We start from the raw sequence: 736,261 nt of genomic DNA, 5'->3' as shown, positions 1-736,261 counted from the left end.
AAGTGTTGCCTTCATCGGCGCACAGATGGCGGGTGCCTTCCTGGGCGCGCTGATCGTGCGGTTCGTCTACGCCGACCAGATCGCCGCCGTCGATCCCGGCCACACCCGAGCGACGCAGGGCATCTTCTCCACCTCGCCCGGCGAGGGCGTGTCGATCGCGACCGCATTCGCCGATCAGATCGTGGGCACCGCCCTGCTGGTCATGGTGATATTCGCCGTGACCAGCGCGATCAACCCGCCGATGGCCAACATGGGCCCGGTGATCATCGGTCTGCTGGTGGTCGCCATCGGCATGGCGTGGGCACCAACGCCGGATACGCCATCAACCCGGCACGCGATTTCGGCCCCCGACTGGCCTCCTGGATCAGCGGCTACCAGGACGCGATGTACTCGGCCAACGGTCCCGAGTTGTACTTCTGGCTACCGATCGTCGCCCCGATCATCGGCGGATTGCTGGGCGGGGCGCTGTTCGTCTACGGCATCGAGCGGTTCCTGCCGCCCGACGATGCGCGCCCCGACGAGATCGGTGTCTCCGAAGCGACCGCGGTTCCCCACCGCTGAGCCTGCTCGTCATCTTGTTTGCAACCACTACCCTCAGGAGAGTGATCCCATGCCCGATTTCGTCGGTTCCGTCGACCAAGGAACCACCAGCACCCGATTCATGGTCTTCGACCACGGCGGCAATGTCATCGCCGCGCATCAACTCGAACACGAGCAGATCCTGCCCCAGGCCGGCTGGGTGGAGCACAATCCGGTCGAGATCTGGGAGCGCACCTCCTCGGTCATCCAGACCGCGCTCGGCAAGGCCGGGCTGGTCAGCAGCGACCTCGCCGCACTGGGCATCACCAACCAGCGTGAGACGACCGTGTGGAACAAGCGGACCGGTCGGCCGTACTACAACGCCATCGTCTGGCAGGACACCCGCACCGACCGCATCGCCAGTGCGCTGGAGGCAGCGGGCCACGGCGAAACCATCCGGCAACGGTCTGCCGCCGGCGACTTCTCCGGCGGCAAGATCAAGTGGATTCTCGACAACGTCGACGGCGTGCGGGAGGCCGCCGAGCGCGGGGATGCGCTGTTCGGCAACACCGACAGCTGGCTGCTATGGCGGCTGACCGGTGGTAGCCACGGTGGCGTCCACGTGACCGACGTGACCAATGCCAGTCGCACCATGCTGATGAACCTGGAAACCCTGGACTGGGACGACGAACTTCTGGCGCTCTTCGGGATTCCGCGTCAGATGCTGCCCGAGATCGTGCCGTCGTCCTCCCGAGCCGTACGGCATCACCCTGGCCGACGGACCACTGGGCGGCGAGGTGCCGCTGACCGGCGCGCTCGGCGATCAGCAGGCCGCCACCGTCGGCCAGGTGTGCTTCGCACCCGGTGAGGCCAAGAACACCTACGGCACCGGCAATTTCATGTTGATCAACACCGGCAACGACATCGCGCTCCCTCAGCGGGCCTGCTGACCACGGTCGCCTACAAGTTCGGCGACACCGAGGCGGTTTACGCCCTGGAAGGCTCGATCGCCGTCACCGGTTCCGCTGTGCAGTGGCTGCGTGACCAGCTCGGAATCATCAGCGGCGCAGCACAATCAGAGGTCTTGGCCCGTCAGGTCGAAGACAACGGCGGGGTGTACTTCGTGCCGGCGTTCTCCGGCCTGTTCGCGCCCCACTGGCGCTCGGATGCCCGGGGCGCGATCGTCGGTCTGTCACGGTTCAACACCAATGCCCACGTGGCGCGCGCGACGGAGGCGATCTGCTACCAGAGCCGCGACGTCGTCGAGGCGATGGAAGCCGACTCGGGGGTCCACCTCGAGGTGCTCAAGGTCGACGGCGGCATCACCGCCAACAACTTGTGCATGCAGATCCAGGCGGATGTCCTCGGCGTCGACGTGGTCAAGCCGGTGGTCGCCGAGACCACCGCGCTCGGCGCCGCCTACGCGGCGGGTCTGGCGGTCGGCTTCTGGAAGGACACCGACGAGCTGCGCAAGAACTGGCTCGAGGACAAGCGCTGGAATCCGACCTGGTCCGACGAGCAGCGCCGAGCCGGCCACGCCCAGTGGCGCAAGGCCGTCCAGCGCACGCTCGACTGGGTCGACGTCGGCTGAGCCGGCAGTGCACCGACCTCCCCAACCTCGAAAGGTCAAGTGACATGGAATCATTCCCGTTGTCTCCGCTCAACCGCGAGACCGCACTAGCCGATATGTCCGAGACGCCGGTGGACATCTTGATCATCGGCGGCGGCGTGGTCGGTGCCGGCGCCGCGCTGGATGCCGCTACCCGCGGCCTTCGGACCGGCTTGGTTGAGGCGCGCGACCTCGCCTCCGGGACGTCCAGCCGCTCCAGCAAACTGATCCACGGAGGGCTGCGCTATCTGGAGATGCTCGACTTCGGGCTGGTCGCCGAGGCGCTTTCCGAGCGTGGGCTGATGCTGGAGAAGTTGGCGCCGCACCTGGTGCGGCCGGTCAAATTCCTCTACCCGCTCAAGCATCGGGCGTGGGAACGGGTCTATCTGGGAGCCGGCCTGGCGCTGTATGACGCGATGTCGAAGGCATCCGGGCACGGTGCCGGCGTCCCCCTGCACCGGCACCTGACGCGTCGCGGTGCGCTGCGAGTTGCGCCGTCGCTGAACAAGGAGGCACTCGTGGGTGCTCTTCAGTATTACGACGCGCAGGTCGACGATGCCCGGCACACGATGACCATCGCCCGCACGGCAGCCGCCTACGGCGCGAGGATCGCGACGCGCACGCGGTCGTCGACCTGCTGCGCGAGGAGAGCGAGTCACCGGTGCCCGGGTGGTGGACCTGGAATCCAACCGCCAGTACATGATTCGGGCGCGGCAGGTGATCAACGCGACCGGGGTGTGGACCGACGATACGCAGACACTGGCCAACGAGCGCGGACAGTTCCATGTGCGCTCGAGCAAGGGCATCCACCTCGTGGTGCCGCGCGACCGCATCCGGTCGTCGAGTGGCATCATTCTGCGAACGGACAAGTCGGTCCTGTTCGTCATCCCGTGGGGCCGGCATTGGATCATCGGCACCACGGACACCGACTGGTCGCTGGACAAAGCCCATCCCGCGGCCAGCCAGCGTGACATCCGCTACCTGCTCGACCAGGTGAATTCCGTGCTGCGAGTGCCGCTGACCGAAGCCGACGTCGAGGGGGTCTTCGCGGGACTGCGTCCGTTGCTGGCCGGCGAGAGCGCCGATACCTCCGCATTGTCGCGCGAACACGCGGTGGCACATAGTGTTCCGGGTCTGGTGGTGATCGCGGGCGGCAAGTACACCACCTATCGGGTGATGGCCAGGACGCGGTCGACGAGGCCGTCCACGGCCTGGGTGAGACCTTCGACCGCAAAATCCCCGTCTGCATCACCGACGACGTACCACTGCTCGGAGCCGAAGGCTTCCGGGCGATGGAACGCACGGACCCAGCTCGCGGCCGAATCCGGACTGAACGAGTCGCGCATCGCTCGGCTGCTGAACAGGTACGGCTCAATGATTGGCGAAGTGTTGGCCTTGATCCGAGATGATCCGTCATTGGGCGTCCCGCTGCCGGCCGCCGACGACTACCTACGTGCCGAGGTCGTGTACGGCACCACCCACGAAGGGGCGCTGCACCTCGACGACGTGTTGTGCCGCCGGACCAGGATCTCGATCGAGACCTTCGACCGGGGAACCGAATCCTGCTCGGAGGTCGCCGATTTGATGGCGCCGGTGCTGGGTTGGTCTGACGAACAGAAGGCCCGGGAGGTCGCACACTATCTGGCGCGGGTCGCCGCCGAGCGGGAAAGTCAGTCGATGCCCGACGACGAGACAGCCGATGGTGCACGGCTCGGGGCCGCCGACATCGTGCCAGTCGGGTAACGGCCCGAGCGACCGCCGTAGTGGCGACGATGTAGGCCGCGAGGGTGCCGGTAGGGATCGCGGTTGACCTGCTGTTGGACAACGCCGTGTCCGTTTCGTAGCCTGGCCCGACGTGGGGCAGACAGGGCCCGGCAGTTCGGCGGCGACAACGTCGCCAGATGACGTACCCGCCGACAGATACCTTGTGTGGAGCTAACGCTTCCGACAGAAATGGACGCAGATGACCTCGGAGATCCCGGCCACGGCGCGCTCACGGCATATCCCCGCGCTGGTCGCATCGCTCGTCGCGGTCGCCGCGGTGGCCGCCCTGGGCGGGCTTGCCTCTGCTAGTGCCGCGAGCCAGTACGGACGGCTTGCACAACCCGATTGGGCGCCGCCGCCAACGTTTTCGGACCGGTGTGGACCGTCTTGTACGCGCTGATGGCGATCGCCGCCTGGCTCGTGTGGCGGGCCGACCCCCGATTCGGTAACCCGGCGATCATCCTGTACGCCGCGCAACTGGTCCTGAATCTGGTTTGGTCACCGTTGTTCTTCGGCCTCGGCTGGCGTGGTGTGGCGCTCGTGGACATCGTGCTGCTCGACGTGGTCCTGGCCGCGACCCTTGCGCTGTTCTGGAAGGCCAACCGCACGGCGGCCGCGCTGCTCATTCCGTACTTCGCGTGGAGCCTCTTCGCGACGGTCCTGAACTACTCGGTGTGGTCGCTGAACAGCTGACCAGTCTCGGGATGACGACGCCAGCGGGCAGGCATTAGAGCCGTCAGCTGGTCGGGAGCCGGGTGATCAGCCCCTTGTCGCCGTCCACTCTGACTCGATCACCGGTCTTGAGCACCTGGGTACCCACCAGCGTGTTGACCACGCAGGGTAGCCCGTACTCCCGCGCTACGACCGCGCCGTGCGACACCGAGCTCCCGATGTCGGTGACCAAGGCCGCGATCACGGTGAAGTACGGTGTCCAGCCGACGTCTGTCACGGGTGCGACGAGGATCTCGCCACGCTGCACCTCGCGGGCATCGTGTATCGACTTGGCCACGCGCACAGTGCCTTCGGCGATGCCCCGGCTGGCCGGCCGGCCGGTGAGTTGATCGTCGGTGAGAGCACCGTGAACCCGCGCGAGGATAGGGGTGGGCCGACCCACCGACACGTCGTCGAATTCCAGTGCCTGTTGAAACGGCAGCGCATCGCGACGCTGCTGCGCACGGTGCACGAGGCCGGCGATGTCGTCGTCGCCGACGACCAACGGCAACTCGGCCCGATCGAAGAAGAAGACAAGGTCCGCGTCGGGAAGGCGTCCGGAATCGGCCAGCACCTCGCCCAGGTGGTGGTATCCGAGCTTGAGGCGGTGGGCCATCAGCGCCATCTTGGACTTGGTCTCCTCGCGCCCGCGGGCACCGCCCTGAGCCAACCGGGCCAGCAGCCGAACTGTCCGCGACCGGGGTGCATCGGCAGCTGTGCGCCGTGACTGCTCGCCAACCGAACTCCGGGCAGACTGCACCATGACCTGCATCATCGACCCGAGTCCGTCGGCGTCCTCGGCCCAGGCGGGGTCGCGCATGCACAGTTCGCGGTAACCGCGGTGGCCGTGCCGAATCAGGAACTGCCGCAACGCCGCACCCCCGCGGCTGTCACCTGCGCGTAAGCCGATGACAGCATCCGACGGCGCCGCGGCGAGGAACTGTTCGGCGGTGTCGTCGTCGGCCGCGATCTCGCGAACTACCGCATGCAGTTCATCGACCATCATGGCGCTCTCGACGTCGGCGGCGCCGGCCATCAGGCGAGCCGCCTCGGCTTGACCCTCGTGCTCATCGAGGCCGTTCTTGACGGCGTTGCGCACCAGGTAGCTCTCCAGAATGTTCGCGCCCACCGCAGCTCGCGACGACGACCGCACGTGAACCAGCGTGACATAGCAGTACAGTTCGACGCCCGCTTCCAGTTGCTGCAGAACGTGTTTGGCGTCGCGACTGGTGGGAATCGGATACGCGGCGATCCGGTCGCCGAGCCGCCGGATGGCCGGACCGGCCGACAATGCATGCGAGCTGAGCCGGATCGTGTTGATCAGTTTGGGGATGAACGGCTTTGGTGGTTTGGCCTCGAGTTCGTCGACCACCCGCCCGCAGATCGACATGGAGAACTGTTCCAGCGAGTTCCCGAGTATGCCCGAACTCAGTGCCGTGCCTTCGGTCATGTTCAAGAACATGTGCCCGTAGAAGTAGCCGACTTGAAGCCACGGCGTCGCGTAGCTGTCCTGTGCCCGCGCCACCACCTGCGTGGTCTGCATGGCGTAGTCGATCGCGTATCCCGATACCGACGCGGTGAGCGGACAGAAGGCCCCCGGCATCATCTCGCCGATGTTGCATCGGGTGTAGACGTGGGACGGGCCGGCCAGCGGGGTGTCCATTTCGTTGAGGTCCCCGGGCAGTGTGGTGATCGGCCGAGCCTGCAACCATCGGAGCTGCCCGCTGGTGTCGATCGCCCATTCCAGGTCCATCGGCCGGCCCCAGTGCCGGGCTGCGTGCAGCGCGCCGGCGCGGATCTGCGCGACTTCCTCGTCGGAGAGCACGGGATTCTCTCCGACCTCGCGGACCGCTTGGGTGCCGGCGGCGGTCAGCACCAGATGGTCGGAGATGGCAGAGCCGTCGACCAGTGCTTCGCCCAACCCTGCGACGGCGTCGATCACCATCAGATCCCGGCGGCCGGTCGTCGGGTCCGCGGTGAATACCACTCCGGCAGAACGTGCATCGACCATCTGCTGGACCACAACGTGCATGGTGACCCTGCCGGCGCCGGCATCGTGGCCGCTGTAGGAGGACGCTCGGTCGGAGCCGACCGAGGCGGCACATCTGCGGACGGCCGCGGCGAACGCATCCAGCGAATCGACGCCGAGGACGGTGTCGTACTGCCCGGCGAACGACTGCTCGGCGCCGTCCTCTCCGGTGGCCGAGGACCTGACGGCGACCGGGCAGGCGCCCGTCGCCTGCATCTGGGCGAAGCGGTCCGTCACCGAGTCCGGAAGAGGCAGCAGGGAGGCATTGGCGATGACGAAACCCGGTGGGACGCAGAGCCCGATCCGGGTGAGCTCGGCCAGACCCAAAGCTTTGCCGCCGAACCGGTCGTCGATGATGTCCGCGAATTCGATCGTGGTGGTCTGCACGTGTCAGCCCAACGCGTCGATGATCTCGGCCAGCGCCCCGGCATCGATGGGTCCGGGTTGATACAGGCAGATTCGGTCCGAAACACCGTCGACACGATCGCGGATGTGTGCGGCCACCTCGGCTGGAGTTCCGCATGCGGCAATCGTGTGGAGCATTTCGTCATCGATCAAGGTCGCCATCTCCTGCCATCGGCCTTGCTTGGACATGGCGTTGAGTTCCGGCTGCAGATCGCCCCAGCCGTGCGCCTCCAGCACCGGGCGGTACGCCGGGGTGGATCCGTAGAACGACAGCAGCATCCGCGTCGACGTGTGATCCTCGCCCACCGAAACGATGATCTCGGGTACCACCGCGAAGTCGGCGGTGGCGCGGCCGGCCGCGGCCAGCCCGGCACGGACAGCCGGCATGGTCTTCTCGTGCAGGAACCGCTTGGACCCGAACGGCATCACCAGCAGACCGTCGGCCACTTCGGCCGTCGCGCGGGTCATCTGCGGACCGAGCGCGCCGAGATAGATCGGCGGCGGCCCAAAGGGATTCGGGCCCGGATTGAACGTCGGCGTCATCAGGGTATGCCGGTAGAAGTCACCGCGGAAGTCGAGGCGCTCACCGGTGTTCCACGCGGCGAAGATCGCCCGCAGCGCACCGACCATCTCCTTGATCCGGGCCACCGGTCGATCGAACTGGGCGCCGTAGCGTTTCTCGATCTGCGCCCGGATCTGAGTGCCGAGGCCGAGGATGAACCGGCCCTGCGAAATCTCCTGCAGGTCATTCGCCTCATGTGCCAGCTGAATCGGATTGCGGGGGAACGCAATCGCGACGTTCGTCATCAGGTCCAGGCCCTTGACCGTCGATGCCAGGACCAGAGGTGTGAAGACCTCCCGCGGCCCCTCGAAGGTGAACACCCCGGACGCTCCGGCTTCGCGTAGCACGGCCGCGCGCTCCACCGCATCGGTCGGGCCGAACAGGGCTGTCATGACCTTCACGGCGTGACCGCTTCCTGGACGTCGGTCCAGTCGTGCAAGCCCGACGGGTGGTGCGGGCCGATGACGGCGTGCTCGAACAGACCCGCGCCCTGGTGTGTGCTGCCGTCGGGTTCGGTGCAGACCGCCCGGCCCACATGGTCGATCAGACTGAACGGGGCCCGAGCGAGCACCTCGGGATCGGTCATGTCGTAGGAGACGCGCTCGGCGGACGGCCCGCCCTTCCACGTGCCATGCGCCCAGGTGGAGTCCCCGCCGTAGCCGGACCCGAACGCGATGGGCGCGAACAGCTTCGACTCGACATCGAGCTGCAGCCGGCTTCCGTCGCGGGTCATCATCTCGATGTGTGCGCCGTGCGGGATTCGAGTGCCGGGCGTGTAGTGGATCGTCGCGCGCACGCCGTCGAGCTGTTCGACCCTGCCGTCGGGCCAGCGCCGGCTGCAGTCGTAGAGACTGCGGTGGCCGTCCGGGTCCTCCTGGATGATCAGGAAGATCTGGTAGTCGGCAAAGGCCAGCGGCAGGTACAGCCACCACATGCCGCCGAATGCGGTGTCCGGTCGGCCGGCGGGTTCGGGCTCGCCGATGGGCCGGATTCCCCAGGACCGGTCGCGGCTGCCCACTGAAGTCGTCGCGTCGACACTCAACCGTTCACCGTCGACGTCGATCCATCCCTCCCAGCTGCCGAGTTGAGCAAACCGGCACGCGTGCAACGTCACTCGTCGATCCGAGTGCATCTGATGCGGATGCTCCAACGCCGCGGGGAACAACCCGCGCCATCTGAGGTCAGCCGAGACGCCCTCGGTCTCGGCGACGGTGAGGTGCAGTTCCTGGGGCTCGACGACGTCGAGCCGGTACCCGTTGACGTTCTGGTGAAGACGATCATCGTCGATCGCGTCACTGAACCGGACGGCGGTCTGAGTGTCTCCGCGGCGGATCAGCAGGTAGGCGTCCTTGACGCCCAGTCGTGGGTAGTAACCGATGCCCGTCAGCGCCATGAAGCGGCCGTCGCGGTCGAGCACGTTGAAGTAGGAGCGGTCGTAGAAGTTGCGGTCCGAGGTCGCTGGAGCACTCATCGGCACCGGCGCCTGGTGGATCGGGTATTCGTCGAGCGGGCTCAGGATCAACGGGCTCTCCCTAATAACGATACGATGCGAGCTATATTGGAAATGATGAGAACAGATCCGCCCGACGATGACAAGGGACCCTCCCGGTCGCCGGGGCGGCCTCGCGACGAGAAGATCGACGCGGCGATCATCCGGGCGACTCGCGAGCTTCTCGAGACGGGTTATCCGGCTCTGTCGCTGTCGGCCATCGCCGCTCGGGCCGGGACCACCACCGCCGCCATCTACCGGCGCTGGTCCGGCAAGGCGCAGCTGGTTCACGAAGCGATATTGCCCGCCGAGATCATGGCGATGCCCAGCGCCTCCGGTGACGTCGTGGAGGACATCCGAGCGCTGGTGGAGGCGACGCGGACGATGTTCGACCGGCCCGAGGTCCGGATCGCCCTACCGGCGCTGATCGCCGATACGGTTGCCGACCCGGAAGTTCACAGCAAGATGATCTCGCGGTTCGCCAGCAGTCTCACCAGTTTCCGAACCCGAATCGACCAGCAATACAGTCCATCGCCCGGTGATGGTGACCTACCGCTGCTCGCCGAGGTCGTGGTGGGCAGCGCGATCTTCCGCATCATCATTCGCCACGACGCCCCGCTGGACGCGGCCTGGGTCGACGACGTGACCAACTTGATCAGCTCGGGCTGGCCATCGGTTGCTGACGGCTCCAGCACCGCGGACTAACCGTCCGGTCGCTCGCCGATGAACTCCACCCCGGCGGTGATCGCTGGGCGGTGGCGCAGGACTCGGTAGTGGGCCAGCCGGCCGAGTCCTTTTGTGGTCAGTAGTCGCGCACCGTCCCACGACGCGGCCAGTCGCTCGGTGGCGACATACGGGCTGTCCGGGTCGTCGGGGTCGTGGATGAGAAGCAGCGGAGGGTAGTTGGCTCGTCGACCGACCCGGGTCATATTGGTCTCATGCAGGGGCATGGCGATGCGCTTTTCCAGACGACGGTGCAGTCCCGCGCGGATGCGGCGGCCGAAGCCATGGCGTGCGGCGAACAGGTCGAGATAGAGCGGAAAATCGGCCATCGGCGCGAAGAAGACCAGACGCCCTACCGGTGCGCCCTGCGCCGCCGCCAATGCGGTGGCGTTCGCGCCCAGTGAGTGAGCCACCACCGCGTGCGCCGGCCCATGGGTCTGGATCATCGCCGCGATCGCGTCGGCACACTCGGTGGCTGTGGTCCGCCCGGGAGCGAGCTCACCGGGATCTGATTCGTTGTGGCTGGGCAGGTCGAACGCAACGACCCGGTGCCCGGCTTCCACCAGCGGTTTGACGAACATGGCCAGGTGCGGGCGCTGCCCGCCCCACCCGTGCACCAGATAGATCGGCGGCCCCTCGCCCCATTCCTCACCGGCTACTCGATGCCCATCCCAAAACGCTTCCACCGGCCTGCCGGGGGGCACACCCGGCGGCATGCGCATAGCCGACTCGAGAACCGGTGGGGTGCACCACAACTCGACTGCCCACCGTGATCCAAGCCACGGCGCGAACCGCTCGAGCAGCCCAAACCGTCGGCGCACCCGGTCCTCGACCGGGGGAAGAATTCCAGACCCTTCCACATCGAGCGGGGGGACCTCGCCGATCTGCCCCTGCCCCGACGCCGGTTGAGGTGCTCCGTCGGTCATGAACCCCGATGGTAGTACTAGCCGGTGAAACCCTTCCCCGCTGTCGAGCGGTCGTGGTGGCTGTAGGTAAGCGGGATGTGCTTGCCGCGGGCGATCTTGTTGAGCATGGCAATCCGCTCACGTGCGGCGGCCCCGCTCTTCTTCCTGCTCTCCCGGATGGGATTGGAGAACGGCAGCCGGTCGGCCACCCTGGCGATGCCGACGTTGAGCCGCGTGAGCTCGGTGAAGATTCGCACGCGCCGTTCGAAGTTGTAGCCGAGCGGTTCGAAGAGCGTGCCCGCCACCATCGCCTCGATCTGCTTGTACCCGAACACGACTCCGGCCGGTGCCAGGGCGACGCTGGCTGTGATCTGGTTGACGTGCCGGGCGACCACTTTCTTGACAACGCCGGGAAGCGCGTCCGTCAGGGTCGTCAGGTGCACCGGACCCGCGATGGCATCGACGAGTTGGGCGCGCCACGGAGACGGGTTGCCGCCGCGGGCGAGAACGTAATTCAACGATTTGATCAGCTCGATGCCGTTCGGGGAGTGCAGCGCCTCGGGGGCACCCCACAACCGCCCGGAGAAGGACGAGTATTCGGCGAGATCCTCGAGCTGTTGTTTGGTGAGCTTGCGGCCGAAGGCGTGGTCGACGAGTCGGCCGAGCAGCATGCCGCTGCCGAACCCGAGCAAGGATGTAACGGGGATCGGCTCACCGAACTTGAGGTAGACGTCGTCACCCCACTTCTGCCGCAGTCCTTTACTGGCCAGGGCGTGCATCAACCGCACCCGCACCACGTCCTGGAACGCATCCGATTGCCGATCGAAGATGTCGGGCAGCGTGAACTCCGCGAAAACCTTTGCGGTCTCGATGAATCGGCGCGGGCCGTCGTCGGCGAATCGGCCCGTGGCTCCGGTGGCCGCGGAAATGTCGCCCGTCATCGCGGTCTCGTAGAAGGCCCACCCGCGGATGATCGTGGTGGCGGCGAACGTGGCCGACATCGCCAGCATCCGGCCCCGCTCGGCCGCGACGAGATCGAACTGGGAAGGCAGTTGATCCAGGTGGTCGAAGAGGTCGACGAACTCCTGTGGCGGGTCCTCGAGGGTGTCGATGCCCTGGGTCAGCGCTTGTTCGAAGAGCGCCCGGCCCTGCTCATAGCCGAGGCGCTCGAAGGCCTCGACAGCGCCGATCATGAGTTCGTCGCGTTGCCAGAAATAGTCGTCCCGCAGGCGCGTGAGATCGCTGGGTTGGACCTCTCTGTCGATGTCGATCCATTCGCCGAAGATGAATTCGCGCATGAATCGCCACTGGTCAGCGAAATGGTCGCGGCCGGGCGGGATGGGACGCAACGGCCGGTCGGGATGGTCACGCCGATTGAAGTCGACGTCGGAGAGGAGGATCTCCGGACGTTCACCAGTCACCGTCATGAGGCGACGTTATCGCGGGCATGACTTTCTGGCAACGCCCGTTGTCAGTTGGCGCGGATTGGCAGGGCTGGAAGCTCATCGTTGGCTTCCAGCGGGCGCATGAGTGCCGGCAGCACAAGATGTCGGCGCATTCGCCAGTTCGATTGCCGAAACAGGCTCGCCATTGCCGCGACGGTGCCGCCGATGTCGTCGCGGCCGGTGAGGTACGCCCAGCGGTGCGCGTCTGGCAACGAGAAGAACTGTTCGAAGAAGCCGGGGACTTCACCGGTCGGCATGCGCAACAACGCCTCCAGGCCGATGCGTCGAACCCGGTGAATCACCTTCGCGGCGGTGGGCCAGACCGTCTCCTGCGCTGCCGCGAGCGCTCGATCTGGATCCGCGGGCAGATGCTCGGCCAGCGCGCCAGCCACCTGCGGCGCCAGCTGAAGCGCGGCTGCGACACTGAATCCGGTTGCCGGATGGATCAGCGGTGCGGCCGCGCCGAACCCGAGCACGTCTCGTCCCGAATGTCGGATTTGGTCGACTGGGAATGAAACCTTTTCCGTGCGTGCGTCTTTCGGCACGGAGATGCCGTGGTGTGCGAGCCGGGCATCCAGCCGGCGGCGCAGGGTCGCCAATGGCAATCCGGGCCGGCGCGCCAGTGAGGTCTCTTCAGCGAGCATCCTCCCGCCGCCCAGCGGAACGACGTACAGAAACGTCGGCCACCCTGGCTCGCCGTGATCGCCGCGCCAATCCATGAACAACGCTTCGCCGGGGGCGACCAGCGGTGCCAGCGACGCTTCGTCGAGGATCATGCCGTATGCGGTTTGCTCGGCGGATACCCGCCGCGTCCGGTTCGGATCCAGCGGGCGCGAGCGGCCGGTGGCATCCACCACGACCGAAGCGCGCAGGGTCGAACCGTCGGCCAACGCCACCACACCGCGCGCCGGCGATCCGACAGCACGCCCGGCGTAGACGGTCACGCCCGCACTTCGGTCAACAAGGTGAGCGCGCAGCGCGTCCACGTCGAGCACCACATATTCCCAGCCCAGACGGTGTTCGGTGAGGGCGATGGCCCGGCCTGCGGCTCGCGCGGCGACCGCGGAGACCGGCAGGTCGGCGGGCAGTTCGGGGCTCCACATGCCGTAGGTCGCCACCCACCGCCGCTCCGGGTTCGGATCGAGCAGGCCGACCGTCAGTCCGCGTTGACTGCACGCCGCCGCCAACGCCATACCGGCCGGCCCCGCCCCGACTACCAAGACGTCCACGCGCTCTATGGTGCCCTCTTGGGCAAGAACCCCTGTTGTGCCGGGTCACGCGGTGGCCGAGCCGTCACCACCCTGCGAATACGTGGCCCGCAGAATCCGCAGCTGCAGATACGTCGTAACCAACAGCAAAGGCACACCCATCACCATGCTGGCGATGCCCAGCGCTACCACGTTGTCGTCGAGGTAGAAGGGGATCTTGACGGCGCTGCGCGCAACGACGGCGGCAGCCCAGATGACGGTGCACAGGTCATAGGCCCGTCGTTGAACGCGATCGGAGTACCACCGTGGGTCGGCAATCACCGGCCCGACGAGGACTCCGACCAGCGGGCGGCGGATGAGCAGGGAGGCGATCAAGATGAAGCTCAAGACCGACGTGCGAACGATGTCCAGGAGATAGAAGTCAGTCCCGTCACCGGTGGTGACGACCACGAGGGCGGACACCCCGATCAACGCCGCGCCGGCCAGCGCAGTCCGCACGGGCTGCCGACTGAGCAGTCGGATGAGCGCCAGGACAACTGCGAGCGCCAACGCGGCGCATGTGGCCGATCCGATCTGTTGTGTCGCCAGGTAGACAGCAAGAAAGACGGCGTGCGGTCCGAGAGCATCAGCCAGCCCATGCCAGCCGCCCCAAGGTCTATCAGTCGTCCGTTGGGTGAGGTGATCACCGCGGCAAACGCGGCCCCCCAGTGGTGAAGCCGCCGGCGGAACCGTTGGCCACGCCGGGCCTTGTCCGTCGTCGAATGTCGACTCACGATGGCAGCGCGTTCAGCCAGGTCGTCACGGTGTCTACATAGGTCTGGGGTTGGTGCCCGTGCATGGAGTGCGGCATCTGCGGAAAGCTCAGGTAGTGAAATGAGTTACCGGCACGTTCGACTAGACGCTGCGCATACTGAACCTGCAGGTCGGAGACGGCACCCAGGAGATTGCCGGTCGCCGGATCATGCATACGGAAGTGGTGGGTGAAAAGAACCGGGACCCTGACGCGCGCGAGCATCGTTTGGTGGTCACAGTTCTGAGCCACCGCGCCGGTAAGAAACGCGTGCCCCCATTCGGGGTCGTACTCGCGCAGATTCTGCGGAATCTCGCCATTACCCCCCGGCTTGCCCGGAGTTCCACCATTGCCGATCAGACCGGCCGGAACCCACTCGGGTAATTCCACGTCCTGCGCGTTGCGCATGCCGTCGAAGTCGGCGATGCTCCATTGCGCCCCCAACCATTTGTAGAAGAGCTCGAAGAGCGGGCCGGCGGCCTGCCGAATCGACGGTCCCAGTACGGGGTTGAGTTCAGATGCGAAGAGTGGGGCGTCTTCGTAGACGGCTGCGCGGATCTGCCCAGGCGCGGCGTAGGCAGACAGCCACGCTGCGACGACGCCACCCGACGACAGTCCGCAGACCACCACGGGCCGTGCGATCACTTGATCGATGAACCGAACAAGATCCGACCCGAACAGATCGAGGCTGTAACGGCCGGGCGTCCAGGTAGACCGTCCTTGCCCGCGCAGGTCGACGGCATAGACCTGGAAGCGCTGCGAAAGCAGCGTGATCGCATGCTCGTAACCCCACCAGGACTCGGTTTGGCCTGGAATGAGCAGTATGGCTGGGTTGTGCGCCTCGCCCGCGGTCGCATAGTTCATCCTGACCTCGCCGAGGTCAACAATCTGCTCCGGATACTCATGCGGCACAAATATTTCCGGATGGTTCTCGTAGTCCAGATATGTCACAGCCATGACGCTTTCCGATCAGTTCAGTGAGTGTCCAGGTCATCGGCAAACGTGACCGGCCCGTCGAAATGCGCGCCGATAGCGTTGCGGGCCTTGGTCGTGCTTTCCGGCGGGAGCGGATTATGGGTAATGACAATCGATTTGACGCCTGACCGGCTTGCCAGCAGGCCTACCTCGTCGGCGGTCAGGTGTTCGAGCTCAAATCGTCGTTTGATGGCGGCCAGCGCAGTCGGCGGAAAGCCAAATGTGCGGGATATTCTGGCCACGATCTCCTCGGGATCGGTGATCTCGCTGACCAGTACGTCCGCGCTGTCGGCCAATCGCTCGACATTCACACTGGGGCCGGTGTCGCCCGTATAGGCGATGCTCCGCGTGGGAGTGTCGAACCGCAACGAAAGTGATTGGTAGCGGAGTGCTTCCGGACTACCGTCGGGAAACGCGTAATGCGTATTCGTGACGGTGACAACGTCGATGTCGCCTAGGGTGAACCGTGACCCGTCGGTGATCTCGATGGCGGTGATGTCGGCGTCGAACTGCTTCACGAAGCCCGGCACCTGCGACATCGATCCGGAGACGAAGTCGAACGACGACCGGATCGCATTGACCATGCGGAGCGTTCCGCGTGGCCCGTAAATCGTCAGCGGGCCAGGGATATGCGCTTGCAGCCTGCGCCCCAACAGCCCATAGAGTCCGGCGGTGTGGTCGATATGCAGATGGCTGAGTATGACGGTGCGGACCGCGGAAAGAGGGATCCCTGCCTTGCATAGCTGATCGACTGCGCCGTCGCCGCAATCGACCACGATCGCCTCCGCCCCGTCGTAGAGCACGTTCGCCGGCTGGTGCCGTACGGCGCTCGGAAGTGGACCGCTCATTGTTCCCAACGTGATCCACCGGAACTCCTGATTGCCGTGCGGTCCGGTGTGGGCGGCGTTCACGCCACCGGCTTCCTCGAGCATCGGTTCACCTTTCGATCGCGCGGTCGTCGAACTTCACTTTACGGTCGTTAAATGAAATGTCCAGCGCGGCGAGAAAAGGTGATCCACCTAACAGCCGTAAAGTGAACGCGTGATCCCGCCTGACGCCGAGCCCAAGACTCGTGCCGAGCGCGTACGCCAGACCCGGGAGCGCATCGTCACTGTGGCGCTGACGCTGTTCGCCGAAAAGGGCTATGAGGCAACGTCGTTGCAAGACATTGCCAACGAAATGGGACTGACCAAGCCTGCGGTGTTCTACCACTACCGCGGTAAACAGGAGATCCTCAAGGACCTGGCCGAGCCGGCCCGGACCGCCCTGTCCGCACTTCTGGATCGTGCTCGTGCCCACCCCGTTGGGCCGGAACGCACCGAGATTCTGGTAACCGGGCTGGCGGACCTGTTTCTTTCACGCCGTGAGTTCGCGCGAATAATGGCGCAGCAGGCCGCATTCCGTGACGCCATGCGCACCGCGGTCGGTGGGCCCGGGATGCTCGATACGCTCATCGAGGTCACCTACGGCCCCGATCCAAGCCTGGACCAGCGATTCGCTGTGTATTCAGCGACGTCGGTGGGTCCGGCTCTCGGCACTCGGAGATCACCCGCAGCACGAACTCAGAGCGGTTTTGTTGCGAGCATTTCGCCGGATAGCCAGCGTGCAATGACGGTGGCGACAAGGTTGCGATCACCTACGCCGCCGAGTACGTGGCGCGCAATGCTCTCGCCGCGGGTCTGAGCGCCGACCGCGGTCGGTCGCTACAGTTGAGAAGCACCATGGCCGTCAAGCACAGCATCCTCCGATCGACGGTTGTCCTTGCAGTTCTGCTGATCAGTGGCGCCCTCGGATCGGCAACCGCCATGGCCGCTGAACTCGGCGACTATCGCTGGGAACGTCGTCCTCTGCTGGTGTTCGCGCCCGCGCAGAGCGACCCACGACTCACCGCGACGTTGAGCCGCATCGAAGCGACCGGCTGTGACTTCGCCTCCCGCGACATGGTGCTCGGGCAGGTGCTGGCCACCGGCGGCAGCACGCTCGATGGTCAACCCGTCGACGCCGAGCAGTCGCAGCGGCTGCGGACGCAGTTCACGGTCGACGCGAACTCTTTCGCAGTGGTGTTGATCGGCAAAGACGGCGGCGAGAAATTGCGCGTCACCGAGGTCCCCGACCTTCGGCAGATCTACACCGTGATCGACGGTATGCCGATGCGCGGCAACGAGATTCGTGCCAATCCGAGGCGGTGTTGATGATGCGATACGGGCTGGCCGGAACCATGGCGGCACTTTCGACACTTCTGCTGGTGTCCTGCGGAAGCATCGAGGGAGCCGCACACGCCGGACCCGCGGTTCCGCTGGTCTCCCTCGACGCCGGTTGGACCACGGTCAATGACCCCGTCATGGGCGGTCGATCCACGTCGAAGGTCGCGTACGCCGATGGTGGTCTTGTCTTTTCGGGAACCATCTCCCTGGAGAACAACGGCGGTTTCGCCTCCGCCCGCAGTCCGGAAGACCCCGATATCGGCCGACGAGCCGCCGGCGCCATGTCGATCCGCGTGAGTGCCGTCGGCGACGGTAAGACCTACGTGTTGAGAGTGGGCGCCGCGGGACAGCCCTGGTCCTACATCCAGCGCTTCCCCACCGAAGCCGGCGTTCCACGGACATACGAACTTCCCGTGGCAGCTTTCCAGCCGGTGGGGATGCGGATGGATCCGGCGCCGCAGGCCCCAGCGGCTCTGGACCCGTCGATCATCACCGAAGTATCGGTCTTCATTCTCGACAAACAGCAGGGGCCGTTCGCCATCACGATCACGGGGATCGACGCGGAGTCCTGAGCGCGGCAGTCCGCCTCAGGACACCGTGACGTGGACGTGGTTGAAGTGGTTGGCCACCCGCCACATCGTGTAGGACACCCCGAAGCGTTCAGCCTGGCTTTGCACGTCGGCGTTGATCGCATCGCCCAGCGCCATGTCCGAGCCGATCATGATGTCGATGGCATGGCCGCTCGGATGATCGGGAATCGGGTCCGGGCGCACGCCACCGATGGACTGCACACCCGGGAAGGTCGCGATGACGTAGGCCGCGAGGGTTCGGGCGTTGGGGGTCAGGCCGCTCATACCGACGGTGGGGATCGCGCCGCCGGGGCCCAGCAATGCTTGCTGGGCGGCCGGCAGCGCGTAGTAGGTTGCCCGCACCAATCTGACCTGGCCTTCGACCTCCGACTGCTTGGTCTCCAGATCGGCCCGCACCGTCGCGGCGGCGTCGGCGGCCGCTTTGGCGGTGGCGGCGGATTCCGCGGAGGCGGCCGCGGCGACCGCGGCCTGGCGCTGGGCCTCACGGAACTTCTGCAGCTGTCCCGTGATCTGGTCGGTGATCGTCCGCTGGACGGCCAGTTGGTCGATCAGGCGCTGGGGCGACGCGGCAGCGAAGAACGCCGTCACGCTGTCGGTGCTGCCGCCGGTGTAGATCGCGGCCGCGGCTCGGTCGACGGTCCCCTGATAATCAGCCAGCTGCGCCCGGGTGGATTCGAGAGCGGCCACGTCGTCGGTGTGCTTTTGCTCCGCGGCGCTTTGCAGCTGCAACTTCCTGTCGAGGTCCAGCTGGACGGATTGAGCGGTCTCGATCAACTCCTGCGCCTGTTTGGTCAGTTCGTTGAGCTTGGCCAGCTCGTCCACTTCCGGCTCGGCGAACGCGGAACCCGCCGACACCACGCAGAGCGCAGCGACGATCGCGATCGCTCCCGCTGCCCTGCTCGGACCAGTTTTCGGTGCGAAAGGCCGGTGAAACTTCACGACTGCGCATCCTTTGACCGCCAGGCGACGTCGTCTCCGTCGAATTGCAGACCCTTGTGGCTCAGGTCTCGGCAAGGTTACGAAACGGTACGGAGGTTGTCCAACCGCGGCGAATTACCGGACCACGAGCACCGGGCACTCGGCGTGATGGATGAGGTTCTGGCTGACCGAGCCGAGGATCGAGCCGGCCAGCCTCCCGCGACCGTGACTGCCGACGACCACCAGCTGGGCCTCCCGCGACAGATCGGTGAGCCCCTTCGCCGGGCTGACGTCCTGAAAAACCTTGACGACATGGGCGTTCGGATACTTCCTGGCCAGCGGTTGCACCAGCTCATCCATCCGCCGGCGCTGCTGGGTCTCGAGAACATCCAGCAACTGCCAGTCCATGTTCCCCTCGCCGCCGAGGTCGCCCATCCCGACAGCCGCGTCGATCTCCCACATGTGCACCACCGTCAGCTGCGCATGCAACCCGCGGGCAATGTCAAAGGCCTCCGCGAGCGCCCGACCGGACGCCTCCGAGTCATCGATGCCGACCACGACCGGTAACGGTTTACCGGTCCGCTTCGCGACGGGCGCCCGCCAGACCACCACCGGACACTGCGCACGGTGGACGATCCGCACAGCGTGGCCTCCCAGGGCTCGGTGCTCCCCCGCGCCGGTGCCCACCACCAACAGCCTGGCCTCCGGCGAGGCATCTGTCAGGGCAGTCGCGACCGCGGACTTGACCATGGCCGTGCTGATCATCAGATCGGGGTGCGCCGACCGCACGTCCGCTTCCGCCGCGGCGAGCACCTCGTCGCCGTTGCCCTCGGGTCCGGTGGGTGCTTCAGCGCCGGCGAAATGCCATTCGAGCCGCGGGACCGCATGCAGCAACGTCAGCGGAAGGGCGTGGGTGGTGGCGAACTCCGCGGCCCACCGGGCCGCGCCGAGCGAGGCGTCCGATCCATCGATGCCGGCAACGACGGACTGTTCTTGGGCAGCGGAGGTCACGCTCCGAGACTAGGGGACCCGCTCGGACGGAAAGGGCAATCCCAGCCGGGAGCTACCCGACCCAGCAGGGAGCGTCGCCGGGGGTGTAGTACGGCAGCCCGTTGGGAGAGATACAGGGCTGTTCGCCGGGGAATGCGGGGACCAGCGAGAACGCATAGGTCTCCGGCAAGCCGTACCGAACCCAATCACCCGCGACGGCGGCGTCCACGGCATCGCCCGCGATACCCGGTGTGCACCCGCCGACGGTCACGTGCCGGCCACCGATGTCTCCGCACACGTCGGCCTGGGCCAGCGGGGAGATCGCGACGGGGATTACCGACAATGCGGCCGCGCTGAGCAGGACAACAGCAGTTTTCTTTACCATGCCGTCAGTATCGCTTCCGGATACATGTTCCGTTACCGGGCTCGGCGATATTGGTGTTGCTGTGGTCATGGCAGCGCCACGACGGCGCGTAGATTTGGAGCGCGGCGGACCAGATCTACCGCTCAAGCACTGTGCCTGAGGAGAGCGCGTGGCCAGATCGAACGGTTTCGAATTGGTCGACGTTCACGCCCACTTCCTCACCGACGAGTACGTCAGCGCCGCGGTCGCCGCGGGGATCGAGCATCCTGACGGCATGCCCATGTGGCCGTCATGGAGTGTCGAGGCACAGTTGAAACTGATGCAGGACAATCGTATTCGCCGCGCAGTCCTGTCGATGTCCTCGCCAGGGGTGTCCTTCGCCGATTCATCGCAGGCGTCCGCTCTGGCCCGGCACGTCAACGACTTCGCCGTCAGAACGGTAGCTGCCCACCCAGAGCGCTTCTCCTACTTCGCTTCTCTTCCGCTACCCGACGTCGACGCGGCGATCGTCGAAGCGCAGCGCGCGATCGACCGGCACGCCGCGGCCGGCGTGGTTGTCCTGAGCAACCACCGCGGACAGTACCTCGGTGACGCGGCGCTCGACCCGCTGTGGGAGTGTCTGAATGCGCGGCAGTCCGTTGTGTTCGTTCACCCGACGTCACCGCCGTACGCCGATGCCGTGGCGCTCGGCCGTCCGCGGCCCGTCATCGAGTTCATGTTCGAAACCACCCGCACCATAACCGATTTGATCTTCGCCAACGTTGCCGGCCGTTACCCCGATATCAAGTTCCTGATCCCGCATTGCGGCGCCGCCCTGCCGCTCCTGGCAGCCCGTATCGAACAGTTCCGCAGCCTGTGGCCGATGCCCGACGGCAGTCCACCCGGACCCCTGAGCACCGAAACCCAGTTGCGCCGCTTCTGGTTCGACCTCGCCGGATATCCGATGCCCGCCCAGGCGTCCGTCTTGGCCGATGTGGTCGGCACCGAACGCATCCTCTACGGCAGCGACTTCTGCTGGACGCCCGAGTTCGGCGTTGGCAAGCAGGTCGCCGCCTTGGACGCAGATCGGAGCATCGACTGGCGCCGGGTCACGTCCGAGAACGCGCAGCGAGTTCTCGGCTAGCTTTTCTACTGCTGGGCAAGGACATTCACGGCGTCGTTACCGCCGCGCTCCGCTACTCAGTGACACTGTGGAGTGCGATTGCCCGTGGCGATGACAAATCAGCCGGGCCTGCGGGTGCCGCACGGGTAACCTGCACGGATGCCATCGACGCCCCTGCCCGTGGTGCTGGCCACGCTCGCGTTACGCCGCACGCTCAAGCGACTCGCCGACAAAATGGTGCCACCGCAGTTCGCGATGCTCGATGTCGGCGAGGGCGTCGCCGGCGTTCAGATCGCCGCGAGTATCGCCGAACTCGGGATCGCCGACGTACTGGCTGATGGACCGCTGACCGCCCCGCAGATCGCCGCGCGGATCGGATCCGACGTAGAGACCACCCATCGCCTGCTGCGAGGCGCGACCGCATGCGGTCTGTGCACCCTGGACCGCCGGACCGGGGCGGCGAAGATGACTCCGATGGGCGCCGTGCTCCGCAGCGATCACCCTTCGTCGCTGCGAGCCTGGATGCGCTACAAGGGAATGCGCTCGACTGTCGAGGCGTGGGGTGGGCTCGCCGAAAGTGTGCGCAGCGGCCGCAGCGCGTTCGAGATCGTGCACGGCATGTCGGTATGGGACTGGTACGCCGCCCATCCCGATGAGCAACAGCTCTTCGCCGCGACGATGCGGCAGGCCACGAGCATCATCGCCCACGGGATCGCCCGGGTGTATCCGTGGCCTGACGGTGCGGTGGTGTGTGATGTTGCAGGCGGGATCGGCACGCTGTTGTCGGTCGTCGTCACCGAATCGCAGGCGAATCTGCGCGGGGTGCTGGTCGACAGCGCCGGGATGATCGCCGAAGCCGAGCGGTTTCTCACCGAACGCGGAGTCGCCGACCGCATCGAGCGTGTCGCGGGAGACATCTTCGGGTCCATCGACGCCACCGCCGACGTCTACCTTCTCAAAGACGTCCTGCACGACTGGGACGACGAACGCTGCGCGACGATCCTCGCCGCGGTGGCAGCCAGCATGCCCGTCGGCGCGAAGCTGCTGGTGGTCGAGTATCTGCAGCCGCGCAATCGGCCGAATCCGTTCTCTCCGCTGCTGGACCTGCACACGTTGACCCAGCGCGACGGCGGCCGCTTGCGATCCCGGGCCGAACTCGACGACCTGCTGGTCGGCGCCGGGCTGCGGCCCACCGGTCGGTCGTTCTCCGTCGTGCCGCACGACATCATCGAGGCCGCCAAGATCGCATGACCTACGGCCGATCGCTCGGTGAGTCAGCCGCGCGGCGTGGTGGTGATGTGCACGTGGTCGAAGTGTCCGTAACCCGTGGCTTGCGGCCCGGCCGGCGTGGAGTAGACGCCCCGCCAGATCACGTCCTGCAGTCCGAATCGGGCGGCGTTGGCCATCGCGAACGCGCGGATCTGGTCGCCGAGCGCAATGCCTTCCGGGCTCTCCGGATTGGGAATCATGATGTCGATCGCCAGACCGCGCGGATGCCACGGCTTCGAATCGGGCCGTACCCCGTCGATGGTGGCGATCTGGGGAAACTGCGCGCTGATCGTCCGCGCAGCGAGGATCGTATTGGGTTGTAAGCCAACCTCATTGGCGACACCGACGGGTAATGCTGCCGGATCGTCCGGGATGGCAGCTTCCGGTGGCGGAGCCAGGTCGCCGGGAGGCAGGCCGGGCATCGCGACGATCGCCGGGTCCTGAGGGGGCCGTAGATCGGGTGGCGGTGCGGCGTTGTCGACCACCGCTTGCTGCTGGGGAGTCAACGTTGCGTACTGGGCTTCCGCGGCGGCGATCTCGCGCAGCAGGTCCTGCCACGTGGCTTGCAGATCCGCGCGGATTGCGGCAGCTCGCTCGGCCGCGGCACGCGCGTCCGCGGCTGATTGCTCTGAAGCTCGGGCGACGGCCGCGGCACGTTCGCGAGTGTCTCGATATCCCCTCATCTGATCGGCGGTCGTGGCGTCCACCATCTGCTGCAGCGCCAGCTTGTCGATGAGACGTTGCGGCGACGACGCGCTGAACACCGCCGCCATCTGGCTCTCGCCACCGCCCATGTAGGTCATCGACGCGAGGCGGTCGACCGCGGCCTGATAGGGCTCCAGTTGGTTGTTGGCAGCCTCCAACGCGGCAAGGTCGGCGCGTTGGCGATCCTCCGCCGCGGCCTGCTGGGCTTGCGCGGCGTCGGCGTCACGCTGAGCGGCGGTGACGGCTTCGCGGCTGCGCACCGCTTGTTGAGACAACTCGTTGAGCCTGCCCAACGCGTCGTCGGCAGGCTCCGCATGCACTGCACCCAGCGGCGCGGCGACCACAAGCAACACGGACCCGATGCCGCACACCGACCGGCGAAGGTAGTGGCGAATCCCGGTCATGCGGATTGTGACGATCCTTCGGTCATGGAGCGGTCCTGGCCCGGCTGTCGATGTCCCGGGAAAGGCTACGAACTGCACTGAACGTTGTCTAGCCGAGCAGCGACAAGACGGTGCGCCCTTGCGGCGCCGGCGGACTAGGCGTGGTCCGAGCCCGAATTTCCGTAGTCCCAGGACACGGTTCGAACGGGTGTCACGCGGATATAGGCTGCGCCCGGTCTGGGTGCGGTGGGCCAGTCGGACTCTGCCACGCCCCGCGCCCGAGCGCCTTCCCTCGCGAGCTCGAGTGCCTCCCCTGATTCGCGAACGATGCGAGCGCGGCCTTGAAGCATCACACCGCGAATGTCTGCCATCGTCGAGCCGTCTTCGAGCAAGACACTCACGTTCGGGTTGCTTTCGATGTTGGCCACTTTGCGCGTGCCGTCTCGCACACCCATGACGATGTCGCTGCCGAGGCGGAAGTAGCCGAGAGGTACCGAGTGCGGGAACCCATCTTTCTCAATGGTGGTCAGGATCGCCCAGCCCGGGCGGCTGTCCAGGAAGGCCTTGACTTCGTCGTCACTGAGTTTGCGTGGCATCAGCACAGGCTAAGCGCCGGCACGTTCCGCAACTCGACTGCCCACGTGGTCAGTACGCCTCCACATCGACCTCGAACAGCGACACGGGTCCGATGATCACGCCGTTCTCTTCGACGTAGCGATCCCACAGCTTGAGCAAGTCCGCCAGCTTGTCGGGCCGGGAGGCGGCCTGGTCATGCACCTCGCCGGGATCACTCGAGAGGTCATAGAGCTGCCAGGTGCCTGAGCCGTAGGGCGCGGGCAGATGAAGCGCCTTCCAATCGCCCTGGCGAATCGCGCGGCGGCCGAACAACTCCCACCCCGTGCCGGTGTCGGCATCGTGCACCACATCTGCCTGTCCGGACAGGTAGGGCACCATCGATCGGCCGCGCATCGGCTCCACCTCTTTGCCCTGGTACTCGGTGCCGGGATGCGCGGCCCCGGCGAGCTCGAGCACGGTCGGCGCAATGTCCATCACGGTGGTGAAGGCCGTGCCGATCTCCCCCTGCCGAGCAAAGCCCGGCCACGCGACGAAGCCCACCACCCGGATTCCGCCCTCGGTGGTGAAGGCCTTGTGCAGCCGCGACGGCGCAGTGGCGGCCTGCGCCCAACGCGGGCCGTACCAGGCCCACGAGGTGGGGGCACCGAGGTTGTCCACGCTGTTGTCACAGTGCTTGGCGACGAACGCTTCGATTTCGGGCCCGCGCAGCGGCATGGCCTCGACGATGGTCCCCTCCGCGCCGTTGTCCGACAAAAAGATCACGACCGTGTTGTCCAACTCGCCGGTGCTCTCGAGGTAGTCGATCACCCGGCCGATGTTCCAGTCCATCCGGTCCACCATGGCGGCATAGACCTCCATGTTGCGGGCAGAGACGGCACGCTCCTCGTCGGTCATGTCCGCCCACTCGGGGGCACCGTCGGCCACTACCGGGTGGGGCTCGACGTCGGGTGGGCACAAGCCCAGCCGGATGAGCGCGGCCAGCCGCTCCTCGCGCAGTGCGTCCGGCCCGGCGTCATAGCGGCCGTGGTAGGCGGCGATGGTTTCCTGCGGCGCGTGCAGCGGCCAGTGCGGCGCCTGGAAGGGCAGGTAGGCGAAGAAGGGCTGGTCTTCACCGTCTTGGGGCCGTTCGTGGAGGTAGCGCAGCAGCGTGTCGGTGTACGCATCCGACGAGTAAAAGTCCTCGCCTACGGTGACGAACTGATCGTCTTCGGTGAACATCGTCGGCACCGGAGAGAGCCCGCCACCCCCGCGGGTGCCGTAGTGGCTGGCACCGGCCGGCAACAGGGCGAATGAGCGGTCGAATCCCCTTGCCCACGGCGACCTGTCGATCGTGTCGCCCAGATGCCACTTGCCCGACATGAGCGTCAGGTAATTGGCATCGCGCAGCAGTTCGGGCAATGCCACGACCCGGTCGTTGAGATACCCCTCGTAGCCGGGGGCGCCGCGGAACTCAGGGGCCGCCATCTCGAGCATCGTGCCGATTCCGGCGACGTGGTGATCGGTTCCGGTCAGCAGCATCGCCCGCGTCGGCGAACAGGCTGGAGCGGAATGGAAATCGGTGAGCCTGACGCCCGTGTGGGCCAGCCGATCCAGGTTCGGTGTATTGATTTCGCCACCGAAAGCGCCGATGTCGGAGAATCCGAGGTCGTCGGCCACGATGACCAGGAAGTTGGGACGAGTCACGCTGAAGCATCCTGTCACGTCCGTTAGCGGTCGGTATACGCTTCGCCGCCGCACCGGACGCTCCCCGAACGCAGGACGCGGCTGCAATTGATCAGGGCGGGTTCCTTCGAGGTGACGATCAACGCGATCGACACGCTGCAGTAGCCGCGGTATCGCATTGGAGCCGCCCCGATCATGCGACCCGCTACAGACCTTGACCTGAACACAAGTTGAGGTTTTAGCTTGAGCATATGACGAAAGAGATGCAGCCTGCTACGCAACAGCCGCTCGGGTTCTGGGCTTTGCGCGCAGGAGAAGCCATCCGGTCCCGTACCCGTGGCCGACTCGCGGAAGTGGGTGTGACACAACCAGAGTGGTGGGTACTACATCAATTATCGATGCACCACACCGGCATGAGCCAAGACGACATCGTGTCCATCGTCGGCCCCAACGAATCTGACGACAGCATCGCGCGCGCAATCGAAACTGGTATCGACAAGGGGTGGCTCGACCGTTCTGGCGACCACATTCGCTTGACCGACAAGGGAACGAAACAGTTTCATGCTGCTGCCGAAGTACAGCAGCAACTCAACGACGAACGACGCCAAGGAATATCCGGCCGCGACTACGCCACCACCATTGAGGTCCTACAGCGCACCCTGACCAACGTTGGCAGCGACGCGTGGCATTGGTAGCCCGGGGTTCGTCAACGCGTCACAACTACGCGGAGGCCACATTCTTGGTCGCCGTAATCAGTTTTGTTCTCAACGTATATAGGTTGTCCATCAGTCCCTCCAGGGGCCGCATCCCTGAAGGACGGGCTTCAGGTCAACCGGTGAGCGTCGCGCTGTCCGGGGCACCGGTACAAACAAGGCGTCTCGATCTCCGCCCGAAAATGCTACGAGGTCTACCGTGGGCGAATGGGTTTGTTCAGTCATGAGGAGTTCCCCGATCCGGCCGGCGGCGTTGGTGGTGGGGCCGTTGCGCGGGCTCGGCGTGCTGAGGTGGACGAGTACGGGGTGGATGAACCTGTGGTCGTGGGCCCGGGGTTACCGCCGGAGGATGGTTCGTGCGGTCAATTCACGGTGCAGTTTCACGTCTCGACGTCAATGCTGCTCGGGCTGACACGTATTGCGGATATGCGTGGGGTGAGCGTGCCGGAGGTATGCCGGCAGGTGATCGGCGTGTTTGTTGCCCAGCAGGAGGGTGAGCTGGGCGCACTGCTTGCCGCCGAGGCCGAGGCGGCTGACTACCGGCCGAGTTTGGGTGAGGCGTAGTCGGGCTGAATCGTCCAGTGGCACATCCGATTCCCTCGGATTGAATCTAGAAGTCCGGACCGCCGGATATCCGCGGATCGATGCTCTGTTCGCCTTCACCGCCGGTGACGACACCCGCGCACGCAATCCGCTCGGCGCCACCCTCGACATCCGAGTCCTGCGCGCTACACGAAAGTGCATGTGCGCGAACGCGATCTGACCATCAACCGCATGGCCCGCGAACACGGAATCTCCGAGCGCTACGGCTACCTGATCCTCGCCCTGCTAGCTCCATCGTTCGGACGGCGCCGCACGCCACGGAGCGTGCCAGGTCGTCCACCCCCGATCGGGTGCGTCCAGGCGTAACCCCTACACCACACCGGCGAAAGGACCCTGCTATTTCAGCCGGAGTGCGCGACGATTCCCTGAGCTATGACGTTGTCGCCGCCGTCGATCGCCACGTCGTACACATCCTGTTGTCCGATGCTGGTGATCTCCACGATCTCGTCCCAGAACACGTCATTGGTGGCGAGATCGTGTAGGTAGCGGTCTTCGAGGACTACGGCCGCGCGGTGGACCCTGCCGCGGCTCGGCGAGCGCTTCCACATGGCGGACCCGCAGTAACTTGTGTTCATCGCTACCGCGAATTTCCTCTGAGTCATTGCCGTCTCGACCAGCGCTGCGCGGACGTTGGTCCACACTGATATCGGGATCGTGTCTAGGTTCGTGTTGCGCTGCACTACTTCGAGTTTAGAAATCAGCGCCTCAGCTGCGGTGTCCTTTGCGCCATGAACGCCGATGTGCCGGAGAAAGCGCAACTGGTTCTCGGCGCCGTAGATATGCAGGTGCCAACCGTCCCGATAACCTTCCTTCTGCACTCGTTTGATCCGCGATAGAACGCCGAATCGCAGCAGTAGCTGTGCGACATCGTCAATGAGCCGTCGGCTGGTCGATGAATAGTAGACCCTGCCGATCTCGGATCGCGCATCCCAGCTCACATGCCCGTCAGTCGCCCATAGGTGCCTTAAGAACAAGCCCACCTTTTCGTAGGGAAGTGCGAAAACCCGTGGCGGAACGAACTTCTCATAGCTCCTTAAGCCGAACAGCCCGAGGCCGTCCAGCCATGCCGCGATCGGGTTGCGCTTACCGTGTGTCAACCGGAATGGCGCTGGCAGACGCAGAGTGATCACTCGTGCGGCGGGGTAGTCATCACGAATCGCCGTGACGCCGAAGTGCCTCGCGGCGGCGCTGACCGCAGCCAGACTCTCTTCATCGATGCTCGCGTAACGGATGGGCTGGTGCTTCACACAGGAACCGTCACCGATCATGTGGGCGAGGAGAATCAGTTCGGGGTCCACCATGCCTGACGCATCAAGCGGCTCGGGAACTCGGCGTGGGACTGCAAGGCGCTGACCAGTCGTCATGGCTGCCAATGGAATTGAACCATCCAGCGTCATGAACGGTTGATTGCCCGTCGCCTCCAACTCGCGACCGGATGCCAGGCGCAGACGAAATACCTCCAGGCGACCGCTATGGATCACACGGGCGACTGGCCGCCCCACCATACGCCTACGCATATCCAGCGTCCACACGAAAACCCGCTCACAAACCTGCATCAGCTCGCCCGGCGTGGTCTCCGCGCCGTTGTCCGCCCTGAGGATTCGCGCCGACGCGGGTAGTGCCATGTGGATCTAGCGCGCCATGTTCGTAAATCGCGACAAATGCAGCTGGTGCGCAACCGTCACCGTACGCGTCGGTCCTGCACGGTGTTTCGCGACGATGAGGTCCGCCTCACCACCACGCGGGTCGTCGGTTTCGAAGGCATCGGGCCGGTGCAGCAATATCACCATATCCGCATCTTGCTCGATCGATCCGCTTTCACGAAGGTCGGCCAGCATTGGCTTCTTGTCGGTGCGCTGCTCGGGACCGCGGTTCAGCTGGCTCATCGCGACCACGGGAACTTCCAGTTCCTTCGCCAAAAGCTTGATTTGCCTTGAGAATTCGGAGACTTCCTGCTGGCGCGACTCGACTTTCTTGCCCGACGTCATCAGCTGCAGGTAGTCGAGCACGATCAGCCGCAATCCGGCCTTCTGATGCAGCCGGCGCGCTTTAGCACGGATCTCCATCATCGTCAGGTTCGGCGAATCGTCGATATACAAAGGCGCTTCGCTGATTTCGCTCATCCGGCGCGCCAGGCGTGTCCAGTCGTCGTCGGTCATCTTTCCCGAGCGCATGTCGGCAAGCTTGATCTTCGCTTCGGCCGAGAGCAGTCGCATCACGATCTCGGACTTGCTCATTTCCAGTGAGAACACGATGCTCGGAAACCGGTGCTTGATCGAGCAGGACCGCAGAAAATCGAGTCCCAGGGTCGAGTTGTGGGTCGGGATCATCGCCCGCCCCGCGAGGTACATGTGGTCACCGTTGTCGACCTCGACGCAGCGGACCGGAACGCTCGCGATGGGCCGGACGTCGGTGATGAAGCGCGACGACACCCGCGCCTTTCCGCTCGCGCGCCGTTCTTTGTGCAACAGGGCTTTCCGGGGCAACCCGAACACCTCGTCATCGGTGGAGAAGTTCAGGATGAACGCTGTTGATTTTTCATCGCGACGGCAGTCGTAACCGAGGCTGACGATCAATTCGAACACGTCATCAGCCAGACGATGATTGGTCGTCGAGAAGTCAACTGACCCGTCGCTACTCACCGCTCCGCTGGCATCCAACAGGCCGCCAAGCAGTGCATGCCGCTGAGACTCGGCGGCGCGGAGGTACTCCGCGGGAATGTGCGTGGCGTCGAAGGCACCGATGTCGCCGCCCTCGCCCTCGATTCGCATGACGATCTCGGGTTCCGCCGGGCTGAATCCCTGGCCCAGCCACGCCCCCAGCGAATACGCCGGTACGGGGAGCACACGGACCGCCGCCTGGAGAGGCTTCGAATTGGCCACCGCGTGGTTCCAGTGCAATGTCTCCGCGATGGCGCGCGTCGTCCTCACAAGCGCAGATTTCCGCGAAGCGCGGGTCTCCGTCAGCCACTGGTGCTCAGCGTCCGCAATAAGGACTGTGCCGTCGGAGAATTCGACCTCGTAGCACGGCCGGCCCACCATGATGTCGGTTGCCGCGACCACGCGTGTGGGGCGTCCGTCGGCGTCGATCAGGTAGTCCCCGACCTTGACCTCGCCCATCGTGGTCCAGCCCGTCGGCGTCGGCAGCGGCGTGTCCAGACTCAGAGCCTTGCCCATACCGGGCCTGGCCGCGACCACGATCATCTGACCGGGATGCAGGCCGTTGGTCAACGCGTCGAGCTCCTCGAAGCCCGTCGGGACACCCTTGGAGAGACCACCGTTGGAGGCGATGGCGTCGATCTCGTCCATCGTCGGCTGCAGCAGATCCTCCAGCGGAAGGAAATCCTCCGCTGTTCGCCGCTCGGTGACGTCGTAAATCTCGGCCTGCGCGCGGTCCACGATCTCGTTGACGTCGGCGCCTTCCGCGCCGGCGTAGCCGTACTGCACCACCCGGGTGCCGGCCTCCACGAGCCGCCGCAACAATGCCTTCTCCGCCACGATGCCCGCGTAGTAACCCGCGTTCGCGGCCGTCGGCACGGTCGAGATCAGCGTGTGGAGATAGGGAGCGCCACCGATGCGGCGCAGTAGCCCGCGGCGGTCCAGCTCGGCGGCGACGGTGACGGCGTCCGCGGGCTCGCCGCGGCCATAGAGGTCCAGGATCGAGTCGTAGACGTTCTGATGGGCCGGCCGGTAGAAGTCACCCGGGCGCAGCCGCTCCAGCACGTCGGCGATCGCGTCCTTGGACAGCAGCATGCCGCCCAACACCGATTGTTCGGCTGCTAAATCCTGGGGAGGCTGGCGACCGAAGTCCTCAGAAGGAGGAGGACTGTCCATCCCGGGCTGACCGAGATCATCGACGACCGCCATTGGGCTGCCCCACCTCCTCGTGAATTCGTCGAACTTCTGTTCGATGCACTATCAGAGGTGTACTCCACGCCCCCGACAAGCACTCGGCGTCACGCTGACAAACCGCACCGCCGACGGCTCACGCTAGACGTTGCTGGAGCCGTCGCAAACCGAGGCTGTTCATCAACCTGTTAGTGGTTTGTGGATAGCTGGGGAAAGGGGTGTTGAGGCGTTGGGGAGAACCTGTGGATGACCGGCCGTTTTTGGGTTATTACCCCAGCTAAACGCAGGGTAGCCCCGGTTGTGTGTTGTGGATGGCAAGTTCACCGGCGTGTCGGCCCCGGTTGCGATCCCGGGCGTGTTGTGTTGCCGGAGGTTATGCGGCAGGTTAACGGACGGTTAGATTAGCTGTGGCGAGCCCGCCCGGATGTGTTCGCCAGAGATACAGCAATTCCCCGGGGGCAGCCAAGAAGGGCCGCCACCCGGGGAATTGACGCAGACGGCTAACTCTGGGCCACGACGTCGACGGTGATGTCGACGTTCACCTCGGGGTGCAGGTGCACTCCGACGGTGTGGGCGCCAGTCGCCTTGATGTGTGCCTTGGGCAGCTGCACGGTGCGCTTGTCCAGGCTGGGTCCGCCGGCCTTCTTGATCGCCCCGACGATGTCGTTGGCGGTCACCGAGCCGAACAGCTTGCCCGAGTCGGCAGCCGACTTCACCGGCAGCTGGATCGAACCCAGCGCGGTGATGGCGGCCTTGATCTCGTCGGCGTGCTCACGATCGCGCACGGTCTTGGTCTCGCGGGCGCGACGGATCTCGTCGGCCTGCTTCTGTGCACCGCGCGAGGCCACGATGGCCAGGCCTCGCGGCAGCAGGTAGTTACGTCCGTAGCCGTCCTTCACCTCGACGGTGTCGCCGGCCGTTCCGAGGTGCTCGACCTCAGCGGTCAAAATCAGCTTCATCTCGATACTTCCGTTCTCTACCGCGCCGCCGACGTGAACGGCAGCAGAGCAACCTCACGCGCGTTCTTGACGGCGATCGCGATGTCGCGCTGGTGCTGCACGCAGTTACCGGTCACCCGGCGGGCACGGATCTTGCCGCGCTCGCTGATGTAGGTGCGCAGCAGTTGGGTGTCCTTGTAGTCGATGTCCTGCCCCTTCTTCGAGCAGAACACGCATTTGCGGGTCTTGACCGGCTTTTCCGGTGCGGGACGCCGCTTGTTGGTCTTGGCCATGGGGTCAATCTCTTTCGTTCTTCACAGTCGCGCCATTGGCGCGCAAAGGATTTCGTTGGGTATCAGAAGGGGGGTTCGTCGTCGCCACCGGCGAACGAACCCGACGCCGGGGCACTGCCCCACGGGTCGTCGCCCGACTCACTGGCCGCCGCTGCCGCCGGACGGGAGCCTCCGCCACCGCCGCCACCGCCGAAGCCGCCACCACCGCCGCCACTGCGCGAGGCCTTGTTGACCTTGGCGGTGGCGTAACGCAGCGACGGACCGATCTCGTCGACCTCGAGCTCCACAACGGTGCGCTTCTCGCCCTCACGGGTTTCGAAGGAACGCTGCTTCAGCCGGCCCTGAACGATCACCCGCGAACCGCGGGTGAGGCTCTCGGCCACGTTCTCGGCCGCTTCACGCCAGATGTTGCAGCGCAGGAACAGCGCCTCGCCGTCTTTCCATTCATTGGTCTGACGGTCGAACGTGCGGGGTGTGGACGCCACCGTGAAATTGGCGACGGCTGCACCCGACGGGGTGAACCGCAGTTCGGGGTCGGCGGTCAGATTTCCGACGACGGTGATGGTCGTGTCACCGGCCACAAGTTCCTCCTGGCATAGGCGGATGGATTCACCGCGAAGCCTACGTAAGAGCTCCGACGCGCGGCGCGCTTATCCACTCAGCGGATAGTGAGTCCGAGCTGGACTCAGTGCTTGTCGGTCCGCATCACCTTGGTCCGCAGGACGGACTCATTCAGGTTCAGCTGCCGGTCGAGCTCGGACACGGTGGCCGGCTCGGCCTTCACGTCGACGACGGCGTAGATGCCCTCGGCGTGCTTGGCGATCTCGTAGGCCAGACGGCGCCGGCCCCAGATGTCGACCTTGTCGACCGATCCGCCGTCACTCCGGATGACGTTCAGGAACGTCTCCAGGGACGGGGCAACGGTGCGCTCGTCGAGAGTGGGGTCAAGGATGACCATGATTTCGTATGGACGCATGGGAACCTCATCACCTCCTATGGTCGTAGCGGCCACGGCGTGTCCGTGGCAGAAGGGTCGCCTGCGTCGGCAACCTGCCCAGGCTACCGGAGAGCAGGCTGATCAGCGAAATCAGCTCCGCTGGCCGTAGTACTCCAGGGCCAGCTGCAGGGTCGCATCCGAGACCTGGTCCACCGCGCCGGCGTGGAACGGCGGCTGCGGGTCGTACTCGATCATCAGCTGGCTGGCCTCCGCGGCCCGCCGTCCGACCAGCAGTTCGACCAGCCGCAGCGCCATGTCGATGCCACTGGACACCCCGGCCGCGGTGATGATGCGCTCCTGCAGATGCTCGACGACCCGCTGAGGGGTGTAGATCGCACCGAAGGACTCCAACAGCTCGGTGGCCCGCCAGTGCGTCCCGGCGGTCAAACCGGTCAGCAGGCCCGCGGCCGCCAGCACCAGGCTGCCGGTGCACACCGAGGTGGTGAATGTGGTGTGCCGGTGCACCTCGCGGACCCAGTCCAGGACTGTGGTGTCCTCGACGAGGGTGCGGGTGCCGATTCCGCCGGGGAACACCAGGACGTCGGGTTTGGTGACCTCGTCGAAGGTGGCATCGACCGTCAGCCCGAGCATTCCGTTGTCGCTGCGGACCTCGCCGCGACGGTGGCCGACGAACACCACGTCGATCGACGGGATGCGCTGCAGGACCTCGTAGGGGCCGATCGCGTCGAGTGCGGTGTTACGCGGGAACAGTGCTATCGCGACTTGCATCCGGTGCCTCTTGTTCTTCGGGCGCACCCGCAGCGGTCGTCACGCGCGGACGCAGCCAGCGCGGGAACCACGTCGGATACGCGTCAGCGGCGCGGTCGAACACGCCGCCCGCAGGATCGTCCACTCGGCCATCCCACCGCACCAAATCCAGTTCGGGACGGTAGATCTGACGCACGACCAACACCATCAGGCCCATCACCGCGATGTCACGCAGCAGCACGGTGGCGGTGAACCATTGCTCGGGCAGGCCCTTGTTGCCCTCGCCGTACAGGTAGTACATCCGCGGCACCCAGACGAGCATGTCGATGGTCATCCACGCCAACAGAATTCGACGCTGCGGCAAGGCAAGCACCGCCAGCGGCACCAGCCACAGCGAGAACTGCGGGCTCCATACCTTGTTCACCAACAGGAACGCCGCGACGGTGAGGAACGCCAGCTGCGCCACCCGGGGCCGCTGCGGCGCGGTCAGTGCGATGTAAGCGATTGCCGCACAGCACAACACGAACACCACGGCGACGAAGATGTTGAGGATCACCGGCGGCTGCCAGAACCCGAGGTTCGTGTCGAAGCCGTCCCAGCCGGTAAAGGACTTCACCACGTTGTACAGCGAATCCATGTCGTCCCCGCGCCGGGAGTTGAGCCTGAAGAACTCCGACCAGCCGCGCGGAAACAGCACCATCACCGGAAGGTTCACCACAAACCAGGCACCCACCGCGGACACCACGGTCTTGGCGGCCTCAGGCATCCGGTCGGTGCGGATCGCCAGCACCAGCAACGGCAGCAACAGCAGCGCCGGATAGAGCTTCGCCGCCACCCCCAGCCCGATCAGGATGCCGGCGAGCACCGGCTTCTTGCGTGCCCACGCCAGCAAGCCGCCGATCGCCAAAGCTGTTGCCAGTGCATCGAAATTGGTGAAGATCTGGAAGACCAGAACCGGGGACGCGGCCACCAGTGCGGCATCCCACACTCGGCGGCCCGCCAGCCACGATGACGCCCACACCGTGGTCAACCACGCCAACGCCAATCCGATCGCCGCGAAGTTGAAGAACATCACCACTTCGGCGACAACAGGCAGCGACACCATCTTGGCGACCGCCGTGTAAGTCTTGGCCAGCGCCATCGACACGTACTGGTACACCCCGGTCAGCACCGGATATTCCATGTAGCGCACCGCGGGCTTGCCGTCGTACCGGATCTGCGGCCGGCCGCTCGAGTCGGTCTCGATCCAGCTCGACTTGTAGGGAAAGCGGCCCTGGCTCAACAACTCTGCACCGTAGAGCGGCACGGTGTCGGAGTAGCACAGCTCGAAATAGGCGCGCTGGTTCTGCCAGTTGGCCACCCGCTGGTCGGGTGTGCCGGTACCCACCGTCTGCAAGCAGGGCGCCTTCGTCGACCAGCCCAGGGCCAGCACCACAAGCGCCATCAGGAACATGACCCGCAACGGGGTGAAGATCCGGCTCCGGCCGATCAGGGCGTGCCGGCCCACCGGACCGCCCACGACTTCCGAGAGTGCCGCGCCGACAGCGTCATTGCGACTCGGCATGTCACGATCGTCCGCACTGCGCCGATCCTCGGCCAGCGGTGCAGGTGAGACGGTGGGGCGGCCGTCGATCACGGCGGCGGCGGCAGCGGCGCGTTAGGGTCACCGCCACCCGGCGGGGGCGGTTCTGGTCCACCCGGTGGCGGCGGCGGACCGCCGCCCGGCGGAATCGTGATGGTCGTCGGCGGTCCCAACGGGATCGTGATGCCCGGTGCCACTTCGATACTGGGCTGGATGACGGTCTCCGACGGCGGCGCGGGCGGCGGAGGCGGCGGTGCCGGAACACCGGCGTATCCGCCGATCTCGGTCGGCTTGGGGAACGACTCGTTGTCGGTGCCCTTCAGCGCACCGTCCATCGTGGCCTTCCAGATGTCCGACGGCAGGCCCGACCCGTACACCGGTCCACCCGAAGAGTTGACCAATGGTTGTGTGCCGTCGGTGGTGCCGACCCATACGGCCGTCGACAACGACGGCGTGTAGCCGACCATCCACGCGTCACGGTTGGCGTCGGTGTCGCCGAGCTGATTGGTTCCGGTCTTGGCCGCCGACGGCCGACCACCTGCCAGGTTGTGTCCGCGCGAATAGCCGGCGATCGGCTGCATCGCCGCGGTCACGTTGTCGGCGACTGCCTTGGGAATGCGTTGTTCGCCGCTGTTGTCGGCGGTGCTGGCGTCGAAGAGCACCTCGCCGCGGGAGTTGACGACCTTCTGCACGAAGTGCGGCTTGTGGTAGACGCCGGAGTCGGCCAGCGTGGCATAGGCCGACGCCATGTCGAGCACCCGGGACTGGTACTGGCCCAACACCACACCATTGTTCGGCGGGCCTCCCTTACCGTCCTCGGACAGCGTGTGCTCCACCCCCGGGAAGCTTTCCGCGATGCCGGCCCGGTGCGCGGCGTCGGCCACATCACTCGGGCCGTTCTTGAGCTTGAGCATCAGCCGGTAGTACGAGGTGTTCAACGAACGCTTGAGCGCCTCTGCGATATTGCAGACGCCGCAGCCCTCACCCTCGACGTTGGTGATCTTGATGCCGTTGACGGTGACCGGTGAGCTGTCGACCTGATAACCCAGCCCCATGCCCTGTTCGAGCGCAGCCACCAGCGCGAACACCTTGAACGACGAACCGGTGGGCAGGCCGGCCTGCGCGAAGTCGAAGCCCTGTGCGTCCGAGCCGCCGTAATAGGCCTTAACGCCACCGGTTTTCGGGTCGATGGACACCACTGCCGAACGCATGTCGGGCATCTCGCCGTCGAGATACTTCGACACCGCGTCCTCGGCGGCCTTCTGCGCCTGCGGATCGATCGTCGTGGTGATCTGCAGGCCCTGGGTGTTCAGCGTCTGCTCATCGATGTTGAACAGGTCGAGCAGTTCCTTGGTGACCTGGCGTTCGATCAGGCCATTCGGCCCGGTGGTGACGTTATTGGAGCGGGCCTGTTCCGGCGACACCGTCGGAGGGAAAACCTGTTGGGAACGTTCGTCCTTGGACAGCGCGCCCATCGAGACCATGCCGTCGAGCACCCAGTTCCACCGCTTGGCAGCACCGTCGGGGTCAACCGCCGGGTCCAGGGTCGACGGCCGCTGAATCAGCGCGGCCAGCAGCGCACCCTCGGCGACGGTCAGCTGCTCGACCGGCTTGTCGAAGTACGCCTTCGACGCGGCCGCGATGCCGTAGGCGCCGCGACCGAAATAGATGATGTTCAGATACGCCTGCAGCACTTGATCTTTGGACCATTCGCCGGTCATCTTCGTGGAGATGACCAGTTCCTTGGCCTTGCGGACCACACCGCCGACCCCGGAGCGGGCGTCACCGACGAGCGCGTTCTTCACGTACTGCTGGGTGATCGTCGACCCGCCCTGCAAGTCACCGCCGAACAGATTGTTCTTGAGCGCGCGGGCAAAGCCGGTAAACGAGAAGCCAGGATTGCTGTAGAAGTCCCGGTCTTCGGCGGCCATCACCGCGTTGCGGACCTGAACCGGCACCTGGTCGATGTTGACGTCGACCCGGTTACCTTCCGGCGGAACGATTTTCGCCAGCTCCGAGCCGTCGCTGGCCAGGATCGTTGAAACCTGGTTGGTGCGCAGGTCACCGGGCTGAGGCACCTTGACGATCAGGTAGGCCATCCCGAAGGTGATCAGCGGCAGCACGATCAACACGACGGCAGCCAGATACAACGATCGGCGCACCCACTTCCAGTTGACCTGCTGGGAGAACGTCGGCGGCTTGAACGGCGGCGGGCCGCCCGGGCCGCCGGACCCACCCGGCCGCCGCGGCGGGGGCGGCGGGAGCTTCGGCGGCGGGGTGCCATCCAGAGCGGCCTTGACGACGTCGACCGGGTCCCGCAGCAGCGGAGGGGTGTCCCGGACCGGTTCGATGATCGACGTCAACCGGTCGTCGGGCGGCACCTGCCGTCGCGGCGCAGATCGGGAGGGCCCAGAACCGCCGCCCGCGGCGGGGAAGCGCGTCGTCGGTGGCTCGGAGCCGCCGGACGCACTCTCGGCCCCTGATCCCGTGCGGTTGTCAGTGGCAGGCCGGTCGGGACGCCCTTCGCTATTCACTGGCCGTACGCGCGCCGGAGCGCGCCGTCTGGGTGCCACGGCGTCCTCGCGTCCCGTTGGTGGGACGCGGCGTTCCGAGCACGTAGGACTTGACCAGGTGATTCCACTCGCAGGTCCGGCATACCTCCACCACGTGTACCGAGAATTCGTCGAACCGAGTCGCCAGCAACACCAGCTCCTCGGCGGTGCGCGCGGATCCCGACACCGCACCCAGGTGATCGCCGAACACCCAGGACACCAAAGTCAGCGGCTCCTTGCGGCAGATCGGGCACATCACCGAACTGGGCTTCCCGTGAAACTTGGCGGCGCGCAACAGATAGGGATTGGCGTCGCAGACCTCCGAAACCCCAGTACGACCGGAGTACACCTCGGCCAGCAGGGAGCGTCGCCGGAGGGCGTAGTCCACCACCTGTCGCTGCAATCGCACGTGGACCAGAGTACGTCGGGGATCTGGGCAACGACACGCAACCGACTCGCGGCGCCGCCGAATATGCGGCTGGTCTGCGCTCTTGGCGCCTGAACTCTTACGATCATCGCCGTGGCGACATCGCAGACGTCCAGCACGCGCGCCAAGGACACCGACCGCAACGACACGTGCCAGATTCTGGACACCGCGCTGTCCGAGGGACAGCTGTCCATGACCGAGCACGAGCAGCGGGTCAAGGCCGCGACCACAGCGATGACGCTGGGCGACCTACGCGCCCTGGTGTCCGACCTGCAAACCGCGAACGCGCCGGTGCAGCTGCCCACACTGCGCAAGCCGCGGTTGTCCGCCCCGGGCACCAACGGAAGCTGGGGTATCCGGCTCGCCATCATGGGCGTCCTCGTAATGCTCGGCATCGGCATCGGCTGGGGGCTGTACGGCAATACGCCCTCGCCGCTGAACTTCACCTCCGACCCAGGCGCCAAGTCCGACGGGGTCGCTCCGGTTGTGCTGACCCCGCCCCGCCAGCTGCATTCGCTGGGTGGTCTCACCGGGCTCTTCGAGCAGATGAAGAAGAAGTTCGGCAACACCGAGGGAAACCGGCTGGTGATCTATCCCGACTATGCGTCGCTGACCCGGCCGGACCCCAGCGACGACCGCCGCGAACTCAATTACAGCTACCGCGGCGGCTGGGACGACCCGACCCCCTCCGGGGCCAGCAGTGACGCCAAGCTGGTGGACCTGAGCAAGTTCGACGCCAAAGCGGTCGTCGGCGTCCTGCGGGGTGCGCCGGAGACGCTGAACATGAAGCCCGGCGACGTCAAGAGCACTTATCTGATCATCGAGCCCAGCCGCGACCAGACCGTCCCCGGGACTTTGACCATCTCGGTGTACGTCTCGAGCGACTTCGGCAGCGGCTACATCCAGCTGTATCCCGACGGCTCGGAAAAGCAGATCAACTACCCCTAGCGGGCGAACGCGGCTCTGGTGTGACCCTCGGCGCCGAGCGCGACGCTGGGGTGACACTCGTCGGCAATCATGTGGACCGTGCGCACTCAAGTAGCGCCAAATATATCGCTCCGATACTATCGCCGGAGGTGTCGAACTGTCGTAACGGCTGAGCAAAGGAGGTGACCCGATGCTGGAGCTTGCCATCTTGGGTCTTCTCCTCGAGTCGCCTATGCACGGCTACGAACTGCGCAAACGGCTGACGGGCCTGCTCGGGGCGTTCCGCGCCTTTTCGTACGGCTCGCTGTACCCGGCGTTGCGCCGGATGCAGACCGACGGGTTGATCGTCGAGGACACCGCCCCCGCGGGAACCACGGTGTTGCGCCGTGCCCGCCGGGTGTACCAACTGACCGATGCCGGCCGCCAGCGGTTCGCCGAACTGGTAGCCGATACCGGTCCACAGAACTACACCGACGACGGCTTCGGTGTGCACCTGGCGTTCTTCAATCGCACACCGGCCGAGGCACGGATGCGGATCCTGGAAGGCCGCCGGCGTCAGGTGGAAGAGCGTCGCGAAGGTCTGCGGGAGGCCATCGCCCGAGCGAGCAATTCGTTCGACCGCTACACGAAACAACTGCATCAGCTGGGCTTGGAGTCCAGCGAGCGGGAAGTCAAGTGGCTCAACGAGCTTATCGCCGCTGAGCGGGTGGCTCAGAGCCATCCAGATCAGGCCTGAGCGGCCGCCGAAGTACCTGAACAGCAGCCAGCAGAAGTACGAGTTAGGAGAACGTCCCATGACGGAGCACAACGGAGCGTCGACAGATGTGCGGGTCGCCATTGTCGGCGTCGGCAACTGCGCGTCCTCACTGGTCCAGGGCGTGCAGTACTACCAGGACGCCGACGCGAACGCCACCGTTCCCGGCCTCATGCACGTGAAGCTCGGCCCGTACCACGTGCGCGACGTGAAGTTCGTCGCCGCATTCGACGTCGACGCCAAGAAGGTCGGCTTCGACCTCTCCGAGGCGATCTTCGCTTCGGAGAACAACACCATCAAGATCGCCGACGTGCCGCCGACCGACGTTGTCGTCCAGCGCGGCCCGACCCTCGACGGCATCGGCAAGTACTACGCCGAGACCATTGAGATCTCCGACGAGCAGCCGGTCGACGTCGTCAAGGTGCTCAAGGACAACAAGGTCGACGTGCTGGTCTCCTATCTGCCGGTGGGCTCCGACGAGGCCGACAAGTTCTACGCGCAGTGCGCCATCGACGCCAAGGTCGCGTTCGTCAACGCCCTGCCGGTGTTCATCGCCTCCGACCCGGTCTGGGCCAAGAAGTTCGAAGACGCCGGTGTTCCGATCGTCGGCGACGACATCAAGAGCCAGGTCGGCGCGACCATCACCCACCGCGTGATGGCCAAGCTGTTCGAGGACCGCGGCGTCACGCTGGACCGGACGTACCAGCTCAACGTCGGCGGCAACATGGACTTCAAGAACATGCTCGAGCGTGAGCGCCTGGAGTCCAAGAAGGTGTCCAAGACCCAGGCCGTGACGTCCAACCTGACCGGCTCGCTGGCCGGCAAGGTTGAGGACAAGAACGTCCACATCGGCCCGTCGGACCACGTCGCGTGGCTCGACGACCGCAAGTGGGCCTACGTCCGCCTCGAAGGACGCGCCTTCGGCGACGTGCCGCTGAACCTGGAGTACAAGCTCGAGGTGTGGGACTCGCCCAACTCGGCAGGCATCATCATCGACGCCGTGCGCGCCGCGAAGATCGCCAAGGACCGCGGCATCGGCGGCCCGATCATCCCCGCGTCGGCCTACTTGATGAAGAGCCCGCCCAAGCAGCTGGCCGACGACGTCGCGCGCGCGGAGCTCGAGAAGTTCATCGAAGGCTGACAGGAGCGCTGGCGACCCGGGAATCAACCGGATCGAATAGTTTTTCACCGAATGTGCGACCAGATCCGGATGGGACGCCCCATCGCGATCTGGTCGCACTTTCGCGTTAGATGAGCTGTGTGATCTCCGATGACGAGCTGATCGGCCTCGACGAATTCGCCCTGCTGCCCGAGAACGCCGAACAGGCCGGCGTGAGCGGCGAATTGCCGCCGGTCACCAGGATCTCCTCCGGCCCGATGAGCGCGCTGAAGTGGGGTGCCGAGCCGCCGCGGATCGTGTTTCTGCACGGCGGCGGACAAAACGCCCACACCTGGGACACCGTCATCCTCGGCCTTGGCGTTCCGGCGCTGGCCGTCGACCTGCCCGGCCACGGCCGCTCCGCCTGGCGAGAAGACGGCGACTACGGCCCGAAGCTCAATGCCGACACGCTGCGGCCCGTCCTGAACGAATGGGCGCCCAGCCCGCGCCTGGTGGTCGGCATGTCGCTGGGCGGACTGACGGCGCTGCGCATCGCTACCGTCGAGCCGGCGCTGGTACCCGAACTGGTCCTGGTCGATGTCACACCGTCCGCCCCGGAACGTCATGAGCAGATGAGCCAGGCTCAGCTCGGCGCGGTCGCACTGACGCAAGGCGAACGCACGTTCAGCAGCTTCGCCGCCATGCTGGACGTCACGATCGCCGCCTCGCCCACCCGGAGCCGGGAGTCGCTGCGCCGCGGCGTCTTTCACAACTCCAAGCAGTGCGACGACGGAACCTGGACCTGGCGCTACGACTCCTTCCGCAAGGGTGCCGGCTCCGGCGGCGGGCTGCCGGAGTCGTTCGCCGGTTTGTGGAACGACGTCCCGTCGATCACCATGCCCACCACGCTGGTGCGGGGTGCCAACTCGTTCTTCGTCAACGACGAGGATGCCGACGAATTCGCCCGTACCGCACCGGGTTTCCAGCGGGTGATCATGGTCCCCGATTCCGGCCACTCGGTACAGGGCGACCAGCCACGCGCACTGGTCGAGATTCTGCGCGACGTGCTCGCCGGCTGACAGCCCGCGCCAGGCGGGAATATCGGCGTACGACGCGACGTACGGTTGAGGTGTGACCTATCCCATTCGCATCGGCGTGCAACTGCAGCCGCAACATGCCCCCGACTACAACCAGATCCGCGATGCCGTCCGCCGCTGTGAAGACATCGGCGTCGACGTGGTCTTCAACTGGGACCACTTCTACCCGCTCTACGGCGACCCTGACGGTGCGCACTTCGAGTGCTGGACCATGCTGGGCGCCTGGGCCGAGCAGACCTCCCGCGTCGAGATCGGCGCGCTGGTCTCCTGCAACTCCTACCGCAACCCCGAGCTGCTGGCCGACATGGCCCGCACCGTCGACCACATCTCCGGCGGCAGGCTGATCCTCGGCATCGGGTCGGGCTGGAAGCAGAAGGACTACGACGAGTACGGCTACGAGTTCGGCACCGCCGGCAGCCGCCTCGACGACCTCGCGGGCGCGCTGCCGCGGATCAAGTCCCGGCTGGCCAAGCTGAATCCGGCGCCCACTCGGGACATCCCGATCCTCATCGGCGGACAGGGCGAGAAGAAAACGCTGCGCCTGGTCGCCGAGCACGGCGACATCTGGCACGGATTCACCAACGCCGAGACCTACCCCGGCAAAGCCGAGGTGCTCGACCGGCACTGCTCGGACGTCGGCCGCGATCCGGCCAAGATCGAGCGGTCATCGGGAGTCGAGGGCCGCGACAACGACACGATCGTGGCCAACGCCGAGGCGCTCACCGGACTGGGCGTGACCCTGCTGACCGTCGGCTGCGACGGACCGGACTACGACCTGAGCGCCGCCGAGGCTTTGGTGCGCTGGCGCGACAGCCGCTAGCAGGGATCGAACTCCAGCGGCAGCGATTCCAGGCCGAAGGTGCCGGCGGGCCACAACGTGGTGGCCTCGCCGGCCAACCGGTAATCCGGGATGCGGGCGTGGAATTCCTCCATGGTGAGCCGCAATTCGCGGCGCGCCAGGTGTGAACCCAGGCACCGGTGGATGCCGCCGCCGAATCCGAGGTGCACGGCCTTGGCGCCGAGGTCCATCTCATTGGCGGTGTGGGCGTACGGCCCGTCACGGTTGGCGGTGAACAGCATCAGCATGACTTGCGAATTCGCCGGGATCGTCACGCCTTCGACCTCCACATCGGCCGTCGTCACGCGCGGCACCCCGGGCACCGGGCCGTCCAGGCGCAGCACCTCCTCGATGAACGGTGGGATCAGCGACGGGTTCGCGGTCAACCGGTGCCTCAGGACCGGGTCATTGGCCAGGTTGAGCAACGCGAAGCCGATGGCACCGGTGACGGTGTCGAGTCCGGCCAGGACGATCAGGAAGCACAGCCCCAGGATCTCCGCATCGGTCCATGCCTCGTCGCCGTCGAGGGCCAGGATGCTGCTGAGCATGTCGTCGCCCGGATGGCTGCGCTTGATCTCCAGCTGCTCAGCCAAGAAGGTGAAAAGCGCGATGCTGCAATCGATTACCGACTGCGACTGCTCGCTGCCCAGTGATGAGACATCAGCACCCTTGATGATCCCGCTGACCCAGCCGAGGAAAGTGGGCAGATGCTCCAGGGGCAGCCCGAACAACGTCAGGATGGCCTGGGTGGGGAACTTGTAGGACAGGTCGGCGACGACGTCGCAGCGGCCCAGCGGAGCGAACTTGTCGATGTGCCCGCGAAGCTGTTCGCGCAGCTCGCCGTCCATCGCTTCCATGCGTTTGGGTCCGAACATCGGATCCAGCACGCGCCGGTAATCCGCATGCTTCGGCGGATCGATCGCGATCGGAATCATCGAGATGGCGTTGGCGACGCCGTCGAAGGCCTTCGCCGAAGAGAACAGCTCGGGGTGCTTCTGAGCGAAGCGGACTCCCTCGTAACTGGTGATCAACCACATCTTGCCGACCCGGTACACCGGGCCCGGTTTACGCAGGTGGTCCACCGCCGCCGTGCGCCCACTCGAGACCGGTGTAGCCACGTAGTAGCTGTCGGGCATTTCCGTCGTCGTCATGGACGCAGAGTAACGAGACTCACAGTCTCGTTACCTCATATTGCGCGAGATACCAGCAAGTAACCAGGAGGATTGCCACGAGTGCACGTCGTCTGGACGCCCTGGAGAGGGACATGCCCAAACGCTATGGGGTCAAAGAGAAAGACCTTGTCGTCGCACACGTCCTCGACATGTTGCTCACCGGGCGGCTGCGGTCGGGAGATCGCGTGGACCGCAACCAGATCACCGCTGCCCTCGGACTGAGCCGGGTGCCCGTGCAGGAAGCCCTCAATCAACTCGAACATGACGGCATCCTGGAGTCGCGCTATCACCGCGGCGCATTCATCCATCGCTTCGATGCCGACGTCCTACGCGAACACCACGAAGTGCACGGCCTACTGACCGGAGCGGCCGCCGCGCGAGCCGCCACCGATCCCCGGCCCGAGGTCCTCGACCGGCTCGCCGAACCGATGGCCGTCATGCGCGCCTCATCCGACTCCCGCGCCTTCCTCAACGCGGCCGACCTGTTCCGGAACATCGTCCTCGACGAATACGCCGGCCCCCGACTGACCGCGGGCATTCGAGCGTCGCGCGGGTTCATGTCCCAGGAATTCTGGGCCACCTACCCGTACACGGTGAACCAGCTCCTGCCGCTCGCCGAAGCCGAATACGCCGCGATCCATCGCCGCGATCCGTCGGCCGCACGGCAGGCCTGCCTGGACCGCACCGACCTGATGGCCGACGTGCTCATCGCAGAACTTCAACGGACCGGGGTGCTCACCGAGTTGGATTCCGTCTGATCGCAAGGCGCGACGAGATTGCCGCGGGCAGTACCTTGCTAATGATGGCTGAACACTGCGACCGGACACCGCGGGCCGGCATACGTCTGGCGGCACTGCTCTCGGTCCTGTTGATGATCGCCGGCCTGGTGGCCGCCGCACCGGCGGGTGCCGACCAGTGCGCCCCGCCGGGAGTCGAGTCGGCCAGCGCGCTGCCGACGAACCTCGCCGCCGCAGCCAAAGGGCCCGACGAGGACAAATACACCACCGCCACGGCGCAGCCGTTGACCTCGGTCAACCGTGACGCGCTCGGACTGATCACGCCGGGCACGCTGACGGTCGGCACCCTGTCGGATGCCCCGCCGAGCATCTGCATCGACTCGAAGGGGCAGTTCACCGGATTCGACAACGAACTGCTGCGGGCGATCGCCGACAAACTCGGCCTGAAGATCTCGTTCGTCGGCACCGAGTTCTCCGGTCTGCTGGCCCAGGTGGCCGCCCGCCGCTTCGACGTCGGGTCATCCTCGATCACCACCACCGACGCGCGCCGGCGCACCGTGGGCTTCACCAACGGCTACGACTTCGGTTACTTCTCTTTGGTCGTGCCGACGGGTTCGACGATCACCGGCTTTCAGAAGCTCGGGCCCGGACAGCGAATCGGCGTGGTGCAGGGCACCGTTCAAGAGGCTTACCTCGTCGATACCCTGCACCTGCAGCCGGTGAAGTTTCCGGACTACAACACCGTCTATGCCAGCCTGAAGACCCGTCAGATCGACGCCTGGGTCGCGCCCTCTCAGCAGGCGGTCGGCACGGTCAAGCCCGGCGACCCAGCCCAGATCGTCGAAAACACCTTCAGCTTGGACAATTTCGTCGCCTACGCGGTCGCGAACGAGAACAAGCCGCTGATCGACGCGCTCAACTCCGGACTGGACGCGGTGATCGCCGACGGCACTTGGTCGAAGCTGTACTCGGACTGGGTGCCGCGGGCGTTGCCGCCGGGCTGGAAGCCGGGCTCGAAAGCCGCGCCGGCTCCGCAGCTGCCCGACTTCGCCGCGATCGCCGCCGCGCACGAGAAACCCGCGTCCACGGGGGCGGCACCGAAATCGGTGCTGACCCAGCTGCGAGAGTCGTTCCTGGATTGGGATCTCTACAAGAAGGCCATCCCGGACCTGTTGACCACCGGGTTGCCCAACACGTTGATCCTGACGATCTGCGCCAGCGTGATCGGACTGCTGCTCGGTATGGTGCTGGCCGTGGCCGGGATCTCCCGTTCACGCTGGCTGCGTTGGCCGGCCCGGGTCTACACCGACATCTTCCGCGGGCTGCCCGAGGTGGTGATCATCCTGCTGATCGGGCTGGGCATCGGGCCCGTCGTGGGTGGCATCACCGGCAACAACCCCTTCCCGCTCGGCATCGCCGCGCTCGGGCTGATGGCCGCGGCCTACATCGGCGAGATCTTCCGCTCCGGCATCCAGAGTGTGGACGCCGGGCAGCTGGAGGCGTCCCGCGCGCTGGGGTTCAGTTACTCCTCCTCGATGCGGTTGGTGGTGGTCCCGCAGGGCATCCGCCGGGTGCTGCCCGCCCTGGTGAACCAGTTCATCTCGCTGCTCAAGGCGTCGTCGCTGGTGTACTTCCTGGGGTTGGTGGCCAGCCAGCGCGAGCTGTTCCAAGTGGGCCGCGACCTCAACGCCCAGACCGGCAACCTGTCGCCGTTGGTGGCGGCCGGTCTGTTCTACCTGTTGCTGACGATCCCGTTGACGCACTTGGTGAACTACATCGACGCCCGGCTGCGCCGCGGCCGAACGCAGCCCGACGAGGATCCGCTTGCGCCGAGCGCAACGAGCCAGGAGATGGTGTGATGGCGTCGCTTCCTGAGCCGGTGTCGTTGGCCTGCAAGGACATTCACCTCGCCTTCGGCACAAACAAGGTGCTTCGCGGCGTGGACCTGGACGTTCCCGCAGGCAGTACGACAGCAGTCATCGGCCCGTCGGGGTCGGGCAAATCCACACTGCTGCGCACGCTCAACCGGCTCTACGAGCCGGACCGCGGGGACATCCTGCTCGACGGCAAGTCGGTGTTGCACGATGATCCCGACGCGCTGCGCCAGCGCATCGGCATGGTGTTCCAGCAGTTCAACCTCTTCCCGCACCGCAGCGTCGTGGACAACGTCGCGCTGGGGCCACGCAAGCTCAAGCGGCTGTCGGCCGACGAGTCCCGCGAGCTCGCGCTCGCCCAGCTGGACCGGGTCGGGTTGAAGCACAAGGCCGAGGTCCGACCGGCCACGCTCTCCGGCGGTCAGCAGCAGCGGGTCGCGATCGCACGGGCGCTGGCGATGGCGCCGCAGGTGATGTTCTTCGACGAGGCCACCTCGGCGCTCGATCCCGAACTGGTCAAAGGGATCCTGGCGCTGATCGCCGAGCTGGGTTCGGACGGGATGACGATGGTGGTCGTCACCCACGAGATGGGGTTCGCCCAGTCGACTGCGGCCTCGGTGGTCTTCATGGACTACGGCCAGGTGATCGAGTCTGGGCCTCCCGAGCAGATCTTCAGCGCCGCCGAGACCGAGCGTCTGCAGCGGTTCCTGTCGCAAGTTCTCTAACTCGGGCGCGTAAAACCGCGTATCGCGCGGTTGACAACCGCGGACCGGTTAGACTAGCGAACTATGATTGAGGCCGAGCCGCAGGTCACTGACCTGTCCGGGGACCTGCAGCGGGTCCTGTCGAAGCTCTTTTCGGTCTTGCGCCGCGCCGACACCAAGTCCACCACCGCCGGAGCCGACCTCACCCTCGCACAGCTGTCCATCCTGCTGACCCTGCTGGATCAGGGTCCGATCCGGATGACCGAGCTGGCCGCACGCGAACGGGTGCGCACCCCCACCACCACCGTGGCGATCCGCCGGCTGGAAAAGCTCGGGCTGGTCAAGCGGTCACGTGACCCATCGGACCTGCGGGCCGTTCTCGTCGAGGTCACACCGCAGGGGCTGGTGCAGCACCGCGAAGCACTGGCGGTCCGGCGGGCCAACCTCGCGGCGTTGCTCTCGAAGCTGAGCGACGAGGAGCGGGAGACCCTGGCCAAGGCATTGCGGCCGCTCGAGCGGTTGGCCGAGCAGGCGGAGAGCTAGAGGGGTTTTAGCCCACGGCGGGCAGGAGCGCAGCGACTCGGGGATTCAGCCCACGGCGGGCAGGAGCGCAGCGACTCGGGGATTTAGCCCAGCCAGTCGAGTACCGCGGCCGCGGTCCAGGACTGTTGCATACTGCCCAGCGGCTCGCCGGTGAACGGTTCGTAGTACTCGGCGAAGGTGCCGTCACTGGCCTGCCGAAGGCCCTCCTGCCGCAGCAACAGCGAACGCTCCGACCATCCACGGCGCGCGAACGCCCACGAGAACAGCCACGTCAACACCGGCCAGACCGGCCCGCGCCAATACTCGCGCGGCCGAAAGTCCTTGGACACCGGCGACGTCGACGGGATCACCGAATACCGCAGGTCCGGGTGCCCGCAGAATCGCGGTCCCTCCAGCACACGCAGCAACGCCCGCTCCCGGTCGTGCGGCAGGCCGCCGCACAACAGCGGCGCAAACTGCGCGGCGGTCTCCGTCGCGATCCACTTGTCCGCTCTGACGTCGAAATCGCGTGCGGCACCGGTCCTTTGGTCGGTGGTCTCGACCACGCCGGTCCGGAACCGCTCGGCCCACGAATACAGATCGCGGACATCGGCGTGCGGCCGCTTGTAGTCCTCGCCGATATTGGCCAGCACATCGCAAGCGACCGCGAAAATTGCCGACACGAAGACATCTTCGACGGCGAAGCTCATCACCTTCGGCAGCAGATCGTCGTCGTAGCGGACCGACTTCATCTCCTCGAGCAACCACAGATACCGGTCGTATTCGGTGTCCGACGGGCGCTGGCTGGCGTCGGTGACGATGTGGGTGTCCTCGCGCTGATACTCCGGGAGGTTGCCGGGAATCACGTTGGCGTACGCGGAATCCCAGCGCGGCGAGTTGTCCATCCCGGACTCCCAGCCGTGATACAGCGTGACGCGACCGTGCTCGTTCTGATCACGGGCCTCGGCCAACCAGCGGTGCCAGCGCACCAGATCCGGCCACCGGCGGTCCAGGAACGACTCGGCGACGGCGCGGGTGGACCGGCCCCTGGTGCGGGCTCGGTCCAGAATGCGTTGCACCGCAATGGCATGCACCGGCGGCTGGGTGATCCCCGAGGTGTGCCGGGTGCGCGGGGCGTGCGCGGCCAATGCCGAGGTGGCCCAGCGGGCCGGGCCCGGGAAGTAGCCGTCGACGCCGTTGGCGAACACGATGTGCGGGATCATCCCGTTGGTCCACTGCGCCGACAGCAGGGTGTCCAGTTCGACGACCGCGCGCTCGACGCTCAGCGGGGCCAGGCCGACGGCGACGAACGCGGCGTCCCAACTCCACATGTGCGGGTACAGCAGCGGCGCCGCGGAGGTCATCACACCCAGGTCGTTACCGCGCAGAAGGTAGGCCGCGCGGGCCGCCAACTGTGTCGGGCCGAAGCTCGGGTCGTATGCCACGCGTTCATTCTGCGGCGCGAACCTGCGAAACGCGCGTCGGTAGGGTAAGTGGAATGGCGATCGGTGGGCATGAGCGAAGCGACCCGGGCAAGAAAACAGCTCTCATCACCGGTGCCAGTGGCGGGATCGGATCCGCGATCGCCGATGCACTGGCCCCCACCCACACGCTGCTGCTCGCAGGCCGCCCGTCCGATCGTCTGGACGCTGTGGCCACCCGTCTCGGCGCCACCACCTGGCCGCTGGACCTCACCGATCCGGACGGGATCGAGGCCGCCGCCGAGCCGCTCGTCGAACTGGACGTGCTGGTCCACAACGCCGGCGTCGCATACCCGGGACGGTTCGACGACTCGACACCCGAGCAGTGGCGGGCCTGCTTCGAGGTCAACGTGACCGGCGCCGTCGCCCTCACCCAGGCGCTGCTGCCCGCGCTGCGCGCGGCGCGCGGGCACGTCGTGTTCATCAACTCCGGCGCCGGACTCAACGCCTCACCCGGATTGGCCGCCTACTCGGCGAGCAAGTTCGCCCAGCGGGCGTTCGCCGATTCGCTGCGCGCCGACGTCCCGGAGCTGCGGGTCACCAGCGTGCACCCCGGCCGGGTCGACACCGAGATGCAACAGGACCTGGTCGCCTACGAGGGCGGGCAGTACGACCCGGCGAAGTTCCTCAAGCCCGAGACCGTCGCGCGGATCGTCGCCGAAGTGATCGCCAGCCCGCCCGACGCACACACCCATCAGGTGGTGGTCCGGCCTCGGTGACTTCGCGCCGAAATCACTAGACGACGAGGTTCACCAGCCGGCCGGGCACCACGATGACCTTCTTGGGGGTGGCGCCGGCCAGGAACGCCTGGACCTTCTCGTCGGCGAGCGCGGCCGCTTCGAGGCCGGCCTTGTCGGCATCGGCGGCAACGGTGATGCGTCCGCGGACCTTGCCGTTGACCTGCACCGGGTACTCGACGGTGTCGGTCACCAGGTACTGCGGATCGGCCACCGGGAAAGGTCCGTGCGCCAACGACTTCGCATGGCCCAGCCGCTGCCAGAGTTCCTCGGCCAGGTGCGGCGACAGCGGCGCGACCATCAGCACCAGCGGCTCCAGCGCCGCCCGCGCACTGACGCCCTCCTTGGTGAGGTGGTTGGTGTACTCGATCAGCTTGGCGGCGGCGGTGTTGTTGCGCAGGCCGGCGTAGTCCTCGGACACACCCTCGATCGTGCGGTGCAGCAGCCGCAGCGTGTCCTCGTCGAGCGCCTCATGCTCGGAAACCCTTGTCTCACCGGTGGACTCGTCGACCACAAGCCGCCACACCCGCTGCAGGAATCGGTAGGCGCCGACGACATCTTTGGTCGCCCACGGCCGAGACGCCTCCAGCGGGCCCATCGACATCTCGTACACCCGCAGCGTGTCCGCGCCGTAGCCGTCGCAGATCTCGTCCGGGGAGATCGAGTTCTTCAGGCTCTTGCCGATCTTGCCGAACTCCTGGGACACCTCTATTTCGCCGTCGTCACCGGGCAGGAAGAACTTCCCGTCCCGCTCGACGACGTCGGCGGCCGGTACGTAAGCGCCGCGGGAGTCGGTGTACGCGAACGCCTGGATGTACCCCTGGTTGACCAGGCGACGGTACGGCTCCCGCGAGCTGACGTGTCCGAGGTCGTGCAGCACCTTGTGCCAGAACCGGCAGTACAGCAGGTGCAGCACCGCGTGCTCGACGCCGCCGACGTAGACGTCCACTCCCCCGGGGTCGTCCGGGCCGTGCTCGGCTGGTCGCGGACCCATCCAATACTGCTCGTTCTCCTTGGCGCAGAACGTATCCGGGTTGTGCGGGTCCGCATAGCGCAGCTCGTACCAGGAGCTGCCCGCCCACTGCGGCATCACATTGGTGTCGCGGGTGTAGGTCTGCAGGCCGTCACCGAGATCCAACTCGACATGCACCCACTCGTCCGCCTTGTTCAGCGGCGGCGACGGTTCACTGTCGGCGTCGTCCGGGTCGAACATCACCGGCGAATAGTCGGCGATGTCGGGCAGTTCCACCGGGAGCGCCGATTCGGGCAGCGGGTGGGCCCGGCCGTCGGCGTCGTACACGATCGGGAACGGCTCGCCCCAGTACCGCTGCCGCGCGAAAAGCCAGTCCCGCAGTTTGTATTCGACGCGGGCGCGGCCGCGTCCGTCCGCCTCGAGTCGCTCGGTGATGGCGCTCTTGGCGTCCGCGACGGTCAGGCCGTCGAGGTACTGCGAATTCACCAGCGCACCGTCACCGGAATACGCGGCCTCGGAGATGTCGCCGCCAGAGATGACCTCGACGATCGGTAGGCCGAACTGGTTCGCGAACTCCCAGTCCCGCTGGTCGTGCCCCGGGACCGCCATGATCGCGCCGGTGCCGTAGCCCACCAGGACGTAGTCGGCGATGAACACCGGGACTTGTTGGCCGTCAGCCGGATTGGTCGCGTACGCACCGAGGAAGACGCCCGTCTTGGTCTTGTTCTCCTGACGTTCCAGATCGGACTTGGCCGCGATCGATCGCCGATAGGCTGCCACCGCCTCGACCGGGGTGCCGGCGCCGTTGGTCCACCGCGGGTCCACCCCGTCGGGCCACTGCGCGGCGGCGAGCTGGTCGACCAGTTCGTGCTCAGGAGCCAGCACCAGGTAGGTCGCACCGAACAGGGTGTCGGGCCGGGTGGTGAAGACCTCGATGTCCGCGCCGTCGGCGTCGAACAACACCGACGCTCCGGTGGATCGACCGATCCAATTGCGCTGCATGGTCTTGACCTTTTCCGGCCAGTCCAACACCTCGAGATCGTCGAGCAGCCGATCGGAGTAGGCAGTGATGCGCATCATCCACTGCCGCAACCGCTTCCGGAACACCGGGAAGTTGCCGCGCTCGCTGCGACCGTCGGAGGTGACCTCCTCGTTGGCCAGCACGGTGCCCAGCCCCGGGCACCAGTTCACCAGCGAGTCGGCCAGATAGACCAGTCGGTGGCCGTCGATGACGTCGCCTCGCTCACCCTCGGACAGGGCGGACCACTGCCGGCCGTCGTCGAGAGTGCGCGCACCGGAACCGAATTCTGCGATCAGCTCGGCGATCGGACGGGCCTTGTTCTGCTCGGTGTCGAACCAGGCGTTGTAGATCTGCAGGAAGATCCACTGGGTCCACTTGTAGAAGTCCACGTCGGTGGTCGAGAAGCTGCGCCGCTGGTCGTGTCCCAGGCCCAGCCTGCCAAGCTGGCGGCGGAAGTTGACAATATTGGCCTCGGTGCGGATCCGCGGATGGGTGCCGGTCTGGATCGCGTACTGTTCGGCGGGCAGGCCGAAAGCGTCGAAACCCAACGCGTGCAACACATTGCGTCCGGTCATCCGGAAGTAGCGCGCATAGACATCGGTGGCGATGTAACCCAGCGGATGTCCGACGTGCAGACCCTCGCCGGAGGGGTAGGGGAACATGTCCTGGACGAACATCTTGTCGTCGGGAACGGCCGAGGAGTCGGCGGGTGCCAGCGACCCGACCGGGTTCGGCACATCGAAGGTGCCCCACGACTGCCAGTTGTCCTGCCAGGTGCGCTCGATCCGGCCGGCCAGCTCGGCGGTATAGCGGAACCGCGGGGTGTCGGCGTCTGCGCTGCCCTGCGGTGCGGCGGTCGGGGTTTCGGTCACGCACACAGGGTATAAGGGCCGCTCGCGGGTCCACCCCCGCGATAGCGCTGTGTGACCCCGGTCGCACCCTGTGCAACGGCCCGGTCTCGGATGGATTGCAGTGCGGTCGACGGTTGGTTCCAGGTCTGTTCCAGCCCTATCCGCCCCACCCGGCAGGCCGATACAGTCGGCCTCCTGACAAGGGGCCTCACCTGGCCCGACCGTGTCGAAAAGGACAGTTGCGATGATCACGAATGCCCGTAATTGGCGGGTGGTTGTAGGTGGGATGGCCGCCGGTACGGCCGCCGTCCTCGGTTTCACCGGCGCCAACGCGTCAGCGGATCCGGTCGTTCCCGTTCTGCCCGCGCCCGTCACCGTCACCCAGACCGTCACCGTCGCCCCCGAGGTCGCGGCCGCGAACGCGGTCCCCGCCGCCGCGCCCGCCGCGGCACCGGCCGCCGTCCCCCAGGTAGCCGCTGTTCCGCAGGTCGCCGCCCCGGCCGTCGCGCCGGCCGTGGCCGCACCGGAGACCCTGGCCCCCGCCGCGTCCGGCACCCTTGCCGACTTCTTCAAGGACAAGGGCGTCAAGATGGAGCCGCAGAAGGCCAGCGGCTTCACCGCGCTCAACCTGGTGCTGCCCATGCCGCGCGGCTGGACCGTCGTGCCCGATCCGAACGTCCCGGACGCGTTCACCGTCCTCGCCGACCGGCTCGGCGGCGACGGGCTGTACACCTCGAACGCGCAGCTGAAGGTCTACAAGCTGGTCGGCGACTTCGATCCGAAGGAAGCCATCACCCACGGCTATGTAGACAGCCAGCAGCTGTTCAACTGGCAGGCCACCGACGCCTCCCTGGCCGATTTCGGCGGCTTCCCGTCGTCGCTCATCGAGGGCACCTACCGCGAGAACGACATGACGTTGAACACCTCGCGCCGCCACGTCATCGCCCAGTCCGGCCCGGACCGCTATCTGGTCTCGCTGTACGTGACGACCGCCGCCAACCAGGTGGTCGCCACCGCGGACGCGACCGATGCCATCGTCAACGGCTTCCGGGTGGCGTCGCCGACCGCGGCGCCGGCCCCGGCTCCCGCGCCTGCTGCGGCACCGCTGGCCGATGCCTCGGCGCCGGCCCCTGCACCCGCTCCGGCCGTCCTTCCCGCGGTGCCCGCTCTGCCGCGCTGAACCCGGGCTCGTATTGTGGCCCCATGTTCATCGTCGGCCTGGTGTGCCTGGGAATGGCTGCCCTCGTCGGCGGCTCGGGCGCGTGGACGCTGACGCGGCCGCCCGGCACTGACGTCACTGCGCAGGTCATGCGGGCGGTCGCGCCGACCCAACTGGCCGCCGCCGTCATGCTGGCCGCGGGCGGGGCAGTCGCCCTGGCCGCACCCGCCCGCACCGGGCTGCTGGTCCTGATCGTGTGCGTGATCGGCGCTGTCGGAACGATCGGTGCCGGCTCCTGGCAAGGCGCCCGGTACGCCGCGCGGCGGGAAGCCCAGGCCGGCGGCTGCGCAGGGAGCTGCGCGAGCTGCACGCTGTCCTGCAAGTGAGTCGCTCGGCGACCTGATGGGGGCGCTGCGTCGGGGCTTCGGAGTCGATCCGTTCCTGCTGCTGCTCGTCGCGGTCGTGGTGCTGGCCACCGTGCTGCCCGCCCGCGGGGGCGCGGCCGACGCCCTGTCGCTGATCACCAAGATCGTCATCGCGCTGCTGTTCCTGCTGTACGGAACCCGGCTCTCACCGCAGCAGGCCTGGCACGGGGTGCGGCAGTGGAAGCTGCACCTGCTGGTGCTGGCCACCACGTTCGTGGTGTTCCCGCTGCTCGGGCTCGCGGCGCGCACGCTGGTCCCGTCGGTGCTGACCGACGATCTCTACACCGGCCTGCTGTTCCTGTGCCTGGTGCCCTCGACCGTGCAGTCCTCGATCGCGTTCACTTCGATGGCACGCGGGCACGTGTCGGCGGCGATCGTCAGTGCGTCGCTGTCGAACATCGTCGGGGTGTTTCTCACCCCGCTGCTCGTTCTGCTGCTGATGCCCCTGGGTGGGTCACCCCGGATCGACGCGTCCGCGGTGGGAGACATCGTGTTACAGCTGCTGGCCCCGTTCGCCGCCGGTCAGCTGCTGCGCCGGTGGCTGGCGCCGGTGGTGGCTCGCCATGCGGTGCTGACCAAGGTGGTCGACCGCGGCTCGATCCTGTTGATCGTCTACGCCGCGTTCTCGGTCGGGATGACCGAGCACATCTGGAGCAGCGTGCAGCCGTGGCGGGTGGTGGCGGTCGCCGCGGTCAGCGGGGTGTTACTCGCGGTGGTGCTTGCCTTCACCTGGATCACCGGCAGGCTGGCCCGGCTGGACCGCGCGGATGCGATCGTGCTGTTGTTCTGCGGGTCGAAGAAGAGCCTGGCCTCCGGGCTGCCCATGGCGCTGGTGTTGTTCCCGGCCGCCAGCGTGGGGTTGATCATGTTGCCGCTGATGCTGTTTCACCAGATCCAGCTCTTCGTCTGCGCGGTGATCGCCGCCCGGCTGGGCCGCGGCGCGACGACGGTCAGTTCCGGCTGACGTCGATCGGATGCGTCGCCAGCAGTGACAGCGGCAGCGGCTGACGGCGCAACACCCGCGACCACAAGTCCACCCGCTGCTCGACCAGCACATCGGAAGGCAACGCGGACAACACAATCCAGTCGTCGCGCTCGATCTCGCCCTCGAGCTGGCCGATGGTCCAGCCGGAGTAGCCGGCGAAGATCCGCACCCCCTCGACCGCCGGGGCGATCAGATCGGGGTCGGCGTCCAGGTCGATCATCACCATCCGGCCCGCGACATGGCGCAGACCCGGCATGCCCTGCGGGTCGGTACCCACCCGCAGCGTGCCCAGACACAGCGCGGCATCCCGCTTGACCGGCCCGCCGATGAACATCGTCTTCGGCTTGGCGGCCAGTTTCGACCACTGCGGCAACACGTTGTAGACGGCGGTCTCGCTGGGACGGTTGAGCACCACACCCAAAGTGCCGCCGTCGTTGTGCTCGACGACGTAGATCACGCTGCGCCGAAACGTCGGCTCCATGAGATCGGTGTTGGCCAGCAGCAACGTTCCCGGTCGCACGCGGTTCGCCGCAGGCGCGATGAAGTCTTCGGGGTCCTCAGACTGTGCCACCCCACCATCATGGCATCAGGTAGGTGTTGCTGTGGTAACGGGCGCGTGTGGATATTTGTACTGTTGGTCCGATGGTCGACGCCCGCGCACCCGGTTCGCTCTGGCGATCCGTGCGCAGCCTGCCCGAGTTCTGGCGGTTGCTCGAGCTGCGGACCGCCAGCCAGTTCGGTGACGGGCTGTTTCAGGCCGGGCTCGCCGGCGGGCTGTTGTTCAACCCGGAACGGGCGGCCGATCCGTGGGCGGTGGCAGGGGCGTTCGCGGTGCTGTTCCTGCCGTACTCGATCGTCGGACCGTTCGCCGGAGCCCTACTGGACCGCTGGGATCGCCGGGCGGTCCTGGTCGGGGCGAACCTGGCCCGGCTGCTGTTGGTCGTCGGCGTGGCGGTGCTGCTCGCCATCGGCGCCAGCGACCTGACCGTGCTGTGCGGCGCGCTGATCGTCAACGGGTTCAGCCGCTTCGTCACCTCAGGACTGTCGGCTGCGCTGCCGCACGTGGTGCCGCGCCAGTCGGTCGTGGTGATGAACTCTGTCGCCACCGCCACCGGGGCCACCGCCACGTTCCTCGGGGCGAACTTCATGCTCTTGCCGCGCTGGCTGTTCGGCTCCGGTGACGCCGGCGCGGCCACCATCATGCTGATGGTGGCGGTACCGATCGCAGTCGCGTTCGTGCTGTCCCTGCGCTTTCCGCGGCACGTCCTCGGGCCTGACGACACCGCCCGCGCCGTGCACGGTTCGGTGTTCTACGCCGTCACCACCGGGTGGATCTACGGCGCACGCACAGTGCTGAGCACACCAACCGTCGCGGCGACGCTGTCCGGCCTCGCCAGCCACCGGATGGTGTTCGGCATCAACACCTTGCTGGTGCTGGTCATCGTGCGGCACAGCGACACCCAGGCCGTCGCTGGTTTGGGCACCGCCGTCATCTTCGTCGCGGCCACCGGCGGCGGCGCCTTCCTGGCCAACGTGCTGACCCCGATGTCGATCAAGCGGTGGGGCCGGTATGCGACCGCCAACGGGGCGTTGGTGTGTGCGGCGGTCATTCAGCTGGCCGGGGCCACCCTGCAGTTGGTGGTCATGATCGTGTGCGGGTTCCTGCTCGGGCTGGCCGGCCAGATCGTCAAGCTGTGCGCCGACACCGCCATGCAGATCGACGTCGACGACGCGCTGCGCGGACATGTGTTCGCCGTACAGGATTCGTTGTTCTGGGTGTCGTTCATCGCCGCCATCACGGTTGCCGCCGCGGTGGTCCCGGCCGACGGTCACTCGGCGGTCTTGGCGTTGACCGGCACGGTGGTCTATCTGGTCGGCCTTGCCGTGCACAGCGCGGTCGGCCGCCGCGCCTGAGTGAGGCTGGGGCTAGGTTCGATCCATGGCAGCCGCGGACCCGATCATCGACGACCTGCGCGACGAAAGCGACGCCCTCGACGCCCTCGTCGCGCCGCTGGATCCGTCCGGGTGGGCGCTGTCCACGCCGGCACCCGGCTGGACCATCGCCCATCAGATCGCGCATCTGCTGTGGACCGATCGGGCGTCGCTGCTGTCGATCACCGACGAGCCCGCGTTCGGTGCATTGCTCGCGGCGGCGCAGGCCGACCCGACGGGCTTTGTCGACAAGGCCGCCGAAGAGCTCGCGCTCACCCCTCCCGATCAACTGCTGGCGCAGTGGCGAGCCACCCGCACTCAGCTGCACGCCGCGCTGCGCGGGGTGGCCGACGGCCGCAAGCTGGTCTGGTTCGGGCCGCCGATGAGCGCGCCGTCGATGGCCACCGCCCGGCTGATGGAGACCTGGGCGCACGGCCTGGACGTGGCCGACGGCCTCGGTGTCGCGGTCGCGGCGTCCGCCCGGCTGAAGTCGATCGCCCACCTCGGTGTGCGGACCCGCGACTTCGCGTTCACCGTGCACGGGCTCACCCCGCCGGCCGAGCCGTTCCGCGTCGAACTGACGGCTCCCGACGGGAGCTGCTGGGCGTGGGGACCCGAGGACGCGGCCCAACGCGTGACCGGCTCGGCACTCGACTTCTGCTATCTGGTCACCCAGCGCAGGCCGAGCCGCGAGCTCGACGTCGTCGCCGAAGGAGCCGATGCCACAAGGTGGCTCGGCATCGCGCAGGCCTTCGCCGGGCCGCCCGGCCAGGGACGCTGACGTACCGACCGATCGTTGCTTTGGGCAGTATCATCGCCCTTCATGCGCAACCGCCTCCTGGCCGCCATCGCGGCGGGGACGGTCGGCATTGCGGTAGGCGGGTGTACGACCGGCCCCACCCCCAACCACCCCTCCTCGGCCGCAGCGCACTCGGAGTCCGGGCAGGGCCGCAACCCCTACACCGCCGGGACCGTCGATCCGCCCGCTCCGAACGCACCGGTGCTCACCGTGACCGGCGGGACGACCCCGCTGTCGCTGACCATCGACCAGCTGAATGCGATGGGCCACGCGACGATCTCGATCGACGAGCCCTTCGTCAACAAGCGCGAGACCTACAGCGGTGTGCCGCTGGCCATCGTGCTCGCCAAAGCCGGGATCTCCGATACCGCAACGATCGACACCGACGCGATCGACCACTACCACTACGTCAGCGTCGTCAAACCGATGGTCGACTCGCAGGCCCTGATAGCCACCGAACGTGACGGCGCGCCCATTCCCTACGACCAGGGCGGGCCCATCCGGATCGTGTTCCCCGACCGCTCCCCGCTGTCGTCGGTGCTCGAAGCCTGGAACTGGAGCCTCACGTCGATCACGGTGAAGCACCCGGGCGGCCCGTGATCACCGACCGCTGGCTCACCCCGCCCGGCCCTCGGCTGACCCTCAACCGCGGCCAGCAGATCGTGGCGACCGTGTTGGTGCTGCTTCTCATCGCGCTGGTCGCGATCGGCTTTCAGTCCTCGGCCGATCAGAACGCGTACAGCCAACACAGCGCCCGCAGCGAAGCCGCGGCCACCAACACGTTCTTCACCGTCCGCGACTCGCTCACCTACATCGATCGCGCGCAGCAGTATCTGCTCGGCGTCGTTCCCCGGCGCGAGGTCCAGCTGTCCAGGGCGATGCTGGCTCAGCGTCTGCGGGTGATCGCGGCCGACGGTGTCAGCGCCGCCGACAGCACCGGACCCGACTATCGCGCGGCGCTGGCCGCACTGGACGCCGTCGTCGCCAAAGCACCACCCGGTCTGCTCCCCGTCGGGCAACGCGACCGTTGGGCCGGCACCATCCTGCCGCGCGCGGAGGCCCTCTTCGAGCGGGCGCACGAGCTGGCCGCCGACAACCAGGTCGAACAGCACCGGATGGATCGCCTCGCCGAGCGAAATCTGCTGCGCGGGCGCGTGGTCCAGCTGGCCATGCTGATCGCCGCGCTGGTGCTGGCGGCGATTCTGCTGTGGTGGGTCGCAGCCAACGTGGTACGCCAATACCGAAGCGCCCGCAAAGCTTTCGACGACGAGCGAGAAGTTCTGCGCCAGACCGAGTTTCGACTCGACCGCGTTTCGGCGCTGGAACGCGGCCAAGCGCAGATCCTGGAACGCATCGCCACTGCAGGCCCGGTGTCGTCAGTCCTGCGCCACATCGTGCAGCTGGCCGCCGACGTCTCCGGGGCGCCGGCCGTCCGACTGTCGATCGGCAGGCGAACGGTCATCTACCCGCCGGGCGCCGACGTGTCGGGCACGCCGGCGTGGTCCGGTGTCGTCACCGACAACGTCGACGGGTCAGGGACGCTCCAGGTGTTCGGCGACGCGGAAGCCCTCGACGAACTCGCCCACACCGCCTTGGTGCGGTGCCGGGACCTGGCGGTGCTGTCGCTCGAACGTGATGCGTCCGCGCGCCGGCTGTCCTATCAAGCCAGCCACGACGCCCTCACCGGCTTGGCCAACCGCAGCCTGCTGCTCACGCGGCTGTCGAAAAGCCTGCTGTTGTCCCGCCGCCGCGGAACGCCGCTGGCGCTGCTGTTCTGCGATCTGGACCGCTTCAAGATGGTCAACGACTCGATCGGACATGCCGGCGGCGACCAGCTGCTGATCGAAGCGGCGCGGCGGTTGTCGGCCACCGTGCGCGAAAGCGACACCGTGGCACGGCTGGGCGGCGACGAATTCGTGGTGCTCTGCCCGGAGCTGCCCGACCGCGCCCAGGCTCTCGCACTGGCCGAGCGGATCCGCGCCGCACTCAGCGTGCCGTACACCATCGACGGCAAGGAAGCGTTCGTCGACGTCTCCATCGGCATCACCTTCGCCGACGAATCCACCGTCTCCGGTCACGAGCTGATGCGGGAAGCCGACGTGGCGATGTACCGGGCCAAGCTCACCGACGGCCACCACATCAATGTCTTCGACTCCACCCTTGAAGCCGAGGTCGCCCAGCGCCTGGACCTGGACGCCGCACTGCGGCACGCCGTGGAGCGCGGCGAGCTTCGGGTCTCCGCCCAACCGATCGTCGTGCTCGACACCGGAGTGATCACCGGCTTCGAGATGTTGCTGCAGTGGCACCGGCCCGGACTGCCCGTCCTGTATCCCGGTGCGTTCATCCCGCTGGCCGAGGACAACGGGCTGATCGTCGACATCGGCCGCTGGGTGCTGCGCGAAACCATCCAGACCCTTGCGCAGTGGCGCGCCGACGGGCTGGCGCTGGACCTGACCATGTCGGTCAACGTGTCACCCCGCCAGGTGCGGGAAGCCGGCTTCGCCGAAGAGGTGCTGCAGATGCTGGCGGCGGCCGGGTTGCCGCCCGAGACACTCATGATCGAACTCACCGAACACGCACTCGTCGACCTGCGGGTCGCCCATCCGACCCTGGCCCGGCTGCGCGAGGCCGGCGTCAAGGTGTCCCTCGACGATTTCGGCACGGGCTATTCGTCGCTGACCCAGCTGCGCACACTGCCCGTCGATCAGATCAAGCTCGACCGCTCGTTCGCCGCCGCACTGGACGAGGGCGACGACAAACAACGCGCCGTGGTGCAGTCGGTGGTCGCCCTCGCAAGCGCACTGTCGCTGGACCTTGTGGTGGAAGGCATCGAGACTGTCGCCGAGCGCGACACCCTGCTGGATCTCGGTGCCGACAAGGGGCAGGGCTTCCTCTATCACCACCCCGTGCTGTGGGATGCCGCCCGAGAGCTGCTCGAGTCGGGCGGGGTGTGCACAGTGCCGTCGGACGGCGGCTACACCGGACTGGCGTCGTCGGAGAGTCCGTCGCCATCGGAGTCGACGAGTGTGACGTCCCAGCGGCCATCCCCGTCGGTGTCGACGTAACCGGTGTCGAACCCGCCGTCGGGTCCGCTGCGCAGCGCCCGATCGGCCAGCCCGTCGCGGTCGACGTCCAGCAGCCGGTCCGGGCGCCCATCCCGGTCGACGTCGATCGGTCCGTCGGCGGTGTGCTCGACGCCGTCGAGGCCGAACCAGCGCAGCGGGCCCGCCGGTCCCGCCGGAGTCATCGCCCACGTCCCCGACCCGTCGTCGGTGAACACGTGCTCCGCGGCCCCGTCCCCGAGGTCGAAGGCAGCATGGTCGGCCAGGCCGTCGTCGTCGAAATCGGCCAGCGCATCGTCGAAGGCACCGTCGCCGTCGAGGTCCAGGCGCAGCCCGTCGAGCTCGCCGTCACCGTCGACGTCCACCTCGGGATGACCGCTGAACATCGCCGCGGTGCCGTCCCCGTGTCCCAGGCAGTAGTCCATACCTACCTCAGACGCCGGGCTGGTCCTCCGGGTTCCGTTCGTTCCACCACGCCAACAGTGCGGCCACGGCCTCGTCGTGCTCGAGCGGGCCGCGGTCCAGGCGCAGCTCCTTGAGGAACGACCAGGCCTGCCCCACCTGTGGGCCGGGCGGGATGTCGAGCAACCGCATGATCTCGTTGCCGTCCAGGTCCGGGCGTACCCGTTGCAGATCTTCCTTGGCGGCCAGCTCGGCGATCCGCGCCTCGAGCTCGTCGTAGTTGGCCTGCAGCCGCGCCGCGCGCCGCTTGTTCCGGGTGGTGCAGTCGGCGCGGACCAGCTTGTGCAGCCTGGGCAGCAGCGGCCCGGCGTCGGCCACGTAGCGACGCACCGCCGAGTCCGTCCACTTGCCTTCGCCGTAGCCGTGGAACCGCAGATGCAGATACACCAGCTGCGACACGTCGTCGACCATCTGCTTGGAGTACTTGAGCGCGCGCATCCGCTTGCGGACCATCTTGGCCCCGACCACCTCGTGGTGATGGAAGCTCACGCCGCCGTCGGATTCGTGGCGGCGGGTCGCCGGCTTGCCGATGTCGTGAAGCAGCGCCGCCCAGCGCAACACCAGATCCCGCTGGTCCGGCTCTTCGAGAGCCATCGCCTGTCGCAGCACGGTCAGCGAATGCTGATACACATCCTTGTGCTGATGATGTTCGTCGATGGCCATCTGCATGCCACCGATCTCGGGCAACACCACTTCGCCCATCCCGGTCTGCACCATGAGGTCGATACCGGCGACCGGATCCTCGCCGAGCAGCATCTTGTCCAATTCGACGGCCACCCGCTCGACCGTGATCCGCCCGAGTTCCGGCGCCATCTCCACGATCGCGCGACGGACCCGATCCGAGACGCCGAAGCGCAGCTGGGAGACGAAGCGCGCCGCCCGCAGCATGCGCAGCGGGTCATCGCCGAACGACACCTCGGGCGCCGCCGGGGTGTCCAGGATCCGCTGCCGCAACGCGGTCAGGCCGCCCAGGGGGTCGATGAAGTCGCCCGGTCCGTCGGCGGTGATGCGCACCGCCATCGCGTTGACCGTGAAGTCGCGGCGCACCAGATCGTCCTCGAGCCGGTCGCCGTAGCGCACCTGGGGGTTGCGGGACACCTGGTCGTAGCTGTCGGCGCGGAAGGTGGTGATCTCCAGCCGCTCGCCGTGCTTGCCGACACCGACCGTGCCGAACTCGATGCCGGTATCCCACAGCGCGTCGGCCCACGGCCGCACGATCCGCTGAACAACCTCCGGCCGCGCGTCGGTGGTGAAGTCGAGGTCCGGGTTCAGCCGGCCGAGGACGGCGTCGCGCACACTGCCGCCGACCAGGTAGAGCTCGTGGCCGGCGGCGTCGAACAGTGCACCGACTTCGCGCAACAACGCACCTTGCCGATTGAGCGCGACGAGCGCCCGGGCGAGCAGTTCGACGTCGTGGGTGGCTTCGGACACGTGGCAGAAGCCTAGTCGTGTACCGGCGAGTGCGGTCGGGACACCATCCCGTGCCAGCTACTATCGCTTGGGTGTCGGACGGCGAACAGGCCAAACCACGACGACGCCGAGGGCGTCGCCGCGGCCGTCGCGCGGCCGGTCCGGCAAATCCCATCGCAGCGGAGGCCGGCGGCACCGAAACCCCGGACGCCACCACCGGATCCCCCGCCGTCGACGGCAGCAACGGTCAGCCCCGGCCGGGCAAACCGGGCCGCCCCCGCAGGGCGCCCGCGCGGCTGCGCACCGTCCACGAAACCTCGGCGGGCGGACTCGTCATCGACGGCATCGACGGGCCGCCCGAAGCTCAGGTGGCCGCCCTCATCGGGCGGGTCGACCGGCGCGGCCGGATGCTGTGGTCGCTGCCCAAGGGCCACATCGAACAAGGTGAGACCGCCGAGGAAACCGCGATCCGCGAAGTCGCCGAGGAAACCGGTATCCGCGGGCAGGTCCTGGCCGCGCTCGGCAGCATCGACTACTGGTTCGTCACCGAAGGCCGCCGCGTCCACAAGACGGTGCACCACTACCTCATGCAGTTCTCCGGCGGTGAATTGTGCGACGAAGACGTCGAAGTCACCGAAGTGGCGTGGGTCCCGGTCGGTGAACTACCCAAACGGCTGGCCTACGCCGACGAACGTCGCCTGGCCGAAGTTGCCGGCGAACTGATCCAACTGCTGCAGTCCGACGGCGTCGCCGCGCTGCCGCCGCTGCCGCGCACCACACCTCGCCGGCGTCCCCAGACTCATTCACACACCCGCAACCGTCGCTCGGACGATTCAGGACCGCGTCAATCCGGCCCGCGGACGAACGGCTGCGGACCGGGAACGTGACCACGCCGAGGCGGGTCGGCAAGCTGCCCCGGATCGTGCTGGTCCTTGGTTTCCTTGCCTTGCTCGCGATGCCAACGACCGCGCCGGCTGCCGCCGGCGAGCCCGGGTCGGCGCCCTTCCTGCAAGTGCGGGTGGACAGCGTCACCCCGGATCTGATCACCACCACCAGCGAGCCGACCGTCACCGTCACCGGGACCGTCACCAACGTCGGCGACCGCCCGGTGCGCGACGTCGTCGCCCGCCTCGAACACGCTCCCGCGGTGACCTCCTCGGCGGGGCTGCGCACCAATCTCGGCGGCGCCAACGACCAGTTCCAGCCCGTCGGCGAATTCACCGCCATCTCACCCGAAATGCAGCGTGGCCAGGCGGTCGGATTCACCTTCAGCTACCCGCTGCGCTCGCGCACCGCGCCGTCGCTGGGCGTCGAACAGCCCGGGGTGTACCCGCTGCTGGTCAACATCAACGGCACCCCGGACTACGGCGACGCCGCCCGCCTCGACGACGCCCGCTTCCTGCTGCCGGTGCTGGGGGTGCCACCCGATCCGGCCAGCACCTCGGCGGACGCCCTGACCGACGTCGTCCCTCCGGACACCACCAAACCTGTCGCGGTGACCATGCTGTGGCCGCTCGCCGACAAGCCGAGGCTGGCCCCCGGGGTGCCGGGCGGCAGCACACCGGTGCGGCTGATGAACGACGACCTGGCCGTGTCGCTGGCCGCCGGTGGCCGGCTGGACTCGCTGCTGGCGGCCGTCGATTTCGCCACCAGCCCCCCGGTGGATCCCGGCGGGGACACCGCGCGTGCCCTGTGCCTGGCGATCGACCCGGACCTGCTCGTCACCGTCAACGCGATGACCACCGGCTACGTCGTCGCCGACTCCCCCGACGGGCTCGGTGCCGCCTCCCACCCCGGCACCGGACAGGCCGCCGCGGTGGCCTGGCTGGACAAGTTGCGCGCGCTGGCCAAACGGATGTGCGTCACCTCGACGCCCTACGCGCAGGCCGACCTCGGTGCGCTGCAACGGGTCGGGGACGCCGGGCTCGACGCCGCGGCGACCGTCAGCGCAAGCGACATCATCGACCAAATCCTGGGCATCGCCTCGTTGCGCGGCGCGACGGTCCTGGGCGACGGCCCGCTGACGCCCGCCGCGGTCGGCCTGCTCGACGGCCAAGGCCCGACGGTCGCGATCGCGGCCGCCAACTGCTCGGCGCAGGACTCCTCAACCGGCGAGCCGATGATCGCCGACGTGACCCCGCGCCGGGTGTCACCGCAAGTGGTGGTGGCGCCGTTCGACCCGGCCGTCGGCGCCGCGCTCGCCGGGGTCGGCACCGACCCCGACCTGCCCACCTATCTCGACACGTCGCTGGACGTTCCACTCGACCACGACTCGATGGTCGCGCGGCGTCAGGACGCGATCGCGTCCATGCTCTGGCGGTCGTTGCAGCCGAGCGCCGAGCCGCGCCAGCAGATTCTCCTTCCCCCGCTGAAGTGGAGCCCGCAACCCAGTGATGCGCAGTCGATGCTGACCGCGCTGGCCACCACGATCCGCTCGGGATTGGCGTTCGCCCGACCGCTGGGCGACGTGATCACCGAAGCGGGGCAAGCAGGTCCGGGTTCCGGCCCTGACCTGTCGCGCGACACCCGAGGCGGCTTCGACGACGACGTCATCTCCACGATCGCCGGGCAGACCGGCCGGCTGTGGGGGCTGACCGCGGCGCTCACCACCGATCCGCGCACCGGGCTGACCGGGCCGCAGTACACCGCACCGCTGCGCGAGGACATGCTGCGCGCCCTGAGTCAGACCGAACCGCCCGATGAGCGCAACGACCTCGCCCGGCGCAGGCTGGGTGCCGTCGGCACCACGATCAACGACCTGTTCGGCGCGGTCACGATCGTCAACCCCGGCGGTTCGTACACGCTGGCCACCGAGCACAGCCCGTTGCCGCTGGCGGTGCGCAACGACCTTGCCGTCCCGATCCGGGTCCGCCTGCAGGTCGACGCCCCGCCCGGGATGACGGTCACCGACCTCGGCGAGCAGGAGATCCCGCCGGGATACCTGCCGCTACGGGTCCCCATCGAGGTGCACTTCACCCAGCGGGTCGCCGTCGACGTCACCCTGCGCACCCCCGACGGGCTGCAGCTCGGTGAGCCGGTGCGCCTGTCGGTGCACTCCAACGCCTACGGCAAGGTGCTCTTCGCGATCACGCTGATCGGTGGCACCGTGCTGGCGGTCCTCGTCGGGCGCCGGCTTTACCACCGATTCCGCGGCCAGCCCGACCCGGCCGACCTGGACCGCCCGCGCCGGGCCTGGCCTGAAGGCCGCGAATGACGCCGCCGCCCCGCAGGCCGGTCGCCTATGTCCGGCCCGGTCCCCGCACCCGCGCGGTGCGCGCCGAGCTGTCCGACGCCGCGGTGGTGTCGCGGTCCTGGGGCATGGCGCTGGCCACCCTGGTCAGCCGCATCACCGGGTTCATCCGAATCGTGCTGCTGGCCGCGATCCTCGGCGCGGCACTGTCGAGTGCGTTCACCGTCGCCAACCAGCTGCCGAATCTGATCGCGGCACTCGTGCTGGAAGCCACCTTCACCGCGATCTTCGTCCCGGTACTGGCCCGCGCCGAGCGCGACGACGCCGATGGTGGCGAAGCGTTCGTGCGACGGCTGGTCACGCTGGCCACCACGCTGCTGCTGGTCGCCACCATCCTGTCGGTGGCAGCGGGCCCGCTGCTCGTGCGGCTCATGCTCGGCCAGGACCCGCAAGTCAACCAGCCGCTGACCACCGCGTTCGCGTATCTGCTGCTGCCCCAAGTCATCTTCTACGGACTGTCGTCGGTGTTCATGGCAATCCTGAACAACCGCAACGTGTTCGGGCCGCCGGCGTGGGCTCCGGTGGTCAACAACGTGGTCGCGATCGCCACGCTGGGGTTGTATCTCATTGTCCCGGGCCAGCTCTCGGTCGATCCGGTGCAGATGGGCAACGCCAAGCTGCTGGTGCTGGGCATCGGAACGACGTTGGGCGTGGTAGCGCAGACCATGGTGCTGCTGGTCGCGATCCGCGCCGAGCGGATCAGCCTGCGCCCGCTGTGGGGTGTCGACGATCGGCTCAAACGGTTCGGCGCGATGGCCGGCGCCATGGTGCTCTACGTCCTGATCAGCCAGATCGGTCTGGTGGTCGTCAACCAGATCGCCAGTACCGCGGCCGCCTCCGGCCCGGCGATCTACAACTACACCTGGCTGGTGCTGATGCTGCCGTTCGGCATCATCGGCGTCACCGTCCTGACGGTGGTGATGCCGCGGCTGAGCCGCAACGCTGCCGCCGACGACACCCCCGCCGTGCTCGCCGACCTGTCGCTGGCGACGCGGCTGACGATGGTGACGCTGATCCCGATCGTCGCGTTCATGACCGTCGGCGGTCCGGCGATGGGCAGTGCACTGTTCGCCTACGGCAAGTTCGGCGAGGTCGACGCCAACTACCTCGGTGTGGCGATCAGCCTGTCGGCATTCACCCTGATCCCGTACGCGGTGGTGCTGCTGCAGCTGCGGGTGTTCTATGCCCGCGAACAACCGTGGACACCGATCCTGATCATCATCACGATCACGGTCGTCAAGATCGCGGCATCAGTGGTGGCCCCGCACCTGACCGATGACAAGGAACTCGTCGCCGGCTACCTGGGCCTGGCCAACGGACTGGGCTTCCTGGCCGGCGCCATCCTGGGTTACGTACTGCTGCAGCGGGCACTCAAACCGCCGCGCGGCACCCTGCTCGACCTCGCCGTGGTCCGCACGATCCTGGTCACCACCGCCGCATCACTGCTGGCCGGGCTGATCGCCTACGTCATCGACAGGCTGCTCGGGCTCAAGGTGCTGACCGAACACGGCGGCGGCGCGGGGTCGCTGCTGCGGCTGCTGGTGCTCGGGGTGATCATGCTGCCGATCCTGGCCGCGGTGATGCTCGCCGCCCGGGTTCCCGACGCGGTGGCCGCGTGGGGTGCGGTGAAGCGCCGCATCGCCCGCACCCCACCGCAGACCGTCACTTCACTCGCTGCGCTCGACCGGCCGCAGGTCCCGAGGCAGTTCCCGTACCCTGAGCACAGCAATTCGTACGGAGCCGCGGGCTCGACGGGGAAAGGACCGGAGGTGAACGACCAACCCTCGGGCAATCCTCCCGCCGAGCCGATCGGAGACGCCACCACGAAGATCCCGCGCCAGGCCGCGGACGACTTCCAGCCCGATGTGGCACCCGAGGTGCACGTCGGCGCCGTCGCGCCCTCGACGGACAGAAGCGAAGCGACCCGGGGATATGACGTGGTCCCGCCCAAGCAGCCCAACGCCGACTTCGCCGGCGATCCGACCCGTGAGCCGCTCGGCTTCGAGTCCCCCCGGGAACCGGCGATGGAATCCAGCGCCGCCGACGAGGACACCAACCTGATTCCCGGGGCGAGCATCGCCGGCGGACGTTACCGGCTACTGGTCTCGCACGGCGGCCCGCCCGGGCTGCAGTTCTGGCAGGCCCTCGACACCGCGCTGGACCGGCAGGTGGCACTCACGTTCGTCGACCCCGAGCGCACCATGACCGACGAGCAGGTGCAGGAAATCCTTTCCCGCACACTCAAACTCAGCCAGATCGAACGGCCGGGCATCGCGCGGGTCCTCGACGTCGCCAACACCGGCGCCGGTGGTCTGGTCGTTTCGGAGTGGATTCGCGGCGGCTCACTGAAGGAAGTCGCCGACACCTCGCCATCGCCGATCGGCGGAGCGCGCGCTGTTCAGTCGCTGGCCGCGGCGGCCGACGCAGCGCACGGCGCCGGCGTCGCGCTGTCGATCGACCACCCCAGCCGGGTGCGGGTCAGCATCGAAGGCGATGTCGCGCTGGCATTCCCGGCGACGATGCCCGGCGCCACCCCTGAGGACGACATCCGCGGTATCGGCGCCGCCCTGTACGCCTTGCTGGTCGACCGGTGGCCGCTGCCGGAAGACGGCGTGCCGAGTGGGCTGGAGCCCGCCGAGACCGACCCGGCCGGTGAGCCACTCGAACCGCGAGCGATCGACGGTGCCATCCCGTTCCAGATTTCCGCGGCCGCAGCGCGTTCGGTGCAAGCTGGCGGTGGAATTCGCTCGGCCCCAACGCTTTTGAACCTGTTGCAGCAAGCCACCGCAACAGCCGACCGCACCGATCTGATCGAACCCGTCGATCCTGTCGGCCCGTCCGCAGCTCTGCCTGCCGAACCGGCGGATGCCGAAGCCCAGGCTCGTCGCAGGCGCAATCTGCTGATCGGCGTCGGTGTGGGAGCCGGAATCCTGGTGATCGCGCTCATCGTGCTGGCCTCGGTGCTCAGCAGTATCTTCGGCGACGTCGGCGGTGGGCTCAAGGGCGACCAGCTCGGGCTGAACCCCTCGACGTCGCAGACCACCGACAACAACGCGGCCAGCGGAAGCACCGTCAAACCCGTTAAGGTGACCGTCTTTTCACCGGGCGGTGGCGCCGACAATCCGGACAAGGCCGAGCTTGCCGTCACCGGCGGTCCCGGCACCGGTTGGTCCACCGACACCTACACCGACCCGAATCCGTTCCCCAACTTCAAGAACGGCGTCGGCCTGCTGCTGCAACTGCCCCAGCCGACCACGGTCGGAAGCGTGTCGCTGACGGTGCCCAGTACCGGTACCCAGGTCCAGATCCGCTCCGCGTCGTCGGCCAACCCCACCACCCTGGACGACACCACCGTGCTGACCCAGCCCACCGCATTGCAGCCGGGCGCCAACACAATTCAGGTCAACGCGAAGGAGCCGACCACCTACCTGGTGGTGTGGATCTCCACAATGGGCACCACCGACGGCAAGAACAAGACCGAGATCTCCGGGCTGACGGTCAAGGCCGCGTCGTAATTCCCTAACAGCCCGGCCCCCGGGTGAAGTGCCCGCGGACGGCGGGAAACCTACTGTCCGGCCATGCTCAGCTTCCTCGGCCCGGCCGTCGTCCGCAGCGATGCCCAGCTGCTCGCCGCCCATGTCGCCGGCGACCGCTACGCCTTCGAGGAGCTGCTGGCCCGCCACCACCGCAAGCTCTACCAGCTGGCGCGCCGCAGAACCCGCAGTCCGGAGGACGCCGCTGACGTCATCCAGGACGCGATGCTGGCCGCCCACCGCGGCGCCCCGGCGTTTCGCCACGACGCGGCGGTCGGCAGTTGGCTGCACCGCATCGTGATCAATGCCTGCCTGGACCGGGTGCGCCGTGGTGCGGCACAGCCGCCCACCGCGCCACTGGTCGACGAGCATGGCGTCGGCGACCGCACCGCCGAGGTCGACACCGTGCTGGTGGTGCGCCGCGCCTTGATGCGCCTGCCTGCCGACCAACGGGCAGCCGTGCTGACCGTCGACATGCATGGATACTCGGTGGCTGACGCGGCCGCACTCCTGGGCGTCGCTGAGGGCACCGTGAAGAGCCGCTGCGCGCGGGGGCGGGCTCGGCTGACGGGCCTGCTGCGCCCGGACGGCGCGGCCGCACACGGCTGACACACTGGTCGGGTGGAGCCCACGCACACCGTCACCCCGGCGTCCGACGGCCCCGCAGCCCACGCGCGGCGCCCGGCCGCGCGGACCGGCCGGCTGGTGGCCGCCGGCATCGGCGCGGTGGCCGTGCTCGCCGCGGTCGGCCTCGGGATCGCGTCGCAGCTGAAATCCGGCGGCCCCGCCGCCAGCACCCTGACCAGTGCCAGCATGATCACCGTCACCCCGAGAATGCCGATCAGCAGCCGGGAGCTCAACGCGCTGATCGCCCGCGGCCCGGACTTCGGCCCGCTGGCCGATCCGAAGCGCCGGGCCGCGTGCCTGAGCGCGCTCGGCTATTCCGGATCGGTGCAGGTCCTGGGCGCCGAGCAGGTACAGGTCGACGGCAAGCCCGCCGTCGTGCTGGTGCTGCCCGGCGACCAGCCCGATGTGATCGTGGGCGTCGCCGTGGCCGCCTGGTGCAGCTCGGTGGACACCGGGCTGATCGCTGACACGACCGTGCGCCGCCCATAGTGCACGGCGGGGAACAGCGCGGCCTACCCTGTTGTTTGACCAGGTGCCCACAAGGCAGCCAACGCGCAGGCTCCTCGCCTGCAGCCTGGCACCCGACGCAGAAAGGCTGGTATGAGCGCCAACCCAGTTCATGACGTCATCGTCATCGGATCAGGCCCCGCCGGCTACACCGCGGCCATCTACACCGCCCGCGCGCAGCTGCAGCCCCTGGTCTTCGAGGGCACGTCCTTCGGCGGCGCCTTGATGACCACCACCGAGGTGGAGAACTTCCCCGGCTTCCGTTCGGGCATCACCGGCCCGGAGTTGATGGACGAGATGCGCGAGCAGGCCCTGCGCTTCGGCGCCGACCTGCGGATGGAGGACGTCGAATCCGTCGACCTGGACGGACCGGTCAAGAAGGTGGTGACCGGCGACGGCGAAACCCACCTGGCCCGGTCGGTCATCCTTGCGATGGGTGCCGCGGCCCGCTACCTCGGCGTCCCGGGCGAACAAGAGCTGCTCGGCCGCGGCGTCAGTGCCTGCGCAACCTGTGACGGCTTCTTCTTCAAGGAGCAGGACATCGCGGTCATCGGTGGCGGCGACTCGGCCATGGAAGAGGCGACGTTCCTGACCCGGTTCGCGCGCAGTGTCACCCTGGTGCACCGCCGCGACGAGTTCCGCGCCTCCAAGATCATGCTGGAACGCGCCCGCGAGAACGAGAAGATCACGTTCCTGACCAACACCGCGGTCGACGCGGTCGAGGGTGACACCACGGTATCCGGGCTGCGCGTTCACAACGTCCTCACCGGCGAAGCGTCCACCTTGCCGGTGACCGGTGTATTCGTCGCGATCGGCCACGATCCCCGCTCTGAGCTGGTCCGCGGCTCGGTCGAACTCGACCCCGAGGGCTACGTCCTGGTTCGCGGTCGGACCACCGCCACCTCGATCGACGGCGTGTTTGCCGCCGGCGACCTCGTCGATCACACCTACCGGCAGGCCATCACGGCGGCCGGGATGGGCTGTTCGGCCGCGATCGACGCCGAACGCTGGCTGGCCGATGCCGACGACACTGCAACCACCGAGATGATTGGAGCACACCAATGAGCGAAGGCGGCGCGACCGTAACGGTCTCCGACGACTCCTTCTCCCAGGACGTCTTGTCCAGCAATACCCCTGTGCTGGTTGACTTTTGGGCCACCTGGTGCGGTCCGTGCCGGATGGTCGCCCCTGTGCTCGAGGAGATCGCCACCGAGAAGGCCGGCGCTCTGACGGTGGCCAAGCTCGATGTCGACGCCAACCCGGCGACGGCCCGCGACTTCCAGGTGGTCTCCATCCCGACCCTGATCCTGTTCAAGGACGGTCAGCCGGTGAAGCGGATCGTAGGCGCCAAGGGCAAGGCGGCGCTGCTGCGGGAGATCGCCGACGTCGTCTGACCGAGGCGGACCAACTTCTTGCTCCTCCCCCGGTCTGAGGCTGGGGCGGCCTTATCGCCGCATGCCTGAGACGATTCCGTTACCGGCGGCCTCGCCTGCCGTTTTCCGGAATGCGGTGAGGTTCTGAGAGAATGCTCCCTAGCCTGTGTGCAATCGTCAGCCCTGGCGATACTGAGCTGACAACGGCGATCGAAGGGCCCTGTATGTCGAGTCTTCGCCACGGTGCTGGGGGCGATGCCTCCTCGCACCGGAGCGGTCGTGATGACGTGTTGCGCCGCGGTGACCGCAGCAACGCCGTCGTCGAGATCCGCGAAGCGCTCTCCGCGCTCGGCTTGGTCGACAATCCCGACGCGGACCTCACCACCGGCAAGCGGGTGGCGGTCGACGTGTTCGACGCCGACCTCGACCACGCGGTGCGGGCGTTTCAGCAGCGCCGCGGTCTGCTGGTCGACGGGATCGTCGGCGAGGCCACCTACCGCGCACTGAAGGAAGCCTCCTACCGGCTGGGGGCCCGCACCCTGCTGCACCAGTTCGGCGCCCCGATGTACGGCGACGACGTCGCGACGCTGCAGGCCAAACTGCAGGAACTCGGCTTCTACACCGCCTTGGTGGACGGCTACTTCGGCTTGCAGACCCACAACGGGCTGATGTCCTATCAGCGCGAGTACGGCTTGTCCGCCGACGGCATCTGCGGCCCGGAAACGTTGCGCTCCTTGGACTTTCTCGGCTCGCGCGTCACGGGCGGCTCGCTGCACGCCATCCGCGAGGAGGAGCAGGTCCGCCGCTCGGGACCCCGGCTGTCCGGCAAGCGGATCATCATCGACCCGGGCCGCGGCGGTTCCGACCACGGCCTGATCACCCAGGGACCGGACGGCCCGATCAGCGAAGCAGACATCCTGTGGGACTTGGCAAGTCGGCTCGAAGGCCGGATGACCGCGATCGGCATGGAGACCTTTCTGTCCCGGCCGTCCAACCACAGCCCGACCGACGCCGAACGGGCCGCCACCGCGAACACCGTCGGCGCCGATCTGATGATCAGCCTGCGCTGTGAAACCCAGGCCAGCCCGTCGGCCAACGGCGTGGCGTCGTTCTACTTCGGCAGCTCGCACGGCTCGGTGTCCACGATCGGTCGCAACCTGGCCGACTTCATCCAACGAGAAGTTGTGGCGCGCACCGGATTACGCGACTGCCGGACCCACGGCCGGACCTGGGATCTTCTTCGGCTCACCCGGATGCCGACGGTCCAGGTCGACGTCGGTTACATCACCAACCCGCAGGACCGGTCGATGCTGGTGACCACTCACGCCCGTGATGCGATCGCCGAAGGCATCCTGGCCGCCGTCAAGCGGCTCTACCTCCTTGGCAAGAATGACCGTCCCACGGGCACTTTCACATTCGCCGAGCTGCTCGCACACGAGCTGTCGGTCGAACAGGCCCGGCCGGCTTTCTAACTAGCCGCGGACCTCCGCGCCGGCGCCGACCGGCTGTTGCAGCTGCGCACTTTCCAGCAGCCGCTCCAATGCGGCCTCGACTTCGGCCTTCCAGCCCAACCCCTTGTCCAGCTCGAGCCGCAGCCGCGGGAAGTACCGATGCGGGGCGACGACAGTGAAGCCGGCGTCGAGCAGCAAGTCGGAGCTGATCATGCACTGGTCGAAGGAGCAGTCCCCAAGCACTTCCACGGCCGGTCGCAGCTCGGGGTCGACGGCGTCGAGGTCGAGTAGCTCGGTGGCGTCGGCAGTGCGGCCGAACGCCTCGAGGGCTCGCACGCCGCGCCGAACGAGTTCATTGACCACCTGGCTGATCAACGCCTGGGGCAGTCCGTCGGTCTGCCCCGCCTCAATTCCGATTGACGTCAGCAGAACGGCGTCCGCGCTGACCGGCCCGGTCGGGAAGAACTGCGCTCGCGGCACCGCCCGGGGTGGGGCGTACAGCACATAGCCGAGACACGGCTGCTCGTCGGCGGACGTCGATCCGTCGGCAGGTGTCGCGCTGGCCACCTGACCACACGACCCCCACTCCAGCATGACCATCGACAGCCAGGCTTCCTTCTCGAACTCGGGATCCGGAAGGTAGTCACCACCGAGCGTTGCGGGATCGACTTCCCAGAACACACATCGGCGCGCGTGCTTGGGTAGTTGCTCGAAGCCCTCGAGCCGAAGCGGCGTGATGCGGACGGACACTAACCTCCCCGGCTTTCCTGCGGTGCGGATACGCGCAACAGCCCCTCCAGAATAGGAGAGGCGGCCGGGGGCGTGCCAGTGATGGCGTAGCTACCAAGGCCGGCTCTCGACGGGAGCGGAATTCGTTGGCGCACTGTGCGATTCCTCGCTGGATCAATTCGGCAGCGAACGCGGACCGGAGTTGGCGTCACTGTGACGGAACTGGCTGGTGTCGTCGTACCTGGAATTTCAGCCCGCAGGCCGGTTCATCATGTCCACGATGCGCTGCAAATCGTCCACCGAGCCGAACTCGACGACGATCTTGCCCTTCCGCTTGCCTAGGCTCACCGTCACCCGGGTGTCGTAGGTACTCGACAGCCGTTCGGCGACATCCTGGAGCCCGGGCATCTGGATCGGCTTGCGTCGCGGCGCCGGCGGAGTCTTGGTGTCGGACCGGTTCGCCAGTGTGACGGCCTCCTCGGTCGCACGCACGGACAATCCCTCCGCGACGATCCGCGCGGCGAGCTCCTCTTGAGCCTCGGCACCCGCCTCGAGCGCGAGCAGTGCGCGTGCGTGCCCCGCCGACAACACACCGGCTGCCACCCGGCGCTGGACAGCGATCGGCAGGCGCAGCAGCCGGATCATGTTGGTGATCACCGGACGGGACCGGCCGATGCGCGCGGCGAGTTCGTCGTGGGTGACGTCGAACTCGTCAAGCAACTGCTGGTAGGCCGCCGCCTCTTCCAGAGGATTGAGTTGAGCGCGGTGGATGTTCTCCAGCAGTGCGTCGCGCAACAGATTGTCGTCCGTGGTCTCTCGGACAATTGCCGGAATGGTGGCGAGGCCGGCCTCCTGCGCCGCCCGCCAACGCCGCTCCCCCATCACCAGTTGGTAGCGCGCCGGTGCTCCCGTGGCTTCCGATAGCGCCCGCACCACGATCGGCTGCATGAGCCCGAACTCGCGGATCGAGTGCACCAGTTCGGCCAATGCCTCCTCGTCGAAAACCTGGCGGGGCTGGCGGGGATTCGGCTCGATAGCCAGCGGATCGATCTCGCGGTAGACCGCCCCGACGCTGTCCACGTCCAGCGGCGCTCCCCCGCCGATCACCACGTCGGCGGCAGCAGCACCGAGGCGCGGCCCACCGTCGGCCGGTCCGGTCGGGATCAGTGAGGCCAAGCCGCGGCCCAGGCCGCCCTTGCTCTTCGATGACATGTGCGCCTCCACCTATGCCCGGGTAGCCCGCTGCGCGAGCTCTTTACTTGCGTCGAGATAGCTCATCGCACCCCGCGAACCGGGATCGTAATCGATGATCGTCATGCTGTACCCGGGTGCTTCCGACACTTTGACGCTACGGGGAATGACGGTCGTGAGTACCTTGTCGCCGAAATAGTTGCGCACCTCGGAGGCGACCTGGTCGGCCAGTTTGGTACGACCATCGTGCATCGTGAGGATGACGGTCGAGACGGTCAGCTGCGGGTTGAGGTGTGCCCGGACCATCTCGATGTTCCTCATCAACTGTGAGACACCCTCCAGGGCGTAGTACTCGCACTGGATCGGGATCAACACCTCGGGCGCCGCGACGAGAGCGTTGATGGTGAGCAGCCCGAGCGAGGGTGGGCAGTCGATGAAGACGTAGTCGAAGTCCGAGTCGTCGAGCGCAGCCAGCGCGTTCCGAAGCCGGTTCTCTCGCGCCACCATGCTGACGAGTTCGATCTCGGCGCCCGCGAGATCGATCGTCGCCGGCACGCAGAACAACCGCGGGCTGTGCGGGCTCTGCCGGATGGCCGCTTGTAGCGGGATCTCGCCGAGGAGCACTTCGTAAGACGACGGGGTGCCCGATTGCCGATCCGCGATGCCGAGCGCGGTACTCGCGTTGCCCTGCGGATCGAGATCGACGACCAGCGTCTTCAATCCCTGGACAGCGAGAGCGGCCGCCAGGTTGACCGCCGTTGTCGTCTTACCGACCCCGCCCTTCTGATTGGCAACGGTGAACACGCGCCGCCGCCCGGGGCGCGGCAGCTGTCCGGCCGCGGTGTGAAGGACCTGCATCGCGCGTTGCGCCGCGGCACCGATCGGGGTCTCGAAGTCGTCCGGCGGATTCCATGTTTCACGTGAAACATCGGCGCCCGCGGTCCCGGAGGGATCCGGGTTCGATGGGACGGTCATGATCCCCTTTTCTCCGATGCTCGCGTGGACTTCTTCTTCCCGACTGGCGCTCGCTCCCCCCGCACCGCGATCACCACGGTCGCGGGAGGATCCGAATAGCTCTCGCCACATCTCACCACCCTCACATCGGTTGCGCCCAACGACGCCATCCCGCGCCGTCCCTCGACAACTTCCTCTTCGGCACGCTCGCCCTTCATCGCCAGCATGCGCCCACCGGGTCGCAGCAGCGGAAGGCTCCACCGCGTCAACTTGTCGAGCGACGCCACCGCCCGAGACACCACCACGTCCGCACCACAGGCCCGGGTCCGGACATCCGGCTCTTCTGCCCTGCCGCGGATGATCTCGATGGGCAACCCCAGTGCGGCCACCGACTCCTCGAGGAAGTCCGTCCGGCGCAGCATCGGCTCGATCAATGTCACCCGGATGTCGGGCCGCGCGATCGCGATGGGCAGCCCCGGCAGACCGCCGCCGCTCCCGATATCGAGAACCCGGGCGTCTGGCTCGATGAGCTCGGCGACCGCAGCGCTGTTGAGGATGTGGCGCTCCCACAACCGCTCGACTTCCCTCGGACCGATCAACCCGCGCTCGACGCCGGGGCCCGCGAGCAGATCCGCGTAGCGCTGGGCCAGCTTCACCCGATCGCCGAAGACAGCCTCGGCCGCCGACGGAGGCGGGGGCGCAGTGCCATGTTTCACGTGAAACATCCTCCGGTCATAGTGGCGTCCGGGTCACGAACTACACCGATGTAACTTCAGCCCTTCAGGACGACAACGCGACGCGACGGCTCCACGCCCTCACTCTCGCTGTGCACCCCGTCCACGGCCGCAACCGCGTCGTGGACGATTTTGCGCTCGAACGGAGTCATCGGCGCGAGTTCCTCTCGATCGCCGGACTCCAGCACGCGGCGGGCCACCTTGTCGCCCAACGCGCTCAGCTCCTCGCGGCGGCGGCGGCGCCAGTTCGCGATGTCGAGCATCAACCGGCTGCGCTCCCCCGTCTTCTGATGGACGGCCAGGCGGGTCAGCTCCTGCAGTGCATCGAGGATCTCGCCCTTGCGGCCAACCAACTTCGAGAGGTCTTCGCCGCCGTCGATGCTGACGATCGCCCGGTTGCCCTCGACGTCGAGATCGATGTCCCCGTCGAAGTCCAGGAGGTCCAACAGCTCCTCCAAGTAGTCGCCGGCGATCTCGCCTTCGGCGACGAGGCGCTCCTCGAGGTCCTCGCCCTTCACTTCGGCTTTGTCCGAGTTCTGGTCAAGATCGTTGTCGACCGCAACGTCAGACTCGGTCACTTCGGTGGTGTCGGCATCCGCCATGTGTCTCTCCCTCTTTCGCCGGAGCGATCTCCGGTCAACGCTTACGTTTCTTGGGCCGCGCTCCCGGGCGCGGTGTGCGGGCCGTCGTCCCGCCCTCAGCCGACTTGTCCGACCCCGACTCGGTCTCGGACCCCTCGTCGACGGCATCGGACTCGGTGATCTCCGCGGCCGAACCATTGGTGGCCGCGGGCGCACCCTTCTTCGGCTTGGTGGGCTTCACGCCCGGCGCCGGAGCATTCGCCGCTCGGCGAGCCAGCGCCTCTTCCTTCTTCGCTTCTTCTTCCTTTTCGATCCGGCCGAACACATAGTGCTGCTGGCCGAAGGTCCAGATGTTGTTGGACACCCAGTAGATGATGATCGCGATCGGCAGGAAGGGGCCGCCGACAACCACGCCGAGCGGGAAGACGTAGAGCGCGAGCTTGTTCATCATCGCGGTCTGCGGGTTGGCTGCCGCTTCCGGACTCTGGCGCGCGACCGATGCCCGGCTGTTGAAGTACGTGGCGATACCGGCCAACAGCATCAGCGGAATGCCGACACCGATCACGGCGGGTCGGCTGAAGTCGAAGTTCTTGAACGCTTCCAGGCCCGAGCTCTGAGTCATGCTCGCGCTCAAGGGGGCACCGAACAAATTCGCGTCGAGGAAGTGACCGACGTCGGTGGCGCTGAAGAAGTAGTTGCCCGTGGCGCGGTTCTCTTCCACCGACATTCCGAGCTGACCGAACCCGTGCTGGGTGCGGTTGAAGGAGCGCAACACGTGATAGAGACCGAGGAACACCGGGATCTGCGCGAGCATCGGCAGACAGCCGAGAATCGGATTGAAACCGTGTTCGCGCTGAAGCTTCTGCATCTCCAGCGCCATCCGCTGACGGTCCTTGCCGTACTTCTTCTGCAGCGCCTTGATCTGAGGCTGCAACTCCTGCATCTGCCGCGTGGTGCGGATCTGCCGAACGAACGGCTTGTACAGCAGTGCACGAAGGCTGAAGACCAGGAACATCACCGACAGCGCCCAGGCAAAGAAGTTCGTGGGTCCAAGGATCGCGGCGAACAGCTTGTACCAAAGCCACATGATCCCGGACACCGGGTAATAGATGACGTCCAGGCTGAACCAATTAAACATGCGTGCTCCTGCGTTCGTTGCACTCGGACCCGGGCACCTGCGGGCGCCGCTCGGGTATTGGGTCCCATCCTCCCCGATGCCACGGACCACACTTCCCCAGCCGGATCACGGTCAGCCATCCACCGCGAATCAATCCGTACTCGGTCAGCGCATCCACGGCGTACTGACTGCATGTCGGCGTGAACCGGCACGTCGGCAGTCGCAGTGGCGAGATGGTGTGTCGGTAGAGCTCGACGAGAAAGATCACGACCCGAGCCGGGAGATGGCTCACCGCGTCTTCTCCATCAGGGAGTGGGTGCGTCGGATGCTTGCTCGCAGCTGCTGTTCCAGGCGAGCCGAGATCGCGTCGCGGCTACCGGGTAGTGCGCGGATCACGATGCGCTCGTCTGAGGTCAAGTCCGAGAGGACAGCTCGCGCGACGTGACGCAGACGACGAGAGACCTGGTGTCGTTGCACAGCGTTGCCGACCGATTTCGAAACGACCAAGCCGATCCGGGGACCGTCCACGCTGTCCCTCACGCGTCGTGCGTGCACGACGAGATCAGGCTGCGCCGCTCGCACCCCGTGCTTGATGGTGGCGCCGAACTCCGCAGACCGTGTCATCCGGTACTGAGCCGGGAGCACGCCGCGTGATCCCGTGGATCAGGCAGTCAGTGACTGACGACCCTTGCGGCGCCGGCCCGACACGATGGCGCGACCGGCGCGCGTCCGCATGCGCAGACGGAAGCCGTGAACTCGCGCCCGGCGCCGGTTGTTCGGCTGGAAGGTCCGCTTGCCCTTGGCCACGGCTATATCTCCTCGTCGTTTGGCGGTCACTGTCGCCGAGCACACGCTTGCGTGTGTACACCGGCGTTTGCGACTGCCGTTGGTAAGCTCTGGTCTCGCTCTAACCGGCGCGGTCCCGAATCGGTCGCAGCCGTATCGCCGACGTATGGGCGACTGTTCGAGGGTACTGACCTCACTTCCCCTGGTCAAACCGCCTTGTCGTGCCGTTGATCACCGCACTGATCCACTGCTGCCACAGCCGTCACCGTTCACCCCTGGTGCCGTTATCTCGCCGTGATCCGAATGTTGCAGAACGGTTGGCACTCGCCCCGAAAACTGTTAGCTTCTGCCAAAGCCGTTTCAGATCGAGGCGGCGCGCAATCACCAAGCGGGGGAACAGGTCGGCGAACGGTCCACACGAGATCAATGCGGGGATTACTGCCGACCCGCGACCCAGCGCCGATATGCTCCGGGACGAGCCGACTGTCCTGTCCACACCTGTGGATAACTTTGTGGACAGATCGTTCGTCGACTCAGCTATTGGTTACTTGCCCGACCTTGCGACCAGGGGGATCTGTCGTTGACCGATGATCCCGGTTCAGCATTCGCCACAGTGTGGAGCTCGGTTGTCGCCGAGCTCAACGGCGACGGAACTGCGGACCAGCGCCCCAGTAACGGAACTGGCGGCGATGCACCGCTGACTCCGCAGCAGCGCGCGTGGCTCAAATTGGTTCAACCCCTGACCATCGCCGAAGGCTTCGCCCTGCTGTCGGTGCCGAGCAGCTTTGTTCAGAACGAGATCGAACGTCATCTGCGGACCCAGATCGTCGACGCCCTCAGCCGGCGCCTCGGTCAACGGGTCGAGCTCGGTGTGCGGATTGCCCCGCCGTCTGTGGAAGAAGACAACGAGCCCGCCGCACCGGAGCCGCCCGCCGCCGACTCCGATCTCGATGAGGTCGACGAAGACCGCGAGGCTTTGGCCAGCGCTCACGAGACCTGGCCGAGTTACTTCATCGAGCGGCCGCGCAGTAACCCGTCTGCCGAAGCGCCCGGCATCAGCCTCAACCGCCGCTACACCTTTGACACCTTCGTCATCGGCGCCTCGAACCGGTTCGCCCACGCGGCGGCCTTGGCGATCGCAGAAGCGCCTGCCCGCGCCTACAACCCGTTGTTCATCTGGGGTGAGTCCGGACTGGGCAAGACCCATCTGCTGCACGCGGCAGGAAATTATGCGCAACGGCTGTTCCCCGGCATGCGGGTGAAGTACGTCTCCACCGAAGAGTTCACCAACGACTTCATCAACTCGCTGCGCGACGACCGCAAGGTCGCGTTCAAACGCAGCTACCGCGACATCGACGTGCTCCTGGTGGACGACATCCAGTTCATCGAAGGCAAGGAAGGTATCCAGGAAGAGTTCTTCCATACCTTCAATACGCTGCACAACGCCAACAAGCAGATCGTGATCTCCTCCGACCGGCCGCCCAAGCAGCTGGCCACCCTCGAAGACCGGCTCCGAACCCGGTTCGAGTGGGGATTGATCACCGACGTCCAACCGCCTGAACTCGAAACCCGCATTGCGATCTTGCGGAAGAAGGCGCAGATGGAGCGCCTCGACGTCCCTGACGACGTCCTGGAACTCATCGCCAGCAGCATCGAGCGCAACATTCGCGAACTCGAGGGCGCCCTGATCCGTGTCACCGCGTTCGCCTCGCTGAACAAGACGCCGATCGACAAGGCTCTCGCCGAGATCGTGTTGCGCGACCTGATCGCCGATGCCGGCACGATGCAGATCAGCACCGCGGCGATCATGGCGGCCACCGCCGAGTACTTCGACACCACCGTCGAGGAATTGCGCGGCCCCGGCAAGACCCGGGCTCTGGCTCAATCCCGGCAGATCGCCATGTATCTGTGCCGTGAGCTCACTGACTTGTCACTGCCCAAGATCGGGCAGGCATTCGGCCGTGATCACACCACGGTCATGTACGCGGAGAAGAAGATTCGCGGTGAAATGGCCCATCGGCGTGAGGTGTTCGATCACGTCAAGGAGCTCACCACGCGGATCCGCCAGCGTTCCAAGCGCTGAAATCTCCATTTTTTCTGTCATCTGCCGAAAAACTTCGGTCACAGTCGTACCACCCGTCACACTCTTGGCCTGTGCACACGGCTGTGGAGAACAGCTCACATCCCAGCGGGAGTACTCGAATGACAATGAACAACCGGCCGCTGTACACACCGGTCCTGTGATTCGCCGTCGGTCATGCACAGCTGGTCCACATGCCGTCACACCGCCGGAGCAGGCAATCGATCGGCTAGTCCACAGGTTCCACAGGCCCTATTACTATTACCGTTCTCTCTCTTCCATTTTCTTCTTTGAAAACAGCGTTGGGGAGCAGCCGGTTCACAGGGCGTCCGGCACGGTGTCGCGATGCTCTTGTCACCGCGATCGATTAGCTTTCAAGATGGCGCCCGACGCTCTACGGTTGTTGTTCTGACTGCCGTTCAGCGGCTGTCGCTCACAGATCACGCTCATCCGTGCTCCGGCACGCGGTGGACGCTGGTCGGGGTTATTGGGTGATGAAGGGACTATGTAGACGTGGCAACGACGACGGTTGGCTCCGACCTGAAGTTCCGCTTGGTGCGGGAGGACTTCGCCGACGCGGTGGCCTGGGTTGCCCGTAATCTTCCGACCCGGCCGACGGTGCCTGTGCTGGCCGGCGTGCTGCTTACCGGCACCGATGAGGGTCTGACCATCTCCGGCTTCGATTACGAGGTGTCAGCCGAGGTGCGCGTCCCCGCCGAAATCGCTTCTCCAGGAAGCGTTTTGGTCTCCGGTCGGTTGCTGTCCGACATCACCAGGGCGCTTCCGGCCAAGCCCGTCGACGTCAGCGTCGAAGGCACCCGGGTGGCGCTGAGCTGTGGAAGCGCACGGTTCTCGCTGCCGACCATGGCCGTCGAGGACTACCCCGCGCTGCCGGAACTGCCGGAGGAGACCGGTGTGATCTCCGCTGATCTGTTCGGTGAGGCGATCGGCCAGGTGGCGGTTGCCGCCGGCCGCGACGACACGCTGCCGATGCTGACCGGCATCCGGGTGGAGATTTCCGGTGAGACAGTGGTTTTGGCGGCCACCGACCGGTTCCGGTTGGCCGTGCGCGAACTGACCTGGTCGACCTCCTCCCCCAGTCTGGAAGCTGCGGTGCTGGTGCCGGCCAAGACGCTCGCCGAAGCGGCCAAGGCCGGGACGTCGGGCTCCGAGGTTCACCTGGCCCTGGGTGCCGGGTCGGCGGTGGGCAAGGAAGGCCTGCTGGGAATCCGCAGCGGCGGCAAGCGCAGCACCACTCGTCTGCTCGACGCGGAATTTCCGAAGTTCCGTCAGCTGCTCCCGGCCGAGCACACTGCGGTGGCCACCATCGGAGTCGGTGAGCTCACCGAAGCGATCAAACGTGTGGCCCTGGTCGCTGATCGCGGCGCCCAGGTCCGGATGGAATTCAGCGAGGGCGTGCTGCACCTGTCGGCCGGTGCCGACGACGTCGGCCGAGCCGAGGAGGACCTGGATGTCGAGTTCGCCGGTGAGCCGCTGACGATCGCCTTCAACCCCACCTACCTGACCGACGGACTGGGCTCGTTGCATTCCGACCGGGTCACGTTCGGTTTCACCACTCCCAGCCGCCCTGCCGTGTTGCGACCGGCGAATGCGGAAACACAGGTAGATGGCACCGGACCGTTCCCGGCCGTTCAGACCGACTACGTATACCTGTTGATGCCGGTCCGGCTGCCAGGCTGACCGGGTCCCCTGAGGTAGAGAGGCAGTCATGCAGCTGGGTTTGGTCGGTCTGGGCAAAATGGGCTTCAACATGCGCCAGCGGTTGCGCGAGGGCGGGCACGAAGTCATCGGGTACGACCCCAGACCCGAGGTCACCGACGTCCCCACCCTGGCCGCACTCGCCGAGGCACTCACTGCCCCGCGGGTGATCTGGGTAATGGTGCCGTCCGGGCCGATCACCGATGACACGATCAGTTCGCTGGCGGAGGTGCTGAGCCCGGGTGACCTCGTCGTCGACGGGGGCAACTCCAAGTACACCGAAGATGGTCCGCACGCGGAATTGCTTGCGGAAAAAGGCATTTCGTTTGTCGATGCGGGTGTGTCCGGCGGTATCTGGGGATTGGCCGAGGGCTACGGCCTGATGGTCGGCGGCAGCGACGAGGACGTCGCCCGAGTGATGCCGATCTTCGACACGCTGCGTCCGCCCGGGGAGCTGGCTGACGGTTTCGTGCACGCCGGCCCGGTCGGTGCGGGTCACTACGCCAAGATGGTGCACAACGGCATCGAGTACGGCCTGATGATGGCCTACGCCGAGGGCTACGAGCTGCTGGCCGCCGAACCGCTGATCACAGACACCCAAGCGGTGATCCAGGCATGGACCAACGGCACAGTGGTGCGGTCGTGGCTGCAGCAACTCCTGGCCAAGGCACTCAAGGAAGACCCCGCATTCGATGCGATCTCCGGGTACACCGAGGATTCCGGCGAGGGCCGGTGGACCGTCGAAGAGGCTATCCGACACCGGGTGCCGATGCCGGTGATCGCGGCATCGTTGTTCGCACGTTTCGCATCGCGGCAGGAGGATTCGCCGACGATGAAAGCCGTTTCAGCACTTCGTAATCAGTTCGGTGGCCACGCGGTCAAGCGGGTCTCGGTGTCGGGATAACCAGCGTCCGATGTATGTCCGGCACCTGACGCTCCGCGACTTCCGGTCGTGGGAAAGCGTTGATCTCGAATTGGCGCCGGGCCGAACGGTGTTCGTCGGACCCAATGGGTTTGGCAAAACCAATCTTGTTGAGGCGCTGTGGTATTGCGCAACGCTGGGATCACACCGGGTCGCCACCGACGCCCCACTGATCCGGGCCGGCGCAGAGCGCGCGGTGGTCTCGACGATCGTCGTCAACGAGGGCCGGGAATTGGCGGTCGATCTCGAGATCGCGGCGGGCCGGGCGAACAAGGCGCGATTGAACCGTTCCCCGGTGCGCAGTACCCGTGAAATCCTCGGAGCGGTCCGCGCGGTGCTGTTCGCACCCGAGGATCTCGCGTTGGTCCGTGGCGACCCCGGCGAACGCCGCCGCTACCTCGACGAACTAGCCTCGGTCCGGCGACCGCGGGTCGCGGCGATCCGCGCCGACTACGACAAGGTGCTCAAACAGCGCACCGCGTTGTTGAAATCGGCTGCGGGAGCGCGCTTTCGAGGTGATTCCGGCGTGCTGGAAACCCTCGACGTGTGGGATGGTCACCTGGCTGCGCACGGCGCGCAGCTGATGGCTGCCCGCATCGAGCTGACGAATCTTCTGGCTCCGGAGGTCGAGAAGGCTTATCAACTGCTGGCCCCGGCATCGCGCCCGGCCGCGATCAGCTACCGAAGCAGCGTGCTGGACGGCACCGGCGATGGTCACGATATCGACTATCTGGAGGCCGCGCTGCTGGCCGGGCTGGCGGCGCGGCGCGGCGCGGAACTGGAACGCGGGATGTGCTTGGTCGGACCACACCGGGACGACCTGGACCTCCGGCTCGGTGATCAGCCCGCGAAAGGCTTTGCCAGTCATGGTGAATCGTGGTCGGTGGCGTTGGCGTTGCGACTGGCGTCCTATGAATTGCTCCGTACCGAGGGCAGTGAGCCGGTGCTGATCCTCGACGACGTGTTCGCCGAACTGGACAACTCCCGGCGCCGGGCGCTGGCCGGTGTGGCAGCCGATGCCGAACAGGTGCTCATCACCGCGGCGGTCGGGGAAGACATCCCGGTTGACTGGGACGCCACCCGGATCGGTATCACCTTGCGCGACGACGACGGTGGCCGGATGTCGGAGGTGGTGACGCCATGACCGAGCCTGACGACGAGCCGGCCGGTCCGCCCGAGCACCTTGCGAATCTGGCCGGCATGGACCTGGTGCGCCGCGCGTTGGAGGAAGCCCGCGGCGCCGCCCGCAGCCAGGGCAAGGAAGTGGGTCGTGGTGGCCGCTCCCCTCGGGCCCGCCGGGGCGCCGAGCGAGGCGGTCGCCGGACCTGGTCGGGGCCCGGTCCGGATCGTCGGGATCCACAGACGTTCGGGACAGCTGCCAACGAACTGGCGAAATCCCGGGGTTGGACGGGCCGGGTCGCCGAGGGTGCGGTGTTCGCCCAGTGGGCGACGGTGGTCGGTGAGCAGATTGCCGAGCATGCCCAGCCGACCGCGCTGCGCGACGGTGTGCTCAGCGTGACGGCCGAATCGACCGCGTGGGCGACCCAGTTGCGGATGGTGCAGTCGCAGCTGTTGGCCAAGATCGCCGCCGCTGTGGGAGACGGCGTGGTGAAGTCGATGAAGATCACCGGTCCGGTGGCTCCGTCGTGGCGAAAGGGTCGGTTGCACATCTCTGGGCGCGGCCCGCGAGACACCTACGGCTGAGCTGTACTACCACGGTCGGCTGACAGCCACGAGACGCGCGCCGAAGGCCGTGTCAAGCGTCACCACGTATGCCGATCCGAGAAATTCCGTGCACGGCTCAACTAGCTGTGTAGAAACGCCGCCGCAGAATCAGTCCGGAACGGACATACCGGTAGACTGGACAGGACCCGCGCGCGGCCGGTGACACCGTGCGCTTGCGAACCCCAAGGAGAGCGTTCCGCTAGTGGCTGCCAACGAACAGTACGGTGCCGACTCGATCAAAGTCCTCGAAGGCTTGGAGGCGGTCCGCAAACGTCCCGGTATGTACATCGGGTCGACCGGTGAGCGAGGGCTCCACCACCTCGTCTGGGAGGTCGTCGACAACTCGGTCGATGAAGCGATGGCGGGCTTCGCCACGAAGGTGACGGTGCGGATCCTCGAAGACGGCGGCGTCGAGGTCACCGACGACGGCCGCGGAATCCCGGTTGCCATGCACTCCACCGGAATCCCCACCATCGACGTGGTCATGACCGTCCTGCACGCCGGCGGCAAGTTCGAGGAGGGCGCCTATCAGGTGTCCGGCGGCCTGCACGGCGTGGGTGTTTCGGTGGTCAACGCTCTGTCGGTCCGGCTCGAGGCCGACGTCCGCACCGATGGTTACGAGTGGTTCCAGACCTATGACCGCTCGGTGCCGGGCACCCTGCGCCAGGGTGAGAAGACCAAGAAGACCGGCACCACGATCCGATTCTGGGCCGACCCCGACATCTTCGAGACCACCACCTACGACTTCGAGACGATTGCCCGCCGGCTGCAGGAGATGGCGTTCCTCAATAAGGGCCTCACCATCGAGCTGACCGATGAGCGGGTCACCCCCGAGCAGGTGGTGGACGAGGTCGTCAGCGATACGGCCGAGGCGCCGAAGTCGGCGGAGGAGAAAGCCGCCGAGGCCATCGCACCGCACAAGGTGAAGCACCGGGTATTCCATTACCCGGGTGGTCTGGTCGACTTCGTCAAGCACATCAACCGCACCAAGAACTCGATCCAGCCCAGCGTCATCGACTTCGACGGCAAGGGTGAGGGCCACGAGGTCGAGATCGCCATGCAGTGGAACGCAGGTTATTCGGAGTCGGTGCACACCTTCGCCAACACCATCAACACCCACGAGGGCGGCACCCACGAAGAGGGGTTCCGTGCCGCGTTGACCACGGTGGTCAACAAGTACGCCAAGGACAAGAAGCTCCTCAAGGAAAAGGACGCCAACCTCACCGGTGACGACATCCGCGAGGGACTGGCAGCGGTCATCTCGGTGAAGGTGTCGCAGCCACAGTTCGAGGGGCAGACGAAGACGAAACTCGGTAATACCGAGGTGAAGTCGTTCGTGCAGAAGATCTGCAACGAGCAGCTCACCCACTGGTTCGAGTCCAACCCGACGGAAGCCAAGACCGTCGTGAACAAGGCGGTGTCGTCGGCACAGGCGCGTATCGCCGCGCGTAAGGCGCGAGAGCTGGTGCGGCGCAAGAGCGCAACCGATATCGGCGGACTTCCCGGCAAGCTCGCCGACTGCCGCTCCACAGACCCGCGGTTGTCCGAATTGTATGTGGTGGAGGGTGATTCGGCCGGTGGCTCGGCCAAGAGCGGCCGCGACTCGATGTTCCAGGCGATCCTGCCGTTGCGCGGCAAGATCATCAACGTCGAGAAGGCCCGCATCGACCGGGTGCTGAAGAACACCGAAGTCCAGGCCATCATCACCGCACTCGGTACCGGCATCCACGACGAGTTCGACCTGGCCAAGCTGCGCTACCACAAGATCGTGCTCATGGCTGACGCTGACGTTGACGGACAACACATTTCGACACTGCTGCTGACACTGTTGTTCCGGTTCATGAAGCCGCTGGTGGAAAACGGCCACATCTTCCTGGCGCAGCCGCCGCTGTACAAGCTGAAATGGCAGCGCAGCGAGCCCGAGTTCGCCTATTCCGACCGCGAACGCGACGGTCTGCTGGAGGCGGGCAAGGCGGCCGGCAAGAAGATCAACGTCGACGACGGTATCCAGCGCTACAAGGGTCTGGGCGAGATGGATGCCAAGGAGCTGTGGGAGACCACGATGGACCCGTCGGTCCGGGTGCTTCGCCAGGTGACCCTGGACGACGCGGCCGCAGCCGACGAGCTGTTCTCGATCCTGATGGGCGAGGACGTCGAGGCACGCCGCAGCTTCATCACCCGCAACGCCAAAGACGTTCGCTTCCTTGATGTTTAGTGACGTATCGCCCTTCGTAGGGACAACAGAGGAATCACATGACTGACACCACCCTGCCCCCCGGCGACGAGGCCGGCGACCGCATCGAACCGGTCGACATCCAGCAGGAGATGCAGCGCAGTTACATCGACTACGCGATGAGCGTCATCGTCGGTCGTGCGCTTCCCGAGGTTCGTGACGGTCTCAAGCCCGTGCACCGCCGCGTGCTCTACGCGATGTTCGACTCCGGATTCCGGCCCGACCGCGGCCACGCCAAGTCGGCGCGTTCGGTCGCCGAGACGATGGGTAACTATCACCCCCACGGAGATTCGTCGATCTACGACACCCTGGTGCGCATGGCGCAGCCATGGTCGTTGCGCTACCCGCTGGTCGACGGCCAGGGCAACTTCGGCTCACCGGGCAACGACCCGGCGGCCGCCATGCGGTACACCGAGGCTCGGCTGACGCCGCTGGCCATGGAGATGCTGCGTGAAATCGACGAGGAGACAGTCGATTTCATCCCGAACTACGACGGCCGCGTCCAGGAACCCACGGTCCTGCCGAGCCGGTTCCCGAACCTGCTGGCCAACGGATCCGGCGGTATCGCCGTCGGTATGGCCACCAACATCCCGCCGCACAACCTGCGTGAACTGGCCGAGGCCGTCTACTGGTGCCTGGAGAACCACGAAGCCGACGAAGAGGCGACGCTCGCCGCGGTCTGCGAGCGAGTCAAGGGACCCGACTTCCCCACTCACGGTTTGATCGTCGGATCCCAGGGCATCCACGACGCGTACACCACGGGCCGCGGCTCGATCCGGATGCGCGGCGTCGTGGAGATCGAGGAGGACGCGCGCGGACGCACCTCGATCGTGATCACCGAGTTGCCGTATCAGGTCAACCACGACAACTTCATCACCTCAATCGCCGAGCAGGTCCGCGACGGCAAGCTCGGCGGCATCTCGAACATCGAAGACCAGTCCAGTGACCGGGTCGGTTTGCGCATCGTCGTCGAGATCAAGCGCGACGCCGTGGCCAAGGTGGTGCTGAACAACCTCTACAAGCACACCCAGCTGCAGACCAGCTTCGGTGCCAACATGCTGTCGATCGTCGACGGCGTGCCCAGGACGCTGCGCCTGGACCAGATGATCCGCTACTACGTCGACCACCAACTCGACGTGATCATCCGGCGCACCCGGTACCGGTTGCGCAAGGCCAACGAGCGGGCCCACATCCTGCGGGGTCTGGTCAAGGCCCTCGATGCCCTCGACGAGGTCATCGCGTTGATCCGCGCGTCGGAAAGTGCCGACGTGGCGCGGGTGGGCTTGATGGAACTGCTCGACGTCGACGAGATCCAGGCCCAGGCCATCCTCGACATGCAGCTGCGTCGCCTGGCCGCGTTGGAGCGCCAGCGCATCGTCGACGATCTGGCCAAGATCGAGGCCGAGATCGCGGACCTGGAGGACATCCTCGCCAAGCCGGAGCGGCAGCGCGCGATCGTCCGCGACGAACTCAAGGAACTCGCCGACAAGCACGGCGACGACCGCCGCACCCGGATCGTGGCCAACGACGGCGACGTGTCCGACGAGGACCTCATTGCCCGCGAGGACGTCGTCGTCACCATCACCGAAACCGGCTACGCCAAGCGGACCAAGACCGATCTGTACCGCAGCCAGAAGCGTGGCGGCAAGGGGGTGCAGGGCGCCGGCCTCAAGCAGGACGACATCGTGCGGCACTTCTTCGTGTCGTCAACGCACGACTGGATCCTGTTCTTCACCACTCAGGGCCGGGTGTATCGGGCCAAGGCTTACGAGTTGCCGGAGGCCTCGCGCACCGCGCGCGGCCAGCACGTGGCCAATCTGCTGGCGTTCCAGCCCGAGGAGCGGATCGCTCAGGTCATCCAGATCAAGAGCTACGAGGACGCTCCGTATCTGGTGCTGGCGACCCGCAACGGTCTGGTGAAGAAGACCAAGCTCACCGACTTCGACTCCAACCGCTCGGGCGGCATCGTCGCGATCAACCTGCGCGACGGCGACGAACTGGTCGGCGCGGTGCTGTGCTCGGCGGAGGAAGACCTGTTGCTGGTCAGTGCCAACGGCCAGTCGATCCGATTCTCGGCCACCGACGAGGCGCTGCGGCCCATGGGCCGGGCCACCTCGGGTGTGCAGGGCATGCGGTTCAACGAGGACGATCGGTTGCTGTCGCTCAACGTCGTGCGGGAGGGAACGTATCTGCTGGTGGCGACTGCCGGCGGTTACGCCAAGCGCACCGCGATCGAGGAGTACACCGCCCAGGGCCGCGGCGGTAAAGGCATCCTGACCATTCAATACGACCGGCGTCGTGGCAGTCTGGTGGGCGCATTGGTGGTCGATGAAGACAGTGAGTTGTACGCCATCACCTCAGGCGGCGGTGTCATCCGCACCGCTGCCCGTCAGGTCCGCAAGGCCGGGCGCCAGACAAAGGGCGTTCGCTTGATGAACCTGGGTGAGGGCGACACACTGTTGGCTATCGCCCGCAATGCCGAGGAGCAGGACAGCACCGACGACGTGGGCGAGCTGGACTCTGAAGCCGACGGCACGTCCGACGAGACGTAGCGCGGCGGGGCGACAGGTTAGGAGTGGCGGTGAGCGCACCGAACGAGCCGGGCCAACCCGGACCGAGCGAGGGCCCGGGTAACGGGACCGGCTCGGCCGAGCGGACCGGTCCCCGACTCACCAATGGTGGGTCCGGCGAGGCGCCGCCGTGGCAGCGCGGTGCTGCGCGAGCGCGGCAGGGTGGCGCACCCCAGCGACCGGCCGGTGAGGCGCAACCGCGCCAGGCGCCGCCGGGAGGTCCGGGCCTCGAGCAACGGGTGAACCGCTTCATCAGCGGCACCGCCGCGCCCGATCTAGGGTCGGGCGGTCCGCAGCAGCCCGAGCGCCAGCAGCCGGAGCGCCAGCCCGAGCAGCGTGCCGAGCCTCGGCCCGACGCCAGGCCTGAGCCACGGCCCGAGCCGCGTGCTGAGGGCAACCGCTCGGAGGCCGCCCGTCCCGAGGGTTATGTCAGCGAGCTACCGGACCTTTCCGGCGTTGCCCCGCCCAAGCCTGTTGCGCAGCAACGCAAACCGGCCGCGGATCAGCCGGCTCGACCGGCCGGGGCGGCCACCCGAGTCCAGGTCGGCGCCAACCGTTCGCGCGGGCCGGTGCGGGCCAGCATGCAGATCCGGCGCATCGATCCGTGGAGCGCACTGAAAGTGTCGCTGCTGCTGTCGGTGGCGCTGTTCTTCGTGTGGATGGTCGCGGTGGCATTCCTGTATCTGGTGCTCGGCGGTATGGGCGTGTGGAGCAAGCTGAACAGCAACGTCGGCGACTTGTTGACGGCCACCAGCGGTGGTGGCGGCGAGCTGGTGTCCAGCGGCACGATCTTCGGCGGTGCGGCGCTCATCGGTCTGGTGAACATCGTCCTGCTGACAGCGATGGCCACCGTGGGAGCGTTCATCTACAACCTCAGCACCGACATCGTCGGTGGTGTCGAGGTCACACTGGCCGACCGGGACTAGCGCCGGATGCACCGGTTTGGGTGCAGCACCTCCGGTGCGGTAATCTCGGCGCTCGGTCGTATGCGAATACGGGCCTATAGCTCAGGCGGTTAGAGCGCTTCGCTGATAACGAAGAGGTCGGAGGTTCGAGTCCTCCTAGGCCCACGATGTCTCGGTCATCGGGAAGGGCGCCCGTGCGGATTGCATTGCTGTTGGCAGTGTTGGTCGCGGGCGCCGTCGTTGTTCGGGCCCGCCGCGGCGAGGTCTGGCACACCCTCGACGAGTGAGACGCGAGGGGCCTTAGCTCAGTTGGTAGAGCGCTGCCTTTGCAAGGCAGATGTCAGGAGTTCGAATCTCCTAGGCTCCACAATGATTCGCGCAGGTCAGACCTTTTCGGGTTTGGCCTGTTCTGCATTCAGGCGGCCTCCGTGCCCACATCTTGCCCACACGCCCGAGTTAAAAGAGCATTCATCGCTACCCCAACAGCCTCGACATCCGAGTTGTACAGGTGGCCGTGGCGGTCCAACGTCAGCGCCGCGGACTCGTGGCCGGGCAGATGAGACAGTTGGGGTGGTTGAACGCAGCCGTAGCGACACGACGGGCGGTCCGTCAGATGCGGCCCCGCCGCAGTGGGCTCAGGATGCTGCGCGGGTGAACCAGGAGTTCGTTCCCGAACAGGTAGACCTCGGCAAAGCATGCCCGGCCTGATTGCGGCCGAAAGTTACGGGCCTGCTCGATCACGCTTCGTCGGGGGGCCTTCGCTGTTGTCATCGGTCCAGTTGACCCACTCTGGTGGCGTGAGGGTGGGGTGGTTGAAGTGGGCCAAGTACCCATTCGGGTCTGGGCGGGACTCCACATTCTTTGACTTACGACGGTAAGTCACCACAATTACCGCAACTCCCACAACTAAGAAGAGCAGCAACAGGACCTTCCCGACAACTAGCCACATACCCACCACATTATGCTGGCACCCCCTGCGTCCGAAGGACCCTCAGTAGCCGTGAGTGCCGCTCAGGCTCGGCCCCCGTGCCAGGGCAGAAACTTCATCGTTCCGCCGTCGGAGAATGGGATCGCTGCGGCGCCATTTCGGCTCGTCGCTTCGGTACAGTTGCGTTTTTGAACACGTCGGCATCGGTGAAATCACCTGAACTGCGCCATGATTCTGCCTTTGCAAGGCAGATGTCAGGAGTTCGAATCTCCTAGGCTCCACAGAGATTGGTCGTCGCCGCCGCCATTCAGCGGCCGGCCGGTACCGCCAGCCGGCGCGGCAATGTCTTCTTACAGCGACGACAGGTGAACGTGTCCCTGTCGAGCAGCAGCGTCTGCTCGTGGCTGCAGATCGCGCACTTGACCTTCTGATGCGTAAGGCTCCCCCAACCCATGCCGACATAATGCACCTTCGGCCGGTTCTGGCAAAGGAAAATCGCGGACTTGTCGCAACACGTAATTGACTAGTCCAGCAAACTAGATTGTGACGCATCCACGAGACGAGTGGCAATCGCGGCAAATTCTGTTGGCGGGCAAGCGAACTGAAGACGCCCTGTGGGCGCGGCCAGTGGGCAACACCAAGCTGTTAGTCCGTCAAATTTTCGGCGAGACGTCGACACTGGGCGGCCGGGGCGAGGGCTCGGGTGTCGACGACCGTCGCGCGATCACGAACGCCACTGCCCCACCCACCCCTGCCAAGCCGAGGAAGCCGAACACGAACAGCCGCCGGCGGCGCCGATGCCGAGCCGTCCGGACCTCCTGAAAGACCTGCGGCAGCTCGGCCACCACCTGCTTGACCGCCTCGAGCTCGGCGCCGACCTCCTGCTGCACCGCACGGGCCTCGCGGGCGCGCCGCCGCAGCGCGACCGCCGCCGATTCCGCTGAATTCGCGGTGATGCCCACCACGCCGCGGGTGATGTCCACCGGGCCGACGGCTGTGTAGTGCAGTCCGCGGTTCAGCCGCTCCCGCGACGTGAGTTTGGGTTGACTCTTGCGGCCCATGTGGTCCTCCCGACACCGGTGGCGCGTTGACGCCATCAACACTGCCACAGCGCTACCGGGGTGGCCGCGGGATCGGCCACTCGCGCCTAGTGGCACACTGAGTTCCCGTGACGAGCGACATCGCAACCGCAACAGCGACCCTGCACACGAACCGCGGCGACATCAAGATCGCCCTGTTCGGTAACCACGCCCCCAAGACCGTCGCCAACTTCGTTGGTCTGGCTCAGGGCACCAAGGAGTACTCGACGGAGAACGCGTCGGGCAGCACCTCGGGCCCCTTCTACGACGGCGCCGTCTTTCACCGCGTCATCGACGGATTCATGATCCAGGGCGGTGACCCGACGGGTACCGGCCGCGGCGGCCCGGGCTACAAGTTCGCCGACGAATTCCACCCGGAGCTGCAGTTCGACAAGCCCTACCTGCTGGCCATGGCCAACGCAGGTCCGGGTACCAACGGCTCGCAGTTCTTCATCACCGTCGGCAAGACCCCGCACCTGAACCGTCGGCACACGATCTTCGGTGAGATCGTCGATCCCGAGTCGCAGAAGGTCGTCGATGCGATCGCCACCACGGCGACCGATCGCAACGACCGGCCCACCGAGGATGTCGTGATCGAGTCGGTCACCATTTCCTGAACCGTGCATTGAGGCAGTACTGAGGGCGAGGATTCCGCGGAATTCTCGCCCTCAGTGCTTTCTCAACGAGTTACCGGCGGCCCGCGAATCCGGCGTCGGTCAGCGCGTCCAGGACCTCGACCGGGTCGGTTCCCAGGTCCCACCGACTGAGCACGATCAGCCGGTCGGCCGTCGTGTCGATCTCCAGGAGTCGGACCTTGCGACCGATGCGGCGGAACTCGGTGATCCGGATCAGCGTGATGTCGGCTCGGCGCAATGTCTGGGCGCGGAACCACCCGCGGTACACCAGGGCGTCACCAGTGATAGCCAGCCGGGGTCGCGCCCGCCATGATCCGATCGCGAACGCGACCAGTCCGAGCGCAGCAATCGCCGTGAGGATCCGCCCGGGCACGTCTGTGATGACGGTCACACAGACGATTGCCATCAAGACACCCCCGATCCCCAGAGCTGCGATGGCGGGAGTTTTCGGCGCCCAATCAGTTTGCTGCACAGCTGCCTCCGACACCTCTACCGCGAGGTATGCAGTTATCCACAGGTGCTATCAACAATGGGGATGAATCACACGCGTGTGATTGGGTGACCAGGAGGTTGCCAGCCCGGGAACGGTGTTCGCACAGCATGAAGCAGCCGAGGTATCGCGGCCGGTCAGCGCCACCGCATCGTCAGCAACAAACCGGAGATCATGAAGCCGAAGGCGATCGCGTAGTTCCAGGGGCCCAGCTTGGCCATCCACTGCAAGGCGCTCGGAGTGTCGTACCCGGAGGCGGCCAGCTGGAACACCAGCAGCCAGGCCAGCCCGATCAGCATCAGGCTGATGAACAGCACCACGAACCACACGCTCGACGGTCCGGCCTTCACCTTGACCGGAGTGCGGCTCACCGGGTTGACCGTGAAGTCGTTCTTCTTGCGAACCTTGGACTTGGGCATGGGTACCTTCGGGCCGGGATCTTCTGCGACGATGGTGCGCAGATCGTCTATGAGATTAACGCAGCGGCGCCGTGACCCGACAATTCCGGCGGCAGCAACGACGGGTGCCACGCGCTCGCCGTGGCGGTTCGGTGTCCCGGTGGTGTGCCTGTTGGCAGGCGTTCTGCTGGCCGCCACCCACGGTGTCTCCGGCGGCAGCGAGATCCGCCGCAGCGACTCACCCCGGCTGGTCGACTTGGTGCACGACGCGCAGCAGTCCGTCGACCGGCTCAGCGCCCAGCGCGACGCACTGGCGTCGCAGATCGACTCCACCCATGGCGGCGGATCCGGCACCGCACTGGCGGCCATGCAGGCTCGCGCCGACGAACTGGCCGCCTCTGCCGGGCTGAATCCGGTACACGGGCCCGGCCTGGTGGTCACCCTCTCCGACGCCCAGCGCGACGCAAACGGGCGCTTCCCCCGCGACGCGTCCCCCGATGACCTCGTGGTCCACCAGCAGGACATCCAGGCCGTCCTCAACGCGCTGTGGAGCGCCGGCGCCGAGGCGATCCAGATGCAGGATCAGCGCATCATCGGCACGTCCGCTCCGCGCTGCGTCGGCAACACCCTGCTGCTCAACGGACGCACGTACAGCCCGCCGTACACGGTCACCGCGATCGGCGACGCTTCCGCGATGCAGTCCGCCCTGGCGTCCGCTCCCTTGGTCACGCTCTACAAGCAGTACGTCGTGCGGTTCGGGCTCGGCTACACCGAGCAGGTCCGCGACGATGTCCAGGTCGCCGGTTACACCGAGCCGGTGCGGATGCGCTACGCCCAGCCGGCGGGTCCGGTGGGCTACTGACCTGTACCACCCCAGGTAACCTGGCCTGATGCAGGTGTTGGTGGTCGACAATTACGACAGCTTCGTGTTCAACCTCGTCCAGTATCTGGGCCAGCTCGGGGTGGACGCGCAGGTCTGGCGCAATGACGACGACCGCCTGGCCGACGAGGCCGGCGTTGCCACCCAGTTCGACGGGATCCTGCTCAGCCCTGGACCGGGTACGCCGGAACGTGCCGGCGCCTCGATCCCGCTGGTTCGGGCGTGCGCCACGACCGGCACCCCACTACTGGGTGTGTGCCTCGGGCATCAAGCGATCGGTGTGGCATTCGGCGGGACCGTCGACCGCGCGCCCGAACTGCTGCACGGCAAGACCAGCACGGTCTATCACACCAATATCGGTGTGCTGCACGGACTTCCGGACCCATTCACGGCGACGCGCTACCACTCGCTGACGATCCTGCCGGAAACCATGCCGGCCGAACTCGAGGTGACCGCGCGCACCGAGGGCGGCGTAGTCATGGCTGTGCGCCACGTCGAACTGCCGATCCACGGCGTGCAATTCCACCCGGAGTCGATCCTGACCGAGGGCGGTCACCGGATGCTGGCCAACTGGCTGGGCTTCTGCGGACAGGCCCCCGAGGAGTCGCTGGTGCACCGCCTCGAACAAGAGGTCGCCGACACCGTGCGGCACGCCATCGGCGGCCAGCCCGAGCTATCTACGACGCAAAGCTGAGGGTGATCGGGTCGCTGAACTTCACCGGCGTGCCCGGCGCCGGACTTTGGGTCACCACGGCTGCGGACTTCTGCCCGCTGTTCTGCACGTCTGCGCCCTTGTCGAGTATCCCCGTCCACCCCAACGCCGCCAGCCGCTGTGAGGCGTCGGTCCAGAACATGCCCCGCAAGTCCGGCATCACGAACTGATTGCCCTTGGACACCTTGATCTGGATCACGGTGTCCTGAGGCACGGTCTGTCCGTTGGGCGGATCGGTGCCGACCACTTGACCGGACGGTTCCGTGCCGTCCGTCGGAACCGGCAGCGTCTTGAGGAATCCAGAGGCCGTGAGGATCTGCTGGGCGACGTCGACCGTCTGTCCCGCGACGACCGGCACCTCGGCGGTCTGCGGCCCGTTGCCCACGACCACCGTGATTTCGTTGGTGATCGCTGAAGTCTGGTTGGCCGGCGGAACCGTCGACAGCACCTTGTCCTTCTGGTCAGGCGTGGACGGTGAGTTCACCTGCTTGAACTTGGTGAAGCCGGCGTCCTTGAGCTTCTGGACGCATTCGCCGTAGGACAGGCTGGCGGAGCAGTCCGGAATCTCGCGCTGCTCGGGACCGTAGGAGACGTTGATGGTGATCTCGTCTCCCGCGGCAGCCATCGAGTTGGCCGGCGGATCAGTGCTGATGACGCTGCCCGGCGGAATCGTGTTGTCCGCCTTCTGCTGGCTCCGGATCTTGAAGCCCTTGTTCTGCAACGCCACCACAGCATCCTGCTGTGCCTGCCCGCGTACATCGGGCACCTGCAGATTGCGGGGGTTGCCGCTGACCATGTTGATCCCGATGGTCACCACCACCGTCAGGATGGCCAGCACCGCGACGACGATCAGCCAGCGCCCGATCGACCCGCCCGCCCGGTCATTCTCGACCAGCGCGCCGTGCCGCGGCATCTCGTCGGTCTCGTCCCCGCGGGAGGGCGCCGCCGGCGCCGCGTTGAGCATGGAGGTCCGCTCGGCGGCGCTGAGCACCTTCGGTGCCTCAGGGGCTTCGCCGTTGTGCACCCGCACCAGGTCGGTGCGCATCTCGGCGGCGGTCTGGTAGCGGTTGTCCGGGTTCTTCGCCAGCGCCTTGAGCACCACCGCGTCCAGCTCCGGGGAGATGCCCGAGTGCTTCTGCGACGGCGGCACCGGATCCTCGCGGACGTGCTGATAGGCGACCGCCACCGGCGAATCACCGACGAACGGCGGCTCGCCGGTCAGGATCTCGTAGAGCACACAGCCCAGCGAATAGACGTCGGAGCGCGCGTCGACCGGCTCGCCGCGGGCCTGCTCGGGCGACAGGTACTGCGCGGTGCCGATCACCGCCGCGGTCTGGGTGACGCTGTTGCCCACGTCGGCCAGCGCCCGGGCGATGCCGAAGTCCATGACCTTCACCGCGCCGGTCTTGGAGATCATGATGTTCGCCGGCTTGACGTCGCGGTGGATGATGCCGTGCTGATGGCTGAAATGCAGCGCCTGGCAGGCGTCGGCGATGATCTCGATGGCCCGGCGGTACGGGATGGGGCCGTCGGTGTGCACGATGTCGCGCAGGGTTACGCCCTCGACGTACTCCATCACGATGTACGGCAGCGGGCCGTTGGCGGTCTCGGCCTCACCGGTGTCGTAGACAGCCACGATCGCGGGATGGTTCAGCGCGGCGGCGTTCTGCGCCTCGCGGCGAAACCGCAGGTAGAAGCTCGGGTCTCGGGCCAGGTCGGCGCGCAACACCTTGACCGCGACGTCGCGGTGCAGGCGCGTGTCGCGGGCCATGTGCACCTCGGACATGCCGCCGAAGCCGATGATCTCGCCCAGCTCGTAGCGGTCGGACAGGTGCTGTGGGGTGGTCATCGTGGTTTCTCGTCGGTGTCAACAGCCTCGGACAGCGAACCAACACCGAGGCTGGCAGCGCTGAGTCGGGGTACCCCGATCTGCCCTCCAGGAATACCGCCGAGGTGGCGTTCCGTCCAACCCGACGGCGCGACCTGACTGGTGGGCGGGGTGACGGTGTCGGTGACAGTCTGCTCGACGGGCTTGTTGTCCTTGCGGTCTTTGTCCGCGAGCACGATCAGGATGGCGCTGATGATCGCCAACGCCCCCAGCACGCCGGCCGCCCACAGCAGTGCCCGCTGGCCGGAGGAGAAGGTGCGCCGCGGCGGCGGCGGGCGGTGACTGCCGGTGTTGGCCCGTGGCCGCGTCCCGGTCGGCGGGGCGGCGGCAGGCATCCGCGGCGAACTGCCCGGGATCGAGGCCGGGGTGGCGCGGATGGTCGGCGCGGAGTTGGGCCGCGGCGGGCGCCGACCCGCCCGCACGGCGGCGGTCGCGTCGGCGAACTGACCACCGTTGCGGTAGCGCATGCCCGGGTTCTTCACCAGGGTGATCTCGATCAGCTCGCGCACGTTCGGCGGCAGGTCGGCAGGCAGCGGTGCCGGCGTCTCCTTGATGTGCTTCATCGCCACCGTCAGTGCACCGTCGCCGATGAACGGCCGCTTACCCGAAACCGCTTCGTAGCCAACAACTCCCAGGGAGTACACGTCGCTGGCAGCGGTGGCGTCGTGACCCAGTGCCTGCTCGGGGGCGATGTACTGGGCGGTGCCCATCACCATTCCGGTCTGGGTGACGGGCGCGGCGTCGACGGCTTTGGCGATACCGAAGTCGGTGAGCTTCACCTGACCGGTCGGCGTGATCAGGATGTTGCCCGGCTTGACGTCGCGGTGCACCAGTCCGGCGGCGTGGGCCACCTGCAGCGCGCGTCCGGTCTGCTCGAGCATGTCCAGCGCGTGCCGCAGCGACAGCCGGCCGGTGCGCTTGATCACCGAGTTCAGCGGCTCACCGTTGATCAGTTCCATCACCAGGTAGGCGGTGCGGCCTTCGCCGTCCATATCGGTCTCGCCGTAGTCGTGCACGGCGGCGATGCCGGGGTGGTTGAGCATGGCGACGGTGCGCGCCTCGGCGCGGAACCGCTCGACGAACTCCGGGTCCGACGAGAACTCCTGCTTGAGGACCTTGACCGCGACCCGGCGTCCCAGCCGGCTGTCGACGGCCTCCCACACCTGACCCATACCGCCGGTGGCGATCAGCCGCTGCAGCCGATACCGGCCGGACAGCGTGACTCCTACGCGGGGGCTCATCGCTTGCCTCGCTTCGCTCGCCTGCGGGGGCTCATGACGCCCCCTGCAATGCTGCCGCGATCGTCGCCCGGCCGACCGGGGCGGCCAACGCGCCACCGGTGGCGTTCAGCCGGTCACCGCCATTTTCGATCAGCACAGCGACCGCCACCTTGGGGCTCTGTGCTGGGGCGAAGGCGATGTACCAGGCATGGGGAGGGGTGTTGCGGGGGTCGGTACCGTGCTCTGCGGTCCCGGTTTTGGATGCGATCTGCACGCCGGGGATCGCCCCTTTCTGCTGGGTCATCTGTTCGGCGCCGATCATCAAATCCGTAAGTTTAGCCGCGACCTGCGTCGATACGGCACGCCGCTGTTGGGCAGGTGCCGCCGTGCTGATGCTCGACAGGTCCGGACCCTTGAGGCTGTCCACCAGGTACGGCTGCATCATCACACCGGAGTTGGCGATCGTCGCCGCCACCAACGCGTTCTGCAAAGGTGTCACCGCCACGTCTTTCTGGCCCATGCTCGACATCCCCAGCGCGGCGGCGTCGGAGATCGGGCCGATGGTCGACTCCGCCACCTCCAACGGGATCGGCGCCGGTGGGGTGTCGAACCCGAACGCCTGCGCGGTGTTGCGCAGCGCGTCAGCACCCACCCGGATACCCAATTCCACGAAGGCTGTGTTGCACGAGCGGGCGAACGCCTCGCGTAGAGACGCGGTGGGCGCGCTGCCGCACGGCGTGCCGCCGTAGTTCTCCAGGGTCGCGGTGCTGTTCGGGAGTTGGATCTGCGGGGCGCTGGTGAGCTGATCGTTGTCGGTCACACCGTTCTGCAACGCCGCCGCGGTGGTGATCACCTTGAACGTCGACCCGGGCGGGAAGGTCTCGGAGATGGCCCGGTTGGTCAACGGCGAGCTGGGGTCGTCGCGCAGCTGCTCCCACGCGGCGCCCTGTTCTTCGGTGTCGTGGGTGGCCAGCAGGTTGGGGTCGTACGACGGCGAGGACACCATCGCCAAGATCTTTCCGGTGGACGGCTCCAGAGCCACTACCGAGCCGCGGCATCCGCCGGTGCAGCCCCGCTGCATCGCTTCCCACGCGGCTTGCTGAATGCGCGGCACGATCGTGGTGTCGACATTGCCGCCGCGTGGGTCGCGCCCGGTGAAGAAGTCGGCGAGCCGACGGCCGAACAACCGCTGATCGGAGCCGTTGAGGATGCCGTCCTCGGCGCGCTCGAGTCCGGTGCTGGAGTAGCGCAGCGAGTAGAACCCCGTAATCGGTGCGTAGACAAGGGGATTCGGATACACGCGAAGAAACCGGTAGTGGCCGTTGGTGGATACCGAGTAAGCCAGCAGCTGTCCGCCTGCGGTGATCTGGCCGCGCTGGCGGGAGTACTCGTCGAGCAGCACACGCTGGTTGCGCGGGTCGGCCCGCAGACCGTCGGCGCGAAAGACCTGGGTGATCGTCGCGTTGAGTAACAGCAGCACGATCAACGCCATGATCATCACCGAAATACGGCGCAGGGAAGTGTTCATACGCGCTCGATCACCTCGGTGCTCGACGACGCGATCGGCGCATGCGGATTGGTGATGATCGGTCGCCGGGCGGCGTGCGAGATCTTCACCAGGATCGCCAGCAGCAGATAGTTGGCCACCAGGGACGAGCCGCCGTAGGACATCCACGGCGTGGTCAGGCCGGTCAGCGGGATCAAGCCGGTGACACCCCCGACGACGATGAACAACTGGATCGCCAGTGTCGAGGCCAGCCCGGCGGCCAGCAGCTTGCCGAAGCTGTCGCGCACGGCGATGGCCGTGCGCAGCCCGCGCACGATCACGATCGCGTAGAGCATCAGTACCCCGGCCAAGCCGACCAGGCCCAGCTCTTCTCCGATCGCGGCGATGATGAAGTCCGTCGACGCGGCGGGCACGGTGCCCGGTTGGCCGTTGCCCAACCCGGTGCCGAAGATGCCGCCGGTGGCAAAGCTGAACTGCGACTGCACCATTTGATAGCCGGTGCCCTCAGGGTCGCCGAACGGATCCAGCCAGGTCTGGACCCGCACGCGGACATGGCCGAACAAGTAGTAGGCCACCACGCTGCCTGCGGCGAACAGCGTCAGGCCGATGACCACCCAGCTGAACCGCTCGGTGGCGATGTAGACCATCACCAGGAACGAGGCGTACAGCAGAAGTGAAGTGCCCAAATCCTTTTCGAAGACCATGACGCCGACCGAGACGATCCAGGCCACCAGCAGTGGGGCCAGGTCGCGGGGTCGGGGCACGTCGGTGCCGAGGAAGTGCTTACCGGCGCTGGTGAACAGGTCGCGCTTGGCCACCAGCACCGCGGCGAAGAAGATCAGCAGCAGTATCTTGGAGAACTCGGCGGGCTGAATACTGAAGCCGGGGAGCCGAATCCAGATCTTCGCACCGTTGGTCTCGGAGAAGTGACTGGGCAGCAGCGCCGGGATCGCCAGCAGCACGAGGCCGACCAGACCGCAGGTATAGCCGTAGCGGGCCAGGATGCGATGGTCCTTGAGGAAGACGACCACCAGCGAGAAACCGAGCACGCCGACCAGCGTCCACAGCATCTGCTGTTCTTCGCTTGGTCCGCGTTGCGGGGCGATGGCGCCGCCGATCAGGTCGAGGCGGTGGATCATCACCAGGCCAAGTCCGTTGAGCAGAGCGACAACTGGCAGCAGGACCGGATCGGCGTAGGGCGCGAACCGCCGGATGGCCAGGTGCGCGCACACGAACAGGGTGAGGAACGCCAGCGTCGAACTCGCCAGGTCCCAACTGATGCCCTGCTCCTGGTTGGCCTCGACGATGAGCAGTGCCACCACGGTGATGAAGGTGGCGAAGCACAGCAACACCAGTTCGGCATTGCGGCGGGTCGGGGTCGCCGGCGCCAGCGCGACGGGTGCCTGCGGTTGGGTACTCATGCCGCCGCCCGGCAGTCGGTGCCCGGCTTCTGCGGCGCGGCAGGTAGTTGGGTCACCGTCGGAGCGGGGCTCGGCGCAGGTGTCGGAGCAGCCGAAGTCGTTGGGGCGACGCCGCTTTCAGTGGGAGACACGGTAGGGCTCGATGATGCCGCCGGCGGCAGTGGCATGCTCGGCGACGGAGCGGGGGTCGACGCAGAGGTCGGCGCCGACGCAGAGGTAGGCGCCGCCGCAGTGGTCGGTGCGGTCGTGGGAACGGATGCCGGCCCCGGCGCGGGAGATGCGCTCGGAGCCGGAGTCGGGGTGGCAGGCGGAGCCGGGATCGGGGTGCTGGTCGGCGGAGGCGCGCACGGGGGCAGCACCGAACTGTGCGCCAATTCCCGCAGCTGGCCGATCGCGTCGTCGAGTGTCCCGGCGGGAAGCCCGGCCGAGACCTGCGCGCGCTCCGACGGCCGAAGATCCTGCAATCGCATCAACTGGCAGCCCAGCGAATCGGTCGGCTGGCCATAGCTGATCTGCGACAGCTCGTTGCGGTCGTTGAGGCAGCCCAACAGGTACGGCTCCTGCAGTGAATATCCCAGGATCGAGCCTTGGATCCCGCGCATGATCGCGACGGTGCCGTTTTCGGCGCTGACGTAGTAATTGCTGCGGATGATCTGCCTGCCGACCGCGAGGCCGGCGAGGATCACCAACAGGATCACGGCGGTGGCGATGATCATCCGCCGTCGCGAGCGAGGCTTCGGTGGTGGTTCAGGCTCGGCGATCACCCGCTTGGCAGGCGCAGGCCGGGGGTTGAATGCCGAGGCGCGCCCGGCCGCGGTGTTGGGCGGGGCGACGTGATCGTCGGCCCCGGAGACCGCACCTGCCAGGATCGGCTGGGTCTGGCCGCCGTAGTCATGGTCGACGACATCGGCCACCACCACCGTGACGTTGTCCGGTCCGCCACCGCGCAGCGCCAGTTCGATCAGGCGGTCGGCGCTCTCGGCGACGTCGTCGATCTGCAGAGCTTCCAGGATGGTCTCCTGGCTGACCGGGTCGGACAGCCCGTCGGAGCACAGCAGATAGCGGTCGCCTTCCTTGGCTTCTCGCATGATCAGGGTCGGCTCGACCTCGTGACCGGTGAGCGCGCGCATGATCAGCGAGCGCTGCGGATGGCTGTGGGCTTCTTCGGCGGTGATGCGCCCCTCGTCGACGAGGGTCTGCACGAAGGTGTCGTCCTTGGTGATCTGGCTCAGTTCGCCGTCACGCAGCAGATAGCCGCGCGAGTCACCGATGTGGACAAGGCCAAGTCTGTTGCCGGCGAACAGGATTGCGGTCAGCGTTGTCCCCATGCCCTCGAGCTCGGGCTCCAGCTCGACGTGGGCGGCTATCGCGGAGTTGCCATCGCGCACCGCGGAGTCGAGTTTGCTCAGCAGGTCGCCGCCGGGCTCGTCGTCATCGAGGTGTGCCAGCGCGGCGATCACCAGCTGGGAGGCCACCTCGCCGGCTGCGTGTCCGCCCATACCGTCGGCGAGGGCCAGCAGGCGCGCGCCCGCGTAGACGGAGTCCTCATTGTTGGCGCGGACCAGACCCCGGTCGCTGCGGGCGGCATAGCGAAGGACAAGGGTCACGGGCGCAACTCGATCACCGTCTTGCCGATGTGTACCGGCGTGCCAACCGGAACGCGTACTGCCGTCGTCACCTTCGCCCTGTCGAGGTATGTGCCGTTGGTCGATCCTAGGTCTTCTACGTACCAGTCGGCACCGCGCGGCGACAGCCGGGCGTGCCGGGTCGACGAGTAGTCGTCGGTCAGCACCAGCGTGGAGTCGTCGGCGCGGCCGATCAGCACCGGCTGGGTGCCCAGGGTGATCCGGGTGCCGGCCAGTGCTCCCTCGGTGACCACCAGGTAGCGGGCGGCGTGCCGTTGCTGACGGGACGGCAGGAGCGCGCCGCGCAGCGCGAGGCCGCGGCGGACCATCACGGCGCCGGTCGGCGCGTAGATGTCGTTGCGCAGGACGCGCAGCACAGACCAGATGAACAGCCACAGCAACAGCAGGAAGCCGGCGCGCGTCAGCTGCAGAACTAACCCCTGCATCCGGCGTCCTCTCCGTCCTCGTGCCCCGCTCGCCGTTCCCGCGATACCAGCAGGCACCGGGCCGACTTCGGCACCGTCACGATACTTGGACGCCGGTGGGTACGCGGGTGAAGCCACTCCGCGTCAACCAAGCTGCGACCTCTGCCGACCTCAGTGAACGCGGACGATGATCTCGGAGTGGCCCAGCCGGATGACGTCGCCGTCGGCCAGCTGCCACTCCTGTACCGGGGCGTTGTTCACCGTGGTCCCGTTGGTGGAGTTGAGGTCGGACAGCAGCGCGACCTGGCCATCCCACCGGATCTCCAGATGCCGGCGTGAGACACCGGTATCGGGCAGCCGGAACTGGGCGTCCTGGCCGCGGCCGATGACGTTGGCCCCTTCGCGCAGCTGGTAGGTACGTCCGCTGCCGTCGTCGAGCTGCAGGGTGACCGCGTGCCCGGCGGACGGGTATTCGCCCTGGGCGGGCGGCTGGGCGTATCCGCCGTAACCGCCGCCGGCGGGCTGACCGTAGTCGTAGTCGCGCCCGGCGGGTTCGGCGTAGCCGCCCTGCTCGTAACCCCGTCCAGCCGGCTGACCGTAGTCGGGCTGGCCGTAGTCCTGGCGGCCGTAGCCGCCGGCAGGCTGGCCGTAGCCTTGCTGCTCATAGCCGCCCTGGTCGGGGTAAGCGGGTCGAGGCTCGGGACGGCCGTAGCCGGCGTCTTCGTGCCGGCCCGGCCCGCGGCCGTAGTCATAGTCGCTGGACGGTGGGCCCTGGGGTGCGTAGCCGCCGCCTTGCGGCGGACCGTAGGAGGGTGCGCCGTATCCCGGCGGCGGGCCCTGCCGATAGCCCTGGTCATAGCCCTGGCCCTGGTCGTAGCCCTGGCCGCCGTAGCCGCCGGCCGGGGGACGCTGCTCGGGGGCCTGGCCGTAGCCCTGGCCGCCGCCATATCCACCCTGCTCGGGGTAGCCCGGCCGCTGGCCGTAGCCCTCGTTGGGCGGGGGGCCGTAGCCACCTTGTTCGGGCGGATAGGGGCCACGCTGCTCGGGGGCGCCGCGCTGCTCGTCCTGCGGGCGCGGATAGCGCTCGTCGTAGTAGTCGTCGCCGGGCCGCCCCTGACCCTGGTCGCCTCGGTAGCTGGGGTCGTTGCTCATCGCTGGTACTCCTGGTTCTGCGGTGTACGCCTGGTTCGATTCTGGCGGGGCGGTTGTGGCGAGGGACGGGTGGGGGTCGGCGTCCGGGTTGACGACGCCGCGCGCACGGTACTGGCCGGTGTGCAGATTCGGCGACTGCTCGAACCTGACGACCAGATCACCATACGTTTGCCATCCCTGATCACGGATGTAGCCGCCCAAGTGTTTGGCAAAAGTGTCCGTGGTGAGATCGCGATCGGCGCTGACCTTCTCGAAGTCAGCTGGACTGAGCGTAATGACGTACTCGTTGGGGGCCAAAAAACGGTCATGGGGAAGGGTTTGCACACCTGCAGAGGCTTCCCGCCGCAGCGCAGCTTCCACCTCCGCCGGGACGATTGATCCGCCGAATACCCGGGCGAATGCGTCGCCCACGGTGTTCTCGAGTTTGCGCTCGATGCGTTGAACCAGACCTCTCTGGTTACTCATCTCACCGCCTAGCTCGAGTACGTGTGCGTGTTGCGTCGACGCTTGTTCACCTTGATGCTATCGGCCCAGGTCGACGCGCCGTCACCATGAGAATTCTGAGAATCGTGTTAGACCAGGTCAGGGCACCGGCGACGGGACTGTGACAGGGGTCGCTAGGCTGGTCCGAGCCGCGGGCGCGAGTTGAGGTTCACCCCCTCGACCGTGATACGCTCCCCCGGTTGTTTCGGGCGAGTGGCGGAATGGCAGACGCGCTGGCTTCAGGTGCCAGTGTCCTTCGGGACGTGGGGGTTCAAGTCCCCCTTCGCCCACACAGTGGAGAAAAACCCCGGCTTTCCGCCGGGGTTTTTCTGTTGGCGGCAACCGCAACCGCCAGGGCTGTGTCGTGGCTGGCCCACCAATCGGTGGCGCTGAACCCGGCCATCCTTGCCCAACAGCGCACTCTCGCTCAGGCGTGCCCGGCGTGATGCGTGCCGGGCGGGTCGTCGTCCTCGGGATCGATCACCGTGCCGTATTCGTCGACCCACGGGGGCAGAGGCGTTCGGGCATAGCCGTAGTAGTAGCCGGTCGGCGACCACGCCGGTAGCGGTTCACGCCGGCGCCGCCGGCGCACGAAAGTCACCGCGATGGTGACGATTCCCACCACCAAGAATGCGACCAGCGCCACCTTGGCGACGACGATAAGCACCGTCATCGGCCGAGCGGCCGGCGGGTGGACACTCGACCACGGGCCGGCCACGACCGCAGGTCATACGGCTGCATGACGCACCTGATTCCCGCCGGCGCGTTTGGCCGCGTACATCGCGGCATCGGCGGCCTCGACGAGTTCGTCGAGGAGCCGCAGGTTGACATGGGAGCCGTTGTTCAACGGTGCGCAGGCGGTGCCGATGCTCGCCGTCACCGGTACCGGTAGTTCGGCGATGGCGCGGCGCAGCCGTTCGGCCACGACATCCGGCGAATCGGGGTGGTCGACGTCGGCGATGACGAATTCCTCCCCGCCGGACCTGCCGATGATGGCGGAGAGGCCGCAATTGTCGGCCAGCGCCTCGCTGATCCTGATCAGCGCGGCATCGCCGGCCGCGTGGCCCGCGGTGTCGTTGAGGCTCTTGAAGCTGTCCAGATCGATCACGATGACCATCAGCCGGCTGGCCGCGGTGTCGTTGCGCATGATCAGCTCGTAGGCCGACTGGTGAAACGAGCGTCTGTTGTGCAGCCCGGTCAGGGGGTCACGGCCCGAGCTGCGCAGGTCGACGCGCAGCGTCTGGGCCAGCGACAAGACGCCGAATGGCAGGCCGATATTGAGCGTCGCCACGATCGCCACCGCCGCGGCCGTCAGATAGATGTCGCCGGTCGAGGAAACAACGCGGACGGCCAGGATCACCGCGCAGATAGCGGCTATCGCACCGTTGGCGATCACCTCGTGGGCGGTGTGGAAGTAGGCGACAAAGCCGCCGATCACGGCGAACGTCGCGCACCCCATCAGCCCCACGTAGTCATTGGAGTACGACAGCGCGGCGGCGGCGATGGTCGCGGTCGAGGTGAACGAGAACAGCAACGACTGGCGACGGGTGGGCCACCGCAGCAGAAAAGGGACCGCTGCCGCCAATGCCACCGCGGCCGCGACGACGCAGACCGTGACTGCTACCGGGCCGTCCGGCCCTTGCGGGCTTTTGATCATCAGCGCCGTCGACGACGCGAGAGCCAGCGTCGCGGTGAAGATCAGCGTCCGCCAGATGCCCTGCTGATCGCGGTCATGCAGGTAGACGCTGATCCAGTCGTATTGGTCGGCGTGACGGGGTGGCAGCGCTCCCCACCGAAGCATGTGTCATCCCCATTCCTACGGGAAGTCTCGCTGTGATTGCGGAATCAATTTTGCCAGCTATGAGCCGAAGTGCTCAGTCCTTGGCTCTCGTCGAGTCCGGCAACGGCGTTTCGGCCGGCCTGTTTGGCTTGGTACATCGCGGCATCGGCCCGAGCGGTGACCGCCGCGCTCGATTCGCCGGGCGCGGACGAGGTGGCTCCGATGCTGAGGGTCGTGGTGATCGTCAGACCGAATTGGTGGATGGGTTCCGCGGCCAGAGCGCGAATCCGTTCACCGACTTCAACGGCCTTGCGGGTGCTCTCGACGCCTGGAAGCAGGATCAGTATCTCGTCGCCGCCGATCCGGCCCACGGTGTCTTCCAGATGGACACACTCGCGCATTCTGGCGGCGATCGTCGAGAGCACGGCGTCTCCCACGGCGTGACCCCAGGTGTCGTTGATCTGTTTGAAGTGATCGATATCGCAGTACAGGACGCCCAGTCGGGCCTGGGGGTCCTTCAGCGCAGCGTCGAAGCGGGCCAGCGTCGCGCCGCGGTTCACCAAACCGGTCACGCTGTCGATGCGGGCGAGTTCGCGCAGCCGGTTGCGCATGTCGTCCACGGCAGCCGAGATCTCCGCGATCTCACGGGGACCGCCCTGGCCGATGGGCTGGTCGTAATCACCGTCGGCCACTGCCCGCACCGAGCGAACCAACCGCGAGACGGGCTGGGTGAGCATGCGTCGCACCGTGAGGATGCACCCGACGACGCTGATCACCAGGAGACTCAGTGCGACCCACTGGCTGTTGCTCGCGGTGCGGAGCACCGAGCGGATGTGTTCGATCTCCTCGGTGATGAGCTTGTCGAGCCGGGCGTTGACTGCGCGGAAACGTTCTCGGAGCGGGTCGAACAGGTTCTTCGCGTCGAGGACCATCTGATTGAGCAGGGCGCGCGGCACCGATCCGGTTTTCAGGGCGGCGATCTGCGGGTCGGCCGCCCTGCTCTTCCATATCGCGGCGAGGGCCACCTCTTCGGAGAACAGCGCCCGCAGGTCGTCGGCGTACGGCATGCCGACCAGCTCCCGATCAAGTTGGGGGACCAGGCGGTTGACCGTGGCCGTTGCGGCTTCATACAGATCGAGCGCGATCGGGTTGCCGGTCAACAGATACGCCCGCTGTCCGGTCTCTTGGTCGACAAACGCGCGACTCAGTTCAGAGCTTTGGTTCCTGATCGGGATCAGCCGATCACCGAGGTTGTGTAGCGCGTCGCCGACCGTGATTCGACCCGCGATCGACGCCGTCATCGACGCGACGAACACCAGCGTGATGGCGCCGACGGAACAGAAGATCAGCGCTCGCAGTGATGGCCGCCGCCTGCTCGAACTAGCCACAGCGTCGACCCTAAGCCACGCAGGTCAGCGCAGACCGGCTCAAACCTGACCGCCGCGCCGGAGCGCGTCATGCGTCAGCGGTCGACGCGGGCGGGTCGGCTGATTCGCGTCTGGTTGCCGCCGGCCCGCTTGGCTGCATACATGGCGGCATCGGCCGCACGGATCAGATCGTCCATCGAGGTGACGCTCTCCCATCGCACGATGGCCGCGCCGACGCTGGCGGTCACCGGTTGGGGCAACGCCGCGATCGCCAGGCACAGCTGGGCGGGTAGTTCCTCGGCCAGTTCGGCGGGCACGGCGTCGACCACGATGAACTCCTCGCCGCCGAACCGCCCGATGATCGCCGAGCTGTTGCTGTTTTCGCGAAGCGCCCAGCCGACGGCGGTCAGAGCCTGGTCGCCGGCGATGTGGCCGTAGGCGTCGTTGAGTTTCTTGAACTCGTCGAGATCGATCATCACAGCGACCAGGTGAAGCTCGTTTGCGGGCGATGTGAGCAGCAGCGCGGCCCGTTCATAGAAGGCACGCCGATTCAGCACACCGGTGAGCGGGTCCTGGTGGGAGCGCACCACATCGGCACCCATGGTGCGCATCACCGCCTGAATCGCCAAGGGGACGGCGAGGTTCAGTTCGACGACCAGCCACCACCCCGCGGCGGCGACGGCCCAGCCGTAGTTCTGGACCACGCGTAGTGCGCACAGCGCACCGACGGCCATCCCGAGAACGACGATGAACGTGATCGCCTTCGAGTTGTGGAAGAACGCGGCATAGCCGCCGACGACGGCCATGCCGGTGCAGCCCATCAGGGCGACCATGGGATAGGTCTGCATGACGCAGCCGACGGCGATGAGCGAACTGCCGAAGCAGGCCATTCGCAGCGATTGCCGTCGGCTCAGCCAGCCGCGCAGCCACAGGGTGGTGTAGGTGATTCCGGTGAGCACCGCGGCGCCGCCGAATGTCCACGCCCAGACCGTCGGCACGTTGCGCATGGTCGGGGTGGCTGCGCCCATCAAGATCAAGCCCGCCGAGATCAGAGCCATCAACACCTTGGTCGGCCACGCCAGTCCGCGTGCCCTCAAATACCCGGACAGCCATTCGAACTGGTCGGGTAACCGCCACCATCGTGCGAGCGGCCCCCCTGGTTGGTTGCCCGGTCCAGAGGCCCGCTGGTCATTCACCGCGCCGCCCCTCCCTGCATGGCGTTCACGGTAGCCCGAGCAAATCGGTAGCGAGGCGAAATATCAACGGTCACAGAAAATAAATCCTGCGTGAGCCGACTCGCGCGCCGGGTGCTGTCGATACCGGCGCAGGACTGGCTAACCTGTTTGAATGGGCACGCAAACGGTCCGCGGCGGAGTGGTGCACGAGCTTCCGGCAGATTTGCGGACTGCGCTGCTGGGCAACGACACCGCGCTGGCGGCCTGGAACGACATCACTCCCCTCGCGCGCAACGAGTTCATCTGCTGGGTCGAGGACGCCAAGCAGCAGAAGACCCGCGAGCGGCGGATCCGCCGCACCCAGGAGGAGCTGGAAGAGGGTATGCGCCGGCCCTGTTGCTGGCCGGGTTGCAAGCACCGTGAGCGAACCGGCAAACCTTAGCCGCGTGGTGTGAGGCCGCGCAGCAGTACCGCCAACCCGTACTCGAATGCGTCGTCGGCTCGGGCGGGCTTGGGCGCTCCGGTCGCCAGCGCGGCGGCCAGCTCGGGCCCGACCTCCGCACCTGATTCCCACGGCTCCTCCGGCGCGGCCAGATCCAGTGCGGAACCCAGGACGAAGCAGTCCATCAAGGTGATGGCCCGCAGTGTGTCGGCGGCGTCGAACCCGGCGCGGTGCAGGGTCACCGCCAACATGTTGTACATCCGGATGGCGTGGCTGCTGTTCACCGCGTAGGCCGTCAGCAGGGGAATCAGCCGCGGGTACCGGGCATAGCTGCGGCGGTAGGAGCGCAATATGTCGGCAACCGCCTCAGCCCATGGTCGATCCGGTTGGTCGTCGGGAAGCTGCACCTCGGACATCGCGCGCTCCCGCAGCAGCTCGACAATCTGACCCCGGCCCGACACGTGGTTGTACAGAGATGACGGGCTGACCTGCAATTTCCGCGCCAGATCGGGCATGGTGAATTCGCCGGTGGCACGGACCAGGTCCATGGCGGCCGACGCGATCCGGTCGGTCGACAACAGTGGTGTCGGCGGACGGCCCATCGAAGTCTCGCTTCCTCTTGCGAAGAATTATGAGCCAGTTCACACTAAAACGAAATAGATTCGTTTTAGGAGTTCGATGATCACCTTGACTGCCCGCGCGCCTGAACCGCTGTCCCGGTCGGCGCCCTCGCAGCGCCCGCCGCTGCGGGTCGGCCTGGTCCAGCACCGGTGGCGACCGGACCGCGTGGAACTCCTGGCCACGCTGCGTGCCGGCATCGACACGGCCGCCGGTGAGGGTGCGTCGGTCGTCTTCCTGCCGGAGATCACCCTGCTGCGCTATCCGGCAGACCGCCCGGCCGGCGCCAACCCGGCGGCACTGGCCGAGGATCTGGAAAACGGCCCCACCTTCGAGCTGGCGGCGAGCGCGGCGCGGGCCAACGGGATTTTTGTGCACGCCTCGCTCTACGAGCGCACCCCCGATCTGCACGACGGACTGGGCTACAACACCGCGATCCTGGTCTCCCCCGGCGGGGAACTCGTCGGCCGGACCCGCAAGCTGCACATCCCGATCTCGGCCGGCTATTACGAAGACACCTACTTCCGGCCCGGCCCCGCCGCCGACCCGTATCCGGTCTACGCGCCAGACGAATTGGACGCCCGCATCGGAATGCCGACCTGCTGGGACGAATGGTTCCCCGAGGTCGCCCGGAATTACTCCCTCGCCGGTGCCGAGGTGGTCGTCTACCCCACCGCCATCGGATCCGAGCCGGTCTTTCCCGACTTCGACACCCGGCCGCTCTGGCAACAGGTCATCGTGGCCAACGGCATCAATAGCGGGCTGTTCATGGTGGTGCCCAATCGGGTCGGCGACGAAGGGACCGTGACGTTCTACGGCTCCTCCTTCATCTCCGACCCCTACGGCCGGGTGCTGGTGCAGGCACCGCGCGACGAGGAGGCCATCCTGATCGCCGATCTGGACCTCGACCAGCGCCGAGACTGGTTGGAGCTCTTCCCTTTTCTGCTGACCCGACGTCCTGACACCTATGCCGCGCTGACCCGGCCAGTGGCCGCCGACGAGCCGTACGGCGCCGGTCACGCCGCGACGGCGGTGGTCAAATGAGCTCGACGCTGTTCACCGGTGGTGTGGTGTGGACCGGTATGGGACAGGAATCCGATGCCCTTCTGGTGACCGATGGGGTCGTCCGTGCGCTGGGTGCGCAGGCCCGAGAACTGGCAGCCGGCTTGGACTGTGAGCACGTCGACCTCGCCAACGGGTTCCTGATGTCGTCGTTCGGCGACGGCCACGCACATCCGCTGTACGGCGGGCTGGAAGCAGTCGGGCCGCCGGTCCGCAGCTGCGGCACCATCGACGAAATCGTAACTGCTGTCAAGGTTTATGCCGAGGAACACCCGGACGAGGAATGGATCGTCGGCGCCTCCTACGATGGCAGCCTGGCCGAGGGCGGACTGTTCGACGCCCGATGGCTCGATGCCGCGGTGCCCGATCGGCCGGTGGTGTTGCGAGCGTGGGACTACCACACGGTGTGGTGCAACACCGCGGCCATCGAGCGGGCCGGCATCACCGCCGACACACCGGACCCGGTGCTCGGTGAGATCCCCCGCCGACCGGACGGCTCGATACTGGGCACGTTGCGGGAATGGGGCGCAACGGATCTGGTGATGAACGTGATGCCGCCGCGCGACGAGCGGCAGCGCATCGGCGCACTCGGCACCGCCGCCGACTACTACCTCGCCCGCGGTGTCACCTGGGTACAGGACGCCTGGGTCGAACCCGGTGACGTCGCCACCTATGTCGAAGCGGCTCGCCAGGGCGCCCTGCGCATGCGGTTCAACCTGGCGTTGTACGCCGACCCGCGGCACTTCGATTCGCAGGTAACCCAATTCGCCGAGTCACGACGTGCGGTCGAAGAGGCCGGATCTCCCCTGCTGACGGCGAACACGGTGAAGTTCTTCGCCGATGGCGTCGTCGAGAACGAGACCGGTGCGCTGCTGGCGCCGTACTGCTCCGGGCTGCACAGCCATTCCAGGGGGCAGGAGCGGAGCGACTCGGGGGGAAACCGGGGTATGCAGAACTGGGAGGGCGACTCGCTGGCCGAGGCGGCACGCCGGGTCGACGAGCTCGGACTGCAGATCCATATCCACGCCATCGGCGACGCCGCCGTCCGCCAGGCCCTCGACGCCATCGAGTACACCGTGTCACGCAACGGGATTCGCGATCGCAGGCCGGTCATCGCCCACGTTCAGCTGGTGGATGACACCGACATCGGGCGGTTCGCGGAGCTTGGCGTCATCCCCAACATGCAGCCGCTGTGGGCGCAGATGGATGCGTTGATGACGGTGCTGACCATCCCCCGGCTCGGCGTCGAACGCAGCGACCGGCAGTACCAGATGCAGACGCTGAACCGATCCGGTGCGGCGCTGGCGTTCGGCTCGGATTGGCCGGTGTCCTCTGGTGCCCCACTCGACGGCATCGCGGTGGCGACGTCCCGGCTCACTGCCGAAGGCCAGCCGGAAGGTGGTTGGACACCGCACGAGATCGTGCCGATCGAGCGCGCGCTGTCGTCGTACACCGGAGCCGTTGCCTACCAGGCCTACGCCGAAAACACCTGGGGAGTGATCATTCCCGGTGCCAGTGCCGACCTGGTGTGGCTCGACCGAGATCCGCGGAACACACCGCCGCTGGATCTGCCGGGCGTGGGCATCCACGCCACCTACTTGCGCGGTGCGCAGGCCTACCGGGCTGACGAAGGAAAGGTACGACCATGACCGCGGAATTCATCACCGGCCCCCACGAGGGGCACCTGAAACGAGCGCTCGGCCTGCCGTCGCTCGTGCTGTTCGGCTTGGTCTACATGGTCCCGCTGACGGTGTTCACCACCTATGGCATCGTCACCGAGACCTCGGGCGGCCGGCTGCCGCTGGCCTACATCGTCACGCTCATCACGATGGTGTTCACCGCGCTGTCCTACGCGCGGATGGCGGCGGCGATTCCGGTCGCCGGTTCGGCATACACCTACACGCAGCGCACTTTTGGCGCCCCCGTCGGCTTCCTGGCCGGGTGGTCGCTGCTGCTGGACTACCTGTTCCTGCCGATGCTGAACTATCTGGTCATCGGGCTCTACCTCAACGCGGCGCTGCCCGCGCTACCCGCCTGGGTCATCGTCGTCGTGTCGATAGCGATCGTCACGGTGCTCAACATCATCGGCATCGTGTCTGTCGCAAGGGCCAACTTCCTCATCATCGCCATCCAGGCGATCTTCATCGTGGTCTTCGTCGCCCTCGCGATCGCCAAGACCACCGGGTACGGAACCGTCGACCTACTGGCGCCTTTCACCGGTGATGGCACAGCGGGCGGCATGAGCCCGATCCTGGCCGGCGCGGCGATCCTGTGTCTGTCGTTCCTCGGGTTCGACGCCGTCTCCACGCTGTCGGAGGAGGCCCGCGACGCCAAGCGCACGGTGCCGCAGGCGATCATGATCGCGACGATCGTCTCGGGGATCATCTTCATCCTGCTGTCGTATGTGTCGCAGCTGGTGTTCCCGTCCAACAAGTTCGCCGACGTGGACACCGGTTCGACCGACGTGATGCTGGCCGCGGGCGGGGCGTTCGTCAACACGTTCTTCACCGCGGCGTACGTGGCCGGTGCACTCGGTTCGGCGCTGACCTCGCAGGCGTCGGTCGCCCGAATCCTGTATGCGATGGGCCGCGACGGCATCCTGCCCCGCAAGGTGTTCGGGCATGTGTCCGCCAAGTACAGCACCCCGGTGTACGCCATTTTGACGGTCAGCGTCATCTCGCTGCTCGCGATCTGGATCGATCTGACCATCCTGGCGTCGGTCGTCAGTTTCGGTGCGCTGGTGGCGTTCTCGGTGGTGAACCTGTCGGTGATCAAGCACTACTTCGTCGACATGCGGGAACGCAACATCCTGCTCAACGTGATCGCGCCGGTGATCGGCTTCCTACTCACCGCCTGGCTGTGGACCAGCCTGTCGGGTAGCGCGCTGACAATCGGGTTGATCTGGCTCGCAATAGGATTCGTCTGGCTGTTGGTGGTCACTCACGGATTCCGTCGGCCCACCCCGGTGTTGGACCTGGAATACGAGTGAGCCCACAGGACTCGGACCCGCTGGCCGGCTACCCCGTCACCGCCCCGCCGCTGCGGGGGCGGGTGTGGTTCGACCAGAGCTGGCTGGATCTGACGTTCCTGCACTGGCCGGTGCGCCCCGCCGACATCGCGTACCTCTACCCCGCCGGCGCCCGCCCGGACGTCTTCGACGGCATGAGCTATGTCGGGTTGGTGCCGTTCCGGATGGGTTACACCGCAGTCGGCTCGACCCCGCCGGTGCCCTACTTCGGTTCCTTCCCCGAAACCAACGTGCGGCTCTATTCGGTGGACGACGCGGGCCGGCACGGCGTGCTGTTCCGCTCGCTGGAATCCGCACGACTGGCAGTGGTCCCGGCGATCCGCATCGGCATGGGCATCCCCTACACCTGGGCCCGGATGCGGATCACCCGGACATCGGATCAGATCAGCTACGACAGTGTCCGGCGCTGGCCGCAACGCGGGCTGCGCAGCCGGGTGACGGTGTGCCCGGGCGAACTGGTCGAGCCGACCGCGTTGGAGACCTGGCTGACCGCGCGCTGGGGCGCGCACACCCGCAAGGCCGGCCGGACCTGGTGGGTGCCCAACTATCACGGCCCGTGGACTCTGCAGTCGGCGAGGCTGGTGGACCTCGACGACCAACTGGTCGCGGCTGCCGGGGTGTGCACGGCCGGGGAACCGCTGCGGGCGCTCTACTCCCCCGGCATGCGAACCCAGTTCGGCCGTCCGATCGCGGTCGGCTGAGACGCCGCTCGCAGTAAGCTCACAGCCATGGCTGTGCGGGTACGGATCTTGAGGGCGCTGATGGCCGCCGCCTGCGGCGCGCTGTTCGTGGCCGCACCCGTCGTTGTCGCCGCCCCGGCCAACGCCTGCCCCACCGGGCATCTGGCTGATCCGATCACCGGACAGTGCTACGTGGCCAACGGTGTCCCGAGTGTGGGTGGCATCCCGTGCATCCCCGGCAAGTCGATGGGGACCTGCCTGGGGATTCTGCAGAATCAGTCGCCGCGCGGCGGCGGACCGCCGGTCGGCGGCCCCTGGCCCTGACCAGTCGGGTCAGTCGTCGAAGATCGCGACCGCGCGGGTCCATCCCGCCGACGCCGCGTGGACTTTCACCGGGAAGCACGACACCTCAAAGCCGTTGGGCGGCAACGACTCCAGATTGTGCAGCTTCTCGATATGCGAGTAGCCGACCGTGCGCCCGGCGCGGTGGCCTTCCCAGATGATCGACGCGTCGTGGTCCTGGGCGTACCGCTGGGCGGTGTAGGAGAACGGCGCATCCCAGCTCCAGGCATCGGTTCCGGTGAGCCGCACGCCGCGCTCGAGCAGGTACAGGGTGGCGTCGCGGCCCATGCCGCAGCCGGTCCCGACGTAATCAGGGTGTCCGTAGCGGGTACCCGCGCTGGTGTTGACCAGCACGATCTCCAGCGGTGCCAGGCTGTGCCCGATGCGATCCAGCTCGGCCTCCACGTCCGCCGCGGTCACCACGTAACCGTCCGGGAAGTGGCGGAAGTCGAGCTTGACCGCGGGCTGCAGGCACCACTCCAGCGGGACCTCGTCGATGGTGATGGCGCGCTTGCCGCCGTCCATCGTCGACGCGTAGTGGTACGGCGCGTCGAGATGGGTGCCGTTGTGGGTGGTGATCCGGACCCGTTCGATCGCCCACCCTTCACCGTCGGGAAGATCGTCGACGGTCGCGCCGGGGAAGAACGACACCACCTCGGCGGCGGTCTGTTTGTGGTCGTAGTAGTCGATCTCCGGGAGATGCCCCGGCGGGTCCGAGGCGATGCCGGCCTGCAGCGGGACGGAGATGTCGACGAACCTTCTCATCGGACCCCTTTACGTTCTGGGACGGAACGTTACGCCCTGGGGTGGAAGGATTCGACCGGGTTCACCAGGCCGACGGTGATCGCGTTTCCGATCTGCCCGTGTGCGTCGAACACCGCGACCGCACCGCACGCGATGCCGTCGTTGCTGTTGTGCGACGTGGCCGCCAGGCCGATGTAGTCCCCGATCGGCTCGCGAGCCAAGGTCAGCGTGTAGTCGGCGTTGATGTAGCGCAAACCGCCTGTGCCCCAATGGGATGTCGCACTGGCCGCGTCAGCGGCCATCGCAACGGTGACGAACGGGGAGGTCACCTCGCCTTCTACGAGCTCGCGGACCTGCCGGATCCAGGCGTACTTGGGCCCGGTGGCGTCGTGCCATTCGGTGAAGGCCATCGCACCGCCGGACTCGCCCTGTCCGCCATAACCCCAGACGAACATCATCAGATCGTCGGGCAGCGGACCGGGATCCGGCGGCAGCGGCGGCATCGTCACCGGCGAGGACCAGATGTCGCCGGCCGGATGCTCACCGCGGCGCAGGAACATCGCACTGGCTCGGGACACCACGGTGTCGTTCTGGATGAGTTCGGCGTCGACCAGCCGGATGCGACGGCCTTCGCGGCGCATGGTGGTCCGCACTTCCAGGGGCGTGACCGCGGTGGGCCGAAGCAGGTCGACGGTCAGCCGGGCCGGTACGAATCCGGGGGCGCCGCCCACCTGCTCCAAGGCACGCGCCAGGATGCCGCCCACGACGTGACCGCTGATCGTGGGACCCCAGGGCCCCTGCGATGCCGGGCCGGGCAGCAGCACGTCGCCGTCCGACACCAGATACGCCCGCGATGCGCCCGCCGAGTCGCCCAGATCCGTCACGAGGTCACACGATAGCGGCGGTGGATTCAGCTGCTCAGCACCTGCTGCAGATAGCGCTCGGTATCCGCGGAGGCGGGGTCCGTCACGTCGTCGAACTCCGGATGTTTCTCGATGTACTTCGCGACCATCGGGCACACCGCCACGATGCGCAGCCCGGCGTCGCGGGTGGCGGTCAGCGCCTCGCCGACCATGATGCTGGCCAGTCCGCGTCCTTCGAACGCGTCCTCGACCTCGGTGTGGTGGAAGATCCGTTGACCGTCGTGGTCAACGAAGTCGGCCACGCCGACCTGCTCGCCCTCGACGGTGATGGTGAAGTGGTCCTTACCGGCGGTGACCGTGGTGTCGGCGCCGGTTTTGTCGTGTGTCATGGAACTCCTCAGGTTCGGCGGCGCGGCCGCAATCGGATGGCGGGTAGCGCGGGTGCCGGCAATCGCTGGACCGAACCCGAGTACCCACTGACGGCGCCAAAGCGATCGTCGCCGCTTTCCCACTCCCCGCGGTACTCGACGATCTCGTCGTGGCTGCGGCCGACGAAGTTCCACCACATCAACAGTTCCTCGGTAAACGGCGTCCCGCCCAGGAGCAGCAGCCGGGCGGCCAGGCCGGCTGCATTGTGCAGCCGGAGCATGGTCGACCCGGTTCCGAGGTAGGCCAGCTGCCCTGACTGAAGCACCCGCCCGGCCACTTCCACCCGGCCGAGGTCGAGCAGGACGCCGTGTTCGAAGGCGGGGTCGACGTCGAGGTCGAGGGTGCAGCCGGCGGCCAGGTCGACCTGGGCGCCGACCAGCGGTGTGAAAGTGTGCACCGGAGAGCGCTGGCCGGCCAGCTCACCGAGGAACACCCGGATGGATGCGTCCCCGCGCGAAAACGGCTCGGGGACATAGTGATCGAAATCCCGGTCGGCGTTGCGATCCGCATCCGGCAGCGCCACCCACAGCTGTGCGCCGTGCAGGATCGTGGTCGACGGCGTCGACACCTCCGAGTGGCAGATCCCCGCCCCGGCGGTCATCAGGTTCAGTTCGCCCGGGCGGACGATCTGGTGCACACCGGCGCTGTCGCGGTGCTCGATCTCGCCGCTGAACAACCAGCTGACGGTCTGCAGGCCGCTGTGCGGGTGCGGTGGCACATCCATGCCGACTGCCTCGCGGACATCGTGCGGGCCGTAATGATCGGCGAAACACCAAGCGCCGATCAGCGAGCGCTCACGTTGGGGCAGGGTCCGGCGCACCGGAAGCGCACGAGGACCGCCGAGCGGGACCTCGCGGGGTTCGAGCACTTCGACACCGTCGAATGTCGTTGCACTGCAGGGCACTTCACGTGGAGCGGTCTCGAGGTTGCTCACCACCCCGAGCTTACCCGCGGCCCGTTGCTCAGGCCGCGAGCTGCTGCGTCATCGCCGAGCGGATGAGCTGGAAGTCCGGTTCCTCGATGCGGAACACCCCGAACCGGAACTTGTAGCCCCAGCGCCGCGGATCGACGATGAACTCCAGCCGGTCCAGCAGGGGACGGATGGGTGTCGCCGTGCAGGGCAGGAACTCCATGGCGCGCCGCCACGGGTGCGACGGCTGCTCCTGGTACGGCTCGTCGTCGGTGACCCGCCCGATCGCGGTGAACGCCTGTAGCGACTCCCCGTGCTCGAGTGCGGTTTTCGGCGAATAGAAGACAATCCAATCGCCACGGGCCATTTTCCGGAGCATGTGCGGCTTGCCATGGTTGGCCTGAGTAAAGCCGCCGGCGACACCGCGTTGTACGTGGTCGGCGCTGACGGTATTGATCCAGTACGTCATGGACTCACGCTAGGTCGAGGGTCCGACAGGTTCGCGACGCTCGACGGCGGCTCCCCCGCTAGTCGGCGCGGGCGTCGGACGATGGGCCGCGACCGTCGGCGGAGATGTCCGGCGCGAACAGCTCCGGGCTCATCGACGGGTCGACCGGCTCGTGATGCGGCACCTCCGCCGTCTCACTGGCGGCCGCTCGCTTGTGATCAGCGCGCCAGTCGCGCAACAACAACACGATGCCGGCGACCGCGAGCACGACCACCGCGACAGCCGCGTAGGTGCTGTCGGTCAGCACCGCCACCACCAGTGCGATCAACCCGGCCAGGGCCACCACGACCACGATCCGCACCCGCGCGCCTCCCAACGATTGCCAGTCGACACAGTTCTATCGCCCCACCCACTCCCCTGCCCGGGAATTGCCGCAGTCAGCGAGTCGCGGGCGCCGGCACCGGTGCGGCGGTCAGCATCGCGGCGAGCATCGTCACGATCTCCTCGAGACTGTCGGCATCGGTGTCGCCGGATTCCACCCGCCGCTCGTGGTCGGCGAGCAGGGCGAACATCGCGGTGGCGACGGCTCCGACCCGGTTCTCCCGAGCACTGCGGTCCTTCAGCGGAACCAGCCTGGCCAGCGCGTCGAGGATCCGTGGCCAGGCCGACTCCGCGGGACTCTGCGGTTCCCGGTTCAGCCGGATCCGCACCACTTCGAGGAACCGCGCGTAATGAGTGCCTTCACTGTGGAAGAACGGCCCGACCAGGATTCGCAGCACGGCGTGCGCGTCGGCCATCTGCTCACCTGACATTCGGTCCAGCAGGGCTTGCCGCTCGACTTCCATCGGGGTCAGCCGCCGGGCGACGACCGCGTCGATGAGGTCCTGCCTGCTGCGGAAGTAGTAGTTGACCGCGGAGTTGTTGCGTTGGCCGGCGGCCACCGCGATCTCGCGTAGCGGCACCTCGAATCCGTGCTCGGCGATCAGCCGTTCGGCGGCGTCGAGCAGTACTTCCCGAGATCGGGCACCGCGGTCCACGTCGAGCAGTCTAAATCAATGCTAGGCAGTTTTAAGCACATGTGCTTAAATGAGCGCATGAACCAGATCCGGGAGATCGACCCCGGCACGCCGATGACGCGTTACGCGCGCGGTTGGCACTGCCTGGGCCTGGCAGAGGATTTCCGCGATGGCAAGCCGCACGGCATCAATGCGTTCGGCGGCAAGCTGGTGGTGTACGCCGACTCACACGGCGACATCCACGTGCTCGACGGCTACTGCCGGCACCTGGGTGCCGACCTGGCCATGGGCACGGTCAAGGGCGACAATCTGGCGTGTGCGTTCCACGACTGGCGCTGGAACGGCGCGACCGGCCGTTGTGTCGAAATTCCCTATGCGCGAAGGGTTCCCAAGCTCGCGCGCACCCGCAAGTACCAGACCCTCGAGGTCAATGGGCAGCTGCTGATGTGGCACGACCCGGAGGGCTCCACGCCGCCGGCAGAACTCACCCCGCCGACGATCGAGGGCTACGACGAGGGTCAGTGGTCGAAGTGGGCATGGAACTCGATGATCATCGAGGGCGCGCACTGCCGCGAGATCGTCGACAACAACGTCGACATGGCGCACTTCTTCTACATCCACTACGCCTACCCCACGTTCTTCAAGAACGTCTTCGAAGGCCACACCGCCAGCCAGTACATGGAATCCAAGGGGCGCCAGGACTTCACCGAGCACCCGGAGCGGCTCTGGGAGGGCACCAAGCTGCGCTCGGAGGCCACCTACTTCGGACCGTCGTACATGATCAACTGGTTGCACAACGACCTCGGGCCGGACTTCACCGTGGAATCGGTGCTGATCAACTGCCATTACCCGATCGACCAGAACTCGTTCATGCTGCAGTTCGGCGTGTCGGTGCAGAACATGCCGGGGCTGTCGGACGAGAAGGCGGCCAAGCTCGCCCAGTCGTATTCGAAGATCTACGAGGTCGGCTTCCTCCAAGACGTCGAGATCTGGAAGCACAAGACGCGGATCGAGAATCCGCTGCTGTGCGAGGAAGACGGCGCGCTGTACCAGTACCGGCGGTGGTACGAGCAGTTCTACGTCGACGCCGCCGATGTCACCGCGGACATGACCGACCGCTTCGAGCTCGAGGTGGACACCACCCACGCCTACGACGTATGGCAGCGCGAGGTCGACGAGAACATGCAAAAGCGTTCTGAGGCAGTCACTTCCGGCTAGGCTGCGGTGCGCGGCCGGCCCAGCGGAAGATGCACGACGGTCGCCACCTGGGCCGGCAGCGGTTCACTGCGGGCCAGTAGTTCGGCGCTTTCCGGCAGTTCGCGCGGGTTGAGTTGGCCGTCGGCGATGCGCCGCAGGATCTCGTGCGCGTGCGCCAGTTGATGGCGCTTGCGGTACTGGCCGCCGGGCAGTTTGATCCCGGCCCACACCCCGTATTCCTCACCGCTCTCGACGGCGCTGCGGGCGCAGGCGCGCTGTTGGGCCAGCGGGCACCGGCGTAGGCAGATGGTCCGGGCGCGGGTCGCGGACTGTTCGTAGACGCGCGCCTTGGCCGCACCGTCGCTGGCGTCGTCGTCGGCATAGCCGAACCACAGATCGGGCTCGACCGAGCATGGGCGGTAGTTCATCGGAGCCTCCTTGGCCGGATTCATTGACGAAAGCGTATATGCGCCACTCCGGCGACGCAAGAGGAACGTAGAAAGAAACGTATAAACCGATAGGGCTGTGTACGATCCGTATATGGCTGGAGCCCCACCGTGAGCCGAGAGGCGGCGGGCGCAGCCATCCGGACTCTGCGCGAGGCGAGGGACTGGTCGCTGGCCGAGTTGGCCGCCGCCACCGGGGTCAGCATCATGGGCCTGAGCTTCCTGGAGCGCGGAGTCCGCAAGCCACACAAAGGCACAGTTCAGAAGGTTGAAAACGGGTTGGGGCTGCCGCCTGGCACCTATGCGCGACTTGTCGTGGCCGACGATCCAGCCGCCGAGATCGCCCCATTCCTGACCGACGGGCCGGCCCAATCAGCGCCGCCGCGGACCGCCACCGGCATCGTCGTCAACCGGCACAGCGACGCCGATGTGCTCGAGGCGCATGCCGAAGCGCACCTGGAATCGCTGAACTCGTTGATAGCCCGCCTGCCAGCGGAGACGTCAAACGAATATGAAACGTATATTCAGTCCGTGATCGAGCAATGCGTGAAGGCCGAGCTGCTGGCCGCCAACTCCTGGCGCGTCGCGGTCAACGCCGGGGCCGAATCGGTGGACCGCCTGATGACCCATCTCAAGTCCCTGGAAGCGATTCGGAGCGGGCTGCTGGCCCGCATGCCCGGCAGTATCTGCGCGCGGTTCGACCAGGCGTGTGCCCGCTCGGAGCTTCCCGAGCCGGTGATCGCGACACTGATCGGGGTCGACGTCGAGCAGCTGTGGGACATCCGCAACCGCGGGGCCATCCCGCCGGGGGTCCTGCCCCGGGTGCGGGCGTTTGTCGAGGAGCGGTCGTGACCGCCTCCGAGGTGGAGATCCTGAGCCGCGCCCACGCGCTGTTCGCCGGCCGGCAGGCGGTTGGGGAGCTCAATGCGGCACCCGCTGCGTTGCCGTACCCGGGCGAGGGGTTGCCCACGGCCTATCACCGGGGGGTCGAACGCCGACGCACCGAACTCGAGGGTGCCCGCCGGGTCGACGCCGAGGTGTCGGCAATCCTGGCCCGTGTTCAGCGCGATCACCGGGAGGCTCAGCGGCAGACCCGTGCCGTGCTCGACGCCGCCCATGCTGATGCCGCCGCCATCCCGGACAGCCCGGTCGCCCAACGAGAGTTCATGCGGCGCAGGGCTGCTCGGCTGCGCACCCAGCACGCCCACGTCCTTGCCGCCCGCCGTAGAGCCCGGCGCCGCCTCGCGCTGTTGCGCGCGCTGGGATATCGCCGTGGGCACCGCCGGCTGCCGGCACCGAATTCGCGAGCCGCACTGGCGGTGCGCGCCGCGCTGTCACGGCTGGGGTGTCCGTACGTGTGGGGAGCGACCGGCCCGGATCGCTTCGACTGTTCAGGCCTGGTGAAGTGGGCCTACGCGCAGGCGGGGGTGCCACTGCACCGCACCACCTACGACCAGATCAACGACGGTATTCCGGTGCCGCGTTCCCACATTCGCCCCGGTGATCTGGTGTTCCCGCATGCCGGCCATGTCCAGATGGCGATCGGCAACGGACTGGTGGTCGAGGCGCCCTACTCCGGTGCCAACGTCCGGATCAGTCGACTGGGTTCCGACATAGCGATCCGCCGGCCGGTGTAGCCGAGTGGTGAGTTGTCCGGCGAAATCTCGCTGAGTACCGTCGACCCATGGCAGAGCACGCCGGAGCGTCGGCCGACGCCCTCGAGTCGGCTCGATCGCTGCTCGCCGCACGCGACCGCGACCTCGCCGAGGCGGACGCCGAACTTGCCGAGGTGGTGTCGGCCGCACATGTCGTCGCTACCGAGGCGATCCGCAAGCTCGACGCGATCAACGCCCAGATCGAGGCGGCCGTAGCGCGAAACACCGTCACCGCGCCGGTCGAGGGGCGCGAGTTCGCGCGCTTCCTGCTCGACAAGCAACGCGAAATCACCGATGTTCTGATCGTTGCGCGCGCCGAGGCAGACGCCAAAACCAGGGTGCTCCAGCGGCTTCTGGACCGCTACCGGGTGTCGTCCACACCTGCCTGACGGGTGAATTGTCACCCGAACATCGCCTGGATACAGTCGCCGGCATGAGAGGGCACCGGTGGCGAGTTACCAAGACCTGCTCGACGTGATCGCGCGCGTCGGTGCGGTCACCGGTGACAGCCGGGCCTGGCTGACGGGGCTCTCGGATACCGACATCGCCACGATCACCAGCCCGGTAAATGTGGTGTCGCCGAGCGCAATCGACAACGTAGTGGCCAAGATTCGCGCTCAGCATCGAGCGGCCCTCGATCCGGCGGCATCCAGCGACCAAACCACGGGGGTGGGGGAGGGGCTGGCCGCCGAGGCCATTCGCACCGCCGAAACGTCACTGGCACATCAGAATTCGATGAGCGCACAGCTCGATCTGCAGGTGATCACTGCGGTGCTCAACGCGCATGCCGTCCACTCAGCGGGCCGCGAAGCCCTCGACGGCCTGCAGCGGGACATCGAGACCGCCGTCGCGGCCCGCACCGACCTCGACACCCCGGCCGGCGCCCGCGCGTTCCAGCGGTATCTGATCGACAAGTTGCGCGACATCAAGACCGTGGTGGAGACCGCGGGACTGGATGCCACCTCGAAGGCATCGTTGGCCGCGGCGCTGGCATCGCTCTATGTCGGCGCCACCCCGGATGCCGTGGCCGAGGACGCACCCGACGCACGCCCGGCGGCCGCGACACCGGCTGAGCCGGCCGTCGACGTTCCGGCCGATGTCGGCCCCGACCCGTTCACCGATGCCCTGTTGCCTGACGACCTCGCGCCCTCGGCGCCTGACGCGGCTGCCGCCGCCCAGCCGGTTCCCGCACCGATGATCCCGCCCATGGCCGGGATCCCCGCGACGGGCGGCGGATCCGGTGGGGGTGTGCCGGCCGGCCCCAGCCCCGTGCCCCCGGCGTTCGACAATCTCGCCCCGGCGCGGCTGCCGTCCACAGACACCTCTGACCTGCTCGACGACCCGTTGCCTGACGAGCCGATCGACGACGCTCCGATCGATTCGGAGCCCGCCGACGACACCGGCGCCGCGGAAGAACCCGATGTGCCGCCTGCCGACGACTCGACCGTCGTCACCTTGCCCAACGGTGAAACGGTGACCGCGCCGACGCCTCAACTCGCGGCAGCCATCACCGCCGCGGTGGCCGGAACACCCATCCCGGAGGCATTCCGGCAGCAAGGCATCATGATCCCACCGCCGGGCACCGCGGTGTCGCATCCCGTCGAGGCAGCTCGGGTGTTGCCCGGTGACATCGGGATGCTGACCGACCGGCATGCGTTGGCATTGGGTAACGGCAAAGCTGTGCTCAACAATCAGATCCAGCCCATTACCAGCGTCGCGGGCCCGAGCTTCCTAGGGTGGGAGCATCCGCCTGAGCCGGGCGCCGGAGCCATTACCCCGAAACCCGACCAACCGGCTCCCACCCGGCCGGCGGTGACAGCCGGTCCGCCGGCGATAGGAGAGTGACATGGCAGAGCGCATCCACGTGGTGCCCGACGAGCTGCGCCGGGCGGCCCGCGTCCACCAGGACACCGCCGACCAGCTGAGCACGGTGCCGGCCGGGCACGCCGGCATCCTCGCCAGCCTCGACTCGCTGGGCCCGATCTTCGGTGAGCTTCGCGACGCCGGCCGCGAACTGCTGGACCAGCGGCGGGCCTGCTACGAGCAGCAGGCCGCGGCTCATGCCGAACTCGCGAGCAACCTGAGGCACGCCGCCGACGTCTGGGAACACCAGGACAGCGCCGCCGCCGCCGAGCTCGGCCGCATTGCCCAGGACGGTTCATGACCGAACCCGATCCCGAGTTCGACGCGGCCCATCCCAGCGGGCACATCCTGTTCCGGTCGTGCCGGGGTGGTTATCTGCACAGCGTGGCCCTGGCCGAACCCGCGATGGACGCCGACGCGCAGACCCTGGCCCAGGGCATCCTGCTGACCGCGGACGTGTCGTATCTGAAAGCCTTGATGCAGGTTCGCGCCGAGATCGTGGCGGCGGGCCACACCCCGTCAGACGATGTGGCGAGCAGCCGCGATCTCGAGCTGGCCGCCGAGGCGTTGCGGCAGCATCGGCTGCGGCCAGAAGAATCCTAAGCGGTCAACGGTCACCGTCGGCGGAGACAACCTCCGGCGGCGCACCGGGATTCGGACCGAACAGCTCGCGCGCCCGCTGCAGCAGAGCCCGCACCTCGTCGAGTTGTTGCTGCAGCAGCGAGTCACCCATGGTCGGTACGTTATCCACCGAGCGCGGCCTGCACAATTCACCCGCGGACGCGGGGGATCTCAGCGTTGATGCAGTCCAGCACTTCGGTGTAGCGGCCGGCTTCGCGGTGCTGTCCGGGTTTACCGCTGCTGACCAGTCCGACTGACAGCCGTCGTTCCGGATCCGCCCAGACGGCGATGTTGGTCAGCCCGGTATGGCCGACGGCGGCGGGTGCGTCGCGTCCGAAGGGCCCGAACCTGGTGGACCCGAGCATGTAGCCGGTGCCCCAGCGCATCGGCGCGAATCCTGTTGCGATATCGGGCCGCAACCGCCGCGCGGGGGCCGCCGCAGCGCGTAGCGTCTCCGGCCGCATGACCCGGACTCCGTCGAGTTCACCTCCGCGACAGAGGATTTCGGCGAAGCGGGATAACTCGTCGGCGTTGGACACCGTGCTGGACGACGGGACGACGCCGGTCAGGAAGAGCGGGGTGTTGGAGAACGGAATGATCTGCTGTGGGGTCCCGCCGACGGCGGCCCGGAAGGCCTTGGCGATCGGCGCAGGCAATGGTTTGCCCGTGACGTGGCTCGGCGCGACCAGCGGGACATCCTGTTCTGCCACGCCGTAGTTCGTCCACCGGAAGCCCAGCGGGTCCAGGATGTCTTCGGCGAGGATGTCGCGGATGTTGCGGCCGGTTGCGGCCGAGACGATCTCGCGGACCAGCGGGCCCCAGGTCAGCCCGTGGTAGATGTGCATCAAGCCTGGCCGGTGGATCGGTTTGAGCTCACCGAGTTTCTCGCGCGCGTAAGCACTCTCGTTCATCCGCTTGAGGTCTGGTCGCGGCCCGGTGGCGAACGGCACGCCGGCGCTGTGGGTGATCACGTGCCGGATGGTGGTGCGGTCCTTGCCGTGGCTGGTGTAGTTCGGCAGGTAGTCGCAGACCCGGTCCTCGAGGGAGAATTCGCCGCGCTCGACGAGCATGTGTACCACTGTCGTGCTGATGGCCTTGGCTGCGGAGTACACACAGAACGGCGTCTCGACGGTGACCGGCACCTTCTCGGCGTCCGGGGGGTCGGCCGGGCCGTTGCCCCAACCGTGGCCGATCGCGCGGTTGAGCACGACTTTTCCGTTGTGCCGCAGGGACAGTTGGATGGCGGGGTGCATGCCCGCGGCGTACCAGTGCCGCACGGATTCCCAGATCCGGTCGGCGGTGGCCGCCGGGATGTCGGCGTGGTCCTCGGTCCCGACGTCGGTGACGGCATCGAGGTCGCTCGGGACGCGAATCCGGCCGTCGCCGGTGGGGGAGTGGCTCACCCCTGCTGCCTGTGCAGGGTCGCGGCCAGATGGTGGGTGAGCGGCACGCCGACAGCGGCCATCCGGACGGTGTAGGTGAGCTCGTCACCGACAAGGTGGAACGAACGACTCAGTGAGGTAACGCTTTTCGCCGAAGCCGTGAGTCCGATCGAGGTGGAGTCGAGCTCGATGGCCAGGCTGTTATCGGTTACCGACAGCGTGCCTTCATCGATCTCGGTGACCCCGGTGGGATGGACGACGACGAGTTCGATCCGGCCGGGCGACGGCACCCGGATGTAGCCGGCCTCGGCGTGCAGGGGACGGCCGTCGTCGGTGGCGCGGGTCCGCTGCGAGTAGGTCAGAAAGGGCTTGCCGATGTGTCCGATCGCGATCTCTTCGACGTAGCCGAACGTCTCGATGGTCGGGTACTCGCCGGTGCCGGCTCCGGTCCAGGTGCCCAGCAGGGGCGCCAGGACCGCGAGGTCGGGATGAAGCTCGGGCACGATGCCCAGGGTACGGGCCGCGATCTACATCGGGCCGACGAGCTCGACCCAGTTGCCGTCCGGGTCGGCGACGAACATCCAGCCCATGCCGGGCACCGGCGCGAACTCGGCGAGCTCCTGCGCGATCTCGTAGCCGGCGGCCTTGGCCTGCTCGGCGGCGGTGGTGGTGTTGGCCACCACCACGGTGAAGTAGCGGATACCGGCCGCGGCCGGACCGCCCCCCGGCGTCGCGGGCGCGGCCGGCGGTTGGTCGAGCGTGACGAGCTTGAGCACGTTGTCACCGAGCGCATAGCGCTTCATCGTTCCGCCCGGGAAGTCGAGGTCGCCGGTGAAGGGCAGGCCCAGGAAGTTCTCGTAGAACTCGACCATCGGACCCAGGTTGGTGGTGACCAGACCGACTTCGATGTTCTTGGCGAGCAACTCGATGGCCATAGGTGTTCCTCTTCGTTGAGTGGGTGACGTCGGAAGGATAAACGGTGCTCAGATCGGGCCCGCGAGCTCGACCCAGTTGCCGTCGGGATCGGCAACGAAGAACCACCCGATGCCGGGCAGTGCGGTGAATTCGGTGAGTGGTTCGACGATTTCGTATCCGGCGGCCGTGACCTGCGCGGCCGCGTCGGTGACGTTCGTGACCACCAGCGAGATGTAGCGGACACCGGTCTGCGCGCGCCCACCGCCGGGGGTCAGCGCTGCGGGAGGCGGCTGGTCATAGGTCACGAGTTTGAGGGTGTTGTCACCGATCAGGTAGCGCTTCATGGTGCCGCCGGGAAAGTCGAGGTCGAGCTGGAACGGCAGGCCGAGGAAGTTCTCGTAGAACTCGACCATCGGACCCAGATCGGTGGTCACCAGACCGATCTCGACACTGGGGGCGAGCAGCTCGACGGCCATGGTGTCGAAGGATACGGCCCGAATCGGTCAGGACGCGGGCTTCGTCCCGATCGTGATGAGGTCGAACACGGCTTTGGTCCACAGCGGCCGGTGCACCCGGTGCTGGTCGCTGATCGTGAAACCGGCGCCGGTGAACAGTGTGCGCATCTCCTGCGCCGACGGGTTGTGCGCGGCACTGGCCGGCGAGTTGGTCAGCCGGCCGAGCAACGGCAGTTGCGGGGGGCTGATCGTCGCGACCGCCGCCAGACCACCGGGCCGCAGCACCCGGTAGAATTCGCGCATCGCCGCCGGCTGGTCGAAGAAGTGAAAGGCCGACGTCGAAACGACGGCGTCGAGCGAGTCGTCGTCGAACGGCAGTTGTTCGGCCGGCCCCTTGCGCCACTGCACCTTCGGGTCGCGGGCCTTGGCCTGCTTGAGCATGCCGTCGGACATGTCGACCCCGTACACCTCGTCGGGGTGCAGCTCGGCTTCGATGCGAGCGGCGAGAATGCCTGTGCCGCAGGCAATGTCAGCGATCCGGCAAGCACCGTGGGCGCGCAGCTGATCGATGACCTCGTCTTGGGCGGGCTGGTAGACCCATTGCTGCAGACGCGGATGGTCGTAGAGCGGGGCGGCGACGCTCCAGAACCGTGTCACCAGGTCGTTGAGGTTGCGACCGTGTGTCGCCATGGCTGCTCGCCTTCGCTAGAACCGATCGAACCAGTCTAGGAAGGGGCGGGCGGCTACTTCGCCAGCGGGGCCAGCTGGAGGTGGGTGTGCGGGCCGCGGGCGAGAGCCGCCACCGCCGAGACGATATTGCCCGCGGTGGTGACCAATCCCTCCGGATCGCAGACCCGCAGCACACGGGCCACCGCAGGCCCGGGGACCAGCACCCAGTCGATCCCGCGCCGCGAGCACCGCACGGTGAGGGTGTGCAGCGCGGAGAACCCGTCGGTGGCGAAGAAGTCGAGCTTCGACAGGTCGATCACGAGCTGCTGGTATCCCGAGACGTTGTCCTCGACGTAGCCGAGCATGTCACCGGCATTCGATGCGTCGATCTCTCCGACTGCGGCGATGAGCAGGGTGGTCGCACTGAGCTCTCTGGATCGGAAGACTCCACGATCCGTGCGGTCGCGGCCCAGGCGGGTGACAGCCGAGGTTGCCGCGGTGGTGGTGGCTGAAGTCATGGCGCCTCCATCAGTGGTACTCCGCGATGCCGGATTTGCCTGCCGAAGCGGTTCGTCTCGACGCTTCGCTGTGAAAGTTCTCAAGCCCTCACGCTCGGCGACTCCGGGCGGCTGTGAACTCAACCTGGAGGAAATGTACTACGGAATCCGTTGCGTGGCTACAAGTTGTTGAGGATAGCTATATGGGCACTTCAACCCGGATTCGCGCATCCCGGAAATGGGACGCGTCGGTGCGGTTATGGCAAATATTGACGCTGAGTGAAAGTGAATCCGAAGGTTAGCTGCGGATGCGTCCGGCCGACCCAGGCCAGGCGGTCCCTAGCGGTACTGGTCGGCCAGATTGTGGTCGGGTGCGTGCGGCCAGTGACGACGAAATCCGTACCTTCGAGGCCGCGTCGGCAACTACGTCACCGGTGCGGCGCCGCCGGCGCGGCACACAGTATCTTCGGTGGCAGGACTATGAGCATCCCTTACACACCGCAAACTCCGGCGGGCACACCGACCTGTTACCGCCATCCAGACCGCCCGACCTATGTGCACTGCACCCGTTGTGGGCGCCCGGTCTGCCCCGAGTGCATGCGCAGCGCCGCGGTCGGCCATCAGTGTGTCGACTGCGTGGCAGCCGCCGGCCAGAATGTGCGGGCGGCGCGCACCGGGGCCGGTGGCATCCTGCGCTCCGGCCAGCCGTATGTGACGTATGCGCTGATCGCGGTCAACGTGGTGATGTTCGTGCTGCAGATGACGTCGCGAGATCTTCAGCGCGCGCTTGTGCTGTGGGCGCCCGGCGTTGCGGGAGGCGAGTACTACCGCTTGATCACCTCGGCGTTCATGCACTACGGCGCCATGCACCTGCTGTTCAACATGTGGGCGCTGTATGTGATCGGCCCTCCGCTCGAGGCCTGGCTGGGCCGGCTGCGCTTCGGTGCGCTGTACGGCCTCAGCGCGCTGGGCGGTTCGGTGCTGGTGTACCTGCTCGCTCCGATCGGGGCGGCCACCGCAGGCGCATCGGGTGCGGTCTTCGGGTTGTTCGGGGCGACGTTCGTGGTGGCCAAGCGGCTCAACCTCGACGTGCGGTGGGTGGTGGTGCTCATCGGTATCAACCTGGTGCTGACATTCACCGTGCCGTCGATCAGTTGGCAGGGCCACGTGGGCGGCTTGATCACCGGGTCGCTGATCGCGGCGGTCTACACCTACGCGCCGCGCGAACGCCGCAACCTGGTGCAGGGCGGCGTCTCCGCGGCTGTCCTGGTGGTGTTCGCTGCGCTGATCTACTGGCGCACCGCCGAGTTGATCGGTCAGTACGGCGCGCTGATCACCGGCTGACTCAGAGCCGGGTCAGCCAGAACGGGTAGGTGAAGGTGCCGCCCGGCGCCCCGTCGCAGCCGACGTCGAACGACGATTCCATGGTTCCCGACAGCGTCTTGGCATCCCAGGTGAAGACATCGCGGGTGGGGATGACCGGACCGTAATAGATGTCGCCGCAGCGCAATCCGTCCGGATTGTCGACGGTCATCGTGTACTGCCCGTTGTTCAGTGTCGCGATGCCGTACCAGGGGTATGCCTTGGCGATCGGCATCGGGTTGGCCGAGACGCGCACGCAGGTCGGGTTGAACACGATCTCTCCCGGGCACGGAGCGGCGCCCCACGCCCAGGTATGGAAGTCCCGGCGGTCCGGGATGATGAAGTTGTAGTTGCCGGGCCACAGTTCTGCGGAAGCTGGCGGGGCCAACGTCACCGCGGCCGCCGTGAGCGCAATGCCTATCGCCAAAGTCCGCAACGCCCGGCTCCCTTCGTAGCTCCGCTGTAGAAATCTATGCCGTGCCGCCGCGAGAAATAAGCGGATTCTGCAATGTCACCGGCTGATCAGCAGCACGTCAAGTCTGCGGGGGCCGTGTACACCTTCGACCCGGTTGAGTTCGATGTCGCTGGTGGCGCTCGGTCCGGAGATGAAGGTCAGCGGTCGCTCCGGGTCCAGGGCGGCTAACGCCTGCGGGACGGTGTCGACGATCTGGTCGGTGAAGACGACGCAGATGTGATGGTCGGGGACCAGGGTCAGTGCTCGCCGGCCCTGGGTGGGCCCGGCGTCCAGGACGATGGTTCCGGTGGCCGCGATGCCCAGGGCGCATCCGGTGACGACGGCGGCGGCGGTGTCGAGTTCGGTTACCGCCAAACGATTTTCAGGGTCGTCGACGGCGGTGTCGATGCCGTCGACCCACTCGGTGGGCAGTCCCGACGGTATCGCCACCCGAGCGCCCGCACCGGTCAGCTCGGCGACCGTGGCCGCGATCGTGGCGGCATCGATCCGCAGCACCTGGGCCTGGTATTCGGCGACCGTCCGGGCGAAGCGCTCGGCGTCACCCGGTCCCTGCGCGGGCTCCCGGTCGTAGTCACGCGGCACCTCGACGGGGTCGGGCGGGGCCGCCGCGAGCGCGCCGCGGATCCGGTCGAGGACGATGCGACGTGTCCCGTTCAACGGGACGCCTCGTCGTGGGTGCGGGCCCACCACTGGCGGAACGTCTCCGCTGGCGGTGCGGGCACGTCACGGCTGGTGGTCCAGCGCGACGCCGGCCACGGCAGGGCGGTGATGCGCTGATCGGCACCCGCCACCAGCCGCCCGGCGGCGAGAAGCTTCTCGGCCGCGGCGAATCGTCCGGGCGAGGCCATCGCCCACGCGGCGGCACCCATCGCCAGGTCCTGACCGACCGCCCGATGGCCGTCGACCTGGGCGGCCCGTAGGTGCACCAGAATCGACGGGATGTCGATCCGCACCGGGCACGCGTCGAAACACGCACCGCACAACGACGACGCATACGGCAGGGAGGCGTTGGGGTCGTCGTGGCCCTGCGTCCCGGTCAGCTGCGGGCTCAGGATCGCACCGATTGGGCCGGGATAGATCGAGCCGTAGGCGTGGCCGCCGGTGCGTTCGTAGACCGGGCAGACATTCAGGCAGGCGCTGCAGCGGATGCAGTGCAGCGCCGCGCGGCCGACGGCGTCCCCGAGCACCGCGGTGCGTCCGTTGTCCAGCAGCACCAGATGGAACTCCTGGGGTCCGTCACCGGGATGCACACCGGTCCACATCGAGGTGTACGGATTCATCCGTTCGGCCGTCGACGATCGCGGCAGTAGCTGCATGAACACCTCGAGGTCGGTGAACCGGGGCACCACCTTCTCGATGCCCATCACCGTGATCAGCGTCTGCGGCAGGGTCAGGCACATCCGGCCATTACCTTCGGATTCGACGACGGCCAATGTCCCGGTCTCGGCGACCGCGAAATTCGCACCGCTGACGGCGACCTTGGCGGACAGGAACTTTCGGCGCAGATGCGCGCGGGCCGCCATCGCAAGGACCCGCGGGTCATCGGTCAGCTCACCGGCATCGGGCATCTCACGCACGAAGATCTCGCGGATCTCGGCGCGGTTGCGATGGATTGCCGGAACCAGGATGTGACTGGGGGTGTCGCGCCCCAGTTGGACGATCAGCTCGGCGAGGTCGGTCTCGATCGCCGAGATACCCTCGGCCGCCAAGTGCTCGTTGAGCCCGATCTCCTGGGTGGCCATCGACTTGACCTTGACCACCTCGTCAGCGCCGGTCGCGCGGACCAACCCGGTCACGATTTGGTTGGCTTCGGCGGCGTCGCGCGCCCAGTGCACCACGCCGCCGCGGGCGACCACATTGGCTTCCAGCTCCTCGAGCAACTCCGGAAGCCGGGCCATCACCTCCTGCTTGAGTGCGCTGCCCGCGGCCCGCAGCTGTTCCCAGTCCGCGCATTCGGCAACGGCCCCAAGCCGTTTGGTGCGGATGGTTCGGGTGGCGTGGCCGACATTGCGGCGCATCTGGGTATTGGCCAGCTCCCGTCGCGCCGCTTGCGGGAACGGTTCGGTGCCGCGCAGATTGCCGATGCCGGGAACGCCGAGGAACCGCGTCATCGCGGGGGCTCCGTCGCGGCCAGGATCTCGGCGAGATGCACGGTGCGCACCGCCGACCGCATCCGGCTCAGGCCACCGCCGATGTGCATCAGGCATGAACTGTCTCCGGCGGCACACACTTCGGCGCGCGAAGCGATGACCGCAGACATCTTGTCGGCCAGCATCGCGGTGGAGGTGTCGGCGTTCTTGATCGCGAAGGTGCCACCGAATCCGCAGCAGGTGTCCGCGTCGGCGAGCTCCACCAGGGTCAGCCCGCGCACGTGGCGAAGCAATTGCAGGGGCTTGTCACCGACACGCAACAGCCGCAGCGAATGACAGGTCGGGTGGTAGGTGACCCGATGCGGATAGTAGGCACCGACATCGCGCACATCGAGCACGTCGACCAACAATTCGGACAGCTCGTAGGTGCGTGCCGCCATGGCCTCGGCGCGCTGCGCCAGCGCGGTGTCACCGGCCCGCCGGGCCACCATCGCGTGCTGGTGGCGGACCGAGCCGACGCATGATCCCGATGGCGCGACCACCACGTCGCATCCGCTGTTCTCGAACACCTCGAGGTGGTGGCGGACCAAGCCGGTCGCCTGACCGAGATAGCCGGTGTTGATGTGCATCTGACCGCAGCACGTCTGGTCGGCCGGGAAGACCACGTGATGCCCGAGCCGTTCCAGCAGTTCGACAGTCGCGATCGCGGCCCGCGGAAACATCGCGTCGGCCAGACATGTCGCGAACAGGGCAATACGCATCTGTTCCACCGTACGTCGGGACGGCATCTCGGCAGTTACCATGAGCCTCCACGTCGCCGGGACCCGACGCCGGGCGCACCGAGAAACGGGGTGGGGAGTGAGCACGGCGACCAAGGCCCGCACCGGCATCGTCATCGGTGCGCTGGGCGTGGTGTTCGGCGACATCGGCACCAGCCCCATCTACACCGTGCAGACGCTGTTCAATCCAGGCGACCCGCACCCCGTGCCGATCACCCCCGCCAACGTCTACGGCGTGGTGTCGCTGATCTTCTGGTCGGTGATGGTCATCGTCACGCTGACCTACGTCACCCTGGTCATGCACGCCGACAACGACGGTGAGGGTGGCGTGATGGCCCTCATCACGCTGGTGCGCAGGCTCGGACGCAGATCCAGTCCGCGGGTCATCGCCGCGTTGTCGGCGCTCGGAATCCTGGGCGCCGCACTGTTTTTCGGCGACAGCATGATCACCCCGGCCATTTCGGTGCTGTCCGCGGTGGAGGGCCTCAAGGTCGTCGACCCGTCGCTGTCGGAGTTGGTGGTGCCGATCACCGCGGTCATCATCGTCGGGCTGTTCGCGGTGCAGCGGCGCGGCACGGCGGCGGTGGGACGGTTCTTCGGCCCGGTGATGATCGTCTGGTTCCTCGTGATCGGCGCGTGCGGGGTGCGGGGTATCTCCGGGCATCCGCAGATCCTGAAGGCACTGTCGCCGACCTACGCGCTGGAGTTCATCTTCGGCCACTTCCACATCGCGTTCTTCGCACTCGCCGCCGTCGTGCTGTCGGTCACCGGCGCCGAGGCGCTCTACGCCGACATGGGCCACTTCGGCCGCAAGGCGATCACCTGGGGCTGGCTGGGTCTCGTGCTCCCGGCGCTGGTGCTCAACTACCTCGGCCAGGGTGCGCTGCTGCTGGGCAATCAGAGTGTGGTCAACGCGCCGTTCTTCCTGCTGGTGCCACCCGGGTGGGAGCTCCCGATGGCGATCCTGGCCACCGCCGCGACGGTGATCGCGTCGCAGGCGGTGATCACCGGCGCGTATTCGGTGGCCTCGCAGGCGGCGCAACTCGGCTACCTGCCGCGACTGCGGATCGCCCACACCTCGGCGTCGTCTATCGGTCAGATCTACGTCCCCTGGATCAACGGGATGCTGATGGTGGCGGTGCTGATCCTGGTGTTCGCGTTCCGGAGCTCGGCTGCACTGGGCTACGCCTACGGGATGGCCGTCACCGGCACCATCACCATCACCACCCTGTTGTTCCTGTACATCGCCCACACCCGGTGGCGGTGGCCGCTGTGGATGGTGATCATCGGCGGCGGTGCACTGCTGACGGTCGACCTGATGTTCCTGGCGGCCAACCTGACCAAGCTCGTGCACGGCGCGTGGCTGCCGCTGCTGATCGGTCTGGTCACCTTCACGGTGCTGATCACCTGGCAGCGGGGCAGCGCGATCGTGGTGAGCGCCCGCGACAAAGCCGAAGGACCGCTGCAGCCCTTCATCGACGAGATCAACAACCACACCCCGCCCTATCCGCGGATCCCTGGCACCGCGGTATTCCTGAACCGGGAGAGCGAGACGGCGCCGTTGTCGATGCGGGCCAACGTCGACCACAACCACGTCGTGCCCGAGCGGGTGATCATTCTGTCGATCGTCGTTCCGCCGTTGCCCCGGGTGCCCGACGGCGAGCGGATCACCGTCGACGACCTCGGCGATCCGGATGACGGCATTTATTACGTGGCAGCCCAATTCGGTTACATGGAGCGACCCGACGTGCCGGCGGCGTTGCGGTTGGTGGACCCGTCCGACGTCGGCGGTGACATCGACCTCGACAGCACCTCCTACTTTTTGTCCAAGATCGAACTGATTCCCGGTGATCAGCCGACGATGGCGCCCTGGCGCAAGCGGATCTTCATCGCCACATCGTTGATGGCCGCAGATTCCGCGGGATACTTCGGCCTGCCGACCTCTCAGACGGTGCTGATCGGCTCCCGTATTCAGGTTTAGCTCCACGCGTTCACCCGCCGTGACTACGGTGTGCCCATGAGCGACTCCACGACGGTGGCGATCGTCGGCGGCGGCCCCGCCGGCATGGTGCTCGGACTGCTGTTGGCCAGGGCGGGAATCGAGGTCACCGTCCTGGAGAAGCACGCCGACTTCCTGCGCGACTTCCGCGGCGACACAGTACATCCCACGACCCTGCGGCTTCTCGACGAGCTAGGCCTGGGGGAGCGGTTCGCGGCACTGCCGCACAGCAAGGTCGATCACGCCGAATTCACGGTGGGCGACACATCGCTGACGATGGTGGACTTCCGCCGGCTGCGGCAGCCCCACCCGTACATCGCGATGGTGCCGCAGTGGGATCTGCTCAACCTGCTGGCCGAGGCCGGTCAGGCGGAGCCGACGTACACGCTGCGGCTGTGCCACGAGGTGACCGGGCTGTTGCGCGACGGCGCCCGGGTCACCGGGGTGAGCTACACCTCGCCGGACGGCGACGGTGAACTGCGCGCCGATCTGACCGTGGCCTGCGACGGCCGGACGTCGGTCGTGCGGCAGAGCGCCGGCCTGGTGGCGCGGGACTTCCCGGTGCCGTTCGACGTGTGGTGGTTTCGGCTGCCGCGGGACAGCAACGCTGAGTACACCCTGATTCCCCGGATCACCGCCGGACGCGTGCTGATCATGATTCCGCGGGAGGGGTACTTCCAGCTCGCCTACCTGATCCCGAAGGGCAGCGACGCCCGACTGCGGGCACGCGGGCTGGACGCGCTGAAAGCCGAACTGGCCGAGCTGATTCCGGAGGCCAATACCGACACCCTCACCTCGTTGGACCAGGTGAAGTTCCTCGACGTGCGGCTCAACCGACTCAGCCGTTGGCACACCGACGGACTGCTCTGCCTCGGCGATGCGGCCCACGCGATGTCCCCGGTCGGTGGCGTCGGCATCAACATGGCCATCCAGGACGCGGTGGGCGCGGCGACACTGCTGGCCGAGCCGCTGCGGCGCGGCGCGGTCACCGACCGCGACCTGGCCGCTGTCCGTAAGCGCCGGCTGCCGCCGGCCGCGGTCACCCAGGCCGTGCAGCGGCTGCTGCACAAGCGGCTGGTGGCGCCGATCCTCGACGGACAGAACGCTGACCCGCCGGCGGCGATCACCTCGCTGATTCGGCGGTTGCCGTGGCTCTCGGTGATTCCGGCCTACCTGGTCGGGGTCGGGGTGCGGCCCGAGCACGCCCCGCCATTTGCCCGGCGCTAGACGCGCATTCGAAATGCGCTGTTTGCCAGAGAATTTCGGTCAAACAAAGTTCGGTACCAGGGCGCGCAGGAGATACTGCTCGACGAAGAGTCTCTTGGCCTCGACCGGCCGATGCCGCCACACGGGAGCGAGCAGGAACAACGACGCGGTGTGCAGCCAGCGCGCCGTCTCCCGTGGGTCGAGCTCGGGATGCAAACTGCCGTCAGCCTGCCATCGTTCGAACAGCGGACCGTAGTGCCGCAGGACGACGTCGACGATCTGCTCGGAGCCGATTTCGAGTGCGGTCGCCACCGCCGTACTCTCACCCGACATCAAGGCCTCGTTCAACGCGTCGCCGACCACGGACTGGACGGGAACGAGCATCAGTTCCTGGATCGAGGCCGACGCATCGTCGGGCTGCGGTAGCGATGCGACGTGCGCGGCCAGCGCAGCGTCGATCCTGGTCAGCAGCAACCCGAGCAGAAGATCGTCGCGGGATGGGAAATAGCGGTAGACGGTCGAGCGGACCACACCGGCTTCGGCGGCGACTTCAGCCATTCGGATCTGGGTGTTGCCCCGGCGCACGATGCACCGGCTGGCGGCCTCGAGCAGTCGGTGGCGCGCCTCATCGCCGGCGAGCAGTGCCCGTTCTGCGCGCAGGGGACGACCCGTTGTTCCCATCCGCCAGATCGTACGGTTCGCTAGTCAGCCGCCGACCATGATCAGCCCACCATCGACCGGCAGCAGTTGGCCGGTGATAAAGTGCGAGCCCTCACCGGCCAGGAACACCAGCACGGGGCCGAGGTCGCGGTCGGGATCGCCGAGCGCGCCACCGAGCGGGATCGTGGCTTTGATCTGCTGATCGATGAACGGCGCCGCATCCGGGCCGAGGAATTCGCGAAGCCGGTCCGCTCCGCGCGTCTGCATCGCCGGCGCCAGCGCGTTGACCGTTACGTTGTCCGACGCCCAGGCCTTGGCCGCTGAGCGGGTCCAGGCCTGCACCGCACCCTTCGCCGCGGCGTACACCGCGGAGATCGGGCTGCCCATCACCGCCTCGGCCGAGCCGAAATTGATGATGCGCCCGCCGGATTTGCGCATCACCGCATGCGCGGCCTGGTTGGTGAGGATCGTGGTCTTGACGTTGGTGTCGAGAACGAAGTCGATGTCGGCGGCGGTGATGTGACCGGGCACGCCCTGATGCCACAGTCCCGCCGCGTTGACCAGTATGTCGAGGCCGCCCATCGCCGCCACCGCGGCGTCGATCATCGCGTTCACCGAGTCGCCATCCCGGGCGTCGCACTGCACCCAGATGGCCTGGGAGTCGTCGGTGGGTTCGGTCTGGTGATAGGTCGCGACCACCTCGGCGCCGGCCTTCGTGAGTGCCCGGACAGCTGCGGCGCCCAGCCCGCTGGCCGCACCGGTGACCACCGCGCGGCGCCCGGCGAGTGGCTTGCTCATCGCGAGAACAGGGACAGCCCGGTGGCCGTGTGCCTTACCATGTCGGTCACGGTAGGGCTCGGCGCCGCTGGTGTCAACCGTCGACTATTCGAAAAGCTTTGTGCCAGTTGAATTGTGAGGGACCAGATGAGAGCAACAATGATCACCGGCGCGGGTCAGACCGAGGTCGTCGATGTCGCCGATCCGGTGGTGGGACCAGCTGACGTGCTGGTGAAGATCAGAGCCTGCGGAATCTGCGGCTCGGACGCGCTCTACATCTCGATGGGCGGGCTGCCCCCTCGTCAGGGACGGATGCCGCTCGGGCACGAACCGGCGGGTGAGGTCGTCGAGGTCGGCCGCGACGTCACCGGCATCAACGTCGGCGACCACGTGGTGATCAACCCCATCGGCGCCCCGAGCGGAATCATCGGTAACGGCGGGGCCACCGGCGCGCTGGCCGAATACCTCCTCGTCGAAAACGCGGTGCGAGGGCAGAGCATCGAGGTGATCCCGACCGACATCCCGTTCGAGGTCGCCGCCCTCAACGAACCGATGGCCGTCGCCCGGCACGCGGTCAACCAGACCAAACCCACGCCGGCGGACAAGGTCGCGGTCTTCGGTGCCGGGCCGATCGGGCTGGGCGCCACCATCGCCTATAAGGCGTTGGGCGTCAATCACGTGACGGTGGTGGACCTGATCGGATCGCGGCTGGACAAGGCGCTGGCCGTCGGCGCCGACTCGGTGATCAACGCCGGCGATGAGGATGTGGCGCGGCGCCTCATCGCGTTGCACGGCAAGGGCGCGGCGATGTGGCCGGGTAAATCGGGCACCGACATCTACCTGGACGCGGCCGGCGCACCATCGGTGGTCACCACCGCGCTGGCGTCAGCACAAATCGGTGCACGGCTGGGGGTGGTCGCTGTGCACAAGGAGCCGGTGCCGGTGGACTTCGTCAACATCATGGCCAACGAGATCACCGTCGTCGGATCGATGGGCTATCCCACCGAAATCTTCGAAGTGACCGCGGATCTCGTGGCCGACTGGGAGAAGTACGCGGTGATCGTCAGCCACACCTTCGATTTCGGCGACGTGCAGGGCGCGCTACAGACCGCGCTGACGCCGGGTGCCGCTGACAAGGTCGTCGTCACCTTCGCCTAGAGCTGGGGGAGTACCTCGGCGGCGAGTAGCTCCAGGGTCGCGTCCGAAGCCCGGTCGTGGGTGAAGAACACCACCTGCCCGAAACCCATCTCCTGGAGTTGGCCCAGACGGTCGACGATCGCGGCCGGCGTACCGATCAGCCCGCCGTCGTGCAGACCGAAACCCGGCCCGCCGAACCGCTTCTCGGCAACCTGGCGCACACCTTCCAACGCGGCAGAATCCGGTGCCAGCGCCAACACGGCCTCGACCGACATCACGATGGAGCCCGGATCCCGGCCGATGTCCTCGCAGATCGCTCGCAGCACGGTTAGTTTGTGCTCCATCTCGCCGAGGGCATAGGTGGGCACGTTCCAGACGTCGGCATAGCGGGCGACCAGCGGCAGGGTGTACTTCTCGCCGGATCCGCCCACCACGATCGGCGGGCGTGGCTGTTGAACGGGGCCGGGTGTGATCGGCATGTCGCGAACGGTGAAATATGTTCCGCTGAAATCGATCCGCTGATCAGCGAACGCCTGGGTGAGGATCTCCAGCGTCTCCTGCAGGCGCTCGGATCGCTGCGCAAACGTGCCCCAGTCCAGTCCGAGCCGGTGGTGTTCGTCCTCGATGGATCCGCTGCCGATACCCAGCTCCAGCCGGCCGTCCGAAATGTGGTCCAGGGCGGCGGCCATCTTGGCCAAGACGGCGGGATGACGAAACTGGTTGCACAGCACCAGATGTCCCACACGCAGACGTTCAGTCCGGCTCAGCAGAGCGGTGGCCAGCGTCCAGGCCTCCAGTGAGTCGATGCCGGGGATGCCGGGGCCGTACATGTGGTCGTAGAGCCACAACGAGCCGATGCCGAGTTCCTCACAGCGTTGCGCGCGGTGCAGCACATCGGCGTAGCCGAACCCCATCTGCGGGACGTAGATCCCGATGTCCAGGGTCGGGGTCACTGCTTGATGCCGACGGCATGGCGCAGCTGGGCTAGGAACTGGTCGGCGTCGTCGCTGCGGACCACGTAGTGGGATATCGCGACGCGAATTGCGGTGGCGGCCTTGATCTCTGCGTTGGGACCGCTCAACAGCCGCTGCAGCCGGGTTCGCATCAGCGGCAGGATGCGGTCCAGCTGGGCGATGACCACCTCGGGTTCGATGTCGATCAGCCGGACCCCGGAGTAGGTCTGTTGGTAGGAAACGATGAACTGTAGTGCCGCGTCGAGTTTGTCGGTTCCGCGCAGTCCCGCGGTGGCCCGGCTGATACCGGTGTCGAACATCTCCCGCTCATAGGCGCCGAACGCGTCGAGCAACTCGGTCTTGGAGGCGAACCAGCGGTACAGGGTGGGCCGGGACACCCCGGCCTGCAGAGCGACCTCGGACAGACTGAGCTTGGTCTGACCGCTCCGGGCGAGCACTTCGGCGGTGGCATTGAGGATGCGCCGCCGCGACGAGGTTTCGTCATCGTCGGCGATCACAGCGGTGGTTCCGGCCGGGCTCACGTGTACAGGATTACAGGTCGCGGCCCGGGTGTCACGTGGAGTCCACACATCCGAGACCGAAAACACTGTCTTTACAAATTCCAGTCAAAGTGTCACGCTGTGCTCGTGTCGGCGGACCAGCGTGGGTACAGCGCCCACGACATCACGTCGCGGCGATTCTGGGGCCAGACCTTCGACGTCCGCGAGCAGACCTTCGCCGCTCTGCGGGCCACCGACGGACTCACCTGGCATGAGCCGTTCCCCTCGCTGTTCCCGATGGACGAGCCCGGTTTCTGGGCGTTGACCCGGCGCGCCGACATCGTCCACGCCAGCCTGCATCCCGAGCTGTTCAGTTCCGCGCAGGGCATCGCGCTGGATCCGATGCCCGCCGACATCCAGCGGATAGCCACGTTCTTCCTGATGATGGATCCGCCGCAGCACACGGTGTACCGCCGGCTCATCAGCTCGGCATTCACCCCGCGCAACGTCGCGCAGATCGATGAGCAGATCCGTAAGAACGCGGCCACCGTGGTCGACGAACTGGTCGGCGCCGGTGAGGTCGATTTCGTCGCGGCCTGCTCGGCGCGACTGCCGATGATGACGATCTCCGAAATGCTGGGCGTACCGAACTCCGACCGCGAGGCGGTGGCCAAGGCCGCCGAGAAGCTGTTCTCCATGAGCGACGACGAGTACGCCACGATCGAGGAGCGCGCCGAGGCGACGGTCAACGAGATGTTCCTCTTGGCGGGCACCGGCATTGAGTTGGCCAAGTTCCGTCGCAGGCACCCGGGCGACGACTTGATGACCAGCATCGTCAACGCCGAAGTCGACGGGCACCGGCTCACCGACGAGGAGATCGGCGCGTTTTTGGTGCTGCTGGCATCGGCAGGAAACGACACCACCAAGCAGACGACCTCGCACGCCATGCTGGCGCTGGCAGCCAACCCGGACCAGCGCGCCTGGCTGATGGCTGATTTCGACGGCCGGATCGGACCGGCCGTCGAGGAGTTCATCCGGTGGGCGACCCCGGTGCTGCAGTTCGCCCGGTTCGTCGCGCACGACACCGAACTGGCCGGCCAGCAGCTCAACGCCGGCGACAAGGTCGGACTGTTCTACTGCTCGGCGAACCGGGACGATGCCGCCTTCGACCGGCCCGGCGCGTTCGACCTGCAACGCTCACCAAACCCGCACCTGGGTTTCGGCGGCGGCGGCCCGCACTTCTGCCTCGGCAACCAGCTGGCGCGCACCGAGTTGCGGAATCTGTTCCGCGAGTTGTTGTTCCGAGTCGACATCGAACTCGGCGAGCCCGACTACCTGTTGAGTAGCTTCGTGCACGGGATCAAGCGGCTCCCCGCGTTCGTGCGGTGAGCGTGAGGCGGACTATGCGAATCGAAGTGGACCTGGCCAAATGCACCGGGCACGGTATCTGCGAGACGATCGCCGAGGACGTCTTCGAAGTCGACGACGACGGCAGCGTCCGCATCCACGGCGCCGCCCGGCCCGAGGCGGACCGGGCGCGGATGCAGCAGGCCGTCACCCAGTGTCCGGCCGCGGCGCTGGCCCTGATCGAGGACTGACCGGTGAAGAAGTACTTCAGCCACACCTTGCTGTATCTGCACGAGACGATCGCGCTGGGCTCCGAGCGCAGCGACCGGTTCACCGAGAAGTTCACCAGCGTGTATCAACCCATGATGGAACAGCTTGGGGCGCGGCTGTTCTCGATCTGGGAGGCCACACCGTACAACGGGCACTGGCCGCAGGTGACGATCATCTGGGAGATCGACGCGTTCGCCGATTATGCCCGGATCGGCCGGGCGCAGGCCCCCGGCGGCAGCCATCGCGAGGCCGCCGCCGAGTGGGCGGACTATCTCGCCGGTGCGGGCGCGTCGGGGGAGGGCCGGATCATGTACGCCGGACGCAGCAACCGCCCGCTGGCGGAACTCACGCACTCGAAATTCACTGCCGGGCTGGTGATTCAGGAGATCATGCAGACCAAGCCCGGCAAGCAGGACGACTATATCCGCGAGCTGGAACGGCTATACGTCCCGTGGTCGGAGCGCACCGGCAAGCGCTGGCTGGGCTCCTTCGTCACGACGTTCCGCTTCAACGAGGTGATCCACTACTGGGCGCTGGACGGCGACTGGGACTGTTTCGAGAACCACTACCCGTCGTGGAAGGACAGTCCACCGGCCGAGATCGTCACGTGGATGAGCGTGGCGCCTGCGCTGCGTGACGGGTGGGAGGACTCGATTCTGCAGGCGCTACCGCCGTCCCCGCTCCGATAATGGCCGTGATGCAGCAGTTCTCGTACAGCCCGTTCGATCCGGCGGTGATGGCCGACCCGCGCCCGTTCTACCGGACCCTGCGGGATCACCACCCGGTGTACTACGTCGACGAACTCGACACTTATGCACTGGCCCGGTTCGACGACGTCTGGAACGTGCTCGCGATCAACGACGGCACCTTTGTGGCATCCGAGGGAACTCTGCCCGCGGCGGCGGTACTGGCTCACCGCAATCAGGGTCCGGTCGCCGACCCGCCGCTGCATCCGTTGCCGTTCCATGCGAACTTCGACGCGCCGATCTACGACGACGTCCGGCGTTGCACGGCAGCGCAATTCCGGCCGAAGTCCGTCGCCACCTGGCAGGACCGCATCCGCGAACTGGCCAACGAGCGTCTCGACGAACTGTTGCCACGCGGAAGCTTCGACCTCACCCAGGAGTACGGCGGGATCGTCGCCGCCTCGGTGGTGTGCGAACTGGTCGGACTGCCAACCGATCTGGCCGTCGATGTGCTGGCCACAGTGAACGCCGGCAGCCTGGCGGAGCCCGGTAGCGGGGTCGAGGTCGCCAACGCCCGGCCGGGGTACCTCGAGTACCTGATTCCCGTGGTGCAACAGGTGCGCGCCGGCACGTTCGGCGGCTCGCTGCCGATCGTCGAGAACCTGCTGGCCTACCGGCTGCCCGACGGATCGGCGCTGACTGACAGTGAAGTGGCCGTCCAGATGTTGGGCGTGTTCATCGGCGGTACCGAGACGGTCCCCAAGATCGTCGCGCACGGGTTGTGGGAATTGCGGCGCCACCCCGATCAGCTGGCGGCGGTGCGCGCCGATCCTGCGACCAACGTGCCGGTGGCCCGCGAGGAGATCATCCGCTACTGCGCTCCCGCGCAGTGGTTCGCCCGAACGGTGCGCCGCCCGTACACCATTCATGACACCACGATCCAGCCGGGCCAGCGCATCATCACCCTGCTGGCGTCGGCCAACCGCGACGAGCGGGAGTTCGACGAGCCGGAGACGTTCCGCTGGAACCGGCGGATCGAACGATCGCTGGCGTTCGGCCGGGGCCAGCACTTCTGCCTGGGTTATCACATGGCACGGCTGGAGATCGCGGTGCTGCTGCAGGAGTGGTTGCGTCGCGTCCCGGACTATCAGATCGATGAGGACTGTGCCCTGCGGCCGCCGTCGAGTTTCCAGTGGGGTTGGAACAGCGTCCCGGTCCAGGTGTGAGCGGGCGGCCTCCCCGGCCTCTAAACACCTTGATTTACTTGTCGGCGGTGTGTTGACTGACTGCGGTGAGCTCTGCCAAAGACCCTCGCACCGACCGGTCGTCGATCACGCGGGACGCGCTGCTGGTGGCTGCCGAGCGCCTTTTCGCCGAGAACGGTCTGTATGCGGTGTCGAACCGGCAGATCAGCGATGCCGCCGGCCAGGGCAACAACGCGGCCGCCTGCTACCACTTCGGTTCCCGAGCGGATCTGTTGCGTGCGATCGAGGCTCGGCACCACGCCGCGATCGACGAGATCCGTCGAGGCAAGCTGGCTGATCTGTCGCCGAACCCTCAGCTGCGGGATTGGATCGGCGTCCTGGTCCATCCGTTGACCGAACATCTGCATGCGCTCGGAACGTCAACCACTTATGCGCGGTTCGCGGCGCAGGTGATGGCCGACCCGGCCTGCCGGGAGCTGGTGGGGTCGTACGCGATGACCTCGGAGCGGATGCTCAAAACGGTGCGCGGGATCAACCGGTGCCTGCCGGCCCGACCGAAACGCGTTCGGGTCATCCGCTGGACGATGGCGCGAAACCTGTTGATGCACACCTGCGCCGAGATCGAGGGTGAGAAGGCGAGCGGCGCGGCGTCAGCGAATGCGAACTGGCTGGTGGTCGGTGAGGAACTGGTCGACGCGCTGGTGGGCCTGTGGGCCGCCCCCGACGAGGCGCCGCGGGCCGGACAGGTCAGGGCTTCTTCCGCCCGGAGTGGCTCAACCGCCACTCTGGCGGGAAGTTGAGGTCGTTGTCCTTGACCACGTTGTTGAGGCCCTTCTCGAAGGTGCCCTCGGTCAGGTCCGGGTAGTTGTCCCGATCGTTGGTCATCATCGGCAACATGCCCTCGACCACGCCGGTGAGGAGGCTCCCGAAGTACTCGCCCTTGTGCTGTTTGTAGAGCTCGAGGAACGTCTTCTGCACGACGACTGTGTCGGTGGGCCGCGTCTTCGAGCACGCCATCGCGTACTTCAGAGTCTCCGCCTCGAGCTGTTCACGCGGGACGACACTGTTGATGAAACCGCAGTCGTACATCTCGGCGGCCGTGAAAGGCCTTCCGGTGAAGAGCATCTCGGAGAACTTCCGCAGGCCCATGGTTTCGGCCCACCACCACAGCCGGGGCCCCCAGCCGACGTAGCGGAACGCGGGATGACCGAACAGGGCATCGTCGGAGGACACCACCAGGTCGGCGTCGCCGGCCTGGTAGAAGTGCCAGCCGTAGCAGTAGCCTTTCGCCTCCACGATCGTGATCTTCTTACACTCCTGTAGCGGCCGGTTGCCCGCGCGTGCCTTGGCATAGTGGTCGGTGAGGGTGTACAGGTAACGATAGGAGTCGCCGGGCGGATACTTCACGCTGTCGTCGTTGATCGAAAGTTCATGCAGCAGAGACGTTCCCGGATTCTCCAGCATCTCGCGCTGTTCCGGCAGGTCGCCACCGCTGCCGAAGTCGTTGCCCTCGCCGCGGATCACCACCACCTTCACGTCGTCGTCGACGTTGCACTTGTGGATCATGTCGGCGAAGTTCTGCCGCATCCCCATGGTGGTCGAGTTGAGTTCGGCGGGTCGGTCAAAGGTGATGTAAGCAATGCGATTAGCGAGATCCTTCTCGAACTTGATGTAGGGCTCCGCCTCGCGCTTCATCTGCTCGTAGTCGTGATCCATGGTGCGCAGCTCCCGTCGTGCACGCGATGATGCTGCCGACAGCTACGGGCAGCGCTATGGGTGCAACATAACGGGATTCACGCGCCGCTCGCAATAAATCACGCAATTTACTTTGCGATGATGCGGCTCACCCGGTCGTGACGAGGTCCGCCGACACCGCTTCCAGTCGTGCCGGGACGTGCTTGTGCCAGGGCGTTCCGGCGTAAGGGTCGCGCCAATCGGTGGAGGTGAGTGCGTTCGGGGCGACGCCGGGAACGCGGCGTCGCCCGTCGGCGTCGACGTAGTCCAGACCGAAACCGTTGGGCAGTGCGGCGTGCCCGGCCATCATGGTCTCGCTGATCTCGACGGTCGCCTCGGCGCTTCCCGCGGCCGTGGTGATCCGGACGCGACCGCCGTCGACCAGGCCGAGTGCTGCCGCGTCTTCGACACTGACGCGCAGAGCACCGTCGGCGTCGCGCTTGCGCCAGGACGGATCCCGCAGGATGTCGTTGGCGGTGAAGGCCCGACGCTCGCCGGCGGACAGCACGATCGGGAACTCGGGGTCGGTCAGTTCTGGCCGGACCTTGGCCAATGCGCGGATGTCGTTGAGCATCTCGGGGATCACCAACGCGATCTTGCGGTCCGGGTGACTGATCAACGACCAGTCGTCGGCGTACTCGTGCACGCTGAATGTCACACCGGACTTGCTCTCCAATATCGCGTCGAAGAGCGCATTGCCGTCGGCGTGCCCGGCCCGGCGCACCGCGTCGGGGTAGGTGACGGCGGCTTTCTGCGCCAGCCCCCACAGCGCGGCCGCGCCGGCCAACCCGTCGGGCAGCGTCGGGCCCAGAGTCTCGTACAACACGAACGGCAGTGCCTTGCCCAGCGCCGGGTTGGCGGCGAGTTCGGTGAAGAAGGCCTGGGTGTAGGCGTCGCGTCCTTGCCTGGCGGCGTCGCGCAGCGGGCGCAGATCGTCGTCGCTGACCACACCGAGCGCCCGCACCAGCCGAGACCAGATCTCGGGTTCGGGCAACGTACCGGGAGTCGGCTCGAAAAGCCGGTGGCGCAAGTGGAATTCGTTGCGCGGGAACTCGAAATTGAAGAAGGTGGCTTCCGGCTTCTCGAACTGGCTGGCAGCGGGGAGCACGTAGTGGGCCAGCCGTGCGGTTTCGGTCATCGCCACATCGATCACCACCAGCAGCTCCAGCGATTCGAACGCGGCGCGGCAGTTCTCTGAGTCGGCGATGGAATGGGCGGGGTTGGCGCTCTCCACGATCATCGCCCGGAACCGATCGGGATGGTCGGTCAAGATCTCCTCGGGCACGACGTTCGACGGCACCAGCCCGGCGATAATCGGCGCACCGGTCACCGGGGAGCGCCCGACCCCGCTGAGGCTGAACAGCGGTGCGAACGACGAATGCAGATGCTGTCCGCCGGGTTTGGCGAAACTGCCGGTCAGGATCCAGAGCAGCTTGTTGAGGTAGGAGCACAGCGTGCTGTTGGGTGCCTGTTGCACGCCGAGGTCCTCGAAGACCGCGACCGAATCGGCGCCGGCGATGCGACGGGCGGCGGCGCGCACCAACTCCTCGTCGACGCCGCTGCGCTCGGCGTACTCCGCGATCGGCACCGTCGCCAGCACGGCGCGCACCTCGTCGGCACCGTGCACATGCTCGGCGAGAAACGCCTCATTGCACAGGTTTTCCTGCACGAGCACCGCAGCCAGCGCCGCCAGGCACCAGGCGTCGGCCCCGGGACGCACCCGCAGGTGGAAGTCCGCCATCTTGGCGGTGTCGGTGAGCACCGGGTCGATGACGACCATGGAGCGGGCCGGATCCTTGGCGATGTCGTTGAGCACGGTGCGGGCCCGCGGGAAGCTCTGCGACATCCACGGGTTCTTGCCGACGAACACCGACACCTCGGCGTGCTCGAACTCGCCGCGGGTGTGCCCGCCGTACAGCTGGAAGTCGACCCACGCCTCGCCGGTCTTCTCCTGCGCCAACGCATTCGACCGGTACCGCGAGCCGAGCAGCTTGAGGAAGGCGCCACTGTAGGCGCCACCCAGGTGATTGCCCTGACCGCCGCCGCCGTAGTAGAAGATCTTTTCCCCGCCATAGGCGTCGGCGATCCCGCGGAAACCCTCCGCGATCTCGGTGATCGCAGTGTCCCAATCGATTTCCTCGTAGCTGCCGTCGGATCTGCGGCGCATGGGCGAGGTCAACCGCGACCGATTGTTCTGGTAGTGGTCAAGGCGCAGCGCCTTGTTGCAGGTATAGCCCTGCGACGCGGGGTTGTCCTTGTCGCCGCGGATGCGGGCCAGGGTTCGGACCCCGTCCTCAACGCTGGTCTGCACCACGATGCCGCAGTTGCATTCGCAGAGGATGCATGCGGTGGGTTGCCAGTCAGCGGACATCGGATCTCCTTGGTCCATGGTCGAACTCCTCATCGCGGCTGCGCCGCTTGATCGGTCGTTCGACGGGTGGGCAGTTCGGCTTCGAGCAGGTCGCGCAGTTGCCGATGGACGATGTCGAGTGGTTTGGTGTCGCGCGCCGCGCGGGCGAGCACGATGGCGCCTTCCAGGGCGGCCGTGGTGGTCACCGCCAACTCCTCGGCCCGGTCCTTCGCGATCCCGTCGGCGATCAGGCGCGCGGCGATCAGGTCGTTCCAGCGGGTGAACGTGGCTGCGGCCCGCTCGAGCACCGGGTTGTCCTTGCCTGGCTCACCCGATTCGACGGCGACGGCCACGACCGGGCAGCCGGCCCGGTAGTCGGTGTCGAGCAGGTTCTTGCGATAGAAGCGGGTCAGCCCGTCGAGCATCTCGATGCTGCTGGACGCCTTGGCCAACTTGCCAGCGACAAAATCCGCGACGTAATCGACTGCCTCACTGAGCAATTGGGCGCGTCCGCCGGGAAAGTAGTGGTACGCCGAACCGCGCGGTGCCCCGCTGTGCGCCAGGACGTCGGCGATCGCTGTGGACTGCGCTCCGCGTTCGCGAATCAGCAGTGCGGCCGAGGCGACCATCCGTTCGCGGGGGCTCGTCATGCCTATGTATGTAACCATACATAATCGCGGGACGCCAGGGTCTGGAGCCGGGCGCGCGTGCATCACCGGCGCAGCGGTACCGTCGCGCGAATGTCGTACTTCAGCAGGGTGTCCGAGAACTCCTTCCGGGCCAACGAGCATGCCGGGGGAGCGTGGAACCTCGCCGAACAGCACATCGCCCCGTCGTTCGGACTGCTCGCGCACGCCATCGAGACCGACCGCGACGCGCGCGGCAACGACCACCTGGTGGTGGCGCGGCTGAGCTACGACATCTTGGGCACGGTGCCCGTCGACGCCGTCGTCGAGATCGACGTTCGGGTGCTGCGCCCGGGGCGCACCATCGAGCTCGTCGAAGCCGCACTGACCCACCAGGAACGGGCGGTGGTGCTGGCGCGGGCCTGGCTGATGAAGCGTTACGACACGTCCGCATTGCGAGGCAGCGGCCTGCGACCGATTCCCCCTCCCGCGGAGATGCCGGGATGGGATCCGAGTGCGGTGTGGCCGGGCGGTTTCATCGCGTCGGCCGAGGTGCGACGTGTCGAGGAGCAACCTGGCCGAGCCGTCTACTGGGTGCGGACTCCGGTGCCGCTACTCGACGGCGAGCAGGTGAGCCCGCTGGCCCGCACGGCGGGACTGCTGGACATCGCCAACGGCATGGCGGTCCTGGTGGATCCGCGCGAGGTGGCCTTCCCGAACCTGGACCTCACCGCCCACTTCTTCGCCGAACCGGCCGGCGACTGGGTGGGCTTCGATACCGCTGTGTCGATCGGTCCGAGCGGAATCGGCTTGACGCACAGCATCATTCACGACCAGACCGGCCCGATCGGTGCGGTGTCGCAGAGCTTGACCGTCCGGCCCGGGTCCGGGCTCGGGTAGGGCTCAGACCGCGGCGAAGTTGATCGTGCTGGTCGCGGCCAGTTCGTTGTCCTCACCTCGATGGATGTCGACCTGCACCACGACCGAACGCTTGCCGGTGCGCAGGATCTTGGCGACCGCGCGCGCCGGGCCGACCTTGATCGGCCGCAGATAGCGGACGAACAGGTCGGTGGTGGCGATCCCGAACCCGAACGGGGTGGCGCGGGAGGCCAGCTGTCCGGCGGCCACATCGGCCATCGTGGCGATCAGTCCGCCCTGCAGGCCACCCGCGGTGTTCCTGGTGCGCTCGTCCACCGGCATCTCCAGCACGACGGTGTCGTCTGTGGCTTCGACGACCTGCAGGCCGAGCTGGTCGAACAACTCCCGAAGCGAGCGCGGTGCGGTCATGGAGAACGACGTTACCGCGCGATGCTAGACCTCGACCTTCGCCGCGGCGGTTTCCGGCATCGGCTCGTAGCGGGCGAACGACCGGGTGAACGACGCGGCGCCGTGGGTGAGGCTGCGCATGTCGATCGCATACCGGGTCAGCTCCGCCTGGGGCACCTCTGCCCGGATCAGGGTGTGGTTCTCTCGCGCCTGCTCGGTGCCCAGCACCCGGCCCCGCCGCCCGGACAGATCGCCCATCACCGCACCGACGAGATCGTCGGGCACGTCGATGGTGACCTCATCGACCGGTTCGAGCAGATCGATGCGGGTCGCCGCGGCCGCTTCCCGTAGCGCCAGTCCACCGGCCATCTGGAACGCCATGTCGGACGAGTCGACGCTGTGCGCCTTGCCGTCGACCAGCGTCACCCGGATATCGACGACGGGATAGCCGCCATGCACGCCCCGTTCCATCTGGGCGCGCACCCCCTTCTCGACGCTGGGGATGAACTGGCGGGGAACCGCGCCGCCGACGACCTTGTCGACGAACTCGAAGCCACCACCTTGCGGCAGCGGCTCCACTTCGATGTCGCAGACCGCGAACTGCCCGTGTCCGCCAGACTGCTTCACGTGGCGGCCGTGACCCTTGGCGGGGCCGCCGAAGGTCTCCCGCAACGGAATCCGGACGTCGACGGTGTCGACGTGGACGCCGTAGCGATTCGCCAGCGCGTCGAGCACCACGCTGGAGTGCGCTTCACCCATGCACCACAGCACGATCTGATGAGTCTCGGGGTTCTGCTCGATGCGCAGCGTCGGGTCCTCGGCGGCCAGCCGCTGCAAGCCGACCGAGAGTTTGTCCTCGTCGGTCTTGGCGCGGGCGGCGATCGCCACCGGCAGCAGCGGCTCCGGCATGGTCCACGGCTTGAGCAAGAGCGGATCTGTCTTGTCCGACAACGTGTCTCCGGTCTCGGCGCGGGTGAGCCTGCCGATTGCGCAGATGTCCCCCGCCACCACCTGCGCGGCGGGGCGCTGCTGCTTGCCCAGCGGGAACGACAGCGTGCCGATGCGTTCGTCTTCGTCGTGGTCGGCGTGCGTGTTCGCCTCGAAGAAGGCCGAAAAATGGCCCGACACATGCACTGTCGTGTCGGGCCTGATGGTGCCGGAGAACACCCGGACCAGGCTGACCCTGCCGACATAGGGGTCCGACGTCGTCTTGACCACCTCGGCCAACAGCGGTCCGTCCGGATCGCAGGACAGTCCGTCGCGGGCCACGCCGTGCGGGGTGTAGACCTCGGGCAGAACATGCTCGGGCGGCGACGGGAAGCCGCGGGCGGCGACCTCCAGCAGCTCCACGGTGCCGACGCCGGTGCCGCTGCAGACGGGGATGACGGGGAAGAACGCGCCACGCTCGACGGCTCGCTCCAAATCCTCGACCAGCACGGTCTCGTCGATTACCTCACCGCCGAGGTAGCGCTCCATCAGCGATTCGTCCTCGGACTCCTCGATGATGCCTTCGATCAGGGTGCCGCGATGCTCATCGATCCGAGCGGTGTACGCGTCGTCGGGCGGATGGACGGTCCGGGTGCCGTCCCGGTAGTCGTACTGGCTGCCCGACAGCAACCCGACCAGGCCGGTCTCGGTGGGTAGGTACAGCGGTAGGACTTTGTCGCCGAAGGCATCCTGCGCGGCACGCAGCGCGGTGTCGTAGTTGGCGCGGGCGTGATCGAGTTTGGTGATCACCACCGCGCGCGGCATGCCGACGTCGTCGCATTCATGCCACAGCCTCCTGGTGGCCTCGTCGACGCCATCGTTCGCGGCGATCACGAACAACGCACACTCGGCGGCGCGCAGGCCGGCCCGCAGTTCCCCGACGAAGTCGGCATAGCCCGGGGTGTCGATCAGGTTGACCTTGATGCCGTCGTGCGGGATGGGTGCCAGCGCAAGCCCGATCGAACGTTGTTGACGGATCGCGGCATCGTCGAAGTCGCACACCGTGGTGCCGTCGACCACCGTCCCCGCTCGCGGCAGCACGCCGGATGCGACGAGAAGGCTTTCGACGAGCGTGGTCTTGCCGGCACCGGACGGGCCGACGAGCACGACGTTGCGGATGGCGGCCGGACTGTCCGCGGCGGGAGCCGATCGGGCGGCCTGGGAAGTGTTCGTCTTGTCGGCCATGACAAACCTTCCCCCGCGCGCGTAGGCGCGCAGATTCGACTACAGCTACCATTCACCCGATGCCGCGGTCGGCACAAGAGATCGGGGGAATTCAGGCGGTGGGCGCCGACATTCGGGTCGGCTCGAGACGGCCGCGCAGCACCTCCGAGGCGTACTCCACCCAGTGCGCACGCTCGGCGCCGTCGGCGTTGGCCAGGGCGACGGCCGAGCACAGCGCGCGTTCGCCGGTGGCCTTGGCCCGATCGGCAAGGCGCGCAGCCTCGTTGACCGGGTCGCCGATCACCGTGTACTCGTAGCGATGCTCGGCGCCGATGTTCCCGGCGAACACCCGCCCGGCCGACACCCCGATGCCGAAGTCCACGACCGGAAGCCGGCGCAGCGCGACCGTCAGCGCGCGGGCGGTCGCCAGTGCATCCGACGCCGCGCGGGCACTGGGCAGGGGTGCACCGAACACCGCCAGCACCGCGTCGCCCTGGAACTTGTTGATCAGGCCGTGCCGTTCGTCGACGGAATCGACGACGATCTGGAAGAAGTCGTTGAGCACCCCGGCCACCTCGGCCGGCGAACTGCTTTGCGCCAGCTGCGTCGAGCCGACCAGATCGACGAACAGCACCGCCGCCTCCCGAACTTCGCCGGTGAGGCTGTCGGCGTCGCTGACCGCGCGTAGCGCCACGTCTGTCCCCACGTGGCGGCCGAACAGATCGCGCAGCCGGTCGCGTTCGGCGAGCCCGGCCACCATGCGGTTGAAACCGCTTTGCAGCCGCCCGATTTCGGAACGTTCGTAGACGTCGACCCGGGTCCCGATCTGGCCGCGTTCCACCTTCGCCATGGCGGCGACGACGTCGTGCACCGGGTCGGAGATGGACACTGCGACGATCGCCATGCCGCGCAGCCCGACCAGGACCGAGATCACCGACAGCACGATGACGGGTATCTCGATCGACGCGTTCTTCTGGATGATCCAGCCGCTGGCGCGCATCAGCACCACCACCGCGATGCCGATGCTGGGCAGCGCGCTGCTCATCACCCACATCAGCAGGAGCCTCGGCAGCACACCCGGTGCGGTGTCGCGACCCGGCGTCGATCCCATGACGGCCGCGGTGATGGGGCGCATCGGCCGCTGGATCAGCAGCAGCGCGGCGCCGGCCGAGGTGGTGGTGCCGAACAGCACCAGCATGCCGATCAGCCAAGCCGCTGCCGCCCCGCCGTCGCGGTTGACGATGAACAGGATGGTGCCGCTGATCAGCCAGATGGCCGTCAACAACGCCGACTGGTGCCGCAGGAAATTCTCGACGAACACCCGGTCGCGATGCGACGGTGACTCGCCTGCGGTGAACCAGCGCAGCCTGCGGTCGACGACGAGAATTGCGTAGCCGATCGATCCGGCGAAGCCGAACACCGACAGCGTGACCGAGGCGATCAGCGTGTCGGTTCCGAAGACGGTCTCGGCTTGCGGCACCAACTCGTGACGCAGCGGCATCACCAAGACGGTCAGCTCGACACCGGCGAGGATCTGCGCGAGCACGAGGGCCAGGGCGTAGCGGACCTTCAGCCTGCTCGCCGTCATGGGTTCAGACGCTACTGCGACAACCGGGCAGAATCACGCTCTCCAGAATTGAGAGTAGTACTTCCGATGGTGGGGTCCGCTGCGTAACATCCGCGCTGTGAAGTTCGGGATTCCACTGGGTGGCGTTCACCCCGGCCTATGGCGGGACCTGACGGTGCGGGCCGAGGAGCTGGGCTTCGAGTCGGTGTGGCTTCCCGAGCATCTGGTGTTGCCTGCCGAGATGTCCGGCAGCCCGCATGACGGCGACAGTCATCCGCCGATTCCGCCGCAGACGCCGATGTTCGACGCGATCGCCTACCTGTCGTATCTGGCCGGCCAGACCAGCACGATCCGACTGGGCACCTACGTCTACAACATCGGGTTGCGCCATCCGTTCGTCAGCGCCCGTGCGGCCGCGACGCTGGACATCGTCTCGGACGGCCGGTTCGACTTCGGTATCGGTGCCAGTTGGCTGCGCGAGGAATGGGACGCCGCCGGTCTGGACTTCAGTACTCGCGGCGCCCGCGTCGACGAGGCGCTCGAGGTGTGCCGGGCGCTGTGGACCGAGCCGACCACCGAACACCACGGCCGGTTCTTCGACTTCGATGCCGTCGCTTTCGAACCCAAGCCGGTGCAGCCGGGTGGACCGCCGATCCACGTCGGCGGCGACGGCCTGCCCGCGTTGCGCCGGGTCGCCCGGTTCGGCTCCGGCTGGATTCCGATGAATCACACGCTGGACCAGATTCCCGGGTCGGTGCGCAAGCTCTCGGCGCTGTGGGCCGAGCACGGCCGGACGGGCACGCCGGAGGTGACCGCGTCGGCTCCGGCAGAGTCGCCCGCTGATGTGCGCCGCGCGGCGGATGCGGGCATCGACCGGATGATCGTCATGCCGTGGCGGCGCACCCGCGAGGCGCTCGACGGTATCGCCCGTTTCGCCGATGACGTGCTGAACCCATCGCGGAGTTGAGGCCGTGACGATCTCGCCGTCGGACATCCTGCTGACCGGCCGGGTCGCGGTGGTGACCGGCGGCGGCACGGGTATCGGCCGCGGGATCGCCGACGGATTGGCGCAATTCGGGGCGACGGTCGCCATCTGGGAGCGTGACGGCGACAGCTGCGCGGCAACCGCGGCCGAGCTGGGGGTGCTCGGCATCGTGGCCGACGTTCGTGACAGCGGACAGGTCGACACCGCGCTGGCGCGTACCCGCGACGAGCTCGGGCCGGTCAGCATTTTGGTCAACAACGCCGGCGGGGTATTCGCCTCGCCGCTGCTGGACACCAGCGAAAACGGTTGGGACGCCTTGTACAAGGCGAACCTTCGACACGTCCTGCTGTGCACGCAGCGGGTGGCCAGACAGCTGGTCGAGGACGGGTGCGGCGGCAGCGTCATTTCCGTGACCTCGATCGAGGGAGTCCGCGCGGCACCCGGATACGCGGCCTACTCCGCGGCGAAGGCCGGGGTCATCAACTACACCAGGACGGCGGCGTTCGAGCTGGCGCCGCACCGCATCCGGGTCAACGCCATCGCGCCCGACATCACCATCACCGAGGGCCTGCTGGCGCTGTCGCCCAACGGGATACGGCCCGAACTCAGCCAGGCCGTGCCGTTGGGCCGGCTCGGCGACGTCGACGAGATCGCCTCGGCAGCTGTCTTTCTCGCCTCCGACATGGCGCGATACATCACCGGCCAAACGCTCCACGTCGACGGTGGCACCCAGGCTGCGGGCGGCTGGTACCACGCCGACGGCGGCGCCCGGTTCGGGCCGGCCTGATCAGCTGTCGACGCGGCGGTCCACGCCGAACAGGACCGCGGCCACCAGCACGCACACGGCCGCGACAGCGATGGTCAACGGCACCGACACCTGCACCAGCAGCGCCCCGGCGACCGCACCGGCCAGCATCGTCGTGATTGACGCCAACCGGCGGACGGGCTTGGCGCCCGGCCCTCCCGCGACACGACTGTCGGCGGCCAGCCCTGTCACCGTCAGCGTCAGCACCGTGGTGGTCAGGTCGGCGACCGCCATCCGCCGGGCCGTGCTGTTCTGCAGGCCGAACGCGAACGCCAGCGTCGCGACGATGGCCGGGCGGCCCAACGCGGGGACGCCGAAGGCGGCAGCGGCGGTCGCGACGGCGCCGAGGAGCACCGCCTGCACCAGCAGCACCGACATCGGCCAGGTCGGCGACGCCGCCACCCGGTGGCCGACGGCACCGCCTACCAGTGCGCCGAACATGAACGCGCCCAACGCGATCAGCGCCATCCACGCCGACAGCCCGGAGCTGGGATTTGCCGCGAAGCCGAGGAAGACGATGTTGCCCGTCATGTTGGCGACAAAGACGTGGCCGAGGCCGAGGTAGGACACGGCATCGATCACCCCGGTGCCCGCGGTGAGGCTCAACAGTGCCGCGATGGTGCGTCGCGACGTGGTGGATGCGGTGACGCTCACGGCAGGACTGCGGCCCGCACCGCGACGAGGTTGATCTGCATAGGCTGCACAGCAGCCGGAGCGGTTCCCGCATTCCCGACCATCCACCCGCGCCCCGTACGTATGGTGAGGCCGTGACAAATAATCGCCCGTTGGAGGGCAGGGTCGCCTACGTCACCGGTGGGGCCAGGGGACAGGGCCGCGCGCACTGTATCCGGCTGGCCCAGGCCGGTGCCGACATCGTCACCATCGATGCCTGCGGGCCGGTGGGCAACCACATCGGGTACGAACCGTCGACTCCGGAGGACCTCGCCGACACCGTGCGTCTGGTGGAGGACGAAGGCGTGAAGATCAGCGCCGAGCGGGTCGATGTGCGTGACCACGACGGGCAGAAGCGGGTGATCGCCTCTGCCATCGAGCAATTCGGCCGCCTCGACGTCGTCGTCGCCAACGCGGGAGTGATGAGCTGGGGCCGGGCCTGGGAGATCCCGCCGGAGCAGTGGCAGGAGATCATCGACGTCAACCTCACCGGGTTCTTCAACACCGTGCAGGCCTGCGTGCCTGCGATGATCGAGGCCGGCAACGGTGGTTCGATCATCGCGATCAGCTCGTCGGCGGGCATCAAGGCCGTGCCGGGTGCCGGGCACTACTGCGCCAGCAAGTTCGGCGTTGTGGGACTGGCGAATTCGCTTGCGCTCGAGGTGGGCGAGTACGGGATCCGGGTGAACTCGGTGCACACCTACGGTGTCGACACCGCTCTGGGCAACGACCTGTCGATGTACTCGACGTTCGAGAAGCACCCGCACTACGTCTACAGCTTCTCGCCGGGCGCGCTGCCCACCGAGTCGCTGATCGCGCCGAACCAGGTCAGCGAAGTGGTGCTGTTCCTGGCCAGTGATGCGTCGGCGTTGCTGACCGCCGCCCAGATTCCGGCGGACAAGGGCTACATGAAGGTGTAGGCAGTCCGCCGAGCGTAACGCCAGGGCGGGTTTTCGCTCGAATTTCCGCCATGACGTTACGTTCGAGGGGGAGCGGCCCCGGGCGATCTAGGCTTGGGCGCCAAGGCTTTCCACGGCGAGCTCCTTGGCCCAGCGGTAGTCGGCCTTGCCTGCGGGGGAGCGCAGCACCTTCTCGGTGCGGATGAACGCCTTCGGCAGTTTGTAGTGCGCGATGTGCTCGCGGCAGGCGTCGGCCAGCTCGGCATCGGTGGCGCTCTTCCCCTCGGCGAACTGCACGATGGCCACCACCTCGCTGCCCCACCGTTCCGACGGCCGCCCGGCGACCACCACGTCGTACACCGCGGGATGGCTGGCGACCGCGCGCTCGACCTCCTCGGCGAAGATCTTCTCCCCACCGGAATTGATGGTGACCGAGTCGCGGCCGAGCAGTTCGATCTGGCCGTCCTCCAGGAAGCGTGCGCGGTCACCGGGCACCGACCAGCGCACGCCGTCGATGGTGGGGAAGGTGCGCGCCGACTTCTCGGCGTCACCGAGGTAGCCCAGCGGGACGTAGGCCCGTCGCGCCAGCCAGCCCTCGCCTTCGCCGGGCGCGAGCACGTGGCTGAAATCCGTTGAGATGATGGCGGTGTCGTGCTGCGGGGTGAAGGTCGCGGCCTTCTGCTCGACGCCCTTGGCCGCCATCGTCGTCATCTGCATGCCGGTCTCCGACGCTCCGACGGCGTCGAGCACCATCAGGTTGGGCAGGGCGGCCAGCAGCCGTTCGCGGACCGTCGGCGACAGCGGTGCGCCGCCGTTGGTGATGGTCACCAGGCCCGACAGGTCGTAGTTACCGGTCTCGATCTCGTCGAGCAGCGGCCGGGCGATCGCGTCGCCGACGACCGGAATGCTCAGCACGCGTTCACGTTCGGCCAGCCGCATCACCGCAGGGGCGTTGAGCCGGTCGACGTCGTCGGGCAGCACCATCCAGCCGCCGGTGCTGAACATGTTGAACGCCGCCCACTGCGCCGCGCCGTGCATCAGCGGCGGGATCATCAGCACCGACCGGAAGCCGGCGTTGGTGCGGGCCTGCTCGGCGAGTTCGGCGTACGTCGACAGTGACGTGTCGGACCCGAACGGCCTGCCGCCCATCGCCGACATGAAGATGTCGTGCTGGCGCCACAGCACGCCCTTGGGCATCCCGGTGGTTCCACCGGTGTAGAGGATGTAGAGGTCGTCGCCGCTGGGGGTGGGCATGCCGCCGGCCGGCTCGGGCGTGCTGACGATGGACTCGTAGTCGACTGCGCCGGGCAACAATTCGTTGCCGCTGGCGTCGGCGACCTGGATCAGCACCCGCAGCTCCGGAAGTCGGTCGCGGATGGCGGCCACGCACGGCGCGAACTCGGCGCCGTAGACCAGGGCCTTGGCGCCCGAGTCGGTGAGCAGGTAGAGGAGCTCTTCCTCCACGTAGCGATAGTTGACGTTGAACGGCGCGACCCGGGCCCGATAACCGGCGACCATCGCCTCGAGGTACTGGTTTCCGTTGCGCAGGTACAGCCCGATGTGGTCCTGGCCGGACTCGTGCGGCGCCAGCTGGTCACGTTCGGTGTGGCAGCCCAGTCCCTGCGCGGTGAGGTAGTGCGCGACGCCGTCGATGCGCGCATCGAGCTGTGCGTAGGTCAGGCGTTGGCCCCGCCAGATGAGAGCCTCGTGATCCGGCAGCGTCTCGGCGACGGTGTGGAACACCGACGAAAGGTCGAAGCTGACGGCGCTGCTCATGGGCGGTCCTCCGGGTGGCCGGGACTAGAACGCGTTCTAGTCTGCCACGGGCGCCGGCGTCGGCAGCTGGCGGAACATCACCTACCGGGACCCGCCATGAGGCGACGGCAGCGCGGGCGTTGGCAGCTAATCCCCAGCGATAAATGGTGGTGTGCCTCCACTTTGGCGAGTAGTCTGGCCTGGTGATTCCGGGCGCACAACGGGGTGTCGAGCGGTCCAAGCCACTGCGGGCCGACGCCGAACGTAACCGGGAGCGGATCGTCTCCGCTGCCGCCCGGCTGTTCGCCGAGCAAGGGCTGTCGGTTCCCCTCGAGGACGTCGCCCGCGCCGCCGAGGTGGGGGTGGCGACGCTCTACCGCCGCTTCCCGACCCGGACCGACCTGGCGATCGCGGCCTTCGAGCGGAACATGACGTCCTACGAGGACGCGGTCGACAAAGCCCTGGACAACCCGTGCGCCTGGGACGGCTTTCGAGACCTCGTGTACGACGTCTGCGCGCTGCAGGCCTCCGATCCGGGACTGCGGGCGCTGCTCACCACCGCGTTCCCGGCCAGCTCGGTCATCGAGCAGCGCGCCGCTGGAGCGGTCGAGAAACTCGGTCAGGTGATCACCCGGGCGCAACAGGACGGGACACTGCGCCCGGACATCGGCGTAGGGGACATCGTGGTGATGCTGCTGGCCAACACCGGTGTCCTGGAAGCGACCCGCGAACACGCACCGGGCGCGTGGCGCCGGTTCGCGGCGCTGATGGTCGACTCGTTCCGGGTCGGGCCGCAGCAGGCGCTGCCGCCGCCGACCCCGGCTGAAGAGCTCCGCAGTTCGATCGCCATGCTGACAGGCGACACCTTGCGCATCGAATCACTTCCCCCGACCGAGCCACTGAGGAGCGACCTTGACTGACCGCCCGACCATCGACTTTCCGGCCCGCATCGGCGTGTGGTGGGCGAGCGAGAGTTGGTCGATGCCCGCAGCCGTCGAAGTGGCGCAGGAAATCGAAGCGCTCGGCTTCGGATCGCTGTTCATCCCGGAGGTCGGTCTGAAGGACGCCATGGTGCAGTCCGCGGTGTTCCTGGCCGGAACGCAGCGCCTGGTGCTGGGCACCGGGATCGCCAATATCCACGCCCGGCTGGCGACGATCGCCGAGGGTGGCGGCCGCAGTCTGACCGCGGCCTACCCCGGCCGTTTCGTCCTCGGTCTCGGCGTCAGCCACGGGCCGTTGGTGGAGAACATGCTGGGCGGAACGTACGACAAGCCGCTGGCCACCATGCGCGGTTATCTGGACCGGATGGCCGGTCTGCCGGAATTCGTGGAGCCGGGCTCCGGGCGTCCGACCCGTCTGCTGGCGGCCCTCGGCCCGAAGATGATCGAGCTGTCCGGCACGCACGCCGACGGCGCGCATCCCTACCTCGTGCTGCCGGAGCAGACCGCGACCACCCGCGAGATTCTCGGGCCGGACAAGTGGGTGGTGTCCGAGCAGGCCGTCGTCGTCGGGGAGACTGCCGAGGAGCAGATGCGCCGGGCCCACCTGCATCTCGAGGTCTATTCGGGTCTGCCCAACTACCGCAACTCGTGGCTGCGCCAGGGCTTCGACGAGTCCGATCTGGTGCGCGGCGGTTCGGACCGGCTTGCCGAGCGCATCGTGGGGCAGGGTTCGGTCGAAGAGGCCGCCGCATCGGTGACCGCCCACCTCGACGCCGGCGCCGACCACGTGGTGGTGCAGGTGCTCGGCGACGGCAACCCGAGCTGGGATCCGCGGCCCGCACTGCGCGAACTGGCGTCGGCGCTCGACCTCAAGGGCTGATCGCCGATCGGCTGATCGACCTCAGGGGTTGATCGTGTTCTCGCCGACCTGACGTCCCCACACGTACTCGGTGAGGATGGGCTGGCCGAGTTCGAAGTGGTTGTAGGGGGCAAGCGAGGCGCCGTAGTCGGCGACCAGGAACGGTGCCGGCCAGAAGTCGTGGGTGATGGGCTGCCAGCAGCCCGGTGCACCGCCGGGACCGCCCTGGGCGTTGACCCGCGGCAGGTTGTCGGGATACACGTACGGGTTGGCTGCGCCGGTCAGCCCGATGTGGAAGTCGATGGAGTAGCCGTTGCCGCCGGCGCTGTCCTTGGCGTTGGACGTCGCGTAGTTGCGCACGGTGCACAGGATCTCGGGGCTGTAGGTGTCGAACAGCTGGGCGGTAGGGATCAGGTCGGCCTGGCCGCGGACGAAGTACGGGCCGCCGCGCTCGAAGATGTCGGCGCCGGTGTTGGCGAACCCGGTGGAGGCCAGCAGCGCGGCGTCAAGATCCCTCTGCTGGGCGTTGAGCGTGCTGGCGGTGGTGACCGCGTGGTCCAGGGAGTCCCAGAACTGCGGGCTGGCCTTGATGTAGACGTCGGCCAGGTTCGACAGCTGCCTGATGTTGGTGCGGATCTGCGGCATCTGCGGGTTGACGTCGTCGAGCACCGCGTTGCCGTTGACGATCGACTGGCCGAACTTGGTGCCCAGACCGTTGAGCGCCTCGGCGGCCGCGCTGAGGGTCAAATTCAGCTTGACCGGATCGACCTTCTCCGAGATCGAGGTGAGCGTCTCGAACAACGTGTTGAACTCCGTCGTCACGTGGGACACGTCGATCACGTCGCCGCTGGAGATCCGCTGCTTGGACGGGTCGGGCGGGCTGCGGAAGGACACGTACTTGTTGCCGAAGACGGTGCTGGCCTTGACCTCGGCGATGGCGTTGGCCGGGATCAGCGCGACGTACTTCGGGTTGACGTTCAGCGACAGCTTGGCTTTGGTGGTGCCGTCACGCTCGACGGCGTCGACGCCGGTGACACGACCGATCTCGACGCCGTTGTAGGTGACCTTCGAACCCGGGTCCATCACCAGACCGGCCCGCTGCGAAATGAGGGTCAGCTCGGTCTTGGGCGTGAACCCGCCCCGGAACTGCATGTAGACGAGCACAACGATGATCGTGAGCAAGATGGCGGTCACCGCGAACGCGGTCTTCAGCGGGGGTGAGAACTGCCAGTGCCGGGCGCGGGACTCGAGCCACCCCGGCGCAGCGCCGTCGCGGTCAGCCATGTCCGCGCCTACCCATCTCGGGTCCCCTCCACCGACTGCGGTTCACCCGCAGATCGCCATTCGTTGCCCTGTCACTATCCCACGCAGGCCGCTGACGTCGGGGTTTTCAGACCAATCGATATCAGTGATGAACTCCGGGTGCGGGGGCCGGCGTGACGTGGCTCACACCGGGATTTCAGGCCGTCTGGTTGGCTTCCAACACCAGCTGGGAAACAGGCTGCAGGACACCGTATTTCGGATCCCTGCCGTCGCCCGAGGACCGGCCGCGCGCATGCCGCCACAGCCACGGAATCAGCAGACCGCGGGTCCACTGGCCTTGCGCGTACATCCGCTGCCAGAAGCTGTCTTGGATCTCCTCGCCGCTGGGCTGCGCCCAATCATGGTTACTGCCGGGCAGTTTCAATGCTTCTGCAGCGGCCTCGGCAAACAGGATGTGGCCCCGGGTCGAGGCGTGCATGCGGTCGTGGCTCCAGTTCGACGTCTCGTTCATCGACTCGGCGTTGTAGAGATCGACCAGACCGAACCCATGCCGGTCGGCGGCCTGGCGAATGACCGCGTTGACCTGCCGGATGCGCGCACCGATCAACCGGCCCACCGGCAGCATCTTCGCGACGTCGGGGAATGTCGTCGTCACCACCGTGGCCCCGGATTCCGCCAGCTGTCGGTAGACGTCGTCGAGATCGGCCATTGCTTTGGCGAACGTGCGGCCCGGCCGCGTCACGTCGTTCATCCCGATGCAGACGGTGACCAGATCAGGGTCCATCGACAGCGCTCGGGGCAGCTGATCTTGCAGCACGTCGATCACCCGCTTGCCCCGGATCGCGAGGTTGGCGTACAGCAATCCGGGATGGCGGTGGTCCAGGGTGGCGGCGAGCCGGTCGGCGAACCCGATCAGTCCCTGTGTGTCGTCGCCGTCCCACAGACCTTCGGTCTGACTGTCGCCGATCGCGACATAGCGAGAGAAGCCGATGTCGGACATGAACTTCGACTTTAGCGCCGTACACCGCAGTACGATCGGCAGGCGAATGGAAGCTGGGGTGTACAAAAGGTGAAGTCGTCTGCGTCGGTCGAATCCACGGCACCGCAGTCAGATCCCGCTCCCTCGACACCTCGCCAGCGGCTCATCGACGCGTTGGCCGCCTCGATCACCGACGTCGGATATTCGGCGACGACCGTCGCTGACATCGTGCGTCGCGCGCGGACGTCACGACGCACCTTCTACGAGTACTTCACCGACCGGGAAGCGTGCCTGGTCGCGCTGCTCGCCGATACGAACCGCCGGGCCGTGGAGACGATCTCGGCCGCCGTCGACCCGGCAGCGCCCTGGGAAACGCAGATCAGGCAGGCAGTGGAAGCCTGGGTCGCCAATGCCGAGTCGGAACCGGCGGTGATGCTGAGTTGGATCCGCGACGTCCCGGCCCTCGGAATGGCTGCCCGGACGTTGCAGCGGGAAGTCACCGAGTCGTTCATCGTGATGGTCCGGACACTGTCCGACACCGAGGAACTACGGGCCGCGGGCATTCCGATGGTGTCCCGTCAGCGGGCGATCATGCTGATCGGCGGATTGCGGGAACTGACCGCGGTGACGGTCGAGAGCGGCGGCCGGATGAAGGACATCACCGACGAGGCGGTCGCCGCGGCCAGCGCCCTACTAGGCCCGCATCGCGGCGGCTGAGCCGGCTACTTCTTGAGCCAGGCGCGAACTTTGGCCAGGTCGCGGGTGTAGGCCTCGTACATTTCGTCGTCGAAGAACGACGCGCCGCTGATGACGTCGTTGCCTTGCCAAATCACTCGGACCCGGTATCGGTCGCGCAGGTAGACGTCGACGCGCCCGCTTTCGCGGCGCTGCCAGCCCTTGTCTTGGCCGGCCTCGGAAATGGCCAGCCGCTCGTCCGTGCCAGACATCAGTGACTACTCCTCTTGGGCGGCGATACGCGCGCCCCCGGGGGTCAACAGTACGGGGAGGACCCCGGCCGGCTGTCGTTGTGTCGTTCGGTACATCGGCGTACCGTGGCCGGTACAGTGACGTACCGAAGCGGAGGATGGGAACCATGGCGCATGCGACGACCGATCCGGTCCGACTCCCGCCCGGCCCGAACGCCCCTCGGCTGCTGCAGGGAATTCGCTTCCTCACCGCGCGCCGGGCGGTGGTGGGCGACCTCGGCCGGCGTTACGGCTCGGCGGTCACCCTGAATCTGCCGATCTTCGGCAGGACCGTATTGATCAGCGATCCCGCCTTGATCAAAGAGCTGTTCACCACCGGCAGCGACCTGGTGGGCCGGGCCACCAATCTCGGCGAGGTGCTGGGCCCGGGCTCGACGTTCAGCCTCGACGGTGAGCAACATCGCGAGCGACGCAAACTGCTGGTCCCGCCGTTCCACGGCAAGCGCATGCACAGCTACGAGGCGATCATCGAAGAAGAAGTGCTGCGCGAGGTCGCGAACTGGCCCGAGGGCGTCGAATTCGAGACGTTGCCGTCGATGATGCGGATCACTCTCAACGCGATCCTGCGCGCGGTATTCGGCGCCGAGGGCGCCGCCTTCGACGAACTGCGCGAGCAGCTGCCCCGCCTGGTGGCCGTGGGATCGCGGCTTGCGTTGCTGCCGAGGGTCTTTCGGCGTGACTTCGGGCCCCGCAGTCCCGGTGGCGTTATGCTGCGTCACCGCCGGCGTTACGACGAGATCGTCGACTCGCTGATCGCCGACGCCCGTCGCGACCCGGCGTTCGACGATCGCCCCGACGTCTTGTCGCTGATGCTGCGGGCGCGCTATGAGGACGGCTCGGCGATCCCCGACCGGCATATCGCCGACGAGCTGTTGACCCTGCTGACCGCGGGGCACGAGACCACCGCGACCACGCTGGCCTGGCTGGTCGAACGGGTGCGCCGGCACCCGCAGCTGCTGGAGCGGCTGACCGCGGAAGCCGATGCCGGTGGCACGGAACTGCAACAGGCGACGATCTGGGAGGTGCAGCGGATGCGGCCGGTCATCGACGGCACATCGCGGCGGGCGTTGCAGCGAATCCGCCTCGGCGAGTGGGTGATTCCCGAAGGCCATGTGGTCATCGTCAGCATCCCGATGGCGCACGCCAACCCCGACCGATTCCTCGGCCCGTCGGTGTTCGACCCGGACCGGTTTGTCGGGAACCCGCCGGACAACTACGCCTGGATTCCGTTCGGCGGCGGGATCCGCCGCTGCATCGGCGCCGCGTTCGCCAACATGGAGATGAACGTCACCCTTCGAACCCTGTTGCGCGAGTGCACTTTTGCGCCTACCGATGCGCCAGGGGAGGCGTATCACTCGCGTGGCATCGCCAACGCCCCGGCTGACGGTGGCCGGGCGGTGGTGTACCGGCGGTCCGATGCCGGACCGTCGACCGGCTGGACGGCTCCTGGGAGTCTGCTGGGAATTGCGTCAGGCGGGGAGCCGGCGGTTCAGCAGAATTCCCGCTCCGATTGACAACGCCAGTGCCAGGGCGCCGAGTGCCACCCAGCCCGCACTGGCGTCGCCACGCACCACCTGGTAGCCGATCTGTTCGTCGAGGGTCGAGTACACCCGATTCAGCTCGCCGAGACTGGTGGCGCGAAAGGCTTGGCCGCCACTGAGATCGGCGATCCTGGCCAGCGACGCGTCATCGGTCGGAACCGGAATCGGCTGACCATCGACCTGAACCACGCCGTCCGGCGTGCCGAACGAGATCGTGGAGATCGGTACCCCCTGCTCTTTGGCGGCCTGCGCGGCGGTGAATGCCCCCCGCGGAGAGTCCAGGTCCGGCGGCACCGTCTCCTTGCCATCGGACTCCAGCACGATGCGGGCCGGCGGCGGCCCGTCGCCACCGCCCATCACCGCCCCGGTGGTCGCAATCGCTTGCAGCGCAGTAAAAATGCCCTCGCCCGTCGCGGTGCGCGGCTCGGGAACCAACTTGTCGATCGCCTGCTTGACCTGCTCCCGGTCGATCGTCGGCGCGACCAGCAGCGTAGCCCCCGACGAGAATTTCACCAGCCCGAGATTGATACCCGGGGTGAGCATGTCGGCGAAATGTTTGCCGGCCTCGCGGGCCGCCTCGATCCGGCTTGGCGCAACATCGGTGGCCGACATCGATTCGGAGACATCGATGACGAGCATGACGACGGCCCGATTCCGGGGGATCCGCACGTCATGGGTCGGCCCGGCCATCGCGGTGGTGAGCAACGCCAGGGCGGCCACCAGCAGGGCCGCGGGCAGATGCCGCCATCTGCGCGGCTTCTGGCCGGCGGCGACCTGCTCCAGCAGTGCCATGTTCGCGAAGCGCAGCACCCGCCGGCGCCGGCTTCGCTGAACCAGCAGGTAGGCGGCGACGGCGGTGCCGACGACCACGAGGTAGCAGAACAACCACGGGGTTGTGAAGCCCGAAAGTGACAGCGATTTCACAGCATCCACGCCGACGGGACCACCTCTCAACTAACCCCGGTACAAAGGACACGTTAGCCACCGTTTCTTGGGGCTGGCCGACAGTGACGACAGGAGTGGGTTGGTGCCCGGTATCGGTTCGTTGACCCTGAGCGGGCTGGCGCATCCCGGCCTGCTGGTGCTGGCCGTGATACCCGCATTGCTGCTCGGCTTGTACGTCCTCGGACAGCTTCAGCGACGGCGGCGTCTGCGACAGTTCGGCGAGGCGACGGCTCTGCGACGTTTGACGCCGAAGCGGCCACATCGGCTGCGGCACTTACCCATTGCGCTCTCGATCGGTGCACTGCTGCTGCTCGTCGTCGCGCTTGCCGGACCCACCCATGAGGCCCGCATCCCCCGCAACCGGGCGGTCGTGATGCTGGTCATCGACGTCTCACAGTCGATGCAAGCCAAAGATGTTGCCCCGACCCGCCTGCGGGCCGCGCAAGATGCGGCCAAGACCTTCGCCCAGCAGCTGACCCCCGGGGTGAATCTGGGTCTGGTGTCGTTCGGCGGCAACGTGAATCTGCTGGTGTCGCCGACTCCCGATCACGCGGCCACCGTGACCGCATTGGACAAGTTGCAGCCGGACAATTCCACGGCCACCGGTGAGGCGCTGTTCACCTCGCTGGAGGCGATTCAGACCGTCAGCACCGTGCTCAGCGCTGGCGATGCGACGCCACCACCGGCGCGCATCGTGCTGCTGTCCGACGGCGGCGAGAACAAGCCGGCCAATCCGGACAATCCGCGCGGGGACTTCACCGCCGCACGTGCCGCCAAGGATCAGGGGGTGCCGGTCTCGACGATCACGTTCGGCACCGAGGACGGGGTGGTGACGCTCAAGGACGACACCATCCCGGTGCCGTCGGACGGCACCCAGATGAAGCGGATCGCCGAACTGTCCGGCGGGCAGAACTACACCGCCACCAACATCGACGAGCTGAACAAGAGCTACGGGGCGGTTCTACAACAGGTCGGGTACCAGACGATCAGCGCTCCCGCGACCACCGGTTGGCTGCGGCTTGCGGTTGTTCTGCTGACCGTCGCGGCGTTTCTCGCGCTGGCAGTCAACCGGAACCTGCCCGCGTAGATGTGCGCTCGGATGGGCATAGCTAGTGCGACAAGCAGAGGAGGTCCAGCCGGATGAGCGACGACACCGCGCCCAACGAGAACCCCGCCAAAGACCCGAACGAATGGGTGACCGGCGATGAGCCGATGACCGGTCCACAACGCAGTTATCTGAGCACCCTGGCCCAGGAGGCCGGCGCCGAGGTGCCCGAGCAGCTGACCAAGGCACAGGCCTCGGAAATGATCGACGAACTGCAGAAGACGACCGGACGGGGGGCCTGATGATCACTCCCGACGACGTGCGCCGGCTCCTCGACGGTGACTCCGACGCGGTACTTGTTCTCATCGAAGGCCGCACCGAGGTGGTCGGGCCGGATGCGGTGGACACCGACGACTATCGCGGGGCGTTGCAGGTGATCACTCGCGCGGAACTGGTCGAGCAGGCCGGCGGCGAAGAACTCTCCGACCGTGAACTCGCCGAGCAGGCCGCGGCCCTGGACACCGCGGTCTCCGAACTGGGCGGTTAGTGTCCCGCGCCGCGGGCCCTTTTCACCAATTCCACTGAGGCCGAGCGCAATTCGTCGGCCGAGGACAACGGGCCGCCGAATCCGACCCGGGTGTATCCGGTGCCGCGCGGTGTGTCGACCCGCAGATCGAGGCCGTAGCGGTCGACGCCGGTGCACACCGCGGCCGTGGTGTCGGGGTAGCCGCCAAGGGCGCGCGCCATCGCCACCAGGGACTCGGCGTGATCGGCGTTGAGGTGGGCGATGGCACCGGCGGCCTGCGGGCGAACCGGGTCGGCGGTGGCCGCCGCGTAGTCCTGCGCGGTCGCCGAATCCATCCGGCCGTAGCCGCCCACCCAGCGCACGCGGTGCACGCGCAGCACCCAGAGCGTGAAGTCGGAGTAGTCGACGTAGTACTTCGCCGCCGCAACGGCGGCCAGATGCGCGTCGCGCGCAGCGCGGGCTTCGTCCCCGGTCGGACGTTCCGCGACGCCGGCGAGCGTGATCCGCCCGCTGGCCAGTGGGTCGGTCTCCGTGGTGGGCGCGACGATGGCAAGGCTGGCGCGCGGATCGCCTGCGAGGTTTCGGCCATGCTCGGCCATGTTGGACACGCACAGCACCGGCTGACCGTCGAGGAGCCCATAGGTGACGAACGAGGCCCACGGATCGCCGGTGGCGGTCAGGGAGGCCAGTGTCGCGGTGTTGGTCGACGCCGCGATGCTGCGAGCCTCCTCGGCCGCCGAAGGCCGGGTCGCGTCGACGACGGCGGTCAGCGGCGGCGGAACCGAGGGGGCGTCGCCCGGGTCGCCATGATCGCGTGATGCCACGTCGGCACGATACCGCGCAGGTAATGTCACAACCGTCGTGACGATCCCGTTCACCGTCGCGAAACACCGCGTACGCCGCGGCGCCACCGCATCGCTTCGAAGACATAAGAAGGTTCGGTCATGAGGAACGTACGTCTGATCGCTGTTGTCGCGGCCGCTGTCGTGGTCGCCGGTGCCGCCTGCGCACCACCGGAGAAGAAGAGCGGCGGCGATGGCAACGGCGCCGCGGCAGGTCAAGCCACGTCGATGGCCGACTTCGGCGGCATGGACGGGCTGATCTCGGCGGCCAAGAAGGAGGGCGAGCTCAACGTGATCGCCCTGCCGCCGGACTGGGCCAACTATGGCGCCATCATCAAGGCGTTCGGCGACAAGTACGGCATCAAGGTGAACTCGGCTCAGCCCGACGCGGCCAGCCAGGACGAGATCAACGCCGCCAATCAGCAGAAGGGCCGCAGCACCGCACCGGACGTCTTCGACCTCGGTCAGTCGGTGGCACTGGCCAATAAGGCGATGTTCGCGCCGTACAAGGTCGCGACCTTCGACAGCATCCCGACCGACATGAAGGCGGCGGACGGCTCGCTGGTCAACGACTACGGCGGGTACATGTCGATCGGTTACGACTCCGCCAAGGTTCCCGACCTCAGCTCCGTCAACGATCTGTTGAAGCCGGACTACAAGGGCAAAGTGGCACTCAACGGTGACCCGACCCAGGCCGGCGCGGCCTTCTCCGGTGTGGCGATGGTCGCCCTGTCCCAGGGTGGTTCGGCCGATGATGTCGCGCCCGGCGTCGACTTCTTCGCCAAGCTCAAGCAGGCGGGCAACTTCCTGCCCGTCGACCCGACGCCGGCGACCATCGAGTCCGGTCAGACGCCCATCGTCATCGACTGGGACTACCTGAACGCCGCGGAAACCAAGAAGCTGCCCAGCTGGAAGGTGTTCGTGCCGCAGGACGCGGTACTGGGCGGGTATTACTTCCAGGCGATCAACAAAGACGCACCGCATCCGGCGGCCGCACGGTTATGGCAGGAGTTCCTGTTCAGCGACGAAGGCCAGAATCTGTACTTGGCCGGCGGTGCTCGACCGGTGCGGGCCGATGCGATGGTCAAGGCCGGCACCATCGACACCGCCGCCTACGAGAAGCTGCCACCGATCAGCGGTAAGCCCGTCATCCTGACCCAGGCTCAGACCGACGCCGCGACCCGATACCTGGCCGACAACTGGGCCAAAGCGATGGGCTGACGCGTCGCGTGCTCCGCCATCAGTCGCCGGCCCAGCTTCTCCGGCAAGCACTTCCGTTGGTGCCGTTCGGAGTGTTCGTGACGGTCTTCTTGATCATCCCGACGGTGACGGTGATCGTGTCCGCGTTCTACTTGGACGGGGTGTTCTCGCTACAGCGAATCGGATTGCTGTTCTCCGGCACCGCGCTGGCCGCGCTCGGTAAGAGCGTGCTGCTCTCGACGGTCACGGCCGCGATCGGGGCGGTTCTGGGTGCGGTGCTGGCGTGGCTGGTGGTCACCAGTTCGCCGACGTCACCGATGCGCCGGGTGGTGCTGTCGCTGTGCAGCGTGCTCGCCCAATTCGGCGGCGTGGCATTGGCATTCGCCTTCCTGGCGACGATCGGCCTCAACGGCGTGCTGACCGTCTGGGTGTTCGACCGGTTCGGGCTCAACCTGGCCGGCGACGGCTGGCTGTATTCGCTGCGCGGCCTGATCCTGGTCTACACCTATTTCCAGATCCCGCTGATGGTGATCGTCTTCACCCCGGCGCTGGAGGGCTTACGAGCGGAGTGGCGCGAGGCGGCGGTCAGCCTGGGCGCCTCCCGGTGGGCGTACTGGCGCGAGGTGGGCTTTCCGCTGCTGACGCCGGCGTTCCTCGGATCCGCGTTGTTGTTGTTCGCCAACGCTTTTGCCGCCTACGCCACCGCCGCGGCGCTGGTCAGTCAGGGCAGCCCGATCCTGCCGCTGCTCATCCGCTCGGCCCTGACGTCGGAGGTGGTGCTCGGACAATCCGGGTTCGCCTACGCGCTGGCGCTCGAGATGGTGGTCGTGGTCGCCGTGGTCATGGTCGCCTACAACCTGCTGGTGCGCCGCACGTCGAGGTGGCTGCAGTGAATCGGGTCGGGCGGGCGGTGCTGCTGACACTGTTCGGGGTGTTCTTCCTGTTCCCGCTGTATGCGATGGCGGATTTCAGTACCCGCAACCTGATCCACGGGGGACGCACGCTTCAGGCGTGGAAGAACCTGATACAGAACGAGATGCTGTATCAGGCGATCATCGTGTCGCTTCTGCTGGCGGTGTTCACCGTCGGGCTGATGCTGGTGATCCTGGTGCCGACGATGATCTGGGTGCGCCTGCGCGCACCGTGGGGCAAACGGCTGATCGAGTTCCTGTGCCTGCTGCCCTTGACCATCCCCGCGCTGGTGATCGTGGTGGGACTGCGCAACGTCTACCTGTGGGTGGTCTACCTCCTCGGAGAGTCGGCGCTGACGCTGACGTTCGTCTACGTGATCCTCGTGTTGCCGTTCGCGTATCGATCCCTCGACGGCGCCCTGTCGTCGATCGACCTGAAAACCCTTGCCGAAGCGGCACGTTCCCTCGGCGCGGGCTGGACCACCACGATCCTGCGGGTGGTGGTACCCAACATCTGGTCGGGCATCCTGTCGGCCGCCTTCATCTCCATCGCCGTGGTGCTGGGCGAGTACACCATCGCGTCGTTGAGCGGATACCAGAACCTGCAGGTGGTGATCGTCGCGATCGGCAAGAGCGACGGGCCGACCTCGGTGGCGGCGTCGCTGGCGACACTGGTGTTCGGGTTCGTTCTGCTGCTGATCCTCTCGCTGGTGACCCGCCGTCACCGGCACGCCGGCGTCGTCGGCGGGAAAGGAAGCCGATGACCGGAAACGGTGTTGCCGTCGATTTCACGGATGTGACAAGGGTTTACAACGGGACCGTCCACGCGCTCGACGGACTGACACTGCACTTGGAGCCGGGTGAGATGGTCGCCCTACTCGGTCCGTCGGGATGCGGCAAGACCACCGCGCTGCGGATCCTGGCCGGGTTGGACGAGCCGACCGCGGGTCGGGTCGCCGTCGGCGGTGACGACATCACCGGTGTGCCGCCCAACAAGCGGGACATGGGCATGGTGTTTCAGGCTTACAGCCTCTTTCCGCATCTGACCGTTCTCGACAACGTCGCGTTCGGGCTCAAGCTGCGCGGGAAGAACAAAGCCGACCGGACCGCCAGGGCCGCCGACATGCTTGATCTGGTGGGCTTGTCCGAACACAAGCAGAAGTACGCCAGCCAGCTCTCCGGCGGACAGCAGCAGCGGGTCGCGCTGGCGCGTGCCCTGGCCATCCAGCCCCGGGTGCTGCTGCTCGACGAGCCGTTGTCGGCCCTCGATGCAAAGGTGCGCGCGCAGTTGCGCGACGAAATCCGGCGGGTACAACTCGAAGTCGGCACGACGACGCTGTTCGTCACCCACGACCAGGAAGAAGCGCTGGCCGTCGCCGATCGGGTCGGCGTCATGAACCAGGGCCGGCTGGAGCAGATCGCCGCGCCCGCCGACGTGTACGCCCATCCGGCCACCCCGTTCGTCGCCGAGTTCGTCGGCTTGAACAACAAGGTCGACGTCCAGGTCGTCGACGGGCGGGTCCACCTGCTGGGGACCACGCTGCCCGCGGCGACCGGCTCGGTGGCCGCGGGCGCCGGCGTCGCGCTGGTGCGACCGGAGTCGGTGCGAATCGACGCCGCCCCCGACGGCCCGGCCGCCGTCGCCTCGGTGTCATTCCTGGGCCCGATCTCGTTGATCCACTGCACCTTTGACGACGGCACCCGGCTGGTCGCCCAGAGCTCGAGTGCCCATGCCGCCGGGTTGACCCAGGGCGATCGTGTCGCTGCCCGCGTCGAGCAATCCGAGGTGCTGGTGATCCCGGCGGCCGGCTAGACCGCGCGCCGGACGAAAAGTCCCCGAACACAGCATCTCCGAGGCAGGCACGCAGGTACGTTGTCGGTCATGGGTCAGGATGAGAGAACGCCGAATTTCGCCGCGCAGGAACGCGACCGGATCGAGGAGGAACTTGCGGAGCTGCGCAGCCGCCGAGATCAGATGCGTGCCGAACTGCAGGGCGACGCCGACACCGTGGGTGACCGCGGCGATGCCGCCGACGCGTTGCAACGGTCGGAGGATCTGGCCGGCATCGACGAGCAGATCAACCGGTTGACCTGGCTGCTCGCCGGGGGGAACGCGGACGCCCCAGGGCAACTGCCCAACGGCACAGAGGTGACCGTGCGTTTCCCGGGTGACGAACCGGTGCGCATGCGGATCATCCACTTCCTGGAGGAGACGCCGGCCGGTGAAGAGGACACCACGCTGACCTCCGACAGCCCGCTCGGTCTAGCGTTGTTCGGGCGGCGTGCCGGTGAGACCGTCACCTACTCGACGCCACGGGGCGAGCTGCAGGTGGAGCTGCTGGCCATCGATATTCCGAACGAGCGATAGAGGTGTGATGCGGGCGATACGGGTGACCGAACTGGCCGGTCCCGAGTCGGTGCAACTGGTCGAGATCGACGAGCCGACCGATGAGGGCGCGATCCTGGTCGACGTCCACGCCGCCGGGGTGGCCTTCCCGGACGCCCTGCTCACCCGCGGGCTCTACCAGTACAAGCCGGAACTGCCCTTCACCCTGGGAGCTGAGGTCGCGGGTGTCGTGCGGTCCGCCCCTGCCGACGCTCCGGTGAAAGCCGGTGACCGGGTCGTCGGTCTGACGATGATCACCGGTGCGATGGCCGAGACCGTCGTGCTGACACCGGACCGGGTGTTCCCGCTGCCGGACAACGTCAGCTTCGAAGCCGGCGCCGGTCTGCTGTTCAACGACCTGACCGTGTATTTCGCTCTGACCGTGCGCGGCAGGCTGGCCAAGGGCGAGTCGGTGCTGGTTCACGGCGCGGCCGGCGGCATCGGCACCTCCACACTGCGGCTCGCGCCCGCGCTGGGCGCCAGCCGGGTGATCGCGGTGGTCAGCACCGAGGACAAGGCGGACGTGGCCAGGGCGGCCGGCGCCACCGACGTGGTGCTGGCCGACGGGTTCAAGGACGCGGTCGCCGAGCTGACCGGCGGCAAGGGTGTCGACATCGTGATGGACCCGGTGGGTGGCGACCGGTTCACCGACTCGCTGCGCTCGCTGGCGCCGGCCGGGCGGTTGCTGGTGGTCGGATTCACCGGGGGCGAGATTCCCACCGTCAAGGTGAATCGGCTGCTGCTCAACAACATCGACGTCGTCGGGGTCGGCTGGGGTGCCTGGACCATGACGCATCCCGGAGCGCTGACCGAGCAGTGGGACGGTTTGGCTGAGTTGCTGATCTCCGGCGCACTGGCCGCGCCGCAGCCGGAGGTGTATCCGCTGGAGCAGGCTGCCGCGGCGGTCTCCTCGCTGGAGAATCGCACCGCCAAAGGCAAGGTCGTGGTCCGCGTCAGGGACTGACCTGGGCGACGGTTCGGCTCACGCGGCGGCGGGTAGTGAAACCTAGATGCGCCCGTCCGAGGAGAAGCAATGAGCTCACCGGTGACCCTGCCCTGGACCGAGTGGCTGCCGACCCAGCGGTGGTACGCCGGTCGCACCCGAACCCTGGTATCGGCTGACACCGTCGATGTGGTGCCGTTGCGGCCACACCTCGATCTGATGCTGGTCGACGTCACCTACACCACCGGTCCTGCCGAGCGGTATCAGGTTGTGGTGCAATGGGATTCGACTCCACCAACGAATGTCGGCGCGATCATCGCCGACGGCGCCTTCGACGGCCTGCATGATCCGTCGTCGGCCCAGTTCCTGCTGTCACTGATGGACTCCGGCACCACGATCGGCGACGTCACCTTCACCAAAGAGCCCGGCGTGACTCTGCCGCTCGAGGTCACCCCGCGGGTGTCGACGGCCGAGCAGAGCAACACCAGCGTGGTGTTCGCCGACCAGGCGATATTCAAGTTGTTCCGCCGGGTCGCTGCCGGAATCAACCCCGATATCGAGCTGAACCGGGTGTTGGGCCGGGCCAAGAACCGGCACGTGGCCCGTCTGCTGGGCTCGTTCGACACCACCATGGACGGCCAGCCCTGCCCGCTGGGGATGGTGACGGCTTTCGCCGCGAATTCGACTGAGGGCTGGGACATGGCCACCGCGAGCACCCGCGCGCTGACGGTCGACGGCGCCGGCGCCGGCGACGGCTTTTCGGATGAGGCCTACCGGTTGGGCAACGCGGTGGCGTCGGTCCACGCGACGCTCGCTGCGGAGTTGGGGACGTCGACCGACCTGCTGCCCGTCGACGTGATGCGCCAGCGGCTGGCTGCGGCCGCGTCGGCCGTGCCGGAACTGGCCGAGTATCGGGCCGCGATCGAGGAGCGCTACGCCAAGGTCGCCGAGGAGCCGGTCGTCGTTCAGCGCGTCCACGGCGATCTGCATCTGGGTCAGGTGCTGCGCACCGCCGATGGTTGGCTGTTGATCGACTTCGAGGGTGAGCCGGGCCAGCCGGTGGAGGAGCGGCGCAGGCCCGACTCGGCCATGCGCGACGTCGCGGGCATGCTGCGGTCGTTCGAGTATGCGGCGTATCAGCAGCTGGTGGATCGGACCCCGGACCCGGAGCTGGCGGCCCGGGTGAAGGACTGGGTGGACCGCAACTGCGCGTCGTTCTGCGACGGGTACGCCGCCGAAGCCGGTACCGACCCGCGCGATCATGCGGCGGTGCTGGCCGCCTACGAGTTGGACAAGGCGGTCTACGAGGCCGGTTACGAGGCCCGGTACCGGCCCAACTGGCTGAACATCCCGATGCGTTCGATCGCCCGCCTGGTCGGCTGAGCCGCCGGCGCGAACCGAAGCCAGTTCTTAGATCGGCTAGTAAGTTGGGCTGATGGCAGTCACGCGCAGGACAGCGTTGGGGACGGCGGCCGCAGTCGGAGCCGCCGCGGCCGGGCTCGGCGGTGTCGAATTGCTCACCCGGGCGCAGCGCGGGCGAACCGGCATCCCCGCCGACGGCAAGCCCAACATTCTGGTCGTCATCGTCGACCAGATGCGCACCCCGCAGTGGTTTCCCGACCCCGCCGCGTTGGACGCCCGTCTGCCCCATCTGAGCGCGCTACGCCGGGCCAGCGTGTCCTTCGAACGTCACTACACCGCGTCGAACATGTGCACACCGGCCCGCGGGACGATGACCACGGGCCTGTATTCGCACCAAACCGGTTGTCTGTTCACCGGGGACGGAGCCACCGAGTCCACGCTGGCGCCGCAGTTTCCGACCTGGGGCACGCTGCTGCGTGACCGCGGCTACCGCACCTGGTGGTGGGGCAAGTGGCACTTGGGTGCCGAGGCGGACAACACTCCCGACGGTCTGGACGCCCACGGCTTCTCCGGCGGTACCTACCCGTCCCCGAATGGCGGGCCAAGCCAGGGCCTGCACCAGGATCCCCACATCACCGACCAGTTCGTCGAGTGGTTCGACGAGCACGCGGCCGACGGGCCGTGGTGTACGACGGTGTCGCTGGTGAACCCACACGACATCATGTGGTGGCCGAGAAGCCCACTGCCCGAGGATGTTCCGCGGGTCTTCACCGACCTGCCCGCCAATTTCGAAACACCTGAGGACATCCGTCGCCGCAACAAGCCGCAGCTGCAACTGGACTACATCGACTTCATGAGCCCGCTTCTCACCGGCGCGTTGCCCTATACGGGTCCCGACGTCACCAGGCAGTGGGCGCGCGGCCTGGACATGTACCTGTGGCTCCATCAGCAGGTTGATGCCCAGATCGGGCGTGTGACAGAGACTTTGGCCTCGCGTCCCGACATCGATCGCAACACGATCGTCGTGTTCACGTCCGACCACGGCGAATACGCCGGGTCGCACGGCATGCGCGGCAAGGGTGCGAGCATGTACGAAGAGGGCATCAGGGTGCCCCTCTACCTTCGTGACCCGTCCGGCCGGCTCACCCCGCGGCCCGGTGCGACGCGGGACCAGTTGACCTCCAGCGTCGACCTGGCGCCGCTGCTGCTGACCATCGCCGATGGCGGCAACAGCTGGCGGACCGACCCCGGATGCGAGCATCTGGCGCGCCGTGCCGACCTGGCCGCCATCGCCGCCGATGCCACGGCGCCCGGCCGGCCCTGGATAGCACACGTCACCGACGACGTATCGGTCGAGGAGATGGCCGCCCTGATGAGCTCCGACCGGGTGCGAAAGATGCTGGGCGTCAACGACAATCCGACACACATTCCGACTACCGCCCCGAGCCACCTCGTCGCGGTCCGTACGCGCGACGCCAAGTTCGGCAGCTATGCGTACTGGCGGCCCGGCGGGATGCAGATCGACGCATCGCGCCCGATCGATCACGAGTTGTACGACTACGCCACCCCGGAGGGCCTGCGCGAGATCGACAACCAGGCCGGCCATAACGCCAAACAGGCTGCGCTGCAGGCATTGCTGGACAACGAGGTCATTCCCGAAGTGCAGGCGCCGCTGCCGCGCGCGCTACACGCGGCACAGGAATTGGGGCTGGCCAACCTGCAGCAGGTCGCCGCCGCCCGCGGGGCGTAGGAGGTCCACGGGCGGCAGCGATCCGGGGGTATTCAGAGCGACACCGGCACCGAACCGTCGAGTGCGGTGAGGTTGTTGCCGAGCGGGTCGCCGAGCGCCACCATGCTCTGGAAGTACTCGATCACCCGCTTGCGGGAGACGTCCAGTGCGGGCCATTGCGGCCAGTCCCAGGTGTCGTTCATGAACGGTTGCATTTGATCGTGGCTGAGAACGGTCAAATGATTGACGTCGTGGGCGGTCGCGGAACCCTCCAGGACGAGGCGGCCGTTCGCCCGATCGTGCATCCACCCGCCGTAATGCGGCTCCATTTTCAGGGTGTCGATGAAGGCTGTCTGACCACCGGTGGTCATCAGGTACTCGGCGAAGCCGGCGTGGCCGTACTGCGCCACCATGGCCATCACATCGGCTGCGGAGCCGAGTCGCGCTGTCCGTTCGATGTCCGCCACGATCTGCGGGGTGTATTTGTCGTCGGCGATCCAGCCCACTTTCGCGCCCTGCATCGCGTAGTACAGTCCGACGCCCTGCAGATCCTGGTTCCAGGCCTGCGCGTTGTTGGTCAGCTTGTTGGCGAACGCCCAATTGCCGACATCCTCGAGGGCCACCGTGCCCAGGCCGGCGAACTTGCGCTGGTCGTTGTAGGCGACCAGCGCCTCGGTGGTGATGGCCGTCCGGCCGCCCGCGAGCCCGTCCATACCGGTGTGGCTGCTGCCGTGGAACATACCGAACGACATGATGTCGGTGTACTGGCCGCTCGCGGGGGGATCGGGCATCGGCATCCCGGGGTCGGTTGGCGGCGTCTGCGTGCCGCCGCCGGTGGAGGTACCCACCGGTCGATCGAGGATCGTTCCCAGCCCGGTCGCGTCGGTGAGTGTCGCCCCGGAAGGATTCGACAACATGACGGTGAACGTCTCGCTGTTTTCCGTCAGGGAGTCGCTCTTCACCGGGACCGTGATGATCTTCTGGGTCTCGCCCGGCGCGAAAGTGACTGTGCCCGTGACGCTGAGGTAGTCGAGGCCCGCGGTCGCGGTGCCGTTCGATGTCGCGTACTGCACCGTCACCTTCTGAGTGGACGGCGCGGCCAACGTCACCACGAACGACGCCACCGATGTGCCACTTCCTCCGGAGAACTCGATGGGCGTCAGGTAGGCCATCTTGTTCTGATTGATCGTCTTCCAGTCGTCGGCCAGGATGCCGCCGGTATCACCGGAATTGGGGTTCCACGACCAGTACGTCCAACTCATGTCCTCGGTCCCGGCCGCGATGTCGACCGTGCCGTTGTTGTCGAAATCGCCGGACAGGTAGGACGTCAGCGCCTCGAACCAGACGACGTCCTTGGGATCGGTGAGTTTGGTGCCGAACTCGCCGACATAGATAGGCGCGATGTTGTCCTCGTAGATGTAGCCCCAGGCTTTGCGGAAGACGCTGGGCAGGTTGGCGCCGAAGTTGGCGGTCTGGAACCACGGTTGGGCGTACACGGAGTTCGGATAGTCGTGCGGTGAGTAGACGACCCGGTTGGGCACGGTGAGTACGATCGGGCGGTCCTTCACGCCCATCAGGTTGCCGCCCCACCAATAGCTTTGGCCTTGATAGGTGCCGACGCCTTCGACGAACACTAACAGATTCGGATTCGCCTGCAGGACAGCGTTTCCAGCGCGTTCCGCCGCGCGTGCCCAGTCGTTGGCCCCGCCGCCGCCCCAGGTCCCGTTGTACGGCTCGTTGTGAAGGTCGAAACCGATGACAGTCGGATTGTCCTTGTAGCGGGTGGCCAGCATCTGCCAGTCGGAGACCCATTGGTCTTCGGAGTATTGGCTGTTGTACCAGAGGCCGTTCTCACTCGTTCCGGCACCGGCGATGCTGCGGTGGTGGTCGAGGATGACCCGCATCCCGTCCTGACCGGCGTAGGCGATGATCTGATCCAGCACCTGCATACGGGACAGCCCTTGCAGGTCGGGGTTCAGGTTGTAGTTGATACCGGACGGCGCCGCGGTGTTGTGCAGCATCGCGCTGGAGTACGGGATGCGAATGGTGTTGAAGCCCTGCGCCGACATCTGATCGATCATGTCTTTGTAGTTGCGGGTCCACAGGCCGTCCGGCACACCGTTGGTGCCCTCCGCGCCGAACCAGTTGACGCCCGAGATCTGGACCGGCTTGTTCTGGGAGTCCAGGATCTGGTTGCCCGAGGTGTGCAGGAACCCCGCCGCGATTCCCGTGGAACCGGGCTCCGTCGCCGATGCATCGGAGATGCTGAGGCCCGGCGTTGTGGCGACGTCGTCGTTGGTGATGGTGCCGGTGGCTGTGCCGCGGGAGATCGTCGCACCCGATGGACTGGACAGTGTGACGGTGAACGTCTCGGTGGGTTCGACGGTCGTGTCACCGGTGATCTTGACGGTGACGGTCTGGGAGGTCACGCCCGGTGCGAAGGTGAGAGTGCCTGTGGTGCTCGTGAAGTCGGCCCCGGCGGTGGCAGTACCGTTCGCGGTGGTGTAGCCGACGGTGACCGGTGTGGTGGCGGCCTTGGACAACGTGACGGTGAAGGTGGCGTTGCTCGAGCCGCTGTTCCCCTCGGCGACCGCGGTATCGGAGATCGAGAGGGTTGGGGTGGTCGGCGGGGTGCTGACGGCCACACCGTTGACCTTCAGGTTGGTCGGAGCCGAGCCGACGGCGCCTGGGGTGGCTTGGTAGCCGAACGACGTGCTTTGGCCTGCGGCGACCGTGGCGTTGTAGGCCAGGTTGCTGATCACGTAGTGGGTGCCGACGTGGCTGGTGATCTGGCCGTTCCAGATATTGGTTATTGTTGCGGGAGTGTCGAATTCGACCGTCCAGCCATTGAGGTTCTGGCCTGCGGTCACCGTGATGTTCGCGTTGTGGCCCGAACCCCAGTCACTGGCCACGCTGTAGGTGACCGAGTTGGTGCCCGGGTTCGACGCGACGTCGTCGTTGGTGATGGTGCCGGTGGCGGTGCCGCGCGAGATGGTCGCCCCGGAGGGGTTGGACAGCGTGACGGTGAAGGTTTCGCTGGGTTCGACGGTCGTGTCACCGGCGACTTTGACGGTGACGGTCTGGGAGGTCACGCCTGCTGCGAAGGTGAGAGTGCCTGTGGTGCTGGTGAAGTCGGCTCCGGCGGTGGCAGTGCCGTTCACGGTGGTGTAGCCGACGGTGACTGGTGTGGTGGCGGCCTTGGACAGCGTGACGGTGAAGGTGGCGTTGGTCGAGCCGCTGTTGCCCTCGGTGACCGTCGTATCGGCGATCGAGATGGTGGGGGTGGTCGGTGGCGTGCTGACGGCGACACCGTTGACCTTGAGGTTGGTCGGCGCCGAGGCGAGCGCCCCCGGGGTGGCTTGGAAGCCGAAGGTCGTGCTCTTGCCTGCGGCGACGGCACCGTTGTAGGCCACGTTGCTGATCACGTAGTGGGTGCCGACGTGGCTGGTGACCTGGCCGTTCCAGATGTTCGTGATCTGGGCGGGTGAATCGAATTCGACCGTCCAGCCGTTCACGGCCGTGGCGCCCGCGGTGACGGTGATGTTGGCGGTGTGACCAGACCCCCAGTCGGAGACCACGCTGTAGGTGGCGGTCGGCGCCGACGTCGTGAGCGCGGCCGCCTTCCCCGTGGTCCGCGGCATCGCCAGTAGCGACTGCGTCTGCCGGTACAAGCCGACAAGCAGATCGTTGATCGGATTAGTGACCGGCAGGGCCGGAACCATCGGAGCTATCCCCAGCGAGCGCAGCACCTGCGCCGGTGACGGAAGCGAGACCGGGATCTGCAGCAGGCTCGGCGGCGTGAAGGCCAGCTTTCGTGCCGCGACCGGCGGAGCGGCGACGTCCGTGGCGGCGCTGCTGAGCGTCGCCGCCGGGGCCGCAACTGCGTTGCTGCCTGATTCGACTGCGCCGACCCTCACGGAGGGGGAATCCGTCGTCGATCTGTTGCCGGAGGAGGGCCGCGGCGTAGATCGTGAAGTTAGCGTGCCGGCCGTCTTCGACGACCCGCTCCCCGACGACGGTGAGTCGGCCGGGGTCGGCTTGGGCGTCTGCTGCCGCGCCGTATGGCCGCCGGGAGACTTGCCCGACGAGGCGCCGCCCGTCGCGCTGCCGGTGGACGACGCACCGCTGCCGCTGGCGGTATCCGCATGTGCCAGCCCCGTGCCGGTCGTCAGGGCGGCGCCGACGCCCAGGCTCAGTGCCCCGACGCCCAGCCAGCCGTACGGTTGCCTACGCCGGCGCTGGCGCGGTCTGCGCTCCGGACCGTCGTTGATGATCTGGGCTGCATCCCCGGTATGGCGTGCCGCAGCATTCATTGCTCTGCCCTTCCTCCACGAGAGTTCACAGCGTTGCTGAAAGGTGCTCGCATGTCACGCATTTCATCGAAATTCGAGTCAAAAAAATCTTTGCTGTGTACAAGCCCTGGACAAATTTGGCGGGGGCGTCAAAGGCTTGGACACAGCCGGTGCCTGCGGCGGCGATGTCCCCCGGCGCGGCTACGGTGATCCCGATGGCCCTGCACCTGCACCGAGCCGAGCGAACAGACCTGCTCGCCGACGGTCTCGGCGCGCTGCTGGCCGTCCCGCAATCCGACCCGTTCGCCGCCGAACTCGTGGTGGTGCCGGCCCGCGGTGTGGAACGGTGGCTCAGTCAGCGGCTCTCGCACGTCCTCGGCGGCGGGGACGGCGCCGGGGGCGTCTGCGCCGGGGTGTCGTTCCGGTCGCCGGCATCGTTGATCGCGGAGATCGCGGGCACCGGTGACGATGATCCGTGGTCGGCGGACGCGATGGCGTGGCCGCTGCTCGAGGTCATCGACGACAGCCTCGACGAGCCGTGGTGCCGGACGCTGGCCACCCACCTCGGGCACTTCGTCGCCGGTGAGGAGAAGGAGCTTCGGCGGGGCAGGCGGTACGCGGTGGCACGCCGGCTCGCCGCGCTGTTCGCCTCCTACGCCCGGCAGCGCCCCCGGCTCCTGGTCGAGTGGCTGGCCTGCCAGCCCGGCGATCTGGACGCCGACCTGCGCTGGCAGCCACACCTGTGGCGTGCCCTGGTCGCCAGGATGGGCGTCGACCCACCCCACGAGCGGCACGCGAAAACCCTTGCCCGGCTCACTGAGTCGGGGGCGGACCTGCCGGCCAGGTTGTCGCTGTTCGGGCATACCCGACTGCCGAGCACCGAGATCGAACTCGTCGGCGCGCTGGCCGAACACCACGACGTGCACCTGTGGTTGCCGCATCCGAGCGCCGCGCTGTGGACCGCGCTGAGCGACGTGCGGGGAACCGTGGCACGCAGCGAGGACACCAGCCACCGGTTCGCCGCCCACCCGCTGCTGGCCACCCTCGGCCGCGATGTCCGCGAACTCCAGCGCGGCCTGCCTGCGGCGGTGGCCACCGACGAGTTCCTGGCCGCCGAACGCCTTCCGGACACACTGCTGGGCTGGCTGCAATCCGACATCGCTGCCAATGCCGAACGGCCGCAAGGTCGTTCGTATGCCGGTGATCGGTCGGTGCAGGTGCACAGCTGCCACGGCGCGGCCCGCCAGGTCGATGTGTTGCGTGAGGTCCTGCTCGGTCTGCTCGCCGAGGACCGCACCCTGGAACCCCGCGACATCCTGGTGATGTGCCCGGACATCGAGACCTACGCCCCGCTGATCGTCGCGGACTTCGGTCTCGGCGACGTGGTGCCGGGTGCGCATCCCGCCCACCAGCTTCGGGTGCGGCTCGCCGATCGCGCATTGATCCAGACCAATCCACTGCTCGGGGTGGCGGCGAAGCTGTTGGCGTTGGCCGGCAGCCGGGTGACGGCGACCGAGGTGCTGGACTTCGCCCATCTGGAACCGGTGCGGGCGCGATTCGCCTTCACCGACGACGACATGGAGACCATCACCCGCTGGGTGCAGCAGGCCAACATCCGGTGGGGCTTCGATGCCGAGCATCGCGCCCCGTTCGGCATCCCGTTCATCCAGAACACCTGGCGGTTCGGCCTGGACCGGGTGCTGGCCGGGGTCGCGATGTCCGACGATTCGAAGGACTGGTTGGACGTCACCCTGCCGCTGGACGATGTCGGTAGCAACAGCGTGGAGCTGGCCGGCCGGCTGGCCGAGTATGTGGGCCGGTTGCAGCGCGTCATCGACTCGCTGAGCGGGGTCCGCCCGCTGCGGCAGTGGCTGACCGCACTGCAGGACGGTGTCGGCATGCTCACGATCACCACCGGTGACGACGCCTGGCAGACCAGTCAGCTGCAACGTGAGTTCGGCGACGTGCTGACCTCCGCCGGGCAGCGAGCGGACACCGATCTGCGGTTGCCGGATGTCACCGCACTGCTGGGTCGCCATCTGTCGGGCAGGCCGACCCGAGCGAACTTCCGGACCGGCACGCTGACGGTGTGCACCATGGTTCCGATGCGGTCGGTGCCGCACCGGGTGGTGTGCCTGGTCGGCCTGGACGACACGGTGTTTCCCCGGATCGGGGTGGTCGACGGCGACGACGTGCTGGCCCGCGAGCCGAGGACCGGTGAGCGTGACATCCGCTCCGAGGACCGTCAGCTGTTGTTGGACGCGATCTGCGCCGCGACCGACAAGCTGGTGATCACCTACACGGGCGCCAACGAGTACTCCGGGCAGCCCCGGCCACCGGCGGTTCCGCTCGCCGAACTGCTCGACGCACTCGACCGCACCACCGACGCGCCGGTACGCGAGGAAATTCTCATCCGGCACCCGTTGCAGCCCTTCGATGTTCGCAATGTGACGCCGGGCGCGCTCGGGGTGCCCGCCGAACCGTTCACCTTCGACTCGAGCGTGCTCGCTGCCGCATCGATCACCGGCGGTCACCGCCCCGAACAGCCCGACCTGCTGGCGAATCCGCTGCCCCCGCCCCGCCCCGACGACGTCACGCTGGCCGACCTCTCGAAGTTCTTCGCCAATCCCGTCAAAGGTTTCTTCACCGCACTCGACGTGACGCTGCCGTGGGACGTCGAGGGCGTCGAGGACGCCATGCCCGTCGAGATCGACAACCTCCAGCAGTGGACAGTCGGGCAGCGGCTGCTCACCGACATGCTCGCCGGAATGGATCCCGACCGGGCCGGGCAGGCGGAATGGCGCCGAGGCACGTTGCCGCCGGGCCGGCTGGGCTGGCGCACCGCCAGCGAATTACGTGACCAGGCAACCGAACTGGCGCGGGCGGCGCTGGCCCATCGAACCGGAACCCCGCGCGCCTACGACGTGGACATCGACCTGGGCGGTGGCCGTCGTCTCACCGGCACCGTCTCCGGCGTCTACGGCAAGCGGCTGCTGGAGGTGACGTTCTCCAAACTGGATGCCCCGCACCTGCTGCGGGCCTGGATCCCGATGCTGGCACTGTGCGCCGCATATCCGGGGCAATGGTCCGCGGTGTGCATCGGCAGGCAACGCCGCCGCAATGGGGTGGTCGAGCGCGTTCTGGGGGCGCCGCAGGAGGATCCCGTCGGGCTGCTCCGGGATCTGGTGGCGATCTACGATGCCGGTCGCCGCGAGCCGATTCCGCTGCCCATCAAGACGTCTCATGCCTGGGCGGTGGCACGGATCAGCGGCCAGGATCCCCGCACCGAAGCCTGGTCGAAGTGGCGGTACGAACGCGATGACCGTGCCATCGAGCGGGTCTGGGGCCGGGAGCCCGACCTGGACCCGTTGCTCACCGAGCCGCGCCCCGGCGAGGAAACACCCGGTGAGCTGACCCGGTTGGGGGCCTATGCGACGCGGCTGTGGGCACCGCTGCTGCGTGCCGAGGACGGTGCCTGATGGATCAGTTCGATCTGCTGGGCGCCCTCCCGGAGCACGGTTCGACCACCGTGCTGGAAGCCAGCGCCGGGACCGGAAAGACGTTCACCCTCGCCGCCCTGGTGACCCGCTACGTGGCCGAAGGCCGGGCCAGGCTGGACCAGATGCTGTTGATCACGTTCAGTCGCGCGGCCACCCAGGAGCTGCGGGAGCGGGTGCGGAATGCGTTGCAGGAGGCGTTGCGGGCGTTCGACGACCCGGAACTGGCCCAGCGCAACGACGTTCTGGCTGCGCTCACCGACGGTGCGCCGGCCGACCTGGCCGAACGTCGACACCGACTGCGCGACGCACTGGCCGGCTTCGATGCCGCCACGATCGCCACCACCCACCAGTTCTGTCATCTGGTGCTGAAATCCCTTGGTGTCGCTGGGGATACCGATTCCCACGTGACGCTGGCCGAGAGCTTGGACGAACTGGTTGCCGAGATCGTCGACGATCTGTACCTGGCCCACTTCGGGCAGGAGCGCGAGCAGCCGCCGATCAGCCGCGGTGAGGCGCTCAAGCTGGGGCGCGAGGTGGTCGCCAATCCGGGCACCGAGCTGCGGCCGCTGGATCCGACGCCGGGCTCGCAGCCCGCGGTCCGGGTCGGCTTCGCCACCGATGTTCTGGCCGAGTTGGATCGGCGCAAACGCCGGCGGGGGATCCTCAGCTACGACGATCTGCTCGGCAGGCTGGCCGACGCGCTGGAATCGGCCGAGTCGCCCGCCGCCACCCGTATGCACCAGCGGTGGTCAGTGGTGATGGTCGACGAGTTCCAGGACACCGACCCGGTGCAGTGGCAGGTGATCGAGCGAGCATTCAGCGGCCAGTCGACGCTCATCCTCATCGGCGATCCCAAGCAGGCGATCTACGCCTTCCGCGGCGGGGACATCGTCACCTACCTCCATGCCGCCAAGACCGCAGGGCAACGCCGCACCCTCGGCATGAACTGGCGCAGCGATGCGGTGCTGGTCGACCGCCTGCAGAACGTGCTGGGCGGCGCTGAGCTCGGTGATCCCGACATCAAAGTCCTTCCCGTCCAGGCCCACCACCGCGGCCACCGATTGGCGGGCGCCCCGCACAACGATCCATTCCGGCTGCGGGTGGTCAGCAGGGAACGCTTCGGGCAGCGGGGTACCCGCACGATCCGCATGGACGCCTTGCGCCCCCACGTCGCTGCCGACCTGGCGTCCGATATCGCCGTGCTCCTGGCGAGCACGGCCACCTTCGACGGCAGGCCATTGCAGGCCAACGACATCGCCGTCATCACCGAAAGCCACGCCGACGCCCGCGCGTGCTTCGACGCGCTGGTGACCGCCGGCGTCCCGGCCGTCTACACCGGCGACACCGATGTGCTCAAGTCGCACGCCGCCGACGACTGGCTGAGCCTGCTGGAGGCGTTCGACCAGTTGCACCGGCCCGGGTTGGTCCGCGCCGCCGCGACCACGATGTTCTTCGGCAGGACCGCTGAGGACCTGGCCGCCGGCGGTGACGCGCTGACCGACCGGATCGCGGATACTTTGCGGCAGTGGGCAGATCACGCCCGGGAAGCCGGCGTGGCGGCGGTGTTCGAGGCAGCCCAGCTGGCGGGGATGGGCGGCCGGGTGTTGTCCTGGGCAGGCGGCGAACGCAACATGACCGACCTCGCCCACGTCACCCAGCTGTTGCACGAGGTGTCCCACCGGGAGCAGCTCAGCCTCACCGCATTACGCGACTGGCTGCGCAGCCAGCGCGAGGAGCGCAGCGGCGCGCCGGAGCGAAACCGCCGCCTGGACAGCGATGCCGCCGCGGTGCAGATCATGACGGTGTGGGTGAGCAAGGGGCTGCAGTTCCCGATCGTCTATCTGCCCTTCACGTTCAATCGCTATGTGCGCAGCGAGGATCTGGTCCGTTTCCACGACCGGGAGCGGCGCTGCCTGCACGTCGGCGGCGATCAGAGCGCCGAGCTGGCGACCGCGCAGCGGCTCGGCAGGCAGGAGGCCGCCGGTGAGGAGACCAGGCTGACGTATGTCGCGATGACACGGGCACAGTCGCAGGTGGTGGCGTGGTGGGCGCCGTCGTGGGATGAACCCAACGGCGGCCTGTCGCGCCTGCTGCGGGGCCGTCGTCCCGGGCAGAGCACCGTCCCGGACCGCTGTGACCCCGAACGGGTCGACGACGCCGACGCGATGGCGCTGCTGAGGCAATGGGAGACCGCGGGAGGCCCGGTACTGGAAGAGTCGATCGTCGCCGATCCCGTCGAGCTGGCCACGAAGCAGCCGCGAGAAGATCTGGGTGTCAGACACTTTCATCGCGGCATCGACACCACATGGCGGCGGACCTCGTACTCTGGCCTGATCCGAGCCGCTGAGACGACCGGGGTCGGCAGCGAACCCGAGGTGATCCAGCTCGACGACGAGGTCGCCGACATCGCGGTCAGCGCACCGCCGTCGGGAGCGGACGTGCCCTCCCCGATGGCCGACCTGCCCACCGGCGCCACGTTCGGCAGCCTGGTGCACGCGGTCCTCGAAACCGCCGACCCGTTCGCCGCCGACCTGGCGACTGAACTGAAGACCCAGATCGACCGGCACTCGGTGTGGTGGCCGGTCGACGTCGACGCTGCGGACCTCGCCGCGGCCCTGGTGCCGATGCACGACACCTCCCTCGGCCCGTTGGCCGGCGGGCTGACCCTGCGCCAGATCGGGTTGCGGGACCGCTTGTGCGAGATGGACTTCGAGTTCCCGCTGTCCGGCGGCGATCGGGGAACGGGCCGACCCGAGACCCGGCTGGCTGATGTCGGCCGGCTGCTGAGCGAGCACCTGCCGGCCGACGACCCGCTGGCGCCCTATGTCGAGAGGCTCAGCGGCGGCCCGCTCGGTGTGCAGTCCTTGCGCGGCTATCTGTCCGGGTCTGTCGACGCGGTGCTGCGGATACCCGACGGTGCGGGGGATCGCTATCTGGTGGTCGATTACAAGACCAACTGGCTGGGGGAGGCCGATCGCCTGCTGTCTGCCGCCGACTACGACCGTGAGCGGATGGCCGAGGCGATGCTGCATTCCGACTATCCACTGCAGGCGTTGCTGTACAGCGTTGTGCTGCATCGGTTCCTGCGGTGGCGACAACCCGGGTACCAGCCAGAGCGCCACCTCGGTGGCGTGCTGTATCTGTTCGTCCGCGGCATGTGCGGCCCGGACACGCCCACCGCCGACGGTCACCCCGCCGGGGTGTTCAGCTGGCGTCCACCCACGGCGCTGGTGACGGCGGTGTCGGACCTGCTCGACGGACCGCGGGTGGCGACATGACCGTCGAGGTGACCGACGCCGCGGACTGGCGGCTCTGTGCCGGCGCCACCGGATCGTTGCGGGTGTTCAACGAAGCGGGGGCCATCGAAGCATCCGATGTCCTTGTCGCCCAACGGTTGACGGCTCTGGGCAAGGAGCCCGACGAGCGGGTCGCGCTGGCGATCGCGTTCGTGGTGCGTGCGGTGCGCGGCGGGTCGGTGTGCGTGGAACTCGCGGCGGTGCGGGAGCAGGTCGACATCGAGGACCTGCCATGGCCGGAGCCGGGGGAGTGGCTGGCAGCCGTCGCGGCCAGCCCACTGCTGCGCTCGCCGGCGGTGTTGCACCTCGACGAAGACCTGCTGTATTTCGACCGGTACTGGCTGGAGGAACGCCAGGTCGCCACCGATGTGCTGGCGCTGACCGCTGCCCGTCCGCAGCGCCGATTGCCCGACATTGCACGGCTTTTCCCGTCCGGTTATGACGAACAACGCCGGGTCGCGGAGATCGCCCTGGCCCAGGGACTCACCGTGCTGACCGGGGGACCGGGCACCGGCAAGACCACCACCGTGGCGAGGCTGCTGGCGCTGCTGGCCGAGCAGGCGGAGCTGGACGGCACACCGGGGCTGCGCATCGCGCTGGCTGCGCCGACCGGCAAGGCGGCCGCCCGGCTTCAGGAGGCGGTGCAGGCTGAGGTCGACGAACTGACGACCGCCGATCGCGACCGGCTGACGGGGCTGCGCGCCACCACGCTGCATCGGTTGCTGGGTCCTCTGCCCAGGACCTCGGCGCGGTTCCGGCATCACCGGGAGAACCGGCTGCCGCACGACGTGATCGTCGTCGACGAGACGTCGATGGTGTCGTTGACGATGATGGCCCGCCTGGTCGAAGCGGTCCGGCCGGATTCGCGCCTGCTGCTCGTGGGCGACCCCGACCAGCTGGCCTCGGTGGAAGCGGGCGCGGTACTGGCGGATTTGGTGGAGGGGCTCAGTGCGCGCGGCGATACGCCGGTGGCCAAGCTCATCACGTCGCATCGCTTCGGCGCGTCCATCGGGGCGCTGGCACTGGCGATCCGGGTCGGTGACGCCAACCGCGCGATCGACGTCCTGAATGCCGGTGGCGAGCACATCGAATGGATCGACACCGAGGAGCCCGCCACGGCCCTTCGTCAGGTGCTGGTTCCGCATGCGATCCGACTGCGCGAGGCCGCGGTGCTCGGCAATGGGGAGGCGGCGCTGGCCACTCTCGAGGAGCACCGGCTGCTGTGCGCGCACCGGCGTGGGCCGCACGGGGTGGCGTACTGGAACCGTCAGGTCGAGCGGTGGCTGGCCGAGGAAACCGATGCCCCGCAATGGGCTTCGTGGTACGCCGGCCGGCCGGTGCTGGTGACCGCCAACGACTACGGACTGCGGCTCTACAACGGTGACATCGGGGTGAGTGTGCTGCGCGACGGCGTGCTGCGGGTGGCGATGGCGGGGGCCGACGGCACTGCCGAGTTCGCCACCAGCCGGCTGGCCGATATCGAGACCATGCATGCGATGACGATCCACAAGAGCCAGGGCAGTCAGGTCGAGGAGGTGACGGTGCTGCTGCCGCCGACGGATTCGCGGTTGCTGAGCCGGGAGTTGTTGTACACCGCGGTGACTCGGGCCAAGACGAAGGTTCGGGTGGTGGGCTCTGCCGAGCAGCTGCGCGCCGCGGTGGGGCGTCGGGCAGCACGCGCAAGTGGGCTCAGTCGCCGGTTGACGCAGTGACGCCCGGCGAGGGAGTCAGCGCGCTGACGGGTCGGCAGTCGCCTCGATCGCGGCGACCACACCGTGGCGGATGGTGAGGACGACCACGGCGAACAGCCGCCGCTCGCTGAACGCCAGCACGACGGGCCGCCCGACCGGGCCGCTGACGAGCGTTGCGCCGGTGAGGTAACGCAGCAAGTTGACCCCGACTGCCTGCCGGCCGTAATTCACCTGCGGCGGTGGCGCGGGTTCGACCAGGACTGTGCCGGAGCCCCATACGTCGGGAGCCAGCACCTCGGTCAGGGCTGCCAGGTCGCCGCCGGCGCAGGCGGCGATGAACCTCTCGGTGACCCGGTGATGCTCGGTGTCGTCGACCACGGTGGCGACCGGCCCGGCGGCGTGGATCTTGGTGCGGGCCCGGCGGGCGAGCTGACGGCACGTCGCCGCCGGACGCCCGACCGTCTCTGCGATGTCCTCGAACGGCACCCGGAACACGTCATGCAACACGAATGTCACCCGCTCGCCGGGGCTGAGCCGGGACAGCACCTCGAACAGCGCGTCGTGCACCTCGTCGTCCAGGGTGACCCGCTCACCCGGGTCGGGCATCGCGCTGTGGTGCAGCGGTGTGTGACGTTGCATCCGCTCGGGTTCGGCGGTGGTCACCCGCCGGTGCCGGGCCGACCGCACGTGATCGAGGCAGAGTCTGCTGCTGACCACAGTGAGCCAGCCGCGCGGGTCGTCGATGCCGTCCAGATCGGTCTGCGACAGCCGCAGGAATGCTTCCTGCACAATGTCTTCCGCATCGCCGACGTCGCCGACCATCTGGTAGGCCAGATTGATCAGGTACGGGCGGTGGGCCTGCAGCAGGGCGGGAAGTGTGTCGCTCATGTCATAGACGACGAATCGGCATGCTCAGAAGTTACCGCTGTCACCTTCCGGTACGCCATCTCGTCGTTGTTGGTATGACCAACCCACAACCACCGCGCTGGCTCAAGCCGATGAACCGCTTCATGATGGCCGTGCAGAAACTCGGGCTGCACACCGGACCCGCCTATGTGCTCACCGTGCCTGGCCGCAAGTCCGGCAAGCCGCGCAGCACACCGATGACGCCGTTCTCCCACGACGGCGGCCTGTACACCGTCGCGGGTTATCCGGGAGCGGACTGGGCGCGCAACGCGAAGGCGGCCGGGACCGGCACGCTGAGCCGCGGACGGCGTTCCCGTCAGGTCACGATCGTCGAACTCGGTCCCGAAGAAGCCAGACCGGTGCTGCGGGCGTTCCCCGAACAGGTGCCGGTCGGCGTGATGTTCGCCAAGCGGTCGGGCCTGGTGCGCGACGGTACGCCTGACGAATTCGAGGCATTGGCGGGCACACTCGCGGTATTCCGCTTCGATGAGCTGCGAGGGTGACTCTAGTGTGACGCTCGGCGCCGAGGGTGACTCTGGTGTGACGCTCGGCGGCGAAAGGCTAGCGCACGAGCCTGCGCAGCAGTGCTGACGCGGCGGCGATACCGAGCACCGCCGACAGTGCCAGCACGCCCAGGTTCAGCCACGGATGTGCCGACGGGATGCCCACCAGCAGCAGCCGAAGCGAATCCACCTCGTAGCTCAGCGGATTCACTCGCGACAGCCAGCGCAGCCACTCCGGCATGACCGACACCGGATACAGCGCGTTGGAGGCGAAGAACAGCGGCATGGTGATGGCTTGGCCGATGCCCATCAGCCGGTCCCGGTTACGGACCAGCCCGGCCAGCGCCATCGACAGGCAGGCGAAGAACGCCGACCCGAGCATCACCACACCCATCGCGGCCAGAATCCGCAGCGGGTTGTGCGTCATCGCGATGCCCATGATGTAGGCCAGTGCCAGCACCCCGACCACCTGCGCGATCGACCGCACTCCGGCGGCAAAGGCCTTGCCCGTCACCAACGCCGACGCGGGGGCCGGTGTCACCATCAGTTTGGCCAGGATGCCGGCGTCGCGGTCCCAGACGATCTGGATGCCGTAGAAGATCGAGATGAACAACGCCGATTGGGCGATGATGCCCGGGGCCAGGAACGCCAGGTACGGCACCGAGCCGGTGTCGATGACGTGCAGCCGGTTGAATGTCGTGCCGAAGATCAACAGCCACAACGCCGGTTGCACCATGCGGGTGAACAGCTCGGTGCGGTCGTGGCGCAGCTTCTGGATCTCGACCCAGGCGAACGTCTGCATCCGGGCGGCCATCCTGGGCACCCGCCGCCACCCGCGGGGTGCCCGCAGCAGTCGGGTGCCTGCCGTGGAATCAACCGGCATTTCGTGCCGCCTTCCGTCCGGCCCGGATCCCGCCGAGCCCGTTGTGCTCCACGGCGTCCTCGAGCCCCGATCCGGCGTAGTGGCGGAACACATCCTCCAGGGATGCCTGGGGACCGACTTTCGCCTTGAGCTCGGCCGGTGTGCCCACCGCCCGAAGCCGGCCATGGTGCATCAGCGCCACCCGGTCGCACAGCACGTCCGCTTCTTCCATGTAGTGGGTGGTCAGCAGCACCGTCATGCCGAACTCTTGCTGCATGCTGTGGACCTGATCCCAAACACTATCGCGGGCAATGGGATCCAGGCCCACGGTCGGTTCGTCGAGAATCAACAGCGACGGCTGGTTCACCAGGGCCTGGGCCAACTCGAGCCTGCGGACCATGCCTCCGGAGTAGGTATTGGCCAGTCGGCCGGCGACGTCGACCAGTTGCATCGCCGCGAGTGCCTCGTCGACCCGCTGCTTGCGCAGCGCGCGCGGCACGTCGTAGAGCCGAGCGAACCATTCCACGTTCTGCCGGCCGGTCAGCGCGGGTTCGATCGAAAGTTGTTGGGGCACATACCCGAGGTTGTATCGGATGTCCATGGTGTCGCGACGCGAGTCAAGTCCGAAGATGCGGACCTGACCGTGCTGGACCGGAGTCAACGTGGTCAATACCCGGACGACGGTGGTCTTGCCGGCTCCGTTGGGACCCAGTAGCCCTACGGTTTCGCCGGGCTGCACCTGCAACGTCAGGTCGTCGACGGCGGTGAAGTCGCCGTAGCGGTGGGTCAAGTTCTGGCAGTCGATCGCGGGCGCGGTCATGATCGCTTCTCCTGCAGTGTGACGGTGAGTGCGGCAAGCACCCGGATGCCCTCGGCGAGGGCTCGGGCGTCGTCGTCGTCGAGCTGGTCGAGGGCTTCGGCGAGTGCCGCTCGCCGCGCGGCCCGAGAGGCATCGGCGAGCTTCTGCGCAGGCGGGGTGAGGGTCAGGCGGCCGACGCGGCGGTCGCCAGGATCGGGGTTCCGGGTCAGAAGTCCGTCGGACGACAACTTGGACACCAGCGTGGACGCGGTGTTGGCGGCCAAGCCGAGTTCGGCGGCGGCCGCGCTGACCGAGATCCCCGGCTGCCGACCGACCAGCCGCAACAGCTCGGCCTGCGATTCAGTCAATCCGGCGAAGGAGGCGCCTGCGGTTCGGCGGACCGTGCGCCGGAACCGGCCGACGGTGCCGAACAGCTCGGCGACGAGATCGGTGCGGAGGGTCACCACACCAACTTAGCTCTGTTTCAGAGCTAAGTCTTCTCGATGCGGTGTTGCTGCACGTCCGCCAGCACCCCCGGCCGGGTGACCACCGTCATGTAGGTGCAGAACGGCTGGCGACGACGGTCGGTCGGCGAGCCCGGATTCAGCAGCCGCAGTCCGGTCTTAGCGGTGGTGTCCCAGGGGATGTGACTGTGGCCGAACACCAGCACATCGGTGTGCGGATACTGCTGCGCCATCCGGGCTTCCCGGCCCGTCGCGGCCCCGGTCTCGTGCACGACGGTGAAGCGCAGGCCGTCCAACGTCACGTCAGCGCACTCCGGTAGCCGAGATCGCAGCTCGGGCCCGTCGTTATTGCCCCAGCAGGCGATCAGGCGACGAGAGCGCGCCGACAACTCGTCGAGCAGGCCGACCTCGACCCAGTCACCGGCGTGAATCACGACATCGCACCGCTCGACCTCCTGCCACACCTGCGAAGGCAGATCGCGGGCGCGCTTCGGAATGTGGGTGTCGGCCAACAGAAGCAGACGCATGCGCCGATCCTTACACGAACCTCAGCCCTCGCTGCGCGCCTCAGCACCGGTCTCGCCGGCGTCGAACGTGTCGTCGGGACCGGTCTCGCCGACGTAGCTCCCGTCGTCGCCGTCCTTGCCTGCCCGCGACGAGGCGACCTTCGGGTCCTTCTGGACGTCCTCTTCGCTCTGGTCGTCTGTTGGGTTCGTCATGGTCGGCGGACTACCCCGTGACCGGGGGCGCCAACCACTCGCAGCGGCGATGCACCCGGCCTACGCTGAAACGAGATGAACATGAACCGCAACGATGTGGAGAAGCGCTGGCGCGATCCGGCGGCCTTCCGTGCCGCGGTCACCTATGTGGTGGCCGTCGTGGTGGTGGCCGGTGTGGCGTTCGCCGCGGCAATGCTGTGGCACTCACGGGTCGCGGGCGTGCTCGTGCCGGTGATCCTGTTCACCGGCGGGGTCGGGGCGTTGATCCAGACCTATCGGGTGTGGCGCGCCGAGGGCACCTGGCCGATCTGGCAGGGGGCGGGCTGGTTTCTGCTGGCCCTGTTCCTGTTCTGCCTGGGTGTGCCCGTCGCGGTGTGGTGAGTCGGCCACCGCCATACTCGTCAGGTGACTGATACCCCTGACCTGCCGTTGGCCGGTGTCCGCATCGTCGAGATCTCCAGCTTCGTGGCAGTTCCGCTGGCCGGTATGACGCTGGCCCAACTGGGCGCCGACGTCATCCGCGTCGACCCGGTCGGCGGCGCCGCCGACTACAAGCGCTGGCCACTGACGGAGACCGGGGACAGCATCTATTGGGCAGGCCTGAACAAGAGCAAGCGCTCGGTGGCCGCCGACATGCGCTCCGAGCCTGGGCAGCGGCTGGTAGCCCGGCTGATCGCCGACGCGGGTGTACTGATCACCAATGTTGCTGGGCGGCAATGGCATTCCTACGCCGAGCTGAGCGCTGTCCGCCCCGACCTCATCCATCTTGAAGTAGTCGGCCGCGGCGACGGGTCCACCGGGGTGGACTACACGGTCAACGCCGCCACCGGATTCCCCCTTGTCACCGGCTCCCCGAACCAGGGCGGTCCGGTGAACCACGTACTGCCGGCCTGGGATGTCAGCTGTGGTCTGTATGCGGCACTGGCCGTCCTGGTGGCGCTGCGCCGCAGGGATGCGACAGGGGCCGGCAGCCGCATCCGACTGCCACTCGACGACGTCGCGCTGGCCACCGCGGCCAACCTCGGCTTCCTCACCGAGCCGATGGTCAACGGCACCCAGCGACCGCGCCTGGGCAATGCGATCTACGGCCAGTACGGCCAGGACTTCACCAGCAGCGACGGCGCCACGTTCATGATCGTCGCGCTGACCAACCGGCACTTCCGCGACCTCACCGAGCTGACCGGTACGACGAAAGCCGTTGCCGCCGTTGCCGAAGCATTGGACGCTGACTTCACCGACGAAGGCCAGCGCTACGAGCACCGGGCGGTGCTGACCGGCCTGTTCGCGCCGTGGTTTCGCAGCCACACCGCCGACGAGGTGAGCGCGGTGCTGTCCGCCAGCTCGGTGCTGTGGGACCGCTACCGCGCCTTCGCCGAAGTCGCGCACGATCCGCGCGTGACCGCGAATCCGGTGTTCAGCGCCTTGGAGCAGCCCAGGATCGGCACGTACCTGGCGCCGGGGCTGCCGATGTCGGTCGACGGTGCGCACGTCGCGGCCCAGCCCGCTCCGGCGCTCGGTGACCACACCGCCGCCGTGCTGGCCGAGCTCGGACTCACCGACGGCGAGATCACCGGGCTGGTCGAATCCGGCACTGTGGCAACGGGAACCGGTCTCGCATGAGCGCGCTGTCGCGGCTGCTGACCGTCGCCCCGGACCAGTCCGGTGGGTTCGTCGGGGAAGCGAGCGGTCCGCCGGACAAACGCGCCTACGGCGGCCACCTCGCCGCGCAGGCCATGGCCGCGGCCTGCCACACCGTCGACGCCGACAAGGCACCGACCGGCCTGCACGTGCAGTTCCTGCGCGGCGGGGACGCGGGCGCGCCGGTCCACTACGAGGTCGACCACGTCTATGACGGCCGGACCACCGCGTCGCGGCGGGTACTGGCCCGCCAGGACGAGCGGCTGTTGACCACCGCCACCATCTCGTTCTCCGCCGCGGCGGACGGTCCCGAGCACGCTGCACAGGCGACAACGTCCGGTGAGCCCGAGCAACTGCCCGCCACCGGCCCGATCGGCCCGGCGCCGTCGCTGCCGCTCGACGAGATCGACATTCGCTATGAAGACGACCGCAGCACAGGCGAATTCGTGCGTAGGCTGTGGTGGCGGATCACTGCGCCGCTGGACGGCCCGGCATGGGTGGGTGCCTGCGCGGCGGTCTACGTCACCGATATCTACGGCATCGATCCGGTGCTGCAGGTGCACGGCCACTCGATGGTCGACCGCAGCCATCGCACCGCCACCACCGACTCGTCGATCTGGTTCCACCGGCCGATCGATGCCGGGCAATGGAATCTGCTGGAATCTCGGTCGCCGGCTGCTGCGCGGGGCCGGGGCCTGGTGACGTTGAACCTCTACGACGCCGACAAGATGCTGACCGCCACCCTCGTTCAGGAAGGGCTGGCGATCGTCCGCTCCTGAGGCGCGGGGACGCTTCCTCGTTCTTCGGCTGGCTGTGCCGTGCGTTGTGGCCCGTACCGGCGGACCGGTGGCTTCCCGCATCGGATGGTATTACCCGCCCGACCTACGGTTGTAGTGGTTCCCTGTGTATCAGTTGTGAATTGACTGTTAGTCGTGGTAATAAGTTGCTTCGAGTCGGATTTCCGACACGCCCTCGCGGGGAGTGGGCCGTCTAAGGGGAGTAATGGTTGCTGCCGACTTCGATTTTTCTTGCGCGCGTAGTCCGCGGTGATCACGGCAGTTGGTCTTTGCCCCGAATAGCAACGTAAGAAGGGAAGCTCAGAACACATGAAATTCTGTCGGGTTTCATTGGTGGCCGTTGGAATCCTGTTGACCGCGTGCGGCGGCAGTGACGACAAGTATTCAAGCGACCCGGTACTCCAGAAGGCTGCCAAGAAGGCTTGCCAGAATGCCGACGGCATGCCGAATTTGGGCGTGAACTTCAACTGGTCACACAACCTCAGTGGTGACTTCAATCCATCATTTACGGACGAAGGCACCTTTGATTGGGGCATCTACAAGAATCAGCCGCAGAAGTCTTACAAGTTCACCTGCACTGGACGTTTCGACGACGATCACCAGAATGCAAGCGCGATACTGGACCAACTCACCAAGGTCAAGAAGTGATGCGGAGGACACTGGCCGCCGGAGTTCTCGTCGTGGCCGCGACTTGCATGAGCTGCGCCAGTAACGAGTCATCGTCGGGGCAAAGTGCGGCGTCGTCGGATACATCCAAAGCATCGTCACAGGCAGAGGCGCCAGCTGATCCTTGTGTCCTGACACCCCAAGCGATTGCCGACGCACTGGGACCTGCCCTGACCTCACCGGCGATCATCACCGATTCGGGCGACGGCATTTGCAACTACGACATGGGTCTGGATGGCAACCGATCGGGCATTCACATGGCGCGTTATCCCTACGCAGGACAGTGGAATACCAGCTCCGTTGGAGGATCGACGAACACCCAGCGCACTTGGGAAATTGGGGGTTCGACGCCCGCCGAAACCTATGCATCGTTCGTTCGCTGGGCGAATGTGCCGGAAGTGAAGAAGGCGAGATATGCGGAGTTGCACCCGGAGATTGGGGGCGGCGCAGCGCTCTACGATACGCACAGCATGTTCGTCGCTACTGATGGAAGTGCGTGGTACAGCTTCAGCCTGACCGGCTTGCCCTATAACCCCGAGTTGGCTCCGTATGTGGTCGGCTTGGGTAAGCAAATCGCATCGGCCGACAGGTAGCGCTGTCGTGCATCCGGAGTAGAAGTTGCGAATGTAGGTCGTACGGTGGACGACTTGACCTACCGAACGGGTAGATGGACGTGACGGCGAGCCTGCCGTTCCTTCGCCAGTGAGCGGCTCTCGTCGGACAGCGGCGCTGCCAGCATCGCGGCGACGGTGTCGACGAGGTGGCTGATGAACAGCCGGTCGTCGGCGTGCGGCGCGGTGGCCGCGCGGCGCCCCAACTCCACCGCGGCGTAGACCAGCGCACCGAAACGCGGGTGCAGGGTGACGGCCACCGGATCAAGCATCGGCTCCAACAACGCGCGCCAGCGCTGCAGACTGCCGGACCGCCCGGTCAGGTCGAACGACGGCACCGGCCGGTTCAGCAGGTCGGCGTGGATGCGCAGGAACGCCGACCCGCCGTCGGGGTCGCCCAGTTTGACGGCCAACGGGCGAACCAGCGCCGAGGCCATCGCCCGCATCGACGGCCGGGCCTCGCTCTCGATGCCGTCCAACAGCGCATCTCGGCGTGCGTCGACGACCGGGAGGTGTTTGTCGGCGATTGCGGCCAGCACCCCGGCCCGGTCGGTGAAGTGGTACTGCACCGCCATCACATTGCGGGCTCCCGCCTCGCGGGCGATCTCTCGCAGGCTGACCGCGTCGACTCCGCGCTCGGCGAACAGCCGCTCGGCGGTGGCGACCAGATTGGCCGACGTGTCGGCGGCCATCTACCGGGCCGTCACAGCTGGGCGACCTCGTGTTCGAGCAGTTCGGCCAGCTTGGCCTGAGCCGCCGCGCGTCTCGTCGGGATGTGCTGCGACGGGAACAGGGTGTCGACGGGCTCGTACTCCTTGAGCGTGCGGCGCGCGACGGTGAGCTTGTGCACCTCGGTCGGTCCGTCGGCGATCGCCAGCGACTCCGCGCCCACCAACATCTTCACGAACGGCATCTCGTCGGAAACCCCAAGTGCCCCATGCAGATGCATGGCACGCTGCACCACATCGTGCAAGACCTGCGGCATGGCGACCTTCACCGCGGCGATGTCGCGACGCACCTTCTGGTAGTCGTGGTACTTGTCGATCTTCCACGCGGTGCGCAACACCAGCAGCCGGAACTGTTCGATCTGGATCCAGCTGTCGGCGATCTTCTCCTGCGTCATCTGATAGTCGCCGAGGGGACCGCTGCGGGTCTTGCGTGACACCGCCCGTTCACACATCATGTCGAATGCCTTGCGGGCCAACGCGATCGTCCGCATGGCGTGGTGTACGCGGCCGCCGCCGAGCCGGGTCTGCGCGATCGCGAACGCCTGCCCCTCGCCGCCGAGCACGTGATCGGCCGGAACCCGGACGTCGTTGTAGCGGATATAGCCGTGCCCGGCGCGGTCGTCGGACTCGCCCCCGACCCCGACGTTGCGGATGATCTCGATGCCCGGGGTCTCGGCCGGCACGATGAACAACGACATCTTCTGGTGGGTACGGGCTTCCGGGTTCGTCACGACCATGACGATGAAGAACGAGGCGTTGCGGGCATTGGAGGAAAACCACTTCTCGCCGTTGATGACCCACTCGTCGCCGTCGCGCTCGGCATGGGTGGTGAACAGGCCGGGATCCGAACCGCCGTGCGGCTCGGTCATCGAGTAGCACGACGAGATCTCACCGTCGAGCAGCGGCTGCAGGTAGCGCTTCTTCTGCTCCTCGGTGCCGAACATCGCGAGGATCTCGGCGTTGCCGGAGTCCGGTGCCTGCGAACCGAAAACCGAAGGCGCCCAACGGGAGCGGCCGACGATCTCGTTCAGCAGAGCCAGCTTGACCTGCCCGTAGCCCTGCCCGCCCAATTCCGGGCTCAGGTGCGCCGCCCACAGTCCCTGCTCGCGCACCTGCTGCTGCAGCGGACGCAACACCCGCAGCACCTGCGGATTGGTCTTCTCGTAGGGGTCCAGCGGGGCGAAGTCCAGCGGCTCGAGCTTGTCTTGCATGAACTCCTCGACCCAGTCGAGCTTCTTCTGGTATTCGGGGTCGGTTTCGAAATCCCACATGGTGAGGTCCTCAGATCGGCAGCGTTAAGGCGCGGAGATCATAACTTCATGCATCTGTATTAATCAACGACCGGCGACCACGGGCCCACCAGATCAGGCATGCTTCCACCGTGCTGTTGCTCAGCCGGATCGCCGGTCAGGACGTGCGGGCGGCCGGTGACCGGGTCATCGGCCGACTGGCCGACCTGACCGTGATCCTCAGCCAGCCGTCAGGGCGTCATGTCGTCGAGCGGGTACTGATCACCCGCCGCCACGACGTCCCGCTGCTGGTGCCGTGGGATCAGGTCATCAGCTTCGAGCGCGACCAGCTCACCATCACCGAGGACAACCAGTACACCGACTGTCAGTTGCGTGAGCATGAAATCCGGCTGGTGCGAGACGTATTGGACACCCAGATCATCGACGTCGTCGGCCAGCGGCTGGCCCGCGTCGCCGACGTGGTGCTGACTCGAACGGATGCCCACCGCCTCGAACTGGTGGGTGTGGAGGTCGGTTTCGGCGCGGTGCTGCGGCGCCTGCGGTTGGAACGGCTCGGCGTGCGCGTCGGTCGCGACGTCGTCGACTGGGCTGATCTGCACCTGACCTCCGAACGCGGCCACGCGGCCCAGCTCGCCTGCCCACGCTCGGCCGTGCACCACCTCGACGCTCGCGGCCTGGCCGCACTGGTCAGCCGGGTGGACACCGAATCGGCGACCGAGATACTCGCGGTCAAAGGTGCCGAGCTGGCCGCCGACGTCGTACGCGCCGCGCACCCGTCCGTCGCCGAACGCGTGCTGCGCGCGATGCCGGGCGCCCACGCCGCCCAGATCGTGGCGGCGATGTCCGAGGAACACGCGGGGCGGTGGCGTGAGCGGCTCAGACATGCCCCCGGCCGGCACTTCCTGCGCTCGCGGGTCTGGCCGCGGCGGCGGCACGTGCGCGACGTGACGCCATGACCGCGGCGGGCCGCACCACCACCAGGGTCGGCGCACTGCTCGCCGTCCTCGGACCCGGACTGTTGGCCGGGCTGTCCGACGACGATCCGGCGGGTATCACCACCTATTCGGTACTCGGCGCCGACCACGGCTACCAATTGCTGTGGGTGCTGCTGCTGTCCACCGTCGCGCTGATCGTCTTCCACAGCCTGGCCGCCAAGATGGGGGTGGTCACCGGCCAAGGGTTGATCGGGTTGGTGCGGCAGCGCTACGGCGTCCGGGTGGGCGCGGCCATCCTGGCCGCCCTGGTGATCGCCAACGTCGGGACCACCTGTGCCGAATTCGCCGGTATTGCAGCCGGATTCGAGCTCTTCGGCATCAGTCGATACATCAGCGTCCCCGCCGCGGCGGTGGCGGTCTCGCTGCTGGTGCTGCGCGGCAGCTTCCACCGCGTCGAGCGGCTGCTGCTGGTGCTGTCCACGGTATTCCTGGCCTACGTGGCCTCCGGGTTTCTGGCCAAACCCGACTGGGGGGCCGCGCTGCACGGAACGTTCGTGCCGACGATGCCGATGACCGGGCCGGCGATCGCGATTGTGACGGCCACGCTGGGCACCACGTTGGCGCCGTGGGGGTTGTCGTTCATGCAGTCCTACGCCGTCGACAAGAAACTTCGCACCGAAGACCTTCCGCTGGAACGGGTGGACGTGATCACCGGGGCGGTGCTGACCGGTGTGATCGGGTTCTTCGTGGTGGTCGCCTGCGCGGCAACCCTGCACCGCGACGGGCGGGGCATCACCGACGCCGCCGACGCAGCGGTCGCCCTTCAACCACTGGCCGGCAAGGCGGCGGGCACATTGTTCGCCGTCGGACTGATCGGCGCGGCGTTCCTGGCCGCCTCCATCCTGCCGCTGTCGACGGCCTACGCCGTCTGTGAATACGCCGGTGTGGAGGCCGCGATCGACGATCCGTACCGCGACGCTCGCACGTTCTATCTGACGTACGGGATCGTCACCGTGGTCGGCGCCGTCATCGTCTTGGCCCCCAATGCGCCGCTGGTGCCGATCCTGGTCGGCACCCAGGTGCTCAACGCGGTGCTGTTGATTCCGCTGATGATCGCGATGATCGGCCTAGGCCGAGATCGCGAACTCATGGGCCGGTTCGCGATGCGCCGAGCCGGCACGATCGTCTACGGCGTCACCACCGTCGTTGTCGTGGTGTGCGTGGCGGCACTCGGCATCACCACGGTCTTCGGCTGACAGCAGTCGGGCCTCGTTTCCGGAGTCGACGGGGCAGCGTGCGCGGTCGAGGCGGCAGGCCCCCTGAGCCACCGTTGCCGGTGTCGCGGTCGGCACCCCTCGCACCGTCGCCGCCCGTGCCGCCTTCGCCGCGACTGTCGCCGCCCCGCCGCTGCTCACGTACCGGCACACCCGCCGCGCAGTGGCGCTGCTTCGGTGCCTGGCCATAGTGAGCCCCTCCGGTCCCCGGATACCCCATGTGGTATCCCACATGATCGACGGTATGCCGGTGATGTCAGCTGTGGTCACAGTCCGCGGTCACCGGCAGGGAGGGACATTCGTCCCCAGCAGCGGTGGCGAATGACTCGCCTGGTGGGCCTATCCCGCGGGTATGTCAGGATCGCCGCGTGAGCAACGACGCCACGACAGTCTCACTCGACGTCGACGACTCCGGCGTCGCCCTGATCACGCTGGACGGGCCGGAACGGCTCAACGCGTTCTCCGCCGACACCGCCCGCCAACTCGGCCAGGCCTATCGCCGGTGCGACGCCGACGATGCCGTCCGCGTCGTCGTGGTCACCGGCGCCGGCCGGGCATTCTGTGCCGGGGCCGACATGACAGCCGCCGCGGCGGCGTTCGACGTCCCCGATGAGGGCTTCAGCGCTTCGCCCATCCAGCCGCCGGCCTGGCGGGTGCGCAAGCTGGTGATCGCCGCGATCAACGGTCCCGCGATCGGCATCGGCCTGACCTTGGCGCTGCAGTGTGACATCCGGCTGGTCGCCGAGGACGCTAAGCTCGCGATCCCGCAGGTGCGCCGCGGCATGATCGGCGACTGCGCGGTGCACGCCACCCTCAAGCGCGCCGTCGGCCTGGCCGTGGCCGCCGACATCCTACTCACCGGCCGCACGTTCACCGGCCGGGAGGCCGCCACCCTCGGGATCGCCAGTCGCGCTCTGCCGGCGGTCGAGGTGCTGCCCGCCGCGCTGGACCTGGCCCGCGACGTGGCACTGGCCGCCAACCCGGCCTCGGTGGCATACAGCAAGCGGCTGCTGTGGACCGAGACCGACATCGACGCGGTGGCCGACGAGGAGACTACGGTGCACCTGAAATTGATGGGCGGCCCGGACGCGGCCGAGGGCCCGGCCGCCTGGCGGGAGAACCGGCCCCCGGTGTGGCGGTCCACGGCCGGCGAGACGGGAGACCCCGCATGACCACCACGGCTGAGGTTCTTTCCGGTATCGACCTGACCGGCCGCACCGTCGTCATCACCGGGGCCTCTACCGGGCTCGGGTTGCAGACCGCCCGCGCCATGCAGGCCGCCGGGGCCGAGATCGTCGCGGCGGTTCGCGATCTGGACAAGACCCGCTCGGTGATCGATTGCGAAACCGTGCACCTCGAACTCGGCGACCTGCGCTCGGCGCGCGCCGCGGCCGAGGAGATTGCGGCCCGTCACGACCGCATCGACGTGCTTATCAACAACGCCGGGGTGATGGCTCCGCCGCTGACCCGCACTGTGCAGGGCTACGAAATGCAGCTCGGCACCAACCATCTGGGTCACTTCGTCTTCACCACCGGACTGACCGACCGCTTCGTGGACGGCACGCGCATCGTCAACCTCAGCAGCCGCGGACACCAGCTCGGCGGGATCCGTTGGGAGAACCCGAACTACGACGACGAGAGCGCCTACGACAAGTGGCAGGCGTATGGGCAGAGCAAGACCGCCAATGTGCTGTTCACCGTCGAATCGGAACGGCGCTGGGGACCGCGGGGCGTGCATTCGTTCGCCGTGCACCCCGGGGTGGTGTTCACGGATCTGGCCCGGCACATGACCCGCGACGATTTCAGTGCGGGCGGCACGCTGGCCAACCTCGAAGTGACCGACGTCGAACACGGAGCGGCGACCACGGTGTGGGCGGCCACCAGCGGTGAACTCGACGGGCAGGGCGGTCTCTACCTCGAGGACTGCCACGTCGCCGACGCGATGGTCGACGGTGTCGAGGGCGGGTACGCCCCCTGGGCGGTCGACCCCGAGCAGGCCGCCCGATTGTGGGAGTGGTCTGCGCGCCAGGCCACGCTTAATTTGGGTGACTAGCCTGCAGTGGTGCCCATCGACGTCCGTCCCGCCCGCAAGGCTGACATCCCGGCTTTGGCGCGGGTCCTGGGCCGGGCGTTTCACGACGACCCGGTGATGGCCTGGGTGCAACCCGACGTCGAGCGGCGCAAGGCTGCACTGCCCGGAATGTTCAGCGCGCTGACCCGCCACCACTTCCTGGCCGGCCGCGGCACCGAGGTGGCGGTGTCCGACGACGGCGTCGCGGCGGCCGCGCTGTGGGATCCACCAGGCCGGTGGCAGCAGTCGCCACGCGAGCAGCTGGCAATGCTGCCCGGCGTCCTGCGTGCCTTCCGGGGCCGGCTTGCCGCCGGGCGGGCAGTCACCGACCTGATGAAGGAACATCATCCGGAGGAGCCGCACTGGTATCTGGGCATCATCGGCAGTGACCCGACCGTGCGCGGCGGTGGCTTCGGTCATGCGCTCATGTGCTCGCGGCTGGATCGCTGCGACGCCGAATATGCGCCTGCGTACCTCGAGTCCAGCAACCCCGACAACATCCCGTACTACCAGCGGTTCGGCTTCGAGGTGACCGGCGAGCTCACGCTGCCCGAGGGCGGCCCGTCATTGTGGCCGATGTGGCGGTCACCGCGTTGACCGTGCGGACGGTTTAGCCACCCCGACCGCAGGGCACGCCGTCGGCATGACTGATCCAGTGGACTTTCCCGACGAAGGCGGCCCCGGCGACACTCTGAGCGGCTCGGAGTCGCTCGACTCCGACGAGGTGCGCAACAACGATGGCGACGACGTGGTGGACCCGCCTGAAGGCTGGAGCGGGGCAACCAAATTCGGCATCACGGCGCGGGAGGAACGCGAGGGCGAGTCGCTGGACGCCCGGCTCAGCGAAGAAGAGCCCGACGTGATCGCCGACATCGAATCCGACGACACCGCCCTGGATCGTGCGCACCACGGCCAGATCAGTGGCACGCCTGAGGACGGTGACTCGCTCTACCCCGTGGTGGAGTGACAGCACCGTGGCGGCCGGCAGGCCGTAACCGCTTCACGTCGAGCGGAATTGACATCCCCGACGATCCGGCCTGACCGTTTGCTGAGCCCCGGAAAATCTTGAATTCAAATTGGTGAAAACTGCGTATCGCGGGTTCCTCATTGTGATAATCGGGCCAGCGCTACCACGGACCATGGCGGTCCCCCGGAGGGGAGGGGATCGGCCATGGTCCGTTGGCTTTTCCTACTCTGCCGCCTGCAGCACCACCATCGAGCGGGATTCGACGCGCACCGGTGTGGACGCCTTCACCACTGCCGCCTCGTCGATCTCGCCGGCGCCCGCCGACGTGTCGACAACGGGTTGCCAAGCCTTACCAAACTCCGCCGGCGGCAACACGAATTCGATCGGTTCGTGGTGGGCGTTGAAGCACAGCACAAACGAATCGTCGGAGACGCGCTGCCCGCGGGGATCCAGGTCGGGGATGCCGTGGCCGTTGAGGTACACGGCCACCGACTTGCCGAAACCGGAGTCCCAGTCCTCGTCGTTCATCTCCGAGCCGTCGGGACGGAACCAGGAGATGTCCGGCAGGCCTTCGCTACCGCGGCGCCGCACCGGTCGGCCGTTGAAGAACCGCCGTCGCCGGAACACCGGATGGGCGGCCCGCAGCGCTGACACCGATGCCACGAACTCGCACAGCTCGTCGTTGGCCGAAGCCCAGTCGATCCAGGTGATCTCATTGTCCTGGCAGTAGCCATTGTTATTGCCGCCCTGGGTGCGACCGAGCTCGTCGCCGTGGCAGATCATCGGAACGCCCTGGGACAGGATGGTCGTGGCAATCAGGTTGCGCTGCTGACGATTCCGCAGATCGTTGATCTCCGGATCGTCGGTCGGACCCTCGACGCCGCAATTCCACGAACTGTTGTTGCTCTCGCCGTCGTTGTTGTCCTCGCCGTTGGCCTCGTTGTGTTTCTCGTTGTAGGACACCAGGTCTCGCAACGTGAACCCGTCGTGGGCAGTGACGAAGTTGATCGATGCGACCGGGCGGCGCGCGGTGTGCTCGTAGAGGTCGGCCGAGCCGGTCAGGCGCGAGGCGAACTCACCCAGGCTGGCATCCTCGCCGCGCCAGAAATCCCGGACGGTGTCGCGGAATTTGCCGTTCCACTCCGTCCACTGTGGCGGGAAGTTGCCCACCTGATAACCGCCGGGGCCGACGTCCCACGGCTCGGCGATCAGCTTGACCTGGCTGACGGTCGGATCTTGTTGCACGAGTTCGAAGAACGCGCTCAGGCGATCGACGTCGTAGAATTCCCGGGCCAGTGTCGAGGCCAGGTCGAAACGGAAGCCGTCGACGTGCATCTCGGTCACCCAGTACCGCAGCGAGTCCATGATCAGCTGCAGCGAGTGCGGGTGCCCGACGTTGAGGCTGTTGCCGGTGCCCGTGTAGTCCATGTAGTACTGCTTGTCGTCATCGACGAGCCGGTAGTAGGCGGCGTTGTCGATGCCGCGGAAGGACAGTGTCGGCCCCATGTGGTTGCCCTCGGCGGTGTGGTTGTAGACCACGTCGAGGATTACCTCGATGCCGGCTTCGTGCAGCGCCCGGACCATCGCCTTGAACTCCTGCACCTGACCACCCGGCGTCGAACTCGCCGAGTACTTGCTGTCCGGGGCGAAGAACCCAATTGTGTTGTAGCCCCAGTAATTCGACAGGCCTTTGTCGATCAGGGTGGAGTCGTTGGCGAAGTGGTGCACCGGCATCAACTCGATGGCCGTGGCGCCGATCGCCTTCAGGTGGTCGATGATCGCCGGATGTGAGATCGCCGAGTACGTACCGCGGATGGCGTCGGGAATGGCGGGATGCGTCTGCGTCAGCCCTTTGACGTGCGCCTCGTAGATGACACTGTCGGCGTATTCGCGCTGCGGGGGCCGGTCGACGCCCCAGTCGAAGTACGGGTTGATGACGACCGACTTGGGCATGCTCGCCGCCGAGTCGTCGTCATTGCGGCTCTCGGGTTCACCGAAGTTGTACCCGAACAGCGACTGATTCCAGTCGAAATGGCCGTCGATGGCCTTGGCGTACGGGTCCAGCAGCAGCTTGTTGGGGTTGCAGCGGTGCCCCTCGGCGGGGTCGTGCGGGCCGTGCACCCGGTAGCCGTAACGCTGGCCGGGTTCGATGGCGGGCAGATAGCCGTGCCAGACGAATCCGTCCACTTCGGGCAGGGCGATACGGGTCTCCGCACCGTCCTCGTCAAACAGGCACAGCTCCACCCGCTCGGCCACTTCGGAGAACAGCGCGAAGTTGGTGCCGTAGCCGTCGTAGGAGGCGCCCAGCGGGTAGGCCTTCCCGGGCCATACCTCAGTAGCAGCGTTGGTCACGTGTGGGACTCCCTAGATAGGCGGGGTGGACTGTGGGGTGTACCCCGGAACGGGCCGCGCCAAATCAGTCAGTACAGGTTTGTGACTGGGGTGACAATTGACGTCACGGAACTGCTTCGTGACCGGGCCGACCGCTGGTCCGTCGTCGCTCTTTCATCTCGGCTTCGAATACATGGCGGTTCCCGCCCATCAGCTGATCACGCACGCCGCGCTCACGTTCGCGCAGCACCGACCAGTAGTCGTCGTCGAACTCCTCGACGATCTGGAAGGTCCAGCGGCCGTGCAGCACGTTACGGCCGACCATCTCCTCGGTCAGGCGGTCGGCGATGTCGGCGTGCCCGGCATCGCGCAGCTTGTCGCAGGCTTCGCCGAGCAGCAGGTCCGCGTGGCCCATCAGCTGGTGGAAGGAGTACAGGTGGCCGCGGGCCCGCTCCACGTACTCCAGCGCCTCGGACAGCGAGCCGACCGCTTCGACGGTGTCGTCGTCGACGCCCTCGGGCCGGCGGCCCAGCAATTCGTTACCGCTCATGTGCTGGCCTGCCTTTCGTGGTCCCGGACATAGCGCAGATAGACGTAGTTCTCGAGGGTCACCGCGTGGCCCAGCGTGAGGCGGGCCGGCACCGGGAGTGCCGGGGCGCCGGGCCGGGCGGTGGTGGCGCTCGCGACCAGCGTGGGCGAGATCGTCAGGCACATCTCGTCGACGAGGTCGCCCGCAACCAGCTCGTCGAGCAGGGTGGGGCCGCCCTCGCACAGAATTCGGCGCATGCCCCGGGCCTGCAGTGTGCGCAGCGCGGCCTCCAGGTTGACCGCGCTGTCGCCGGCGATCAGCAGGTCGGCATGCTCGGCCAGCTGCGGGCGCTCGCGGGCGGCCAGCGCCGTGGTGATCAGGATGGGCTGCTGGGAGGGCTCGGCGAACAGTGAGGCCGGGACGCGGCCGGTGTGGGTGACCACCGCGATCGGCGGGATGGCGTCGGTACCCCAGCGCTCCCGGCGTTCGGCGACCTGAGCGGCGGTCAATCGCACCGGGCCATAGCCTTCGGCGCGCACGGTGCCCGCGCCGACCAGAACGACATCGGCGAACGCGCGCAGCGTGAGCAACAAGCTCTGGTCGTTGGCGTCCGAGAGCGGACCGGCCACACCGCCGAACGCCGCGGAGCCGTCGAGCGACATGATCATGTTCGCGCGCAGCCCGTCGGGCGGGTCGCGGTAGAGCGCTACCAGTTCGTCCGGTGCGGTGGCCCGTCTCGGCTGTTGCACCGCCTGAGTCATGGGCAGTCTCTACCCGGCCGTGGATAGCGCAAAACCCATCTCAGAGCAGCGCGGCGACGGGTGAACCGTCGAGGTTGTCCAGAAGCTCCTGCGCATCGTCGAATATGGCTGCGGCACCGGCCCTTTCGAGCTCGCCTCGGCCCACGCCACCGGACAGCACCGCGATGCACGGCACCCCGGCGCGGGAACTGGCTTCGACGTCCCAGACGGTGTCCCCGACGAACACCGCGTGCTGCGCCGGCACCCCGGCCTTCTCCAGTGCGACGTTGACGATGTCCGGGCGGGGCTTGGCCTGCTCGACGTCCTCGGACGAGGTGATGGCCGACACGAGGTCGTCGCACCCCAGCGTTTTTCGCAACATGGCCAGCTCGTTCTCCGGCGCGGAGGTTGCCAGCACCACCTGCAGGCCCAGGTCGGCAACCCGCTGCAGCAGTTCGCGCGCCCCGGGCAGCGCGGTCAGCAGATCGGCGCCGGCCTCGTAGTGGCGGGTGTGGAAGTCCTTGAGCCGCTTCTGCGTATCGTCGTCGGCGCCGTCGGACAACTGATCGACCAAGGTGGACCCGTCCATGCCGATCGAGCGGTGGACATGCCAGGCCTGCACCGGTAAGCCGACCTCATGGAAGGCCTGCTGCCAAGCGTGGACGTGAAGGTAGTTCGAGTCGACAAGGGTGCCGTCGATGTCGAAGAGCACTGCGGGCTTGACCATGGGGGTGGTGTACCCGGTTTCAAAGCTGGTGCTCAGGCCTCGGGTACATCGTCGGCATGCGGGTCTTCGTCATCCTCGTCGACCACCGGCGCCGGCTCCCAGGCGTTGACACCGACCGTGATCATCCGCAGCTGCTTGACCGCGGTGCGCTTGATCTCGTCGAGCGCGGCCGCGTCGTGGGCGTCCTCGATGGCCTCGGCGATGATGATCATCGAGTTCACGAACAGACTGGCCAGGATGTTGAGGTCCTCGGTGCTCCACTCGTTGAGCCCGGGGAACCGCGCGAGGTCGGTGGCGAGCTCGGAGGTGATCAGCCGGATCTCGGTGCGGATCGCATAGCGCAGCACCGTCACACCGCTGGAGCGCTCGCGCCCGATGAACCGCCAGTGCTCACGCTGCTCGGCCACCCCGGCGACCAGGATGTCCACCGTCGACTCGATGACGCGGTTCGGGTCGAGCTTGCCCGCGCGGGCGCTGCGCAGCATCTCGCGCAGGGTGCGGAACGACTCGTCGATCAGAACCAGGCCGAGGGCGTCCATCGACTCGAAATGGCGGTAGAACGCGGCAGGCACGATCCCGGCCTCGCGGGTGACTTCACGCAGGCTCAGGCCACTGAAGCTGCGCTCGTCGAGGAGCTTGAGTGCGGCCGCGATGATGGCCCGGCGGGTGGCCTCTTTGCGCTCTTCCCGCGATGGTGTTTCGCGAGAGCGTGACTTCCCTGAACGCTCGCGACGTGAGCTGGGCGTACGACTGTTCACTGGTGTGAACCCTACCACAGACTGGTCGGATTCCTTGACGACGTGCACTTTCACGACACAGAGTGTACACATGTTCACTCAAATCTTGACCGAGAAGGTGCTCCGCTCGCCGCTGGTCGATCTGCTCACCGGTCCGCATGGCGTGGACCGCTACACCGAGCTGGTGGACGCGACTTGGACCACCGACGCCCGCGCCAGGGTGGTCGACGTACGACGCTCCACCCCGCGCAGCGTCACCCTGCTCCTCGACCCCAATGCCGCTGTCACCGGCTACCGCGCCGGCCAGCACCTGAACCTGACGGTGGAGATCGACGGCCGCCGCCACACCCGCTGCTACTCACCGGCCAGCGCCGAGGGGTCCCCGCTGATCGAATTGACGATCGGATCCCACGACGGCGGCCTGGTGTCGGGCCACCTCTACCGCCACGCCCGCCCCGGCATGGTCGTCGATCTGTCCGACCCGGCCGGCGACTTCGTGCTCCCCGAGGCCAGGCCACGGCGCATCCTGTTCGTCTCCGGCGGCAGCGGCATCACCCCGGTGATGTCGATGCTGCGCACCTTGCAGGCCGAAGGCTTCGACGGCGAGATCGCTTTCGTCCACTACGCCCGCACTCCGGCCGAAGCCTGCTACCGAGCCGAACTGGCCGCCACCGGTGTCCGGGTGTTGCACGGCTACACCCGCGCACCGGGCGGCGAGCTCGACGGCCGCTTCGGGCCCGAGCACCTCGCCGTCGCGATGCCCGATGCCGACGCCGTCTACGTGTGCGGGCCGCCCGCACTGGTCGAGGCCGTGCGCGAACACTGCCCGAACGCCTTCTCGGAGAGCTTCGTCCCGGTGCCCTTCGTGGTGCCCGATGCCCCGTCGGGTGGCCGAATCAGCTTCCGGGACAGCGGCATCGACGCGCAAGATGACGGACGTCCCCTCCTGGACCAGGCCGAGGACGCCGGACTCACCCCGACCAGCGGATGCCGAATGGGCATCTGCCACACCTGCACCCGCCGTAAGCATCGCGGCGCCGTGCGCAACCTGACCACCGGAACGATCTCCACCGCCGACGAGGAGGACGTGCAGATCTGCGTGTCCGTGCCTGTCGGTGACGTCGAGATCGCGCTCTGAGCAGAAAGGGACGAACCATGAACACCCAACACGTCACACTGACCCGCGAGCAGGCCGACGAGTTCGGCCGTGAACTCGACGCGATCAAAGAACGGGTGATCGCCGACCTCGGCCAGACCGACGTCGACTACATCCGCCGGGTCATCAAGGCCCAGCGCGCCATGGAGATCGGTGGCCGCGCACTGCTGATGGCCGGCATCTTCCCGCCGGCCTGGCTGGCCGGCACCGCGCTGCTGGGGATCTCGAAGATCCTGGACAACATGGAGATCGGCCACAACGTCATGCACGGGCAGTACGAGTGGACCGGTGACCCGGCCCTGCGTGGCCGCACCTTCGAGTGGGACACGGCGTGCCCCGCTGACCAGTGGCGGCACTCGCACAACTACTCGCACCACACCTTCACCAACATCGTCGGGATGGACCGCGACATCGGCTACGGCATCCTGCGGATGAGCCCGGACCAGCCGTGGCGGCCCTACTTTCTCGGCAACCCGGTCTACGCCTTCCTGCTGATGGTGTTGTTCCAGTACGGGGTTGCGCTGCACGAACTGGAAGCCGATCGCATTCGCGCCGGTGAGATCTCTCTGGACGACAAGCGCGACATTCTCCGCGAGATCTGGCGCAAGACCCGCCGCCAGTTGCTCAAGGACTACGTCGCCTTCCCGTTGCTCGCCGGGCCGATGGCACCGTTCGTGTTCACCGGCAACATGACTGCCAACCTGATGCGCAACGTCTGGTCGTACATGATCATTTTCTGCGGCCACTTCCCAGACGGCACACAGGAATTCACGGTCGAAGAGACCCGAAACGAGTCGCGCGGACAGTGGTACTTCCGGCAGGTCCTCGGCTCGGCCAACCTGACCGGCGGCAAGCTGTTCCACCTGTTGTCGGGCAACCTGTCCCACCAGATCGAGCACCATCTGTTCCCTGATGTGCCTGCGCGCCGGTACGCCGAGATGGCGCCGCATGTGCGTGAGGTGTGCGAGCGCTACGGCATCCCCTACAACGCCGGACCGCTGCCCAAGCAGTTCGCCACCGTGGTGCGCAAGATCGTCAAGCTGGCCCTGCCCACCCGCCAGCGCCGTGAGGACGCCGCCCTGGTCGAGGCGGCCTGATCACTTGGCCCGGGACAGGTCGTAGACGTCGTCGTCGCCGACCTGGGTGAGCGGGAACGTCGCGCTCACCCAGTCGGTGATACCGGTGTGGTTGCGGTTGATCCCCGGCCACCCGCCCGCCCGGCCCCGCCAGTCCCGCTCGACGATGTAGTACGCCACCTGGCCGGCCGCAACATCCGCCTTGAACTGCCCCAGGGTCGGGGCCGGGTCGGTGCCGGTGAAGCCGCCGATGGCCATCACGGCTGTGCCCGTGGACAATTCGAGAGCGGCGGCGGCGGACGAGCCGGAGATCGCGGCCGACCACCGTGTGCTGGTCGCGCGAAGCAGCGTGTCCAGCTTCGAATTGTCCTTCGACTCAACGAAGCCGGCCCCGAAGCCCGTCGCCGCTCGAGCCGGACCGACGGTCGGCCCGCCACCGTGATGCGGTACGCCGAGCGTGGCGACGGCGTAGGCGGTCGGACCGGCCAGGACCGCCACCACACCCATTGCCGCCGCGGCCACCGCGACTCTGCGGCGCCGCGCCGCCGACAAGGCCAGCGCGACGGCGGCCAGCACGGTGACCACCAGGACCGTCCACCGCAGGGCGGGCAACCAATCCCCGTTGCGGCCGAGCACCCACCAACTCCAAACGCCGGTCACCGCGATCAGCCCCATCAGCCCGACTCGGCCGAACCGGGACTGTCTGCGGATCCACATCTGCTGTGCGCCAATGGCAACGGTGCCTGCCACTGCCGGCGCCAGCGACAGGCAGTAGTACGGGTGCACCATGCCTTTCATATAGCTGAGCACCACACCGTCGATCACCAGCCAGCCGCCGAACAGAAGGACGCCGGCCCGCACCGGGTCGGTGCGCGGTGCGCGACCGCGGGCGATCAGCACCAGAACCAGACTGAGCAGCGCTGCCGGGATCAACCAGCCGATCTCGAAACCGAACTCACCCGCGAACAGCCGGCCAAGCCCCTCCTTCTGATTGCCCATGCCGCCGAACCCACCGAGGTGGCGGAGCCCGTCGCCCGCCGAGTTACCGAGGGGATCGCCGGGCCCGAAATTCATGTGATTGTGGCCGAGCACCCGCGCAAAGCCGTTGTAGCCCAACACCAGGTTCATGAAATTGTCATCGGTCGACCCGGCGATATAGGGCCGGGACGCCGACGGCCACGCCAGGGTCAGGAGCACGAACCAGCCGGCCGACACCACGAAGGCGGCCGCGGCGCCCAGCACGTGCAGGAGTCTGCGGCGCAGCGGTGTCGGTGCCGCGATCAGATAGACCAGGCCCACCGCCGGCGCGATCATCAGGCCTTCGAGCATCTTGGCCAGGAACGCGAACCCGAGCGCCACCCCCGCCCACGCCAGCCACTTACCTCCTGCCCGCTCGAGCGCGCGCACGGTGCAGTACGCCGAGGCCGTCATCAGCAGTACCATCGCGGCGTCGGGGTTGTTGAACCGGAACATCAGCGCGGCGACCGGGGTGAGCGCCAGCGCAGCGCCGGCCAGCAGCCCGGCTTTCGGGCCGCAGATGCGCGCGATCGCGGAGTAGAGCAGCCACACCGTCGCCACGGCCATCAACGCCTCGGGCACCAGCATGCTGGCACTGCTGAAGCCGAACAGCTGACCGGACAGCCCCATCACCCACTGCGACACCGGGGGTTTGTCGACGGTGATGAAATTCGCCGAGTCGAGCGACCCGAACAGCAGCGCCTCCCAGTTCTTGGAGCCGGCTTGAGCGGCGCCGGCGTAGAACTGATTGCCCATCCCGTTGACGGTGATGTTCCACAGATACATGACCGTGGTCGCGACGAGCAGCACCGCCAGTGCGATGCGGTCCGATCGCGACGGTCGGGCCGGTGCCGGGGAACGCTGTGCGGGTTCCTCTGGAGCCGTGGCCGGAAACGTCGTCGTCACATGGACTATTGACCCATTCTCGGCTGACCGTTGGCTGACAAGGGGCTGGGAGCCCTTGGCCCTTCGGCGCGGTAGGAGCGGTGCGGCGTGCGTTGCGGATTTGGGACTCGACCGTTACGACTCGCTGCTCGCCCGCGCTCACCTGCTGTGTCAGCGTCGACGCTGTGACCGCGAACGACGCGAGAAAGACCGATAACAGACTAGCCGCCCGATGTGCGGCGGTGGCGTCGATCGGTGCGGCGGTCATCCATTTCGCCGTCGCGCCGATGCACTGGAAAGACTGGGTGCCCTCCGGGGTGTTCTTCGCGTCGATCGCGGTGTTTCAGCTCGCGTGGGGCTTTCTCGCCTGGTCACGGCCGACGCGGCTGCTGCTGGCGGCCGGAATCGCCGCCAACGTGGGCTCCGCTGCGCTGTGGGTGGTATCCAGAACCGCGGGTGCGCCGTTCGGTCCCAACGCAGGTGCGGCGGAGGCCGTGGAAGCAGCAGGCATCTGTGTTCTTCTCCTGCAGTGCTACGTGGTCATGGGTGCCGGGTGGGTGTTGCTTCGGCGCTATCGGGCGCCCGCCTTGTCCGGTGTCGGGCGGACGCTGGTTCTTGTCGGCGCCAACACCGTGATGGCGCTCGCTGTGACCGCAGGCCTGGCTTCCGGCCTCCAGGGCCACCAGCATCACCATGGCGCGCCCGTCGACGCCGAGGCGGGACGAGACCCCGCGCACGAGGCACATGCGGTCACCGATCACGGCTCCACGCCAGCGGTCACCGAGCCGGGCCGACCGGTCACGGACATGAGGCTGAGCACCGGAGGCGATCCCCACCCGTCGAGCACTGACGGGCACCAGCACGATCACCACGACTGACCGCACCCTCAACGCACCCGAAGCAGACCCCTCGTCGGCGACGGTTCGGGGTCCACGCCAACGGGGTTCTTTATCGAATCTTCACAGAACCACTACGCCACACCTGTCGGAGTCTGGCGAAGCTGGGCGGGAATCGACGGATTCGATGCGACGAAAGGGATGTGTTGTGAACAAAGCGAGGACTGTGGTGACCGGGGTGGCCGCTGTGGTTGCGGTTGCCGCCATCGGCGCGTGTAGCAACTCGGGCACCAAGGATGCGGCGGCGTCGTCGGCGCCGTCCACCGTCCAGAGTTCGACCGCGGCACCGGCAGCCGCGCACAATCAGGCCGACATGATGTTCGCCCGCATGATGATTCCGCATCATCGGCAGGCGATCGAGATGAGCGACATGATCCTGGCCAAGCAGGGCATTGACCCGCGGGTGGTGGACCTGGCCAAGCAGATCAAGGCGGCGCAGGGCCCGGAGATCGACACCATGCAAGGCTGGCTGAACCAGTGGGGAATGCCCGGCATGCCGGGGATGGACAACATGCCGGGGATGAACGGCACGAGCAGCAGTGCGCCCTCCGATCACGGCGGCATGCACGGGTCGGATACCGCCACCGCGTCACCGACCACTATGCCGATGCCCGGGATGCCCGCAATGGGTGACATGCCGGGTATGGACGGGATGATGTCACCGGCCGATATGCAGGCACTGCAGAACGCCCAGGGCGTCGAGGCCAGCAAGCTGTACCTGACCCAGATGATCAAGCATCACCAGGGTGCAATCACCATGGCGCAGAACGAGATCAAGGACGGGCAGTCCGCCGACGCCATCGCCCTCGCCACGTCGATCGCCACCAGCCAGCAAAAGGAGATCGACACCATGAACCAGATTCTGAGCTCCCTGTAGTCGGAGAAGCTCACGCGTATTCGCGTTGATTGCCGCGGCGAGCCCCGGCTACCGGCAGGCTGGGGACCGTCACCGTGAAGGTGGTGCCTGCCCCGGGGCCGGGGCTGGTCGCGGTGATCGTGCCGCCGTGCGCCTCTGTCAATGCCTTGGCGATGGCGAGCCCGATGCCGGAGCCGCCCCGGTTGCGATTGCGCGCCGAGTCAGCGCGGTAGAAGCGCTCGAAAACGTGCGGAAGGTGTTCGGCCGCAATACCCTCGCCGTCGTCGCTCACTGTGAAGTCGACGTCGTCGCCCGTGGAGCCCACAGTGAGCCGAACACGACCGCCCGGCGGGGTGTGACGTAATGCATTGTCCAGCAGGTTGTTCAACACCTGTGCCAGGCGTTGGCGGTCGGCCCAGAGCCGGATGCCTTCACCCACCTGAATGTTCAGCGCGACGTTCTTCGCGGCGTAGCGGTCGGCAAGGGCGGCACCGACGGAGCGGGCGACCTCGTCGGCCTCGATCCATGCCGGGGTGATCGTGGCATGAGCTTCTTCGGCCTGCGCCAGGGCGGCGGCGTCGGCCGAGAACCGCACCAGACGGCCGGTCTGCTCCCGCAACATCGCAATGGTCGGCTGGTCAAGGACTTTCACGCCGTCCTCAACGGCTTCCAGGTAGGCCTCCAGCACGGCCACCGGTGTCCGGATCTCGTGAGCGAGATCGCCGAACAGCTGCCGCCGGCTCGATTCGACGGCTTGCAGCCGGTCCGCCATCTTGTTGAATGCTGTTGCCATCTCGTCGAATTCCCGGCCGAGTCGAGGTGGTGCGACACGGATGTCGTAGCGACCCTCGGCCACCGCCGACGCGGCCGCCGAGACCTCGGCGACGGACTTTTGCAGCCGCCGGCTCAGGTAGGCCGTCGCGATCAGCGCGGTGAGTGCGGCCACCGTGATCGCCACCCCGATGGAGAGCGCAGTGGCGTGCTGGTAGGCCTGCTCTGCGTGGTACTGCTCGTTGGAATCGTGGGCGACGCCGGCCATGTGCAGGTGCTCACGGAACAACGGTGGCCCCACCACTGATGCGACGACCCAGGTGGTCACCCCGCCGGCGAGGAGGACCAGAGTCTGTGCCAGCAGCAGTCGCCGGCGCATGCCGAATCCGCTGAGCAGGGCTCCCGGCACGCGCGGCAATGCCTGCGAGGAGAGATTCATGTCTTCATCGTGCCGCGCCGGCGCCGCGGGATCGGGTCTTGAGCGAATCTTCACAGAACCAACACCAAACCCGCTGTGGGTCCGCCGCAATCTAGAAGACGAACCCTCGAGAAGACAGGATTGGTGATGAGTCGACAGGCGCTCACCCGGCGCGGCTTCCTAGCCGCGGGAGTCCTCGGAGGCGCGGCGTTGGTGGCCTGTGGTCGGTCAGCCAACTCCGGGCCCACCGGAGGCGCCCCGACGCCGGGTGCGATCGACGCCGCGGAGGCGGCCAGGCCGCACACCGGCAGAACGGTCACCGCCCACCTGACCCCCGGCCCCGCCGACATCGACCTCGGCGGGGCCAGGGCACGCACATTCGCCTACAACGGGCAGGTCCCGGGTCCGCTGATCAGGGCCAACGTCGGTGACGACATCGCAGTCACCGTTGACAACGGACTCGATCACCCGACCTCGGTGCACTGGCACGGGATCGCGTTGCGCAACGACATGGACGGTGCCAGCCCGGCCAGTCCGAACATCGCACCCGCGACCGGCTTCATCTATCGGTTCAGCTCCCCTCATCCCGGAACGTACTGGGCGCACCCGCATACCGGCCTGGACACCGATTTCGGCCTGTACGTACCGGTCATCGTGGACGATCCGGCTGAGCCGGGACGCTACGACGCCGAGTGGATTGTGATGCTCGACGACTGGACATCCGGCGTCGGAACCAGCCCTGAGCAGATCTTCCGAGGGCTGCAGTCGATGGGCGGCATGGGGCAGATGCAGATGCCGGGGATGGGCGGTATGGGACACATGCCGGGCATGGGCGGTATGGGATCGATGCCCGGCGTTCCCGGCGTCGGCGGTGTGGGAAGCAGTGACCTGCTCGGCGGCGACGCCGGTGACGTCAGCTACCCGTACTACGTCGTCAACGGCCGCATCCCGTCAGCTGCCACGACGTTCGCCGCGAAACCCGGGAACCGCATTCGCATCCGGATCATCAATGCCGCCGCCGATACCGCGTTCCGGGTCGCCCTGGCCGGGCATCGCATGACCGTCACTCATACCGACGGGTTTCCCGTCCGGCCCGATGATGTCGATGCTCTCCTGGTCGGTATGGGCGAGCGCTACGACGTCATCGTGACCGCGGGCGACGGGGTGTTTCCTCTCGTTGCCGCCGCCGAGGGTAAGAACGCTGTCGCACGTGCGCTGTTGTCGACCGGCGGCGGGAGCGCCCCAGACGCCGCGTTCCGGCCCACGCAACTCACCGGACGGGTCGGAACGGTCGACACCTTCACTGCCGCAACGGAAGTCCAGCTACCGGCCACCAGCGATCATGCGTTGCAGGTTCGGCTGTCGGGCATGATGATGCGCTACGACTGGATGATCAACGGCAGGCCCTATGACCAGACGGTTCCGTTGCAGGTCCACCGGGGCCAGAACATCACGCTGACCTTTGTCAACGACTCCATGATGTGGCATCCGATGCACCTGCACGGCCACACCTTCCAGGTGCTCAAACCCGATGGCAGCACGGGGCCGCGGAAGGACACCGTGATCGTCAAACCGATGCAGACGGTGGCGGTGCGGATGATCGCGGACAACCCCGGAGAATGGATGCTGCACTGTCACAACGCATATCACATGGAGGCCGGAATGATGACCACCATGAACTACACCGGCTAGCGGGCCAGGATTGCTGGCGCGGAGCCTATTTCGTGCCGAACAGCCGATCCCCGGCGTCGCCGAGACCCGGCACGATGTAGCCATGCTCGTCGAGTCCGCGGTCCACCGCCGCGGTGTAGATCGGTACCTCCGGATGGGCATCGTGCATGACGGCGATCCCTTCCGGGCAGGTGAGTAGGCAGACGAACTTGATGGACCGGGGCCGAAATTCCTTGAGGCGATCCACGGCCGCCACCGCCGAGTTGCCGGTGGCCAGCATCGGGTCGACCACGACCACCTCGCGCTCGTGTAGGTCGCTGGGCATCTTGAAGTAATACTCCACGGCAACACGGGTTTTCGGATCCCGGTACAGCCCGATGTGTCCGATCCGGGCTCCGGGCACGACGGTCAGCATCCCATCGAGGATGCCGGTGCCGGCTCGCAGGATGGCGACAAAGACCAGCTTCTTACCATCGATGACGGTGCCGGTGGTGGTCTCCAGCGGGGTTTCCACCACGATGTCGTGGGTCGGGGTGTCACGTAGCACCTCGTAGGCCAGCAGCGTGGCCATCTCGTTGGCCAGCCTGCGGAACGTGTTGGTGGACGTGACCTTGCGCCGCATCAGGGTCAGCTTGTGCTGCACCAGTGGATGGCCGATGACGTGGACGTCGCGCATCAGAACACTGTGCCATCGCTGGCGATGGACAGCGGCGGGAGGCCGCCGCGCAGCTGCTGAGCGAGTGTCCTGCCTGCCGCCCAGGTGCCGCCCTCCAAGACCCGCGCCAGTGGCATCTGGTCGGCGTCGACGCCGAGCCGCCGACGGACCAGGGGAGCGAGCTCGTCGAGCAGTGTGACGGTCAGCGCGCGCCACTCGACCACCAATTCGTCTGCGACGCTGACACTTCGAGTGGCATCCGCGCTGTTGCGCAACCGGAGAACACCGCTGTCCAGCAGCAGTCCACCGTTGCGGTACTCGGGCAGCCCGGTCAGCTCGTCGAGATCGGTCACGGTGATCCCGGCCCAGCTGAACGGCTCCAGCAGCGAGTACGTGAGCCACTGCGAGAGTTTGTGAAACGGCATCCATCCCGCGGTCAGGCCGGGACCGTCCAGCGCGGAGTGCCGCCAGCAGTCGCCGAGGGGTTCGTCACCGATCATGCTGCCGCCCGGCCAAATTGGCGCCAGCGAGTCCAGCACCATCGACAACAGCTCGGATGCGCGGGCTGAGCTGCCCCCCACGGCGTGGACCAATCCGCCCGGGCGGCCATCGGCGCCGAATACCTCCGGTTGGGCGGCGGTGACCGCACCCAGCCGGTGCAGGATCGCCACCCGGCCGTCGAGGCCGACGAGCGGATTCGTGCCGTCGACCTGGAACGCGTCGGCAAGCCGCTGTTCGGTGAGCCCTGCCAGCCCGGCGGTGTCGACCCGCAGCGGATCGTCCGGGTGGGAGGAGAACAGTCCCGAGGCAAAGGCGTGAAAGCTCGCCACCCCCAAGCCTTCTGAACGGCTCAGCTGTAGCCCCGTCCCCGGTTCGACATAGGACCAGGACGGGCCGGCGCCGGCGTCGAGCAGCACGCTGACCACGGTGAGGTCGACCAGCGCCGTGGCCTCGGCGCGGCTGAGTAGCTCAGCCCTGCGATCGACACCGCCGGCCTCGAAATGGCGCCAGCGGCTGTGGAACGGGACCTGCAGATCCGGATAGTGTCGACGGGTGACCTCGGCGACCGATTCGGCGGCCGCGTCCAGTGCATCGTCGTGCACCGTGAACCACCGCGAATCGCCTGCGCGGGCGCGTTCGGTCAACAATCCCGCCCGCTCACGGACGGCGCGAGTACTGCGCAGCGCAGCGGCCGCCCCCGCCGGGCTGTCCACGTCGACCTCGATCGCGGCGCCCATCAATGCTCCAGCCCGCGGCCCTTGGCCTTCTTCAATTCGGCGGCATCCGGAACCGGACCGGGCGTGAAGTAGCCTGCAGCCATTTTGGCGTCGATCTCCACCCGAGCGTCGGCCGGGATCAACTCGTCGGGGATGTTGACCCGCTCGCCGACCTCGATCCCGGAGCCGACGATCGCGTCGTACTTCATGTTGCTCATCGACACCAGGCGGTGGATCTTCTGGATGCCCAGCCAGTGCAGTACGTCGGGCATCAACTCCTGGAATCGCATGTCCTGCACTCCCGCAACGCATTCGGTGCGGGCGAAGTATGCCTCGGCGGTGTCGCCGCCCTGCTGACGCTTGCGGGCGTTGTAGACCAGGAACTTGGTCACCTCGCCGAGCGCACGACCTTCCTTGCGGGAGTAGGCGACCAGCCCGACGCCGCCGCGCTGGGCACCGAGGATGCATTCCTCGATCGCGTGCGTCAGATACGGCCGGCAGGTACAGATGTCGGAGCCGAACACATCTGAGCCGTTGCATTCGTCGTGAACCCGAGCCGTCAGTTCCACTGAGGGGTCGGCGAGATCGTGGGCGTTGCCGAAGATGTAGAGGGTCTGCCCCCCGATGGGGGGAAGGAAGACCTCGAGATCGCTTCGCGTGACCAGCTCGGGGTACATGCCCCCGGTCTCTTCGAACAGGACCCGGCGGAGATGCGCCTCGCTGCACCCGAAACGCTCGGCGACACCAGGCAGATACCAGACCGGCTCGATCGCGGCCTTGGTCACCAGCGCCGCGCCGCCGGGCAACAAGAACCGGCCGTCCGGGACCAGCCGCCCCTTGTCGATGGCGTCGGCGATCTCCGGAAGTATCACGTGAGCTTTGGTCACCGCGATGGTCGGCCGGATGTCGTGTCCGGCGGCCAGTTCGGCGGCGAACGCGTCGGCCACCATCGCCCCCCACGGGTCGAGGCTGACGATTGCCTCGGGACGACTCCATTGCGGGTAGGGGCCGATGCTGTCGGTGGGCGCGGTGTTGGTCAGGTCGGCCCGATGCTCGCGTGACAGCGCTCCGGCGGCCACTGCCAGCGCGCGATACACGCTGTATGAACCGCTATGGGTACCAACGACGTTGCGGTGACTGCGGGTACTGGTGGTGCCGATCAGCGGACCGCGCTCGGCGGGGGTGGCCGCGCCCCAGCTGATCGGCAGGGCGTCGTCGGCGCCGTGATGCGATGTCAGCCGGATATGCCCGGGCTGGCCCTTCGGCGCGGCCGGTGACGGCGCTTCGGCGGACATGTGCGCTCCTTCCGCAAGACGCCAGCCTAGTCACCATCCACACTTTCTGCCGAACGTCGCGTGCGCCCAGAGGACGGCGCCCTCACATCCCGAACCGTGCGCGCCGCACCGCTGCGACGGCATCCGGCGGCCCGAGGACGTCAACGCGTGCCGCATCCTGACGGCCGAACAGGTACAGCAGGAGCTCACCGGGCGCGCCGCTGAGCTCGACGACCGGGTCGCCAGGGCGGGCGCGACAGCGGTGTGTATCCCAGATCAGGTCCACGCCGATAGTGCGCACCCGGCGGGCCAGGAAGCGGCTGCCGCGCTCGACATTTCGCCACAGCGCGGCCTGCAGGTCGGCGGTCAGGTCCGTCCGCGGGCCCTCACCATTGGCTCGCCGGACGTCCTCGTGGTGGACGAAGAACTCGTTGAGACTGGGGAAGTCGCGCACCCAGCTCAGCCGGAAGAAGCCGAAGGGTGGACCGGACCGCAGCCGGTCCACGAGCCAGGAGAAGTCCCGGTGTTGGACCAGTGCCGCGGTGCGCCGCTCGGCGAACCGCGCGGGCGGTCCGGGGAGAACCAGACAGGGCGCGGCAATCGGGTCGCGCTCGCGCAGCAGCAGGTGGGCGGCGAGGTGCTTGGTGGTGAACCCGTCGAGCAGGGTGGGCGCGTCCGGGCCGAGACGTTCGAAGAGATCGCACAGCGCCACCCGCTCCCGGGTGTCGAACGGCGGATCAGTGCTCGGCATACACGGCTCGTTCGATCTCGGACACCACGTCGGTGCGTCCGGCCGGCCGCAGGTAGCGGGCCGTGTACTCGGCCGGACCGACCTGATCGATCTCACGCCAGCCGTATTCGGCCAGTAGGGGCGAGACATCGGCGGGGTTCAGCCCGAACCGCCACAGGGGTTTGTCGACCACGAACTGCTTTCGGGCCCGCTGCGCGCCGTACAACTGCTGCCCGGTCAGAAAATCCGCACGGATGAACGTGAACGTCAGTCCGCTGCCGGACCCTGCGTGCGAGAGGTAGTCCAACGTCCTACGCACTGCCGGTTCGGTCAGGTATTGGGTGACCGCCTCCCATACGTAGAACGTCCGCTGCTGGGCGCTGAACCCGTTGCGCTGCAGGACGTCTGCGAGATCATCGGTCTCAAAGTCCACCGGTAGCAGGGTCACGTTGTCCGGGACGCGGCCGAATGTACGACGCACCGCGGCGGCCTTGCGCGCGGTATTGGCCGGCAGGTCGACCTCGCACACCGGAACTCCGGCAAGCGCCGGCATCCGATAGGCCCGGGTGTCATAACCGGCGCCGAGAATTACCACAGCATCAACACCCTTGGCGACCGCCGCGTCGAGCTGATCGTCGATGTAGCGTTTGCGGCACAGGAAGCCGGCCCAGCCGTCGGCGATCTGTCGGGCGGTCGCCGCCCGCAACACCCGGCGCACCGGCGACCAGCGAGTGGCTGCTGCGATGAAGCGGGTCGGAGCGGGAAGCAGACCTGCGGCCCACGGATCGCGCACCAGTGGGGTCGGCTCGTGCTGGTCGGCCGCCACGATCACCATCGGGCCGAGAGCGGTCCCAGCGGCGGCGCTCACGGTTGGACGAGCACCCTGATCGGATTGCCTTCGGCAGTTTCGAGAATGCGGATGCCGTCGGCGATGTCTTCGAGCGGGATGATCTGGCTGATCGAGCGGGACAGATCCAATCGGCCACGGGACACCAGCTGCGCCAGCGTCTCGATGTCCTTGTTGTGGTAGCCGAGATGCCCGAGCACCTGGCGTCGGGTCAGGCCGAACATCGACGTCGGCCCCACGGTGGGGGATTCGGCGCTCATACCGACCCCCACCAGCCGGCCGCCGCCGGTCAGCGAGTTCAGCGCCTGCTCGAAAGTGACCTTCAATCCGACGGCGTCGAACGCGACATCGAGTCCGCGCCCGCCGGTGGCCTCGGCGAGCTTGTCGGCGAGATCCGGGTCGCGCGAGTCGAATGCGTAATCGGCGCCGAGTTCCAGCGCGCGGTCGCGGACCGCAGGGTTGAGGTCGACCGCGACAATCGGAACCGCTCCGACCAGCCGCGCCAGCTGGACGATGTGCGTGCCGACACCGCCGACGCCCCACACGCCGACCGATTCCCCGATGACCACCTTGCCGGTGTTGACCACCGCTCCGAACGGGGTGGATACCGCGTCGGCGAGGATCGCGGCCTGCTCCAGTGGCACGTTGTCCGGTACGCGGGTCAGTCCGGCGGCCTGCGCGACGGTGTATTCCGCCCAGGCGCCGTCATAGGCGAACGCCATCAGCTGCAACCGCAGGCAGGTGGCCATGTCTCCGCGCCGGCAGTTGACGCACTGCCCGCAGGGCCGGCCCGCGGCGACGACCACCCGGTCACCCTCGGACCAGCCGGTCACACCGGGACCGAGTTTCGCGATGGTTCCGGACGCCTCGTGGCCCTGGGTCACCACCGGACGCTGGGCGGGGAACGTGCCGTTGATCAGGCTGAGGTCGGAGTGGCAGATGCCGCAGAACGCCACCTTGACCAGCACCTCACCCTCGCCCGGCTCGGGGATCGGGACATCTTCCAGCGCAACAGTTTTGGTGTCGGCGTAGAAGCGTTCCGCCCGCATGGTGCCCATGATGTCCTCCTGAGGTCGAAAGACAAACGTACGCCCGGTGCCGCCCGGATCAGGCCTAGAGTGGGGAATATGTCGCCCAAGATCGCCACCGCCGACTCCGTGGACCTCGATCAGCTGCTGGAGTTCGTCCGACCCCGCCATCGCATGGTGCTGACCACCTTCCGCGCCGACGGCTCGCTGCAGAGCTCGCCGGTGACCGGCGGCGTCGACGAGCAGGGCCGCCTGGTGATCTCCAGCTATCCGCAGCGTGCCAAGTCGGCGAACATCCGCCGCACCGGGCGAGCGAGCGTGGTGGTGCTCTCCGACGAGTTCAACGACGCTTACGTGCAGATCGACGGGCCCGCCGAGGTGATCGAGTTGCCCGACGCCGTGGAACCGCTGGTCGACTATTTCCGCGCGGTCGCGGGCGAGCACTCGGATTGGGACGAGTACCGGGAGGCGATGGTCAAACAGGGCAAGTGCCTGATCCGGGTCACCCCGCAGCGTTGGGGTCCGGTGGCGACGGGCGGCTTCCCACCGTCGTAAGCGAGGCGAGCGTGTAGATCCGCACCCGCCCCGGCACGGTGGCGTTGCATTGCGACAGCAGAGGCTCCGAGAGCTCCTCGTTGAGCACCACCTCGACCGGGTCGGGATCGGCGCCGAGCACCACCCGGATGGTGCCGTCACCCGGCTCGACCTCCAACGGGGGGAAGGCGGCTATGCGATCGTCGCCGAACGCCTCTCGGGCGAAATGCTGTGCGGCCTGCACAGCGTGGGGAAGTGACGTGCGTCCGCGCAGGAACCGGTCGTCCAGCCGGCCGTGCAGGTAGCGGCTCACCAGTTCGGCCGCGTCAGCCTGGTCCACTCGCCCGTAACACAGTCCCGCGGGCAGCACGAGCATGGTCGCCGCGAACCGATCACCGCCCAGATGTGAGCATTCCCAGGCGAATTCGGGATAAACGGCGGCGATCGCCGCGGCAGCCGACCGGCCGCGCACGGCGCAGCACATGTCGTGGCGGCCATGGGCGCAGACCGCGACGAGCGGGTCGGTCGAGACAGTGCCGTCAGAGCCGTCCAACGCAACGTCGAGGTAGTCACGCGGGTCGGTTACCTCGCCGCCGTACAACGCTTCGCTGCCGACGGTGCACTGCGCGACGAACCAGCGCCATCGTGGCGCGGTCTCCCGGCGGCCGTGCTTGCGGATCGCCGCGATCCGCATGCCGGCTGATTCGGCGCGCCGGACGACGGCCAGCCCCAGCTTCGGGTCGATACACGACGGTGAGCCCAGGAACGCCGAATGTCCCCAGCCGCCTCCCAATTCGAGCAGCAGCCACGACGTACCGGCCGATGCCGTCCCGTACATCGGGTCGTTGCGGGCCAGCGACTGGTCGCTGCAGCCCTGCCCGGCTCTACTCATGGCGCAGGGGCGGGGACGACGACTGCTTCCTTGAGCAGGCGCCGGATCAGAACCGCACCGTCAGCGGGGTCGAGCCCCGGCAGCGCGGCGGACCGCACCACCTCGCCGCGGTGCAGCGCGCGCAGCGCCCCGGCGCAGGACGCGGGGAACGTGATGGTCCGGTCGGGAAGCCGAAGAACAACCCGGCCGTCCGAACTGTCCAGGCCGGCCACCAGGCCACGGCGCCACCGCACCTCGGCGTCGGCGTCGGCGGCTGCGCTCAGGGTGGCCAACGGACGGACCGCGACGGGTCGGGTCAGCCCGGCGTACCGGTCGGTCAGCCGCGCGGCGGCGCCAGTGCTCACGGTTGCCGCGTTGTCCCGCAACGCCGCCACCATCTCGGCCATCACCTTGGTCACCGTGGCGGCCGTCTCGTCCTGATCGGCTGCGATACCCATGGGCAGGGATCGGCGGAAGGCCTCGACACGGGACAGCTCGTCGAGCACGGCGCGCGCCACATCGAGCCCGGTGGTGGACGAGACACCGATGGTGAGGTGAATCGACGTGGTGTCGAGCGCCTGAGCCGCATGGAGCCAGCCTCGGGGCAGGTACAGCGCGTCGCCGGCGTTCAGCACGGCGTCGATCACCGGCTCGCCGCGCACTCGTTGGTCGATCGCCGCCCGATGCTGGGTCCACGGCTGGTCGGGTAGGGGATGGTGGTGGACCGGTTCGTGCACCACCCAGCGCTTCTGTCCGGATACCTGTAGTACGAAGACGTCGTGGACGTCGTAGTGCGGGTCGAAGCCGCGGTTGCCCGGGGGTGTGATGTAGGCATTGGCCTGCACGGGATGGCCGAGATCGTCGACGGCGTCGCGAACGAAGTCGATCACCGGCGGCCATAGCCGGTGTAGGCCCTGTAGGACAACCGTTGCGCCCGTGGCCAATTCGGCGAGGACCTTCGCCGAGTCGACCTGGTCGGCGATCTCTGCGCCGAACCCGGCCGGGCCGAGATAGCAGTCTTTGGCGAGGATCTCGCCGTCGCGGGCCAGCCTGATGAATGGTGCCCGGACACCGCGCTCGGCTATCAGCTCGTCGACCGCCCCGGGAGACAGCAGATCGCTGAAGTCCCGGGGCAGGTCGGCGGCTGAGCTGAGGAGCGGCTTACGGCCCCAGTACTGGTCGGCGAACGTCTGCGCGTCGACCGCACTGCAGCGGCTCAGCATGGAACCGGGTCAGGCGGTGCCGTCGGCGCCGCCGTCGTGGCCTTCGGGGTTCGAACCACCGTCGGCGGGGCCTTCACCGCCGCCGTCGGCCGTGCCGTCGGCACCGCCATCGTGGCCTTCGGGATTGGAGCCGCCGTCAGCGGTGCCCTCGCCGCCGGGGGTGGAAGTCGTGATGTCGTCGTCGTTGAGCGCCATGAAAGATCCTTTCGCGAACCGCAAGAGCACGGCACAGTGTGCAGGGATAGGTGCGAACGGAGTTACCGCGCCGACAGCGACTGAAACCGTCGGAAGCGAGATGGATGTGTCCGGGTGGCCCCGCCAGCGCGACGGCGTCAGCTGCGGGCCGAGTGTGGCCGTGATGACAGGCGCGCTCCTCGACGTTGAGTACGGCGCCCCGCTGCACGCCGAGCGGCCGCAGCCGTGGTTCGACGCTGAGCAGGCTCGGGTGCACCGGGCGATCAACGTGGTGTGGCCGCACGCTCTGGGCGCCACCCCGGCCGGTGTGGCGCGGGCCATGACCGAGCACAGCATCGCCCGCGGTGTGCGCTACCGCTGGCGTCCGGCCCGGTGCCACGACGGGCTGGCCGACGTGTGCGATGCGGTGGCCGCGGGCTGGCCGGTGGCGATGCTGATCGGTGCGGTGCTGCCGCGTCATTGGGTGCTGCTGTTCGAGATCGACGGCGCCGCGCTGCGGTGTTACGAACCGTCCTCCGGTGCGCTGCTCGACATAGCCATCGAGGACATCCGTCGCAGTCGGCTGGCGCGGCTCGGTTTTGCGCGGCCGTTCGCGTTCGTCACTCCGCGCTGTGTTTGAGGACCTGCCGAACGGGCATGCGGGCTCCTGACCCCAAGTGCGAGGAGGATCCCATGCGCGCAGTGACCTGGCACGGCCGCCGTAACGTCTCGGTCGACACCGTCCCCGATCCGCAGATCAAGGAGCCGACCGACGCGATCATCCGCGTAACGAGCACCAACATCTGCGGCTCCGATCTGCACCTCTACGAGGTGCTCGGTGCCTTCATGTCGCCGGGGGACATTCTCGGACACGAGGCCATGGGCGTGGTCGAAGAAGTCGGCGACCAGGTCTCTGAGCTCAAAGTCGGTGACCGCGTGGTGATTCCGTTCAACATCTCCTGTGGGCACTGCTTCATGTGCGGTCAGGGGCTGCAAAGCCAATGCGAGACAACACAAAACCGCGACCAGGGCACCGGTGCAGCATTGTTCGGCTATTCCAAGCTGTACGGCGAAGTGGCCGGCGGCCAGGCCGAGTATCTGCGGGTACCGCACGCCAATTACACCCACATCAAAGTCCCGGTCGGCGGCTCCGACGACCGCTACGTGTATCTGTCCGACGTCTTGCCCACCGCCTGGCAGGGTTTGGAATACGCGGACGTGCCGGACGGCGGCACCCTGGTGGTGCTCGGACTCGGACCGATCGGGTCGATGGCGTGCCGGATGGCCGCGCACCGCAACCGGCACCGGGTGATCGGCATCGATCTGGTGACCGATCGGCTGGAGCGTGCCCGCCCCTACTGCGAGGAAGTCATCGACCTTCGCGAGGGCGACGTGCTGGAGCGAGTGCTTGATCTGACCGACGGCCGCGGCGCCGATTCCGTCATCGACGCCGTCGGGATGGAGGCACACGGGTCTCCCGTCGCCGAATTCGCCCAGACCGCAGCAGGATTCCTCCCGTCTCCGCTCGGTCGGGCTGTCATGCGTAACGCGGGCGTGGACCGGCTGGCGGCGCTGCACACCGCGATCGCGGTGGTCCGCCGCGGCGGTACAGTGTCACTGTCGGGTGTCTACGGCGGCGCCGCGGATCCGATCAACCTGATGGTGATGTTCGACAAGCAGATCCAGCTCCGCATGGGGCAGGCCAACGTCAAGCGCTGGATCCCCGATATCATGCCGCTGCTCACCGACGACGATCCGTTGGGAGTGGACACCTTCGCCACCCATCGGCTTCCGTTGTCGGACGCCCCGAAGGCCTACGAAACGTTCCAGAAGAAGGCCGACAGCATGTTCAAAGTGGTTCTCAAACCTTAGGAAACTGAGGTCTCGGCCCCAGCAACGCGAGCGAGACGGCCAGCGCCGGCTCGATGATGTCGCTGGCCGGATCGCCGTCCTCCATAGTTTGCGCGGTGAGCTCGCGCAGGCCGCCGACCAGGATGACCGCCATAGCATGAGAGATCGGCGGCAGTCCGGCGGTTCGGAATCCGTCGTTACTGGACAGGTCGACGATCATGGTGGCGAGTCGGGCGAACCCCCGGCGCAGGGTGGGCCGGGCATACTCGCCCAAGGCGGGCAGTTCGCGGATCCAGCTCAAGGTGATCGCGCGCCGCTCGTCGATGTGCTCGACGTAGGTGACCACGGCTTGGCGGATCTGCTCATGCCAGGGCGCGCGCGGATCGACGGCAGCGCTGATTGCCTCGACGAGTTCGTCGTTGTTGGCGGTGAGCAACTCGGCGAAACAGTCTTCCTTGGTGGCGAACTCGCTGTAGAAGGTGCGCTTGGAGGTGCGGGCGTATCGGACGATGTCGGCGACGGTGGTGTCGCGGTAGCCGCGTTCTTCGATAGACGCGGCAAGCCCGTCGAGCAGCCGCCGTCGGAAGCCGTCGTTTCGGCCGACGGCAGGAGCCTCGGGAACGGCTGTCGTGGTCACCGACCTCCTTTCGCACGCCACCCTTGTCAGGGCTGGTACCGAAGGGTACCGTACCCCACAAGCCAGTGGTACAACGCGGTACCACGCAATGTGTGGGAGGGCGTCACCGATGAGCCAAGCGTCAACCGTCGCCGCGCCGGTCCGTGCCGAAACGAAGTTGCCGCCGTCACCGGGGTTGCCGAATGCACTGGTCAGCTTTGCGTTCATGATGGCCCGCCGGCCCACGACCGAGTGGATGACCCGACGCTACGGGCGCTGCGTCACCGTGCGGATACCGGTGTTCGGCAACACCGTCGTCGTGTCCGACCCCGCGCTGACCAAGCAGATCTTCACCACCAGCCCGGACATCCTCTACAACATCCAGCCCAATCTGAGCCGGCTGCTGGGCCCGGGTTCGGTCTTCGCCCTCGACGGCGTCGAGCACCGGGTGCGGCGCAAGCTACTCACCCCGCCGTTCCACGGCAAGAGCATCCGGGCCTATGAGCAGATCGTGGTCGAGGAGACTCTGCGCGAGATCGAATCCTGGCCGCAGGGAACCGAATTCGAAACGCTCGAGCCGATGATGCACATTACGTTGAACATCATTCTGCGGGCGATTTTCGGCGCCGACGGTGTCGAGTTGCAGCGCCTGCGCGAGCTCATCCCGAAGTGGGTGACGCTGGGATCCCGGCTGGCTGTGCTGCCTTCGCCGAAGCGGGAAATGCCCTGGACGCCGTGGGGAAAGCTCGTCGAGTACCGCCGGGAGTACGAGCGCCTGGTGGACACGCTGATCAGCCAGGCGCAGAGCGACCCCAACCTCGAGGACCGCACCGATGTGCTGTCGCTGTTCCTGCGCAGCACCTACGACGACGGCTCGGCGATGACGCGCGGCGAGATCGGCGACGAACTGCTGACTCTGCTGGCCGCCGGCCATGAGACCACCGCGTCCACGCTCGCGTGGGCCTTCGAGCGGATCTCCCGCCACCCCGAGGTGCTGAGCCGGCTGGTAGCCGAAGCCGCCACCGACGACAACGCCTATCGACAGGCCACGATCCTGGAAGTCCAGCGCAATCGGACGGTGATCGACTTCTCTGGCCGTCACGTACAGGCGCCGAGCTACGAACTCGGTGAATGGGTTGTGCCGCAAGGCTATTCAGTGATGGTCAGCCTGTGCCAGCTGCACGAGAATCCGGAGATGTTTCCCGATCCGGAGCGCTTCGACCCGCTGCGGTTTCTCGACACCAAGCCCAACACCTTCGCGTGGGTCCCGTTCGGCGGGGGGACCCGGCGCTGCATCGGCGCCGCGTTCGCCAACATGGAGATGGACGTCGTCCTGCGTACGGTGTTGCGGCACGTCACGATCGCGACCACCAGCGCGCCGGGGGAGAAGTGGCACTCCCGGGGCGTGGCGTTCACCCCGAAAAAGGGTGGGCGCGTCGTGGTACACCGCCGCGGCTAGAACCGCGACGAGTGTGCGTCCTCATCCGCGAACAGCGGTGTGTCGCGTACGAATCCGCACACTCGGCGCGATCCCTAGACCTGAGCCCGCTTCGGTAGCTTCCACCCCGCCCGCGGGAAGTGGCAGGTGTAGCCGTTGGGGTAGTGCAGCAGGTAGTCCTGATGCTCCGGCTCGGCATCCCAGAAATCACTGGCCGGGGTCACCTCGGTGACCACCTTGCCCGGCCACAGCCCGGATGCGTCGACGTCGGCGATGGTGTCCAACGCGACCTGCTTCTGCTCGTCGTCGAGGTAGAAGATCGCCGACCGGTAGCTGGTGCCGACGTCATTGCCCTGCCGGTTCTTCGTGCTCGGATCGTGGATCTGGAAGAAGAACTCCAGCAGCGCGCGGAAGTCGGTCTGCGCCGGGTCGTACTCGATCTCGATCGCCTCGGCGTGGCCGGGATGGTTGCGGTAGGTGGGGTGGTCGTTCTGGCCGCCGGTGTAACCCACCCGGGTGGACACCACGCCGGGCTGCTTGCGGATCAGATCCTGCATGCCCCAGAAGCAACCGCCTGCCAGAATCGCCCTCTTGGTGTTGCTCACGCGTCCTCCTTGGAAGTCTCGAACAGATGCTTGTACTCGCCGTAGCCCTGCGCCTCGAGGTCGTCGAGCCCGATGAATCTCAGCGAAGCTGAGTTGATGCAGTAGCGCAACCCTCCCTGCGCGCGAGGGCCGTCTTTGAACACGTGCCCCAGATGGCTGTCGCCGGCCGCCGAGCGAACCTCGGTACGGACCATCAGGTGGCTGAAGTCCCTCTTGGTGACGACGTTTGCTTTTCCGGGGGACGACTCGATCGGCTTGGTGAAACTCGGCCAGCCGGACCCACTCTCGAATTTGTCGGTCGAGGCGAACAACGGTTCGCCCGAGACGACGTCGACGTAGATGCCCGGCTCGTGGTTGTCCCAATACTCGCCGGTGAAGGGCCGCTCGGTCCCGTTCTCCTGGGTCACCCGATATTGCTCCGGGGACAGCGCGGAAACGGCGGCGGGATTGCGGTGATAGTCATGCGCCATGCCTGTACAACCTCAATGATTGTTCGGATAGTTCCCATGTCAGAGATCAGTCAGAACCGACGCGCGCTGCGGCGCTGAGCCTCGCTGTAACAACGTCGGTAGGTGGGTCTTGGCATCGGTACCACGACCCCATCCCCGCCTCAGGCCGTTTGTGAGCGTGCCGGTAGCCACGTGTAATTGCGGCGAGAGCGGGTAGCGCAACCCCATGGTGATGAGGTGGGCGATCGTCGTTGTCGGAGTACTGGCGCTGGTGACCGGAGTGGCAGGACTGCTGAGTCCGGTGTCGGCCGGACCGGGGCATCGGGGGCCCGTTTCGGTTGAGCCGGCGCAGGTTCGGTGTGGCAGCGCGGTCGCTCCAGACCTGTCCGCCGCGCGGGCGGCGACGGTGCAGGGCGGAAAGAACACGCCCAGCCCAGCGGGTGTGCCGGAGACGCCGGGCATGGCTGAACCGCATGACGACATCATCGTCAACACCGACTACGTGGAGTTGTGCCACAAGGAGCTGACCGATCGGCGGATCTGGACGATCGTCCTGTCGGGGGTTGGGGCCGTCGCGATCCTCGGTATCGGCCTGTCAGCCGTTTTGTCCCGGAGATCACGCAGTCGCGCCGCCGGGTCGTGATACCGACAAGCCCTCGACAAAGGTCGATAGAACGTGTTCTAGTTTGAAGCTGTGGCGCGATTTTCCCGTGAAGAATTGACCGAAGCTTTTGCAACGTTCGAGAACACCGTCGCCGAGGCCGCCAGAACCCAGGACTGGGACGCCTGGGTGAGTCACTACACCCCCGACGTCGACTACATCGAGCACGCGATGGGGACGATGAAGGGCCGCGACGAAGTGCGCGCCTGGATCACCAAGACCATGGGCAGCTTCCCCGGCAGCTACATGACCGAGTTCCCGTCGCTGTGGGCGGTGTTCGACGAGGAGACCGGGCGGGTCATCTGCGAGTTGGACAACCCGATGCGCGACCCCGGTGACGGCACGATCATCAGCGCCACCAACATCTCGATCGTCACCTACGCCGGCGACGGCCTCTGGTCGCGCCAGGAGGACATCTACAACCCGCTGAAATTCCTGCAGGCCAGCATGAGGTGGTGCAAGAAAGCCGAGAAGCTCGGCACCCTCGACGAGGAGGCGGCCGCCTGGATGAAGGCCAACGGGGGCATGAAGTGACCCAGCCGAAACTGGTCATCGGGGCCAACGGCTTCCTCGGCTCGCACGTCACCCGGCAGCTGGTCGCCGACGGGCATCAGGTGCGAGTCATGGTGCGGCCGAACGCGTCCACGATCTCCATCGACGACCTCGACGTGCAGCGCTTCGTCGGCGACATCTGGGACAACGACGTGCTGCGTGAGGCGATGGCCGGCGTCGACGACGTCTACTACTGCGTGGTCGACGCCCGCGGCTGGCTCAGCGATCCGGCCCCGCTGTTCCACACCAACGTCGAGGGCACCCGCAACGTTCTCGACATCGCCAGGGGCGCCGGCCTGCATCGCTTCATCTTCACCAGCAGCTACGTCACTGTCGGCCGCCGTCGTGGCCGGACGGTCACGGAAGCCGACATCATCACCGACCGCGGACTCACCCCCTACGTCCGGTCCCGGGTGCAGGCCGAACAACTGGTGCTGCGCTACGCCCGCGAACACGGGCTGCCGGCGATCGCGATGTGCGTGTCCACGACCTATGGCGGCGGTGACTGGGGGCGAACCCCGCACGGCGCCATCATCGCCGGGGCCGCCTTCGGGAAGCTGCCGTTCGTGATGGGCGGTATCGAACTCGAAGCGGTCGGCGTCGACGACGCGGCCCGCGCGATGATCCTGGCCGCCGAGCGCGGCCGGGTCGGGGAGCGCTACCTGATCTCCGAGAAGATGATCAGCAACGCCGAAGTGGCCCGCATCGCGGCCTTGGAGGCGAACATGCCGCCGCCGACGAAGACGATCCCGCTCCCGGTCGCCTACGCGCTGGCCGCGCTGGGCACCGCAAAAGCGCGGCTGCAGAAGACCGACGAGAAGCTGTCGTTGGGCTCGCTGCGGCTGATGCGCGCCGAGGGACCGCTGGACTGCAGCAAGGCCGTTCAGGAACTCGGTTGGCAGCCGCGCCCCGTCGAGGAATCCATCCGCGAAGCCGCGCGCTTCTGGGTTGGGCTGCGCGAGGCGAAACGGCAGGCGAAGGCAAGCCGGTCGGAGTAAGCGGGGGGTTGAACCCAGCCGCAGGCCAATACGTGTCCCGCGTATGACGCCACGCATCTTTGCTCTGTACGTCGCCGTCGCATTCGCTGCTGTTCTCCTGGTGGCGGCGTGCTCGGCGGGGACCAAAGCTTCACCGTCGTCCGCTCCGCCCGCGGCCGGCCCGACGATCAGCATCGCCGACATGAAATTCGGCTCGCCCGGCCCGGTGTCACCCGGAGCCACCATCACCGTCACCAATTCCGACGGCGTCGAGCACACCGTCACCGCCGACTCCGGCGCCGCGTTCAACGTCGAGGTCGGCGAGAAGGGCACGGCCACCTTCACGGCTCCGAGCAAGCCGGGAACCTACGCCTATCACTGCACCTATCACCCGTCGATGCACGGACAGCTCGTCGTCCAGTAGATCGGTCTAGCCTGTCGTGCGTGGCAATTAACGGCGCCGTCTCGCACTGGTTCACCGAGCTTCCCCAACCGCGTCCCGCGCTGCCGGGTGACCGCGATGCCGACGTCTGCATCGTCGGCGCGGGCTACACCGGGCTGTGGACCGCCTACTACCTGAAGAAAGCCGACCCCTCGCTGCGGATCGTGGTGCTGGAGGCGCGGTTCGCCGGGTTCGGCGCCTCCGGACGCAACGGCGGCTGGCTGTCCGGCCTGGCGCCCGGCCACCGCGGGCTGCTGGCCAAGAAGTACGGCCGCGCCAACGTCGTCGCCTGGCAGCAGACCCTCAACGCCGCCGTCGATGAAGTGATCGACGTGGCCGCGCACGAAGGTATCGAGGCCGACATCGTCAAGGGCGGCAACCTCGAGGTGGCCCGCAACCCCTCGCAGGCACGCCGGCTGCGCGCCGAGGCCGACGAGGACCGTGAGTGGGGCACCGACGGCATCGAACTGCTGACCGCCGCCGAAGCAGCCGCGCGGATCCGGGTGGACGGCGTGGTGCTCGGGATGTTCAACCCGCACTGCGCCCGCATCCAGCCCGCCAAGCTGGCCCGTGGCCTCGCCGACGTCGTGGAGCGTCTCGGCGTCACCATCTACGAACAGACCCCGGTGACCACGATCAGCCCCGGCCGGGCGGAAACCCCGCGGGGCGTGGTGCGCGCGCCGATCGTGCTGCGCGCCACCGAGGGCTTCACCGCCCGGATGCGCGGATTGCGGCGGCGCTGGCTGCCGATGAACAGCGCGATGATCGCCACCGAGCCGATGTCCGACGACGTCTGGGCGTCCATCGGCTGGGCGGGCCGGGAAACGCTGGGCGATCTGGCGCACGGGTTCTTCTACGCCCAGCGCACCGCCGACAATCGCATCGCGATCGGCGGCCGGGCGGTGCCCTATCGCTACGCCTCCCGCATCGACAACGACGGCGCGGTCGGCGCCGACACCATCGCCTACCTGACCGGGGTGCTCAACACCGCGCTGCCGCAGACCCGCGGGGTGCCGATCGCCCACGGCTGGTGCGGCGTGCTGGGCGTCCCCCGGGACTGGTCGGCCGGTGTCAGCCTCGATCCGGTCACCGGACTCGGCGAGGCGGGCGGTTACGTCGGCCACGGTGTGACGGCGACCAACCTGGCCGGCCGGACCCTGACCGACCTGGTGCTCAAACGGTCCACCCCGTTGACCGCGCTGCCCTGGGTCGGTCACCACTCGGCCACCTGGGAGCCCGAGCCGCTGCGCTGGCTCGGGGTTCGCGGCATGTACACCGCGTACAAGCTGGCCGACCGGCACGAAGACGGCGGGCGGGCGTCCACCTCCCCGATCGCCGTGATCGCGGACACGATTGCCCGCCGCCCCTGACGGCGCGCGATCTAACGTGGGAATCGTGAGTGCAAGGCGGTGTTGCACCAACTACGCCGATCCCCGGAGGAGACACCGATGAGCACACGTGAGATCAAGCAACCGACCGCCGATCACCCCATCACGATCACCCCGACCTCCGGCCGGGTGCAGGTCCGGATCAACGGCCAACTCGTCGCCGACACCCGCGCCGCGCTCGGCCTTGCCGAATCCACCTATCCGGTGGTGCAGTACATCCCGCTCGGTGACGTCGACCCGGCAGTGCTGGCCTGCACCGACACCCGCACGTACTGCCCGTACAAGGGTGAGGCCAGCTACTACAGCGTCACCGCGGGGGACGCCACGGTCGAGGACGCGATCTGGACCTACGAGGAGCCCTACCCGGCTGTCGCCGCGATCGCGGGACACGTCGCGTTCTACCCGAACAAGGCCGACATCAGCGTCGCGCCGGACTGACCAGGTGCCCCCCGAATCGGTGCGGGAGCGCACGCTGCTGTTTCCCGGGCCTGCCAGCCCGGGGCTGACGCTGGCGCCGCAACGCCGCGGACCCGGCGACCCGTGCTACCAACTCGACGCCGATCGCGCGATCTGGCGCACCAGCCTGCAAGCCAGCGGGCCGGTGACAGCTCGGATCTACCGCACTGCGCCCGACGCCGTGGGGTGCCAGGCGTGGGGCGACGGCGCCGAAGAATTCGTCGAGGCGCTGCCTGCGCTGCTGGGCGTTGACGACGACCCCGCCAGCTATGACCCGCAGCACCCGGTCATCCAGGCCGCCGCCAAACGGGTGCCACATCTGCGCCTCGGCCGCACCGCACGGGTGCTGGAGGCGCTGATCCCCGCGGTGATCGAGCAACGCGTGCCGGGTGCCGACGCGTTTCGCGCCTGGCGCCTGCTGGTCACCAAGTTCGGCAGCCCTGCGCCCGGCCCGGCGCCCGCACGGATGCGGGTGCCGCCGGCGGCCGACGTATGGCGGCGCATCCCGTCGTGGGAGTTCCACCGCGCCAACATCGATCCCGGCCGCGCCCGCACGATCATCGGATGCGCTCAGCGCGCGGACGCGCTCGAACGGTTGTCGGGCCGGCCCACGACCGCGGCCCGCGACGCGCTCACCACACTGCCGGGCGTCGGGGTCTGGACGGCGGCCGAAACCGCGCAGCGCGCATTCGGTGACACCGACGCGCTGTCGATCGGGGACTACCACATCTCGAAGATGGTGGGCTGGACGCTGATCGGCACCCCCGTCGACGATGCCGGGATGGTGGAGTTGCTGGAGCCGGAGCGCCCGCATCGGTACCGCGCTATCCGGTTGCTCGAAGCCGCCCGCTTGGCGTACAAGCCGCGGTTCGGTGCGCGGCTGCCGGTGCAGCACATCAGCAATTTGTGACGCAGCTCTTACATCCGGTTACCAGCACGGCAACCCGGGTATGTGCCGTTCGAGAAGCCAGCGCTCGAAAGGAGCTATTGATGGGTGCAAAGTTCACCGTCCCCGGATTGACCGAAGCGAAGGCTCGTAAGGTGACCGATCTCCTGCAGAAGCAGTTGAGCACCTACAACGACCTTCACCTCACGTTGAAGCATGTGCACTGGAATGTGGTCGGCCCCAACTTCATCGGCGTTCACGAGATGATCGACCCACAGGTCGATCTGGTCCGCGGCTACGCCGACGAAGTCGCTGAACGGATCGCCACTCTGGGCGCGTCGCCGCAGGGCACCCCGGGTGCCATCCTCAAGGACCGCACGTGGGACGACTACAGCGTCGGGCGCGACACCGTCCAGGCGCACCTCGCCGCAGTCGATCTCGTGTATGACGGTGTCATCGAGGACCTGCGCAACAACATCGAGGCAACCGAGGAACTCGACCCGGTGACCCAGGACATCCTCATCGGCCACGCCGCCGAGCTGGAGAAGTTCCAGTGGTTCGTGCGTGCTCACCTCGAAAACGCCGGTGGGACTTTGTCACACGAGGGCAAGTCGACGGAGAAGGGTGCCGCCAAGGCTGCGAAGGCGAAGAGTTAGGCCTTCGAGTCCAGCGTGTCGTCACGGACCGGACGGTCCGCGAGCTCCTCGGCGCGGCCGAACAGCAGCGGGTAGAGAGCACCCGCCACGGCCGCGCCGGCGAGCGGCGCCAGCCAGAACACCCACAGCTGCGCGGGCGCGCCGTCGCCGTTGAAGAACGCCACACCCATCGAACGCGCCGGGTTCACCGATGTGTTCGAGATCGGGATGGAGATCAGGTGGATCAGCGTCAGCATCAATCCGATTGCCAAGCCGGCGAACCCTTTTGGTGCGCGGTCGTCGGTGGCGCCCAGGATCACCAGTAAGAAAAGGAAGGTCAGAAGCGCCTCGGCGATCACCACCGCGGCCAGCGAGTAGTGGAACGGTGAATGCTCACCGAATCCGTTGGCGGCCATATGGCCTGTCGGCGTGAAACCGGCCCTGCCCTTGGCGATCCAATAGATCACCGCCCCGGCGGCCAGGCCGCCGATAACCTGCACCACCCAGTACGCCGGGAGCGCCTTCCATTCGACGCGGCGTGCCAGGGCCGCGCCGAAAGTGACCGCCGGGTTGAAGTGGCCACCCGAGATCGTGCCGAACGCGTAGACGCCGGCCAGGACGGTGAGGCCGAAAGCCAGCGCGACACCGAGGAAACCGATGCCGACGGAGCTGTCTTCAGCCGGGTTGGCGGCGAATACCGCCGCGCCGCACCCGCCCAGAACCAGCAGGAATGTACCGATGAATTCTGCGGCCAGTCGGTGCGCCATCGTTGGAGCTCTCACTGGGTAACCCTTCTCGTCGGTCGGGTCGATCTCCGCTGATGATCGCAGGGCGGTGCCCACGAAAGCACCGAACTTTGCTGAATCGTGTTGAGACGGTGACCTGTTTAGCCGGCGAAGTCGTCGCGCGGCCGCGGCACCTCGTGTGCCGAATCAGCAACCCGTTGGGCGCCGGCGCTGTCTCGATTGAGTCGCTGTGCCTTGTAGATCGATACCGGCGTGCGTGAGATCAGCAGGTAGGCGATCCCGACCGCGACGAGGGCGCACGGTACGACCGAGAAGGAACCGGTCATTTCCGCAACCATGATCATCACGGCAAGAGGTGCGTGAGCCACGCTTCCGAAGCACGCCATCATGCCGACCACCACGAAGAGACCGGGGCTGGCGGGTAGCCCCGGCAGCCCGATGTCGTGCCCGAGCCGCCAGATCGCTGCGCCGACGAATGCGCCGATGACGACACCGGGGCCGAAGATGCCTCCGGAACCTCCGGTGCCGATCGACAACGACGTCGCGATGATCTTGGCGAGCGGAAGCAGCAGCACGATCCACAGCGGGATGGACAGCAGAGTGCTTGTGTCGGAGGCTTTTTGCGCCCACCCGTACCCGCTGGCGAGTACCTGCGGGATGGCGAGTGCAAGGAGACCGACGAGGAGGCCGCCGAGTGCCGGCTTGATGATCTTGTTGCCCGGTAGCTTGGCGGTAACGGAGACGGTGCCGTAGAAGATTCGGGCGTACAGATATCCGAACGCCGCGGCGACGATGCCCAAAACGACGAACCAGATGAGGATCGCCGGTTGATGGAATCGGAAGTCGGAGGCCACGTAGCCGAACAGCGGCTCGAATCCCAGGATCGATCCGAACACGGAGAACGCGGTGGCCGAGGTGATGAATCCCGGAACCAGCACCTTGTAGTCGAAGTCCTCGCGATAGACGATCGAGGCCGCGAGCACTGCGCCTCCGAGGGGCGCCCCGAAGATCGCGCCGATCCCCGATCCGATGCCGAGCGATACCGCGATCCGTCCGTCGTCGTCGGTGAGGTTGAGCCAACGCGTCATCAACGAGCCGAAGCCGGCCGAGATTTGTGCCGCGGGTCCTTCCCGCCCACCCGAACCTCCAGAACCGATCGTCAGCGCACTGGCGATCGTCTTCACCACGATCGTGCGGCCCCTGATCGCCCGCGGGTCGCTGTGGACCGCCTCGATCGCAGAGTCTGTTCCATGGCCCTCAGCTTCGGGGGCGAATTTGGCCACGATCCACGCCGAGACCAGCGCGCCACCGAAAGTCACCAGCGGTATCGCCCAGGGACGGACGAAGCCTGGTGACCCCGGCTGGCCGCCGTCGCCGACCGGCTTGGGAATCTGATAGCCGCCGACGTAGCCGAGCAAAAATTGGCCGGTGTAGTCGAGCGCGAGATAGAAAGTGACTGCCCCGAGTCCGGCGATGATGCCGATAGCGATGCCGAGGATCAGCCATTTCCGCAGATAACCGGACCTGCGAATGAATGCGCCCAACGGACCACCCGGTTCGACGTCACGATTCTGACGCGGCCGCGGCATGGTGTGAGGCTAGCAGGATTGGTGGACCACTGACGTGGATCCAGAACCGAGATGGCGAATCATATTGCAGTTCAAGAGATATCGAGGGCATCGCGGCGCTGTCGAGAGGACGCTCGCGACAGCTCGATTAGGAAGCAGTGTGCAACTATTCCATACTGCAGGAGTGCCCGATGGACTCGGAATGCCCCGAAGAATCCCGATGGCCAGTCGTAACGTGGTCGTCGGCTGGCTGCGGGACAGCCCATCGGCGCTGGTGGCCCTTGCGGTCGCCGTCGGCGCGGTAACGGGTTTGGGCGCGGTCGGCTTCCGATTCCTGATCACTTTCTTCACCAGGGTGTTCACCGGTTACGACGACTATTCCGGGCTGGGGCGGATACCAAGCGCGCAGTGGCCGGCTCTGGGAGTGTGGTTCCTCCTGCTGACCCCGGTGATCGCGGGGGCGATATACGGACCCATCGTGCACAAGTTCGCGCCGGAGGCGCGTGGGCACGGTGTGCCCGAAGTGATGTATGCCGTCAGCCATAAGGGCGGTCGGATTGCGCCTCAGGTCACCCTGGTCAAGGCCCTGGCCTCGGCGCTGTGCATCGGCGGCGGAGGTTCGGTCGGACGGGAGGGACCGATCGTGCAGATCGGCTCGGCGGCCGGCTCCACGATTGCCCAAATCCTTCGGCTCGACACCCCAAGGGTCCGACTTCTGGTTGCGTGTGGGGCCGCGGCCGGAATCTCGGCAACGTTCAACGCGCCGCTGGCCGGCCCGTTCTTCGCCATGGAACTCATCCTCCGGGACTTCGCGGCCCAGTCTTTCGGCGCGGTCGTGTTGTCGAGCGTCACCGCTGACGTCGTGGGGCGGGCAATGCTGGGTAACCAGCCGTTTCTCTCGCTGCCGTCGTTCGCCGTGCACAATGTGGCCGAGTACATCCTCTATGCGGCGCTCGGGGTGGCCGTAGGCGTGGTCGGGGTTGCGTTCTCGAAGATCCTCTACCGCGTGGAGGACTTGTGCGACTGGCTGTGGCGTGGGCCGGAGTGGGCCAGACCCGCAGTCGGTGGGCTGCTTCTCGGTGGCGTCCTGCTGGCTCTGCCCCAGATGTACGGCGTCGGTTATCCGGTCCTGGAGAATGCAGTCGAAGGCCGGTATGTGATCGGCATGTTGCTGCTCCTCATGGTGGGCAAGATGTTCGCCACCAGCCTCACCATCGGGATCGGTGGCTCCGGAGGAGTTTTCGCGCCGACGTTGTTCGTCGGCGCCATGGCCGGAACCGCGTTCGGCACCGTAGCCCATGGCCTGTTTCCCACGATCACCGAAACCGCGGGGGCATACGGGTTGATCGGGATGGGTGCGGCGCTGGCCGGTGCGACACGAGCGCCGATCACCGCGGTGGTGATCCTGTTCGAACTCACCGGCGAGTACTCGATCATCCTGCCGTTGATGGCAGCTGTGGTGATGGCCGCCGGTACTGCGCATCTGCTGTCGAAAGACACCATCTACACGGCCAAGCTGTGGCGGCGGGGTGTTGACCTCGACAAGCCGCCGGTTGAATTGCCGGACCTGAATGCTGCCGATCTTGCTGTTCCTGCGCCCGAGCCCCTGACGGTGGACAGTTCGATGACCGCGGCCGCCAAGGCGCTGTCGCAGACGACGTTCGGCATGTTGCCGGTGGTGACCAAAGACGGGCATTACGCCGGGTGCGTCACGGCCCAGGATGTGGCCGAGGCGCTCGATGAAACAGACGCCCCGAGCACGGTGTCGGATCTGGTCAAGCCGGTTGCCGCCATCGCATCTGACGCCGATGTCCGCCGCATCCTCGATGCGCTCAAGGGCCGGGGAGGCAGTGGTCTGCCCGTGCTGAATCCGGACCGGACCTTCCTTGTCGGATGGGTCACCTATGAAGCGGTGTTGGCCAGGCTGCACCCGTAAACCGGGTCGGGCCCACATCGCGGACTGCTCAGGGTGGCTTGCCGAGCGACATCCGCTGACCTGATAGATCCCGCCCGCCGGCGTGTGACACAGCCCTCTTGCACATACCGCTGGGGGTATATACCGTAAGGTCCTATATACCCCCCATGGTATATCTCGGGAAGGACCGGTGACTGTGATGTTGGCGTTGACGGTGGCACTGGCGATTGCGGTCGGCGTCTCGTTGGGCCTGCTCGGCGGCGGCGGTTCGATCCTCACGGTGCCGCTGCTGGCCTACGTGGCCGGCATGGACGCCAAACATGCCATCGCGACGTCGCTGTTGGTGGTCGGCGTGACCAGTGCCGTGGGAGCCGTCTCACATGCGCGCGCCGGTCGGGTGCAGTGGCGGACCGCCCTGCTGTTCGGCGCCACCTCCATGGTGGGCGCGTACAGCGGCGGCCAGCTGACCCGTTTCATCCCCGGCGATGCGCTGCTCGTGGCGTTCGCGGTGATCATGGTGGTCACCGCCGTCGCGATGCTGCGCGGCCGCAAGACGCCCACCGCTACTGCGCACACCGGCGTAGCGCTGCTCGCCAGGACCGCTGCCCTGGGGCTCGCGTTGGGACTGGTCACGGGAACCGTCGGTGCCGGTGGCGGATTCCTGGTGGTTCCCGCACTCGTGCTGCTGGGCGGGCTGGCGATGCCGGCCGCTGTGGGTACGTCGCTGGCGGTCATCGCGATGAACTCATTCGCGGGCTTGGCCGGCTACCTGTCGGTCGTGCAGATCGATTGGACCATGGCGCTGATGGTGACCGCCGCGGCCGTCGTCGGCGCACTGGTCGGATCGAGGTTCGCCGCCAAGGTCAACCCCGAGGTACTCCGCAAGGGGTTCGGCTGGTTCGTCCTGATCATGGCCTCGGTCATCCTCGGCGAGCAGCTCGATCCGATCGTCGGCTACGTGGGCATCGCACTGACCGGACTTGTGCCCGCATTCATGTTCGCGTGCAACCACATTGCCGCGTGTCCCCTGCACGGTCTGCTGGCCCGGCCCACCGCCGCGGCCGGCACCACCTGATCGTCCCGGAGAAAGGAACCGAAATGAAATTCATCCAGTACTACCTGGACTGCCTGTCACACGCGTCCTACCTGATCGGTGACGAATCCACCGGCCGAGCCGTGGTCGTCGATCCGCAACGCGACACCTCCGAATATCTCTCTGACGCAGAAGAACTCGGCATGCGAATCGAGCTCGTCATCGAGACCCACTTTCACGCCGACTTCCTGTCCGGTCACCTGGAACTGGCCAAGGCCACCGGCGCGACGATCGTCTACTCCTCGGTCGCCGAACCCGAATTCGACGTCATGGGCGTCGCCGACGGCGAGCGCTACTCCCTGGGCGACGTGCAGTTGGAGTTTCTGCACACCCCGGGGCACACCCCCGAGTCGTTGAGCATCGTGCTCTATGAGCATTCCGTCGACACCGAGCCGTACGGCGTGCTGACCGGCGACACGTTGTTCATCGGCGATGTCGGGCGTCCCGACCTGCTGGCATCCATCGGATTCAGTCGCGAGGAGCTCGCCGACAAGCTCTACGACTCTCTGCACGACAAGTTGATGACGTTGCCCGACGCCACCCGGGTCTACCCCGCCCACGGTGCGGGATCGGCCTGCGGCAAGAACCTTTCGACGGATCTGTGGTCGACCATGGGTGAGCAGCGGATGACCAACTACGCACTGCGGGCCCCCGACAAGGCGACCTTCTTGGACCTCGTCACCGCGAACCAGCCGCCCGCACCGGGCTACTTCGTCTACGACGCCATCCTCAACCGCAAGGACCGCGACCTGCTGGACGAGACGAAACCACCGCGCGCGATGACCTACGCCGAGGTGCGCGCGGCGGTGGCGGCCGGAGCCACCCTGGTCGACGGACGTGCTCCCGAGGAGTTCGCGTTGGGCCACCTGCGCGGCGCCGTCAACATCGGATTGGGCGGCCGGTACGCGGAATTCGCCGGCTCTGTGGTCAAACCCGACATCGACATCGTGTTGATGACGGAGCCGGGCCAGGAGTTGGAGGGTAAGAACCGGTTGGCCCGAATCGGTTTCGACCGTGTCGTCGGCTACCTCGCCGAGCCGTACGAGGTGATGTTCACCCATCGCGACGACGTCGAGGTGGCCTCTCGGCTGACCGCCAGCGGCCTCGGCGACCGGCTGGCCGAGGTGCCGGAGCAGCTGGTCGACGTCCGCAATCCGGGCGAAGCGGCCGCCGGAATGGTGAGTGGCGCCGTCAACATCCCGGTGGGCCAGCTTCCCGACCGGGTCGGCGAGCTCGACCCGCACAAGCCCACCGTCGTCTACTGCGCCGGCGGCTACCGCTCCTCGGTCGCGGCCAGCCTGCTCCGCAAGCGCGGATTCGATGACGTCAGTGATCTGCTCGGCGGTTACGCCGCGTGGGACACCGTCGTTCAGAACGCGTGACGTTCAGAACGCGTGAATCGAAAGGGACAGCTGGATCAGGCGTCGAGGTCTTGCTGCACCAGCTCGGCGATCGCCTTGCAGGCGGCCTCGTCCTCGGAGGCGACGGTCACCTGCGCGCCGTTACCCGCGCCCAGGGTCATGATCATCAATGCCGATCCGGCGTCCACCGGCTCGCCACCGTCCACCGCCAGGGTCACCGGAACCCCGGCGTTGACAGCGGCTTCCGAGATGATCGCGGCGGGGCGGGCGTGCAATCCGATCGCCGAGCCGACGATGACGGTCTTGGTGTGCATGAGACTCCTTTGTTTGTTTCGTTTCTCGAACTTCGTTGACTAGGCGGTCGCCGGTGCGGCGGCCGTCTTACCGATGAACTGCTTGGCGGTGACGACGGCGAACCCGCCGACAGCGGTGCCCGCGGCCAGCGCCACCAGGAACCAGACCAGGTTGCCGATCGCGAAGAACACGAAGATACCGCCGTGAGGTGCCTTCAGTGTCACGTCGAAGGCCATGATCAGCGCGCCGGTGACGGCGCCGCCGGCCATCATCGACGGGATGACCCGCAGTGGATCGGCTGCAGCGAATGGGATCGCCCCCTCTGAGATGAACGAGGCGCCCAACAACCAAGCGGCGCGGCCGTTCTCGCGCTCAGGTTCGCTGAACAGGCCGGGCCGGATGGTGGTGGCCAGTGCCATCGCCAGCGGCGGAACCATGCCGGCGGCCATCACCGCGGCCATGATCCGCAGCGAGGCGGGATCGGCGACGTTGAGCCCGGCGGTGGCGAAGGCGTAGGCCGCCTTGTTGACCGGGCCGCCGAGGTCGAAGCACATCATCAGGCCGAGGATCACGCCGAGCAGAATCACCGAGGCTCCGGTGAGGCCGTTGAGCCAGTTGGTCAGCCCCGAAGTGATCGCGGCCAGCGGGCGGCCCAGCAGCAGGAACATCAGCAGGCCGACCACCAGCGACGCGCCCAGTGGGATGATCACCACCGGCATCAGTCCGCGCGCCCACTGCGGCACGTTCACCTTGCTGATCCACAGTGCCGCGAAGCCGGCGATCAGGCCGCCGACGATACCGCCGATGAAGCCGCCGCCGACGAACACCGCGACCGCACCGGCGGTGAATCCCGGTGCGATACCGGGCCGGTCGGCGATGGCGAACGAGATGTAACCGGCCAGTGCGGGGACCAGGAAGCTGAACGCCAGCCCGCCCAGGGTGAACAACACCGCACCGAGATACTGGGTGAAGCCCCCGCTGGGCAGGTTGGTCAGCGAGTTGGTAGTGGCGATCAGGTTGCCCAGCGACTTGGTGGCGCCGTCCGGGGTGTTGGCGATGTCGTAGCCGGCGAACAGGAAGCCCAGCGCGATCAGGAGACCGCCGGCGGCGACGAACGGGATCATGTAGCTGACGCCGGTCAGCAGGATCTGCCGGATCCTGGTTCCCCAGCCGACTCCGCCGGCAGGTGCGCCGCTGTCGGCGGCGGCCGCGCTGCCCTCGACTCGCGCGGCCTGCGGATTGTCCGAGGCGGCAACGGCTTCGGCGATCATCGTGTCGGGTTCGTTGATGGCCCGCTTGACGCCGGAAGCGATCACCGGTTTGCCGGCGAAGCGTTGCCGGTCCTTGACGCCGACGTCGGTGGCGAAGATGACGGCGTCGGCGCCGCTGATGGTCTGCGCGCTCACCGGGGTGCTGCCCGACGATCCCTGGGTTTCCACCGTGAGGTTCACCCCTGCGCGTTCGGCGGCCAGCTTGAGCGCATCGGCGGCCATGTAGGTGTGCGCGATTCCGGTCGGGCATGCGGTGATGGCGATGATCGACTTCGCTTGCGCGGCCGGTGCTGTGGCGGCCGGCGCGGCAGCGGGCTTGGCGCTGTCGGGGTTGACCACGCCGTCGACCAGGCCCACGACGTCCTCGGCCGACTTCGCGTCGCGCAGCGACTGCACGAAGTCGGGGCGCACCAGCGCACGTGCCAGGCTGGACAGCAGCTTCATGTGCTCGGCGCCGGCACCGTCCGGCGCGGCGATCAGGAATACCAGATCCGCCGGGCCGTCGGGTGCGCCGAAGTCGACTTTCGGTGCCAGCCTGGCGAATCCGATCGACGGCGCGCTCACCGCGGCCGATCGGCAGTGCGGGATCGCGATACCGCCGGGAAGCCCGGTGGCCGACTGCGCCTCGCGCGCCATGGCCGCGGCCTGCAGTGCCGCGCCGTCGCTGACGCGGCCACTCTCGGCAAGGCGGCTCGCGAGCCGCCCGATCACCGATTCCTTGTCCGATCCGGCGTCGACGTCGAGCAGCACCAATTCGGTGCTGATGATCGTGGAGTTCGTCATGGTGGCCTTTCGGGGTTTAGGGGCGCGCGGGGTAGGGCGATATCGAGGTGACCGCCACCTCGTCGAGATCGATCTGGGCCGGCGACGGCAGCGCCGAACCGGGAAGTGCCGCAGCGGCGCTGCCGTACGCGACGGCCATCTGCAGCCGCCCCGGCGCCTCGGCGCCACCGACGTCGGCGCGGACGTAACCCGCCAGGGACGAGTCGCCGGCGCCGACAGTGCTCCGGGGTGTGATCGGCGGTGGGGAGGCCAGCCAGCTGCCGGTGTCGTTCACCAGCAGCGCGCCCGCGGCGCCCAGCGTGGCGAGCACCGTCTTGGCGCCACGGTCGATCAGCTGCTGGGCGGCCGCCACCACCGGGTCCGGATCGCCTTGGGCCAGAGCATCTTCCAAGGCCTGAGCATCGACGCCGGTCAGGCTGGCCAGCTCTTCGGAGTTGGGCTTGATCACATCGGGGGCAGCGGTGCCGAAGTTGGCGGCCAGCGCGGCCAGCGGCGTGTCGGAGGTATCCACCGCCACCTTGCAGTCGTAGGCCTGCAATTGAGCCACCACGTCGGCGTACCAGTGATCGGGGACGCCGGGTGGCAGCGATCCCGACAGCACCACCCACCGCGCGTCGGCGGCGTGATCGAGAATCGCCTGGGTCAGCGCCGCGAGCGTGATCTCGTCGATCGCCGCGCCGGGCTCGTTGATTTTGGTTGTGGTGCCGTCTGATTCGGTGATCGCGAGATTGGTGCGGACCCCGCCGTCGATGGGTACCGCGTAGAACGGCACGGCGTACGACAGCAGCGCGGTGACAAGCGGATCGTGGCGGGCGGCGGGCAGCACGGCCAGGGTGTCGAGCCCGGCAAGTGTCAGTGCCCGCGCGACATTGACACCCTTGCCGCCGGGTTCGGTGGTCACCGATTGCACGCGGTGCACGGCGCCGCGGACCAGGGGCGTCGGCAGGGTCACCGTCCGGTCGATGCTCGGGTTGGGCGTGACGGTGACGATCATGATTCCCCTCCTGCCAGGACGACTTCGACGCCCCGCTCGGTCAGTGCGGCCCGGTCGGCGGCGGTGATCTCCGGATCGGTGATCAGGGCGTCGACGTGGTCGATCGAGGCGAAGCTGACGAACTCCTCCCGGCCGATCTTCGACGAATCGGCCAGCACCACGACGTAGTTGGCGCAGCGCACCATTGCGCGTTTGACCGCTGCCTCGTCGCTGTCGGGGGTGGACAGGCCGTGGCCCACGGTGACGCCGTTGGCGCCGATGAACGCGATGTCCACCCGAAGTGCGTCGAGGGTGCGCAGAACCGGTTCGCCGACGGCGGCCTGGGTCAGGCCTCGGACCCGCCCGCCCAGCAGCTGCAGGTTCACCGACGGCATGGCGGCCAGCCGCGCGGCGATCGGTACGGAATTGGTCACCACCACCAGTTCTCGATCGGCAGGCAGCATCGCCGCCACCCGGGCGGTGGTGGTGCCGGCGTCGAACAGCACGGTGGCCCCGGACAGCGGGAGGAAATCGACCGCGGCCCGGGCGATGGCCTCCTTGTGCTCGGCGCGGGTGGTCTCCCGTTCGTCGACCCCGGGCTCCACCACGTGCAGGGCCCGCACCGGGACCGCGCCGCCGTGTACGCGTCGCAGCACACCGGCCCGGTCGAGGGCAGCCAGATCCCGGCGGACGGTCTCGGTGGTGACGTCGTAGGTCTGGGCGAGTTCGGCGACCGACACCCGTCCCTGGGACAGCACTCGGTCCGCGATCGCCTGCTGACGTTCCTCCGGGTACACGATTCTCCGTTTGTGTGGGCTAAGCGCCATATTGGATGTTGATATGTGTTGTTTTACTCCCGATCGTGTTGACTTGTCAATGGATTGTTGTAACGTAGTTCACATGACCGTTTCCTCCACGCCTACCTCACTCGGTGCCGGACAGGTGCTGCGCGGCGTTCCGGTGGTCCCCGGTGTTCGCTATGCACCGGTCATCCGGCCCGGCCGCGCACCCTCGGTCGAGGAACTCGACTCCGGCGAACAGATCGGTGAAGCACAGCGAGATCCCGAGGCCGCTCGGTTCACCGCCGCCGCGTCCGCCGTCGCCGACCGGTTGCGCGCACGCGCCGCCCTCGCGACGGGCGCCGCCTCGGAGGTGCTGGCCGCCACCGCGATGTTGGCCCAAGACCGGGCCTGGCTGGGCGCGGCGGAGAAACGCATCAAGGACGGCACGCCTGCGGTGCGCGCCACCGCCGAGGCGGTGGCCCAGTTCGTCGACATGTTCACCAAGATGGGCGGACTCATGGCCGAACGTGTCACCGACCTGCGCGACATCCGCGACCGGGTGATCGCCGAACTGAGCGGCCTGCCCGAACCCGGTGTGCCGGTGCCGGACCACCCCGCCATCCTCTGCGCGGAAGACCTGGCCCCGGCCGACACCGCAGGACTGGATCCGGCTCTCGTCGTCGGCTTGGCCACCACCTTGGGCGGGCCGACCAGCCACACCGCGATCATCGCCCGCCAGCTCGGTATCCCGTGTGTGGTCGCCGTGCACGGCCTCGACGAGCTGGCGGCGGGCACCGATGTCCTCATCGACGGGACCAGCGGCACCATCGCCGTCTCACCGGACCCCGCCGAGGCTGCTGCGGCCGTCGAGGCTGCCGAGGCCGCGAACGCCGCGATGGCCGGCTGGAGCGGTCCCGGTGCCACCGCCGACGGCCATCCGGTGGCGATCCTGGCCAACGTGCAGGACGGTTCGGCCGCGCGCGCCGCCCGCGAAACCCCGGCTGAGGGCATCGGGCTGTTCCGCACCGAACTGTGCTTCCTCAACACCGACACCGAGCCGACCGTCGAGGAGCAGGCCGCCATCTACGGCGAGGTGCTCGATGCGTTCGCCGGACGCAAGGTCGTCATCCGCACCCTGGACGCCGGATCCGACAAGCCGCTGAAGTTCGTCGGCCATCCCGACGAGGCCAACCCTGCGCTGGGCGTTCGCGGTATCCGGATCGAGGCCCTCCATCCCGAGGTCCTCGAGCGCCAGCTCGACGCGATCGCGCTGGCCGCCGAGCAGACCGGCAGTGCCCCGTGGGTGATGGCGCCGATGATCGCGACCCCGGACGAGGCCAAGCGATTCGCCGACCGGGCTCGCGGGCGAGGCCTGGTGCCCGGCGTGATGATCGAGGTGCCGGCCGCCGCGCTGCTGGCCGAGCACATCCTGGACCACGTCGAGTTCCTGTCGATCGGCACCAACGACCTGGCCCAGTACACGATGGCGGCCGATCGGATGTCGGCCGAGCTGGCGACGCTGACCGATCCGTGGCAGCCGGGGGTGCTGGCCCTGGTCGCCCAGACCGCCCGCGCCGGCGCCACTAGGGGCAAACCGGTGGGGGTCTGCGGCGAAGCGGCCGCCGATCCGTTGCTGGCATGCGTGCTGGCCGGTCTCGGCATCACCTCGCTGTCGGCGGCTGCCGCTGCGGTGACCGGTGTCGGCGCCAAGCTCGCCTCGGTCACGCTGCAGCAATGTCGTGACGCCGCCGCCGCTGTGCTGACCACGGCAAGTGCGGCCGACGCCCGCGCGGCGGCCCTGAGCGTGCTGTGAGGAATTAATCGGACTGCAGTCCGGTTATGTCGGACATGCCAGCAGTTACCGCAGACACCTTGTCGCTCCCGCGCCTGCGCGCGGCCGCTCCGTCCGATACCGAACGTCCCGTCCGGTCCGTCACCACCGGGCCGCGCGGGTACGAAGGCGAGGGCTTTCCCGTCGTGCGTGCGTTCACCGGAGTCAGCGCCGCCGACCTCGACCCGTTCATTCACATGGACCAGATGGGTGAAGTCGAGTACTCACCCGGTGAGCCCAAAGGCACCGACTGGCACCCGCATCGCGGTTTCGAGACGGTCACCTACATGATCGACGGCCGCTTCGCCCACCAGGACTCACACGGGGGCGGCGGACTGATCGCCGACGGCGCGACCCAGTGGATGACCGCGGGTGCGGGCATCCTGCACATCGAGACACCCCCGGCCGAACTCGTCGAGAGCGGCGGGCTGTTCCACGGCATCCAGCTATGGGTCAATCTGCCTCGCGCGGACAAGTTCGCCGAGCCGCGCTACCAGTCGATCGAGGGCCAGGCGGTGCGCCTGCTGTCGTCCGAGGACGGCGGGGCACTGGTCCGCGTCATCGCCGGTGAGGTCGACGGCTGGGCCGGGCCGGGCATGACACACACCCCGATCACGCTGGCCCACACCACTATCGAAGCCGGCGCGCAGCTGAATCTGGCCTGGCCGCGTGATTACAACGCGCTGGTCTATGTGCTCTCCGGTCGCGGCACCGTCGGACCGATCGGCCACCCGATCCAGCAGGGCCAGCTCGCGGTGCTCGGCCCGGGCGACCGCATCACGGTGGCCGCGGCCGCGTCCCAGGACTCGAACCGTCCTGCGATGGAGGTTCTCCTGTTGGGCGGCAAGCCGATTCGCGAGCCGGTGTTCCACTACGGGCCGTTCGTGATGAACTCCAAGTCGGAGGTCGTCCAGGCGCTCGAGGACTTCAACGCGGGCCGGTTCGGCACAGTTCCGCCCGGCGCGCTGATGCCGCACCGAGCTCGGTAGGGCGCGACGAGACCGACCTGATGGTCGTCAATCGCAACACGATGCAGCCCTCAGGTCGATCTCGGCCCCTCCTTCGCCAGTTCCGGCGGATAGGTCAGCTCCAGTTCGCCGAGATTGGCAGCCGCGGTCACCAGCGGCAGGGCCGCCGATACGGCCAGCCCGCCGCTGCCGGCCTCGGCTCGCAACGCGGGCACCAGGTCGTCGCTGATCGGTGCGGTCAGTCCGGTGCCGCCGCTGCCGTCGAAGCGGGAGCAGATCGCCGCGGCGTGCGCCTCGAGCACCGCCCGTGCCCGCGGGTAGACCGCCAGCGGCGGGGGCACGATATCGGCGATCAGATCGGCGGCCGCGCGTAACCGAACCGCGCGGCTGGACGCCCGCACGACGGGGGCCCGGGAATCCGTCGGGCCGCCGTTCTCCGAAAGGTATTGGCGCACAGCATCGTCGAGCGTCCGGGACACCGTCAACGCCTCGTGGCTCAGCGCGTTCACCTGGTTTTCGGCCTGCTCGAAGGCGCCGCGGGTGACCCGCAGGACGGCTGCCCGCAGGTAGCGCGAACCGACCTCGCGGGCCGCGTCGATGGCCTGCTGCACAGCAGTCTTGACCCCGCGCGGCCACAGCAGCAGTGACACCACGACCCCGACCGACGCACCCACGACGACGTCTTCGATCCGGATCAGGCCGACGGCCCAGCCGCTCGGCACGATCAGGTTGAACACGATCAGCACCATCATCGTGAACGCGGCCTGGGTGGCGGTGAACGAGCCGATCTCGGGCACGTACGCCGACCCGAAAGCGACCATCGGCAACAACACCCACAGCACGATCGGGTCGACGCCGAGGAGTTCGATGACGACGGCACCGATGAGGAAGCCGATGACCGTGCCGACCACTGCACGCACGACGGTGGTGCCGGTGGTCAGCGCGCTGCTGCGCAGCACCGACAACGCGCCGAGCACCACCCAGAAGCCGTGCTGGACCGGGAACACGAACGTCACGAGCACAGCCAGCGCCAGGCCGAGCCCGGTGCGCAGGCTGTTGCGGGCGGTCACCGACCGGGTGGCCAGGTGTCCGCTGGTCAAGGCGGTGACCGCCTCGGTTTCGGAGTACACCCGGTCGGCGATCCCGGTCTCGGGCAGCCGGCGGCCCAAGACGCGCGCCCACACCGGACGTGCGTCGGCCGCCGCGGCGCTGGCGATGAGCCGGCCGGTCACGCCGGTGGCCGCGCCGATGGTGCGCCGGTTGAGCAGAGTGCGGCCCAGCGCGACCGCGGCCTGGTCATCGGGTTCGGCGAGGAGGTCGACGATGTCCTGGCGATACGTGCCGACCGCGATGGTTCGCAGGTCGATGAGCGCCGCGGCAAGCAGCGCGCGTTCGTCGGCCCGCGCGCCGGGACGGGTGATCAACAGGACTTGCGCGCAGTCGCGCAGCACCCGCACCACCGGCTCGCCGATCGGCCCGAGCAGTTCGCCGGTGTCGCCGGTGACGCGATCGCACAGCCACTGCAGGTCGTCGACCACTCGGACCAACGCCCGGCTGCCCGCGGTGAGGGCTACCGGCCGGTAGGCGGCGCCGAGGAAGTTGGCCCGCAGCGCGTCCATCGCGGCGGTGACGTCGGCGGCCGACGCGGTTCCCTCGATGCGGTCGGCCAGCACCGCGCAGACGGCGGCGGCGTGGCGGCGCAGCTCGCCGTGGTGGCGCGGCGGGAAGAGGAACAGTGCTGCCGGGACGCAGATAGCCAGCGCGATCAGCCACCCGAGCAGGCGTTCACCGAGCGGGCCGGCCGGCGTGCACACCGGCAGCACGAAGGTCAGCAAGGTGGCGCGCTGGCCGGCTGCGACGATCTCGCTGAGCACTCCGGAGAACGTGACGGCCACTCCGATGAGGAACGTCAGCATGATCGCGAGCCACGGGATCGGCGCGGCCAGTGTGCCCAGGCTGATCAACACAGCGCCGTTGAAGCCCAATCCGCCGTAGGCGACCGCCCGGGCGTTCATGTTGCCCGGGAAGTCGACCACGATCAGCAGCGCGATCGATCCGAAGATGGTGAACAGCGGCGTCTGCGACCCGCCGCCGACCGCGAAGCTGACCGCGGCGGCGATCGGGATGACGATTGCGGCCCGCGCGGCGCGTCGTGCTCCGTCGTTCTCGGGGTCGCGCGTCCGGATCCGATCGGCCGCCCGACGCCACAGGACGGCCGGGGTCAACACCCTGTCACTGGGGGACGCTGGCGAAACTGCCGGAATCCAGCGCGTCGAGCATGTAGCGGGCGATCCAGCCGAACGTCCCCGGGTCGCGAGGCAGGATCGCCTGCTCATAGCCGATGAAGACGTAGACCGCCCAGGAGGCGTACACCTCGGCCTGGCGGACATCGCCGACGATTTCGATTGCCGAGTCGTAGAGGATCTTGTACCGCGCCCGGTCGACCTCGCTCTGGACGGCCAGCACGTGGGGGTCGACGGAACTCCACGACCGAATCGCAGCCTCGGCGCGGTGCGGCAGGGACAACCCGACCTGGATGATCGCCTCGATGCGGCTGCGCGGGTCGGAAACCTCGCGGATGGCGTCAATCAGCCGGACGGTCCGGTCCTGCACCCAGTAGCCGACCAGGTCGCGGGTGAAGGCCGGCCAGCTGGCGAAATAGTGATAGAACGACCCGGTCGTGACACCGAGTCGATTACAGACCTCGGCCAGTTTGAGTCCGCCGTAACCGACGTCGGCGAGTACTTCGAGACCAGTCTCGAAGTACGCCTCTCGGTTGGCAACGGTTGCCATGGGTCAAACGATAATGCGCGGGCCCCGACAAGACAGAGGTGACGGGCGGGATCGTGACCAAGTTGCGCAGGCGGCTTGTGACCGCGGATCGATAGTGGGGCAAGCTTGAATCACGCGATCGAATCGAGGAGTTGGCATGACCGTTCAGATCACAAGTGACCACGCGACCGAAGGCGGTGCCGCCGGCGTGCTGGCTGACGTGCGCCGGGTATTCAACAGCGGCCGCACCCGCTCGCTGGCGTGGCGGTCCGAGCAGCTGCTCGCCGTCGAGCGGATGTGCGACGAACGGGAGCCGGAAATCGCCGAGGCGCTGGCCAGTGACCTGGGCCGATCCTCGTTCGAAGCCTGGCTCGCCGATATCGGCTCGACGAAGGCCGAAGCCGCGTTCGCCCGCAAGCAGCTGAAGAAATGGGTGAAACCGCAGAAATCCCGTCTTCCCCTGGCGCAGCAACCCGGCCGGGCGTGGGTGCAGTACGACCCGCTCGGCGTGATCCTGGTGATCGGACCGTGGAACTACCCCTTCTATCTGTGCATGGCGCCGCTGGTCGCCGCGATCGCCGCCGGTAACGGCGCGGTGATCAAGCCGTCGGAACTCGCGCCGGCCACCTCGGCGCTCATCGCGCGGCTGGTCCCGCAGTACCTCGACTCCGAGGCTGTCCGCGTGGTCGAGGGCGACGCGGCGGTCACCCAGGATCTGCTTGCGCAGGGCTTCGACCATGCGTTGTTCACCGGTGGCACCGAGATCGGCCGCAAGATCATGGCGGCGGCCGCGCCGACCCTGACGCCGGTCACGCTCGAACTGGGCGGCAAGAGCCCGGTGGTGGTGCTTCCCGACGCCGACCTGGACGTCGCGGCCCGCCGGATCGCCTGGATCAAGCTGATGAATTCCGGACAGACCTGCATCGCCCCGGACTACGTGCTCGCCGACCGCACGATCGTGGGGAAGCTGACAGACAAGATCGTGGCGACGATCGCGGAGTTCCGCGCTCAGGAGCAGGACCCGTCGCTGCGCATCGTCAACGAGCGGCAGTTCGACAGGCTGGCATCACTGATCAGCGCGACCAGCGGCACCGTCGTCACCGGCGGTCGGTCGGACCGTGCGGCCCTGCGGATCGAGCCGACGGTGATCGTCGATCCGCCCGCCGACGACCCGGTGATGTCGGATGAGATCTTCGGCCCGATCCTGCCGATCCTCTCGGTGGATTCGGCGGATGCCGCCGTCGCGTTCGTCAATGCCCGGCCCAAGCCGCTGGCGTTGTACGTCTTCACCTCGTCGCAGTCGGCGGCACGGGATCTCGTCGACCGGATGCCGTCCGGCGGTGCGGTGATCAACCACGTCGCGGTGCACTGCCTGGTTCCGCAACTGCCGTTCGGTGGGGTCGGTGCCAGCGGTATGGGTGCGTACCACGGCAAGTGGGGCTTCGAGACGCTCAGCCACCGACGCGCCGTCCTCGCCAAACCCACGAAATTTGACCTGAAACTGATGTATCCGCCCTATACTGATCGTGCGATCAGCCTAATGCGCAGGGTTCTGTGATGCCCTGAAAATGGCCCCAGCAAACTCCGGACAAAAGCTCAGCAATCATTCGACGGCGAACATCCGCGCGCCGGCACAGATTGAGCGAATATCCGTGCGAATTGCTTCGCGGGAAATTATGACGCATCGGTCATTGTCCGATAATCGAACCGGAATCCGCATGTCAGGCGCGGATCGCAGGTCGAACGGTCGTTGTGGCAACGGATTCCGAAGGTGGGGCAAAATATGAACACATTTCTAATGTTGTTGACCTGAGCAAATGTCGTTCGCCGTCAAAAATATGCGCAAAGTTGTGGCACAATTTTGACTGTGCCGCATACAGCCAGTCGGGGCCCGGGTCGCCCCCCAGCAGCTAAGGCAGCGGAAACGCGCGAGCGCATCATGCGCGCTGCCCGTGAGGTGTTCAGCGAATTGGGGTATGACGCTGCCACCTTCCAGGCAATCGCCATCCGGGCCGACTTGACCCGACCTGCGATTAACCATTACTTCGCCAGCAAACGGCTGCTCTATCAAGAGGTCGTCGACCAGACGAACGCCTCGGTGATCGAGTCCGCCGTTCATCAGTCGCAACGGGAGAGCACCCTGGCGGGGCGGATCCGCGTCTTCATCCAGGCGGCCGTTCACGCTCAGGGCCAGGACCGCTCGGTGGCGGCCTTCCTGGTTACCTCGGTGCTGGAGTCCGAGCGACATCCCGAGTTGGCCGAGTCCAACCACGATTCGCGGGAGTTCACCCGCGGGTACGTGAAGGCGGCCATCAAGGATGCCGTCGAATCGGGCGAGGTTCGGGCGGACATCGACATCGAGGCGGCCGCCGAGATGCTGATGGCCGTGATGTGGGGGCTGGGCTTCTATGCCGGTTTCGTGGGCGATCAAGATCGTCTGACTGCGATCACCGACCAATTCCTGCAGCTCCTCGATGGTCAGGCCTGGCGCACCGGTTCCTGAGCGGTGACGTGCGCCACAGTCGCATAGTCTGGCTAAGCTTCTCGGTAGCCTTGGTGTATCAATCTGGCTGACCTGGGTTGATATCCGGCCCCGGTGGGGCTTCACCCAGTGTCCAGCCATCACGCGACGCTGAATGGGATACCGCTGCCGATGAGCACTACGCGCACTGACGACGACACCTGGGACATCGCTACAAGCGTGGGATCGACCGCTGTACTGGTGGCCGCCGCACGCGCCCGCGAGACCGAGCAGCCCAACCCCCTGATCCAGGATCCGTACGCGCGAATCCTGGTCGAGGGGGCCGGGACCGGTATGTGGGAGCACTTCCTCGACGACTCGTTGGCCGGCAAGCTCGACCATGCCGAGCCGGAGGCCGCCGCGATGTTCGGCCACATGCTGAACTATCAGGCGGTTCGCACCCACTTCTTCGACGCATTCTTCGCCGACGCGGTGGCCGCGGGCATTCGGCAGATCGTGATCCTGGCGTCGGGTCTGGATTCGCGCGCCTATCGGCTGGACTGGCCGGCAGGCACCCGTGTCTACGAGATCGACCAGCCGCTCGTTCTGGAATACAAGGCCGACAAGCTGGCCGCCCACGATGCGCAGCCCGTCGCCGAGCGCCGCGAGGTGCCCGTCGACTTGCGTCAGGACTGGCCGGCTGCGCTGAAAAAGCAGGGCTTCGATCCGTCGCAGCCCACCGCCTGGCTGGCCGAAGGTCTCCTGATGTACCTGCCCGCCGACGCCCAGGACCGGTTGTTCGAACTGGTCACCGAACTGAGCGCGCCCGGCAGCCGGGTGTCCGCCGAGGCGGTCGGCCATCACTCCGAAGAGCGTCGCGAAGAGATGCGGGAACGCTTCGAGAAGTTCGCCGACCAACTGGGCATCGAGCGCACCATCGACATGCAGAACCTGACCTACAACGATCCGGACCGCGCCGACCTCACCGAATGGCTGAACGCGCACGGCTGGCTGGCCACCGGACAGCACGCTGTCGACGAGATGCGCAGGCTCGGCCGCTGGATCGACATCCCGATGGCCGACGATCCGGATGCGTTCGCGACCTTCGTCGTCGCCCAGAAGGTCTGAGCCCAACCCGGGTGCCCGCAGCTCCGGCGGCCCACGTATACAAGAGTTACGTTCCGTCAGTCGCAGGAGAGGAAGGCCCATGCCCGGAGTTGTTGATCGAGTCATCGTCGTCACCGGAGCCGGTGGTGGTCTGGGTCGTGAGTACGCCCTGACACTGGCCCGCGAAGGCGCGAGCGTCGTGGTGAATGACCTCGGCGGCGCGCGCGACGGAACCGGCGCAGGCCACAACATGGCCGATCAGGTGGTCCAGGAGATCAAGGACGCCGGCGGCCGCGCGGTCGCGAACTACGACTCCGTCGCCGAGCCCGAGGGCGGCGAGAACATCGTCAAGACCGCGCTCGAGGAGTTCGGCAAGATCGACGGCATTGTCAGCAACGCGGGCATTCTGCGCGACGGCACCTTCCACAAGATGCCGTTCGAGAACTGGGATTCCGTGCTCAAGGTGCACCTGTACGGCGGCTACAACGTGATCCGGGCGGCCTGGCCGCACTTCCGCGAGCAGAGCTACGGCCGCATCGTCGTCGCCACCTCCACCAGCGGCCTGTTCGGCAACTTCGGTCAGGCCAACTACAGCGCCGCCAAGCTCGGCCTGGTCGGCCTGATCAACACGCTGGCCCAGGAAGGCGCCAAGTACAACATCAAGGCCAACGCACTGGCGCCCATCGCCGCGACCCGCATGACCGAGGACATCCTGCCGCCCGAGGTGTTCAAGAAGCTCACCCCGGAGTACGTCGCGCCGGTGGTCGGGTATCTGTGCACCGAAGAGGTGCCGGACTCCGCTTCGGTGTTCATCGTCGGCGGTGGCAAGGTGCAGCGCGCGGCGCTGTTCCAGAACGAGGGCGTCACCTTCGACCATGTCCCGAGCGTCGACGACGTCGCCGCCCAGTGGTCGACGATCGACGACCTGTCGGCTGCCGAGCACGCCTCCTTCAAGCTCGGCTGAACGTGACCGCGTCGTCGGCCGGTACGCAGGTGCATCCATGATCCGCGTGCTGGCCTTCGACGTGTTCGGCACCGTCGTCGACTGGCGTTCCAGCATCATCGGCGAGCTCGAACAGTTCGGGAAATCTCAAGGCCTGCAACGGGATTGGGGTGCATTCGCCGACAGCTGGCGGGGCGGTTACGTCCCTGCGATGAATCAGGTCCGCCGCGGCGAGCTGCCCTGGACGCGCCTGGACGATCTGCACCGCAGAATCCTCGACGAGCTGCTCCGTGAGGCAGGCATCCAGGCCGACGAGGACGATGTCGACCACCTCAACCGCGCCTGGCACCGGTTGGCTCCCTGGCCTGATGCGGTGGCCGGGCTGCACCGGCTCAAGGAAAGATTCACCATCACCACGCTGTCGAACGGAAACGTCTCGCTACTGACCGAGATGGCCAAACGGGCGGGCCTGCCGTGGGATTGCGTGCTCTCGGCCGAGATCTTCGGGCACTACAAACCCGACCCCGAGGCCTACCTGGGCTGCGCGGACATCATGGATGTGGCACCCGATGAGCTCATGTTGGTCGCCGCGCACCCCAGCGACCTGCGCGCCGCCCGCGATGCCGGGCTGCGGACCGCATACGTCGACCGGCCGCTGGAGTGGGGGCAACCGGGGCGCTATCGGGTGCCGTTCGAGGCCGATGAATTCGATTCCATCGCAACGGATCTCCTCGATCTGGCCGACAAGCTCTAGGTGCCGGTGTCCTCGGCGACCGAGTCTTGCGCACTGATGGCCAGTGCCGCCATGACCATCGCGATGCCCGCTAGTTCGCCGGCTGTCAGCCACTGATTCAGCATGACTGCGCCGATCCCGGCTGCGGTGGCGGGCAGCAGCGCCAGAAGCAAGGCGAAGCGGGCCCGGGGGATGACCGTGAGGACGAACTGATCGAGTGCGTACGGCACGGCGGTGGACAGCACACCGACGCCAAGACCTACAAGCCAGATCCGGGGATCGCTGAGCACGTGTGCGTCGGTGTGTAACTGGCCGGCCAGCAAGGGCGCCGCCAGCAACACTGCCGCGACGGCCATCCCGATGGTCAGGGACCCCAGACCGGACCCCGCCTCGGCGACCCGTTTGCCGAGCAGGATGTAACCCGCCCACAGCGCCGCGGCGGTCAGTGCGAAGAACACACCGACGGCGTCCGCGCCGGCCTGCACTCCGGCTAGCAGCGCCACTCCGCCCGCCGCGAGCCCGACGGCCAGGACATCACGGGGGCGCCGCGTGCCCAGCGTTGCCACCGCGACGGGTCCGATGAATTCGATCGCCACTGCGGTACCCAGCGGAATGCGTGAAATCGCCTCGAAGAAGGCGACATTCATTCCGACAGTGACGATCCCGAATCCGGCGGCGACGGCAAGGCCGCGGCGCGTCCACCCCTGCCGCCACGGGCGGCGCCAGGCGAGTAGCACCACGGCGGCCCCCGCGGCACGTAGCCACGCCACCGCGGCCGGGTTGACCGTCGCAAACAGGAACACCGCCAGTGCGGCACCGACATACTGCGATACAGCACCGACGATGAAGAACATCGGCACCGACCACATCGGAACGCGGTGGTTCACCGCGCGGTCTTACAGCGCGGCGTTGATGTCGTCGACCCGGTCGCGCGCATCGCCGAACAGCATCTGGGTGTTCTCGCGGAAGAACAGCGGATTCTGCACCCCGGCGTAACCGGAGGCCATGGACCGCTTGAACACGATGACGTGTTCGGCATTCCAGACCGTCAGCACCGGCATGCCTGCGATCGGGCTGCCGGGATCTTCCGAGGCCGCCGGGTTCACCGTGTCGTTGGCGCCGATCACCAAAACCACCGACGTGTTCTCGAAATCGTCGTTGATCTCGTCCATTTCGAGCACGATGTCGTAGGGCACCTTGGCCTCTGCCAGCAGCACGTTCATGTGCCCGGGCAGCCGGCCTGCGACGGGGTGGATACCGAATCGCACGGTGACACCACGCTCGCGCAGCTTGCGGGTCAGTTCGGCCACGCCGTACTGGGCCTGGGCCACGGCCATCCCGTAGCCAGGGGTGATGATCACCGAGCTGGCCGACGCCAAGAGTTCGGCGGCTCCCTCGGCGGTGATCTCGCGGTGTTCGCCGTAGTCCTTGTCCTCCGCCGGTCCTGCCTCGATGCCGAACCCACCGGCGATGACCGAGATGAACGAGCGGTTCATGGCTTTGCACATGATGTAGGACAGGTAGGCACCCGATGATCCGACCAGGGCGCCGGTGACGATCAGCAGATCGTTGGACAGCAGGAAGCCCGAAGCTGCTGCAGCCCAACCGGAATAGCTGTTGAGCATGGACACCACGACCGGCATGTCGCCACCGCCGATCGAGGCGACCAGGTGCCAGCCCAGCAGCAGCGCCAACACCGTGACGACGACGAGCAGCCACAGCTGGGGTTCGATGACGAACCAGACGGTGAAGGCAACGAACAACACCAGGGCGCCGACATTGAGAAAGTTCTTGCCGGGCAACATCAGTGGGGCGGATTTGATCCGCGCCGACAGTTTCAGATTGGCGACGATCGATCCGGTGAAGGTGACGGCACCGATGAACACGCCGATGAACACCTCGGCGGAGTGAATGCCGAGCATGCCCTCGTTGCTCAGCACTGCGGCCTCGGCGCCGGCCAGATCGTGTTCGACGTGCAGGTAGCCGTTCCAGCCGACCAACACCGCTGCCAGGCCGACGAAGCTGTGCAGCAGCGCGATCAGCTCGGGCATGCCGGTCATCTCGACGACGCGGGCACGCCACAACCCGATCGCGGCACCGATGGCCATGGCTCCGATCAGCAGGCCCAGGCCGACCGGCTCGATATGGCGGGCCAGCGCCAGCGCGATGGTGGCCACCAGCGCGACGACCATGCCGGCCATGCCGAATGTGTTTCCGGCCCGCGATGTTTCGTGCTTGGACAGCCCGGCGAGCGCCAGGATGAACAGCAGGGCCGCGACGACGTAGGCCGCGGTGGCGGCCGTTTCCAATGTGAACAACTTAGCTCCTCGAGAACATCGCGAGCATGCGACGCGTCACCGCGAAGCCACCGAAGATGTTGATACTGGCAAGCAGGATGGCGACGGCGGCCAATGTGGTGACGATGACGTCACCGTGGCCGATCTGGAGCAGCGCGCCGACGACGATGATGCCCGAGATCGCGTTGGTCACCGACATCAGCGGGGTGTGCAGGGCGTGGTGCACGTGGCCGATCACGTAGTAGCCGATCACGATCGCCAAAGCGAAGACGGTCAGGTGTACCTGCAGTGCGGCCGGGGACAACGCGATGAGTCCGAACAGCACGGCGGCGGCACCGAAGGTGATGCCGAGCCTGCGGCCCATCGTCATCGGCTCTTTCGTCTGCTGCACTGCAGGGGCGGCTGTCGCCGCCGGTGCCGGGGCAGCAGATACCTGTACCGGTGGTGGCGGCCACGTCGTCTCGCCGTCGCGAACCACGGTGACCGACCGCTGCACGACGTCGTCGAAATCGAGTACGAGCGCGCCGTCTTTCTCCGGGGTCAACAGTTTGAGGAGGTTCACCAGGTTGGTCCCGTAGAGCTGGGATGCCTGGGCGGGCAGCCGGCCGGCCAGGTCGGTGTAGCCGATGATGGTCACGCCGTTGTCGGTGAGGATCGCCTGGTCTTTGACGGTGCCCTCGACGTTGCCGCCGTTGGCTGCGGCCATATCGACGATGACACTGCCCGATTTCATCGAGGCGACCATGTCGGCGGTGATGATGCGCGGCGCGGGCCGCCCGGGAATCAGCGCCGTTGTGATGATGATGTCGACATCTTGGCTCTGATCGGCGTACAGCTGCGCCTCGCGGGCCTTGTAATCGTCGCCCATCTCCTTGGCGTACCCGGTGGCCGATACCTCGATCTCCGGTGATTCGATCGAAAGATACTCACCACCAAGGGATTTGACCTGATCGGCGACCTCGGGGCGCGGGTCGGTGGCGCGCACGATGGCACCCAGGCTGCCTGCGGCGCCGATCGCTGCCAGGCCGGCCACACCCGCGCCGACCACCAGAACTTTGGCCGGCGGAACCTTGCCCGCCGCGGTCACCTGGCCGGTGAAGAACCGGCCGAACGCATGTGCTGCCTCGATGACCGCGCGGTACCCGGCGATATTGGCCATCGACGACAGGACGTCCAGAGACTGGGCTCGCGAGATACGCGGGACCGCGTCCATGGCCAGCACTGTGATGGGCCGCGTGGACAGTTCTTCAACGAGGTCGGGTTTCAGGGCCGGGGAGATCAGGCTGATCAAGGTCGCCCCGTCGCGCAGTGCGGCGATCTCGGCACTGGTGGGTGCGTTGACCTTGAGGACGATATCGGTGGCCAGCGTTTCCGCGGTGGTCCCGATACCTGCACCGGCCTCGACGAATGCCTCGTCGGAGAAGCTCGCCGCGACGCCCGCACCGGATTCGACGAGGACGTCATAACCGAGTTTGATGAGCTGTCCGACGGTCTGCGGTGTGGCGGCGACACGCGTCTCCCCCGGTAGAGACTCGCGTGGAATCCCGATGAGCATCGATGCGGTCCGATCTGGTTGGTCGTGGGCGAGGCCGGATGGAAGATGTCAGTGTATGGAATGGCAGGGTTCACCTGCGAACTCCGTACCCCCTGCGCGGTTGCCGGTGGCCAGAGATCCCGAATGGGATTACCTGAGGTCCAACATCATGCCGCTGGACACCTGTCTATTTTAGCCCGCCGCCCCGCGATGTTGGTACGGGCTTCGGGAAAATCACTTATGAAATGCAATTATGCGCTACACCCAGGTAGGGATGGCGCGGTGTTTCGTGGCGCATCGGGCCAAACTATCGGCTGGTGCGCGCTTGTACAAGACACATGTCCAGTTTGTTCCGCGGTGCCGGTTCGGGCTCCCAGGATGGTGGCTCACACCACCGTCGAGCTCGGCTGACGCCTCGGATCGCGCACCGTCGCTGGGCTTGCGGCGGTAGCATCGTGGCCCCGAGTCGGGAGGTTTCGGCTGATGGTGGTGCCAACAAGCGATGTGCCGACAACTGTCGAGATTCCCGCGCAATCCGGCGCGGTAGTGACCCTGGCGGCCGGCCATCGGCTGAAGATCATCGACATCGAGGGGTCCCAGGTCGCCGACCTGTTCGCGGTTTCGGCGAGCGACCTCGACGAGTGGCTCAGTGTTCCGGTGACGCGAGCCTGTACCTGGCGGCTGTTCCCGGCTGTCGGTCAGTCGTTCTTCAGCACCGCCTACCGTCCGCTGCTCACGTTCGAGCGGGATGACTCACCCGGCGCGCACGACATGCTTGAGCCGCCCTGCAGTGCGGAGATGTACCGAGCGATGGCATACGCGGGCTACCACCCGAGCTGCAGCGAGAATTTCCGTACAGCTGCGGTGCAGGTGGACTGGCACCCGCAGTCTGTCCCGGACCCGGTGAACTTCTTCCAGCGCTCCCCTGTGGAGGCCGACGGGTCGTTCACTGCGCTTCCGGCGCTGACCAGCCCGGGTGACTCCGTCACGCTTCGAGCCGAGACCGCCGTTCACGTGGTCGTGACGGCCTGCTCCATGGACCTCGAGCCGATCAACGGCGACCATTGCACCCCTCTGCGGCTCGAGGTCGGGCCTTAACGCAGGTGATCGGAGCGCTGGCCGCCGGCTTCCTGATTGGTCTCAGCGCCGCGGTTCTGTCCGGCGCCGCCGCGATGCTCGTGATGGAGACCTCGGCCCACACCGGGTTTGGCGTCGCCACGGCGGCCGGAGCGGGTATCGCGACCGGCGACGCGGTGTGGGCCACGATCGCAGTTGCGGCCGGTGCTGCACTGAATCGCCTGCTCGCACCGTGGGCCGAGCTGCTGCACTGGCTCGCGATTGCGGTGCTGCTGCTGATCGGGGTGCTCGCCGTGCGTCAGCTTCTGCATCCTGGTGCCGACTCGGCGCCGACACGCACGTGGCACGGCGGGTCGCCGATCCGCGCCTATGCCGAATTCCTCGCGTTCACGCTGATGAACACCATGACGGTCATCTACTTTCTCAGCCTCATCGTCGCCGCGGCACCGCCCTACCGGGCTGTCGAGGCGGCGGCCATCGTCGTCGGCGCCTTCGCGGCGTCGCTGTCGTGGCAGCTCGCCCTGGCAGCCGCAGGTGCCCGGTTGGGCCGAACCTTCTCCGACCGCGCGCGTCGCCGCATCCTCCTGGTCGACTGCGTTCTGGTGGCGGTGTTCATCGGCTACGTGGCGCTCGGGCTGTATCGGGCCTAGGTAGGTTTGACCGAGTGAGCACCGGCGGGATCGTCCTGGTGGGGCTGGCCATCGCGATCGGGCTGGTCGGCGTCATCGTGCCGCTGTTGCCGGGCACCCTGCTGATTTACGCGGCCATCGCGGTGTGGGCTGTCGTCGAGGGCAGCCTGGTGTCCTGGGTGGTGCTGGGAGTGGTCACCGCGGTGCTCGGCGCGACCCTGCTGATCAAGTACCTCCTGCCCGCCCGGCGCATGCGCGCCGGCGAGGTGGGTACATGGACACTGGGTGCGGGTGCGGTATTGGGCATCATCGGCTTCTTCGTGGTGCCGGTGATCGGCCTGCTGTTCGGTTTCGTGCTCGGCGTGTACCTCGCCGAGCTGGCGGCCCGGCGCGATCAGCGGCGTGCCTGGGCGGCAACGGTCCTTGCGCTGAAGGCCGCGGCGCTCTCGGTCGGTGTCGAGCTGTCCGGAGGCCTGATCGCCACCGGGGTGTGGGTGGCTGGTCTGCTGCTAACCCAGTAGTTCTTTGCGGGTACGCGCAACGTCCTCTTCGGACACCCCCGCGGTGCGCAGGAAGCCATCCAGGTCGCCGTAATTCTCCGCGATCACCCGGTGCGCGGTGGCCAGGTAGCCCTCCCGCACACCGAGCACCCCATTGGTCAGGCGCGCCTCGGCGAACGTGGCGATCTCCGGCGTCTCGCCGGCCCGGCTGACGATCGACTCCATGATCCGCTCACGCAGCGATTCGACGGCGTCGTTGCTGCGCAGGAAGTCGGAGAGCACCGTGTCGCGCGGCACGCCGATGGACTCCAGCACGACCGCGACGGTGAAACCGGTGCGGTCCTTACCTGCGAAGCAGTGCGTGATCACCGGACGTCCCGCGCTCAACAGCGAAAACACTTGGCGCACTGCGCGTTGCGCGCCGGCGAGGACGGGGAACTTCTCGTATTCGCCGGTCATGAAGCGTTCGGCGGCGTCTTCGACGTCCTCGTCGTCGACCTTCTCGGTCATCATCTTCTGCCAGCTGGTCTCGTGCGGCGCCTCGGCTGTCGTGTTGGACAGGTCGGGGAACGGCAGCAGATGGATGGCGACGCCGTCGGGCACCGCTCCGGAGCCGCGGCGCTCCAGCTCCTGCGGCGAGCGCAGATCGGCGACATCGGTGATACCCAAGCGGCGGAAGGCCTCCCGGCCGTCGTCGTCGAGCCGGCTGAGCTCACTGGACCGGAAGAACTTGCCGGGCCGGATCCCGGTGGTGTCGGCGATATCGCGGAAGTTCCACGCACCCGACAGTGCAGTGTGGCTCACGCGCCGGTCACCGCCGCTGCGAAAGCGCTTGGCTCCGCGCCGATCTCGGCTCGGGCGATGCTGCGCATGTGGACCTCGTCGGGTCCGTCGAAGATGCGCATGGCCCGCTGCCAGCCGTACATCCGGGCCAGCGGGAAGTCATCGCTGACTCCGCCGCCGCCGTGCACCTGGATCGCCCGGTCGATGACGTTGCAGGCCATCTGTGGCGCGACGGCTTTGATCTGGGCGACCAGATTGCGGGCCTCTTTGTTGCCGTGCTGGTCGATGGTCCAGGCGGCTTTCTGGCAAAGCAGGCGGGCCTGGTCGATCTCGTTGCGCGACAACGCAATCTGCTGTTGCACCACACCCTGCTCGGCCAGCGGCTTGCCGAACGCGATGCGGGTACGGGCGCGATGGGTCATCAGCGCGAGCGCGCGCTCGGCGACCCCGATCGCGCGCATGCAGTGATGAATCCGGCCCGGGCCCAACCGCGCCTGCGCGATCGCGAAGCCCATGCCCTCCTCGGCCAGCAGATTCGACGCGGGCACCCGCACGTTGTCGTAGATCACCTCGGCGTGGCCGTGCTGGTCCTGCCAGCCGAACACCGACGTCGAGCGCAGGATCTGCACGCCGGGGGTATCGGTGGGCACCAGGATCATCGACTGCTGCTGATGCGAGGCGGCGTCAGGATTGGTGCGCCCCATCACGATCAGCACCTTGCAGCGCGGGTCGTTGGCGCCTGAGGTCCACCACTTGCGGCCGTTGATGATGTAGTCGTCACCGTCGCGGACCATCTGAGTCTGGATGTTGCGGGCATCGCTGGAGGCGACCGCCGGCTCCGTCATCGAGAAAGCGCTGCGGATCTCGCCGGCCAGCAGCGGCTCCAGCCATGTCTTGCGCTGCTCCTCGGTGGCGAACAGGTGCAGCGTCTCCATGTTGCCGGTGTCGGGCGCCGCGCAGTTGATCGCCTCGGGCGCGATCTCGGTGCTCCAGCCGGTCAGCTCGGCCAGCGGCGCGTACTCCAGGTTGGTCAGCCCCGACTCCGGCGGCAGAAACAGGTTCCACAGGCCCTGCTTTTTGGCAAGCACCTTCAGTTCCTCGACCACCGGCGGCACGGTGAAGTCACCCGGGCCCGCGGCCTCGCGGTACTCGTCGTAGACCTTCTCGGCCGGGAAGACATGTTCGACCATGAACTCGGTGAGGCGTTTGTGGTAGTCAGCACCCTTGGCAGACATGGCGAAATCCATGACCGCCACGATATGACACCCGTCTAAACAACAACGAGGCCCTCCCTTATGACCATAGGGAGGGCCTCGTTGTCATGTGGAGTAAGAGGGTTAGCGATCAATAAACCTCCGGGATCTCGTGGACAAGTGACGGGTAGTGCTCATCTGACCTCCTCGCTCTCGCGCAGTTTCGCGGCTGCTGAGTGGAGTTACAGGTGGATGTCGACCAGTCCGGCCGAGGAAACCGAGGCCAGGCTCAGGCCCATGGTGTCGGTCGCTGCGGGGGTGTCGACGATCAAGGTGCCGGCCAGGACGCCCACCGCCAGCGTGGGGCCAGCCAGGGCGGTGGTGAAGCGACGAGTGAATGTGTGGTCCATGTCCGTCTCCTTGCTTCTGCGGCCGATGGTTTTCGGCGATGAATCGACTATCCCGCGCAGGTCGGGAGCTGTCTGTCCGCCGATAGGCCCCTGCGGGGGATGAAGTGTTTGTCCCCCGATCAGCGGACCCCTGTGGGAAGCTCCTGGCATGTCCGATAACCGAAAGGTGCGCGTCGTCGTCGGCGACGACCACCCGCTGTTCCGCGACGGACTGGTCCGGGCGTTGTCGGGCAGCGGCGAGGTCGAGGTCGTTGCCGAAGCCGAGGACGGCACGTCGGCCCTGGCAGCGATCAAGGAACACACGCCCGACGTCGCGCTGCTCGACTACCGGATGCCCGGAATGGACGGCGCCGAGGTGGCTGCCGCCGTGCGCCGCGACGAACTGCCGACCCGGGTGCTGCTGGTCTCCGCGCACGACGACGCCGAAATCGTCTATCACGCGCTGCAACAAGGCGCGGCGGGCTATCTGCCGAAAGACTCCAGCCGATCGGAGATCGTCAACGCAGTACTCGACTGCGCCAAGGGCCGCGACGTTCTGGCCCCCCGGCTGGCGTCCGGGCTGGCGGTCGAAATCCGGCGCCGCGCCGAGCCGTCCGGACCGTCGCTGAGCTCGCGGGAACGCGAAGTGCTCAGCATGATCGCCGGGGGACGCAGCATTCCGGCGATCGCCGAGGCGTTGTTCCTGGCGCCCTCGACGGTCAAGACCCATGTGCAGCGGCTGTACGAGAAGTTGGGTGTCGGGGACCGCGCGGCGGCGGTCGCCGAGGCGATGCGGCGGGGACTGCTTGAGTAATCTGCCGGCCCCGCTGAGCCGCGCGGCCGATTTCCTGGGCACCGAGCCGGTCCGGGTCGCGGCCGTCCTGCGGCTGCCGCTGATCGTGCTGATCGGGCTGCTGGTGTGGATCGAGGGCGTCGACCATTGGCTGCCCGCCGTGTACTGGTCGGTGCTGATCGTCTACACCGCCACCGCCGCGGTATGGCTGACCGTCGTGGTCCGCAGGCCGCTGCAATGGTGGTTCGGCTGGGCGTCGACCGCCATCGACGTGGTGGCGGTGCTGGCCATGTGCGTCGCCTCCGGGGGCGCGACGAGCTGGCTGCTGCCGATCTTCTTCCTGATCCCGATCACCGTCGCCTTCCTGGACCGACCGGAGATCACCGCGCTGATCGGGGCCAGCACGGCGGTCGGATACCTGGTGGCCTGGATCATCTACTCCAAGCGTGACGACACCATGGGTCTGCCCAACGTCGTCTACGTCCAGGTCGGTTGCCTGGCCTGGCTGGCGCTGGCCACCACCGCGCTGTGCCTGGTGCTGGCCCGCCGCCGGGCCCGGGTGCGGTCGCTTCTGGAGGTACGGCGCAGGCTGGTCTCGGAGTCGATGCAGGCCGACGAGCGCAACAACCGGCAGCTGTCCGAGCAACTCCACGACGGGCCGCTGCAGAACCTGCTCGCCGCCCGGCTGGATCTGGAGGACCTGCGCGAACAGCCCTCGGCCATCGGGTTCGAGCGGGTCGACACCGCGCTGCAGGACGCCATCAACATGTTGCGCAGCGCGGTCTCGACGCTGCATCCCCAGGTGCTGGCGCAGGTCGGCCTTGGCGCGGCCCTGCGTGAACTGGTCGGGCAGTACGAGCGCCGCTGGAACGTCAGCATCGACTGTGCAGTCGAAGAAGTGGGCAAGCCGACGTCCCAGGCCCTGCTCTATCGCGCCGCCCGTGAGCTGTTGGCCAACGCGCACAAGCACTCTCGGGCCACCCGGCTGAGGGTGGAATTGGATCACGAGGCCGATTCGCTGGTGCTGCGGGTGGTCGACAATGGCGTCGGCTTCGACCCGGCCGTTCTCAACCAGAAGGTCGCCGAGGGGCACATCGGGTTGTCGTCGCTGGTGGTCGGTGTCGAGGCGATGGGCGGTTCGGTGCGGTTGGTCGACACTCCGGGTGGTGGTACGACGGTCGTCGTCGCGGTGCCTGACGGTGATTTCTCCGACGCGTGAGCGCACGACCAGGGGAATCCCTGATTCAGCCGGCCGGACGGCGAGTTAGCTTGGTTGGGTGAGGATTTCGCAGAACCCGGGCCATCGTTTTCTGGTGGAGTGGTATCAGACGGCGCTGTTCGACGCCTCGACTGGGGATGTCGCCGGCAGGCTCATCGACCACGCCGCGGCAGCCCGACTGCGGGGGACCGAGGTGTCGGTGGTGTTGACGGTGACCTCCCCGGTGGACGAGATGGTCTTCGGGCTGTTCCGGGCCGATACCGCTGAAGCAGTGTGGCGGGTCTGTCGAGATGCAGGCTGTCCGCCGGATCGTGTGACCGGCGGTGTGAGCGCCTACATCGCCGCCGACGGCGGCGTGATCTGAGTACCCGTAGCACCAGTACCGTCGAGACGGCCGGCGAGCTGTGCGCGAGAGCGGATGCCGAGCTTGCGGTAGACGTTGGACAAATACATCTCCACCGTCTTCGGCGAAAGGTACAACGCCGTGGCGATCTGCTTGTTCGACATCCCGGCGGCCGCGTACTCGGCGACCTGGCGTTCGGCGCCGGTCAGCACACCGCCGGCCGAGCGCGCGGCGAGCCGATCCAGCTCGCTTTGTGCGCGGGACGCCCACAACGGGCTCCCGATCTCGGTGAAGACGTCAGCTGCCTGGCGCAACGCCTCGTAGGCGGCCTGCGGACGTCGCCGGCGGCGCAGTAATTGGCCGACCAGTAGCAGGGTGCGTGCGCGTTCGAAGGGCATGGGTAACCGGTCGTGGTGGGCCATTGCCCGTTCCGCATGCCCGAAGGCGGCCTCGAGATCGCCGCGCGCCGCCGCCATCAGTGCGCGGCACCGCGCCCCCGTCGCCAGCATCCATCCGCGATCGTGAAGTGCGCCATTGGATTCCAGCGCCGCAACCAAAGGCTCGGCTTCATCAGCGCGACCGACGGCGGTCAGCGCTTCCACCGCGTCGGGGAGGTAGGCGCCGGCCATGATCTCGGTGCCGTGCACGCGATCGAAGGCGGCCAGTAGCGGCTGCAGAGTCTGTAGTGCCGTCGCATAGTCACCGGCGGAAACCTCGACGAACGCCAAACTCATCAGGGGCGGACCAATCAGATAGGTCAGCTGCGCAGCACCGGCCAACTCGATTGCCTGGCGTGCTGCGGTGCGCGTGAGTTCCCGGTCACCTCGGTAGGCGCCGGCGCCGGCCACTGAGGTGTAGGCGCTGATCAGGGGAAGTTGGGCGTCGACCTGCCTGGCTCGCTCGAGCGCCTCGGCGGCGCATTGTTGCGCATCGTGGTAGCGGCCGAGGCCGATGTAGATCATTGTGAGTTGTTCAGCGGCCCAGACCACGTCGACTTCGCTTCCGCGTTCGGCGCAACGGCGCGCCACCTCGTCCATTGCTGTGCGGGCTTCGTCGAGTCGACCAGTCCACGCGCAGTTGATGGCGTACACCGCGGTCGGTTGAAGAGTCGCGGGCACCGTGCTGTCGGAGTCTTCGAGTTCGAGAGCGGTCCGCAAGGCTTCGGTGTCGGTGCCCAGTCCGTACATGAAGCTGACGTGCACCCACAACGCCAGTGCTTGACTACGCAACGCGGCGATCCCGGTCTCGTCGGCATCATGACGTGCCTGCCGGGCGTGGGCCACGCAGGTGGCCATGTCGCCGCCCAGTCCTGTCGCGAGCGCCAACAGCAACAGTGCCTGGGTTCGCAGCGCGGGAATCTCGGCGGCTTCGGTGACGGCGCGCTGAAGCACTCCTACGGCCTTGGCCATGCCGTCGCGATAGCCGCGCACACTGCCCAGAATTATGAGACCGAGCGCTCGGAACAGTCCCGCAGACAACGTGTCTACGACGGGGGCGATCAACTCCTCTGCCTCATCGAGGGCACCCGCGCGAAAGTGGAACTCGGCGCCGCGCAGCCGACGTGATCCGGTGTCGCCGCCGAGACCGATTGCCAGCCCGACGAGTTCGGCGGCCACGCTATAAGCCCCGCGCGCTGCGGCGGACTCGGCGGCACCGTCCAACGCGGCCAGGGTTTCCGGATCCCCGTAGGGCGTGGCGAGGGCGAGATGGCGCGCGTGCAGTTCGGGGTTGTCGATCACGTTCGCCAAGCAACGGTGGGCGTGACGCCGGGCGGTCGGGTCGGCGTCGGCGATGATGGCCGAGGCGATCAATGGATGAGAAAACCGGATGCGGTGCCCGTCGAAGGCGAGCACCCCCCGGCTTTCCAGAGATTGCAGGATTTCGACGAGCTCGGTCGGATGGCGACCGATGGCCGCCGCGACCAATTCCACGGTCGGTTCGGCCGCGGTTGCCGCGGTCACGGCGGCCTGCGCAGTGAGCGGGTCGAGGTCGCCGATCCGCTCACCCAACAGCCGGGTGAGCGTCGGCGGCAGCACGGCGAGGTCAGCACTGGCATGTTCATGTAGCCCGCGGGCCAATTCCAATGCGTAGAAAGGGTTTCCGCCCGACAGGCTATGGATGCGGACCATCGTGGGTCGGGGTGGGGTCATTTCGTGGCGGGTCGCGATCACTGCGTGCAGGGCACCCAGGCTCATGGGGCCGACCGTCACACGCGACAAGGCCTCAGGATCACGAGGTGCCACCCAAGACTGGTCGAGGGTGCCGGGGTCACCGCTGCGGTAGGCGGCCACCACTCCTACCGGTCCGGAGAGTCGGCGCACCGAGAAGCCCAGCACCAGCCGGGTGGCTTCGTCGAGCCAGTGGGCGTCGTCGACCGCTATCAGTACGGGCCGGCGGCGAGACGACGCTTCGATGGCGGCTCGAAAAGCGGTCGCCACCAGTCGTTCATCTCCACCAGGGACCGACTCGCCGGTGCTCACCGCGCACAGCGCGCGTTGGTGTAGTGCCGGCAGGCCGGCCAGCGTCGCGTCGTCGATATCGGCGAGCAGGTCGGCCAGGCCGGCCCACGCCAATCCTGCCTCGGCGGCTGCCCCGGTTGTGGTCAACACCATGAATCCGGCGGCCCTCGCCCAGTCGGTCGCGGCACGCCATACGGTGCTCTTACCGATGCCCGCCGGGCCGTCGAGGATCATTGCCGTCGGTGCACTGCGGGCCTGTTGGAGTACTGCCTGCACCCGTTGCAGCTCGTGGCTGCGACCGACGATCTGTACCCCCACGAACAGGATCCTGACAGAGACCTGGCAGGTGATTAGGGTAAGTCGCTACTCGTTTAGGGCGCGACGGTACTCATTTTTTACGATGTCGTCGACAGTCGGTATCGCACAGCACCGCCAAACGGTCGCTGTCTACGGCGCCGGACCGCCGCATCGCTCGTCGTTCGCTGGCATCGGCCTGGCAAATACCAGGGAAATCCCTGTATCGGTGTCTCGACCCGTCTCCATAGCATTCCGCCGGGAACCGGATATTCCGGCTGGACGGGGAGGCCGCATCATGCACTCAATTTCTGTCGGCAAGACGCTGCGCATGGAGAAGGCGATCGGGCGGATCGGCGCGTTGGCCGTCGCACTCGGGGTCGGGGTGGGCCTGGGCTCGCTGACGTGTGGGGTCGCACATGCCGACGGATCGGACTCCGCGTCAGCCAGCTCCGATCAACCGAGTAAGGCCTCGTCGCGAGGCCACGGCGCGGGCGGCGCGTCCGTCGGAGCGGGTCGTCGGTCGTCGGCGCATGTGGGGCGCCGTCCCGTGGACGCGACTTCCGGTGCCGGCTCGGCTCAGACGGGTGACACCGCGGACCGGGGACGACGCCACGGTCGTGATGCCGGCGCGGTACCAGCAGATGGTCCTGCAACGTTGTCGCCAACCGCGAAGCACGATCAATCGGAGGCCAGGGCCGTCGGCACCGACACCCCCGTTACGGCAACGGGTGGCCAGGATTCCGCGGACAACCACTCAGATGATGTGGCGCGGCCTCGGACCGACGTGGTTGTCACTGCGGGCGCACACCCGGCGGGTCCGGTAGCCACCGCGTCGGCGATGGCGCCGACGAGCAACCAGGCAATTGGTGGCGCGCTCGCAACGTTGTCGGGCACCGGGTCGCCGGGGGGTGATCCGGTTGGCTCGCCAACGGATGTGGTGTTGTTGGCCGGTACCCGTCGCGAATTCGGTGGCCGCGGCCGCACGCGGCAGGTCGTCGCTAGCTCCCGGCTGACGTCACAGACCGAGGCCGACGAATCCGAACCGCTCACTAAGACCACTGCGGCGAAGACACTCTCGGCGTTGGCCACTCCTCACGCCGCCGCCAGCCCGCTGGAGTCCTTCATCAGCTCCCTCGGGTCGTTCATAAATACCGCGTTGACCGCGATCAACAACGCCGTCAACACTGCGCTGACCGCGATCAGCACCGCAGTCAACACGGCAGTCACAGCCATCAGCAATACCATCACCAATTTGCTGACTGCGATCGGTTTCGTCTCCAAACCCAACCAGGCGCCGACTGTCGTCAACGACGGAACGCTCACCACGGCTGAGGACACTGCGGTGTCGGTAGGCACGACGACGTTGTTGGGCAATGATTCCGATGCCGATGGGGACGCGTTGTCGGTCAGTGGGGTCAGTCAGGGTCAGCACGGTTCGGTGGTATTGACGGATGGCACGGTCACTTACACGCCGAACGCGAATTTCAATGGAGCGGACAGCTTCACGTACACGGTGTCTGATGGGCACGGGGGTACGGCGACGGGCGCGGTTGCGGTGACGGTCACTGCGGTCAATGACGTTCCGGTGGCCGGTGGGAATTCGGTGACGACGGCTGAGGACACGGCGGTGTCGGTCAGTGCGGGGACGTTGTTGGGTAATGATTCTGATCCCGATGGGGATGCGTTGTCGGTCACTGGGGTGTCGTCGGGTGCCCATGGCACCGCAGTGTTGAACGGCACGACGGTGACGTATACGCCGAACGCGAATTTCAATGGGGCGGACAGCTTCACGTACACGGTGTCTGATGGTCATGGGGGTACGGCGACGGCCACGGTGGCGGTGACGGTGACCGCGGTCAATGACGTTCCGGTGGCCGGTGGGAATTCGGTGACGACGGCTGAGGACACGGCGGTGTCGGTCAGTGCGGGGACGTTGTTGGGCAATGACTCTGATCCCGATGGGGACACGTTGTCGGTGACGGGGGTGTCGTCGGGGGCGCACGGCACCGCGGTGCTCAATGGGACCACGGTGACCTATACGCCGACGGCAAATTTCAATGGGGCGGACAGCTTCACGTATACGGTGTCGGATGGGCATGGGGGCACGGCGACGGCCACGGTGGCGGTGACGGTGACCGCGGTCAATGACGTTCCGGTGGCCGGGAACAACACGGTGACGACTGCTGAGGATGCTGCGGTGTCGATCAGTGCGGGGACGTTGTTGGGCAATGATTCTGATCCCGATGGTGACGCGTTGTCGGTGACGGGGGTGTCGTCGGGGGCGCACGGCACCGCGGTGCTCAATGGGACCACGGTGACCTATACGCCGACGGCGAACTTCTCTGGTGCCGATAGCTTTACGTATACGGTGTCGGATGGGCATGGGCGCACGGCGACGGCCACGGTGGCGGTGACGGTGACCGCGGTCAATGATGCGCCGGTGGCGGGTCCCAACTCCGCGAGTACCGTCGAGGGCACGCCGGTCTCGGTCTCTACAACAACCCTGTTGGGCAACGACTCCGACGTGGATGGGGACACGCTGAGCGTCACCGGGATCAGTCAGCCCGGACACGGTTCGGCGGTGCTCGCCGGCGGCACACTCACCTACACCCCGGACGCCGATTTCCATGGCGTCGACTCGCTGACCTATACGGTTTCCGACGGCCACGGTGGCACGGCGACCGGCACCGTGTCGGTGACGGTCACGCCGGTCAACGACGCTCCCATCGCGGGCGGAGACGCTGTGACCACCGCCGAGGACACTGCGGTCTCGATCAGTACGGTGACATTGTTGGGCAACGACTCTGACAAGGATGGGGACACGCTGAGCGTCACCGGGATCAGTCAGCCCGGACACGGTTCGGCGGTGCTCGCCGGCGGCACACTCACCTACACCCCGGACGCCGATTTCCATGGCGTCGACTCGCTGACCTACACGGTTTCCGACGGCCACGGCGGCACTGCCACAGGCACCGTGTCGGTGACCGTCACCCCCGTCGATGACGCACCCACAGCTGTCAACGATTCGGCCAGTACCGCCCCGAACACGCCGGTGACCATCGATGTGTTGGGCAACGACACCGACGTGGACGGCGACCCGTTGAGCGTGACTGTTGCGGGGACGGCCGCGCACGGCACCGTAGCAGTCAACGAAGACGGCACCATCACCTACACGCCGAACGAAAACTACACCGGGACTGACAGTTTCACCTACACCATCTCCGATGGAACCACCGGCAACAGCGCCGCCGTCACCGTCAACGTCGCCGTACCCACCCAGTCGTCGCTGACCCTGGCGAGTTTCGACCAACCTCAGATCCAGATCACCGCCTCCGGTGGTGTGTACGTCGTGGGAAAGGCATTCGTTGAAATAGGTGACACTGGAATGGGATACGACCGATTTGTCGTCGGCCGACTCGGTGAGGACGGCATGATCACCCCCGTCATCGACCTGGACAACATCGGGTGGCCGTACCTCGCCGACGTGACGGTCGGCCCGGACGATCGGGTATATGTCCTCGACAACGGCTGGTCGGGTGCAGACGGCACATTGACGGTGTATGACACCGATGGCACCCCACACGTGATCTTGGACGACGGCGAGCTCGGCTCGGTCGACATCGGCACGGACTTGAGCGGAGACGCGGTCCATATGGCTGTCGGCAACGACGGGAAGATCTACCTCACCGCATGGGCCGGCTTCGGAGAGGACGCGATCCCCTCGGCGTTGACAGTGCTCAACCCCGACGGTTCGGTAGCGGTCGCGCCGGTCGATCTCGGCTTCCGATACTCCGATGCGAAAGGCCTGGTCGTCAGTGCAGACGGGCACGCTTACATTCTCGGCGCTGATCCCAACAGCTCCACGTACACCGTGGTGGTCGTGGGCCCAAGCGGTTCGGTCGACAAGCGGATTTCGTTGGCCAACTTGCCGGGGTCGAGCATTGCGGTCGGGGCGGACGGCACCGTATACGTTGCGTACAACGATGGGATCTTCACCGTCAACGCATCGGGACCCTTCGGCGTGCTGAACGGAATACCCAGCGACGGAACAGATATCGAAGCAATCGCGATGGGTACTCAGGGCCTCTACGTCCTGAAGAACAACGCCCTGTCAGTGGTGGATCCGGGCAACATCAAGGTGCAGACGGTCCTCGACAGCGTTGATGACTTCAAATACATTGTCGGCCTGACAGTAGGACCCGACGGTGCCAGGTATGTCGCCGGCGTCGTCGACACCTTCTTGGGAGTCACAAGACTTGCCAAGGTAGACGTCGACGGGACGGTGTCAGATCTGGGCCCAGTGGCGTTGAACGGTTTCGGATCCTTCGACGCCGGCTCGGATGGACTTATCTATACCGCCGGACCCGGCGGGATCACCGTGATCAACCCTGTCACCGGTTCGCGGGCGATCATTGCGGTCCGTTCCGGTGGAGCGTCCCACGTGGCCGTCGGCCAGGACGGCGCGATCTACTTCACCGGCTACCACTATGACCCGGACAGCGGCACCGTCGCCGGCTATCTGTCGGCCATAGATTCCGACGGCAACGTCGTTCTCCCTCCGGTAAATCTCGGCGACCAGACTTCCCACGAAGTCACCGGGTTGGCGGTTGGTCCAGACGGGCGGATCTACCTGACCAGCTATGTCAGCGACACGAGAAGCGCCGAAATGACGATCCTGCAGTCCGACGGAACTGTCGAATCGACTGTGCCGCTGGGTAGCGGCGGCTCCACGGGGTTGGCGGTCGGTGCCGATGGCACTGCCTATGTGATCAATAACGGACGAGTGATCGCGGTCGATTCGAGCGGTCCCATCGGCACCGTACGGTCTGGTTCGGGTCTCGCGGCCGTGCCCACCATGATCACGGTCGGCAACGACGGGTTGCTCTACGTCGCCGTCAACGACTACACACAGGCAACCGTGACCAGCTCGATCTCGGTCCTCGACCCGACCGATCTGGTCGAGGACGGAACGAGCAACGGTCTCAACGAGTTCGTCGGCTTGTACGGAATCGCCGTCGATAGTGGCGGTCAGAAGTACGTCCTTGGCTACAACTACGACTCTTCTGGCAGCAGCCATTCCAAACTTGTGGTGGTCAGTGCCGACGGCACATCGGTCACCCAATTGGCCGACCTCGGTCCCGGCAGTGGTGCGCTCGACGTCGAGATCGGGCCGGACGGTCGCCTATTGGTCACTGATGTCGCTCTCGGCACGGTTACGGCGTACGACCCGGTCAACGGCTACGCACCGCAGTTGATCCGGTCGATCGCCGGTGCTGCCGGGCTCGCCCTCGGCAACGGCCGGATCTATGTCAGCAGCGTCATCACCAACACCGATACACCGCAGAGCGGCAAGTTGACCGTCCTCAATGGCGACGGCTCGCTGATGACGACCGTCGATCTCGATGCTGCGGCACTGGGGGTCAGCGTTGGCCCGGACGGCCGCGTCTATGTGGTCACGGCGTCGAGTGACAGTGGTACGAGCATCGATGGGGCGTTGCTGATCTTCAGCTCCGGCGGCGTGCTTCAGAAGACCATCGCGCTACCGAATAGGGCGAGCTACAACGTGACGGTGGGCCCGAACGGCACCGCCTACATTGCGGACGTCACCGGCCACGTGCTCGCCGTCGGCCAGGACGGCACAGTCAGTGACCTCGCCGCTGTTGCCTTTCCGGTCGGCCTCGATATTGGTCCCGACGGGAAGCTTTACGTGACGAGCGCAGTCCATACCACCGGCCAAGGTCCTTCGATCACGGTGATCGATACCGCGACGAACCTGTAGCCCTAGACCGATGTCGCGGCGCGCCCCGGGGGACGCGCCGCGTCGTCATCGGTCCCGTCGGGCGCGACAATTCTGAACTGGCCCGCAGCCTCCCCCAGATGGGGACTTGTAGCGATGCGGGCCGTTCTGGCTTGGGGCAGAAGCCCGCCGATGTGGTTACTCGTGTCACGAGCACAGGGGAGCGTCTCCCAGACCAGCCCAAGGCGCTGTAGCCGTTCAGCTGACCCGGCGTTGACGGTGGTTGGCGTCGGTCCGCAGGACCGTGCGGATGGCAACGGTGTCGCCGAGCATCGCCCCGGCGGTGCGCATGGTGGCGTCGGCGGCCCGGATGCCGGCGTGAAGTCCGTGCCGCGCCGGGACCGTCGCGGTCAACGTCACGGTGGGGATGCCGCCGCGAACGGCGGCGCCGCCACTGGCTTTCAGAACCTGGGCATTCGATTTCAAGGCCGTGGCCGATGCCCGGGCCACCGCGTTGGCGTTCACGGTGACCGTGTGATCGTCGTCGTAATCGAGGGCCACTCGGGTGGCGCGCCGTGCCGGACGGTGCGCGGCCAGCCAGCGCAGGCCCACCAGAACCAGGATGAGCCCGCCCGCCCCGGTGGTAAGCGGCCACCAGGAGGCATGCAGCACCTGGTAGACCTCGGACATACGAAGTGCCTTGCCGCCGTTCAGTTTTCCGATGTGCCACTGCCAGGCGGCGATGGGCAGTGCGATCAGGCTCAGGCCGACGACCAGTGTGACGGCACGGTCGACGCCGATGGCGAAACGGGTCATCGCCGGGACTCCTGTCGGACGCGCACGGTGATGCGGGGTGGCCGGGCCAGCGGCTGGAGTTCGTCGCGGACCGCTCGTGCGACCAGATGCCTGATCTCGGCGATTTCGGGTGCCGACGCCACGCATCGCAACGAGACCTTGCGGGTTGTCGCGGTGCTGTCGACCCGCTCGACGCCGGGCACGTCCCGGGCGGCGGTCGCGGCGGCCTGGGCGACGTCGCGCAGGCGGACGTAGACGGCCCCGCCGCTGTCGCTGCGGGCCGGCACCGCGGTGGCCCGGCGCGGCTTGACCGCGAGCCCGGTCAGCAGAATGCCGAGGACGCCCGCCGCGATGGTCACGGCCAGCACGATGGGCGATGGTTGCAGACCGTCAACGGCCTTGACCGCCACCGGAAGCCACGGTTCACCGCCCGCCAGGCCGGCCTGGACGGCGGTGTCGCGCAAGCAGACGGCGCCGACCGCGATCAGCAGAATCGCGAGAGCGGCCGCGGCATAGCTGGCCCCCGCCGGGGCCAGCGGCGCCGCCGCGGGTCGGCACCGGGACTCGGCGAGCGGGCGATCCTCTGGAGCCTGCTCGACGGAAGCGGCGCTGTGCTCAGCCACGGCCCCGGCTCCTGAGCCAGGCGGTGGCGTCGAACTCACCGTCCCGATGGCCGCCGATGACGTAGCCGATCAGGCCGAGTAGCAGCGCCAGCAGAAAGCCGGTGAAGCCGCCGGCTGCGGCGGCGACGCCGAGAAGAATTCCGGCGAGCATGCCGGCGGTAGCGGTGGTCATGAATCCTCCTGGGATGTCGGGTCGGTTCCGCTGTTCGGTGAAGCTCCGGCGATCTCTTCGACGGTCACGTCCACCCGCGTGTTGGGCATCGCGGCCCTGACCGCCGAGCGGACCGCCGCGGCGGTCTGGCGGACGTGCGCACTCGGGGTGATCGTGATGTGGACCTCCACCCGGTCGTCGCGGATGCGGACCCCCGTCACACGCCGGCCGGGCAGGTAGGTCCCCACCTCGCCGAACATTCCGGGGTGCAGGTCCGCCACGCCGGGCACGGCGCGAGCGACGCTCGCGACCGTGTCCGCGGTGGTCGGATCGTCGTGCACTATTCGACCCGAGTCAGCTGGCCGGCAGCGTCGTCGGCACCGTCATCGTCGACGAAGATGTCGTGCACGGTGATGTTGACCTCGACGACCTCCAGGCCGGTCATCCGTTCCAGGGCGGCGATGACGTTGCGGCGGATCCCGGTGGCCAGGTCGGCGATCGACACGCCGTACTCGGCGACGATGTCGAGGTCGACGGCAGCCTGCTTCTCACCGACCTCGACCGAGACGCCCTGCGCATAGTTCGTCGACGCGCCGGGGATGCGCTCCCGCAGTGCGCCCACTGCGCGGCTGGCGTTGCCGCCGAGATCGTGGACGCCGTTGACCTCGCGTGCGGCCAGCCCGGCGATCTTGGAGACGACGGTGTCGGCGATGGTGGTGCGCCCGTGGCTGGTCGTGAGTGGACCGTTGGCTGCGGGAGCGGGCGCCACGGTGGCCGGGGTGGTCGTTGCAGTGGTGCTCATCGGGGGAATCCTCTCTGTCCTCGTTGCGTACACCCAGTGAGACGGCGCGGGCGGCGCGAACCGAACGCCGGATGTCTGTGGCGTGCACCACACATCCGAATCGCGGTCGGCACCGAATTACTCCAGTCCGGCCACTGCCGCGACGTTCGATGCAGGTGCGGAAGGCGACCATTGCTCAGCGACGACGCAACCGGGATGCCGCCGCCTGCCGGTGACCGAGACCGCGAGCTGGCGGCCGCCGCCGCGGCGGGGTCCATCGACGCGTTCGAGGAACTGGTGCGCAGACATGGTCCCGCGCTGTATCGCTATGCGCGACGCATGACCCGAGATGCCGACGCGGTCAACGACATCGTCCAGGAGACCTTTGTCGCCGCCTGGCGGCAGATCGGGAACTTCCGCGGCGACAGCGCCATCCTGACGTGGCTGTTCACCATCTGCGCGCGCAAGGTCACCGATTCTCACCGCGTCAAGCGGGCCATCCCGATCGACGACCGTCTCATCGAGCCGATCAGTCAGGACGCCGCGTCCAGCCCGTTCAACTTCGCGTCGAACAGAGCTTTCCTCGACGCGATGGAAGAGGCGCTGGCCGAACTGCCGCCACGGCAACGAGCGGTCTGGATGCTGCGGGAGATCGAAATGTTGACGTTCCCGGAAGTTGGCAACATCCTGAATTTGAGCCCGGATGCCGCCCGGGGGCATCATCACCGGGCGCGGGTAACCCTTCAGCAGAGGCTTCAGCAATGGCGATAGGAGATCTCGAGATTTACGACAACGCCGGACGGCTCTTGCGCGCAGTCCCGGAACCGGACTGGCAGGCCATCGAGCCCGCGGTGTTGGCCGCGGTGCGCGCCACCCCTCGGGGTGGCTGGCCCCTGACGGTCGTGGACCCCGAGCCCGACGCCGCCTCCGGGCGCATCCGGGTCAGTGATCTCGTGCTGACCGCGGCCCTGAGCCGGGCGCTTGCCGGTGAGCCGGACTGTTTTGTCGACCGGATCGAAGCCACCTCCAATGACGAAGTGCTGCAAGGTGTTCAGATCCAGCTGAGCGGCCTGTACGGGGCCGACTTGGTGACGGTCACCGAGCGTGTCCGACAGCGGGCCGAAAGTGTTCTCTCCGACGTGATCGGACCGGGTACCGCTGTCCCCATTAGCGTCACGGTGGTCGACGTTCACCGGTGATGGCGGTGGCCGCTATGTGATCGACGACACGGCGACGCGGCGTTCGGTTGCGCGCGGCGCCACCGTCCAACTCCTGTCGGCGCAACAACGCGCCGGTCCCCAGGCCGCAATTGCGTTGCGGCGCAAAGGAGGAGGATGTCATGTCAGATGCAAAGGACACCGCCAAGGATGCTGCCGGCGGCATCATCGAGGACCTCAAGGGCAAGGCCAAAGAGGTCGTGGGCTCGGTGACCGGACGCGACGATCTGGTGCGCGAAGGTAAGGCCCAGCAAGACAAGGCCGCGTCGATGCGGGAAGCGGCGGCCAAGGAAGCCGAGGCCGAGAAGGCCCGGGCGCAAGCCAAGGTCCACGAGGCGCGCCAGCAGGCCGAGCAGTAGCCGGACGGGCGGCGCGGGGTACGCCCGCGCCGCCCATCGAGGCCTATGCCCGCGGCGTAGCGAGCCGCACGGTCTCCAGCGCCGCGAGCGCGTCGTCGGGAATCGGGACCGGTCCGTCGTCGCCGAGTAACACCAGCACGGTGTCACAGACCCCGATGCAACGACCGTCGACGAACAATCCGGTCGACGCGACGAATGAGGTGCGCCCGACCCGTCCGACCCCGGCGCCGGTCTGGATGGTCCCCGGCCAGTGCGCCTCGGCAAGGAAGTGCACGGCGTTCTGTGAGGTGACCAGGCGCAGCCGCCGGGCGGTCACGTCGTAGATATCGGGAAACAGGCTGCGGTTCATGGTCGCCCGGGCGTTCTCGTGCATCGCCTCCAGCGCCAGATTGTTCAGGTGGGCGTTGGAATCCATGTCGCCGTAGCGCGCCTCGACGGCGCCGATGACGGGATAGGAGTCCAGCCGCAGCCGCATCTCGTGCGGACGGGCCGCGGTCGTTGTCCAGTCGCTCACAAGTGCGCAAGCTTATCGGCCGCGTGCCGCCAGCTGACCAGCGCCGCGGCCGCGACCATGATCAGGGCCGCAGCGACCGTCGGCTCGGGCAGCAGCGCCGCGGCCAGCATCGCCGCGGCCAACAGCACCACCCCGACGGCCTGGATCACGTCGCGGCGCCCCGTGTCCAGGACCAGCCACGTCGCAAGGAGGAACACCGCCAGCGGGATCGTCAAGGTCAGACCGGCGACCGCATGGGGCAAATGGCTCTCGCCGAGATGTTCGGCGACGACGACCTCCACCCCGGCCGAGAACGCCGCGGCCGAGGCGAAGATGAAGTAGTGCAGGTAACCCCAGTAGAACGAGCGGCGCCTGGTCGCGGTCTGGTGATGCTGCGGTCGGTCGAAATAGATCCACCACATCGAGGCCACGATCGCCAATGAGCAGACCGCAACCCCGATCAAACCGATACGGGCGTCGTCGTTCGACAGCCCGCCGATGATCGAATTGGCCGCTGCCAGAATCGATTCGCCGAGAACGATCAGGGTGAACAGCCCGTATCGTTCGGCGATGTGATGGTGGTGGTAGGCCGTCGCCCGGTACCGCTCGGCGATCAGTGCCACCGACAGATCGACCAGCGCCAGTAGCGGGAACAACCAGACCGGGCCGTCCAGGAACCACCACGACACCCACAGCACCTGCACGACGACGATGCCGATCGCGTACCGCACGCTGGTGCCGCGGTAGTCCGGATCGCTGATCGCCGCCCGGATCCACTGCGCGGCGGTGGCTACCCGCATGATCACGTACCCGGCGACGATCGCCCCGAAGTCGTTGGACAGCATCGCGCTCTGCGCGCCCGCGGCGATCACCAGGGCGCCGGCCATCTGAACGAAGACGGTCATCCGGTAGAGCCAGTCGTCGGTGTCGTAGGCGCTGGCGAACCAGGTGAAGTTCATCCAGGCGTTGAAGATGGCGAAGAAGACCATCGCATAGGCCGCTATACCTGCGGCGAAATGCTGTTCCTCCCAAAGATGGTGCAGCGCACCGGAAGACTGAGATACGGCGACCACGAAAACGAGGTCGAAAAGCAGCTCGAGTGAGCTGGCCGCGCGGTGCGGTTCATCGGGGTCGCGGGCGAGCATCGCCCGCAGGCCGGCCGGCAAAGGTGCGGTTCAGCGGTGATTAAACCGGCGGATAGGCGGGCGGTGGGTAGACACCGCGCAGCGCCCAGGGCAGCCAGCTGAAGAAGTACTCGACCTCGTCGCTCGCGTCATAGTCCGGATTCGGATCCATCCCTCGCACCTCCCTGAGCGTCACCGCAATAAGCCGGAGTGTAGTCCGCGGGCCCCAACCGCGACACCGGTCATTAAACTATCCAACCAGTTGATAGAGAGCCGACGTTGTCGGTGAACAAAATGACGCCGTGCCGGCCGGCGCCGGCACAGGACAAGCGAGGACATCATGGCATCCGAGAACGGGATGACCCGGCGCGAAGAGCTGCTGGCCGTCGCCACGAAGCTCTTCGCCGCGCGCGGCTATCACGGAACCAGGATGGATGACGTCGCCGATGTCGTCGGCCTGAACAAGGCGACGGTCTACCACTATTACGCGAGCAAGTCGCTGATCCTGTTCGACATCTACCGCCGGGCGGCCGAGAACACTCTGGAAGCCGTACACGACGATCCGTCCTGGACCGCCCGCGAAGCGCTCTACCAGTACACCGTGCGGCTCCTGACGAACATCGCCGAGAACCCCGAGGGCGCGGCGGTGTACTTCCAGGAGGCGCCCTACATCACCGAGTGGTTCACCGAGGAGCAGGTTGCCGAGGTCCGGGAGAAGGAAACCCAGGTCTACGAGCACGTGCACGGTCTGATCGACCGCGGGATCGCCAGCGGCGAGTTCTTCGAGTGCGATACCCATGTGGTGGCCCTGGGCTACATCGGCATGACGCTGGGCGCCTACCGGTGGCTGCGGCCGGACGGCAGGCGGACCGCCAAGGAGATCGCCGCGGAGTTCAGTACTGCTTTGCTGCGCGGCCTGATTCGGGACGAGACGGTCCGGGTGGAATCCCCGCTGGGCACGCCCGACGTGGCGGGCGCGGCCAAGAAGGCGCCCGCCTGAGGCCGATATGATCGGCCGATGCCGCTCGTCAGCAAGACCGTTGAAGTCAACGCCGATGCCGACACGATCCTTCGGATAGTCGCCGACTTCGAGACCTATCCCGAATGGAATCCCGAGGCCAAGGCTGTCTACGTGCTGGCCCGCTACGACGACGGCCGGCCCAGCCAGCTGCGGCTCGACATGGAGATCCAGGGCCAGTCGGGCACGTTCATCCAGGCGGTGTACTACCCCGGCGAGGGGCAGATCCAGACCGTGCTGCAGCAGGGCGAGGTGTTCACCAAACAGGACCAGCTGTTCTCGGTGGTCGCGATGGGGCCCTCGAGCCTGCTGACCGTCGACCTGGAGGTCGAGGTGTCCCTGCCGGTGCCGGACATGATGGTCAAGAAGCTGATCAACGATGTGCTCGAGCACCTGGCCGACAATCTCAAGACCCGCGCCGAGCAGCTGTCCGCGAGCTCGTAGCCGCGCGACCGGCTAGCGCCACATCCCGTTGCGCTCGAGCTGTTCCAGCAGCCGGTGCACGCCGTCGTTGAACTCCGCCGCGGACAGCTCCGCGAGGGTTTCCCGGTCGCGCCTGCGCAGCGCCTCGATCAAGCGGCGGTGGGTGTCCACCGCGGCCGCACCCCACGTCGGGTCGGTGACGTAGATCTGCGGCGGCATGTACCGGGCGGCGTGCAGCAGGAACCAGGCCAGTTTTATCCGGCCCGCCCCGCGGTTGAGCAGCCGGTGAAAGGCGAACTCGGCAGCACCCACGGTGGCCGGATCGCCCTGCGCCACCGCTGCCTCCAACGCCTCGTTGGCGCGTTCGAGTTCGTCGATCTGCTCGTCGGTGAGCCGGTCGGCCGCACTGCTCACCAGTTCCTTGGCGATGGTGGCCTGCAGCCAGTAGATGTCGGCGATGTCCTGGCGGCTCAGCGGCTGCACCACGTAGCCGCGCCGCGGCTCGAGTGCGACCATGCCCTCGCCGCGCAACGTCAGCAGTGCCTCCCGCACCGGGGTGATGCTGACCTCGAGCCGGGCCGCCGTCTCGTCGAGCCGGATGAAGGTCCCGGGCCGCAGGACGCCGGTCATGATCCCTTCGCGAAGGTGCGCTGCGACCTCGTCGGACAGCTGTGATCGACGGCTTCCTCGGCGGTTGCCGACCCGTGTGGAAGCCGGTGCGTTCACGTGACCTCCGGGGACTTGTGTGGCGAGCGGTCAAGCAATAGTGTGACCCAAGCAACAACAGATTTGATCAAATATAACGATTATTGCGTTCTCCAGCCACCGGGTTCACGCATCCTTTACGACATAGGGAACTGTCGCCATTCGGAACTGTTGAGAGGGCAACGAAGACCAGTGACCAGCCAGCTGACCACGACGACCGAGCAGCCGTATCTGGCGCGCCGGCAGAACTGGACCAACCAGCTGGCGCGCCATGCTCTCATGCAACCCGACGCCACCGCACTGCGATTCATGGGACGCACGACCACCTGGGCCGAGTTCGACCACCGGGTCACCAAGCTCGCCGACGCGTTGAGCCGCCGCGGGGTCGGCTTCGGCGATCGGGTGATGATCCTGATGCTCAACCGCCCGGAGTTCGTCGAGGCCACGCTGGCCGCCAACCAGCTCGGGGCGATTGCCGTGCCGGTCAACTTCCGGCTGACACCGCCGGAACTGGCGTTCCTGGTCCAGGACTGCGAAGCGGCCGTGCTGGTCACCGAATCGGTGCTCGCCGATGTCGCCAAGGCCGTTCGCGACCTCGCGCCGGGGCTGTCCGCCGTGATCGTCGCCGGTGGCGCGACCGAGGACGGGGTGCTCGGTTACGAGGACCTGATCGTCGAAGACGGTGAGCAGCACCCGCCGGTGGACATCCCCAATGACAGCCCGGCGCTGATCATGTACACCTCGGGCACCACCGGGCGGCCCAAGGGTGCGGTGCTCACCCACACCAATCTGGCCGGTCAGGCGATGACCGGGATGTACACCACCGGCCCCGACATCAACAGTGACGTCGGGTTCATCGGGGTTCCGCTGTTCCACATCGCCGGCATCGGCAACACCCTCGGCGGCCTGATGCTCGGCACGCCGACGGTCATCCACCCGCTCGGCGGCTTCGACCCGGGCCAGCTGCTCGACGTGCTCGAGGCCGAGCGGGTCACCGGCATCTTCCTGGTGCCCGCCCAATGGCAGGCGGTCTGCGCGGCGCAGAAAGCCAAGCCGCGCGATATCCGGTTGCGGGCGCTGTCCTGGGGTGCGGCCCCGGCGTCGGACACCCTGTTGCGCGAGATGTCGGAAACGTTCCCGGACAGCAAGATCCTCGCCGCGTTCGGCCAGACCGAGATGTCTCCGGTGACGTGCATGCTTCTCGGCGACGACGCGATCCGGAAGCGCGGGTCGGTGGGCAAGGTCATCCCGACCGTGGCCGCGCGCATCGTCGACGAAGACATGAACGACGTCCCGGTGGGGGAGGTTGGTGAAATCGTCTATCGCGCACCGACTCTCATGGCCGGCTACTGGAACAACCCGCAGGCCACCGCAGAGGCGTTCGCGGGCGGCTGGTTCCATTCCGGCGACCTGGTCCGCGCGGATGCCGACGGCTACATCTGGGTGGTCGACCGCAAGAAGGACATGATCATCTCCGGCGGCGAGAACATCTACTGCGCCGAGGTCGAGAACGTGCTGGCCGCCCACCCGGCGATCGTCGAGGTGGCGGTCATCGGCCGGGCCCACCCCAAATGGGGTGAGGTGCCGGTGGCGGTCGCCGCGATCAACGCCGCCGCGCTGCGCCTGGAAGAACTTGACGAATTTCTGACCGAACGTCTGGCCCGGTACAAACACCCCAAGGGACTTGAGATCGTCGACGCGTTGCCCCGCAACCCCGCGGGCAAGGTGCTGAAGACGGAATTGCGGATTCGTTTCAGCGGCAGCTCCCCGGCCGATGGGAGCGTTGAATCCGGTTCGGATGCACCGGATCCCAGCTAGCGGAACGACGTATTACGGATGCGACAAAAATCGAGTAGTGGGGATGGAGGGTCAATAGTGCAGATGCGGCGCACGGCCCGTGAGGCATCGGGTACATTCCTGTGGTCCGCCTTACTACTGAGTAGTAGGGAGACGACACTCACTCACTGCGGGTCGGGGCAAGGAGGGTACGTGCCAGTCGGACTGCCGCCACGCGACGACCGACGTGGTCCCGTCATGTGGGTGAACCGGTGACCGCCGCGACCACTGGCGTCGGCGGCTACCTCCAGGACAAGGCCCGTCCGGCGCTGACCGCCATCGGCGGTTTCTTCCGCATGTGCGTGCTGACCGCCAAGGCGACCACCAAGTGGCCCTTCGAGTGGCGCGAGTTCATCCTGCAGGGCTGGTTCCAGTTCCGGGTGACCTTCCTGCCGACCATCGCCGTCGCGGTCCCCAACACCATCCTGATCATCTTCACGATCAACATCCTGCTGGTGGAGTTCGGTGCGGCTGACGTCTCCGGTGCCGGTGCGGCACTGGCCGCGGTGACCCAGCTCGGCCCGATCGTGACCGTGCTGGTCGTCGCCGGCGCCGGGTCGACGGCTATCTGTGCCGACCTCGGCGCCCGCACCATCCGCGAAGAGATCGACGCCCTCGAGGTCCTCGGCATCGACCCGATCCACCGCCTCGTGCTGCCCCGGGTGGTTGCCGCGACGTTCGTCGCCGTGCTCCTCAACGGCGCGGTCATCACCGTCGGCCTGGTCGGCGGCTTCATCTTCGGCGTCTACATGCAGAACATCTCCGCCGGCGCCTACGTCTCCACGCTCACCCTGATCACCGGATTGCCGGAGGTCATCATCTCGATCGTCAAGGCACTCACCTTCGGTCTCATCGCCGGCCTGGTCGGCTGCTACCGCGGCCTGACCGTCTCCGGCGGCGCCAAGGGTCTGGGTACCGCGGTGAACGAAACGCTCGTGCTCTCCGTGGTCGCTTTGTTCGCCGTCAACGTCGTCCTGACCACCATCGGTGTTCGGTTCGGAACGGGGCACTGAAATGAGTACTGCGGCAGTCCTTCGGTCCCGCTACCCCCGCGCGTACACCAGCGCGACCAAGTGGGCGTCGGCCCCCGGCCGGTTCGTCGACCGGGTCGGTGACGTCGCCTGGTTCACCGTCACCGCGGTCGGCCAGATTCCGCACGCACTGCGTTATTACCGCCGGGCCACCCTGCGCCTGATCGCCGAGATCGGCATGGGCACCGGCGCGATGGCCGTCATCGGCGGCACGATCGCGATCGTCGGTTTCGTGACGCTGTCCGGCGGCTCGCTGATCGCCATCCAGGGCTACGCGTCACTGGGCAACATCGGTGTCGAGGCGTTCACCGGATTCGTCGCGGCGCTGGTGAATGTGCGCGTCGTCGCGCCGCTGGTCTCCGGGCACGCACTGGCCGCGACCGTGGGTGCCGGTGCCACTGCTGAGCTCGGCGCCATGCGCATCGCCGAGGAGATCGACGCCCTCGAGGTGATGGGCATCAAGTCCATCAGCTACCTGGTGTCCACCCGCATCCTGGCCGGCATGGTCGTGATCATTCCGCTGTACGCGATGGCGCTGCTGCTGTCGTTCCTGGCCGCGCAGCTCACCACGACGGTGTTCTACGGCCAGTCGACGGGCACCTACGACCACTACTTCCGCACCTTCCTGCGGCCCGACGACGTGTTCTGGTCGTTCGTCGTCGCCATCATCATCGCCGTCTTCGTGATGATCAATCACTGCTATTTCGGCTACAACGCCAGCGGCGGTCCGGTCGGCGTCGGCGAGGCGGTCGGCATCTCGATGCGCGCATCGCTGGTCGCCGTCGCGACCGTGGTTCTCCTTGCCTCGTTGGCGCTCTACGGCACCAACCCGAACTTCAACCTCACGGTGTAGCTCCGATGACGACGCCGCTCAACTCATCCCGGCGCCCGCCGCTCAAGCTCGCGGGCGTGGTGTTCTTGCTGCTGGCCCTCGTGCTGGCCACGTTGGTGTACCTCCAATTCCGGGGCGACCTGACCCGCAAGACCACGCTGACGATGGTGTCCGACCGCGCCGGTCTGGTGATGGACGTGGGCTCCAAGGTCACCTACAACGGCGTCGAGATCGGCCGCGTCACCAAGGTCGCCTCGGCGAATCGCGATGGCAACTCCGTGGCCGAGCTGACACTCGAGGTTGTCCCGCACTACATCTCGCTGATCCCGGCCAACGTCGACGCGCAAATCAAGGCCAGCACCGTCTTCGGCAACAAGTACGTGGCATTCACCAGCCCGAAGGATCCGGTGAAGACCCGGATCTCGAGCAACGACGTGATCGACGTGTCCCACGTGACGACGGAGTTCAACACGTTGTTCGAGACGCTCACCTCGATCTCGGAGAAGGTCGATCCGGTCAAGCTGAATTTGACCCTCAGCGCGGCCGCCGAGGCGCTCAACGGTCTGGGCACCAAGTTCGGCCAGTCGATCGTCAACGGCAACGCGGTGCTCGACGACGTCAACCCGCAGATGCCGCAGATCCGCACCAACATCAGGCAGCTGTCGAACCTGGCCGACGTCTACATCAAGGCCAGCCCGCAGTTCTGGGACTCCCTGGACCACGCGGTCACCACCGCCAGCACGCTCAACGCCCAGCAGAGGGATCTCGACGCCGCGCTGCTGGCCTCCACCGGGTTCGGCAACACCGGCGCCGACATCTTCGAGCGCGGCGGCCCGTACTTCGTCCGCGGCCAGGCCGACCTCGTCCCGACCGCCCAGCTGCTCGACACCTACAGCCCGCAGCTGTATTGCCAGATCAAGGGTGAGGCCGAGGCCTTACCGCAGGCGTTGGATGCCTTCGGCGGCAACGGCTATTCGCTGGACACCGTCACCGAGTTCCTCGGTGCCCCCAACCCCTACGTCTATCCGGACAACCTGCCCAGGATCAACGGGCACGGCGGTCCCGGCGGTGCGCCGGGTTGCTGGCAGAAGATCGATAGGAACTTCTGGCCTGCGCCGCATCTGGTGGTCGACGACGGTGCCTCCCTCGCGCCGTACAACCACTTCGAACTCGGCCAGCCCATCCTCACCGAGTACGTGTGGGGTCGCCAAGTCGGGGAGAACACGATCAACCCATGAGAATCACCGGCACAGCAGTCAAACTCGCGGCATTCTCGTTCGTGCTGCTGCTCTTCACGGCGATCATCATCGTCGTCTTCGGGCAGTTCCGCTTCGACCGAACGACCTCCTACACAGCCGAATTCAGTAACGCGAGCGGTTTGCGGGACGGTCAGTTCGTCCGCGCCGGCGGCGTCGAGGTCGGCAAGGTCTCCGACATCAAGCTCATCGGCAACGGCGACCGGGTACAGGTCACGCTCAACGTCGACCGCTCGTTGCCGCTGTACCAGTCGACCACCGCCCAGATCCGCTACCAGGACCTGATCGGCAACCGCTACGTCAATCTCGACCGCGGCACCGGCGAGGGCGCCGACCGAATCCTTCCTGCAGGCGGCTTCATTCCGATGTCGCGCACCCAGCCGGCGCTCGATCTCGACGCACTCATCGGCGGATTCAAGCCGCTGTTCAAGGCGTTGGATCCGCAGAAGGTCAACGCCATCGCCTCCTCGCTGGTCACCGTTTTCCAGGGTCAGGGCGGCACCATCAACGACATCCTGGACCAGACCGCTCAGCTGACCTCCACGCTGGCCGATCGAGACCAGGCCATCGGTGAGGTGATCACGAACCTGAATACCGTCCTGGACACCACGGTCAAGCACGAGAAGGAATTCGACCAGACGGTCAACAACTTCGAGGTGCTGATCACCGGGCTCAAGAACCGCGCCGACCCGCTGGCCCAGTCGGTTGCCGATATCAGCAATGCGACAGGAACATTGGGGGATCTGCTGGCCGACGACCGTCCGCAGTTGCAGAACACCATCGCCAAGCTGGAAACCATTCAGCAGCCGTTGGCCGACGGTCAGGATCGGTTGGACGACCTGCTGACCAAGCTCCCGGCAGCCGTGAAGATGATCGGTCGCGCCGGCGGTATCTACGGCGACTTCTTCAACTTCTATCTGTGCGACATCAACCTCAAGCTCAACGGCCTGCAGCCGGGTGGCCCGGTCCGCACCGTGAAGATCACTCAGCAGCCCACGGGTAGGTGCACGCCGCAATGAGGACGCTAGAGGGTTCCAACCGCATCAGGAATGGCCTGGCGGGCATGCTGATCGTCATCCTGGTAATCGGGGTGGGGCAGAGCTTTTCCGGCATCCCGCAGCTGTTCGCCCAGCCGGCCTACTACGGCCAGTTCACCGACAGCGCCGGGCTGAACCCGGGCGACAAGGTGCGCATCGCCGGTATGGATGTCGGCACCGTGAAGTCGCTGAAGATTGACGGCGACAAGGTGCTGATCGGATTCGACTTGGGCGCCAGGCAGATTGGCACCGAGAGCCGGCTGGCCATCCGCACCGAGACGATCCTGGGCAAGCGCGTATTGGAGATCGAGCCCCGCGGCAGCAAGCTGTTGCAGGCCAGCGGGGTGCTGCCGCTAGGCCAGACCACCACGCCCTACCAGATCTACGACGCTGTGTTCGACGTGACCAAGGCCGCGCAGGGATGGGACATCGACACGGTCAAGCAATCGCTGAATGTGTTGTCGGAGACCATCGATCAGACCTACCCGCACCTGAGTGCGGCGCTCGACGGGGTGGCCCGGTTCTCCGACACCATCGGCAAGCGCGACGAGCAGTTCAAGCAGCTGCTGGCCAACGCCAACAAGGTGGCAGCGGTGCTTGGCAACCGCAGCGAGCAGATCAACCGCCTGGCGGTCAACGCCCAGACGCTGCTGGCCGCGGTCAACGAGCGCCGCGCCGAGGTCGATGCGCTGCTGTCCAATGTGTCGCTGATCTCCGAGCAGTTCACCGGCTTCGTCAACGACAACCCGAACCTGAATCACGTTCTGGAACAGCTGAAGACGATCAGCGATGTGCTGGTCAAGCACAAGACGGATCTGTCCGACGTCTTGATCACCGCCTCGAAGTTCATGGGCGCACTGGCCGAGGCGATCGGTTCCGGCCCGTACTTCAAGGTGCTCGTGGTCAACCTGCTGCCGTACCAGATCCTGCAGCCGTGGGTGGACGCCGCCTTCAAGAAGCGCGGTATCGATCCCGAGGAGTTCTGGCGTAACGCGGGCCTGCCGGCCTTCCGCTTCCCGGATCCCAACGGTCAGCGCCAGCCCAACGGCGCGCCGCCGCCGGCCCCGATTCCGCTGGAGGGCACGCCGGACCATCCCGGTCCCGCGGTCGGACCCGGCTCGCCGTGCTCGTACACCCCGCCGCCGGACGGCATCCCGACGAACGCCAACCCGCTGCCGTGTGCCGGGCTGACCCAGGGACCGTTCGGGGGGCCGGGCTACCCGAGCGCCGACGTGCCCATCTCGGCGCCCAACCCCGACGCGGGCTACGCGCCTGGTGTTCCGAGCGCCGCGTTCCCGGGTGAACTTTCGCCGGCCATCCAGGGGGTGCCCGCCCCGCCGCTGGCACCCGGGCCGCCGGGGGCACGCACGGTGCCGGTTTCCCCGACACCGGGACCGGCCACCGACATCCCCGGATACGCCCCGCCGCCCAACGCCTTGATCGGGCCGATCCCGCCGCCGGGACCGGGACCGCAGGTGCCGCCGGTCGGCGACTTGGCGCCCGTCGACCAGGGAGGGGGAGCGTAAATGTCGACAGTCTTCAACATTCGTAATCTGGGCCTGCCCAAGATGTCTCGGACGTCGGTCATTGTCGGCACCCTCGTGGTGATCATCGCGCTGGTCGTGGCGGTGGTCGGCTACAAGCTCTACGAGAAGCTGACCACCAACACCGTGGTGGCCTACTTCCCCGAAGCGTTGGCCCTCTATCCCGGCGACCGGGTGCAGATCATGGGCGTGCGGGTCGGCGGCATCGACAAGATCGAGCCCGCCGGCGACAAGATGAAGGTCACCTTCCACTACGACAACAAGTACAAGGTGCCCGCCAACGCGACCGCCACAATTCTGAACCCGAGCCTGGTCGCCTCCCGCGTGATCCAGCTGGCGCCCGCCTACACCGGTGGCCCGGTGATGGCGGACAACGCCGTCATCCCGATCGACCGCACGCAGGTGCCGGTGGAATGGGACGACCTGCGCAACCAGATCTCTGACCTCGTCACCAAGCTCGGCCCGACGCCCGAACAACCCAAGGGCCCGTTCGGTGACGTCCTGGAGTCCTTCGCCAATGGGCTCGAGGGCAAGGGCCAGCAGATCAACACCACGTTCAAGGCGCTGTCCGACGCGGTCAGCGCGCTCAACGAGGGCCGCGGCGACTTCTTCGCCGTCCTCAAGAGCCTGGCGCTGTTCGTCAACGCGCTGCACAAGAGCGATCAGCAGCTGGTGGCGCTCAACACCGACCTGGCCACGTTCACGAACTCGTTCTCCAACTCAGATCAGGAAGTGGCCAAGGCGGTCAAGGACATCGACACCTTGCTGACCACCGCGCGCAAGTTCGTCAACGACAACGGTTCGGTGCTGACCAAGGACATCCAGAACCTCTCCGACGTCACCACCCAGGTGCTGCAGCCGGAGTCACGCAACGGCCTGGAGACGGTGCTGCACGTCTACCCGAACTTGGCCGCCAACCTGCAGAACATCTACCACCCGACACATGGTGCGCTGGTGGCCATTCCGACGATCGCGAGCTTCGCCAACCCGATGCAGTTCATCTGTAGCGCAATCCAATCCGGCAGCCGGTTGGGTTACCAGGATTCGGCGGAGATGTGCGCGCAATACCTGGCGCCGATCATGGATGCGATCAAGTTCAACTTCCCGCCGTTCGGCGTGAACCAGTTCTCGACCGCCGAGACGCTGCCGAAGTACATCGCCTACTCGGAGGAACGGCTGCGGCCGCCGCCGGGATACAAGGACACGACGGTGCCGGGCATCTGGTCGCGCGACACGTTGTTCTCGCACGGCAACCACGAGCAGGGCTGGATCGTGGCGCCGGGTATGCAGGGTGTCGACGTGCAGGCGTTCACCGCCAACATGCTGACCCCGGACTCACTGGCCGCCTTGATGGGTGGGCCGGACCCGGTGAACTACCCGCCGGGTGGTCCGCGGGGTGGCGCGCCGTCGAACTCCTATGACCAGAACAACCCGCTGCCGCCACCGTGGTACCCGGGCGCGATCCCGCCGCCACCGCCGGGTCCGGACGTGATCCCCGGACCGTTGCCGGTCTCGCAGCAGATCAACGGTGGGGCGCCGCCCCCGGCCGGCCCGGCTCCGGCCGCACCCGCTGGTCCGCCGCTACCCGCTGAGATGGGAGGCGGACAGTGAGCACGATTCTGAGCACCACCCGTCGGTACGGCTGGCGTGGCTTCGTGCTGGTGCTGACGGCCCTGATCCTGACGTCGTGCGGCTGGCGCGGTATCGCCAACGTCCCGATCCCGGGTGGTCCCGGCACCGGTGAGAAAGCCATGACGGTGTACGTCCAGATGCCGGACACGTTGGCGCTCAACGTCAACAGCCGGGTCCGGGTCGCGGACGTCTTCGTCGGTACGGTGCGCGCCATCGAGCTGAAGAACTGGATCCCGACACTGACACTCGGGTTGCAACCCGGAGTCAAGTTGCCCGCCAACGCCATTGCCCGCATCGGCCAGACCAGCTTGCTGGGCACCCAGCACGTCGAGCTCGATCCGCCGCCGAACCCGTCGCCCGAGCCGTTGAAGGACGGTGCGACGATTCCGCTGAAGAACTCACAGTCGTTCCCGACCACCGAACGCACCCTGGCCAGCATCGCCACGGTGCTGCGTGGCGGTGGCATCTCGAACTTGGATGTCATCCAGACCGAGGTCGCCAACATCCTGGACGGCAACGGCGAACAGATCCGTGACTTCCTGACCAAGCTGGACACCTTCACCGACCAGCTCAATCAGCAGCGGGACGACCTGACCCGGGCGATCGACAAGACCAACGAACTGGTCTCGATCGTGGCCGCGCGGAACAACACCCTCGACCGGGTGCTGACCGAATTCCCGCCGCTGATCAAGTATTTCGCCGACGCCAGGGACCGGTTCACCGGTGCCGTCGAGGCGCTCGGCCGGTTCAGCAAGGTCACCGCCGACACCTTCTCGGAGGCGCGGTCCAACTTCGACACCAACCTGGCGCTGCTGCAGCGGCCGTTGAAGCAGCTCGGCCGGGCGGCGCCCTACCTGATCGACTCGCTGAAGCTGGTCATCACGGCGCCGTACCCGATCGACAACATCCCGAAGGTGATCCGGGGTGACTACATCAACACGTCGGCCACCTTCGACCTGACGCTGAGCTCGATCGACAACGCGTTCCTCACCGGTACCGGTGTGTCTGGAATGCTGCGTGCGCTCGAGCAGGCATGGGGTCGCGATCCGCAGACGATGATCCCGGATGTTCGGTTCACGCCTCACCCGAACATGACCGACGGGGGACCGTATGTCGAGCGCGGCGAGTGAAGGGGTGACGGCTAGATGTTGACCCGTTTCATCAAGACGCAGCTCGTCATGTTCGGCGTGCTGACCGTGATCGCTCTGCTGGTGTTGGGCTGGTACTTCCTGCGCCTGCCCACACTGGCGGGCATCGGCCAGTACGAGCTGAAGGCCAATCTGCCGTCCTCGGGTGGCTTGTACACGACCGCCAACGTCACCTACCGGGGCATCACGATCGGCCGCGTCACCGACGTGGAACCCACCGAGACCGGTGTCCGGGCGACGATGAGCATCAGCGACAAGTACAAGATCCCGGCCGACGCCACTGCCAACGTGCATTCGGTGTCGGCGGTCGGCGAGCAGTACCTCGACCTGGTGTCGGACGGAAATCCGGGCCAGTACTTCTCGCCCGGGCAGACGATCACCAAGTCGACGGTGCCGGAGGAGATCGGCCCGGCGCTGGACGCCGCCAACAAGGGGCTCGCGGCGCTACCGGCCGACAAGATCCCGATGCTGCTGAACGAAACCGCCCAGGCGGTAGGCGGTTTGGGGCCGGCGTTGCAACGTCTTGTCGACGGCACGCAGGCGATCGTCACTGACTTCAAGACGAACATCCAGGACGTCAACGACATCATCCAGAACTCGGCACCCGTCGTCGACAGCCAGGTCAACTCCTCGGACGCGATCCAGCGGTGGGCGGCCAACCTCGACACGATCACCACGCAGACCGCCCAGCAGGATCAGGCGCTGCGTAATGGCCTGAGTCAGGCTGCGCCGACCGCGGATGCGGTCAACGCGGTGTTCAGCGATGTGCAGGAAGCGCTGCCGCAGACGCTGGCCAACCTGGAGATCGTCCTCGACATGCTCAAGCGCTATCACAAGGGCGTCGAGCAGTCGCTGGTGCTCCTTCCGCAGGGCGCGTCGGTGGCCCAGTCGGTGTCGGCGCCGTACCCGCGGCAGGCCGCGCTGGACTTCGGTTTGACGATCAACCAGCCGCCGCCGTGTCTGACCGGCTTCCTGCCGGCCAGCCAGTGGCGTGCTCCGGCGGACCTGCGGCCGATGCCGGTGGAGAACAACCTCTACTGCAAGATCCCGAAGGACACCCCGGCGAACGTGGTCCGCGGCGCCCGTAACTTCCCGTGCGCCGACGTGCCCGGTAAGCGCGCCGCGACGCCGATGGAGTGCCGCAGCACCGAGCCTTACACCCCGCTGGGCAACAACCCCTGGTACGGCGACCCCAACCAGGTGTTGAACTGCCCCGCGCCCGGTGCTCGATGTGATCAGCCAGTGAACCCCGGTACCGTGATACCGGCACCGTCGATCAACAACGGGATGAACCCGTTGCCGGCCGATCTGCTGCCGGGCCCGACACCGCCGACGAGTGACCCGCTCACTCCACCCGGGACCGGCACCGTTCAGTGCAACGGTCAACAACCGAACCCCTGCACGTATACCCCGGCAGCAGGTAGTCCGGCACCGGGTAATACGGCCGTCTACACCCCGCAGAATGGGGAGTTGACCGGTCCCGATGGCGTGAAGTACGACGTCAAGAACTCGAGCAGTACAGGAGACGACGGATGGAAGGAGATGCTGGCTCCGGCCGGCTGACCCCACCGCCAACCGACGATGCCGACCACAGTGCGGCGCAGGAGACGGCGAATCCGACCCCACCGGTCGACGAGACCGAACCGAGCGACGGCACCCCCCCGCGCGGCTCGCGGCTGAGCGGACGCCGCCTGGCCGTGGTGTGTGTCGCTCTGGTGATCGCCGGCCTGCTCGTCGCCACCGGCGGGTTCTTCGCACTGCGGTCGCACCAGAAGAGCGCTGCGGCAGCGCGGGCCGAATCGGTCGCGCTGGCCGCCGCCAAGGACTGCGTCACCGCCACCCAGGCACCGGATGCGACCGCGATGGCCGCCAGCCAGCAGAAGATCATCGAATGCTCGACCGGTGACTTCGCGGCGCAAGCCAGCCTGTACAGCGGGCTGCTGGTGGATGCCTACCAGGCCGCCAAGGTTCAGGTGCAGGTCTCCAACATGCGCGCGGCCGTGGAACGGCACAACGACGACGGCTCGATGGATGTGCTGGTCGCGGTCCGGGTCAAGGTGTCCAACTCCGCGACCCAGGACCAGGAGCAGGGGTACCGGCTGCGGGTCAAAATGGCGCCTGAGGGAGGCACGTACAAGATCGCCAACCTCGACCAGGTGAGCAAGTGACGGTGACGGTCCCCGACGCGGACACCGGCGCCGAGGCCGACGTCGACGCACCTGAGGCCGCTCACGACGCTTCCGCCGGAGTGCCGGCCGGCTGGTCGGCGCGGGCCGGCGCGTTCGCCGTCGACGTGTTCTTCGGTATCGGCGTCGTGATCACCTGCCTGTTGGTGGCGTGGACTGCGCCGCTGCGCGGATGGTTGTGGTGGGTCGCGGTCGCCCTGGCCGGTGTGGTGTTCTTGGCGGTCGCGGTCAACCGGCTGCTCCTACCGGCGATCACCGGGTGGACGCTGGGCCGCTCGCTGGCGGGCATCGTCGTGGTCGGCAGGGACGGCACGCCGGTTGGGCCGTGGCGGCTGCTGGTCCGCGATCTGGCCCATCTGCTCGACACCGCCGCGGTCTTCCTCGGCTGGCTGTGGCCGCTGTTCGACTCGCGCGGTCGCACCTTTGCCGACCTGCTCACCCGCACCGAAGTCCGCCGCGTCGAGGGCGAGCGCCCCAACCGGCGACGGCTGGCCGGTGTGGTCTTGGCGCTGCTCGCCGTGGTGGCCGCCTGCGCCACCACGCTGGCCTACTTCGCTGTGTACCGACCCGAGCTCGCGGTCGAACAGGCTCGCCAGCAGCTGGCGGTGGGCGGCCCCCGGATCGTCGCGCAGATGCTGAGCTACGACGTGGCGTCGATAGACAACGACTTCGCGCGGGCCCGCGGGCTGGCCACCGACGCGTACCGGCCGCAGCTGGTCGCACAGCAGGACGCCGTACGCAAGGCCGGACCCGTCGACAACGACTACTGGGTGACCAACAGCGCCGTGCTGACCAACACCCGCGACAAGGCCGTGATGCTGCTGCTCATGCAGGGCCAGCGCGGTGAGGCGCCCAAGCAACGGCTGATCACCGCCACCGTGCGGGTGAACTTCGAGAGGTCGGCGGCCGGCCAGTGGCAGGTCGCGAACCTGTCGGTGCTGGCCAAGCCGAACCCGGCGGGGGAGCGGAAGTGAGCCCGCGCCGCAAGCTCGAGGCCGATCACCGGGATCTGTTCCGGTTGCCTGATCCGCAACCGCGGCGCTGGGTTCTGCCCCTGGTCGCTGGGCTGGCTGCGGTGCTGATCATCGCCGCGGTCACCGTAAGCACGCTGCTGCTGGTGAAACGCGAAACCCAGCGACACGACGCGGTCCGAGATGTGGCCGTGCTCAGCTTCGTTCGCGGATTCGTTACGCACTACACCTCGATCGACCCGTTCCACGCCAACGACTACGCCGACAAGGTGCTGGCGCAGGGCACCGGACAGTTCGCAAAGCTGTACCAGGACAAGATGAATGAGGTCGTCATCCAGGTGGCCCGGGCCGAACCCACGACCGGAACCGTTCAGGACCTCGGTATCGAGCGCTGGAACCGCGACGGCAGCGCCGACGTGGTGGTGGCCGCAACGACGAAAACCCGCATGCCCGACGGCAAGACCATCGAAAGCGGTAGCCGCTGGGTGGTCACCGCGACCCAAGAAGGAGGTGCAGGAGGTCCGTGGAAGATCAGCAACCTGCTGCAGGTGATCTGACCGACGCCGCACCCGAGGCCACGCCCGAGGACCAGGCGACCGAAGCCGAGACCGAGACCGAGACCGAGACCGCCGAGCCGACGGCCGCGGAGTCACCGAAGCGGCCGAATTGGCTGAGCCGCAACAAGACTGCGCTCGCAGTGGGAGCCTCGGCAGTCGTGTTCGTCGCGGGGGGCGCCTTCGCCGGTGCCGCCGTCCAGCCGTACCTGGCGGACAAGGCCGCCGTCGACACCAAGCTCGCGATCGCCCGGACGGCCGCCGATGCGATCACGACACTGTGGACCTACACCCCCGACGACATGGACAAGCTGCCGGACCGATCGGCGAAGTACCTGTCCGGTGATTTCGAGGATCAGTACCGCAAGTACGTCGACGCTATCGTGCCGACCAATAAGCAGGCCAAGGTCACCAACAGCACCGAGGTGGTCGGCGCGGCCGTCGAATCGCTGACCGGTTCGGAAGCCACCGCGATCGTCTACACCAACACGACGTCGAAGAGCCCGCTGACCAAGGACATTCCCGCGACGAAGTATCTGTCGTACCGCGTGCAACTCACCCGCGACGGCTCGCACTGGCTGGTCACCAAGATGACGACGGTGACCTCACTGGACCTGACGCCCAAGCTGTAGGTCCTTGGCGATACTGGGCGCATGGCCGTCGCCTCGCCCGTCTCGCAACGATCCACCGTCGTCGCGCTGCTGCTGCTGACGTTCGCCACCGGACTCGTCGACGCGATCAGTGTGCTGGTGCTCGGCCACGTGTTCGTGGCCAACATGACCGGCAACGTGATCTTCCTGGGCTTCTGGTTCGTGCCGCATTCCGGGGTCGATCTGACCGCCGCGGTCGTCGCTTTCGTCAGCTTCCTCGCCGGCACGGTGCTCGGCGGGCGCTTCGCGCGTCACCTCGACCATGAGGTGGCGGTGCGGGTGTGGCTGACCGCCGCGCTGGGCACCGAGGTGGTGCTGCTGGCGGTGCTGGCCGCGGTCGCCGGCAGCGGTGTCGTCGACTACCACGACGACGGCAAACTGATCCTGATCGCCGGGCTGGCGTTGGCTTTCGGTGGGCAGAATGCCGTGGCCCGACAATTCGGCATCCAGGAACTCTCTACCACGGTGCTGACCACGACACTGGTGGGCATCGGCTTCGACAGCCGGCTCGCCGGGGGCACCGGGCAACGGGAAAAGTTGCGCTACACCGTCGTTGTGACGATGTGCGCGGGCGCTACCGTCGGCGCGACGATGTCGCGGTTCATGGTCGCGCCGGTGATCGCACTGGCCGCGGTCGTGGTGGCGGCAGGTCTCGCCGTCTTCCGTTACGGGCCACAACCCGTGACGGCACCGGATGCGAATCACTAGAGTCGCGCCCATGCCCACTGTTCTGGTCACCGGCGCCGCCCGGGGAATCGGCAAGTCGATCGTGGATCACCTGGTCGCCGCGGGCTGGGACGTCATCGGCGGGGTGCGCAGCGACGCCGATGCCGAAGCTCTGTCAAAGCTGCCCCGCGTCCGGGCGGTCACCCTCGACATCACCGACGACGCCCAGGTCGCCGCGCTTGCCGACGCGCTACCCGCCCGGCTCGACGCGGTGGTCAACAACGCCGGCATCGCGGTCAGCGGGCCGCTGGAAGGACTGACCCCAGCCGAGATCCGTCGGCAACTGGAGGTCAACGTCGTCGGTCAGCTCGCCGTCACGCAGGCGGTGCTTCCGCTGCTGCGCCAGTCGCGCGGCCGGATTGTGTTCATTTCCAGTGTGAACGGCCAACTTTCGGCACCGATGATGGGTGCCTATAGCGCGTCGAAGTTCGCCCTCGAGGCGGCCGCCGACGCCTTGCGAATCGAGTTGCGGCCGTGGGGGATCGCGGTCAGCGTGGTCCAGCCGGCCCAGACCGACACCGACCTGTGGCGCGATGCCGATCGCAGTGTCGTCGAAATGGAGGCCGCCCTGTCGCCACAGCATCGCGTGCTGTACTCCAAACATGTTGCGGGGATGCGCAAGTCGATCCCGGCGTCGCAGCGCATGGCAGTGGATCCGGAGAAGGTGGCCAAGGTGGTGCTCCAGGCGCTGACCGCCCGCAAGCCTCGCGCGCGTTATCCCGTGGGCCTGCCCGCCGCGCTGCAGATGACCCTGATGACCAAGCTGCCGACCGGCCCACGCGACGCGGTGCTGCGCCGGGTGCTCGGCCAGCCCTGACGTAAACCCTGATCAGTTGAAGGCAAGCCAGGCGGGCAGGGCGCGCTCACGCGAATCGCACAGCACAGCCATGGTGTCGCATGAGCCCTTCGGCACACCGGCACCCGCCCACATCCCGCCGGTGTCGCGGCGGAGCACGATCGCCGACGAGCCGCCGCCGTCGAGCAGGATCGCGGTGTCGCTGCCCAAACCGCGGAACAGATCCTGAATCTGGTCCGGCGTGTAGCTGCCGCCCTGGAACACGTACATCTCGTCCTTGTCGCGGGCGTAGGCCAGCGCGGTGCGCGCCGCGCTTGGCCCGCCGTCGTTCATCTGCCCGGTGTCACCCGGGGCCAACAGTCCCAGCCCGCTGACCGCGACGAACCGGGTGCCCTTGTCCAGCAGGCCCTGGATCACCGGGGTGGCGGCGTCGTAGTCGTCGGGTGATTTGGGTGTCACGACAAACGGCGCCCCGGCGACGGGAAGGATCATCGTGGTCAGTGCGGTCCACACTTCGTCGCCCCCGGACAGCGCCTGCTTGCCCGCGTAGGCGATGGTTCCGGTCACCGCGGCATTGGCCCGCCCCTGCCCCTGGGTGTTGTCGACGTAGGCGCCCAGCGGAGAACTGCAGCCCGTCGACTTCCACGAACCGGCCTGCTGCCCACGGACATCGAAGAAGTTGGCATTGATGGCGATGGTGGGCTGGCCGAGCGCCTGCCAGGCCTGCAGCGGGGTGTAGGTCTCCGAGGCCTGGACCAGACCCTCCCGCGTTCGGGTGCCGGGAGTGCGCTCACAGCGCGCCTGATAGCCGGAGTGGCTGTCGACGAGCAGCCGTGGCGTCAGCCGACTGGAGGCAGCCTTGATGATCATCAGGTGGCCACCGTTGGTGAGCTCGTACCAATTGCCGCCGGCGTTGAGCATCGGCGCGGGAAAGCCACTGCCGAAGTTGTAGACCAGATAGCTACCGCGCGTGGTGGCAATCGCCTGGGCCAGTTGCGCGCGGGCGTCGGCCGACGCCACGGGAGTGCCGGTGGTGGCTGCCAGGGTCAGAGCGCTCACCGCGGCCATGCTGCCCGCGACCAGGCGGCGCAGCTTCGCGGCGATGGTTGGCACAGTTGCCCTTTCATGACGGTGGGATCCCTACGGCACGTACACCCTCATTCTCAGCAACCACACAGTCAACTTAGGTAACAGTCGCGCGACGGTTCGGCACCGGCGTCGTCACGACCTGCGGCAATGCCTTTCCGCGACGCAATTTTCCGGCGGAGCGGTTATCCGTGCCTCGAGTGGGGAACCACTGATCCACGCGGCGCCCGCCTGGGCCCGCCGAAACATGAGGAGCAGCAATGATCGGAACGATTATCGGAGCCATCGTCGTCGGCCTGATCGTCGGCGCGCTGGCGCGACTGGTTATGCCCGGCAAGCAGAACATCGGCATCATCATGACGATCCTGCTCGGTGCGGTGGGTTCCTTCCTGGGTTCGTGGATCACCTATCAGGTCGGCTACGCGAACTCCAACGGCGGATTCGCGATCATCCCCTTCCTGGTCGGCATCGTGGTCGCCGCGGTGTTGATCGCGATCTACGTCGCGGTCACCGGGCGCGGCAGCCGAGTTCACCACTAAGAGGTCAAGCGGCCCGGCGGCGTGAGGCGATACACCGCACCGGCGTAGTCGTCGGTGATGTACACCGCGCCGTCCGGGCCGGCGACCGCCGCCACGGGACGACCCCAGCGCGACCCGTCCTGGTCTTGGAATCCTCCGACCAGGGTCTGCTGCGGGCCCAAAGTTCCGTCGCGCCAAGCGAAGAACGACACCTCCGGCGCTCTGGGAGGGGTACGGTTCCACGAACCGTGCACCCCGACCAGGGCGCCGGAGTCGTATGGCGCGGGCAGCGTGCCGACGGTGAAACTCAGGCCCAGCGGCGCTGAGTGCGCGCCGAGGGTCTGCTCCACAGGCGGTAGCGCCGCGCAGTCGAGCTTGCTGCCGTCGGCATTGGTCTGGACGTCCCGCACGAAAGCCGGCCCGTTATCGATATCCGGATTGCAATAGGGCCAGCCGAGTTCGCGTCCCGGGGTCAACCGTGCCACCGACTCCGGCGGGTGGTCGTTGACGTAGTCGGTCACCGCGCCGTATTCCGGGCCGGTTCGTGGGTCGGGAACCTGGTCGCGATTGTTGACCGCGGTCCACAGCGAGCCGTCTGGTGCGGCAGCAAGACCGGTCCCGTTGCGCACGCCGGTGGCGAAAGGTTCCGGTGACCCACCCTCGGGCGGGACCCGCATGATCGTGGCCCGCGGCGGTTCGGCCGTCCGGTCGTCGGCGGTGATGTTGCCGGTTGAGCCGATCGAGAAGTACACCGACCCGTCGCGACCGACGGCCACGCTCTTGAGCGCATGGGCGTACGCGCCACCGAGATCCGCACTGCGCGCGTCGGGCAATCCGTCGGCGACCACCCGGGTGCCGTCGGCCCGGTCGCCGCGATAGTCGAAGGCGTCCACCTGGTCGCTTTCGGCCACATACAGCGTGCCGCGATCGAAGGCGAGGCCGTGCGGCTGGTCCAGCCCCTCGAGCAAGACTGTGCTCCGTGGTTGAGACTGGCCGGACGCCAGTCGTACTACCTGGCCCGCCGCGGGCACTGACACCAGCAGTGCCCCGTCCGGTGCCCATGCCGCCAATCTGGCCCGTGGCACCCGGGCCCACACCGACATGGTCCAGCCCGGCGGGACGAGGGCCTGGCGCGGCGTGTCGAACGGCGCGGTGTCGAGGCCGGCCGGCACGGTGACGACGACCGGCGTCAGCCCGGTGGGAGCCGAGGCCGGGGGAGCCGGCGGCGCGGAGTGTCCACACGCCGCCGTCAGCGCCGCGGCCGCCGCGCAGGCGGCTTTAGCCCGCCAGCCCGGCATGCATCTCCCACACAAGGATCTCGGACGGCGCGGTCGCGGTGACCCGCTGACCGCCGGCGGCGGTGAAGCGAACGGCGTCGCCCTCGCGCAATTCGCCTGCGCCCTCGAGTGTCACCTCACCGCGCGGAACGAACAGGTGCAGGTAAGGCGCCTCGGGCAACTCGACGGCCTCGCCGGGCTGCAACCGGGCGCCATGCAGCGCTGCGTACCGGTTGCGGATCGCGATCGCGGTCTGGTCTCTGTGCTCCGGCATCCCGGAGGCGATCGTCACCAGCCCGCCGCGCAGCAACTCGTCATCGATCTCCAGTTGCTGATAGCCCGGATCGATCCCGGCTTCGTCGGGAACCACCCACATCTGCACGAAATGCACTGGTTCACTGTGGGTTTCGTCGCCGGTCAGCGTCCAGGAGTCGTTCTTCTCCGAGTGCAGGATGCCGCGGCCCGCCGACATCCGCTGCGCCAACCCCGGATAGATCACGCCGGAGTGTCCGGTGGAGTCCTGGTGGACGAGGGATCCTTGCAGCACCCACGTGACGATCTCCATGTCGCGGTGCGGGTGAGTGTCAAACCCGGTGCCGGGCTTGACGATGTCGTCGTTGTTCACCAGCAGCAGGCCGTGGTGGGTGTTCCCGGAGTCGTAGTGGTGGCCGAAGGAGAACGAGTGCTTCGAGTCCAGCCAGTTGATCTTCGTCGCAGCGCGGTCGGCGGCACGTCGGATGTCGACGGTTGCGGCCATGTCATCACCCCTTGGGTCGTTGCCAGCCTAGGTGGCGGGCTTGCCTGCGACAACATAGATGACGTGTCATGTATTCCGGTAGGGTGATCGGTATGGCCCAGCGCTGGTTGACCGGTGACCAACAGCGGATCTGGCGTAATTACCTGGCGTTGAACGGCCGCCTGCAGGCCGAGATGAACCGTCAGCTACAGGCGCGGTGCGGGCTGTCGCTCGCCGATTACGAGGTGCTGGTGACACTGTCCGAGCAGGGCCCGGCCCGGGTACTCGAACTGGCCGAGGCGCTGGGCTGGGAGCAGAGCAGGCTTTCGCATCACCTCGGCCGGATGCGAGCCAAGGGTCTGGTCGAGCGTCATGACACCGAGCAGGACCGACGTGGGGCCACTGTCGAGATCACCGCCGCGGGGACCGACGCGCTTCGCGCGGCCGCACCTGACCATGTGGCGCTGGTTCGGTGGGTGCTCTTCGACGGCATGACACCGACGCAACTACGAGCCTTCGACGCCGTGATCACCACTGCGCTGGACCGGCTCGACAGCGCATAGTCGTTGGTTGCGTCGATTCAGAACTCAGAGCGAGTTTTTCGCAGAATTCCCGCCCTGAGTTCTGTCTCGATATCGACCAGGCCGCGATCGACGGCGTGGCCGCCGTACTGGATCAGCCGGCCATGAACATGGTGTATGCCGACTCCAGATCCGGTGGCAGCACCGTGACGTTGCACGTCCGCTGGGTGTCGCCGATCGGGGCGAGGATGCCGCGCAGGTCGTAGTACTCACCGGGGTTGGCGGTGAAGTACCCGCGCACATTGGCCTCGGCCTGCGGGCGCGGCTGGGTGTATGCAGCTGTCAGAACCTGATTGGCGCCGGGGTGTCCGGCCAGGTACTGGTGTGCCGAACCGGTCACCGAGCTGACGGTGCTGGCGACGCCGGCACTACTGCAATCCGGTGCTGCCGAGGCCACCGGCGCAGCCATCGCGGCCACCGCCATGCCCCCCATGAGCAAACCGGTACCCACGGCCGCAGTCCTCTTACTTGACGCGATCCCGCTGAACTTCATGATCACTTCTCTCTCCGACGCGTGGTCGGTGATTGGTTCCCCGTCCTGAAACCCAAAGTACCCATGAGGTTTTGCGGCAAACCCGTACGCAGCGAGCGACGATAGCCGAATTGCGAAGTGTTACAGCCCAACCCGGTGACATGCCTCTCAATCACACGCGCTTGGTCGCACCGGGACTGGGCACGCGCTGAGAAGTCTTAATGGCCGCGCCAGTCTCTTAATTGATCGTGATCACCAGTGTTATCGAACTGTGATGCGGGCAAACCCCCGGCTGCCGGCTGATGAATTCCCTAGGGAATTGACGGTTTTGGAAATACCGGGTGGCCGGTGGTGCCGGTGTGGCCAGCGTGTCTGAAGAGTGTGAGATGGCTTGCAGAAACCCGCGAGTCCGCTCCGAACGCGTATACCGACCGGGGCGATCGGGTAGAGGCCATTACGAGGTGCAAAACCCCGCGCCGGCACAATCCGTCAACGCACTAGGGGAGAGACACGATGACCCAACCCGATACCACTACTCTGCTCGCCCAGCTGCGGGCCATTCTCGATCTGACCAACACAGAAGTTCAGATCGCCGAGACCAGGGTGACCCAGGCTCGCACCGACGCCGTGCGCACCGAACTCACCCAGAATGCGGCCAACGGCCGCGAGCGCGCCGAAGCCATCGAGAACGCGATCCGCGACCTCGGCGGATTCCCGGACGTGATCGGGCCGTTCTTCGGGCGTGCCGCCGCGGCCGTCAAGGCGCTGACCGAGCAGGCGCAGCCGTTCGACGAAGCACTGCTGGGTGATCTGGCGCTCGAGGGCCAACTGCTCGATCGCGCCCGCTACCTCAAGGCGCTCGCCGTTGCGGCTCGCAACCCCGACATCGAAAGCCTGGCCAATCGCCTGATCACGGCCCACTCCGCGACCGTCGACTGGCTGACCACCGTGCTGGCCGAAGACGCGCTCGGCGGCCCGGCAGCACTGCGGCGCACGCCGTTGCAGATCCTGACCGGCCTGACCGTTCGGGTGGCCAACTGGCCGATGATCTCCTCGGTTCGCGGCATCGACCGCGCGCTGGAGGCACTGCGCCACACGCGGCCGGCAGTGGACCAGCTGGTCAACCGCAGCGCCCACGCAGGTGAGGTCGCGGTCAAGGCCGCGGCTGGTGCCCGTGATGCTGCGTTGGAGACTGCCGAGAAGGTGGCCCGTCGCGAGGGCGCCGACGGCGCCGCGGACGCGATCCATTCGCTGCGCAGCTCTACCGGCATCCTGTCGCCGGAGGAACTGCCGATCGCCGGCTATGACGAGCTCAACCTCAGCGAGGCCGTCGCTGCGGTGAAGGAACTCGAGGATCCTGCCGATATCCGGGCGATCATCGCCTACGAAGAGGCCAACAAGAATCGTCAGCGGCTGGTCTCGGCTGCCCAGACCCGGGTGGCCGCCATCGCTGCCGAGATCGTCGGTATCGACTGACCGCCCAGGGCCGCGCGCTGTGCCCGATGATGGTGAGGTGTTCGTACACCGGAACCGCAAAGTCGCCATCATCGGAGCCGGGAGTGTCGGCACCGCGATCGCCTACGCCTGCCTGATCCGCGGATCGGCAGGCGTTTTGGCGCTCTACGACACCAATCCGAAGAAGGTCCGGGCCGAAGTACTCGACCTCAATCACGGCAGCCAGTTCGTGCCGCACTGCACCGTGACAGGTTCCGACCAGATAGACGTCACCGCCGGGTCGGCGGTCGTCGTGGTGACCGCCGGCGCCAAACAACATCCGGGGCAGAGCCGGCTGGAGCTTGCCGCCACGAATGTGGCTATGGCACAAGAGCTCACACCGCAGCTACTGGAGTTGTCCCCCAATGCGGTGGTCGTATTCGTCACCAACCCCGTCGACGTCGTCACCTACGCCGCCGCACGGGCGGTCGATGCGCCGACCGGACGTATCTTCGGATCGGGAACGCTGTTGGACAGCAGCCGGTTTCGGTACCTGATCGCTCAGCGTGCGCAGCTCGCGGTCGGCAACGTGCACGGGTTCATCGTGGGCGAACACGGCGACTCCGAGATCTCGCTGTGGTCGAGCGTCTCAATTGGCGGTGTGCCCGCCGCGCAGTACCGCGCTGACGGCGAGGTGGTCTTCGACGAGGCGACTCAGACGGCCATCTCGGCAGCCGTGGTCAACGCCGCGTACGAGATCATCGAGGGTAAGGGCGCGACCAATCTGGCGATCGGCCTGTCCACCGCGCGCATCATCGAAGCGGTGCTCGGTGACCAGCATCGAGTGCTGCCGATCTCCACCGTCCAGCACGGCGCCTACGAGATCACCGATGTGGCACTGTCATTGCCGACCGTCGTGTCGGCTGCCGGTGCCGGGGAGGTGTTGCAGGTTCCGCTCGCGGTTCCCGAACTCCTCGGGCTGCAGGCGTCGGCGACCACGTTGCGAGAAGCCCAGCACTCCCTGGGCCTCTAAAGCACTTCCGGCAGGCCGAATTTCGCGAACAGGCTGGTGTCCAGGAACGCCACCACGTGCGAGACGCCGTCGGCGCGCATGTCCAGGACGTGCAGCTGAAAAGGCACGTGCCGGCCGCCGGTCTCCGGGAGACGCATGTACATCGCCGCGGCGGGCTGGCCGTTGGCGGTCAGCGGCAACAGCCGCATGTCGCCGGCCTTCTCCGCGGGGCAGTTCTGGTGGATGAGCGCCCCGATGACCGGGCCGCCCTGATACCAGCCGTCGAACGGCGGCATCTCCCAAATCGCCTCGGCGGTGAACATTTTCACCAGCCGATCGATGTCGTAATCCTCGAAGGCCGAGATGTAGTGGGCCAGCTTTTCGCGGGCCTCATCGGACTCCGGCGGTGACAGTTCGTCATCCTGGCTGGGCCCGACGGCCTCGAGCTGGGCCCGCGCCCGCTGCAGCAGGCTGTTGACGGCAGCCACCGAGGTGTCGATCGCGTCGGCGACCTCGGCGGCGCGCCACTGCAGAACGTCCCGCAGCACCAGAACGGCGCGCTGACGGGGGGACAGGTGTTGCAGCGCGGCCACGAACGCCAGCCGGACCGATTCCCGGGACCCGACGATCACCGACGGGTCGGCCGGGTCGTCGTACAGCGAATCGGGCAGTGGCTCCAGCCAGGGCACCTCGGCACGCTCGACGAGATCGTCGGTCGGATTCGAACTCGGCGCGCCCAACCCGGTCGGCAACGGCCGCCGCTGCCTGCCCTCCAGCGCCGTCAACGAGGTGTTGGTGGCGATGCGGTGCAACCAGGTGCGGACCGAGGACTTGCCTTCGAAGCGGTCATAGGACTTCCACGCGCGCAGGAAGGTCTCCTGCACCAGGTCCTCCGCGTCGTGCAAGGAGCCGGTCATCCGGTAGCAGTGAGCCAGCAGTTCACGCCGGTACGGCTCGGCCTGAGCCAGGAAATCGCCGCGGCCGGGGTCCAGCCCGTCGTCAAGATTATGGGCGAGCACGCTCACCGTGCCGAGCTTACGCACGAGCACCGACAGCCGGAACCGGCGTGCGCGAGAGCACCCCGTTAGGCTCCCCTGATGGTCACAACACGTACCGAGCGGACGTTCGACGGGGTCGGCGGCGTCCGCATCGTCTACGACGTGTGGACACCGGACACCCAACCGCGCGGCGTGGTCGTCCTCTCGCACGGACTCGGCGAACACGCCGGCCGCTACCACCACGTCGCCGAGCGTTTCGGCCAGGCCGGACTGATCACCTACGCCCTGGATCACCGCGGCCACGGCCGCTCGGGCGGCAAGCGGGTGATGGTGCGCAGCATCGACGAATACACCGGCGACTTCGACACCCTGGTCAAGATCGCCGCCGCCGAACACCCCGACCTCCCGCGCATCGTGCTGGGGCACAGCATGGGCGGCGGCATCGTCTTCACCTACGGGGTGGACCACCCGAGTGACTACAACCTGATGGTGCTATCCGGCCCCGCCGTCGCCGCCAACGTCGGCGTACCGCCGGTCAAGGCCTTTTTCGGCAAGGCCGTGGGCTCGCTGCTGCCGAACCTGCCGGTCGAGGAACTCGACGCCAACGCCGTCTCCCGCGACCCCGCGGTGGTGGCCGCCTACAACGCCGACCCGCTGGTGTGGCACGGCAAGGTCCCGGCCGGCATCGCCAAGGCGCTGCTGAAGGTCGGGGAGACCATGCCGCAGCGGGCACGCGGGCTCACCGCGCCGCTGCTGGTCGTCCACGGCGGCGCCGACAGTCTGGTTCCCGCATCGGGCAGTGAGCGGCTCGTCGAGTGCGTCGGCTCGCCCGACGTGAACCGCAAGGTGTATCCGGAGCTGTTTCACGAGGTGTTCAACGAGCCCGAGCGCGACCTGGTGCTCGACGACGTGACCGCCTGGATCGAAGCCAGGCTGTGAGCGTGAGCCGTCGCGTCGCCCTGGCGGCAGTGGCCGTGTTGCTGCTCGCCGGGTGCTCGTCGAACAGTCAGCCGGCCAACGCCTGGGTCGAGGACGAGGTGACCTTCGACGCCGCCGGGCTGACCGTCCACGGCACCTACCGCCACCAGCATGGCGACAGGCAAGGACCCGCGGCGCTGCTGATCTCGGAGAGCGGACGCACCGACCGCAACGGCGACAACAACGTCGCCGGGCCGATCGGCAACATGCGCCAGCTCGCCGAATACCTGTCCGACCACGGCGTGGCATCGTTGCGCTACGACAAGGTCGGCACCGGAAAGACCGGCCTGGGACCGTATGCCGACCACCCGGCCGACGTCGGCAGCGCCGTCTACACCACCGGGGCGAAGGCCGCGGTGCGGTTCCTGGCGAACGAGGCCGCCACCGACAAGAACCACATCTCGGTGTACGGCCTCGGCGAAGGAACCGTGCACGCGATGACGCTGGCCGACGACACCTCGGCCGGCGCCCCCAAGATCCACGCGGTGGGTCTGCTGCAGCCGCTGGCGGGCCGCTACCTCGACCTGATCACCAACCGGGTCAGGGCCGATGTCGCGGCGTCGGTCAAGGCGGGCCAGAAGAACCAGCAGCAGGCCGACCAGACGATCGCCGCATGGACCGCCGCCGTCGAGCAGGCGCGCAAGACCGGCACCGCACCCGCGCAGCTGCCCGACGGTCTGAGCGCGATCCTGAACCCGGGCAACGTCAAAGCGGTCGTCGAGTCCGACGCCATCGACCCGCTGAAGCTGGCCGCGGCGATCCCCGCCGCCACCCCGGTGCTGCTCACCTGTTCGGACTCAGACGGTCAGGCCAACTGCGCGGACATCACTCCGCTCGCCGACGCACTGGAGCACACGTCGTTGTCACTGGTCGCGCTCAAGGGTGTCAACCATGTGCTGCGCGATGACCCAAGCGACAACGTCGGCAACTACTCGAAGCCGGGTCCGCTGTCACCGCAGCTGACCGCGGCACTGAACGCGTTCATCAACAGTTGACCCATCTGCCGGCGCACCGATGTCGCCGGGCTCGGCTAGGTTGCCTAGCGTGACCGACGACAAGATGCTGGCACGCATCGCCGCGCTCCTGCGCCAGGCCGAGGGCACCGACAACTCGCACGAGGCGGAGGCGTTCATGGCCGCCGCGCAGCGGCTGGCCACCGCCACCTCGATCGATCTGGCCGTGGCACGGTCACATTCCGCCACCCGCAGTGCGGCGCAGGCGCCGACGCAGCGCACGATCACCATCGGCGAGCCGGGCGCGCGCGGCCTGCGGACCTACGTGCAGCTGTTCGCCGGCATCGCCGCGGCCAACGATGTGCAGTGCGATGTCGCTTCGAACTCGGCGTTCGTCTATGCCTACGGGTTCGCCGAGGACATCGACGCCAGCCACGCCTTGTACGCCAGCCTCGTGGTGCAGATGGTGCGCAGCTGCGACGCCTACCTGGCCACCGGCGCGCACAAGCCGACGCCGACGATCACCGCGCGGCTCAATTTCCAGTTGGCATTCGGCGCCCGCGTGGCCCAGCGCCTGTCGCACGCGCGGGACGAGGCGCGCCAGGAGGCCACCCGCGATCGCACGACCGCGCCGGGAACCGCTGTGGCACTGCGCAACAAGGAACTCGAACTGCGCGAGCACTACCGCCAGACCTCCAAGGCGCGCGGAACCTGGCGGGCCAGCCGAGCCTCGGCGGGGTACTCCTCGGCGGCCAGGCGCGCCGGTGACCGCGCCGGCAAGCAGGCCCGGCTGGGTTCCAGCCCCGAGTTGCCGGGGGCGCGGACCCGGCTGCCGCGGTGACGGCGCGCGACAGCCAGCGCTCCCGCGTCTACGCGGCCGAAGAGTTCGTCCGGACCCTCTTCGATCGTGCCGCCCAGCACAGTTCACGCACCATCGACTTCTTCGGCACCCAGCTCACCCTGCCGCCGGAAGGACGATTCGCCTCGATACCGTCGGTGCAGCGTTACGTCGACGAGGTACTCGCGCTGCCTGCCGTGACCGCACGCTGGCCCGACCCGGGACCGCTCAGTGTGCGTCCCCGCCGCGCGGCGACCGCGGCGCACTACGAAAACGTCGATGGCACAGGCGTTATCGCCGTCCCCGACCGCTCGGCCGCCGACTGGGCCATGCGGGAGCTGGTGTTGCTGCACGAGATCGCCCACCACCTGACCCCGCAGGGCGCCGCCCACGGTCCGGCCTTCGTCGCGACATTCTGCGAGCTGGCCGCACTGGTGATGGGCCCGGAGGTGGGCCATGTGCTGCGCGTCGTCTACGCCAAGGAAGGTGTCCGCTGACCGGCTCGGGGGAGGATACTCGAGCAATGCACCGTGAAGTGACCACCGTCGCCGAGCTTCGGGAGATCGTGGGCGAACCTGACCCCTACGTGGCGAACAAGGTCAAGGATCGGCTGTCGCCGGTACAACAGGACTGGTTGGCGCATTCCCCGCTGGCCTTTGTGGCGACCACCGATGCGCAAGGCCACGTTGACATTTCGCCAAAGGGGGACCCGGCGGGATTCGTCCACGTGATCGACGACCGCACCATCGCCATCCCTGATCGGCCGGGCAACAAGCGCGTCGACGGATATCTCAACGTGCTGCAGCGGCCCGGAGTCGGAACCCTGTTCGTGATCCCCGGTCGCGGCGACACGCTGCGAATCAACGGCCGGGGCCGCATCCTGGCCGACGCCGACTACTTCGACGCCATGGCGGTCAAGGGCAAGCGGCCGCTGCTGGCGTTGGAGGTCGACATCGACGAGGTGTTCTTCCACTGCTCCAAGGCATTCCTGCGCTCGGACACCTGGAAGCCGGAAACCTGGAATCCGACCGCGTTGCCCAGCGTCGCCCAGATGGCCAAGGCGTTGCGGCACGACTGGTCCGAGGCAGAGCTCGAGGAACGCTACTGCGAGGACAACATTCGCAAGGTGTTGTACTAGCCGGCCGGCGCGACCTCCACCGGCAGCGCGTTCAATACCGCGGTGCCGGACAACGGATCCAGCAGCGTGCCGTCGTTGAGGTTGTTGACGTTGACGCCCGGGTGCTGTGCGGCCACCCGCATCCGGGTGCCCGGCTCGGTGTGTCCCCAGCCGTGCGGCAGGGACACCACGCCGGGACGGATCGCGTCGGTGATCTCCACCGGCACTTCGAGTTTCCCGCCCGGACCGGTGACGATCGCCATCTCATCGAGGCCGAGCCGGGCGGCGTCGTTGGGATGGATCTGTAGCGTGCAGCGATTGGTGCCGCCGGACAGGGCGGGCAGATTGTGCATCCAGCTGTTGTTGGACCGCAGGTGTCGCCGGCCGATCAGCAGGAAACCTGACTCCGATGTCAACGCCGCGTGCAGCCGTGGGACATCGGCGAGGATCGGTTCGGGATCCAATTCGATTGTGCCCGATGGGGTCCGGAGGGCCTCGGGAATCCACGGGCGAACAGTCGTGCTGTCGGGCAGACAAGGGGACCGCAGCTTTTCAACCAGCATTGTTCAAATGCATCAGTGGAGCATTATTGCGGATGCAGCGCTCCTGCACGCTCCCGGAGAGGCCCATCTCCGCCATGATCACCAAATATAGTAAGTACTTGGTGCGTAGAAAAAGCTGATGCAGTTCTTCTAGTTCGCCGATGTCGCGAGCGAGGCCGTGCGCGAGGCCGTTGCGGACGTTTCTCAGACTGTTTGCCCATCCCTCGCGGTCAGGAAGCACGAGATCGACGGCCACTTGCGAGGGAATAGACGCGAGATCTAGCAAACGATCTCGATACGTTGGCTCGTTTCGGACAAGACCCTCAAACCGCTCGCGGTCACCCGGATCGAGCGTTTTCAGTGCTTCAGCAAGTAACCGCTCGAAGTCGCGAGGGGTCATGGGTAGAGCACCAGGCCGTAGGCCGCGACTCAATGCCTCCGCCGCAACGGCAATTGTCAGTAGTTGGGTCTGAACGAAAGCTGGTTCTCTGTTGAGAAGACCAAAAATCATATTTCCAGCGACGTCGATTTTACGTCTTAACGGAAGCCAGCGACTAAACATCTCGTCGAATGGCATGTCGCCGACGGAAAAAAAGAGATCATCTGAATGGGCTGGCGTCTCAGAGCTATCTAGCAAAACTGTACGAACGGTATGCACTTCTGCAGTTACGGGGCGTTCGATCTCCTTTCGGCTGATCTTCCCGTCGGCCCCTCTGTGGGGATGCTGAACCGCTCTTTTTCCGCGAGCTGAACGTGTTCGCTGATGATTCCACAGCGCCTATCACTGGCAAGGGCGGTGAGATCGATTAAGTCGTTTCGCAACTTTCCAAAAGCCTCGTAGGTCCTCGGTATGGCCGACGAAATTTCAATTTCTACTCCAACTTCGGATCGTGCGTATCGAGAGCGAAGTGTGGAGTCCGACTTTATATCGGCCCAGGGTTTCATTGATATTGTGAAATCGTCGATTGTTAATTCACTGGTCCCGACCGCATCTAGGAGAACTGAGTACTCACTGGCCGATTGCTCTCGAGTAATGATTGATATATCACCTGCCTGCATGAGATTGTGCTGGTTTTCTACCCGCAGTCGGCAGGTGTCGAATACTGCGGCGTCAGGTTGGTCAATGTAGAGCCCTATGAATGCTTGACTAGCCTCTAATATCTGGAATTGCGGTGGTGCGCCGAGGTCCATCGGATAGTTGGCATGAATGCTCCTGCAGTCCAGAATCGTTATCTTCTTGCCTTGCGAAACGCCGTGCAATACCGGTAGTCTTCGCTCCTCATCGGTGACCGCAATTCTTCTTTCGCTGCCGCCTAACTGACGTAGCGCTCGGAGATCGAACCCGCCGATAAGAGTTAGTCGCGGCCATTTTCCGAGCTCCAGTTCCAGGGTCCCGGGCTGTTTATCTTCGGTATTGCCAGCGACCCACCATTGTCCTGCATATTCGCCAAATGCCACCGGCCAAGCATGACACGCTCGGTGCTTGCCGACGGTGTTTCAGGGCGCGGCGAACGCAGCAGGGCCCGATCTATGCCTTCTCGCGGCCGCGAAACCGCACGAGAACCAGATACTTTCATCGTCTGGATGGAACTTTGAGCCTGATCGCGTCGTCGACCTTCTCAAGCGAATCCTCCACACTCGGCTGCGTGACGAGGCACACTCGGTCGGTAAGTACGAAGGTTCCACCAAGTCGATGCTTGCTGCGGAACCGGTTCCACTTCTTCCAGACGGAGAAGCCCGCGGTCATCACAGCGTCGACACACACCACCCATCCCGGCTGGCCTACCGCATTGGTCAGCGCGCCCGTGACGGCTTCAGGCACGCCCGCCGTGGGCTTGTTCGCCTCAAGCGCCATTTCCTGCCTTGTGTAGAAGTCGTTGAGCGACTCGCAGGAGTATCCGATGAGAACGCGCGACATCTCCTCGGAGCGTGATTGGTCCACGATGCGGAGACGATCGAGCAGATAGGCGCCGAGCGCGTCTGCCTCCGACGCAGCGGATGCGTTGGCCGAATGCATACCCGCACGCACCCGCGCGTAGTGGTGGAATGCCGCTGGATCAGAGAGGATATCCGCGACCATCAGCAGGTCCGTTAGCGACACAACCCAGGTTGGACGGTTGACGGCGCCGGCTACCGCCAGTCCGCCGGAAGCGAATGGGTCTATCCTCTCGAACGTGACGATGATCGCTGTGCCGCCAGCGATATCGTCGGGGAGCAGCGAGACCTGCGGCCCGCCCTGTTTGGGCGCGAAAGACCGTCCGCCTTCATCTAGCAGGTAGGTCAGAGCGCGGTCCGTCTGGTCGAGCGCCTTCACGAGGATTTCTCCCAGCTTCTTGTCGACCCGATCGGCGTAGCCCCGTCGTCCTCGCTCAGTCAGTGCGATGGCCTTGGCCTCGACTACTAGAGGCCAGTCGGCGCAGACAAGCGCATCGACCTCGCCCTTGTCGCCGGACGCCAGCGCGTAGTGCTGCGATGAATAGACGTTCGAGGTGGTGAATACCTTTTTCAACGTGCTGCAGACCAGGCGTTCGTGTGCGTCCTGACGGTGCTTGTAGTACGTCTGCGGGTCGTAGCCGCTTCGTTTCGGTTCCACCGCGAGACGCTGGTGGAGGACGGCTGACAATGACCACGAGTCCGGGACGAGGTACTTACCATCGTCCAGCTTGATGCAGGGATGAGTGCGTGCCCGGTTTACATCACCAGGGGTTCGGAACTCGGGCTGGCAGCCGAACTCAGTCGAGAAGAAGTCCAGCATCGCGGTGATCTGCTCCACCGGGACGTCGGTGCAGGCCGCCACGTCATTGGGGTCCCACAAGGTCGGCGGAGCAAGCCCGTTGCGTATGGCTTCTCCGGCTGCGGAATCTGGCTCGCTTCCGTTCAGTGCGTCGGTCAGTGCCTCGAGAGCTGCCTTGAATGCCTCGTTCACCCCACGGGCACGGAGTCGAGTAACTCGGACGACGTCCGCAGGATCAAAACCGAGACCCTTCACGTAGTAGTCGTGGTGCCGCCCGAATACTTCGGTGTCGACCCGTTCGAGGTGCACCGCATAGCCGGGCATCCGGTCCACCTGGTACTCCAACTGCAGCTGCTGCAGCAGATGCGCGCGGTCCGGATCGTCAGCATCGGCGCGTGCCGAACCGTCAGTGAGCATGCGCAGCTGATCGGTTTCGAAGATGTCGCTGATTAGTTGCCTCACCCGCTCTGTTACGTCGGGTGGGGTGTCGGCGTCGCCGCCGGGATCCATGGACAGTGCGACGCCTACTAGATACTCGACCTTCGCCGCCCAGGACGCCGTCGTGTCTCCGTCGGCGAGGCTGTCTCCGTCGGCGAACGTGACCATCGCGGCGGGCACCGCAACCGAGTTAATCAGCTGCGTCAGATCACGACCTTTGAGGAGGTCGCGGAGCTCTTCGACCAAGATGGATAGGTCTCCGGCATCTGCTTGGACCGCCTGCAGAATCTCGGTTAGGAGCGCGTCACGTTCGGGTCCCGGCGGCAACGTTCGCCGAACTACACCGGGTCCCGACCTCGCCACGGATTCGAGCATGCGTTCTGAGCCGGTCTGCCGGTCCTCTGGGAATCCGCCAAGTCTGGGCATGACGCGATCGTAAATGTGCGCTCTGACAGATCGTTTCTGACCGAATCGCTAGGCCGCGATTTGCTCGTCATCGAGCGGTTCGACCGCCCGGCAAGCGGCGGCCGGCGAATCATCGTCTCGGCGTTGACGATGCTCGGGCTTGACGAGATGGAGGGCCGCTACGCCACCTATCCGGATTTGCTCGATGTGCTGCGCCGCACCGGTACCGACGCCGCCATCGGCCGACGGCTGTTCGAGCGGATCGTATTCAACGTGGCAATCGGCAACAACGACGATCACGCGCAACCACGCCGCGTTCTGGGGCGGCCACGCCTTGGAGCTCACCCCCGCATATGACCTGTGCCCGCAGATCCGCTCCGGTGAGACCTCGTCGCAGGCCCTGGCATTTGACCGCAAGGGGGCCCGCGAGAGTTCATTCGCCGCGGTTGTTGCCGCTGCGCCTGTGTACGGCCTGAGCACCGCACAGGCACGCGAGATCGTCGATTCGCAAGTCGCGGTTATTAAGCATGACTTCGACGAGGCTGCTGACATGGCCAAGCTGACCCGAGCGCCGCGAAAGTTCCTGTGGCACCGGCAAATACTCAACCCGGACGCGAGCTACGGGTATATCTCCGCGTAGCAATCAAAATAGTGCGTAATCGTTGCGAAAGCAGGTCGGCCGTTGGGAGATGCGGATTGAGTTGGGCCGCCACCGCACACGCGCAGGTTGCCGCTCTCGTAGGGCCAGAGGAACCTGCCTCGACTGGGCGGGACCACACTTGACGCCAGCGCCGCCGGCGTGTGGACCCCATTAAAGACTAAGGCGAGATCTGTGTAACTGCAGAGAGCGCACCGCAGTCGCGGTCAGTGCCCAACCGCGCCACCACGACATTAGTAGGGCTTTACGAGCGAACCACCGAGGCCTCTGGTGACGCGGTGCGCGCAGAAGCCAAGGAACTCGGGAGGTTGTTGGCGGAACCTTCCGCGCGCTACGCCAGTCACTCCGACCCGGTGCTCATTCCCTTGTTGGTACGAGTGCCGACGCATTGCCGTTCCTCAGCGGGGCCGATACCTTGACACCTTCGCCGTGAGGAAATGACCGCCGGGAGGTTCAGCCGGCGGGCGCCACCTCCACCGGTAGCGCGTTCAATACCGCGGTGCCCGACAATGGATCCAGCAGCGTGCCGTCATTGAGGTTGTTGACGTTCACGCCCGGGTGCTGGGCCGCCACCCGCATCCGGGTGCCCGGTTCGGTGTGCCCCCACCCGTGCGGCAGTGACACCACGCCGGGGCGGATCGCATCGGTGATCTCCACGGGCACTTCGAGTTTCCCGCCCGGACCGGTGACCACAGCCATCTCCTCGAGGCCGAGCCGGGCGGCGTCGTCCGGATGGATCTGCAGTGTGCAGCGGTTGGTGCCGCCGGACAGGGCGGGCAGATTGTGCATCCAGCTGTTATTGGACCGCAGGTGCCGCCGGCCGATCAGCAGGAACCCCGGCTCCGACGTCAGCGCGGCCTGCAGCCGCGGGACGTCAGCGAGAATCGGCTCAGGATCCAATTCGATTGTGCCCGAAGGCGTCCGGAGAATCTCCGGGATCCGCGGGGTCAGCGCGCCGAGGTCCACCCCATGCGGGGTGTCCTTCAGTCGCTGCAGGGTCAGGCCGTCCGGCTTCGCGCCGAAACCGTCCCCGAACGGGCCCAGCCGCAGCATCATGTCCAGCCGTCGTTCGAAACCGCGGCCCTCGGGCAGCATCGCGGTCAGCTCCTCGACGGATCGGCCCGCCACCGGCGAGTGCTCGTCGGCGACCTCCTTGCCCAGGGTGGTCGCGATCACCTGCTCGTCCACCAGGGCCGGATCGGCGTCGGGGCCCATACCCAGCACGATCAGCGCCAGCCGCGCCAGGATCTCGCACTCGTCGGGCCTGCCTTCGGGCAGCGGCAGTACCGGCGGTGAATACCTGGCGTTGTTGCGCACCGCCGCCCCACTGAGCGCGAGGTCGTAATGCGCTGCGCGAGAAGGCGGAGGCGGCGGCAGGATCACGTCGGCGTGCCGGGTGGTCTCGTTGAGGTAGGGATCCACCGACACCATGAAGCCGACGCCATCGAGGGCCTCGGACAGCCGGGCGCCGTCCGGCGCCGACAACACCGGGTTCCCCGCGATCGTGATCATCGCCTTGACCTGTCCCTCGCCGGGGGTTTCGATCTCCTCGGCAAGAGCGACCGCGGGCAGCTCGGACAGTGCCTCCGGGTGACCGGAGACCCGGCTGCGCCAGCGGCCGGTGGCGAATCCCCGGCCCGGGCGCGGTGGGCGCGGCGCCCCGGCGATCGGCGAGCTGGCGAACATCACTCCGCCCGGGCGGTCCAGGTTGCCGGTCAAGATGTTTACCACGTCGACCAGCCAGCTGGTCAGCGTGCCGAACCCGACCGTCGAGGTGCCGATGCGGCCGTAGACCGCCGCACTCGGGGCCGCAGCGAGTTCGCGTGCCAGCGTTCGGATTTCGTCGGCGTCGACTCCGCAATGCTCGGCCACCGCCTCCGGCGGGAAGTCCTGTGCCGCCGCCCGCACCCGCTCCAGCCCGGAGACGTGCCCGGCCAGCCTGCCCAGATCGACCAGGTCCTCGTCGAAGAGCACTTGGGCGACCGCGAACAGCAGTGCGGCGTCGGTGCCGGGCCGGGGCGCGATGTGACGGTCGGCCAGTTCGGCGGTGCGGGTCCGGTTGGGATCGATCACGACCAGGGTGCCGCCGCGACGGCGCAATGCCTTGAGCTTGCCCGGGAAGTCAGCGGCGGTGGCCAGAGAACCGTTGGACACCAACGGGTTTGCGCCCATCACGACGAGATAGTCGGTGCGGTCGAGGTCGGGCAGGGTGAACGCCAGCGGATTGCCGAACAGGTAGCCGCAGGACACGTGCTTGGGCATCTGGTCCAGCGTGCTGGCCGAATACACCTGCCGGGTGCCCAGCGACTTGATCACGACCGGCCCGTAGAGCGACCCGGCGATGGTGTGCGCGTTCGGGTTGCCCAGGTACACCGCGACCGACGAGCCGCCGGTGTCGGCGATGACGCGCTGCAGTCCCTCGGCCGCCGCGGCGAAGGCGTCCGCCCACGACGTCTCGACCAGTTCACCGTCGCGGCGCACCAGGGGCTTCTGCAGCCGGTCCGGATCGTTGTCCAACTCGGGGAAGCTGGCGCCCTTGGGGCAGATGAAGCCATGGCTGAACACGTCGTCACGATCACCCCGGGCGGCACTGACCCGGTCGTTGTCGTCGATCGTGAGGACCATCCCGCAGGTGGCCTCGCAGAACGGGCAGATTCGCAAAGCGGTGCGGCTCATCTGGCCCCCTCGCAGGCTCGGGTCCCAGATGTCGGCTGTTGATTCGCTCCGCAAGCGTCGCTCATGACTGCCACTGTGCTCTGCGACCGACCCCGGTGGCAAGCCCAACCAACCGGATGGTCAGATTTGCTTTCAGCCCGTCCAGGCCGGTGACTTCAAAGCCTCGTGCAGGGCGGCGACGATGCGGCCGGAGTTGGCGTTGAACCGCACGGTGGGGGCGGGCACCGAGATCGCGACGATGTTGCCGCCGGCCGCGCGGCCCGCGATCCCCGCGGCCGAGATGCCGTCGGTGTGCTCGTCGCGGTCGAACGCCACCCGGTCGGTGCGGATGGTCCGGATTTCGGCGCGCACCCGGTCGGCGTGGCCCTGCTCAAGGGCGGCGAGCACCTGCTCGACGTCGTCATCGCCCAACAACGCCAGCACGGCCTTGCCATTGGCCGTGTCGCACAGGGTGAATCGTCCGCCGATCGCCGAGACCGCGCGTAACCGGTGCGGGGACTCGATCTGGTCAATGAACAGCATCTGGCCGCCGCGATACACCGAGAGGTCGACAGTTTCACCGGTGGCCTCGGCCACCCGCTCCAGCGTGGACCGGAATGCGGACGTGATGTGGGCGGCGTCGGCGTTGACCAGCCCGAGCAGGCGATCCCCGAGGACGATGCGGCCGTCGTCGTCCACCGCGGCGAACCCCACCTCGACGAGACCGACGAGGAGTCGCCGCGTGGTCGACTTGGCCAGCCCCAACCGGCTGTGCAGGTCGACCAAGCGCAGCCGGCCCGGGGCGGTGGCGATTTCGTCGAGCGCGGCCGCGGCGCGCCGCAGTACCTGAATGCCGTCGTCCCGGGTCGAGGAAGGGCGCCCGCCGCCGACCATAGAAATTTTCGCGTCAGTCAACTGACATCCCTTCCGTCGGCGTGATCGCAGCGGTAATGTGCCGCAATACGGATCATAGCGATTCGCTATGTGAACCATAGGAGGCTTTGGTGGGGTCACTTCCTGAGGGTCGGCATTACTTCTTCAGCGACGACGGCTACGAGAGCGCACGCCGGGCGACGGTGTGGAACCAGCGGGTGCCCGACCGCTACCCGGACGTCATCGTCCAGGCGGTCGACGCTGACGACGTCGTCGCAGCCCTGCGCTACGCGAAGGCCAACAACAAGCAGGTCAGCATCAAGTCCGGCGGCCACAGCTGGGCGGCCAGCCATCTGCGCGACGGCGCGGTGCTGCTCGACATGAGCCGGGTCGATCAGACCAGCATCGACGCCGACGCGATGACAGCGGTCGCAGGCCCGGGCAAGGGCGGCAGTGCCCTGGCCGCCGAGCTCGATGCGGTCGGACTGTTCTTTCCCGCCGGGCACTGCAAGGGCGTGTGCATCGGCGGCTATCTGCTGCAGGGCGGCTACGGCTGGAACAGCCGGGTGGTCGGGCCGGCCTGCGAAAGCGTGATCGGGCTGGACGTGGTGACCGCCGACGGCGACAAGATCTACATCGACGCCGAGCATCACCCCGACCTGTACTGGGCCGCCCGAGGCGCCGGACCGGGGTTCTTCGCCGTCGTCACCGCGTTTCACCTCAAGCTCTACCCGAAACCGGCGGTGCTGGGCAGCAGCTTCTACGCCTATCCCATCGAACTCGCCGACGAGATATTCACCTGGGCCCGAGGCATTTCCGCGGAAGTGGACCGTCGCGTCGAGTTGCAGATCGTCGCCACCCGCAGCGTCCCCAACGCGGGCATCGACCGGCCGGCGATCGTGATGGCCTCCCCGGCGTTCGCCGACACCGAAGCGGAGGCAAAAGAAGCGTTCGGACTGCTCGACCGATGCCCGGTCGTCGACAAGGCGCTGATCGCCGTGCCGTATGCGCCGATGGGCCTGCCGGATTGGTACACCGCGGTGATGAGCAACTATCTGGAGGACCACCGCTACACCGCCGACAACATGTGGACCAACGCCTCGGCCGCCGAGTTGATGCCGGGCATCCACCGCATCCTGGACACCCTGCCGCCACACCCCGCGCACTTCCTGTGGCTGAACTGGGGTCCGTCGCCGCAGCGCCAGGACATGGCCTACAGCTTGGAAAGCGAGATCTACCTGGCGCTGTACGCCGGCTGGATGGACGACAAAGACGACGAAAAGTACAGCGACTGGCCACGATCCAACATGGCGGCAATGGCACCGCTGGCGACCGGCATTCAGCTGGCCGACGAGAACCTGGGACGCCGTCCCGCCAAGTTCGTCACCGACGAGAACATGGCCAGGCTGGATAGGGTGCGAGCGCAATATGACCCGGACGGCCGATTCCACAGCTGGATGGGACGACTCTGATGGCGGAGACGTACCTGGGTTACCGCCCCGGTGACGGCGACACCGCGTGGGGCAAGTACTTCGACCCGCAGATGGCCGAGCTGCCCCGCCATGCCGTCGTCGCACTCGAACACGGCCCGCAGGCCGACCAGACGATGCTCGGGTTCGACTCGGCTGCAACGCTTCTCGATGAGGGATATCAACAGACCGAGAACGGCTACGGTGTGCTGCGCGGCGGCGGATTCCACGTCGCGATCCGCACCGACATGCCCGGCGTCACGCCGGCGATGTGGGACTGGTGGTTCGGCTGGCACGGCAGCGAGTCCAGCCGCTACAAGTTGTGGCATCCGCGTGCGCATGCCTCGGCGCATTGGGGCGACAGCGGACCCGACGGCGACTACGTCGGACGGACCTCGATCATCGAGGAATACCTCGGCTCGGCCTATGCCAAGGCGGCCATCGCGTTCCTCGAACCGTCCGCGCTGGGTCTGGACCCGGCCCGGCTGGGCGCGGACGTCGCGGTGTGCGCGCGGCTGGGCTCCAGCGAGGTGCCGGTCGACATCGGCTGGTTCATCCACCACGTCCGTGCTGTGCCGGGCGGCGCGGAGATGCGATCGCGGTTCTGGATGGGCGGTCCGTACATCGGGGTGCGCCGCGGCAACCGCCTGGCCGATTCGGTGATCCGGCCGATCGCCGCACACCAGCTGCCGGAGCCCCGGGATCTGTTGGTGCACTGCGCGCAGGAGATGAACCACCTGGCGAGCTTCCTGCCGAGAATTTACGCGGAGTTCGCTGAAACCTGACCGCTGTCACCTCTGGCAACAGAGATTGCCAAATCCCCACCGCCGCCGACCTGAGGGGTTATGTTCGCAAAACAGCCTCGTGGGGGCGGCGATCGGGGGTTTCAGATGGTAGCTGCGGCGTTTTCAAAGAAGATCCGGCAGGGAGTGACGGCCGGAACAAGGAAGACCGCGCTGCTGGGCGCGGCCGCCGCCACCGCGGTGGCCATGACGATGGGCACGGTCGCCGAACCCGTGGCGCCTGCCGCAAACGCCCTGACCCTCGACACCACCACGACCGGGCCGCTGCTGTGGCTGATCAATCAGCTCGGAGTGGACAGCTACACCTTCGACAACATCCCCGTCGTCGGATCCATCACGCTGGCCTTCGACTGGCAGAAAGCCGACCCGGTCGGACTGAACAACCTGCTGAACGCGGAGCCGTTCGGCGGGTTCGTCCTCGGCACCGCGACCCGGCCGAACATCCTGGCCAGCAGTCCCACCGGTCCGCTGCTGATCGCCTCGGGCACAGGCGTTCCCGCTGCGCTCCAGACCTATCAGGCATTGCTGTCCAGCGCCAACGGCAACACTCTGCCGGGATACGATCCGCTGGTCGCCGCGGGCAAGGTCAGTTCGATCACCGGCCAACCGTGTTCGTCGGGCATCACCTGTGTCCAGGGCACCAACGTGACCAACCTGCCGATTGCGTTGGTGCGCAACCCCGAGACACCGAACGGCGGCCTGTATTCGCGATTCGCCCCGATCTTCAACCTGTTCGGGATGAATCCGGTCAGTCCCAACGCCGGCTCCGGATCGAGCCTCGGCATCCGATTCAACGGCGCGTTCGTCAACGTCGCCCTCGGCTACGACATGTTGTCGGACTTCCCGGAGACGCTGAACCCGTTCTCGCTGGTCAACTCCGTCATGGCGAGCGTGCTGCCGACCTACCTGCTCGGCGGCGCGGAGTTGAAGGGCACCAGCATCAACACGATCGAGGGCAATCTCATCGCGCTGCTGACCCTGGGTACCCCCAGCACGACGTACAGCACACTGGTGCCCACCGATCTGCCGCTGCTGGAACCGCTGCGACTGCCGTCGCGCATCCTCAATGCGGTGTTCAAGGCGGCGAAGATCCCGATCACGCTGGGCACGCCGCTTGCTGACGCGCTGCAGCCGGCGTTGTCGATTCTGGTCAACATCGGTTACACCGACGTGCAGACACCGAGTGAGGGTGGCACCTACAACCGCACGTATGACCAGTCGTCCCAATACGTTCCGTTCCTGTCGCGGGCGACGCTGACGCCGCAGGAGTGGGCCGCGGTCCCCGGGGACGTGGTCAAGGCGCTGTTCACCGGATTCCGGGATGTGTTGAGCGGCAAGCCCACAACGACGCCTGTGCCCGTGCCAGAGCCCTCGGTGACGGCAGCCGCGGCGCCGGCGTTGGCGGCCGTACCCTCGCCGAGTGCCAAGTCCGGCAAGCCGTCGAAGAAGTCGAGTTCGACGTCGAGCAAGAAGGCTTCAGCGCCGAAGCCCTCGGCCAAGAAGGGCGTGGGCGGGTCCAAGCGGGCAAGCTAGGTGCGGGCGCTCCCGCCCCGGAGGCCACTATGTGATTGTTCGCCAACGCGATATCATTGGTGCTATCGCGTTGGCGAACAGCACACCCACCCACCCGACGAGTTCGAACTATTGCAAAATCGCCGAGCATGCGGCGAACTAGCCGCAGACCGCGCCGCTCGCCGCCGAGCCGACCAGCTTGCGGTACTTGGCCAGCACACCGGTGGTGTACTTCGGCGCGGGCGGGGTGAATCCCGCTTTGCGCGACTCGAATTCGGCCTCATCGACCAGGACGTCCAGCGTGCCCTTGCCGACGTCGAGACGAATCCGGTCACCGTCTTGGACGAACGCGATGGGACCACCGTCGACCGCCTCCGGCGCGATGTGCCCGACGCACAGGCCGGTGGTGCCACCGGAGAACCGGCCGTCGGTCATCAACAGCACGTCCTTGCCGAGGCCGGCACCCTTGATCGCGCCGGTGATCGCCAGCATCTCGCGCATGCCGGGGCCGCCCTTGGGGCCCTCGTAGCGGATGACGACGACGTCGTTGGCCACGATCGTCCCGTCCTCCAACGCATCCATCGCCGCGCGCTCGCCGTCGAAAACCCGTGCGGTGCCCTCGAAGACGTCGGAGTCGAAGCCGGCCGACTTGACCACGGCGCCCTCCGGCGCGAGCGATCCGTGAAGGATCGTGATGCCGCCGGTCGGGTGAATCGGATTGCTCAGCGCGCGAAGGACTTTGCCGTCCGGGTCCGGCGGCGCGATGTGGGCGAGGTTGGCGGCCATGGTCTCACCGGTGACCGTCATGACGTCACCGTGTAAGAGGCCGGCGTCCAACAGTGCTTTCATGACCACCGGCACACCGCCGATGCGGTCGACATCGAACATCACGTGCTTGCCGAACGGCTTGACGTCGGCCAGGTGCGGCACCTTGGCGCCGATGCGGGTGAAGTCCGCCAGATCCAGCTTCACGTTCGCCTCGTGGGCGATCGCCATCAGGTGCAGCACCGCGTTGGTGGATCCGCCGAACGCCATCACGACCGCGATCGCGTTCTCGAAGGCTTCCTTGGTCAGGATGTCGCGGGCGGTGATCCCGCGGCGAAGCAGCTCCACGACCGCCTCGCCACTGCGGCGGGCGTAGCCGTCGCGGCGCCGATCGGTCGCAGGCGGTGCCGCGCTGCCCGGCAGCGACATCCCCAGCGCCTCGGCCGCGGACGCCATCGTGTTGGCGGTGAACATGCCGCCGCAGGCGCCTTCGCCCGGACAGATCGCCCGCTCGATGGTGTCGACGTCCTCGCGCGACATCAGCCCGCGCGCGCACGCGCCGACAGCCTCGAACGCGTCGATGATCGTCACGTCCATCTCGGTCCCGTCGGACAGCTTGGCCCGACCCGGCAGGATCGAACCCGCGTAGAGGAACACCGCGGCCAGATCCAGTCGCGCGGCGGCCATCAGCATGCCGGGCAGCGACTTGTCGCAACCCGCCAGCAGCACCGAGCCGTCGAGGCGCTCGGCCATCATGACCGTCTCGACGCTGTCGGCGATCACCTCGCGCGACACCAACGAGAAGTGCATGCCCTCATGGCCCATCGAGATGCCGTCGGACACCGAGATCGTGCCGAACTCCATCGGATAACCGCCGGCGGCGTGCACGCCCTCCTTGGCGGCCTGCGCGAGCCGCTGCAGCGACAGGTTGCACGGAGTGATCTCGTTCCACGACGACGCCACCCCGATCTGCGGCTTGGCGAAGTCCTCGTCGCCCATGCCTACCGCGCGGAGCATCCCGCGGGCTGCGGCCTTCTCCAGGCCGTCGGTGACGTCGCGACTGCGGGGCTTGAGATCGGGGGTTTGGCTCACCGGACAAGTATGCCGTGGTCGGGGGTGCCCACCAAATTTCTTTTATACCCCCGAGGGGTATTGAAGGTACGGTGAAAACATGACATCCACGCCCACCCGCATCGTGGCGGTCGCCGCAGCCGTCTCCACCGCCGTCGTCGTGTCGTCCTGTAGCAAAACCGAGGACCACACCCAGCACGCCGCGTCGACCGTACCGACCAGCCAAGCGGTGGCCGCGCACAACGCCGACGATGTGATGTTCGCGCAGATGATGATCCCGCACCATCAGCAGGCCGTGGACCTGGCGGCGATAGCTGCCGTACACACCACCAATCAGGCCGTCCGCATCCTGGCCGGCAAGATCGCCGACGAACAACAGCCCGAGATCGACCAGATGAACGCACTGCTGCAGCAGTGGGACGTCGACCCTGCGACGACAGACCACAGCGGGCACGGCGCCGCCATGCAGGGCATGGTCGACGACGCGACGATGACCAAACTCAAATCGCTCAACGGGCCACAGTTCGACACACTGTGGCTGCAGGCGATGATCGGCCACCACCAGGGCGCCATCGAGATGGCGAAGGCCGAGATCGCCAACGGTCAGAGCGCCGACCTGACCGCGATGGCCAAGTCCATCGTCACCGCTCAACAGGCCGAGATCGATCAGATGAAGCAGATGCTGGGAGGTTAAATGACTGGCGCACATGGCTATTCGTCGCAAAAGGACAACTACACCAAGCGGTTGCGGCGTATCGAGGGTCAGGTCCGCGGCATCGCGAAGATGATCGACGAGGACAAGTACTGCATCGATGTGCTGACCCAGATCAGCGCCGTCAACAGTGCACTGCAGTCGGTGGCGCTCGGCCTGCTCGACGAACACCTCAGCCATTGCGTCAGCCATGCGGTCGCCGAGGGCGGCGACGAGGCCGACAAGAAACTGGCCGAGGCCTCGGCTGCGATCGCGCGCCTGGTCCGCTCCTGACCCAACACCGCGCGGCGACATAGGGCGGTCAGATCAGCCGGAGTCGGCGCGTGAGCCGATACCGTGAACCCGTGCCCACCGTGCAGCGCACGTGGACACCGCGAGTCGCCACAGCGCTGGCCGTGCTGGCCGCCGCGGCGTTCATCTACGTCACCGCCGAGATCATGCCGGTCGGTGCGCTGTCCGCCATCGCGCGCGACCTGCACGTCAGCGAAGCGATGGTGGGCACCCTGCTGGCCAGCTACGCGTTGGTGGCCGCACTGGCCACGATGCCGCTGGTGCGGTGGACGGCGACGTGGCCGCGGCGGCGCACGCTGTTGTGGACGCTGGCCTGCCTGTCGATTTCGCAACTGATCTCCGCGCTGGCGCCGACCTTCACGGTGCTGGCCGTCGGCCGGGTGCTGTGCGCGCTCACGCACGGGTTGATGTGGTCGGTGATCGCCCCGATCGGTGCGCGGCTGGTTCCGCCGAGCCACGCCGGGCGCGCCACGATGGCGGTCTACGTCGGCACCGGCCTGGCGCTCGTGGTCGGCAGCCCGCTGACCGCGGCGATGAGCGAGCTGTGGGGTTGGCGGCCCGCCGTCGGTGCCATCGCCGTGGCGTCGGTGCTCGTGCTCGTCGCGGCACGGCTGGCTCTTCCGGCGATGGCGTTGACCGACGCGGCAGCCGGTGCGCGGCCCCGGCGAGTCGTCCACCACCGCAACCGCCCGCTGCTGATGCTGAGCGTGCTGACGCTGGTGGGTGTCACCGCCCACTTCATCTCCTACACGTTCATCGTGGTGATCATCCGGGACGTGGTCGGCGTGCACGGGGCGCACCAGGCCTGGCTGCTCGCGGCGTACGGGGTGGCCGGCCTGACCGGCATGGCGTTACTGGCCCGGCCGGGGGACCGTCGGCCCAAGGCAGCGGTGATGGGTTGTCTGGCCGCGTCGTCGCTGGCGTTCGCCGCACTGGCAGCGCTGGGTCACCTCGGCTGGCACACCGCCGCCGTCGCAGCGGCCGGGGCGGTGGCGATCGTGCTGTGGGGTGCCACCGCCAACGCGATGCCGCCGATGTTGCAGACCGCCGCGATGCGGCATTCCCCGCAGGATCCCGACGGCGCCTCCGGGCTCTACGTGGCGTGCTTCCAGGTCGGCATCATGGCCGGCTCGCTGACCGGCGGGCTGCTCTACCAACGGGCCGGCGTCGCGACCATGCTCACCGCGTCATGCGTGCTGATGCTGGGCGCATTGGGTTGCGTGATGGTCAGCCGGGGCCTGTTCGCGGACCGCCCGGCTACCAGCGAAAAGTAACGCTTCTCACCCCCCGCCCGACGATCTGCACAGTTCAGGGCAGTGACGGAGTTCGCGGCCGGGTTCGCCGGCGAATGAACTCGGGAAGTGCACCCAGCGTGTTATGTCAGACTGGGTCAACGTCGGTTTCGAGGGAGTTTTGGTTATGACGCTGCGGGTGAAGGGGGCCATCGCCACCACGCTGTGCGTGGTCGGAGTGGCCGCCGGAATCAGTCTCGGCAGCGGTTCGGCGCTCGCCGATCCAGATCAGGCGCCCGCCGATCCCGGGATCGCCGACGTACCTCCCGCCCAGGTGCCCGCACCCGATCCGTTCGCGCCGCCACCGGTCGACCCCGCGGCGTTCCCGCCGCCAGCCCCGGTGGGCGACCCGGCCGTCCCGGCGCCCGACCCGTTTGCTCCGCCGGCGCCACCGCCGGTCGATCCGGTGGCCGCTCAGCAGGCCGCCGCGGCAGCCGCTGGTCCGGTCAAAGGCCAGAACCCGACGCCCTACACCGGGGATCCGGTGTTCGCGCCGCCGACATTCAATCCCGTGAACGGCGCCATGGTCGGCGTGGCCAAACCAATCATCATCAACTTCGCGCGTCCGATCGCCAACCGGCCGATGGCCGAGCAGGCCATCCACATCTCCTCGGTGCCACCGGTTCCGGGCGCCTTCTACTGGACCACCGACACCCAGGTCCGCTGGCGGCCGTACAACTTCTGGCCGCAGGGCACAGTCGTCAACATCGACGCCAGCGGCGCCAAATCCAGCTTCCGCGTCGGTGATTCGCTGGTGGCCACCGTCGACGACAAGACCCATCAGATGACGATCACGCGAAACGGCAAGGTGGAGAAGACCATGCCGGTCTCGATGGGCAAGCCGGACGGTAAGCACGAGACCAAGAACGGCACGTACTACGTGCTGGAGAAGTTCCCGGACATCATCATGGACTCGTCCACCTATGGGGTGCCGGTGAATTCGGCCGAAGGCTACAAGCTGAAAGTCCAGTGGGCGGTGCGCATCGACAACAGCGGCGCCTTCGTGCACAGCGCGCCCTGGTCGGTGGCCGATCAGGGCAAGCGGAACGTCAGCCACGGCTGTATCAACCTGTCCCCGGACAATGCCAAGTGGTTCTACGACAACTTCGGCAGCGGCGACCCGATCGTGGTCAAGAACTCCGTCGGCACCTACAACAACCCCGACGGCGCCGACGACTGGCAGTGGCAGCTGGCGTAGCCAGTCCCCTACTGGCCTAGCTGGTTTCAAAGCTTAGGCACAGAAACGAACTCCACAATGGGGTTCGTGCCGCCTACCCCGACACCGCCGCCGCCGACACCAACGGCACCCCTGCCTCAGCTGCCCGCGCCTGACTTTCACCAGTACGCGCACGGCGTTTCACTGCTGGGCGGTTGGCTGCCGCTGACCGTCGAGATCGTGGCAGCGATCGCGCTCGTCGTCGCGATCGGGTGGCGGCGAAGCAGGCGCTGGTGGTTTCTGTGGCTGCCGGTCTGCGTGGTCGTCGGCCTACTCGGCGCGCTCGCCGCGCGCACGTACGTCAACTCCGAGGGTCTGGCCTCAGACCCGGCGCCGTTCTATTTGTGGGTCTGGGTAGGGGTTTTCGCGGCCGGGATCGCGGTGGCGATCCTGGGCTGGCGGGGGAATTCCTGGTGGCGGCGAGGTGTCGCCGTGCTGACCATCCCGTTGACCTTGGTGGCCGCGCTGCTCGCGCTCAACAAGTGGGTCGGCTATTACCCGAGCGTCCAGACCGCCTGGGGGGCCTTGACGGCCGGACCGTTGCCCAATCAGATCGACGTCGCCGACCTGCCCGGCCTGCGCAACACCGTGCAGACGGCAGGCAAGCTCGTCGAGGTCGACATCCCCGCCGACGCAAGCGGATTCAAGCACCGTAGTGAGTACGTCTACCTGCCGCCGGCCTGGTTCGCCGGTGCGACCCCGCCGCGCCTGCCGGTCATCATGATGGTCGCCGGCGAGTTCAACACCCCGGCGGACTGGATCCGCACCGGCAACGCGATGCCGATCATCGACGGCTACGCGAAAGCCCATGGCGGACAAGCGCCGATCTTCGCCTTCGTCGACTCCGGCGGAAGCTTCAACAACGACACCGAGTGCGTCAACGGTCCCCGCGGCAACGCGGCCGATCACCTGACCAAGGACGTCCGGCCCTACGTGGCACAGCATTTCGGCGCCTCCGATCAGGCAGCCAACTGGGCGGTGGTCGGCTGGTCGATGGGCGGCACCTGCGCGATCGACCTGACCGTCATGCATCCGGATCTGTTCAGCACCTTCGAGGACATCGCCGGCGACCATGGCCCCACCTCCGGGACCAAGGACCAGACGATCAGCAGGCTGTACGGCGGCGACGCGGCCAAGTGGGACGAGTTCGACCCGCGGACCGTGATGATGCGGCACGGGCCGTATCAGGGTGTCGCAGGCTGGTTCGAGGACACCGTGACACCGACCAACACCGCGTCGCCGTACGGCGCGGGCGGCGGGCACCGGCCGCAGTCCGACGCGCCCACCGGTTTCGGCGGGCACGACGAGTTCAGGGATTCCGACGAGGCCGGGGCGGCCGACGATCTGTGCGCGACGGCGAAGACGGTCGGCATCTCCTGCTCGGTGCACCGCATCATCAGCTTCCACACCTGGCAGTTCGCCGAGCGGGCCTTCTCCGATGCGCTGCCATGGCTGGCCGCTCAGATCAGGACGCCGGGCGCGACGGACTCGCCCGCCTAGGCATTCCCGGGTCGCTGCGCTCCGGCCCGCCGACTGAGGCCCACTGCGGCGGCCCCCAGGCAGGCCAGCGCCACGATCAGTGCGAACCACGGGAACACCTGCGCCAGCGGCCATCTGGTGGCCGCCCAGCCGGCGGCGATCGTCGGCAGTGCCATCGCGGTATAGGCCAGCAGGTAGAACGCCGACATCGTCTCGCCGCGGCGGTCCGAGGGCACCACGTCGGACAGGTGGCGCAGCGAGCCGCCGAAACCGAGTCCGAACGTCGCTCCCAGCAGTGCCGCGGCAGCGAACACCAACGGCCAGCGGTGGGTGAGCAGCACCGGGATGGTCAGCAGCAGCGCGGCGGCCATGCCGATGTCGCCGATCACCGCCGAGCGCTTGGCCGGAACCCGGGTAGCCACCAGCTGCGCCATCGCCGCGGAGAATGCGGTGACCCCGACGACGCCTCCGCCGAACACCAGGTTGTGCATGTGGGTCTGCTGCGCGGCCAGCGACGGATACAGCGACAAAAGCACCCCGAGCACCGACCAGGACGCCATCGCGCCGAGGGCGGCAAACCAGAAGTCCTCGCGGATCGCCTGCGGCACAGCCGGTTTACTGATCCGGATCCGGCCGCCGGTGCGGCCCTCATGGGTTTCCCGTAGGGCCACCACGCCGATACCGACGATTGCGCACACCACCGCGACGACCGCATACGGGGTGCGCAGCGGGTGCGCGACGTACTGTGCCAGCAGCGACGAGCCGACGATCGCCACCGTCATGCCGATGTTGAAGCTCACGCCGCTGAGCTGGCCGCTGCGCACCCCGTGGTGCGGCCGCAGGTCCAGCAGCGCGGCAGCCGCGGCGACGACGATCGAGCCGACGGCGGCGCCGTGAATGGTGCGGGCCAGCAGCAGCATTTCGATGCTGTCGGCGATCAGGAAGATGCCCAGGCCGGCGATCAGTGCGATCAGCGCGCCGAGGAGTACCGGCTTGCGGCCCACGACGTCGGAGATGCGGCCGGACACCAGCACCGCCGCCAGCGCGGCGAAGGCGTACACCGCGAACACGACGGTGGTGGCGAGCGGCGAGAGATGCCAGTTCGATTCGTAGATGCCGTACAGCGGTGCGGGCAGGCCCGAGACGCCGAGCGCGACGCCGCTGAGCACCAGAAGCAGGGGGTACGCCCAGCGCTGGCCGGTGACGTCAGCGGGTGACGTCTCCTGCACACAGGCCATGACAACTCCGGAGTAGTTTGATGGTCATCGAACCCGTTCGAGCGTACGCTAGGTTTGATGCTGATCAAACTTCGCAGGCCGTGATGGCGGACACAGGAGACAACCGTGGTTGAGGTGCAGGCATTCCCTGCCGACAGCTATCCCGTCCATCAAGTCGGGCCGCTGCATCAGGTGCTCGCGGCGCTACAGGATCCCGCTCGGCTGGAGATGATCCGACGACTGCGCAACGCCGGCGTACCCATGCAGTGCAGTGCGCTCTACGACGGCATCAACAAGTCCACCGCCACCCACCACTTCAAGATCCTGCGCGAAGCCGGACTGCTCGAACGATTGGTTCTCGGCGGCCTCACCCACCAGCGGCTGCGTGCCGAGGAAATCGACGCCGCACTACCCGGGCTGCTGGCGTCGGTGGTCGACGGCGCCAACCGCGAGGTCGCTGCCCGCGGTTAGCTCCAGATGCGGACGCGCCGGTCGGGCTCGAGGTACAGTTCGTCGTCCTCGCTGACGTCGAACGCCTCGTAGAACGCGTCCATGTTGCGGATCACGCCGTTGCAGCGGAACTCCGGCGGCGAGTGTGGATCGGTCGCCAGGCGCCGAATCGCCTCGGCCTCACGAGATTTCGTACGCCACACTTGCGCCCAGCCGAAGAACACCCGCTGCCGGCCGGTCAACCCGTCGATCACCGGAGCTTCCTTGCCGTCCAGCGACAGTTCGTAGGCCAGCAGCGCGATCGACAGCCCGCCGAGGTCGCCGATGTTCTCGCCGACCGTGAACGCACCGTTGACGTGGTGGCTCGGTGCAAGGCCACGCGGCACGAACTCTTCGTACTGCTCGATGAGTTGCTTTGTGCGCGTGCCGAACTCGGCGCGGTCCTCGTCGGTCCACCAGTCGACGAGGTTGCCGTCGCCGTCGTATTTGGCGCCTTGGTCGTCGAATCCGTGGCCGATCTCATGGCCGATCACGGCCCCGATGCCGCCGTAGTTCGCCGCGTCATCGGCCTCGGCGTCGAAGAACGGCGGCTGCAGAATCGCCGCGGGGAACACGATCTCGTTCATACCCGGGTTGTAGTAGGCGTTGACCGTCTGCGGGGTCATGAACCACTCGTCGCGGTCGACCGGGCCACCGAGCTTGGCGAGTTCCCGGTCGTGCGCGACCTCGGCGCCGCGGATCACATTGCCGTACAGATCGTTTCGATCGATCACCAGCGCCGAGTAGTCACGCCATTTCTTCGGGTAGCCGATCTTGGCGGTGAACTTGTCCAGTTTGGCGAGAGCGCGCTTGCGGGTCTCCGGCGTCATCCACTCCAGGTCGTTGATGCTGACCCGGTAGGCCTCGCGCAGGTTGTCGACGAGCACGTCCATGCGGGCCTTGGCATCCGGCGGGAAGTGCCGCTCGACATACAGCCGTCCGACCGCGTCGCCCATCAAACTCTCCACCAGCGACACCGCCCGCTTCCAGCGTTCGCGGATCTGCTCGGTACCGGACAGGGTGCGACCGTAGAAGTCGAAGTTCGCCTCGACCACCGCCTCGGTCAGATAGGCGGCGCGGGCGTTGATCAGCCGCCAGCGCGCCCAGTCCTGCCAGTCGGCGAAGTCGTGACCCGACCACAGCTCGGCGAAGGCGGTGAGGTAATCAGGCTGACGCACAACGAGTTCGGCGACCACGTCCGGGGTGGTGCCCTGCGCGCCGATCCAGCCGGCCCAGTCGAAGCCGGGCGCCTCGGCGGGCAGATCGGCGAAGTTGCGCAGGTTGTAGGTCAAGTCCGCGTCGCGGCGCTTGACGACATCCCAGTGCGCGGCAGCCAGTTTGGTCTCCAGGGCGACGATTCGCGCGGCCCGCTCGGTGTGGTCCTCGGCGCTGCCGCCCAACACGAGCGCGAACATCGCCGCGATATGCGCCGGGTAGGCACCCAGGATGGAGGCGTGCTGCTCGTCGCGGTAGTACGACTCGTCCGGCAGGCCCAGGCCCGACTGCGTGACGTGCAGCAGGTATCGCATCGAGTTCTTGGAATCGGTGTCGATGTAGAGCCCGACACCGCCGCCGACACCGGTGCGCTGCAGTGCCCCGATCACCGCGGCCAGGGCAGCCGGGTCGGCGGCCGCATCGATCTGCGCCAGCTCGTCGAGCAGCGGCTGCACGCCGCGGCGCTCGACGGCCTCGGCGTCCAGGAAGCTGGCGTAGAGGTCACCGATCCGCTGAGCATCCGTCCCCGGCTCACCGGCCGCGGACATGATCAGCTCGCGCACCTGCTCCTCGGCCCGGTCGTACAACGTCCGGAACGCGCCGTCGGTGGCCCGGTCACCGGGGATGGTGTACTCGGACAGCCACCGTCCGTTGACGTGACCGAACAGATCGTCTTGGGGGCGAACCTGGGCCTCGACGTGGGACAAGTCGATGCCCGAGCGCAGCGTTTCTACCGTCACCCAACCATCCTTACCAGAGGTCCGACCTCGGCGTCCGGCCCGCAGGTGGCCGCCCGGTAGCCTCGCCTTCATGCCTGAGGCCGAACCGACCGATGACGGCGCCGACGAGCGCACCTTCACCGGCTACGGTGTCGCCTCCGCGGTCCTCGGTGTGCTGGCCGTCGCGGCCGTCGTCCTCGGCGCGCTGATCTGGTCCGGGCACCACGACGCCGCCGACGAGCGGGCCTATCAGTCCAAGGTGATGTCAGCCGCCGCGAACTGGACAAGTGTTCTGATCAACATGAACGTCGACAACGTCGACGCCAGCCTGGCCAAACTGCACGACGGCACCGCGGGCCAGCTCAACTCCGATTTCGAAGCCGCCATCAAGCCCTACCGCGAGGTGGTCCGCACCCTGCAGGCCCGCACCACCGGACAGATCGAGTCGGTGTCCTTCGAAGCGGTCCACCACGACCTGAATGTCCAGCCGGGTCAGGCCCCGCAAGCGCCCGCCCTGCCGCCGGAACTGGCCAACCGCACCGACTCCGTGTTGGTGATCGCCACTTCGGTCAGCGAGAACTCCGGCAACAAGCCCACGACCGTGCGCTGGAACCTGCGCCTCGGCGTTTCCGACGTGGACGGCAAGCCGATGATCTCGCGGCTGGAGTCGTTGCGATGAGGAACCTGGCCCGCGTCCTGGCCTTCGACATAGTCGCGCCGCTGGCCGCCATCGCGGCCCTGCTGGCCATCGGCGTGGTGCTCGGCTGGCCGCTGTGGTGGGTGGCGGTCTGCTCGATGCTGTGCCTGCTCATCGTCGAGGGCGTGATCGTCAACATCGTGCTGTTCCGCCGGGATTCGGTGACCGTCGGCACCGACGACGACGGTCCCGGCCTACGCCTCGCCGTCGTCGCGCTGGCCACCACGGCGCTGGTCGCCACCGTCGTCGTCGGCTACACCCAGTGGACGCGCCCGGACCGGGATTTCACCCGCGACTCCGCCGAGGTGGTGCGCATCGCGACCGCCGCCTCCGAAGCCACGGCGACGTTCACCCCGGCCGACCCCACGTCGTCCATCGACCGGGCTGCGACGTTCATGGCACCCGACCGGGCCGATGCGTTCAAGAACGAATTCGGCAAGTCCACTTCGGATCTGGCGAAGAAGAACATCTCCGCCACGGCGCAGACCATCTCGGCCGGACTGGAGGCGCTGGGCCCTACGGCGGCCAGCGTGGCGGTGGTGATGCGGGGCACCCAGAGCCAGCCGGGTCAGCAGCCCAGTACCGCGGTGCTGGCGTTGCGGGTCAGCCTGGCCAAGCAGGACGATCGCTGGCAGGTTCTCGACATCTCGCCGATCAACGCCCGATGAGCCGGGCGTAGTCCACCTTCAAACACCGGTCCATGACAACACTCAGCCCGGCGGCGCGCGCCTGCTCCGCCACCTCGTCGTGCCACAGACCCTGTTGCAGCCACAGGTATTTCGGATGTGGGCTCAGTGCGAGCGTGTCGGCCAGCACCCCGGGCAGATCGTCGTAGCGGCGGAACACGTCAACCATGTCCGGCACGACGGGCAGTTCGGCCAGCGACGGATAGACCTGCACGCCGTCGATGTCGCTGATGTTCGGGTTCACCGGGTACAGCTCGAAATCGCTGAACCGCGCCAGGTACTGATACACGTCATGGCTGGGCCTGGCCGGATTGTCGGAGACCCCCACCACCGCAACCGTGCGGGTATCGCGCAGAATCGCTTCCAGCTCAGCTGAATTCGGACTCACCGGCTCATTGCCCGCCGGACGCGCGCTGGGCGCGCATCTTGGCGAACCGGTCCGACAGCCTGCGCATCCGGATCATCAGCGACGCCGGGGGACTGACTGTGGCGTCGAGGTAGGAGACCAGATCCGACTGGGCCACCCCGATCCGGGAGGCGAATTCCTGCTCGGCCAAGCCGGACCGGTCGAGCAGCAGCCGCACGTGCCGGGCTGCCTCGGCGCGCTCGTTGGCCTCCAGGTGGCTGCGCGCGCGCAGCAGCACCTCGGCCAGTGCCTTGGAGATGCCATATGGCTGGGAGTGCTCGAGCACTTCCTCGACCTGGCGGGCGGTCCGGCCGTACGGATCGCGCTTGATGGCCATCACGATCCGCTGCCAGACGGTGATGTCGCCGGTCTCGAGCGCCTCGCGGATGGAGGCCGTTGGCCAGAACTCGACAGGACGGGGGTCGATGAAAGTTTGCGCGGCCGGTGCGGCATCGCGTTCCGCTGCCACCGTCACCTCGCCTCCTCCAGGATCGCCACCGCCACCGCAAGGCAACGCTGCCTGATCCGCTCCCATTCGGCGGCCCCCTCCGGCCCAGCCCACCGCTCGTCGTCGCCGAGATCGGACGGGTCGGGGTCGGCCAGCCGGCGGACCAGCTGAGTCGCCACCCATTGTCGCTTAGGTTGTCCAGAACAGTAATACCGGTCCATCCCTGCGAGTACCACCGCGGCGGTCTCGGTATCCATCCCGCCGACCAGGTCGGCGAACTCGGCGAAATCCGACCGGCTGTTGCGGCACATGATCAGAAACGCCTGCATGCGCAGCGTCTCTGCACACGTCGGGATCTGCAACCGGTCACCGGTCGGCAACTGGACGTGGGTGGTCTCCACCGGGCTGAGACGCTCCACGCCGCCATGCATGTCGTCGGCGGCCCCGGTCTCCAACGCGTCCAGGGCGATCGCGAGCCGGCCCCGCCACATCGTGACCGGATGCACCGGCCGCGGCGTCGACGTCCTGGCACTGCGGTAACCGCGGATCAGCTTGACCGTCGAAGTGCCGCCCGGGCCGATGCGCACCGGTCGGGCGCGGGCGTCGTCACTGCCCTTGACCTTGCCCGCCAGCTCGCTGCATCCGGTGAACGCCAGCGGATCGGCCACGCTGACCGCGTCCGGGGCCAGGGTCTTCAGCTTGGCCGCACCCTTGACCACCATCTTCAGATCAGCGGTCGGCGGCACCAGCGACGAGATGTCGTCGGGGATGACGACGAGGTCGCCGAGGTCGACCTTGGGCAGCGGCTTCTCAAAGTCGACCGACGGCAGGATCCGGGCCAGCCAGGCCGGCAGCCACCAGTTCCATTGGTCGAACATCGCCATCAGCGCAGGCACCAGGATCAGCCGGACGATCGTGGCGTCGACGGCGATGGCCACCGCACACGCCACCCCCAGCTCGGCGACCAACGGCATGCCGGCGAATGCGAACCCGATGAACACCGCGATCATGATCAGCGCGGCGCTGGTGATCGTGCGGGCACTGGTGGACACGCCGTAGGCGACCGCGTCGCGGGTGTCACCGACCTGCACGTAGCGCTCCCGGATGCGGGTGAGCAGGAAGATCTCGTAGTCCATCGACAGGCCGAACGTCATCGCCAGCACCAGCGGCGGGATCGTCGAGTCGATGGAGGTGATCCGATGGAAGCCCAGCTCTTCCAGCCAGCCCCACTGGAAGACCATCACCAGGCTGCCGTAGGCCGCGGCGACGGACAGCACCGTCATCAGCACGCCCTTGAAGGCCAGGAACACCGACCGCACCGAGATCAGCAGCATCACGAACGCGATCGCCGCGACGAACACGAACACCAGCGGTTGGGTGTGCCCGACCCGGTCGTCGAAGTCCTTGATCAGTGCGGTCGGGCCGCCGACGTCGATCTGCGCGCCCTTCGCCGCGGGCAGTGCGGTGAGGTGGCTGCGCATCCAGTCGATCGAATTGCGGGCGGCGAGATCCTCCGGGTCCACCGACAGGATCGCCGAGATCAGCGCGCTGCTGTTGTTGTCGGCGAACACCGGCGTCGACACCGAGACGACGTCGGGCGCCTTCGAGATCTCGGTGTTGATCGCGTCCAGCGCGGCGGCGTTCTTCGGGTCGGAGGCCGCGCCGCCCGGAAAGGTGACCAGCACCCGGACCGGGCCCAGCGCGCCGGGCCCGAGTGCCTGGGCGGCCGCGGCCACCCCGCCGCGGACCTCGTGGGTGGCCGGGAACTGTCGCTGCATGCTGTTGCCGAGCACCATCGAGAACGCCGGCGCGGCCATCAGCAGAAGGACCGCCGTGGCACCCAGCGCCGACAGCCATGGCCGTCGCATCACCTCGCCGACCCAGCGGGTCCAGAACCGCGATTGGGTCGCCTCGGCTCGGCGGGACCACTGCAGCAGCGGCGAGCGTCGGGCCACCGGTCTGCCGAACGTGGCCAGCACCGCGGGGGTCAACGTCGTCGAGGTCAGCACCGCGACGGCGACGGCCAGGATCGCGCCGGTGGCCATCGACCGCAGTACCGGTGTGTTGATCAGGTAGATGCCGGTCAGCGAGGCGATCACGGTCAGACCGGACAGCAACACGGCCAGACCCGAGGTGGCCATCGCCGCATCGGCCGCCTGCTGCGGGTCGCGGCCCGCCCGAAGTTCCTCGCGGTAGCGCATCAGGATGAACAGTGAATAGTCGACGGCCAGCGCGATGCCGAACATCGACACCGTCGACGTCACGAACACCGACATGCTCATGACGGTCGACAGAAGATAGACCACGCCCATCGTCACCACGACGGTGCACACCGCCAGCAGCAGCGGCACCGCCGCGGCCGCCAGCGAGCCGAACACCGCGAGCAGAACAATCAGAACGATCGGCAGGTTCCATCGCTCGGCCTCGGCGATGTCGTGTTTGGTGCTGGTCTGAGCGGCGGCGCCGAGCGCGCCCTGACCGATCACGTACAGCTTGACCCGGCCGTTCTGGATCTGGCCGGGCTGGTCGCCGGTCACACCGATCTTCTGGCGCAGCTGCCGCGCGACGTCGACCGCACCGGTGTTGTTGAAGTCCAGCCGCAACGACACCACGTAGGGCCGGTCCGGGGCAGGTGCGGGCTGACCTTGGTTGGGCACCACCACGACGCTGGGGACCTGCTTGGCCGCCTCCTCCAACTGCGCGACGGCGGTGTTCATGTCGGCGTAGCTGGCGTCGGCGCGGGGCGCCGCCACCAAGGCCAGCGGGGACGCGCCCTGGTCGGGGAAATGGTCCTCGAGCTGATACTGCACATGCAGCGACTGGGAGCCGGCCACGTCGAAGCCACCACCGGTCAGGTGATTGGACTCGGTGAGGGCCAGATATACCGACGGCACCAATGCCAGCAACCAGCACGTGAACACCAGCCAGCGGAATCTGCGCAGGTTGCTGCTGAGGCGCATCATGAACTGCTGGATGGCTGTCTCCCCGCATTCTCCCCGGATTGCGTGGCTGCGAGCGTACCGCAGATGCCTGTGCGCTGACCTGTCGTGATCCGCGGTCTTAGCTGGATTGAGACCTCGGCGATCAGGCTCTCGTTACCCGCGCACGAGTGGCGGCCCGGCCGTTGCCGATGGCAGGATGTCCACCGACCACGTCAAGGGTCGGGGACCGTGCCGACGGCGAAGCGATGCTGCGCCGCGGCGTGACGTCATTCAAACGTCAGCGAAGTCGAGGAGTCCCCATGTCTGCGTCCACCGTCTCCGCGACCGCCGGCCTGCGCCGCGGGTTGTGTGCTGTGCTGGCCGCCACCACGGCCGGCGGCGCCGCGCTGCTGGCGCTGTCGACATCGGTGTCGATGTCGGAGGCGACCGCCGCACCCGACCCGTGCGCGGCCAGTCAGCTCGCCAAGACAGTCGGCACCGTGGCCACCAACACCGGCACCTATCTGGACGCGCACCCGCAGACCAATCAGGCGCTGACGACGATCTCCCAGCAGCAGGCCGGTCCGCAGACCGTGGTGGCGTTGAAGAGTTACTTCGACGCCAACCCGCAAGCCGCCAAGGACCTGCAGGCCATTCAGCAGCCGCTGACGAGTATGTCCACGCAGTGCAAGTTGCCGGTGAGCCTGCCGCAGCTGCTCGGCCTGATGCAGTCGGCTCAGAGCGGCGGCCTGCCCGCAACGGCGCCGGGCCTGCTGACCGCTACGACACCGGCGCAACAACTCTCCGGCAGCCAGGCGCCCCTGGGCAACGGCCCGTTGCCGGGCCCGGCCACGATCGGTACTCGCTGAATCGGCACGCTCGGCGCTCGCTCAGAATTGCCCCTGAGCAGCGATATCGGAACATTCTTACGATTGGTTAAGCTCAAGGCGCGAAAGTCTGCAGCAATTCTGCTTAGCTTTCTTCTGTCAGTACCGGTTACTGGCAGTGCTTCTCCCAACGCTAAGGAGTCCGAGCATGTTGCTTAATGCCCGTCTGGCCCGTCGCGCGGTCGTCGGAGCGATCGGCACGGGCGCCGTCGCCGGCGCGATGCTGATTGGCGCAGCCCCGTCGGCGCTGGCCGATCCGCCGCCGAACTGCACCGCCGCCGACCTCGCCGGTGTGGCCGCGGGTGTGTCCGCGGCGACGTCGGCCTACCTGTTCACGCACCCGGACGTCAACGCGTTCTTCACCGGTCTGGAGGGTGCGCCGCGCGACACCATCCGGTCCGAGGTGAAGCAGTACCTGGACTACAACCCTTCGGTGAAGGCCGACCTGCAGGGCATCCGCCAGCCGCTGGTCGATCTGAAGAACCGCTGCGGTAACGCTCCTGACGTTCCTGGCGCCTAACCCGCGGTGCGGGTAGGACAACAGCCCGCCCAGGAAGGCGCTGGCCGCACCGTCCTGATGGTCGACGACGACCCGGACGTCCGGACTTCGGTTGCCCGCGGTTTGCGGCACTCGGGTTTCGACGTCCGGGTCGCGGCGACCGGCAAGGAAGCGTTGCGGCTGTTGGCGAACGAGAATCACGACGCGTTGGTGCTCGATGTCCAGATGCCGGAGCTCGACGGTGTGGCGGTGGTGACCGCACTGCGGGCACTGGGCAACGACATTCCGATCTGCGTGCTGTCGGCACGCGACACCGTCAACGACCGGATCGCCGGCCTGGAGGCGGGCGCCGACGACTATCTGACCAAGCCGTTCGATCTGGGCGAGCTGGTGGCCAGATTGCATGCGCTGCTGAGGCGGGCGTCGCATTCACACGAGGGTTCCGACGCCGTCACGATCGGACCACTGACCATCGACACCGCCCGACGGCTGGTGTTCGTCAACGGCGACCGGGTCGAGCTGACCAAACGCGAGTTCGACCTCTTGGCCGTACTCGCCGAGAACTCGGGTGTGGTGCTGTCCCGGCAGCGGCTCCTGGAGCTGGTGTGGGGTTACGACTTCGACGTCGACACCAACGTCGCCGACGTGTTCATCAGTTATCTGCGGCGCAAGCTCGAACGCGAAGGTGTGCCGCGGGTGATCCACACGGTGCGCGGCATCGGGTACGTCCTGCGGTCGGAGCCGTGATCCGGTCGTGAGTTCACTGGGCCAGAGCCTGTCCCTGCGCAGCCGGGTCGCCTTGGCCGCCGCGGTGGCCGCCGCGATCGTGGTCGCGCTGCTGGCGGCGCTGACGTCGGTCGTGCTGGCCAACAACGATGAGGCGCAGCTGGATAAGCGCCTGGACTCGATCGTCGACGCCAGCATGTATCCCGAACAGCTGCGTGATCCCAGCCGGGTGGTGACGACCGGACGATCACGGTCCACCGGTCAGGTCATGTTCCAGCGCGGGTTCCAGTTGCCGCCGCTTCCGCCGGGGACCACGACGGTCACCGTCAACAACTTCGACTACCGGGTGCGGACGGTGAACGTCGACCAGTCCGGCGGGATTCTGGTCTCGATCGGTATCCGCGCCGACAGTATCCTGCTGAGCCGCGCCAGGATTCCGCTCTATGTGTTGATCGTCTGCCTCGCGGTGATGGTCGCGCTGGCGCTGGGCTGGATCCTGGCCGGGCCGGCGATCCGGCCGCTGCTGAAACTCACCGAGCAGACCAGGCGGTTGGGGACCGGCCACGATCGCCTCGATCCGGTGCACGGCTCCCGGGAGGCCGAGGACCTGTCCGAGGCGATGATCGCGATGCTCAACCGGTTGGCGGATGCCCAGGCGGCGACCACGAATTCGCTTCAGGCGGCGCAGGATTTCGCGGCCAACGCCGCTCACGAACTGCGCACCCCGCTGACCGCGATGCGCGCCGATCTGGACACTCTGCGCATCCACGACCTGCCGCCGGAGGAGCGCGACGAGGTGGTCGCCGACCTGGCGCGCGCGCAGCGGCGGGTGGAGGCCATCATCACCGCGCTGGGGCAGTTGGCGTCGGGGCAGCTGGCCCGCGCCGAGGACCGCGAGCCGATCGATGTCGCGGAGATGCTCGATCGGGTTGCGCGGGAGAACATCCGGTCCGGGGTGGGGGAGATCATCGTGGAGGCCGACGAGGCCGGCACGGTGTGGGGCTGGCCGGCCGGGCTGCGGTTGGCCGTGGACAACCTGGTGCGCAATGCGATCACCCACGGGGAAGCAACCCGCATCGTGCTGCGGGCCCGCCGTCAGGGCCCGCTGCTGGCTATCACCGTCGACGACAACGGCCGCGGCCTGCCTGCCGAAGAGCATCGAAAAGTGTTGGGCCGCTTCGCTCGTGGCAGCACCGCCACCGCCGGCGGCTCAGGTCTCGGCTTGGCGTTGGTGGCTCAGCAGGCCGCGCTGCACGGCGGCGACATCGAACTCTCCGACGGCCCGCTCGGCGGCTTGCGCGCTGTCTTGACGGTCTCGACCGCCCCGGAACCCGTCGCCCCGGCGGGGCAGTCCTAGCCGCTGCGTTTGGCGACGACGGCGGCGATGCCGCGCCAGCCCAACAGCAGCACCGCCGTCACTACCGACGCGACGATGATGAAGCTCACCGCAACGCCCTGAGAACTGGCCTTGCGCAACACCATTCCCACCACGACGGTCGAAAGCCAGACGATCAGGCCGGTCGGCGCGATCGCGGTCGGTGCCCGCCAGGCCCGGGAGATCAGCCAACCGGCCAGGGTGCCGGACAGAAACGGCCATGCCGTCTCGGCGATTCCGGCAAGCGTCAGGCCCTCGGCGTGGCTGCGGCGACCGATCGCGCAGAACACCACCACGCAGACGATGTCGCCGGCCAGCGCCAGTACCGCCGGGCGGATGTCCCTACGAACTGCCATGCTCGGATTCAAGCACACGCCCGCCGATCAGGGCCGGGCGTCGTCGTCGGGGTCCGGGCACGGCGGCGGTACCGGGCCCTGCAGCGCGGTGTCGGCAGGGTCGTCGACGGCGGTGCCGTTTTCGGCTTCGGCCGCGGCGATCTCGTCGGCGACGGCGTCCGGGTCCAGGGGGCCTTCGGTGCGGAACAGGAAGAAGAACACCACCCAGCCGATCGTCGAGATGAAGATCCAGCTGACCAGCCGATAGATCAGCATCGCCGAGATGGCTCCGGACAGCGCCATTCCGCTGGAGACCAGTCCGGGCACGAGCACGGCCTCCACGACCAGCAGGCCGCCCGGCATCAGCGGGATCGAGCCGACCGCGCGGGCGGCGGCATAGGCGACGGTCAGACCGGCCAGCGACGGCCGCCCGCCGGTGGCGTAGGCGGCGAACGCCAGGCACGCCACGTCGCACACCCAGTTGAAGAACGACCAGCCGAACGCCACCCCGAGGGTGCGGCGGCTCAAGCTGACCGATTCGAGTTGGTTGAGGGTTTCGCGCCACCGGCGCAAACCGGTGTCGGTGGGCTTGCCGCGTACCGAGTTGACCCAGCCCAGGACTTTGACGCCGATGCCGTCGATGAGTTCGGGCCGGGTCGCCACTGCCTGCGCGAGCAACAGCAGGGCGATGAACCCGCCGAGGGTGAACAGCAGCGAGAACGGATTGTTCTTGGCGCCCAACAGGAATGCGCCGCCGAGACCCAGCAGTGCCAGCCCGACTACCTGCAGCGCACCGGACATCACCAGCTGCCATGACGCGACCACCGGGGAGGCGCCCCACAGCCGCTGCTGCCGGTAGACGAACGTCGCGGAGAGCACGGGACCGCCGGGCATCGTGGTGCTCAGCGCATTGCCTGCGTAGAACGCCGCTTCGGAGCGCCACTGGTGGACGATCACCCCGGCCGAGCGCAGTAGCGTGCGCTGGATCTGGGCGAAGCTGTGCATCGACAGCATGGCCGCGGCCGCCGCCGCCAGCACCCACCAGCCGTTCGCCGAGATCAGGCTCGTCCAGGCTTTGGCCAGTTGATCCCACACCAGGGTGGCCTCGACGACCAGCACGATCAGCGCGACGCCGAGCACCGCCCAGCGGACCCACCAGTACTTCCCGCGCGCCGGGGGGCCGTGATCCTCGCGGGCGGCGTTCACCGACGCGTCGTAGGACACGCAGATCAGGGTAACGCCGTCGACATCCCGCGACGGTGTCCGCCGCGGGATGTCGGACCGGTCTGCCTAGGTGGCCGCAGTCGACGAGCTGTTCGGGGTGACGATCGTCTTGCAATGGGCGCCGAATCGCGTCACACGAAGTTCGGCAAGCATTCGGACCATCTCCCATTACGCTTGGCCGCATGCCGGCCACCCGCGTTTCGGACGACGACTCGGTCGATCCCTTCCTTCGTAAAACCGCAGCGTGGTCTTGGCGTCTGCTGGTCGTCGGGGCGGCCATCGTGGCCTTGCTGTGGGTCGTCAGCCGCCTCGAGGTCATCGTGGTTCCGGTGGCCCTGGCCACCATGCTGGCGGCTCTGCTGCTGCCTGCCGTGGACTGGCTCGACCGTCGCGGAGCTCCGCGGGGCGGGGCGGTGGCCCTGATCCTCCTCGGCGGCTTCGCGATCTTCGGTGGGATTTTGACTTTCGTTGTCAGCCAATTCGTTTCGGGCCTGCCCGGGCTGGTGGAACAGGTCACCTACAGCATCGACGGCTTGCGGCGCTGGCTCGTCGACGGCCCTGCGCACCTGAGTCGCGAACAGATCGACAACGCAGGCAACACGGCCATCAAGGCGCTGCGCGACAACCAGGAGCAGCTGACCACCGGCGCCCTGTCAACAGCGGCCACCCTCACCGAGCTCGTCACCGGCGCACTGCTGGTGCTGTTCACCCTGATCTTCCTGCTGCACGGCGGCCGCAACATCTACAGCTTCGTCACCAAGATCATTCCGTCGCACGCCCGCGAGCGGGTGCGGGACGCAGGCCGGGCCGGCTTCGGCTCGCTGATCGGCTACGTGCGGGCCACCGCGCTCGTCGCACTCGTGGACGCCGTCGGTATCGGCACCGGCCTGGCGATCATGGGCATCCCGCTGGCGCTGCCCCTGGCCTCCTTGGTCTTCCTCGGTGCGTTCATCCCCTTGGTGGGCGCCGTGGTCACCGGATTCCTCGCGGTGGTGGTCGCGCTGCTGGCCAAAGGTGTCGTCTACGCGGCGATCACGCTGGGGCTGATCATCGCGGTGCAGCAGCTGGAGGCGCACATTCTGCAGCCGCTGGTGATGGGCCGGGCGGTGTCCATCCACCCGCTGGCGATCGTGCTCGCCATCTCGGCCGGTGCCGTGCTGGCCGGCATCGTCGGCGCGCTGCTCTCGGTGCCGTTGGTGGCATTCCTCAACAGCGCCATTCGGGTTCTGGTGGCCGACGATCCAGCCGAGGAAGCCGCCGCGCTCGAGGAGAACGATGACGGCATCATCCTCAACGCCGAGCCCGACGTCGTCCCGCCGAAGCGCGAGAAGGACTAGCGCGGGCGTCGAGTCAGACCCAGAGCGACATCTGGTCTGACTTGTCCGCGCTGAGTTCTGTATGGATTACAACCGGCTGGCGGGGCTTGGCGCGTCGACACCGATCGCCCACACCCCTGAAGTCGTAGTCACGTACGTGGTATCCCCGAGAGTGAAGATCGGATCCATATAGAACGGTGCCAGCCCGGGGAACGGCTCTACCAGCGCCGGGCCGTCGGCCGTCATCGCCACGAGGTAGGTCGTGACGTCGTCGACGTCGTCGACGTCATCGGGGTACGAGGTGAACACGCTGTAGGTGGCGTCGCCGATGACGAACGGACTGAGCGAGTAGTTATAGCCTCTTACCGGCTCGTTGAGTTGCATCGCGCTATGGGGTGTCAGCGCCACGATGTAGGTCTTGGTGGTATCGGTTCCGATGCCGGATTCGTCCGGAAACACCGTCGACACTAGGTATGTGGTGTCGCCGACGACGATCGCTGGTTCACCGTATTGCACGGGATAGTCCACCGACGACGGACCTTCGGGTGTCAACGCAGTGACGTAAACGTGATTCGTGGAGTGGCTGCCCTCGCCCGTTGCCTCCCATCCGTCCGTCTTCACATAGGTGAGATCACCCGCGACAATGAGCGGTTCATACGCCAATGTGCCGGAGACGGTATAGGCGAGCTGCAAGACGCCCTGGGGATTTAATGCGGTGAAATGGGTTTGGGCCGAATCGTATTGGCCTGTCTGAGTTACCAAATAGGTGGTGTCGCCGACCACGATCGGGACGCTGACCGGATGTCCTGGCAATGTGCCTGGCACCGCGGTGAGTCCGCCGGGCTGTACCTTCACAAGTGAGGTTTGGTGACCGCCGGCGGAATCGGGAGTTTCCACCATCAGATATGTGGTGTCGCCGACGACGATCATGTCGAACTCGCTGTGGGAATTCACCCGTCCCGATGTCGGGGCGCCGATCGGTGTGACGCCGCTGGCCGTGACCGATACCAACTGCAGCCGGTAGCCGTCAGGCGAATCATCGGTCTCCATCACGAGATACGTGGTGTCTCCGATCGTGATCGGAGCGATGCCCGGGTACCCGTCCACCGGGTCACCCCATCGGGTCAGTCCTTCGGGCTGCACCGCGGTCAGGAAGGTCCTGGTGTAGGCGTAGGTCCCGTCGGAGTTCCAGTAGTACCTCGCTGTCGTGATCAGGTATGAGGTTTCGCCGACCACCACGACGGTCGGGTTTCCGCTCACGGTGCCGAGGATGGCGGGGCCAAGTGGCGCCACACCGTCCGGCAGTAAAGCGGTCAGGTGGGTCTCGTATCCGACCGAGGAGTTCCAGGTTTCCGTCACCAGGTAGGTGGTGTCACCGACAACGATTGGGCGCATCGCCCACCGGTATCCCGGGATCGGATCACCGATCACCGTGACCCCGCCCGGCGTCGGTGCCAGCGTCGTCACCACGGACTGCCACGTCGCGGCCACACCGGAGTCGCCGATGTGCGAGATGAAGTACGTGGTGTCGCCGACCACGATCGGATCCCCGCTCAGCACACCGGGAATCGATCCCACGGGTGTGGCGCCGGCAGACGTCAACGCCACCGCCTGGGTCACATTGCCCGACTGCGTGGGGACGAGCAGATACGTGGTGTCGCCGATATTGATCGGACCGCCCCAGGACCAGCCGGGGATCGTCACGGTGGGCGTCCCACCGTCAGGGCCCAATGCCGTGACGTTGGTGTCGTAGCCCGTGTCGTACTTGCCCGACTGCGTCACAATGTAGGTGATGTCGCCCTTGACGATTGAATAACCGCTGGAGTCTTCGTAGAACTCCCCGGGTATCGACGTCGTCGCTGTCATGACGTTGGGTCCCACCGTGGTCAGGTGGGTTTGGTAGCCGGTGTCGTACGTGCCGGCATGAGTCACCAAGTAAGTGGTGCCGCCGACGACGAGCGTGCGGTCGTTGAACGTGCCGGGTATCTCGGTCGTCGAGGTGACGCCGCCGGGTCCCAGCGCGGTTAGGTGGCTTTGGTCGCCGGATTCGTAAGTGCCGGTCTGAGTCACCAGGTAGGTGGTGTCGCCGATGATGAGCTTGTGGTCGTTGAACGTGCCGGGTATCTCGGTCGTCGAGGTGACGCCGCCGGGTCCCAGCGCGGTTAGGTTGGTCTGGTAGCCGGATTCGTAGGTGCCGGCCTGAGTCACCAGGTAGGTCGTGCCGGCAACCGTCAGCGGTTGTCTGAAGTCGCCAGGAATCGGCTCACCGAGAGGAGTCAGGCCGTCTGACCCCAATATCGAGAGGTAAGTCTGGAAGCTGGATTCGTCGCCACCTGTCTGCGACACCACAAAGGTGGTGTCACCGACGGCGAACGCCTCGCGCACCAGACCGGATACTGGACTGGCGCCGGACGGGATGCTTGACGTGCCGTCGGCGTGGATGACTGCGGCCAGGTAGGAGACGCTCTGATCGTCGGGGGCGTCGATGAGGTTCCCGCGATAACCAAAGATGTAGGCGTTACCGGTGCGGGAATCGACGAATGACAGCACCGGCATCGTGCCGGGCGGCAACGAAAGCGCGGCACGGTCGGCCCCGGCGATGTGTTCGGTCACCACGATCGGTGCCGTAGTGGCTATACCGTCGGTGGCGGTGGCCGAGAATGAAAGCTTCACTGCCGCAGGAGAAGTCGGCCCAAGAGTACCGGCGAGGACGCGGGTGCGTGGATTCGGGGTGAAGGTCCACTCGCCGGTTTGTTCATTGAGCTCGAAGCTGCCCAGGGCCGGATCCGGTGCGCCGACCACGTGATAGGTGAAGGGCTTGTCGTGGGTGACGTTGAAGTGCCCGCTGATCGTTCCGGTCGCGGGGTCGGTTACGTCGATCGTGTACGGATGTTGCTGGTCGACGACGGGTGGGGGAGCGACGTACTTGACCGCGATGGAGGCGGTTGCAACTGCGGTGCCGCCGTTGCCGTCCGAGGCGATGTAACTGAAACTGTCTGTGCCGTAGTAGTTTTCATCCGGCGTGTAAGTGAACGATCCGTTGCTGTTCAGGGTGAGGCTGCCATGACTGGGGCCATCGTCGACCGTGGCGGTCAGGGTGTCACCGTCGGCGTCGGTGTCGTTGGTCAACACATTGCCGGTGAGCTGCGTGTCCTGGTCGATGCTGTAGCTGTCGTCGACGGGGCGAGGAGCGCGATTGCCCGGCACCGTTGACCGGTAGATCGTCGCCGCCACAGGCGCCCCGATCACCGGAATCATCCCGACCACGTCGAGGGCCATGTCGCCGATTTCGTCGCGCATATCCACGGCATCGCCGCGGAGCGCCGCTTTGGTGAAGTCGACGAAATCCGATACCAGGCTTATCCCATTGACGAGTGTGCCGACGCCCGGAACCCAGCCGACCGACATGTTGATTTCGGCGACAGTCTTTTCGCGACTGATTTCGGCGGGTGGGTTGGCGACGGGCGCAGAGATCGCGGCCGCCGTTTTCTCGGGTGCCCTCGTTTTGTCGGGCGATGCCGCGGTGTCGCGGCGGGTGGTGGCCGTTAGCTCCGCCGCCAGCACCTCGGCATTTGGGGCGCCCGGGGTTTGGTCGCCTGACGGTTTGGTCGCGACGGTGACGGGCCGCTTGGACTTCACGGAGCCGAGCACGTTGGACGCACGCGACGGTTGCACACGAGCACTGACCCCGGTCTTCGATGATCCCGTGCGTGACGTCTTGGTGGTCGCCTTCGGTCCGGGTGATGATGCCGCCGAGGCTCGGTCAGCCGGGGAGCCGCCCGGGGCGGCAGCCGAGTCACCGTCGGCGTGCGCAATTCCGGTAGCGCCGGCTAGGCCCGCACCGATTCCCACGGCGATCGCTCCAGCACCCAGCCACTGGAAGGGGATCAACCGACGGTTGTTCTGACGTGGTGCGCGTGCGCGCTTGTGTGACTGCTGTCCCGACACGGACTCCCCCGAGCTGCCTGTGAGATGACTGGAAGTTACTTGTGAAAAAGCTCCAGCACTATATATAACAGGCAACTACGCGCGACGTGGGCGCACACAGCAAATAGATTTCGGCGCGTGCCGGAACAGGGAGCGACGTTCGCGCCGACTCGTCGCTCCCAGTCCCGGATGGACTTACAGCCGCCCTTCGCGGCGCAGCAGGTCCGCCGCGCTCACCCCGCCGGCCCCGCCGCCACGACGCGGGCGGTCCTCGCCCTCTTTCTTGCCGCGCGCGTTCAGCTTCTCGGTCGCGACCTCGGAGTCGCCCTGCTCGGGCCGGCTGACCGGGATGGCGCGAGTCTCCTCGGCGCTGAGCGAGGGCGAGACGTCGTCGTTCTGCTCGCGCTGGGCCGGGATCGCTGTCGTCGCGTCCTCCGGAGCCGACATCGCCTGAGTCGGTTGTGCCGACGGCTGCTGCGGCGGGGGAGTCGGCGCACCGGGCTGCATCGACCCCCGGTCGCTTCGCTCCTGCCCGCCGGATCCCCGCAGCTCACCCAGCCACGACTCGATCTCCCGATCCGGGGCAGGCGGCGTGGGCGGGCGGTTGGTCCTGGCCGCCGAAGCAGCCGAGTTCACCGCGTTCTTGACGGCGTTCTTGGCTACCGAGAACCGCGTGGTGGGTGCGTCGGTGATTCCCCGGTCGCTGCGCTCCTGCCCGCCGGCGGTGATTCCCCGGTCGCTGCGCTCCTGCCCGCCGGCGGTGATCTCGCTGCGGGCTTCGACCGGATCGGGCATCCGCGCGGTTCCGGCGGCCGACGGGGCCTCCTGCGGCGGCGGCGGGTTGCGGTATTCGGCGCGGCCCACCACACGCGGCATCGCGCGGCCCTCGACGGGGTGGGTCGGGTCGTGCGCCGGGCGTCGGGCCCCGGCTGCCGACACCGGCGCCCCCGCACCCACCAGGGCGGGGTCCGGGTCCCGCATGACCGGCCGCTTGCGCTCGTCGGTCAGGTGGGTCTCACCGAGGCCGATCTTGACCTGCAGGCGCTTCATCCAGCGCGGCGCCCACCAGCAGTCGTCGCCGAGCAGCTTCATGATGGCCGGCACCAGGAACATCCGGATTACGGTGGCGTCCAGCAGCAAAGCGATCAGCAGACCGAAGGCCAGATACTTCATCACGACCAGGTCGGAGAACGCGAACGCGGCGACCACCACGGCGAGTACCAGGGCGGCACCGGTGATGAGCCGGCCGGTGGTGGCCGTGCCGATCCGGATGGCCTCCGCGGTGGACAGGCCGCGCTCGCGGGCCTCCACCATCCGGGAGACCAGGAAAACCTCGTAGTCCGTGGACAGACCCCAGATCACCGCGATGATCAGACCGATCATCGGGGCGAACAAGGGCTGTGGCGTGTAGTTCAACAGCCCCGAACCGTGTCCGCCCTCGACGAACATCCAGGTCAGAATGCCCATCGTGGAGCCCAGCGTCAGTGCGCTCATCAATGCGGCCTTGATGGGAAGCACCACCGAGCCGAACGCCAGGAACATCAAGACTGTGGTGGTGAGTACCAGGATCAGCACCATCAGCGGCAGCTTGTCGAACAGCGTCAAAATACTGTCCTGTGCCAGCGCCTGGGTACCGCCGACCAGGACCGTAGTGCCCCTGGGTGGGGTCAGCGCGCGTAGCTGCTGGATTTTCTGCGGTGCGGTACTGCTGTCTATCAGGCCGTTCTGAATCACCCGCACGGACGGATCCTTCGATCCGCCGTTCTGGGGCGAGCGCTCCTCCCACATCTTTGAGGGGTCGTCGCTGCCGGCGAAGCCGGACACCGTCTGCGCTTCGGCACGGAGATCGTCGAGCTGCTGGTCGGTGACCGGTGAGCCGTCGTTGGTCTTGATGACCAGGGTCAGCGGTTCGGTACGGAAACTGGAGAACTCTTTGTCGAACTGCTCCTGGGCGCTGCGTACCGGGTTGTCCGGCGGCAGGTACTTCTCGCTGAGCCCACCCAACGCCAGCTGCCCCATCGGGATGATGAGCAACGTCATGATGATCACGATGGGCGCGGCAAAAGCGATGGGTCGTTTCATCACCACATTGACCAGGCGGCCCCAGAATCCCTTTTCGACCTCTTCACGGGTCTTCGTCTTCTGGGTTTTCTCAATGAACCAGTCGATGATCCGTCGCGAGAATGGCCAGTTGGCCAAGAACGGCACTCGAAGCAGAGTCCGCACCCCGAGCGCGTCGACGTTGGCGCCCAAGATTCCCAGGACCGCGGGCAGCACTGTGATCGACAGGAAGGCCGCGAGCAGCACCGACGCGATGATCGCGTAGGTAATCGACTTCAGGAAGCCCAGCGGGATCAGCAGAAGCGGTAGCGATGACGCCACGATGATGACCGAGGAGAAGGCCACGGTGCGTCCCGACGTCATCACCGACCGCCGTACCGCCGCTTCGACGTCGTAGCCTTCGGCAAGTTCCTCCCGGAATCTGCTGACCACGAACAATCCATAGTCGATGGCGATGCCGAAGCCCATCATCGTCACGACGGGCTGGGCGAAGAAATGCACCGGTCCGAACTCGGCGGTCAGCCGGAGTATGCCGAGGGCCCCGCCGATCGTGAGGCCACCGATGATGGCGGGCAACGCAGCCGCGACGGCACCGCCGAAGACGAAGAACAGGACCACGGCCACCAACGGGACGATCGCGAGCTCGGCGCGTTGCTGATCGGTGCCGATAGTTCCAGTGAGCTCGCTGGCAAGCGGATTGAGGCCGGCGAGCTGGATAGTGCCGCCGTTGACCTTCTTGAGAGCCGGCTCGATGGTCTGGTAGTTCTTCAGGATCGTGTCGTCGTCGTCGCCCTTGAGCGGGATGCTGATGAAGGTATGACGCAGATCCGCCGTCTTCATCTGATTGACGGTCGGGTCGGTGGTGTCGGGAGCTTTCAGCCAGCCGACCCAGCCCACGATCTGATCGGGGTAGTCCTTGACCACTTGGTCAAGCTCATCGGTGACCTTCTTCTGCCAGGTCTTGTCAGTCACCTTCTCGTCGCCCGGCGGCGTCAGGATGGCGACCACGTGGCTGGTGCGGTCACGGCCGTACACCTCGTCGGCGAGCGTCGAGGCCCGTACCGACTCGCTGCTGTTGTCGTAGAAACCGCTCTGGGTGACATGCTTGCCCAACGAGGCCCCGTATACGGCGCCACCGAGGCATAGTGCGACCATCACCGCGATCACGATGTATCGATATCGATACACAGTTCGACCCCACCAGGCGAACACCTAAGCTCCTAACCAAATCTTCTGCGACCTGCGCATCGGTTTCTCCTACTCAGACGCGCGATGTCAGTAATGAGGACAGCGGCCGGAACGGTTGTAGCCATGCCCCCTGCTCTGGGAGCGAATCTAGGCCGATTCGCGGCAGCGGCTCTCGGAAAACACCAGGAATGTCCTCCAGGTCGACAAACTCCAAGGTATCCGACGCTAACGCCCAGCTGGCATGTTCGCGAAATCCGAGCACGTAGGCGGGGGTGCCCGACTTCGCGATTTCCTCCAGCGGCGCGCGGAACGCCTGCCCGTCGGCCGAGGCGACCAGCACGGCTGCCAGACCCTCGGTGCGACGCAACTCGATGTGGGCCAGCATGTCGGAGTCGACGTCACTGTCCTCGTCGATTTTGGGCTTGGCGAACACCGCGAAACCCACGTTGCGCAGCGCCTCCACCCAGGGGCGAACGACGTCCGCGCTGCCGGGCGCGATGTTGGTGAACACAGTCGCCTCCGGTTCCACCGAGATATCCGGGTGGCCGGCCGACAGTTCGGCGGTGCGGGTCAGGAGCCAGCGGCCCAGGGCGTCGAATCGCGGCCGGTGTGCGGCGGTCGGTCGGCCGCCGAGGATCGAACCCAGGCCCATGTCCAGGTTGGGCGCGTCCCAGACCAGTAGTACCCGCTGAATCGGCGGACCCGCCGGCTGATCGCCGCTGCCCGGCAGCGCGGGTGCCGTCGCGTCTTCGATCACACTCATCGTTGTCTCACCCACAGAAGTTCGGCCACCGCGCTGCCCGCCTCAGCGGCCTTCGTCTCGTATTTGGTCCGCGGGCGTTGCACCGAGATCGGCAGCTCGTCACCCGGCCGCACGCGGCGCAGCAGGGGTTCGGCATCGCCGGCCTCGGCGATCTGCTCGGCGTAGCCCGCGTGGTCGGTGGCGGCGTGCAGCACACCGCCCGGCCGCAGTCGGTCGGCAATCAGCGAGATCGTGTTCGGCTGCAGCAGCCGGCGTTTGTGGTGCCGTGATTTCGGCCACGGGTCCGGGAAGAACACCCGGACCCCGGTCAGCGATCCGGGGGAGAACATGTTCTCCAGGACGTCGACGGCATCGCCGCGGACCAGTCGGATGTTGGTCACGCCTTCGCGCCCGACAGCGCTGAGCAGCTGAGCCAGCCCGCGTTTGTAGACCTCGGCCGCCACCACGTCGATGTCCGGCTCGGCCATCGCCATCGCCAGGGTCGACGTACCGGTTCCGCAGCCGATCTCCAGGACGACGGGTGCCTGCCTGCCGAACCATGCCGCGGTGTCCAGCAGCCCCGCGGGCCTCTGGCCATCACGGGCCATCGTGCCCATTTCCGGCCACAGCCGGTCCCACGCGTCCTGCTGGGATTCGGTCAACGTGGAACGTCGGGAACGGAAGCTGGTGATCCGGGGATAGGGATGCGCCGGCCAGGCATCGGGCGTGGCTGAGCCACCTTGGCGCTGCGCATGCATCCGTCCATGGTCGCTCATGAACAGAGGTGTACCCGCTCCGTGGTGCAGATTGATACCCAACAGTTGCCTTCTCCTGGTAGTGGCTCGCGCCACACGCCCGCTGATGCCAGCATGTCCGATGTGGTGGGGCTGCCGGTGCGGGTCAGGGTGGTCGGCAGGCCAGGGTGCGGCCGGCGCACTGTGACTCGCGTGCTGCGTGGGGCCGGTGTGGCGGTGGTGACATCGACTGCGGCTGCCGACCTGGACGTTCACGTCTTCGCCGAGACCGTGAAGCCGGAGGACCGGCACGCGCTGACCACCTCGCCGAGGCCTGTCGTCGCCGTCCTGAACAAGGCCGACCTGACCGGATTCGGCGGAAGCGGGCCGGTCGCGGCGGCGGCCGAGCGCTGCCGGCTGCTCAGCGAGCGAGTGGGTGTGCCGGTCTATCCGTTGGCCGGGCTGGCGGCGGCGGCCGCTGTGGACGATCGGATCCTGGACGACGAGATGCTCGGCGCGCTGCGGAGACTGACCGTCGACCCGGCCGACCTGGGCTCCACCGACCGGTTCGCGACGGGTCGGCATGCGCTGCCGGACGCGGTGCGCCGGCGACTGCTCGTCGACCTCGACCTGTTCGGTATCGCGCACGCGGTGCTGGCGCTGCGCAATGGTGCGGACCGAACCGCAGTGATCTCGGCGCTGCGCCAGGCGAGCGCACTCGACGGATTGCTCGCCGGGCTCGAGGCGGCCGCGGCACCGGTGCGCTACCGCCGGTTGACCGAGGAGTTCGGCGATTCGGCGGCCGAGGAGGCCGTCGCCGCGAGGATGGCCGCGGCGATCGACGTGGTGCAGGCCGCGGGGATGACCGTGGATGCCGACGTCAGCGCTCAAGCCCACCTGCGGCGCGCCGTTGTCTGGCAGCGGTATTCGGGTGGGCCGGTGTCGCGGCTGCACAGCCGGTGCGGCGCCGACATCGCCCGCGGCTCGCTGCGGCTGTGGGAACGCGCAGGCGGTATCCCGGAAGCGCTGCCGTGACCGACCGCGTCGAGTTGCTGGTATCTCAGATCGACGCGGCCCTGCCGACGCCCGCGATCGTCCGGCGCGACGTGGCGCTGGTGGCCGGTCCGTGGCTGGCCGGGACCAGCAGTGTGGCCACCGCTCTGCGGGAGCGGCTGCCCGAGCACACCGTGGTCGAAGCCGAGGAACTGGCCGCAGGCCACGCACCCGCAGCGGTGGTGTTCGTCGTGTCGGCCACCGCGCCGCTCACCGAGTCGGACTGTGCGCTGCTGGATTCCGTCGCCGCCGACACCGACGCCGTCATCGGCGTGGTGGCCAAGATCGACGTCCATCGCACGTGGCGCGACGTGCTCGACGCCGACCGTGTGCTGCTGGCGCGGCGGGCGCCGCGCTACCGCGACATGCGGTGGGTCGGCACGGCCGCCGCGCCCGATCTGGGGGCTCCCGTGATCGACGACCTCGTCACCGCGTTGCGCGAGCTCCTCACCGACGAAACCCGAGATCGACGAAATCGCCTGCGGGCCATCGAGAATCGGCTGCTCGGAGTGCACCGGCGGTTGGAACTCGACGCCGTGGGCACCGGCCGGGATGCACGGCTGGCTGCCCTGCGGGCCGAGCGCGCCGCGGCGGTGCACCGATACCGGGTGGACAAGTCGCAGAGGTCCATCGCGCTGCGCGCCCAGATTGCGCAGGCCCGCCTTGCGCTGACCTATTTCGCCCGCAACCGGTGCGCGTCGGTGCGGACCGAGTTGCAGGAAGACCTGGCGGGGCTGAGCCGACGCGACCTTGCCCGCTTCCCCGACGAGGTTCGACGCCGCGCCGAGGAGGTGGCCGACGACGTCGCCGCCGGCGTTACCCGGCACCTGGCGGATGTCGGCGAGGAACTGGGTCTGGTGGTCGAGCCGGTGCACTCGCGCCCCGCGGTGGAGGTGGGCGCAGCCCCGTCGCGGGCCCGCGGTGCGGAGACCCGATTGATGCTGCTGCTGGGTGGCGGCTTCGGTTTCGGGGCGGCCTTGACCCTGAGCCGGGTGTTCGCGGACCTGGCACCGCAATGGGCGGTCGGCGGCGCGCTCGGCGGCGCCGTGATCGGGGTTGTCCTGACCGTGTGGGTGGTCGGAGTCCGTGGCCTCTTGCACGACCGAGCCGTCCTCGACCGGTGGGTGGTGCAGGTCGTCGGCCGGCAGTGCACCGCGGTGGAGGAATGGGTGGGCGCCCGCGTGCTGGCGGCCGAGGCGTCACTGGGCGGTGCCGCCGCCGAACGCGACGCCGCGGACCATGCCCGAACCGAGGACACCATCGCCCGCATCGACCGGGAGATCCGCGAACACGCGACCGCCGGTGCTCGCGCGGCCGCGGCCCGGGACCGTCATGTCCCGGTGATCGAGAGTGCGCTGGCGGCCGTGCGAGAAGAACTCGGCGCGATTGATACCGCTAAACAGGCCAATTCGCGGGCTTCTGAATCGTTCCTGTGAGTGATCGGACATAATCCCGATTAACCGCGGGTATCTCACCCGCGTTAACCTACTTTTCAGGGAGGACCGTGTCTCGGCGCGGAATCCGGCCTGCGTCCTGGCCATAAAAGTAAGCAGGAGAATAGAGCGATGACTTCAGCGACCATCCCCGGTCTGGATAACGCACCGACCAAGCATCAGGGCCTGCTCGCTTGGGTCCAAGAAGTCGCCGAACTCACGCAGCCCGACCGGGTGGTCTTCGCCGACGGCTCCGAAGAGGAATACCAGCGGTTGTGCGAGGAATTGGTCGCCGCCGGAACCTTCACGAAACTCAGCGACACCGAGGAGCCCAGCTCCTATCTCGCCCGTTCGGCGCCGTCGGACGTCGCGCGCGTCGAGTCGCGCACCTTCATCTGCTCGCAGCGGGAGATCGACGCCGGCCCCACGAACAACTGGATGGACCCGGCCGAGATGCGCGGCCTCATGACCGACCTGTACCGCGGCTCGATGCGCGGTCGCACCATGTACGTGGTGCCGTTCTGCATGGGTCCGCTCGGTGCTGACGACCCCAAGCTCGGTGTCGAGATCACCGACTCCGAATATGTGGTCGTCTCGATGCGGACGATGACCCGGATGGGCAAGGCCGCGCTGGAGAAGATCGGCGAGGACGGCTTCTTCGTCAAGGCGCTGCATTCACTGGGCGCGCCGCTGGCGCCGGGCGAACAAGACGTGCCGTGGCCGTGCAACGACACCAAGTACATCACCCACTTCCCGGAGACCCGCGAGATCTGGAGCTTCGGCTCGGGTTATGGCGGCAACGCGCTGCTGGGCAAGAAGTGCTACTCGCTGCGCATCGCCTCGGCCATGGCGCATGACGAGGGCTGGCTCGCCGAGCACATGCTGATCCTCAAGCTCATCTCCCCGGAGAACAAGTCGTACTTCGTCGCCGCCGCGTTCCCGTCGGCGTGTGGCAAGACCAACCTCGCGATGCTGCAGCCGACCATCCCCGGGTGGCGCGCCGAGACCGTCGGCGACGACATCGCCTGGATGCGCTTCGGCAAGGACGGCCGGCTGTATGCCACCAACCCGGAGTTCGGTTTCTTCGGCGTCGCGCCGGGCACCAACTGGAGCTCCAACCCCAACGCCATGAAGACCGTCGCGGCAGGCAACACCGTCTTCACCAACGTCGCACTGACCGATGACGGCGGCGTGTGGTGGGAGGGCCTCGAAGGCGACCCCCAGCACTTGATCGACTGGAAGGGCAACGACTGGACGCCCGAGTCCAGTGACAAGGCAGCTCATCCGAACTCGCGCTACTGCACCCCGATGTCGCAATGCCCGACCTTGGCCCCCGAATGGGACGATCCGCAGGGCGTGCCGATCTCGGCGATTCTGTTCGGCGGCCGCCGCAAGACCACGGTGCCGCTGGTGACCCAGGCTCGCGACTGGCAGCACGGCGTCTTCATCGGCGCGACGCTGGGCTCCGAGCAGACCGCCGCCGCCGAGGGCAAGGTCGGCACCGTCCGCCGCGACCCGATGGCGATGCTGCCGTTCCTCGGCTACAACGTCGGCGACTACTTCGCCCACTGGATCAACCTCGGCAAGAACGCCGACGAGTCGAAGATGCCGAAGATCTTCTTCGTCAACTGGTTCCGCCGCGGCGACGACGGCCGCTTCCTGTGGCCGGGCTTCGGCGAGAACAGCCGCGTGATGAAGTGGATCATCGAGCGGGTCGAGGGCAAGGCCAACGGCTCCACCACGCCGATCGGCATCGTGCCGAGCGCCGCCGACCTGGACCTCGAGGGCCTGGACGCCGACCCGGCCGACGTCAACGAGGCGTTGGCGGTCAACGTCCAGGAATGGCGCGACGAGCTGCCGCAGATCGAGGAGTGGTTCTCCTTCGTCGGCGAGAAGCTGCCGACCGGGGTGAAGGATGAGTTCGAGGCGCTCAAGCAGCGCCTTGCCGAAGCCGACTAACAGCCGTTACGGCCTGTTGGGCGCCTGACCCCAGCTAATATCCGTTCGGTGGGGGTCCCGTCGGCCGATGCGCCGGCGCCGGCGCGGAATGCGCCAGCGCCCGCCCAGTCGTGGTGGCGACGGATCGCGACGGTCGCCGTCATTCTCGCCATCTACATCGGATCGGTGGCGGGCTACTTCTGGATCGACAGTTCGGCGCATTCGCTCAAGCCCACCAGCATGGACACCGCCGACGAGACCGTTGTCCTGCTGGAACTGACAGCCATTCATCCACTCGACAATCGGGTGGACGTCGAGGTTCTGGTGATACCGCAGAAGAGCTTCCTGGATCCCGAGTTCGGCAACCTCACCACCGACATGGTGGTGCAGCTGTGCCCGTGCATCGAATTCGGCGAACTGACCTTCCCCAAAGGGCAGGTTCCCAGAGTCGCCAAGACCTCGCTGCTGGCCACCGGCGACGCCGACAGGTGGCCGTTCGACAAGTACGCCACCGAGACCATCGGTGCCGACGTGTACGTCGGCTCGGGGAATTCGAGGCGTTTTGTGCCGGCCCGGGTCGAGGTGAGCGGATCGCTGTACGGCTGGGACGTTCGCAGCGATAGGACGGGGCCGGCCACCCACTCCGGCGGCGCCGACGACAACGCGACCGTCACCTTCTCCCGATCCCGCGGACCGCTGTCCCTGATCTTCGGCATCTGCCTGGTGTTGCTCACGCTGCCCGCGTTGGCGCTGTACGCCGCGATCGAAATGCTCCTCGGCAAGAAGAAATTCCAGCCGCCGTTCTCGACGTGGTTCGCCGCGATGCTCTTCGCGGTCGTCCCGATCCGCAATGTGCTCCCGGGTGACCCGCCGCCGGGATCCTGGATCGACGAGGCGCTGGTCTTCTGGGTGCTGGTGGCGTTGGTCGTGGCGCTGGTGATCTACCTGGTGTCCTGGGCGCGGCACAGCGACTGACAAGCGCACCTAGTTGACGCCTGTCAATTCGGGCTGTCGTACAGTGCTCCCATGCAGATCCGCGAGCATGCGCAGGCCACTCCCGACAAGCCGGCCGTCATCCTGTATCCGTCCGGAAAAACCGTCACGTTCGGCGAGATGGAAGCCCGGGCCAACCAGCTGGCACACCTGTTCCGGCAGGCCGGGCTGCGTGAGGGCGACTCGGTCGCGATCCTCATCGAGAACAACGAGCACTTCCACACCGTGTTGTGGGCGGCGCGGCGTTCCGGGCTCTATTACGTGCCGATCAACACGCATCTGACGGCGGCCGAAGCCGCGTACATCATCGACAACAGTGAGGCCAAGGCCGTCGTCGGCTCGGCCGGGCTGAAGGACACCCTCGCCGGGCTGGCCGCGGAGCTGCCGACGATGCCGCCGCTGCTCATCATCACCGACGGTGAGCTCGAGGGCTGGCGCAGCTACCCGGAATGCGTTGCGGACCAGCCGATTACGCCGATCGATGACGAGATCGAGGGTGACCTGCTGCAGTACTCGTCGGGAACGACCGGGCGGCCCAAGGGAATCAAGCGCGAGCTTCCGCACCTGCCGCCTTCCGAGGTGCCCGGCATGATGGCCGCACTCATCGGATTCTGGATGAACCCCGACGCGGTCTACATCAGCCCCGCCCCGCTGTATCACACCGCGCCGTCGGTGTGGTCGATGCAGACGCTCGCAGCGGGCATCACCACCGTTGTGCTGGAGAAGTTCGACGCGCAGGGCTGCCTGGACGCGATCGCGCGCCACAAGGTCACCCACGGCCAGTTCGTCCCGGTGATGTTCACCCGGATGCTGAAACTGCCTGAGGAAGTGCGCAATTCGTACGACATCTCGAGTCTGCAGCGAGTCATGCACGCCGCAGCGCCCTGCCCGGTCGAGATCAAGAAGCAGATGATCGACTGGTGGGGTCCGATCGTCGACGAGTACTACGCCTCGTCCGAGGCGATCGGGTCCACGTTGATCTTCGCCGAGGACTGGCTCACCCACCCGGGCTCGGTCGGCAAGCCGATGATGGGCGCCCTGCACATCCTCGACGAGGACGGCAACGAGTTGCCGCCCGGTCAGGCGGGGGAGATCTACTTCGAGGGCGGCATGGACTTCGAGTACCTCAATGACGCTGAGAAGACCGCCAAATCGCGCGACAGCCACGGCTGGAAGACGGTCGGCGACATCGGTTATCTGGACGAGGAGGGCTACCTCTACCTCACCGACCGCCGGCACCACATGATCATCTCGGGCGGGGTCAACATCTACCCGCAGGAAGCCGAGAACATGCTCGTCACGCACCCGTTGGTGATGGACGCCGCGGTGTTCGGCGTGCCCGACGAGGAGATGGGCCAAAGCGTCAAGGGTGTGGTCCAGTTGGTCGACGCCTCGAACGCCACGGAGGAATTCGCCGCCGAGTTGCTGGCGTGGTTGCGTGAACGGCTCTCGCACTACAAGTGTCCGCGATCGATCTCCTTCGAGTCCGAGCTGCCGCGCACCGACACCGGCAAGCTGTACAAGCAGGAACTGATCGTCAAGTACTCGCCCGCGCCGACCGGCTAGATGCGTCTCGTCGACCTGTCCGACCCGCCTCCGATCGGGGTCACCGGTGCGCCGGGCGTCGTCGTCGCGGTCGGGGAGCCGTCGACACCCGAGGGCGAATTCTGGCTTGACACAGCCACCTTCGCCCTGGCCGAGCAGGAACAGGACGACCGCCGCTTCGTCGCGGTGGAGTCAGTGAGCGACACCGTGGCTCTGCTGCGTGACCGGTGCCGCCGCTGGCCGCACGCCAGTGCGGTCTGCGACGACGTGCTGCGGTCGGTCGACGTGACCGGCCCCGCGCTCCCCGGCATCATCACCGAGTCACTGGCGTACTCGACGCTGCAGTCCGGGCCGGAATTCGCCCGCTGGCTGGAGTCGCGCGGCCCGGCATCGCTGCCCGACATTGCCGACCCGGTGCTCGCCGAGCGTGACGGCGGCACGCTGCGGATCCGATTCAACCGTCCGCAGCGACATAACGCGTTCAGCACCGACGCCCGGGCCCTGCTGCTGGAGGCGCTGACCGTGGCATTGCTCGACGACACCGTGATCGAGCTGGTGCTCAGTGGCAACGGTGCATCCTTCTGCAGCGGTGGTGATCTCGGCGAGTTCGGCACCTTCGCCGACCCGGCGTCGGCGCACCTGGCACGCACCCGACACAGCCCCGCGTTGGCGCTCGACGAACTGAGTCGCCGCCTCGGCCGGGCCTGCCGGGCCGACATCCACGGCCGCGTTCTGGGCAGCGGACTGGAGATGGCGTCGTTCTGCGGTTGGGTGAGCTGCCACCCGGACGCGGTGCTGGGATTGCCTGAGCTGACATTGGGGCTGATCCCGGGCGCCGGCGGCACCGTGAGCATCACCCGGCGGATCGGGCGTTGGCGCACAGCCTATTTGGTGCTCTCCGGCCGGACCATCGACCCGGCTACCGCACTGGCGTGGGGCCTGGTCGACGAGGTCGCCTAGCTCGAGCGGCGCAGCGTGACCCGGTAGGTGTACTGCTCGGGCAGGAAGTGGCTGACCGACAGCTCCACCGGGGTGCCGGTGGTATCGGAGTACAGCCGGTCCACCCGCAGCATCGGGTGGCCGGGCGCGCAGCCCACGGCGCCTGCGACCAGGTCGTCGGCGGGGGCAACCGTGATCGACTGGGCCGCTTCGGCAATCGGCTGATCCAGGTGCGGTTCGAGGACACCGATCACGGTGTTGGTGCCGACGGCGCCGTCGGCCAGCTCCGGCGAGTCGAACACCCGCCGGGCCATGTGCTCCGGTAAGTGCACCGTGGTCACCACGAACGGAATCTCATCATGGACACGTCGGAACACCACGGTGTACACCACGTCGTGCTCCAGCCGCAGCCGACTGGCCGCCGCCACGTCGACCCGACGCGAAAGTCCCTGCAGCACTTCCATCGTGGTGTCCTCGGACAGGCTCATCAGGTCCTCGATCGAACCGAGCTGCCGAAAATATCCCCGGTTGGCGTACGTCCCCCGACCCGGAACCCGGTACACCACACCGTCGGCCACCAGATCCTGAAACGCGCGGCGGACCGTCTGCCGGGACAGTCCGTGCTCGGCGACCAGCTCCGACTCGGTCGGCAACCGCACACCGTCAGGGTAGGCCCCGGCTGCGATCTCGTCGCGAAGCCGTTGCTGGAGAACCTGATACGCGGGTTCGGGTTTCATGTCCGGTCAGATGCCGCCTCTCGCGACCAGTTGGCCCGCGATCACATTGCGCTGGATCTCGTTGGTGCCCTCACCGACGATCATCAGCGGCGCGTCCCGGAAGTACCGTTCGACGTCGTATTCGGTGGAATAGCCGTAGCCGCCGTGGATGCGGACCGCGTTCAGCGCGATCTCCATCGCCGCCTCGGAGGCGAATAGTTTCGCCATCCCGGCCTCCATATCGCACCGCTCCCCGCTGTCGTAGCGTTCGGCGGCGTAGCGGGTGAGCTGGCGGGCGGCGGTCAGCTTGGTGGCCATATCGGCCAGGTAGTTGCCTATCGCCTGGTGCTTCCAGATCGGCTGGCCGAAGCTCTCGCGATCCTGGGCGTAGGCCAGCGCGTCCTCCAAGGCTGCGGTCGCCACACCGAGGGCACGCGAGGCAACCTGAATGCGGCCGGTCTCAAGGCCTTTCATCATCTGGCTGAATCCGCGCCCGGGCGCACCACCCAGGATCGCCGAGGCCGGCACCCGGCAGTCGTCGAAGGCCAGCTCGCAGGACTCCACCCCTTTGTAGCCGAGCTTGGGCAGGTCTCGTGAGATCGTGAGCCCGGCCGTGGGTGACTCGACGAGCACCACCGAGATGCCCTTGTGGCGCGGCGTGGCCTGCGGATCGGTCTTGCACAACAGTGCGATCAGACCTGACCGGCGGGCGTTGGAGATCCACGTCTTGGCTCCGTTGATCACCAGGTCGTCGCCGTCGGCGCGGGCGATGCACGCCATGTTCTGCAGATCCGAACCGCCGCCAGGCTCGGTCAGCGCCATCGTCGCGCGCACCTCGCCGGTGGCCATCCTCGGTAGGTAGGTCTGCTTCTGCTCCTCGGTGCCGAAGATCTCCAGCAGCTTGGCCACCACCGTGTGCCCGCCCATGGCGCCGGCCAGGCTCATCCAGCCGCGGGCGAGTTCCTGGGTGACCTCGACGTAGCAGGGCATCGACACCGGGTTGCCGCCGTACTGCTCGCTGATCGCCAGGCCGTAGATCCCGATCTGCTTCATCTGCTCGATCCACGCCTCGGGGTAGGTGTTGGCGTGCTCGACCTCGCGGACCGAAGGTTTGACGTCGCGGTCGACGAACGCCCGCACCGTCTCCACCAGCAGGGCCTCTTCGTCGTTGAGTGCAGTGCTCACCTAGTCCGCTCCAAAGATCGTGAAATGTACGGCCATATTGACATGGACTAGACAGAAGCACCAGGATGAGCGACTGTGACTTTGTACGGCCATATTGGCGGAGGCGAGTCGGGCGGACCGTATTTCGACGACCTGGTGGTAGGCCAGGTCTTCGACTGGGCGCCGTCGATGACGCTGACCTCCGGTGCCGCCGCCAGCCATCAGGCCATCGTCGGAGACCGGCTGCGGTTGTCCCTGGACGCCGGGCTGGCATACGCCGTGGTGGGCAGCACCACTGAGCTGGCCCATCCGGCGCTGGTGTGCGACGTCGCGATCGGCCAGAGCACGCTGGCCACCCAGCGGGTCAAGGCCAACCTGTTCTACCGGGGGCTGACGTTCTACCGCTATCCGGTCATCGGCGACACGATCTTCACCCGAACCGAGGTGGTCGGGCTGCGGCAGAACAGCGCCAAGCCCGGGCGGGCGCCGACGGGGCTGGCGGCGCTGCGAATGACCACGATCGATCAGGTCGGCCGGCTGGTCCTCGATTTCTACCGCTGCGCGATGCTCCCGATGAGCCCGGGCGCGCCGGACACCGGGCACGCCGACGACCTGTCGCTGATCGGCGCCGAGCTGCCCGCGCCGCCGCAGCCGACAGCCGACTGGAACGCGGTGGCGTTCCGCGAGCGGGTTCCCGGCCCGCACTTCTACCCCGACATGGCCGGCTCGGTTCTGCGCGGCACCGGCGACGTGGTGAGCTCCGCGCCCGAGTTGACCCGACTGACACTGAATGTCGCTGCTACCCATCACGATTCGCGGGTTGGTGGCCGGCGCCTGGTGTACGGCGGGCACACGATCGGTTTGGCGCTGGCCCAAGCCGGTCAGCTGCTGCCGAATCTCGCGACGGTGCTGGGGTGGGCGTCGTGTGACCACACCGGTCCAGTGCACGAGGGTGACACGCTCTACAGCGACCTGCACATCGAGGCGGCCGATCCGCTGCCCGACGATCGCGGTGGGGTGCTCACTCTGCGCTCGGTGGTCTATGCCGTCGCCGACGAGGGAGACGACCGGCAGGTGCTGGACTGGCGCTTCACCGCCCTGCATTTCTGAGCGACAGGCCTGCCTGAACTAGACCGGTGGTGTCCGCCTCCGAGCGACAAACAAGAGCGCATTCCCGGCGGTCACCTGTCCGCGTCGGCGAGATCGACGCTGGCGTGACGCGCACTCGCACTTGCGCGCGCTCGCGTCGATCTCGATCACCGATAGGGGCCGACCCGACCGTTGGTTGTCGCTCGGAGGCGGGCGACAAACGCAGGACCTCTGCGGAGGCCCGTCGGCGCGCGCGACAATGGGCGGGTGAACGTCACCGGCGCCGACTGGGCCGGCAGTGGCATGGCCTGGCTGACCGGCCCATCCGACGGCCCGCCCGACCACTCCCGGTCGGCGGTGCTGACCCGCGCCGACCGCGTCGCCGCCGAGCTCACTGATCTGCTGGGCGTCCAGGTCGACGCCGCCACCAGCCTGACGGGACGGGCCGCTCTGCTCGGCCTGCACCGGCGCGGGCGTGTCTCGGCCGGCGGGGCCAGCCACCTGATGCGCACCCGCGACGGCTGGTGGGCGCTGACGCTGTCCCGCGCCGACGATATCGAGGCTGTCCCGGCGCTCGTCGAAGCCGACTCGGTGCCCGAGGATCCCTGGCCGGTGATCGCGCAGTGGTGTGCCGATCGTCGCAGCGACGAAGTCCTGGACCGGGCCACGTTGTTGGACCTGCCCGCCGCGCGCCTGGGCGAGACGGCGCCGGCAGCACCCACGATGCGAGCGGATGGCCGCCGGGCTGCGCCCCGCTCCCCGGAGGGACTTCTGGTCGCCGACCTGTCGTCGATGTGGGCCGGACCGCTGTGCGGTCAGCTCCTGGCGGCGGCGGGGGCCACTGTCGTGAAGGTGGAAAGCCCGAGCCGCCTCGATGGCACCCGCTCGGGAGACCTCGCGTTCTACAACTGGATGAACCAGCGGAAGCTCTCGTACACAGTCGATTTCGAGCGCGACGACCGGCTGCGCGCATTGCTGGCGGCCGCCGACGTGGTCATCGAGGGGTCCAGGCCCGGTGTGCTCGCGCGGCGGGGAGTGAGTCCGGAGGCCGTACCCGGCCCGGATGGCCGGGTGTGGTTACGCATCACCGGCCACGGGCCGCGATCACAACGCACCGCGTTCGGCGACGACGCGGCCGTCGCGGGTGGGCTGGTCGGCACCAGCGCGAGCGGCCCGGTGTTCTGCGCCGACGCCGTCGCCGATCCCCTGACCGGGCTGGAAGCCGCACTGGCCCTGGCCCGTTCGCTACGCCGCGGTGGCGGTGAGACCATCGACGTGGCGATGGCCGGCGTCGCGGCCACGTACGCGGCCTTGCCCACCGACCCGTCGCTGTCGGCGATCCCGGCAGTGCCCCCGCGACCACCCCGGCGCCTCACCGCAGCGGCGCCACCGGGTGCCGACAACGCCACCGTCGACGCCATTGTCGCCCAACGAAATACGGTCCCATGCTGATCCAGCGAGCCCACCTCTTGGACGGGCGAATGGTCGACATCAGGCTGGGCGCCGCGATCGGCGAGGTCGCCGACTCGCTGACCCCACGCCGTGGCGAGGACGCCCTCGACGCCGCGGGCGGCACGGTCATCCCGGGCCTGCATGATCACCATGTACACCTGCGGGCCGCAGCGGCGGCGCTGGACTCCGTGCAGGTCGGCCCCGCGCTGGTCCACAGCCGCGCGGAATTCGCCGCCGTGCTCGCGAACGCGCCGGTCGGCGAGGACGGCTGGATCCGGGCCGTCGGCTACCACGAATCCGCCGCGGGGACACTGGACCGCCGGCTGCTCGACGAGCTCACTCCTGCTGTGCCGGTGCGCATTCAACATCGCAGCGGCGTGCTGTGGTACCTCAACTCCGCCGGCCTGTCGGCAGTGGGATTGCCCGACCATCCCGACGGCAGGCTACGCAGCTACGACAACTGGTCGGATGCGGTCGCGCGCCGCGACACATCGCTGGCCACGGTCAGCAGGCGGCTCCTCGGCTATGGCGTCACCGGTGTCACCGATGCCACCCCGAACCTCGGGGCCGATGACATCATCACCCTGACCGAGGAGCAGCGGCACGGCGGGTTGCATCAGCATGTGCACTGGCTGGCGCCGGGAAAGCGCATCCTGCATGACGATTCGCTCGATCTCGACGAACTCGCCGGGTGGATCGCCGCGCAGCACCGTGAGAACAGAGCTGTCGCGATGCACTGTGTGACGGCAGGCCAGCTGGTGGTGACCCTGGCCGCGCTGCGGGCGGCGGGCACCCACCCCGACGACCGGATCGAGCATGCCGCGGTGGTACCCGACGACTCGCTCGCCGACCTGGCCGACAGTGGCGTGCTGGTGGTGACCCAGCCGAACTTCGTCGCCGAGCGTGGTGACCAGTACCTGATCGATGTAGAAGCCGCTGACCAGCCCGCACTGTGGCGGCTGGCATCACTGCAACACGCGGGTGTGCGGGTGGCATTGTCGACCGACCTGCCCTTCGGCGACGCCGACCCGTGGGCGTCCATGCGCGCCGCGGTACACCGCACCACCAAGACCGGTGTGGTGCTGAACCCGGCCGAATGCGTGTCGGCCACAACGGCACTGACCTTGTTCACCGGGCATGCCGAGCGTCCCGACGTGCCCAGGACCGTCGAACCGGGCCAGCCCGGTGACCTGTGTGTGCTGAGCGCAGCGCCCGCCGAGGTGCTCGACGCCCTCGACGCCGAACTCGTGACCGCCACCGTCATCGGCGGCCGCGCCCACTAGCGAACGGTCGGTGTCGGCGTAGTCGTGCGCCGCGGCGGTCCCCCGATCGTGGTGAGGAACCGTTAACACGGAGCGCCGGTCTGGGTAACGCGATCGAAACGGCCGCCGCCTCTAATGGCTGACTATGCGTTGTATACAGGACACAACCGGTCAGCTGACCGTTGTCGAGTGGCACGGTGTAGCCCCCGATCACGCATTCCTGCACCTCGACGGGGTAGTGAGCCGCCGCCTGCACATCGCGGCAGGCGGCAGTCGCCCGTGCTGCGGGGCACAGACCGAACTGGTAGCGCTGCAGACCGACGATCGCACGCTGCCGGCCGCGACACGCGCGGCTCTGGCTGTGCTGGCGCCGGGTAGCGCAGTTGCTTCCACGGATCTCGCGGAGGTCGCAGGCGGCTGGATCGCGGCGCCGGGCGTGAACATTCGCGTCCGCGCGGTCGCCGATCTCGGTGGCCCGGTGATCGCCATCAGCTACGACGACGCGGCGGCGCTGTTGGCCGCGGACCACGATGGTCGGCTCGTCGTGCGCACCGTCGCCGTCCTGGCCTGCCCGCCTGAACGCGAGTGGCCCGGTTGGCGCGTGGTGATTGCCGGTGTGGATGCGGTGCCACTCCACACCAGCCTGGCCACCGGACACCGCGCGGGATGTGCGGCATGAGCGAGACCCTGGTCCTCACCCACGGGTGCTCCCTGTCGAACCTTCCGTTATTCGTCGCCGTCGGCGAAGGCCTCTTCGCCGACCAGGGTCTGCGCGTAGAGGCGCCGTACTTCGACGACATCACGTCCACCGCAGAGCTTCTCGCCACAGGTGTCGCCGACCTCGGCACTGCGGGCTTCACCCAGCCGCTGATCGACTCAGGGCGGACCGACCCCCCCGTACTGGTCGCAGGCAGTGGGTTGATGGGAGTTTTCGTCCTTACCCGGGAGATGTTGCCTGACGCCGCTGCGCTGGCCGGCGCGCCCGTCGGGACCTTCCGCACGGATCCGATGGAGGTGTTGCTCCACGATGTTCTGAATGCCGCCGGACTGGCCATGAGCGACGTCGAGATCCGCTATTTCGACGTGCTCAACCACGCTATCGAGGCGTTCGAGGCCGGTGAACTGGCCGCGCTGACCCTGGCCGAACCGTACGCGGGCCGGGTGTGCGCCGCCGGTGCACACGTGCTCAGCGATGGCACCGACGTGTGGGGAGACCCGTTCCCCGACACCACCCTGGTGGCGTCGAGCCGATTCCTTCGAGAACGTCCCGACCAGGTGCGGGCTGCCATCCGCGCGATGCTACGCGCCCACGACCTGATCCTCACCGACCTTCCTGCGGCCCTGCGTCACGCGCGCGACTACTTCCCCGGGTACTCCCTCGACGAACTCGCGGACGCCGTCGGACGCCAGCCCTCGAGGATCGATATCCGTGACCTCACCGCCACCGTCTACGGGAGATGGGACAGCCTGCGGTCCTTGGACCTGGTGTCACAGGACGCCGAAATGCCGCTTCATGCGGTCAATCTCGACCTGCTCAACGCCGAGCTCACCGCCGTACCAGCAGCCAAGGAGATCGCCCGATGAGAGATACGTTCACCGCACCCCTCAACCGCCGTAAGTTCTTCCGCAACGCCGCGATCGCAGGCACCGCGGTCGCCGTGCCGGCCTGGCTGCTCAGCGGCTGCTCGGGTGCAGGCAGCGCGGGCACCGCACCCGCGCCCAACGCTGCCGGCCTCACCACGCTGAAGGCGACCCACGGCACCGGCCTGTGCAACCTCGGCATCTTCCTGACCAAGGAGCGCAAGCTCAGCGAAACCGACGGTGCTGCTATCGATTTCGTTGTCACACCCACCAATGCCGACATCGTCACGCTGTTTGGAGCCGGCCAGGTCGACATGTCGCTGATCCCGTACACCCAGTTCCTGACCCTTTACGACGCCGGCGCACCGGTGAGGATCGTCGCCGGCGGCGGTGTCGAGGGCTGTTCGATCGTGGCGCAACCGGGTATCACCTCGGCTGCGGACCTGAAGGGCAAGACGCTGGGCACGTTCCAGGCCGACACCCTCGAGATGCTGCCGTACGACTACCTGAAGAAGGCCGGCCTGTCGTTCAAGGACATCAACGTCCGCTACTTCGGCACTTCACCTGAACTCGCGCAGGCGTTCATCAGCGGTTCCATCGACAGCATGAGTCATATCGAGCCCTACGTCACCCAGGCGCTCAACGCCCGCGGCGGTTCGGTGCTGCTCTCCGACGGCAAGGACGTCTACGGCCCCGGCTACACCGATTGCGTTCTGGCCGTGCGTAATCCGTTGTTGACGGAGAACCCGAAGGCGGTTAAGGCGGTGATCAAGGGCCTGTTCGAGGCGCAGCAGCAGGCTGAGACCGATCGCAGGGCCGCCGTCTCACAGGTCGTGGGCAGTTACTTCAAAACCAGCCTGGACGACGCCCTGGCCGCCTCCACCAAGCAACCCAACGTCGTCGACCAACGCAACAAGACCCAGTTCATGCTCGAGCGTGCCGTCGGTATGAAAGACCTTGGCTACCTGAAGAAGCTGCCCGACGAGAAGATCGCCGACTGGTCGCTGCTCGAGGAAGTCATCAATGAGAACCAGAGCCTGTACAACTCGCTGAAGTTGAAGACCGCATGACCGCCATCACCCACTTCGACCTACCCGCCCAGCGCACGGCGCCCGCTACGCAACGACGTTCGCGCAGCAGGTACCGCCGACTCGGCACAGCCGCGGCGTGGTGGCTGGCGTCGGTTGCCCTGTTCGCCGGTCTCTGGGAACTGGCCTGGCTGATGGGGTGGGCGCCCGAGTTGCTGCTGCCGCCGCCGCATATCTTCTTGCAGCACTTCAGCAGCCAGGCCCGGTTCTTCGACACTTCGACGATCGGCGCCGACCAGACGCCCCCGGTGGTCGCGGTCGCGACCACGGTGCTCGCGACAGTGCTGCGGGTACTTGCCGGATTAACCCTCGGCTTCGTCGCCAGCCTCATCACCGGGGTACTCATCAGCCAGTTCCTGATCGTGCGCGGACTGGTACTGCCCACGATCACGCTGCTGGCGCCGATCTCGCCGATTGCTTGGCTGCCCGTGGCGATCTTCCTGTTCGGTATCGGTAACCCGCCGGCGATATTCATGGTGTTCATCGGTGTGTATTTCGTCATGACCCTGGCCACCATCGGCTTGATCAACGAGGTTCCTGCGACGTACATCAACGTGGCGCGCACGATGGGCGCCTCGCGGCGCCAAATCTTGTTCCAGGTCGTTCTGCCCGCCATCCTGCCCGGCCTGCTGCAGAGTCTGCGGCTGAACCTGTTTGCCGCGTGGATGGTGGTCCTGCTGGCCGAGGCCGTCGGCGTCGGCAGCGGACTCGGCCAGGTGGTCATGCTCGCCCGCAACACATTCAACTCGAGTCTGGTGTTCTTCACGATGACCGTCATCGGCGTCTCCGGTTACCTGCTCGACATCGCCTTCCGCCAACTGCAGAACCGATTGCTGTGGTGGCAGCCAGCCGGTGGAGGTGCCCGTCGATGACACCCGCCGCAGTCGGAGGAAAGCAGGCTACCGGGGCGGTGCATTGCCGTGCCGTCAGTAAGGTGTTCGGCGACAACGGATCCGAAGTGCTCGCCGTCGACTCCGTCAACCTCGACGTCGCCCCTGGCGAGTTCGTCGTCATCCTCGGCCCCAGCGGCTGTGGGAAGAGCACGCTCCTATCGATGATCGCCGGCCTGGAACCGACTACTTCCGGTGAGATCGTGGCGGACGACGCCCCGGTCGTCGGGCCCGGGCCTGACCGCTGCATGATCTTCCAGCAGTCCTCGCTCTATCCGTGGATGTCAGTCGTCGACAATGTCTGCTTCGGGCTGAAGCTGCGCGGTATGCCGAAGGCCGATCGACGAGAGATCGCACGGGATCTGTTGCACACCATGGGATTGGGTGACTTCGCCGATGCGCATCCGGACGGCCTGTCCGGCGGAATGCGCCAGCGTGCCGCGATCGCCCGCGCGCTGGCGATGCAGCCCCGGGTGGTGCTGATGGATGAGCCCTTCGCAGCTCTGGACGTGCAGACGCGCGCAAAGTTGCAGAACTACGTGGCCTCGCTGCGTGAGGAGAGCGGCGCCTCGGTCCTGTTTGTCACTCACAGCATCGACGAGGCGGTGGCGCTGGCGGACCGCATCGTGGTGTTCACCGCGCGCCCCGGCCGCATCAAGGCGATGGTGGAGGTGGACATGCAGCGCCCTCGCGATCCGCGGTCGCCGGAGTACCACGCCCTGCACGATCAGCTCGTCGATCTGCTGGCCGATGAGGTCGACCGCGCCTTCGCCCAGCAGGAAAGGGCGCGTAGGTGAGTGCGCTCGTGGTTGCGGCAGCGCAACTCCCGGCGTGTGGCCACGACCCGGAGCAGAACCTGGCGGTCGTCGAGGCAGCGCTCACCGACGCGGCCGCGGCCGGTGCCGATCTCGTGGTGTTCCCAGAGCTGGCCACCACGCCGTACTTCGGCGGCGAACCGCCCGGTGCCTACCGCGACCAGGCGCAGTCGCTGCCCGGCCCGCAGTCCGAGCGAATCGCCGAGCGTGCGGCCGAACTCGGTGTGGCGGTGGTATTCCCGCTCTTCGAGCGCGACGACGGCGCCCACGGTAGCGCCCCCAGTTTCCATAACTCAGCGGTGGTCCTCGACGAGCAAGGTGTCACGGTCCCGTGTGTCGACCGCACCGGACAGTCCCACCTGGTCGCCCGCAAGCTGCATCTGCCTGTCGGCGACCACCCGGCGCCCGGCTTCGACGAGCCCGCGCACTTCACCCCCGGACAGTGGCTCGGGGTACACACAGTGCTGGGCACGCGGCTTGGGGTCCTGATCTGTTACGACCGGCGCTTCCCCGAGTGCTGGCGGGAGTTGAGGGCGCTCCATGCCGATCTCGTGGCAGTCCCGGTCGCCGGCAGTGGCGGTGACAGCGTCGACTTCTTCCTGGCCGAGCTGCGCACCCACGCCCGCGAGAACGGTCTGTTCGCCGTGGTGGCCAACAAGATCGGCATCGAATGGGTGAGCGGCCAGCCGGTCGACAATTACGGCGAGTCCTGCATCGTCGGGCCCGACGGCGAACTGATCGCACACCGTCCCGGCGCCGACGGCCCAGGATTGGTGATCGCCGAGATCGATCTTGACGTCCTGGCCGAAACACGGCGCACGCTGCGCTATTTCGAACATCGCCGCACCGACCTTTTCCCCGCTGCCGAGGAGATCGCATGAGCACCCTGTTCCGCAACGCCCTCGTGGTCGCGATGGACGACGCCCACCGCAGCAAGCCCTTCCGCTCCGACGTGCTGGTGGTAGACGACCGGATCAGCGCGGTGGCGCCGGATCTGCCCGTGCTCGAGAGCGCGGAGGTGATCGACTGCACCCACCGGCTGCTGATGCCCGGACTGGTCAACGCCCATGTGCATTCGTGGGAGGCGCTGTTCAAGGGCCGCTACGACAATCTGCCGCTGGAATTGTGGATGTTGTTGTCCTATCCGGTCCTTGGCCTGGAGCCGATGTCGGAGCGGTTGATCTACCTGCGAACCCTGCTGGTTGGCATGGAGTCACTGCGCAACGGCGCCACCTGCCTGCTCGACGACGTCATCGAGTCGCCCACGCAGAGTCTGACCGCCCTGGAGGCCGTCTTCCGGGGGTACGAGGACATCGGGATCCGGGCCAACTGCTCGGGCAACATCGTCAACCGGCTCTACATCGACACGATCCCGTTCGTCGACGAGATGGTGCCGGCCGGGCTGCTCGCCGAGGCCCGCGCGGTCGCGCCGCGGACCACCGAGGACTACTTGCAGTTCAGCAAGGAGGCGCTGACGCGGTTCGACGGCCGCGCGGGCCGGCTTCGCTATGTGGTCGCCCCGAGCGGCCCCCAGCGGTGCACCGCCGAGTTGTTCGTCGCGGCCAACGAATTGTCGCGCGAGCACGACACGACCTTCCATGTGCACGTCCTGGAAACCAAGATGCAGGCCGTGACCGGCCGCGAGTTCTACGGGTCGACCCTCGTCGAGTACCTGGACTCGCTCGGTGTGCTGACCGACCGGGCCACTCTCGCGCACGGAATCTGGCTCACCGACGGTGACATCGAACGCCTCGGCGCAGTCGGCGCGTCGGTGGCGCACAACCCGATCTCGAATCTGAAGCTGGGTTCGGGTATTGCGCCGTGGCGGGCGCTGCTCGATGCCGGGGTCAACATCGGATTGGGCTCGGACGGGTTGTCCAGCAACGACTCTGCGCGGATGTTCGACGTCGTCAAATCGGCCGCCCTGTTGCACAAGGTGACGCAACCCGATTTCGATGCCTGGCCCACTGCCGATGAAGTGCTATGGGCGGCGACCCGCGGCGGCGCCCGGTCGGCCCGGCTGACCGACGACGTCGGCGCCATCGCTCCCGGCCGCAAGGCCGACCTGGTGATGCTGGACCTCAACTCGCTCAACTTCACCCCCGTCAACGACATCGCGCAGCATCTGGTCTACGTGGAGAACGGTGACTCGATCACCGAGGTGTGGGTCAACGGCGAGGTGGTCGTGCGCGACGGGCGCTGCCTGAACATCGACGAGGACGCGGTACTGGCCGAGGTGCGGGAACTCGGCGGGGAGTACCTGGCCCGTTACGCCGATATCGAGCGGCGCAACCGTGAGCTGATGCCGCACTTCCGCGCGATATACCAGCGGTGCTGCCGAGAGGAATTGGGAATCAACAGGTTCAGCGACGACGAACGGGCATGGGTGGGGACGCTATGAGCTTGCTGATCACCGGCGCGCGGGTTGTCACCGCCGCCGACGACTATGTCGCCGACGTGTATGTGGCCGACGACAAGGTGACCACCATCGGTGCGGCCCTGGATATCCCGGCCGATCAGGTGATCGACGCGAGCGGCTGCTATCTGTTGCCGGGTGGGGTGGATCCACATACCCATCTCGCGTTCAGCCTGGCCGGTACCACCACCGCCGACGACTACGGGTCGGGCACGATTGCTGCCGCGGCGGGCGGGACTACGACGGTGGTGAACTTCGCGCAGCAGCGCAGGGGACAACACCTGCGGGCCGCCATCGACGACGGGCTTGCCGCGGCGGAGGGCAATGCCGTCATCGACTACGCCCAACACATCGTGATCACCGACATGGCAACCGAATCACTCAGCGAGATAGACGAACTCGTCGACGAAGGCGTCACCAGCATCAAGATGTTCATGGCGTACCCCGGGGAATTGATGGTCGACGACGCGACCCTGTTCGAGGTCATCGAGCGGGCGGGCCAGCGAGGTGCGCTGTGCTGCATCCATGCCGAAAACGGACCGGTCATCGACGTCCTGGTGCGGCGCGCGCTAGCCCAAGGGCGAACCAACCCGTCCTGGCACGGTCGTACCCGGCCCGAACTGGCCGAGGCCGAAGCCACTCACCGCGCGATCGCGCTGGCCGAAATGGCTGATTCGCCGGTGTATTTCGTCCACCTGTCGTGCGCGGAGGCGCTGAGTGAGGTGACCGCGGCGCGTGACCGCGGCCGCCCGGTGTTCGCCGAGACGTGCCCGCACTACCTGTTCCTGGACTCCAGCGTCTACGACGACGAGAGCTTCGACACCGCAAAGTACGTGCTCACCCCTCCGTTGCGCGCGGCTCACCACCACGAGCATCTGTGGCGGGGTCTGCGTACCGATGATGTCCAGGTGGTCTCCACCGACCACTGCCCGTTCTGTCTCAACGGGCAGAAGTCGATCGGGGCACACGACTTCTCCCAGATCCCCAACGGAGGGCCGGGCATCGAGCACCGTCTTCAGCTGCTGTACTCCGGTGGAGTTCTCGCAGGGCATCTTTCGCTGCGAAGGATGGTCGAAGTCTTCTCGACCACACCGGCGCGGCTGTTCGGGTTGTTCCCGCGCAAGGGCACTATCGCTGTCGGCTCCGACGCGGACCTGGTGATCTTCGATCCGTCCGGCTCGACGACCATCAGCGCGCAGACTCATCATATGAAGGTGGACTACAGCCTCTACGAGGGCTGGACGCTGACCGGTGCGGTGCGCACAGTGGTCGCTGCGGGCCGGCCGGTGATCGTCAATGGCCTCTTCGTCGGTAAACACGGCTCAGGGCGGTACCTCCGACGTGACGCGAGCGGTCAACTGTGAGCGGGTCGGAGCGGCTCGGAGCCGTCCCGTCGCTGTCGGCGCAGATCCGGCGCAAGACCTACGAGCACGTGTATCGGGCGCTACGGCATGCGCTGATCACCGGACAGATCCCGCACGGCACCCACCTGGTGGAGACCGAACTCGCCGCCCAGCTCGGAGTTAGCCGGACACCGGTGCGCGATGCGCTGCGCAGGCTGGAGAGCGACGGGTTCGCCGAGCGTGGCAGCGGCGGCGGCCTGTGGTCGCGCGGGATTGTCGCCGAGGAGATCGAGGACCTGTTCTTGGTCCGCGCCGAACTGGAGAAGTTGGCGGCCCGGCTGGCTTGCGAGCGTGCCAAACCCGAGCAGTGGGCCGAACCCCGCGCACTGCTGGCGACGATGGCCACGGTGATCGACACCCACGGAGTGGGTTCTGAGGAGTTCGCCGAGGTCCATCTGGCGTTCCACAGCTCGATCTATCGAATCGCATTCGGCGACAGGTTCGCCGGCCTTCTCGATGGCTATCTGCTGCAGTGCCTCGACGTCGCTGCGGAGTTGAGTTATCGCGACCCCGGACGCACGCTGCCGGCAGTCGAGCAGCATGAGCACCTGCTCAACGAGGTGTGCAGCGGACATGTCGACCGCGCCGTGGCCGCCGCCGAGGCGCACGTGCGCCGCGGGGCCGACGACGCACAACGCGCCCATACCGACACCGCTCTGTCCTGAGCGACTCTCACCCGAAAGGTCTTCACGTGCAACACATGTTCCTCAATGGCACCGCCATGTCCGGACAGAAGGACCACGGCTGCATCGCCGGTCTGGCGACGCTTGTCGGCCCGGCCAGCACCGCACCGGACTTCCGGTTCTTCGCCGTGCGCGACGAGTTCCCCGGTCTGTTTCCGGTGGAGCGCAGTGGGCTGGCAATCACCGGGGAGCTCTACGAGATGTCCGACGAGTTGCTGTTCGACATCCTGCTGCCGCAGGAGCCGAAGGAGCTCGAACTGGGTTCGATCCAGCTCGCCGACGGGACCACGGTGCGGGCCATGATCCTGCAACCGGACCGGATTGCCACCGGAGACAAGGTCGTCGACATTGCCGACTTCGGCGGCTGGCGGTCCTATCAGGCACATTTGGCGGCAAATGCCAGGGTTGATGACGTCCTCGGCTTCTGATCTCGCGGTCGACGGCGGCGTGCTCCTCGATCGGTTGCGGCAGTTGTCCGCAATCGGCGCCGATCCCTGCGGCGGCGTCACCCGGTTGGCCTACGCGCCGGAGGATGTCGACGCGCGCGACACCGTGGCGGACTGGATGGCTGCGGCGGGTCTTCAGGTCTGGGTCGACGAGGCCACCAACTTGTTCGGCCGGTTGCCCGGCCGCGATCCGCAGGCGGGTGCTGTGTTGACCGGAAGCCACCTCGACAGCGTGACGAGGGCCGGGCCGCTGGACGGTCCGGCCGGCGTGATAGCCGGGCTCGCGACCGCGCAGGCGCTCAGAGACGCGGGCGCGGCGCTTCGCCACGACCTCGTCGTGGTGGCGTTCGGCAACGAGGAAGGCACCCGCGGAACCCCTGGCATGGTCGGCTCCAAGGCGATCGCCGGACTGCTCACACCGGAGGATCTGGCGCGGCCCGGTGACGGCGGCGTCACCCTGGCCGACCGTCTGCGCTCGGCGGGCGGTGATCCGGAACGCATCAGCCGGGCGGCGTGGTCGCCGGACCGGGTCGCGGCGTTCGTCGAGATGCACATCGAACAGGGACCCGTGCTGGAAGCCGAAGATGCTCGCATCGGAGTGGTCAGCTCGATCACCGGCCAGGTCGGGGTCACCGCGACGATCACCGGAGCAGCCAATCACGCCGGTACCACCCCGATGACGCGAAGGCGCGACGCGGCGGTGGCCGCCGCGCATTTGGTGCTCACAGTCGAGTCCTTGGCCACGGGCGGTCATGTGCGGGTCGCGACGACCGGCATCCTCGCGCTGGCGCCGGGCGCCCGCAACGTGATCCCCGGCGAGGCGGTGCTCGGCATCGACATCCGTGATGATGACGTCGGGCGGATGGCCGCCGCGCTCGAGCTACTGGGCCGGCAGGCCAGCGAGGTGGCTGCGCGAACCGGCACCACGATCCGTTTGACTGCTGGGCCGGTCCAGAGCCCCGTGGCCACCGATCGGCGGCTGGCCGGGCACATCGTCGACGCCGCCGAAGGGCTGAGCGCCCGCTGGTGCGAGCTGACGAGCGGAGCAGGTCACGACGCGCAGGTCATGGCGGCGCTGGCGCCGGTGGCCATGGTGTTCGTGCCCAGCGTCAACGGGGTCAGCCATTCCCCGCATGAGGATACGGATCCCGATGATCTGGTGCTCGGCGCGAATGTGCTACTGCGCGCACTCGTCGCCGCTGACGTGGAGCTGCCCTGATCGGTGACGGATGCGGCGGCAAGGTGCCGGCCCTAGCTCGACGTCGGCAACTCCCGGAACGCGGTATTGCGGTACGGCTCCGGCTCTTTCGGTAAGCCCAGCACCCGCTCGCCGACGATGTTGCGCTGAATCTGGTCGGTGCCGCCGCCGATCGAGGTGAAGTACGCATTGAGGGTGCGGAACGTGACAGCGTCGCCGACCGGATTGTCCGGCCCGGTCAACATCGCCTCCGGGCCGGCGATCTCGGTCTGCACCTTCGCCGTCTCGTGCAGGATCCGCGACATCGCGATCTTGCCCAGTGCCAGCAGCGTCGCGGCCTCAGCCCGATCAGAGGTTGCCTTGGCGCGCTGGGTGTTCCACCGATTCACCGCCGCATACCCTTCGACCCGTGCGATCTCCTGGCGGATGAACGAGTCGTCCAGCTTTCCGGCACTGCGGGCCATCGCCACCAGGCTGTCGGTATCGGCCTGGGGCTTGCGTGCCCCGCGCGACGTGCGGGCCAGGTCGCCCATCAGTCGCCGTTCGTAGGCCAGCGCCACCTGCAGCACCGACCAGCCGGCGCCGGGCTGCCCCACCAGGTTGGCGTCCGGCACCCGCGCCCCGGAGATGAAGACCTCGTTGAACTCCGACTCGCCGGTGATCTGATGGATCGGACGGACCTCGACGCCGGGCTGCCGCATCGGGAACATGAAGAAGCTGATCCCGTTGTGCTTCGGCAGATCCCAGTCGGTGCGCGCCACCAGCAGCCCGTAGTCGGCGGTCTTGGCGAACGACGTCCACACCTTCTGGCCGTTGATCACCCAGTCGTCGCCGTCTCGGTCGGCGCGGGTGCGCAACCCGGCCAGATCCGACCCGGCGCCGGGCTCGGAGTACAGCAGGCACCACTTGGTTTCGCCGCGGATCGATGGCGGGATCAGACGCTGCTTCTGCTCGTCGGTGCCGAGGTCGTGCAGGGTGCAGGCGAACAGATTCGCCCGGTCGTGGCCGGTACCCGGCGCGCCCACGGCGGCGAATTCGGCTGCCACGATGCGGGATTGCGGGTCACTGAGGCCGCGGCCCCACCACTGCGGCTCCCAGCTGGGTACCGCCCAGCCGGCGTCGAACACCCGCTGTGCCCAGGCGCCGCGGTCCAGCGTGGGGTCCCAGTTGTCCGCCAGCCAACCCCGGACCTCGTTGCGCACCTCGTCGTCGGTCATCACTGTGCCTCTCGCAGTCGCACGTAACGTTCCCGGTGCCACGCCGGGTCGCCGAACAGTTCGGCATCGGTCCGGGCCCGCCGCAGGTAGAGGTGAGCGGGATGCTCCCAGGTGAACCCGATCCCGCCGTGCACCTGAATGCTGTTCGCCGCGACCGTGACGAAGGCATCCGAGCAATATGCCTGTGCGGCAGCCAGATCCACGAAACGGGACTCGTCGGCGGCATCGAACGCTGCTGCGACATGCCGGGCCGCCGACAATGCCGACTCAGCCTCCAGCAGCATGTCGGCGCACATGTGCTTGATCGCCTGGAAGCTACCGATAGCCCGCCCGAACTGAAACCGGGTCTTGGCGTAGTCGGCAGCCATCCGCATCGCACACATCGCGCCGCCGGCCTGCTCGCCGAGCAGTGCAACCGCGGCGAGGTCCAGCGCGTGATCGAGCGCTGCCGCACCGGAGCCTGCCGCACCGACCAGCCGGGCGGGGGTGTCGTTCACCATGACTCGGCCCTGCTTGCGGGTCGGGTCAACCGTGGACAGCACGTCGACTTCCAGGCCCGGTGCGCCGGCGTCCACCGCGAACACCCCGTCCCCGGCGAGCACGTAGATGCGCCCGGCGCTGGCCGCGTCCAAGACGTAGGTCTTGCTGCCCGACAGCCGCCATCCCGAGCCGTCGGCGCGTGCCGTCGTGGTCGAGGCCACGGGTGGTCGTGCCGACCCCTGCTCGGCGAACGCCACCGTCGTGATCAGCTCGCCGGCGGCGATCCGCGGCAGCACGTCAGCCTGCTCGTCCGAGTCGCCCAGTGCCGCAAGTAAATGCGTGGTCAAGACCGCGGTGGACAGGTATGGCGCGCAGAGCAGCGCCCGTCCCATGGCCTCCATCACCAGACCCACCTCGACGGCACCGGCCCCGGACCCGCCGAACTCTTCGGGTATCGCCAGGCCCAGCAGACCCATGGCGGCGAGCTCGGCCCACACCGCGGGGTCGTACCCGGTGTCGGTGGCCATCAGCCGGCGCACCTCGGCTTCCGGGGACCGCTTGGCCATCAGGTCGGTCACCGCCTCGGCCAGGTCCCGCTGTTCGGTGCTCAACGCGGACATCGGCTCAGCTCCCGAAACTTGCGCGCAGGCTTTCGCACTGGCTGTTGAAGAACTTTCTGGACACGTCGGCTTTGGCGACGATGCCGTCGAACCCGTGGAACGCGCCGGGCACCACGTGGACTTCGCACGGCACACCCGCTGCCTGCAGTCGTGCCGCATAGTCGAGGTCCTCGTCGTGAAAGAGGTCCAATGTGCCGACGCCGAGCCAGGCCGGCGGCAACCCCGCGAGATCGGTGCGACGCCCGGGCGCCGCGATCTCGGGATCGGCGCCACCCAGGTAGGCCTGCCAGCCGAACCGGTTGCTGGTGGCGTTCCAGAGGCGCTGCCCCGGATCGTTGAGGTGCTGGCCCACGCTGCGGTCGTCGATCATCGGATAGACCAGCAGCTGGAAGACCGGCTTCACGCCATCGCGGTCGCGGGCAAGCAGCGCCAGTGCGGCGGCAAGTCCGCCGCCGGCGCTGGCCCCGCCGATCGCGATCCGGTCCGCGTCGACGGCGGGCAGGCCGGCCAGCCACTGCAGGGCGGTGTAGCAGTCCTCCAGCGGAGCGGGGTACGGGTGTTCGGGGGCCAGGCGGTAGTCGACGGAGGCGACTGTGATGCCCAACGCCGCGACGAACCGGCGGCACAGGGCATCGTCTTGCGCCGCGGTCCCCAGGACATAGCCGCCGCCGTGGATCCACAGCAGCGCCGGGGTGGTCGTGGTCGCACCGGCAGGCCGATAAAGGCGGATACCGACGCCCGACTCCAATGTCAGCACCTCGACTCCGTCGTTCTTCGGCCGTTGCAGGCCCGTCAGCCGCCGCAGGATCGGCAGAGTCTTGGGGGAGATCAGCGCGCGCGGGGTAAACCGCGCGGCTTTGCGCAGTTCGGGATGGATGTCGGTGTTCGCCACGCCGCCCAGTATGGCAAGACCGCATCCTAGGACTGGACCTTGATCCTCGACGGCGCCGACAGTATCGTTGTGGCGGCAATTACGGAACTATGCGTAGCGTAATTGCCGTTGGGTGAGAGGACACCGTCGATGACGACCAATCCGTATGCGGGCCAACCGTTCACGTCAAGCGATCAGGAGATCGCGGCGGCGTTGGAGCAGGTCAGCATTCCCACGCTGCTGTTGTCGTTGGTCCACATCACCGGCGATCCGCGCTTCATCCGCGAGTTCACGCAGGCCGGCGTCTTCCTCAACGAGGTGCAGGGCTTCATGTCCGAGGAGGACAAGGCCAAGGCTCGGGCGCTCGCCCTTCCGATCATCGCCGACTACCGCGACCGGGGCTGCCCGGGTCCGGTGCCGCTGAGCCCCGAACTGATCGGGGAGATGCTGGACTGGACGGCCTGCGAGCATGTCGACGACGAGTACCGTCCGATGGTTCTCGAGGAGATGGACCTCGAAGACGTCGACCCCCGCCGCCCGGCCGCGCTCGACCCGGCTGCGACCGCCGACTTCCCGGTCGTCGTGATCGGGTGTGGGGAGTCGGGTCTGCTTGCCGGCATCCGGCTCAAGCAGGCCAACATCCCGTTCACGATCGTGGAGAAGAACGCCGGCCCGGGCGGAACCTGGTGGGAGAACAGCTATCCCGGCGCCCGAGTGGATGTGGCGAATCACTTCTACTGCTACAGCTTCGAGCCGAGCAACGACTGGTCGCACTACTTCGCCGAACAACCCGAACTGCGGGCCTACTTCGAGACCGTGCTGGCCCGCCATCAGCTCGACGCCAACGTCCGCTGGCAGACCGAGGTTGTCTCGGCCGAATGGAGCGACGACGACGGTATCTGGCGAGTAATAGTGCGGGACAAGGACGGAGCCGAATCCGCTCTTGACGCACGGGCCGTCATCACCGCAGTCGGTCAACTCAACCGGCCCGCGCTGCCCGACATCGAGGGCGCCGATGAGTTCGAGGGGCCGGCCTTCCACTCCGCGGCGTGGGACCACTCCGTAGACCTGACCGGCAAGCGCGTCGCGCTCATCGGCGCGGGGGCCAGCGGCTTTCAGATCGCTCCGGCGATCGCCGACCAGGTGGCGCACCTGACGGTGTTCCAGCGCACCGCGCAGTGGATGTTCCCGAACCCGATGTATCACGACAGCGTTCCCGACGGCGTGCGGTGGGCGATGAATCATCTTCCCTACTACAACCGTTGGTACCGCTTCCTGCTCCTGTGGCCCGGTGCCGACAAGGGACTGGAGGCGGCCCGATCCGACCCGGACTACGTCCACCCCGACGACCCGAACTACGCGGTCAGCGAGATCAACGCGATGGCCCGCCTGATGTTCACCGACTGGATCACCACCCAGGTCGGCGACGACCAGGAACTGCTGGCCAAGGTGCTGCCCGACTATCCTGCGACCGGCAAACGCACGTTGCAGGACAACGGAACCTGGCTCACCACCCTGCGCCGCGACGACGTCGAATTGGTGCGCACCCCGATCGAGCGGATCACGCCGCACGGTGTGGTGACGGCCGACGGGGTGACCCACGATATCGACATCATCGTGTACGCCACCGGGTTTCGTGCCACCGAGGTGCTCTACCCGATGCGGATCACCGGCCGCGACGGAGTGGATCTGCGCGCTTCGTGGGGTGAGCGGCCAGCCGCATATCTCGGCATCACCGTGCCCGGGTTCCCGAACTTCTTCATGTTGTACGGCCCCGGCAACCACCTGGCGCACGGCGGCAGCCTGATCTTCAACTCCGAGCTGCAGATGCGCTACATCAACAGCTGTCTGGCTGACATCGTCGAAAACAACTGGAAGACAATCGAACCGACGGCCGAGGCCACCGCGGCGTGGCACCGTAAGCATCAGGACGAGATCAATCTGATGGTGTGGGCGCACCCGTCGATCGAACACTCCTACTTCAAGAATCCCGACGGGGAGATCCACACCGTGAGTCCGTGGCGGTTGCCGGTCTACTGGAATGCGATACGAACCCCGGACTGGTCGAACTTCGTTGTGACAAAGGGAGAGTGAGGACACCATGCGCGCGGTGCTCATCGACACACCGGGATCGGTCCGGGTCGACGACTGGCCGGACCCGGTGCTGCCCGGATCGACAGGCGCGATCGTCAAGGTGACGGCGGCCGCCATCTGCGGCTCGGACCTGCACTTCTACGAGGGCGACTACCCGCTGTTCCAGCCTCTCTCGCTGGGCCACGAGGCCATCGGCACGGTCGTCGAGGTCGGCTCGGATGTGCGCACGGTGAAGGTCGGCGACCAGGTCATCGTGTCGTCGGTGGCCGGCTGCGGCGCCTGCACCGGCTGCGCGACCAAGGATCCGATCCTGTGCGCATCGGGTCCGCAGGTCTTCGGTTCCGGGGTGCTCGGCGGCGCGCAGGCAGAACTGATGGCCGTGCCGGCCGCCGACTTCCAGCTGCTCAAGATGCCGGAGAACATCGACACCGAGCAGGCCCTGCTGCTCACTGACAACCTGTCCACCGGCTGGATCGCGGCCAAACGCGCCGACATCCCGCTCGGCGGCACTGTGGTGGTCATCGGGCTGGGTGCGGTCGGGCTGTGCGCGGTGCGCAGCGCGCTGTTCCAGGGTGCGGCACGGGTTTACGCCGTCGACCCGGTCGCGCAGCGCCGGGAGCGGGCCGCCCGGCTCGGCGCGATCGCGATCGAACCGGCAGCCGCACCGACCGTCATGGAGGCGACCGACGGCCTCGGGGCGCATTCGGTGATCGACGCCGTCGGCAACGACACCACGCTCGACGACTCGCTGGCCACCGTGCGTGCCGGCGGCACGGTGTCGGTGGTCGGGGTGCACAACCTCAACCCCTATCCGTTCCCGGCGATCACCGCCCTGCTGCGCAGCCTCACCTTCCGGATGACCACTGCGCCGGTCCAGCAGACCTGGCCCGAACTCATCCCGCTGCTGCAGAGCGGGCGCCTCGACGTCGACGGGATCTTCACCACCTCCCTGCCACTGGAGCAAGCGGCCGACGGCTACGCCGCCGTCGCGGCGCGGTCGGGCGAGGTCGTCAAGGTCCTGCTCACGCCGTGACATGGGGCGCTCACGCCGTGACCCGCTGACCTAGGCGCGGTAGACGGTAGACCCTTCCTTGATCGTCTCGACGACCGTGATGTCCTTGATGGTCATCGGGTCAACCGTCAGCGGATTATCATCCAGCACAACGAGATCGGCGAGTTTGCCGACCTCCAGCGAGCCCTTGACGTCCGCCTCGCGGTACTGGCGTGCGGCGTTGATCGTGATGGCCTTCAGCGCCTCTAGTGCGGTGACGCGCTGGTCGGCCCCGATAATGTCGCCGCCGCGCGAGATTCGGTTCACCGCCGTCCACACCACGAACATCTGATCCAGCGGGGTGACGACGAAGTCGGTGTGGTTGGTGGGGGAGAGCCCGAGGTCGATCGCCGCGCGCATCGGGGACAGGAAGTCTGCCTGGGTCTTACCGCGCAACCGGACGTGCGCGTCGCCGAAGTAGAAAGTGTGCGGGGTGAAGAACGACGGGATGATCCGATAGTCGACGTAGCGCTGAAGCTGGTCCCGGCGGACGAATTGAGAGTGGACCATGACCGTGAGACGGTCCTTGCCGAGATCGCCGGCGCCCGCGAATTCGTGGGCGGCAAGCGCGACGTCGATGGCCGCGTCTCCGTTGGCGTGAATGTCGAGCGGCAGGCCGAGGTCGTAGACCTTCTTGAACCAGCCGTTGACAGTCTCCTGGGAGAAGCCGAGCTCACCGCACCAGTTGTGCTGTCCGTCAGGGCCATCGGTCAGGTACGGCGTTGTGAAATATGCCGTGCGTCCTTGTGGCGAGCCGTCCAGGGTGACTTTCACCCCGCCGAGCTTGACCCTGTTGTGGTAGCTGCCGAACGTCTCCGGAGGGTGACGTTGCAGCACCTCGTCGAGTTCGAGAATGAACGGATAGGCAACGACGTCGATCAGGGTCGCTCCGCCTTCGGCGGCCCGGTAGATCAATTCCACGTCTGAGGCGTGGGTGGCGCCTTCATGCGCCGTCGTGATGCCCGCCGCGGCGTAGAGCATCTGCCCCGCCTTGCTCCAGGCGATCTCCTGCGACGGTGTCGGCTTGGGCATGGCGGCGAAGATCGGTAAGAACGCCGTCTCCATCACCAGCCCGTCGGGCTCGGTGGAACCCTCTTTGCGCACGATCACCCCGCCTGCGGGAGTCTCGGTGTCCGCGGTGATACCGAACATCCGCATCGCCGCCGAGTTGAGCACCGCGCCGTGCATCGAAACATGGCCCACCAGTACCGGATTGGCCGGGAAGTCGGCGTCGAGGTCCTCCTTGTGCAGCGTCCGTCCGCCGGGCATCAAGGTGTCGTCGTAGCCGTAAGCGACGATCATCTCGCCGGCGGGCACCCGGTGTGTGTCCCGAAATGACCTGAGGGAATCCACGATCGCGCCGACGTCGGCGCCTGGCCCGGCAGGTGGAGCGAACACGTTCACCTGGTTGGCGACGGTCAATGAGTTGATGTAGTGGCTGTGCGGGTCGAGGAAACCCGGCAACAACGTCGCACCGTCGAGGTCGATCTCCCGGGTACTGGGCCCCCGATGCGCGGCTATGACGTCGTCTCGGTCGCCGACCGCGGTGATCCGCCCGGCCCGCACCGCCAGGGCGGTTGCCGACGGGTTGAGGTCGTCGATCGTGACGATAGTGCCGCCCACATAGATCGCATCCGCAGCCATGGTCATCCCGGCCTCCTTCAGTGTCGTCTGAGTCTAGGGACGAAGTCCGGTTCGACGTGGCCGACAGTTGGCGTTTGCCGCGGGTGCGCACTAGCTTTTCTTCGGTGATGTCCTTCGCTGCCGGTGCCGTCGCACGGTGGATCGCCCCGTTCCTGACCCTCGCTGTCGTCGCCGGGCTGGTACTCGGCACCGCGCCGGTTCACACCGGCCCCATCCGCCTCGCGGATGACGCCGCCCCGATCGGTGGATCGCCGTTCTACGTCGATCCGAACTCGGCGGCCATGCGGGCCTCGAAGGCGAATCCGGACAGCCCCGAACTGGCCTACATCGCCAACACCCCCCAGGCTTACTTCATCGACAACCTGGTGCCGGCCGCTGCGGTGAGCACCTATCTCAACGGGGCCTGGGCGGCCGGCGCCATGCCGATGCTGGCCATCTACTCGCTGCCGAACCGCGACTGCGGCAGCTTCGCGGCAGGCGGTTTCGGCTCGGGCGAGGCCTACCGCGGGTGGATCGACCGCGTCGCCTCCCAGATCGGCGGCGGCCCGGTGACGGTCATCCTGGAACCGGATGCCCTCGACATGGCCGACTGCCTGTCGGGCAGCGCGCGTCAGGAGCGCTTCGACCTGATTCGTTACGGCGTGGACACGCTGACCCGCAACCCCGCCGCCGCGGTGTACGTCGACGCCGGACACTCGCGGTGGCTTCCCGCGGACGAGATCGCCAATCGGCTCAACCAGGTGGGTATCGAGAAAGCCCGCGGCTTCAGCCTCAACGTCTCCAACTTCTTCACCACCGATGAGGAAATCGGTTACGGCGAAGCGATTTCCGGCATGACCGGCGGCAAGCCGTATGTCATCGACACCTCACGCAACGGCAACGGACCGGCCGACGGGGAGCTGTACTGGTGCAACCCGAGCGGCCGGGCGCTCGGCGTCCAGCCGACCACCAACACCGGAAACGGCCACATCGACGCGTTCCTGTGGGTCAAGCGTCCGGGTGACTCCGACGGGTCCTGCGGCCGGGGCGATCCGGGCCCGGGTCACTTCGTGAATTCATTCGCGATCGAGCTGGCGCGAAACGCCGGACACTGACGTCCGGGCAAACCCCGGCGCACCGCGGGATTCGCTGGGCACGACTGAATCTCGATTCGGCCAGCAAAGCAGTGAACATTCCGAAGAATTTGTCGTTTCAGAAAGTGCCAGCGGGGTACGCTTCGCGCCATGACGGTTAATCCGTGGACGACGGCCCGCTGGATGATGCAGGCGGGTCCGGCCGACTATCTGATGGCGATGAGCATGGCCTCAGCCCAGCTGCCCGTGGTCGGCAAGCATCTGGAGCCGCTGGGCGCGCTGAGCGCCATGAGTGTGTGGGGCGCCAAGCAGATGCCCGAGCTCCTCGGTGCGGCCGCCAAGTCGTGGCTGGCGCCCGACGCCGGCCGCGTGCGCCGAGTTCAGCGGGAGAGCACCCGCCAGGTCGCCGAAACCGGGTTGCGGGGTGTGGTGCTGCCCGAGGACCTGCAGATCGACTGGCCGGCGCCCGACACCAAGCCGCCGGTGGCGAGGGCCCTGGAGCACCGCAAGCATCTCTACCGTTCGTCGGTTCGCTACGGCGATCACCCGACCCAGGTTCTCGATGTCTGGCGTCGCGAGGATCTGCCCGCCGAGCCCGCACCGGTTCTCGTGTTCGTCCCGGGCGGCGCCTGGGTTCATGGCAGCCGCATCCTGCAGGGCTACGCACTGATGTCGCATCTGGCCGCCCAGGGCTGGGTGTGCCTGTCCGTGGAGTACCGCGTCGCGCCGCACCACCCGTGGCCGCAGCACATCCACGACATCAAGGCCGCGATCGCCTGGGCCCGCGCCAACGTCGACCGCTTCGGTGGCGACCGCGACTTCGTTGCCGTCGCCGGGTGTTCGGCCGGCGGTCACCTGGCCGCGCTGGCCGGACTGACCATCGACGACCCCGAGTTCCAGGAGCACCTGCCGGAGGGTTCGGACACCGCAGTCGACGCCGTCGTGGGTATCTACGGCCGGTACGACTGGGAAGACCGCTCGACGCCGGAACGCATGCGGTTCGTCGACTTCCTCGAGCGCGTGGTGGTCAACAAGAAGCAGAGCAAGCACGGTGATCTCTTCCGCAAGGCGTCACCGATCGCGCGGATCCATCCCGACGCCCCGCCGTTCCTGGTGGTGCACGGCTCCGGCGACAGCGTCATTCCCGTCGCGCAGGCCCAGAGCTTCGTCGAGCGGTTGCGCAGCGTGTCCCACTCTCCGGTGGGATATGTCGAATTGCCCGGCGCCGGACACGGTTTCGACATGACCGACGGTGCTCGCACCGGGTCGGTGTCGACAGCGATCGGTCTGTTCCTCAATCGGATCCACCGCGACCGCGCGGCGATGTCCACCAAAGAGGTCATCTGAGACCTACTCGGCTGTATCGTCCCGATCGGGACGGGGCAGGGGCGGAGAGGCGCACGGATGAAGAGATTGCGTGGCTGGGATGCTGTGCTGCTGTACAGCGAGGCTCCCAATGTGCACATGCACACCCTCAAGGTGGCGATCATCGAATTGCAGGACCTCGGTGAGCGCACCTTCGGTGTCGAAGAGTTCCGTCAGGTGATCCGGGGCAGGCTCTACAAGCTCGATCCGTTCCGGTACCAGTTGGTCACCATCCCGTTCAAGTTCCACCACCCGATGTGGCGGGAGAACTGCGACGTCGACCTCGAGTACCACATCCGCCCGTGGCGGGTGAAGGAGCCGGGTGGGCGGCGCGAACTGGATGAGGCGATCGGCGAGATCGCCAGCACCCCGCTGGACCGGGACCGTCCACTGTGGGAGATGTACTTCGTCGAGGGTCTTGCCAACGGGCGCATCGCCGTTGTCGGCAAGATCCATCACGCGCTGGCCGACGGTGTCGCCTCCGGGAACCTGATGGCGCGCGGGATGGATCTGCAGAGCGGTCCCGACCCGGACCAGGATTTCTCGACCGACCCCTCACCCCGCCGCGGTGAGCTGGTGCGCTCGGCATTCGCCGACCATTTCCGGCAGATCGCCAAGTTGCCGAGCGTGATCAAGTACACCGCCGACGGTATGTCCCGAGTGCGCCGCAGCAACCGCAAGCTGTCGCCCGAGCTGACCATGCCCTTCACCCCGCCGCCGTCCTTCCTCAACCACATGCTCGCCCCCGAACGACGGTTCGCCACAGCAACTTTGGCGCTCGCCGAAGTCAAAGAGACCAGCAAGCTCCTCGGTGTCACGATCAACGACATGGTGCTGGCCACCGCCGCAGGCGCCCTGCGCACGCTGCTGCTGCGCTACGACGGGGTGGCCGATCACCCGCTGCTGGCCTCGGTGCCGGTGAGCTTCAACTTCGACCCGGATCGGGTGTCGGGCAATTACTTCACCGGCATGATGGTGGCCGTCCCGGTCGACGTCGAAGATCCACTGGAGCGGGTGCGGCAGACCCATGACGCCGCCGTACTGGCCAAGGAGAGCCACCAGCTCGTCGGTCCAGAACTCATCAGCCGGTGGTCCACCTATTTGCCGCCTGCGCCGGCCCAGGCGCTGTTCAAGTGGTTGTCCACCAAGGACGGCCAGAACAAGGTGCTGAATCTGCCGATCTCGAACGTGCCCGGACCGCGCGAACACGGCCGGGTCGGCGGGGCACTGGTCACCGAGATCTACTCCGTCGGTCCGCTGACCACCGGCAGCGGGATGAACATCACCGTGTGGAGCTACGTCGACCAGCTCAACATCTCGGTGCTCACCGACAGCATCACGGTCGGCGACCCGCACGAGGTCACCGAGGCCATGCTGGCGGCGTTCTCCGAAATACGAGTGGCGGCAGGGCTTTCCGGTGAACTGGCGGTCGTCGAGACCGCGATGGCGCAAGCCTAGCGATACTCGGTGGCGGTCGTCGGGCTGTCCTCGGCGGGGTTCTTCTCCAGAACCTCGGTGGCGGCGCTTTCGGCGAGTTCGATCTTGCGCTGATGCCGGAAGCCCAGAACGATGCTGGAGATCAGCGAGATCGAGATCACCGCTTCGGCGATGAAGAACGACCCGAAGTCGATGATCGAACCGATCGGCGGGTTACCAGGCACCGCATTGCGTAGCGGGATCAACGCGAACAGGATGGCCGCCATCATCGAGCAGGCCGGGAAGATCAGGCCCCGTCGCCAATGCAGGATGTAGAAGGCGGCGACCACCGCGCCGAGCGCCAGGCCCAGCATCAGCACCATGATGAACACCGCGAAGATCACGGTGGGCATGGTGCGGTGCAGGCCGAGATTCACCGCGACACCGCCCTGGGATGTCACCGAGGAGGTGTTGAGCCCGAAGAACGGATCGGTGTTGACCACGGTGAGGGCCACCGGAAGATTGTTTCCCTCGGGAGTGAAGACGTGAACCTCCAGCTGACCGGTGTAGCGATCGAACGGATAGTCGGTGACCGCGCCGTCGACGCCGACCCTCTGCTCGATGTCCGGGGCGGGATCGCCCGCCTTGATCTCGGCCTTCCAGTTGCCGATCGCGGCCGTCGTCAGTGTCACGTCCTGGATGAAGTTGCCGTCCGGGTTGGCCAGCTTGCCATTCGGTGCCACCTGGATGATGGTCACCGAAAGCTGTTGGGTCGCAGAGTCGACCTTCGTGATCCAGGCGGTGACGTTGACCCGGTCGGCATTGTCGCCGTCGCCAAAGAAACTTTCCTGGTCGGTGTTGTTCCGGCTGGAGGCATACCCCGCGACACTCGCCGCGAGCACGGCCACCAGCAGGGCGGCAGCGATGATCACTCGGCGTAGCCCGATATCGCGGACCCGCCGGACGTGTTTACGCATGCTCCCCCTTAGTCGACCATTTGGCGTATACCCACGACAGGAACTGCCCGACCGCCTCGGCGGACTGATGTGCCCGCGGCGAGGAGAAGATGTCGAAAGCGTGCTGTGCGCCGGGCAATTCGGCGTAGAGCACCGGCGCCTGTGCCACCGTGCGGAATTCGGCGACGAAGTCCCGCGCCTCGTCGACCGGGATCACCGAGTCGTGCTCGCCGTGCAGGATGAAGAACGGCGGGGCGTCCGCGCGCAACCGCCGGATCGGTGATGCGGCGGTGTAGATATCCCGGAACCGGCTGAACTGCCGCTTGACGACGAGGCGCTCGAGGTAGCCGATGAACTCGCGGCGGCCGTTGCCGTGCGTGGTGTACCAGTCGTAGCGCCCGTACACCGGGACCGCCGCCACCACCGACGTGTCCGCGTCGGTGAAGCCAGGCTGGTACTGCGGGTCGTTGGGAGTCAAGGCCGCCAGCGCCGCCAGATGCCCGCCGGCCGAACCACCGGTGATGGCAACGAAATTCGGGTCACCGCCGTAGTCTGCGATGTTCTCCTTGATCCAGGCCAGCGCACGCTTGACGTCGACGATGTGGTCCGGCCAGGTGTGCGCCGGGCTGACCCGGTAGTTCATCGCCACACAGATCCAGCCGCGGTCGGCGAGGTGGCTCATCAACGGGTAGGCCTGAGGGCGGCGCCAGCCGATGGCCCACGCGCCACCGGGAACCTCCAGCAGCACCGGCGCCTTGCCCTCGCGGGGCAGGTCGCGGCGGCGCCATACGTCGGCCAGATTGGCCCGCCCGTGCGGTCCGTAGCTGATCGTGCTCGTCTTGTCGACGAAACGTCGCCGCGACCAGGTGGTCCGCCACGCCGGGGCGAGCGCAGCGACGGGAGAAAAGCCGCTGGGTCGCCCCGACGGGGACGGTGTGCCCGGCAACGTGTCCAGGACGTCGGTGAAGTCCTCGCCGAGCCCCTCGACCAGCGCGTCGCGCAACACCGGTCGGGGTGTGGTCACGTTGCGGCGCTGAATCGCCAGCAGGAACAGCCATGACGCGGCCGTCAACGCCAGCGCGGCGACACCCCGCCGGCCGCGGAAGTCGCCGCGCAGGCCGCGCCGTGCCGCGTCGAGAACGGAGCCGCCCAGGTAGAGCATCGGTACTTCCGAGGTGGGCCAGCCGAACGAGAAGACCACCAGCGTCTTGTAGCCCTGGCGCCCCAGTGGGCGAAATCCGTTGGCGGCATTGGCCAGTTCGACGAGCGCGCGGGCCAGCGGGCGCGGGCGCCGCAGCTCAGCCGTCAGCCGTGTGAGCGATGAGTTCATTACGCAGGATTTTGCCAGTGCTTCCGCGCGGCAGTTCGCTCAGGATGGTGATCTCCCGCGGCACCTTGTAGTTGGCCAAGTTCTCCCGGACGTGCGCCTTCAGGTCGTCAGGGTTCGCCGTCGCGCCGTCGGTGAGGACCACGAAGGCCACCAGTCGCTGGCCGAACTGTTCGTCGTCGACGCCCAGCACCGTGGCTTCGGCCACCTCGGCGTGCCCGGCCAGCGTCTTCTCCACCTCGATCGGGTACACGTTCTCACCGCCCGAGACGATCATCTCGTCGTCACGGCCCACCACGAACAGCCGGCCCGCATCGTCGAGGCGGCCGATGTCGCCCGAGGACATGAAGCCGTCGTGAAAGTCCTTGGTGTTACCCGAGGTGTAACCGTCGAACTGGGTGGAGTTCTTCACAAAGATCCGCCCGACCTCGCCGGTGGGAACCGCGTTGAACTCGTCGTCGTAGATCCGGATCTCGGTGCCCACGGCCGGCTTTCCCGCGGTATCGGGTGCGGCCCGCAGATCGGTCGGGGTCGCGGTGGCGATCATGCCCGCTTCGGTGGCGTTGTAGTTGTTGTAGATGACGTCGCCGAATTCGTCCATGAATTTGGTGACGACGTCGGGCCGCATCCGCGATCCCGAGCAGGCCGCGAACCGCAGGCTGCGGCCGCTGTATTTCGCGCGAACGTCATCGGGCAGGTCCATGATGCGGTCGAACATCACTGGAACCACACACAACCCGGTGGCCTTGTACTTGTCGACCAGGGCCAGCGTCGCCTCCGGATCGAACTTGCGGCGGGTCACCACGGTGCATGCCATCGCCGAGGCGAACACCAGCTGCGAGAAGCCCCAGGCGTGGAACATCGGGGCCACCACCACTGTCGTCTCACCCAGCCGCCACGGCGTGCGACTCAAGATGGCGATGAGATTGCTCGCCCCGCCGCCGGAGTGCTTGGCGCCCTTGGGTGTTCCGGTGGTACCCGAGGTCAGCAGGATCAGCTTGCTCTTGCGCTCGCTGGTGGCCGCCCGTTGACCCGAATGCGCCTCGATCAGCTTCTCGACGGTAGGTGCGGTGGTCGGTTCGTCGGTCCAGGCCAGGATGCGGATGGCGGCTGGCCGGTCAGCGACCGCCCGGTCCACCGAGGCGGTGAACTCCTCGTCGTAGATCACGACGTCGGCGTGTTCGCGGTTGACCACCTCGGCCAGCGCCGGGCCGGCGAACGAGGTGTTGAGCAGCAGCACGTCGGCGCCGATGCGGGTGGCGGCGATCAGCGACTCGACGAACCCGCGGTGGTTGCGGGCCATGATGCCGACCACTTCTGGCGTGCCGCCGGGCAGCTGCTGCAACGCGGCCGCCAGGGCGTGCGCCCGCTGGTCGAGTTCGCGCCAGGTCAGCGTGCCCAGTTCGTCGATCAGGCCGGGGCTGTCGGGACGGCGGGCCGCGGCGGTCGCGAACCCGGTGGCGATCGACAACCCTTCGGCGCGCGCGGCGTTCACCATCGCGACCGTCCGGTCCGGACGCATCGGGGTCAGGAAGCCGGCCTTGGCCAGCGTGACGACGGCGTCGCCGACGGACGTCAACCGGGACAGCAGGTCCATCAGCCGATCACCGGGAGGCGACGTTCGGCGGCCAATTCGTCGAGCGCCCGTTGCATGACGCCGCGCACGTAGGCGTCGACGGCGTGGATGTCGGGGTCTTCGCCGAACTGCTCGATGATGTCGATCGGCTCGAGGGTGCGAACGACGATCTTGGTCGGCAGCGGCACATTCAGCGGAACAACGGCGCTCAGCCCGAACGGGAAGCCGAACGAGATGGGCAGAATCTTGGCCCGCAACAGCTTGTCCAGTCGCAGTGTCTTGGCCAGGCCGGTCCCGCGGGACAGGAAAATCTGGCTCTCCTGCCCGCCGATCGCCACTGTCGGGACGATGGGAACCCCGGCGTTGATGGCGGCCTTCACGTAGCCGGTGCGACCATCGAAGTCGATCTTGTTCTGGGCGAGGGTCGGCCGGTAGACGTCGTAGTCACCGCCGGGGAACACCACTACGACGCCGCCGGAGCGCAGGGCCTCGTCGGCGTTCTCATGATTGGCGTGGATGAAGCCGTTGCGCTTGAAGAAGCCCGCAGTCGGGCCGGTCAGCACCAGGTCGTGGCTCAGCGTGTAGACCGGCCGGTCATAGCCGAAGTGCTCGTAGAAGCCGAGCGCGAACACCGGCACGTCCATCGCGAACAGGCCGCCGGAGTGGTTCGACACCACCAGGGCACCGCCGTGCGGGAACGACTCCAGGCCGCGGACCTCGCTGCGGTGGTAGAGCTTGAGGAAGGGGCGCAGCACGCCCATGGTCTTCTCGACCAGACCGGGGTCCCACTTCTCCGTCTCGGCGGGTGTCGCGTCGCTGGTGCTCACACATCCTCCTAGGAATTGGAACGTGTTCTAGTTTTTCATGCTACCGGGGTCGCGACCGTCTTCCTAAAGTGATAGTTACCATTCCGAACGTGACTGAAAACGCCGTTACCGAAGAGCCCGCCGTCCTCACCGAGCGCCGCGGCCGAATTCTGATCATCACCATCAACCGGCCCAAAGCCAAGAACGCGGTGAATGCCGCGGTCAGCAATGGTCTGGCCGCCGCCATGGACGAGCTCGACGACGATGCCGGCCTGTCCGTCGGGATCGTCACCGGGGCCGGCGGTTCGTTCTGTGCGGGCATGGACCTCAAGGCGTTCGCCCGCGGGGAGAACGTGGTGGCCGAGGGCCGTGGCCTGGGCTTCACCGAGCGCCCGCCGCTCAAGCCGCTGATCGCCGCGGTCGAGGGGTACGCGCTGGCCGGCGGCACGGAGCTGGCGCTGGCCACCGATCTGATCGTGGCGGCCAAGGACTCGGCGTTCGGCATCCCGGAGGTCAAGCGTGGCCTGGTGGCCGGCGGCGGCGGACTGTTGCGACTGCCGCAGCGCATCCCGTATCAGATCGCGATGGAGCTGGCGCTGACCGGCGAGAACCTGTCCGCGGTGCGTGCCCACGAACTGGGTCTGGTCAACGCGCTGGCCGAACCGGGCCATGCGCTCGATGCGGCCATCGAGCTCGCTGAGCGAATCACCGTCAATGGCCCGCTGGCGGTCGCCGCAACAAAGCGGATCATCACCGAGTCGCGCGGCTGGTCGCCCGAGGAGCAGTGGAAGAAGCAGGCAAAGATCATGATGCCGGTGTTCGGGTCGAAGGACGCCCAGGAAGGCGCGATCGCGTTCGCCGAGAAGCGCGCCCCGAACTGGACGGGCAGCTGAGCGCCGGGTCTGAGCTAAACCGCGCCGACCACAAAGTCCCACGGGTCGCCTGCCGTCAACGCCATCCGGCCCAGTTTCCTTGCGTGCCAAGCGGTGTCACCGAATTCGTCGATCCAGCTGCGGGCTCGCATCGTGGCCAGCCACAACCGGTGCTCGATGGTGACCCCGATGGCACCGTGCAGCTGATGGGCGGCGGTGACCACGGTCGGCACCACCCTGCCCAGCACCACCTTGGCGACGGTGACGGCGTAATCGGCTTGGGCGCTGTCGAATCCGTGCACAGCGACCGCGGCGACGGCCAACTCGGTGGCCGCGCGCGCCCGCTCCACCTCGCCGGCCATCGAGGCCAGCGTGTGCTGAACGGCTTGAAACGCGCTCAACGGACGGCCGAACTGCTCCCGTTCCCGGGTGTGTGCCACCGAGAACTCGACCGCGGCATCCAGTGCGCCGAGTGCCTGGATGCACCGGACCCAGGCGCCGCGCCGCGCCAGTTCCTCGGCGGCGCCGTCGAGGGTGACCAGCCCGTCACCCGGCACTGCGATGGTGTCGCGGGGTTCACCACCCAGGTTGTGCCCCGTCTCCACCGTCGCGGGATCGGTGATCGCGACCGCGAGTGCGGCGCCGTCCCGTAGGGCCACCACCACCGCGCCGGCGGCACCCGCGTACGGAACGCCGCTGACGGTCCTCGCCCCGGTGTTGCCGATCGCGATCGTCAGCGGCCCCCGGTCGGGAACCGCCAGCCCGGCCTTCGCAGCCAACCAGGCGGCGAGCACATCGGTCTCGGCCAGCGGTACGGTGACCGCGTGCCGGGCCAGCGCCCGCAGAACAACCGCAGATTCCGTTGGGCCACCGCCAGATTCGGGATCGCTGGTCAGCCGGGTCAGGCCGGCGTCCTGCAGATTTTTCCAGGCGACGGAGTCGAAGTCGTCCGGCAGGCCGCGGCGGCCGATCCGCTCGTCGAAGGACCGGACACCGATGTCGTCGGCCAGCTGCCGCAGGTCAGCCAATTCATCTGTGCCGCTGGTGGTCACGAAGACCCCACCGGTCAAGGCGCTTGTCATCTCAGCCCCATTCCGCGCGCCACCACACCGCGCAGCACCTCGTTGGTTCCGCCGCGCAGGGTGAACAGCGGCGAGTGCAGCCGTGCCACATTCAGCAGCGCGGCCACCCGGTCGCGATCCGGTGAGTCGCTCGCCGCGTAGCTGAACAGATCGGCCGCCAACTCCACCGACTCCTGCTCGAAGCGGGTACCCAGGTCCTTGACCAGCGCGGCCTCGTTGACCGGTGCCTGCCCGGCGGCCAGTGCCCTGGCCACCGACACCGACAACTGCCGCAACGAGATGGCCCGGGCCAGCAAGTCGCCGACGGCCGCGGCGGCATGGTCGTCGAGATGGTCCTGGCCGGCCAGTGCGCGCACCAGCGCAGTCAGCAGCGCAGCGGTGCTCAGGATTCGTTCCGGGCCACTGCGTTCGAACGACAGCTCGGCGGTGACCTGATGCCAGCCGTTGCCGACCTCGCCGAGCAGATTGTCGTCGCTGATGAACAACTCGTCGAAGGTCACCTCGTTGAAATGATGTTCACCCGACATGATCACGATGGGGCTGATCGTGATGCCGGGTTCCGGCGGGCAGGAGCGCAGCGACCCGGGAATCGATCTGTCTGTCGGGACGATGAACTGGCTGAATCCGGCGTGCCGACGGTCGGGGTCGACCGGGCTGGTGCGAGCCAGCACCACGATCTGATGGGCCAGGTGCGCTCCGCTGGTCCACACCTTGGTGCCCGACAGCAGCCAGCCACCATCGGTCTTGGTCGCCTTGGCGGCCGAGGCGGCCAGGTCGGAGCCGGCCTGCGGCTCGCTCATGCCGATCGCGGAGAAATATTGTCCAGCAGCGATTTTGGGCAGTAACCGTTGTCGTTGCTCTTCGGAGCCGTAGGCCAGCAGCCCGGGTGCGACCTGGCGGTCGGCGATCCAGTGTGCGGCCACCGGCGCACCGACGGCGAGCAGCTCTTCGGTCACCACGTAGCGATGCAGGTGGCTCAGTCCCTGCCCGCCGTACTCGCGCGGAATGGTCAGGCCGAGGAATCCCGCCGCGCCGAGGCGGGCGCTGAACGCCTCGTCCCAGCTCGACAGCCACGCGTCGACGGTTGGCTGCCAACCGAATTCGTCACGGTCGGCGGCCAGGAACACCCGGATCGAGGCCCGCAGGGCAGCCAGTTCGGGCTCGTTGGCGCACAACGCGGCGAAGTCGTCTGCCATGGTGCTCACCGGTATCCCGTGACACGCGCCAGGATGGCCACCTTGCCGTCGTCACCCACAGCCTGGGCGTCGCCGACCGCGGAATTGCGTCCGACCCGCAGCGCGGTTCCCTCGTAACGGGATTGGTCGCCGGCGAAGAACGGGCGCAGGAAGTTCACCCGCAGCGATGCGGTGCGCAGCGGGTCGGTCTGTTCGTGGTTGATCGCCGCGGAGGCCACGAGTTCCAGTCCGGCGCTGCTGACCCCGCCGTGCACGATCCCGATCAGGTTGTTGATGATCGGATCCGGCCGCTGGTCCAGCCGGTAGGTGCCGTCGTCGTACGGCCGAACGTCCGCGGACATCAATTGCGCCAGCGTCGTCTCCCGCGTGCGCGCCAGGGTGTCCGGTCCCCGCTGGATAGGCGCGTCGGGACCGCCCGTGATGGCGACCGTGCGCACGGTGCCGCCGCCGATCGTGCTGCCGCGGTGGCTCAGCGTGCAGATGGACAGCAGCGTCGCACCGTGCGGTCCGAGCGGGCGACTGCTCGCCACGACGGGTTCGTCCGGCGCGGCCTGCAGGCTGTCGATCCCGTCGGGGCTGAGTTCGACCGAAAGCTCGCTCGACACCGTCCATTGGCCGGCGCCGCGGCGATAGAAGTTGGCCCGGCCGCCGACATCGTCGACCAGGATGGCCAGCGGCCCGATCGTCGGCATCTGAGTGAACGGATTGGTCAGATGGCCCACCGGCATCGAAGCCACGACCGTGAACTCGGTGAAGTTCTCGTCGAGTGTCTCGATGCCGAACCGGGTGATGACACTCTCCGGAGTTTCCGGGTCCTGCATTCCGGTGGTTCGCTCGGGCGTCGTCACCCTCGTATTCCAGCACCATCGTCCGTCGCGTCGCGCAGGCAGGTCCGCACACCGGGCGTGCAATCGCGAAATCATGGTGATCGGCAGCTGAATTCGGGGTGAGCTCGGGGCGAAACATTTCGCTGCCGAGCATTGTGCGGCGGTGGCGGGGTGCCGCGAAACGCCCATCTGCGGGCAAAATTCCGAAATACCTGCTGCAGGGGTGAGGGTTCGGTAACTTCCCTGTAACGGGCGGGGGCACGGGGTTCTCGCATGAAACGGGCGAGGAATCAGATGACCGTGCGCACTTTGTCGCAAAGCACCGACCACACCGAGGCCTCCACATCCGGCTACGCCCGTTGGGTGGGCCGGGTCGGCGTGCTGGCGGTTGCTCTGGGTGTGGGCGCCGCCTCGGCTGCCCTGCCGGTTGCCGCGGCGGATACCGGCGGTGCGGGCGGCTCCGGCGGTTCGGGTTCGGGCCGTTCCTCGACCGGTTCGTCCCACGCAAGCGACGACTCGTCGGCGAAGGGTTCATCGAAGGCAGGCACCGCGCGCAGTGCCCCGCGGCACCGCGTTGCCAAGCCGTCGGCCTCGGCGGGCGGTTCCGACTCGACGCCATCGGTCAAGAACGAGACTCCGGCAGCGGCCGCCGCGCCCGCGACCGATTCACCGAGCCCCGCGGCCAAGTCGACCGCACCCGCTGCCAAGGCGGCCGGTGTGTCGTCGCCCGGAGCGGCCGCGATGGCCGCGCTGGCGGGCAACCCGATCACTGACTTCATCCGGATGTACGTCGGCAACGGCACCGCCGACCATCCCAACGCCGGCATCCTCTTCGGAAACGGCTACAGCTACACCTCGGCCTCCTGCACCGGCACCACTGCGTGCAACGGCGGCAACGCGGGCCTGTTCGGCACCGGCGGCAACGGCTTCAACGGCGGCAACGGCGGCGCAGCGGGCTGGTTCGGCACCGGTGGTAACGGCGGAGCGGGTGTGGCCACCGTCAACGGTGGCAAGGGCGGCAAGGGCGGTGCCGGTGGCCTGATCACCGGCAGCGGTGGCGACGGCGGTGCGGGCCTGGCCGGCAGCGGAGCCGACGGTGGCGACGGTGGCAGCGTCGGAGGCTTGTCGGTCAGCGGCAGCGGCGGTTTCGGCGGTGCGGGCGGATCCGGGGTGACCGGTTCGACCGGTGCCACCGGCGGCGCAGGCGGCAAGGGCGAGGCCGGCGGCAAGGGTGGCGCGGGCGGCAAGGGCAGCATGATCTTCGGATCCGGCGGTGGCGGCGGCGCCGGCGGTAAGGGCGGCACCGGTGGCACCGGTGGCACCGGCGCTGACGGCGTGGACGGCGTCAGCGCAGCCGGTAACGGTGGAGCCGGTGGCGAAGGCGGTGTCGGTGGTGTCGGCGGCGCGGGAGGCGCGGGCGGATTCTTGTTCATCTTCGGTTCCAGCGGTGCCACCGGCAGCGGCGGCGTCGGCGGCACTGGCGGCACGGGCGGTGCCGGTGGTGCAGGTAAGGGCCTTCTGGCCGACGGCTCGACGCAGGCCGGCGGTAATGGCGGCACCGGCGGCAAGGGCGGAACGGGCACTGCCGGTGCGGCATTCGGCACGGGCGGTGTCGGCGGTGCCGGCGGTGCCGGCGCCAGTGACGGTGTCGGAGCCACCGGCGGTAAGGGCGGCTCGGGCGGCAAGGGTGCTGCGGGCACCGCGGCTGCGGCCGGCCTCGGCGGCGGTGGTGGTGGCGGTGGTGGCGGCGCCCACGTCGAGGGCCTCAACGGTGGCGCGGCTGCCGGTACTGCCATCGGTGGCGCCGGCGGTGCCGGCGGTGACGCGACGACCGTGGCCGGTGTCGCGGGCGGCAAGGGTGGTGGCGCCAGCATCGTTGCGGACGGTCTGCTGGGCTCGGCGTCCGGTACGGCCACCGGTGGTGCCGGCGGCAAGAGCGGTGCCGGGGGTGCCCAGGGTGGCGCAGGCGGTGCCGCGGGAATCCAGGCCGGCCCGAACGGCACGGCGTCCGGAAGCGCCAAGGGCGGCAGCGGCGGTGACGCCACCGGCGCAGGCAGCGTCGGCGGCGACGGCGGTTCGGCTCAGCTGCAAGCGGGCGTTCTCGGCGCCAACTTCGGCCTTGTGAGCGGCAGCTCCACCGGCGGCAACGGCGGTGCAGCCAGCGGCGGCGGTACCGGCGGTGCGGGCGGTGACTCCTCGGTCACGGCCGCAGGTCTCGTCGGCTCCGCCATCGGCATCACGTCCACCGGCGGCAACGGCGGTGCCTCCAGCGTGAACGGCAAGGCCGGCGGTGCCGGCGGCGACTCGACGGTCACCAGTTTCTTCGCCACCATCACCGGCGGCTCGGCGATCGCCGGCAACGGCGGCGCCACCAAGGGCGCGCTCGGTGGTAACGGTGGGTTCGCGACGCTCCTCGCCCCGGATGCGGCTGCCGCGGGTACCGCGATCGTGAACGGCACGTCGACCGGTGGCAACGGTGGTGACGGCGGGGCCAACGGAACCGGCACGAACGCCGCGGCCGGTGGTGCCGGCGGCACCGGCGGCAACAGCACCTTCGAGCTGTCCGGCGGTCAGACGTCGACCAACGGTGTCAATGCGGGCGGCAACGGCGGTGCCGGTGGCAAGGGCACCAACAGCGGTACCGGCGGCACCGGAATCGGCGGCGCCGGTGGCGACGGCGGCAACGGCGGCAACAACTCGGGAGTTCTGGGTGTCGGCACGAACGGGACGAACGGTGGCGATGCGCAGGCCAACGGCACGCCGGGCACGGCGGGCACCGACGGGACCAACAATCCCTGATCGTTAGTTGGAAACCAACGGGCACAGCCATTTCGGCTGTGCCCGTTGGCCATTCAGGGGTTCAGGGTCGGTACGCCGAACTTGGTCACGAATTCCTTTGCCTTGATCAGGAATTCCATCTGTGCGGCGACGTCATGAAGGGGCTGCAGGCTGCGCACCGAGCGGCACAGCACCACGGCCCCCTCCATCGCGGCCAGGGTGGTGTCGGCCAGTGCGCTGGCGTCGGCGGCGTCGAAGCCTTCCCGTAGGTAGGCCTGCTTGGATGCCTCGCGCCAGCGGCTGAAGATCCGGCCGGCGACTGCGGTGAGCTGTTGTTCGTCCTCGCCGGACCCGATGGCGGCGGCCAGCACCGGACACCCGGCGGTGTAATCGCTTGTGATCAAGGCGTTTTCCCAGAGTTCGACGAAGCGGCGCAGCAGCACTCCGGCGTTCTCGCAGGCGGCCTCGTCGATGCTCTCGGTGATCACGTAGCCCGCATACTCGAGCGCCTCACGCAGGATCTGGCTTCGGCCTTCGGGAAAGTGGTGGTAGACCGAACCGCGCGGCGCACCGCTGCGGGCCAGCACCTCGTCGATCGTCACGCCGGCCGCGCCACGTTCGCGCAGCACCTCGGCGGCGCTCACCAGCATCTTGGTGCGGGTGGAGCCGCGGCTTTTTCGATCGGTTGGCGGGGTCCGGGTCATTCAGGCGGCGGGGGTCTGACGGAACTGGCTGGCCCGCCACGCCAGCGCCCGAGCTCCGCGGCCGAACAACTGCCTGCGCTTGTCGGGTACCTCGCGCGTGAACCGGTGGCCTGCGATGTTCAGCTCGATCAGCCACATGGTTTCTTCTCCTTGCGGGGGCAGGTCTGGAGACCAACTCCATAACTATGCTTACGACCATAAGATAAGAGCGCGGTGAGTGCAACCCAATGGTTGACGCCATCGTTAACGGCAGGCAAACGGCCACAAACGAACCGAAGCGGCGATGCGCCGACGTGCAGTTATATGGTTCGGACCATATTTCGGGGCGCTGGCTGAACAGCCTGATCAGCGCAGGTGAACCGAGCTAGGCTCGGGCTCAGCCGGCGATGAGGAGGACGCACGCGATGAGCCACTACAAGAGCAATGTCCGCGACCTCGAGTTCAACCTGTTCGAGTTCCTCGACTTGGAGAAGGTGCTCGACGACTATCCCGATCTCGACGCGGACTCGATCCGCGAGATGCTCAACGAGGCTTGCCGCCTGGCTGAGGGGCCGGTCGCCGAATCGTTCGCCGAGACAGATCGGCATCCGCCGACCTTCGATCCCGGCACCCATGTGGTGACGCTGCCGGAGCCGTTTTGCACGTCGATGCGGGCCTGGCAGCAGGGTGAGTGGTTCCGTATCGGGTTGTCCGAAGAGGTGGGCGGTGTCCCGGCGCCGGCGATGGTCACCTGGGCGATCGACGAGCTTGTGCTGGGGGCCAACCCGGCGGTGTTCATGTACATGGCCGGGCCCATCATGGCCAACATCGTGTTCCACATCGGCAATGAGCAGCAGAAGCACTGGGCGACCCTGGCCGCCGAACGCAACTGGTGCGCCACCATGGTGCTCACCGAGCCGGATGCCGGCTCCGATGTCGGCGCCGGTCGCACCAAGGCGGTTGACGCCGGCGACGGCACCTGGCACATCGAAGGCGTCAAACGCTTCATCACCAACGGCGACACCGGCGACTACTTCGAGAACATCCTGCACCTGGTGCTGGCCCGCCCGGAAGGCGCCGGACCCGGCACGAAGGGTCTGAGCCTGTTCCTGGTGCCCAAGTTCCTGCTCGATCCGCAGACCGGCGAACCAGGCGACCGCAATGGCGTCTACGTCACCAACCTCGAACACAAGATGGGCCTGAAAGCCTCGGCCACAACCGAACTCAGCCTCGGACTGCACGGCACCCCGGCGATCGGCTACCTGATGGGCGATGTCCACAACGGCATCGCCCAGATGTTCAAGGTCATCGAGTACGCGCGAATGTTCGTCGGCACCAAAGCGATTGCCACGCTTTCCACCGGCTACCTCAACGCGCTGGAGTATGCCAAGACCAGGGTTCAGGGCGCCGACATGACCCAGATGACCGACAAGACGGCACCTCGGGTGACGATCATCCACCACCCCGATGTGCGCCGTGCCCTGATGACGCAGAAGGCGTACGCCGAAGGTCTGCGCGCACTCTACCTCTACACCGCCGCGCATCAGGATCCCGCAGTGGCGCAGATTGTTTCGGGCGCTGATGCCTCGATGGCCGAGCGGGTCAACGACCTGCTGCTGCCCATCGTCAAGGGTGTCGGATCCGAACGCGCCTACCAGTGCCTGACCGAGTCGCTGCAGACGTTCGGCGGGTCCGGCTTCCTGCAGGACTATCCGATCGAGCAGTACATCCGCGACGCCAAGATCGACTCGCTGTACGAGGGCACCACCGCGATCCAGGCCCAGGACTTCTTCTTCCGCAAGATCGCCCGGGATCAGGGTGGGGCGCTTGGCCACGTCGTCACCCAGATCGAGAAGTTCATCGACAGCCCAGACCCGCGACCGGAGTTGGCCGACGCCCGCACATCGCTGGCCGACGCGCTGGACAATGTGCGCGCGGTCGCGACCGTGATGACCGGCTATCTGCTGGGAGCCCAAGAGGATGCTCGTGAACTCTATCGGGTGGGTCTGGAATCGGTGGGGTTCCTCCTCGCGGTCGGCGACCTGCTGATCGGCTGGTTCCTGTTGCGCCAGGCCGAGATCGCGCTGCAGGCACTCGACGGTGACCCGGATCCGCGCGAGCAGGATTTCTATCGAGGCAAGGTGGCGGTGGCGAAGTTCTTCGCCGGCAACGTGCTGCCCCGGTTGGCCGCCGAGCGCAAGGTCGCGGAGTCGATCGACCTGGCGATCATGGACCTGCCCGAAGAGGCGTTCTGACTCTGACTATGGTGTGCCCCATGAAGGTGATCACATCCATCGACGACGCGGTGTCCGCGGTCGGTGAGGAACTCGGCGTCAGCGACTGGCTGCAGATCGATCAGAAACGCATCAACGACTTCGCCGACGCCACCGGGGACCATCAGTGGATCCACGTCGACGTCGAAAAGGCCAAGGCCGAAAGCCCTTACGGCGCACCGATTGCGCACGGCTTCCTGACGCTGTCGCTGATCCCCGCGCTGTCCAAGGACAACTTCCGCCTGGAGAACGCCAAGATGGCGATCAACTACGGACTCAACAAGGTCCGGTTCGTCGCCGCCGTGCCGGTGGACAGCAGTGTGCGGGTGCGCTCGGAACTCGCCGGCGCCGACAAGGTCGACGACAGCACCGTCAACCTGACCGTCAAGCACACCATTGAGATCGACGGTGTCGACAAGCCCGCCGCCGTCGCCGAGATGATCGTCCGCGCGCTCTTCTGAGCAGACACGAAGAAGCCCCGACACGCTCGCGCGTGCGGGGCTTCTTCGGGTGCGGAGACTATTCGGGGGTGTACCCGAACGGCAGCAGCACGCTCTTGGCCTGGGTGTACGCCTCGATACCCTCGGGCCCGTTCTCCCGGCCGATGCCGGAGTTCTTGTAGCCACCGAACGGCGAACCCGGATCGAACGCGTACATGTTGACCGCGTAAGTGCCGGTGCGGATCTGGGCCGCGATCTTCATCGCCTTGTCGTTGTCGGTGGTGTAGACCGAACCGGCCAGACCGTAGACCGAGTCGTTCGCGATGCGGACGGCGTCCTCTTCGGTCTCGTAGGGGATCACCGCCAGGACGGGTCCGAAGATCTCCTCCTGCGCGATGGTCATCGAGTTGTCGACGTCGGCGAATACCGTCGGCTGCACGAACCAGCCGCCGTCGAGCCCCTCGGGACGCTCACCACCGGTGACCAGGCGGGCGCCTTCTTCGACGCCCTTCTTGATGTAGCCCTCGACCCGCTCGCGCTGCTTCTCGCTGATCAGCGGGCCGATCATCGCGCCGGGGTTGTCGGGCAATCCGATCGGCATGGCCGCGACGGCGGCGGACAACTTCTCCACAACCTCGTCGTAGCGCGACCGCGGCGCCAGGATGCGGGTCTGGCCGACACAGGCCTGCCCGCAGTTCATCAGTCCGGAGAAGACCAGCATCGGCAACGTCGAGTCCAGGTCGGCGTCCTCGAGGATGATCGCGGCCGACTTGCCGCCCAGCTCCAAGGTGCACGGCTTGAGCTTCTCGGCGGCGATCTTGGCGATCTCCTTGCCGACCCCACTGGACCCGGTGAAGGTGAACTTGTCGATCTCAGGGTTGGCGGTCAGGGCGCGGCCGGTCTCCGGGCCACCGGGCACCACCGAGAGCACACCCTCCGGCAGACCGGCTTCGGCGAAGACGTCGGCCATCGCGAACAGCGACAGCGGGGTCTCCGCGGCCGGCTTCACGACGATGGTGCAGCCGGCCAGCAGCGCGGGGCCGAGCTTGTTGGCGGCCAGGAAGAACGGGACGTTCCACGCGGTGACGGCGGCAACCACGCCGATCGGCTCGCGCAGCACCATGGTGGTGCCGTAGACACCGTCGCGGAAGTCGCGCCAGGTGAACTTGTCGGCGGCACCGGCGAAGTACTGGAACGACGACATCGCGGCGCCGTACTGCATCATGTCGACGATCGTCGGCGGCTGGCCGGTCTCGGCGGCCAGCAGGAACTTGAACTCCTCGGCGCGCTCTTCGAGGATCTTGACGGCGCGGGCCAGGATCTCGCCGCGCTCGGTGGGCGACATCTGCGGCCACGGGCCCTCGTCGAACGCCTTACGGGCGGCGGCGCAGGCGGCGTCGACGTCGGCCTTGCTGGCCAGCGGCACCTTGCCCACCAACTCGCCGGTGGCAGGGGAATGCACTTCAATGACCTCAGCGGTGGACGGTTCGGTCCACTTGCCGCCAATGAACAGCTTGTCCCATTCGGTCTTGAAAGCCGTGCTCTGTGTCATGACCGTCACATTACCTACTGAAGACAGAAACTAGAACCTGTTCATTTCGGGCGAATCGGTGGCTGTAGCACCAGCACCAGGTTGCTCACCAGGAACTCCCGTACGCCGGCCAGGCCGGTCAGCCCCCAGGCCCATCGCGGGTGGTAACGCGGGAATGCCGCGACCAGGGCTCCGGTGCCCGCCGCCCAGCGCAGGCCGGCGGCAGCGGACACGGCGAACAGCGACGACCCGTAGTTGTTCTTCGGCGGGTGGCCGTGCTTGCGGGTGTAGTGGGCAGCCGCCCGGGCCCCGCCCAGGTAGTGCGTGAGGCCCATCTCGTGGCCGCCGAACGGCCCGAGCCACACCGTGTACGACAGGATCGCCAGCCCGCCGGGCCTCGTCACGCGCAGCATCTCCGCTCCCAGCTGCCACGGGCGCGGCACGTGCTCGGCGACATTGGACGACAGGCACACGTCGACACTGCCGTCGGCGAACGGCAATGCCATGCCGGAAGCCCGGACGAACGAGCCGGGACCGGCCTGCCGGACCTGCTCGGCGGCGTGCATCTCGCTCGGATCCGGTTCCACGCCGACGTAGTTCCAGCCGGATCGGGTGAACGCGGTGGCGAAATAGCCCGGCCCGCCGCCGACGTCGACCAGCGTGTGCCCGGCCACCGGACCGTTGACGGCCTGCCACAGGTCGGTGACCATATCCGCGGTGTCGGCGGCCAGGGCGCCGTAGAAACGGGCCGGGTCGGACTGTTCGTAGCGGAATTCACTGAGCAGCCGCGTCGATCGGCCCAGGGTCGCGCGCCGGGCGAACAGGTCGGTGACGGCCATCGACTCACCCTAGCCACGCGCCGAAATTCACCCTCGCCAGAGTTGAAACTGACGCTGCGCAGAAAAAGTTCGAGTGCGCAGCTGCAAAACGTGAAACTCGACCGGCGGACTAGGCTGGCGGCGATGTCCACACCCGTTCGCTCCGTCCTGCTGTTGTGCTGGCGGGACACCGGCCACCCCCAGGGTGGCGGCAGCGAAACCTACGTCCAGCGCATCGGCTCGCTGCTGGCTGGGTCCGGCATGGACGTCACCCTGCGCACCGCCCGCTACCGCGGCGCTCCGCGTCGCGAGATCGTCGACGGCGTCCACATCAGCCGCGGCGGTGGACCCTACAGCGTGTACATCTGGGCGGGGCTGGCCATGGTCGCCGCGCGCCTCGGCCTCGGACCGCTGCGCCACGTGCGTCCCGACGTCGTGATCGACACCCAGAACGGGGTGCCTTTCCTGGCCCGGCTCGCCTTCGGCAGACGGGTCGCGGTGCTGGTGCACCACTGCCACCGTGAACAGTGGCCGGTGGCCGGTCGCTTCTTCGGCCGGCTGGGCTGGCTGGTCGAATCATGGCTCTCGCCGCGCATGCACCGGCACAACCAATACGTCACGGTCTCCCTGCCGTCGGCGCGCGACCTGTCCGACCTCGGCGTCGATACCGGACGAATCGCGGTGGTGCGCAACGGTCTCGACGACGCTCCGCCGGAAACCCTGACCGCGCAACGGTCCTCGACACCCCGCGTCGTGGTGTTGTCACGGCTGGTACCGCACAAGCAGATCGAGGACGCACTAGATGCGGTGGCCGAGCTGCGGCCCCGCGTCAACGGCTTGCATCTGGACATCGTCGGTGGCGGCTGGTGGCACGACCGCCTGGTGGAGCGCGCCGAGCACCTCGGCATCTCCGATGCGGTCACCTTCCACGGTCACGTGGATGACCACACCAAACACGCTGTTGTGCAACGATCCTGGGTGCACGTGCTGCCGTCGCGCAAGGAAGGCTGGGGCCTGGCCGTCATCGAGGCCGCCCAGCACGGCGTGCCGACCATCGGCTACCGCTCTTCGGGAGGTCTCACCGACTCGGTGATCGACGGAGTCACCGGTGTGTTGGCCGACGATCACCACGACCTGGTGGATCGCCTGGAGCGCCTGCTGTCAGATCATGTTCTGCGCGACGAGTTGGGCGCCAAGGCCAAGACTCGCAGCCGGGACTTCTCCTGGCAGCAGAGTGCCGATGCGATGCGCACGGTCCTGGAGTCGGTGCACGCCGGCGGCCGGGTCAGCGGCGTCGTCTAGTAACACGGCAAAACTCACTGCTGATTCCCCGGTCCGTCGGGTTCGGGTTACTGGCCCCGAAGCCGTTTAACGCGAGCTATTTTCGCGCGCGCCGATCAGCTCTATGAAGTGCCGTGCCGCCGCATCGACACCGGCGTCGTCGTTGGTGCCGGCCAGATCCAGCAACAGGCCACGCATCACCGCCAGGCCGAGCCGGGCCGCTGCGGGTTCACCTGCGGACTGGGTCAACGAGAGCCAGCGATCGACGGCGGCGGGCAGCATGGTCATGAACGGCGACTCACCCTGTGCCCCGCGCGCATAGCACTCGAAGAACAACCGCTCGAGCGCGCGCAGTTCGGGCCGCCGCAGATGCTTCCACATCGCGGCGAAGCCCGCGCCGTCGGCCATCACCTCAGTCAGCATCGTCATCTGCCGCCGCTCCACCTCGTCGACGACGGCCAGCAAGAGCTCGTCACGAGAGCCGAAGTGATGCAACAGCATTCGGTGACTGGTCCCGACTGCGTCGGCCAGCTCCCGCAGTGACCGGCCGCCGACACCGTTCGCAGCGCATTCATCGACCACCGCCTCCAGCAGCTCCCGGCGCCGCCGGAGGTCAGGCGTTCGAACCACGGAGTTTCTGCAATCCTTCGCTGTGCGCCTTCAGTCCCTGCGCCTCCATTTCCAGGTAGCGGCGCGTCATCCGTTGCATCAGCACCCCGACCACCGACCCGACGATGCCGCGTTGGATTAGTTCCTGGCGCACCAGCGTCCCGCCGTCAGGGGTCGGTACCACCTCGTGACGGGCCGATGTGAGCCCGCCGGGGGAACGTTGGATCCACGTCCACGCCACACCGGGTTCGATTTCGGTCACCGTCCAGACCAGCTTGGGCATTCGTGGTTGCGTGATCTCGAAGCGTCGTCCGACCGCGAGTTGCGCACCGTCGAGGCCGTGCAGCCGGTCGACCGATGCGGTCCAGTCCGGCCAGTGTTCGACGTCGGTGAAGACGTCCCACACCAGATCCACGGGTGCGTGGATGTTGATGCTGCTCGAATTCAGCATGTACCAGATGGTACATCTTTGGGCGGGCGACTGACCAGAGCCCGGCTCAACCGCCGTCGGCATGAAGGTGGACCAACCCCGAGGCGACGGCATAGCGCGGCCCGTGCACACCGTCGACGTTGGCCCGGCCGACAGCCACCGGAACCGAGCGCAGCGACTCGCCTACCGTCCGCAGCAGTTCGTCGTCGAGAGCTCCGCCGCCGGCCAGCACCAGCGCGACAGGCGGCTGGTCGAAAGCTTTCAGGCAGCGCGCGATGTTGGCGGCCACGGTCTGCTGCTTGACCGCCAACCGCAGGCTGCGCCACTCCTCGGCGGCCAGCCGGTTGGAGAACGGGACCAGCCCGGCACTCCCGCGGGTGCACAGCCGGCCGATCGCTTCGGGCGGGGCAGGCGCGTCGAGAAACACCCGGCGGCCGTCCTCCTCGTGAGCGATGTGCGGTCCCTCCACCCGGATCGCCGGTGAACGCTTGACCTGTTCGGCCAGCGCCCGCGGAACGCCGAGGGTCGCCGCGACCGCGGTGGTGATGGCTTCGCCGGCACCGGCAGCCACCACCTCCTGGTTCGCGCCGATCAGGTCGATGGTCCCGCCGCCGATATCGCAGACGATCGAACCCGGCGGCAGATGAGGGGTGGTGTGTGCCCCCCGCGCGGCCGCACGCGGCTCCGACGCGATGGTCCGCGCCGGGCGTTCGCACAGCTCCGCCAGGGTGGCGGCTGCGTCGGCCACCTCGTCAGCGGCCAGCAGCGCGACCACCGTGCCGCTGGTCTCGGCGACTCCGCGGCGCAGCCACGCGCCGTCATCGATGGCCTTCAGGCTGGTGAAGTAGGCGTCGTCGACCGCGATTCCGGATGCGGCCGAGGCCACGGCGGCCAGGCGCACCGCCACCACGGTGCCGGGCGGCCGGACCCGCAACAGACTTTCGGCCTCGGCGGGCGAATAGCGCCGCACGACGCCGTCCACGCGACATTCCGCATAGTCGTCGCCGGCGGACGGCGGCTCGGGCTCTCCGTCACGCAGAGTCACCGCGATGGCCGGTGAATCCGCCAATTCGCGAGTGAACTCGGCAATCTGGTGAATGTGCTCGTGCGCCACCCCCAACGCCGCCGACAACGCGAGCGGGTCGGCCAACGCCCGATACGACCGCCCCTGCGCCACCACCTCGATCGCCACCGGCGCGCCCGGTCGCAAACCGGCGAGTTCGACCTCGTCGACGACCGGGATGCCTGCGGGTATCCGGTTGGCGATCAGCACGGCTTCGTCGCGCTCGACGATCACCCCGGCGATGTGCCATCCCCGCTCGACAGCTCCGCTGATCTCCCGGGCCGCGACCTCGAAATCGACTGACGCGCTGACCGATACGATCGCCTGACCGGCCACCACCGGACCGGTGACGTCGGCCAGCGGCACGTGCACGCCCACGGCTGATCCCGCCCCGGCCGGCGTGCTGGCGCTGGGCCGGCGCAGGCTGCGCACCGGGCAGTGCGGGGGTGTCGGTGGTGGCAGTGGTGCGGTTGCGGTATCCACCGGACGCAATACCGACAGCACCACCTCGTCGACCGTGCACTCCGCCTGCACCTCGAGTTTGTGTAGCAGTGCTGCCGCGCCGGCCAGGGATTCCCGAGATCCCTTGCGCCCCCGGGTCGGTGCCTGCCCGTGGCATACGGGGTGCACTGAGCCAGAGGAAGTCCGGGCGATGACGATCTCGGTGGTGTGGTTTCCGACGTCGATTCCGGCCACCACGCTCAACGCAGTAGACCCCTGCGCTGGTAGACCGCCGCGGCGTGACGCACCAGCTCCGCACACCGGGTCGCGCCGCGCGCCTCCAGGGCGGCTACGAGTGCGTCCAGTTCCGCCGCCGTCGACCGGTGCGGTCGCAGTGCCTCGTAGAGCTTCATCACCTCGTCGTCGCCCATTGTTGCCAATTCGGCTGCACGAAGAAAGTTCTCGGCCAGTTGCGGATTGCCGCCGGCCGCGGCGACGTCAGCCTGGTGCGCCAGTGCAGCAGGCTCCATCCGCAGATCCGCCAACGTGAGCTTGCCGTCGACGGCGGCGGCCACGGTGAAACGATCCTCGGTCATGCTCGCCTCGCTTCGACCGTCATGGCTGCTTCGCCCGGTTCACAGGCTTCACGCTCCAGGGCGACCAACGCCACCGCCCTGGCGTGATAGCGCGCCGATATCGACTCGTCGGTGCCGCCGGTGAAGATCGGTACCGGCGCCATGCCCTTGGCGTGGCGAGCGGCGTTCTTACCCAGCTGGCGATACATGTCCGCGTCCAACAGCGGTGCCACACTGAACAGCTCGAGATTCGCCAGCGGTGCCAGGTCTCGTCGATGGATCAGAGCAGTGCCCTTGCCCTGCAAGCCGATTCCGATTCCGGATCCGGACAGCTTGGCGGCGGTCAATCCGATCAGCCCGACGTCGATGGTCGATCGAACCCGGACCAGCCGGGCCACGGCGCCTTCCTCTTCCAGCCCGGCTTCGATCTGCCGCAGGACCTCACCGACGGTCAGCCCGCACAGGGTCAGCCACACGCTGCGCCCCAGTGCCGGCGACAAACCGATGCACACCTCGCGCGGATCGCTGCCCTGCCTGGCGGTCTCGACCGGGGTGAACGTGATGTGGCCGTGGTGGTCGGCTTGATCGGCGGTCAGCTCCGCCGTCGTCCTGGCCTGCCGGATGTCGTCGATCTCCGCTCGCCGCTGCTCCGACAAGGTGTAACCCGTTCCCGGGCCGGCATAGTCGTTGGGATCGGTGAGTTTGGACAGCACGTTGAAGTCTTGGTCGAAGATGGCCGATGTCTGGAGCTGGTCGCCGCGCAATCGCTCGGCGGTCAGCCGCATGATCGACTCGGCCTCCGGTTCGAAGCCGGTGCGGTGCAGCGCGGCCACGACGTCGAAGACCGTCAGCTGGCGAGCCTCGATCGCGGCCGCCGCCTCGGCGACCATCTTGGGATGCCCGGCGGGTAGGTCGCGAGATCCGTTGGCCACCACGACTTCGTCGACGCGAGCATCGTCGTAGTCGGCAAGGCCGAGATCCCGGTAGACGGCTTGCACCGCCGTGGCCGCACGCCTGCGCACTCGCGCGAGGTGCTCGGCCGATACCGTCCGCAGTCCGCCGTCGGCACCCCAGTCGCGCTGCAGCACCAAAAAGTCGTCCATGTCGTCGGAGTTGAAGTTCGACAGCGCAAAGGCGTTGTCGTAGCGGGGAATCGAGCCAAACCCGGAGAAGATGAAGTCCGCCCCGGCGAGTAGGACGGGCAGGGTGTGGGCGCTGCGGCGGATGTCGGACTCGGAGATCAGGTTGTCGTTGCCTGCGCAGGACTCGAGGTCGCGCAGCATCACCATCAGATTCTCGGCCAGCAGCTCTTTCATCCCTTCGGGGACCGACGCCACCACACCGACACCGTCGATCCCGCCGTTCTGCACGCCCTGCGACCCGAGCGCGCGGGCCAGCGACACACACCGCGACTCCAGGTACAGGATCGAACACTTCTCGGCCGCACCCATCAGGACTTCGGCCCCGCCACCGCTGGTCACCCGCATCTTCAGCCCGCGCGAGGCATAGGCCGAGGTGAGAATGGCCTTCGAGAACGGGGTGTCGTCACCGTCGACGAACACCTGCTCGGTCCCGTAGATCGAGATGGTCTCGGCGTAACTGGTCAGCCCGCGCAGGCCCAGCCGCAGCTCCAAGGCTTCCTCGATCGAACACTGGGCCAGCGCCCCTGGAACACCGACCTGGCTGCCGATCAGCAAGGCGACGGCATTCGACGGGGCGTCACCGAGCACCGGCACCGTCGTCTCGACTTCCCGGAAGCCGTAGGCCACCGCGCTGGCCGCATCGGCGGCGATCAGCAGCGGATCGTCGAGCTGGTTGGTGACGTGCGCCTGATTACTCGGCGTCCGTCGTGCGCGCATCTTGGCCATCGCCATCTGCATCTCGACGGGCGTCATCACCGCGACCACTCTGGCCAGCTTCGCCGGAGTGGTCCCGCCGATCAGGCGCACCACCTCGGAGCGGGGCACATTGACGTCGACGGCCATCCGGGCCAGCACGACGTCGTCGAGCTCCATCGCCTCACCGGCCGCCTCGAGGTCGATCCCGTGCCGGGCGATGAACTCGTCGATGACGTCGAACTGGCTCGCGGATTTTCCGTCCAGCTCGACCACGACACCGTCGCGTACCACCAGCGACGGCGCCGGGTCGTGCGGGCTGTGCATCGCGGCCAGGCCAAGAGTCGGGTCGGCCACGCTGAACCCGTCCAGGTTGACCGCTTTCGCATCGAGGATCCGCATCCGACCTTGGTCGAGATCTTCGGGGCGGGAAACAACCTCGTCGTCAAGTCCGGCCATACTCTCCGTCATCCTCGTTCCCGCGCCGCGAATCGCTTTGTCCTCGAATACGATACGGGCGATCAGGGCGCAGCGTCGGGGGTCGCCGAAGTTGGCCTACGCCGTCGGCGCACCGCGCTGAACGCAGCCACCGCCCCGGCGGCGCCCAGCGTCAGCAGCCACGCCAGGTGGGCAGCGAACACCGCGAGCCGCGCTCCGGGTGTCGCACCGACGCTCGTACCCCCGACGCGGTACAGCGCGAGCTCGCCGTCGCGGTAAACCATCGGCAGCCGCGCCAAGGTCCGCTGCGCGTTGCCGGTCGTGCCCGCGCTGCCCGATTCGACCACCACCCAGCCCACCCCGGCGCCGGCGAGGGACTCGGGGGAGCCACCGGCGAGCAGCATCCGCTGCACATCGCGGGCGTGGCCACCCTCACCGGGCACGGTGTGCCCGGAGATGGTGAGGTCGCCGGTGGCGAGCACCTCGGCACGCACCCAGCGCGGCAACGGATCGAGCACCGGCGCCGCACCGGCCCATGCGAATTGGCGCATGCTGTCGGCAGGTAACACCGCGACGTCGGCCGGGTCGGCGTCGATCAGGCTCGCGACCGCCGCCCAGGCCGGCGGATAACGCACCGGCGTGACTTTTCCCCAGACGCCGAAGGCCAGATCGGGCAGCACAGCGACGAGTGCCACGATGCCCACCGCCGCGGTGGCGCCGGGCCGCAGCCGGCCGCGCAAGGTCACCACTGCCGCCGCGGCAGCGACCGCATAGCCGGGCATCGCCAGCGCAACCCACTTCTGCCCGTCGCGCAGGATCCCGACCGCGGGCACTGCCTCCACCACGTCACGCAGCGCCGCGAGCCCCGGCCCGGTGGCCGCCGCGGCGGGCAGCAACACGCCGATCGCGGCAAGCACCAGCAACGGCAGCACGGACCGGCGCCGCAGTACCGCAGGCAACCCGATGGCCACCACACCCAACAGCACCAGAGTCGCGGGCAGCGCGAAAAGAATTGTGCGAGAAGAGGGAACAGCCTCGGCGTTCCAGATCCCGCCGAGCCCCGCCAGGCTGCCGAGGGTACCCAGGCCCGGCTCTGCCCGAGCCGCGAACGCCGTCACACCAGGGGAGGGCGACGAGCCGAGCCCGTCACCCAACGCCGACGCCGTCAACCACGGTGACGCCGCGAGCAGCACTGTCGTCAGCACCCCGGCTGCGCACCAGGGCCGCGACGTTCCCGTCCCGGGAACCGCGACACATGCCAGCGCCACGACGGCGGCCAGCAGCAGCCCGGTCGGCGTCAGCCCGGCCAGCGCGATCCAGAACACCACCGCCGCCCACCGGGCCACGGCCGCGTCATCCCGCAGCCGGATCACCGCGGTAGCCACCCACGGCAGGCAGCCGTACCCGACCAGCAAGCTCCAGTGCCCCTGGAGCAGCCGCTCCGCGACATAGGGATTCCAGACTGCGAGCGTCGCCGCCATCAACTGCCCGCATATCCCGGCATCCGGAACCAGCTCGGCGGCCAACCGTCCGGCTCCCCAGCCGGCCAGGAAGATCCCGGCGATCACCAGCGCCTTCACCACCACGCCGCCGTCGAGCACCGGCGTCACGAGGGCGAGCAGGAAGTCCTGCGGGAGTGCGCGGGGCGCCGACTCACCCAGACCCAGTGCTGCATCGGAGAAATACGACCGCGGCGTGGACACCGCATCGCGCAACAACAGATAGCCGGGCGCCAGCAGCGGCGCGGTGACCGCCAGCGCCAGTAGGAGTGCGTACCCCGGCACCACCCACCGGACGGCCCGGCGCGCCCGGGTCACGGGCGTACTCACCGCTGTGGCGGCGGGGGCTCCAGGTCCGGTCTGGCCGCGGGCAGCTTCTCGGTGGCCGCCTCGGCGGCCGGCATCGGTCCCGTCTCGTCCTTGCCGAAGAAGCCGTGGTCGGCGGTGTCCAGGCCGGGGTCGATCAGCGCCGACTCGGCGCGCAGGCTGAACGTGCCCAGCAGCGCGCCGCCGACGAGCGCCACCAGACCGGCGGCGGTGAAGCTGATCGGCAGCACCCGCGACCACAGTCCCACCCGGTCACGCTCGTCGCGGGCGGAGGCCACCCGGGACTCGATGGTCTGCTCGGTGGAGGTGACCTTGTAGTCGGCCAGCTCCATCTCCGGGCGCAGCGCGTCGCGGGCGTAGTAGTGGTTGGCGTGCTCGGTGGACTTGACGATGACGCCGGTCACCGGGTCGACCCAGAAGGTGCGCTGCGCGGCGTAGTAGCGGGTCATGGTGACCGGCTCCTCCGGCGGCCCGGGCAGGCCCCACAGCTCGGCCCGCGCGGTCACCTCGCCGTCCTCGTTCTTGTCGTAGAGCGAGGCGTACTTGATCGGGTCGACCAACTTGCCGTCGGCGTCATAGCCGACGTTCTGGGTGAACCGGTAGGTGGTCAGTCCGTTGACGTCTTCCTGGCCGTCGTAGTTGGCGTCGAAGGCCTTCTGCGCGATCGGGTCGAAGAACGGATAGGTCTTCTTCTCGGTGTCGAATGGGAACCGGTAGGCCAGGCCGTCATGGGGCAGCGCGATGTTGGTCGGCGGCTTGTTGTCCTCGACTGTCCGCGGCTTCTGCACCGAGCCGCCCGGATGGGTGTCGTCGGACACCGCCATCGCGGTGCTGCGGTTGACCGTCACGGTGTCGACCATGGCCAGCAGCAGTCCGTTGTCCTGCTGCTTGTCGCTGCGCCGCACGCTGGTGCCGGCCTGCAGCGTCACCACATCGGCGTTGGCAGGCGATTCGACGGTGATCTGTTGCTGGGAGACCAGGGGGACGTTCTTGTCGACGACGAACTTCTCCCCCAACAGCGACGCCGGATCCAGCGCGCTACCCGTGCCATCGCTGACCAGAGTCTCGTCGATGTTCAGCGGGATCTTCTTGATCTTGCCGGAGGTGTAGGTCGTCAACAGCAACGCGGCGATCAGGAGGGCGGCTCCGAGCCCGATGATGCCGAATGCCGCGATACGCACCATGCCTGCGCGATTCACGCTGCCGTGGCCTCCTCACTGCCGATCGTGCCGCACCCCGCCTGACGACGAAGCAAACCGGTTCGACCCTAACAGCCCAGCCCAAGGCACCGGTTCATTAGGAGGTCGCCACCGCAGGCCAGGTGTACCCACTTTCGCGGAGGACGCGTGTCCGGCGCACACTGGCACTCATGACGACGGAGGCGGAGCGGGTCGGAGGCACCCGCGGCTTCCTGCCCGCGGTGGAGGGCATGCGCGCGTGTGCCGCCATGGGAGTGGTGCTCACTCACGTCGCGTTCCAGACCGGCACCACCGGCGCCGTGGTCGGACGCCTGCTGCACCGCTTCGACCTGGCTGTCGCGGTGTTCTTCGCGCTCTCCGGTTTCCTGCTGTGGCGTGGACACGCCGCCGCGGCCCGGGGACTGCGCCACCGCCCGCCGACCGGGCACTACCTGCGTTCACGGCTGGTGCGCATCATGCCCGGATATGTGGTGGCGGTCGTCGTCATCCTGACGCTGCTGCCGGAGGCCAACCACGCCAGCTGGACGGTGTGGTGGGCCAACCTCACGCTGACCCAGGTCTATGTCCCGCTCACGCTGACCGCGGGGCTGACCCAGATGTGGAGCCTCTCGGTCGAGGTGAGCTTTTACCTCGCGCTGCCGATCCTGGCGTTTGCGGCCCGACGGTTGCCGGTGCGCGCACGGGTGCCGGTGATCGCGGCGGTCGCGCTGGCCAGCCTCGGCTGGGGTCTGCTGCCGATTCACACCGTGCAGGGGGTCAACTTCCTGAACTGGCCGCCGGCCTACGCCTCCTGGTTCGCCGCGGGCATGCTGCTGGCGGAGTGGACGGTCAGCCCGCTGGGCTGGGCGCACAGACTGGCCCGGAACCGCTGGGCCATCACCGGTATCGCGCTGACCGCCTATCTGATCTCGGCGTCACCGCTGGCCGGTCCGAAGGACCTGGTTCCGGCCACACTGGGGCAGTTCGTGATCCGAACGTCGATGGGGGCGATCGTCGCCGGTGCGCTGCTGGCACCGCTGGTGCTCGACCGGCCCGACACCGGCCACCCGATTCTGGGCAGCCGGTTCATGGTCACCCTCGGCCGGTGGTCCTACGGGCTGTTCGTGTGGCATCTGGCGGCACTGGTGATGGTGTTCCCGATGGTCGGCCGGTTCATGTTCAACGGCAACCTGATCGTGACGCTGGTGTTGACGCTGGTGCTGGGCTTCGCGATGGCGGCGGTCAGCTATGCCCTGATCGAATCCCCGTGTCGGAATGCGTTGCGGCGCTGGGAGTATCGAGGTAAGGAACCGGTGCCGCCGCTGGACAGTTCGGTCAGCGATGCACCGGAACCGGCCGTCGCGCACTGACCGGGGCGTCAGCCGACGGTTTCGTCCTGCGTGCCCTCGGACGATGATTGCCCGACCTCGGGCCGCGGCTCGGTGAAGTGCGCCAGCAGCCCGGTGACGTCCAGGATCCGGTCGAGCTGCGACGGGCGGTGGTCCAGGTGCAGCCGGACATCGGCCTCGGCGGTGTGGCGCTCGATGACGATCAGGGCCGCCAGGCCGGCGGAGTCGCAGAACGTCACGCCGCCGAAGTCCAGGTGCAGGTGCCGGAGTCTGCCGTTGTCGGCCAACAGTTCGGACACCGTGTCGAGGAGCTGCGGCGAGGAGACGAAGTCGAGGTCTCCGGACAGGCGGACGCACGCCGACTGCGGAGTGTCGGTGGTCAATGTCAGGTTCATGGCATCAGTGAGGGGTCGGTGGCCGGTTGGGCCAGGGTGCTCAGGGCATTACACAGGATTCGTCGGGCACGGGGAAAATCGTGGAGCCGGACGGCCAGCACCTCCAACGACCGCGCCAGCACCAGGGCCGAAACCCCACGCGCGGTCAGTATCCCGGCAGTCCAGGCGATGAACCGTTCGAACAGCTCGTCGTCGTCGGTGTAGAGGGCGGCGGCCAGGAAATCGACGGTGTGGGCGACGTCGACAGTCGCGTTCTGACGCTGAAAATCGCTGTAGGACTGCATATCCGGGATGCAGTGCGTCAGCTCTGCCACGGTGGCGCGGACCAGTTCGGCGGCCGTCTCGTTGACGAAGGTGTACTCCTGGTCGGCCAGGTGCGGAAGACCGAAGTCGAACTGCTGACCACCAAAGGTCCGGGCAGGACGCAGCCCGCGACGGAGGACATCGGCCGCCCCGCGAGCATCCGGTGCCCAGCCGTCGGCGCCGAGTTGGAAGGCATAGCGACCTTGGGGGCCGAAGGCGGCGCCGCCGGCCAACACGGAGACACCGGCTGCTTGGCACGCGGTGATCGCTGCGTGCGCGAGCGGAAGACGGCTGGGGATCGAGCAGGACAGCGCGACGGCGTCGGGGCCGTGCCGATGCAGGTGGGCGATCAGGTGTGGGGTGGGGACCTGGGCGCCCAGGAAGTCGACCCGCCATCCCCGCAGCCGCAGAACCTCGGCGAGCAATCGGGCCGGCAACACGTGCCATTCGCCGTCCACACAGGCCACCGTGACGCGGCCGGCTTCCTCATCGCCGCGGTGTGCCGGGTGGTGGGCCAGCGTCGCGATCACCCGGTCGTTGATCGCGGTCGCGGAATGCTCCTCGGTCACCGAGAGCCGGTTGGCCGCCCACTCCGCGCCGATGCGGCACTGCACCGGCGCCACCACGTCGAGCAGAACGTCCTCGGGTGTCATCCCGGCATCGATGGCCGCCAAAGCCGTTGCCGCCGCGGCATACTCATCGCCGGCCAGAACGGCGGCCCAGAGCTGATCCTGGACGGTCGCACTGATCACGCGGTGTACCGCCCGGCGGTGTGCCCGTCGACGGCGGACAGATGGTTGCGGCGCGGGGCGGTGATGGCGACCGCGGCGATGTCATCGTGCGGTAACCGGTCCACCCACTGCGAGGTCAGCATCATGATCCGTTCGACCACTGCTTCGGCCGGCATCCCCGCGCACTCGGCGAACGCCGCCGCCAGTCGCTCCTCGCCGTACAGGTCGGTGCCCAGCGGGCCGCCCCGCGCTTCGGTGATGCCGTCGGTGTAGAGCAGGCATGTCTCGCCGGGCGCCAGGGTCGTCTCGAATGACCGCGCCCGGAACGTGGGAAGGGCGCCGACGAGCATGCCGCGAGTGTCCGCGGTCTCGACCGTGCCGTCGCTGCGCGCGATCAGCGGCGCCGGATGGCCCGCGCAGGTCAACCGCAACCGCAGCTGACCGTCCACGTGGGAGATCGAGGCCAGCACCATGGTGGCGAAGCGGCTGTTGTCCGGTGAGAGCAGAGCGCTGTTGAGCAGTTTCAACACGCCTTCGTGGTGTTCGGCCAGCGGAGCCAACGCCTGCAGGGTGTTGCGGATCTTGCCGGTCAGCACCGCGGCTTGCAGACCCTTGCCGCAGACATCGCCCAACACGACGAGTGTCTCGGCCTCGGGAGTGGCTGCGGGATGGACGTCGTAGAAGTCACCGCCGATCAGGTGGTGGTCCTCGGATGCCCGATAGCGTCCCGCGAGTTCGAAACCGTGCATGCGGTGCAGTTGCGGCGGCAACAGATCGCGCATCAGGGTGTGGGTGATGTCGGACTGTTCGGCGTACAGCCGCGCCGCCGACAACGCGGTGCCCGCCCTGGCGGCGAACAACCTGGCCAGAAGTTCCTCGCCTTCGCTGAACGCGGCGTGGGTGGTCCGGCGCAGCAACACCAGTGCGCCCGCCGGGATGCCGTGGCCGGGCAGCGGAGTGATGACGATCGAACCGACGGGTCCCTGGAAATTCTGCGGGACCATCCACGCCGGGATGGTCGCCGGATCAATCCAGCGCGACGGGACCGGAGGAAATCCGCGCAACGCCTCGCCGAGCCCGGACACCGCAGCGGGATCGGCCTCGACGTGTCGTTGTTCGACTTCGCCGTCCTGGCCGGTGCAGAACACCGGAAGCACACCCGCCGACAGGGGGCCGACCACGACGGCGGCATCGGCCAGGTGCCGGGCGGCCATCCGTGCTGTCGCCGCCATACACCGCTCGACATTGAGCGAGACGGTCAGCACGGCGGAGGCCTCGTCGAGGAATGCGGCGTGCGTGCGTTCCCGGTGCAACGCGGCTTCGGCTCGCTGCAGCGAGCGGTGCGGGTCACCGATCAGCCACCACGCGATGTGGCCGCCCGGCAGCACCGTGGGCTGCGCGTCGAACTCGCGGTCCTCCAGCGACCTGGGCACCTGCCCGCTCTGCCGGCTGCAGAGGTCGACAAACCACGACGGCGCGTGACCGGCCAGTGGCGCTCCGACAACGGCGTCGGGCAGGACCGAGGCGGCTGCGGAACTCATCGCGGTGACGATCCCGCAGTCGTCGACGACCACGACGGGGTGCGGCACCGCGGCCCAGGCCTCCTCGACGGACGACTCGACGACGAGTGGGCTGTCGTTGTCCATCGTGCCTCCGGCAGTAGCAGGTGTTGCGCTCCCACCGAAGTCACGCAGTACCGCGGGTCGCCGGCCGTGTGGAACACGGCAGCGCGGAAGTCCTTCCGATAGCGACGTTAGCTGGCATGACGTCGAAACGGTCCCCCGGTTGCGCCCTCCGTAATATTTGCCACCAGGATGTGATGCTCTCCCGCCGGGCGCCCCGTGCCGGGCCCGCCTGGTGAGCGAAGATCTGTGCCGAAGACGTTGGCTGCCGAAGGGATTGTGATGACCGAGCCGTTGACTGTCATGTTCTGGCCCGAGTCGGCCTACGGTCCCACGAATCAGTGCATCGGTCTGGCCGCGATCCTGCAGGACCGCGGCCATCGCATTGTGTTTGCCGCCGAGAGCTCCTGGGCGGGCAAACTCGCGGCACTGGGCTTCACCGAAGAATTGGTCGATCTCGCCGAACCCGCTGAGGGTGCCGCCGACGAGGATCCCGGCAAATTCTGGACGGACTTCATCGCCGAGACCGCCCCGGAATTTCGCAAGCCGACCGTTTCGCAGCTCGAAACTTTCATCCAGCCGACGTATCAGGCGCTCATCGACGGCGCCAAATATTGCGAGCCGCGGCTGCAGGAGATCGTGGCTGAGCATCAGCCCGACGTGATCGTCGAAGACAACGTGGTGCTGTTCCCGGCGTTGGTGAGTGCAGGCGCGCCGTTCGTGCGGATCGTGTCGTGCAGCCCGCTCGAAGTGCCAGGACCGAACGTGCCGCCGCCGTTCTCCGGCCTGCCCAGTGCCGACCCCACGCAGTGGGACGCCTACCGGGCCGAGTTCGACCGCACCCATCGTGCGATGTGGTCCGACTTCAACTCGTGGGTTCAGCGCCACGGTGCCGGCCCGCTGCCGGATCTGGAGTTCATGCCGCGGGACAACGCCGCCAATCTCTACGTCTATCCGGCCGAGGCCGACTATGTCGACGCACGCCCGCTCGGCGACAGCTGGACGCGGATGGATTCCAGTGTCCGGGAGACCGACGCGGAGTACGAGCTGCCCGCATCGCTGGCCGACCGGCCGGAGTCCAGCGCGTTGATCTATCTGTCGCTGGGATCGCTGGGCGGCGCCGACGTGCAACTCATGCAGCGGCTGGTCGACGTGCTGGCCAAGACCGAGCACCGGTACATCGTGAGCAAGGGCCCGCAGGCGGATCGGATCACGTTGGCCGACAACATGGTCGGCGAGCAGATGTTGCCGCAGACAAAGGTCATCCCGCAGGTTGATCTGGTCATCTCGCACGGCGGCAACAACACGGTGACCGAGACCCTGCACTTCGGCAAGCCGCTGATCGTGCTGCCGCTGTTCTGGGACCAGTACGAAAATGCCCAGCGCGTAGACGAACTCGGCTTCGGTGTGCGGCTCGACACGTATGCCTTCCGCGACGAGGAGCTCATCGCGGCTGTGGACACGATCCTCGCCGACACCGAGCTACGCGACCGGCTGGCCGACATCGGCGCGGCGATCCGGGCCCGGGACGGCCTGCGCGTCGGCGCCGACGTCATCGAGCAGGTGGGTCTGCAGCACCGGAATCGCGACAGCACGTCAGGCTGACCACGTGAGCGGTGACCTCGACTCACTGGATCTGATTGGTGGGAAACGACTTTCGATCGTCACGACCGCGGACGGGTTGACCGCCGAACCGCAGGTCCGCGACTCCGACGGGTCGTGGCGGCGGGCCCGGCCCGGCGACGGTGTCGCCGAGGCGCTGCTCGCGCTACTGGTGGCGGCGCCGGGGGTGTCCGAGATCGGATCTTTCACCGTGCACTCGTGGTCGGCACGGGTCGCGGCGGGCGAGCGGGCGATCACCGTGGATCAGACCAACGAGTCGGTGATCGTGGGTGACGCGGCGGTGGTGAAGTGGGCCGCACATCTGCTGGCCGGCCCTCATCCGGCACCCCGCCGGATCGAGCTGTTGCGCGCCAATGGCTTTCGTCATATGCCGTGCCCGTGGGGGCTGGTCACCTGGCGATCCGAGGACGGCGCGCAGACGCTGGTGGCCGGCGTCGACGAGTATCTGCCCGGTGCCGTCGACGGGTGGACGTGGGCGGTGGACCTGATCGCGGCGGCGGCTGCCGCTCCCGGTGCCCCGGCGGACGAGCTGATGGCAGCGGCCGCTGATGTCGGCGCTGTGATCGCCGAACTGCACGCCGCGCTGGCGTCCACCGCGACCATCGCCTCACCCGCCGACGCGCAGCGGTGGCGGGCGGCGGCAGTAGCGACTCTGGATGAGGCTCGGGCGCAGGCTGATCCGGCGCTCCGGGATCTTCTCGATAGCCGGGCGATCAATGAGATTCTGGCCGATCTCGGCGCAATGGCCGGCACCGCGGTGATCGAGGGTCATGGTGATCTGCATGTCGGCCAGGTGCTGCGGCATCCCGGCGGCTACGCGGTCATCGATTTCGACGGCAACCCGGTGCTGCCGCCCGCCGAGCGGGTCCTGCCGATCCCGGCCGTCCTCGACGTCGCCGGGTTGGCGCAGTCGTTGACCCACGCGGCGATCGTCGCCCGCCGCCACCACCGCGTCGACGAGCAAGCGTTGGCCAGGGTCGAACGGCTGGCCCGTGATCGCTTCACCCGCAGCTACGCCACACACCTGGCCGCACTGGGGCACGGCGAGTTGTACGATCCGGCCTGTCTGCGAGCATTCCGCCTGCAGCAGGTGTTACGGGAAGTCGTCTACGCGGCACGGCATCTGCCGCGCTGGATGTACGTCCCCGAGACCGCCCTACCCATGTTGCTCGACGAAGGGATCGCCGGTGGACCCTGACGGCTTTGCCTCGGACCTGGCCCGTAAGCCCGAGGTGCTGTCTCGGCTCGCCGAGCGCATCGGCGCCGACAATCCCTGGGCGGCAGTCGATCCGGCCACCACGGAACGGGTGGTGTTCCTCGGCATGGGGTCCTCCGCCTACGCCGGGGCCATCGCGGCCGCGCGGTTGCGGGCGCACGGGTTTCTCGCGGCCTCGGAGTTGGCGTCCACGCGTCTGCTGCCGGCCTGGGGACCGGGCACCCTGGTGGTGGCAACCTCGGCGACGGGAGGTTCGGCGGAGACACTGGATGCGCTGAGCCGGCTGCCCGCCGGGGTCACCACGGTGGCGCTGACCAACACTGCAGGATCGTCCATCACCGAATCATGCTCCGCCGTAGTCGATTTGGCCGCTGAGCCCGAGCGCGGCGGGGTGGCCTGCCGCAGCTATCAGCACACGCTGGCACTGCTCATGGCGCTCGAGCTGCACCTGTCCGGGCACGACACCGCCGGCCTGGTCGCGTCGATCGCGACAGCGGCGGAGGCGAGCGCGCACCTGCTCGACACCGAGGCGGCCTGGCGTCCCGAGGTGGCCGACGCGCTGCTCGGGCCGACGGGCACTCACCTGGTCGCACCGGCCCACCGATTCTGCTCTGCGCAGCAGGGTGCGCTGATGCTGCGCGAGGGGCCGCGCCGTCCTGCCGTCGGCTGTGAGACCGGTGACTGGAGCCATGTCGACGTCTACCTCACCAAGACCACCGACTACCGGATGCTGGTGTTCGCCGGCTCGGAGTGGGAGGACCAGATGGCGGAGTGGACGACGTTGCGCGGCACCACCGTTGTCGGGGTCGGCGACACCGTGCCGGGGGCCCGGCTCGAGGTCCGTTACCCCGGCGACGACCACGACGATGTGCGGCTGCTGACCGAAGTGTTGGTGCCCGAGCTGGTTGCGGCCCGCGCCTGGCAGGAGACTGCGAAGGGCTGAGCTAACCCTGCAGCCGGGCGATCACCTGATCCCGAACCGCGGACCGGCGAGCCTTGCCCGCGTCGTCGCGCAACGGGGTGTCCACGAACTCGACCGCGCGCGGCACCTTGTAGTCGGCCAGCCGCTGCGCCACGAACGCCTTGACATCGTCTTCGGTGAGCACGTCACCATCGGTGTGCACCAACGCATATGGCACCTGGCCGAGGTCCTCGTGCGGCACCCCGACGGCCAGGCAGGACAGCACGGCGGGGTGCTCGGACAGCGCGCTCTCGATTTCCGCGGGATACACGTTGCGGCCGCCGACGGTGAACATGTCGACCCGACGGTCGGCCAGATACAGGTAGCCCTCGGCGTCGAACCAGCCGAGATCACCGAGCGAGTCCCAGCCGTCGCGGGACTTGGCGGTGCTGCCGATGTAGCGGTAGGTGGGGCGCGAACCCGGGTTGGGGCGCATGTAGATCTCCCCGAGCACCCCCGGCGGGCATTCGTTGCCGTCGTCGTCGAGCACCTTCATCTCACCGGCCACCACCCGACCGACCGACCCGCGGTGGGTCAGCCACTCCGAACCGCTGATGAACGTCAGAGCCTGAAGTTCGGTGCCGCCGTACAGTTCCCACACCGCGTCCGGTCCGAGCAGGTCGATCCACGCCTGCTTGACGTTCGGCGGGCAGACGGCGGCGACGTGCCACAGCCGCCGCAGCGACGACAGGTCGTAGGCGTCCGGGTTGGCGTGGTAGACCGGCAGCAGTCGCTGCATGATCGTCGGCACGGTGGTCAGGTAGTTCACCCGGTAGTCGGTGATCACCCGCAGGAAGCGCTCCGGGTCGAACCTGGGTAACAGCACCAGGTGCTGCCCGGTCGCCAATGCGATGGTGGCTGAGGTGAAGCCGGTGTTGTGGCTCAGCGGGACCGGCACCAGCTGGGTGTCGGTCGGTTCGTTGCCCATCCCCATCGCCACCAGGTCGGCCGGATACCGGCTGTCCCCGCCGGCCTCGATCAGTTTCGGCCGCCCGGTGCTGCCGCCCGACGCGATCGACTTCCAGGCCGGTGAAACCGTTTCGGGCAGTGGATCATCCAACAGATCGGGACTGCCGGTGAAGTCGGCGGCCACCGACGGCACGATCCCGCGCGGGTCGGCGCGGCCGACCAGCAGTGCGCGCGGCTTCAACTCGAGCAGGCCTTCGAATTCGGCGTCCGGCATCCGCGGCGACAGCGGTTGCGGGATGCCACCGAGCTTCCACACCGCCACCGTCGCCTGCACCCACTCGATCGAGTTGGCCACCGCTATCGTCACGTAATCGCCTTGGCCGACCCCGAGTTCGGCGTAGGCGCGGGCCACCCGGTTCGACGCCGACTCGAGCTGACCGCGGGTGATCGTGCGGCCCTCGCACGACACGGCGGGGAGATCGGGTGCCTCGGCGGCCAGCTGGCTCAGCCGTGCCCCGAGCGCCGGGATCTCGTCACTCATAGGCACCTTGCTTGGCGAAAATGGCGCGGGGGTTGTCCACCAGCATGGTGGTGATCTGTTCGTCGGTCACCCCGCGCCGGCGTAGCGCGGGAAGCACATCGTTGTGGATGTGCCGGAAATGCCAGTTGGGCATGGCCACCGGAATGACCTCCTCCGGCAGCCAGTCGATGTAGCAGGACGCGTCGTGGGACAGCACCATCTTGTCGGCGTGCCCGCGTTCGCACATCCGCACGACGGTGTCGACGCGGTCGTCGAAGGGCAGGAAGCCGTCCAGGCCGAACCGGTCCATGCCGAGATAGGAGCCCGCGGCGATCAGCTCCTCGAGGTAGCCCAGGTCGGTGGTGTCGCCGCTGTGCCCGATGATCACCCGGCTCAGGTCGACGCCCTCTTCGGCGAAGATGCGTTGCTGCTCGAGACCGCGTCGGCTCATGGCGTGCGTGTGGGTGGTGATCGGCACCCCGGTCTGCTTGTGCGCCTGGGCGACCGCACGCAACACTCGCTCGACCCCCGGGGTTACGCCTGGTTCGTCGGTGGCGCACTTGAGGATTCCCGCTTTGACGCCGGTGTCGGCGATTCCCTCGGTGATGTCGCGGACAAACAGTTCGGTCATGATCTCCGGACCCTCCAGCAGTGTTCCCGGGCCGCTGAAGTGGAAGTACATCGGGACGTCGTTGTAGGTGTAGATCCCGGTGGCCACCACGATCTGGAGGTCGGTCTGTGCGGCCACCCGCTGGATGCGCGGAATGTAGCGGCCCAGTCCGATGACCGTCGGATCGACGATGGTGTCCACCCCGAGTGCCTTCAGCTCGTTGAGCTTGGTGACGGCGTCGGCTTCGCGGGCGTCGCCGTCACCCCAGCCTTCGGGATAGTTGGCCATGATTTCCTGCGACAGGATGAAGACGTGTTCGTGCATGAACACCACACCCAGGTCGCTGGTCGAGACCGGGCCTCGCACGGTGTCGACCTGTGACGGCTCTGTCATGGGTGACACCCTAACGGGAAATGCTTGTGTCCTCGGTGGTTTCGCTGTCAGTTCGGGGCGGTCGAGGACGTATGGCGGAGGCGGCCAGTGCACCCACTGCGATCAGCGCCAGCAGCTGGACCCAGGGGGAGTGGCCGATGTAGCCGTCGACGGATCGCCACGGGTAGCGCGAAAGCAGCGCGCCCGCGGCGATCAGCCCGCAGGCACTGGCTGCCAACGTCAGCCGGTCGCGTAGCAGGGCCCGGCCTCGTAGCAGGTAGCCGAGCAGCATCGCGGTCCCGAACACCGCCAGCCCGCCCACGCCCGCGATCAAGCCACCGGCGGCCAGCACCCCGGCGCCGGCCAGCAGGGGGACGGCCCTGGGCCGGGCCGGCTCGTACGCCGTCGTCGGCCGTCGCGGCGGCACCAGCGTCAGCAGCAGGAGCAGCGGCAGCAGGGACAGGCCAACAGCCAGACCGACCCGGTAGAACCGGTTGGACGGGAAGCTGACCGTGACGGTGCCCTGTTCACCGGCAGGCACCACCCAGCCTTGCTGCCAGCCGTTGACGATGACCGGTGTGAGCGTGACCCCGTCCGGCAGTCGGGCCACCCAGCCGGGGTTCACGCTCTCCGGCACCACCAGTACGCGTGCGGTGGGCGCCCGGCTGACGTTGAACTCCCGGCGGTCGGCACCCCACCTGGTGATGTCGGCGGGAGTTGTTGCCGCGGTGGTGATCTGGCTTGCCAGTGGGCCGGATAGCTGGACGCCGTCCACCACGAACGCCGAGCCGGGGCTGATCAGCAGCTCCTGCTGGCCTGCGGGCAGAGCGATCGGCGCCGGGTCGCACGCGCGGGCCGGGACGGGTTCACCGTCCAGCAGGGCGCCGACGGTGGTGGTCACCGAGGTCTGTACGAACCGGCCGGAGACGGCGACGATCGGTCCCTGGCCACAGGGGATCTCGATGGTGCGTTTGCGATTGGCGGCCGCGTCTGCCGCGGCGACGGGCTTGCCGTCGGGGCCCAACACCCCCACCTCGGCCAGTCCTGGTGGCTTGAGCTGATCGAAACCCAATGCGGTGCGGTCGATCACGTCATTCCAGTCCAGCAAGCTGATCCCGATGGTGTCGGTCAGCCGCGGACGCAGCGGCACGGTTTGCGGGCCGGCTTCCGGTCCGCCGTCCAGCCGGCGCACCTGTGGGCCGTCACCGAGGTCGACGGCCACCATTGTGGGATGGGTCGGCAGCGCCGACGAACTCGGGGTCAGGACCAGCCCGGTGACCTCGGTCGGCTTCGGGAGGGTCACCGTCAGGGTGGGGGCACTGCGATGCTGCACGACGTTCTGCGGTGCCGTCCACGAGGTGCGCGGGTCGCCATCGGTTGCGGCATAGGCGGATCCGTCGACGTCGATCAGGTCGGCGTCGGCGCGTGAGCGGACGGTGCCCGGCTGGGCGATGAGGTCCGCCAGGTGCGGTCCCTGTCGGGCGCGTACCCAGACCGTCGGGGTGACGTCGATCGGCTTGGGCACGGTCAGCGTGCGACTCAGAGTGACCGGTTCCTCGGGAGCCTGCGACATCGACGCTGCGCAGTGCACGCCGTCGGGGGAATCCGCACAGCCTTGCCTGCCGAGCAGTTCGGAGCCCAGATCCCACGCGGCAATCGCAGACCCACCCGGCGGGCCGGGCACGACGACGGTGTGCCTGATGTCGACGGGATGGGCGAATCCGGAGGCGTCGAACTGGGTCACCGACAGATCGGTGATGCCGAACTGCACGCCCGACGAGCCGTCGTCGGTGCCGATCGCGGTGATCCGGACCCACGGCGACTCGCCGTAGGGCAGCGCCACCGTGAGCGGTTTGCCCGGTTCGTCGAAACGCACTGTGGTGGTTCCGTTTTCGGTGGACACCTGCAATCTGCGGACCTGGGCCCCGACGGCTGTGGCGCTCGGGGTGATCGTCAGCGTCGCATTGGTGACCGGATGGTCGAAGTCGACCTGCAGCCACTGGCCGATCGCGGCCTGCAACGAGTTGGACACCCACGCGGTGGCCGAGTCACCGTCGATGGCCGCGGCCGGTCCGCTGGCCGGCGCGACGTTGGGCAGCGCGGTGGCGTCCGACGACGAGCTCGACGCGGACAGCCGCCCTCCGGTCCAGGCACCGTGGACGGGCCGGGCACCGGGAACCGGGTAGTCGGGCACCCGGTTGAAGGTGTTGCGGTGGTCGCCCTCGGCCCGGGCGGCCGACGAGTGATCGTCGACCCGGCCGTAGTCGGTTTCCCGGTCGACGGGGGTGTCTGTCACGGTGACCACCGGCACCGGAAGCCCGGCACGCTGGGCGTCCGAGGTCAGCAGCATCGGGCCGAGCGGGGGCAGCCCGAGCAGCCTGCGGCGTTCGTCGATGCGCAACAGCACCTCGGGACCGCCGTCTATCCGGGCCATCCGGCTGGCATCGGTCAGGTATGGTGACGCCGGGTTGCCCTGGGCGCCAACATGATAGATCTCGACGGCGGGATAGCGCGGCCGCAGGCCGCTGTCGCTGATGAAGCCATCGAGGGTGCCCGGTCCGACCGGGTCACCGAACTGTGCCACCTTCTGCAGACCCGGCGATCCGTCGATGGCGCGGTGCACCAGCAGCGGGCGGGCCGAGCGCGACTTGTCGGGGTCCAGGTCGTTGCGGACCACCACGTAGGAGATGCCCTGGCGGGCCAGCGTGTCGGCCAGCCCCGCCGACGGCCGGCCCGCGGCGAACAGCCGCTGCACCGAATCCAGCGCGCGAATCGTCTGCGGGGGAGTCAGCGGGATGGAATCCCGGACCCCCCAAGGGCTTTCGCCGAGCACCTGCAGCGGCTCATCGTGGCTGTTGCCCCAGACCTGGGTGGCGAACGGCGCACCGGGAACCACCAGCACCCGGCCCGGTGTCGGCTGACCGGTGTTGTTCTTGGTCAGCCAGTCCGCCGCCTGGTGCCAGTAGTCCGGGATCGCGCGGAATGCACCGGGCGGGGTGAGCCGGCCGGTCCAGGCCATCGACGTGGCAACCATGAGCGCGGCCATCACGACGATGCCGACCGCCACCCGTTTGTCGTTCTCGGGATGTGCGAACGCGCGCAGCCAGACCGGCCGCGGCGCGCTGCCGGGCAGCGGGATTCGGCTGAGCAGGTGTGCCAGCCCCAGCACCAGCGGAAGACGGATCACCGGCTCGAGCTTGTGCACGTTGCGCAGCGGGGCGCCCGCCGCGTCGAGGAAGGCTTGCACGTGCTGCGCCACCGGCGAGCCGAGTCCCCCGGAGTAGCCGAGGCCCAGCAGCACCACACCGATGAGCAGCATGACGATCAGCCGGCCGCGGGCCGGCATCGATCGCAGCGCCAGCCCCGCCATGCCACCCGCCGCGACGAGAGTGGTGGCCAGCACCATGGCGGGTTGGGTCACCAGCTCGGCCGCGGCGGTGGCGTTCGGCGAGACGAACGGCGTCCAGCTGTCGGTGCCGCGCAGCATCTCGGTCAGCGACGCCCACTGCGTGGTGACCCCGGATGACTCGATGAAGTCCAGGAACGGCGGACTGATCCGGCCCAGCAGCAGCAGCGCGACCACCCACCAGGTGACCGCCAGCGCCGAGGCCAGCGCCCACCAGGCGCTGAACCGCAGCCAGACCCGGTTGGGCCGGTGACACAGCCACCAGATGATCGCGGGCAGGCAGCCGGTGAGCGTCGCGACGGCGTTGACCGCGCCCATCAACGCCAGCGCCAGACCGGCCCGGCCCGCCAGTATCCGCAGCGATCTGCTTCTGCCCGATGTCCCAGGCCCGGCGGCTCCGGCACCGCCGCGCAGCGCCAGGATCACCGGCAGCAGCACCCACGGCGCCAGCATCATCGGCAGCGTCTCCGATGAGATCGATCCCAGCGTCGTCAGCACCCGCGGGGACAGGGCGAACGCCAGAGCACCGATGATGCGTGATGACCGGCTCCCGATGCCGAGAGCCTCGGCCACCCGCAACAAACCCCAGAATCCGGCGGTCAGCAGCAACGCCCACCACAGCCGCTGGGTGACCCAGCCGGGCACCCCGAGGGTGTCGCCGAGCAGGAAGAACGCCCCGTGCGGGAAGAGGTAGCCGTACGCCTGGTTCTGCGCCTGCCCGAACGGCAGGTCGCTGTTCCACAGGTTGGCCGCGCGGGCGAGGAACCGCAGCGGGTTGGCGGTCAGGTCGAGCTTGGTGTCCGGCGAGATCAGTCCCGGCGACTGGGCGAAGCACAACACCAGCGCGACGAGGAAGACACAGGAGAGCCAACGCCGCGATAGCGGCGGGGTCGTGATGGGCGCCTCCGGGACCGCGGGGGAGGCGGCGGTGAGCGTGCTCAGGCTAGCCGCGGTTGCCGTACTCGACGCGGTTCAGCACCGACGACGCCGGGTCGCCGGGCGACAGCGGCGGCTTGGTGTCCTGCTGGATCATCAACGTCACGCCGAAGATCGCGGCGGCTCCGAGCAGCAGACCGACCACGATGCTGGCGGCGGCAGGAACCACGAACCGGGTCATGGTCGCTTCTCCTCGCGGTGCTGGGACGTGCAGATCATCGGGTGAAGACCTTGCAATGTCAGGGGTGAATACCCGCTGGCAAACCTAGCACGCGGCCAACCTTGGTTGGCCCTCGGCGAGGGCCGTGACAGCATGTGCGGATGCCTAACCGCCTGTTCTCGATTCGCGGAGTCGCGGCCCTGTCGGCACTACCCCTGCTGCTCGTCGGCTGCTCAGGGACCGCTTCGCGCCCGGCGGCGTCGTCTTCGGGCCCGGTCAGCACGCCGTCGTCGGCCAGCTCGGTGCCGTTGGCCGGACCGGTCCCGGCGCCCGCTTCCCCGGCGCCGCCGGCGTGCGGCGACGGCCCCGGGTTGCTCAGTGCGATGTCGACCCGCGACAAGCTCGCCCAGGTGCTGATGGTCGGGGTCAAGGGCGCCGCCGATGCGCGCAACGTGGTGGACACCTATCACGTCGGCGGCATCTTCATCGGCAGCTGGACCGACCTGTCGATGCTGACCGACGGGTCGCTGCCCGACTACGCCAACGCCGGCCCGCTCCCGCTGGCGGTCAGCGTCGACGAAGAGGGCGGCCGCGTCGAGCGGCTGACGTCGCTGATCGGCGACGCCCCGTCGGCGCGGGTGCTGGCGCAGACCCAAACCGCCGATCAGGTGTACCAGCTGGCACTGGACCGCGGGAAGAAGATGCGCGGCCTCGGCATCACCATCGACTTCGCGCCGGTCGTCGACGTCACCGACGCCCCGGACGACACCGTCATCGGCGACCGGTCGTTCTCCGACGACCCGGCGAAGGTGACCGAGTACGCCGGTGCCTACGCCCGCGGTCTGCGCGACGCCGGCCTGCTCCCGGTGTTGAAGCACTTCCCCGGCCACGGGCACGGCTCGGGCGACTCGCACACCGCCGGGGCGGTCACCACCCCGCCGCTGGACGCTCTGATGACAGACGACCTCGTTCCTTACCGCACGTTGACCACGGAAGCGCCCGTCGCTGTCATGGTCGGCCACCTCGAGGTGCCGGGGCTGACCGGGACGACGCCGGCCAGCCTGAGTGCCGCGGCGGTGGGGCTGCTGCGCAGCGGCGGCTACGGCGGCCCGGGCTTCGACGGCCCGGTCTTCAGCGACGACCTGTCCAGCATGGCGGCCATCGCCGACCGGTACGGGGTCGCCGAGGCGGTGCTGCGCAGCCTGCAGGCCGGCACCGACGTGGCGCTGTGGGTGACCACCGACGAGGTGCCCGCGGTGCTTGACCGGCTCGAGAAAGCGGTCAATGCGGGTGAACTGTCGCTGCCCGCCATCGAGACTTCGGTGTTGCGGATGGCGCGTCTGAAAGGGCAAAGTCCCCGCTGCGGCGGTTAGCCTGAGAGATCACGCACACAGCGATGCGGGGGTCTGGCGGAAGGCGGTGATATGGCTGGTGGCACCAAGCGGTTGCCCCGTGCCGTGCGGGAGCAGCAGATGCTCGACGCCGCTGTACAGATGTTCTCGGTCAACGGCTATCACGAGACCTCGATGGACGTCATCGCCGGTGAGGCGCAGATCTCCAAGCCGATGCTGTATCTGTACTACGGCTCCAAAGAAGAGCTGTTCGGGGCGTGCCTGGCCCGCGAACTGAGCCGCTTCATCGAAGCGGTGCGTGAGGACATCGACCTCAAGCAGAGCCCACATGACCTGTTGCGCAGCGTGATTCTGTCGGTGCTGCGCTACATCGACGCCAACCGGGCGTCCTGGATCGTGCTCTACACCCAGGCGACCAGCTCTCAGGCGTTCTCGCACACCGTCCGCGAGGGCCGCGAGAAGATCATCGACATGGTGGCCCGGCTGCTGGAGGCCGGCACTCGACACCCTGAGCCCGGCACCGACTTCCACATGATGGCTGTCGCCCTGGTGGGCGCCGGTGAAGCGGTCGCGGCCCGCGTCAGCGCAGGCGACGCCGACGTCGACGAGGCCGCCGACATGCTGATCAACCTGTTCTGGCGCGGCCTCAAGGGTGCCCCGTCGGACAAGGAAGCCTCAGCGGCCAGCTCCTGATCGCTAGAGCCCGCGAACCGTTCCGGTGAGGTGCGGGTATCCCTTGCTCAGGTTGCGCATCGAGATGTCCCACCCATCGGTGACCCGGTCGACGTAGAGCCCGGCGGTCGCCGGCAGGATCACCGGCTTGCCGAACTTCACCGAGTAGCGGACCGCGTCCGGAATCTGTGCCTCGATGTTGGCCAAAACTGCTGCGGCACTGAACATCCCGTGTGCGATTACGGTGGGGAAGCCGAACAGTTTGGCACCCACTGACGTGGTGTGGATCGGATTGTGGTCCCCGCCGATCGAGGCGTAACGCCGGATCTGGGCGGGGCTGATCCGCAGGATCGCATTGGGCGGGGGCAGCTTCGGCCGCTTGGGCGGCTCGGGCTTGGGTCCACCGGACAGGCTGGTGCGCTGCTGGTGCAGGAATGTCGTGACCTGATGCCAGGCGTGCTCGTTGCCCACGTGGATGTCGGCGATGACGTCGACCAGCAGGCCCTTGCGATGCTCCCGGAGGTTCTCGGCGTGCACCGCGAGCTTGACGGTGTCGGTGACCGCGATCGGGCGGTACCGGGTGATCTCGTTCTCCACGTGGACCGCACCCATGGCGGCGAACGGGAAGTCGAAACCGGTGATGAGCGACATCACGGTGGGAAACGTCAGCACGAACGGATAGGTCAGCGGCACGGTGTCGCCGAAGCGCAGGCCGGTGACCGCCGCGTAGGCGGCGACGTTGGACGGATCGATGGCCAGTTCATCGACCGTCAGGGTGCGGTTGGGCAGGTGGTCGCTGCGGGGGATGAACGGCAGCGAACCCGCCGCGGCGCGCAGCATGTTGCGCAGTCCGCTCGGCTGTTCGGTCACGGTGCTCACCCTAGGCTCCCAGCATCGCCTGGCCGCAGACTCGGATCGTATTGCCGGTCACGGCATTCGACGCGGGGCTGGCGAAGTAGGCGATGGTCTCGGCGACGTCGACCGGCTTGCCGCCCTGATACAGCGAGTTCAGCCGGCGGCCGACCTCGCGGGTGGCCAGCGGGATCGCCGCGGTCATCGCGGTCTCGATGAATCCCGGTGCGACGGCGTTGATCGTGATGCCCTTGTCGGCCAGCGACGGCGCCAGCGCCTCGGTGAGGCCGATCATGCCGGCCTTGGTGGCCGCGTAGTTGGTCTGGCCGCGGTTTCCGGCGATCCCGGCCATCGAGGACAGCCCGATGATCCGCCCGCCCTCACCGATGCTGCCGTTCTCGATCAAGCCTTCAGTAAGGCGTTGCGGCGCAAGAAGATTCACCGCGACGACGGCATCCCAGCGGGCATCGTCCATGTTGGCCAGCAGCTTGTCGCGGGTGATGCCTGCGTTGTTGACCAGGATGTCGGCCCGGCCCCCGTTGTGCTCGGAGTAGTGCTCGCGCAGATGCTCGGTGATCTTGTCGACCGCATCCTCGGCGGTGACATCCAGCGCCAGGGCGGTGCCGCCCACCTTCACAGCGGTCTCGCTCAACGCATCACGCGCACTCTCGACGTCGATCGCGACGACCTTGGCGCCGTCGCGGGCGAACACCTCGGCGATCGTGGCGCCGATGCCGCGGGCCGCGCCGGTGACGATCGCGACCTTGCCGTCCAGCGGCTTGTCCCAGTCGGCGGGCGGGGTGGAATCCGCCGCGCCCACATAGAAGACCTGCCCGTCGACGTAGGCCGACTTCCCCGACAGCAGGAACCGCAGCGTCGACTCCAGTCCTGTTGCGGCGGGTTTGGCCGCGGGTGACAGGTAGACGAGCGAGACGGTGGCACCGTGGCGCACCTCCTTGCCCAGGGACCGGGTGAATCCTTCGAGGGCGCGCTGGGCGATGCGCTCGTTGGCGCTGCCCGCCTCGTCGGGAGTGGTACCGATCACGACAATGCGACCCGAGTGGCCGAGGTTGCGCAGCAGCGGGGTGAAGAACTCGTAGAGCCCGCGCAGCCCGACCGGCTCGGTGATGCCGGTGGCGTCGAAGACGAGCCCGCCGAACGAGTCGGCCCAGCGGCCGCCCAGATTGTCGGCGACCACGTCGTAGTCCTCGGCCAGCGCGGCGCGCAGCGGCTCGACCACCCGGCCGTCACCGCCGATCAGCAGCGAGCCGGCCAGCGGCGGCTCGCCGGCTTTGTAGCGGCGCAGCGTCTCGGGTTGCGGAATGCCGAGCTGCTTGGCCAGCAGGGAGCCCGGCGCTGAGTTGACGATCTGCGAGAAGAGGTCGGAAGCCACGAACATGCCTTTCGAGTTGCGATGCGGGTGGACCGGGAACGAACTTACTCCAGAGTAAGGACCGTGTTTAGTATGGGTGGGTATACCCCCTCTCAAACCGAACCCAAAGGGGAGATTGACGTGGCCTCTACCACTAGAAACAGCCGCCGGGTCGCCGTGATCGGCGGCAACCGCATTCCGTTCGCGCGCTCCGACGGCGCCTACGCGCAGGCATCCAACCAAGACATGTTCACCGCCGCCCTCGGTGGCCTGGTGGACCGTTTCGGCCTGGCCGGCGAGCAGCTTGGTGCGGTGATCGGCGGCGCGGTGCTCAAGCACAGCCGCGACTTCAACCTGATGCGTGAGAGCGTGCTCGGCAGCCAACTCTCGCCGTACACCCCGGCGATCGATCTGCAGCAGGCCTGTGGGACCGGTCTGCAGGCCGCCATCGCCGCCGCCGACGGTATCGCCGCCGGGCGCTACGAGACTGCGGCCGCGGGTGGGGTGGACACCACCTCCGACGCCCCGATCGGCCTCGGCGACGAACTCCGTCGCACCCTGCTCAATCTGCGCCGGTCCAAGTCGAACGTCGACCGGCTCAAGCTGGTCGGCAAGCTGCCCGCCTCCCTCGGCATCGAGATCCCGACCAACGGCGAGCCGCGGACCGGGCTGTCGATGGGCGACCACGCCGCGATCACCGCCAAGCAGATGGGGATCAAGCGTGTCGACCAGGACGAGCTGGCCGCCGCCAGCCACCGCAACATGGCCGCCGCGTACGACGCCGGCTTCTTCGACGATCTCGTCAGTCCCTTCCTGGGGCTGTACCGGGACAACAATCTGCGGGCCGACTCCAGCGCCGAGAAGCTGGCCAAGCTCAAGCCGGTGTTCGGTGTGCGCAACGGCGACGCGACGATGACGGCGGGCAACTCGACTCCGCTCACCGACGGCGCCTCGGTGGTACTGCTCGCCAGCGATGAGTGGGCAACATCACACTCGCTGACTCCGCTGGCCTACTTCGTCGATTCCGAGACCGCCGCGGTCGACTACGTCAACGGCGCCGACGGCCTGCTGATGGCACCCACGTACGCGGTGCCTCGCCTGCTCGCTCGTAACGGCCTGACCTTGCAGGACTTCGACTTCTACGAGATCCACGAGGCGTTCGCGTCCGTGGTGCTGGCCCACCTGCAGGCGTGGGAGTCCGAGGAGTACTGCAAGGAGCGCCTCGGCTTGGACAGTGCACTGGGCCGCATCGACCGCTCCAAGCTCAACGTCAACGGCTCCTCGCTCGCGGCCGGCCATCCGTTCGCCGCGACCGGCGGCCGGATCGTTGCGCAGCTGGCGAAACAACTGGCGGAAAAGCACAAGGAGACGGGTCAGCCGGTGCGCGGATTGATCTCCATTTGCGCTGCTGGCGGCCAGGGCGTGACCGCGATTCTCGAGGCGTAGAAAAAAATCGAAAAAAGTTTCCGTGGGTTTGTAACGAACCCGTTCGGGATACAGATGTAGTGGATAGCTCCGTGTTGCCGTCTGACCCCCCGACCCGACGGCAACACGGGGCATCCTCTTTGTTTGTGTGCTTTCTAGTGCACAAACAGAGGACCGCCGCTGGACAAGAGGGGATTCCAGCGGCGGTCTCTACGAGGCCCAAGATTGGTCCTGCGTACCGCTGGAGACTTCTCTCCGCTAGCCCCGGTCGACGAGCCCTGACTGCACGAGCGCGGCGTCCACGAACTGCTGGACCGGACGGGCTTGGAAGAAGCCGGTATGCCCGCCGCGGTACCAGCCGATGTCCGGTCGGCCCCAGTGCTCCCACAGTCCCAGGACCTGCTCGCGCGGGTGCACGATCCGGTCGGCGACGCCGGCGTAGATGAACCGGCCCTCCGGAGCGACCTTCGGTTGGAGCGACAGCGGCGAGATCATGTCGCCGATCGGTGCGGCCAGCTCCAGGGTCCGGTGCCGCGGATCGTCGACGCTCAGTCCGGCGTGCCTGCCCAGGATCGACACCAGGTTGGCCGGCGGCACCCCGAGGATGGCGCAGGTCAGATCGTCGTCGAGGCTGGCGACCAGGGCCGCGATATAACCGCCCAGCGAGATGCCGTTCACCCCGATGCGCGCGTCGGGTTGCTGCGACCTGATCCAGGCCAGCACCCGTCGGACGTCCCATACCGCCTGCGCGGTGGCATGAACGTCGTCCATCACGTCCTCGCCGGGGAACACCGCACCCTTGGGCAGACCTTTGGCGCGCGGGCCGTGCATCGGCAGCACCGGCAGGATCACGTTGAGGCCGAATGCCTCGTGCAGGTGCCACGCCCGGAACAACGTGAGGTCGAGGTTCACGCGGCCCATCTCGGTGCCGTGGATGCACACCAGCCACGGCCGGGGCTCGCTGTGGCGCAGCATCAGTGCGTACTCGCGACGGTTGCCGGTGTAGCTCAGCCAACGCTGGCGGCCGGGTTCCCGGGCGTAGGGCGTGTATCCGCTGTCGAACGACATCCGCTCGTGCGTGCGGTTGCCTTTGCCGAACGAGCGGATCGAGACAGTGGTCGGCGTGGGCGGTGCGGCGAAAAATCCTTCCGGCCTGGCCAGCCAGCCCTGCTTGCCGTAGAAGTCGATGGCTTTGACGACTTCGGCGTTGATCTTGTCGTAGACCGTCGCGTCGCTGAGCGGGCGGCGCATGCGCAGGCCGACCAGCACGATCTCGTCCCGCAGGGCGTGGGTGGCCAGCGATAGCGTCGGTCGCGCGACGGGCAACTCGCCACTACCGCCTTCGAGGTATGCGCCCCAGGAGCGTGCGTAGTATCCAGCGGTCTTGGTGAACGGCGCGACAATATTCGCCAGCGGCGCACCGGCGCCCGGCTTCTTGCCGGTAGGCGCGGAATGCGCGGGAATTGCATCGTTGCTGTCGAGCATTGCCATTCCTCGAATGTAGCGGATGCCCAGCAAACTGCCAGGGCCCGAGGTCCCGATATGAGTCCAGCGGGGCGCTCAGCTGGCACAAAGAGTCGAAAGTCCCCGGTCGATGGGCCCCGAAACGCCAACGGCTCCGAGACCCGAAGGTCCCGGAGCCGTTGTGCGGGGATAACTCAGAATGCTGCTTCGTCGAGCTCCATGATCTCGTTGTCGATCGTCTCGATCACCTGGCGAGTGCTGGTCAGCTGCGGCAGCATGTTCTTCGCGAAGAACGACGCGACCGCGATCTTGCCCTCGTAGAAGGAGGCGTCGGCACCGCTGGCTCCGGCGTCGAGCGCCGCGATGGCCACCGCGGCCTGGCGCTGCAGCAACCAGCCGATGACCAGGTCGCCGACGCTCATCAGGAAGCGGACCGAGGCCAGCCCCACCTTGTAGATGCTGGCGGCATCCTCCTGCGCGGCCATCAGGTAGCCGGTCATGGAGGCGGCCATACCCTGGACGTCCTCGAGGGCCTTGGCCAGCAGCTCGCGCTCCGACTTCAGCCGGCCGTTACCCGACTCGTTGGAGATGAACGCCTCGATCTGGCCGGCCACGTGCGCCAGCGCAACACCCTTGTCGCGCACGATCTTCCGGAAGAAGAAGTCCTGCGCCTGAATGGCGGTGGTGCCCTCGTAGAGCGAGTCGATCTTGGCGTCGCGGATGTACTGCTCGACCGGGTAGTCCTGCAGGAAGCCGGAGCCACCAAAGGTCTGCAGGCTCTCGGTCAGCTTGGCGTAGGCCTGCTCGGAACCGACACCCTTGACGATCGGCAGCAGCAGATCGTTGACCTTGACCGACAGTTCGGCGTCGACGCCGTGCAGCGCCGCGGCGACCTCAGCGTCCTGGTAGGTCGCGGTGAACATGTACAGCGAGCGCAGTCCCTCGGCGTAGGCCTTCTGGGTCATCAGGCTGCGGCGGACGTCGGGGTGATGGGTGATGGTGACCCGCGGCGCGGTCTTGTCGGTCATCTGGGTCAGGTCGGCACCCTGCACGCGCTCCTTGGCGTACTCCAGGGCGTTCAGGTAGCCGGTCGACAGCGTGGCAATAGCCTTGGTGCCCACCAGCATTCGCGCCATCTCGATGACATCGAACATCTGGGCGATGCCGTCGTGAACCTCGCCGACGAGCCAGCCCTTGGCCGGCACCCCGTGCTGGCCGAAGGTCAGCTCACAGGTGGTGGAGACCTTCAGGCCCATCTTGTGCTCGACATTGGTGACGAAAGCGCCGTTGCGCTCGCCGAGCTCACCGGTCTCGGGATCGAAGTGGAACTTCGGCACGAAGAACAGCGACAGGCCCTTGGTGCCCGGGCCCGCGCCCTCGGGGCGGGCGAGCACCAGGTGGAAGATGTTCTCGAACATGTCGTCGGAATCGGCCGAGGTGATGAACCGCTTCACGCCGTCGATGTGCCACGAACCGTCGTCCTGCTTGACGGCCTTGGTGCGTCCGGCGCCGACGTCGGAGCCGGCATCCGGCTCGGTGAGCACCATGGTCGAGCCCCAGCCGCGCTCGGCGGCGAGGACGGCCCACTTCTTCTGCTCCTCAGTGGCCAGCTTGTAGAAGATGCTGGAGAAACCTGCGCCACCGGCGTACATCCAAACCGCCGGGTTGGCGCCGAGCACGTGCTCGGCCAGCGCCCAGACCAGGGCGCGGGGGACCGGCGTGCCGCCGAGCTCCTCCTCGATACCGACCTTGTCCCAGCCCGCTTCGGTCACGGCGTGAACGGACTTCTTGAACGCCTCCGGCAACTTCACGGAGTGGGTCTCGGGATCGAAGACCGGCGGGTTGCGGTCACCCTCGACGAACGATGCGGCGACCGGGCCTTCGGCCAGCCTGCTCATTTCCTGCAGCATCTCGCGCGCCGTGTCGGCGTCTACATCGCTGTAGCTGCCCTGGCCGAGCGCCTTCTCGAGACCGAAGACCTCGAACAGGTTGAATACCTGGTCGCGCACGTTTGACTTGTAATGGCTCATGACGGCTCCTCCTCAGCGAGAATGTCATCTGAATTTGGGCTTTGTGGTTGAGTACTTCGGTCTAAGTTACCCACCAGTAACACTGGGTAACTATACCCACGGGTAATGGGAAATCAACCGCGTGTGAGCAAGTTCAGCCGACTAACCAACCCACCGGTCGGTTTGGGGCATTACCGCGGCGCCAAATTCAGTATCGGCTGGCTCTTTCAGGTCCCTGAGCAGTGCAAATGCGCCGAGGCGTGATGGGCGGGCGCAACGCCGCGGCGGTGCGATCTTCGTCACACCGCCGCGGAGTGGCCGCGTTTCATTCCTCCGACGAGGGTTCGGGCGCAGACTCCGCCGCGTCCGCAGAGTTATCCGGTGCCGGCTCGGCCGGGGGCTCGTCGGAATCCGGCAGCTGAGACACCAGATGCTCGGCGAGCTCCCCGATGGTCGGATGGTCGAACACCGCTGTCGGGCTGATGTCGAACTTCCCGCCGAACTGCCCGAACAACCGGTTGCGCAGTTCGACCGCCATCAGGGAGTCCGTGCCGAGATCCAGGAACCGGCTGGACGCGGCAGGCGGCTGCGCGAGGCGCAGGAAGCCCTGCACCTCTTTCTGCAGGAACTCGGTGATGAAACCGGCTCGCGCCGCCACCGGGAGTTCCTGAAGCTGCCGTAACAGCTCGCTGTCCCCGACCACCGTGCCGTCGCCGCTGGGCAGTACCTGATCCAGCAGTGGCGGACGGATGCCGCCGAGCACCTTCGCGGTCCGCTGCCAGTTGGCCTTGAGCACGGTGGCCTGCGCCGCGCCGTGCCGGATGGCCTCGCCGAGCGCTGCCAGCGCCGCGGACGGCTCAAGCGGCATCATGCCCTGGGCGCTGAGGTTGGCGACGGCGGCCTGTGAACTGGCCATACCGCCTTGACCCCACGGACCGAAGTTGACGGTGGTCGCGGGCAGCCCCTGCGCCCGTCGGTGTGCGACGAGTCCGTCGAGCAACGCGTTGGCTGCTGCGTAATTGCTCTGTGCGGGCGAGCCCAGCACCGCCGACGCCGATGAGTACAGGATGAAGAACTCGATGTCATCATCCTTGGTCAGCCGGTGCAGGTGGTGTGCGCCATAGGCCTTGGGCCGCAGCGTGGTTCGGAACCGGTCGAGATCCTGTTGCGGCAGCAGGGCATCGTCGAGCACACCGGCCAGGTGTGCCACGCCCGCCAGCGGGGGCAACTCGGCCCGGATCTTGTCCAATAGCTCGACGACCTCGGACTCGACGCCGACGTCGGCAGCGAAAACGTGGATCCGGCAGTGGAAGCGCTCGGCGATGGCGTCGATGGCCTGCTGAGCCTCCGCATCCGGAGTGCGGCGGCTGGTCAGTACGATGTCGCCGGCGCCGAGCTGAGCAAGATACGACGCCGTATGCAGGCCCAGCGCGCCCAGACCACCGGTGACCAGATAGCTCCGATCCCCGCGCGGTTGAAGCGGTTTGGGCATCTGCACCACGATCTTGCCGATGTGGCGCGCCTGCTGCATCCGCCGGAACGCGGTCCTGGCTTCGGTCAGCGGGTAGATCTCGGCGCGCACCGGCGTCCACTCACCCTTGGCCAGCCCGTCGGAGACCTCGACCATGAGCCGCTGGATGTGATCGGGGTCGGTCATCATCGTGACGTCGAGCGCGACGATCTCGTAGTCGATGTCGGGACGAAGTTCCGCCATCTGCTCGGCCGTCCAGATATCGCGCTTGGCGATCTCGGCGAACCGACCGTTCTTGGCGGTGGCCCGCACCGTCGCCTCGACGAAGCCCTCACTGGTCAAGGAGTTGAGCACCACGTCAACACCTTCGCCGGCAGTGTCCGCGAGGATTTGGTCGGCGAATTCGGTTGTGCGCGAGTCGTAGACGTATTCCACACCCATGTCCCGCAGCGTGGCGCGCTTGTACTTGCTGGCGGTGGCGAACACGGTCGCGCCGTGCGCGCGGGCCATCTGCACCGCGGCAAGTCCCACGCCACCACTGGCGGCGTGGATCAGCACCTTGTCGCCGGGCTTGAGCTTCGCCCAGTCGAATGCGAGCCGGACCGTGAGCGCCGCAGCGGGAATGGTGGCGGCGTCCACCGCACCGATCCCGTCCGGCACCGTTGCCAGTAGCGGTTCAGGTACGTTCAGCCGGCTGGCGAAAGCTCCCTGCATCGAACCGAACACGCGCTGCCCGACCTCGAATCGGGTCACCTCGGAGCCGATCTCGGTGACCACACCGCACAGATCGCCACCGATCGGGCCGGGATCGCCGGGGTACAGGCCGAGCACGTTGAGCACATCCCGGAAGTTGAGGCCGGCTGCCTCGATGCGGACCTGCACCTCGTTGGCCTTCGGCGGTGTCACCTCGATCTCGGCAAGGCGCAAGTTGTCGATCGCGCCGCGCTCGGTGGGCGCCAAGGCGTAGTCGTCGCTGCGCGGCATCGGCAGCTGGCCGTTACGGGCCCAGTGCAGCAGCCGGGATACCAGGAAACGGCCTTGTCGCACAGCCATTTCCGGCTCGACAACCGGCGTGCCAAGCGCACCGGCCACCCAGCGCAGTGACTCGTCGGAGCCGTCGGAGTCGATCAGGCGAACTCGCAGGCTCGGCTGCTCGGCGATCAGCGTGCGGCCCAATCCCCACAGCGCGGTTTGGACCGGATCGACCGGCTCGCCGGGCTCGGTGGCCACCGCACGTTCGGTGACGATCCACAGACCGTCGGCCAGCGTGTGGTTGCCCTCGGCCAACGCGGTCTGCGCGGCGCCCAGGAAGGTGGCGATCTGTGCCTCCAGGCGAGCGGCGAGCTCGGCGGTCGAGGCGTCGACTCCACCGTGTCCCGCCCCGGCGCCTTGCCTGCCACTGCGCCAGACGATTCCGCTGACCGCGGTACCGCGCTCGGCCGCCTCGGCGAAGACCCGCCGCCAGGACTGTGGATCCGCGGCCTCCTCCACCGTCACCGCACCGGGTACCTCGGCTGCGAGCGCGTCGAAGCCTGCGATCAGCCAGATGCCGTTCGTGGTCTTCTCGGTGTCATCCGCCGCCGGGGTCGCGATCTCCTGCCAGCCGAGGCTGTACAGCAGCCGGGTGGAGTCACCGCCGAGCCCGCGCATCAACGCCTCGCGCGGGGCGCGCTTGACGGTGAACTCGGCGATACCGCCGAGCATTTGGCCGTCCCGATCCAGGAAATCGAGGTCGAATACCTGGGTTTCGTTGTTGATGGTGTTCTCGTGCCAGCGGGCCCGGCAGTAGAACCGGCGCGGCATCTTCTCGGCGATCGTCACCTGTCCGTACCGCAGCGGCAGGAACAGGTCCGTCATCCCCTGCTCGGCGGCCAGTGTCGCGGGGAAGGCCGGGAAGGCCACACCGGTACACAGGTCCAGCAAGACCGGGTGAATGGGCTCAGTGCCGAGATGCTCACCGAGCTCATCGCCCACCGCGATGTCGCCGATCGCCTCACCCTTACCGACCGACAACGACTTCAGCGAGGTGGACCACGTTGGGCCCCAGGCCAATTCCATGTCAGCGAAGATGTCGAACAATTCCTGCGGACGGGTGCGATTCATCTGCTCGATCGCCTCGTCCGGGGCCACCGTGTCCGGCGGCGCCGCATCCGGGTCGATACCGGAGAGCAGGGTGCCGTCGGAGTTCAGCGACCACTCGGACTCCCGAACCCCGTAGGGCCGGCTGTGCACCTGGAACTTCCAGCCGTCGTCGACGGGATGCAGGGTCAGCTGCACCTCGCGGGAGGCCTTGTCGGGCAGGATGATCGGCTCGTAGAAGAAGACCTCCTTGACCCGCGCCGGAGCGCCCGCGGCGGCCATCGCCATTGCCGCATACGTCGCGCCGGGCACCACCACCGTGCCGTAGATGACGTGATGAGCCAGCCACGGCTGGGTCTTGACCGACAGCACATTCGTATAGACGGTGTCACCCGATGCCAGGTCCTTGGCGCTGCCCAGGATCCCGGATGCCGCGGTGCCGTCCGACCGGATCCCCGACGTCTTCGGCCAGTACCGGCGACGCTGGAAGGGATAGGTCGGCAGTTCGAGTCGTCGGCCCGAGGTGTGGAACCGGGCCGCGAAGTCCGGCCGGTGCCCGCAGATGTACGTCGTGGCAAGTGCTTCGGTCATCTGACGCTGGGCGTTGGCGCCCTTGCGCAGGGAGACGATCGCGCGTGGCGTTGCCGAGGTTTCCGGCCAGATCTGCAGTGCCGCGGCGGTCAGGATCGGCTGCGGGCCGACCTCCATCAGCACCGAGCAGCCCAGGGCGGCGACCGTGCGCACACTCTCGGTGAACTGCACCGGCTGGCGGGAGTGCCGCCGCCAGTACTGCGCATTGATCGGCGTCTCGGCGGTGAGCACCGCGCCGGTCCGGTTGCAGACCAGCGGCCGGGTCGGCACCGCGTACTCGAACTGTGTTGCGAACGTCTCGAATTCGTCGAGGACCGGATCCAGCAGCTCGGAGTGGAAGGCATGGCTGGTCTCCAGCCAGGTGCACCGGGCGCCGTCCTCGCTGCAGGCCGCGACGATCTGCTCCAGATCCTCGCCCGGACCCGACAGCACGGTGTTACGGCCGTTATAGGCGCCCACGGACACCCGCGGGAAGCCGGTCGCGGCGCGCTCCACGTAATCGGGGTCGGCGAACACCGCCACCATCCGGCCGCCCTCGGGGAGGCTGCCGAACAACCGGCCACGCTCGGCGATCAACCGGATGCCGTCCTCGAGGCTGAACACGCCCGCCACACATGCCGCGGCGTACTGGCCGACGCTGTGGCCAAGCACAACGTCAGGTTCGATGCCCCACGACTGCCACAGCCGGGCCAGGCCCATCTCGACGGCGAAGATCGCGGGCTGAGCGAATGACGTGTGCCGCAGCGTTTCCGCGTTCTCGCGGTCGCCGGAGAACAACACGTCGAGCAGCGGGCGCGGCAGCATCGGGTCGACGGCCTGCGCGCAGCGGCGCAGGGTGTCGGCGAAGACCGGCTCCGTTTCGAACAGTTCCTTCGCCATGCCCGGGTACTGGCTGCCCTGTCCCGGGAAGAACCACGCGGTGGTCGGCGGGTCGGTGCACTCGCCGCGGAGCACGCCCGGCCGCAGCCGGTTGGCCACCAAGTCGTCGAGCAGCATCTTGGCCTCGGACACGGAGTTCGCGACCACGGCCGCGCGGTGCTCGAAGTGCGATCGTCCCGCGCCGGCGGTGTAGCTCACGTCGGCCAGCGAGGCGTCGGGATGGGCTGCCAGCCAATCGGAGTAGCGCTGTGCCAAGGCCAGCAGACCGGGCCCGGACCGCGCCGACAGCGGCAGGACACTCAGCGGCTCACGCACCGGCTCCGGCGCGACGACCTCGACCGGGTCGTCGGCGGGATCGTCACCGAGCGCGGGCTGCGGTGCCTCTTCGATCAGTACGTGGGCGTTGGTGCCGGTGAAGCCGAACGAGCTGACCCCGGCACGGCGCGGCCTGCCGTTGGCCACCCACGGGGTCGCCTCGTCGACGACCTTCACGGGCAAGGAGTCCCATGGGATGTGCGGGGACGGGTTCTGGAAGTGCAGGTTCTGCGGCAGCAATTCGTTCTGCAGCGACAGCACGACCTTGATCAAACCGGCCACACCGGCAGCGGACTCAAGGTGCCCGATGTTGGTCTTGGCCGTTCCCATCAGCAGCGGACGGATCGGATCTCGACCGGCGCCATAGACCGCGGCGGCGGCCTGCACCTCGATCGGGTCACCGAGCGGGGTGCCGGTGCCGTGCGCTTCGAGGTAGTCGACATCGGCCCCGCCGAGTCCGGCACGGGTCAGCGCCGCCGAGATAAGCCGTTGTTGCGCACCGCCGTTGGGCACTGTCAGACCGCTGGACGCACCGTCCTGGTTGACCGCGCTGCTGCGAATGACCGCGGCGATCCGGTCGCCGTCGCGTTGCGCGTCGGACAGCCGCTTGAGCACCAGGATGCCGCACCCTTCACCGCGGACGTAGCCGTCGGCCGCCGCGTCGAAGGTCTTGCATCGGCCGTCGGGGGCCAGCATCCGGGCGCGTGACGCGGCGACGATCGACGCCGGGCTCAGCAGGACGTTGACGCCACCGGCCAGGGCCATGTCGCAGTCACCGGAGTGCAGCGCCTGGCTCGCCTGATGGACGGCGACCAGTGACGAGCTGCACGCGGTGTCCACCGCCATCGCGGGACCTTCAAGCCCGAGCGTGAACGCCACCCGGCCTGCGATCGCGTTGAGCGCGTTGCCGGTGATGAAGTGGGCCTCGAGGTTTTCGACCGACTCGCCGGACAGCAGATGCGAGTACTCGTTGGCGCCCACACCGACGAAGACGCCGGTGCGGCTGCCGCGCAACGCGGACGGCGCGTAGCCGGCCCGCTCCAGGCCCTCCCACGCGATCTCCAGCATCAGCCGCTGCTGCGGGTCGATCCAGACCGCTTCGCGCGGGGAGATGCCGAAGAACTCCGGATCGAAGCCGTCCACGCTCTCCAGGTAGCCGCCGCTGCGGGTGTAGATCTTGCCCGGTGTCTGCTGATCGGGGTCGTAGTACTCGTCGACGTCGAAGCGATCCTCGGGGATCTCCCGGATCGCGTCCACCGCGCCGGACAGCACATCCCAGTACGCGTCGGCGTCGGAGGCACCGGGGAACCGGCAGGCCACCGCGATGATGGCGATCGGCTCGTCGGTCGCCGCGCCCGCCAGCGACGCCGGTGCGGCCGCAAGCTGCGCACCCGCCTTCTCGTTGAGGTTGAGCACTTCGCCCAGCAGGTAGTCGGCCACGTCGGTCAGCCGCGGGAAGTCCATGGCGAGTGTGGCCGGAAGTTCCTTGCCGACAGCTTGTTCAAGACGGCGCCGAAGTTCGACCGCCATCAGAGAGTCCATGCCGAGGTCGAAGAAGCCGGCCTCTTCGCGGACCTCCGACGCGTCGACTCGGGTCACCTCGGCGACAGTGTTGCGCAGGTACTCCAGAACGAGCTTCTTGCGCTGCTGCACCGGTGCTGCGGTGAGCTGTTCGACCAGCCGGGTGGTGCCTGAGGACCCGGTGGCCGCCGGCAACGACTCCGGCACCTCACGCGCCACCTCGGCCAGCAGCGAACGGCGGCCGGCCTGCAGGTAGATCGGCAGGAAGCGGGCCCAGTCCATCCGCGCCACAACGGCTTCGGCCGGACCTTGCGAGCCGGCGGCGGCCATGATGTCGGCCATTCCGGCCAGTGCATCCGTGGGCGACAGCGTGCGGATCCCGCGACGGTCCAGCTGGGCGCGGGCGTCCTGGTCTGCCATGCCGGCCGACCACGGACCGAAGTTCACGCTGATGCCGTGCACGCCGCGCTCGCGCAGTCGCCACGTCAGCCCGTCGAGGAACGCGTTGGCCGCGCTGTAGGCGCTCTGGCCGTAGCTACCCCACACCGACGAGATCGACGAGGTGGACAGGAAGAAGTCCAGCTTCAGATCGGCGGCGGCCTCACTGAGATTCCAAGCGCCCCAGACCTTCCCGGAGAACACCCGGTCGATCTCGGTGCTGTCGAGCGAACTCAGTGGTGTGGTGCTGTTCTCGCCCGCGGCGTGGACGATGCCGGCCAGCGGCGGCAGCTCGGCGGCCACGGTTGCGAGCAGTCGTGCAACGTCGTGCGGGTCGGCGACATCGGCCGCGATCACCCGGACCGCGCAACCGTGTTGTTCGCCCAGGGCGTCGATGCGACGTTGCGCGGCCTCGTCGGGAGCGCGGCGGCTGGTCAGCACCAGCTGGCGCGCGCCGTGCGCGGCCAGGTAGCCGGCGATCTCCAGCCCGATCGAGCCCAGTCCGCCGGTCACCAGATAGGTCGCCTCCGAGCGCAATTCCAGCGGAGTCGAGTTCGGCTGGCCGGTCCGCCGTATCAGTCTCGGGACATGAACGCCGCTGTCGCGCAACGCGATCTGATCCTCGCCGGGCGCCGCCGTGACGACCTGCTTGATCAGTCGCGACCAGTCGTCTGCGCCGGTCCCGGCCAGATCCGCCAGACCGCCCCACACCTGCGGGTACTCCAGTGCCGCGACGCGGCAGAATCCCCACAGCCCGCTCTGCTCCGGCGCCACCGTGTCGGCGTCACCGACGCGTTGCGCGCCTTGGGTCAGCACCCAGATCGGGGTGCGCAGTTCAGCGGCGGCCGCGGCGCGGAACAGGCGCTGGGTACCCCCCAGCACCCGGTGCTGCATCCGCAGCAGCGACCGCATCGACGACTCGCCGTCGGAGTCCAGCGCCGCGACGTGCAGGATGCGCAACGCGGGCTCGTCCTGCGCCGCCGCGCTCAGTTCGGCGACCAGACGCTCCTCGTCGGCGTCGGATACCGGCAAGCCGAGGACGCGGTGCCGGTGGCCGTGTGCGGTCAGCGCATCGACCAGTGGCCCCATCACGGCTTTGTCGTCGCCGATCAGCAGCCACGCTGCGCCCTCGCCGACCTCGGTCGACGAACTGAGCGCCTTCTGCCAACGGATCTCGTAGCGGATGTCGGCGATCGATTGCGCGCTGCGCTGCCGATTGTGTTGGGCGGCAAGCTTGCTCAGCACCTCAGCAGCCGTGGTGGATCCGTCCCCGCCCAAGAGCGCGGCCAGTTCCTCGATCCGGCCGTCCTCGAGCAGCTGCACGGCCTCGGTGCGCGCGGCATCGCTGGCGGGCGACTGGGATTGCTTGCTCTGGTACCAGTACTGGCGATGTTGGAACGGGTACGTCGGCAGATCGAGCTTGCGGGCCGGCTCGTGCAACAGTGCGCCGAAGTCGGGAACATGTCCGGCGACATAGGCACCGGCCAGCGCCTCGATCAACTGGCGATGGTCGGCGCCGTTGCGACGCAGGGACGCAACGGCTTTGGGTGCGGTCGCCGGATCCGGCCAGGCCCGCAGGGCGGCGGCGGTGAGCACCGGCTGCGGCCCCACCTCCAGCAGCAACGCGCAGCCGAGTTCGGCCAGCGTGGCCACTCCCTTGGCGAACTGCACCGGCTGCCGCGCGTGACGTCGCCAGTATTGCCCGTCGAGCTTCGCGGTGCGACCGAGCGCCGCCCCGGTCCGATTGCACACCAGAATCCGCTGCGGCGCTGCGAATTCGAATCCATCGGCGTAGGCCTCGAACGCATCCAGCGCCGGGTCGAGGAGGGACGAATGGAATGCGTGGCTGGTATCCAGCCAGTCGCAGCGGGCACCGTCGTCCGACAGTTGGGCGACCGCGCGCTCCAGATCGGCGGCCGGTCCCGACAGCACGGTGTTGGCACCGTTGTAGGCGGCCACCGACAGGCTCGGGAACTCGTCGGTCAGGCTTTCCACCCGTTCCGGGTCGGCGAACACAGCGCACATCCGCCCGCCTGCGGGCAACTCACCGAAGAGGCGCCCCCGCTCGGCGAGCAGCCGCGCACCGTCCTCGAGGCTGAAAACCCCTGCGACGCAGGCGGCGGAGTACTGACCGACGCTGTGGCCGAGCACCACATCCGGCTCGAAGCCCCACGACTGCCAGAGCCTGGCCAAGCCCATCTCGACCGCGAAGATCGCGGGCTGGGCGTGCCGGGTCTGCTTCAGGGTCTCGGCGCCATCGGAATCACTCAGGCCAGTTCCAAAGACCATGTCCAGCAACGGCTTTTCGAGCACGCCGGCGACGGCTTCGGCACACCGGTTCATGGTGTCGGCGAACACCGGCTCGGTCTCGTACAGCTCGCGGGCCATGCCGGCGTACTGACTGCCCTGCCCGGGGAACAGCCACGCGGTCTTGGGCGCATCGACGCAGTCGCCGCGGACCAGTCCGGGAGCGGGCAGATCCTCGGCGAGCGCGCCCAGCAGCTCGCGCGCCGACTCGACGGAGTTGACCACCAGCGCGGCGCGGTGTTCGAAGTGCGCCCGGCCCGCTCCGGCGGTCAGGCACACGTCGGCGAGGGTGGCATCGGGGTGCTCGCCGAGCCAGCTGCGGTAGTCCTGTGCGCTCTGCACCAGGGCGGCCGGGGTGCGCGCCGACAGCGGCAGCACGGCGAACCGGCGGTCGTCCACCGCTGCACCGGCAGTGACCGGGCTGCTGACCGGTGCCTCTTCGAGGATCACGTGCGCGTTGGTGCCGGAGAATCCGAACGAACTGACGCCGGCGATGCGGGGGCGCTCCGAACGCTCCCAGGGCCGCAGCTTGTCGACGACCTGCACGGGGATCCGGTCCCACGGGATGTGCGGGGACGGGTTCGTGAAGTTGAGGTGCGGCGGCAGCTCGGAGTGCTCGAGCGACAGCACGACCTTGAGGACGCCTGCCACGCCCGCGGCGGCCTCCAGGTGGCCGATGTTGGTCTTCGCCGAGCCGATCAGCAGCGGCTGGCCGGCATCGCGGCCCTTGCCGAGCGCGGCCGCCGCGGCCTGAACCTCGATGGGGTCGCCGAGTGACGTCCCGGTTCCGTGGGCTTCCAGATAGTTGATGTCGGTGGGCGTCAGGCCTGCGCGATCCAGCGCCTCGGCGATCACACGCTGTTGGGCGACACCGTTGGGCACCGTCAACCCGCCCGAAGCGCCGTCGGAGTTGACCGCACTGCCGCGGATCACGGCGCGGATGTGGTCGCCGTCGCGGAGCGCGTCGTCCAGGCGCTTGATGGCGATCACACCGCAACCTTCGCCGCGCACGTAGCCGTCGGCGGCGGCGTCGAACGTCTTGCACTTGCCGTCGGGGGCCAGCATCCGCGAGTGCGAGAACGTGATCATGGTGGCCGGGCTGAGCATGACGTTCACCCCGCCGGCCAGCGCCAGATCGCATTCATCCAGCAGTAGTGCCTGGCAGGCCTGGTGAATCGCCACCAGTGAGGAGCTGCAGGCCGTGTCGACGGTGACCGCCGGGCCCTGCAGCCCCAGCCGGTAGCTGATCCGGCCCGCGGCGGCCGCGCTGGACGTGCCGATCGCCAGGTAGGCCTCGATCTCGGCATAGGTCAGCGCATCGGACGCCATCCCGAGGAAGTCATGGGTGGCCAGACCGACGAAAACGCCGGTCCTGGTGTTCGCCAAAGCCGTTGGTGCAGTGCCGCTGTGCTCGACAGCGCGCCACGCGGTCTCCAGCAGCAGACGATGCTGCGGGTCCATCAGATTGGCCTCGCGAGCGGAGACCCCGAAGAACGGTGCGTCGAATCCGGTGGCGTCGTCGACGAACCCGGCCCGCCGGGTGACCATCTTGCCCGCCGCGTCGGGGTCGGAGTCGAAGAACTCCTCGACGTCCCACCGATCGGCGGGGACCTCCGAAATCGCGTCCCGACCGGAGTGCAGGACTTCCCAGTACTGGTCCGCGTCCGCAGCTCCGGGAAGACGAGCCGCGTAACCGATGATTGCGAAACGGGGTGTCTGCTGCGTCGGACGTTCGGTGGGTGCCATCAGGTTGTGTTCTCCGCATCGGGCCGGTGAAGTGTCGCTGCGCTGTCGTGGGAGACCACGTCAGGGCCAGGAACAACTTCCGAACGGCCACGGCTCGGTCATCTCCCGACAGCGACGGCCGGCTCATCTCCCGACGGTCAGTATTGCACGGGCGTTGCTGAACGAGCGGGTTTCACCATGGTGTCCAGGGCTGCATGGCCAGGCGTTACCCGGTTGTTCAGGGCCTTTGGTCACTAGTTGTGACCAGGGGCTTTACGGGTCGACGGCAAACTGCCACAGCGACAGGCGCTATCTTGGTCTGGCCACCAGGTTGCCGGTCTCGAGGCCGTAGCCGCTCAGATCCGGGAGGGGAATTTTGCACATCGGGAAGATAACCATCGGCACAATCGATGATTGGTCGCCGAGTCCCGGTGTGGTGATTTCCTGGCACCCGACTGAAGCCGCAATGGAAAAAGCGCGCCAGGCGCCGGTCAGTTCGGTGCCGGTCAGCTATATGCAGGGCCAGCATATTCGCGGCGTATACGAACAGGACAAGGCCGGACTCGACTATTCGCGGCAGATCATCGCCACGTGTGAAGTTCCTGGTCAGTGCGATATCGACGCCATGAATCACGCGCTGAACGCGTATTTGCGCCGTCACGACACATACCGCAGCTGGTTCGAATATTCGGGTTCTGGAGATATTGTCCGGCGCACCATCGTCGACGCCGCCGATATCGAATTCGAACCCATCGACAACGGTGTGATGGCGGCCGAGGATGCGCGCAAACACATCGTCGATATTCCCACTCCCATGGAATGGGGGTGCTTTTCTTTCGGCGTCGTACAAAGTGACGATCACTTCGATTTTTATGCCAGCATCGACCACGTCCACGGGGACGCGGCGCTGATCGGGATCACCATGCTCGAGGCGCATGGCATGTACACGTCGCTGACCATGACCGGGCAGCCGATGGCGCTGCCCGAGGCGGGCAGCTTCGACGATTTCTGCATCCAGGAGCGCGAGGCCACCGCGGATCTGACCGTCGATTCGCCCGAGGTGCAGGCCTGGATCGAGTTTGCCGAGAACAACAACGGCACGCTGCCCGAGTTCCCGCTGCCGTTGGGCAATGCGCTGGAACCGACGGTCGCTGACATGGTCGGCGAGATGATCTTGGACGCCGATCAGACCGCGCGCTTCGAAGCGGCGTGCACTGCGGCCGGAGTTCGCTTCGTCGGCGGTCTGTATGCCTGCACGGCCATGGTGGAACACGAATTGACGGGCGCGACAACATATTTCGGGCTCACTCCACGGGACACCCGCAGAACCTCGGACAACTTCACCACCCAGGGCTGGTTCACCGGCTTGGTGCCGATCACGGTGCCGATCGCCGCGACTACGTTCGGCGAGGCCGCGTGGGCGGCGCAGACGTCGTTCGATTCGGGCCTGAGCCTGGCGCGGGTGCCCTATTACCGGGTGTTGGAGCTGGCTCCGTGGTTGGAGAAGCCGCACCCGAACTTCCCCGTCTCGAACTTCCTGCACGGCGGCGCCGCACCGCTCAACGCCGTCCTGGCGGCCGCTGACATGGGATATTCGAACAACATCGGGATCTACTCCGACGGCCGCTTCAGCTACCAGCTGACGATCTATATATTCCGGTACGAGGCCGGCACCGCGATGGCGGTGATGTTCCCGGACAATCCAACCGCCCAGAAATCGGTCGCCCGCTATATCGCGGCGATGAAGTCCGTATGCGGACGGATCGCCGACAGTGGGCATTGGTGACGTGCTTGATGGTTTCAGTGAAGTTCGATGCAGTGAAGGGGCGCGCGGCCTGAGGGTCTCGCGCAGTGTGAGGAAATTGTGCGACGGCTGACCGATTTCGTGGTGCGGTGGCCCTGGGCTGTGATCGGTGTCTGGGTTGCCCTGGCGGTTGCGCTTCCGCTGAGCTTCCCGAGCCTGACCGAGATGGCCCAGAAGCATCCGTTGTCGATGTTGCCGGGCGATGCCCCGTCCAGCGTGGCGGCGCGGCAGATGACCGAGGCGTTCTCCGAACCGGGCGGCGACGACCTGCTGCTGGTGGTGCTGACCGATGAGAAGGGTCTGACCCCCGCTCACGAAGCCACCTACCGCAAATTGGTCACGGCACTGCGCGACGATCAGCACGACGTCGTGATGCTGCAGGATTTTGTCGGAACACCGGCTCTGCGTTCATTTTTGACGAGTAAGGACAACAAGTCCTGGGTGGTGCCGGTCGGGCTCGCAGGCGCCTTGGGGACCCCGCAGTCCTATGAGGCCTACAACCGGGTGGCCAACATCGTCAAACAGAGCACCGCGGGCAGCCCGCTGGAGGTGCATCTGACCGGACCCGCCGCCACCGTCGCCGACCTCACCGTGGCGGGCGAACGAGACCGCCTGCCGATCGAGATCGCGATCGGTGTGCTGGTGCTGCTTGTGCTGCTGATCGTGTACCGCAATCCGATCACCATGCTGCTGCCTCTGATCGGCATCGGAATCTCGCTGGTGATAGCGCAATCGGTGGTCGCGGGGTTGTCGCACACCACCGGTCTGGGGGTGTCCAACCAGGCGATCATCCTGTTGAGCGCGATCATCGCCGGTGCGGGAACGGATTACGCGGTCTTCCTGATCAGCCGCTACCACGACTACATGCGCCGCGGTGAAGACTCCGACGCGGCGGTACAGCAGGCTCTGAACTCGGTGGGCAAGGTGATCACCGCATCCGCGGCGACCATCGGAATCACGTTCCTGGGCATCAGCTTTGCCAAGATGGGCGTGTTCTCGACGGTCGGTGTGTCATCGGCGGTTGGCGTCGGGGTGTCATTCCTTGCCGCGATCACGTTGTTGCCTGCCATCATTGCGCTCGCGGGCCCGCGCGGCTGGATCACGCCGCGCCGCGAACTGACCGCACGGTGGTGGCGACGGTCCGGTATCCGCATCGTGCGCAGGCCGCGGGCGCATCTCGTGGCCAGCGTGCTGATCCTGATCCTGCTGGCCAGCTGTGTGGGGCTGGCGCACTACAACTACGACGACCGCAAGGCCGTCTCACCGGGAGCGCCGAGCTCGGTGGGTTACACCGCTCTGGAGCGGCACTTCGACCTCAACCAGTCCATTCCGTCCTACGTGCTGGTCCGCTCGCCGCGCGATCTGCGCACCCCGCAGGCACTCGCCGACCTCGAGCAGATGGCGGAGCGCATCAGTCAACTGCCGAACATCGCGATGGTCAGCGGTATCACCCGCCCGATGGGTGAGGTGCCGCAGGAGTTCCGTGCCACGTATCAAGCCGGTCTGGTCGGTGACCGGCTCGGCACCGGCTCGGCGATGATCGCCGACAATATGGGCAGCCTCAACCGGCTGGCGGGTGGCGCCAACACTCTGGCTACCAATCTCGGTGACGTGCGGGGTCAGGTCGGTCAGATCACCAGCAGCGTGCAGAGCGTGGTCGACGCGTTCGGCTCCCTCAAGGGCCAGTACGGCGGCGACAAGCTCGTCAAGAACGTCGAGGTGGCGACCAAACTCGTCAACGCCGTCAACCGGCTGGGCAATTCGATGGGCGTGAGCTTCACGGCGGCCAGGGACATGTTCGCCTGGGTGGGCCCGGTGCTGGTCGCGCTGCACGGCAATGCGGTCTGCGACCTGGACCCGTCCTGCGCCGAAACCCGTGGGCACTTCCAGGCGTTGGTCGACGCACGCAACGACGGCACCCTTGACGAGATCAATTCGCTGGCAACGCAATTGCAGTCCATGCAGGACAAGCAATCGCTCAACGCGACGCTCAACCAGCTCAACGACGCATTCGCCCGGCTGACCAAGCTGATGAAACAGATGGGCTTCGATTCCCCGGGCGGCGCGCAGGCGGGCACGGCCAAGCTGCGCCAGGGTGCCGATCGTGCCGCCAGTGGAAGCCGGGAGGTGGCCAATGGCGTGGACCAGGTCGTCGACCAGATCAAGCTCATGCGCACCGGACTCGATCAGGCCGCCGCGTTCCTGCTGTCGATGAAGCAGAACGCCGCGTCACCGGCGATGGCGGGGTTCAACATTCCGCCAGAGGTTCTCGAGCTGCCTGATTTCAAGATGGCGTCGAAGATGTTCATCTCACCGGACGGGCATTCGGTGCGGTACCTGGTGCTGACCAAGCTCGATCCGTTCAGCGCCGCGGCGATGGATCAGGTCAACGCCATCAGTGACGCCGCCCGCAGCGCTCAGCCGAATACGTATCTGGCAGATGCCACGATCTCGATGGGCGGGTATCCCGCCGCGCTGCGCGACACCCGCGACTACTACCAGAAGGACATCCGCTTCATCATCGCGGTCACGATGATCGTGGTGCTGCTGACGCTGATGTTGTTGCTGCGCGCGGTCATCGCGCCGCTGTATCTGGTTGGCTCCGTGGTGCTTTCGTATTTCGCGGCACTCGGTATCGGCGTCCTGGTCTTCCAGTATCTATTCCATCAACAGCTGCACTGGACGGTGCCGCCGCTGGCGTTCGTGGTGCTGGTCGCGGTGGGCGCCGACTACAACCTGCTGTTCGCGTCGCGGTTGCGCGACGAGTCGGGCGACAGCACGCGCTACGGCGTGATCCGGACGCTGTCGTCGACCGGTGGCGTGATCACCGCGGCCGGATTGATCTTCGCGGCGTCGATGTGGGGCTTGTTGTTCTCCAGCATCGGTACCGTGGTGCAGGGCGGGTTCGTCATCGGCGCCGGAATCCTGCTGGACACATTCTTGGTCCGGACCGTGACCGTACCCGCCATGGCTACGCTGGTCGGAAAAGCGAACTGGTGGCCGTCACGATCGAGCTCGCAGGGGAGCGTCAAGGCATGAAGAAGCTACTCGCTGCGGCGACCACGCTGATCACGGTGTGCGCCACGGCCGGAATCGCGGCCGCAGACCAGCCGACCCCCGACCATCCGAACGGCGACGGTCCACCGATCGGCACGCCAGGCCGCGGATATGCCCTCGGCGGCGCGCATGTGCTCGGCATCCCGTACGACGAGTACATCCGCCGTACCGGTGCCCAGTGGTTCCCGGGCTTGGATCGCCAGATCGTCGACTACCCCGCCGGCCAGGTTCAGGGCCACACCCTGGAGCGCTTGTTCCCCGGTATCGGCAAGCTCGACGACAATTTCCCGGGCCTGGGTATCGACGGTCCGAGCATCGGCGAGTCGGTCGACGAGGGTGAGGGCAACGTCATCCGGGCGGTTCAGGCGGGCGGACCGGGCACCGCGATCGGTCTGTCGGAGGGCGCGATGGTGCTCAACGCCGTGCAGAACCGGTTGGCCACCGATCCGAATGCGCCACCACCGGATCAGTTGTCGTTCGCGACCTACGGCGATCCGATCTCCCCGCACGCGTTCGGCGCCGGCTTCCTGGCCCAGAACTTCCCGGTCGGCAGTGTCGTTCCGGCGCTGGACTACCGGATTCCGCCGCAGGTGGACAGCCAGTACGACTCCTACCGGTTCGTCTCCGCCTACGACAGCATCGCCGACTGGCCGGACCGCCAGGACAACTGGATGGCGTTGGCGAACGCGGTCGTGGGCCTGGCGACGGGTCACACCGCTGTCGCGTTCACCAACCCGAGCATGGTCCCCCCGCAGAACATCAGGACCACGGTCAACTCCAGGGGCGCGAAGACGACGACGTACCTGATCCCGGAACAGCACCTGCCGCTGGTATTGCCGTTCAAGTACCTCGGCGTTGACGAGGCGACCCTCAACAAGCTGGACGCGGTGCTCAAACCCTCAGTGGATGCCGGATATTCGCGCAACGACGATCCGCTGACCGCGCCCATCGAGGTCGACCCGGTCAACGGCTACGACCCGGCCGCCGTCACGGCGCCGGCCACCCAGGCCGCCTTCGGCGGCGGCACCGATCCGCTGTCCCAGCTGACGGCGGGGCTGCAGTACGTGTTGAACCACGGTCCCAGCGCACACTGAGCTACCCGGGCGACCCGCTCAGACGCCGAGCAGACCTGCCGCGAGTAGCACGACACCGACCACGGCCAGCAGCACCGCCACCTCGCGGCGGCGCCGTGCCCGGACCCAACCGTGCAGTCGGGTCATCGCCGCATGCGTGCGCTGCGGGGCCGCCAGATAGGCCAGCAGCGGAATCTCCACGAGCGCGAAGGCAATCACGGTGAACGTGAGCAACGCACCGAGCCGCACCGCGGGATCGGCGGTGCCGGCGCCGATCACCGCCAGCGCGGCCAGGTAGTCCACCGATGGCAGCGCGATCCCCAGCCCGGCCACTCCGGCGACCCACAAGGACGGACCGTCGAGCAGACGGCTCAGCCATCGTGGCACCGTCCGATCGCGGCGGCCTTTGGTGACCGCCAGAATGGCCGCGGCCGCCAGAGCCAGCGCGCCGATCACGATCTGCACCCTCGGCAGGGTGAAATGCGCCGAGGCCGGGATGTGCGATTCCAGCGCGAACAGCACCACCGCGCCGACCGACAAACCCATCACGAAGCCACCGCACAGGAACGCGGCCAGCTGCAGATGCGGTCGGGGACGGTTGAGCATCACCACCGACATGCCGATCCGAAACGGTTCCAGACTGACGGCCACAGCCATCACCAGCAGGGTGAACCACATCGGATGATCAGCTACGCATCCAACCGCACGAACTGTCCTTGCCGATAGTGGTCGACGCACGCGGCCCGGCGGATTTTGCCGCTGGTGGTGGTCGGTATCGCCCCGGGCTCCACCAGGACGATGTCAGCCACCTGCAGACCGTGGGCCCGCGAAATAGCCGCGACCACATCGCTTTTCACCGAGTCGAGGTCGGTATCGTCGCGGATCTTCAGTTCGACGACGGTGACCAGCTTTTCGGTCTCCTCATCGGACACCGCGATCGCCGCGACGCGGCCGCCGGTGATCTTCTGCACCGTTGCCTCGATGTCGTCGGAGTAGTGGTTGCGGCCACGCACGATCAGCATGTCCTTGATACGTCCCACGATGAACAGGTCACCTTCGGAGACGAAGCCCTGATCGCCCGTGCGCAGCCAACCGCTCGTCGGGACGTCGCCCGCCGGATCGGCCAGCGTCGCGCCGAACGCGGAACCGGTCTGCTCGGGTTTGCGCCAGTATCCGGCCGAGACGTTCTCGCCGTGCGTCCAGATCTCGCCGACGGTGCCGTCGGGGCATGTCTGGCAGGTATCGGCGTCGACGATGCGCACAAGCGGCGACACCGGCAGTTGGTACCGCAGCAGCTGGGTGCCACCGGGTTTGCGAATGGCGTTGCCCAGGGTCAGTTCGTCGGCGTCGAACTCGACCACCTCGGGCACCTCATTGGCGGTGCTGCTGGCGACGTAGACGGTGGCCTCGGCCAGGCCGTACGAGGGCGCCATCACCTCGGGGCGAAGGCCGATGGGGGCCAGGCGTGCGTTGAATCTGACCACGGTCTCCGGGTGGATGCGTTCGGCTCCGTTGATGATGCCGATGACGCCGCTGAGATCGAGGCCGTCCAATTCGTCGTCGGTGCTGCGCCGCGCGGTGAGGTCGAAGGCGAAGTTCGGTGCGCCCGACCAGGCATGCGGATGGCGGGCCAGCAGTTGCAGCCACCGCGCCGGCCGGGACAGGAACGCGATCGGGCTCATCAGGTCGGCCGGGTGCCCGCTGAAGATCGGAGCACCGATTCCGAGCATCAGTCCCATGTCGTGGTAGAACGGCAGCCACGAGACCAGGCTGGTCCCCGGTGGGAATTCGCCGCCGAAGTGCGGCACGTAGTCGGCCATCAACTGGTCGAAATTGGCGCACATATTGCGGTGCGAGATCATCACGCCTGCGGGCAGCCGGGTCGATCCCGACGTGTATTGCAGATAGGCGATGTCGGGGCCGTCGGGCACCTCGGCACCGGCGTCCCCGGGCGGCGCGTCGAGATCGAGGGTGTCCACGGCGATCGTGGCGATCACGGCGGCGCCGTCGTCGACGTACTGCGCGGCCACCTCGAACACCGCGGAGGTGGTCAGCACGACTGTCGGCGACGTGTCCGTCACCACCGCGCTGACCCGCTCGTCATGCGACCCGGGTACGGGCACCGAGAGGGGCACGGCGATGAAGCCGGCTTGCATGGCGCCAAGGAACGCGACGATGTAAGCCAGGCCCTGCGGCGCGATGATCAGCGCACGGTCGCCCGGGGCGCCCTGCTGGCTGATCTCCCGCGCGACGTTGAGGGTGCGGCGGTAAAGCTGAGACCAGGTCAGACTTTCGGCGACGCCGTCCCAATCCCGGTCGTAGTCGGTGAATGTGAACGCGACGTCGTCTGGCGTCGTACTGGCGCGCTCGCGCAGCACAGACAGGATGGAGACGTTCGGCACTGCCCAAGGCTACTCAACGAATATTTGAGCTGCGCCTGCCCCTAGGAGTCTCAATTCACCTCTGGCCGGGATTTATTCTGGCCGCGCCGACCGCTGCATGGGAAGATGGCGGCGTTATGAGCAACACAGAGCTGAGCCCCGCCTCGCTGCGTGAGGCGTTCGGCCATTTTCCCTCCGGTGTCATCGCGATCGCCGCGGAAGTCGACGGCGTCCGGGTGGGCCTCGCCGCCAGCACCTTCGTGCCGGTGTCGCTGGACCCGCCGTTGGTCTCGTTCTGTGTGCAGAACAATTCGGAGACCTGGCCCAAGCTGAAGGATCTGCCGTCCTTGGGTATCAGCCTGCTCGGCGAATCGCACGACGCCGCGGCTCGCACCCTGGCGGCCAAGACCGGCGACCGCTTCGCCGGGCTGGAGACGCACTCCCATGAGAGCGGTGCGGTGTTCGTGCACGGCACCAGCGTGTGGATGCAGAGCTCGATCGATCAGTTGGTGCCGGCCGGCGACCACACCATCGTGGTGCTGCGAGTCCAGGACATCACTGTCCATGATGTGCCGCCGATTGTGTTCCACCGCAGCACATTCCGCAGACTGGGCATCTAACCCAGCCTGACCGCACTTTCGACGTCAGCGCTTGTCGGCGAGTTCGTCGCGGTAGCCGGCGACGCGGTGTTCGAGTTCATCCGCATCCGCGGTCCTGCCCTGCTTGCGGGCCAGCTCGGCGCGGGCGGACAGCTCGCGGATCGCGGTGCGGATGTCGTTGATGCTGTGCACAGTCCCCATCTGTTCGAGGCTACTCACGTCGGGTGAAATGCCAAGGGCCGCAGAAATCCGAAGATTCCTGCGGCCCTCAGTCCAGAGTCTCTACTTGTCGCGGCGACTCGACCTGATGGTTCCGCTCACTTCGTTCGCCGGAACAACTTATTGCCCAGCCAGACCACCGGGTCGTACTTCTTGTCGGCCACGCGCTCCTTCATCGGGATCAGCGCGTTGTCGGTGATCTTGATGTGCTCGGGGCACACCTCGGTGCAGCACTTGGTGATGTTGCAGAAGCCGAGGCCGTTCTCGTCCTGAGCCATGTCGCGGCGGTCGATGGTGTCCAGCGGATGCATCGACAGCTCGGCCTGGCGCATCAGGTAGCGCGGGCCGGCAAAGGACTTCTTGTTCTCCTCGTGGTCACGGTTCACGTGGCACACGTTCTGGCACAGGAAGCACTCGATGCACTTGCGGAATTCCTGGCTGCGGTTAACGTCCTCCTGCTGCATCCGGTACTCGCCGGGCTGCAGGTCCTTCGGGGGAGTGAACGACGGGATCTCCCGCGCCTTCTCGTAGTTGAAGGACACATCGGTGACCAGGTCGCGCATCACCGGGAACGTCCGCAGCGGCGTGATCGTGACGACCTCGTCCTCACCGAACGTCGACATCCGGGTCATGCACATGAGGCGGGGCCGGCCGTTGATCTCGGCCGAACACGAACCGCACTTGCCGGCCTTGCAGTTCCACCGCACGGCGAGATCGCCGGCCTGGGTGGCCTGCAGGCGGTGCACGATGTCGAGCACCACTTCGCCGTCGTTGACCTCGACGGTGTAGTCCTGCAGGTCGCCGCCGTCCTCGTCGCCGCGCCAAACCCGCAGTTTTGCGTCGTAAGCAGCCATTCTCAGCCCTTCCGGTCAGGGTGCTCGGCCAGTTGATCTTCGGTGTAGTACTTCTCGAGCTCGGTCAACTCGAAGGTCGCCAGCAGATCGGGCCGCATCACGGGCTGCTGCTCAGGGGTCACCGTCACGTCGGGCACGACCGCGTCCGCTTCACCCGGCGCGACTCGGCACACCAGCAGCTTGTTGCGCCAGTGCGAATCCATCTTCGGGAAGTCGTCGCGGGTGTGCCCGCCACGGCTTTCCGTGCGCGCCAGCGCGGCCTTGGCCACGCACTCGCTGACCAGCAGCATGTTGCGCATGTCGATCGCCAGGTGCCAGCCGGGGTTGAAGAGGCGGCCGCCCTCGACGACGACGTTCGCGTAGCGGGCCTTGAGCTCGTCGATCTTGCCCAGCGCCTCTTGGAGTTCACCCTCCTTGCGGATGATTCCGGCCAGGTCGTTCATCGACTGCTGAAGCTCGGCATGCAGGGTGTAGGGGTTCTCGGGGTTGTCCTTCGGCTCGAACGGCGCCAGCGCCAGCTTGGCGGCTGCGTCGACCGCCGTGTCCGACACCGTGGGACGCTCCGAGAGCGCCCGTACGTAGTCGGATGCACCGAGCCCGGCGCGCCGGCCGAACACCAGAAGGTCCGACAGCGAGTTGCCGCCCAGGCGGTTGGAGCCGTGCATACCGCCCGAGCACTCGCCCGCGGCGAACAGGCCCGGCGTCACGCCGGCGCCGGTGTCGGGATCGACCTCGATGCCGCCCATCACGTAGTGACAGGTCGGACCGACTTCCATCATGTCCTTGGTGATGTCGACCTCGGCCAGCTCGATGAACTGGTGGTACATCGACGGCAGCCGGCGCTTGATCTCTTCGGCGGGCATGCGGGAGGCGATGTCGAGGTAGACGCCGCCGTGCGGGGTGCCGCGGCCGGCCTTGACCTCGTCGTTGATGGCACGGGCGACCTCGTCGCGAGGCAGCAGGTCAGGGGTGCGGCGTGCCGAGTCGTTGTCCTTGAGCCACTGATCGGCTTCTTCCTCGGATTCGGCGTACTGCCCCTTGAACACGTCGGGGATGTAGTCGAACATGAAGCGCTTGCCTTCGGAGTTCTTCAGAACACCGCCGTCACCGCGGACACCCTCGGTGACCAGGATGCCCTTCACCGACAGCGGCCAGACCATGCCGGTCGGGTGGAACTGGATGAACTCCATGTTGATCAGGCCGGTGCCCGCGCGCAGGGCGAGCGCGTGCCCGTCGCCGGTGTACTCCCACGAGTTCGACGACACCTTGAACGACTTACCGATGCCGCCGGTGGCGAGCACCACCGCGGGCGTCTCGAACAGGATGAACTTGCCGGTCTCGCGCCAGTAGCCGAAGGCGCCGGCGATCTTGTCGCCATCCTTGATCAGGTCGGTGATCGAGCACTCGTGGAAGACCTTGATCCGGGCCTCGTAGTCGCCGAGTTCCTTCTTGTCCTCCTGCTGCAGCGAGACGATCTTCTGCTGCAGGGTCCGGATGATCTCCAGACCGGTGCGGTCACCGACGTGCGCCAGGCGCGGGTAGGTGTGGCCACCGAAGTTGCGCTGGCTGATCTTGCCGTCTTTGGTGCGGTCGAACAGCGCGCCGTAGGTCTCCAGCTCCCAGACCCGGTCCGGGGCTTCCTGCGCGTGCAGCTCGGCCATCCGCCAGTTGTTGAGGAATTTGCCGCCGCGCATGGTGTCACCGAAGTGCACCTGCCAGTTGTCCTTGGTGTTGACGTTGCGCATCGCAGCCGCACAGCCACCCTCGGCCATGACGGTGTGCGCCTTGCCGAACAGTGACTTCGTCACCACGGCAACCTTCAGACCGCGTTCCCGGGCCTCGATGACCGCTCGTAGGCCTGCGCCGCCGGCACCGATCACGACCACGTCGTAGGAATGCCGTTCGACTTCCACCGTCATTTGACCTCGCTCAAGCTATGGATTTTGAAAGTTCTTCTCAGCCAACAAATCTCAGGTCAGAGATGGTGCCGCTGGCCACCAGCATGACGTAGAAATCGGTGAACATCAGGGTGCCGAGCGTGATCCAGGCGTACAGCTTGTGCCGGGTGTTCAGCTTGCTGACCTGGGTCCAGATCCAGTACCGGATCGGGTGCTTGGAGAAGTGCTTGAGCCGCCCACCGGTGACGTGCCGGCAGGAGTGGCAGGAGATCGTGTAGACCCACAGCATCACCACGTTGCCGACCAGAATGATGTTGCCCAGGCCGAACCCGAAGCCACCGGGGCCGGTCTCGGAGTGGAATGCCACGATCGCGTCGTAGGTGTTGATCAGCGAGATGATGCCGGCGATGTAGAAGAAGTACCGGTGGGTGTTCTGGATGATCAGCGGAAAGCGGGTCTCGCCAGTGTATTTCGCATGCGGCTCGGCCACGGCGCAGGCCGTCGGGGACTGCCACACCGAGCGGTAGTAGGCGCCGCGGTAGTAGTAGCAGGTCAACCGGAAGAGCAGCAGGAATGGCAGCGACAGGAAGGCGTACGGCAGCAACGACAGCGGCCCGGTCGCAGGCAGGATCTGCGGCCAGAAGTCGCTCGCCTCACCGCATGCCTTGCTCAGGCACGGCGAGTAGAACGGCGTCAGGTAGTGGTACTGCGGGACGAAGAAGTGGTCCCGCTGGAACGCGCGCACGGTCGCGTAGATGACGAAAGCCGCGAAGCCGAGGTCCGTCCAGATCGGCGCTTTCAGCCAATTGTCGGTCCGCAGCGTGCGTTGCGGTATCTGGGCACGGCCGGGTGAGAAGACGCCGGTTTTCGGGCGGTTGGCCGCAGGTGCGCTCATCTACTGTGATCCCCTTCGCATGAACTCATCGGAGGGTACCCAGATCACGGCACCCGGTTAAATTCGGGTCAGCGGCGGTTGTGGCCGCCCACGCCCTCGTCGTCGACGTCGCGCCAGAACGCGGAGTCGTATGGGGTGTCGGGGATCCCGATCTTCTCGGTCGACGTCACGGCCGTTTGCTGGGTTAGGGCAAGCTCATTGGCGTCGATATCGAGAAGTTCCACGTCATTGAGGATGCGCTCGGCATCGTTGACGATTCGGCGCATTGCCGGACTGTCGGCGTAACGGCTCTTCAACGAGCTCACGCAGCGCCGCAATCCACCGATCAGATGGTGAAGTTCGGCCAATTCTGTGGTGGTGGACAAGGGGACCTCCCTGGGTGCGAAGGTGTTATGGATCACAGTACGACACCCGATGCTAGCCACATTCGGAACTCAACGTGAGACAGGTCACGTCGGGAATGGCGTTGCGGCAGTCGTGTTGCACAGCCCAGGATCGAGCCGACAGATAGGGGACCTGGTGTCCGATACGAGCAGTCTTGCCACGCGCGCCGACGCACTGCTGGCCTTGCACCAACCGGGCAACCCGGTGGTGTTGCCGACGGTGTGGGATGCGTGGTCGGCAAATCTGGCGGTGGCGGCCGGATTCGCGGCGCTGACCGTCGGCAGCCATCCGATGGCCGACTCCGTCGGCAAGCCGGACGGCGAGGGCATGAGCTTCGACGACGTCGTCGCCCGCGTCACCCAGATCACCTCGGCGGTGGACGTGCCGGTCTCGGTGGACATCGAATCCGGCTACGCGCAACCTGCCGAGCGTCTCATCGACGGTCTGCTGAGCGCCGGTGCGGTGGGCCTGAACATCGAGGACACCGTGCACAGCGAGGGCAAGCGGCTGCGGTCGTCGGCCGAGCACGCCGAATTGGTGGGCGCGCTGCGGGCCGCCGCCGACAGTGCCGGGGTGCACGTGGTGGTCAACGCCCGCACCGACCTGTTCCTGCGCAACGACGGCGACGACGCCGACCGGGTGGACCGGGCGATCGCCCGGCTGACCGAAGCGGCGGCCGCCGGAGCCGACGTGCTCTACCCGGTGGGCCGTCACGAACCGGAGACGTTGCGCCGCTTGGCTACTGAGCTACCGCTGCCGATCAATGCGATCGCGCTGCCGGAGTCCGACGACCCGGCGTCGTTCGGACCGCTGGGGGTGGGGCGGATCAGCTTCGGGCCGTTCTGGCAGCGGGCGCTGAGCGTGCGGGCGAACGAGATCCTGGACCGCTGGCGCTAGCAGTTCCGTCGAGAATGGGGGTTGTCGTCGAGAATTCGCCGCGAGAATTCGACAGCAACCCCCACGCTCGGCGAGGTCTCTAGGCCTTAGCCGGCATCGCCGCGGTGTCCGCGTCGTCGCTCGGTCGCGTGCGCGGCTGCGGGGGCAGGAAGTGGTAGTCCCCTCGGGGGTAGACCACCTGCGGCCACCAGAACCACCGGCCCAGCATCGTCGCGATCGACGGCATCAGCAGTGATCGCACGATGAAGGTGTCGATCAGCAGGCCGATCGCGATCGTCGAACCCATCTGGGCCAGCACCACCAGCTTGCTGAACATCATGCCGGCCATGGTCGCGGCGAACACCAGACCAGCCGACGTCACCACGCTGCCGGTACCGGCCATCGACCGGATGATGCCGGTCTTCAACCCGGCATGGATCTCATCCTTGAACCGGGATACCAGCAGCAGGTTGTAGTCCGACCCCACCGCCAACAGGATGATGACGGACATCAGCATGACCAGCCACTGCACCTGGATCCCGAACAGGTCCTGCCAGAGCAGCACGGAGATACCGAACGACGCGGCGATCGAGCTGCCCGCCGTCCCGACGATCACCAGTGCGGCGACCACACTGCGGGTCAGGATCAGCATGATCATGAAAATCAGCGTCAGCGACGACACCACCGCGATCAGCAGGTCGTATCGCGCGCCGTCGGACATGTCCTTGTAGGTCGCCGCCACGCCACCGAGATGAATCTTGGCGTTCGACAGCGACGACATCTTCAGCGCCTCTTGGGCGGCCTTGCGCTCGTTGTTGACGCGGGCGATGCCGTCCACCGTCGCGGGGTCGCCCTCGTGGGTGATGAACATGCGGGTCGACTTGCCATCCGGCGAGAAGAACATCTTCAGGCCGCGCTCGAAGTCGGGATTCTGGAAGGCCTCCGGCGGCAGGAAGAACAGGTCGTCGTTCTTGGCCTGGTCGAAACTCTCGCCCATCGCCAGTGCGGTGTCGTTGGACGCCTGCATCTGGTCCAGCAGGGCCTTCTGCGAGTTGTACGACGCCAGTGCGAGATCCCGGCTGACCTTCATCGACGCGATCGTCTGCGGAAGCAACGCGGTCAGCTGGGGCGCGATCGCGGCCAGCTGATCGGTATTGCCTTGCACGCCTTGAGTTTTGTCGGTCACCTCGTCGATTCCGTCGAGGGAGTCGAACAGCGACCGGGCCGCGGCACACAACGGGATGTCGTAGCAGTGCGGCTCCCAGTAGAAGTAATTGCGCATCGGCCGGAACTGGTCGTCGAAGTTCGCGATGTTGTCCCGCAATTGCTTGGTGGTCTCCAGCAGGTCCTGGGACCGGGCCGCCGAGTCCTGAGTGAGCTGCGTCTGCTTCAGGGACAGCTGATACTGCTTCTCCAGGATGTCGATCGAGACGTTCATGGAGTCAACCGTTTTCAGCTGGTTGTCCAGCTGATCGCGCTGGAACGGCAGGTTCATGTTGCTCGTCTGGCCCTGGACGCTGGTCTGGAACGGAATCGAGCTGTGCTGGATCGGGATGCCCAGCGGCCGGGTGATGCTCTGCACCATCGCGATGCCCTCGGTGTGCATGACATTGCTGGCGATCTTGTTCAGCACCAGCATGTCCGCGGAATTGCGCATGTCATGGTCGGCTTCGACCATCAGGATGTCCGGATTCATCCGGGCTTCGGTGAAGTGGCGATTGGCCGCGGCGAAGCCCTGATTGGCCGGGGCGTCCGCGGGGAGGTAGTGCTGGTCGTTGTAGGCCGGTTTGTATCCCGGGATCGCCACGATGCCGATCAGCACCACGAACAGGCTCGCCACGAAAATCGGTGCGGGCCAACGGACCACCGCGGTGCCGACGCGCCGCCAGAACCTGCTGTGGGCGGGCCGCTTCGACTCGTACAGCCCGACGCGGCTGCCCAGGTAGAGCACGGCCGGACCGAGGGTGACCGCGATCGCCACGATCACGAGCATGCCGATCGCGACGGGCGCGCCCATGGTGGTGAAGTAGGGCAGGCGCGCGAACGACAGGCAGTATGTCGCACCCGCGATCGTCAACCCGGAGCCCACGATGACGGGCGCGACGGACTTGAAGGTGGCGTAATAGGAGTCGTCGCGGTCCAGTCCGAGGGCGCGGTCTTCGCGATATCGGCCGAAGATGAAGATGCCGTAGTCGGTGGCGGCCGCGATCGCCAGCATCGTGAGGATGTTGCCTGCGAAGGTGGTCAGCCCGAATGCGCCGTGCAGAGCCAAAAATGAGACCACCCCACGGGCGGTCAGCAGCCCGAGGAAGGTCAGGAACAGCTGGATCAGGGTGGTCCGGATCGATCGGTAGACGATCAGCAGCATGCCCGCGATCGCGGCAAGGGTGATCAGGGTGATCATCGCGAGGCTGGCGTTACCGATGACGTGCAGGTCGTCGGTGAGCGCGGCCGGCCCGGCGACGTAGGCCTGGACGCCGGGCGGTGCCGGGGTCTCCTTGATGACCTTGCGAACCTCGTCCACGCCTTCGTTGGCCAGGGTCTGGCCCTGCTCACCGGCGAGGTTGATCATCACGTACGACGCTTTGCCGTCGGCACTTTGGGCGCCGGCAGCCGTGAGCGTGTCACTCCAGAAGTCCTGGATGTGCTGGATGTGTTCGGGGTCTTGTTCCAGCTTGCGGATGATCTCGTCGTAGTACTGGTGGGCGTCCGGACCGAGAGGCTTCTGGCCCTCGATGACGACCATGATCGTGCTGTTGGAGTTGAACTCCTTGAAGTTGGCCCCCATCAACTTCATCGCCTTCATCGACGGGGCGTCTTCGGGTGCCATTGGCGCCGAGTGCATCTCGCCGACGACTTCGAGCTGGGGTGCGACGACGTTGACCAGCACGGCCATCGCGATCCAGAACAAGATGATCGGCAGTGCGAGGATGCGGAGCAGGTGTGGGACGACCGGCCGCTTGGGCTTGTTCGCGGGTTCGGGCGCGGTGACGGTGTGGGTCATGCCGACTTCACCAAGCAGTAGGTCTGCGCGTTGACGCCATCGGCGGATTGCTCCTCACGAACGGTTCCGTTCACAGTGACGCGGCATCCAATCTGGTCGCCGTCAGTCCGCGCCATGAGACTCGCGCTGACTGCGGGCAATGTTGTCGACAGGGTGATGGACCAGGGCAGCGGGACGGTGACGGTGTGCACCTTGGCTTCCGGGTCGAAATAGCTGATCTGGGCGTTGGTTCCGGGCGCTCCGTAGACGTCGTAGACCATGACCTTGGGGTTGAACTGGACGATCTCGATGCCCGAGCCGGCTCCGGCATTCAGGTCCTCAGACGCGAACATCTTGTGCAGTCGAGAGACGACCAGGCCCGATACGGACAGCACGACTATGAGAACCAACGGTATCCAGATGCGCTTGAACACGCGGCCGACCGGAATAGCTTTCACCCGAACACCTTCCGTCACCTGCCCGACCGCGGCGCGGCCGGCCCTTCTTCTGCATGCGCTGGAGCGCCGTCTGTCCCGCAGTCGGCGTTGGCGACCAGCCGGCCGATCAACGGCAGTGCCACCCGCGCCGAGAGCCACAGTGCCGACTGCTCTTCGGGCGTGAGTGTCGCCATCAATGCCGCCAGACGTTCCCGGCGCAAACGCTTGCGATCATCGAGCAACGCCTGGCCCTCGGCGGTGATTCCGATCAGGCATGCCCGCCCGTCGTCGGGGTCGGGCAGCCGGGTCACGAGACCGGCGCGTTCCAGCCGCTGGACCAACTGGGTCATCGACGGCTGGCTGACGCCTTCCTTGCTGGCCAGTGTGGTCAGCCGGACGGGGCCCTCGCGATACACCCGGTTCATCGTGAACGCGGCGGAGGCGCTGAGATCGGCACGGTCGCTGAGGAATCGGATGGTCAGATCCATCGCCTGGTCGAGGGCATCGCCAACGCACTCGCTGACATCGTGATCGGTCAGCTGTTTTGCCACCGGGTATCTATATCACGGGGGCTATGTAGCGGCAATTGGGGCCCGCCGGCCGTGCGATCACAGCGAGTTCCCAGACTCGTCGACGCTGTCCAGCGGGGATGCCGGTCAGCGGGACGAAGGGTTGGCGACGTCGGGAAGGGTCAGTTGTATGCCGTCGCCTATCTATCGAGCGTCTACCAGACGTCGCCGGGGCGCCAGTCGCATGCCAGCGCCGCCGTGGCGTCGACCTCGACGTCGACCGGCAGGACGAAGATCGAACCGTCGTCATCCGGCGTGCGGGTCGGACCGCCCGGAGCCAACACCGACGTCGGCCCCTGCCAGTGCACCCACCCGCGGGGCCGGTAGATCGTCTCGCCGAGCGGGGTCGAACTGAGGGCACCGATTTGGTAGGCGCCACGGATCACCTGCTCGACCGCGTCGAGCACGGCATGGGCCAATCCCTGCCCCCGCCAGTCGTCACGCACGGCCACGGCCTCGACATAGCCACAGCGCAATGCCGTCCCGCGGTAGAGGAGTCGGCGTTGAACGACGGCCGCGTGCGCGATCAGCGCGCCGCGGTGGGCGATGATCGCGTGCATACCGCCGAGTGCATGTTCCCAGTCCGAGTCGGTGAACTCGGCCGGGCCGCCGAACGCATCGGTGAGCATCTGCCGGGCGCTCTGGCGGGTCTCGGCGTCCAGGTCGCTGGTGTGGATCAGCCTGGCGGTGTGGACCTGCGCGTGCACACCATCAGCTCTACCAGTCCTGGGAGCCGTCCGCTGGGATACGGGGTGTGGTCCAGCGCAGTCGGACGGCCTGGCCGGGCCGGATCTGGGCCACCGTGTCGGTGTCGGCGTCGGTGACCACACCGATGACGGGGTAGCCCCCGGTCACCGGGTGATCGGGGCCCAGGATCACCGGCTGGCCGTTGGGCGGCACCTGGATTGCGCCACGGATGGCCCCTTCGCTGGGCAGCTGGCGATCGGGCCATCGGTATGTCAGGGGGCTACCGCTCAGCCGCATGCCGACCCGGTCGCTTCGGTCGGTGGCAATCCAGTCGGTGTGGACCAGGGCGTCCGGGTCGGTGAACCAGTCGTCGCGCGGCCCGGGTACGACGCGCAACTCGATTCGGCCCGCGGCGATCGCGGCCACCGGCGCCTGGTCGAGCTCGGGGTACTGCTCGCTCTGGGTGCCCACCGCGAGCACGTCACCCGCGCGCAGCGGCCGTGGCCCGATTCCCGACATCGTGTCGTAGCTGCGTGAGCCCAGCGCCGGTTCGACGTCGATCCCGCCGCGCACCGCGAGGTAGCTGCGCAGGCCGGCTCGCGGTGTGCCGAGTGTGATCACCTGTCCGGCGCGAACGCGATGAATGCTATTGGTGCCAAAAGGAATTCCGTCTACAGCGGGATCGGAATCGGCGCCCGTCACGGCGACGTCGACGTCGCCGCCGCGTACCCGGGCGGCGAACCCACCGAGGGTGATCTCCACGGTGGCCCGGTCGTCGGGGTTGGCCAGCAGGCGGTTGGCCAACCGGTGTGCGTTGCGGTCAGCGGCCCCCGAGCGGGTCACCCCGACGTGAGCCAGACCGGGCCGACCGAGATCTTCCAGCAGCGCCAGGGGTCCGGTCCGCAGAACGTCGAGTGCGATCATGACCGGCCCCGCGTGATCGCCCGGAACCGCACCCACATGCCAGGCAGCAGGAGTGCGGGTTGCGGGCGTCCGATGTCCCACAACACCGCGTCGGTACGTCCGATCAGCTGCCAGCCACCGGGTGAGGAGCGCGGATAGACTCCGCTGAAATCGCCTGCCAGGCCCACTGATCCGGCCGGCACCGCGGTGCGGGGATCGTCGCGTCGTGGCACCCTCAAGCGGGAGTCTCCGCCGACGAGATAGGCGAAACCCGGTGCGAATCCACCGAATCCGACTCGCCACGGTGTTGCGGTGTGGGCCTCGATCACCTCGGTGGGTGTCATGTCGGTGTGCCGGGCAACGTCGACGAGGTCGGGGCCGTCGTAAACCACGTCGATCGTCACGTCGGCCTCGCCGCTCGGGCGATGGTTGACGCACCCGGGGTCGATGCGCAGTCGGGTGAGGCGCTGACGCGTCGGCGCTTGGTCAGCCGGGTCGGCGAGTGTGACCAGCACGGTCCTGGCGGTCGGCACGACGTCCAGGACACCGGGCAACCGGGCCTCGAGCAGGGTTGCGGCCAGTGCCAGCACCTCGTCGGTGGACGGGCATTCCAGCAGCAGCGCCCGGTCGCCGTAGTCGCGAATTGTGTTGGACACCACGAGGTCTGTCGCCCTTGCCGAGGATCAGACCATCAGGGTGTACGTCGGCTCGTGACGCTTGATGTAGCCGATGACCCGGTACGTCACCGGGAGCATGACCACCTCGACGGCCGTCTTGTAGATCCAGCCCAGCGCGGTGTAGGTGACGAAGTCGCCGAAGCTGGTGATGCCGATCGCGCCTGCGGCGATGCTGCAGAACACCAGGGTGTCGCCGAGCTGGCCGGCGAAGGTCGAGCCGACCAGTCGCGCCCACAGGTGCTTTTCCTTGGTGCGCTCTTTGATCTTGACGACGGTCCACGCGTTGATGGTCTGGCCGACGATGAAGCCGGCCAAGCCGGCGACGATCAGCTGGGTGTAGGCGTGGACGATGTTCTCGAAGTGTTCCTGGTTGGTGTAGAAGTCGGCCGACGGGAGGTAGATCGTCACCCAGAACGCCAGCGCCGCCAGGATGTTCATCGCGAAGCCGAGGATGATGGCTCGGCGCGCGGCCTTGAATCCGTACACCTCGGACAGCACGTCGCCGATCACGTAGGTCAGCGGGAAGACGATGAAACCGCCATCGGTGATGATCGACCAGTTTCCGATGACGGGCCCGAAGGCGACGCCTTTGGTGGCGGTGACATTGGAGATGATCACCAGAGCCGTGAAGACCGAAACGAAGACCGGATAGTAGCGAGAACCGACCTGCGCGAATCCGGGAGTGGGGGCATCGGCGCGTGCGGTGGTCTGGCTGCTTGTCACAGGTGCTATCCAAGCACGGCAGGTCAGGCCAGCGCGCGTGAGAGCAACGGCGGCAACTGATCGGCCACCACGGGGTAGGACAGCGGTGAGGCGAAGGCGATCGCCCCGGCCAGGTCCTGGCCGGTGAACACGTTCCGAGTGGCCAGCTTGGCGACCGCGGGATCGGCGGACAGCGCCGCTTGGTCAGCGTCGCTCTCGGTGCACCAGATCAGCACATCGGCGGAATCGAGGGCGTCGGCGAGCTTGTCGCGCGGGATCGCGGCCCGGTGGTCGTCGACGGCATACGTGGTGATGCTGTCGGCGATCTGCAGGCCCATCGCGGTCAGGAAGTCGGTGCGCCAGCCGGGCAGCGTCGCGGTCATCGTGCCACCGGAGAAGCTGCCCGCCAGCAGCACCGCCTTCTTGTCTTTGAAGCCGGGGTTGTTCTTGGCCACGTCGGCGAACTTGGCGTCGACGCCGGCGATCACCTGCTTCATCTGCCTGCCCTGGAACACCGCGGTTCCCACCGCAGCGGCCTGGTCCTTCCATGGCTCGAAGAAGGCGTCGTCGTCGGACTGGGCGATGGTCGGCGCGATGGCCGACAGCTTCTTGTAGGTGTCGGCGTCCAACCCGGCGTTGACAGCGACGATCAGGTCGGGTTTGAGCGCCGCGATCTGGTCCACCTGAATCCCGTTGTCCAGGTTGAGGACAACGGGCTGGGCCGATCCGAGCTTGGCTTGGGCCCACGGCCATACGCCGAAGGGTTGATCACCGAACCAGTTTGTCACCGCGATGGGGACCACCCCGACCGCCAGCAGATCGTCCTGCTCGGTGAAGCCGGCGCTGACGACTCGTTTCGGCGGTGCGGCGATCGTGGTCTCGCCGAAGATGTGCTTGATGGTCACCGAGGTGGGGTTGGCGTCGTCGCCGGATTTGGCCGACGAGCACGCCGCCGCAACCAGCACCCCCGCAGCCCCGGCGGCTCCCAGGAATCCACGCCTCGTCCACTGCGCGCTCACGGCGCGACATTAACCCACCACCAGCGAGATGCCGAGTCCAATCATCACGACCGCAATCAGGCCGTCGAGGATTCGCCACGTCAGCGGAGTGGCGAACAACCCGGCCAGTCGGCGCGCACCGAAGCCAAGGCTGAAGAACCAGACAACGCTGGCAGTCACCGCGCCGACGCCGAACAACCACCGGCTATCGGCGTGCTGATTGGCCAGGGTCCCGAGCAGCACGACGGTGTCCAGGTACACGTGCGGGTTGAGGAAAGTCATGGCCAGACACGTCAGCAGCACCGAGAGCAGCCGGGTGGAACCGTTCTGCGCCGGCGCCATGCTCGCGGATCTGAGCGCTCGGCGTGCGGCCATGGCGCCATAGCCGAAGAGGAAGGCCGCTCCACCGATCTTGGCTACCGCAACGGTGTTCGGGTGCGCGGTGATGAGGGCTCCGATACCGGCGATGCCCGCGGTGATGAGCAGCAGGTCCGAGACCGCACACACGCTGACCACGGCCAGCACGTGCTCACGTCGGATGCCTTGGCGCAGGACGAACGCGTTCTGGGCGCCGATGGCGGCGATCAGCGTGAACGAGGTCAAGAAACCGACGAGCAGGGGCGAGGTCATGCCACGACGGTAGGAAGAGGCGACGCGACAGTCCAGCTAAAGATATTGCGGGTGCTTAAGCCTCGCTAATGCAGCCCCGACTGTCAGCAGATGGCGGCGGCGGCGATGAGCCCGAACGAGATGAGCACGATGCTCAGCACGAACGCTGCGTGACCCATCGACAGGGCCACGACCACGCCGACGACACCGGCGACGAAGATCGCAACCATGAGGAATGCCATCAGCCAGCTGTGCGGGTTGATGGCGGCGCGGGGGAGCGGTACGACTCTCGGTCCTTGAGGACGTTCCATGCCCGTCATCCAACACCTCCGTATGTGACTTAGTTCATGATCCTAGGAATAGGTGATGCGGATCACAAGCACCGCGAGGTCACGGTTGTCGGGTCGGTGTCGGGGCGCGGCTAGAGGCCGATCCGCTCGAGGGCGTCGTCGAACTCCTCGGCGGCCGCCTTGTCGCTCTTGCCGTCGGCGATCGCCTGCCGGTACATCGCCAAGAAGTCGTCTCCCACCAGGGCGAACCGCGCATCCCAGGCGGCCGAGTCCTGCCGCCAGTACCCCATGACGTCGTACTGGTCGATGGTCCAGCCGCGGCCGCGCAGGTGCTTGCGGACCTCCCGCGATGCCCCCGCCTCTCCGCCGAACCAGCAGTAGCCGTCCGCCGGGAGCTCGAGGCTGCCGACCAGCTGCGCGAGCTGGCTCGCCGCGACGCCGTTTCCGCTGCCCATGCTGGGTATGAGCGTGACGCCGGCCGGGGTCGGCAGATAGTCGAGATCGTCGTGATCGAGCACCTCGACCACGACCGTGCTGGACACCGTCGGCGGCGACTCGGCCATGATGCGGGCCAGCGCCGGCAGCCCGGCGAGATCGGCCACCAGCAGCTGCCACGTCGCACTCGGTGGCGGCCGGTACCACGCGCGGGCATGGTCGAGCCCGACGCGATCGCCCACCCGAACGGTCTGCGCCCAAGTGCTGCCGGGGCCGCCGGGGTGCACCAGGATGTCGAGGTCGACGAGGTCTCCGGTCTGGCGACGTACCGAGTAGGTGCGGCCTAGGTTCGGTGCTGCCTGGTCGAAATACACCCCGACGGCGCAATCGGGGTGCGGCGCGAGGGTCAGCGATTCGGGGTCTTCCACCCGCAGCCGGACGCGACGCAGCCGGGGGTTCGGAGCGAACGTATCGACGACGGTCGCGGGACTGAAGCTCATCAGACCGCCCCGGCCGCTCCGAGTGTGGTGGCGGTCAGCGTGGCGACGAGAGTGTCTTCGTCGGTGTCGATGTCGCCGTGCAGCCAGGCGGCGATGAGCTCCGTGGCTGCGGTGACCATCGTCCTGGTCGCCAGCAGGCGGTCCACTGACGGCTTCGGCGGTCCCTCGAACGGCATTGCTTCGGCCGCGATGCGTTCGGTGAACGCGCTGATCTCCCGTTGCTGGAGCTGGCGTAGCCGCGGGAATCCAGGCGACTCCATGTAGAGGCGCGCATCAGCTGCGCTGGCTACCAAAGTCTGCACCACGATGCGCAGGACGCCGTGGGCGCGTGCGGGCTTGGGGACGGTGGCCAGCACCACCTCCATTGCAGCCTTGAGCCTGCTGTACAGGTCTTCGGCACAGGCGTCCAGAAGTTCGTCTTTCGTGCTGAATTCGGCATAGAAATAGCGCTTGCTCAGTCTTGCCCGCTGGCAGACCAGGTCGACGGTCAGCGGGGCGACGCCCACTTCGGCGATCAGGTCGCGCGCGGCGTCGAGCAGCCGCGCACGGCGCTCCTGCGAGCGCTGCAGTGAGCTGAGCCCGCCGTAGGTGCGTCCCTCGACAACCATGACGCCATCTTGACCCATTGTGTGGGCCGCGCCATAATCCAGAACGAATTCGTTCCAGATTACTCGCATGGCGCAAGGAGTCACCGATGACGACCCGGATCATGGATGAAGCGGCGCGCGTGCTGGCCGACCCGCAGGCCTACACCGACGAGGCAGGGCTCCACCGCGCGCTCGCGCACTTGCGTGCGCACGCTCCCGTGTCGTGGGTGGACGTCGACGGCTACCGGCCGTTCTGGGCGGTCACCAAGCACGCCGACATCATGGACATCGAGCGGCAGAACGACCTGTTCACCAACGACCCCCGTCCGATGCTGGTGGTGCAGGACCTCGACGACAAACTGCGCGCCGACCGGGAAGCCGGGGCGGGCCTGAGCACGCTGATTCACATCGACGACCCGCATCACCGCGACTTGCGCAAGATCGGTGCCGACTGGTTCCGCCCGAAAGCCATGCGCGCGTTGAAGGCCCGCTGCGACGAGCTGGCCAAGATGTACGTCGACCAGATGGTGGAGCGCGGACCGGTGATCGATTTCGCCCAGGAGATCGCGGTCAACTTTCCGCTGTATGTCATTTTGACGCTGCTCGGCCTCCCGGAGTCGGACTTCCCCCGGATGCTCAAGCTCACCCAGGAGCTCTTCGGTGGCGACGACAGCGAGTTTCAGCGCGCCGAGGATAAAGACGCGATGATCGCGGTGCTGCTGGACTTCTTCGGTTATTTCTCGGCGCTGACCGCTTCTCGGCGTGAAAACCCCACCGAGGACCTGACGTCGGCGATCGCGAACGCCACGATCAACGGAGAACCGTTGTCCGACATGGACACCGCCTCCTACTACGTCATCGTCGCCAGTGCCGGCCACGACACCACCAGCGCCGGAATCGCCGGCGGACTCCTCGAACTCATCCGCAACCCGGGTGAGCTACAGCGTCTGCAGAACGATGCGTCCCTGATGGGCACCGCGGTCGAGGAGATGATCCGCTGCATCGTGCCGGTCAAGGAATTCATGCGCACCGCCCAAGCCGACACCGAAGTCCGCGGCGTTCGCATCGCCAAGGGCGAATCCGTACTGCTGTCCTACGTCTCGGCCAACCGCGACGAAGAGGTCTTCGCCGACCCGATGCGCTTCGACGTCGGCCGCGACCCCAACAAGCATCTGTCGTTCGGCTACGGCGTGCACTTCTGCCTGGGCGCAGCGCTGGCCCGCATGGAGATGAACAGCTTCTTCACCGAACTCGTCCCCCGCATCAGCTCCATCGAACTCGCCGGCGAACCCGAACTCATGGCCACCACCTTCGTCGGCGGTATCAAGCACTTACCGATCCGATACTCCTTGAGGTGATTTCTCCGCGGTGACCCCCGCGGGCGGCGATAATTGCCGGTGAGTCGGTCGCACGAGGGGAAGTACTGACGATGAAGAAGCTGGCAGCGGCGCTGGTGAGCGCCATGGCCTTGGCTGTCGTACCGGTGGCGGTCGCACCGGGTGCGCACGCCGATGTGTGCGGAGACGTCGGAGGACGTCATGTGAACGTCGGCGGCTGCACGAATGTCGCCGGCGATGTCGCCGTCGCGGGTGCGGTGGCCTCTGATGACGACGCTGCGGCGCAGGCGGCCGCGGGGCAGCCGCCCTGCTACACGCCGCAAGGGGTCCCGTATTACACCCCCGGTTCGGATCCCTGCTACTGAGCGCCCCCGGTGAGGCTCGCCTGGATGCGGGCCAACTCGCGGCGTTCGCCGCGATAGTCGAACTCGGCAGTTTCGAGGCGGCTGCCGATCGGTTGCATGTGACCCCGTCGGCGGTCAGCCAGCGCATCAAGGCTCTGGAAAAGCAGGTGGGGCAGGTACTGCTGGTTCGCGGAAAGCCCTGTGTGGCAACGCTGGCCGGCACACCGCTGCTTCGGCTGGCGGCGCAGACCGCGATGTTGGAGGCCGAGGCCATCGCCGAGATGGCCGGTGGTGGTGAGGGCGCGCCGCGCCCGCGGATCGCGATGGCGGTCAACGCCGACTCCATGGCGACGTGGTTCGTCGGGGTGTTGTCCAAGCTGCCCGATGTGTTGTTCGACATCCGCATCGAGGATCAGGACCACTCCGCCCGGCTGTTGCGGGAGGGTGTTGCCATGGGTGCGGTCACCACCGAGCGCGCCCCCGTGCCCGGCTGCCGGGTCCATTCGCTGGGCGTGATGCGGTATCTGGCGGTGGCCAGTGCCGATTACGTAAAGCGTTATCTTTCAGACGGTTTCACTGCGAAGGCGGTGGAAATGGCGCCGTCGCTTGCGTGGAATCGCGACGATGCACTGCAGGATATGCTGGTGCGCAAGGCGTTCGGTCGTGCCGTCAAACGTCCCGTCTCGTACGTGCCGACCGCGGAAGGCTTCGGTGCTGCGGTGCAGGCCGGCCTCGGGTGGGGGATGTATCCCGAGCAGTCGGCGGCGCAGGCGCTTGCGGACGGCTCGTTCGTCCAGGTCAGTGATGTCCACTTGGACACACCACTGTTCTGGCAGTGCTGGAAACTCGACAGCCCCCTGCTGGAATCTCTGACCGCGACCGTCCTGGACGCCGCCGACGCGCTGCGCCGGAGCTGACAGAAAGATCACAGTCACTCCACGACGGTTTGCCACCGTGCTGATACGGATAATCCGGTCGCCATGAACGCGAGCCGACTTTCCCGCTCCAAGATCGTCGCCGCAGCGTGGGGGCCAGCGCGGCGTCGGCCAGCGTATTTCTGGTCGCAATACAGGTCGAGCGCGGGAGCGACGCGACGGTGATGTCCGATCCTGCCCCGGTCGTCAACACGATGACCACCGGTGTGACCACCAGTACGTCGCCGGGTCAGCCGTCGGTGACGGTGGAAGTCGCGACACCGCAGATCACCACCACACCGACCTCCGCCGAGCCCGGCTAGCAGCGCAACTGGGCAGAATAGCTGTGATGCACCATGATTGATCGGTTGGGCGAGAGATCGTGGAGATGTGAATGGCATGGATTGGTCGCAGAGCGCGGGTTCTGCTGTCGGTGGTGTTGGTTCTGATGGCAGTTCCGGCGGGCCCGGCAGTCGTAGCGCACGCCGACGAAGTCCTTCCGCCGGTGGCGTTCACCACCACCTCGAATGCGCCGCTGCGCGACGGCGGCACCTACGGAATCGGCACGGTGATCGTCGCGCACTTCGATGCTCCCGTCGGTGATCGCGCTCTGGCCGAGCAGGCACTGCAAGTCGACACCTCGCCGCCGGTGGCCGGTGCGTGGCACTGGGTCGACGACCGCACCATGCACTGGCGGCCGCCGCAGTACTACGCGCCGGGCACGGTGGTCACTGTGACGCCCGGACCCGGGGCGCCCGTCTCCTTCACCATCGGTGCCTCGCATGTGTCGATCGCCGACGACGCGACCAAGCAGGTGACGGTGTTCGACGGCGGAAAGCTGGTCCGGACGATGCCCACATCGATGGGTCGTGGGGGTACCGAGAAAGTCGGCAACACCACCCTGAGCTTCTGGACTCAGCCCGGCGTGTACACCGTTTTGGACAAGAGCAATCCCGTGGTGATGGATTCCTCGACCTACGGGCTGCCGATCAACTCACATCTCGGATACAAGGAGACGATTCCGTACGCGGTGCGCATCAGCACCGACGGCGTGTACCTGCACGAGTTGGACGCGACGGTGTGGGCGCAGGGGAACACCGATACCAGCCACGGTTGCCTGAACCTCAACCGCGACAATGCAATCTGGTTCTACAACTTCTCGGTGCCCGGCGACGTCGTCGAAGTGCGCAACACCGGGGGCAAGCCGCTGCAGCTGTGGCAGAACGGGGACTGGAGCGTCTCGTGGGATCAGTGGGCCTAGCCGGCGGGCGGCAGTTTCGGGTAGCGACTACTCGTGACACCGAACATCCGTCCCACCAGACTGGGGATGTGACATCCCCGCACGCAGAGCCGCGCCTCGCCGACATCGTCGAGTTGCCGCTGGCCCGTGTGGCCGGTCATCGTGACCCGGCGGGCGAGGACGACGAGCGCGAGCCGGAGACCATCATCCTGCTCTGGTGACGGTCCGGATATGGCATGGTGAAATCCATGGCAGATGCCGTCGGAACCGAGAACGCGCCCGCGCAACGAACATTCTTCGGGCACCCCATCGGCCTGGCCAACCTCTTCGGAGTCGAGTTGTGGGAGCGGTTCTCCTACTACGGGATGCTCACGATTCTCGGGTATTACCTGTACTACTCGCTCACCGAGGGCGGGCTCGGCCTGCCCAAGGCCACCGCGACCGGCGTCGTGGGGGCCTACGGCGGCCTGGTGTATCTGTCCACGGTGCTGGGCGGCTGGGTGGCCGACCGGTTGCTCGGCATGGAGCGGACGGTGCTCTACGGCGGTGTCGTCGTCATGTGCGGCCACATCGCGCTGGCGGTGCTGCCCGGACTGACCGGCGTCGGCGTCGGCCTGATCCTGATCGCGTTGGGGTCCGGTGCCCTCAAAGCCAACGCTTCGTCGCTGCTGGGCACGCTCTACGAGGACGGTGACCCCCGTCGCGACGGCGGATTCACGCTGTTCTATCTCGGTATCAACCTGGGTTCGTTCGTGGGCCCGCTGATCACCGGTCTGCTTCAGACCAAGGTGGGTTTCCACTACGGGTTCGGTGCCGCGGCCGTCGGCATGGCGCTGGGCCTGACCCAGTACGTGGTCTTCCGGCGCAATCTCGGCAGCCACGGCCGCACCCCACCGAATCCGCTGTCCCGCAGCCATTTCGTGCGCACGGCGAGCATTGCTGCAGCGGTGGTGGTGGTTGTGGTCGTTGCCTTCGTCTTCGGTCTGATCACCCTGGCCACCCTGTCCCAGGTGACCACCGGGATTCTGATCGTCGCCTCGATCGGCTACTTCGCGGTGATGCTGCGCAGCCCGCGTGTCGAACCGCTGGAGCGCACGCGGGTTCGGGCGTTCATCCCGCTGTTCATCGCCAATGCGGTGTTCTGGTCGCTGTTCCAGCAGATCTTCACCGTGCTCGCGGTGTACTCCGACGAGCGGATGAACTGGTCGATCTTCGGTTGGCGCGCACCGTCGAACTGGATCGGCTCGATCGAACCGGTGTGGATCATCCTGCTGTCCCCGCTGTTCGCGGCGATGTGGACCAAGCTGGGCCGGCGCGCACCCACCACCCCGAGCAAGTTCGCCTACGGCGTCATCGGCATGGGTGTGGCATTTCTGCTGTTCCTGCCGATGGCGGGAACGACGGGGCGGACCGTTCCCGCGCTGTTCGTGGCGGCGATCATGGCTGTCTTCGCGATCTCCGAGCTGATGCTGTCGCCGATCGGGCTGTCGGTCACGACACAGTTGGCCCCCAACGTATTTCGAGCGCAGATGATGGCACTGTACTTCTTCTCGGTCGGACTGGGTACGTCGATGTCGGGTGTGCTGTCGGGGTACTACCGTCCGGACCGCGAGTTCGCCTACTTCGGCATCCTCGGTGCAGTCGCGGTCGTGGTGGGCCTCGTCGTGTGGGTGTTCGCACCGCGGGTGAGCCGGTTGATGGAGGGCGTCCACTAAGGCTGCGCGTCGAGCAGTCGCACCATCTCGTCCCGCATCTCGACCTTGCGCACCTTCCCGGTGACGGTCATCGGGAACTCGTCGACCACCCGCACATATCGCGGGATCTTGTAGTGGGCAAGCTTTCCGGCCGAGAACACCCGCACGCCGTCGGCGTCCAGGGGTGTGCTGCCGGGGCGCATCTTGATCCAGGCGCAGACCTCCTCACCGAGACGCGGGTCGGGCACCCCGATCACCTGGACGTCGTCGATGTCGGGATGGGTGTGCAGGAATTCTTCGATCTCCCTGGGATAGACGTTCTCGCCGCCGCGAATCACCATGTCCTTGATCCGGCCGACGATCGTGCAGTAGCCGTCGTCTCGCATCACCGCCAGATCGCCGGTGTGCATCCAGCCCTCGTCGTCGATCGCCTCTCGGGTCCTGCCCTCGTCGTTCCAGTAACCGAGCATGACCGAGTAACCGCGAGTGCAGAATTCGCCGGTCGCACCGCGCTCTACGATCGCACCGGTCTCCGGGTCGACGATCTTGACCTCGACGTGCGGATGCGCGCGTCCTACGGTGGCTGTGCGTCGTTCCAGGTCGTCGTCGTGCAGCGTCTGACAGGACACCGGCGAGGTCTCGGTCATCCCGTATGCGATGGACACCTCCGACATGTTCAACTCGTCGACACAGCGCTTCATGATCTCCACCGGGCAGGGGGCACCGGCCATGATGCCGGTACGCAGCGACGAGACGTCACGGTGCGCGAGGTCCGGATGTCCGAGCACCGCGATGAACATCGTCGGCACCCCGTACAACGCTGTGCAGCGTTCCTGTTCCACGGCGGCCAGAGTCGCGGCCGGATCGAAGCCGGCCGACGGAATCACCATCGTGGCGCCGTGGGTGGTGCAGCCGAGGTTGCCCATCACCATGCCGAAGCAGTGGTAGAACGGCACCGGAATGCACAGCCGATCGCCGGGACCGAAGTTGATCAGATCGGTGACGAAGTATCCGTTGTTGAGGATGTTGCGATGCGAGAGCACTGCGCCCTTCGGGGAACCCGTTGTCCCGGAGGTGTATTGGATGTTGATCGGATCCGACGGCGTCAGAGTGTCCATTCGGGCGCGCAACTGGTCGGTGGACACCGTCTCCCCGCGCTGCCTCAGCGACTCCCAGTCCGAGGAGTCCAGGAACACCACCTCGGTCAGATCGGGCACCTCCTGGCGTACCTCGGCGACCATATTTCGGTAGTGGGATGACTTGAACTCGCTGACGGACAACAGCATTCGGACGCCGGCGTGCTGCAGCACATAGGACAGCTCGTGAGTTCGGTACGCGGGGTTGATGGTGACCAGGATCGCGCCGGCCTTGGCGGTGGCGTACTGCACCACGGTCCACTCCGCGCAGTTGGGCGCCCAGATACCGACCCGGTCTCCCTTGCCGATGCCCGAGGCGATCAACGCCCGGGCCACTAGATCGATCTCCCGATTCAGTTCGGCATAGGTCCACGACCGGCCCGTCGCGACCTCGACCAGCGCGTCGACACCCGCGTGTGCCGCGGCGGTGCGCTCGAGGTTGGCACCGATCGTCTCGTCGAGCAGCGGGGCGCCGTCAGGTCCCGCGGCGTAGGACCGGAGTGCACCGTACTGTTCGCGCAGAACGCCTTTCAGCACCTTGCCGCTGGCGTTCCGGGGTAGCGCGTCGACGACCGCGATACGCCGCGGGCGCTTGTAGGGTGCCAGGTGTTCACGGCAGTGCGCCTCGATCTCGCTGTCGGTCGGCGGATCGCCGGTTTCGCGGGCCACGATCACCGCCAGCGGAGTTTCGCCCCATTTCGGATCCGGCACGCCGATGACCGCCACCTCGGCGATCTTCGGGTGTGCCGCCAGGACGTTCTCCACCTCGGCGCTGTAGATGTTCTCTCCGCCCGAGATGATCATGTCTTTCTTCCGGTCGACCACGTAGAGGTAGCCGTCCTCATCCTGCCGGACCAGGTCACCGGAATGGAACCATCCGCCGTGGAAAGCCGCCGCGGTTTGGGCGGGGTTGTTCCAGTATTCCTTCATCACCAGCGGACCCTGATAGACGATCTCACCGACCGCGCCGGGGGCGACGTCGTTCATGTCGTCGTCGACGATGCGAGCCTCCACGTTGAGCATCGGTGTTCCGACCGAACCGATTTTGCGGATCGCATCGTCGCCGCGCAGCAGGCAGGTGATGGGGCTGCACTCGGTTTGTCCGAACGCCGCGATGATCTCCGCGTCGGGGAACGCCTCGGTCATGCTCTGCAGCAATGTGGTGCTCGCGGGGGCGGCGCCCCACCAGATTCGCCGGAGATACGACAGGTCCCACTGCCCGAGGCGGTCCATCGCGCAGACTGCCTGCCATTGGGATGGGGTCATCCAGCACGAGGTGACGCGCTCGCTGACGATGGTGCTCACCGTCGCCTCGGGGTCGAATCCGCCGGAGGGCGGGATGATGACCGTGCCCCCGGTGAAGAACGCGGGCAGCATCCCCGACACGCCCGCGGTGTGGAACAGCGGCGCCACCCCCAGCCAGCACTCGTTCGGCAGATGGCCGAGCGTGGCGATCGAGCTGAAGGCGTGAAGGTAGAGGTTGCGATGCGTCAGCACAGCACCTTTCGGGAACCCGGTGGTGCCCGAGGTGTACATGATGAAGGCGGGTTCTTCGTCGCCGACGCGGATGTCGATGGGCTCGTCGGCGGCACGGTCGATGGCGGGCTGCAAGTCGCCACCGATCGTCAGAACCGAACGCACCGACGCCGCCCGCGCCCGCTCGACGACAGGGGCCAGCGCGGCGTCGACCACGACCGCCGCCGCACCGCTGTCGGCCAGCAGGTAGGCGATCTCGTCGGCCACCAGGCGGAAGTTCAGGGGTACGACGACGGCGCCCAGTCGCAGAGTGGCGAACCAGGTCTCGACGACCTCCAGGCTGTTCAGCCCCAGCACGGCGACCCGGTCACCGCGGCCGATTCCGCGCTGGGCCAGGGCGTTGGCCAATCTCGTCACCCGCGTGTCGATCTCGCCGAAGGTGCCGCGGCGGTGCGGGTCCACGAATCCGAGGCTGTCCGGGCGCACCCGGGCGTGTCTGGCCAGGACATCGCTGAGTGTGATTCCCGTCGACGCCGACGTCATAGGCCGACCCGATCGGCCAGGAGTGCTCGGTGCTGGCTGCTGTTGCCGAACAGCGCCTCGCAGGTCTTGGCTCGACGCAGATAGCGGTGCAGGTCGTGTTCCCAGGTGAACGCGATACCGCCGTGTACCTGGGTGGCGGTGTTCGCGCAGAGGGTGAAAGTGTCCGCCGCCTGAGCCTTCACCAGCGGCGCGGCGACGGCCAGCTCACCGGGGTCGTCCGCGCTCATCGCCGCGAACATGACCGCCACCCTGGTCGCGTCGATCTCGATCGCCATTTCCGCGCACATGTGTTTGACCGCCTGGAATGTTCCGATCGGGCGATCGAATTGACTTCTGCTGCAGGCATACTCGATGCTGCGAGCCAGACAGGCTTCGGCGCCGCCGAGCATCTCGGCGGCCAGCAGCACTCGCGCGGTGTCCAGTACCTGGTCCAGTGCGTCCGGTGCTGCGTCAAGACGTTCGGCGGCGGCCTGCCCCAGCGTCACCCGCGCAACCGGCCGTGAGGCGTCGAAGGAGGGCAGCGGTGTCACGCCGACGCCGGGGGTGGCGGTGTCGACCACATAGAGCCCCATGTCGTCACCGGTACAGGCCGCGACGACGAGCAGATCGGCGCCGTGACCGTGCAGCACGGGACCGCATACCCCGTCCAGCACAGTGTGGCCGGCACCTCCGGTGGCCGAGACCGTCGCAGACGCCGCGTCACCGGCGTTCGGACCGGTCACTGCGAACGCTGCCCTGAGTGTCCCACCGAGCAGGCCGGGCAGCAGGCGATGACGCTGTTCGTCATCGCCCAAGCACAGCACCGCATGGACCGCGAAAACATGCGATGCCAGGGGAAGTGGGCTCAGGGCGCGGCCGAACTCCTCGAACACGATCGCCGATTCGACCAGCGTTGCGCCGACACCGCCGTACTCGACCGGCACGGCCAACCCGGGTAACTCCAGCTCGGTGCACAACCTGTTCCAGCCGCGCTCGTCACTGCCGTGGACATCGAGGAAGTCACGGGTCGAATCCCGGAGCGCCGTGTGCTCACTGCTGTATTGAAAGTCCATGTCAGCGCGGCTCCTTCGGCAGTCCGAGCAGCTGTTCACCGATCACGTTGCGCTGGATCTGGGAGCTGCCGGCGTAAATGGTGGCCGCCCGCGCGTAGAGAAACTCGTCCAGCCAGCAGGCGACCGAATTCGCCGTACCCGGTGCCGGGATGATCAGAGCGGCACCGTTTCCCGGGCCGTCAGCCCAGAGCGCGTCGGTGCCCAGGATGTTCATCGCCAGATCGGTGTATCGGCGGAAGTACTCGCTCCAGATCACCTTGTTGATAGCGGCTTCGGCACCCGGGCGTTTGCCGTTGGACAGTGTGGTCAGGCCGCGGTACCCCTGGTAGCGCAGAATTTGCACGCGCGAGTAGCACCAGGCGAGCTCATCGCGGACCAACGGATCGGTGTGCCGGCCACGTTCGGCCGCCAGCTTCCGTAGCCAGTCGAGGCCTCGTCCGAATTCAATTGCTGCCGTGGTGATCTGGGATCCACGCTCGAAGCCGAGCACGGTCATCGCGGTAGCCCAGCCGCCACCGACCCCGCCGAGCACGTCGCCGGCCGCGGCTCGGGCATCGGTGAAGAAGACCTCGGAGAACGACGCGTGTCCGGCAGCGTTGACAATGGGCCGCACCACCACGCCCGGCTGATCGACCGGCACCAGCAACAGCGACAGGCCCTGGTGTTTGCGCACCGAGGCATCAGTGCGCGCCAGGACGAAGATCCAATTCGCCGTCGGCCCCGCCGACGTCCAGATCTTCTGCCCGTTGATGATCCAGTGTTGTTCTCCCGTCGCTTCGCTCGCCCCGTCATCGCCCCCCGCCAATACCGCCTTCGTCCGCACCGATGCGAGATCCGAGCCGGCCTCCGGTTCGGAGAAACCCTGACACCACCGGTCTTCCCCGGACAGGATGCGCGGCAGGAACCGCTTCTTCTGCTCCTCGGTACCCAGCGCGATCAACGTGTTGCCCAGCAGATCGATACCGAACATGTCGTTCTCGTCGCGCTCGGGGGCGCCGCAGCGGGCGAACTCCTCGGCCAGAACCGCTTGTTCGATCACTGAGAGTCCGCCGCCGCCATACTCCTTGGGCCAGGAGACCGCTACCAGTCCGCGGTCGGCGAGCACCTTGCGCCACTGGTGCCGGAGTTGCTCACGCTCTTCGGGAGGCAGAGCGCCGGGGCCGGCCCAGCCGGCAGGCAGGTGCTCGGCCAGGAAGGCCCGGATCTCCTCGCGGAACGATTGCGCTTCGTCGGGATAGTCGATGTCCACCTGTGCTCCGCTTTCAGGGCCGGTTCTTTGCGGCGGGCAGGATTTCTGGGGCCAGCCGCCAATCCTCGAGCCCGTCCTCAACGGTGCCGATGCCCAGCGGGTTGCCGTTGAGTTCGGCCCAGTGCGAGTGATTGAGCTGGTGCAGCGAGAAGCAGGCGTCCAGTGCGGTGGAGAAGCCCATGGCATCCACGGTTTGGTTGACCGACTCCTTGATCAGAAGCGCCGCCATGGTCGGCACTTTGGCTATGCGGGTGGCGAACTCGATTGTCCGCGCCGAGAGTTCGGCGGTCGGGAACACCTTGCTGACCATGCCCAGGGCGTGGGCGTCGTCGGCGCTCAGCGAGTCGCCGGTGAGCAGCAGCTCTTTGGCTTTGCGAGGGCCGAATTCCCAGGGATGGCCGAAGTACTCCACGCCGCACATCCCGAGCCGGGTGCCGACGACGTCGGCGAAAACCGTGTCCTCGGCGGCGACGATCAGGTCGCAGCACCAGGTCAGCATCAGCCCTGCCGACAACACCAGTCCATGCACCTCGGCGATCGTGATCTTGCGCAGGTTGCGCCACCGCTTGGTGTTCTGGAAGAAGTAATGCCATTCCTGCCGGTGCCGGGCATTGGCGCCGCCCAGTGTCCCGCCATTGCACAGGTAGGTCGGGTGCTGACCGGGCCCTGGTGAGCGTTCCCGGACGTCGTCGGCGGAGCCGAGATCGTGGCCGGCAGAGAAGCTGGGGCCGGCCCCCCGCAGTATCACCACGCGGACGGTGTCGTCCTCTTCGGCCAGTTCGAACGCCGTGCCGAGTTCGACGAGCATGCCGCGGTTCTGCGCGTTGCGCTGTTTCGGGCGATCGAGAGTGATCACCGCGATCCGGCCGTCCTGGATCAGTTCATAGCCGATGTAGTCGAAATGCTGCACGAATGCTCCCTTCCGTTGCCGCGGGCGGCCGCCGCTGATGCAGCACGCTACGCGGAATATCTGCAAAATGTCCATAGCCGATACGCTTGAATGGAAACGCGCAGCTCACCAAACAGGCAAGAAAAATGGTTCTTGCATCGTTTCAAGTATCTTGCTAGTACTGTGTTGAACATCGCAGCAGAGGGGTTGCGCCTCGCAACCGAGACTTCAGATGCGCGTGGTCGACCACTACCGAGAGGGTTCAAGATGGAGATCGGACTTTTCCTGATGCCGGCGCATCCACCGGAGCGCAGCCTGTACGACGCGACCCAGTGGGACCTCGACCTGATCACACTGGCCGATGAGCTCGGCTACGTGGAGGCGTGGGTCGGCGAGCACTTCACCGTGCCGTGGGAACCGATCTGCGCACCCGACCTGCTGCTGGCCCAGGCGCTGCTGCGCACCAAGAACATCAAGCTCGCCCCCGGTGCCCATCTGCTGCCGTATCACCATCCCGTCGAACTGGCCCATCGAGTGGCCTACTTCGACCACCTCGCTCAGGGCCGCTTCATGCTCGGTGTCGGCGCCAGCGGCATTCCCGGCGACTGGGCATTGTTCGACGTCGACGGCCAGAACGGCGAGCACCGGGAGATGACCCGCGAGGCACTCGAGATCATGCTGAAGGTCTGGACCGAGGATCAACCGTGGGAGTTCCGTGGGAAGTACTGGAACGCCAACGGAATAGCGCCGATGTTCGAAGGCCTGATGAAGCGGCACATCAAGCCCTTCCAAGCTCCTCACCCCCCGATCGGGGTGACCGGATTCAGTGCGGGCTCCGAGACGCTGAAGATGGCCGGCGAGCGCGGCTACCTCCCGATGAGCCTGGATCTCAACACCGAATATGTTGCCTCACACTGGGACGCGGTGCTCGAGGGTGCCGCCCGGTCCGGACGCACGCCGGATCGGAAAGACTGGCGCCTGGTGCGGGAGGTGGTCGTCGCCGAAACCGACGAACAGGCGTTCCGGTACGCGGTCGACGGCATGATGGGCCGCAACATGCGTGAGTACGTTCTGCCGACGTTCCGGATGTTCGGGATGACCAAGTTCTACAAGCACAACCCCTCGGTGCCCGACGAGGATGTGACGCCGGAGTATCTGGCGGAGAACACCTTTGTGGTCGGGTCCGTCGACACCGTGGTCGACAAGCTGGAGGCCACCTACGACCAGGTCGGTGGCTTCGGCCATCTACTGATCCTCGGTTTCGACTACCTCGACAATCCAGGCCCGTGGAAGGAGTCGATGCGGCTCCTGGCCGAGGAGGTCATGCCGCGCCTCAATGCCCGGATCGCCAAGAAGCCCGTGTCGGCGATCGTCTGAGGAGAAGGCCGAAAGACATGCAGATGCCCGAGATCACCGTGCGGTATTCGGACGGAACGTGCAAGACGATGGCGGTGCAGCACGACCAGTCGATCCTGGAGGCTGCCGAGGAAAATGGCATCGCGATCGTCAACGAATGTCAGAGCGGGATCTGTGGGACGTGCGTGGCCACTTGTGTCGCAGGCGATTACGAGATGGGGCGTACCGAAGGGCTTTCCGAAGTCGAACGCGACGCCCGCAAGGTCTTGACCTGTCAGACGTTCGCGAAATCCGACTGCCTGATCAGCGTGCAGTACCCCGCCGACGACAATGCCGCCCGGTTGGTCACCGGTACCGGCGTGGTGACCGCGGTGGAGCACGTGTCCCCGACGACGGCGCTGCTCCGCGTCGACGTCTCCGCGCTCGGACCCCTGGTCTATCTGCCCGGGCAATTCGCCCAGTTACAGGTGCCCGGCAGCACGGTGTGGCGCAACTACTCCTACGCGCATCCCGCCGACGGACGCACCGAGGTGGAGTTCATCGTCCGGCTGCTGCCCCAGGGCGTGATGTCGGACTATCTGCGTGAGAAGGCCCAACCCGGTGATCGAATTGCCATGCGGTGCAGCAAGGGCGGTTTCTACCTGCGACCGACAGCGCGCACGGTGGTCCTGGTGGCCGGCGGCACCGGGCTGTCGGCGATCCTCGCGATGGCGCAGAGTCTGAAGGACGACCACCGCGGGACGGTTCACCTGCTCTACGGCGTCAGCGACGTCGAAGACCTGTGCAAGCTCGACGAACTCGAGGCATTGAAGCGGCGGTTGCCCGGGCTGGAAGTCCACACCGTCGTCTCACGTCCGAGTGCCCAGTGGACCGGAGCGGTGGGCCGGGTCACCGATCTGCTCGACGCGCGCATGTTCGACGGCGGTAACGCCGACGTCTATCTATGCGGTCCCGCCGGGCTGATCACCGACACCCGGAAATGGCTGGACGACAACGGTATCCACGGCACCGGGCTGTACTACGAGAAGTTCGTGGCCAGTGGTGCCGCGCGCCGGCGATCAGCACCACGACTGGACTACGCCACGGTGGATCTGGCAGATGTGCGCCGTCGCGGGCGTGGCACCGCGGTGGTGGTCGGCGGGAGCATTGCGGGAATCGCTGCGGCCAAGGTGCTCAGTGAGACCTTCGACAAGGTCATCGTCCTGGAAAAGGATGCACCGCACACCCGCCGCGAGGGCAGGCCGGGTGCGGCGCAAGGCTGGCACCTGCACCATCTGCTCACCGCGGGGCGCATCGAACTCGAGAGGTTCTTCCCCGGAATCATCGACGACATGGTCCGTGAGGGCGCATTCGACGTCGACATGGCCGCGCAGTACCGCATCCGGCTCGGTGGCACCTGGAAGAAGCCGGGCACCGGGCCGATCCAGATCGTCTGCGCGGCCCGGCCCCTGCTGGAGTGGTGTGTTCGACGCCGCCTCGACGACGAACCACGGATCAGCTTCCGCTATGAATCCGAAGTGGCCGACCTGGTCTATGACCGTGCCGATGACACCGTGATCGGTGTCGCAGTCGCCGGCGACGGTGACGAACTTGACGTCATAGCAGCTGAATTCGTGGTCGACGCATCGGGGAAGAACACCCGTTTCCCGGAGTTCCTGGACCGTATCGGCATCGGGGCGCCGGAGGTGGAGCAGGACATCATCAACTGTTTCTACTCCACCATGTTTCACCACGTGCCGCCCGAGCGGCAGTGGGACGACAAGGTGATGGTCATCTGTTACGCATACCGTCCCTACGAGGACACCTACGCCGCGCAGTACTACACCGACAGCTCGCGCACCATCCTGTCCACATCGCTGGTGGCCTACAACTGCTACTCGCCGCCGCGTACGGCACAGGAGTTCCGCGAGTTCGCCAACCGGATGCCGTCGGCGGTGATCGGGGAGAACATCGACGGCCTCGAGCCGGCCTCGCCGATCTACAACTTCCGCTATCCCAATATGCTGCGGCTGCACTACGAGAAGAAGCGCAACCTGCCGCGTGCTCTGGTGGTGGTCGGAGACGCCTACACAAGTGCCGACCCGGTATCCGGGCTCGGAATGACATTGGCGCTCAAGGAAGTCCGGGAGATGCAGTTGCTGCTGGCCAAATACGGGCCCACCGATCCGGATCTGCCTCGCCGTTATTTCCGCACGATCGCCAAGTTGGCCGATACCGCCTGGTTCGTGATCAGGGAACAGAATCTTCGGTTCGACTGGCTCAAGGACGCCGACAAGAAGCGGCCCTTCTACTTCGGCGCACTGACCTGGTACATGGACCGCGTGATGGAGTTGGTACACGACGACCCGGAGACCTACAACGAGTTCCTGGCCGTCGTGCATCTGGTCAAACCCGCTGCGGCACTGATGACGCCGAAGGTGGCAGCACGCGTGGTCGGCAAATGGGCCCGGACCAAACTGTCCGGGCAGAAGACCCTCATCGCGCGCAACTACGAGAACCGCACCATTCCAACCGTCGAAGACCTGATCCGAACCGAGGAAGTATCAATCGGTTTGGCTGCCACCCGGTCCCATTAGAGAAGAGGTCGTGATGTCGCAGACCCATCGGATGCTCAACTGCCGTGGCACCCGTATCCACGCCGTTGAGGAGGGCGAGGGGCCGTTGGTGGTGTTGGTCCACGGCTTCCCCGAGTCGTGGTACTCGTGGCGCCACCAGATTCCGGTGCTCGCCGAGGCGGGGTACCGAGTGGTGGCGATCGACCAGCGGGGCTACGGCCAGTCCTCGAAATACCGCGTGCAGACCGCCTATCGGATCAAGGAACTGGTCGGTGACATTCTCGGCGTGATCGACGCCTATGGCGAGAAGCAAGCCGTGGTCATCGGCCACGACTGGGGTGCCCCGGTCGCCTGGACATTCGCCTGGCTGCACCCCGAGCGCTGTCGTGGCGTGGTCGGGATCAGTGTGCCCTTCGCCGGACGAGGAGTGATCGGGCTGCCCGGCAGCCCGTTCGGCGAACACCGGCCCAACGACTACCACCTGGAACTGGCCGGCCCAGGCAAGGTCTGGTACCAGGACTACTTCTCCGAACAGGACGGCATCATCGCCGAGGTCGAAGAGGATCTCCGCAGCTGGCTGCTCGGTCTGACCTATACGGTGTCCGGCGATGCGATGGCCGCCGCGACGCAGGCCGCCGAGGCGGCCGGGGTTGATCTCGCCGCGATGGATCCGATCGAGGTGATCCGGTCCGGCCCGCTGTGCATGCCGCACGGTGCGCGACTCAAGGACGCCTTCGTCTACCCCGAGACCATGCCGGAATGGTTCACCGACGCTGATCTCGACTTCTACACAGGCGAATTCGAGCGATCCGGACTCGGCGGCCCGTTGAGCTTCTATCACAACATCGACAACGACTGGCACGACCTCGCCGAGTACGAGGGCACCCCGCTGACCCCGCCCGCTCTCTTCATCGGCGGTCAGTACGACGTCGGCACCACCTGGGGTGCCGAGGCGGCCGAACGTGCGCACGAGGTGATGCCCAACTACTGCGGCACCCACATGGTGGACGGCGTCGGGCATTGGATCCAGCAGGAGCAGCCCAAGGAGACCAATCGGTTGCTCCTCGATTTCCTTGGCGGACTGAGTTAGTGGTGTCACGACGATGAAGACCGCGTACGGACGGGTGCGGCGCGCCATCGCCGCCGTGGCCACCGGTCGGGCCGCCATCGTGGTCGACGACTCGGAAGACCAGGGTTATCTGGTGTTCGCCGCGGATGCCGCAACGGCACAACTGCTCACATTCACGGTCCGGCACACCTCCGGTTACGTCCGGATCGCCCTGCCCGGTGCGGACTGTGAGCGACTCGACCTACCGCCGGTGTGCCACCGAGACGGTGAGTCAGTGGGAATCGCCGCTCAGCGGGTGACGGTTGACTTTCGCGAGACCGGCACCGGGATCTCGGCGATCGATCGCGCCCGCACCATCGCCGCACTCGCCGACGCCGACACCACGGCCACCGACTTCCGCCGGCCGGGGCATGTGATCCCGGTGCAGGCCGGGCAGCACGGCGTGCTCGGCCGGTCCGCGGGCGCAGCCGAGGCGGCAGTCGACCTGGCCAGGCTCGGTATGCGACGACCGGCCGGTGTGTTGTGTGAAATTGTGTCGCAACGGAATCCGACAGGAATGGCGGATCGTCCCGAGCTGGTGTCGTTCGCGGGTCGGCATGGCCTGCCGCTGGTCTCGGTGGCCGAACTGGCGACCTATCGGCGCCGCACCGAGCCACAGGTCGTGCGTTCGGCGGAGACCACGCTGCCGACCGATTCGGGCGCCTTCACGGTCGTCGGCTACCGCGACCCCCGAGAAGGATCCGAGCACCTTGCGGTGATCGCCGGCAATGCAGGTGCGGACGCGCCGATGCCCTTGCACATCCACCTCGAATGCCTCGGGGGTGACGTGTTCGGTTCGCTGGCCTGCGCTTGCGGTGCGGAACTGGCTCATGCGGTCGCCGCGATGCGGGCCCGTGGCACCGGCATGATCATCTATCTGCGGCCGCCGACCGCCCGCGCCTGCGGTCTGCTGTCCGGCGCGACAACATCGGATCTGCTGTCCGAGACCGTCGCATGGATTCTGCGCGATCTCGGCGTGTACACCGTCCGGTTGTCCGACGACGCCCCGGAGCTGGGGCTGCTCATGTTCGGCGCCATCCGGGAACATGGTCTGCACGTCGAGTCGGCCGCGACGGTGTGGCCGGTGGCAGGCTGACACATGCTCGCACGCAAGGGTTTCGCAGAGGAGAAGCGATGACGCATCCCGACCTGGCCGGCAAGTCGGCGATTGTGACCGGGGCGGGTGCGGGCATCGGTCTGGCCATCGCCAAACGGCTGGCTGCCGAAGGGTGCCAGGTACTGTGCGCGGACATCAACGCCGATACCGCGAAGGCCGCGGCGGCCGAGATCGGCGGCGGTGCCGTCGGTCATCAGGTCGACGTGAGTGACGAGTCGCAGGTGGCCGGGATGGTCGAGGCGTGCGTCGCGGAGTTCGGCGGCGTCGACAAGCTGGTCGCGAACGCCGGTGTCGTGCATTTCGCCCCGCTGCTGGACACCGAAGTCGCTGACTTCGACCGGGTGATCGGAATCAACCTGCGCGGCGCCTGGCTGTGCACCAAACACGCTGCGCCCCGAATGGTCGAGCGCGGCGGTGGGGCCATCGTCAACATGTCCTCACTCGGCGGCCAGGTCGCCGCCGCGGGCACCGCGGCCTATGGGATGTCGAAGGCGGGGATCATTCACCTCAGCCGGATCACCGCCGCCGAACTCCGCACGGCCAACGTGCGATCCAATGCCCTGCTGCCGGCGTTCGTCGACACCCCGATGCAACAGACCGCGATGACGATGTTCGACGAGGCGCTCGGAGAGGGCGGGGCCGACACGATGATCGGCCGTCTGCAGGGCCGGATGGCCGGACCGGACGAGATGGCGGGCATCGTCGCATTCCTGCTCTCCGACGACGCGTCGATGATCAACGGGACGACACAGGTTGCTGACGGCGGAACCCTCGCGGCCCTGTGGTGATCGGTCTTGTCGCCGGACTGCTAGGGTGCGTCGGCTTGGCTGGTCAAGATCGCCAACGCGATATCGGTCATCTCCTGCGCGACGTCGGTCCTGCGGGTGAGATGCCATGTCCGCGAAACATCGTCGATGAAGCTGACCGCGGCCGCGACCAGTAGTCGGGCCTGCGCGACGGTGGTCTGCGGGACAAGTGTGCGAATGAGGTCGATCCACAGTCCATCGCGGTCGGCCTGGTTCCTGACGACACTGTCTCGAACCTCCTCGGAGGCCGAGGACAGTTCGGTGATCGACACCGACACCAGGTCGGGGTCGTCCAGGCTGATCCGTACTCGCCCGGCGACCAACTGGCCAAGCCGTTGTGCCGCAGGACTATTGGTGCGGAGTACCCGGATGCACTCCAGGGCGGACCATTCGTCGAGCCGGCGTACCAGGGTGTCGAGGATGGCCTGCTTGGAGGAGAAGGAACGGTACAGGCCGGGCCCGGCGATTCCGACGGTCTTGCCGATGTCTGCGGTGCTCACAGCGGGATATCCACGGGCACGGAACAACTGCGCACCTGCCGCCAACAGCGTCTCGTACCGCGAGAACGCCACCGACTCCCGGCCTGCTGGTCCCTCGATCGGTTTGAGTGCCCCGACCGGTGCGGCGCGGGCGGCCGCCATGCACGCCCGGTACAAGACGCTCCTCAGCTCAGTGCCGGGCAGGCTGAGGCTGTGTCGCCCAAGGCTTGTCAGGGTGCTGGACACCGCCCACGCCCGCAGCTCGGCATGCGGGGGGCTCAGGTCGGGCATCTCCAGGCGCACGCCGGCCTGCATGCCTGCCACGATGGCGTTGATCCGCCGCCGAACTTCGGCACGGTCGTCGTCGGTGAGATACCGGGCTTCGCGTTGCCACAGCACCGTCAGCGCTCGGGTCTCGACGGCCGCTGCGATCAGGTCGGCCAACTCGTCATGGAGCGGGCGGGCGGTCGCCTCGGCTGTGCGACCCTCAGGATTGCGAAAGCTCTGGTACTCGTCCTGCGCGTTCAGGATCACCGCGGTGAGCAACGCCTGTTTGTTGTCGTAATGGCGGTACAGGGCGCGAGCCGTCACCCCGGCGGCCTCCGCGATCTCCTCCAGTTTCACCGAATGAAACCCGCGATCGATGAACAGCCGGGCGGCCTGATCGAGGATCTGCTTCTTGCGGTCCTTGGGTCTGCGTCTGACGGCCGGGACGGTTGGCTGCATCGCTGGAGTGTCCCTTCCTGACGGCCGGATTGAAACATCCTCCCAGATCGCCCCCGCGCCGGTTGCAGAACGTAACAAACAAGTACATTGACGAGAGAAATAGCGTTATTGCGTGGCAGATTCAGCTGCTCGATCGGGTCCATGGCTGTTATCAGCTATAGACATAAATCACCATACCGCGTACGCTCGCGGAGGTGATCGGTCGTCTCGACACCGCGGTGAAGACATCTGGCGGGACTTCGCTGAGCCGTCTGCCCGCTGTGGTGGGCGGCACCGCCCGGGCGCGAAGCGCCGTGCAGGAGCCCGGCTCCGGCGGTCTCGTCGCCGGCGTGCAGGATGCCGTCAGGCAACTGGTTGTGGCGTCATCGATGAACGATCTACTCGGGTTGGCGGCCGAGGCGGCGGCTCGAATCGGGTTCACCCGCGTTCTGTTCTCCAGGATCGACCACGGGATCTGGGTGACGCACAACGCCTACACCGCTGGTGATGCCGATTTCGCCGAGCAGCTCGTGGCTTTCGGAACCGCGCACTCTCAGCAGTTGGCCGGTCAACTGCTGGAATCCGAGATGCTGCTGAGTGGCGCCCCAATCCTGGTGTGCGATGCGCAATCTCATCCCCGGGTGTTCCACAAGATCGTGAAGTTCACCCGGACCACCGATTACGTGGCCGCACCGGTCCATGTGTGGGGCGCTCCGGTGGCGATGATCCACGCTGACCGCTACCCGGACCGCAGTGTCCAGGACATCGACCGCGACCTACTCGGCCTGTACGCCGGCGGTCTGGGTCTGGCCATCGAGCGGGCCCAACTCGCCGACCGGCTGAAAGTGATCAACCAGGCATCGACATCCCTGGGCGACCGGGCCGGCGACGACGGTCCTGGCGGCCCGTCGGCCCAGCAGCACCCACCACGGCTGGCCGCGGTGTCATCGTTGCCGCGCGCCGAGCGAGCCACGGAACGGCTGTCGCCGCGGGAGTGGGATGTGTTGCGCAGCATCGCCCTCGGCAAGACGAACGCGCAGATAGCCGCCACCCTGTTCCTGACGGAGAACACGGTGAAAGTACACGTCAAGCACATTCTGCGGAAATTGGGTGCCGCCAACAGAACTGAGGCCGCCGCGCTGTACCACCGGCTCACCCGGCGTGGCCCGTGCGACTAGGGCGTCACGCCGTCGCCATCGGCGTCCACGGTGCTGTCGAGTTGACGAAGGCCTCGAGCGAGTCCGCAACGGCGGCGGGCGCTTCCAGCTGAGGTGTGTGTTCGACGCCGGGCAGGATCAGCAGCCGACTACCGGGAAGAGCGTCGTGCGCAGCCCGAGCGTGGGCGACGGGGATGATCGGGTCCTGCTCGCCCCACACCAGTGAGACGGGCAGGCCGTGGGTGACGTCCAACCGTGAACGAGCACTGACCGCTTGCCCGCGGTAGTCGACCACCGAGCGCAGGGTGCGCAGAAATGCTTGGCGGGTGGGGCGATCTGACAGCGAGGCATAGGCTTCCCACGTCTCGGTCGTCGCCATCTGAGGTGGCCGGACCGATTCCAGCCGGCTCAGAAGTCGATTGCCCACGGCAACAACTGATTTCGGTGCGATCAGCGGTGCGATGAGTTCGGCGGCCGGCGAGGCGAGCAGCCGCAGACTCAGGCCCACCTCGGCCCCCAGTCCGCCACTGGCGATCAGCGCGAGCCGTTCACAGTATTCGGGATGCTGGTGAACGAACTGCATGCCGATACCCCCGCCGAGGGAGTGCCCCACTATCGTCGCCCGAGGAATCTCCAACTCGTCGAGGAAATTTCGCAACCACACCGCGAAGGCGCCCAGCGAGTAGTCGGTCCGCGGCTTCGCTGACTGGCCGTGACCGAGCAGGTCCGGTGCCACCACCCGGAAATGTTCGGACAGCTGGGGGGTGACCGCGCGCCACGTACGTGAACTACTGCCGATCCCATGCAACATCACCAGGGTGGGGCCGTGCCCGCTGTCCCGGTAGGCGACGAGTTCGCCGTGCAGCCGCACGTACTTGAGCCCAGTCATGGAACCTCCTAAGTTACCCACTAGTAACCTACGGTACCGTAACCAAGGCTCCGCCGTCGAATTCGCCAGGGCTCCGGTGGGCCGTTCCCGGCTGAACGGCCTCGCCCGGCGTCGTTCAGCGGTTAGGGTTTCGCCAGTAGCGGCGCGGCGTGGTGACCGGGGGGATCATCGGCTGACCTACCACCGGAAGGCGCGCGCATGAGCATCGAACAGCCCGACGGACTGCCCTCGGTGGACGATTTCCGTAGCCGGGCCGGGCATGTCGACCGGGAGTTCGCCGACGCCCGGCGGTACCTCTCCGCGTTGTGCGACGACGACAACCACTCACTGGGCGAACTCATGACAGAGATTCACCGCAGTGGGCGGGCCATGCAGGTGCTGGCAGCCATGGCGGTGCTCGCCTTGGACTTTGCCAACCTCTCCGCCGACCGTCTTGGCGGTGATGTGCAGACGTGGCTGGACCAGTCTGAGATGACACCGGACCGGGCCGACGCCGAGCGGCGACAGAATGAACTCGGCGGTGAGGCATAGTTTTTCGGGGCCTTTTGTGGCCTCCCGGCCGAGTCAGGTTCGCACGACGGCGGGCCCCATCGCCTCATACCGGCGGGCATCGGCGGCGGGTAACTCCGTGCCGGTCACGATCGAGTCGAAATCGGCCACGTCGGCGAATCGGCAGAAGCTGCTGACGCCGAATTTCGTGTGCGCGGCCACCAGAACCCGGCGACGGGCGACTTTGACTGCCATGTGCTTCACCGCGGCGACGGCCGGGTCGGGCGTGGTGAGGCCATGCTCGGGCGAAATGCCGTTCGTGCCAAGGTAAGCGACGTCGATCACCAGGCTGCCGAGCATGTCGGTAGCCCAATGGTCCACCGTCGCCAGCGTGCGGCCCCGCATCCGGCCGCCGAGCAGCAGGACCGTCACCGACTCACTGTGTGCCAGCGCCTCCGCGGCCAGCAGTGACGAAGTCACCACCGTCAGCTCCTGATCGGCCAGCCGTTCGGCGATCAGCCGGGGAGTGAAACCTTCGTCCAGGTACACCGTTTCGGCTCCGTGCAACAGCTCGGTGGCCGCCCCGGCGATCCGGTGCTTCTCGGCGAGGTCGACCTGGCTGCGGTATTCGACGGTCGATTCGAATGCCGCGGTCTCCAGCGGTATGGCGCCGCCGTGCACGCGTTTGAGGATCCGGCGACCGGCGAGCACCTTCAGGTCGCGGCGGATCGTCTCGGCGGCGACGTCGAGTTCCTCGGCCAGCGCCGCCACCTCGACTCGCCCCCTGGTGCGGGCGAACTCGACTATGCGGCCTTGGCGGGTGTCCGAATCCACCTCGGTATTCTCACCCGCCGTCGCCGCCGAGCACCGCCCGGACCTCGTCGGCACTCGTGGCGTTCCGAAGCCGGGCCACCTCGTCGTTGTTGAGGAACACCCCGGCGATCCTGGTCAGCAACGCCATGTGGTCCTTGCCCGCACCGGCGATGCCGACCACGAACTCGGCGGGCTTGCCGTTCCAGTCGATGGGTTGGGCGTAGCGCACGAACGAGATCCCGGTGCGCCGAATGGCGTCCTTGGCCTCGTTGGTGCCGTGCGGGATCGCCAGGCCGTTGCCCATATAGGTCGACACCGAGCCCTCCCGCTCGTGCATCGCGTGCACATAGGACGGTTCAACCGCGCCGGCGGCCACCAGCAACCGGCCCGCCTCGCTGATCGCCCCGTCGCGCGTGGTGGCCGTCCCGGCCAGCACGATCGACTCGAGGGCCAGCACGTCCTCGCCGGGTGCCTCATCGGCTGGTTCGACCGAAGTGGCCGCAGTGCCGTTGCCGCCGTTGGCCTTTCCGAGCAGCTCGACGATCTCGTCGTACTGCGGCGCGTTCATGAAGTTGTCCACCGAGACGTGGACCGCCGACGGTGTCCTCTGCCGTGCGCGTGCGGTCAGATCCCGGTGAGTGACCACCAGTCCGTAGGTGTCGGTGAGATTGGCGATGGACTGGTTGGTCACCTTGACGTCGGAGAAGCCGGCCCCCTGAACCTTCTTGCGCAGCACCGAAGCGCCCATCGCCGACGAGCCCATTCCGGCGTCGCAGGCGAACACGATGTTGGTGATGGGGGCCCCGTCGGCGGAGCCGGCAAATGCAGCCCCGTCGGCGGATCCCACCAGCGCCGAGGACACGCTCGATTTCTTGCCCTTGAGTGCCTCCATGCCCGCGGTCGCGGCGGCCAGGTCTCCGTCGTCGTCGGAGCGGTCGGTCTTGAGCAGGAGCGCGGCCACCGCGAATGAGACTGCAGCGGCGCCCACTACCGACAGCGTGACACCGAGGTAGCTACCGGTGGCGGTCTGGGCGTAGACGGCGATGATGGAGCCCGGTGCGGCCGGTGCGCGCAGTCCGGATCCGAACAGCACGTTGATGAAGATGCCGGTCATGCCGCCGAGGATGGTGGCGGCGATCAGCTTGGGCTTCATCAGGACGTACGGGAAGTAGATCTCGTGGATGCCGCCGAAGAACTGGATGATCGCCGCGCCCGGTGCCGATGCCTTGGCGGCACCTCGTCCGAATGCCATGAACGCCAGCAGGATTCCCAGTCCGGGGCCGGGATTGGCTTCCAGTAGGAACAGCACGGACTTGCCGGTTTGCAGGGCCTGAGTGGTGCCCAGCGGCGTGAGTACCCCGTGGTTGATCGCGTTGTTGAGGAACAGGACCTTGGCCGGCTCGATGAAGATCGACGTCAGTGGCAGCAGGTCGTGGGCGACCAGGAAATCCACCACCCGGCCGGCGCCGTGGCTGAAGCCCGACACGATCGGACCGATTCCGAAGAAGCCGAAGGCGGCCAGGATCAGCCCGACGATGCCGGCCGAGAAGTTGTCGATGAGCATCTCGAAGCCGGGGCGAACCTTGCCGTCCCAGATGGCGTCGACCTTCTTCATCACCCAACCGCCGAGAGGCCCCATCATCATCGCGCCGAGGAACATCGGGATGTCGGTGCCCGCGATCACGCCCATGGTCGCGATTGCGCCGACCACGCCACCGCGGATTCCGTAGACCATCCGGCCGCCGGTGGCTCCGATCAGGATCGGCAGCAGGTAGGTGATCATCGGCGCGACGATGCCGCCGTCGGCGAAGTCCCCCCAGCCGCCGATCTTGGCCACCCAACCGCCCGGATCGCGCAGACCCGGGAAGATCCCGGTCAGCCAGCCGGCCTTGATGAACAGGGCGGTGATCAGGCCCCAGGCGATGAAGGCGCCGATATTGGGCATGACCATGTTCGACAGCGACGTGCCCAGCTTCTGAACATGAACCCGTGCCCCGGTCCGCGGTGGTGTCTCGGTGGTGGACAACTCGGTGCCTCCGATTCTTCGGTGATGCCGATCACATCTAACGACCAGTAAAACCCACATATGGGCATGGATGCAAGCATCCGGTCATAAACGGGCAGAAATGGCTGTGGTTTTGTGCCCGGAATATCGTTAGAGTGTGGGTCAGCTCACCCGTAGGAAGGACGATCGCCATGAAAGCCCTGCGCTTCTACGCACCCGAGGATGTCCGGCTCGAGGATGTCCCGGAGCCCACCTGCGGGCCTGATGAGGTCAAGATCCGGGTTCGCAACTGTTCGACGTGCGGCACCGACGTCAAGATCTTCTACAACGGCCACCAGAACCTGACCCCGCCGCGGACGATCGGCCACGAGATCGCCGGCGAGGTCGTCGAGGTCGGGGCCGAGGTCAATCAGACCTACGGCAGCGACTGGCAGATCGGCGACCGGGTGCAGGTCATCGCCGCGGTGCCGTGCGGGCATTGCCACGAATGTCGCAGGGGCTGGATGGCGGTGTGCCAGAACCAGACGTCGGTCGGCTACCAGTACGACGGCGGTTTCGCCGAGTACATGATCGTTCCCAAGCAGGTCCTCGCCGTCGACGGGCTGAACCGGATTCCCGACAACGTCGGCTTCGACGAGGCGTCCGCCGCCGAGCCCTTCGCGTGCGCCATCAATGCCCAGGAGCTGCTGGGCATCGAGGAGGGCGACACCGTCGTCGTCTTCGGCGCGGGCCCGATCGGCTGTATGCACATCCGGATCGCCCGCGGCGTGCACAAGTGTGGACCGGTGTATCTCGTCGACGTCAACGACAGCCGCCTGGCGATGTCTGCTGACGCAGTCCACCCCGACGGGGTGATCAACGCCGCCGACGTCGACGTCGTCGCCAAGGTCATGGAGCTGACCGGCGGCCGTGGCGCCGATGTGATCATCACCGCGACGGCCGCCAACATCACCCAGGAGCAGGCGATCGCGATGGCCGCGCGCAACGGGCGCATCTCCTTCTTCGGTGGCCTACCCAAGACCAACCCGACCATCACCTGCGACTCGAACGTGGTGCACTACCGCCAGCTGCACATCCACGGCGCGAACGGCTCAGCGCCCGAGCACAACAAGCGTGCGCTCGAGTACATCTCCACCGGGCAGGTCCCTGTCAAAGACCTGATCACCCGACATATTTCGCTCGACAACGTGCTCGACGCCTTCAAAATCGTCAAGAGCGGCGAGGCGATCAAGGTCACTGTCGAGCCATAGACGCCCAAAGGGTTTCGGCTTCACCTCTGGTGGAACACGTGTGTTTACGCACTCCATGAGAGGACACGATGGAACACAACAATGCCGAGCAGGCGCGGGCCGGCCTGATCGGCTCGATCAAGGGCAAGGTCAAAGAGGCCTTCGGCGCTGTTACCGGCAACGATTCGTTGACCGCCGAGGGGCAACTCGACCAGGTCGAAGCGCAGCATCGCAAGAAAGCCAACGCGGCCGAAGCGGTCGCGGATGCCGAGGCGGCCGAGGCGCAATCGCAGAAGGCCGAGGCCAGATCCGCCGGAGCCGACGCCCGCGTCCAGGTGAGCAGCCGGGCCGCGTCGGCCGAACAGCTCATCGATAGCCAGGCGGCCGCTCAGAAGCGCGCTGCCGAGCAGGACGCCCACCAGCTGGCGGCCGCCGCGTCCGCACAAGCCGAACAAGACGCCCAGCGCCGAGTCACCGGCGCCGAGGCGCGAGCCCGGCTGGAATCCGAGCAGGCTCGGGAGAAGTCCGAGGCTGCCGCCGAGGATCACCAGGACTCGGTACGCGCCGCCGCCTCGGCCAGGGCAGAGGCAGATCGACTCAGAAGCGAAGCCCACGAGCTGACTAAAGACGCGGATTTGCCTGAGTGACAACGACTATCGAACGAAAAAGGAATTCAATGAAAATCTCCGACCTGCCCTTTGCGATTCTTCGCTTGCAGTATCGAACAGCCCGAGTGCCGCTGCAGATCGTGGAGGAGCAGGTGTTCGCCCGTTTCGACAGCGAGTCGCGGGCACGGTTGATCTACGAGCGCTCGCTCGGGGCGCTGGATGTGGCCGTCGGCAATCTGCTCAATGCGCCCGACATTGCCGAGCGGGGCGCGGCCCTGGCCGACCGCAGTGAGGCGCTTCGCCTTGCCGCCGAGTTGGATGCCCAGGCGGGTGAAGAGGTGCGCGAGGCCGGCCGGGATTTCAAGGCCCGTCAAGAAGAAGCCGAGAAGCAGCGGCAAAATGCCGTCGCGACAAAGCAGAAGACGGTCCAGCAGTCCCGGCAGCAGGCCGAGGCGCGCAAGCGGGAGGCCACAAAGAACGCTGCCGACCGCGCAGCCGCGGTCAAGGAGCGGGCGGACAAGGCCGCGTCGCAGCGCACCGCGGCAGTGGAGAACGCCAAGCAGACCGAGCAGGCGAATATCACCGCTGCGGAGAAGATGGCGACCAAGGCCGCCCAAGCGAAGCTGGACGGCGCCGCCGACAAGCGCGGGGAGGCCGTTGCCATCCGCAAGGACGCCGACCGCCTCGACGAATTGGCCGACGTCGAGAAGGAGAAGCGCCAGCAGGCGCGTGCCGCCGAAACGAACTAGCCGTTGAGTGAGTACTGAGGCGTCATACGTCGGCCGAATCGCCGTCCTCGGTACTCACTCAATCTGCCGCGCCGCGCAGATACACCGTGGTGGTGTGGGTGAAGAACTCGCGGGCCGCGGTGCCCTGCTCTTTTGGTCCGAGCCCGCTCTTCTTCGCCCCGCCGAACGGTACGTGCGGATCTGCCCCAGCCGATTCCGAGTTGATGTGCAGCACCCCGACGTCGATCTGCTCTACAGCGCGGAGTGCGCGGGTCAGGTCTTGGGTGAAAATGGCTGCCGACAGCCCGAATTCGCTCTCGTTGGCCAATGCGAACGCCTCGTCGGCATCTGTGGCGCGCCGCGCGGCCAGTACCGGGCCGAACAATTCCTCGGACCAGATGTCGGCCGGTTCGCTCAACTCCACCAGCGTGGGTGCGACGAAAAAGCCCTCCGCCAGCAGGCCCTTGAAGTAGGGCTCGCCACCGGCCAGCACCTCGGCGCCTTGGTTCATGGCGGTGCCCAGGCCCCCGTAGATATTCCGCTGTGCAGCACCGGTGATCACCGGACCCATCTGCGTCGCCTCGTCGGTCGGGTCGCCGACGACCAGCGCGTCGACCCGGGTCGCGAGCTCGTCGAGGAACCGGTCGGCAATTCCTTCGGTGACAATCAATCGTGATGTGGCCGTGCACTTTTGGCCAGTGGAGCGGAATGCTCCCAGCATCACCTGGTCCAGGGCAAGCTCGATATCCGCGTCGTCGAGGACCATGGCCGCGTTCTTTCCGCCCATCTCGGCCTGGACCGGCACGCCCCGGGCCGCGGCCGAGGCGGCGATGCGACGGCCTACTGCGGTAGAGCCGGTGAAGCTGATCGCGGCGATGTCGGGGTGTTCGACCAGCGCCTCACCGATTGCAGACTCGCCGATCACCAGGTTGAGCACGCCCGCCGGCAGGCCGGCTGACGTCAGCGCCTCGGCGAGCCGGATCGCCAGCAGCGGAACGGTTGTCGCCGGCTTCCACACCACGGCGTTGCCGTAGACCAAGGCCGGGGCGATCTTCCACGCCGGGATCGCGATGGGGAAGTTGAAGGGAGTGATGACGGCGACGACACCGAGCGGCTTGCGGGTCACCAGAATCTGCTCGCCTGCCCGCGGCGAGGCGAAGATCTCGCCGGCCTGGCGGTCGCCTTCGTTGCCGTAGTACCGCAGGATCTGAGCGGCCCGGCGAACCTCGCCGATGCCCTCGGCCTTGGTCTTGCCCTCCTCGGTCGCCAGTTCGAGGCCCCACGCTGCGGCGTTGCGCTCGACCACAGCGGCCGCCGCCAGCAGGACGGCGCCACGCTCATGGATGGGTGTGCGGGCCCACCCTCTCAGCGCCTCGCCTGCCGCGCCGACGGCACTGTCGACGTCGGCCGGTGTTGCGCAAAGTCCCTCGGCGACAACCGCACTCGGCCGGGTCGGGTTGATACTGCTGATGACTTCGCCGTGGCCGGCGTGCCATTCTCCGGCGATCAGATGCCGCAGTTCGGTCGCGTCGGTCACCTCAGCGGAACGCAGCCTGGCCGGTCAGCGCCCGTCCGATCGACAGCAGGTGCATCTCGGAGGTGCCTTCATAGGTGAGCACGGACTCGAGGTTGTTCGCGTGCCGCAGCGGCGAATACTCCAGCGTGATCCCGCTGCCGCCCAGCAGGGTTCGACATTCGCGCGCGATGGCCAGCGCCTCGCGGACGTTGTTGAGCTTGCCGAGGCTGATCTGCTCGGGACGGGCGCCTTCGGCGTCTTTCATCCGGCCGAGGTGAACGGCCAGCAGCATGCCCTTGCCCAACTCGAGGGTCATGTTGGCCAGCTTCTCCTGTGACAGCTGGAAACTCGACAGCGGCCGGTCGAAGACCTCACGCTCTTGCGCGTAGGCGATCGCGGTCTCGAGACTGTCGCGTGCCGCTCCCAGCGCGCCGAACACGATCCCGAATCGGGCCTCGTTGAGGCACGACAGCGGCGCACCCAGACCGGTGGCCTCCGGCAGCTGGGCCGACGCCGGCAGCCGCACGTTGTCGAGCACCAGTTCGGAGGTGACCGAGGCCCGCAGCGACAGCTTCTTGTGGATCACGTTGGCGGTGAACCCGGGGGTGTCGGTCGGTACCAGGAATCCCCGAACACCGTCGTCGGTCTGCGCCCACACCGTGGCCACATCGGCGAGATTACCGTTGGTGATCCACATCTTGGTGCCGTCGAGCACCCAATCGCTTCCGTCGCGCCTCGCGCGGGTGCGCATCCCGGCCGGGTTGGAACCGAAGTCCGGCTCGGTCAGGCCGAAGCATCCGATCGCTTCGCCGGTAGCCAGGCGGGGCAGCCACTCGTTCTTCTGCTCCTCGGAGCCGTACCGGTAGATCGAGAACATCGACAGCGAGCCCTGGACCGACACGAAACTGCGAAACCCGCTGTCACCGGCCTCGAGCTCCATGCAGGCCAGGCCGTAGCTGACCGCGTTGGTCCCCGCGCAGCCGTAACCCTGCAGGTGCATGCCCAACAGGCCCATGTCGCCGAACTCCTTGCCGAGTTCTCTTGGCAGGGTCGCGGATTCGAACCAATCCTCGACATTCGGCCGAAGCCGGGTGTCGACGAACTTGCGGACGGTGGCGGCGATGTCGCGCTCGTCGGAGTCGAGCAACCGGTCGGTCGCGAACAGCTCCAGCGGTGTGTAAATGTCCTTCTTGGCCGGAGCCGTGGTGGTGCTCATGGGTTATCCGATCCGGATCAGTTTCTTGTTGACGAACTCATCGATGCCGAACCGGCCCAACTCCCGTCCGAAACCGGAGCGCTTCACTCCGCCGAACGGCAGCTCGACACCGTCGGCGCCGACCACATTCACGAACACCATTCCGGCGTCGATCTTGTCGGCTACCCGCTTGGCCTGCTCTTCATCCGTGGTGAAGACATACGAGCCGAGTCCGAACGGGATGTCGTTGGCCAGTTCGACGGCCTCGTCCTCGGAACTGACCTTGAAGACCATCGCCACGGGACCGAACAGTTCCTCGCGATAGGTCGCCGAGTCGGGGGAGACCCCGGTCAGCACACCCGGCGGGAAGTAGGCGCCGTCACGCTTGCCTTCCGAGACCAGGTTGGCGCCGTCGGCCACCGCGCGATCGATCTGCTCGGCCAACCGCTGGGCCGCGCCCACCGACGACAATGGAGCCAGCCCGTCGGCCGCTTCGACCACCTTCTTGGTGAACTTGTCGAGGAACTCGTCGTAAAGGTCGGCGGAGACGATGAACCGCTTGGCCGCGTTGCACGCCTGACCGGTGTTCTCGAAGCGGCCCGCCATCGCGGCCTCGACGGTCGCGTCCAGGTCGTCGCTGGACAGCACGATGAACGGATCGGAGCCACCGAGCTCCAGCACCACCTTCTTCAGGTTGCGCCCGGCGATCTCGGCGACCGCGGCACCGGCACGCTCGGAACCGGTCAGGGACACGCCCTGCACCCGCGGGTCGGCGATGGCGTCGGCGATCTGCTCGTTGGTCGCGTACACGTTGACGTAGGCACCTTCGGGGTAGCCGGCGTCGTCGAAGATCTGCTGGATGGCCTCGGCGGACTCCGGGCACTGTGGGGCGTGCTTGAGCACGATCGTGTTGCCCAGCGTCAGGTTCGGCCCGGCGAACCGTGCGACCTGGTAGTACGGGTAGTTCCACGGCATGATGCCCAGCAGGACGCCCACCGGGCCGCGCTTGATCACCGCGCTGCCGTCGCCGTCGAGCAGTTCGATCGGCTCGTCGGCGAGGAACTTCTCGGCGTTGTCGGCGTAGTACTCGTAGATCGCCGCGCTGAAGTCGACCTCGCCGAGGGCCTGGTCCAGTGGCTTGCCCATCTCGCGGTTGATGATCTCGGCCAGCTTCTCGCGACGCTCGGTGTGCAAGGCTGCCACCCGGCGGATCAGGTTCGCCCGGTCGGCCACGGTCGAGGTCTTCGACCAGTCCCGGAAGGCGGCGGCGGCCGACGCCAGCGCCTGTTCGATCTGTTCGTCGGTGGCCGTCGGGTACTCCCGCACGACTTCACCGGATTTCGGGTCGACCACCGCGTACAGACTCATGCTTCGTCCTCAGGGTTTAGTGGTGTAAAACTTAACGAAGTTATATACCGCTAAACTCCCATGCCACAAGGGCAGGGTGCTGGCCGTCCGCCGAAGTGAGGTGTCCCGATGCAGGACGGCACCGGCGTCGAGGTTCTCGCGGGGGTCGACGGCTGGATGACCAGGCTGGGCCCGAAGCTGCGCGAGCTCCGCAAAGAGCGTGCGCTGACGTTGGAAGCTGTCGCCTCCTCGGCCGGTTTGACCAAAGGTTTCTTGAGTCTTCTGGAACGCGGTCAGACGACCATCTCGGTACCCAACCTGCTCCGTGTGTGCGAAACCCTCAGTGTCTCAGTGGGTTCGCTGTTCGACTATCCGGATTCGCCCGTCGTGCGGGGCGGTGGCGCCCCAGTAGAGATGGGCGGCACCGGAATCCGCGAGTATCTGCTGACGCCGGAAACCGAACGCAATCTGCAGGTGATGCGGACGGTGCTGCGCCCCGGCGGCGGGACGGGCGGGGCCTACACACTGGAGTCCGAAACCATCTTCGTCTTCGTGCTGCGCGGGTGCCTGCGCCTGACGGTCGATGGTCAGGAATCGGTCCTCAAAACCGGCGACTGCTACACCTTCTCGGCGAAGGCGGCGCATTCCTGGGACAACCCCGGACCGGATGTCAGCGAGGTATTGTGGTCGATCACGCCACCGATCCCACGGATTCCGGACCCGAATCGGGCCTGAACGTGCTCTACTGACCAGACAGTTTGGTGCCGGGGAAGGTATTTGGGTGGTCAAGAAGTCAGCGGGAAAGCGCGCTGAGGGCGACGATAAGATCGCCGTCGATCAGCGCGTCCGTGTCTATGTCGACACCGACGACGAGGTACGGGGCGTCGTCGTCGAGGATTTCGGCGACCTGGCCGGCCACGCGGTCGATGTCGGGGACGTGCACATCTCGGATGCGGCGCGGCGCTGGGCGGTTCTCACCGATGCCGGCACCCTGGTCTTCGTCGACAGCCACCAGATCGCCTCGGAGTAAAGACCGCTAGCCGAACAGGCGCCGGCGTCGCGGAGCCGGTGGCCGTCGTGATGCGTACGGCCAAGGATTGTTGCGCTCGGGAACCGCATCGGCGCGCACCTGCTTGAGTTGGGTTCGCAGATTCGCTTTCAGCTCGTGTAGCTCGGGATCGGTCCAGCGATTGATCGCCTCGATCGGGTCGTCGGTCAGGTCGTAGAGCTCCCATTGATCGTCGAGCGGACTGGTGCGATACGCCTCGCCCCCCGCACCGTTGGCGGCAAGATGCCGAATCCCCGGCTCGGTCCAGGTGCCCGGGTCGTCGAACGTGCGCACCAACTTCCACAGGTGACCGTCGACCCTGGTGACGAGCCCTTCGAAGTTTGCGGCGGTGTGTGCCGGAATCCGGATGCGCAATGGCGCAGGGGGATTCACCGTCTGCTTGAGGCGGCGTCCAAGACCTGAGGCGCCGGTGTCACCTTCGAGCATGTTGTCACGGGTCATGAGGTACACCGCACGTGTGTCGTCGGCGGGAGCCCCGTCGACGATCGGCATGAGATTGCGTCCCGGCAGCGGGTGTACTTCGGTAAAGGATTCGGAAAGCGTTGCAGCAGTGGACTTCACATCGATGCTCGCGGCACCGAGCAGGGTGGGCAGCAGATCCACATGAGAGGTTGGTGCTGATACCAGTCGCTGCTCTGTCGCGCCGGCGCCGACCCGCGCGATCACGAACGGCACGCGGGTTGCCTCGTCGTAGAGGTTGAACCATTTCTGATGGAGTCCACCGTGTGCACCGAGTAGATCGCCATGGTCGGCGGTGCGCACCAGCACCGCATGCTCCGAGCCGCCGTCGGTCACCGCCCGGCGAACCCGGTCGATAGGCGCGTCCACTTCGGCGTGCAGCCGGTAGTAGAGATCCCGATAGCGTTGTGCGCCAGAGGTATAAACGCGTTGGATCGCGGCCGCGGGGCCATACCCGGAGTAGTACGCCTCCCGGAAGGCGATCTGCGCGGCGGGCTTGGTGCGCAGGTCTTCTCCTGCAGTGGGCGCGGGCGGAACCCGCGGTGGGTCCAGGGGTGAGGGCTCCAACGGGCTCCGTCGCGCCCACGTGGGGAACAGCACGATGTCGTGCGGGTTGACGAAGCTGGCCACCAGTAGGAAAGGCCGCAGTGCGGTCGCGTCCCCGGCACGGCGGCGGGCATAGCGATCCTGCAGCCAGGTCACCACCCGGTCGGCGATCAGCGGGTCGCGCCGAACGCCGCTGTTGGCCAGTCCCGCGCCATGCGGTTCGGGGCCGACCCAGCCGGAGAATCCGAACGGTGCCAGCGGGTCGGCGTCGAGGTAGCGCCGTACCGCAGCGGGGTCGACGACGCCGTCATCGTCATTGGTCGCCAGCGGGGCACCGGACTCGGGATCGGTCAGGTCGGCGTGCGATATGTGCCACTTGCCGTCGTAGTGGGTGTCATAGCCCGCCGCGCGGAACCAGTTACCGAGGGTGGGCACCTCGCCGCGGCGCAGCCACCGCATTCGCGAATCGTCGAATACCTTTCCGATGCCGTCGGTCTGGGTGACGCCGTGTAGGTCGGGGTACTGTCCGGTGAAGATCGTCGGGCGGCTCGGCACACAGGCCAGTGAGCCGGTGTAGTGGCGCCCGAAACTCACCCCGTGCTCGTCGAACCACCGCCGGCCGCTCAATACTCGCTGCCGCCAGGCCAGGACGTCGTCGGCCTCGTACGGCGGAGTCGCGCGCTCTTCGTCGGTCATCACGATGATGATGTCGGGACGTTCAAGCGTTTCGGACACAGTGGCCCTCCAATTCTCCTGCCAGGCAAGCGAGTAGACGGTCGAGCCGGCTGGCGGACACGCGAACCAATACTCGTTCGGCAATCCGTTGCAGCGGATTGGATCCCACGGTCACTGCACTCGTCAGCGTCACCTCGGTGAGACCCCGGGCGATCGGCCGCAGTGTCCAGCTGTTGTGAAGGCGGCGCACCAGCGGGGGGAGTCCCTCGACGTCGTAGGCAAGTGTGTGCGGCGGGTCGAAGTCGGTGATCCGTTCGACGAGCGTTGTGCGCCCGAGTTGCACGCGGCGCGATGTGCCGACGGTGCCACCGGCCGTTCCGTGATCCAGTAGGCACGAGTGGTCGACGGCGTCGGCCCACGAACTGATCGCGCCGAAGTCGGCCAGCACGTCCCAGATCTTCTGCGGGTCGGCGGCGATTGCTCGGCTGCGGCGGGTATCGGCCACCGGACCATTCAACCGCATTCGTGATGGTGATGAGGGCAATGCGGGAGGCCACCATCAACGCGGTCGTTGGGCTACGCTGCGCGCGATGAACGAGGTTGTACTTGCCCGCGCGCGTGCCGACCTGCCACTGGAGGTGGCTCGAGTCCCGGCTCCGGTCGTACCGACCGTCGATCCGCCGTATGGGATACGGGCGGCGACTGCCGCCGATGCCGACATGGTTGCCGAATGGATGAGCCGGCCGCATCTGGCGCAGGCGTGGGAATACGACTGGCCCGTCGACCGCTGGCGCCGGCATCTGCAGGCGCAACTCGACGGCACCTATTCCCTGCCGCTGATCGTCAGCCTCGGCGGTGCCGACGACGGGTACCTCGAGCTGTACAGGGCGGCAAAGGATTCGATCGCCCCCTGCTATGACGCGGATCCGTACGATCTCGGCCTGCATGCCGCCATCGCCAACACGGGGCTTCTCAACCGGGGTGTGGGTCTCGACCTGCTTCCCCAGATCATCGCCAACCTGTTCGCGGTCGAGCCGCAATGCCGGCGGGTGATGTTCGATCCCGACCACCGCAACGCTGCTGCCCGACGGGTGTGCGAAGCCGCGGGATGTGAGTTTCTCGGCGAGTTCGACATGTCAAACCGGCGCATGGCGCTCTACGCGTTCGAGCGGGCTGCTGAGCTCGACTAAGTATGGTTAGGCGTACCTATTGAAACTTAGGTAAGTCTTGGCTAATCTCCGACGGCGATACTTACTCGTCAATATCTTGCAGAAGGAGATTTCGTGCACGCCGCTGTCAACTATTCGGGGGCTGATTTTGTTGCCAGCCCGGCAATCTCGGCGCGCCGCGCCAGCAGATTCACCATCGCCGGTGCGGCGATGATCACCGCGGGCGCACTGGTCGCCGGTCCGGCCACTCAGTCGCTGCCTGACGAGATTCAGCGGCGGGCGATCCAGGCGGTCGAGCTGACCGGCCTGTCGGTCACCTCCTCACCGTTGACCATCTACCCGCAGATCGTGACCAACACGGTCACCAACATCGCTGCTCTGACCCAGGCGATCGCGGCCGATCCGCTGCCCGTTCTGTCTCAGGTCGCTCGCAACCAGCTCGGCTACGCCACCGAGATCGGCAACGCCATCGCCGGCATTCCGGCCGGCTGGGAGACCTACATGGCAGGTCGCGGCGGGACGTTCCTGGCGAATCTGAAGGTCGCCATCGACCAGGGCAACAACGCTGAAATCGTCAACCAGTTGAGCAGTTTCGTGCTGTACGGCGCGCTGGCGACGATCACGCCGATCTACAACGCTCTGCTGACCTACACCCCCCGCGGCAGCACCGTGCCGAATCCCGGTATCCCCCAACAGATCGCGCAGAACTTTGCGAATGCCGTCGGTGCGATCTTCAGCAGCACCACCCTGGTCAACGGCATCTTCCAGCCGATCTACGGTGCGGCGCTGAGCGTGTTGGCCACCGCGGGAGACATCGTCGGCGGTCTGGTCCAGTCGGTGTCCGCCGGCGACGCCGTGGGAGCGATCAACACCGTGGTCAACACCCCCGGCCTGTTCGTCAACGCCGTGCTCAACGGCTGGAACAACCCGAAGTCCGCCGCGCCGTTCCCGGCTCTGCTGACCTTCATCCCGGTCGCACCCCCGACCGACCCGGCCAACGGTGTGACCGTGACCGGTCCGTCGATCGGTCTTTTGGGCCGGCTGCTGGTCTCCATCCCGCAGGCGATCGCCAAGGCCATCACCCCGGTCACCACGACGACGGCCAGCAGCACCCCGGCGGCGACCGCGGTTCCCGCAGCAGCGGAATCGGCGCAGACCAAGGCAGTGACGGCCGGTACCACCGAGGTGGCCACGACCACGACCGAGGGATCCACGGCGACCTCCACGGCGACCTCGGCGGCCGGCTCTACCGAAAGCACGACGACCGAGACCGCGGAAAGCGGCTCCACGAGCGAGGTTTCGGTCCCGGCCGCGGCCAGCAAGACCGCGAAGAAGACGGCCACCGGTTCGTCGACGAAGGCGGGCGGTGACACCGGCTCGGCCGGTAAGGCCACCGACGGCAAGAAGTCGACCGCAGGTAGCGCCCGCAGTCCGCGCGGCAAGGCCTCGTCGTCGAGCTCGTCCTCGAGCTCGTCGTCGAGCTCGTCGGACGCCAAGTAACACCTATGAAGAGCCGGGCCCCACATGGGGCCCGGCTTTTCAAGTGAGGACTCTCGATATGACCGACGTGACCGCAGCACCGCGAGCACCGATCGAGTCGGCCACCCGGGCCGAGACTCCTGAGGGCATGACACCCGCCGAAGTGGTCGCACAGCTGGCAGCCGCCGTTCCCGAAAAGACGGGGGACGACTACCTCATCTACGAGCAGCACGGCCGCTGGACATTGGCGATCGGCGCGCGGACGTCCGTCGAGCTCGATCGCGACGAATGCCGCATCCGGGACGGAAAGACGGTGCTCGCCCATGCATGGAGCGGACGTCCGGCGCATGTACTTGCTGCCGCGCTGGAGTCCACGTTGGTCGATGGTGAGCCGGCATTCGGCTGGATCGCTTTCGAATTCGGCGCGTACCGCCACGGGTTGTTCGACAAGCTTCCGCTGGACGCACCGCTGGCCCGCATCTTCACCCCGCGGAGCCGGGTGATCGTTTCGGATGACGGAATCCAGGCGGTCAACGGTGACGAGGAGCTCGACGCGGCGATCCGGGCACTGCAACCGGACCGGCTCAACGGGCGGGTCGGCGCGGTGGACGTGACTGCCGACCCCACCCGGTACCGGGATCGTGTCGCGGCGGCGGTCGCCGAGATCCGGGCCGGGCGCTATCAGAAGGTCATCCTCTCCCGAGCCGTCGACGTGCCGTTCTCCGTCGACTTCCCGGCGACGTACAGCCTGGGACGCAGAAACAACACCCCGGCCCGATCATTTCTGCTGCGGTACGGGGGAATTCGCGCTCTGGGCTTCAGTCCCGAACTGGTGGCGGCGGTGCGTAGCGACGGCGCCGTGGTGACCGAACCACTGGCCGGCACCAGAGCGTTCGGGCGCGGACCCAACGACGACCGCGCGGCGCGGGACGATCTGGAATCCGACGCCAAGGAGATCGTCGAGCACGCGCTGTCGGTGCGAACCTCTCAGGACGAGATCGCCGAGGTCGCCGAGCCGGGCAGCGTCGCGGTGACCGACTTCATGACCGTGCGGGAGCGGGGGAGCGTTCAGCACCTCGGCTCGACGGTCGGCGGCACCCTGCTTCCCACCCGCAACCGGATGGACGCGCTCGAGGCCCTGTTCCCCGCCGTAACGGCGTCGGGAATCCCGAAAGGTCCAGGGGTCGAGGCGATTCTGCGGCTCGACGAGATGCCGCGGGGTCTGTATTCCGGTGCGGTCGCGATGTTCACCCCCGACGGAGGGATGGATGCCGCGTTGGCGTTGCGTGCGGTGTACGAAGCCGATTCCCGGACCTGGCTGCGCGCCGGTGCGGGCATCATCGCCGCCTCGACGCCCGAGCGGGAGTTCGAGGAGACCTGCGAGAAGATGGCCTGTCTGGCCCCCTATCTCGTCGCGCGGTGAGTCCGCTCAGCCGCTCAACTGCGCAACGATGGATCGTTTGTCGACTTTGCCCACCGCTGTCGTCGGCAACGTGGGCATCGGCGCGATCATGTCCGGTCGGCAGTGCACAGCGACACCGCGGGCGTCGAGGTGCTCGTTGAGCTCGGGCAGTGTAACCGGGCTGCCGCGGAAAACGAGTGCTGCACAGATCTTCTCGCCCAGGTAAGGATCGGGCAGGCCGACCGCGGCGGCGGCCGCAATCCGTGGATGGGTCAGCAGATGGCTTTCCAGGTCGAGCGCGGCCACGGTCTCGCCGCCACGAACTATGACGTCTTTGACCCTTCCGGTCACCTCCAGATACCCGTTGGCGAGCCGCCGGACCTTGTCCCCGCTGCGGTAGAAGCCGTCCGGGGTGAACGAACGCTGGTTCTCCGCCTCAGCCCGGAAGTACCCGTTGATGGTGTACGGCCCGCGCACCAAGAGCTCTCCCGGCTCACCGTCGGGCACCGGGGCACCGGCATCGTCGACGATGCGCAACTCGTCGTGATCGGCCAGCGGTCTGCCCTGGGTGTGGTCGACGATCTCCGGCGGATCCCCAATCCTGGTGTAGCACAGCAACCCTTCGGCCATCCCGAACACCTGCTGCAGGCCAGGGGTGAGCACGGACCGGATATGGCCGGCATCGTCCGCGGCCAGTTTGGCGCCACCGACCTGGAGCAGCCGCAGCGTGGTGGGAAGCTGCTCCTCCCATTCGCAGGCGTGCGCCCACAACCGGGCCAGCGCGGGCACCAGCGCGGTGGCCGTGACACGGTGGCGGACGATGGTGGCGAACGCTGCTTCCGGGCTGGGGTCTCGGCCGAACACCACGGTGGCACCCACGCTCATCGCGCCGAGCAGACCGGGGCACGCGAGCGGAAAGTTGTGGCCGGCAGGCAGCGCGACGAGGTAAACGTCGTCGCTCGTCAGCCGGCACAGTGCGGCACTGGCCGTGGCGTTGTAGACGTAGTCGTCGTGCGTACGGGGGATCAGTTTCGGGGCGCCCGTCGTGCCACCGGACACCAGAAGCAGGGCTGGACCGCTGGTGTCACGCTGCAGCCGCGGCGCCCTTCCGTCCTCCTCGCACAGCCGGGACCACGCGATGTGCGGACCCGCATCACCGTCGACGATCACGTGTCGCAATGGGTTGGGGCGCTGCGCAAGCCGCTCGGCCATCGCCCGGTAGTCGAAGGCGGGGTCGCTGCCCACGATGATCCCGACCGCACCACTGACGTCGACGAAGTGTGCCAGTTCCGCGTCGCGGTGGCCGGGCAGGCAGAGCACGGGCAGCGCGCCGGACCGCAGCAGACCGAACAGCGCGACGGCGAACTGGCAGCTGTTCGGCAACTGAACCAGCACGCTGTGCCCCGGCCCGATGCCCAGGGCGGACAGCCCCGCGGCGGCGGCGTCGGCTCGACGGTCGAGCTCGGCGTAGGTGAAGTGAGTCGAATCGTCGACGATCGCCGGCCGTTCCGGCCACTGCGTCGCGGCCGTCCGCAATATCTCGTCAAGGTGTTGGCCGGCCCAGTATCCCGACTCGCGATAGTGGCTCGCGCGGTCCGGGGGGAAGGGGGTGAATCCGCTCATTGCGCTCCCTGACGTAGGCGTCTCTGCCGATCAAGAATAGGGTAGCCTTCCCAAAGTTAGGTGAGGCTGTTCTGAGATAGGGAGGCGACAGTGACCGCGGCTGAAGCGGCCATGATCACCGACCGGATCGCCGAGGTACTCGGGGTCGACCACACCGACATCGACCCGGACGGCGACCTGATCGCGCAGGGTTTGGACTCGATACGCATGATGTCGCTGGCCGGACGCTGGCGCCGCGCGGGATTCGACGTCGACTTCGCGCGGCTGGCCGCCGCCCCGTCGGTCCGTGCCTGGACCGAACTGCTGACAACGGCCCACCCCGCGAATCCGCTTCCTGCGCCGCCGCAACCGGCCCGTGGCGAGCCATTCCCGATGGCCCCGATGCAGCACGCGATGTGGGTCGGTAGGCACGCCGATCAACAACTCGGCGGTGTGGCCGGACACCTCTACGTGGAGTTCGACGGCGACGCGCTGGACCCCGAGCGCATCCGGCGGGCGGCCACCCTGTTGGCGGCCCGCCATCCCATGCTGCGGGTGCAGTTCCTGCCCGACGGCACCCAGCGCATCGGCGTCCCACCGGCCGCCTTCCCGGTCGATGTCATCGACCTGCGGGAATCCGACGACGTCGAGCGGCGGCTGGCCGCGATCCGGTCGGAGAAGTCGCGGCAGCAACTCGGCGGCCAGGTATTCGAACTCACGCTGACTCTTCTGCCCGGCAGGCGCAGCCGGTTGCACGTCGACCTGGACATGCAAGCCGCGGATGCGATGAGCTACCGAGCGCTGATGACCGATCTGGCCGCGCTGTATCGCGGTGACACACTGCCCGACATCGGCTACACGTATCAGCAATACCGCCAACAACTTTCGCCGCCGGACCGGTACGACGCCGACCGGCAGTGGTGGTCGGACCGGGTTCCGGATCTGCCCGACGCCCCCTCGCTGCCGGTGGTGCCCGCCGCCGAACAGACCGACCCGCACCGGCCGGGTCGCCGCTGGCATTGGCTGGACCCCCACACCCGCGACGGACTTTTCGACCGGGCCCGCCGCCACGGCGTGACACCGGCGATGACTCTGGCGGCCTCTTTCGCCGACACGGTGGGCAGCTGGTCGGCAGACCCGCGCTTTCTGCTCAACGTCCCGCTGTTCGGGCGGGAACCGCTGCACCCCGACATCGAGCACGTGGTCGGTGACTTCACCTCGTCGCTGCTGCTCGATGTCGACCTCGCTGCCGCCGACACCCCGAGTCAGCGGGCACAGGTGCTGCAGCACACCATGCACGAAGCGGCGGCGCACGCGTCGTACCCGGGCTTGTCGGTGCTGCGGGACATCAGCCGGCATCGGGGGACGCAGGCGCTCGCGCCGGTCGTGTTCACCAGCGCCCTCGGCCTCGGTGAGCTGTTCTCTGCGGATGTGACAACGCAATTCGGCACGCCGGACTGGATCATCTCCCAAGGGCCGCAGGTCCTGCTCGACGCCCAGGTGACCGAATTCGCCGGCGGCATCCTGCTCAACTGGGATGTCCGGGAGAGTGCGTTCCGGCCTGGCGTCATCGACGCGATGTTCGCCCATCACATCGACGAAGTGCAGCGCCTGGCGCGCGAGGACGACGCCTGGGACAGCGGGCGCGGTCCGGTGCTTCCCCCGTCGCAGCGCGCCGCGCGGGAAGCGGTGAGCACCAGCGCCACACCCAGCGGAAAGATGTTGCACGACGGCTTCTTCGACCTCGCACACCGCCAACCCGATGCGCCTGCGGTGTTCAGCAGCACCGGCGACCTGACGTATGAGGACCTGCGCCTTCAGGCGCTGGCAGTGGCCGCCGCGCTGCGGGCCGAGGGACTTCCGGATGGCGGCACCGTCGCGGTGCTGGGTCCCAAGACGGCCGAACAGATCCCGGCGCTGCTGGGTATCCACGCCGCCGGTGGGGTGTATCTGCCGATCGGCATCGACCAGCCGGCCGAACGGGCCCGGCGGATTCTCACGAGCGGGGCGGTCGACATGGCCCTGGCCTGCGGCGCCGAACTGCCGGAGGTGCCGATTCCGTGCATGACGGTCGCCGAGGCGATCGCGCGCGGCGGCGGCTGCGAATCACCCACTGTCACCGGCGATCCGGACCGCCTGGCCTACGTACTGTTCACCTCCGGTTCGACCGGCGAGCCCAAGGGTGTCGAGGTCTCCCACGACGCCGCGATGAACACCGTCGAGTTCATCACCGGCCATTTCGGGCTCGGTCCGCAGGACCGGTGCCTGGCGCTGTCCACACTCGAGTGCGACATCTCGGTGCTGGATGTGTTCGCCACACTGGCCACCGGTGGTGCGATCGTCGTGGTCGACGAGGAACACCGCCGCGACCCAGACCACTGGGTCCGGCTCATCCACCGTCATCGGGTCACGGTCTTGCACTTCCTGCCGGGCTGGCTGGCGATGCTGCTCGACGTCGCCGGCCCGCTGCCGACGGTACGGGTGGTGCCGACCGGGGGTGACTGGGTCACCCCAACGATGGCGCACCGGCTGCGCGACCGGGCTCCCGACGTACGATTCGCCGGGTTGGGTGGGGCCACCGAGACCGCGATCCACAACACCATCTGCGAGGTGGTCGACGTCCCGCAGCACTGGACCGCGATTCCGTTCGGAAAGCCGTTGCCGAACAACCGATGCCGCGTTGTCGGTGCCGGTGGAGCGGACTGCCCGGACTGGGTGGTCGGCGAGCTGTGGATCGGCGGGCGGGGACTTGCCCGGGGTTACCGCGGCCGGCCGGACCTGACCGCCGAGCGGTTCGTCGAACACGACGGGGTGCGCTGGTATCGCACCGGTGACCTGGCCCGGTTCTGGCCGGACGGAACCTGCGAATTCGTCGGACGCGCCGATCACCGGGTGAAGCTCAGTGGCTACCGCGTCGAGCTCGGTGAGGTGGAAGCGGCGCTGCATCGGGTGCCCGGTGTGCTGGGTGCGGTGGCGGTGACCGTCCCCGGGCGCACCGAGTCTGCGGATCGGCTTGCTGCCGCCGTGCAGTTGGCGGCCGGGACAAGCCGTGACTCTCTTCATGAGCGGATCGTCAAAGACCTTCCCGCTCACATGGTTCCGCGGCACATCGAGGTGTTCGACCGGATCCCCTACTCCGTCGGGGGCAAGGTCGATCGCAACGCGGTGGCCCGGCGGCTCGCCGAACGGGTGGACGCCGGAACCGGGCATCGGCACCCGGCGGGTCCGGTGCAGTCGGCGCTGGCCGCGATCGTCGCCGACATCCTCGGCGCGACTGCAGTGGGTGCCGACGACGACTTCTTCGCCCTCGGCGGCGATTCCGTGCTGGCCACCACGCTCGTGGCACGGATTCGGCAACGATTGGACGTCGCGGATGTCAGCGTCGCCGACGTCTTCGCCACGCGAACCGTCGAAGCCCTCGCCCGCCGGCTCGGCGAGCTGGAGCCCGCCGACCGGCTCGACGCCATCGCCGAGCTGTACCTCGAAGTCGCCCTCATGGACACCGCCGAGGTCGTCTCGGCGCTCACCCGGAGATCTGATGACTGACACCCTCACCGATCCGTTCGACCAGCAGCGGCTGGAGCTGTTGCGCCAGAAGCTGTCTGCGCGCGGACTGCTGGCCGAACCGGCCGCGACGGCGGACCCTGCTGCGATCACCGACGGTCAGCGCCGGATGTGGTTCGTGCACTCCATCGACAGCACAGGGGCGCTGCTGAACGTCTGCCTGTCGTACCGCCTGCACGGTGAACTCGACTCGGACCGCCTGCGTGCGGCGGTCAACGCGGTCGCCGCACGCCATCCGATCCTGCGCACTACCTACCGGCCAGACGCCGAGGGTGAGCCGCGCCCTGTCGTCCACGACGAGCTCGCCCCCGGCTGGGCCGAGCACGACCTCCGCGAGCTCGGCGCACAAGCCCGCGGACTGCGCCTGGAAGTTCTCGCACAGCGTGCATTCACAGCGCCGTTCGACCTTGCTTCCGAGTCGCCACTGCGGATCACGTTGGCCCGCACTGGATCCGATGAGTACGTATTGCTGCTGGCGGCACACCACATCGCCTGGGACGACGCCTCGTGGCGAGTGTTCTTCGCCGACCTCAGCACCGCCTATGACGGCGGGGACCTACCGCCGGCGCCGCTGGCCGAAGCACCCGCATCCGGCAGCGACGACGCCGACGTGGAGTATTGGCGCGCGCTGCTCGCCGACCCACCCGAACCGCTGGAATTGCCCGGACCGCGGGGATCCGCGGTTCCCACCGAGTGGCGGGCCGCTCGGCACACCACCCGCTTGGACCCCCGCGCCGTCGATGCGGTGGCCACGCTGGCGCAGGACACCGGGGCGACGCCGTACATGGTTCTGCTGGCGGCGTTCTCGGCGTTGATGCAGCGTTTTACGCACGCCGACGATTTCCTGGTTGCGGCACCCGTTCTCAACCGCAGTTCCGACGACATCATCGGCTACTACGGCAATACCGTCGCGCTGCGCATGCGGCCGGACCGCTGGAGCAGCTTCGCTGATCTGGTCGGCGCGGCGCGTGATGCCGCCGTCGGTGCCTTCGCTCATCAGCGGGTCAACCTCGACAGGGTCGTCCGGGAGCTGAACCCGGACCGTCGCTACGGCGTCGAACGGATGGCGCGGGTGAGCTTCGGCATGCGGCATCCGGACGGCGACGGCTTCCAACCGGGTGGCATCACCTGCCGGCGTGCCGAATTCCGCGGCCAGTACGCCCAACTCCCGCTGGGATTCATGGTCGAGTTCACCGGTGGCGAAGCGGAAGTGGAGGTCGAGTACCTCACCGAGGTCATCGACGCGGGCTTGGCCGAACAGATGTTGAGAAGTTTCGTCATTCTCCTCGAGGACGCGCTGTCCCATCCGGATCGGGTGCTGGCCGATCTGGCCGTAATCGACGAGGCGGACACCGCGCGGTTGTTCGAGATGTCCCGGGGTGAGGAGTACGCCTGCCCACCGATGACACTCGGTGACCTGGTCGCCGAGCAAGCCGTTCGCCAGCCGGACGCGATCGCCGTCGTCTACGAGGACCGCCATTACAGCTATCGTGAGCTGAACGCGGCGGCCAACCGGCACGCGCACTGGCTCGCCGCCCAGGGCATCGGTGCCGAAGATCGTGTCGCGGTGCTGCTGGACAAGTCGCCGGAGCTGGTCATCACCGCGCTGGGTATCGCCAAAGCCGGCGCGGTCTATCTGCCGGTCGATCCCGAGTATCCGGCCGACCGCATCACCTACATCCTCGGCGACGCAGATCCCAAAATGGTGATCCGCCAACCCATCACCGGTGTCGATGACTTCCCCGACCGCGACCCCGGTCCGTCGGATCTGGTGCGCCCGTTCGGTCCGGCCAACACCGCCTACCTGATCTACACCTCCGGGTCGACCGGACAGCCCAAGGGGGTGCCGGTACCGCACCGTCCCGTCGCTGACTACTTCCGGTGGTTCGCCGACGAATACCAGATCGGTCCCGGCGACCGTCTCCTGCAGGTGGCGTCCCCGAGCTTCGACGTGTCGATCGGTGAGACCTTCGGAATCCTGGGCCAAGGTGCCCGCCTGGTGATCCCACGCAACGGCGGACTACGGGACATCGGCTATCTCACCGATCTGCTGCAGCGCGAGGCCATCACGTCGATGCACTTCGTGCCGTCGCTGCTCGGGCTGTTCCTGTCGCTGCCCGGCGTCGAGCAGTGGCGCAGCCTGCGGCGAGTGCCGATCGGTGGGGAAGCGCTGCCCGGAGAACTGGCTGACAAATTCCACGCGACCTTCGACGCACTGCTGCACAACTTCTACGGGCCCACCGAGACGGTCATCAATGCCTCCCGCTACAAGGTCGAGGGCAGGCAGGGCACCCGGGTGGTCCCGATCGGCACTCCCAAGATCAACACCGCGATCTACCTGTTGGACGACGCTTTGCGGCCGGTGCCGACCGATGTGATCGGTGAAATCTACATCGGTGGAACGCAACTGGCGCACGGATACCACGAAAGGCCGGCGCTGACCGCGGAACGGTTCGTCGCCGACCCCTTCACTCCCGGCGGACGGCTCTACCGTTCGGGCGACCTGGCACGGCGAAACCGGGACGGCGACCTCGAGTTCGTCGGCCGCGCGGACGAACAGGTCAAGATCCGCGGCTTCCGCATCGAGCTCGGCGAGGTCGCCGCGGCCGTCACCGTGGACCCGAGTGTCGGAAATGCGGTCGTGGTTGCCGCCGACCTGCCCCAGCTCGGCAAGAGCCTGGTTGCCTACGTGGCACCGGCGGCCGGCGATGTCGTGGACGTCGAGCGGATCAGGATCCGGGTCGCCGCCGCGTTGCCGGACTACATGATCCCGGCCGCCTACGTCGTCGTCGACGAGATCCCGGTCACCGCCAACGGCAAACTGGATCGGGCTGCCCTGCCGGCACCCGAGATCGGGCCGGTGGTCGACTACCGTGCACCGGTCACCGAGACCGAGCGCACCGTCGCCGCTCTGTTCACCCGGCTACTCGGTGCCGGCGACGTGGGTTGTGACGACTCGTTCTTTGCCCTCGGCGGACACTCGCTGCTCGCGACCAAACTGGTGGCCGCGATCCGCGAGGCCTGCGGCGTCGAGGTCACCGTTCGTGACATCTTCGAAGCCGGCAGCGTCGGCGAGCTCGCCGCGGTGATCGATGGGTGCCGCGACCGTCAGGCGACGTCGGCCCGGCCGCCGCTGGTCGCCGCCGGGGGCGACCCTGCGAGCGCACCGCTGTCAGCCGCCCAGCTGCGGAGCTGGTTCCAATACCGCGTCGACGGACCCAGCCCGGTCAACAACATCCCGTTCGCTGCGCGCCTGACCGGCCCCTGCGATGCCGACGCCCTGGCTGCCGCCGTGCACGACGTGATCGGCAGGCACGAGATCCTGCGCACCGTCTACCGCGAGATCGACGGCGTAGCCCATCAGGTTGTCAACGCCGGCGCCAGCGCTGCGGTCCGGCTACTCGACGGTCCCGACAACGATTGGCTGACAACGCAACTCGATGCCGAGCGGGGACATCGGTTCGAGCTCGAAACCCAACTGCCGATCCGCGTCGCCGTGCTGCGCACACCCGGCGAATGCGTGCTGTCGATGGTCGTGCATCACATCGCCGCCGACCACTGGTCGGCCGGGGTGCTGTTCGCCGACGTTCTCACCGCGTACCGGGCGCGACGGCAGGGCACCGAGCCGTCCTGGCAGCCGCTGCCGATCCAGTACCGCGACTACGCCGCCTGGCAGATCCAGTTGCTGTCCGACACCGAATTGATGGATGCGCAACGGCAGTTCTGGGTGCGCGAACTCGACGAACTTCCCGAGGACACCGGCCTGCGCCCGGATCTGCCCAGGCCGCCGATGGCCGGCGGGGCCGGTGCGGCCATCCCGGTGCACTTCGGTACCGCTGTGCGAGACCGGCTGACCGCGCTGAGTCGCGAGCTCGGGATCACCGAGTTCATGCTGCTGCAAACCGTCGTCGCAGTGGTCCTGTCCAAAGCCGGTGGTGGTCATGACATCCCGCTGGGCACACCGGTTGCGGGCCGCACCGACACCGAACTGGACCGGCTGATCGGCTTTTTCGTCAACATCCTGGTGTTGCGCAACGATTTGTCGGGTAATCCCACGCTGCGTGAGATCCTGCTGCGCTCGCGGGAGATGGCCTTGGCGGCCTACGCCAACCAAGACCTCCCGTTCGACCGGGTGGTCGACGCGGTCAACCCGGTGCGGTCGCTGTCCCGCAACCCGCTCTTCCAGGTGGTCGTCCACGTTCGCGAGGAGCTTCCCGAAAACCAGCTGATCGAGGCAGGCCCGGACGGTGACACCCGATTCACCGCCCTGGAACCGACATTCGACGTGGCCCACGCCGACCTGAGCGTGAACTTCTTCGTCGGTGACGACGGCTATCGCGGACACGTGATCTACCGCACCGAGCTGTACCACCAGTCGACCATGGAGCGCTTCGCCGGTTGGCTCGGTCAGGTCATCGGCGCATTCGCCGCCGATCCTGATGTCCGGCTGCGTGATGTCGACCTGCTCGGCGCGTCCGAGCGGCAGCAGGTGCTCGGGCAGAGCCGAGGCATCGCATCGCCGGTCGACCGGCCCCGCACCGTTCCGGGACTGCTCGAGGCCGGCCGGGCGCTGGGTCAGGGCCGGGTCGCGCTGCGGTGCGCCGGTGATGAGCTCGATTACGCCGCGCTGCATCAGCGTTCGGATCGCTTCGCCCAGCTGCTGGCGCGCCACGGCGCCGGCCCGGGATCCCTGGTCGGCATGTCGATGCGGCGTGGGATCGATCTGGTGGTCGCGCTCGTCGGCATCATGAAAGCCGGTGCAGGGTTCTTCCCGCTGGACCCCACCTATCCCGTCGCGCGCAAGCAGTTCATGCTCGCCGACGTCCAACCCGCCGTCGTCGTGGTCACCGCGGAGGCCGGCGCGTCGATGCCGCCCGCCGACGGGGTCACGGTGATCTCGATGGACGATCCGGCGGTCCGCGCCGAGCTGGCGTCCAGTGATCCCGTCGCCCTCTTGCCCCAGCCGCACCCCGACGACCCGATGTACCTGATGTTCACGTCGGGCTCCACCGGAAAACCGAAGGGTGTCGTGGGCACCCATCGTGCGATGAGCACCAGATTGACCTGGCAGCTCAAGCACTATCCGGTTCCGGGACAGGACATCCGACTCGCGCAGGCGCCGATGACCTTCCTGGAGGGGTGCATCGAGACGCTGGCCGGCCTGGCGGCCGGTGCGACACTGATCATCGCCGACGACGCAGAGCACCGCGACGCCGAGGCGATCGCGGGACTGATCCAGCGGCACTCCGTTGCTCAGGTCACCGGTGTTGCCAGCCTGGTTTCCGCGCTTGTCGACAACGCGCCGACCGCGGTGCGCGCATTGCGCAGGCTGGTGACCTGTGGCGAGCCGGTGAGCGTTTCGCTGCTGCAGCGGTTGGTCTCCTGTGTGGGCGAGGGCGCGGCGCGAAACATGGAGCTGCTCAACGCGATCGGCGCCACTGAAACCTCGGGCGCGTTGATTCGCGGACCGCTGGATCTGCCCATCCCCAAGATCGGCACACCGATGGAGGGGTCACAGGTCTACCTGCTCGACGAGGCTCTGCAACCGGTGCCGGTCGGTGTCGTCGGGGAGCTGTACTACGCCGGTGAACAGATCGCACGTGGGTACTGGAAGCAGCCCGCTTTGACCGCATCTCGCTTCGTCGCGAATCCCTATGCGGCCGAGCCGGGATCGCGCTTCTACCGCAGCGGCGATCGCGGACGGTGGACCGAGGACGGGCATCTCGAGTTCGTCGGCCGCACCGACCACCAGGTGAAGGTGCGCGGGTTCCGGGTGGAACTCGCCGAAGTCGAAGCCGCCTTGAAGGCCGCCGAGGGGGTAGCCGTCGCGGCCGCGCGAACCTGGGACGGAGCCAGCGGCGCCTCGCTGGCCGGCTACGTCGTACCGCGGGATCCGGTGGACGATCCCGCGGCGTTTGCCGCCTCGGTGCGCGCATCGGTGGCTGCGGCACTGCCGGGCTACATGACACCGGCGACGATCTCGGTCCTCGACGTCATGCCCGCGACCGAATCCGGGAAGTTGAACCGCCCCGCGCTGCCACGGCCCGAGGTGCATACCACCGGTGCGAGTGAGCCGGCCAGCACCGACACCGAGCGGTCCGTCGCCGCAGCGATGGAGCAACTGCTCGACGTTGCCGAGATCGGTAGGGACGACGACTTTTTCGAACTGGGTGGAGACAGCATCATGTCGGTGCAGCTCGCGGCGAGGATCCGGGCCGCCGGCCTGGCGGTGGAACCCCGGACGATCTTCGCCCATCCGACCGTGGCGGCGCTGGCCGCCGCGATCGACGACGGGCACATCGACCCGGCTGCCGGCCGAGCCGACACCCGGCACGAGGCGATGAGCGTGTCGGGACTGTCGGCAGGCGACCTGGCCGCCCTGAAGTCGTCGTGGTCGAAGGCCCGCCCGTCGTGACCAATGCCGTCGATATCGAGGACGTCCTGGCGCTCTCGCCTCTGCAGCTGGGGCTGTACTCGCACGCCACGCTGATCGGTCCGGACGGCGACGACCCGTATGTCATCGCGATGACGGCCGACGTGACCGGCCCGCTGGACATCGGGCTGCTCCGCGATTGCGCGGCGGCGATGCTGGTGCGCCACCCCAACCTGCGGGCCAGCTTCTGGCACCAGGATTTACCGCAACCGGTCCAGATCGTGCCTGCCACAGTCGAACTGCCGTGGCAGCATCTGTCGGCCACCGATGACCGCCACGCCGCCGATATCGAACGACGTGAACGCGGCAGGCAGTTCGCGTTGCACGACGGTCCGCTGATCCGGTTCCTGCTCATCGAGCTGTCGAATCAGCGTTGGCGACTGGTGGTCACCGCGCACCACATCGTGCTCGACGGTTGGTCGCTGCCGGTGTTCATCGGAGAGATGCTCACCCTGTACCGCGTCGGTGGCAATCTCGACGCGCTGCCGACTCCGCGGTTGTACCGGGACTACATCGGCTGGCTGACCGAGCGTGATCAGCAGGCCGGCGAACTCCTCTGGCGCAGGTACCTCGCCGACCTGCCCGGGCCGACACTGTTGTCGCCGGCACTGGGTGGCGACGGATCGGGGCTGCCGAAGCGCACCGAGCTGTCGCTGCCCGCTGCCGATACCGAACTACTGGCCGCCGCGGCCCGGTCTCGGGGCGTCACTCTCAACACGGTGATGCAGATGGCCTGGGCGCTGATCCTGTCCCGGCTGACCGATCGCGACGACATCGTCTTCGGGGTCACCGTGTCCGGTCGCCCACCCGAACTCGCCGGCGTGGAAACCATGGTCGGCCTGTTCATCAACACCCTTCCGCTGCGGGTGCGTCTCGACCCGAACAGGACTGTCGGACAGCATTGTTCGGCGCTGCAGCGGGACGCCGCCGAACTGCGCGACCACAGCTACCTGAGCCACTCGCAGCTGCGCACACTGGCCGGCGTCGGCGAGATGTTCGACACCCTGCTGGTCTACGAGAGCTTTCCGCCCGGCGGCGTGGTCGGCGGTCAGCAGTTCTCCGCAGGCGACGTCACCTTCCGGCCGGCGGCGATGGAAAGCCTGACCCACTTCCCGGTGACGGTCGCCGCCTACCGCAACACCACTGAGCTGACACTGTTGGTCGAGGTCACCGACAACGCGTTGGGGATGATGTCGCCGGAGACGCTCGGCCGTCGCGTGCTGCAGACGATGCGCCGTCTGATCGAGGAGTGGGACCGACCGCTGGGCGGAGTCGGAATCCTCCTCGGGGGTGAGTTACCACCGATCGAGATGCCCGCGGGCACCGCCGGGGCCGGGTTAGCCGAGCGGTTCGCCGAAACCGCTGTCGCGCATCGCGATTCCATCGCACTTCGGTGGAATGGCGGCCAACTGAGCTATCACGAGCTCGACGAGCAGTCGGACAGGGTCGCGGGGTTCCTGGCCGACCGCGGTGTCCGCGCGGAGACGCCGGTTGCGATCCAGCTCCCGCGAGGCGCTGACTACGTGGTGGCGATGCTCGCCGTACTCAAGGCCGGCGGCATGTGTGTGCCGCTGGACCCAGCGATGCCGGCGGGCCGGGTGGAGTCCATTCTGGGCCAGACCGGAGCTGCCATCGTCATCGACGACACCACGATGGCCGCCGCCCGAACCGCACCGCACCTCTGCGTGCCAGTCCATCCCGGCCAGGCCGCCTACACGGTATTCACTTCCGGCACCACCGGAGAACCCAAGGGTGTCATCGGAACTCATGCGGCGTTGCTCGCCTACATCGACGACCATGCCGAGCGCATGCTGACGCCGGCGGCCGAACGCCTCGGCAGGCCGCTGCGCATCGGCCACGCCTGGTCGTTCGCGTTCGACGCCGCCTGGCAACCGCTGGCAGGACTGCTGTTCGGCCACGCCGTGCACATCATTTCCGAGAATGACCGCAGGGATGCCGAGGTACTCGTCGAGATCATCGAACGGGACGGCATCGACATGCTCGACGTCACCCCCTCGCTGTTCACCAGTCTGCGTCAGGCCGGTCTGCTGGATTCTGGGCGACTCTCGGTGCTCGCGCTCGGCGGTGAAGCGGTTGGCGCGGGGGACTGGACCGATATTCGGAAAGCCTGCACCGGACCGCTATTGGCGGCGCATAACTGCTACGGCCCGACTGAGACGACCGTCGAGGCCGTCGTCGCCGCGATTGCCGAGCACGACACACCGGTGATCGGTTATCCGACACGAACGACACGCGCCGCGGTCCTCGACTCGTGGCTGCAGCCCGTCCCCGACGGTGTGGTGGGCGAACTGTATCTGGCCGGCGATCAGGTGACGAGGGGTTACCTCGGCCGCCCGGCCGAGACCGCGACGCGGTTCGTCGCTGCCCCGGGCGGTGCCCGGATGTACCGCACCGGCGATCTGGTGCGCCGGGATCAGGACGGTGCGCTGGCCTTCGTCGGCCGAGCCGACGCCCAGATCCAAGTCCGTGGGCATCGTGTCGAGCTCGGTGAGATCGAGGCGGTACTGGAAGAGATGCCCGGGGTACGGCATGTGCACGTCGCGGTGCAGGGGCAGACCGCAGGTCCCCGGCTGGTCGCGTATGTCACCGGTGACGTGACGGTGGCGCAGCTGCGACCGCTGCTGCGGGACAGGTTGCCGCGCTACATGCTTCCGCACCGGCTGATCATCGTCGACACGATGCCGCTGACCGCCAACGGCAAGGTCGACGAGGCGGCCCTGGCGGGCACCGTGTTGCCTGACGAGGTGCCGGAGCCGCCGAGCACCCCGACCGAGGTCGCTCTTGGCCGAGCCGTCGCCGAGCTGCTTGGCCTTCCCGCCGTCGACCTCGACGCCGACTTGCTGGAGCTGGGGCTCGACAGCATCGCCGCGCTGTCCTTGGTCCAGCTGGCGCGCAGCAGTGGGCTGTCGCTGCGCGCTCGGCTGGTCCTCGAGTGCGGCACGCTGCGCGAACTCGCGGCCGCAGTAGATCGCGACACCGACGACGAACTCGCCGCCGGGCCGGAGCCACAGGGCCCGATCCCCGCGCTGCCTGCCGTGCACTGGCTCTATGAGCACGGCGACCCGCGACGCCTGTCGCAGGTCGAGGCGATCCGATTGCCCGCCGACGCGACCGCCGAGCGGCTGCGTCTGCTGCTGGACGGGATCGCCGCGGGGCACGAGATGTTCCGCAGCCGCCTCGACCGCGCGACGATGACGTTCGTTCCGGCCGGTCGAGACCACATCCCCCTGGCCGAGGTCGTGGTGTCCGGCGAGCTCGGTGACGCCGTCGCCGAACACGCGGCCGCCGCTATCGAACGGCTCGATCCCGAGGGCGGCCACCTGACCGAAGCGCTGTGGCTGCACGGCCCCGGCGAGCCGGGCGTTCTGGTAATGGTCGTCCACGTCCTGGCGATGGATCCCGCGTCATGGCGCGTCGTGCTCGGCGAGTTGCTGGCCAACTGGTCGGCGGCCGGTGCGGCCGAGTTCGGCCCGGTCAGCGGTGAACAGGTCAGCTATCGCCGGTGGGCGCACAGCCTTGCCGACCGTGCGGCCGGACTCGACACCGTCGGTTTCTGGCTCGCGCAGATAAACGGCGAAGATCCGGCGCTGGGGGACCGGCGGGTGCGCCCCGGGGAGGATCGGTTCGCCGACCTCGCGATCACCGTGACGGTCACCGAGGCCGACGTCACCGGCGCACTGCTGCGCGCTCGCACACCGATCCAAGACCTCCTTGCCGATGCCTGTGCCCGCCTGATCACTCGCTGGCGCGAGCGGCGCGGTGGTGTCAGCCCGGTTCCGCTGCTGGCGTTGGAGACCCACGGCCGCACCGGCGCGGACGATACGGTCGGCCTGCTCAGCGCCATCTACCCGCTACGGATCCGTCCGGGATACCCGATGCCCGAGATTCCCGGCGAATCAACTGATTACGCTGCGCTGCGCTACCTGAGGCAGGACACCGCCGAGCTGCTGCGAGGGTTCCACGGTCCGCAGGTACTCCTGAATTACCTCGGCAGGCTCGACCTCGATGCCGGAGCGCTGCTGGACCGCGGTCTGCTTGCCCAGCTGTCGATCATGACCGAACCGAATGTCGCGGTGCGGCACGAATTGACCTTGGTCGCCGCCGTCGCCGGCGGAAAGCTGGTCACCCAGTGGCGAACTGTGCCCGACATCTTCAGCACGACGGATGTCGCCGCGCTGCAACAGATCTGGGCCGACATTCTGCACGAGCTGGCGGGGGTGACATCGTGATACGGCGGCTGGCTGTTCTCGGCGCCGGAGCCAAGGCGGTGGCGGTGGCCGCGAAGGCGGCGATGCTGCGCGAGATGGGCGTCACCACACCGGAGATCGTGGCTGTCGAGCGCACGGCGGTCGCGGCGAACTGGCGCGCCGGCGGTGGGTGGACCGACGGCCAGCACCGGCTGGGAACCAGCCCGGAGAAGGACGTCGGTTTCCCGTACCGGTCGATGATTTTGCCGGGCCGCAACGGCGAACTCGACCAGCGGATGATGCGGCTGAGCTGGCAGTCCTTCCTGGTGGGCACCGGACGCTTCGCGGAGTGGGTCGACCGCGGCAAGCCTGCGCCGACCCATGAGACCTGGGCGAACTATCTGCGCTGGGTGGCCGACGCGGTGGCGCTGAATGTCGTTGACGGCGAGGTCATCCGGATTTCTCTCGACGGCCAGTCGTGGGTGCTGCACACCGGCGGCGGCACGGTCGAGGCAGACGCGGTGATGATCACCGGCCCCGGACAGCCGGGTCGCTCGGTGCTACCCGGCCATCCGCAGGTCCTTTCGATCGCCCAATTCTGGGAGTTGTCGGCATCGAAAGAACGGATCGATGCCGAGCGGGTCGCGGTGGTCGGCGGTGGTGAGACCGCTGCGTCGATGCTCAACGAGCTGTTCGGGCACCGGGTGTCCACGATTACAGTGATCTCGCCGCAGGCGACGCTGTTCACCCGGGGTGAGAGCTTCTTCGAGAACCGGATGTTCAGCGACCCGACAGACTGGGTCGGACTGACCCCGGCCGAGCGGCGTGATGTGATGGCCCGCACCGATCGCGGGGTTTTCTCTGCGCGCGTTCAGGATTCGCTGCTCGCCGACGACCGGATCCGGCATCTGCGCGGCCGGGTGGCGCACGGGGTCGCCGCCGACGGTCGGATCCGCATCACGCTGCACACCGACCGGCACGGTGAGCGGCTGGAGACGGTGCACGGATTCGACCTCGTCATCGACGGCTCGGGCGCCGACTCGCTGTGGTTTCTGCCGCTGCTGACGCAGGACGCTCTCGACCTGCTCGAGGTCAGGCTGAACGGACCGCTGACCAGCGACCGATTGCAGCGGGCGATCGGCGACGATCTTGCGTTGAGCGGAGTGTCGCCGAAGCTGTTCTTGCCCAACCTGTCCGGGCTCAACCAGGGTCCCGGTTTTCCCAACCTGAGCTGCCTGGGGCTGCTGTCGGATCGCATCCTCGGCGCCCGCCCCGGCGCGCAGTTGACCCACACGAACGGGAGGAACGTTGAGTACCAATCCATTTGACGACGAGGACGGCCGCTTCTATGTCCTGGTCAACGACGAGGAACAGCACAGCCTGTGGCCGGCGTTCGCCGACATCCCCAGCGGCTGGGAGATCGCGTTCGGCGTAGCGAGCCGGGCGGACTGTGCGGAGTTCGTCGAGCAGAACTGGTCGGATATCCGGCCGAAGAGCCTGCGCTCAGCGACTCGACAGTGAAGTTATGCAATGCTAACTTCTCCTTACATTGGTTAGGCAAACCTAAGGAGGCGGGGCCGGGTTCGACCGCCACCCCGAGACGATGCGCATGAACAACGGTGTAGTGACGCACGCGCGGGTTACGCGCGTGGATGCGGATGTGGTGAGCCGATTCGCCACCTGCTGCAAGGCGCTGGGCCTGCCGGTGTACGACCGGCGCCGCCCCGCCGACATGCCGGCCGCGCACCGCGCGTTCACCGAACTGACCCGGGTGGCCCACGATCAGTGCGACGCGTGGACCGGACTGGCAGCAGCAGGCGGGGCGGACTCGCTGGAGGTGCTGGCCGCAGTCGTCCGCACGGCCGACACGGCCGGCGTGCTGCAGCGGCGCATCGAGCTGCCTGCCGGGGCGTTGGGGTTCGACTACGACACCGGGCTGTACCTGCGATTTCGCGCGACCACCATCGACGACTTCCGCCTCGCCCATGCCGCCGCGCTGGCGACCGACGGTGCGTTCCATGCCGCCGCCGAGATCATCGGCGAGATCCGCTCCCGCCATCCACAGTGGCATGAGGCGCGCTGGGTCGACGTGGCGCTGCGGTCGCGCGCGCAGCGCTGGTCGGATGTCGTCAAGCTGCTGACGCCGGTGGTCAACGACACCGGGCTGGACCCCTTCTTCGCGCACGCCGCGAAGGTGGCGCTCGGTGTTGCACTTGCCCGGCTCGGGATGTTCGCCCCCGCGTTGTCCTATCTCGAGGAGCCCGACGGCCCGGTCGCCGTCGCAGCGGTGGATGGTGGCCTGGTCAAGGCGTTGGCTCTGCGCGCCTACGGCGACGAGGACACCGCCGCCGACGTCTTGCAGGATCTGTATGCCGCCAACCCGAACAACGAGGAGGTCGAGCATGCACTGTCCGACCCGACGTTCGGCGTTGTCACCACCACCGCGGCGCGCATCGAAGCCCGCACCGACCCGTGGGATGTCGAAACCGAGCCCACCGCAGACGATTTCATCGACCCGGAGGCCCGCGAGCGGAAGGCCGCGCTTCTCGACGAGGCCGAACGCGAGCTCGGCGAGTTCATCGGCCTCGACGAGGTGAAGAACCAGGTTTCGAGGCTGAAAAGCTCGGTGGCGATGGCGTTGCGGCGCGAGGAGCGCGGGTTGGCCGTGGCTCAACGCACCCACCACCTGGTGTTCGCCGGCCCGCCCGGCACCGGCAAGACGACGATCGCGCGCGTCGTCGCCAAGATCTACTGCGGTCTCGGCCTGCTCAAGCGGGAGAATGTCCGTGAGGTGCACCGCGCGGACATGATCGGTCAGCACATCGGCGAGACCGAAGCGAAGACCAACGCCCTCATCGACAGTGCCCTCGACGGCGTGCTCTTTCTCGATGAGGCCTACGCCTTGGTCGCGACCGGCGCGAAGAACGACTTCGGTCTGGTTGCCATCGACACCCTGCTGGCGCGGATGGAGAACGACCGCGATCGCCTCGTGGTCATCATCGCGGGCTATCGCGCCGACCTCGATCGGTTCCTGGACACCAACGAAGGCCTCCGGTCCCGGTTCACCCGCAGCATCGTCTTCCCGTCCTACTCGGCGGCCGAACTCGTGGAGATCGCGGTCGCGATGGCCGCCAACCGGGACAGCGTCTTCGAGCCCGCTGCCCTGCATCATCTCGAGGAGCTGTTCGGCCGGCTGGCCGATTCGTCGACGCCCGACTCGAACGGCGTGGCGCGGCGCAGCCTCGACATCGCCGGCAACGGGCGCTTCGTCCGCAATGTGGTCGAACGGTCCGAGGAGGAAAGAGAATTCAGGTTGGACCACACAGATCTGGCCGGCGCTGACTTCACCGATGAGCAGCTGATGACGATCACCGCCGCCGATGTCCGTGCCTCGGTCGTGCCGCTGCTGGGTGGGCTCGGCCTTACGGTGCCTGACCCATCATGAGCGACGAAAGACGGTCCTTCTCGTCGCGTACACCAGCGAACGACAACGCCGAGCAGGTCACGTACCGGCGCGGCTTCATCACTCGCCATCAGGTGACGGGCTGGCGATTCGTCATGCGCCGCATCGCATCCGGACTTGCGCTGCACGACACCCGGATGCTGGTGGATCCGTTGCGCAGCCAGTCGCGCGCGGTGCTGATGGGCGTCCTTCTGGTCGTGACCGCCCTGCTCGGCTGCTTCGTCTTCTCGGTGCTGCGCCCCGGCGGTGTGCCGGGCAGCGACCCGGTGCTGGCCGACCGCTCCACCGCCGCGCTCTATGTGCGCCTCGGTGACCGGCTGCATCCGGTGCTCAACCTGACGTCCGCGCGACTCGCCGTGGGGCGGGCGGTGGATCCCACCACGGTCAGCGGTGAGCAGCTGGACAAGTTCGCCCGAGGCAGCCTGATCGGCATCCCCGGTGCTCCGGAACGCATGGTGCAGAACACCTCTCGCGACGCACACTGGGCGGTGTGTGACACCACCGCCGGATCGGATCAGTCCGGGGTCACCGTGATCGCCGGACAGGTGGAACGCGGCGGTGCCCGCGCCGGCAAGCTGGGCGAGGGCAGGGGCGTGCTGGTCGGCGGCTCAGACGGGACCTGGCTGCTCTGGGACGGCCGGCGCAGCGCCATCGACCTCGCCGACCGCGCCGTCACCGACGCGCTCGGCTTGCCCGCCGCAACCCCCACCCCGCGGTCCATTGCGCCAGGTCTGTTCAATGCGATCCCGGAGGCGCCGGCACTGCGGATCCCGCAGATCCCCGAGGCAGGTTCGCCGGCCGGTTATCCGCTTCCTGCGCCCGCCCCGATCGGCGCGGTGGTGATCGCCTACCGCAACGACGGCACCCCGCTGAACTATGCGGTGCTGCCGGACGGGCTTCAGCCGATCAGCACGGTCTTGGCGGCGGCGTTGCGCAACGCCAACTCCTACGGGCTGGCGCAGCCGCCGCAACTCGGCGCCGACGACATCGCCCGCCTGCCGGTCTCGTCGATGCTCGATGTGTCGGCCTTCCCGTCCGCGCCGATCAAGCTGGTCGACGCCACGACCGAGCCGGTGACCTGCGCGCAGTGGTCCAAGATCGACGGTGCCGCAACAAGTTCGACGATATTGCTGTCCGGATCGGTCCTGCCGGTCGCGGGCGGAACGCAATCGGTCGACCTCGTCGGCGGCACCGATCCCGGCACAGCGACCAGAGTCGTGCTGCCGCCCGGGCGCGGCTACTTTGTCCAAACCGTCGGCCAGCAGCCGGCGTCGCCACCGGCGGGATCACTGTTCTGGGTGTCCGACACCGGCGTCCGGTACGGAATCGGCGGCGATCCCAAAGCAGGTGAAAAGACCGTCGCCGCACTGGGTCTGTCTGAACCGCCAATGCCGATCCCGTGGTCGGTGCTGACACTTTTCGCCCCAGGTCCGGCCTTGTCCCAAGCCGACGCTCTCGTCGCATATGACGCCGTCCGGCCCGTAGTCCAGCAGGAGAACCGATGAGCCGCCTGATCTTCGAGGCCGGACGGCGGTTGCCGGCCCCCCCAACCAGCACGGGGGCGATCGTCATCGAGCCGCCCCCCGAGCTGCCGCGCGTGGTGCCCGCGTCGCTGCTTCGCCGCGCGCTGCCGTTCCTGATCGTCATCCTGATCGTCGGCATGATCGTCGCGATGGTGGCCACCGGGATGAAGCTCATCTCGGCTCAGACGCTGTTCTTCCCGTTCGTCCTGCTGCTCGCCGCCACCGCCCTGTACCGGGGAAGCGACAACAAGATGCGCACCGAGGAGGTCGACGCCGAACGCGCCGACTACCTGCGCTACCTCTCGGTCATCCGGGACAACGTGCGCGCCGAGGCCGTCGCACAACGCAATGCGCTGTTGTGGTCGCACCCCGACCCCTCGGCCCTGACCGTCATCCCTGGTTCGCGCCGGCAGTGGGAGCGTGACCCGCACGACCCCGACTTCTTGGTGCTGCGGGCCGGGCGGCACGACGTGCCGCTGGCCACCACGCTGCGGGTCAAGGACACCGCTGACGAGGTCGACCTGGAGCCGGTGTCACACAGCGCGTTACGTGCCCTGCTCGGCACGCAGCGCACCGTTCGTGACGCCCCTCGGGGAATCGACGTGACGGCGGTGTCGCGGATCACCGTCCACGGCGACGCCGACGAGGTCAGGGGCGCGCTGCGGGCTTGGCTCGCTCAGGCCGTCACCTGGCATGACGCGGCGTCCCTGGGTGTCGCGCTGGCCAGCCCCGACCTGGAATCACCTGCCTGGAACTGGCTGAAATGGCTGCCGCACAGCGATATTCCCGGGCAGCTCGATGGCTGCGGACCCGCTCGGTACCTGGCGGCAAACACCGACGACCTGATCGCGGCTATCGGGCCCGCACTTGCCAATCGCCCGCTGTTCGGCGTCGACGGCGACGATCCGCTTCGACATCTGCTGTTGGTTGTCGACGATCCGGGCCACACGCCGGAGGATTCGGTGCTCGCCACCGGTTGGGCCGGCGTCACGGTGATCTATACGGCCGCAGCCCACTCCGGGCCGCGACCGGGGCAGTACGCCGATCCGGAGCGGCCGATCTTGCGGGTTGCCGGCGGGAAGATCGAGCGTTGGGAGAGCGATGGCTGGCAGACCTATGTCGCCCACGCCGATCAGTTGTCATCTGCCGACGCCGTGCATCTGGCGCGCGGCCTGGCGCGATGGGACTCCAACCCCACTCATGCCGGCCTTCGCTCGCCGGCCACCAGGGGTGCGAGCTTCACCACATTGATGGGCATACCGGATGCGTCGGCGCTCGACATCGCGGACGTGTGGGCACCGCGGCTTCGCGATGAGGAGCTGCGCGTGCCGATCGGTGTCACCGCGACCGGTGTGCCGCTGTACTTCGATCTCAAAGACGAGGCCGAAGGTGGGATGGGTCCACACGGTCTGATGATCGGCATGACGGGTTCCGGCAAGTCACAGATGTTGATGTCGATCCTGTTGTCGTTGTTGACGACTCACTCGGCCGATCGGCTCATCGTGATCTACGTGGACTTCAAGGGTGAGGCCGGCGCCGACATCTTCCGCAACTTCCCGCAGGTGGTTGCCGTCATCTCCAACATGGCGGAGAAGAAGTCACTGGCCGATCGCTTCGCCGACACGCTGCGCGGTGAGGTCGCTCGTCGGGAGGGTCTGCTGCGTGACGCAGGCCGTCGCGTGCAGGGCAGCGCGTTCGGCTCGGTCGCCGAGTACGAGGCCGCGCGGCCGGCCGCCGAGGCGGCGGGCATCGAACTGCCGCCACTGCCAACGCTGTTCGTCGTCGCTGACGAGTTCACCCTGATGCTGGCCGAGCATCCGGAATACGCCGAGCTGTTCGACTACGTGGCCCGCAAGGGGCGTTCGTTCCGGATTCATATCCTGTTCGCGTCGCAGACCCTCGACATCGGTCGTATCCGCGACATCGACAAGAACACCTCGTACCGGATCGGTCTCAAGGTGGCCAGCCCCGCGGTCTCGCGGCAGGTCATCGGCGTCGAGGACGCGTATCACATCGAATCAGGCAGAGAACACAAGGGAGTCGGTTTCCTGGTCCCCTCGCCGGGAGCCGCACCGATCAAGTTCCGCAGCACCTATGTCGACGGCATCTACGACCCACCGCGCCCGGTGACGTCGTACGCGGTGCCGTCCGCGCCTGATCCGGTGCCGTTCACGGCCGGTCCGGCCGTACTCGACGAGGACATCGTGGTGCTGTCCGACCACGAGATCGCACCGGCCGCCGTGCCGCGCAAGCTGATCACCACCATCGGTGAGCAACTGGCGCAGTACGGTCCGAAGGCACCGGCACTGTGGCTGCCCCCGCTGGACGAGGACATCACGCTCGACGAGGTACTCGCGGGAGCGGCCGTGCCTGAGCGGCACTGGCGCTGGCCGCTGGGAGAGATCGATCTACCGTTCGAGATGCGCCGTGAGCCGCTGGTTTTCGACGCCACCTCGTCGGCGGGCAATGTGGTGATCCACGGTGGCGCCAAGTCCGGAAAGTCGACGGCGCTGCAGACCTTTGTGTTGTCGGCGGCGCAGCTGCATTCGCCGCGCGACGTCACGTTCTACGTCCTGGACTACGGCGGCGGACGACTGCGCGGCCTGGCAGACCTGGCCCATGTGGGCAGCGTGGCCTCACCGCTGGAACCGGAGCGGATCCGGCGCACGTTCGGCGAGCTGGAGCAGCTGCTGCGGTCGCGGCAGCGCACTGCCGGACACCAGGATGGCTACTCCGACTCCTATGGTGAAGTGTTCCTGCTGATCGACAACCTGTACGCCTTCGGACGCGACAACACCGACCAGTTCAACACCCGGAACCCGCTGCTGGCTGACGTCACCGAACTGGCGAATACCGGTTTGGCGCACGGTATCCACGTCGTCATCACCACGCCGAACTGGCTCGAGGTGCCGCTGGCGATGCGCGACGGGCTCGGGTTGCGCCTGGAACTGCGGCTGCCGGACCCGCGGGACAGCAATGTCCGGGTCACCGACAGCCTGCGCAGGCCCGCCGAATCGGTTCCGCACGACCAGCCCGGCCGTGGACTGACTATGGCGGGGGAGCACTTCTTGTTCGCCGAGCCTGATCTGGCCCGGATTCCGGCGATCAACGCCGCGCACCCGGGACTGCACGCCCCGGCGGTGCGGCTGCTGCCCGCCGACCTGGAGCCGCAGGTGGTGGCCCCCCTGCATCGGGGCGGTGAGCGAGTGGTGCTGGGACAACGCGAGTTCGATCTCGATGCCGTGGTCCACGATTTCGCCGAGCATCCGCTGCTGATGGTGCTCGGCGACAGCAAGTCGGGTAAGACCACCCTGCTGCGGCACCTCATCCGCACCGTCCGCGACAATTCCCGCGCGGAGGACGTCGCGTTCACCGTGTTCGACCGTCGTCTGCACCTCGTCGACGAACCGCTCTTCGCGGACAACGAATACAGCGCGAACATCGACCGGGTGACTCCGGCGGTGATGGGTCTGTCGGCATTGATCGAACAGCGCAGGCCGCCGGCGGGTCTCACCGCCGGCGAACTGTCGGCCTGGGACTACCGCACCCGCACCGCGTCGGCGCACACCCACTTCCTGATCATCGACGACGTCGACCAGATCCCAGACGGTCCGGCGATGAGCGGACCGTACGCTGGGCATCGACCATGGACGCCGCTGATCGGACTGCTCTCCGCTGCAAGTGATCTGGGCCTGCGGGTGATCGTCACCGGCCGGGCAAGCGGCTCCGCGCATGCGCTGATGACCAACCCGCTGCTGCGCCGCATGAGCGATCTGCAGGCGGCAGTGCTGATGTTGTCGGGCAATCCCGCCGATGGTGCCAAGATCCGCGGGCATCGGTTCACCAGACTCCCCGCCGGACGGGCGATGCTGCTCGGTGACAGCGATGGTGTCGAGCATGTCCAACTTGTCAACCCGTTTGCCCTCGCGCACAGCGCATCTCATGCGCGCTACCCAGAGGAGAACCCGTCATGACTCTGCGTGTTGTCCCAGAGGGACTGGCCGCGGCCAGCGCCCAGGTGGCGGCCCTGACGGCGCGATTGGCCGCCGCGAACGCGGCTGCCGCACCGTTGATCACAGCAGTGCTCCCGCCCGGCTCGGACGCCGTCTCGCTGCAGACAGCAGCAGGCTTCAGCGCCCAGGGACTCGAGCACACCGCGACGGCCACCCAGGGCGCGACCGAGCTCGCCCGATCCGGCGGTGCGGTGGGGGACTCGGCAGCCGGTTACGCCGCGACAGATGCCGCCGCGGCGGGCTCCTACGTGATCGCACGGGGAGGCTGATGACCGCGCCAATCTGGTTCGCGTCGCCCCCCGAGGTGCATTCGGCGCTGCTGAGTGCCGGCCCCGGCGCCGGTCAGATGCTCGCCGCGGCCGCTGCGTGGGAGGCGCTGAGCGTCGAATACGCCGACGCCGCAGCCGAACTGACCCAGATCCTCGCTGCTGTTCAGGCCGGATCATGGCAGGGTCCGAGTGCAGAGCAGTACGTCGTGAGCCACGCGCCCTATCTGGCGTGGCTCGAGCAGGCCAGCGCTCACAGCGCCGGGGCAGCCGCCCAGCAGCAGACGGCCGCTGCCGCCTACACCGCGGCGCTGGCCGCGATGCCGACGCTGCCCGAACTGGCCGCCAACCACACCGTGCACGGGGTGCTGATGGCCACCAACTTCTTCGGTATCAACACGATCCCCATCGCCCTGAACGAGGCGGACTACGTCCGGATGTGGATCCAGGCGGCCACCACGATGAGTGTCTACCAGACCGTCGCAGGCACCGCCCTGGCCGCGGCCCCCCGCAGCGTGCCCGCTCCGGCGATCGTGTTGCCCGGCGCAGAAGCCGCATCGTCGACGATGGCCCTGTCGACAGCTGCGCAACCGCAGGCCGGCGAATCCGGTTCGGCGCTGACCAATTCGAACAGCATCCTGGACCTGCTGGAGGCGTACATCAAGTCCCTCCCGGACGGCGATCTGATCTGGGACTTTCTCACCCATCCGGTTCAGAGCCTTCAGCAGATCATCGTCGATTTCCTGACCAACCCGGTCCAGGCCTGGCAGACCTGGGGTCCGCTGCTGTCCGCGCTGCTGTACCAGGCGATCTTCCAGCCGCTCGGGTGGACCACGTGGGGATTGGTCTTGAGCTCACCGCTGTGGGCCCCGATGCTCCTGGTCGCCGCGCTACCGCTGCTCGGGTTGTTGACCCTGATACCGAATCCGGCCGCCCCGGATGTCGCGCCCGATCCGGCCCCGGCACCGATCCAAGCGCGGCAACCCAACGTCTGGCCGGTGTCGTCGGCGGCGCCGTCCGTTCCCGCCACCGCGCCCGCCGCACCGACAGCCACCGGTACACCGGCCTCCGCTCCGGCACCGGCGGCACCGGCACCGGCAGCGCAGGCGATGTTCTACGCAGTCGGCGGGGTCGACCCCGACGACGGCCCTGGCCCGTCACTGACCGAGGGCAGCGGCGCCAAGGCCCCGGTGTCCGAGGCGGCACCCGCCGCGGCTGCGCTGTCCTCGGTGCAAGCCAAGGAACGCGCGCAGCGGCGACGTGCCCAGCGACTCAAGGACCGCGGGCACCGGGACGAGTACATGGACCTCAACAGCGACACCGGCGTACCCGCCGAACCGGCTGCGCCGCCCAGCACGTCGTCCTCCGACCGGGGTGCGGGAACGCTCGGATTCACCGGCACCGCGACCAAAGCTCGCGATGTGACGGCCGCGGGTCTGACCGAGTTCACCGGCGACACACACCACGAAAGCCCTGTCACACCGATGCTTCCGGCCACGTGGGACAGCGATCCGTCCGACAGAGATCACCACCGAGAATGATGGGAGAAATACCGTGAGCATGCTGGATGCGCACATACCGCAACTCGTGGCCGCCGAGGCGGCCTTCGGCGCCAAGACGGCGCTGATGCGCAGCACTATCGCACAGGCGGAACAAGCCGCAATGTCTGCGCAGGCGTTCCATATGGGCGAGTCCTCGGCCGCTTTCCAAGCCGCGCATGCGCGGTTCGTCGAGGTGTCCGCAAAGGTCAACTCGCTGCTCGACATCGCGCAGGTGAACCTCGGTGAGGCCGGCGCAACTTATGTGGCCCAGGATGCCGCAGCGGCAACGACTTATGGGGGGTTCTGATGTCTCAGATCATGTACAACTACCCGGCCATGCTGGGGCATGCCGGTGATATGGCCGGCTACGCAGGCACACTGCAGGCAGTCGGCGCCGATATCGCCACTGAGCAGTCCGCCCTGCAGGGGGCATGGCAAGGCGAGAGCGGGATGACCTACCAGGCATGGCAGGCGCAGTGGAACCTCGCCATGGAGGAACTGGTGCGCGCGTACCGGGCGATTGCGGGCACCCACGAGACCAACACTCTGTCGATGCATGCGCGTGATCAAGCCGAAGGCGCCAAGTGGGGCTGAGACGTGGCCGCACCTAACGCGGTCGAGTTGACCGCCGACGCCGCATGGTGCGTCGCTGAAAGCGTTGGTGCAGGCTCGTTTCCGTGGGTGCTGGCGATCACGCCTGCGGTGGCCGACCAGCGTGAGGCCCCGGCGATCCTGGCCCGGTTACGAGCCGAGCTGACCCGCGCACGGGTGATGCGCGAGGACGGGACGGTGGCACCCGCGGTGGCCCGCTGGACACGCACGGTCTGCGCGCCGGACCGGTGGCTCGAGCTCCGCTACGTTCGGGGTACCGGTGCCGAGATGTTGCGCGGCCTGGTGGCGCGCCGCGGAGACCACACGGTGGTGGCGCTGCGCAGTGCGGAGCTGGTCACTCTCACCGAACTCGACATAAGCGACCCGTTGGCGCTTGCTCTGGTCGTTGCCGCCGGGCTGGCCGACCGCTCACCGGCACGGTTCGCGGAGTTCACCCTGCCGACCAGAACCGGGGTCCGGGCCGACGAAAAGTTGCGGGGCGGAGCCGATCTCGACCGAGTCCTCGACAATCTGGGCATCCCGGGCTCGGCGGTCCCGGTGGTGCGATCGGTGTTCACCGGACCGCGCAGTTACGTCGAGATCCGCGCCGGCTCCGCCCATGACGGTGTCCACCGCCTCAGCGAGGTCGGCGTCGGCATCGTCGACAGCGACGCCGGTCGCGTGCTGGTGAACCCCGAACGCGCGGCCGACGGGGAGTGGCTGTCGACGTTCTCGCCGGGCAGCCCGTTCGCGATCGCGCTGGCGCTCGACCGGCTCACCGCCACGCTGCCGGATGGCCGCTGGTACCCGTCCGCCACGCTGACACGCGACTTCACCACGAATTGATCCAGAGAGAGAACAACAATGACCGAAACCCCGGTGCTGCCGATCGTGCGGGTCGCCGTTCTGGCGTATGGCCGGATCACCGACGTGGCGCTGCCCGCGGAGTTGCCACTGCGCGAGATCCTGCCCGCGGTGAAGCGGCTGGTGCCGCCGGACTCTGACGACGAGACCGCGAGCCCCAGCCCGATGACCCTCGCCCCGATCGGCGGCCCGCCGTTCAGCGTGGACGCGAGTCTGGACACCGTCGGTGTGGTGGACGGTGATCTGCTTGCGCTGCAGCCTGTTCCGACTGGACCGACCGCACCCGGGGTGGTGGAGGACGTCGCCGACGCCGCCGTCATCTTCTCGGCCGCCCGCACCCGGCCCTGGGGGCCGCACCGTCTGCAGCTGGGCGCGCGACTGGCCGCCGCGGTGTTCGTGGTGGCATTGTCCGCGGTGGCGATAACCCACCGCACCGTGACCGCCTCGACGATCGGGCTGTACGCGGTCGCCGCCCTGGCTGTGCTCACCGCGGTCACCGGATTGGTGTTGCGGGCCAGGTCCGCCCGGCTCGCCACCGAGGTGTCGGCGGCGGCTCTGCTGCCCATCGCGTCGGCATTCTGGCTGGCCGTGCCGGGACTGTGGGGATCGCCGCATGTGATGCTGGCCGCGGCCGGGGTGGCCGCGTGGTCGTTGATCGTGTTGACCCAGACCGAGGACGGCGTCGGGTTGTTCACCGCCACAGCTGTTGTCGGAGTGGGCGTGTTGCTGGTCGCCGGCGCCGCGGCGCTGTGGCAACTACCCGCCCGGACGGTTGGCTGTGCCCTGATCCTGGTTGCCCTGCTGCTCGCCGTCTCGGCCCCCGCGCTCGCGGCGATGTGGGCCCGGTTCCCGCTGCCGGTGATCCCGGCCCCCGGTGATCCGACGCCGTCGAGCCCCGCGGCCCGCCTGCTCACCGATCTGCCGCGCCGGGTCCGGGTCGCCGAAGCGCACCAGACCGGTGTGATCGCAGGCAGCGTGTTGCTGTCCAGTGCCGGGTCGCTGATCGTGGCCGGGCGCACCGAAGGTCCCGGGGTCTGGGGCTGGTATCTGGTGGTGGCCGCGGCAGCCGCGGCCGTGCTCCGCGCCAGGGTGTGGGACACCGCGGCGTGCAAGGGCTGGCTGCTCGCTCAACCGTTCCTGGTGACCGCAGGACTACTGGTCGCGTTCGCCGCGCAGCACCGCTTCATTGCCGCGCTGTGGGCTCTCGTGATGCTCGGAGCGCTCACCGCGGTGTGGGTGATCGTTGCCGTCAATCCGGATACTGCCTCCGCCGAACGCTATTCGCTACCGGCGCGCCGCCTGGTGGGCTTCCTCGCCGCCGGGGTGGACGCATCGCTGATCCCCGTGATGGCCTATCTCGTGGGCGTCTTCACATGGGTACTCGATCGATGATGCGGGCCGCCGCGGTCGCCGCGGTGGTACTGCTGATGGCTGCGCCGGCAGCCGGCGCCGTGAACCCGCCCGTCGCCGACCCCGGGGCGCAGCCCCCGGCCGGGACCGTCGGACCCACCGCGGGGATGTCCCAGCGGTCCGAATGCGTGACGACCGGTGTGCGTCCCGGCAGTGACCCAGCTGCCGTGAGCCCCAATTCGGTGATGCTCGATCTGGCCGGAGCCCAGCAGTATTCGCGGGGTGAAGGCCAGACCGTCGCCGTCATCGACACCGGTGTCCGGCCGGGCCCACGGCTACCCAATGTGGTCGGCGGCGGCGACTACCTCGCCTCGGGCGATGGGCTGACGGATTGTGATGGCCACGGCACGCTGGTGGCCGGGATCATTGGCGGGCAACCCGGACCCGACGGATTCAGCGGCGTCGCACCGTCGGCGCGGCTGCTGTCGATCCGGCAGGCCTCGCCGCGGTTCTCACCCAGCGCCGGGGGGAAGGACCCGGCGTCGGTCCAGGCAAACGTGGAGATCGAAACCCTGGCCCGCGCGGTAGTTCATGCCGCCGACCTTGGCGCCACCGTCATCAACATCTCCACCACCACCTGTCTGAAGCCTGACAAGCTAAGCGATCAGCAGACTTTGGGCGCAGCGTTGCGCTACGCCGCGATCGACAAGGACGTCGTCATCGTCGCCGCGGCGGGAAATGCCGGGGCCTCCATGGACGGCACGCCGGGCACCCAGTGCGCGTCGAACCCGGCAGGCGACTCGACCAGCCCCGGGGATCCGCGGAACTGGGCGGGCGTCAGTTCGGTATCGGTCCCGTCGTGGTGGCAGCCCTACGTCCTTTCGGTTGCGGCGCTGACCGCCGACGGACAACCGACCGACTTCACCATGGCCGGCCCGTGGGTGGGCATCGCCGCGCCCGGAGAGAACGTCGTATCGCTGAGCAACGATGCGGTGGGTGGGCTGGCCAACGGCATGCCCGACGGGCGCGGCGGGATGTCGCCGCTGGACGGAACAAGTTTCGCCGCCGCCTATGTCGCCGGAGCCGCCGCACTGGTCCGCAGCCGCAACCCGGGCATGCGCTCCGACGAGGTGATCCGGCGCCTGACGGCAACTGCGCACAACGCGGCGCAGGCACCGTCCAACCTGGTCGGTGCCGGAGCGCTGGATCCGGTCGGCGCCCTCACCTGGACCGTCAGTCCGGCCGGTGACACGGCACCGGTCACCACACGCGTTGCGGCACCGACACCGCCAACGCCGGTCGATCACACCCCGCGCACGGTGGCCTTTATCGGAACGGCCGTGCTCGCCGCTGCCGTCATCGTGGTCGCGGTCGTCACCCGCAGACGCAAGGAAGAACGAGAATGACTGATGTCAAGGGACCGAGCGCCGGTCGGCTCACCGTTGTCGGGTTGGCGATCGCCACGGCGGTGCTGGCATACCCCTGGCGGTCGATGACCGATCGGTGGGCGCTCGGTATCGCAGTCGGTGTGGTGCTGGTGTCGCTGATCTGGTGGCGCAGTCAGTTCCTGACCACGATCCTGTGGCGTCGGCTGCGACTTCTGCTGAGCCGCAGACCGATTGAGGGCGCCTTCGCCGAGATCCGCGGAACGGGAACCGACGTGGTCGCGACTGTTCTGCTACGGGTGGACAGCCGACAGGGCGAGCTGCCCCTCGGCCTGCTGACCGGCTACCTCGATCGTTACGGAGTGGTGTGCGATGCCGTTCGCGTCACCACCCGCGCGACTCCGGATTCGACCACGACGTGGATCGGTCTGACCTTCAGTGGCGCGCGGAACCTGGCGGCGCTGCAAGGCCGGTCGGCGCAGATCCCGCTGCATCAGACCGCCGAGAACGCGGGTCGCCGCCTGGCCGGCCATCTGCATGAAACCGGCTGGACTGCCACGCTTGTCGACGCCGCAGACGTGCCCGCCCTGGCCGCGGCGAATGCGCGTGAGCGATGGCGATCGGTCGCTGACTCGCGCGGCCACCTGACCACCTACAGCGTTGCCGATCCGCAGACGGTGCTCGGCGGAGTGAGTGCCGCCGGGGCGCAGGAGATCTGGACGGTGGTGGAGATCGCGGGCCCCTCGACGGTCACCGATGTCAAGGCCGGCGTCGCGATCCGCACCGAAGAACCCCCGGCCCGACCGGCGCCTGTGCCCGGACTCACCGATATCGCCGGACGGCAAGCCACCGCCCTTGCTGCGCTGCACCCGCTGTCCGGTACGCGAATCGTCTGAGGAAAGGAGCCCCAATGGTGAACGAGATGGCGTCACGCGGCTGGCAGGGCACCATTCTGAAATTGTTCGGCGCCGCGGATTACGAACTGACGGTGACAGGCCGGGAGCAGCTCAGCGAGCACTACCTGCGACTGAACTTCGATGCGGGCGGCCTGCTGGCCGAACGGGATGTGCATACGACGATGTGGATCCGGATGTGGTTCCCGGACGGCACGAAACTGCACCAGCGGGGGTATACCCTGGCCAACCCCGACGTGGCCGGCGACCGCTTCGACGTCGAGTTCGCGTTGCACGACGGCATCGCCTCCCGGTGGGCGTGTGCGGCTCAGACCGGCGACACGATCGGCGCCACCATGCTCGGCAGCAGCTTCACGTTGCCGGATCCGGCACCGGCCGGCTACGTGATCGTCGGTGACACAGCATCATTGCCGGCGATCAACTCGCTGCTGGAGTCCATCGGTGATGCTCCCGCGCGGGTGTTCCTCGCGGCCGGCCACGACGACGACAAAGAGTTACCGGTGGTTCGCGACGCCGGGGTCGAATGGATCGACCGCACCGAATCAGGCGCGGGACTCGTCGACGCCGTGAGCGGGGCCGCCTACGACGCGGAGGACCACTTCGGTTGGGTCGCATGCGACAATCGGACAACCCGCGCTGTCGCGAAGGTCCTCCGCGAGCAGTACCGCATCCCGCGCAATTCGATCAAGGCGCAGGCATACTGGGCGCAAGGGGCGTGACCGGCCGGCGGCTACCCACCCACATGGCGCCCGCGACCGCTGCGATCAGCACGGCCCCCACGCCGAAGGTGCCCAGGTCGAACGACACCGCCGCAGGGCTGCCCGCTTGGGCGCGCGCCGACCCGCGCAGGAACGGAACCACGGTCAGTACGCAGATCGCCACCAGGGCTTCGGCGAGGACGACCGCGGGAAAGTGTTGGGCGGCAAGGTGAAAAAGGCCGTGAGGTTCGCCGCTGGACTGCAGGGCACGGATGCGCGGCAGCAGCACCCGTACGTTGTATGTGCCGGCACACAGCAGCAGGACCACCAGGACGAGCTTGACCGCGAGCGCGCGCCCGTAAGCGGTGGTGAGCAATTGGTCCAGCGTTCCGACGTGGCTCCACGCCAGCCAAGAGCCGCTGACCACCAGCGCACCGACCGCAACCATCGCGATCAGACTGAACCGCTCCCAGATCCGCGCCCAGTCCGCCGCCACGCCCTCGTCGTCTCGAGTCGTATTGCGCCGTAGAGCAATTCCTGTCGCGGACAGGACCACCAGTCCACCCACCCAGGTGATCGCACCGAGAACGTGCACCGCCGTCAGCGCGTTCGACACCACCCGAGTCAGATTGACGAATTGCAGCGGGATTTCGGGGATCACCGCCGCGACCGCCGCAACCGCGGCGACGCCGAGCGGCAGCGTCCGCGACTGATTCCATCGCAGCGCCACCAACCCGCAGGCGGCCAGCATCAGCGCGAGCAGCTGGGCGAGTGTCATCACGCTGAGGTGCGCGGTGGCACGGAACTGCAGCGCGACACCGAGCAGTACGACAACCGCGGCCGGAACGGCGAGTATGCGAACCTGCTGCGCGACGCGACCGCCCCGCGACTCGGGGATCGCCAAAGCGCCTGCGGTCAGCCCGATTCCGACCGGAATCGACAAGCTCAGGTAGTAAACCACCTGGGTTGCGACGTCGATGGCGGCCGGAGCCGGTGGGGTGGGGCCAGACACGTGAGACGTCCAATCTTCAGAGCAGCTATCGACATACACGATAGAGTTCGCGGCTTTGTTCACCCTGTGTGCGGACTGTGCGTGGCTTCTGGCGCTCAGGGTCGGCCCTGGCGCCCCGAATATCCCTCCCAGGGACTGTAATCCGCGATGAGCTCTTCCTGCTCCGGTCGCTGGGCCTCGGGAACGTGTTCGAGGTTGACCCGGATGCGGTACCAGATCGAGCTCGGCCCGCGCATTCCGTCCACCAGGATGTCGGTGGGCTGCAGGACCGTGGCCGCCTCGGGGTGGCGGGCCCGCCAGACATCCAGCGCAGCCATCGCCTCGTCCCGGGTTTTGGTGCGGGCAACCTCGATCAGCGGTTTGTTGCCTTTCGGCGGCTTCTCGGCTGGGCCGAGTTCCTCGGCCAGCACGAGCAATCGGTCCAGCGAGCCGACGGCGTCGTCCATCGACTCCCAGGGATCGCCGCGTTCGGCGAAACAGGCCGGGACGGTCAGGATCGTGAAGTCCTCGGCCCGGCAGCCGGGCACCTCGTCCCACGTCAACGGCGTCGATACCCGTGCGTCCGGGGTGGCCCGCACCGAATAGGCCGAGGCGACGGTGCGGTCCTTGGCGTTCTGATTGAAATCGACGAAGACTCGCTGGCCGCGGTCTTCCTTCCACCACTGGCTGGTCGCCAGGTCGGGCGCTCGGCGTTGCACCTCGCGGGCGACGGTCTCCGCGGCCAGCCGCACCTGCTTGAACGGCCAGTGCGGTGCGATCCGGGCGTAGATGTGGAATCCCCGCGAGCCCGACGTCTTGGGCCAGGCCGTCAGCCCGTGGTCCTCGAGCACTTCTCGAGCCAGCTGGGCCACATCCAGGATCTGCGGCCACTCGATACCCGGCATCGGATCGAGGTCGATGCGCAGCTCGTCGGGATGGTCAAGGTCACCCGAGCGGACCGGGTGCGGATTGAGATCGACGCAGCCGAGGTTGATCGCCCATACCAGCCCGGCGGCTTCGTGGAGTACCGCTTCCTTGGCCGATGTGCCCCGGGCGTAGCGCAGCTCGGCCACCTCGATCCAGTCCGGGCGCTTCTCCGGGGCACGCTTCTGGAAGATCGCTTCCTCGGTGATGCCTTTGACGAACCGCTTGAGGATCATCGGTCGGTCGACGACACCGCGCAGCGCACCGTCGGCCACGGCGAGGTAGTAGCTGACGAGGTCGGCCTTGGTGACCGCAGCCCGTTCGCCGGCCGCCGGGAAGACCACCTTGTCGGGATGACTGATGGTGACCTGGCGGCCCCCGATCTTCATGGAGTCGGCCATGAGGCCATGGTAATTAGCGTGCTCGTTCCGTCTTGGCTGCGACGTGCGTCACCTAGGGTTGCAGCCATGCCCAGTCTTTTCGATCTCCCCGCGCAGGCACTGGCCAAGGCTCAGCGATTGGCCGACCGAGGGTCCGCTGAGCTGCACTACCTGGCGAAAATGATCGAGTCGGGCGCCTTCCGCCTCGAGCCGCCCCAGAATCTCATCGGGATGGTGGCCGACATCCGCCGGTGGGGTGAGATCGGGATGGTTCCGGCTCTCAACGCCCGCCGCACACCCACCAAGGCGGCGATCATCGACGACGAAGGTTCGATGACCTTCAAAGAACTCGACGACGCCGCCAACGCTGTCGCCAACGCGTTGCTGGCCAAGGGTGTCACCGGTGGCGACGGGGTGGCCATCCTGGCCCGGAACCACCGCTGGTTCGTGATCGCGAACTACGGGGCCGCTCGCGTCGGCGCCAGGACGATCATGCTCAACACCGAGTTCTCCGGACCGCAGATCAGAGACGTGTCCGAGCGTGAGGGCGCCAAGCTGATCATCTACGACGATGAGTACGCCGAGGCCGTCAAGCTCGCCGAGCCGCCCTTGGGCAAGCTGCGCGCACTGGGGACCAACCCTGATACCGACAGTCCGTCTGGCAGCACCGACGAAACCCTGGCCGAGGTCATCAAGCGCAGCAGCACCGCACCCGCGCCGAAGGCCACCAAGCGGTCGTCGATCATCATCCTCACCAGCGGCACCACCGGAACCCCGAAGGGAGCGACCAGGAACACCCCGCCGACGCTGGCGCCGATCGGCGGCATTCTGTCCGCCGTGCCGTTCCGCGCCGGCGAGGTCACCTCGCTGCCGTCGCCGATGTTTCATGCCCTGGGATATCTGCATGCCACCATCGCCCTGACGTTGGGCTCGACGCTGGTGCTGCATCGAAAGTTCAAGCCGGACATCGTCTTGCAGGACGTAGCGAAGCACGGAGTGACCGCGATCGTGGTGGTCCCGGTGATGCTCGCGCGGATGCTCGATGCGCTGGAGAAGATGGAGACCAAGCCGGACCTGTCGTCGCTGCGGATCGTGTTCGTCTCCGGCTCTCAGCTCGGCGCGGAACTGGCCACCCGGGCGCTGAAGGACATCGGTCCGGTCATCTACAACATGTACGGCTCAACGGAAGTCGCGTTCGCGACGATCGCGGGGCCCAAGGATCTGCAGATGAATCCGGCAACCGTCGGACCCGTCGTCACCGGTGTCACCGTGAAGATCCTCGACGACAACGGCAACGAGCTACCGCAGGGCGAGGTCGGGCGGATTTTCGTCGGCAACAGCTTCCCGTTCGAGGGCTACACCGGCGGCGGTCACAAGCAGATCATCGATGGGCTGATGTCATCCGGTGACGTCGGCTATTTCGACCACAACGGCCTGCTGTTCGTCAGCGGCCGCGACGACGAGATGATCGTCTCCGGCGGGGAGAATGTGTTCCCCGCCGAGGTCGAAGACCTCATCAGCGGCCACCCCGACATCGTCGAGGCGACCGCACTCGGCGTCGACGACCCCGACTGGGGTGCCCGGCTTCGCGCATTCGTCGTGCTGCGCGAGGAAGCCGAACTCACCGAGGACGCGATCAAGAACTATGTGCGCGAACACCTTGCGCGCTACAAGGTTCCGCGCGAGGTGGTGTTCCTCTCCGAGTTGCCGCGCAACCCCACCGGCAAGATCCTCAAGCGGGAGTTGCGCGACATCGAGGTGCAGTAGCTGCGCCTCCGAGACAAAAACAGCCACGTGTTTCGCTAGTAAGACATAGCCTTCACACTGTTGCAGGTTAGCTGTGATCTGTGCTACACCAAAGGTCCTGAGTGACACACCGCACAGCGGAGGCAACATGCACCACGCGGCCCGGCCCGTCCGAGGTGTCGACGGCGGCTCGCCGCCGCGAACGAGCTACGCCAGGTACGTCGGCCGGGTAGGTGCACTGGCCCTGTTCCTCGGTGTCGGTGCGGCGATTGCCATGCCGACTGCGGAGGCCGACACCGGCGGCTCGGCGCACTCGTCGGGTGCGGGCTCGTCGTCACACGCTGCGAGTGCGAAGAAATCCGGCGGCGCTGCCGCGAGTCAGCGTGCCCGGGCGGGTTCGGCGCGTGTCACGACCACGTCTGCCGCGGCCACGGTGACCGGCCTGCCCCGGGCAGTCGCGTCCTCGCGCCGGGTCCGGGCCACTGATCCGGCCGCTCCGGTCGCATCGCCCATCGATCTGGACGCGGTGGCCTACACCCGTCGCCGCTCCGCGGCACTGCAGCAGGGCGCGGCGGGAACAACCACGGTCGAGTTGACCAACCAGGTCAGTCCGCTGGGCACCCAGCAGCAGGTCTCCCGTGAGCAGTTCGCTATGCAGGCGGTCCGCACGTTGCCGGTGAAGCTGATGAAATTCGTTCTGCGCCAGGGCTTCCTCGCCGCAGCCAACAAGCAGTTCGCTCTGGTTGGCGGGCCCGACGCGGCGAATCTGGCCGCGCTGGACAACGCGGTCAACGAGTATGCGCTCGCCTCGGCATTCTCCGAACAGATTCTCAACCCGATGAATCCTGCGGTGGTCACCCAGGTAGCGCCTCCGCACGGCTGGTACGGGGTGGATGTCGGTGGCTCGCGCCTGCTCTACGACAACCCCGACACCATCTACCGGTTCATCGCGGTCAACAAGACGTCGGAGTACGTGATCACCGGGCGCTTCTATGACGCGATTCCCGCCGACACCACATTCAGCGTGCTGGAGGGCAGCTCGGGAAAGACGTCGACCATTCTGAGTCTCAAAGACATCGATGTCAGCGACGACGGTTCGTTCGTGATCACGGTCAGCGGTGCTGCCGCGACACCGGGGGAGAAGAACCATCTCCAGCTGACCTCGAGCTCCACACTGGTCGCGGTGCGAAACACGTTGGGCGACTGGAACGCCGAAGAGCCGATGGATCTGGCGGTGCATAAGGTCAGTGGGCCACCGAACAGTTTATTCGCTCAGCTCGGTGGGTTTCTGTTCTTCGGCTCGGTGGTCAACAACAATCCGACGCTGGCCAAGTTGGTCTCCGTGATACCGCCGTTGCCGATCGCCGACACACCCATCGTGCATGGAACGCTGACCGCGTTGCTGATGATCATTCGCGGCGCGAACCAGGAAGCCAAGTACATGGCGCTGGCCACTACCGATCCTGCGACCGGAATGCCACGCCAGCCCAACACCATGACGGAGCCGGCAAGTAACGCCGAGTTCCTGGCCAATCAGTTGCAGAGCAACGGCTACTTCCAGCTTGCCGACGACGAGGCGTTGGTCCTGACGATCGATCCCGGCAACGCCAAATTCGTCAGCATTCCGGTATACAACGACTGGACGATCACCGGCGACTACTGGAACGAGCCGACAAGTCTCAACTCCGATCAGGCTGTGAAAAACGACGACGGAACCTACACGGTGGTGATCTCACCGACCGATCCGCTTGTGGCCAACTGGATCTCGACCGGAGGGCTGAATCAGGGCATCATTTCGATGCGATTCCAGAATCTGGATACCGAGGATCCGGCTGCGCCCAGCGTCCAGTCGCAGGTGGTCAAGCTCAGCGAGCTCACCCACGACACCAACGGCACCGCCGTGATCACGCAGACCGAGCGTGATGAGCAGCTTGTTCTGCGCAAGTCCGGCTTCGACAAGCGTTGGGCGCCCTACCCGCAGGCCTGACCGCCGAGTCCTACGGATCGCGGGGCAGCCCCAACAGGCGCTCGGCGATGATGTTGAGCTGAACCTCGGAGGTGCCGCCGTAGATCGTCGTCGACCGGCTGCCCAGTAGATACTCCGCCCATTTGCCTTGCAGCTCTGCGGAATCGCCGATGGCGCCGTCGACGCCGAACGAGGACACCGCGAACTCGGCGTAGCCCTGCCCGGTGCGCATCGACAGCAGCTTCGAGATTGCGGCCGACGGCATCGCATCGCCACCGGCCAGGGTCAGCAGCGTCGAGCGCAGGTTCAACAGCTTGGCCGCATGCCCCTCAGCGATCAGTTCGCCGGCCCGGTGATGACCGACCTGGTCGAAATGTCCCTTGCTCACGAAGTCCACGAACCCGTCGAGGTTGGCCAGGAATCCCGGCTCGCTGCTTCCGATCGAAACCCGTTCAGCCGTCAGGGTGTTACGGCTGACCTCCCACCCACGGTCCACCTCGCCGAGCACCAGCTCGTCGGGAACGAACACATCGTCGATGAACACCGTGTTGAACATGGCGTGACCGGTGAGCTCACGCAGCGGCTTGACCTCGACCCCCTCGGCTTTCATGTCGAGCAGGAAGTAGGTGATGCCATTATGTTTCGGCGCGCTCGGGTTTGTCCGCGCCAACAGCGCGCCCCACTGCGCGTACTGGGCGCCGGTGGTCCAGATCTTCTGCCCGGTAATTCGCCAGCCGCCGTCGACCTTGGTGGCCTTGGTGGTCAGGCTGGCCAGATCGGAGCCCGCGCCCGGCTCGGAAAACAGCTGGCACCAAATCATCTCACCGCGGAATGTCGGCGGCAGGAAGCGTTGCTTCTGCTCCTCGTTGCCGAATGCCACGATGGAGGGGATCAGCCAGGCTGCGATACCCATCTGCGGTCGCTTGACCTGCCCTGCGGTGAACTCCTGGGCGATGATGATCTGCTCGATCGGCTTGGCGGCCCGGCCCCACGGCTTCGGTAGGTGCGGCTGCACCCAGCCGGCCTCGGCGATCGCGGTCTTGCGTTCCTCGCGCGGAATCGATTTGAGGGCAGCCACTTCCGCGCGGATCTCGTCGCGCAGCTTCTCGGTCTCGGGGTCGAGGTCGATGTTGATGGCCCGCATGCCGGTGCTGGTCGCGGTGTCGAAGACCTTCTGTTGGTATTCGCTGGGGCGCCCGAACGCGGCGACCAGACCGAGCGTGCGGCGGTAGTAGACGTTGGTGTCGTGCTCCCAGGTGAAGCCGATGCCGCCATGCACCTGGATGCAGTCCTGGGTGGTGTGCTGGGCGGCTGCCGGCGCCAGACTGGCAGCCACGGCCGCGGCGAACTCGTACGCCGTTTGGCCGTTGTCCCAGTCCTTTTCGGCCGCTTCGTCCAGTGCACGCGCGGCATCCCAGACCGCCGCGGTGGCCCGCTCGGTGGTGGCGATCATCTCGGCACACTTGTGCTTGATGGCCTGGAACTGGCCGATCGGGCGGCCGAATTGCTCGCGGATTTTCGCATACGCCGCAGCCGTGTCGGTGGCCCAGCGGGCGATACCGACCGCCTCGGCGGACAGCAGAGTGGTGAGGATCGCTCGGCCGGCGGCCTGGGAGATGTTGGACAGCACGCGGTCGGCGCTGACTTCGACGGCGTTGGCCCGCACATGCGCCACCGGACGCAACAAGTCCACCGAGTTGACCGGCTCGATCTCGAGTTGGTCGGCGTCGAGGATCACCCATTCCACGCCGCTTTCGATCGCAACCGGCAGCACCAGAACGGCGGCCTGCGCGGCGGCGGGCACCGAGCGGGCCTCGCCGCGGATCACCAGCGAGCCGTCCTGGCGGGTCGCGGTCAGACCCGACTCCAGCGCGCAGGTGGCGATCAGCTCGCCGGAGGCCAACTTGCTCAGCAACGCGGTCTCGGGATCATGGGCGGAGATGAGCGCACTGGCTGTCGCCGAGGTGACGAACGGCCCGGGCACCGCGCCGTAGCCGAACTCGGCGATCACGATCGCCAGCTCCAGCAGGCCGAAGCCCTGCCCGTCGACCGACTCGGCCAGGTGCAGGCCGTGCAGGCCCTGCTCGGCCGCGGCCTTCCAGTACGGCGGCGGGTTGGGGATCGGCGTCTCCAGCGCGTCGTGTAGTACCTCCGACGGCGCGACCCGTGCGACGAGGGATTTCACCGAATCGGCGAGATCGTTGTGGTCCTGGGTGATCGCGATGGGCATGTCGGGTGCCTTCCCTATTAACCGGTGGGTTGGGAGCCAGGGTACCTAACGGCTCACAGCTCACGGAGGCGTGTTCACCTACCCCGGCTATGCCATCGAGTGTGCGTGCAGATCGCGGCCCGGGGGCAAAATTCAATCCCGACGCACACTCGACGCCGCTATTGCTGGGTATCCCGGTCAGGGGTTGCGCGCAGCACCACCACGACGACCGCGGAGATCAGCATGACGATGCCCACCGCCCACATGCCGGCCTTGTCGCTGCCGGTGAACTGGTTCAGCGCACCGGTCGCGTACGGGGCTGCGAATCCGCCGAGATTGCCGATCGAGTTGATCAGCCCGATCCCGCCCGCGGCGGCGGCGCCGGTGAGGAACTGCGCCGGAAGCGCCCAGAAGCTGGGGATCGCACTGAACACTCCCATCGCGGTGATGCACACCGGGATCATCACCAGCAGCGGGGAGTCGAGATATAGCGCGATCGGAATAGCCAAGCCGCCCAACCCCATTGGGATCGCAACGTGCCAGACGTGTTCGTTCTGGCGGTCAGCGTGGCGTGACCAGAGGTACATCGCGATCGCGGCAAGGGTGTAGGGCACCGCGGTGATCAGGCCGACCTGCACGATCGACAGGTGCACATCGAAGGTCTTCTTGAAGTCGGAGATGATCGAGGGCAGGAAGAACGCCAGCGCGTACAAACCGTAGGCGACGCCGAAGTACACCAGGGCCAACAACCAGATCCGCGGGCTGGTCAGCGCCCGGCGCAGTGGGAAGTCGAAACTGGCTGCGACGTCGCGTTCCTCCTCGGCCAGCACGTCGGTCAGCCATTGCCGTTCGTCGGGCTGCAGCCAGTGCGCCTCGGCGGGCCGGTCGGTCAGGTAGAACCAGCAGATCACGCCGAGGATGATCGCGGGCAACCCGACGCCAATCATCATGAATTGCCAGCCGGCCAGCCCGAACGTGCCTTCACCGGCCTGGATCATCCACGCTGCCAACGGAGTTCCGACGGCTGCGGCGATCGGGCTGGCCATCATGAACAAGGCCACGATCCGCGCCCGGTAGGCGGCGGGGAACCAGCGGGTCAGATAGAAGATCACCCCGGGGAAGAGCCCCGCCTCGGCGACGCCGAGCAGGAATCGCAACGCCAGCAGGGTTGGCGCGTTGGGCGCGAATCCGATTGCGACGGCGACGATTCCCCATGACACCGCGATGCGCGCCAGCCAACGGCGGGCGCCGAAGCGTTCGAGAGCGAGATTGGACGGCACCTCGACCAGGACGTATCCGATGAAGAAGATGCCCGACGCCAGGCCGAACATGCTCGCCGTGAGCTGGAGGTGTTCGCTGATGTCGGCTTTGGCGATGCCGAGGTTGGTGCGGTCGAGGTAGTTGACGAAGTACAGCGCCATGAGGAACGGCAGAGCGCGCACGGCCACCTTGCGCATGGTGCGCGCTTCCAGCGACTGCTCACCGGTCGATACGACGGACATCCGGCCTCCCGTTGACGACGTTGACCAGGTCGCGGCCGTCGTACAGACGGCGGCAGTTGTCGACGGCCTGGATCAGGTAGCGCCGCATGGTGTCGACGGTGCACCAGGTGACATGGGGCGTCACCACGACGTTGTCGAGCTGGAGCAGGGGGCTGCCCGGATCGGCGGGCTCGTCGGCGAACACATCGAGTCCGGCGGCGGCCAGCCGGCCATCGCGGAGGGCGCCGATCAACGCCGACTCGTCGACGACACCGCCACGAGATGTGTTGACCAACACCGCATGCGGCTTCATCGCGTCCAGCGCTGCCCGGTTGATCAGCTTGTCGGTCGCGGCGGTCAGCGGCAAGTGCAGACTGATCACGTCGCTGGCGGCGAGCAGATCGGGCAGTGGACGCCAGGTCGCGGTCTTGTCGTCGGCGGTGCTGGTGTGCAGGACGGTGCCGCCCATCGCGAGCACGATCCGCTCGACGCGTTTGGCGATATTGCCGTAGCCGACCAGGCCGACGGTGCAACTGCCGATGTCGCGCACGGTCTCGACCAAGCTGGGGTCCGTCGGCCAGCCCAGGCCCTGCCGGGTGAGGCGGTCCAGCGCGGGAAGTCGGCGCAGCGCGGCGAGCATGAGCAGCACCGCGCCCTCGGCGACCGAGGGCGCGTTGGCACCCGGCATGTTCGCCACCGCGATCCCCAGCTCGTCGGCTGTCTGGACATCGATGGTGTTCACCCCCGCGCCCAACTTGTGTACCAGCCGCAGCAGCGGTGCACGGCGCAGATCCTCACCGGACAGCGGACGCAGGACGTGCCAGATCACCTCGGCATCGGGCAACTCGCGGTGCAGCGCCTCGTCGTCGTTTTCGTGGCACCAGCGAATGTCCAGCCAATCCGACTCTGGCGCAACAATATCCAGCACCTTCTCGCCGGGGAGAAAGTGCGCCAGAACTCTTAGCGCCACCGCTTTGCGATCCACTTCGCGATCGTGTCCGCCTGCTCGCCGCGCGCGCCGGGCGTGGTGAAGTAGTGGTCGGTGTCGATGGCACACAGAGTCTTGTCGGTACTGGCCAACGCGTCGAAGATGCGCTGAGCATCCGATGGGAACACCCCGGTGTCCTGTTCGGCGTTGATCACCAATGCCGGAACCGTGACCCGGCCCAGATGCGGTTCGGCGCGGGTCTGGGCGGTGGTGAGGCTCCACATGCCCAGCCAGCTGCGCAGCGTGCAGGCTGCGGCGATGCCGTGTGCGGAGCGGTTGGCCTTCACCGGGACGCCGGCGTAGCAGAGGTTGGGCTGCCGTTTGGTGGGTTCGATGGCCGGGTCGACCATGCGCGGGTCGGCCCAGGTCCGCATCACGGTGAACGGCCGATCCGAGAAGCCGGCGGCTTGCACCCGTTTGAGCTCGGTCTCTGCCCAGTCGGTGATGGCGTGGTTACGGGCTACCTGAGCCGACCGGTAGCGAGTAAGGAACTCGTCGGAGAACGGAGGCCCGTTGCGCTCGTTGAACAGGTCGAGGTCGGGATCGGTGGCCACCGCATCGTTTTCGTCGATGACGGCGCCGTCCATCCATGCGGTCAGGACGTCGGGACGCCCGGGGTGGGCGGCACTGGCGATGTAACCGTCGGCAGGCGGCAGTTCGGTCAGCCCCGCGGCGGGCCGCATACCGTCCAACGGGGTGACGTTGGGATCGACGGCCTGGGACTGATACGCCGCCATCAACGAGCCGCCCCCGGAATTACCCAGGAGCACAACCGTTTCCACGCCCTGGATTTCCCTCAGCCAGCGCACTCCGACGCCGATGTCGACCAGGGCGTGGTCGAGCATGAAGCTGCTTTCGAATCCGCGGAAGCGGGTGTTCCAGCCGAGGAACCCCACGCCGCGGGTGGCCAGATAATCGGCGAGGTAGTGCTCGGAGAAGTCGATCTGGTAGTGGGTGGCGATGACGGCGACCTTCGGCTTGCGGCCCACTCCGCGGTGGTAAAGCCCCTGGCAGGGATGGCCGCCTGCGCCGGCACGGCGCGCGGTTGGCGACGTCATCCCGATGAATTCGCGCACGACTCCGGGGGTGGGCATCTCCGGCGGCCTCCTTCGGGTGTGGATCGCTGAGGAGACGATATTCGTCAGCGTCGATGTACATGCCTGAATCCGGTGTTAGGTTCGGTTGGGAGAGTCGACCAGGATCTGTGGGGGCACGCCGTGATAAAGCCGCACAACACCAACCCAGAGTTCGAACTCGGTGGAATCAACCACATCGCGTTGGTGTGCTCCGACATGGAGCGCACAGTCGATTTCTACTCGAACGTTCTGGGTATGCCGCTGGTCAAGTCGCTGAATCTGCCGGACGGACTGGGGCAGCACTTCTTTTTCGACGCAGGTAACGGCGATTGCGTGGCGTTCTTCTGGTTCGCCGAGGCGCCGGACGGTACGGCGGGCAGCACCACGCCGGCAGCGCTACCGGGCCTGGGTTCGATCGTCAGCGCAGTGGGCTCGATGAATCACTTGGCGTTCCATGTGCCGGAAGAGAAGTTCGACGAGTACCGCCAGCGGCTCAAGGACAAAGGTGTGCGGGTCGGGCCGGTGCTCAACCACGACGACAGTCCGCAGGGGGCCACTCGCGAACTCCACCCCGGGGTCTACGTACGGTCCTTCTACTTCAGCGATCCGGACGGCATCGTGCTCGAATTCGCCTGCTGGACGCGGGAATTCACCGATCACGAAGCCGCAACTGCACCCAAGACGGCAGCCGACCGCAAGCTGCCGATCTCTGCAGGCTAGTCGCGGAACAGCCGCGGATCGCCGAGTTCGTCGATGATCGCGGTGAGCTGATCAGCGAGTTCGGCGGGTGTCAGTGTGATCGCCCCGCCCAGCCAGGCACTGATGGTCTGACCGACGCCGCCGACGACGAAGTGCGCGAATGCCTTGATCCGGTCGTTGGCGGGGCGGTGTAACAACGCCTCGACATGCTGGCCCGACAGCATCGCGAACAGCGCGCCGGACTCCTGCCGTTTCCGGACCACCGTGGTGTTGGACAGCTGCGAGCTGAACATCAGCCGACCGACCCGTGGATCGAGTTCGATGGTCCGCACGATATTGGCCATCGCTGCCCGGTTCTGCGCATCGACCGGGGCGGTTGCCACCGCGGCCTGCGTGGTGGCGGCCAGCTCGGCGACCACCCAGTCGAAGACCGCCGCGACGAACTCGTCCTTGTCGGCGAAGCTCTCGTAGAAGTAGCGGGTGGCGACGCCGGCCTCTCGGCAGATGCCTCGAACCGTGAGCTCAGCAGGGTCGACGTCGCTGCCCAGCAGCTCCAGCCCGGCCTCCAGTAGGCGGGCCCGTCTCCGGGCCAGCCGGTCGGCGGCATCCACGCCTCCATATGGCCGCGCCTGCGTCATTAGCCCATCTTGACATTGTTCCGGCCAGGGCGGCAATATTGGGAAACATTCGTTGTCAGATTCTCATTCGATAGGTGGCCCAGCGTGGCGATCCGCGAACCCGTCTTCAGCCACGTCGATCGGGCGGTGAGTGCGCCGCCGATGCCGTCGGCCCGCCGCCGGAAATGGGGGCCGGGTTTCGACGACGGGCTGATGGGTGTTGCGCTGCTTGCCGGCCCGGCGAACGTCATCATGGAGCTGGCCCTGCCGGGTGTCGGCTACGGAGTGATGGAGAGCCGGGTCGAGAGTGGGCGAGCCGACCGGCACCCGATCAAACGGGCCAGGACGACCTTCACGTATTTGGCGGTGGCCACCCGCGGCACCGACGAACAGAAGAAGGCGTACCGGCGTGCGGTCAACAAGTCGCACGCGCAGGTCTACTCGACGCCAGACAGCCCGGTGGAGTACAACGCGTTCGACAAGAACCTGCAGCTCTGGGTGGCCGCGTGCCTCTACAAGGGCGGAGTCGATGTGGCCCGGGTGTTCATCGGTGAGATGGACGACGAGACCGCCGACCGGCACTACCGGGAGAGTGCGGCATTGGCCACCACGTTGCAGGTACCCGCCGAGATGTGGCCGGCCGACCGGGTCGCGTTCGACGAGTACTGGCAGCAATCCCTGGACAAGCTGCACATCGACGACACCATCCGCGAATATCTGTACCCCTTCGCGGTGTCGCGGATCCGGGGCGTGCGGCTGCCGAAGCGGGTGCAGGAACCGCTCGAACAATTCAATCTGTTGATCACCACGGGCTTCCTACCCCAGCGCTTCCGCGACGAGATGCGCCTCGACTGGAATCCGGACAAGCAGCGCAAGTTCGACCGGTTGATGGCGCGCATCCGGTTCGTCAACAACCTGACTCCGCGGATCATCCGCGAGTTCCCGTTCAATCTGCTTCTGCGCGATGTGGATTGGCGGATCCGCACCGGCCGACCGCTGGTCTGACCCGGTCGGACCCGGTTCGGGTATCGCTTCTGGGCCTGACCGGCAATACTGGCTGGCGTCGCCAGCGTCAGTAACGTCAAAGGAGATCAGGTGCCGGAAACCAAGATCACGGTCATCTACGACAACCCCACCGATCCGGATGCCTTCGAGGCCGCGTACGAGGCCGAACAACTCGAAGCGGCCCGCAAGATCCCGGGCCACATCCGGTTCGAGACCTCGAAGGTGTGGCCCAAGGAGGACGGCTCGCCGACTCCGGCCTACCGGATGATCGACCTGTACTACCCGGACTACGACGCGGCCAGCGCAGCGGTGGCCACCGCGGAGGCCGGCGCGTTCTTCGAGGCCATGGCGCGGCTGTCGACCGGGGGTGTTCGAGTCCTCTTCTCGGACATTGAGATTCCCTCGCACTGATCCCTGCCACCCGCGCATTGCCAGATTCCGCGAGTACCCTCGCGGAAGTGCGAAGTGACAACGACACCTGGGACATCACCACCAGCGTCGGGTCGACGGCGTTGTTCGTCGCCGCCGCCCGCGCACTCGAGGCCCAGAAACCCGACCCATTGGCGGTCGACCCGTTCGCCGAGGTGTTCTGTCGCGCCGTGGGCGGTCCATGGGCTGCAGTCCTCGACGGCGAGGCGCCCGACCATCCGCTGAAGACCCCGGAGTTCGGTCAACACTTCGTCACCTTCCAGGCCGCGCGCACCCGGTATTTCGACGCGTACTTCCGCGCGGCGGCACAGGCGGGCGTGCGTCAGATCGTCCTGCTCGCCGCGGGCCTCGATTCCCGCGCCTACCGGCTGGACTGGTCGCCAGGTACGACCGTCTACGAACTCGACCAGCCGCAGGTGCTGGAGTTCAAGCGCGAGACCTTGGCCGCGCACGGCGCCACCGCGAAAGCCGAGCGCAAGGAGATCGCGATCGATTTGCGGGACGACTGGGCGCAAGCCTTGCGCGACAGCGGTTTCCGGTCCCACGAGCCGTCGGCATGGATCGCCGAGGGTCTGCTCATCTACCTGCCCGCCAGTGCCCAGGAGCAGCTGTTCACCGGGATCGACACACTGGCGGCACCGGGCAGCCACGCGGCTGTCGAGGAGGGGCGACCGATGGATCGCGATGCCTTCCGCGAGAAAGTCGACGAAGCGAAGGCAAGCGACGACGAGCGGGGCCAGTGGTGGCAGCTGGTGTACAACGAGCAGCATGCACCAGCTGCGCAGTGGTTCGCCGAGCGCGGGTGGACGGCGCAGGACACCACGTTGATCGACTACCTGGAGACCGTAGGCCGCTCGGTCGAGTCTGCGGACGCCGATGCGGCCAACATGCTGTCCAGCATCACGCTGGTGAGCGCGATCAAAGGCTAGACGCTAATCCCACATCACCGGCCGGAGGAACCGGTTGATGCGCCGCAGATACTCGGGCTGGCTGACATGCAGGATGTGGTTGCCCGGGAACCAGTGCAGCGCACAGCGATCCCAGTGCTCCCACAGCGCCTCGGCCTGCTCAGGCGGCGCCAGCCGATCACCGAGACCGGTGATGATCAGTCGCCGATCCCGCGGCACCAACGGCTCGTAGTTCAACGCGCAGTGGTAGGCCGAGGCGGCCGCGGACTCGGCACGTCCGATGGTGCCGAACTTGCGGCCCATCTCGATCAGCTTATTGGCCGGCCACCACTCGTCGAACGTCGACTCCGGCGTGACCACCGGGACGTTGGGTATCACCGCCTCCAGCCGGTCATCAGCCGAGGCCACCAGCGCTGAGGTGTAGCCGCCCAACGACATTCCGGTGAGCGCGATGCGGTCGACTCCAGTGTCGCGTAACCAGTTCACGACCGACCGGAAGTCGTGGACCGCCTGGCCCATGGTCTCGGCGAATCCGGCCATGCCTTGGGAGAAGAAGCCGTATCCGCTGAAGGGCGAGCCTTTTTCGGCGCGGCGGCCGTGGAACGGCAGCGTGTAGAGCAGCACGTCGTATCCGGTCCTGTAGAACCACGGCAGCGAGAAGAACAGCCCATTGAACAGATAGGGCGAACCCATGAAACCGTGGATCACGCACAATGTCGGCCGTGGTCCGTCGTCGTGGCGCCAATGCTGAGCCCACACAACGTTGTTGCGCTCCAGTCGCGTCCATTGCTTACGCATGTCCGGATTGACGGGTACGAAACTGCTCTCGAAACGCAGATTCTCCACGTTGCCGTGTGCGATGTACTGCGCGACGGGGTTGGCCGGGCGGGTCGTCACGGCGGGCACGTCGGTTGGTGCGGGAAAGGATGCCACCGGGTCGCGGCGCGCGGCGAGTTCGGCGTAGAACTCCAGATTGCTGCGCTCGCGGTGCAGGTCCGACCGGCGCACGATGCTCTTGGCGACGGTCGGCAGCATGGACGCCCCGACCAGCGACGCGATCGCCGTGCGCAGGCCGATGTCGGCCACCGCGGAGGCGTCTACGGTGAGACGCTGAAGGGCGGTCAGATCGGACCGGTCGGGCAATCCCTCGTATCCGGCGTCGGCACCCGGCACATCGGGTACCGGCACCGGAATGGGCAGGTCGACGTTCGACGTCATTGTCGCGGCCTTTCGAGGTCGGCATCTGTCCTCGGATGCTAACTGGGCACGCGGTTCACAACAGGCGATACACCGTCGCGCCGCCGACCTTCTCCGGTCGGTAATGGTGTTGTACCCAGTCGGCGATCTGCCCGCCGACCCGGTCGTGGCTGCGCATCCGGCCGCTGTCGACGTAGTAGCTGATCTTCTGGGCGTGTACGTCGTCGATGAATTGGTCCAGCGTGGGCACCGGGTCGTTGCTCCAGCCGCCGATTGCCATCACCGCGGTACCGGACGCGATTTCCAGTGCGGCCGCCGCCTGCGATCCGGAGGTGGCCGCCGACCACGGGGTGCGGGTGGCGGCCAGCGTCTCGGCCAGCTTCGGATCGACTCTGTCCGAGCTGGCGCCCATGATCATCGTCTTGCCGAAACGGTTGCCGACGGTCGGCCACACGTCGGCGGTGTGGGCGGCGTTGGGTATCGACCCGTTGTGTGGGGTGGCGGCGGTTGCCACCGAGAACATCGCTGTGCCGGTGAGGCCCGCCACGAGCGACACCGCCAGCGCGACGGGGGTCAGCCGCGGCCATCGGGTCAGCGCCGCGGCCAGCAGAATTATGGCCGCAATGGCCGCACCCTCGATGAGCGAGCGGGTCCAGGTCGGACCCAGTTGTGCCCGGTTCAGCAGAACGACGGCCCACCAGGCGGCGGCCACCACCATCGCGATCGCCGCGGATCTGCTCCACACCGCGACCAAGCCGATCAGGGCACCGGCCGCCGGCGCCAAGGCGATGGTGTAGTACGGGTGCACCATGCCGGTCATGTAGCTGAATACGACTGTGCACACGGCCAACCACCCGGTCCACATGGTGAAGCTGGCCGCTTCGACGCGGCTTAGCTTGCGGCGCAACGCAAGACACGCGCCCGCCACGACGGCGACGACCACGGCGGGCAGCAGCCAGGACGCCTCGTAGCCCATCTCCGCGGAAAGGAGCCGCAGCACCCCGGCGTGGGTGCTCCAGCCGCCGGGGTGCCCGTGGGCCACTGCGTTGCCGCCTCCGACTATGCGGTCAACGCCGTTGTACCCCAGTGCGAGATTGAGCACCGTGTTGTCTGTCGAACTACCGATGTACGGACGTGCCGCAGCCGGCCACAGCTGCACCACCGCGACCCACCAACCACCGGAAATCACCAGTGCGGCAGTGGCACTCAGGAGGTGCAGCAGTCGTCGCCACCAATTCGTCGGTGCGAACAAGAGATAGACGAGACCAAAGGCGGGTAGCACCATCAGCCCGGCCAGCATCTTGGTGAGAAATGCCAGCCCCAGCGCGACCCCGACGAGCATCAGCCATCGCCACGACGCGCCGGGGATGGCGCGAATCAGAAAGTAGGCGCCCGCGACCATCAACAGAACCATGAGTGCGTCGGGGTTGTTGTAGCGAAACATCAAGGTGGCAGCCGGGGTGAGCGCCAGGACGGCGCCGGCGATCAAGCCCGCGACCGCACCGCGCGCAGGGTCGGTCACGACGCGGCGCACCGTAGCGTAGAGCAGCGCGACGGCGCCGACTCCCATCAATGCTTGCGGCACCAGGACCGCCCAGCTGTTCATCCCGAACAACCGCACCGACAACCCCGTTATCCACAACGCGGCAGGCGGTTTGTCGACGGTGATGAAGTTGTTGGGATCCAGTGAGCCGAAGAACCACGCATCCCAGCTTTTGGCGCCGGACTGGGCGGCCGCCGCATAGAAGGCGTTGCCGTAGCCGTTGATCGGCAGATTCCAGAGGTATAGCGCCGCGGTGGCGACCAGCAGTACGGTCACAGCGAGGGCAGGCCACCGGGGCGCGGCGCGCACCGGGACGTCAGCGATGGCCGCACCGAGTACTTCGGTGTGGTCGGCGGTGGCGGTCACCGCACCACCGTGCCTGAAAGTGCTGGCTGACGCGCGTTCGCAGAGCTGGGAAGTCGCTGTGTATTTCATGATTCCCGTGCGTGTGGTGAAGTGGGCGGAATGTGGAACCCGCAGACCTATCTGACGTTCGCCGACCAGCGCGGCAGGCCGTTCTTCGACCTGCTGGGGCGGGTCGGCGCCGAGTCCCCGCGGCGGGTGGCCGACCTGGGGTGCGGCCCGGGCAATCTCACCGAACAGCTGGCTGCGCGCTGGCCGGATGCCGTGCTGGAGGCTGTGGACAGCTCTGCGGAGATGGTCGCCGCCGCTCGGGAGCGCGGAATCGACGCCCAGTTGGCTGACATCACCGCGTGGACACCGCAGCCGGACACCGACGTCGTGTTCAGTAACGCGGCACTGCAATGGATTCCGGGGCATCCCGAGCTGATGGTGCGCTGGGCCGGCCAGCTGGATCCGGGCGCCTGGATCGCCGTCCAGGTGCCCGGCAACTTCGACGCGCCGTCCCATGTGGCGGTGCGCCGGCTGGCAGATCAGGAACGCTGGTCAAACATCCTGGGCGACTTCGTGTTCCGTTCGGCCAAGGTCGTCGAGTCACCGATCCGGTATGCCGAGATCCTCACCGATGCGGGCTGCCACGTCGACGCCTGGGAGACCACCTACGTCCATGAGCTCGACGGAGAGAACGCCGTGCTCAACTGGATCACCGGCACCGCACTCACTCCCGTGCGTGATCGGCTGGACGACGACCAGTGGCACCAGTTTCGGACCGAACTGATCCCGATGCTCGACGAGGCCTACCCCGCTCGCCCGGACGGGCGTACGTACTTTCCGTTCCGCCGGATCTTCGTCGTCGCTCAGGTGGGCAGTCCGTCCCGCTCGGCGTCGGCGCGGTAGCGGTCCACCCATTCGTCGGACCGCTGATCCGCCTGGCGTTCCAGAACAGGTGCGGGCGCCAGTCGCGGGTCAAGCCCGAGCGCCTCGAGTACCTGCGCGACCACGTCAGTCAGGTTGCGCCACAACACCGGGTAGGGAACGTCGATCGGGTGGACGTCCTCTTCGGCGAACCAGTTGCGCCAGCCTTCCTCCTGCGCCCGCAGCATCTGCACCACGTGGGCGATCGCGCCGGCGTGGTATTCGGCCCGCGCGTCCCGCACCGGATCCGGCCTGCCGCGCCAGACCCGGGTCTGGACTGCCCGCCAGAACGAAACCGCTTGCGAGACAACGTCGGGTCGATACACGTGGATCAGCACCGGATCGCTGCCGACCACATCGCGGATGGCGGACAGGAGCCCGGATCCCGACCGCTCGGGCAGATCCTTGGCCCGGCTGAGCAGAAGCGCGGTCTGATTCCACATCAGTTTTCCGCCCCAGATTCCATTGGGAGTGCGGCCGACCGTGCGGATGTAGTCGCGCCAGATCTCCGCGGGAGCCAGGTCTGGCTTGCCTTCGATCAGTGGATCGAGCAGTCGCAGAATCGATTCGTCGTCGGTGTCGGAAAACCACTCTTTGGGCTGCGGGGACATGCTGGTATTCGGCAGGTACTGGAAGAACTCCTGGGGCTCACCGGCGACGCCGGTCGCTCGCAATGACTCCACCAACAGCGTGCTGCCGCTGCGCTGAGAGGCGAGGACGAGGTAGGCGGTCGGATGATCGGGCATGCGCTGAGCCTAACGGCGGTGAAGCCGAGCTGCGCAGTCGGAGAAGTTTAAACTCGTGCTGACGAAAACTATTGCTGTGAGCCAACTTCGTCGTCGAATCCGCGCTCGGCGGCGATGGCAGATCTGCTGGTCAGTTTCAATCCGTTGATCTCGAAGTAGGTCTCGGTATAGCGGGCCGCGATCCGGGTTCCGGCGAATTCGGAAGGGATGGCATCGCCGGTCTTCTGGCGCCAATCGTTGAGCCGGACCGCGAGCTCTTCGGCGACGGCTTCGGCTTCCGCGGTCGGCTCGAGCAGAAGATTGCTCAGTTCGGCCGGGTCGGCTTCGAGGTCGTAGAGTTCGCGCGCCGGTCGCGGTGCGTTGATGAACGGCTCCACGGCGTGGCCGGACGGGCTTTCCTCGATGTCGAGCGGCAGGTCGAGCAGGGGGCGTCGGGCGTAATTCTCGATGTAGCTGTACTTCTTGCTCCGGATCGCGCGGATGGGGTCATAGGAGTCGTGGTAGGTCTTTTCGGTGTAGACGTGATCGCGGATCTCATTGCCATGCCCGGCAAGCAGATTGGCCGCATGGGACAGTCCTTCGATGTCATCGCCAGGGGTGATGCCGACCAGTTCCAACAAAGTCGGCAGCAGGTCCACGCCGCTGAACAGTTCGTCGTACACCAATGGTGTGTTCTGGAGCCGGCGTGGCGGGCGGATGATCGTCGCGATGCCGGTGCCGGCGTCGTACAGGGTCGACTTGGCGCGGGGGAACGCCGGGCCGTGGTCGGTGAGGAACACCACCCAGGTGTTGGCTGCGAGACCGGTCTCATCGAGGGTGTCGAGCAGTCGGCCGACCGCGGCGTCGGCGACGGCGATGGAACCGTAGAAGTCGGCGAGATCACCGCGCACCTCTGGGGTGTCGGGGAGGAAATCGGGGACCTCGACGTCGGAGGTCTCGGCAGGCTCGTAACGCTCGCGCGGATAAGGACGGTGCGTTTCGAAGAAGCCGGCGGTCAGCAGGAAAGGGCTGCCCTGCTCAAGCGGCGCGCTGTCGGTGAGCCACTCCTGGGCCCGCTCGACGACGTACTCGCAGTAGGAATTGGAGACGTCGAACTCGTCATATCCCAGCCGAGCCGGGAACGACGTCTCATGCTGCATACCGAATAGTGCTGAATACCAACCGTGCTCGTGAAGAATGTGGGGCAGGGTCCGCACACCGGCGCGGTACTCGAAGCCGTGATGAGCCAGGCCGACCAGTCCATTGCTGTGGGGATAGCGACCGGTGAACAGCGACCCTCGCGCGGGCGAGCACAGCGGGGCGGTGGCGTGTGCGCGGGTGAACAGAATGCCTTCTGCGGCGAGCTGGTCCAAACGCGGACTCGACACCCCCGGATATCCGTAGGCGCCCAGGCAGCGGCCCAGGTCGTGCCAGTGGACGATCAGCAGGTTGTCCGGGCTCACATACGCCTCCGTTCGGCTGGTGGGGTCTAGCTTGCCCCGACCGGTGACGCTGCCCGCATCCGGTGTCCGGCGCAACCGTTATCCACAGTCGGAGTTTGGTCGGGCATTGAGCGCGGAAGGTTACCGATTCCGAACAATCCTGGTAGCAGGACGGTCACTCCGACGATCGTGCCAGGCTCGCGTGGTACTCAAGAACAGATGGCATCGAAGAAGACCTGGCTGATCGCCTCGATCGTCGTCGCCGTGGCTGTCTACGCGACGATGTGGGTCGGGTATGCGCTCAACTGGGGATGGTTGGATTCAGTCGACACTGACCTGCTCCAGGCTTTCCACAACATCGGTGCGTCACGCCCCGGTTGGGTGTCCTTCTGGGTGGTGTTCTGCGTCGTATTCGGCCCGAACGGCTTCCGGGTCGCCGCATTGATACTGCTGATCATCGCGTTGGTGCGCCGCAAGGTGCCTACCGCGATGTTTCTGGTGATCAGCATCGGACTGATGGGCCTGGTGACCGAGGGCGCAAAGTCGCTGGCAGGCCGACCCCGCCCGGCGACGGCACTTGCCCACGGGTCGTCGACGTCGTTCCCGTCGGGCCACGCGCTGGGGGTCATGGTGGGCGTGTTGGCCTTGCTCACAGTGCTGTGGCCGCACCTCAGTCCCCAGCTCAGGCGGGTGTTGAGCGTCGTCGGTGGTCTGTTGATCGTGACGGTCGGGGTGGGGCGGGTGGTGCTCAACGTTCACCACCCGTCCGATGTGCTGGCCGGGTGGGCGCTGGGCTACCTCTACTACCTGCTGTGCCTGCGGCTGGTGCCACCGCTGCCGCTCACGCCAGCGGCCGAAACACCGGTAGCACTCGGTACTTCGCGCTGAAACTGGCTTTGTCGTACGTGTCGCCGACCTCGCCGTCGCGGGCCAGCGGCGTCGGCCCGTCGACGGCCTCGAACGAGAATTCCGGCGCCTGAATCTCGTGGTAGAGCGGGCTGCGTTCAAGCCGGCCGAACGCGACCGCGCTGAGGATACGCAGCCGGCTGAATCGCTTGCCGGTCTCCAGGATTCGAACGTCGATGAGCCCGTCGTCCATACGGGTCCGCCGCGCCGGTGCGAATCCCGACGGCAAATAGACGGAATTACCGAGGAAGAACAGCGACGTCTGAATCGTCTTGTTGTCGAACCGGATTCGAACCGGCGTCCCGCGACGCAATGTGTGCAGCATCGCGTACATCCCGGCCAGTGGCTTGCCGACCTTGTGTTCGAGTTTCTCGCGGGTCTGGACGAACAACGGGTATGCACCGATGCTGGCGGTGTTGATCACCATCTGGTCTTCGTTGAGGCACACCAGGTCGACGCACGAGACGTTGCCACCTCGGATGGCCGAGACGGTGCGGTCGACGGTCTCGCAGCCGATGTCCTTGGCGAAGTGGTTGAACGTTCCGGCGGGGAACACCGCCAGTGGCAGGCCGGTGGCGATTGCCACCGACGCCGCGGCGGACACGGTCCCGTCGCCGCCGCCCACTCCGAGCACCTCGGCGCGCTGGGCGGCCTCCTTCAGGACGGTCTCCGGGTTGTCGTCCTCGCCGAGTTCGACGATCTCGGCCTTCGGTAGCTTTTCGCGGACCTCGTCGATGACCCGGGTTCCGGTACCGCTGCCCGAGGCCGGGTTGATGACGAGCACGACGCCTTCGCCCTCCGGACGCTCCGGGGTGTCGATCACCAGAGGCTCGGTCGAGGGCAGCTTCGCCGGCACGATCGGCGGAACCAGCCGTCCACCCAGCACAGCGATCGCCGCGCCGATACCGAATCCGGCGAACACGTCGCCGGGGTAGTGCGCGCCGGTGGCCACCCGGGACAGGCCCACCAACCCCGCCAGCAGCGCCAGGCCCAGGCCCAGCGGCGGGTTCTCCAGGCCGACGCCGACCGCGAAGGCGGCGGCACTGGCCGAGTGGCCGGAGGGAAGAGAGTTCGACGTCGGGACTCGGCGCGACCGTCGGACCAGCGGAACCAGGGTGCGGTTCGGGCGATCGCGTTTCCACGCCCGCTTGGCGCCCTGATTGGTCACCAGGCTGGTGATGGCCAGCGTGATCACCCCGCGGCCGGCCCCGCGGCGCGCCGAGGGCGAACCCGTCGCGCCCAGAACCGCGGCGATGGCGAACCACAGCTTGGAGTGGTCGGCGGCTCGGGTGAGCAGGGGCATGGCCTTATCCAGAAGCAGGCTCGGGGATTCGGCCACGGCCTCGAAGACCTCGCGGTCCAGGGTGCCCAGCCCGCCGGTGATCTGACGGATGCCTTGACCTTCGAGCAAGCTTCGCGATGTCATCGCTCCACGGTATCGGGGTCAGGACTTGGGCTCGCCGGATCCCTCGTCTGTCGGCTTGCTGTCGGGCAGGATGATGCGCCTGGTCGCGACCGGCTTCCCGTCGACCTTCTTGGTGACCTGAGGATTGGCAGGCGGCGGAGTCGTGATGCGGCCTTGGACCGGGGCGCCGTTTTTCACGGTCGGCACGGACACCCGCTTGGTGTCGGCCTTGGCGTCCTTTTCCGATCCGCCCGCGCCGTGCATTGCGCCCGGCGGGATCATCGGCATGCCGCCCATGCCGCCCGCGGGGGCCGACGTCGGCGCAGCCATTCGTGGTGCCGGCACTTGGGTGTTTGCTGCTGACGGCGAGGTGCCTGCAGCGGGCACCGGGGGCGGCCCGAGCATAGCGGTCGGCGAGGTACCGCCGATGCCGCCGCCACCGCCGGATCCGCCACCGCCAGAACCCATTTCACCGGGTGTCTCACCGAACTCACCCAACGGGTCGGTCAGGCTGGCTTTGTCCAGTTCCGCGGAGGTGCCACCCGCTTGCTGCATCATGCCCATGCCGGCCTGCATCATCTGTTGGGCGCCTTGGGCGACCTGCTGGGGGATCTGGGCCAGCGGCTGCAAGGCTCCGCCCATCGCACCGGCCAGGGCCCCGGCAAGCTGGGAGGCCATCTGCGGAAGTTGTTGGGCCATCTGATCGGCCTGGCCTTGCCCGGCAACGCCTTTCATCTCGGCGCTGGCTTGCTCGTCCTGGGCGGGGAACTTCGCGGCGGCCTCGGCGGTCTTGGAGTCGCGTTTGGCGTGTTCCTCGATGCTTTCGGTGTTGTCCTTGGGGTCACCGAGATTGGCGGCCAGGCCGAGTACGCGCAGCAATTGTTCGATGGGGGTCGCGCCGGCGACGAGGGGATCGGAAGTGATGGGTGGTGGGGGCACATTGCCGCCCTGGGCTGCAAGGTATTGGCCCGCACTCGCGCTGAGCCGTCCGCCGCCACTCATCGGTGCACCTCTCCCTTCAGTGCCAGGTTCAGGGCCTGAAACCACGCGAAGTGGTAGTTGGCAGCGGTCTTTTCACCCTTGATCAGGGCGTCGATGGTCGCCAGGAGCTGCCAGTTGCCGACATTAGCGGTGTCGACATGATCGGGGTAGTCACCCAGAACCTTGCCTGCGACGGTCGCGAGGTGTTCGCGAAGGAGTTCCACTTCGGAGTCCAGGTAGCCCGTGCCCGTCGATGCGGCTTTGGCCAGGGTGTGGGCGAGGCGGGGTAGCCCGTCACGCCACTTGGTGGCTTGGGCGAGCTCCCAGCCGAGGTCTTCGACGTCTGCGGTGTCGCGTGCGCGGATGGACATCTGCGTGGGTTGTGCGTCTTCTGCAGGCGGAAGGTATTGCCCGGGGGCATAGGCAGCGGTCAGGGTGGTCTCGCCGAGTAGCGCGTCGAGTGGCCTGGTGCGATTTCCGGGCTTGAGAAGCTTGATGCCGGTGGGGATTTCGACATGCGGTGGGATCCAGCCGCTAGCCAGGTCGGTAGCCAGCACGGTGGTGACGTCATCGCGATCGCCGATGGCCCAGCGCAACTTCGGTTCTTGGCGGGCGACAGCGTCGAGCAGCCTGTTGAGGCGCTGCTGAGCTTGGGTGACGACGGCGCTGGCGCCCGCCATGGCGCCGGTAGTGGTTGCGGCGACGGCATTTTCGGTGAGCCCAGCCGGTGCGGGGGCCGCCGTTGATGCAGCTGCCGGAGCTTGGCGGACCACGGCGGGTTGATTGAGCTGGGTGCCGGCGGATGGGTGGACCGGTGCCGATCCGGGGGAGGCCGCGGTCGGCATGGCCGGCTGGGCGGCAGGTGTGGTGGCTGTGGGGGGTCGCAGGTCCGCACCGTAGGCGGGGAGCGGACCTTGGGGCGCGGCGGGGGTGGCCGTCGAGGGCATGACAGGTGCCTGGGCGGCGGGGCGGCGACGTAGGTCTGGGTGGTGTCTGCTGGGGGAGCGACGGGCGCTTGGGCGGCATCGTATGTTGGTGCGGCGTGGGCTGTTTCGAAGAGCGGCGCTCCTGCGCTCGGCGCCGTGGGCGCCATCGGCGGTGCGGCCATGCTCTCGGGGTGGAGGGGTGCCTGCGGCTGCATGGCGTGGGCAGCGGTGTTCGAGAGACCTTCAGCGCCCGACGACACGGGGCCGCCGGCTTGTGCGCCGGTGTTGAAGTTCTGGGCAAAGCCCTCGGGGGAGAGGGCGTTTGTGGGGGCGGAGGGGAGTGATGCCGACGGCGTGAGTGCGCCGGACTGTGGTGCCGTTACGCCGGGAGTTGATCCAGACGTGAGGGGCGTTCCTCCAAAAGAAGATTGTGGCGTTTGTGCTACGGCAGGTGCAGAAGGAAGTGTGGTGGTGGTCGCAGGAACGGGCTGTGTGGACTCGGTGCCAGGAGCGGATACCGGTCTTGGTGCTGCAGCCGCCGCCGGCGCAGCGGCGGGCGGTGGAACCGCAGTGGTGTGTTCGGTTCCAGGTTGAGCAGCAGGTCCAGCGGTATTCGCAGGCAGTGAGGCGTTTCCCTGCGGAGACGTCGATGGCTCGTCATTTCCGGCTGCCAGAAAGTTGTGTGAACTTCCTTCTGTTGTTGAGCCTTGCTTGAGGTTGTCGAGCGTTTTGGTGACCTGCTGGCGCACGGCGTCCGGATTAGGCGACCCGAATGCGCGATCGAGATCTACCCCATTCGACTTTGCGAATAAATGAGCGGATTGTCCAGATGGATCGTCATCGAGAATCGATTGAATCGCACCGAAGATAGACCCGCAATGCTTGGCGGCCTCCGCGTTCGCTTGCGCCTGACCCTTTACAACTGCCACCACGATCTTGCCGACTTTTGCGGGGAGCGGGTCCTTGGATGCTTGAATACTCTTGATCTCCGCGTCGCCTTGAGTCGCTATCGTCCAGAGGCTCGAACGGAGTTCAGAAACTGACTGTTGAGCAGCATCGTAAGATCGCGCCTTGGTCTCATTTCGGGCTGCAAGTTCGCGGGCATGCTGCTCCCCCTGATGGAAGGTCGAGCGGGCATCGTCTGCTGTAACACCCTCTTGGTCTGAGAGCGGCCCTGTCCTCACTGCCGCAAGCTGATCAGAGTAGGTATGGAGCAATGACTCGATCGAAGATCGGTTACTTGCGGCTGACTTGAGTACTGGCAATGAGCTGGCATCAGGCCATTGATGGCCGACCAATAATGCCGCCCAGTCACCGGGAGGGTAGTCACTCACACACAGTCCTGCTGAAGGCTCGTTTGGAGTTCATCCGCTGTTTTGAAGTATGTATCAAGGCGATCTTTATCGCTGTCGCCGATTTGCTCGAGGACTGTTTCTTCATAGGTGGTCGCGAGCTTTTGAACAGATGAGCTGATGTTGCTCGGGGCTGCAGGATTCTCGGCGAGCTGCCTAAGCAGATAATCAGCAGATATATGTACGGCGAGACGATTATTAACAATAATAGCGAAGGCGTCTCCGGTATTATTCGGAATCTTTCGGTTACTAACATCGAGTGTGTGATAAATGTGATTGAAAGCGGTGCAGACCGCTTTCTTCGCGTCGGCGACCTCCTGCTCGCTGTACGTCTTGGCGGCGGGAGTCTCCGGCTTCGGCGCCGGCCGAAACCAGGCACCAATCGCGACCGCAACAGCTATTACCGCGATGACGATCGCGATGATGGTCGGCAACCGCGACGGGCCTCCCGTTGGGGGAGGTCCCTGCCACGGAGCTGGTCCTGCAGGCCCGGGTCCGTACGGCACTTGCGACATGTCGAAAATGGTATCCCTTGCGTTTGCCGGTCCGCTATTCACTAAAAGGTGCAATACCCACCCCGACCAGCCGGTACACCCAGTTCAGGCGCTCCAGGGACGGCCGCAAATTTACCCACACCGCCCAGACATCGTTAGCTGGCCAAGGCGCAACCGTCACCGAACCTTGACTTGACCCGCCAGGAACCGCACAGGGACCATGAACCGATGCGTCGAGCCGTCGTTTCGATCTGTGCTGCCTTCACCGCGGCACTGCTCGCGCTGTCCTCGGCGCCGCCCAGCCACGCCGAAACCCCGTGGTTTCAGTCCAACGTCGGCAATGCCACCCAGGTCCTGTCCGTCGTCAGCACCGGCGGAGCCACCGCGAAGATGGATGTCTGGCAGCGCGGCGCCAACGGCTGGCAGCCCGTCCTCGTCGGAGTCCCCACCCACGTCGGCGCCAACGGCATGGTCCCGCAATCTCATGACGGCGAAATGAAGACGCCGATGGGCATCTTCACCCTCGACTTCGCCTTCGGTACCCAGCCCAACCCGGGCGGTGGCCTGCAATACGTCCAGGTCACGAAAGATCACTGGTGGGACGGCGACATGAAGAGCCCGACCTACAACACCATGCAGGTCTGCAAGAAAGCCGACTGCCCGTTCGACACCAACCCGGCCAGCGGCACCGAGAACCTCTACATCCCGCAGTACGCCCACGCGATCGTGATGGGCGTCAACAAGGCTCGCGTTCCCGGCAATGGCGGCGCGTTCTTCGTCCACACCACCGACGGTGGCCCCACCGCCGGATGCGTCTCGCTCGACGACGACACGCTCGTCAAGATCATGCGCTGGCTTCAGCCCGGCGCGCTGATCGCCGTCGCCAAATAGCGCTCATCGAGCGTGGGGGTTGTCGGTGACATCGACGCCGATCGTCGCCGACAACCCCCACGCTCGACGCAACTACGGCGAAGGGTTGATCGCCTTGCCCGGCGTCGCTTTGAAGTTCAGCGCCTCGGTCGACATCGTGAACTCGTAGGTCCGGTCGTATCCGGTCTTGCTGATCTTCCAGCCATCGGGCGTCTTGCGGTAGCGGTCGCGGTAGAACGCCGCTCCCTCCAGCACGAAATTGAACTCCGGCACGATCACCCGGTCCTGCAGGTACCAGATGGCCTCGGCCTCGTCGCCGTCCACGCTGATTTCCGGATGGGTGACGCGGTGCTCGGTCAGCACGCCGGCCGGCATCGACTTGCGCATGAACTCCACCAGGTCCTTGCGGTTGGTGAAGCTGTGCTCCTCACCGAGTGACGAGCCGTAGTCACCGACGATGTCCTCAGTCAGGGTGTCGGCGAAATCGTCCCAATGCTTGGTGTCCAGCGCCCGCAGATAGCGGTACTTGACCTGTTTGATCGCTTCGATTGCTTCCGCATCAGCCATGCCGGTCATTGCAGCACACCGAATCTGTCGCCGGGGGCCGTTGTCCCGGTGACAATGTGCCCATGGCTGATGCGGACAAGCCCGACGCCGCCGTCCCGCGAACCAACTTCATCGACGGCTTCCTGCGGTCGCCGTTCTCTGGCATCGCGCCCTGGATCGTCATGGCCATCATGTCCGGCCCGGGCCGCCTCGGCCAGGCCGCGGCCGCCGCGCTGGCACTGACCCTCATCGTCATGTGGGCCGGCAGCCGTCGCGGGATCAAGGTGCATTCCCTCGAAGTGTTCGGCGCCGTGGTCTTCGCCGGGTTCGTTGCCTTGGGCATCTTCGGCTCGCCAGCGCTCGTCAACTGGCTCGAGCTGTGGGCCGGCGAAATCACCAACGGACTACTAGCCGCCTACGCGTTGGCCACCCTAGCGATCCGCAAGCCGTTCACCATTGCCTACGCTCGCGACACCGTCGACCCCGAACACTGGGACAGCCCACTGTTCATCCGGGTCAACTACACACTGAGCGCGGTGTGGGCGGGCGCCTTCGTCATCAACACTGCGGTCGGCACGTTCGGTGACGCGGTGTTGCACGACGGCGACAACTTCTGGACCGGTTGGATCATCCAACTCGCCATCACACTGATCGCCGTCGCGATCACCGAGTTCTACCCCGACTACGCACGAGCGAAGTACTTGGCCGCCAGTGGCGAATCTGCTGAAGTGCCGCCGTCATTCGGCAAGCTTCTGGACTGGCTGCCGGGTTTCGTGATCGGCATCGGAATCGCGGGCTGGGTCAGCGGTGCGCTTGCCGCAGCAGTGGGTATCGCACTGATCGTGGTCGGCATCCTCGCAGGAGTGCTCATGCGAAAACTATTCCCGGAAGAGAAAGAGGAAACGACATGACGAAGCTCGCGGTCATCTACTACTCGGCCACCGGTCACGGCACCGCCATGGCTAAGACGGTTGTCGCAGCCGCCGAAGAGGCGGGCGCAGAAGTGCGCCTTCGGCACATCGCCGAGACCCGCGATCCGGAGTCATTCGCCCAGAACCCGGCGTGGACCGCCAACTACGAAGCCACCAAAGACCTGCCGGCCGCCACCGGCGACGACATCGTCTGGGCCGACGCGGTCATCTTCGGCACACCCACCCGATTCGGCTCTCCCGCATCACAATTCCGCACCTTCATCGACTCGCTGGGAGGCCTGTGGGCACAAGGCAAACTCGCCGACAAGGTCTACTCCGCGTTCACGTCGTCCCAGACCGCCCACGGCGGACAGGAAACCACGCTGCTTGCCCTCTACATCACGCTCATGCATTTCGGCGGCATCCTCGTACCGCCCGGATACACCGATCCGCTGAAATTCGCTGACGGCAACCCCTACGGCGTCAGCCACATCACCGGCCCGGACAATCAGAATCCGATCGCCGAGGAGACCACCGCGGCATTGCAGCACTTGGCACGACGGGTGGTCACCATCGCCGGACGGCTCGGACCCGCCGACCCCGGATGAGTCTTCGCGCGCGCCGGCGGGCTTCGCTGACGCTGGACGCGCTCACGCCGTGAGCCATCCGGAATAGCTCAGAGAAGCTCTGCGGGTGCTCAATACTGACTAACCCACCGGCGGGTGGATGCATGGGCGATCGTGATGTCTGGACCACCTGTGACCGATTCATCACCGATGCGAACGGAACGCCTGTAATCGACGGCAGCAGTTACGCATTCGATGCTGGCTTCACCCCGAACCTGACCGGCGGCACTGGCGGGTTTTCTTCGGTGGGCCCAACGCCCGAGCAGCCTACGGCGGTGTCGTACCGCTCTACGACGGCTCACCGTCGCACCTCAATGACACGGTGTTCGACAACACCGATCCGACCGCCAAAAATGCTCTGCAGCTGATGAATTCGGCTACCGATGACGGGAAGAGCCTCAGAACCCTCAGTAGCTACGAGATCGGCGTGCTCAAGGATCTGGGCTTTACGATCGCGCTTCCGGTGTCAGCTGTCTGAGGGCGGCGACGCGTCAGAGTTCGTTTTCGTAGCGCTGCGCGATGGCCACGAGTTCTTCGCGGACCGTTGATGGCGGCATAGCACTGATACGTGCGTACAGACGGCGACGCGTCATGGCCCGCTTCATGTCTTTGCGGAACTGCGCAATCGACGACATTTTCTCAACTCCTTGATGTCCCCTGGGTCAGCAGGGGATTTGATTTTTTGCTGTAGACGTCCATCAATCAGGGATCGCCTGTCTGAAGGAACACCTCGATGCTCCTTGTTAATTTCAGGTAAATCAACTTTGTCCCTGTGAGATTCGCGACAGGAGCACGTGATCGTGGCCAGGTGTGGTCTGCGTCATGTGACGGCGCACACCCGTACGTCGATGGGTGACGGCGTTCGCTGTAGCGCTCGCTCAGTCCTGCAGATACCGAGTGACCATGTCCACCAAGAGCTGACGCTCGCGTTGCCACTCCAGGTGTGAGTTCACGATCATCTCGACCAGCACCATGCCGCGCAGTGACGACCAGATCACTTCGGCCACGCCGGGATCGTCGGAGATCAGCCGGCCCAGTTGGTTGATCGCGGTATTGATCTCCAACAGGTGGCGTTTGGCGCTGTCGCCGTGAGTGCCGCGGGTGGCCCGCAGGATCTCGAAAGCCGCCAACGACGTCGGGCTGCTGTAGCAGCGGAATGCGGTGTCGACGACGACCTCGATGCGCTCCCGTAGTCCCAGATCGGCGACGTCGGCCTCGCCGAGGCTCTTGAGCAGGGCGGCCACACCCTCGTCGACGACGGCCATCAGCAATCCGTTGCGGTCGCCGAAGTGGTACTGAATGACTCCCCAGGTGACCCCGGCGCGCTCGGCGACGTGCTTGGCGGTAGCGGCCTGGAAACCCTCTTCGACCACACAGCGCACGGTCTCGTCGATGATCAGCGCCCGGGTGTCGTCGCCCCGCTTGCGCGGCGACTGGGTCTGCCGCGTCGGGGGAGTGCCCAGCGCTTTCACATCGTTGACTTTATAACATTGAGCCGACTATGTTTCGCGGTATGAGCCAGCCCCTCAGCCGCTATGCCCAGTTGTCCCGGGCCGAACTTGCCACCCTGGTCCCCGAACTGCTGTTGGTCGGCCAGATGATCGACCGCTCCGGCATGGCGTGGTGCATTCAGTCGTTCGGCCGGCCCGAGATGCTGCAGATCGCCATCGAGGAATGGGCCGGTGCCAGCCCCATCTACACCAAGCGCATGCAGAAGGCCCTGAAATACGAGGGCGTCGACATCTTCACGATCTTCAAGGGCCTGCAACTCGACATCGGTGCCCCGCCGCAGTTCATGGACTTCCGCTATACCGTCCACGACCGCTGGCACGGTGAGTTCCACCTCGACCACTGCGGCGCGCTGCTCGACGTCGAACCGATGGGCCCGGACTACGTCAAGGGCATGTGCCATGACATCGAGGACCCCACCTTCGACGCCACCGCCGTCGCCACCAACGCCAAGGCGCAGGTGCGTCCGATCCACCGGCCGCCGCGCACGCCCGCCGACCGCACACCGCACTGCGCGTGGACTGTCATCATCGACGAGTCCTATCCCGAGGTGACCGGCATCCCCGCGCTGGACATCGTGGCCAAGACCAAGGCCGCCAACTGGGAACTCGGCCCCATCGATCCGAATGACGAAGGCCAAGCCGACTATTCGGGTGCTTTGGTCTCCGACGTCGACTTCGGGGCGTTCTCGCACTCCGCACTGGTGCGCATCGCCGACGAAGTCGTGCTGCAGATGCACCTGCTGAACCTGTCCTTCGGCATCGCGGTGCGCGCCCGCGCGGGTGACAACACCGACCTGGCCACCGACATCTGCACCAAGCAGCTCGTCGGGATCGCCGGTGTGGCTGCTGAGCGCATCATGCGAGCTCTCAAGCTGCCCAACGACTTTGATGGTCTGGCCAAGGTCATCGAACTGCATCCGCTGTTCAACCCGGCCGGCTATGTCGTCGCCGAGATCGAGGGTGGCCGGCTGCACGTGCACCCCTCACCGTCGCATGACGACGGGTCGTGGGTGTCGCTGTGCTCGCCGGCATCTCCGGGACCGCTGCAGGCCATCGCCACTGCGGTCGACCCGTACCTCGCCGTGCGCATCGCCGGCACCGATGACGACTGGACCGCCGAGTTCGAGAAGACCGAGACCGCCGCCAAGGATTCACCCGAGGTGGAGGTCACCAAATTCAGCAAGGGCGTCACCTTCGAGTTCGAAGAGCGTCTCTCCCTGCCGCTGACGGTGGTGTAGCCGATGACCTACCGCGTGGTGCAATGGGGCACCGGGGCGGTGGGGGTCGAAGCCATCCGCGGCATCCTGGACCATCCCGAACTGGAATTGGTTGGCGTCAAGGTCTATTCGGAGGCCAAGGCCGGAACTGACGCCGGCGTCTTGGCCGGGCGGAACCCGGTCGGCGTCACCGCGGAGGTCGATGTCGACACCGCCGCGGCAGATGCTGTTCTGTACGCGCCGCGACACCCATCGGTGGACGACGCGGTCGCGATCCTGGCATCCGGTGCCAATCTGATCACCACCGCCTTTGCGTTCCACCCTGCGCGGATGGCACCCGCCGATCGCGAACGGCTACAGCGGGCCTGCGCAGAAGGCGGAAGTTCGCTGCACGGCACCGGATTGAACCCCGGCAACCTCGGTGTGGTGATTCCGTTGGCGCTGGCCGGTATGTCGCGGACCGTCGAGCACGTCACAGTGCAGGAACGGGCCGACTGGTCGGTGTACGACAGCACCGAGATCACGTTCGACCAGATGAAGTTCGGCAGTCCGATCAACGAGGTGGACGCCCACACCGACGGGCTTCGTTTCACCAGTCATCTTTTCCGGGAACAAGTTTGGCTGCTCGGTGATGCGCTGAATCTGGGTGTCGACGAAGTCACCACCGAACTGGAAGTGATTCCGGCCAGTGCTGACCGCGATGTATGCGGGCGGACCCTGCGCGCCGGCACCGTCGCCGGTCAGCACTGGCAATGGACCGGCCTGCGCAAGGGAGTTCCGGTCATCGAGGTGGAAACGCTGTGGACAGTCGGCGAACCGCAGCCGAAGCATTGGCCGGCGCCCCGGCACGGGTGGACCGTCACCATCGAAGGAACCCCGTCGATGCAGGCACACCTGATGACACTGGCCAGTTTTCGTCGCGACGTTCCACTAGAAGAGCATGTTCGGTCAGCCAGCGTGGCCACCGCGATGCAGGCGGTCAACGCTGTCGGTGCTGTGTGCGACGCCCCGGCGGGATTCGTCACGATGGCAGACCTGCCGTTGAGTCTTTACCGAGGCGCTCGCTGAATCGGAGAGGCGGTTTCGCCGTGCGCGAAGTTCAACTTGTCGACGGGGCCGCAAACTGCGCGCACACTGGCAGTCATGGATAACAACGGACCGTTCGGGTTCGATCCCGACGACATCGATCGCGTGGTGCGCCAAGCCAGTGAGGGCCTTCGCGACGCCTTCGGGCAGTTCTTGACCAGCTCAGGGCAGGGGGCTGCGTTCGGCGGGCTGTTCGACGAGTTCACCCGGCGCTCTCGGCCTCGTTCGGAGCCTGAGACAGCGGGAGAAGCCGGTGACGGGGTGTGGGCGATCTACACCACCGATTCCGACGGTAAGGCCCGCGTCGAACAGGTCTACCGCGACGAACTCGACGCGCTGCGCGCGAACAAGCACAACACCGACCCCACCCGGAACGTCCGGTTCCTGCCCTACGGGATCGACGTCAGCGTCCTCGACGCGTCCGAGCACACCGAGGACAACAACGCCGAGGGCGAGTCCGAGTAGCTACATCGTCAGGACCATGCGGTAGCGCGCACGGCCTTCGTCCATCGCTGCGTACGCTTCGGCGGCCTCGGCCAGGGGCCGCTCCTCAATGCGGGCCCGGACCCCGGATTGCAGCGCGAAGTGCAGGGTGTCTTCGACGTCGGCGGAGGTGCCCGACGGATGGCCCACCACGCTGAAGTTACCGAAGATCAGATCGCCCGGAGCGATGGGCAGCGGATCGAATGTGGCCCCGACGATCACCAGCTCGCCCTGCGGTGCCAGCCCCGGGACCGTGGCCGCCATGGCTGCGGAGTTGGCCGCGGTGGCTAGCACCACCTGCGCGCCGCCCAGTTTCTGCAGTGCCTCGCCGACGTCACTGGCCGTGGAGTCGATGTAGTGGTGGGCACCCAATTCTTTGGCGTCGTCGGCCTTTCCTGCCCCGCGCGCGATTGCGATCGTCTCGAACCCCATGGCGCGGGCCCACTGCACGCCAAGATGGCCGAGCCCGCCGATGCCCAGGACGGCGACCCGGTCGCCGGCCACCGCGCGGGTGGTGCGCAGCGCGTTGTAGGTCGTCACCCCGGCGCACCCCATCGGGGCGGCTTCGGCGAACGACAGACCGTCAGGGATGCGTGCGAGCGCGGTGCGGGGCACGATGACCGACTCGGCATAGCCGCCCGGATAGTTCCAGCTCGGGATCTCCAGATTCACGCACTGCATGAACTGGCCCTTGCGACAGGGCAGACAGGCGTTGCAGTTGCCGCCGAACCAGCCCACCGCCACCCGGTCGCCGACCGCGAAACCGTCGACACCCGAGCCGAGTTCGGCGATCGTGCCGGCGATCTCGTGGCCGGGCGTGATGGGCCAGGTGAGGTTCGGGAACGCCCCGGTGACGAAGGCGTGGTCGGTACCGCACACTCCGCAGGCGTTGACCGCGATGCGCACATGGTCCGGCGGGGGTGAGGTGGTCTGCACCTCCGTCAGCTCCAGCGGGGCATTGGCTGATTTCACGTGGACGGCGCGATGCGTGGCCATGGCACTCCCTCGAGTCGTGGCACTGCTGAGTTTACTGGACCTGACCCAGCATAGCGGTGGCAATCCTGATTCTGCCCCGCCGGCTCTCTTTTGAGAACGGTTGCGGGCCGAACGGACCAACTAGTCGAGGATGCGCCGCGCGACGTTGGTGCTCACCAGATCGAGCAGCTCGTCGGCGCGACCGGCCAGGATGGTGCGGATCGCGTACAGCGTGAAACCCTTGGCCTGCTCGGCGGAAATGGCTGGCGGAATGGACATTTCCTGCCGCGCCGTCACGACATCGATGAGCGCCGGGCCGTCATGGGCCAGTGCGTCGGCGACGGCCTGCTCCAAGTCGGCAGGCTGCTCGACTCGGCGGCCGAACATTCCGATCGCCTGGGCGACAGCCCCGAAATCGGGGTTCTTCAGCTCCGTGCCGAAGTTCACCACCCCAGCGGCTTTCATCTCCAGCTCGACGAAGTTCAACGACGAGTTGTTGAAGACGATCACCTTCACCGGCAGGTTGTTCTGCACCAGGGTGAGCAGCTCGCCGAACCCCATGGCCAACCCGCCGTCACCGGCGAGGGCGATCACCTGACGTCCCGGGAATGCGGTCTGAGCGCCGATCGCATGCGGCAGCGCGCACGCCATCGTGCCGTGGGTGAAGGATCCGGTGAGCCGTCGCCGGCCATTCATGGTCAGGTACCGCGCCGCCCAGATGGTGGGTGAACCGACGTCGAAGGTGAAGACGGTGTCGTCGTGTGCGAGCTGATTGACCACGCCCGCAACGTATTCCGGACGAATAGGAGTCTTGTCGCGGTCGTTGACGGCCAGCGAGTCCAATGACTTGCGGGTGCGCTGATAGTGGTTGAGCGACCGGTCCAGGTGCGCCCGGTCGGCCTTGCGGGACAGCAGCGGCAGCAGCGCGTCGATGGTGTCCTTCACCGAACCGACCAAGCCGAGATCCACCGGCGTACGCCTGCCGAGATGGCTGCCGCGGATGTCGACCTGGATGACTTGAGCGTTGTCGGGATAGAACTGCGAGTACGGGAAGTCGGTGCCCAGCATCAGCAGCACGTCGGCTTCCTTGATGGCTTTGTATCCAGATGCGAAACCGAGCAGGCCGGTCATCCCGACGTCGAACGGGTTGTCGTACTCGATGTGCTCTTTGCCGCGGAACGCATGCACGATAGGCGAATTCAGCGTCTCGGCAAGCCGGAGCAGCTCGGTGTGCGCGCCCGCGGTTCCGGCGCCACCGAGAATGGTCACGCGCGAGCCGGCGTTGAGGATGTCCGCCGCGCGGCGCAGGGACTCGTCGTCGGGACGCAGCACCGAGCGGGTCGGTCGCACCGGCTTGGTGTTCCACTCACGGTCGGGAAGCTTGGCCAGGAACACCTCGCCGGGTATCACCAAGACCGCGACACCGTTTTCCTCGACCGCGGTGCGCATCGCGATCTCGACCAGGCGTGGGGCCATTTCCGGAGTGCTGACCAACTCGCAGTAGACGCTGCATTCCCGGAACAGCTCCTGGGGATGCGTCTCCTGGAAGTAGCCGGTTCCGACCTCGCTGAGCGGGATGTGCGCCGCGATCGCCAGCACCGGCACCCGGGTGCGCTGAGCGTCATAGAGGCCGTTGATGAGATGGGTGTTGCCGGGTCCGCAGCTACCGGCGCATACCGCCAGCTGACCGGTCAGCGCGGCGTCGGCGGTCGCGGCGAACGCGGCCGTCTCCTCGTGGCGGACGTGCTCCCACGACATGCCCTCGGATCGTCGGATCGCGTCGGTGAAGCCGTTGAGGCTGTCGCCCGGTAGGCCGTAGACGCGGTTGATGCCACTGGATTTCAGCGCTGCGATGAGGTGCTGGGCGACGGTCGGCACAGCAGAAGTCTAGGCCTCGGCGGCGACAGTCACCGGGCGAGCAGCCTGCCCGAAGGACTCGTCCTCGGTGCGGCGGCGGTCGATGGCGAAGCAGGCGAGGCTGGCCAGGAAAGCGACGACGGCGATCGCCGCGGCCAGCGCTGACGGACCCGGGGCACCCGGACCCAGCGTGCTCAGGAACAGCGCAAATGCCACGATTGCCGACAGATTCAGCATCAGGCCCAACGTGCGGAGAACTTCGCCCGTGCCGCCGTCCTGGTCGTTCATGATCGCCCCTAGTGTCGAGTTGTGCTGGCTTAATATCCCCACCTGGCGGCCGGTCGAAACGTGTGAGCGCCGATCGATCACAACCGGGGATGATGGCACGCCGCGAAGTGTGCGGGCTCCAACTCGGCGAGAAGTGGCTCTTCGGCGCGGCAGATGTCGGTGGCGGAGGCACAGCGGGTGTGGAACCGGCACGCCGGTGGCGGGTCGATGGGACTCGGGACGTCGCCTTCGAGGGTGATGCGTTCACGGGCGGCGTTCCTGCGAGGGTCCGGTATCGGCACCGCCGACAGCAGCGCGTTGCTGTAGGGGTGCAGGGGATGTCCGTACAGCCCGTCGGCGTTCGCGTGCTCGACGATCTTGCCCAGATACATCACCGCCACTCGATCCGAGACGTGGCGGACCACACCGAGGTCGTGGGCGACGAACAGGTAGGACAGGCCGAACTCGTCCTGCAACTCCTCGAGCAGGTTGACGATCTGAGCCTGGACCGAGACGTCGAGCGCCGAGACCGGCTCGTCGGCGATGATCAACTTGGGTCGCAAGGCCAACGCGCGGGCGATGCCGATGCGCTGACGCTGGCCGCCGGAGAACTCGTGCGGGTACCGGTTGAAGTGTTCGGCCTGCAGCCCCACCCGGTCGAGCAGTTCATGCACTTGTCGCTTCAACTGGGCGCCACTGGCCAGACCGTGCAAGGCGAGGGGATCGCCGATGATCTGCCCCACCCGCTTGCGCGGGTTCAACGAGGCGAACGGATCCTGGAAGACCATCTGCATCTCGCGGCGCAGCGGCCGCAGATCGCGACGTGACCGACCGACCAGCTCCTGGCCCTCGAAGCGGACCGATCCCGACGTCGGCGTCACCAGCTGAAGAATGGCTCGGCACAGAGTTGACTTGCCGCAGCCGGATTCGCCGACCAGGCCGAGTGTTTCGCCCTCGTGGAGAGTGAAACTGACCCCGTCGACTGCCCGTACCCGCGCCACCTCCCGGTCGACGACGACGCCGGACTTGATCGGGAAATGCTTGACGAGATCGGTGACCTCGAGCAGAGGATCGCCCTTCATCGATTCGCCGCTTTCTCGGCTGGAGTCAACCAACACCGATCCAGGTGCACTGACTCCGTGACGCGTGCCTCCAGAGTCGGTGGTTGCGTGCACTTGTCGAAGGCGAACTTGCACCGTGGAGCGAACCGGCATCCGGTTGGTGGATTCAGCAGCGACGGCGGTGACCCAACGATTTGGGTGAGTCGGTGCGGTCGGTCCTCATCCAGGCGGGCGATCGACCCCAGCAGTCCCCAGGTGTAGGGATGCTGCGGGTTGTAGAAGAGCTCCTCCAGTGGCGCGTCTTCGACGATCTGCCCGGCATACATGACCACCACACGGTCGGCCAGCTCGGCAACCACGCCGAGATCGTGGGTGATGAGTACGACCGACAGGTTGCGGTCACGGTTCAACGATTCGAGCAGGCGCAGGATTTGGGCCTGGATGGTGACGTCGAGAGCAGTGGTGGGCTCGTCGGCGACCAACACTTCGGGTTCCAACGCCAGCGCCATGGCGATCATCACCCGCTGGCGCATGCCGCCGGAGAACTCGTGGGGGTAGTCCCGCACCCTGCGTTCCGGGTTCGGGATACCCACCGAGCGCAGCAGGTCGACTGCTCGAGAAAGAGCTTCGGATCTGGAGATGTCGCGGTGAGCGCGGATCATCTCGGCGATCTGGTCCCCTACCCGGTACACCGGATTGAGGGACGTCATCGGATCCTGGAAGATCATCGCGATGTGTTCGCCACGGACGGTGCGCAATTCGCGGTCGGACAACTCGGTGAGCTCTCGGCCGTCGAACATCACCGACCCGCCTATTTTCGCGTTGGGTGCCCGGGTGAGCCCGATCAAGGTCTGCGCGGTCACACTCTTTCCGCTGCCCGACTCGCCGACGACGGCGACGACCTCGCCGGGGTGGACCTCGAACGACACCCCGTCGACCGCGTGCACCACGCCGTCCTCGGTGGCGAAGCTGACCCTCAGGTCGGTGACGGTCAGGATGGGGTTCATGCGGGGGCCGCCTCTCCCAGGCGGATTCGTGGATCGAGAACCGCATAGAGAATGTCCACGATCGTGTTGAAGAGCACGATGAAGAAAGCACCGAACATCGTGATGGCCATCAGCGGTGGCAGGTCCAGCTTGCCGATCGCCTGGCCGGCGTAGAGGCCGACGCCGTTGAGGTTGAAGACAGTTTCGGTCAGGATGGCCCCGCCGCCGACGACCGCGCCGAAGTCGAGGCCGAACAGTGTGACGATCGGGATCATCGAGTTACGCAGCACATGCCGCATGCGCACCTGCCGTTCACTGATTCCTTTCGCGCGGGCGGTGCGCACGTAGTCCTCGTTCATCACGTCGAGCATGTTGGAGCGCAGGACGCGACTGTAGAAGCCAACGTAGAGGACCGCCAGGGTGATCCACGGCAAGATCAGGTGGTACAGCCAATTCAGCGGGTCTTCCGTCAGGGGAACGTAGCTACCGGTCGGGAACAGCTGGACCTTGAAGCTGAAGTAGTACAACAGTATTGCTGCCAACCAGAACACCGGCATCGAGATGCCGACCAGCGACAGAATCGTCAACGCCCGGTCGGTGAACCCACCGGCACGGACCGCGCTGAGGTAACCGAACCACACCGCAAGTGCCATCCACAACACGGCGGCGCCGATGGTGAGCGACAACGTCACCGGCAGCCCGTCCCAAATCTGCTGCGCCACATTTTGATTGCTGGCATAGGAGGTGAGTTCGCCGGTGAAGATCTGTTTCATCATCGTCAGGTATTGCACCGGCAAGGGCTGATCGAGGCCCAGATCGGCGCTCACCCGGGCGATGAGGGCGGGGTTGGCGTTCTTGCCGGCAATCCGGGCGGCCGGGTCGGAGTTGGGGATGACGTTGAAGATCAAGAACACGATCACCGAGATGGCGAACAGTACGGCGATCATGCCGATCAGCCGACGCGCGATGAACCGGGCCATGGGCTAGTGCTCCAAGCGGATCTTGGCGCGCGGGTCCAGCGCGTCGCGCAATCCATCGCCGAACACGTTGAGAGACAGCACGGTCAACACGATCATCAGCCCGGGAACGATCGTCAGATGCGGCGCGGTGTAGATGGTTTGGTAACCGTCAGCGATCATCGTGCCCCACGAGGCGTTCGGCGGCCGCACACCGGCGCCGAGAAATGACAGGGCTGACTCCAGCAGCATGTTGTTGGCGATGTTGAGGGTGAAGAACACGATGATCGTCGACACGATATTGGGCAGGAGCTCGGAGACCATGATGCGGACTGGTCCTTTGCCCTGGGCGACAGCGGCTTCCACGAACTCCTTTTCACGCAGGGCCAGGATCTCGCCGCGAATCGGCCTGGCCATGTACGGCACGTAGACGCACCCGATGATCAGGATGGGAATCCACAACGAGTCTCCGGCGATTTGCAGCCCCCCGACACTGAGGCCGCCAAGAGCCAGCGTTGTGCCCAGGGCGATGCCGAGCAGCAGGACCGGGAAGGCCCATACGACGTCGAGAATTCGCGACAGGATCGAGTCGATCCAGCCTCGGTAATAACCGGCCAACATGCCGACGACGACGGCCAGCAGCGTGGTGATCACCGCGGCGGCGACGCCCACGTAGATCGACGTCCGGCCGCCGTACATCAGGCGGACCATGACGTCCCGGCCATTCTGGTCGGCGCCGAGCAGGTAATGACCGCGAAGTCCGGGTCCCAACGGGGTCCCGTCAGTCGCGACGATGTTGGTCTGTTGCCCGTCGATCATGATCTTGTCGGTTATGTGGTTCTGGTTCGGCCCGGTGTGGGCGACATGGTCGGCCCACAGTGGTGCTGCAAGACAGAACACCACGATGAGCAAGAACAGCACGCCGAAGGCAAGCGAGACCCTATTGCGCCGCAGCCGAATCCAGGCCAGGTGCCAAGGGCTGCGCCCTCGGACAGCGGTCGGAGTCGCCATTACTTGAGCGCGAACGACGTGTAGTCCTGATTGAACAGCAGATGGTGATAGGACTTGTCGAAGTCCATGCGCTCGGAAACGAACGTGGTGTATTCCTCGTTTCCGTACGGGGCCCACACCGCCTGCTCCATGTACGCCTTGTCCAATGCGGCGTACTGCTTCTTCACGTCGCCGGAGAGCTGCTGAGTCAGCAACTCGTTCTGCTTGGCGTCGAGCTGCGGCAAGTTGGCCTGGGAGAAGTTGTTGCTGTTCGTCGGCAGGATGTTGGCACCGTTGAGCAGTGGACGGAAGAAGTCGTCGGGATGAGGGAAGTCCTGGAACCAGTCGGCGAACCCGGTGTCGAGATCGGGTGTCGAGGTGTTGCCGATCGTCGTGAAGTACACGTCGCCGGCGATCACCTTGAGTTGGGCGTTGAATCCCAACTGGGTCAGCAGATCGTGATAGTACTCGCCGATCCGCTTGCGGTCCGGTTCGTCATCGGTCCAGACGGTGATGTCCTTGTCGGTCGGATTCGCCTCGGCCAGAAGCTGTTTGGCCTTATCGAGATCGGGGCCGGGATACAGCTTGTACTCCTCGTATCCGGGCATGCCGGGCGGGAGGATCTGCTGGGTCGGGTGGAGCCGGCCGCCGAACACCCGGTTGAGGGCCTCAGGGTCGATGGCGTAGTTGATGGCCTGGCGGACCTTGAGGTCGTTGAACGGTGCCTTCTGGGTGTTCATCCAGAAGTAGTACGTATTGATCGAGTTCTCGAGCCGGAATCGGCTGCTGTACTTGGCTTTGACCTCGGGTAGCCGGTCGGCGTCGGGCGGGTCGGTCATGAAGTCGATTTGATTCTGTTCGACGCCGGTGACCTGTGAGGAGTTGTTCTTGTTCTGGGTGACGGTGATCTTGTCGACCTGCGCATCGGCGACCTCGCTGGCGCCGGCGTCCTTCACGGTCTTGAACTGCGGATTGCGTTCCATCGTAAGAGTATTCGGCGCGTCGACCTTGGTGATGACGAACGGGCCGCTGGCAGGCGGCGGGTTGTTGGTGACGTCCTTGTCGAGCGTGGTCGTCGGCGGTACCGGTGCGGCGAACATCAAGGCCAGGACGCTGTTGAACGTTCCGTTGGGCTTGTCCAGTTGGATGGTGATGTCGCCGCTGTTGTCATCGGCGGTGATACCACTGATCGTATCGGCTTTACCGTCGGCGAAATCCTTTGCGCCGACGATGCCTTCGTAGAATACCGAGCCGCCGGAGTTCGCCTTGAACAGACGCTTGACGGCGTAGGTGAAGTCAGAAGCCTTGATGGGGGTGCCGTCGGAGTACTTCATGTTCGGCCGAAGCGTCAGCTTGTAGGTCTTGCCGTCCGGCGAGATCTGCGGCATGTCCTTGGCCAGGCCGGGGACGATATCTGTTCCCGCATCGCCCTTTTGGTGCTTGTACGTCAAGAGTGGGGTGTAGACGTTCCACAACACTTCCCACCCCTCCAGCGTGTACGAGAGCTGTGGGTCCACATAATCCGGGAACGAGGTCATCGAGACGTTGATGTCTCCGCCTTGACTGCCGCCGCCGCCCTTGCCGCCACAGGCCGCGACGCCGAATACAGCCACTGCCGCCACACTTCCGATGGCGATGACGTTCCGTAGCTTCATATCGCTCCCTTGATCACAGCAACCGGACAGAGTCGAGTGATAGGTGACTCTGCCGTAACTCTTAGATCTTGGGGGCAGAACGGCGCGACCGCATCTGGAGAAAAACGCGACGAGCAGGGGACGAAACGCTCGCGTTACCAGTCCGATGGTTGCTGAAACGACTCCATGCCGTGCCCGGTGTCGGGCACGGCATGGAGCAAACCGAAGTGAGAGCGGGTGTCGTCGCTAGTTGTCAAGCCGCGCTAGCGATTTGCGGATCCCGCACAACCCGGCTCAGTCAGACGGTCTGTAATCCGGAGTGACCGGGCACGTGGAGGTAACCGTTGGGGTCGGCCTCGTCCCACACCGCGGCGTAGATCTGCACCTTGAGCTCCTGCGCCGCAGCTTCGACGTTGAGCACGTCGGCCAACTGGTCGTAGCCGTAGTACAGGATCGACAGCGCCGTAGTCGCCAGCAGCACATCGTTGATCGCGCTCTGTGCTGCGTCCCGGTGGCCGAGGGCGGCTTGGTAGAGCGCGGGCAGCAGGTTGGCGATCGGCACCACGGCGCTCAGGCCGGGCACCATCTGTGAGACGCGCCAGCTGGCTTCATAGAGCTCACGCACGACGGGCCGTGCCTCGACGGGAAACGCTGCCACCAAAGCCTTTTCGGCGCCGTATACCGCGTCCGGCATCCCGTAGGGCTTCGGGTCATCGGCCGGGAACGGGTTGATCACGTCCGGGAGCTGAATGTCCGGCACAGTGATGTCAGCGGCCGACGGCGTCACCGCGGCGGCGAGCGTGGCGGTTGCCTCCGGGGTCACCTGGTCCGGCGGTGGGGTCGTGGTCGACAGCGGCAACCCGGACTCGCCGCGGACGTGCAGCAAGGCGAACGGGTCGAACAGGTTCCACAGCGAGCCGATGAACCAGGACTGCAACTGCAGGGCAGGCGCTTCCAGGTTGAGCACGTCGGCGATCTCGTTGTAGCCGTAGTACAACACCGCGATCGGGTGGATCGTGACGATCAGGTTGTTGATGACGCGCTGCGCGGCAGCCTTGTCGCCGGCGAGGGCGTCGGGCAGTTCAGTGATGATATTGGTGACCGGGACGATGATGTTGACCCACGGGATCATCTGGGTCAGGCGGTAACCGAGCTCGAATCCTTCACGCGCGACTGCCTTTACGGGGTTGGGGAACACGGCCATGAAGGACTGCTCAAGGGTCCAGATGGGGCCGGGCATGTCCTGCGGTGCCGGCTCGGGCGGCATCCACCGGAACGGGTTCCAGAACGCCGTGGCGATTGAGGCGGCGGTCGGCGTTGCGGCGGCGGTCGGCGTTGCGGCGGCGGTCGGCGTGACGGCTGCATCCGCCGTGGTCGTTTCAGTGGTCACGGTGGCTGCGGCCGGTCGTGGCGCGGCATGCCCGGTGCCTTTGAACAGGCCTTCGAGCTTCGCGACCTGGGCGGCCTCGAACGCGGCGGCCGTGGTCTTCGCGCTCGTCGCCTTCGAGGTGACTGCGGAGTCGGAAGCGGCTGCGCTGCTGACCTTGTCGGCGGGCTTCGAGACCGCCTTGGTGCGCTTGGTGGTGCCGGTCGCGGACTTCTTCGGTCCGGCGTTGGGCTTGGCCGAATCTGACGCGCTCGATGATGAGTCCGATTTGCCGGTATCAGCGCTTGCTACGCCTTGGCTTGCTGCGGCAACAGCCGCACCCACCCCGACCGCAACCGCGAGTCCGCCAACGTACCCGACGTATTTGTTTGACCCCATTTGCTGACCCTTCGTTAGCTCTAGGGCATCGTAGAGGAGCGGGCAGGTCAGGGCCACCCCAAACGGTAAACGGCGCGGTTCCGGATGCTTGCCCTTGTTCAACACCAGGGTTACCCGGCCGCCACACGGAAAGGCGCCGCGAGCGGGCCGTCGGAGCAGAATCCGAGGTCATCGTATGTTTGCGCGGCCGGCCCGGCGCGGCGGCCGTCTTGTCGAAATCAACGGTCGGAAATTAGCGGCGCCGTAAGGATGTCGTCGGCGTGGCGACACGCGCTCGCGCTGGGTTGGACCCCGACACCGAAGAGCGTGTCGATGGTTGTTGGCCGTGTCGTTTATGCAGCTCAATCGGCCGTTCACCGCGAGTTCGGCGAGACGGAGTACAAGAGATGGCCCCGGTTACGCGGCCGGCCAGGATTCCAATCTATGGTTTAGCCGTGCCAGAAATTGATCGTCGTAGCCTGATGCTCATGGCAGGGTTCGGCGCGGTCGCCGCCGCGCTGCCGATGCCGGCGGCAGGTGCTACGCCCACCCGCCCGCAAGCACCGGCGCCGAATGCCACGGCTCCTGCGTATCTCTTCCATGACGAGTTCGACGGACCGGCCGGATCGGCCCCCGATCCCTCCAAGTGGCGTATCGCCAAGGCGCGCGAAACCATCAAGAATCCGGTGTTCTGGGATCGGCCCGAGAACATGGGCCAGTACCGCGACGATCGGCAGCACGTCTTCCTGGACGGTAACTCCAACCTGGTGATCCGGGCTACCCGCGACAACAACAAGTACGTCAGCGGCAAAGTCATGGGGAACTGGTGGGGCGGAATCGGGACCACCTGGGAAGCCCGGATCAAGTTCAACTGCTTGACCGCGGGCTGCTGGCCGGCCTGGTGGCTGATGAACGACCACCCCGAAGTCGGTGGTGAAGTGGACCTCGCGGAGTGGTACGGCAACGGTGAATGGCCCTCGGGGACAACCGTTCATGCCCGCCTGGACGGTACTTCCTTCGCCACCCAGCCGACGCCGATCGACGGGAACTGGCACACCTGGCGAGTCACGTGGAACGACTCCGGGATGTACTTCTGGAGGGACTACGTCGACGGCGCCGAGCCATACTTCACGGTTCCGGCCAATTCCATCGACGACTGGCCGTTCAACTTCCCCGACTACCGCATGTTCCCGGTGCTGAACCTGGCCGTCAGCGGCTCGGGCGGTGGCGATCCGCGGTCCGGTACCTACCCCGCCGACATGCTCGTCGACTACGTGCGGGTCTGGTGACACCCTCCTAGTACTTGCCGGCGAACACCACGGCGAATCCGTCGAGGATGGCCTTCTTGTCGGCGAGGTAGGTCTCGTTGTAGGGCTGACTAGACATTGTCGACACGCTCGCAACGTACATCCGGTTGCCGAATTCGCCTGCGACAGCCCGTAACGTGACCAGACCGGGCCGATCCTTGCGGCGGTTATACGACACCGTGACGCTCGGGTGCCCGCATAGGATTCCGGGCGACCTCGACACGAATTCCGTTTCGAGTAGTCGGAGTTCGTAGTCAAGAGCTTCTTCCGCGGTGCGGGCCTTGCCGGTGAAGTCATCCAGAGCGGCGAGGGCTACCGGCGAGGATTGTGCGATGGTGTCGCGATGTTCCTTGTCGATCATCGCGAGTCGGATGGGAGCTCCCGGGTCGCCGAATCGTGCAGGCGTCCAACCCGGCGGCCTCGGAACGGCCATCGATGGCTCATCCAACCGCGTTCTCAGGGTCAGCAGGGGGTAACCGCTGTACGCGCATCCGGATGCTATCGGTGCCGACACGGATGCGTTGGGGGCGTGTGCCTTTGACTCCCGCCCGGTAACAAACCGCTCGCATCCACTGCTCGCGGCGAGGATCACCACCGACGCGCCCAGCACCAGCGCCCGTGAAGCGGGCTTGCGAAGGGCGGGCATTGCTGCCCCCTTTGGTAGGTGGCCTAGCTCATGCCGGCCGCGATCACCTCGTCGACTTCGGTGGCACGGGCCGCCATTTCGGCGTGCGCCTTGTCGAGTGACTCGGCCTGGTCCTCGTCGGCTTTCATCAGCGCCTCGATGTTGAGGTCGGCCATCTCATGAACGCCCATGTCCCGGAAGGCTTTTTGCACCTTGTCGCCCCACAACCCGATGTCCTTGACAATCGGCACGATGCGGCTGAAGAGGTGCGAGCGGAACTGGATCATCAGCGGCGAATGGTCGACCCACTCGGCGCACTCCTTGACGTCGAGACCCAGCCGCTCCATGACCTCCTCGCCGCGGAACCGGTCGCGCATCAGGTAGCAGGCATCCACGACGAATTCCTCACGGTCGTCGCGCTCGGCCGTTGTCAGCTCGGAGTAGTAGTCCTTCAGCGAGATTCGGCCGAAGGCGACGTGCCGGGCTTCGTCCTGCATGACATAGGCGAGCAACTGCTTGGCCAGCGAGCCCTCTGGCGCCAGATCGCGCTGCACCCCGAACGCTGCGAGTGCCAGGCCTTCGATGAGGACCTGCATGCCCAGGTACGGCATGTCCCAACGCGAGTCGCTGAGGGTGTCTGCCAGCAGAGCCGAGAGGTTGGAGTTGATCGGGTAGACCAAGCCGATCTTCTCCTGCAGGAACCGTGAGAAGGCTTCGACGTGCCGGGCCTCGTCCATGGTTTGGGTAGCGGCGTAGAACTTGGCGTCCAAGTCGGGGACGACCTCGACGATCTTGGCCGCACACACCATCGCGCCCTGCTCCCCGTGCAGGAACTGCGAGAAGTTCCAGGCCTGGTTGTGCTGGCGCATCTCGGCGCGGCGCTTCTCGTCCGCTGACTCCCACGCCGGGCTGCCGAACAGCGGATGGAACTCGTCGGGCATCCCGACCGGGTTCATCGGGTCGACGTCCAGGCTCCAGTCGATGCGCGACTGCGCATCCCACTGCTTGTCCTTGCCCTTCTGATACAGCGACAGAAGTCGGGCCCGTCCCTCGTCGTATTCCCAGGTGAAGCGGGCGTCGCCGGCGCTGGGGACCTCCCACGAGTAGGGGTCGGGCACCTGGGTGTACTTGTCTTTAGTGGTCACGAGTTGTCTGCCTTTCGCCCCGGTCTTATGACTTGAATCACACAGTGCGCCCGGTTCGGCGGCCCCGTCAAGCGACGTCGCCTGATCAGCGAAATTGAAGTAGACGACTACTTAATTCGCGGTCGCTACTTCCAGTGCTCGTCGAGCAGTGTCGACCAGGCGTGGCTGAGCTGTTTCCACTCGTCCGCGCAGCCCTGCGCACGTTCTTGGGGGAGTCCGCCGTCGGTGATCATGTCGGTATTGGCGTCGGGGTTGGACCCGTAGATCCAGCACTGCAGGTTGTAGACACGCTGTTGGTCCAGTGAGTGGACGTCGGCCATATCCGCCGCGCCGAGTTCGGTGCGTGCGGCCGCGGAGGCTTGGAATGCGCGCGCGAAGTTCGTGATCGCCTTGAGCGACTCCGCATCGGCTTTCCCGTTGTCGCCGGGGGTCAGCAAGATGTAGGCGGCCAGCTGGTCGGCGGCGTCCTCTTCCTTGCCGGTGATCGGCAGGTCGTAAAGGGTGATCGCCATGTGGCCGGTCTCGTGATAGAACGTCGCATCCTCCGAACCGATGGCCGAGGCGACGGGGTCCTTGTCACCGGCCTTGGTGAAGATCTTCTCGCCGAGGTCGGCGTCCTCGTAGCAGATGGTGATGGTCTTCTGACTCGGGCTCCAGAAGGCGTTCGCCTGGTCGCACTGCGAGCCGTGCAGGGGAATGTCCCGAGGCAGCTTCAGTGATTGATTGATGTCATCGGCAAGGTCTTCGAGAACCGTGTTGTCCTGCAACAGTTTCTTGCCGTTCTGCGCTTCCGGACTGGTGGCATCGTCGTAGGTGACGATCATCTTGCCGCCGGCGTCCGACGACGCAGTGTCCTCGGGGCCCTTGGCTTTCGGGGTGTCCGACACCGCCGAGCCACCCGAGGATTCGGCCTTCTCCTCGCTGCTGCCGCCGCCGCAGCCGGCCAGCAGCAACCCCACTGCCAATACCGGCAGAATCCGAGCGCTCATTTCTCCGACCTCCGTGGCTACGACCCGTTATTGACACGTTCGCAGATTTGCCTCGGTCGTGGGGGTGTTAGATCAACTCCCGCCAAGAAACATTGCCGAGGAACTGGGAACATGGGCGGGCATCAACCGCCAGCAGGGAGACCACGTGCCGCCGACGCTAGACGTCCTGTCAGACCATCGCGACGACCTCGGTGAAGGACCCTGGTGGGACGCCGAGGACGGCACTTTCTACTGGGTGGACAGCACCGGATGTTCGGTCCACTGGGTGCGCCTGGACGGCAGTGACGTCACCACGATCTCCACGCCCGGCGAAGTGGGCTTCGTCGTGAAAACCCGGTCCGGGCTCCTTCTGGCCGGCTGTCGTGACGGCCTCTACTGCTACACCGGCGGCGGATGGGAGTCGAAGTGGACCGGTGGTTGGGACACCTCGAGTGTGCGGTCCAACGACGGAAAAACCGACCGCAACGGACTTCTCTGGTTCGGCACGATGCACGACGCCGAGACCGAGCCCGTCGCGCACCTCTATCGCCTTCGGGACGGGCGACCGCAGGCGCAGCTCGACGGCGTCACTGTTTCGAACGGCCTCGGCTGGTCGCCGGACGGCAAGCTGATGTATTACGCGGATTCGCCTACCCAAACCATTCAGGTCTTCGACTACGACGCGACGGCCGCTGAGATCCACAACGGGCGAATCTTCGCGACGGACGTCAAACCGTCTGACCCGGACGGCCTCACCGTCGATGCGGACGGGTGTGTCTGGTCGGCGAAATGGGATGGGGGCAGGGTCGTTCGGTATACCCCGGACGGCCGGATCGATCGTGAAGTGGAGCTGCCGGTGTCGCGCCCGACCAGCTGCATGTTCGTGGGCAGCGATTTGCGCACGCTGGCCATCACATCGGCTCTGCCTGACGTGGCCGAGACGGAACCACTCGCCGGCGCGGTGTTTCTCGTCGACGTCGGCGCTCAAGGGTTGCCCGAGGCACGGTTCGACGAGCAGCAGCTCACCGATTAAGCCGAGTTCAATTGGCTGCCAGACTGTTTCGCTCAGACAGTTTGAGCTGCCTGGCGATCAGAAACAGCGGGAACGAGACGCTGATGGCGATCACGAAGCCGGCCGCGACATAGGCCCACACATAGCGGACTCCGAGTCGGCGGCCCTCAGCGATCATCAGCACGGTTGCCGCCAGCGCGACGATCAACAGGTCGTTGGTCAGCGACGAGGTCGCGTAGTTGACGTACCCGGCCGCGAAGAAGCCGGGCAGGCCGCCGTTGCCGTCGCTGAGCATGTAGGCAACGGTGTTCCCGAATGCGAACACCAGCGCGGCGATTGCGAGGACGAGGTAGATGCCGCAGAGCAGCTTGTCTGATCGCGACAGGCGCGAAAACGTCGTCATCGACGAATTATGCGCCGGGGAAGCGTGTGCGTCTCAGGAGTTCCGGATCAGTGCGGCAGCCTTTTCGGCAATCATCATGGTTGTCGCGTTCGTGTTGGTTGCGACGATGCGCGGCATGACCGACGCGTCGGCGACGCGCAGACCGCTCAGTCCATGGACTCGCAGGTCCGAGCCCACTACCGCTTCGGGTCCGATACCCATCGCACAGGTGCCCACGGGGTGGTAATAGGTGCCTGTCGCGTGGGCCAGGTAATCGCGCAGACTTGACTGGCTCTCCACGTCGGCACCCGGTAGCACTTCCCGCGCGCGCCAGTGGTCGAACGCCTTGTCGTTCGCGATCTCTCGGGCCACCTGAACGCCGTGGATCATCCGCCGCACGTCGGCGTCCGTACCGAGATAGTTCGGATCGATGAGCGGCGGCGTCGCTGCATCTGGCCCTGCGAGACGGACCGACCCGCGCGCCGTCGGAATGGTGGCGACCGCGATCGTGAAGCTGTTCACCGGCGCGGTCAGGTGCGGCGGATGAAATGGCACATGAATGAACATCAGCTGCATGTCGGGGCCCCTCAGTGCGTCCTCGCTGCGCCACAGCATCGAGACCTCGGCGAGATTGGCAGAACCGGCCGGGATTTCGCGCGCCGCCTGGTAGACCAGTCCGCATAGCGGGTGATCGTGCAGATTGCGTCCCACGCCGGGCAGATTGTGAAGGACCCGTAGCCCTGCGGCTTCCAGTTCGGCTGCGGGACCTACGCCGGATAGCAGCAGCAGCCGGGGCGAGTCCACCGCCCCCGCGCTCACCACCACCTCGGCGGTTGCACCTGCGGTCACCAGATGGCCTTTGCGGGTGAACTCCACTCCGGTGCAATGGCTTCCGGAGAATACAAGTCTGCGTGCACGTGAGCTTGTCGACACGACCAGATTCGATCGGCGGTTGCCGAGCGGGTGCAGGTATGCGGCCGCAGCGCTCTGGCGCATGCCCTCGTGGATCGCGAGGTCGTGCCACCCCGCACCTTCGGGTGCATCCCCACTGAAGTCCCCGGTCAGGGGATAACCCGCAGACCGTGCGGCGTCGAGGAATGCCTGCGATAGCGGGTTTGGGCGGACAGCGGGCGCCGGGCGCATCGGCCCGTCCACGCCGCGGTAGCACGGATCGCCGCCTGCGACGGTCTCCATACGCTTGAAGAACGGCAGCACTGCATCGTAATCCCAGCCTGTACAACCAGATTCGGACCATGCGGCGAAGTCGTTGGGATGACCCCTCAGATGGACCATCGCATTGATGCTGCTGCTGCCGCCGAGAGTATGGCCTCGCGGCCACAGGTGCGCGACACCGTCGGTGCCTCGTTGCGGCACCGTGCGATACGCGTAGTCCACATCGGTTCCCCACAGCGACGGCCATGCCGGCGGAATGGACAACTCCGGGTTGTCATCGACCCGACCAGATTCCAGTAACAGCACTGACACGGATGGGTCTTCCGAGAGGCGGGCGGCCAGCACACAGCCTGCCGAGCCCGCGCCGATCACGACATAGTCATACGTCTCGTCGAAGCTCATCGATTGCATCTCCTCGTGAATCTGGTTGCGACGATCGTCAGCGGAGGCGACGGCGGGCATGGCCGACGGTGAGGACTACTGCCGAGAGCAGGAAGTAGAACGCGCCGAAGCCGGCATACGGGGCAATGGCGCTGAGGCGGGGCACCTCGGTCGAGCCTGCCTGCACGAGGAAACTAGCGCCAGCGACCGTTGACTGGATGCCACTGATGACCATCGGCCACTGTCCGCCCGCAGCCTTCCAGCGCCGTACGCCGGTGCTCAGTTGGAGGAGTCCGGACAGCGCCGCCCAGATGCCAAACACGCCGAGCACGGTATTCATGCTCGATGTCAGTGCGATCGCGACGGCGATCGTGGTCACGACGCTTACCACCGAGTTGACCGCTTGTGTCGGATTGCGCCGTGGGCCGCCGTTGCGTTGGCAGTCAACGAGATTGGCCGCTGCGTCCCATGCCGGGTAGATCAGGAGCAGAGTTGCGATGACAGTAGGGGAGCTGTCGGCCAGGGTGATGGCGCCGCCGACCCATGCGATGGAGAACGCGGCCCGCGCGTAGTAGTAACGCTCGAGCCAGGTGCGGCCTCCGGGGCCGGCGTGCTCTCGGACTTGGTCGACCGTCTCGGTCATGTCTTCAACCTTCTTTTGGACGAAGGCACGAGCGACTAGAGCGCAGGGTTTGGCCCTGGCTCTGCTCGCGCCGGGATCCGCGCATGGCAGATCAACCGAGGCCGCCTGGTGCGACTCGGAGTTGGGACGCTTACCTGTCGAGACGTATTACGAGTGGCGGCTATTCGTTGGGTGGAGCCGATCGCAAGCGGTCGATGGCGGGCCGGGTGATGGCGGCGAAAACTTCGGGCTCGCCGTAGGCTCGGGCCGACGACATGGCGCCGTGCACCGTGGCCATCAGTGCCTCGGCTTCGGCGTGTGGGCTACCGCTCAACGTGATAATCCCTTCCCGCACGCCGCGCTCCAGTGCGGACTGCAGCCATGCGGACAGGGTGCGGAAGTATGCCCGCAGTTCGAGCACGATCTCGTCGGGGAGCACGGGGATCTGGGTGGCGAGCAGGGCACAGAGGCAGTAGCTGGTTTCCGGCGCACCGATGCACGCCTCCCAAAAGCCGGTGAACGCCCGAAGTTGTTCGAGCGCGTCTGACGCATTGCGCTCCATGGCGTCAAGGCCCACTTCGGCCTGCTCGCGATACTGCTTGACCAAAGTGCGTACGAGGTCGGACTTGGTCGGGAAGTGGTGGTGGATGCTGGCCTTCCGGATTCCGACGACCGCTGCGATGTCGGCGTAACTGAATCCGCTGTATCCGCCGGCAACGATCGACGAGTGTGCGCACCGCAGGATCGCGTCAGGAGTGGTCGGCGAAGGGGGCATGTCGGTAGCCTACCTTCTAGTAGGTAGGCAAATCAAGATAGGGCGAAGAGGCGTTCGGATTGCGATCGCCCAGGTCTCCACCGCAAGAGCGGTGCGGCGGGCTATTTTCTGCGGATGGCTTTCTCATATGACCCGCGAGGACTGATCGGGCGCGCGGTGGACGCCGCACGGGTGGGCCTCGATGTCTACAGCTGGGCCGAGGAACAAGTCGTAGGTGCGATCCGGCACGGACTCGATTCGCTGGACCCCGCTGAGACGCTCGAGGATGCCGCACCCGAGTCAGTGCCGGACGCGTCAGTGCCGGACCCCGACTCGCTGTCCGGGAAGATGGGCCGGCTGCTGGACCGCGCGCTCGACCAGAACACCAAGGGGAGCCAGGTCGAGCTCTATCACCACCTGCTCGATCAGCTTGTCGCCGACGAGGCGCGAATCCTGGGCGCGCTGTCCGACGGGTCGTCGTCACCGATGGTGAACGTCTACACCTGGCTCAGTCCCCGTGTTCCCGGGCGGGCGGCGCTGGAGAATGCCTCGTTGATCGGCCGGACCGCGAACGTGGCTCTGCCGCAGATGGTTCCGCAATACGTCAGCCACCTGCTGTCACTCGGCCTCGTCGAAGCCGGCCCGGAAGACCCCGCGCTGGCCACTGAATACGAGGTGCTGATGGCCGAGACGTCAGTGCTTGCGGCCATCAAGAGCGCATCGCGAGGACCGCTGACCGCCAAAGTCGAGAAGTCGACCTTGACGCTGTCGGCGCTTGGCGCGTCGCTCTGGGCGGCCGCCACAGGGGAACCCGGTCAGTGAGCTCAGTATCGGTGCTGGCTCTCTCCAGTTGGACCGAGATCAAGGCCGACTTCAGCGCCTATTGGATGGTGTACCTGTCGATGCCGTTCGTCGCGGCGTTCGTCGGGTGGAGCACGAAGATCGTGGCGCTCGAAATGCTCTATCGCCCGATCGAATTCAGAGGTTGGGGCCCGTTCGGTTGGCAGGGCATCGTGCCGCGGCGGGCGGGCAAGGTCGGCTCGAAAACGATCGATCTGCTGACGTCCAATCTGCTGAAACCCGAAGAGCTGCTAGACCGCATCGATGCCAACGAGGCGGTCGACGCGCTGCGTGGTCCGCTTGCAGCAGCCATCGACGACATCTCCCGGGACCTTGCCGACGAGATTCGCCCGGGTCTGTGGGATGCGCTGCCGGAATCCGCCCGGCGCGGGATCCAGGAGCGGATGCACAAGCAGGCGCCCCACATCGTCGAGAACATGCTCACCGAGATGAAGGCAGATCTCCCGCGCTATCTCGATCTGCACTTCATGGCTGTGACGGCGCTGGTGCGCAACAAGGAGAAGCTCGTCAAGCTGATGCGCAGCGTCACCACCGATGCCATGGCGTTCGTGCGGCGTAGCGGCATCTACTTCGGTCTGGTGATCGGTCTGGTCCAGATGGTGGCGTGGGCGCTGTTCAAGAACCCATGGATCATGCCGGCGTTCGGCTTCGCGGTCGGCTTCATCAGCGACTACATCGCGTTGAACATGCTGTTCCGGCCGATGCACCCGCGAAAGTACCTCGGTTTCATCCCCTTTCAGGGACTGCTGCATGCCGAGCGCGACAAGATCACCCGGGACTACGCCAAGATCCTGGCCGACGATCTGTTCTCACCGGAGCTCATGTTCGACGCGATCATCAAAGGCCCCGGCTCGGACAAACTGTTCGCGTTGGCGGCCAAGGAGATCGACGCCGCCATCGACGCCCAGACCGGTGTTGCGCGACCGATGGTCACGCTGGCGGTGGGCACCAAGCGATACCGGGCGCTGAAGGACCGCGTCGTCACCCTGGTGTTGGAGCGGCTGCCGGATACCCTGCTGGAGGCGCAGGAGTACGCGGCGAACGCGTTGAACCTCGAGCAGGTGGTCATCGACAAGATGAGTCAACTGACCGAGGAGGAGTACGAGTCGATTCTGCGACCGGTGTTCAAGGACGACGAGCCTTTGATGATCGCGGTCGGCGCGGTACTCGGTGGCGTGGTCGGCGAGCTTCAGGTGCAGATCATCGAATTCTTCACGCACTGAGTACAGCTACCTGAGTGCAGCTACAGCGCCGGAGTGGTGGGCTGCAGTACCGCGGTGGCCACGGCCTCCGCCCGTAGATGCTCGAAGGCTTGGTAGGCCGGATCGTTGACCATGTCGACGAAGTGCCGCCGGCTGGGGTAGCGGAACAATGCCACCAGGTCCCAGTCGCCGCCCGCGTCGGCAACGAGGGACGGATGCCCGGTGCCGCCGTACACGATCGTCACCCCGTAGCGCTCCTGAATGCCGGAGCTGCGAAAGTGCTCGATGTACTCCCGGTACTTGTCCGCACCGCCTGGGGCGAACCGCACGAGGTTGAGCATCACGACCGGTGCGCTCGGATCTGCGGCGACAAACTGCTCGAGTGCGGACGCGTCGAGAACTGACATGACTTTCTCCCTTGAGAGTTACTTGCTGAACAACACGCAAGTTACTGGATGGCACCGACAAGTTCGGTCTCAGGCAGGATGACCAGGCATGGAGGAGTTGCGAACCGCTCGCCGAACACAGGCTGAACGTCGCGAAGAGGCCCGCCAGCGCGTGCTGCAAGCAGCCACGGCATTGGTTGCTCTACACGGATCGCGCGCGGTGTCGCTGGCCGCCGTCGGCGAGGCCGCCGGGTACAGCCGCGGCATCGTTCATCACCATTTCGGTAGCAAGGCCCGGTTACTCGAGGAGGTCATCAAGTACACCCAGACGTTCGACGTCCCGGCTGACTCGGCGACCGGGCTCAGCCGGCTGACGGATTTCGTGGGGGCCTACTTGAGCGGCCTACATGAGCGCTCGCCGCGCTCGGAAGCGTTCCTGAAGCTGTGGACCGAGTCCGCAGGTGCCGAACCATCGCTGGCCGAGCTTTTCGCCGAGCGCGACGCACAGTTCCGAGAAGTCCTCGCGCAGTACATCGTCGACGGGATCGATGACGGCTCCATTCGATCCGGCGTGGACCCTCACATTGCGGCCGTCGCGATCATCGGACTGCTGCGGGGCAGTGCTCTGATGGCGTTCTCGACGGCGCGTGACGTGTCGGCGGGGGATCTGGCCGCCGTTGCGGTGGCGGGTGTTGAACGCAGCATGGGCGCCGGTTCGTGACGCTCGCTTGCGCCCATGTTCGCAAACCTCCGGTGCCCTTCCGAAAATCACCTAGCCTTGCCAGGTGCGACCGCCGCGAAGCTCACGCATCGCGGCCGCAGCGTTTTTCGTCTGCGCCGCGCTCTACAGCAGCTGGATAATCACGATCTTCGTCGATTCCGGTCCTGCGCAGGCAAGCGATTACGTGAGCGAACTCATCGCCACCGACCAGCCGCTGAGCGGGCTGTTGCGGGCAGCAGACTTCGCGACGGCCGCCGTGATCGGGTTGGGCGTGACCGTCAGCGTGGTGGGCGGGCGCGTTCGCGGCGGTATGGCCGCGGTTGCGTGGGCGACATTGGCAATGTTCGCCGTGGCCACCGCACTCGACAGTGCGTGGGCGATGTCGTGCGCGCCGCACGCCGATCCTGCCTGCGCGGCACGAGAAGCAGCAGGCGCGGTGCCCCTTTCGCATCAGCTGCACACCGTGAGCAGCGTGATAGCTGTTGCCGCGGCACTGATTTCGCTGATTGCGTTCCTGCGCGTCGATATGGCGGAACGCATCGGCCGACGGGTGCACCGGTTCGGACTGTGGGTCCTGGGCGGACTCGCCGCAACGACAGTGTCGACCGTCGTCAGCGTCTTCCTCGACAGCGCCGACCGTGGCGGTGCCCTGGGCGTAGCTCAGCGGCTGCAGCTGCTCTGTGTAAGTGGTTGGCTGGTCTACGTGGCACTGCGAGAGGCGACGCGCCGGTCAGGCTGAACCGGGCCGGTCGCGCGTCGTCCACCCCGCTGTCGTACGGATCGGGTTCAACGAGGGAGAACGGCGAGCCACACGTGAGTCAACGTCTCGGCCGCGTCGTCCAGTGCGCCCCTTCGCTTGGCGGCTGCGTAGAAGTGGCGCTCGGTCATTGACACTAGGGCAGCGCTGAGGGCGGCTGCGCCCAGCGGGCTGTCGTCACCCGGTACACCAGCTTTGACCAACAATCCGCGAGTTGCATCTGCCGTGGCCGAGACAGCTGCCTGCCAAGATGCCTCGATCTCCGGGACAACAGGTGCCAGCTCCACGGCCACCTTCATGACGGCGCCATGCTCGGTCCACATCCGTGCGGTCTGAGTTACCGCTTCGCGCAACGCTTCTCGCGGATCCTCAGGCGCCTGTGTCTTCGCGCGGTCGACACCTTCCGCCACGCTGGTCGCGGTCCTGCCCACCAAAGCGGCCAGGACGTCGTTCTTCGAGGCGAAATAGAAGTACAGGGCACCACGTGTGATGCCGGCCGCCGTTGCGATGGTCTCGACGGTCATACGCTCCAGGCCATCCTCGGTGAGTTGGCGTTCCGCCGCGTCGAGGATCGCGAGCTCGCGCTGGTCTCCCTTTGACGGTGAGGCCCGGCGTCTGGTTGAGCGCTCCTTCTGTCCAGCCATGATCGGACTCTACAGGCCGCCGACAAAATTCTACGCAGTGTTGATTTTATTCAACGTGATGTAGATTCGAGCTATGTCACCACATCACCACCGGATCTTCTTCGTCACCGGCGTCAGCTCAGGGCTGGGACGTGCCTTCGCCCACGCCGCGCTCGACGACGGCCACTCCGTCGTCGGCACGGTCCGGAAGTCGGCAGACGCCGACGCCTTCAGCGCGATGGCGCCGGGGCGGGCGATCGCCCGCGAGCTCGACGTCACCGACGACGACGCCGTGTTCGCGGTGGTCGACGATGTCGAGTCCACGGTCGGCCCCATCGACGTCGCGATCGCCAACGCCGGCTATGGGCACGAAGGAGTGTTCGAAGAGTCCCCCATGTCTGAATTACGAGCGCAGTTCGCCGCCAACGTGTTTGGCGCAGTTGCGACCGTCAAGGCGGTGCTACCGCACATGCGTCGACGTCGGGCGGGGCACATCTTCGGCGTCACCTCGATGGGCGGGATGATGACCGTTCCGGGATTGGCCTACTACCACGGCAGCAAGTACGCACTCGAAGGCATCCTCGAAACCGTTGGCAAAGAGGTCAAGGCGCTCGGGATCCACGTCACCGCCGTCGAACCCGGCTCCTTCCGTACCGACTGGGCGGGTCGTTCCATGGTTCGAACGGAACGCAGCATCAGCGATTACGACGAGCTGATGAACCCTGTGCGCGCCAACCGAATCGCGGCCAGTGGCAATCAGCTTGGCGATCCCGCGAAGGCCGGCCAAGCGCTCCTGGCGGTCATCGACTCCCCGAATCCGCCCGCACACCTGATCCTCGGCTCTGACGCCCTACGGCTGGTAACGAATGGGCGCGCCGCGGTCGACGAGGAGATCGCGGCATGGGCCGAGTTGTCGCGCTCCACGGATTTCCCGGACGGCGCGCAGATCGCGAACTGAACGGCGGCACGGGGCAGCCAACGATCATCTGACTGGTGATCTCTGCCCGCACAGGCGATTAGGCTCACTGTCCATGGGTGCCCTGGACGGTCGCGTCGCGTTCATCACCGGGGGTGCGCGTGGCCAAGGACGCGCGCACGCTCTGGCGCTGGCGGCGGAAGGCGCGAACATCGCCCTCGCCGACGCGCCCCGCCCGATGAACCTGACCTATCCACTGTCCACTGAGGAAGATCTGCGCGCGACCGCCAAAGACGTCGAAGAGCTTGGCGTGCTGTGCCTTCCGATCGCGATGGACGTCCGCGACGCAGATGGGGTGAATGCCGCCGTCGAGGAAACCGTTCGCAGCCTGGGCAGCCTTGACGTTCTGGTGGCCAACGCGGGCGTGGTGAGCACCGGCGCGCTCGACGAGGTGACCGACGAGGCGTGGTCGCAACTCGTGGACACCAATCTGACGGGCGTGTTCCACATCCTGCGGGCTGCCTTACCGGTGATGCGCAGGCAGCGTTTTGGCCGGATCGTGGTGACGTCGTCGATGGGCGGCCGGATGGGCATTCCAGAACTCGGGGCGTACAACGCCACCAAGTGGGGCGTGATCGGGCTGGCCAAGTCCGTGGCGTTGGAGGTTGCCAAGGACGGCATCACCGTCAACGTCATCTGCCCGACCACCGTGCACACCCCGATGGTGCAGCCGGTGGACAGCGACGGTGTTCCCGACGAACTCGTACAGCGGATGATGCGGGCCAATCCGATTCCGCAGCCGTGGATCGAGCCCGAAGACGTCAGCCGCGCGTTGCTCTATCTGGTCACCGACCCCGGCGTCGTCACCGGAAGCGTCCTCGAGATCGGACTGGGCGGCAGCGCTCGACTGCACTGAGCGGCTCAAGGACGCGGTGTTAGTGCCGCCGGTGAGGTGAGAGCCGATGACGGGAATCGAACCCGCGTATTCAGCTTGGGAAGCTGATGTTCTGCCATTGAACTACATCGGCACGGTGCTGACGAAGGATAGCAACCGCACCGCCGACCGTGCGCCAGTACGCTCGTCGCGTGCTGCTCTCCGATCGTGATATCCGCGCCGCCATCGCCGACGGTCGACTGGGCATCGACCCGTTCGACGACGCCTTGGTGCAACCGTCGAGCGTCGACGTCCGGCTGGACAACCTGTTCCGGGTGTTCAACAACACCCGCTACACCCACATCGACCCCGCCAAGCAGCAGGACGAGCTGACCAGTCTGGTCGAGCCCGCCAAAGGCGAGCCGTTTGTCCTGCATCCCGGCGAGTTCGTCCTCGGCTCGACGCTGGAGTGCTGCACCTTGCCGGACGACCTGGCCGGCCGCCTGGAAGGTAAGTCGTCGCTGGGCCGCCTCGGCCTGCTGACCCACTCCACCGCGGGCTTCATCGACCCCGGCTTCTCCGGGCACATCACGCTGGAACTCTCCAACGTCGCCAACCTGCCCATCACGCTGTGGCCCGGCATGAAAATCGGCCAGCTGTGCCTGCTGCGCCTGACCAGCCCCGCCGAAAATCCGTACGGCAGCGCCAGCGTCGGCTCCAAATACCAGGGTCAGCGCGGTCCGACTCCGTCGCGGTCCTATCAGAACTTTCTTCAGTCCGAAGCAGGCGCGTAACCTCGAAGCTCCAGGGTCAGGCACCGCCCGCCAGCTAATCCGTTTAGCTGTAACAGCGCCGCTACCTGCGGCGATGAACTTTACGGTTGAGCGGCTCTAGAACGGTGGAGCGCAGTAACGGGTCGGGGAGATCCAGCAAACAACCTTGGAGGGGTAGTGGACATCGCACTCGGTGTGTCCATGACGCCAACGACGGTGCGCATGGTGCTGGTCGAAGGCGAGAAAGCCGACGGCGTGACCGTCGATCACGATGCCTTCGACATCCAGACCGGCGAAGGTGCAGCAACCGCGGCCGATCAAGTGGTCGCGGCCATTCTCGGTACCCGGGAAAGCGCCGCCGAAGGCGGACACCGTCTGGTGTCGACCGGCGTCACGTGGACCGACCATGCCGCGGCCGCCGGACTGCGCGATGCCCTGGCGGCCCGCAAGATCGACGACGTAGTCCTGGTGTCCGAACTGCATGCCGCCGGTGCGCTGGCGCAAGCCGTCGGCCAGACAGTCGGCTACGACCGCACGGCCTTGATGTTCCTGGAGCGCGACACCGCCACCGTCTCGGTGGTCGACACCGCGACCGGCTACATCGTCAAGGTGCAGACCGAGCACCTGCACGCTCAGGATGCGGTCGCCGAACTGCAGCGCATGATCGCCGGCCTGGAGGCCATCCCCGAACCGCCGCAGGGTGTGTTCGTGCTCGGCTCCGGCGTCGACGTCGCGGCGGTCAAATCACAGCTCGCCCTCGGCACAATGCTGCCGGTGCACGCTCCCGACGAGGCAGAACTCGCGCTGGCCCGCGGCGCTGCGTTGGCGTCCGCGACGGCACCGCGCTATGACGCGTCCACCGTCGGACTGGCCTACGCCCAGGACCCCGACGGCACCACTGCGGGCAAGGTCTACCCGGCGGCCGGCGTGTACCCGGCCGGCGCGAGCACCGAGATGTCCGAAGCCGGCACCCAGATGGCCGCCGCCGGCTACATGGCGCCGCTCGGCTACAGCGAAGTGCTCGACGACATGGACGGCGATCTCGGCTACGACTCGGTGCCGTACGACTCGGTTCCCGAGGAGCTCGACTTCGCCCCCGACGACTCCGGCCGCAAGCCGTTCCTACTGGTCGGAAGTGCCCTGACGTCGATCTTCGTGGTCGGTGTGGTGGCGCTGGTGATCTCACTGGCGGTCAGCATCCGACCGACCGTCGACCAGCGGCCCAGCCCGGCCGAGGCCGTGATCGTGCCCAGCAGCCAGCCGGCCGGTCCTGTTGCGGAGCAGGCCGCACCGCCTGCCCCGCCGTCGGCGCCGTCGGTGCCCGACACCATCCAGGAGCCGATCCCGGTGGTGCAGCAGGCGCCCCGAACCGTGTTCGTGACCCCGGCTCCGCAAGCCCCGGCACCGGCTCCCGCCGCCCCGGCACCCGCTCCCGAAGCCCCCGCGCCCGCTCCGGAGGCACCGGCGCCCGCCCCGGCTCCGATCGCCCCGGTGATCCCGGCTCCGATCCTGCCGCCGCCGATCATCGTGTTGCCGCAACCGATTCTGCCGCCGTTCCTGCGGCCGCCGCGACCGCGGGACTACCCGACGTACCCGTCGTCGCCGAACTACCCGTCGTACCCCTCGTCGCCGCCTCAGACGCCGACCTACCCGTCGTCGCCTCCCACGCAGCAGCCGTCGACCCCGCCGACTCAGCAGCAACCGCCTTCGCAGCAGCCGCAGGCGCCGGTCACCGAAGCGCCGAGTAATCCGCCTCCGGCCGCTGGTGGCTCGGGCGGCTACGGCGGTGGCTCGGGCGGCTACGGCGGTGGCTCCGGTGGCTACGGAGGAGGCTCAGGCTCAGGCTCGAGTTCGGGGTCCGACGGTGGTTCCCGCTCGGGTGATTCCGGGGGATCGCGCAGCGGTCGGGGATCGCAGAACCCGCTGTGGCCGTTCCCGAGTTTCGGCCACTGACACCCGAGTTCACCCGGCGTTAGCCTCGCGCTTAGTGTCGCGATGCGGTCCCATCATCGGGGCTGCGTACAGAGGCAGTATGCGTTGCACTGTCTTTGGCACCGGGTATCTGGGCGCGACCCACGCCGCGGGAATGGCCGAGCTCGGCCACGATGTCGTCGGCATCGACATCGACCCCGGCAAGATCGCGAAACTGTCCTCCGGGGACATCCCGTTCTATGAGCCCGGACTGGCAAAGATGTTGCAGGACAATCTTTCTGCCGGCCGCTTGCAGTTCACCACCGATTACGAGCTGGCAGCCGACTTCGCCGACGTGCACTTCCTGGGCGTCGGAACTCCGCAGAAGAAGGGCGAGTACGGCGCCGATCTGCGCCACGTCAACGCGGTCATCGACGAATTGGTGCCGCGGCTGACCCGGCCGTCGGTGATCGTCGGCAAGTCAACGGTTCCGGTGGGGACGGCGGCAGCGCTGAGCCGGCGCGCCCGGGCGCTGGCGGCCGACGGCGTCGACGTCGAAATCGCCTGGAATCCCGAGTTCCTCCGCGAGGGCTTCGCGGTGCAGGACACCCTGCACCCGGATCGCATCGTCGTTGGCGTACAACCCGATTCGCGACGCGCCGAGGCGGTGCTGCGGGAGATGTACGCTCCGCTGCTCGCCGAGGGCGTGCCGTTCCTGCTGACCGACCTGCAGACCGCGGAGTTGGTCAAGGTCTCCGCCAATGCCTTTCTGGCTACCAAGATCTCGTTCATCAACGCGATTTCCGAGGTGTGTGAGGCGGCCGGCGCCGACGTCCGCGTCCTGGCCGACGCGCTGGGCCACGACCCGCGGATCGGACGACGATTCCTCAACGCGGGACTGGGTTTCGGCGGCGGCTGCCTGCCCAAGGACATCCGTGCCTTCATGGCCCGCGCCGGCGAACTCGGCGCCAACCACGCGTTGACCTTCCTGCGTGAGGTGGACAGCATCAACATGCGCCGCCGCACCCGCATGGTCGAGCTGGCCACCACCGCGTGCGGGGGATCGCTGCTCGGCGCCAACGTCGCCGTGCTCGGAGCCGCGTTCAAGCCCGAATCCGACGATGTGCGGGATTCCCCGGCGCTCAACGTCGCCGGCCTGTTGCAGCTCAATGGCGCCACCGTCAACGTCTACGACCCGAAGGCCATGGAGAACTCCCAGCGCCTGTTCCCGACACTGAACTATTCGGCCTCCGCCCTGGAGGCCTGCGAACGCGCCGACGCGGTCCTGCTGCTCACCGAATGGCAGGAGTTCGTCGACATCGATCCCGACGAGCTGGCCCAGACGGTGCGAGCCAGAGTTGTTGTCGACGGCCGCAATTGCCTGGACACCGCCCGCTGGACTGCCGCGGGATGGAAGGTTTACGCCTTGGGCCGCCCCGCGTTGACGTAGGTTTTCCTACGTGGACTTCGCGACAGCCCTGATTGCCGAAAACGCCGCGCTCGCCGACCTTCTCCGTGACGCCGATCTGTCGATCCTCGTGCCGACCTGCCCGGAGTGGACGCTCGAGCAGTTGATGCGCCACGTCGGGCGCGGGGACCGGTGGTGCGCCCGGATCGTCGCCGAGCAGTCGATGGACTTCATCGATCCACGCACGGTCGACGGTGGCAAGCCCCCGGCCGGTCGGGACAACGAGATCGCCTGGCTGCAGGCCGGTGCGCAGCAACTCATCGACGCCGTTGCCGCTACCGGCGCGCAGACCCCGGTGTGGACATTCCTGGGCCCGCGGCCGGCCGAGTGGTGGATCCGGCGGCGCCTGCACGAGGCCCTGGTGCATCGCGCCGACGCCGCCATCGCGTTGGGCGTCGACTACACGGTGGATCCCGCCCTGGCCGCCGACGCGATCACCGAGTGGTTGGAACGCGTCGAGATCCAGGCCGACGAGGAGGGGCCGGCCGGCGGCGACCGGCCACTCGGCGACGGGCAGTCGATTCACCTGCACGCCACCGATCCCGGCCTCGGGGAGGCCGGCGAGTGGACCATCCTCGGCCGTCTGGACGGCATCGCGGTCGAACAGGGCCACGGCAAGGCCACGGTGGCGCTGCGCGGCCCGGCGCGCGACCTGTTGCTGGCCGTCGTGCGCCGTCGCAGCGCCGCCGAGCAAGGCCTGGAGGTCTTCGGCGACGCGGGTGTCTGGGACACCTGGCTGGCACGTACGCCGTTCTAGACCGGTAGTTTGAGCCAAATGAGCACTTCAGAGATCGCCACCGTGCTGGCCTGGCACGACGCGTTGAGCACCTCGGACCTGGACACGCTGATCTCGCTGTCCAGCGACGACATCGAGATCGGTGACGCCGACGGCGCCGCGCAGGGCCATGCCGCGCTGAGTGAGTGGGCGCAGCGTGTGGCGGCGAACGTCGAGGTGGGCCAGATCTATTACCGCGACGGCGTCGTCGTCGTGCAGGAGCGGCTGACCTCGAACACCGACCCGACCGACGTCCGCACCACAGCCTCGGCGTTCCGGGTGGTGCATGACCACGTGACCTCGGTGTTCCGTCACGACGACCTGGCAGCGGCCCTGGCGGCCACCGAGATGTCCGACAACGACCTACAGGTCTGAGCGACTTGCGCGGGATCATCCTGGCCGGTGGTTCGGGGACGCGGCTGTATCCGATCACCCAGGGTGTGAGTAAGCAGCTGCTGCCCGTCTACGACAAGCCGATGATTTACTACCCGCTGTCGACGCTGTTGATGGCGGGCATCCGCGACATCCTGGTGATCACCACCGGCCACGATGCCCCGGCGTTCCACCGCCTTCTCGGCGACGGATCCCAACTCGGCGTCACCATCAGCTACGCCGTGCAGGATAGGCCCGACGGGCTCGCGCAGGCATTTCTCATCGGTGCCGAGCACATCGGTACCGGACCCGTCGCGCTTGTGCTGGGCGACAACATCTTCTACGGCCCCGGCGTGGGCACCAGCCTCAACCGATTCCAGAATCTGCAGGGGGCGGCGATCTTCGCCTACCGGGTGGCCGACCCGACCGCCTACGGCGTCGTCGAATTCGCCCCTGACGGCACCGCACTGTCGTTGGAGGAGAAGCCGGCCACACCCAAGTCGAGCTACGCCGTGCCCGGGCTGTACTTCTACGACAACGACGTCATCGAGATCGCCCGCGGGCTGCGGCCGTCGCCGCGCGGCGAACTGGAGATCACCGAAGTCAACCAGACCTACCTGAACCAGGGTCGGCTGACGGTCGAGGTGCTGCCCCGCGGCAGCGCATGGCTGGACACCGGAACATTCGATTCACTCTTGGATGCAAGCGATTTCGTACGCACCATCGAATACCGCCAGGGGCTCAAGGTGTCCTGTCCCGAAGAGGTGGCCTGGCGGATGGGTTTCATCGACGACGAGCAGCTGGCCAAACGCGCGGCGGCGCTGGTCAAGTCGGGCTATGGCGGCTATCTGATGAAGCTGCTGGACCAGGGGTAGCCAGCACCGCGGCGATCGCGGTGGTCAACGGTACCGACAACGCCAGCGCGATACCGCCGACCGCCGAGCGCGCGATCTCGATCGCCACACTCTCACTGGTCAGCACATCCGACAGCGAGCGGTTGGCCACACTGAACAACAGCAGCAGCGGCAGCGAGCTCCCGGCGTAGGCCAGCACCAGCGTGTACACCGTGCTGGCGATGTGGTCGCTGCCGATCCGCATGGCGCTGCCGAAGATCTGCCTGCGGGAACCATGGCCCGATTCGGCGAGCTCGAACACCGCCGACGCCTGCGTGATCGTCACGTCGTTGAGCACACCCAGTGAACCGATGATGAACCCGGCCAGCAGAAGGCCCTGGATGGACACGTGGCCCATATAGGCGGCAACCTCGTTGTTCTGGTCCTCCGAGAGGCCGGTTAGGTGCGCGAGTTCGATTGCCGCCCAGGACAAGCCGCCGGCCAACAACATCGCGGTCAGGGTACCGAGCAGGGCGGCACTGGTACGCAGGCTGATGCCGTGCGCCAAATAGATCACGGCGTAGAGGATCGCCGCTGAGGCCACCAGGGCCACCGGCACCGCGGGGGCGCCGTCCCTCAAGGCCGGAAGCAGGAATACCACCAGAACCACGAAGGCCACGACGATCCCGACCAAGGCACGCAGCCCGCGCCAGCGGGCGACTGCCACGATCACGATCGCGAACACTGCCGCCATGGCGATCAGCGGCCAGGTGCGTTCGTAATCGTAGAACCCGTAGCTGGTGGCGCCCTGTTGATCGACTTGGCGGAAGATTCGAATCGAATCCCCTGCCAACAGGTTTGGTTGACCCGGGCCGGGCGAGAACTCCAGCATCGTCGACGCGCCCCGGTTGGGTCCGCTGTCGATCGTCACCACGGTCTGCACGCAGGTGCCGCTGCCCGCGCTGCCCGGTGCCGGAGCGGCGGTGAGCACCTGGCCCGCCGAGGGGCTGCCGCAGTCGGCCAGACTGCTGGACGTCACGTGACCACCCTCGGTGGTGACTGCACCACCCGCGCTGTTCTGGAACGGCAGCGGAATGTCCGCCTTCGACCCGCTCGGCCACAGCAGTGCCGCACCGATCACCACCGCCAGCCCGATCACGGCCAGCGCAATCACGACGACGCGGGCTGCCAGCGGACTCAGCGGCGCCGGGCCGGTGTGCGAATACGAATGCGAATGCGCCACCCGGACAGGGTAGAGGCGTTGATTGGGGATGAGCTGGTGGACCTCACCGCGGCATCGTCGGAGAAGTCGAGTAGCCGACTACGCTAAGCGGCCTCCGCGGCGCGCCCCATGCTCAGGTGACCAGGGGCGAGGAGGAGCGGATGGCCGTCGTCGGGGACCATGCCATTGTTCTGGGTGCCAGCATGAGCGGCTTGCTGGCCGCGAAGGTACTCAGCGACTTCTATCGAACCGTCACGGTCATCGACCGCGACGAACTGCCCGACGAACCGGTCAACCGGCGCGGCATCCCGCAGGGCAGGCACGTCCATGCCCTGCTCGGACGCGGCGGCCAGATCGTCGACGAGCTGTTCCCGGGGTTCCTCAGCGAACTCGTCGATGCCGGGGGAGTATCCCTCGACGACGGGGACTTCTCGAAGATCTACGTGTCCTTCGGCGGTCATACGATGGTCAGGTCCGGTCTCGCGCGGCAACCCGGGTCTGCGATGTACCTGTCCAGCAGGCCGTTCCTGGAGTATCACGTTCGTCGGCGGCTGCGGGCCGTGCCCAATGTGACGATTCTGCACGGCCACGACGTCGTCGACCTGATCTCGACGCCCGACCGGACCCGCGTCACCGGGGTGCAGACGGCCGACCACGACGGGGGCGCCGAGCAGCGACTGACGGCAGACCTGGTCGTCGACGCCATGGGCCGCGGATCGCGGATGCCCACTCTCCTGGAAGGACTGGGATATCCCCGTCCGTCCGAAGACCGCATCGTCGTGCGCACCACCTACGTCAGTCAGTTGTTGCGCATACCGCCAGGACTCGTCGAGCAGGTGGTTGTGATCGGCGCCGCCCCGAACCGGCCCAGCGGATTGTTCTTGTCGAGCTATGAGAACGACCAGTGGATGTTCACCGTTTGGGGCATGCTCGGCAACGAACCGCCGTGCCACCGCGCCGGAATGTTGGACTTCGCCTACAGCTATGCGCCGCAACATGTTTGGAGTGCCGTCAGTGCGGCGGAGCCGCTGGGTGAAGTGATCCGGCATCGCATGCCCTGGAGCCAGTGGCGGCGCTACGACCAGTTGCGGCGTTTTCCGGCCGGTCTGGTGGTGTGCGGCGACGCGATCTGCAGCTTCAACCCCATCTATGGGCAGGGGATGACGGTGGGGGCGCTCGACGCGATGGCCTTGCGGGACTGCCTGCGCTCGGGCTCCGATGATCTGCCGCGGCGATACTTCCGGAAGGCCGCGAAATCCATTGCGGTGGCGTGGCAGATGGCGGCCGGGGCGGACTTGGCCTTCCCACAGGTCGAAGGTCGTCGTACCCTGGCGACCCGAGCGGCGAACCGTGCCACCGACTGGGTGCTGCAGGTGTGTTCCTACGACGCCGTCGTTGCCGAGAAGTTCTTCCGGATCAACAACTTCCTCGACCCGCCGGCTCGACTTCTGCACCCCGCGTTCATCTTTGCGCTGGTGAAGGCCAAACTGCGCCGACGACGCCGCGGCGAGCTACTGCCGGTAGCCGGCCAGAAAGTTGCCTAGCCGTTCGATGGCGTTACTCAGGTCGCGCGCCCACGGCAGCGTCACGATTCGCAGGTGATCCGGTGCCGGCCAGTTGAAGCCGGTGCCCTGGGTGACCAGGATCTTCTCCTGCAGAAGAAGATCCAGCACCAGCTGCTCGTCGTCGTGGATGTCGTGGACCTCGGGGTCGAGCCGCGGGAACGCGTAGAGCGCCCCGGTGGGCTTGACGCAGGACACGCCGGGGATCTCGTTGAGCCTGTTCCAGGCCACATCACGCTGCTCGAGCAGTCGCCCGCCCGGCAGGACCAGGTCGTCGATGCTTTGGTGACCACCCAGAGCGACCTGAATGGCATGCTGCGCAGGCACATTCGGGCACAGACGCATGTTGGCCAGTAGGCTGATGCCTTCGATAAAGCTGCTGGCGTGTTCCTTCGGGCCGGTGATGATCAGCCAGCCCGACCGATAGCCGGCAACCCGGTAGGCCTTGGACAACCCGTTGAACGTCAACGTCAGCAGATCCGGCGCCAGCGTGGCCAGGCTGATGTGCTTGGCGTCGTCGTACAGGATCTTGTCGTAGATCTCGTCGGCGAGCAGCAGCAGTTGATGCTTGCGCGCCAATTCGACCATCTGCTCGAGGACTTCGCGGCTGTACACCGCGCCGGTGGGGTTGTTCGGGTTGATCACCACCAGCGCCTTGGTGCGGTCGGTGATCTTGGACTCCAGGTCGGCGACGTCGGGCATCCAGCCGTTGGTCTCGTCGCACAGGTAGTGCACCGGGGTGCCGCCGGCCAGGGCGGTCGACGCCGTCCACAGCGGATAGTCGGGCGCGGGAATGAGCACCTGGTCGCCGTTGTCGAGCAGCGCCTGCAGCGTCATCGTGATGAGCTCGGAGACGCCGTTGCCGAGGTAGACGTCGTCGATGTCGAAGCGGGGGAAACCCTCGACGAGCTCGTAGCGGGTGAACACCGCGCGCCGGGCGCTGGGGATGCCTTTGGAGTCGGAGTAGCCCTGGGCGTCGGGCAGCGCGGCGATCATGTCGCGCATGATCACGTCGGGGGCCTCGAAGCCGAACGGCGCGGGGTTGCCGATGTTGAGCTTGAGGATGCGATGACCCTCGTTCTCTAGGCGGTTGGCGTGCTCATGGATCGGCCCGCGGATCTCGTACAGAACGTCCTGCAGCTTGGTGGACTGCGTGAACGTGCGTTGCCGAGGGTGCTGGCTGGTGCCGTGCCACGGTAACTGGTGCGTACTCACCGGTTAAGTGTCCCATTGCGATGCAACTTGGTTTCCCGCGTACCGTTTTGTGCCTTTGCTGTGACGTGAGAAGTCACGGTTCGAATTCAATTGTGGGACGCCTCGGACACAACTGTGATTTCGCTGAACAGCAGCAGTGATTGCCAGGTGAATCGGCTGCTAACTTGGGGCTTCACTACCGACGGCACAAAGGGATGAACGTGAAGATCGCACGCACTTTGATAACCGCTGCTTCCGCAGCGGCGGTTACCGCGCTGGGATTTGCTGTTTCTGCGTCTGCCGATCCGGCACTGATAAATGGCACGTACGCCGTCCGCGGCGGCGACGACGGCGCCGTGGTGACGGCGTCGTCGAGTTGCCCTGCAGCGGTCAACGGCTGTACCGCCAACCTCAGCAGCACCGTGGGCTGGACCAGCGTCGCCACCTTCACCGATGGCCGGTGGAACTTCACGGTGACCAAGCCCGACGGCGTGGTGTGCGACGACGGCAGCTACGCGCCTGTGCGTATCGCCTACTCGGTCAATGCCGCAACGATGACCGGCACAGTCACCGCCGACTCCAACGGTGACTGCCCGGGCGGACAGATCACCCAGGCGCCGTTCCAGCTGATCAAGGTCGGCTGAGCGCTGCCGTTCGCGCCGGCTCTTTCTGTCGGAGGGCCGGAGTAGTGTTTCGAACATGTGTTCGATAGACGCGGTACTGGAGGCGCTCGACGATTGTGTCGAGGCTCTGGCCACCGTCGATCTCGATGCGCTGTCTGCACCCGAGCGCTTTGTGGTCCTGGAGCGTTTGGAGAACGCGCGGCGCCGCCAAGTGGCGGCCTCGCATGCGCTGGTATCGCGCTTGGAACGGTTCGAGGGTTGTCCTCCGGTCCCGATCACGCTGGCCGATGTGCTGCGGGTCAGTCCGCGCGAGGCGAAGCGGCGGATCCGGGATGCCGAGCAACTGGTGCAGCGGCGGGCGTTGACCGGTGAGCCGCTGCCACCCCTGCTCCCCGAGACGGCGACCGCGTGGGGCGCGGGTGAGCTGGACGGTGAACACCTGCGGGTGATCCAGAAGTTCTTCCGCGACCTGCCCGACCACGTGCCGTCGACCGAGGTGGAGAAGGCCGAACGCATCCTGGCGCAGAAGGCCACTGTCTTGCGGCCCGATCAGTTGGAGAACGTTGCGCACCGGCTGGCGCTTCATCTCAATCCGGACGGCACTTTCTCTGAGGAGGACCGCGCGCGTAAGCGCGGATTCGTATGGTGTGGCGCGCAGGGCGTCGACGGCATGAGCGTAGGCAGGCTCGTCGCGGATCCGGAGTTGCGCTCGGAGCTTGATGCCTGGCTGGCCAAGTTCGCCGCGCCCGGGATGTGCAACCCAGCCGATGAGACGCCAACGGTCACTCCCAGTGATGAAGTGATCCAGCGGGATTCGCGCAGTCATGCCCAGCGTCAACACGATGCGCTAAAGGCGTTGGTACGCGGGCAGTTGGGTGATCCGAAGTTCGGCACGCACAACGGCTTGCCGGTCACGGTGATCGTCAGCGCCACGCTGCAGGACATTCATGCCCAGACCGGGCAGGCGGTCACAGCCGGCGGAACGATGCTGCCGATCCCGGACGTGATCCGGATGGCCGCCCATGCGTATCACTACCTCGCCCTGTTCGACGGGACCGATGGGCGGGCGTTGTGGCTGGGGCGCACCAAGCGAATCGCCTCTGCGGACCAGCGAATCATGTTGCACAGCAAGGACCGCGGCTGCACCAGACCCGGCTGCAACGCGCCGGGCTATCACAGCGGAGTGCACCACGCCGCACGAGACTGGTCTCGGGGCGGCAATACCGACATCGACGACCTCACGCTGGCCTGCCCACCGGATAATCAACTCGTCGAGACCGGCGGGTGGAGCACCCGCAAACTGCCCGACGGCAGCACCCAGTGGATACCGCCGCCGGACCTGCCGATGCTGCGCGGGGGCGTCAACGACTTCCATCACCCCGAGCGGTTACTCGGGAATGACGATGGCGACGCGGCCTAGCGCTTGCCCGGTGGCCGGGCGCCCTTGGCGATGCCGAGGCCCTTCACCGGAGCCTGTTGGGCCTGTGGCGCTTCGTCTTTCGGCTCCTCCGCCTTGGGCTCGGCGGCCTTGGGCTCGGCCGCTGCGGCCGGCTCGGGTGTCGACGGCTCAGCTGCGGGCTCCGCGGGAGCAGGCGCTGCGGGAGCGGACTTCTTGGCGCCGGGGCGGCGCGCGCCCGCAGCGATGCCGAGGCCCTTGACTTCCGGCTCGGGTTTGGCCGCCTCAGCAGCCGGGGCTTCAGCAGGTGCCTCAGCGGCGGGAGCAGCAGCCGGTGCGGCGGCAGCAGGCGCCGACTTCTTGGCGCCGGGCCGCTTGGCGCCCGCGGCGATACCGAGCCCCTTGACCGGAGCTTCGGCCGCAGGCGCTTCGGCAGGTGCCTCAGCGGCGGGAGCAGCCGTCGACGCCTCGGCGGCCGGCGCGGCGGCGGCAGACTTCTTGGCGCCCGGTCGCTTCGCGCCGCCGGCGATGCCGAGTCCCTTGACGGGCTGAGCGGCCGGAGCTTCGGCGGCGGGAGCTTCAGCGGCAGGAGCTGCATCGGCGGCCTTCTTGGCACCGGGACGCTTGGCGCCGCCCGCGATACCCAGACCCTTGACCGGCGCGGCTTCCTTGGCCGGTGCCGACGGCGCGGCCGCGGCAGGCTCGGACGCCGGAGCCGCCTCGGGCTCGGCCTTCGGCGCGGGAGGCGCCTGCGCCGGTGCCGCGGCGGCGGCAGCCTCGGCCTCGCGTGCCGCCGTGCCCTTCTCCGGCAGCGTGACACTGCTCAGATCCAGTGAGCCCAGCAGCAGCTGTGCGACGTCGAGAACCTCGACCTCGTCGGCCTTCTCGCGGTCGCCGACACCGTCGGTGATCATCACGCGGCAGAACGGGCAGCCGGTGGCGATCTTGGCCGGGTCCAGCGTCAGCGCCTCGTCGACGCGTTCGTGGTTCACCCGCTTACCGATGTGCTCTTCCATCCACATTCGCGCGCCACCGGCACCACAGCACAGGCCGCGATCGGCGTGCCGCGGCATTTCCGTCAGCGTCACGCCCGAGGCGTCGATCAGCTCACGCGGTGCGTCGTAGACCTTGTTGTGCCGGCCCAGGTAGCACGGGTCGTGGTAGGTCACGTTGGCTCCGCCGTCGACAGCCTTGACCGGGACCAGCTTCTTGTCGCGCACCAGGCGGTTGAGCAGCTGGGTGTGGTGAACCACGGTGTAGGTGCCGCCGACCTGGGGGTATTCGCGTCCCAGCGTGTTGAAGCAGTGCGGGCAGGTCACGACGATCTTGCGGTCGACTCGCTCGACGCCTTCGAACAGATCGTTCAGCGTCTCGACATTCTGCGACGCCAGCTGCTGGAACAGGAACTCGTTGCCGGAGCGGCGAGCCGAGTCACCGTTACAGGTCTCACCATCGCCGAGCACCAGGAACTTCACGCCGGCGGCGGCCAGCAGTTCGGCAACGGCCTTGGTGGTCTTCTTGGCGCGGTCCTCGTAGGCACCCGCGCAGCCCACCCAGAACAGGTACTCGAAGCCGGCGAACGACTCGACGTCCTTGCCGTACACGGGGATGTCGAACTCGACCTCGTCGATCCAGGTGAGGCGCTCCTTGGCGTTCTGACCCCACGGATTGCCCTTGGCTTCAAGGTTCTTGTAGAGCACACCGAGTTCGCCGGGGAACTCGGACTCCATCATCACCTGGTAGCGGCGCATGTCGACGATGTGGTCGATGTGCTCGATGTCCACCGGGCACTGCTCCACGCAGGCCCCGCAGGTGGTGCATGACCACAGCACGTCGGGATCGATCACGCCGAGCTGCTCGGCGGTACCCACCAACGGACGGGTCGCCTGCGCCGGGCCGGAGCCCATCACGCGTTCGAAGCCCGACTCCGGAACATGGTCGTGCGCGTCGTGCTTGGTCTCGACGAAGCCGCCCTCGGCGGAGGCGAACTGTTCGGCCTCGTTCTCACCGTTGGGGATCGGCTTGCCGCCGATGATGTAGGGCGCCTTGGCGAACAGATGATCGCGCAGGTTCATGATCACGAGCTTGGGTGACAGCGGCTTTCCGGTGTTCCACGCCGGGCACTGCGACTGGCAGCGACCACACTCGGTGCACGTGGTGAAGTCGAGGTAGCCCTTCCAGGTGAAGTCCTCGATCTTGCCGCGCCCGAGCACCGCATCCTCGGCGGGATCCTCGAAGTTGATCGGCTCGCCCTTGTACTCGACGGGCAGCAGCGGGCCCAGGCCGTTGGGCAGGCGCTTGAACGTGACGTTGATCGGGGCCAGGCCGATGTGCAGGTGCTTGGAGTGCAACACGATCAGCAGGAAGGCCAGCATGACGCCGATGTGGCCCATCAGCGCGATGGTCTCGATCCACTCGTTGGCGGTGTGACCCAGCGGTGCGAGCGGCTTGGCGAGGGCGTGAGAGAAGAAGGCACCCCAGCCATAGGGGAATGCGTCGCCGAGGGCGTTGACCGAGGCGGCGCGGAAGATCGCGTAGGTCAGGATGACCAGGAAGATCATGAGCAGGATCAGCCAGGCGCCGCCGGTGTGCGAGCCGTAGAAGCGTGAATCCCGCCCGTACTCCTTGGGTTCGGAGCGCAACCGGATGATCGCGAACACGATGATGCCGAGCAGCACGGCGACGGCGAAGAAGTCCTGGAGGAAGCCCAGCGCGTCCCACCTGCCGACGATCGGGATGTGGAATTCGGGGTTGAACAGGACGCCGTAGGCCTCGAGATACACCGTCGCGAGGATGAAGAAGCCCCACATGGTGAAGAAGTGGGCGATACCGGGGACGGACCACTTCAGCAGCTTCTTCTGGCCGAAGACTTCGGTGAACTGCGCTTTGATGCGGTCCGGGATGTTGTCCTTGCGGCCGCTCTCTTCGCTGATCGGCTGACCTGACCGGATCAGGTGGGTGAGGAACAGCACGCGCCGTGCGGCAAACACCAACACGATGGCGGTGGCCAGCAGGCCGATGATCAGTCGACCCCAGTCGAGAGCGGTCACGGACAGCCTCCCTGTCGTAAGTTACCCAATAGTAACTTAGCTTAAGTTACCGACCAGTAACTTAACTTCAATCCAGCTCATAGTTGCATCTCGGCATTTGGCGCCGCTACAAAGGCTGTCCTAACTAGGGTCGCGCGCGCCGGGGCTCTCAGCTCTGCGGCGACAGAATTGCCCGAAGCATCGACAGCATTTCCGAACGGGACTCTGCGCCGAGACGACGACGGATCCTGGCGACGTGGTGCTCGACGGTCTTCGCGGAGATGAACAGCTGCGCGCCGATATCTCGGTAGGGCATGCCCAGCAACAGCAGCTCGGCCACCTCACGCTCGCGATCCGACAGCGGCGAGGACGCCGGCCGTGCACCCGTCGGCGCGGGCCCCGAGGCCTCGGACACCAGCGGCTGCTGGCCGTCATCGCTCGCGCTGTCGCCGGCCGACAGCTTCAGGTCGCGGGCGACCTGCAACATGAGCCCTGACACCTTGGGGTCGGAGGTCTGCAGCGCGGCCTGACCGGCCAGCCGGGTGGCATCAGCGGTCAGGCCGAACTGGGCCAGTCCGCGGGCGGCGGCGCCGACCTCGTCGCCGTCGACCTGTCCGGCGAGCACCCGTAACCAGGTTCGCCCGGCCACCGCCAGGGCCTTGGCGAACGGACTGTGCGCCGCGGATGCGGTCAGCGCCTGCCCATGCGGGGCGACCGCGGCCGGATCACTGGCCAGAATCCCGGCGTGCACACCGGCCCAGCGCAGCGGGACCGACCAGGTGGGTGGATTGCCCAGTGATTCCAGCAGCCCGAACGCCTGCTCGAGGGCGGGCGCCAGCCGGTCCTGCTGGCCGATTCGGGCCGACGCCACCCACAGCTCACCCAGCGGCAGCAGCGAGAACAGGTCGACGGAATACTCGACCAGTACTTCCATCGCGGCGTACCAGTACTTCTGCAGGGCGCCGGCGTCGCCGCCGCGCCGGGCCAGCGCGGTGCGCAGTGCGGCCGTCCACAGCGCATCCCGACGATGCGTGCCGTCGAGTCCGGCGATGTCGGCCCCGGCCGCCGCGAATTGGCCGTCCTGCATCTTGGTCCAGCCGAGCAGCAGTCGGTGCCGATGCCCGTACAGCGGTTCGTCGGCGTCCCGGTCGGTGCGCACCGCGCGGGCGATCACGCTGCGCGCGCGGACCGGGTCACCGCCGTGCAGTGCGGCCAGTGTGACCAGAGCCGCCGGGCTGTCCGGAAGGATCTGGGCGGCCGAATACTCCGCGGCCATCGCCGCGCCGAGTTTGGTCGCCGCCGTCGAATAGGGTCCCTGCAACGTCGCCAGCAGTCCCTCGGCCAGGGTGCGCGCAGCGCGGGAGGCCGCGGTCGGAGGACCCGCGCCGGGCACGGCCAGCGCGTGTTCGGCGCCGGCGGCATCGCCCGTCGCGGTGAGTACGATCGTCGCCGCCGCGCTGACCGCTGCGTCCGGGTAGGGGCCGAGCCAGCTGAAGAGTTCGGCCGCCTGCGCCGAGTTGCCGTTGAGCATCGCGACACTGGCCGCCACCCGGACCGCCGCGGCGCGCTCGGCACGGTCTTCCGACGCCAGCAGACTGTCCGCTTCGCTTGCCGCTGCCGAGGATTCGCCGGCCAGAGCCAGCGCATCGGCCAGCTGTGCCCGCAGTTCGACAGCGCCGGCATCGACCGCGGCCCGCAGCAGGGCCGGGTCGGCGCGTCCTGCGCCGGCCTGCCCGCGCAAGACCTCGGCCAGTTGTTCGTCACGCACCCCGTGTTCGGCCAACCGCAGCGCGAGGTCTGGGGACAGGGTCGACATCGCAATCTGGGAGCGCAGCAGCGCGGTCTCGACGTCGTGGTGGCGGGCGTTGCCGAGAATCTGCGCGACGGCGCGGTGCACCCCGCGCAGGAAGTGCGGGCTGTGCGCGGGTTCGACCAGTCCGGTGGCGCGGGCCCGGTCGATCAGCAGCCTGGCCTCATCGGACGGAACCTGAAGTGTCGCTGCCAGATCGGCGGCACCGAGATCGCGGCTGAGCGAGGCGATCAGCAATGCGTCGAGGTCGTGTTCGCTGAGTCGGCGCAGCCGGTCGTTGAGCGCGAATAAGGCAGCCTGGGCGACCGACGCGGCCGAATACGGGCGAGTGGAGGTCAGCGCGGCGTCGACCAGAAACGGAATGCCCGCCGTCGCGTTGAGAATGCTGATCACCAACTCGGTGCGCGGCGGATGGCCGGACGGGTCGGTCAGCCGGCGGGAAACATCGGCGGATGTCATCGGCCCCAGGGCGATTCGAGGCCGCTCACGCTCGATCGCCGTCATCAGCGACTGCAGGTCGTGGTCGTGGTCTCGCGGCTGGGCTGCCACCACGACCGTCGACGACGGCTCGGCGGCGAGCTCGGCGAGCCGCTGCAACTCGACCGCCGACAGCAGGTGCGCGTCGTCGACCACCACGGCGACATCGGCGCGATCACCGCCCGCCGGCGCACGTGTCACGACCGCGGAACCGGCGCCGCGCAGAGCGTCGCGCACCGCGACGAGCAACGTGCTCTTGCCCGTGCCGACTCCGCCGGTCACCAGCAGCTTGACCGGCTCCGACCCCAGTGCGCTGATGGCATTGCCGGCACCCGGTGGAAGATGCTGCGCTGGAATCGAATCGGCCACCGGCGTCATTCCCCCGGAGGCGACGTTACGCCGGTGATGATGTCGCGGGTGGTCGGCGGCGCGACCGTGGTGGTGATCGGCTTGACGGTGGTGGTCGGCGGGGCCTGTGTCGTCGTCGGCGGCTGCGTCGTGGTCGTCGGCGGCTGGGTGGTCGTTGTCGGCGGTTGTGTGGTGGTGGTCGTGGTCGGTGGGGTCGTGGTGGTCGTGGTCGTCGTTGTGGTGGTTGTGGTCGTCGTCGTAGTGGTCGACGGCGTCGTCGTGGTGGTGGTGGTTGTGGTGGGCGCGGTGGTGGTCGGGATGACTGTGGTCGAAGCCGGGATCGTCGACTCGGTGGGCACCCCGTCGTTACCGGTGATCGTCACCGTCTGCGGTGGAACGACACTCGTGGCCGGCGCCTCGGTGGGATCGCCGGGTTTGGTGACCCGGGTGGTCGTGGTGCTCGGCGTGCTGTCGGCACTCGTGAGGGTGATCGCCAGTCCGCCGACCGCCACCGCCGCGAGCGCGGCGGCGATACCGAACAACAGCGGCGGGCGCCGGTACCAAGGCACCGGTGCGGCGACCAGTTCGGTCTCGGAGTCCGGCGGCTCGAACTCCACCACCGGTCGCATCCCGGTGGCCTGCGCCTGTTGGGCGTAATCAAAGGTGTAGTCCTCGCCGGAATACGGCACCGGCTCCGCGCCGGGCGCATCGTCCTGCGACCAGGCCAGAGCGCGGAAAGTCGCCGATGGCGAACCGTCGGTGGCGGATTCGGTCGCGGCTGCTCCGGCTGTGCCGGCTGCCCACGCCGCCGGCGCCAGACCGGTGGGTGCGTCCGCCGCGGCCACGGCCATCCCCGTCGGCGCGTCCGGTGCACCGCCGCGCGCGGCGATCACGGCCGATCCGATAGCCGCGTTGAGACCCGGCAACGGCGTGGTGATCACCGGAATGCGTAATTCCTCTGAAAGGCGTTGCGTCAGAAGCGGTATCGCGGCACCGCCACCGACAGTGGCGACCGCGGCCAGGTTGACGGCCGGGATCCTGTTGCGCTCAAGCACATCTCCGAGGACGTCCAGGAAACCCGCGAGCGGCTCGGCGATCAAGGCCTCCAGTTCCGGTCGGGTGACCCGGATATCGGAGCGGAAGCCGGGCAGCTCGGCAGGGATGACCGTCGCGGTCTCCGAGGACAGCCGCTCCTTGGCCTGGCGGCACTCGTCGCGCAACCGGGTCAGCGCACCGACCGCATTTGTACTGGCCGGGTCGACATTGGCCTGATCGCGGATGCCGCCGAGTACCTGGGTCAGCAGGGCCTGGTCGAGATGGTCACCGGAGAGGTCAGTGAAGCGCACCGTCTCGCCGATCGGCGCGAGATTGGCTCCGGCGTCGGCGAGGGTGATGTTGGCACCGCTGCCGCCGAAGTCGCACAGCGCCACCACCCCCTGCGACGGCAGACCGGGATCAGCCTGTAGGGCGGCGAGCGCGGCGGTCGCATCGGAAATCAGCATCGGCGGAATACCGTTGGGCGACAAGGCAGGCCGGGTCCGCAGTGCGCCTCGTAGGGCGCCCACCGCGCCCGCGCCCCAGTACGCAGGGACCGCGACGACCACAGTGGAGGCCGGTGAGCCGTCGTCGGCGGCGCGGGCCATCGCCTCGAGCGCGTCGGCAATCAAGTCCTCGCCGCGGTGCGACGAACCATCGGCGGCCACCAAGGGCACCGGGTCGCCCGCGCGCTCGACGAAGCCGCGGAACACCTGACCGGCGTCGGTGATGTTCGGGCTCGTCAGCTCCGGGTTCTGGGAGGGAACGCCGACCTCGGGGGGCCGGTTGTCCCACAGCGTCAACACCGACCGGCGGGTCACCGGCCGGCGGCCCGGACGTGCCGCCGCCAGGTTGGTCGCTCCGATCGACAACCCCAGCGATTCGCTCAATTCGCACATCCCTCCGCTGCCGTGTCGGCAGCAGTCATCACCATATCCCCTAATGCCTTCCGAACCCCTAAGGCTGCACCCCCTAATGGCGCCGTGGTTCGAGTGGCTTCGACACCGATCACGGCCCGCGTGTCCGCCGATAACATTCTTGGCAGCAGCTGGGATTCCACTGTGACTATCGGCGGCAGGAGAGAAGGCGTTTCCATGGCAAATTCGTTGCTCGACTTCGTGATGTCGCTTGTGCGAGATCCCGATGCCGCCGCACGCTACGCCGCGGACCCGGGCGGTGCTATCGCCGACGCTCACCTGACCGGTGTGACCAGCGCTGACGTCAACAACCTGATTCCGATGGTCGCCGACTCGCTGTCGGGGCCGCTATCAGGTGCCGGATTCGGCCCCGCGGCCGGCGCAGGGGACGGCAACGTGTGGGCGAGCGGGGCGGCGACGGCAGCCTTCGATGCCTTCGATCATCTGCCCGCGGCCACGACCGCGCCCGACGTTCACTCGGTGATCACCGATGTCGCCCAGCACGCGGATCAGGCTCCGGCGTTGGTCACCGATCTGGGTGGCGACCCCGGCGCCCTGGACCTGCCCGACACCGCGGCGCAGGTCACCGACACGCTCGCCGACCACGGCCTCACCCCCGACGCCGTGCAGGACTGGGCCGACCACACCACGTGGGATCACGGCCACGTCGACGACAACCACACCCAGGTCGACAACGTCGGCTTCGACCTGTTCTGATCCCCCGGCAAATCCCCACGTCCGTGGTGACGTGGGGATTTGTCATATCTGGGGGTTTCCCTAGGGACCCCCTAATCCCCTAGGCGCACACCCCTGGCCGGCCCTAGTGGGGACCTGCTGACGAGGGGTTCCGGCCCCGTTTTCGCCCGACCCCGGCGTCCATAACGTGGTCTCCAGATCGCCGGAGTCACCGGCGAACACACCGAAAGGTCCGACCATGCTCTCTCTCCTCGACTGGATCCTTGACCTGTTCCGCAACGAGGACGCCGCACGGGCGTTCGTCGCCGCGCCGGAGCAGACCATGCGCGACGCCGGGTTCGCCGGTGTGTCCGCCGCCCAGGTGTCGACACTGGCCGCCACCGCCGTTCCCGGCCTGGTGCTCGGCGGCGGCGACCCGGTCGTCGGCCTGCAGCGCGCGGTGTCCAACCAGTACGGATTCGCGCCCGCCTACCAGCCGGTCTACGCGCCGTCGCCCACGTTCGCGCCGCAGACCGACCTGGCCAGCCACAACGACACCTCGCTGCTGAGCCCGGATCAGAACGCCGGCGGCAACGCCCAGCAGGGCGGCTTCAACCTCGGCTTCGGCGACATCACTTTCGGCAACAAGACCACGAACACCGCCACCAATGGTGGCGTGGTGGTCGACGGCGACAACAAGGGCGACATCGTCAGCGGCGACGGCGCGGTCCTGGGCAACGGCAACGACGTGAACAACGGTCACGTGGTCGCCGGAACCGGTTCGAACGTCGCGATCGGCCACAGCCACATCCACGATGACGGCACCACCGCGACCGGCGGCAGCACCGTGATCAAGGACAACAGTGGGACGGTCTTGCACGATGTCGACGCCAGCGGCGGGAACGGCGGCGGAGCGTCGGCCGGCGGCAGCCTGATCGGCCTCGGCGGCGGGCACGCCTCCGGCGGCAACGCGGGCGGCGGCGGCATCACGATCGTCGACAACCACCCGTCGACCAACAGCGGCAACACGGCCAGCTCGCCGGTCAACACCCAGACCCACACCACAACCACCGTGACCGACCACTCCGACAACTCGGTGCACCAGACCACGGTCACCGACAGTTCGACGCACGACTCGTCCAGCCACTCGCTGTTCGATGCCGGGCACGACACCACGCTGGTGAACAGCCATCTCGACAACAGCCACGACATGGCGTTGGCGTCTGGCAACCATCTGCTGGGTTTGTAGGGCAATCCGACGACGGCGGGGACCTTCAGCAAGTCTGGAGGTCCCCGCCGCTTGTCTGCGCATACGGTGGACAACTGGGAGGACACGTGACGCAACCACAGCAAGACCCGCGCCGGGTGAAGGTGATCGTCGAGCTGATCGATCACACCAGCGCGATTGCGGACCTCAACGACCGCGGCGATCTGGTTGCCCGGCTGGCCGTTGCCAAGGAGCGCATCACCGATCCGCAGATCCGGGTCGTCATTGCGGGCCAGCTCAAGCAGGGCAAGAGCCAGCTGCTCAATTCGCTGCTCAACATGCCGGTGGCACGCGTCGGTGACGACGAGACCACCGCGCTGGTCACCGTGATCAGCTACGCCGAGCAACCGTCGGCCCGGCTGATCGTCTCGGTCGGCGAGGGCGTGCCGCCGCAGAGCATCGACATCCCGATCGACGACATCCGCCACGACCTGCGCCGCGCGCCGCAAGCGCAGGGCCGGGAGGTGTTGCGGGTCGAGGTCGGCGCACCCAGCCCGCTGCTGCAGGGCGGCCTCGCGTTCATCGACACACCCGGTGTCGGCGGACACGGACAGCCGCACCTGTCGTCGACTCTGGGGCTGCTCCCGGATGCCGACGCGATGCTGATGATCAGCGACACCAGCCAAGAGTTCACCGAACCCGAGATGCGCTTCATCCGCCAAGCCCACGAGATCTGCCCGGTCGGCGCTGTCGTCGCCACCAAGACCGATCTCTACCCGTACTGGCGCGAGATCGTCTCCGCCAACACCGCGCATCTGCAGCGCGCCGGACTGCAGTTGCCGCTGATCCCGGCGTCCTCCCTGCTGCGCAGCCACGCGATCCAGCTCAACGACAAGGAACTCAACGACGAATCCAACTTCCCGGCGATCGTCGCATGGCTGTCGGAGAAGGTGCTCTCCCGGGAGAACGATGCGGTTCGCGACCATGTCGTGGGCGAAATACGCTCGGCAGCAGAACATCTCAACCTGTCGGTGAACTCCGAGCTCTCGGCTCTCAGTGACCCGGACCAGGCCCGCCGGCTCACCGAGGACCTCGAGCGGCGCAAGCAGGAAGCGCAGGACGCGCTGCAGCAGACTGCGCTGTGGCAACAGGTCCTCAACGACGGCATCGCCGACCTGACCGCCGACGTCGAACATGATCTGCGAGCCCGGTTCCGGGCCATCACCCAGCACATCGAGAGTGTCATCGACGAAGGCGACCCCACTCAGCACTGGGCGGAAATCGGTGCGGAGGTGGAGGATTCGGTTGCCAACGCCGTCGGTGACAACTTCGTGTGGGCCTACCAGCGTGCTGAAGCGCTGGCCGCCGACGTCGCGCGGACGTTTGTCGAGGCCGGGCTGGACGCCATCAAGATGCCGGAGGTGAGCGCCGCCGAGATGAACGCCGGTGTGGGCCGCCTCAAATCGCTGGCCCGCCTCGAATCGAAGCCGATCGGCAAGGGCCACAAGGTGATCACCAGTATGCGTGGCTCCTACGGCGGTGTACTGATGTTCGGCATGCTCACCTCGGTGGCCGGTCTGGGGATGTTCAACCCGCTGTCGTTGGGTGCGGGTCTGCTGCTCGGGCGCAAGGCCTACAAGGAGGACATGGAAAACCGCATGATGCGGGTCCGCAACGAGGCCAAGACCAATCTGCGCCGCTTCGTCGACGATGTGCTGTTCGTGGTGTCCAAGGAATCCCGTGACCGGCTCAAGAACGTTCAGCGTCAACTCCGCGACCACTACCGCGACATCGCCAACCAGACCAGTCGCTCGCTCAACGAGTCGTTGCAGTCCACCATCGCCGCCGCGCGGATGGAGGAAACCGACCGCAACAACCGCATCCGCGAGCTCGAACGCCAGGCGAATATTCTCGGCCAGGTCATCGACAACGCCGAAAAGCTCTTCCCCACAGCACTTTCTACGGCGAGGACGACCGAGTCTCGTTGAGCCGGGGCCCGGATCTCGTGCCCGGCGGGTGGGTGACGCGGGTGGGGAAGGTGCCTGGGAACGTCGGGGCCACCCGCTCCGACGGCGGGATGGTCGACTGGTCGCTGGTCGTCGTCGGTGTCGTGCTACTCGTCGTGCTCTCGCCCGGTAGCCCGATATCGGTCGTCGAGAGCCGCACGCTGGGATACGACGTGCTAGTCGATCCCGCGGTGGTCTTCGCGATGTGCGGTGCGTCGGGGATGTACGTGCCGGGCGGCGGGACGGTCTCGGTGTCCGTCCTGCTCCACTCGCTCGACATCGTCACCACCGCGTAGACCAGGATCGCGACCACCGCGAGCCCGAGCAGCCCGGCGGCCGAGGTGGCAGCCGCCGAGCGGTACCACGGCGCCTTGTGCTGGGGCATGGCGGCTGATCCTAGCCGTGATACGGGTGGACCGCCGGACCGTAGACTCGTCGTTCGATGAGCACCAGCGATCAGGTTCGCGCCATCCTGAGCGGCACCCGTCGCGCGTACCAGGGTGAACCGGCATACCGCGAGCGGCCCGACGTCTTCAATGAGCTGGACCGCATCGCCGGGCGGCTCAACCAACCGATCCGCATCGCGCTGGCGGGCACGCTCAAGGCCGGCAAGTCGACTCTGGTGAACGCGCTGGTCGGGGAGAACATCGCGCCCACCGATGCGACCGAGGCCACTCGCATCGTCACCTGGTTCCGGCACGGCCCGATCCCGAAGGTCACCGCCAACCACGCCGGCGGACGGCGCTCCAACGTACCGATCGCCCGCGACGGTGGACTGACCTTCGACTTTGGCCGCCTCGACGCCAACGACATCGTCGACCTCGACGTGGAGTGGCCGGCCGCCGAACTGATCGACGCGACGATCATCGACACGCCCGGCACGTCATCGTTGTCGCGCGATGTCTCCGAGCGCACCCTGCGGCTGTTGGTGCCCGAGGATGGAGTGCCGCGAGTCGACGCGGTGGTGTTCCTGCTGCGCACCCTCAATGCCGCGGACATCGCTCTGCTCAAACAGATCGGGGAGCTGGTCGGCGGATCCTCGGGTGCACTCGGGGTGATCGGGGTGGCATCCCGGGCCGACGAGATCGGCGCGGGCCGACTCGACGCGATGCTGTCGGCCAAGGACGTCGCGCAGCGATTCACCGGTGAACTGGATCGGACCGGCATCTGTCAGGCGGTCGTTCCGGTCTCGGGACTGTTGGCGCTGACCGCCCGGACCCTGCGGCAGAGCGAGTTCGCCGCGCTGGAGAAGCTGGCGGCGGTCGACGCCAACGAACTGAACAAGGCGATGCTCTCGGTTGACCGCTTCGTGCGCGAGGACAGTGCCCTGCCGGTGGACGCGCAGACCCGCGCGCAGATTTTGGACCGCTTCGGCATGTTCGGCCTGCGGATCTCGATCGCGGTGTTGCGGGCAGGCGTGGCAACGGATTCCGTCACCCTGGCCGACGAGCTGCTCGAGCGCAGCGGGCTGGTCGCGCTGCGCGACGTGATCGACCAGCAGTTCGCGCAGCGCTCCGAACTGCTCAAGGCGCACACCGCCCTGGTCTCGTTGCGCCGGTTCGTCGAGATGAACCCGATCACCGCGACGCCCTACATCATCGCTGACATCGACCCGCTGCTGGCCGACACGCACGCCTTCGAGGAACTCCGGCTACTCAGTCAACTACGTTCTCGGCCAACGACGTTGACCGACGACGAGATGGCCTCGCTGCGGCGGGTGATCGGCGGGTCGGGCACCGACGCGGCAAGCCGGCTGGGGCTGACCGCCGAAACGCTCGGCGACGGACCGCGGGCGGCCTTCGCTGCGGCGCAGCGCTGGCGTCGTCGCGCCGACCATCCACTGAACGACCCGTTCACCACCCGGGCGTGTCGCGCCGCGGTGCGCAGCGCCGAGGCGCTGGTCGCGATGTACGCCGCAGGCGGTTAGCCGCCGCCAGGCCGCGGGAAGCCCGGGATCGTCGGCAGCACCCGCTGCGTCGTGGTCACCGTCTCGGTCACCGTGCTCACCGAGGTCGACACCGATGTGCTCGTGCTGGTGCTGGTGCTCGTGCTGGTGCTGGTCGACGGCGGTTCGGTGGTCGTCGTGGTGGTCGGCGTGTCCGTCGTCGTGGCGGGGGCCTGGGTGGCAGTCGGGGATTCGGTCACCGTCTGGGTGACGCCCGGCTCAGGCACAACCGTCGCCGATGTCGCGGCCGTGGTCGAGGTCGTCGGCGAGGTCGTCGTCGTGGTCGCCGGGCCGGAGCCGTCGCTCCCGGTGAACTTCACGATCGCGTAGACCAGCAGAGCCAGGATGGCTGCGGTCAAGACTCCGAGGCCGACGAGCGCCGCAGGCTTGCGATACCAGGGGGTCGGCTCGGGCGGCGGCGGGTAGTCGCCGTACCCGGTCGGCGCTCCGAAACCAGATTGCTGGTAGTCGCTATATGCCTCGCCGCCGGTACCGCCGTAGTTTGCGTACTGGGTCGGGTCACTGTCGGAGTAGTTGTTCGGGTCGTCGGGGGATCCGTCGCGCGCCACGGGTTCAGATTCTAACTGTCAGCCGCTGCCCGGTTGATTGGGGAAGGCCGGGCGGTGGGTGGGACGGACGCTGATCTGTGGCGGCCTGGTCTGCGGGGTGGTCACGTTCGGGCGGCCGCCGTCGTTCTGCTGCGGATAACGGGGGTACCAGGTGCCCTGCGGTGGTGCCGGTGGCGGGCTCTCCGGGGGTGGTGGCGGCGGTGGTGGCGGCTCGGGTGGCTGCGAGCTGGTCAGCGCCGTGGTGGTCGGGGTGCTGCTGGAGGTCGACGGCGTGGCGGGGGACTGCTCTGAGCCATCGGAATCCAGGGCGACCAGGAGGACCGCTGCGACCAGGATCGCCACTCCGGCCACGCCGATCGCGGTGAGTGCCAGCGTCGCCTGCTTCTTGCGGTACCACGGCCGTTCCGGAAACCAGAACGCGTCGGGAGCGAACGGGTCGAAGCCGTCGTCGGCGGTGACCATCGGTAGCGCGGGATCCGTCGGCGGGTCGGTGTCGTCATCCGCACGCGCATCGGCGACAGGTGCCGACCCCGGATACGGCTGCTCCGGATAGGGCCCGAACGGGTCACCGAACGGGACGGGCGATGCCTCGTCGACATCCCCGGCGGGGTCGTGCTTCGCCACGGCTATCCATGCTAAACGGCCCGCCAGGGCCGAAGCAGCGTTCGGCAATCAGGCGAGTTGCGGGATCACCTCGGTGGCGAACAGTTCGACGTGGCCGATATCGGACATATCCAGCAGCTGGAGGTACACCCGCTGCACTCCAGCCTCGATGAACGGTCCCAGCCGGTCGACGATTTCACCGGGTGTGCCGACCAGCGGCGTGTTGGTCCGCAGCTCGTCGACCTCGCGGGAAATCGCCTGCGCACGCCGGCTGATCTCGGCGTCGTCCCGCCCGGCGCAGACCACGAACGCCGCGGAATACACGATGTCCTCGGGTGCGCGACCGGCGTCGCTCAGCGCAGCCCGCACCCGGGTGTACTGGGGTTCGACGAAGTCCAGGGCGGGAAACGCGAGGTTGTATTCGGAGCCGTACCGGGCGACCAGGGCGGGCGTTCGTTTGGGGCCGTTGCCGCCGATGACGATCGGCGGATGAGGATCTTGTACGGGTTTGGGCAGCGCGGGGGAATCTTTGACCGTGTAGTGGGTGCCGGCGTAGTCGAAGGTCTGGCCCGCCGGCGTCGTCCACATGCCGGTGATGATGTCGAGTTGTTCGCGCAGCCGCTCGAACCGTTCACCCAGCGGCGGGAATGGGATCGCGTAGGCGAGATGCTCCGCGTCGAACCAGCCTGCGCCGATACCGAGGTCGACCCGCCCTGAGCTCATCGCGTCGACCTGTGCCACCGAGATGGCGAGCGGTCCCGGATGGCGGAAGGTGGCGGAGGTGACGAGCGTGCCCAGCCTGATCGTGCTGGTCTCGCGGGCGATACCGGCCAGCGTGACCCACGAGTCGGTGGGGCCGGGCAGGCCGTCTCCGCTCATCGCCAGGTAGTGGTCGGAGCGGAAAAACGCTGAGTAGCCCAAAGATTCGGCGGCCTGGGCCACCGCAAGCTGATCGGTGTAGGTGGCACCTTGCTGGGGTTCGACGAAGACGCGGAAGTCCATATCGCCCAGCTTAGAAAACCTGAGCCCCTTGTGTGCCGACGACCATTCCGTGCCCGGTGCCGTCGTTGGTGAAGCGGGTCCCGTCGCTGCGGGCGTCGATCGTCCAGCCGACTGCGTGATAGGTCGCGTAGTCGAGCGTGGTGGTGGGGATGTCGCCGAGGTTGCCGAGGATCCAGCGCAGGTTGCCTCCGGCGGTCACTTCGACGCCGTTGGCAGGGGTGCCGTTGATGGCGGGTGCGTTCGTGAAGTTCGATTCGCAGCCGACCGACTCCGAGTTGAGCTGGCAGCGGGTCTGGCCGGACTTGGTTTCGATGTAGACGTAGCCGGTGTCGCTGGGCGGCAGGGTCTGGCCGCCCGGGTTGGGCACCGAGGGCGAGGGGGTCGGCGACGACGTCGGCAGCGGCGTGGACACGGTCGGCTTGCTGGTGGGGAAACTCGGCTCTGCGCCCGGTCCGCAGCCCGGGCATCGGGCCGCGCCGTCGGTGGTGGAGCTGCACCCGGCAGCAGCGCCGGCAGCCACCAGCCACACCACCGCCACACCGGCCTTCATGCCGTTGGATATCCGCACGCCGAACTCCTGCCGTCGAGTGTCAGGGTACGCATGCAGTGACGCAAGTGACTCCAGTGACTCGCGGGGTGCGTTCGATCGCCGGTGCGATCTCGGAACCCGCGGCCCGCGATCGGGCTAGATTCGATGCAGCGATGAAAGGGTGCGTCCATGACCGACACCGGCCGCCTGTTGTTCAACCCGAACACCTACGACCCGAAACAATTCGATCCCGGGACGCGGCGCCAGCTCACCGCGCTGATCGGGTGGTTCGAGGAGCGTGGCAAGACGCGCCTGCTCCAAGACGACCACGACGCGGTATGGGTGTCGGACTTCCTCGAGTTCGTCGGCAAGGAGCGGATCTTCGCGACGTTCCTGACCCCGTCTGAATTCGGACTCGGGGATGACAACAAACGTTGGGATACCTCCCGCAACGCCGCGCTCAGCGAGATCCTCGGCTTCTACGGCCTGGCGTACTGGTACGCCGAACAGGTGACCATCCTCGGGCTGGGTCCAATCTGGCAGAGCGACAACATCAAAGCGAAGGAGCGGGCCGCCGCGCAGCTCGACGCCGGCGGTGTGATGGCCTTCGCGTTGTCCGAACGCGAGCACGGTGCCGACATCTACGACACCGACATGATTCTCACGCCGGCCGACGAGGATGGTCTGGCCTTCCGGGCCAGCGGCGAGAAGTACTACATCGGCAACGGCAACGTGGCCGGCATGGTGTCGGTGTTCTCCCGCCGGGCCGACGTCGAAGGTCCCGACGGCTACGTGTGGTTCGTCGCGGACAGCGCGCACCCGGCGTACGAGCTGATCGGCAACGTCGTTCGCGGCCAGATGTACGTCAGTACGTTCGCGTTGCACGACTATCCGGTGCGTGAGGAAGACATCTTGTGCACTGGGCCGGAAGCCTTCTCGGTGGCGCTCAATACCGTGAACGTCGGAAAGTTCAACCTGTGCACCGCCTCGATCGGGATGTGTGAGCACGCGTTCTACGAGGCGATCACCCACGCCAACAACCGAATTCTGTACGGCAACCCGGTCACCGACTTCCCGCACGTGCAGGCCGGGCTGGTCGAGGCTTATGCCCGGCTGGTGGCGATGAAATTGTTCAGCGACCGCGCGATCGACTACTTCCGCAGCGCCAGTCTCGAGGACCGCCGGTATCTGTTGTTCAACCCGGCGACAAAGGCGAAGGTGACGTCGGAGGGTGAGAAGGTGGTGGTCCAGCTGTGGGACATCATGGCCGCCAAGGGTTTCGAACGTGACACCTACTTCACTCAGGTCACCCGTCTGATCGGTGCGCTACCGCGGCTGGAAGGCACGGTGCACGTCAACGTCGCCCAGATCCTCAAGTTCATGCCCAACTATCTGCTCAACCCGGCGGACTATCCCGAGATCGGTACCCGCGACGACCCTGCCGACGACGTGTTCTTCTGGGCGCAGGGCCCGGCGCGCGGCGCCTCCAAGGTGCAGTTCGCCGACTGGGTGCCGGTGTTCGAAAGTGCCTCCGCAATACCGAATGTGGCCCGCTTCCTCGAGCAGGCACGGGCGCTGCAGCAGTTGCTGCTCACCGCCGCGCCCGACGCCGAGCAACAGAAGGACCTCGACTTCATGCTCGTCATCGGTCACCTGTTCACCCTGGTGGTGTACGGGCAGCTGATTCTGGAGCAGGCACGGCTGCGCGGCATCGATCGGGATCTGGTGGACCAGATCTTCGACGTACAGGTGCGGGACTTCTCGGCATACGCAGTTGCGCTGCATGGCAAGGTGAATTCGACTCCGGCGCAACAGGAGTGGGCGCTTGGTGCGGTGCGTAAACCCGTCACTGATGCCGAGCGTTTCGATCGGGTGTGGGCGCAGGTCAAAGCGTATGACGGCGCGTATGCGATGCGGCCGTAGCGTGCTCGCCGAGTGAAGTGAATTGTCGGTGGCCGCGCTATATCCTGCCGGTACGGCTCGTTACGGGTGGGAGATGCAATGGGTGACGAATTGAAGGTCGACATCGACGGCTTGTCGGCCGGCAGCTCGAAAATGGCCGAGAAGTCGGCCGAGTTGGCAGCGGCCCACGGCCAGTCTGTCGGCAGTGTCGGCGCGGCACAGAGCGGTTGGGTGGGGTCCTCGGCGCAGGCACTGTCGTCGCTGACCGATCACTGGAACACGTTGACGGACAAGCACACTGCCGCCCTGGATCATCAGGCGACCGGTATGGACACCAGCGCCAAGATGTTCGACTATATGGAGAAGCGCAACGCTGAGAAGCTGAAGGCTGTCGGCGAACAGGCCGACGCGCAGACGATGTAGCGCTACTGGGATTCGAGCGGCCAGCCGGGATAGCTGGGCAGCGTGGGGAAGTCGGAGCGGGGATGCTCTCCGGTGGTGAGGAATTGTCGACGTTCCACGGGTTCCGGCGCGAGCGTCACGCAAGCAGCGAGGTCTTGCTGGTATTCCGGCCATTGAGTGCCGGGGCCGACCGTGTCCGACGGCGCTGAGTTTGACAGGCGTCCGACGACACGCCAGTTATCGAACACATCTAACGATGGGTATCGGGAGGGTCCACTTTGGGGACGCGTAGTCGGCGGGGGACTGCCCACCGATGTCGTGAGGCGCACTCGCTGGACGCCTACACCCGTTTGGGGGCCTCGCCATGAGCCGAGTGCTTGATAACTAGCCTCAGCGCTTTGAGTGGCGATTCCCCAGTCCCATGTGCACATCACCGTGGTGACCCCTTGCCCATCGTCCGCAACTCGTAGAACGTGGAGACGGCTCGAACCCACTTCGGGACTTTCCTTCGGGAAGCCGAGTTCGGGCCACAGATGCAGCGAGTAGTGCGAATATTCCGCCGGTTTCTCGCGCTCTACCGCGTGATCGAATCCGGGGTAGAGGTAGTCATTGCTACCCGAGGTTTCTCCGAGCACCAGCGATTCGAAATACGCGCGCAAGGTGACAATTGGTTGTGCGAGAAGGTCTATCCCTGGCTCTGCACTCCAAACGAAGGTGGATTCGGAGAGCACGGCGGGCCAGCGCTCGGACTGCTTGGTCGGCGGGGTGGCGGTCGTATTGTCGCACCCACTGATGACTGTGGATGTGAGGGCGGCTATTGCCGTTAGTCTTCGAAAACCGCTGCATCGGATCATTTTGGTTCCGTCGTTTCAGTGACTGCGTTGTAGCGGCTTGACATCTGCGCGTCTATGTCCTGATAGAGGTCACGACCGGTCGTCGCGACCAAGGCTGCCCGAATGGCATCGTTGTACTCGCTGGGTGAAAGCGTCCCGCGGCCTCGCTGATCATGGGCGACCTCACGCACGTGGTTCGCGCGAGTGGTGGCAGCTGCGGCCACCGCGCGTATCGATCCCGGAATCCACCTTTCCAGATCCGTCAGCGAAATCCCCACACTCAGCAAACTTACCGGAGTGGGGCGGTGAGGCAATTCACTTCGAGAAGCTACGGAACTTTCGCAGATACGGCACCAACCGTCGGGCCGGAACCGGGCCCGGCCAGTCATCGGAACGGAAATAGGCGTCAGACCCGCCATCGACGAAAACGACACTGCCACAGAGGAAATCCGCGGAATCGGACAGCATGAAGACCACCCACTCGGCCAGATGCCCGGCGTCGCCGAAACCGCCGATCGGTACCGGGAACGAATTGATGGCCTTGGCCTCAGCCGGGGTGGACAGCTGCTTCTCCAGCAGTGGCGTCAGGATGGCGCCCGGAGCGAGGGCATTGAGGCGGATCCCGGCGCCGGCCCAGTCGCGGGTCACCGCGTGACGGCGTACCCAGCGGCTCAGCGCCACCTTTGACGCGCCGTATGCCATCGACGACGCGGCGCGACCGAAGATGCGCAGGGCCCGAGCGGCCTTGTCGCCGTCACCGACCAGCAACGCCCGGATCGCGCGGGCTGGTATCGCCGGCATGGTGGTCGTCGAATTGCTGGAGAACGCCACGACTTTGGCGCGTTCACCGGCGGCCAGCGCCGGCCGCCACGCCTGCAGCAGTTCGACGACGCCGAAGTAGTTGACCTCGAGGATGCGGCGTGGCTGATCCCGACCCGGAGTCGGTCCGACGCCGGCCGCCAGCACCGCACCGTCAAGGCGTCCACCGCAGGCGGCCAGGACGGCGTCAGCGGCCGTACGGCGACCGGCCGGAGTGGACAGATCGGCCACCACATCGGCGGGCTGGACGTCCACCCCGATCACGGTGTGCCCGTTGGCCCGCAGCCGCTCAGCGACTGCCCGGCCCATGCCCGATGCGGAGCCGGTGACGACGTAGGTACTCATCGGAGTGAGTATGGCCTACCGGTGCCGTGTGGTCAGGCCACCAACACCGAGGGCTCGTTCTGTGTCGCACCGGCAGGTGGATCCTGCGGGTAACCCTTCGCGAAGATGTCCACCCCGGTCATCCAGGCCACCAGTTCGGCGAGCGCGCTGGTGGCTGCGATCGACACATTCCCAAGGACCTGAACCACCACCTGCGACACCGCGGCGAGCTGGCTGATCAGGAAGACGTTCTGGTCGACGATCCCCTGCAGCGTGGCAGTCAGACTGGTGATCCCGCCGTCCAGGAAGTACGGGATGCTCGCGAAGATCGTCCGCACGCTCAGCGCGACGTTGGTTTGGATGTCCGGCCACCCGTTGCGCGCGATCGCGTCTTTGAGCGCCTGCTGGAGGTCGTTGGGGGTGACCGAACTCGAACCCAGCGTCGTCAGCGACACCCCGTTGGATCCCGGCGGCGGGGGAGCGCCGAACAGGTCCAGGACGGTCGGGGTGACGTCGACGATCGAGTAGGCCAGATTCATCTGCCCTGCGGTGAAGCCGGCGCCGTTGGCGATGACCCAGGTGGAGGTCTCGTCGGGGGACTGGAAGCCGTGTCCGAAGCCCAGTTGCGGTTGATGGCCGTGATCGGTGACCACGATGACCGTCCAGTTCTCGCCGGAGTTGTTGACCGCGTCCATGATCGCGCCGAGGTTCTCGTCAGTGCGGTGGATGGCATCAGCGTATTGCTGTGAGCCACCACCGAATTGGTGCCCGGCCTCGTCGACCTGCACCAGATAGGAAAACAGGAAGTTCGGGGGCTCACCGCTCTGGATCGCCGCGACGGTCTGGGCGGTCACCTCGGCGTCGGTCAGTGACCAGTTGGAGTCACCGGGGACCTGCGGAACCAGCACCGGCGTGTCGACGGGGTAGAGGCCGGCCTTGGCGATGTCGGTGATCACGCTCCAGTCCGCGATCGCCATGGTGTCGATCTCGGAGTTGTAGGCCTCGAGCTGATTGAAGACGGTCGGCCACTTCATATAGGTGTCGGCGGTGAAGAGGTTGTTGATCACGCCGGTCTGGTTGTCCCACGCTCCGGTGAGGATTGCGGTCCACGACGGGTTGGAGATCGTGGTGTGGCCGACGATCGACGCGATGCCGGTGGTGCTGGCGTTCATCAGGCTGACGAAGTTCACGTTCAGGTCGGGCTGGGCGAGGATCCGCCGCATGTTGGTGCCGTCGACGCCGATCACCAGCACGTGAGTGTTGGTCGGGTCGGCGACGTTGTTGGTGACGACGACGGCCGACGCACTGATGTTGCGGTCCCGGTAGGAATAGGCGGTGCTCTTGGCGCCGGCGGGCGGAGCAGGCAACGGCGGCAGCGGCAGCGCTGGGAGCTTCGGAAGTGCGAGCGCCGCCGCGACTTTCAGTGGCGCGATGGTTGCGGCGGTCCGCTTCGCCGTGGGGGCAGCGACGGATGCGGTCGGTGCCTGTGTCCGCTTCGGACCGGTGACCGCACTGCCGCCCTTCGCCGCCGGCTTGCGTGAACGGGCGGTCGACGCCGACGACGACGCAGAGGTGCCGCGCGACGCGCTCTGCGAATCGGATGACCCGGTATCCGCCGAAGCCACCGCAGTCGCCACCGCCGAGCCGGCCCCGGCGACCACACCGGCGACCGCAACTCCCAGACACACCTGCTTGATCGTCGTCATGCTTCCCCGATCTCTTGCCCACAGTTATTGCACAGCTGTCGCACAGACTAGATCTGCGACGCAACCCCGCATGGCGTTTCGGCGACGCCGTTACGATTCGTCCGGTGGACGTCGACGTCATGACCACTGCGCTGCCGCTGGGAGAAATCGGCAGCCTCGCCCAACGCACTCAGGCCGCCGGCTTCTCCGGCATGCTCTTCACCGAGACCGGCCGGACGCCGTATCTCAACGCCGCGGTGGCATCGCAAGCTGCGCCGGGACTCCAGCTCTCGACCGGTGTCGCGGTGGCGTTTCCGCGCAGCCCGTTCATCACGGCAGCGACCGCGTGGGAATTGCAGGAGGGAAGCGGGGGACGCTTCCGGCTGGGGTTGGGCACCCAGGTTCGCACCCACGTCGTGCGGCGCTATGGCACCCAGTTCGAACGTCCCGGGCCGCGACTGCGCGACTATGTGCTGGCCGTCAAGGCCTGCTTTACCGCGTTCCGCACCGGCACCCTCGATCACCACGGCGAGTTCTACAACCTGGACTTCATCACGCCGCAGTGGAGTGCCGGGCCCATCGACGAGCCCGACCCGAAGGTCGACATCGCGGCGGTGAACCCCTGGATGCTTCGGATGGCCGGTGAGGTGGCCGACGGCGTGCACGTCCACCCGATCGGAGAGCCCGGCTACATCGCCCGCCATGTGGTGCCCAAAGTCGCTGAGGGCGCGGCGAAATCAGGGCGCTCGGCGTCCGACATCGCGCTGATCGTGCCGGTGATGACCATCGTCGGCGACACCGAGGAGGAGCGCGCGGCCGAGCGGGAGCGGGTGCGGTTCTCCATGAGCTTCTACGGCAGCACCCCCAACTATGCGTTCATCTGGGATGAGGCCGGCTTCGACGGCACCACCGCCCGCATCCGGGAGAAGCAGAAGGCCGGCGACGTCAACGGGATGGCTGCGCAGATCACCGACGACCACATCGCCACGTTCGCCACCGAATCGACCTGGGACGGGCTGGCCGGCGCGCTGGCCGAGCGATACGGCGAGACCGCAACCCGCATCGTGCTCTACAACGCGCTGGGGGATCCGGAGCGTTTCGAGCGCTACGGCGAGGTGGCGCGACAACTGTCGCAACGTACCGCGCCGGAGCGTCCGGCGCGGTAACCTGCCGCCATGCCGGCGTGGATGTGCCTGTGAGTACGCATCTTGCGGTCATCGCGACGCTCGCACTCGCGTTGTTGTTCAGCCCCGAGACGCTGGTGCTCGGACTGGTGGTCGCCAGCGACAAGAAAGTTCCTCGACAGGCGACCTTGGCGTTCTCCGGAGGTGCCGTCGTCGGCATCGCGTTCGCCACCGGCATCGGTGTCGGTGTCGCCGCGCTGACCGGGGCGCCGGCCTCCGGCGCCGACCACGGCTCATGGCCGGGTTTTATCGTCCGGCTTCTGATCGCGGCCGCGCTGCTGGCGATCGGCATCCGCCGCGCGACCGGTGCACTCCGACACAAGCCGATCACGGACGTGTCCAAGCCCGAGCACCGTCCCGGCAAGTTGCGGACCCGGCTCACTGCGCGTTTCCCGGGGCTTGATCCGAAGGCGGATCTGCCTGACCATCAACGGATCACCCGCGCCGCGATGGCCGGCTTCGCGGTGTGCGGTCTGCACCCGAAGGTCTTTCCGATCGCGATCGCCGCGGGCCATCAGATCCTGCAGATCGGTGACCGCCCCGAACGTGCGCTCGGCGCTGTGATTTTCGCGGTCATCGCCGTAGTGCCCGCGCTGACGCCGACGGTCATCGAGATGGTTCGACCGGGTGCCGCCGACCGGATCAAGGAGGGATACGAGCGCGTCATGAAGGTGCATGGCCGCTGGATTGTCGCGGTGCTACTGCTGGCCGCGGCCCTGTTCGTCGGCCACGGTGCCTTCGAGCACATGCCGAAGCACTGATGTGAATCTCGGGTCCGGCGAGGCCAGTTCGGCGCGCCTGGGTGGGCTGCTCAGCGGTGTCCTGCTGACCCAGATTGCCAACAGCGCAGTGCATTTGGCGCAACCCCTGCTCGTCGCCGACTTGTCAGGATCATTGGGCACCGCCGCGTTCTTCTCCGCATTCGGCACCGCCCTGCACATGGTGGGCACCTACCTCGGTGGCTGGCCGACCGAGCGGTTCGGGGCGCGGCGTGTGCTGGCGGTGTCGACGCTGCTGCGCGGCGTTGTGCTGGCCGGCATACCCGCTGCGATGGCATTCGGCTTGGCGACCCTGACGTGGGTGATGGTGTGTTACAGCGCCGAAGCGCTGATCCGCGGATACGTCGACACCTCCGTGCACACGATTCCACTCGAACTCGCCGGCCATCGTCCGCAGCTGCTGGACAGAATCAACTCCCGCTATGAGTTGGCGTTCGAGGTCGGTGCTGTCGTCGGGCCACTCATGCTCAGCGGGCTGATGGTCTTCTCAGCCGAAATCGTGTCGCACATCGTTATTCCGGTCGGATTCGCGCTGTCGGCGGCATGCTATCTGCTGATCCCTGAGCGTCCGGCCATTCCCGTCGAAGATCGCAACCACGCTCACGGCGGGGCATGGGCGGGGGTGAAGTACATCCTCAAGAACCGGTACCTGCTGATGGTGGTCGTCGGTCTGATGCTGTTCCACCTCTACGAATTACGCAAGGACCTGAGCGCGTTCTTCGCCAAAGGCCTTCTGCACCAACCGCACATGGCCGGTCACGTCGGATCGGCCTTCGCCCTCGGCGGGGTGGCGGGCGCACTGCTGTATGCGGTCACGGTGCGCCGCGGCTCCGGGCGCGGGTGGATGTTCGCGGGAGTGGGCGGGACGTTGCTTCTCGCGGTCGGCTGGATGCCGGTGAACCTGTGGATCATGGTGGTGGCGGTCTTCCTGTTCGGCGTCAGCAACGTCTGCGCCCGGTTGGTTCTGACGCGCTGGCGACAGGAGCTGACCCCGCTCGAACACGCGGGCGGTGTCACCGCCGCATCCGAGTTCGGCAGGACGGCAGCCTCGGTTGGGGTGGACAGCCTGGTCGGCGGTGCGTTCACCGCTGGCGCCACCGCTTACGGGTCGTTCGGCATCGTGGGCGCTGCGCTGGGCGTCTTCGCCCTCGCCCAGCTGGCGTTGGCGCGTGCGCTGAAACGCCTGCCCGGCAACGAGATACCGGCGGAGCGCGACAGCTAGGCCGCGTTGACGGTAATGGAAGACGGGTCGACGGTCGGCAGTGACAGTTCCAGGTTCGACACGGTGACCGAGCCCAGCGCTCCGACCGCGCGGTAGGAGGCCGACGACCCGAACACCTGCAGGGTGACCTTCTGGCCGGGTTTGAGTGTCTGGGCCACCATCTCGAGGTCGACGTCGGCGACGCGCTCGGTGCCGTCCAGGGTCACCTTGATCGGGGTCACCTGATTGCCCAGCACCTGCCCGGTGGAGTTGTCGACGAGCTGGGCGTAGAGGTGATCTCCACTGCCGGTGCCGGAATAGGTGAAACTCAGGTGCGGTGCGCCGACGACGTAGGTGGTGGAGGTGACGGCCGGCGTCGTGTAGTTCAGCGCATCGATGGCCCGCGACGATCCGATCGGCACCACGCCGAACAGGCCGCCGGCCCCCAGGAACGGCACCAGCGGCAAGGTCCGGGTCTTGGTGCTGGACACCAACACCGGATCGCTCGGCGTCAAATCGTAGGAGGCGGACGAAAGATGTTGGCCCCGTTGGTCAACCCACTCGAACTGCGGGCCGGTCTGCACCGCCGCATCCTCTTTGACGTAGTGATCGAGCCACTCCAGGGTGCGCTTCTGGACCAGCACACCGCCGGTGTTGAACAGGTCGTTGGTGCACAGGCCGTGGCCGCCACAGAACCAGATCACCTTGGTGTCGACGTTGTTGCCGATCAGCGCCAATGCGTTGGCGTTGGCCTCCTGCAACGTGAACAGGGTGTCGACGGTCCCCTCGATCAACAGTGTGGGGGCGGTGATCTTGCTGAGAAGATCTGTCGGGAGCCCGGGTCCGCGTTCCTCCAGCAGCGCCACGTCTGCAGGCGTCAGATGTCCGGTCAGATCGCCGTAGATGGTGGCGGGAATGATCTTCGGATTGGTGCGGGCCAGCGTGAGGACCAGCACGGTCGACAGCAACGTTCCCCAGCCGCTCTTGAACGACTGAGCCTTGTAGAGCGAGCTGGTCAGGCTGTTCCAGGCGATGGTCGGCACGATCGCGTCGACGCGGTGATCGGTTGCCGCCGTGACCAATTGGATGCCACCGCCGTAGGACGCGCCGACCATACCCATGCGGGGGTCGAGGTCGGACGGTTGGCCGTCCAGCTTGACCTCCGGCTGACTGGCGACCCAGCTGATGATCGCCGATACGTCGCGGGCCTCGTAGTCCGGCGAGTCGATCTGCAGCTGGCCGCCCGAACTGTATTCACCGCGGGGGTCCCACGTCACGACGTTGTAGCCGGCCTTGCGCAGGGCGAGGATGCTCGGCATGCCCAGGGCGTTGGTGAGAACGCCGTCGACGACGCTGCCGTCGATGCTCGTCTGGCCGGGCATGCCCAATCCGGGTCCGTAGAAGATCGTCGGCGCCTGGGTGCCTTCCTGCAGCCCGGACGCGGGCATGAAGTGGACGTAGATCTGGGTGCCGTCGAACGAGACCACCTTGACGTCGCGAGGTTGTGCGGCATTGGGCGATGCCCCCGGGTGCACCGGATAGCCGAACAGCGGGTGGAGCACGTCGCCGAAGACCGGGATCTGGTGGATGAACGCCACGATCGGGGTGAACAGGACCGGACCCAGGACCGGGATGTGTTGCAGGAACGCCAATGGCGCGGTCTGCGGGATAGCCACCACCGGAGTGGGGATGGCGGGTACATCGGCGGTCGCCGCCGTCGTGGTCGCCGCGGCCACGGTGCGTTGGGTCTGGGTGGTGGCCTGCGCTTCGCGGCGGGAGGCGGCCGCCAACACCAGCGTTACCGGGGAATCGACCGGGGCGGTCGGATCGTCGGTCACAGTGCGGGTGGCGGTGGCCGTTGCCGTCGTTCGCGGTGTGATCAGCGACCGAACGGTCGCCCGGGAGTTGGCTTTGGTTGCGGCCGTGCCGGAGTCGGCGGTGGCTTTCCTCGCGCTCTTCGCGACCCCGCTGTGTTGTGCCGAGGAGTGCGGGCCGGCGGCGCTGGCCGACGACGAATCCGAACCACCAGCGGGCGCAGCCGCCGCCTGTCCGGCTCCGGCGGCGATCGCGACGCCGATCCCCAGCGCTACCGCAAGCCCACCGATACGACCGACAAACGCCCCTGCACCCATTCGTCTATAAGTAGCGTGGCGTGCCGGGTGTGTCTGGCGGTTGGCCCAACCTGTGACAAGTCTGACGACGTCGTCAAAAGTTGTGGGCACGAGGTCGAGATCGACGCTGGCGCGAGGAAGTGTGAGAGGCGGCCACGCTGGCGTCGATCTCGGCGTCGACAGACCGACTATCGCCCGCGCGCGGGGCGCCATAAAATTCGGTGATCCGTACGGAAGGGACGACGTGGCTGACAAGCTGAAGGTTGATGTCGACGGCCTGCTCGGTGGCGGATCTGCTATCGGCGAGCAGGCAACCGCCCTATCGGCGTCCCATCTGCAGTCGATGGTGGGACTCGGTGACGCCGAATCTGGATGGGTAGGCACATCGGCCGATGCGCTGGTGCGCATGGCCAGCGCGTGGCAGCGGGTATCCGATCAGCACTACACCGCACTCACCCGGCAGGCCGCACACGTTGCGGCGGCAGCCCGGACGTTCTACGCCACGGATGAACGCACCGCTGCTGTGCTCGAGCAGGTCGGCGACCGAGTAGACGGGGAACCGTACGATTCAGCTCAATAGGAGAATCGGTACGAATACGGCTTCGAACGCCAGCACCCCCAGACAGGCATAGAACGCACCGCGGGCGACGTGCCAGTGGCTCTTGAAGGGCAGTACTGCTGCCACGCCGGCAAGCACGGCGGGAAACAGCGGAGCGAGCGGCCAAAGGAATCCAAACGTCAGGATCACCGATGCGAAGCCGGTGTATAGGCCGACGAGCAGCGCGACGGGATGCTGATCCTCGAGGGCTGTCGGGCCGGTTGTTGTGTGCGGCGGTCTATCGATGGTCGTCACCCCCTCCACGAAATCGCATGCGTCAAGAGACCGGGCAGCCAAACCATAAGCACCGGCGTAAGACCGGTGAGTGGGGCCAGGATCAAACCAATTCCAAAGGCGCCATTGGGTGTACCGCCGCGGCGGTACACAATTGCTCCGGCGACCACCATGACCGCCGCGGCGACGCATACTGAGATGACTGCCGGTGCAGATGCCTTCGACGCCAGAATGGCACCCGCTGCAAGTCCCCAGAACACCCCACCGATGAGCGCGCCAACCAAAGTCGCTCTCCGCCAATCAACCATGCGGACCGCCATGTCAATGCCTCCACAGTTCAGCGGACCATGAAGGCAGTGGCGTCCACCGTCGATCCACTGTTGTCATTGTCCTTACTCCTTACTCTCTAGCGCGGGACAAGGAACTCGTCGCCCTGAAATGGCGTGTACGTCCGCACCACTGGCACCTCACCTGCCGTCGTTGGTCCGAACGGGGTGAAGTTGCCAGGGGGCACAATCGCCAGTGGCGGCGTAATCGGCATGGCTTGCGGTCCGTGCACGGACCCAAGTTGTGGCGGTTCGATCTGCGGGACGACGCTATTGAAACATGTGACGATCATGGGGTCGCCAATGTCTTTATGAGGAAGTAGACCGATCATCGGCCCGGAAGCATCGTCGGTGAAGCTCGGCCAGGATTGCAGCAGCGGTGTGGTGGTTCCGTTTCGGTCGCCGTAGATCTCAAGTGCGGGGAATGACGTCACGGTGCCACCCACCCGTGGCCCGTCAGCGCTCGGGCTGATCCCTAGTGTGCCATTGACGCTGAACGGAATGGCTTTCGCCGGCACCTCGCCTCCTGGCGAGAAGGGGTCAGCGGCGTTGTAACGCAACAAGACTGCCCCGTTTGATTGCTGGATTGCCGAAACATCGGGCGTGCCGGCCCTGACTTGTCCGGTATCGGCGTTGACTGACGGATTCTGGCGAGCGACGATGATCCCGTTCTCGAAGTCGGTGTAGATCGCGACGCGCGACTCTTCGGGGCCGATGAACGGCGAGAAGCCACGGTTGTCGCCGACGTTGTTGTCGTACGGCAACATGTGCTCGTTGTCGGAAAGTGGGAGTTCGATTGCCGGAGCCCATACGTCCTTGCTCGGAATGAACAGATTCGTGCGCACGACCCCCTGTCCCGGTATGGGCTTGATGCGGGCGACGACGATATTCGCTTCCACACCTTGATTTTTCGGGTTGTAGCTGTGCGGATCCAGCGCGGAAGCAGTCGTCCAATCACTCGTGCTGACCGGGTCTCGTCCGAATGTCTTACGGAACGCGTCGATTTGGTTGCGCTTTTGGTCCGAATCAGGAGCTATCGGCGCTTCGGCTATGTCGCCGTCGGCCATCTCGGACGCCGCGTTGTCTAGTGAGGTGGCTAGGTGCCGATCGGTCGAATCAGCGCGCCGCAGGAGATCGACGATCGCATCGTCGACGATTTGCAGGTGCCGCGCGGTTTCGGCTTGTTGCTTTGGGTCGGCCGAGTGAAAGCACTCGAGTGAACTGCTCGCAACGTCGATCGTGATTCCCCATCTGTCGGCCATGCGTTGGATGCGAGTCCACTCCGCCTTGATGGATTCCACCTCGGACGCTGCGGACGAGACGTCACGGCCCGCTTGGTCGCATTCGTCGGCGTGCTGAAGGAGGCTGTTGCCGATTACTCGTGCCCGGGCAGTGGACGCCTCCCGCGAGGCGCCTTGCCATTCCAATTTCGCGATAATGGCGCCTTGGTTGTGCGCCACGTCGCGAAAGTGAGTCGCACGCTCAGCCGCCGTGGCGGCGACCGCGCGAATGGAGCCGGGATCCCACCGGTCCAGATCCGCGAGCGAAATCCCCACAGCCAGCAAACCTACTAGTCCCCGGGTGCGGCCGGTATTCACTCGGAACTCGGAAATCGAGATCGACGCCAGCGCGCGAACGTCCGAGAGTCGACCACGCTGGCGTCGATCTCGGCGCCGTTGGTGCACGCCGGGAACAAATCCGCAACCCTTGCCGTTGACCCGTTCGACAACTTGAGTGAAACCGACTCAACTCTGGCTTGACAGCCGACCACCGGCGGGGGCAGTCTTGAGCCTGGTTCGCTCAGACCCAAAGACGTAACTATCAGGAGGATTCAACATGGCTCGTGCGGTCGGCATCGACCTCGGGACCACCAACTCCGTCGTGGCGGTACTGGAGGGTGGCGACCCGGTCGTCGTCGCCAACTCCGAAGGGTCCCGCACCACGCCGTCGGTGGTCGCCTTTGCGCGCAACGGCGAAGTGCTGGTAGGCCAGCCCGCCAAGAACCAGGCAGTGACCAACGTCGACCGGACCATCCGTTCGGTGAAGCGGCACATGGGCACCGACTGGTCCGTTGAGATCGACGGCAAGGACTACACCGCGCAGGAGATCAGCGCCCGTGTGCTGATGAAGCTGAAGCGGGACGCCGAAAGCTACCTCGGTGAGGACATCACCGACGCGGTCATCACTGTGCCCGCGTACTTCAATGACGCCCAGCGTCAGGCCACCAAGGAAGCCGGCCAGATCGCCGGCCTCAACGTGCTGCGCATCGTCAACGAACCGACGGCTGCCGCTCTGGCCTACGGCCTGGACAAGGGCAGCAAGGAACAGACCATCCTGGTCTTCGACCTCGGTGGCGGCACGTTCGACGTCTCGCTGCTGGAGATCGGCGACGGCGTCGTCGAGGTCCGCGCGACCTCCGGTGACAACCACCTCGGTGGCGACGACTGGGATGACCGGATCGTCGAATGGCTGGTCGACAAGTTCAAGGGCACCAGTGGCATCGATCTGACCAAGGACAAGATGGCCATGCAGCGGCTTCGTGAAGCCGCCGAGAAGGCCAAGATCGAGCTGAGCTCCAGTGGCAGCACCTCGATCAACCTGCCCTACATCACCGTCGACGCCGACAAGAACCCGTTGTTCCTCGACGAGCAGCTGACCCGTTCGGAGTTCCAGAAGATCACCCAAGATCTGCTGGACCGCACCCGCCAGCCGTTCCAGCAGGTCATCAAGGACGCCGGCATCTCGGTGTCCGACATCGACCACGTGGTGCTCGTGGGTGGTTCCACCCGCATGCCCGCGGTGACCGACCTGGTCAAGGAACTCACCGGTGGCAAGGAGCCCAACAAGGGCGTCAACCCGGACGAGGTCGTGGCCGTCGGTGCCGCCCTGCAGGCCGGTGTGCTCAAGGGTGAGGTCAAGGACGTTCTGCTGCTCGATGTCACCCCGCTGTCGCTGGGTATCGAGACCAAGGGCGGCGTGATGACCAAGCTCATCGAGCGCAACACCACCATCCCGACCAAGCGGTCGGAGACCTTCACCACCGCCGACGACAACCAGCCGTCGGTGCAGATCCAGGTCTATCAGGGTGAGCGCGAGATCGCCGCACACAACAAGCTGCTCGGCAGCTTCGAGCTGACCGGTATCCCGCCGGCTCCGCGCGGCGTGCCCCAGATCGAGGTGACCTTCGACATCGACGCCAACGGCATCGTGCACGTAACCGCCAAGGACAAGGGCACCGGCAAGGAGAACACGATCAAGATCCAGGAGGGCTCCGGCCTCTCCAAGGAAGAGATCGACCGGATGATCAAGGACGCCGAAGCGCACGCCGAGGAAGACCGTAAGCGTCGCGAAGAGGCCGACGTCCGCAACCAGGCCGAGTCGCTGGTCTACCAGACGGAGAAGTTCGTCTCCGAGCAGCGCGACGCCGAGGGCGGCTCCAAGGTCCCCGAGGACACCTTGACCAAGGTCGACGCCGCGATCGCGGAAGCGAAGACGGCACTGGCCGGCACCGACATCGGTGCGATCAAGTCCGCCATGGAGAAGCTCGGCCAGGAAAGCCAGGCTCTGGGCCAGGCCATCTACGAGGCCACCCAGGCCGACCAGAGTGCCGGTCCGTCGGGTGGATCGTCGGCTGACGATGTCGTGGATGCCGAGGTCGTGGATGACGATGATCAGGAGCGCAAGTGAGCGAAGGTCGCGAGGAAGAACCGGTAACTGTCACCGACAAGCGCCGAATCGACCCCCAGACCGGAGAAGTTCGCGAAGCCTCCGGCCCGGCCCCAAGTGGGTCGGCGCCGGGGGCGGCGGGCGCCGGCGGGGAGCAGGCCGACAAGGTCGCTGAACTCACCGCCGATCTGCAGCGTGTGCAGGCCGACTTCGCCAACTACCGCAAGCGCGCGCTGCGCGATCAGCAGGTAGCCGGCGAGCGGGCAAAGGCCGCCGTGGTGAGCCAGTTGCTCACCGTGCTCGACGACCTCGATCGTGCCCGCAGCCACGGTGATCTGGAGACCGGCCCGTTGAAGTCGGTTGCCGACAAGCTCACGGCCGCGCTGGCCGGGCTGGGTCTGACCGCATTCGGCGCAGAGGGTGACGAGTTCGATCCGTCGCTGCACGAAGCCGTGCAGCACGAGGGCGAAGGCTCCAAGCCGGTGCTGGGCAACGTGATGCGGCAGGGCTACCGGCTCGGCGATCAGGTGCTCCGGCACGCACTCGTCGGGGTGGTCGACACCGTCGACGACGGGTCAGCGGCACCTCAGAAGGGCGACACGCCCGTCAACGGCGACCAGAGCGGCGCGCAGAACGCAGAATCGAATTAACAGCATGAGCAACGGTGAGAGGAGGTGACGCGGCATGGTTCAACGCGAATGGGTTGAGAAGGATTTCTACAAGGTGCTCGGCGTCTCCTCTGACGCCAGCGAGGACGAGATCAAGCGGGTGGCCCGCAAGCTGCTCGCCGAGAATCACCCCGACCGCAACCCGGACAACAAGGCGGCCGACGAGCGCTACAAAGAGGTTGGTGAGGCCAGGGATGTCCTGACCGACCCGGCCAAGCGTAAGGAGTACGACGAGACCCGGCGGATGTTCGCCGGCGGCGGTTTCCGCCGCGGTAACGGTGGCGGCGGCGGTGGATTCGGCGGCTTCAGCGGTTACGGCGCCGACGGCGGCGAGTTCAATTTGAACGACCTGTTCGACACCGCAAGCCAGACCGGCGGCACGAACATCGGCGACTTGTTCGGTGGCCTGTTCGGGCGCGGCGCAGCGCCGCGCCCGAGCCGGCCGCGGCGCGGTAAGGACCTGGAGACCGAGACCGATCTCGATTTCCTGGAGGCGACCAAGGGTGTCGCCATGCCGCTTCGGCTGACCAGCCCGGCGCCGTGCACGAATTGCCATGGCAGCGGTGCACGTCCGGGCACCAGCCCGAAGGTGTGTCCGTCGTGCAACGGCTCCGGTGTGATCAACCGCAACCAGGGCGCGTTCGGGTTCTCCGAACCGTGCACCGACTGCCGGGGTAGCGGCTCGATCATCGAGCACCCCTGCGACGAGTGCCACGGCACCGGAGTCACCACCCGGACCCGCACCATCAACGTCCGGATCCCACCGGGCGTAGAGGACGGTCAGCGCATCCGGCTGGCCGGCCAGGGTGAAGCCGGGTTGCGCGGTGCGCCGTCAGGCGATCTGTATGTCACCGTGCATGTTCGGCCGGACAAGGTGTTCGGCCGTGACGGCGACGACCTGACCGTGGCGGTTCCGGTGAGCTTCACCGAACTGGCCTTGGGGACAACGCTTTCCGTTCCCACCCTGGAGGGCAAGGTTGGTGTGCGAGTGCCGAAGGGCACCGCCGACGGCCGGATCCTGCGGGTGCGTGGGCGCGGAGTGCCCAAGCGCGACGGCGGTCACGGCGACCTGCTGGTCACCGTGAAGGTTGCCGTGCCGCCGAATCTCGAGGGCCAAGCGCTCGAGGCACTGGAGGCCTACGCGGCCGCCGAACGGGCGAGCGGCTTCGACCCTCGGGCGGGATGGGCGGGTAACCGCTGATGGCCACCTCTGATGAGGCCCGGACGTTTCTGATCTCGGTGGCCGCCGAGCTGGCCGGTATGCATGCGCAGACACTGCGCACGTACGACCGGCTCGGCCTGGTCAGCCCCCGGCGTAGTTCCGGTGGGGGACGGCGTTATTCGGAGCGCGACGTCGAACTGCTGCGCGAGGTGCAGCGGCTGTCGCAGGACGAAGGCGTGAACCTCGCAGGGATCAAGCGGATCATCGAGTTGACCAATCAGGTCGAGGCTCTGCAGTCCCGCGTCGAGGAGATGATGGCCGAGCTGGAGTCGTTGCGCGCCAACCAGCGTCGTGACCTGGCGGTCGTACCGAAGAGCACCGCGCTGGTGGTCTGGAAGCCGCGCCGCTAGTCGGCCAGGCGAAGTCAGCGCACGCGGATCGTGAACACCGAGACCGCCGGCTGCCCCGGCGTCGCGGTGTTGTAGCTGCCTGTGCTGAGCGCGTTGGTCGGCGCGGCCATCGGCTCCAGCCCCACCACATCGTCGTTGCCGGGCGCGAAAATCTGCGCGGCCGGGAATCCCTGGGCGAACACCACGTCGATACGGCGGTCACCGGCGCCGAGTGAGAACACCCCACCCGCCGGTACCCCGTCGAAGCCGTCGTCAAATGTCTTGTCGGCCAGCTTCTCTGAATAGGCCGGCCAGTCCACCCGCTCGCCGGTCGGGAGCCCGCGGTCGTCGACGAGCAGATGCGCCAAGGCCGGCGTCTGCAGCGTCCATTCCGATCGAGGAGCCCCGGGAACGGTCAGGTAAGGGTGGAAGCCGTAACACAGTGGCACCGCCGCCGACGTGGTGGCCGTGACGGTGGTCTGCACTGTCAGCGCCCGATCGGCCAGCGTGATGTCGAGGGCGACGACGTGCGGGAACGGGAAGCTGGCCAGCAGGGCCGGCCGGCTTCCGTAGTCCAGTTCGGCGACCAGCCGGTTCTCCGACTGCTCGGTGATTTGCCAGCCGGGGTATGCGGCGAGCACGCCGTGGATCGGCAGGCCGTGCGGGTCGGTGCGCACGCCGCCGACTCCGGGGGTCAACGTCACTGCGCCGCCGTCTAGCCCATAGCCGTTGGCGCTCAACCGATTAGCCCACGGATACAGGATCGGGATGCCGAGCGTCTTACCGTCGCTCACATATGCCTGCAGCCGGCGGCGCTGCCCGAGTAGTTCCACGCCGTCGTCGGACAGCGACGTGCAGATCATGCCCGCCGACGGGACATACGTCGCCGTCAGTGGTGAGGATGGATCATGCAGAACGACGGACGGCAGCTCGGCCACCGTCGAAGTCTAACTGTGGGCGCCGATGTAGCTGGTCAAGTCGTCGATCGTGCGCAGTGAGGCGTACTCCGACTCCGGGATGTCGACCTCGAAGCGCTTGTGCAACCGGACCAGGAAGTTCAGCCAGTCCATCGAATCCAGGTCGACCTGATCACGCAGGAGCTCGGAGTTGGACAGGTCGCCCTCCTCGATCTCCGGTGCGATCGCGAGCAGTTCCTGCACAACCTGGTCGCGGATCTCGGTAGCGCTCACGTCGGGTACCTCCTACAGCTCTTGGGGCTGCTGCAGCAACCGGTTGATCTCGGCAAGGAACAGCGCGCCGCGATGACCGTCACTGGCGCGATGGTCGGCGGCCAAGCTGGCCTGCACCGTTGTGGCCACCCGGATTCCACCGTCGACCACGACGACGCGCTGCGCCGGCCGGCCGAATCCCACAATGGCTACCTGAGGGGGGTAGATGACACCGAACACCGAGTCGACACCCTTGTCACCGAGATTGGTGACGGTAATCGTCGGATCGGACATCTCTGAACTGCGCAGCGAGCCCGCCCGGGCCCGGGCCACCAGATCGGTCAGGTCGGCCATCAACTCGTCGAGCTTCTTCTCGGCCACATCGTGGATCGCCGGCGCCACCAGTCCACCGCCGCGCAGCGAGATCGCCACGCCCACATGCACTGCCGAGTGCGCTTCGTAGCCTTCGTCGCGCCAGAACCCGCTGAACTCGGTGAACCGCTGCGCGGCCAGGGCCACCGCTTTGAGCTGCAGAACCGCGGGCAGCAATCGCTCGGTGATGGGCCGGTTCACGTTCTGTTCGGTCAGCCAGCCCAGCGCGGTGTCCAGGATGATCTCGTCGGCGAGGTAGTAGTGCGGGATCTCCCGTTTGGAGCGACTCATCGCCGCGGCGATCGATGCGCGCATGGCGGCGCCGCGCTGCTTGGCCTTCTCCGCCGCGGACTTCGGCTCGGAACTCACGTCTGCCGGCGTCGGGGCAGGTTTGGGCTCGGCGTGGTGCTGTGCGGCAGCGGCGTGCTCGACATCGATGAGTGTGATCGCGCCCTGTGGGCCGGTGCCTGTCACAACGCCGAGGTCGACGCCCAGCGAAGCCGCCGTACGCCGGGCCACCGGGGACACCCACAGCCGGTGGCCGACGGGCGCGACCTGACTCGGCCGTTGTACAACCGGGGCTTCGGGTTGCGGCGCCACGGCCGGTGTCGCAACCGGTGAGGCGGTGCGCCGTTGCACCGCCTCACCGGGCTCGGCCAAGGTTGCCAATGGGGTGCCCACAGCCACCGTCTGCCCGACCGGGACCAGCAATTCGGCGACAACACCCTCATGCCAGCATTCGATTTCGACTGCAGCCTTGGTGGTTTCGACGACAGCGACGATCTGTCCGCGGGTGATCGTGTCGCCGGGCTTGACCAGCCACTCGTCAAGTGTGCCCTCGTCCATGTCCGCGCCGAGGGCGGGCATCGTGAACTCGATCATCCGCAGGTGCCTTTCCCCGGGTCGCTTCGCTCCTGCCCGCCGGTGCCTTTCCCCGGGTCGCTTCGCTCCTGCCCGCCGGGGTCTCCGAACAGACCCCGCACCGCGGCCACGATCTTGTCCGGCTGGGGCAGTGCCGCCTCCTCGAGGTGCTTGGCGTAGGGGATCGGCACCTCGACGCTGCACACCCGGGCGATCGGCGCATCCAGGTCGTAGAACGCCCCCTCGACGATCCGCGCGCTGATCTCGCCGGCCAGACTGCCGGTACGCCACGCCTCGTCGATGACCACCGCGCGATGCGTCTTGCGGACCGACTCCAGGATGGTGTCGTCATCGAGGGGGCGAAGCACGCGCAGATCGATCACCTCGCAGTCGATCCCCGCCAGAGCCAGTTGGTCGGCGGCATCGAGTGCCTTGGGTACGCAGCCGCCGTAGGCGATCAGTGTGACGTCAGTTCCGTTGCGGCGCAGCGCCGCCCGGCTGATGTCGGTCGGCACCAGGCTGTCGACGTCGACGGCGGTGTTGTAGAGCTGCACATGCTCGAACACGATCACCGGGTCGGGATCGTCCAGGGCGGTGAGCAGCATCCCGTACGCGTCGGCCACCGTCGCCGGTGCCACCACCTTGATCCCCGGGATGTGGGCGTACCACCCCTCCAGGCTGTGGGAGTGCTGGGCGGCGAGCTGACGCCCGGCGCCGGTCGCCATCCGGACGACCAGTGGAACAGAGAATTGCCCGCCAGACATGTGTCGAAGGGCCGCAGCGGTATTCACGATCTGGTCGAGCGCCAGCAGACTGAAGTTCACGGTCATGACTTCGACGATCGGACGCAGACCGTTGATCGCGGCTCCGATGCCGATGCCGACGAATCCCAGCTCCGACAGCGGGGTGTCACGGATCCGCTCGGGGCCGAACTCCTCCAGAAGCCCCTTCGACGCCGCGTAGGTGCCGCCGTAGCGCCCCACGTCCTCGCCCAGCAGAACCACTCGCGGGTCGTTGCGCATCGCCTCGCGAATCGCGTCGTGGACGGCGTTGCGGTAGGTGGTCTTCACGACAGTGCCTCCGCTGGGGTCATCAGATCTCGGGTGAGTTCCTCGACGCTCTCCAACGTTCCGGCCTCGGCGTAGGCCACCGCGTCGTCGACCTCGGTGGCGGCGCGCTGTTCCATGGCCGCGACGTCGTCGGCGCTCAGAGTGCCGTCGGCCAGGCACTTCTCGGTGAACAGCCGGATCGGATCGCGTTCACGCCAGTGCTCCACTTCGGTCTTCTCCCGGTACAACTCGGGGTCGAACATCGAATGCGGGCGGAACCGGTAGGTGCGGAATTCGAGAAAGAACGGGCCACCCTGGGTGCGGATGTGCTCGACGGCGGCGACCGTGGCGGCATGGCAGGCCAGCACATCCATGCCGTCGGCCGATGCGGTGGGTACCCGGTAGGCCGCGGCGTTGGCGGTGACGTCGGTCTGGGAGAGCTCGCGGTCGATCGCGGTGCCCATGGCGTAGCGATTGTTCTCGCAGAGATAGAGCACCGGCAACTGCCACAACTCGGCCATGTTCAGCGACTCGTGGAAAGCGCCCTCGGCGATCGCACCTTCCCCGAAATAGCAGGCGGTGAGGCGATTTCGCTTGAGTTGCGCGTCGGCGAAGGCGAGGCCGGTGGCCAGCGGCAGGCCGCCAGCCACGATCGCGTTGCCACCGTAGAATCGGCGCGAGGCATCGAACAGGTGCATCGACCCGCCGCGCCCACGCGAGCAGCCTTCCTGCTTGCCGAACATCTCGGCCATGATCGAGGTGAGTGGGACGCCGCGGAGCAGAGCGTGGGCATGGTCCCGGTACGTGGCGACGACGGCGTCGTCGGGTCCCAGTGCGCGCAAGGAGCCTGCGGCCACCGCTTCCTCACCGACGTACAGGTGCAGGAAGCCACGAATCTTTGCCGCACTGTACATTTCGGCGCATTTCTCTTCCATGCGCCGGACCCGGATCATGTCCGAGAGCAGTCCGCGCGCCAGGTCCTGATCGGTCATGCGGTCACCTCGCTGCCGTGCCGGACGGGGGCGGTCTCCACCGTCGAGGTATCGCCCTCCGGCAGTCCCAGCTCGCGGGCCTTGAGGAGCCGGCGCATGATCTTGCCGGAACGGGTGTGGGGCAACGCATCCACGAAATCGATCTCCTTGGGAGCCACCGCGGCCCCCAGTCTCTTTCGGGCATGGCCCATCAGGTCGCGACGCAACTCGTCGCTCCCGGTGTAACCAGTCTTGAGCGTGACGAACGCCTTGACCAGCTCGCCGTAGGTGGGGTCGGGCTTACCGATCACCGCCGCCTCGGCAACGGCGGGATGATCAGTAAGCACATTCTCGACCTCGAACGGCCCGATCAGATGACCCGACGACTTGATGACGTCGTCGGCCCGCCCGACGAACCAGAGATATCCGTCGGCGTCTCGCTTCACCAGATCACCGGACAGGTACAGGTCGCCGGCAAAACTGTTGCGGTAGCGCTCGTCTTGGTTGAGATATGCCCGGAACATCGACGGCCAGCCGACGCGCAGCGCCAGTTCGCCTTCGACGTCCGGCTCGTCGATCACAGTGACCGTACCGGCGTCGTCGCGGTGCACCACGCAGGCGTCGACCCCGGGCAGCGGGCGGCCCATCGAGCCGGGCTTGATGTCGAAGGCCGGGGTGTTGGCCACCATGATGCCGCCGGTCTCGGTCTGCCACCAGTTGTCATGAATCGGCAAGCCCAGCACCCGCTTGCCCCACCACACCGCTTCGGCGTTGAGCGGCTCACCCACACTGGCGATGAATCTCAGGTGCGGGAAGTGGTACTGCGCAGGCAGTTCCGGGCCGGCTTTGATGAGCATCCGAATCGCGGTCGGGGCCGTGTACCACACCGTCACCTGCTCGTCCTGCAGGATCCGGTACCACCGTTGCGCATCGAACTCGGCCTCGTCGATGATCGAGGTGACACCGTGCAGCAGCGGGGCGATGATCCCGTATGACGTGCCGGTCACCCAGCCGGGATCGGCTGTGCACCAATAGATGTCGCCCGCATGGAGATCGAGGGCGTAGCGGCCGGTGATGTAGTGCATGGCGACCGCGCCGTGGACGTGCTGCGCGCCCTTGGGTGTCCCGGTGGTGCCGCTGGTGAAGTGCAGCAGCGACGGATCGTCAGCGGTGGTGTGCTCGATGGGTGCGTCATCGCCTGCGGCGTCCATCAGCCGATGGAAGTTCTCGGTTCCCTCGATATCGTCGCCGACCACCAGGACATGTTTGACCGATGTCAGCTCCCCGCGGATCTTGGCGATCTTGCGCTTGTAGATCGCCGCCGTGGTGACCAGCACGTCGGCTGATCCGATGGTGACGCGGGTGGCGATCGGTTCGGGGCCGAAGGCGGAGAACAGCGGTGAGACCACGCTGCCGTTGCGTAGCGCGCCGAGCATGGTGGTGTAGAGCTCCGGGACGCGGCCCATGATGACGAAGACGCGGTCGCCCTTGCCGATTCCCAAGCCCCGCAGGACGTTGGTGAACCGTCGCGACAGCCGGCCCAGCTCGGCGTAGCTGATGTCGTGGGTGGTCAGCTCGGGGGAATCAGGGGTGTCGGCGATGAAGCGCAACGCGGTCCGGTCGGCATCGGGGCCGTCGGCGTGCCGATCGACGGCGGCGTAGGCGATGTTGCAGCCGCCCTCGCCCATCGGGGCGCACAGGTCGGGCACATCCGACCATCGAAACGAGGCGCGGGTCTGCGCGTAGTCGATGAGGTTGGGGGTGACCTTGAGGTCGCCGTCGCCTTTGTGGATGACGTCCATGGTGTCCCTCACACGTGCGGTGGGGCCAGGACGCCCTTGCGGCGGGCCTGCCCCAGGTTGGCCATCACCCTGTCGCGCAACGTCGCGTAGGCGGCACCGCTGTTGAGGATGTCGTGGCGGTCCTGATGGCGGAGGTAGGCGTCGAGCCGCCGTTCCAGCGACCAGTCCCAGTAGATGCGTCCGGTGTATGGCGAGCAAAGGAATTCCCAAGCAACGGCGTCGAGTTCAGTCTCGTCGGCCAAACCAGAAGTCATCTCCACCCCTCACTTACCACCCCCACAAACGATGGTGGTCGAGCCCGCTGAGAGCTGGAAGGGACGAAAGTCCCCGAACTCGGGGCTAACGGGCTGCGACCGGCTGGGTCAGTGCAGCGGGTCGTGCTGGATGCGCTCCGGCGGTGCGCCCTTGGCGAGCAGAGCGTCGCGGGTGGCGCGCACCATCGCGGGACCTCCGCAGATCAGGATCTGCCGATCGCCCCAGCCGCCGTATTTGGTGACCACCTCGGGCAGCCGCCCGGTCTGGCGCACATGCAGGCCCCGCGGCGGCTGGACATCGGGATAGTCGGCGGCCCACGGCGGATCGCCGGCGTACTCCGACACCGGCGATACCGACAGCCATGGGTTGGAGGCCGCGATCTCCCACAAGGTCCGCAGGTCGTACAGCTCGCAGGGATAGCGGGCGCCGAAGAACAGATGCACCCGCGGGTTCTCGCCGAATCGGCACAGGTCCATGATCAGCGCGCGCAGCGGCGCCAATCCGGTGCTACCCGCCACCATCAGCACGTCGCCGCCGTCGCGGTCCACCTCCATCGCACCGTGCGGGCTGGACAGCCGCCAGCGATCGCCCGGCCGGGTCTCGCCGACGATCGAATTGCTGACCATGCCGCCGAGCACCGAGCGCACGTGGAACTCGATGAAGCCGTCCGGGTCCGGCGGCATCGCGGGCGACAGGAAGCGCCAGCGGCGCGGACACTGCGGAACAGAGACGTTGACGTACTGGCCGGGGTGATACGGCATCGGCCGGTCCAGGTGCAGGCGCACGACCGCGAGGTCGCGTGACACCCGGTGGTGCTCGAGGACGGTGCCGTCCCACCATGCGGGCCCGTCCTCGGCGTCGGCCGCGCCGCCCATGACTCCGGTGATCAGGTTCACGGCCTGAATGGCGGCGTCATCGACGGCGGGGGTCCAGCGATCACTGAGGTGGCTGCGCATCTCGGAATACCACGCCTGCCGCATGCTGTCGTAATGCCGTTGTGTGACACCGTATTTGCGGTGATCACGGCCGAGCTGTGCGAGGAAAGCCACCGGGGCCTGGGCGCGTTGCGCCACGAACTCACCGAATACCCAGTGCATCGCCTGACCGAACGCCGCCCGCTGCGGCGCCAGTTCCGGGGGGAACAGGTCCCGGACTTCGGAGTCCAATGCGAACCAGCGGGTGTAGAACCGGTTCAGCAACTCGTGGGACGCAGACTGGGGAGAACCCGAGCCTTCGAAGGCAGCCTGCAGCACCGCGAGCGCTTCACGATCCTCCAGACCCACGGCCGCGAGTGTAGGCCCGCGGGCTACAGGCCGTGAATGCCCTTGTACAACACCATGACGCCGATGACGACCAGGATCACGGCGACCAGCGTCGCGTGCTGGGCCTCCATCCAGTCCTTGAGCTTGGTCAACGGTCGGTCCAACCGCTCACCGGCGATCAGGTAGGCCAGGACCGGCAACGCCACCGAGGACGCCGCGACGGCGGTGAACACCGCGTCGGCCGTCCACGCTCCGGTGGTCCCCAGCCCCGCCGAGCCGATCGCCAAACCGGCTGCGGCACACATGAACAGCACCTTCGGGTTGACCACCACCAGCACCACCGCGGTCACGAAGGCGCGGGGCGGACCGATGCTGGTCATCGAGGTCAGCCACTTTGGGGTGTGCTCCGAGCGCTTACGCGTGAACCATCGGTAGAGCCCGAACGCGACGAGCGCCGCCCCGATCCCGATGCGGACGTACGGCGCCCACGTCGGCTGTTTGTTGAGTCCGCCGAGAGCATTCGACACCAGCACGAACGCCGCGGTCAGGCTGCCTATGCCGAGCACCCAACCCACCAGGAACGCCAGACTGGTCGGCCGGGGTGAGGGCGTGTGCAGCATGAGGATGCCCGGAATGATCGTCAGCGGGGACAGCGTGATGACGAGCGCCAGGGGGATCAGTTCGGTCAGTTCCGAACCGAGGCCGGTCGTCACAGGTGCCTCCTGGGAGTAGACGGGCAACGCTCGGTCACGGCTGACCGTACTATCTCTGCCCGTGGGCATGGATGCCGACGAAGAAAAGGGTGACGACCGCCACGGCGGCCAGCAGCACACCCTGGTCTACGTCTCCGGGGTGGCAGCGTTGGTGCTGCTCGCGATACTGGTGTACGCGGTACTGGACACCTCGGAGAGCTCGCAGCGACCCGACGGGCCGGTGACGTATGCGCCGGCGATCAGCACCACGACGTCCTCGACCAAGAAGACGTCGACAACGTCGCGCACCACGTCGACGCGGGTCTCCACCACCGATCTGAACCCGGGCTCGGCATCCTCGATCTCGACGTCACCGTCGGACACCTCGAGCGAAGTGGTCATCCCGTCGGAGACCGAGTACTCCACTCCGACGACGACGGTGACGCTGACCAACCCCTACGCCACCACGTCCCCGCCGAATGCCGGGCGAACCTAGGTGCTCTGCAGTTCTGCGGTGATCATCTCGTAGCCGCCCGTCTTCCAGGCCTTCATGAAGTCGTCGAGCGGCATCGGGAAGCCCTGTCCGTTCTGCACGCTGCTGTCATTGACGTAGATCATGTTCCTGGACAGGTCAACGCTGATCACGAGTAGCGCATGGTCTGCCGTGGCGGCCTCGACGTTTGCGGGCGACCTGTTGAAATAGCGTCGCTGGTACGCGTTCCACATCACGTCGGCGTTGGCAGCCACGATGACGGCCTGGCCCTGCTGCAGCGCGGTGAACATGGCCTGCTTGGCGACCTCGTCCTGGCCCTTGAGGTATTTGGTGTAGTCGGCGTTGACGCCGTTTTCGTTCAGCAGGGTGACGGCGTCCCGGAAAGACACGCCGCCCACGGTCGGGTTGTACATCTTCTTGCCGTAGTACACCCCACTCGGGCTCTCGATCGCCCGGTCTACCAGCTGCTGAGCCAAGGCACGGATGTCCTCCGGTGCGGTGATGCCCTTGAGCTGGCTGATGGCGGCAGCGCTTGCCATCAGCGTGCAGGTTCCCTTGAAGCCCCGTTCGTAGAAATAGGGCTGGCTGGTCCAGAACGGGAAGTTGGCGGCGTAGTTGCCGTACTGGTTGTCTGCGGGCGTCGGCGGCGGCGGCACGTCAGGCCGGGCGACGCCGAGGACGCGCGCCAGATCAAAGCTCAGGTTGGCAAGGTTGTCCTGCGCGACGTCGAGCTGGTTGATGAGGGCTTGCGACAGACCGCCGAAGAATTGTTGGGACGTAGGAAGCGACCACACCACCCTCGTCGTGCTCGGCGGCGGTGGCGGGGTGGACGGCGAACTCGCTAACTGCGCGGTGACGAGCTGATAACTCCAGGCGCCCCACGCCGCCTTGAACTCGTCGGTCGTCATCGTCAGGGCCTGGCCGTCGTCGGCTCGGGTCGGATCGTTGATGGTGACGGTGCCGTCGGCGTTGTCGATCCCGATCACAATCACGGTCTTGCCGTTCGGGGTGTCCCTGCCGTCAATGGGGCCGTTGATCGTCGCGATCATCACCTTGGTCGGGTCCTGCAATCCGTTGGCGAGGGCGTTGAACGCGAGGCTCCATTGATCCGTGCTGTAACTGCGAATGATGACGCGAACGTTCTTGTCCTGCAACAGTTCGAAGCTGTCGGCGAACTGAACGAAGTTTGACGGGCCGACGTACATCATCTTGCCCGGGCTCGCAACGCTCGGGGTGATCTTGGCCAAGTCGAAGAACTCGTCGAAGTTTGGCGCGGTCCCAGTGAGTTGCGCGTAGGCCATTGCGATCGTGGTGATCGACGATGTGACGTACGCCTGTGCGGGAACGAAGAACTGCTTGTTCAGCGTCGGATTGCCGAAGGGCAGCGGAAGGGTGATGACCTCACGCGAGAAGCCCAGGCTGCTCGCCAGGTCGGAACCCAACACCTGCAGACTTTCTCGGATCCCGTTGACCTGGTTGGTCACGGTCACCTGGACGTTGTAGACGAACTGCTGCAGGTCCCGCAGTATCTGATTCGGCGTGGGGAGGGCCGGCGTGGCGGCAGCGAGAGCGCGCCGCGCGGCCGTCGGGGCCGGCTCGGTGATCGATGCCGTCGCGCTTTGGACAGCAGCCGGAACTGTTGTGGCCGCGGAGCTTTCGCGAACCTGACCGGTGGCCGGTGACACCGCAGCGGCTGCGTCGATGTCTCTGGCGGGGTTGGCCTTTCGAGGCCTGGCGGCGGCCGAGCCCGTGGAGCTGGGATGGTTGCGGCGACTGGTGGCCTTGGTGGAGGAGGAGCCTTTGGCCGACGGTGCTGCGGACGAGCTCGATGCCGAACCCGCGCTGCTGGACGCCGAATTGCTCGACGACGAGGCGTGGCCGGCTGTCGTGTCGGCGGCTGCGGTGGCGGCCCCACCGAGTATCGCCGCGCCCACTCCCAGGGTCATTGCTCCCGCGCCGAGCCAGATCCGTGGGCTGGGTGTCCGCGGCTTGCTGCCACCCTCGCATCGATTGACAGCGTCGCGGAATTCAGCCATGCCAGCCCCCCGGTTGTTGCATCTGCCACGCAGTACACGCGCGCATGTGAGGTTAGCTGGTAGACGCCGATCCGGGGCGCTGATGGGCGGAACGATTCAGTCGGTGTGGGGAAGGACGCCGCGGCGGGCGCCTAGCGTTTGAGTTCCTTGAGAGTCCAGGCCGGCACCCAGTGCGTGACTGCCTTGCGTTTGGGCCCGTAGGAGATGTCGTAGGTGACCAGGCCCCACCAATCGCCCTGTTCGCACAGCCCCCAGCAGGACAGCGTGCCCCTGACCACCTTGTGCATCTGCAGTCCGTGCGGGTGGTAGCGGCCGGTGCGGTGTGGTTCGCGCGGGAAGAGCACGGTCAGATCGACCAGCACGGGCTCGGGCGGGGACACCGGCCGGAACGGCGGCCGCAGCGGCTGACCGTTGTAACCGATCGACGTCAGCTCTCCCACTGATCGATCATATGTTCGAATCGGCCGGTGTCCACCCCGGACTTTCAGTCCAGCTGCTCGCCGATCGCCCGTAGTTTCCGGTGCATTCCGCCGTACGGGTCTGCCGGCGGGAGCAGCGCCTTGGCAATCTTGGTCACGGCGCTGTAGTTGACGTCGACCACGTTCGCCAGCGGGGACAGGCACAGCTGGCTGCACAGCTGGTAGGCGTCCATGGTGCTCAGCCCGTACAGCTCTTCGAGCCAGCGCACCATCTCGACCTGGCTGCACCGCCAGGCATCCTCGAGCGGGCGTGCCGAACCCACCGTCACCAACGCGTCGTCGTGTTCGAAGCGCGGCCAGGCCGGCGCACCGCCCTTGATGAGGTCGACCACCAGCGTCACGTTCATCGCCCCTTCCAGGGCCGTCCCGCAGGTCTCGCCTTCGCCTTGGCGGTAGTGCCCGTCGCCCACGGAGAAGAGCGCACCGTCGGTGTTCACGCCCAGGTAGACGGTTGTGCCCGCGCGCAGCTCCGGGGTGTCCATGTTCCCGCCGAAGTAGTCCGGGACCAACGTGGTCCGGACCTCCCGCAGAGCTGGTGCGACGCCGACCGTACCCATCATCGGTGCCAGCGGGATGTCGAGGGTGAAGTCGCTTTCGTGCGCGGTGAAGGTCGCGATACCCCGAGCTCGGTCGATCCGGTAGATCCAGGCCAACTCGGGCAGCGGCGCCTGCAGAGTGGCTGTGCGATCGGTGCCGGTGAGGGCGCCGAAGAGCGGGATCGTCGTCGAGGCAGCCCAGTCCCTGGCCGGCTCGATCGACACGAAGTGCAACGCAAGCGTGTCACCGACCTCCGCTCCGGTGACATAGAACGGCCCGGTCTGGGGGTTGAGCTCTTTGGTGTTGAGCACGCGGCTGGGCTTGTCAGCGCTGGACGTGACCCGCCCGGCAAAGGCGTCCTCGGTCCATAGCCGCATCGCGCTGCCGGGCGAGACCTCCAGCACGGGCTCGGCGCCCCCGAAGGTCCAGACGTATTGATCGCGGGTGGGAGTGAACTCAACGACGCGCATCGACCGTCCTTGGGCTGAGGACGCGGGGCAGCAGCGCCGCGAACACGGTGCCGAGTACCAGCCACATGAGCGCCTGGGTGAGCAGTGAATTGATCCGGAAGTCGGCCAGCAATGCGGCGGGGAAATGATCGGAGACCTCATCGAAGCGGGGCAGTGCAAGTGCGACGGCGCTGACGCTGACCAGGTAGCCCCAGCCGGTGACCGCCACTGCTGACCACGGGCCCAGACGTGCACTGAGCCGCACGGCGACTGCGACGGCGACGATCGCCAGCGCCACTGAAGCCAGCAGAATGACCAGATATGCACTGGTGCGTGCGCCGATGGTCTCTGCCTGACCGACGCCCGGTGGATTCGCCGGGAAGCACAGGGCCGGAACGAGATTGACCGCGACGAAACCGATCGCCGCCAAACCGCTGACCGGCCAACGGAGATCGGTGCGGATTCCACATCGGCCCAGATGTATCGACAGCGTGGCGACCGCAACAGAGAACAGTGCGCCCAGTACGACAGTGAACATCACCGTGCCGACACCGGCGCCGACGTTCTCTTGCAGGGCGCGGCTGAATATCTCGTGTTCCTCGCCGTGGGCGTGTGCCTCTTCGTGGCCGATGGCCTGATCGACGAGCGGGGAGACCAGAATGCGCGCGAAAACGAACGCGGCTATCCCGCCCGCCAGGCCGGCTGTCAGGCCGAGGCCGATGATTCTCTGCATGGCGCGACCTTTCAGTGGCAGGGGAAGCCGAGCAGGTGCCGGGCGTCGTGAACGAACTCATGGATGTGGGTGTCGGAGCCGAATACCGACACCGCACCCTGATCGAATCCGATGAAATAGAACGCGATCAGAGCCAGCACGGTGGTCACCGTCAGCTGTAGGGCCACGCCTGCGGTGTGCGTGTCGGGCAGCTCGAACGCCGCACTGGGCCGTGCGGCGGGCCGTCGAGTAGTCGAAGACATCATGTCCCTCTCGGTAGTTACTTCCAGAATGCAAATATTTCGCTTGCTCTGAATACCCGGCATGGTTCCGACCGGTCAACCGGAAGGGCCTGGTCTCGCAGGGACGAAATCCAGGTTTAACACGGGGCCGGTCATTCGTAAATCCTGTGTTACGCATGGCGGTACGGATTGCGTGACAGTGCCGATGGTGCGCATAGTTCCAAATGAAAGTATTACGACCGTGAACTAATGATTGGAGAGCCGGATATGCACGGTCCACACGACCTGGGTGGGCGCGACGGCATCGGCCCCGTCGCCACTGAATTCCTCGAACCGGGGATCCCGGACTGGCGCTACCCCTTCGAAGGCCGAATGCACGCGGTGACCGCCATGGCGATCGCCAAAGGCGCTTTCAACCTCGACGAACAGCGCCACGGCATCGAATTGATGAAGTGGAGTGAGTATCTCGACTCCACCTACTACGCCCACTGGTTGTTCTCGGTGGAAAAGCTGCTCAACGACAAGGGTTACATCTCCCACGAGGAGATCGACGCACGGATGCAGGAACTGGGCGCTCCGTCGATGACGCCGCATCCGCAGAAGCCGGAAAACCTCTCACCGTTCGCCCTGCAGATGATCGACATCCTGTGGAAAGGGACGCCGCACGACCTGCCAGCCGACGCCCCGCCCCGCTACGGTGTCGGAGACAAGGTGGCGGTGCGCAATCTCAACGAGGTGACCCACAACCGGTTACCCGGCTATCTGAATCGCACCGTGGGCGTTATTGCCAAGCAGTACGGGGCATTTCATGATCCTGCCGACAGTGCGCACAAACAGATCGACACTGCCCATCAGCTCTACATGGTCAAGTTCAGTTCCGTTGACCTGTGGGGTGACGAGGCGGTCGAGGACTTCAACCTGTACGCCGATCTGTTCGAGAACTATCTCGAACCGGCCTGAGATTAGGAGAAATGAGCGAAATGGATTGGCTGTCGTTGTCCGACGTCGAGGCGCGAGTGAACGCACTCGAGTCGCTGATGGTCGAAAAGGGTTTGGCCGAGCATGAGGCCGTCGACGCTGTGGTGGCCTCGTTCGAGAACGATATGGGCCCAGTCAACGGGGCCAAGGTAGTGGCGCGGGCGTGGACCGAACCTGAGTACCGCGAGTGGCTGCTCCGCGACGCCACCGCCGCGATCGCCGATATGGGTTTCACCGGTCTGCAGACCGAACACATGGTGGCAGTGGAGAACACCGATGAACGACACAATGTGGTGGTGTGCACGCTGTGCTCGTGTTATCCATGGACGCTGCTGGGTATCCCGCCGGCCTGGTTCAAGTACCCGCAATACCGGGCCCGCGTGGTCAAAGACCCGCGCGGGGTGCTTGGCGAGTTCGGACTCGAACTGCCCGCCGAGGTCAAGATCGACGTGTGGGACAGCAGCGCCGAGATCCGCTACCTCGTGATCCCTCAGCGTCCCAAGGGCACGGAGACCATGACGGCCGACGAGCTCATCCCGCTGATCAACCGTGATTCGATGGTGGGCACCGCGCTCGCCTCCGTCCCGGGGGAGTGACCCGATGACCGCGACCCTCGATCTGACCGGGTTCGACGACCTCGGCGGCGCAATCGCGCTACCTCGTTCCAACGGTGAGCTGGTGTTCGACGCACCCTGGCAGGGAAGGCTTTTCGGGCTCGTCGTGCACCTCTGCAAGTCCGGGGCCTTCGAGTGGGACGAGTTCAAGGTGCACCTGATCGCGGCGATCGGTGACTCCGGGGTCGACGAGACCTGTGATCCGGAGGTCTACTACCGCCAGTTCGCCGAAGCGTTCTGTCGACTGGCGGCGCAGAAGCAGTTCTTCGACGCCGATCAGTTGGAATTGCGGACCGTCACCGAGGCGCAACGGCTCGCCCACGACGACCACGACCACGACCACGAGCACTGAGGCAGAGGGGATTTCGCAGATGTCGAAAGTTTCTGCGCTGGCGCTGAGCGTGGGGGTGCTCGGAGCGTTGTCGACACTCATGACGGCAACGGTCTGGAAGCTTCCGGTGTGGGTGCTGTTCTTGGCCTGGGCATCGTTCTTCTTCGTGGGAACAGGCGTCTCCGGGCTGTTGAAGTCGGTGGCGTGCAACTGGACCGGTATCGCGATCGCCACTCTCACCCTGCTGTCGGTGCACAACACAACCAGTGCTGTGATGCTGGCCGTCGCGGTGGGAGTGGGCAGCTTCGCCATGGTGCAGGCATCGCGGCTGGCCTGGGTGTCGGCTACTCCGGCGATCGTGTTCGGTTTCGCGATGACGGTCGGAACCATTGCGGCGACGGGAAATTCCATCACCACCGCCGGCGTGTCCAATCCCGCGCTGATCGCGGCGACGACGGCTCTGGTGGGCGCATGTTTTGGTATCGCCTCGGAGTGGGGCGCCGCAGCGCTGGGAATGATCTCGCAGGTTGCGGTCCCGCGGCGCGTGGCGCAGTGAGATACGCTGTCGCGCAGACTAGTTGTCACCGCAGAAGCGATCGAGAGCTGGGAGCGTCGTGCTGACATCGACGAGCAATCTGGACAGCCTTGCCGAAGTCTTCGTCCGGGCCGAGCGCCGGTGGACCGATGCGCTGTGCAACGGGTTGCTGGACGCCGACGTCAACACCATCGAGGGTTGGCGCGTGCTCGGTGCGCTGCGCACCGGTGACGGTTTCACGATGAGCGACATCTCAGCGGCCATGTCCATCCCCCCACCGACACTGACCCGGATCGTGGACAAGCTGGTCGATTCCGGATTGGTACTCCGGCGGGTCGACGCGGCGGATCGCAGGCGGGTATTGGTTCACCTCTCGGCGCGCGGCAAGGCCAAGGTGCGCAAGCTGACCAAGCAGGAGGCCGGGCTCAAGGCTGTGCTGGTCGACGAACTGGGCGAGGACGACGCCGCGCAGTTCATCCACACCCTGGCCCGCGTCGGCGACCTGTTTTCCACCCCGTGAACGGCCGCGCAACGCGGTAGTAACGCGACAGGCCGACGATGGGGCGCGGGTGCGGTCGCGAGACAGCTGGATGGAGGTCGATGGTGCGCCAGACACCGGCGATCAACGTCGCCCTGGTCATCCCCCGCTCGGGATCGGCCGGTATCTATGGCCCGTCGTGCGAAGCGTGCGCCGACCTCGCCATTGCCGACGTCAACGCGACGACCGGTGTCTTGGGCCGGACGGTTCATCTGGTCCCGGTCGACGGCAGCAGGCCGCCGGCGGTGGTTGCCGCCGACATCGCGCGCCTGGTCGACCTCGGCGCGATCGATGCGGTGACCGGCTGGCACATCTCGCCGGTGCGGCAGGCGATCGCCAAGGTGACCGCCGGTCGCGTGCCCTACGTATACGGGCCGCTCTATGAAGGCGGCGAACGCACCGCGGGTCTGTTCCTGACCGGCGAGACACCGTCGCGCCAACTGTTACCCGCGATGGACTGGATGGCCGACCAACACGGCGTCGATCGCTGGATCGTGATCGGAAACGACTACGTCTGGCCCCGGCAGACCGGTGCGGCGGCGGCAGGACATGCGCGCGCCCAAGGCAAGCCCCTGGCGGGCGAGATCTACGTCCCGCTGGGAACCGAGGACTTCTCGGCCACGCTGCGTCACGTCGAGAGCAGCGGCGCGACCGGTGTGGTCCTGTTGCTCGTCGGCCGTGACGGAGTGATGTTCAACCGGCAGTTCGCCGAGGTCGGGCTGGACGCCGCGGTGCCCCGGCTGAGTCCCCACGTCGAAGAGAACATGCTGATGGCCAGCGGCAGCGAGAGCAATCGGGGATTGTTCGCGGCGGCCGGCTATTTCGAAGCGCTGCACACCACCGCCAGCCTGGAGTTCGCCGCGCACTATTACGCCACCTTCGGCCCAGCCGCACCGGCACTCAACAGCATCGGTGAGTCTTGCTACGAGGCGATCACCTTGTTGATCGCGCTGGTGTCGCGGGCTGGTTCCCTGGCGGTGCCTGACCTGACCGCGGCCGCGGTCGGCCTGACGTACATCAGCCCGCGCGGGGAAGTCACGATGCGTGGCAACCAAATGAGCCAGGACGTGTATGTCGCCGAGGCGATCGACCTCGATTTCGAGATCCGGGCGCGCATCTCTGCGGCCTGAACCCAATTTTGGGGTCAAAAGCCTCTTGGATGCTGCCCGAAAAACTCGCTAAAGTTGAGCGGAACAGACTCAACCTTGACGACGTTGAAGAAGGCGACAAGCATTTTGCCGTGCCCTGCCGACTGCGCGTGGGCACGGCCTGACCGAAAGTGAGGTGTCGTGGATTCTTTCAACCCGACAACCAAGACTCAGGCGGCGCTGACCGCCGCGTTGCAGGCCGCCTCGGCCGCCGGCAACCCGGAGATCAGGCCCGCTCATCTGCTGTTGGCGCTGCTCACGCAGGCCGACGGCATCGCTGCGCCGTTGCTCGAGGCTGTCGGTGTCGATCCCGCCACGATCCGCACCGAAGCCCAGCGGCTGGTCGACCGGCTGCCGTCGAGCAGCGGTGCGACCTCGCAGCCCCAGCTCTCGCGGGAGTCGCTGGCGGCGATTACCGCGGCGCAGCAGCTCGCAACAGAGATGGACGACGAATACGTCTCCACCGAACACCTGATGGTCGGCCTGGCGACCGGTGACTCCGATACGGCCAAGCTGCTCACCGGCCACGGGGCCTCCCCGCAGGCGTTGCGGGAGGCGTTCGTGAAGGTCCGCGGGAGCGCCCGAGTCACCAGCCCGGACCCCGAGGCGAGTTATCAGGCGCTGGAGAAGTACTCCACCGATCTGACCGCACGCGCCAGGGAGGGCAAGCTCGACCCGGTCATCGGCCGGGACACCGAGATTCGGCGCGTCATCCAGGTGCTGAGCCGGCGTACCAAGAACAACCCGGTTCTGATCGGTGAGCCGGGCGTCGGTAAGACCGCGATCGTCGAGGGCCTGGCCCAGCGAGTCGTGGCCGGTGACGTGCCGGAAAGCCTGCGCGACAAGACGGTCATCTCCCTGGACCTGGGGTCGATGGTGGCCGGGGCCAAGTATCGCGGTGAATTCGAGGAGCGGCTCAAGGCCGTGCTCGACGACATCAAGAACTCGGCCGGGCAGATCATCACGTTCATCGACGAGCTGCACACCATCGTCGGCGCCGGCGCCACCGGCGAAGGCGCGATGGACGCGGGCAACATGATCAAGCCGATGCTGGCCCGTGGCGAGCTGCGGCTGGTCGGTGCGACGACCCTCGACGAGTACCGCAAGTACATCGAGAAGGACGCCGCCCTGGAGCGCCGCTTCCAGCAGGTGCTGGTCGGCGAACCGTCGGTCGACGACACCGTCGGCATCCTGCGCGGGCTCAAGGACCGCTACGAGGTCCACCACGGCGTGCGGATCACCGACTCGGCGCTGGTGGCCGCGGCCACCCTCTCCGACCGCTACATCACCTCGCGCTTCCTGCCCGACAAAGCCATCGACCTGGTCGACGAGGCCGCGTCTCGGTTGCGTATGGAGATCGACTCGCGCCCTGTCGAGATCGACGAGGTCGAGCGGATCGTCCGCCGCCTCGAGATCGAGGAGATGGCGCTGGCCAAAGAAACAGACGCAGCGTCCGTCGATCGCCTCGACAAGCTGCGCGCCGAATTGGCCGACAAGAAGGAGCAATTGGCCGAGCTGACCACCCGGTGGCAGAACGAGAAGAACGCGATCGACGTCGTGCGCGATTTCACCGAGCAGCTCGACAAGCTGCGCGGTGAGGCCGACCGGGCCGAGCGCGACGGCGATCTGGCCAAGGCCGCCGAACTCCGCTACGGCCGCATCCCCGAGATCGAGAAGAAGCTCGACGCGGCGCTGCCGGTGGCCGAAGCACGCGAGAACGTGATGCTCAAGGAAGAGGTCGGACCCGACGACATCGCCGACGTGGTGTCGGCGTGGACCGGTATCCCGGCAGGCCGGATGCTCGAGGGCGAGACCGCCAAGCTGCTTCGGATGGAGTCCGAGCTGGGCAAGCGTGTCGTCGGGCAGGTCAAGGCCGTGCAGGCCGTCTCCGATGCGGTGCGCCGCACCAGGGCCGGAGTGGCCGACCCGAATCGCCCGACGGGCTCGTTCATGTTCCTCGGGCCGACCGGTGTCGGTAAGACCGAACTCGCAAAGGCGTTGGCGGAGTTCCTGTTCGATGATGAGCGGGCGATGATCCGCATCGACATGAGCGAGTACGGCGAGAAGCACTCCGTCGCCAGGCTTGTCGGTGCACCTCCCGGGTACATCGGCTACGACCAGGGCGGTCAGCTGACCGAAGCGGTGCGCAGGCGGCCGTACTCGGTGGTGCTGTTCGACGAGGTCGAGAAGGCGCATCCGGACGTGTTCGACGTCCTGCTCGCCGTGCTCGACGAGGGCAGGCTGACCGATGGTCAGGGCCGCACGGTCGACTTCCGCAACACCATCCTGGTGCTGACCAGCAACCTCGGCGCCGGCGGCACCGAGGAGCAGGTGATGGCGGCGGTGCGCTCGGCGTTCAAGCCCGAGTTCATCAACCGGCTCGACGACGTGATCGTCTTCGACGCCTTGCAGCCCGACGAGTTGGTGTCGATCGTCGACATCCAGCTGGCTCAGCTACAGAAGCGCCTTAGCCAGCGGCGTCTCACCCTCGAGGTGTCGTTGCCCGCCAAGCAGTGGCTTGCCGAGCGCGGATTCGATCCGCTCTACGGTGCCCGGCCGCTGCGCCGCCTGATCCAGCAGGCGATCGGTGACCAGCTGGCCAAGCTGTTGCTCGCCGGTGAGGTGCATGACGGCGACGTCGTGCCGGTCAACGTCAGCCCGGATGGCGAATCGCTCATCCTCGGCTGAGAGTGACGTAACGGGCCCCCGCACTTCGGTGCGGGGGCCTTTTGCGTCAGGCGTCCGGCATGCCCAGCGCGGCGAGTGCGCCGGTGACCGTCGCATCCCGTAGCCGCCGCGGTGAACTGTCCGGGAATTGAAGACAGCAGTCCTGCAGACCGCCGAACGCGATGACGCCGCGGGCCGACTGCTCCAGCGTGGGGCGAGAACCGAACACCAACCGGCACAGCCGCTCTCGCCATGCCAGCAGCGTGTCGATCAATCCGAGGTCGGCCAGCGTGGTCAGCTCGGTCACCACCAGCATCAGGTCGGCCCGGTGCCGGTAGTGGAAGTCGAAGTAGCCCTCGAGCAGTTCGCGAGGCGTGGCGCGGGCGGCCGGCGCGCGCTTCTCCTGCTCGGTGACGAAGCGCTCGCCCTCGTCGATCAGCGGCTGCAGAATGCTGCGGACCAGGTCCTCGCGGGACTTGAAGTGGTAGTAGAGCGCCGGCTTGGTGATGCCGAGCCGGTCGGCGATGTCTTGCAGGCTGGTGCGTTGCACACCCTTCTGGCCGAACAACTCCCGGGCGACATCCTGGATCCGTTCTCGGGTTCCTGACGCGGGCCTACTCACGTAACCACCCTAACTGACCGATTGTTAAGTAAGCTCGCAGCCGATATGCTTACCGACCGTTAAGTAAGTGAAGTGGAGGTAGCCATGCGCGTACTCGTATCAGGTGCCAGCATCGCCGGACCTGTCCTGGCGTACTGGCTCAGTCGTCGCGGCTTCGACGTCACCGTCGTCGAACGCGCTGCGGCACTGCGTAAGACGGGCGGCCACGCGGTCGACCTGTTTCGGCCCGCGATGGAGATCTCCGAACGCATGGGGGTGATCGACGAGGTCCGGGAGCGCGCGACCGGCACCACCCGGATGATCCTGCAACGCACCAACGGACGTCGGCCGGTCGACGTGGACTACCTGAAACTCGTCGGCGTCATCTCGGACCGGCACGTCGAGATCATGCGTGACGACCTGAGTCAGATCTACTATGACGCCGGTCGTGACGATGCCGAGTATCTGTTCGGTGATCAGATCACCGCGATCGCCGACGACGGCACCGTCGACTTCGCCCACGCCGGGCAACGTCGCTACGACATCGTTGTCGGCGCAGACGGACTGCATTCCGGTGTGCGCCAACTCGTCTTCGGTCCCGACACGGGCCGCAGCCGATTCCTCGGCGGCTACCTGGCCGTGCTGTCGGTGCCGAAAAGCCTTGCGCGCGATGGTGAAATGACGAACTTTCTCGACACTGGCCGGTGGGCGATGATCTACACGGCCGATCACCTCGACGATGCCCGAGCGGTGTTTCTGTTTCGCCCCGAACAACCGCTGGACTATCACCATCGCGACGACGCGCGGCAGCGAGTGCTGTTGCGCGCCGCGTTCGCCGGCCTCAACCCGACCGTCGATCGCTGGCTCGCCGAACTCGACGGTCCGGGCTCGTTCTACTTCGACTCGATCACCCAACTGGAGCTGACCAGCTGGTCGCGCGGCCGGGTCACCCTGGTCGGCGACGCCGGGTACTGTCCCGGACCCGCCGTGGGCGGCAGCACCAGCCTGGCGGTGCTCGGTGCCTACGTGCTGGCCGGTGAACTCGAGCGGGCCGGGGGCGACCACGTCGCGGCCTTCGCCGCGTACGAGGCGGTGATGGCCGACCCGGTACGGCACAGCCGCGCGTTCGCGCGCACGGTGGCCAAGAGTCTGGTGCCGCGTTCGGAATTCGGGGTCTGGGCGCTGGTCGCCGCCGGCCGCACTCTGGACGCGCTCCCGGCCGGTCTGACCAGGGCCGTGGCCAAGCTCAACACGAGCGGCGTCCGGTTGTACGACGCCATGGGCTACCCCGACTATCCGGTGCCCGCCTCCACCGGGGGTTGACGGTGCCGACCTGACGGCACCCACCGCAGCCCCGCCAATCCGGCGGCCGGGCGCGCGGACGTGTTCGAACCCGCCGGGGCGACCGGGCCGTAATAGCTCTGTGACCTGCTGGAGTTCTCGCTTCCGGGCAGTGAGCAGATACGCTAGGCCTAATGGTTCCGTTCTGGTTCACGCTGTCCGCGCTCTGCTTCGTGGGTGCGGCGGTGCTGTTGTACGTCGACATCGGCCGTCGACGTGGTCTGGGCCGCCGCCGTAAGTCCTGGGCGCGGTCGCACGGGTTCGACTTCGAACCCGAGTCCGCCGAGATCATCGACCGCTGGAAGCGCGGGGTGATGTCCACCGTCGGCGATGTCACCGCCCGCAACGTGGTGCTCGGGCAGATCCGCGGCGAAGCCGTGTACATCTTCGACCTCGAAGATGTAGCCACCGTGATCGCGCTGCACCGCAAGGTCGGCACCAACGTGGTGATGGATCTGCGCCTCAAGGGCATCGCCGAGCCGCGGGAGAGCGACGTCTGGCTGCTGGGCGCCATCGGCCCGCGGATGGTGTATTCGACCAACCTCGACGCCGCCCGCCGGGCCTGCGATCGCCGGATGGTGACGTTCGCGCACACCGCGCCGGACTGCGCCGAGATCATGTGGAACGAGCAGAACTGGACGCTGGTCTCCATGCCGATCTCGTCCACTCGGGCCCAGTGGGATGAAGGCCTGCGCACCGTGCGGCAGTTCAACGACCTGCTGCGGGTGCTGCCCCCGACCGTGCAGCCGGCGCTGACCCAATCCGCCGGGCGGCGCAATGCCTCCCCGGGCCGCCCGCTGGCCCCTGCGGGCCGCCGGGAACTGCCGCCGGGACACGTCGACGCTCCGCCCCCGCTGCGCCCGCAGCAGCCGCGCAGTGTCGGCCAGCCTGGCACTCAGGCTCCCAACTACCAGCGCTGACCCGGTAGGGTCGCGGCGTGCCCCGTCCTGTCGCCCTGATCACCGGCCCCACCGCGGGCCTCGGTGCGGGATACGCCCGTCGCTTCGCGCGGGACGGCTACGACCTCGTACTGGTCGCCCGCTCCGTGGACCGACTCTCCGACCTCGCCGCCGAGGTGAGGGCCGCCCACGGTGTCGATGTCGAGGTACTGCCCGCCGATCTCACTGAAGCCGCCGACCGCGCCCGAGTCGCCGAAAGGCTGGCCGCCGGGGTGCAGGTGCTGGTGAACAACGCCGGGTTCGGCACGTCTGGCGAATTCTGGACCGCCGACCCCACCCAGCTACAGGCCCAGCTCGATGTCAACGTCACCGCCGTCATGCACTTCACCCGTGCGGCCCTGCCGTCGATGATCGAGGCCGGGTCGGGAACCGTGATCAACATCGCCAGTGTCGCCGGGCTGCTGTCCGGGCGCGGGTCCACCTACTCGGCGTCGAAGGCCTGGGTGGTGTCGTTCACCGAAGGGCTCGCCAACGGTATCGCCGGCACCGGTGTGAGTATCCACGCCGTCTGCCCGGGATTCGTGCACACCGAATTCCATGAGCGGGCCGGCATCGACATGAAGTCGATCCCGAACATCTTGTGGCTCGACGTCGATGACGTTGTCGCCGAAAGCCTGGCCGACGTGGCCAAGGGCAAGGTCATCAGCATTCCCGGCCTGCAGTACAAGGTACTGACTTCGGTGGGCCGGCTGGTTCCGCGAGGCCTGGTCCGCGCAGTCAACAACACGATGGGAAGAGGCCGTGGGCGCACCTGAACTCAACGCCACCGAACGCGCCGAACTCGCCGACCTGGTCCGCCGGCTGTCTGTGGTGTTCGGCCGGGTGACCCTGTCATCGGGCAAGGAGGCCGACTACTACGTCGACTTGCGACGCGCCACCTTGCATCACCGGGCCGCCCCGCTGATCGGTCGGCTGATGCGAGAACTGACCGCGGACTGGGATTACGCCGCTGTGGGCGGGCTGACCATGGGTGCCGACCCGGTCGCCGGCGCGGTCATGCACGCACCGGGGCGTCCGATCGACGCATTCGTGGTGCGCAAAGCGGTGAAGAGCCATGGGATGCAACGCCTGATCGAAGGCGCGGAGGTCTCGGGCAAGCGAGTCCTGGTGGTCGAGGACACCAGCACCACCGGCGGCTCGGCGCTGACCGCCGTGCAGAGTGTGCGCGAGGCGGGTGGGACCGTCGTGGGTGTTGCGACGGTGGTTGACCGGGCAACCGGGGCGGCTGAGGCGATCGAGGCCGAAGGGGTGCCCTACCGAAGCCTGCTGGGTCTGGCCGACCTGGGCCTGCCGACCACCTGATACCCGAAGGTGAAAAACGACGAGGAGCCCATCGAGGCTTCGGAATGGCAGTGGGATGACGTCGTCGACGTGATCTGCGCCGGCGCTGGTCCCGGCGCGCTCGCCCACGCGATCTGCTGCGCCGACCAGGATCTGGACGTCGAAATCGCTGATGCTGAGATCCCTTGGCAGGCAACGGACCCGGACATCGCGGCCTATCTGGAAGCGATGACCGAAGACCTCGGGCTGACCGGTACGCCGGCCCGGGATCTCGAGCTCACGGCGGTTCGGGCTCAGGCGGTGCCGATCAGGACCGATCGCCGCGCCACGATCGAACCATTCTTCGGCTCTCGTTTGCGCGATTGGTCGGTGCGCTGTCTCGCCTCGCCGTTCGGGGTGATCTACAGCCAGGTGCCCGACATCATGACGCCGATGCGCGCCGACTCCGCCGAGACCGTCCGAGTCGCGGTGCTCGGCGACTACCAGCCCGATGCGGACCGCCCCGGCCTTGCGCTGGCCGAGTGGCTGCGTGGACAGGCCGACGCGCGCGACATCTACGGTGCCCGCGGTACGGTGTTGCAGCGGTTGATCTTTGAGCACGGTCGCATCGCGGGTGCAGAATTGGCCACGCCGGAACGGACGCGACTGGTGCGTGCGACCGCGGGCGTGGCACTGTCGATCGGACAGTTGCCCGCCGAGACCGACTGGCCTGTCCACACTGAACTTGCCGACGGTGCACAGGTCGCCGTGGTGAGTCGCACAGCCAGTCGATTCGGCCGCGTCGAGCTGCTGTACAGCGTCTGAATCAGGTCCGGATCGGTACGGAAAAGTCCACGGGGATAACTCGTTTGGCGAACAGCTCGGCCATGGCATCGCTGGGGATGGGCCGGGACAGCAGGAAGCCCTGAGCGCGGTGGCAGCCGTGCTGGAGAAGGGTCATTGCCGCGGTCGGTGACTCCACACCCTCGGCCACCAATTCGAGGTTGAACGCCTCGGCCAGTGCGATGATCGCTCGGACGATCGCCAGGTCTTCCGGGTTGGTGCCCAGTTCGAGGACGAAGCCCTTGTCGATCTTGAGAGTGTCCACCGGAAGCGATTTCAGATGGGTGAGCACGCTGTAGCCGGTGCCGAAGTCGTCGATGGCGATGCGCACACCGACCTCTTTGAGCCCGGCCAGTGTGATGCGGGTGGTTTCGATGTCCTGCACCACAACGCTTTCGGTGATCTCCAGGCACACCGACTTACCGTCGAGGCCGAACTCGGCGATCGTCTCGGCGACCGACTGGACGAATCCGTCCGCGACCAGCTGCACAGGGGACACGTTGATCCGGATGACCGCGTCCTCGGCGATGCCGCTGGCCTGCCAGCGACTGAACTCCTCGCATGCGGTGCGCATCACCCAGCGGCCCAATTCGCCTGCCAGGTTGATGGATTCGGCGACGTGGATGAACGAGTCGGGCAGCAGTAGACCGCGGGTCGGGTGCTGCCAGCGGACCAGCGCCTCGGTCGCCAGGATCTCCCCGGTGCGCATGTCGACCTCGGGTAGGTAGTGCAGGATCAGCGACCCGGTGTCGATCACGTTCTGCAGGTGCAACTCGATGTCGTTGCGGAATTCGCTTCTCAGCGACATCTCGTCGGTGAAGACGGCGATCTTGTTGCCGCCGGCGTTCTTGGCGTTGAGCACTGCCTGGTCGGCGCGGCGCAGCAGGTCCGAGGTGGTGTCCCGACCCGGAACCCCCAATGCCACACCGGCACTGACGGTGCGGGTCAACGTCTCGCCGCCGATCGTCACCCTGTCGCGCAACGCATCCTGTAGCCGGTGGGCCAGTGCCTCGGCGGCGTCGGCGTCCACCGAACCGGCCGGCACGATCACGAACTCGTCGCCGCCGAGACGGGCGATCACGTCGCCGTCGCCGGTCTCCTCGCGCAACCGCTCGGCGAACGCCTGGATGAACCAGTCGCCGGCATGGTGCCCCAGATAGTCGTTGATCGCCTTGAGCCGGTCGAGGTCGAGGAACAGCACCGACACCGGGCCCGCCTCCTCAGGCCGCAACCGTTCATCGATGTGGGCCAGCAATGCCCGCCGGTTGTAGAGCCCGGTCAAGTCGTCGTGCTCGGCGAGGTAGCGCAGCTGATCTTCGGCGACCACTCGTGCCTGCACCTGGGCGAACAAGGAGGCAATTGCCTTGAGCGCGTTGGTCTCCTCGGGCGTCCAATCCTTGATACCGATCTTGATGAATCCCAGGCACCCGGTGGTGATCTCACCCGACAGCAACGGTACTGACGCCAGCGAGGGCAGGGTCACACCGCTGGCCTCCTGGACCCGGCGCTGGTAGTCCTCGGCATCGTCGGGGGCTGGCTCGGGTGAGAAGAAAACGGGCTCCTTCGCGTTCTCCGCAGCCGCGAAAATCGGGTCGGCGCCGTCGAAATACACGACCCCGAGGGGATCGGGATCCGGCACGTCCGGGCGCGGCGGCCACTCAGCAACCAGCACGGTGGCGCGGATCGAGTGGTCGTTGTACCGCAGGAAACTGAAATCGACACCGAATGACGCCACCAAGTCCGCGAGTACGTCCTGGCTGACCTGAGCCGACGTCGCAGATGTGGCCGCCATCAGCTTGGCGGCCACATTCGTGACGAGGGTGTCGAGGCTCATTCCCCGAGTGTCCCCCTATTAGCTGCGCGACGGCTACTACGCAGCGACGGCCTTGGTGCGTGGCTGAACCGCAGCACCAGCGCCTGAGCCTCGCTCGCCGCGGTCTGAGTCAGTGAACGGAACCGGCGTTGGAGGTCGCGCAACTGCGGGACGTATTCGGCGGCCAGTTCCGCCAGGTCCTGGTCGTCATGGGCGTAGAGGAATACCGGCGAGACCGGCTGGACGCCCAAGCCGAGCCGTTGGGCAGCGACCCACACCGCCTCGACGGCGGCGCCGCCGCGGGCATAGTCGGTCAGAGCGCTTCCTGTGAACGTCACAACGCCGAGCGCCGAGCTGGACAGCACTCGCTCGGTCACATCCTGTCCGAGTGCCTCACCCGCATCCCATTGCGCCAGGCGGGCCATCACGTCACCGCGGCGCAGGACATCCAGCGTGGCGAGGTCGGAGGGGGCCAGTTCGAGGGTGCGGACGTCGAGACCGTCGGAGGTGTCGTCGCCAGGCCAGCGCACTTCGGAGATCATCTCGGCGTGCAGACGTGACTGCAGATAGCGAATCCGATCGGTGGCCGCCAGAACGGCGGCGGCCTCTTCGATGTCGGGACGCTCGGTCAGCAGCCGAAGCGTGCCGCCCTCGGACTCTGCAGCGGCCTGGAGATCGGCGACGATCGCCGGCGCCAACTGCGTCGGGGCGCCACGGTGGCGGTTCGTCTCCCGCTCCAGCATCGGCTGGTAGAGCGCCGCCAGGGTGTCGTCGCGGCCTGCCGCCAGTCGAACGACCGCACGCAGCGGTGCGTTCCCGTCGTCGCCCTCGGTGATGTCGACCGGCCCCAGTGTGCCGAGTGCCGAGGCGGCGACCCGGGCGTTGAAGGTCGCGGCCCCGACCGCGACAGCGCTGCCCCGGTATGCGACGTCCATCGTCGAGGTGTACTTCGGGTCCAGCTCGACGGTCACCGAGTCATTGTGCGACACGATGTTCCACGGCTGCATGTTTCCCCCGGACGGTGCGCTGCGTGCCGCCGCCGCGACGGTGTCCGCGGGCGTGCTGTCGGCTGGTCCTATCGGGGCGGCGGGCGCGGGCGGGGGTGTCTCGGGCCGCCGCGTGGGTTCTTCCAAGTTGTCCAGTGAGTGAGACACGTCGATGCGCGCCCGGCCCGACGGCAGTCGTTCGCGGAGGCCGATCCTGCGCACGGCCTCGGCTATCGTCGCCGCGCCGACAGCTATGTCGCCGGCGACCTGGGGCCAGGTGGACAGGGTGCGGCCGACTTCGACCAGTGAGGCCGCGCCACGCGCGGAGAGCCGGCCAGCGTCGATGATGCTGAGTACGTGCGGCACTTTGTCGGTACTGCTCAGGCCGGCGAGTTCGGCAGCACCGATGGCGCCGAGCAGGCCGTGCAGGATCGGCCGGTCCGGCTCGAGGTCGTAGCGTTCGACGTCGATCAGGCCGCGGTCGCTGCTGGCCATCAGGACCGGGACGCGACGGGCACGAGCCGCCTCCCGGATTGCCACCTTGATGTCCAGGGAATCGCATTCCTCGACAGCGATGTCCAGTCCGTCGAGGAAACCGCCCATCGTGTCCATGGTCAGGCCGTCGGTCAGCACCCGCACCCGGAGGTAGGGGTCGAGTTCGGCGATCCGTCGGGCAGCGACGATCGCCTTGTTCACGCCGATGTCGAACACGGTGGCGGGAACCCGGTTGAGGTTGGACAGTTCCAGACTGTCGAAGTCGGCCAGTCGCAGCTCGCCACACAAGCCTTGGGCGGCAAGGGTGTGCGCGATCGCGTGGCCCACCGATAACCCGACCACTCCGACGGTGATGGTGGCCAGGCGCTGCTGTTCGGCGAGCGTGATCATGTTGCGGTTACGGTCCAGCCGCAGGCGGCGAAACGCTTGCGGGCCCGGCACCGCCACCACTGATCGCCGCCAGGGATAGTGCGCCCAGCGCATCGGTTCGGAGAACAGCTCAGGTTCCACCGTGGGCCGAAGCGACTGCAGTGCGGCGGTGAATTCCGAAGAGCCATCGATGAATTCGGTGCGCGCGTCAGCACGCAGCCTCGCCAGGATGGGTTCGTCGTGGGGATCGTTGTCGAGCAGAATCCGCGCGGTGTACGCGTCTGCGCCGGTGCCGGCGGAGACGTCGAAACTCACATGCCGCTCCCGTACTGCATGCCGAAGCCGCTGAACTCGTCCGAAAGCGTGGCCAGCATGCGCATCTCCTTGACGATTTTGGCCAACTGCCCCGGCTCGGCGTGATTGGCGAACGTGCGCCTATCCCACCACATCATCTTCGTGCGGTAGCGATCGCTCGGGTAAGCCGCCGCGGGGATCTTGGTGGCCACTACGCCACCGGAGGTGCTCCACCGGTCCAAGACGTGCGCGGCGGCTGTCGCCAGGATGAACTGGGCCCCGAGCAGAGTCATCGTGGGGAAGGCGGTGCGAGCGAACGTCCGGGTGAGCTCGCCGCTGCGGGCCGGGTCGTCACTGACCCAGGCTGACTTCATCTCCACCACGCCGAAGGGCAGGCGGTCGGTGATCATCTTGCGGACGGCGTCCTGGCCGGGCTGACCGTCCCATTCGACGATCGCGTGCGATTCGTCGGCCAGGAGGTATGGCCCCTTGGCCCGCAGCCCGCCGAGCATTTTTCCGTTGTCGTCGAGCGCGGTGTAGAACAGGGTGGTGTCGCGGCCGTCCCGGAACGAGTCGATGTCCAGGGCCGCCTCGACTCCGTGCTTTGCATAACTATTCAGCGCTCCCTGCAGGTAGTCCTCCCATAGCTCGGGTTCGCTGTCCGGTTGGGCCAGCACGATGGTGCAGCCGGTATCTTCGTCGCGCCAGCTAATGGTTTCGGGCAGGCTGTAGAGCTTTTGTTCCGGAAAGGCCAGCACGGAGGCGTTCATCATTTCCCATCTTTTGAGGGGCCTGCGGTGGGGGGTTCCGCAGCGGTTACCGAGGTGGAACAAGGGTTATTTATTCGAACTTGCAAATATCAGTATCTCGCCGAAACGTGCCAAGACTCCAGCCGTTAGCCGGAAAAGCGCTGGTTACCGGGGGGTAGCCGACAAGATCCGTAGTGCACCCTCACCGAAGCAACGGCTTGCGTGAACACCTGTGCGCACAGAATTCCTGGTCAAGGGCGGCGCACCTGCCAACGGGGCTGGAGACCCTGGACTCCATATCGGCCGAGACCGATCCGTTATTACCGGTGGTGTTGGGGGCGCATGGTATGTGCCGAGGGCGATCTGGAGGGCAAAAAGGGCCTTGGGTGACCTGTATCGCACCTCTGTCGGCACAGTGTCGGGCCGCCGCGGCGGGGCGGAGAATCGCCGCCCTCGGCACCGCAATTCCGGCTGTGACATGGCCGATCTGTGCAGCCGCATGCCCAGATTCCGCCAGCAAATCGAGCTATACCCTCGCCGGGGCAAAGATCGGTGAATCGCCGGCACTGGGGGACCGGAACGTCAAAGTTGCTGAATCCTCCTGGAATGACGAATTCGCGCTTGTCGGCATCGACGCAGGGCCCGATGCCGACGGCCCTGAACCTGGCTGCGCGGCCTATGGTGCTTGCGTGCTGATCCAGCCGAACGCCTCACCTGATGCGGTGTTGTGGGTCGTCCATGACTGACCCCGGTCCCACCGAATGGAGTACCGGCGCCCCCGGCGTCGGGCCTTGGGTGGGTAACCTGCCCGACGATCCCCGCTACGACCCAGACCTGTTGCGCGAAGGCGATACACGCAATGTCGTCGACGCCTACCGGTACTGGACGCGGGAAGCGATCATCGCCGACATCGATCGGCGAAGGCATCCGTTGCACATCGCGATCGAGAATTTCGGGAACGACGCGAACATCGGCGCGGTGGTCCGCACGGCCAACGCATTCGCTGTCGACACCGTGCACATCGTCGGCCGGCGGCGGTGGAATCGCCGTGGCGCGATGGTCACCGACCGCTACCAACGGCTGGCTCATCACGAGAACACCGAGGATCTGTTGGCCTTCGCCACCGATGCGGGACTGACGGTGGTCGCTGTCGACAACGTCGCGGGCGCGGTGCCGCTGGAAACCACTGTCCTGCCCCGGGACTGCGTGCTGGTGTTCGGGCAGGAGGGGCCGGGAATCTCCGACGCCGCCCGGAGGGGCGCGGCGGTCACCGTGTCAATCGCACAATTCGGGTCGACGCGCAGCGTCAACGCCGCCGTAGCGGCAGGCATCGCAATGCACGCCTGGATCAGGCAATGGGCCGACCTGTCACAGGCCTGGTAGGGCAGGATTAGGGCATGCACCAGCTGTGGGCGAACCGCGCTGCCAGTGCCGAAACAGCGATCGCGAAGCGACACCTGCGCCGGCTCTGGGGACTGCCCGGAACCCAACTCGGCGTCGTCGCCTGGCCGTCCACCCGCCGGGATCGGCTGTTCGGGACCTGGCACTACTGGTGGCAGGCCCACCTGCTCGACTGTCTGGTCGATGCGCAGTTACGCGACCCGCAGCCGCACCGGCTCGGCGAGATCAAGCGTCAGATCCGCGGGCACCGGCTGCGCAACAACGGCCGCTGGACCAACAGCTATTACGACGACATGGCCTGGCTGGCCTTGGCGCTCGAACGCGCCGACCGGGTGGCAGGGGTGGGGCGACCGCGGGCCCTGAAGACGTTGTGTGACCAGTTCATCACCTCCTGGGTGCCCGAAGACGGCGGCGGAATCCCTTGGCGCAAGCAGGATCAGTTCTTCAATGCTCCCGCCAACGGACCGGCCGGGATCTTCCTGGCCCGTTATGACGATCGGCTGCGCCGCGCCCAGCAGATGGCCGACTGGATCGACGAGACCTTGATCGACCCCGAGACCCATCTTGTGTTCGACGGCATCAAGGCGGGCTCGCTGGTGCGGGCCCAGTACACCTATTGCCAGGGCGTGGTGCTGGGACTGGAGACCGAGCTTGCCGCCCGCACGCACGACGACCGGCATGCGGAACGGGTGCGACGGCTGGTCGCGGCGATAGCCGAGCACATGGCGACCGATGGAATCCTGAACGGGACCGGCGGCGGCGACGGCGGGCTGTTCGCCGGGATCACCGCACGCTACCTCGCGCTCACCGCGACGGCCCTGCCTGGTGACGCGACGGCGGACACCCGCGAGAGCGCCCGCGCGCTCGTACTGGCGTCGGCGCAGGCGGCCTGGGACAACCGCCAAAGCGTCGACGGCATGCCGTTGTTCGGCCCCGCCTGGGGCAGCATCGCCGAGATCCCCACCGTCGGCGGCGGACAGGCACAGTTCGTCGAAGGCGCGGTGAACTCGTCGCAGACACCCGAGCGCGACCTGTCGGTGCAGCTGTCGGGTTGGATGTTGATGGAGGCGGCGCATACGGTGACAGCGTGAGAGGTAGCCGGTTGGGTCGCGACCCGACAGCGAAACGCTTTGGCGAGAACGCCGCCGCGGCACTTCTGCTGACATTCACCCTCGCGGCCATCTTGTGGGCGAATTCGCCCTGGGCGCACACCTATTCCGAGTTCTGGGAAACGCACGTCGGGCTGAGCTTCGGAAACCTGCACGGCGAGTTGACCGTCAAGGAGCTCGTCAACGACGCGTTGATGGCGTTCTTCTTCTTCATCGTCGGCCTGGAGGTCAAGGCCCAGTTCACCATCGGCGAACTCACCGAGCGCTCACGTGCCCTGGTGCCGGTGGTCGCGGCGATCGCCGGGCTGACGATGCCTGCGGTGATCTTCCTGCTGCTCAACCCCTCTGGCGAGGATGCCAGTGCATGGGGAGTCGTCATCTCGACCGATACCGCGTTCCTGGTTGGGGCGCTGGCCATCATTGCGCCCAAATATCCGGCGCGGCTGCGGACGTTCCTTTTGACGTTGGCGGTCGTCGATGACGTGGGTGCACTGGCCGCCATCGCGCTGTTCTACTCCGAACAGATCCGGATCGTGCCGCTGGTGGTCGCCGTCGCGCTCGTGCTTGCGCTGGTCGGCGTTCGCTACCTGCCGGCCGCCCTGCGTGGGGTGTCGTATTCGATTCTGGCCGTTGCTCTGTGGCTGGCCCTGTTCGCCGGCGGGGTGCACCCCACCCTCGCCGGTGTGGTGGTGGCTCTGGTGATCCCGGTGTTCACCCCCGAACGCCAGCGCGTGGAGGCCGCCGTCGACGTGATCCGGGCATTTCGCCAGTCACCGAATTCGGAGTACGCCCGCGCCGCCACCCGCAGTCTGCGCGATTCGATTTCGATCAACGAACGGCTGGTCACCGGTTTCGGGCCGTACGTCTCCTTCGGCGTGCTGCCGTTGTTCGCGCTGGCCAATGCCGGTGTGCGACTGGACGCCGACACCGTGTTGGCGGCCGTGCGCTCGCCACTGACCTGGGGCGTGGTGGCCGGCCTGGTGCTCGGCAAGCTGATCGGCATCACCGGGGCAACCTGGATCGTGCAGCGCACCGGACTCGGGCGGCTGTCTCCGGGCTTGACGTTGCGACGCGTCGCCGGTGGCGCGGCGCTGTCCGGTATCGGCTTCACCATCTCGCTGTTCATCGTCGACCTGGCGATCACCAATCCGCGTTCAGCCGACCTGGCCCGCGTCGGTGTCCTGGCGGCGTCGGTGATCGCATTCACGTTGGGATGGGCTGTCTTCCGGCTCACCGATAAGCTCAGCCCGCCGGTTCCGGTCGGCCACAAGCTGGTCCGTGACGTCGACCCGGAACGCGACCACATCCGCGGGCGAGTGGACGCGCCGCTGACCCTGGTCGAATACGGCGACTTCGAGTGCCCGTTCTGCAGCCGCGCCACCGGCTCGATCGACGAAGTCCGCGAGTACTTCGGTGACCAACTGCGTTATGTGTGGCGGCATCTACCGCTGGAGCGGGTGCATCCGCGCGCCATGGACGCTGCCCGAGCCAGCGAGGCCGCCGCCCTGCAGGGCAAGTTCTTCGACCTTGCGGTGCAGATGTTCGAGTTCCAGGACCACCTGGAATGGCAGCACATCTACCGTTACGCCGACCAAGTCGGTTGTGACATCGCTCAATTCGATGACGACCTGCATTCATCGCGGGTATTGCACCGGGTCGACGACGACGCGCAGGACGCCGAGCTGATGGATCTCAACTCAACACCGACGTTCTTCGTCAACGGTGTTCGGCACAAGGGGCCGTGGGATGCGGCCAGCCTGATCCGCGCGCTGGAGGCCGGCCGGCCCACTGAGGCGGCCGAACGCTAGACCGGAATCGTTGTGCCGGTTTCTTTTTCGGCGAACTGCACCACTCGGGCGGCCGCGTCGTAATCACACGCGCCGGGGGAGCGGCCGATCAGTGCCGGCTCGCCGCGCAATCCCAGCCGGGCGCTGGCCCCGACGTAGCTGCCCGGGGGGATCGGCTCGCTGATGCAGTACAGCGTCGGTGCCGCGCCCTGGTCGATGTCGTTGCCGAATCGGTCGGCCACCCCTTTGGCCACCTTGTGCGCCAACGACATCAACGGTGAATCGGATGTCTGGGTCAGGTTGGAGGCCACCCAGCCGGGATGCACCAGTTGGGTGACGACGCCGGAGTCGGCGGCCCGCAGTCGGCGGTCGAGCTCCAGGCCCCACAGCATCATGACGAGCTTCGAATGGGTGTAGGCACCCATCGACGTCCACTTGCTGTGGCGCAGGTGCATGTCGTCGAGGCGAAGAGTCGCTTGGCGGTGGCCGTCGGAAGAGACGTTGATGATCTGCGAACGTACCCGGGCGAACAACAGGTTCGTCAGCGCGAACGGACCCAGCACGTTGGTGCCCAAGGTGGTCTCGAAACCGTCGACGGTCTCGTGACGCTTGTCGGTCAGCGCGCCGGCGTTGTTGATGAGGATGTCGACGTCGCCGTCGAGCCGGTCGGTGAAGCCGCGGACCGAGGCGAGATCGGCCAGGTTCAGCTCGATCACCTCCGTCGATCCGGCGATCTCGGCGGCGCGCTGCTCGCCGAGGGCGGTGTTGCGCACGGCCATGATCACATGTGCGCCTGCGTGGGCCAGAGCTCGCGTCGTGCCCAGCCCCACACCGTTGGTCGCGCCTGTCACGATGATTCGCTTACCGCTGAGATTGCCGAGCCGGGCCGGCGACCACTGAGTCACGCGGGCGAGCATAGCGGCAATTCTGGACAAACAAGCCCATCTAAGCAATTGCTCTGCGATCATCGGCTTGACATGAGCGACAGTGCGCAAGCGATCACCAACCTCATCTACGTCTATGCCGAACTGATCGATGCCGGCGACCTCGACGGCGTCGCGGACCTGTTCGCGCACGGGCGTATCTGCGGTGTGGAGAACGGGCCGCCCGAGACGGTCTTCGAGGGCCGGGACCGGGTGCGCGGCATGTACGAGATGGCCACCCGCCTCTATGAGGACGGGACGCCCAAGACCAAGCACAACACCAGCAACGTGCAGCTGTACATCGACGACGAAGCCGGAACCGCACGCAGCAGGTCCTACTACTGCGTCACCCAGGCCACTCCTGAGCTGCCGTTGCAGGTCATCGTCACCGGGCACTATCACGACACCTTCCATCGGATCGACGGCCAGTGGTGGTTCGACTCGCGCACCATGTTCGTCGACCAGGTCGGCGACGTGAGCCAGCACCTGAAGTTCTGAGCCGATGGCCGGCACCTTTGCGATGGCGGGCGTCCTGGCCGACGCCCAGCGCAAGGAAGGGCTCAGCGACTGGGGTCCCGGGGACTTCGAGGAACCCCTGGGCGTCCTGCTCGACGACTACCCCGGCGCGGGGCTCAACGCGATCGGTGAGCACATTCTGCGATCCGGCATCGTGCACAGCCTCCGCATGCGGCTGCGCACGCAGGCGTGGATCGAACGCCACCCCGAGATCCTCGACGAACAGGTCGAGGCACCGATCGTCGTCGTCGGGATGATGCGCAGCGGGACCACGCTGCTGCAGCGTCTACTCGCCGCCGACACACGATTGCACTGTGCCCGCGGCTGGGAGGTGGTGGAGGCCGCGCCGAAACTGGACCACGACTTCGCCCGCACCGACCCGCGCATCGCAATCAGTGAAGCGCGGGAGAACAAGTCCCGCGAGCTGGCCCCGGAACTGTTCGCCATCCATCCGATGTATGCCAGGGAAGCCGAGGAAGAGATCGTCTTCCTGGCTGATGCCTTCCTGTCGCATGTTCCGGAGTCCGGTGCCAACCTGCCCAATTACCGATCGTGGCTCAACACCCAGGATTTCGCGCCGGCCTACCGTTATCTGCACCGCATGCTGCGATTCCTGCAGTGGCAGCAGCGCCGCCGAGGAATCACCGCCGGGCGCTGGGTACTGAAATCGCCTGCTCATCTCGGGTACCTCGATGCACTGCGGGACGAATTCCCCGGCGTACACGTCGTCCACATGCACCGCGATCCGCGTACCACCGTGGCCTCCGGTGCCAGTCTGAATGCGACCCTGCACGCCATGCACGCCGACGAGGTCGACCCGCGGCGGGTGGGGTCGCAATGGCTCGAGCGCATGGGCTGGACCAATGACCGCGCACTGGCCGTGCGGGACAGTTGGTCCGACGAGCCGGCCCGGGTCACCGACATCCAGTACGAGGATGCGGTCGCCGACCCGATCGGTCAGGTGCGCCGGGTGTACGACGCGGTCGGGCTGGAACTGACCGACACCGCGGCCGGCGCGATGTCCGGCTGGCTGGCCAACCGGCCGCGTGAAGTTCCGCGCCCGCCGTACGACCTGGGTGCCTATGGCCTCAGCGACGGGCAGATTGATGAACGTTTCGCGTTGTACAACAAGCGTTTTCGAAAGGACAACCAATGAGTGCCGACGACCCGGTCGCGACACCCTCGCAGCACGAGCAGGAACTGGCAGCCCTCGAGCTGACCGAACACCCGACCGTCAAAGAGGCCTACCGGGCGGTCGCGGAGAATTGGCTGAGCCGCGCGAAAGCCTCTGATGCCATGCGGGAGCGGTTCGACGCCGCGTTCGCCGAGGTGATGTTCTCGGCGGCGGTGTGGTCGTCCAACCAGGACAAGCTGCGGCCCAAGGTCAGCTGCATCACCCGGCTGGCGCACCCGGTCGGCGATCGGCAGATCCCCGGATCTCGTTGGGGCATCGACAATCCGGACACCGTGTACCGGGTGATCCCGATCTCCGGCGATGAGCGCTACGTGATCCGCGGGCGAGTCGGCGAGCATCGGATGACCGAGAACTACTTCACGCTGTGGGACGCCAACATGGGCACCGTCGCCGTCCTCAACGGCAAGACCATGGATGTCGACAGCGACGGCAGTTACACGATCACCGTGGACTCCGAGCCGGCCAACGGCCGGCGCAACCACGTGCAGACCACGTCCGAGGCCCACGAGTTCTACATCCGCGATGTGCTGTTGGACTGGGCCAGTGACGATCCCAACCACATCACCGTCGAACGTCTCGGTGGCGCACCGGCCACACCCGCCCGCACCCTCGACGAGCAAGCCGAGGCGACCGCGGCGATGATGGCCTACTTCGCGAACTTCACCGGCAAGCTCAGCCACGGCATCTACAAGATGCCGGCCAACCACTTCAACCTGGCCTGGTCGGCGGACAAAGTCGGCGCGATGAAGAACCAGGTATACGTGATGGGCCGGTTCGACCTCGGTCCCGACGAGACTTTCGTGGTCAACGTCAACGACGGTGGTGCCGAGTACTTCACGGTTCCGCTGAGCAACATCTGGGGCACCACGCTCAACATCGTCGATGCCACCGGCAGCCTGAACAAGGCGCAGTCGGTGGCCGACCCCGACGGCAGCTACACCTACGTGATCTCTCCGGTCGATCCCGGGGTAGCCAACTGGATCGACTCCGATGGCTTGCGGGAAGGTGTTCTCACGCTGCGGATGGCCGAGTTCGCCGAGGGCGGACCGACGCCGGATCTCGGCGCGACCGGCCGCGTCGTCCCGCTCGACCGGCTCGACGACGAGGTCCCCGGCCTCGTCCGCTTCACCGGCGAACAGCGGGCCGAACAGTTGGCGTCGCGGCGGCAGGCGTATCTGCGCCGGTTACCCGAAGGCACCCCGAACGAGAGGACCAACTGATGGCACGCTGGCTGGTCACCGGCTGCTCCACCGGCTTCGGACGCGAAATCGCCCGTGCCGCACTGCAAGACGGCCACCAAGTGCTCGTCACTGCGCGACGTGCGGAGGCGGTCACTGATCTGGTCGCCGAATTCCCAGACCTCGCGGCGGCCGCCGCGCTCGACGTGACCGACCCTGATCAGATCGCGGCCGCTGTGCGCGCCGCGGAGGATGCCTTCGGTGGCGTCGACGTTCTGGTCAACAACGCCGGACACGGCTACCTATCGGCGGTCGAAGAAGGTGAAGACGCCGAGGTGCGAAAGTTGTTCGACGTCAACTACTTCGGCTCCGTCGACATGATGAAAGCGGTGCTTCCCGCGATGCGTGCCCGCGGTTCGGGCCACATCGTCAACATCTCTTCGATGACCGGTCTCGTGGCCAACCCGCCCAACGCGTACTACTCGTCCACCAAGTTCGCGCTCGAGGCGGTCAGTGAGGCGCTGTCGGCAGAGGTGGCGGCCCTTGGTATCAAGGTGACGCTGATCGAGCCGGGGGCGTTCCGGACCGACTGGGCGTCGCGCTCGATGAAGGAATCCGGCGCGCCGATCACCGAGTACGCCGACGTGGCGGCGCGCAAGGATCTGATCAAGCAGTTCGCCGACCATCTGCCGGGCGACCCGCGCAAGGTCGCCGAAGCTGTTCTGATGGTGACCAAGCTGGACGAGCCACCGCTGCGGCTGCTGCTCGGCCGGGATGTCCTGAAGGCGATGCGGGACAAGATCGCTGCGCTGTCGGCGTCGATCGACCAGTGGGAAGCGGTCACCAAGGACGTGAACTTCCCCAACTAGCGGATAAGTGAGGGGCTGACACCCGCTAGGCCATTGCTTGTCGTGAATGGGTGCCGGTAACCGCGATTCGGCTTACGTTTGATGCCGTGCAGGACGTTCTTGCCGAGCTTGCGGCGATCTGGCGGACCGGTGGGACGGCCGGGCTGGCCACCGTCGTGCGCACGTTCGCCTCGGCGCCTCGGCAGCCCGGTGCGGCGATGGTGGTGGCCCCTGACGGAGCCGTGAGCGGCTCGGTGTCGGGCGGGTGTGTGGAGGGCGCGGTTTACGAATCGGCCAGCGACGTCGTCGTCAGCGGAGTACCCCGATTGGAGCGGTACGGGGTCAGCGACGACGACGCTTTTTCGGTCGGCCTGACGTGCGGCGGAACGCTTGACATCTTCATCGAGCCGATCTCGCGCAGCACTTTTGCGCACCTGGACCGAGTGCTCGACGCCATCACCGAGCATCGACCGGTGGCGGTAGCCACCGTGATCGCCCACCCTGACCGTGAGTGGCTGGGGCGACGGCTGGTCGTCGAACCGGAAAGTGCCGCTGGCACTGTGGGTTCGGCGCGCGCCGACGCTGCGGTGATCGACGATGCGCGGGGCCTGCTTGCTGCCGGCCGCAGTGAGGTGCTCAGCTACGGTCCGGACGGGCAGCGCCGGGGCGAGGGTATGGAGGTGTTCGTCGCGTGCCACGCCCCGCGCCCCCGGCTGCTGGTGTTCGGCGCCATCGACTTCGCCGCCGCGGTGGCCCAACAAGGTGCTTTCCTCGGCTATCGAGTGACGGTCTGCGATGCCCGCGGGGTGTTCGCCACGCCTGCCCGGTTCCACACCGCGCACGAGGTGGTCGTCGACTGGCCGCACCGATATCTGGCCGCGCAGGCGCAGGCCGGGGCGATCGACTCCCGCACGGTGATCTGTGTGCTCACCCATGACGCCAAGTTCGACGTGCCGCTGCTCGAGGTGGCTCTGCGGCTCGACGTCGGCTATGTCGGGGCGATGGGATCTCGGCGCACCCATGCCGACCGGTTGGCGCGCTTGCGCGAGGCCGGCCTGACCGATGCGGAACTGAGCAGGCTCGCCAGCCCGATCGGATTGGACCTCGGTGCCCGCACTCCGGAGGAGACCGCGGTGTCGATCGCCGCCGAGATCATCGCTCGGCGCTGGGGTGGGGGCGGACGCCCGCTGTCGGAGACCGAGGGCCGGATCCACCACGACGAGCGCGACAGTGCCTCGGTGCCAGTGGAATTGAGCAATATCTGAGTCGCCGGCGGCGCTGCTCTATCACATCAGGGGTCGGTGCATCGGACCGCCGCGGGGTGCTGGCAGGCTGGTGCGCAACGAGTTTTCGTACCGCACTCGCCACTGGATGAGGAGAGCCCATGAAGATCGACAACGAGTTCACCGTCAGCGTTCCGATCGCGCAGGCGTGGGCAGTCCTCAGCGATATGGAGCAGGTGGTCCCGTTGATGCCGGGTGCGCAGCTCACCGGCCAGGAAGGCGACGACTACCTGGGCAAGGTCAAGGTGAAGGTCGGACCGGTCACCAGTGAGTTCAGCGGTAAGGCGCACTTCGTGGAGCGCGACGAGTCCCAGCATCGCGCCGTCGTCGACGGGCGCGGCAAGGAAGCGCGCGGCACCGGCAACGCGGCTGCGGTCGTCGTCCTGCAACTGCACGAGGCGGGCGATCACACCCGCGTCAGCGTCGAGACCGATCTGAAGATCGTCGGCAAGCTGGCCCAGTTCGGCAGCAGCATGCTGCAGCAGGTGTCGGAGAAACTGCTCGGACAGTTCGTCGACTCGCTGGAAGCCAAGCTGGCCGAGGGCGCCGACGTACCGGAGATCCCCGAGAGCGCTGTAGAAGCCGCCCTGGACACCCCGGCCACGCCCGGTGCCGCGGGGCTGGGCACCGCGGCGGCGACGGCCGCCCCGCGTGTTGCGCCCGCGGCCACCCCCGCTCGGGAACCGGAACCGATCGACCTGCTGGCGCTGGCCGGCGGCACGTCGATGACCAAGTACGTGGCGGCCGGCGTCGCCGCGCTGGTGCTGCTGATCCTGATCGCGGTCGTCAGCCGGCGCCGCACCTAAGTAACGCGTCGAGCGGGCCCGGCGCCGTGGGCGGGTGTCGCGACGCAGCAGGTGTCACCCTGACGACGGGCGGTGCTCGCCGTTCACACCGTGGCGGCGGTATCTCCTCCCAAATCGTGTCCTGACCAGCGCTGCTCGTCATCTTGATCAGTCACGGACAGCGAGGGGATCGAGGTCCGTTGACTAGATACAGCTCTGAAGGTATGTTACTGCGCCATACGTCACACCGACCTCCAGGAGTGATGTACGCCATACCCCTGGGCATCGTTGCCCTCCGAGATTGGACTCCGTCAATGGCCGACTCCCTGGACTCATCAGCCGCAAAGAAACCCGCCCAGCGGAAACGTCCTCCGGGGAGCAACGCACCCATCAAGACCGATGGGGCGCTCATCGGCGCGCGCGCCGCGCAGGTCGGCGGCCTCGCGCTGGCGGCCTACGTCATCACCGCCGTGACGACGGGCAGTGGGGTGGCGTCCGCTGATACGGCGGACGCCGATGCGGGAGGCTCTGTCACCTCCTCGAGTCAGCATGCGGCAAATGCGGCGACAACGAACCGGCTCGGCCCGCGGGCCGGTTCTCGCACCGCAGCCAACCGCCCCGCCAGAGCGGGCAACGGCGCCACCTCGTCCGCAACCACCCCCTCCCCGAAGCCCCGGCCGGGCACGGGTGGCTTCCGGACCTCGTCGAGCAACAAGCAGCGGCTGTCGAGTCCATCGTCGACGACTGCCTCGAGCGACTCGCCCGCCGATGCCACGGCGACCACTGTCGTCGCTGCCGGGCTGACCCCGGTGGGGTTGCCAGCGCCGATGCCGCCTCAACGGACGGCAGTGGATTGGGCGCCTCTCACGTGGATCCGGCGAACGTTCTTCAATCGACCCCCGACCGTTCACTACCGTGCCAGCCTCAATTCGCAAGACATGAGCAACGGGGTCATCACCGGCACCATCGGCGCAATCGATCCGGATGGCGACCGGTTGACATACCAGGTGCTTGCCGATCCGAAGTACGGCAGTGTGGTGATCGATCCACTCACCGGGAAGTTCACCTTCACGCCGACAGCGCTCTTTGCCGAGTTCGGTGGGGCCGACGCTTTCACCGTCAAGGTCACCGACGGCCGGTTCCATCCCTTGGCGCTCCTGTTCTCCCCGGACCGCGGCACGCCGACACCGCGGCTGCCTGTGGCCGTCACCCGACTGCCCGACGCGTCGCCGTCGTCGCCGTTGGAGCCGTTCACGGTCGAGAAGGTGATCACTTTCGACGTCCCGGACGGTGTGGTCGTCAATGGCGCGGACCTGACTCCTGACGGCGACCATCTGCTGCTGTCCGTGACCATCGCCGGCAAGACGCAGATCGCCGTGAGCAACTTGGATGGCGGTGAATACCAATGTGTTTCGTGCGGCTTGGTTACCAACGCCGCCAAAGCCATTGCGCTCGAGGGCAATCAGAAAATCTGGTTCGCCAGCACGTCTGGGCAGCAGTCAGCCGATGATCCGCTCGGGGGAGCGGGCTTGATCAGCTATGCCATTCTGGAGTGCCAAGGTTCGATCTCCTCATGCGCGAACCCCACCGTCAAGAATGTGGAGTTCCCGTCGGATCGGGGCCCGTTGGCCGCGAGCACCCAGAATCGGGAAGCGAAGCCGGACCCATTCGGCGAATACGTGACGTGGACCGAGAACACGCCGATCACCGGGCCGCGGATGAGCATCGCACGGCTGGTTGCCACCGACACTGGCTACAAGCTGGTCGATCAGCGGATCTTCGCCCCGCAGTGGGACGAAAACACCGAATACGCACAAGATTTCGCCAACGCCACGCGCTTCTATGAGGGCGGCAGTTGGCATGCCGGCGGCAGGTATCTGAAGTACCAGACCACCACCACCGGGCTCAACTACGACATCTATCTACTGGACACGCTCACCGGTGAGCGGCGTCAGCTCACCACCGATCTGGACTACAACGAGTCCGGTGACGTTGCCCCGGATGGCCGATCGGTCTACTTCAGCTCAGCGCGTGGAGCCGACCGCATGGACGTCTTCACCGCGCTGCAGCGGCCTTCGCTCCTGGACGTCGCGGCATTCCCCCAGATGGCGCGGGTGAGCCTGTGGAACAACCGGCGTGCGATGAACGAGCCGTGGGTGATGAACCTCGATGATGGTCAGCAGTTGGGAAGCTACTCAGGTCAGCCCGTCATCATCGATCCCGACTGGACGATTCGTGGCTGGAGCTGGTTCCCCGATTCCACTCGTGCCCTGATCAACGAGCAGCAGCGCCCGGACACCGTGACTCCCGGTGCGCCCGACACCCCCTGGCGCTTCAGCATCATCAGCTTCCCCACCCGCGAGGCGACCACCCCGCTGCCGCCGGTGCACCAGGATCCCGACGCCATTGCCAAGTGGTCGGTGCCGGTTGAGGAGTACACCCCGATGATGGGCCGTCAGGTGCCGTCCCGAGTTCTCCAGGGGAAGGACTCCGGAACGGCAACCTTGAGCTACAGCGGCACGTTCGCTTCGGGCTCGTATTCGGTGACGTACGACAACTACTCCGACGACGGCAAGACCTTCATCAACGGCACCGAGAAGGTCACGGTGGTCAACCCGATCGGTAATGCCACCTGGACTGCGGATCTGACCAGCACAGGTGAACGCACCGGCTATCTCAAGGGCAGCATCAAAGCCGGCAAGGCGAACGCGTTTTCCGGCACGGTCTCGTCGGAGATCAACGGTGTCTCGTACTCGGGCGTGCCCATCCAAACCGACTTCCCGGTCATCAACCAGCCTCAGCTGGCGATTACGTCATTCGACAACAGGGTGCGAGTCACTGCCACGGTCGCCGAGGATGGTTATCCCCGTGCCGTCCGCGGTGCAACCGTGACCGTGGGTTCGAACACGGTCACCACCGACGAGAACGGATTCGCCCAGATCCCGTTCGTCCCCGGCGACACCATCTCAGTCATCGCCGGTGGGTTTCAGTCGGCCAGTCAGCAAGTGCCCACGGCCTGACCGGCGCCGCGGCGCTGCCGACTTCGCGGGTGGCTGTTTACGGGACGGCTTTGTCCTGCGGGGCGGCGACCATGAGCGGGCCGCTCATGGAGCCGTCGACGGCCGACTTGAAGTCGCCCTGAGTGCCGTCGGAGTCGATCGCTGCACCGCCGGCACCGCTGTCGCCGTCCTGCACGGCAAACGTTGTGGTGGGGCTGCCTGCCGATGCGACGCCGATCCCGCCGAAGAGTGCGGCGAGGCCGATGCCCGCCGAAGCCAGGAGTCCACTGGCGATGATCTTGACCATTTGCTGTGACCTTTCACGCGATCAGCGCAAACTAGCTGCCGATACTGTGAGGATCGCTGTGCGCTAGCTGGCAAAAGGCTGGGTCACCTGCGCGTGCGCCGGTCGGAGCGGTACCGCAGACGGATCTGCGGGCAAATTTTTACGACCCGGAAACCGGATCGGTCGCGTCCTTGGCGGCTTTGCGGCGTTTGTACCACTCCCAGATCATCGGGGTGATCGACGCGACCGCGATGAGGATGAAGATCGGTTCCAGCAGCTTTTGGATGATCTCGAACTGCCCGAGACCGTAGCCGAGCAGCGTCAGGCCGACACCCCAGAGCACCGCACCGATCACGTTGTAGAGCGTGAAGACCGGGTACTTCATCTTGGCCGCGCCTGCGGTGATCGGGGCAAGGGTGCGCACGATCGGGACGAAGCGTGCCAGCACGATCGCGAACGGGCCGCGCTGCTCGAAGAAGATGTGCGCCTCGTCGAGGTAGCGCTGCTTGAGGATTCGCGCGTTCGGTTTGAACATGGCGGTGCCCAGGAAGCGGCCGACGACGTAACCCACCTGGCCGCCGAGTACGGCGGCGATCGGGATGAACACGAGCAGCTGCCACAGCTGGAAGTTGGCGTTGACGTCGGCGCCCTGTGCGGCGGTCCCGGCGGCGAGCATGCCCGCCACGAACAACAACGTGTCGCCGGGCAGCACGGGGAACAGCACGCCGGACTCGATGAAGACGACGACCAGGATGCCGACCAGGGCCCAGGTGCCGAACTGCTCGATCAGCTTGAGCGGGTCGAGGAAGTCGGGCATGAGCGCCAGGGTGGTGGTGGTCACGAGGCACAAGGGTACCGGTGACCGTCGAGACGTCACTGTCAGTGACCTGTGCCAGCCGATCGGCTTCTTGTCATACTGACCTCGTCAGCCGGACAGTCGGAAGGAAGTGCCATGCCCATCGCCACGCCCGAGGTCTACGCGGAGATGTTGGGCCGCGCCAAGGAGCACTCGTTCGCGTTCCCGGCAATCAACTGCGTGGGTTCGGAGAGCATCAACGCGGCCATCAAGGGTTTCGCCGACGCCGGCAGTGACGGCATCATCCAATTCTCCACCGGCGGAGCCGAATTCGGATCCGGGCTCGGCGTGAAGGACATGGTCACCGGCGCAGTGGCGCTGGCCGAGTTCGCCCATGTCGTCGCCGCCAAGTACCCGATCACGGTGGCGCTGCACACCGACCACTGCCCCAAGGACAAGCTCGACGGCCTGGTCCGTCCGCTGCTCGCCATCTCCGCGGAGCGGGTGAGCAAGGGGCAGAATCCGCTGTTCCAGTCGCACATGTGGGACGGCTCGGCCGTCCCGATCGACGAGAACCTGTCGATCGCGCAGGAACTGCTCAAGCAGGCGGCCGCGGCGAAGATCATCCTGGAGATCGAAATCGGCGTTGTCGGCGGCGAAGAGGACGGCGTCGAGGCCGAGATCAACGAGAAGCTGTACACCTCGCCGGAGGACTTCGAGAAGACCATCGAGGCCCTCGGCGCCGGTGAGCACGGCAAATACCTGCTGGCCGCGACGTTCGGCAATGTGCACGGCGTCTACAAGCCGGGCAACGTGGTGCTCAAGCCGGAGGTGCTGGCCGAGGGCCAGCGGGTCGCGTCGGCCAAGCTCGGCCTGCCCGAGGGCTCCAAGCCGTTCGACTTCGTCTTCCACGGCGGGTCGGGCTCGCTGAAGTCCGAGATCGAGGACTCGCTGAAGTACGGCGTGGTGAAGATGAACGTCGACACCGACACCCAGTACGCCTTCACCCGCCCGCTGGCCGCGCACATGTTCACCAACTACGACGGCGTGCTCAAGGTCGACGGCGAGGTGGGCAACAAGAAGGTCTACGATCCGCGCAGCTACCTCAAGAAAGCCGAGGCCTCGATGGCCGAGCGCGTCGTCGAGGCGTGCAACGACCTGCACAGCGCAGGCCGCTCCGTCTCGGCCGGCTAGCTGTACTGACCTGCCCGCGAGATCGACGTCAGGGTTGTGGATCAGCCCGATTCCCGACCCTGGTGTCGATCTCGACGGTTGTCGGGTTCAGGACGCTTGGCAGATCTTCCACTGGTTGTCGCGGAACTGCAGGTCGAAACTACGGGTCGATCGCGTCGCCGGGTCGAACGCCATGAATGACGTCACGTTGGCCTCGGCGTGGTCACCGTTGACGACGATCTCGTCGATGCTGGCCACCACCGGGTACTGCCGGGCCGCAGCCACCCGCGCGTGGGTGTCCGACCAGGCCGCGTCGTCGTACTTGACGTAGCTGTCCCTGGTCTGGCCGCAGGTGATGCCACGCAGGGCGGCCAGATCGCCGTTCTGCACGGCGGTGTCGAAGTTCTGGATGGTCGCGCGGACCATGTCCTCCTGCGATGCCTTCGCCGAGTCGTGGCGGGTCAGCAGGACGGTGACGAGAACGGCTATCGCGGCCAGCGCGGCGATTACCGCGATCACCGCCAGCACGAAAGCCCAGCTGCGCCTGCGGGTCGCAGGCGGGCGCGGCGGAATGGCCTGCGGTCCCGTCCGAGGCGGCCCCGAGGCCGGGAAGACCTCGGTCGGTGTGGAGAAGATCTCGGTTTCCGGATCGGGCTCGCGATGGATGATCTGCGTTGACCCCGCATCGAATCCTGGTGCGGTGAAACGACGTTCGCCCGATGGCTCGGTGGCCCTGAACACCTCGGTGGCCGGGTCGGTCTCCTGAGGAGCCTGCTCGTCACCGGCCGGCGCGACGGGTCCGGTGACCTCGTCGTGGTCGGGCCCGGATGGGTTCGACATGGGGTGCTGCCGTCCTCCTGAAGTACTGGTGCTTCTGACCCTAACCGTTGGGTCCGCCCATCGGCGGGCGGTGGCACCGGCACAATAGGGCAATGACATCGTTTGGTGACCTTCTGGGCCCCGAGCCCGTGCTGCTGCCTGGGGATATCGAGGCCGAAGCGGAACTGCTGGCCGGGGAGAAGGCGGCCATCGTGGCCGCAGCGCACCCGACCGCATCGGTGGCGTGGGCGACCTTGGCCGAGGAAGCGCTCGCCGATGACAAGGCGATCACCGCCTACGCCTACGCCCGGACGGGCTACCACCGTGGCCTGGACCAGTTGCGCCGCAACGGCTGGAAGGGTTTCGGTCCCGTTCCCTATCGCCATGAACCGAACCGCGGCTTCCTGCGCTGCGTCGCGGCGCTGGCGCGGGCCGCCGACGCCATCGGGGAGACCGACGAGTTCGCTCGGTGCCTGGATTTGCTCGACGACTGCGATCCGGCGGCCCGCGTCGAACTGGGCCTCGCCTAGTCCCGGGCCAGAGACCGGCGCAGCTCGGTGACCTCGTCGGCCAGGAACGGCAGGGGATCGCCGCGCTCGGGTGCCGCAGCGCCGGTGCGCACTGCGGTTGCGAGCGCCGCGAGCGCCTCGACGTGCGGCTGGGCTGATCGGCCGCCGAACAGTGAGCGGCCGAACTCGACGCCGTCAGCGCGGTGCTCGATGGTCCAGCAGGCCGCGATCGTGCGGTAGGCCAGTTGCTCGGTCGCGGTCACCGCGGGCAACCACTGCTCGGCGGCTTCCCGTTGCCGTACCGACCCGGCCATCGCGGCCTCGTCGGATTCCATCAGAGCGATCGCGGCGATCTGCAGATCCCGGCGAGCCGCCCGCGCCGCCAGCCCGACCGTGTCACCGGCGGCGACATAGGGGAGTACCTGCGCAGCCGCGTCCAGGGTGCGCGCTATCGCGTCGGTCAAGCGGGTGGACTCCTGCCAGCGGACAGCGACCAGGTAGACGGCCACCCCGATCCCGCAGCCGATCAGCGTGTCGATGCCGCGCGCCAGCAGAAGGTGCCCGACGTCGACCGCATGCGTACCCGACGAGATGGTCAGTGCCGCAGTGGTGATGAAAACCGTTGCCAGCGCATAGTTTCGGACCACCAGCACCTCGATGATGAAGTTCAGCAGCGCCAGCAATAGCACCAGCCACAGGTCGTGCGGGTGCAGCGACAGGATCGCCCCGGCCAGTCCGAGGCCAACCCAGGTGCCCAGCAGCCGCTCGCCACCGCGGCGCATCGTGCGGCTGCGGTCGGTGCCCTGATGCAGCACCAGGACCGCGGCCGCCATCGCCCAGTACGCATGGTCCACACCCAGGGCCATCGCCGCCGCTCCGGACAGCAGGGCGCCGACGGCGACTCGCTGCATGATGTGGCGGACCGGCGATCCCGGGCTGATCGCACGGCGCAGCACGGTGAGCACCGGCGGACTCCCCAGCGGTATCCGGTCGGCCTCGCGGGTCGCGACGTCCTCCGGCGGCGACTGCAGCGTGCCGAGCCGGCGGGCCAACGCGGCGGTCTCGGGAGCCGGGGCGGTGCCCTGCGCGGCGGCGGTGACCGCCGTCGTGAACAACACGTGCACTGCGTGGTTGGCGGCACGCAGCTGGTGCAGGACGCTGCTCGGGCGGGCTTGCAGCGGTTGATAATTCACCAGCACGCTCCACGAGCGGTGCAGCGCGGCGGCAGCGCGGTGGCGGGCGGCGCGTTCCTGCGGCGAGTTCGCGGCCTCGATGTAGCCGGCGACGGCCTCGGCGGCGGCCGCGACGGCGGTGCGTTCGGGTTTGCGGAAATGGACCAGTGCCCCGGCCATCTGGACCAGCCAGGCCACCGCGCCCCCGGCGAGCACCAGCAGACCCAGCGCCCAGGGCGCCAAATGGGCCGCGGAGGCGCCGATCCCGGCGGCGCAGGCGACGACGAAGATATACGCCCCGGGCGGTCCGACGGCCAGGGCGTTGCACAGCCACACCGCCGCAACGGCGACCAGTGACACCATCAGCACTCCGAGCCACGGCACCTGCGCCGACCATCCGCCCACTGCGACTGCTGCGGCCAGCGACATTGCCACGGTCGCCAGCTCGATACCGCGGTTGGCGTAGGGCCGGTCACCGCCGAATCGAGACGTGAATGCGCCGAGGGTGGCGATCAGTCCGGAGCCCATCGCTCCCGCGGCCCATCCCGCGGTGACGGGGATGGCCGTGCTGATCGCCGCGCGCAGCCCGATGGGCCAGCGCGGCGGAGTGCTCAACTAACTCACCAGTCGGTCTGGCCGGGGCAGTCGTCAGCGCATCCGGGCGGCTCCACTTGCACCGTCGCGTGTTCGAGCCCGCGGGCGGACAGCACCGCCCTGGCGTCGTCGAGCACCCGGTCGGAGTCTCCGGTGCTGGTCAGGTGCGCGGTCACCATGTCTTTGCCCGGTACCAGCGTCCACACGTGGAGATCGTGCACCTCGGTGACGCCGTCGACGGCGGCCAGCGCCGCCCGCAGCTCGTCGACGTCGATGTGGGCGGGCGACGATTCGGACAGGATGCGCAGCGCGGCCCGGGCCAGCCCGATCGCCCTGGGCAGCACCCAGATCGCGACGAACACCGCGACCACCACGTCGGCGTACGGCCAGTGCGTCGTCACGTTCACGATGCCGGCGATCAGCACGCCCACGCTGCCGACGGTGTCGGCCACCACCTCCATGTAGGCGCCCTTGACCGCAAGGCTCTTTTCGGATTGGGAGCGCAGCAGAAGGACGACGGCCAGGTTGGCGACCAGGCCGGCGACGGCCACCACGATCATCGGGACGCCGGGGATCTCGGGTGCGTTGCCCAGCCGTTCGATCGCCTCGTAAAGGATGAACGCCGCGACACCGAGCAACAGGACGGCGTTGGCGACGGCGGTGAACACCTCGGCCCGGTGCCAGCCGTAGGTGCGGGCCGCCGACGCCGGCCCGTGGCGAGCGAGCAGCACGGCCGTCAATCCCATGAACATCGCGACCAGGTCGGTCAGCATGTGTCCGGCGTCGGCCAGCAGCGCGATCGAATTGATCATCAACGCGGTGGTCAGCTCGATGACGAAGAACACGGTCAGGATGCCCGCGGCGATCAGCATCCGGCTCACCCGCGTGTCACCGCCGTGGCTGTGGTCGTGTCCGGCTCCCATGCGAGGAATATATGCGCAAAAGCGCATATGTCGCAAGCGTCTCCACTCGGGCCTGGCCGAGAGAGCGCGATGCTATGGTTCATGTCACATACGTGCATGAATGTTTGTAAAAGCACACTGTTCGGCCGCGGCGTCAGGGAGTTCCGATGAAGGGTTGTCGTGGGATGGCCGCGCGCAGCGCGGTATGCGGTGTTCTCGCGGGGGTGACGGTGGCTGCGTGCGCCATGACGCCCTCGTCCGCGCTTGCCGATCCGTCGACTGCTTTCACGGCCGCCGAGGTGCTGGTAGTCGGCGGCACCGGCAAGAGTGTGCCGTCGGAAGCGATGATGCATGCTTTGTACGAGCAAGGCCTCTTCACCGATCCGGATCCCACGGGCGTGCAGTACCCCGCGCAGCTGTGGCCGATTCAAGGGAAGTTGACGCTCGATGAGTCGGTCGCGGTCGGGGTCGCGAATCTCGACAGCGCCCTGGTCGACGTGGACGGACCGGTCACCGTCGTAGGACTGAGCCAGGGGGCGGTGGTGGTCAACTACGAGAAGCGGGCGCTGATGGCTCAGCCTGACCCGCCGACGGACATCTCCTTCGTCACGATCGGGGACCCCACCAACAGCGACGGGGGGCTGCTGGCGAAGCTGCCGCACGTGCACATTCCGATACTGGACGCCACCATTCCCCGAGCTCCAGTCGAAACACCCTACGACACAACAGAAATCGTGCATGAGTACGACGGCTACGCCGATTTCCCGGATAACCCGCTCAATCTGTTGGCAGACCTCAACGCGCTTGCCGGGGTGATCTATCTGCACCCCAACAAAGGGGGCGTAGATCTGAACGATCCACGCAATGTGGTCACCTCGAGCACGAACTCCCTGGGGGGTACGACCACTCACATCCTGGTACCCACCGATGAGCTTCCCCTGACGAGGCCGCTGCGAGCCCTCGGTGTGCCCGATGCGGCCGTGGACGCATTGGACAAACCGTTGCGAAAGATCATCAACACCGGCTATGCCGGCGAACGACCGGGGCGGAAAGCGCCGAGATCCGGTCTCGGGTCGACCCCGGGGCATCGCTCCTCTGAGCCGGCACGCCGTCCGGGCAGCGCGACGGCGCACTCGAGGCCTCGCACCGTGGGGTAGGGGTCTCCCGCGGCTCTCGACTGGCGACGCCTTGATCTAGTGGCTATGAGCTGACAACGTGGCGATCACCGGTCGTCTGACGATGCCGACCGACCGTTTCGGCACGGCGTGAGCGCCAATACGCGACTCGATCGCTACGATGTCCGACAAACGACGATTCTCATGAGGATCGGGATGTCGTAAGGCGGCAATGGTTGTGGTGAGCGTGGGTGAGCGCCGGACTCAGGCTGAGCGCACCGCAGCAATGCGGACTCGGCTGCTCGACGCGACGATCGAATGTCTGGTGACCTACGGATATGCCGGCACGACCACGCCGCGAATCGCCGAGATCGCCGGTGTGACCCGCGGAGCGCAGGTGCACCATTTCCGCTCGAAAGAGGATCTTGTCGTCGCCGCTGTCGAGTACCTTGCGCAGCAGCGGATTCAGAAGGCCATGCGCCAGGACGCCGGCATCTGGAAGGGGCCCGACCCGGTTGTCGGGGTGCTGGAGTTCCTGTGGAATTCGCATCAGGGTGACATGTTTGTCGCCACCATCGAGTTGTGGGTGGCCGCCAGGACCGACGACGTCTTGGCGAAGGAGGTGGCACGGGTCGAGCCGATGGTCAACAGCACCCTCATCACGGCCATCGCGCAACTGTTGCCCGATCATGCGGCACGCAAGCAGGTACGGAACGTGTTGTACACCGCGATGGATGCGCTGCGCGGAATTCTGGTCGTCGGTTTCGTGGATCGAGACCAGACCCAAGCCCGTCGGCGGTGGGACCGCGCATGCGTGTATCTGGCCGCCATGCTCTCAGAGGCGTTGGCCGCCAAAGACTCTGATTAGCCCAGTCTCGGTGAGCCCACCGCCGCCACGTTAGTCCTGGCACTTACATACACTCCGGTACGCATGTAGTATCCCTGCGCACAGCAGCGATCGGAGGACGGTGGTGGCCGGAGCCGGCATGCCCGACGCGCCCAGGACGCAGTTGGAGCGAACCGCGGCAATGCGATCGCGTCTTCTCGCTGCCACCGTGGAATGTCTTGTGGCATATGGCTATGCCGGCACTACCACACACCGGATCGCGGCCATCGCCGGTGTTACGCGCGGCGCCCAAGGGCATCATTTCAAATCAAAAGAGCAGCTCGTGGTGACGGCAGTCGAGCATCTCGCCGAACAGCGGATCCAGGCAGTCGTCCGTGAACACGGCCGTCTGCGCGACAGTCCCGACATCGCCGGCAGCGTGTTGGAGCTGCTGTGGGAAACCCATCAGGGCGCGGTATTTGTTGCGACGATGGAACTTTGGGCTGCATCTTGGACCGACGACGTCTTGGCCGCGCATATCGCGCGGGTCGAGCCGCGCGTCAATGGCACCATCGTCGACGCGATCGCCCAGTTCCTGCCGGGCCGGGTGCCGAAGAAGGACCTACGCAACGCAATCTTCACCGCCATGGACGCACTGCGCGGAATTCTGGTCGCCAGCCTGGCTGACCGCAATCAGCTTCGCGCACGCCATCGTTGGGAGCGGGCCGCCCTGTACCTGCGGCCCGAGCTCTCGCGTGCGCTGCTCGGGGATTGAGCGCGACGCGCGTCGAAACCGACCCTTGCAAAGATACGTTCCGGTCGGTATGTTTCTGGAATCGCGTCGCACCGATGCCAGCGATGCCGGGAGAAGGAGTGGTGATGGCGAACAGAGTGTTCGTGATCGGCGTGGGAATGACCAAGTTCGAGAAGCCTGGCCGTCGGGAAGGGTGGGACTACCCGGAAATGGCGCAGGAAGCCGGCAGCAAGGCGATCGAGGACGCCGGAATCGACTTCGAACACATCGATCAGGCTTTCGTCGGCTACGTCTACGGCGAATCGACGTCGGGGCAGCGCGCGCTCTACGAGCTGGGGATGACCGGTATTCCGGTGGTCAACGTCAACAACAACTGCTCGACCGGATCAACGGCCCTCTACCTTGCTGCGCAATCCATTCGCGGCGGCCTCGCCGAGTGCGCGCTGGCCCTGGGCTTCGAGAAGATGCAACCGGGATCGCTGGGTTCGACGTTCAACGACCGGGCCCAGCCCATGGAGAACCACTTCCTGGCGCTCGCCGAGATATCCGAGGTTCTGTTCCCTCCGGCGCCGTGGATGTTCGGTGCTGCTGGGCGCGAGCACATGAAGGAATATGGCTCCACCGCAGAGCATTTCGCCAAGATCGGTTACAAGAACCACCGGCATTCGGTCAACAACCCCTATGCGCAGTTCCAAGAGGAGTACAGCCTCGAGGACATCCTTGCCGCGCCGATGATCTACGACCCGTTGACCAAGCTGCAGTGTTCACCCACGTCGGATGGCTCAGGTGCGGCGATTCTGGCCTCTGAGGCATTCGTCGACCGGCACGGACTCGCCGGACAAGCCGTCGAGATCGTCGGCCAGGCGATGACCACCGACTTCACCAACACGTTCGACGGAACCTGCAAGGCGCTGATCGGCCATCACATGAATGTCGAAGCGGCGCGGCGAGTTTACGACCAAGCGGGGCTGGGTCCTGATGACTTTCAGGTCATAGAACTGCATGACTGTTTCAGCGCCAACGAGCTGCTGCTCTACGAAGCCCTCGGCCTGTGCGGCGAAGGTGAGGCCCACAAGCTCATCGATTCCGGTGACACCACCTATGGCGGCCGGTGGGTGGTCAACCCCTCGGGTGGCTTGATCTCCAAAGGTCATCCCCTTGGCGCCACCGGATTGGCGCAATGCGCGGAGCTGACCTGGCAGCTGCGCGGGACCGCGGACAAACGGCAGGTGTCGGATGTGACTGCCGCCCTGCAACACAACATCGGCCTTGGCGGCGCGGCTGTCGTGACCGCCTACCAGCGCGCTGAGCGCTGACCTCAGACGAAAGGAAACATTTTCATGGGACACATCGAAGCGACACGTGAGTTGGCGGCCAGCCCGGAAGCGCTCTGGGACATCATCTCCAACCCGAACACCTGGGGTCAGTGGTTCACCGTTCACGACAAGTGGCTCGACGAGCCGCCGGCAACCCTGACCGCGGGAGCCCGGCTCACCGCCAAGATCGTCATGCTCAACATGGCCAACAAGATCGAATGGGCGGTGAAGTCGGTCGACGCACCCACGAGCTTGGCGCTCGGTGGCACCGGAATGGCCGGCGTGAAGGCCGATTTCACGTTCACTATCGAGCCGGTCGGAACCGGATCGCGCTTCACCGTTGCCGGCGACTTCGAAGGTGCCCTCGTCAAGGGGGCGCTGGCCAAGGCAGTCGAGAAGGACGGCGCCAAGCAGCTCGACAAGACGCTGGCCAAGCTCGACGAGTTGGCAGCGGCAGCAGTCTGACATGACCGACACGCTGGAATTCGACGACGCGGGACTGGACACCTGGACCGAGGATGACCGATTCGAGGTCACCCGGGAACGCATCGCGGAATATGCTGCGGCCACCAACGATCCGATCGCCGCGCATCGGGCGGGTGATATCGCACCGCCGGTCTTCGCGATCGTCCCGGTCTTCGAGGCCATGATGATGCCGACAGTGGACGTGCTGCCAGTGGAACTGGTGCCGCGAGTGGTGCACGGTGAGCAGGACTTCTTCTTCCATCGGCCGATCCGGCCGGGCGACAAGCTCGTGTCGCGGGGCAAGATGATCGGGTACGAGGGCCTCGACAACGGGACCCGCGCAGCGATCCTCGTCGAATGCCGCACCGAGGACGGTGAGCTCGTCAACGAGCAATACGTGACCTGCTTCGTGCGAGGGTTCAACGCAGGCAAGAAGATCGGCACGCTGACTCCGTCACACAAGTTCGATGAAGGGTTACGGGCGAACGCGCCGATCGCGAAGGTGAACCAGCACGTCGACCTCGACCAGACGTTCCGGTACTCGCCCGCCTCAGGTGACCCGATGCCGATCCACCTCGACGAGGAGGTGGCCCGCGATGCGGGCCTACCGGGCATCATCGCGCACGGTCTGTGCACCATGGCGTTCACCTCGTGGGCAGTGCTGACCGAGGTGGCCGATTCGGACGTAGCCCGACTCAAGAGGCTGGCGGTGCGGTTCTCGAAGATGGTGCTCCCGGGCGACGACCTGGAGACCAGGATCTGGAAACAGTCGAGCGCCGACGCTGTGACGACGTACGCCTTCGAGACCAGCCGGGCCGCTGCCGGCGAACTGGCGATCACCGACGGTCTCGCCGTCATCGCCGACTAGAGCTGAAACAACCTACAGGAGAATACAAATGGGAATTCTGGACGGACGGGTTGCCGTCATCACCGGTGCCGGCCGCGGGATAGGCCGCGAGCACGCGCTCCTGTTCGCTCGTGAGGGTGCCCTCGTGGTCGTCAACGATCTGGGTGGCTCGAACACCGGTGAGGGTGCCGATTCCGGCCCGGCACACGAGGTGGTCGCGGAGATCACCGCCGCGGGCGGCCGCGCGGTCGCCAACGGCGACAACATCTCCAGCTGGGCGGGTGCCAAGAGCCTCGTGCAGCAGGCGATCGACGAGTACGGCCGCCTCGACGTGCTGGTGAACAACGCCGGCATTCTGCGCGACGCGTTCATCGCCGGGATGGACGAGTCGCAGTGGGACGCCGTGGTCACGGTGCACCTCAAGGGTCACTTCGCGATGCTGCATCATGCGTCGGAGTATTGGAAGGCGCAGGCGAAGTCCGGTGAGCAGCCGATGGCTGCGGTGATCAACACGGCATCGGGATCCGGGCTCACCATCCCGAATGCGGGCCAGGCCAATTACGGTGCGGCCAAGGCGGGCATCGCCGCGCTGACCCTGATCGCCGCCGAGGAGTTGGAGCGCTACGGCGTGCGGGTCAACGCGATTGCCCCGATCGCGCGCACGCGCCTCACGCTCGCCACGCCGGGAATGGGCGCGCTCATGGCCGAACCGGAGGACGGCGGACTGGACCTGTTCGCGCCGGCCAACATCTCGCCGCTGGTCGCCTATCTCGCCAGCGAGAAGTGCCCGCTCACCGGGCAGGTGTATGCGGTGCAGGGTGGTGCCATCTCGTTGTTGAAGGGCTGGCATGACGTGGAGACCATCGAGACCGACGAGGTCTGGGAGATCGACGATATCGCCGCACGTCTGCCGGGAGCCTGATCATGATCGAATGGTCGGAGACCGACATCATCATGCGTGACACCGTGCGGGAGTTCATCGCCAAGGAGATCCGGCCGCATATCGAGGAGCTCGAGGACGGAAGCCGGTCGCCGTATCCGATCGCGCGAAAGCTGTTCAGCGAGTTCGGCCTCGACGTGATGGCAGCTGAAGCGGTGAAGACGATGCTGGATCGGGAACGGGCGAAGGCGGAGTCCCGCGACTCGGCACCGTCGAAGTCCAAGGGCGCGGGGCTGGGTGAGCTGGGCGCCCAGGCGTCGATGGCTGCCATCCTGGTGACCGAACTCGCCGCGGTGAGCATCGGTCTGCTGTCCACCATCGGGGTCAGCCTTGGCCTCGGCGCCTCGACGATCATGTCGCGCGGGACGCTGGCGCAGAAGGAGCGTTGGCTCCCGGAACTGATGACGCTGGAGAAGATCGCGGCCTGGGCGATCACCGAGCCCGACGCCGGTTCCGACGCCTTTGGTGGCATGAAAACCTATGTGCGGCGCGATGGCTCGGACTATCTCCTCAACGGCCAGAAGACGTTCATCACCAACGGTCCGGACGCCGATGTCATCGTGGTCTACGCGAAGCTCGACGAGGGCCCGGGTTCCGATGTCGGCAAGCGCGACCGGCCCGTGCTCACCTTCGTCCTCGATGCCGGTATGCCGGGGCTGACCCAGGGCAAGCCGTTCAAGAAGATGGGCATGATGTCCTCGCCCACCGGGGAGCTGTTCTTCGACAACGTCCGGCTCGGACCCGACCGGCTGCTCGGCGAGACCGAACAGCACGGCGGGGGTGACGGTCGCGAGAGTGCTCGGGCCAACTTTGCCGGTGAACGGATCGGTATCGCATTGATGTCACTGGGCATCATCAACGAGTGTCACCGACTGTGCGTCGACTATGCCAAAACTCGCACGTTGTGGGGTAAGAACATCGGCCAGTTCCAGTTGATCCAGCTGAAGCTGGCCCAGATCGAAGTTGCTCGAATCAATGTGCAGAACATGGTGTTCCAGACGTTGGAGGCGCTCAGCCGTGGCCGCATGCCGTCACTGGCGGAGGCATCGGCCATCAAGCTCTACTCATCGCAGGCGGCTACCGAAGTGGCGATGGAGGCTGTACAGCTGTTCGGCGGCAACGGATACATGGCGGAGTACGGCGTGGAACGGCTTGCCCGTGACGCCAAGTCGCTGATGATCTACGCGGGCAGCAACGAGGTGCAGGTGACTCATATCGCCAAGGGACTGCTCTCGGCATGATCACCATCGGCACGGGTTGCTACGACGGCGTGCGCACCCGGGTCCTGTCGGTGGACGGTGACGGGCCGCCGATCGTGTTGCTGCACGGCTACGCGGATTCTGCCGACACCTGGCGGGCTGTGCTCGGGCAGCTCGAGGCCGCCGGCCGGTCGGCCGTCGCGGTCGACCTACCCGGATTCGGGTGGGCGGAGCGGCGACGACGCGGCCCGATGCTGCCACAGTTCGATACCTTCGTCGATGCGCTGCTCGACGACCGCGGGCCTGCCGTGCTTGTCGGGAACTCGTTGGGTGCGGCGACCGCGGTGCGCGCTGCGGCCCGTAATCCGGCTGCAGTGCAGGCGGTTCTGGCGCTCAACGACCCGCTCAACGCTCGCCACCTGCCCGCCCGGCTTGCCCGCGGCAGGCGGCTTCCACCGCAGGTATGGCACACCGCGGCGATGCTGCCGATCCCGGCGACGGTGCTGCGGTGGGCGACCGCCAAGGCTGTCCGCCACATGCTCTACGGGCCGGGCGCCCTTGCTGATCCCGCCGTCGTCGCTCGATGGCGGCGCACAGTCGGGGGTCCCGCGGCATTGGCAACGTTGGGCCGCTATGCGTTCCAGTACGCGCATGAAACGGCCGACGGGCATCGCGATCTGCAGATCACCTGTCCCGCAGTAGTCGCACACGGCGCCAGGGACCGCATCATTCCGGTCGACGCCAGCCGTACCCTGCACCAGCAGATCGCGGGCAGCGCCCTCGTCGTGCTGCCGCGCTCCGGGCATTGCCCGCAGCTCGACGACCCGCACGAGGTCGTGCGACTGATCCTGGGGTTGCCATGACCAAGGACCTGGTGAACTTCCTGCGTGCCGTCGCGGTGCTGCAACGACGAGGGATGATCAACCTGACCAATCCCATCCAATTAGCCACCGCGGCCGCAGCGTTACGGCACTACGGATCGTTCGGTGGATTGGTCAGCTACACCGCCGCCCGCTACGGCGACGCGCCCGCTCTGACCGATGAACGCGGAACGCTGACGTTTCGTCAGCTCGATCAGATGTCCAACTCCGTGGCGCGGGTCCTGCTGAGCCGCCGGCCCGGCCACGACTTTACGATCGGCTTGCTCAACCGCGGCCATCGCGGTGTCATCGTGGCCCTGGCCGCTGCGGGAAAGGCAGGCCTGCGAACGGTTCTGCTGAACACCGGGTTCGCCGGTCCGCAGCTGCGTGACGTGTGCGTACGCGAGCGGATCGGACTGGTGCTCGCCGATCAGGAGTTCTGCGAGCTGTTGGCCGCGCTGCCGGATGGCGTGGACGTGCTGCTGAACTGGTCGGAGGAGGGCGCCACTCGAGCCGTGCTCGACGACCTGGCGTCGAGCCAGTCCGCCGACCCCATGCCGTATCCGTCCCACCCCGGCGGAGTGGTCCTCCTGACCAGCGGGACCACCGGAACCCCCAAGGGGGCCCCACGCGACCGGATCAGCCCGGTGCAGTCCGCTCAGCTTCTCGACCGTATCCCGTGGCCGGCCGGCAGCTGCTATGTCGTGGCGGCACCGCTCTTCCACGCCACCGGATTAGCCACGACCACAGTCGGTTTGGCCCTGGGAAACCACATCGCTCTGTCCAGGCGGTTCGACCCATCGGCCGTGCTCGCCGCGGCCGAGGAGCACCGAGCGGGTGCCATCATCCTGGTGCCGACCATGCTCAGCAGGATCCTCGACCTCGGACCCGACGAGATCGACCGGTACGACACCTCGTCCCTGAAGCTGATCTTCGCGGCCGGCTCCGCGCTGTCCCCGGGGGTATGCCGTCGTACCCTGCACACCTTCGGCGACGTGCTCTACAACCTCTACGGCTCGACCGAGGTTGCCACCGCCGCCGTCGCGACTCCCGACGAACTGCGCATCGCGCCGGGCACCGTCGGGCGTCCCCCGGTCGGTTGCCGTATCGCGGCCTATGACGCGAACGACCGGGTGATCACGCGCCCGGGGCAGAGTGGAACGCTGTATGTGTCCAGCGGCCTGAGCTTTTCGGGGTACACCGACGGTGGCAGCAAGAAGGTCCTGGACGGCTTGATGTCCTCCGGTGACACCGGCCACTTCGATGATCACGGCCTGTGGTTCGTCGACGGACGCGACGACGACATGATCGTCTCCGGCGGAGAGAACGTGTATCCGGTCGAGGTGGAGAACCTCCTCGGCGACCATCCCGGCATAGCCGAAGCCGCGGTGGTGGGTGTACCGGATCCGGACTTCGGCCAGCGATTGTGCGCGTTCGTCGTCGTCCAGGACGGCACGGCTCTCGACGCCGACGCGGTGCGGGCCCACGTGCGCAATCGGTTGGCCCGTCACAAGATCCCGCGAGACGTGGTCTTCCTCGACGCATTGCCCCGCAACGAGACTGGCAAGGTGCTCAAGCGAGATCTGATGGCCGGAGCCGCGGAGTGAACGACGCGGCCGAAACGGTGAGCGACGTCGTGGCACTGGTGCGGGCCGGACAGCCGGCATGGGCGGCGCTGCCCGTCTCGAGCCGGGTGCGGTGGCTGGCGCGGTATCGGGACTGGCTGTGGGATAACCAGTCCCGACTGGAAGGCCTGCTCATGCGGGAGACCGGCAAGCCGGCCACCGAAGCGGGGCTGGAGATTCCCTACGTCATCGAGGCGATCAACTACCACAGCAGGCGGGCACCGCGGTTGCTCGCCGACCGTCGTCCGCGTCCCCACGGGATGCTGGCGATCACCAAGCGGCAGTTGATCGTTCAGCGGCCTTATCCGGTGGTCGGTGTCATCACGCCGTGGAACTTCCCGCTCGGGCTTTCGCTCTTGGACGCCGTGCCTGCGCTGCTGGCCGGGTGCGCGGTCGTGGTCAAACCGTCGGAGCTGACCCCGTCGGCGGTGTCTGCGGCTATCGCCGGGTGGGCGGATATCGGTGCGCCGCAGGTTCTCGATGTGGTGTGCGGCGGCGCCGACCACGGTGCCGCCGTGGCCGACACCGTGGACTTCATTCAATTCACCGGATCCGCGCGCACCGGGCGTGCCATCGCGAGGACGGCTGCCGAGCGCCTGGTGCCCTGCGCTCTCGAACTGGGCGGCAAGGACGCCATGATTGTCCTCGACGACGCGGACGTGACTCGGGCCGCCAACGCCGCGGTGTGGGGAGCGATGGCCAACTGCGGTCAGATGTGCGTGTCGGTCGAACGCGTGTATGTCGAGTCGGCGGTCTACGACGAGTTCGTGGCACGGGTCGTCGCCGAAGCGACGCGGTTGCGCACCGGGATTGACATGGGACGCTTCACGAACCGGGCCCAGGCCGATGTGGTGCGCCGACACCGTGATGACGCGATAGCCCGCGGCGCAGCCGAGTTGATCGGGCACGGCGAGGGGCCGACGGTACTCACCGACACCGACCACGACATGGTGTGCATGACGGAGGAAACCTTCGGACCTCTGCTGCCGATCGTGCGCGTCGACGATGAGGACGAGGCTGTGCGACTGGCCAACGACTCCCGTTACGGCCTGTCGGCGGTGGTGTTCAGCGGTGATGCGCACCGTGCCGAACGCATCGCTCGGCGCATCGACGCGGGCGCGGTCAACATCAACGATGTGTTCGCTAACTTGTTCACCTTGGCACTGCCGCAGGCCGGGTGGAAAGAGTCCGGCCTGGGATCCCGGGGCGGCAGTGACGCGGTCCTGAAGTTCTGCCGACCGCAGGCGATCGTCGCGGCGCGAGTCGCTCCCGCCCGAGAGCTCACCTGGTACCCGTACACGCCGGTGCGCCGAGCGATCATGCGCCGGGTGTCGCGGTTGATCGGCGCACGTGGGCTGCGGCGCCGGTTCGCATAGAGGAGAGGCACGAGACATGGCAACAACGAACCTGAGGGACCGCGTCGTGGTGGTGACCGGCGGTGCCCGCGGCATCGGAGCGGCGACCGCGTCGGCGTTCGTCCGGGCCGGAGCCAAAGTGGCCATCGGCGATGTCGACATCGCGCAGTCGGAACTGACGGCGGCCGAGATCGGCTGCTGGTGGGGCGAGGTCGACGTGACGGACCGGGCCAGCTACCAGTGCTTCCTGGACTCGGTGACCGACGCCCTCGGCCCGCTCGGCGTGTTGATCAACAACGCCGGCATCATGCCGGTGACGCCGGCGGTCGAGGAATCGGCCGACTCGATTCAGCGCCAACTCGCCATCAACGTGGCCGGGGTCATCTACGGAACCCAACTCGCGATGGAGCGGATGGGGCCGCGGCACTGCGGTCACGTCGTCAATGTCGCGTCCGCTGCGGCCCGAATGGGCTTCGGCGGAGTGTCGACCTACACCGCCACCAAGTTCGCGGTCGCCGGTTTCACCGAAGCCGTCGCCCTCGAGGCCGCCGCGAGTGGCATCACCTTCACCACCGTCTACCCGGGCATGGTGAGAACGGAGCTTTCCGCCGGGCTCTCCGACCACTGGCTCCTGCGGACCTGCGCCCCCGAGGTGGTCGCCGACGCGATCGTGGAGGCGGTTCGCCGCGGCAGACGATCGGTGTACGTGCCGCGCCGGCTCGGCCCGCTGACCGCCGTCTACGGACTACTGCCCGCCCGGGCTCGCGCTGCGGCGATGGGCCTACTCGGTGCCGACCACCGGATGCTCGACGGAGACGGCGACGTCCGCCGGTCTTACGACTCGCGGATCAGTGAGGGCCTCCAGAACTGACGCGTGCCGAAATTTCTTGCCAAGTCGCTGCCCAGCGGTCGTTTCCGTGGATAGGTTGAGGGTGCCAATCCGGGGGATGGACCGAGCCGGGGGGCAACGACGGAGGGGATCGCTGCCCCCCGTTTTGGTGCCTGAGATCAGAGCCAGGCCGACCAGAACCGGGTCAGCGCAGACCCGATCGCCGCCAGACCGCCGGGCACTCCGGAGAGGTCGAAGAACCAGAAGACCACCGAGAAGAACCATCGGTTCATGGCTGGGGCCAGCAGCAGAACCAGCAGGAACAAGAACCCGAACTGCTTGGCCGGGGCCACCGCTCGCTGCGTTTCAGGGCTCAGGTGTGGCTCGAGCGCGCCGTAGCCGTCCAGGCCCGGAATCGGCAGCAGATTCAGCAGCAGGGCGGTGATCTGCAGGAACCCCAGGAACGCCACCGCTGACCAGAACACGCCGTGGGCGGGGTCGTAGAACATTCGGGTGGCCACCAGCAGCACGACGGCCAGCAGCAGATTGGCTGCCGGGCCCGCCAAGCTGACCAGGGTGCGTTGTCGCGGCGTCATGAAGAAGGTGCGGACGTAGACCGCGCCCCCCGGCAGCCCGATGCCGCCGAGGGCGATGAACAGCAGCGGAAGAGCCAGCGACAGCAGCGGACTGGTGTACTTCAACGGGTTGAGGGTCAGGTAGCCGCGGATCGCCACATCGTGATCGCCGAAGCGCCAGGCCGTGTACGCGTGGCCGAACTCGTGCAGGCACAGCGACACCACCCAGCCGGCGATGACGAAGATGAACACCCCGACGTAGGCCAGCGGCCGCACGGTTTCGGCGGCCAGCCAGGCCAGCACCCCACCGGCAACAGTGATCGCAACGATCACCAGGAAGACGGGGCTGGGCCGCACCGACTGGCGCAGCGGTCGAACGCTCACCTCACGAAACTACCCGAGACACCGCCGCGACCTGGTCCTCACGACACCCGCAGCCACCCCGTGGTGTGCCGGTAAAACGCCGAGCGTTTGACCTCTCGCGGCATCAGCGACCCGTCACGCACCACTCGCGCACCGGTGGTGCCGAGCTGGACGGCGCGCCCGGTCAGCCAGCGCCGCGGGCGCATCCGGCCGGTCAGCACCGCCGCCCGCAGGCCGGGCATCGCCGCGATCGGCTCGACCCGGACCCCGGTGACCGCGCCATCGAACAGCACCTGGTCGTCGACGACGGCTTCGCCCTCGATCACCCGCTCCTCGCCGGGCGGCAGCCAGAACGCGGCGTCCACCAACGCCGTTCCGGTCTCGTCGCGGATCAACGGAATACGTTGTGCCACACCGGTCAACGCGCGCCGGGCACCGCGCCACCGCGATATCGTGGCGACTTCCACGTCGAGGCGTTCGAGTCGCATCAGCCGGGTCAGCACCACCGCCAGGTCGGCCGTCGAGCCCACCACGATCACCCGCGAGGCCCCTGCGGCGGCGGCGTCGATCTGGGCCGGATCGTCGCCGTCACGGTGCTCCAGGGCGGCCAGCGCGCGGGGCAGCCGGCGGCCCCCGAAACGCAACACGGTGATCGTGGTGTTGGTCAACGACACTCCTCGTGCTGCGCTCCGATAGGGTAGGTCACCGGCTGCACCACAATAAGCAGGAGAAATACCATGCCGGCAATCGTCCTCATCGGCGCCCAGTGGGGTGACGAGGGCAAAGGAAAAGCCACCGATCTGCTCGGTGGACGCGTGCAGTGGGTGGTGCGCTACCAAGGCGGTAACAACGCCGGCCACACCGTCGTACTGCCGACAGGCGAAAACTTCGCCTTGCATCTCATCCCGTCGGGCATCCTCACCCCCGGCGTCACCAACGTCATCGGCAACGGTGTCGTCGTGGACCCGGGGGTACTACTGGGCGAGCTCGCCGGGCTGGAGGATCGTGGCGTCGACACGTCAGGCCTGCTGATCTCGGCGGATGCGCACCTGCTGATGCCCTATCACGTGGCGATCGACAAGGTCACCGAGCGGTACATGGGCAGTAAGAAGATCGGCACCACCGGCCGCGGCATCGGACCCTGCTACCAGGACAAGATCGCCCGGATGGGCATCCGCGTCGCCGACGTCCTGGACCGCGATCTGCTTGCCGCCAAGATCGAGGCCTCCCTCGAACTCAAGAACCAGGTTCTGGTCAAGATCTACAACCGCAAGGCGCTCGACGCCGACGAGGTGCTCGAGACGCTGCTGGCCCAGGCCGACGGCTTCCGGCACCGCATCGCCGACACCCGCCTGCAGCTCAACACCGCGCTGGAGTCCGGCGAGACGGTGCTGTTGGAGGGCTCTCAGGGCACGCTCCTCGATGTCGACCACGGCACCTACCCGTACGTCACGTCGTCGAACCCCACCGCGGGCGGCGCCGCGGTCGGCTCCGGCATCGGGCCCACCCGGATCACCACAGTGCTCGGGATCCTGAAGGCCTACACCACCCGGGTCGGATCGGGTCCCTTCCCCACCGAGCTGTTCGACGAGAACGGCGCGTATCTGTCCAAGACCGGCGGCGAGGTCGGCGTCACCACCGGCCGAGCACGCCGCTGCGGCTGGTTCGACGCGGTGATCGCCCGCTACGCCACCCGGGTGAATGGCATCACCGACTACTTCCTCACCAAGCTCGACGTGTTGTCCAGCCTGGAGACGGTGCCGATCTGCGTGGGCTACACAGTCGACGGCAAGCGCACCGACGAGATGCCGATGACCCAGAGTGACATCGCCCGTGCCGAGCCGGTATACGCGGAGCTGCCCGGCTGGTGGGAGGACATCTCCGGCGCCCGCGAGTTCGACGACCTGCCCGCCAAGGCGCGGGATTACGTGCTGCGTCTGGAAGAGCTTGCCGGAGCCTACGTTTCGTGCATCGGTGTCGGACCGGGACGGGACCAGACGATCGTGCGCCGCGACGTGCTGGCCCCCCGATGACCGATCGTGACGAATACGAACTCGACCCCGACTACTACAAGCACGGCGGCTTCCCGAAGTTCGAAGTCGCCCGGCCCGGTGAAGGTTTCGGCCGGTTCTTGACCGCGATGCGACGGGCGCAGGACCTGGCGGTCTCGGCCGACCCGGACCCGGACACCTGGACCGCGGCAGCCGACCTTGCCGATCGACTGGTCGCGCTACTCGGACCGTTCGAAGCGGCCGAAGGGGTCGGGCCCGCCAATCGGGTGCCCAGCCTGCCGGGTGCCGGCAGCCTGCTGATGCCGCCGTATCGGGTCACCCAATTCGATTCTGAGGCAGTCGAATTGACGGTCCGGTTCAGCCGGTTCCACGTCGGGGGCAACTACGCCGTGCACGGCGGCGTGCTGCCGCTGACGTTCGACTCGGTATTCGGGATGGTCATTCACGCCACCGGCCGGCCGATCAGCCGCACCGCGTTCCTGCATGTCGACTACCGCAGCGTCACCCCGATCGACACCGAGCTCACGGTGCGCGGATGGCTCCGGGAAGCCGAGGGTCGCAAGGCCTTCGTCAACGCCGAGATGCGAGATCCGGACGGCACGCTCTGCGCAGAAGCGCACGGATTGATGGTGCGTCTGCTGCCCGGGCAGCCCTGACGTCTGTCACGATGATGACGTGGCCGGCTCCAACATTGACACCAGAGGCTCGTCAACCCTGAAAAGCCTGACCACGCCGCGGGCCGCCGCGGCGGCCGGGGTCGCGTTCGCATTGTTGTTCGGCGCCAACCTGATCCTGATCCGCTCGTCGCTGCCCGAGGGGGCGCAGCCCGGATCGCAGTGGCTGGACGCCGCCGGCGGCAAGATGAAGATCGCGGCGGTGTTGATGCCGTTCGCGGGGATCAGTTTCCTGTGGTTCATCGGCGTCGTGCGCGACGGCCTTGGCAGGCTCGAAGACCGGTTCTTCTCGACGGTCTTCCTCGGCAGCGGACTGCTGTTCCTGGCCATGATGTTCGTGACGAGCGCGATCGGGGCGGGTCTGGCGGCAGGCAACAGTGCGCTGGGCCACGATCTGCTCGGCCACAGCGAGGTGGCGCTGTTCGGGCAGATGGTGGTGCTGACCCTGTCGAAGACCTATGCGCTGCGGATGGCGGCGGTATTCATGATCTCGCTCGCCACGATCTGGCTTCGCACCCGCCTGATGCCGCGCTGGCTGGTGTATGTCAGCTATCTGCTCGCGGTGGCGCTGCTGATCGCCAGCGACGTCAGCATGTGGCTCACCCTGGGCTTCCCGATCTGGGTCCTGGTGGTCAGTGTTCTACTGCTCGCCCGTGCGGGCATGTTCGAGGATCACCAGGCGACCGGCAGGGACCGCAGTCCGTAGATGAAGTGGAACGGCTTGAACTCGATGTCGTCGAACGGCTCGGCGCAGGCCAGTGCCGGGAAGCGGCGCAGCAGCGCCGGGAACGCGATCCGCATCTCCATCCGAGCCAGCGGCGCGCCGAGGCAGTGATGCACCCCGTGGCCGAATGCCAAGTGGCTCACGATGTCTCGTCTGATGTCCAGGACGTCGGGATCGTCGACGAAGGCCGCATCCCGGTTGCCGGACGCCAAGGACGCCAGCACCAGGCTGCCGGCCGGGATCGCAACGCCGGCAACCTCGGTGTCGGTGGTGGCCAGGCGGGGGATGCTGCTGTGCACGATCGACAACCAGCGCAGTAGCTCCTCGACGGCGGGGGCGACCGCGTCCGGGTCGTCACGGACCGCGGCGAGCTGATCGGGGTGGCGCAACAACGCCAGGGTGCCCAATCCCAGCATGTTCGACGTGGTCTCGTGCCCGGCGAGCAGCAGCAGGCCGGCAATCCCGATCAGCTCGTTGTCGCTCAACTCCGTGCCGTGGTCCCGCACCAGCATGCCGAGCATGTCCTCACCGGGGGCGTGTCGGGCCGCCGTCACCAGCGTGCCCATGTATTCGCGTCCCTGGCGTACCAGCTCCAGGCGTTCGGGAATCGGGATGGACAGATCAAGCTGACGGGCGCTGCGTCGCTGGAAATCGTCCCGGTCGGAATACGGCACGCCGAGCAGTTCGCAGATGACCAGCGACGGGATCGGCAGCGCGAACTCGGCCACCAGATCGGCCGGCGAACCGGCTGTCTCGAGCGCATCCAGTCGTGACTCGACGATCTCGACGATGCGCGGTTCGAGCGCTTTCATCCGGCGCACGGTGAACTCACCGGTCAGCATCCGCCGCAATCGGGTGTGCTGGGGCGGATCGAGGGCGAGCAGGTTGCCTGCGCGGTTGCTGGCCTGCTCCTCCTCGGGCAGCTGTGGTGCACCGGGGACCACGAAGCCCGGCGGCCGTCCATTGGCGAAGTGCTCGTGGTCGGACAGCACCGCCCGGACGTCGTCGTAACGCGTGATCAGGTACACCTGCATGCCGAACGCGTTGACGGCGGTGACCACTCCGCTGCCGTCACGGATCTCGCGTAGTTCCGGCGTGGGATCGAACCCGTTGCGCCGCATATGCAGTGGTGGCAGTGCGGCCGCAGACGTCATCCCACGACGTTACGCGCCTTCGGCGGGTTCGATCTCTGCGCGGGAGAACGCCGGCCACCAGATCGCCGGGCCGATCAGGGTGAACAGCGCCGGGATCACCACCGTACGAACCACGAAGGTGTCCAGCAGGATGCCCAGGCCGACGATGATCCCCAGCTGGGTGAGCACGATCAGCGGCAGCACGCCCAGCACGGTGAACACCGCCGCCAGCACGATGCCGGCGCTGGTGATGACCGCGCCGGTCGCCGAGACCGCCCGCACGATCCCACCACGGGTGCCGTGCTGCGGGGTCTCCTCGCGGGCGCGGGTGACCAGGAAGATCGTGTAGTCCACCCCGAGGGCGACCAGGAACAGGAACGCGAACAGCGGGGTGGTGTTGTCCAGCGCGGGAAAGCCGAGCAGGTGCACGCTGACCCAGCCGCCAAGGCCGAGTGCGGCCATGGTGGACAGCACGGTGGCGGCGACCAGGATCAACGGCGCCAGCGCCGCCCGCAGCAGGATGTACAGCACCGCGAGAACGACGATCAGGATCGCCGGGATCACCACCCAGCGGTCGTGAACCGCCGCGTTCTTGGCATCCAGTGCCTGTGCGTCCGATCCGCCCACCAGCGCGCCGGGATCGACTCGATGGACTGAATCTCGAAGGGCGGCAATGGTATCGAACGACGCATCGGAGGCGGGCTCGGCGGCGAGCACGACCTGCCATTGGCTGAGCCCGCTGGCTGAGTTGCCTGCCGGGTTGACCGAGATGACGCCCGGGGTGGTCCGGATGGCCTCCTCCAGCGCGGCGCCCGCGTCAGCGCGGCCGATGACCCGGGTCGGGTCGGTCAGCCCGCTGGGGAAGTGAGCCGACAGCGTCCGGTAGCCGGCCACCGAGTCTGCGCTGACCCGGAACTGGTCGATCTGGTTGAGCCCCACCGGGGTTGCCAACAGTCCGGTCGCCAGCACGATCAGCACAGCCGTGGAGGCGACGGTGACCCGGCCGGCGTGGTTGGACACCCAGTCCGCAACCCGATGCCAGGCACCGGTGGCAGTGATCTGTTCGCCGCCGGGACGAGGGATGAACGGCCAGAACAGCTTCGGGCCGAATAACGCCAACAGCGGTGGCAGCATCAGCAGCACGAACACTGCGGCGACCACCAGTCCGGAGGCGGCCTGGACACCGAGGCTGCGGGTGCTCGGCGATGACGCCAACAGCAGGGTCAGCAGGGCCAGCACCACGGTGGCGTTGCTGGCCGCGATCGCAGGCCCGGCGAACCGGACCGCGGTGCGCAGCGCCGCCCGGTGATCGGGCGCTGAGCGCAGCTCCTCCCGATAGCGCGAAATCAGCAGCAGCGCATAGTTCGTCCCGGCACCGAATACGAGAACGCTGGTGATGCCCGACGTCGATCCGTCGGCGGTCATGCCGGTGCCCTCGGCGATCGCCGAACCCAGCACCGCGGCCACCCGGTCGGCGAACGCGATGACGAGAAGAGGCACCAGCCACAGCACCGGCGATCGGTAGGTGATGATCAGAAGCAGCGCGACCACCGCGCCGGTGACGGCCAGCAGGGTGATGTTCGCGCCGGAGAACGCATTCGCGATGTCGGCGCCGAATGCGGGGCCGCCGGTGACGTTGGTTGTCAGGTCGCCGGGTAGTCCCGCCTTGGCGGCCTCCCGCAGCGACTTGACTTCGTCGTTGAGTGCGAAGCCGGACAGTGTGGAGTCAACCGGCACCGGCGCGAGGGCGGCCTTGCCGTCCTCGGATGCGGTGACCGGGATCGGCGGACCGCCCGTGCCGGTGGCGGCGACCATCCGCCCGCGGGCGGCCTCGGCGGCGGCCAGGTCGGCAGGGGTCAGCGCCTCGCCGTCGGTGCGCGTGACGACGAGGATCACCGGCGCTGCGCCGCCTCCGGGGAACTCCTTGAGCAACGCTGCGGCCTTGGCGGATTCCGCGCTGGGAGGAAGGGCGACCGGTGACTGATCGGCCGACGAGCCCTGCCCCAAGGCGCCCATCAGTCCGCCGCCGATCACCGCGATGATCAGCGCCAACAGCCAGGAAAACCGCTTGCTGACAAGCTCGCCGACGCGGTCCCAGGCGGGTCGTCGGCCCTCGAATCCTCGGTGCATGACTCCAAGATAGCTTCATTTTCTTAACAGTTCATCTACTTAACGGATACTCTGGTGGCATGGAATCTCCCGGCAGGCCCGCGCTGGAGGCTGCCGTGGTCGCCGACGTGCAGGCGCTGTCCGCCGAATCGGATCAGATCGGGCGAGCCTTCGCCGGCATCCACCGGTTGTCCGCCAACGATTTCCGCGCACTGGTGCACGTGATGGTCGCGGAGAACGCCGGCACCCCGCTGACCGCCGGGGAACTGCGCACCCGGATGGGGCTTTCGGGTGCGGCGATCACCTACCTGGTCGAGCGGATGATCGAGTCCGGCCATCTGCGGCGCGACTACGACCCGTCCGACCGGCGGAAAGTGCTTCTGCGTTATGCCGACCACGGCATTGAGGTCGGCCGGGCGTTCTTCACGCCGCTTGCCACCCACACCCACCGCGCCCTGGACGAGATACCCGACTCTGATCTGGCGGCGGCCCATCGGGTGTTCACCGCGGTACTGGCCGCCATGGCAGACTTTCGCGCCGATCTGAATTCATAGCCGGTCCACCTGGCGGCCGCGTCATTTTTGCCGACTTTGCTGCGGGGCATGGTCAAGTAGGCAAAGCTATTGGCGTCTAACGGGTCTTGGGGAATCGGGTGATTGCGCGATGAAGCGAACCAAACAACTCTGCGTCGGCGTCGCGGCGGCAGGCATCTTCGGTCTGGGGTCGACGGTCGCGACCGCGATCGCCTACGCGGATTCGCCGGATTCCACCGCGGGCCCGTCGGCCGGCGCATCGAAGGCAAGCTCCCCCAACGCGGGGCCGAAAGCCCGCAATCGTTCGACCACCGCGGGCGCGGTGAGTAAGCCTGCGAAGCCATCCACAATCCGCAAACCCGCGGCGGCGGTACGTAAATCGGCAAGCCCGGCGGCAGAGGCCCTTTCGGCGGCTTTGTCCACCCTTGGCATCACGCCGGTGGTCTCCGGGAGCGGCGGGGCATCGTCGACGGTGTCGCCCGCGGTCGGCCGCAGCCGTCGCGGCCTGGTGATGACGGCAACCGCTTCCGCGGCCGCGGCGAGCAACGGCGGATCGGTCAGCGCGCTGGCCGCAGGCACACCGACCCACGTGCTGGTGATCGGGATCGACGGAACGAATCTCAGCGCCATCCTGTCCAACCCCGACAACGTCAACCTGCAAGCCCTGATGACCACCGGCACCACCGCAGCGTCGACCATGGTCGGGCACACCACGATTTCCAATCCGTCGTGGACGAGCATCTTGACCGGCGTGTGGAGTGAGAAGGCGGGTCTGTTCAACAATGTCTTCACGCCGTGGACCTACGACAAGTGGCCGACGGTCTTCAATCAACTCGAGGCGGCTGACCCCACCATCCAGACCACGGCGATCGCGGACTGGGAGAACATCGCTCAGATCGCCGGGGCCGGTTCGATTCCCGCCGACGTGATCAAGTTCTTCCCGAAGTACAACAACAGCTGGCTCGATACCGACGACCTGGTGGGCCAGGCGTCCGTCGACGCGATCAACGGCACCACCGCGGGCATCTCCAGCTTCAACTTCACCTACTTCGTCGGTGTCGACAACACCGGGCACGAGTACGACGCCGGGTCGCAGCAGTACAAGGATGCGCTCAAGAACGTCGACGACAACGTCGGCGACATCATGGCCGCGGTCACCGACTGGAACTCCGCGCATCCCGATGAGAAGTGGACCGTGCTGGTGACCACCGACCACGGCCAGGTGCCGTGGCCGACGATCCGGCTCGGCTCGGACATGCGGGCGCACGGCTTCCAAACACCGTGGGAGACGACTACGTTCGTGATCGCAAACGGCGCGGGCTTCACCGCGGGGGCGATCAACAACACGTATTCCAACATCGACATCACCCCGACGGTGGACGCACTGTTCGGGCTGACGCCCCCGTCGTACTCGGCGGGTTCGCCCCTGATGGACCTTGCCGGAAGTGATTACAAGCCGCTGGTCCCCGGCTTCGACGGGATCAACCAGGCGCTGACCGATGCGATCGCGATGTACGGGTATCCCGACGTGGCGACCAACATCGCCCTGGACCTCCGGACCGTCGCGGGATTCGTTCCGTATTTCGTGTACTCGCTGTTCAACGGGCTCACCGCGGACATGACCGGACCGTTCAAGCTGCCGATCCAGTTCGTCGGTGCGGTGCTCTATCAGCTGGTCAACATTCCGGCGCAGATCATCGCCCGGCTGACCGGGGTGACCGGCAACCAGATCATCCCGCCCGACCTGTGGCCGTACACGCCGGTGCCGGGTGTTCAGCCGTTGCCGCCGGCACCACCGACGGCCACCGTGCCGACGCCTGTGGCGATCGCGGTCTGAAACTGTCGTCCCCGCCTGGTTAGGTGGGGGCGTGCTCGACACCGTCGCTGTGGAGAACTACCGGTCGCTGCGCCGGTTGATCGTGCCGTTGCGCGGGCTCAATGTCGTCACCGGTGCGAACGGTGCCGGGAAGTCCAGCCTGTACCGCGCGCTGCGGTTGCTGGCCGACTCGGCGCGCAATGGCGCGGTCAGTGCGCTGGCCCGGGAGGGCGGGCTGAGCTCCACGATGTGGGCCGGCCCGGGAAAGACCGGCCCGGTGAGCCTGAAGCTCGGCTTCGCCGGTGAGGACTTCGGCTACGCCGTGGACTTCGGCCTGCCCCAGGAGACCGAAACAGCGTTCAACCTCGACCCCGAGATCAAGTCGGAAGCCGTCTGGGCGGGTGCGACGCTGCGGCCCTCGGCACTGCTGGCCCAGCGATCGGTGCGCACCGTTCTGCTCCGCGACGCCGACGACAGCTGGCACCCGGCGGCCACGCTGCGGCCGTTCGACAGCATGCTCAGCGAAGTCGCCGACCCGCAGGCGGCGCCCGAACTGCTGGCACTGCGCGAACGGGTCCGGTCGTGGCGGTTCTACGACCACGTCCGCACCGACAGCGACGCACCTGCCCGTCAGCCGCAGATCGGCACCCGCACAATGGTTTTGAGCCATGACGGCGCGGACCTGGCCGCGGCATTGCAGACCATCGCCGAAATCGGTGACGCCGGTGCACTGGCCGAGGCCGTGGACAACGCGTTTCCCGGCAGCAGGGTGCAGATCCGCACCGAGGGCCGGTTCGAGGTGACGCTGCGCCAGCCCGGCATGCTGCGTGCACTCACCGCGGCGGAGCTATCCGACGGCACGCTGCGCTATCTGCTGTGGGTTGCCGCGCTGCTCACGCCGCGACCGGCCGAGTTGACCGTGCTCAACGAACCGGAGTCCAGCCTGCACCCCGACCTGTTGCCCGCACTGGCCGCGCTCGTCGCGCGGTCCTCGGAGCGCTCGCAGATCGTGGTCGTCACGCACTCCGCCGCCTTGGTGGAGGCGCTGCGCAGGCGGCAGCGCGACGTCAACGCGATCGAGCTCACCAAGGAACAGGGCCAGACCGCAATCGTCGGCCAGGGCCTATTGGACGAGCCGTCCTGGCACTGGCCTGCGCGGGGATGAACCCACCTATCCTTGGGCATCATGCGCGTGATGCTGGTCGGGTCGGGTGAGCTGAGTCGGGAGTTGGTGCTGGCGTTCCAGCGACTCGGAGCCGAGGTGGTCGCCGTCGATCGCTATGCCGACGCACCGGCCCACGACGTCGCCGACGAGGCGCTGGTCGTGAAGATCACCGACCCCGACGAGCTGACCGCCGCCATCGCCCGCGTCGAACCGGAGTACGTCGTCGTCGACACCAATGCCGTGGCCATCGACGCGCTCCGGGCGGCCGCCGACAGCGGCGCCACCCAGGTGGTGCCGGGTGTGTACGCCACCCAGCTGAGCCTGGACCGCGAGGGGATGCGCCGGCTGGCCGCCGACGAACTGGGGCTGCCGACCGCGCCGTTCTGGTTCGCCGGGTCGGTCGCCGAGCTGACCGCCGTCGCCGACCATGCCGGCTTCCCGCTGGTGGTCAAGCCGGTGATCGGGGTGCCGGGTCAGGGCCAGTCGGTGCTGCTGCGCCCCGACGACGTCGAGCCCGCGTGGCAGCGCGCCGTCGCGGCCGGTGGCCGGGTGCCGCACAACCGGGTGCTGGCCGAGACCGTCGTCGAGATCGACTACGCCGTCACCTTGCTCACCGTGCGGACCGACGGGCCTGCCGGCCCGGCACTGCACTTCTGCGAGCCGATCGGGCATCGGCAGGTCGACGGCGGTGTCTTGGAGTCCTGGCAGCCTCAGCAGATGACGCTGGCGGCGCTCGGGGCGG

The 736,261-nt window shown here is 67.0% G+C and carries 662 protein-coding genes, 5 tRNA genes and 11 pseudogenes (1 of these 678 only partly in view); 360 read left to right on the top strand and 318 right to left on the bottom strand.

What is annotated here, in order from left to right:
• The first annotated feature begins 25 nt into the window (after nt 1-25).
• The 4 pseudogenes from G6N32_RS28395 to G6N32_RS28380 all read left to right on the top strand — a co-directional run bounded on the left by G6N32_RS28395 (nt 26) and on the right by G6N32_RS28380 (nt 4,585).
• Nucleotides 26-561, top strand: a pseudogene (locus tag G6N32_RS28395) (MIP/aquaporin family protein).
• 49 nt (nt 562-610) lie between these two features.
• Nucleotides 611-2,110: pseudogene (glpK, locus tag G6N32_RS28390) on the top strand (glycerol kinase GlpK).
• 44 nt (nt 2,111-2,154) lie between these two features.
• Nucleotides 2,155-3,871: pseudogene (locus G6N32_RS28385) on the top strand (glycerol-3-phosphate dehydrogenase/oxidase).
• Nucleotides 3,872-4,091: 220 nt separating this feature from the next.
• Nucleotides 4,092-4,585: pseudogene (locus G6N32_RS28380) on the top strand (TspO/MBR family protein).
• A gap of 43 nt (nt 4,586-4,628) precedes the next feature.
• On the opposite strand, the gene G6N32_RS28375 reads toward G6N32_RS28380, so the two are convergent.
• The 3 genes from G6N32_RS28375 to G6N32_RS28365 are packed head-to-tail and all read right to left on the bottom strand — an operon-like array spanning nt 4,629 to nt 9,121.
• Nucleotides 4,629-7,019 carry a PEP/pyruvate-binding domain-containing protein gene (locus G6N32_RS28375; protein ID WP_115317897.1) on the bottom strand — a complete coding sequence of 797 codons (2,391 nt, stop codon included), beginning with the start codon at nt 7,017-7,019 and terminating at the stop codon, nt 4,629-4,631.
• A 3-nt stretch (nt 7,020-7,022) separates the two neighbouring features.
• Entirely contained in the window at nt 7,023-8,000 is a 978-nt protein-coding gene (locus G6N32_RS28370; protein ID WP_115317898.1) for a TIGR03617 family F420-dependent LLM class oxidoreductase, read from the bottom strand.
• A complete protein-coding gene (locus tag G6N32_RS28365) occupies nt 7,997-9,121 on the bottom strand; it encodes an Rv3169 family protein (RefSeq protein WP_163789502.1) in 1,125 nt (374 codons plus the stop codon). Before G6N32_RS28365 ends, G6N32_RS28370 begins: the two co-directional genes overlap by 4 nt.
• Before the next feature lie 45 nt (nt 9,122-9,166).
• Between G6N32_RS28365 and G6N32_RS28360 the strand changes: the two genes are divergently transcribed.
• Entirely contained in the window at nt 9,167-9,793 is a 627-nt protein-coding gene (locus G6N32_RS28360) for a TetR-like C-terminal domain-containing protein (protein WP_163789500.1), read from the top strand.
• Here G6N32_RS28360 and G6N32_RS28355 read toward each other — a convergent pair.
• The 6 genes from G6N32_RS28355 to G6N32_RS28330 form a co-directional block, all read right to left on the bottom strand.
• Entirely contained in the window at nt 9,790-10,737 is a 948-nt protein-coding gene (locus G6N32_RS28355; protein ID WP_115317900.1) for an alpha/beta fold hydrolase, read from the bottom strand. The two genes, G6N32_RS28360 and G6N32_RS28355, sit on opposite strands and share 4 nt — an antisense overlap.
• 17 nt (nt 10,738-10,754) lie before the next feature.
• Complete coding sequence (locus G6N32_RS28350; RefSeq protein WP_115317901.1) at nt 10,755-12,143, bottom strand: oxygenase MpaB family protein; 1,389 nt, start codon at nt 12,141-12,143, stop codon at nt 10,755-10,757.
• A 44-nt stretch (nt 12,144-12,187) separates the two neighbouring features.
• Complete coding sequence (locus G6N32_RS28345) at nt 12,188-13,390, bottom strand: lycopene cyclase family protein (RefSeq protein ID WP_232077398.1); 1,203 nt, start codon at nt 13,388-13,390, stop codon at nt 12,188-12,190.
• Nucleotides 13,391-13,435: 45 nt separating this feature from the next.
• The gene (locus tag G6N32_RS28340) at nt 13,436-14,077 is read right to left on the bottom strand and encodes a DUF3159 domain-containing protein (RefSeq protein WP_163789611.1); all 642 of its coding nucleotides are present in this window, start codon (nt 14,075-14,077) and stop codon (nt 13,436-13,438) included.
• Nucleotides 14,078-14,138: 61 nt separating this feature from the next.
• Entirely contained in the window at nt 14,139-15,110 is a 972-nt protein-coding gene (locus tag G6N32_RS28335; protein WP_410432788.1) for an alpha/beta hydrolase, read from the bottom strand.
• 23 nt (nt 15,111-15,133) lie between these two features.
• Nucleotides 15,134-16,066 carry an MBL fold metallo-hydrolase gene (locus tag G6N32_RS28330; RefSeq protein WP_115317905.1) on the bottom strand — a complete coding sequence of 311 codons (933 nt, stop codon included), beginning with the start codon at nt 16,064-16,066 and terminating at the stop codon, nt 15,134-15,136.
• 109 nt (nt 16,067-16,175) lie between these two features.
• Between G6N32_RS28330 and G6N32_RS28325 the strand changes: the two genes are divergently transcribed.
• From G6N32_RS28325 to G6N32_RS28315, 3 genes are read left to right on the top strand one after another with little or no spacing between them, the layout of a single operon-like run.
• Nucleotides 16,176-16,817: a TetR/AcrR family transcriptional regulator gene (locus tag G6N32_RS28325; protein WP_163789498.1), complete on the top strand. Its 642-nt coding sequence runs from the start codon at nt 16,176-16,178 to the stop codon at nt 16,815-16,817.
• Nucleotides 16,818-16,855: 38 nt separating this feature from the next.
• Nucleotides 16,856-17,326, top strand: coding sequence for a DUF4174 domain-containing protein (locus tag G6N32_RS28320; protein WP_115317907.1), 471 nt, complete (start codon nt 16,856-16,858; stop codon nt 17,324-17,326).
• Nucleotides 17,326-17,910 (top strand): CIA30 family protein, encoded by a 585-nt coding sequence (locus G6N32_RS28315; RefSeq protein ID WP_232077397.1) that lies wholly within the window; start codon nt 17,326-17,328, stop codon nt 17,908-17,910. The genes G6N32_RS28320 and G6N32_RS28315 overlap by 1 nt, the downstream gene beginning before the upstream one ends.
• A 15-nt stretch (nt 17,911-17,925) precedes the next feature.
• On the opposite strand, the gene G6N32_RS28310 is transcribed toward G6N32_RS28315, so the two are convergent.
• From G6N32_RS28310 to G6N32_RS28300, 3 genes are all read right to left on the bottom strand, one after another.
• Nucleotides 17,926-18,867 (bottom strand): coiled-coil domain-containing protein, encoded by a 942-nt coding sequence (locus tag G6N32_RS28310; protein ID WP_147291967.1) that lies wholly within the window; start codon nt 18,865-18,867, stop codon nt 17,926-17,928.
• 114 nt (nt 18,868-18,981) lie between these two features.
• Nucleotides 18,982-19,857: a universal stress protein gene (locus G6N32_RS28305; RefSeq protein ID WP_115317909.1), complete on the bottom strand. Its 876-nt coding sequence runs from the start codon at nt 19,855-19,857 to the stop codon at nt 18,982-18,984.
• Nucleotides 19,858-19,909: 52 nt separating this feature from the next.
• On the bottom strand, nt 19,910-20,221 hold the full coding sequence (locus G6N32_RS28300) for a hypothetical protein (protein WP_115317910.1): 312 nt from the start codon (nt 20,219-20,221) through the stop codon (nt 19,910-19,912).
• Nucleotides 20,222-20,369: 148 nt separating this feature from the next.
• Between G6N32_RS28300 and G6N32_RS28295 the strand changes: the two genes are divergently transcribed.
• Nucleotides 20,370-21,323 carry an amidohydrolase family protein gene (locus tag G6N32_RS28295; protein WP_232077396.1) on the top strand — a complete coding sequence of 318 codons (954 nt, stop codon included), beginning with the start codon at nt 20,370-20,372 and terminating at the stop codon, nt 21,321-21,323.
• Nucleotides 21,324-21,461: 138 nt separating this feature from the next.
• Nucleotides 21,462-22,553, top strand: a complete 1,092-nt coding sequence (locus tag G6N32_RS28290) for a methyltransferase (RefSeq protein WP_115317911.1) — start codon at nt 21,462-21,464, stop codon at nt 22,551-22,553.
• Nucleotides 22,554-22,576: 23 nt separating this feature from the next.
• On the opposite strand, the gene G6N32_RS28285 is transcribed toward G6N32_RS28290, so the two are convergent.
• From G6N32_RS28285 to G6N32_RS28275, 3 genes are all read right to left on the bottom strand, one after another.
• The gene (locus G6N32_RS28285; protein ID WP_115317912.1) at nt 22,577-23,680 is read right to left on the bottom strand and encodes a VldE C-terminal domain-containing protein; all 1,104 of its coding nucleotides are present in this window, start codon (nt 23,678-23,680) and stop codon (nt 22,577-22,579) included.
• Nucleotides 23,681-23,814: 134 nt separating this feature from the next.
• Nucleotides 23,815-24,255 carry a pyridoxamine 5'-phosphate oxidase family protein gene (locus G6N32_RS28280; protein ID WP_147291968.1) on the bottom strand — a complete coding sequence of 147 codons (441 nt, stop codon included), beginning with the start codon at nt 24,253-24,255 and terminating at the stop codon, nt 23,815-23,817.
• 49 nt (nt 24,256-24,304) lie between these two features.
• The gene (locus tag G6N32_RS28275) at nt 24,305-25,918 is read right to left on the bottom strand and encodes an arylsulfatase (RefSeq protein WP_115317914.1); all 1,614 of its coding nucleotides are present in this window, start codon (nt 25,916-25,918) and stop codon (nt 24,305-24,307) included.
• Between the two features lie 230 nt (nt 25,919-26,148).
• Here G6N32_RS28275 and G6N32_RS28270 point away from each other — a divergent pair, with 230 nt between their 5' ends.
• Both G6N32_RS28270 and G6N32_RS28265 read left to right on the top strand, forming a co-directional pair.
• The gene (locus G6N32_RS28270) at nt 26,149-26,592 is read left to right on the top strand and encodes a MarR family winged helix-turn-helix transcriptional regulator (RefSeq protein ID WP_115317915.1); all 444 of its coding nucleotides are present in this window, start codon (nt 26,149-26,151) and stop codon (nt 26,590-26,592) included.
• Nucleotides 26,593-26,817: 225 nt separating this feature from the next.
• Complete coding sequence (locus G6N32_RS28265) at nt 26,818-27,174, top strand: hypothetical protein (protein WP_115317916.1); 357 nt, start codon at nt 26,818-26,820, stop codon at nt 27,172-27,174.
• A 386-nt stretch (nt 27,175-27,560) separates the two neighbouring features.
• On the opposite strand, the pseudogene G6N32_RS28260 reads toward G6N32_RS28265, so the two are convergent.
• The 10 genes and pseudogenes from G6N32_RS28260 to G6N32_RS28215 all read right to left on the bottom strand — a co-directional run.
• Nucleotides 27,561-28,835 (bottom strand): annotated as a pseudogene (locus G6N32_RS28260) (LAGLIDADG family homing endonuclease); the annotation flags it as partial.
• Nucleotides 28,836-28,844: 9 nt separating this feature from the next.
• Nucleotides 28,845-31,079 (bottom strand): replicative DNA helicase, encoded by a 2,235-nt coding sequence (gene dnaB, locus G6N32_RS28255; protein ID WP_115317918.1) that lies wholly within the window; start codon nt 31,077-31,079, stop codon nt 28,845-28,847.
• 482 nt (nt 31,080-31,561) lie between these two features.
• A complete protein-coding gene (gene rplI, locus G6N32_RS28250) occupies nt 31,562-32,020 on the bottom strand; it encodes a 50S ribosomal protein L9 (protein WP_036342194.1) in 459 nt (152 codons plus the stop codon).
• A 17-nt stretch (nt 32,021-32,037) separates the two neighbouring features.
• Entirely contained in the window at nt 32,038-32,292 is a 255-nt protein-coding gene (rpsR, locus tag G6N32_RS28245) for a 30S ribosomal protein S18 (protein WP_005142196.1), read from the bottom strand.
• Between the two features lie 62 nt (nt 32,293-32,354).
• Nucleotides 32,355-32,873: a single-stranded DNA-binding protein gene (locus G6N32_RS28240; protein ID WP_083117754.1), complete on the bottom strand. Its 519-nt coding sequence runs from the start codon at nt 32,871-32,873 to the stop codon at nt 32,355-32,357.
• A gap of 104 nt (nt 32,874-32,977) precedes the next feature.
• Nucleotides 32,978-33,268, bottom strand: coding sequence for a 30S ribosomal protein S6 (rpsF, locus tag G6N32_RS28235; RefSeq protein ID WP_036342207.1), 291 nt, complete (start codon nt 33,266-33,268; stop codon nt 32,978-32,980).
• A gap of 111 nt (nt 33,269-33,379) precedes the next feature.
• On the bottom strand, nt 33,380-34,018 hold the full coding sequence (locus G6N32_RS28230) for a DJ-1/PfpI family protein (RefSeq protein ID WP_115317919.1): 639 nt from the start codon (nt 34,016-34,018) through the stop codon (nt 33,380-33,382).
• Nucleotides 33,987-35,561 carry a glycosyltransferase family 87 protein gene (locus G6N32_RS28225; protein ID WP_232077395.1) on the bottom strand — a complete coding sequence of 525 codons (1,575 nt, stop codon included), beginning with the start codon at nt 35,559-35,561 and terminating at the stop codon, nt 33,987-33,989. The genes G6N32_RS28230 and G6N32_RS28225 overlap by 32 nt, the downstream gene beginning before the upstream one ends.
• A 68-nt stretch (nt 35,562-35,629) precedes the next feature.
• Nucleotides 35,630-37,960 (bottom strand): transglycosylase domain-containing protein, encoded by a 2,331-nt coding sequence (locus tag G6N32_RS28220; RefSeq protein ID WP_115317921.1) that lies wholly within the window; start codon nt 37,958-37,960, stop codon nt 35,630-35,632.
• Between the two features lie 145 nt (nt 37,961-38,105).
• Complete coding sequence (locus G6N32_RS28215; protein WP_036342215.1) at nt 38,106-38,540, bottom strand: DUF5318 domain-containing protein; 435 nt, start codon at nt 38,538-38,540, stop codon at nt 38,106-38,108.
• Nucleotides 38,541-38,645: 105 nt separating this feature from the next.
• Between G6N32_RS28215 and G6N32_RS28210 the strand changes: the two genes are divergently transcribed.
• The 5 genes from G6N32_RS28210 (at nt 38,646) to G6N32_RS28190 (ending at nt 43,255) form a co-directional block, all read left to right on the top strand.
• Nucleotides 38,646-39,506 (top strand): DUF1707 SHOCT-like domain-containing protein, encoded by an 861-nt coding sequence (locus tag G6N32_RS28210; RefSeq protein ID WP_410432963.1) that lies wholly within the window; start codon nt 38,646-38,648, stop codon nt 39,504-39,506.
• Nucleotides 39,507-39,675: 169 nt separating this feature from the next.
• A complete protein-coding gene (locus G6N32_RS28205; protein ID WP_005142205.1) occupies nt 39,676-40,221 on the top strand; it encodes a PadR family transcriptional regulator in 546 nt (181 codons plus the stop codon).
• 58 nt (nt 40,222-40,279) lie between these two features.
• Nucleotides 40,280-41,380, top strand: coding sequence for an inositol-3-phosphate synthase (locus G6N32_RS28200; RefSeq protein WP_115317923.1), 1,101 nt, complete (start codon nt 40,280-40,282; stop codon nt 41,378-41,380).
• 110 nt (nt 41,381-41,490) lie between these two features.
• Nucleotides 41,491-42,417 (top strand): Rv0045c family esterase, encoded by a 927-nt coding sequence (locus tag G6N32_RS28195; RefSeq protein ID WP_115317924.1) that lies wholly within the window; start codon nt 41,491-41,493, stop codon nt 42,415-42,417.
• A gap of 52 nt (nt 42,418-42,469) precedes the next feature.
• On the top strand, nt 42,470-43,255 hold the full coding sequence (locus G6N32_RS28190; RefSeq protein WP_115317925.1) for an LLM class F420-dependent oxidoreductase: 786 nt from the start codon (nt 42,470-42,472) through the stop codon (nt 43,253-43,255).
• On the opposite strand, the gene G6N32_RS28185 is transcribed toward G6N32_RS28190, so the two are convergent.
• Entirely contained in the window at nt 43,252-44,424 is a 1,173-nt protein-coding gene (locus G6N32_RS28185) for a cytochrome P450 (protein WP_115317926.1), read from the bottom strand. The genes G6N32_RS28190 and G6N32_RS28185 overlap by 4 nt on opposite strands.
• A 113-nt stretch (nt 44,425-44,537) precedes the next feature.
• Here G6N32_RS28185 and G6N32_RS28180 point away from each other — a divergent pair, with 113 nt between their 5' ends.
• The 4 genes from G6N32_RS28180 to G6N32_RS28165 all read left to right on the top strand — a co-directional run bounded on the left by G6N32_RS28180 (nt 44,538) and on the right by G6N32_RS28165 (nt 48,303).
• Nucleotides 44,538-45,203, top strand: a complete 666-nt coding sequence (locus G6N32_RS28180; RefSeq protein ID WP_115317927.1) for a GntR family transcriptional regulator — start codon at nt 44,538-44,540, stop codon at nt 45,201-45,203.
• A 44-nt stretch (nt 45,204-45,247) separates the two neighbouring features.
• Nucleotides 45,248-47,041 carry an ABC transporter substrate-binding protein/permease gene (locus G6N32_RS28175; protein ID WP_115318946.1) on the top strand — a complete coding sequence of 598 codons (1,794 nt, stop codon included), beginning with the start codon at nt 45,248-45,250 and terminating at the stop codon, nt 47,039-47,041.
• A complete protein-coding gene (locus tag G6N32_RS28170; RefSeq protein WP_115317928.1) occupies nt 47,041-47,781 on the top strand; it encodes an amino acid ABC transporter ATP-binding protein in 741 nt (246 codons plus the stop codon). Before G6N32_RS28175 ends, G6N32_RS28170 begins: the two co-directional genes overlap by 1 nt.
• Nucleotides 47,782-47,844: 63 nt before the next feature.
• Nucleotides 47,845-48,303 (top strand): MarR family winged helix-turn-helix transcriptional regulator, encoded by a 459-nt coding sequence (locus G6N32_RS28165; protein WP_036342236.1) that lies wholly within the window; start codon nt 47,845-47,847, stop codon nt 48,301-48,303.
• 83 nt (nt 48,304-48,386) lie between these two features.
• On the opposite strand, the gene ggh is transcribed toward G6N32_RS28165, so the two are convergent.
• Nucleotides 48,387-49,727, bottom strand: a complete 1,341-nt coding sequence (gene ggh / locus G6N32_RS28160; RefSeq protein WP_115317929.1) for a glucosylglycerate hydrolase — start codon at nt 49,725-49,727, stop codon at nt 48,387-48,389.
• Between the two features lie 53 nt (nt 49,728-49,780).
• Between ggh and G6N32_RS28155 the strand changes: the two genes are divergently transcribed.
• Complete coding sequence (locus G6N32_RS28155) at nt 49,781-50,482, top strand: SDR family oxidoreductase (RefSeq protein WP_115317930.1); 702 nt, start codon at nt 49,781-49,783, stop codon at nt 50,480-50,482.
• 16 nt (nt 50,483-50,498) lie between these two features.
• Here the strand turns inward: G6N32_RS28155 and leuS are convergent, their stop codons facing one another.
• Nucleotides 50,499-53,366 carry a leucine--tRNA ligase gene (gene leuS, locus G6N32_RS28150; protein ID WP_115317931.1) on the bottom strand — a complete coding sequence of 956 codons (2,868 nt, stop codon included), beginning with the start codon at nt 53,364-53,366 and terminating at the stop codon, nt 50,499-50,501.
• A 223-nt stretch (nt 53,367-53,589) separates the two neighbouring features.
• On the opposite strand from leuS, the gene G6N32_RS28145 reads away from it, so the two are divergent.
• Genes G6N32_RS28145 through G6N32_RS28135 form a run of 3 tightly spaced genes read left to right on the top strand, consistent with a single transcriptional unit; the run spans nt 53,590 to nt 55,893 of the window.
• A complete protein-coding gene (locus G6N32_RS28145) occupies nt 53,590-54,525 on the top strand; it encodes an LpqN/LpqT family lipoprotein (protein WP_115317932.1) in 936 nt (311 codons plus the stop codon).
• Between the two features lie 23 nt (nt 54,526-54,548).
• Nucleotides 54,549-54,890 carry a hypothetical protein gene (locus tag G6N32_RS28140; RefSeq protein ID WP_115317933.1) on the top strand — a complete coding sequence of 114 codons (342 nt, stop codon included), beginning with the start codon at nt 54,549-54,551 and terminating at the stop codon, nt 54,888-54,890.
• 16 nt (nt 54,891-54,906) lie between these two features.
• The gene (locus G6N32_RS28135) at nt 54,907-55,893 is read left to right on the top strand and encodes a bile acid:sodium symporter family protein (RefSeq protein ID WP_115317934.1); all 987 of its coding nucleotides are present in this window, start codon (nt 54,907-54,909) and stop codon (nt 55,891-55,893) included.
• On the opposite strand, the gene G6N32_RS28130 is transcribed toward G6N32_RS28135, so the two are convergent.
• Nucleotides 55,880-56,485: a YqgE/AlgH family protein gene (locus tag G6N32_RS28130; RefSeq protein WP_115317935.1), complete on the bottom strand. Its 606-nt coding sequence runs from the start codon at nt 56,483-56,485 to the stop codon at nt 55,880-55,882. The genes G6N32_RS28135 and G6N32_RS28130 overlap by 14 nt on opposite strands.
• A 71-nt stretch (nt 56,486-56,556) precedes the next feature.
• Between G6N32_RS28130 and G6N32_RS28125 the strand changes: the two genes are divergently transcribed.
• The 4 genes from G6N32_RS28125 to G6N32_RS28110 are packed head-to-tail and all read left to right on the top strand — an operon-like array spanning nt 56,557 to nt 61,710.
• Nucleotides 56,557-57,828 (top strand): MFS transporter, encoded by a 1,272-nt coding sequence (locus tag G6N32_RS28125; protein ID WP_115317936.1) that lies wholly within the window; start codon nt 56,557-56,559, stop codon nt 57,826-57,828.
• A gap of 25 nt (nt 57,829-57,853) precedes the next feature.
• A complete protein-coding gene (locus tag G6N32_RS28120) occupies nt 57,854-58,627 on the top strand; it encodes a TIGR03084 family metal-binding protein (protein WP_115317937.1) in 774 nt (257 codons plus the stop codon).
• Between the two features lie 42 nt (nt 58,628-58,669).
• Nucleotides 58,670-59,245, top strand: coding sequence for a molybdopterin-dependent oxidoreductase (locus G6N32_RS28115; protein WP_115317938.1), 576 nt, complete (start codon nt 58,670-58,672; stop codon nt 59,243-59,245).
• Nucleotides 59,242-61,710, top strand: a complete 2,469-nt coding sequence (locus tag G6N32_RS28110; RefSeq protein ID WP_115317939.1) for a putative bifunctional diguanylate cyclase/phosphodiesterase — start codon at nt 59,242-59,244, stop codon at nt 61,708-61,710. Before G6N32_RS28115 ends, G6N32_RS28110 begins: the two co-directional genes overlap by 4 nt.
• Here the strand turns inward: G6N32_RS28110 and G6N32_RS28105 are convergent.
• Entirely contained in the window at nt 61,620-62,132 is a 513-nt protein-coding gene (locus tag G6N32_RS28105; protein ID WP_115317940.1) for a pullulanase, read from the bottom strand. The two genes, G6N32_RS28110 and G6N32_RS28105, sit on opposite strands and share 91 nt — an antisense overlap.
• A gap of 7 nt (nt 62,133-62,139) precedes the next feature.
• The gene (locus G6N32_RS28100) at nt 62,140-63,600 is read right to left on the bottom strand and encodes a CCA tRNA nucleotidyltransferase (RefSeq protein ID WP_115317941.1); all 1,461 of its coding nucleotides are present in this window, start codon (nt 63,598-63,600) and stop codon (nt 62,140-62,142) included.
• 71 nt (nt 63,601-63,671) lie between these two features.
• Between G6N32_RS28100 and G6N32_RS28095 the strand changes: the two genes are divergently transcribed.
• The 8 genes from G6N32_RS28095 (at nt 63,672) to G6N32_RS28060 (ending at nt 74,341) form a co-directional block, all read left to right on the top strand.
• Nucleotides 63,672-64,466 carry an NUDIX hydrolase gene (locus G6N32_RS28095; RefSeq protein ID WP_172507224.1) on the top strand — a complete coding sequence of 265 codons (795 nt, stop codon included), beginning with the start codon at nt 63,672-63,674 and terminating at the stop codon, nt 64,464-64,466.
• On the top strand, nt 64,463-66,793 hold the full coding sequence (locus G6N32_RS28090; protein ID WP_115317942.1) for a DUF6049 family protein: 2,331 nt from the start codon (nt 64,463-64,465) through the stop codon (nt 66,791-66,793). The genes G6N32_RS28095 and G6N32_RS28090 overlap by 4 nt, the downstream gene beginning before the upstream one ends.
• The gene (gene murJ, locus G6N32_RS28085) at nt 66,790-70,344 is read left to right on the top strand and encodes a murein biosynthesis integral membrane protein MurJ (protein WP_115317943.1); all 3,555 of its coding nucleotides are present in this window, start codon (nt 66,790-66,792) and stop codon (nt 70,342-70,344) included. Before G6N32_RS28090 ends, murJ begins: the two co-directional genes overlap by 4 nt.
• A 63-nt stretch (nt 70,345-70,407) precedes the next feature.
• Nucleotides 70,408-70,971: an RNA polymerase sigma factor SigM gene (gene sigM, locus G6N32_RS28080; RefSeq protein WP_115317944.1), complete on the top strand. Its 564-nt coding sequence runs from the start codon at nt 70,408-70,410 to the stop codon at nt 70,969-70,971.
• A gap of 12 nt (nt 70,972-70,983) precedes the next feature.
• The gene (locus G6N32_RS28075) at nt 70,984-71,478 is read left to right on the top strand and encodes an RsmA family anti-sigma factor (protein ID WP_115317945.1); all 495 of its coding nucleotides are present in this window, start codon (nt 70,984-70,986) and stop codon (nt 71,476-71,478) included.
• A gap of 111 nt (nt 71,479-71,589) precedes the next feature.
• Nucleotides 71,590-72,561, top strand: coding sequence for a thioredoxin-disulfide reductase (gene trxB / locus G6N32_RS28070; RefSeq protein ID WP_115317946.1), 972 nt, complete (start codon nt 71,590-71,592; stop codon nt 72,559-72,561).
• Entirely contained in the window at nt 72,558-72,890 is a 333-nt protein-coding gene (trxA, locus tag G6N32_RS28065; RefSeq protein WP_036342267.1) for a thioredoxin, read from the top strand. The genes trxB and trxA overlap by 4 nt, the downstream gene beginning before the upstream one ends.
• Nucleotides 72,891-73,093: 203 nt before the next feature.
• Nucleotides 73,094-74,341 (top strand): N-acetylmuramoyl-L-alanine amidase, encoded by a 1,248-nt coding sequence (locus G6N32_RS28060; RefSeq protein ID WP_163789496.1) that lies wholly within the window; start codon nt 73,094-73,096, stop codon nt 74,339-74,341.
• On the opposite strand, the gene G6N32_RS28055 is transcribed toward G6N32_RS28060, so the two are convergent.
• From G6N32_RS28055 to rpmH, 9 genes are all read right to left on the bottom strand, one after another.
• Nucleotides 74,342-75,070 carry an acetyltransferase gene (locus tag G6N32_RS28055; RefSeq protein WP_115317948.1) on the bottom strand — a complete coding sequence of 243 codons (729 nt, stop codon included), beginning with the start codon at nt 75,068-75,070 and terminating at the stop codon, nt 74,342-74,344.
• A 228-nt stretch (nt 75,071-75,298) separates the two neighbouring features.
• Complete coding sequence (locus G6N32_RS28050; protein WP_115318948.1) at nt 75,299-76,261, bottom strand: ParB/RepB/Spo0J family partition protein; 963 nt, start codon at nt 76,259-76,261, stop codon at nt 75,299-75,301.
• Between the two features lie 12 nt (nt 76,262-76,273).
• Nucleotides 76,274-77,215 (bottom strand): ParA family protein, encoded by a 942-nt coding sequence (locus G6N32_RS28045; RefSeq protein WP_115317949.1) that lies wholly within the window; start codon nt 77,213-77,215, stop codon nt 76,274-76,276.
• Nucleotides 77,212-77,919 carry a 16S rRNA (guanine(527)-N(7))-methyltransferase RsmG gene (gene rsmG / locus G6N32_RS28040; RefSeq protein WP_115317950.1) on the bottom strand — a complete coding sequence of 236 codons (708 nt, stop codon included), beginning with the start codon at nt 77,917-77,919 and terminating at the stop codon, nt 77,212-77,214. Before rsmG ends, G6N32_RS28045 begins: the two co-directional genes overlap by 4 nt.
• A 47-nt stretch (nt 77,920-77,966) precedes the next feature.
• Complete coding sequence (locus G6N32_RS28035; protein ID WP_115317951.1) at nt 77,967-78,530, bottom strand: Jag family protein; 564 nt, start codon at nt 78,528-78,530, stop codon at nt 77,967-77,969.
• A 34-nt stretch (nt 78,531-78,564) separates the two neighbouring features.
• Nucleotides 78,565-79,647, bottom strand: a complete 1,083-nt coding sequence (yidC, locus tag G6N32_RS28030; RefSeq protein ID WP_115317952.1) for a membrane protein insertase YidC — start codon at nt 79,645-79,647, stop codon at nt 78,565-78,567.
• Nucleotides 79,640-79,918: a membrane protein insertion efficiency factor YidD gene (yidD, locus tag G6N32_RS28025; RefSeq protein ID WP_081845094.1), complete on the bottom strand. Its 279-nt coding sequence runs from the start codon at nt 79,916-79,918 to the stop codon at nt 79,640-79,642. The genes yidC and yidD overlap by 8 nt, the downstream gene beginning before the upstream one ends.
• Nucleotides 79,915-80,271, bottom strand: coding sequence for a ribonuclease P protein component (gene rnpA / locus G6N32_RS28020; protein ID WP_115317953.1), 357 nt, complete (start codon nt 80,269-80,271; stop codon nt 79,915-79,917). The genes yidD and rnpA overlap by 4 nt, the downstream gene beginning before the upstream one ends.
• Before the next feature lie 18 nt (nt 80,272-80,289).
• The gene (rpmH, locus tag G6N32_RS28015) at nt 80,290-80,433 is read right to left on the bottom strand and encodes a 50S ribosomal protein L34 (protein ID WP_046365060.1); all 144 of its coding nucleotides are present in this window, start codon (nt 80,431-80,433) and stop codon (nt 80,290-80,292) included.
• A gap of 559 nt (nt 80,434-80,992) precedes the next feature.
• Between rpmH and dnaA the strand changes: the two genes are divergently transcribed.
• The 11 genes from dnaA (at nt 80,993) to G6N32_RS27960 (ending at nt 93,775) form a co-directional block, all read left to right on the top strand.
• On the top strand, nt 80,993-82,495 hold the full coding sequence (gene dnaA / locus G6N32_RS28010; RefSeq protein WP_115317954.1) for a chromosomal replication initiator protein DnaA: 1,503 nt from the start codon (nt 80,993-80,995) through the stop codon (nt 82,493-82,495).
• A gap of 510 nt (nt 82,496-83,005) precedes the next feature.
• On the top strand, nt 83,006-84,193 hold the full coding sequence (gene dnaN, locus G6N32_RS28005; RefSeq protein ID WP_115317955.1) for a DNA polymerase III subunit beta: 1,188 nt from the start codon (nt 83,006-83,008) through the stop codon (nt 84,191-84,193).
• Between the two features lie 28 nt (nt 84,194-84,221).
• Nucleotides 84,222-85,115: a phosphogluconate dehydrogenase (NAD(+)-dependent, decarboxylating) gene (gnd, locus tag G6N32_RS28000; RefSeq protein ID WP_115317956.1), complete on the top strand. Its 894-nt coding sequence runs from the start codon at nt 84,222-84,224 to the stop codon at nt 85,113-85,115.
• 10 nt (nt 85,116-85,125) lie between these two features.
• Nucleotides 85,126-86,277: a DNA replication/repair protein RecF gene (recF, locus tag G6N32_RS27995; RefSeq protein ID WP_115317957.1), complete on the top strand. Its 1,152-nt coding sequence runs from the start codon at nt 85,126-85,128 to the stop codon at nt 86,275-86,277.
• Entirely contained in the window at nt 86,274-86,837 is a 564-nt protein-coding gene (locus tag G6N32_RS27990; protein ID WP_115317958.1) for a DUF721 family protein, read from the top strand. The genes recF and G6N32_RS27990 overlap by 4 nt, the downstream gene beginning before the upstream one ends.
• Before the next feature lie 223 nt (nt 86,838-87,060).
• Nucleotides 87,061-89,073, top strand: a complete 2,013-nt coding sequence (gene gyrB, locus G6N32_RS27985; protein ID WP_115317959.1) for a DNA topoisomerase (ATP-hydrolyzing) subunit B — start codon at nt 87,061-87,063, stop codon at nt 89,071-89,073.
• Nucleotides 89,074-89,111: 38 nt separating this feature from the next.
• Nucleotides 89,112-91,643, top strand: a complete 2,532-nt coding sequence (gene gyrA, locus G6N32_RS27980; protein ID WP_115317960.1) for a DNA gyrase subunit A — start codon at nt 89,112-89,114, stop codon at nt 91,641-91,643.
• 29 nt (nt 91,644-91,672) lie between these two features.
• Nucleotides 91,673-92,587: a DUF3566 domain-containing protein gene (locus tag G6N32_RS27975; protein WP_115318949.1), complete on the top strand. Its 915-nt coding sequence runs from the start codon at nt 91,673-91,675 to the stop codon at nt 92,585-92,587.
• Between the two features lie 70 nt (nt 92,588-92,657).
• Nucleotides 92,658-92,731: transfer RNA gene (locus G6N32_RS27970), tRNA-Ile, on the top strand.
• Nucleotides 92,732-92,860: 129 nt separating this feature from the next.
• Nucleotides 92,861-92,933: transfer RNA gene (locus G6N32_RS27965), tRNA-Ala, on the top strand.
• A 770-nt stretch (nt 92,934-93,703) separates the two neighbouring features.
• A tRNA-Ala gene (locus G6N32_RS27960) sits at nt 93,704-93,775 on the top strand.
• Between the two features lie 26 nt (nt 93,776-93,801).
• Here the strand turns inward: G6N32_RS27960 and G6N32_RS27955 are convergent.
• Both G6N32_RS27955 and cwsA read right to left on the bottom strand, forming a co-directional pair.
• Entirely contained in the window at nt 93,802-93,948 is a 147-nt protein-coding gene (locus tag G6N32_RS27955; RefSeq protein WP_163789493.1) for a hypothetical protein, read from the bottom strand.
• A 199-nt stretch (nt 93,949-94,147) separates the two neighbouring features.
• On the bottom strand, nt 94,148-94,555 hold the full coding sequence (gene cwsA, locus G6N32_RS27950) for a cell wall synthesis protein CwsA (RefSeq protein WP_115317961.1): 408 nt from the start codon (nt 94,553-94,555) through the stop codon (nt 94,148-94,150).
• Nucleotides 94,556-94,662: 107 nt separating this feature from the next.
• On the opposite strand from cwsA, the gene G6N32_RS27945 reads away from it, so the two are divergent.
• Nucleotides 94,663-95,190: a peptidylprolyl isomerase gene (locus G6N32_RS27945; protein WP_115317962.1), complete on the top strand. Its 528-nt coding sequence runs from the start codon at nt 94,663-94,665 to the stop codon at nt 95,188-95,190.
• 70 nt (nt 95,191-95,260) lie between these two features.
• On the opposite strand, the gene G6N32_RS27940 is transcribed toward G6N32_RS27945, so the two are convergent.
• Entirely contained in the window at nt 95,261-95,680 is a 420-nt protein-coding gene (locus tag G6N32_RS27940; protein ID WP_115317963.1) for a PH domain-containing protein, read from the bottom strand.
• Nucleotides 95,681-95,835: 155 nt separating this feature from the next.
• Nucleotides 95,836-96,117, bottom strand: a complete 282-nt coding sequence (gene crgA / locus G6N32_RS27935; RefSeq protein WP_036342287.1) for a cell division protein CrgA — start codon at nt 96,115-96,117, stop codon at nt 95,836-95,838.
• A 49-nt stretch (nt 96,118-96,166) separates the two neighbouring features.
• Between crgA and G6N32_RS27930 the strand changes: the two genes are divergently transcribed.
• Together G6N32_RS27930 and G6N32_RS27925 are read left to right on the top strand one after the other, a co-directional pair.
• Nucleotides 96,167-96,958 (top strand): DUF881 domain-containing protein, encoded by a 792-nt coding sequence (locus tag G6N32_RS27930; RefSeq protein ID WP_115317964.1) that lies wholly within the window; start codon nt 96,167-96,169, stop codon nt 96,956-96,958.
• Between the two features lie 28 nt (nt 96,959-96,986).
• The gene (locus G6N32_RS27925; RefSeq protein ID WP_115317965.1) at nt 96,987-97,670 is read left to right on the top strand and encodes an aminodeoxychorismate/anthranilate synthase component II; all 684 of its coding nucleotides are present in this window, start codon (nt 96,987-96,989) and stop codon (nt 97,668-97,670) included.
• Here the strand turns inward: G6N32_RS27925 and pknB are convergent.
• From pknB to G6N32_RS27890, 7 genes are all read right to left on the bottom strand, one after another.
• Nucleotides 97,654-99,537, bottom strand: a complete 1,884-nt coding sequence (gene pknB, locus G6N32_RS27920; RefSeq protein WP_115317966.1) for a Stk1 family PASTA domain-containing Ser/Thr kinase — start codon at nt 99,535-99,537, stop codon at nt 97,654-97,656. The genes G6N32_RS27925 and pknB overlap by 17 nt on opposite strands.
• Nucleotides 99,534-100,817, bottom strand: a complete 1,284-nt coding sequence (locus tag G6N32_RS27915) for a protein kinase domain-containing protein (protein ID WP_115317967.1) — start codon at nt 100,815-100,817, stop codon at nt 99,534-99,536. Before G6N32_RS27915 ends, pknB begins: the two co-directional genes overlap by 4 nt.
• 31 nt (nt 100,818-100,848) lie before the next feature.
• Entirely contained in the window at nt 100,849-102,324 is a 1,476-nt protein-coding gene (gene pbpA / locus G6N32_RS27910; protein WP_115317968.1) for a D,D-transpeptidase PbpA, read from the bottom strand.
• Complete coding sequence (locus G6N32_RS27905) at nt 102,321-103,724, bottom strand: peptidoglycan glycosyltransferase RodA (protein ID WP_115317969.1); 1,404 nt, start codon at nt 103,722-103,724, stop codon at nt 102,321-102,323. Before G6N32_RS27905 ends, pbpA begins: the two co-directional genes overlap by 4 nt.
• Nucleotides 103,721-105,331, bottom strand: coding sequence for a PP2C family protein-serine/threonine phosphatase (locus G6N32_RS27900; RefSeq protein WP_115317970.1), 1,611 nt, complete (start codon nt 105,329-105,331; stop codon nt 103,721-103,723). Before G6N32_RS27900 ends, G6N32_RS27905 begins: the two co-directional genes overlap by 4 nt.
• Nucleotides 105,328-105,795 (bottom strand): FHA domain-containing protein FhaB/FipA, encoded by a 468-nt coding sequence (locus tag G6N32_RS27895; protein ID WP_115317971.1) that lies wholly within the window; start codon nt 105,793-105,795, stop codon nt 105,328-105,330. Before G6N32_RS27895 ends, G6N32_RS27900 begins: the two co-directional genes overlap by 4 nt.
• Before the next feature lie 150 nt (nt 105,796-105,945).
• Nucleotides 105,946-107,391, bottom strand: a complete 1,446-nt coding sequence (locus G6N32_RS27890; RefSeq protein ID WP_115317972.1) for an FHA domain-containing protein — start codon at nt 107,389-107,391, stop codon at nt 105,946-105,948.
• A 225-nt stretch (nt 107,392-107,616) separates the two neighbouring features.
• On the opposite strand from G6N32_RS27890, the gene G6N32_RS27885 reads away from it, so the two are divergent.
• Nucleotides 107,617-107,699 (top strand) — tRNA-Leu (locus G6N32_RS27885).
• Between the two features lie 137 nt (nt 107,700-107,836).
• Here the strand turns inward: G6N32_RS27885 and G6N32_RS27880 are convergent.
• The 4 genes from G6N32_RS27880 to G6N32_RS27865 form a co-directional block, all read right to left on the bottom strand.
• A complete protein-coding gene (locus G6N32_RS27880) occupies nt 107,837-108,082 on the bottom strand; it encodes a hypothetical protein (RefSeq protein WP_115317973.1) in 246 nt (81 codons plus the stop codon).
• Between the two features lie 54 nt (nt 108,083-108,136).
• Nucleotides 108,137-109,210 carry a GGDEF domain-containing protein gene (locus G6N32_RS27875; RefSeq protein WP_115317974.1) on the bottom strand — a complete coding sequence of 358 codons (1,074 nt, stop codon included), beginning with the start codon at nt 109,208-109,210 and terminating at the stop codon, nt 108,137-108,139.
• A 44-nt stretch (nt 109,211-109,254) separates the two neighbouring features.
• Nucleotides 109,255-110,577 carry a sensor domain-containing diguanylate cyclase gene (locus G6N32_RS27870; protein ID WP_232077392.1) on the bottom strand — a complete coding sequence of 441 codons (1,323 nt, stop codon included), beginning with the start codon at nt 110,575-110,577 and terminating at the stop codon, nt 109,255-109,257.
• A 74-nt stretch (nt 110,578-110,651) separates the two neighbouring features.
• Nucleotides 110,652-111,614 (bottom strand): GGDEF domain-containing protein, encoded by a 963-nt coding sequence (locus G6N32_RS27865; protein ID WP_232077389.1) that lies wholly within the window; start codon nt 111,612-111,614, stop codon nt 110,652-110,654.
• Nucleotides 111,615-111,903: 289 nt separating this feature from the next.
• On the opposite strand from G6N32_RS27865, the gene G6N32_RS27860 reads away from it, so the two are divergent.
• Complete coding sequence (locus G6N32_RS27860) at nt 111,904-112,173, top strand: YdeI/OmpD-associated family protein (protein WP_115317976.1); 270 nt, start codon at nt 111,904-111,906, stop codon at nt 112,171-112,173.
• On the opposite strand, the gene G6N32_RS27855 is transcribed toward G6N32_RS27860, so the two are convergent.
• Complete coding sequence (locus G6N32_RS27855) at nt 112,170-112,775, bottom strand: TetR/AcrR family transcriptional regulator C-terminal domain-containing protein (RefSeq protein ID WP_115317977.1); 606 nt, start codon at nt 112,773-112,775, stop codon at nt 112,170-112,172. The genes G6N32_RS27860 and G6N32_RS27855 overlap by 4 nt on opposite strands.
• Before the next feature lie 76 nt (nt 112,776-112,851).
• Between G6N32_RS27855 and G6N32_RS27850 the strand changes: the two genes are divergently transcribed.
• The 5 genes from G6N32_RS27850 to G6N32_RS27830 are packed head-to-tail and all read left to right on the top strand — an operon-like array spanning nt 112,852 to nt 117,885.
• On the top strand, nt 112,852-113,835 hold the full coding sequence (locus G6N32_RS27850; RefSeq protein ID WP_115317978.1) for a nitrilase-related carbon-nitrogen hydrolase: 984 nt from the start codon (nt 112,852-112,854) through the stop codon (nt 113,833-113,835).
• Entirely contained in the window at nt 113,832-115,502 is a 1,671-nt protein-coding gene (locus tag G6N32_RS27845; RefSeq protein ID WP_115317979.1) for an amidohydrolase, read from the top strand. Before G6N32_RS27850 ends, G6N32_RS27845 begins: the two co-directional genes overlap by 4 nt.
• On the top strand, nt 115,499-116,842 hold the full coding sequence (locus G6N32_RS27840; protein WP_115317980.1) for an APC family permease: 1,344 nt from the start codon (nt 115,499-115,501) through the stop codon (nt 116,840-116,842). The genes G6N32_RS27845 and G6N32_RS27840 overlap by 4 nt, the downstream gene beginning before the upstream one ends.
• Entirely contained in the window at nt 116,839-117,582 is a 744-nt protein-coding gene (locus tag G6N32_RS27835; protein ID WP_232077387.1) for a YqjF family protein, read from the top strand. Before G6N32_RS27840 ends, G6N32_RS27835 begins: the two co-directional genes overlap by 4 nt.
• A 27-nt stretch (nt 117,583-117,609) precedes the next feature.
• Nucleotides 117,610-117,885: a hypothetical protein gene (locus G6N32_RS27830; protein WP_115317982.1), complete on the top strand. Its 276-nt coding sequence runs from the start codon at nt 117,610-117,612 to the stop codon at nt 117,883-117,885.
• A gap of 9 nt (nt 117,886-117,894) precedes the next feature.
• On the opposite strand, the gene G6N32_RS27825 is transcribed toward G6N32_RS27830, so the two are convergent.
• The 7 genes from G6N32_RS27825 to G6N32_RS27795 all read right to left on the bottom strand — a co-directional run bounded on the left by G6N32_RS27825 (nt 117,895) and on the right by G6N32_RS27795 (nt 122,334).
• Nucleotides 117,895-118,668, bottom strand: coding sequence for a cyclase family protein (locus G6N32_RS27825; protein ID WP_115317983.1), 774 nt, complete (start codon nt 118,666-118,668; stop codon nt 117,895-117,897).
• A 29-nt stretch (nt 118,669-118,697) separates the two neighbouring features.
• Nucleotides 118,698-119,531, bottom strand: a complete 834-nt coding sequence (locus G6N32_RS27820) for an acyl-CoA thioesterase domain-containing protein (RefSeq protein ID WP_232077386.1) — start codon at nt 119,529-119,531, stop codon at nt 118,698-118,700.
• A 26-nt stretch (nt 119,532-119,557) separates the two neighbouring features.
• A complete protein-coding gene (locus G6N32_RS27815) occupies nt 119,558-119,899 on the bottom strand; it encodes a GNAT family N-acetyltransferase (protein WP_115317984.1) in 342 nt (113 codons plus the stop codon).
• Nucleotides 119,900-119,907: 8 nt separating this feature from the next.
• A complete protein-coding gene (locus G6N32_RS27810; protein ID WP_115318952.1) occupies nt 119,908-120,873 on the bottom strand; it encodes a pirin family protein in 966 nt (321 codons plus the stop codon).
• A gap of 28 nt (nt 120,874-120,901) precedes the next feature.
• Nucleotides 120,902-121,318, bottom strand: coding sequence for an EVE domain-containing protein (locus G6N32_RS27805; RefSeq protein ID WP_115317985.1), 417 nt, complete (start codon nt 121,316-121,318; stop codon nt 120,902-120,904).
• A 58-nt stretch (nt 121,319-121,376) separates the two neighbouring features.
• The gene (locus G6N32_RS27800; protein ID WP_115317986.1) at nt 121,377-121,658 is read right to left on the bottom strand and encodes a hypothetical protein; all 282 of its coding nucleotides are present in this window, start codon (nt 121,656-121,658) and stop codon (nt 121,377-121,379) included.
• A gap of 76 nt (nt 121,659-121,734) precedes the next feature.
• Nucleotides 121,735-122,334 (bottom strand): TetR/AcrR family transcriptional regulator, encoded by a 600-nt coding sequence (locus tag G6N32_RS27795; protein WP_102809770.1) that lies wholly within the window; start codon nt 122,332-122,334, stop codon nt 121,735-121,737.
• Between the two features lie 57 nt (nt 122,335-122,391).
• On the opposite strand from G6N32_RS27795, the gene G6N32_RS27790 reads away from it, so the two are divergent.
• Nucleotides 122,392-123,531, top strand: coding sequence for a 3-ketosteroid-9-alpha-monooxygenase, oxygenase component (locus G6N32_RS27790; RefSeq protein ID WP_115317987.1), 1,140 nt, complete (start codon nt 122,392-122,394; stop codon nt 123,529-123,531).
• Here the strand turns inward: G6N32_RS27790 and G6N32_RS27785 are convergent.
• Complete coding sequence (locus tag G6N32_RS27785; protein WP_115318953.1) at nt 123,528-123,938, bottom strand: WhiB family transcriptional regulator; 411 nt, start codon at nt 123,936-123,938, stop codon at nt 123,528-123,530. The genes G6N32_RS27790 and G6N32_RS27785 overlap by 4 nt on opposite strands.
• Before the next feature lie 129 nt (nt 123,939-124,067).
• Between G6N32_RS27785 and G6N32_RS27780 the strand changes: the two genes are divergently transcribed.
• The 6 genes from G6N32_RS27780 to G6N32_RS27755 are packed head-to-tail and all read left to right on the top strand — an operon-like array spanning nt 124,068 to nt 128,077.
• Nucleotides 124,068-124,808 carry a helix-turn-helix domain-containing protein gene (locus G6N32_RS27780; RefSeq protein WP_115317988.1) on the top strand — a complete coding sequence of 247 codons (741 nt, stop codon included), beginning with the start codon at nt 124,068-124,070 and terminating at the stop codon, nt 124,806-124,808.
• Nucleotides 124,805-125,593, top strand: coding sequence for a C40 family peptidase (locus G6N32_RS27775; RefSeq protein ID WP_115317989.1), 789 nt, complete (start codon nt 124,805-124,807; stop codon nt 125,591-125,593). The genes G6N32_RS27780 and G6N32_RS27775 overlap by 4 nt, the downstream gene beginning before the upstream one ends.
• Nucleotides 125,594-125,640: 47 nt before the next feature.
• On the top strand, nt 125,641-126,000 hold the full coding sequence (locus tag G6N32_RS27770; protein WP_115317990.1) for a DUF4226 domain-containing protein: 360 nt from the start codon (nt 125,641-125,643) through the stop codon (nt 125,998-126,000).
• Nucleotides 126,001-126,058: 58 nt separating this feature from the next.
• Complete coding sequence (locus G6N32_RS27765; RefSeq protein WP_115317991.1) at nt 126,059-127,456, top strand: DUF4226 domain-containing protein; 1,398 nt, start codon at nt 126,059-126,061, stop codon at nt 127,454-127,456.
• Nucleotide 127,457: 1 nt separating this feature from the next.
• Nucleotides 127,458-127,775, top strand: coding sequence for an ESX-1 secretion-associated protein (locus G6N32_RS27760; RefSeq protein ID WP_115317992.1), 318 nt, complete (start codon nt 127,458-127,460; stop codon nt 127,773-127,775).
• A complete protein-coding gene (locus tag G6N32_RS27755) occupies nt 127,772-128,077 on the top strand; it encodes a DUF2694 family protein (protein WP_115317993.1) in 306 nt (101 codons plus the stop codon). Before G6N32_RS27760 ends, G6N32_RS27755 begins: the two co-directional genes overlap by 4 nt.
• 4 nt (nt 128,078-128,081) lie before the next feature.
• On the opposite strand, the gene G6N32_RS29225 is transcribed toward G6N32_RS27755, so the two are convergent.
• From G6N32_RS29225 to G6N32_RS27725, 7 genes are read right to left on the bottom strand one after another with little or no spacing between them, the layout of a single operon-like run.
• Nucleotides 128,082-128,207: a hypothetical protein gene (locus G6N32_RS29225; RefSeq protein WP_264028726.1), complete on the bottom strand. Its 126-nt coding sequence runs from the start codon at nt 128,205-128,207 to the stop codon at nt 128,082-128,084.
• Between the two features lie 37 nt (nt 128,208-128,244).
• Nucleotides 128,245-129,498 carry a lipase LipE gene (gene lipE, locus G6N32_RS27750; protein WP_115317994.1) on the bottom strand — a complete coding sequence of 418 codons (1,254 nt, stop codon included), beginning with the start codon at nt 129,496-129,498 and terminating at the stop codon, nt 128,245-128,247.
• Nucleotides 129,495-129,980, bottom strand: a complete 486-nt coding sequence (locus tag G6N32_RS27745) for a peroxynitrite isomerase (RefSeq protein ID WP_115317995.1) — start codon at nt 129,978-129,980, stop codon at nt 129,495-129,497. Before G6N32_RS27745 ends, lipE begins: the two co-directional genes overlap by 4 nt.
• A 24-nt stretch (nt 129,981-130,004) precedes the next feature.
• Nucleotides 130,005-130,412 carry a VOC family protein gene (locus G6N32_RS27740; protein ID WP_115317996.1) on the bottom strand — a complete coding sequence of 136 codons (408 nt, stop codon included), beginning with the start codon at nt 130,410-130,412 and terminating at the stop codon, nt 130,005-130,007.
• A gap of 48 nt (nt 130,413-130,460) precedes the next feature.
• Nucleotides 130,461-130,868, bottom strand: coding sequence for a VOC family protein (locus G6N32_RS27735; protein WP_115317997.1), 408 nt, complete (start codon nt 130,866-130,868; stop codon nt 130,461-130,463).
• Between the two features lie 27 nt (nt 130,869-130,895).
• A complete protein-coding gene (locus G6N32_RS27730) occupies nt 130,896-131,537 on the bottom strand; it encodes a class I SAM-dependent methyltransferase (protein WP_115317998.1) in 642 nt (213 codons plus the stop codon).
• A gap of 53 nt (nt 131,538-131,590) precedes the next feature.
• Nucleotides 131,591-132,034 carry an STAS domain-containing protein gene (locus G6N32_RS27725; RefSeq protein WP_115317999.1) on the bottom strand — a complete coding sequence of 148 codons (444 nt, stop codon included), beginning with the start codon at nt 132,032-132,034 and terminating at the stop codon, nt 131,591-131,593.
• A gap of 459 nt (nt 132,035-132,493) precedes the next feature.
• Here G6N32_RS27725 and G6N32_RS27720 point away from each other — a divergent pair, with 459 nt between their 5' ends.
• Nucleotides 132,494-133,357 (top strand): rhomboid family intramembrane serine protease, encoded by an 864-nt coding sequence (locus G6N32_RS27720; protein ID WP_115318000.1) that lies wholly within the window; start codon nt 132,494-132,496, stop codon nt 133,355-133,357.
• Nucleotide 133,358: 1 nt separating this feature from the next.
• Here the strand turns inward: G6N32_RS27720 and G6N32_RS27715 are convergent, their stop codons facing one another.
• The 4 genes from G6N32_RS27715 to G6N32_RS27700 all read right to left on the bottom strand — a co-directional run bounded on the left by G6N32_RS27715 (nt 133,359) and on the right by G6N32_RS27700 (nt 136,701).
• Complete coding sequence (locus G6N32_RS27715; protein WP_115318001.1) at nt 133,359-133,811, bottom strand: hypothetical protein; 453 nt, start codon at nt 133,809-133,811, stop codon at nt 133,359-133,361.
• 75 nt (nt 133,812-133,886) lie between these two features.
• Nucleotides 133,887-134,507 carry a LutC/YkgG family protein gene (locus G6N32_RS27710; protein WP_115318002.1) on the bottom strand — a complete coding sequence of 207 codons (621 nt, stop codon included), beginning with the start codon at nt 134,505-134,507 and terminating at the stop codon, nt 133,887-133,889.
• Nucleotides 134,504-135,961: a lactate utilization protein B gene (locus tag G6N32_RS27705; protein WP_115318003.1), complete on the bottom strand. Its 1,458-nt coding sequence runs from the start codon at nt 135,959-135,961 to the stop codon at nt 134,504-134,506. Before G6N32_RS27705 ends, G6N32_RS27710 begins: the two co-directional genes overlap by 4 nt.
• Entirely contained in the window at nt 135,958-136,701 is a 744-nt protein-coding gene (locus G6N32_RS27700) for a (Fe-S)-binding protein (RefSeq protein WP_115318954.1), read from the bottom strand. The genes G6N32_RS27705 and G6N32_RS27700 overlap by 4 nt, the downstream gene beginning before the upstream one ends.
• 40 nt (nt 136,702-136,741) lie before the next feature.
• On the opposite strand from G6N32_RS27700, the gene G6N32_RS27695 reads away from it, so the two are divergent.
• On the top strand, nt 136,742-138,700 hold the full coding sequence (locus G6N32_RS27695; protein ID WP_410432630.1) for a potassium transporter Kup: 1,959 nt from the start codon (nt 136,742-136,744) through the stop codon (nt 138,698-138,700).
• A gap of 36 nt (nt 138,701-138,736) precedes the next feature.
• Nucleotides 138,737-139,945: an FAD-dependent oxidoreductase gene (locus tag G6N32_RS27690; RefSeq protein ID WP_115318005.1), complete on the top strand. Its 1,209-nt coding sequence runs from the start codon at nt 138,737-138,739 to the stop codon at nt 139,943-139,945.
• 39 nt (nt 139,946-139,984) lie between these two features.
• Here the strand turns inward: G6N32_RS27690 and G6N32_RS27685 are convergent, their stop codons facing one another.
• Together G6N32_RS27685 and G6N32_RS27680 are read right to left on the bottom strand one after the other, a co-directional pair.
• Nucleotides 139,985-140,605 (bottom strand): TetR/AcrR family transcriptional regulator, encoded by a 621-nt coding sequence (locus G6N32_RS27685; RefSeq protein ID WP_115318006.1) that lies wholly within the window; start codon nt 140,603-140,605, stop codon nt 139,985-139,987.
• A 24-nt stretch (nt 140,606-140,629) separates the two neighbouring features.
• Nucleotides 140,630-141,382 (bottom strand): SDR family NAD(P)-dependent oxidoreductase, encoded by a 753-nt coding sequence (locus tag G6N32_RS27680; protein ID WP_115318007.1) that lies wholly within the window; start codon nt 141,380-141,382, stop codon nt 140,630-140,632.
• 126 nt (nt 141,383-141,508) lie between these two features.
• On the opposite strand from G6N32_RS27680, the gene G6N32_RS27675 reads away from it, so the two are divergent.
• Entirely contained in the window at nt 141,509-142,519 is a 1,011-nt protein-coding gene (locus tag G6N32_RS27675) for a zinc-dependent alcohol dehydrogenase (protein WP_115318008.1), read from the top strand.
• Here the strand turns inward: G6N32_RS27675 and G6N32_RS27670 are convergent.
• Nucleotides 142,516-143,412 carry an LLM class flavin-dependent oxidoreductase gene (locus tag G6N32_RS27670; RefSeq protein WP_115318955.1) on the bottom strand — a complete coding sequence of 299 codons (897 nt, stop codon included), beginning with the start codon at nt 143,410-143,412 and terminating at the stop codon, nt 142,516-142,518. The genes G6N32_RS27675 and G6N32_RS27670 overlap by 4 nt on opposite strands.
• 35 nt (nt 143,413-143,447) lie before the next feature.
• A complete protein-coding gene (locus tag G6N32_RS27665) occupies nt 143,448-143,993 on the bottom strand; it encodes a TetR/AcrR family transcriptional regulator (protein WP_232077385.1) in 546 nt (181 codons plus the stop codon).
• A 105-nt stretch (nt 143,994-144,098) separates the two neighbouring features.
• Here G6N32_RS27665 and G6N32_RS27660 point away from each other — a divergent pair, with 105 nt between their 5' ends.
• Genes G6N32_RS27660 through G6N32_RS27640 form a run of 5 tightly spaced genes read left to right on the top strand, consistent with a single transcriptional unit; the run spans nt 144,099 to nt 148,259 of the window.
• Nucleotides 144,099-145,340 carry a cytochrome P450 gene (locus G6N32_RS27660; RefSeq protein WP_163789491.1) on the top strand — a complete coding sequence of 414 codons (1,242 nt, stop codon included), beginning with the start codon at nt 144,099-144,101 and terminating at the stop codon, nt 145,338-145,340.
• A 14-nt stretch (nt 145,341-145,354) separates the two neighbouring features.
• Nucleotides 145,355-145,549, top strand: a complete 195-nt coding sequence (locus G6N32_RS27655) for a ferredoxin (protein ID WP_115318010.1) — start codon at nt 145,355-145,357, stop codon at nt 145,547-145,549.
• Between the two features lie 3 nt (nt 145,550-145,552).
• On the top strand, nt 145,553-146,257 hold the full coding sequence (locus tag G6N32_RS27650; RefSeq protein ID WP_115318011.1) for an NIPSNAP family protein: 705 nt from the start codon (nt 145,553-145,555) through the stop codon (nt 146,255-146,257).
• Nucleotides 146,257-147,480 carry a cytochrome P450 gene (locus G6N32_RS27645; RefSeq protein ID WP_172507225.1) on the top strand — a complete coding sequence of 408 codons (1,224 nt, stop codon included), beginning with the start codon at nt 146,257-146,259 and terminating at the stop codon, nt 147,478-147,480. The genes G6N32_RS27650 and G6N32_RS27645 overlap by 1 nt, the downstream gene beginning before the upstream one ends.
• A gap of 56 nt (nt 147,481-147,536) precedes the next feature.
• A complete protein-coding gene (locus G6N32_RS27640; protein ID WP_163789607.1) occupies nt 147,537-148,259 on the top strand; it encodes a TetR/AcrR family transcriptional regulator in 723 nt (240 codons plus the stop codon).
• Here G6N32_RS27640 and G6N32_RS27635 read toward each other — a convergent pair.
• The 3 genes from G6N32_RS27635 to G6N32_RS27625 form a co-directional block, all read right to left on the bottom strand.
• On the bottom strand, nt 148,207-149,175 hold the full coding sequence (locus tag G6N32_RS27635; protein WP_115318012.1) for an enoyl-CoA hydratase/isomerase family protein: 969 nt from the start codon (nt 149,173-149,175) through the stop codon (nt 148,207-148,209). The genes G6N32_RS27640 and G6N32_RS27635 overlap by 53 nt on opposite strands.
• A 127-nt stretch (nt 149,176-149,302) precedes the next feature.
• Nucleotides 149,303-151,564, bottom strand: a complete 2,262-nt coding sequence (locus G6N32_RS27630; protein ID WP_115318959.1) for a molybdopterin-dependent oxidoreductase — start codon at nt 151,562-151,564, stop codon at nt 149,303-149,305.
• A 29-nt stretch (nt 151,565-151,593) separates the two neighbouring features.
• A complete protein-coding gene (locus G6N32_RS27625) occupies nt 151,594-152,193 on the bottom strand; it encodes a TetR/AcrR family transcriptional regulator (RefSeq protein WP_115318013.1) in 600 nt (199 codons plus the stop codon).
• Nucleotides 152,194-152,283: 90 nt separating this feature from the next.
• Between G6N32_RS27625 and G6N32_RS27620 the strand changes: the two genes are divergently transcribed.
• Nucleotides 152,284-153,069 (top strand): thioesterase family protein, encoded by a 786-nt coding sequence (locus G6N32_RS27620; RefSeq protein WP_115318014.1) that lies wholly within the window; start codon nt 152,284-152,286, stop codon nt 153,067-153,069.
• A gap of 3 nt (nt 153,070-153,072) precedes the next feature.
• Here G6N32_RS27620 and G6N32_RS27615 read toward each other — a convergent pair whose 3' ends face one another.
• From G6N32_RS27615 to G6N32_RS27605, 3 genes are all read right to left on the bottom strand, one after another.
• Entirely contained in the window at nt 153,073-153,456 is a 384-nt protein-coding gene (locus G6N32_RS27615) for a PaaI family thioesterase (RefSeq protein ID WP_115318015.1), read from the bottom strand.
• A 24-nt stretch (nt 153,457-153,480) separates the two neighbouring features.
• Nucleotides 153,481-155,607 carry an elongation factor G-like protein EF-G2 gene (locus G6N32_RS27610; protein WP_115318016.1) on the bottom strand — a complete coding sequence of 709 codons (2,127 nt, stop codon included), beginning with the start codon at nt 155,605-155,607 and terminating at the stop codon, nt 153,481-153,483.
• A gap of 91 nt (nt 155,608-155,698) precedes the next feature.
• The gene (locus tag G6N32_RS27605; protein ID WP_115318017.1) at nt 155,699-157,174 is read right to left on the bottom strand and encodes an adenylate/guanylate cyclase domain-containing protein; all 1,476 of its coding nucleotides are present in this window, start codon (nt 157,172-157,174) and stop codon (nt 155,699-155,701) included.
• Between the two features lie 97 nt (nt 157,175-157,271).
• Between G6N32_RS27605 and G6N32_RS27600 the strand changes: the two genes are divergently transcribed.
• On the top strand, nt 157,272-158,120 hold the full coding sequence (locus tag G6N32_RS27600) for a TIGR03619 family F420-dependent LLM class oxidoreductase (protein WP_115318018.1): 849 nt from the start codon (nt 157,272-157,274) through the stop codon (nt 158,118-158,120).
• A 4-nt stretch (nt 158,121-158,124) separates the two neighbouring features.
• On the top strand, nt 158,125-158,925 hold the full coding sequence (locus tag G6N32_RS27595; RefSeq protein ID WP_115318019.1) for an SDR family NAD(P)-dependent oxidoreductase: 801 nt from the start codon (nt 158,125-158,127) through the stop codon (nt 158,923-158,925).
• Here the strand turns inward: G6N32_RS27595 and G6N32_RS27590 are convergent, their stop codons facing one another.
• Nucleotides 158,926-159,597 (bottom strand): YoaK family protein, encoded by a 672-nt coding sequence (locus G6N32_RS27590; protein ID WP_115318020.1) that lies wholly within the window; start codon nt 159,595-159,597, stop codon nt 158,926-158,928.
• Between the two features lie 113 nt (nt 159,598-159,710).
• On the opposite strand from G6N32_RS27590, the gene G6N32_RS27585 reads away from it, so the two are divergent.
• Nucleotides 159,711-160,535 (top strand): mycofactocin-coupled SDR family oxidoreductase, encoded by an 825-nt coding sequence (locus tag G6N32_RS27585; protein WP_115318021.1) that lies wholly within the window; start codon nt 159,711-159,713, stop codon nt 160,533-160,535.
• Nucleotides 160,536-160,622: 87 nt separating this feature from the next.
• Here the strand turns inward: G6N32_RS27585 and G6N32_RS27580 are convergent, their stop codons facing one another.
• Nucleotides 160,623-162,290, bottom strand: coding sequence for an acyl-CoA synthetase (locus tag G6N32_RS27580; RefSeq protein ID WP_115318022.1), 1,668 nt, complete (start codon nt 162,288-162,290; stop codon nt 160,623-160,625).
• A gap of 182 nt (nt 162,291-162,472) precedes the next feature.
• On the opposite strand from G6N32_RS27580, the gene G6N32_RS27575 reads away from it, so the two are divergent.
• Both G6N32_RS27575 and G6N32_RS27570 read left to right on the top strand, forming a co-directional pair.
• The gene (locus tag G6N32_RS27575) at nt 162,473-163,189 is read left to right on the top strand and encodes a TetR/AcrR family transcriptional regulator (RefSeq protein WP_232077384.1); all 717 of its coding nucleotides are present in this window, start codon (nt 162,473-162,475) and stop codon (nt 163,187-163,189) included.
• Entirely contained in the window at nt 163,182-164,090 is a 909-nt protein-coding gene (locus tag G6N32_RS27570) for an LLM class F420-dependent oxidoreductase (protein ID WP_115318023.1), read from the top strand. Before G6N32_RS27575 ends, G6N32_RS27570 begins: the two co-directional genes overlap by 8 nt.
• A gap of 21 nt (nt 164,091-164,111) precedes the next feature.
• On the opposite strand, the gene G6N32_RS27565 is transcribed toward G6N32_RS27570, so the two are convergent.
• Nucleotides 164,112-165,353 carry an MCE family protein gene (locus G6N32_RS27565; protein ID WP_115318024.1) on the bottom strand — a complete coding sequence of 414 codons (1,242 nt, stop codon included), beginning with the start codon at nt 165,351-165,353 and terminating at the stop codon, nt 164,112-164,114.
• Nucleotides 165,354-165,528: 175 nt separating this feature from the next.
• Nucleotides 165,529-166,332, bottom strand: coding sequence for an SGNH/GDSL hydrolase family protein (locus tag G6N32_RS27560; protein ID WP_115318025.1), 804 nt, complete (start codon nt 166,330-166,332; stop codon nt 165,529-165,531).
• Between the two features lie 69 nt (nt 166,333-166,401).
• Here G6N32_RS27560 and G6N32_RS27555 point away from each other — a divergent pair, with 69 nt between their 5' ends.
• Nucleotides 166,402-167,028: a TetR/AcrR family transcriptional regulator gene (locus G6N32_RS27555; protein ID WP_115318026.1), complete on the top strand. Its 627-nt coding sequence runs from the start codon at nt 166,402-166,404 to the stop codon at nt 167,026-167,028.
• 5 nt (nt 167,029-167,033) lie between these two features.
• Here G6N32_RS27555 and G6N32_RS27550 read toward each other — a convergent pair whose 3' ends face one another.
• Nucleotides 167,034-167,258 (bottom strand): hypothetical protein, encoded by a 225-nt coding sequence (locus tag G6N32_RS27550; RefSeq protein ID WP_115318027.1) that lies wholly within the window; start codon nt 167,256-167,258, stop codon nt 167,034-167,036.
• A 146-nt stretch (nt 167,259-167,404) separates the two neighbouring features.
• Here G6N32_RS27550 and G6N32_RS27545 point away from each other — a divergent pair, with 146 nt between their 5' ends.
• Entirely contained in the window at nt 167,405-168,811 is a 1,407-nt protein-coding gene (locus tag G6N32_RS27545) for a cytochrome P450 (RefSeq protein WP_115318961.1), read from the top strand.
• On the opposite strand, the gene G6N32_RS27540 is transcribed toward G6N32_RS27545, so the two are convergent.
• Nucleotides 168,767-169,771, bottom strand: a complete 1,005-nt coding sequence (locus tag G6N32_RS27540; RefSeq protein ID WP_174901038.1) for a VWA domain-containing protein — start codon at nt 169,769-169,771, stop codon at nt 168,767-168,769. The two genes, G6N32_RS27545 and G6N32_RS27540, sit on opposite strands and share 45 nt — an antisense overlap.
• Before the next feature lie 94 nt (nt 169,772-169,865).
• Here G6N32_RS27540 and G6N32_RS27535 point away from each other — a divergent pair, with 94 nt between their 5' ends.
• The 3 genes from G6N32_RS27535 to G6N32_RS27525 are packed head-to-tail and all read left to right on the top strand — an operon-like array spanning nt 169,866 to nt 171,375.
• The gene (locus tag G6N32_RS27535; RefSeq protein WP_163789490.1) at nt 169,866-170,870 is read left to right on the top strand and encodes a VWA domain-containing protein; all 1,005 of its coding nucleotides are present in this window, start codon (nt 169,866-169,868) and stop codon (nt 170,868-170,870) included.
• A 53-nt stretch (nt 170,871-170,923) separates the two neighbouring features.
• Nucleotides 170,924-171,130 (top strand): DUF3072 domain-containing protein, encoded by a 207-nt coding sequence (locus G6N32_RS27530; RefSeq protein ID WP_115318029.1) that lies wholly within the window; start codon nt 170,924-170,926, stop codon nt 171,128-171,130.
• Nucleotides 171,127-171,375 (top strand): hypothetical protein, encoded by a 249-nt coding sequence (locus G6N32_RS27525; RefSeq protein ID WP_115318030.1) that lies wholly within the window; start codon nt 171,127-171,129, stop codon nt 171,373-171,375. The genes G6N32_RS27530 and G6N32_RS27525 overlap by 4 nt, the downstream gene beginning before the upstream one ends.
• Here G6N32_RS27525 and G6N32_RS27520 read toward each other — a convergent pair.
• On the bottom strand, nt 171,372-172,178 hold the full coding sequence (locus G6N32_RS27520; protein ID WP_115318963.1) for a HugZ family pyridoxamine 5'-phosphate oxidase: 807 nt from the start codon (nt 172,176-172,178) through the stop codon (nt 171,372-171,374). The two genes, G6N32_RS27525 and G6N32_RS27520, sit on opposite strands and share 4 nt — an antisense overlap.
• Before the next feature lie 120 nt (nt 172,179-172,298).
• On the opposite strand from G6N32_RS27520, the gene G6N32_RS27515 reads away from it, so the two are divergent.
• The 8 genes from G6N32_RS27515 (at nt 172,299) to G6N32_RS27480 (ending at nt 180,748) form a co-directional block, all read left to right on the top strand.
• Nucleotides 172,299-173,417: an ABC transporter substrate-binding protein gene (locus G6N32_RS27515; RefSeq protein WP_115318031.1), complete on the top strand. Its 1,119-nt coding sequence runs from the start codon at nt 172,299-172,301 to the stop codon at nt 173,415-173,417.
• 8 nt (nt 173,418-173,425) lie between these two features.
• A complete protein-coding gene (locus G6N32_RS27510; protein ID WP_115318032.1) occupies nt 173,426-174,289 on the top strand; it encodes an ABC transporter permease in 864 nt (287 codons plus the stop codon).
• Nucleotides 174,290-174,354: 65 nt separating this feature from the next.
• Nucleotides 174,355-175,071 carry an ABC transporter permease gene (locus tag G6N32_RS27505; protein WP_276047457.1) on the top strand — a complete coding sequence of 239 codons (717 nt, stop codon included), beginning with the start codon at nt 174,355-174,357 and terminating at the stop codon, nt 175,069-175,071.
• On the top strand, nt 175,068-176,120 hold the full coding sequence (locus G6N32_RS27500; protein WP_115318034.1) for an ABC transporter ATP-binding protein: 1,053 nt from the start codon (nt 175,068-175,070) through the stop codon (nt 176,118-176,120). Before G6N32_RS27505 ends, G6N32_RS27500 begins: the two co-directional genes overlap by 4 nt.
• A gap of 69 nt (nt 176,121-176,189) precedes the next feature.
• A complete protein-coding gene (locus G6N32_RS27495; RefSeq protein WP_115318035.1) occupies nt 176,190-176,675 on the top strand; it encodes a GreA/GreB family elongation factor in 486 nt (161 codons plus the stop codon).
• A gap of 7 nt (nt 176,676-176,682) precedes the next feature.
• Nucleotides 176,683-177,657 carry an NADPH:quinone oxidoreductase family protein gene (locus G6N32_RS27490; protein WP_115318036.1) on the top strand — a complete coding sequence of 325 codons (975 nt, stop codon included), beginning with the start codon at nt 176,683-176,685 and terminating at the stop codon, nt 177,655-177,657.
• 81 nt (nt 177,658-177,738) lie between these two features.
• Nucleotides 177,739-179,019 (top strand): maltokinase N-terminal cap-like domain-containing protein, encoded by a 1,281-nt coding sequence (locus G6N32_RS27485; RefSeq protein WP_115318964.1) that lies wholly within the window; start codon nt 177,739-177,741, stop codon nt 179,017-179,019.
• 49 nt (nt 179,020-179,068) lie between these two features.
• Nucleotides 179,069-180,748 (top strand): sulfatase-like hydrolase/transferase, encoded by a 1,680-nt coding sequence (locus G6N32_RS27480; protein ID WP_163789605.1) that lies wholly within the window; start codon nt 179,069-179,071, stop codon nt 180,746-180,748.
• A 32-nt stretch (nt 180,749-180,780) separates the two neighbouring features.
• Here the strand turns inward: G6N32_RS27480 and G6N32_RS27475 are convergent, their stop codons facing one another.
• Nucleotides 180,781-185,040, bottom strand: a complete 4,260-nt coding sequence (locus tag G6N32_RS27475; protein WP_232077383.1) for a Calx-beta domain-containing protein — start codon at nt 185,038-185,040, stop codon at nt 180,781-180,783.
• Between the two features lie 194 nt (nt 185,041-185,234).
• Between G6N32_RS27475 and recC the strand changes: the two genes are divergently transcribed.
• Genes recC through recD form a run of 3 tightly spaced genes read left to right on the top strand, consistent with a single transcriptional unit; the run spans nt 185,235 to nt 193,527 of the window.
• Nucleotides 185,235-188,498 carry an exodeoxyribonuclease V subunit gamma gene (gene recC, locus G6N32_RS27470; protein WP_115318038.1) on the top strand — a complete coding sequence of 1,088 codons (3,264 nt, stop codon included), beginning with the start codon at nt 185,235-185,237 and terminating at the stop codon, nt 188,496-188,498.
• On the top strand, nt 188,498-191,797 hold the full coding sequence (gene recB / locus G6N32_RS27465; RefSeq protein ID WP_115318039.1) for an exodeoxyribonuclease V subunit beta: 3,300 nt from the start codon (nt 188,498-188,500) through the stop codon (nt 191,795-191,797). Before recC ends, recB begins: the two co-directional genes overlap by 1 nt.
• Complete coding sequence (gene recD, locus G6N32_RS27460; RefSeq protein WP_115318040.1) at nt 191,794-193,527, top strand: exodeoxyribonuclease V subunit alpha; 1,734 nt, start codon at nt 191,794-191,796, stop codon at nt 193,525-193,527. Before recB ends, recD begins: the two co-directional genes overlap by 4 nt.
• 15 nt (nt 193,528-193,542) lie before the next feature.
• Here the strand turns inward: recD and sigI are convergent, their stop codons facing one another.
• Nucleotides 193,543-194,394 (bottom strand): RNA polymerase sigma factor SigI, encoded by an 852-nt coding sequence (sigI, locus tag G6N32_RS27455; RefSeq protein ID WP_115318041.1) that lies wholly within the window; start codon nt 194,392-194,394, stop codon nt 193,543-193,545.
• Nucleotides 194,395-194,468: 74 nt separating this feature from the next.
• Here sigI and G6N32_RS27450 point away from each other — a divergent pair, with 74 nt between their 5' ends.
• Nucleotides 194,469-194,915: a nitroreductase family deazaflavin-dependent oxidoreductase gene (locus G6N32_RS27450; protein ID WP_115318042.1), complete on the top strand. Its 447-nt coding sequence runs from the start codon at nt 194,469-194,471 to the stop codon at nt 194,913-194,915.
• 58 nt (nt 194,916-194,973) lie between these two features.
• Here G6N32_RS27450 and G6N32_RS27445 read toward each other — a convergent pair whose 3' ends face one another.
• The 5 genes from G6N32_RS27445 to G6N32_RS28530 are packed head-to-tail and all read right to left on the bottom strand — an operon-like array spanning nt 194,974 to nt 197,759.
• Nucleotides 194,974-195,798: an ABC transporter permease gene (locus tag G6N32_RS27445; RefSeq protein WP_115318043.1), complete on the bottom strand. Its 825-nt coding sequence runs from the start codon at nt 195,796-195,798 to the stop codon at nt 194,974-194,976.
• Entirely contained in the window at nt 195,788-196,597 is an 810-nt protein-coding gene (locus G6N32_RS27440) for an ATP-binding cassette domain-containing protein (protein WP_115318044.1), read from the bottom strand. Before G6N32_RS27440 ends, G6N32_RS27445 begins: the two co-directional genes overlap by 11 nt.
• Nucleotides 196,594-197,040, bottom strand: coding sequence for a MarR family transcriptional regulator (locus G6N32_RS27435; protein WP_115318965.1), 447 nt, complete (start codon nt 197,038-197,040; stop codon nt 196,594-196,596). The genes G6N32_RS27440 and G6N32_RS27435 overlap by 4 nt, the downstream gene beginning before the upstream one ends.
• A 26-nt stretch (nt 197,041-197,066) precedes the next feature.
• Nucleotides 197,067-197,567, bottom strand: coding sequence for a metallophosphoesterase family protein (locus tag G6N32_RS27430; RefSeq protein WP_115318045.1), 501 nt, complete (start codon nt 197,565-197,567; stop codon nt 197,067-197,069).
• Between the two features lie 21 nt (nt 197,568-197,588).
• Nucleotides 197,589-197,759, bottom strand: a complete 171-nt coding sequence (locus G6N32_RS28530) for a hypothetical protein (RefSeq protein ID WP_170310610.1) — start codon at nt 197,757-197,759, stop codon at nt 197,589-197,591.
• Nucleotides 197,760-197,834: 75 nt separating this feature from the next.
• Between G6N32_RS28530 and G6N32_RS27425 the strand changes: the two genes are divergently transcribed.
• The 5 genes from G6N32_RS27425 to G6N32_RS27405 all read left to right on the top strand — a co-directional run bounded on the left by G6N32_RS27425 (nt 197,835) and on the right by G6N32_RS27405 (nt 201,453).
• Nucleotides 197,835-198,140, top strand: coding sequence for a hypothetical protein (locus G6N32_RS27425; protein ID WP_115318046.1), 306 nt, complete (start codon nt 197,835-197,837; stop codon nt 198,138-198,140).
• A gap of 24 nt (nt 198,141-198,164) precedes the next feature.
• Nucleotides 198,165-199,379, top strand: a complete 1,215-nt coding sequence (locus G6N32_RS27420; RefSeq protein WP_115318047.1) for a CoA transferase — start codon at nt 198,165-198,167, stop codon at nt 199,377-199,379.
• Complete coding sequence (locus G6N32_RS27415; protein WP_115318048.1) at nt 199,376-200,176, top strand: acyl-CoA thioesterase; 801 nt, start codon at nt 199,376-199,378, stop codon at nt 200,174-200,176. Before G6N32_RS27420 ends, G6N32_RS27415 begins: the two co-directional genes overlap by 4 nt.
• A gap of 351 nt (nt 200,177-200,527) precedes the next feature.
• On the top strand, nt 200,528-200,842 hold the full coding sequence (locus G6N32_RS27410) for a hypothetical protein (protein ID WP_147291969.1): 315 nt from the start codon (nt 200,528-200,530) through the stop codon (nt 200,840-200,842).
• Nucleotides 200,842-201,453, top strand: coding sequence for a hypothetical protein (locus G6N32_RS27405; RefSeq protein ID WP_147291970.1), 612 nt, complete (start codon nt 200,842-200,844; stop codon nt 201,451-201,453). The genes G6N32_RS27410 and G6N32_RS27405 overlap by 1 nt, the downstream gene beginning before the upstream one ends.
• Before the next feature lie 59 nt (nt 201,454-201,512).
• Here the strand turns inward: G6N32_RS27405 and G6N32_RS27400 are convergent, their stop codons facing one another.
• Nucleotides 201,513-202,163 (bottom strand): TetR/AcrR family transcriptional regulator, encoded by a 651-nt coding sequence (locus G6N32_RS27400; RefSeq protein ID WP_115318051.1) that lies wholly within the window; start codon nt 202,161-202,163, stop codon nt 201,513-201,515.
• A gap of 11 nt (nt 202,164-202,174) precedes the next feature.
• Complete coding sequence (locus tag G6N32_RS27395; protein WP_115318052.1) at nt 202,175-203,470, bottom strand: acyl-CoA dehydrogenase family protein; 1,296 nt, start codon at nt 203,468-203,470, stop codon at nt 202,175-202,177.
• A 110-nt stretch (nt 203,471-203,580) separates the two neighbouring features.
• Here G6N32_RS27395 and G6N32_RS27390 point away from each other — a divergent pair, with 110 nt between their 5' ends.
• From G6N32_RS27390 to G6N32_RS27365, 6 genes are all read left to right on the top strand, one after another.
• Nucleotides 203,581-204,405 carry a magnesium transporter gene (locus G6N32_RS27390; RefSeq protein WP_115318053.1) on the top strand — a complete coding sequence of 275 codons (825 nt, stop codon included), beginning with the start codon at nt 203,581-203,583 and terminating at the stop codon, nt 204,403-204,405.
• A complete protein-coding gene (locus tag G6N32_RS27385) occupies nt 204,402-205,640 on the top strand; it encodes an NRAMP family divalent metal transporter (RefSeq protein ID WP_115318054.1) in 1,239 nt (412 codons plus the stop codon). Before G6N32_RS27390 ends, G6N32_RS27385 begins: the two co-directional genes overlap by 4 nt.
• A gap of 386 nt (nt 205,641-206,026) precedes the next feature.
• Nucleotides 206,027-206,830: an enoyl-CoA hydratase-related protein gene (locus tag G6N32_RS27380; protein WP_115318055.1), complete on the top strand. Its 804-nt coding sequence runs from the start codon at nt 206,027-206,029 to the stop codon at nt 206,828-206,830.
• The gene (locus G6N32_RS27375; RefSeq protein ID WP_115318056.1) at nt 206,827-207,711 is read left to right on the top strand and encodes an SDR family NAD(P)-dependent oxidoreductase; all 885 of its coding nucleotides are present in this window, start codon (nt 206,827-206,829) and stop codon (nt 207,709-207,711) included. The genes G6N32_RS27380 and G6N32_RS27375 overlap by 4 nt, the downstream gene beginning before the upstream one ends.
• 9 nt (nt 207,712-207,720) lie before the next feature.
• The gene (locus G6N32_RS27370; protein WP_172507226.1) at nt 207,721-208,326 is read left to right on the top strand and encodes a GNAT family N-acetyltransferase; all 606 of its coding nucleotides are present in this window, start codon (nt 207,721-207,723) and stop codon (nt 208,324-208,326) included.
• Nucleotides 208,327-208,372: 46 nt separating this feature from the next.
• Entirely contained in the window at nt 208,373-208,696 is a 324-nt protein-coding gene (locus tag G6N32_RS27365; RefSeq protein WP_115318058.1) for a hypothetical protein, read from the top strand.
• Between the two features lie 222 nt (nt 208,697-208,918).
• On the opposite strand, the gene glgX is transcribed toward G6N32_RS27365, so the two are convergent.
• The 5 genes from glgX to G6N32_RS27340 all read right to left on the bottom strand — a co-directional run bounded on the left by glgX (nt 208,919) and on the right by G6N32_RS27340 (nt 213,781).
• Nucleotides 208,919-211,048, bottom strand: a complete 2,130-nt coding sequence (glgX, locus tag G6N32_RS27360) for a glycogen debranching protein GlgX (protein ID WP_115318059.1) — start codon at nt 211,046-211,048, stop codon at nt 208,919-208,921.
• A gap of 103 nt (nt 211,049-211,151) precedes the next feature.
• Nucleotides 211,152-211,577, bottom strand: a complete 426-nt coding sequence (locus G6N32_RS27355) for a hypothetical protein (protein WP_115318060.1) — start codon at nt 211,575-211,577, stop codon at nt 211,152-211,154.
• Entirely contained in the window at nt 211,574-212,317 is a 744-nt protein-coding gene (locus G6N32_RS27350; RefSeq protein ID WP_115318061.1) for a pyrimidine reductase family protein, read from the bottom strand. Before G6N32_RS27350 ends, G6N32_RS27355 begins: the two co-directional genes overlap by 4 nt.
• A 40-nt stretch (nt 212,318-212,357) precedes the next feature.
• The gene (locus tag G6N32_RS27345; RefSeq protein ID WP_115318062.1) at nt 212,358-213,023 is read right to left on the bottom strand and encodes an HAD family hydrolase; all 666 of its coding nucleotides are present in this window, start codon (nt 213,021-213,023) and stop codon (nt 212,358-212,360) included.
• 32 nt (nt 213,024-213,055) lie between these two features.
• Nucleotides 213,056-213,781 (bottom strand): TetR family transcriptional regulator, encoded by a 726-nt coding sequence (locus G6N32_RS27340; RefSeq protein WP_115318966.1) that lies wholly within the window; start codon nt 213,779-213,781, stop codon nt 213,056-213,058.
• 70 nt (nt 213,782-213,851) lie between these two features.
• Here G6N32_RS27340 and G6N32_RS27335 point away from each other — a divergent pair, with 70 nt between their 5' ends.
• Together G6N32_RS27335 and G6N32_RS27330 are read left to right on the top strand one after the other, a co-directional pair.
• Nucleotides 213,852-214,898 carry a ferredoxin reductase gene (locus G6N32_RS27335; RefSeq protein WP_115318063.1) on the top strand — a complete coding sequence of 349 codons (1,047 nt, stop codon included), beginning with the start codon at nt 213,852-213,854 and terminating at the stop codon, nt 214,896-214,898.
• A gap of 17 nt (nt 214,899-214,915) precedes the next feature.
• Complete coding sequence (locus G6N32_RS27330) at nt 214,916-216,013, top strand: fatty acid desaturase family protein (protein WP_115318064.1); 1,098 nt, start codon at nt 214,916-214,918, stop codon at nt 216,011-216,013.
• Here G6N32_RS27330 and G6N32_RS27325 read toward each other — a convergent pair whose 3' ends face one another.
• The gene (locus tag G6N32_RS27325) at nt 216,014-217,915 is read right to left on the bottom strand and encodes an ArnT family glycosyltransferase (RefSeq protein ID WP_232077382.1); all 1,902 of its coding nucleotides are present in this window, start codon (nt 217,913-217,915) and stop codon (nt 216,014-216,016) included. It lies immediately after the preceding gene.
• A 221-nt stretch (nt 217,916-218,136) separates the two neighbouring features.
• On the opposite strand from G6N32_RS27325, the gene G6N32_RS27320 reads away from it, so the two are divergent.
• Nucleotides 218,137-218,772 (top strand): hypothetical protein, encoded by a 636-nt coding sequence (locus tag G6N32_RS27320; protein ID WP_115318065.1) that lies wholly within the window; start codon nt 218,137-218,139, stop codon nt 218,770-218,772.
• 166 nt (nt 218,773-218,938) lie between these two features.
• Nucleotides 218,939-219,667, top strand: coding sequence for a DUF305 domain-containing protein (locus tag G6N32_RS27315; RefSeq protein ID WP_115318066.1), 729 nt, complete (start codon nt 218,939-218,941; stop codon nt 219,665-219,667).
• Between the two features lie 10 nt (nt 219,668-219,677).
• Here the strand turns inward: G6N32_RS27315 and G6N32_RS27310 are convergent, their stop codons facing one another.
• A complete protein-coding gene (locus G6N32_RS27310; RefSeq protein WP_232077380.1) occupies nt 219,678-220,856 on the bottom strand; it encodes a sensor histidine kinase in 1,179 nt (392 codons plus the stop codon).
• A gap of 126 nt (nt 220,857-220,982) precedes the next feature.
• Between G6N32_RS27310 and G6N32_RS27305 the strand changes: the two genes are divergently transcribed.
• Entirely contained in the window at nt 220,983-222,527 is a 1,545-nt protein-coding gene (locus G6N32_RS27305) for a multicopper oxidase family protein (RefSeq protein WP_115318067.1), read from the top strand.
• 25 nt (nt 222,528-222,552) lie between these two features.
• Here the strand turns inward: G6N32_RS27305 and upp are convergent, their stop codons facing one another.
• The 6 genes from upp to G6N32_RS27275 all read right to left on the bottom strand — a co-directional run bounded on the left by upp (nt 222,553) and on the right by G6N32_RS27275 (nt 228,290).
• Nucleotides 222,553-223,182: a uracil phosphoribosyltransferase gene (upp, locus tag G6N32_RS27300; protein WP_115318068.1), complete on the bottom strand. Its 630-nt coding sequence runs from the start codon at nt 223,180-223,182 to the stop codon at nt 222,553-222,555.
• The gene (locus tag G6N32_RS27295; protein WP_115318069.1) at nt 223,182-224,399 is read right to left on the bottom strand and encodes a URC4/urg3 family protein; all 1,218 of its coding nucleotides are present in this window, start codon (nt 224,397-224,399) and stop codon (nt 223,182-223,184) included. Before G6N32_RS27295 ends, upp begins: the two co-directional genes overlap by 1 nt.
• Nucleotides 224,399-225,673 (bottom strand): GTP cyclohydrolase II, encoded by a 1,275-nt coding sequence (locus G6N32_RS27290; protein ID WP_115318070.1) that lies wholly within the window; start codon nt 225,671-225,673, stop codon nt 224,399-224,401. The genes G6N32_RS27295 and G6N32_RS27290 overlap by 1 nt, the downstream gene beginning before the upstream one ends.
• Nucleotides 225,674-225,755: 82 nt before the next feature.
• Nucleotides 225,756-226,403 (bottom strand): TIGR03085 family metal-binding protein, encoded by a 648-nt coding sequence (locus G6N32_RS27285; RefSeq protein WP_115318071.1) that lies wholly within the window; start codon nt 226,401-226,403, stop codon nt 225,756-225,758.
• Complete coding sequence (locus G6N32_RS27280; RefSeq protein ID WP_232077378.1) at nt 226,390-227,250, bottom strand: SAM-dependent methyltransferase; 861 nt, start codon at nt 227,248-227,250, stop codon at nt 226,390-226,392. Before G6N32_RS27280 ends, G6N32_RS27285 begins: the two co-directional genes overlap by 14 nt.
• The gene (locus G6N32_RS27275) at nt 227,247-228,290 is read right to left on the bottom strand and encodes a zinc-binding dehydrogenase (protein WP_115318970.1); all 1,044 of its coding nucleotides are present in this window, start codon (nt 228,288-228,290) and stop codon (nt 227,247-227,249) included. The genes G6N32_RS27280 and G6N32_RS27275 overlap by 4 nt, the downstream gene beginning before the upstream one ends.
• 66 nt (nt 228,291-228,356) lie before the next feature.
• Here G6N32_RS27275 and G6N32_RS27270 point away from each other — a divergent pair, with 66 nt between their 5' ends.
• Nucleotides 228,357-228,812, top strand: a complete 456-nt coding sequence (locus G6N32_RS27270) for a PPOX class F420-dependent oxidoreductase (RefSeq protein WP_115318971.1) — start codon at nt 228,357-228,359, stop codon at nt 228,810-228,812.
• Here G6N32_RS27270 and G6N32_RS27265 read toward each other — a convergent pair.
• The 3 genes and pseudogenes from G6N32_RS27265 to G6N32_RS27255 form a co-directional block, all read right to left on the bottom strand.
• Nucleotides 228,760-229,683, bottom strand: a complete 924-nt coding sequence (locus G6N32_RS27265; protein WP_115318072.1) for a ferredoxin family protein — start codon at nt 229,681-229,683, stop codon at nt 228,760-228,762. The genes G6N32_RS27270 and G6N32_RS27265 overlap by 53 nt on opposite strands.
• Nucleotides 229,680-230,885, bottom strand: a complete 1,206-nt coding sequence (locus G6N32_RS27260) for a cupin domain-containing protein (RefSeq protein WP_115318073.1) — start codon at nt 230,883-230,885, stop codon at nt 229,680-229,682. Before G6N32_RS27260 ends, G6N32_RS27265 begins: the two co-directional genes overlap by 4 nt.
• Before the next feature lie 12 nt (nt 230,886-230,897).
• Nucleotides 230,898-231,080, bottom strand: a pseudogene (locus G6N32_RS27255) (BatC protein); the annotation flags it as partial.
• Between the two features lie 163 nt (nt 231,081-231,243).
• Here G6N32_RS27255 and G6N32_RS27250 point away from each other — a divergent pair.
• Nucleotides 231,244-231,699 (top strand): hypothetical protein, encoded by a 456-nt coding sequence (locus G6N32_RS27250; RefSeq protein WP_232077376.1) that lies wholly within the window; start codon nt 231,244-231,246, stop codon nt 231,697-231,699.
• 53 nt (nt 231,700-231,752) lie between these two features.
• Complete coding sequence (locus G6N32_RS27245) at nt 231,753-232,931, top strand: zinc-dependent alcohol dehydrogenase (RefSeq protein ID WP_115318075.1); 1,179 nt, start codon at nt 231,753-231,755, stop codon at nt 232,929-232,931.
• On the opposite strand, the gene G6N32_RS27240 is transcribed toward G6N32_RS27245, so the two are convergent.
• The gene (locus G6N32_RS27240; protein ID WP_115318076.1) at nt 232,921-233,547 is read right to left on the bottom strand and encodes a TetR/AcrR family transcriptional regulator; all 627 of its coding nucleotides are present in this window, start codon (nt 233,545-233,547) and stop codon (nt 232,921-232,923) included. The two genes, G6N32_RS27245 and G6N32_RS27240, sit on opposite strands and share 11 nt — an antisense overlap.
• A 109-nt stretch (nt 233,548-233,656) precedes the next feature.
• Here G6N32_RS27240 and G6N32_RS27235 point away from each other — a divergent pair, with 109 nt between their 5' ends.
• Complete coding sequence (locus tag G6N32_RS27235; protein WP_115318077.1) at nt 233,657-234,985, top strand: cytochrome P450; 1,329 nt, start codon at nt 233,657-233,659, stop codon at nt 234,983-234,985.
• Between the two features lie 74 nt (nt 234,986-235,059).
• On the opposite strand, the gene msrA is transcribed toward G6N32_RS27235, so the two are convergent.
• Together msrA and msrB are read right to left on the bottom strand one after the other, a co-directional pair.
• Nucleotides 235,060-235,569, bottom strand: coding sequence for a peptide-methionine (S)-S-oxide reductase MsrA (gene msrA / locus G6N32_RS27230; protein WP_102808477.1), 510 nt, complete (start codon nt 235,567-235,569; stop codon nt 235,060-235,062).
• The gene (gene msrB, locus G6N32_RS27225; protein WP_115318078.1) at nt 235,566-236,039 is read right to left on the bottom strand and encodes a peptide-methionine (R)-S-oxide reductase MsrB; all 474 of its coding nucleotides are present in this window, start codon (nt 236,037-236,039) and stop codon (nt 235,566-235,568) included. The genes msrA and msrB overlap by 4 nt, the downstream gene beginning before the upstream one ends.
• A gap of 205 nt (nt 236,040-236,244) precedes the next feature.
• Here msrB and G6N32_RS27220 point away from each other — a divergent pair, with 205 nt between their 5' ends.
• From G6N32_RS27220 to G6N32_RS27185, 8 genes are all read left to right on the top strand, one after another.
• Complete coding sequence (locus tag G6N32_RS27220) at nt 236,245-236,661, top strand: hypothetical protein (protein ID WP_232077373.1); 417 nt, start codon at nt 236,245-236,247, stop codon at nt 236,659-236,661.
• Between the two features lie 51 nt (nt 236,662-236,712).
• Nucleotides 236,713-237,213: a nuclear transport factor 2 family protein gene (locus G6N32_RS27215; protein WP_115318079.1), complete on the top strand. Its 501-nt coding sequence runs from the start codon at nt 236,713-236,715 to the stop codon at nt 237,211-237,213.
• Nucleotides 237,210-238,229 carry an NAD-dependent epimerase/dehydratase family protein gene (locus tag G6N32_RS27210; protein ID WP_172507227.1) on the top strand — a complete coding sequence of 340 codons (1,020 nt, stop codon included), beginning with the start codon at nt 237,210-237,212 and terminating at the stop codon, nt 238,227-238,229. The genes G6N32_RS27215 and G6N32_RS27210 overlap by 4 nt, the downstream gene beginning before the upstream one ends.
• 43 nt (nt 238,230-238,272) lie before the next feature.
• Nucleotides 238,273-238,632 (top strand): cupredoxin domain-containing protein, encoded by a 360-nt coding sequence (locus G6N32_RS27205; protein WP_115318975.1) that lies wholly within the window; start codon nt 238,273-238,275, stop codon nt 238,630-238,632.
• Between the two features lie 20 nt (nt 238,633-238,652).
• A complete protein-coding gene (locus G6N32_RS27200; protein WP_410432353.1) occupies nt 238,653-240,020 on the top strand; it encodes an NAD(P)/FAD-dependent oxidoreductase in 1,368 nt (455 codons plus the stop codon).
• Nucleotides 240,021-240,098: 78 nt separating this feature from the next.
• Nucleotides 240,099-240,476 carry a DUF427 domain-containing protein gene (locus tag G6N32_RS27195; protein WP_115318080.1) on the top strand — a complete coding sequence of 126 codons (378 nt, stop codon included), beginning with the start codon at nt 240,099-240,101 and terminating at the stop codon, nt 240,474-240,476.
• Between the two features lie 4 nt (nt 240,477-240,480).
• Nucleotides 240,481-241,404 (top strand): DNA-3-methyladenine glycosylase family protein, encoded by a 924-nt coding sequence (locus tag G6N32_RS27190; RefSeq protein WP_232077371.1) that lies wholly within the window; start codon nt 240,481-240,483, stop codon nt 241,402-241,404.
• Between the two features lie 80 nt (nt 241,405-241,484).
• Entirely contained in the window at nt 241,485-242,036 is a 552-nt protein-coding gene (locus G6N32_RS27185; protein ID WP_115318081.1) for a Dps family protein, read from the top strand.
• Here the strand turns inward: G6N32_RS27185 and aqpZ are convergent.
• Nucleotides 242,033-242,782 carry an aquaporin Z gene (gene aqpZ / locus G6N32_RS27180; protein WP_276047466.1) on the bottom strand — a complete coding sequence of 250 codons (750 nt, stop codon included), beginning with the start codon at nt 242,780-242,782 and terminating at the stop codon, nt 242,033-242,035. The genes G6N32_RS27185 and aqpZ overlap by 4 nt on opposite strands.
• Before the next feature lie 119 nt (nt 242,783-242,901).
• Nucleotides 242,902-244,350, bottom strand: coding sequence for a chloride channel protein (locus G6N32_RS27175; protein WP_115318082.1), 1,449 nt, complete (start codon nt 244,348-244,350; stop codon nt 242,902-242,904).
• A gap of 199 nt (nt 244,351-244,549) precedes the next feature.
• On the opposite strand from G6N32_RS27175, the gene G6N32_RS27170 reads away from it, so the two are divergent.
• The 3 genes from G6N32_RS27170 to G6N32_RS27160 all read left to right on the top strand — a co-directional run bounded on the left by G6N32_RS27170 (nt 244,550) and on the right by G6N32_RS27160 (nt 248,719).
• The gene (locus G6N32_RS27170; protein ID WP_232077369.1) at nt 244,550-246,265 is read left to right on the top strand and encodes a chloride channel protein; all 1,716 of its coding nucleotides are present in this window, start codon (nt 244,550-244,552) and stop codon (nt 246,263-246,265) included.
• A gap of 178 nt (nt 246,266-246,443) precedes the next feature.
• Nucleotides 246,444-247,319 carry a sulfite exporter TauE/SafE family protein gene (locus G6N32_RS27165; RefSeq protein ID WP_115318084.1) on the top strand — a complete coding sequence of 292 codons (876 nt, stop codon included), beginning with the start codon at nt 246,444-246,446 and terminating at the stop codon, nt 247,317-247,319.
• 23 nt (nt 247,320-247,342) lie between these two features.
• Nucleotides 247,343-248,719, top strand: a complete 1,377-nt coding sequence (locus G6N32_RS27160; RefSeq protein ID WP_115318085.1) for an MBL fold metallo-hydrolase — start codon at nt 247,343-247,345, stop codon at nt 248,717-248,719.
• A 35-nt stretch (nt 248,720-248,754) separates the two neighbouring features.
• On the opposite strand, the gene G6N32_RS27155 is transcribed toward G6N32_RS27160, so the two are convergent.
• From G6N32_RS27155 to G6N32_RS27140, 4 genes are read right to left on the bottom strand one after another with little or no spacing between them, the layout of a single operon-like run.
• The gene (locus G6N32_RS27155) at nt 248,755-249,012 is read right to left on the bottom strand and encodes an HPr family phosphocarrier protein (RefSeq protein ID WP_036342539.1); all 258 of its coding nucleotides are present in this window, start codon (nt 249,010-249,012) and stop codon (nt 248,755-248,757) included.
• Between the two features lie 39 nt (nt 249,013-249,051).
• A complete protein-coding gene (locus tag G6N32_RS27150; RefSeq protein WP_115318086.1) occupies nt 249,052-251,046 on the bottom strand; it encodes a PTS fructose transporter subunit IIABC in 1,995 nt (664 codons plus the stop codon).
• Between the two features lie 16 nt (nt 251,047-251,062).
• Nucleotides 251,063-252,040, bottom strand: coding sequence for a 1-phosphofructokinase (gene pfkB, locus G6N32_RS27145; RefSeq protein ID WP_115318087.1), 978 nt, complete (start codon nt 252,038-252,040; stop codon nt 251,063-251,065).
• Nucleotides 252,037-252,816 carry a DeoR/GlpR family DNA-binding transcription regulator gene (locus G6N32_RS27140; RefSeq protein WP_115318088.1) on the bottom strand — a complete coding sequence of 260 codons (780 nt, stop codon included), beginning with the start codon at nt 252,814-252,816 and terminating at the stop codon, nt 252,037-252,039. The genes pfkB and G6N32_RS27140 overlap by 4 nt, the downstream gene beginning before the upstream one ends.
• Nucleotides 252,817-252,919: 103 nt before the next feature.
• Between G6N32_RS27140 and ptsP the strand changes: the two genes are divergently transcribed.
• Nucleotides 252,920-254,614, top strand: coding sequence for a phosphoenolpyruvate--protein phosphotransferase (gene ptsP / locus G6N32_RS27135; RefSeq protein ID WP_410432356.1), 1,695 nt, complete (start codon nt 252,920-252,922; stop codon nt 254,612-254,614).
• 35 nt (nt 254,615-254,649) lie between these two features.
• The gene (locus tag G6N32_RS27130) at nt 254,650-255,621 is read left to right on the top strand and encodes a pirin family protein (RefSeq protein ID WP_115318980.1); all 972 of its coding nucleotides are present in this window, start codon (nt 254,650-254,652) and stop codon (nt 255,619-255,621) included.
• A 50-nt stretch (nt 255,622-255,671) separates the two neighbouring features.
• Here G6N32_RS27130 and G6N32_RS27125 read toward each other — a convergent pair whose 3' ends face one another.
• Nucleotides 255,672-257,828: an FUSC family protein gene (locus G6N32_RS27125; RefSeq protein WP_115318089.1), complete on the bottom strand. Its 2,157-nt coding sequence runs from the start codon at nt 257,826-257,828 to the stop codon at nt 255,672-255,674.
• A gap of 4 nt (nt 257,829-257,832) precedes the next feature.
• On the bottom strand, nt 257,833-258,393 hold the full coding sequence (locus G6N32_RS27120) for a TetR/AcrR family transcriptional regulator (RefSeq protein ID WP_115318090.1): 561 nt from the start codon (nt 258,391-258,393) through the stop codon (nt 257,833-257,835).
• 136 nt (nt 258,394-258,529) lie between these two features.
• Here G6N32_RS27120 and G6N32_RS27115 point away from each other — a divergent pair, with 136 nt between their 5' ends.
• From G6N32_RS27115 to G6N32_RS27095, 5 genes are all read left to right on the top strand, one after another.
• On the top strand, nt 258,530-259,930 hold the full coding sequence (locus G6N32_RS27115) for an aldehyde dehydrogenase family protein (RefSeq protein ID WP_115318091.1): 1,401 nt from the start codon (nt 258,530-258,532) through the stop codon (nt 259,928-259,930).
• Between the two features lie 309 nt (nt 259,931-260,239).
• Nucleotides 260,240-260,875: a TetR/AcrR family transcriptional regulator gene (locus tag G6N32_RS27110; RefSeq protein WP_115318092.1), complete on the top strand. Its 636-nt coding sequence runs from the start codon at nt 260,240-260,242 to the stop codon at nt 260,873-260,875.
• A 150-nt stretch (nt 260,876-261,025) separates the two neighbouring features.
• Complete coding sequence (locus G6N32_RS27105; protein ID WP_115318981.1) at nt 261,026-261,961, top strand: SAM-dependent methyltransferase; 936 nt, start codon at nt 261,026-261,028, stop codon at nt 261,959-261,961.
• 79 nt (nt 261,962-262,040) lie between these two features.
• Nucleotides 262,041-262,904 (top strand): SDR family oxidoreductase, encoded by an 864-nt coding sequence (locus tag G6N32_RS27100; protein ID WP_083117554.1) that lies wholly within the window; start codon nt 262,041-262,043, stop codon nt 262,902-262,904.
• Nucleotides 262,905-262,941: 37 nt separating this feature from the next.
• Nucleotides 262,942-263,637, top strand: a complete 696-nt coding sequence (locus G6N32_RS27095; protein ID WP_115318093.1) for a haloacid dehalogenase type II — start codon at nt 262,942-262,944, stop codon at nt 263,635-263,637.
• On the opposite strand, the gene G6N32_RS27090 is transcribed toward G6N32_RS27095, so the two are convergent.
• From G6N32_RS27090 to G6N32_RS27080, 3 genes are read right to left on the bottom strand one after another with little or no spacing between them, the layout of a single operon-like run.
• A complete protein-coding gene (locus G6N32_RS27090; RefSeq protein ID WP_308213149.1) occupies nt 263,634-264,503 on the bottom strand; it encodes an EamA family transporter in 870 nt (289 codons plus the stop codon). The two genes, G6N32_RS27095 and G6N32_RS27090, sit on opposite strands and share 4 nt — an antisense overlap.
• Before the next feature lie 9 nt (nt 264,504-264,512).
• Nucleotides 264,513-265,934: a Re/Si-specific NAD(P)(+) transhydrogenase subunit beta gene (gene pntB / locus G6N32_RS27085; protein ID WP_115318094.1), complete on the bottom strand. Its 1,422-nt coding sequence runs from the start codon at nt 265,932-265,934 to the stop codon at nt 264,513-264,515.
• Between the two features lies 1 nt (nt 265,935).
• Nucleotides 265,936-267,468, bottom strand: a complete 1,533-nt coding sequence (locus tag G6N32_RS27080) for a Re/Si-specific NAD(P)(+) transhydrogenase subunit alpha (RefSeq protein WP_115318095.1) — start codon at nt 267,466-267,468, stop codon at nt 265,936-265,938.
• Nucleotides 267,469-267,930: 462 nt separating this feature from the next.
• On the opposite strand from G6N32_RS27080, the gene G6N32_RS27075 reads away from it, so the two are divergent.
• From G6N32_RS27075 to G6N32_RS27065, 3 genes are read left to right on the top strand one after another with little or no spacing between them, the layout of a single operon-like run.
• A complete protein-coding gene (locus G6N32_RS27075; RefSeq protein WP_115318096.1) occupies nt 267,931-268,545 on the top strand; it encodes a DUF1989 domain-containing protein in 615 nt (204 codons plus the stop codon).
• 5 nt (nt 268,546-268,550) lie between these two features.
• Nucleotides 268,551-269,174, top strand: coding sequence for a LysE family transporter (locus tag G6N32_RS27070; RefSeq protein WP_115318097.1), 624 nt, complete (start codon nt 268,551-268,553; stop codon nt 269,172-269,174).
• 14 nt (nt 269,175-269,188) lie between these two features.
• Entirely contained in the window at nt 269,189-269,674 is a 486-nt protein-coding gene (locus tag G6N32_RS27065) for a DUF456 domain-containing protein (RefSeq protein ID WP_115318098.1), read from the top strand.
• Here G6N32_RS27065 and G6N32_RS27060 read toward each other — a convergent pair.
• From G6N32_RS27060 to G6N32_RS27050, 3 genes are all read right to left on the bottom strand, one after another.
• Complete coding sequence (locus G6N32_RS27060; protein ID WP_115318099.1) at nt 269,663-270,457, bottom strand: tyrosine-protein phosphatase; 795 nt, start codon at nt 270,455-270,457, stop codon at nt 269,663-269,665. The genes G6N32_RS27065 and G6N32_RS27060 overlap by 12 nt on opposite strands.
• Nucleotides 270,454-271,671, bottom strand: coding sequence for an acyl-CoA dehydrogenase family protein (locus G6N32_RS27055; protein WP_172507262.1), 1,218 nt, complete (start codon nt 271,669-271,671; stop codon nt 270,454-270,456). Before G6N32_RS27055 ends, G6N32_RS27060 begins: the two co-directional genes overlap by 4 nt.
• A 200-nt stretch (nt 271,672-271,871) precedes the next feature.
• On the bottom strand, nt 271,872-272,039 hold the full coding sequence (locus tag G6N32_RS27050; RefSeq protein WP_163789485.1) for a hypothetical protein: 168 nt from the start codon (nt 272,037-272,039) through the stop codon (nt 271,872-271,874).
• A gap of 148 nt (nt 272,040-272,187) precedes the next feature.
• On the opposite strand from G6N32_RS27050, the gene G6N32_RS27045 reads away from it, so the two are divergent.
• From G6N32_RS27045 to G6N32_RS27035, 3 genes are read left to right on the top strand one after another with little or no spacing between them, the layout of a single operon-like run.
• A complete protein-coding gene (locus tag G6N32_RS27045; protein WP_115318100.1) occupies nt 272,188-272,832 on the top strand; it encodes a response regulator in 645 nt (214 codons plus the stop codon).
• Entirely contained in the window at nt 272,825-274,030 is a 1,206-nt protein-coding gene (locus G6N32_RS27040) for a sensor histidine kinase (RefSeq protein ID WP_115318101.1), read from the top strand. The genes G6N32_RS27045 and G6N32_RS27040 overlap by 8 nt, the downstream gene beginning before the upstream one ends.
• Before the next feature lie 58 nt (nt 274,031-274,088).
• Nucleotides 274,089-274,394 (top strand): hypothetical protein, encoded by a 306-nt coding sequence (locus G6N32_RS27035; protein ID WP_147291971.1) that lies wholly within the window; start codon nt 274,089-274,091, stop codon nt 274,392-274,394.
• Here G6N32_RS27035 and G6N32_RS27030 read toward each other — a convergent pair.
• Nucleotides 274,364-277,150: an AAA family ATPase gene (locus tag G6N32_RS27030; protein WP_115318103.1), complete on the bottom strand. Its 2,787-nt coding sequence runs from the start codon at nt 277,148-277,150 to the stop codon at nt 274,364-274,366. The two genes, G6N32_RS27035 and G6N32_RS27030, sit on opposite strands and share 31 nt — an antisense overlap.
• Nucleotides 277,151-277,424: 274 nt before the next feature.
• Here G6N32_RS27030 and G6N32_RS27025 point away from each other — a divergent pair, with 274 nt between their 5' ends.
• Nucleotides 277,425-282,908, top strand: a complete 5,484-nt coding sequence (locus tag G6N32_RS27025) for a cadherin-like domain-containing protein (RefSeq protein ID WP_163789483.1) — start codon at nt 277,425-277,427, stop codon at nt 282,906-282,908.
• 216 nt (nt 282,909-283,124) lie between these two features.
• On the opposite strand, the gene G6N32_RS27020 is transcribed toward G6N32_RS27025, so the two are convergent.
• Genes G6N32_RS27020 through G6N32_RS27000 form a run of 5 tightly spaced genes read right to left on the bottom strand, consistent with a single transcriptional unit; the run spans nt 283,125 to nt 285,237 of the window.
• Nucleotides 283,125-283,682 (bottom strand): hypothetical protein, encoded by a 558-nt coding sequence (locus G6N32_RS27020; protein WP_115318105.1) that lies wholly within the window; start codon nt 283,680-283,682, stop codon nt 283,125-283,127.
• Nucleotides 283,679-284,284: a DUF6286 domain-containing protein gene (locus tag G6N32_RS27015; protein ID WP_115318106.1), complete on the bottom strand. Its 606-nt coding sequence runs from the start codon at nt 284,282-284,284 to the stop codon at nt 283,679-283,681. Before G6N32_RS27015 ends, G6N32_RS27020 begins: the two co-directional genes overlap by 4 nt.
• Complete coding sequence (locus G6N32_RS27010) at nt 284,277-284,456, bottom strand: hypothetical protein (protein ID WP_036342574.1); 180 nt, start codon at nt 284,454-284,456, stop codon at nt 284,277-284,279. Before G6N32_RS27010 ends, G6N32_RS27015 begins: the two co-directional genes overlap by 8 nt.
• Nucleotides 284,453-284,776, bottom strand: coding sequence for a hypothetical protein (locus tag G6N32_RS27005; protein ID WP_115318107.1), 324 nt, complete (start codon nt 284,774-284,776; stop codon nt 284,453-284,455). Before G6N32_RS27005 ends, G6N32_RS27010 begins: the two co-directional genes overlap by 4 nt.
• Complete coding sequence (locus G6N32_RS27000; RefSeq protein WP_115318108.1) at nt 284,776-285,237, bottom strand: Asp23/Gls24 family envelope stress response protein; 462 nt, start codon at nt 285,235-285,237, stop codon at nt 284,776-284,778. Before G6N32_RS27000 ends, G6N32_RS27005 begins: the two co-directional genes overlap by 1 nt.
• 171 nt (nt 285,238-285,408) lie before the next feature.
• Here G6N32_RS27000 and G6N32_RS26995 point away from each other — a divergent pair, with 171 nt between their 5' ends.
• From G6N32_RS26995 to mbp1, 3 genes are all read left to right on the top strand, one after another.
• Nucleotides 285,409-285,987 (top strand): RNA polymerase sigma factor, encoded by a 579-nt coding sequence (locus G6N32_RS26995; protein ID WP_232077367.1) that lies wholly within the window; start codon nt 285,409-285,411, stop codon nt 285,985-285,987.
• Nucleotides 285,978-286,415 carry a hypothetical protein gene (locus tag G6N32_RS26990; protein ID WP_115318109.1) on the top strand — a complete coding sequence of 146 codons (438 nt, stop codon included), beginning with the start codon at nt 285,978-285,980 and terminating at the stop codon, nt 286,413-286,415. Before G6N32_RS26995 ends, G6N32_RS26990 begins: the two co-directional genes overlap by 10 nt.
• Before the next feature lie 140 nt (nt 286,416-286,555).
• Nucleotides 286,556-286,792 (top strand): microaggregate-binding protein 1, encoded by a 237-nt coding sequence (gene mbp1, locus G6N32_RS26985; protein WP_115318110.1) that lies wholly within the window; start codon nt 286,556-286,558, stop codon nt 286,790-286,792.
• A 43-nt stretch (nt 286,793-286,835) separates the two neighbouring features.
• Here the strand turns inward: mbp1 and G6N32_RS26980 are convergent, their stop codons facing one another.
• The 3 genes and pseudogenes from G6N32_RS26980 to G6N32_RS29060 all read right to left on the bottom strand — a co-directional run.
• Nucleotides 286,836-287,306 carry an acyl-CoA thioesterase gene (locus G6N32_RS26980; protein ID WP_232077365.1) on the bottom strand — a complete coding sequence of 157 codons (471 nt, stop codon included), beginning with the start codon at nt 287,304-287,306 and terminating at the stop codon, nt 286,836-286,838.
• Nucleotides 287,303-288,451, bottom strand: a complete 1,149-nt coding sequence (locus G6N32_RS26975) for a low temperature requirement protein A (protein ID WP_163789481.1) — start codon at nt 288,449-288,451, stop codon at nt 287,303-287,305. Before G6N32_RS26975 ends, G6N32_RS26980 begins: the two co-directional genes overlap by 4 nt.
• Nucleotides 288,452-288,470: 19 nt before the next feature.
• Nucleotides 288,471-288,578: pseudogene (locus G6N32_RS29060) on the bottom strand (hypothetical protein); the annotation flags it as partial.
• 171 nt (nt 288,579-288,749) lie between these two features.
• Here G6N32_RS29060 and G6N32_RS26970 point away from each other — a divergent pair.
• Nucleotides 288,750-289,409: a TetR/AcrR family transcriptional regulator gene (locus tag G6N32_RS26970; RefSeq protein ID WP_115318112.1), complete on the top strand. Its 660-nt coding sequence runs from the start codon at nt 288,750-288,752 to the stop codon at nt 289,407-289,409.
• A gap of 18 nt (nt 289,410-289,427) precedes the next feature.
• The gene (locus tag G6N32_RS26965) at nt 289,428-289,871 is read left to right on the top strand and encodes an SRPBCC family protein (RefSeq protein WP_115318113.1); all 444 of its coding nucleotides are present in this window, start codon (nt 289,428-289,430) and stop codon (nt 289,869-289,871) included.
• A 12-nt stretch (nt 289,872-289,883) separates the two neighbouring features.
• Here the strand turns inward: G6N32_RS26965 and G6N32_RS26960 are convergent, their stop codons facing one another.
• Nucleotides 289,884-290,576, bottom strand: coding sequence for a GntR family transcriptional regulator (locus G6N32_RS26960; RefSeq protein ID WP_115318114.1), 693 nt, complete (start codon nt 290,574-290,576; stop codon nt 289,884-289,886).
• A gap of 171 nt (nt 290,577-290,747) precedes the next feature.
• Between G6N32_RS26960 and fadD5 the strand changes: the two genes are divergently transcribed.
• The 15 genes from fadD5 to G6N32_RS26885 all read left to right on the top strand — a co-directional run bounded on the left by fadD5 (nt 290,748) and on the right by G6N32_RS26885 (nt 306,775).
• Nucleotides 290,748-292,373: a fatty-acid--CoA ligase FadD5 gene (gene fadD5, locus G6N32_RS26955; RefSeq protein ID WP_115318115.1), complete on the top strand. Its 1,626-nt coding sequence runs from the start codon at nt 290,748-290,750 to the stop codon at nt 292,371-292,373.
• A 230-nt stretch (nt 292,374-292,603) separates the two neighbouring features.
• A complete protein-coding gene (locus tag G6N32_RS26950) occupies nt 292,604-293,404 on the top strand; it encodes an MlaE family ABC transporter permease (protein ID WP_036346725.1) in 801 nt (266 codons plus the stop codon).
• A 1-nt stretch (nt 293,405) separates the two neighbouring features.
• On the top strand, nt 293,406-294,275 hold the full coding sequence (locus tag G6N32_RS26945; protein ID WP_115318116.1) for an MlaE family ABC transporter permease: 870 nt from the start codon (nt 293,406-293,408) through the stop codon (nt 294,273-294,275).
• A 5-nt stretch (nt 294,276-294,280) separates the two neighbouring features.
• On the top strand, nt 294,281-295,492 hold the full coding sequence (locus G6N32_RS26940) for an MCE family protein (protein ID WP_115318117.1): 1,212 nt from the start codon (nt 294,281-294,283) through the stop codon (nt 295,490-295,492).
• Entirely contained in the window at nt 295,489-296,529 is a 1,041-nt protein-coding gene (locus G6N32_RS26935; protein ID WP_115318118.1) for a virulence factor Mce family protein, read from the top strand. The genes G6N32_RS26940 and G6N32_RS26935 overlap by 4 nt, the downstream gene beginning before the upstream one ends.
• Nucleotides 296,526-298,073 carry an MCE family protein gene (locus G6N32_RS26930; protein ID WP_115318119.1) on the top strand — a complete coding sequence of 516 codons (1,548 nt, stop codon included), beginning with the start codon at nt 296,526-296,528 and terminating at the stop codon, nt 298,071-298,073. Before G6N32_RS26935 ends, G6N32_RS26930 begins: the two co-directional genes overlap by 4 nt.
• Nucleotides 298,074-299,702, top strand: a complete 1,629-nt coding sequence (locus G6N32_RS26925; RefSeq protein WP_115318120.1) for a virulence factor Mce family protein — start codon at nt 298,074-298,076, stop codon at nt 299,700-299,702. It abuts the gene before it with no gap.
• Nucleotides 299,703-299,707: 5 nt separating this feature from the next.
• Nucleotides 299,708-300,853 (top strand): virulence factor Mce family protein, encoded by a 1,146-nt coding sequence (locus tag G6N32_RS26920; protein WP_232077842.1) that lies wholly within the window; start codon nt 299,708-299,710, stop codon nt 300,851-300,853.
• A gap of 15 nt (nt 300,854-300,868) precedes the next feature.
• Nucleotides 300,869-302,434: an MCE family protein gene (locus G6N32_RS26915; RefSeq protein WP_115318122.1), complete on the top strand. Its 1,566-nt coding sequence runs from the start codon at nt 300,869-300,871 to the stop codon at nt 302,432-302,434.
• Nucleotides 302,404-303,039: an Rv1363c family protein gene (locus G6N32_RS26910; RefSeq protein ID WP_115318123.1), complete on the top strand. Its 636-nt coding sequence runs from the start codon at nt 302,404-302,406 to the stop codon at nt 303,037-303,039. The genes G6N32_RS26915 and G6N32_RS26910 overlap by 31 nt, the downstream gene beginning before the upstream one ends.
• Nucleotides 303,036-304,031, top strand: coding sequence for an RDD family protein (locus G6N32_RS26905; protein WP_232077364.1), 996 nt, complete (start codon nt 303,036-303,038; stop codon nt 304,029-304,031). The genes G6N32_RS26910 and G6N32_RS26905 overlap by 4 nt, the downstream gene beginning before the upstream one ends.
• Nucleotides 304,028-304,585: an Rv1363c family protein gene (locus G6N32_RS26900; protein WP_115318987.1), complete on the top strand. Its 558-nt coding sequence runs from the start codon at nt 304,028-304,030 to the stop codon at nt 304,583-304,585. The genes G6N32_RS26905 and G6N32_RS26900 overlap by 4 nt, the downstream gene beginning before the upstream one ends.
• Nucleotides 304,552-305,214, top strand: coding sequence for an Mce protein (locus G6N32_RS26895; protein WP_115318124.1), 663 nt, complete (start codon nt 304,552-304,554; stop codon nt 305,212-305,214). The genes G6N32_RS26900 and G6N32_RS26895 overlap by 34 nt, the downstream gene beginning before the upstream one ends.
• A 21-nt stretch (nt 305,215-305,235) precedes the next feature.
• Nucleotides 305,236-305,940, top strand: a complete 705-nt coding sequence (locus G6N32_RS26890) for a YoaK family protein (protein ID WP_115318125.1) — start codon at nt 305,236-305,238, stop codon at nt 305,938-305,940.
• Between the two features lie 10 nt (nt 305,941-305,950).
• On the top strand, nt 305,951-306,775 hold the full coding sequence (locus G6N32_RS26885; protein WP_115318126.1) for an SDR family oxidoreductase: 825 nt from the start codon (nt 305,951-305,953) through the stop codon (nt 306,773-306,775).
• A gap of 12 nt (nt 306,776-306,787) precedes the next feature.
• Here G6N32_RS26885 and G6N32_RS26880 read toward each other — a convergent pair whose 3' ends face one another.
• The gene (locus G6N32_RS26880) at nt 306,788-307,867 is read right to left on the bottom strand and encodes a phosphodiester glycosidase family protein (protein ID WP_115318127.1); all 1,080 of its coding nucleotides are present in this window, start codon (nt 307,865-307,867) and stop codon (nt 306,788-306,790) included.
• A 233-nt stretch (nt 307,868-308,100) separates the two neighbouring features.
• On the opposite strand from G6N32_RS26880, the gene G6N32_RS26875 reads away from it, so the two are divergent.
• Complete coding sequence (locus tag G6N32_RS26875) at nt 308,101-308,379, top strand: GlsB/YeaQ/YmgE family stress response membrane protein (RefSeq protein ID WP_102807873.1); 279 nt, start codon at nt 308,101-308,103, stop codon at nt 308,377-308,379.
• Here the strand turns inward: G6N32_RS26875 and G6N32_RS26870 are convergent.
• Both G6N32_RS26870 and G6N32_RS26865 read right to left on the bottom strand, forming a co-directional pair.
• Nucleotides 308,376-309,656 (bottom strand): PQQ-dependent sugar dehydrogenase, encoded by a 1,281-nt coding sequence (locus G6N32_RS26870; protein WP_115318128.1) that lies wholly within the window; start codon nt 309,654-309,656, stop codon nt 308,376-308,378. The genes G6N32_RS26875 and G6N32_RS26870 overlap by 4 nt on opposite strands.
• Nucleotides 309,637-310,392 (bottom strand): pirin family protein, encoded by a 756-nt coding sequence (locus G6N32_RS26865; RefSeq protein WP_115318129.1) that lies wholly within the window; start codon nt 310,390-310,392, stop codon nt 309,637-309,639. Before G6N32_RS26865 ends, G6N32_RS26870 begins: the two co-directional genes overlap by 20 nt.
• 92 nt (nt 310,393-310,484) lie before the next feature.
• Between G6N32_RS26865 and G6N32_RS26860 the strand changes: the two genes are divergently transcribed.
• Nucleotides 310,485-310,934 carry a MarR family winged helix-turn-helix transcriptional regulator gene (locus G6N32_RS26860; RefSeq protein ID WP_115318988.1) on the top strand — a complete coding sequence of 150 codons (450 nt, stop codon included), beginning with the start codon at nt 310,485-310,487 and terminating at the stop codon, nt 310,932-310,934.
• A 112-nt stretch (nt 310,935-311,046) separates the two neighbouring features.
• Here G6N32_RS26860 and G6N32_RS26855 read toward each other — a convergent pair whose 3' ends face one another.
• Nucleotides 311,047-311,445, bottom strand: coding sequence for a heme-binding protein (locus G6N32_RS26855; RefSeq protein ID WP_115318989.1), 399 nt, complete (start codon nt 311,443-311,445; stop codon nt 311,047-311,049).
• A gap of 492 nt (nt 311,446-311,937) precedes the next feature.
• Here G6N32_RS26855 and G6N32_RS26850 point away from each other — a divergent pair, with 492 nt between their 5' ends.
• Both G6N32_RS26850 and G6N32_RS26845 read left to right on the top strand, forming a co-directional pair.
• Complete coding sequence (locus G6N32_RS26850) at nt 311,938-312,900, top strand: ferritin-like domain-containing protein (protein ID WP_115318130.1); 963 nt, start codon at nt 311,938-311,940, stop codon at nt 312,898-312,900.
• A 37-nt stretch (nt 312,901-312,937) separates the two neighbouring features.
• Complete coding sequence (locus G6N32_RS26845) at nt 312,938-313,891, top strand: L-lactate dehydrogenase (RefSeq protein ID WP_115318991.1); 954 nt, start codon at nt 312,938-312,940, stop codon at nt 313,889-313,891.
• On the opposite strand, the gene G6N32_RS26840 is transcribed toward G6N32_RS26845, so the two are convergent.
• Complete coding sequence (locus tag G6N32_RS26840; RefSeq protein WP_172507228.1) at nt 313,888-314,895, bottom strand: sigma-70 family RNA polymerase sigma factor; 1,008 nt, start codon at nt 314,893-314,895, stop codon at nt 313,888-313,890. The two genes, G6N32_RS26845 and G6N32_RS26840, sit on opposite strands and share 4 nt — an antisense overlap.
• Before the next feature lie 72 nt (nt 314,896-314,967).
• Between G6N32_RS26840 and G6N32_RS26835 the strand changes: the two genes are divergently transcribed.
• The 5 genes from G6N32_RS26835 to G6N32_RS26815 are packed head-to-tail and all read left to right on the top strand — an operon-like array spanning nt 314,968 to nt 318,775.
• Nucleotides 314,968-315,807 (top strand): alpha/beta hydrolase, encoded by an 840-nt coding sequence (locus tag G6N32_RS26835; protein WP_115318131.1) that lies wholly within the window; start codon nt 314,968-314,970, stop codon nt 315,805-315,807.
• Nucleotides 315,804-316,841, top strand: coding sequence for an alpha/beta hydrolase (locus G6N32_RS26830; RefSeq protein ID WP_115318132.1), 1,038 nt, complete (start codon nt 315,804-315,806; stop codon nt 316,839-316,841). Before G6N32_RS26835 ends, G6N32_RS26830 begins: the two co-directional genes overlap by 4 nt.
• Before the next feature lie 49 nt (nt 316,842-316,890).
• Nucleotides 316,891-317,640 (top strand): DUF2786 domain-containing protein, encoded by a 750-nt coding sequence (locus tag G6N32_RS26825; RefSeq protein WP_115318133.1) that lies wholly within the window; start codon nt 316,891-316,893, stop codon nt 317,638-317,640.
• The gene (locus tag G6N32_RS26820; RefSeq protein ID WP_115318134.1) at nt 317,637-318,134 is read left to right on the top strand and encodes a TIGR04338 family metallohydrolase; all 498 of its coding nucleotides are present in this window, start codon (nt 317,637-317,639) and stop codon (nt 318,132-318,134) included. Before G6N32_RS26825 ends, G6N32_RS26820 begins: the two co-directional genes overlap by 4 nt.
• 26 nt (nt 318,135-318,160) lie before the next feature.
• Complete coding sequence (locus G6N32_RS26815) at nt 318,161-318,775, top strand: pyridoxamine 5'-phosphate oxidase family protein (protein WP_115318135.1); 615 nt, start codon at nt 318,161-318,163, stop codon at nt 318,773-318,775.
• Here G6N32_RS26815 and G6N32_RS26810 read toward each other — a convergent pair.
• The 4 genes and pseudogenes from G6N32_RS26810 to G6N32_RS26795 form a co-directional block, all read right to left on the bottom strand.
• Nucleotides 318,772-319,281, bottom strand: a pseudogene (locus G6N32_RS26810) (molybdopterin dinucleotide binding domain-containing protein); the annotation flags it as partial. The gene G6N32_RS26815 and the pseudogene G6N32_RS26810 overlap by 4 nt on opposite strands.
• A 25-nt stretch (nt 319,282-319,306) precedes the next feature.
• Nucleotides 319,307-319,873, bottom strand: coding sequence for a HEPN domain-containing protein (locus G6N32_RS29220; RefSeq protein ID WP_147291972.1), 567 nt, complete (start codon nt 319,871-319,873; stop codon nt 319,307-319,309).
• 89 nt (nt 319,874-319,962) lie between these two features.
• Nucleotides 319,963-320,754: an ApeA N-terminal domain 1-containing protein gene (locus tag G6N32_RS29215; RefSeq protein ID WP_147291973.1), complete on the bottom strand. Its 792-nt coding sequence runs from the start codon at nt 320,752-320,754 to the stop codon at nt 319,963-319,965.
• A gap of 115 nt (nt 320,755-320,869) precedes the next feature.
• Complete coding sequence (locus G6N32_RS26795; RefSeq protein ID WP_232077363.1) at nt 320,870-322,714, bottom strand: hypothetical protein; 1,845 nt, start codon at nt 322,712-322,714, stop codon at nt 320,870-320,872.
• A gap of 195 nt (nt 322,715-322,909) precedes the next feature.
• Between G6N32_RS26795 and G6N32_RS29325 the strand changes: the two are divergent.
• Nucleotides 322,910-323,513 (top strand): annotated as a pseudogene (locus G6N32_RS29325) (type II toxin-antitoxin system HipA family toxin).
• A 471-nt stretch (nt 323,514-323,984) separates the two neighbouring features.
• On the opposite strand, the gene G6N32_RS26785 reads toward G6N32_RS29325, so the two are convergent.
• Nucleotides 323,985-326,207: a molybdopterin oxidoreductase family protein gene (locus tag G6N32_RS26785; RefSeq protein WP_115318138.1), complete on the bottom strand. Its 2,223-nt coding sequence runs from the start codon at nt 326,205-326,207 to the stop codon at nt 323,985-323,987.
• A 132-nt stretch (nt 326,208-326,339) separates the two neighbouring features.
• Nucleotides 326,340-327,080 (bottom strand): IclR family transcriptional regulator, encoded by a 741-nt coding sequence (locus tag G6N32_RS26780; protein WP_115318139.1) that lies wholly within the window; start codon nt 327,078-327,080, stop codon nt 326,340-326,342.
• Nucleotides 327,081-327,190: 110 nt separating this feature from the next.
• Here G6N32_RS26780 and G6N32_RS26775 point away from each other — a divergent pair, with 110 nt between their 5' ends.
• The 3 genes from G6N32_RS26775 to G6N32_RS26765 all read left to right on the top strand — a co-directional run bounded on the left by G6N32_RS26775 (nt 327,191) and on the right by G6N32_RS26765 (nt 330,864).
• Nucleotides 327,191-328,531: an FAD-binding oxidoreductase gene (locus tag G6N32_RS26775; RefSeq protein ID WP_115318140.1), complete on the top strand. Its 1,341-nt coding sequence runs from the start codon at nt 327,191-327,193 to the stop codon at nt 328,529-328,531.
• The gene (locus G6N32_RS26770) at nt 328,528-329,313 is read left to right on the top strand and encodes a DAPG hydrolase family protein (protein WP_232077840.1); all 786 of its coding nucleotides are present in this window, start codon (nt 328,528-328,530) and stop codon (nt 329,311-329,313) included. Before G6N32_RS26775 ends, G6N32_RS26770 begins: the two co-directional genes overlap by 4 nt.
• 144 nt (nt 329,314-329,457) lie before the next feature.
• Nucleotides 329,458-330,864: a PE-PPE domain-containing protein gene (locus G6N32_RS26765; RefSeq protein ID WP_163789479.1), complete on the top strand. Its 1,407-nt coding sequence runs from the start codon at nt 329,458-329,460 to the stop codon at nt 330,862-330,864.
• A 138-nt stretch (nt 330,865-331,002) separates the two neighbouring features.
• Here the strand turns inward: G6N32_RS26765 and ilvD are convergent, their stop codons facing one another.
• Nucleotides 331,003-332,700 (bottom strand): dihydroxy-acid dehydratase, encoded by a 1,698-nt coding sequence (gene ilvD, locus G6N32_RS26760; RefSeq protein ID WP_115318143.1) that lies wholly within the window; start codon nt 332,698-332,700, stop codon nt 331,003-331,005.
• A 79-nt stretch (nt 332,701-332,779) separates the two neighbouring features.
• Here ilvD and G6N32_RS26755 point away from each other — a divergent pair, with 79 nt between their 5' ends.
• The 5 genes from G6N32_RS26755 (at nt 332,780) to G6N32_RS26735 (ending at nt 337,690) form a co-directional block, all read left to right on the top strand.
• Entirely contained in the window at nt 332,780-333,373 is a 594-nt protein-coding gene (locus G6N32_RS26755; protein WP_115318144.1) for a DUF305 domain-containing protein, read from the top strand.
• A complete protein-coding gene (ricR, locus tag G6N32_RS26750) occupies nt 333,374-333,664 on the top strand; it encodes a copper-sensing transcriptional repressor RicR (protein WP_115318145.1) in 291 nt (96 codons plus the stop codon).
• An 80-nt stretch (nt 333,665-333,744) separates the two neighbouring features.
• The gene (locus G6N32_RS26745; protein WP_115318992.1) at nt 333,745-334,956 is read left to right on the top strand and encodes an MFS transporter; all 1,212 of its coding nucleotides are present in this window, start codon (nt 333,745-333,747) and stop codon (nt 334,954-334,956) included.
• Between the two features lie 145 nt (nt 334,957-335,101).
• Nucleotides 335,102-336,172, top strand: coding sequence for a L,D-transpeptidase (locus G6N32_RS26740; RefSeq protein WP_115318993.1), 1,071 nt, complete (start codon nt 335,102-335,104; stop codon nt 336,170-336,172).
• Between the two features lie 66 nt (nt 336,173-336,238).
• A complete protein-coding gene (locus tag G6N32_RS26735) occupies nt 336,239-337,690 on the top strand; it encodes an alpha/beta hydrolase (protein WP_178059248.1) in 1,452 nt (483 codons plus the stop codon).
• Here the strand turns inward: G6N32_RS26735 and G6N32_RS26730 are convergent.
• Nucleotides 337,687-338,907 (bottom strand): MFS transporter, encoded by a 1,221-nt coding sequence (locus tag G6N32_RS26730; RefSeq protein ID WP_115318147.1) that lies wholly within the window; start codon nt 338,905-338,907, stop codon nt 337,687-337,689. The two genes, G6N32_RS26735 and G6N32_RS26730, sit on opposite strands and share 4 nt — an antisense overlap.
• 105 nt (nt 338,908-339,012) lie before the next feature.
• Here G6N32_RS26730 and G6N32_RS26725 point away from each other — a divergent pair, with 105 nt between their 5' ends.
• Nucleotides 339,013-339,357, top strand: coding sequence for an ArsR/SmtB family transcription factor (locus G6N32_RS26725; protein ID WP_410432373.1), 345 nt, complete (start codon nt 339,013-339,015; stop codon nt 339,355-339,357).
• Here the strand turns inward: G6N32_RS26725 and G6N32_RS26720 are convergent.
• Nucleotides 339,354-341,330, bottom strand: a complete 1,977-nt coding sequence (locus G6N32_RS26720) for a M13 family metallopeptidase (protein ID WP_115318148.1) — start codon at nt 341,328-341,330, stop codon at nt 339,354-339,356. The genes G6N32_RS26725 and G6N32_RS26720 overlap by 4 nt on opposite strands.
• Before the next feature lie 70 nt (nt 341,331-341,400).
• Between G6N32_RS26720 and G6N32_RS26715 the strand changes: the two genes are divergently transcribed.
• Both G6N32_RS26715 and G6N32_RS26710 read left to right on the top strand, forming a co-directional pair.
• Nucleotides 341,401-341,988, top strand: coding sequence for a hypothetical protein (locus G6N32_RS26715; RefSeq protein WP_115318149.1), 588 nt, complete (start codon nt 341,401-341,403; stop codon nt 341,986-341,988).
• Nucleotides 341,985-342,674, top strand: a complete 690-nt coding sequence (locus G6N32_RS26710; RefSeq protein ID WP_115318150.1) for a hypothetical protein — start codon at nt 341,985-341,987, stop codon at nt 342,672-342,674. Before G6N32_RS26715 ends, G6N32_RS26710 begins: the two co-directional genes overlap by 4 nt.
• Here the strand turns inward: G6N32_RS26710 and G6N32_RS26705 are convergent.
• Genes G6N32_RS26705 through G6N32_RS26695 form a run of 3 tightly spaced genes read right to left on the bottom strand, consistent with a single transcriptional unit; the run spans nt 342,661 to nt 346,509 of the window.
• Complete coding sequence (locus tag G6N32_RS26705; RefSeq protein ID WP_115318151.1) at nt 342,661-343,080, bottom strand: CoA-binding protein; 420 nt, start codon at nt 343,078-343,080, stop codon at nt 342,661-342,663. The two genes, G6N32_RS26710 and G6N32_RS26705, sit on opposite strands and share 14 nt — an antisense overlap.
• A 4-nt stretch (nt 343,081-343,084) precedes the next feature.
• Entirely contained in the window at nt 343,085-343,573 is a 489-nt protein-coding gene (locus G6N32_RS26700) for an XRE family transcriptional regulator (RefSeq protein ID WP_115318152.1), read from the bottom strand.
• Nucleotides 343,570-346,509, bottom strand: a complete 2,940-nt coding sequence (locus tag G6N32_RS26695; RefSeq protein ID WP_115318153.1) for an MMPL family transporter — start codon at nt 346,507-346,509, stop codon at nt 343,570-343,572. Before G6N32_RS26695 ends, G6N32_RS26700 begins: the two co-directional genes overlap by 4 nt.
• A gap of 278 nt (nt 346,510-346,787) precedes the next feature.
• On the opposite strand from G6N32_RS26695, the gene G6N32_RS26690 reads away from it, so the two are divergent.
• From G6N32_RS26690 to G6N32_RS26675, 4 genes are all read left to right on the top strand, one after another.
• A complete protein-coding gene (locus G6N32_RS26690) occupies nt 346,788-347,336 on the top strand; it encodes a hemophore (protein WP_115318154.1) in 549 nt (182 codons plus the stop codon).
• Between the two features lie 166 nt (nt 347,337-347,502).
• Nucleotides 347,503-347,874 carry a heme-binding protein gene (locus G6N32_RS26685; RefSeq protein WP_083117495.1) on the top strand — a complete coding sequence of 124 codons (372 nt, stop codon included), beginning with the start codon at nt 347,503-347,505 and terminating at the stop codon, nt 347,872-347,874.
• Between the two features lie 57 nt (nt 347,875-347,931).
• Nucleotides 347,932-348,600, top strand: coding sequence for a response regulator transcription factor (locus G6N32_RS26680; RefSeq protein ID WP_170310646.1), 669 nt, complete (start codon nt 347,932-347,934; stop codon nt 348,598-348,600).
• Between the two features lie 7 nt (nt 348,601-348,607).
• Nucleotides 348,608-349,936 carry a HAMP domain-containing sensor histidine kinase gene (locus G6N32_RS26675; RefSeq protein WP_115318155.1) on the top strand — a complete coding sequence of 443 codons (1,329 nt, stop codon included), beginning with the start codon at nt 348,608-348,610 and terminating at the stop codon, nt 349,934-349,936.
• On the opposite strand, the gene G6N32_RS26670 is transcribed toward G6N32_RS26675, so the two are convergent.
• Nucleotides 349,933-350,310, bottom strand: coding sequence for a DUF3054 domain-containing protein (locus G6N32_RS26670; RefSeq protein WP_115318156.1), 378 nt, complete (start codon nt 350,308-350,310; stop codon nt 349,933-349,935). The two genes, G6N32_RS26675 and G6N32_RS26670, sit on opposite strands and share 4 nt — an antisense overlap.
• Nucleotides 350,311-350,337: 27 nt before the next feature.
• Nucleotides 350,338-351,513, bottom strand: coding sequence for a lysylphosphatidylglycerol synthase transmembrane domain-containing protein (locus tag G6N32_RS26665; protein ID WP_172507229.1), 1,176 nt, complete (start codon nt 351,511-351,513; stop codon nt 350,338-350,340).
• A gap of 182 nt (nt 351,514-351,695) precedes the next feature.
• Here G6N32_RS26665 and G6N32_RS26660 point away from each other — a divergent pair, with 182 nt between their 5' ends.
• The gene (locus tag G6N32_RS26660) at nt 351,696-352,850 is read left to right on the top strand and encodes an AI-2E family transporter (protein ID WP_115318157.1); all 1,155 of its coding nucleotides are present in this window, start codon (nt 351,696-351,698) and stop codon (nt 352,848-352,850) included.
• Nucleotides 352,851-352,916: 66 nt separating this feature from the next.
• Here G6N32_RS26660 and G6N32_RS26655 read toward each other — a convergent pair whose 3' ends face one another.
• The 4 genes from G6N32_RS26655 to trmB all read right to left on the bottom strand — a co-directional run bounded on the left by G6N32_RS26655 (nt 352,917) and on the right by trmB (nt 361,523).
• The gene (locus G6N32_RS26655; protein WP_163789476.1) at nt 352,917-356,468 is read right to left on the bottom strand and encodes a cadherin-like domain-containing protein; all 3,552 of its coding nucleotides are present in this window, start codon (nt 356,466-356,468) and stop codon (nt 352,917-352,919) included.
• Between the two features lie 483 nt (nt 356,469-356,951).
• Nucleotides 356,952-360,029, bottom strand: a complete 3,078-nt coding sequence (gene mmpL3, locus G6N32_RS26650; protein ID WP_115318159.1) for a trehalose monomycolate exporter MmpL3 — start codon at nt 360,027-360,029, stop codon at nt 356,952-356,954.
• A gap of 49 nt (nt 360,030-360,078) precedes the next feature.
• On the bottom strand, nt 360,079-360,768 hold the full coding sequence (locus tag G6N32_RS26645) for an NYN domain-containing protein (RefSeq protein ID WP_115318160.1): 690 nt from the start codon (nt 360,766-360,768) through the stop codon (nt 360,079-360,081).
• Complete coding sequence (gene trmB / locus G6N32_RS26640; protein ID WP_115318161.1) at nt 360,765-361,523, bottom strand: tRNA (guanosine(46)-N7)-methyltransferase TrmB; 759 nt, start codon at nt 361,521-361,523, stop codon at nt 360,765-360,767. The genes G6N32_RS26645 and trmB overlap by 4 nt, the downstream gene beginning before the upstream one ends.
• A gap of 93 nt (nt 361,524-361,616) precedes the next feature.
• Between trmB and G6N32_RS26635 the strand changes: the two genes are divergently transcribed.
• The 6 genes from G6N32_RS26635 (at nt 361,617) to G6N32_RS26610 (ending at nt 369,403) form a co-directional block, all read left to right on the top strand.
• Nucleotides 361,617-362,516, top strand: coding sequence for a hypothetical protein (locus G6N32_RS26635; protein WP_115318162.1), 900 nt, complete (start codon nt 361,617-361,619; stop codon nt 362,514-362,516).
• A complete protein-coding gene (locus G6N32_RS26630) occupies nt 362,513-363,970 on the top strand; it encodes a hypothetical protein (RefSeq protein ID WP_115318163.1) in 1,458 nt (485 codons plus the stop codon). Before G6N32_RS26635 ends, G6N32_RS26630 begins: the two co-directional genes overlap by 4 nt.
• Before the next feature lie 129 nt (nt 363,971-364,099).
• Nucleotides 364,100-365,926, top strand: coding sequence for a phosphoenolpyruvate carboxykinase (GTP) (locus tag G6N32_RS26625; RefSeq protein ID WP_115318164.1), 1,827 nt, complete (start codon nt 364,100-364,102; stop codon nt 365,924-365,926).
• A gap of 48 nt (nt 365,927-365,974) precedes the next feature.
• The gene (locus G6N32_RS26620) at nt 365,975-366,880 is read left to right on the top strand and encodes a DUF4436 domain-containing protein (RefSeq protein WP_115318165.1); all 906 of its coding nucleotides are present in this window, start codon (nt 365,975-365,977) and stop codon (nt 366,878-366,880) included.
• 51 nt (nt 366,881-366,931) lie between these two features.
• The gene (fadD4, locus tag G6N32_RS26615; RefSeq protein WP_115318166.1) at nt 366,932-368,464 is read left to right on the top strand and encodes a fatty-acid--CoA ligase FadD4; all 1,533 of its coding nucleotides are present in this window, start codon (nt 366,932-366,934) and stop codon (nt 368,462-368,464) included.
• Nucleotides 368,465-369,403, top strand: a complete 939-nt coding sequence (locus tag G6N32_RS26610) for an enoyl-CoA hydratase/isomerase family protein (protein WP_115318167.1) — start codon at nt 368,465-368,467, stop codon at nt 369,401-369,403.
• Here the strand turns inward: G6N32_RS26610 and G6N32_RS26605 are convergent.
• Together G6N32_RS26605 and G6N32_RS26600 are read right to left on the bottom strand one after the other, a co-directional pair.
• Complete coding sequence (locus G6N32_RS26605) at nt 369,400-370,119, bottom strand: GntR family transcriptional regulator (RefSeq protein WP_115318168.1); 720 nt, start codon at nt 370,117-370,119, stop codon at nt 369,400-369,402. The genes G6N32_RS26610 and G6N32_RS26605 overlap by 4 nt on opposite strands.
• A 6-nt stretch (nt 370,120-370,125) precedes the next feature.
• Nucleotides 370,126-371,283, bottom strand: a complete 1,158-nt coding sequence (locus G6N32_RS26600; protein WP_115318169.1) for an acyl-CoA dehydrogenase family protein — start codon at nt 371,281-371,283, stop codon at nt 370,126-370,128.
• A 168-nt stretch (nt 371,284-371,451) separates the two neighbouring features.
• Here G6N32_RS26600 and G6N32_RS26595 point away from each other — a divergent pair, with 168 nt between their 5' ends.
• The 14 genes from G6N32_RS26595 to G6N32_RS26530 all read left to right on the top strand — a co-directional run bounded on the left by G6N32_RS26595 (nt 371,452) and on the right by G6N32_RS26530 (nt 385,606).
• Nucleotides 371,452-372,372: a hotdog family protein gene (locus G6N32_RS26595; protein ID WP_232077838.1), complete on the top strand. Its 921-nt coding sequence runs from the start codon at nt 371,452-371,454 to the stop codon at nt 372,370-372,372.
• A gap of 246 nt (nt 372,373-372,618) precedes the next feature.
• Entirely contained in the window at nt 372,619-373,803 is a 1,185-nt protein-coding gene (locus tag G6N32_RS26590) for a CoA transferase (RefSeq protein ID WP_410432380.1), read from the top strand.
• On the top strand, nt 373,797-375,086 hold the full coding sequence (locus G6N32_RS26585; RefSeq protein WP_115318171.1) for an amidohydrolase family protein: 1,290 nt from the start codon (nt 373,797-373,799) through the stop codon (nt 375,084-375,086). Before G6N32_RS26590 ends, G6N32_RS26585 begins: the two co-directional genes overlap by 7 nt.
• A 124-nt stretch (nt 375,087-375,210) precedes the next feature.
• Entirely contained in the window at nt 375,211-375,744 is a 534-nt protein-coding gene (locus tag G6N32_RS26580) for a hypothetical protein (RefSeq protein WP_115318172.1), read from the top strand.
• Nucleotides 375,741-376,649: an ABC transporter substrate-binding protein gene (locus tag G6N32_RS26575; RefSeq protein WP_163789474.1), complete on the top strand. Its 909-nt coding sequence runs from the start codon at nt 375,741-375,743 to the stop codon at nt 376,647-376,649. Before G6N32_RS26580 ends, G6N32_RS26575 begins: the two co-directional genes overlap by 4 nt.
• Nucleotides 376,646-377,716 (top strand): ABC transporter substrate-binding protein, encoded by a 1,071-nt coding sequence (locus G6N32_RS26570; protein WP_115318174.1) that lies wholly within the window; start codon nt 376,646-376,648, stop codon nt 377,714-377,716. The genes G6N32_RS26575 and G6N32_RS26570 overlap by 4 nt, the downstream gene beginning before the upstream one ends.
• Complete coding sequence (locus G6N32_RS26565) at nt 377,713-378,606, top strand: ABC transporter permease (RefSeq protein ID WP_115318175.1); 894 nt, start codon at nt 377,713-377,715, stop codon at nt 378,604-378,606. Before G6N32_RS26570 ends, G6N32_RS26565 begins: the two co-directional genes overlap by 4 nt.
• A complete protein-coding gene (locus G6N32_RS26560; protein WP_115318176.1) occupies nt 378,603-379,421 on the top strand; it encodes an ABC transporter ATP-binding protein in 819 nt (272 codons plus the stop codon). The genes G6N32_RS26565 and G6N32_RS26560 overlap by 4 nt, the downstream gene beginning before the upstream one ends.
• A complete protein-coding gene (locus G6N32_RS26555; protein WP_115318177.1) occupies nt 379,418-380,320 on the top strand; it encodes a carbon-nitrogen hydrolase family protein in 903 nt (300 codons plus the stop codon). The genes G6N32_RS26560 and G6N32_RS26555 overlap by 4 nt, the downstream gene beginning before the upstream one ends.
• Nucleotides 380,317-381,840 carry an amidohydrolase family protein gene (locus tag G6N32_RS26550; protein WP_115318178.1) on the top strand — a complete coding sequence of 508 codons (1,524 nt, stop codon included), beginning with the start codon at nt 380,317-380,319 and terminating at the stop codon, nt 381,838-381,840. Before G6N32_RS26555 ends, G6N32_RS26550 begins: the two co-directional genes overlap by 4 nt.
• On the top strand, nt 381,837-383,219 hold the full coding sequence (gene hydA / locus G6N32_RS26545; protein WP_115318179.1) for a dihydropyrimidinase: 1,383 nt from the start codon (nt 381,837-381,839) through the stop codon (nt 383,217-383,219). The genes G6N32_RS26550 and hydA overlap by 4 nt, the downstream gene beginning before the upstream one ends.
• Nucleotides 383,216-383,923: a GntR family transcriptional regulator gene (locus G6N32_RS26540; RefSeq protein ID WP_115318180.1), complete on the top strand. Its 708-nt coding sequence runs from the start codon at nt 383,216-383,218 to the stop codon at nt 383,921-383,923. The genes hydA and G6N32_RS26540 overlap by 4 nt, the downstream gene beginning before the upstream one ends.
• A 35-nt stretch (nt 383,924-383,958) precedes the next feature.
• On the top strand, nt 383,959-384,369 hold the full coding sequence (locus G6N32_RS26535; protein WP_115318997.1) for an allophanate hydrolase-related protein: 411 nt from the start codon (nt 383,959-383,961) through the stop codon (nt 384,367-384,369).
• Nucleotides 384,350-385,606 (top strand): Zn-dependent hydrolase, encoded by a 1,257-nt coding sequence (locus G6N32_RS26530; protein ID WP_163789473.1) that lies wholly within the window; start codon nt 384,350-384,352, stop codon nt 385,604-385,606. The genes G6N32_RS26535 and G6N32_RS26530 overlap by 20 nt, the downstream gene beginning before the upstream one ends.
• 32 nt (nt 385,607-385,638) lie before the next feature.
• Here G6N32_RS26530 and G6N32_RS26525 read toward each other — a convergent pair whose 3' ends face one another.
• From G6N32_RS26525 to G6N32_RS26515, 3 genes are read right to left on the bottom strand one after another with little or no spacing between them, the layout of a single operon-like run.
• Entirely contained in the window at nt 385,639-386,802 is a 1,164-nt protein-coding gene (locus G6N32_RS26525; protein ID WP_115318182.1) for an acyl-CoA dehydrogenase family protein, read from the bottom strand.
• Complete coding sequence (locus tag G6N32_RS26520) at nt 386,802-387,902, bottom strand: acyl-CoA dehydrogenase family protein (protein ID WP_115318183.1); 1,101 nt, start codon at nt 387,900-387,902, stop codon at nt 386,802-386,804. The genes G6N32_RS26525 and G6N32_RS26520 overlap by 1 nt, the downstream gene beginning before the upstream one ends.
• A 4-nt stretch (nt 387,903-387,906) precedes the next feature.
• Nucleotides 387,907-388,794 carry an alpha/beta hydrolase gene (locus G6N32_RS26515; protein ID WP_115318184.1) on the bottom strand — a complete coding sequence of 296 codons (888 nt, stop codon included), beginning with the start codon at nt 388,792-388,794 and terminating at the stop codon, nt 387,907-387,909.
• Nucleotides 388,795-388,923: 129 nt separating this feature from the next.
• Between G6N32_RS26515 and G6N32_RS26510 the strand changes: the two genes are divergently transcribed.
• Entirely contained in the window at nt 388,924-390,867 is a 1,944-nt protein-coding gene (locus tag G6N32_RS26510; RefSeq protein WP_115318185.1) for a flavin-containing monooxygenase, read from the top strand.
• Between the two features lie 7 nt (nt 390,868-390,874).
• Entirely contained in the window at nt 390,875-391,900 is a 1,026-nt protein-coding gene (locus G6N32_RS26505) for an alcohol dehydrogenase catalytic domain-containing protein (RefSeq protein ID WP_115318186.1), read from the top strand.
• A gap of 30 nt (nt 391,901-391,930) precedes the next feature.
• Here the strand turns inward: G6N32_RS26505 and G6N32_RS26500 are convergent, their stop codons facing one another.
• The gene (locus G6N32_RS26500; protein ID WP_115318187.1) at nt 391,931-393,568 is read right to left on the bottom strand and encodes an amidohydrolase; all 1,638 of its coding nucleotides are present in this window, start codon (nt 393,566-393,568) and stop codon (nt 391,931-391,933) included.
• A 101-nt stretch (nt 393,569-393,669) separates the two neighbouring features.
• Between G6N32_RS26500 and G6N32_RS26495 the strand changes: the two genes are divergently transcribed.
• The 3 genes from G6N32_RS26495 (at nt 393,670) to G6N32_RS26485 (ending at nt 397,458) form a co-directional block, all read left to right on the top strand.
• Nucleotides 393,670-394,656 (top strand): glycoside hydrolase family 6 protein, encoded by a 987-nt coding sequence (locus G6N32_RS26495; RefSeq protein ID WP_115318188.1) that lies wholly within the window; start codon nt 393,670-393,672, stop codon nt 394,654-394,656.
• A 129-nt stretch (nt 394,657-394,785) separates the two neighbouring features.
• Nucleotides 394,786-395,982 carry an alpha/beta hydrolase gene (locus tag G6N32_RS26490; protein ID WP_115318189.1) on the top strand — a complete coding sequence of 399 codons (1,197 nt, stop codon included), beginning with the start codon at nt 394,786-394,788 and terminating at the stop codon, nt 395,980-395,982.
• Between the two features lie 57 nt (nt 395,983-396,039).
• Complete coding sequence (locus G6N32_RS26485; RefSeq protein ID WP_115318190.1) at nt 396,040-397,458, top strand: WS/DGAT/MGAT family O-acyltransferase; 1,419 nt, start codon at nt 396,040-396,042, stop codon at nt 397,456-397,458.
• On the opposite strand, the gene G6N32_RS26480 is transcribed toward G6N32_RS26485, so the two are convergent.
• From G6N32_RS26480 to G6N32_RS26465, 4 genes are read right to left on the bottom strand one after another with little or no spacing between them, the layout of a single operon-like run.
• Nucleotides 397,455-398,393 carry a DUF4436 family protein gene (locus G6N32_RS26480; protein ID WP_232077360.1) on the bottom strand — a complete coding sequence of 313 codons (939 nt, stop codon included), beginning with the start codon at nt 398,391-398,393 and terminating at the stop codon, nt 397,455-397,457. The genes G6N32_RS26485 and G6N32_RS26480 overlap by 4 nt on opposite strands.
• The gene (locus G6N32_RS26475) at nt 398,386-399,702 is read right to left on the bottom strand and encodes an alpha/beta hydrolase (protein WP_115318191.1); all 1,317 of its coding nucleotides are present in this window, start codon (nt 399,700-399,702) and stop codon (nt 398,386-398,388) included. The genes G6N32_RS26480 and G6N32_RS26475 overlap by 8 nt, the downstream gene beginning before the upstream one ends.
• Nucleotides 399,671-401,296, bottom strand: a complete 1,626-nt coding sequence (fadD12, locus tag G6N32_RS26470) for an acyl-CoA ligase FadD12 (protein ID WP_115318192.1) — start codon at nt 401,294-401,296, stop codon at nt 399,671-399,673. The genes G6N32_RS26475 and fadD12 overlap by 32 nt, the downstream gene beginning before the upstream one ends.
• On the bottom strand, nt 401,296-402,036 hold the full coding sequence (locus G6N32_RS26465; RefSeq protein WP_276047492.1) for a 1-acyl-sn-glycerol-3-phosphate acyltransferase: 741 nt from the start codon (nt 402,034-402,036) through the stop codon (nt 401,296-401,298). The genes fadD12 and G6N32_RS26465 overlap by 1 nt, the downstream gene beginning before the upstream one ends.
• 155 nt (nt 402,037-402,191) lie before the next feature.
• Here G6N32_RS26465 and G6N32_RS26460 point away from each other — a divergent pair, with 155 nt between their 5' ends.
• Nucleotides 402,192-402,974 carry a crotonase/enoyl-CoA hydratase family protein gene (locus G6N32_RS26460; protein ID WP_115318194.1) on the top strand — a complete coding sequence of 261 codons (783 nt, stop codon included), beginning with the start codon at nt 402,192-402,194 and terminating at the stop codon, nt 402,972-402,974.
• Between the two features lie 14 nt (nt 402,975-402,988).
• Here G6N32_RS26460 and G6N32_RS26455 read toward each other — a convergent pair whose 3' ends face one another.
• From G6N32_RS26455 to G6N32_RS26445, 3 genes are read right to left on the bottom strand one after another with little or no spacing between them, the layout of a single operon-like run.
• Nucleotides 402,989-404,035 carry an acyl-CoA dehydrogenase family protein gene (locus tag G6N32_RS26455; RefSeq protein WP_115318195.1) on the bottom strand — a complete coding sequence of 349 codons (1,047 nt, stop codon included), beginning with the start codon at nt 404,033-404,035 and terminating at the stop codon, nt 402,989-402,991.
• Nucleotides 404,032-405,231, bottom strand: coding sequence for an acyl-CoA dehydrogenase family protein (locus tag G6N32_RS26450; RefSeq protein ID WP_115318999.1), 1,200 nt, complete (start codon nt 405,229-405,231; stop codon nt 404,032-404,034). The genes G6N32_RS26455 and G6N32_RS26450 overlap by 4 nt, the downstream gene beginning before the upstream one ends.
• Nucleotides 405,232-405,236: 5 nt before the next feature.
• Complete coding sequence (locus G6N32_RS26445; protein ID WP_410432386.1) at nt 405,237-406,079, bottom strand: PaaI family thioesterase; 843 nt, start codon at nt 406,077-406,079, stop codon at nt 405,237-405,239.
• Between the two features lie 273 nt (nt 406,080-406,352).
• On the opposite strand from G6N32_RS26445, the gene G6N32_RS26440 reads away from it, so the two are divergent.
• Nucleotides 406,353-408,857, top strand: coding sequence for a hypothetical protein (locus G6N32_RS26440; protein WP_115318196.1), 2,505 nt, complete (start codon nt 406,353-406,355; stop codon nt 408,855-408,857).
• Nucleotides 408,858-408,910: 53 nt separating this feature from the next.
• Here G6N32_RS26440 and G6N32_RS26435 read toward each other — a convergent pair whose 3' ends face one another.
• Entirely contained in the window at nt 408,911-409,540 is a 630-nt protein-coding gene (locus G6N32_RS26435) for a TetR/AcrR family transcriptional regulator (RefSeq protein WP_172507231.1), read from the bottom strand.
• Nucleotides 409,541-409,678, bottom strand: coding sequence for a hypothetical protein (locus G6N32_RS28525; protein WP_170310609.1), 138 nt, complete (start codon nt 409,676-409,678; stop codon nt 409,541-409,543).
• A gap of 266 nt (nt 409,679-409,944) precedes the next feature.
• On the opposite strand from G6N32_RS28525, the gene G6N32_RS26430 reads away from it, so the two are divergent.
• Together G6N32_RS26430 and G6N32_RS26425 are read left to right on the top strand one after the other, a co-directional pair.
• Nucleotides 409,945-411,774, top strand: coding sequence for an acyl-CoA dehydrogenase (locus G6N32_RS26430; RefSeq protein WP_115318198.1), 1,830 nt, complete (start codon nt 409,945-409,947; stop codon nt 411,772-411,774).
• Between the two features lie 20 nt (nt 411,775-411,794).
• Complete coding sequence (locus tag G6N32_RS26425) at nt 411,795-412,253, top strand: MaoC family dehydratase (RefSeq protein WP_115318199.1); 459 nt, start codon at nt 411,795-411,797, stop codon at nt 412,251-412,253.
• A gap of 58 nt (nt 412,254-412,311) precedes the next feature.
• Here G6N32_RS26425 and G6N32_RS26420 read toward each other — a convergent pair whose 3' ends face one another.
• Nucleotides 412,312-413,784 carry an aldehyde dehydrogenase gene (locus G6N32_RS26420; protein WP_115319001.1) on the bottom strand — a complete coding sequence of 491 codons (1,473 nt, stop codon included), beginning with the start codon at nt 413,782-413,784 and terminating at the stop codon, nt 412,312-412,314.
• Between the two features lie 41 nt (nt 413,785-413,825).
• Nucleotides 413,826-414,602 (bottom strand): class I SAM-dependent methyltransferase, encoded by a 777-nt coding sequence (locus G6N32_RS26415; RefSeq protein WP_115318200.1) that lies wholly within the window; start codon nt 414,600-414,602, stop codon nt 413,826-413,828.
• A 123-nt stretch (nt 414,603-414,725) separates the two neighbouring features.
• On the opposite strand from G6N32_RS26415, the gene G6N32_RS26410 reads away from it, so the two are divergent.
• Nucleotides 414,726-415,883, top strand: a complete 1,158-nt coding sequence (locus G6N32_RS26410) for a glycosyltransferase family 4 protein (protein ID WP_172507232.1) — start codon at nt 414,726-414,728, stop codon at nt 415,881-415,883.
• Between the two features lie 66 nt (nt 415,884-415,949).
• Here the strand turns inward: G6N32_RS26410 and G6N32_RS26405 are convergent, their stop codons facing one another.
• The 7 genes from G6N32_RS26405 to pgfA form a co-directional block, all read right to left on the bottom strand.
• Nucleotides 415,950-416,492, bottom strand: coding sequence for a TetR/AcrR family transcriptional regulator (locus G6N32_RS26405; RefSeq protein WP_115318201.1), 543 nt, complete (start codon nt 416,490-416,492; stop codon nt 415,950-415,952).
• On the bottom strand, nt 416,476-416,922 hold the full coding sequence (locus G6N32_RS26400; protein WP_115318202.1) for an SRPBCC family protein: 447 nt from the start codon (nt 416,920-416,922) through the stop codon (nt 416,476-416,478). The genes G6N32_RS26405 and G6N32_RS26400 overlap by 17 nt, the downstream gene beginning before the upstream one ends.
• Nucleotides 416,923-416,968: 46 nt before the next feature.
• Nucleotides 416,969-418,663, bottom strand: a complete 1,695-nt coding sequence (locus tag G6N32_RS26395) for a diol dehydratase reactivase ATPase-like domain-containing protein (protein ID WP_115318203.1) — start codon at nt 418,661-418,663, stop codon at nt 416,969-416,971.
• Nucleotides 418,664-418,665: 2 nt separating this feature from the next.
• On the bottom strand, nt 418,666-419,001 hold the full coding sequence (locus G6N32_RS26390; protein WP_115318204.1) for a diol dehydratase small subunit: 336 nt from the start codon (nt 418,999-419,001) through the stop codon (nt 418,666-418,668).
• On the bottom strand, nt 418,998-421,217 hold the full coding sequence (locus G6N32_RS26385) for a propanediol/glycerol family dehydratase large subunit (protein WP_115319003.1): 2,220 nt from the start codon (nt 421,215-421,217) through the stop codon (nt 418,998-419,000). The genes G6N32_RS26390 and G6N32_RS26385 overlap by 4 nt, the downstream gene beginning before the upstream one ends.
• A gap of 119 nt (nt 421,218-421,336) precedes the next feature.
• Nucleotides 421,337-423,070 carry an MmpA family trehalose lipid delivery protein gene (locus G6N32_RS26380; protein WP_115319004.1) on the bottom strand — a complete coding sequence of 578 codons (1,734 nt, stop codon included), beginning with the start codon at nt 423,068-423,070 and terminating at the stop codon, nt 421,337-421,339.
• Between the two features lie 8 nt (nt 423,071-423,078).
• Nucleotides 423,079-424,278, bottom strand: coding sequence for a cell envelope lipid trafficking protein PgfA (gene pgfA, locus G6N32_RS26375; protein ID WP_115318205.1), 1,200 nt, complete (start codon nt 424,276-424,278; stop codon nt 423,079-423,081).
• A 170-nt stretch (nt 424,279-424,448) separates the two neighbouring features.
• On the opposite strand from pgfA, the gene G6N32_RS26370 reads away from it, so the two are divergent.
• Entirely contained in the window at nt 424,449-425,627 is a 1,179-nt protein-coding gene (locus G6N32_RS26370; RefSeq protein ID WP_115318206.1) for an acyltransferase family protein, read from the top strand.
• Nucleotides 425,628-425,635: 8 nt separating this feature from the next.
• On the opposite strand, the gene G6N32_RS26365 is transcribed toward G6N32_RS26370, so the two are convergent.
• The 3 genes from G6N32_RS26365 to G6N32_RS26355 are packed head-to-tail and all read right to left on the bottom strand — an operon-like array spanning nt 425,636 to nt 428,681.
• A complete protein-coding gene (locus G6N32_RS26365; RefSeq protein WP_115318207.1) occupies nt 425,636-426,001 on the bottom strand; it encodes an STAS domain-containing protein in 366 nt (121 codons plus the stop codon).
• Entirely contained in the window at nt 425,998-427,056 is a 1,059-nt protein-coding gene (locus tag G6N32_RS26360) for a cobalamin B12-binding domain-containing protein (protein WP_115318208.1), read from the bottom strand. The genes G6N32_RS26365 and G6N32_RS26360 overlap by 4 nt, the downstream gene beginning before the upstream one ends.
• A complete protein-coding gene (locus G6N32_RS26355; protein ID WP_115318209.1) occupies nt 427,053-428,681 on the bottom strand; it encodes a PP2C family protein-serine/threonine phosphatase in 1,629 nt (542 codons plus the stop codon). The genes G6N32_RS26360 and G6N32_RS26355 overlap by 4 nt, the downstream gene beginning before the upstream one ends.
• Nucleotides 428,682-428,939: 258 nt before the next feature.
• Between G6N32_RS26355 and G6N32_RS26350 the strand changes: the two genes are divergently transcribed.
• The 3 genes from G6N32_RS26350 to G6N32_RS26340 are packed head-to-tail and all read left to right on the top strand — an operon-like array spanning nt 428,940 to nt 432,439.
• The gene (locus tag G6N32_RS26350) at nt 428,940-430,262 is read left to right on the top strand and encodes a glycosyltransferase (protein ID WP_172507233.1); all 1,323 of its coding nucleotides are present in this window, start codon (nt 428,940-428,942) and stop codon (nt 430,260-430,262) included.
• A 4-nt stretch (nt 430,263-430,266) separates the two neighbouring features.
• The gene (locus G6N32_RS26345; protein WP_115318210.1) at nt 430,267-431,478 is read left to right on the top strand and encodes a glucosamine kinase; all 1,212 of its coding nucleotides are present in this window, start codon (nt 430,267-430,269) and stop codon (nt 431,476-431,478) included.
• Complete coding sequence (locus G6N32_RS26340) at nt 431,468-432,439, top strand: SIS domain-containing protein (protein WP_115318211.1); 972 nt, start codon at nt 431,468-431,470, stop codon at nt 432,437-432,439. The genes G6N32_RS26345 and G6N32_RS26340 overlap by 11 nt, the downstream gene beginning before the upstream one ends.
• 1 nt (nt 432,440) lies before the next feature.
• Here G6N32_RS26340 and G6N32_RS26335 read toward each other — a convergent pair whose 3' ends face one another.
• From G6N32_RS26335 to G6N32_RS26320, 4 genes are read right to left on the bottom strand one after another with little or no spacing between them, the layout of a single operon-like run.
• On the bottom strand, nt 432,441-433,907 hold the full coding sequence (locus tag G6N32_RS26335; RefSeq protein WP_115318212.1) for an AMP-binding protein: 1,467 nt from the start codon (nt 433,905-433,907) through the stop codon (nt 432,441-432,443).
• The gene (locus G6N32_RS26330) at nt 433,900-434,889 is read right to left on the bottom strand and encodes a phosphotriesterase family protein (RefSeq protein ID WP_115319006.1); all 990 of its coding nucleotides are present in this window, start codon (nt 434,887-434,889) and stop codon (nt 433,900-433,902) included. The genes G6N32_RS26335 and G6N32_RS26330 overlap by 8 nt, the downstream gene beginning before the upstream one ends.
• 10 nt (nt 434,890-434,899) lie before the next feature.
• Nucleotides 434,900-439,171: an alpha-(1->3)-arabinofuranosyltransferase gene (locus G6N32_RS26325; protein WP_115318213.1), complete on the bottom strand. Its 4,272-nt coding sequence runs from the start codon at nt 439,169-439,171 to the stop codon at nt 434,900-434,902.
• A gap of 46 nt (nt 439,172-439,217) precedes the next feature.
• Nucleotides 439,218-439,391 (bottom strand): DUF2613 domain-containing protein, encoded by a 174-nt coding sequence (locus G6N32_RS26320; RefSeq protein ID WP_071948071.1) that lies wholly within the window; start codon nt 439,389-439,391, stop codon nt 439,218-439,220.
• 140 nt (nt 439,392-439,531) lie between these two features.
• On the opposite strand from G6N32_RS26320, the gene G6N32_RS26315 reads away from it, so the two are divergent.
• Together G6N32_RS26315 and G6N32_RS26310 are read left to right on the top strand one after the other, a co-directional pair.
• Nucleotides 439,532-440,743, top strand: coding sequence for a glycoside hydrolase family 3 N-terminal domain-containing protein (locus G6N32_RS26315; RefSeq protein ID WP_115318214.1), 1,212 nt, complete (start codon nt 439,532-439,534; stop codon nt 440,741-440,743).
• 51 nt (nt 440,744-440,794) lie between these two features.
• On the top strand, nt 440,795-441,415 hold the full coding sequence (locus G6N32_RS26310; protein WP_115318215.1) for a TetR/AcrR family transcriptional regulator: 621 nt from the start codon (nt 440,795-440,797) through the stop codon (nt 441,413-441,415).
• 3 nt (nt 441,416-441,418) lie between these two features.
• Here the strand turns inward: G6N32_RS26310 and G6N32_RS26305 are convergent, their stop codons facing one another.
• Together G6N32_RS26305 and G6N32_RS26300 are read right to left on the bottom strand one after the other, a co-directional pair.
• Entirely contained in the window at nt 441,419-442,234 is an 816-nt protein-coding gene (locus G6N32_RS26305; RefSeq protein WP_115319007.1) for a MaoC/PaaZ C-terminal domain-containing protein, read from the bottom strand.
• A gap of 40 nt (nt 442,235-442,274) precedes the next feature.
• Complete coding sequence (locus G6N32_RS26300) at nt 442,275-443,645, bottom strand: 3-oxoacyl-ACP reductase (protein ID WP_115318216.1); 1,371 nt, start codon at nt 443,643-443,645, stop codon at nt 442,275-442,277.
• Nucleotides 443,646-443,711: 66 nt separating this feature from the next.
• Between G6N32_RS26300 and G6N32_RS26295 the strand changes: the two genes are divergently transcribed.
• Nucleotides 443,712-445,064, top strand: coding sequence for an acetyl-CoA C-acetyltransferase (locus G6N32_RS26295; RefSeq protein WP_232077353.1), 1,353 nt, complete (start codon nt 443,712-443,714; stop codon nt 445,062-445,064).
• A gap of 237 nt (nt 445,065-445,301) precedes the next feature.
• Here the strand turns inward: G6N32_RS26295 and G6N32_RS26290 are convergent, their stop codons facing one another.
• The 3 genes from G6N32_RS26290 to G6N32_RS26280 all read right to left on the bottom strand — a co-directional run bounded on the left by G6N32_RS26290 (nt 445,302) and on the right by G6N32_RS26280 (nt 459,863).
• Complete coding sequence (locus tag G6N32_RS26290) at nt 445,302-446,534, bottom strand: alpha/beta hydrolase family protein (protein ID WP_410432392.1); 1,233 nt, start codon at nt 446,532-446,534, stop codon at nt 445,302-445,304.
• A gap of 167 nt (nt 446,535-446,701) precedes the next feature.
• Nucleotides 446,702-448,537, bottom strand: coding sequence for an acyl-CoA dehydrogenase (locus tag G6N32_RS26285; RefSeq protein ID WP_115318219.1), 1,836 nt, complete (start codon nt 448,535-448,537; stop codon nt 446,702-446,704).
• Nucleotides 448,538-448,841: 304 nt separating this feature from the next.
• Complete coding sequence (locus G6N32_RS26280) at nt 448,842-459,863, bottom strand: type I polyketide synthase (protein WP_115318220.1); 11,022 nt, start codon at nt 459,861-459,863, stop codon at nt 448,842-448,844.
• A 355-nt stretch (nt 459,864-460,218) separates the two neighbouring features.
• Here G6N32_RS26280 and G6N32_RS26275 point away from each other — a divergent pair, with 355 nt between their 5' ends.
• The 3 genes from G6N32_RS26275 (at nt 460,219) to pe (ending at nt 465,797) form a co-directional block, all read left to right on the top strand.
• The gene (locus G6N32_RS26275) at nt 460,219-461,628 is read left to right on the top strand and encodes a condensation domain-containing protein (protein ID WP_115318221.1); all 1,410 of its coding nucleotides are present in this window, start codon (nt 460,219-460,221) and stop codon (nt 461,626-461,628) included.
• A gap of 78 nt (nt 461,629-461,706) precedes the next feature.
• Nucleotides 461,707-464,685 carry an MMPL/RND family transporter gene (locus tag G6N32_RS26270; protein ID WP_163789470.1) on the top strand — a complete coding sequence of 993 codons (2,979 nt, stop codon included), beginning with the start codon at nt 461,707-461,709 and terminating at the stop codon, nt 464,683-464,685.
• Entirely contained in the window at nt 464,682-465,797 is a 1,116-nt protein-coding gene (gene pe, locus G6N32_RS26265) for an acyltransferase PE (RefSeq protein WP_115319008.1), read from the top strand. Before G6N32_RS26270 ends, pe begins: the two co-directional genes overlap by 4 nt.
• 18 nt (nt 465,798-465,815) lie before the next feature.
• Here pe and G6N32_RS26260 read toward each other — a convergent pair whose 3' ends face one another.
• The gene (locus G6N32_RS26260) at nt 465,816-466,454 is read right to left on the bottom strand and encodes a GAP family protein (RefSeq protein WP_115318223.1); all 639 of its coding nucleotides are present in this window, start codon (nt 466,452-466,454) and stop codon (nt 465,816-465,818) included.
• A gap of 11 nt (nt 466,455-466,465) precedes the next feature.
• Nucleotides 466,466-468,178 carry an AMP-binding protein gene (locus G6N32_RS26255; RefSeq protein WP_115318224.1) on the bottom strand — a complete coding sequence of 571 codons (1,713 nt, stop codon included), beginning with the start codon at nt 468,176-468,178 and terminating at the stop codon, nt 466,466-466,468.
• A 116-nt stretch (nt 468,179-468,294) separates the two neighbouring features.
• Between G6N32_RS26255 and G6N32_RS26250 the strand changes: the two genes are divergently transcribed.
• Nucleotides 468,295-468,777: a flavin reductase family protein gene (locus G6N32_RS26250; protein WP_102807778.1), complete on the top strand. Its 483-nt coding sequence runs from the start codon at nt 468,295-468,297 to the stop codon at nt 468,775-468,777.
• 24 nt (nt 468,778-468,801) lie between these two features.
• On the opposite strand, the gene G6N32_RS28520 is transcribed toward G6N32_RS26250, so the two are convergent.
• From G6N32_RS28520 to G6N32_RS26230, 5 genes are all read right to left on the bottom strand, one after another.
• Nucleotides 468,802-468,957 (bottom strand): hypothetical protein, encoded by a 156-nt coding sequence (locus G6N32_RS28520; RefSeq protein WP_170310608.1) that lies wholly within the window; start codon nt 468,955-468,957, stop codon nt 468,802-468,804.
• Nucleotides 468,958-469,073: 116 nt separating this feature from the next.
• The gene (locus tag G6N32_RS26245) at nt 469,074-469,829 is read right to left on the bottom strand and encodes a succinate dehydrogenase/fumarate reductase iron-sulfur subunit (RefSeq protein WP_115318225.1); all 756 of its coding nucleotides are present in this window, start codon (nt 469,827-469,829) and stop codon (nt 469,074-469,076) included.
• 2 nt (nt 469,830-469,831) lie between these two features.
• Complete coding sequence (locus G6N32_RS26240) at nt 469,832-471,748, bottom strand: fumarate reductase/succinate dehydrogenase flavoprotein subunit (RefSeq protein ID WP_115318226.1); 1,917 nt, start codon at nt 471,746-471,748, stop codon at nt 469,832-469,834.
• A 37-nt stretch (nt 471,749-471,785) separates the two neighbouring features.
• Complete coding sequence (locus G6N32_RS26235; RefSeq protein WP_115318227.1) at nt 471,786-472,622, bottom strand: succinate dehydrogenase subunit SdhC; 837 nt, start codon at nt 472,620-472,622, stop codon at nt 471,786-471,788.
• A gap of 68 nt (nt 472,623-472,690) precedes the next feature.
• Complete coding sequence (locus G6N32_RS26230) at nt 472,691-472,987, bottom strand: Rv0250c family protein (RefSeq protein ID WP_083117409.1); 297 nt, start codon at nt 472,985-472,987, stop codon at nt 472,691-472,693.
• 154 nt (nt 472,988-473,141) lie between these two features.
• On the opposite strand from G6N32_RS26230, the gene G6N32_RS26225 reads away from it, so the two are divergent.
• On the top strand, nt 473,142-473,903 hold the full coding sequence (locus tag G6N32_RS26225) for an isocitrate lyase/PEP mutase family protein (protein ID WP_115318228.1): 762 nt from the start codon (nt 473,142-473,144) through the stop codon (nt 473,901-473,903).
• A 79-nt stretch (nt 473,904-473,982) separates the two neighbouring features.
• On the opposite strand, the gene G6N32_RS26220 is transcribed toward G6N32_RS26225, so the two are convergent.
• The 12 genes from G6N32_RS26220 to G6N32_RS26165 all read right to left on the bottom strand — a co-directional run bounded on the left by G6N32_RS26220 (nt 473,983) and on the right by G6N32_RS26165 (nt 484,280).
• Nucleotides 473,983-476,886 (bottom strand): MMPL/RND family transporter, encoded by a 2,904-nt coding sequence (locus G6N32_RS26220; RefSeq protein ID WP_115318229.1) that lies wholly within the window; start codon nt 476,884-476,886, stop codon nt 473,983-473,985.
• Nucleotides 476,883-477,323 carry an MmpS family transport accessory protein gene (locus G6N32_RS26215; RefSeq protein WP_115319009.1) on the bottom strand — a complete coding sequence of 147 codons (441 nt, stop codon included), beginning with the start codon at nt 477,321-477,323 and terminating at the stop codon, nt 476,883-476,885. The genes G6N32_RS26220 and G6N32_RS26215 overlap by 4 nt, the downstream gene beginning before the upstream one ends.
• A 14-nt stretch (nt 477,324-477,337) precedes the next feature.
• Nucleotides 477,338-477,853: a MarR family winged helix-turn-helix transcriptional regulator gene (locus tag G6N32_RS26210; RefSeq protein ID WP_232077350.1), complete on the bottom strand. Its 516-nt coding sequence runs from the start codon at nt 477,851-477,853 to the stop codon at nt 477,338-477,340.
• A gap of 173 nt (nt 477,854-478,026) precedes the next feature.
• Complete coding sequence (locus G6N32_RS26205; protein WP_115318230.1) at nt 478,027-478,578, bottom strand: GNAT family N-acetyltransferase; 552 nt, start codon at nt 478,576-478,578, stop codon at nt 478,027-478,029.
• Between the two features lie 10 nt (nt 478,579-478,588).
• A complete protein-coding gene (locus tag G6N32_RS26200) occupies nt 478,589-479,482 on the bottom strand; it encodes a 5-oxoprolinase/urea amidolyase family protein (RefSeq protein WP_115319011.1) in 894 nt (297 codons plus the stop codon).
• Entirely contained in the window at nt 479,479-480,120 is a 642-nt protein-coding gene (locus tag G6N32_RS26195; RefSeq protein ID WP_115318231.1) for a 5-oxoprolinase subunit B family protein, read from the bottom strand. Before G6N32_RS26195 ends, G6N32_RS26200 begins: the two co-directional genes overlap by 4 nt.
• A 24-nt stretch (nt 480,121-480,144) precedes the next feature.
• Nucleotides 480,145-480,861, bottom strand: coding sequence for a queuosine precursor transporter (locus G6N32_RS26190; protein WP_115318232.1), 717 nt, complete (start codon nt 480,859-480,861; stop codon nt 480,145-480,147).
• Nucleotides 480,862-480,884: 23 nt separating this feature from the next.
• Nucleotides 480,885-481,859 carry an ABC transporter substrate-binding protein gene (locus tag G6N32_RS26185; protein ID WP_115318233.1) on the bottom strand — a complete coding sequence of 325 codons (975 nt, stop codon included), beginning with the start codon at nt 481,857-481,859 and terminating at the stop codon, nt 480,885-480,887.
• A gap of 9 nt (nt 481,860-481,868) precedes the next feature.
• Nucleotides 481,869-482,468 carry an L-lysine exporter gene (lysE, locus tag G6N32_RS26180; protein WP_115318234.1) on the bottom strand — a complete coding sequence of 200 codons (600 nt, stop codon included), beginning with the start codon at nt 482,466-482,468 and terminating at the stop codon, nt 481,869-481,871.
• A gap of 83 nt (nt 482,469-482,551) precedes the next feature.
• The gene (locus G6N32_RS26175) at nt 482,552-482,767 is read right to left on the bottom strand and encodes a hypothetical protein (RefSeq protein ID WP_163789468.1); all 216 of its coding nucleotides are present in this window, start codon (nt 482,765-482,767) and stop codon (nt 482,552-482,554) included.
• 101 nt (nt 482,768-482,868) lie between these two features.
• The gene (locus G6N32_RS26170) at nt 482,869-483,672 is read right to left on the bottom strand and encodes a siderophore-interacting protein (RefSeq protein ID WP_115318235.1); all 804 of its coding nucleotides are present in this window, start codon (nt 483,670-483,672) and stop codon (nt 482,869-482,871) included.
• On the bottom strand, nt 483,672-484,280 hold the full coding sequence (locus G6N32_RS26165) for a TetR/AcrR family transcriptional regulator (RefSeq protein ID WP_163789465.1): 609 nt from the start codon (nt 484,278-484,280) through the stop codon (nt 483,672-483,674). Before G6N32_RS26165 ends, G6N32_RS26170 begins: the two co-directional genes overlap by 1 nt.
• Nucleotides 484,281-484,366: 86 nt before the next feature.
• Here G6N32_RS26165 and G6N32_RS26160 point away from each other — a divergent pair, with 86 nt between their 5' ends.
• The 7 genes and pseudogenes from G6N32_RS26160 to G6N32_RS26135 all read left to right on the top strand — a co-directional run bounded on the left by G6N32_RS26160 (nt 484,367) and on the right by G6N32_RS26135 (nt 489,809).
• Nucleotides 484,367-485,617, top strand: coding sequence for a cytochrome P450 (locus G6N32_RS26160; protein ID WP_115318237.1), 1,251 nt, complete (start codon nt 484,367-484,369; stop codon nt 485,615-485,617).
• Nucleotides 485,618-485,688: 71 nt separating this feature from the next.
• Nucleotides 485,689-485,961 (top strand): hypothetical protein, encoded by a 273-nt coding sequence (locus G6N32_RS26155; RefSeq protein WP_115318238.1) that lies wholly within the window; start codon nt 485,689-485,691, stop codon nt 485,959-485,961.
• On the top strand, nt 485,958-486,857 hold the full coding sequence (locus G6N32_RS26150) for a LysR family transcriptional regulator ArgP (protein ID WP_232077836.1): 900 nt from the start codon (nt 485,958-485,960) through the stop codon (nt 486,855-486,857). The genes G6N32_RS26155 and G6N32_RS26150 overlap by 4 nt, the downstream gene beginning before the upstream one ends.
• 107 nt (nt 486,858-486,964) lie before the next feature.
• On the top strand, nt 486,965-487,177 hold the full coding sequence (locus G6N32_RS26145; RefSeq protein ID WP_115318240.1) for a hypothetical protein: 213 nt from the start codon (nt 486,965-486,967) through the stop codon (nt 487,175-487,177).
• Between the two features lie 188 nt (nt 487,178-487,365).
• Nucleotides 487,366-488,115: pseudogene (locus G6N32_RS26140) on the top strand (L,D-transpeptidase); the annotation flags it as partial.
• 68 nt (nt 488,116-488,183) lie between these two features.
• A complete protein-coding gene (locus tag G6N32_RS29210) occupies nt 488,184-488,315 on the top strand; it encodes a hypothetical protein (RefSeq protein WP_264028626.1) in 132 nt (43 codons plus the stop codon).
• 27 nt (nt 488,316-488,342) lie between these two features.
• Nucleotides 488,343-489,809, top strand: a complete 1,467-nt coding sequence (locus G6N32_RS26135; RefSeq protein WP_115319013.1) for a peptide MFS transporter — start codon at nt 488,343-488,345, stop codon at nt 489,807-489,809.
• On the opposite strand, the gene G6N32_RS29035 is transcribed toward G6N32_RS26135, so the two are convergent.
• The 5 genes and pseudogenes from G6N32_RS29035 to G6N32_RS26115 form a co-directional block, all read right to left on the bottom strand.
• The gene (locus tag G6N32_RS29035) at nt 489,806-491,446 is read right to left on the bottom strand and encodes an AMP-binding protein (RefSeq protein ID WP_232077835.1); all 1,641 of its coding nucleotides are present in this window, start codon (nt 491,444-491,446) and stop codon (nt 489,806-489,808) included. The genes G6N32_RS26135 and G6N32_RS29035 overlap by 4 nt on opposite strands.
• Nucleotides 491,438-492,943, bottom strand: a pseudogene (locus G6N32_RS29030) (long-chain-fatty-acid--CoA ligase); the annotation flags it as partial. The pseudogene G6N32_RS29030 and the gene G6N32_RS29035, both read right to left, overlap by 9 nt.
• A complete protein-coding gene (locus G6N32_RS26125; protein ID WP_115318242.1) occupies nt 492,940-493,995 on the bottom strand; it encodes an acyl-CoA dehydrogenase family protein in 1,056 nt (351 codons plus the stop codon). The pseudogene G6N32_RS29030 and the gene G6N32_RS26125, both read right to left, overlap by 4 nt.
• A 1-nt stretch (nt 493,996) precedes the next feature.
• Complete coding sequence (locus tag G6N32_RS26120; RefSeq protein WP_115318243.1) at nt 493,997-495,244, bottom strand: acyl-CoA dehydrogenase family protein; 1,248 nt, start codon at nt 495,242-495,244, stop codon at nt 493,997-493,999.
• Nucleotides 495,245-495,257: 13 nt separating this feature from the next.
• Nucleotides 495,258-496,193 (bottom strand): enoyl-CoA hydratase, encoded by a 936-nt coding sequence (locus G6N32_RS26115; protein ID WP_232077834.1) that lies wholly within the window; start codon nt 496,191-496,193, stop codon nt 495,258-495,260.
• A gap of 207 nt (nt 496,194-496,400) precedes the next feature.
• Here G6N32_RS26115 and G6N32_RS26110 point away from each other — a divergent pair, with 207 nt between their 5' ends.
• Genes G6N32_RS26110 through G6N32_RS26090 form a run of 5 tightly spaced genes read left to right on the top strand, consistent with a single transcriptional unit; the run spans nt 496,401 to nt 503,057 of the window.
• Nucleotides 496,401-497,510 carry an LLM class flavin-dependent oxidoreductase gene (locus G6N32_RS26110; RefSeq protein WP_115318244.1) on the top strand — a complete coding sequence of 370 codons (1,110 nt, stop codon included), beginning with the start codon at nt 496,401-496,403 and terminating at the stop codon, nt 497,508-497,510.
• Nucleotides 497,511-497,527: 17 nt separating this feature from the next.
• A complete protein-coding gene (locus tag G6N32_RS26105; protein WP_115318245.1) occupies nt 497,528-500,065 on the top strand; it encodes an FAD-binding oxidoreductase in 2,538 nt (845 codons plus the stop codon).
• Between the two features lie 13 nt (nt 500,066-500,078).
• Nucleotides 500,079-501,134 carry an alpha/beta fold hydrolase gene (locus G6N32_RS26100; RefSeq protein ID WP_115318246.1) on the top strand — a complete coding sequence of 352 codons (1,056 nt, stop codon included), beginning with the start codon at nt 500,079-500,081 and terminating at the stop codon, nt 501,132-501,134.
• Between the two features lie 13 nt (nt 501,135-501,147).
• Nucleotides 501,148-502,248 (top strand): 3,4-dihydroxy-2-butanone-4-phosphate synthase, encoded by a 1,101-nt coding sequence (locus G6N32_RS26095; RefSeq protein ID WP_115318247.1) that lies wholly within the window; start codon nt 501,148-501,150, stop codon nt 502,246-502,248.
• A 38-nt stretch (nt 502,249-502,286) separates the two neighbouring features.
• Nucleotides 502,287-503,057, top strand: coding sequence for a glucose 1-dehydrogenase (locus G6N32_RS26090; protein WP_115318248.1), 771 nt, complete (start codon nt 502,287-502,289; stop codon nt 503,055-503,057).
• Nucleotides 503,058-503,077: 20 nt separating this feature from the next.
• Here G6N32_RS26090 and G6N32_RS26085 read toward each other — a convergent pair whose 3' ends face one another.
• Nucleotides 503,078-504,280 (bottom strand): TetR/AcrR family transcriptional regulator, encoded by a 1,203-nt coding sequence (locus tag G6N32_RS26085; RefSeq protein WP_115318249.1) that lies wholly within the window; start codon nt 504,278-504,280, stop codon nt 503,078-503,080.
• 194 nt (nt 504,281-504,474) lie between these two features.
• Here G6N32_RS26085 and G6N32_RS26080 point away from each other — a divergent pair, with 194 nt between their 5' ends.
• Nucleotides 504,475-505,437: a response regulator transcription factor gene (locus G6N32_RS26080; RefSeq protein ID WP_147291976.1), complete on the top strand. Its 963-nt coding sequence runs from the start codon at nt 504,475-504,477 to the stop codon at nt 505,435-505,437.
• A 4-nt stretch (nt 505,438-505,441) separates the two neighbouring features.
• Here G6N32_RS26080 and G6N32_RS26075 read toward each other — a convergent pair whose 3' ends face one another.
• Nucleotides 505,442-506,305, bottom strand: coding sequence for an alpha/beta fold hydrolase (locus tag G6N32_RS26075; protein WP_115318251.1), 864 nt, complete (start codon nt 506,303-506,305; stop codon nt 505,442-505,444).
• A 198-nt stretch (nt 506,306-506,503) separates the two neighbouring features.
• Between G6N32_RS26075 and G6N32_RS26070 the strand changes: the two genes are divergently transcribed.
• Nucleotides 506,504-506,836, top strand: coding sequence for a hypothetical protein (locus tag G6N32_RS26070; RefSeq protein ID WP_115318252.1), 333 nt, complete (start codon nt 506,504-506,506; stop codon nt 506,834-506,836).
• Nucleotides 506,837-506,869: 33 nt separating this feature from the next.
• Here the strand turns inward: G6N32_RS26070 and G6N32_RS26065 are convergent, their stop codons facing one another.
• Both G6N32_RS26065 and G6N32_RS26060 read right to left on the bottom strand, forming a co-directional pair.
• Nucleotides 506,870-507,628, bottom strand: coding sequence for a DeoR/GlpR family DNA-binding transcription regulator (locus G6N32_RS26065; RefSeq protein WP_115319015.1), 759 nt, complete (start codon nt 507,626-507,628; stop codon nt 506,870-506,872).
• A 10-nt stretch (nt 507,629-507,638) separates the two neighbouring features.
• Nucleotides 507,639-509,693: a PTS mannitol transporter subunit IICBA gene (locus tag G6N32_RS26060; RefSeq protein WP_115318253.1), complete on the bottom strand. Its 2,055-nt coding sequence runs from the start codon at nt 509,691-509,693 to the stop codon at nt 507,639-507,641.
• A 110-nt stretch (nt 509,694-509,803) separates the two neighbouring features.
• Here G6N32_RS26060 and G6N32_RS26055 point away from each other — a divergent pair, with 110 nt between their 5' ends.
• From G6N32_RS26055 to G6N32_RS26045, 3 genes are all read left to right on the top strand, one after another.
• Nucleotides 509,804-510,862, top strand: a complete 1,059-nt coding sequence (locus G6N32_RS26055; RefSeq protein ID WP_115318254.1) for a zinc-dependent dehydrogenase — start codon at nt 509,804-509,806, stop codon at nt 510,860-510,862.
• 68 nt (nt 510,863-510,930) lie between these two features.
• Nucleotides 510,931-511,488, top strand: coding sequence for a CsbD family protein (locus G6N32_RS26050; RefSeq protein WP_115318255.1), 558 nt, complete (start codon nt 510,931-510,933; stop codon nt 511,486-511,488).
• A 29-nt stretch (nt 511,489-511,517) separates the two neighbouring features.
• A complete protein-coding gene (locus tag G6N32_RS26045) occupies nt 511,518-512,198 on the top strand; it encodes an IF2 family translation initiation factor (protein ID WP_115318256.1) in 681 nt (226 codons plus the stop codon).
• 58 nt (nt 512,199-512,256) lie between these two features.
• On the opposite strand, the gene G6N32_RS26040 is transcribed toward G6N32_RS26045, so the two are convergent.
• The 3 genes from G6N32_RS26040 to G6N32_RS26030 are packed head-to-tail and all read right to left on the bottom strand — an operon-like array spanning nt 512,257 to nt 516,256.
• Nucleotides 512,257-513,714, bottom strand: coding sequence for an aldehyde dehydrogenase family protein (locus G6N32_RS26040; protein ID WP_115318257.1), 1,458 nt, complete (start codon nt 513,712-513,714; stop codon nt 512,257-512,259).
• 1 nt (nt 513,715) lies between these two features.
• A complete protein-coding gene (locus tag G6N32_RS26035) occupies nt 513,716-514,909 on the bottom strand; it encodes an acyl-CoA dehydrogenase family protein (RefSeq protein ID WP_115318258.1) in 1,194 nt (397 codons plus the stop codon).
• Between the two features lie 3 nt (nt 514,910-514,912).
• Nucleotides 514,913-516,256 (bottom strand): NAD-dependent succinate-semialdehyde dehydrogenase, encoded by a 1,344-nt coding sequence (locus G6N32_RS26030; protein WP_115318259.1) that lies wholly within the window; start codon nt 516,254-516,256, stop codon nt 514,913-514,915.
• A 108-nt stretch (nt 516,257-516,364) separates the two neighbouring features.
• Here G6N32_RS26030 and G6N32_RS26025 point away from each other — a divergent pair, with 108 nt between their 5' ends.
• Entirely contained in the window at nt 516,365-516,970 is a 606-nt protein-coding gene (locus G6N32_RS26025) for a helix-turn-helix domain-containing protein (RefSeq protein WP_232077348.1), read from the top strand.
• A gap of 46 nt (nt 516,971-517,016) precedes the next feature.
• A complete protein-coding gene (locus tag G6N32_RS26020; protein ID WP_115318260.1) occupies nt 517,017-517,265 on the top strand; it encodes a hypothetical protein in 249 nt (82 codons plus the stop codon).
• Nucleotides 517,266-517,271: 6 nt separating this feature from the next.
• On the opposite strand, the gene G6N32_RS26015 is transcribed toward G6N32_RS26020, so the two are convergent.
• On the bottom strand, nt 517,272-519,005 hold the full coding sequence (locus G6N32_RS26015; RefSeq protein WP_232077832.1) for a sulfatase-like hydrolase/transferase: 1,734 nt from the start codon (nt 519,003-519,005) through the stop codon (nt 517,272-517,274).
• A gap of 22 nt (nt 519,006-519,027) precedes the next feature.
• Nucleotides 519,028-519,507, bottom strand: a complete 480-nt coding sequence (locus G6N32_RS26010) for an SRPBCC family protein (RefSeq protein WP_172507234.1) — start codon at nt 519,505-519,507, stop codon at nt 519,028-519,030.
• Nucleotides 519,508-519,574: 67 nt separating this feature from the next.
• Between G6N32_RS26010 and G6N32_RS26005 the strand changes: the two genes are divergently transcribed.
• From G6N32_RS26005 to G6N32_RS25995, 3 genes are all read left to right on the top strand, one after another.
• A complete protein-coding gene (locus G6N32_RS26005; protein WP_115318262.1) occupies nt 519,575-520,174 on the top strand; it encodes a GNAT family N-acetyltransferase in 600 nt (199 codons plus the stop codon).
• A 93-nt stretch (nt 520,175-520,267) separates the two neighbouring features.
• Nucleotides 520,268-521,653 (top strand): hypothetical protein, encoded by a 1,386-nt coding sequence (locus G6N32_RS26000; RefSeq protein WP_115318263.1) that lies wholly within the window; start codon nt 520,268-520,270, stop codon nt 521,651-521,653.
• A gap of 58 nt (nt 521,654-521,711) precedes the next feature.
• On the top strand, nt 521,712-523,055 hold the full coding sequence (locus G6N32_RS25995) for a salicylate synthase (RefSeq protein ID WP_115318264.1): 1,344 nt from the start codon (nt 521,712-521,714) through the stop codon (nt 523,053-523,055).
• A gap of 6 nt (nt 523,056-523,061) precedes the next feature.
• On the opposite strand, the gene G6N32_RS25990 is transcribed toward G6N32_RS25995, so the two are convergent.
• Entirely contained in the window at nt 523,062-524,657 is a 1,596-nt protein-coding gene (locus G6N32_RS25990) for a (2,3-dihydroxybenzoyl)adenylate synthase (protein ID WP_115318265.1), read from the bottom strand.
• A gap of 111 nt (nt 524,658-524,768) precedes the next feature.
• Between G6N32_RS25990 and G6N32_RS25985 the strand changes: the two genes are divergently transcribed.
• The 17 genes from G6N32_RS25985 (at nt 524,769) to G6N32_RS25905 (ending at nt 555,470) form a co-directional block, all read left to right on the top strand.
• Nucleotides 524,769-528,182 carry a non-ribosomal peptide synthetase gene (locus tag G6N32_RS25985; RefSeq protein WP_115318266.1) on the top strand — a complete coding sequence of 1,138 codons (3,414 nt, stop codon included), beginning with the start codon at nt 524,769-524,771 and terminating at the stop codon, nt 528,180-528,182.
• A complete protein-coding gene (locus G6N32_RS25980) occupies nt 528,175-534,615 on the top strand; it encodes a non-ribosomal peptide synthetase (protein ID WP_115318267.1) in 6,441 nt (2,146 codons plus the stop codon). Before G6N32_RS25985 ends, G6N32_RS25980 begins: the two co-directional genes overlap by 8 nt.
• Nucleotides 534,612-538,883, top strand: coding sequence for a non-ribosomal peptide synthetase (locus G6N32_RS25975; RefSeq protein WP_115319018.1), 4,272 nt, complete (start codon nt 534,612-534,614; stop codon nt 538,881-538,883). Before G6N32_RS25980 ends, G6N32_RS25975 begins: the two co-directional genes overlap by 4 nt.
• Nucleotides 538,880-540,169, top strand: a complete 1,290-nt coding sequence (gene mbtG / locus G6N32_RS25970) for an NADPH-dependent L-lysine N(6)-monooxygenase MbtG (RefSeq protein WP_115318268.1) — start codon at nt 538,880-538,882, stop codon at nt 540,167-540,169. The genes G6N32_RS25975 and mbtG overlap by 4 nt, the downstream gene beginning before the upstream one ends.
• Nucleotides 540,150-540,362 (top strand): MbtH family protein, encoded by a 213-nt coding sequence (locus G6N32_RS25965; RefSeq protein WP_115318269.1) that lies wholly within the window; start codon nt 540,150-540,152, stop codon nt 540,360-540,362. The genes mbtG and G6N32_RS25965 overlap by 20 nt, the downstream gene beginning before the upstream one ends.
• Nucleotides 540,363-540,450: 88 nt before the next feature.
• Entirely contained in the window at nt 540,451-542,286 is a 1,836-nt protein-coding gene (eccA, locus tag G6N32_RS25960) for a type VII secretion AAA-ATPase EccA (protein WP_410432405.1), read from the top strand.
• On the top strand, nt 542,283-543,809 hold the full coding sequence (gene eccB / locus G6N32_RS25955) for a type VII secretion protein EccB (RefSeq protein ID WP_115318271.1): 1,527 nt from the start codon (nt 542,283-542,285) through the stop codon (nt 543,807-543,809). The genes eccA and eccB overlap by 4 nt, the downstream gene beginning before the upstream one ends.
• On the top strand, nt 543,806-547,801 hold the full coding sequence (eccCa, locus tag G6N32_RS25950; RefSeq protein WP_115318272.1) for a type VII secretion protein EccCa: 3,996 nt from the start codon (nt 543,806-543,808) through the stop codon (nt 547,799-547,801). The genes eccB and eccCa overlap by 4 nt, the downstream gene beginning before the upstream one ends.
• On the top strand, nt 547,798-548,109 hold the full coding sequence (locus G6N32_RS25945) for a PE family protein (RefSeq protein ID WP_115318273.1): 312 nt from the start codon (nt 547,798-547,800) through the stop codon (nt 548,107-548,109). The genes eccCa and G6N32_RS25945 overlap by 4 nt, the downstream gene beginning before the upstream one ends.
• The gene (locus tag G6N32_RS25940; protein WP_115318274.1) at nt 548,109-549,647 is read left to right on the top strand and encodes a PPE family protein; all 1,539 of its coding nucleotides are present in this window, start codon (nt 548,109-548,111) and stop codon (nt 549,645-549,647) included. The genes G6N32_RS25945 and G6N32_RS25940 overlap by 1 nt, the downstream gene beginning before the upstream one ends.
• Before the next feature lie 13 nt (nt 549,648-549,660).
• Nucleotides 549,661-549,954 (top strand): type VII secretion protein EsxS, encoded by a 294-nt coding sequence (locus G6N32_RS25935; RefSeq protein ID WP_115318275.1) that lies wholly within the window; start codon nt 549,661-549,663, stop codon nt 549,952-549,954.
• Nucleotides 549,954-550,241, top strand: a complete 288-nt coding sequence (locus G6N32_RS25930; RefSeq protein ID WP_115318276.1) for a WXG100 family type VII secretion target — start codon at nt 549,954-549,956, stop codon at nt 550,239-550,241. Before G6N32_RS25935 ends, G6N32_RS25930 begins: the two co-directional genes overlap by 1 nt.
• Nucleotides 550,242-550,244: 3 nt before the next feature.
• Nucleotides 550,245-551,084 carry an ESX secretion-associated protein EspG gene (locus tag G6N32_RS25925; RefSeq protein ID WP_115318277.1) on the top strand — a complete coding sequence of 280 codons (840 nt, stop codon included), beginning with the start codon at nt 550,245-550,247 and terminating at the stop codon, nt 551,082-551,084.
• Nucleotides 551,085-551,102: 18 nt separating this feature from the next.
• Nucleotides 551,103-552,494 (top strand): type VII secretion integral membrane protein EccD, encoded by a 1,392-nt coding sequence (gene eccD, locus G6N32_RS25920; protein WP_115318278.1) that lies wholly within the window; start codon nt 551,103-551,105, stop codon nt 552,492-552,494.
• A complete protein-coding gene (gene mycP, locus G6N32_RS25915; protein ID WP_410432408.1) occupies nt 552,476-553,858 on the top strand; it encodes a type VII secretion-associated serine protease mycosin in 1,383 nt (460 codons plus the stop codon). Before eccD ends, mycP begins: the two co-directional genes overlap by 19 nt.
• Complete coding sequence (eccE, locus tag G6N32_RS25910) at nt 553,855-554,733, top strand: type VII secretion protein EccE (RefSeq protein ID WP_115318280.1); 879 nt, start codon at nt 553,855-553,857, stop codon at nt 554,731-554,733. The genes mycP and eccE overlap by 4 nt, the downstream gene beginning before the upstream one ends.
• A gap of 14 nt (nt 554,734-554,747) precedes the next feature.
• On the top strand, nt 554,748-555,470 hold the full coding sequence (locus tag G6N32_RS25905; RefSeq protein WP_115318281.1) for a siderophore-interacting protein: 723 nt from the start codon (nt 554,748-554,750) through the stop codon (nt 555,468-555,470).
• Here the strand turns inward: G6N32_RS25905 and G6N32_RS25900 are convergent.
• Both G6N32_RS25900 and G6N32_RS25895 read right to left on the bottom strand, forming a co-directional pair.
• A complete protein-coding gene (locus G6N32_RS25900) occupies nt 555,436-556,461 on the bottom strand; it encodes a CopD family protein (RefSeq protein ID WP_115318282.1) in 1,026 nt (341 codons plus the stop codon). The genes G6N32_RS25905 and G6N32_RS25900 overlap by 35 nt on opposite strands.
• 95 nt (nt 556,462-556,556) lie before the next feature.
• Nucleotides 556,557-557,765: a DNA polymerase domain-containing protein gene (locus tag G6N32_RS25895; protein WP_115318283.1), complete on the bottom strand. Its 1,209-nt coding sequence runs from the start codon at nt 557,763-557,765 to the stop codon at nt 556,557-556,559.
• A 66-nt stretch (nt 557,766-557,831) separates the two neighbouring features.
• On the opposite strand from G6N32_RS25895, the gene fadD2 reads away from it, so the two are divergent.
• Both fadD2 and G6N32_RS25885 read left to right on the top strand, forming a co-directional pair.
• On the top strand, nt 557,832-559,511 hold the full coding sequence (fadD2, locus tag G6N32_RS25890) for a long-chain-fatty-acid--CoA ligase FadD2 (RefSeq protein ID WP_115318284.1): 1,680 nt from the start codon (nt 557,832-557,834) through the stop codon (nt 559,509-559,511).
• Nucleotides 559,512-559,638: 127 nt separating this feature from the next.
• Nucleotides 559,639-561,477 carry a DUF1214 domain-containing protein gene (locus G6N32_RS25885; RefSeq protein ID WP_115318285.1) on the top strand — a complete coding sequence of 613 codons (1,839 nt, stop codon included), beginning with the start codon at nt 559,639-559,641 and terminating at the stop codon, nt 561,475-561,477.
• A gap of 10 nt (nt 561,478-561,487) precedes the next feature.
• Here G6N32_RS25885 and G6N32_RS25880 read toward each other — a convergent pair whose 3' ends face one another.
• The 4 genes from G6N32_RS25880 to G6N32_RS25865 all read right to left on the bottom strand — a co-directional run bounded on the left by G6N32_RS25880 (nt 561,488) and on the right by G6N32_RS25865 (nt 567,228).
• Entirely contained in the window at nt 561,488-563,686 is a 2,199-nt protein-coding gene (locus tag G6N32_RS25880; protein ID WP_115318286.1) for an acyl-CoA dehydrogenase family protein, read from the bottom strand.
• A 158-nt stretch (nt 563,687-563,844) separates the two neighbouring features.
• The gene (locus G6N32_RS25875) at nt 563,845-565,167 is read right to left on the bottom strand and encodes an MFS transporter (RefSeq protein WP_115318287.1); all 1,323 of its coding nucleotides are present in this window, start codon (nt 565,165-565,167) and stop codon (nt 563,845-563,847) included.
• On the bottom strand, nt 565,145-566,131 hold the full coding sequence (locus G6N32_RS25870) for a 2-hydroxyacid dehydrogenase (RefSeq protein ID WP_232077345.1): 987 nt from the start codon (nt 566,129-566,131) through the stop codon (nt 565,145-565,147). The genes G6N32_RS25875 and G6N32_RS25870 overlap by 23 nt, the downstream gene beginning before the upstream one ends.
• On the bottom strand, nt 566,107-567,228 hold the full coding sequence (locus G6N32_RS25865) for an alpha/beta hydrolase (RefSeq protein WP_115318289.1): 1,122 nt from the start codon (nt 567,226-567,228) through the stop codon (nt 566,107-566,109). Before G6N32_RS25865 ends, G6N32_RS25870 begins: the two co-directional genes overlap by 25 nt.
• A gap of 123 nt (nt 567,229-567,351) precedes the next feature.
• On the opposite strand from G6N32_RS25865, the gene G6N32_RS25860 reads away from it, so the two are divergent.
• Nucleotides 567,352-567,930 carry a VOC family protein gene (locus G6N32_RS25860; RefSeq protein WP_115318290.1) on the top strand — a complete coding sequence of 193 codons (579 nt, stop codon included), beginning with the start codon at nt 567,352-567,354 and terminating at the stop codon, nt 567,928-567,930.
• Here G6N32_RS25860 and G6N32_RS25855 read toward each other — a convergent pair.
• A complete protein-coding gene (locus G6N32_RS25855) occupies nt 567,927-568,547 on the bottom strand; it encodes a TetR/AcrR family transcriptional regulator (protein WP_115318291.1) in 621 nt (206 codons plus the stop codon). The genes G6N32_RS25860 and G6N32_RS25855 overlap by 4 nt on opposite strands.
• Nucleotides 568,548-568,631: 84 nt before the next feature.
• On the opposite strand from G6N32_RS25855, the gene G6N32_RS25850 reads away from it, so the two are divergent.
• From G6N32_RS25850 to G6N32_RS25840, 3 genes are all read left to right on the top strand, one after another.
• The gene (locus G6N32_RS25850; RefSeq protein WP_410432412.1) at nt 568,632-569,531 is read left to right on the top strand and encodes an oxygenase MpaB family protein; all 900 of its coding nucleotides are present in this window, start codon (nt 568,632-568,634) and stop codon (nt 569,529-569,531) included.
• 90 nt (nt 569,532-569,621) lie between these two features.
• Nucleotides 569,622-569,942: an EthD family reductase gene (locus G6N32_RS25845; protein ID WP_115318292.1), complete on the top strand. Its 321-nt coding sequence runs from the start codon at nt 569,622-569,624 to the stop codon at nt 569,940-569,942.
• A 47-nt stretch (nt 569,943-569,989) separates the two neighbouring features.
• Nucleotides 569,990-570,889 carry a class I SAM-dependent methyltransferase gene (locus G6N32_RS25840; protein WP_115318293.1) on the top strand — a complete coding sequence of 300 codons (900 nt, stop codon included), beginning with the start codon at nt 569,990-569,992 and terminating at the stop codon, nt 570,887-570,889.
• Between the two features lie 3 nt (nt 570,890-570,892).
• Here the strand turns inward: G6N32_RS25840 and G6N32_RS25835 are convergent, their stop codons facing one another.
• Entirely contained in the window at nt 570,893-572,086 is a 1,194-nt protein-coding gene (locus G6N32_RS25835; RefSeq protein ID WP_115318294.1) for an alpha/beta hydrolase family protein, read from the bottom strand.
• Nucleotides 572,087-572,141: 55 nt separating this feature from the next.
• Nucleotides 572,142-573,974 (bottom strand): ArnT family glycosyltransferase, encoded by a 1,833-nt coding sequence (locus tag G6N32_RS25830; protein WP_232077343.1) that lies wholly within the window; start codon nt 573,972-573,974, stop codon nt 572,142-572,144.
• A 99-nt stretch (nt 573,975-574,073) separates the two neighbouring features.
• Between G6N32_RS25830 and G6N32_RS25825 the strand changes: the two genes are divergently transcribed.
• Nucleotides 574,074-574,865, top strand: coding sequence for a trans-aconitate 2-methyltransferase (locus G6N32_RS25825; protein ID WP_115318295.1), 792 nt, complete (start codon nt 574,074-574,076; stop codon nt 574,863-574,865).
• On the opposite strand, the gene stf0 is transcribed toward G6N32_RS25825, so the two are convergent.
• Together stf0 and G6N32_RS25815 are read right to left on the bottom strand one after the other, a co-directional pair.
• Nucleotides 574,826-575,629, bottom strand: coding sequence for a trehalose 2-sulfotransferase (stf0, locus tag G6N32_RS25820; RefSeq protein ID WP_115318296.1), 804 nt, complete (start codon nt 575,627-575,629; stop codon nt 574,826-574,828). The two genes, G6N32_RS25825 and stf0, sit on opposite strands and share 40 nt — an antisense overlap.
• A gap of 68 nt (nt 575,630-575,697) precedes the next feature.
• The gene (locus G6N32_RS25815; protein ID WP_232077341.1) at nt 575,698-577,071 is read right to left on the bottom strand and encodes a sulfatase family protein; all 1,374 of its coding nucleotides are present in this window, start codon (nt 577,069-577,071) and stop codon (nt 575,698-575,700) included.
• 198 nt (nt 577,072-577,269) lie between these two features.
• Between G6N32_RS25815 and G6N32_RS25810 the strand changes: the two genes are divergently transcribed.
• Nucleotides 577,270-577,938, top strand: coding sequence for a phosphatase PAP2 family protein (locus G6N32_RS25810; protein ID WP_115318297.1), 669 nt, complete (start codon nt 577,270-577,272; stop codon nt 577,936-577,938).
• Here the strand turns inward: G6N32_RS25810 and G6N32_RS25805 are convergent.
• The 4 genes from G6N32_RS25805 to G6N32_RS25790 form a co-directional block, all read right to left on the bottom strand.
• Complete coding sequence (locus G6N32_RS25805) at nt 577,892-579,382, bottom strand: bifunctional phosphatase PAP2/diacylglycerol kinase family protein (RefSeq protein ID WP_115318298.1); 1,491 nt, start codon at nt 579,380-579,382, stop codon at nt 577,892-577,894. The two genes, G6N32_RS25810 and G6N32_RS25805, sit on opposite strands and share 47 nt — an antisense overlap.
• A gap of 18 nt (nt 579,383-579,400) precedes the next feature.
• Entirely contained in the window at nt 579,401-580,363 is a 963-nt protein-coding gene (locus G6N32_RS25800; RefSeq protein WP_115318299.1) for a hypothetical protein, read from the bottom strand.
• Complete coding sequence (locus tag G6N32_RS25795) at nt 580,360-581,289, bottom strand: DUF5631 domain-containing protein (RefSeq protein WP_163789463.1); 930 nt, start codon at nt 581,287-581,289, stop codon at nt 580,360-580,362. Before G6N32_RS25795 ends, G6N32_RS25800 begins: the two co-directional genes overlap by 4 nt.
• A gap of 1,309 nt (nt 581,290-582,598) precedes the next feature.
• Complete coding sequence (locus G6N32_RS25790; RefSeq protein WP_147291978.1) at nt 582,599-583,054, bottom strand: hypothetical protein; 456 nt, start codon at nt 583,052-583,054, stop codon at nt 582,599-582,601.
• A gap of 288 nt (nt 583,055-583,342) precedes the next feature.
• Here G6N32_RS25790 and G6N32_RS25785 point away from each other — a divergent pair, with 288 nt between their 5' ends.
• Nucleotides 583,343-584,005, top strand: a complete 663-nt coding sequence (locus G6N32_RS25785) for a L,D-transpeptidase family protein (protein ID WP_115318302.1) — start codon at nt 583,343-583,345, stop codon at nt 584,003-584,005.
• 72 nt (nt 584,006-584,077) lie between these two features.
• Here G6N32_RS25785 and G6N32_RS25780 read toward each other — a convergent pair whose 3' ends face one another.
• Nucleotides 584,078-584,560, bottom strand: a complete 483-nt coding sequence (locus G6N32_RS25780; RefSeq protein ID WP_115318303.1) for a nuclear transport factor 2 family protein — start codon at nt 584,558-584,560, stop codon at nt 584,078-584,080.
• A 53-nt stretch (nt 584,561-584,613) separates the two neighbouring features.
• Between G6N32_RS25780 and G6N32_RS25775 the strand changes: the two genes are divergently transcribed.
• The 3 genes from G6N32_RS25775 to G6N32_RS25765 all read left to right on the top strand — a co-directional run bounded on the left by G6N32_RS25775 (nt 584,614) and on the right by G6N32_RS25765 (nt 586,545).
• A complete protein-coding gene (locus G6N32_RS25775; protein WP_115318304.1) occupies nt 584,614-585,441 on the top strand; it encodes a hypothetical protein in 828 nt (275 codons plus the stop codon).
• Nucleotides 585,438-586,049 (top strand): NAD(P)H:quinone oxidoreductase, encoded by a 612-nt coding sequence (gene wrbA / locus G6N32_RS25770; RefSeq protein ID WP_115318305.1) that lies wholly within the window; start codon nt 585,438-585,440, stop codon nt 586,047-586,049. The genes G6N32_RS25775 and wrbA overlap by 4 nt, the downstream gene beginning before the upstream one ends.
• Nucleotides 586,050-586,389: 340 nt before the next feature.
• The gene (locus G6N32_RS25765; protein WP_163789461.1) at nt 586,390-586,545 is read left to right on the top strand and encodes a hypothetical protein; all 156 of its coding nucleotides are present in this window, start codon (nt 586,390-586,392) and stop codon (nt 586,543-586,545) included.
• A 13-nt stretch (nt 586,546-586,558) separates the two neighbouring features.
• Here the strand turns inward: G6N32_RS25765 and G6N32_RS28515 are convergent, their stop codons facing one another.
• Both G6N32_RS28515 and G6N32_RS25760 read right to left on the bottom strand, forming a co-directional pair.
• Nucleotides 586,559-586,702, bottom strand: a complete 144-nt coding sequence (locus G6N32_RS28515; RefSeq protein WP_165760778.1) for a hypothetical protein — start codon at nt 586,700-586,702, stop codon at nt 586,559-586,561.
• 243 nt (nt 586,703-586,945) lie between these two features.
• On the bottom strand, nt 586,946-587,539 hold the full coding sequence (locus G6N32_RS25760) for a TetR/AcrR family transcriptional regulator (protein WP_115318307.1): 594 nt from the start codon (nt 587,537-587,539) through the stop codon (nt 586,946-586,948).
• A gap of 41 nt (nt 587,540-587,580) precedes the next feature.
• On the opposite strand from G6N32_RS25760, the gene G6N32_RS25755 reads away from it, so the two are divergent.
• The 3 genes from G6N32_RS25755 to G6N32_RS25745 all read left to right on the top strand — a co-directional run bounded on the left by G6N32_RS25755 (nt 587,581) and on the right by G6N32_RS25745 (nt 590,346).
• Nucleotides 587,581-588,816, top strand: coding sequence for a hypothetical protein (locus G6N32_RS25755; RefSeq protein WP_115318308.1), 1,236 nt, complete (start codon nt 587,581-587,583; stop codon nt 588,814-588,816).
• Between the two features lie 3 nt (nt 588,817-588,819).
• Nucleotides 588,820-589,863 (top strand): NAD(P)H-dependent amine dehydrogenase family protein, encoded by a 1,044-nt coding sequence (locus G6N32_RS25750; RefSeq protein WP_115318309.1) that lies wholly within the window; start codon nt 588,820-588,822, stop codon nt 589,861-589,863.
• A 75-nt stretch (nt 589,864-589,938) separates the two neighbouring features.
• A complete protein-coding gene (locus tag G6N32_RS25745) occupies nt 589,939-590,346 on the top strand; it encodes an Rv0313 family protein (RefSeq protein WP_115318310.1) in 408 nt (135 codons plus the stop codon).
• On the opposite strand, the gene G6N32_RS25740 is transcribed toward G6N32_RS25745, so the two are convergent.
• The 9 genes from G6N32_RS25740 to G6N32_RS25700 form a co-directional block, all read right to left on the bottom strand.
• Entirely contained in the window at nt 590,347-591,360 is a 1,014-nt protein-coding gene (locus G6N32_RS25740) for an alcohol dehydrogenase catalytic domain-containing protein (RefSeq protein ID WP_115318311.1), read from the bottom strand.
• A gap of 120 nt (nt 591,361-591,480) precedes the next feature.
• Nucleotides 591,481-593,217 (bottom strand): ubiquinone-dependent pyruvate dehydrogenase, encoded by a 1,737-nt coding sequence (gene poxB / locus G6N32_RS25735; protein ID WP_115318312.1) that lies wholly within the window; start codon nt 593,215-593,217, stop codon nt 591,481-591,483.
• 9 nt (nt 593,218-593,226) lie between these two features.
• Complete coding sequence (locus G6N32_RS25730; protein WP_115318313.1) at nt 593,227-593,484, bottom strand: hypothetical protein; 258 nt, start codon at nt 593,482-593,484, stop codon at nt 593,227-593,229.
• 77 nt (nt 593,485-593,561) lie between these two features.
• The gene (locus G6N32_RS25725) at nt 593,562-594,545 is read right to left on the bottom strand and encodes an ABC transporter ATP-binding protein (RefSeq protein ID WP_115318314.1); all 984 of its coding nucleotides are present in this window, start codon (nt 594,543-594,545) and stop codon (nt 593,562-593,564) included.
• A complete protein-coding gene (locus G6N32_RS25720) occupies nt 594,542-595,531 on the bottom strand; it encodes an ABC transporter ATP-binding protein (RefSeq protein ID WP_115318315.1) in 990 nt (329 codons plus the stop codon). The genes G6N32_RS25725 and G6N32_RS25720 overlap by 4 nt, the downstream gene beginning before the upstream one ends.
• Nucleotides 595,528-596,490, bottom strand: coding sequence for an ABC transporter permease (locus G6N32_RS25715; RefSeq protein WP_115318316.1), 963 nt, complete (start codon nt 596,488-596,490; stop codon nt 595,528-595,530). The genes G6N32_RS25720 and G6N32_RS25715 overlap by 4 nt, the downstream gene beginning before the upstream one ends.
• Nucleotides 596,491-596,493: 3 nt before the next feature.
• Nucleotides 596,494-597,477, bottom strand: coding sequence for an ABC transporter permease (locus G6N32_RS25710; protein ID WP_115318317.1), 984 nt, complete (start codon nt 597,475-597,477; stop codon nt 596,494-596,496).
• Nucleotides 597,477-599,111 carry an ABC transporter substrate-binding protein gene (locus G6N32_RS25705; RefSeq protein WP_115318318.1) on the bottom strand — a complete coding sequence of 545 codons (1,635 nt, stop codon included), beginning with the start codon at nt 599,109-599,111 and terminating at the stop codon, nt 597,477-597,479. The genes G6N32_RS25710 and G6N32_RS25705 overlap by 1 nt, the downstream gene beginning before the upstream one ends.
• A 277-nt stretch (nt 599,112-599,388) precedes the next feature.
• Complete coding sequence (locus tag G6N32_RS25700; RefSeq protein WP_115318319.1) at nt 599,389-600,855, bottom strand: hypothetical protein; 1,467 nt, start codon at nt 600,853-600,855, stop codon at nt 599,389-599,391.
• Nucleotides 600,856-601,298: 443 nt separating this feature from the next.
• Between G6N32_RS25700 and G6N32_RS25695 the strand changes: the two genes are divergently transcribed.
• On the top strand, nt 601,299-602,123 hold the full coding sequence (locus G6N32_RS25695) for a glycoside hydrolase family 16 protein (RefSeq protein ID WP_232077831.1): 825 nt from the start codon (nt 601,299-601,301) through the stop codon (nt 602,121-602,123).
• A 7-nt stretch (nt 602,124-602,130) separates the two neighbouring features.
• On the opposite strand, the gene G6N32_RS25690 is transcribed toward G6N32_RS25695, so the two are convergent.
• From G6N32_RS25690 to G6N32_RS25680, 3 genes are all read right to left on the bottom strand, one after another.
• On the bottom strand, nt 602,131-602,574 hold the full coding sequence (locus G6N32_RS25690; RefSeq protein ID WP_147291979.1) for a hypothetical protein: 444 nt from the start codon (nt 602,572-602,574) through the stop codon (nt 602,131-602,133).
• A gap of 236 nt (nt 602,575-602,810) precedes the next feature.
• Nucleotides 602,811-603,911 carry a ferritin-like domain-containing protein gene (locus G6N32_RS25685; RefSeq protein ID WP_115318322.1) on the bottom strand — a complete coding sequence of 367 codons (1,101 nt, stop codon included), beginning with the start codon at nt 603,909-603,911 and terminating at the stop codon, nt 602,811-602,813.
• A gap of 125 nt (nt 603,912-604,036) precedes the next feature.
• A complete protein-coding gene (locus tag G6N32_RS25680; protein ID WP_115318323.1) occupies nt 604,037-604,900 on the bottom strand; it encodes a DUF4344 domain-containing metallopeptidase in 864 nt (287 codons plus the stop codon).
• 145 nt (nt 604,901-605,045) lie between these two features.
• Between G6N32_RS25680 and G6N32_RS25675 the strand changes: the two genes are divergently transcribed.
• Nucleotides 605,046-605,912, top strand: coding sequence for an SMP-30/gluconolactonase/LRE family protein (locus G6N32_RS25675; RefSeq protein ID WP_163789459.1), 867 nt, complete (start codon nt 605,046-605,048; stop codon nt 605,910-605,912).
• Between the two features lie 7 nt (nt 605,913-605,919).
• On the opposite strand, the gene G6N32_RS25670 is transcribed toward G6N32_RS25675, so the two are convergent.
• From G6N32_RS25670 to G6N32_RS25655, 4 genes are all read right to left on the bottom strand, one after another.
• Entirely contained in the window at nt 605,920-606,294 is a 375-nt protein-coding gene (locus G6N32_RS25670; protein WP_115318325.1) for a DUF2834 domain-containing protein, read from the bottom strand.
• Between the two features lie 33 nt (nt 606,295-606,327).
• Nucleotides 606,328-607,908, bottom strand: a complete 1,581-nt coding sequence (locus G6N32_RS25665; RefSeq protein WP_232077338.1) for a GMC family oxidoreductase — start codon at nt 607,906-607,908, stop codon at nt 606,328-606,330.
• Nucleotides 607,886-608,470: a DUF308 domain-containing protein gene (locus G6N32_RS25660; RefSeq protein ID WP_115318326.1), complete on the bottom strand. Its 585-nt coding sequence runs from the start codon at nt 608,468-608,470 to the stop codon at nt 607,886-607,888. Before G6N32_RS25660 ends, G6N32_RS25665 begins: the two co-directional genes overlap by 23 nt.
• Before the next feature lie 160 nt (nt 608,471-608,630).
• Nucleotides 608,631-609,224, bottom strand: a complete 594-nt coding sequence (locus G6N32_RS25655; protein WP_115318327.1) for a TetR/AcrR family transcriptional regulator — start codon at nt 609,222-609,224, stop codon at nt 608,631-608,633.
• Between the two features lie 114 nt (nt 609,225-609,338).
• Here G6N32_RS25655 and G6N32_RS25650 point away from each other — a divergent pair, with 114 nt between their 5' ends.
• Entirely contained in the window at nt 609,339-610,025 is a 687-nt protein-coding gene (locus G6N32_RS25650; RefSeq protein WP_115318328.1) for an Abi-alpha family protein, read from the top strand.
• A 65-nt stretch (nt 610,026-610,090) separates the two neighbouring features.
• Nucleotides 610,091-611,287, top strand: coding sequence for a DUF445 domain-containing protein (locus G6N32_RS25645; protein WP_276047520.1), 1,197 nt, complete (start codon nt 610,091-610,093; stop codon nt 611,285-611,287).
• Nucleotides 611,288-611,307: 20 nt separating this feature from the next.
• Here the strand turns inward: G6N32_RS25645 and G6N32_RS25640 are convergent, their stop codons facing one another.
• Nucleotides 611,308-611,673 (bottom strand): DUF1330 domain-containing protein, encoded by a 366-nt coding sequence (locus G6N32_RS25640; protein WP_115318330.1) that lies wholly within the window; start codon nt 611,671-611,673, stop codon nt 611,308-611,310.
• Nucleotides 611,674-611,761: 88 nt separating this feature from the next.
• Between G6N32_RS25640 and G6N32_RS25635 the strand changes: the two genes are divergently transcribed.
• The gene (locus G6N32_RS25635; RefSeq protein ID WP_115318331.1) at nt 611,762-612,373 is read left to right on the top strand and encodes a TetR/AcrR family transcriptional regulator; all 612 of its coding nucleotides are present in this window, start codon (nt 611,762-611,764) and stop codon (nt 612,371-612,373) included.
• Between the two features lie 64 nt (nt 612,374-612,437).
• Complete coding sequence (locus G6N32_RS25630) at nt 612,438-613,112, top strand: DUF998 domain-containing protein (RefSeq protein ID WP_115318332.1); 675 nt, start codon at nt 612,438-612,440, stop codon at nt 613,110-613,112.
• Nucleotides 613,113-613,159: 47 nt separating this feature from the next.
• Here the strand turns inward: G6N32_RS25630 and G6N32_RS25625 are convergent, their stop codons facing one another.
• A complete protein-coding gene (locus G6N32_RS25625; RefSeq protein WP_115318333.1) occupies nt 613,160-613,774 on the bottom strand; it encodes a TetR/AcrR family transcriptional regulator in 615 nt (204 codons plus the stop codon).
• 73 nt (nt 613,775-613,847) lie between these two features.
• Here G6N32_RS25625 and G6N32_RS25620 point away from each other — a divergent pair, with 73 nt between their 5' ends.
• Nucleotides 613,848-614,711 carry an oxidoreductase gene (locus tag G6N32_RS25620; protein WP_115318334.1) on the top strand — a complete coding sequence of 288 codons (864 nt, stop codon included), beginning with the start codon at nt 613,848-613,850 and terminating at the stop codon, nt 614,709-614,711.
• A 73-nt stretch (nt 614,712-614,784) separates the two neighbouring features.
• Entirely contained in the window at nt 614,785-615,585 is an 801-nt protein-coding gene (locus G6N32_RS25615) for a mycofactocin-coupled SDR family oxidoreductase (protein ID WP_115318335.1), read from the top strand.
• A gap of 41 nt (nt 615,586-615,626) precedes the next feature.
• On the opposite strand, the gene G6N32_RS25610 is transcribed toward G6N32_RS25615, so the two are convergent.
• A tRNA-Gly gene (locus tag G6N32_RS25610) sits at nt 615,627-615,697 on the bottom strand.
• A 58-nt stretch (nt 615,698-615,755) separates the two neighbouring features.
• On the opposite strand from G6N32_RS25610, the gene dcd reads away from it, so the two are divergent.
• The 6 genes from dcd to rfbA all read left to right on the top strand — a co-directional run bounded on the left by dcd (nt 615,756) and on the right by rfbA (nt 621,717).
• Complete coding sequence (gene dcd, locus G6N32_RS25605) at nt 615,756-616,337, top strand: dCTP deaminase (protein WP_115318336.1); 582 nt, start codon at nt 615,756-615,758, stop codon at nt 616,335-616,337.
• Nucleotides 616,338-616,517: 180 nt separating this feature from the next.
• Nucleotides 616,518-618,269, top strand: coding sequence for a DUF7159 family protein (locus tag G6N32_RS25600; RefSeq protein WP_276047450.1), 1,752 nt, complete (start codon nt 616,518-616,520; stop codon nt 618,267-618,269).
• Between the two features lie 79 nt (nt 618,270-618,348).
• Nucleotides 618,349-619,677: a UDP-glucose dehydrogenase family protein gene (locus G6N32_RS25595; protein WP_115318338.1), complete on the top strand. Its 1,329-nt coding sequence runs from the start codon at nt 618,349-618,351 to the stop codon at nt 619,675-619,677.
• Between the two features lie 10 nt (nt 619,678-619,687).
• Nucleotides 619,688-620,452, top strand: coding sequence for a maleylpyruvate isomerase family mycothiol-dependent enzyme (locus G6N32_RS25590; RefSeq protein WP_115318339.1), 765 nt, complete (start codon nt 619,688-619,690; stop codon nt 620,450-620,452).
• Between the two features lie 18 nt (nt 620,453-620,470).
• A complete protein-coding gene (locus G6N32_RS25585; protein WP_115318340.1) occupies nt 620,471-620,845 on the top strand; it encodes a nuclear transport factor 2 family protein in 375 nt (124 codons plus the stop codon).
• 5 nt (nt 620,846-620,850) lie between these two features.
• Nucleotides 620,851-621,717: a glucose-1-phosphate thymidylyltransferase RfbA gene (gene rfbA / locus G6N32_RS25580; RefSeq protein WP_115318341.1), complete on the top strand. Its 867-nt coding sequence runs from the start codon at nt 620,851-620,853 to the stop codon at nt 621,715-621,717.
• Here the strand turns inward: rfbA and G6N32_RS25575 are convergent.
• Nucleotides 621,668-622,918 carry a YibE/F family protein gene (locus G6N32_RS25575; protein ID WP_115318342.1) on the bottom strand — a complete coding sequence of 417 codons (1,251 nt, stop codon included), beginning with the start codon at nt 622,916-622,918 and terminating at the stop codon, nt 621,668-621,670. The genes rfbA and G6N32_RS25575 overlap by 50 nt on opposite strands.
• A gap of 116 nt (nt 622,919-623,034) precedes the next feature.
• Between G6N32_RS25575 and G6N32_RS25570 the strand changes: the two genes are divergently transcribed.
• Nucleotides 623,035-624,441: an FAD-dependent oxidoreductase gene (locus tag G6N32_RS25570; RefSeq protein ID WP_232077336.1), complete on the top strand. Its 1,407-nt coding sequence runs from the start codon at nt 623,035-623,037 to the stop codon at nt 624,439-624,441.
• Here G6N32_RS25570 and G6N32_RS25565 read toward each other — a convergent pair.
• Nucleotides 624,409-625,674 (bottom strand): pyridoxal phosphate-dependent aminotransferase, encoded by a 1,266-nt coding sequence (locus tag G6N32_RS25565; RefSeq protein ID WP_115318344.1) that lies wholly within the window; start codon nt 625,672-625,674, stop codon nt 624,409-624,411. The two genes, G6N32_RS25570 and G6N32_RS25565, sit on opposite strands and share 33 nt — an antisense overlap.
• A gap of 200 nt (nt 625,675-625,874) precedes the next feature.
• Here G6N32_RS25565 and G6N32_RS25560 point away from each other — a divergent pair, with 200 nt between their 5' ends.
• Nucleotides 625,875-626,297, top strand: a complete 423-nt coding sequence (locus tag G6N32_RS25560) for a hypothetical protein (RefSeq protein ID WP_232077334.1) — start codon at nt 625,875-625,877, stop codon at nt 626,295-626,297.
• 55 nt (nt 626,298-626,352) lie between these two features.
• Complete coding sequence (locus G6N32_RS25555; RefSeq protein WP_115318346.1) at nt 626,353-627,696, top strand: HNH endonuclease signature motif containing protein; 1,344 nt, start codon at nt 626,353-626,355, stop codon at nt 627,694-627,696.
• Here G6N32_RS25555 and G6N32_RS25550 read toward each other — a convergent pair.
• From G6N32_RS25550 to G6N32_RS25540, 3 genes are all read right to left on the bottom strand, one after another.
• Entirely contained in the window at nt 627,693-630,722 is a 3,030-nt protein-coding gene (locus tag G6N32_RS25550) for a (Fe-S)-binding protein (RefSeq protein WP_115318347.1), read from the bottom strand. The genes G6N32_RS25555 and G6N32_RS25550 overlap by 4 nt on opposite strands.
• 148 nt (nt 630,723-630,870) lie before the next feature.
• On the bottom strand, nt 630,871-633,366 hold the full coding sequence (gene iniR, locus G6N32_RS25545) for an isoniazid response ATPase/transcriptional regulator IniR (protein WP_115318348.1): 2,496 nt from the start codon (nt 633,364-633,366) through the stop codon (nt 630,871-630,873).
• Nucleotides 633,363-635,261, bottom strand: a complete 1,899-nt coding sequence (locus tag G6N32_RS25540) for an Hsp70 family protein (RefSeq protein ID WP_115319023.1) — start codon at nt 635,259-635,261, stop codon at nt 633,363-633,365. Before G6N32_RS25540 ends, iniR begins: the two co-directional genes overlap by 4 nt.
• Nucleotides 635,262-635,465: 204 nt before the next feature.
• Here G6N32_RS25540 and G6N32_RS25535 point away from each other — a divergent pair, with 204 nt between their 5' ends.
• The 3 genes from G6N32_RS25535 (at nt 635,466) to G6N32_RS25525 (ending at nt 639,158) form a co-directional block, all read left to right on the top strand.
• Entirely contained in the window at nt 635,466-636,005 is a 540-nt protein-coding gene (locus tag G6N32_RS25535) for an Rv0340 family IniB-related protein (protein ID WP_115318349.1), read from the top strand.
• A gap of 217 nt (nt 636,006-636,222) precedes the next feature.
• Nucleotides 636,223-637,212 (top strand): IniB N-terminal domain-containing protein, encoded by a 990-nt coding sequence (locus tag G6N32_RS25530; protein ID WP_115318350.1) that lies wholly within the window; start codon nt 636,223-636,225, stop codon nt 637,210-637,212.
• 86 nt (nt 637,213-637,298) lie between these two features.
• The gene (locus tag G6N32_RS25525) at nt 637,299-639,158 is read left to right on the top strand and encodes a dynamin family protein (protein WP_163789457.1); all 1,860 of its coding nucleotides are present in this window, start codon (nt 637,299-637,301) and stop codon (nt 639,156-639,158) included.
• On the opposite strand, the gene G6N32_RS25520 is transcribed toward G6N32_RS25525, so the two are convergent.
• Nucleotides 639,130-639,561: a hypothetical protein gene (locus G6N32_RS25520; protein ID WP_147291980.1), complete on the bottom strand. Its 432-nt coding sequence runs from the start codon at nt 639,559-639,561 to the stop codon at nt 639,130-639,132. The two genes, G6N32_RS25525 and G6N32_RS25520, sit on opposite strands and share 29 nt — an antisense overlap.
• 57 nt (nt 639,562-639,618) lie before the next feature.
• Between G6N32_RS25520 and G6N32_RS25515 the strand changes: the two genes are divergently transcribed.
• Nucleotides 639,619-641,103: a dynamin family protein gene (locus tag G6N32_RS25515; protein ID WP_115318352.1), complete on the top strand. Its 1,485-nt coding sequence runs from the start codon at nt 639,619-639,621 to the stop codon at nt 641,101-641,103.
• Here G6N32_RS25515 and G6N32_RS25510 read toward each other — a convergent pair.
• Genes G6N32_RS25510 through G6N32_RS25495 form a run of 4 tightly spaced genes read right to left on the bottom strand, consistent with a single transcriptional unit; the run spans nt 641,100 to nt 643,863 of the window.
• Entirely contained in the window at nt 641,100-641,690 is a 591-nt protein-coding gene (locus G6N32_RS25510) for a hypothetical protein (RefSeq protein WP_115318353.1), read from the bottom strand. The two genes, G6N32_RS25515 and G6N32_RS25510, sit on opposite strands and share 4 nt — an antisense overlap.
• Before the next feature lie 18 nt (nt 641,691-641,708).
• Nucleotides 641,709-642,314: a hypothetical protein gene (locus G6N32_RS25505; RefSeq protein ID WP_115318354.1), complete on the bottom strand. Its 606-nt coding sequence runs from the start codon at nt 642,312-642,314 to the stop codon at nt 641,709-641,711.
• A gap of 48 nt (nt 642,315-642,362) precedes the next feature.
• A complete protein-coding gene (locus G6N32_RS25500; RefSeq protein ID WP_115318355.1) occupies nt 642,363-643,295 on the bottom strand; it encodes an LLM class F420-dependent oxidoreductase in 933 nt (310 codons plus the stop codon).
• Between the two features lie 10 nt (nt 643,296-643,305).
• The gene (locus tag G6N32_RS25495; protein WP_115318356.1) at nt 643,306-643,863 is read right to left on the bottom strand and encodes a hypothetical protein; all 558 of its coding nucleotides are present in this window, start codon (nt 643,861-643,863) and stop codon (nt 643,306-643,308) included.
• Nucleotides 643,864-644,013: 150 nt separating this feature from the next.
• Between G6N32_RS25495 and G6N32_RS25490 the strand changes: the two genes are divergently transcribed.
• Nucleotides 644,014-645,747, top strand: a complete 1,734-nt coding sequence (locus G6N32_RS25490; RefSeq protein WP_115318357.1) for an acyl-CoA dehydrogenase family protein — start codon at nt 644,014-644,016, stop codon at nt 645,745-645,747.
• Between the two features lie 78 nt (nt 645,748-645,825).
• Complete coding sequence (locus G6N32_RS25485; protein ID WP_115318358.1) at nt 645,826-646,149, top strand: WXG100 family type VII secretion target; 324 nt, start codon at nt 645,826-645,828, stop codon at nt 646,147-646,149.
• A gap of 829 nt (nt 646,150-646,978) precedes the next feature.
• On the opposite strand, the gene G6N32_RS25480 is transcribed toward G6N32_RS25485, so the two are convergent.
• The 3 genes from G6N32_RS25480 to G6N32_RS25470 are packed head-to-tail and all read right to left on the bottom strand — an operon-like array spanning nt 646,979 to nt 649,810.
• Nucleotides 646,979-647,239 carry a hypothetical protein gene (locus G6N32_RS25480; RefSeq protein ID WP_147291981.1) on the bottom strand — a complete coding sequence of 87 codons (261 nt, stop codon included), beginning with the start codon at nt 647,237-647,239 and terminating at the stop codon, nt 646,979-646,981.
• Between the two features lie 37 nt (nt 647,240-647,276).
• Nucleotides 647,277-648,125, bottom strand: coding sequence for an SDR family oxidoreductase (locus G6N32_RS25475; protein ID WP_115318359.1), 849 nt, complete (start codon nt 648,123-648,125; stop codon nt 647,277-647,279).
• Between the two features lie 32 nt (nt 648,126-648,157).
• The gene (locus G6N32_RS25470) at nt 648,158-649,810 is read right to left on the bottom strand and encodes an alkaline phosphatase family protein (RefSeq protein ID WP_115318360.1); all 1,653 of its coding nucleotides are present in this window, start codon (nt 649,808-649,810) and stop codon (nt 648,158-648,160) included.
• A gap of 104 nt (nt 649,811-649,914) precedes the next feature.
• On the opposite strand from G6N32_RS25470, the gene G6N32_RS25465 reads away from it, so the two are divergent.
• Genes G6N32_RS25465 through G6N32_RS25455 form a run of 3 tightly spaced genes read left to right on the top strand, consistent with a single transcriptional unit; the run spans nt 649,915 to nt 652,974 of the window.
• On the top strand, nt 649,915-650,955 hold the full coding sequence (locus G6N32_RS25465) for a TIGR03617 family F420-dependent LLM class oxidoreductase (protein ID WP_115318361.1): 1,041 nt from the start codon (nt 649,915-649,917) through the stop codon (nt 650,953-650,955).
• Between the two features lie 29 nt (nt 650,956-650,984).
• A complete protein-coding gene (locus G6N32_RS25460; RefSeq protein WP_163789455.1) occupies nt 650,985-651,734 on the top strand; it encodes a GAP family protein in 750 nt (249 codons plus the stop codon).
• A gap of 1 nt (nt 651,735) precedes the next feature.
• Complete coding sequence (locus G6N32_RS25455) at nt 651,736-652,974, top strand: MFS transporter (protein ID WP_163789453.1); 1,239 nt, start codon at nt 651,736-651,738, stop codon at nt 652,972-652,974.
• Here the strand turns inward: G6N32_RS25455 and G6N32_RS25450 are convergent.
• The gene (locus tag G6N32_RS25450; protein WP_115318364.1) at nt 652,971-655,085 is read right to left on the bottom strand and encodes a CocE/NonD family hydrolase; all 2,115 of its coding nucleotides are present in this window, start codon (nt 655,083-655,085) and stop codon (nt 652,971-652,973) included. The genes G6N32_RS25455 and G6N32_RS25450 overlap by 4 nt on opposite strands.
• A gap of 223 nt (nt 655,086-655,308) precedes the next feature.
• On the opposite strand from G6N32_RS25450, the gene G6N32_RS25445 reads away from it, so the two are divergent.
• Nucleotides 655,309-655,644, top strand: coding sequence for a hypothetical protein (locus G6N32_RS25445; RefSeq protein ID WP_115318365.1), 336 nt, complete (start codon nt 655,309-655,311; stop codon nt 655,642-655,644).
• Here G6N32_RS25445 and G6N32_RS25440 read toward each other — a convergent pair.
• Nucleotides 655,633-655,917, bottom strand: a complete 285-nt coding sequence (locus G6N32_RS25440) for a hypothetical protein (RefSeq protein ID WP_232077332.1) — start codon at nt 655,915-655,917, stop codon at nt 655,633-655,635. The genes G6N32_RS25445 and G6N32_RS25440 overlap by 12 nt on opposite strands.
• 385 nt (nt 655,918-656,302) lie before the next feature.
• Complete coding sequence (locus G6N32_RS28605) at nt 656,303-657,778, bottom strand: hypothetical protein (protein ID WP_174901039.1); 1,476 nt, start codon at nt 657,776-657,778, stop codon at nt 656,303-656,305.
• Between the two features lie 280 nt (nt 657,779-658,058).
• On the opposite strand from G6N32_RS28605, the gene dnaK reads away from it, so the two are divergent.
• The 4 genes from dnaK to G6N32_RS25415 are packed head-to-tail and all read left to right on the top strand — an operon-like array spanning nt 658,059 to nt 662,128.
• Nucleotides 658,059-659,909: a molecular chaperone DnaK gene (dnaK, locus tag G6N32_RS25430; RefSeq protein ID WP_115318366.1), complete on the top strand. Its 1,851-nt coding sequence runs from the start codon at nt 658,059-658,061 to the stop codon at nt 659,907-659,909.
• Complete coding sequence (grpE, locus tag G6N32_RS25425; RefSeq protein WP_115318367.1) at nt 659,906-660,538, top strand: nucleotide exchange factor GrpE; 633 nt, start codon at nt 659,906-659,908, stop codon at nt 660,536-660,538. Before dnaK ends, grpE begins: the two co-directional genes overlap by 4 nt.
• A gap of 34 nt (nt 660,539-660,572) precedes the next feature.
• Complete coding sequence (dnaJ, locus tag G6N32_RS25420) at nt 660,573-661,757, top strand: molecular chaperone DnaJ (RefSeq protein WP_115318368.1); 1,185 nt, start codon at nt 660,573-660,575, stop codon at nt 661,755-661,757.
• The gene (locus G6N32_RS25415) at nt 661,757-662,128 is read left to right on the top strand and encodes a heat shock protein transcriptional repressor HspR (RefSeq protein ID WP_115318369.1); all 372 of its coding nucleotides are present in this window, start codon (nt 661,757-661,759) and stop codon (nt 662,126-662,128) included. The genes dnaJ and G6N32_RS25415 overlap by 1 nt, the downstream gene beginning before the upstream one ends.
• A gap of 14 nt (nt 662,129-662,142) precedes the next feature.
• Here the strand turns inward: G6N32_RS25415 and G6N32_RS25410 are convergent, their stop codons facing one another.
• From G6N32_RS25410 to G6N32_RS25370, 9 genes are all read right to left on the bottom strand, one after another.
• Nucleotides 662,143-663,045 carry an aldose 1-epimerase gene (locus G6N32_RS25410; RefSeq protein WP_115318370.1) on the bottom strand — a complete coding sequence of 301 codons (903 nt, stop codon included), beginning with the start codon at nt 663,043-663,045 and terminating at the stop codon, nt 662,143-662,145.
• Between the two features lie 9 nt (nt 663,046-663,054).
• Nucleotides 663,055-663,297: an acyl carrier protein gene (locus G6N32_RS25405; protein WP_115318371.1), complete on the bottom strand. Its 243-nt coding sequence runs from the start codon at nt 663,295-663,297 to the stop codon at nt 663,055-663,057.
• A gap of 12 nt (nt 663,298-663,309) precedes the next feature.
• On the bottom strand, nt 663,310-664,530 hold the full coding sequence (locus tag G6N32_RS25400) for a dihydrolipoamide acetyltransferase family protein (protein WP_115318372.1): 1,221 nt from the start codon (nt 664,528-664,530) through the stop codon (nt 663,310-663,312).
• The gene (locus G6N32_RS25395) at nt 664,527-665,579 is read right to left on the bottom strand and encodes an alpha-ketoacid dehydrogenase subunit beta (RefSeq protein WP_115318373.1); all 1,053 of its coding nucleotides are present in this window, start codon (nt 665,577-665,579) and stop codon (nt 664,527-664,529) included. The genes G6N32_RS25400 and G6N32_RS25395 overlap by 4 nt, the downstream gene beginning before the upstream one ends.
• Nucleotides 665,576-666,550 carry a pyruvate dehydrogenase (acetyl-transferring) E1 component subunit alpha gene (gene pdhA / locus G6N32_RS25390; RefSeq protein ID WP_115318374.1) on the bottom strand — a complete coding sequence of 325 codons (975 nt, stop codon included), beginning with the start codon at nt 666,548-666,550 and terminating at the stop codon, nt 665,576-665,578. Before pdhA ends, G6N32_RS25395 begins: the two co-directional genes overlap by 4 nt.
• Nucleotides 666,547-668,331, bottom strand: a complete 1,785-nt coding sequence (gene acsA, locus G6N32_RS25385; protein WP_115318375.1) for an acetate--CoA ligase — start codon at nt 668,329-668,331, stop codon at nt 666,547-666,549. The genes pdhA and acsA overlap by 4 nt, the downstream gene beginning before the upstream one ends.
• An 8-nt stretch (nt 668,332-668,339) precedes the next feature.
• The gene (locus G6N32_RS25380) at nt 668,340-668,585 is read right to left on the bottom strand and encodes a hypothetical protein (RefSeq protein ID WP_036346847.1); all 246 of its coding nucleotides are present in this window, start codon (nt 668,583-668,585) and stop codon (nt 668,340-668,342) included.
• A gap of 108 nt (nt 668,586-668,693) precedes the next feature.
• A complete protein-coding gene (locus G6N32_RS25375; protein WP_115318376.1) occupies nt 668,694-669,869 on the bottom strand; it encodes an FAD-binding oxidoreductase in 1,176 nt (391 codons plus the stop codon).
• Nucleotides 669,870-669,892: 23 nt separating this feature from the next.
• Nucleotides 669,893-670,561, bottom strand: a complete 669-nt coding sequence (locus G6N32_RS25370) for a GAP family protein (RefSeq protein WP_115318377.1) — start codon at nt 670,559-670,561, stop codon at nt 669,893-669,895.
• Between the two features lie 67 nt (nt 670,562-670,628).
• Here G6N32_RS25370 and G6N32_RS25365 point away from each other — a divergent pair, with 67 nt between their 5' ends.
• Nucleotides 670,629-671,036 carry a hypothetical protein gene (locus G6N32_RS25365; RefSeq protein WP_163789450.1) on the top strand — a complete coding sequence of 136 codons (408 nt, stop codon included), beginning with the start codon at nt 670,629-670,631 and terminating at the stop codon, nt 671,034-671,036.
• On the opposite strand, the gene G6N32_RS25360 is transcribed toward G6N32_RS25365, so the two are convergent.
• The 5 genes from G6N32_RS25360 to G6N32_RS25340 form a co-directional block, all read right to left on the bottom strand.
• Entirely contained in the window at nt 671,033-673,069 is a 2,037-nt protein-coding gene (locus tag G6N32_RS25360; RefSeq protein WP_147291983.1) for a cysteine peptidase family C39 domain-containing protein, read from the bottom strand. The two genes, G6N32_RS25365 and G6N32_RS25360, sit on opposite strands and share 4 nt — an antisense overlap.
• Nucleotides 673,070-673,200: 131 nt before the next feature.
• Complete coding sequence (locus G6N32_RS25355; RefSeq protein WP_115318380.1) at nt 673,201-673,509, bottom strand: hypothetical protein; 309 nt, start codon at nt 673,507-673,509, stop codon at nt 673,201-673,203.
• Between the two features lie 44 nt (nt 673,510-673,553).
• Nucleotides 673,554-674,555 (bottom strand): acetamidase/formamidase family protein, encoded by a 1,002-nt coding sequence (locus tag G6N32_RS25350; RefSeq protein ID WP_115318381.1) that lies wholly within the window; start codon nt 674,553-674,555, stop codon nt 673,554-673,556.
• Nucleotides 674,542-675,267, bottom strand: coding sequence for a CbtA family protein (locus tag G6N32_RS25345; RefSeq protein WP_115318382.1), 726 nt, complete (start codon nt 675,265-675,267; stop codon nt 674,542-674,544). Before G6N32_RS25345 ends, G6N32_RS25350 begins: the two co-directional genes overlap by 14 nt.
• A gap of 11 nt (nt 675,268-675,278) precedes the next feature.
• Nucleotides 675,279-675,509 (bottom strand): CbtB domain-containing protein, encoded by a 231-nt coding sequence (locus tag G6N32_RS25340; protein WP_115319026.1) that lies wholly within the window; start codon nt 675,507-675,509, stop codon nt 675,279-675,281.
• Nucleotides 675,510-675,755: 246 nt separating this feature from the next.
• Between G6N32_RS25340 and nthB the strand changes: the two genes are divergently transcribed.
• The 7 genes from nthB to clpB all read left to right on the top strand — a co-directional run bounded on the left by nthB (nt 675,756) and on the right by clpB (nt 682,320).
• Complete coding sequence (nthB, locus tag G6N32_RS25335) at nt 675,756-676,448, top strand: nitrile hydratase subunit beta (protein WP_115318383.1); 693 nt, start codon at nt 675,756-675,758, stop codon at nt 676,446-676,448.
• A 20-nt stretch (nt 676,449-676,468) separates the two neighbouring features.
• Nucleotides 676,469-677,062, top strand: coding sequence for a nitrile hydratase subunit alpha (nthA, locus tag G6N32_RS25330; protein ID WP_115318384.1), 594 nt, complete (start codon nt 676,469-676,471; stop codon nt 677,060-677,062).
• A 4-nt stretch (nt 677,063-677,066) separates the two neighbouring features.
• Nucleotides 677,067-677,432, top strand: coding sequence for a nitrile hydratase accessory protein (locus G6N32_RS25325; RefSeq protein ID WP_115318385.1), 366 nt, complete (start codon nt 677,067-677,069; stop codon nt 677,430-677,432).
• Between the two features lie 19 nt (nt 677,433-677,451).
• The gene (locus tag G6N32_RS25320; protein WP_115318386.1) at nt 677,452-677,967 is read left to right on the top strand and encodes a DUF1097 domain-containing protein; all 516 of its coding nucleotides are present in this window, start codon (nt 677,452-677,454) and stop codon (nt 677,965-677,967) included.
• 58 nt (nt 677,968-678,025) lie between these two features.
• Complete coding sequence (locus G6N32_RS25315) at nt 678,026-678,466, top strand: MarR family winged helix-turn-helix transcriptional regulator (RefSeq protein ID WP_232077330.1); 441 nt, start codon at nt 678,026-678,028, stop codon at nt 678,464-678,466.
• Between the two features lie 80 nt (nt 678,467-678,546).
• Nucleotides 678,547-679,614: a substrate-binding domain-containing protein gene (locus tag G6N32_RS25310; RefSeq protein WP_115318388.1), complete on the top strand. Its 1,068-nt coding sequence runs from the start codon at nt 678,547-678,549 to the stop codon at nt 679,612-679,614.
• Nucleotides 679,615-679,773: 159 nt separating this feature from the next.
• Nucleotides 679,774-682,320: an ATP-dependent chaperone ClpB gene (gene clpB / locus G6N32_RS25305; RefSeq protein WP_115318389.1), complete on the top strand. Its 2,547-nt coding sequence runs from the start codon at nt 679,774-679,776 to the stop codon at nt 682,318-682,320.
• A 46-nt stretch (nt 682,321-682,366) separates the two neighbouring features.
• Here the strand turns inward: clpB and G6N32_RS25300 are convergent, their stop codons facing one another.
• A complete protein-coding gene (locus tag G6N32_RS25300; RefSeq protein ID WP_115318390.1) occupies nt 682,367-682,921 on the bottom strand; it encodes a TetR/AcrR family transcriptional regulator in 555 nt (184 codons plus the stop codon).
• Nucleotides 682,922-683,005: 84 nt separating this feature from the next.
• On the opposite strand from G6N32_RS25300, the gene G6N32_RS25295 reads away from it, so the two are divergent.
• The 5 genes from G6N32_RS25295 to G6N32_RS25275 all read left to right on the top strand — a co-directional run bounded on the left by G6N32_RS25295 (nt 683,006) and on the right by G6N32_RS25275 (nt 687,285).
• The gene (locus G6N32_RS25295; RefSeq protein WP_115318391.1) at nt 683,006-684,223 is read left to right on the top strand and encodes an FAD-dependent monooxygenase; all 1,218 of its coding nucleotides are present in this window, start codon (nt 683,006-683,008) and stop codon (nt 684,221-684,223) included.
• A 152-nt stretch (nt 684,224-684,375) separates the two neighbouring features.
• A complete protein-coding gene (gene ttfA / locus G6N32_RS25290; protein ID WP_115318392.1) occupies nt 684,376-685,161 on the top strand; it encodes a trehalose monomycolate transport factor TtfA in 786 nt (261 codons plus the stop codon).
• A 17-nt stretch (nt 685,162-685,178) separates the two neighbouring features.
• Nucleotides 685,179-685,955, top strand: coding sequence for an SDR family NAD(P)-dependent oxidoreductase (locus tag G6N32_RS25285; RefSeq protein ID WP_115318393.1), 777 nt, complete (start codon nt 685,179-685,181; stop codon nt 685,953-685,955).
• Complete coding sequence (gene pyrE, locus G6N32_RS25280; RefSeq protein ID WP_115318394.1) at nt 685,942-686,502, top strand: orotate phosphoribosyltransferase; 561 nt, start codon at nt 685,942-685,944, stop codon at nt 686,500-686,502. The genes G6N32_RS25285 and pyrE overlap by 14 nt, the downstream gene beginning before the upstream one ends.
• Before the next feature lie 9 nt (nt 686,503-686,511).
• On the top strand, nt 686,512-687,285 hold the full coding sequence (locus G6N32_RS25275; RefSeq protein WP_115318395.1) for a hypothetical protein: 774 nt from the start codon (nt 686,512-686,514) through the stop codon (nt 687,283-687,285).
• Between the two features lies 1 nt (nt 687,286).
• Here the strand turns inward: G6N32_RS25275 and G6N32_RS25270 are convergent, their stop codons facing one another.
• Genes G6N32_RS25270 through G6N32_RS25260 form a run of 3 tightly spaced genes read right to left on the bottom strand, consistent with a single transcriptional unit; the run spans nt 687,287 to nt 692,033 of the window.
• Nucleotides 687,287-689,137 carry a putative bifunctional diguanylate cyclase/phosphodiesterase gene (locus tag G6N32_RS25270; protein ID WP_115318396.1) on the bottom strand — a complete coding sequence of 617 codons (1,851 nt, stop codon included), beginning with the start codon at nt 689,135-689,137 and terminating at the stop codon, nt 687,287-687,289.
• Nucleotides 689,134-691,281 (bottom strand): Rv1355c family protein, encoded by a 2,148-nt coding sequence (locus tag G6N32_RS25265; RefSeq protein ID WP_115318397.1) that lies wholly within the window; start codon nt 691,279-691,281, stop codon nt 689,134-689,136. Before G6N32_RS25265 ends, G6N32_RS25270 begins: the two co-directional genes overlap by 4 nt.
• On the bottom strand, nt 691,278-692,033 hold the full coding sequence (locus G6N32_RS25260) for a hypothetical protein (protein WP_115318398.1): 756 nt from the start codon (nt 692,031-692,033) through the stop codon (nt 691,278-691,280). The genes G6N32_RS25265 and G6N32_RS25260 overlap by 4 nt, the downstream gene beginning before the upstream one ends.
• A 449-nt stretch (nt 692,034-692,482) precedes the next feature.
• Between G6N32_RS25260 and G6N32_RS25255 the strand changes: the two genes are divergently transcribed.
• Genes G6N32_RS25255 through nhaA form a run of 4 tightly spaced genes read left to right on the top strand, consistent with a single transcriptional unit; the run spans nt 692,483 to nt 696,327 of the window.
• Nucleotides 692,483-692,755, top strand: coding sequence for a hypothetical protein (locus tag G6N32_RS25255; RefSeq protein WP_115318399.1), 273 nt, complete (start codon nt 692,483-692,485; stop codon nt 692,753-692,755).
• Entirely contained in the window at nt 692,748-693,392 is a 645-nt protein-coding gene (locus tag G6N32_RS25250) for a TrmH family RNA methyltransferase (protein WP_115318400.1), read from the top strand. The genes G6N32_RS25255 and G6N32_RS25250 overlap by 8 nt, the downstream gene beginning before the upstream one ends.
• Nucleotides 693,393-693,406: 14 nt before the next feature.
• Nucleotides 693,407-694,501: a glycoside hydrolase family 76 protein gene (locus tag G6N32_RS25245; protein WP_115318401.1), complete on the top strand. Its 1,095-nt coding sequence runs from the start codon at nt 693,407-693,409 to the stop codon at nt 694,499-694,501.
• A complete protein-coding gene (nhaA, locus tag G6N32_RS25240; RefSeq protein ID WP_115318402.1) occupies nt 694,498-696,327 on the top strand; it encodes a Na+/H+ antiporter NhaA in 1,830 nt (609 codons plus the stop codon). The genes G6N32_RS25245 and nhaA overlap by 4 nt, the downstream gene beginning before the upstream one ends.
• Here the strand turns inward: nhaA and G6N32_RS25235 are convergent.
• Nucleotides 696,324-697,223 (bottom strand): SDR family NAD(P)-dependent oxidoreductase, encoded by a 900-nt coding sequence (locus G6N32_RS25235; RefSeq protein WP_115318403.1) that lies wholly within the window; start codon nt 697,221-697,223, stop codon nt 696,324-696,326. The two genes, nhaA and G6N32_RS25235, sit on opposite strands and share 4 nt — an antisense overlap.
• A gap of 60 nt (nt 697,224-697,283) precedes the next feature.
• Between G6N32_RS25235 and G6N32_RS25230 the strand changes: the two genes are divergently transcribed.
• The 7 genes from G6N32_RS25230 (at nt 697,284) to G6N32_RS25200 (ending at nt 706,054) form a co-directional block, all read left to right on the top strand.
• Nucleotides 697,284-697,727: a nuclear transport factor 2 family protein gene (locus G6N32_RS25230; protein ID WP_115318404.1), complete on the top strand. Its 444-nt coding sequence runs from the start codon at nt 697,284-697,286 to the stop codon at nt 697,725-697,727.
• Nucleotides 697,728-697,731: 4 nt separating this feature from the next.
• The gene (locus tag G6N32_RS25225) at nt 697,732-698,901 is read left to right on the top strand and encodes a sulfotransferase family protein (RefSeq protein WP_115318405.1); all 1,170 of its coding nucleotides are present in this window, start codon (nt 697,732-697,734) and stop codon (nt 698,899-698,901) included.
• A complete protein-coding gene (locus G6N32_RS25220) occupies nt 698,898-700,160 on the top strand; it encodes a hypothetical protein (RefSeq protein WP_115318406.1) in 1,263 nt (420 codons plus the stop codon). Before G6N32_RS25225 ends, G6N32_RS25220 begins: the two co-directional genes overlap by 4 nt.
• Nucleotides 700,160-700,987 carry an oxidoreductase gene (locus G6N32_RS25215; protein WP_115318407.1) on the top strand — a complete coding sequence of 276 codons (828 nt, stop codon included), beginning with the start codon at nt 700,160-700,162 and terminating at the stop codon, nt 700,985-700,987. The genes G6N32_RS25220 and G6N32_RS25215 overlap by 1 nt, the downstream gene beginning before the upstream one ends.
• 86 nt (nt 700,988-701,073) lie before the next feature.
• Nucleotides 701,074-702,231, top strand: a complete 1,158-nt coding sequence (locus G6N32_RS25210; RefSeq protein ID WP_115318408.1) for an XdhC family protein — start codon at nt 701,074-701,076, stop codon at nt 702,229-702,231.
• 119 nt (nt 702,232-702,350) lie between these two features.
• Nucleotides 702,351-703,055, top strand: coding sequence for an SRPBCC family protein (locus G6N32_RS25205; protein ID WP_115318409.1), 705 nt, complete (start codon nt 702,351-702,353; stop codon nt 703,053-703,055).
• 293 nt (nt 703,056-703,348) lie between these two features.
• Nucleotides 703,349-706,054 carry an Ig-like domain-containing protein gene (locus G6N32_RS25200; RefSeq protein WP_115318410.1) on the top strand — a complete coding sequence of 902 codons (2,706 nt, stop codon included), beginning with the start codon at nt 703,349-703,351 and terminating at the stop codon, nt 706,052-706,054.
• Between the two features lie 37 nt (nt 706,055-706,091).
• Here the strand turns inward: G6N32_RS25200 and G6N32_RS25195 are convergent, their stop codons facing one another.
• Entirely contained in the window at nt 706,092-706,340 is a 249-nt protein-coding gene (locus tag G6N32_RS25195) for a hypothetical protein (protein ID WP_115318411.1), read from the bottom strand.
• Nucleotides 706,341-706,479: 139 nt separating this feature from the next.
• Nucleotides 706,480-707,136 carry a VTT domain-containing protein gene (locus G6N32_RS25190; RefSeq protein ID WP_115319027.1) on the bottom strand — a complete coding sequence of 219 codons (657 nt, stop codon included), beginning with the start codon at nt 707,134-707,136 and terminating at the stop codon, nt 706,480-706,482.
• A gap of 135 nt (nt 707,137-707,271) precedes the next feature.
• Here G6N32_RS25190 and fbaA point away from each other — a divergent pair, with 135 nt between their 5' ends.
• Nucleotides 707,272-708,309, top strand: coding sequence for a class II fructose-bisphosphate aldolase (gene fbaA, locus G6N32_RS25185; protein ID WP_083118008.1), 1,038 nt, complete (start codon nt 707,272-707,274; stop codon nt 708,307-708,309).
• Between the two features lie 87 nt (nt 708,310-708,396).
• Here fbaA and G6N32_RS25180 read toward each other — a convergent pair whose 3' ends face one another.
• Entirely contained in the window at nt 708,397-709,128 is a 732-nt protein-coding gene (locus G6N32_RS25180; RefSeq protein WP_115318412.1) for an Rv0361 family membrane protein, read from the bottom strand.
• Nucleotides 709,129-709,220: 92 nt separating this feature from the next.
• Here G6N32_RS25180 and G6N32_RS25175 point away from each other — a divergent pair, with 92 nt between their 5' ends.
• Nucleotides 709,221-709,637 carry a DUF3151 domain-containing protein gene (locus G6N32_RS25175; protein WP_036343010.1) on the top strand — a complete coding sequence of 139 codons (417 nt, stop codon included), beginning with the start codon at nt 709,221-709,223 and terminating at the stop codon, nt 709,635-709,637.
• Here the strand turns inward: G6N32_RS25175 and G6N32_RS25170 are convergent.
• Together G6N32_RS25170 and G6N32_RS25165 are read right to left on the bottom strand one after the other, a co-directional pair.
• Nucleotides 709,634-711,403 carry an FUSC family protein gene (locus G6N32_RS25170; protein ID WP_232077328.1) on the bottom strand — a complete coding sequence of 590 codons (1,770 nt, stop codon included), beginning with the start codon at nt 711,401-711,403 and terminating at the stop codon, nt 709,634-709,636. The two genes, G6N32_RS25175 and G6N32_RS25170, sit on opposite strands and share 4 nt — an antisense overlap.
• A 5-nt stretch (nt 711,404-711,408) precedes the next feature.
• Nucleotides 711,409-712,305, bottom strand: a complete 897-nt coding sequence (locus G6N32_RS25165) for a cation diffusion facilitator family transporter (protein WP_115318413.1) — start codon at nt 712,303-712,305, stop codon at nt 711,409-711,411.
• A gap of 146 nt (nt 712,306-712,451) precedes the next feature.
• Here G6N32_RS25165 and G6N32_RS25160 point away from each other — a divergent pair, with 146 nt between their 5' ends.
• From G6N32_RS25160 to G6N32_RS25105, 12 genes are all read left to right on the top strand, one after another.
• A complete protein-coding gene (locus G6N32_RS25160) occupies nt 712,452-713,441 on the top strand; it encodes a PE-PPE domain-containing protein (RefSeq protein WP_115318414.1) in 990 nt (329 codons plus the stop codon).
• Between the two features lie 190 nt (nt 713,442-713,631).
• Nucleotides 713,632-714,267, top strand: a complete 636-nt coding sequence (locus G6N32_RS25155; protein ID WP_115318415.1) for a TetR/AcrR family transcriptional regulator — start codon at nt 713,632-713,634, stop codon at nt 714,265-714,267.
• A gap of 118 nt (nt 714,268-714,385) precedes the next feature.
• On the top strand, nt 714,386-715,000 hold the full coding sequence (locus tag G6N32_RS25150) for a TetR/AcrR family transcriptional regulator (protein WP_115319028.1): 615 nt from the start codon (nt 714,386-714,388) through the stop codon (nt 714,998-715,000).
• 104 nt (nt 715,001-715,104) lie between these two features.
• Nucleotides 715,105-716,295 carry a lipid-transfer protein gene (locus G6N32_RS25145; RefSeq protein WP_115319029.1) on the top strand — a complete coding sequence of 397 codons (1,191 nt, stop codon included), beginning with the start codon at nt 715,105-715,107 and terminating at the stop codon, nt 716,293-716,295.
• A 24-nt stretch (nt 716,296-716,319) separates the two neighbouring features.
• Nucleotides 716,320-716,760: a type II toxin-antitoxin system Rv0910 family toxin gene (locus G6N32_RS25140; protein WP_115318416.1), complete on the top strand. Its 441-nt coding sequence runs from the start codon at nt 716,320-716,322 to the stop codon at nt 716,758-716,760.
• Nucleotide 716,761: 1 nt separating this feature from the next.
• Nucleotides 716,762-717,628 (top strand): MaoC/PaaZ C-terminal domain-containing protein, encoded by an 867-nt coding sequence (locus G6N32_RS25135; protein WP_115318417.1) that lies wholly within the window; start codon nt 716,762-716,764, stop codon nt 717,626-717,628.
• A 28-nt stretch (nt 717,629-717,656) separates the two neighbouring features.
• Nucleotides 717,657-718,529, top strand: a complete 873-nt coding sequence (locus G6N32_RS25130) for an SDR family oxidoreductase (RefSeq protein ID WP_163789448.1) — start codon at nt 717,657-717,659, stop codon at nt 718,527-718,529.
• A 2-nt stretch (nt 718,530-718,531) separates the two neighbouring features.
• Nucleotides 718,532-719,788 (top strand): acyl-CoA dehydrogenase family protein, encoded by a 1,257-nt coding sequence (locus G6N32_RS25125; protein WP_115318418.1) that lies wholly within the window; start codon nt 718,532-718,534, stop codon nt 719,786-719,788.
• The gene (locus tag G6N32_RS25120; RefSeq protein WP_115318419.1) at nt 719,785-720,609 is read left to right on the top strand and encodes an alpha/beta fold hydrolase; all 825 of its coding nucleotides are present in this window, start codon (nt 719,785-719,787) and stop codon (nt 720,607-720,609) included. Before G6N32_RS25125 ends, G6N32_RS25120 begins: the two co-directional genes overlap by 4 nt.
• Nucleotides 720,606-722,213, top strand: coding sequence for an AMP-binding protein (locus G6N32_RS25115; RefSeq protein ID WP_115318420.1), 1,608 nt, complete (start codon nt 720,606-720,608; stop codon nt 722,211-722,213). Before G6N32_RS25120 ends, G6N32_RS25115 begins: the two co-directional genes overlap by 4 nt.
• Before the next feature lie 17 nt (nt 722,214-722,230).
• Nucleotides 722,231-723,607: an aldehyde dehydrogenase family protein gene (locus G6N32_RS25110; protein ID WP_232077326.1), complete on the top strand. Its 1,377-nt coding sequence runs from the start codon at nt 722,231-722,233 to the stop codon at nt 723,605-723,607.
• Nucleotides 723,608-723,623: 16 nt separating this feature from the next.
• The gene (locus G6N32_RS25105) at nt 723,624-724,457 is read left to right on the top strand and encodes an SDR family oxidoreductase (RefSeq protein ID WP_115318421.1); all 834 of its coding nucleotides are present in this window, start codon (nt 723,624-723,626) and stop codon (nt 724,455-724,457) included.
• Between the two features lie 137 nt (nt 724,458-724,594).
• Here G6N32_RS25105 and G6N32_RS25100 read toward each other — a convergent pair whose 3' ends face one another.
• Entirely contained in the window at nt 724,595-725,374 is a 780-nt protein-coding gene (locus tag G6N32_RS25100) for a site-2 protease family protein (RefSeq protein WP_115318422.1), read from the bottom strand.
• Nucleotides 725,375-725,412: 38 nt separating this feature from the next.
• Nucleotides 725,413-726,021, bottom strand: a complete 609-nt coding sequence (locus G6N32_RS25095) for a peptidase M50 (protein WP_115319032.1) — start codon at nt 726,019-726,021, stop codon at nt 725,413-725,415.
• Nucleotides 726,022-726,090: 69 nt separating this feature from the next.
• Between G6N32_RS25095 and G6N32_RS25090 the strand changes: the two genes are divergently transcribed.
• From G6N32_RS25090 to G6N32_RS25080, 3 genes are read left to right on the top strand one after another with little or no spacing between them, the layout of a single operon-like run.
• On the top strand, nt 726,091-727,386 hold the full coding sequence (locus G6N32_RS25090) for an adenylosuccinate synthase (RefSeq protein WP_115318423.1): 1,296 nt from the start codon (nt 726,091-726,093) through the stop codon (nt 727,384-727,386).
• Entirely contained in the window at nt 727,383-728,021 is a 639-nt protein-coding gene (locus G6N32_RS25085) for a PaaI family thioesterase (protein ID WP_115318424.1), read from the top strand. Before G6N32_RS25090 ends, G6N32_RS25085 begins: the two co-directional genes overlap by 4 nt.
• A gap of 19 nt (nt 728,022-728,040) precedes the next feature.
• A complete protein-coding gene (locus G6N32_RS25080; protein WP_232077324.1) occupies nt 728,041-728,745 on the top strand; it encodes a hypothetical protein in 705 nt (234 codons plus the stop codon).
• On the opposite strand, the gene G6N32_RS25075 is transcribed toward G6N32_RS25080, so the two are convergent.
• Together G6N32_RS25075 and G6N32_RS25070 are read right to left on the bottom strand one after the other, a co-directional pair.
• Nucleotides 728,712-729,917: a cytochrome P450 gene (locus tag G6N32_RS25075; RefSeq protein WP_115318425.1), complete on the bottom strand. Its 1,206-nt coding sequence runs from the start codon at nt 729,915-729,917 to the stop codon at nt 728,712-728,714. The genes G6N32_RS25080 and G6N32_RS25075 overlap by 34 nt on opposite strands.
• A gap of 9 nt (nt 729,918-729,926) precedes the next feature.
• Nucleotides 729,927-732,026, bottom strand: coding sequence for an MMPL family transporter (locus tag G6N32_RS25070; RefSeq protein ID WP_115318426.1), 2,100 nt, complete (start codon nt 732,024-732,026; stop codon nt 729,927-729,929).
• Nucleotides 732,027-732,085: 59 nt separating this feature from the next.
• Here G6N32_RS25070 and G6N32_RS25065 point away from each other — a divergent pair, with 59 nt between their 5' ends.
• The 4 genes from G6N32_RS25065 to purT all read left to right on the top strand — a co-directional run.
• Nucleotides 732,086-732,559 (top strand): MarR family winged helix-turn-helix transcriptional regulator, encoded by a 474-nt coding sequence (locus tag G6N32_RS25065; protein ID WP_115318427.1) that lies wholly within the window; start codon nt 732,086-732,088, stop codon nt 732,557-732,559.
• 109 nt (nt 732,560-732,668) lie between these two features.
• Nucleotides 732,669-734,375, top strand: a complete 1,707-nt coding sequence (locus tag G6N32_RS25060) for an alkaline phosphatase family protein (protein WP_115318428.1) — start codon at nt 732,669-732,671, stop codon at nt 734,373-734,375.
• A gap of 31 nt (nt 734,376-734,406) precedes the next feature.
• Nucleotides 734,407-735,519 (top strand): AAA family ATPase, encoded by a 1,113-nt coding sequence (locus tag G6N32_RS25055; protein ID WP_115318429.1) that lies wholly within the window; start codon nt 734,407-734,409, stop codon nt 735,517-735,519.
• A gap of 21 nt (nt 735,520-735,540) precedes the next feature.
• Nucleotides 735,541-736,261, top strand: partial view of a formate-dependent phosphoribosylglycinamide formyltransferase gene (gene purT / locus G6N32_RS25050; protein WP_115318430.1) — the 5' portion only. It continues 458 nt past the right edge of the window; 721 of the gene's 1,179 nt are visible here — the first part of the coding sequence; its start codon is at nt 735,541-735,543; the stop codon falls past the right edge of the window.

This window comes from Mycolicibacterium aichiense, assembly GCF_010726245.1.
GTDB lineage: Bacteria > Actinomycetota > Actinomycetes > Mycobacteriales > Mycobacteriaceae > Mycobacterium > Mycobacterium aichiense.
Note: the sequence above shows the minus strand (reverse complement) of the source record. Positions and strands in the feature narration are given on the sequence as shown.

What these genes read in the sequence shown, in the direction of transcription:
- G6N32_RS28060 (WP_163789496.1), top strand. Translation starts at nt 73,094, where the DNA reads ATGTCGAGTCTTCGCCACGGTGCTGGGGGCGATGCCTCCTCGCACCGG.
- sigI (WP_115318041.1), bottom strand. Translation starts at nt 194,394, where the DNA reads ATGAGCGACACACTTCCCGCCCTGCTGCAGGCCCACCGCCCGTACCTG.
- G6N32_RS25710 (WP_115318317.1), bottom strand. Translation starts at nt 597,477, where the DNA reads ATGGCGACTCCGACCGCTGTCCGAGGGCGCAGCCCTTGGCACCTGGCC.
- G6N32_RS26520 (WP_115318183.1), bottom strand. Translation starts at nt 387,902, where the DNA reads ATGTCCGCGTTGAGCACCGAACAGCGGGACCTGGCCGAGGCGGTGACC.
- G6N32_RS27165 (WP_115318084.1), top strand. Translation starts at nt 246,444, where the DNA reads ATGTTGGCGTTGACGGTGGCACTGGCGATTGCGGTCGGCGTCTCGTTG.
- G6N32_RS26160 (WP_115318237.1), top strand. Translation starts at nt 484,367, where the DNA reads ATGACGACCCGGATCATGGATGAAGCGGCGCGCGTGCTGGCCGACCCG.
- G6N32_RS25135 (WP_115318417.1), top strand. Translation starts at nt 716,762, where the DNA reads ATGACCGACACGCTGGAATTCGACGACGCGGGACTGGACACCTGGACC.
- G6N32_RS27855 (WP_115317977.1), bottom strand. Translation starts at nt 112,775, where the DNA reads ATGGGCCGTCCGCCGACACCACTGTTGTCGACCGACCGGATCGCGTCG.
- G6N32_RS25640 (WP_115318330.1), bottom strand. Translation starts at nt 611,673, where the DNA reads ATGTCAGTTCTCGACGCGTCCGCACTCGAGCAGTTTGTCGCCGCAGAT.
- G6N32_RS25140 (WP_115318416.1), top strand. Translation starts at nt 716,320, where the DNA reads ATGGGACACATCGAAGCGACACGTGAGTTGGCGGCCAGCCCGGAAGCG.
- gnd (WP_115317956.1), top strand. Translation starts at nt 84,222, where the DNA reads ATGCAGCTGGGTTTGGTCGGTCTGGGCAAAATGGGCTTCAACATGCGC.
- G6N32_RS27700 (WP_115318954.1), bottom strand. Translation starts at nt 136,701, where the DNA reads ATGCGTATTGCCCTGTTCGCGACATGTCTGGCCGACGCGATGTTTCCG.
- G6N32_RS27915 (WP_115317967.1), bottom strand. Translation starts at nt 100,817, where the DNA reads ATGAGCCCCCGCGTAGGAGTCACGCTGTCCGGCCGGTATCGGCTGCAG.
- recC (WP_115318038.1), top strand. Translation starts at nt 185,235, where the DNA reads ATGGCCCTGCACCTGCACCGAGCCGAGCGAACAGACCTGCTCGCCGAC.
- G6N32_RS25585 (WP_115318340.1), top strand. Translation starts at nt 620,471, where the DNA reads ATGAGCACTTCAGAGATCGCCACCGTGCTGGCCTGGCACGACGCGTTG.
- G6N32_RS27405 (WP_147291970.1), top strand. Translation starts at nt 200,842, where the DNA reads ATGCGGAGGACACTGGCCGCCGGAGTTCTCGTCGTGGCCGCGACTTGC.
- G6N32_RS26320 (WP_071948071.1), bottom strand. Translation starts at nt 439,391, where the DNA reads ATGACCCGGTTCGTGGTTCCTGCCGCCGCCAGCATCGTGGTCGGTCTG.
- G6N32_RS25635 (WP_115318331.1), top strand. Translation starts at nt 611,762, where the DNA reads ATGGAGGAGTTGCGAACCGCTCGCCGAACACAGGCTGAACGTCGCGAA.
- G6N32_RS25725 (WP_115318314.1), bottom strand. Translation starts at nt 594,545, where the DNA reads ATGAAGGGCGATCCTCTGCTCGAGGTCACCGATCTCGTCAAGCATTTC.
- G6N32_RS27220 (WP_232077373.1), top strand. Translation starts at nt 236,245, where the DNA reads ATGGTGATGAGGTGGGCGATCGTCGTTGTCGGAGTACTGGCGCTGGTG.
- G6N32_RS27790 (WP_115317987.1), top strand. Translation starts at nt 122,392, where the DNA reads ATGAACCAGATCCGGGAGATCGACCCCGGCACGCCGATGACGCGTTAC.
- G6N32_RS26095 (WP_115318247.1), top strand. Translation starts at nt 501,148, where the DNA reads ATGAAGACCGCGTACGGACGGGTGCGGCGCGCCATCGCCGCCGTGGCC.
- G6N32_RS27605 (WP_115318017.1), bottom strand. Translation starts at nt 157,174, where the DNA reads ATGACGGCGAGCAGGCTGAAGGTCCGCTACGCCCTGGCCCTCGTGCTC.
- G6N32_RS28045 (WP_115317949.1), bottom strand. Translation starts at nt 77,215, where the DNA reads ATGACCGTCCCATCGAACCCGGATCCCTCCGGGACCGCGGGCGCCGAT.
- G6N32_RS29220 (WP_147291972.1), bottom strand. Translation starts at nt 319,873, where the DNA reads ATGCCATTCGACGAGATGTTTAGTCGCTGGCTTCCGTTAAGACGTAAA.
- G6N32_RS25130 (WP_163789448.1), top strand. Translation starts at nt 717,657, where the DNA reads ATGGGAATTCTGGACGGACGGGTTGCCGTCATCACCGGTGCCGGCCGC.
- G6N32_RS26400 (WP_115318202.1), bottom strand. Translation starts at nt 416,922, where the DNA reads ATGCTGAATTCGAGCAGCATCAACATCCACGCACCCGTGGATCTGGTG.
- G6N32_RS27670 (WP_115318955.1), bottom strand. Translation starts at nt 143,412, where the DNA reads ATGGGGTTCGGCTACGCCGATGTGCTGCACCGCGCGCAACGCTGTGAG.
- G6N32_RS27075 (WP_115318096.1), top strand. Translation starts at nt 267,931, where the DNA reads ATGGTGGTGCCAACAAGCGATGTGCCGACAACTGTCGAGATTCCCGCG.
- G6N32_RS25475 (WP_115318359.1), bottom strand. Translation starts at nt 648,125, where the DNA reads ATGAGTACCTACGTCGTCACCGGCTCCGCATCGGGCATGGGCCGGGCA.
- G6N32_RS26250 (WP_102807778.1), top strand. Translation starts at nt 468,295, where the DNA reads ATGAGCAACACAGAGCTGAGCCCCGCCTCGCTGCGTGAGGCGTTCGGC.
- G6N32_RS26415 (WP_115318200.1), bottom strand. Translation starts at nt 414,602, where the DNA reads ATGGCCGTCACCGACCTGTTCGCCCGGCGCGCGACCCTGGGCCGATCG.
- G6N32_RS27545 (WP_115318961.1), top strand. Translation starts at nt 167,405, where the DNA reads ATGGCGCATGCGACGACCGATCCGGTCCGACTCCCGCCCGGCCCGAAC.
- G6N32_RS26290 (WP_410432392.1), bottom strand. Translation starts at nt 446,534, where the DNA reads ATGGCAATGCTCGACAGCAACGATGCAATTCCCGCGCATTCCGCGCCT.
- G6N32_RS26365 (WP_115318207.1), bottom strand. Translation starts at nt 426,001, where the DNA reads ATGAACCTGACATTGACCACCGACACTCCGCAGTCGGCGTGCGTCCGC.
- G6N32_RS25520 (WP_147291980.1), bottom strand. Translation starts at nt 639,561, where the DNA reads ATGCCCCAGCACAAGGCGCCGTGGTACCGCTCGGCGGCTGCCACCTCG.
- G6N32_RS25360 (WP_147291983.1), bottom strand. Translation starts at nt 673,069, where the DNA reads ATGGCTGAATTCCGCGACGCTGTCAATCGATGCGAGGGTGGCAGCAAG.
- G6N32_RS25980 (WP_115318267.1), top strand. Translation starts at nt 528,175, where the DNA reads ATGACTGACACCCTCACCGATCCGTTCGACCAGCAGCGGCTGGAGCTG.
- G6N32_RS26315 (WP_115318214.1), top strand. Translation starts at nt 439,532, where the DNA reads ATGCCTAACCGCCTGTTCTCGATTCGCGGAGTCGCGGCCCTGTCGGCA.
- G6N32_RS27990 (WP_115317958.1), top strand. Translation starts at nt 86,274, where the DNA reads ATGACCGAGCCTGACGACGAGCCGGCCGGTCCGCCCGAGCACCTTGCG.
- G6N32_RS26435 (WP_172507231.1), bottom strand. Translation starts at nt 409,540, where the DNA reads ATGACCCGGACCCCGCCAACCGATCGAAAAAGCCGCGGCTCCACCCGC.
- G6N32_RS28525 (WP_170310609.1), bottom strand. Translation starts at nt 409,678, where the DNA reads ATGTGGCTGATCGAGCTGAACATCGCAGGCCACCGGTTCACGCGCGAG.
- G6N32_RS25555 (WP_115318346.1), top strand. Translation starts at nt 626,353, where the DNA reads ATGTGTTCGATAGACGCGGTACTGGAGGCGCTCGACGATTGTGTCGAG.
- G6N32_RS27080 (WP_115318095.1), bottom strand. Translation starts at nt 267,468, where the DNA reads ATGCTCATCGGGATTCCACGCGAGTCTCTACCGGGGGAGACGCGTGTC.
- G6N32_RS27875 (WP_115317974.1), bottom strand. Translation starts at nt 109,210, where the DNA reads ATGCTTCGGTGGGGAGCGCTGCCACCCCGTCACGCCGACCAATACGAC.
- G6N32_RS25780 (WP_115318303.1), bottom strand. Translation starts at nt 584,560, where the DNA reads ATGACCGGCATGGCTGATGCGGAAGCAATCGAAGCGATCAAACAGGTC.
- G6N32_RS26965 (WP_115318113.1), top strand. Translation starts at nt 289,428, where the DNA reads ATGCCGCTCGTCAGCAAGACCGTTGAAGTCAACGCCGATGCCGACACG.
- ttfA (WP_115318392.1), top strand. Translation starts at nt 684,376, where the DNA reads ATGGTTCCGTTCTGGTTCACGCTGTCCGCGCTCTGCTTCGTGGGTGCG.
- G6N32_RS26090 (WP_115318248.1), top strand. Translation starts at nt 502,287, where the DNA reads ATGACGCATCCCGACCTGGCCGGCAAGTCGGCGATTGTGACCGGGGCG.
- G6N32_RS25620 (WP_115318334.1), top strand. Translation starts at nt 613,848, where the DNA reads ATGTCACCACATCACCACCGGATCTTCTTCGTCACCGGCGTCAGCTCA.
- G6N32_RS25190 (WP_115319027.1), bottom strand. Translation starts at nt 707,136, where the DNA reads ATGCCCGACTTCCTCGACCCGCTCAAGCTGATCGAGCAGTTCGGCACC.
- G6N32_RS28270 (WP_115317915.1), top strand. Translation starts at nt 26,149, where the DNA reads ATGACGAAAGAGATGCAGCCTGCTACGCAACAGCCGCTCGGGTTCTGG.
- G6N32_RS25945 (WP_115318273.1), top strand. Translation starts at nt 547,798, where the DNA reads ATGACTCTGCGTGTTGTCCCAGAGGGACTGGCCGCGGCCAGCGCCCAG.
- G6N32_RS26305 (WP_115319007.1), bottom strand. Translation starts at nt 442,234, where the DNA reads ATGCTGCGCGCCGCGGCGGGTTCGCTGCCGTTCATCCCCCGCAGCGAC.
- G6N32_RS25150 (WP_115319028.1), top strand. Translation starts at nt 714,386, where the DNA reads ATGCCCGACGCGCCCAGGACGCAGTTGGAGCGAACCGCGGCAATGCGA.
- G6N32_RS26855 (WP_115318989.1), bottom strand. Translation starts at nt 311,445, where the DNA reads ATGAAGTTCAGCGGGATCGCGTCAAGTAAGAGGACTGCGGCCGTGGGT.
- G6N32_RS25755 (WP_115318308.1), top strand. Translation starts at nt 587,581, where the DNA reads ATGAGCCAGCCCCTCAGCCGCTATGCCCAGTTGTCCCGGGCCGAACTT.
- eccE (WP_115318280.1), top strand. Translation starts at nt 553,855, where the DNA reads ATGACTGATGTCAAGGGACCGAGCGCCGGTCGGCTCACCGTTGTCGGG.
- G6N32_RS26300 (WP_115318216.1), bottom strand. Translation starts at nt 443,645, where the DNA reads ATGTTCGTGGCTTCCGACCTCTTCTCGCAGATCGTCAACTCAGCGCCG.
- G6N32_RS27880 (WP_115317973.1), bottom strand. Translation starts at nt 108,082, where the DNA reads ATGACGGTGCTTATCGTCGTCGCCAAGGTGGCGCTGGTCGCATTCTTG.
- G6N32_RS25160 (WP_115318414.1), top strand. Translation starts at nt 712,452, where the DNA reads ATGAAGGGTTGTCGTGGGATGGCCGCGCGCAGCGCGGTATGCGGTGTT.
- G6N32_RS26680 (WP_170310646.1), top strand. Translation starts at nt 347,932, where the DNA reads ATGGTCGACGACGACCCGGACGTCCGGACTTCGGTTGCCCGCGGTTTG.
- G6N32_RS25835 (WP_115318294.1), bottom strand. Translation starts at nt 572,086, where the DNA reads ATGACGTCGAACGTCGACCTGCCCATTCCGGTGCCGGTACCCGATGTG.
- G6N32_RS27830 (WP_115317982.1), top strand. Translation starts at nt 117,610, where the DNA reads ATGGCTGTGCGGGTACGGATCTTGAGGGCGCTGATGGCCGCCGCCTGC.
- G6N32_RS26055 (WP_115318254.1), top strand. Translation starts at nt 509,804, where the DNA reads ATGAAAGCCCTGCGCTTCTACGCACCCGAGGATGTCCGGCTCGAGGAT.
- G6N32_RS27375 (WP_115318056.1), top strand. Translation starts at nt 206,827, where the DNA reads ATGACCACCACGGCTGAGGTTCTTTCCGGTATCGACCTGACCGGCCGC.
- G6N32_RS28515 (WP_165760778.1), bottom strand. Translation starts at nt 586,702, where the DNA reads ATGTCGTCGATTGCGCAGTTCCGCAAAGACATGAAGCGGGCCATGACG.
- rsmG (WP_115317950.1), bottom strand. Translation starts at nt 77,919, where the DNA reads ATGTTTCACGTGAAACATGGCACTGCGCCCCCGCCTCCGTCGGCGGCC.
- G6N32_RS26990 (WP_115318109.1), top strand. Translation starts at nt 285,978, where the DNA reads ATGGCGATAGGAGATCTCGAGATTTACGACAACGCCGGACGGCTCTTG.
- G6N32_RS27430 (WP_115318045.1), bottom strand. Translation starts at nt 197,567, where the DNA reads ATGCGTCTGCTTCTGTTGGCCGACACCCACATTCCGAAGCGCGCCCGC.
- G6N32_RS26910 (WP_115318123.1), top strand. Translation starts at nt 302,404, where the DNA reads ATGGAAGGAGATGCTGGCTCCGGCCGGCTGACCCCACCGCCAACCGAC.
- G6N32_RS26785 (WP_115318138.1), bottom strand. Translation starts at nt 326,207, where the DNA reads ATGAGCCGCACCGCTTTGCGAATCTGCCCGTTCTGCGAGGCCACCTGC.
- G6N32_RS25795 (WP_163789463.1), bottom strand. Translation starts at nt 581,289, where the DNA reads ATGCCCTCGACGGCCACCCCCGCCGCGCCCCAAGGTCCGCTCCCCGCC.
- G6N32_RS27675 (WP_115318008.1), top strand. Translation starts at nt 141,509, where the DNA reads ATGAGAGCAACAATGATCACCGGCGCGGGTCAGACCGAGGTCGTCGAT.
- G6N32_RS25905 (WP_115318281.1), top strand. Translation starts at nt 554,748, where the DNA reads ATGGTGAACGAGATGGCGTCACGCGGCTGGCAGGGCACCATTCTGAAA.
- G6N32_RS26925 (WP_115318120.1), top strand. Translation starts at nt 298,074, where the DNA reads ATGTCGACAGTCTTCAACATTCGTAATCTGGGCCTGCCCAAGATGTCT.
- G6N32_RS25400 (WP_115318372.1), bottom strand. Translation starts at nt 664,530, where the DNA reads ATGATCGAGTTCACGATGCCCGCCCTCGGCGCGGACATGGACGAGGGC.
- G6N32_RS27625 (WP_115318013.1), bottom strand. Translation starts at nt 152,193, where the DNA reads ATGACGAGCCCCCGCGAACGGATGGTCGCCTCGGCCGCACTGCTGATT.
- G6N32_RS27235 (WP_115318077.1), top strand. Translation starts at nt 233,657, where the DNA reads ATGAGCCAAGCGTCAACCGTCGCCGCGCCGGTCCGTGCCGAAACGAAG.
- G6N32_RS25470 (WP_115318360.1), bottom strand. Translation starts at nt 649,810, where the DNA reads ATGACGACGATCAAGCAGGTGTGTCTGGGAGTTGCGGTCGCCGGTGTG.
- G6N32_RS26865 (WP_115318129.1), bottom strand. Translation starts at nt 310,392, where the DNA reads ATGGCCGCAACCGTCGACATCCGACGTGCCGCCGACCGCGCTGCGACG.
- G6N32_RS26525 (WP_115318182.1), bottom strand. Translation starts at nt 386,802, where the DNA reads ATGACCGACGACGAGGTGCGCAACGAGGTCCGGGGTTGGCTGGCGGAC.
- fadD4 (WP_115318166.1), top strand. Translation starts at nt 366,932, where the DNA reads ATGCAGATCCGCGAGCATGCGCAGGCCACTCCCGACAAGCCGGCCGTC.
- G6N32_RS26070 (WP_115318252.1), top strand. Translation starts at nt 506,504, where the DNA reads ATGAGCATCGAACAGCCCGACGGACTGCCCTCGGTGGACGATTTCCGT.
- fadD2 (WP_115318284.1), top strand. Translation starts at nt 557,832, where the DNA reads ATGCCCAGTCTTTTCGATCTCCCCGCGCAGGCACTGGCCAAGGCTCAG.
- G6N32_RS26425 (WP_115318199.1), top strand. Translation starts at nt 411,795, where the DNA reads ATGAAGGTGATCACATCCATCGACGACGCGGTGTCCGCGGTCGGTGAG.
- G6N32_RS26005 (WP_115318262.1), top strand. Translation starts at nt 519,575, where the DNA reads ATGAACGAGGTTGTACTTGCCCGCGCGCGTGCCGACCTGCCACTGGAG.
- G6N32_RS25865 (WP_115318289.1), bottom strand. Translation starts at nt 567,228, where the DNA reads ATGCCCACCCCCGGAGTCGTGCGCGAATTCATCGGGATGACGTCGCCA.
- G6N32_RS25715 (WP_115318316.1), bottom strand. Translation starts at nt 596,490, where the DNA reads ATGGCCCGGTTCATCGCGCGTCGGCTGATCGGCATGATCGCCGTACTG.
- G6N32_RS25105 (WP_115318421.1), top strand. Translation starts at nt 723,624, where the DNA reads ATGGCAACAACGAACCTGAGGGACCGCGTCGTGGTGGTGACCGGCGGT.
- G6N32_RS26165 (WP_163789465.1), bottom strand. Translation starts at nt 484,280, where the DNA reads ATGGTTGTCGAGGGACGCACCTACGGCGGGCTCAGCTCACTGCAGCGC.
- pdhA (WP_115318374.1), bottom strand. Translation starts at nt 666,550, where the DNA reads ATGACCGATCAGGACCTGGCGCGCGGACTGCTCTCGGACATGATCCGG.
- upp (WP_115318068.1), bottom strand. Translation starts at nt 223,182, where the DNA reads ATGCGCGACGTCCACGTCATCGGCCATCCACTGGTGCAGCACAAGCTG.
- G6N32_RS27185 (WP_115318081.1), top strand. Translation starts at nt 241,485, where the DNA reads ATGGGTGCAAAGTTCACCGTCCCCGGATTGACCGAAGCGAAGGCTCGT.
- G6N32_RS25075 (WP_115318425.1), bottom strand. Translation starts at nt 729,917, where the DNA reads ATGACGTCTGCGGCCGCACTGCCACCACTGCATATGCGGCGCAACGGG.
- G6N32_RS26710 (WP_115318150.1), top strand. Translation starts at nt 341,985, where the DNA reads ATGAGGAACCTGGCCCGCGTCCTGGCCTTCGACATAGTCGCGCCGCTG.
- G6N32_RS26450 (WP_115318999.1), bottom strand. Translation starts at nt 405,231, where the DNA reads ATGGCAGACGACTTCGCCGCGTTGTGCGCCAACGAGCCCGAACTGGCT.
- G6N32_RS28140 (WP_115317933.1), top strand. Translation starts at nt 54,549, where the DNA reads ATGTTCATCGTCGGCCTGGTGTGCCTGGGAATGGCTGCCCTCGTCGGC.
- G6N32_RS25230 (WP_115318404.1), top strand. Translation starts at nt 697,284, where the DNA reads ATGAGCGACAGTGCGCAAGCGATCACCAACCTCATCTACGTCTATGCC.
- G6N32_RS25995 (WP_115318264.1), top strand. Translation starts at nt 521,712, where the DNA reads ATGACCGACGTGACCGCAGCACCGCGAGCACCGATCGAGTCGGCCACC.
- G6N32_RS28180 (WP_115317927.1), top strand. Translation starts at nt 44,538, where the DNA reads ATGCCCAAACGCTATGGGGTCAAAGAGAAAGACCTTGTCGTCGCACAC.
- wrbA (WP_115318305.1), top strand. Translation starts at nt 585,438, where the DNA reads ATGACGAAGCTCGCGGTCATCTACTACTCGGCCACCGGTCACGGCACC.
- recF (WP_115317957.1), top strand. Translation starts at nt 85,126, where the DNA reads ATGTATGTCCGGCACCTGACGCTCCGCGACTTCCGGTCGTGGGAAAGC.
- G6N32_RS27000 (WP_115318108.1), bottom strand. Translation starts at nt 285,237, where the DNA reads ATGAGCACCACTGCAACGACCACCCCGGCCACCGTGGCGCCCGCTCCC.
- G6N32_RS27695 (WP_410432630.1), top strand. Translation starts at nt 136,742, where the DNA reads ATGAGCCTCCACGTCGCCGGGACCCGACGCCGGGCGCACCGAGAAACG.
- G6N32_RS26480 (WP_232077360.1), bottom strand. Translation starts at nt 398,393, where the DNA reads ATGCGTAAACACGTCCGGCGGGTCCGCGATATCGGGCTACGCCGAGTG.
- G6N32_RS27170 (WP_232077369.1), top strand. Translation starts at nt 244,550, where the DNA reads ATGGCCAGTCGTAACGTGGTCGTCGGCTGGCTGCGGGACAGCCCATCG.
- eccD (WP_115318278.1), top strand. Translation starts at nt 551,103, where the DNA reads ATGACCGAAACCCCGGTGCTGCCGATCGTGCGGGTCGCCGTTCTGGCG.
- G6N32_RS27025 (WP_163789483.1), top strand. Translation starts at nt 277,425, where the DNA reads ATGCACTCAATTTCTGTCGGCAAGACGCTGCGCATGGAGAAGGCGATC.
- G6N32_RS27560 (WP_115318025.1), bottom strand. Translation starts at nt 166,332, where the DNA reads ATGTCCGACATCGGCTTCTCTCGCTATGTCGCGATCGGCGACAGTCAG.
- dnaJ (WP_115318368.1), top strand. Translation starts at nt 660,573, where the DNA reads ATGGTTCAACGCGAATGGGTTGAGAAGGATTTCTACAAGGTGCTCGGC.
- G6N32_RS26085 (WP_115318249.1), bottom strand. Translation starts at nt 504,280, where the DNA reads ATGCAGCCAACCGTCCCGGCCGTCAGACGCAGACCCAAGGACCGCAAG.
- G6N32_RS25660 (WP_115318326.1), bottom strand. Translation starts at nt 608,470, where the DNA reads ATGACCGAGACGGTCGACCAAGTCCGAGAGCACGCCGGCCCCGGAGGC.
- G6N32_RS25155 (WP_115318415.1), top strand. Translation starts at nt 713,632, where the DNA reads ATGGTTGTGGTGAGCGTGGGTGAGCGCCGGACTCAGGCTGAGCGCACC.
- G6N32_RS27355 (WP_115318060.1), bottom strand. Translation starts at nt 211,577, where the DNA reads ATGAGCGGTAACGAATTGCTGGGCCGCCGGCCCGAGGGCGTCGACGAC.
- G6N32_RS27825 (WP_115317983.1), bottom strand. Translation starts at nt 118,668, where the DNA reads ATGAGAAGGTTCGTCGACATCTCCGTCCCGCTGCAGGCCGGCATCGCC.
- G6N32_RS28175 (WP_115318946.1), top strand. Translation starts at nt 45,248, where the DNA reads ATGGCTGAACACTGCGACCGGACACCGCGGGCCGGCATACGTCTGGCG.
- G6N32_RS25805 (WP_115318298.1), bottom strand. Translation starts at nt 579,382, where the DNA reads ATGACATCGCGAAGCTTGCTCGAAGGTCAAGGCATCCGTCAGATCACC.
- G6N32_RS26220 (WP_115318229.1), bottom strand. Translation starts at nt 476,886, where the DNA reads ATGACCCACACCGTCACCGCGCCCGAACCCGCGAACAAGCCCAAGCGG.
- G6N32_RS26625 (WP_115318164.1), top strand. Translation starts at nt 364,100, where the DNA reads ATGACTTCAGCGACCATCCCCGGTCTGGATAACGCACCGACCAAGCAT.
- G6N32_RS25345 (WP_115318382.1), bottom strand. Translation starts at nt 675,267, where the DNA reads ATGCAGAGAATCATCGGCCTCGGCCTGACAGCCGGCCTGGCGGGCGGG.
- G6N32_RS27100 (WP_083117554.1), top strand. Translation starts at nt 262,041, where the DNA reads ATGCCCGGAGTTGTTGATCGAGTCATCGTCGTCACCGGAGCCGGTGGT.
- G6N32_RS25880 (WP_115318286.1), bottom strand. Translation starts at nt 563,686, where the DNA reads ATGCCCATCGCGATCACCCAGGACCACAACGATCTCGCCGATTCGGTG.
- hydA (WP_115318179.1), top strand. Translation starts at nt 381,837, where the DNA reads ATGAGCTTGCTGATCACCGGCGCGCGGGTTGTCACCGCCGCCGACGAC.
- G6N32_RS27270 (WP_115318971.1), top strand. Translation starts at nt 228,357, where the DNA reads ATGTCGCCCAAGATCGCCACCGCCGACTCCGTGGACCTCGATCAGCTG.
- G6N32_RS26430 (WP_115318198.1), top strand. Translation starts at nt 409,945, where the DNA reads ATGAGCCACTACAAGAGCAATGTCCGCGACCTCGAGTTCAACCTGTTC.
- G6N32_RS25895 (WP_115318283.1), bottom strand. Translation starts at nt 557,765, where the DNA reads ATGGCCGACTCCATGAAGATCGGGGGCCGCCAGGTCACCATCAGTCAT.
- G6N32_RS27150 (WP_115318086.1), bottom strand. Translation starts at nt 251,046, where the DNA reads ATGACGAACTCCACGATCATCAGCACCGAATTGGTGCTGCTCGACGTC.
- G6N32_RS25595 (WP_115318338.1), top strand. Translation starts at nt 618,349, where the DNA reads ATGCGTTGCACTGTCTTTGGCACCGGGTATCTGGGCGCGACCCACGCC.
- G6N32_RS26475 (WP_115318191.1), bottom strand. Translation starts at nt 399,702, where the DNA reads ATGAACTCATCGCTCACACGGCTGACGGCTGAGCTGCGGCGCCCGCGC.
- G6N32_RS27685 (WP_115318006.1), bottom strand. Translation starts at nt 140,605, where the DNA reads ATGGGAACAACGGGTCGTCCCCTGCGCGCAGAACGGGCACTGCTCGCC.
- G6N32_RS26310 (WP_115318215.1), top strand. Translation starts at nt 440,795, where the DNA reads ATGGCTGGTGGCACCAAGCGGTTGCCCCGTGCCGTGCGGGAGCAGCAG.
- G6N32_RS27850 (WP_115317978.1), top strand. Translation starts at nt 112,852, where the DNA reads ATGATCACCTTGACTGCCCGCGCGCCTGAACCGCTGTCCCGGTCGGCG.
- G6N32_RS26560 (WP_115318176.1), top strand. Translation starts at nt 378,603, where the DNA reads ATGACACCCGCCGCAGTCGGAGGAAAGCAGGCTACCGGGGCGGTGCAT.
- G6N32_RS26125 (WP_115318242.1), bottom strand. Translation starts at nt 493,995, where the DNA reads ATGGACTTTCAATACAGCAGTGAGCACACGGCGCTCCGGGATTCGACC.
- G6N32_RS26060 (WP_115318253.1), bottom strand. Translation starts at nt 509,693, where the DNA reads ATGTGGGTTTTACTGGTCGTTAGATGTGATCGGCATCACCGAAGAATC.
- G6N32_RS25365 (WP_163789450.1), top strand. Translation starts at nt 670,629, where the DNA reads ATGGATGCCGACGAAGAAAAGGGTGACGACCGCCACGGCGGCCAGCAG.
- G6N32_RS26015 (WP_232077832.1), bottom strand. Translation starts at nt 519,005, where the DNA reads ATGACCGACGAAGAGCGCGCGACTCCGCCGTACGAGGCCGACGACGTC.
- G6N32_RS26690 (WP_115318154.1), top strand. Translation starts at nt 346,788, where the DNA reads ATGTCTGCGTCCACCGTCTCCGCGACCGCCGGCCTGCGCCGCGGGTTG.
- G6N32_RS26935 (WP_115318118.1), top strand. Translation starts at nt 295,489, where the DNA reads ATGAGAATCACCGGCACAGCAGTCAAACTCGCGGCATTCTCGTTCGTG.
- G6N32_RS29225 (WP_264028726.1), bottom strand. Translation starts at nt 128,207, where the DNA reads ATGGGTGACTCGCTGCTGCAGCAACAACTCGACGAGGTGCGGGCTCTG.
- G6N32_RS27720 (WP_115318000.1), top strand. Translation starts at nt 132,494, where the DNA reads ATGAGCATCCCTTACACACCGCAAACTCCGGCGGGCACACCGACCTGT.
- G6N32_RS27865 (WP_232077389.1), bottom strand. Translation starts at nt 111,614, where the DNA reads ATGGCTCTGATCTCGGCGGGCTTGATCTTGATGGGCGCAGCCACCCCG.
- rplI (WP_036342194.1), bottom strand. Translation starts at nt 32,020, where the DNA reads ATGAAGCTGATTTTGACCGCTGAGGTCGAGCACCTCGGAACGGCCGGC.
- G6N32_RS26670 (WP_115318156.1), bottom strand. Translation starts at nt 350,310, where the DNA reads ATGGCAGTTCGTAGGGACATCCGCCCGGCGGTACTGGCGCTGGCCGGC.
- G6N32_RS26565 (WP_115318175.1), top strand. Translation starts at nt 377,713, where the DNA reads ATGACCGCCATCACCCACTTCGACCTACCCGCCCAGCGCACGGCGCCC.
- ricR (WP_115318145.1), top strand. Translation starts at nt 333,374, where the DNA reads ATGACTGGCGCACATGGCTATTCGTCGCAAAAGGACAACTACACCAAG.
- G6N32_RS26495 (WP_115318188.1), top strand. Translation starts at nt 393,670, where the DNA reads ATGTCCTTCGCTGCCGGTGCCGTCGCACGGTGGATCGCCCCGTTCCTG.
- G6N32_RS26875 (WP_102807873.1), top strand. Translation starts at nt 308,101, where the DNA reads ATGATCGGAACGATTATCGGAGCCATCGTCGTCGGCCTGATCGTCGGC.
- rpsR (WP_005142196.1), bottom strand. Translation starts at nt 32,292, where the DNA reads ATGGCCAAGACCAACAAGCGGCGTCCCGCACCGGAAAAGCCGGTCAAG.
- G6N32_RS26575 (WP_163789474.1), top strand. Translation starts at nt 375,741, where the DNA reads ATGAGCGAGACCCTGGTCCTCACCCACGGGTGCTCCCTGTCGAACCTT.
- G6N32_RS25855 (WP_115318291.1), bottom strand. Translation starts at nt 568,547, where the DNA reads ATGACGCAGGCGCGGCCATATGGAGGCGTGGATGCCGCCGACCGGCTG.
- G6N32_RS27785 (WP_115318953.1), bottom strand. Translation starts at nt 123,938, where the DNA reads ATGAACTACCGCCCATGCTCGGTCGAGCCCGATCTGTGGTTCGGCTAT.
- recB (WP_115318039.1), top strand. Translation starts at nt 188,498, where the DNA reads ATGGATCAGTTCGATCTGCTGGGCGCCCTCCCGGAGCACGGTTCGACC.
- G6N32_RS26100 (WP_115318246.1), top strand. Translation starts at nt 500,079, where the DNA reads ATGTCGCAGACCCATCGGATGCTCAACTGCCGTGGCACCCGTATCCAC.
- G6N32_RS27130 (WP_115318980.1), top strand. Translation starts at nt 254,650, where the DNA reads ATGCCAGCAGTTACCGCAGACACCTTGTCGCTCCCGCGCCTGCGCGCG.
- G6N32_RS25200 (WP_115318410.1), top strand. Translation starts at nt 703,349, where the DNA reads ATGGCCGACTCCCTGGACTCATCAGCCGCAAAGAAACCCGCCCAGCGG.
- G6N32_RS27450 (WP_115318042.1), top strand. Translation starts at nt 194,469, where the DNA reads ATGACCAACCCACAACCACCGCGCTGGCTCAAGCCGATGAACCGCTTC.
- G6N32_RS26635 (WP_115318162.1), top strand. Translation starts at nt 361,617, where the DNA reads ATGTCCGATGTGGTGGGGCTGCCGGTGCGGGTCAGGGTGGTCGGCAGG.
- G6N32_RS26605 (WP_115318168.1), bottom strand. Translation starts at nt 370,119, where the DNA reads ATGAAACCCGAACCCGCGTATCAGGTTCTCCAGCAACGGCTTCGCGAC.
- G6N32_RS27630 (WP_115318959.1), bottom strand. Translation starts at nt 151,564, where the DNA reads ATGTCCGCTGACTGGCAACCCACCGCATGCATCCTCTGCGAATGCAAC.
- G6N32_RS25530 (WP_115318350.1), top strand. Translation starts at nt 636,223, where the DNA reads ATGCTCTCTCTCCTCGACTGGATCCTTGACCTGTTCCGCAACGAGGAC.
- pbpA (WP_115317968.1), bottom strand. Translation starts at nt 102,324, where the DNA reads ATGAACACTTCCCTGCGCCGTATTTCGGTGATGATCATGGCGTTGATC.
- G6N32_RS26455 (WP_115318195.1), bottom strand. Translation starts at nt 404,035, where the DNA reads ATGACAAGCGCCTTGACCGGTGGGGTCTTCGTGACCACCAGCGGCACA.
- G6N32_RS27260 (WP_115318073.1), bottom strand. Translation starts at nt 230,885, where the DNA reads ATGCTGAGCCGCTGCAGTGCGGTCGACGCGCAGACGTTCGCCGACCAG.
- G6N32_RS25310 (WP_115318388.1), top strand. Translation starts at nt 678,547, where the DNA reads ATGGTGCGCCAGACACCGGCGATCAACGTCGCCCTGGTCATCCCCCGC.
- G6N32_RS27425 (WP_115318046.1), top strand. Translation starts at nt 197,835, where the DNA reads ATGAACATGAACCGCAACGATGTGGAGAAGCGCTGGCGCGATCCGGCG.
- pfkB (WP_115318087.1), bottom strand. Translation starts at nt 252,040, where the DNA reads ATGATCGTCACCGTCACGCCCAACCCGAGCATCGACCGGACGGTGACC.
- G6N32_RS26045 (WP_115318256.1), top strand. Translation starts at nt 511,518, where the DNA reads ATGAAAATCTCCGACCTGCCCTTTGCGATTCTTCGCTTGCAGTATCGA.
- G6N32_RS27530 (WP_115318029.1), top strand. Translation starts at nt 170,924, where the DNA reads ATGAGCGACGACACCGCGCCCAACGAGAACCCCGCCAAAGACCCGAAC.
- G6N32_RS27805 (WP_115317985.1), bottom strand. Translation starts at nt 121,318, where the DNA reads ATGACGTACTGGATCAATACCGTCAGCGCCGACCACGTACAACGCGGT.
- nthA (WP_115318384.1), top strand. Translation starts at nt 676,469, where the DNA reads ATGGATTGGCTGTCGTTGTCCGACGTCGAGGCGCGAGTGAACGCACTC.
- G6N32_RS26915 (WP_115318122.1), top strand. Translation starts at nt 300,869, where the DNA reads ATGTTGACCCGTTTCATCAAGACGCAGCTCGTCATGTTCGGCGTGCTG.
- G6N32_RS27760 (WP_115317992.1), top strand. Translation starts at nt 127,458, where the DNA reads ATGGCAGAGCGCATCCACGTGGTGCCCGACGAGCTGCGCCGGGCGGCC.
- G6N32_RS25625 (WP_115318333.1), bottom strand. Translation starts at nt 613,774, where the DNA reads ATGGCTGGACAGAAGGAGCGCTCAACCAGACGCCGGGCCTCACCGTCA.
- G6N32_RS25250 (WP_115318400.1), top strand. Translation starts at nt 692,748, where the DNA reads ATGACTGACCCCGGTCCCACCGAATGGAGTACCGGCGCCCCCGGCGTC.
- G6N32_RS28330 (WP_115317905.1), bottom strand. Translation starts at nt 16,066, where the DNA reads ATGCTCGAGGAAGCCGGTGGCGTGAACGCCGCCCACACCGGACCGCAC.
- G6N32_RS28360 (WP_163789500.1), top strand. Translation starts at nt 9,167, where the DNA reads ATGAGAACAGATCCGCCCGACGATGACAAGGGACCCTCCCGGTCGCCG.
- G6N32_RS27620 (WP_115318014.1), top strand. Translation starts at nt 152,284, where the DNA reads ATGTCGTACTTCAGCAGGGTGTCCGAGAACTCCTTCCGGGCCAACGAG.
- G6N32_RS27415 (WP_115318048.1), top strand. Translation starts at nt 199,376, where the DNA reads ATGAGCGCGCTGTCGCGGCTGCTGACCGTCGCCCCGGACCAGTCCGGT.
- G6N32_RS26025 (WP_232077348.1), top strand. Translation starts at nt 516,365, where the DNA reads ATGCAGGACGGCACCGGCGTCGAGGTTCTCGCGGGGGTCGACGGCTGG.
- G6N32_RS25515 (WP_115318352.1), top strand. Translation starts at nt 639,619, where the DNA reads ATGAGCACCAGCGATCAGGTTCGCGCCATCCTGAGCGGCACCCGTCGC.
- G6N32_RS25690 (WP_147291979.1), bottom strand. Translation starts at nt 602,574, where the DNA reads ATGGCCGTTCCGAGGCCGCCGGGTTGGACGCCTGCACGATTCGGCGAC.
- G6N32_RS28520 (WP_170310608.1), bottom strand. Translation starts at nt 468,957, where the DNA reads ATGGGGACTGTGCACAGCATCAACGACATCCGCACCGCGATCCGCGAG.
- G6N32_RS26200 (WP_115319011.1), bottom strand. Translation starts at nt 479,482, where the DNA reads ATGATCGCACTCGACGTTCTGCGGACCGGACCCCTGGCGCTGCTGGAA.
- G6N32_RS27345 (WP_115318062.1), bottom strand. Translation starts at nt 213,023, where the DNA reads ATGGTCAAGCCCGCAGTGCTCTTCGACATCGACGGCACCCTTGTCGAC.
- G6N32_RS27705 (WP_115318003.1), bottom strand. Translation starts at nt 135,961, where the DNA reads ATGACGCGGTTCCTCGGCGTTCCCGGCATCGGCAATCTGCGCGGCACC.
- G6N32_RS28170 (WP_115317928.1), top strand. Translation starts at nt 47,041, where the DNA reads ATGGCGTCGCTTCCTGAGCCGGTGTCGTTGGCCTGCAAGGACATTCAC.
- G6N32_RS26285 (WP_115318219.1), bottom strand. Translation starts at nt 448,537, where the DNA reads ATGAGCCATTACAAGTCAAACGTGCGCGACCAGGTATTCAACCTGTTC.
- G6N32_RS27860 (WP_115317976.1), top strand. Translation starts at nt 111,904, where the DNA reads ATGGGCACGCAAACGGTCCGCGGCGGAGTGGTGCACGAGCTTCCGGCA.
- G6N32_RS25180 (WP_115318412.1), bottom strand. Translation starts at nt 709,128, where the DNA reads ATGTCGAACCCATCCGGGCCCGACCACGACGAGGTCACCGGACCCGTC.
- G6N32_RS27385 (WP_115318054.1), top strand. Translation starts at nt 204,402, where the DNA reads ATGACCGCGGCGGGCCGCACCACCACCAGGGTCGGCGCACTGCTCGCC.
- G6N32_RS26730 (WP_115318147.1), bottom strand. Translation starts at nt 338,907, where the DNA reads ATGGCCTGTGTGCAGGAGACGTCACCCGCTGACGTCACCGGCCAGCGC.
- G6N32_RS25450 (WP_115318364.1), bottom strand. Translation starts at nt 655,085, where the DNA reads ATGGGTGCAGGGGCGTTTGTCGGTCGTATCGGTGGGCTTGCGGTAGCG.
- G6N32_RS26940 (WP_115318117.1), top strand. Translation starts at nt 294,281, where the DNA reads ATGACGACGCCGCTCAACTCATCCCGGCGCCCGCCGCTCAAGCTCGCG.
- G6N32_RS26280 (WP_115318220.1), bottom strand. Translation starts at nt 459,863, where the DNA reads ATGGCACCCACCGAACGTCCGACGCAGCAGACACCCCGTTTCGCAATC.
- G6N32_RS26815 (WP_115318135.1), top strand. Translation starts at nt 318,161, where the DNA reads ATGCACCGTGAAGTGACCACCGTCGCCGAGCTTCGGGAGATCGTGGGC.
- G6N32_RS26645 (WP_115318160.1), bottom strand. Translation starts at nt 360,768, where the DNA reads ATGAGTGTGATCGAAGACGCGACGGCACCCGCGCTGCCGGGCAGCGGC.
- G6N32_RS26245 (WP_115318225.1), bottom strand. Translation starts at nt 469,829, where the DNA reads ATGGCTGCTTACGACGCAAAACTGCGGGTTTGGCGCGGCGACGAGGAC.
- G6N32_RS27735 (WP_115317997.1), bottom strand. Translation starts at nt 130,868, where the DNA reads ATGGCCGTCGAGCTGCTCGCCCCCAGTGTCGAGATCGGTCTGGTGACC.
- cwsA (WP_115317961.1), bottom strand. Translation starts at nt 94,555, where the DNA reads ATGGGCCGCAAGAGTCAACCCAAACTCACGTCGCGGGAGCGGCTGAAC.
- G6N32_RS25785 (WP_115318302.1), top strand. Translation starts at nt 583,343, where the DNA reads ATGCGTCGAGCCGTCGTTTCGATCTGTGCTGCCTTCACCGCGGCACTG.
- G6N32_RS27095 (WP_115318093.1), top strand. Translation starts at nt 262,942, where the DNA reads ATGATCCGCGTGCTGGCCTTCGACGTGTTCGGCACCGTCGTCGACTGG.
- G6N32_RS28530 (WP_170310610.1), bottom strand. Translation starts at nt 197,759, where the DNA reads ATGACGAACCCAACAGACGACCAGAGCGAAGAGGACGTCCAGAAGGAC.
- rpsF (WP_036342207.1), bottom strand. Translation starts at nt 33,268, where the DNA reads ATGCGTCCATACGAAATCATGGTCATCCTTGACCCCACTCTCGACGAG.
- G6N32_RS27155 (WP_036342539.1), bottom strand. Translation starts at nt 249,012, where the DNA reads ATGCACACCAAGACCGTCATCGTCGGCTCGGCGATCGGATTGCACGCC.
- G6N32_RS27365 (WP_115318058.1), top strand. Translation starts at nt 208,373, where the DNA reads ATGACTGATCCAGTGGACTTTCCCGACGAAGGCGGCCCCGGCGACACT.
- trmB (WP_115318161.1), bottom strand. Translation starts at nt 361,523, where the DNA reads ATGAGCGACCATGGACGGATGCATGCGCAGCGCCAAGGTGGCTCAGCC.
- dnaK (WP_115318366.1), top strand. Translation starts at nt 658,059, where the DNA reads ATGGCTCGTGCGGTCGGCATCGACCTCGGGACCACCAACTCCGTCGTG.
- G6N32_RS28205 (WP_005142205.1), top strand. Translation starts at nt 39,676, where the DNA reads ATGCTGGAGCTTGCCATCTTGGGTCTTCTCCTCGAGTCGCCTATGCAC.
- G6N32_RS26465 (WP_276047492.1), bottom strand. Translation starts at nt 402,036, where the DNA reads ATGGGCGTGCTGCGCCCCTTCCTCAAGCTCTACCACCGCAGCGAGGTC.
- G6N32_RS26335 (WP_115318212.1), bottom strand. Translation starts at nt 433,907, where the DNA reads ATGAGTGACGAGATCCCGGCGCTCGGGGCACGGCTGAGCCAGCTGGCC.
- G6N32_RS25665 (WP_232077338.1), bottom strand. Translation starts at nt 607,908, where the DNA reads ATGCCCGCCGTCGCCTCCGCTGACGATCGTCGCAACCAGATTCACGAG.
- G6N32_RS28265 (WP_115317916.1), top strand. Translation starts at nt 26,818, where the DNA reads ATGGGTTTGTTCAGTCATGAGGAGTTCCCCGATCCGGCCGGCGGCGTT.
- G6N32_RS27350 (WP_115318061.1), bottom strand. Translation starts at nt 212,317, where the DNA reads ATGACTCAGGCGGTGCAACAGCCGAGACGGGCCACCGCACCGGACGAA.
- G6N32_RS27845 (WP_115317979.1), top strand. Translation starts at nt 113,832, where the DNA reads ATGAGCTCGACGCTGTTCACCGGTGGTGTGGTGTGGACCGGTATGGGA.
- G6N32_RS25750 (WP_115318309.1), top strand. Translation starts at nt 588,820, where the DNA reads ATGACCTACCGCGTGGTGCAATGGGGCACCGGGGCGGTGGGGGTCGAA.
- iniR (WP_115318348.1), bottom strand. Translation starts at nt 633,366, where the DNA reads ATGACGCCGGTGGCCGATTCGATTCCAGCGCAGCATCTTCCACCGGGT.
- G6N32_RS25215 (WP_115318407.1), top strand. Translation starts at nt 700,160, where the DNA reads ATGGCACGCTGGCTGGTCACCGGCTGCTCCACCGGCTTCGGACGCGAA.
- G6N32_RS26780 (WP_115318139.1), bottom strand. Translation starts at nt 327,080, where the DNA reads ATGGTCGGCGGCGGGCGCCCTTCCTCGACCCGGGACGACGGCATTCAG.
- G6N32_RS27645 (WP_172507225.1), top strand. Translation starts at nt 146,257, where the DNA reads ATGGCCGTGATGCAGCAGTTCTCGTACAGCCCGTTCGATCCGGCGGTG.
- G6N32_RS28035 (WP_115317951.1), bottom strand. Translation starts at nt 78,530, where the DNA reads ATGGCGGATGCCGACACCACCGAAGTGACCGAGTCTGACGTTGCGGTC.
- G6N32_RS27250 (WP_232077376.1), top strand. Translation starts at nt 231,244, where the DNA reads ATGACAGGCGCGCTCCTCGACGTTGAGTACGGCGCCCCGCTGCACGCC.
- G6N32_RS25245 (WP_115318401.1), top strand. Translation starts at nt 693,407, where the DNA reads ATGCACCAGCTGTGGGCGAACCGCGCTGCCAGTGCCGAAACAGCGATC.
- G6N32_RS25485 (WP_115318358.1), top strand. Translation starts at nt 645,826, where the DNA reads ATGGGTGACGAATTGAAGGTCGACATCGACGGCTTGTCGGCCGGCAGC.
- G6N32_RS25800 (WP_115318299.1), bottom strand. Translation starts at nt 580,363, where the DNA reads ATGAGTGGCGGCGGACGGCTCAGCGCGAGTGCGGGCCAATACCTTGCA.
- crgA (WP_036342287.1), bottom strand. Translation starts at nt 96,117, where the DNA reads ATGCCCAAGTCCAAGGTTCGCAAGAAGAACGACTTCACGGTCAACCCG.
- G6N32_RS28285 (WP_115317912.1), bottom strand. Translation starts at nt 23,680, where the DNA reads ATGACCGGGATTCGCCACTACCTTCGCCGGTCGGTGTGCGGCATCGGG.
- G6N32_RS28300 (WP_115317910.1), bottom strand. Translation starts at nt 20,221, where the DNA reads ATGGTAAAGAAAACTGCTGTTGTCCTGCTCAGCGCGGCCGCATTGTCG.
- G6N32_RS25340 (WP_115319026.1), bottom strand. Translation starts at nt 675,509, where the DNA reads ATGTCTTCGACTACTCGACGGCCCGCCGCACGGCCCAGTGCGGCGTTC.
- G6N32_RS25670 (WP_115318325.1), bottom strand. Translation starts at nt 606,294, where the DNA reads ATGACGACGTTTTCGCGCCTGTCGCGATCAGACAAGCTGCTCTGCGGC.
- G6N32_RS27290 (WP_115318070.1), bottom strand. Translation starts at nt 225,673, where the DNA reads ATGTCCGCCGAAGCGCCGTCACCGGCCGCGCCGAAGGGCCAGCCCGGG.
- G6N32_RS27895 (WP_115317971.1), bottom strand. Translation starts at nt 105,795, where the DNA reads ATGCAGGGGTTAGTTCTGCAGCTGACGCGCGCCGGCTTCCTGCTGTTG.
- G6N32_RS25600 (WP_276047450.1), top strand. Translation starts at nt 616,518, where the DNA reads ATGACGCCAACGACGGTGCGCATGGTGCTGGTCGAAGGCGAGAAAGCC.
- G6N32_RS25990 (WP_115318265.1), bottom strand. Translation starts at nt 524,657, where the DNA reads ATGAGCGGATTCACCCCCTTCCCCCCGGACCGCGCGAGCCACTATCGC.
- G6N32_RS26035 (WP_115318258.1), bottom strand. Translation starts at nt 514,909, where the DNA reads ATGAGCACCACCACGGCTCCGGCCAAGAAGGACATTTACACACCGCTG.
- G6N32_RS25120 (WP_115318419.1), top strand. Translation starts at nt 719,785, where the DNA reads ATGATCACCATCGGCACGGGTTGCTACGACGGCGTGCGCACCCGGGTC.
- G6N32_RS27815 (WP_115317984.1), bottom strand. Translation starts at nt 119,899, where the DNA reads ATGACACACGACAAAACCGGCGCCGACACCACGGTCACCGCCGGTAAG.
- G6N32_RS25065 (WP_115318427.1), top strand. Translation starts at nt 732,086, where the DNA reads ATGGAATCTCCCGGCAGGCCCGCGCTGGAGGCTGCCGTGGTCGCCGAC.
- G6N32_RS28135 (WP_115317934.1), top strand. Translation starts at nt 54,907, where the DNA reads ATGGGGGCGCTGCGTCGGGGCTTCGGAGTCGATCCGTTCCTGCTGCTG.
- G6N32_RS25380 (WP_036346847.1), bottom strand. Translation starts at nt 668,585, where the DNA reads ATGACTTCTGGTTTGGCCGACGAGACTGAACTCGACGCCGTTGCTTGG.
- G6N32_RS26410 (WP_172507232.1), top strand. Translation starts at nt 414,726, where the DNA reads ATGTCCACACCCGTTCGCTCCGTCCTGCTGTTGTGCTGGCGGGACACC.
- G6N32_RS27925 (WP_115317965.1), top strand. Translation starts at nt 96,987, where the DNA reads ATGCAGGTGTTGGTGGTCGACAATTACGACAGCTTCGTGTTCAACCTC.
- G6N32_RS25260 (WP_115318398.1), bottom strand. Translation starts at nt 692,033, where the DNA reads ATGATGAACGCCTCCGTGCTGGCCTTTCCGGAACAAAAGCTCTACAGC.
- G6N32_RS27305 (WP_115318067.1), top strand. Translation starts at nt 220,983, where the DNA reads ATGAGTCGACAGGCGCTCACCCGGCGCGGCTTCCTAGCCGCGGGAGTC.
- G6N32_RS26110 (WP_115318244.1), top strand. Translation starts at nt 496,401, where the DNA reads ATGGAGATCGGACTTTTCCTGATGCCGGCGCATCCACCGGAGCGCAGC.
- sigM (WP_115317944.1), top strand. Translation starts at nt 70,408, where the DNA reads ATGCTCAGCTTCCTCGGCCCGGCCGTCGTCCGCAGCGATGCCCAGCTG.
- G6N32_RS27580 (WP_115318022.1), bottom strand. Translation starts at nt 162,290, where the DNA reads ATGAGCAGCGCCGTCAGCTTCGACCTTTCGTCGGTGTTCCACACCGTC.
- recD (WP_115318040.1), top strand. Translation starts at nt 191,794, where the DNA reads ATGACCGTCGAGGTGACCGACGCCGCGGACTGGCGGCTCTGTGCCGGC.
- G6N32_RS25775 (WP_115318304.1), top strand. Translation starts at nt 584,614, where the DNA reads ATGGCTGATGCGGACAAGCCCGACGCCGCCGTCCCGCGAACCAACTTC.
- G6N32_RS27160 (WP_115318085.1), top strand. Translation starts at nt 247,343, where the DNA reads ATGAAATTCATCCAGTACTACCTGGACTGCCTGTCACACGCGTCCTAC.
- G6N32_RS26390 (WP_115318204.1), bottom strand. Translation starts at nt 419,001, where the DNA reads ATGACCGAGGATCGTTTCACCGTGGCCGCCGCCGTCGACGGCAAGCTC.
- G6N32_RS25720 (WP_115318315.1), bottom strand. Translation starts at nt 595,531, where the DNA reads ATGAACCCCATCCTGACCGTCACCGACCTGAGGGTCAGCTTCGCCACC.
- G6N32_RS25940 (WP_115318274.1), top strand. Translation starts at nt 548,109, where the DNA reads ATGACCGCGCCAATCTGGTTCGCGTCGCCCCCCGAGGTGCATTCGGCG.
- stf0 (WP_115318296.1), bottom strand. Translation starts at nt 575,629, where the DNA reads ATGCCCGATCATCCGACCGCCTACCTCGTCCTCGCCTCTCAGCGCAGC.
- G6N32_RS28225 (WP_232077395.1), bottom strand. Translation starts at nt 35,561, where the DNA reads ATGCCGAGTCGCAATGACGCTGTCGGCGCGGCACTCTCGGAAGTCGTG.
- G6N32_RS27330 (WP_115318064.1), top strand. Translation starts at nt 214,916, where the DNA reads ATGAACACCCAACACGTCACACTGACCCGCGAGCAGGCCGACGAGTTC.
- G6N32_RS28120 (WP_115317937.1), top strand. Translation starts at nt 57,854, where the DNA reads ATGGCAGCCGCGGACCCGATCATCGACGACCTGCGCGACGAAAGCGAC.
- G6N32_RS27115 (WP_115318091.1), top strand. Translation starts at nt 258,530, where the DNA reads ATGACCGTTCAGATCACAAGTGACCACGCGACCGAAGGCGGTGCCGCC.
- murJ (WP_115317943.1), top strand. Translation starts at nt 66,790, where the DNA reads ATGACGCCGCCGCCCCGCAGGCCGGTCGCCTATGTCCGGCCCGGTCCC.
- G6N32_RS28165 (WP_036342236.1), top strand. Translation starts at nt 47,845, where the DNA reads ATGATTGAGGCCGAGCCGCAGGTCACTGACCTGTCCGGGGACCTGCAG.
- G6N32_RS26595 (WP_232077838.1), top strand. Translation starts at nt 371,452, where the DNA reads ATGACGCTGACCTCCGGTGCCGCCGCCAGCCATCAGGCCATCGTCGGA.
- G6N32_RS26295 (WP_232077353.1), top strand. Translation starts at nt 443,712, where the DNA reads ATGGGTGGGTATACCCCCTCTCAAACCGAACCCAAAGGGGAGATTGAC.
- G6N32_RS25145 (WP_115319029.1), top strand. Translation starts at nt 715,105, where the DNA reads ATGGCGAACAGAGTGTTCGTGATCGGCGTGGGAATGACCAAGTTCGAG.
- G6N32_RS27755 (WP_115317993.1), top strand. Translation starts at nt 127,772, where the DNA reads ATGACCGAACCCGATCCCGAGTTCGACGCGGCCCATCCCAGCGGGCAC.
- G6N32_RS27770 (WP_115317990.1), top strand. Translation starts at nt 125,641, where the DNA reads ATGGCAGAGCACGCCGGAGCGTCGGCCGACGCCCTCGAGTCGGCTCGA.
- G6N32_RS27020 (WP_115318105.1), bottom strand. Translation starts at nt 283,682, where the DNA reads ATGACCCGTTTCGCCATCGGCGTCGACCGTGCCGTCACACTGGTCGTC.
- G6N32_RS27680 (WP_115318007.1), bottom strand. Translation starts at nt 141,382, where the DNA reads ATGAGCAAGCCACTCGCCGGGCGCCGCGCGGTGGTCACCGGTGCGGCC.
- G6N32_RS27440 (WP_115318044.1), bottom strand. Translation starts at nt 196,597, where the DNA reads ATGACCGCGCCCGCGATCGACTGCCAGAACTTGACCCACCGCTACGGC.
- G6N32_RS28050 (WP_115318948.1), bottom strand. Translation starts at nt 76,261, where the DNA reads ATGTCATCGAAGAGCAAGGGCGGCCTGGGCCGCGGCTTGGCCTCACTG.
- G6N32_RS27495 (WP_115318035.1), top strand. Translation starts at nt 176,190, where the DNA reads ATGGGTCAGGATGAGAGAACGCCGAATTTCGCCGCGCAGGAACGCGAC.
- G6N32_RS25320 (WP_115318386.1), top strand. Translation starts at nt 677,452, where the DNA reads ATGTCGAAAGTTTCTGCGCTGGCGCTGAGCGTGGGGGTGCTCGGAGCG.
- G6N32_RS25885 (WP_115318285.1), top strand. Translation starts at nt 559,639, where the DNA reads ATGCACCACGCGGCCCGGCCCGTCCGAGGTGTCGACGGCGGCTCGCCG.
- G6N32_RS27905 (WP_115317969.1), bottom strand. Translation starts at nt 103,724, where the DNA reads ATGAGTACCCAACCGCAGGCACCCGTCGCGCTGGCGCCGGCGACCCCG.
- G6N32_RS27195 (WP_115318080.1), top strand. Translation starts at nt 240,099, where the DNA reads ATGAGCACACGTGAGATCAAGCAACCGACCGCCGATCACCCCATCACG.
- G6N32_RS26715 (WP_115318149.1), top strand. Translation starts at nt 341,401, where the DNA reads ATGCCTGAGGCCGAACCGACCGATGACGGCGCCGACGAGCGCACCTTC.
- G6N32_RS26835 (WP_115318131.1), top strand. Translation starts at nt 314,968, where the DNA reads ATGGTCACAACACGTACCGAGCGGACGTTCGACGGGGTCGGCGGCGTC.
- G6N32_RS25195 (WP_115318411.1), bottom strand. Translation starts at nt 706,340, where the DNA reads ATGGTCAAGATCATCGCCAGTGGACTCCTGGCTTCGGCGGGCATCGGC.
- G6N32_RS27445 (WP_115318043.1), bottom strand. Translation starts at nt 195,798, where the DNA reads ATGCCGGTTGATTCCACGGCAGGCACCCGACTGCTGCGGGCACCCCGC.
- pe (WP_115319008.1), top strand. Translation starts at nt 464,682, where the DNA reads ATGAAGAAGCTACTCGCTGCGGCGACCACGCTGATCACGGTGTGCGCC.
- G6N32_RS27890 (WP_115317972.1), bottom strand. Translation starts at nt 107,391, where the DNA reads ATGAGTAACCAGAGAGGTCTGGTTCAACGCATCGAGCGCAAACTCGAG.
- G6N32_RS25235 (WP_115318403.1), bottom strand. Translation starts at nt 697,223, where the DNA reads ATGCTCGCCCGCGTGACTCAGTGGTCGCCGGCCCGGCTCGGCAATCTC.
- G6N32_RS26385 (WP_115319003.1), bottom strand. Translation starts at nt 421,217, where the DNA reads ATGCGGATCCTCGATGCGAAAGCGGTCAACCTGGACGGGTTCAGCGTG.
- G6N32_RS26350 (WP_172507233.1), top strand. Translation starts at nt 428,940, where the DNA reads ATGACCGAGCCGTTGACTGTCATGTTCTGGCCCGAGTCGGCCTACGGT.
- G6N32_RS28195 (WP_115317924.1), top strand. Translation starts at nt 41,491, where the DNA reads ATGAGCTGTGTGATCTCCGATGACGAGCTGATCGGCCTCGACGAATTC.
- G6N32_RS26755 (WP_115318144.1), top strand. Translation starts at nt 332,780, where the DNA reads ATGACATCCACGCCCACCCGCATCGTGGCGGTCGCCGCAGCCGTCTCC.
- mbp1 (WP_115318110.1), top strand. Translation starts at nt 286,556, where the DNA reads ATGTCAGATGCAAAGGACACCGCCAAGGATGCTGCCGGCGGCATCATC.
- G6N32_RS26155 (WP_115318238.1), top strand. Translation starts at nt 485,689, where the DNA reads ATGAAGAAGCTGGCAGCGGCGCTGGTGAGCGCCATGGCCTTGGCTGTC.
- G6N32_RS26260 (WP_115318223.1), bottom strand. Translation starts at nt 466,454, where the DNA reads ATGTGGTTCACCCTGCTGGTGATGGCTGTGGCCGTCAGTCTGGAACCG.
- G6N32_RS25745 (WP_115318310.1), top strand. Translation starts at nt 589,939, where the DNA reads ATGGATAACAACGGACCGTTCGGGTTCGATCCCGACGACATCGATCGC.
- G6N32_RS27050 (WP_163789485.1), bottom strand. Translation starts at nt 272,039, where the DNA reads ATGGACCACACATTCACTCGTCGCTTCACCACCGCCCTGGCTGGCCCC.
- G6N32_RS26500 (WP_115318187.1), bottom strand. Translation starts at nt 393,568, where the DNA reads ATGACCATGGCTGCGGATGCGATCTATGTGGGCGGCACTATCGTCACG.
- G6N32_RS26945 (WP_115318116.1), top strand. Translation starts at nt 293,406, where the DNA reads ATGAGTACTGCGGCAGTCCTTCGGTCCCGCTACCCCCGCGCGTACACC.
- fbaA (WP_083118008.1), top strand. Translation starts at nt 707,272, where the DNA reads ATGCCCATCGCCACGCCCGAGGTCTACGCGGAGATGTTGGGCCGCGCC.
- G6N32_RS25165 (WP_115318413.1), bottom strand. Translation starts at nt 712,305, where the DNA reads ATGGGAGCCGGACACGACCACAGCCACGGCGGTGACACGCGGGTGAGC.
- G6N32_RS28355 (WP_115317900.1), bottom strand. Translation starts at nt 10,737, where the DNA reads ATGACCGACGGAGCACCTCAACCGGCGTCGGGGCAGGGGCAGATCGGC.
- G6N32_RS26355 (WP_115318209.1), bottom strand. Translation starts at nt 428,681, where the DNA reads ATGGACAACGACAGCCCACTCGTCGTCGAGTCGTCCGTCGAGGAGGCC.
- G6N32_RS25175 (WP_036343010.1), top strand. Translation starts at nt 709,221, where the DNA reads ATGACATCGTTTGGTGACCTTCTGGGCCCCGAGCCCGTGCTGCTGCCT.
- nthB (WP_115318383.1), top strand. Translation starts at nt 675,756, where the DNA reads ATGCACGGTCCACACGACCTGGGTGGGCGCGACGGCATCGGCCCCGTC.
- G6N32_RS26860 (WP_115318988.1), top strand. Translation starts at nt 310,485, where the DNA reads ATGGCCCAGCGCTGGTTGACCGGTGACCAACAGCGGATCTGGCGTAAT.
- G6N32_RS25985 (WP_115318266.1), top strand. Translation starts at nt 524,769, where the DNA reads ATGATCACCGACCGGATCGCCGAGGTACTCGGGGTCGACCACACCGAC.
- G6N32_RS26695 (WP_115318153.1), bottom strand. Translation starts at nt 346,509, where the DNA reads ATGATGCGCCTCAGCAGCAACCTGCGCAGATTCCGCTGGCTGGTGTTC.
- G6N32_RS27930 (WP_115317964.1), top strand. Translation starts at nt 96,167, where the DNA reads ATGAGATTAACGCAGCGGCGCCGTGACCCGACAATTCCGGCGGCAGCA.
- G6N32_RS26530 (WP_163789473.1), top strand. Translation starts at nt 384,350, where the DNA reads ATGACGTCCTCGGCTTCTGATCTCGCGGTCGACGGCGGCGTGCTCCTC.
- eccCa (WP_115318272.1), top strand. Translation starts at nt 543,806, where the DNA reads ATGAGCCGCCTGATCTTCGAGGCCGGACGGCGGTTGCCGGCCCCCCCA.
- G6N32_RS26485 (WP_115318190.1), top strand. Translation starts at nt 396,040, where the DNA reads ATGAAGAGATTGCGTGGCTGGGATGCTGTGCTGCTGTACAGCGAGGCT.
- G6N32_RS25645 (WP_276047520.1), top strand. Translation starts at nt 610,091, where the DNA reads ATGGTGTACCTGTCGATGCCGTTCGTCGCGGCGTTCGTCGGGTGGAGC.
- G6N32_RS27295 (WP_115318069.1), bottom strand. Translation starts at nt 224,399, where the DNA reads ATGGGCGCCGCGATCGAGGTCGACGTGGACAGCCCGGCGGGGGCGGCC.
- G6N32_RS26930 (WP_115318119.1), top strand. Translation starts at nt 296,526, where the DNA reads ATGAGGACGCTAGAGGGTTCCAACCGCATCAGGAATGGCCTGGCGGGC.
- G6N32_RS26580 (WP_115318172.1), top strand. Translation starts at nt 375,211, where the DNA reads ATGCGTTGTATACAGGACACAACCGGTCAGCTGACCGTTGTCGAGTGG.
- G6N32_RS27610 (WP_115318016.1), bottom strand. Translation starts at nt 155,607, where the DNA reads ATGGCCGACAAGACGAACACTTCCCAGGCCGCCCGATCGGCTCCCGCC.
- G6N32_RS28155 (WP_115317930.1), top strand. Translation starts at nt 49,781, where the DNA reads ATGGCGATCGGTGGGCATGAGCGAAGCGACCCGGGCAAGAAAACAGCT.
- G6N32_RS26740 (WP_115318993.1), top strand. Translation starts at nt 335,102, where the DNA reads ATGACGCTGCGGGTGAAGGGGGCCATCGCCACCACGCTGTGCGTGGTC.
- G6N32_RS26490 (WP_115318189.1), top strand. Translation starts at nt 394,786, where the DNA reads ATGACGGTTAATCCGTGGACGACGGCCCGCTGGATGATGCAGGCGGGT.
- G6N32_RS26030 (WP_115318259.1), bottom strand. Translation starts at nt 516,256, where the DNA reads ATGAGTCTGTACGCGGTGGTCGACCCGAAATCCGGTGAAGTCGTGCGG.
- G6N32_RS26535 (WP_115318997.1), top strand. Translation starts at nt 383,959, where the DNA reads ATGTTCCTCAATGGCACCGCCATGTCCGGACAGAAGGACCACGGCTGC.
- dnaB (WP_115317918.1), bottom strand. Translation starts at nt 31,079, where the DNA reads ATGGCGGTCGTCGATGATCTCGGTCAGCCCGGGATGGACAGTCCTCCT.
- mycP (WP_410432408.1), top strand. Translation starts at nt 552,476, where the DNA reads ATGGGTACTCGATCGATGATGCGGGCCGCCGCGGTCGCCGCGGTGGTA.
- G6N32_RS26235 (WP_115318227.1), bottom strand. Translation starts at nt 472,622, where the DNA reads ATGAGCGCACCTGCGGCCAACCGCCCGAAAACCGGCGTCTTCTCACCC.
- G6N32_RS28320 (WP_115317907.1), top strand. Translation starts at nt 16,856, where the DNA reads ATGGCCGTCAAGCACAGCATCCTCCGATCGACGGTTGTCCTTGCAGTT.
- G6N32_RS27105 (WP_115318981.1), top strand. Translation starts at nt 261,026, where the DNA reads ATGAGCACTACGCGCACTGACGACGACACCTGGGACATCGCTACAAGC.
- G6N32_RS25680 (WP_115318323.1), bottom strand. Translation starts at nt 604,900, where the DNA reads ATGAGCGCTCGGATTCTGCCGGTATTGGCAGTGGGGTTGCTGCTGGCC.
- G6N32_RS26370 (WP_115318206.1), top strand. Translation starts at nt 424,449, where the DNA reads ATGACGACGGAGGCGGAGCGGGTCGGAGGCACCCGCGGCTTCCTGCCC.
- G6N32_RS25060 (WP_115318428.1), top strand. Translation starts at nt 732,669, where the DNA reads ATGAAGCGAACCAAACAACTCTGCGTCGGCGTCGCGGCGGCAGGCATC.
- G6N32_RS27120 (WP_115318090.1), bottom strand. Translation starts at nt 258,393, where the DNA reads ATGGCAACCGTTGCCAACCGAGAGGCGTACTTCGAGACTGGTCTCGAA.
- G6N32_RS27285 (WP_115318071.1), bottom strand. Translation starts at nt 226,403, where the DNA reads ATGCCGAGCACTGATCCGCCGTTCGACACCCGGGAGCGGGTGGCGCTG.
- G6N32_RS28115 (WP_115317938.1), top strand. Translation starts at nt 58,670, where the DNA reads ATGCGCAACCGCCTCCTGGCCGCCATCGCGGCGGGGACGGTCGGCATT.
- pknB (WP_115317966.1), bottom strand. Translation starts at nt 99,537, where the DNA reads ATGACCACCCCACAGCACCTGTCCGACCGCTACGAGCTGGGCGAGATC.
- ptsP (WP_410432356.1), top strand. Translation starts at nt 252,920, where the DNA reads ATGACCGTTTCCTCCACGCCTACCTCACTCGGTGCCGGACAGGTGCTG.
- G6N32_RS27615 (WP_115318015.1), bottom strand. Translation starts at nt 153,456, where the DNA reads ATGACCGCACCGCGCTCGCTTCGGGAGTTGTTCGACCAGCTCGGCCTG.
- G6N32_RS26585 (WP_115318171.1), top strand. Translation starts at nt 373,797, where the DNA reads ATGCTGATCCAGCGAGCCCACCTCTTGGACGGGCGAATGGTCGACATC.
- G6N32_RS27310 (WP_232077380.1), bottom strand. Translation starts at nt 220,856, where the DNA reads ATGAATCTCTCCTCGCAGGCATTGCCGCGCGTGCCGGGAGCCCTGCTC.
- G6N32_RS27740 (WP_115317996.1), bottom strand. Translation starts at nt 130,412, where the DNA reads ATGGCCATCGAGTTGCTCGCCAAGAACATCGAAGTCGGTCTGGTCACC.
- G6N32_RS28105 (WP_115317940.1), bottom strand. Translation starts at nt 62,132, where the DNA reads ATGGACTACTGCCTGGGACACGGGGACGGCACCGCGGCGATGTTCAGC.
- gyrA (WP_115317960.1), top strand. Translation starts at nt 89,112, where the DNA reads ATGACTGACACCACCCTGCCCCCCGGCGACGAGGCCGGCGACCGCATC.
- G6N32_RS26510 (WP_115318185.1), top strand. Translation starts at nt 388,924, where the DNA reads ATGACGACCAATCCGTATGCGGGCCAACCGTTCACGTCAAGCGATCAG.
- eccA (WP_410432405.1), top strand. Translation starts at nt 540,451, where the DNA reads ATGAACAACGGTGTAGTGACGCACGCGCGGGTTACGCGCGTGGATGCG.
- G6N32_RS25875 (WP_115318287.1), bottom strand. Translation starts at nt 565,167, where the DNA reads ATGTCCGTCGTATCGACCGGTGAGCAGTCGCTGGAAGCGCGCACCATG.
- G6N32_RS27245 (WP_115318075.1), top strand. Translation starts at nt 231,753, where the DNA reads ATGCGCGCAGTGACCTGGCACGGCCGCCGTAACGTCTCGGTCGACACC.
- G6N32_RS25270 (WP_115318396.1), bottom strand. Translation starts at nt 689,137, where the DNA reads ATGAGCCTCGACACCCTCGTCACGAATGTGGCCGCCAAGCTGATGGCG.
- G6N32_RS25085 (WP_115318424.1), top strand. Translation starts at nt 727,383, where the DNA reads ATGACCGATCGTGACGAATACGAACTCGACCCCGACTACTACAAGCAC.
- G6N32_RS28200 (WP_115317923.1), top strand. Translation starts at nt 40,280, where the DNA reads ATGACGGAGCACAACGGAGCGTCGACAGATGTGCGGGTCGCCATTGTC.
- G6N32_RS27690 (WP_115318005.1), top strand. Translation starts at nt 138,737, where the DNA reads ATGAGCGACTCCACGACGGTGGCGATCGTCGGCGGCGGCCCCGCCGGC.
- G6N32_RS27055 (WP_172507262.1), bottom strand. Translation starts at nt 271,671, where the DNA reads ATGTCTGCCAAGGGTGCTGACTACCACAAACGCCTCACCGAGTTCATG.
- G6N32_RS25500 (WP_115318355.1), bottom strand. Translation starts at nt 643,295, where the DNA reads ATGGACTTCCGCGTCTTCGTCGAACCCCAGCAAGGTGCCACCTACACC.
- G6N32_RS27840 (WP_115317980.1), top strand. Translation starts at nt 115,499, where the DNA reads ATGACCGCGGAATTCATCACCGGCCCCCACGAGGGGCACCTGAAACGA.
- G6N32_RS26550 (WP_115318178.1), top strand. Translation starts at nt 380,317, where the DNA reads ATGAGCACCCTGTTCCGCAACGCCCTCGTGGTCGCGATGGACGACGCC.
- msrB (WP_115318078.1), bottom strand. Translation starts at nt 236,039, where the DNA reads ATGGCGCATGACTATCACCGCAATCCCGCCGCCGTTTCCGCGCTGTCC.
- G6N32_RS26890 (WP_115318125.1), top strand. Translation starts at nt 305,236, where the DNA reads ATGGCCGTCGCCTCGCCCGTCTCGCAACGATCCACCGTCGTCGCGCTG.
- G6N32_RS27265 (WP_115318072.1), bottom strand. Translation starts at nt 229,683, where the DNA reads ATGAGTAGAGCCGGGCAGGGCTGCAGCGACCAGTCGCTGGCCCGCAAC.
- G6N32_RS26240 (WP_115318226.1), bottom strand. Translation starts at nt 471,748, where the DNA reads ATGACGGTGGAAGTCGAACGGCATTCCTACGACGTGGTCGTGATCGGT.
- G6N32_RS27400 (WP_115318051.1), bottom strand. Translation starts at nt 202,163, where the DNA reads ATGGCCGCCGACACGTCGGCCAATCTGGTCGCCACCGCCGAGCGGCTG.
- G6N32_RS27205 (WP_115318975.1), top strand. Translation starts at nt 238,273, where the DNA reads ATGACGCCACGCATCTTTGCTCTGTACGTCGCCGTCGCATTCGCTGCT.
- G6N32_RS26175 (WP_163789468.1), bottom strand. Translation starts at nt 482,767, where the DNA reads ATGACGGGCATGGAACGTCCTCAAGGACCGAGAGTCGTACCGCTCCCC.
- G6N32_RS27505 (WP_276047457.1), top strand. Translation starts at nt 174,355, where the DNA reads ATGGCGGATTTCAGTACCCGCAACCTGATCCACGGGGGACGCACGCTT.
- G6N32_RS25225 (WP_115318405.1), top strand. Translation starts at nt 697,732, where the DNA reads ATGGCCGGCACCTTTGCGATGGCGGGCGTCCTGGCCGACGCCCAGCGC.
- aqpZ (WP_276047466.1), bottom strand. Translation starts at nt 242,782, where the DNA reads ATGGCGCACCGACTGGCCGCAGAATTCATCGGTACATTCCTGCTGGTT.
- G6N32_RS25490 (WP_115318357.1), top strand. Translation starts at nt 644,014, where the DNA reads ATGACCGACACCGGCCGCCTGTTGTTCAACCCGAACACCTACGACCCG.
- G6N32_RS28280 (WP_147291968.1), bottom strand. Translation starts at nt 24,255, where the DNA reads ATGCCACGCAAACTCAGTGACGACGAAGTCAAGGCCTTCCTGGACAGC.
- G6N32_RS26610 (WP_115318167.1), top strand. Translation starts at nt 368,465, where the DNA reads ATGCGTCTCGTCGACCTGTCCGACCCGCCTCCGATCGGGGTCACCGGT.
- trxB (WP_115317946.1), top strand. Translation starts at nt 71,590, where the DNA reads ATGAGCGCCAACCCAGTTCATGACGTCATCGTCATCGGATCAGGCCCC.
- G6N32_RS25655 (WP_115318327.1), bottom strand. Translation starts at nt 609,224, where the DNA reads ATGCCCCCTTCGCCGACCACTCCTGACGCGATCCTGCGGTGCGCACAC.
- G6N32_RS28350 (WP_115317901.1), bottom strand. Translation starts at nt 12,143, where the DNA reads ATGACGGTGACTGGTGAACGTCCGGAGATCCTCCTCTCCGACGTCGAC.
- fadD12 (WP_115318192.1), bottom strand. Translation starts at nt 401,296, where the DNA reads ATGGACCTGCTGTCCCGGTTGACGTCCGTCGGCGACGCCGTCGTCACG.
- G6N32_RS27475 (WP_232077383.1), bottom strand. Translation starts at nt 185,040, where the DNA reads ATGAATGCTGCGGCACGCCATACCGGGGATGCAGCCCAGATCATCAAC.
- G6N32_RS27655 (WP_115318010.1), top strand. Translation starts at nt 145,355, where the DNA reads ATGCGAATCGAAGTGGACCTGGCCAAATGCACCGGGCACGGTATCTGC.
- G6N32_RS28230 (WP_115317919.1), bottom strand. Translation starts at nt 34,018, where the DNA reads ATGCAAGTCGCGATAGCACTGTTCCCGCGTAACACCGCACTCGACGCG.
- G6N32_RS27550 (WP_115318027.1), bottom strand. Translation starts at nt 167,258, where the DNA reads ATGTCTGGCACGGACGAGCGGCTGGCCATTTCCGAGGCCGGCCAAGAC.
- G6N32_RS25115 (WP_115318420.1), top strand. Translation starts at nt 720,606, where the DNA reads ATGACCAAGGACCTGGTGAACTTCCTGCGTGCCGTCGCGGTGCTGCAA.
- G6N32_RS25700 (WP_115318319.1), bottom strand. Translation starts at nt 600,855, where the DNA reads ATGGGGTCAAACAAATACGTCGGGTACGTTGGCGGACTCGCGGTTGCG.
- lysE (WP_115318234.1), bottom strand. Translation starts at nt 482,468, where the DNA reads ATGACCTCGCCCCTGCTCGTCGGTTTCTTGACCTCGTTCACGCTGATC.
- G6N32_RS28145 (WP_115317932.1), top strand. Translation starts at nt 53,590, where the DNA reads ATGATCACGAATGCCCGTAATTGGCGGGTGGTTGTAGGTGGGATGGCC.
- G6N32_RS27635 (WP_115318012.1), bottom strand. Translation starts at nt 149,175, where the DNA reads ATGGATCACGACTACGAGCAGATGAAGCGCGAGGCGGAGCCCTACATC.
- G6N32_RS27490 (WP_115318036.1), top strand. Translation starts at nt 176,683, where the DNA reads ATGCGGGCGATACGGGTGACCGAACTGGCCGGTCCCGAGTCGGTGCAA.
- G6N32_RS27500 (WP_115318034.1), top strand. Translation starts at nt 175,068, where the DNA reads ATGACCGGAAACGGTGTTGCCGTCGATTTCACGGATGTGACAAGGGTT.
- G6N32_RS25705 (WP_115318318.1), bottom strand. Translation starts at nt 599,111, where the DNA reads ATGAAGCTACGGAACGTCATCGCCATCGGAAGTGTGGCGGCAGTGGCT.
- G6N32_RS26135 (WP_115319013.1), top strand. Translation starts at nt 488,343, where the DNA reads ATGGCAGATGCCGTCGGAACCGAGAACGCGCCCGCGCAACGAACATTC.
- G6N32_RS27515 (WP_115318031.1), top strand. Translation starts at nt 172,299, where the DNA reads ATGAGGAACGTACGTCTGATCGCTGTTGTCGCGGCCGCTGTCGTGGTC.
- G6N32_RS26850 (WP_115318130.1), top strand. Translation starts at nt 311,938, where the DNA reads ATGACCCAACCCGATACCACTACTCTGCTCGCCCAGCTGCGGGCCATT.
- G6N32_RS25825 (WP_115318295.1), top strand. Translation starts at nt 574,074, where the DNA reads ATGTGGAACCCGCAGACCTATCTGACGTTCGCCGACCAGCGCGGCAGG.
- G6N32_RS26440 (WP_115318196.1), top strand. Translation starts at nt 406,353, where the DNA reads ATGACCGTGCGCACTTTGTCGCAAAGCACCGACCACACCGAGGCCTCC.
- G6N32_RS25325 (WP_115318385.1), top strand. Translation starts at nt 677,067, where the DNA reads ATGACCGCGACCCTCGATCTGACCGGGTTCGACGACCTCGGCGGCGCA.
- G6N32_RS26170 (WP_115318235.1), bottom strand. Translation starts at nt 483,672, where the DNA reads ATGAGCTTCAGTCCCGCGACCGTCGTCGATACGTTCGCTCCGAACCCC.
- G6N32_RS27175 (WP_115318082.1), bottom strand. Translation starts at nt 244,350, where the DNA reads ATGCCGCGGCCGCGTCAGAATCGTGACGTCGAACCGGGTGGTCCGTTG.
- acsA (WP_115318375.1), bottom strand. Translation starts at nt 668,331, where the DNA reads ATGGACGTCATCCACAAAGGCGACGGCGACCTCAAGGTCACCCCCAAC.
- G6N32_RS25090 (WP_115318423.1), top strand. Translation starts at nt 726,091, where the DNA reads ATGCCGGCAATCGTCCTCATCGGCGCCCAGTGGGGTGACGAGGGCAAA.
- G6N32_RS26075 (WP_115318251.1), bottom strand. Translation starts at nt 506,305, where the DNA reads ATGACTGGGCTCAAGTACGTGCGGCTGCACGGCGAACTCGTCGCCTAC.
- G6N32_RS26010 (WP_172507234.1), bottom strand. Translation starts at nt 519,507, where the DNA reads ATGCGGTTGAATGGTCCGGTGGCCGATACCCGCCGCAGCCGAGCAATC.
- G6N32_RS27010 (WP_036342574.1), bottom strand. Translation starts at nt 284,456, where the DNA reads ATGACCACCGCTACCGCCGGCATGCTCGCCGGAATTCTTCTCGGCGTC.
- G6N32_RS25415 (WP_115318369.1), top strand. Translation starts at nt 661,757, where the DNA reads ATGGCCACCTCTGATGAGGCCCGGACGTTTCTGATCTCGGTGGCCGCC.
- eccB (WP_115318271.1), top strand. Translation starts at nt 542,283, where the DNA reads ATGAGCGACGAAAGACGGTCCTTCTCGTCGCGTACACCAGCGAACGAC.
- G6N32_RS25125 (WP_115318418.1), top strand. Translation starts at nt 718,532, where the DNA reads ATGATCGAATGGTCGGAGACCGACATCATCATGCGTGACACCGTGCGG.
- G6N32_RS25295 (WP_115318391.1), top strand. Translation starts at nt 683,006, where the DNA reads ATGCGCGTACTCGTATCAGGTGCCAGCATCGCCGGACCTGTCCTGGCG.
- G6N32_RS25350 (WP_115318381.1), bottom strand. Translation starts at nt 674,555, where the DNA reads ATGCGCGTCGTTGAGTTCACTCCCACCCGCGATCAATACGTCTGGACC.
- G6N32_RS26570 (WP_115318174.1), top strand. Translation starts at nt 376,646, where the DNA reads ATGAGAGATACGTTCACCGCACCCCTCAACCGCCGTAAGTTCTTCCGC.
- G6N32_RS26970 (WP_115318112.1), top strand. Translation starts at nt 288,750, where the DNA reads ATGGCATCCGAGAACGGGATGACCCGGCGCGAAGAGCTGCTGGCCGTC.
- yidC (WP_115317952.1), bottom strand. Translation starts at nt 79,647, where the DNA reads ATGTTTAATTGGTTCAGCCTGGACGTCATCTATTACCCGGTGTCCGGG.
- G6N32_RS28290 (WP_115317911.1), top strand. Translation starts at nt 21,462, where the DNA reads ATGCCATCGACGCCCCTGCCCGTGGTGCTGGCCACGCTCGCGTTACGC.
- G6N32_RS25205 (WP_115318409.1), top strand. Translation starts at nt 702,351, where the DNA reads ATGAAGATCGACAACGAGTTCACCGTCAGCGTTCCGATCGCGCAGGCG.
- G6N32_RS25650 (WP_115318328.1), top strand. Translation starts at nt 609,339, where the DNA reads ATGGCTTTCTCATATGACCCGCGAGGACTGATCGGGCGCGCGGTGGAC.
- G6N32_RS28315 (WP_232077397.1), top strand. Translation starts at nt 17,326, where the DNA reads ATGATGCGATACGGGCTGGCCGGAACCATGGCGGCACTTTCGACACTT.
- G6N32_RS26420 (WP_115319001.1), bottom strand. Translation starts at nt 413,784, where the DNA reads ATGACACAGAGCACGGCTTTCAAGACCGAATGGGACAAGCTGTTCATT.
- G6N32_RS25810 (WP_115318297.1), top strand. Translation starts at nt 577,270, where the DNA reads ATGGCATCGAAGAAGACCTGGCTGATCGCCTCGATCGTCGTCGCCGTG.
- G6N32_RS28185 (WP_115317926.1), bottom strand. Translation starts at nt 44,424, where the DNA reads ATGACGACGACGGAAATGCCCGACAGCTACTACGTGGCTACACCGGTC.
- G6N32_RS27395 (WP_115318052.1), bottom strand. Translation starts at nt 203,470, where the DNA reads ATGTGGGATTTCGAAACCGACCCCGAATACCAGAAGAAGCTCGACTGG.
- G6N32_RS27955 (WP_163789493.1), bottom strand. Translation starts at nt 93,948, where the DNA reads ATGGGTTGGGGGAGCCTTACGCATCAGAAGGTCAAGTGCGCGATCTGC.
- G6N32_RS26870 (WP_115318128.1), bottom strand. Translation starts at nt 309,656, where the DNA reads ATGCCGGGCTGGCGGGCTAAAGCCGCCTGCGCGGCGGCCGCGGCGCTG.
- G6N32_RS28125 (WP_115317936.1), top strand. Translation starts at nt 56,557, where the DNA reads ATGGTCGACGCCCGCGCACCCGGTTCGCTCTGGCGATCCGTGCGCAGC.
- G6N32_RS25740 (WP_115318311.1), bottom strand. Translation starts at nt 591,360, where the DNA reads ATGGCCACGCATCGCGCCGTCCACGTGAAATCAGCCAATGCCCCGCTG.
- G6N32_RS26330 (WP_115319006.1), bottom strand. Translation starts at nt 434,889, where the DNA reads ATGACAGAGCCGTCACAGGTCGACACCGTGCGAGGCCCGGTCTCGACC.
- G6N32_RS26660 (WP_115318157.1), top strand. Translation starts at nt 351,696, where the DNA reads ATGCCGGCCACCCGCGTTTCGGACGACGACTCGGTCGATCCCTTCCTT.
- G6N32_RS26105 (WP_115318245.1), top strand. Translation starts at nt 497,528, where the DNA reads ATGCAGATGCCCGAGATCACCGTGCGGTATTCGGACGGAACGTGCAAG.
- G6N32_RS25070 (WP_115318426.1), bottom strand. Translation starts at nt 732,026, where the DNA reads ATGCACCGAGGATTCGAGGGCCGACGACCCGCCTGGGACCGCGTCGGC.
- G6N32_RS26885 (WP_115318126.1), top strand. Translation starts at nt 305,951, where the DNA reads ATGCCCACTGTTCTGGTCACCGGCGCCGCCCGGGGAATCGGCAAGTCG.
- trxA (WP_036342267.1), top strand. Translation starts at nt 72,558, where the DNA reads ATGAGCGAAGGCGGCGCGACCGTAACGGTCTCCGACGACTCCTTCTCC.
- G6N32_RS25930 (WP_115318276.1), top strand. Translation starts at nt 549,954, where the DNA reads ATGTCTCAGATCATGTACAACTACCCGGCCATGCTGGGGCATGCCGGT.
- G6N32_RS25535 (WP_115318349.1), top strand. Translation starts at nt 635,466, where the DNA reads ATGGCAAATTCGTTGCTCGACTTCGTGATGTCGCTTGTGCGAGATCCC.
- G6N32_RS27565 (WP_115318024.1), bottom strand. Translation starts at nt 165,353, where the DNA reads ATGGCTGACCGCGACGGCGCTGCGCCGGGGTGGCTCGAGTCCCGCGCC.
- G6N32_RS25615 (WP_115318335.1), top strand. Translation starts at nt 614,785, where the DNA reads ATGGGTGCCCTGGACGGTCGCGTCGCGTTCATCACCGGGGGTGCGCGT.
- G6N32_RS27335 (WP_115318063.1), top strand. Translation starts at nt 213,852, where the DNA reads ATGTTCACTCAAATCTTGACCGAGAAGGTGCTCCGCTCGCCGCTGGTC.
- G6N32_RS25220 (WP_115318406.1), top strand. Translation starts at nt 698,898, where the DNA reads ATGAGTGCCGACGACCCGGTCGCGACACCCTCGCAGCACGAGCAGGAA.
- G6N32_RS26505 (WP_115318186.1), top strand. Translation starts at nt 390,875, where the DNA reads ATGCGCGCGGTGCTCATCGACACACCGGGATCGGTCCGGGTCGACGAC.
- G6N32_RS27730 (WP_115317998.1), bottom strand. Translation starts at nt 131,537, where the DNA reads ATGGCGACACACGGTCGCAACCTCAACGACCTGGTGACACGGTTCTGG.
- G6N32_RS26050 (WP_115318255.1), top strand. Translation starts at nt 510,931, where the DNA reads ATGGAACACAACAATGCCGAGCAGGCGCGGGCCGGCCTGATCGGCTCG.
- G6N32_RS27045 (WP_115318100.1), top strand. Translation starts at nt 272,188, where the DNA reads ATGTCCGATAACCGAAAGGTGCGCGTCGTCGTCGGCGACGACCACCCG.
- G6N32_RS27725 (WP_115317999.1), bottom strand. Translation starts at nt 132,034, where the DNA reads ATGACTTCAGCCACCACCACCGCGGCAACCTCGGCTGTCACCCGCCTG.
- G6N32_RS26685 (WP_083117495.1), top strand. Translation starts at nt 347,503, where the DNA reads ATGTTGCTTAATGCCCGTCTGGCCCGTCGCGCGGTCGTCGGAGCGATC.
- G6N32_RS25730 (WP_115318313.1), bottom strand. Translation starts at nt 593,484, where the DNA reads ATGAACGACCAGGACGGCGGCACGGGCGAAGTTCTCCGCACGTTGGGC.